Raw genomic sequence first — 907,655 nt, 5'->3', positions numbered from 1 at the left:
AATTGGTATTGGGTTTGCTCGGCAAAGGCCTGGATACGTGCGGATACGCTGGCGTAATCCAGCGCCAGGGTCAGGTCGTCACCGGCGGCAGCCGGGCGATTGTCCCAGGCGAAGCTCAGGTCCAGGCGCAGGCATTGACGGATCCCACGCTCCCAGTCGTAGGCCCCGATCACGGTGTCGACTTCCAGGCCTTCGATAAACACTCTGTCCACGCTCTTCTCCGCAGCACGACAAGGGCGCAATGCCCCGTTAGAATCAGGGCGTCCTCGCCCGGAATAGTTAGCATGTTTTGGTCACTGGCGATTCTCGCCTACCTGCTCGGCTCGCTGTCCTTCGCCATTGTGCTCAGCCGCTTGACGGGAAACCCCGACCCGCGAATGGGTGGCTCCGGCAATGCCGGCGCCACCAACATGTTGCGCCTGGCCGGCAAGAAACTCGCTGTGCTGACGCTGCTGGGCGACGTGTGCAAGGGCCTTTTGCCCGTGCTGATCGCAAGCCTCGCCGGCCTTACCCTGCAACAGCAGGCCTGGGTAGGCGTGTGCGCCGTCCTGGGCCATCTGTTTCCACTGTACTTCCGCTTTCGCGGTGGCAAAGGCGTCGCCACGGCAGCCGGCATGCTGCTGGGAATCTACCCACCGGCAGCGTTACTGGCCGTTGTCGCATGGCTGCTGACGTTCTACCTGACCCGCACCAGCTCGTTGGCGGCGCTGATCGCCACACCGCTCACCCTGCCATTGCTGGCCTGGCAAGAACCGGCGGCGCTGCTGCCGATGAGCGTGCTGACACTGCTGATCGTCTGGCGCCACCGCGGCAATCTACGCGACCTGTTTGCCGGGCGCGAACGGCATTTTTAAATACTCCTGATGAGCCCGGCTCAGGTTGAACCTATAACGGTGACAACTGCTCCATCGGCCAGCGTGCCTGCACGCTGATCGCCAGGCTTTCGTGCTGCCCGGCCTGCAGGCGCTGGCATCCGGCATAGGCGATCATCGCGCCATTGTCGGTGCAGAACTCCGGGCGCGCGTAAAACACATCGCCCTTCATATCACCGAGCATTTTTTCCAGCGAGGCACGCAAGGCCTTATTGGCGCTGACGCCGCCGGCGATCACCAGGCGCTTCATACCCGCTTGTTTCAGGGCACGCTTGCACTTGATGGTCAAAGTCTCCACCACGGCCTGCTGGAACGCCAGCGCGATGTCGCAACGGGCTTGCTCACTGTCGTCCCCGGCGCTGACGCTGTGCTGCCAGGTATTGAGTGCGGAGGTTTTCAGGCCGCTGAAGCTGAACATCAGGCCAGGGCGATCGCACATCGGGCGCGGGAAGGTGAAGCGGCCGGCAACGCCTTTTTCGGCGAGGCGCGCGATTTCCGGGCCACCGGGATAATTGAGGCCCATCATCTTCGCGGTTTTGTCGAAGGCTTCGCCGGCAGCGTCGTCCAGAGACTCGCCCAACAACGTGTATTGACCGATCCCGTCGACCTGAACCAACTGCGTATGGCCGCCCGAAACCAACAAAGCGACGAACGGGAACTGCGGCGGTGTTTTTTCCAGCATGGGCGCCAGTAAATGGCCCTCCATGTGGTGTACTCCCAAGGCTGGAATGCCCCAGGCAAACGCCAGCGCCTGGGCGCAAGAAGCCCCAACCAACAGGGCTCCGACCAATCCAGGGCCGGCGGTGTAGGCGATGGCATCGATCTCGGTCGGCACGCAACCGGCCTCGTCCAGCACCTGGCGGATCAACGGCAGCATGCGCTTGACGTGATCACGACTGGCCAGCTCCGGCACCACGCCACCATAGGCGCGATGCAAGTCGATCTGACTGAACAGTGCATCGGCCAAAAGCCCGCGTTCACTGTCGTAAAGTGCGACACCGGTTTCGTCGCAGGAGGTTTCAAGTCCCAGTACTAGCATGGGTTTGCGCCTTGTAGAGGCTAAATTCGAAGGCGCGCATAATAGTCGCCACTCCCCCTCCCGACTAGCGGTTTTCGATCAGAGGCTTTGCATTCCTGCCAATGAGGGGTTAACATCCGCAACCCTTAAAAACCGACGACCTCAGCCGCGAATTTTTTGCGACGAGAACGTTGATCCCGGTAATGAAAGAAGGTAGCTCTGGATGCCAGCCGTCAAAGTAAAAGAGAACGAACCCTTCGACGTAGCTCTGCGTCGTTTCAAGCGCTCCTGCGAAAAAGCCGGTGTTCTGGCTGAAGTTCGTAGCCGCGAATTTTATGAGAAGCCAACTTCTGAGCGTAAGCGTAAAGCAGCAGCCGCTGTTAAGCGTCACGCTAAGAAAGTTCAGCGCGAACAGCGCCGCGCCGTTCGTCTGTACTAATACACAGACGCTCGTAGCAAGCTTCTGCCAAGCCCGGCCCTCAGCCGGGCTGTTGGCATTTGCGGATATCGCTTGATGCTTCATCGTCGACGCCGCACACGCGACCGAGACAACTGCTTCACACGTCAGGACTGGCTTTCTGCCAGCGGTGCACGTCTCTTCTGACGAGCCTAACAAGGCTACTGACGAGCACACCTATTCTTCAAGCAGACGATCAACTGTGTCGGCTGTGCCCATTGATGAGCTTCCGAGGCCGCCCATAGGCCGAGACCGGACTCCAGGGCAACTTTTCTTCGCCGGACACTGATAGAAACTAACGTCAGCAAATGTTCGGCAGATACACTTCCAGACAGCCCAAGCAGATGATTGATGGTCGAGCCATTCGATAGGTGCGCTTGAGCTTTTTACGGGCCCTCATTTACACGCAGTGATGACGAGAACGCCATGGCCGGGCTAATTCCCCAGAGCTTTATTGACGACCTTCTGAACCGCACCGACATCGTCGATGTTGTCAGCTCGCGCCTGCAAATGAAAAAAGCCGGCAAGAACTACACCGCCTGCTGCCCGTTTCATAAAGAAAAAACCCCGTCATTCAGCGTAAGCCCCGACAAGCAGTTCTATTACTGCTTCGGCTGCGGAGCGGGCGGCAATGCCCTCGGCTTCATCATGGACCACGACAACCTGGACTTCCCCCAGGCCGTCGAGGAACTGGCAAAAGCCGCAGGCATGGAAATCCCCCGCGAAGAAAGTGGACGCCCGCACAAACCCCGGCAACCCACAGACTCGCCGTTGTACCCGCTGCTGACCGCCGCGGCCGATTTTTATCGCCAGGCACTCAAAAGCCATCCGCAGCGCAAGGCGGCCGTCGACTACCTCAAGGGCCGCGGCCTTACCGGTGAAATCGCCCGCGACTTCGGCCTCGGTTTCGCCCCGCCCGGCTGGGACAACCTGTACAAACACCTGAGCAGCGACACGCTTCAGCAAAAAGCCATGATCGACGCCGGTCTCCTGGTGGAGAACGCCGAGACCGGCAAGCGCTACGACCGCTTCCGCGACCGTGTGATGTTCCCGATCCGCGACAGCCGCGGCCGCATCATCGCGTTCGGTGGCCGAGTGCTGGGTGACGACAAGCCCAAGTACCTCAACTCTCCGGAAACCCCAGTGTTCCACAAGGGCCAGGAACTCTACGGCCTGTTCGAAGCGCGCAAGAACAACCGCAACCTCGATGAAATCATTGTGGTTGAGGGCTATATGGATGTGATCGCCCTCGCCCAACAGGGCTTGCGCAACGCGGTAGCCACCCTCGGCACCGCCACCAGCGAAGAACACATGAAGCGCCTGTTCCGCGTGGTGCCGAGCGTTTTGTTCTGTTTCGACGGCGACCAGGCCGGCCGCAACGCTGCCTGGCGCGCCCTCGAAGCTACGCTGACGAGCCTGCAGGATGGGCGCCGCGCACGCTTTCTGTTCCTGCCCGAAGGCGAAGACCCGGACACCCTGGTGCGCTCCGAAGGCACCGATGCATTCCGCGCGCGCATCAATCAACATGCACAGCCGCTGGCGGATTACTTCTTCCAGCAACTAACCGAAGAAGCCGACCCGCGCTCCCTCGAGGGCAAGGCACACATGGCCACCCTCGCCGCGCCGCTGATCGACAAGGTGCCCGGCGCGAACCTGCGCACCCTGATGCGCCAGCGCTTGCTGGAAATCACTGGCCTGAGTGGCGAAGCCGTCAGCCAGCTGGTGCACAGCGCGCCGCAGGATGCTCCACCGGCCTACGATCCAGGCATGGATTACGACGCCATGCCGGACTATTCCGATTTCCAGCCGCAGGATGCCTACGCCCCCCAGCAGGAATGGACGCCAAAAAAGCCAGGTGCCGGCGGCAAGAAATGGGACAAGAAACCCTGGAGCAAGAACGGCAAGCGCGGTGATCGCGACGAGGCCTACGCCCCGCGCACGCCGGTTGCCGTAGAGGCCCCCACGCTGATCGCCCTGCGCACACTCATTCACCACCCGCAATTGGCGGAAAGGGTCGAAAGTGCCGAGCATTTTGCCAACGAGAGCAATACCTACGCGCAGGTGCTGATCGCACTGATCGAAGCCGTGCAGAAAAATCCTAAGCTAAACTCTATTCAGCTGATGGCTCGCTGGCACGGCACGGAGCAAGGCCGCTTGTTGAAAGCGCTCGCGGAAAAGGAGTGGCTAATTGACGGCGACAACCTTGAACAACAGTTTTTAGACACCATTACTAGGTTATCCGCGGGTCAGCACACGCAGACCCTCGACGACCTCATCAAGAGAGCAAGGCAGCCGGGATTATCGGCTGAAGAGCAAATTCAGATAGCAAAACAGATGCGCGACCTCTTAAAACAGAATGTTTCCGCATCAAACCCGACCTCAGCTGGCGTGTGAGGTCATAGCTCGGGTATAATCCTCGGCTTGTTTTTTGCCCGCCAAGACCTTCAGTGGATAGGGTGTTATGTCCGGAAAAGCGCAACAGCAGTCTCGTATCAAAGAGTTGATCACCCTTGGTCGTGAGCAGAAGTATCTGACTTACGCAGAGGTCAACGATCACCTGCCTGAGGATATTTCAGATCCTGAGCAGGTGGAAGACATCATCCGCATGATTAATGACATGGGGATCCCCGTACACGAGAGTGCTCCGGATGCGGACGCCCTTATGTTGGCCGACGCCGATACCGACGAGGCAGCCGCTGAAGAAGCCGCTGCCGCGTTGGCCGCGGTGGAGACCGACATCGGTCGCACGACTGACCCTGTGCGCATGTATATGCGTGAAATGGGTACCGTCGAGTTGCTGACACGCGAAGGCGAGATCGAAATCGCCAAGCGTATCGAAGAGGGCATCCGTGAAGTGATGGGCGCAATCGCGCACTTCCCTGGCACGGTTGACCACATTCTCTCCGAGTACACTCGCGTCACCACCGAAGGTGGCCGCCTGTCCGACGTCCTGAGCGGTTATATCGACCCGGACGACGGCATTGCGCCACCGGCTGCCGAAGTGCCGCCGCCTGTCGATGCGAAAGCCGCGAAAGCCGACGACGATTCCGATGACGACGATGCTGAAGCCAGCAGCGACGACGAAGAAGAAGTCGAAAGCGGTCCAGACCCGATCGTCGCTGCCCAGCGTTTCGGTGCGGTTTCCGACCAAATGGAAATCACCCGCAAGGCGCTGAAAAAGCACGGCCGCTCCAACAAGCAGGCAATCGCCGAACTGTTGGCCCTGGCTGAGCTGTTCATGCCGATCAAGCTGGTACCGAAGCAATTCGAAGGCCTGGTTGAACGTGTTCGTAGCGCCCTTGAGCGTCTGCGTGCACAAGAGCGCGCGATCATGCAGCTCTGTGTTCGTGATGCGCGCATGCCGCGTACCGACTTCCTGCGCCAGTTCCCGGGCAACGAAGTTGACGAAAGCTGGAGCGACGCGCTGGCCAAAGGCAAGGCGAAGTACGCCGAAGCCATTGGTCGCCTGCAGCCGGACATCATCCGTTGCCAGCAGAAGCTGACTGCACTTGAGACCGAGACCGGTCTGACGATTGCCGAGATCAAGGACATCAACCGTCGCATGTCGATCGGTGAGGCCAAGGCCCGCCGCGCGAAGAAAGAGATGGTTGAAGCGAACTTGCGTCTGGTGATCTCCATTGCCAAGAAGTACACCAACCGTGGCCTGCAATTCCTCGATCTGATCCAGGAAGGCAATATCGGCTTGATGAAGGCTGTGGATAAATTCGAATACCGTCGCGGCTACAAGTTCTCGACTTATGCCACCTGGTGGATCCGTCAGGCGATCACTCGCTCGATCGCCGACCAGGCCCGCACCATCCGTATTCCGGTGCACATGATCGAGACCATCAACAAGCTCAACCGTATTTCCCGGCAGATGTTGCAGGAAATGGGTCGCGAACCGACCCCGGAAGAGTTGGGCGAACGCATGGAAATGCCTGAGGATAAAATCCGCAAGGTATTGAAGATCGCTAAAGAGCCGATCTCCATGGAAACCCCGATCGGTGATGACGAAGACTCCCATCTGGGTGACTTCATCGAAGACTCGACGATGCAGTCGCCAATCGATGTCGCCACTGTTGAGAGCCTTAAGGAAGCGACTCGCGACGTACTGTCCGGCCTCACTGCCCGTGAAGCCAAGGTACTGCGCATGCGTTTCGGCATCGACATGAATACCGACCACACCCTTGAGGAAGTCGGTAAGCAGTTTGACGTGACCCGTGAGCGGATCCGTCAGATCGAAGCCAAGGCGTTGCGCAAGTTGCGCCACCCGACGCGAAGCGAGCATCTGCGCTCCTTCCTCGACGAGTGACCCCAGACCCCCGGCCCAGGCCGGGGGTTTTGCTATGTATAAATTGCTTTCTATAGATTAACCGCCCTCGCAACACCCCTCCCCTGAAATGCCCGTCTACACTCGTGACATTCCCCCGTGCCATAACGAGACCGTTATGCCCAGATTGCCGACCGTGATACTGCTGTCGCTGCTGACCTGGACCGCAACGGCTGGCGCGTTGACGCTTACCGATGATGAGCGTAGCTGGCTGGCGGACCATCAGGAGTTGAGCCTTGGGGTAGACGCCTCATGGCCACCGTTCGAATACCGCGATGAAGATGGCCGCTACCACGGCTTATCGGCGGACTATGTACGCCTGATCCAGGACCGCCTGGGCGTGCGCATCAAGCTGGTCGAGCCGCCAAATTGGGGGGCGGTCCTGGAAATGGCTCGAAGCAATCGTCTCGACCTTATCCCCAGCATCATGTCGACGCCGGAACGCCAGAACTACCTGGCCTTCACTCGCCCTTATATCGACTTCCCGATGGTGATTCTTGCCCATGAAGGCGGCGCACGGCCGCGCAATCTCAAGGACCTGTATGGGCTGAAAATTGCCGTGGTGGAAAACTACGCCCCCCACGAGTTGCTGCGCACCCATCACCCCGACCTCAACCTGGTGGCGCTGCCGAATGTCAGCTCCACACTGCAGGCCCTGGCGACCGGCGAAGTGGACGCGGTGGTCAGCGACCTGGCGTCCAGTGTCTGGAGCCTGCGAGAACTCAAGCTTGACGGCTTGTACGTCAGTGGCGAAACGCCCTACCGCTACCAATTGGCGATGGGCGTGCCAAGGGACGACAAAATGCTGGTGGGCATTCTGGACAAAGTCCTGGCCGACCTCAGCCCGACCGAAACCGACGCTATCCAGCAACACTGGGTAGGCAGCGTCACCGATAACCGCACCTTCTGGAACGACTTGCTCATGTACGGCTTGCCCGCCGTGCTGCTGTTGAGCACCGTATTGGCCATCGTGATTCGGATCAATCGCCGGCTCAGCTCGGAAATTTCCCGGCGCGTCGCCCTCGAGCAGGAATTGCGCAGCAGCGAGTACCACTATCGCGGCCTGGTAGAGAGCTTGTCGGCCATTGCCTGGGAAGCCAGCATCACCGATTTCACCTACAGCTATGTGTCGCCCCATGCCGAGGACCTGCTCGGCTACCCACGCGCCCATTGGCTGATTCCAGGCTTCTGGCGCAACATCATTCACCCCGCCGACCTGACCCGCGCCGAAGCCTATTGCTACCGTGAAACCCGCGCCAACCGTGACCACAGCATCGATTACCGGGTAATCACCGCCGATGGCCGCTGCTTGTGGGTGCGCGACATCGTCAGCCTGATCGAACACGGCCATGAACCTGTACTGCGCGGTCTGATGATCGATATCAGCGAGGCCAAGCGCACCGAGGAAGCGCTGCGGCTTTCTGAACAGAAGTTCGCCTCAGTATTCCAGCAATGCCCGGATATCCTGGTCATTGCCCGGCTGTCCGATGGCTGCTTGCTGGAGGTCAATAAAGCCTTCGAAGACCAAATTGGCCTCAGCGCAGCGCAGGTAATCGGTCGCAACGGCACGGAACTGGAAATATGGGGCATTCCGGGCATCGGCCCTGAATTGCTGAAGCGGGTCCAGACCGTCAGTATTCGCAACCTGGAAATGCCTTTCCTGCGCAGCAACGGTCAGGCCTTTACCGGGCTGATCTCCGCAGAGCCGTTCCAACTCGATACGGTCGAAGCCATCGTGGTAGTGGTTCGCGATATCACCCAACTCAAGGAAACCCAGCAACAGTTGCAAACCTCCGAAGAGAAGTTTGCCAAAGCCTTCCACGCCTCGCCCGATGGCCTGCTGCTGAGCCGCCAGCACGACGGGCTGCTGATCGAGGTCAACGAGGGCTTCAGCCGCATTACCGGCTTCACCGCAGCCAACTCTCTGGACCAGTCCACTTTGGAACTGGGTATCTGGGTCGATCTCAACGAGCGCAAACACATGCTGGAGCTGATGCATCGCGACGGTTTTGTGCGCGACTTCATCTGTCATATCCGTCGCGCCGATGGGCAGATCCGCCTGTGTGAAGTGTCCAGCCGGCCGCTGCCCATCGGCGATGACGACTGCATGCTGACCATTGCCCGCGACATCACCGAACGCCAACTGATGCAGGAGAAACTGCAGCAGGCCGCCACCGTTTTCGAAAGCACCGCCGAGGGCGTGTTGATCACCGACACCGAGCAGAACATCAGCGCCGTCAACCGCGCCTTCAGCGAGATCACCGGTTACAGCGAAGCCGAAGCCCTCGGCCAAACGCCGCGGCTGCTTGCCTCGGGCCTGCATGACAGCGCGTTCTACGCGGCGATGTGGCACCAATTGACGGCCCAGGGCCATTGGCAGGGGGAAATTTCCAATCGTCGCAAGAACGGCGAGCTATACCCCAGTTGGCTGACCATCAGCGCCGTGCGCAATCACGATCAATCGACCGCCCACTTCGTTGCAGTGTTTGCCGATATCTCCAGCCTCAAGCTGGCTCAGGCACGCCTGGACTACCAGGCACATCACGATCCGCTGACCGGCCTGCCGAACCGCACGCTGTTTGAAAACCGCTTGCAGGCCGCCCTCAACGGCCATCAAGAAACCGGCAAACAGGGCGCGGTGCTGTTTCTCGACCTGGATCGCTTCAAACACATCAACGACAGCCTCGGCCATCCGATCGGCGACTTGCTGCTCAAAGACATCGCCGTACGCCTCAAGGAGCAACTGCGCGACATCGACACCGTCGCTCGCCTGGGCGGCGATGAATTCATCATTCTGCTGCCCGGCCTGCAACACCCCAGCGATGCCGAGCAATTGGCGAATAAACTGCTGGCCTGTTTTATCCCACCGTTCCAGGCCGGCGAGCACGAGTTCTTCATCAGTGCCAGCATCGGCACCAGCCTGTATCCACAGGACGGCACCGACGTCGCCACCCTGGTCAAAAACGCCGACGCCGCCATGTATCGCTCCAAGGCCAAGGGCCGTAACCGCGTTGAATGCTATACCCGCGACCTCACGGCCCAGGCAAAAGAGCGCGTGGCACTCGAGCACGAACTGCGTCGAGCCATAGAGCGCGAGGAACTGAGCCTCTACTACCAACCAAAACTGAGCCTGAAAACCCACGAACTGATCGGCGCCGAAGCCTTGATCCGCTGGCATCACCCGACCTTTGGCGAGGTTCCTCCCGAACACTTCATCGCCCTGGCCGAAGAGAACGGCATGATCCTGCAAATTGGCGATTGGGTACTCGAACATGCCTGCCGACAACTGCACGCCTGGCAGGGCCGCTTCGATGATTTCGGCCCGCTGTCGGTCAACCTCGCCGGCGCGCAACTGCGCCACCCCGGCCTGCTGGGCCGCATCGAACAGCTACTGCGCGACTACCACCTGGAACCCGGCTGCCTGCAACTGGAAATCACCGAAAACTTCATCATGAGCCAGGCCGAGGAGGCGCTGGAGGTCCTGCATCAACTCAAACACCTGGGCGTGCAACTGGCGATCGATGACTTCGGCACCGGCTACTCGTCCCTCAGCTACCTCAAGCGCCTGCCTCTGGACTTCCTGAAAATCGACCAGTCCTTCGTCCGCGGCCTGCCCGACGACCCCCACGACGCCGCCATCGTGCGCGCCATCATCGCCCTGGGCCACAGCATGCAATTCACCATCATCGCCGAAGGTGTGGAGAACTGCGCGCAACAAGCCTTCCTGGCCGCCGAAGGCTGTGAGCAGATGCAAGGCTACATCGTCAGCCTGCCCCTGCCACCGGAGCTTTTCGCCGCTTCCTTCCTTCGTATAAGCCTTGAGGATTTTTCGGATAGCACACTGGAGAAACCATCGTTATAATCCGCGACCTGTTAAGGGCCTATAGCTCAGTTGGTCAGAGCAGAGGACTCATAATCCTTTGGTCCACGGTTCAAGTCCGTGTGGGCCCACCAACTCCAAAGCCGCGCATTGCGCGGCTTTTGTGTGTCTGGGTGGCTGGCAACGACCTGGCGCTACTGGAGCGCCCTTGCACCACGCAATGCCGAAGACATCAGCGTAAAAGTGGCGCAATGGCCAGGTGCAAAGGTGCGAGGTCCATCAGGTCAAACCTCCATGCGCGTAGCTTTGCGGCGGGAACGCCCGCCTCAAGTCCGATGCAAGCCTGTAACATGCATGCCCATTGCCCCCCGTTACGGAGCCTCCCTTGCCTGTCTTGGATGAAATCGATCGCCAGTTGATCGCCGCCTTGCAGATCAACGCCCGCGAAAGCGTGGCCATGCTTGCCCGGCAGTTAGGCATCGCGCGCACTACGGTGACGTCGCGCTTGGCGCGGCTGGAGAAAACCCAGGTGATCACCGGTTACGGCGTCCGTCTTGGCCAACGTGTGGTGGACGGCGGTTTGCAGGCCTATGTGGGCATCACCGTGCAGCCGCGTTCGGGCAAGGAAGTGCTGCGCAGGCTGAGCGCCATGGCTCAGGTGCAGCAGTTATGCGCGGTGAGCGGCGAGTTTGATTACGTGGCCTGGCTGCGCACCGACTCGCCGGGCCAGCTGGACCAACTGCTCGACCAGATCGGCGGCGTCGATGGCGTGGAGAAAACCACTACCTCGATCATCCTCAGTAACAAATTGGATCGCGGCCAACCACTCTGACCAACTCATTCGTCACTACGACTGAAAACAATCCATTCCGACGACACTTTGCGTCTTATTAACGAGCGCTACGCTCCCTAAACTGGCTGCCATCTTTTCCTATACTCAACGGGCCAAATCCCGCCGAGTCGTCAGTAAGGTCAGCCATGAGCATTCCGTCCAGTACCCTCAGCAAGACCAATCGTCACCCAGCAGACGGTAAAAAACCCATCACCATCTTCGGCCCGGACTTCCCGTTTGCCTTCGATGACTGGATCGAGCACCCCGCCGGCCTGGGCAGCATTCCCACCGAACACCATGGTGCCGAGGTGGCGATTGTCGGCGCCGGTATTGCCGGGCTGGTGGCGGCCTATGAGCTGATGAAGCTGGGGCTCAAGCCCGTGGTATACGAAGCCTCGAAAATGGGCGGCCGCCTGCGCTCCCAGGCCTTCGAAGGCGCCGAAGGCATCATCGCAGAGCTCGGCGGCATGCGGTTCCCGGTGTCGTCCACAGCGTTTTATCACTATGTCGACAAGCTCGGCCTTCACACCAAACCGTTTCCCAACCCGTTGACCCCGGCCTCCGGCAGCACGGTGATCGACCTCGAAGGCCAGACCCACTACGCACAAAAACTGGCCGACTTGCCTACCTTATTCCAGGAAGTAGCCGACGCCTGGGCCGATGCCCTGGAAGCCGGCTCGCAGTTCGGCGATATCCAGCAAGCCATCCGCGACCGTGACGTACCGCGTCTCAAAGCACTGTGGAATAAACTGGTGCCGCTGTGGGACGACCGCACTTTCTATGATTTCGTCGCCACCTCCAAGGCCTTCGCCAAGCTGTCGTTCCATCACCGTGAAGTGTTCGGCCAGGTGGGTTTCGGCACCGGCGGCTGGGACTCGGACTTCCCCAACTCAATGCTGGAAATCTTTCGCGTGGTGATGACCAACTGCGACGACCACCAGCACCTGGTGGTCGGCGGCGTGGCGCAAGTGCCCATGGGCATCTGGCGTCATGTGCCGGAGCGCTGCGCCCACTGGCCGGCCGGCACCAGCCTCAGTTCGCTGCACAGCGGCGCGCCTCGCGCGGGGGTCAAGCGGATTGCCCACGCTGAGGGTGGCCGCTTCGCGGTGACCGATAACTATGGCGACACCCGCGAATACGCCGCCGTGCTCACCACCTGCCAGAGCTGGCTGCTGACCACCCAGATCGAGTGCGACGAAACCCTGTTTTCGCAAAAGATGTGGATGGCCCTGGACCGCACGCGCTACATGCAATCGTCGAAAACCTTCGTGATGGTCGATCGCCCGTTCTGGAAAGACAAAGACCCGCAAACCGGCCGCGACCTGATGAGCATGACCCTCACCGACCGCCTGACCCGCGGCACGTATTTGTTCGACAACGGGGACGACAAGCCGGGCGTGATCTGCCTGTCGTACTCGTGGATGAGTGACGCGCTGAAAATGCTGCCGCAACCTATCGATAAACGGGTGAAGCTGGCCCTCGATGCATTGAAGAAGATCTACCCGAAAGTCGATATCAAGGCGCGCATCATCGGCGACCCGATCACCGTATCCTGGGAGGCCGACCCCCATTTCCTCGGGGCCTTCAAGGGCGCGTTGCCCGGCCACTATCGCTACAACCAGCGGATGTACGCGCACTTTATGCAAAAAGACATGCCCGCCGAACAACGTGGGATTTTTATCGCCGGTGACGACGTCTCATGGACACCCGCCTGGGTCGAGGGCGCCGTACAAACCTCACTGAACGCCGTGTGGGGCATCATGACTCACTTCGGCGGCAGCACCCACGCCGAGAACCCAGGGCCTGGCGACGTGTTTGATGAGATCGGGCCGATCGCCCTGGCCGATTAAGGAGTTACGCCATGCGTGTCGCCCTGTACCAATGCCCGCCGCTACCGCTGGACGTGGCCGCTAACCTCGAGCGCCTGCACAAGGTGGCGCATGAGGCCACCGGCGCCGATGTGCTGGTGCTGCCGGAGATGTTTCTAACCGGTTACAACATCGGCGCTGAAGCAGTCGGCGCCTTGGCCGAGGCGCAGGATGGGAACGCTGCGCAAACCATTGCCGAGATCGCGCAAAGCGCCGGGCTGGCCATTCTGTACGGCTACCCGGAGCGGGCTGAGGATGGGCAGATCTACAACGCCGCGCAGTTGATCGACACCCACGGGCAGCGCCTGTGTAACTACCGCAAAACCCACCTGTTTGGCGACCTGGATCACTCGATGTTCAGCGCCGGCGACGGTGACTTCCCACTGGTTAACTTCAACGGATGGACCTTGGGATTGCTGATCTGCTATGACCTGGAGTTCCCGGAAAACACCCGGCGCCTGGCACTGGCCGGAGCCGAGCTGATCCTGGTGCCTACCGCCAACATGGTGCCGTTCGACTTTGTCGCTGACGTCACCGTGAGGGCGCGGGCCTTTGAAAACCAATGCTACGTGGCCTACGCCAATTATTGCGGGCACGAAGATGAGATTCACTACTGCGGGCAAAGCAGCATTGCCGCGCCGAATGGCCAGCAAATCGCCCTGGCCAGCCTGGATGAAGCCTTGATTGTCGGCACGCTGGAGCACCAAGCGATCCTCGACGCCCGCGCCGCCAACGACTACCTGCAAGACCGTCGCCCCGACCTGTACGGCGCGCTGACCAAGCCCTGAGCCTGCGGGTTTGCCGACGGTTTGTTAGCATAGCCACCTCCTACGTTTCGGAAGTGCCCATGTCTGCGCCGGCCCACCCTCACCCCCAGCACCTGACCCTGGCCAATGGCCTGCGGGTTTCCCTGCGACATGCGCCGCGCTTGAAGCGTTGCGCCGCAGCGTTAAAGGTCGCTGCCGGCAGCCATGACGTGCCGTTAGCCTGGCCGGGCCTGGCGCATTTTCTTGAGCACTTGTTGTTTCTCGGTACTCAGCGCTTTCCCACGGGCGAAGGGTTGATGGCCTTCGTGCAACGTCACGGTGGGCAAGTGAACGCCAGCACCCGCGAACGCACCACGGACTTTTTCTTCGAACTGCCTGTGCCGACCTTCGCCGATGGGCTGGATCGGTTGGCAGACATGCTGACTCATCCGCGCCTGGCGTTGGACGATCAACTGCGCGAGCGCGAAGTGCTGCACGCGGAATTCGTGGCCTGGTCCCAGGATGCCAAGGCTCAACAGCAGGTGGCGGTGTTTGAAGGTTTGGCGGCGGACCATCCGCTGCGTGGCTTTCACGCGGGCAACCGCGACACGCTACCGGTGGAGCGGGAGACCTTTCAGCAAGCGCTGCGCGAATTCCATGCACATTTCTATCAGAGCGGGCAGATGACCTTGAGCCTTGCCGGCCCGCAGTCACTGGTAGAGCTCGAAGCCTTGGCACAGCGGTTCAGCGAGCAACTGACGTCAGGGCCTTGGCATCCCCAAGCCGTTCCGCCTGCCTTGATGCAGGGCCAGGCATATAGCTGCCAACCTGGCGCCAGCCCGCATTGGCACCACGTCATCGCCTGCGAGGCATCGCGTGAAGCACTGGATTTTTTGTGTACCTGGCTCAATGCCCCGGCGCCCGGCGGCCTGCTCGCCGAGCTGAAAACACGCGGGCTGGCCACCGCAGTGCAGGCGTCGGCGCCGTACCACTTCGCCGGGCAAGCGCTGCTGGATATCGTTATCACGCGCAGCACTCAAGGCGAACCCGCGACACAGATTCAGGCGCTGCTACATGATTGGCTGAGCTTTTTCGCACACAGCGACTGGACGCCACTGCGCGAAGAGTTCGCCCTGCTGAATGCTCGCCAACAACAGGTCCAGGACGCCCTGGCATTGGCCCGAAACGACAGCGAAGAGCTTTCGGAGCAGGGCGCCGCAGCGCTCAAGGCCATGCTCGATTCGCTGCACCTGCCGCCCTCCAGGCACCCTTGGCAACTCCCCCCGAACAACCCGTTCCTACGGCCGCCGATCAAGGAAGAACGCGCGGGCCTGATTCGCGGCCAAACCAGCGCGCATCGAGGCTTACGTACTTTTGCCCAGGATCGTTCCCGAGGGCGTCGAGAGGTAGCGGCGCTGACGTTCAGCCAGGCCCTGGCGGATAGCAGCGGTGAAGGTGCGCTGTACCTGCGCTGGCAGTTCGAATGCGCGGCGCCCGCACTAGAAAGCACTATGCAAGCCGTGCGGGAGAGCGCTCACCAAGCAGGCGTCGAGCTGTCTTTCGAAACCGCCGGCAATGAATGGCTGCTGAAAATGATCGGGCTGCACGAGCCGATGCCGGCCATCCTCGAAGCCTTGGCCCAGCGCCTGAATCAGCCCCAGGAGGCGCCTCTCGTTCCGACGCCCATGATGGCCATTCGCGAACTGCTCAAGGCGTTACCGGCGTGCTGCGCCGCAAGCCATTTCGCCCCCCGCGAACAGCCCGCCGCATGGAGCACCGCCCGCTGGCATGGCCTCGGCCTGGGTTTTCCCGCCGCGTGCGAAGCGGCGCTCAAGTCCGCCGCCGCTCGCCTGCCGGGCCAACCCAGCAGCCTGGAGCACACACGCCAAGACCTCATCGGCCAACGCGTGTGGCATGAGGTAAAAACCGACTCCACCGAAGCCGCCTTACTGCTGTTTTGCCCAACACCCAGCCAAGCCCTGGCGGACGAAGCCGCGTGGCGCCTGCTCGGTCATATTCTCCAGGGGCCGTTCTACCAACGCCTGCGGGTCGAACTGCAAGTGGGCTACGCCGTATTCAGCGGTATCCGACAGATCAACGGGCAAACCGGCCTGCTGTTTGGCGTGCAATCCCCGAGCGTGCCCCTTGAGGGGATCGTTGCGCACCTTCAGACATTTCTGACGCAATTGCCGGCGCTGATCCGCAGCCGCGAAGACGCGGGCAACCTGGCACTGGCGCAGCAGTTCTCGCCTCAGGCGCTGTCGATGACCCAAGCCGCTGAATGGCTATGGCACACGCATCTGGCGGGCCACCCGTCGGATTATCTGGCGCGCCTTCAGGCGTTGATCCAAAGCTGCGGCGTTGATGAGCTTTTACTCGCCGCCCAGCAACTGAACGATGCCCAAGGCGGCTGGCGCTGTGTGGCCAACGGTTCGCACACCGGCGACGGGTGGAAACCAGCGGGCTGATCATTGCCTACGCTGCAATAGGCTTTTTCCACCAAGACAGCGCTAACTTGATTAGAATTGCGTAACATTCCCGGGCGAACATCTGAACATCTCCAGCTGGAGGTGGACTATATGTATTACTTGGTAGTAAACGTCCCATCCCTTCGTAGGAGTAAGAATATGACTTGGTCCAAACCTGCTTACACTGATCTGCGCATCGGCTTCGAAGTCACCATGTACTTCGCCAGCCGTTAATCCGCTGGGTAATACAACGCCTCGGTTCGCCCGGGGCGTTTTTGTTTTGAGCTTTGCGTGATGGAGCAATCATGTTTGTCCAGATTCTAGGTTCTGCCGCCGGCGGTGGTTTCCCACAGTGGAATTGCAACTGCGTGAACTGCGCAGGTTTTCGTGACGGCAGCCTGCGGGCGCAGGCGCGTACCCAGTCGTCCATCGCGATCTCCGACGACGGCGTGAATTGGGTGCTGTGCAACGCCTCCCCGGATATTCGCGCGCAACTGCAAGCGTTTGCGCCGATGCAACCCGGCCGTGCGCTGCGCGATACCGGCATCGGCGCGATCATCCTGATGGACAGCCAGATCGACCACACCACCGGCCTGTTGAGCCTGCGCGAAGGCTGCCCGCACCAGGTGTGGTGCACCGACATGGTCCATGAAGACCTGAGCACCGGTTTCCCGCTGTTCACCATGCTCACTCACTGGAACGGCGGCCTGGCCTGGAACCGCATCGAGCTGGACGCCAGCTTCAGCATCCCCGCCTGCCCGAACCTGCGTTTCACCCCGCTACCGCTGCGCAGCGCCGCACCGCCCTACTCGCCGCACCGCTTCGACCCGCACCCGGGCGACAATATCGGCCTGATCGTCGAAGACCTGCGCACCGGCGGCAAACTGTTCTATGCCCCGGGGCTGGGCAAGGTCGACGCGCCATTGCTGAAGATCATGGCCGGCAGCGACTGCCTGCTGGTGGACGGCACGATGTGGGACGACGATGAAATGCAGCGCCGGGGCGTCGGCACCCGCACCGGGCGCGAGATGGGCCACCTGGCGCAGAACGGCCCCGGCGGCATGCTCGAAGTGCTTGAGCAGCTACCGGCGCAACGCAAGGTGCTTATCCACATCAACAACACCAACCCGATCCTCGATGAAGACTCCCCCGAGCGGGCAGAGCTGGCGCGGCGCAATGTCGAAGTGGCTTACGACGGCATGAGCATTGAACTGTAGGAGCAACGCAAATGACTGACACACCGCTGACGCCCGCCGAGTTCGAAGCGGCCTTGCGGGCCAAGGGCGCCTTCTACCATATTCACCACCCGTACCACGTGGCGATGTATGAAGGCCGCGCCAGCCGCGAACAGATCCAGGGCTGGGTCGCCAACCGCTTCTACTATCAGGTAAACATTCCCCTGAAAGACGCCGCGATCCTGGCCAACTGCCCGGACCGCGAGATCCGTCGCGAATGGATCCAGCGCCTGCTCGACCATGACGGCGCGCCCGGAGAAGACGGCGGCATCGAAGCCTGGTTGCGCCTGGGCCAGGCCGTCGGCCTCGACCCGGACCAACTGCGCTCCCAGGAACTGGTGCTGCCCGGCGTGCGTTTTGCGGTGGATGCCTACGTCAACTTTGCCCGTCGCGCCAGTTGGCAGGAAGCTGCCAGCAGTTCGCTGACCGAGCTGTTCGCGCCGCAGATCCACCAATCGCGCCTCGACAGCTGGCCACAGCATTACCCGTGGATCGACCCGACCGGCTACGAGTACTTTCGCACCCGCCTGGGCCAGGCCCGTCGCGATGTTGAACACGGCTTGGCGATCACCCTGCAGCACTACACCACTCGTGAAGGTCAGGACCGCATGCTGGAAATCCTCCAGTTCAAACTGGACATCCTGTGGAGCATGCTCGACGCCATGAGCATGGCCTATGAACTCAAACGCCCGCCCTATCACAGCGTGACCGAGCAGCGGGTCTGGCATAAAGGGATCGCCCTATGAGCTTTGATCGCAGCAAAATACCGACCTGGCGCCAGGGCTATCGTTACCAGTACGAGCCGGCGCAAAAAGGCCATGTGTTGCTCTACCCCGAAGGCATGATCAAGCTCAACGACAGTGCCGCGTTGATCGGCGGCTTGATCGATGGCGAGCGCGACGTAGCGGCGATCATCGCCAAACTGGACCAACAATTTCCTGGTGTGCCTGAGCTCGGTGACGACATCGAGCAATTCATGGAGGTCGCCCGTGCTGAGCACTGGATTACCCTTGCCTGAAAAGCCAGCCATCGGCCTGCCCTTGTGGCTGTTGGCCGAGCTGACCTACCGCTGCCCGTTGCAGTGCCCTTACTGCTCCAACCCGCTGGATTTCGCCGAGCAGGGCAAAGAGCTGAGCACCGAGCAGTGGATCAAGGTGTTTCGTGAAGCCCGCGAAATGGGCGCCGCGCAGTTGGGTTTTTCCGGCGGTGAACCGCTGGTGCGCCAGGACCTCGCGGAGTTGATCGCCGAGGCGCGCAAGCTGGGCTTCTACACCAACCTGATCACCTCCGGCATCGGCCTGACCGAGCAGAAAATCAGCGACTTCAAGAAGGCCGGCCTGGACCATATCCAGATCAGCTTCCAGGCCAGCGACGAGCAGGTGAACAACCTGCTGGCCGGCTCGAAAAAAGCCTTCGCGCAAAAGCTGGAAATGGCCCGGGCGGTGAAAGCCCACGGCTACCCGATGGTGCTGAACTTCGTCACCCATCGGCACAATATCGACAAGATCGACCGCATCATCGAGCTGTGCATCGCGCTGGAAGCGGACTTCGTCGAGCTTGCCACCTGCCAGTTCTACGGCTGGGCGCAGCTCAATCGCGTGGGTTTATTGCCCACCAAAGAACAGTTGGTGCGTGCCGAACGCATCACCAACGAATACCGCGCAAAGCTCGAAGCGCAAGGCCACCCGTGCAAACTGATCTTTGTGACCCCGGATTACTACGAGGAGCGCCCCAAAGCCTGCATGAACGGCTGGGGCAGTATTTTTCTGACGGTCACACCGGACGGCACCGCCCTGCCCTGCCACGGAGCCCGACAAATGCCGGTGCAGTTTCCCAATGTGCGCGACCACAGCATGCAGCACATCTGGTACGACTCCTTTGGCTTCAATCGCTTTCGCGGCTACGACTGGATGCCCGAGCCATGCCGTTCATGCGACGAAAAGGAAAAGGACTTCGGCGGCTGCCGTTGCCAGGCCTTCATGCTCACGGGCGACGCCAGCAATGCCGACCCCGTGTGCAGCAAGTCCGAACACCACGGCATCATCCTGCAAGCGCGGGAAGACGCCGAGCACGCCAGCCTGAGCATCGAGCAACTGGCCTTTCGCAATGAGCGCAACTCACGGCTCATCGCAAAAGGCTAAGGGCCTCAGCGCTTGGCGATGATGTACACCGCATGGATGATGCCAGGGAAGTAACCGCACAAGGTCAGCAGAATATTCAGCCAGAACGCGCCGCCGAAGCCTACTTGCAGGAACACACCCAGTGGCGGCAGCAGAATAGCGATGATGATACGAATGAAATCCATGGGTCAGCTCCATAAAATCGGCTCGTGTGAGCCGTGTAGCTAATCGACCTTGGGGGCTCGTGAGGGTTCAGTGAGTTCTGGCATTGCGCCATCCCGCAATAAGCATAAAAAAACGCCCCCAGCCAAAAGAGTCAGGCTGGAGGCGCCGCGTATACCGCGAGACGGTTCAGGAATAACAGGTTAAACGGCGATGCCCTTGCGGCATTGCAGCTGCGCGGTGCGTACGCGGGAGAAGGCGCGGGCCAGGCGCAGGAGCATTTCGTCGATGTTGCTTTTGCTCACCGTCAGCGCGGGGGTCAAGCGCAGGCAGTCGGGTTGCGGCGCGGTGAGGATCAGGCCTTCGTGCAGCGCGGCTTTTACCACGGCATGTGCTGAATCCTCCGACAACGTCAAGCCCCATATCAGGCCTTGGCCGCGCAGTTGGCCGTGATCGTAGCGGTAAGCCAGGCGCGCCAGCCCTTCGCCCAGATAAACGCCGGACTCGCGCACATGCTCGAGAAAGCCGTGCTCCAGCACCGTGTCGAGCACCGCCGCGCCGGCCGATGCCATCAGCGCGTTGCCATGATGGGTGCCGTCCAACTCACCCACTTCAAAGCAGCACGCCTTGCCGCGTGCCAACAGTGCCGCCAAGGGCACGCCGCCGCCCAGGCCTTTACCGAGGGTGATGATGTCGGCGCGCACGCCGTACTGCTGCTCGGCAAGTAACGTCCCGCAACGGCCAAGGCCGGTTTGCACTTCGTCAAGAATCAGCAGGATCCCCAGTTCACGGCACAGCCGCTCGACGCCCTTCAAGTAATGCTCGGTGGCGGGAATGACGCCGACGCCCTGGAGCGGCTCAAGCATGATCGCCACGGTTTGCGCATCGACGGCGGCATGCAGCGCCGGCAGATCGTTGAATGGCACGTGGGTAAAGCCGGGTAATTGGGGTTCGAAGCGGTTTTCCAAGGCGCCCGCCGAGGCCGCCAGCGTCGCGAAGCTGCGGCCATGGCAACCGTTGCTGGCGCTGATAATGCGGTATGCGCCGCCGCGATGCAGTTGGCCCCATTTGCGCGCCAACTTGATCGCCGCTTCACAGGCTTCGGCGCCGCTGTTAAGCAGGTAGGCCTGGTCGCTGCCGGTGCGGTGGCACAAACGCTCGACGAGATTGAGCTGGGTGCGGTTATGCAGGCCCATGCCGGGGTTGATCAGTGCTTGGGTCTGTTCACCGAGGGCGCGGATCAATACCTGCGGGCTATGGCCGAGGCTGTTCGCGCCATTGCCCTGGCTGAAGTCCAGGTAAGCGCGGTCGTCGCTGTCCCACAACCAGGAACCCTGGCCACGCAAAAACACGTGTGGAGGCCGTGCCACGGTAGGCATCAAGGATTCACTGGTCACGTCACCCGCTGCGTCCATAACCAAGTCATCCAGGCTGGGCGTGGGGCGACGCCTAGTGAACAGATTCACAGATCCACCCCGATAGCAATCGAGCCTGGTACGAACACCCGCTGCGGGTTTTCTGTCTTGCCTATGTAAACGCTATCAACACAAACACTGTTCATTGCCCGATCCGGCCCTGTAAGCCCTGCGAATAGGCGCTAGACTAGCCATCTCGGGGGCCATCGGCCATTTCGATTTTCCTGCTTTTTCGATAAGAAAGACTTATGGATTTCAAGCAACTGCGTTATTTCGTCGCGGTGTACGAAGAAGGCCATGTGGGCCGTGCCGCGGAACGTCTGTCGATCTCCCAACCGGCCTTGTCGCAACAGATCCGCCAGTTGGAGCAGAACCTGGATGTGAGCCTGTTCGAACGCAGCAGCAAGCGGCTATTGCCGACACTTGCGGCCCACACCTTGTACAACCACGCGTTGCCGTTGATTGACGGCATGCAGCAGGCCGTCGAGGCGTTGCGCAACTTCAAGGGCCAGGCGTTGCGCACCTTGGCCATCGGCGTGCTGCAAACCGTGCACACCAGCCTGGTGCCGCAAATGCTTGAGCGTGTGCGCAAGGCCCAGCCGCACCTGGTGGTGCAGATCTACGAATTGACCGGTATTGAGATTGAGCGGCGGTTGCTCAACGGTTCACTGGACATCGGCATCAGCTATCTGCCGCCACGTCAACCGGGGTTACACGGCGTGCTGCTGTACGAAGACGAGCTGAAGGTGGTCATACCCGACGACCATCCCCTGCGCGAATTCAAGAAAGTCTCGCTGAAACAAGCCGCCGAGTTGCCGATGTTGCTGCTGGGGGAAGAGTTTCAGATCAGGCAGATCTGGCAGGGGCAGCTCGCCAACCTGGGGCGGCGGCCGCAGGTGCAGGCAGAGCTCAATACCATGGTGGGTATTCTCGACAGCCTGCCCAACACCCGATTGGCCACGGTGCTGCCGGGGCGCTCACAGGATGAGCACAACAGCCAGTCGCTGCTGTGGAAACCGTTGAGTGAGCCGAGGGTGCCGTTGAAAGTCGGCCTGGTATGCCGCGATGTGCAGCGTCAACAGGCGACGCTGGCGCTGCTGCGCACCTTGCTGGAAGACGTGATGAACGCGCCGCAGGCACCCGCCTGACTTTTTCGCGGGCAAAAGAAAACCCCGCCGAAGCGGGGCTTTGCAGACTGTTTCCCTGACATCCATTTCACTCCGCCTTCCTGGCAGAATCCTACGTGTCCGTGTTGTTGCTTTGCGCTTCCTGCGCGACGTCCATGTGAAGTAGATTATCCGTGGATCCAATGTGGCGATAGAGGACGATTAGCAGCACGTCATGTAAGAGAATGCTTACACGCCCTCCGAGCCCTTAAAACAGGGCTTCATCCAGCAAAAACAGCGATTCACTACCGGCTTTTACCGACGCGATCAGCGAGTGAATACGTGGCAACAGGCGGGCAAAGTAGAACCGTGCCGTGCCCAGCTTGCTGGCGTAGAAGTCATCTTCCTCTTCTTTCCCCACGGCGGCCTTGGCCATGCGCGCCCACATGTAGGCGTATGCCACGTAGCCAAACGCATGCAAATACTCCACCGAAGCCGCGCCGATTTCGTTCGGATTGGCCTTGGCGCGATCCAGCACCCAGGCCGTCAGTTCGTCCAGGTTGTCGACCGCCGCGCTCAGCGGCTGGGTGAACTCGGCCAATTCGGCGCCCGCGCCTGCGATGAACTGACGGATCTCATCGGCGAACACGCGGTAGAACGCGCCGCCGCTGCCGACGATCTTGCGCCCCATCAAGTCCAGGGCCTGGATGCCGTTGGTGCCTTCGTAGATTTGGGTGATGCGCACATCACGCACCAATTGCTCCTGGCCCCACTCACGGATGTAGCCGTGACCGCCGAACACTTGTTGGCCGAGCACAGTGGTTTCCAGGCCCAGGTCGGTCAGGAACGCCTTGGCCACCGGCGTCAGCAACGCCACCAGGTTATCCGCACGTTCGCGGGCAGCGGCGTCGTCGCTGAACTTGGCGATGTCCAACTGCGTCGCCACGTAGGTGGAGAACGCCCGGCCCCCTTCGTTCGAAGCTTTCATGGTCAGCAACATGCGCCGCACGTCGGGGTGCACGATGATCGGGTCGGCCGCTTTGTCTTTCGCCTGAGCCCCCAGCGGGGAGCGGCTCTGCAGACGGTCACGCGCATAGTCAATGGCGTTCTGGTAAGAGCGTTCGCCGGAAGCCAGGCCCTGGATACCCACACCCAGACGCTCGTAGTTCATCATGGTGAACATCGCCGCCAACCCACGGTTCGGCTCGCCCACCAGGTAACCCACGGCTGCGTCGAAGTTCATCACGCAGGTCGCAGAGGCCTGGATACCCATCTTGTGCTCGATGGAGCCACAGCTCACCGGGTTACGTGCGCCCAGGCTGCCGTCGGCATTGACCATGAACTTCGGTACCAGGAACAACGAGATACCCTTTGGACCTGCCGGCGCGTCCGGCAACTTGGCCAGCACCAGGTGGATGATGTTGTCGGTGAGATCGTGTTCGCCGCCGGTGATAAAAATCTTGGTCCCGCTGACGGTGTAGGAACCGTCCGCCTGAGGTTCGGCTTTTGTGCGGATCATCCCCAGGTCGGTACCGGCATGGGCCTCGGTCAGGCACATGGAGCCGGCCCACTCGCCGGAATACATCTTCGGCAGGTAGGCCGCCTTGAGTTCCTCGCTGGCGTGGGTAGCGATCGACACACAGGCGCCGGAGGTCAGCATCGGGTAAAGCCCGAACGCCAGGCTCGACGAGTTGATCATCTCTTCAACTTGCGCCGACACCGCCTTGGGCATGCCCATGCCGCCAAACGAAGGATCACCGCCTACGCCCACCCAGCCGCCTTCGGCGTAGGTTTTGTAGGCCTGTGGGAAACCGTCCGGGGTAAACACGGCGGTGTTGTCCCAACGGCAACCCTGCTCATCGCCACCGCGGCTGAGCGGCGCGATGGATTTGGCGGTCACTTTGCCGGCCTCTTCGAGAATCGCCTCGACAGTATCGGCGTCAACGGTGTCTGCCAACGCCGGCAATTGGGCCCAGGTAGCGGCAACCTCAAACACTTCGTTGAGGACGAAGCGCATATCACGCAGCGGCGCTTTGTAATCAGCCATGGCAAACCTCGTGAGAACGTGAAAAGTGATTCGATAGGATCTGTTTTACAGGCTCCGAGTGTACCCGAACAACTTTTCAGACACATAGGGTCCACTTGTGACTAGCTGGTATTTTTAAGTCACTCCAGCATAAACGCCGCCGCAGACAGACTCATCAGGCATTCACTGCCCGCTTCCACCGCGGCGCGATGGGTCGCGGTACGCGGCAACAGGCGCTTGAAGTAAAACTCACAGGTGGCCAGCTTGGCCTTGGCGAACTCGGCATCGCCGTGGCCCTGCGCCGCAATCGCCATGCGCAGCCACAGGTAGGCGAGGATGATGTAACCGCTGTACATCAAGTAATCCACCGCGGCGGCGCCTACTTCATCCGGATTCTTCATCGCGGCCATACCGACCTGGCTGGTCAACTCGCCCCATTGCTGGTTCAGTTGGTTAAGCTGCGCCACATAGGACTTGAGCTGCGCATGCTCGGCATTCGCGGCGCAAAACTTATGCACGATTTTGGTAAACCCGCGCAGCAACTTGCCCTGGCTGCCCAGCACCTTGCGCCCCAGCAGGTCGAGGGCCTGGATGCCATTGGTACCTTCATAAATCGGCGCGATACGCGCATCGCGCGCCAGTTGCTCCATGCCCCACTCGCGGATGTAGCCGTGGCCGCCGAATACCTGCATGCCATGGTTGGTCACTTCCAGCCCGGTGTCGGTCATAAAGGCTTTGCAGATCGGCGTGAGGAACGCCAACAGGTCTTCGGCTTCCTGGCGCTGGCCGGCGTCGCTGCTCAGGTGCGCGGTATCAAGCAGCTGCGCGGTGAAATAGGTGAGTGCGCGGTTGCCCTCGTTGAAGGCCTTCATGGTCAGCAGCATGCGTCGCACGTCGGGGTGCACGATGATCGGATCGGCAGCCTTGTCCGGGGCCTTGGCGCCGGTCAGCGAGCGCATTTGCAGGCGATCATTGGCGTATTTTATCGCGCCCTGGAAGCTCGCTTCGCCATTGCACAGGCCTTGCATGCCGGTGCCCAGGCGCGCGTGGTTCATCATGGTGAACATGCAGTTGAGGCCTTTGTTGGCCTCGCCAATCAAAAAGCCCTTGGCCCCGTCGAAGTTCAGCACGCAAGTGGCTGAGGCCTTGATGCCCATCTTGTGCTCGATGGCGCCACAGTTCACCGCGTTGCGCTCGCCGGAGTCGGCGTGGAACTTGGGCACGATAAACAGCGAAATGCCCTTGGTGCCGGCCGGCGCATCCGGCAGCTTGGCCAGCACCAAATGGATGATATTGGCGCTCATGTCGTGCTCGCCGGCCGAGATGAAGATTTTGCTGCCGGTAACGGCATAGCTGCCATCGGCCTGGGGCACGGCGCGGGTCTTGATCAGGCCCAGGTCGGTGCCGCAATGGGCTTCGGTCAGGCACATGGTGCCGGTCCATTCGCCGGCGGTGAGCTTGCCCAGGAAGATGTCTTTCTGCTCGGCAGTGCCGTGGGCATGGATCGCCGACATGGCGCCATGAGTCAGCCCCGGGTACATGCCCCAGGAGGTGTTGCTGGAGCCGATCATCTCACTGAGCACCAGGCCCAGCGACTGCGGCAAACCCTGGCCGCCGTAGGCCGGGTCTGCCGCTACGCCATGCCAGCCGCCCTCGACATACTGGGCGAAGGCTTCCTTGAAACCCCTGGGCGTAGTGACCACGCCATTGTCGAAATGGCAGCCTTCTTCATCGCCGCTGCGGTTGAGCGGCGAGAGCACGTTCTCGCAAAATTTGGCGCCTTCTTCGAGGATCGCGTTGACCATGTCCGGGCTGGCGTCGGTTGCGCCCAACGCGGCGTAGTGGCCGTGGAAATCAAACACGTTGTCGATCAAAAAGCGCATGTCGCGCAGGGGAGCTTTGTACTCAGGCATGGTCATGTCTCCGGCAGCAGATGCCATCAACCTACTGCCGGCCAGCGCCCCGAACAATCACTGTAGAACCGCTGAATACGTCGCCATCAGTCAACCGGCAGCGCTCTCCATGCGCACCGCGCCACGCCGTGTTTGCCCGGCGGCGATCACACAGTTGCGCCCCGCGCCTTTGGCGGCATACAGCGCCTGGTCGGCGGACTTGAGCACTTCTTCAGGGGTGCGCTGTTCGGCTTGGCGCTCGGCCACGCCGATGCTGACCGTCACCGACACGCTCGACGCGCCGCTGCCCGCGCGGCGTTGCCGGCCCTGGCTATCATCCTGAGGGCGATCCGAGTTGCGCAGCTTGATGTCGTAATTGGCGACGATCTCGCGAATTTCCTCCAAGTGCGGCATGCACTCATCCAGGCTCTTGCCGGCAAACACCACGGCAAACTCTTCACCGCCATAGCGGTACGCACGCCCGCCACCGCTGACCCGGGACAATTTGCTCGCCACCAGGCGCAGCACTTGGTCGCCGACATCGTGGCCATGGGTGTCGTTGAAGCGCTTGAAGTGGTCGACGTCGGTCATCGCCAGCACATAGTTACGCCCCAGCCGTTGCATGCGCTCGTTGAGCGCACGACGCCCCGGCAAACCGGTCAGCTCATCGCGAAACGCCATTTGATAGGCCTCATGGGCCACGCCGGCAGCGATCATCAACATCACCTGGCTGCACATGATATTGAGGGTAAACGGCAGGATGAACGTCTGGGGCAACATCCAGAACAGCCCCAGCACCCCCACCAATTGCGCCGCATGCAGCGGGCGCGGCTGGTACCAGTATTGCGCCGCGAGCGTCAGGAAGCCGATCAGGAACATGGGGTACGACAGCTGGATCAAGCTCATCCAGTTGCCATGCAACGCCGGCCAGCGGATCTGCGCCAACCAGTTCAACAGCGCCTGGGGATAACTTTGCTCAAGGGCCAACGCTACGCTGCCTATTGCCAGCAACACCGCGCCGCGCGCTACGAAGTCGCGGAACAGGTGGGTTTTTTCCTGCCACAACGCATAAATGCTGAACAGCAGTGGCAACAACAGGCAACACAGGTGAAACACCACCGCCGCATCTTCGCGCACGCGGCCGTTGTCACGGTAGAAATCGGTCTGGGTATCGAGCAGGAAGTAGGCCACGTACACGGTAATCATCAAGAACAGCTCACGCTGGCGCCGGTATACCGCGCAGTACGAACCGCCGAGCAGCAACACCAGGGTCGGCAACACGTTGAACAGCGAGGTGAAGAAGACGTTGAGATCCTTGACGTATGCAGCCGAAAGCCCCGCCAGCAAGAGCAGCAACGAGGGAAGAAAATGACTGAACCGCACAGCCGACACGCGTGACAAGGGTAAAACTCCGACCTACAAAATAGTGGCACTATGCCGTTACGCCGACAGTTAAGCACAAGCTGTCTGCCCTGTATCAAATTGCCACTACTTTAACGGCCGGTTTGCCCAATCCCTGAGCGCAACGCTATGGTTTTTTATCACGCGCCAAATAGGCAATAAGCGGACCATCCGCCCTGTTAGTTCTGACAGTATCCGCCGAGGGGTTTGCAGTGTTTACTGGCTACACCCACTAAGCGCCCATCGAGCAGTCGGGACAAGGGAGTGTCCTTCAAACATCAAGGGAGCGTTCCCATGGAAACCGCCATTGCCGATTTTGTGCGCACAAGCTCAGCGTTCTTGATTCGTCACGCCATTTCCAGGCTGCCACCGCTGATCGTGGTGGATGCAATTGCCAATGCCGACGGCCTGGTCCCCCTGTCGGTGGCCGCAAAAGACTTGCGAATTCGCATTCCGGCGCTGCCGCAACCCGGCCCTCCCGTGTCTCGTCCAATCAGCATCAGGGTGTACGCGCAGTTACCGCCACCGGGGGAATACCAGGTGTTCTCGTACACGGTATTGCCGGCCTATCCCGTCGGGGATATTGAGGTCGTCGTGCCACGTCGTTTTGTAGGCAACGAGGGCGAGTATTGGCTCACCTATACCGTGGACGACGGTGACAATGTGTTGCGTGCCACCACCAGCACGCTCTTGCGGGTCCATAAAACGCCACCTTTTGGTTATCTCTCCATCACACCACCGCGCCCACTGTTGCCGGCGAACCTGGCGACGCCACTGATTACCGATGAGTACCTGGCCAACAATGACCCGGTCTGGTTTCGGATTCCCGAGCATGAACAGATCAACGATAAGAAAAATGTGCGTGCAGTGTTCTACTACGGCAACACCAACATCCATCTGGCGGTGCCTTACACCCCACCCGTCACCCTGTCTGACGTGCCGGCTGAGCGGATGATCCCGGTGCCGGCGGCGATCATTCGTGCCCGAGGCAACGGCACACAACAACTGACCTACCGCCTCATTGACCAGGGCGGCAACCGCGCCCGGGACTCGCTGAGTCTCGAGGTAACAGTTGCCATACGCGTGACGCCTTCCAACATCGCCATGCCACGGATACCTCTGGCGATTGCGCCGGACAACACCGTGACCCAATGGGACATCAACCAAAGTGGCCAGCCAGGGGTGGACGTATGGCTGGACAACGCCAGCCTGCAAATCGGCGACACGGTGGCCGTGACCCTGGCGGGCACCGTCGTAACGGCGTCCTTGACTTACGCAGGGCAACCCTTGCCGCTACCGTTCACTGTCTCGACGGGGCAAATACTGGCCACGCTGCCGGGCGCCGCCAACACGGATACCTCGGCTCAGGTTGGGTTTCGAGTTACCAGCCGCGGGGTTGCCTTCAACGGCCCCGTCCGAACCCTGACCTTCAACCTGTCAGCCCTGATGACGTTGGCGCCGCCGGTGGTGCAAAACCTGAACGCTGACGGCAACCTCAACTGCAACTCAGCGCTGCCCTTGGGCGCAACCTATTCGAATCGTTTCATTCAGGTGTCTATCCCCGCTTCGACACTCTTGATTGCCGGCAGATCGTTGACCGTGACCTGCGCGCTGAGCCGGCAGGATGATGGTTCAAACGTCATCGTTCCAGCAGTCACAGTTTCTGTGGTGCTTTCCGCCGATGCGCCCACACGAGGCCTTATCGTCGACGTGCCCTACTCGACGACTATGGGGGTAATCGGCAGAGGTGTGATGTATGTCAGCTACTCAACGCTAAATAGCGCCAATCAACAGATTCGATCTACGCCGGTGCCCGTTCGAGTCAGGGGGGTTTTACCCGGAAACGTCTATTGCGACGGGACGCCTTTCATTCCGACGCCTTGAGGGTTGGGCGCACGCCCATAAAAAAGCCGCCGCTCCCGAAAGAGCGGCGGCTTTTACGCTGTGGAAGAAACCCTGCCGACGCTTAGTAAGCCAGGCCGAAGTCTTCTTCTTTCATGTCCATCAGGTTGTTGGCGCCCGACAACATGGTGGCCACGTGGGTACGGGTACGCGGCAGGATACGCTGGAAGTAGAACCGCGCGGTCTGCAGCTTGGCGGTGTAGAACGCCTCTTCGCTGGTACCGGCGGCCAGTTTTTCGGCCGCCAGGCGTGCCATGTCGGCCCAGAAGTACGCCAGGCAGGCATAACCGGAATACATCAGGTAATCCACCGAAGCGGCACCGACTTCTTCACGGTCCTTCATCGCGGCCATGCCGACCTTCATGGTCAACTCGCCCCACTCTTTGTTCAGTGCCGCCAGCGGTGCGACGAACTCTTTGACAGCCTCGTTGCCTTCGTTGGCCTGGCAGAACTTGTGCACGATTTTGGTGAAGCCCTTGAGCGCTTCGCCCTGGGTCATCAGCACTTTACGGCCGAGCAGGTCCAGCGCCTGGATACCGGTGGTGCCTTCGTACAGCATCGAGATGCGGCTGTCGCGAACGTTCTGCTCCATGCCCCACTCGGCGATAAAGCCGTGGCCGCCGTAGATCTGCACGCCGTGGTTGGCCGATTCAAAACCGACTTCGGTCATGAACGCCTTGGCGATCGGGGTCATGAATGCCAGCAAGCCATCGGCCTGTTTCTTGGCTTCGTCGTCGGTGCCGTACTTGACGATGTCCACTTGCTTGGCGGTGAAGTACACCATCGCACGGTTGCCTTCGGCGAAGGCTTTCATGGTCAGCAGCATGCGGCGCACGTCTGGGTGAACGATGATCGGGTCAGCGGCTTTTTCCGGCGCTTTCGGGCCGGTGAGGGAGCGCATTTGCAGGCGGTCGCGAGCGTACTTCAGGCCGCCCTGGAAGCCGATCTCGGCGTGAGCCAGGCCTTGCAAAGCAGTGCCCAGGCGCGCGGTGTTCATAAAGGTGAACATGCAGTTCAGGCCTTTGTTCGCCGGGCCGATCAGGTAACCGGTGGCCGCATCGAAGTTCATCACGCAGGTGGCGTTACCGTGGATCCCCATTTTGTGCTCCAGGGAACCGCAGCTCACCGCGTTACGCGCGCCGATCGAACCGTCTGCGTTAGGCAGGAACTTGGGCACGATAAACAGCGAGATGCCTTTGGTGCCGGCCGGTGCATCCGGCAGGCGGGCCAGTACGATGTGGACGATGTTGTCGGCCATGTCGTGTTCACCGGCCGAAATGAAGATTTTGGTACCGGAGACTTTGTAGGAACCATCGGCCTGAGGTTCGGCCTTGGTGCGCAACATGCCCAGGTCGGTGCCGCAGTGCGGCTCGGTCAGGCACATGGTGCCGGTCCATTCGCCCGACACCAGTTTGGTCAGGTAAGCCTCTTGCTGCTCGGGAGTGCCGTGCTCGGAGATGGTGTTCATCGCACCGTGGGACAGCCCTGGGTACATGCCCCACGACCAGTTGGCTTCGCCGACCATTTCGCTCACGGCCAGGCCCAGGGATTCCGGCAGGCCTTGGCCACCGTGCTCCACGTCGTGGGCCAGGCTCGGCCAGCCGCCTTCGACGAACTGTTTGTAGGCTTCTTTGAAGCCCGTAGGGGTCTTAACGCCTGATTCACTCCAGGTGCACCCTTCGATGTCACCCACGCGGTTCAACGGTGCCAGCACTTGCTCACAGAACTTGGCGCCTTCCTCAAGGATGGCATCGACCATGTCCGGGGTAGCGTCCTGGCAAGCCGGCAGGCTCTGATAGTGCGCTTCATAACCGAGCAGTTCGTCACGAACGAAGCGAATATCACGCAAGGGGGCCTTGTAGTCAGGCATAGCGATAAACCTCTGCTGATGTAGCTGGAATGAACAACCGCGTGGAATTTATTGTGGCGGTCAAACAGGTGTTTGAAACATACGTTTACGACCTGGGGATGTCAAGCGTCGCTCAGATGCCGTTTGTCATGACACACATCAACCCAGGCGCAACAAAGCCTGAGGCTGGATGCCACATCAGAGAGATGTATAGAAAGGGATCAGAATAAAACAGGGCAAATGTGGGAGGGGGCTTGCTCCCGATAGCGTCGTGTCAGTCGATATCTCTTTGACTGATGTACCGCTACCGGGAGCAAGCCCCCTCCCACAGGTTCAAACGCCGGCAGATCAGGCGTAAGTGTCGATCAATGTACCGAGCATTTCGTCCGAAGCCTTGGCCACCTTGACGCCCAGCTCGACCTGGAACTTGCCTTCGGCCAGTTCCACCATATTGCTGGCGGAGTTGGTCGGTTGGCCGCGATTGACCGCCTGCAGGCGATCATTCTGGGCATCCGAAGGCTGACTGGTGGCGGCACTGGCGATCTTGCCGGCGGCCTGGTCCACACGGTTCTGCCCGGACTGAATGGTATTCAGGCCCGAATAAAACGCGCTGCTTCCAGAGATTTCCATGGCTAAGCCTGCCTTTACAGAATCGTGAGCGGTGATTGAAGCAGAGATCGTGGCCAAATGCCCGTCAAAAACAATAATGGCACAGTGCCTTAGCGATAGCCAAAATCAGTCAAGCAGATCCAGGTGCAGGTGGTGCGCCACCGCTTCAGCCCCGGCGTGCTTGAGCTTGGGCACACGCCCCAGGCACGGCGCCGGCAACCGCTCAGCCAGGGTGGCGAGGTTTTCTTCCAGACGAGAGGTCTTGGGATCAATGATATTGGCCACCCACCCCGCCAACTGCAAACCATCCCGCGCGATGGCCTCGGCGGTGAGCAAGGCATGGCTGATACAACCCAGGCGCACGCCCACCACCAGGATCACCGGCAGTTTGAGCGCCATGGCCAGGTCTGACAGGTTGGCCTGATCAGCCAACGGCACGCGCCAGCCGCCGGCGCCTTCGATCAAGGTGAAATCGGCCTGGCGCGCCAGAATCTGCTGCATGGGTTTGAGCAACGACTGCACCGTCAGCGCAACCCCTGCCTCGCGCGCCGCCAAATGCGGTGCGATGGCAGGCTCGAACGCCACGGGGTTGACCTCGGCATAACTGAGCGGCAATGAACACTGCGCCAGCAGCGCCAGGGCATCGTCGTTGCGCAGGCCGTGGGGCGTCAGCGCGCAGCCGGACGCCACCGGTTTGCCCGCAGCCGTGCTTCTGCCGGCTTGGCGCGCCGCGTGCAACAGGCCGGCGGCGACGGTGGTCTTGCCCACATCGGTGTCGGTGCCGGTGATGAAATAAGCGGGGCTCATAGAGGTTTCTCCAGTACGGCATACACCACTTGATACGTTGCCGGCAGGCCCTGGGCCTGGCGGAACTGCTCATACGCTTGAACCAATGCGGCAATTCGCGCGCGGCCCGTCAACCCACCGGGGCGGCCTGGGTTCAGATTGTGTGCGCCCAGGGCCTTCAATTCGTGGGTCAGGCTGCGCACATCGGGGTAATGCAGCACATGGGGCTGGCGCTCCAGGCTGACCACGCGCAAACCGCTGGCCGCGCACAATTGCTGGTAAGCCTCGAAGGTACGGAAACGGTTGACGTGCACCAGGCCATCGGCGGCGCGCCAGCTTTCGCGCAGTTCATCCAGCGTGCCCACGCATAAACTGGCAAACGCCAATACGCCGCCCGGCTGCAGCACCCGATAGGCCTCGCTCAGCACTGCGTCGAAGTTCGCACACCATTGCACCGCCAGGCTGGAGAACAGCAGCCCGAAGCTGTCAGCTTTCAGCGGCAAGCGTTCCGCATCACCGGCAATGAAGTGCTGCGCGCCACCTGAAGGCCGCGCATGAGCAAGCATGCCCTCGGCAATATCCAGCGCCACGCCTTGGCTCGCGGGCATGCGTTCAGCTAACACACGGCTGAAGTAACCTGTGCCGCAGCCCATATCCAGCCAACGTTGTGGCGCCCCCGCCGACGGCAAACGCGACAGCAGGCCGTGCCCCACCGCTCGCTGCAATTGAGCGACGCTGTCGTAACTGGCTGCCGCACGGGAGAACGAGGCCGCCACCCGGAGCTTGTCCGGCAAGGCGCCCGGCAGTGAAGGTTGGGAGAGATCAGTCATCAACACACTCATGCAAAAAAGCCTGGATGGCCTCCGCCACACCGTGAGGGTCCTCCAGAAGAAAAGCGTGACCGGCTTGTTCAATCAGGCCGATTTCTACATCGGGCAACAATGCCAAGAGCGCACTGGCCGCCTGCGCGGGCACCAACGCGTCCATAGCGGCAAACAGGTGCAACTGCGGGCCGCGATAGGCGAGCAAGGCCTCACGCGTGTCCAATTGAGCGAGTAACTCTAAACCCGGCATCAATACATGGGGGGCCGTATGCGGGGCGCCGCTGACCAGCAAACGCGAGAGCCCGCGAGGGTCGGCGGCGCCTTTGGCACACAGCAGTCCAAAGCGTTTGAGAGTGACTTGCGAGTCAGCGTGGCAACCGCTGAGGAACGCATCGAACGTCTCGGCGGGCATCGCATCCGGCCAGCCCTCGTGGGCAACAAAACACGGGTTGCTCGCCAGGGTCAGCAGGCCACAGCAACGCTCGCCGCGCCGTGCCGCCAACTCGGCGGCCAGCATGCCGCCGAGGGACCAGCCGCCCAGCCAGGTGTTGTCCGGCAAGGTCGCGTCAAGTTCATCGAGCCATTCTTCCAGGTCGCAGGAGCCCAGCGCAGGCAACGGCTCGATCTGCACGTGCAGGTGTTCATCCAGGCCCTGCAAGGCGGCGGCCAATGGTTCCAGCGGCGATACGCCAAGGCCCCAGCCGGGCAGCAATACCAGTCGATTACGCATGGGCAGGCTCCAGGCGCAAACACGCTTGCAATGCACTCAACAATAGCTGCACCTGCGCTTCACTGTGGGCCGCCGTCAACGTCACGCGCAACCGCGCACCGCCGGCGGGCACGGTGGGTGGGCGGATCGCGGTGACCATCAGGCCGCGCTCGCGCAGCCTCTGCGATAAACGCACGGCTCTGGCGCTGTCGCCGACCAGGATCGGTTGGATCGGGGTGAAGCTGTCCATCAAGTTCAGGCCAAGCTGCTCGGCCCCTTGGCGGAACTGGCGAATCAGGCCGTTGAGGTGTTCACGCCGCCAATGCTCGGTGCGCAGCAGCTCCAGGCTTTTGAGTGTGGCGCAGGCCAGCGCCGGCGGTTGGCTGGTGGTGTAGATGTACGGCCGGGCGAACTGGATCAGGCTTTCGATCAGCTCTTCACTGCCCGCCACAAACGCACCGGCGGTGCCGAATGCCTTGCCAAGCGTGCCGACCAATACCGGTACATCGTCCTGGCTCAAGCCAAAGTGCTCGACGATCCCACCACCGTTGGCCCCCAGCGGGCCGAAGCCATGGGCGTCGTCCACCATCAACCAGGCGCCCTTGGCCTTGGTTTCGCGCGCCAGCGCGGGCAGGTCGGCCAGGTCGCCATCCATGCTGAACACACCGTCGGTGACCACCAGGGTATTGCCGGTGGCTTTTTCCAGGCGCTTGGCCAGGCTGGCCGCGTCGTTATGCAGGTAGCGATTGAACCGCGCGCCCGACAGCAAGCCGGCATCCAGCAGCGAGGCATGGTTAAGGCGGTCTTCGAGTACCGTATCGCCCTGCCCCACCAATGCGGTGACCGCGCCCAGGTTGGCCATGTAACCGGTGGTAAACAGCAAGGCACGCGGGCGACCGGTCAGGTCGGCCAGGGCTTCTTCGAGTTCGTGGTGCGGCATGGCGTGCCCGACCACCAGGTGCGAAGCGCCACCGCCCACGCCCCAACGAGATGCACCGGCGCGCCAGGCTTCGATCACTTGCGGGTGATTGGCCAGCCCCAGGTAGTCGTTGTTGCAGAACGCCAACAGCGGCTGCCCGTCTACCACCACTTGCGGGCCTTGGGGGCTCTGGAGCAGAGGACGTTGACGGTAAAGATGTTCGGCACGGCGGGCAGCGAGGCGCGCGGCGAGATCGAAAGACATGCAGGCCTCGATTCAGCAGGATGTTCGCGGTAGAACATGTGGGAGGGGGCTTGCTCCCTCCCACATTTGAATTGCATTTGGGTCAAACAGCGGCGTTGTAAAACTGCTCGCTGCTCTTGTGCTCCACCAACGCCTGTTCGATCGCCGCCTGGTGCACTTCGTCGGCATGCTCTTCACGGGCTTCCGGCAGGATGCCCAGGCGCGCGAACAGTTGCATGTCTTTGTCGGCTTGCGGGTTGGCGGTGGTCAGCAGTTTGTCGCCATAGAAGATCGAGTTCGCCCCGGCGAAAAACGCCAGCGCCTGCATCTGTTCATTCATCGCTTCACGGCCGGCCGACAGGCGCACATGGGATTGCGGCATCAGGATGCGCGCCACCGCCAGCATGCGGATAAAGTCGAACGGGTCGATGTCCTCGGCGTTTTCCAACGGCGTACCGGCCACCTTCACCAGCATGTTGATCGGCACCGACTCCGGATGCTCCGGCAGATTGGCCAACTGGATCAGCAGGTTGGCGCGGTCGTCGAGGGACTCGCCCATGCCGAGGATGCCGCCCGAGCAGATCTTCATCCCCGAATTACGCACATAGGCCAGGGTTTGCAGGCGCTCGCTGTAGGTACGGGTGGTGATGATGCTGCCGTAAAATTCCGGCGAGGTATCGAGGTTGTGGTTGTAGTAGTCGAGGCCGGCCTGGGCCAGGGCTTCGGTCTGGTCCTGGTCGAGACGGCCGAGGGTCATGCAGGTTTCCAGGCCCATGGCCTTCACGCCTTTGACCATCTGCAACACGTAGGGCATGTCTTTGGCCGACGGGTGCTTCCAGGCGGCGCCCATGCAGAAGCGCGTAGAACCGATGGCTTTGGCGCGGGCAGCCTCTTCGAGGACCTTCTGCACTTCCATCAGTTTTTCTTTTTCCAGGCCGGTGTTGTAGTGGCCCGACTGCGGACAATATTTGCAATCTTCCGGGCAGGCGCCGGTCTTGATCGACAGCAGCGTCGACACCTGCACCCGGTTGGCGTCGAAATGCGCGCGGTGCACGGTCTGCGCCTGGAACAACAGGTCATTGAACGGTTGCACAAACAGTGCTTTGACTTCGGCCAGGGACCAATCGTGACGCAGGGTGGCAGTGGTGCTGGCGCTCATGGGCGATTCCTTGATTATGCTTTGACAGGCGCTGCGGGAAGGGCAATACCCACAGGCGCGACACGGATGCTCGGCATATTTAAGGAAGATCCATGCACTGTCAACTGAAGCGCAAATACCAGGTTTACATCTGGTCAAAAAACAAACAGAACTGTTTGATCTGCGATGAGCCCACTGAAACCGCCGACTCGGTCTGCAACGCCTGCGAGACCGAACTGCCCTGGCTGATGGAACACTGCGAAGTCTGCGCCCTGCCCTTATCGATGGACGGCCTGGTCTGCGGCCAGTGCCAACAGCAACCGCCGGCGTTTAAACAGGTGATCGCCCCCTGGGCCTACAGCTTTCCCGTCGACCGTCTGATAAGCCGCTTCAAACACCAGGCGCGCTGGCCGCTCGGGCATATGCTCGGCCGTTTATTGGGGCAACACGTGCAACACCGCTTCGACAACACTGCCCTCACACGCCCGGACGCCCTGCTGCCGGTACCCATGGCGCGCAAACGCCTGCGCGAACGTGGCTATAACCAGGCGCTGATGTTGGCGCGCTGGCTCAGCGCCGACCTGAATATCCCCTGCGATGAACACCTGCTGCTGCGCCCCCATGAAACCCTCGCGCAACAAGCCCTCGACGCCAAGACCCGCAAACGCAACCTGCTCGGCGCCTTTGCCCTGGCCGCCGGCGCCCAGGTGCAAGGCCGCCATTTTGCCGTGGTGGACGACGTACTCACCACCGGCGCCACTGCCCACAGCCTGGCGCGGTTGTTGATCCATGCCGGCGCGCGACAGGTCGACGTGTACTGCCTGGCGCGCACGCCAAAGCCAGACACTTGACTCTGCCGCCCCGCGCCCGCAACGTCCGCTCATCCCCACACAGCGTATGCCCATGTCTCTACCCACCCTGCTCAGCCAACATATCGTCCGCCGCCCGCAGCGCATTGCCTTGCTTGCGCATATCGCCGAGCAGGGCTCCATTACCCGCGCCGCCAAAAGCGCTGGCTTGAGTTACAAGGCCGCCTGGGACGCCATCGACGAGTTGAACAACCTGGCGCAAAAACCGCTGGTCGAACGCAGCGTCGGCGGCAAGGGCGGCGGCGGCGCCAGGCTCACGGTCGAAGGTGAACGGGTACTGCGCCTCTATCAGCGCCTGCAAGCGGTGCAGGCCCAAGTGCTGGGTTCGGACGAAGCGGCCAGTGACTTCAACCTGCTCGGCCGCCTGATGCTGCGCACCAGCGCGCGTAACCAGCTGCATGGCCAGGTCGTTGCGATTCAACGCCAAGGCCGCAACGATTTGGTGCGCCTGCAACTGACGGGCGGGCTGACCCTCGAGGCGCAGATCACCCACGACAGCACGCAGCGGCTGGAGCTGGAGTTGGGCGTGGAAGTCGTCGCCTTGATCAAGGCCGGTTGGCTGGAACTGCTGGCACCGCAGGCAGCCGCAACACTTGGACACAATTGTATGAGCGGCATCGTCGCCGCCATTCTCACCGCCGAGGACGGCCCCAGCGAAGTGCGCATCACCCTGCCCAACGGCCTGGTTTTATGCGCCCTGGCGCCGCCGGACGCGCTGAACGCACTGGGCACCACCGAAGGTCAGACGGTCCAGGTGCAATTCGCCCCCAGCCAGGTCTTGCTCGGCACCCCCGTGTAAGTTGCACGCTGCCTTCAAATTGCAACAATTTCGTCACGACGGCTGCTTAAGGTGTTAGCAAAAAGCACTCAAGGAGCCCGTGATGAGCCTGTTAGAAGAGAACCAAGCCACCGACCTCGAACAGATGGTCGGCCTCACCCGCCGTCGTTTTATCGGCGCCGGCGCACTCTGCGGTGCCGCGATGTTCCTGGGCGGCAACCTGCTCAGCCGCAGCGCCCTGGCCGTAAACGCGGCCTCCGCCAGCCCGCTGCTGGGTTTCACCAGCATCGCCGCCGCCACCAGCGACACCATCACCCTGCCGCCGGGCTACAGCGCTTCGGTGCTGATCAGTTGGGGCCAGCCGCTGCACAAGAGCGCCCCGGCCTTTGACCCGTCCGGCAACGGCACGGCCAAGGCCCAGGAACAGCAGTTCGGCGACAACAACGACGGCATGAGCCTGTTCGCCTTCCCCGGTGACGACAACCGCGCGCTGATGGCGATCAACAACGAATACACCAACTATCGCTACCTCTATGCCCACGGTGGCGCGCCGCAGTCGGCCGAAGACGTGCGCAAGGCCCAGGCCAGCGAAGGCGTGTCGGTGATCGAAATACGGCGCAAGGGCGACACCTGGCAGTTCGTCCAGGACTCGCGCTACAACCGGCGCATCCACGGCAACTCGCCGATCCGCCTGAGCGGTCCCGCCGCCGGCCACGAATGGCTGAAAACCAGCGCCGACAAGTCCGGCAAAAAAGTCCTCGGCACCTTCCAGAATTGCGCCAACGGCAAAACGCCATGGGGCACGTACCTGACCTGTGAAGAGAACTTCACCGACTGCTTCGGCAGCAGCAACCCACAGCAAGCATTCGATGCCGGGCAGAAACGCTACGGCGTGGTCGCCGCCAGCAAAGAGATCAACTGGCACCTGCACGACCCGCGCTTCGACATGGCCAAGCACCCCAACGAACTCAACCGCCACGGCTGGGTGGTGGAAATCGACCCGTTCGACCCGCAATCCACCCCGACCAAACGCACCGCCCTGGGCCGCTTCAAACATGAGAACGCAGCGCTGGCCGAAACCCGCGACGGCCGTGCCGTGGTGTACATGGGCGACGATGAGCGCGGTGAGTTCATCTACAAATTCGTCAGCCGCGACAAGATCAACCACAAGAACCCCAAGGCCAACAAGGACCTGCTCGACCACGGCACCTTGTATGTGGCGATCTTCGACGCGGGCGACGGCGACGTCGACCACCCCAAGGGCAAGGGCCAATGGGTGGAACTCACCCACGGCAAAAACGGCATCGACGCCAGCAGCGGCTTTGCCAGCCAGGCCGAAGTGTTGATCCACGCGCGCCTGGCCGCCAGCGTGGTCAAAGCCACGCGCATGGACCGCCCGGAATGGATCGTGGTCAGCCCCACCGACGGCCAGGTCTATTGCACCCTGACCAATAACGCCAAGCGCGGCGAAGACGGCCAGCCGGTGGGCGGCCCCAACCCACGCGAAAAGAACGTCTACGGCCAGATCCTGCGCTGGAAGGCCAATGCCGATGACCACGGCGCGGCTGACTTCAGTTGGGACCTGTTCGTGGTGGCTGGCAACCCTGGGGTACATGCCGGCAAGCCCAAGGGCGGCTCGTCCAACATCAACCCACAAAACATGTTCAACAGCCCCGATGGCCTGGGCTTCGACAAGGCCGGGCGCTTGTGGATCCTCACCGATGGCGACTACAGCAACGCCGGCGACTTCGCGGGGATGGGCAATAACCAGATGCTCTGCGCCGACCCAGGCACTGGCGAAATCCGCCGCTTCATGGTGGGCCCGGTGGCATGTGAGGTCACGGGGATCAGCTTCTCGCCGGATCAGAAAACCCTGTTTGTGGGGATCCAGCATCCCGGTGAAACCGGCGGTTCGACCTGGCCGGAACATTTGCCGAACGGCAAGCCGCGCTCGTCGGTGATGGTGATTCGGCGGGATGACGGCGGGGTCGTCGGCGCCTGACACGGCCTCATCGGGGGCAAGCCCCCTCCCACATTTGAACTGTATTCACAAATCAAAGTGTGGGAGGGGGCTTGCTCCCGATGGCAATCGCACAGCCACCACCTATCTCTGGCCCGGTGCGTTACCATACCGGGCCGGACGCGGCGCCCTGCTGCGCGCAGGAGTTCGCATGGCCCACCCGTTTGAAACACTCACTCCCGACCTGGTCCTCGACGCTGTCGACAGCATCGGTTTCCTCAGCGATGCCCGCATCCTGGCGCTTAATAGCTACGAAAATCGCGTGTATCAGGTGGGCATCGAAGGCTCAGAACCGCTGATCGCCAAGTTCTATCGCCCCCAGCGCTGGACCAACGAGGCGATCCTCGAAGAACACCGCTTTACCTTTGAACTGGCCGAATGCGACGTGCCGGTGGTGGCGCCCCTTATCCACAACGGCGCAAGCCTGTTCGAACACGCGGGTTTCCGTTTTACCCTGTTCCCGCGCCGTGGCGGCCGCGCGCCGGAACCGGGCAACCTCGACCAGTTGTATCGCCTCGGGCAATTGCTCGGTCGCCTGCACGCCGTGGGCTCCACCCGCCCGTTCGAACACCGCGAAGCGCTGGGGGTGAAGAACTTCGGTCACGACTCCCTCACCACCCTGCTCGAAGGCAATTTCATTCCCAAAAGCCTGCTGCCAGCCTACGAGTCCGTGGCCCGTGACCTGCTCAAGCGCGTGGAAGAGGTGTACAAGGCCACGCCGCACAAGAACATCCGCATGCACGGCGATTGCCACCCCGGCAACATGATGTGCCGTGACGAGATGTTCCATATCGTCGACCTGGATGACTGCCGCATGGGCCCGGCGGTCCAGGACCTGTGGATGATGCTCGCCGGCGACCGTCAGGAATGCCTGGGGCAGTTGTCGGAATTGATGGACGGCTACCAGGAATTCCATGACTTCGACCCGCGTGAATTGGCGCTGATCGAACCCCTGCGCGCGTTGCGCCTGATGCACTACAGCGCCTGGCTGGCGCGGCGTTGGGACGACCCGGCGTTTCCGCACAGCTTTCCGTGGTTCGGCAGTGAGCGGTATTGGGGGGATCAGGTGCTGGCGTTGCGCGAACAGCTTTCGGCACTTAACGAAGAACCGCTGAAGCTCTTCTGACTGCTTTTTAAGGTGGAAGGGGGCTTGCTCCCTCCCACATAAAGCAAAGCAGATCCCACCAATAGACAAATATCCTTACAATCGCGCCTTGTTAGCTGCCTAAGCAAGGACTCTGCAATGCACGCCGCCAACCCCCGCAAGGGTTACATCCTGGGCCTTAGCGCCTACGTTATCTGGGGCTTGTTCCCGCTCTACTTCAAAGCCATCGCCAGCGTACCCGCCGCCGAGATCATCGTGCATCGCGTGCTGTGGTCGGCGTTGTTCGGCGGTTTGCTGCTGATGGTATGGAAACACCCCGGCTGGTTCCGCGAGCTGCGCGACAACCCCAGGCGCCTGGCAATCCTGGCCTTGAGCGGATCGCTGATTGCGGCCAACTGGCTGACCTATGTGTGGTCGGTCAATACCGGGCGCATGCTGGAGGCGAGCCTGGGTTACTACATCAACCCGCTGGTGAATGTGCTGCTCGGCATGTTGCTGCTCGGCGAACGCCTGCGCCGCCTGCAATGGGTAGCCGTCGGGCTGGCCGCGGTGGGCGTGGCGCAACAGGTGTGGCAGGTCGGCAGCCTGCCGTGGGTGTCGCTGGCATTGGCGCTGACCTTTGGTTTCTACGGTTTGATCCGCAAGCAGGCGCCGGTCAAGGCGCTGCCGGGGCTGGTCGTGGAAACCTGGATGCTGGTGCCGATTGCCGTTGCGTGGTTGCTGTTCAACCCAAGCGCCCACAGCGCACAGCTTGCATTTTGGAGCACCTCCGAAGCCTGGTGGCTGGTGGCCGCCGGCCCCGTGACGCTGATCCCGCTGGTGTGCTTCAACGCCGCCGCGCGGCATTTGCCCTACACGGCCCTGGGCTTTTTGCAGTACGTGGCGCCCACCCTGGTGTTGCTGGAAGCGGTGTTGCTGTTCGGCGAGCACCTGGCGCCAAGCACGCTGCTCGCCTTTGCCTTTATCTGGGCCGGCCTGGTGGTCTACAGCGTGGATGCCTGGCTGACGGTACGCAAGCGCTGATCAAATAATGCACAACCCTCTGCGAGCCACAGCCAACGTGGCTTGCAGGCATCCACCCCAAGGTTATCCACAGGCCCATGCAAGATTTCCATGCATAACCTTGCGGGCGGACTATTCCTCGTTGCGCAGCTCTACCATCAAGTCATCGGCCAAGGTTTCCAGGCAGTCCTGCAACTTATCCAGGGATAACGTCGACGGCACCTGCAGCAGCGCCTCGGCGTTGAACAGCGGGTCACCACTCATCGGCGCCGGCCGCACATCGGTGTTCAAGCGCTCCAGATTCACGCCCTGCTTGCTCAATAGCGCGGTGATCTCACGCACAATGCCCGCGCGGTCATTGCCCACCAGCGTCATCACAATCGGTTTGGACGCCAGGGCCTGCCCGGTGCTGCCCTCACCCACCAGCACACGGATGCCGTGTGTGGATAAGTCTTCCAACGCACCCACCAGTGCCTGACGGTTCTGCGCAGGCACGCTGACCCGCAGGATCCCGGCAAACTGCCCGGCCATATGGGCCATGCGGCTTTCCAGCCAATTGCCACCGTGGGCGGCGATGTTCTGCGCGATGCGTTCAACCAGGCCGGGTTTGTCGGCGGCGATAATTGTGAGTACAAGATGGTCCATGGCGAAGCCCTCTGGAATTCAATCTACAAGGTGGACCCGGCGGCCCTCGAAAACAAATCGTGTACCATTTTTATATTTATCTGGAACAATCCAATAGTTTTTTGAGAACATCCGGTTCTCCGCTGTGACCGTACGACCAAAGTGGGTCGCTAAACGACGTATTTAGTCTAATTTTCACAACCGCAAGTCATCATGTAGTATGCCCAACCGAGCACTACATAATGAAAATCTGAAACAGCGCATAAGCTCCGCAGAGTGAGGCAAGAGATGACTGAACACGTTCAAGTCGGTGGCCTGCAGGTCGCCAAAGTCCTGTTCGACTTCGTGAACAACGAAGCCATTCCCGGTACCGGCGTCACTGCCGAGCAGTTCTGGGCCGGTGCCGACAAGGTCATCCACGACCTGGCCCCGAAGAACAAAGCCCTACTCGCCAAACGCGACGATTTCCAGGCGCGGATCGATACCTGGCACCAGACCCATGCCGGCCAGGCTCATGACCCAGTGGCCTACAAAGCCTTCCTGCAAGACATTGGATACCTGCTGCCAGAAGCCGCGGATTTCCACGCCTCGACCCAAAACGTCGATGATGAAATCGCACGCATGGCCGGCCCCCAACTGGTGGTGCCGGTGATGAATGCCCGCTTCGCCCTCAACGCCTCCAACGCGCGTTGGGGCTCGCTGTATGACGCGCTGTATGGCACCGACGCCATCAGCGAAGCCGACGGCGCCGAGAAGGGCAAGGGCTATAACAAAGTGCGCGGCGACAAAGTCATCGCCTTCGCCCGCGCCTTCCTCGACGAAGCCGCCCCGCTCAGCGCCGGCAGCCACGTCGACTCCACCGGCTACAAGATCGTCGACGGCAAGTTGATCGTCAGCCTCAAGGGCGGCAGCAACAGCGGCCTGCGTGATGACGCCCAGTTGATCGGCTTCCAGGGCCCCGCGGCCGAGCCGATCGCGATCCTGTTCAAACACAATGGCCTGCACTTCGAACTGCAGATCGACGCCAGCACCCCGGTCGGCCAGACCGACGCCGCCGGCGTCAAAGACGTGCTGATGGAAGCCGCGCTGACCACCATCATGGACTGCGAAGATTCCGTGGCCGCCGTGGACGCCGACGACAAAGTGGTGATCTACCGCAACTGGCTCGGCCTGATGAAAGGCGACCTGGCTGAAGAGGTGGCCAAGGGCGGCAAGACGTTCACCCGTACCATGAACCCCGACCGCGTCTACACCGGCGTGGACGGCCAGGACGTGACCCTGCACGGCCGCTCGCTGTTGTTCGTGCGCAACGTGGGCCACCTGATGACCATCGACGCGATCCTCGACAAAGACGGCCACGAAGTGCCCGAAGGTATACTCGACGGCCTGCTCACCAGCCTGGCAGCGATCCACAGCCTCAACGGCAACAGCAGCCGCAAGAACAGCCGCACCGGGTCGGTGTACATCGTCAAGCCGAAGATGCACGGCCCCGAAGAAGCCGCGTTCACCAACGAGCTGTTCGGCCGCATCGAAGAGGTGCTGAACCTGCCGCGTAACACGCTCAAAGTCGGCATCATGGACGAGGAACGCCGCACCACGGTCAACCTCAAGGCCTGCATCAAGGCCGCCAGTGAGCGCGTGGTGTTTATCAACACCGGCTTCCTCGACCGCACCGGCGATGAAATCCACACCTCCATGGAAGCCGGCGCGATGGTGCGCAAGGCCGCGATGAAGGCGGAAAAATGGATCGGCGCCTACGAAAACTGGAACGTCGATATCGGCTTGAGCACCGGCCTGCAAGGTCGCGCACAGATCGGTAAAGGCATGTGGGCGATGCCCGACCTGATGGCGGCGATGCTCGAACAGAAAATCGCCCACCCATTGGCCGGCGCCAACACGGCGTGGGTACCGTCTCCGACGGCCGCCGCGCTGCATGCGTTGCACTATCACAAGGTCGACGTGTTCGCGCGCCAGGCCGAGCTGGCCAAACGCGAGCGCGCCTCGGTGGATGACATCCTGACCATCCCCCTGGCCAGCAACACCGATTGGTCCGAAGAAGAAATCCGCAACGAGCTGGACAACAACGCCCAGGGCATCCTCGGCTATGTGGTGCGCTGGATCGACCAGGGCGTCGGCTGCTCGAAAGTGCCGGACATCAACGACGTAGGGCTGATGGAAGACCGCGCCACCCTGCGAATTTCCAGCCAGCACATCGCCAACTGGCTGCGTCACGGCATCGTCACCGAGGCCCAGGTGATGGAAAGCCTCAAGCGCATGGCACCGGTGGTAGACCGTCAAAACGCCGGGGATGCGTTGTACCGCCCACTGGCGCCGGATTTCGACAGCAACATCGCGTTCCAGGCAGCGGTGGAGTTGGTGATTGAAGGGACCAAACAGCCCAATGGCTATACCGAGCCGGTATTGCACCGCCGGCGTCGGGAGTTCAAGGCTAAAAACGGCCTGTAAATGAAAAAGCCCTGATCGTGAGATCAGGGCTTTTTCTTTGGGGGCTGTGGTGGCTGGTCTGGCCCTATCGGGAGCAAGCCCCCGATGAGGCCCTTACAGTCACCACAGAATCAGGACACCATCCCCAACTCCCGCTTGACCAGCTTCGCCAACTTCACGCTATCAATCGGCTTGAGCAAAAAGTCCACCACACTCAAATGCATCGCATCAATCACGTCTGGCGCTTCCGCATCCCCCGATATGATGATGATCGGCAACGCCGCGCGGGTGGATTCGCGCACCTGGCGAATCAACTCCAGGCCATTGCTCGGCGCCATGCGCAGGTCGGTGATCAGCAAACCGATCGAGCTGCTGGACTTCAGCAAGTCCCACGCCCTCTCGCCACTGTCGGCGGTCATGCAGCGAATGCCATCGAGGCCCAGGATTTCAGCCAGCAGTTCGCGCGCGTCTTTATCGTCGTCAACGATCAGCACACGTTGTGGCGGCAAATCAGGCTCCAGCATCACGGCGCTCAGCGCCTCGCGCTCGGCATCACTCAAAATATCGTGGTCGGACATACGGTTCTCAGCAGCTCTCATCACTCTCACAGCACACTCGTCAGACATCTGCTGAAGGACGATCAATGTGCCTTTCGTCGGAAACTTTGCCTAGTAGGTGTTCCACGGGGTTTGGACGATATTCATGTAAGGTTTTTCCCTAGCTTCACGCCGTTTGCAGCGACCTAGACTTACGTCCAATGGGCACCCGCCGCGCAGGAGTCGACCATGCAGGACGATAACGACAAAAAAACTGCGGTCACTGTTATGAGTAAAGCTGATGCTTTCACGCAGGCGGGTAAAACCGCCGTGTTGCAGAACATCCACGGCACCCTGCAATTCCTGCAACGCTTCCCCCCGTTCAACCAGATGGAAAACGCGCACCTGGCGTTTCTGGTCGAGCAGTGCCAGTTACGCTTTTTCGGCCCCGGCGAGAGCATTCTCAAGCCGTCCGGGGGACCGGTGGAGCACTTTTATATCGTCAAGCAAGGTCGTGTGGTGGGCGAGCGACCGGACTCGGAGCACACCACCTTCGAAATCACCACCGGCGAATGTTTCCCCCTCGCCGCGCTCCTGGGTGAACGCGCCACGCGCACCGAGCACAAGGCCGCCGAAGACACCTTCTGCCTGCAACTGAACAAACCGGCCTTTATCAAGCTGTTTGCCCTCTCCAGCCCGTTTCGCGACTTTGCCCTGCGCGGCGTCAGCAGCCTGCTGGACCAGGTCAACCAGCAGGTGCAGCAAAAGGCCGTGGAAACCCTCGGCACGCAATACTCCTTGAACACCCGCCTGGGCGAATTGGCCATGCGCCACCCGGTCACGTGCAACCCGGACACACCGCTGCGCGAAGCGGTGACGCTGATGCACGAGCAGCAAGTGGGCAGCATCGTGATCGTCGACGAACACAAGGCGCCACTGGGCATTTTCACCTTGCGCGACCTTCGCCAGGTGGTGGCCGATGGCACCGGCGATTTCAGCCAGCCGATCGCCGCGCACATGACCCAGGCGCCGTTCTTCCTGACGCCGGATCACAGCGCGTTCGACGCCGCCATCGCCATGACCGAGCGGCATATCGCCCATGTGTGTCTGGTCAAGGACCAGCGCTTGTGTGGCGTGGTGTCCGAACGCGACCTGTTTTCCCTGCAGCGCGTCGACCTGGTGCACCTGGCCCGCACCATCCGCAATGCGCCACGGGTAGAGCACCTGGTGGCGCTGCGCGGCGAGATCGGCCAATTGGTGGAACGCATGCTGGCCCATGGCGCGTCGTCCACCCAGATCACCCACATCATTACGCTGCTCAACGATCACACCGTGTGCCGGGTGATCGAGCTGAGCCTTGCCGAAAAAGGCGACCCTGGCGTGCCGTTCAGTTGGTTGTGTTTCGGCAGCGAAGGCCGTCGTGAGCAGACGCTGTACACCGACCAGGACAACGGCATTCTGTTCGAAGCCAAGGATGCGGTGGAAGCCGCCGAGATCCGCGGGCGCCTGCTGCCCCTGGCGCAGCAGATCAACCAGAGCCTGGCACTGTGCGGGTTCAGCCTGTGCAAGGGCAATATCATGGCCGGCAACCCCGAGTTGTGCTTGTCGCGGGCCGAATGGGCGCGACGCTTTGCGGCGTTTATTCGCGAAGCGACGCCGGAGAACCTGCTGGGTTCAAGCATCTATTTCGACCTGCGCGTGGTGTGGGGCGACGAACACGGCTGCGAGCAGTTGCGCCAAGGCATCCTGGACCAGGTGGCGGACAACCGGCTGTTCCAGCGCATGCTCGCCGAGAACGCCTTGCGCCAGCGCCCGCCGGTGGGCCGCTTCCGTGAATTTGTGCTGACGCGCAAAGGCAGCGAAAAGGCCACGCTGGACCTCAAGGTGCAAGGCCTCACACCGTTTGTCGACGGCGCGCGCCTGCTGGCCCTGGCCAATGGCATCCGTGCCAACAACACCCTGGAGCGCCTGCGCCAGTTGGTGATCAAGGAAGTCATCGAACCGCTGGACGGCGCCGCCTATGAAGAGGCGTACCACTTTATCCAGCAAACCCGCATGCAACAGCACCAACTGCAAACCCGCGAGAACCAGCCGTATTCCAACCGCGTCGACCCCGACAGCCTTAACCATCTGGACCGGCGCATCCTGCGTGAATCCCTGCGCCAGGCCCAACGCCTGCAAAGCAGCCTGACCTTGCGGTACCAACTGTGAGCCTGTTCAGTTGGTTGCGCACAACCAAACCCAGGCTGGATGCGGCGCAACAGCGGCGCCTGGAGCAACTGCCCAAGCCCATCGCCTTGGGCGACAGTGCGTTGCGCACCCAACGCTGGGTGGTGGTGGACCTGGAAACCAGCGGCCTGAACCTCAACCGCGACCAGGTGCTGTCCATCGGCGCGGTGGTGATCGAAGACGGCGCGGTGGATTTTTCCCAGTTGTTCGAACGCACCTTGCAGCGCACCGACACCAAACTCAGCCCCAGTGTGCTGATCCACGGCCTGGGCCCCAGCGCCATCGCCGCCGGCAGCGATCCGGTCGAAGCCTTGCTGGACTTCATGGAGTTTGTCGGCGACAGCCCGCTGCTGGCGTTCCATGCGCCGTTCGATCAGCACATGCTCGGCCGCGCACTCAAGGACAGCCTGGGTTATCGCCTGGCTCATCCGTTCCTCGATGTGGCCGACATCGCCCCGCTGGTGTGCCCCGAGGCGCACATCCGCGAAGCCGGGTTGGACGACTGGATCAAGCATTTCAACCTGCAGGTGGGCGAACGCCATCACGCCAGCGCCGATGCCCTGGCCACAGCCGAGCTGATGCTCATCCTGTTCAGTCGCGCGCGCCGGCACCACATCGACACCCCCCACGCGCTGCACACGCGTTTGAGCCAATGGAAACGGCGTAAACAAGCGCCATCGTTTTAATCTCATCTCCCGACAGACGCCAATTGCGCCCTTCCCACGCCTCTGACACAATCGCGAATAATTCTCGTTAGTTTAAACCTCTTGTTTATTCGGTGATGCCTTGTCGTCGGTCCAGAACCCACACAGTGAGCTTGTTGGCGCGTTGTACCGCGACCATCGTGGCTGGCTGCTGGCCTGGCTGCGACGCAATGTGGCCTGCCCCAGCCGCGCCGAAGACCTGAGCCAGGACACGTTCATGCGCCTGCTCGGCCGTGACGAGTTGCGCGCCCCGCGCGAGCCCCGCGCATTTCTGGTGGCGATCGCCAAAGGCTTGTTGTTCGACTACTTCCGTCGCGCAGCCCTGGAGCAGGCCTACCTCAGCGAATTGATGTTGATCCCGCCCAGCGAACACCCCTCGCCCGAAGAACAACAACTGATCCTCGAAGACCTCAAGGCCATCGACCGCCTGCTCGGCAAACTGTCCAGCAAGGCCCGCGCCGCCTTCCTCTATAACCGCCTCGACGGCCTGGGCCACGCGCAAATCGCCCAGCGCCTGGGGGTATCGGTGCCGCGTGTGCGCCAGTACCTGGCCCAGGGCATTCGCCAGTGCTACATCGCGCTGTATGGCGAGCCGTCGTGAGCATCAGCGGTTCCAAGCCGGTCTCGGCCCGGGTGCTGGACGCGGCGATTGCCTGGCAGCTGTCTCTGGATTCAGGCGACGGCAGCGCCGTGGAGCGCGAAGAGTTCGGCAAATGGCTGGCCAGCAATGAAGAGCACGCCCGTGCCTGGCGCCAGTTGGGCATGCTCGACCAGCGCTTTCGCGTGGCCTCGGGCCCGGCGCGGGCGGCGTTGTTGCAGTCGCGTGAGGGCATCCGCCAGCGTGTGCGCAAGTTGGGCACCGGCCTTGCCAGTATCGCGCTGGTGTGCGGCTTGGCGTTGTTCGCCGGCGAACGCTACGTACCGATCCACTATTGGCTGGCCGACCAGCGCACCGCCACCGGCGAGCAGCGCACGCTGAAACTGGCCGATGGCACCCGGATCAACCTCAATACCCATAGCGCCATCGACGTGCGTTTTGATGAGCAACGCCGGCTGATTGTGTTGCAGGAAGGCGAAATCTTCGTCGAGACCGGCCACAACGATGCGCGCCCGTTCTACGTGCAGACCCGCGACGGTAGCCTGCGGGCGCTGGGCACACGGTTTATCGTCAAGCGCGAAGACGACGCCACGCGCTTGAGCGTCCTGCAATCGGCGGTGGCGGCGCAACCACAGGCCTTGCACCAGGAACAGGTGTTCAAGGGAGGCCAGCAAGTGCTGATGCGCAGCGATGGCCTTGGCCCTGCGCTTGCCGTCACCCCCGCCACAGACGCCTGGACCCGCGGCATGCTGGTGGTCGACAACGCCCGTCTGGAGGATGTGGTCGAGGAGCTCAGCCGCTACCGCAGCGGTTATTTGGCTGTGGATAAAAACGTGGCCGACCTGCGCATCACCGGCAGCTTCCCGCTGCACGACACCACCCTGGCGCTCAACGCCCTGCTGCCCACCCTGCCGGTGCGCATCGAGCAACACACACCGTGGTGGGTGGTGGTCAAAGGTAAGCCTTAGGTTTTCCGGCGCCTGGGCTATCGCTATCGGGGGCAAGCCCCCTCCCACATTTTGATGTGTGTGGGAGGGGCTTGCCCCCGATGAGCCCCTCAAACACACCACAAAAAAAATTTCACCCTGCCCTATCACTTTTCGCTTCTCGTTCGGCACCTAGGCAATTGAGAAATATTTTCACTCAGGAGCCGCCCATGTCCCGCACGCTAGACACCTTGTTGCGCCCCAGCCTGTTAGCCGTGGCCATTGCCCTCAGCGCCCCGCTGGCCAGCACCGTGCTGTTCGCCGCCGAACAAGCCTCAAGCGTGCGCGCCTACAACCTGCCGGCGGCGCCCCTGGCGACCACGCTGAACCAGATCGCCAGCCAGGCCGGCCTGGCACTGACCCTCAACCCGGCGCTGGCGTCGGGCAAGACCTCGGCACCGGTCCAGGGCCAGTTTGATGCACCGGGCGCGCTGCGTGAGGCCCTGCACGGCACAGGCTTGCAACTGGAGCAGAGCAGCGCCGGGACGTTCAGCCTGGTGGCGGTTCCGGAGGGTGCGCTGGCGCTACCCACCACCAGCATCACTGGCCAGGACAGCTATGAAAGCGCCTGGGGCCCGGTCGACGGTTACCTGGCCAAGCGCACCGCCGCCGGCACCAAGACCGACACCGCGCTGGTCGAAGCACCCCGCTCGATCTCCATCGCCACCCGCGAACAAATGCAGGACCGCAACGTGCAAAACCTGGATGACGCGGTGAAGTACATGCCCGGCATCGTCTCCGCCAGCTACGGCAGCGATACCCGTTATGACTGGATGCGCGTACGCGGCTTCGAACCCACCCAATTCCTCGACGGCCTGCCACTGCCTCGTGGCGTGTACGCCAACCCGAAAGCCGAAACCTGGAACCTCGACCGCCTCGCCCTGCTGCGTGGCCCGGCGTCATCGGTGTACGGCCAGACCCCGCCGGGAGGCCTGCTGGACATGGTCAGCCGCCGTCCCAGCGCCGAGCAGAGCAGTGCCATCCAGGTGCAATACGGCAGCGACAACTATCGCCAGATCAACTTTGCCAGCACCGGCAAGATCGATGACGAAGGCCAGTTTCTCTATGGCCTCAGCGGCGTGGTGCGTGATGCGGGCACCCAGGTCGATCACATCGACAACAAGCGCTACAACCTTGCACCGAGCCTGACCTGGAATATCGACCCGGATACCCAGCTGACTTTCCTGTCGCAGTTCACGCGCGACGATACCGGTACCACCAGCCAGTTCCTGCCGATCCAGGGCACCAAGATCAAGTCGCCGCTGGGCGAGGTGTCACACCACAAGAACCTGGGCGACCCGGACTACGAATACTACGACCGCACCTACTACGCGCTGGGCTATGCCTTTGAGCATCGCTTCAACGATACGTGGCAGTTCAAGCAGAACCTGCGCTACACCAAATCGGACCTGTCGTTCCAGCAGTTGACCGTGGGTTCCTACGCGTTCTCACCGGCGGACGCGGCGGGCAATATCACCCGCTCCACCACCAACGTTGACGAGGACATCAGCCAGTTCGCGGTGGACAACCATTTCCAGGCTGACTTCGCGACCGGTGACATCCTGCACACCCTGCTGCTGGGCCTGGATCACCAGCGCACCGACACGTCCTATCGGGCGATATTCGGCACTGCGTCAGGGACCAATATTTTCAACCCGATCAATACCCAGCCAACCCTGCGCCCCACCGATGTCCGGCCGTTTTACGACTACAACCAGACAACCGTGCAAACCGGCCTCTACGTTCAGGATCAGATGGCCCTGGACCAGTGGCGTCTGACGCTGGGCGGTCGTGAAGACTGGGTGCATCAGGGCACTACCTACTTCAATGACAGCGATGCGACCAACACTGACCGCATCAAACACTTCAGTGGCAACGCGGCACTTAGCTATGTGTTCGACTCGGGCTTCGTGCCTTACTTGTCCTACGCCGAGTCGTTCCAACCGGCGAGCAACGCCGATACCAATGCGCTCACCACGTTTAAACCGACCGAAGGCAAACAATGGGAACTGGGGGTCAAGTACCAGCCGCCCGGCAGCAATACGCTGTTGAGCGCGGCCGTCTATGACCTGACCCAGAAGAACGTGCAGGTGACCACCATCGGCCCAGGGGGCCAGCAAATCAACAGCCAGACCGGCGAAGTGAAAGTCAAAGGCCTGGAACTGGAAGCGGTCTCTGATGTGACCGAGAACCTCAAGGTCATCGCCGCGTACACCTTGGCCAAGTCCGAGGTGCAAAAAGGCATCAACCAAGGCAACCGTCTGCAATTGATGCCCAACCAGCAAGCCTCGCTGTGGACCGACTACACCTGGCACACCGGCATCCTCGACGGCTTTGGCATCGGCTTCGGCGCCCGCTATACCGGCAACACCTACGGCGACCAGGCCAATACCTGGCTGGGCAAGGCCAACGCCTACACCGTGTTCGACGGCGCGGTGCACTACGACCTCGGCCGCCTCGACAACAACCTGAAGGGCGCGTCGGTGAAGGTGAACGCCACCAACCTGTTCAACAAGGATTACCTGTCCACCTGTGATGGCAACTACTGCTACTTCGGCGACCAACGCAGCGTCGTCGCCAGCGCCACCTACCAGTGGTAAATGGCCAAGGCTAGAACATGAAAAGCAAAACCATCCGCCGCTGGTCCTTCATCCACACCTGGACCAGCCTGATCTGCACGCTGTTCCTGCTGCTGCTCGCCCTCACCGGCCTGCCGCTGGTGTTTCACCATGAGATCGATCACCTGCTGGGCAACGAGCCCGAACTGGCGCGGATGCCCGCCGATACGCCGCAGCTCAACCTTGAGCAACTGGTGGCCAAGGCCCAGGCCCAACGCCCCGGCGAGGCGCTGCAGTACTTGGCCTGGGACGAGGATGACAAGAACGGCGTGATCGCAATCATGGCCGCCACCGCCGGCACCGAGCCCAATGCGTCCCATACCTTCATGCTCGATGCGCGCACCGGCGAGTCGGTGCCAATGCCGGCGGCCAACGGCGGCTTCACGCTGTTCCTGCTGCGCTTGCATGTGGATATGTTTGCCGGGCTGCCGGGCAAGTTATGGCTGGCGTTCATGGGTGTTCTGTTTGTGCTCGCGATGATCTCCGGCACCGTGCTGTACCTGCCGTTCATGCGCCGCTTGAAGTTCGCCACCGTGCGCCGGGACAAGTCCACCCGCCTGCGCTGGCTCGACCTGCATAACCTGATCGGCGTGGTCACGCTGACCTGGGCGCTGGTGGTGGGCGTGACCGGCGTGATCAGCGCCTGCGCCGACCTGATCATCGCCGCCTGGCGCCAGGACAGCCTCAGCGCGATGATCGCGCCCTACACAAACGCCCCGCCACTGACCCAACGCGCACCCGCCAGCGACCTGCTGAGCATCGCCGCCAAGGCGGCGCCCGGCATGCAGCCGGACTTCATTGCCTTCCCCGGCACGCGCTTTTCCAGCGAGCATCACTACGCCGTATTCATGAAAGGCGGCACCCACCTGACGTCGCATTTGCTCACCCCGGTGCTGATCGATGCCCGCACCCTGGCTGTCACCGCCATCGCCGAACGGCCGTGGTACATGGACGCCATGGGCCTGTCCCAGCCGCTGCACTTTGGTGACTACGGCGGCATGCCGATGAAGATCCTGTGGGCGGTGCTGGACGTGCTGACCATCATCGTGCTCGGCAGTGGCGTTTACCTGTGGATCGCGCGGCGCAAGGCGGGCAAGGCATGAAGCCGCGCCAGTCGAACTTCTGGAAGGTGTTTGGCCTGCCGCTGGGGGTTGGCCTGCTCAGCGCCGCCGGGCTGTGCGCGGCGTTGCTGGGGGATGGGCTGTGGGATTCGTTCAGTTGGGTGGGGTTGGGCGTGCCTGCTGTGATAGGCGTTTGGGGGTTGTTCAAGCGGCGCGCAACCCTCTAGGCTAGCCACAGCCCATTGAGAGGAATGCCCATGTCCGCGCCCAGCATGACCTTGTTCCACAACCCCGCTTCACCGTTCGTGCGCAAAGTCCGCGTGTTGCTGCTCGAAACCGGCCAGCAGGACCGCGTGGGCCTGCACGCCTGCGTGCCGACCCCGGTAACCCCGGATGCCCAGGTGATACAAGGCAACCCCGTGGGCAAGATCCCCGCCCTGCGCCTGGCCGACGGCAGCGTGCTGCACGACAGCCGGGTGATCCTGGATTACTTCGACCACCAGCACGTCGGCAACCCGCTGATCCCCCGCGACGGCTCGGCGCGCTGGCGTCGCCTGACCCTGGCCTCCATGGCCGACGGCATCATGGACGCCGCCGTGCTGGTACGTTACGAAACCGCCCTGCGCCCGGTGGAAAAACACTGGGACCAGTGGCTCGACGAACAGCGCAACAAGATCAACCGCACCCTCGCCGAGCTGGAGCAGGACGCCATTGCCGAACTGGCCAGCCATTTCGACATCGCCGCCATCAGCGTGGCCTGCGCCTTGGGTTACCTGGATTTTCGCCATCCGGACATGCCCTGGCGGTCGGCCAACCCACAGCTTGCCGCCTGGTACGCCGAGGTCAGCCAGCGGCCTTCGATGCAGCAGACCCAGCCGCCGATCTGACATTCACGCCCAGCCAATGTGAGAGGGGGCTTGCCAGAGTGGGCGATGGTGGTCGTGAGGAAGGTGACGATCCTTGCGGCCAACTGCGCCCCCTCTTGCTGATCCTCGCGCAACCCGATCATTGCACTGCCTCCAGATCAAACGCCAACGGTTCAACCCCCTTGCGCTTGCCCACGCCATACCAATCGAGCTTACGTGTCAGCACCATCACCGTGCCCAGCAGGCCGAACAGCAACAGCGAGCCCATCAGCAACGCATAGTCCTCGGCGCTCAACAGCCCGTACAACAAGCCATACAACGCCGCCAACCCCGCCGAGAACCCCAGGCCACGGGTCACGCTGCGCAGCACATGGCACACGTAAAACCCGATCAGCAACACGCAGGCACTCGCCGAGATCAGGTACGCCAAGGCAAACCCCAGGTGCTCGGACAACGACAACAGCAACAGGTAGAAAAACGCCAGGGCCACCCCCACCAGTGCATATTGAATCGGGTGTACCGCCAGGCTCTTGAGCACTTCGAACAGGAAGAAGCCGGCAAAGGTCAGGGCGATAAACAGCAGCGCATATTTGATCGCGCGGTCGCTCTTGAGGTACTGGTCCACCGGGTCGATGAAGTTCACGCCGAAGCTGCGGCTGTTGAAGTCATCACAGCCTTGTGCGTCCAGGCAGGTTTGCAGGGCTTGTTCGAGGTTGGTTGAGAAGAACGAGGTCTGCCAGTTGGCCGTAAACCCCTTCTCGTCGATCGCCCGTTGTGTCGGCAGAAAGTTGCCGATAAAGCTGGGGTGCGGCCAGTTGGAGGCCAGTGACACCTGGCTGGTCTTGCCCACCGGCACCACTTGCAGTTGCTCGGTGCCTTGCAGGCGCAGGTCGAAGGCGAAGTCCACCACGGCCGGTTTTTTACTGTCCAGCTCGGGCAGCGCCACGTGCACGCCTTCGCCCAGCCAATCCACTTGAGAGCCCGGCGAGAACTCCAGGCGCTGGCTGCCAAGCTCAAGGTTGAGTGAGTTTTCAATGCCGCGAATGTCGCTGATGCCCACCGCCAGAAAGGCCGGTTCGAAGCGGTAGTCGGCAAAGTTTTCAGTGATCCCCAACTGTGCAGGCAGCTCGAAACGCCCCGCGATGCGGTTATCGGCATGAAACAACCGCGCCTGGTAAATGCCGCGTGCGCGCAGTTCAGTCTGCACCTTGCCGTCGAGTTCAAAACGGTCCGGCAGGAAGTACAGGCGGCCGCGCTCTTCACGGGTGACCTCGTAGCGCTTGTTGAGCTTTTCATTAAGCTTCCACTCACGCACGGTCTTGCGATACGGCACCACCATCACCGGCCCGGTAATACGTTGGGCGTAACTGGAGCTGCGCGCGATGTCCATCAATACGCCGTCGCGCAGTTGCTGGCGGTCGCTGATGATGCCGTTGATCATCAGCAACGGAATCAGCAACAGCAGGATCAGCAGCGCAATCGCGCCAAGTTTGAAAAGCAGGCTGCGGTTCATGGGTCTCTCCCTGTTTTGATGAGGGCAGAGTGAGCCGCGCATGTGGGTGTTTTATGTGGGCAATGTGGAGACTGTGTGGAGATGCAGCACCACCTGCACGCCGCCCGGCACATTGCCGATCTGCAACGCGCCGCCGTGCAGCTTCATCACCTCTTCGACAAAATTGAGGCCCAGGCCCGTGCTTTTGCGCCCGCTCGCGGGGCGTGGCAGCGAATAAAAACGTTCGCTCAGGCGCGGCAATGCATAGTCGGGAATCGGTGCGGCCTGGTTGAACAGGCTAACCTGCACATCGTTGTGCAGCGTCTGCGCACTGAACTTCAACAGACCGCCGGGCGGTGTGAAGTCCAGGGCGTTTTCCAGCAGGTTGCCCAGGGCCTGGCGCAGCAGGAAGGGTTCGCCGAACACCTTCACGTCAGCCGCAATCGCCTGCTCCACACGCAGCCCAGCCCCTTCGATTCGTGCGCATTGAGCCTTGAGCACCGCGTCGACCAAGGCACCCAGCGCGATGCTCGACTGCTCTTCCAACCCCTGGCGCTGCTCCACCTGCGCCAGGTTCAGCAGGCGCTCGATCAACTGTTGCAGGCGCGCACTCTCACTGTCGATATTGCCGACAAAGCGCTGCTGCTGCTCGCGGCTCATATCGCCCTGCAGCAGTTCCGCCGCGCCACGGATCGCGGCCAATGGGCTTTTCAGCTCGTGGGTCAGGGTGTGCACGTAATGTTCGACGTAGGCCTTGCCCTCCAGTTGCGTGCGCATGTGCTCCACCGCCGTGGATAACTGCTTCAACTCACCGCCGCGATAATGCGGCAACTCGGCCCGTCGCCCCTCGCTGACCGCTTCGGCGTAGGCGGTCAGGCGTCGCAAGGCCACGCTCAGCCACCACGACAACAACGCGCCCAACAGCAAACCCAGGATCACCAACCCGGCGCCGTACCACAGCAGGCGCCGCTCAGTGCGGTCGACATAGGGTTGCAACGAGCTGTTGGGCTTGGCCACGGTGACCACGCCGATGATATGGCCGTTGTCGCGGATCGGCGCGCCCACGTGCATCACCGACGACGTGGCGTCATCTGCGTTGCTGCGGGTGGAGCGCGCACCGTATTCGCCGCGCAGGGTCAGGTACACGTCGTTCCATTTGGAGTAGTCCTGGCCCACCGCGTCGCCGCTGGAGTCGAGCAACACCGTGCCCTTGGCGTCGGTCACGTAGATACGGTGATTGACCTGGTTTTTCGGCAGGCCCCAGATGGTCGCGCCCGGCTGACGATTGCCGTAGGCCTTGAGCACCTGCGGCCAGTGGCTTTGGCCAAGGGTGCGGTTCTTCACGTCTTCGCGCAGGATCTCGGCCAGCAGGTTGGCGGTGTCCACCAGGGTTTCTTCGGTGGACTGGCGCACGCCAGGGCGGATCTCCTGCATCACCGTGCTGAGCACGAAGTAACCGGTGAGGCCGATAAACAGCGCGTACACCAGGAAAATCCGCAGCCCCAGGCGCATTAGCTGTTGCTCGGGCTATAGCTGTAGCCGAGGCCGCGATGGGTCTGGATCGGCTCAGCCTGCGCCGCCACGGCCCGCAGTTTGCTGCGCAGGCTTTTGATATGGCTGTCGATATTGCGCTCGTAACCGGCATCGGCCGGCACGCCCACCGCGTCCAGCAATTGCTCGCGGCTGAAGACCCGCTCGGGTTGGTCCAGCAGGCTTTGCAGCAGGCGGAATTCGTGACGGGTCAGGTTCAGGGGCTGGCCGCGATAGTGGATCTGCATGCGTTCCAGGTCGACCTGGAACAGCGCCGGCGCGGCACCGGGGCCGACCCGCTTGAGGATCGCCCGCACCCGCGCCGCCACTTCCCGTGGGCTGAACGGCTTGACCACATAATCGTCGGCGCCGATCTCCAGCCCCACCACGCGGTCGATCTCGCCGTCCCGGGCGCTGAGGAACATCACCGGCACTTCACTGAAGCGGCGCAATTGCTTGCAGGTTTCAAAACCGCTGATGTCGGGCAGGCCGATGTCGAGGATGATCAGGTCGGCCGGGGCCTGGCGCTGATGCTCCAACGCCGCCTGGCCAAGGCTCAGCCAGGTGGTGGTGAAGCCCTCGCCTTGCAGGGCGAATATCAGCGTGTCGGCTATCGCCGCTTCGTCTTCGACAATCAGGATGTGGGGCATTTTGGTCCGTCAGCAGTCCGGTTTGTCGGCAGTGTACCGACGAGCCGGGTTTACCGCAGCGCCGAATTCACGCAGGGCCTTGGCGCCGATCAGCAGCGGGTAGTTGAAGCTGCTGCGGTCGGTGAGGTTGACCTCGACGGTGCGCTTGACGTTGCCCAGGCACATTTCCAGGTCGACCACCGGGCGCTTGGTCACACTGGCCTCGTCCTTGTCGTCGTCTTCGTCGGCGCGGCTCTTGATCTTGCTGATGCGCGACACCTTGTGTTCGTAGACCTTGTTGGACGCGTCCTTGCCACCGAGACGGAAGCGCACCCAGTCATCGCCATCACGGGTGAAGGTTTCGATGTCACGGGCCGACAGCGAGGCGGTCAGCGCGCCGGTGTCCATCTTGGCCTTGAAGGTTTCGCCGATCTCCGGCAACTGGATGTATTCGTAGCGACCGTAGAGGGTCGGCTCGGCGGCCATGACGGGCAGGGCAACCAGGACGAGCGAGGCAAATAGCAGTTTCACGAAGGGATGTCCTCGGAAAGAAGTAGACGGATTCTAGACCGCAAAGGCAGCACTTAGTTAGCTGGCCCGAGCATAACGGGCACCGGGTGAAATATTCGTCCGTCGGTTTGCAATTTGGCCTGCGGGCCCGGCTCTCTTATCATGGCCCGCCCACACCCTTCCAAGAGTTGCTTATGCGCCGCCTGCTCACCGGCTGTCTGGTCACACTGCTGCTGTTACTCAATACGCTGATCCTGATCGGCCCCTTGATGGTGTTCGCCCTGCTCAAGCTGGTGGCACCGGGTCGCTCTCGCGACTACATGTCATGGGCGGTGATGTGGATCGCCGAAACCTGGGCCGAGATCGACAAGGCGATCTTCGCGATGTGCATCCCGACCCAATGGGATATTCGCGGCGGCGAGAACCTGCGTGGCGACACCAGCTACCTGGTGATCAGCAACCACCAGTCCTGGGTGGATATCCCGGCACTGATCCAGGCGCTGAACCGACGCACGCCGTTCTTCAAATTCTTCCTGAAAAAAGAGCTGATCTGGGTACCCTTCCTGGGCCTGGCCTGGTGGGCGCTGGACTACCCCTTCATGAAGCGCTACACCAAGGCGTTCCTGGCCAAATACCCGGAGCTGGCCGGGCAGGACCTGAAGATCACCAAAGCGGCCTGCGAGCTGTTCAAGCGCCAACCGGTCACAGTGGTCAATTACCTGGAAGGCACACGGTTCAGCGAGGCCAAGCGCAAACAGCAGGGTTCGCCATTCACGCGGTTGCTCAAGCCCAAGGCGGGCGGCGTGGCGTTTGTGCTGGCGGCGATGGGTGAACAGCTGGATGCGATCCTCGACGTCACCGTGGTGTATCCGCAGCAGAAAATTCCGGGTTTCTGGGACTTGATCAGCGGCGCGGTGCCGAAGGTGATCATCGATATCCGCACCCGCGAGCTTGACCCGGCATTGTGGCAAGGGGACTACGAAAATGATCCGGCGTTTCGCCAGACCGTCCAGAACTGGGTCAACCAGCTCTGGCAGGAGAAGGATGCACGCATCCAAGCGTCGCGCGCGGAGTGTATTTAGCTGCCGGTGCCCCAGGCCTGGGCCAACTTGCCCAACACTGAGCTGCTGGTGCCCTGGCTGCCCAGGTAGCTCAGGATCACGGGTGCAAACTGGCTGATCATGCCGCCGTCCATACCCAGGGCGCTGAACGCGGTGTTCAGGTCGTTGGTGTCTTTCACGTTACCCAGCAGGCCATCCAGGCCGCTGGTCTTGCTGCCACCGGTCTGGCCGAGCAAGCCGCTCAAGGCGCCGAGGCTGCCCAGTGCATTGTCGCCGGACAGCTTGTCCAGCCCGGGCACGCTCTTGGCCAGTTGCGAGTAGTCATTACCGCCCAGTTGGTTCTTGGCCAACCCCAGCATCGCGCCCGTGCCGCCGATGGCTTGCTCGGGGGTGACATTCAATTGCGAGGTCAACGCGGTCAACAGGTCGGCCGTCTCGGACGACGGCGCAGCGGCAGCGGCTTTATTGTTCCCGCCCTGCATGCCGGCAATGGCGTTCGCCGCATCGCCAAGGCTGAAGCCTGCGGCGAACACCGGGCCGGCGGCCATGGCCAGCAGGCAGGAAAGGGCGAAACCGCGTGAAATCTTCATGGGGACAACCTCTGGATATAGGGCGAAAGCAGGCGTTGGACTGGGTATCCGACACATTGTTCCGGGCCTCTCCAGGCACCACAAAATCCATGTGGGAGGGGGCGTATAGCTCAGCGGTTGCAGGCTAAGCGGCAGACACAAAAAAGGGCGACCCGTAGGCCGCCCTTTTCATTTTTCCGCCGCGTTACGCCGCACTGAACAACCTATGCGGATCAATCACAAACTTCTTCGGCACGCCCGCATCGAACTCGCCATAGCCCCGTGGCGCGTCATCCAGGCTGATCACCTGCACGCCGACGATTTCGGCAATGTTGATGCGGTCCCACATGATCGCCTGCATCAGTTGGCGGTTGTACTTCATCACTGGCGTCTGCCCGGTGTGGAAGCTGTGGGATTTGGCCCAGCCCAGGCCGAAGCGGATGCTCAGGCTGCCCATTTTGGCGGCAGCGTCGACAGCGCCTGGGTCTTCGGTGACGTACAGGCCAGGGATACCGATCTTGCCGGCCACGCGTACCACGCCCATCAATGAGTTGAGCACGGTGGCCGGGGCTTCGGCCTTGACGCCATCGTGGCCGTGGCCGCGCGCTTCAAAACCTACGCAGTCGACGGCGCAGTCCACTTCCGGCTCGCCGAGCAGTGCGGCGATCTGTTCGTGCAGCGGGGTATCGGTGGACAGGTCGACCACTTCAAAGCCCTGGGCCTTGGCGTGGGCCAGGCGGATGGAGTTGACGTCACCCACGATCACCACCGCCGCGCCGAGCAGGCGGGCGGAAGCGGCAGCGGCCAGGCCGACCGGGCCGGCACCGGCGATGTACACGGTGCTGCCTGGGCCAACGCCGGCAGTGACGGCGCCGTGGTAGCCGGTGGGGAGAATGTCGGAGAGGCAGGTCAGGTCACGGATTTTCTCCATGGCCTTGTCGCGATCCGGCAGTTTCAGCAGGTTGAAGTCGGCGTACGGCACCAGCACGTATTCGGCCTGGCCGCCGGTCCAGTCACCCATGTCGACGTAGCCGTAGGCACCGCCGGCACGTGCCGGGTTAACGGTGAGGCACACGCCGGTGTGTTGCTCTTTGCACGAACGGCAGCGGCCGCACGCCACGTTGAAGGGTACCGAAACCAGGTCGCCGATTTTCAGGTTTTCGACGTCGCTGCCCTTCTCGATCACTTCACCGGTGATCTCGTGACCGAGCACCAGGCCGGTCTGGGCGGTGGTGCGGCCGCGCACCATGTGTTGGTCGGAGCCGCAGATGTTGGTGGAGACCACGCGCAGGATGACGCCGTGCTCAATCTTCCTGCCACGGGGGTCCTGCATTTTGGGATAGTCGATTTTCTGTACTTCGACCTTGCCGTTGCCGAGATACACGACACCACGATTACCAGACATGCTTTCACCTCGCTGTTGTTTTTATGGAACTGCGTTGCCCTTGGGGCAGCGCGTTAAGTGCTCGGGTACAGATGCTGTTGCTTGTGTTGTTTGTAAGGGCCTCATCGGGGGCTTGCTCCCGATGGCGTCAGTCAGAGCACCACCGTGCGATTGGCGTTCAGAAACACCCGCCGCTCAATGTGATACCCCACCGCCCGCGCCAATGTCAGCCCTTCGATGTCCCGCCCCTTGGCAATCAGATCCTCGGGATAGTGGCTGTGGTCCACCACCTCCACGCCCTGGGCGATGATCGGGCCTTCGTCCAGATCGTTGTTGATGTAATGCGCGGTGGCGCCCACCAGTTTCACGCCCTTGTTGTATGCCTGGTGGTACGGCTTGGCGCCCTTGAACCCCGGTAGCAACGAGTGGTGGATGTTGATGGCCTTGCCATCGAGCTTTCGGCATAGCTCTGGCGACAGCACTTGCATGTAACGCGCAAGGATCACCAGTTCCGCGCCGGTGTCTTCCACCACTTGCCACACTTGACGCTCCTGGGACGGTTTGTCGTTAGGGTCGAGGGGGAAATGGTAGTAGGGAATCTGGTGCCAGTCGGCCAAAGGTTTGAGATCGGGGTGGTTGGACACCACCGCGACCACGTCCATCGATAGCTGGCCGATGCGCTGACGGTACAGCAGGTCATTCAGGCAGTGATCGGCCTTGGAGACCATGATCACCACTTTTGGCCGGTAGTTCGGCGCCGTCAGCTCGAAGATCATGCCAAAGGCTTCGCCGCGCGTGGCCAGGCCATCGCGGAACGCCTGCTCGTCGAAGCCGTCGGGCTGACGGAATTCCACCCGAATAAAAAACCGGCCAGAGAGGCGGTCATCGAACGAGTGGTGTTCGGTCACATAGCAACCCTGCTCGAACAGGTAGCGGGTAACCGCGTCCACCGTACCGAGCACGCTGGGGCAGTCGGCGGTCAAAATCCATGTATCGGGTGCGCGGCTCATCGGCGATTCCTCAGGCTTGAACGCTCAGGCCAAATTCGGCCGAGGCGTCTTGCAGCCACAACCACCAGTAGTCCGAGAAGCTGCGACGAATCAGCAGTTCCCAGGTGTCTTCAGCGGTGTGACGGATCACCAGTTGCGACTTGGCGAACACCGTGCCCACCGCCTTGCCCACCGGGAAGTTGTTGGGGTGCACGTCGTAGCTGGTGGACTTCATCAGCACATCGCGCACGTTCGGGCCGATGAGTTCAAGGATCTGCTGGCCGCCACTGACGTTGACGATCTGGATATGCAAGTCACCCAGGGCGGCACGCAGGTTTTGCTCGGCGGCGAACTCTTCACCGCTCGGCACGATCAACAGCCACTCGTCAGGGCCAAGCCATTGCAGGCTGGTGTCGCCTTTGACGATGACGCTCAGTGCGCCGGGCAGTTCGATGCCCAGGGCCTTGTGTACGCCAGCGGCGAACGCGGCGTCATGGCCATCGCCACGAAGGGTCAGGTGACCCAGGAGTTTCTTTTCACGCACCGTTACGCCGGCGTTCTTGCGGCCCTTGCCGACCAGGCTGGCGAGGTCGGCATGGTGCAGCGACGACTCGGCCTTGGCGCCGGAGGTGGGGCGTTGTTGGTAAACATTGGCTGCTGTCATAAAGCACCTGTTTTGAATTCTGTTTTGAGGCTGATGGCCTCATCGGGGGCAAGCCCCCGATGCAGGCAACTCGGTCTATCAGATGTTCTGGCGATCGCCTTTCGGGTCAAAGAACACCGAAGACACAATCTCCGCCTCGATCACGCTGCCATCCGCCTGGGGCGAGAACACCCGCTCACCGATGCGCTTCAAGCCGCCCTTGACCACACCCATGGCAAACGAGTAGCCCAGGGAGTTATGCGCATAGCTTGAGGTAACGTGACCCACCATCTTCATCGGGATCGTCTGCTTCGGATCGAACACCAACTGCGCGCCTTCCGGCAGCCACACGTTCGGGTCGATCGGCTTGAGCCCCACCAACTGCTTACGCTCTTCGCGCACGCAGTCTTCACGGTTCATCCCGCGCCAGCCGATCCACGAGAACGGCTTGGTACGGCCTACGCACCAGCCCATGTTCAGGTCGTCCGGGGTCATCGAGCCGTCGGTGTCCTGGCCGACGATGATGAAGCCCTTCTCGGCCCGCAGCACGTGCATGGTTTCGGTGCCGTACGGGGTCAGGTTGTATTTCTTGCCGGCCTCGACGATTTTTTCCAGCACGCCCATGGCGTAGTCGGCCTGCACGTTCACTTCATACGACAGCTCACCGGTAAACGAGATACGGAACACCCGTGCCGGTACACCGCCCACCAGGCCTTCCTTCCAGGTCATGAACGGGAAGCCGTCCTTGTCCAGGTCGATATCAGTCACTTCACTGAGCAGCTTGCGGCTGTTGGGGCCGGACAACGTCATGGTGGCCCAGTGATCGGTGACCGAGGTGAAGTACACCTTCAGGTCCGGCCATTCGGTCTGTTGGTAGATTTCCAGCCACTGCAGAACGCGCGCCGCGCCGCCGGTGGTGGTGGTCATCAGGAAGTGGTTATCGGCCAGGCAGGCGGTCACACCGTCGTCGAAGACCATGCCGTCTTCCTTGCACATCAGGCCGTAGCGCGCCTTGCCCACATCGAGCTTGGTCCAGGCGTTGGTGTAGATGCGGTTGAGGAACTCGCGGGCATCCGGGCCTTGAATGTCGATCTTGCCGAGGGTGGACGCGTCCAGCAGGCCGACGCTGTCGCGCACCGCCAGGCATTCGCGTTTCACGGCGGCGTGCAGGTCTTCACCGTTACGTGGGAAGTACCACGGGCGTTTCCACTGGCCGACGTCTTCAAACTCGGCGCCGTTCTTCACGTGCCAGGCTTGCAGCGCGGTGTAGCGCACCGGTTCGAAGATGTGCCCACAGTGACGGCCCGCCACCGCGCCGAAGGTTACCGGCGTGTAGTTGGGACGGAACATGGTGGTGCCCATCTGCGGGATGGTCACGTTCAGCGAACGTGCAGCAATCGCCAGGCCGTTGACGTTACCCAACTTGCCCTGGTCGGTGCCGAAGCCCAACGCGGTGTAGCGTTTGACGTGCTCGACCGACTCGAAACCTTCGCGGGTCGCCAGTTCGATGGCGGCCGCGGTGACGTCGTTTTGCAGGTCGACGAATTGCTTGGGCGCACGTGCGGTCGGCTTGTCGTGCGGCACCTGGTAAATCGCCAGGGTCGGCTCTTCCAGCCGGCTCAGGGCCTTTGGCAGGGTCCCTTCGACCGGGGCAAAACCGGCTTCGCTGGCGGCGCGCACGCCGCCTTCAAAACCGTCGGCCAGGGAATCGCCGAGGCCGTAGACGCCATTGATGCCGCCCACGCACACGCGTTTTTGCGGGGCTTCACCGGGTACAAAGCCGAGGATGTCTTCACGCCAGGTCGGCTTGCCACCCAAGTGCGAAGCCAAGTGGACCACCGGGCTGTAGCCGCCGGAGCTGGCGACCAGGTCGCAGTCCAGCCACTCGCCGGGGCTGGTGACTTTGTGTGCCTTGACGTCAATCGCGGCGACACGCGCAGCGCTCACACGCTTGGTGCCACGAGCCTCGACCACAGCGCTGCCGGTGAGGATCCGAATGCCTTTGGCGCGGGCTTCTTCCACCAGCGCGCCGCGTGGGTTGTGGCGCACATCCGCCACCGCCACCACCTGCAGGCCGGCATCCAGCCAGTCCAGCGCAACGCGGTAGGCGTGGTCGTTGTTGGTCGACAGCACCAGTTTTTTACCCGGCGCCACGCCATAGCGACGCACGTAGGTGGAAACCGCGCCGGCCAGCATGTTGCCCGGCACGTCGTTGTTGCCGTACACCAGCGGACGCTCGCACGCACCGGTGGCCAGCACCACACGCTTGGCACGTACACGGTGGATACGCTGACGCACTACGCCGATCGGCGCGCGATCACCGAGGTGGTCGGTGAGGCGCTCGTGAATGGTCAGGAAGTTATGGTCGTGGTAGCCGTTGACGGTGGCGCGGGGCAACAGCACCACGTCCGGCAGGGCTTTGAGTTCAGCGATAACGCTGGCTACCCACTCGGTGGCCGGTTTGCCATCGAGGCTTTCGCGAGAATCGAGCAAGGAACCGCCGAACTCTTCCTGCTCATCGGCGATGATCACACGGGCACCGCTGCGTGCAGCCGCCAGTGCAGCCGCCAAACCCGCAGGGCCTGCGCCCACGACCAGCACGTCGCAGTGACGGTTGAAGTTATCGTAGGTGTCCGGGTCGTTCTCGGTGGGCGAACGGCCCAGGCCCGCCGCCTTGCGGATGTACTTCTCGTAAGTCATCCAGAACGATTGCGGGTACATAAAGGTTTTGTAGTAGAAACCCGGCGGCATCAGCTTGCCGCCGACCTTGCCGAGAATCCCCATCATGTCGTTGTTGACGCTCGGCCAGCCGTTGGTGCTGGTGGCGACGAGGCCCTGGTACAGCGCCTGTTGCGTGGCGCGCACGTTAGGGATTTGCGTGGCTTCGGTGGCGCCGATCTGCAGCACCGCGTTCGGCTCCTCGGCGCCGGCGGCGAAGATACCGCGTGGGCGCGAGTACTTGAAGCTGCGGCCGATGATGTCGACGCCGTTGGCCAGCAGGGCTGCGGCCAGGGTGTCGCCTTCAAAGCCTTTGTAGCTCTGGCCGTTGAAGCTGAAGGTCAGGACTTTATTACGGTCGATCCGGCCACCGTTGGACAGGCGATTGATCTGGCTCATACCTTCTCTCCAGAGGCCTTGGCGGTGAACTGAGGCTTCTCACCGATCTTGTAGGTTTCAAGAATTTCGTAGGTCAGGGTGTCGCGGGTGGCGTTGAAATACTGACGGCAGCCGGCGGCGTGAATCCACAGCTCGTGGTGCAGGCCACGCGGGTTATCGCGAAAGAACATGTAGTCGCCCCACTGCTCGTCGGTGCAGGCATTCGGGTCCAGCGGGCGCGGGATGTGCGCTTGGCCGGCGGCGTGGAATTCCTCTTCGGAGCGCAGTTCGCCACAGTGAGGACAGAAGATATGCAACATAGGGGATTTCTCCTGTTAGTGGGCGACGGCCGCAGCGCCGTGTTCGTCGATCAGCGCACCGTTGTGGAAACGGTCGATGGAAAAAGGTGCGGCCAATGGGTGCATTTCACCCTTGGCCAGGCTGGCGGCAAACACGTTGCCTGAGCCTGGGGTGGCCTTGAAGCCACCGGTGCCCCAACCGCAGTTGAAGAACATGTTCGGCACCGGGGTCTTGGAGATGATCGGGCAGGCGTCCGGCGTGGTGTCGACGATGCCGCCCCACTGGCGGTTCATGCGCACCCGCGACAGCACCGGGAACATCTCGACGATAGCCTGGATGGTGTGCTCGATCACCGGGTACGAACCACGCTGGCCGTAGCCGTTGTAGCCGTCGATACCGGCGCCGATCACCAGGTCGCCCTTGTCGGACTGGCTGATGTAACCGTGCACGGCGTTGGACATGATCACGCTGTCGATGATCGGCTTGATCGGCTCCGACACCAACGCTTGCAGCGGGTGGGATTCGATCGGCAGGCGAAAGCCCGCCAGCGAGGCCATGTGCCCGGAGTTACCGGCGGTGACCACGCCGACGCGCTTGGCGCCGATAAAACCCTTGTTGGTTTCCACACCGATGCACACGCCGTTTTCCTTACGGAACCCGATCACTTCGGTCTGCTGGATCAAGTCCACGCCGAGCGCGTCAGCGGCGCGGGCAAAGCCCCAGGCCACGGCATCGTGACGGGCCACGCCGCCGCGCCGTTGCACGGTGGCGCCGAGCACCGGGTAGCGGGTGTTCTTGGAGCAGTCCAGGTACGGGATCTCGTCGGCCACTTGCTTGGCGTTGAGCAGTTCGCCGTCCACGCCGTTGAGGCGGTTGGCGCTCACCCGGCGTTCGGAATCGCGGATGTCCTGCAAGGTGTGGCACAGGTTGTACACGCCACGCTGGGAGAACATCACGTTGTAGTTGAGGTCCTGGGACAGGCCTTCCCACAGTTTCATCGCGTGTTCGTACAGGTGCGCCGACTCATCCCACAGGTAGTTGGAGCGCACGATGGTGGTGTTGCGCGCGGTGTTGCCGCCGCCCAACCAGCCTTTTTCGACCACGGCCACGTTGGTGATGCCGTGCTCTTTGGCCAGGTAGTACGCGGTCGCCAGACCATGCCCGCCACCGCCGACGATGACCACGTCGTAGACCTTTTTCGGGGTCGGCGTGCGCCACATCTTCTGCCAGTTTTCGTGATGGCTGAGGGAGTGCTTGAAGAGGCCGAAGCCCGAGTAGCGTTGCATAGTCATTACTCCAAAACCGCGCTCAGCGATAAACCGGGAAATCAGCGCACAGGGCAGACACGTGCTTGGCCACGTTGGCCTCGACATCGGCGTCGCCGAGGTTGTCGAGGATGTCGCAGATCCAGCCGGCCAGTTCGATGCACTGCGGCACTTTGAAACCACGCGTGGTCACCGCCGGGGTACCGATACGCAGGCCCGAGGTCACGAACGGCGACTGCGGGTCATTCGGCACCGCGTTCTTGTTGACGGTGATGTGAGCGCGACCGAGGGCGGCGTCCGCCTCTTTGCCGGTCAAGCCCTGACGGATCAGGCTGACCAGGAACAGGTGGTTATCGGTGCCGCCGGACACTACATCGTAGCCGCGTTTGATAAACACGCTCGCCATGGCCTGGGCATTGTCGATCACTTGTTGCTGGTAGGCCTTGAAGCCTGGCTCCAGCGCTTCCTTGAAGCACACGGCCTTGCCGGCGATGACGTGCATCAGCGGGCCGCCCTGGGCGCCGGGGAATACGGCGGCGTTGAGTTTCTTTTCAATCGCTTCGTTGGCCTTGGCCAAAATCAGGCCGCCCCGTGGACCGCGCAGGGTCTTGTGGGTGGTGGTGGTGACCACGTCGGCGTACGGCAGCGGGTTCGGGTACAGGCCGGCGGCGACCAGGCCGGCGACGTGGGCCATGTCCACGAACAGCAACGCGCCTACTTTGTCGGCGATGGCGCGAAAGCGTGGGAAGTCCAGGGTCTTGGAGTAGGCGGAGAAACCGGCCACGATCATTTTCGGCTGGCACTCGACGGCCAGGCGCTCGACTTCGTCGTAGTCGATCAGGCCGGTATCGGTGTTGATGCCGTATTGCACCGCGTTGTACAGCTTGCCCGAGGACGACACTTTGGCGCCGTGGGTCAGGTGACCGCCGTGGGCCAGGCTCATGCCCAGGATGGTGTCGCCGGCATTGATCAGCGCCAGGTACACGGCGCTGTTGGCGGACGAACCGGAGTGCGGCTGCACGTTGGCGTAATCGGCGCCGAACAGCTGCTTGGCGCGTTCGATGGCCAGGGCCTCGACCTTGTCCACGTGCTCACAGCCGCCGTAGTAGCGCTTGCCCGGGTAGCCTTCGGCGTATTTGTTGGTGAGGCCGCTGCCTTGCGCTTCCATCACACGCTTGCTGGTGTAGTTCTCTGACGCGATCAGCTCGATATGATCTTCCTGACGCTGCTCCTCGGCGTTCATCGCCGCCAGCAGTGCATCGTCATAACCCTGGATCTGGTCTTTCTTGCTGAACATCGCGTCTCTCCCAGCCTTTCGTATTGTTGAGGCCCGTGCAGGGCCCTTTGATGCGATGGTAGGGCTGGCGCAGGCAGGTCAAATGCCTACGGACGCCACGCAAAGGTGCGTTTACGACATTCCCTCTGCGACGCAGAACAAATGTGGAACAGGCCGTGTGTGGGAGGGGGTCAGGCGATGATCTGGCGGGCGAGCAGCAGCAGGAGGAAATGCAGTGGATAAGCGGCATACGCCCAGCGGCGCATGGGCGGTGGCGCGACATGTTTGGCGTGTCGCAATAAGACCAAACCCACCCATGGCGCGATCAGACATGCGACCAACCCCAACAGCGCCACCGGCGTGCCGCTATTGAGCAGGGTTTGCCATTGGTTGGCGGCCACGCACACCAGGCCCGGTAGCAGGCAGAAATACCAAGGGCGGGTGAACACCAGCAGCATGGCCAACGGCAGCAATACACCAAATAAACCGAACATCAACTGCGCGCTGAACACACCCGCAAGCAACAGCGCAATCAGCGCCAACCCCCGACCAACAGGCGCCTTCTGCTGCCATCCTCTGGCAACCAGCAAACCCAGCGCCAGAGTCGGCAGCACATTCAACGTATCGGCATCCTCGATAAACAACCGGTATGGCACTTCGCTGAGCGCACTGAACAACAGCAACCAGCCCAGGTAGCGCCAGTGCCCGGCCAAGGGCGTATTTCGCACCCGCTGCACGTTAGCCGCAATCGCCAGGCAGAACCACGGGAACGCCAGGCGCCCCGGCACATACAAGCCATCGAGGCTCAAACCGACATAACGCAGGTGGTCCAGCACCATGCACACCAGCGCCAGCCACTTGAGCAGATCCAAAGCGCCGTCGCGGACACGTCCGACAGGCATCGTTGCAGTAGCGTGCATAATTCCCCACTGACTTTGCATTTACAGCGCGTGCGCACCCCAGCCAATGTTGGTTAAAGTGCGCACCAATATCGACCACAGGAATGGGCCATGACTGACAAGAGCCAACAATTCGCCAGCGACAACTATTCGGGCATCTGCCCGGAAGCCTGGGCCGCCATGGAACAAGCCAACCACGGCCATCAACGCGCCTATGGCGATGATGAGTGGACCCACCGCGCCGCCGACGGTTTCCGCAACCTGTTCGAAACCGACTGCGAAGTGTTCTTCGCCTTCAACGGCACCGCCGCCAACTCGCTGGCGCTGTCATCCTTGTGCCAGAGCTACCATAGCGTGATTTGCTCGGAAACCGCCCACGTCGAAACCGACGAATGCGGCGCGCCGGAGTTTTTCTCCAACGGCTCCAAGCTGCTCACCGCGCGCACCGAAAACGGCAAGCTGACCCCGGAGTCGATCCGCGAGATCGCCCTCAAGCGCCAGGACATCCACTACCCCAAGCCGCGCGTCGTCACGCTGACCCAGGCCACCGAAGTCGGCAGCGTCTACACCCCGGAAGAAATCCGCGCCATCAGCGCCACCTGCAAAGAACTGGGCCTGAACCTGCACATGGACGGCGCGCGTTTTTCCAACGCCTGCGCGTTCCTCGGCTGCTCACCGGCCGATCTGACCTGGAAAGCCGGGGTAGACGTGCTGTGTTTTGGCGGCACCAAGAACGGCATGGCCGTGGGCGAGGCGATTCTGTTCTTCAACCACACGCTGGCCGAAGACTTCGATTACCGCTGCAAACAAGCCGGCCAGCTCGCCTCGAAAATGCGCTTTTTGTCGGCCCCATGGGTGGGCCTGCTGGAAAACGACGCCTGGCTCAAACACGCCCGCCACGCCAACCACTGCGCCCAACTGCTGAGCAGCCTGGTGGCGGACATTCCCGGCGTGGAGCTGATGTTCCCGGTACAGGCCAACGGCGTGTTCCTGCAACTCTCGGAACCGGCTATTGCCGCGCTGACGGCCAAGGGCTGGCGCTTCTATACCTTCATCGGTAAAGGCGGCGCGCGGTTCATGTGTGCGTGGGACACCGAAGAAGAACGCGTGCGGGAACTGGCGGCGGACATTCGCGAAGTCATGGGCGCCTGACCCTCACGGATGAACGCAAATCAACCTGTGGGAAGGGCTTGCCCCCTCCCACATTGGGCGGTACCCGCTGTTAGAACTCGATACGCACGTCGCCCTTCGGCACGCTGCAGCACGACAGGATGTACCCCTCGGCCTCGTCTTCCTCGGTGATCCCGCCGTTGTGCTCCATCTCCACTTCCCCGCCCAGTTTCATCACCTTGCAGGTGCCGCAGATGCCCATGCCGCAGGCCTTGGGGATCATCAACCCGAGCTTGGCCGCCGCCGCATGCACGGTTTCGCCCGGTGCTACGCGGATGCTCTTGCCCGACGCAATGAACTCCACCTGATGCAGGTCCGCCAGGTCGACTTCCGGCGCATCCGCCGCTTGTTCGGCTTGCTCCACCGCATCGGCCCGCGCTTCCGGTGGCGTGGCGCCGAAGGATTCCTCGTGATAGCGCGCCATATCGAAACCGGCGGCTTCCAACAGGCGCTTGACTGCGCTCATGTAAGGCGTCGGACCGCAGCAGAACACTTCGCGCTCCAGGAAGTCCGGCACCATCAGTTCGAGCATCTTGTGGTTCAGGTAACCGCGATAACCGGCCCAGGGTTCACCCAGGCCGTGCTTTTCACAGATCAGGTGCAGGCTGAAGTTGTCGATCCGCGAGGCCATATGCTCCAGCTCGCGATGGTAGATGATGTCTTTGGGCGAGCGGGCGCTGTGCACAAACGTCATGTCGACGTTGGCGTTGGTGTCGTAGAACCAACGCGCCATGGACATCACCGGGGTGATACCCACGCCGCCGCTGAGGTACAACACTTTCGGACTTGGGAAGTCGATGGCGTTGAACAGCCCGACCGGGCCGTGTACCGCCAGCTCCTGGCCTTCGTGCAGCGTGTCGTGCAGCCAGTTGGAAACCCTGCCGCCGGGTACGCGCTTGATGGTCACCGAGAAGCTGTAAGGCACCGAAGGCGAGCTGGAAATGGTGTACGAGCGCATGATCGGCAGGCCTTCGATCTCAAGCTCCAGGGTGACGAATTGCCCCGGCTTGAAAAAGAACAGGATCGGCTGGTCGGCCATAAAGCAAAAGGTGCGCACGTCCCAGGTTTCCTGGATGACTTTGACGCAACGGACGATGTGCCGACCATTGGCCCAGGTCTGGGTGGTTACCGGATTCAGGAAGCTGTTGGACATGCTGATTCTCCACTGCCGATGTTCGGCTTTATGGTGGCGATTCTGCGTAACGCGAGAACCACCCATTTACCTATCTGCGACATTCACATACTTATCGCGACCAGCCCCCAACTACCGGGGCTTGCGCGTCGGGATCAGATTGGGCCATGTCGCCCATGGATAAGGTTCGAGGCAACCGCAGGCCCACACTCGCTGCCAACGACAACGCTTTCTTTACGCCTTGCATTGCAACAACCGTAGCCACTATTCGCCGGCCACACAGAATGGCCATGAGGACATACACGATGGACGTCACCGCAACCTTAAGCTTGGGCGATCCGCTGGAACCCGCACGCAAGGCCACCGCGCAGATGCTGCAAGAGCGCGAGCGCACCTTTTCGCTGCCGCAGCCGTTTTACTCTGATGAGCGGCTGTTTGATATCGACATGCAGGAGATCTTCCAGAAAGAGTGGCTGATCGCTGGCATGACCTGCGAGATCCCCACCAAGGGCAACTACCTGACCCTGCAAGTGGGCAAGAACCCGATCATCGTGATCCGTGGCGCCGACGGCGTGGTGCATGCGTTTCACAACGTGTGCCGCCACCGTGGCTCGCGCCTGTGCACCAGCGACAAGGGCAAGGTCGCCAAGCTCGTTTGCCACTACCACCAGTGGACCTACGAACTGGACGGCCGCCTGTTGTTCGCCGGCACCGAGATGGGCGCCGACTTCGACATGAAGCAATACGGCCTTAAACCGGTGAACGTGAAGACCGCCGGCGGCTACATCTTCATCAGCCTGGCCGAGAACCCGCCGGCCATCGATGACTTCCTGTCGACACTGAACCATTACATGGAACCGTACGACATGGAGAACACCAAGGTGGCCATTCAAACCACCTTGTTCGAGAAAGCCAACTGGAAACTGGTGCTGGAAAACAACCGCGAGTGCTACCACTGCAATGCCTCGCACCCGGAATTGCTGAAAACCCTGCTGGAATGGGATGACGTCACCGACCCACGCGCCGACCAGGCGTTCAAGGACCACGTCGCCGCCTCCGCCGCCGCCTGGGATGCCGAAAAAATCCCTTACGCCCACGCCAGCTTCGGCCTGCGTAACCGCATCGTGCGCATGCCGCTGCTCAAAGGCACCGTGTCGATGACCCTGGACGGCAAACAAGGCTGCGCCAAGCTCATGGGTCGCATCAAGAACCCGGACCTGGGCTCGATGCGCATCCTGCACCTGCCGCACTCGTGGAACCACTGCATGGGCGATCACATCATTGTGTTCACCGTGTGGCCGATCAGCGCCCAGGAAACCATGGTCACCACCAAGTGGATCGTCCACAAGGACGCCGTCGAAGGCGTGGACTATGACGTGGAGCGCATGCGCCAGGTGTGGGACGCCACCAACGACCAGGACCGTCGCCTGGCCGAAGAGAACCAGCGCGGCATCAACTCCACCGCCTACCAGCCTGGCCCGTACTCCAAGACCTATGAGTTCGGCGTGGTGAACTTTGTGGACTGGTACAGCGAACGCATGCTGAGCAACCTGGGTGCGGCGCCCGCGCCTTACCTCAAAGGCATAGCCGCCCACGAGTGAGGCCGCGACTGTCGGGGCTCTGGCTGTACAAAAAACAGCCAAAGCCCTCACAGCCCTGTTTAACCCTGGCCTGCAGCCGTTACCCAACAACTTATCCACAGAGCCACCCACAGCAATTGTGGGCAACTGCTTCCCTGCGCAAAAATTAACTGAAGAAAATCCGTGACTTATTCAAGTTTCAGGGTTTCCAGTGCGCCTGATCACTTATTGATCAATTGCTTGTAACCCACGAATAACGTGGGTCACAGCGGTGCGCGAACACCTTATCCACAGAAGCACCAACAGACTTTGGGGGCAACTTCGGCGGCATTGTGGAAAACCCGCTGGAAGCGTCATAAACCGAGGCTTTGCGGACCATCAAACGGTTAAAACTGCTTATTTGATCAAAATATGATCAAAGCTCTGCAAGCCTTTGTTTATAAGGGCTACACGCGACAGCAAACATCTTATCCACAGAAGCGCCAACAGACTTTGGGGGCAAGTCTGCGCCGTGCGCTGGGGAAAAACCCATGAAAAACCGTGAGTTAGCCTGGTTATTTTTTGTACGGGGGGCTGGAGCGCTTGATTCATATAGGCTGTGGGCAGCCGCGAACAGGTTATCCACAGGCGGATCAACAGGCATTGTGGGTAAACTCCACAACCCTGTGGGAGAGGGCTTGCCCCTCCCACGGTGGATCAGCGGACGACGCCCTCTTCTATGAGCAGCTTGAGAATGGCTTGCGCGCCCTCTTCGGGGCTCAGCCCCTTGAGCACCTGCCCACCGCCGCCGCTGGCCTTGGCCGTGGCGGCTTTCATACGGTCGGCACCGCTCTTGGCCTTGATCACCTTGAGGCGCTTGGGCCGAGGCTTGGCCGGTTGCAGCACCGCGCCTGTGAATAACTCGTCTTCTTCAACTTCAACTTCATGGGCCGCCAGCTCACCGCGTTGCGCCGGGCCGTACGCGCTTTGCCGGGGCTTGGGCGCCGCGTTATCCACCGTCGCCAAAAACGGCAAACGTACCTTCAAGCGCCGCCGCTGACCGCGCGGCAAGGCCTGCAGCACGTGGGCTACGCCACCTTCGATCGACTCGACCTGAGCCAGCCCCACAATCAACGGCCAGCCCAATTGCTCGGCCAGCAGGAACGGCAGCATGCCCGAGCCTTCGCCGGTTTCCGCCTGGCTGCCGGTGAGCACCACCTGCGCACCAGCCTCGCGTAAATAGTCGCTGAGCACCGGCAATGCGTCGGCACCGGCCGGTTGTTCGAGTACATGCAGGTGTGGCAGCCCCATGCCCAGGTAGCTGCGCAACGTGGGTTCGGCGATGTTGCCGGCGTGCAGCACCTGCAACTTATCCCCAGCCATCTGCAGGCCCAATTCCACGGCACGCGCATCTTGCTCCGCGCGCCGTGGGCGACCCGAGGTGGGGTGGGCACCGATGGACACCAGGCTGATTACATTGGTCGTCATGGCCATATCCTTTGCTTAAGCCGCATCGCGCTTGGCGCCGTTGCGGTAGGCCTCGACCGCATCGATCAAGGCTTGCAGTATCGCGGCGCTTTCGCCGATCACCGACAGGTCGGCACGCTTGATCATGTCGCAACCGGGGTCGAGGTTGATCGCCACCACCTTGTCGCAGGCACCAATGCCTTGCAGGTGCTGGATCGCCCCGGAAATCCCCACGGCCACATATACCCGCGCCGTCACCCAGGTGCCACTGGCGCCCACCTGCCGGTCACGCGCCATAAAGCCATCGTCCACCGCGACCCGCGAGGCGCCTTCGGTGGCGCCGAGCGCGGCGGCGGTCTGGTGGAACAGTGCCCAGTCCTTCACGCCATTGCCGCCGGAAAAAATGAATTCCGCCTCGGCCATTGGGATCGCCGCCGGGTCCACCGCCACCGCGCCGAGGTCTTCGATACGCGGCAGGCTGCGGGCCAGGGTTGTGGATAACTCCACGGGCAGTACTTCGTGGCGGGTTTCGCTGACCGGATCGGCGCATTCCACGGCAGCCAGGATCAAGCGCGGTAATGGCCGCGCCACGTCTTGCTGGCCCGCACCGGCGCGGCCGATGCACTCCTCGCCCTTGATCTGCCACACCCGTGTGGCTGGGCGTTCCTTGAGGCTGGCGGCAAAACGCCGACCCAACTCGCCCCCGCCGCTACGGCTGTCGGGCAACAGCCAGTGGCGCGGGTTGAACTGGTTATCCACAGCGCGCAGACCCTGCACGCGTTGCTCAGGTGAATAACCTTCGAATTCGTGACCTTCGAGGACCAGCAGGCGGTCGACGCCGGCGGTGGCGAACGCGCTCTCCTTGTGCTCACCAAACACCACCGCCAACACCGCGCCGTCGTCACCGGCCAGTTGCCGCGCCAGGCCCAGCAGGTCGCGGTCGTGACTGCTCAGGCGGCCGCCGACCATGTCCGGCACTACGTTGATGTAGAACGCAGGCGCCGGCACCTGATGCAGCGGCAATTGCACCTCTACCGCAGCGCTGCGTTTGGCCGCGCCGCCCTGCTGGGCGCCGCTGCGGTCGATACGCTTGATGCCGTTGGGGCCGATAAAACCCACGCCATGCACGTTTTTGCGGACAACGCCGTTAGGCCCCATCCAGCTGTGTTGCGCCGGCTGCATCGCCGCGTGCAGCGGGTGCAGACGGTTACGGGCGATCCATTCGGCACGGGGGTCGCGGCGGATAATGTCGCTCATCAGTGCACCTCCGCTGGTTCACGTTTAGGCGCTTTCGCCGGTGTGGGTTCTTCAAGCAAGGCGTCGGCCACCAGTTCGGCAATGTCTTTGATCAATGGGCGGGGTTCGACCACACCTTCAAGCATCGCGGTGCATTGCGGGCAACCCACGGCCACCAGTTCGGCGCCGGTTTCGCGGATGTCTTCCATGCGCATGTCCGGGATCCGTTGCTTGCCGGGAATGTCGGTGATCGGCGCGCCGCCGCCACCGCCGCAGCAACGCGAACGGAAGCCCGAGCGCTGCATTTCCTTGACCTCAATGCCCAACGCACGCAGCACTTGGCGCGGCGCCTCGTACTCACCGTTGTAACGGCCCAGGTAGCACGGGTCGTGGTAAGTCACGCTGTTGCCTTTGTGCTGGCCCAGGTTCAGCGCACCGTCGCCGATCAGCTCGGCCATGAAGGTGCTGTGATGCTGCACGAGGTAGTTGCCGTTGAAGGCGCCGTATTCGTTTTTCAGCACATGGAAACTGTGCGGGTCGCAGGTGACGATGCGTTTGAAGCTGTATTTGGCCAGGGTCTGGATATTGCGCGAAGCCAGCAATTGGAAGGTCGCTTCATCGCCCAGGCGTCGCGCCACGTCGCCGCTGTCGCGTTCTTCCAGGCCGAGTACGGCGAAGTCGACCTTGGCCGCCTTCAGTACCTTGACGAAAGCGCGCAGGGTGCGCTGGTTGCGCATGTCGAAGGCACCGTCACCGACCCAGAACAGCACGTCGCAACTGCCTTTGTCGCTGAGCAACGGCAGGTTCAAATCCGCCGCCCAGTTCAGGCGACCGCCCGGCGCGAAACCGCCGGGGTTGTCGGTGGCGATCAGGTTTTCGAGGACTTCGGCACCCTTGTTTGGCGTGGCGCCTTTTTCCAGGGTGAGATGGCGGCGCATGTCGACGATGGCGTCCACGTGCTCGATCATCATCGGGCACTCTTCCACGCAGGCGCGGCAGGTGGTGCACGACCACAGGGTCTCGGCGTCCACCAAACCATTGACGATCGGCTGGTGCGGGTTGCCGCCGTGCTCGCCGATCGGTTTGCCAGGGTACGGGCTGCCGGCGAACTTGGCATCGGTGCCACCGGCCAGGCCGACCACCATGTCCTGGATGAGTTTTTTCGGGTTCAGCGGCTGGCCGGCGGCAAACGCCGGGCACGCCGCTTCGCACTTGCCGCACTGCACGCAGGCATCAAAGCCGAGCAGTTGGTTCCAGGTGAAATCCTTGGGTTTTTCCACCCCCAGGGGCGCGGTTTTATCGCTCAGGTCCAGCGGCTTCAAACCGGTGGAACGGCCGCCGCCGAAGCGCTCGGCACGGCGGTGCCAGGCCAGGTGCAGGGCACCGGCGAAGGCGTGTTTCATCGGCCCGCCCCAGGTCATGCCGAAGAACATCTCGGACACGCCCCACAGCACGCCCACACCGAGCAGCGCCGCGAGCAACCAGCCGCCGAAGTCCGCCGGCAGAATCCCGGCCACCGGCAAGGTCACCAGGAAGAAGCTCACCGAGAACGCCAGCAGGCTTTTCGGCAGGCGCATCCAGGGGCCTTTGGACAGGCGCGCGGGTGGGTTGCGGCGGCGCAGGTACATGAAGATCGCGCCGACAAACATCAATGTCGACGCCAACAGCAGCGCGTAGCCAAGAATGCGACTTTGCAGGCCGAAACCGTGTACCAGGATCGCCAGCAGCGCCGACAGCACAAAACCCAACGCCGTGGCGACGTGGGTATTGGCGATGTATTTGTCGCGGGCGACCACGTGGTGCAGGTCGACCATATAGCGCTTGGGCATGGCCAGCAGGCCGCCCAGCAGGTCGACTTTGGAGGCGCGGCCACGGCGCCACATGTTCACGCGGCGCAGGGCGCCGAGGACGGCGAGGCCCAGGGCGGCAAACAGGAGAATAGGCAGCAAGGTGTTCAACATGGTGAAGCTCCCACAGACCACACAAAACTAATGTGGGAGGGGGCTTGCCCCCGATAGCGGTGGGTCAGCTACAGCTGTATCAACTGACACTCCGCCATCGGGGGCAAGCCCCCTCCCACATTTGAACCCAGTCGGGTCAGAAATCCTTGCACAAGCGCAGGGCGTCATAGATGGCGGCGTGGGTATTACGCTGCGCCACACAGTCACCGATGCGGAACAGCAAGTACCCCTCGCCCGCCTCGCTCAGGCACGGCTGCGGCTTGATCGCGAACAGCGCTTCGACGTCGATCTGGCCCTTGTTGCGCGAGCCTTCCTTGAGCCCGTAGTAAATGGCCTCGTCCGGACGCACGCCGTTCTCCACTACCACCTGGTCGACCACCCGTTCTTCCTTGGCGCCGGTGTATTCGTTCTCCAGCACCGCCACCAGCTTGTCACCCTCGCGATAGACCTTCTCCAGCATCATGTCGCCGGTCATGATCACTTCCTTGGGGTACATGCTGCGGTAGTAGGTGGGGAACGACGTACCGCCAATGGCAACGCCCGGCTTGATGTCGTCGGTGACGATCTCCACCTGGCAGCCTTTGTCGGCCAGGAAGTCGGCCACCGACATGCCGGTGAATTCGCAGATGGTGTCGTACACCAGCACGTTCTTGCCCGGCGCGACTTTGCCGTCGAGCACGTCCCAACTGCTCACCACTAAACCTTCGGCGGCGCCCCAGTGTTCGTTCTGCTCGATAAACGGGTGCCCGCCGACCGCCAGCACGACCACGTCCGGACGCAGGTCCAGGATGGTGTCTGCATCGGCCGCCACGCCCAGGCGCAGGTCGACTTTCAAGCGCGCCAGTTCCAGCTGGAACCAGCGCGTGATGCCGGCAATCTGGTCGCGCTGCGGCGCTTTGGAAGCCGTGGTGATTTGCCCGCCGATAAATTCTTTTTTCTCCAGCAAGGTCACGTCGTGGCCACGCTCGGCGGCGACGCGCGCCGCTTCCATCCCGGCTGGGCCGGCACCGACCACCACGACTTTGCGCTTGGGCCCGGTGGATTTTTCGATGATGTGCGGCACGCCCATGTATTCACGGGAGGTCGCGGCGTTCTGGATGCACAGCACGTCCAGGCCCTGATACTGGCGGTCAATGCAGTAGTTGGCGCCGACACACTGCTTGATCTGGTCGATCTGACCCATCTTGATCTTGGCGATCAGGTGCGGGTCGGCGATGTGCGCACGGGTCATGCCGACCATGTCCACATAGCCGCCTTCCAGAATCCGCGTGGCCTGGTTCGGGTCCTTGATGTTCTGCGCGTGCAGCACCGGGACCTTGACCACTTCCTTGATGCCGGCCGCCAGGTGCAGGAACGGCTCCGGCGGGTAACTCATGTTCGGGATCACGTTGGCCAGGGTGTTGTGGGTGTCGCAACCCGAGCCCACCACACCGATGAAGTCGAGCATGCCGGTGTCGTCGTAGTACTTGGCGATCTGCTTCATGTCCTCGTGGGACAGGCCGTCCGGATGGAACTCGTCGCCGCACAGGCGCATGCCCACGCAGAAGTCATCGCCCACTTCGGCACGCACGGCCTTGAGTACTTCCAGGCCGAACTTCATGCGGCCTTCAAAGCTGCCGCCCCATTCGTCGGTACGCTTGTTGACCCGCGGGCTCCAGAACTGGTCGATCATGTGCTGGTGCACCGCGGACAGTTCCACACCGTCCAGGCCGCCGGCCTTGGCCCGGCGCGCAGCCTGGGCGTAGTTGCCGATCACGCGCCAGATCTCTTCCGGCTCGATGGTCTTGCAGGTAGCGCGGTGCACCGGCTCGCGCACGCCGGACGGCGACATCAGGGTCGGCCAGTTGAAGCCGTCCCAACGCGAGCGACGGCCCATGTGGGTAATCTGGATCATGATCTTGGCGCCATGCTTGTGCATGGCGTCGGCCAGGTTCTGGAAGTGCGGGATGATGCGGTCGGTGGACAGGTTCACCGAGCTCCACCATTCCTGGGGGCTGTCGATGGCCACCACCGAGGAGCCGCCGCAGATCGCCAGGCCGATACCGCCCTTGGCTTTCTCTTCGTAGTACTTCACGTAGCGGTCAGTGGTCATGCCGCCGTCGGTGGCATACACCTCGGCATGGGCAGTACTGAGTACGCGGTTGCGGATAGTCAGTTTGCCGATCTGGATCGGCTGGAACATTGCTTCGAAAGCCATGGCACGGTCCTCGGCTTACAACGGCTTGACGGTGAACAGGCCGGAATCAAAGCCCTCTTCGGAGCCTCCGTAGACTTGTTCGGCGACGGTGCGGATCTTGCTGCCACGGGCTTCCAGGATCTGGTCCATGGCACCGGCAAACCAGCCGGTGAACATGTAGTCGACCTTGCGCCCGACCTTGCCGTACACATAGACGAATGCCGAGTGCTCAAGCGTGACGCTGGCGGTGCCTTTGTCGAGGTCGATGTCCTGGATCTTGAACAGGCCCCAGCCGCGTTGCGACAGGCGCTTCATGTAGTGCTCGAACACCGCGACGCCTTCCAGGCCGTGGCACTCGGCTTCTTTTTCACACCAGTGCCAGGCGGACTTGTAGCCGGCCTTGTAGAGAATCTCGGCGTAGGCGTCGGCGCCCAGTACTTCTTCGATGCCCATGTGGTTGTTGACGAAGAAATGGCGCGGCACGTACAGCATCGGCAGGGCGTCGGAGGTCCAGACACCGGTTTCGCTGTCGACTTCGATTGGCAATTGCGGGGCGATCTTGGCCATGGAAACTTAACTCCAGAAAATTCGTTTTGATGCCCGCCGCGCGAATGGCGACGGGTGAAGGATCAAGCGAGCGGTGGCTTATTCGCCCCAGACGTCCTTTAGGACGTTCACCCAGTTCTCGCCCATGATCTTGCGCACCACGCGCTCAGGATGGCCGCGCTTGAGCAGGGTCTCGGTGAGGTTGGGGAACTCGCCCACGGTGCGGATGCCCAGCGGGTTGATGATCTTGCCGAAGCTGGTCAGGCGGCGGGCGTAGCCCTTGTCATGGGTGAGCATTTCGAAGAAATCCTGGCCATGGCCCTGGGTGAAGTCGGTGCCGATGCCGATGGCGTCTTCGCCGACGATGTTCATGGTGTATTCAATGGCTTCGGCGTAGTCGTCGATGGTCGAATCGATGCCCTTGGCCAGGAACGGCGCGAACATGGTCACACCGACAAAACCGCCATGGTCGGCAATGAACTTGAGTTCTTCATCGGACTTGTTACGCGGGTGCTCTTTAAGGCCCGACGGCAGGCAGTGGGAGTAGCACACCGGTTTTTTCGATTCGAGGATGACTTCTTCGCTAGTCTTGGAACCCACGTGGGACAGGTCGCACATGATGCCGACGCGGTTCATCTCGCCAACGATCTCACGTCCGAAGCCCGACAGGCCGCCGTCACGCTCATAGCAGCCGGTGCCCACCAGGTTCTGGGTGTTGTAGCACATCTGCACCACACCGACGCCGAGCTGCTTGAAGATCTCGACGTAGCCGAGCTGGTCTTCAAACGCGTGGGCATTCTGGAAACCGAAAATAATGCCGGTCTTGCCCTGCTCTTTGGCGCGACGGATGTCGGCGGTGGTTTTCACCGGGATCACCAGGTCGCTGTTCTCGCGGATCAGGGTCTGGCTGGCGACGATGTTATTGATCGTGGCCTGGAAGCCTTCCCACACCGACACGGTGCAGTTGGCGGCGGTGAGGCCGCCTTTGCGCATGTCCTCGAACAGGTCGCGATTCCACTTGGCAATAATCAGCCCGTCGATAACGATGCTGTCGGCGTGCAACTCGGCTGGGCTCATCAGGCGTCCCCTTATTGGCGATTCATGCGCCGAATCGTCTGCCGGCGCTTTGGGGCCAGCATATGCCCAGGGGCCGACCGAGCCGGGTGCAAAAACGACAGGGGAATTGCCGAAAGCGTCAATCCGCGACAAAGGGTGTTAAGAGGTGTCTGACTAGCGGCTGTTATTTGTCTTACGCTTGAGCCAGAATTCGGCCATTACCTGATATGAGACGGCGCAATGAAATCGATTTTCCTGGCTTTGGCACTCATCGCAACCGGCGTCCACGCGGCCGAAGACACCGACAGCACGCCGTGCGATGGCATCGAAAACGACAAACAAACCCTGGAATGCGCCTCCTACAACAAAACCACCGCTGAACAGTTGTTAAAAGACAACTATCAGGGCCTGCTCGAACGCATGGCTTCGACCTACGGCAGCGACAAGACCAAGCTGGCGGACATTACCGCTCGTCTGAAGGACGCCCAGCAGAAGTGGGAAAAACTGCGTGACGCCGATTGCGCCGTGGACACCTTCCCGGCGGTGACCGGCACCAAGGCGTATGCGATTGCGCAAAATGATTGCCTGGCGCGCATGAGCGATGAGCGGTCGGAGTTTTTGGAGTCGATTGGGCAGGAATAAGCGACAATCCCTGCCACTTTTAATCTGAACCAAGGCCATTCATGAGCATCTGCGGTATCGAAATCAAAGGCAGCGAAGCCATCATCGCCGTCGCCTCGCTGGACAACCAGGCGCTGACCCATGTCGCCCTGGCCACCAAGAAAATCGCGCTGGAAGATGACGACGAAGCGGCCAACGTCAAAGCCTTTGCCGCCCAGGTGAAGGCCTTTGTGCAGGCCAACGCCATCACTCGCATCGCGATCAAGAAGCGCAGCAAGAAAGGCGAATTCGCCGGCGGGCCGACCACGTTCAAGATTGAAGGCGTGTTTCAGCTGCTGGAGGCGGTCGAGGTGACGCTGCTGTCGCCGCAGACGATCAATGCGCAGAACAAGAAGCACGGTTTTGAACTGCCGGCGACGCTGAACAAGTATCAGCATGAGGCTTATAAAGCAGCCTGTTCGGTACTGATGAAAAAGTAAGCCACACCACAGTCAGACCCGATTCACATTGGATTCAGGTTGTTTTCAGTTGGGGTGTAGGGCGCTTGTACAGCAGCCAATCCCCGAACGCTTTGTCTTCCAGCGCGTAGCCGCCCCGGCTCGACTTCCATACCAATTCCTTGTCACGCAAGGCATCGATACAGGCCTGAATAGTCTGGGTACCCGGCACCACATCGCTGCCCATATCCTCCAGTGCCTTGCTGACCGCCGTAATGGTGCTGTCGGTAAACGGCGCAAAGGGTTGATTGCCGTGCAAGCGCTCCACCATCACCTGCAGCACTGCACGCTGCGGGATGGTCAGCGCGTTCCAGGCGCTTTCGAATTCGGTCCATACACCGGCGCGCAGCAATTCGGCGCGGCTGTGCAGCAATTCGCCCAGATTGCTCGCCTCGCCCAACTCCAAGGCGACCTCGCCGATGATGGTGCGCAGCATCTCGGGGCGGCGGCCGACCAGCTCGAAGGCGTCGTCGATATCCGCCGCCTTGAACTGGTTGGTCGTGGCCAGGTGGGCATTAAGGTGCGCGGTGTAGGCTTGGGTGAACGCTTTGCCCAGCAGCGGAAACGGCGTGATGCTGGAGCCAAAGAACGGCTGGCTTTTGCCCAGGACCAGATGGGCCAGCTTGTCGCGGTTGGAGCCGGTGAACACCAGGTGCAAGCCACTGCCGTCCTCGTCACGGCCTTGGTTGAGCTGATCCCGGGCGGCCTTGAGCGCGAACATCGCGTTGATTCCCGAATCGCTGCTTAACGCGTGCTGCGCTTCGTCAATCACCAGCACCACGGGTTTTTCGGCAGCGCTGTGCAGCAACTCCAAGGCCTGGGTCAACGTCGCGCCGACGGGCAATTGGGGCTTGCTGAAGTCCCAGGACAAGGTACGCAGAAAGCTCAGTTTCTCGACGCCAATGTTCTTGGCCAGTTTGCGAATGCCTTTTTCATAGGGCACCAGGGCGGCGGCAATAGCACTGGCGATCAACTCCGCCGGGTCTTTGTCTTTGTCGGCCCACAGGTCGACGTACACGGCAAGCCAACCTCGCAGCTGACACTCAGGGATCAGATCCTCGCGCAAAAATGTACTTTTGCCGGTGCGACGCGGCGCCGCAAGGAACAGCCCGGAGGTGAAATCCTGAATACCGGCGCCCACCAGACCATCGGCAATGCTGCTTGCCAGGGCGGGACGGCGGAACACAAAACCGCTGTGCTTGGACATGGCTTTATACTCAATTATTCAAAACGCTATAAATTATAGCGCTGAGTATAATTGACTATAATCGCCCGTCAAACCACCTCCCGTCGCCGATCCTCCCGTGGGCATTTGGCAAACCGCGCTCGGTAACTGCGCGTGAAATACGACGGCGACTCAAACCCACAGGCAATACTCACTTCCAGCACACTCAGGTCACTTTGGCGCAGCAGTTGCCGGGCTTTTTCCAGGCGCAGGCCCAAGTAGAAGTTGCTCGGCGTATCGTTCAGATGCAGACGGAACAAGCGCTCCAACTGGCGCCGGGTAACCTTGATCGCTTCAGCCAGCGCCAGCGTGCTCAGCGGCGGTTCGGTGTGCTGTTCCATTTCGCCGATCACCTGCACCAGTTTTTTGTTGTTAATGCCGTAGCGCGTGGCGATCTGCATGCGCTGATGGTCTTTGCGCGGGCGGATACGGCCGAGCACGAATTGCTCGGACACTTGAATGGCCAACTCCGAACCGTGGGCCTGGGCGATCAGGTCGAGCATCAGGTCGATGGACGCCGTGCCGCCGGCGCAGGTGATGCGGCGACGGTCAATCTCGAACAGTTCCTGGGTCACCGTCAGCTGTGGATAAGATTCTTTGAACGCGTCGATGGCTTCCCAATGCAGGGTCACGCGATGGCCATCGAGCAAGCCCGCTTCGGCGAGCACGCAGGCGCCGGTGTCGATGGCCCCGAGGGTCACGCCGTCGTGATCGAGGCGCCGCAACCAGTGCTCCAGCGCGGGGGTGGCAAACTGCAACGGCTCGAAGCCGGCCACCACCAGCAAGGTCGCGCCTTTTTTCAGCGGTTCCAGCGCGGCATCGGCGTTGACCGACATGCCATTGCTCGCCAGCACCGCGCCGCCGTCGGCGCTCAACACATGCCAGCGGTACAGCTCGCCGCGAAAACGGTTGGCCACCCGCAGCGGTTCCAGCGCGGAAATAAACCCGATGGCCGAGAACCCCGGCATCAGCAGAAAGTAGAAATCCTGGGACATGGTGGCGCTCTCGTCATACGGGCAGCGTGGCACTGTGATACTCCCGTTCACCCGCGGATTCAAGGGGACAGGTCGCTCCAGTGCAAGAGCCGGTCGCCGCCGTGCGTTTTGTCGGCTGCGAAGGTACGTAACTTGGCCTCACGGCGCACAAAGACGCCGGACCCCACAATAACGACCTGCCGAGGGCCCCACCATGAACCGACTGATCCGCCGCTGCGTGCTCGCACTCAGCGCCAGCGCCATCTTGAGCACCAGCGTATTCGCCGCCGACGCGCAATCCTGCCGGAATGTGCGCATGGGCGTGGTGAACTGGACCGACGTCATCGCCACCAGCGCCATGACCCAAGTGTTGCTCGACGGCCTCGGCTACCAGACCAAACAGACCAGCGCCTCCCAGCAAATCATCTTCGCCGGCATCCGCGACCAGCGCCTGGACCTGTTCCTGGGCTACTGGAACCCGCTGATGACCCAGACCATCAGCCCCTTCGTCGATGCCAAGCAGGTCAAGGTTCTCGACAAACCCAGCCTGCAAGACGCCCGCGCCACCCTCGCCGTGCCCACGTACCTGGCCGACAAGGGCCTGAAGACCTTCGCCGACATCGCCAGCTTCGAGAAAGAACTGGGCGGCAAGATCTATGGTATCGAGCCAGGTTCGGGCGCCAATACGCAGATCAAGGCGATGATTGCCAAGAACCAGTTCGGCCTGGGCAAGTTCCAGCTGGTGGAGTCCAGCGAAGCCGGCATGCTCGCTGCCGTGGACCGCGCCGTGCGCCGCAAGGAAGCCGTGGTGTTCTTCGGCTGGGCGCCGCACCCGATGAACGTCAACGTCGCGATGACCTACCTCAGCGGCAGCGAAGACGCCCTGGGCCCGAACGAAGGCATGGCCACCGTCTGGACCGTAACATCGCCCACCTACGCCGAACAGTGCCCCAACGTACATAAACTGCTGACCAACCTGACCTTCACCGCCGCCGACGAGAGCCGGATGATGCAGCCGCTGCTGGATCACAAAGATGCCCTGGAATCCGCCAGGCAGTGGCTCAAGGAGCACCCGCAAGACCAGGCGCGCTGGCTGGAAGGCGTGACCACCTTCGATGGCAAACCGGCCGCGGCAAACCTGCAATTGACCCGCCAATAACCCTTTTGAATCACCGCTTCGCAGCCTAGTACGGCTGCGAACGGCACCACCACGCCTGTAAGGAACCGACTCATGAACCACGACGTCATCATCACCTGCGCACTCACCGGTGCTGGCGACACGACCAGCAGAAGCCCGCACGTGCCGGTCACCCCCAAACAGATCGCCGCAGCGGCGGTTGAAGCGGCCAAGGCCGGCGCCACCGTGGTCCATTGCCATGTGCGCGACCCCGCAACCGGCAGGTTCAGCCGCGATGTGGCGCTGTACCGCGAAGTGATGGAGCGCATCCGCGAGGCCGACATCGACATCATCGTCAACCTGACCGCCGGCATGGGTGGCGACCTGGAGATCGGTGGCGGCGAGAACCCGATGGAGTTCGGCCCCAACACCGATCTGGTCGGCCCGTTGACGCGCCTGGCGCATGTCGAAGAACTGCTGCCGGAAATCTGCACGCTGGACTGCGGCACCCTGAACTTCGGCGATGGCGACACCATTTACGTGTCCACCCCGGCGCAACTGCGTGCCGGGGCCAAACGCATCCAAGCACTGGGCGTAAAGGCCGAGCTGGAAATCTTCGACACCGGCCACCTGTGGTTCGCCAAGCAGATGATCAAGGAAGGCCTGCTGGACAACCCGCTGTTCCAACTGTGCCTGGGCATCCCATGGGGCGCGCCGGCCGATACCACCACCATGAAAGCCATGGTCGACAACCTGCCCGCCGACGCGGTGTGGGCCGGCTTCGGCATCGGCCGCATGCAAATGCCGATGGCGGCGCAGGCGGTGCTGCTGGGCGGCAACGTGCGGGTCGGCCTGGAAGACAACCTGTGGCTGGACAAGGGCGTGCTTGCCACCAATGGTCAACTGGTGGAACGCGCGGGGGAAATCCTCAGCCGGTTGGGCGCGCGGGTGCTGAGCCCGGCCGAAGGCCGAATCAGGATGGGCCTGACCAAACGCGGCTAAAAATGTGGGGGCTTGCCCCCTCCCACAGGGGATCACCGAACTCTTTAGGAATGTGCCATGCGCTTTATTACAGAAATCAAAACCTTCGCCGCCCTCGGCAGCGGTGTCATCGGCAGCGGCTGGGTAGCCCGCGCGTTGGCCCATGGCCTGGATGTAGTGGCCTGGGACCCGGCCCCAGGCGCCGAAGCGGCGCTGCGCAAACGCGTCGCCAATGCCTGGGGCGCCTTGGAGAAACAGGGCCTGGCGCCCGGCGCGTCCCAGGACCGCCTGCGCTTTGTGGCGACGGTTGAGGCGTGCGTAAAAGACGCCGACTTCATCCAGGAAAGCGCCCCCGAACGCCTGGAGCTGAAGCTGGAACTGCACGGCAAGATCAGCGCAGCGGCCAAACCGAATGCGTTGATCGGTTCGAGCACCTCGGGCCTGTTGCCGAGCGAGTTCTATGAGGGTTCGACCCACCCGGAACGCTGTGTGGTCGGGCACCCGTTCAACCCGGTTTACCTGCTGCCATTGGTGGAGGTGGTGGGCGGTAAAAATACCGCACCGGAGGCGATCCAGGCGGCGATCACGGTGTATGAATCCCTCGGCATGCGCCCGCTGCATGTGCGCAAGGAAGTCCCGGGGTTTATCGCCGACCGCCTGCTCGAAGCGCTATGGCGCGAGGCGCTGCACCTGGTCAATGACGGCGTGGCCACCACCGGCGAAATCGACGATGCCATTCGCTTTGGCGCCGGGTTGCGCTGGTCGTTCATGGGCACCTTCCTCACCTACACCCTGGCGGGCGGTGATGCGGGTATGCGCCACTTCATGGCGCAGTTCGGCCCGGCGTTGCAGTTGCCGTGGACCTATTTGCCGGCGCCGGAACTGACCGACAAATTGATCGACGAGGTGGTCGATGGCACCCGTGACCAGTTGGGCACGCACAGCATTTCGGCGCTGGAGCGCTATCGTGATGATTGCCTGCTGGCGGTACTGGAGGCGGTGAAAACCACCAAAGCCAAGCACGGCATGAGCTTCGCTGAATAACCCTGTGGGAGGGGGCTTGCTCCCTCCCACCTTCGACCGAGTACGGACTCATGCCTGCATTGACCACCTACACCACAAAAATCCAGCCCGCCTGGGTCGACTACAACGGCCATCTGCGCGACGCGTTCTATTTGCTGATTTTCAGCTACGCCACCGACGCGCTGATGGACACCCTGGGCCTGGACAGCGACAACCGCGAAGCCAGCGGCCACTCGCTGTTCACCCTGGAGCTGCACCTGAACTACCTGCACGAAGTGAAACTCGGCGCCGAGGTTGAGGTACATACCCAACTGATCGCCCACGACGCCAAGCGCCTGCACCTCTTTCACAGCCTGCACCTGGCGGGTGATGGGAAGTCCCTCGCGGGCAATGAGCAGATGCTGTTGCACGTCGACCTTGCCGGGCCGCATGCCACGCCGTTCAGTGAGGCTACGCTGGAAAGACTCAACGCCATCAGCGCTGAACAAGCCGACCTGCCAAGGCCTGCCCTGCTCGGCCGGGCCATCGGTTTACCGGCAAAAAAAGCCCCGATCCAGCCGTGACTGGATCGGGGCAGAGGTGCCTTGTGTGAGCTGTACATCCCGAGGGTGACCAAACCTTCAAGCTGTGGGCCTGGGTTCAGTGTGCCGGTAAGTGCGTTCGGCACATGGCCCGAAAACGACACGCTCATAGCCATCCGAGGCATTCGCGCATTCTGCCCTTGCCGCGTGCCTGGGCGGCTACCAGAATCCAGCTCAGACCCCGCTCCCCTCACAGGATAAACGTCATGATGCACGCGGATTTGATTGACCAGAATGACCTGCTGGACCAACTGCGCTCGTTGGGTTTCGAAGTGTCCAGCGGCGCCAGCGCCGAACAGGCCTGCGAGTGCGCCGTGCGCGGCTTGAGCGAAGCACGGGCCAAGGCGCTCAAGGGCATGGTTGAGCAGATGTACACCAGTAGCGCGACGATTTTGCCGGCGGTGCGTCAGGCGATTGATAAGCAGTTGTTGCCGGCGTTGATGCAGTTCAAGCAGAACTCTGGCGCCTGACAGATCGCTATCGGGGGCAAGCCCCCCTCCCACACTTGACCGCGTCCGTCCATGGTCCAGTGTGGGAGGAGGCTTGCCTGCGATGCGGTCAACTCGGTTTAAAGCCTTACGCTGGCAAACGTCGACTCATTGCGCGCCTGGCTCAACGCCGACATCGGCCCCGCCAACGGCGCCAGCACCAGCGCCTGCGGAATCGGCATCATCGCCACCTGCTGGGCAGTGTTGGAACCCACGCGCTCATCGCGTGGCGGAATGCCGAAGTATTCGCGGTAGCACTTGGAGAAGTGCGGCGTGGACACAAACCCGCACACCGACGCCACTTCGATGATCGACATCGGCGTTTGCTTGAGCAGCTGCCGTGCACGAATCAGGCGCAGCTTGAGGTAGTAGCGCGACGGTGAGCAGTGCAGGTATTTCTGGAACAGGCGCTCCAACTGGCGACGCGACACGGCGACGTACACCGCCAGTTCGTCCAGGTCGATCGGCTCTTCCAGGTTGGCTTCCATCAGCGCGACGATTTCCTGCAGCTTCGGCTGGTTGGTGCCGAGCATGTGCTTGAGCGGCACGCGCTGGTGATCCTGTTCGTTGCGGATGCGTTCGTACACGAACATCTCGGAGATGGCGGCCGACAGTTCACGACCGTGGTCGCGGCTGATCAGGTGCAGCATCATGTCCAGCGGCGCAGTGCCGCCGGAGCTGGTGAAGCGGTTGCGGTCGAGGGTGAACAGGCGGGTGCTCATCGATACACGGGGGAAGGCTTCCTGCATCGAGGCCAGGCATTCCCAATGCACACTGCAATCGAATCCGTCGAGCAGACCGGCGCAGGCCAGGGCCCAACTGCCGGTGCACACCGCGCCGAGGCGACGGGACTGGCGCGCCTGGCTTTGCAGCCACGACACGTGTTCACGGGTGACGGTGCGCTGGATCCCCACGCCGCCGCATACGATGACGGTGTCGAGCACCGGGGCTTTGTGCATGGAGGCATCGGGAGTGATTTGCAGACCGTCGCTGGCCCAGACCTGGTTGCCATCCACACTCAGCGTGGTCCAGCGATACAGCTCGCGACCGGACAACTGGTTGGCCATGCGCAGCGGTTCGACTGCCGACGCCAGGGAAATCAGCGTGAAATTGTCCAGCAGCAAAAAGCCGATGGATTGAGGCGCACGGTTCTGGGGTTGGGCCCCTGAGTTGAACGACGTCATCGCGGTATCTCCTCACACAAAGCGGGTGATGGCCTCAGGCGAGGCTCTTGTTATTGCGCTCTTCATCTGTAAAGAAGAGAGGCTTTGAATGGATAGAGCAAATGCCGTGCCTAAAATTGAATGCGTATTCAATAAATCCTGAAAACGACCTGTTGACGCGTCTATATAAGCCCGCGCGGGATGTGCGGGATATAGCCTGAAAACGACGTAGGAGCAGGCTCGCCACAGTGCGTGAGCAGATCGGTAGCACTTGTGGGAAAGCGCTTTGAGGGGGGTGGGACAAGTCTGTCACCCAAAGCACGGGCGACAGAGGGTCGAAGGGAAATCGTTTGGGAGCTACTTATCTGTTTGCGACGCGCTAAAAGGTGGCGCTTTTGGCTTGGGTGTTCACTTTATGAGCAGTGTCGCCTGAACCACCGCGATGCAGGCGACCCGGTCTCAGCACTCAACCGCGCTGACCGCCAAGCCACCCCGCGACGTCTCTTTGTACTTGTCATGCATGTCTGCGCCGGTATCGCGCATGGTGCGGATCACCCGGTCCAGGGAGATAAAGTGCTGGCCGTCGCCACGCAGGGCCATTTGCGCGGCGTTGATCGCCTTGACCGCCGCGATTGCGTTGCGCTCGATGCACGGCACTTGCACCAGCCCGCCCACCGGGTCGCAGGTCAGGCCGAGGTTATGTTCCAGGCCGATTTCGGCGGCGTTGCACAGTTGCTCCGGCGTGGCGCCCAGGATTTCCGCGAGCCCCGCCGCAGCCATCGCGCACGCCGAACCCACCTCACCCTGGCAGCCGACTTCGGCGCCGGAGATCGAAGCGTTCTTCTTGCACAGGATCCCTACCGCCGCCGCGCCGAGCAGGTAGTCGACCACGTTGGCCTCGGTGACTTCTTCACTGAACTTCATAAAGTAGTGCAGCACCGCCGGGATGATGCCCGCCGCGCCATTGGTGGGTGCGGTGACCATGCGCCCACCGGCGGCGTTTTCTTCGTTGACCGCCAGGGCGAACAGGTTGACCCACTCCATGGCGCTGAGGGTCGAGCCGATCACATTGGGTTTGCCCAGCTCTTGCAAACTGCGGTGCAACTTGGCCGCGCGACGGCGCACGTTCAGGCCACCAGGCAGGATGCCTTCGTGCTTGAGGCCCTGCTCCACGCAGTCCTGCATGGCACGCCAGAGTTTCATCAAGCCGCTGCGGATTTCTTCTTCGGAGCGCCAGACCTTTTCATTCGCCAGCATCAACTCGGCGACGCGCAGGTTGTGGGTCTTGCACAGGTGCAACAGCTCCACGGCGCTGGAAAAGTCATAGGGCAGTTCGGTGCGGTCCATGTCCGCCACGCCGCTTTGGGCCTGGGCTTCATCCACCACAAAACCGCCGCCCACCGAGTAGTAAGTGTCGCGGTGCAGCTCACCGTCATCGCCATACACCACCAGGGTCATGGCGTTGGGATGGAACGGCAGGTTTTCATCGAGCAGGCGCATGTCCCGGGCCCACACAAACGGCACCGGCAAACGCCCGTCCAGCAGCAGGGTGTCGGTTTCGCGCAGGGTATGGATGCGTGGGCCGATTTGCGAGGGGTCGATCGCGTCCGGCCATTCGCCCATCAGGCCCATGATGGTGGCGGTGTCGCTGCCATGGCCGATGCCGGTGGCCGACAATGAGCCGTACAGCTGAACTTCGACACGCCGAACCTGTTCCAACCATTCGCGCCCACGCAGTGCCTGGACGAACAACGCCGCGGCGCGCATGGGGCCGACGGTGTGAGAACTCGAAGGCCCGATGCCGATCTTGAACAGGTCGAAAACGCTGATAGCCATTAACGTGGAACTCCTCGATAAGCACGGGCCGGGCAACAGTGAGCTGCTACGCTCGTAGCTCGCGTGGCCCTTTATTGAGCCCAAGTTCGGATGCCGGCTGTTCATAGCCAAGGCGCTGCGACGAGTCATAGCTCCGCTATGGCGAGGAGCAGCAACGCAGGATATGGACAGCCGGCATCCGAAATTGGGATCAAGAAAGGGTTACGCGAGCTACAGGCCCAGATGGCAGCATCATCAAGGTTTTATCTGCCGTCACGGCGTCTCACACCGACGCATCCATGCTCACCAGCGTCGCTTGCGTGCGAACACTGTTTTTGGCCGTTTTTTGCGGTGCAGATGAGCAAATCCCGTGGTTTTACCTTGGGAAAAAGCTGTAAACGACGTCACCAACACTGGATACGACCCTCCCTGTACTGGATACGACGCACCCTGTAGGCGTCAGATTTTCACTGGTACATGATCAGTCTCGACTCGTTTGCAAGGCACCGTGGCAGAGCTGTTGTCGCACGCTCCAACCGCAACACTTATAAAGCGCGGCGAAGGCCGCCAGAAAAAACACAGGAGTCTACCCAGATGAAAGGTTCACCCTCGTTGTTGTTGGCCGCCATGCTGAGTCTGCCAGTCATGGCGCACGCTGCAGAACCGGAACAGTGCAAGACCGTCAACTTCTCCGATGTCGGCTGGACCGACATCACCGTCACCACCGCGACCACCAGCGAAATCCTCAAGGGCCTGGGCTACAAGCCGCGCACCACGATGATTTCGGTACCGGTGACCTACAAGTCACTGGCTGACGGCAAGAACATGGACATCTTCCTCGGCAACTGGATGCCGACCATGGAAAACGACATCAAGCAGTACCGTGATGCGGGCACCGTGGAAACCGTGCGCGCCAACCTGGAGAACGCCAAGTACACCCTGGCGGTCCCACAGGCGCTGTACGACAAAGGCCTGAAAGACTTCGCCGACATCGCCAAATTCAAGGATGAGCTGGGTGGCAAGATCTACGGCATCGAGCCAGGTAACGACGGCAACCGCACCATCCAGACGCTGATCGACAAAGACGCCTTCGGCCTCAAAACCGCCGGCTTCAAGGTGGTCGAGTCCAGCGAAGCCGGCATGCTCTCCCAGGTCGAACGCGCCTCCAAGCGCGACCAGGCCATCGTGTTCCTGGGCTGGGAACCGCATCCGATGAACACCCGCTTCAAGATGAAGTACCTGACCGGCGGTGACGACTCGTTCGGCCCCAACTACGGTCAGGCCACCATCTACACCAACGTCCGCAAGGGCTACACCCAGGAATGCAGCAACGTGGGTCAGTTGCTGAAAAACCTGGTGTTCACGCTGGACATGGAAAGCACGCTGATGGGTAACGTCCTGGACGACAAAATGAAGGCCGACGCCGCCGCCAAGGCCTGGCTGAAAAAGAACCCGCAAGTGCTCGACACCTGGCTCGCCGGTGTCACCACCGTTGATGGCAAACCAGGGCTCGATGCAGTCAAAGCTTACCTCGCCAAGTAATACCTGCTGACCCCGGGCCGGTGCGCTGGCCCGGGACGTTTCCCTCTTCGCATGTGGACATTCACTACCATGCTGACTGAACAGAAAATCCCACTAGGCCAGTACATCGCTGCCTTCGTCGAATGGTTGACCCAACACGGCGCCAACTACTTCGACGCAATCGCATCGACACTGGAAACGATGATCCACGGCGTGACGTTTGCGCTGACCTGGTTCAATCCGCTGGCATTGATCGGTCTGATTGCGCTGCTGGCTCACTTTATTCAACGTAAATGGGGACTGACTGTTTTTGTCATCGCCTCCTTCCTGCTGATCCTCAACCTGGGGTACTGGCAGGAAACCATGGAGACCCTCGCGCAGGTGCTGTTCGCCACGCTGGTCTGCGTGGTCATCGGCGTGCCGCTGGGCATTGTTGCCGCGCACAAACCGATGTTCTACACCATGATGCGGCCGGTGCTCGATCTGATGCAGACCGTACCGACCTTCGTCTACCTCATCCCTACCCTGACCCTCTTCGGGCTGGGTGTGGTGCCTGGTTTGATTTCCACGGTGGTGTTCGCGATTGCCGCGCCCATCCGCCTGACTTACCTGGGTATCCGCGATGTACCGCAAGAGTTGATGGACGCCGGCAAGGCCTTTGGCTGCTCGCGCCGTCAGTTGCTCTCGCGCATTGAACTGCCCCACGCCATGCCGAGCATTGCCGCCGGCATTACCCAATGCATCATGCTGTCGCTGTCGATGGTGGTGATCGCCGCCCTGGTAGGTGCCGATGGCCTCGGCAAGCCGGTGGTCAACGCACTGAACACCGCCGACATTGCCCTGGGCTTCGAAGCCGGCCTGGCGATTGTGTTGCTGGCCATCATGCTCGACCGCATCTGCAAACAACCCGACGCTAAAGTAGGGGGTGATGCATGAGCATTATCCGATTCGACAAAGTCGACGTGATCTTCTCCAAAGACCCACGCGAAGCGCTCAAGCTGCTGGACCAGGGCATGAGCCGTAACGAGATTCTGAAAAAGACCGGGCAGATCGTCGGCGTTGAAAAAGCCAGCCTGGACATCGAGAAAGGCGAGATCTGCGTGCTGATGGGCCTGTCGGGCTCCGGCAAGTCGAGCTTGCTGCGCTGCATCAACGGCCTCAACACCGTGAGCCGTGGCCAGCTGTTTGTGGAGCATGAAGGTCGCCAGATCGACATCGCCTCGTGCACCCCGGCCGAGCTGAAAATGATGCGCACCAAGCGCATCGCCATGGTGTTCCAGAAGTTCGCCCTGATGCCCTGGCTGACGGTGCGCGAAAACATCAGCTTCGGCCTGGAAATGCAGGGCCGCCCCGAGAAAGAACGGCGCAAGCTGGTGGACGAGAAACTGGAGCTGGTGGGCCTGACCCAATGGCGCAACAAGAAGCCCGATGAGCTGTCCGGCGGCATGCAGCAGCGCGTCGGCCTGGCGCGCGCGTTGGCGATGGACGCCGACATCCTGCTGATGGACGAACCCTTCTCCGCTCTCGACCCGCTGATCCGCCAAGGCTTGCAGGACGAACTGCTGGAGCTGCAACGCAAGCTGAGCAAAACCATCGTGTTCGTCAGTCACGACCTCGACGAGGCGCTCAAGCTGGGCAGCCGTATTGCGATCATGAAAGACGGCAAGATCATCCAGTACAGCGTGCCGGAAGAGATCGTGCTGAACCCGGCGGACGACTATGTACGCACCTTCGTCGCCCATACCAACCCGCTGAACGTACTGTGCGGCCGCAGCCTGATGCGCACGCTGGACAACTGCACGCGCGTCAACGGCTCGGTATGCCTGGACCCGGGCGGCGACTCATGGCTGGACCTGGCCGAAGGCAACACCATTCAGGGCGCGCGCCAGAATGGCGTGGTGATGAACCTGCAGAACTGGGCACCGGGGCAAGCCGTGGAAGGTTTGGGCCGCGTGCCGACGCTGGTGGACTCCAATATCGGCATGCGCGATGCGTTGCAGATTCGTTACCAGACGGGAAACAAGCTGGTGTTGCACGACAACAACAAGGTGGTGGGAATTCTGGGCGACAGTGAGCTCTACCATGCCCTGCTGGGCAAAAACCTGGGCTGACCCACACTGCAAAACCCACTGAAGAAACAGGGTCAATGTGGGAGGGGGCTTGCTCCCGATGGCAGTGTGTCAGTCAGTACCGCTGTTACTGATACACCGTCATCGGGAGCAAGCCCCCTCCCACATTTAAAGCACTGCCAAGCTCAACTGTCAGCTATAGACCCGGCCAAGGAGCTGCCGATGGCTTTCAAACTGATCGAGCACGTCCCGGGTAATCTGTTCCTGGGCGAAGCCCATCAGGTCGTACTCCTGAGGCCCGTTGTGCAGGTACACCTCGGCCCGGTAATAGCGGATGCGTTCTTCTTCCGGCACGTCGCTCGGCGCCGCCGAGTAAGCATCCAGGCTCACTTCGTAGACAAACGGGTTGCCCTCCTCCATCTCGATGCGCACGCCAATGCAACGCTTGGATTTACCCAGCAGCGTCTGCACATCCTGCCCTTGCTCACGCAACGCAGTCGCGGCCTCTTCCAGCGCCGGCGTCACGTGTTTGTCCATAAAGCGTTGCACGGTGGCCTGGCTCGGTTGCAGGTCCAGGGCGGTCAAGCGCTCGCTGAAACCACGGCGCCCACGTTCAGCCAATTGCGCCTGCTCCTGTTCGATGGCCACATCCTGGCGCATGGCCTTGTGCAAACCGAACATAAAGCAAATCAACACCACCGAGAACGGCAGCCCCGCCAGCACCACCATGGTCTGCATGGCTTCGAAGTTACCGGCAAACAACAGGCCGATGGTCACCAGGGTGATCACCGCCGACCAGAAGATCCGCAGCCAGTGCGGCGCATCTTCGTCTACGTTGCCGCCTTTGCAGGAAAGGTTGGCCATCATCACCGCGCCGGAATCCGCCGGGGTCAGGAACAGCACAAAGCCCACGAAGATCGACACACCGATAACAATGTTCGACGCCGGGTAATGTTCCAGCAGTTGGTAGATCGCCATGGAGGGTTGTTCCAGGGCGGTCTTGCCCAACGCCACCGCACCCTGGTTCAGCACCAGGTCCAGCGCCGAGTTACCGAAGATCGACAGCCACGCCAGGGTGAAGCCCAGCGGGATCAGCAGTACGCCGGCCACCAGTTCACGTACCGTGCGGCCACGGGAAATACGCGCGATGAACATGCCCACGAACGGTGCCCAGGAAATCCACCAGGCCCAGTAAAACAGGGTCCACAGGCCCATCCAGCGCTCGGTTTTGTCGCCATCGCCTGCGTACACATACAGGTCGAAGGTTTTCAGCACGATGCCGTTGAGGTAGTCACCGGTGTTCTGCACCAGGCCGTTGAGCAAGTGCAGGGTGGGGCCGAACAACAGCACAAAGATCAGCAAACCGCTGAACAGCAGGATGTTGAGGTTGGACAAGCGACGAATGCCGTTCTCCACCCCCGACACGGCGGCGATGGTCGCCACGGTGCTCATCACGATGATCACGATCAACAGGTTGGTGTTGTTGTGCTGCATGCCGAACAGGTTTTCCAGCCCGGACGACACCTGCATCGCGCCGATCCCCAGGTTGGTCACCAGGCCCAGCAGGGTTACGAACATGCCGAAACCGTCCACCGCGTGGCCGGCCGCGCCCTTCACCCACCGCTCGCCCACCAGCGGGTACAGCGCCGAACGCAAGGCCAGCGGCTGGTTGTGGCGGTACGCAAAGTACGCCACGGCCAGGCCGACCAGGGCGTAGATCGCCCAGCCATGCAGGCCCCAATGCAGGAAGGTCAGTTGCAATGCCTGGCGTGCCGCGCCATTGCTGGCCGCCGCGCCTTCGGGCGGGTTGAAGTAGTGGTCCAACGGTTCGGACGCACCGAAGTACAGCAGCGAAATGCCGATGCCCGACGAAAACAGCATCCCGGCCCAGGCGCCGTAGCTGAAGTCCGGGGTGTCGTCCTTGCTGCCCAATTTCAACTTGCCGTAGGACGAAAACGCCAGGCCGACCACGAACACCAGGTAAGCGGCGATCACCACCATGTAGTACCAGCCGAAGCTTTTGGAAAGCCAGGCCTGGGCGACGCCGAGCATGCGCCCGGCCTCCTGCGGGGCGATGATCAGGATGGCGGTCAACAACAGAATCAGCGCGGTGGAGGTGTAGAACACCCAACCGTTGACCCGCACCTTTTCCGGCGGGGTCTTTATTAGAGAGGCAGAACTCATGGCGCAGATGCTCCAGGCAGTGCGAGAGAGAAACACAAGGCAACGGTTATCCCGCGCCATCGATTTTTCGGCAGTCGACGGACGGGTGTTATAAAGACAGCCCGAAAATCCCTGCCCCCCGCCGAGGCGGTGCATAGGGCGTTTGCGGGGTTTTCCAGGTGTCAGATGTCGCTGTCTTTCAAGTAGGAAATACCTGCCAGCAGCGACGATTTGTCGCAGAGCTTATTCTTTGTTGATTGAACGTTCAATCAAAACAAAATAGACTGGCCTTCAAGCCGATGGACGTGATCGCCCGTCGGCAGGCCTAAGGAGAGGTGCTACATGCCCAAGGTCGGTATGCAACCCATACGCCGCCAGCAATTGATCGAAGCCACGATGACGGCCATCGATCAGGTCGGGATGGGCGATGCCAGCATTGCGTTGATCGCCCGTTTGGCCGGCGTTTCGAACGGCATCATCAGTCACTACTTTCGGGACAAGAACGGCCTGATCGCAGCGACGATGCAGTACTTGATGAGCGTGCTGATGGAAAACATCCACGCCCGTCGACAGGCGTTGAAAGACGACAGCCCACGCGCTCACCTCCAGGTGATCGTCGCCGGCAACTTCGACGCCAGCCAGGTCAACGGCCCGGCAATGAAAACCTGGCTGGCCTTCTGGGCCTCCAGCATGCATCACCCGTCTTTGCACAGGTTGCAGCGGATCAACGATCAGCGTCTGTATTCCAACCTGTGCTGCCAGTTCCGCCGCACGCTGCCGTTGCCCGAGGCACGCAGCGCAGCCCGAGGCCTGGCGGCCCTGATCGACGGTTTGTGGTTGCGCGGTGCCCTGTCGGGAGACGCTTTCGATACGGAGCAGGCGCAACGCATCGCTCACGAATACATGGATTTCCAATTGGCCAAGCAGGTGAGTTAGAGCACCTATAACCGCTCAACCCCTGAACGTCCGCCGCCCCTTGTGCGGCGGGTAACGCCAACCACTTATGCACTTGCGAGGACTTTATGGCCCGTTTCGACCTGCAAAAACTCTACATTGACGGCGGCTACAGCGACGCTGGCAGCGATGCCACCTTCGAAGCCATCAACCCGGCTAACGGTGAAGTTCTCGCCCAAGTGCAACGCGCCACCAAAGACGACGTTGAACGTGCCGTGGTCAGCGCCGAAAAAGGCCAGAAAATCTGGGCCGCCATGACCGCCATGGAGCGTTCGCGCATCCTGCGTCGTGCCGTCGACATCCTGCGCGAGCGCAACGATGAACTGGCCGCCCTGGAAACCCTGGACACCGGTAAAGCCTTCTCCGAAACCAAGTACGTCGACATCGTCACCGGCGCCGACGTGCTGGAATACTACGCAGGCCTGGTGCCGGCCATCGAAGGCGAGCAGATCCCGCTGCGCGACACCGCCTTCGTCTACACCCGCCGCGAGCCACTGGGCGTGGTCGCCGGTATCGGCGCGTGGAACTACCCGATCCAGATCGCCCTGTGGAAATCCGCACCGGCGCTGGCGGCCGGTAACGCGATGATCTTCAAGCCCAGCGAAGTCACCTCGCTGACAACCCTGAAACTGGCCGAGATTTACACCGAAGCCGGCGTACCGGCGGGCGTGTTCAACGTGCTGACCGGCAGCGGCCGTGAAGTCGGCACCTGGCTGACCGAGCATCCGCGCATCGAGAAAGTCTCGTTCACCGGCGGCACCGACACCGGCAAGAAAGTCATGGCCAGCGCGTCGAGTTCGTCGCTCAAGGACGTGACCATGGAGCTGGGCGGCAAGTCCCCGCTGATCATTTTCGACGATGCCGACCTCGACCGCGCCGCCGACACCGCGATGATGGCCAACTTCTACAGCTCCGGCCAGGTCTGCACCAACGGCACCCGCGTGTTCGTGCCCAAGCATTTGCAAGCGGCGTTCGAAGCCAAGATCGTCGAGCGCGTGGCGCGCATTCGCATCGGCAACCCGCAAGACGAAAACACCAACTTCGGCCCGCTGGTCAGCTTTGCCCATATGGAAAGCGTGCTGGGCTATATCGCCAAGGGCAAAGAGCAAGGCGCCCGCCTGCTGTGCGGCGGCGACCGCCTGACCGAGGGCGACCTGGCCAAAGGCGCATTCGTGGCACCGACCGTGTTCACCGACTGCACCGACGACATGGTGATCGTGCGCGAAGAAATCTTCGGCCCGGTGATGAGCATCCTCACCTACGAGACTGAAGAAGAAGTGATCCGCCGCGCCAACGACACCGACTTCGGCCTGGCCGCCGGCCTGGTCACCAAGGACCTGAACCGCGCCCACCGCGTGATTCATCAGTTGGAAGCGGGTATCTGCTGGATCAACGCCTGGGGCGAGTCCGACGCGAAGATGCCGGTGGGTGGCTACAAGCAGTCGGGCGTGGGCCGTGAGAACGGCATCAGCTCGCTGAACAACTTCACTCGCATCAAATCGGTACAGGTTGAGCTGGGCGACTACGCCTCGGTGTTCTAAGACCCGAGTCCTGATTGCCTTTGAGGCCGCCATCGGGGGCAAGCCCCCTCCCACAGGGAAACGCATTCCAAATGTGGGAGGGGGCTTGCCCTCGATGAGGCCCTTGCTGACCACACTCCAAAGAGGGCGCATTTATGTCCCAAGAATACGACTACATCATTGTGGGTGCCGGCTCCGCCGGTAACACCCTGGCGACCCGTCTGACCGAAGACGAAGGCGTCACCGTCCTGCTGCTGGAAGCCGGCGGCCCGGACTACCGTCTCGATTTCCGTACCCAAATGCCCGCCGCGCTGGCGTTCCCGCTGCAAGGCCGTCGCTACAACTGGGCCTACGAAACCGATCCGGAGCCGCACATGGACGGCCGCCGGATGGAATGCGGTCGCGGCAAGGGCCTGGGTGGCTCTTCGCTGATCAACGGCATGTGCTACATCCGTGGCAACGCCATGGACTACGACAACTGGTCGAAACTGCCGGGCCTGGAAGACTGGACCTACCTCGACTGCCTGCCGTATTTCCGCAAGGCCGAAACCCGCGACATCGGCCCCAACGATTGGCACGGCGGCGATGGCCCGGTCAGCGTGACCACGCCTAAAGCCGGCAATAACCCGCTGTTTCACGCCATGGTCGAAGCCGGCGTGCAGGCCGGTTACCCGCGTACCGAAGACTTGAACGGCTACCAGCAGGAAGGTTTCGGCCCGATGGACCGTACCGTCACGCCCAACGGCCGTCGCGCCAGCACCGCACGCGGGTACCTGGACACGGCTAAAAAGCGCTCGACCCTGACCATCGTCACCCACGCCCTCACCGATAAGGTGTTGTTCGAAGGCAAGCGCGCGGTGGGCGTGCGTTACCTGATCGGCGCCGCCGAAGAGCGCGTTGAAGCCCGTGCACGCAAGGAAGTACTGGTGTGCAGCGGCGCCATCGCTTCGCCGCAATTGCTGCAACGCTCCGGCGTGGGCCCGGCCAAATTGCTGGAAAGCCTCGACATCCCGGTGGTTCACGACCTGCCCGGCGTGGGCGAAAACCTGCAGGACCACCTTGAGCTGTACCTGCAATATGCGTGCACCCAGCCGGTGTCGCTGTACCCGTCGCTGCTCTGGTACAACCAGCCGGCCATCGGTGCCGAATGGCTGTTCAACGGTACCGGTATCGGCGCCAGCAACCAGTTCGAGGCGGGCGGTTTTATCCGTACCCGTGAAGAATTCGAATGGCCGAATATCCAGTACCACTTCCTGCCGGTAGCGATTAACTACAACGGCAGCAATGGTGTGAAAGAGCACGGGTTCCAGGCGCACATGGGCTCCATGCGTTCGCCGAGCCGTGGCCGTATCCAGCTGAAGTCGAAGAACCCACGGGACTACCCGAGCATCCTCTTCAACTACATGGCCACCGAACAGGACTGGCAGGAATTTCGCGATGGCATCCGCCTGACCCGTGAAATCATGCAGCAACCGGCACTGGACCCGTACCGTGGCCGCGAAATCAGCCCCGGTATCGAGGTGCAAACCGATGAGCAACTGGACAGGTTCATCCGCGAGCACGCCGAGACTGCGTTCCACCCTTCGTGCTCGTGCAAGATGGGCACCGACGAGATGGCCGTGGTGGATGGCGAAGGTCGCGTGCATGGCATGCAAGGCCTGCGTGTGGTCGATGCGTCGATCATGCCGATCATCACCACCGGCAACCTGAACGCGCCGACGATCATGATCGCCGAGAAAATCGCCGACAAGATTCGTGGGCGCAAGCCACTGCCGCGCAGCACCGCCGACTACTACGTGGCGGGCGATGCGCCGGTGCGTGGCAAGCCGTTGCGTGAGATTGCGCAGTAACTGATACACCGTGGCGCCGCTATCGGGAGCAAGCCCCCTCCCACACTGACTGTGTTCACCCATTCAGATGTGTAAACACAGTCAAATGTGGGAGGGGGCTTGCCCCCGATGAGGCCCGACCAGAAACCACACCCCTGCCTTTACACTTTCCTTGATCAGCCCCCAGCCCAGGCCTACTCTGTTTGCCTGCCCGCGCTGAGCCGCCCACAAGGAAGGCCCCATGTTCGACCACCACGCCACACTCAAAAAACACTTCAGTGCCCTGCGCACCGCCGCCGAATTTTTCTCCCTGCGCTACGTCCGCGAATCCGGCCACTACCTGTCGGTACGCAAGAACGTCGCCGAACCGCCGCACCTGAGCCACGACGAAGGCGCCATGCTCACCGTGCGCCTCAACGGGGTTGAAGCCTACGCCGCGACCAACGATATCTCGCTTGCCGGCCTGCAAGCCGCCCTCAAGCGCGCCGAGCAGCAGGCCCGGCGCATCAAACCCCACGCGTTGCTCGACCTGCGCGAGCAACAGGTGTCCAGCGACGTCGCCGATTACCTGTCGCCCGACCTCGGCCAGCCCTTCCCGTCCTTGAGCGATTGCTACCAGTTGCTGGGCGACGCGTCGGCCGCCGTGCCCAGGGACGAGCGCCTGGTGAGCTGGGACGTGAGCCTGGGCATGACCCACGTCGAGCAGATCTACCTGAACACCGCCGGCGCCGAACTGCGTCAGGCCCAGCGTTTTGTATTCCCAGGCGTCAACGTCACCGCCTTTGATGGCAGCGACAGCCAGACCCGCACCCTCGGCGGCACCAACTTCGGCCAGCAGGGCGGCTTTGATGTGATCAACCGCTTCGACCTGGTCGGTGCGGCGCCACGGGTGGCCGACGAAGCCCTGCAACTGCTGCTGGCGCCGAACACACCCCAGGGCCCGCGCGACCTGCTGCTGATGCCCGACCAGATGATCCTGCAGATCCACGAATCCATCGGCCACCCGCTGGAACTGGACCGCATTCTTGGTGACGAGCGCAACTACGCCGGCACCAGCTTTGTGAAGGCCAGCGACTTCGGCCATCTGCAATACGGCTCCAAGCTGCTCAACGTGACCTTCGACCCGGACATTCCCGAGCAGCTCGCCAGCTACAGCCACGACGACGACGGCACCCGCGCCAGCAAGCAATTCCTGATCCGCGAGGGGCTGCTGCTCAAGCCGCTGGGTGGGGCGTTGTCGCAATTTCGCGCCGGGCTGGGCGGCGTGGCCAACAGCCGTGCGAGCAGTTGGAACCGCCCGCCGATCGACCGTATGGCCAACCTGAATATCGAAGCGGGCGACAAGAGCCTGGCACAACTGGTGGGCGGCATCGAAAACGGCATCCTGATGTCGACCAACCGCTCATGGTCCATTGATGACGCACGCAACAAGTTCCAATTCGGCTGCGAATGGGGCCAGTTGATCGAAAACGGCGAGTTCAAGGGTGTGGTGAAGAACCCCAACTACCGCGCCATTTCCGCGCAGTTCTGGCGCAAGCTCAGCGCCGTGGGCGACGCCAGCACCTTCAAGGTGTTGGGCACGCCAAATTGCGGCAAGGGCGAGCCCAACCAGGTGATCCGCGTCGGCCATGCATCGCCGGCCTGTGTATTCAGCAATGTCGACGTATTTGGGGGAGATGCCTGATGAATGATTTCAAGGCGCTGGTGGAGTGGCTCAAACAGGCCGTCACCGACAAGGAACAATTTCACCTCGGCTACGCGGCGGAAGCCTCTGAGTTCGTGCGCTTCAACCATGCCAAGGTACGCCAGGCCGGCCAGGTGCAGCAGGCCAGCCTCAACCTGAAACTGATCAATAACGGCCGGCATGCCGACCTGGGCATTACCCTGGCCGGCGAGCCGCAACTGGACCGCCAACGCCTCGCCGAGGGCTTGCAGCAACTGCGCGAAACCTTGCCGTTGTTGCCGCCGGACCCGTACCTGTTGCTCAACCACAACGCCTGGCAAAGCAGCAATGAACAGGCGCGGCCACTGCCCCAACTGGCGCAGGTGTTGGAAGACATCAGCCAGGCCGCCGCCGGCGTAGACCTGGTCGGCATCTACGCCGCCGGCCCGATCAGCCGTGGCTTTGCCAGCTCCGACGGCGCGTTCGGCTGGCACCAGGCCAATAGCTTCAACTTCGATTTCAGCCTGTTCCATGCCAATGGCGAAGCGGTCAAAGCCAGCTACGCCGGGCACACCTGGGACAGCGCCGAGTTCACCGCGCGCTTGCAGCAGGCGCGCGAGCAATTGGTGTTCCTCGACCGCCCACTGCACCCATTGCCGCCCGGAGAGTACCGCGCCTATCTGGCGCCGGCCGCGCTGGAAGAAATCATCGGCATCATCACCTGGGGTGGGTTCTCCGCCCAAGCCATCGCCAGCAAGGGCAGCTCATTGCAACGACTGTATGCCGGTGAGCAGCACCTGAGCCCGCTGGTGACCGTGAATGAACAGATCAGCGGCTCCCTGAGCCAGGCGTTCTCCACGGAAGGCTACCCGCGCAGCGATGTGACCCTGATTAACGCCGGCAAGGCCGACGGCCGACTGGTCAATTCGCGCAGCGCCGCCGAGTATGGCCTGAGCGCCAACGGCGCCAGCAGCGACGAAGCCCCCAGCGCCTTGCAGATGGCGGCGGGCAGCCTGGCCCAGGCCGATATCCTCAAACAGTTGGGCACCGGGCTGTACATCAGCAACCTGTGGTACCTCAATTACTCCGACCTGCCGGCGGCGCGCCTGACCGGCATGACGCGCTTCGCCACATTCTGGGTAGAAGACGGCAAAATCAAGGCGCCGATCAGCACCATGCGCTTTGATGACAGCGTCTACAGCTTGCTGGGTTCGCAATTGGAAGCGCTGACGGCGGAACGCGAGCTGCTGCTGTCGGCCAGCACCTATGGGCAGCGCAATACTTCATCCAATCTGCTTCCCGGTGCCTTGATCAAGCGCCTGACCCTGACCCTTTAAACACCAAAAATCCCTGTGGGAGGGGGCTTGCTCTCCCTCCCACACCGTATTGCGTTAATTTCAGACAGCTCGGTTTCGGCCCTTCCTTCAGTCAATTCTCTTCCCCCCCCGCGTGCATGGGCGGCCTGTTGTCGCCTGCAAAAAACCTCGTTATAAGGGTTAATGGCATACCGCCACACCACAGGGAGTGCTGCGATGAACCATGGAAGTTTGGTCATACAAAAGTTGTTCAAACACTACAACGTCCACGTCGAACAACTCGGCAACGACCCGCACAAGAAGACCGTGCTGATGGTCAACGGCGCACTGTCGACCACGCGCTCCTTCGCCCGCACCAGCAAATGCCTGGCGGAGCATTTCAATGTGCTGCTGTTTGATCTGCCGTTCTCCGGCTATTCGCGTGAGTACAACACCGACCTGGACCTGGTAACCAAGGACGACGAAGTGCAGATGCTGCGCGCCCTGGTCGAGCGTTTTGAGGTCAACCACCTGGTGTCGGCCTCGTGGGGCGGCATCTCGACGCTGCTGACCCTGGCGCATAACCCGCCCTCCATCGAAAGCTCGGTGGTGATGGCCCTGGCGCCCAACCTCAACCCGGCGATGCTCGACTATGTGGAGCGCGTGCGCGTGCTGATCGAGGCCGATGACAAATCCGCCGTCGGCCACTTGCTCAACGAGACGGTGGGCCAATACCTGTCGCCGCGTCTCAAGCGCAACAACCATCGTCACCTGGCGAACATGGCCACCACCGAGTACCGCCAGGCGCGCTTTCATATCCATCAGGTGCTGGCGTTGGGGGATGGCAACTACTTGCCAGCACTCAGGCAGATTGAAACGCCGGTGCATTTCCTCAATGGCGCGCTGGATCAATACACGCCGGCCGCCGATGCCCGGTTGTTCAAGCAGTACGTGGGGCGCAGCAGCTTCGCCGTCGCCGAGCACACTGGCCACTTGCTTGATCTGGAGTCCCGCGAAGCCGCGTTGGCGGTGCATCGTGCGCTGTTGAATTTTTTGGTGGGCGAGCACGCGGCGTTGTCGGACTTAGACGAACCGCCAGTGGGAAAAGCAGAGGCGGATGGCGCATAATCGCCGACACATAGCCTGCTAACAAAAGGGATCCCATGCCGAATCGCGCCCCTCTCGATGCCAAGACCGCCCGCTGGCTCCCCTGGGTGGTAGCGATCGCCTTCTTCATGCAGTCGCTGGACGGGACGATTCTGAACACGGCGCTGCCGGCCATGGCCCGAGACCTGGCGGAAAACCCGCTGCGCATGCAAGGCGTGGTGATCGCCTACATGCTCACCGTCGCGTTGCTGATCCCGGCATCGGGCTGGATCGCCGACCGCTTCGGCACCAAGAAAATCTTCTTTGGCGCGATCATGCTGTTCAGCATCGGCTCCTTGCTGTGCGCCTTGTCCAGCAGCCTGACCATGTTGGTGGGTGCACGGGTGGTGCAGGGTCTGGGCGGTGCGTTGATGCTGCCGGTCGGGCGGCTGGTGGTGTTACGCGCCTACCCCCGCTCCGAACTGGTGCGAATCATGGGCTTCATTACCATCCCCGGCCTGCTCGGCCCCCTGCTCGGCCCGACCATGGGCGGCTGGATGGTGCAATACCTGACCTGGCACTGGATCTTCCTGATCAACCTGCCGGTGGGCATGATCGGCTGCTACGCCGTGTGGAAATTCATCCCCGACTTGCGCGGCAGCGAGCGCACACGCTTCGACGGCGCGGGCTTTTTGCTGTTTGGCGCGGCGATGGTGCTGATCACCATCGCCATGGAAGGCCTGGGCGAACTGCACCTGCCGCACCTGCGGGTGATGTTACTGCTGTTCGGCGGGCTGGCGTGCCTGGCGGCGTATTGGCTGCGCGCCGGGCATATCGACAATGCGCTGTTCTCGCCGGTGCTGTTCAAGACGCGCACTTTCGCGGTGGGCATCCTGGGCAACCTGTTCGCACGGTTGGGCAGTGGTGCGCTGCCGTTCCTGGTGCCGCTGCTGTTGCAAGTGGCGCTGGGTTATTCGCCGTCGCAGGCTGGCATGAGCATGTTGCCTCTGGCGGCGGCGGCGATGTTTGCCAAGTCCATCGCCCGCCCGCTGATCGAGCGCCTGGGTTACCGCGTGGTGCTCACCGGCAACACCCTGGCGTTGGGGATCATGTTGGCCAGCATGGGGCTGGTTACGGAGCACACGCCCTACCCGTTGCTGCTGGGCATGCTGGCGGTTTTGGGGGCCATCAACTCGCTGCAATTTACCGCGATGAATACCGTCACCCTGATCGACCTCGACGACGCCCAGGCCAGCAGCGGCAACAGTTTGCTGTCGGTCGTGGCGCAACTGTCCCTGAGCCTCGGCGTGGCATGCGCCGGCGCGTTGCTCGGCGGCTTTACCGCAGAAACCGGCAACGACGGCGTGAGCACGGTGCTCGGCGCGTTCCAGTTGACCTTCCTCACCGTGGGCATCATGGCGATGCTGGCCGCGGGGATCTTCCTGCAACTGTCGCCAACAGACGGCAAACGCGCGGCCAGCCCAGAGCAGCATATCGAGCATTGACCGGCGTCTCGTCTAGAACTTGCAGGGAAATTCCCACAGGGCTGGTACACTGCGCGACATTTTGTTTTGCAGAGCCAGCCCCGTGACTACCATCGCCACCGCTTTTAATACTTTGCCCTTGTCCGCCGCCATGCTGGCTAACCTCGACTCGCTGGGTTATGTCGAGATGACGCAGATCCAGGCGCAAAGCTTGCCGGTGATCCTCAAAGGGCTGGACCTGATTGCCCAGGCCAAGACCGGCAGCGGCAAGACCGCTGCATTTGGTATCGGCCTGTTGAACCCGATCAACCCGCGTTACTTCGGCTGCCAGGCGCTGGTGATGTGCCCGACGCGTGAGCTGGCCGACCAGGTTGCCAAGGAAATCCGCCGCCTGGCCCGCGCCGAAGACAACATCAAGGTGCTGACCCTGTGCGGGGGCGTGTCCCTCGGCCCGCAGATCGCGTCCCTGGAACACGGTGCCCACGTCATCGTCGGCACCCCGGGCCGCATCCAGCAACACCTGCGCAAGGGCTCGCTGGTACTCGACGGCTTGAACACCCTGATCCTCGACGAAGCCGACCGCATGCTCGACATGGGCTTCTACGACGCCATCGAAGACATCATCAGCAAGACCCCACCGCGCCGCCAGACCCTGCTGTTCTCGGCCACTTACCCGGTGAGCATCAAGCAACTGGCCTCCAAGTTCATGCGTGCGCCTCAGCAAGTGAAAGCCGAAGCGTTCCACTCCGACGACCAGATCGAGCAGCGTTTCTACGAGATCTCGCCGCAAGAGCGCATGGACGCGGTGACCAAGGTCCTCGCGCACTTCCGTCCGGCCTCCTGCGTGGCGTTCTGCTTTACCAAGCAGCAAGTGCAGGAAACCGTGGATCACCTGACGGCCAAGGGCATTTCCGCCGTCGGCCTGCATGGCGACCTGGAGCAGCGCGACCGTGACCAGGTGCTGGCGATGTTCGCAAACCGCAGCACCTCGGTACTGGTTGCCACCGACGTTGCCGCTCGCGGCCTGGACATTGATGCGCTGGACATGGTGATCAACGTCGAACTGGCCCGCGACTCGGAAATCCACATCCACCGCGTGGGCCGCACCGGCCGCGCCGGTGAGACCGGCATCGCCATCAGCCTGGTCGCGCCGTCCGAAGCCCACCGCGCCCAGGCCATCGAGCAGTTGCAGAAATCGCCGCTGAACTGGGACCAGTTGGACAACCTCAAGCCGCAAGGCGGTGGCCCGTTGCTGCCGCAGATGAGCACCTTGTGTATCGCCGCCGGGCGTAAAGACAAGGTTCGCCCAGGTGACATTCTTGGCGCGTTGACTGGCGAAGCCGGCATCCCGGGCGCCCAGGTGGGCAAGATCGCGATCTTTGATTTCCAGGCCTTCGTGGCTGTGGAGCGTGGCATCGCCAAACAGGCGTTGCAGCGGCTGAATGACGGCAAGATCAAGGGCCGTTCGTTGCGCGTTCGCATCCTGTAACACGGACCTCCAAATTTATCGGAGATCCAATGTGGGAGGGGGCTTGCCCCCGATAGCAGTGTGTCAGTCAGTACATCTGTTACTGATACATCGCAATCGGGAGCAAGCCCCCTCCCACATTTGACTGTATTTCACATCAGAATTTGTATGAGGACATTGCTGTGCGCTCGACCGAAGTTGTGATCATTGGCGCCGGCGCCGCAGGCTTGATGTGCGCGCTGACCGCCGCCGGGCGTGGACGCAAGGTGATGCTGATCGACCACGCCAACAAGGCCGGCAAAAAGATCCTGATGTCCGGCGGTGGCCGCTGCAATTTCACCAACCTGTACACCGAGCCGGCCAACTTTCTCTCGCACAACGCGCACTTCTGCAAATCCGCGCTGGCCCGCTACACCCAGTGGGACTTTATCGGGCTGGTGGCCAAGCACGGCGTGCCGTACCACGAGAAAAAGCTCGGCCAGCTGTTCTGCGATAACAAGTCCAGCGACATCCTCGGCATGTTGCTCGATGAGTGCATCCAGACCGGCGTCAGCCTGCACCTGGACACCTCCATCGAGGAAATTGCCAGGCTCGACAGCGGCTACCAATTGCAGACCACCTTGGGCGAGCTGCGGTGTGAATCCCTGGTGATCGCCACCGGTGGTTTGTCGATCCCAACCCTGGGCGCGACCGGTTTCGGTTACCAGGTGGCCAGGCAATTCGGCCATGAACTGCTGCCCACCCGCGCGGGGCTGGTGCCGTTCACCATCACCGATCAGCTCAAGGAGTTGTGCGCAGAGCTGTCGGGCACCTCCGTGGACTGCCTGGTCAGTTGCAACAACGAGAGCTTTCGCGAAAACATCCTGTTCACCCACCGTGGCCTGAGCGGGCCGGCGATCCTGCAGATTTCGTCCTACTGGGAACCCGGCGACACCGTAGAGATTAACCTGCTGCCCGACCACGACGCCCACACCTGGCTGCAACAGCAACAAGCCGAGCGCCCGGACAGCGAGCTGAAAACCTTGCTGGGTGAAATCTTCACCAAGAAGATGGCCAACCTGCTGGCGCAAACCTGGTTCGTGTCCAAGCCGATGAAGCAATACACCCACGCCGAAATTGCCGACATCGCGCAAAAACTGGGGAGCTGGCAGCTGGTGCCGGCGGGTACCGAAGGCTATCGCACCGCCGAGGTGACGCTGGGTGGGGTGGATACGCGGGAAGTGTCGTCCAAGACCATGGAGTCGCTGAAAAGCCCGGGGCTGTATTTTATCGGCGAGGTGCTGGACGTGACCGGTCACCTGGGCGGGTTCAATTTCCAGTGGGCGTGGGCTTCGGGCTACGCGGCCGCGCAATACGTCTGACACAGCACGGTAAAACATGTGGGAGGGGGCTTGCCCCCTCCCACATTTTGATTTGCGGCGTGCCTGGGAAATATTTGCGCGGGGATGTGATCGCCACCCTTGCCGTGGCGTCCTTGATAGCTCAATTTAGCGGCATCGCTCCGGAAGACTCCAGACTTCATGTCATCGACCTCGTTCAAGCAGTCCATGCGGCGCCTGTGGGCGCTGGATAAATTCAGTTACAGCATTCGGGTATTCATCGCCCTTACCGGCAGTATGGCGCTGTGCTGGTACCAGGATGAAATGACCCTGCTGATCCCACTGTTCCTGGGGATTATCGCCAGCGCCCTGGCCGAGACCGACGACAGCTGGCAAGGCCGCCTCAATGCCCTGGCGGTGACGCTGGTGTGTTTCAGCATCGCCGCGCTGTCGGTGGAGTTGCTGTTCCCCTACCCGTGGATGTTCGCCATTTCCCTGGCCCTGGCGACGTTCGGCCTGACCATGCTCGGCGCCTTGGGCGAACGTTATGGGGCGATTGCATCGGCCACGCTGATTCTGTCGGTGTACACCATGATCGGTGTGGACCAGCGCGGTGGTGCCGTGAATGATTTCTGGCACGAGCCACTGCTGTTGGTGGCGGGTGCCGCCTGGTACGGCGCGTTGTCGGTGCTGTGGCAGGCGCTGTTTTCCAACCAGCCGGTGCAGCAGAGCCTGGCGCGGTTGTTCCGCGAGTTGGGGCGTTACCTCAAGCTCAAATCGTCGTTGTTCGAACCGATCCGCCAACTGGATGTGGAAGCACGGCGCCTGGAATTGGCCCAGCAAAACGGCCGAGTCGTGGCTGCGCTGAATGCCGCGAAGGAAATCATCCTGCACCGCGTGGGCAATGGTCGACCGGGCTCGAAGGTCAGTCGCTACCTCAAACTGTACTTCCTGGCCCAGGACATCCACGAACGCGCCAGCTCATCCCATTACCCTTACAACGCCCTGGCCGAGGCGTTCTTCCACAGCGATGTGCTGTTCCGCTGCCAGCGCCTGTTGCGTCAGCAAGGCAAGGCCTGCCAGGCCCTGGCCGAGTCGATCCAGTTGCGCCAGCCGTTCATCTATGACGACAGCTTCGCCGAGGCCCTCAGTGACCTGAACGCCTCGCTGGAACACCTGCGCATCCAGAGCAACCCGGCCTGGCGCGGCCTGCTGCGCTCGCTGCGGGCGCTGGCGGCCAACCTGTCGACGCTCGACCGCCTGCTCGGCGACGCCAGCAACCCCGACGCCCTGGCCGACGCCACCGATAGCAACCTGCTGGACCGCGCCCCGCGCAACCTCAAGGAAATGTGGACGCGCCTGCGCACGCAGCTCACGCCGACGTCGCTGCTGTTTCGCCATGCCCTGCGCCTGTCCCTGGCGCTGAGCATCGGCTACGGCACCTTGCATGTCATTCACGCGTCCCAGGGTTACTGGATCATCCTGACCACCCTGTTTGTGTGCCAGCCGAACTACGGTGCGACCCGGCGCAAGCTTGGCCAGCGGATCATCGGTACCGCCATCGGCCTCACCGTGGCCTGGGCGCTGTTCGACCTGTTCCCCAGCCCGCTGGTGCAATCGATGTTCGCCATCGCCGCAGGCCTGGTGTTCTTTATCAACCGCACCACGCGCTACACCCTCGCGACCGCGGCCATTACCTTGATGGTGCTGTTCTGCTTCAATCAGGTGGGCGATGGCTACGGGCTGTTTTTGCCACGGTTGCTCGACACGTTGCTCGGCAGCCTGATCGCCGGCCTGGCGGTGTTCCTGTTCCTGCCGGACTGGCAGGGCCGCCGCCTGAACAAAGTGCTGGCCAACACCCTGACCTGCAACAGCATCTACCTGCGCCAGATCATGCAGCAATATGCCGCCGGCAAGAGCGACGACCTGGCTTATCGCCTGGCCCGGCGCAACGCGCACAACGCCGACGCGGCACTGTCGACCACCCTGGCCAATATGTTGATGGAGCCGGGGCATTTCCGTAAGGAAGCGGACGTGGGTTTCCGTTTCCTGGTGCTGTCCCATACCTTGCTCAGCTACTTGTCAGGGCTCGGCGCGCACCGCGACACGCAACTGCCGGCCGAGGTGCACGAACACCTGATCGACGGCGCGGGCAAGACCCTCGCGGCGAGCATCGATGAGATCGCCACGGGGCTGGCCAACAAGCAACCCATTGCGATCCAGAGCGATGCCGAGGAAGCCCTGGCCGCGGACCTGGAGCAGATGCCGGATGAGATCGATGAAGGGCAGCGACTGGTGCAGACGCAGTTGGCGTTGATCTGCCGGCAGTTGGGGCCGCTGCGTACGTTGGCGGCGCATTTGATCAAGGACACCAGCGCGGCTTAGGCCGCTACATCCCATGTGCACTCATCAACCGTGCATAGCTGCCATCGGCCTTCATCCTGGCAATCTCCCGATCAAACCCGGCCACGATCTGCGCGTGCTCGGGGTGCTTGAGGCTTACCAGGATATGCAGACTGTTTTCACTCAGCGGCTTGGGCAGGAACTCCACCGCATTGCGCACTTTGGGCGATTCGCGGGACAAGTAATAGCGCGCGACATATTCATCCTCCACCGTCAGCCGCACCCGCTGCGCCGCCAGCATGCGCACGGCCATGGCGAAGTTATGCACCGGGACTTTCTGCAACTGCGTATCCCCATCGAACGCTGCTGAATACGCATACCCCCGCACCACGGCGACGGGGTAGTCGTGCAATTGTTCAAGGTTCTGATACTCGATGGGGTCGTCGCGACGCTTGATAAACCGCACGCGGTTGACCAGGTACTCGCCGGAGAACTCTCCCAGGTGCGTGCGGGCATCGTCGTACCAGGCGTTGATCAGCACGTCATAGCGCCCGTCGCCCACGCCCATCAGCGCCCGAGCCCACGGCACCTGTTCAAACTCACTGGCATAACCCGCACGGGCCAGGGCGGTGCTGACGATATCGGTCGCCAGCCCGCCGTTGATCAACGTGGCATCGGTAAAGGGGGGCCAGGCATCTGCAACCAAACGCAGGCGCAGACGCTCTGCAAACGCAGGCGCCGCCAGCAACAACACTCCAATCAACGCAACGGCACGAGAGAGTCGCAGCATGCTCAAAGTCCTTGGCGGGCAGGCAATGGCCTTGGTTCAGGCAATGCCTGAGGCTCTAACATTAGCTCAGATTACACAAAGAAACGGCCGGTGAACGCACTCAATGATGGCAAATTGATTTCATTCACAAAAATAGTTGATTTAGACACCGCCGCCCACCGCGCTTACTATCCAGCACAGACATTTACGTGAGACCACACCATGACAGTCGATTGGGTTTGCAAACATCACAGCGACCTGGGCAAGGAGCAGCTGTATGCCATCCTGCGTTTGCGCAGCGAAGTCTTCGTTGTCGAGCAGAAGTGCGTTTATCAGGACATCGACGGGCAGGACCTGGCTGGCGATACCCACCACTTGATGGCCTGGAAAAATGATGAGTTGGTGGCCTACCTGCGCCTGCTGGACCCGGAATCCCAGGGCGGTGACGTAGTGGTCGGCCGGGTGATCGTTGCGCCAGCGGCACGCGGTACTGGTTTGGGGCACCAGATGATGGAAGAAACTCTGCGTCAGATCAAAGAGATCTGGCCCGAAACGCCGATTTTTCTGTCAGCCCAGGCGCATTTGCAGGGGTATTACGGGAAGTACGGGTTTGTGGTGGCGGGTGAGGAATACCTTGAGGATGACATCCCTCATATCGGTATGCGGCGCGCTTGAGGGGCCACATCTCCCCCCTCACATGTGGAAGGGGGCTTGCTCCCGATGGCGCCAGCCGGTTCAGCGCAAAACGTCAGGGATAACCCAAAACCTGTTTGATGGCCGCCAGATTACCCTCGATCCAACGCCGATCAATCGCCCCCCAATCACGAATCCGATACTGCCCGGCATGGTTGCGGGCACCTTCCTCCTGCTCGAATTCACACACGATATCCAGATCGGCCAACGCCGCAATCGTGTCCTGCGCCGTGCGTCGGGGCATGCCGGTGACGTCGGTCAACGCCGGGACGCTGCTGGCCAGCCCACTGTCGATCAGGTACGCCACGTACAGACGGCGATAGAAACTGCTTTTGGTCTTGCTCACTTCCATGGTGGGTCGCCTTGTGCGGTCAGGGTTTACCCTGCAGGTCGCGATACGTGAGGTACACGCGCAGGTCGAATTCCACCTGGTGGTAGCCTGGCATCATGTAGTCGCAGAGTTTGTAGAACGCCTTGTTGTGGTCCGATTCCTTGAAGTGCGCCAGCTCATGTACCACGATCATGCGCAGGAATTGCGGTGCCGCCTCTTTGAACAGCGCGGCAATGCGGATCTCTTTCTTGGCCTTCAGGTTGCCGCCCTGCACCCGCGAAATCGTGGTGTGCAGGCCGAGGGCGCGGTGGGTCAGGTCCAGGCGGTTATCGAACAGCACTTTGTCGATGGCGGGGGCGTTGCGCAGGTGCTCCTGCTTCAAGGCCAAGGCGTAGGCGTACAGGGCCTTATCGCTCTGTACGGCATGGCGTTCGGGGTAACGCTGGTCCAGATAGGCACCCAACTGGTCCTTGGCGATCAGTTGGCGCACTTGTTCCTGAAGAGCGGGCGGGTAGGCCTGGAGGTATTTCAGCGCGGTCATTGAGGTCTGCAACAAGGTTCGAATGGCCGTCAGTGTAGCGAATTCAACGCAGGCGGGCGCGCGCCCAGTCGGCTACTTCCGAGGCCATCAGCGGTGGCGCCGCCCATGCCCCCTGGACAAACGGGCAACCCTGGGCCTTGAGCCAGTTGGCTTGCTCCTGGGTTTCCACGCCCTCGGCCACCACCAGCACCTCAAAATGCGCGCACAGCTCGATAATGCTGCGCGCCATCGCCGCGTCGCGGGCCGAGCCGGGCAGGCGCGCGACCAATTGCGGGTCGAGCTTGAGGGTGTCGAACGCCAGGTCGCGCAGGTGGGCCAGGGAACAGCTGCCCGAACCGAAGTCATCCAGGGCGATGCGCACGCCGATTTGGCGCAGCAACTTGAGCTGCTTGGCAGATGCTTCCAGGTTGCTCATCAAGCTGTCTTCGCTGATTTGCACCTCCAACTGACGCCCCTGTAACCCATGTCGCTCCAGCACCTGCTGCAGTTGCGTCACCAGGTTGGGCATATTGAACTGGTTGCTGCTCAGGCTCACGCTCAACACCAGGTCATCGTCGAAGGTGGCTTGCCACGCCTGACGCTGGGCAGCGGCCTGTTGGTAGATCCATGCGCTTAATTGGCTGATCAGCCGCGCTTCTTCCAGCAACGGCAAGAACAACCCCGGCGGCACATCGCCGACACTGGGGTGCTGCCACCGCAACAGCGCCTCAACCCCGCGCAAACGCCCGTCCGCCAGGGAAACCTGGGGCTGGTAGACCAGGACGAAATCCTTGTTTTGAATGGCCGTGCGCACGCTGTCTTCAAGCATCAGGCGGGAGCGGGCGCGGCCGTTCATTTCCTGATCGTAATAGCGATATTGCTGACGCCCCGCACGCTTGGCTTCGTACATGGCGATGTCGGCGGCACGCAACAGGCCGTTCAAATCCGCGCCGCAATCGGGGTAGGTTGCGATGCCAATGCTCACGCCGAGCATCACATCCAAACCGTCGACCTGATGGCACACGGACACCCGTTCGATCAACTTTTCCGAAATTTTCGCGGCCTGCTCCGGGAACTCCAACTCCAGCAACGCGGTAAATTCATCCCCCCCCATGCGGCCAATAATGTCGTAGGAACGCAGACACCCCTGCAGTTGCTCGGAAACCCAACGCAGTACACGGTCGCCGGCATCATGGCCCAGGGAGTCGTTGACCCGCTTGAAGCCATCCAGGTCCAGGTACAACAACACCAGGGACTGCTCGGCCCGCTCGACGCGCAACAGGGTATTTTCTACCGCCTGGTAGAAACCACGCCGGTTCAGCAACCCGGTCAGCGGGTCGGTCACGGCCTGGAACTCCAACTGCTGGTGCAAATGGCGCACTTCAGACATGTCCAACACCGTCACCACCATGGCCTTCTGCTCCGCGGGTAACGGCGCGCAGGACAAGGCCACCGACACTTGCTGACCGCGCCCGGTACGCAGGATCGCATCATGCAGGCGCCAGGTTTCGCCCTTGCAGTAACCGGCGTGCATTTGCGAGTCCGACCAGACCGGCACGTGTGGCTTTTGCAGGAAGCTCAGGAACTCCTGGCCTTGCAACTCGTGGATCGTGGCATTGAGCAGGCGCGAAATCGCCGGGTTGGCGTACGCAATCACGCCCTCCTCACTGACGACCAGGATGCCTTCGGCGGCGTTGTCCAATACCGAGGCATTGAAGGCGCGGGCGGATTCCAGGTCATGGCTCAGGCGCTGCAACGCCCGGCGATTACGCTGATGCTCCAGCAAAGCCTGGACCTTGGGCTTGAGGATATGCGGGTCGAAGGGCTTGAACAGGTAATCAATGGCGCCGCTGGCATAGCCTTCCAGCACCGCCGCGGGTGACTGGGCGTTGGCACTCAAAAAGATGATCGGCGTCATGCGCGTTCGCTGGCTGCCGCGCATCAAGCGGGCGACTTCGAAGCCGTCCATGCCGGGCATCATCACATCCAGCAATACCAGGTCGACTTCGTGGGACAACAACAACTCTAGGGCTTCCACGCCGGACGCTGCGGTGACCACCTGCCAGTCATCACATTGCAAGAGTGCGCGCATGCTGATCAGGTTTTCCGGGTAGTCATCGACCACCAGAAGAACCGAACTGCCATCGCCGTGATGTGGAGCGCATTCCATGCTGGGACTCTTCCTTAGGTCTACTCCGGTCACTTCTGACAGAAAACCCGGACAAACATCAAGGCCTCACTCTAGCCCTGGATCCTGAAAATCAGAAGTGACGTGGATGCCATCATTGCGCCAAAGTTCAGTCAGCCGACTAACGGTCACCCTCTACAAGCCACGATTCATGGGAAACATGGCTTTTTGGCATTCCCTTGGCGCCAATAAATTGCCAGTAAATGTTTAACAACTGGTTGACCACCGCCTATAAAGAACCTGTAAGGCCCTCGGGCCAAAGCCTTCACCCCCTGTATAAGGCCAACACCATGATCGACCTCTCCACTTGGAACCTGAGCATTCCGGTCGGCTCGCCCCCCGCGACTATCGAAACACCGAAACTGCTCAGCGGCTTCAACGACCAGTACTTCCAGGCCGAAGGCAGCAACGTGCAATTCTGGACCCCCGTCACCGGCACCCGCACCGAAAACGCCATCTACCCGCGCAGCGAACTGCGCGAAACCTACGCTGACGGGCGTCTGCGCAACTGGACCTACCCCGAAGCCGACAACTTCCTGCGCGCCACCCTGGCGGTCAACCAAGTGCCCTCCAGCGGCAAGATCGTCATCGGGCAGATCCACGCCTACGACAGCCAAAGGCCACTGATCAAGCTCGAATACCAGTTCAAGGAAAAGACTCAGACCGGCAATATCGTCGCCAAAGTGCGCATGCGCCCGGATGAAGACACCAGTCGCGTGATCATCGTCGCCTCCAATGTGCCACTGGAGAAAAGCTTCACCTATGTAATCAACCTCAACAAAGCCGGGCTGCTCAGCGTGTACGCCGCCGACAGCGAATGGAACGAGCGCATCGGCGCGGCGTGGGGCGACAAACCGCTGTACTTCAAGGCGGGCGCGTATGTGCAGGACAACAGTGGGGACAGCAAGGAAGGCGCGAAGGTGGTATTTGAAAAGTTGGATATTGATCACGAATAAACGTCGTCCCCTGTAAACGGAACTCAATGCAACCAGAGAACCCAGCGCCTATCCCTTTGAGCGTGGCTTTGCAGGCGCGCGAGGAACCGGCGCTGAGGCTTTGGGCGTTATCGGCATTAGCTCGGGCTCGCGTGGCGGGGGAAACCGACCCGGTGGTGGCCACATTGGAGCGACCGGTTTGCGAGTGCTCATGCACTATCGCTCCCGTCAGTGATGCTTTACCGCCTTAGCATCGCGCGCCTATCGCCATAAACAACTGTGAGAACTAACAGTGGACTATAGTTTTTGGCGATTAAAACAGGTGACGTTTGTGCGGTTGGGTATTGATCTTGCGTGAATTGTCCCGGTAGTCCCAAGGACGATTCGCAAATAACGCCGACGTCTTAAACACACCATTCAACCCCTGTGGGAGCCATCGCGGACAAGCGCGGTTCCCACAGTTGATCTACTTTGCCTGAAGACGCTGCGCTCGTCCTACACGACCGTTGCGGCATGCCAAGTCGACGCTTATAGCTCGCCCCGTCGCTGGCATTGAATGGCGATAGGGTTTCGCAGCCCTAACGATACGTGTGTAACCAAGCATCATGAATACAATGACGAGTGCATCTGCGCCCGACGTCTGTTTTATGGTGGCTGTGTGTGGGAGACCTTCGGGTCTGCCGGGTTCCTCGTATCCTCGGTCTGCGAACCCGCACACAGCTACCACCCATTCGTTTCGCAGCGAACGGCGGTAGTCCTTTTAGATACGAGGAATATTTGCCATGGTTCAACAACTCCCACCCCGCCGCTTCACGCCCTGCACCGAAACCGCCACCGATTACCCAGTGCTCCTCATCGACAGCGACGCCCCATTGCTCGACCTCCACGCCTGCCTGCGCGAACGCCTCAACGCCGCCCTCGAACACCTCAACCTGATGGCCTGCTCCAGCCTGCCGGACTTTGCAGAGTGCGACTTGAATAACGTGGCCAATACCGCGCGCATTCTGGTGCAGGATGTGAGTGATGTGTTTCGGGTGGTTGAACAGCGAGGGTTCGATACTTCACCGCCAAGCTGATCAAAATCCGGCCACAAAAAGAAGCCCGCATCGCTGCGGGCTTCTTTTTAAACACCTGAGGCTCAGTTCACCTTAGCGTTCAACTCACCTTTCAAATAACGCTGGTACATCGCTTCCAGCGAGATCGGCTTGATCTTCGAGGCATTGCCGGCAGTACCAAACGCTTCATAGCGTGCGATACACACATCACGCATCGCGGTCACGGTAGCACCGAAGAATTTACGTGGGTCGAATTCGCTCGGGTTGGTGGCCATCAGGCGACGCATGGCACCGGTGGAGGCCAAACGCAGGTCGGTGTCGATGTTGACCTTACGCACGCCATGCTTGATGCCTTCGACGATTTCTTCAACCGGTACGCCGTAGGTTTCTTTGATGTCGCCGCCGTACTGGTTGATGATCGCCAGCCACTCTTGCGGTACCGATGAAGAGCCGTGCATCACCAGGTGGGTGTTGGGGATGCGTTTGTGGATTTCCTTGATGCGGTCGATGGCCAGTACGTCGCCGGTGGGCGGCTTGGTGAACTTGTAGGCGCCGTGGCTGGTGCCGATGGCGATGGCCAGGGCGTCGACCTGGGTTTTCTTGACGAAGTCCGCAGCTTCTTCCGGGTCGGTCAGCATTTGGCTGTGATCCAGCACACCTTCGGCGCCGATGCCGTCTTCTTCGCCGGCCATGCCGGTTTCCAGGGAGCCCAGGCAACCCAGCTCGCCTTCAACCGAAACGCCGCAGGCGTGAGCCATGGCTACGGTTTGTTGGGTCACGCGTACGTTGTATTCGTAGTCGGTGGGGGTCTTGCCGTCTTCGCCGAGGGAGCCGTCCATCATGACCGAGCTGAAGCCCAGTTGGATGGAGCGCTGGCACACGTCAGGGCTGGTGCCGTGGTCTTGGTGCATGCACACCGGGATGTGCGGGAATTCTTCAATCGCGGCGAGGATCAGGTGACGCAGGAACGGGGCACCGGCGTATTTGCGCGCACCGGCCGAAGCCTGGACGATCACTGGGGAGTCGGTCTTGTCAGCGGCTTCCATGATGGCGCGCATCTGCTCAAGGTTGTTGACGTTAAAGGCTGGGACGCCGTAGCCGAACTCGGCTGCGTGGTCCAGCATTTGACGCATGCTGATAAGTGCCATTGTGTTGTCTCTCCCGGTCGAGGGTCGTTAATCGTGCAAGCCTGCCGTAGCGGCGGCTGCTATTCAAGTTATTGCCGGTCAGGTTTTGCATGCCTGGCCCGCTGAATCGTTATTGCAGTGTCCGGCCCACCACCTATGCCACTTTGGAACCGGATTTAATGTAGGAAGGGGCAAGCCCCTCCCACATTTGGATTTCATCAAATTTGAAATCTTATTGGGCCTTGCAGCCACGCCCGATCAAATCGTCGGTGGCAACCCAGTAAACCAGGCCTTCCTCACCTTTTGTGTGAAACGCCAACTGGTCGTTGCTGTACAGCACGCCCGAGGCGGCAACGTCCTGTTTAAGACGGTAAACCTGGTCGGAACCGCCGAGGCGTACATCCACCTCGGAACGGGCCTGGTTAGCAAAACGCCAGTTGACCTCGGCCTTGCTGTCGCAGGTCCAGGTGGTCCACTTATCGGCAGGTTCTGCCTTATTGAACATGTTCATGCTGCTGCAACCAGCCAGTAGGGCCAGTGCCGCCAGGGCGAAAACGCCTTTCATTGCCAATCCTCGAACGACGGCCCAAAGGCCGCCACTGCTGTCGGTTAGTTGATCAGACCCGTCAAGGGCAACCCTGTTCCTGACCGTTGGGCGCAGAGTCGTATTTCTCCAGCCGTTCGTTGCCGATGCGCTTGTTGATCACCGGCATGGTCTCGGCTTGCCAGTCAGCCTGATAGCAGTTTTTATCCTGTGCGGGCGCAGGCTTGCTCGCCTCCTGCGCCGCGCTTGGCGTGCTGCCACAGCCGGCCAACAGGCCCGCTGCAATCACCAGTGCCAACGACTTGATCATGGGAATGCTCCTTTTCCTGATCACGTGCCTTAACCTTTGGCTCGGGTTTCCAGCATTTGCACCGCAGGCAGGACCTTGCCTTCGACGAATTCTAGAAACGCGCCGCCACCGGTAGAAATGTAGGAGATCTGGTCAGCCACGCCATATTTGTCGATGGCCGCCAGGGTGTCACCACCGCCGGCGATGGAGAAGGCCGAGCTTTCGGCAATCGCCTTGGCCAGCACTTTGGTGCCGTTGCCGAACTGGTCGAACTCGAATACGCCGACCGGGCCGTTCCACAGGATGGTCTGGGAGGCTTTCAGCAGTTCAGCGAAGTTGGCCGCGGTTTGCGGGCCGATGTCCAGGATCATGTCGTCGTCGGCTACGTCAGCGATCAGCTTGACGGTGGCGGCGGCGCTTTCAGCGAATTCCTTGGCAACAACCACATCGACCGGCAATGGCACGCTGACCTTGGCGGCGATGGCGCGGGCGGTGTCGAGCAGGTCCGGTTCGTACAGCGACTTGCCCACCGGGTGACCGGCTGCGGCCAGGAACGTATTGGCAATGCCGCCGCCGACGATCAGTTGGTTGCAGATCTGGCTCAGGCTGTTAAGCACGTCCAGCTTGGTCGACACCTTGGAGCCGGCCACGATGGCGGCCATCGGTTGCGCCGGTGCGCCCAGGGCTTTGCCCAGTGCGTCCAGTTCAGCGGCCAGCAGTGGGCCGGCTGCCGCAACCTTGGCGAACTTGGCCACGCCGTGGGTCGAGCCTTCGGCACGGTGAGCGGTACCGAAAGCGTCCATCACGAATACGTCGCACAGGGCCGCGTATTGCTGGGCCAGTTCGTCGCTGTTCTTTTTCTCGCCTTTGTTGAAGCGCACGTTTTCGAACAGCACGATATCGCCGGCCTTCACGTCCACGCCGCCCAGGTAATCAGCCACCAGCGGCACGTCGCGGCCCAGGGCACGGCTGAGGTAGTCGGCCACCGGCTTGAGGCTGTTTTCGGCGGAGAACTCACCTTCGGTCGGGCGACCCAGGTGGGAGCAGACCATCACGGCCGCGCCTTTTTCCAGGGCCAGCTTGATGGTCGGCAGCGAGGCCAGGATTCGCGCATCGCTGGTGACTACACCGTCCTTGACTGGGACGTTGAGGTCTTCGCGAATCAGTACGCGCTTACCTTGCAGATCGAGGTCGGTCATCTTCAACACGGTCATGGGTCGCAGTTCCTGAATTACTGTTGAGGTTGTTTAGAGGCGATATGCAGATAATGTTCCGCAACGTCGAGCATTCGGTTGGCAAAACCCCATTCGTTGTCGAACCAGGCCAGGATGTTCACCAGCCTCGGGCCGGAAACGCGGGTCTGGCTGGCATCGACGATCGCCGAATGCGGGTCATGGTTGAAATCACAACTGGCGTGGGGCAACTCGGTATAGGCCAGCAGGCCTTTGAGCGGGCCGCTGGTAGCGGCGTCGCGCAGGATCCGGTTGACCTCCACGGCATCGGTGTCGCTGACGGTTTGCAAGGTGATATCCAGGCAGGAGACGTTCACCGTCGGCACCCGTACGGCTTTGGCCTGGATTCGCCCGGCAAGTTCCGGCAGCAGGCGCTCGATGCCACGGGCCAGGCCGGTGGACACCGGGATCACCGACTGGAACGCCGAGCGTGTGCGGCGCAGGTCTTCATGGTGATAGGCGTCGATCACCGGCTGGTCGTTCATCGCCGAGTGAATTGTGGTGATCGACACGTAATCAATACCAATCGACTGATCCAGCAGGCGCAACAGCGGCACGCTGCAGTTGGTGGTGCAGGAAGCGTTGGACACCAGCAGCTCACTGCCGGTCAGGCAATCCTGGTTAATGCCATAGACGATGGTGGCGTCGACATCTGCCTCGCTGGCCATCGGCTGGGAAAACAACACACACGGTGCTCCGGCGTCGAGAAAACGCTGGCCATCGGCACGGGTGTTGTAGGCACCTGAGCATTCCAATACCAGGTCGACGCCTAGCGCCGCCCAGTCGATGCCCTCGGGGGTGGCACTGCGCAGTACTTTCACGCAGTTGCCGTTGATATGCAGACAATCGCCGTCAACCCGCACTTCGCCGGGAAAGCGGCCGTGGGTGGAGTCAAAGCGTGTCAGGTATTCGATGCTGGCCATGTCGGCCAAATCGTTGATCGCAACAATTTCAAACCCGGCGGCGCCCCCTCGCTCGAACAGAGCACGCAAGACGCAACGACCAATGCGGCCGTAGCCGTTGAGTGCAACTTTGTAGGGACGCGGTTGGGGCATGGGGTTCTCGATCAACTTGGGTGAAGGGGTGAATGTGCCACCACCTTCGCGAGCAAGCCCGCTCCCACACTTGAATGGGTTCACAATTGCAACTGTGTGAACCCGATCAAATGTGGGAGCGGGCTTGTTCGCGAAGAGGCCAGCACAGCCACCTCAATCTACAGCCTTAGTCTTCCAGCAGTTCTTCAGCCTGGCCCAGGATGTTTTCCAGGGTGAAACCGAACTCTTCGAACAACGCCGGCGCCGGCGCCGACTCACCGTAGGTGGTCATGCCGATGACGCGGCCTTCCAGGCCCACGTACTTGTACCAGTAGTCGGCATGTGCCGCTTCGATGGCGATACGCGCGCTGACCTGCAACGGCAGCACCGATTGCTTGTAGTCGGCGTCCTGGGCTTCGAACACGCTGGTGCACGGCATGGACACCACACGCACGTTGCGGCCCTGGGCGGTCAGCTTGTCGTAAGCCTGAACGGTCAGGCCCACTTCGGAACCGGTGGAGATCAGGATCAACTCCGGCTCGCCGATGCAATCCTTGAGCACGTAGCCACCGCGGCTGATGTCAGCGATCTGCGCGTCGGTGCGCACCTGATGTTGCAGGTTCTGACGCGAGAAGATCAGCGCCGACGGGCCGTCCTTGCGCTCGATGGCGTGCTTCCAGGCCACGGCGGATTCCACCGCGTCGGCTGGGCGCCAGCAGTCCAGGTTCGGCGTGGTGCGCAGGCTGGTCAGTTGCTCGACCGGCTGGTGCGTCGGGCCGTCTTCGCCCAGGCCGATGGAGTCGTGGGTGTACACATGGATCACACGCTTCTTCATCAGCGCGGCCATGCGTACGGCGTTACGTGCGTACTCCATGAACATCAGGAAGGTCGCGCCGTAAGGCACCAGGCCGCCGTGCAGGGACACGCCGTTCATGATGGCGCTCATGCCGAACTCGCGCACGCCGTAGTACATGTAATTGCCGCTGGCGTCTTCGGCCGAGACACCTTTGCAGCCCTTCCACAGGGTCAGGTTGGAACCGGCCAGGTCGGCCGAACCGCCGAGGAACTCAGGCAGCAGCGGGCCAAAAGCGTTCAGGGTGTTCTGGCTGGCTTTACGGCTGGCGATGGTTTCGCCCTTGGCCGCGACTTCGGCGATGTAGGCCGAGGCTTTTTCCGAGAAGTCGGCAGGCAGGTCGCCTGCCAGGCGGCGGACCAGTTCGTTGGCAAGCTCAGGGAATTCGGCGGAGTAGGCCGCGAAACGCTGGTCCCACTCGGCTTCGGTGGCCAGGCCTTTTTCTTTGGCGTCCCATTCGGCGTAGATGTCGGCCGGGATTTCGAACGGGCCGTGATTCCACTTCAGCGCTTCGCGGGTCAGGGCGATTTCCGCGTCACCCAGTGGAGCGCCGTGACAGTCTTCCTTGCCTTGCTTGTTCGGTGAACCGAAACCGATGGTGGTCTTGCAGCAGATCAGGGTCGGCTGCGCGCTCTTGCGGGCGGTGTCGATGGCAGTCTTGATCTCTTCCGGATCGTGGCCGTCGACATTGCGGATCACCTGCCAGTTGTAGGCTTCGAAACGCTTTGGCGTGTCGTCGGTGAACCAGCCTTCGACTTCGCCATCAATGGAGATGCCGTTGTCATCGTAGAAGGCGATCAGCTTGCCCAGGCCCAAGGTACCGGCCAGGGAGGCGACTTCGTGGGAGATGCCTTCCATCATGCAGCCATCACCCAGGAACACGTAGGTGTGGTGGTCGACGATATCGTGGCCAGGGCGGTTGAACTGCGCGCCCAGCACTTTTTCCGCCAGCGCGAAGCCAACCGCGTTGGCCAGGCCTTGGCCCAGGGGACCGGTGGTGGTCTCGACGCCTGGGGTGTAGCCGAACTCCGGGTGGCCCGGGGTGCGGCTGTGCAACTGGCGGAAGCTCTTGAGGTCGTCGATGGTGACGTCGTAGCCGGTCAGGTGCAGCAGCGAGTAGATCAGCATCGAACCGTGGCCGTTGGACAGCACGAAGCGGTCGCGGTCGGCGAACGACGGATTGCTCGGGTTGTGTTTCAGGTAATCACGCCAAAGTACCTCGGCGATATCCGCCATGCCCATCGGGGCACCGGGATGGCCGCTGTTGGCTTTTTGCACGGCATCCATGCTGAGGGCACGAATGGCGTTGGCACGCTCACGACGGCTGGGCATCGCTGATCTCCTGGGGGCTTGAATAAAGAAACGGAAAAAAGGACCGGCATTTTCCCTCAGCCACCGCCTGCGGGCAATGACAGATAGTCACTTGAGGGTGTTTTTCCTGCGGTTTACCCGGCATTCCCTTGCAGAAACCGGACACCCGTTCGTCTAGAGGGTATAGCGGCTGCTTATAACCGCCACTTATCGATCAATATCAAAACTTTTTGATATTGACCTTGCGGGTATGCCCGCCCGTCACTAGACTGCTGGCCTTATGAACCTACCCGTGCCCTCACTACGTCCAGACGACGGCGATGAACTGGCAGCCCTGTGCAAGGCCGCTGGAGACCCGCTGCGCTTGAACGTTTTACGCGCACTGGCCAATGACTCCTTCGGCGTATTGGAACTGGCGAAGATCTTCGCCATCGGCCAATCGGGCATGAGCCACCATTTGAAGGTGCTGTCCCAGGCCGACCTGGTGGCCACTCGCCGCGAGGGCAATGCAATTTTCTACCGCCGCGCCCTGCCCCATACCGACTTGCTCGGCGGCAAGCTGCATGCCGCGTTGCTTGAAGAAGTCGACAACCTGAGCCTGCCCGGCGACGTACAGTCGCGCATCAGCCAGGTCCATGGGCAGCGCGCAGCGGCGAGCCAAGACTTTTTCGCACGGGTGGCCGAGAAATTTCGCGCCCAGCAAGACCTGATTGCCGGTCTTGCCCAATACCGCGACAGCGTACTGGCACTGCTGGACAAGCTGAGCTTCAGTGAAGGGGCAACTGCCTTGGAAGTCGGCCCAGGGGATGGCGGTTTCCTGCCGGAACTGGCGCGCCGCTTCCAGCAGGTCACTGCGCTGGATAACAGCCCGGCCATGCTCGAACTGGCGCGCCAGCTGTGCGAACGCGAGGCACTGGGTAACGTCAGCCTGCAGTTGGCTGACGCGCTCAACAGCACGACGATCAAGGCCGACTGCGTGGTGCTGAACATGGTCTTGCACCATTTCGCCGCCCCTGCCGACGCGCTCAAGCAAATGGCCGGGTTGCTGCACCCCGGCGGTAGCCTGCTGGTTACGGATTTATGCAGCCACAACCAGAATTGGGCCAGGGAGGCCTGCGGTGATCTCTGGTTGGGATTTGAACAGGACGATCTGGCCCGTTGGGCCACCGCTGCGGGGCTCGTTCCCGGGGAAAGCCTCTATATAGGCTTACGTAATGGTTTCCAGATCCAGGTCCGCCACTTTCAGCGACCGGCTGGCGACACTCACCATCGGTAATATCAGGAAAACATCGAGATGAGCGAATACTCCCTTTTCACCTCCGAGTCCGTGTCTGAAGGGCATCCGGACAAAATCGCCGACCAGATTTCTGATGCGGTGCTGGACGCCATCATTGCGCAAGACAAGTTCGCCCGCGTGGCGTGCGAGACTCTGGTGAAAACCGGTGTAGCAATCATCGCGGGTGAAGTGACCACTACGGCCTGGGTTGATCTGGAGCAGATCGTCCGTGACGTGATCACCGACATCGGCTACAACAGCTCCGACGTCGGCTTCGACGGCGCGACCTGCGGCGTGATGAACATCATCGGCAAGCAGTCCCCGGACATCAACCAGGGTGTCGACCGCGCCAAGCCGGAAGACCAGGGTGCCGGCGACCAGGGCCTGATGTTCGGCTACGCCAGCAACGAAACCGAAGTGCTGATGCCGGCGCCGATCACCTTCTCGCACCAGCTTGTGCAGCGTCAGGCCGAAGCGCGTAAATCCGGCCTGCTGCCATGGCTGCGCCCGGACGCCAAGTCCCAGGTAACCTGCCGTTATGAAGGCGGAAAAGTCGTCGGTATCGACGCTGTGGTTCTTTCGACCCAACACAACCCGGACGTTTCCTACACCGACCTGCGTGAAGGCGTGATGGAGCTGATCGTCAAGCACGTGCTGCCTGCCGAACTGCTGAGCAAGGACACCCAGTTCCACATCAACCCGACCGGCCAGTTCATCATCGGTGGCCCAGTGGGTGACTGCGGCCTGACCGGTCGCAAAATCATCGTCGACAGCTACGGCGGCATGGCCCGTCACGGCGGTGGTGCGTTCTCGGGTAAAGACCCGTCCAAGGTTGACCGTTCCGCAGCGTATGCCGGTCGTTACGTGGCCAAGAACATTGTGGCGGCCGGCCTCGCCGAACGTTGCGAGATTCAGGTTTCCTACGCGATCGGCGTAGCGCAGCCTACATCGATCTCGCTGAATACCTTCGGCACCGGCAAGATCAGCGATGACAAGATCGTCAAACTGGTGCGCGAGGTTTTCGACCTGCGCCCTTATGCGATCACCACCATGCTCGACCTGCTGCACCCGATGTACCAGGAAACCGCAGCCTACGGCCACTTCGGCCGTACCCCTGCGCAGAAAACCGTCGGTGACGACACCTTCACCACCTTCACCTGGGAAAAAACCGACCGCGCCGACGACCTGCGCACGGCAGCCGGCCTGTAATCGCTCGCCGCACCCCAAAGCCCCGCCGGGTTCGCCCGGCGGGGCTTTTTATTGCCCGGTGTTTCGCGGTGATGTTCACATTTTTTGGATCCAAACCTTGCAGGCTAAATAATGGCCCACTAGAATCCGCGCCCTCTCGGGCCCCTTAACCTAATTTGGATATTGCGCTGCGCCCGCCCGGGACTCATCAGCGTGCAGGCAATCGAACATTGAGGTTTTTCATGCGCATCTCCACGCTCGCCCCCGCCGCCCTTTTGCTCAGCCTGTTCGCCCTGCCGGCCCACGCCGCTGACCTGAGCGCACTGAGCGGCGCCCTGACTTCCCAGTTGGGTGGCGGCAATTCCGGCGACTGCCAGAAACAATCCGCAGACCTGCAAACCAAGATCGATGCGGCCGAAGCCAGCAAAGACACCTTGAAAGTGAAGGCCTTCAAAGCAGCGCAAGACCAGATCAACAAAGGTTGTGACAAACTCGCCGAAGCCCAGGCCAAGGCCGACGCCAAGCAGCAAACCCAGGAAGCCAAGGCTGATAAGCCGGATGCCGTGAAAGCCCTGGGCGGTCTGTTCAAGTAAGCAGAAACACCTCGCAAAAAGCCCCGCACTGCCGGGGCTTTTTTATGCCTGAGGAGTTCATTTAGGCTGGGCGCCCCTTCCGAGCAAGGATGCTCACGATGCGCTTATTGATCGCCCTTTTACTCATCGCGTTACCCTACCGGGTCTGGGCCGAAGCCTGCCCGGACGAAGCCCGGACACAGGTCAGCACCCTGGCCGAACAGATCCGCCTGTGGGATGACAGTTATCACCGTCTCGGCCAATCGCCTGTCCATGATGAACTCTACGACCAGGCTCGCCAGCGCCTGGCCCATTGGCGCGAGTGCTTCGCCCCGACCAGCGCGGCACCGGGCAACCCGCTGGCCAGCTCACGGGGTACCGTGCCTCACCCGATTGCGCATACCGGCCTGGAAAAACTGCCAAATGAACAGGCGGCGGGCGCCTGGCTGGGCACCCGCCAGGACGTATGGATTCAACCCAAGGTCGACGGCGTAGCGGTGACGCTGGTGTATCGCCAGGGCCGCTTGAAGCAGGTGGTCAGTCGCGGCGATGGGGTGCTCGGCCAGGACTGGTCCGCCTCCGCGCGCAAGATCCCGGGCATTGTCCAGCAACTGCCGGAACCCATCGACCTGGTGCTGCAAGGCGAACTCTATTGGCGCCTCAACGACCATGTGCAATCGGCCCAGGGCGGGCGCAATGCTCGCAGCAAAGTATCCGGGCTGCTGAACCGTAAACATTTGAGCGATACCGACGCCGCCGGCATCGGCCTGTTTGTCTGGGCCTGGCCCGAAGGCCCTACGGCGTTCAGCGAGCGTCTGGCCACGCTGGCACGCTGGGGTTTCACCGACAGTCAGCGTTACAGCCACCCCGTGCAGAACATCACCGAAGCCGCGCACTGGCGTACTTATTGGTACAACCACCCACTGCCTTTCGCCAGCGACGGGGTTGTGTTGCACCAGGCATCGCGCGCGCCCGCCGAGCGCTGGCGGGCCAGTGCGCCTTACTGGGCTGTAGCCTGGAAGTACCCGGCCTCCAAAGCCTTGGCCCTGGTGCGCAAGGTGCGGTTCAAGATCGGTCGAACCGGGCGCATTACACCCATTCTGGAATTGGAGCCGGTACGGCTGGATGACCGGCAGATCAGCCGGGTCAGCGCCGGCTCTTTGAAACGCTGGCAGGCGCTGGATATACGCCCCGGCGACCAGGTGTCCATCAGCCTCGCGGGGCAGGTGATCCCTCGCCTGGACCAGGTAATTTTGCGCAATGCCACCCGGCTCGACCTTGCAGTACCCGACCCTCGCGACTTCCATGCCTTGAGTTGCTGGCAACTGGACCCCGGCTGCGAAGACCAGTTGCTGGCGCGCCTCACCTGGCTGAGTGGCAACCAGGGCCTGGCCTTGCCCTACTTGGGCCGCGAAACGTGGAACGCTTTGATCCAGGCGGGTCTAATCGCAGGCTTTCTCGATTGGTTGACCCTGGATGCGGCAGAGCTTGCTAACATTGACGGCTTCGGCGATCAAAGCCGCGCGCGGCTGCTCGACAGCCTCGCTAGCGCGCGACAACGGCCCTTTGCACAATGGCTCAAAGCTATGGGCGTACCGCCTGCGGCACGCAACAACCTCAAGGGCGACTGGCAGGCGCTGGCCGCCAGAGACACCCAGGCCTGGCTGGCTATCGATGGCATAGGCCCAGGTCGCGCAGCGCAACTGAGCGCTTTTTTTCGCGACCCGCAGGTACAGGCGCTGGCCGAAACATTACACGTGGCCGGAATAGACGGGTTTTGACCGCACCCAGCCACCTTCAAACCACGGCAGAATTCACCCTGCCATTTGCGACCCCGGAGCCCCACATGAAATGTCTAGCCCCTTTTGCCCTACTGACCGTCGCAAGCTTTATGGCCACCCCACTGCTGGCAGCCGAGGAAGCTTCCCCACTCACTGGCTGTGCCGCCAAGCGCCAAGCCATCACCACCCAGATCGAACAAGCCAAGGCTCACGGCAACAGCGAACAACAGGCAGGCCTGGAAACAGCCCTGAGCGAAGTCACCGCCCACTGCACCGACGCCTCCTTGAAAAAGGAGCGGGAAAACAAGGTGCTCGACGCCAAGCATGAAGTCAGCCGCCGCCAGGCCGACCTCGACAAGGCGATGAAAAAGGGCGATGCCGACAAGATCAACAAACGCAAAGACAAACTCGCCGAGTCCCGCAAAGCACTGCAGGACGCCGTGGAAGAACTCGACCAGTAAACCCGGTCAATGGTCTCGAAATTGTTTATGGCAAGCGCTGCACGCATCTTCGACTTTCTGTATGGCAGGCGAAAGGTTACTGGCCTTGTAGGGCTGAACTTGGCTGGCGATCACCAATTCACCGGTGGCCGCTTCCAGGTCGCGGGCCAGTTGCTGGAACTGCGCCTGTTTTTGCCACACGTCGTCCTTGGCGCTGGTGTGATCTTCTTCTCGTACGCTCGGGAAGTGCTGCCACGGTTCATGGGACAGCGCGTCAAGCTTGACCGCGCCTTCGGCGAATTTCGCGCCATCGAACGGGATGCGCCCGCGCAGCATGCCGCCCAGGTCTTCAGCGGTCTTGAGCATTTGCTTGAAGATCGCCTTGCGCTGGCCCAGCGGCGAATTCGGATCAACGCCGCCACAGGCAGACAATGCCAGGCAGGCCAGCAGTACAACCGTCATTTTTTTACAAGTCATGGTGGCTCAGGGTCACGGGAAACGGTGGCCAGTATCCCCGCCCCGTCCGTAAACACCAATAGCCCTATTAATAATAAGGGTTGCCCCTCGGCGCTACGGCGCGGGCAACCACTTCAGGAATCGCTTGCATGAACCTCTCGTTGAACCCCTGGAGCCGCCGCCTGGCGTGGGCTCTGCCGATGATCGCACTGCTGGCCGGCTGCGACGCGGGCAAGGATAGCGGTAAACAACCCCCCTCTGTTGAACCCGCCAAACCCCACGCCGTCGCCACCTATGTGAGCGCGGTATGGGAGGCCCTGCCGGCGGTGTCCGACAGCGACCTGCTAGCGGGTTTTGAATCCTGGCGCAGTGCCTGCCAGCGCCTCAAGGCCGACCCTGTATGGGGCGCGACCTGCGCGGCGGCGGCCACGGTGCCGGGCAATGCGCCAGCCGTGCGGGGTTTTCTCAAGGAGCGCCTGGATGTGTTCGGCCTGCGCTCGGCCGACGATACCCCGAACGGCTTGATCACCGGCTACTACGAACCGGTCTATCCCGGCAGCCTGACCAAGACCGCCACAGCAAATGTGCCGGTGTACGGCGTGCCGGACGACCTGATCATCGTCAACCTGGAAAGCATCTACCCCGAACTCAAGGGTAAACGCCTGCGTGGCCGCCTGGAGGGCCGTGTACTCAAACCTTATGACGACGCCGGCGCCATCAACGGCCAAGGCTCCACCGCCAAACCGATCGCCTGGCTGACCAACCCGATGGACCTGCAGTTCCTGCAGATCCAGGGTTCCGGCCGCATTCAGCTCAAGGGTGGGCGTCAACTGCGCGTCGGGTATGGCGACCAGAACGGCTACCCGTATCGTCCTATCGGCCGCTGGCTGGTGGAACAAGGCGAGCTGAAGAAAGAAGACGTGACCATGGGCGCGATCAGCGCCTGGGCCAAGGCGCATCCGGAGCGAATTACGCAGTTGCTGGCCAGCAACCCCAGCTACGTATTCTTCAGTGCTCGCCCTGACAGCAACGAAGGCCCGCGCGGTTCGCTGAACGTGCCACTCACCGCCGGCTACAGCGTGGCGGTGGACCGCAAGGTGATTCCGCTGGGCAGCCTGTTGTGGCTGTCGACTACCAAGCCCGACGGCACGCCACTGGCACGCCCTGTCGCCGCGCAAGATACCGGCGGTGCAATCACCGGCGAAGTACGCGCGGATTTGTTCTGGGGCACCGGCGAAGCCGCGGGTGAACTGGCGGGGAACATGAAGCAGCAGGGGCAAATCTGGATGTTGTGGCCTAAAGGCGCGGCGTTGCCGCAGGTGCCGGATGCACCCGCCGGGAGCTGACAGACACTGAAAGTCAAAATGTGAAGCAGGCCCAGTGTGGTGGGCGGGCTCCCACACTGGGCCTGCATCAGACCTTAGATCGAGACAAAGAAGAAACTCGCAATCAAGGCCATGCCCACCGTCCACACCAGCGAACGCAATATCGCCCAGTCGGCCAGGTAGCAAATGATGTACAGCAGGCGGCTGGTGATAAACAGCACGGCCAACACGTTGATGGTCACCAGTTCGGCGGTGCCGGCCAGGTGGGCGACAATCACCGCCGCCGCGAACGCCGGCGTCACTTCAAAGCTGTTGAGCTGTGCGCTGTGGGCACGTTTGGCAACCCCTTCGAGGTTGTCCAGAAAAGCCCGAGGGTCGTGGTTATCACGCGCGCCGAATTTGCCGTCACTGAACTTGGCCACACCTGTACACAGGTAAGGCAGAAAAATGGCGATTAACACACACCAGAAAGCAACCGTCATCACTCATTCCTTATGTAGTTTTATGCAGCAATTAGAGTTCTAGCACTAAACATCAGACATCGCACCTACCCGCTAGGAGCCGTGGCGCGCCGAAAGGTTCGATCGCGCGCATGAGGGTCAAGCGCACAACCGGACCGCCCCGGGCCACGCCTGACATTCACTGGTTCTTGTCAATCTGCTGCGGATGCCTCGGGTCTGCAGCCTTCTTGCCCGGCAGGCTGCCTTCGCTGCGGATCTGCGCGTGGCTGATCAGGGCAAAGATAAAGCTGCCGCCGATGATATTGCCCGCCAGTGTCGGGCCGGCAAACACCAGCCAGAAATCCTTCCACGGCAGTTCGCCGGCAAACACCAGGTAGGACACTTCCGCTGAACCCACCACGATATGGGTGAAGTCGCCCAAGGCCATCAGGTAAGTGATCAGAATGATGATCCACATCTTGGCGCTTTCCATCGACGGGATCATCCACACCATGGTCGCGATCATCCAACCGGAGACGATGCCTTTGGCGAACATCTGGCCAGGATGGTTTTCCATGACCTTGCGCCCGATCTCGAGGAAGGCCAGGTCGGTCTTGGTATCGAAGATCGGCAGGTGCAGCATCACGTAAGCGACCAACAGTGTGCCGCACAGGTTGCCCACCAAGACCACCGTCCATAGCCGCAACAGGCGCCCGAAGTTGGCCAGCGTGGGTTTGCTCATCACGGGCAGCACGGCGGTGAGGGTGTTTTCGGTAAACAGTTGCTGACGCGCCAGGATCACCGCCAAAAAGCCCGCGCAATAGCCAAAACTGGCGATGACCTTGAAGCCTTCAGCGTCCGGCAGGCGTGAGTTGAGCAGCCCCATGGCCATCAACGACAGGCCCATGGTAAGACCCGCCGCCAATGCCGACCACCATAGGGCGGCGACATTGCGCTCAAGCTCCTGGTCGCCCTGGGTACGGATGATTTCATGCAGCACCGCTGCCCGAGGCGGCTGGCTCTTGTCCACGTCCTGCTGCTCTTCCTGCGACAGGTTGGGGGTGTTGCCGTCTTCGTGTGTGGCCATGAGGTCCAGAATCCAAGGGGTGCCTGTAGCTACGACACGCCCCAGCGATGGCTGTTCAGTGGCCAGGTAATTTCCATGCGCAATGATTCGGCAAACAATCAACGCGCGATGGGGTTATTCCTGAAACTGGTCTTTGACGTACTTGATTTCGGTACGCCCATGAGGTGCCGGCAAACCGTCTTCGCCGAGGTTGACGAAGACCATTTTCTCAACCGTCAGGATGCTTTTGCGGGTGATCTTGTTGCGCACTTCACAGGTAAGCGTGATGGAGGTGCGACCAAATTCGGTGGCGGTGATGCCCAACTCGATGATGTCGCCCTGGCGCGAGGCGCTGACGAAGTTGATTTCGGAGATGTACTTGGTCACCACACGTTGGTTGCCCAACTGGACAATGGCGTAGATCGCCGCTTCTTCGTCGATCCAGCGCAGCAGGCTGCCACCGAACAGGGTGCCGTTGGGGTTGAGGTCTTCAGGTTTTACCCATTTGCGGGTGTGGAAGTTCATGGTCACTCCAAAGCGTCTTGCGAAATGATGGGCAACATCATGGCAGAGCCCAGGCCCAAGCTCTATGAGCCATTACCTATCAAGCCCATGAGCGATCTTCATGCCGCCGACAGAAAGGCTTGGGAAGTCCGGCGCACACAGCTATAATCGCCACCGCTTCAAAACGGTCATCTTCAATTGATACCGTTCTCCCGCCACCTGTCCGAGGGGCGCTGCAGCAGGCTTGGCCTGTCAGGCTCGGATGGGGCGTTGTCCGGCCTGGTCGTCCAGCTGGATACTAAACGCACAACGGCGCCCATTCGCACACTACGAATGGAGGCTCTCTATGAGCGCTGTAATCACGCCTGCAGATTTCACCGACTACAAAGTCGCCGACATGTCCCTCGCTGCCTGGGGCCGTCGCGAAACCTTTATCGCCGAATCCGAAATGCCTGCCCTGATGGGCCTGCGTCGCAAGTACGCCGCAGAGCAACCGCTCAAGGGCGCGAAGATTCTCGGCTGCATCCACATGACCATCCAGACTGCCGTGCTGATCGAAACCCTGGTTGCCCTGGGTGCCGAAGTGCGTTGGTCGTCGTGCAATATCTTCTCCACTCAAGACCAGGCCGCTGCCGCTATCGCTGCCGCCGGTATCCCGGTATTCGCCTGGAAAGGCGAGACCGAAGAAGAGTACGAGTGGTGCCTGGAGCAAACCATCCTCAAGGATGGCGCGCCTTGGGATGCCAACATGATCCTCGACGACGGCGGCGACCTGACCGAGCTGCTGCACAAGAAGTACCCAGCCATCCTCGACCGCGTCCACGGCGTGACCGAAGAAACCACCACCGGCGTGCACCGCCTGCTGGACATGCTGGCCAAGGGCGAGCTGAAAATCCCGGCCATCAACGTCAACGACTCGGTGACCAAGAGCAAGAACGACAACAAGTACGGCTGCCGTCACAGCCTGAACGACGCCATCAAGCGCGGCACCGACCACCTGCTGTCGGGCAAGCAAGCCCTGGTGATCGGCTACGGTGACGTGGGCAAGGGTTCGTCCCAGTCCCTGCGTCAGGAAGGCATGATCGTTAAAGTCTCCGAAGTCGACCCGATCTGCGCCATGCAGGCCTGCATGGACGGTTTCGAAGTGGTTTCGCCGTTCATCGACGGTATCAACGACGGCACCGAAGCGAGCATCGACAAGGCTCTGCTGGGCAAGATCGATCTGATCGTGACCACCACCGGCAACGTGAATGTTTGCGACGCGAACATGCTCAAGGCCCTGAAAAAGCGCGCCGTTGTCTGCAACATCGGTCACTTTGACAACGAAATCGACACCGCTTTCATGCGCAAGAACTGGGCATGGGAAGAAGTGAAGCCACAGGTACACAAGGTTCACCGTACCGGTGCCGGCGCTTTCGACCCACAGAACGACGACTACCTGATCCTGCTGGCTGAAGGCCGTCTGGTTAACCTGGGCAACGCCACCGGCCACCCAAGCCGCATCATGGATGGCTCGTTCGCCAACCAGGTACTGGCCCAGATCTTCCTGTTCGGCCAGAAATACGCCGACCTGTCGCCGGCCCAGAAAGCCGAGCGCCTGACCGTGGAAGTCCTGCCGAAGAAACTCGACGAAGAAGTGGCCCTGGAGATGGTCCGCGGCTTCGGCGGCGTGGTGACTCAACTGACCAAGACCCAGGCCGACTACATCGGCGTGACGGTTGAAGGCCCGTTCAAGCCGCATGCTTACCGTTACTAAGTAGCCCGCTCTCTCCCTGTCGGAGCGAGCTTGTGTGGGAGCGGGCTTGCTCGCGAAGGCGGAGTGTCAGTTGTTAATTTATGTCGACTGACACGACCCTTCGCGAGCAAGCCCGCTCCCACATTGACGGTGAACACTTTCCGGTTTTTTGAGTTTCCAAGGATACGACCATGTCCCAAGACCGTCGCTACAGCTTCGAGTTCTTCCCGACCAAGACCGATGCTGGGCATGAAAAACTGATGGCGACTGCCAAGCAGTTGGCCAGCTACCAACCCGACTTCTTTTCCTGCACCTACGGCGCCGGCGGTTCGACCCGTGACCGCACGATCAACACCGTGTTGCAGTTGGAAAGCGAAGTCAAAGTTCCCGCCGCTCCGCATTTATCCTGCGTGGGCGACAGCAAGGCCGACCTGCGCGGCCTGCTGACTCAATACAAGGCAGCCGGCATCAAGCGCATCGTCGCCCTGCGTGGCGACCTGCCGTCCGGCATGGGCATGGCCAGCGGCGAGTTGCGCTACGCCAATGACCTGGTGAGCTTCATCCGCGAAGAAAGCGGCGACCACTTTCATATCGAAGTAGCAGCCTATCCGGAGATGCATCCCCAGGCGCGTAACTTCGAAGAAGACCTGAAGAATTTCGTGCGCAAGGCCAACGCCGGCGCCGACAGTGCGATCACGCAGTACTTCTTCAACGCCGACAGTTACTTCTATTTCGTCGAGCGTGTGCGGGCACTGGGTGTGAATATCCCGATCGTGCCGGGCATCATGCCAATCACCAACTACAGCAAGCTGGCACGTTTTTCCGATGCCTGCGGCGCCGAAATCCCACGCTGGGTACGCAAGCAACTGGAAGCCTACGGCGACGACGTCAAGAGCATCCAGGCATTCGGCGAACAGGTCATCAGCGAAATGTGCGAGCGCCTGCTGCAAGGCGGCGCGCCAGGGTTGCACTTTTATACCCTGAACCAGGCTGAGCCGAGCCTTGCTATCTGGAACAACCTCAAGCTGCCCCGCTGAGGCTTGCCCTGCGGTACCCGGGCCCTCGTCAATACGAGGGCCTTTTTATTTGCGCGCCCTCGCCCGCACAGGCGTGCGCCAGAGCTTCTCTTTAGCGCAGCGGCGTCGTAACCTCAGGCATGCCCGTCATCCTGAAGTTATTGACCGCTGCCCTTTTCACTTGCCTGAGCCTGGCCGCTTATGGCGAGAAATTGCGCATTGTCACCGAGCCCTGGGCGCCGTATGTGTATGACGAGCAGGGCGTCATGCATGGGCTGGACTATGAAGCCACGGTGATCGTGTTCCAGCGCCTTGGCGTAGAGGTGCAATGGCAATTCCTTCCCTGGAAGCGTTGCCTGGCCATGCTTGAGCAAGGCCAGGCCGACGGCGCGCTGGATATTTTCCACAGCCACGACCGCGACGCTTTGTTGCTGTACCCCAGCGAACCGCTGTCAGAGGTCGAGTTTGTGCTGTTCTATGCCAACGCGCGCCCTCACCTGGCCCGCCGCCTCGACGACCTGCAAGGCCTGTCGGTGGGCACCTCGCCGGGCTACCTGTATGGCGCGCCTTTCAGCGATTCCACATTGTTCAAGCGTGAGCCGGCACCCAGTCACGAGGCGAACTTCGGCAAATTGCTGCTGGGGCGCATTGACCTGGTCATTACCGACCGGCGGGTCGGCCAGCATGTGATCAAGGCCATGGGCCTGGAGGGTATGGTCAGCCAGGCGCCGATCGTTATCAGCCGCCAGCAGCAATACCTCGCCGTGCGCCGTGGCGCGGGCATGGACCTGCTGGCGCAACGCTTCGCCGCCGAACTCAAACGCTTTAAACAGGAACCGGCCTACGCCATCTTGAGTGAAAAATATGGCGCAATCCCCGATATTACGGCCTCAGGACACACCGTTGAGCAGCAGGAAAGCAGCGCACAGTGATTGCTCTGTTATACTCCGGCCTTTCCGCCAGGCTCACGCCCGGCCGCTGAGGTCTTGAAAAAGGCACCCAACCCCGCTACAGCGCAGCTTTCAGCCCGCGCGAGCCGGTGGAGTGCCCGCCAGGCGCAGCAGGACCGGACGGGGTTGCGCTCCCCTAAGCGCCATTCACGCCCGGCAAGATTATCCCTTTGGGCCAAGCCCTAACTAAAACAGGATTACTCATGTCCTTTGCTTCCCTCGGTCTCTCCGAGGCTTTAGTCCGCGCCATCGAGGCAGCGGGCTATACCGAGCCTACTCCGGTGCAACAGCGGGCCATTCCCGCCGTGTTGCAAGGTCGCGACCTCATGGTTGCGGCTCAGACAGGTACTGGTAAAACCGGCGGTTTCGCCCTCCCGATCCTGGAGCGGTTGTTCCCCAACGGTCACCCGGACAAATCCCAGCGTCACGGCCCGCGCCAACCGCGCGTACTGGTCCTGACCCCAACCCGCGAACTGGCCGCCCAGGTGCATGACAGCTTCAAGCTGTACGCCCGCGACTTGAAGTTCGTCAGCGCCTGCATCTTCGGCGGCGTCGGCATGAACCCGCAGGTTCAGGCCATGTCCCGTGGTGTTGACGTGCTGGTAGCGTGCCCCGGTCGTTTGCTCGACCTGTGCGGCCAAGGCAGCGTCGATTTGTCCCACGTGGAAATCCTCGTGCTGGACGAAGCCGACCGCATGCTCGACATGGGCTTTGTCCATGACGTGAAAAAGGTCCTCGCCCGCCTGCCGGCCAAACGTCAGAACCTGCTGTTCTCGGCAACGTTCTCCCAGGACATCACCGCCCTGGCCGGCAAGCTGCTGCACAACCCGGAACGCATCGAAGTCACGCCGCCGAACACCACGGTCGAGCGTATCGAACAACGCGTCTTCCGCCTGGCCGCCAGCCACAAGCGCTCGTTGCTGGCCCACCTGATTACCCATGGCGCGTGGGAGCAGGTATTGGTGTTCACCCGCACCAAGCACGGCGCCAACCGCCTGGCCGAATACCTGGACAAACACGGCCTCACCGCCGTCGCCATCCACGGCAACAAGAGCCAGAACGCACGCACCAAAGCCCTGGCCGACTTCAAGGCCGGTTCCGTGCGTATCCTGGTGGCCACCGACATCGCCGCCCGCGGCCTGGATATCGACCAGCTGCCGCACGTGGTCAACTTCGAGCTGCCGAACGTCGATGAAGACTATGTGCACCGTATCGGCCGTACCGGCCGTGCCGGTCGTTCGGGTGAAGCCATCTCCCTGGTAGCCCCGGACGAAGAAAAACTGCTCAAAAGCATCGAGCGCATGACCAAGCAGAAAATCGCCGACGGCGACCTGATGGGCTTCGATGCCAGCGCGGTAGAGGCCGAGAAGCCTGAAGTACGCGAGCGTCCCGATGTGCGTAACCCACGCAACCCACGCGGTCCGAAGGGCGATGGCCCGAACGGCGGCGGTGGTGGCGGTGGTCGTCGCGACAAGGGCAAAGACAAGGGCGGCAAAGACAAAGCGCCAACCAACGGCCGTGGCGAACGCCCAGCCCGTGAGCAGAAACCACGCGAAGGCACCCCGGCACGCGAACAGCGCCAGCCGAGCCAGCCGCCACGCGCAGCCGCCGACCGCGCGCCGGACGAGTTCCTCGACGACGACGTGGATAACTTCGGTAACCGCGTTGACTACGTGCCCCAGGCCAAACCGGCACAGGGCCGTGGTCGTCGTCCAGGCGCACCGGCACAGGGCGCAGGCGCCGCGGCACCACGCAGCGGCCAGCCTCAGGGCGCTCGTCAGAACGGCCCACGCAACAGCAGCGGCGGCACCACCGGTACGCCACCTGCCAAACGCAGCGGCCCGCGTAACGGCGCACCGCGTGACGGCCAGGCTCGTCGCGAAGATTCGCGCAGCAACAACCGCCGTCCGGCCCGTGACGACCAGCCTCGTTCGTCCGAGCCAGCGGTGCAGAACCCGCGCGGCGGCCCAGCCCCCAAAATCATCCACAAGGAGTCGAAAGCCGACCGCTTCCCGACACCCGAGCAACTGGATCAGTTGCCAGGCCGTCCTCGTGGTGAAAAACCAGCGCTGCTGACCCGCAACCGCTGAGTTTTTCCATACAAAAAACGCCCCGACTGTTTGGGGCGTTTTTGTATGCGGCGCTTGGCTTATTAAGCCGTTACTTCACCGGCCTTGTGAAAGAGTTTGGCAAAGATCATCCAGCGCCCCTCCACTTTCATCAAGTTCAAGTAGTCCACCATCAGGTTATTGAACAAGCGCAAACGTACTTTGACCATGGCCATTTCCGGCGACATCACGTCAATCATCAACACTTCATCAAGTTGCGGAAAACCGCCGGCCCGCGGCGATTCACGCCCCTCAACCATGCTCCGGTATTCCTCGAACGGTCGAACCACTACCACTGAATTCTGCGCGCTGTATAACACGCAGCCACGATGGAATACGTGATCGAACTTTTTCAAGTCCTGGGTTTGTAAGACATTAAAGTAGTCTTTCAGAAACGCTTGAATTTCCTCAATCATGAGCACAACTCCGAGAACGGTGTTAGTTGAATAAATAACTTCGCGCCATTATCGGTAGCCCACTCGTTTCAGGTATAGCGGCTATTATTAGGCTTTTACGTGAAAGGAATTCACCTATTGAAACTCCTCTCCCCTCGCGGCGTTACGTGCCTTCGAGGCCTTGGCCAGGCTGGGCAAGGTGAACCTGGCCGCGCTCGAACTGCACGTCACCCACAGTGCCGTCAGCCATCAAATCCGCTCGCTTGAAGAGTATTTGGGCCTGGCGCTGGTCATTCGCAGCAAACGCTCGCTGACGTTGACTGATGAGGGCCGCGTGTATGCCTACCAGATCAGACAGGCACTGGGCGAGATCGCCGGGGTAACCGAAAAGTTATTGGCGAAAACCAAACACCCGCAGTTAACCGTTTCAGTATTGCCCTCCTATGCCATGCATTGGTTACTCCCGCGTTTACATGACTTCAGGGCCGCTCACCCCGAGTTGCACCTGAGACTGGATTCAAGCATGGAGTTCAGCCATTTCGGGCAAGGCCCACTCGATGGCGCGATCCGCTTCGGCCACGGCCAGTGGCCGGATGTGCATTGCGAGGCTTTGATGGGGGATTCGTTGCTGGTGGTCGCCGCGCGCGACTTCAACCACGGCGTCCTGCCGGACACGGCGCAAGCCGTCCTCGAGCTGCCGCTGTTGCACGCCAGTGAAAGCTGGCCCATCTGGCTTGGCGCCGCTGGCGTGGAAGGGGTACGCCCTCACGCTTCGCTGGAGTTCACCGACTCCACGTTAATGCTCGAAGCCGTCAGGCTTGGGCACGGCGTCGCACTGACCCGACGCTCGATTGCCCATGGGCTGCTTCAACGCGGGGAGTTGGTCAAGCTGACAGAGGTCGAGCCGGCGCACGCCTCACGCTACTACCTGGTGTGGCCTACCGGCCGCAAACCTTCGGCAGCGCTGAGCGATCTGCATCACTGGCTCAAGGACCAGATCGCCCTCTATCAAGACAGCCTGGCATCCTGCACACAGCAAAACGCCGACCCTGAGGTCGGCGCTTTGACAGTAACGCAGAGAAGCTGATTACTTCTGCTTCACGCCTTCCAGCGAGATGTCCAGGTCAACGGTCTGCGAAGACGGGCCTGGGCCTTTGATGCCGAAGTCGTTCAAGTTAACGGTCGCCTTGGCATTGAAGCCGGCACGTTCGCCGCCCCATGGATCCTTGCCTTCACCGTTGAAGGTGGCCTTGAAGACCACTGGCTTGGTGACGCCGTGGAAGGTCAGGTCGCCGGTCACGTCAGCAGTTTTCTCACCGGTGGATTTAACCGCGGTGGATACGAACTTGGCGTCAGCGAACTTGGCGACGTCCAGGAAATCCTTGCTGGCGATGTGCTTGTCACGTTCTGCGTGGTTGGACCACAGGCTGGCAGTCTTCACATCGACAGCGATTTTGCTGGCTTCAGGCTTGGCGGCATCCCAACTGAAGGTGCCATCCCAATCCTTGAAGGTACCGTGGATGTAGCTGTAGCCCAGGTGGCTGATTTTCCAGTCGATGAAGGCGTGCTGGCCTTCTTTGTCGATCTTGTAGTCAGCGGCCATTACCTGGCCTGCCGACAGCAGCGCGGTACCGATTGCCAGAGCAGCGAGGGTCTTTTTCAACATGCTTTCTATTCCTTGTGAGTCGAGGTTGAACATCAGGCTTTGCGCCCCAGCATTCGCGTAAGGGTCGCATCGCGATCGATAAAGTGGTGTTTCAACGCAGCCACGCCGTGCAAGCCGGCGAAGACCACCAACACCCAGGCGAGATACAAATGCACCACGCCGGCGGTGTCTGCCTGGTCCGGTAGACCGGAAACCACGGCGGGAATTTCAAACAAGCCAAACACCGGGATACCGACACCGTCTGCGGTGGAAATCAGGTAACCGGCAATCATCACTGCAAACAGCCCGAGGTACAGGAACCCATGGCCGAATGCCGCGCCGATCCGGGTCAAGCGACTGTAGCTGGCCAATGGCGGCGGCGGTGGGCTGACCAGCCGCCAGACAATGCGCACCAGCATGATCGCAAACAGCGTAATGCCGATGCTCTTGTGCAGGTCCGGCGCGTCTTTGCGCCAGGCGCTGTAGTAGTCCAGGCCAACCATCCACAGGCCCAGGGCAAACAGGCCAACCACCACCAGGGCCACGCCCCAGTGCAAAACCATACTGACCCAGCCATAGCGGGCCGGTGAATTGCGTAACTGCATGAACTTAATCCCGAAAGAGCTGCGCCAAGACTAGCGGTTTACCTATCGAATTAAAGCGGAAAATTTCGCTTTGAAATATCGAGAAATGTGATCTTGAGGGTATGAACAGTAAATTAACCAATGATTAAGGACTATCCAGAAGAAACGTGACAGTCCGTCCTGCGTTTACTGCCAATTCGCGCGTTATGGGTTGTGACACAGCCGCCCATTGCATAGGCTTGCGCGATTGTTTCACCTGCGCCGCCCGCAGGACCGCTTCGAGGAGATCACCGATGGGCTTGAACAACCAGTGGATGCAACGCGACCTCGCGGTGCTGTGGCATCCCTGCACCCAGATGAAAGACCACCAGCAACTGCCGCTGATCCCGATCAAGCGCGGCGAAGGCGTCTGGCTGGAAGACTTCGAAGGCAAGCGCTACCTCGATGCCGTCAGTTCCTGGTGGGTCAACGTCTTCGGGCATGCCAACCCGCGCATCAACCAGCGCATCAAGGACCAGGTCGACCAACTGGAACACGTGATCCTCGCCGGCTTCAGCCACCAACCGGTGATCGAGTTGTCCGAACGCCTGGTCGCGATGACCCCCGAGGGCCTGACCCGCTGCTTCTATGCCGATAACGGCTCGTCGTGCATCGAAGTCGCGCTGAAGATGAGCTTCCACTACTGGCTCAACCGCGGCCTGCCGAACAAAAAGCGCTTCGTCACGTTAACCAACAGCTACCACGGCGAAACCATCGCCGCGATGTCGGTGGGTGACGTGCCGCTGTTTACCGAGACCTACAAGGCGCTGCTGCTCGACACCATTAAAGTGCCGAGCCCCGATTGCTACCTGCGCCCCGAAGGCGTGAGCTGGGAAGAACATTCGCGCACCCTGTTCCAGGCCATGGAACAGACCCTGGCGGACAACCACGACAGCGTCGCCGCCGTGATCGTCGAACCGCTGATCCAGGGCGCCGGTGGCATGCGCATGTACCACCCGGTCTACCTAAAGCTGCTGCGCGAAGCCTGCGACCGCTACGGCGTGCACCTGATCCACGACGAAATCGCCGTGGGCTTCGGCCGCACCGGCAGCATGTTCGCCTGTGAACAGGCCGGTATTCGTCCGGACTTCCTGTGCCTGTCCAAGGCCCTGACGGGCGGCTACTTGCCACTGGCGGCGGTGGTTACCACCGATGATGTCTACGACGCGTTCTACGACGACTACCCGACCCTGCGCGCCTTCCTGCATTCCCACAGCTACACCGGCAACCCGCTGGCGTGCGCGGCGGCTTTGGCGACCCTGGATATTTTCGAAGAAGACAACGTCATCGAAAACAACAAGGCCCTGGCCCAGCGCATGGCCACGGCCACCGCGCATCTGGTCGATCATCCGCATGTGTCTGAAGTGCGCCAGACCGGCATGGTGCTGGCCATCGAGATGGTCCAGGACAAGGCCACCAAGGCCGCCTACCCATGGCAGGAACGCCGTGGCCTCAAGGTGTTCGAGCATGCCTTGGAGCGCGGCGCCCTGTTGCGCCCGTTGGGCAGCGTGGTGTATTTCCTGCCGCCGTATGTGATTACGCCGGAGCAGATCGACTTCTTGGCGCAAGTTGCCAGTGAAGGCATCGATATCGCGACCAACAGCAAGGTCAGCGTCGCCGTGCCAAAAGACTTCCACCCGGGCTATCGCGACCCAGGCTGATCGCTCCTACCTGAATTTTGCAGAGAACCGAAATGAGACTGTCCCGTTTTTTCACCGACACCCCACTGAGCCTCGGCGACGTTGAACTGCCCGAAGCCCAGGCGCATTACATCAGCCGCGTGCTGCGCATGGGCGAAGGTGACGCCGTGCAATTGTTTGACGGCTCCGGGCAAGAGTTTTGCGGCACGTTGCTGGAGGTCGGTAAAAAACGCGTCACCGTGCAACTGACGGAACACTTCGCAGGCCAGACCGAATCGCCGCTGCACATCCACCTCGGCCAGGGCCTGTCCAGGGGCGAGCGCATGGATTGGGCGATCCAGAAAGCCACGGAACTGGGCGTCAACGCGATCACGCCGATTTTCAGCGAGCGCTGCGAAGTGCGCCTCAAGGACGAACGCGCCGACAAACGCCTGCTGCACTGGCGCCAGGTGGCGATCAGCGCGTGCGAGCAATGCGGGCGTTCGACGGTGCCGGTGATTCACCCGCCGCTGTTGCTGGCGGACTGGCTGAAGCAGACCGAGGCCGACCTCAAGCTGGTGCTGCACCCGGTGGCCGAGCCGATGGTCAGCCATGCCAAGCCTTCGAGCCTGGCGTTCCTGATCGGTCCCGAGGGTGGGCTGACCGATAATGAAGTCCAAACCGCTCAAGACGCCGGCTACCATGCTGCTCGCCTCGGCCCGCGCGTGTTGCGCACCGAGACCGCGCCGGTAGTTGCGCTGGCAGTCGCGCAACAACTGTGGGGCGACTTCTAACCGCGCGCTGTAAACCCAATCCAAATGTGGGAGGGGGCCCCCTCCCACATTGATCGGGTTACCACTTCTTACTCCACCGGATCACTGACCGGCTTGGCAATAATTGCCTTCAACTCGCTGGTCATCGGGAATTCCAGGTTCAAGCCCTTGGGCGGAATCGGCTGTTCAAACCAGCGCTGGTAAATCCCGTTGATTTCACCGCTGCGGTACAGCTCACCGAGGGTCTCGTTGACCACCGCGAGAAACTGCGGGTCGTCCTTGCGCACCATGCAGCTGTAGATCTCGCGCGATTGCTCCTCGCCCACCACCACCCAGTGGTGCGGGTCCCTGGCCTTGGCGCGCTCGCCGTAGAGCAGTGCGTCGTCCATATAGAACGCCACCGCGCGGCCCGTCTCCAGCATCTTGAACGCCTCGCCATGGTCCTTGGCACTGATCACAAACATATTGGCCTTGTGCTCGGCGTTGTAGCTCTTGAGGAAACGTTCGTTGGTGGTCCCCGCCGTGGTCACCACGTTCTTGCCCACCAGGTCGGCAAAGCCCTTGATGCCGCTGTCCCTGGCCGTGAGCAATTGGCCCTTCACGTAAATAAAACCGTAGGAAAACGCCACCTGCTTCTGCCGCTCGGCGGTCACCCCGGTAGAGCCGCATTCCAGATCCACGGTGCCGTTCTGCACCAGCGGGATGCGGGTCTGGGAGGTCACCAGGGTGTAGTTCACCTTAAGGTTCGCGACCCCGGTTTTCTGCTGGATACGCTCGACAATCCTGCTCGCCAGGTCAACCGAATACCCCATGGGTTTGCCGCTGCTATCGCCCACATAGGAAAACGGCACCGACGCATCGCGATAACCCAGGGTGATGGACCGGGTGTTGGCTATCTTGCCCAACGTACCGTCCAGCGCCGGTTCATTCGCATGTGCCTGCGCGCCCAGCAAAAGCCCCAGGGTGCAGCCGGTCAACAGGATCTTTTTCATTGTTATTCTCCGTGGCTCTGTGAAGTTATTTACGTACGGCAATCACGCTGATTTCCACCAGCACGCTGGGTCGCGCCAGCTCGGCTTGCAGGGTGGTCCGTGTGGGCGCCATCCCCGGTGTCAGCCATGCGGACCACGCTTCGTTCATCGGCGCGAAACCGCTGCCGATGTCCTTCAGGTAAATGGTCGCATTGAGCAGGTGATCCTTGTCGCTGCCCGCCTCGGCCAGCAGTGCATCGATCTTGGCCAGCACTTCGCGGGTCTGGGTCGCCATGTCCTGGCCCTCGCCCGGCACTTGGCCCGACAGGAACACCAGGTCCTTGAAGGTGACGGCACCGCTGAGACGTTCATTGCTGCTGATTCGGGTAATGCTCATGGGGGCATCCTCAAGCGGCGCGGGGCGTCAGGCCCTGCATATCAATGGAAGGATTGCGCTGGCCAATCAGTTCGGCGAGCAACTGGCCGCTGCCGCAGGCCAGGGTAAAACCCAAGGCGCCGTGGCCGAGGTTCAGCCACAGGTTGCGATAGTGGCTGGCGCCGATCAGCGGCACACCGGTTGGCGTGGCCGGGCGCATACCGGCCCATTCCACTGCATGGTCATAGTCACCAGCCGTAGGAAAGGTCTCTAGAGCCTGACGTTTGATCAGCGCCAGGCGCTTGGGCTCAAGGCCGGCGTCGAAGCCGACGATATCCACCATGGCCGCGATCCGCAGTTGTTCACCGATGCGCGCGTAGACGACCTTGCGGTCGTAGTCGGTGATGCTCACGCTCGGCGCCTGGTGCCGCGCGCCGATCGGCACGCTCAGGCTGTAGCCCTTGAGCGGGTACAGCGGCAGCGCCAGGCCCGGCAGCCGCAGTTCGGCGCTGCGATGCCCCGCCGCCAATACCAGGTGCTCGACCGGCATCACCTCGTCGCCCAGCTCGATGGCCTGTACCAGCCCCCCTGCACGGCGAACGCCGGTGACCTTGCGCGCCAACACAAAGCGACAGCGCCCGGACGCCTCCAGCCGCGCCGCCAAACGCTGGCAGAAGGCATGGCAATCGGCGACTTCCTCGTTTGGCGTATAAATCCCGCCGACAAACCCACTGCCCGCCAACGCCGGCTCCAGGCGTGTGCAATCGGCGGCCGAGAGCACCTGCTGCTGCAGGATATCGGTGACTTTGCTGCGTGCATGTTTAAAGCTGCCGGCGTTGCGAAAGGTCACCAACTTGCCGTTGCGGCGCCAGTCGAAGCCGTCTAGGCAGTCGTCCTCGCGCCATTGCTGCAAAGTGCTTTGGCTCAGGGACGCCAGGCGCAGCAGGTGGCCCGCATTGCGTTGGTTCACCGAACTGCGGCAGGCACCCATGAAGGCCGCCATCCAACGCCATTGCTGCGGGTCGAGCCGTGGACGCAGCTTCAATGGCGAGTCACCGCGCAGCAGCCAGCCAAGCGCTTGCAGCGGCACGCCGGCATCCGCCAACGGCGCGACATAGCGGTAGGACAGTTGCCCGCCATTGGCGAAGCTGGTTTCGCTGCCCAGCGTGTCGCGTGCGTCGATCACCGTCACCTCATGGCCGGCCCGCACCAGCGCATACGCACTGGCCAAGCCGATAACCCCACCACCAATGATGCAAACCTGCCTGGCCATCCCAGCCCCCAGCCGTTGATTGAAGAGAAGCCAAGCGTAGGCCCAGGTGACAGGACCCCGACAATCAATAAAGATGGGCCACCTATAAACAAAGGTTATGGACTCGCCATGCGCTTGCGTCATATCGAAATCTTCCAGGCCATACGCCAGACCGGCTCCATCAGCGCCGCCGCGCAGTTGTTGCACGTGTCGCAACCGGCGGTGACCAAGGTGCTGCAACACGCCGAGCTGCAGCTGGGCTTCCCGTTGTTTTTGCGCGTGCGTGGCAAATTGCAGCCCACCCCGGAAGCCCTGGCGCTGGAAGGTGAAGTGGAGAAAGTCACCGCGAGCCTGCAAGGCGTGCGGCGCCTGGCCAAGAGCTTGCGCCGCGCACCGGGGCAAAGTGTGCGCATTGGGGCAACCCCGGCGTTGGCCCTGTCGCTGCTGCCGCCGGCGATACTGGAGTGGAAACGCGATTACCCGGACATGGCCTGCGAGTTGTCCAGCGACCATAGCCGCGAGTTGGTGCAAAAGTTGTTGATGCGCGAGATCGACCTGGCGTTGACCCTCAACTTTTCCGGTCATCCGGGGCTTACCACCCAAACACTGGCCAACGGCGTGCTCGTGGCGCTGGCCTCCAAAGGCTATTGGCCAGACGCCGAGCTGCATCAGCCGTTGCCATTGGCCGACCTGGCGGGGGCGCCGCTGATAGGCCTGTCCAGCGCCGACCCGCTGGCGGCGAAACTCGACAGCTACCTGGAAAGTGTTGAGCCGGCGCCGAGGGTGACGATCTCGGTACAAACCTATTCGTTGGCGCGGGCGATGGTGGAGTCCGGTGCCGGTTTAACGGTGATCGACCCATTCACCGCGTTGGGCGCCTCGACGGCCACCACCTGCATCCGCCCACTCACCCCGCCGCTGCCGATCACCTTGTATGCCCTGACCCGCGCCAACGAGCCGCCGCCGCATATGTTGGCCAAGTTGCTGGAAATCTTCGGTAAGCGGGCGTGTGAGTTATTGGAGCGCCTCTAAGGACACCGTAGATCGGTGGGAGGGGGTTTGCTCCCTCCCACACTTAAAGCACGTAATGCATGATCGCCACAAAATGCAGCAGGCTGCCGCCGATCACAAACAAATGCCAGATCCCATGGGAATGCCGCAGGCGATCCTCCAAGGCAAAAAAAATGATACCGACGGTGTACAGCACACCACCCGCCGCCAGCCATGTGAACCCTGCCATACCCAGCCCGGCGATCAGCGGCTTGACCGCCACCAGCACGATCCAGCCCATCACCGCGTAAATCACGATGGACAAGATGCGCGCCTCGGAGCGCGGCTTGATCTCCTGCAAAATCCCGATCACCGCCAGCCCCCACACAATGCCGAACAACGTCCAGCCCCACGGACCGCGCAACGTCACCAGGCAAAACGGTGTGTAACTGCCGGCGATCAACAGGTAGATCGAAAAGTGATCGACCTTTTGCATAATCTCTTTTCGCCGCCCGCGCACGCTGTGGTACACGGTCGACGCGCTGTACAGCACCATCAGCGTAAAGCCATAGATCGCCACGCTGACGATCTTCCAGGGGCTGCCATCCAGGCTCGCCACCACCAGCATCCACACAGCGCCAATGCACGCCGCGACTGCACCGAGCAAATGGCTCCAGGCGTTGAAGCGTTCCCCGTGATACATGTGTCACTGACCTCCTGTAACCGTTGACGGCTGGCGGCAAGCCTCCAGCCTTGCGCATCAGAGTGCAAGCGCCGTGTGACGTTCCGGCGACGCCGCACGGTTTTGCGGGCACAATCGACCGCATTCGAACAAGAGCCCACGGCCATGCTGATCGACGAAGAATTCACCCTCAAAAAGCTCGAGATCTTCCTGGCGTTCATGCGCACCGGCAACCTGGCCCGCGCCGCCGCCGAGCTGCAGACCAGCAATGTCAGCGTGCACCGCGCCATTCATTCGCTGGAAAACGCCCTGCGTTGCCCGCTGTTCAAACATGAAGGGCGTAACCTCACCCCGCTCGAAAGCGCCTACGTGCTCGAAGAGCGCGCGCAGAAACTGGTGGCCGATGTGGTCGACAGCGTGCGCCTCACTCGCGAAGCCGCTGGTTTCTCGGCTGAACGCTTCAAACTCGGCTCGCTGTATTCGCTGACGGTCAAGACCGTGCCGCAACTGATCATGGGCCTGAAGATTCGCCGCAGCGAGCTCAACATCGACCTGATCCTGGGCTCCAATTTCGACCTGCTCTACAAGCTCAAGAACATGGAAGTCGACGCGATCCTCATCTCCCTTGACGAACATGCCAACGACCCCGATTGCGAGCAGATCGCACTGTTTAGCGATGACATCTTCCTCGCCACGCCGGCCGACTCGCCCTTGGACCGCACCCAGGAAATCGATCTGGCCGAGGTGCGCGACGCCACCTTCATTACCCTCACCCAAGGCTTCGCCACCCACCAGGACGGCAACCGGGTGTTCAAGCAAGCGGGGTTCGAGCCGAAGGTGGCGATGCAGGTCAATGACATCTTCACGCTGTTGAGCATGGTCAGTTCGGGGGTGGGTTATGCACTGCTGCCGGGGCGGATTGCGGCGGTGTATGAGAACCGCGTAAAGCTGATACCGCTGCAAGCCAGGTATCGGTTGCAGCAGCATATTGGCGTGGTGTTCTTGAAGGCCAAGGAGCGTGACCCGAACTTGCTGGCGTTGTTGGCGGAGTGCCGGATGTATGCCAATCGGCAGGTGCCAGCCTGAGACTCCGCCATCGGGAGCAAGCCCCGAGGTCAGCCCACCAACCCCCGCATCAGCAGAAACAACAACGACGGCCCCAGCAGACAGCCCAGCGCCGTATAAAACGCCGCCGTCAAACAGCCATATGGCACCAGCTTCGGATCGGTCGCCGCCAGCCCGCCCGCCACACCGCTGGAGGTGCCCATCAACCCGCCGAAAATCACCGCGCTGCGCGGGTTGTTGAGCCCAATCAGCGGCGCCACGAACGGGGTCATCACCATCACCAGAATGGCCTTGATCAACCCCGCCGCAATCGACAACGCCATCACTTCGGAACTGGCGCCAATCGCCGCGCCCGTCACCGGGCCGACGATGTAGGTGACGGCGCCCGCACCAATGGTGGTGAGGCTCACGGCATCGGTGTAACCGAACGCCATGGCCACGCCGACACCCGCCACAAACGATGAGCCAACGCCGACGAACAGCGCCAGCACCCCCACGTAGCCCGCGCGCTTGAGCTCATCGACACTGACCCCAAACGCCGTGGCGACGATGGCGAAGTCCCGCAGCATCGCGCCGCCCAACAGGCCGATACCCGACAGCAACGGAATATCCACCACACCCTTGGAGCCACCGGTAAAGGCCCCGCCCACATACGACAGCACCAGGCCCAGCAGAATGGCGATGGCCGAACCGTGCAGGCGGCCTTTGGTGAAGGTGTCGGAGATCCAGTAGGACACCCACATGGTCAGGCCGATCACCGCAAAACCGCTGATCAGGCCGTAGCCGGTGATCACTTTCATCATGGATTCGTACATGGCGATCACCCGGCGTCTTTGGTGGGAACAGCTGCACTCGGCTCACGATTGCCGATGCGCGACAGCACCGGCACCAGGGCAAAGCCCAGCACTACCGCAAGCGTACCGGCCAGAATCGCCATGGGCCCGCCGCTGATGGCGCCATACACGTTCTGCTGGGCAGCCATGGCCACCACAATCGGGATATAAATCGCGGCCCAGAAGCTCACGCCTTGCTCCGACTTACCGGTAAACAGCCCCCGTTTGGCCAGATAACTGCCCAGCCCGATCAACAGCAACATGGCGATACCTACCCCGCCAACGTTGGCCGGAATGCCCATCCATTTACCCAGCAGCTCACCAATAAACAGGCCGAACAATGTGCAAAGCGCCAAAAATGCCACACCGTAAATAATCATTGTTGTTGTCCTCAAAGTGCTCGATCGAAATTGTTGTTTTTGTGCTTCGAAAGCCTCGGGTGATGCTTTATCGGTGGCGGCGCTCCTCCTCTTGCAGCAGGGCCTGCAAGGTGTCCAGGCGCGCGCCTTCGCAGGCGATCACCGTACCTTGTTCAAATACGCGCCGTGACAAACCAGTGAGCACGGCGCCCGGGGGCAGTTCGATTTGCAGGCGCACGCCGCGCTCGTAAGCGCTTTGCACGGTGCCGCGCCAGTCGACGATGCGGCACATGTTGAAGGCCAGGTCGTCGCGCAATTGCTCGGGGTTGTGGATCGGCCGCGCACGGGTACTGCTCAGGTAGGTGATGCGCGGCGTCTTGAGCGCGACGAACGCTCGGGCCAGTGCCTGGGCCGGTTGCTCCAACAGTGCGCAATGGGATGGCACGCTGACAGCCAGGCGCTTGGCGATGCCGTTACCCTTGATGCGCTGGGCGACACGTGCCATGGCGGCGTCGCTGCCGGCGATCACGGTCTGGTTATCGGCATTGATATTGGCCAGGTATACCGGCGTTTGCGCGCTGTGGACGTCGGCGAGCAGCTGTTCGACCGTGGATAGCTGCGGGCCGATAAGCGCGGTCATGCCGTAGCCCTGCGGATAAGCCTGTTGCATCAGTTCACCGCGCAGGCTGACCAGCTTGACCGCATCGACGAAGTCCAGCGCACCGGCGATCACCGCCGCCGGGTAGGCGCCGATGGACAGGCCCGCCACATAGTCCGGCGTGTGTTGCAGCAGGCGCGCATGGGCGACGCCGGCGATCAACAGGCACAGCTGAACCGCGCGGGTCGACGCCAGGGCCTGTGCGTCATCGAGCCGGCGAACGTCCTCGCCCAAGGCCTGGCTGGCTTCATCCAACACCTGGGCAGGCAATGACCGGAGCATGCCCGGCCGTTGCGCGCCCTGCCCTGGGAACACCAGCAGGCTGCTCATGCCACCGCCTGCCAGGGGTCGAGCACAAGGTGCGCGCCGCCGGCGGTCTTGAGCAGCACCCGCCGCGAGGGGCCAGCCCACTCACGCAAGGCCACCGCGCCAAACGGGGTTTGCAGTTGCAGGTCGACCGCGCATACCGCCTTGTCCAACCTCGCCAGCAGGTCTCGGGCGCTGTCGCGCGCCAGCGGCTCGGGGGCGCGCAGGATCAAATCCAGGTCGCTCAAGGCATGCAGCGCTTCAATGCCGGTGGCCAGCTCAAAACCGGCGCTGCCGCTGACACCCCAGTTGGCCTGCGCCAGAACCGGCCGCAGTTGCTCCAGCGCCTGCAATGCGGGCAAAACACGGGGCGAGATCACGCCGCGCAGCGCTTCGGGCACCACACGCCGACGCACGGCGGCAATCGGCATGTGGGCGGCAAACCGCTGCTCGCGCAAACGCCCGCGCACACCCACCGCCACCTGGCCCGGCTCGGCGAGGGCGCGACGCACCACCACCGGTTGCCCGGCGCTGATCGCGTCCACCGCCCAGGCCGGAGCATCGGCGGGCAGGTGCGCCGGGGTCATGCCCCAGAGCAGGTCATGGGCGTTCACCATTGCTCCCGCAACAGCTGGCGCACGTGGCTGGAGGCGGCGCGATGAGGTGCGCCAAGGCGCCCGCTCAAATCGGTAGCGGTAATATCCTTGATCGCCGCCGCCAGGCACTCGCGGACCCGCGCCACATCCTCCGGCGTCGGTTGTTCAATCCGGCTCACCGATAAGGTCTCCCACAACAAACCTAGGCTGGCATAGCTGTCGATGTCATAGGCCATCGGCGGCACGCTGGCGGCCAGGGTTTCCAACTCTTCGACACTGCGCAAAGTCACCCGCGCGGCCGAGGCCTTGCCCATGGCGTGTACCATCACGCCGGGGTCACGCAGGGCAATCAGGCGGTTGGCCTGGTAGCCGTGGGCGAGGAACGCACCGGACATAGCCTTGCCCACCAACAGCGCAATCACCGGGTGCCCGGCCAAGCGCGCGCGAGCGTAGGCATCGGCGGCGGCGGCCAGGGCTTGATGGATACCGAGGGCTTCTTCGCGACGGCCATAGGCTTGGCTCGGCACATCGACGATGGCGATGATCGGGCGCTTGTCGCCACGGGCAATGGCTTCATCCACCGCTTTGGCCAGGCCCCAGCCTTCCAGCAAGCCGACTTCGCCATTACGTGCGCGGGGGAACCGATTGTGCTCATCCGTGACCACCGCGATAAAACGTCCTGCCTGGCCATCGGCGACTCTCAGCGAAGCCGGCAACCCTTCGACAGGCGTCGCTCCAGCGCTCAATGCGTTGAACCACTGCAAACCTCTCATGAGCGTTCTCCCTGATACAGGTCGCGAACCGTCGCCGGATCGATTTGCGCCGTGGCGTCCAATTCGGCCAGGCGCGCGAGGTACAAGTCGGCCTGCCGGCTGCGCTGCTGGGCAGGCAAGCCTTCGTGCAGCAGCGCGGTGACGGTCTGTTGGATCTGTGCCACATCGTCGGCCACATAACGGTCGGCCAGGCCACTGTTGAAGCGCTGCTCGCCGCCGGTAAGGCTCCAGATAAACGGCCGGTCACGGGAGTCGTATTCTTGCAGCCCGGCTTCCTGCTCGATCACTTGCGGGCCGTTGAGGCCCAGGCGCGCTTCGCGGGTCACCACCAGATAGCTGCATAACCCGGCCGCGATGGACATGCCGCCAAAGCAGCCAACGCTGCCCGCCACCACGCCGATCACCGGCTGGTACTGGCGCAGGTCGACAATCGCCGCATGAATATCGGCAATCGCGGCCAGGCCCAGGTTGGCTTCCTGCAAGCGCACGCCGCCGGTTTCCAGCAGCAGCACGGCGCGGGTCGGGATACCGTTGCGGTTGTCTTCGGCCGCCAGTTCCAGTGCACCGGCGATTTTGGCGCCACCCACCTCACCCAGGCTGCCGCCCTGGAAGTTACCTTCGATGGCCGCCACCACCACCGGCAAGCCGTCGATGTTGCCTTTGGCGATGATCACCCCGTCGTCAGCCTGGGGCACCACGCCCTGGCGGCTGAGCCAGGGCGACATGACGCGTTGGAACGGGTCGAGCAGTTCACGGTAGGAACCGGCGTCCAGCAAGGCCTTGGCCCGCTGGCGCGCACCGAGTTCGACAAAGCTGTGTTTGGCGAGCAAGTCAGTCATGGCCGATCTCCTCGAAACCCTGCTCCAGGCGCAAGCGCACCACGCCGGGGGTGGCGCCGAAATCGTGGATATCAATGTTCAATGCCGGTGGCGTCTGCTCCTGGAAAATCCGTTCGAACAGGTGCTGCCAGCGTTGCTGCGCGCCGTTCACCGAGGTCTGTACCTGGATGGTCAGCGTGCCGGGCGTGCCCGGCTCCAGCAGCACTTCCAGGTCGCCCGAGCCGACGCAACCCACCAGCGCACGGCCTTTGGGCGGTTGCCCGGCGGGGAATTCAAAGGACAAGGTTTCCATCACAACGCTCCGTCGAGGCGGTCGATAAACAGGCAGGCGGCCAACAGGTCGGCGGCGCCACCGGGGGAGGCATTCAGGGCCAAGAGTTGGTTGTCGAGTTCGTGCAACTGGCGGCGACCGGCCAGGGTCGCGCTGCCGCCGGCGTCGAGCACCGCTTGAGCGCCGTGTTGCATCGCCCGCAGGCCGTCGGTGCCGGCGCGGTAAAGCACGCAGGTGTCGGCCAGCTCGGTCATGATCGCCAGCAAGGCGTCGAGGCGAGCGTTCTGTTCACCGACGTTTTGGCGGCGGCTTTTGTGCAGTTGCGGCAGGCCGCGTTGCGTCACGGCGGGGAAGCCCAATTGCGCTTCTTCACGGGCACCGCGTGCGCCGTAGCGTTGCGCGACCTGGGCGCCGTGGCTCATTGGTTGGGGCGCGTGCCGGTCGTTGAGCAGGGCTAATCTGGCGGCATTCAGCGTTATGGCGCGCGGTTGCAGGGCTGCCGCGGCGGTCAGCAGGCCAAGTGCCCAGATCGCGCCGCGATGGGTGTTCACGCCTTGGGTGGTGGTGAGCATCGCCTGCTCGCCTTCACGACCGATGCGGCCGAGGGCTTCGCGCAGCGGCAAACCGACCTCGCCGAATTCAATGGCCGCCTCGGCCATTTCCTTGAACATCGGCCATAGCGACAGCGCCGAGGCGTGCATCAGGCCCAAGTGCAAATCGCTGTGGGCGCCGTTGCCGCGACGGTCCACCAGGGCGGGTTTGGGCGACAGGTCGGCTTCGTCAATCAGTGCATCGACGGCCATATCCGCCAGGCGCTCGGCGAGGCTCAGTGAGTGCAGTTTGAGGGCGCGCATTTACCAGCTCCTGAATTTGGCGGGCGGGTTGTACAAGCCACCGGACCATTCCACCAGGTCGGCCACGCTCTTGGCGGCCAGCAACTCGCGGGTGGCGTCGGTGCGGCGGATGCCGAGGTCTTCGGGCAAGGCGATCAAGCCTTCGCGGCGCATGCGTGCGGTGTCCTTGGGGTTGTGGCGCAGGCCGATGGCGGTCACTCCGGCAACGGCGGCAATCATCGCCTGGCGCTCTTCCAGGGAGCGCGCCTTGTACAGGTAAGCGATGCCTTCTTCGGTCAGCAGGTGGGTCACGTCGTCGCCGTAGATCATGATCGGCGCCAGGGGCATGCCGCTTTTGCGCGCCACTTCGACCGCATCCAGAGTGTCGACGAAGGTGGGTTTGCCGCCTTCCTGGAAGGTTTCGACCATCTGCACCACGAGTTTTTTGCCGCGTTCGAGCAGGGCTTCGGGCGCATCGTCGTGGCGCATGTCCAGCCAGGCCGGGGTGCCGTGGCGACGGCCGCGCGGGTCGTGGCCCATGTTCGGCGCCCCCCCGAAACCGGCAAGACGGCCACGGGTCACGGTGCTGGAATGACCGTCGCCGTCGACTTGCAGGGTGGCGCCGATAAACAGGTCCACCGCGTACTGGCCGGCCAGTTGGCAAAACATGCGGTTGGAGCGCATCGAGCCGTCGCGACCGGTAAAGAACACATCCGGCCGGGCGGCGATGTAGTTTTCCATGCCCAGTTCAGTGCCGAAACAATGCACGCTTTGCACCCAACCGCTTTCAATCGCCGGGATCAGCGTGGGGTGCGGGTTGAGGGTCCAGTTGCGGCAGATCTTGCCCTTCAGGCCCAGGGACTCGCCGTAGGTGGGCAGGATCAACTCAATGGCGGCAGTGTTGAAGCCGATGCCATGGTTGAGCGATTGCACATTGTGTTTTTCGTAGATGCCACGGATCGCCATCATCGCCATCAACACGTGCACCGGTTTGATATGGCGTGGGTCACGGGTGAACAGCGGCTCGATGTAGAACGGCTTGTCGGCCACCACCACAAAATCCACCCAACTGGCGGGGATGTCGACGCGCGGCAAGTCGCTGACGTCGTCCACCAACTGGTTGACCTGCACGATGACGATGCCATCGCTGAAGGCCGCCGGCTCGATCAGCGCGGGCGAATCTTCCGTGCTGGCGCCGGTGTAGATATTGCCGGCGCGGTCGGCCATGAAACCGGCGGAAAGTACGACGTTGGGGATCAGGTCCACCACCAGGCGGGCATAGAGTTCGATGTAGGTATGGATCGCGCCGATTTCCAGCATGCCGTCTTCCAGCAACTGGCTGATGCGCAGGGATTGGGTGCCGGCGAAGGAAAAGTCCAGCTTGCGCGCGATGCCCTTTTCAAACAGGTCCAGATGCTCGGAACGCCCGACGCTGGGCATGATCATGTGCAAATCATGGAGCTTGGCGGGGTCGGCCTTGGCCAGGGAGCGAGAGAGGAAGTCGGCCTGCTTCTGGTTGTTGCCTTCCAGCACCACACGGTCGCCGGGCAGGATCAGCGCCTCAAGCGCTTCGACGATCCTGTCGCTGGGCAACACCGCGCCCTCTGCGTATTGTTTGACCAGCCCGAGCCGCCGCTGCTTCTCGTCGCGCCGCCGCGTCCAGCGCGAGTCGGGGTTTATTGTTGTTGTCATGGTCACTCCACGGGGTTTGCTGTCGTGGGGCTTACCTTAGGAGTGATTCAGGGGGCCATCAATCAAGCTCAGTAGCAGACCGTTACGCCTGGAGTAACGAAGATCGAATTGTGGGAGGGGGCTTGCTCCCGATGCCGGTGAGTCAGTCACTACATCTGGTGGCTGATCCACTGTTATCGGGAGCGAGCTCCCTCCCACATTTTGCTCAGTGGTGTTGGTGGGATAGCGGTCCCAAAGAGGGAATGATCAGCCCCTGTTCGGGACCTTTTGCGGCGAAGGGCTGACCTGCTCCAGAGCGCTATGCACCAACACTGTCCGCAACGTTCAACGCGCCATAACGTTGACCAACACATGCAAAATGAACGCAGGCCCATAGCAAGGTTTTCCCTGCGCATCCTCAATTCTCCAGATTGAAGCCAACGTGCAGGTTTCCCTGGGGGCCGCAAACTCCACACTGATATGCACGGGCTGCCCCGGCAGCGTATCGGCAATGGGGAGTTCGCTGTGCAAGCTACGCAGGTGAGTGTCCAGCACGACCTCCAACTGACCTTGTGCATCAGCCCGGCGAGCAATCACATATTCCCCGTCCACACGCACCAGTCGTCGCCCGCGCCATGGGCGTGTGCCCAGGTTCTGAATCTCCCAGGTTTTCTGAAACACCTCCCCTGGCATTACGACAGTTTGATCAGGCATCGTGACATCGGCATTGAACACTGCGACGTCCTGCGGATCATGAACACCAATGGCTCGATTGGTCATAGCCATCGAGCAAGCATTTGCGGGCGCACCTGTCAGGTCAGCAAAGTAGCGAAACAGCAACAGAGGAGAAACTTGCAATGCCTTGGCCAGCTTGATCAGCGTGCGTACCGACGGGTCTTTGGACGCCCCATTCGCCAGACCGTACAGGTAGGTCCTGGAGATCCCCGCCTCCTTGGCCAACCTCGTCAGGGGCTTGCCCAACTCTCGGCCGCGCCGCGCAATCAGTGACTTGAGGGTATCTCGCGTTTTTATGTTCATGCGCAGTTTTCAGTTCCCACTCTTTGGGTGAACGTGATGTCTTTGTCCGCCAAAAAAGACAACCTGTCCGCCGCCACGTGTTTTGAGTCATGCACAATCGCCATCTGCTGGCGATGTTGTGAAGGACATGGATGGGTCCCTTTTAATCGGTCATATCCAGTGTCGTAGTTTCTCGCATGCTTGCGAACCTAGTGTTTGTTGCATTCCTTTACATCTACCTTGGATATAGCCATGACCCACATCAAAGCGCGCTGTGAATCCATTGTTCGAACAGGCTTCGGCAGCCTGCAAATATCAGAAGCCATGCTGCAGAATTACAAAAAAATCGTTGATGAATACTCCGCAATATCGACAGCCACCAAGACCTCGTTTTCCTTCGCAAAAGACACCGACGGATTTTTCCCCTTTGGCGCCGAGTACTCGAGCATTGAGGATCAGCCAGATCTGTGTGAGCGATTTTGTTACTGGCCTGCGCATTCATCAAAACGAAAGGCTTTTGAGTTCATACGAAGTGAGTTTTTTGCTGCCGTTGATGCTTTTGAACGTCAGATCAGCGAGCTAGCACAGGAACTGATGGACGGAGTTTGCGCGGAGTTCGGGGCCACTCCGTTGTCTTCCTTGCGTGCAGCGTCCTACCTGCAACTGTGTGTCTATGGAGCCAACACCGGATCCGATGAGCGCCGGTTTGCTCAGGACCCTCACGAAGATGGACATTTGCTGTCGTTTATCAAGCCGACTCGTGACGGCCTCGTTCTGGTTCGAGGCAGCTCACTGGAGCCAGTACGCCTCCTAGAGAACGAGATTGCAATCCTGGCCGGATCGTTACTGACCGAGCTCTCAGACTACGCGATTCCCGCTGCATACCACGCGGTTCTGACGCCTCGAACATCAACGGCACGCAGCTCTCTTATTTACTTCGTCAACCCTGATGCGGAGCAGGAACTGACAGGTTTTTTCCGCCATCAGCCGATCGACTTGAAAGCCACCGTCAATGCACGCCATACCGGTTTCGGCAATCACCCCCTTCAATTGACCTGATACCCAGGCGACCGAGCACTTAATGATTCCTGACCTCAACGCCCTTTATCTCGAAGGTCTGCTATTGGGCATCGGACTGTTCGCCGCGCCTGGACCAAAGGACACGCTGGTCATTCGCCAGGGTGTCAGTCGCGGTCCTATCTGGGGGGTGGTAGCCGTATGCGTGTTCGCCGATATCATTCTTATCGGTCTCGGGGTATTGGGGTTGGGATCGTTGCTCGACAGTCAGCCCGGTCTGGTGGCGCTTCTGCTGTTATCGGGAGCGGCCTATCTGTTGTGGTTCGGCTGGCAGAGGTTTTTGGCGTGTGCTCGTAACCGGTCGACGCCAGAGAGTCAGGGCGCACTCAACTCACAACGGGGACTGCTACGCACGACCGTAATACTTGGGTTTGCCAATCCGTATGCCTGGCTCGATACCGTCGTGCTGATTGGCTCTATTGGTGCCGCAAAGCCCGTCAGCCAACAAGCGTCGTTTGCCAGCGGAGCGATGACCGCGTCTCTGGTGTGGTTTGTGGTTTTGGCGTTGGGATGTCAACGGTTGACGGGGCTGTTTCGTTCGGCAAAGGTCTGGCGTCTATTGGATGCGGGTGTGGCAATTTTGATGGTCTACCTGGCAGGAATGTTGATTGCCGATTTTCTGGCGCTGCATTGAGCGAGCGGTTTTCGCGGATTGATTGAGCTCAAAAAAAGAACACCATTTCATGTGGTACTGGCGGTGTCTGAACGAACCGCGCTATCTCCACTCATGGCCAGTCAACAGATTCTTCACGTTATTCAGCAGCACCGTCGCACTATCAATCAACTGGTCTAGCAGGGCCAGGTTTCGACGCTCATGACACAGGGCCAACAACCTTACCGCCACCTTACTTACTTCGGTGGTGTGAACCAGACATTGAAAGACCAGATAGCGTTTCGCAAGGCGGTGAGTGCAAGAGCATGGGTGGCGTTGTAAGCCAGGTCGAAACGGCTGGCGAACGACAACTGGGCATTACCGGCGTCCACGTTCACGCACAGCCCAAAATCTTGCAGGAAAAATCCGAAGCCAGCAGGCGCAGGCCTACAACCTCATGTCTATGCTCACAGCCCCCAAGCCTTCAAGCGGGTAGCTGCGGTACTCATAAACCTCCCCACGGACAATGAGGCGGATGGCTCCATCCGCCTGGGTCACTTGAACATCAGGCTCCTTGGTTTTTAGAAATGGATGTGCCGAGACCAGTGCCGTCAGTATCTCTTGATCACTGCCCAGGTCCTTATGAACGTAGTACCTGTAGGAAAACCCCACTGTCGCCCCGCCCTGCCCGTCACGCGCGCCATAAATTGAGCCGCCGTTGCCCAAGGAGCGTTTCAAAACCACTTCGTCCAGCTTCGGCGTACCGGAGGACATGATCCAATTGGCTCCGATGTATATCAGGCAGGCCACCAGAAGGCAGTTACGCAGGACAGGTAAGAGGCTCTTAGTAGCCCTGAGAAACTGCATATCCAACCCCCTCCCTATCCAATATTGATCGCGAGGATCATCGCCAAAAGGGTTATCGCCCCACCATGATCCAAACTCCGACTTGGTGGTTTTTGCGAATGTTTGAGCCACGCCTGCCGCCCACAACAGAACATGCTCGAGAATCCCCAGTACCGTACCTGTAGCACCGTAATTGAAGTTACCAAAAGCCTCGTATTGACGCCCTTGCTTCTTGTAGTTCCACGGCCCTGCAGCTCTGACCTGCGAATAAAACCAAGAATAGGCGAACGCCGAACCCGGCCTGAGATGGATGCGCTTGCACTTGGCAATCGCCATATTTCAAACATTGAAACACCGGGAGGCATTAACGGCACAGCCATTTGCGTGTCCTTACTGGCATAGGGAAGCGCCGAACCTAGCATCCCACTCAGGCCAGAAAACCGGCCCAATCCTGTTAAAGAAATTACTTACACAAATAACATTCAGTTCCGACATTTTTGGGCGGCAAGGGTCGCGACGGCCTGTCAAACACAGAGGATCAAATGTAAGACAGGGCTTGCCCCCGATTTCGGTGGTTCAGGTATAGAAGTATCAACTGACAGTCAGCCATCGGGGTAGCCCCCTCCCACATTTTGATATTCACTGGGATTGAGAATGAGGGGTCAGGCCAAGCCGGACTCGACCAATAGCGCTTCCAACCCCATAAGGTCCGGCACCTTCGCCACTTGTTCGCCCACCTGCACCGCCGCCAGTTCCAGTGGGCACAACGGCACGTCGACGTAGCTCAATTCGCTATCGAGCTTGTACGAGCGCGGAATCCCCTGGATCACCAGCGCAATGAACTTCAACGTCGGCCGCGCGCCCAAGGCGTTCAACACCACGATCCGCGAGCGTTCGCCGGTCACGCTGGCCTCACCGCATGCGGCTTCAAAGCTGATCAGCGGGATTTGTCGATCCCGCCAGGTGACTTGGCGCAGGTACCACGGCGGTGCGTCACTGGCCGGTTCGCCGCGTTGAAAGTCGATAAGCTCAGCCACGGCGACATTCGGCAGTATCAGGTGCCGGTCGGCCAGGGGCAGCAGCAGGCCGGTGAGTTGGCTGGTGCGGTGGTCAAGCATGTGACTTGCTCCAGTAGGCGATGCTTTCCAGCAGCACCGACTCTTGATACGGCTTGCCGAGGTAGTCGTTAACACCGATGGCCATGGCGCGGTCGCGGTGTTTCTGGCCGGTGCGCGAGGTGATCATGATGATCGGCAGGCGCATCAGGCGCGGGTCGTTGCGCACCTGGATCGCCACTTCGAAGCCGTCCATGCGCGGCATTTCGATGTCGAGCAGCATCAAGTCCGGGGTATGTTCTTCAAGCACGGCGAGGGCGTCGATGCCGTCCTTGGCGGTGAGCACGTTCATGCCGTTGCGCTCCAGCAGGCGGCTGGTGACTTTGCGCACGGTGACCGAGTCGTCCACCACCAGCACCAGCAGCGGGCGCTTTTTCAGCGGGTCGTTGAGGATCAGCGGCGCATCCACCGCCTGCGCCGGCAAGGCCGGTGGCCGCGCGCGAATATGCGCCAGCAAATCGATGATCAACACCACGCGGCCGTCGCCCAGGATGGTCGCCCCAGACAACCCCTGCACCCCGGAAAACTGCGGGCCCAGGCCCTTGACCACGATTTCGCGGGTACCGGCCATGGCATCCACATGCACCGCCACGTGCCGCTCATTGCACTGCACCAGCAACACCGGCACGGGCTGGTATTGTCCCAGCAATTTCGGGCGGCCGCCGGTGTGCAGCAGGTCGCCCAAGTAGAACAATTCGTAGCGCTGGCCGGCATATTCGTAGCACGGCGGGTCCTGCTGATAGTGCCCCGCCAATTCATGGGGCAGCACCCGCACCAGGCCTTCGATGGTGTTGAGCGGGATCGCGTATTGCTCGTCCGCGCATTGCACCATCAGCGCACGGTTGACCGACACGGTAAACGGCAGGCGAATGCGAAAGTGCACGCCGGCGCCCGGCGTCGAGTCGATCACCATCGAGCCACCGAGTTGGCGCACCTCTTCGTGCACTACGTCCATGCCCACGCCACGCCCGGAAATCTGGGTGATTTTTTCGGCGGTGGAAAACCCCGGCTGCAGGATGAACTGCAACACGTCGCGGTCGCTCATCTCTTGATGGGGCGCCAGCAGGCCGCGCTTGATCGCCTTGCGCCGCACCGCTTCCAGAGGCACGCCGGCACCGTCGTCGCGCATGTCGAACACGATATCGCCGCCTTCGTGGGTCAAGTCCAGGGTGATGCGACCCTTCTCTGGTTTACCCGCCGCCAACCGAACGTCGCGCGACTCCAGGCCATGGTCCACGGCATTGCGCAGCATGTGCTCCAGCGGCGCCGCCATGCGCTCCAGCACGTTACGGTCCATTTCGCCCTCGGCATTGCCGACGATGAACTCCACGTCTTTGCCCAACTCGCCCGCCACCTGGCGCACGATGCGCTTGAGGCGTGGCAGCATGCGTTCGAACGGCACCATGCGCGTGCGCATCAAGCCTTCTTGCAGCTCGGTGTTGATACGCGCCTGTTGCTGCAACAGGTCGTGCGCGTCCTCGTTACGCCGGTCGAGAGTGTCCTTGAGGTCGAGCAGGTCAGAGGCCGATTCGGACAGCGCGCGGGACAGTTGCTGCAACTGGGAATGACGGTCCATTTCCAGCGGGTCGAATTCTTCATACAGGCGCTCGGCCTCGGCCTGCTGACGGCTGAGGATACGGCCCTGGGTTTCGGTATCGAGGCGGCGCAATTGGTCGCGCATGCGCTCGATGGTGGTCTCGACCTCATGCAGGGCGATGCGCGCATCGTTCACTTGCTGCTCGATACGCCCCCGGAAAATCGAGGTTTCGCCGGCCAGGTTGACCAAGTCGTCCAGCAGCTCGGCGGAGATTTTCACCATATCGGCAGCCGGATCAACCACCGTTTCGGCCTTGCCTGCGGGCAACGCTACCGGCACGGGCGGCTCATCACTGGGGTGCACCAGGCTTTTGATGCGTTCGATCAGCTTGTCCACCGAGCCCACCGGCAAGCCATCCGTCACGGCGTCGACCATTTGCGCCAGGCGGTCATGGCAGCCCTGCAGCAACGCAAACAAATCCGGGGACAGCGCAAGCGAGCCGGCGGACAGCCCTTCGTAGAGAAATTCCAGCTCATGGGCCAAGTCGCCAATCGGCCCGATCTCGACCATGCGCGCGCCCCCCTTGAGGGTGTGCAGGTCGCGCAGCAGGGTTTCGACTTCCTGGCGGCTGGCAGGCTCGGCCTGCCAGCGCAGCAGTGCGCTGCCTGAGCTGTCGAGGATGTCGGCGGCTTCTTCGAGGAAGATCTCCAGCAATTCAGGGTCGGCGCCTGTTGCAGGCGGCGCCTCGGCCTGGGCCATGGGCGTGCTGCTCTGGCGTATCGCGCGCAGTTTGGCGACCAGTTCGGCGCTGTCGCTCAGGGGTTGCTGGCGGTGCAGTTCCTCCAATTGCAAGGCGAGGCGTTCATGGCTGGCCATCAGTACTTGCGACAGCTCGGTGGAGTAGCTGTAGCGACGGTCCACCAGGCCTTCGTAAAGGCATTCCAACTCATGGGCCAGATCGCCCACCGGGCCGATTTCAGCCATACGCGCACCGCCCTTGAGGGTGTGCAGGTCGCGCTGCAACGAGGACAACGGCGCAGCGTTTTCGGGTTCCAGCAACCAGCGTTTGAGGGCCTGCCCGGCGCTGTCGAGGATGTCCACCGCCTCTTCGAGGAAGATCTCGACGATCTCGTCGTCCAGCTTGGTTTGGTGATTCAACTGCGCGGTGGCGGCGCCCAGCTCGGCGATACTCAGCGCACGGCTGCCGTCGCTTTTTATCAACCCGGTGGCGGACGGGTCGAGGGCACCGTCCAGCAATTCGCGCAGGGCCTGCACACGAGCCGGCGCCGGGCTGATTTCCTGGCCGGCGGCCAGTTGGTCGAGCATGTTGATCAGCGCTTCATGGGCCTGTTCGGCCTCATGAAAAAACCGCTCGCCGACCGCCAGGCTGCTTTCTTCGACGGCGCCGTAGAGGTCGAGCAACGCTTCGCATAATTCATCGATAGGGTGCAGATCGGCGATGTGCGCGCCCTCCCCCAGCGTGGTCAATTCATCCAGCAGCGCGGTGAGTTCCTGGCGCTGGCCGGGGTGTTGTTGCCAGCGGCGCAGCAGGCTTTCGGCGTCGAGCAGAATGTCCATGCCCTGGGCCAGGAAGTTGGCGATCAGTTGTGGGTCGCGCTTGATACGCAGGCCGGTGTTGGGGGCGTCGAGCAGCGCTGCCAGTTGATGGTCGAGCAAGGCTTGCGTGCGGTTGATCAGGTCTTGCGCGCCCTTGATCGGCACCAACGGGTCGCGGTCCAGCTGGCGCAGGCTGCGTTGGAACAGGCCTTCGGCTTCAAGCAGCAATTCCACTTCGTCCAGGTCCAGCGGCAGGCGATGGGCTTTGTATTCACGGGTCAGGTGATCCAGCGGGCGGACCAGTTCGGCGATCGGCAACACGCCGGCCATGTAGGCGCTGCCCTTGAGGGTATGCAGGGCACGCTGCAACTCATCGCTGACTTGCAGCGGCACGTGTTCGGCAGCCTGTTGCAGGAAGTGGTTGAGGCTGTCCAGGTGGCTCTGCGCTTCGTTGCGGAAGATCTCCAACAGCATCGGGTCGTGGGGTTCGGCGGCACCGCTGGCCAAGGCGTGGGCGCGGGCGGCCAGGGCATCGACTTCGTTGCGCTGGTGTTGGTCGTCGCCGGCAAAGTCAGCGATCAGTTCCGGCAGCAGGGCCACCGCTTCGTCCAGTACCTGTTGTACCTGCGGGCCAAGGGCCACGCTGCGTTCCAGCACACGGTTGAGCAGGTTTTCGACGGCCCAGGCCAGCTCCGCCAGCACCAGGGCGCGCACCATGCGGCCGCTGCCTTTCAAGGTGTGGAAGGCACGGCGCATTTCGCCCTGGGCGGTTTTGTCGGCGCTGTTGGGCAGGTGGCGGTGCAGCACCTCAAGGACTTCGGCGGTTTCTTCGAGGAACACTTCACGCAGCTCATCGTCGACAGGCACTTCATCGGCCGGCGGCGGCAGCAGGCTACCGGGGCGCTGCAAGGCCGGCGGGTTGAGGCGCGACGTGGGGTTGGCCAGTGCATCGAACTGGGACTGGCTGGGCGTGATCTCGCTGGACAACGCGCCATCGGGCGCCACCAGTGCCTGGCGCCAGGGTTTCTCCGCCGGCAGGTAGCCCAGCGCCGCCAGGCTTTGGGTGGCCAGCTCCAGCACCCGCTCACCGGCGGCGTCGGGGTCTTGGAGCATACGTTCGAGGTAGTACTCCAGGCTGCTGATCACGTCAGCAAAATGCCCCAGTTGCGCCTCGGACGGCGGACGTTCGTTGATCATCAACTGTTCGCCGACGTAGTCGGTGCAGCCACGCATCAGGCTCGCCGCGCGCGGCAGCGGAATCATCGCCAGCGCACCGCGCACCTGGCTCAGCAGCTCCGGCAGGGACTCCAGGCGCTGGCGGTCCCAATCGGCCTCGATGCAGTCGATCACCAGTTCTTTGGCCTGCCTCAGGCATTGGCAGGACTCGCGGATCACCAACTGGTGAATCTGAGTCAGGTCGGTGGTGGGCAGGCGGCTTTCTTCGCGGCTTTCCGGCTCGACGGTGCCGGCCATTCCGGCCAGCGTGGCTTCCACGTAGAGCAGCGCGCCGGCCACGTCCATCAGTATCGCGTCGTTGGGCGCGCGCTGCCCCTGGGCCAGGCTCAGCACGACCGCCAACTGGTCGATAATCACTTTGCGTGGCTGGCCGAAGCCCAGCACGGCCAAGGTGTCGGCAATTTGCCGCAACGGCGCCAGCAGCGCATCGAGGTCGCCGGTGTGCTGGCGGTCACTGCGCACGAATAGGTCGAGGCGTTCCTTGACGCGCACCAGTTCCTCGCACAGCGCACCGAGCACCGAGCCCATGGCATTGCGGTCCGGCCCGGCCAGGCGGGCGCGCTCGGCGTCAACCACGGCACTGTCGGGTAATGCCTCATCGAGGCCGTAGCGTTCCTTGAGGCTTTGCATGCGCGGCGTCGGTCGGGTGACTTTGGCCACGTAGAACAACAGGCTTTTGAGCAGGTCATCCGGCGCTGGTTGGTTGATACCGCCAATGCCTTGAGCCAGCAAGCGCTTGAGTTGCTTGCCGCTGGCCTTGAGCAAACTGCGCAGCGCCGGGCTGTTGGCGACCACACCGGTGAGCATGCCCTCGACCAGCGCCGAGGTGACTTGCCACAAAGGCAACAACGGCGCGCCTTGGCACAGGGCTTCAAGACGCGCGAACACCCGCGCCATGTCTTCCAGGTTGCTTGGGCCGTGGTCTTCACGCAGCAACCCGGCGAGGGCTTGTTGCAACAACAGGTGCCATTGGCGCAGTTGTTCATGCAGGTTGGGCGCCGCGCGCTGGGCCAGGGTTTCGTCGGGCAATGGCGCAATCGACAGCAGTTGGGGGCTGAACAGGCTGGTTTCCGACAACAGGCTTTCACCGCGGGCGCTGCGCAGGTCGTTGAGCAGCGGCAGGACGACCAGCGGCAAGTCACGGCGGGCGCTGTGCACGCGGTCGAGGTACAGCGGCAGTTGACCCAGGGCCTGTTGCAGCAGGCGGATGCTCTCGTCGCGCTGGCCGACCTGCCCGGCTTTAAGCGCCAGGGCCAGCGCTTCGATTTCTTCGGCCAGCAGCGCCGCGCCATAGAACTCGACCATTTGCAGCGCGCCGTGCACTTGGTGGATACCGGCCAGGCACTGGCTGATCACGTCGTCGTCATGGGTTTCGACAAACGCGTCCAGCGCCGAACGGGCCTGTTTCAGGGTTTCGGCAATGTCGCCCTTGACCCATTCGAGGGCCACGTAGTCGTGCCGGTCAACCATAACTGCTCCGCTTGGAATTCGTGGGTTGCCTGGATCTCCAGGCTGGTGGAGAACCCGTGTGGGAGGGGGCTTGCTCCCGATGGCGGCGGGTCAGCTACAGAAATATCAACTGACAGTCAGCTATCGGGGGCAAGCCCCTCCCACATTGGGCTGTGGTGGTCTTTGGATCGCGTTTCAATCATCAGCCTGTTTGGGCGGTGGCAGGGTAAAACCCGACACCGACCGGCGCAACTGGCTGGCCATCTTCGCCAAATTGCCGATGCTTTCCGCCGTAGCGGTGGAACCGGACGACGTCTGGGTGGTGATCTGCTGGATCACGTTCATGGTCAGGGAGATCTGCCCCGCCGACGAGGTCTGTTGTTGCGCCGCGTTGGAAATACTCTGGATCAACGCCGCCAGGGTTTTCGACACGCCTTCGATCTCTTCCAGCGCCACGCCTGCGTCCTGGGCCAGCCGGGCGCCGCGTACCACTTCGGTGGTGGTCTGCTCCATGGAGATGACCGCTTCGTTGGTGTCGGCCTGGATCGCCCGCACCAGGGTCTCGATCTGCCGGGTGGCCGCCGACGAGCGTTCGGCCAGCCGTTGCACTTCATCGGCCACCACTGCGAAACCGCGCCCGGCATCGCCGGCCATGCTCGCCTGGATCGCCGCGTTGAGGGCGAGGATGTTGGTCTGTTCGGCAATGTCGTCGATCAGGCTGACGATGTCGCCGATCTCTTGGGACGATTCACCCAGGCGCTTGATGCGCTTGGCGGTGTCCTGGATCTGTTCGCGGATGTTGTCCATGCCGTGGATGGTGTTGTGCACCACCTCGTTGCCCTTGTTGGCGATTTCTACCGAGCGCTCCGCCACCGCCGACGACTCAGCGGCGTTGGCCGATACCTGGTCGATGGACTGGGCCATCTGGTTGATCGCCGTGGAGGCTTCGGCGATCTGCTGGGCTTGATGCTCCGAGGCCTGGGCCAGGTGCATGGCGGTGGCCTGGGTGTCCTGCACCGCGCCGGCCACCTGCCCGGCGGTGAGGTTGATCGTTGCGACCAGGTCACGCAGCTGGTCCACGGAGTAGTTGATCGAGTCGGCGATGGTGCCGGTGAAGTCTTCGGTCACCGAGGCGGTCACGGTGAGGTCGCCGTCGGCCAAGTCTTCGATTTCATCGAGCAGGCGCATGATCGCGTTCTGGTTGCGCTCGTTCTTCTCGGCGGTCTCGTGCAGTTGGCGGTTGGTCTCGCGCACCATCACCAGGCCGATCAGGATAATCGAGGTCAACGCCAGCAGGCCCAGCACATAGCCGCCGATGGTGTCGAAACTGCGCCCGCTGGCCAGGTTCTCGAAACCGGTGGCCAGGTGCGAGGCTTCATCGAGCAGGGTTTGCGACAGGTTGAAAATATTGCTCGCCGAGGCGCGCACCTGGAACAGCTGCGGCGAGGTTTCGAGGATTTCATCCACCGAGCCTGAGACGAACTCGAACAGCTCGGCGATTTCCGTCAGCCGCGCGCGGGCGTCGCGGTCTTCGACCTGGGTGATGCGCAGGCCCGGGTTACCGTTGAGCATGCCATTGAGCACCTGGCCGAAGCGCGCGGCATCACGGCCAAAGGCATCGGCGGCCTGCACGGCGGTTTCGTCACCGGCCAGCACCGTATTGACCGCGCCCAGAATACGCTCGGCCAACAGCGACTGGCGCTGGGCAACCGCCACCTGGCTGGCCGGTGCACCGCGTTGCAACAGGATGTCGACGACTTTTTCCGACTCCATCTGCAATTGCGGCACGGTTTCGGCCAGGGTCGCGGCCACTTGGTGCAGGGACAACACGGTCTGTTCGCTGGCGAGGATCGCGTCGGTGTTTTTCAGCAGTGCTTCCCAGTCGGTCTGCACCGCGCGCATTTCGGCGCGTACCGCACCGGGCGCGGCCGGCAGGCCGGTATCCGGGTCGCCTTTTTTCAGGTAGCCCCAACGCTGGGCGAAGTCGTTGCGCGCATCGCCCAGCAGTTTGAAGGCGGCAGCCTTGCCGGCGGCGGCCTCGGTGGCGTTTTTGGCAATACGTTGCGACAGCACACGCAGTTCACCGGCGTGGCCGATGTACTGTTTGTCGTAGGTGGACTGGGTGTTGAGGTACGCGAAGTTGGCGAACAACAGCATGATGAACACGATCAACGCGATAAACAGCACGATGATCTGTGAGCGGCTGCGCGAGCCGGCCTGGGGTTTGGGTGGGGTAACGGTGGTCATGCGGCGACATCCAAGAAACCCGGGGCCCGGGCCAGAGCGAAGGGGCTGAAGACCTGCCAGGACGGGTCGCCGTCAAACCGGCCCTGGATAAACGGCGCGCCGGGGCTGGCATTGGCCAGCAAGGCGTCTTGTGCGAAATGCTGCATCCCCACCACCTCGTCCACCAGCAGCCCGACAAACAGATCGTTGTATTCCACCACCAGCACCCGGCGTTGCTTGCGCACCTTGGACAGCGCAAGGCCAAGGAAACCGCCCAGGTCCATCACCGGCAGCAGGCGCCCGCGCAGGTTGGCCACCCCTTTGACCCAGGCCTTGACGCCCGGCATCAACGTGCAGCGCGGCTCGTGCAGCACCTCGGCGACTTCGCCCATCGGCGCCACATACCAATGCTCACCCAGGCGAAAGCCGATACCACTCCAGCGCTGCAGGCGGGCTTCCTGGGACGGCAGGTCGGCGGCCAACAGGCGGCAGCGGCGGTCGATGTCCAGCAACAGCTCGAAGGCGGTTTGCGACTCGGTCATGATGGCGTGCCGTCAGCCGGCCAGTACCTTGTTCAAGGTGGCGATCAGGGTTTCTTCGTCCACCGGCTTGGTCAGGTAGTCCTTGGCGCCCTGGCGCGCGCCCCAGATCTTGTCGGTTTCCTGGTCTTTGGTGGTGATGATGATGATGGGGATGCCGTTGGTTTCCGGCTCCTTGGACAATTGGCGGGTGGCCTGGAAGCCATTGAGGCCCGGCATCACGATGTCCATCAGGACCGCATCGGGTTTTTCCTGGCGGGCCAGGGCTACGCCATCGGCGCCGTTTTCGGCCTTGAGGACCTGGTGGCCGTGCTTTTCCAGCATGCCGGTCAGTTTGTACATTTCAGTCGGCGAATCGTCGACGATCAGAACACGTGCCATGGTTTTCCCCATTACATTGGTCGGCGCCGGCCCTTGTAAGGCGACGTCAGTGTGCTTGTTCAACTGCGGCGAACCCCGGCACGTAGGCCTTGATCGCGCTCAGCAGTTCTTCCTTGCTGAAAGGCTTGGTCAAAAACTGATCGACACCGACGATGCGCCCCTTGGCCTTGTCGAACAGGCCGTCCTTGGAGGACAGCATGATCACCGGGATCGACTTGAACGCCGGGTTGTTCTTCACCAAGGCGCAGGTCTGATAGCCATCCAGGCGCGGCATCATGATGTCGACAAAGATAATGTGCGGGTGATGATCAACAATCCGGGCCAGGGCATCGAAACCGTCGATGGCCGTGATGACATCGCAGCCCACGTTCTTCAACAGCGTCTCGGCGGTGCGGCGGATCGTTTTCGAATCGTCGATCACCATCACTCTCAAGGCGTTGGAATGCTGTTCCATATCTGCTCTACCATCGCCACAGCGAATCGGTTTTCGGTGCGTACTGCCTGATGTTGCACAGGATGAGCCCCGCAGGCCTTGGAATTCAAGGGCTGCTGCGCCGTGGCAGCCTTTTTAGCACAGTCTCGAAGAGCAATCTATCGAGGCACTCGCCCGGTGGTTTTTCCTTGACCCACAACAACTGCAGCGCCACTCTGACGCCACTTTTATGCGCCCTAATTTGCTAGAGGAAATCCCCCATGAGCGTTCGCGTCGGCATTGTCATGGACCCTATCGCCAGCATCTCCTATAAAAAGGACAGCTCGCTGGCCATGCTCCTGGCCGCCCAGGCCCGCGGCTGGACCCTGTTCTATATGGAACAGCGCGACTTGTACCAGGGCGACGGCGAGGCCCGCGCACGCATGCGCCCGTTGCAGGTGTTCGCCAACCCCGAGAAGTGGTTTGAGCTTTCAGACGAGATCGACAGCCCGTTGAGCGATCTGGATGTGATCCTGATGCGCAAGGACCCGCCGTTCGACATGGAATTTGTCTACTCCACCTACCTGCTGGAGCAGGCCGAGCGCGCCGGCGTGCTGATCGTCAACAAGCCGCAGAGCCTGCGCGACTGCAACGAAAAGCTGTTCGCCACGTTGTTCCCGCAGTGCACGCCGCCGACCGTGGTCAGCCGCCGCGCCGATGTGCTGCGTGAATTTGCCGCCAAGCATGGCGATGTGATCCTCAAGCCGCTGGACGGCATGGGCGGCACCTCGATTTTCCGTCATCGCGCCGGCGACCCGAACCTGTCGGTGATCCTCGAAACCCTGACCGCCCTGGGCACCCAGCAGATCATGGGCCAGGCCTACCTGCCGGCAATCAAGGATGGCGACAAGCGCATCCTGATGATCGACGGCGAGCCGGTGGATTACTGCCTGGCGCGCATCCCGGCAGCGGGCGAGACCCGTGGCAACCTGGCGGCAGGCGGTCGTGGCGAAGCGCGGCCGTTGTCGGACAAGGACCGCTGGATCGCCAGCCAGGTTGGCCCGACGCTGCGGGAAAAGGGCTTGCTGTTTGTAGGCCTTGACGTAATTGGTGAGAACCTCACCGAAATCAACGTCACCAGCCCCACCTGTATCCGTGAGATCGACAATGCATTTGGCACGAACATCGGCGAAATGCTGATGGCCGCCATTGAGCGCAAGCTACAAGCCAAGTGACATAGAACAGCCGGACACGCACCAACATTGCGTTATCATGCGCGACCTGTGAAACGCGCGATGTTGGTTTTTTTGTCATGACACTCCCGTCCAATCTGCCTCCCGAACTCTCCCACAGCGGCGTGCGCCCGGCTGATCGGCTCGGTTTTACCCTGTTTCTGGCCGCGCTGATTCACCTGGCCGTGCTCCTCGGCGTGGGGTTCACCATGGTCGAGCCCAAGCAGATCACCAAGACCCTGGAAATCACCCTCGCCACGTTCAAAAGCGAAAAAAAGCCTGAGAAGGCAGACTTTCTCGCCCAGGACAACCAGCAGGGCAGCGGCACCCTGGACAAGAAAGCCATCCCCAAGACCACTGAAGTGGCGCCGTTCCAGGACAACAAGGTCAACAAAGTCACGCCACCTCCGGCGCCCAAGCCCGAAATCAAGCAGGCCACGCCCAAGCCAGCGGTGGCCACCGTCGCGCCCAAACCGCAAAAAGCGCCGGTCCAGCGCGAAAAAACCAAGACCGAGCCGCAGCCGGAACCGGTGAAGCCAGCGCCGACGTTTGACAGCTCGCAGCTGTCCGACCAGATCTCCAGCCTGGAAGCCGAACTGGCCAATGAACAGCAGCTGTACGCCAAGCGCCCACGCATCTACCGCCTGAACGCCGCCTCCACCATGCGCGATAAAGGCGCCTGGTATAAGGACGAGTGGCGCAAGAAGGTCGAGCGTATCGGCAACCTCAATTACCCGGACGAGGCCCGTCGCCAACAGATTTACGGCAACTTGCGGCTATTGGTGTCGATCAACCGCGATGGCTCGCTCTATGAGGTACAGGTGCTGGAATCCTCCGGCCAGCCGCTGTTGGACCAGGCCGCCCAGCGCATCGTGCGCCTGGCCGCGCCGTTCGCCCCGTTTACCGGGGACTTGAACGACGTGGACCGTCTGGAAATCATCCGCACCTGGAAATTCGCCAAGGGCGATCGGCTCTCCAGCAACTGACCGCTGCCTGTGTAGTGAGCGCACAACACAAGAACTCCAGCTTGTCAGTTCGCCCCTCCAACGCCACACTAGCGGACATGAAAAATGTCAGCCCGACTTACCTCAAGCACCAATTCCTGATTGCCATGCCCCACATGGCCGACCCGAACTTTGCGCAGACCTTGACCTATATCGTCGAGCACACGGCCAATGGTGCCATGGGGTTGGTGGTAAACCGCCCGCAGGAGCTGAGCCTGGCCGATATCCTCGAGCAGTTGCGCCCCGAGATAGAGCCGCCGGCCCGTTGCCAGCATGTGCCGATCTACATCGGCGGGCCGGTGCAGACTGATCGAGGTTTTGTGCTGCACCCCACCGGGCCCAAGTTCCAGGCCACGGTGGACCTGGACGGTGTGTCGCTGTCCACCTCCCAGGACGTGTTGTTTGCGATTGCCGATGGCGTGGGCCCCGAGCAAAGCGTCATCACCCTGGGTTACGCCGGCTGGGAAGCCGGGCAGTTGGAAACCGAACTGGCCAGTAATGCCTGGCTGACCTGCCCGTTCGACGCCGACATCCTGTTCAACACCGCCAGCGAACTGCGCCTTGAAGCGGCCGCCGCCAAGCTGCGAGTCAACCTTAGTTTGTTGACCAGCCAGGCAGGGCACGCCTGATGGCCTTGCGTCTGATCCTGGGTTTTGACTACGGCACCAAACAGATCGGCGTTGCGGTCGGCCAGGTCATCACCGGCCAGGCCCGCGAACTGTGCACCCTCAAGGCCCAGAACGGCATACCGGACTGGAATCAGGTCGAAGCGTTGATCAACGAATGGAAACCCGATGCGGTGGTGGTCGGCCTGCCTCTGAACATGGACGGCACCCCCAGCGACATGTGCCTGCGCGCCGAAAAGTTCGCCCGCCGCCTCAACGGCCGCTACAACATTCCCTTCTATACCCACGACGAACGCCTGACCACCTTCGAAGCCAAGGGTGAGCGACGTGACCGTGGCGGGCAAAAGGGCAGCTACCGCGACAACCCCGTGGACGCTATCGCGGCCGCGCTGCTGTTGCAGGGTTGGCTGGATGAAAACACGGCGTTATTTGAATCCTGACTGACGCGGCTTGCCGCGTCTTTTTACGTTTGAGCCCGGACCTTGCAGGCCACCCGCCGCGCAAGGCGTTTGAAGGAGCCACCATGAGCCTGCCGAATCCCACCGAACTGATCGCCCAGATGGCGACACGCCTCAAGGCGCACCTGGAACACCGCAGCATCAGCGAGCCGCGCTTTATCGGCATTCGCACCGGCGGTGTGTGGGTGGCGCAGGCGCTGCTGGAGGCACTGGACAGCGATTCGCCCCTGGGCACCCTGGACGTATCCTTCTACCGCGACGACTTCAGCCAGAACGGCCTGCACCCGCAGGTGCGCCCGTCCGCCCTGCCGTTCGAGATCGAAGGCCAGCATCTGGTGTTGATCGACGACGTGCTGATGAGCGGCCGCACCATCCGCGCCGCCATGAACGAGCTGTTCGACTACGGCCGCCCGGCCAGCATCACGCTGGTCTGCCTGCTGGACCTGGACGCCGGCGAACTGCCGATCAGCCCGGATGTGGTCGGCGCCACGCTGTCGCTTGCCGCCCGGCAACGGGTAAAATTGTCCGGTCCCACGCCGCTCGAACTCGAACTGCAAGACCTTGCCCTTTAAACCGCCTTGTAAAGAGTCCCCGCGATGACGCCTCTAGATGCCAAGCGCCCGCTGCAGCTCAATGCTCAGGGCCAGTTGCAACACTTCTTGTCCCTCGACGGTTTGCCCCGCGAACTGCTCACCGAAATCCTCGACACGGCCGACTCGTTTCTCGAAGTCGGTGGCCGGGCGGTGAAGAAAGTCCCACTGCTGCGCGGCAAAACCATCTGCAACGTGTTCTTCGAGAACTCCACGCGCACCCGTACCACCTTTGAACTGGCGGCCCAGCGGCTGTCGGCCGACGTGATCACGCTGAACGTGTCCACCTCGTCGGCGAGCAAGGGCGAGACACTGCTCGACACCCTGCGCAACCTGGAAGCCATGGCCGCCGACATGTTCGTGGTACGCCATGGCGACTCCGGCGCCGCGCATTTCATCGCCGAGCACGTGTGCCCGCAAGTGGCGATCATCAACGGCGGCGACGGCCGCCACGCCCACCCGACCCAGGGCATGCTCGACATGCTCACCATTCGTCGGCACAAGGGCAGCTTTGAAAACCTCTCGGTGGCCATCGTCGGCGACATCCTGCATTCGCGTGTCGCGCGCTCGAACATGCTGGCCCTGAAAACCCTGGGTTGCCCCGACATCCGCGTCATCGCGCCAAAGACCCTGCTGCCGATCGGTATCGAGCAATACGGCGTGAAGGTCTACACCGACATGGCCGAAGGCCTCAAGGGCGTGGACGTGGTGATCATGCTGCGCCTGCAACGCGAGCGCATGGCCGGTGGCCTGCTGCCGAGCGAAGGTGAATTCTATCGCCTGTTCGGCCTGACCACCGCACGCCTGGCCGGGGCCAAGCCGGATGCCATCGTGATGCACCCGGGCCCGATCAACCGAGGGGTGGAGATTGAGTCGGCAGTGGCCGACGGCAACCAGTCGGTGATCCTCAACCAGGTCACCTACGGCATCGCCGTGCGCATGGCAGTGTTGTCCATGGCCATGAGCGGGCAAACCGCGCAACGTCAATTCGAGCAGGAGAACGCCCAGTGAAGCTCAGCATTATTGGCGCTCGCGTTATCGACCCGGCCAGTGGCCTGGATCAAGTGACCGATCTTCATCTGGAAGCCGGCAAGATCATTGCCCTCGGTGCCGCCCCCAGCGGCTTCAGTGCCAGCCAGACCATCGACGCCAAAGGCCTGGTCGCCGCGCCTGGCCTGGTGGACCTGAACGTCGCCCTGCGCGAGCCCGGTTACAGCCGCAAAGGCAGCATCGCCAGCGAAACCCGCGCCGCCGCGGCCGGTGGCGTGACCAGCCTGTGCTGCCCGCCGCATACCAAGCCAATCCTGGACACCTCGGCGGTGACCGAGCTGATCCTCGACCGTGCCCGTGAAGCTGGCAATTGCAAAGTGTTCCCCATCGGCGCCCTGAGCAAAGGCCTGGAAGGCGAACAGCTTGCAGAGCTCATTGCGCTGCGCGACGCCGGTTGCGTGGCCTTCGGCAACGGTTTGGAGAGCTTTCGCAGCACCCGCACCCTGTGCCGCGCCCTGGAATATGCGGCCACCTTCGATCTAACGGTGATCTTCCACTCCCAGGACCGCGACCTGGCCGAAGGCGGCCTGGCCCATGAAGGCGCCGTGGCCAGCTTCCTCGGCCTGCCGGGCATTCCGGAAACCGCCGAAACCGTGGCCCTGGCCCGCGACCTGCTGCTGGTGGAACAAAGCGGCGTGCGTGCGCACTTCAGCCAACTGACCAGCGCCCGAGGCGTGGCCCTGATTGCCCAGGCCCAGGCCCGTGGCCTGCCGGTGACGGCGGATGTGGCGTTGTATCAGTTGATCCTGACGGATGAGGCGCTGATCGACTTCTCCAGCCTGTACCACGTGCAGCCGCCGCTGCGCACCCTGGCCGACCGCGACGGTTTGCGCGCGGCCGTGAAGTCGGGTGTGGTCTCGGCGATCTCCAGCCACCACCAACCCCACGAGCGCGACGCCAAGCTGGCGCCGTTTGGCGCGACAGAACCGGGTATCAGCAGCGTCGAGCTGTTGCTGCCGTTGGCGATGACGCTGGTGGAAGATGGCTTGCTGGACTTGCCGACATTGCTGGCGCGCCTGAGCGCCGGCCCGGCCGAAGCCTTGCGCCTGCCGGCGGGTAAGCTGGCGGTGGGTGCGGCGGCGGACCTGGTGCTGTTTGATCCGGCAAGCTCCACGATTGCCGGCGAACACTGGTTGTCCAAGGGCGAGAACTGCCCGTTCATCGGCCATGCATTGCCGGCAACGGTGCGTTACACGCTGGTAGACGGCCGCATCAGCTACCAGGCCTAAAATCAGTCTAGAGCGAGCACAGTAACCATGTGGGAGGGGGCTTGCTCCCGATAGCGGTGTATCAGTCACTTAATTGTTTACTGATGCACCGCAATCGGGAGCAAGCCCCCTCCCACAGTTGGTTATGTGTAGGCTTCTGGAGTCAACGTCCGCCATTGCGCTCGGCATTGCGAATCGAGATCTGCGTATTCAGCGTCCAGAAGTCATACAGCACCCCCACCAGGAACAAGCCGCCGGTCAGCAGGTAGATCAGGCCGGAGATCCATTTGCCCTGGTACATGCGATGCACACCGAACACCCCAAGAAACGCCAACAGGATCCAGGCCACGTTGTATTCGATGGGCCCGGCGGTAAAACGCAGGTCGGCTTCACGGTCCATGGCCGGGATCAGGAACAGGTCGATCAACCAGCCAATACCCAACAAGCCAAGGGTGAAAAACCAGATCGTACCGGTAACGGGTTTACCGTAATAAAAGCGGTGCGCCCCGGTAAAACCGAAAATCCACAATAGGTAACCGATCACCTTACTGTGGGTGTCTTGCTGCGGACCAACCTGTTGATAGGTGTTCATGGCGTACCTCTTTTGCTTCGATAGATAAATTTTTTCACTTTCTTTGTGACTTTTTTACGCGCGCCCGACGTACGGCAAATGGTATCTTCACTGCCCTGAAAGCCTTATGCCACCTGACTTGTGTAGGACAATTGCGGCGAATCGTCGCGTTTTTCCGGGTTTTGACCCCAAGGTTCAGTCGACAAACGGCCTGAGAACGACACAAAAAGCTGTTATAAAGTTGCGCGCAAACCCATAAGAGCCACGCCTAATGCGACCATTTTTCAAGACATGGCTAACCATTTGCCTATTAATGCCACTGGCCGCCCACGCCACCAATCGTGAGCAACGACTTCCGAACGTTAACGGTTTTACCCCTAAAGTCCACAGCACCCCAAGCACTGCCAAATCGGTAAAGCCGACCGTCAGCCGCCCGACTCAACTGAGCAAGGCCCACGGTAAAACAGCCCCAGGCCTGATGGCAGTCAACACCAAGCAAAGCAGCAACGTCCTCAGCCGCGCTGTAAATGTGCTCGGTACGCCTTATCGTTGGGGCGGCAGCAGCCCAAGTAAAGGGTTCGACTGCAGCGGCCTGGTGAAATATGCGTTTAACGACGTCGCCGCCGTGGACTTGCCACGCACCTCCAATGCCATGGCCGCTGGCCACGGGCAGAAGGTTGACCGCAAGGATCTGAAACCCGGCGACCTATTGTTCTTCAAACTCAAGAGCCGCCAGGTGAACCACGTTGCCATCTACCTGGGCAACGACCGCTTCATTCACGCACCGCGTCGTGGCAAGTCGGTAAGCATCGACACCCTGAAAAAACCGTTCTGGGACAAGAACTACGTGATTGCCAAGCGGGTTCTGCCCAAAGAGCAGAACAGCTTGCGGGTAGTGCAGCGCTGATCCAAAGCTGAAACGCCGTAAATGTGGGGGGTTTGCTCCCGATGGCAGTGAGTCAGCTACAAATAAGCTGACTGATCCACCGCTATCGGGAGCAAGTCGAATCGTCGCACCGCCCCTCCCACATTTGATTTTTGTCGTTCACAAACCCTCAGATATCCCCAGGCACCCGCGCTTTCTCTCGCGCCTCTTCACGGCTGATCACTCCCTCCGTGACCAGCGCCTTCAAACTCATATCCAGCGTTTTCATCCCCAGCGCCCCGCCCGTCTGGATCGCCGAGACCATCTGCGCCACCTTGTCCTCGCGGATCAGGTTACGAATGGCTGGTGTGCCCAGCATGATTTCATGGGCCGCCACGCGCCCGCCGCCGAGCCTCTTCACCAGTACCTGGGACACCACGGCTTGCAGCGACTCCGACAGCATCGAACGCACCATGGCTTTTTCACCTGCAGGGAACACATCCACCAGGCGGTCTACGGTCTTTGCCGCCGAGGTGGTGTGCAAGGTGCCGAACACCAAGTGCCCGGTCTCTGCCGCCGTCAACGCCAGGCGAATGGTTTCCAGGTCGCGCAACTCGCCCACCAGGATCACATCCGGGTCTTCGCGCAGTGCCGAGCGCAGCGCTGCCGCAAAGCTGTGCGTATCACGGTGTACCTGGCGTTGATTGATCAGCGCGGTTTTCGGCCTGTGGATAAATTCGATGGGGTCTTCCAACGTGAGGATGTGCTGGCGACGGTGCTGGTTGAGATGATCGATCATCGCCGCCAGGGTGGTGGACTTGCCGGAGCCGGTAGGCCCGGTCACCAGTACCAGGCCGCGCGGCAACCGGGCGATACGCTGGAATACATCGCCCAAGCCCAGGTTCTCCAAACTCTGGACCTCGGCCGGGATGGCGCGAAACACTGCGCCCATGCCGCGATCCTGCTGGAACACGTTTGCCCGGAACCGCGCCACGCCGGGCAGCTCGAAGGAAAAATCCGTTTCAAGAGATGTTTCGAAATCGTTTTGTTGGTGCTCGTTGAGCAAAGGGCTTAACAAGTCCGCAACTTGCCGGGATGAAAGCACCGGCCAATCCAGGGGCCAAACCTCGCCATCGATTCTCAGCATGGGCACCAGGCCAGCCGACAGATGCAGGTCGGAGGCGCCCCGGCGCACCCCAACCGTAAGCAATTCAGTGATATCCATAGGGCTTTCCATTTCCAGTAGAATGCCGCGGACTCCATATCCACGGGCGCATCTTGAATGTCGACGATAGCAGACAATATCGGCCAGGTTAGCGGGCGCATCCGCGCCGCGGCCGAGGCCGTGCAACGTGACGCAAACAGCATCCACCTGCTGGCCGTGAGCAAGACCAAACCCGCGCCAGCTGTGCGCGAAGCCTATGCCGCCGGGCTGCGCGACTTCGGCGAGAACTATCTGCAGGAAGCCTTGGGTAAACAGGCCGAATTGACCGACCTGCCCTTGAGTTGGCACTTCATCGGCCCCATTCAATCGAATAAGACTCGCGCCATCGCCGAGAACTTCGACTGGGTGCATTCCGTGGACCGCCTCAAAATTGCCCAACGCCTGTCCGAACAACGCCCGGCCGAGCTGCCGCCGCTGAACATTTGCATTCAGGTCAACGTGAGTGGCGAAGCCAGCAAGTCCGGCTGCACGCCCGCCGACCTGCCGGCCCTGGCCAACGCGATCAGCGCCCTGCCGCACTTGAAGCTGCGCGGTTTGATGGCGATTCCCGAGCCGACAGAAGATCGGGCCGAGCAAGATGCGGCGTTCGCCACCGTGCGCGACCTGCAAGCCCGTTTGAACCTGCCGCTCGACACACTTTCCATGGGCATGAGCCACGACCTTGAGTCGGCTATCGCCCAGGGTGCCACCTGGGTGCGGATCGGTACCGCCCTGTTTGGTGCCCGCGACTACGGCCAGCCATGAAATGGCTGACTTCCCTCTGAGTAAGGACCTGTCATGAGCAACACGCGTATTGCCTTTATCGGCGCCGGAAACATGGCGGCCAGCCTGATCGGCGGCCTGCGGGCCAAGGGCCTGGACTCCACGCAGATCCGCGCCAGCGATCCGGGTGAAGAGACCCGCGCCCGCATCAGCACCGAACATGGCATCAACACCTTCGCCGACAATGCCGAGGCCATCCAGGGCGTCGACGTGATCGTGCTGGCGGTCAAGCCGCAGGCCATGAAGGCCGTGTGCGAGAGCCTGCGCCCGAGCCTGCAGCCGCACCAACTGGTGGTGTCCATTGCCGCCGGCATCACCTGCGCCAGCATGAACAATTGGCTCGGCGCCCAGCCGATCGTGCGCTGCATGCCCAATACCCCGGCGCTGCTGCGCCAGGGTGTAAGCGGCCTGTACGCCACCGCCCAAGTGAGCGCCGAACAGCGTGAGCAGGCCCAGGAGTTGCTGTCCGCCGTGGGCATTGCCCTGTGGCTGGAACAGGAGCAGCAACTGGACGCGGTCACCGCCGTGTCCGGCAGCGGCCCGGCCTATTTCTTCCTGCTGATCGAGGCCATGACCGCCGCCGGCGTGAAGCTGGGGCTCTCCAAGGAAGTTGCCGAGCAACTGGCCGAGCAAACCGCCCTGGGCGCGGCGAAGATGGCCGTCACAAGCGATGTGGACGCGGCCGAGTTGCGCCGTCGCGTAACGTCACCGGGCGGCACCACGCAAGCTGCGATCGAATCGTTCCAGGCCGGGGGCTTTGAAGCCCTGGTAGAAAAAGCACTGGGTGCCGCGGCGCATCGTTCGGCCGAAATGGCCGAGCAGCTGGGCAAATAGTCGTCTCCCTACGAAGGAATACATGATGCTTGGACTCAATGACGCCCTGATCTTCATCATCCAGACCTTGGGCAGCCTGTACCTGCTGATCGTGCTGATGCGTTTTATCCTGCAACTGGTGCGGGCGAACTTCTACAACCCGCTGTGCCAGTTCGTGGTGAAAGCCACCCAGCCGCTGCTCAAGCCACTGCGCCGCATAGTGCCGAGCATGTTCGGCCTGGACATGTCGTCGCTGGTGCTGGCACTGCTGCTGCAGATCCTGCTGTTTGTGGTGGTCTTGATGCTAAATGGCTACCAGGCCTTCACGGTGCTGCTGTTGCCGTGGGCGCTGATCGGTATCTTCTCGCTGTTTTTGAAGATCATCTTCTGGTCGATGATCATCAGCGTGATCCTCTCCTGGGTCGCACCCGGCAGCCGCAGCCCTGGGGCAGAACTGGTGTACCAGATCACCGAGCCGGTGCTGGCGCCGTTCCGTCGCCTGATCCCCAACCTGGGCGGCCTGGATATCTCGCCGATCTTCGCGTTTATCGCGATCCAACTGATCCAGAGCTGGGTGATTCCGCGCCTGGCATTCTATGCGTTCATGCCTAAAGAGCTGTTTGGCTTGATCTGACACGCGGAACAAATGTGGGAGCAAGTCGCGCACCGCGCTCCCACATTTTGCTCCGTGCGGGCCTTTGCTTGCCGCTGGGGTTCCCGCTCTTTAGACTTACGCCTCATTTAAACGAGAGCAGGGTCGATGCCAGCTGCCTTCCCCCCGATTCTGTTGGACTGGTCGTGCCGCAAGTGGCGCACTTCAGCGAACCCCTGGCCTTGGCCTGCGGTCGCTCGCTGCCAGCCTACGACCTGATCTATGAAACCTACGGCCAATTGAATGCCACGGCGAGCAACGCCGTGCTGATCTGCCACGCCCTGTCCGGCCATCACCACGCCGCCGGTTTCCACTCTGCCGACGAGCGCAAGCCCGGCTGGTGGGACAGCTGCATCGGCCCCGGCAAGCCCATCGATACCACCAAGTTCTTTGTGGTCAGCCTGAACAACCTCGGCGGTTGCAACGGTTCCACCGGCCCCAGCAGCCTCAACCCGGAAACCGGCAAGCCATTCGGCGCCGACTTCCCCGTGCTCACCGTGGAAGACTGGGTGCACAGCCAGGCGCGCCTGGCCGACCTGCTCGGCATCAACCAGTGGGCGGCGGTGATCGGCGGCAGCCTGGGCGGCATGCAGGCATTGCAATGGACCATCACTTACCCGGATCGAGTGCGCCACTGCCTGGCCATCGCCTCGGCCCCCAAGTTGTCGGCACAGAACATCGCCTTCAACGAAGTGGCGCGCCAGGCAATCCTTACCGACCCCGAGTTCCACGGCGGCTCGTTCCAGGAAGCGGGTGTGATCCCCAAGCGCGGCTTGATGCTGGCGCGGATGGTCGGGCATATCACTTACCTGTCCGACGATTCCATGGGCGAGAAATTCGGCCGTGGCCTCAAGAGCGAGAAGCTCAACTACGACTTCCACAGCGTCGAATTCCAGGTGGAAAGCTACCTGCGCTATCAGGGCGAGGAGTTTTCCGGGCGTTTCGATGCCAATACCTACCTGCTGATGACCAAGGCCCTGGACTATTTCGACCCGGCTGCCAATCACGACGATGACCTGGCGAAAACCTTCGAGCACGCCACAGCCAAGTTCTGCGTGATGTCATTCACCACCGACTGGCGCTTCTCACCGGCGCGCTCGCGTGAGCTGGTGGATGCCCTGATGGCCGCCAAGAAAGACGTCTGCTACCTGGAGATCGACGCACCGCAAGGCCACGACGCCTTCCTGATTCCGATCCCACGCTACCTGCAGGCGTTCAGTAACTACATGAACCGTATTTCGCTTGTGAGAACGCCATGAGAGCCGACCTGGACATCATCCAAGACTGGATCCCCGCCGGCAGCCGCGTGCTCGACCTGGGCTGCGGCGACGGCGAACTGCTGAGCTGGCTGCGCGACCACAAGCAAGTCACCGGCTACGGCCTGGAAAACGATCCGGACAACATCGCCCAGTGCGTGGCCAAGGGCATCAACGTCATTGAGCAGGACCTGGACAAGGGCCTCGGCAACTTTGCCAGCAACAGCTTCGACATCGTGGTGATGACCCAGGCCCTGCAAGCGGTGCATTACCCGGACCGGATCCTCGACGAAATGCTGCGCGTAGGCCGCCAGTGCATCATCACCTTCCCCAATTTCGGGCACTGGCGCTGCCGCTGGTACCTGGCCACCAAGGGCCGCATGCCGGTATCGGATTTCCTGCCCTACACCTGGTACAACACGCCGAACATCCACTTCTGCACCTTTGAAGACTTCGAAGCGCTATGTGGCGAGCGTGAAGCCAAGGTGATCAACCGCCTGGCCGTCGATCAACAGCATCGCCACGGCTGGGCGAGTAAGCTATGGCCCAACCTGTTGGGCGAAATCGGTATCTACCGGGTCAGCAGCCCTGGCCTGACCGACCACAAGATTGCCGTCTAATCATTTCAAGAGGGACGCTCATGAGTCGTCTGGCTATTTTTCTACTGACTGCGTGCCTGGGCGCCAACGCCATGGCTGCGGACACTATCGACGCGAATCGCAAGAAAGACTTCGGTGACATCACGGTTCACTACAACACCTTTACCTCAAGCTTCCTGCCGCCAGAGACTGCCCAGAAAATCGGCGTGGTGCGCAGCAAGGAAAAGGGCTTGATCAATGTGACCGTGATCAAGGGCGTGACCCCAGTCGCCGCGCAGGTGACCGGGACCATCAAGGACTTGGGTGGTAAAAGCGAGATCCTGACGTTCAAGCAAATCGAAGAGAAAGGCGGGATCAGCTACCTGGCGCCCTACTCCGTGACGCAGCGCGAATACAAGACGTTCACCATCAACGTCGAAACCGGTGGCAAAGCCCACGGTTTCCAATTCAACCAAGAACTGTTCCCGGCCAACTGATGACGCTCACACAACTCGTACTGGCCAGCCACAACGCCGGCAAACTCAAAGAACTGCAGGCCATGCTCGGCGAGTCCGTGCAACTGCGCTCAATTGGCGAGTTCAGCCAGGTGGAGCCCGAAGAGACCGGCCTGTCGTTTGTCGAGAACGCCATCCTCAAGGCCCGCAATGCCGCGCGCATTTCTGGCCTGCCGGCGTTGGCGGATGACTCTGGCCTGGCCGTGGACTTCCTCGGCGGCGCCCCTGGCATCTACTCGGCCCGTTACGCCGACGGCAAAGGCGATGCCGCCAACAACGCCAAGCTGCTCGACGCTCTCAAGGACGTGCCGGACGTGATGCGCGGCGCGCAGTTCGTCTGTGTGCTGGCCTTGGTGCGCCATGCGGACGACCCACTGCCGATCCTTTGCGAAGGTTTGTGGCACGGGCGCATCCTGCATGCGGCCAGTGGCGAGCATGGTTTTGGCTATGACCCGCTGTTCTGGGTGCCGGAGCGCAATGTCTCCAGCGCCGAACTGAGCCCGGCCGACAAGAACCAGATCAGCCACCGCGCCCGTGCAATGGATCTGCTGCGCCAACGCCTGGGCCTGAAATGACCCACGACACTCCGGCGCTGGCGCTGATCCATGGCGGCGCGCAACCACCTCGGGCGGCCTTGCCGGTACTGCCGCCCCTGGCGCTGTATATCCACATCCCGTGGTGCGTGCGCAAATGCCCCTATTGCGACTTCAACTCCCATACCGCAAGCGCAGTGCTTCCGGAAGAAGAGTACGTAGACGCCTTGCTGGCTGACCTGGACCAGGACCTGCACGCCGTTTACGGGCGGGAGCTGAGCTCGATCTTCTTTGGTGGCGGCACGCCCAGCCTGTTCAGCGCAGCGGCACTGGGCCGCCTGCTCGAGGGCGTGGAAGCGCGCATCCCGTTTGCCGGCGATATCGAAATTACCCTGGAAGCCAACCCCGGCACCTTCGAACAAGAAAAGTTCGTGGCGTATCGCAAACTGGGGATCAATCGCCTGTCCATCGGCATCCAGAGCTTCCAACAGGCAAAACTCGAGGCGCTGGGCCGCATCCACAACGGCGATGAGGCCGTTCGCGCCGCCGGCATGGCGCGCCAGGCCGGGTTCGATAACTTCAACCTGGACCTGATGCACGGCTTGCCCGACCAGTCCCTCGACGACGCCCTGAGCGACCTGCGCCAGGCCATCGCACTCAAGCCCACACATTTGTCGTGGTACCAGTTGACCCTGGAACCCAACACCGTGTTCTGGAACCAGCCGCCCGCGCTGCCGGAAGACGACACCCTGTGGGACATTCAGGAAGCTGGCCAGGCACTGCTGGCCGAGCACGGTTACGCCCAATACGAAGTGTCTGCCTACGCCCAACCGGGCCGCCCGGCACGGCACAACCTGAATTACTGGAGCTTCGGCGACTTTATCGGCATCGGCGCCGGCGCCCATGGCAAGCTCAGCCATCCGGACGGGCGTATCGTGCGCACCTGGAAAACCCGCGCACCAAAGGACTACCTCAACCCGGCCAAAAGCTTCCAGGCCGGTGCGAAGGAACTGACCAACGACGAGCTGCCCTTCGAGTTCCTGATGAACGCGCTGCGCCTCACCGACGGCGTCGACGCCAGGCTTTATGCCGAACGTACCGGCCTCGACCTGGCCAGCCTTGACGAGGCGCGTCGCGAGGCAGAACAAAGTGGCTTAATGCAGGTCGAACCGTCACGCCTGGCGGCCACCGACCGCGGGCAACTCTTTCTCAATGACCTGCTGCAGAAGTTTTTGAGCTGACGCTCTTAAGGAAATCGAATGGATTTGGTACTCGACCTGCTCGCCACCGTATCCCGCTGGAGCCGTAGCAACCTGTCGGAAATCTCCCTGGCCCTCGTCGGCTGCTTGCTGGTGCTGTTCGGCGCCGACATCAAGGGCTGGGTCGAAGCGCGCCTGGGCAGCATCGCCGGCGCCCTGCGCGTGCCGCTGATGGCCCTGCTATGCATGATCGGCAGCGGTGCCGCGCTGATCTACGCCACGCCGTGGATTGTGCGAGGGTTGAGCCAGTTCAACAACTACAGCCTGGCGCCGGTGCTGGTGGTGGTGCTGGTGTTGATTGGGGTAGTGGCTGACCGCCGCTGATCTCAAACCCAACACATAACAAATGTGGGAGGGGGCTTGCCCCCTCCCACATTTGATTGCATTACAAGTCAGTGGCGAGTTAAGCCAACTTCTCGAACTTCAAATCCCAAACCCCATGCCCCAATCGCTCACCGCGACGCTCGAACTTGGTGATTGGACGCTCAGCCGGGCGCGGCACGCATTTGCCGTCCTCTGCCAGGTTGCGGTAGCCAGGGGCGACGTTCATCACTTCCAGCATGTATTCGGCATACGGCTCCCAGTCGGTGGCCATGTGCAGAATGCCGCCCACTTTCAGCTTGCTGCGCACCAGTTCGGCGAAGGACGCCTGGACGATGCGGCGCTTGTGATGACGGGCTTTGTGCCAAGGGTCGGGGAAGAACAGCATCAGACGATCGAGGCTGTTGTCGGCGATGCAGCGGTTGAGCACTTCGATCGCGTCGCAGTCGTAAACCCGTAGGTTGGTCAGGCCCTGGGTCAGCACGCCGTTGAGCAAAGCACCGACACCCGGACGGTGTACTTCCACGCCGATGAAGTCCTGGTCCGGCGCGGCGGCGGCCATTTCCAGCAGGGAATGGCCCATGCCGAAGCCGATTTCCAGGGAACGCGGGGCCGAACGGCCGAACACCTGGTCGTAATCCACCGGCGCGTCGGCAAGCGGCAATACGAACAGCGGCGTGCCTTGCTCCAGGCCTTTTTGCTGGCCTTCGGTCATGCGACCGGCGCGCATCACAAAGCTCTTGATGCGACGGTGCTTGGACTCGTCGCCTGCTTCCAGGGTGTTCGGCGTTTCGTTTGATTCAGTCATCAATGGCTCTTACTTGATCAGACCATCCAGCGGCGAAGAGGCGCTGGCGTAGAGTTTTTTCGGCATGCGCCCGGCGAGGTAGGCCAGGCGGCCCGCGACGATGGCGTGGTTCATGGCTTGCGCCATCATGATCGGTTGCTGGGCATGAGCGATGGCCGAGTTCATCAGCACCGCGTCGCAGCCCAGTTCCATGGCGATGGTCGCGTCGGAGGCAGTGCCCACGCCCGCATCCACCAGCACCGGGATCTTGGCTTCTTCGAGGATGATTTGCAGGTTGTAAGGGTTGCAGATACCCAGGCCGGAGCCGATCAGACCGGCCAGCGGCATCACTGCGATGCAGCCGATTTCGGCCAGTTGACGTGCAATGATGGGGTCATCGCTGGTATAGACCATCACGTCAAAGCCTTCCTTGACCAGGGTCTCGGCGGCCTTGAGGGTTTCGATCACGTTGGGAAACAGGGTTTTCTGGTCGGCCAGCACTTCCAGCTTCACCAGGTTATGACCGTCGAGCAGCTCGCGGGCCAGGCGGCAGGTGCGCACGGCTTCGATGGCGTCGTAGCAACCGGCGGTGTTCGGCAAAAAGGTGTAGCGGTCCGGTGACAGCACTTCGAGCAGGTTCGGCTCGCCCTCGATCTGGCCGAGGTTGGTGCGACGCACGGCGAAGGTGACGATTTCGGCGCCCGAGGCTTCGATGGCCAGGCGGGTCTCTTCCATGTCGCGGTACTTGCCGGTGCCGACCAGCAAACGGGACTGGTAGGTACGACCGGCCAGGACGAAAGGCTTGTCGCTACGAACGATGCTCATGGGAAATCCTCGTAATGGGGTGAGGTTCTGCAGAATCCGGGGAGGCGACTAGCCGCCGCCAATGGCATGGACCACTTCGACCTGATCGTTTTCTTTCAGCGCGGTCTCGGCGTGCTGGCTACGCGGGACGATATCCAGGTTGAGCTCCACTGCGACGCGACGCCCGGTCAGGTCCAGGCGGGTCAGCAGGGCCGCAACGGTTTCACCGTCGGGCAGTTCAAAGGGTTCGCCGTTCAACTGAATGCGCATGCCACGGGCCGCCATCGTTTTTAGGGGCCAGCATTCTAGCCCGATTGGGGCATGAAGGTCAGCTCCAAGCGTCAAGCGGTCACAGCTGCAAGCGCCAAGCGGCCAGCCCCAACAGCAACCAGCCGAGCAGGAAGGCCAGACCGCCGAACGGCGTGATGATGCCGAGTTTGCTGATGCCGGTCAGGGTCAGCACGTACAGGCTGCCGGAGAACAGCAGGATGCCGACCACGAACGCGATGCCCGCCCAGGTCACCAGGCGGCCCGGCAGGTGCGCCGCCAGCAACGCAACGCCGAACAGGGCCAGGGTGTGCACCAGTTGGTACGTCACGCCGGTGTGGAAGATTGCCAGGTATTCGGCGCTCAGGCGGTTTTTCAGGCCGTGGGCGGCGAAGGCGCCGAGGGCCACACCGGTGAAGCCGAAAAAGGCAGCCAGCATCAGAAAGCTACGCAGCATGAGGAACTCCAGTCAGACTCATCGGGCAGGGTCTGTATAATGGCCCGCTCAACGGGTTCGGCCAAGCCATCTCTATGCTGCGTCTCCTCTTCAAACGCTGTCTCAACGTCATGAAATGGTTTGCCATTGGCAGTGTCTTGCTGGTGCTGCTGTTGCGTGTCGTCCCGCCACCGTTCACTGCGCTGATGGTGGAACGCAAGGTCGAATCCTGGTTCGACGGTGAGCCTATCGACCTGCAACGCACCTGGGTGCCGTGGGACGAGATTTCCGATGACCTCAAAGTCGCGGTGATGGCCGGTGAAGACCAGCGCTTCCCGCAGCACTGGGGCTTCGATTTCGGCGCGATCCAGGCGGCGATCCTGCACAACGAGCGTGGCGGATCGATTCGCGGCGCCAGTACGTTGAGCCAACAGGTGTCGAAAAACCTGTTCCTATGGGCCGGTCGCAGTTATTTGCGCAAAGGCCTGGAGGCGTGGTTCACCGGACTGATCGAGGTGTTGTGGCCCAAGCAGCGGATTCTTGAGGTGTACCTCAACAGCGTGGAATGGGATGAAGGGGTGTTTGGTGCCGAAGCGGCGGCGCGGCACCATTTTGGGGTGAGTGCCAAGGGGCTGTCGCGGCAGCAAGCCAGTTACCTGGCGGCGGTATTGCCTAATCCGCGGGTGTGGAGCGCCAGCCATCCAACGGCGTACGTGGCACGGCGCGCGGCGTGGATTCGCCAGCAGATGAGCCAGTTAGGTGGGGACGGCTATCTCGCGGAACTGAACAACGCTCGCAAAGCACCCTGGTCCGACTGACACGACACAAAACAAATGTGGGAGGGGGCTTGCTCCCGATTGCAGTAGGTCAGCCACGTGGATGTGGACTGACACTCTGCTATCGGGAGCAAGCTCCCTCCCACCGTTTGATCGTGTCGCCCGTTAAGCGGCGATCGACAGTTTCAACTTGTTCATCGCGCTTTTCTCAAGCTGACGAATCCGCTCGGCCGACACGTTGTACTTCTGGGCCAGGTCGTGCAGCGTGGCTTTTTCTTCCGCCAGCCAGCGCTGGTAGAGGATGTCACGGCTGCGATCGTCCAGCACTTCCAGGGCTTCGTGCAGGTTGTGGTTGGAGTTGTCGCTCCAGTCGGCGTCTTCCAGTTGACGCGCCGGGTCGTACCGGTGGTCTTCCAGGTAGTTGGCCGGCGATTGGAAGGCGCTGTCGTCGTCCGCTTCGGCAGCCGGGTCGAAGGCCATGTCATGGCCGGTCAGGCGGCTTTCCATCTCGCGCACTTCGCGAGGCTCCACACCGAGGCTTTCAGCCACGCGATGGACTTCCTCGTTGTTCAGCCACGCCAGGCGTTTCTTCTGGCTGCGCAGGTTGAAGAACAATTTGCGCTGGGCCTTGGTGGTCGCGACTTTCACAATGCGCCAGTTGCGCAGGATGAACTCGTGGATTTCCGCCTTGATCCAGTGCACGGCGAACGACACCAGGCGCACACCCATTTCAGGGTTGAAGCGCTTTACCGCCTTCATCAGGCCAACGTTGCCTTCCTGGATCAGGTCAGCCTGGGCCAGGCCGTAGCCGCTGTAGCTACGGGCGATATGTACGACAAAACGCAGGTGGGCGAGCACCATCTGCCGAGCCGCCCCCAAATCCTGCTCATAGTAGAGACTCTCGGCCAGTTCACGCTCCTGCTCGGGCGTCAGCAAGGGAATGCTGTTGACCGTGTGCACATAGGCCTCAAGGTTCGCACCCGGGACCAAGGCATAAGCAGGTTGCAAAGAAGTGGTCATACGAAAAAACCTCCGACTCACATAACTCGTGCAGTTCAGCACTGCGAAAATTGACCTGGGAACCGTAGGACAAGTTCCCTAAACCGCTGATACGGCCAATACAAACGAAACCACATTAATCTGACATTAACTACTTCGGCGCCAGCTCGCGTAAATGCCGCGCCACCGCGATCCACGCACCGATATACCCCAACAAGACCGCGCCAAGCAAGAGACTCAGACCATCGGCCACCGGCACGCCGGCCAGGGCAAAATCGCTGCCGTACAAGCCAGCAAGCCCGACAACCGCGTCATTCAGCCAGTTCAGGCCAAATGCCAGCACTCCCCAGGACAAAATCCCAGCACCGAAGCCATATAGCGCGCCCATGTACAGAAAAGGCCGACGCACATAGCTGTCCGTGCCGCCGACCAGTTTAATCACTTCTATCTCGGTGCGACGGTTTTCAATATGAAGACGAATGGTATTACCTATCACCAAAAGTAATGCAGACACCAACAACACCGTCAGGCCGAACACAAAACGGTCACCCAGCTTGAGGATCGCGGCCAGGCGCTCTACCCAGACTAGATCAAGTTGCGCCTGTTGCACCTTGGGCAGCTCTGCGAGTTTTTGTCGCAGGGCTTCCAGGGCCGGTTTGTCGACTTCATTCGGCGTCACCAGCACCACGCCCGGCAGCGGGTTCTGCGGCAGCTCCTTGAGCGCCTCGCCCAGGCCGGACTGTTGCTGGAACTCTTCAAGCGCCTGATCGCGGCTGACGTACTCGGCATCCGCCACGCCGGGCATGTTCTTGATGTCGTCGCGCAACGCTTCGCCCTGCTGCGTGCTGGCGTCCAGGTTCAGGTACAGCGAAATCTGCGCCGCACGCTGCCAGGAGCCGCCCAGGCGTTCCACATTATTGAGCAACAGCGACAAGCCCATCGGTAGGCTCAAGGCCACAGCCATCACCAGGCAGGTGAAAAAGCTACCGATTGGCTGTTTGCCCAGGCGGCGCAGGCTGTCGATCAGGCTGGCGCGATGGCTTTCGATCCAGGCGCGCAGCAGGGTGCTGAAGTCCGGGCCGTCATCGTCGTCGTGTTTTTTCTTTTTCGGTTGCGGGTCGGCCGGCTTGGGCGCCACGCGTTCGGATACTTTAGGGCTGCGTGTGGCACTCATACGCCGGCCTCCCCGTCACCGATCAGGCGACCGCGTTGCAGGGTCAGCATGCGGTGGCGCATACGTGCGATCAGCGCCAGGTCGTGACTGGCGATGAGTACGCTGGTGCCCAGGCGGTTGATGTCTTCGAACACCCCCATGATCTCGGCCGCCAGGCGCGGGTCGAGGTTACCGGTGGGCTCGTCGGCCAGCAGCAAGGCCGGGCGGTGGACAATGGCGCGGGCAATGCCGACGCGCTGTTGCTGGCCCGTGGACAGATCGCCAGGGTAGAGGTCGGTCTTGTCCGACAGCGCCACGCGCTCCAGGGCCGAATCCACGCGCTTGATGATTTCGGCCTTGGACAACCCCAGGATCTGCAACGGCAACGCAACGTTGTTGAAGACGGTGCGATCGAACAGCAACTGGTGGTTCTGGAACACCACGCCGATCTGACGGCGCAGGAACGGAATCTGCGCATTGCTGATGGTGGCCAGGTCTTGGCCTGCCAGCAGCAGTTTGCCAGTGGTGGGGCGTTCCATGGCCAGCAGCAGGCGCAACAGGGTACTTTTGCCGGCGCCGGAATGGCCGGTCACAAACAAGAACTCGCCGCGACGCACTCGAAAGCTCAGCTCATGCAAGCCCACATGCCCGTTGGCATAGCGTTTACCGACCTGTTCGAATCGAATCATGAACGCTCCCGCTCGGCAAACAGTGCCTGTACAAAGGGTTCGGCTTCAAAGGTGCGCAGGTCGTCGATGCCTTCACCGACGCCGATATAACGAATCGGCAACCCGAACTGTTTGGCCAGGGCAAAGATCACGCCGCCTTTGGCCGTGCCGTCGAGCTTGGTCAACGCCAGGCCGGTCAGTTGCACCGTCTGGTTGAATTGCTTGGCCTGGCTGATGGCGTTCTGGCCGGTGCCGGCGTCGAGCACCAGCAGCACTTCGTGGGGCGCGTCGGCGTCAAGCTTGCCGATCACGCGGCGCACTTTCTTCAGCTCTTCCATCAGGTTGTCTTTGGTGTGCAGGCGCCCGGCGGTGTCGGCGATCAGCACGTCGATGTTGCGCGCCTTGGCGGCTTGCACGGCATCGAAGATCACCGAAGCGGAGTCGGCACCGGTGTGCTGGGCGATCACCGGGATCTTGTTGCGCTCACCCCACACTTGCAACTGCTCGACGGCAGCGGCGCGGAAGGTGTCGCCGGCGGCCAGCATGACTTTCTTGCCTTCCAGTTGCAGCTTCTTGGCCAATTTGCCGATGGTGGTGGTCTTGCCGGCGCCGTTGACGCCCACCACCAGGATCACAAACGGTTTTTTCGGGGTGATCACCAGCGGTGCTTCAACAGGCTTGAGCATCGCAGCCAGCTCGGCCTGCAAGGATTTGTACAGTGCGTCGGCATCGGTCAACTGCTTGCGCGCAACCTTCTGCGTGAGGCTCTGGATGATCACGGCGGTGGCTTCTACACCCACGTCGGCGGTGAGCAGACGGGTTTCGATGTCTTCCAGCAGTTCGTCATCGATGGTCTTTTTGCCCAGGAACAGGCTGGCCATGCCTTCGCCAATGCTGGCGCTGGTTTTGCTCAGGCCTTGCTTGAGGCGGGCGAAGAAGCCGGTCTTGCCGGTTTCGGTTGATGTCGCGACGGGCGCAGGCTCGACGACAGCAGGTGCGGCAACCAGAGGCGCGGGGACTTCAACGACCGGCGGCGCTTGAACCACGACGTGTTCTACCGGCTCCGGTTCAATCACCGTTGGAATCGGCGGCACCACGTGCTCGGCCTGCACATCCTCAACCAGGGCGACCGGCTCTTCGGCCACCGGCAACTGCGGCCATGGCGTATGCTCGGGCTCCGGTGCGGCCTCGGCGACCGGCTGCAACACCGGCTCAGCCATCGGCAACACCACCGGCGCCGGCGCTTCGGCAACCGGTTCGGCATCGATTACGGGTTCAGGGGTCGGTTCAGCTTGAACCTGCGGCTGTTCGACGACGGTTTCCTGCGGCTTTTTGCGCAGCCATCCGAACAGGCCTTTCTTCTCGCCAGCCGCAGCTGGGGTCTTCTTGTCGTCGTTGGAACCAAACATGGAGACGGCTATCTCAAGGTAGCGACGCGCCAAGGGGCGCGTCGGTAAATAAAATACGATGCGTAACAGACTGTTTTTTAGCCAGCTCGTTCATGCGCAACATTTTGTAAGGCCTAAATAGAGCCTTAACAAGACAGCCGCAGTGGCCGTCCTTAAGTCGGACCAGTATCCTAGCACCTCCTCGCCCGCCGACGCTAAGACCAAGCGGGCAGCCCAACAGGTTTAAAAACGAATGAATGCTCTAGCCCGCCGCGCCGCAGGCCTGCTGCTCAGCACAGTTTGTCTGCCCCTTTCAGCTTTGGCCGCCGACCCACAACCCACCCATGAATTCACGCTGGACAACGGCCTCAAGGTCGTCGTCCGCGAAGATCATCGCGCCCCGGTGGTGGTTTCCCAGGTTTGGTACAAAGTCGGTTCGAGCTACGAAACCCCGGGCCAGACCGGCTTGTCCCACGCCCTGGAGCACATGATGTTCAAGGGCAGCGCCAAAGTCGGCCCCGGCGAAGCTTCGCTGATCCTGCGTGACCTGGGCGCTGAAGAAAACGCGTTCACCAGCGACGACTACACCGCCTACTACCAGGTATTGGCCCGTGATCGCCTGGGCGTGGCCTTTGAACTCGAAGCCGACCGCATGGCCAGCCTGCGCCTGCCGGCCGACGAGTTCAGCCGCGAAATCGAGGTTATTAAAGAAGAGCGCCGCCTGCGCACCGACGATAACCCGATGTCCAAGGCCTTTGAGCGCTTCAAGGCCATGGCTTTCCCGGCCAGCGGTTACCACACGCCGACCATCGGCTGGATGGCCGACCTGGACCGCATGAAAGTCGAAGAGCTGCGCCACTGGTATCAGTCCTGGTATGTGCCGAACAACGCCACCCTGGTGGTGGTCGGCGACGTGACCCCGGACGAAGTAAAAAGCCTGGCCCAGCGCTACTTCGGCCCGATCCCCAAGCGTGACGTTCCTCCGGCCAAGATCCCGATGGAGCTGGCCGAACCCGGCGAACGCCTGCTGACCCTGCATGTGCAGACCCAACTGCCCAGTGTGATCCTGGGTTTCAACGTGCCCGGCCTGGCCACTGCCGAAGACAAGCGCTCGGTGCAGGCCCTGCGCCTGATTTCAGCCCTGTTGGACGGCGGCTACAGCGCGCGCATTTCCGAACAGCTGGAACGCGGTGAAGAGTTGGTCTCCGCCGCTTCCACCAACTACGACGCCTACACCCGTGGCGACACGTTGTTCATGCTGACGGCCACCCCCAATCAACAAAAGAAAAAACCGTCGCCCAAGCCGAAGCCGGCCTGTGGCGCCTGCTGGAAGAGTTGAAGGCCAAGCCGCCGACCGCCGAAGAACTGGAGCGTATCCGCGCCCAGGTCATTGCCGGCCTGGTGTACCAGCGCGATTCGATCACCAGCCAGGCCACGGCCATCGGCTCCCTGGAAACCGTTGGCCTGTCCTGGAAGCTGATGGATTCTGAGTTGGCCGACCTGCAAAGCGTGACCCCGGAAGATATCCAGAAGGCCGCACGCACCTATTTCACCCGCGAACGTCTGAGCGTCGCCCATGTTCTGCCTGAGGAGACCGCTCATGAGTGATCGCAAAAGCAGCCGCCTGATCCTGCCCGGCCTGATCGCCGTTACATTGATCGCCGCCAGCGCCGTGTATCTCCTGCGCCCCAGCGAGTCGGTCGCCAGCCAGGCCCTGGACAAGGCGCAATCAGCCGAAAAACTGCAATCGCTGGCAGAGCTGGACGGCAAGGCGCCGACCAACCGCAAGCTCGACGTGCAAACCTGGACCACCGCCGAAGGCGCCAAGGTGCTGTTCGTCGAAGCCCATGAGCTGCCGATGTTCGACGTGCGCATCCTGTTCGCCGCTGGCAGCAGCCAGGACGGCGATGTGCCGGGCCTGGCATTGATGACCAACGCCATGCTCAACGAAGGCGTGCCGGGCAAGGATGTCAGCCAGATCGCCAGTGGCTTCGAGGGCCTGGGTGCCGACTTCGGCAATGGCGCTTACCGCGATATGGCGCTGGTGTCCCTGCGCAGCCTAAGCGCGAGCGACAAGCGCGAAGCCGCCCTGGCGCTGTTTGACCAGGTGCTCGGCCAGCCGACCTTCCCCGCCGACTCCCTGGCGCGCATCAAAAACCAGATCCTCGCCGGCTTCGAATACCAAAAGCAAAACCCCGGCAAACTGGCGAGCCTGGAGCTGTTCAAGCGCTTGTATGGCGACCATCCTTACGCGCACCCGAGCGAAGGCACGCCTGAAAGCGTGCCGAAGATTACCCAGGCGCAGCTGCACGCGTTCCATGCCAAGGCGTACGCCGCCGGCAATGCGGTGATTGCAGTGGTGGGCGACCTGACCCGCGCCGAAGCCGAGGCCATGACGGCCAAGGTCTCCGCGTCGCTGCCCAAAGGCCCGGCCCTGGCGAAAATCGCCCAGCCGACCGAACCCAAGGCAGGCCTGAGCCGTATCGAATTCCCGTCCAAGCAGACCCACCTACTGTTCGCCCAGTTGGGCATCGACCGCGCCGACCCGGACTACGCAGCCTTGTCCCTGGGCAACCAGATCCTTGGCGGCGGTGGCTTTGGCACCCGCTTGATGAGCGAGGTGCGCGAGAAGCGCGGCCTGACCTACGGCGTGTACTCAAGTTTCTCGCCGATGCAGGTGCGCGGCCCGTTCATGATCAACCTGCAAACCCGCGCCGAAATGAGTGGCGGCACCCTGCGCCTGGTCGAGGAGGTGCTGGCCGATTACCTCAAGACCGGCCCGACGCAGAAAGAACTGGATGACGCCAAGCGCGAGCTGGCCGGCAGTTTCCCGCTGTCGACCGCGAGCAACGCCGATATCGTCGGCCAGTTGGGCGTCATGGGTTTCTACAACCTGCCGCTGAGCTATCTGGAAGATTTCATGAAACAATCCCAGGCCCTGACCGTAGAGCAGGTCAAGGCTGCCTTGAACAAACACTTGAGCGCCGACAAGATGGTCATCGTGACCGCCGGCCCGACGATTGCGCAAAAGCCACTACCGCCCCCCACTGACAAACCCGCCGAGCAGCCGCTCGGGGTTCCGGAGCATTAATGGCCAGTTCATCTCGCCCGAAAAAACCTGTCCACAACGTACACAACGGTGTGGGCCAACTGCGCATCATTGGCGGTGAATGGGGCAGCCGCAAGCTGAGCTTCCCTGACGTCGTGGGCTTGCGCCCCACGCCGGATCGCGTGCGTGAAACCCTGTTCAACTGGCTCGCACCATATATCGCGGGCGCCAAGGTGCTGGACCCGTTTGCCGGCAGTGGCGCGCTGTTCCTGGAAGCGCTGTCCCGTGGTGCGGCGCAGGCCCAGGCGCTGGATGCGAGCAATGTGGCGGTGTCCAGCCTCAAGGAACACCTGGGCACCTTGCGTTGCACCAACGGCCAGGTGCAAACCGCCGACGCGCTGCGCTACCTGGAAACCCAGGCGGCCAGCGAATACGACGTGGTGTTCCTCGACCCACCGTTCAACCAGAACCTGTTGCCTACCGTGTGCACGCTGCTGGAAGAGCGCCAATGGCTGGCGCCGGATGCGTGGGTCTACACCGAAAGCGAGACCGCGCCGTCCAGCCTGGGCTTGCCGGGTGCGTGGCGCCTGCATCGGGAGCAGAAGTCCGGGCGGGTGTATTACGCGCTGTGGCATCGTTTGGTCGAGAGTGCCGAATAAGCCCAGCGAGCGGGCTGTCAGGCAAGCCGGCTGTCGTGGCGAGCTTGCTCGCCCGCCACAAAGAGATGTTCATGAACCCGTCTGACCACTTCAAACCCGCCTTCGGCCTCGGCAACCCCCACCTGCAAACCCTGTGGGGGCCGCTGTGGCGTCCCTCCACCCCTATCGAGCGTCAACGCGAACGCCTGTGGCTGGACGATGGCGACTTTCTCGACCTCGACTGGCATGGCCCCCATGACGTGCAAGCGCCGTTGGTGCTGGTGCTGCATGGGTTGACCGGTTCATCCAACTCGCCCTACGTGGCCGGCCTGCAAAAAGTCCTCGGTGCTCAAGGCTGGGCCAGCTTGGCGCTGAACTGGCGTGGCTGCTCCGGCGAGCCGAACCTATTGGCCCGCAGCTATCACTCGGGTGCCAGCGAAGACTTGGCGGCAACGATTGCCCATCTGCGCGCCAAGCGGCCGTTGGCACCGTTGTATGCCGTGGGTTATTCCCTGGGCGGTAATGTGCTGCTCAAGCATTTGGGCGAAACCGGCGAAACGTCCGGGCTGCAAGGCGCTGCGGCGGTGTCGGTACCGTTTCGCCTGGACCAGTGCGCAGACCGCATCGGGCTGGGCTTTTCGCGGGTGTATCAGAAGCACTTCATGCGCGAGATGCTGGCGTATATCCGCGTCAAGCAGCACCAGTTTCTACAGGATGGCCGGGAAGAAGGCCTGAAAACCCTGGGCGCCCTGGGCTCACTGGAGAAGATGCGCACGTTCTGGGATTTCGATGGCCGGGTGACCGCGCCGCTGCACGGCTTTTTGAGTGCCGAGGACTATTACCGCCAGGCGTCGAGCCGCTATTACCTGGGCGCCATCCGTACGCCGACGCTGATTATCCAGGCGGCGGATGATCCGTTCGTGTTTGCGCACAGCCTGCCGCAAGCCAGCGAACTGTCGGCGTGCACCGAGTTTGAACTGACGGCCAAAGGTGGGCACGTGGGCTTCGTCGATGGCTCACTGAAACGCCCCGGCTACTACCTTGAGCGGCGCATTCCCCAATGGCTTAGGGCACAACACGGTTAAACATGTGGAAGGGGCTTGCCCTCCCACATTTGGATTGGGTTTACACGGCTGAAAACTCAGTCGCCCGTAGCAATTGCCCGCGCCGGATCAGTAATCCACTCACTCCACGACCCCGCATATAACTTGCCCAACGGGTATCCCGCCAGGCTCAGGGCAAACAGGTTATGGCAGGCCGTCACCCCGGAACCGCAATACGCCACCAGGTCCTCTGGCGAGCGCCCCTGCAATTGCGCGGCAAAGCGCTGCTTGAGGTGCTCGGCCGGCAGAAAGCGGCCATCACTGCCGAGGTTTTCGTTGAACGCCGCGCATTGCGCACCGGGGATATGCCCGGCAATCGGATCGATGGGCTCCACTTCGCCGCGAAAACGCGCGGGTGCGCGCGCGTCGATCAAAGTCAGGCCCGGCTGGCCCAGGCGTTTTTGCAGGTGCTCGGCGTCCAGCAGCAGGTGATTGTCCGGCTTGCCGACAAAGCTTCCCGTCGCGATTACCGGCGCGTCCAGGCTCAATGGGAAACCAGCGCTGTGCCAGGCCTTGAGGCCACCGTCCAGAATAAACACGCCATCGCGCTTGCCCAGCCAGGCCAGCAGCCACCACGCGCGGGCGGCATAAGCGCCGGGGCCGTCGTCGTACAGCACCACATCGGTGTCGGCGCTGATACCCCAGGCCCGTAGTTGCTCGGCGAATGTGTTCGCGTCCGGCAGAGGGTGACGGCCGGTCACGCCCTTGGTCACCGGCCCGCTGAGATGGCGATCCAGGTCGGCATAGTGCGCGCCTTCGATATGCCCTTCGGCGTAGCTGCAACGACCGTAATCCGGATCTTCCAGGGCAAAGCGGCAATCAAGAATCACCAAGGCGCCGCACTCGCGGCGTTCGGCCAATTGCTGGGGGCTGATCAGTTGGGCAAGCGGCATGACGAACTCCTACGAATGCATGTGGGAAAGCGCTACTTCACTTCTTCCAGTGCCTGGTTCAACGGCACGTAAAACTCTTTGAACAGTGCATCCACCGCCTCTTTGGCCTGGGGCGTGACAAAACCCGCCTCCAACACCAACACCTGGTACACCCCGCGCTTGATGGCTTCGGCACTCAGGTGCGCGGAGTTTTCATTGGTAGTGCACAAAAACCGCACCCAGGAGGTGAGGATAATCCAGGCATTGAGGGTCAGGGCTTCGGTTTGCACGGGGTTCATATTGAGGATGCCGGCATCGACAAACCCTCGGTAAATGGCGCCCCCCTGGGTCAGGCAACGTTGGGAAAACCGCCTGTAGCCGGTGGCCAGTTCAGGGTCGCTTTCCAGCAAGTGTTCAAGATCGCGATGTAAAAAACGGTAGCGCCACATACCGGCCAGTACGGCCTGCAAGTAAAAGCGCTTGTCTTCCACGACCATACCGCGCCCCTGGGGCGGGCGTAGGAAACTGTCCACCAGCGCTTCGTATTCACGGAACAGCACGGCGATAATCGCCTGCTTGTTGGGGAAGTGGTAGTACAGGTTGCCCGGGGAAATTTCCATATGGGCGGCGATATGGTTGGTGCTGACACTGCGCTCGCCCTGCTGGTTAAAAAGCTCCAGGCTGGTTTGCACAATGCGTTCGCTGGTCTTTACTCGTGGTGCCATAGGGGAATCAGCTTCTATACACGGGATAGAGCATCTTACGGCCTATCCTTGCCAGGATAAATCTGCATGTTGCTGCAATGTTATTTGACAATTTAGAGCAATGACTCTAAAAATCCAGGCAGACCAATAACAATCGGTGCCGCGCCATGTCTGCCAACGTTGCCTACCTGCAAGATTCCCAGGCGCTGGATCAACTCCAGACCCTGTTCGACGCACAACGTCGCGCCTATGCGGCCAACCCGATGCCACCGGCCGGGCAGCGTCAGCGATGGCTCAAGGCCCTGCGTGACCTGCTCAGCAACGAGCGCCAGGCGCTGATCAACGCCATCAGCCAGGACTTCAGCCACCGCAGCGCGGATGAAACCCTGTTCGCCGAATTGATGCCCAGCCTGCACGGCATTCACTACGCCAGCAAACACCTCAAGGGCTGGATGAAACCGTCCCGCCGCTCTGTAGGCATTGCCTTCCAACCCGCGTCAGCCAAAGTCATTTATCAGCCGCTGGGCGTGGTTGGCGTGATTGTGCCGTGGAACTATCCGCTGTACCTGGCCATTGGGCCGCTGGTCGGCGCGTTGGCGGCAGGCAACCGGGTGATGCTCAAGCTCAGCGAATCCACCCCGGCCACCGGTGAGCTGCTCAAAACGCTGCTGGCGAAGATTTTCCCCGAAGACCTGGTGTGCGTGGTGCTGGGCGAGGCCGAAGTGGGCATGGCGTTTTCCAGGCTGCGCTTCGATCACCTGCTGTTCACCGGCGCCACCAGCATCGGCAAGCATGTGATGCGCGCGGCGGCCGAACATCTCACGCCGGTCACCCTGGAACTGGGCGGTAAGTCGCCCGCCATCGTCTCGGACGATGTGCCGCTCAAGGACGCCGCCGAGCGCATTGCCTTCGGCAAAGCCTTGAATGCCGGACAAACCTGCGTGGCGCCGGACTACGTGCTGGTGCCGGAAGACCGCGTCGATGGGTTTATCGAGGCCTACAGCAAAGCGGTTCGCGGGTTTTATCCGACACTGGCGGACAACCCGGACTACACCGCCATCATCAACGAGCGACAACTGGCGCGACTCAACAGTTACGTCAAGGACGCCACCGACAAAGGCGCCACCCTGATTGCGCTGTACGACCAAGGCCAGGCACGGCGCATGGCCCACAGCCTGTTGCTGAATGTCAGCGACGACATGACGGTGATGCAAGATGAAATCTTCGGCCCCGTGCTGCCGATCGTGCCCTATCGCGGTATCGACCAGGCGTTTGCCTACATCAACCAGCGCCCTCGCCCACTGGCGCTGTACTACTTCGGCTACAACAAGGGCGAGCAGAGCCGCGTCCTTCACGAAACCCATTCCGGCGGCGTCTGCCTGAACGACACGCTGCTGCACGTGGCCCAGGACGACATGCCATTCGGCGGCATCGGCCCTTCGGGCATGGGCCATTACCACGGCCACGAAGGTTTCCTGACCTTCAGCAAGGCCAAGGGTGTGCTGGTGAAACAGCGCCTGAACGCCGCCAAGTTGATCTACCCGCCCTACGGTAAATCCATCCAGAAGTTGATCCAGACGTTATTCGTTCGCTGATACCGCCACCCACGGGACAACAATAACAATGAACCCTAGCCTGACTGAAACACCCGTGCTGTCGCGGCGCGGCGTCTTGAAAATCGGCCTGTGCGCCAGCGCCTTCCTAGCCACCGCCGGGTTGGGCGCCAGCCTCAGCGGCTGCTCCAGCAGCACACCGGCCAGCGGCTTTGCCCTGCTGCGCAGTAGCGATCTGCCGTTTCTGCGCGCGGTGATCCCGGTGTTGCTGGAGGGCGTCGCCAGTGCCCAGCAAATCGCCAGCGGCGTCGAAGACACCCTGAAAAAACTCGATTTCAGCCTGCAGCACCTGTCGCCCGAGATGTTCAAGCTCACGCAGCAACTGTTCGACGTATTGAGCATGGGCATCACCCGCGGCCCTTTGACCGGCATCTGGGGCAGTTGGGAAAACGCCGACAGCGAACAGATCCGCAACTTCCTGCACCGCTGGGAGAACAGCTACCTGAACCTGCTGCGCATGGGCCAGGGCTCACTGCTCAAACTGGTGATCATGGCCTGGTACTTCCAACCGGCCGCGTGGGCCCATTGCGGCTATCCCGGCCCGCCGAAGATCTGATTCGCATCCCCCACAATAAAAACAAGAGACGACCCTGATGCCCGTACCCGATCTGTTCCGCGAAGGCCTTGCCCGTGGCTGGAAAACCCACAACGGCGCCGCCCTCGATAACGACCTGACCCTGGAAGCCGACGTGGCCATCATCGGCAGCGGCGCAGGTGGTGGCACCACCGCCGAGATCCTCAGCGCCGCCGGCTACAAGGTGCTGCTGATCGAAGAAGGCCCGCTCAAGACCAGCAGCGACTTCAAGTTGCTCGAGGACGAGGCCTACACCAGCCTGTACCAGGAGGGTATCGGCCGCATGAGCAAGGACGGCGCGATCACTATCCTGCAGGGCCGAGCCGTGGGCGGCACTACGTTGATCAACTGGACCTCCAGCTTCCGCACCCCGGACGCCACCCTCGCCCACTGGGCCAGCGAATATGCGGTCAAAGGCCACAGCAGTGCCGAGATGGCGCCGTGGTTCGAGAAGATGGAACAACGCCTGGGCATCGCGCCTTGGGCCGTGCCACCGAACGCTAACAACGACGTGATCCGCAAGGGCTGCGAGCAACTGGGCTACAGCTGGCATGTGATCCCGCGCAATGTGCGTGGCTGCTTCAACCTGGGCTATTGCGGCATGGGTTGCCCGGTCAACGCCAAGCAATCGATGCTGGTGACCACCATCCCATCCACCCTGGAAAAAGGCGGCGAGCTGCTGTACCTGGCTCGCGCCGAACGCTTGAACTACAGCGGCGACCGCATCAGCAGCCTGGAATGCCTGGCGATGGACGCGCGCTGCGTAGCCCCCACCGGGCGCAAGATTACCGTGAAGGCCAAGCACTACGTGCTGTCGGGCGGCGGCATCAACAGCCCGGCGCTGCTGATGCGCTCGGACGCACCCGACCCGCACTCGCGGCTGGGCAAGCGCACCTTTTTGCACTTGGTGAATTTTTCCGCCGCCTTGTTCGACGAGGTGATCAACCCGTTCTACGGCGCGCCACAGTCCATCTACTCCGACCATTTCCAGTGGCAGGATGGCACCACTGGCAAAATGTCCTACAAGCTTGAGGCGCCCCCCTTGCATCCGGCCTTGGCCAGCACCTTGCTGGGGGGCTACGGCACGCAAAACGCCCTGGACATGAGCCAACTGCCCAACACCCACGCCATGCTCGCGCTGCTGCGCGACGGCTTCCACCCCGACAGCCCCGGCGGCAACGTGGAACTGCGCGGCGACGGCACGCCGGTGCTCGACTATCAGGTGTCGCCCTATGCGTGGGACGGCCTGCGCCGGGCGTTTCACAGCATGGCCGAGATCCAGTTCGCGGCGGGCGCCAAGTCCGTCAAACCGCTGCACCACGATGCGCGCTACATAAAAACCTTGGCCGAAGCGCGTACCTTGATCGACGGCTTGAACCTGGAACTGCACCGCACCTGCCTGGGCAGCGCTCATGTGATGGGCGGTTGCGCCATGGGTGAAGACCCGACAAACGCGGTGGCCGACAGCCTCGGTCGTCATCACCAATTACGCAATCTATCGATCCACGATGGCTCGCTGTTCCCCACCAGTATTGGGGCCAACCCGCAATTATCGGTCTACGGATTGACCGCACAACTGGCCAGCGCATTGGCCGAACGTCTGAAAACAGCGTGAAAAAACGTTCGATTCGCGGCCTCTATCTACATAAGTCGACTTGGCCGACCGGGATGGCTGCGATACCATCCGGTTCCCCAACGGACTCCGCCAGGACGACGCGATGAACCGAGTGTTGTACCCAGGTACCTTCGACCCGATTACCAAAGGCCATGGCGATCTGGTCGAACGCGCCTCTCGCTTGTTCGACCATGTGATCATCGCGGTCGCGGCCAGCCCCAAGAAAAACCCGCTGTTTCCCCTGGAGCAGCGCGTGGAGCTGGCGCGAGAGGTCACCAAGCACCTGCCCAACGTAGAAGTGGTGGGCTTTTCGACACTGCTGGCACATTTCGCCAAGGAGCAGAACGCCAACGTGTTCCTGCGTGGCCTGCGCGCGGTGTCGGACTTCGAATATGAATTCCAGCTGGCCAACATGAACCGGCAACTGGCGCCGGAGGTTGAGAGCCTGTTTCTCACGCCGTCTGAGCGTTATTCGTTCATTTCTTCGACGTTGGTCCGTGAAATCGCCGCTTTGGGCGGAGATATCACCAAGTTCGTCCACCCGGCCGTGGCGGATGCGCTGACGCTGCGCTTCAAGAAGTAAGACCGCTTAATCGGCGCCTGCTCGCACTGCGCGCGCCAATGCGGCACAATTGCGCGCATTCGTTTTCAGATGCCTTGGCCGAGTGCCCTGGCAGGAGTTTCCATGTCCCTGATCATCACCGACGATTGCATCAATTGCGACGTCTGCGAACCCGAGTGCCCGAACGCTGCAATTTCCCAAGGTGAGGAGATCTACGTGATCGACCCCAACCTGTGTACCCAGTGTGTCGGCCACTATGACGAACCTCAGTGCCAGCAGGTGTGCCCGGTGGATTGCATTCCACTGGATGAAGCCCATCCGGAGACGCACGAGCAGTTGATGGAGAAGTATCGGAACATTACCGGTAAGGCTTGAGGTTCTTTGGTGCCTGTAAGGGCCTCATCGGGGGCAAGCCCCCTCCCACATTTGCAACGCATTCCAAGTGTGGGAGGGGGCTTGCCCCCAATGGCTATATCAGCCTTCACATAGCAATCAGCGCTGGCACTTAGGGCAAAACACACTCGCCCGCTGCCCCAGCACCACATTGCGCAACTCTGTCCCGCAGACCTTGCACGCCTCGCCTGCGCGGCCATAGACGAACAGCTCCTGCTGGAAATACCCCGGCTGCCCGTCGCCGCCGATAAAGTCGCGCAACGTGGTCCCGCCACGCTCGATAGCCGCCGCCAGGATGCGCTTGATCTCGACCGCCAGCTTCAAATAACGCCCGCGTGAAATACCGCCGGCGGCGCGACGCGGATCGATCCCCGCCGCAAACAGCGCTTCCGTCGCATAGATATTGCCCACGCCCACCACCACCGCGTTGTCCATGATGAACGGCTTCACCGCCATCGACCGCCCACGGGACAGCTGGAACAGGCGCTCGCCATCAAACAGCTCGGTCAACGGCTCCGGCCCCAGGCGGATCAGCAGCTCGTGGTTGTGTGGGTCCTGGCTCCAGAGCATCGCGCCGAAGCGCCGTGGGTCGGTGTAGCGCAGGGCCAGGCCCGATTCCAGCTCGATGTCCACATGCTCATGCTTGGCCGCCGGCATGCCGATTTCCACCAGGCGCAGGTTGCCCGACATCCCCAAGTGGCTGATCAAGGTGCCGACTTCGGCGTTGATCAGCAGGTACTTGGCGCGCCGCTCCACCAGCACGATGCGCTGCCCGGACAGGCGCACATCCAGGTCTTCCGGGATCGGCCAGCGCAGGCGGCGCTCACGCACCACCACACGGCTGACGCGCTGGCCTTCCAGGTGCGGCGCGATCCCGCGCCGGGTGGTTTCGACTTCGGGTAACTCGGGCATGTGTACCTCTTGAAGGAAGGGTCAGTGCGCGCCCAGCTCGCGGATCGACAACTTCATGCTCTCGAAGTCGTATTCCGACAGGCCCACGTAGTCCAGCACCAGAGGGCCGACGGCCGCCCACTCATGATCGACCGCCTGGTTGCCCAGCACCCGGTAGGACGAGCAAATGTGCTCGGCCATCTTCAGGATCGCCAGCAGATTCTTCAGCTGCGGATTGCGCGTCGACTCATCGCTGAAAATCGCCAGGGCGTTGTGGTGGTTGGCAATGGCGTCGGTCACATGCTCCGGCAGGCGCCAGGACTTGGCCGTGTAGTAGCCGACCACCGCATGGTTGGTGTTGAACGCCGTGTTTTCGGTATCGACTATGCGGCTCTCGGGCCCCGCGTTGGCATAAGCCTGTTCAAGCACGGTCATGTATTGGGGGAAACGCTTGAGCATCAGCGGCACGCCGCAATCGTGGAACAACCCCAGGGCGTAGGCCTCGTCGACTGCCTGGGCGCCGGTGCGCTTGGCCAGGGTCAGGCAGGTCATGGCCACATCCTGGGCGGTATCCCAGAAGCGGTTGAGGGTGACGATGGTGTCATCGCTCATCTCGCCCTTGATCGACAGGGCGTTGATCAGGTTGATGATCGAACGGCTGCCGAGCAGGTTCACCGCACGCTGGATCGAAGCAATCTTGTTGCTCAGCCCGTAATACGACGAGTTGACGATTTTCAGCAGCGCGCCGGAGAGGCCCGGGTCTTGGGAGATCAACCGCGCGATCACCTCCAGGTCCGGGTCGGGCATGTACTGCTCCATCTGCAAATCCACCATGATTTGCGGCTGAGGGGGCACGCTGATGCCCTGCAGGGCCTGCTGGATCTGTTCGGCGGAAAGCTCTTGGGACATAAGTACACACTCTGGGCTAGGCGAGGATTCTAACCCCTAAGCAAAGCTGACCGACACCTCAAATACCGGATTGGACGCAGACCCAGTGGGGGAGCCGGGCTTGCCCGCGATAGCATCGACACCGTACGTCAGATACACCGCAGCGCCCGCATCGCAGGCAAGCCAGCTCCCACATGAACCGTGCCGCAACAGGTATACTCCCGCTCTTTTTTCCGGAGCGACGTCATGTCCCTGCCAAGCCTGCGTCTCAAAGCCAACGCCGATCGTCGTTTGCGCAACGGCCACCTGTGGGTCTACAGCAACGAAATCGACGTGGCCGCCACCCCACTCCACGGCTTCCAGGCAGGCGACCAGGCCATCCTCGAAGCGGCCGGCGGCAAGACCCTGGGCATCGTGGCCATGAGCCCCAACAACCTGATCTGCGCGCGCCTGCTGTCGCGCGACATCAAGTTGCCGCTGGACAAGTCGCTGCTGGTGCACCGCCTGAACGTCGCGCTGTCCCTGCGTGACCGCCTGTTCGACAAGCCGTTCTACCGCCTGGTCTACGGTGATTCCGACCTGCTGCCGGGCCTGGTGGTCGACCGTTTCGGCGACATCCTGGTGGTGCAGATCGCCTCGGCGACCATGGAAGCGCATAAAGAAGACGTGATCGCCGCACTGACCCAAGTGCTCAAGCCAAGCGGCATCCTGTTCAAGAACGACTCCGCCGCGCGCGACGCCGAAGGCCTCAACCGCTACGTCGAAACCGTGTTCGGCCTGGTGCCGGAGTGGGTTGCGCTGGAAGAGAACGGCGTGAAATTCGAAGCCCCGGTAATCCAGGGCCAAAAGACCGGCTGGTTCTACGACCACCGCATGAACCGTGCCCGCCTGGCGCCGTATGCCAAAGGCAAACGCGTACTCGACCTGTACAGCTACATCGGCGGCTGGGGCGTGCAAGCCGCCGCCTTCGGCGCCAGTGAAGTGTTCTGCGTCGACGCCTCCGCCTTCGCCCTCGACGGCGTGGAGCGCAACGCCGCGCTGAACGGCGTCGCCGAGAAGATGACTTGCATTGAAGGTGACGTGTTTGAAGCGTTGAAAGAGCTCAAAGCCAGCGAAGAACGCTTCGACGTAATCGTCGCCGACCCACCGGCCTTCATCAAACGCAAAAAAGACATGAAAAACGGCGAAGGCGCCTACCGCCGCCTCAACGAGCAAGCCATGCGCCTGCTCAGCAAGGACGGCATCCTGGTCAGCGCTTCGTGCTCCATGCACCTGCCGGAAGACGACCTGCAAAACATCCTGCTGACCAGCGCCCGCCACCTGGACCGCAACATCCAGATGCTCGAACGCGGCGGCCAGGGCCCGGACCATCCGGTGCACCCGGCGATCGTGGAGACGCGGTACATCAAGAGCATTACGTGCCGGTTGTTGCCTAACAGCTGAGATCAAGCGCAGATGTAAATGTGGGAGGGGCAAGCCCTCCCACATTTAAAGTGCGTGATTTCCGGAAATTTCCCACATCACTTTTGATTGAATTCCACTTTTCGCGGACTAGTATCGGTTTCTGGTTTTACTCCGGAAAATAAAAACAATGTCTGGGTCCAACCTCTCCCGCTTCACCCTCATCACCTGCATTTCCCTGATCAGCTTCTTCCCGATCAATATCCTTCTACCCTCCTTCCCCGCCCTGGCAGCCAGGTTCGACACCCCCAGCGCAGACATCGCGCTGTCGATCAGCCTGTTCACGTTGGTGTTTTCGATCTCGCAACTGGTCGCCGGCCCACTCTCGGATAAATGGGGCCGTAAGGAAGTTTTGCTTGGCTGCATCACGCTATCGATCTTGGGCGCTATAGGCTGCGCAATGGCGCCTGACTACCTGAGTTTTCTGCTGTTTCGCTCAGTCCAGGCCATGGGTTGCGGTTTCTTCGTCTTGGGACACGCACTGGTGGAAGACCTGTTCGAAGAACAGGACCGGGCCCGAGTACGCCTTTATTACATGACCTTCAGCGGTTCCTTTGTCGCCCTGTCACCGCTGATCGGCTCCTGGCTGCAAACCACCTTCGATTGGCAAGGCAGCTTCTACGGCTTCGCCTTGATGGCGCTGGGCATGTTGATCCATGCGTTTTGCATCCTGCCGTCCAGATCCGCCAGTGCGAACCACCCGTCGGTATCGATCACCAGCACACTCAAGGCGGTGGCCGCCAATCGCGATTTCCTGCGCTATTGGTGGATCGCCGCGCTGGTGTTCGCCTGCTACTTCGCCCTGATCAGCGTGACGCCGCTGATCTTCATGGACACACTCAAGCTATCGGCATACCAATATGCGCTGGTGCTGATGGTGTACGGCGGGGCTTATCTGTTCGGCGGTGTGGCGGCGTCGTATTGGCAGAAGCGTATTTCGCTGTCCAGGCAAATCAATATCGGTCTCGGCTTACTCTGCATCGCCGGCGTACTGTTGACGCTGATCCTAAGCCTGGATGCCATCACCACCGTCACCCTGCTGATCCCGATGCTGATCAGCGCCCTCGCCGTCACGTTGGTTCGGCCCGCCGCCATTTCTGCCGCAATGCTGTTGTTTTCCAGCCGTGCGGGTACGGCGGCCTCGGCGGGAAACAGCATTATGTTCCTCACCGCCGCCGTCAGCAGCGCGGCACTGGCCCAGGCGGACAATCATCTGCTGCTGGCCATCGCCTTCAGTTTCATCGGGTTCAGCCTATGGGGGCTGGTAACCAATCGCCGAGCAGGCGCGACTATCGCTCCCGAATCACTGGGGTGAGCAACATGTCGCTGGACTCCAATTGCAGGTAACGCGGCTTGGCCAACGAGACCTTGCCCGCGCGGATGTCGTGGATCAGCGTTTCAGTGTCGACGGCTCCGTCCGGCAGTTGCGTCCACAGCAAGGGGCCGCGATCGTCCCATTCACCCTTACTGTCCTGCACAAAAATGCGCGGTGGCTTGAAGTCGTGGCGGTAGCTGGTGCGGGGTATTGCCAGCACTTCGGGCCGGCCATCTTCATCGAGGTCCACTGCCCACAGTACACAGCCGGGCTCGCAGGGTGAGTCGGTGTCCAGGCTGAGTTCGGCGAACTGTTCGCTGTCTTTGGGCTGCGGCCCGATCCATTCCAGTTTGGGCTTGGGCCGCTGGGCGCGTTCTTTTTCGTACTGTTCGCTGAAACTCAGCGAGGTGTCGTCCATGCGCTCGCGCAGGGCGCGGCGTGACTCCGGGTTCAGGATGCGCTCCTGGTCCAGGTCGACCTGCAACTTCGCATAGGCCTCCTGGCCCGCCTTCTCCAAGCCGAATCGCAGGTTATGCGCATCAAACGCTTCAGCCTTGATGCGTCCGTCGAGCAAACGCCGCACCTGATCGTCGACGCTCAGGCGCACCGGGTCCAGGAGCGGCGTGTTGATCAGCACCAGCAGCCCACAGAACAGCAACGCCAGGGCCGGGTTGGTCAGCCGCAAGTTGCCCAGCCAGACCGGCGAACGCAAGGCCACCGCCCACACCGCCGCCAGGCCATACAAGCCGCACAGCACGGCCAGTGCCAGCGCGATGAAGCGCAGTGGCGACAAGGCATATTGCTCGACCCGCAGCCAGCTTGAGTAAAACGCTAACCCTGCGAGTATCGGCAGGCACAGCAGGCTCAACTCGATAAAGTGCGTCAACCATTTGGGATACGGGCGGGGTTGCACGCCATCCTGGAAAACCCCATTGAGCAGGAACAACTGCGCCCCGGCCAGCACCAGCAGAATCGGGGTGGAGTAGCCCGTCGCCCAAATCCGCGACAGCCCGGTGAAGGGCAAGGTCAGGGTAAACAACACGCTGATCAGCGCGATCAACGGTAACAACAGACCACAAGCGCTCAACAACATGCCGCGCATCTGGCCGATAACCTTCTCGCTGCGCGCCGCCAGGTACATCCCCAGGGCGAACACCAGCGGCAGGCTGAAGCACAGGAATAGCTTGCTCCAGAAGTGATGCTCGAAAAACTCGATGCCCAGCATCAGGAACAGTTGGCCCCAGAGCTTGAGCAACAGCATGAACACCGCCACCAGAATCAGGGCATACAGCACAATAAACACACTGCTCCAGGCTTGCAGGAACAGGGCTTCATAACGCCAGCGCTCGCCTTTGGCCGCAGGCCAGGCGAACAGAAACGTGGCGCAGACATAACTCAACACCACCAGGCTGATGACCCACGAATTGATCGCCCAGCGAGGATTGCCCTCAGGGTCAAGGCCCTGGCAGACCCACAGCGTCATGCCACCCATCAGCAAGGTAAACGCCAGCGTAGGCAGCAATGAGCGCCAATGTCGGGCTTTTTCGCCCAGCAACTGCAAGGTCGTACCACCTACCAACACAACGGTGCCGGTGACAAAAAACAGCGTCTCGCTCAAGCGATGCAGTTGGCCGGCGTAATAGCAGACGATTCCCTGGATCAGGCCGATCAGCAGGTAGAACCCTAGAAAACGGTGAATAGCGGGCATTCCAATTCCTTTGGAGCGAGGTGAGGGCAAAGGGCCGCTAGTCTAAACAAAGCCGGCGGCGCTGAGTATTGCCCCATTCCCTCCAGCCGCCAGCGGTGTAGAATCGGCCCTATTCATCGCCAGTCATCCCCCGGCGGGTTTATGAGCTCAAGGCCACTGCGCACGGCGATCCCGTAACGTTTGCGGCAACTTCCGGACACCAGTGCCATTTTTCGGGTGTTCCAGACGTCAATAGAAGCTCACTCCCCTTTGATACCGATTAGCCGCCCGGAGTGCTCCATGCCAGATTACCGCTCGAAAACATCCACCCACGGCCGCAACATGGCCGGTGCGCGCGCGCTGTGGCGTGCCACGGGGATGAAAGATGACGACTTCAAAAAGCCGATCATCGCGATTGCCAACTCGTTTACCCAGTTCGTACCGGGCCACGTCCACCTCAAGGACCTGGGCCAACTGGTCGCCCGCGAAATCGAACGCGCCGGCGGCGTGGCCAAGGAATTCAACACCATCGCCGTGGACGACGGCATCGCCATGGGCCATGACGGCATGCTGTATTCCCTGCCGAGCCGCGAGATCATCGCCGACTCCGTGGAGTACATGGTCAACGCCCACTGCGCCGACGCCATCGTGTGCATCTCCAACTGCGACAAGATCACCCCCGGCATGCTGATGGCCGCCCTGCGCCTGAACATCCCGGTGATCTTCGTTTCCGGCGGCCCGATGGAAGCCGGCAAGACCAAATTGGCCAGCCACGGCCTCGATCTGGTCGACGCCATGGTCATCGCCGCCGATTCCAGCGCCTCTGACGAGAAGGTCGCGGAATACGAGCGCAGCGCCTGCCCGACCTGCGGTTCGTGCTCCGGCATGTTCACCGCCAACTCGATGAACTGCCTGGTGGAAGCCTTAGGGCTGGCCTTACCGGGCAACGGTTCCACGCTGGCCACCCACAGCGACCGCGAGCAGCTGTTCCTGCAGGCCGGCCGTACCATCGTCGAGCTGTGCAAGCGCTACTACGGCGAGAACGATGAGTCGGTGTTGCCGCGCAACATCGCCAACTTCAAGGCGTTCGAAAACGCCATGACCCTGGACATCGCCATGGGCGGTTCCACCAACACCATCCTGCACTTGCTGGCCGCGGCCCAGGAAGCCGAGATCGATTTCGACCTGCGCGACATCGACCGCCTGTCCCGTCACGTGCCGCAACTGTGCAAGGTCGCGCCGAATATCCAGAAGTACCACATGGAAGACGTGCATCGCGCCGGCGGGATCTTCTCGATCCTCGGCTCCCTGGCCCGTGGCGGCCTGCTGCACACCGACCTGCCGACCGTGCACAGCACGTCCCTGGCCGAAGGCATCGCCAAGTGGGACATCACCCAGACCGACGACGAAGCCGTGCACACCTTCTTCAAGGCAGGCCCGGCCGGCATTCCGACCCAGACCGCGTTCAGCCAGTCGACCCGTTGGGACACCCTGGACGCCGACCGTGAAAACGGCTGCATCCGCAGTGTCGAACACGCCTACTCCAAGGAAGGCGGTCTGGCCGTGCTGTACGGCAACATCGCCCTCGACGGCTGCGTGGTCAAAACCGCCGGTGTGGATGAGTCCATCCACGTCTTCGAAGGCCGCGCCAAGATCTACGAAAGCCAGGACAGCTCGGTCCGCGGCATCCTCGCTGACGAAGTGAAGGAAGGCGACATCGTGATCATCCGCTACGAAGGCCCGAAAGGCGGCCCGGGTATGCAGGAGATGCTGTACCCCACGTCGTACCTGAAGTCCAAGGGCCTGGGCAAAGCTTGCGCCCTGCTCACCGACGGCCGCTTCTCCGGCGGCACCTCGGGCCTGTCGATCGGCCATGCTTCGCCGGAAGCCGCTGCCGGCGGCGCGATTGGCCTGGTGCAGGATGGCGACAAGGTGCTGATCGACATTCCAAACCGCTCGATCAACCTGTTGATCAGCGACGAAGAACTGGCGGCACGCCGGGTTGAGCAGGACAAGAAAGGTTGGAAGCCGGTAGAGAAGCGTCCGCGCAAAGTGACTACCGCGCTGAAGGCGTACGCATTGTTGGCCACCAGCGCCGACAAGGGTGCGGTACGCAACAAAGCCATGCTCGACGGCCTGTAAGCTTCGCGCATAAAAAAGCCCCGCCAGGTGCGGGGCTTTTTTTGCCTGGAGAAAAACTCAGGACGCTGAAGATCAAAATGTGGGAGCGGGCTTGCTCGCGAAAGCGTTGGGTCAGTCATCTCATCTGTTACTGACCGGCCGCATTCGCGAGCAAGCCCGCTCCCACATTTACCGGCTTACATCCATGGTCACTGGATATCTTCCGGCTTCACGATCACCCAGTTTTTATCCGCCGTCACCGGCAGCCCTTCCTTGGCCTGCGCCGCCGCGTGCTTGGCGATCATGCCGTTGAGTTGGGTCATGTACTTGTCTTTGCGGTTGATCCACAGGTGGACGCCGCCCTTGGCCACGTCCACATCGTGGAACAGCATGTAGCCGTCGCTGGTCGGTGTGTCACCGCCGACAATCACTGGTTTTTTCCATTCGTCGATGTAGGTGAGGATCGCTGCGTGTTTGCCGGCCATCCAGGTTGCCGGGGTCCACAGGTAGGGGGTGAGTTCCAGGCCGAGGTTGGCCTTCTCGTCATACTTGCCGGCGCTGATCTGCTTGCGGGCGGTGGTCAGCTCGCCGGTCTTGCGGTCCTTGAGCAGGGTGGTCACGCCGATGACGTTTTCGGGTTTGACGTTGTAGCCGTACTTCGGATCGGCGGCGACCATGCGCACCAGCTCCTCGGAAGCGGCCGTCATCACATACACCTCGATGCCGTTTTCCATCAGCTTGTTGTACAGCTCGGCCTGGCCGGTGAAGACTTTGGGCGGCTGCACCTCGGATGTCTTCACCGCGTCGCCTTCAAAATAACTGACCGGCACCGGCTTGCCGGAGGCCATCAGCTCATCCACCTGAACCTTGAGTTCCTTGAGGGTGAAGCCAGAGAACACCTGGGCCACCCACGGGTAGCAGACCATGTCGTCCACTTCGCACAGGCGATAGTAGTAACTGAACAGGCTCTCTTTGTGGTCGGCGGTGTCTTTGAACGGCATCAGCTTGAGCGAAGGGTCAAGGCTCTCGCGGGTGATCAGGCCCTTGTTTTCCATGTAGGGCAGCAGGGACTCTTCGAGGTCGTAGCGATAGCTGGTGTTGTCCATGTCGAACACCGCGAAGTTACCCTTGTTGGCGTTGGCGGCGATCATTTCATTCAGTTGCTTGGCGGCGGGTGCCGGCCAGTGTTTCAACTCGGTGGCGGCAAACGCCTGGCCGGCGAGCCCCAGGCAAAGTGCGGCGGATACCAGTAGTTTCGGCGCGAGCTTCATAGGCGTTGTCTCCCTCAAGTGAAAGACATCGACGCTAACAAATCCCTGTGACAGTTCCCGTGTCGAGCACGACAGTACGCGTCCTGATCCCGCCAGCGGCATACGCCTGAGCGCCAACCACTTATTCCAAAAACGACAGTCGCCATTCCATATCGGTATTAAATCATTATATTTCAAGCTGTTAGGCTTCCCGGTTCGCAATCGCAGGCTCACGCGATTGGCTGCCTTCTCAACGGAGCTTCAATGAATCTGCCCCTGATTCTCAATTTATTGGTGTTCGTGGCCCTGTTGCTGGGCCTGGCACAAACCCGCCGTACTAACTGGAGCCTGGCCAAGAAGGTGCTGTTCGCCCTGGTGCTGGGCGTGCTGTTCGGCGCGGCGTTGCACACGATCTATGGCGACGGTAACCCGGTGCTCAAGGCCTCCATCGGCTGGTTCGATCTGGTCGGTAACGGCTACGTACAATTGCTGCAAATGATCGTGATCCCGCTGGTATTTGCCTCGATCCTCAGCGCGGTGGCACGCCTGCATAACGCGGCGTCCCTGGGCAAGATCAGCTTCCTGACCATCGGCACGCTGCTGTTCACCACCGCGATTGCGGCCTTGATCGGCATCGGCCTGACCAACCTGTTCGGCCTCACCGCCGACGGCCTGGTGGCCGGCACCCAGGAAATGGCGCGCCTGCAAGTAATCCAAAGTGATTACGCGGGCAAGGTCGCCGACCTGAATATCCCGCAGTTGCTGCTCTCGTTCGTGCCGGCCAACCCGTTCGCCGACCTGGCCCGGGCCAAGCCGACGTCGATCATCAGCGTGGTGATTTTCGCCGCGTTCCTGGGGGTTGCCGCGCTGCAACTGCTCAAGGACGACGTGGAAAAAGGCCAGAAGGTGCTCAATGCCATCGACACCCTGCAAGCCTGGGTGATGCGCCTGGTGCGCCTGGTGATGAAGCTGACCCCGTACGGCGTATTGGCGCTGATGACCAAAGTGGTCGCCGGCTCCAACCTGCAAGACATCATCAAGCTCGGCAGTTTTGTGCTGGTGTCGTACCTGGCTTTGGGCCTGATGTTCGTGGTGCATGGCCTGCTGCTGTCGCTGGCCGGGGTCAACCCGCTGCGGTTTTTCCGTAAGGTCTGGCCGGTGCTGACCTTTGCTTTCACCAGCCGCTCCAGTGCGGCGGCGATTCCGCTGAGCATCGAAGCGCAAACCCGTCGCCTGGGCATCCCGCAGTCCATCGCCGGCTTCGCCGCCTCGTTTGGCGCGACCATCGGCCAGAACGGTTGCGCCGGTCTTTATCCTGCGATGTTGGCGGTGATGGTGGCGCCCACCGTGGGCATCAACCCACTGGACCCGCTGTGGATCGCGACCCTGGTGGCCATTGTGACCCTGAGTTCGGCCGGTGTGGCGGGCGTGGGCGGCGGTGCGACGTTTGCCGCGCTGATCGTGCTGCCGGCGATGGGCTTGCCGGTGTCACTGGTGGCGCTGCTGATTTCCGTGGAGCCGCTGATCGACATGGGCCGCACGGCCTTGAACGTGAATGGTTCGATGACGGCCGGGGCGATCACCAGCCAGATCATGGGGCAGACGGATAAAGCGTTGCTGGAGGCCGATGAGCATGCGGAGTTAGCGCAGGCCTGATAGACCGCTATCGGGGGCAAGCCCCCTCCCACATTTGGAATGCATTTCAATGTGGGAGGGCTTGCCCCCGATGCTTTTAGGCCCTCTTCCAAACCTCAAAGTTGTAGGCCGGCTTATCACCTTCAGCTGGGTTCGGCAGGTTGGAAACCAGCGTCCACTGGTTCGCATCAAACGCCGGAAACCACGCATCGCCCTCAGGGCTCAGCGCCACCCGCGTCAGATACAGGCGATCCGCCTGTTCCAACCCCTGCGCATACAACTGCGCACCGCCGATCAGCATCAGTTCATCCACGCCCTGCTCCAGCGCCCAGGCTTGCGCCCGCTCGACCGCCGCGTCCAGTGACGGAAAAACTTCCGCACCTTCCAGCATCAGGTCGGTCTGACGGCTGACCACAAGGTTCAAGCGCCCCGGCAAGGGTCGGCCCAGGGAATCCCAGGTCTTGCGCCCCATGATGATCGGCTTACCCAGGGTGGTGGCCTTGAAATATTTGAAATCCCCCGGCAAATGCCAGGGCATGCGGTTATCGACGCCGATCACACGGTTTTCACCGAGGGCTGCGATCAGGCTTAAAGGGAGAGTTTTTTTCATGGCGACGAGAATACCAGAGCTGCAAGCCAGCGGTTATGCTCCAACCTCACTTGCTCAACAGGACGGCGCGTGACTGCACTGACTCCCCTGCACACACTCTGGCTGACAGAAACCGTGCGCCTGCGTGAAGAACACGCCGGCCCCCTGGAAGACCAGGAAGCCAACCGACTGGCCCGCACGGCCGGCGGCGACCTGCCGGCGCGCATCCAGCACCGCGCCCTGCACTTGGCCGAGCGCGATGGCCTCAGCGCCGCCCTCACCCGCTGGCTGCAAGGTGCGCGGCTGGCTCTGGTGTTGCTGGCGATCGTTGCCGTTGTCAGCGGCGCCGGCCTGGCCTTTGCCGCGCTGGGCAACGGCCAGGCCCCGGTGAACGTGTTCTGGGCCCTGGGCAGCCTGCTCGGCTTGAACCTGATCCTGCTGCTCAGTTGGGCCCTGGGCCTGCTGTTTGCCGGCGAGCACAGCGCCAGTCTCGGCCGCCTGTGGCTATGGCTCAGCGAAAAACTGGCGCGTGACGCCAAGGCCGCGCAACTGGCGCCGGCGTTAGTGCTGTTGTTGCAGCGCCAAAAGCTCAATCGCTGGGCCGTCGGCGCGCTGGTCAACGGCCTATGGCTGCTGGCGTTGCTCAGTGCGTTGGTGATCCTGCTGACGCTGCTTGCCACAAGGCGCTACGGCTTCGTGTGGGAAACCACCATCCTCGGCGCCGACACCTTTGTCGCCGTCACCCAAGCCCTCGGCACCCTGCCTGCCTGGCTCGGCTTCAACGTGCCGACCGTCGAGATGATCCGCGCCAGCGGCGACTCGGCACTGACTATCGAAAACGCCCGCCAAGCCTGGGCCGCCTGGCTGGTGGGCGTGTTGCTGGTCTATGGCCTGCTGCCAAGGTTGATCCTCGCCCTGCTGTGCCTATGGCGCTGGAAACGCGGGCGTGCCGCGTTGCGCCTGGACCTGAACCTGCCCGGCTACAGCCAATTGCGCGAACGCTTGATGCCGAGCAGCGAACGCCTCGGGGTCAACGACGCCGCCCCGGAACACCTGCACCCCGTCAGCGGCGGCGTGAGCGAACTGCAAAGCGACGGCGCGCTGGTGGTGGCGATCGAACTGGACGATCAACGCCCCTGGCCGCCCACATTGCCCGGCAACGTAAAAGACGCCGGCATTCTCGACAGCCGCGAATCGCGTCACAAACTGCTGGAGCAACTCACGCGCTTCCCGCCCGCGCGCCTGGCCATTGCCTGCGACCCTCGTCGCTCGCCGGATCGCGGCAGCCTGGCGCTGATCGGCGAACTGGCGCGCAGTGCCGGGGCCACCCGCGTGTGGTTGCTGCAAGCGCCACCGGGCCAGGCGCTGGACGCCGAGCGCCTGGGCGATTGGCACACCGCGCTGCAACAGTTGCAGCTGCCGTTTGCCGACTGCGCGCCGCTGAACTGGCTGGAGACCGGTCATGACTAAACCGCTGAAACTCGCCGTGGTCGGCCACACCAATGTGGGCAAGACCTCGCTGCTGCGCACGCTGACCCGCGATGTGGGCTTCGGCGAGGTCTCCCATCGCCCCAGCACCACGCGGCATGTGGAAGGCGCGCGCTTGTCGGTGGAGGGCCAAGCCCTGCTGGAGCTGTACGACACGCCCGGCCTGGAAGATGCCATCGCCCTGCTCGACTACCTGGAACGCCTCGACCGCCCCGGCGAACGCCTGGATGGCCCGGCGCGCCTCTCACGGTTCCTCGAAGGCAGCGAAGCCCGCCAGCGTTTCGAGCAAGAGGCCAAGGTATTGCGCCAACTGCTGGCCTCGGATGCCGGCCTGTATGTGATCGACGCCCGCGAGCCGGTGCTGGCCAAGTACCGTGATGAGCTGCAAGTACTGGCCAGTTGCGGCAAACCGCTGCTGCCGGTGCTCAATTTCGTCAGCAGCAGCGGGCACCGCGAACCGGAGTGGCGCGAAGCCCTGGCCCGCCTTGGCCTGCATGCACTGGTGCGGTTTGACAGCGTGGCGCCGCCGCAAGACGGCGAGCGGCGCCTGTATGAAAGCCTCGCCTTGTTGCTGGAAAACGCACGGCCGCAATTGGAACGCTTGATTCTGGATCAAGAAGCCCAACGCCAGGCCCGCCAGCAAAGCGCCGCGCAGTTGATTGCCGAGCTGTTGATCGATTGCGCCGCGTGCCGGCGCAGCGTGGTCACTGAAGATGAGCCGCAAGCCATCAGCGAGTTGCGTAAAGCCGTGCGCCAGCGCGAACAAAAATGCGTGGAGGCGTTGCTCAAGCTGTTCGGGTTCCGCCCGCAGGACGCTGCCGCCAGCGATCTACCGCTGCTCGACGGCCGCTGGGGCGATGACCTGTTCAACCCGGAAACCCTCAAGCAACTCGGCGTGCGCGTGGGCGGTGGGATCGCGGCCGGCGCGGCGGCCGGTGCCGGCGTAGACCTGCTGGTCGGTGGCCTGACGCTGGGCGCTGCCGCCTTAGCCGGTGCCATCGCCGGGGGCGCGCTGCAAACCGCGCGCGGTTATGGCAGCCGCCTGCTGGGCAAAATCAAAGGCCAGCGCGAGCTGACCGTCGACGACAGCGTGCTGCGCCTGCTCGCCCTGCGCCAACGCCAATTGCTCAAAGCCCTGAATCTGCGCGGCCACGCGGCGATGCACAGCATCAAGGTCGACACGCCCCAAGACAAAACCTGGCGTGAAGGCAAGTTGCCGGACGCGCTGCACAAGGCCCGCGCCCATCCGCAGTGGTCGTCCCTCAACCCTCACGCCAGACTGAGCCAGGCCGAGCGTCAGGAACAGATCGAAGCATTGGCTCAGCGCCTGGACGAATCCTGATCGGCTGCCATCACCTGTTCCCGATGCATCACGCCTCGCCCCATAACGCGCGGATATTGCGCTCGGCCATCGCCGGCCCCACGCTCATGCCCACCCCAGTGTGCATCAACGCCGCGCTCACGCCTGGCGCCACGCGCACGAACGAGAACGGCCCCGGCCCGCGCGCGCCATACACACCCTGCCAACGCTCCACCACTTGGATCGTGCAGCCCAAGGTCTGCTCGGCCAGTTCAATCATCCAGTCATCGACCTGCTCGGCATTGAACGGCGACGCATCGCTGCCGTAGTCGTGGGAGTCGCCGATGATCAGTTCGCCATGGGGCGTCGGGCTGATCAGCAGGTGAATCCCGTGCGCCTGCAGGTGCGGGGCTTCACGCAGGATCTGCGCCTGCACCGGCGCGGCTTCCGGCAGGTCGGCGAAGGCGCCGTAATGCACGCAACTGAGGCCCGTGAGCAACGCATGTTGCAGGTTCAGGTTAAGCGCCGGCCGGGCCCGCAGCATTTGCAGGCGGCAGACGTGCGGGTTGAGTTCGGCCAGCGCCTCGGCCAGCAGGGTTTGGTAATCGTGGCCGGAGCACACGATGATCTGCTTGCCGCGAAAACTCCCCGCCGTGCTGTGCAACTGGCCCGGCTCGACGTCGCGCACCAGGGTGGAAAAATGAAACTCCACGTCAAGCTGCTGGCTCAGGTAGTGGATCAGCGCCGGGATGGCTTCGCGCGAATACAGTTGCTGATCGTCCTTGCCATGCAGCGCCGCGCGGTGATGACGAAACTGGCCGCCATACAGATCCCTCAGCGCCGCGCCTTGCAACAGCTCGACGTTGTAGCCGTGCTGCCGTGCGCGCCCGGCGCAGAAAGCTTCGAGCAGGTGCTCTTCGGCTTCGGTGCGGGCAAACAGGTACGCGCCCTTGCGCTTGAGTTGCAGGCCTGCCACCTGCGCCCAATGGCCCCAGATTTCGCGGCTTTCCCGTGCCAGGTCGAGCATCGGCCCAGGCGGCTGGCCGGTGACCAATGCCTGGCCGAAGTTGCGCACTGACGCGCCCAACGGCGTGGCGCTGCGCTCGAACACCTTGACCTTTAGGCCGCGCTTGGCGGCGGCATAGGCGTGGGACAGGCCGAGGATGCCGGCGCCGACTATCAGCAGGTCGCTGTGGTGTGTCATGAAGTGATGTCCTGAATTCGAAGCCGTCATCGGGGGCAAGCCCCCGATGAGGCCATCAGCCCTAACGAAAACCTTACTGACCGGCCACCTTCTCCGACTTGCCGTCATAACGCTTGCGCCACTCAGCCAGGATGCTGTCGCGATGCTTCGAGGCCCAGGCAAAGTCGTTCTTGATCAACCGCTGCTCGTAATCGGCCGGCAATTCGGTTTGCGGCTTGGCGATACCCGGCTGCGCGAGGACGGCGAAGTTGTCCTTGTACAGCTCCATCGCTGCGGGGCTGGCGGAGAAGTCGGCGAGTTTTTTCGCGGCCTCGGCGTGGGCGGTGCCCTTGATCACCGCCGTGGCTTCGATCTCCCAACCCAGGCCTTCCTTCGGCAGGATGATGTCCAGCGGTGCGCCCTGGCGCTTGAGCTGTACGGCCGGGTATTCGAACGAAATACCAATCGGGAACTCGCCGGAAGCCGCCAGCTTGCACGGCTTGGAACCGGAGTGGACGTACTGGCCGATGTTCTGGTGCAAGTCGTCCATGTACTGCCAGCCCTGCTTCTCGCCGAAGGTCTGCAGCCAGGCACTCACGTCCAGAAAGCCGGTGCCCGAGGACGCCGGGTTAGGCATGACGATCTTGCCCTTGTACTCAGGCTTGGTCAGGTCTTGCCAGCTCACCGGTTTGGTGAGGCCCTGCTTCTCGGCTTCGACGGTATTGAAACAGAGGGTCGCGGCCCAAACGTCCATGCCGACCCACGCCGGTGGGTTGGCGGCGTCGCGGTAGTTTTTGCCGATCTTGTCCAGGTCCTTGGGTGCGTAGTTGTCGAGCATGCCCTGCTGGTCGAGGATCGCCAGGCTGGAGGCGGCCAGGCCCCACACCACGTCAGCCTGCGGGCGGTCTTTTTCGGCCAGCAGTTTGGCGGTGATGATGCCGGTGGAGTCGCGCACCCATTTGATCTCGACGTCGGGGTTGGCCTGTTCGAAGGCCTTTTTGTAGGTCTTCAATTGCTCGGCTTCGAGGGCCGTGTACACGGTGAGCTCGGTCTTGGCGAAGGCATTCAGGCTGAATGCGCTAAGCACGGCAACGACCAGGGCCAGGGGCTTGAACATGGAGCATCTCCTTTCAGGATGTTTATTGGCCCGGCGCGCTCTGGCGCCAGGCTTGGGAGCGGCGCAACGCGCCACGTGAGGCCCACGCCAGCAGCAGCGAGACACCGGCCGAAGTGAACAGGATCAGGCTCGACATGGCCGCCGCACCGCCCACATTGCCGGCGTCGTCCATGTTCAACACGGCGACGGCGGCGAGGATGGTGCTGGGGCTGTAGAGGAAGATCGCGGCAGACACGGTGGTCATCGCCGACACAAACAGGTAGCGCACGATATCCAGCAGCGCCGGTAGGCAGATCGGCACGGTGACGCGCAAAAAGTGGCGGTACAGCGGCGCCTTGAGCGACAGCGCGGCGGCTTCGAATTCGGCGTCCAGTTGGCGCAGCGCCGTGGTGGCGGTCATCTGCGCGGTGGTCAAATAATGAGCAATGGTGCACGCCACCAGCAGGGTCATGGTCCCGTAGAACACATGCAGCGGGTTGCCGTTGAGGTTGAAAAAAAACACGTAGCCTAGCCCCAACACCAACCCCGGCACGGCCATCGGCACAAAGCTGAGCAGGCGCAGCGCCAGGGTCAGGCCCTTCTGGCCCTGGGTCTTTTCCATCAGGTAGGCGCCGGTGAAAATCAGCACGCTGCCGGCCAATGCGGTACACAGCGCCAGGGTCAGGCTGTTGCGATAGGCCAGCCAACCGCCGCCCGCCGTGTCTTCAAACCGGTAGTGGTTGAGCGACAGCGACAGATTGTACGGCCAGAATTTCACCAGCGAGGAATACACCGCCATGCCGAACACCAGCAACAACACCGCGCAAATCAGCAGGACGATCGCCAGGTAGCAGCCATCCCTGAGGCGCGACGGCGCCGGCTGGAAGACCTGAGCACGGCCGCTCATGGCGTCGCCATGCCGCCGGCGTAACCACGCATCCACACCAAAGCTGAACAGCGCCGGCAGCAGCAACACCATGCCGATCAACGCGCCGCGTCCGAACTGCTGCTGGCCCACCACCGCCTTGTAGGCTTCCAGCGCCAGCACCTGGTAGTCGCCCCCCACCACCACGGGCACGCCGAAGTCGGTGATGGTCAGGGTGAACACCAGGCAAAACGCGGCAAACACCGCCTGGCGTGTGGCCGGCCAGGTGATGCTGCGAAACGCCCGCGCCGGGCTGGCGCCCATGCTGGAGGCCGCATCGAACAGCCGCGCATCCGCCAGCGACAGCGCCGACAGCAAGATCATCAGCGCATGTGGGAAGGTGTAGATCACCTCCCCCAAAACAATCCCCCAGAAGCCGTAGACATTCTCTGCAAGCAGCCCGCGCAGCAGGCCCTGGTTACCGAACAGGTACACCAGCGCAATGCCCGGCAGCATCGATGGCGCCATCAACGGCAGCAGGGACAGGCCGCGCCAGATGGCCTTGCCGGGAATCATCGTGCGTTGCAGGGCGTAGGCAAACAGGTAGGCCAACGGTACGACGATGGCCGCAACGCTGAGGGAAACTTTGAGGCTGTTGCCCAACAGCCAATGGAAATTCGCGCTGCTCAGCAGCTCCCGCGCCGCTATCAGGCCGCCGCCCTGCCCGGCCTCGCTGCTGAAACCACGCCAGAAAATCGCCAGCAATGGCATCAACACCGCGATGCCCAACAGGCACAGCCACAGCACCTTGCCGCCGACCACAAACAGGCGATCGCCCCTTTCAGCGCGCGACACCTCACGCGGTATCGGCAATGTCATATCAACGGCCATCTCAGGCAAACACCTGCAGGCTGCGTGGCGGCAGGGCCACCCAAATGTCCTGGGCGCCCAGGCGCGGCATGGCTTCGGGAGCCAGCTCGGCCAGCAGCGGGTGACCGGGCAATTGCTCCAGCTCAAAGCTCATGCGACAGCGATTGCCGAGGAAGGTGATCTCGCGCACCTTGGCCGGGAACAGGTTTTCTTCATGCACAGGGGGGTTCACGCTGATGGCTTCCGGGCGGCAGAACAGACGACCGGACCTGGCCCCGCCGGCATCATCGGCCAGGCGCATGTTCATCCCGCCGACTTGGGCATGGCTGGCGCTGCTGCGGCTGAATGGCAGCCAGTTGCCCTGGCCGACAAACTCCGCCACGAACGGCGTGGCCGGGCGGTCGTAAATCTCCTGGGGCGTGGCGTATTGCTCGACCTTGCCGTTGTTCATCACAGCGATGCGGTCGGCCATCAACATGGCCTCGTCCTGATTATGGGTGACCATCAAGGTGGTGATGCCCAGGCGCCGCTGCAGTTGGCGCAGCTCGGTGCACAGGTGCTCACGCACGCGGGCATCGAGGGCCGACATGGGCTCGTCGAGCAACAATAATGACGGCGCCGGGGCCAAGGCGCGGGCCAGAGCCACCCGCTGCTGCTGGCCGCCGGAGAGTTGGCCTGGGTATTTCTTTTCGCTGCCCAGCAAGCCGACCAGTTCGAGCATCTGCCCGACGCGCTTGCGCGCTTCATCGCGGCCGCTGCCGGTGAGGCCGTAGCCAATGTTCGCTTCGACGGTGAGGTTGGGAAACAGCGCGTAGGACTGGAACAAAATACCGTAGTCCCGGGCCTGCGGCGGCAGCAGGGAAACATCGCGGTGGCCCAGGTAAAGCTCGCCGCTGTCCTGGCGCTCCAGGCCGGCGATGCAGCGCAGCAACGTGGTCTTGCCGCAACCGGACGGCCCCAGCAGGCACACCAACTCGCCGGCGGCGACATCCAGAGACACGTTGTCCAGCGCGTTAAAGGCGCCGAAGCGTTTCTGGATACCGCGCACCTTCATCGGCGCGCCGGGTTGGCTCAGGGCTGTGTTCATGGTGGCACCTCATCAAACGGATGAAGGCCATGCTAGGCAGGCAATGCGTCGCTCGTGTGGCAGGAAGGCAAAAGGGAGCAATAGTGGTATTGGTGGATTTGTGTAGGACTTGTGGAAGGGCTTGCCTGGTGTGCCGCTATCGGGAGCAAGCCCCCTCCCACATTTTGATGTGTGAATACCTTCAAATGTGGGAGGGGGGCCTGCTCCCGATTGGCCCAAAGGCCACCACAACGCTTCAGAGCGGCGACATCTCCTGCGCCAACCCGAGGAACGCCGCCGGCAGCCGCGCGGCTTTGCGCTCTTTGAGGCAGTACAGATACTCCGCGATCTGCGGCGCATTCTCCAAGGTCAGCACCCGCAGTTGCGGGTCATGAGGCACTTCCTGGCGGGCAATGATGCTGATGCCGATATTGCGCAGCACGGCCTCGCGGATCGATTCGCGGCTGCCGATTTCCAGCAGCGGGCCGCAGCTGACGCCGGCCCCTTGCAACATCTCTTCGGTCAGGCGCCGTGTCGTGGAACCGGCTTCGCGCATCAACAACGTGTGCCCGGCCAGTGCGGTCAACGGCACATGCTCGTGCTGGGCCAGGGGATGAGTGCGGTGCACCGCCAGCACCAGGGGGTCGGTACCGAGCACACGGCGGATCAGGCGCGGGTCTTCGAGCAACTGCGACGAGGCGGCGACATCGACGCGGTATTCGTCCAACGCTTCGAGGACTTGTTGGGAGTTGCCGATTTCTACCGACACGTCCACTTGCGGCAGGCGCTCGCGAAAGGCTTTGACCAGATCAAGAATGTAATACGGCGCCGTTGCCGCAATGCGCAAGGCGCCCTGGACCTGGCCGTTGTTGCGCAGGAAAAATTCGATATCCGCTTCCTGCTGCAACAGCGCCTTGACCATCGGCAACAGCCGCGCGCCCTCGTCGCTGACGGTAAGGCGGCGGCCGCCACGGTAGAACAGCTCGACGCCGTAATGACTTTCCAGGTTGCGTATCTGGGTGGTAACCGTGGGCTGGCTGAGGCCGAGTTTTTTCGCCGCCTGGGTGATGCTGCCCAGGCGGGCGACCATGAAAAACGCCTTCAGCTCAGCACTCAGCACACCACCCTCTCATCCTCATTTGCGCAACAGGCGCAGGCCATTGAACACCACCAGCAGGCTCACGCCCATGTCGGCGAACACGGCCATCCACATGGTGGCCATGCCCAGGAACGTGACTGCCAGGAAGATGGCCTTGATCACCAACGCCAGGGCGATGTTCTGCTTGAGGATACTCGACGTTTGCCGCGACAACCGAATGAAAGCCGGGATCTTGCGCAAATCATCGTCCATCAGCGCCACGTCGGCGGTCTCGATGGCGGTGTCGGTGCCGGCGGCGGCCATGGCAAAGCCAATTTCGGCGCGGGCCAGCGCCGGGGCGTCGTTGATGCCGTCACCCACCATGCCCACGCGGCTGCCGTGGCTGTAGAGGGTTTCGATGGCGTGCAATTTGTCGGTGGGCAGCAGGTCGCCCTGGGCCTGGTCGATGCCGACCTGAGCCGCAATCGCCTGGGCGGTGTGGGTGTTGTCGCCCGTGAGCATCAGGGTCTTGATGCCCAGCTCGTGCAGTTGCTGGATGGCTTCGCGGCTACTGTCCTTGACCGTGTCGGCCACTGCGAACAGTGCCAGCGGGCCGGACGTATCGAGCAGTAGCACCACGGACTTGCCTTGTTTCTCCAGGGCGAAGAGTTTTTCTTCCAGCGCCGATGAACACAGGCCAAGGTCTTCCACCAGACGGTGATTGCCGAGGTGGTAGGTCTGGCCGTTGATATCACCGCGCACACCCCGACCGGCCAGGGCTTCGAAGTTATCCACCGTGTGGGTCGGCAGGTGTTTATCCACAGCCGCGTTGGCGATGGCCAGCGACACGGGGTGGTCCGACCGCCCGGCCAGGCTCGCGGCCAAGGCCTGCGCGCGGTCTTCAACGTTGGGGAACAGTGCCAGGTAATCGGTTTGCACCGGCTTGCCGTGGGTAATCGTGCCGGTCTTGTCCAGCGCCAGGTAGTCGAGCTTGTAACCGCCCTCCAGGTACACGCCGCCCTTGATCAGGATGCCTTTGCGCGCCGCCGCCGCCAGGCCGCTGACGATGGTCACCGGGGTGGAAATCACCAGCGCGCAGGGGCATGCGACCACCAGCAGCACCAGGGCGCGGTAGACCCAGTCGAACCACATACCGCCCATGAACAGCGGCGGGATAACCGCCACGCCCAGGGCAAACAGGAACACCGCCGGGGTGTAGACCCTGGAAAAACTGTCAACGAAGCGCTGAGTCGGTGCGCGGGCCCCTTGGGCCTGCTCAACGGCGTGGATGATCCGCGCCAGCGTCGAGTTGTTGGCCGCTGCCGTCACGGCGTATTCCAGGGAACCAGCCTGGTTGATGGTGCCGGCGAAGACTTTGTCGCCCACGGTCTTTTCAATCGGCAGGCTTTCGCCGGTAATCGGCGCTTGGTCAATGGTGGATTGACCCGCCGTGACCTCCCCGTCCAAGCCAATCCGCTCGCCTGGCTTTACCCGCACAATAGCCCCAATTTCGACGTTTTTGACCTCCTGTTCCGCCCAACTGCCGTCAGCCTGTCGCACCGTCGCCTGCTCCGGCGTCATCTGCATCAAGCCGCTGATGGCATTGCGCGCACGGTCCAGGGACTTGGCTTCGATCAGTTCGGCCACGGTGAACAGGAACATCACCATGGCGGCTTCCGGCCATTGGCCGATCAGCACCGCGCCGGTGACAGCGATGCTCATCAACGCGTTGATGTTCAGGTTGAGGTTTTTCAGGGCAATCCAGCCCTTTTTGTAGGTGGTGAGGCCGCCGCTGAGGATCGACACCAGCGCCACGATGGCAATCACCCACGTGGGCGCAGCGTTGGTGAAGTGCAGTACTTCGGCCGCCAACGCCCCTACGCCGGACAACGCCAGCGGCCACCAGTGTTTCTTGGCGGGCGGCTCGGCGGCCGGTGTGCCTTGTTCAATCGGGTCGGCCTGCATGCCGAGGGATTTGATCGCGTCGATGATCGGCGCCGTGCTCGGCAGGTCATGGGTGACGCCGAGGATGCGGTTGATCAGGTTGAATTCCAACTGCTGCACGCCGGCCAGCTTGCCCAGTTTGTTCTGGATCAGCGTTTGCTCGGTGGGGCAGTCCATGGCCTCGATACGGAATGTGCTCAGGCGTGAGCCGGCGGTAGGCGCTTCGCTCAGTTGCACCACCGCAGGGGCCGGCGTGCCGGAACAACAGGCGCCGCCGTGGCCGTGGTTATGCACGGGCGTCAGCTTCTTCTCGCCGTGGTCATGGTCGTGTTTGTGTGGGGTGTGCAGGGAATCGCTCATCAGGTCGCGTCCATAAAGGTGCCTGTTGCCAAGTAAAGACCCTGTAGCCACTATAGGGTCAAGCACCCATTTGGAGATTGCTGCGATGAAGATCGGCGAACTGGCCAAACTCACCGATTGCCCGGTGGAAACCATCCGCTATTACGAGAAAGAAAGCCTGCTGCCGCCCCCGGCACGCACTGACGCCAACTACCGCGTGTACACCCAGGCGCACACCGAACGGCTGGTCTTTATCCGTAACTGCCGCAGCCTCGACATGACCCTGGAAGAAATCCGCAGCCTGCTCAGCCTGCGCGACAGCCCTCAGGACCAGTGCGAAAGCGTGAATGCGTTGATCGACGAACACATCCATCACGTAAAAGCGCGGATCGATGGGCTGTTGGCGTTGCAGGAGCAACTGCTGGACCTGCGCCAGCGCTGTGGGGGTGGGGAGCAGTGCGGGATTTTGCAACGGCTGGAGGTCAGCGGAAGTGTGCAGGCCAGCGAGGCTGAGCCTTCGCATGTGGGCAGAAGCCATGGCCATTAATTCAAGCGAACGCAGTTCAAATGTGGGAGGGGGCTTGCTCCCACACTTGAGCCGTGACCGGCTTTAGATCGCGACGTCGGCCTTGATGCTTGGGTCGGCGTCGTAGCCCACGATCTCAAAATCTTCGAATTTGTAATCGTAGATAGACGCAGGCTTACGCTTGATCACCAGTTCCGGCAGCTTCTTCGGCGTGCGCGCCAGCTGGGTGCGGATCTGTTCCATATGGTTGCTGTAGGCGTGGGTGTCGCCGGTGGTGACGATGATCTCGTGGGGGATCAGGTCGCACTGTTGGGCCAGCATATGGGTGAGCAGGGCCAGGGCCGCCGTGTTGTACGGCAGGCCGAGGAACACATCGGAACTGCGAATGTACAACTGCATCGACAGATGCCCCTCATGCACGAATGCCTGGTACAGCAAATGGCACGGCGGCAGGGCTTGCTTGCCGTTTTGCGCGTTTTCCTGGGGGCTCTTGGTTTCGTCCGGCAGATATTCGACGTTCCAGCCGTGGAACAGGATGCGGCGGCTGTTAGGGTTGGTCTTGAGCGTATGAACCATATAGTCGATCTGATTGATCGTGCCGCCGTCCTTGGTCGGCCAGGCGGTCCACTGTTCGCCGTATACCGGGCCCAGGTCGCCGTCTTCGGTGGCCCATTCGTCCCAGATGCGCACGCCGTTTTCGTTTAGCCACTTGATATTGGTATTGCCGCTCAACATCCAGATCAGCTCGTTGGCGATGCTTTTGAAGTGAAGCTTCTTGGTGGTCAGCAGCGGGAAACCGTCGGCCAGGTTATGCCGATACTGACGGGCGAACACAGCCTTGGTGCCGGTGCCGGTGCGATCGCCCTTGGTCAGGCCATTGGTCACGACGTCGTTCAGCAGCTCGAGATATTGCTTCATATCATTACCTGTATCGTTGAAGCCGAGACCTCGCAGGCCCCGGCGTTCGAATTCAAAGCGCGGTGTTCTTCAACGGTTGCGGGCGATTGTACGCCCACCACAGCAGGCCCAGGCCCACGAGAATCATCGGCATGCTGAGCACCTGCCCCATGGTCAACCAGCCCCACGCCAGGTAGCCCAGCTGTGCGTCCGGCACACGCACGAACTCGACGATAAAGCGGAAGATCCCGTAGAACAACGCGAACATACCGGACACCGCCATGGTCGGGCGTGGCTTGCGCGAGAACAGATAAAGGATCAGGAACAGCGCCACACCTTCCAGGGCGAACTGGTACAACTGCGACGGATGGCGCGGCAGTTGCGCCGGGTCGCTGAACGGCGGGAAGACCATGGCCCACGGCACGTCGGTCGGCTTGCCCCACAGCTCGGCATTGATGAAGTTACCGATACGCCCGGCGCCCAGGCCGATCGGCACCAATGGCGCGACGAAATCCATCAGTTCGAAGAACGATTTGCCGTTGCGCCGGCCAAACCACCAGGCGGCGATCATCACACCGATGAAGCCACCGTGGAACGCCATGCCGCCCTTCCACACTTCGAAAATCAGCATCGGGTTGGCGATATACGCCGGAAGATCGTAGAACAACACATACCCCAGACGCCCGCCGACAATCACCCCCATCGACAGCCAGAACACCATGTCGGAGAGTTTCTCCTTGGTCCAGGTCGGGTCGAAACGGTTCAGGCGCCGAGACGCCAACAGCCAGGCACCGCCGATGCCGATCAGGTACATCAACCCGTACCAGTGGATTTTCAGCGGACCGATGGCCAGGGCCACCGGGTCGATCTGCGGGTAAGGCAGCATTGCGACTCCTCGTTAACTCATTCGTGATAGCGACCGGACCATGCCCGGGCGCGATTAAGCGTGCGTTACAGCTATTGCCGTTAAATCAGAAAGTTTATACCGACGCAGAACAGCAGGCCGGCGAACAGCCGCTTCAACAGGCGTGGCGACAACCGGTGCGCCAGGCGTGCGCCAAAGCGCGCAAACACCATGCTGGTCAAGGCAATGCCCAGCAGCGCCGGCAAATACACGAACCCCAGACTATGAGCGGGCAACAGCGGGTCGTGCCAGCCCAGAATCATGAAACTTAATGCACTCGCCAGGGCGATCGGCAGGCCGCAGGCCGACGAGGTGGCCACCGCCTGTTGCATGGGCACGCTGCGCCAGGTCAGGAACGGTACGGTCAGCGAGCCGCCACCGATGCCGAAAATCGCCGAGGCCCAGCCGATCACCGTACCGGCCAGGGTCAGCCCGACCTTGCCCGGCACCGTGCGGCTGGCCTTGGGTTTGAAATCCAGGCCCAATTGCAGGGCCACGATCAGCGCGAACACGCCAATGATCTTCTGCAAGTGCGGGCCGGAAATCGCCTCGGCCGTCAGCGCGCCGAAGCCTGCGCCGATCAAAATGCCTACCGTCATCCACAGGAAGATCGGCCAACGCACCGCGCCACGTCGGTGGTGCTCACGCACGGCATTGACCGAAGTAAAAATGATCGTCGCCAGGGACGTGCCCACGGCCAGATGGGTCAGCACCTGCGGGTCGAAGCCCTGCGCGGTGAAGCTGAACACCAGCACCGGCACAATGATAATCCCACCGCCCACGCCGAACAGCCCCGCGAGCACGCCCGCGCAGGCGCCCAGCAGCAAATACAGCAGAAATTCCATGGGAGCCCCCGAATCAAGTCCGGCATGTTAACGGATGGAAGGCGTGCTACCCAACTGGATACGATGGAACGCCTGCGGTTGAGTGGGTAGAGTGGCAAAAAAACACAAAGGGAAATCGCCTGATGTGCCTGATTGTTTTCGCCTGGCGACCGGGCCACGCCCAACCGCTGATCGTCGCGGCCAACCGTGATGAGTTTTATGCACGCCCCAGCCTGCCCTTGGCCCAGTGGGAGGACGCGCCCCATGTCTATGCCGGCCGCGATCTGGAAGCGGGCGGCACCTGGTTGGGGGTCAATGCCGAAGGGCGATTTGCGGCCCTGACCAATATCCGTGATCCGCATCAGCCGCCGGCACGCAAGTCTCGCGGGGAATTGGTGGCGCGGTTTCTCAGTGGTTCGCTGTCGATTGAGGATTATTTGGCCGAGGTTAACGGCCGTTCGATTGAATATGCCGGGTTCAACCTGCTGGTGGGGACGCGGGATGAGTTGTGGCACTACAACGCCAATCACACCGAGCCCACGCAGTTGAAACCGGGCGTGTATGGGTTATCCAACGCAGGGCTGGACACGCCTTGGCCAAAACTGCTTAAGGCCAAAGCCGCGCTGAGCGAATTGCTGACCGATCCGCAGCCCGAAGCGCTATTGGAGGTTCTGAGCGATCCGCAGACAGCGCCGTTTGCCGAGCTGCCGGATACCGGCGTGGGCCTGGCCACCGAGAGTCTGCTGTCGAGCGTGTTTATCGCCAGCCCCAGTTATGGAACACGGGCCAGTACGGCGTTGATTGTGAATGCCGATGGGACACGGCGGATGGTGGAGCGCAGTTTCGGGCCGCAGGGTGGGCGGTTGGGCGAGGTCGAACTCAATTTATAACCACACCCTGAAAAGAATGTGGGAGGGGGCAAGCCCCCCACATTTTGATCAGCGTCGGTTACAAGGTTTTCGCAGACGCCGGGTTGATCATCCGTGTCAGCCCCAAATTCTTCAGCGCCAACTGCAGCGAGCTGTGGATAACTTGCGGGTTGTCAATGGTCATCAGCTCGGCCAGCAGGTCCTTGGCCATGCTCAGTTCAACCTGGCGCAGCATCCACTTCACTTTCGGCAAGTTGGTGGCGTTCATCGACAGGCTGTCAAAACCCATCGCCATCAACAGCACCGCCGCCGCCGGGTCGCCGGCCATTTCGCCGCAGATACTCACCGGCTTGCCTTCGGCATGGGCGTCGCGCACCACATGTTGCAGGGCTTGCAGCACCGCCGGGTGCAGGTAGTCGTAAAGGTCGGCCACCCGTGGGTTGTTGCGATCCACGGCCAGCAGGTATTGGGTCAGGTCGTTGGAGCCCACCGACAGGAAGTCCACCTGCCGCGCCAATTCCTTGGCCTGGTACACCGCCGCCGGGATTTCGATCATCACGCCAATCGGCGGCATCGGTACGTCGGCGCCTTCGTCGCGCACTTCGCCCCAGGCGCGGTGGATCAGGTGCAGGGCTTCTTCCAGCTCATGGGTGCCGGAGATCATCGGCAGCAGAATGCGCAGGTTGTTCAGGCCTTCGCTGGCCTTGAGCATGGCGCGGGTCTGTACCAGGAAGATCTCGGGATGGTCGAGGGTCACGCGGATGCCGCGCCAGCCGAGGAAGGGGTTGTCTTCCTTGATGGGGAAATACGACAGTGACTTGTCGCCGCCGATGTCCAGGCTGCGCATGGTCACCGGCAGCGGGTGGAAGGCTTGCAGTTGCTCGCGATAGATCGCCAGCTGCTCCTTCTCGCTCGGGAAGCGCTGGTTGATCATGAACGGCACTTCGGTGCGGTACAACCCCACCCCTTCGGCGCCCCGTTGTTGCGCGCGGGCCACGTCAGCCAACAGGCCGGTATTGACCAGCAGCGGCACACGGTGGCCATCGGTGGTCACGCACGGCAGCTCGCGCAATGAATCGAGGCCCAGCGCCAGTTGTTTCTCTTCTTCAACCACCTCGGCGTATTGCTTGCGCAGTACTTCGCTGGGGTTGGTGAACACTTCGCCACGATGGCCATCGACGATCATGTCGATGCCGTCGACCTTGGAGTACGGCAGGTCAACCAGGCCCATCACCGTCGGAATACCCATGGCCCGGGCCAGGATCGCGACGTGAGAGTTACCCGAACCGAGTACCGAGACCAGGCCCACCAGCTTGCCCTCGGGCACTTCGCCGAGCATGGTGGCGGTCAGTTCTTCACTGATCAGGATGGTGTTGTCGGGGTAGACCAGGTTGGTGGAGCGATCTTCCTGCAGGTACGCCAGCAACCGGCGGCCAAGGTCGCGCACGTCCGAGGCGCGCTCGCGCAGGTAGGCGTCGTCCATCAATTCGAAACGGTTGACGTGATCGGTCACCACCTGGCGCAGTGCGCCCTGGGCCCACTGGCCGGTCTTGATCACGGTCTTGACTTCATTACCCAGCGACGCGTCGTCGAGCATCATCTGGTACACGTCGAACAGCGCACGCTCTTCGGGGCGCAGTTGTGTCGCCAGCTTGGTCGACAGGTTGCGCATGTCGGCGCGCACGCCTTCCAGGGCGGTCTTGAACAGTTTGATCTCGGCGTCGATGTCGTCGACGGACTTGTCCGGCACCACATCGAGGTCGGCCGGCGGCAACATGACCACGGCCGTACCGACGGCGGCGCCCGGTGAACCCGGCACACCGACGAACTTGGCTTCCTGGATGCCCTTGCCCTGGCGGCCCAGGCCACGGATCGACCCGGTGGCTTCGGCGTGGGCAATTACGCCGGCGAGCTGCGCGCTCATGGTCACGAGGAAGGCTTCTTCACCTTCGTCGAACTGGCGGCGTTCTTTCTGCTGGATAACCAACACGCCGACAACGCGGCGGTGGTGAATGATCGGTGCGCCGAGGAACGAGGCGTAACGCTCTTCGCCGGTTTCGGCAAAGTAGCGATAACGCGGGTGATCGGCCGCGTTTTCAAGGTTCAGGGGTTCTTCACGCGTCCCCACCAGGCCAACCAGACCTTCATTGGGCGCCATGCTGACCTTGCCGATGGAGCGCTTGTTCAAGCCCTCCGTGGCCATCAGCACAAAACGGTTGGTCTCTGGGTCCAGCAGGTAAACCGAGCAGACCTGGCTGCCCATGGCTTCCTTGACGCGCAACACAATAATCCCCAACGCCGCCTTGAGATCCTTGGCGGAGTTAACTTCCTGGACGATCTTGCGCAGCGTATTGAGCATGGCTCGGGGTCGAACTCCGTCGTCAGTCGCGCGCTAAAAGGCGCGGGGCAAGCTCTTTGAGAGCGCGACGATAAACCTCGCGCTTGAATGTCACCACCTGGCCCAGCGGGTACCAATAGCTGACCCAACGCCAGCCATCGAACTCCGGTTTACCGGTCAAATCCATCCGCACCCGCTGCTCGTTAGAGATCAGGCGCAGGAGAAACCATTTTTGCTTCTGGCCGATGCACAGCGGTTGGCTGTGGGTACGTACCAGGCGTTGCGGCAAACGATAGCGCAACCAACCGCGGGTACAGGCCAAAATTTGCACATCTTCACGCTCAAGGCCGACTTCTTCATTCAACTCACGGTACAAGGCGTCTTCAGGGGTTTCATCGGGGTTGATTCCACCTTGAGGAAACTGCCAGGCATCTTGGTTGATTCGGCGAGCCCATAGCACCTGTCCGGCGTCATTCGTAAGAATAATGCCGACATTAGGACGGAAACCATCGGGGTCGATCACGGCAACAACCTCGCAAACGCATGTCGCCGCATTGTTCCACAAAGGTTGTTCCAGCGGCAACGAGGCTTCTTAGCTTATGTGCACTCTTGTGAAAAGACCGTATTCTGGACGCCTTTTTACAGACTTTTCAGCGAGTAACTGCAATGCGCCTGGCTTTATTCGACTTGGACAACACCCTTCTCGGCGGTGACAGCGACCACGCGTGGGGCGATTACCTGTGCGAACGCGGGATTCTCGACGCGGTAGCCTACAAGGCTCGCAACGACGAGTTTTATCAGGACTATCTTGCCGGCCGCCTGGATAACGCCGCCTACCTGAACTTCTGCCTGGAAATCCTTGGCCGCACCGAGATGACCCAGTTGGATGAGTGGCACAACGACTATATGCGCGACTGCATCGAACCGATCATGTTGCCCAAGGCCGTGGAACTGCTGGCCAAACACCGCGCCGCCGGCGACAAGCTGGTGATCATCACCGCCACCAACCGTTTCGTCACCGCGCCAATTGCCGCACGCCTGGGTGTCGAAACCCTGATCGCCACCGAGTGCGAGATGCAAGATGGCCGTTATACCGGGCGCAGTACCGATGTGCCGTGCTTTCGCGAGGGCAAGGTGACGCGCTTGAATCGTTGGCTCGAAGAGACTGGGCATAGCTTGGAAGACAGCTATTTTTATAGCGATTCGATGAATGATCTGCCGCTGCTGGAGCAGGTGACCCACCCGGTGGCGGTGGATCCGGACCCGAATTTGCGCGCCGAGGCCGAGAAGCGGGGTTGGCCGGTGATTACGCTGCGTAGCTGATGGCCCTATCTGGGCAAGCCCCCTCCCACACTTTGAGGTGTGAATACATTCAAATGTGGGAGGGGGCTTGCTCCCGATGCAGGCAACTCTGTCTCAAGCCTTAAACCGGCTTAGCCCCCATCAACCCCGCAATCGCCACAAACCCCAGCAGGCTGACCACCGCCAGCACCAGGGTGAAATTCAAGCTGCCGCCCTCCCCCTTACGCAGGCGATTAAGCCGCGCCACCAGCCAGAACCAGGCCAACGCCGCGACGGTGTAGAGGATGCTGGAGCCCAGGATCCAGGTTTGCCCCAGCGGCCAGCCGGTCAGGTGCACCAGCCACCAGCCGGTGAACGGCATGCTCACCACGCATATGCCCATCAACAACCACACGAACGCCCACGGGCGTTGCACGGTCACCGCCGCGCCGGCGCTGCGTTTGCGCCAGGCCAGCAGCGCCAGGCCGAGGCCGCTGAGCAGCAACACCACGGTGGCCGCGATGTGGATAACTTTCAGGGTGATCAGGGTTTCCATGTGTCGTCTTCCTTAAAGGCCGCGCCCTAATCAGCGTAGTCGCTCAACCGAGGAACAGTTTATAGGCCGGGTTATCACTTTCATCCCAGTACGGGTAGCCAATCGCCTCCAGGGCCGCCGGCACCAGGTGACGCTCGCTCGCCGGCACTTGCAGGCCGGCCACCACACGGCCATCGGCTGCGCCGTGGTTGCGATAGTGGAACATCGAGATGTTCCAGCGCCCGCCCAACTTGTTAAGGAAGTTGAACAGCGCCCCCGGACGCTCCGGGAACTCGAAGCGAAACACCACTTCGTTGCTGACGTGCGCCGCATGCCCGCCAACCATATGGCGAATGTGCAGCTTGGCCAGCTCGTTCTCCGTGAGGTCCAGCACGGGGAAGCCTTGCTCTGTGAGGCTGGCGATCAGCGCGCTGCGCGGGTCGGTTTCCGGGTGGGTCTGCACGCCGACAAAAATGTGCGCCTCGCTGCCGGAGTGATAGCGGTAGTTGAATTCGGTGATCTGGCGTTTGCCCACGGCCTCGCAGAACGCCTTGAAGCTGCCCGGTTGTTCGGGAATGGTCACGGCGATGATGGCTTCGCGGCCTTCGCCCAACTCGGCGCGCTCAGCCACGTGGCGCAGGCGGTCGAAGTTGACGTTCGCCCCGGAATCAATGGCGACGAAGGTCTGGCCGCTGACACCACGGCTCTCCACGTACTTCTTGATGCCCGCCACACCCAACGCGCCCGCAGGCTCGGTGATGGAGCGGGTGTCGTCGTAGATGTCCTTGATGGCCGCACAGATTTCATCGGTGCTCACGGTAATCACTTCATCGACATAGTCTTTGCAGATATCGAAGGTGTGCTGGCCGATCTGCGCCACCGCCACGCCATCGGCAAAAATACCCACCGTCGGCAAGACCACGCGTTCGCCCGCCGCCATGGCCGCTTGCAGGCAGTTGGAGTCGTCCGGCTCTACGCCGATGATCTTGATCTCGGGGCGCAGGTACTTCACATATGCCGCGATGCCGGCGATCAGCCCGCCGCCGCCCACCGGAACAAAAATCGCATCCAGCGGCCCCGGGTGCTGGCGCAGGATCTCCATCGCCACGGTGCCCTGCCCGGCAATGGTGTGTGGATCATCGTAAGGGTGGATGTAGACGTAGCCTTTTTCGTCGACCAGTTTGAGCGAGTAGGCCAGGGCTTCCGGGAAGGAATCACCGTGCAACACCACTTTGCCGCCACGCGAGCGCACGCCTTCGACCTTGATTTCGGGCGTGGTCTTGGGCATCACGATCGTGGCCTTGACCCCCAGCACCTTGGCCGCCAGGGCCAGGCCCTGCGCATGGTTGCCCGCCGACGCCGTGACCACGCCACGCGCACGTTCTTCGGCGCTCAACTGGGTCAGCTTGTTGTAGGCACCGCGAATCTTGAACGAGAACACCGGCTGCAAGTCTTCGCGCTTGAGCCAGACCTTGTTGCCCAGCCGCTCCGAGAGCTGGCGGGCGGTCTGCAACGGTGTTTCCACGGCAACGTCGTAAACGCGCGAGGTGAGAATCTTTTTGACGTACTGTTCGAGCATCGGAAAGCATCACTGGGCGGGTTGGGCAGGGCCGAGGAGTCTAACCCGGCTTTTGGCCGCACGACCACACGAATCCCGAGGTTTTGTTGGGTTATACTCGCGCCCCTCGATAACTCCCCGCCCGTTCCGGAGCCCGCATGACCCAGGATCAACTCAAACAGGCAGTGGCCCAGGCCGCTGTCGATTTAATCCTTCCCAAACTCGACGACAAGAGCATCGTCGGTGTCGGCACCGGCTCCACCGCCAACTGCTTTATCGATGCGCTGGCCCGCCACAAGGGCGCGTTCGATGGCGCGGTAGCGAGCTCCGAAGCCACCGCGGCGCGCCTCAAAGGCCACGGCATTGCGGTATACGAACTCAACACCGTGAGTGATCTGGAGTTCTACGTCGACGGCGCCGATGAAAGCGACGAACACCTGAACCTGATCAAGGGCGGCGGCGCGGCCCTGACCCGCGAGAAGATCGTCGCGGCCGTGGCCAAGACCTTTATCTGCATCGCCGACGCCAGCAAGCTGGTGCCGGTACTCGGCGCCTTCCCGCTGCCGGTGGAAGTGATCCCCATGGCCCGCAGCCACGTGGCCCGCGAGCTGGTGAAACTGGGCGGTGACCCGGTATACCGCGAAGGCGTGTTGACCGACAACGGCAACATCATCCTCGACGTGTTCAACATGCAGATCACCGATCCGGTGAAGCTCGAGACGCAGATCAATGCGATTGTCGGCGTGGTCACCAATGGCCTGTTCGCCGCGCGCCCGGCGGATGTGCTGCTGCTGGGCACCGCTGAAGGCGTCAAAACCCTCAAGGCCTGATGCAAGCCCCCTCACACACTTTTGCTCGGCGGTGTGTCAGGGGTTGGGTTTCTTGAAGACGTAGAACAGGTTCGGCTCACTGACCAGGTACAACGTGCCTTCGTCGTCCATGGCGATCCCTTCGGCCTGCGGCACGCGCTTGCTCAGGCCATGACGCCCGTTGAGTAGAGAAAGACTGCTCAGCGGACGACCGTCGATATCCAGCTCCAACACCAGGAACGACTCATCCGACAGCGCCAGCAAATGGCCGCTGCGCTCGTCGTATTGCAGGCTCGACAGGTCGCGCACAAACAGCCCGGCGTCACGCTTGGGGTTGTTGATCACGTGCACCGAGTAGGTTTTTTCCGGTTTGAAATGGGGAAACCCGTGAACCTCGTAGATCAGCATCGGGTCGCGCTCCTTGGCCACGAACAGGCGCTTGCCCGCCGAGTCATAGGCCAACCCTTCAAATCCCTTGTTACCGCCGACGTGCACGCCCAAGGTCATTTGTTCGGCATCGGCGGCATCGAGGAAGCGGGTATCGTCGTCGACATGCACCTTGATCAGGCGTTGCTGACGCTCGTCGGTGATGACGTAGATGTTGTCGCTGATAAATTCCACCGCCTCGGCGTCGCCAAAGCCCACCAGGGGAATACGCCGCAGGATCTTGCCTTGCAGGGACAGCTCGATCAGTTCGGCGTTTTTATTGGTGACGGTAAACAGGCTTTTGCGCACCGGGTCATAGGTGAGGGCCGAGACATCATCGTCGAGCCCCTCGATCACCTGGGCTTGCAAGTCCACGCGGTAATCCGCCAGGCCAATGGAACGCGCATCCGTCGGCTGGCGCCAGGCCTGCCAGTTGAACCAGGCACGCTCGAACAGGCGAAAATGCTGCGCCACGGCCCCGGCGCCGATCAGGGCGATCAGCGCAAGCACAATGAGAATGGGTTTGGGGCGGGCTAGTCGACGCATTGGGCGGGCTCAAAATCAAAAGTGGCGAATGAATATCACGCCTGTCTGAATTTAAACTTAAACGCGCCCGTCTGTCTGGCGAATGCCGCAACTGGAGACGTATTCGACGTAATCGGTGTGCTACTTCTGCTTTTCGAAACGATAGAACAGGTTCGGCTCACTGACCACGTACAGGGTGCCGTTCTCGTCCATGGTCACACCTTCGGCGCGCGGGATGGTGTTCTTGAGGCCGTTGAAACCGCCGAGCAGGGTCATGAAGCTGACTTGTTCGCCCTTCTCGTTCAGCTCCAGCAGCAGGTGCGAGTCGGCCGACAGCACCAGCAGGTGGCCGGTGCGCGGGTCGATGGCCAGGGCCGAGAGGTTGCGCATGTCCAGTTCTTCACTGGCCAGTTTTTGCTTGGCGCCAACCAGGGTCTGGCTGCCGTCGCTTTTCCAGGTGAACAACGCCGGCGGGCGTTCTTCGCCCAATACAAACTGCTGGTTGCGCGGGTCCCATGTAACGCCTTCGAACGCTTTGTTCTGATCCTTGGACGGCCCCAGGTCGTAACTCGGGAAATCGGCCTTGTTCAAGTGCTGGGTGGTGGCGTCGACCTTAACAATGGTCAGGCTGTGATCACGCTCGTCGACCACCGCCAGCAGGCCATTTTCCATGACTGTCACCCCTTCCGGGTTGCTCCAGCCATTAAGTGGCATTTTGCGCAGCACATCGCCTTGCAGGGTCAACTCAACGAGGAAGGGGTTTTTGCCCATGACGGAAAACAGGGTTTTGGTCTGCGGGTTGTAAGAGACGTCCGAGGCCTCATCCTTCTCCATGCCCGGCAGCACCTTGGCATCGATGACGGCGTGATAGTCCGGCAGCCACACACTTTCGCTGCGTTCGGTGGAGGTTTCAAATCGCTCCAATACCCACAGCACACCGCGATCATCCCAATGCATGGCCCAGGAAACGCCATAGACGATCACGCCCGCCAGAAACAGCCAGGAATACCAGCGCAGGGCGAAACGAGAACGCAGCTTGGGTGTGGCGGAGGGCAGGGACACGGCCATTGGGCGCTTTTCCGGAAAGTCAGCGTAGGTGATAGCACAGGATCAACGGGCCCGCGCGGTCGAGGCTGGGGATTATCCGGATGGCGTGTGAAAAAAATGCAAAGGTGTACACCCAGCCAAGGTGAGAGGGGGCACGCCTCCTCCCACATGTTAATCAGCGAACGACGCTTTCGAAGCGATTCACGCCGGCCAGTTCCAGCACCAGCTCATCGCCCACATTCAGCGGGCCCACGCCAGCCGGGGTGCCGGTGAGGATCACGTCGCCGGCCTGCAGCGAGAAGCAGCCGGCCATGTGCTGAATCATCGGCACGATGGGGTTGAGCATCTGCGAACTGTTGCCGTCCTGGCGCACTTCACCATTGATGGTCAGCCGGATGCCGATGTCGGTCACGTCGGCAAAGGTACTGCTCACCACAAAAGGTGCGATCACCGCCGCGCCATCGAAGGACTTGGCGATTTCCCACGGCAGGCCCTTGGCCTTCAACTCGGCCTGCTTGTCGCGCAGGGTCAAATCCAACGCCGGGGCGAAACCGGAAATGGCGTCCAGCACTTCTTCACGGCTTGGCTTGTTCGACAGCGGCTTGCCGATCAATACCGCGATTTCCGCTTCGTAATGCACCGAACCGCGCTCGGTCGGAATGGCGAAACCACCTTCCAGCGGCACCACGCAACTGCCCGGCTTGATGAACAGCAACGGCTCGGTCGGTACCGGGTTGTCCAGTTCCTTGGCATGTTCGGCGTAGTTACGCCCAATGCACACCACTTTACCCACCGGGAAGTGGACGTTGGTGCCGTCGACGTATTTGTGCTGGTAGCTCATGGAACGACTCCTTAAATAGCGAAGATCTTGCCTGGGTTCATGATCCCGTTAGGGTCGAACACCGCTTTCACGGCCTTCATGTATTCGATTTCAACCGGTGAGCGACTGTAGGTGAGGTAATCGCGCTTGGTCATGCCCACGCCGTGCTCGGCGGAGATCGAGCCGTTGTACTTCTCGACGGTCTCGAACACCCACTTGTTGACGGTGGCGCATTTGGCGAAGAACTCGTCCTTGCTCAGGTTTTCCGGCTTGAGGATGTTCAGGTGCAGGTTGCCGTCGCCGATGTGGCCGAACCATACGATTTCGAAGTCCGGGTAGTGTTCGCCGACGATGGCGTCAATTTCCCGCAAAAACGCCGGCACTTTGGACACAGTAACCGAGATATCGTTTTTGTAGGGCGTCCAGTGGGAGATGGTCTCGGAGATGTACTCGCGCAGCTTCCACAGGTTATGCAGCTGGGTTTCGCTCTGGCTCATCACGCCATCCAGCACCCAGCCCTGCTCGACGCAATGTTCGAACGTTTCCAGGGCGTGGTTGGCGACTTCTTCGGTGGTGGCTTCGAATTCAAGCAACGCGTAGAACGGGCACTCGGTTTCGAACGGCGCAGGCACATCGCCACGACCGAGGACTTTGGCCAGGGCCTTATCCGAGAAGAACTCAAAGGCCGTCAGGTCCAGCTTGCTCTGGAAGGCGTGCAGCACCGGCATGATCGAGTCGAAATCGGTGGTGCCCAGCACCATGGCGGTGAGGTTTTTCGGCGCACGATCCAGGCGCATGGTGGCTTCGACCACAAACCCCAGGGTGCCTTCAGCGCCGATAAACAGCTGGCGCATGTCGTAGCCGGTGGCGTTTTTGATCAGATCGCGGTTCAGTTCCAGTACATCGCCCTTGCCGGTGACGACCTTCATGCCCGCCACCCAGTTACGGGTCATACCGTAGCGAATCACCTTGATCCCGCCGGCATTGGTGCCGATGTTGCCGCCGATCTGGCTGGAACCGGACGAGGCAAAATCCACCGGGTAGTACAGGCCGTTTTCTTCGGCGACGTTCTGCAATTGCTTGGTGACCACGCCCGGCTGGCACACGGCGGTGCGATCGGTGAGGTTCACGTCGAGGATCTGGTTCATATAGTCGAAGGACACCACCACTTCGCCATTGGCCGCCACAGCGGCTGCTGACAAGCCGGTGCGACCGCCCGATGGCACCAGCGCCACCTTACGTTCATTGGCCCAACGCACAATGGCCTGGACCTGCTCAACGGTCTTGGGGAAGACGATGGCGGTGGGCGCGGGTGCGAAGTGCTTGGTCCAATCCTTGCCGTAAGCCTCCAGGGAGTCTGCGTCGGTCAGCACTTTGCCGGGCTCAACCAGGGTCTTCAGCTCATCAATCAGGGCAGGATGGGTCATCGACAGAACTCTCGAACAATTCATGGTCATCCTGAGAACGCTTCACGTCGCAGGAATGAGTGTTAGCGGGGCGCGTATGCTAGCATACCGCCCCCGCAGGACAGAGCCCAAGGGCGTTTCTGCGGTGACGGCTTTCCTGCCGTCCGGGTCAGCTTAAGCGATCCGATTCCCTGCCAATTTTCTCCGGGATACAGGTTTACGCAGATGAGCAAGACTTCTCTCGATAAGAGCAAGATCAAGTTCCTTCTTCTGGAAGGCGTCCACCCATCGGCTGTCGACGTTCTGAAAGCCGCCGGGTACACCAGCATTGAGTACATCACCAGTTCTCTGCCGGAAGCCCAGCTCAAGGAAAAGATCGCCGACGCGCACTTCATCGGCATTCGCTCCCGCACTCAGCTGACCGAAGAGATCTTCGATCACGCCAAGAAACTCGTGGCAGTGGGCTGTTTCTGCATCGGCACCAACCAGGTCGACCTCAACGCAGCACGCGAGCGCGGCATCGCGGTGTTCAACGCACCGTATTCCAATACCCGTTCCGTTGCGGAGCTGGTGCTGGCCGAGGCCATCCTGTTGCTGCGCGGTATTCCCGAGAAGAACGCTTCCTGCCACCGTGGCGGCTGGATCAAAAGCGCGGCCAACTCCTTCGAAATCCGCGGCAAGAAGCTGGGTATCGTCGGTTACGGCTCGATCGGCACTCAGTTGTCGGTACTGGCTGAAGGCCTTGGCATGCAGGTGTTCTTCTACGACACCCTGACCAAGCTGCCATTGGGCAACGCCACGCAAGTGTCGAGCCTGACCGAGCTGCTGGGCATGTCCGACATCGTGACCCTGCACGTTCCGGAAACCGCTGAGACCCAGTGGATGATTGGTGAGAAGGAAATCCGCGCGATCAAGAAAGGCGGCATTCTGATCAACGCTGCACGCGGCACCGTGGTCGAGCTGGACGCCCTGGCCGATGCGATCAAGGACAAGCACCTGATCGGCGCCGCCATCGATGTGTTCCCGGTGGAGCCGCGCTCCAACGACGACATCTTCGAAAGCCCGCTGCGTGGCCTGGACAACGTGATCCTGACCCCGCACATCGGCGGCTCCACCGCTGAAGCCCAGGCCAACATTGGTCTGGAAGTCTCGGAAAAGCTGGTCAAGTACAGCGACAACGGTACCTCGGTATCGTCCGTGAATTTCCCGGAAGTGGCATTGCCGGCTCACCCTGGCAAGCACCGCCTGTTGCACATCCACCAGAACATTCCTGGCGTGATGATGGAGATCAACAAGGTCTTCGCGGAAAACGGCATCAACATCTCCGGTCAGTTCCTGCAGACCAACGAGAAGGTCGGCTACGTGGTAATCGACGTAGACGCCGAATACTCGGACCTGGCGCAAGAGAAGCTGCAGCACATCAACGGCACTATCCGTAGCCGCGTGTTGTTCTAACGCTTTAAAAGCGCGGCACAAAAAATGGGAGACCCGCAGGGGCCTCCCATTTTTTTGTCCGAATAACGCTTACTTGACGGTCACCGTGATGACTTTGGAGGCGACCGTGGGCTCGAATTGGCGATGCACGTTGTCCCCGGCCACCAATTGCAGCGTGTGCTTACCGGGGGTCAAGGTCAGTTCGGTTTCGGTTTGGGCCTTGCCGAAGTGAATGGAGGTCGCATCGGCTGGAATAGCCTCGTCCGCCTTGAGCGATTGCACGTCCCGGTCAACTAGCAGGTGATGGTGACCAGCCCCTGGCACTTGTTTGTCGATCGGCTCCAGGTCCAGGCCTTTTACCCCGAATTTGACGGTGAACGTCTTGTCGACAGTGGCACCGTCTTTGGGCGATACGATAAACACCTCAGCCCCCTTCGGCGCAGGGGTATGCGGAACATCGGCGGCGTTGGCCAACAGCGAGGCCCCCAGCAGCAGGCTGCCAACGGTTGCACGGGTCAAAAAGGCTTTCATTCGCTTCTCCAGTTTTTCTGTGAAATCTGTAGGGTTATGACAACTTCGCGACAAATTGCTGTCCAAGGCACTCACCACCATAGCAAAGCGATGCGGAACGGCGCCTCGCACATTCGAATTCTTTAGGAGTGACCATGCGCGTTTCGCCTGGCCTGTTACTGTTGCTTCCCCTGCTGAGCCCCCTGGCTCATGCCGAACTGATCGACGACGTCAATGATCGGGGTGAGCTGCGCATCGTCCTTGAAGCCAACACCCCGCCCTACAACTTCAAGGAAGGCGACAAGCTCACCGGCTTTGAAGTGGAGCTGGGTGAACAGTTGGCCAAGGAAATGGACGTACGCTCCTCGTTTATCACCACCGATGAGGCCGACCTGCTTGCCGGTGTAGAAAGCGGCAAATACGACGTGGCCATCAACCATATCGCTAAGACTGCCGAGCTAGAGAATCAGTTCGATTTCAGCGAGGCTTATCACGAGAAACCCGAGCTGGCGATCCCGTTCCAGAAGGGCAACCCGGCGTTCAAGAGCAGCTTGGACGGCGCGTTGAAGCGGGTAAAGGATGATGGCCGGCTGAAGGCGCTGGCGCAGAAGTGGCTTGAAGGAACAACACCGGTGGATAAGTCTGAGTAGATCCTAAAGTAGTGGGGGGCTTGCCCTCCCACTTACTCAAGACTTGAGAGATGCACCGCCGCCGCCGGCAACTCCAGCTCACTGAACACCTGTACACCGTGGCGCTTGAGCAGCGCCGCCGTGACGCCTTCGCCAGTGACCTTCACGCCGCTGAAGGTGCCGTCATAGGTCAGCAGGTTGCCGCAGGACGGGCTGTTGGCCTTGAGGATGGCGATACGGATGCCGTGCCGTTGCACCAATGCCAACGCCTGCCGGGCCCCGTCGAGGAAGGCGGCGCTGAAATCTTCGCCCTCGGCGGTCAGCACCTGGGCCCGACCGTCCCACACATCGATGCCCTGCCCACCGGGGATCTCGGCAGGAGGCCTGGGCGTCGGCAAACCGCCTGCCACTTCCGGGCAGATCGCAATCACGCGCCCTTCGGCTTGCCACACGGCCAGTTGATCGAACGGCCCACTGGCGCCGCCGTCGTAGCGCACTTTGTGTCCGAGCAAGCAGCGGCTGACCAGGATCTTTTGCATGTCAAAGGGCTCATTGCCGCGCCGGCGAAACCAGCCGGTGAGGGACAGGCGTTCGCGCGTGGCAGGCATGACTTCGTGGGGCACTTCGCCCGACAGGAACACCACCAGGCATCCGCCGCTGGGCACCACGTCGTATTCGACGCCGTCCTTGAGGTACATGCGCAACTGGCCGCCGTGTTCCGGCAACCAGGCATCGTTCAAGTAGATCACCGCCGAGACCATGCGCCGGTCATCGTCGCGAAAACGATCCAGGTGCTTGAGGTAAAACGCCCCCGGCGGGTACATCGCGAAATGGCTTTCGAAATCTTCCAGGCCGAGGAACAGACCCCGGTTCATCGCCAGGCGCAGGCTGTCCATCACCGCCATGTAGCGGTCGCAGACGGCGGCGTCGCCCGCCTCCAGCCACTGGATGTGGTCGCCGCGAATACCTTCGCGAATCTCCTGGGCCGGCCCACGCCCCACCGCTGCCGGCGCCAACTCACCTTCGACCGCACGTTTACGGCACTCAGCCGCCAGTTCCAGGGTCAGAGCCTGGGGCAGGAAGCCGTTCTGCTGCGACCAACCTTTTTCGGCCAGGTCGTCGACGATGCGTTGCAGCAGGGGATGATCAAGGGGCATTTGCATGGCGCGCATAGTATCCATACGTCTTCAAATCCGACAGCGCCGTCGAGCGTCTGAATACACTTTAGTCAGGTGACTGATAGGACTTCTCGACAAATCCTACGCCCGACACGGACAATAGTGGCCGACTGACAGGAGTCCATATGCGTCGTTTGTTTTTTTCCTTGCTGATGTTCTGCGTTTTGCCCGCCTGGGCAGACGGCCATGACCAGTTGTACAAGGTCGCCGGCTGGGCCGAACAACGTGCGCATTTCAATGACGCCCTCAGTGCGGCCCAGCAGCGCTACCGCAATAGCCTGCCGCCGGCGGTGTATCAGGCGTTGGTGGACAACAGCAACAAGCGCTTTGCCGCCCAGGCCATGGACCAACGCGCCGAGGCGCAGTTGCGCAAAAACCTGGCGGACCCAAAGCCTGCGCTGGCGTTCTTCCAATCGCCATTGGGCCGCAAGATTGTCGCCGCCGAGTTGCTCGCCACCCGCCGCGACCAACTGGCAAAAAACGCTCAGGGCCTGCCGAAGATCGAAGCCGACGCGACCCGCAGCCTGATCATCGGCCACCTGGCCCAGGCATTGCCTGCCCGTGAAGCCGGGGCCGAAGTGAGCCTGGCGATTGCCGGCGTGGCCGCAGACAGCTTGAGCCAGATGATCCCCGGCCTACTGGGCGGCGGCCAGGCACAAGGCATGTTGAATGGGCAGCGCGAACGCTTGATGCAGCAGATTGGCAACGACCTGAACAACACGTTGCTGTACGTCTATCGAGACTTGTCTGACCCCGAGCTGGAAGAATTCGCGACGTTTGCGGAGTCGCCGGAAGGCAAGGCGTATTACCAGGCGGCGTTGGCCGCCATTCGCGCAGGTCTTGCGGTTGGCCAAAGCACCTCAAGCCTGACGCAGTAATAAAAATGTGGGAGGGGGCTTGCTCCCGATAGCGGTGGATCAGCAAAAAATGTTTGCCTGACACACTGCTACCGGGAGCAAGCCCCCTCCCACATTTGGACTGTGTTACTTCAATTGATCCGTGAGAAAGCTGAAATATTCATCGCGAATCTCGGGAATCTCGTTCGCCAAATGGTGCCGACCGCGCTTGAGCATCAACACCTGCGGCTGATCAAACTTACCCCGCAGCACCTGCAAATTGTGCTGCCAGTCCACCGTCATATCTTCCTCGCCCTGCACGATTATCGGCCGCCGTGGGCTGCGCGGCGCGGCTTCGATGCGCTTGATCCAGCGCAACAGCGCACCCACCCAGGCGGTGGGCAGTTGGCGCGGTTGCAGCGGGTCGGCTTCCAAAAACGGCTTGAATTCAGGATCGTTGGTGTTCTCGCTGAATCGCCGGGCGATACCGTTGACGAACGGCCGCAGCAGGTAATAACTCAGCTGGGACCAGCCCCAGGCACGCGGACGCACCAGCGGCGACAGCAGGAAGGTCTTACCCTGCGCCGGGCTGTCGGCGCCGTGGTGGAGCAAATGATCCACCACCACCGCGCCGCCAGTACTCTGCCCGAACAGGTGCCAGGGCTGCGGCAGGTGCAGCGCCTCGGCCTGGGCGAACAGCGCCTGCACCACGTTCTGGTACACCGCGAAGTCATCGATGCTGGCCCGTGCGCCGCTGGACAAACCATGGCCCGGCAGGTCGCAGGCAATCACCACAAAGCCTTGGTCCAGCGCCCAGTCCACTACGTGGCGGTATAGGCCCATATGGTCGTAGAAGCCGTGGAACATGAACATCGTCGCCACCGGAGCGGGTGGCCACCACACCTGCGCCACCACCGCGAACCCGTCAACCTCCAAACGCCCCAGGCGGCTCACGGCCGGCACTTTGCGCGCGGCCAGGTCCAAGCCGTAGAAACGCTGATACACCCGCGCCTCGGCGCTGAGCGGTTGCGCATCCACCAGGGGTCGCAAGCTGTCGCGCAGATGATCGGGGTCAAAGGTGACGGGCATAAAGGCTTCCAGACTGACGGCGAAGATGAATATCGAGCTGCGATATTCATCTGTCAGGGCAAGCATGGCAAGCTACGCGACCTTCGAGGATAGATCTGAATGCGACCGCCCTACCGTAACGCCCTGTTCGCCAGCCTGGTCCTGATCCTCTGCGCCGGCGTGCTATGGGCGGCATATAACTGGTTCCAGGGCCGCTACCTGCGTGCGTTCAGCGAGCACACGGCGGTGTTTTCCGGTGACCCCTTGAAACTGCCCGCCGACCTCGCCGGGCCAGGCCCGATTCGCCTGGTGCACTTCTGGGACCCGGCCTGCCCATGCAATGTCGGCAACCAGCAGCACCTGGGCGAACTGATCGAGCAGTACGCGCCCCAGGGCGTTGAGTTCTATGCCCTGCAAAAGCCCGGCAGCCACGGCCAACTGCCCGATAACCTGCGCACCATGAAAACCCTCACAACCCTGCCCGGCGCCGATCAAGTGCCCGCCAGCCCCGCCGTGGGCATCTGGGATCGCAGCGGCAAGCTTGCGTATTTCGGGCCCTACAGCGAAGGGCTGACGTGCAATTCGAGCAACAGCTTCATCGAGCCGATCCTCAAAGCCCTTGGAACGGGGCGCGACGTGAATGCCACGCACACCCTGGCGGTGGGCTGCTATTGTTCGTGGCCTGAAGCTCGTTAGTCACTCCACTCTCTGTAAGGAAAGTCCATGAAGCGCGTCTTGCGGGTTCTCGCGGTGCTGCTGGTGCTGATCACCCTCGGTGCCGGCTGGTACGTGTACAGCAAGCAACCCACCCGCCAGGGCACGGTTTCGCTGGCCAACCTGCGAGGCTCGGTCACGGTGCGCTACGACGACCGTGGCGTGCCGCACATCCGCGCCGAGAACGAGGCCGACCTGTATCGCGCGCTGGGCTACGTGCACGCCCAGGACCGGTTGTTCCAGATGGAGATCATGCGGCGCCTGGCCCGTGGCGAACTGGCCGAGGTGCTGGGGCCCAAGCTGCTGGAAACCGACAAGCTGTTTCGCAGCCTGCGCATTCGTGAACGCGCCTTGAGCTACGTGGAACACATGGACCATGAGTCCCCCGCATGGGAAGCCCTGCAAGCCTACCTGGACGGCATAAACCAGTATCAGGACAGCCACGCCAGCCCCATGGAGTTCGACGTGCTGGGCATTCCCAAACGCCGGTTCACCGCCGAAGACACCATCAGCGTCGCCGGCTACCTGGCCTACAGTTTTGCCGCCGCGTTTCGTACCGAGCCATTGCTGACTTACGTCCGCGACCAGTTGGGCAGCGAGTACCTGAACGTCTTCGACCTGGGCTGGCAACCCAAGGGCGCGCTGAACCTGGCTGCCGGTGACTGGCAAACCCTGGGCGCGATAGCCGCCCTGAGCGACCAGGCCCTGGCCGACAATGGCTTGCCGCAGTTCGAAGGCAGCAATGCCTGGGCCATCAGCGGCAGCCGCACCAAAAGCGGCAAACCCTTGCTGGCGGGCGACCCGCATATTCGCTTTTCAGTGCCGTCGGTATGGTACGAAGCGCAGCTGTCGGCGCCGGGCTTCGAGCTGTATGGCTATCACAACGCGCTGGTGCCGGTGGCGTTCCTGGGGCACAACCTGGACTTCGGCTGGAGCCTGACCATGTTCCAGAACGACGACCTTGACCTGATCGCCGAAAAGGTCAACCCGGCCAACCCCAATCAGGTCTGGTACCACGACCAGTGGGTAGACATGACCAGCAGCGCGCAACAGATCGCGGTGAAGGGCCAGGCCCCGGTCACCCTCACGCTGCGTCAGTCGCCCCATGGGCCGATCATCAATGACGTACTCGGCGAGAACGCCGGCAACACGCCAATCGCGATGTGGTGGGCATTCCTCGACACCCAGAACCCGATCCTCGAAGGTTTCTACCAGCTCAACCGCGCCGATACCCTGGCCAAGGCCCGGGCCGCAGCGGCCAAGGTCTCTGCGCCGGGGCTGAATATTGTGTGGGCCAATGCCAAGGGCGATATCGGCTGGTGGGCCGCGGCGCAACTGCCGATCCGCCCGGCCGGTGCCAACCCTGGGTTTATCCTCGACGGCAGCACCGCCCAGGCCGACAAGCTGGGCTTTTACCCCTTCAGCGCCAACCCCCAGGAAGAAAACCCGGCGCGCGGCTATGTGGTTTCGGCCAATGCCCAACCGGTATCGCCCAGCGGCATGGAGATCCCCGGCTACTACAACCTGGCCGACCGGGGCCAGCAGTTGAACGCGCAGTTGAGCGATAAAAGCGTGAAGTGGGATGTAAACAACAGCCAAGCCTTGCAACTGGGCACCACGACCGCCTTCGGCCCGCGCTTGCTGGCGCCGCTGTTGCCGGTGTTGCGCGAGGTGGTCAAGGACCCGTCGCAACTCAAGCTGGTGGAACAACTGGCCGCCTGGAAAGGCGATTACCCGCTGGACTCCATCAGCGCCACGCTGTTCAACCAGTTCCTGTTCAACCTGGCGGATGCGGCCTTCCACCCAAAACTGGGCGATAACCTGTTCAAGACCTTGCTCGGCACCCGGGCAATCGACGCCGCCTTACCGCGCCTGGCCGCCGACCCGAGTTCGCCCTGGTGGGACGGCAAACGCGCCGACGCCGTCAAGCTCGCCTGGGACAACAGCCTCGCGCACCTCAAGGCCACCTTCGGCGACGACCCCGCCCAATGGCAATGGGGCAAGGCGCACACCCTTACCCATGGCCACCCACTGGGTTCACAAAAGCCCTTGGACCTGATCGTCAATGTCGGCCCCTTCCCGGCCCCCGGCAGCCACGAGGTGCCAAACAACCAATCGGCCGCGATCGGCCCCGCACCGTGGCCGGTGACCTACGGCCCCTCGACCCGCCGCCTGATCGACTTCGCCGACGCGGCCCATGCGCTGACCATCAACCCAGTGGGACAAAGCGGTGTACCGTTTGATCGCCACTACAGCGACCAGGCCGAAACCTACATCGAAGGCGGTTACGAACAGGCGCATTTCACCGAAGAGGAAATCACGGCGAATACTCGGGGCACGCTGAAACTGCTGCCAGTTCGATAACGGATCAACACTGTGGGAGAGGGCAAGCCTGCTCCCACAGTTTGCGCCTGCTCCGTCAGTTAGACCGGCGCTGGCGCCCGACGCTTGTCCGGCTGCTGCCAGCCATCGGCAGCGGCTTCTTCAATCGCCTGCTGGATCGCCTTCTTGCGGTGTTCCTCGGCACGACGGCTGAAGAACCACACCAGGAAGGTCACCAGCGACACCGCCAACAGAATCAGGCTGGCCACCGCGTTGATCTCGGGTTTAACCCCAAGCCGCACGGCCGAAAACACTTCCATCGGCAAGGTAGTGGAGCCCGGGCCGGACACGAAGCTGGCCAGTACCAGGTCATCCAGGGACAACGCAAACGACATCATGCCGCCGGCGGCCAGCGACGGCGCGATCATCGGGATAGTGATCAGGAAGAACACCTTCCACGGCCGCGCGCCCAGGTCCATCGCCGCTTCTTCGATCGACAGGTCCAGCTCACGCAAACGCGCCGACACCACCACCGCCACATACGCCGCACAGAACGTGGTGTGGGCGATCCAGATGGTGACGATGCCACGCTCCTGGGGCCAGCCGATCAGTTGCGCCATGGCCACGAACAGCAGCAACAGCGACAGACCGGTGATCACTTCGGGCATCACCAACGGCGCGGTCACCAGGCCGCCGAACAACGTGCGGCCCTTGAACTGGCTGATGCGCGTGAGCACGAACGCCGCCAATGTACCCAGTGCCACCGCGGCCACCGCCGTGTAGCAGGCGATTTCCAGGGAGCGCGCCACCGAGCCCATCAGTTGGGTGTTGTCCAGCAGGCCCACGTACCACTTGATCGACCAACCGCCCCACACCGTCACCAGTTTGGATTCGTTGAACGAGTAGATCACCAGGATCAGCATCGGCAGGTAGATAAACAACAACCCCGCCACCAGCATGAAGCTTGAGAAACTGACGCGCTTCATATCTTGCCCTCCATCTCTTTGGCTTGGCTGCGGTTAAACAGGATGATCGGCACGATCAGGATCGCCAGCATCACCACCGCCAGGGCAGACGCCACCGGCCAGTCACGGTTGTTGAAGAACTCTTGCCACAGCACTTTACCGATCATCAGGGTTTCCGGGCCGCCGAGCAGTTCAGGGATCACGAACTCGCCCACCACCGGGATAAACACCAGCATGCAACCGGCGATGATGCCGTTCTTGGACAGCGGCACGGTGATCTTCCAGAAGCTGTTGAACGTGCTCGAACCCAGGTCCGATGCAGCTTCAAGCAGGCTCTGGTCGTGCTTCACCAGGTTGGCGTACAGCGGCAGGATCATGAACGGCAGGTATGAATAAACCACGCCGATATACACCGCGATGTTGGTGTTGAGGATCTGCAGCGGCTCGTTGATCAGCCCCATGGACATCAGGAAACCATTGAGCAAACCGTTGTTGCTGAGGATGCCCATCCACGCATACACGCGGATCAAAATGGCGGTCCAGGTCGGCATCATGATCAGCAGCACCAGTACGGTCTGCATTTCTTTGCGCGCGGTAGCAATGGCGTAGGCCATCGGATAGCCGATCAGCAGGCACAGCAGCGTGCTGAAAAAGGCCATCTTCAGCGAGCCCAGGTAGGCGGAGATATACAGCTCATCCCCCGCCAGTAACTGGTAGTTGGCCAGGTTCAGCACCACCTGCAGTTTTTGCTCAACGTAGGTGTAGATCTCGGTATACGGCGGGATCGCCACGTCGGCTTCGGCAAAGCTGATTTTCAGGACAATGAAAAACGGCAAGGCGAAAAACAGGAACAGCCACAGGAACGGAATCCCGATGACCACCTGCTTGCCGCTGGGGACGATGCGGTGCAAGCGCCGCTTGAGCTTCTTCATGTTCATGAGCGCAGTACCACGCCGCTGTCGTCTTCCCACCACACGTAGACCTGGTCACCCCAGGTCGGCCGCTGACCACGGCGTTCGGCGTTAGCGACGAAGGACTGCACCAGCTTGCCGCTCGGCAGCTCTACGTAGAACACCGAGTGGCCGCCCAGGTAGGCGATGTCGTGCACCTTGCCGCTGGACCAGTTGTGTTCGCAGGTCGGCATTTCGGTGGTGACCAGCAGCTTTTCCGGGCGAATGGCGTAGGTCACCGACTTGTCTTCCACCGAGGTGGCGATGCCGTAGCCCACGTAGATGTCGCGGTCCAGGTCCGGGCACTTGAGCACCGCGTGGCCTTCGGCGTCGTCGACCACCTGGGTGTCGAAAATGTTGACGTTGCCGATGAACTCGCACACCAGGCGGCTGGTGGGGGTTTCGTAGATATCGATGGGGCTGCCGATCTGCGCGATCCAGCCCAGGTGCATGATCGCGATGCGTTCGGCCATGGTCATGGCCTCTTCCTGGTCGTGGGTCACCATCACGCAGGTCACGCCGACGCGCTCGATGATTTCGACAAGCTCAAGCTGCATCTGCGAACGCAGCTTCTTGTCCAGTGCGCCCATCGGCTCATCGAGCAGCAGCAGCTTCGGGCGTTTGGCCAGGGAGCGCGCCAGGGCAACCCGCTGGCGCTGGCCACCGGACAACTGGTGCGGCTTGCGCTTGGCGTACTGGCTCATCTGCACCAGCTTGAGCATCTCGGCCACGCGGGCGTCGACCTCGGCCTTGGGGATCTTGTCCTGTTGCAGGCCGAAGGCAATGTTCTGCGCCACGGTCATGTGCGGGAACAGGGCGTAGGACTGGAACATCATGTTGATCGGCCGCTCGTAGGGCGGCATGTCGGTGATGTCCACACCGTCGAGGTAGATGCGGCCTTCGGTCGGGCGCTCGAAGCCTGCGAGCATGCGCAGCAAGGTGGACTTGCCCGAACCCGAACCGCCGAGCAAGGCGAAGATCTCGCCTTTCTTGATTTCCAGGGACACATCGTCCACGGCAATCGTCTCGTCGAACTTCTTCGTGACCCGGTCGATTTTGACCAGCACCTTCTTCGGTGTCTGGTCGCCCTCGAGGGCTTTCTTATAGGCGCCGGAGGCAACTGCCATTTACGAAACTCCCAAAAAAACTGTGCAGCCGGCCCAATGCGGGCCAGCCTTGGATAGTTTGAGCCTTACTTGCCCGTCTTGACCTTGGTCCAGCTACGGGTCATTAAACGCTGCACGTTCGGGGGTAGCTCGAAGTTGACGAATGTCCGCTCGAGAACCGCCTGCGGTGGGTAAACCGCTTCGTCGGTGCGTATCGATTGCTCCATCAGCTTGTCCGCCCCAGGGTTAGGGTTGGCGTAACCGACGTAATCACTGACCTGGGCGATCACCTCAGGTTGCAGCAAATAGTTGATGAAGGCGTGGGCCTCTTTGACGTTGGCGGCATCCTTGGGGATCGCCAACACGTCAAACCACAGGTTGCCGCCTTCTTTGGGAATCGCGTAGGCGATGTTCACGCCTTTGCCCGCCTCGGCCGCACGGGCCTTGGCCTGGAACACATCGCCGGAGAACCCGGCGGCCACGCAGATGTTGCCGTTGGCCAGGTCCGAGATGTATTTGGATGAGTGGAAGTAGGTCACGTAGGGCCGCACTTTCAGCAGCTTTTCCTCGGCCTTTTTGTAGTCCGCCGGGTTGGTGCTGTTCGGGTCCAGGCCCATGTAGTTGAGTACAGCCGGCAGCATTTCATCCGCCGAGTCCATGAAGGACACGCCGCAGGTGGCCAGCTTCTTCATGTTTTCCGGTTCGAACAACACGGCCCAGGAATCGATCTTGTCGACACCCAGCACTTGCTTCACTTTGTCGACGTTGTAGCCGATGCCATTGGTGCCCCACAGGTACGGCACCGCGTACTGGTTGCCCGGGTCGTTCTTTTCCAGGCGCTTGAGCAGTGCCGGGTCGAGGTTGGCGTAGTTCGTGAGCAATGACTTGTCGAGTTTCTGGAACGCCCCGGCCTTGATCTGCTTGCCGAGGAAGTGGTTGGACGGCACCACCACGTCGTAGCCGGTACGCCCGGCCAGCAGTTTGCCTTCCAGGGTTTCGTTGGAATCAAACACGTCATACACGGGCTTGATACCGGTGGCCTTTTCGAAGTTGGCCAGGGTGTCGGTACCGATGTAGTCCGACCAGTTATAAATATGCACCGTCGGTGCGGCCTGCACGCTCAACGCCAGCGTGATACCCGCGCCCACCAGCATGGCTTGGCGAAATAAAGAAATTGGCACGTGGAGGTCCTCTTAAATAGTTGGGCCCAAAGTTGTTGCCCGGCAACAAAACCGGCGCGCAACTTACCCTCGATAAACCGATCCGGCAAAACTTTCTGTCATTTTATGTGTGGAAGGGAGCAAGCCCCCTTCCACAGGTAGCACGGCTTATTTACCGGATTTGATCTTGGTCCAGCTGCGTGTCATTTCACGCTGGGTCGCAGCCGGCAAGTCAGCAATCGCGTAGAGCTTGGCCTGGACATCGGCTGGTGGGTAGATGCCCGGGTCGCTGGTGATGTCTTTGTCGACCAGTGCGGTGGCCTTCTCGTTACCGTTCGGGAAACGCACGCTGTTGGTGATGGAGGCCATCACTTCAGGCTTGAGCAGGTAGTTGAGGAACGTGTAGGCGGCGTCGACGTTTTCGGCATCTTTAGGGATGGCGACCATGTCGAAGAAGCTACCGGCGCCTTCCTTCGGAATGTCATAGGCAACCTTGACCTTGCCACCGGCTTCAGCCGCGCGGGACTTGGCCTGCTGGATGTCGCCCGAGTAACCCACGGCCACGCAGATGTTGCCGTTGGCCAGGTCCGAGATGTACTTGGAGGAGTGGAAGTAGCCGATCGAAGGACGGATTTTCAGGAACAGGTCTTCAGCCTGCTTCAGATCGGCCTTCTTCTGAGTGTCGGTCGGCAGGCCCAGGTAGTGCAGCGCCACCGGCAGCATTTCGGTCGGCGAATCGAGGAAGCTCACGCCGCAGCTTTTCAGCTTGGCGATGTTTTCAGGCTTCATCAGCACATCCCAGGAGTCGATCTTGTCCACGCCCAGCGCGGCCTTGACCTTCTCCGGGTTGTAGCCGATGCCGATCGAACCCCACATGTACGGGAAGGCATGCTTGTTATCCGGGTCGCTGACCGACACGGCTTTAAGCAGGGATGTGTTCAGGTTGCTGTAGTTGGACAGCTTGGACTTGTCCAGCTCCTGGTAAACACCGGCCTTGATCTGCTTGGCGAGGAAGTTGTTCGACGGTACGACGATGTCGTAGCCGGACTTGCCTGCCAGCAACTTGGCTTCGAGGGTCTCGTTGCTGTCGAAGACGTCATACACCACTTTAATGCCCGACTCTTTTTCAAAGTTGGCGATGGTGTCCGGTGCGATGTAGTCGGACCAGTTGTAGACGTGCAGCACTTTATCGGCTGCCTGGGCGCCGCCCGCCATTGCGCCCATCAGGGACAAGGCGAGGAGGGTCTTGCCGGCGTTCTTCAAACCTAATGCCTTCATTTGGTGATGCTCCAATTTTTCTTTTTTGGGCCACGTTTTTTTATGTTCAGCGGCCCTTCCAGAGGGCAACAAAACAGGGCGACAGTCTGGCAAGTTCAGGGGCCGGCTTTCAACCAGAGCCCCCAACATTTGTAACTGCTCAATGCACCGCGCACTGAGCCTAGCACTTAGCCCTGCAACGCCGCCAAAGTCAGGTCCAGGCACGTACGCGCCTTGGTCACCAGCTCATCGATTTCGGCCTTGCTGATCACCAGCGGCGGCGAAATGATCATGGTGTCACCCACGGCGCGCATGATCAGGCCGTTGTTGAAGCAGAAAGTGCGGCAAATCATGCCCGCGCCCTTGCCTTCATAACGCTTGCGGGTGGCCTTGTCTTGAACCAGCTCGATTGCACCGAGCATGCCCACGCCGCGAACTTCGCCCACCAACGGGTGATCCGCCAATTCCCTCAAACGCTTTTGCAAATACGGTGCCGTTTCATCGTGAACGCGGCTGACGATTTTTTCATCGCGCATGATGCGGATGTTTTCCATGGCCACCGCCGCCGCCACCGGGTGGCCGGAGTAGGTGAAGCCGTGGTTGAAATCACCGCCTTCATTGAGCACGGCGACCACGTCGTCGCGCACGATCAGGCCGCCCATGGGGATGTAACCCGAGGTAAGGCCCTTGGCGATGGTCATCATGTGTGGCGTGAGGTCGTAGAAATCGCTCCCGAACCACTCACCGGTACGGCCGAACCCGCAGATCACTTCGTCGGCAATGAACAGGATGTCGTACTTGGCGAGGATTTCCTTGATGCGCGGCCAGTAAGTGGCGGGCGGCACGATGACGCCACCGGCGCCCTGGATCGGCTCGGCAATAAAGGCACCGACGTTGTCCACGCCCAACTCCAGGATTTTTTCTTCCAACTGGTTGGCGGCCCAGGTCCCGAACTCGTCGGGGCTCATGTCGCCGCCTTCGCCAAACCAGTACGGCTGGGCGATGTGGGTGATGCCCGGGATCGGCAAGTCGCCCTGTTCATGCATATACGTCATGCCGCCCAGGCTGGCGCCGGCCACGGTGGAGCCGTGGTAGCCATTCTTGCGGCTGATGATGGTTTTCTTGTTCGGTTGGCCTTTGATCGCCCAGTAATGGCGAACCATGCGCAACATGGTGTCGTTGCCTTCGGAGCCGGAACCGGTGAAGAACACGTGGTTCATGCCGGCGGGCGCGATATCGGAAATGGCTTTGGCCAGTTCCAGCACGGGCGGGTGAGCGGTCTGGAAGAACAGGTTGTAATACGGCAGTTCTTTCATTTGCTTGGCGGCGGCGTCGGCGAGTTCATCGCGACCGTAACCGATTGCCACGCACCACAGGCCGGCCATGCCGTCGAGGATCTTGTTGCCTTCGCTGTCCCACAAGTACACGCCGTGGGCTTTGGTGATGATCCGTGGGCCTTTCTCTTTCAATTGCTTGAAGTCGCTGAACGGCGCCAGATGGTGATCGTTGCTCAAGGCTTGCCATTCACGGGTTTGCGGGTTGTTGCTGGACATACCAATCTCCTCAAATTTCGGTGAGGGGCGCACGGCGCGAGCCGCACGCCCGGCGCATCAGACGGCGAAGAGCAGGAATTCCCGCTCCCACGAACTGATGACGCGCTTGAAGTTTTCGTGCTCGGCCCGCTTGACCGCGACGTAGCCTGTGATGAATTTCTGACCCAGGTATTTCTCGATGGTCTTGCTGTTTTCCATGCGTTCCAGGGCGTCTTCGATGGTCAACGGCAGGCGCAGGTTGCGCCGCTCGTAACCACGCCCAACCACCGGCGCGCTCGGGTTATGGCCTTCGACCATGCCGATGTAGCCGCACAGCAGGCTGGCGGCAATCGCCAGGTACGGGTTGGCGTCGGCGCCCGGCAGGCGGTTCTCGACACGGCGGTTCTGCGGGCCGGCATCCGGTACGCGCAGGCCGACAGTGCGGTTTTCTTCGCCCCATTCCACGTTCACCGGCGCCGAGGTGTCGGGCAGGAAGCGGCGGAACGAGTTCACATTAGGGGCAAACAGCGGCAGCAATTCAGGGATGAATTTCTGCAGGCCGCCAATGTGGTTGAGAAACAGCTGGCTCATGCTTCCGTCTTCATTGGAGAAGACGTTCTTGCCCGTGGCGATGTCGATGATGCTCTGGTGCAGGTGCATCGCGCTGCCGGGCTCGCCGGTCATCGGCTTGGCCATGAAGGTGGCGGCCACGTCGTGCTTGAGCGCGGCTTCACGCATGGTGCGCTTGAACACCAGGATCTGATCGGCCAGCGACAGCGCGTCGCCGTGACGGAAGTTGATTTCCATCTGCGCGGTGCCGTCTTCGTGGATCAGGGTGTCGAGGTCCAGCTCCTGCAGTTCGCACCAGTCGTAGACGTCTTCGAAGAGCGGGTCGAATTCGTTGGCGGCTTCAATAGAGAAGGACTGGCGACCCGTCTCCGGGCGCCCGGAACGGCCGATCGGCGGTTGCAGCGGGAAGTCCGGGTCTTCGCAGCGCTTGGTCAGGTAGAACTCCATCTCCGGCGCCACGATGGGCTGCCAACCTTTGTCGGCGTAGAGCTTGAGGACTTTCTTGAGCACGTTGCGCGGCGACAGCTCGATCGGGTTGCCTTGCTTGTCGTAGGTATCGTGGATCACCTGGGCGGTCGGCTCGATGGCCCAGGGCACCAGGAACACCGCGTTCTGGTCGGGGCGGCAGATCATGTCGATGTCGGCCGGGTCGAGCAGTTCGTAATAGATGTCGTCTTCGACATAGTCGCCGGTCACGGTCTGCAACAGCACGCTCTCGGGCAGGCGCATGCCCTTTTCGGCGATGAATTTGTTGGTCGGCGAGATCTTGCCCCGGGTGATGCCGGTGAGGTCGCCAATCATGCATTCGACTTCTGTGATCTTGTGGTCTTTCAACCAATCGGTGAGCTGGTCGAGGTTGTTACTCATAAATGCCTCTGGGCTGGGTTTCCTGGCATCCATTAAAGGCCAGGCGTTGGTTGACGCAGCATCCGCGTCGTTTTTTCGTTCAGGGTAGGAGCTTACCTGCCATTTGCTGCAGCGTTGCATTCCTCACGCCAAAGTTGTGCGCAATCTTGATCGGCGCAACGGATGAGGGCCGTTCATCGGCGGTGGCGAGGGCAAGGAAGAGGTCGGACAGGCCGTCAAGAATATTGGCCGGAGCGTGGGTATTCACACGGGATGAATGAACTGCGGACAAAGCCTGGCGCAAGCAGGCAGAGACGCCGAATGGCGGCAGGTGAAACATGAAGCACCCCGGTATTATTGCTGTTATGGGTTTGAATCGAGCTTAGCCTTGTTCATTTTTTTACACAACACCCCCGTAAAAAATACAACACGGCCCGCTCAAGCCCGCGAGTCCCAAGCCCATCAAACCCAAAAAACCGCCCTAAAAAGCCCCAAAAAAGCCTGCGGAGCGCTTTTTTAGGGCAAAAAAGGCCTCGCTTGACTTCGGCATGCCGTTCGGGTTGACTGAAACCAGAAAAGATCAATGATTGATATTTTTAACAACAAAGGTGTTGCATCATGTCGGTACCCCCGCGTGCCGTTCAGCTTAACGAAGCGAACGCGTTCCTTAAGGATCATCCTGAGGTTCTGTACGTAGACCTTCTAATTGCGGATATGAATGGTGTGGTGCGCGGCAAGCGCATCGAACGCACCAGCCTCCACAAGGTTTACGAGAAGGGCATTAACCTGCCTGCCTCTTTATTTGCCCTGGATATCAACGGCTCGACGGTGGAAAGCACCGGCCTGGGCCTGGACATCGGTGATGCTGACCGAATCTGTTATCCAATCCCCGACACCCTGTGCAATGAGCCCTGGCAAAAGCGCCCTACCGCGCAACTGCTGATGACCATGCACGAACTTGAAGGTGAACCTTTCTTCGCCGATCCGCGCGAAGTGCTCCGCCAAGTCGTCAGCAAGTTCGATGACATGGGCCTGACCATCTGCGCTGCCTTCGAGCTTGAGTTCTACCTGATCGACCAGGAGAACGTGAACGGCCGCCCACAACCGCCCCGCTCGCCGATCTCCGGCAAACGCCCGCATTCGACACAGGTTTACCTGATCGACGACCTCGACGAATACGTCGACTGCCTCCAGGACATCCTCGAAGGTGCCAAGGAGCAAGGCATCCCGGCCGACGCCATCGTCAAGGAAAGTGCCCCGGCGCAGTTCGAAGTGAACCTGCACCACGTGGCCGACCCGATCAAGGCCTGCGACTACGCGGTACTGCTCAAGCGCCTGATCAAGAACATCGCCTACGACCATGAGATGGACACCACCTTCATGGCCAAGCCTTACCCAGGCCAGGCAGGCAACGGGCTGCACGTGCATATTTCGATCCTGGACAAGGACGGCAAGAACATCTTCGCCAGCGAGGATCCCGAGCAGAACGCCGCATTGCGTCACGCGATCGGCGGTGTGCTGGAGACCCTACCCGCCCAGATGGCGTTCCTGTGCCCCAACGTCAACTCCTACCGTCGTTTCGGCGCACAGTTCTACGTGCCGAACTCGCCGTGCTGGGGCCTGGACAACCGCACCGTAGCGATTCGCGTACCGACCGGCTCGTCCGACGCGGTACGTATCGAACACCGCGTGGCCGGCGCCGACGCCAACCCTTACCTGCTGATGGCTTCGGTCCTGGCAGGCGTGCACCATGGTCTGACCAACAAGATCGAACCGGGCGCTCCAGTGGAAGGCAACAGCTACGAGCAGAACGAGCAAAGCCTGCCGAACAACCTGCGCGATGCCCTGCGTGAGTTGGACGACAGCGAGGTCATGGCCAAGTACATCGATCCTAAATACATCGATATCTTCGTCGCCTGTAAGGAAAGTGAGCTGGAAGAGTTCGAACACTCCATCTCCGACCTTGAGTACAACTGGTACCTGCATACCGTGTAAGCGGTTGAAGCAGTAAAAGGGAACGCCGCTGACTTTGGTCAGTGGCGTTTTTTTATGGGTTTCTTTTGGGATACCGAGGTGGCCTCATCGGCAGCAAGTCGAATCGTCGCACCGCCCCTCCCACACTTTGATTTGTGAATGCAGTTAAATCTCCCTGCTCATACAATGCCCGCTGCCTTGTAGGAGACTTCCATGACCACCCGCCCCGCCGCCACTCGCAAACCCCGCGCCCGCAGCCAGGCACGTATCGACGCAATCCTCGATGCCGCCCGCACCTTGCTGGCCGCCGAAGGCGTGGACAGTTTGTCGATCTACAGCGTGGCCGAACGGGCGCAGATTCCGCCGTCGTCGGTGTACCACTTTTTCGCCAACGTGCCGGCGTTACTGGAGGCGTTGACGGCCGATGTGCATGCGGCCTTCCGCGCGGCCATTGAGGCGCCCATCGAACATGACGCGCTCAACACTTGGCGAGACCTGTCCAGTATCGTCGAACAGCGCATGCTGACTATCTATGAACATGACGCCGCCGCCCGCCAGCTGATCCTGGCCCAGCATGGCCTCACCGAAGTCACCCAGGCCGACCGCCAGCACGATCTGGAATTGGGACATCTGATGCTGACCGTGTTCAACCGCCACTTTGAAGTGCCGAGGTTGCCAGCCGACGTGGATGTGTTCGCCCTGGCGCTGGAACTGAGCGACCGCGTGTATGCGCGCTCGGTGCATCAGCATGGGCAGATTACGCCGCGTATGGCGGAGGAAGGGATGCGGGTGTTTGATGCGTATGTGGGGCTCTACCTGCCAGCCTATTTGCCCAAGCGCTGAGCCTTGCGGTGACCGGTAGGCCTCATCGGGAGCAAGCCCCCTCCCACATTGACCGCGTTTCAACTCTGGAATGCACTCAAATGTGGGAGGGGGCTTGCTCCCGATGACGGCCTCAAGACCGACACCCCTCACAACTTGGCGATCGACACCTCAGTGGACTTCACAAAGGCAATCACCTCACTGCCGATCACCAGTTCCAGCTCTTTGACCGAGCGGGTGGTGATCACCGAAGTGACGATACCGGAGGCGGTCTGCACATCGATTTCCGACAGCACGTCGCCGACTACGATTTCCTTGATGGTGCCTTTGAACTGGTTACGCACGTTGATGGCTTTAATGGTCATGGTGTTCTTCCTTCGTGGGACAAGTGAGTTATTGAGCCCAACGCAATTGCGTAGGCAGCGGTGAAACAGGTTCGGGTTCCGGCGGAGCGCCGGGCAACGACAGCACACGGTTGAGCACTTCGGCCTCCAGCGCCGCCAGGCGATGAGAGCCACGGGCCCGTGGGCGTGGCAGGTCGACGATCAGGTCGAGGCCGATTTCGCCGTCTTCGATCAGGATCACCCGGTCGGCAATCGCCACGGCTTCGCTGACGTCATGGGTTACCAGCAACACGGTGAAGCCGTGCTGGCGCCACAGGTTTTCGATCAGTTGCTGCATCTCGATGCGGGTCAGGGCATCCAGCGCGCCCAGCGGCTCATCGAGCAACAGCAAGCGCGGTTGGTGGATCAGGGCGCGCGCGAGGGCCACGCGTTGCTTCTGGCCACCGGACAATGCCGCCGGCCATTCATTGGCGCGCTCCGCCAGGCCGACCGCGTCCAAGGCTTGCAGCGCTTTGGGACGCCAGTCGCCCTTGAGGCCCAGGCCCACGTTGTCGATGATTTTTTTCCACGGCAACAAACGCGCTTCCTGGAACATCAACCGCGTGTCTTCAATTGCTTCGCCGAGCGCTGCGGAACCGGCCAGCAGCTCGCCGCCACTGGCTTTGTCCAGGCCGGCCAGCAGGCGTAGCAAGGTACTTTTGCCGCAACCACTGCGGCCGACCACGGCCACGAACTGGCCGGCCGGAATGTGCAGGTCAATCTCTTTGAGCACGTGCCGTGCGCCAAATGATTTGCGCAATTTGCGCACTGCCAGGGGGATCCCTTTAAGCAGGCGCGGAGGTTGTTGAGCTGTCATGCCGCACCGCCTTTATTCACTTGATACGCCGGGTGCCAGCGCAGCCACACACGTTCCAGGCCACGTGCAGCCAGGTCGGCCAGCTTGCCGAGAATGGCGTACATCACGATGGCCAGCACCACCACGTCGGTTTGCAGGAACTCACGTGCGTTCATCGCCAGGTAGCCGATGCCGGAGCTGGCGGAGATGGTTTCCGCCACAATCAGCGTCAACCACATAAAGCCCAGGGCAAACCGCACGCCCACCAGGATCGACGGCAGGGCGCCCGGCAGGATGACTTGCCAGAACAGGCTGAACCCGGACAAGCCATAGCTGCGCGACATTTCCACCAACGCCGGGTCGACGTTGCGGATGCCGTGGTAGGTGTTGAGGTAAATCGGGAACAACGTACCGAGGGCCACCAGGAAAATCTTTGCGGTCTCGTCGATCCCGAACCACAGGATCACCAGCGGGATCAGCGCCAGGTGCGGCACGTTGCGGATCATCTGCACCGAGCTGTCCAGCAGGCGCTCGCCCCACGTCGACAAGCCAGTGATAAACCCCAGCGCCAGGCCGATGCCGCCACCGATCACAAAGCCCAGGCCCGCGCGCCAGCCGCTGATGGCCAGGTGGGTCCAGATTTCGCCGCTGGCCACAAGATGCACCCCGGCTTCAATCACGGCACTCGGGGCCGGCAGAATGCGCGTCGACAACCAGCCCGCCGACACGGACAACTGCCACACCGCCAGCAATAAAACCGGCAGCGCCCAAGGCGCCACGCGATGGCTCAATTTTTCATAATTCATAACGCCACCTCAGCTCTGTGACGCCGCTTTGGGAAGGATATCGTTGGCGACCATTTCGCCGAACGGGCTCACATAGCCGGCGCTTTTCGGCAGTTCCGGACGCTCGATGTCCAGGTGCGGGAACAGCAGCTCAGCGACCCGATACGACTCTTCCAGGTGTGGATAACCGGAGAAGATAAAGGTGTCGATGCCCAGCGCGGCGTATTCCTTGACCCGCGCCGCAACGGTCGGGCCATCACCCACCAGCGCCGTACCCGCACCGCCACGCACCAGGCCGACGCCGGCCCACAGGTTGGGGCTCACTTCCAGATGGTCGCGGTTGCCGCCGTGCAACGCGGCCATGCGTTGCTGGCCAACCGAATCGAAGCGCGCCAGGGAGGCCTGGGCGCGGGCGATGGTGTCGTCGTCCAGATGGGAGATCAGTTTGTCGGCGGCTTTCCAGGCTTCGTCGGTGGTCTCGCGCACGATCACATGCAGGCGAATGCCAAAGCGCACGGTACGCCCGAGCTTGGCCGCCTTGGCCCGCACTTGTTCGATCTTCTCGGCAACCGCGGCCGGTGGCTCGCCCCAGGTCAGCACCATTTCCACTTGCTCGGCGGCCAGGTCCTGGGCGGCTTCGGAAGAACCGCCAAAGTACAACGGCGGGCGCGGTTGCTGGATCGGTGGGTAAAGCAATTTGGCGCCTTTGACGCTGATGTGTTCGCCATCGTAATCCACGGTTTCGCCCTCCAGCACACGACGCCAGATGCGCGTGAACTCGACCGAAGCCTGGTAGCGCTCTTCGTGGCTGAGGAACAAGCCATCGCCGGCCAACTCGTCCGGATCACCACCGGTGACCAGGTTGAACAACGCGCGGCCACCGGACAAACGATCCAGGGTCGCGGCCTGACGCGCGGCCACCGTTGGGGAAATGATCCCGGGGCGCAGGGCGACCAGAAATTTCAAACGCTGGGTCACCGGGATCAGCGACGCGGCCACCAGCCACGAGTCTTCGCAGGAACGCCCGGTGGGGATCAGCACTCCACCGAAACCCAGGCGGTCAGCGGCCTGGGCCACTTGCTGCAAATAACCGTGGTCGACGGCGCGAGCGCCTTCGGCGGTGCCAAGGTAATGGCCGTCGCCGTGGGTAGGCAGGAACCAGAAAATAGTGAGGCTCATGGAGTTGTCTCCTGAAGAAGTCGGATTACGGCGCTTTGGCCACGGCAGCGGATGGCGTCCAGATCACGTCCTTGATGCTCAAGGGCTTGGGGATCAATTTGAGTTGGTAAAAGCTGTCGGCGATTTTCTGCTGGGCGGCAACCACTTCCGGGGTCAGGAACAGCGCGCCATAGCCCTGGCGCTTCACCGAGGTCAGGGTGATGTCAGCCGGCAGGCCAAGCAGCGGCGCGACTTGTTCGGTGACTTCCTGTGGGTTGGCCTTGGACCATTCGCCCACCGCGCGCACTTCTTCGATCAGCGCCTTGATCACCTGCGGGTGTTGCTCGGCATACGGCTTGGTCGCCAGGTAAAACTGGTGGTTATCGGCGATACCGGTGCCGTCGCGCAGCGTGCGCGCTTGCAGTTGTTTCTCGGCGGCGGCCTGGTACGGGTCCCAGATCACCCAGGCGTCCACGCTGCCACGCTCGAACGCGGCGCGGGCATCGGCGGGCGGCAGGAATACGGTGTGTACGTCGGTGTATTTCAGACCGGCGTCTTCCAGGGCACGCACCAGCAGGTAGTGCACGTTGGAGCCCTTATTGAGCACGATTTTCTTGCCCTTGAGCTCGGCCACCGATTTGATCGTCGAGTCTTTGGGCACCAGGATCGCTTCGCTGGTCGGTGCCGGTGGCTCGTAGGCCACGTAAAGCAGGTCGGCGCCGGCGGCCTGGGCGAACACCGGCGGGGTTTCGCCGGTAACACCAAAGTCGATGGAGCCGACGTTCAAGCCCTCGAGCAACTGCGGGCCGCCGGGAAACTCCGTCCATTGCACCTGTACGCCTTGGGCAGCCAGGCGTTTTTCCAGGGTGCCCTTGGCTTTGAGCAGCACCAACGTGCCGTATTTCTGATAACCGATCCGCAAGGTCTCGGCAGCTTGGGCTTGAACAATGGCGCCGAAGGACACAGCCGCAGCAAACAGTGCGACCAGACCACGACGCAAGATGACAGTGCGCATGGCGCTCTCTCCAATTATGCGATGAGGGTTTTGGCTGCACCTGCTTGGCCGTTGGCGGCTGAGTAAGGTGAGTGTTTCTTAAATCGGTAAGGCTCAGATGCTCCAGCGAGCAGTCAACAAACGCTCATTGAGCACATGTGGGTCCAGCGGTTTCGGGCGGCGGGCCATGGCGCTGTAGAGGGTTTCCAGCGCTTCGTGCAAACGCTGCTCCAGCACCGGCACCAATTGCGCCTGCACGCTGCCTTCGCCATAGGCGATCTGGCTGTCCTCGGCAAAAATACCGTGGAGCAACTCCTGGGCTTTGAGGGCCGACAACACCGGCTTCAAGGCGTAGTCCACCGCCAGCATGTGGGCGATGCTGCCGCCTGTAGCCATCGGCAACACGACCTTGTGGGCCAGGGCGCGTTCGGGCAGCAGGTCGAGCAGGGTTTTCAGCGCGCCGGAGAACGAGGCCTTGTACACCGGCGTGGCGATTACCAGGCCATCGGCGTTAGCCACCTGCTGCAACAGATCGATAACCCTGGGGCTGTCGAAGCGCGCATGCAGCAAGTCTTCGGCCGGGAAGTCCCGTACCTGGTAACTCACCACCTCAACGCCTTTGCCTTGCAACCATTGACGGGTTTTTTCCAGCAAGACCCCGGAGCGGGAACGCTGGCTGGGGCTGCCTCCGAGTGTGACGACCAACATGCGGGAATTCCTTGAGCAAGTGCCGGCGGTTCGCTGGGTGGGCGATGGCGCCAATATGTGACAGACCTTATCAGCAGATTTATATATCTATAAATCTTATTTTTTCATTTGTTTATTCTTAAAATGCATATGACACTCATCAATTGCCAGGCGAAAAAAAGGCCGTCGAAACGGCCTGAAAACCCCTGCAATGTGAGTGTTGAAATGCGGTCAACCTGTGGGAGGGGTCTTGCTCCCTCCCACAGAGGTCCCGCGTCAGCGGTTAGGTTGTGGGGTAAGCCGCAGATACGGCTTCACTGCCCTGTAACCCTTTGGAAAGCGCTTCTTGATCTCTTCCTCGTCCTTGAGCGACGGCACGATCACCACTTCATCGCCGTCCTGCCAGTTGGCCGGGGTGGCGACCTTGTGGTTGTCGGTCAGTTGCAGCGAGTCGATGACTCGCAGGATTTCGTGGAAGTTACGGCCGGTACTCGCCGGGTAGGTGATGGTCAGGCGAATCTTTTTGTTCGGGTCGATCACGAACAGGGAACGCACGGTGAGGGTGTCACTGGCGTTGGGATGGATCAGGTCGTAAAGGTCCGAGACCTTGCGGTCGGCGTCCGCCAGGATCGGGAAGTTGACGACGGTGTTCTGGGTCTCATTGATGTCTTCGATCCACTTGTGATGCGAGTCCACCGGGTCGACCGACAGGGCGATGGCCTTGACGCCACGCCTGGCGAATTCATCCTTGAGCTTGGCGGTAAAGCCCAGCTCGGTGGTGCACACCGGGGTGAAGTCCGCCGGATGGGAAAACAACACACCCCAGCTGTCGCCCAGCCATTCATGAAAACGAATCTTGCCGGCGCTGGAATCCTGTTCGAAGTCGGGGGCGATATCGCCCAGTCTTAGGCTCATGGTGTGGCTCCTGATGAGTGCTTATGGAGCCCACTGTGCATGGATTGACGCTGATTTAAAAAGAATAAATATCGATTTATCTAGACGATAAAAGAATATTAAAAATGTGTTCATTGGACGCGAGAAAGGGCGGGGTGCAATATCGCCTCCAAGGTTCGAGAAGGCCTTGAGACGCTGTACAAAGAGGGGTTTCAGGAAGGGCTTGCGGGGGTTGGCTCGACTTGATGCAACATTAAGAAAAACCTCGCGATAACGCGAGGTTTTCCTTAACCAGACTTACAGGAAGCTGTAGGTGTAGTTGAAGATCAGACGCGTCTGATCCTGGTCCTGGATACCGGTACCGCTGCCGCGGTAAGCACCATGACGCAGGGTGGTACCGAAACCTTTCAGCGCACCTTGCTGAATGGTGTAGTCGATACGCATATCGCGTTCCCACTCGGACTGATCACTGCCACCGTTGGCAGCTTTGATGTTATCGCCATGCAGGTAAGCGATCGAGGTTTTCAGGCCTGGAACACCCAGTGCGGCAAAGTCATAAGAGTACTGACCGAAGGTGGTATTTTCACCCGCGCGAACGAACGAGTTGATCATGCTGTCGGTGAACAGATAGAAGCTGGAGCCACCAGCACCTTCGTTACGACCTCGGCCGTCTACCACGCTGCCTTGGTTTACCCAGACAAAACCACCATCGTCGCTGACGCGCTGGTGACCAACCATGAATGCGCTGCCACCCAACGAGTAGGTGAACATGGCGCTCCAGGTTTTGTTATCAACCTCGCCGGTGTTCTTCGCATAGCCGCCGTTGTTGTTGAAGCGGTAGCCTGCATCACCGTTCTTGCCATCGGAGCTGCTGTCGAAATAGCGCAGGTCGGTCTTGAACGACTGGCCTTCGCTGATCGGGTACACATGCACGGCGCCCAGGAAGTGCTGCTTGTAGTAATCTTCCAGGTTCGCGTAGTAGTACTGCAGGGTCAGGTCTTTGGTGACCTTCCAGTCAGCGCCGCCAAAACGGAACTTGTTGCTTTCCTGAGTACCGCCGTTAACGGCCAGGCCTGTGCTGTTGCTGGAAGCACGACCAGTGGCGTGTTCGAGCTGACCGGCATTGAAGGTCACATTGTCGATTTCTTTGGAAGTGACGGTGCCGCCTTCAAAGGTTTGCGGCAACAGACGACCGTCGCTGGCGATCAGAATCGGCAGGTTCGGTGCAAGCGCGCCACCCAGGTGGGCTTCAGTCTTGGAGAAGCGGGCCTTGACGTTGGCACTGGCGCTGCTCCAGCTGCTGACGGCAGAGCCATCGGTATCACTTGGAACGAAGGAGTTGCTGTTTGGGTGATGACCACGGCCGCCGTCCAGGTGCAAACCCACCAATGCCTGGGCATCGATACCAAAACCAACCACGCCCTGAGTGAAGCCGGACAGGTAGTTGAATTTCAGGCCTGTCGCCGTCTCGCGCTGGTCAGCACCGCCATCACGCTGATCATTGTCGAAATACAAGGTGCGAGAGCTGACGCTGGCCTTGCTGTCTTCGATGAAACCGGCAGCGCCTGCTTGCTGGGCGATTGCGCCCAAAGCTACAGCCAAAGCCAAGGTGGACTTCTTCATGTACCGCTCCTCTCATTTCTAATTTTTGTATTTCTTCGGTCTCGGGTCTGACGCCCTCGATCCACAGATGCGCGATTAGCGCCGGATAGTGACTGGCAAGTCAATCGTAACCTTGTGTGTGTACTACCTTCGTCTAATCACAGTTGATTTGGTCCTTGCAGGGTAATGAGTTTTTCATACACCCAAAAAGAATTATTTCATTTTTTTTCATACGATTCGGGAATAAGCCTTTGCGTGACATGGAGCAGTCAGGGTAGACCAACCGTTCCATAAGCTCATTCCTAAAGGGTATTTGTCAGCACTTTTTTAGATCGATTAGTGTGGACGCTCCATTACATACGTCACCCATGATCAAAAAGGCGACGCCATCATGGCGAAACGCACATCCTCCAGTCAATTTGTTACAGTTTTTGTGTCACTAATAATTTCTTTGCCGACCGCAATCTACCCACAGTCGCCATCCCGTTATCGGCGTGAGATCAAGAATGCTTAAATTTCAGTTGTAACGTGAAAGACCGAGCCGCCGAGCAGGCCGGTGCTTACGCGAGCCTGCTCGGTGGTCGGAGGGGAGGGCTTTACAAGGCTTTCTCGAAGATCTTCGAATTACGCTGATAGTTGTACAGCGAAGCACGCGCCGACGGCAGGCGGTCCACACTGCTTGGCACAAACCCCCGTTCGCGGAACCAGTGGGCGGTGCGCGTGGTGAGTACGAACAAAGTTTTCAACCCCTGCGCCCGCGCACGGGCCTGGATGCGCTCCAGCAACACATCCCCCCGCGCGCCATGACGGTATTCCGGGTTCACCGCCAGGCATGCCAGCTCACCCGCGTCCGAATCGGCGATCTGGTACAGCGCCGCACAGGCGATGATCATGCCTTCGCGCTCGACCACGCTGAACTGTTCGATCTCGCGCTCCAGCACTTCCCGTGAACGCCGCACCAGGATGCCCTGCTCTTCCAGCGGGCTGATCAGGTCGAGCAGGCCGCCGACATCTTCAATCGCCGCCTCGCGCACCTGTTCGAATTGCTCCTGGGCGACCAGCGTACCGCCACCATCACGGGTGAACAGTTCGGTGAGCAGGGCGCCGTCCTCGGCGTAGCTGACGATATGGCTGCGCCCTACTCCACCCCGGCAAGCCTCGGCCGCCGCGTCGAGCAGTTCGGCCTGGTAGTTGCTGCTGCCCAGGCGTTGCAAGTGGGCCGGCACTTGTTGCGGGCGCAGTTCGCGCACCAGGCGGCCGTTTTCATCGATCAGGCCGAGGTCGGCGCCGAACAGCAACAGCTTGTCGGCCCCCAAGTCGATGGCCGCGCGGGTGGCGACGTCTTCGCAGGCCAGGTTGAAAATCTCACCGGTGGGCGAATAGCCCAGGGGCGACAACAACACGATGGAGCGCTCGTCCAGCAGGCGGTTGATGCCCTTGCGGTCGACGCGGCGTACTTCGCCGGTGTGGTGGTAGTCCACGCCTTCGAGTACGCCGATCGGGCGCGCGGTCACCAGGTTGCCGCTGGCCACCCGCAGGCGCGAGCCTTGCATCGGCGACGAGGCCATGTCCATCGACAAGCGCGCTTCGATAGCGATCCGCAGATGGCCGACCGCGTCGATCACACACTCCAGCGTCGCCGCATCGGTGATGCGCATGCCTTCGTGGTAGGTCGGGATCAGGCCGCGTGCTTCAAGACGCGCTTCGATCTGTGGGCGCGAACCATGGACCAGTACCAGGCGCACGCCCAGGCTGTGCAGCAGCACCAGGTCGTGGACGATATTGCCGAAGTTCGGATGGTCCACACCATCGCCGGGCAACATGACGACAAAGGTGCAGTCGCGGTGGGCATTGATATAGGGGGACGCGTGACGAAGCCAATTAACGTATTCGGGCATAACACCTGGGCCTGTAATAAAAAGCAGCCAAAAAAGGATGAACCGTGAAAGCGCACAGCGGGCTGATGGTTATCGTCGGAACAGGCTTGGCGACACGCTCACTCTCCTTTTATGTACGAACAGACCGGGGTTAATTTATGCGGGTTTCAAGCAGTAATGCTCGATCAGCTCCCGCAATAGACGCACTGTAGGCGTCAAGCGTGACATTTCGAGGTACTCGCCCGGCTGGTGAGCACAAGCGATATCGCCAGGGCCCAATACCAGGGTTTCACAACCAAGGCGCTGAAGATAAGGCGCTTCGGTCCCGAACGCTACTGCTTCGGCACGATGACCGGTCAAACGTTCCGCCACCCGTACCAGTTCGGCGTCTTCAGGTTGTTCGAACGGCGGCACTTCGGGGAACAGCGGCGCATAGTCGATCTTGACCTTATGGCGCTCGGCCAGGGGTTCGAGCTTCTGCCGGATGGCGGCGCGCAGCATCCGCGGGTCCATGCCCGGCAAGGGCCGCAGGTCGAATTCCAGGGAACACTGGCCGCAGATGCGATTGGGGTTATCGCCACCATGGATACAGCCGAAGTTCATGGTCGGCTGCGGCACGCTGAATTGCGGGTTGCGATATTCACGTTGCCAGGCCAGGCGCAGGCCGCGCAGTTCGCCGATGGCATCATGCATGGCCTCAAGGGCGCTATGGCCCAGGCTCGGGTCAGAGGAATGGCCGCTTTGGCCAAGGATGTCGATGCGCTCCATCATCACACCTTTGTGCAGCCGGATCGGCTTGAGCCCGGTCGGTTCGCCGATCACCGCCGCGCGGCCCAGCGGGCGTCCAGCGTCGGCCAAGGCCCGAGCACCGGACATGGAGCTTTCTTCATCGCAGGTGGCGAGAATCAGCAACGGCTGCTTGAACGGCTGGTCCAGCAACGGCAACACCGCTTCAATCGCCAGGGCGAAAAAGCCCTTCATGTCACAACTGCCCAATCCTACCCAGCGACCATCGACTTCCGTCAGCTTGAGCGGGTCGGTTTTCCACAGGGCTGCGTCATAGGGCACCGTATCGCTGTGGCCCGCCAGCACCAGGCCGCCAGGCCCACTGCCGAAACTTGCCAGCAGGTTGAATTTGCCGGGACTGACCTGCTGGATGTCGATGGCAAACCCCAGATCGCCCAGCCAACCGGCGAGCAAATCGATCACCGGGCGGTTGGTCTGGTCGAGAGACGCTTGGGTACAACTGACCGAAGGCGCGGCAATCAGCGCGGCGAATTGCTCTTTCATGGAGGGTAATGGCATGCGCGGTCTCCCAACTTCCCGGATGAGCCCCACTATAGAACCATCCGCTGGACACAATAAACCGTTGCGGCACGTTGCCGGGCTCAGTCCTGTACACTGCACGACCTTGGCAGCCACCTTTTTCCCCGGCTGCGCTCCCGATCCTGGATTTTCCGGCCATGCAGAAAGAAACCGAAATCAAACTCCGCGTCAGCCGCGAAACACTCGCCGCGCTGCGTGAGCACCCGTTACTGAAAAAACGCAACAAAAGTGGCTGGGAACGCCGTGAGTTGATGAACCAGTATTTCGACACCCCCGAGCGCGACCTGGCCCAGGCCAAAGTCGCCCTGCGTTTGCGCAAGGACGGTGACGAGATCATCCAGACCCTCAAGACCCGCGGCCAAAGTGTTGCCGGTTTGTCGGAACGCAACGAGTACAACTGGGACCTGCCCAAAGCCAAGCTCGACGTGAAGAAACTCGACGGCGAATGCTGGCCCGAGCAACTGGCCGAGCTGGATAAAAAGTCCCTCAAGCCGATCTTCACCACCGACTTCGTGCGCGAACGCGCCGAAATCGCCTGGGGCCGTGGCAAGACCAAAGTGGTCATCGAAGCCGCCCTGGACCTGGGCCACGTGGTGGTCGGCAAGCAGAAGGAAGAGATCTGCGAGTTGGAGCTGGAACTGCGTGAAGGCGAACCCGCCGCCCTGCTGGAACTGGCCGCCGAATTGGCCGCGACCCTGGCGTTGATGCCGTGCGATATCAGCAAGGCCGAGCGCGGCTACCGCCTGTACGACGCAGGCAGCTACTCCCTGAGCCTGCCGGCGCCGCAGATCCAGGCTGAAATGCCATTGGACGACGCCTTCGCCGCGATCATGTGGCACCTGTTGGGCAGCAGTCAGCGCCTGGCCGAGCAATACCGTTTCAATGGCCACTGGCGCCTGCTGCAAGACTGGGTCGACAACCTCGGTGAATTACGCGCCCTGATCGGCAGCCTCGGCCAGGCCGCCCCGCGCCAATCCACCAGCGAACTGCGCAGCGCACTGGATGCCTTGCTGGAAGACTGGCGCCCGCTGGTACAGGCCGGTGATGACGACGAAGACATCCGCAAAGCCGCGCCTGAGCAGTTCGCCGAAGAGCTGCAGGACGTGCGCTGGGGCCTGTTCTCACTGAACACCTCGCGCTGGCTGCTCGCCCGCAGTTGGACTGCCGAGCGCAACGTGCGCGGCAACCGCCAGGGCGCCGCGCAAATCACCAATTGGCTGCCGCGCCTGCTGGCCGACGACGCCGTCGCCCTGCAACTGCCGCGCTACCAGCAACAACCGGAAGACCTGGCTGAACAACTGCCGCGTATCGAGCGCATCCAGGCCTGGCTGCATCATGCGCGTCAGGTGGTAGACATCCCGGAACTGGACCGTTTGTATGGCGAGCTGAACAAGTTGGTGCAACTGGCCAACCAGCCGATCACCGATGAGTCGCTGGATGCGCGCATGCATCAGGCGATTGCGGTGTATCAGAACCGTGCCTGGAAGACCCTTCTGCGCCTGTGATATCCCATCGGGGCAAGCCCCTCCTACATAAATGTGGGGGCTTGCCCCGATGAGGCCCTGCCTGTCAGCGCAATATTGGCAGGCTGGTGGTGGATTTGATCTCGGACAACGCCACAATCGAGTTGACCTCTTGGATCCCCGGCACCATCGATAACTTATCGAAGAAAAACCGCTCGTACGCCTCGATGTCCGACGCCACGATGCGCAGCAGAAAATCCACCGCCCCCATCAGCACATAGCACTCCAACACTTCCGGAAAGCCGCGAATTGCCTCGGTGAACTCGGTGAAGTTGGATCGACCGTGGGCGTTGAGTTTGACCTCGGCGAAAATCTGCGTGTTGAGGCCAATTTTCTTGCGGTCCAGCAAGGTGACCTGGCCGCGAATCACGCCCTCCTCCTTGAGCCGCTGGATACGTCGCCAGCACGGTGACTGGGACAGGCCGACCTGTTCGGCGATCTGCGCACTGGAGAGCGAAGCGTCCTCTTGGAGCAAGGCCAGGATGCGACGGTCGTAGGCGTCCAACTCGCTGTGCATAAAAATACCTTTGATGGTGACTATCTTGAATTGATTAACTCAATTAAACCCAATTAAGGCTCACTTTAGATAAGAAATCTCCCGCAGCGAATGTAAAAATTTCTCCAGTCGAATCTGGAGAGCCCGCATGCACGCCGTCGAAACCACCCAGCCTGTCACCCGCGTTGATGCGTGGGCCACCCACACCGCCCACTGCCAGGCGCACTACCAGATCGTCGCCGAGGCCGAGCCTGACGTGCTGTGTCGGATACTCAACTTTTTTGCCTTGCAGTTTTTGACGCCCAGCCAGGTCACCGTGACCCGTGCAGACGGCCTGCTGAATGTCGATATCGTGATGGACGGCCTGAGCTGGCATAGGGCTCAGGTGATCGGTGAAAAGATTCGAAACCTGATCAGCGTGTGCACGCTACACCTGTGGCCGGCTGATGCCGTGGGGGCTCAAGCGCTGTTGGCGGCCGCGCAGTAAAAGTCTGTAATACATGGCCGGAGGAGGATTGTCGGGGGCTGGCTAGCCTGGGTTTACATCCGAGGCTACCCAGGAAGACCTTCATGGCTGTTGATCAGCGATTGGAACTGCATACGTTACTGCCGGCCCTGGTCGAGGCAGGGCTGATTACACCCGACATCGCTAGGCGCGTATCGGCGCTGCCGGCCGACAGCACCCTGCATCCGCTGGAGTGCATCGCCGCCCATGGCCCGTGCCTGGAAACCCTCACGCAGTGGCTGGCCCGGCATGCAGGGCAACCTTATCTGCGCATTGACCCGCTGAACATCGACGTGGCCGCGGTAGTCCCGCTGATGTCCCACGGGTTTGCCCAGCGTCACGGGATCCTTGCCATAGCGGTGGACACACACACCCTCACCGTGGCCAGCGCCCAGCCCCACGTGACCGGCTGGGAAGCCGGGCTGGCGCAGGTGCTCAAGCGCTCGATCAAACGCGTAGTGGCCAACCCCCAGGCGATCCAGCGCTGTATCGGCGAGTTTTATCGCTTGGCGAAGTCCGTCAGCGGCGCGGATCAAAAAGTGCCGGTGCCCGGCAACTTCGACCTGCTCAACCTCGGCGCCAGCGACCAGGAGCCGGACGCCAACGACGCGCATATCGTCAACATCGTCGACTGGCTGTTGCAGTACGCCTTCGCCCAGCGCGCCAGCGATATCCATATCGAACCGTGCCGCGAGCAGGGCCGGGTGCGCTTTCGCATTGACGGGTTGCTGCACGACGTCTATCAATTCCCGCCGCAGGTGACGATGGCGGTAGTCAGCCGCCTGAAAAGCCTGGGCCGCATGAACGTGGCGGAAAAACGCAAACCCCAGGATGGCCGGGTCAAGACCAAAAGCCCGGCGGGAGCGGAAGTGGAGTTGCGCCTGTCGACCCTGCCCACCGCCTTTGGCGAAAAACTGGTAATGCGGATCTTCGACCCGCAGGTACTGCTCAAAGACTTCGACCAGTTGGGCCTGTCCAGTGAAGACCAGCAGCGCTGGCACGCCATGACCCGCCAGGCCAACGGCATCATCCTGGTCACCGGCCCTACCGGCTCGGGCAAGACCAGCACCCTCTACACCACGCTCAAGCAACTGGCGACCCGCGAGATCAACCTGTGCACGGTGGAAGACCCCATCGAAATGGTCGAACCGGCGTTCAACCAAATGCAGGTGCAGCACAACATAGACCTGACCTTTGCCAGTGGCATCCGCGCCCTGCTGCGCCAGGATCCGGACATCATCATGATCGGCGAGATACGCGACCAGGAAACCGCGGAGATGGCGATCCAGGCCGCCCTGACCGGGCATCTGGTGCTGTCGACGCTGCACACCAACGATGCACCCAGCGCCATCAGCCGCTTGCAGGAACTGGGCATTGCTCATTATTTGATCAAGGCCACCTTGCTGGGGGTCATGGCGCAGCGACTGGTGCGTGTGTTGTGCCCTCACTGTAAACAGGCGGCGGGCGAGGTGTACGAGGCCGTGGGGTGCACCGAGTGCCGAAACAGCGGGTATCGGGGCCGAGCCGGGGTCTACGAAATCATGGTGCTGGACGACACACTCAAGCCGCTGATCACAGCGGGTACCGACGTGCAGGCCTTGCGTCAGGCTGCCATCGCCCACGGCATGTGTGACCTGCGCATGGCCGGCATGGGCAAAGTAAACGCGGGGCTGACCACCCTGGCGGAGGTCTTGCGGGTGACGCCGGGGGGGGTCGGTAACAAATCCTTTGATTGCAGCGCTTTGAAACCGTTCTTCTCAGTGACAACACCGTTACAATCGGCCGAACGTCGTTTCACTGACACCATCAGATAGGGAATCGCTATGCAGATCGGAACCGTACTGCTTCTTTTCGTGGGCTTGGCCATCGCCATCCTGTTCATGGGCTTCAAGGTAGTGCCCCAGGGCTATCAATGGACGGTCGAGCGTTTTGGCCGCTATACCAACACGCTGAAACCTGGCCTGAACATCATCATCCCGGTCATGGACCGTATCGGTCGCAAGATCAACGTGATGGAAAGCGTGCTGGACATCCCGCCCCAGGAAGTGATCACCGCCGACAACGCTACCGTGCAGATCGACGCCGTGTGCTTCTTTCAGGTGGTCAATACGGCCCAGGCCGCCTACGAGGTCAACAACCTCGAACACGCCATCCGCAACCTGTTGCAGACCAATATCCGCACGGTACTCGGCTCCATGGAGCTGGATGCCATGCTCAGCCAGCGTGACGGTATCAACGAAAAACTGCTGAGAACCGTGGATGAAGCCACCGCGCCGTGGGGTATCAAGATCACCCGTATCGAGATCAAGGACATCAGCCCGCCTGCCGACCTGATGGCTGCCATGTCCGGCCAGATGAAAGCGGAGCGCATCAAGCGGGCGCAAATCCTCGAGGCCGAGGGCCTGCGAGCATCTGCGATCCTTACCGCCGAAGGCAAGAAACAGGCGCAGATCCTTGAGGCTGAGGGTAGCCGCCAGGCGGCGTTTCTTGAATCCGAAGCCCGCGAGCGTCAGGCCGAGGCGGAAGCACGCGCAACCCAGGTGGTATCTGAAGCCATCGCATCGGGCAACGTGCAGGCGGTCAACTACTTCGTTGCGCAAAAATACATCGACGCCCTGGGCAAGCTGGCTTCGGCCAATAACAGCAAGGTCATCCTGATGCCGCTGGAAGCCAGCCAAGTGATCGGTGCGGTCGGCGGTATCGGCGAGATCGTCAAGGCAACGTTCGATAACAAGAAAGGCTGAGGCCAGCACCATGTGGGATTTCCTGCAGCACCTGTCATTTTGGGATTGGTTGGCACTGGGCACGGTGCTGTTGATTCTTGAGGTATTCGGCGCCGGTGGTTACCTGTTGTGGATGGGTATCGCGGCGGCGGCCGTGGGGGTGATCAAGTTCCTGGTGCCGCCCCTCGGCCTGGAATGGCAACTGCTGTTGTTCGCCGTATTGTCGATATTGACGGCCGTGTATTGGTGGAAACGCCAACGCAGCAGCGCCAAGGCCAGTGACCAGCCTGGGCTGAATGAACGCGGCTCGGAACTGGTGGGTCGCACCTTCATGGTGCACCAGGCAATTGTGGACGGGCGCGGCAAGGTGAAAGTCGGTGATGGCGTGTGGATGGTGACCGGCCCCGACACCCCGGTAGGTACTCAAGTGCGCGTAGTTGGCCAGGACGGAGTGATCTTAAAGGTTGAAACTGTTTAGTCAGTGATGGAACTCGACCGGGCTATCTACAATCAAAACCCACAGATAACCCCACCGGAGTCACCCATCATGCGTCTCAAATATGCTGTCGCAACCCTCGCTGTGCTTTCCCTTCCTGTCGGTTCAGCCATGGCCGACAGTTTCTGGCGGAATGTCATCTCGTCGGGCGCCACCACTGGCTCGACGTACTTGACCTTCAAGGACCACAAGCTGGTGGTTGCCGCACAAGACGACGCAGGCAGCTTTGTTGCCAGCGACGGCGGCATCCGCGGCCCGTACCTGGAAGCCGCCATGCAAAAAGTGCGCGCCGACAACCCTGGCCTGCAAGCCACGGATATGGAGTTGGCCAACGCCATCCTCGCGAAGAACGCTGTCACCGAGTGATAGCCATACGCTGAAAAAAATGCCGCTGTGAAGCGGCATTTTTTTGCCCGCGAAGTGACGATTCATTCACAGGCGACAGGCTATATTCAGTCATGCCGTGCAACCATGCCTGCACTGATAAGCCCCTCACTCATCGCCAATCTGAACGGACGCCTTCGTCGTTATGAGCCAACAGCCCTTTCTGCCATTCTCCAAACCTACCATCGATGAAGCCACCATCTCGGCGGTTGGCGATGTATTGCGCTCCGGCTGGATTACCAGCGGGCCAAAAGTGCAGGCGTTCGAGGCGCAGTTGTCGGAGTATTTTGGCGGTCGACCGGTGCGTACGTTCAACTCGGGCACCTGCACCATGGAGATTGCCCTGCGTATCGCCGGTATCGGGCCTGGGGATGAAGTCATTACCACGCCGATCTCTTGGGTGGCCACGGCCAATGTGATTCTGGAGGTGGGCGCCACACCGGTGTTTGCCGATATCGACCCGGTGACCCGCAATATTGACCTGGCCCAGGTGGAAGCCGCGATCACCCCGCGCACCAAGGCGATTATCCCGGTGTACCTGGCCGGCCTGCCCCTGGATATGCCGATGCTTTACGCACTGGCCAACAAGTACAACCTGCGTATCGTCGAAGACGCAGCCCAAGCCCTGGGCTCCAGCTGGGATGGCGAGCGCATCGGCGCCACCGGGGATTTCGTGTCATTCAGCTTCCAGGCCAACAAGAACATCACCTCCTCCGAGGGCGGGTGCCTGGTATTGAATAATGCCGAGGAGGCGCGCCTGGCAGAAAAGTACCGTCTGCAAGGCGTGACCCGCAGCGGCTTCGATGGCCTGGATGTGGATGTGCTGGGTGGCAAGTTCAATATGACCGATATCGCCGCCGCCATTGGGTTGGGGCAATTCGCGCATATCGAGAAGATCACCGCGCACCGACAGAACCTGGCGCGGCATTACTTCAAGTGTTTCGGCAGCGACTTTGAAGAGAAATACGGCGCGCAACTGCCGCCGGCGGATTTCGAAAACAGCAACTGGCATCTGTTCCAGCTGGTGCTGCCGGAGCGTCAGGATGGCCTGCCCGCTCGCGCTACGTTTATGGAGCAGATGCAGGCCCACGGCGTCGGCATTGGCTATCACTACCCGCCGATCCACCTGCTGAGCCTGTATCGGGCACAGGGGTTCAAGGAAGGGATGTTCCCGGCGGCGGAGAAAGTGGGGCGTTTGATTGTGTCGTTGCCGATGTTTACCGCAATGACGGAGGCAGATGTGGAACGGTCGGTGGCGGCGGTAAAAGCAGTCCTGAGAGCAAACTAAGCACTCACGGCTGACCTCGGCTGAATGTAGGAGGGGGCTTGCTCCCGATGGCGGTGGATCAGTTACTGATCAGTGAACTGACACTCCGTCATCGGGAGCAAGCCCCCTTCCACACGGGTCTTGCGTTTATTCGCCGATGGCCGCTTTGTAGCCGGCAGCATCCAGCAGTTTTTCCAGGTCAGCCGGGTTGCTTGGCTTGAGTTTGAAGATCCAGGTGCCGTAAGGGTCGGTGTTCAACAGTTCAGGCTCACCACTCAACGCGTCGTTAACCGCAATCACTTCGCCAGCAATTGGCGAGTAGATATCCGAAGCGGCCTTCACCGACTCAACCACGCCTGCCTGGCCTTGAGCCTCGAACGTGGCGCCGACTTCGGCCAGCTCAACAAACACCACATCCCCCAACGCTTCCTGGGCATGGTCGGAGATCCCGACGGTCACGGTGCCGTCAGCTTCCAGACGGGCCCATTCATGACTTTCGGCAAAACGCAGGTCCGCAGGGATATCGCTCATAGTCTGTGTCCTCAAGAAGTAATGTCAGCGGCCTTCGGCCTGCCGGAAATAGTTAGATCAAGGTTTTGCCATGGCGCACAAAGGTCGGTTTGACCACCCGAACCGGGTACCACTTGCCGCGGATTTCCACTTCGGCCCGATCGGCAGTCGCCGTCGGTACACGCGCCAGGGCAATGGATTTGCTCAGCGTAGGAGAGAAACTACCACTGGTGATCTCCCCTTCGCCAACATTGGCGATACGAACCACCTGGTGAGCGCGTAAAACCCCGCGTTCTTCCAGCACCAGCCCGACCAATTTGAACTGCACGCCCACCGCCAGCTCTGCTTCCAACGCAGCGCGGCCGATGAAATTACGCCCAGCAGGTTCCCAGGCGATGCTCCAGGCCATGTTGGCCGCCAGGGGCGAAACATCCTGGTGGATGTCCTGGCCGTACAGGTTCATGCCAGCCTCCAGGCGCAGCGTGTCCCGTGCGCCCAGGCCGATAGGTGAAATACCGGCGCCCACCAGATCGTTGAAAAAACCGGGGGCCTGATCGGCAGGCAGGACAATCTCCAAGCCGTCTTCGCCGGTATACCCCGTGCGAGCGATAAACCAATCGCCATCGGCCTGGCCTTCAAAGGGCTTGAGCTGGTGAATCAGGCTGCTGCGTGACTGGGTGACCAGCTCGGCAATCTTCTGCCGGGCATGGGGGCCTTGAATGGCCAGCATGGCCAGCTCGGGCCGCTCATGCATCTGCACGTTGTAGCTACCCAGTCGGGCCTGCATCCAGGCCATGTCCTGGTCGCGGGTGGCGGCGTTGACCACCAGTCGGTAAGCGGCCTCGGTGCGATACACGATCATGTCGTCCACCACGCCGCCCCTCTCGTTGAGCATGGCGCTGTATAACGCACGGCCGCAGCCATGCAAACGGTCAACGTCATTGGCCAGCAGGTGCTGGAGCCATTCCTTGGCCTGGGGGCCTGTGACATCGATCACGGTCATATGAGATACGTCGAACACCCCGCAGTCGCGTCGAACCTGGTGGTGTTCTTCAACTTGCGAGCCGTAGTGCAGAGGCATATCCCAACCGCCAAAATCGACCATTTTCGCGCCAAGGGCGAGATGCAGGTCATACAGAGGCGTACGCTGTCCCATGGGTTTCTCCTTCCGGGCGTGGCGAGGGTGCGCAGCGTCGCTGTACCGGCTGAACCCCTTGAATTACAGGGGCTGCAGCCACAAACAACAACGCGATCCGAAAGACGGAGCGCACCGAATGCCGCGCATTGTAGCCGCAAGCCGTAGGACTGACACCTAACTGATGGAGCGGGCGGAGCGTCGAATGAGCCCGATGACCGGTAACAGGCCGACCAACACCAATGTCAGCGCCGGCAAAGAAGCCCGCGCCCACTCGCCTTCGCTGGTCATTTCAAAGATGCGCACCGCCAGGGTGTCCCAGCCAAACGGGCGCATCAGCAGGGTGGCGGGCATTTCCTTGAGCACATCGACAAACACCAGCAGCGCGGCGCTCAAGGTGCCGGGGAGCAAGAGCGGCAGATACACTTTGCAAAACAGTCGCGGGCCACTCACGCCCAGACTGCGTGCCGCCTCGGGCAACGATGGACGGATACGTGCCAGGCTGTTTTCCAGCGGCCCGTAGGCCACCGCCAGGAAACGCACCAGATACGCCAGCACCAGCGCCGACAGGCTGCCCAGCAGCAACGGCTTGCCCGCGCCGCCCAGCCAACCCGACAGCGGCACCACCACTTCGCGGTCCAAATAGCTGAACGCCAGCATGATCGACACCGCCAGCACCGAGCCCGGCAAGGCGTAGCCGACGTTGGCCAGGCCGGTACCGGAACGGATCGCCCGGGTCGGCGCCAGTCGATTGGCAAACGCCAGCATCAGCGCCACGCTCACCGTGATCAGCGCCGCGATGCCGCCCAGGTAAAGGGTATGGATGATCAGGCCCGAATAACGCTCATCCAGATCGAAGCGGCCGCGCTGCCAGAACCAGGCGATCAGTTGCAGCACGGGAATCACAAAGGCACACGCGAACACCAGGCCACACCACATGCTGGCCGCTGCCGCCTTGAACCCCGTCAGGTGGTACAACGCCTTGCCCCGTGGCCGCTCATTGCCGGGCCGACTGGCCCCACGGGCACGGCGTTCGCCGTACAGCACCAGCATCACCACCAGTAGCAACAGGCTAGCCAGTTGCGCCGCGCTGGACAGGCTGAAAAAGCCGTACCAGGTCTTGTAGATGGCGGTGGTGAAGGTGTCGAAGTTGAACACCGAGACTGCGCCGAAATCTGCCAGGGTTTCCATCAACGCCAGGGCGACCCCGGCGCCAATCGCCGGCCGCGCCATGGGCAGGGCCACACGCCAGAACGCTTGCCACGGCGATTGCCCCAGCACGCGCGCGGCTTCCATCAAGCCTTTGCCCTGGGCCAGGAATGCACTACGCGCCAGCAGGTAAACGTAAGGGTAAAAAACCAACACCAGCACAATGATCACGCCACTGGTGGACCGCACGCGTGGCAGGCGCAAGCCCGTGCCGAACCACTCGCGTAGCAGGGTTTGCACCGGGCCGGAAAAGTCCAGCAGGCCTACGAATACGAAGGCCAGCACATACGCCGGGATGGCGAACGGCAGCATCAACGCCCAGTCAAGCCACCGCCGCCCGGGGAATTCGCAAAGGCTGGTCAGCCAGGCCAGGCTGACACCCAGCAGCGTTACGCCTATGCCGACGCCCACCACCAACGTCAGGGTATTGCCCAACAGGCGTGGCATCTGGGTTTCCCAGAGGTGGGACCAGATCTGTAGGTCGATGCTTTGCCAGGACAGCAACAGCACGCTCAGCGGCAGCAGCACCAGGGCGGCGACGGTGAACACCGGCAGGTACCAGCGGCGTTGGGCGGGGTGGGCCAAGGGTCAGCTCTCAGTAAATAAACTCGAAAAACACCACACTCCAATGTGGGAGGGGGCTTGCTCCCGATGGCGGAGTGTCAGTCTACTCATCAGTGACTGATCCACCACCATCGGGAGCAGGCCCCCTCCCACATTCAGAACTGCGGCGTCCTGCAGATTGTATTCAGTTCCAGCCCGCCCGATCCATCAACCGAATCGCCTCGGCCTGGCGCTTACCCGCCACTTCCACCGGCAAGGTGTCCGCGACGAACTTGCCCCACGTGGCCACTTCGGCCGAAGGCGGCACTGCCGGGTTGGCCGGGAACTCCTGGTTCACGTCGGCAAAAATCTGTTGTGCTTCAGGCGTGGTCATCCATTCCACCAGCGCCTTGGCCGCTTGCGGGTGTGGCGCGTGCTTGGTCAGGCCGATGCCCGACAGGTTCACATGCACGCCACGGTCGCCCTGGTTCGGCCAGAACAGCTTCACCGCCAGGTCCGGCTTCTGCTTGTGCAAACGACCGTAGTAGTAGGTATTGACGATGCCCACGTCGCATTGCCCGGCGTTGATGGCTTCCAGCACGGCGATGTCATCGGAGAACACGTCAGTGGACAGGTTATTCACCCAACCCTTGACGATTGCTTCGGTCTTGGCCGCGCCGTGGGTTTCGATCAGGGTGGCGGTCAGCGATTGGTTGTAGACCTTCTTGGCAGTGCGCAGGCACAGGCGACCTTCCCATTGCTTGTCGGCCAGGGCTTCGTAGGTCGTCAGGTCTCCCGGCTTTACCCGGGCGGTGGAATAGGCGATGGTCCGCGCGCGCAGGCTCAAACCCGTCCAGGCGTGAGCGGATGAGCGGTATTGCAAGGGGATGTTTTTGTCGATCACCGGGGAGGTGAACGGTTGCAGGATGCCCATCTGCTCGGCTTGCCAGAGGTTGCCGGCATCCACGGTCAGCAGCAGGTCGGCGGTAGCGTTTTCGCCCTCGGCCTTGATGCGTTGCATCAACGGGGCTTCCTTGTCGGTGATGAACTTCACCTGCACACCGGTCTTCTGGGTGTAGGCGTCGAACACCGGCTTGATCAACTCGTCGATGCGCGAGGAGTAGACCACCACCTCGTCGGCTGCCTGCACGGCGCTGGTGCTGCCGATGAGGGTGAGTGCCAGGACAGTCAGGAGGCGCTTGGGTGCCAACATGGGTGCGGTCTCTCATTTGCAAAAAGAGAGCAAATGATAAGGACTCACATTTGGTAACGCTCAACGGAGGCGTTACCAGATGTTGCACAAACCCCTCAGGGCTTGGCGAGTTCCGGCAGATCGCCGGTCAAGCCCAAGGCTTGGCGCACAAACACCGCCTTGGCTTCGGGCATCTGGTCGACCATCTTCAAGCCGGCATTGCGCAGCCAGCGCAACGGCAGCTGATCGGCCTGGAACAACCGCTCGAAACCTTCCATCGCCGCCATCAGCGCCAGGTTGTGGGGCATACGCCTGCGTTCGTAACGGCTCAGCACTTTCACATCCGCCAGACGCTCAGCGCGTTCGGTCGCCGACAACAACACTTCGGCCAGCACCGCCGCATCAAGGAAACCCAGGTTCACGCCCTGCCCAGCCAACGGGTGGATCACATGAGCCGCATCGCCGATCAATGCCAGCCCCTCGGCCACGTAGCGTTTGGCGTGACGTTGACGCAACGGCACGCAAACCCGTGGGTCGGCATTGACGACCGTACCCAGGCGCCCTTCAAATGCGCGCTCCAGTTCACGACAGAAGCTTGGGTCATCCAACGCCATCAGGCGTTCGGATTCAGCCGGCGTGGTCGACCAGACGATCGAACACCAATCCTCTTGCCCGTCCCGTTCCAGCGGCAAAAACGCCAGCGGGCCGGTATCGGTAAAGCGTTGCCAGGCGGTGCGCTGGTGCGGCTGGCTGCTGCGCACGCTGGTGACGATGGCGTTATGCAGGTAGTCCCATTCACGGGTCGCCGTACCGGTGAGGCGGCGCACAGCGGAGTTGGCGCCGTCGGCGGCGACCACCAGCGGCGCGCGCAAGGTACGGCCATCGGCCAGGGTCAGCAGCCAGTCATCGCCGGAGCGACGCATTTGCTCCAGCCGCGCATTGGCCAGCAAACCCAGGTCGCAGTCGTGCAGGCGGTCAAGCAAGGCGTCCTGTACCACGCGGTTTTCGACGATATGCCCGAGTACTTCGGCGTGTACGCTGGCCGCCGAGAAGTGGATCTGCCCGGTGCCGCTGCCGTCCCACACTTGCATCTCGCCATAAGGGCTGGCGCGACGCGAGACGATGCCTTCCCATACGCCAAGGCGTTCGAGGATGCGCTGGCTGGCCGCCGACAAGGCGCTCACACGGGGTTCGAAGGCCGCATCCCGGTCGAACGGTTTGACACTCAGCGGGCTGCCGTCGAGCAGCAGCACCTGCAGGCCGCTGCCCTGCAACGCCAGCGCCAGGGCGCTTCCGACCATTCCGGCCCCGACAATCAGCACATCTGCGCGCATGTCCATGCTTTAAGCCTGTCTCGCTGGCGGCTTGCGCCGCACGTAAAGGGTTTTGTCGACACGCGCCACCAGCGTGCCGGCGCCGTCATGAATCTGGACCTTGAGGTGCGGCAAATACCTCGCGCCGCCTTCGGTCTGCCGACGCACTTCATCCAACAACGCATCGTTGATAAAGAATTCGGCGTACACCGGGCCTTTGCCCGGCGAAATAAAGTCGATGCTCGCGGCCTTGTCCCACACGATGTAGTCGCGGCCCAGGTTCTCCATCAGCATCAGCATGTAGAACGGGTCGACCATCGAGTACAGGCTGCCGCCGAACTGCGTGCCGACGTAATTACGGTTGTACCAGCCCAGGCCCATGCGCACTTTGACGTGACGAAAATCAGCGCTCATGTGCTGCACGCTGACCCCGGCCCCCAGGTACGGCGGGTACAGGGTCATGACCCAGCGCAACAGCCGCGCCTTGCCCAGCCGTTCGATCAGCCACTTAAGCATCGGGACGCGTACCCAGGCCCATGGCCTGACGGGCGAACCAGCGCTTGGCCGGCGGCAACAGGTCCAGGCCCAGCAGGCCCATATTGCGACCCAATGCCACCAACGGTTGCGCGCTGCCGAACAGGCGCGTGACTTGGTCGGAGAAACCCACGGTCAACTTCTGGTCCAGGCGTTGGCGCTCGCGATAAGCCTGCAATGTGGCCAGGTCGCCCGGCACCGCCGGCCCGGCCAGCAGGGCTTCGGCCAAAGCGTTCGCATCGCGCAGGGACAGGTTGAACCCCTGCCCGGCAATCGGGTGCAGGCTGTGGGCGGCATTGCCGAGGATCGCCAGGTGCGAGCGTACTTGCTCTTCGGCTTCTACCAAGGTCAGCGGATACAGATGTCGCGCGCCGACTTGTTTCAACGTGCCCAGGCGGTAACCGAACACGCCCTGCAATTCATTCAGGAAACTGCGCTCGTCGAGGGCCGCCAGGCGCTGGGCGTCCATGCCGATGCGGGTCCAGACCAGCGCGCAGCGGTTGTCCGGCAGCGGCAGCAAGGCCATCGGGCCTTCATCGGTAAAGCGCTCGAAGGCTTCGCCGTTGTGGGACTCGCTTGGGGTGATGTTGGCGATCAGCGCGCTTTGGTTGTACGGCCGGGTTTTCACGCCGATGCCCAATTGCTCGCGCAAGCCGGAGCGGCCGCCATCGGCGAGTACCGCAAGGTCGCATTCGAGTACGGTTTCATCGTTGAGGGTCAGGCGATAGCCATCGGGCAGCGGCTCCATGCGCGCGACTTCCGCCGGGCAGCGCCAACTCACCACGTCTTTGTCCAGGCCTTGCCACAGGCACTGGCCGAGCCAGGCGTTTTCTACCACATAGCCCAGCGCCGGCACGCCCTCCTCCATGGCAGACAAGCGCGCGGTGGAGAAGCGGCCTTTGTCCGATACGTGAATTTGCTTGATCGGCTCGGCGCGCGGGGAGATAGCCTGCCACACACCCAGGCGCTGATAAATCTGGCGGGCGCCAAACGACAACGCCGACGAGCGTGCGTCGTAGCTGGGTTGGTAGCTGTCACCCGGTGCGAACGGTTCGATCAGCACAATCTTCCAACCCCGGGCCTTGGCCCCGGCCTGCAACGCCAGCGCCAGGCTGGCGCCCACCAGGCCGCCGCCGATGATCGCCAGGTTGACCCGGCTCATCGTGCAGCCGCCATCAGGGCTTCGATCTCGGCGACGGTCTTGGGCACGCCGCCGGTCAGGATTTCACAGCCTTGCTTGGTCACTACCACGTCATCCTCGATGCGCACGCCAATGCCCCGCCATTTCTTTGCCACGTTCTGGTTGTCCGCAGAAATATAGATGCCCGGCTCCACGGTGAGTGCCATACCGGCTTCCAACACGCGCCATTCGCCGCCCACTTTGTATTCGCCCACATCGTGTACATCCATGCCCAGCCAGTGGCCGGCGCGGTGCATGTAGAAGGGTTTGTAGGCTTCGTCGGCGATCAGTTGGTCGACGTCCCCCTGCAGCAACCCCAGCTTCACCAACCCGGCGGTGATGACCTGCACCGTCGCCTCATGGGCCTGGTTCCAGTGTTTGTTCGGTGCGATCTGCATGAAGGCGGCCTCTTGCGAGGCCAGCACAATCTCGTAGATCGCTTTCTGTTCAGGTGAAAACTTGCCATTGACCGGCCAGGTGCGGGTGATGTCGCTGGCGTAGCAGTCGATCTCGCAACCGGCGTCGATCAGCACCAGGTCGCCGTCCTTGAGCGGTGCGTCATTCTGTTGGTAGTGCAGGATGCAGCTGTTGCGCCCGGCGGCGACGATGGAGCCATAGGCGGGCATTTTCGCGCCGCCCTTGCGGAATTCGTAATCCAGCTCGGCTTCCAGGCTGAACTCATGCAAACCGGCGCGGCTGGCCTGCATCGCCTTGACGTGGGCCGCACAGGAAATCCGCGCGGCCTCGCGCATCACTTTCACTTCCGCCGCCGATTTATACAGGCGCATGTCGTGCAGCAGATGATCCAGGGCAACGAATTCGTTCGGCGGTTGCGCCCCCAGGTGGGCCTTGGAGCGGATCACGTTGATCCACTCCATGAGGTGGCGATCGAATTCGGCGTTGCTGCCCATGGCCGAGTACACCCGGTCGCGGCCTTCGATCAGGCCGGGCAGGATGTCGTCGATATCGGTGATGGGGAAGGCATCGTCAGCGCCAAAATCGCGGATAGCGCCTTCGGTACCGGCGCGCAGGCCATCCCACAGTTCGCGTTCGGCGTTGCGTTCACGGCAGAAAAGCACGTACTCGCCATGCTGGCGCCCGGGCATCAGCACGATCACCGCTTCCGGTTCGGGGAAGCCGCTCAGGTACTGGAAGTCGCTGTCCTGGCGGTACACATGCTCGACATCGCGGTTGCGGATCGCCACGGCGGCGGCCGGCAGGATCGCGATGCTGTTGGGTTCCATCTGCGCCATGAGCGCCTTGCGGCGCCGGGTGTATTCCGCTTTGGGGATATGGATCATGGGCAGATGGGCTTCCTTTCTCAGTGCAGCGAAGGCTTGGGTGCGGCAGGCTCAGCGGACTTCTTGGTCTCGGTGAACAGCAGCAAGGGTGCGACGCGCAGGTATTCCATGACTTCCATGTAGTCGCCTTCACCGTCTTCGGACTCTTCCAGGGCATCTTGCACTTGGGAGATAGCGGCCAGGTCCTGCAGCACTTCCTTGGCGTCGGTGCTCAGCTCCAGGCCGCCGGCGTTCACGCCGAAACCATGGAGGAAGCCCTGGCACCATTGGCCCAGTGCGGCGGCGCGTTCGGTGAGCGGCGCGTCGTCGGTCGGCAGCAGCAAGACCACGGTGACGTCATCACCGGTCAGCTCGCCCTTGACCATCTCTTGCAGGCCGATCAGCGCGTTACGCACGTTGTCGGTCGGTTCGGTTTCCAGCAGCTCGGCCACATCGGCCAGCCAGTTGTCGGCATCGAAGCCGACACCGGTGCAACTGCGGCCCAACAACACGCCGTGCAGTTCGGCAGGCGAGCATGGATGGCCGCTGGTGCTCAGCAGTTTGGAAAAAGCATCGTACGGGGAGTTCTGAATGGGCATGGTGAGCTAGGCGCCAGACGGCGCAATGTCTAGAATGGAGCGCTGTATCCTAGCACCGGCAGACGTACCAAGACTATCGAGGGCGTCAGATCGTTTATCCTGCAGTTGCCATTCATCAGACAAAATCCAGTGGAACCCAATGGAAGACACCGACCTGCAAGCGCTGATGGCCAGACTCGAATTGCTAATTACTCGGGTCGAGCAACTTAAGAGTCAAAACGGACTCCTATTAGCTCAGGAAAAGACCTGGCGCGAGGAACGCGCTCACCTCATTGAAAAAAACGAAATCGCTCGGCGTAAGGTCGAATCGATGATTTCGCGCCTGAAGGCCCTGGAGCAAGACTCATGAGTTCAAGCAATAGCGTCACCGTGCAGATTCTCGACAAAGAATATTCGATCATCTGCCCCCAGGAAGAGCGTAACAACCTGGTGAGCGCCGCCCGCTACCTGGATGGCAAGATGCGTGAGATCCGCAGCAGCGGCAAAGTGATCGGCGCCGACCGTATTGCCGTGATGGCCGCGCTGAACATTACCCACGACCTGCTGCATAAGCAGGAACGCCCGGATGTACAGGCCAACGGTTCGACCCGCGAGCAAGTGCGTGACCTGCTTGAACGCGTGGATCTGGTGCTGTCCAGCGATTCGGACGCACCCAAGGGCTGATTGCTGCCGGTGTTTAAGGTATACTCGCCCCACTCCCTGGCGTGTTTGCCAGTCGGCGATGTCCCTGAGCCGATTCGCACTACCCTGGAAGTTGCACGTTGGGCTGGTGTGCATGTCCGCTAGACGGAAAGCCTTAAAGCCTACTGCATCTTCCACCTTGAACTTTCGGGTTCAAGGGCTAAGTCGACAGCGGCTCTGTCGGGGAGCCTGAATTCCCAAACTCAATGCCAGTCTCCGGACTGGCATTGTTTTATGAGCCCAAACCCCATGACCGAACCTGCGCCGCTTTCACGTCCGCACCTTCGACGCATGTTGCGCAAGGCCCGCCGCGCCCTCACGCCGAGCGAGCAGCGCAAGGCCGCCCATGGCCTGTATCGGCAACTGGCACAGCACCCGCTGTTTCGCCGGGCCAAGCATATTTCCCTGTATCTGCCGACGGACGGTGAAATCGATCCGCGCCTGTTGCTGGGTGCCGCCCAGCGCCGAGGCAAGGCTACCTATCTGCCGGTACTGAGCGCCTGGCCGCGAACCAAGATGGTGTTCCAGCGCGTGCGGCCTGGGGAAAAGCTGCTGCCCAATCGCTTTCGCATTCTGGAACCACGGGGCAATGCCAAATGCCAACGCCAGGTATGGGCGCTCGACTTGGTATTGCTGCCATTGGTGGGGTTCGATGAAAGCGGTGGGCGCCTGGGCATGGGCGGCGGTTTCTATGACCGCAGCCTGGCCTACCTGGCGCGCCGTCAACGCTGGCGCAAGCCGACGCTATTGGGCCTGGCCCATGAATGTCAGAAGGTCAATCGATTGGCACAGGCCAGTTGGGATGTGCCGCTGGCGGGCACCGTCACCGATAAGCGGTGGTATGTGGCACAAACGCCGCTGGAAGCAGCGGCGTCTTGAGTAAGGGTTAACGCTTGAACGGTTGCGACTGCTGTTGAGTCAGCTCCACCGGTGCATCGGTCTTGTTCGACCACAAGCTTTGCGCATACCCGGTGGTCACGACGCCCAGACCAAACAAAATCACCAAAATCCATAGTAAATCCGGTTTACGTTGCATCGATTGCCCCCCTTCAGGCACCTCGTACACGATGACAACAACGTTCCAAAGTAGTCCGTTGCAGCTGCGTCAAGCTTAAAATCCCGGCATTCTGCGATAACGTGAACCAACACGCAAACCTTGACGCCAACCGACTGTCGGTTTGTCATCAAATTGCCAGACAACTTGCCCACTGCCTTTTTCAGGAGCCCAAAAATGGCCTACTGGCTGATGAAATCCGAGCCCGAGGAACTCTCTATCAACGGCTTGGAAACTCTCGGCGAAGCCCGCTGGGATGGGGTGCGCAATTACCAGGCGCGCAACTTTCTACGGGCCATGGCCGTGGGTGACGAGTTCTTCTTCTACCATTCCAGCTGCCCTGAGCCGGGTATTGCCGGCATCGGCAAAATCGTCAAGGCAGCCTACCCGGACCCAACCGCGCTGGAGCCGGACAGCCATTATTTCGACGCCAAGGCCACCGCGCAGAAAAACCCCTGGAGCGCGATCACCGTCGCGCATGTCCAGACGTTTCCCCGAGTGCTGGGCCTGGGTTACCTGAAACAGCAAACCGCCCTCGCCGAGTTGCCCCTGGTGCAAAAAGGCAGCCGGCTGTCGGTGATGGCCGTGACGCCCGAGCAATGGGCCGCCGTGATCAACCTGCTTTAGCTGACCGGCATCAAGCCCTGCTCGGGGCAAACCGCTCAAACTAGGACGCTAATGCCGCAGGAAGCCGCCATGTCGACGAACCATCACACCTCCCGCGTTTTCGCCATCGCCTTGATCGCCCTGTTGCTGGGCGCCGGCGGCTTTGGTTATTGGCGTTCCATCCAGGACCGCCTGCCCCCTGGCCTGAGCATGGGCAATGGCCGTCTGGAATCGACCGAAGTGCAGATCGCTGCCAAGATCCCCGGGCGTCTGGCCGACGTGCGGGTGGATGAAGGCGACAAGGTACTCAAGGGCCAACTGCTTGCGCGCATGGACACCCGCACCCTGGAGGCCCAACGCGCCCAGGCCGAAGCCGAAGTGCTGCGCGCCAAGGAAAACTTCTCCGCCGCCCAAGCCAATGTGCAACTGCGCCAAAGCGAACAACTGCTGGCCAGCCAGGAACTCAAGCGCACCCAAGAGCTGTACAAGCGCGGCTTCGCCAGCAGCCAATTGATCGACCAGCAGCAAGCGCGCCAAAACACCGGCAACGCCGCCGTGATTGCTGCCCAAGCCCAGGTCAATTCGGTCAAGGCCGCCATCGGTGCCGCCCAGGCCCAGGTCGCCCAGCTCACCAGTGAAATCGACGACAGCAGCCTGCGCGCGCCCATCGACGGCGTTATCCAGCTGCGCCTGGCCGAACCCGGCGAAGTGCTCGGCGCGGGTGGACGCGTGTTGCTGCTCATCGACCCAAATGATCAGTACATGAACCTTTACCTGCCCGCCTCCGTCACGGGCCGCCTGACCGTCGGCAGTGACGCGCGGATTCTGCTCGATGCCCTGCCCGACCAGCCGCTGCCGGCGAAAATCAGTTTTGTCGCCGCCAAATCGCAATTCACCCCCAAGGAAGTGGAAACCCGCGATGAACGCCAAAAACTGGTATTTCGCGTCAAACTGCGCCTGACCCAACCCAGCGCCGTACCCCAGGCCAAGCCCGGCATGCCGGGTGCCGGCTACGTGCGCACCGCCGACATCGATTGGCCGGCCAACCTGCAATGACCGGCCTGGCGCTGCACGCCACGGGCATCCAGCACCGTTACGGCCAACAACAGGCGCTGCTCGACATCGCGTTCAGCCTGCCCGCCGGCACACGCTGCGGGCTGATCGGCCCGGACGGGGCGGGCAAATCAACCCTGCTGGGGCTGATCGCCGGGGTCAAAAAGCTTCAGACAGGGCAACTGGAGGTGCTCGGCGGCGCCATTGACGACCGACGACACCGCAACAACCTTTACCCGCGCATTGCTTTTATGCCTCAGGGCCTGGGCGGCAATCTATATCCCGAATTGTCGATCAGCGAGAACATCCGCTTCTTCGCCACCCTGTTCGGCTTGTCTACAGCCGACTGCAACCAGCGCATGCACAACCTGCTGCTGGCCACCGACCTGGCGCGCTTTGCCGAGCGCCCGGCGGGCAAACTCTCGGGCGGCATGAAGCAAAAACTCGGCCTGTGCTGCGCGCTGATCCACGACCCGGACTTGCTGATCCTCGACGAACCCACCACCGGCGTCGACCCGCTGTCGCGTCGTCGCTTCTGGGAGTTGGTCGACACCGTACGCAGTGGGCGCCCGCAACTGACACTGCTGGTGGCCACGGCCTACATGGAGGAAGCCGAGCAGTTCGAACATTGCCTGATGCTCGACCGCGGCAAACTGATCGCCGACGGCCTCAGCCACGAACTGGCGGCAGTGACGCCCAGCGGCAAACTGGACGAAGCCTTCACCCACTTTCAGGGCGACAGCGCGCATGGCAACCAGCCATTGGTGATACCGCCGCGCGTAGGCGCCAGCAGCGATATCGCTATCCAAGCGCATGACTTGACGCTGCGTTTCGGTGATTTTACGGCGGTGAACAAGGTCAGCTTTGCCATCGGCCGGGGTGAGATTTTCGGTTTCCTCGGTTCCAACGGCTGCGGCAAGACCACCACCATGAAAGTCCTCACCGGGCTGATGCCCGCCACCGAAGGCCGTGCGACGCTGCTGGGCAACCCAGTGAACGCCAAGGACCTGGCCACCCGTAAACGCGTGGGCTTCATGTCACAGAGTTTCTCGCTGTATGGCGAACTCAGCGTGCGCCAGAACCTGATATTGCACGCGCAACTGTTCGACCTGCCCAAGGCCGACAGCGGCCCGCGCATTGATGAATTGATCCAGCGTTTTGACCTTGGCGCGGTGGCCGAGCAACCCTCCAGCGAATTGCCCCTGGGCTTGCGCCAACGCCTGTCCCTGGCGGTCGCCGTGCTGCATCGCCCGGAAGTGCTGATCCTTGATGAGCCCACATCGGGTGTCGACCCAGCGGCGCGGGATGATTTCTGGCGGCTGCTGGTCCAATTGTCGCGCGAGCAAGGGGTGACCATTTTCCTGTCCACCCATTTCATGAACGAAGCCCAGCGCTGCGACCGCATCTCGTTGATGCATGCGGGCAAGGTACTGGCCTGCGATACCCCTGATGCCTTGCAGCGGCAGTTCCATGGCGACACCTTGGAAGCCGCGTTCGTGACGTGCCTGGAACAGGCTCAAGGCGAACCCGGCCCCAAACCCACGGCGCCAGCCGACACCGTCAGCGAAACAGGCCCACCGCCCATCAGCAAACACGGCTTGCGCCTGTCTCGACTACTGGCTGTGGCCAGCCGCGAAGGCAAAGAGTTGCTGCGCGACAAAGTGCGCATGGCCTTCGCCCTGCTCGGGGCGATGTTCATGATGGTGATCTTCGGCTACGGCATTTCCCTGGACGTGGAAAACCTCGCCTTCGCCGTCTACGACCAAGACCAGACTCCGCAGAGCCGCGCCTACCTGGAGGCCTTTCGCAGCTCGCGCTACTTCGCCGAGCAAGCGCCGATCCAAGACGCCAAAGAATTACACCGGCGCCTGCAGCGCTCGGAAATCAAACTGGCCCTGGAGATCCCGCCGGGGTTTGGCCGCGACCTTTATGCCGGGCGCCAACCCACGGTCGCCGCCTGGCTCGACGGTGGCATGCCGTTTCGCGCAGAAACCAGCCGCAACTATGTAGAAGCCGTGCATCAGGGCAACCTGCAGCAACTGGCCGAACTGAGCAGCCTGCCGCGCAGCACCCAAACCGGCGCCAAGCTGCAGACCCGCTTTCGCTATAACCAGGACGTGGTCAGTGTGAACGCCATCGGCCCCGGCGTGATGGCGCTGATCCTGGCGTTTATCCCGGCGATGCTCACCGCCTTGGGCATCGTGCGCGAGAAAGAACTGGGCTCGATCACCAACTTTTACGCCACGCCGCTGACGCGCCTGGAATTCCTGCTGGGCAAACAAGCGCCGTACCTGGCCGTGAGCCTGGTCAACCTGGCGCTGCTGGTGGCGATGAACCGGTGGCTATTGGGTGTGCCATTCAAGGGCAGCGGCCTGACGCTTGCGTTTGGCGGCCTGCTCTATGTGTTGGCCACCACCAGCATGGGCCTGCTGATTTCCGCGTTCACCCGCACGCAGATCGCGGCCATCCTCGGCACCATGATCATCACCAGCCTGCCGACCATCCAGTTTTCCGGGCTGATCGTGCCGCGCTCCTCGCTGGAGGGCGCGGCCGCGCTGATGGGCACGCTGTTTCCGGCCGGGCACTTCCTGGATATCGCGGTGGGTACCTTTACCAAGGCCCTGGACCTGCGCCAACTGTGGCCGCAGTGCCTGGCGCTGTTCGGGTTTTTCGTCGGGTTCACCGGGCTGAGCCTGGTCATGCTCAAGAAGCAGGAGGTGTGATGCATAAGTTCACGCACATCCTGCGCCTGGGGATCAAGGAACTCACCAGCCTGCGCCACGACAGCGTGCTGCTGCTGTTTCTGTTCTACGCCTTCACCGTCGCCATCTACATGCCCGCCGCCGGCTCAGTGATTGGCGTGCACAACGCCAGCGTGGCGTTTGTCGATGAGGATCACAGCGCGCTCTCACGACAGATGGCCGAGGCCCTGCAACCGCCGGAATTCCACCCACCGGTGCCCCTGGCCTATGACCAATTGGACAAGGTGATGGACAGTGGCCAGTACACCTTTGTGGTCAATGTGCCGGCCAACTTCCAGGCCGACCTACTGGCAGGCCGCGAGCCGGGCGTGCAGGTGAACGTGGATGCCACGGCCATGAGCCAGGCCTTCATGGGCGCCGGCTACATCGGGCGCATCTTCCAGCGCGAGTGGCTTGACTACAGCGGCCAGGCCGACGCCGCCAGGCAGTCCCCGGCACGGCTGACCACCCGCGCGTTATTCAATACCAACCTGGAAGGCGGCTGGTTCCTGGCGGTGATCCAGATCGTCAACAACATCACCATCCTCGCCATCGTACTCACCGGCACCGCACTGTTGCGTGAGCGCGAACACGGCACTCTCGATCACCTGCTGGTGCTACCGCTGACCGCGCTGGAAATCATGCTGGCAAAAATCTGGAGCAACATGCTGGTGGTGGTGCTGTGCACCTGGGTGTCGCTGGAGGTGGTGGTCAAAGGTTTGCTTGGCGTGCCGCTGGCCGGGTCGCTGAGCCTGTTTTTGCTGGTGACCGCGCTGTATCTGTTTGCCAGCACCGCCTTGGGGATCTTCCTCGCCACCCTCGCCCGCTCGACGCCGCAATTCGGCTTGCTGGCGATCCCGGTGATCATCCCCATGCTGCTGCTCTCCGGCGGCAGTACGCCGCTGGACAGCATGCCCGAATGGTTGCAGTGGGTGATGCAGGGCTCGCCGTCGACGCATTTTGTGAGCCTGAGCGCGGCGATTCTGTTCCGGGATGCGGGCGTCAGCGTGGTGTGGCCGGATTTGCTGGCGCTGGCCGCGATTGGCTTGCTGTTTTTTGCCGTGGCACTGGCCAGGTTCCGCAAAAGCCTGGCGTCCTGATCGGGTAAACACCTGGTCGCATACCTGTCCGAACGGCTAGTCGTCACCCGGCGCAGGCTTTGGCAGAATCCGGGGCTCGCTCATGCCCAAGGACCTTCGCGTGTCCCAGTTCGCCAGCACCTACAAACCGGCCATCGATGGCCTGCGGGCCATTGCGGTTCTCAGCGTCATCGTCTTCCACTTGGACGTGTTCAGCCTGTTGCCCGGCGGTTTTACCGGCGTAGATATGTTCTTCGTGATTTCCGGGTATGTGATCAGCCAGTCGCTATGGGAGCGCCGCGACCTGAGCTTGGGCCGCTACCTGGCGGACTTCTACCGGCGCCGATTGCTACGCATCATGCCCGCATTGCTGACCGTGCTGTGTGTGAGTGTTGTGCTTAGCGCGATGTTCATGCCGCAATACTGGCTCAGCGAGCTGATCAATCGCACGGGCCTGGCGGCCTTTTTTGGCCTGAGCAATCTGGTGCTGGCCTGGAACACCGACACCTACTTCTCGCCCAGCGCCGAACTCAACCCCTACCTGCATACCTGGTCACTGGGGGTTGAGGAACAGTTCTATGTGATATTCCCCGCGCTGTTCTTTATATGGCTGCGTTATCGGCAACGGGTCGGGTTTGCCTGGGCAGTGCTGCCGCTGCTGGCGATTGCCTCGATGATCATCGGCGCGTATCAGGTAAAGGTCGCGCCGCTGTCGGCGTTTTACCTGTTGCCTGGGCGCTTCTGGGAGCTGGCCGCCGGCGCCATCCTGTTTCAAGCCATCGGCACCCGCGATGTCACGCCCCGCCTCAATCGGCTGGCCCCTGCCCTGTTGATCGGTGGCCTGGGCTTGGTGATGGTCGGTTTCCTGTTCGCCCAACCCCGGCAGTTTCCCTACCCCTGGGCCATGGTCACCGTGGCCGGCTCGCTGTTAATGATCGCGGGGATCGTATTGCGCGCCGACAGCTCGCCCGGTGCGTTGCAGCGCGTGCTGCAAACTCCATTGGCGACGTATATCGGCCGGCTGTCCTATTCGCTGTACCTGTGGCACTGGCCGGTCGCGGTGTTCCTGCGCTGGACCGTCGGGATGGAGCTGCTGATCGTGCAGTGGCTCTACCCGGTGCTGGTGGCGCTGCTTGCGGCAGCGTCCTATCACTGGATAGAAACACCGATCCGTAGCGGCCACTCGGCGGTGCAACGCAAGGCGGGGTTCACGTTTGCGGCCGGTTTGAGTGTCACCGGCCTGATGTGGCTGGGTGCGCTGTGGGTGTCGGTCAACCCATCGACGCTGTCACTCAGCCAGACCCGCGATACCTATACCTGGTACGCCTACAAACATTATCCCCAGGAAGATTTTGCCCGCCTCGACGACCCACGCCTGAAGGGACGGCAATTGTTCGTCATGGGGGATTCGCATACCGCGGCCTACCGCACCTTGCTCAAGCTCGTCTCGCTCAAACTGGGGGTAACCGTGACGGAGTACGAACAAGGCGGTTGCGGCGTCGTCAGCCTGATCGGCCCGGACCCTGCACATTGCGCGGCGTTGCGAGAAGCCCAACTCCAGGAGATCTTGGCCCGCGCCAAGCCGGGCGACGTGGTATTCCTCGCCTCGCTGCGCATGCCGGAGCTGGCCGGACGGGCGTGGCGCGAAGGTGAGGCCGCCATGGTCGATGACGCTTTGGGCGAACTGACGGCCGATAACATTGAAGCGGCGCGATTGGCCGCCGACGCGCTGTTAAGCCGTTTGCAGAACGCGCAGCTGACTGTGCTGATCGATGCGCCCAAGCCGCTGTTCAAGGCCGCGCCCAACCGCTGCTCGGATGCGTTCAACCGCATGAACCCCGTCTGCGCGCCTGGCCTGACGATGGCGCGGGACCAACTTGAACGGCTCCGCGCGCCGCAAATGGCGTTGTTGCAACAGCTGCAGGCAAGCTATCCGGCGTTGCACGCCTGGGATCCGCTACCGCTGCTGTGCCCCGGCCCGATCTGCTCGGCCTATGACGCAAACGCCAAGCCATTGTTTTTTGACTCAAACCACCTCAGCGGCCACGGCAACCGCGTACTCGAGCCATCCTTCAGCGCAGCGTTGCTGAAGATCTGGGGTGTGACGCCGCCGGCTACTGAATGATCAGGTTGTTGAACAACAGGTCTTCCACTACCGGCTTGCCGGTTTCGTCGTTCATTACTTGCTGGGTTTGCTTGAGGGCTTCCTGACGCAGTTTCTCTTTGCCTTCGACAGTGCTCATAGCGTCGTTGGTCTGCTGGGTGAACAGCGCCACCAATTGGTTACGAATCAACGCGTCGTTGGCTTTGACGGCGGCGGCGGCTTCGGTACCGGTCACGCGCAAGGCGATATCGGCCTTGAACACCTTGAGTTTCGCCGTGCCGTCCAGGCCGTAGTTACCCACGAAAGGCGGGCTCAGGCTGATATAGCTGACCTTCGGCGCCTCGCCTTCTTTGGCTTCTTCGGCCTGGGCTGCCATCGGCAGGGTCAGGGCCAGCATCAACAGGATCCACGCTTTCACAGTTCATTCCTCGAATTCGGTTGCCGGATAGCATAACGCTAGCAAGGCTGAGTACAAGCTTATGGCGACTTATCAGGCCGGGGCATGCTCGTTGACCCGGGGGCGCACCCTTCTACACTTATCGGCCACGACACCAAAAGGAATAGCCCGATGAAAGCTGTGCTGTGCAAAGCCTTCGGCCCCGCCGAAACCCTGGTGCTGGAAGAGACAGCCAGCCCGGCGATCAAGAAGAATGAAATTCTGCTGGATGTGCACGCAGCAGGGGTGAATTTCCCGGACACGCTGATCATCGAAGGCAAATACCAGTTCAAGCCACCCTTTCCGTTTTCACCGGGCGGCGAAGCATCGGGCGTGGTCAGCGAGGTGGGGGAAAAGGTCAGCCATCTGAAAGTGGGTGACCGGGTCATGGCGCTCACCGGCTGGGGCAGCTTTGCCGAACAGGTCGCGGTGCCGGGCTACAACGTGCTGCCGATCCCGCCGAGCATGGACTTCAATACCGCTGCCGCCTTCAGCATGACCTACGGCACCTCGATGCACGCGCTCAAGCAGCGGGCCAACCTGCAACCCGGCGAGACGCTGCTGGTACTCGGCGCCTCCGGCGGCGTGGGCCTGGCCGCCGTGGAAATCGGCAAAGCCATGGGCGCTCGCGTGATCGCCGCCGCCAGCAGCGCCGACAAACTCGCCGTGGCCAAGGCCGCCGGTGCCGATGAACTGATCAATTACAGCGAAACCAGCCTGAAGGACGAGATCAAGCGCCTCACCGACGGCAACGGTGCCGATGTGATCTACGACCCGGTCGGCGGCGACCTGTTCGACCAGGCCATCCGCGCCATTGCCTGGAATGGCCGTTTGCTGGTGGTGGGTTTTGCCAGCGGACGCATTCCCGAGCTGCCGGTGAACCTGGCGCTGCTCAAGGGTGCGGCGGTGGTGGGGGTGTTCTGGGGCTCGTTCGCCCAGCGCCAGCCGCAGGATAATGCGGCGAACTTCCAGCAACTGTTCACTTGGTATGGCGAGGGCAAGCTCAAGCCACTGGTGTCGCAGGTGTATCCGCTGGAACAGGCCGCGCAGGCTATCAATGATCTGGGGCAGCGTAAGGCGGTGGGCAAGGTGGTCGTCCAGACCCGCTGAGCGCCCCTCCCACATTTGGATCTCCAGGGCTCTGCAGAACTCGATACCGACCACGTCTTACCTATTCGCGACATGTTCGTAAGAGAACATGCAATTGCTCTCATTTCCTGTGTTTGCCGCCAAGAGGCGATGCTATTTTCGGTAACGAAACTGTAACATTCGCATCCGCAGTCAAAACAAGAAATTTGGAGCTCTTGAATGTTTGCTTTCTTTCGCCCTGCCGCACACCAGGCGCCCCTGCCTGAAGAAAAAATAGACAGCACCTACCGACGCCTGCGCTGGCAGATCTTCGCCGGTATTTTCTTCGGATATGCCGGCTACTACCTGCTGCGCAAGAACTTCTCCCTGGCCATGCCTTACCTGATCGACGAGGGTTACACCCGGGGTCAGTTGGGCCTGGCGATGTCGGCCATCGCGATTGCCTACGGCCTGTCCAAGTTCCTCATGGGCCTGGTGTCGGACCGTTCCAACCCGCGCTACTTCCTGCCCTTCGGCCTGCTGGTGTCGGCGGGTGTGATGTTCATTTTCGGTTTCGCGCCCTGGGCCACCTCCAGCGTGACCATGATGTTCATCTTGCTGTTCATCAACGGTTGGGCCCAGGGCATGGGCTGGCCGCCAAGCGGGCGGACCATGGTGCACTGGTGGTCGCAGAAAGAACGCGGCGGCGTGGTGTCGGTATGGAACGTGGCGCATAACGTCGGCGGCGGCTTGATCGGCCCACTGTTCCTGCTGGGCATGGCCTGGTTCAACGACTGGCATGCAGCATTCTATGTCCCGGCCACCGTGGCCCTGCTGGTGGCGGCGTTTGCCTTCATCACCATGCGCGACACCCCACAATCGGTGGGCCTGCCGCCTATCGAACAGTACAAGAACGATTACCCGGAAGGCTACGATGCCAGCCATGAAGAAGAATTCAGCGCCAAGGAAATCTTCGTCAAATACGTGCTGCGCAACAAAATGCTGTGGTACATCGCCTTCGCCAACGTCTTCGTCTACCTGCTGCGCTACGGCGTGCTGGACTGGGCCCCTACCTACCTCAAGGAAGCCAAGCATTTCACGGTCGACAAGTCGTCGTGGGCCTACTTTTTCTATGAGTGGGCGGGCATACCGGGCACGCTGCTATGCGGCTGGATGTCGGACAAAATCTTCCGTGGCAACCGCGGCCTGACCGGCATTGTGTTCATGGCGCTGGTGACCGTGGCGACCCTGGTGTACTGGCTCAACCCGCCGGGCAACCCAATGGTCGACATGATCGCATTGGTATCCATCGGTTTCCTGATCTACGGCCCGGTCATGCTGATCGGCCTGCAGGCGTTGGAGCTGGCACCGAAGAAGGCCGCCGGCACGGCTGCGGGCTTCACCGGGCTGTTCGGTTACCTGGGCGGCTCGGTGGCCGCGAGCGCGGCCATGGGCTACACCGTGGACCATTTCGGCTGGGACGGCGGTTTCGTCCTGTTGATCGGCGCGTGCCTGCTGGCGATCGCCTTCCTGGTCCCGACGCTGTGGCACACCAATAGCGTCAGCTCGGCGCGTTAATCGCCTGGGCAACCCTTGGCACAACGCTTGAGCCGCGCCTCCAGATTCTTATCTGGCATGGCGTGGCTGCGCAGGGCGTTCACGGTCTGCTCGACATAATCGCGAGTGGTGCCGTAACGCCCGCAAGCGCTTTGCAGCACATGGTTGAGCACGATATCCGGCAAGTTACCGGCGTAGCTGGGCAAGTGCCGCTCCAATACAAACCCTAAAGCCTGCACCTGGCTGCCATCTTCGAGGCGGCAGCTGAGCCAGTGCGGCCGGTAGGAAGGGTAAGGCATCTCGCGCTGCCATAAGGCGTAAAGCGAGGCCTCCAACTGGTCTTCCGGCAAGCGGTAGGCAAACCCGCTGCACGAGCCGCCGCGGTCCAGACCGAACACCAACCCCGGCAATTCCGGCGTCCCCCGATGCTCGTGAGACCACAGGTACAAGCCGCGATGATAGCCATGGACCCGCGCACGCACACGCTCGCTCGATGAACATTCAGGGCGCCAGATCAGCGAACCGTACGCAAATAGCCAGACCGGCCCACCTTTATGCCGGCCCATGGTGGCCTGCATCGAGCTCATCAACTGTTCGTGAGTGAGTTGCGGCCCCAGATCGAGCCGCGGAGGGTAAGCCAATTGCAGAAGATCGGTTTCTATGGCGGTCATGGCGAAAAGCGGTGCGCCTCCTGAGTGTTACCAGTTGTAAGCAACTTTACCGTAATCGAACCGAAGCGCTGTAACCGTATGGCGTAAAAAAACCGCCTTCCGTCTACTTATAGCCTAATGAGATTTTTCCTACAGAAGTAATACCTTAAATGCATAAGCATAGGCGGCAATATTTTCAGCGCAGGTTCAGGCCCCTCCGGCCATTACCCGCCAAACTGCACGGGTTTAGCGACCCACACTAGCCGCCCATTCAAACGACTACCGAGGTCGATGCATGAAACATCTTTTTTCCGGTTTGCTGCTATTGCTGCAGGCCACTGCCGCCCTGGCTACCGACGCGACCACTCAAGACGACAAAGGCTTCTGGTACGCACAAACCAGCCTTTACACCCGGCACTTTTCGCCGGATCCCAAGCACAACAATCATCAGGATTTGATCAACCTGGAGCGTAACGAAGCATCGGGGTTGGTGTATGGCGGGGCGACGTTTCGCAACTCGTTCAGCCAGCGCTCGTATTACGTCTACGCCGGCAAACGCTATGACATCGCCGATTCACCGCTCTACGTGAAGGTGACCGCAGGCGCACTGCAGGGCTATCGCGGCAAGTACCGCGACAAAATCCCGCTCAACCGTTTTGGCGTAGCGCCGGCGATCATCCCTGCCGTGGGGGTGAACTTCGGCCCCGTCTCCAGTGAGTTGGTGCTGCTGGGTTTGAATGCGGCGATGCTGACCGCCGGCGTGCGTTTCTAAGGGCGCGGCGCGTAGGCGAATACGTCGGCGCGCATCTGGTGCGCATCCATGCCGGCGTCGACCAGCGCATCCAGGGTGCCATAGATCATCGCCGGTGAACCGCTGGCATACACATGCACGCCCTTGAGGTCGGTAATGTCTTCACACACCGCTTCATGCAATAAGCCGCAGCGCCCTTCCCAGCCGCACAAGTCGCTGACTACTTTGTGCAGGAACAGGTTGGGCAGTTGCTGCCATTGTTCCCAATGTTCGATCCGATAGAAATCTTCCGGGCGACGCACGCCCCAGTACAGATGCACCGGGTGCTTGAAGCCCGAAGCCCGGCAATGTTCGATCAGGCTGTGCATCTGCGCCATGCCAGTGCCGGCGGCGATCAACACCAGCGGCCCGTCCGGCAGCTCGGCCAGGTGGGTATCGCCAAATGGCAGCTCGATGCGGGCCATCCGGTTACGTTGCAGTTGCTCCAGCAGGTTGCGGGCACTGTCTTCGCGGGCCAGTACATGCAGTTCCAGCTCGCGGCCTGCATGGGGCGCCGAGGCCAGGGAAAAGGCGGACTTCTCGCCGTTTTCCCGTTCGATCATCAGGTATTGCCCCGCGTGGTAACGCACGAGCTTGCCGGCAGGCGCAAGCAGGCGCACGCGCCATACATCGCCCCCTACCTCAACGCACTCACTCAACTGGCATGACAACTTGCGCAACGGCAATTCTCCCGGCGCCAACACGCCGTCCCACAACACAATGCAGTCTTCCAGCGGTTCGGCGATGCACGTGTAGAACTCGCCATGGTCACGCACTTCATCGGCTTGCCGCACCCTGCCCTCCACCAGCAACGCAGCGCACACATGGCATACGCCATTGCGACACGCCTGGGGGCATTCGTAGCCCAGGCGACGCGCGCCTTCGAGGATTCGCTCGCCTGGGATCAGCTCCAGCACAGCGCCGGAAGGTTGCAGGGTCACACGCATCAATCTATTCCCAATTCTTTCCAGATCGCATCGACGCGCGCGGTCACGGCTTCATCCTTGACGATCACCCGGCCCCACTCGCGAGTGGTTTCACCCGGCCATTTGTGGGTGGCGTCCAGGCCCATCTTCGAACCCAGGCCAGACACCGGCGACGCGAAGTCGAGGTAGTCGATCGGGGTGTTGTCGATCATCACCGTATCGCGCTTGGGGTCCATGCGCGTGGTGATGGCCCAGATCACATCATTCCAGTCGCGGGCATTGATGTCGTCGTCGGTGACAATAACGAACTTGGTGTACATGAACTGTCGCAAAAACGACCACACACCGAGCATTACCCGCTTCGCATGCCCTGGGTACGACTTCTTCATGGTCACGATGGCCATGCGGTAAGAGCAGCCTTCGGGCGGCAGGTAGAAGTCGGTGATTTCCGGGAATTGCTTTTGCAGGATCGGCACGAACACTTCATTGAGCGCCACGCCGAGAATGGCCGGTTCATCCGGCGGACGACCGGTGTAGGTGCTGTGGTAGATCGGTTTGATGCGGTGGGTGATGCGCTCCACGGTGAACACCGGGAAGCTGTCGACTTCGTTGTAATAGCCGGTGTGGTCGCCGTAAGGGCCTTCATCGGCCATCTCGCCCGGATGAATCACGCCTTCAAGGATGATTTCCGCAGTGGCCGGCACTTGCAGATCGTTGCCACGGCATTTCACCAACTCGGTACGGTTACCGCGCAACAGGCCCGCGAAGGCGTACTCGGACAGGCTGTCCGGCACCGGGGTCACGGCGCCGAGGATGGTGGCCGGGTCGGCGCCCAGGGCCACGGAGACCGGAAATGGCTTGCCCGGGTGCTTCTCGCACCATTCACGGTAATCCAGGGCACCGCCACGGTGGCTCAGCCAGCGCATGATCACCTTGTTACGGCCGATCACTTGCTGGCGATAGATACCGAGGTTCTGGCGATCTTTGTTCGGGCCTTTGGTGACAGTCAGGCCCCAGGTGATCAGTGGCCCGACATCGCCGGGCCAGCAGGTCTGCACCGGCAGCATGGCGAGGTCGACGTCATCGCCCTCGATGACCACTTCCTGGCACACCGCGTCCTTGACCACTTTGGGCGCCATGGCAATGATCTTGCGGAAGATCGGCAGCTTCGACCAAGCGTCCTTCAAGCCCTTGGGTGGCTCGGGCTCCTTGAGGAAGGCCAACAGCTTGCCGATCTCGCGCAGCTCGCTGACCGACTCGGCGCCCATGCCAAAAGCCACGCGATCGGGGGTGCCGAACAGGTTGCCGAGCACCGGAATGTCGTAGCCGGTCGGGTTCTCGAACAGCAGCGCCGGGCCCTTGTTACGCAGGGTGCGGTCGCAAATCTCAGTCATTTCCAGCACCGGGGAAATCGGCATCTGGATACGTTTCAACTCTCCGCGCTGCTCAAGTTGCTGCACGAAATCCCGAAGATCCTTGAATTTCATTAACCATGCCACCCGTAAAATAGGCGTACATCCTACCTGCTCTGAGGGCAGCTGGCAGCTTATCGACGTGCATTTGAGCGCGGAATGCGTTTAAAAAACGCGCAAAAAAAATGGCGCCCCCAGGGGGCGCCATTTTTTCGGACCAACAGCGGCGTATTACTTGCGCTTCATCGACAAGAAGAACTCGTCGTTGGTCTTGGTGGTTTTCAGCTTGTCGATCAGGAACTCGATGGCAGCTACTTCGTCCATCGGGTGCAGCAGCTTGCGCAGGATCCACATGCGCTGCAGTTCGTCGTCGGCGGTCAGCAACTCTTCGCGGCGGGTGCCGGAGCGGTTGATGTTGATCGCAGGGAACACGCGTTTTTCGGCGATGCGACGGTCCAGAGGCAATTCCATGTTGCCGGTGCCCTTGAACTCTTCGTAGATCACTTCGTCCATCTTCGAGCCGGTTTCAACCAGCGCGGTGGCGATAATGGTCAGCGAGCCGCCTTCTTCGATGTTCCGCGCGGCGCCGAAGAAACGTTTCGGTTTCTCCAGGGCGTGGGCATCGACACCACCGGTCAATACCTTGCCGGAGCTCGGGATCACGGTGTTGTAGGCACGGGCCAGACGGGTGATGGAGTCGAGCAGGATCACCACATCCTTCTTGTGTTCGACCAGGCGCTTGGCCTTCTCGATCACCATTTCGGCAACCTGCACGTGGCGGGTTGGCGGCTCATCGAACGTCGAGGCAACCACTTCGCCGCGCACGGTACGCTGCATTTCGGTCACTTCTTCCGGACGCTCATCGATCAGCAGCACGATCAGGTGAACTTCAGGGTTGTTACGCGCGATGTTCGCTGCAATGTTCTGCAGCATGATGGTCTTACCGGCTTTCGGCGGTGCGACGATCAAACCACGCTGGCCTTTACCGATGGGCGCACACAGGTCGATCACACGGCCGGTCAAGTCTTCGGTGGAACCGTTACCGGCTTCCATCTTCATGCGCACAGTCGGGAACAGCGGGGTCAGGTTCTCGAAGAGAATCTTGTTTTTCGCGTTCTCCGGACGATCAAAGTTGATCGTGTCGACTTTGAGCAGGGCGAAATAGCGCTCGCCTTCCTTCGGAGGTCGGATCTTGCCAACGATGGTGTCACCGGTGCGCAAGTTGAAACGACGGATCTGGCTCGGCGAGACGTAGATATCGTCTGGGCCGGCGAGATAGGAAGCGTCTGCGGAGCGGAGGAAGCCGAAGCCGTCCTGGAGAATCTCCAGCACGCCATCACCGGAGATTTCCTCGCCGCTTTTCGCGTGCTTCTTGAGCAGGGAGAAAATCACGTCCTGCTTGCGCGAACGGGCCATATTTTCTATGCCCATTTCTTCGGCCAGTTGGAGCAGGTCGGTAATCGGCTTTTGCTTGAGTTCAGTCAGATTCATATAGGAATGACGTAATCATTTATGGAGGGGGGAAATTAAGCTTTTGGCTTAATGAGGCCGCGCCGCGGAGAAGGCGACAGGATCGCGTACTAATCGAAAAGGAGTGCGTCGGCGACGGCTTGCAGGGGGCAGTGGAGAAACCAGTGCGGGGCCGAATGTACCACCTGAGTTTCGGAGCGTCTAGCCCTGTTTTACGAAAAAGCCCCGCGATTTGCGGGGCTTTTTTGACGACGCTTAGATGTTGGCGTCGAGGAAAGCTTGCAGCTGGGACTTCGACAGCGCGCCCACTTTAGTGGCTTCGACGTTGCCGTTCTTGAACAGCATCAGCGTAGGAATACCGCGCACGCCGTGCTTGGCCGGGGTTTCCTGGTTGTCGTCGATGTTCAGCTTGGCGATGGTCAGCTTGCCTTCGAAAGTGGTCGCAATGTCGTCCAGAACCGGAGCGATCATTTTGCAAGGGCCGCACCATTCAGCCCAGTAGTCAACCAGCACCGGGCCAGCAGCCTTGAGTACTTCGGCCTCAAAGGTCGCGTCGGTGACGTGCTTGATAAGATCGTTGCTCATGGATGTCTCCGGATTGTAAGCAAAAAAAACGTTGCCCATCATAGCCGCCCTTCCCCCGTTCAGGAAGCCGCCTCTGATGGAGTCTTGCTATAGAGGCGCATGAGTTTGGGTATGAGCCGATCAGGGCGTCACTGGCGTCACAAAGGCAATACCTGTACGCAATGCCGCATTACGTACATGTTCCTGCATGGTTTTCTGCGCCGCCGCGCTGGCGCGCCGGGCCAGGGCGCGCAGGATCTTGCGGTGTTCCTGCCAAGTCTCCATGGCCCGCTCCGGCCGGATGAACGGTAGTTTCTGGCTCTCCAAAAACACCTCCGCGCTGGCACTCAGAATGCTCACCATCGCCTGGTTGCCGCTGGCCATCAGGATGCGCTGGTGGAATTCGAAGTCCAGCCGCGCGGCCGCTTCGAAGTCACCGGCCTTGAGCACCTTGCGCATTGCCTCGACGTTATCCTCCAGGCTGTCGAGTTCATCAATCGTCAAGGTCACTGCCGCCAGCCCCGCCGCAAACCCTTCAAGGGCGTAGCGCAACTGGAAAATATCCAATGGCGTAGCCTGGGCCGCGAAAGGCCAGGCAAACCCCGGCGATTCGTCCGCCGCCTGCACGAACACGCCTTTGCCCGGCTGCACGCTCACCACGCCCAAGGCACTCAAGGATGACAACGCCTCACGCAACGACGCCCGGCTCACGCCCAACTGCAGTGCCAGTTCGCGCTGGGACGGCAGCGCATCGCCCGGCCCAAAGCCCTGCTCCTTGATCAGTTTGCGGATGGCCTGCAGGGCCGCCTCCGGTACGGCTTGGGCGATGGAATTCATAAAAAACTCAAGGTTCCAGACAACTGAGCGGCTAGTTGTAAAGCTATTCGCGGCCGGCGGCAAGCCACGCCCCAAAGGGGCTCGCAAGGTTTTGCCAACGCTCGAAAAGGGTGCGAAACGGCCAGGAACTGTTCAGACCAGTAAGACCACCCGACCTCAACAAATCCCGGCCTTGCAGACGATTGCGAGGGTGCTGGCATGGGCTGTGCACTGAGCATTTGTAGAAATCCCTTCGCCCTTCTCGGAGAGTTGTCATGACCAAGCGCTACAGCGCCCTGCTCACTGCCCTGTTTGCCAGCCTGATGCTCAGCCAGGCTCCCGCCCAGGCCAACGGTCTGGACGACATCGTCGCCCGTGGCACCCTCAAGGTTGCCGTGCCCCAGGACTTCCCGCCGTTCGGCTCGGTCGGCCCCGACATGAAACCCCGTGGCCTGGACATCGCCACCGCCAAGCTGCTGGCCGACCAGCTCAAGGTCAAGCTGGAGCTGACCCCGGTCAACAGCACCAACCGCATCCCGTTTCTCACCACCGGCAAGGTCGACCTGGTGATTTCCAGCCTGGGCAAGAACCCGGAGCGGGAAAAGGTCATTGATTTCTCCAAGGCCTACGCGCCGTTCTACCTGGCCGTGTTTGGCCCGCCTGACGCTGCCATCAGCAGCACTGACGACCTCAAGGGCAAGACCATCAGCGTGACCCGTGGCGCCATCGAAGACATCGAGCTGACCGCCGTGGCGCCCAAGGAAGCCACCATCAAGCGCTTCGAAGACAACAACTCAACCATCGCCGCCTACCTGGCCGGCCAGGTTGACCTGATCGCCAGCGGCAACGTGGTGATGGTCGCGATCAGCGAGCGCAACCCCAAACGCGTACCGGCGCTGAAGGTGAAGCTCAAGGATTCACCGGTATACGTGGGCGTGAACAAAAACGAGCCGGCGTTGCTGGAGAAGGTCAACCAGATCCTGGTCGCGGCCAAGGCCGATGGCAGCCTGGAAAAGAACGCGATGCAATGGCTGAAAGAGCCGCTGCCCGCCGACCTTTGATACGACGGAGCTGACCCATGGCGTATCAATTTGACTTTGTACCGGTGCTGGCCAACACCGACCTGCTGTTGCGCGGCGCGCTGTTCACCCTTGAGCTGACGGCTATCGGCGCGATCCTGGGGGTGGCGCTGGGCACCGTCGGCGCAGTGGTGCGAGCGTGGAAGATCCAGCCGTTCGCCTGGTGCTTCGGCGTGTATGTCGAATTGATCCGGAACACGCCGTTTCTGGTGCAGCTGTTTTTCATCTTCTTCGGCCTGCCGTCTTTGGGGCTGAAGATCACCGAGTGGCAAGCCGCCGTATTGGCGATGGTGATCAACCTGGGGGCCTACTCCACCGAAATCATCCGCGCCGGTATCCAGGCCATCCCGCGTGGCCAGTTGGAAGCCGCCGCAGCCCTGGCGATGACGCGCTTCGAAGCATTCCGCCACGTGGTGCTGCTGCCCGCGCTGGGCAAGGTGTGGCCGGCACTGAGCAGCCAGATCATCATCGTCATGCTCGGTTCGGCGGTGTGTTCACAGATCGCCACCGAGGAGCTGAGCTTTGCCGCCAACTTTATCCAATCGCGCAATTTTCGCGCGTTTGAAACCTATGCCCTGACTACCCTGGTGTACCTGTGCATGGCATTGATGATTCGCCAGTTGCTCAACTGGATCGGCCGTCGTTTTGTGATGAGGAACAGCCGATGAGTGATTTTTCGTTCTGGGACATCGTGCGCAACCTGCTCACCGGCCTGCAATGGACGCTGTTGCTGTCACTGGTGGCGTTTATCGGCGGCGGCGTGATCGGCCTGCTGGTGATGACCTTGCGCATCAGCCGCAAAGCCTTCGCGCGCAATGTTGCGCGCACCTATATCGAGCTGTTCCAGGGCACGCCGCTATTGATGCAACTGTTCCTGGTGTTCTTCGGCGTTGCCTTGCTGGGGGTGGATATCTCGCCCTGGTTGGCGGCGGCGATTGCCCTGACGCTGTTTACCAGCGCCTATCTCGCCGAAATCTGGCGCGGCTGCGTCGACTCCATCGCCCATGGGCAGTGGGAAGCCTCCGCCAGCCTGGCCCTGAACCCGCTTGAGCAATTGCGCTACGTGATCCTGCCGCAGGCGCTGCGCATCGCAGTCGCGCCGACGGTGGGGTTCTCGGTGCAGGTCGTCAAGGGCACCGCTGTGACCTCTATCATCGGTTTTACCGAGTTGACCAAGACCGGCGGCATGCTCGCCAACGCGACCTTCGAGCCCTTCATGGTCTATGGCCTGGTGGCCCTCGGTTACTTCCTGCTCTGCTACCCCTTGTCCCTCAGTGCGCGCTACCTGGAAAGGAGACTGCATGCCTCTGCTTAGAATTACCGCCCTGCATAAGTACTACGGCGACCATCACGTACTCAAAGGCATTGACCTGACCGTTGAAGAAGGCCAGGTGGTGGCGATCATCGGGCGCAGCGGATCGGGTAAGTCCACCCTGTTGCGTACCCTCAATGGCCTGGAATCGATCAACGATGGGGTTATCGAAGTCGACGGCGAATACCTCGACGCAGCGCGCGCCGACCTGCGCAGCCTGCGGCAAAAAGTCGGCATGGTATTTCAGCAGTTCAACTTGTTCCCGCACCTGACCGTGGGCGAAAACGTGATGCTCGCGCCGCAGGTGGTGCAGAAAATGCCCAAGGCCAAGGCCGCCCAGTTGGCCAAGCAGATGTTGGAACGCGTTGGGCTGGGCGAGAAATTCGACGCCTTCCCTGATCGTCTGTCCGGCGGCCAGCAGCAGCGCGTCGCTATCGCTCGCGCACTGGCGATGTCACCCAAGGTGCTGCTGTGCGATGAAATCACCTCGGCCCTCGACCCGGAGTTGGTCAATGAAGTGCTCAGCGTGGTGCGCCAATTGGCCAAGGACGGCATGACGCTGATCATGGTGACCCATGAAATGCGCTTCGCCCGGGAAGTGGGGGACAAGCTGGTGTTCATGCACCAGGGCAAGGTGCATGAAGTCGGCGATCCCAAGACCTTGTTCGCGAACCCGAGAACCGCCGAATTGGCCAATTTTATTGGCACCGGCGATCTGCTTGCCTGAACCCTCAGCCGCCTGGCAGTAACTCAAAGTGCCCCTGCCCCTCGAACTGGGTTTCCTGGCGCACGGAAAAGGCATCGGGCGGCAAATAGGTGTCGATGTGCACTTGAGCCGAAAAGCGTTTTCCGGCCAGTGGTGTTCCGCCCGCTTTGGCGATCACCACCTGGCCGGGCAACAGCAGCCCGCCGGCCGATACGTCTGTCGGTTGCGCCGCGCTCAACTCTACCGCGCGACCATCGACCTGGGCGTTCTTGAGCGCCAGGGTAAAGCTGCCGTGGCGGCCGAATCGAAAGCCCTGCGCACCCGCCGGGGCGCCGGTAAAACGCAAGGCAACCGTGCCCGGCTCGGCGCACAAGACGCTCAGTTGCAGGGTTCGCTTGCCCAGGACGATGTTGCGGCCGCTGGTTTGCTCATCCAGCAGCTCTGTGCGCCTGAGCACGCCGTAATCCACCTTCGGTTGACTGAGCGAAAGACGACACTCCTGCGCCACTCCCTCCCTGGCAGCCATCCCCAACAAAGCCAACAGCACGTAGCCAAGTGCCGCGCGCACCTTACGCGCAGGTCGTTCAACCGCGTTACTGCGCACGACAGACCGCCGAAGCCGTTTCATAAAGCGTGTCCTTTTGGGGTTGCGACGTTAGGTTCAGTTGCAGCACACAGGGGCGAGAGGCGTTCGGCAGCGAAACGCTGAGGGTTTGCCCGTCATCCATATCGTTCAGAAAAATCAGGCCATCCCCCACCACACTGGTCAGGAACCTGTTGTCCGGCCCCAACACCGAGGCGCCCTGAGGCAATGGCCGGCCGTGTTCATCCTGGACCTCAAGCAATACCCGGCGAACATTCACCACCGGGAAATCAACGGTATTGAATGAACCGCGCCCGACCGCGAGGATTTTGGTGCCGTTCTTGAGGTCGACCCGCTTGGGCAGGGATTGGGTCTGCACTTCCAGATGGCTGGTGGTGTAGGCCGGCAAGCCAGGAATCACCGCGTGCCCACGGTAGTCGGTCCACACCGGGCCTTGCGGCGTTGAGACCTTGGCCGCCGACACATCACCCACCGAAAGCACACCGAAGGTGTCCTGAACCGCGTAGGGAGAAAAGGTCAGGCCGCGCTCGTGAGCCACCACCGCGCCCTGCAGTTGCCCACTGTAGCTGGTGCTCGTGGGGGTGCGATTCATCCCCAGTCCCACCCGGGTGTAACGCGGCATTACGTCCAGGTTGGCGCGGACCGCTTGCTGACGATCCCGCACGTCTCGCTCCACGCCCACTTCATAGTTCACGTAGTCGTTGACCCGTTCGGACAACGCCGCCCCGCTATCAGCCCGCCCATTGCGGCGGCTGGCGTAGGTCGTGAGGCGGCGATCGTCGCCAAGGGGAATCGTGACTTGCAGGCGCAAGGACAGCCCCTGCGGTGACACCTCATCACTCGCGCTGCGTGCCCGGCCTGCGGGCTTGCGTCGACGCGAGGCGCCCACCTGAGAATCGGCGATCAGGGCCACATCGACCTGCCTGAAGCCCTTGGCCCATGAGGCGAAGACATGTTCGGCAACCTGGCCGTCAAACTGTGAACTGCGCGAATAACTGACCGAAAAGGCGCCCATGACCGGGTCAGCCCAGTTGAATCCCGCAGTGTATTGATGCTGGAAGCGCGTCTGCAGATCGTCTTTTTTCAGGGATCGGCCAGCCTCGATCACATCGCGATAACCCTGGGTCTGGGTCGTCGCGCTCAGGCTCATGTCAACCTTGGCCGCCAGCGGGCTGCTCAAGGACAGCGCACTACGACTGCCCTCAACACCGCCCTCGCGATCGCGCGACAAGGTATGCCGGGCGGCGACGGTAACCCGCTGGAAAAACACACTGCTCAAGGTGCCACCGGCCGACTGATATTCATCCGTGCTCAACAGGCCAAAACCCACGGATGACTGCCTGCCCAGGCCCCAGGTGCCGCTGCCCATGGCAACGACTGGCGGCTCCTTGCCACCGACCTGTTGTTCTCGCACCCGGCCAAGGGCGAAGTCAAAACCCGGGGTGATGGCGACAGCCGCGCCAAAAGACGCCGCCGGCACCACGAAACTGCGCGTGCCGCCGCTTGTACCGATCACACTGACTTCAAGGTCACTGGTGCCGTTGAGCAACGGCAGGCCTGTCAGACTAAACGGGCCTTCAGGTACCAGGGTGGTATGGATAAGCGCTCCGGACTGGCGCACCTCTACACGGGCCTGGCTGTGGGCCAAACCCTCCACTACAACCCCTTTATCGGCACCCATGCGAGAGATACCGTCGGGAAACAGCTGCAGGCCGGACAACTGAACCCCACCGAACACAGGGCTTCTGGTGGAAATCTGCCCCACCTGGAACGTCGACCGCAAGGCGGCCACATCACGCTGGGCGTAAGCCTGCACATGGTGGGTGCGGCTTTTACCGTTATCGGAGATAGAGAATTGCCGGCTGCGCACCACCCAGTTGCCCAGGTTGAACCCCGCCTCCGTGTAAGCCGAGACAAAACGGCTGTGGCCACTGTCTGAGCGCGCATCAAACCCCAGCACATCGTAGTTGAGCAAGGCCGCCCCACCGCCGTCGGCAAAGCTCCCCGCCTGCCATTCAGGCTCACGCAGGGAGTGCGTGGGCACGATCAAAGCCACCTCTTCACTGCTCGGCTGCAACCTGATGAGGGTGGTCGGGAACTCACCGACAAAATCGTGACACGCCTGCTCGGCCGAGATACCCGACTGCACGATGGCCGAGGGCACTTTCAAACCGGCTTTTTCCAATAGGCCCGGCGTGAAACACAGCTGCCCCTGATAGTCGAAACGCGCCTCGACCAACCCCAGAGGGTTACCGTTGACCCGCAGCCCCACCACCTGCGCACCCTCGCGAAAACGCGCCGCGCTGCGAAAGTAGTCCGAGACCTTCGGGTCGATGCCGTAGCTGGCCAAGGCCGCAAGATCAAACCCTTCTCCCAGCTCAACCGCCGAAGCGAAACCTGGGGCTGCCCACAGCGTCGCCAACCCCATGAACAACCCTGGGTGGCGCACCTTCACACCGGTCAGCGCCCCCTTAACCTTCATGGCCCAGCACATCCGCCTGGTAGTGATCGACCGCAAAGCCGAACAACGTGGCCGGCTGCAGTAGCACCGAGGAAACCTTGGACAGCGCGCCTTCGGTCTGGAGCACCAGCACTTCACCGGGCAGGATATAGCTGCGCGGCAGCAAACCCGTCTGGTTCAACGGGTTCAGTTGCACCTCCAACCCCAGCCGCACCACATAGGCACTGTCGTTATGCACGCTCAAGCGATCATCCTGGCGCTTCCACTTGAGCAGCTCCCACGGCGCCTGATGCCGAGGCAAGCCTGCGGGGTGCAAAATCAACGGCAGATTCTGGCGCAAGGTGATACCAATGGTCGCACCGCCAGCGGCACGCGCCTGGGGAATGCCCTCAAACGAAACACGTTTCAGACGCTGGGTCTTGAGCGGCGTCTTCAAGGTGCTGATAAACCGTACCAGTTGCGTGTCTCCAGCCTCTACGCGAGCGATGGGCGGGGTAACAATCAATAGGGGTTCAGGATCTTCGGGCACATTTTCAATAACGGAGTGCAACAACGCCGGCCCGGAGTCCGTGTTCTTGATATTGATAGTGGCCTCGCCATCGTCCTCATAAAGAATCACGACCGTTGTTTCAGGCAGCATGCCATCGGCACTTACTGAACCCTGCAACAGCAACATCACAGAAAACGACAGGCAAGAAACTACTCTTGAAAAACTGCTCACCGAGTTCTCCCTGGAACATTAATAAACAAACAATGAGGCACTCAGTTTTTGAACACATTAAAAACAGCCGACAGCACACCAGAAGTTCCTTGACTACCGAAGTTACTGTCGACTGTTATTCACGCGCTTAGATGTAATTCAATACCAGCGTGGCGTGACCATCCAGCGCCACATTGCCGGTAAGGTCCAAAGCGCTGGCGCGATTGATCACCGCCCGTACCGCAATAACACCGTTGAGTTGGGAGATCGCAGCAGGTGCGATAACGCTGCCGCTGCGCCAGGAATGCTGGCTCGGCGCCTGGGAGACCTTGCCGTCGCCGGCGAACCAGCCGGAGGCAGTGCTCGAGCGCACGATCGGGGCGAGCGCCACAGCGCCGGAGCTCAGGTTCCTGAGGGTCACCGAGTAACCGCCGGTACGCCTGCCGCCCGGTGCGCCCAGGCCATAGTTCTGGGCCTCGGTGTAACCGGCGCCCAATATACCCGCGACCTTGGTGCCGGCCCGCAGGTCAGTGACGGTCAGGCCAAACCTTGCAGGGGTATGGCCGCAATTGACCGACAGCGCAGTGGTGCGCTCTTCACGCGGGTTGAAGTTCGTCGAAGACAATTCCGCGGCCCGGATAGTGCCGTAGTCGATGATCCCGCCGGCGCCGATGCTGATATTGCAAGCAGCGGGCGAGATCGTACCTTTAACGATCAGATTACCGGTCGGGGTGGTCGTGGCATAAGCGCCCACACTGGCGACCAGACACGTAAGACCCATTGCCAAACCAAATACTTTTTTCATGCTTTACCCGTTATTAGAAAATTAACAGGCACTATTTATTAAGGGCCGGAAGCTCCGCTTCCCCAAGACACGATCCCTGACGTAAAAAGCCACAAACAAATAACACCACGGCATCATTGCCGTGGCGCAGTCTCACCTTTTAGTGATTCACAAAAAACAAGAAAGCCCCTTGATTATCGTCAGAACGGGGAAAAATCGTTGTACGCCTCAATGAGCGCTCACGTAGCCCAGAATGAAATATTTCAAATAAAAAATCGGCGCACGCGTAGGGAAAGTCGAACAGCGCATTATAAGCACTACACTTTCATTATCCCTTACTTACTCTGGAAACCATTCACTACTTCCAAAGTAACTCGCCCTACACCCCTGGCAAATCCTACGCACAGACACCGATAAGATGATTCACCCAGCACAACGCGTTGGCTCCAGCGGTCGATCGTGGCACGATGGTCAGGTTATCGACCGAGACCCCCAAACCATGCCGCAATCCCAAGCCAAGAATCTGTCCCTGATCGCCGCCATAGACCTGGGCTCCAACAGCTTTCACATGGTCGTGGCCAAGGCCCAGAACGGTGAGATCCGCATCCTTGAGCGGCTCGGCGAAAAAGTGCAGTTGGCCGCCGGGATCGACGACGCACGCCAGCTCAATGAAGAGTCGATGCAGCGCGGGCTCGATTGCCTCAAGCGGTTTGCCCAGTTGATCAACGGCATGCCCCTGGGCGCCGTGCGCATTGTCGGTACCAACGCCCTGCGTGAAGCGCGCAACCGTGGCGAATTCATCCGCCGCGCCGAAGAAATCCTCGGGCACCCGGTAGAAGTCATCTCCGGCCGCGAAGAAGCGCGCCTGATCTACCTCGGCGTATCCCACACCCTGGCCGATACCCCCGGCAAGCGCCTGGTGGCGGACATCGGCGGCGGCAGTACCGAGTTCATCATCGGCCAGCGCTTCGAACCGCTGCTGCGCGAAAGCCTGCAGATGGGTTGCGTCAGTTACACCCAACGCTATTTCAAGGACGGCAAGATCACCCCGGCGCGCTATGCCCAGGCCTACACGGCGGCACGGCTGGAGATCATGAGCATCGAGCACGCCCTGCACCGCCTGACCTGGGATGAAGCCATCGGCTCGTCCGGCACCATTCGCGCCATTGGCCTGGCACTCAAGGCCGGCGGCCACGGCACCGGCGAGGTCAACGCCGAAGGCTTGGCCTGGCTCAAACGCAAGCTATTCAAGCTGGGCGATGCCGAGAAAATCGACTTCGACGGTATAAAGCCCGACCGTCGTACCATTTTCCCGGCCGGCCTGGCGATTCTCGAGGCGATCTTCGACGCCCTCGAATTGCAACGCATGGACCACTGTGACGGCGCACTGCGTGAAGGGGTGCTTTACGACCTGCTCGGCCGCCATCACCACGAAGACGTGCGTGAGCGCACCCTCAGCTCGCTGATGGAGCGTTATCACGTCGACCTGGAGCAAGCGATGCGCGTGGAGCGCAAAGCCCTGCACGCCTTCGATCAGGTGGCCGCGGACTGGGACCTGGAAGACGGCGTATGGCGCGAACTGCTGGGCTGGGCCGCCAAGGTGCATGAAGTGGGCCTGGATATCGCCCACTACCATTACCACAAGCACGGCGCCTACCTGATCGAGCACTCCGACCTGGCCGGTTTCTCCCGGGAAGACCAACAGATGCTCGCGCTGCTGGTGCGCGGCCACCGTCGCAATATCCCCAAGGACAAATTCGCTGAGTTCGGTGATGAAGGCATCAAGCTGATTCGCCTGTGCGCGCTGCTGCGCTTTGCGATCCTGTTCCACCACATCCGTGGCACCCAGGAAATGCCCCAGGTCAAACTGCGCGCCGATGGCGACAGCCTGGATGTGATGTTCCCCAAAGGCTGGCTGGATGAAAACCAGCTGACCCAGGCGGACTTCGCCCAGGAAGCGGAATGGCTGACGCGGGTGGGGTTCACGCTGAACGTGCGCTGACTCGATCCAAACAACACCGTAAACCACATGTGAGAGGGGGGTTGCTCCCTCCCACATGTTCCAGACCGTGTCTGGGCTTAGTTCACCGCCAGAATCGGGCTACCCAGTTTCTCCAGCAACGTCGCCTGGGCGCTGCGGGGGTTCTGGTTGCCGGTCGGCGTGTTGCGCACGTAGCGGCCGTCCGACTGCAGGCTCCAGCTGTGGGTGTTATCGGTGAGGTAACTTTCCAGCTCCTTCTTGACCCGCATGATCAGCTTCTTGCCTTCTACCGGGAAACACGTCTCCACGCGCTTATCGAGGTTGCGTTCCATCCAGTCAGCACTGGAGAGGAACATCTGCTCTTCGCCGCCGTTGAGGAAGTAGAACACCCGGGTGTGCTCCAGGAAGCGGCCGATGATCGAACGCACGTGAATATTGTGCGACACGCCAACGATGCCTGGACGCAGGCAGCACATGCCGCGCACCACCAGGTCGATACGCACGCCGGATTGGCTGGCCTTGTACAGCGCGCGGATGATCTTCGGATCGGTCAGCGAGTTGAACTTGGCGATGATGTGCGCCGGCTTGCCCTCAAGGGCAAACTGGGTCTCGCGGGCAATCATGTCGAGCATGCCCTTCTTGAGGGTGAACGGCGCGTGCAGCAGTTTCTTCATGCGCAAGGTCTTGCCCATGCCGATCAACTGGCTGAACAGCTTGCCGACGTCTTCACACAAGGCGTCGTCGGAGGTCAGCAGGCTGTAGTCGGTGTAGAGCTTGGCGTTGCCGGCGTGATAGTTGCCGGTGCCCAAGTGCGCGTAACGCACGATCTCACCGGCTTCGCGGCGTAGGATCAGCATCATCTTGGCGTGGGTCTTGAAGCCGACCACGCCGTAGATCACCACCGCACCGGCCGCTTGCAGGCGGCTGGCCAGTTGCAGGTTGGACTCTTCGTCGAACCGCGCACGCAGCTCGATCACCGCAGTGACTTCCTTGCCGTTACGCGCGGCGTCCACCAGCGCATCGACGATTTCCGAGTTGGCGCCGGAGCGGTACAGGGTTTGGCGCACGGCCAGAACGTGCGGGTCCTTGGCGGCCTGGCGCAGCAGGTCGACCACTGGGGTGAAGGACTCGAACGGGTGCAGCAGCAGAATGTCCTGCTTGCTCACCACGCTGAAAATGTTCTCGCTGTTTTGCAGCAGTTTCGGGATCTGCGGGGTGAACGGCGTGTATTGCAGCTCCGGGTGGCTGTCCAGCCCGGTGATGCTGAACAGGCGCGTCAGGTTCACCGGGCCATTGACCTGGTACAGCTCGGTCTCGCCCAGGTTGAACTGCTTGAGCAGGTAGTCCGACAGGTGTTTAGGGCAGGTGTCAGCCACTTCCAGGCGCACCGCATCGCCGTAGCGCCGCGAGAACAGCTCGCCGCGCAGGGCGCGGGCCAAGTCTTCGACGTCTTCGGAGTCCAGCGCCAGGTCGGCGTTACGGGTCAGGCGGAACTGGTAGCAGCCCTTGACCTTCATGCCTTGGAACAGGTCATCGGCATGGGCGTGGATCATTGACGACAGGAATACATAGTTGTCGCCAGCCCCCCCTACCTCTTCCGGTACCTTGATGATCCGTGGCAACAAGCGCGGCGCCGGGATGATCGCCAGGCCGGAATCGCGACCGAAGGCGTCGATACCTTCCAATTCCACAATGAAGTTGAGGCTCTTGTTCACCAGCAACGGGAACGGGTGCGTTGGGTCGAGGCCGATGGGGGTGATGATCGGCGCGATCTCGTCGCGGAAATAACGGCGCACCCAGGTCTTGATCTTGGTGGTCCAGTGGCGGCGACGGATAAAACGAACCTGATGTTTTTCCAGTTCCGGCAGCAGGATGTCGTTAAGAATTGCGTATTGGCGGTCTACATGGCCGTGCACCAGCTCGCTGATGCGCGCCAGGGCCTGGTGCGGTTGCAAGCCATCGGCACCGGCCTGTTCACGGGCAAAGGTGATCTGCTTCTTGAGACCGGCCACGCGGATTTCGAAGAACTCATCCAGGTTGCTGGAGAAAATCAGCAGGAATTTCAGCCGTTCCAGCAGCGGATAGGACTCATCCAGCGCCTGCTCCAGCACGCGGATGTTGAATTGCAGTTGTGACAGCTCGCGATGGATGTACAGGCTGCTGTCATCCAGGTTGGTCACCGTGACCACCGGGGCCGGCACGGGCGGCTCGGCCACCGCGGCAGGCGGCGCAGGCTCCAGCTCCGGTGGGGTTTCGGCGACTTGTTCAATCACCGGGTGAGCGTCTTTTACTGCAACTTCGGAGAGTCCTTCGGTATTCATCGAGTGTTCCTGTGAGGGCTATTGTTGCTCTCTAAGCAATTGGGCGGCGCGGGCGGCAAAGTAAGTCAGAATGCCATCGGCCCCGGCACGTTTAAAGGCCGTCAGGGATTCAAGAATCACCCCTTCACTCAACCATCCATTTTGTATTGCAGCCATGTGCATGGCGTATTCGCCGCTGACCTGATAGACAAAGGTCGGCACCTTGAATTCGTCTTTGACCCGCCAAAGGATGTCCAGGTAGGGCATCCCCGGCTTGACCATTACCATGTCGGCGCCTTCGGCCAGATCGGCCGCGACTTCGTGCAAGGCTTCATGGCTGTTGGCCGGGTCCATCTGGTAGGAGGCTTTGTTGGCCTGGCCCAGGTTGAGGGCCGAGCCCACCGCGTCACGGAACGGGCCGTAATAGGCGCTGGCGTACTTGGCTGAATAGGCCATGATTCGCACATTGACGTGGCCGGCCAGTTCCAGCGCTTCGCGAATCGCCTGGACGCGGCCGTCCATCATGTCCGACGGTGCAACCACCTGGGCGCCCGCGGCAGCGTGGGACAGGGCCTGTTTGACCAGCGCATCGACGGTAATGTCGTTCTGCACATAACCGTCTTCGTCGAGAATGCCATCCTGGCCGTGGGTGGTGAACGGGTCCAACGCCACGTCGGTGATCACCCCCAGTTGCGGGAAACGCTCGCGCAAGGCACGGGTGGCGCGCTGCGCAATGCCCTGCGGGTTCCAGGCTTCGGCAGCGTCCAGGGACTTGAGTTCCGAAGGCGTGACCGGGAACAGCGCCAACGCCGGAATCCCCAGCTCGACCCAGTTCGCCGCTTCTTCAAGCAGCAAATCGATGGTCAAACGCTCCACCCCCGGCATCGACGCCACGGCTTCGCGCCGATTCTCACCATCGAGCACGAAAACCGGCAGGATCAGATCATTCGTCGTCAGTACGTTTTCACGTACCAGACGGCGCGAAAAATCATCACGACGATTGCGACGCAGCCGGGTAGCAGGGAACAGACGATTGGCAGGGGTAAAGCTCACGACAGACTCCTGAGCCCGGTTTTACGGGCGAGCGTTGCAGTTATAAGCGGCCATTATGACGAAGGTATTACAGTTGTGCTTAACGATGCGACCTGTAGTCGCATTCGTCGTTTATGTAGGAATTGTTCACTTCGTGACACATCTCGATACTTTCATGAATGTTCACGAAGGCGTAGGCTGCGCGTTCATTTCGCCAGCACCCAGACCATGCTTCAACAATTTCTGCATGACTTCGGCTACTTTGCCCTCTTCCTGGGCACCTTCTTTGAAGGCGAAACCATCTTGGTTCTCGCAGGCTTCCTGGCATTCCGTGGCTACATGGATATCAACCTGGTGGTGGTCGTTGCCTTCTTTGGCAGCTACGCCGGCGACCAGCTCTGGTACTACATGGGCCGCAAGCATGGCCGCAAGCTGTTGGCGCGCAAGCCGCGCTGGCAATTGATGGGCGACAAGGCCCTGGAACATATCCGCAAACATCCGGATATCTGGGTGCTGAGCTTCCGCTTTGTGTACGGGTTGCGCACCGTCATGCCGGTGGCGATTGGCCTTTCCGGCTACCCACCGCTGCGCTATCTAGTGCTCAACGGCATCGGCGCCGCGATCTGGGCCGCCGCGCTGGGCGCTGCGGCCTACCATTTTGGCGCGGTCCTTGAAGGCATGCTCGGCAGCGTCAAGAAATACGAGCTGTGGGTACTGGGAGCCTTGCTGTTACTGGGCTTCGGCCTGTGGCTGCGCCGCCGTTTCAAAAACGCGCGTATCGCCCGCCAGGCCTGTGCCGACGCCAAGGCCCAGCTCGCCGAACCGGCCCCGGTGCAAACGCCTAAGACGCCAGCCGAGTAACCCGGCCCCGGCAGCAGTAAAGACCGATCACGCTGAGCAGGCTGTAACTCGACAAACCCAGCCAGCCCAAGTGGCTGGCCGGCCACAGCCCTACCAGCGGTGCCAGCCATACCAGCGGTACATTCAGCGCCAGGCGTGCCCACTCGGCCTTCAACGCCCACGGCCGGTTCTCCAGGGCCACGCCCAGGGTAAAGAGCCCCAGTGCCATCACACTCCAGCCCAGGACCAGCGCTGAGCTGTGCAGCCCCTCGCCAAAATTCATCAAGTAGCTTCCAAACCCCACATACACCGCAAACTGCAGGGCGATATACACCTGTTGGCGCGCCTCCAGCGGCACGTCGAATTTGCGGAACTGGCTCAGGTCCGGCTTGGCCAACGGGTATTTGGCCTTTACATCGGCCGGGCGCCAGCCGGTGGGCATAAACCAGATGCGCAGCTTGTCCCGCCAGCGTTCGGTGCGCCGCGCATCACTCCACAGCTGCGCGTAAAACTGCAGGTTGGCCCACAGCGGGTTCCAACTGGCCAAGGGCGTGGTCACGCCGAAAATCACCGGTTCGTTGTCGTCTTCTTCCTGGAACGTACCGAACAGCCGGTCCCAAAGAATGAACACCCCGCCGTAGTTGCGATCCATGTAGAGAGCGTTCTGTGCATGGTGGGCCCGATGATTGGACGGTGTGACAAAGAACCACTCGAACCAGCCGAGCTTGGGCACGTGGCGGGTATGTACCCAGAATTGGTACAGCAGGTTGAGCGAAGCCACGCTGATAAATACCACCAACGGCACGCCCAATACGGCCAGGGGCAGGTAGAAAATCCAGCTCAGCAGGAAACCGGTACTGGTCTGGCGCAGGGCGGTGCTGAGGTTGTAGTCCTCGCTCTGGTGATGCACCGAATGCGCGGCCCACAAAATATTGCGCTCGTGGCCCATGCGGTGCAGCCAGTAGTAGCAGAAGTCATAGAACACAAAGGCAAACACCCAGGTCCATGCACGTTGGGCAGGCAGTTCAACCACAGCCAGGTATTTAAGGGCACATGCGTAAGTCAGCAGCCCTACCCCCTTGGTCAACAACCCGGTGGTGGTGGACAGCACGCCGGTACTGAGACTGTTGATGGCGTCCGCTACCCGGTAGTTGCGCTGGCCCCGCCAGCGGTCGAGGAGCAGCTCCACCACGATCAAGGCGATGAAAAACGGTACCGCGTAAGGCACGAAGTCCATGGTCTGGTCCGGTCTATTTTTGTTACATCAAGATTAGGTGCAGCCGCGCGAGATCCCATTGGCAACAGGTTACAAATTAGTAGACATTTAGCGCCAAGACCTCAGGAGAAATGCCCATGAGCAAAAAGATTGCAGTGATCCTTTCCGGCTGCGGCGTGTACGACGGTGCCGAGATCCATGAAAGCGTAATCACCCTGCTGCGCCTGGACCAGCGCGGCGCTCAGGTGGAATGTTTTGCGCCGGATATTGCGCAACTGCACGTCATCAACCACCTCACCGGCGAAGAAATGCCCGAGTCGCGCAATGTACTGGTGGAGTCGGCACGCATCGCCCGCGGCGCCGTGAAGAACATCGGCGAGGCCGACGTCACCCAGTTCGACGCACTGATCGTGCCCGGCGGGTTTGGCGCGGCGAAGAACCTGTCGAATTTCGCCGGGGAAGGCGCCGGTTGCAGCGTTAATCCGCAGGTATTGGCGCTGGCCGAAGCCTTTGCCGAAGCCGGCAAACCCGTGGGGCTGATCTGCATCGCGCCGGCCCTGGCCGCAAAAATCTACGGCCCGGGCGTGACCTGCACTATCGGCAACTGTCCCGACACCGCCGCCGCCTTGGACAAGATGGGCGCCACGCACCAGGAATGCACGGTTGAAGACATCGTCGAAGACACGGCGCGCAAGCTGGTGAGCACGCCGGCTTATATGCTCGGCAAGAACATCAGTGAGGTGGCGTCGGGCATCAACAAGCTGGTGGATCGGGTGCTGGAGCTGACCCACGAGAACGACTGATCAACTGACAGAGCACTAAATGGTAATGAGCGGGCTCAGGCCGGGCGCATCAATTGAGTGAGGATGCGGTCCAGCGAGTTGGCGAACGCCTGTTTGTCTTTCTCCCCATGGGGCGGTGGGCCACCGCCCATCCGGCCCTGCTCGCGCAGGTCGGTGAACAGGTTACGCACCGCCAGGCGCTCGCTCATGTTCGCGGGGCTGAACTCCTTGCCCCGAGGGTCCAGGGCCGTGACGCCCTTCTTCACCAGCCGGTCGGCCAACGGCACATCGCTGCAGATCACCAGCTCACCCGGCACGGCGTGTTCTACCAAGTAATCATCGGCTGCATCCGGGCCACTGGGCACCACGATCAGCTTCACGCAGGCAAAACTCGGCTTGATCTGGCTCTGCCCGGCCACCAGCACCACCTCGAACTGGCGCTTGAGGGCGAATTTCACCACCTGGTCCTTGGCTGCCCGAGGGCAGGCGTCAGCATCGATCCATACGCGCACCTACGCCACCACCCGGCGTTTCTCCGCCAGGCGGCTGCGGCCATACAACACCACAATCGCCAGGATCGCCACGGCCTGCGCACTCAGCGAATAGGCATCGGCGTGAATGCCCAGCCAATCGAAGTCAAAGAACGCCACCGGCCGTGTGCCGAAGATGCCGGCTTCTTGCAGCGCCTTGACGCCATGCCCGGCAAACACCACCGACAGCGCGCACAGCAGTGCAGCGTTGATACCGAAGAACAACGCCAGCGGCAGCTTCGCCGAACCACGCAGGATGATCCATGCCAGGCCCACCAACAGCACCAGCGCGGTGGCGCCACCCGCCAGCACCGCGTTGTGCCCGGCCGGGCCGGATTGCAGCCACAGGGTCTCGTAGAACAGGATCACCTCGAACAGCTCGCGATACACCGAGAAGAACGCCAGCAGCGCAAAGCCAAAACGCCCACCGCCGCCGACCAGGCTGCTTTTGATGTAGTCCTGCCACGCGGCGGCGTGACGCCGGTCGTGCATCCATACGCCGAGCCACAGCACCATGACGCTGGCGAACAGCGCGGTGCAGCCTTCGAGCAGTTCGCGCTGGGCGCCGCTCACGTCAATCACATAGGCCGCCAACGCCCAGGTGGCCAAACCGGCCAGCAGCGCCAACCCCCAACCCGCGTTGACGCTGCGCACCGCCGACTGCTGGCCGGTGTTACGCAGGAACGCCAGGATCGCCGCCAGCACCAGAATCGCTTCCAGACCTTCGCGCAGCAGGATCAGCAGGCCCGAGATATAACTCAACGACCAGCTCAGGCCATCGCTGCCCAGCAAACCGGCGGACTCGGTAAGTTTGCCCTTGGCCACGTCCAGGCGTTGCTGCACCTGCTCGATCGGCAAGCCGTCCTGCAACGACTGCCGGTAGGCCATCAGGGCCTTCTCGGTGTCCTTGCGCACGTTGGCGTCGACGTTGTCCAACGAGCTTTCCACCAGCTCGAAGCCTTCCAGGTAGGCCGCTACGGACAGGTCGTAGGCTTGCTCGTGATCGCCGTTACGGAACGCGGCGAGGCTCTTGTCCAACGTCGTCGCGGTGTAGTCGAGCAACTGCGCAGGGCCACGCTTGACCTGCGGCGGTTGCGCACGCTGGGCACGGAAGGTTGCAGCGGCATCGGGCCCCTGCGCGGCCAGCACTTCGTTGGGGGTTTGGCGCGCCAAGTCGGCGAGATTGAAGGGCTGCTCGCTTTTCGCCGCAGCGGGGTCGGCCGTGAAGCCGGCAATGTAGGTGGCCAGGTCCCAGCGCTGGCGGTCGTCCAACTGGTCGGCGAAGGACGGCATGTCGGTGCCTTCGACACCCAGGCCCAACGTGTTGTAGATCGCGTAGAGGCTCAGGCGGTCCAGGCGTGCGGCATCGTGCAGGTTCGCGGGAGGCGGCGTGAGGCCTACGCCCGCCGGGCCATCACCGGCACCGGTAGTGCCGTGGCATACCGAACACTGTTGGGCGTAGAGCGGCGCACCCCGCGTGGGGTCGGGCGTGATGGCCGGGGCCTGGCTGACCTCATACGCCACCGCCAGCTTGGCGCCCAACTGACGGGCCTGGCGGGCAACGGTCGCACCGTCCTGGTGGGCGGTGACCGCCGCCAGCAATTCATCAACGCCCTTTACCAACTCGGCACGCTCGGGTTTTTGCGGCAAGTCCGCCACCAGGCCCTGTAATACCCCGAGAAACTCCACCTGCTCGCGGTATTCCGAATCATCCACCACCTTGCCCGCCTCCACCGTTGGCGGGTAGTCAGCACCAATGTAGTCCAGCAAATGCAGTGCCTGGGGGGCGCCCTCGGCAGTTGCGGCCAACAGGTTGACGCTGCACGACATCAACGCCGGCAACAACAGCCAGACGAGAAAACGGAAGGGGGCAGTCATGAATGAATCTCAAAGGGAAACAAGAAGTAACATATTGTTCAGCTTTAAGGGCTTTGACTCAAGGCGTATGTGATTTGGCGCGTGCGCGCGCTGAGATTTTAGGCGCAGTAGTGGCATTTTTACCGCGAACAACACAGCAAAAAGCCATTGTTTTGCCAGTAATGGCGCTTATAATGCCGCGCCCTGTTAGTGCGAAAGGGAATTTTCGTTCCTCGTCTTTATGAGGAATCACCATATCGGTTGATCACTTTCAGGGAAGAAGCTGCATGGCATTTCGCGCCTTAACTCCGCTCGCGCTCGCGGCGGTGACGTTGCTCAGCGGCTGCTCGATGTTTCGCAGCTACGACACCGAGCTGCAAGCCACTAACCAGCAATTGGCCACCGGCAATGTCGACGGCGCCCTGACCCTGCTGGAAAAAAACAACACCAGCCAAGACAAGGACTTGCTCTATTTCTTCGAAAAGGGCGAGTTGTTGCGGGCCAAGGGCGACCTGACCGGCAGCCAGACCGCCTGGCGCAGCGCCGACCTGCAAGTCTATAAGTGGGAAGAGTCGGTCAAGTTCGACAGCGCAAAGTACCTGTCCCAGTTCGGCAGTTTCCTGGCCAACGACAAGGTGCGTCGCTACGAAGGCTATGACTACGAAAAAGTCATGCTGACCACGCAGATGGCACTCAACCTGCTGGCCGTGAATGACTTCGACGGCGCGCGTACCGAGATCAAGAAGACCCACGAACGCGAAGCCGTGATCGCCGACCTGCGCGACAAGGAATACCTCAAGCGCGAGGACGAAGCCCAGCGTGAAGGCGTGACCACCCAGATGAAAGACCTGAGCGGTTACCCGGTGCAAGCCCTGAACGCGCCGGAAGTGGTCGGCCTCAAAAACAGCTACCAGAGTGCGTTCAGCCATTACCTGGCAGGTTTCATCTATGAGGCCCTCGGCGAAAAAGACTTGGCCGCCCCCGGCTACCGCAAGGCCGCCGAGCTGCGCCCGAATACGCCGTTGCTGGAAAAGGCCTTGCTGGATCTGGACAAATCCAAGGTCGGCGCCAATGAAACCGAGGTGCTGATTGTGGTGCAGAGCGGCCTGGCCCCGGCCCGCGACTCGATCCGCCTGCCGCTGCCGATCCCGATCAATGGCAACCTGGTGATTACCCCGCTGTCGTTCCCGGTGATCAAGGCCGATACATCCACCGCCACCTTTGCCCAGATCGGCGTCGATGGACAGCAACAGAACCTCACTGCGCTCAACAGCACCACCGCCATGTCGCGTCGCGCACTGCGTGATGACATGCCGGGGATCATCCTGCGGACCACCGTGCGCGCGGTGACCCGCGGCGTGGCACAAAACAACTTGAACAAGACCAACCCCATGGCCGGCCTGGTATTGGGCATCGCCTCGGCCGTGACCGAAGGCGCCGACACCCGCACCTGGCGCACCCTGCCGGACATGACCCAAGTGACTCGCCTGCGCCTCAAGCACGGCGAGCATCAAGTCAGCCTGCCCAATGCCTTGGGTGGCACGCTGGTGACGGTCAAGGCCGACCAGCGCTACCAAGTGATCACCCTGCGCGTGGTCGGCAATCAAGTATTCGCCGGCGGCCTCGCGGCCCATGTCATACCGAGCACACCGCCCCAGGCCATTGCCACCCTCAAACAACCGTAAGGAGCACGCTATGCGTCACTTCATCCTCGGCGCCCTGGCGCTGGTCCTGCTCGCCGGCTGCGCCACCCCGCCGCCGCCGGAGCCCGGCAGCGCCGCGAGCAAAATCGTGGTGATGGGCAAGTTCAAGGGCATCGCGGTCGGCGCCATTCGCGTTGCGCGCGAAAACGGCTTCCTCACCGCCAAGGTGCAATTGAGCAACATCACCAGCAGCAACCAGACGATGTATTACCGCTTCGCCTGGCTGGGCGCCGACGGTTTCCCGGTGGGCGACGAAGACACCTGGAAAGTGCTGAACCTGTACGCCAACCAGGCGACGTTCCTGCCGGCCATCGCCAACTTGCCCCAGGCGGCGGATTTCCGTCTTGAAGTCAAAACCCCTTGAGCCGTCCCCTTCTTAAGCGCCAGAGAGATTTCCCCATGTTTGCACGCTTTTCGATTCTCGCCGTGGTTGCCGTACTGGTCAGCGGCTGCGCCAATACTTCGCCGGTACTGGGCAGTAAGAACATTAACTACGGCGACACCAAGGCCGTGGAAACGGTGACCAACGAGTTCGGTTCCACCGATCTGCAGATGATCGCCGAAAGCATGACCCGCTCCCTGGCCCAATCCGGCATCCTGCACGGCCGCCCGGTAGTCCAGGTGTACGACGTGAAGAACAAGACCAGCGAGTACATCGACACCCGTGAGATCACCACGTCGATCAAAACCCAGCTGATGAAGACCGGCACCGCACGCTTTGCCAGTGACAACACCGACATGCAGAGCCAGGTTGACCAGCTCAAGCTGCAGAACCAGAGCGGCCTGTACAAGAAGACCACTGTGAGCAAGACCGGCAACATGGTCGCGGCCAAGTACCGCCTGGAAGGCTCCATCAGCTCCATCGTCAAGCGCAGCTCGGACTACAAGGACGTCTTTTACAAATTCAGCCTGCAGTTGATCGACGTCGAGAGCGGCCTGGCCGAGTGGATGGACGAAAAAGAAATCCGCAAGACTACGGAGCGCTAAGCAATGCGTGCATGGATCGGCATGATCGGCCTGTTGTGCGCCTTTGGCGCCTCGGCCGCGCCGAAGATCGCGGTGACCGACCTGGCCTACGAGGCGCGGGTCGAGGAATACATCCACCAGGTCTCGGCCAGCAACAACTTCCAGGCAAGCAGCTACCACGCCAGCGGCGCCTCGAACTACAGCGAGTATGAAAGCCGTACCAGCTACATCGAACAGACCGAGCTGCGTAAGTTCAGCGGTGACATCAAGGGCGAGATCCTCAAGTCCCGCCAGTTCCAACTGGTGCAAGGCACGCCCTACACCGCCGATGCCAAGGGTGACGTCTATGACGTGATCAAGCGCATCAAGGCCGGTCACTTCAAAGGCGCGGATTACGTGCTGTTCGGCACGCTGTCGGACATCGACTTCACCCAGGACATCAACGCCCTGGACCACACCAACAGCTACTCGGCGGTGCTGGGCCTGACCCTGGTGGCGGACTTCAGTTTGATCAACACACGCACCTTCGAAATCACCTCGGCGTTTACCGCCATGGGTGAAGGCCAGGACACCAAGCTGGTGAACAGCCGCGACGTGCGCGTGAGCCTCAACCGGCCGCGGGTGGTCAAAGAAGTGTCGAAAGCGTTGGGTGAGGATGTGGCGCGCCAATTGGCGGAACAACTGGGCGGCGGCTACCAAGACCCCGGCCAGCCAGTGCTGCGCAACAACCTGCCACGGGATGAAGCGCCGAAGATATTGCGCTGAGCGGTAGTCCTCCAGGCAACACAAAACCAATATGGGAGGGCGCTTGCCCCCTCCCACATTTTGATTCGGTTTCGTCAGTCAGGCCGTTGCGCGATGCAAGCTGGCAAGGAAGCCCGCAGCCCCCACGAACAACCCGGCAAACGTACGGTTCATGCGTTTTTGCTGTTTGGGCGTGCGCAACAGGCGCAACACCTTCGATGCCAGCCCGGTGTACCCGGCCATCACGATCATATCGACGCTAATCATGGTCGCGCCCAACATCAGGTACTGGATCAGCAACGGCGCCTGCGGGTTCACGAACTGCGGCAGTACCGCGAGCATGAACACCAGGGCCTTGGGGTTACTGGCGTTGACCAGAAAGCCGCGGAACATCATCGCCATCGGCTTGCCCACGGCGCGCGGGGTCGCGTCATCGCTCATGTCCATGGGCAGCGCACGCCATTGCTTGACGGCCAGGTACACCAGATAGGCCACGCCAAACCATTTGATCGCATAGAACGCCGTGGACGACGTCGCCAAAATGGCTCCCAACCCACAGGCCACCACGGCAATCTGCATCGCCAGGCCCAGTTGCAGGCCGATGGCGTTCCAGTAGCCGCGCACGAAACCGTATTGCAGGCCGCTGGACATCGAAGCGATGGCACCGGCACCAGGGGACAGAGAGATGATCCAACTGGCCAGGAAGAAGGCCAGCCACGTATCGAGCGCCATTGCACACCTCGGAGGGGAGTTTGCTGTTGTGGCCTTAAGCTAACTCCGCCGACCGAGGGCTGGCTATAGATTTTTTATAAGATGTGAATACTAGCGATCGCCCGGAAACACGTGGGTGCCAGGCCAACGCCGCACGGAGCGCTGGAAAAACAGGCTGTTAGGCACCTGCACAATGGCGCTGTCGGTGCCCGCCGCTTCCACCTCGATCAGCGTGGTGTAGAGCAGATTGATCGCCACGACCCGGCCTTTTACGCCGGGTTTGTCGACGGTATCCACCAGCTCGACGATGTCACCGAGGCGAAACGGCCCCACGGTAAAGATCAGGATGGCGCACAACAGGTTGGACAGCACCGACCACATGGCAAAGAACGCCACGGCGGCGACCGCTACAAACCCCGACAGCGCCGTCCACAGCACCGTGGCAGACACGCCCAGGCGGCCCAGCACGAAGATCAGCGCACTGCCCATGATCAACCAGCGCAAGCCACCCCGCAGCGGCATCAGCAATTGCGGCGGGAACGGGTAACGCTCGCCCAGGCGCGTCAGGCCTTTGGCAACGAAGCGCTGCGCGAGGTAACCGGCCAACAGGATCAGCAGGATTTGCACGCCGATCCATACCGGTTCTATCCATTGCGCCGGTAGCGGCAGCTGTAACGCTTCCATCAGGACAGCGCCTCCAGCTCCGCTTGCAGGGTTTCGAGCAGTTCGAGGGCTTCCATCCAGGTTTCCTCCAATTGGCCTTCGCGCACCTTGAGCCTGGCCTGTTCGGCCAGCAGGTCACGCAACTCGTCCTTGCGTGCCGCCTCGTATACGGCGCTGTCGCCCAGGCTGGCTTCGATCTTGGCCAGGCGCTCATGCACCTTGCCCAACTCGGCTTCCAGCTTGTCGGCTTCGCGCTTGTGCGGCGCCAGTTGCTGACGCAACGCGGCGGCGGCCTGACGCTGGGCTTTCTTGTCGGTCTTGTCCGGGTTGACCGGGGTGTTGCTCGCCGGCGCATTGCGCAGACGGTAATCCGTCAGCCAGCGTGCATAGTCGTCCAGGTCGCCATCGAATTCCTCGACTTTGCCGTCGGCCACCAACAGGAAGTTATCGGTGGTGCTCTTGAGCAAGTGGCGATCGTGAGACACCACCAGTACCGCACCGCTGAACTCCTGCAAGGCCATGGTCAGCGCCAGGCGCATTTCCAGGTCCAGGTGGTTGGTCGGTTCGTCGAGCAACAGCAGGTTCGGCCGATCCCAGGCGATGAGAGCCAGGGCCAGGCGCGCTTTTTCGCCGCCGGAGAAGTTCAGCACCGGCTCATCGATACGCGCGCCACGGAAATCGAAACCACCGAGGAAGTCCCGCAGGGTTTGCTCGCGCTCGGTCGGCGCCAGGCGTTGCAGGTGCAGCAATGGGCTGGCCTTGGAGTCCAGGGAGTCCAACTGGTGCTGGGCAAAGTAGCCCACCACCGTGTTCTCGCCACGGGTCAAGCGGCCGGCCAACGGTTCGAGTTCGCCCGACAGGTTCTTGATCAACGTCGACTTGCCTGCGCCGTTCGGGCCCAGCAGGCCGATACGCGCACCTGGCGTGAGCTGTAGTTTGACCTTCTCCAGGATGGTCTTGTCGCCGTAGCCCAGGCGAGCATCGGACAGGTCCAACAGCGGGCTGGAGATTTTCACCGACTCGCGGAACACAAAATCGAACGGCGAATCGACGTGGGCCGCCGACAGCTCCTCCATGCGTTCCAACGCTTTGATCCGGCTCTGGGCCTGGCGGGCCTTGGTGGCCTGGGCCTTGAACCGGGCAATGTAGCTTTCCATGTGCGCGCGCTGCGCCTGCTGTTTCTCGTAGGCTTGTTGCTGCTGGGCCAGGCGCTCGGCACGCGCGCGTTCGAACGCGGAGTAGCCGCCACGGTAGAGCGTGATTTTCTTCTGTTCGACGTGGGCGATGTTGTCGACCACGGCGTCGAGGAAATCCCGGTCGTGGGAAATCAGCAACAAAGTGCCCTGGTAGTTCTTGAGGAAATCTTCCAGCCACAGGATCGCATCGAGGTCCAAGTGGTTGGTCGGTTCATCGAGCAGCAACAGGTCCGAAGGGCACATCAGTGCCTGCGCCAGGTTCAGGCGCATGCGCCAGCCACCGGAGAAGTCCGCGACCGGGCGATCCATTTGTTCGTTGGTAAAGCCAAGGCCGGCGAGCATCTTGCGGGCGCGAGCATCGGCGGTATAGCCGTCGGCGCTGTCCAGCTCCGAGTGCAACCGGGCCTGGGCGGCGCCGTCCTGGGCTTTCTCGGCCTCGGCGAGGTCGTGTTGCACCTGGCGCAGACGCAGGTCGCCATCGAGCACGTAGTCGATCGCGATGCGGTCCAGGGTGTCGATCTCCTGGCGCATATGGGCGATGCGCCAGTCGGCCGGCAGCAGGCAGTCGCCGGAGTCCGGGGTCAGTTCACCCAGCAACAGGGCAAACAACGTGGATTTACCGGCGCCATTGGCACCGATCAGGCCGGCTTTGTGACCGGCGTGCAGGGTCAGCTCGGCGTCTTCGAGAAGACGTTGCGGGCCACGCTGTAATGTTAGGCTTTGAAGTCGGATCATAATGGCGGCGGAGTCTACCAGCTTCGTTGGCCGCTGGCTTGGGTGTGAATATGTGCGCTGACCTGTGGAGCTTTGCCCTCTCGACCTATGCCCGCCCGGGCGTCGAAGCCGCCTGCCTGAGCCTGCAGGAACAAGGGGCGGATGTGTGCCTGCTGCTTTGTGGGGCCTGGCTGGAACAACGCGGGGTGGCGCTGACGGCCGAGCGTATAGAGGCGCTCCAGCAGATCGCCAGGCCCTGGCAGGCGCAGGTGATCGAACCGTTGCGACAGGTGCGTGTGCAATGGCGAGCCATGGCGGGGAAGGATGAACGACTGGCCGCGTTACGTGAAAGGGTCAAAGCCCTGGAACTGGATGCGGAACGGCAATTGTTGATGCGCCTCGATGTTCTGGCACAGCAATGGCCATCAAACGAGGGTGCCGATCAACAGAGATGGCTGGAAGGACTGGCGGCTGAGGATGCCGCCAACCTTGACCACGACGCGCTGCAGCAGCTGCGCGTCATGGCCACCGGCACTTAGGAAGCGCTGGTTGGGGTGGTGCTTGGCGCTACCGGTGCAGGCGTGCTGCTGGCCGATGCGGTTGGAGCGGTGGTGGCTGCCGGGGTCGCTGGAGCTGCTGGCTTGGCCGGTGCTGGTTTGACGGCAGCAGGTTTAGCGGCTGGCTTGGCGGCTGGTTTCGCAGCGGGCTTTGCGGCCGGTTTGGCGGCGGCGGTTTTAGCAGCTGGCTTCGCGGCGGGTTTGGCGGCAGCGGTTTTAGCAGCTGGCTTTGCGGCCGGTTTGGCAGCGGCGGTTTTGGCAGCTGGCTTCGCGGCTGGTTTGGCAGCGGCGGTTTTGGCAGCCGGCTTCGCGGCGGGTTTGGCGGCAGCGGTTTTAGCAGCTGGCTTCGCGACTGGTTTGGCAGCGGCGGGTTTGGCAGCTGGCTTCGCAGCCGGTTTGGTGGCAGCGGTTTTAGCAACTGGCTTCGCAGCCGGTTTGGCGGCAGCGGTTTTAGCAACTGGCTTCGCGGCGGGTTTGGCGGCAGCGGTTTTAGCAACTGGCTTCGCGGCTGGTTTGGCGGCAGCGGTTTTAGCAACTGGCTTCGCGGCTGGCTTCGCGGCTGGTTTGGCGGCTGGTTTGGCGGCAGCAGTTTTAGCAGCTGGCTTTTTTGCCGTGCTCACCGCGGCAGCTTTTGCCGGTGTACGCGCGCCCAGCACTTTCGCTACAGCTTCTTTCACACGGCCAACGCCCTGGGCCAGTTTCAGACTTTCCTGGGCATCTTTCTTGAGTTGGGAAATATAGGCGCGGGTTTCGGCTTGGCGATCCTTGAGGGCGTCGAGCAGGTCCTCAAGTTCTTTGACAGCATCTTTGGCTTTGGCTTGTGCCTTGGCCTTGCCGGCAGTGGCGGCGTCTTGCAGTTTGGTACGGGATTTGTGCAGCTTTTCTTGCGCTTTACCGCGTTGTTTTTCCAGCTTGGCGAGCAGTTTTTCTGCATCGGCCAAGGCTTGGGAACAAGCGCTTTCCAGATGTTCGAGCAGGCTGCCCGACAGTTGTTGGAGTAAGTGCAACGGGGTATTAACAGGCTTCTGTTTGGCCGACATGGTTTACCTCCTGGCTGACGTGGGTGCGGCTCATACTAGCCCTCTGCTCTTACCGCCGCTAGCGCATGTTGACAGTATCGTTTGCCTTGCGTTGCACCGTACGAAAATTCTTATTTATATAACGAAAATACGCGGCACTTTTTATCCCTTCACACTGGCATAATCCGTCGCACTTTCGGCGGGAGAATGCCCATGTCGCGTTACCTTTTTCTTATGCTTGGCTTGGCGATTTCTGTCGCCAATGCGAACGAGCAAGCGCCCGCAAAAAACCCTGAACAGAATCAGCACGACCTCGCCTACAGCCTGGGTGCCAGCCTCGGTGAACGCCTGCGCCAGGAAGTCCCGGACCTACAGATTCAAGCTCTGATCGACGGCCTCAAGCAAGCCTATCAAGGCAAGCCGCTGGCACTGGATAACGCACGCATCGAACAGATTCTTGCCCAGCACGAAGCGCAAAATGAAGCCGACGCGCCGGCGCCTGAAAGTGAAAAAGCGTTGGCCGCCGAACAGCAGTTTTTGACCAGGGAAAAGTCATCAAAAGGGGTGCGCGAATTGGCGGATGGCATCCTGCTCACCGAGCTATCCCCTGGCTCCGGCAGTAAGCCGTCCGCCAGCGACCAGGTCCAGGTGAAATACGTAGGTCGGTTGCCCGATGGCACGGTATTCGATCAGAGCACCCAGCCCCAATGGTTTCGCCTGGACAGTGTGATCAGCGGCTGGAGCAGCGCCTTGCAGCAGATGCCGGTGGGCGCGAAATGGCGCCTGGTGATTCCTTCGGCACAGGCATATGGCGCCGACGGTGCCGGCGAGTTGATCCCGCCCTATACGCCATTGGTATTCGAGATCGAATTGCTCGGTACTCGCCATTGACCCAATAAAAAACGGTGCGCCATGCGCACCGTTTTTTACTTCGCCCTCAAGGTTCAAGCCTGAGTGGCGGGTTCTTCTTTGTGGGCGTTGTGCAGCACTTCGATCAGACAGTCTTCCAGCTCGAAACGCTCGTGGAGCAGCGCACCCAATTCTTTGAATTTTTCGGCGACACACTCACCGGCATCACACAGGTCGGTGAACGCCAACAGCTTCTCGGTGATGACATCGATACGCGGGTAGATAGTTTCGGCCAGCTTCAGGCCACGCTGATCATCGAAGGCTTGCGCCTCCTTGGTCAGTTGTTCATAGACGCCGAAATGCCCTGCCGACACATAGTCCACCAACACGCCACAGAAATCTTGTAGCGGTTCGCGATTCTCAGCCAATGCCTCGGGCTTTGCGCCGAGAGTATCAAAGGCCCGAATCAGTTCGTGACGTGCCTTCAACCATGTGTCGATCAGCTTATGCACCCCACCCCAGCGTTCCTGAGCATTCTGACAACTTTCCAACATGATGATCTCTCTTCCCTAATAGGGGCGCTGCCGCCTGATGCCCCCCTAATGCTTAAAGATAAAACAGCTGCGGGGCATAGCCGACTCGGACAAACGGTTTCGATAATGCGTGCGGGCCAGATTATGCCCGCATGACCATGGCTTCAAGGTACGCAGGAGAGAAAGTTCATACAAGTGTTTAATCCCGCCCTACAATCTGCGCGCGGCATTCAGTACCCGACCTGGCGTACATGCCGGCTGAAAAACAAGTGTGAAAAGTGCATGACGCCCAGAGCGAACATCCCGAGGAAGAACAGCAAACTCCATTCGGGGAGGCTCAAGTCAAACAGGGTCCAGTTGATTTCAACACAATCCACCGTGCCTTTGACCGTTGATTGCAACGCCTGCCACAGCGACAGGTTTTCGATCATGTGGCTCAGGCTGGGCCAGCAATCGGCGGCCTGGCCCGGTGCGGCATTTTGCAACAGCATCTGCCGCACTGCGGTGACAGCGCCCAGTAACGCACAGGTCATGCCCGCCAGCCCGTACAGGTAGATGGCCACGCGCCGGGGGTTGTGGAGGGCCGCGACCAGATTGATCAGCGTGAAGACGGCCAGAAACCCGCGCTGCATCTGGCATAGGAAGCAGGGGCGCAACGATGCACCGAACTCTAGATAAAAGGACGCGCCCAATGTCAGCGCACCCGCCATGAACGCGAGGAAAAACAAGGAGCGTGAAGGGGCCAAAGACATGCTTTATCCGCACCGCAAAAGATAGGTCGTTACGGTAGAGGAAAGGCCTGACCGCTTTCAATACGTGCCAGAGGAGACTATTCCGTTAAAGCGTTAGGACATCCCACCAGAAGGAGGAGGACTTCTAGCAACAGAACGTAGGAGTTTGCTGCAAAGCCCTTAAAATCGCGTTTTCACGATTTATCAGGGCTGGTTCGCAGATGAATCTGAGTTCAACTCGGCTCCTTTCCTACATCAAGCCCGGGAAGGGACTGGCAGCGCAGATGCAAGCAAGCGGTTATCCAACAGCCCCAGGCCTTCCTGGAACAGCTGGTTGCTACGTTCGGTGTCGCCCAACTGGGCCAACAAGCGCGCCAGCTCGGCACACGCCTCCGGATTGCGCTGCACGTGCAGGCTGTTTTCCAGATAGTCCCGCGCCTTGCCCCACAAGCTGTTTTGTAGGCACAAGCGGCCCAACGTCAGCAGCAGGCTGGCGTCGGCTGGGTGATCCTTGAGCCAACTTTCGGCGAACTTCAATTGGCGGGCCGGATCGCTGCCACGCAAAAGCCCATAGAGCCGGATCAGGTGGCTGTCATAACCGCGCTTGATCGCACCGCGCAACACCTCCTCCGCCGTGGCGTCGGCGCCCAATTGGCGCAGCTGTTCGGCATAGGCCAGGATCAATTGCGGCTCCTGGCGCTGGGCGGCGGTGAGTTGCTGCCAGGCTCGCTCAAGAGATTGCAAACCCGCTTCGCCTTGCTCTTCGCGTTGGGCCGCCAGGGTCAGGTTTTCACCCCAGGCGCGACGCTCCAGCTCAGCCAGTTCAGTGGCAGGCAACACCTTGTCCTTGCGCAACTGGGGCAGCAGGCGGATTACCGATGACCAGTCGCCCCGCTGTTGGTGCAGACGCTGCAATTGACGCAACACTTGAGCGTTATGGGGATGCCGCTCGTGCATCGCCTGCAAGGTGGTGAGTGCGCCGTCCGTATCGCCACGGTCCAATTGCAGCTGCGCATGGCTCAACGCAACCGCCAATTCAGCCTGGGGCTGGCGCTCCAGGGCACGCTCAAGCAAACCGTCCGACTCCTCATAACGACCCTGCTCATTCGCCGCCCGTGCCGCACCGAGGTAGTACAGCAATGGCTGGCGCTCGGCCTCGGCGGCCCGGTGCAGGTGCCGTTCGGCGGCGGCCCAGCGGCCTTCGGCGAGGTCCATCTGACCTTGTTCGATGGCGATCTGTACGCGGCGGCTGCGGTTACGCCGCGACCACGGGTTGACCACGCCACCCGAGGTGCCCAGCAGGCTCAGCAATACGCGAATGAGGTAGATCGCCAGGCCGATGACAAACACCGCCACCAAGGTCGCCCACAGGCTCGACTCGTAATGCAGCACATGCGGATAAGTAATCAGCACGTAGCCGGTGTGTTTTGAAACGCCCACCGCCAGGGCCAGGGCGATCACAATCGCCAGCACCAGGATCACATAGAAACGCTTCATCGGCTCTACTCCTGCTTCGCCGACGTGGCCGCCGGCTTGCCGGCCGCCGCCTTGGCTTCGTCCGCAGACAAATGACGACGTTCAAGATAGGCCTGCACCGCGGCCAGGCTGGCGGCCAGGTCCGGCGTCACTACCGAGACAGCCTTGGGCTCAAGCTCGGCAATACGCGCCAGCATCGCCTTGCTCTGCGGGTTGTCCTGGTTGAAGTTGTCCTGCAACACGCTGCGTGCCTCGCCCAGCGAGCGGCTATACACCGCCGCCTCACCATTGAGCGCTGCCCACTGCGCCTGCTCCAAGGCCAGGCTCAAGGCCAGGCGCACCTGGTTCAAGCCTTGACCGGCCAGCAGCGGACGGATGTTGTCGTCAGGGTTGAAGTCGATGCGGAAGTAGCGCGAAATCTGCTCCCACCACCGGCCCCACCGGTTATCTGTGTCGGTGCTCGGGCGTCCCTCGGAGGCAGGCTCGGTGAGTTGGTATTCAGGCGCGATGGCCGCCAGCTGCACCACTTGGTCACGCAGGGCGGCCAATTGCAGATAAAGCCCGGTGCGGTCAGGCTGCTCGGTGCTGCGCAGCGCGGCCAGGCTCTTGGCCAATTGTTCGCGCGCCGCATAGGCGCCAGGATCGCTCTGCTCCCGCAAAATTTCATCGGCGCCCTGAACCAGTGCCTGGGCGCTGTTGATATCTTGCAGGGCGGACAAGCGCAAACTCGCCAGGCGGATCAGATGCTCGGCTTCGGCCAGGCGCCAATCCTTGCGGCTGGCACCCAGCACGGTTTCCAGTCGCTGGCTGAGGCGCTGCTGGTCACCCTGCAGTTGGGCCACCAGGCGGCGACGTTCTTCCAGCTCATCGGCGGGCGGCAATTGAGCCAGGCGCGCGGCCAGTTGCTGCTGGCCCTGCTTGAGGGATTGGGACTGGTCATCCAGGGTCTGCACCTGGCCCAGCTGTTGCTGGCTGCTGGCTTGCAGGGCACGGACCTGCCAGATCCCCCAACCGCCGGCGGCAACGCCGGCGACACCCAGCAACAGGGCAACCATTGCCAGGCCATTGCCACGGCGCGGCGCGGGGACCGGTGACTCAACCGGCGCATCAAGTGCGGGTTGGGCTTCATCTTTAGGCAAGGCTGTTTCGCTCACGTATCCGTCCTTTGCGTATCAGAGAGTGGGAGCGGCCGGCCTCAGGGGGCAGTGCTGCGCAACGCCACTAACAAAGCCGCGGCACTCGCACCGCGACAATCCACAACTTTTTCTGCGCCAGCAGCCCGTGCCATCTCGGCGACCCGCGGGCTGGGCACGAACAACGGCAACTGCGCCACCGCTGGCCAATCGGCGCCTGCCAGGGCGTGCAGGTGCGAAAAACCCTGCCCACTGCTGACCACCAGGCCGTTCAAGCGTTCCAACTGGATGCGTCGCATCAATACACCGTCGTCATAGGCCGGAAGGAAACGGCGGTACAACTCCAGATAGTCGACACTAGCACCTCTCTCGCCCAAACGCTGCGCCAGCAGCTCTCGACCGCCCTCGCCACGCAGGATCAACACCCGCGCACCAGGCCGTGCAATAGCCTCGCGCAACGCAGGCAATTGAAGCAAGGCCTCGCTGTCGTCGCCAGTAGGGGGATACTTAACATCCAGGCCTTTGTCGGCCAGTACTTGCGCGGTGGCAGCGCCGACGCTGAACCATTGCAGTGACGGCCATGCTTGATCCAACCGTTGCACGGCCAGGCGCGCGGCGGGCTTGCTGACAACAATCACCGCGCAGTAGCGACCCAGGTCATGGAAGACTGCCTGCTGTTGAGCGGTAACGGGTAACGGCTCGATCTCCAACAAGGGCAAGCTGCTGCTGAAGATTCCAGCTTCGGACAACGACGACGCCAGGGCCTTCGACTCCTCGGCCGGGCGCGTCAGCAGCACTCGCCAACCGCTCACTGTGGACCGGCCTCACCGTAGACTTTTTGCAGAATGGTGCCGGCGCCTTTTTCCAGCAGCGCTTCGGCCACCTGAATACCCAAGGCCGTCGCATCGCACTGTGGCCCACGTACCTCGGCGGTCAACAGCGTGCCGCCGTCCGGATCACCCACCAGGCCACGCAACCACAGGTTTTCACCTTCGAGCACGGCGTAGCAGGCGATCGGCACCTGGCAGCCACCGTTCAGGTGTTTGTTCAGGGCGCGCTCGGCCGTGACGCGCACGTCGGTGTCGGGGTGATCAAGCGGTTTGAGCAGCGCATGTATTTGAGTATCGGCGGTGCGGCATTCAATGCCCACGGCACCCTGCCCACCCGCCGGCAAACTGTCTTCAACGCTGATGGCCGAGGTGATGCGGTCTTCGAAGCCCAGACGGATCAAGCCGGCGGCGGCGAGGATGATCGCGTCGTACTCGCCGGCATCCAGCTTGGCCAGACGGGTGTTGACGTTGCCGCGCAGAAAGCGAATCTGCAGGTCCGGGCGACGGGTCAGCAACTGAGCCTGGCGACGCAGGCTGGAGGTGCCGACGATACTGCCCAAAGGCAATTCATCCAGGGATTGGTAAGTGTTGGAAACAAAGGCATCACGCGGGTCTTCGCGCTCGCAGATGCAAAACAAGCCCAGGCCTTGCGGGAAGTCCATGGGCACGTCTTTCATCGAGTGCACGGCGATATCGGCTTCGTTTTCCAGCAGCGCGGTTTCCAGTTCCTTGACGAACAGGCCCTTACCGCCGATTTTCGAGAGCGGCGAGTCGAGCAGCTTGTCGCCGCGACTGACCATGGGCACCAGAGACACTTTGAGGCCCGGGTGAGCCTGCTCGAGGCGTGCTTTGACGTATTCGGCCTGCCATAAGGCCAGCGCACTTTTACGGGTGGCGATGCGGATTTCGCGAGAGGACATGGATCAATCCGTACTGAATAGATACGGCAGATAATAACAGTTCAGGCAAATACGCCTTGATTTGAATCAGCAAGTGCGGGGCCTCCCTGGCCACGTCGCACCGGGATAAGGAATGCACCCATCGCCACAGCCCTCAGGCTAAAGCTGCTGCATCATTTTGCGCACGCCGGCGACATGCCGTCGGCTGACGATCAAGGCGTCACCATTCAAGCCTTTGAGAAACAGCTGAAAGTGCCCAAGCGGGGTGCGTTGCAGGCGTTCGATGCGCTCGCGAGCCACCAGCGCGTTGCGGTGGATACGTACGAAGCGATCGCCGAACTCATCCTCAAGCGCCTTGAGTGGCTCATCGAGCAGCACTTCGCCAGCCTCATGGCGCAGGGTCACGTATTTGTGATCGGCAATGAAGTAGACCACCTGGTTAAGGGGGATCAGTTCGATACCTTTGCGTGTACGTGCGCTGATATGGCTGCGCGGCCCGTTCCCGCTTTGGGCGGCGGGCTGCGTCAGGGCAGCGAGTTGGGCGCGATTGGGACGCTCGGCTCTTTTCAACGCCTTGAGCAAGGCCTCGGTTGTCACTGGCTTGCTCACAAAACTCACGCCGCTGGCTTCAAGCGACTGTTCGGCAAACTCTTCGTGAGCGGCGCACAGCACCAGCGCCGGGGACGATTCGCGCTCACTCAGGCGAGCAGCGACTTGCAGGCCATCGAGGCCAGGCATGCGGATATCGAGTAACACCACATCCGGCTTCAGGCTGTCGATCAACGTCAACGCCTCCTCACCGGTGGTGGCGCTCGGTTCAAGGACTGTATAACCCTCGAGTTCACTGACCAAACGGCTCAGTCGCTCGCGGGCTTGGGGTTCGTCATCAACGATCAGGACATTCATATTGCGCTGGATTCCTGCGTGAGTCTCGCACAAGGATAGCGTAGACAGGTGCGGTGACTTGCGTCACAGCGATCCACGCTAAGACTAGCGCGAGCGGCAAAAAGTGCCCCGACAGCGGCACCCAAATTTACCCGGACCGGTTCAAGGGCGCCCATGGCCTGCCGCCGTCGGGCATCGTCGTAGGGTTTGCTGATACACAATCCGAATACCCCCCTGTTAAATGGATAGTCAGGTTCTGACCGCATTACCCGACTTTGGTGCATTCACACACTATCAGTCCACTGTAGACGCTCACTGCGACGACATTGCTCAATCGTCAAATATCGTTTCAATTCGTCCCTGTCTCCAGTCTCGTCCTGGACGCGTTCGACGGCAAGGCACTTAGCCATCCTTTGCACAAATAAAAATGCCGACCACCCGCAGCACCGCCTCCACGGGCAACCCTGTTATTATCGCCGGCACACTTCCATGCCTCTCTATTAAGCAGACCACGAGCGAACCCATGAGCACCGACAAGACCAACCAGTCCTGGGGCGGCCGCTTCAGTGAACCCGTCGACGCCTTCGTCGCCCGTTTCACCGCCTCCGTCACCTTCGACCAGCGCCTGTACCGCCACGACATCATGGGCTCCATCGCCCACGCCACGATGCTGGCCAAGGTCGGCGTACTGACCGATGCCGAGCGCGACAGCATCATCGACGGCCTGACCACCATCCGCGGTGAGATCGAAGCCGGTACGTTCGACTGGCGCGTCGACCTGGAAGACGTGCACATGAACATCGAGGCCCGCCTCACCGATCGCATCGGTGTGACCGGCAAGAAACTGCACACCGGTCGTAGCCGTAACGACCAGGTGGCCACCGATATCCGCCTGTGGCTGCGCGATGAAATCGACCTGATCCTGGCTGAAATCACCCGCCTGCAACAAGGCCTGCTGGCGCAGGCCGAACGTGAGTCCGGCACTATCATGCCCGGCTTCACCCACCTGCAGACCGCGCAACCGGTAACCTTTGGCCACCACCTGCTGGCCTGGTTCGAAATGCTCAGCCGCGACTACGAGCGCCTGGTGGACTGCCGCAAGCGCGCCAACCGCATGCCCCTCGGCAGTGCCGCGCTGGCCGGCACCACCTACCCGATCGACCGCGAATACACCGCGCAATTGCTGGGCTTCGACGCCGTCGGCGGCAACTCCCTGGATGGCGTGTCGGACCGTGACTTCGCCATCGAATTCTGCGCCGCCGCCAGCATCGCGATGATGCACCTGTCGCGCTTCTCCGAAGAGCTGGTGTTGTGGACCAGCGCGCAATTCCAGTTCATCGACCTGCCGGACCGCTTCTGCACCGGCAGCTCGATCATGCCGCAAAAGAAAAACCCCGACGTGCCGGAACTGGTGCGTGGCAAGAGCGGCCGTGTCTTCGGCGCACTGATGGGCCTGCTGACCCTGATGAAAGGCCAGCCCCTGGCCTACAACAAGGACAACCAGGAAGACAAGGAGCCGCTGTTCGACGCCGCCGATACCCTGCGCGACTCACTGCGTGCCTTTGCCGATATGATCCCGGCGATCAAGCCCAAGCACGCCATCATGCGTGAAGCGGCATTGCGCGGTTTCTCCACCGCAACTGACCTGGCGGACTATCTGGTGCGTCGCGGCCTGCCGTTCCGTGACTGCCATGAAATCGTCGGTCATGCCGTGAAATACGGCGTGGACACCGGCAAGGACCTGGCGGAAATGAGCCTGGAAGAACTGCGCCAGTTCAGTGACCAGATCGAGCAGGATGTGTTTGCCGTACTGACCCTTGAAGGCTCGGTGAATGCCCGTAACCATGTGGGCGGCACGGCGCCGGCTCAGGTGAAGGCAGCGGTGGTGCGCGGCCAGGCGTTGCTCGCCAGCCGCTAAACCAAACAATGTGGGAGGGGGCTTGCTCCCTCCCACATTTAGTTCGTCTTACGACGCTCCTCATTTACTTTTTGGCCGCAATCATCGCCATGAACGCCGGCATCGCCGCCTGCCTGCCCGCCTCCACCTTCTGCGCGTTGGGCATTTCATTCAGGCGCGCAAGCAACCCCTTCGCCTTCGGCAACTCAGCCAGCAAATCCATCCCGAACAGCTTCTCGCCCACGCCTAAGGCGAGGTTCATGCTGTACATGAAATACAGGTCCGCAATCGTAAAGCTCTCCCCGGCCACAAAAGGCCCGAACTTGCCGTGCCGACCTAAAGCACCGACGCCCAGCAGCAATTCAGCCTTGGACTTCTCCTTGATCGCCTCTGGCACCTGCATGCCGAAAAACGCTTCGGCAAAACACGCCCGTGCAGGCAACTCAATGTACAGCTCGATTTCCCGGCACAACGCCAGCACCTGGGCTCGCTGGAACGGGTCAGCCGGCAGCAGCGCGGGCCCTTGCTGGGTCTGCTCGATGTACTCGAGGATCACGCTGGTTTCGTTGATAAACCCTTGCTCCACACCCAGCACCGGCACCTTGCCGCGCGGGCTGATTGCCAGGGCTTCGGGGGTTTGCCCGGCATAAAAAGGCACTTCTTCGAAGGGCAGCCCTTTTTCCAACAGCGCCAGTTTCACCATGTTGTAGTAGTTGCTGACCGAAAATCCGTAAAGCTTGAGCATCGCAAAGCCTCCAGGCCGTGTGCGGGGTTGGCTGCAAGAGTTATAGATCCAAGCCGCCGACCTGACCAGCAGCATCACCTGGCTGAATGGGGGTAGACTGGCGCCCTTTCCTTGAGGAGCCTGCCATGAGCGAGCCGACCGATATCGACAACGACGAAGAAGAATTCACCGAAACCACGCTGATCGAAGCGATCGAAAACCAGATCGAAAGCGACAACCCGCCGGCGGCCAAGGCCACTTTCAACAAATTGACCCTGGTGGGTTATGACCGTGAAGAAATCCTGAATCTCATGGCTCACGTGCTGGCGTTCGAAATCGACGCCATGCTGGACGACGACCGCGCCTTCAATACCGAATGGTATGAAACAGCGCTGCGGGCACTGCCTGAGCTGCCGCCTGAAAAGGAATAATCCCGGCACGCAGCAACACGCTGGACAGTTCGGCAAAGTGCGTTCACCTTATGGCCTGCTAGCCTCTAATAAATTTTAGAAAGTCTGGAGTCCTTATGTCGTATACCCCTGAGTTGGTTGCCGAACTGGAAATCCTTGTACTCTTTCCCTTGGACAGCACCAAGGAAGGTCTGAAAGTCCACCAGACCGCTGCTCCCACTGCCATCGCCGCTGCCAAGCGCCTCCATGCCAAAGGACTGATCGATCAACCGGACGGAGGCTACCTGACCAGCCTTGGCCGGGACGCCGCCGAGCAGGCCCAAACTCTGCTGACGATTCTGACCACTGCCAGCACCAAAGAAGCCGCCTGATACTCATCCCGCCCATGGAGTCCGCCTCCTGCGGATTCCGAGGGCTTTGCCGGGATGAAAATTGACGCCAAAAACCATTTCCCTCTAAACCTCCTACGCTACTGTCTGTAAACTCCTACACGGCCGCCCACGTCGGGCCTGCGAGCCACCGAGTTCGACATGACCCGCACCCATGAAATCCGCCCCGACCTGGACGAAGGCATCGACCGCAAGGTGCTGGGCCAATTGCGTGCGCGCTTCATGGCCCTCAATGAAGGCCGCATGGCGAGGGCCGTCGAGGGGCTGACGCCGCGTCAGCAAAGCGTGTTGACCCTGCTGCCGCTGTTTTTCCACGTCAATCACCCGCTGCTGCCCGGTTATGTGTCAGGCAGCACGCCAGCCGGCCTGTCCAATTTCGAACCCGACGCCCAGGCCCTTACCGAAGCTCAGCGCCTGACCCGTTCGTTCTCTTACAAGCCGCGCCCGGTCAATCAGCCCAGGCCGATCCATGGCCTGTTCCTGATGGGCAGCCTTGGTACGTTGGCGCAGGCGGACCAGAGCGATATGGACGTGTGGGTGTGCCATGCCCCCGGTCTGGGTGAGAGCGAACTGGCCGAACTGCGCAAGAAATGCCAACTGCTCGAAACCTGGGCCCTGGGCATGGGCGCCGAGGCGCACTTCTTCCTGATCGAGCCGACGCGCTTTGTGCTGGGCGAGCGCGATACCCAACTGAGCTCCGATGACTGTGGCACCACCCAGCATTACCTGTTGCTGGATGAGTTCTACCGCACCGCCATCTGGCTGGCCGGGCGCACGCCGATCTGGTGGTTGGTGCCTGTGTACGAAGAACGCCGGTACTCCGAATTTACCCACACGCTGATCTCCAAGCGGTTTATCCGCGCTGATGAAACCCTCGACCTCGGCCACCTGGCGCGCATCCCTCCGGGCGAATTCATCGGCGCTGGGCTGTGGCAACTGTTCAAGGGCATCGAGTCGCCCTACAAGTCGGTGCTCAAGCTGCTGTTGACCGAGGTCTACGCCAGCGAACACCCGAACGTGCAGTGCCTGAGCCTGCGTTTCAAGCGGGCGGTATTTGCCAATCAGGTGGATCTGGATGAGCTGGACCCGTACATCGTGGTGTACCGCCGCATTGAGGAATACCTCAAGGCGCGCAACGAGCCCGAGCGCCTGGAGCTGGTGCGGCGCGCGCTGTATCTGAAGGTCAACCGCAAACTCAGCGCCGGTCAGCGCACCCCCAGTTGGCAGCGTTTGCTGCTGGAGCGACTGGCCCACGAATGGGGCTGGGACCAGCGCCAACTGGCCCTGCTGGACAGCCGCAGCCAGTGGAAAGTACGCCAGGTCGCCTCTGAACGCCGCGCCCTGGTCGCTGAACTGAACTACAGCTACCGCTTCCTGACCCAGTTCGCTCGCACCGAGCAAACCGTCAGCCTGATCAACAAGCGCGACCTCAATGTACTTGGGCGACGCCTGTATGCGGCCTTCGAGCGCAAGGCGGGCAAAGTCGAATTCATCAACCCCGGTATAGCCCCGGATTTGGCCGAAGACACCCTGACCCTGGTGCATTCACCCAATCGCAAGGAGCCCGGCCAACACCACTGGGGCCTCTACAACGGCAACCTCACCGCGTTGGAATGGGAGCACTTTGCACCGATCAAGCGCAGCCGCGACCTGCTGGAGATGCTCACTTGGTGCCATCGTAATGGCGTGATCGACAGCAGCACGCGCCTGGCGCTGCATCCCGGCACCAGCGACATGACCGAGTTCGAGCTGTTCAACCTGCTGGGCAGCCTGCAACAGACTGTCGCCCTGCCCCTGAGCAGCGTCGATGAAGTCCGCCTGCTGCGCTCGGCGGTGCCCGAGGAAGTGTTGTTGCTGATCAACGTCGGCGTCGACCCGCTCAAGCATCACCGTGACCTGAACATTCTGATGACCACCGAGCGCACCGACTCCCTCAGTTACGCCGGAGTGCGCGACAACCTGGTGCTGACCCTGGACCAGGTCACGCTCAACAGCTGGAACGAGGTCATGGTCAGCCGCTACGACGGCCCGCACGCCTTGCTAGACTGCCTGCGTGATTACCTCAACCAATTGCCGCCGGACCACCTGCCACGGTTGCGGGTGCGCTGCTTCTGTCACAACCGCGCGCAGTTCATTGCCCAACGCGTGGAAGAAATCTTCGAGACCGCGCAGCACCTGCTGCTGGGCCAGTCCAACCACCGCTATTTGCTGCAGGTGCAGCAGCATTATCACGTGATGGAATTGATACCGGGCCAAGCCACCCACGTGTCACTGGCGACCCGGGACGCATTGATCGCCTACCTCAGCGAAGAGCTGGCCAGCTACAGCCCGCTGCACTTGGACGCCATGGCCCTGGAAGACCATGACCTGGCACTCTTGCTGCCCATGGGCATGCCCGACTGCGTGCAAGTGTTTTACCGGGTCAATGAAGGTTTTGCCGAGCTGTATGTACTGGATGAATTCAACGCGCTCTGGCAGCAGCGCCTGCCGTTTCATGATGAGCAGAGCCTGTTGGCACCGCTGCAGCGCTTCCTTCAGTCGATCATTTACCGTCGCGACGCGCTTTCCACGCTGGACCCGCAACAGCCGACGGGTGCGGTGCAAACCCTGTATTACCAACTGTTGCCGTCTGGCGGCAATCGCGCACGCAGCATCGAACCTCGGCCGGCGCCGCAAAACCCGGCGAATAAACCGTTTTACGACGTGCAGGCGATTATCGGCAAGGCCTCGCCTGGTCAGGTAGGCATTACCTTGTACTGTAATCAGCGGGAGTTTTGTGAGTTGGAATTCGGCGACCAGCTATTTGCCGTGGTCGCCCAAGAGATCATCGGGCAGCGCCGGGAGACCGAGCGCTACCGCTGCTATATCACCGACCTCGACCTGTCGGGCCTGCTCGGTGACGTGCAAAGCCCGAGCAACCTGTACCTGCGCTATAAAGCCGAGTTGGAACTGTCGCTCAACGAGGCGTTAAGCCAGATCTAGCGCGACGCCTTCACAGAGGAAACGCGCCGCCGTCTTTGGGCTGGCCTTCGACGCTGAGCAATTCAAGCTTGAGGGTCTTGCCGCCGGGTGCCGGCCAATCGATGTGCTGCCCCACTTGCAGGCCGAGCAAGGCGCTGCCGACTGGCGCCATGATCGAAATCTTGCCTTCGTCGGCATTCGCGTGCTTGGGGTAGACCAAGGTCAGGTGGTAATCCTTGCCGCTGCCTTGTTCCCGGCAATGCACACTGGAGTTCATGGTCACGACACCCGCAGGCACTTCATCGTGACCCACCACCTCTTCGGCGCGGTCGAGTTCGGCTTGCAACGCTTCGACGCCGGGGAATTCGTCGCCCAAGCGGTCGATCAATTGCTCCAGACGCTGCACGTCAAGGCGGGTGAGGATGATGGACGGTGCGGTGGTCATGATTCAGGCAGACTCCTTTTTTCTGCACAAAAAAGCAAAACCCCGCCAGGAAAAGGCGGGGTTCTCACGGGCCTCGATGAGTTGAGGCGTACCCGGACACTACCACAGCGTCACAAATAAACAAGACAGCCTCAGGCGTTTGCCTTGCGCTGCGCGGCCTGCGCGCAGATCACTCGGCGCCGGGCATCGTCGGCGGAGCGCCATTCGCGGATGTCTTCCACATGCCGGAAGCAGCCGAGGCAGACTTTTTGCTCATCCAGCCGACACAAACTGATACAAGGTGAGGGCACCGCCGGGCTGACATTGCTGAACAGCGGCTTGGGCGGGCGTACGGTTGCAGGCTCACTCACCATCAGATCTCGTCGAAATCCAGCTCGACGCCGGTGTATTCCTGCACCAGTCGCGTGAGCATCTCACCCAGCAACTCTTCACTCTTGTCGCACTGCCATTTGCCGCTTTCTTCGTCGTAGTCGAAGTGAACGCCGCCTGAGCGCGCCGCCAGCCATAGCTGACGCAGAGGCTCCTGGCGACTGAAGATCAATTGCTGGCCGCTTTCGAATTTGACGGTCAGCACGCCCGCCGAGTTTTCCAGGTCCACATCCAGGTCGCTGTCGTCGAAAATATCTTCCAGCTTCTCCTGGGTGGCATCCACCAGGTCGTGAAAACGGGCTTCGGTCAAACTCATTGTGGCAACCTCAAAAGTGTCTGGTTTTGCTCAAGCGCCGCACGATACGGGCGAGCTTCGCCGATTGCAAAGGATACCGATTTCAACGCGATTGACGGCGTGAAATATCCCCAACCAGCGTAGTCCGCTTCTCAGTCGTGTCGGCAAACCCCCGCCGGACGGGTATTCCAGCGCATAGGCAAGCTGGCGGGTGGTCGGTATACTCGGGCGCAATTAATGCATATTCAAGGATTTCGCCATGAAGCGCCTGATCTCTTCCCTTGCTGCGCTCGTCGCGGTCGCTTGCCTCGTTAGTGCTTGTGGTCAAAAAGGCCCGCTGTACCTGCCCGATGACAGCAAAGACCCGAATGAACAGGCGCAATCGTCGCAAAAGCCATCCAAAGCGCATAAGCACGACACCTTCGAATAAGGGAACTCCATGGACGCTTTTAACTACCGGGACGGCGAGCTGTTCGCGGAAGGCGTGGCGTTGTCCGCGATTGCCGAACGTTTTGGCACGCCGACCTATGTGTACTCCCGTGCGCATATCGAAGCGCAATATCGCTCGTTCTCCGACGCGCTGAACGGCGTACCTCACCTGGTGTGCTACGCGGTCAAGGCCAACTCCAACCTCGGCATACTCAATGTCCTGGCGCGCCTGGGCGCCGGTTTCGACATCGTGTCCCGTGGCGAGCTGGAACGTGTACTGGCCGCCGGCGGCCAGGCTGACAAAATCGTATTTTCCGGCGTCGGCAAAAGCCGCGAAGACATGCGCCGCGCCCTGGAAGTCGGCGTGCATTGCTTCAACGTGGAGTCCACCGACGAGCTGGAGCGCCTGCAAGTCGTGGCCGCCGAGATGGGCGTCCGCGCACCGATCTCCCTGCGCGTCAACCCGGATGTCGATGCCGGCACCCACCCGTACATCTCCACCGGTCTTAAAGAGAACAAATTCGGCATCGCCATTGCCGACGCGGAGGACGTGTACATCCGCGCCGCGCAGTTGCCGAACCTGGAAGTGCTGGGCGTCGACTGCCATATCGGCTCGCAACTGACCACCCTGCCGCCGTTCATCGATGCCCTCGACCGCCTGCTGGCGCTGATCGAACGCCTCGGCGAATGTGGCATCTATCTGCACCACATCGATCTCGGTGGCGGTGTGGGCGTACGTTATCGCGACGAACAGCCGCCGCTGATTGCCGACTACATCGCTGCCGTACGCGAGCGCATCGAAGGCCGCGACCTCACGCTGATGTTCGAGCCGGGCCGCTATATCGTCGCCAACGCCGGTGTATTGCTGACTCAGGTCGAGTATCTCAAGCACACCGAACACAAGGATTTCGCCATCGTCGATGCGGCGATGAACGACCTGATCCGTCCGGCGCTGTACCAGGCCTGGATGAACGTCACGGCCGTTGCGCCTCGCAACAGCGAAGCGCGCGCGTATGACATTGTCGGCCCGATCTGCGAAACCGGCGACTTCCTGGCCAAGGATCGTCAGTTGGCCCTCGAAGAAGGCGACCTGCTGGCCGTGCATTCGGCCGGTGCCTATGGGTTTGTCATGAGCTCCAACTACAACACTCGCGGGCGTGCCGCCGAGGTGCTGGTGGACGGTGATCAAGCGTTTGAAGTGCGTCGCCGCGAGACGGTAGCCGAGTTGTATGCTGGCGAAAGCCTGCTGCCGGAGTAAGCCATGCTGCTGCGTTTTACCAAGATGCACGGGCTGGGTAATGATTTCATGGTTCTCGACCTGGTCAGCCAGCACGCGCACATCCTGCCCAAACACGCCAAACAGTGGGGCGACCGGCATACCGGGATTGGTTTTGACCAGTTGCTGATCGTCGAGGCACCGAGCAACCCGGAGGTGGATTTCCGTTACCGGATCTTCAACTCCGACGGCTCCGAAGTGGAACAGTGCGGCAACGGTGCCCGCTGCTTCGCGCGCTTTGTGCTGGACAAGCGCCTGACCGCCAAGCGCCAGATCCGCGTCGAGACCAAGAGCGGCGTGATCGAACTGGACATCCGCAACGACGGCCAGATCAGCGTCAACATGGGCGAGCCGCGCCTGGTGCCGGCGGATATTCCGTTCCAGGCCAGTGAGCAGGCCGTCAGTTATGCACTGGACGTGGATGGCCAATCGCTGGACATCGCCGCCGTGTCCATGGGCAACCCCCACGCCGTGCTGCGGGTCCACGACATCAACAATGCTCCCGTGCATGAACTGGGCCCGAAGATCGAACACCACCCGCGCTTTCCGGCACGGGTCAATGTGGGCTTCCTGCAGGTGATCGACCGTTCCCGCGCGCAATTGCGCGTATGGGAACGCGGTGCCGGCGAAACCCAGGCCTGCGGCACCGGTGCTTGCGCCGCTGCCGTGGCCGCGATCAGCCAGGGATGGATGGATTCGCCGCTGCTGATCGACCTGCCCGGTGGACGCTTGTCCATCGAATGGGCAGGCCCTGGCCACCCGGTGCTGATGACCGGGCCGGCCTCGCGTGTATACGAAGGACAGGTCCGTTTATGAGTGAGCCAAGCTAATGACCGATAAGCCTCAAGTACCCGCCCAAGCTACCCCAAGCGAAAGTCTGGAGGCCGCTGCTGTCGCGGCGTACCTTGAGGCTAACCCGGACTTCTTCGTCGAACACGAAGAACTGCTGCCGGCGCTGCGCATACCCCACCAGCGCGGCGATACCGTGTCGCTGGTGGAGCGGCAGATGAAAATCCTGCGCGAGCGCAACATTGAAATGCGCCACAAGCTCTCGCACCTGATGGAAGTAGCCCGCGACAACGACCGCCTGTTCGAAAAGACCCGTCGACTGATTCTTGGCCTGATGGATGCCACCAGCCTGGAAGAAACCGTGATTGCCGTGGAAGACAGCCTGCGCCAGGACTTCCAGGTGCCGTTTGTCAGCCTGATCCTGTTCAGCGACAACCCGATGCCGGTGGGTCGCTGGGTCAGCGGCAGCGAAGCGCAAACCGCGATTGGCGGGCTGTTGTCCGAGGGCAAGACTATCAGCGGCACCCTGCGCGAGCATGAGCTGGACTTCCTGTTTGGCGCCGAACAGCGCAAGCAGATCGGCTCCACCGCCGTGGTCGCCCTCAGCCATCAAGGCTTGCATGGCGTACTGGCCATCGCCAGCCGCGATCCTGCGCACTACAAAAGCTCGGTGGGCACACTGTTTCTGACTTACATAGCCGAAGTGCTGGGCCGCGTCCTGCCACGCTTCACCACCGCCCTGCGCGCGGTGCGCTAACCATGGAACGACAACTGGACGCTTACTGCGCGCATCTGCGCAATGAGCGCCAAGTGTCGCCCCATACGCTGGAAGCTTACCGCCGGGACTTGAACAAGGTTCTGGCGTACTGCGAAAAACAACAGGTCACCAGTTGGAAAGCCCTGGATATCCAAAGCCTGCGCAGCCTGATCGCGCGCCTGCATCAGCAAGGTCAGTCTTCCCGTAGTCTGTCGCGCCTGCTGTCGGCAGTACGTGGGCTTTATCACTACCTCAACCGCGAAGGCCTGTGCGACCACGACCCGGCCAACGGCCTGTCTCCGCCCAAGGGCGAGCGACGCCTGCCCAAGACCCTGGACACCGACCGCACCCTGCAATTGCTCGATGGCGCCGTGGAGGATGACTTCCTCGCCCACCGCGACCAGGCGATCCTTGAGCTGTTCTATTCCTCGGGCCTGCGCCTGTCGGAGCTTACCGGCCTGAACATCGACCAACTGGACCTGGCGGACGGCCTGGTGCAAGTGCTGGGCAAGGGCAGCAAAACCCGCGTGCTGCCGGTGGGCAGGAAGGCCCGCGAAGCGTTGCAACTGTGGTTGCCGCTGCGAGCGCTGGCCAACCCCAAGGACGATGCGGTGTTTATCAGCCAGCAAGGCCGGCGCCTGGGGCCTCGTGCGATCCAGGTGCGGGTCAAGGCCGCCGGCGAACGCGAACTGGGCCAGAACCTGCACCCGCATATGCTGCGGCATTCTTTTGCCAGCCACATGCTGGAGTCGTCCCAGGACCTGCGCGCCGTGCAGGAACTGCTCGGCCACTCCGATATCAAGACCACCCAGATCTACACCCATCTGGACTTCCAACACCTGGCAACGGTGTATGACAGCGCCCATCCACGGGCCAAACGCATCAAGGGCGGCGACTCATGAGTATCAAGCTGATCACCTTCGACCTGGACGACACGCTCTGGGACAACGTACCGGTCATCATCAGCGCCGAAGCGTCGATGCGCGAATGGCTGGCGATTAACGCCACCAAGGTGGGCGACCTGCCGCTGGAACATTTCGCCAGCCTGCGCCAGCAGGTGCTGCAGCGTCACCCCGAGCTGAAACACCGCATCAGCCTCCTGCGCCACCGCGTACTGATCCACGCGTTTGAAGAGGCGGGTTATCCACAGCCTGAGGCCAGGGAAATGGCGGATGTGTGCTTTGAGGCGTTCATTCATGCGCGCCATCAACTCACCGTATTCCCTGAAGCCGAGCCCATGTTGAAAGCCCTGCGCCAGCACTTTTTGCTGGGGGTGATCACCAACGGCAATGCGGATGTGCAGCGCGTGGGCCTGGCGGACTATTTTCACTTCGCGCTACGTGCCGAAGATATCGGCATCGCCAAGCCGGATGCGCGCTTGTTTGAAGAGGCGTTGCAGCGCGGTGGCGTGGACGCCGGTGCGGCAGTGCATGTAGGCGATCACCCTGGGGATGACATCGCCGGGGCACAGCTGGCCGGGTTGCGGGCGGTGTGGTTTAACCCGACGGGCAAAGTGTGGGAAGCATCAAAGCGCCCGGATGCAGAAATTCGTAGCCTGACGGAGTTGCCTGCGTTGCTGCAGAGCTGGCAGTAACACTGTCGATCAAAATGTGGGAGGGGGCTTGCTCCCGATAGGAGAGTGACAGTCGATGGAGGAGTCGACTGACCTGCCGCTATCGGGAGCAAGCCCCCTCCCACAGTTAGAACACCACAAGGCCCGGATAAATCATCAGCCATGAAAAAGCCCGCAGCGACGGCGGGCGTTTTCTGACAAGCAGGTGGCAGAGCTTAGATAGGTCGGCTGCCGTACTTGTTATCCGGCTTCTTGGGCGGGTCGGCAACCACATTGGGCTCGACTTCGACCACTTTGCCGCCTTTGGCAAGAAACTCTTCCATCGCGCGGGCCAGGGCATCGCGCTCTTTGTTCTTGGCCTCAACGCTCGGCAGTTCATCTACCGAAACAGCAGCCTTGGCTTTGCCTTTGGCCTTGGGCGCGGCGTCGTCGCCACCACTTTCATCGGCGTCCTCAGCAACGTCGTCAACTGCTGCCGCATCAAGACCGTCTTCAGCCTCGTCGTCCTCACCTACTTCAAGGTCGTCGTTTTCCAGATCATCGTCGCTCATGTTCTACCTCATGACTTGCGAAAAGCAGATTAGTTATAGCCCAGCTTCATCCTCTGTCGAGGCTGCCGGAAAAAAATCAACGTCCACCGGATAACCAGTGGCCTATGCCTCATCACCGTGCAAGGTGGCGAGGACTTTACGAGCACCGCCATGATCACGGTGCTCGCCCAGATAAACACCTTGCCAGGTCCCCATCGCCAAGCGGCCGGCCTTCACCGGCAAACTCAGCTGGCAGCCCAGGAGACTGGCCTTGAAATGCGCCGGCAGATCATCCGGACCTTCGTCGTTGTGCTCGAAACCTGCCCGGCCTTGCGGCACCAGCGAGTTGAAAAAACGCTCAAAGTCACGGCGAACCGCCGGGTCGGCATTCTCGTTGACACTCAACGAGGCCGAAGTGTGCTGCAACCACAGGTGCAACAGGCCCACACGACACGCCTTCAACTCAGGCAGGCCGGCAAGCAACTCATCGGTTACCAGGTGAAAGCCCCGAGGCTTGGCCCGCAGGGTTATCAGGGTCTGTTGCCACATACAGTTCTCCGCCCATCGGCGCGCATTCTAGCGCGCTCTGGGAAAAAACAAAGTGCCGAATACGCCTACATGCCTGTAAGACATTCGCACGCTAAAAAGTGCCGTGTGCGTCCTATCACAAACTCGACGCGAAACCGGCACAGCTTGTTATGACTGACAAACGCCAGACAAAAAAATGCCCGGCAAGCCGGGCATCTTTTTTTCGCGTACTTACAAGTTGTAGCCGCGTTCGTTGTGTTGCGCCAGGTCGAGGCCAACAGCCTCCTCCTCTTCGCTGACACGCAGGCCCATGACCATGTCCAGCACCTTCAGGATGATGTAGGTGACGATGGCCGTGTAGATCACGGTGAAACCGACGCCTTTGCACTGGATCCAGACTTGAGCCGCGATATCAGTCACGGTGCCGAAACCGCCCAGAGAAGGGGCTGCGAATACACCGGTAAGGATCGCGCCGAGAATACCGCCAATGCCGTGTACGCCGAAGGCATCCAGGGAATCGTCGTAGCCCAGCTTGCGCTTGAGAGTAGTGGCACAGAAGAAGCACACCACACCCGCCGCCAGGCCGATGATCAGTGCGCCCATCGGGCCCACGGTGCCGGCGGCCGGCGTGATCGCGACCAGGCCAGCCACCACACCCGAGGCGATGCCCAGTGCGCTTGGCTTACCGTGAGTGATCCACTCGGCGAACATCCAGCCCAGCGCCGCAGCGGCAGTTGCAATCTGAGTCACCAGCATCGCCATGCCCGCAGTGCCGTTGGCCGCCACAGCCGAGCCGGCGTTGAAGCCGAACCAGCCGATCCACAGCATGGCCGCACCGATCAGGGTGTAACCGAGGTTGTGCGGGGCCATCGGTGTGGTCGGGAAGCCCTTGCGCTTGCCGAGTACCAGGCAAGCTACCAGGCCGGCCACACCGGCGTTGATGTGCACCACGGTGCCGCCGGCGAAGTCCAGCACGCCCCAGTCCCACATCAGGCCACCGTTGCCGCTCCAGACCATGTGCGCGATCGGCGCATAGACCAGCGTGAACCAGATGCCCATGAAAATCAGCATTGCGGAAAACTTCATACGCTCAGCGAACGCACCGACGATCAGCGCCGGGGTGATGATGGCGAAGGTCATCTGGAAAGTGATGAACACCGCTTCCGGGAACAGCGCCGCAGGCCCGGTGATGCTGGCCGGAGTGACACCCGCCAGGAACGCCTTGCCCATGCCGCCGAAGAAGGAATTGAAGTTGACTACGCCCTGCTCCATACCGGTGGTATCGAACGCGATGCTGTAACCGTAGATGACCCACAGGATGCTGATCAGGCCAGTGATGGCGAAGCACTGCATCATCACCGACAGAATATTCTTGGAGCGGACCATGCCGCCGTAAAACAGCGCCAGGCCCGGGATGGTCATGAACAGCACCAGTGCGGTGGCGGTCAGCATCCAGGCGGTGTCGCCGGAGTTGAGGACTGGAGCAGCCACTTCGTCTGCCGCCATGGCCAGGCTTGGCATTACGATGGACAACAGGGCTCCGAGCCCTGCGAATTTACGCAGAGTCATATTGTTTTCTCCTGGGGCGTTGGGGTTTGGCGGCTTAGATTGCGTCGGTATCGGTTTCGCCGGTACGGATGCGAATCGCCTGTTCCAGATTGACCACGAAGATCTTGCCGTCACCGATCTTGCCGGTGTTGGCCGCCTTGGTTATCGCCTCGATAACCCGGTCAAGATCCTTGTCGTCAATGGCGACATCGATCTTCACCTTCGGCAGGAAATCGACTACGTATTCCGCGCCGCGATACAGCTCGGTATGACCCTTCTGCCGACCGAAGCCCTTGACCTCAGTAACGGTAATGCCCTGCACGCCGATCTCGGACAGTGACTCGCGTACATCGTCCAACTTGAACGGCTTGATGATGGCAGTGACTAGCTTCATGAAAACTCTCTCCCGAATTGGTGGACTTGCCCCAGGAAAACAAACCCGTCTCAAGTCTAAGCGCAGTGCCTGGCTTTGTAACGCATCGTCGCAAGGGCAGTTGCCATTGCGACGCCAGCTAACCACTGGTGACGAAACCTGTACCCCTGATCCGTCGGCGCACTGCATTCGTCACAGCGACTGCATCAGTGCATGGGTCATGATCGTCTAAGCAGAAACCTTGCCAGCTCCGTAAAAACCACTGAAATCAGTCCATTGCCCACTTAAGCCCACCCGCAGGGCTGTCTGGCGGCCGCAATGCGCACGAAAACAGTGCGCCGCCGTCCGGCGCGATGCGCGAAAAGCGTGCGCCGCAGGCCGTGAAAAAGACTATAGACGCTGCGTGATACACTGCCCGCCAACAGTTTTCCGGAATATTTCCCATGCTCGCGCCCAAAGACCTCCTCGACGCCCTGAGCGGCCATGCCTCTCGCCTGTTCAGCGGCGAAACCCCGCTGCCCCGCAATGAAATCGAAAGCCAGTTCAAGGCCTTGCTGCAAAGTGGCTTCAGCAAGCTCGACCTGGTAAGCCGAGAAGAGTTTGATAGCCAAATGGTGGTGCTGGCCCGCACGCGTGCGCGGCTGGAGAGCCTGGAAGCGAAAGTCGCGGAGTTGGAAGCGCGGTTAACACCACCCGCTGAATAAACGCAGCCCGTGTGGAAGGGGGCTGGCTCCCTCCACACGCGCGTCACCTTTTTCTCTGGATACGTTCTGTAAAACCTCCGCGCTTCGCTCTTCCCCACCTCGTCTACCCTTGAAAAACCGCAGGAAGCGGCCCCCCATTTCAAGGAACGAGCATGTCCCTCGCCATTGTCCACAGCCGCGCCCAGGTCGGCGTCGAAGCCCCCGCCGTCACCGTAGAAGTGCACATGGCCAATGGCTTGCCTTCCCTGACCCTGGTGGGCCTGCCCGAAACCGCCGTCAAGGAAAGCAAGGACCGCGTGCGCAGCGCCATCCTCAACAGTGCCCTGCAATATCCCTCGCGCCGCATCACCCTCAACCTCGCGCCCGCCGACCTGCCCAAGGACGGCGGGCGCTTTGATTTGGCCATCGCCTTGGGGATTCTGGCGGCCAGCGTGCAGGTACCGGCGTTGATGCTCGATGAGGTCGAATGCCTGGGCGAATTGGCGCTGTCCGGTGAAGTGCGCGCGGTCAAAGGTGTGTTGCCAGCCGCATTGGCGGCGCGCAAGGCCGGGCGCACCGTGATAGTGCCGCGGGCGAATGCCGAGGAGGCCTGCCTGGCTTGCGGGTTGAAGGTGATAGCGGTGGATCACCTCCTGCAGGTGGTAGCGCACTTGAATGGGCAGGTGCCGATTGAGCCCTACAAATCCGATGGCTTGCTGTACCTGAACAAGCCCTACCCAGACTTGAGCGAAGTGCAGGGCCAGCTCGCCGCCAAGCGTGCATTGCTGATCGCAGCGGCGGGTGCGCATAACCTGCTGTTCAGCGGGCCACCGGGCACCGGCAAGACCTTGCTCGCCAGCCGCCTGCCCGGTTTGCTACCGCCACTGAGCGAACAGGAGGCTCTGGAAGTGGCGGCGATCCAATCGGTGGTCAGCCTCGCGCCGCTGAGCCACTGGCCACACCGGCCGTTTCGCCAGCCGCACCATTCCGCTTCAGGCCCGGCGCTGGTGGGTGGCGGCTGTCGGCTTTCAAAATAAATGCGACTTTTTCGAAATTAATGCGACTGAAATGAGAAATGAAAGAAAATTTTGACGTGAGATCGGTGCTAAGCAATTAGCCTCGATTGGGCGTGCCCGCATGCGGCAGGAGTAGCTACCTTGTTATGAGAGCACCTTGAAAAAAGACATACGCCTAAAATTACTCATGCTATGGCATGCATTTCGTGGCCCACGGTCGGAAGGACAATTTTAGTTTAGGATTCGAGGCGATTGATTTTGGTCATCGACTGGTGACTGCACCATGAGTGCGTATCTAAAAGAAACCCGGCGACAGGGGGCTCACTCTAGCCTTCAGGTTGATCAACAAAAAGTATGTATCAGGGTAAGAATTTCCCGTCTAGTGGTCATGCTCTTCATTCCGTTTGGCATGACTCTAAAAAATGGATCCATGTGTCTTATCTGTGATGTCGATATGCTATCTTTAGCTAAAATGCGCTCACGAGATTTTTTGTATCGCTTAGCGCTTTCCAGCCCATCTTGAGCAAGAATAAAAATGGATAGAGAAAACCTTCCAGAAGTCACAGTTTTGGAGCTCGCACAATCAGTGCGAACAGACCCTCAGAGACTATTAGAAGAGCTTAAAAACGCTGGAATTTTAAAAGAGTCTATATCCGAAACCGTAACCGAAGATGAAAAGAAAATACTGTTAGCCTCCCTTAAGGATTCCTTCAAACCTTCAGAACCAAGAAAGATTCAATTACAGAGGAAAACCACTTCAACATTGAGCATTGCCGGTAGCAAATCCATAACAGTGGAAATCCGAAAAAAAAATCCATATCGGCGTGACATAACGCCCAACCCAGAGCCCGCTGTATTTGACGAAGCATCCGAGCTGATTGCGTTTAGTAGCGATAGAGGCGAAGGCAGCTCAAAAGCTGACCGGTGGTCTAAACTAACATCCGTACAGATAGAAAACTTTAAGGCTATTGATAGTTTGACCTTAGCACTTGCGGATGTAACGATTTTAGTAGGACCGAACGGATCAGGTAAATCCTCTGTTCTTCAAGCCATTCACTGGGCAGCTCGCGCAGCCAGCTATATAGAGCCAAAAAAGCAAACGGAAGTAATTTCTTTTGACAGACTTGACTACTCACCCTCAAGCGAACCCCTAAAAACCGCCCACAAAACTGAACTTTTATCCGGTCGTGACACTCCTCCTACGACAGTAGTTTTTATCAGTTCAAAAGAAGAGGATGAGCTCTCTGCTGCAACTGTTAAAATATGGGCAGCAAGAAATAGAAGCGGTATATCTGTGAGTATAGATGGCGGGGCTGCGGTTACTCCTTTCAAGCAACGAACAGAGTTAATAACTGCCTACATCCCTGGTTTAGCAGGGCTTTCAGAAAAAGAAACAATTCTAGTTCAACCCCTTCTTCGCAGACAAGCCGCAAGTGGCGATGCAGGCGGTGTATTACGCAATATCCTGTTTAACCTAGCAAACAGGCAACCCGGTGAAGTGGACTACAGCGCAGCGGAAGCTAGAATAGCTAACCTCACCAGATTGGTACAAATGGTACACCCTGGCGTGGTGATAGAGGTCTCATTTGACGAGCGCGAAGACTTCCATATAAACGCTACTTTCCTTGATGAACGACTTGAGGGCGAGAAGCGTCCTTTGGAAAGTGCAGCAACGGGGGTTTTGCAAGTAGTTCAGATTTTTGCATATTTGGTATTGTTCCGCCCAAAATTACTTTTGATTGATGAGCCTGATGCGCATCTGCACCCCGATAAACAAGAGAGGCTTATCGAAGCTTTGGAAATTGCGGCAAATGAATTCCAAGTGCAGGCTATCCTAACTACACACAGCCCTCACATCGCACGTGGTGCGTCTCATAGTTCAAAACTTGTTTGGATCAGAAACGGACAGGTAGTCAATGAAGATGATGAAACAATTATGGCCTTGCTTGGGTGGGGCGGACTGGATAAAAAAATCCTATTTTTTGTAGAGGATGAGAACACACAGCCCATTAGAGCCATACTAAAACAATGGCCACATCTCTATAAACAAATAGCCATCTGCCGTTGTTTTGGGGTAGACAACCTACCTAGAAATTATATGCTGAAAGGTCTCATTGAAGACAATAATTTTGGTATAAAAGCTCTAGTCCATAGGGATCGCGATTTCATGACTGAGCCAGACACTAAGCTATGGTGTGCGCGTTACAGCGCTGAACATGTACATACATGGGTTACTGACTACGTGGATGCCGAAGCATATTTTTGCCAGCCCGATTACTTGAGTGTCTTATTTGGAGTTAGTATTGAGAAGGCTGAATCGTGGATTAAGCTTGCTGTCGACGATTGTAACGGCATAAGAAAAACATTCTTCGATAAGCGTCGCGTTATAAACAGAGTGCTTTATGAGGATGGCGGATCAGAAAACTCAGAGGTACTCTGGGATTTTCTAGGAAAAGAGTCCCTCCGCACGACCGTAGGGAAAAACCTGCACAAAAAGTTGAAACAGGTTGTTAAAAATGATGATTGCAATGACAAGCTGCTCGATAGGTTTACAGTGCCCTCAGGGTACGAAATCGCTCCGGCACTGAGAGCTATCATTGAAGATATGCTGAAATGATATTTCCATAAATTTCCAACCAACCGACTGACATGGATAAGCAGTAATGATAGTGGATATAATTATCAGACTTGGACTAGCAAAAGCATACTCCGAACAGTCGAATATTCACTTTCTAGCGGATTTGCAGTCTCAACGACAGATAGGCTTTATGCGGAAGGGTATTGCTGTAACCTAGCGTTGCCCTTTGGCAACGCCCCGCTCTAACGAAAATCTCCAAAACAAGCAGGTAGCAAATTTCACACATCCCACAGAACCGTCGCGCTTCTGAAACCGTTGCTATACTTAGACCTCCTCAAACGGAGTAATAATCGATGCTTGGTGAGTATTCTCTCTCGGATGTCTTGGAAAGGATGTACCAAAATCAACTTGCGCTAGAGGCCGCACTAATGGAACTGACACTCCATGCCGAAAAAAAAGGGTTGGCCGACGTAGGTGATAATGTGCGTGGTGCGTTGTATACGATTGGTGAAAATGCCGGACACATCAAGCAGGGCTTGGCAAAGCTTAAAGGGAATCGCTCCAGCTAAATGGCTTACTAAACATGATTTTAGACGCTTACCATGCTTTCCTTTGACAAAACGTCACTGACGCCCTAGGCAAAAAAAGATTGTTTCTACTGCGAAGCCAGCGCTACCGCAACACTAGATCAACGGACCGCTACCCCCAACAAAGTCATGGTAGCATCAAGGATATAGAAAGGCCGGAGGCAGACCAATGAGCTCACACATCCAACCGGAAAATAGTCTTGCCGAGATAATGGCCGGCAAACAGAAAAGGCGTGATGCGCTGCTTCATGCTCTCAGCCTGGCTAAGCCTGCCGACATTGAAGCAGCAGCTCAACGCATCAAAGAGGTGATGCGCGCTTCGAAAGGAAATCAACACCGTCAGCGCATAAAACCGCCTGAATTCTCGGATTGAAAGTAGCTTCGGAGCTTAGTTTTATCGGCGTTATATATTTTTCGAAGGGTGAATGGCCATACCCTCATTGCCAACGCTCCCATGACAAAGATTTTATCGTTAGCCCCTGTTAACGGTGGATTTACTGCCTATCGCAAAGGCTATAATAGCAAGAAGAAGCCCAACTACAAACGGTACAAAAACAGTGGACATTTCCTTTTTTGGAATAAAGCTTAATCTCTCAATCACTCTGAATAAGCCAGAGAAAATACCGCCAGACAAGCTTCTTTTTGATCGCACCCACCTAGATGGGTTATTAAGACCTGACTATGACAATAAAGCATCACTTATCGGCATTCTTCTCTCGCAGCTTAGCGTACTCGTAACAATTATATTAACCCTTTTGGCGTCCGATATAAAATCCAGATGGGGAGTTCAAGAAGATGCATGGACCACTCTAATTATTGTGATATTTTCAATTCTAGGCCTTTGGTCGCTTATAATATTCATAAAAATACTAAAACAACCGTCCTTTGAAAGTTTTTTAGAACGCATCATGAAAAACTCACTTACAACACAGGACAGGCGATTTGTTTTTCTTATTACGGCCCGAGACAATAAAAAAAGTAAAAGAGTTTTAGTACAATATTCAGACAACTGGCAATGCTGGCTACTACCTAATTTCGGCAGACAGCAATCTGGAAAAGTCAGCAGCAATGAGGAATTAAATAAAACCCTTTCAGAAAAACTTTGCGCCGACTTCATGGAACTGTCGTTGAGCCCGGTAAACGAAGACCTTATAACTTCAAAAATATCATACAAAAATGGCAAATTCACGAATTATTATTTTGATTTCTATCAAGCAAAAATCAAATCGGACGAACTAAAAGACAAACTCCGCCCACTCGAATTCAATATTGGCGGCGTAAAGTACAAGTGGATGACCACGGCAGAAATGAAGAATGACTCGATTACAAAAGAGCGTAACTCTGACGTTATAGATCACCTTGAGGATCGCATCTTCTCAAACAATTCTACCGGCCTATCGATCGATAGCGAACTGTACTAGAATGCAAGAATTAATCTCTGAACTAGCAAGATCTTCAAACAAGCCCTTAAGCCCAGTACAACTGCTTAAGTTGGCGTCCAATGAATATTTTTGCCCCCAAGAACTCCTATCCACGATTAACAAACAATGGCGTGATAAAAAATCATCTGGCCATACTCATCAACTTGGCTTTTTCAAATTCCAAATTGCTGTAATCAACGGAAATTTCCCTCGAACAGTTCGCTTGCATTATTGGAATCGTACGAAAATCAAAGATGATATACATGACCATATCTCATCCTTTGCATCAAAAGTAATTTATGGATCTCTGAAAAACGAATTTTATGAGCCTAATGACGAAAGCAAAAATTACATTTTAAAAAAATTTAAATCTGTTGGAAGCTGCTGCACGCCGTCACGTCATGAACTTGAAAAAATGCAATCACTGGAATTCCTCCGCGAGGAAACCCTTGAGGCTGGGCAATCATACTTCTTAAAATATGATCAACTTCATAGGCTTGTTCCAAAATCCGACGAACTGGTAACATTGATCATCCAAGACATTCCGATCGATAGGGAAATCAATGTGTATCGACATGCGAACGATGTAACTTATCGCTCCGAGTCAGCAATTCCAATCTCTGATTTTAATTTCCATGATATTTTCAGCAGGCTAGAAAACCTAATAGGTTAAAAACATGAAAATGAGCGAAATAGGAGAAAAAACCTTTCTTCTAAATCTACTACCGAACTTGGAAACTGCCGAAGACTTTATTAATGGATTTGGTAATGACGCCAGCGTCCTAGATATTGGCCTGACCGATATCGCTATAGCGTTCAAGATCGATCGCGCTGCAAGACCTATTGCGGCATACAACGGTTGGGCAGGTTTCGAATCGTGGGGGCGCCTCGCTGTAACAGCTAATATAAGTGACCTACTAGCTGTCGGCGCTGTTCCGAAAGGTTTTATGCTTTCGATTTCAATTCCAAAAAACTGGGAGATAGAACGTGCGGAAGCGATAATTCGAGGGGCAGAAGAGGAATGTAAAGCAAATGGTGTCGTCTTCTTGGGTGGTGATACAAAAGAAACCCAGGAGCCGCATATTGTAGGAGCTGCTATCGGCGTAGTTAACAAGAGCAAAATTTCAAGTAGGAGATCTGCTAGTCCTGGAGACGCAATACTTCTCGCAGGCGAACTAGGCGGGTTCGCAGGAGCGTACACTCAACTGAAAAATGGAAAAAGCGAAAACCTTTTCCATAACGAGTATCTAGCCCATCCTCGCTGCGCGCTCAAAGAATCCATGTATCTTTTTGAAAACTATTCAATTAGTTCAGCTGTAGATCTAAGTGATGGTTTGTGGGAGGGTTTAAACCTGTTACCGAATCGAGGATATGGCATCGAACTTGAACTCGACAAGCTCCCTTTCCATCAATTTGCAAAAGAGGCAGCAGAAGAGTTCAACTCAAATGTTACAAACTTTGCTTTCACTGTAGGTGACTGGGGTATTCTATACACTTTACCTATGCACGAGGCCCAAGAAGCTATTCGATTAGCCCCAGCAGACACCAAACTCTCAATGATCGGCAGGATCACTTCAAATGAGGGCGTTTCCATTTATTCAGAAAAATCAAATAAGAATTTTAATCTCGAGCACGAGCTTCGAAATGAACATTTCGTACAAAGAATGGAACATGAGAGAGGCTACTTTGACCAACTACTATCCATTGACTTCCTACGCCCCACATCATGAAGCTCAAGACGATAATACAAGCTTACTCGTAAATTAAATCAGTTATTTTTCGAAAGTGATACAACGTTTATATTTTTGACAGACCGATAAATAGATTTATAAAAAACTTAGTAGCGTCCTCACCACCATTGTTACAAGAGAGTTGCCCTTAGCCGGTGAGGCGCTCCCTTGAAGTAATGCTCACCTATCAAACCCTAAGCCGGCTTACTCGCTTACGTGCCAAAGCCATTTCAAGTGCATCCATTAGGGTATTTAACACTTCCTCACCTTCCGGCCACTCTCGGAGTAGCGCTTCGGCCCTTGCGGTGAAGGTGTCTGCAGGCTCGACAGTGGTCTCCCCCATAGGTTCGAGCCCTAAAAATGTGCAAATTTTTTGCATATTCTTTCCAACCAATCGCACCTGCCCGCGTTCGATTCGGGAAATCTGCGAATGATGAACGCCCACGGCGATGCCTAGACTTTTTAGGGTCATTCCGCTTTTTTTACGGGCCAGCGCTATCCGACACCCTATCTGCTTTGCGTCCATTGAACAGTTGAAATCAGTGACTATAAAGTGCAAAATATTTGCACATTATTATCAGATTAGCGAGCCCCCCTATGGCGGTCTATGTGGATGCGGAAGGGATATCTTGGAGAGGCCGATCGTGGTCTCATCTAGTAGCAGACTCCCTGGATGAGCTGCATGCATTTGCCGCTCGACTAGGCTTGCAACGCAGCTGGTTCCAGTCCAAGACTCGCTATCCTCACTATGACGTGACAGAGTCGGTTCGAACACGCGCACTCGCGATGGGCGCTCGAGGAGCGGACCGGGAAAGAATCGTTAATTGTGCAAAAAAAATGCGGTTAGAGATGATCGCGGCTTACGGAGCAGCGCCCGACAATCTTACGACTTCAACGAAAGGGATTTTTCATGGTCAGTCCACAACCTCAGCAGGTGTCGCTGTCAGTACCTGAGTATTACCTGAAAGCCACGGAAACAAACCGATTTGACGGAAGCTCAGATGGCTTTCAAAGCCTGAGGTTTGGCTATTTTGGTGAAATCGGGGGACTGCTCTCCGCTGTGAAAAAAGCAGGTCGCGATCAGTTGGTCATGTCGATTAGCGAGTCCGCTGCTGAGGAGCTCGGGGACGCCCTTTGGTACCTCATCAACGTAGCCGCCGCGGTGGATGTCAGTCACAACGACATAGGAGAACGATGCATAGCTATTCTCCGGACCAGCTTGGGCGAGAGTGAGCAACCCCCACTGATCCCCGTGACGTTCCGACATATTGATAGCCTTATCGAGATTAGAAGAGAGCCCGGATCAATCGACCGTTCTGCGCAGCTCAGCGAGCTGGCAAACGCCGCGGGGTTTATGACAAAAGTCAGCCATGTCCAGTATATGGCGATGCCACCACCCACTCGCGCAGCCCATTTTGGAAAGCACTTGATGGAGCTGGCAATGGCATGCGCAAGCTTCAATTTGAAGATTGAAGATGTCGCGCGCTCCAACCTAGAAAAAATCTCCAGCAGATGGCCGAAAGGTGACATTACCTATCCTGAGCTTTTTGATGAGACATACCTAGAGCACGAACGCTTTCCGCGTAATTTCTCGATCGACTTCATCGAACGTGGGACTCCAGAAAATGGCCATGTAGTACAGAGCCTAAATGGTGTGTTCATCGGCGACCGCCTGACAGACAATAGTAACGAACCTGACGACTACCGCTTTCACGACGTGTTCCATTTGGCGTATGTTGCGTTCCTTGGCTGGTCCCCAGTTCTTCGATCACTACTCAAACGCAAACGAAAGTCAGTTCCCCAAACGGATGAGAACGAGGATGGCGCGCGTGCGATGATCATCGAGGAAGGCATCGCGACCTGGATTTTTAATCACGCAAAGGGCCAGAATTTCTACACAGATGCAAGAGCGGGCAGCCTTGATTATGGCTTGCTCAAACAGATTCAGAGCATGGTCGACGGCTATGAAGTCGCTGCGTGCAAGCTGTGGCAATGGGAAAAAGCCATTCTTACCGGATTCCAAGTCTTTCGGGCACTACGAGACCACCGGGGCGGTACCGTCGTCATTGACATGCTTTCGCACACCATGAGTTTTGAACCTCTTAAGCAGACCGAACAGCAATGAATCCAACAGCCTTTGTAAATGCTCTTTCAGCCCTCAAGCTGGAGAACGTATTCAATCCCTATGCAGATCGGTGCCCGGTTCATGACCGGGCGGACGCGGTTGCATCACGTCGTCGGAACCTGCGCGGGTATTTGAAAGCTGCGGCTGAGATTGGCGTCGACACTATCTGGATGGGCCGCGATCTCGGTTACCGTGGTGGGCGGCGTACGGGCCTGGCATTGACGGACGAGTATCATCTTCCGGAGATGACCCAGAGATATCCAGGGGCCAGCTTTAAGCAGGCAACGATGGGACCTGCACTCGCAGAGAGAACCGCGACAGAAATATGGTCGGTGCTGCGAGCAATTGAGCTTCCGCCACTGCTGTGGAACGTGTTCCCGTTTCACCCGCATGAACCGGGTAATCCATTTACTAATCGCAAATTCACCAGTCGCGAACTCCAACAAGTAGATGAGCTCAACGATACCTTAATCACATGGCTGAAGGTGCGACGGGTAGTAGCGATCGGGCAGGACGCTTTTACCTATGCGAGCAGATTTGACGTCGACGTGGTCGCTATACGTCATCCGAGCTATGGTGGCGTCAGGGATTTTCGCGGGGGAATGAGCGCTTTGTATAACATCCCTGTTGAAGCGCTCGATTCCAAAAAACAGGCATCACTGTTCTGATGCTAGGCAGGAAAACCTTTAAGCATCGCTCTCGTTTCTTTAGCACCACCTAAGGTCGACATGTCCAAATAGGCATGCGTGGCGATGCACGTCAAAACCCCGCAATCAAATTCAGACTCGGTCGCTACGAATTTTTGCAGGTTGCTCAGCCCAATCAGGTTTCCTAGTGCCCTCTGTCCGTACCATTGCGAACGATAAATAGCCGTCAGATCTAGCTTGCCATCAGTAATCTTGAAGCTCAGGTGACTGAGACATGGCATGTTGAGCGCTTTGTTTCGATCAGTAGCCGGATCGTAGAGGGGAAGCTCACACCCAAACTCGTCGGTGTTATCAGCAATATCAAGCTGAGCGTCTATAACGCCAAGCTCATAGGCTGCTTGATAGCTACGTCCTTCTTTCGACGCCTTTAACTTGCGCACAATGGTCTCAAGAGGGTTAAACGTCGAAGCCCCATCCCTCCCTACCCTACGCATCATTCTCAGGGCGTAGGTGCCCCATGTGTGAGGCTTCTTCGCACGAGTCATCACGTCAAGGTACTTCTGATAGAAGTCAGGGCGCTGGTCTCGTTTATACAATCCCATGGGGAAAATTGTTCCTGCGACGGTGTCGATACTGAGACCCGGCGTGCTTTTACGCAAAGCCTCATCGACCGTGCTGAGGACCTTGCGATCTTCAGCCGTTAAAGCTGCAGGGGATTCAATCTCAAGAATGAGATTACGCTCGATTTGGTCTCGGCAACCTTCCAAGTGTCGAGCGGCCGCAATCCATGCCGGCACAGCTCGTTTAGCTTCAAACAGAACTGCCATGTTCTACTCCAAAAGCGCACGCTGCATGCGCGGTAATATAGGTTGATGACAGCCAAGCATATCCATTGACACCCCAACCAGCCCCCCAACTGTTTCGGATCAAAAACCAAGGTTCTCCATGCTCGTCGTACCCCAGCCCAACAACAACGACTGCATGAATCATCGTTCCTGGAAGAACAGCATCACTGAATGCGATGACATCGCCATTGGGTCGATAGAATGTGAGAGTAAGTCTGAGGGCCAGGCCGATCGCTATTCGGCCCTGCAACTTCGATATCAACCAGTTGATATCTGCCTTACAAAACTCAACAGCACGACCATATAGCGTCAGCCCCGTCGGTAGTGAACCGAGCGGAATTGTTGGCTCGGTTGCCTGGTAGGGGAAATCGAGTTCGATGGGATGCCCCAAAGACGACGCGGCCTTAGCAGCAGGAAACTGCAAGCCGTGCCCAGGTTTCCAGCCAGGGATCAGCGCTATTGCCGATCGGTAAAAGAATTCTGGACCTAGGTCTTCTGGCGCGAATTGTCGATTAAGGACAGCGATAGCGAAAGCCAAGCAGGTTGGCCGGTCCCCCTGATCATTTGCGTTACCCTTCGACTCGTCGAGCAAAAATTCAACCGTGATCACGATCCCGACACCTCTTTCAGATGTGCCAGTTTGGCCTCACGTGACAAGCCATCAATGATGGGCTCAAAGTGAGCCTGAGAGCTGAAGGTAGGATCACTCGGAAGCTTTCCAAGCCATGGCCTAGATTCCGAGAGATGAATTGGAATCGGTGCGTCGACCGGCTCCCTTCCGCCATTTACCAGGTAATCCATCGTGTTATCGGCGCCAAACGAAAGCTTGTCTTCATCAATCTCGGAGGCCGGCAACGGAGCCAAGACAAATCCTTCTGATGTTAACTCACCCATCGATTCAGGTTGCCAGAGATAGCCTGCCGAGGCATGACTCTTAAGTCTGACCACCATTAGGTCGTCGGGGCGCGGCTCCAACACAGAGGTACGATCGTTCTCATCAAGGAGCCAAACCTCTCGGGTTGCATCCTCCATAGGGACTGATTGAAGCAAAGTCCTTTTAATGAACGCCGGTGACGTTTTCAACAGGTTCTCGACCAAGTCGTAGGCAAGAATCTTGTGCCGATATAAGGACCACGCTGCGGCCCTATAGCTGATGCCAAGTCTCAGCGAGAGCTGGTAGAGGATATGAGGATTCTGCAGTGACGTTTTATCCCAGCCTTTACGCTTGCAGATAATCGTCAGGAGACGGCGCGGGACGAGCAAATGGTAAGCAAACCAATCTGCTTCCTGCTCCAGGATTTCGGCACCGACGCCATAATCGATCGTTTCATCGAACGCCGTATTATGCCCCATGAAGAAATGGCCTAGCTCATGCGCACAGGTCATATGGATCATGCCGGCTGACCGCAAGGTATTGATGAGAATACCAGGAGTATCCTCGCGCATGAATGCGCCGAGCAATCGGTCCAGAGGCCTTAGGATAACGGGAATATCGGCCGAGGCTGCCACCTTGAAGGGGTCAATGCGTGTATAGCCATCGTGCTCTACACGCTCCATCGCCTGAGCAGATTCTAATACCGCAGCCGCCTCTGACGCGGTAATTAACGCTATATCACGGTGCCCCATTCCTTACTCCCTATCCCGGCGCGCAGACTGCTTTAAGAACTCAGCGAATCGCGCCACCTCTTCCATGTCCTTATCTGACAACCCTTTGAGCGCCCTTGCCAGAAATACCAGCTGCTCGGGCCCCACAGGTGGAGGCTCTGAACCAGTCATAAGATATTCCAGAGGACGTCGATAAAGCTTTGCAAGCTTATTCAACTCTAGAGCCTCGACCTTGCGCGCCCCAAGCTCGATATTGGTTACCGACGGTCGAGATAACCCGAGAACAGACGCAACGTCATCCTGAGATAGCCCCATGTACTCGCGTGCGTGGCGCAGCCGATCCCCCATCCTGGTTCGTTCGTCATCGCGGTCGTCATTCATTTGGGTGTGCCTTTCAGATGCTTCAGGACCCCTTTAGTGATTTCCGTCACGAACTGCTCCTTGGAATTGTATCCCCCATTCCGGATTATTAGGTCTACAGGCATCTTGCGGCCCACCAACTTGTCGATACCGACAAATGCTTCGCATGCAGCGATAGACTCCAGTGGTGCACCGAGCTCATCAGTGGACAGTGGGTCATCAATGATTTCCAGCGCACGCTTGTCCCAGAATGCATTCAGCAAGCCCTCAATTTGAGCTTTGAGTTCCATAACGCTTCCCTCGTATGAAAATAGAACGGTCTATGTAAGAAAAAGCTACACCCTTGTTTTAGAAATCACAAGGACCGCCTATGGCAAAACACTATAAATACGGGCATCGAATTAGGGGGACATCCAGATGGACCTTGTTGAGAGGCGACGTCAACTCCATACATGCCAAATAGCCATTAGCAGTATGATCACGTTTAAGTGTTATCCGCAACGCTCCGAAAGAGGGGAAGTGGGCAAAACCTTACCCGCCAAAATAGCGTGTGAGGCTGCTTGCGCGACCTCTACCGCTCGTCGCAACATAGGTGGTAATAAGCCTCTGATTCAGGGGATTTCGCCGTATCTCACGTAGAGCACGTAGGTCGGATCAGTTGCGGCAAAATGGAGATAAGAGGTTGTTAGGTCCTATCAAACGGGTTGAGTTTTCCTACCCTCGCGCCGACTTTCAGGAGAATGCAGCCGTCAAAGAGCTTACCGGTGATGTCATCGTATGGTGGTATGGACCCGTCCAACAAAACCCGAGAGCGAGAACGGTTCCACACGTGATCGTCGTGTTCCGACTACTTGATGCGTACGACCAACCAGGTGCATTCATACCCATAAAAATAGCCCTGAGCCACCTGTCCTACTATCGGATCGGAACCATATGGCAGAAGGGGAAATGCGTTTCTGATATCGCGCTTTCGAGCATTGCCCCCCAAAGAGTGGATTTCACCGAACATACGGGCTGGGTGCATACTTCGCGATACGAAGCGCGGAAACTGGATCTACCCCAAAGTTTTCTGAATACCGATTACCCGCTTCTCTATAAAGATAACGACAAGTGCTGGCTGCTGGATTTTAAACTCGCCGATAACAAGAACATGTTGGTCCCTTGCGTGGAGTTTCTCGTGAGAGCTTACGCACGCAACAGCGACGTCTGCCGGGCGCTGACGGCACTGGAATGGGACGAGGTTTTCTCGGTGTTCTATGAAAATACGAGCCCCTCTGAAACGGAATGGCTTGTCAGACCGTCGAGACACATGCGCGATGGCGATGCGGTTTACTTAGCGCACCTAATGTACGACCCCTACACATCTCATCAATCACGTTTGATCAATTCACAAGTGCTCTCCGCAGATCCTAAGAAACCGGTGCTCTTGAAGGTTGCGCCCTGGTTCAAGGGGCCGGCTGAAATTGAGGGTCGAGGTCTTTGGATCAACGGCGGCGAGACCTTTTTGTGTCTAGACATTACCGGGTGCAGCCTACCCCCTGGGCGAGAAATTGTTTGGGAGCGCCTTCAATTTGACACCGATCAAGGTGTTGACGGAACGGGTCGAAGTGTAATGCCGAGGCCAGTTAAAACCGCGAAAGCAGATGAATTTATTGCTGCTGTAGACGACCGGGAACCCGATAATCACTCGGAAACTACGATAGTTAAATCGGCTCCATTCAAACAGCTAGGAGCACCGCGAAAGGTCACAAAAAGCAAGCATACTGTCAGCGCTAACACAGGACGCCGTGGCCCCAAACCACCTGAAGCAACGTCTCACTCTACAGGCTGCGGCGCTGGCTCTGGCAAGCAGACCGGCAAGCTACAGCTTGTAGCAGACGCGCCGCTGGAATCACACGGCGTTCTTCGCGATATTTGGAGAGCGCTACATGACATTGCGGCTAGCAACGCGCAGATCAGCGACCTGCACTGGTACACGCCATCAGAAGGCTTCAATGCCAAAGACGAGCCGATGCTGATCACTTTATCGCCACATATGGATGACCAGCTACCCGGAAAAACACTGAACTGGGTGTATATCGATAGCAAAACAAAGCAGCTTCGCGGTGTGCTGATGATCAGGATCAAAATAGCCGGCACCAACTATTTTTTGATCGAGCTGCAGCGCAAGAAAACGGGTGTCGAAGAAAAAGAAGAGTCCTTCGCCGGAGTTTTGTTCTTGTCGCACCTACTGAACCGCGATGAGCTGAATGACTTTATCGAAGCCTTTTGTTCGCGCATCCGCTTCAGACACGGCGTAGTAAGGGACCTGAAAAGCTTGTTCCCAAATGACACGAAATTTTTTAATCACCGCCTCCATGAGGAGACAGTTCTATACCGTCGTGTCTTGATCAACGCCTTCCGCGACGTAGGGGTTAGCCTAACTTAAACGGTCCTTGCCCAGCCCAAACTGGTCTACCCATTGCCGGCGACAGCAAATCCATCGCATGACGGTACCCAAAGCTGATTTTCACCGAGGGTTACGTTGAACCCTGGCACCGTTTTGTACGGCGCAACGGTGTAAACCAGCTGCTTTGAGGACACCCGTGATACACCGTGAAAGTAAGTCAGCGCGACGGCAATCCACTTCCGGTCGAAGTCGTCGTCATCCCTCCGATCCCGAATCAGTTGGAGCAGTTCCTTTTCTTTTTTCTCTCGACGAGCCTTCTCCATCAAGCGCTTTTCAGGACGAGACTCAAGTTTTAAATCAAATGTCCGATTGAGGAAGTTGACGAAGCCGGTGACAGCCGCCAGCTGGCCTGGAGAAACGCGCCAAAAGCGCTCCAAGTTATTCTGACTCGGCATCGCGTTGGCGTTCATTTCCGCAAGGTGAAGCAAATCCACTGCCGGCCTTAGGGAAAGCCTTACTGAGCGCAAACTGATCGCCCCCTGTTCCATCTTGACAAGGAGGCTTGCGTGATACCGTTTAAGAATCTCGTTGGACTTGGGGTCAATGACACTATTGAGCAGTTCTGCCACACGGCGCGTCTCAGAGTGGTGCTCACGCACAGCCTCATCTACAACGGTATCGCAAGCAAACTGTAGCCAGCGCATCGGCACCTCTGCCTTACGAAGGCCGCCAGCACCAAAGCGATCCAGCAACTGTTCGTATGTGGGTACCTGTCCCCACGTTTTTTCAATCAACCTGAAAAATAAGAAATACTGGTTAATTTTCAGGGCTGCCGGCTTGGATCCGATCTCCGTGAGTAACCATGCGCCAAAATCGCCAAACAGCTTGCTCATTTCTCCCGTTCTAAATCCGGCCAGGTTGATGACCAAACGGCTGTTAAAACTTTTACCCCAGTAGCAATCCTCGCACTCACGGCCTTGTCCCGCTGGCATGGGTTGCCCACAGCCACCGCAGGCAATCCTGCCTTGCTCATGGCAGACTCCACAAAGCTTATTGCCCGAAGTATCTTGAACCAAGACCCGATAGCGACGACAGGCAGGACAGGTTGCAGCAGCAGGTCCACTGCATTTTGGGCAGGCACGCAGCCCTGATTGGCCGTTCCTGGCCAGACGCCTGGAGAGCTTGCCGCATACCTCGCAGGGTTCGGGCTCACGAAAATACGGAACGCATGGTTTGCAGACAGGACCGTAAAGCGTCATCCGTCCGATGCTGAAGACCTCTTTGCCGCAACGCACGCAAGGCTTGTCTCGTGCACAGTCATTACACCGTGCACCCAGATCGAAAGTCGGAAGCCGTGCAAAATTTCCGCACCCCTCGCACATCCTGCGTTTGAATAACCGTGGGTAGCAGGTGGCGCAATAACGCTTTCCTTGATGAGTCTTCTTCGCCTTCGGCATAGGCCGACTGCACTCATCGCAAGGTGCGGAATTGGTCAGGTTTTCAGAGACCATCTCTTTTAATCTTTCTGATCAAGCGCAGCCAATTTCTGAGCACTGCTTGAGGCTTTTGAGGTCCGACCATCGACACCGTTCGGTCGTAGGCGGAATGGCGGTAAGTGGCTCTGGGCGTGATGAGCTCCAGCAACTGAGGAGCGTCCTTAGAAAACTGCCGTAATACCGACGGTGGAAGCACTCCACTGGCAGCATCCGAAAAACGCCCCGGACCGGCTAGCATTATCGACCAAACCATATCAAGAAGTCTTTCCCGCTCACAAACCGGCAAATACTCGAGTGGCAACCCCAAGGGGCTTGGCTCAAGTGACGAACTATTGACTCCCATTTCCGCACAGAACGAAGTTAATACGTGAGAGTTCAGTCGAGAGGCGGTTCTCACCAAGCTGAGCATGGCCCTAGCGATTCCCAGCCATTCGCGACAGGTGAGCCGCAACGGCCCATACCAGGCGCCCGACCACACCATTTCATCGACGCACCCTTGAAATGCTGCAGCGCCTGCGCTGACATCCATTTGCCCGTTGAAAGCCAATTTTGACTTACAGGCGTGACACTGAGCAATCGAGTCCCCAGGCCGTAAAAGACTTGGCTGCAGTGGCACTGAACAGGTCGGACAGCAATCGATCAGCCTAGCTCGATGCAGTGGGCATCGCGTATGCCAAGCCAATCTCCACTGGATTTGATAGAACGGCTCCTTTTGCTCCATACAAACTGGACAGCACTGCAGGCCTCCAGCGTGAAATCGGTTCCGACACCCCAGCACCAATACCCAGGGCCAGATGCCTATACGCCCAGCTGAATTGCGCATGATGCAATCCGCAACCGCTTTTAACGTGCTCGCCCCCAAAGCAGCGACCGATAGACCTGCTAATCGCGAAAGTATTGCCAAACTGTCTTGATCTAACCCCCGGTCAAGATCCCGAGTCCAAACGCGTTGCATCGGCCAAACAGCCGAGGCCAGTGCAAAAGGTGAGCATCCATGTGTCAAGGCGCTCCTCACCAGAAATGAGGAGAACAGTTCATCTGCCATCAATGGTTGGGGAATAGGCCACCTGGGGTCTACCCAATCAATTCGCGGATGCCACGTGTAGGACGTAACCACGACTTGGTCTCGATCAGCTCTCGGTCGATACACTCCTTACCCGTAGCGATTGCATCCTTCGCGCACTCAATCAGCAGACGGTGAACATTGCCGGTGTTGCCTCCAGATATCGAATGGATAAGTTGAGCACTCTGGGCCTTGTACAACTCTGAAGGCCGCTTGAGTGGGATTACCGCCTCAAATGCCTTCAGCAATCGCTGAAAGTCGGCATTCAGCTTCCATAAATCCAACTTAAGCACGTCAAAGCGGCTGCTGTGCTGGGGGTCGTGGTGCAGCACTCGCACCGCATCCTCGGTACCTACGCCGACCACCGGTATAACTAGCTCATTGCATAACAACTTGATGGCATTCATTACCTCGCGCTGCTTGATTGCCGAGCCTGCCAGCAAGGAGTGGATCTCATCAATGATCAGCATCTTCACATGAAGTTTACGAAACATGTGCACGACCTGATATCGCAGAGTCAATACAGAATCCGTGGTTCGATAAGGTGTCCACAGACGATCGAGAAGCGAGATATACAGGCCTTTCTCATCTGCGGAAGGAGGAGCTTCCGCAAGGATAATTGGACGTACCGGCTCGGCGTATTCATTCACATATCCTTCACCATGCTTATCTACAAAATGCCGAATGATCGTCGTTTTGCCATTGTTCGAATCGCCGGTGATGAGTAAGCATCTCATGCGCGGACGCTTGGGCATGTCAAGCAGTTGGCCAAGCGTGTCTAGCACGTTGTGCGCCGCGGGATAACCGATCCACCGCGGCTGTTCCATAAAGAGCACTCGCTCTCGGTCGGATAACTGAAGAACAGGTAAAAAATCGGGCAGCAGGTGCTTGAAATCACTCATGAGATATCCCCGAGCAAGTCGACGTCATCAAGGAGCAAATCAACAGGCCCCGAAGCGATGGAAAATGAGGATTTATGCATGGCAACAACTGTCGCCGGTGTAACCCGCTTCTCGTGAACGCGAGCTTTTTGAGCCTCCTTGCGTGCCTTCTTAGTTTTCTCTGAAGCCTGCTGGACCAGCTCTCGATTCTCCATGATCAGCCGAGCGATGAGCGCCTCATCAATGTGCTCGCGCCCCTCGCTAACAGCCTTTTTCTTGGCCGCTCTGAACTCCCAAACTGTCGAAGCAGGGAAAGCCTGATTGGCGACGGGAATCTTAAAGTACTGCTTAATTGAAGGATCGAAAAACCATATGGTACTTATGTCGCGCGGGTCGCGCCGAAAGACAAATTTTCGAGCCTGCCCTGTCTGTGGGTCCGTTGCATTTATCCAATGACGTAACGCTTCAGAGTAATAAAACACATCAATCTGGACACCGTAGTGCTGCACCGTGCGCTGGTAAGACGGTAGGAAGTCGAGTTGGACGGTCAGAGGGTCAACCGGTCTTGGCGGAACGCCAACCAATGCCTCCGTCTCACGGTTGCCGAAGAAGCCGATCTGCCACATACGCGCAGGGCTCATGTAAATCGCAGAATGGTTGTCCTGGTGATATTTGAGGATCGACCTGACAAGCCACTTCTCGAATTCGGCCATCGTCAGGACAGCATTTTTATCAGAGTCATAGCCTTCACGTGCAGCAATGCCACTGAACGTGGTACCAGGCAATTCATGTAGCGTGCGCATGAAAGTGCCCAGCAGACGCTCAATGTGACCACCAAAGTTCGGGCGTGCAACGGGACGAAAGACGTTCTCGATGTTGTAGTTAGAGCAGGAGCGGTTGAGATTGGCAGTCCGGAAATCTGCGCCGTTGTCCGAATGAATCACGCGCGGGAATCCCCAGACAGGCCACTGCCCCTTGACCCCATGAACATCCAGCCACTCCTCCTTGGGAAGCACTGAATGGGCAATGCACATTGCCACGGAAATCTCTGACGGCTCCTCCAACGCAAGGTAGTAGCCGGTGATCATCCGAGAAAAAACGTCAATTGCCACGGTGAGCCACAAGCGCCCAATTGGACGCCGATGAACATCGTCCACCACAATCAAATCAATCGGCGTGTGATCAATTTGTACGACAGCAAGCGGATAGTCTGCACCAGGAAACTTGCCAACGGCCGGAGTGAACCTGTTCCTGGCCTTGTCCGCAAACCCACGGCGTCGCAGGAACTGCTTTTCTGAAATGCGATCAATACGAGCTCGGATCGCAGATGCACCTGGCGGATTAATTCCAAGCGCCTTTGCACGCAGGGCGACTTCCGCAATGGCGGACTGAATGGAAGGGCGCTGTTTGCTTAGGTAGTGCTCCTCAATGACTTGTTCAATTAGGCTTTCAGCTTCTTGCGTCAACCGGGTATTACCTGGCTTCCAACCGCGCTTTCGTGGAACTAGCGCAAGCACCTCGCCCCAGTTCTGGTAACGATCAAGCCAACGGTAGATAGTTGCTGTATCCACCCCCGCAAGCTTTGCTTGCGCCTCTACCGCACCTCGGGGCGTTACCGATTGGTTCAGTAATGGGCTGATGGCAGAAAACCGTTGCTGTGCGATGGCCCACTCATCACTACCGATGGTGGCGATGTCGTAGTTCACGTACAAACCGTCAACCTTTTCTTGATCAACACTGTGAAGTTCGGAAATTCGCAGCGAAGCACTCTGGCCCGACTCAACCTCTACGCCAATGACGATCTCAAAATTGAGGATCTGCAAAATGCGAAAAATTTGGTTCTCTCGACGAACCATCGCACCGACTTGAATATCAACCCGCGCACGCGATGGCTCGAAAGGGACCGGGTGCTCCTCAGTATCAATGTCATAAATGTTCACGGCACCGCCACCCACAGCTCTAGATTTTCATTCAGCGGTTCACGTATATCGCAGTCAAGCCTATGGGTTGCAACGAGATGCCATAGCAACGAAATCCCTATCGAGCGATAGATGCCATTGAAATGGCGAGCAAGCAGGTAGTGCACCGGGGCGATCCCCATCTCTCGCAAAGTATTGATGACAAGTTCGACGTCCTCGGAATCAAAAGCCATGCGTTCATACCGTTCAAGATGAACGATGTTTTGAAGCGCCTGGCCACGGATACGCGACTCGTCGTAGATGCAGAATTGCCAACCGCGCTCAGCCGCATAGCGACGTGCTGTCTTCCATTTGATTGACCAATCTCGCCATTTCTCGCGCCAAAGATACGCAGGCTTAACTTCTACGAGCATTGGCTTGATGTGGTCTGAGTAGTGACGGTCACCGAGGCGATAGTAGACGAGATAGTCCGGAGTATAGGTATGAACGCGACCGTTAGCGCCTATGAACTCAATCTCCACCGGCTGAGGGATGACGGTAGAAACGCCGGAGGAAAACCGCATCCGCTTCAAAAAGTCCCTCTCGAGGAGGGATTCGTAGGGGATTCCCCCCGCATCGCGAAAAGGGATGATCCCTGAAACGCTACGACGGGTTGGTTTGATTTTCCGGACCTGAAGAGGCTGGTCGCAGCTATTTGCATTCATATTCGATCCTGTCGCATTTATTTTCGAATACCATCGCAGCTAATTCAGAATGGGATCCCCGAACCTTATAGGCTCTAGCCTAGCTCTTTCGCATTAATTTCGGAAGCCTACAGCGGCTCGAAACCGCAGCCAGGGGAAATTACCCTGGCGCATCACGGGGTGTTGTTCCTGGATGAATTGCCAGAGTTCGATCGCAAAGTACTGGAGGTGCTGCGCGAGCCACTGGAGTCGGGACATATCGTGATTTCCCGCGCTCGCGACCGAGTGAGTTTCCCGGCGCGCTTCCAACTGGTGGCGGCCATGAACCCCTGCCCTTGCGGCTATATGGGCGAACCCAGTGGGCGCTGTCGCTGCACGCCGGAGCAAATCCAGCGGTATCGAAACAAGCTCTCCGGGCCGCTGTTGGATCGAATCGACCTGCACCTTACCGTGGCACGTGAAACAACCGCGTTGAATCCAACCCGGCAGGCCGGTGACACGACGGCTACAGCCTCGGCCCACGTGGCCGAAGCCAGGGACCGTCAGCAACGGCGCCAGGGCTGCGCCAATGCCTTCCTTGATCTACCGAGCCTGCGCGAGCACTGCCAATTGCTGAAAGCCGATGAAACCTGGCTGGAGGGTGCCTGCGAGCGGCTGACGTTGTCGCTGCGCGCAGCACATCGGCTACTCAAGGTGGCACGCACTCTGGCGGACTTGGATCAGGTGCAGGCGATCACCCGCGATCATCTCAAGGAGGCCTTGCAATACCGGCCCCCAGCAATCACTTGAGTCTGGCGTAGGCCCCCTCGCACATTTTGCACAGCGTAATCTCAGCGGAACCGATCCACTTCATGGCGCAGGCCCGCCGCCAACGTTTCCAACTCCTTAGCGGTAATCGCCAAATTCGACACCACTTCACGCTGCTCGCTATTGGCCAGCGCGATGCTCTGCAAGTTGCTGCTGAGCAAGGTCGCGGTGCTGCTTTGCTCCTGGGTCGCGGTGGTAATCGCTGCGAACTGCTGACCGGCCGAGCGGCTTTGCTCGTCGATACGTGCCAGGGCCGAGGCCACGTCGGCGTTGCGCGACAGGCCTTCCTGCATCAGCGCATTGCCGTGCTCCATGGTGCTGATGGCATTGCCGGTTTCCTTCTGGATGCTCTGGATCATCCCGGAAATCTCATCCGTGGCTTCGCGGGTACGCGACGCCAGGTTGCGCACCTCGTCGGCTACCACGGCAAAACCGCGACCCTGTTCACCGGCCCGTGCGGCTTCGATGGCGGCGTTGAGCGCCAGCAGGTTGGTCTGCTCGGCGATGGAGGTGATCACGCCGACGATTCCGCCGATCTCCTGGGAGCGTTGGCCCAAGGTGTTGATCACGGACGCGGTGCTGTTCAGGGCGGTGGCGATGTGTTCCAGGGACGACGACGCCTCTTGCATCGAGTTGCGACCGATACGGGTTTGTTGCGCGTTTTCCTGGGCCAGGCGCTCGGTGGCGCCCATATTGTCGGCGATATTCAGCGACGTGGCGCTGAACTCCTCAACCGCGCCGGCCATGCTGGTGATCTCGCCGGACTGCTGTTCCATGCCGTCATAAGCACCGCCAGACAAACCGGACAGCGCCTGGGCACGGCTATTGACCTCTTCGGCTGCCTTGCGGATATGGGAAACCATGGTCGACAGCGCTTCACCCATTTGGTTGAAACTGCGCGCCAGTTGGCCAATTTCGTCATGGCTGGACACGTTCAGGCGTGCACTCAAATCACCCGCGCCCAAGGCTTCGGCCTGGCGCACCAGGTCGCTCAGCGGCTGCAGCTTGCTGCGCAGCAGCCACACCGTGGCACCCACCGCCAGCAGCATCGCCAGCACGCTGCCGATCACCAGGCGAATCCCGACCGCCCAGGTAACCGCGCGGATTTCAGCTTTCGGCATGCTCGCAACCACGGCCCAAGGGCCACCGTCGAAGGGTACCGAAACGCTGTAGAAATCTTCGTTCTTGTCGCTCCAGAAGCGGCCTTTGCCAGGGGTCTTGGCCAGATCCAACATCACCGGCACCGCCTGATCCAACGCCTGTACACCCGCCGGCGGTACCAGCCAGCGCTTCTGCTCGTCGAGCAACGCCAGGGAGCCGGTCTGGCCGATGCGGAAGCGCTTGAGGTTTTCGAACTGCGCGGCCTGGGCGTCGGTGTAGTCAAACCCGATGAACAGCACGGCAATCACTTTGCCGCCGGCGTCGCGTACAGGGCTGTACTGGGTCATATAGGACCGATCGAACAACACTGCGCGCCCGATATAGGCCTGGCCACCGAGAACACGTTGGTAAGCCGGGCCTTGGCGATCAAGCACGGTACCGATCGCGCGGCTGCCGTCCTGCTTGGTCAGGGACGTGCTGACGCGGATAAAGTCGTCGCCGCTGCGCACGAACACCGTGGCCACGCCGCCGGACATTTGCTTGAACTCGTCTACTTCGGTGAAGTTGTTGTTGAGCACTTCGCTGCCCAGCAACAGGCTCGGCGTCTGCACCCCGGCCACGGTGACCGGGTGATCGGCCTGCACCGACAGCCCGGCGCTGAAGCGCTTCTCAAACAACCCCGTCAGGCGCTGGGTGCTTTCGCGCAACGTACTGTGGAAGGTATTGAGCTGGTCGGCGAGCAAACGCGCTTCGCTGGCCAGGTGCTCCTCGCGGGTATCGAGGTTGGCGGCATCGAGGGACCGCAGGGCGAAAACGGTACTGCCGCTGATGACGACAGCCAGAATCAAGGCTAATGCGAGGCCTAACTGGGAGGCGATCCGGGCGCGAGGTTGAGACATGACTGCTCCTGGCCGAGGCCAGGATCATCCTGATCTCATAGCGCTGCTCGGCAAATTATCTGGTGGGAAACGTTGGAGGACGATGGTGCCAACACACCTACTTCGGCGGCGCTCGGCAATACTTGAGCGAGTCGCAGGGGTATCACGCAAACGGTTGCGCGCCAGGCCTGCAACCCCCTCAATCGAGGCGCTCGACCGCCGGCAGGACCATGGCTTGCACTTCGCCCTGAAGGAAATCCGCCAGGCGCCGCAAGCGTTCACCACCGGGACGGGTTCTCGGCCACACCAGGTAGTAATTTTCCCCACTGGCCACCGCGGTCGGCCACGGCAGGCTCAAACGCCCCTGGGCCACGTCTTCGGCCACCATCAGCAGGTCGCCCATGGACACGCCGTAACCACGGGCGGCGGCGATCATGCCCAGCTCAAGCGTATCGAACACCTGCCCGCCCTTGAGCGAAACCTGGGACGACAACCCCATGCGCTCCAGCCAACTGCGCCAGTCGCGACGGTCTGGCGTGGGGTGCAGCAACTCGGCGCCGGCCAGGCGGTTTATATCCCAAGGCCCGTCGCTCAACAAGTTCGGCGCGCCAACCGGAATCAACAGCTCGGGGAACAGATAGCAGGCCTCCCAATCCGCTGGAAAATGCCCGTTGCTCAAGAGCACCGCGCAATCGAAAGGCTCCTGGTTGAAATCCACCTCATCCACGCTCATCCAGGCGCTGGTCAGTTGCACCTCATTGCCCGGCTGCAACGCCCGGAAGCGACTGAGCCGCGCCAACAACCAACGCATGGTCAGGGTCGACGGCGCCTTCATGCGCAAAATGTCGTCTTCGGCGTTCAGGGTGTGGCAGGCCCGTTCCAGTGCGGCAAACCCTTCGCGCACGCCGGGCAACAGCAGGCGCGCGGCTTCGGTGAGCTGCAAATTGCGGCCGCTGCGCTGAAACAGGCGGCAGGCGAAATGTTCTTCCAGGGTGCGGATATGCCGGCTCACCGCACTCTGGGTGATCGACAGCTCTTCAGCGGCGCGAGTAAAGGAATGGTGCCGGGAGGCCGCTTCAAATGCGCGCAAGGCATACAGAGGAGGAAGACGACGAGACATGTTGAAAGCTCCGACAGCGCAATGCCCGAACCCTACCAGAATCAATCAGGCATGAGTTTTAATCATGCGAACGATCGCTTTTATCCCTTTGTGCATTGGGCGCAGAGCGCCGAAAATCAACCCTCTCCCAACCCTCTGATTTGTTGAGCGTGATGATCATGCAGCATCCGGCACGTACCGAACTCTGGGCCATTCTGCGGCTGTCAGGGCCGCTGATTGCCTCGCAGTTGGCGCACATGTTGATGGTGCTGACAGACACCTTGATGATGGCGCGCCTGAGCCCGGAAGCCCTGGCTGGCGGCGGCCTGGGCGCGGCGAGTTATTCGTTCGTGTCGATCTTCTGCATCGGCGTGATTGCTGCCGTGGGGACGCTGGTCGCTATCCGTCACGGCGCCGGCGATATCGAAGGCGCCACCCGCCTGACCCAGGCCGGGCTCTGGCTTGCCTGGCTGATGGCCCTGGCGGCGGCCTTGCTGCTATGGAACCTCAAACCGGTGCTGCTGATGTTCGGCCAGACCGAAACCAACGTGCAGTCGGCGGGACAGTTCCTCACGGTGCTGCCGTTCGCCTTGCCCGGCTACCTGAGCTTCATGGCTTTGCGCGGCTTCACCAGTGCCATCGGCAAGGCCACCCCGGTGATGGTGATCAGCCTCGGCGGCACGGTGCTCAACTACCTGCTCAATCACGCGCTGATCGAAGGCATGTTCGGCCTGCCGAAACTCGGCTTGATGGGCATCGGCCTGGTCACCGCCATCGTCGCCAATGGCATGGCGCTGGCGCTGATGTGGTACATCCGCAGCAACCGCGCCTACGCTGCCTACCCGCTGAGCAACGGCCTGCTGCGCCTCAACACCCACTATCTGCGCGAATTGTGGCGCCTGGGCCTGCCGATTGGCGGCACCTACGCGGTGGAGGTCGGGTTGTTCGCCTTTGCCGCGCTGTGCATGGGTACCATGGGCAGTACGCAGTTGGCGGCGCATCAGATCGCCCTGCAAATTGTCTCGGTGGCGTTCATGGTTCCGGCCGGCATGTCCTACGCGGTGACCATGCGCATCGGCCAGCACTATGGGGCCGGGCAATTGCTGCAAGCGCGCATGGCGGGGCGAGTGGGGATCAGTTTTGGCGCGGCGGTGATGTTGGGATTTGCCGCCGTGCTGTGGCTGTTTTCCGACCCTTTGATCGGGCTCTTCCTCGACCATGACGACCCGGCGTTCCACGACGTGATCGTGCTGGCAGTCAGCCTGTTGGCCGTCGCGGCCTGGTTCGAGCTGTTCGATGGCGTGCAGACCATCGCCATGGGCTGCATCCGAGGGCTCAAGGATGCCAAGACCACCTTTCTGGTGGGCTTGGGATGCTACTGGCTGATCGGCGCGCCTTCGGCCTGGCTGATGGCCTTCACCCTGGGCTGGGGGCCGACCGGTGTGTGGTGGGGTTTGGCGTTGGGCCTGGCGTGTGCAGCGGTCAGCCTGACTTGGGCGTTTGAAGCGAAGATGAAGCGAATGATTCGCCAGGAACCGCAAGTACACGCGAAATTCCCAGCCATGCAACCTGACTAGCTCGGTCACTTGGGTTGGGTTTACAGCTCAACCCAGTAACGCCTGCTGGCCCTTGTCGAACTTCAAGTACTCCACCAACTCCGGCAGCGGCAACGGTTTGCTGATCAGGTAACCCTGGGCCTGGTCGCAGCCAAACAGCCTCAGCAACGCGAGTTGCTCCGGGGTTTCCACGCCTTCGGCCACCACTTCCAGGTTGAGATTGTGTGCCAGGTTGATCATCGCGTGTACCAGCTTGCGGTTCTCTTCGCGCTCTTCCATGCCGCCGACAAAGCTCTTGTCGATCTTCAACAAGGCGATCGGCAAGCTATTGAGGTGCACGAACGATGAGAAACCGGTGCCGAAGTCATCCAGGGAAAACCGCACACCCAGGCGACCGAGGGCATCCATGGTCTGCTTGACCAGGTCACTGCGGCGCATCACGGCGGTTTCGGTCAGCTCGAACTCCAACCACTGCGCCTCCACGCCGCGCTCGCTGATCAGCCGGCTGAGCGTGGAGAGCAACTGGCTGTCCTGGAACTGGCGGAACGACAGGTTGACCGCCATGTGCAGCGGCGGCAGGCCGCGTTCGCGCAGGTCTTGCATGTCGCGCAGGGCCCGGGAGATCACCCAGTAGCCCAGCGGTACGATCAGGCCGCTCTGTTCGGCCAGGGGCACGAATTCGCTGGGGGGCAACAGGCCGCGTTCGCCGTGGCGCCAGCGCACCAGGGCCTCAAGGCCGACGATATGCCCATCGTCCAGATCCAGGCGTGGCTGGTAATGCAACTCCAACTCATCGCGACGCAGGGCACGGCGCAGTTCACTTTCCAGGTCGGCCAGGCTGCGCGCATTGCGGTTGATGCGTTCGTTGAAGATATGAAAGGTGCAGCCCTGAGTGCTTTTGGCTTGCTGCATGGCGATATGGGCGTGCCACATCAGCGGGTCGGCGCCGGCGCGCGCACGGGCATGCGCCACGCCCAGGCTGCAACCGATCAGCAGGCTTTCGCCATCTACCCAGTAAGGTTCGGCCATCGCTTCGGTAATGCGCTCGGCCATCCATTCGGCGCGCTGGGGCGCACGGCGGGTGTCGATCAACAGCGCAAATTCATCGCTGCCCAGGCGGGCCAGTTGGTCGCCGACCTCAAGCTGGTTCTTGAGCCGCGAGACCACCTGCAGGATCAACCGGTCGCCGGCCTGGTGGCCGAGGGCGTCGTTGGCGTGACGGAAATTGTCGAGGTCCAGGTGACCGAGGGCCAGGCCGCGACCTTCGTTCTCGGCCAGCCGCGCGGCCAGTAGGGTCTGGAAACCCTGGCGGTTGGCGATACCGGTGAGCGGGTCTTGCTCGGCCAGGCGCTGCAGGGTGTTTTCCAGCACACCACGCTCGCGCACATGGCGCAGGCAACGGCGCACAGTGTCGGCGTCCAATCCATCATGGATCAGCCAATCACTGACGCCCAACGGCGCTACCAACGGCTCCTCTTCCAGCAGCAACACGCACGGCAGGCTGCAACGGCCAGGCCCGGGCTGCAGGCTGGGCGTGGTCAATAGCACGGCGCTTTGGTCGTCATCGAACAGACGACTCACCGAGTCCCAGTTGGGTGCGCTGATCAGCACAGCCCCTTCGCCCATCGGCGCCAGGCACTCGCGCAACAAAGCTGCCCACTCAGGCGCATCGGCCAATAGCAGCAAACGCAAGGGTTCGACAGGCGTAGACAAGCTAGCTCCCTAGACTCTGCAAAAATTCGTTGGCGGCGGGCATTATGACGTGCGACCTGACAATCACCAATGACAGGGGCTATCAAATACGCAGGCTGTAAGCAATTGTCTTAAAAACTAATACATCCTGCGGCAAAGTAGCAAAAGCGGCAAATTTAGATCGAGTGGTACGTCACACCGTCGATCCAGAGCAGCAGAATCTCGCCAGCCTGTTAAAATGCCCGCCCTTTTGAACAACGACTCCCTGAACTCTGTATGTCCCGACTCAATCCCCGGCAGCAAGAAGCCGTGAACTATGTCGGCGGCCCTCTATTGGTGCTCGCCGGCGCAGGCTCCGGCAAGACCAGCGTGATCACCCGCAAGATCGCGCACCTGATCCAGAACTGCGGCATCCGCGCGCAGTACATCGTCGCCATGACCTTTACCAACAAGGCCGCGCGCGAGATGAAAGAGCGTGTCGGCACCCTGCTCAAGGGTGGCGAGGGTCGGGGCCTGACCGTGTGTACGTTCCACAACCTGGGCCTGAACATCATCCGCAAGGAGCATGCGCGGCTGGGCTACAAGCCGGGTTTCTCGATTTTTGACGAGACCGACGTCAAAGCCCTGATGACCGACATCATGCAGAAGGAATACGCGGGCGACGACGGCGTTGACGAGATCAAGAACATGATCGGCGCCTGGAAGAACGACCTGATCCTGCCCGCCCAAGCCCTGGAAAACGCACGCAACCCCAAGGAACAGACCGCCGCCATCGTCTACACCCACTATCAACGCACGCTGAAGGCGTTCAACGCGGTGGACTTCGATGACCTGATCCTGCAACCGGTCAAGCTGTTCCAGGAACACGCCGACATCCTTGAAAAGTGGCAGAACAAGGTGCGCTACCTGCTGGTGGACGAATACCAGGACACCAACGCCAGCCAGTATTTGCTGGTGAAGCTACTGATCGGCACGCGCAACCAGTTCACCGTGGTGGGCGACGATGACCAATCGATCTACGCCTGGCGCGGCGCCCGCCCGGAAAACCTGATGCTGCTCAAGGTCGACTACCCGTCCCTGAAAGTGGTGATGCTGGAGCAGAACTACCGCTCTACCAGCCGCATCCTGCGTTGCGCCAACGTGTTGATCTCCAACAACCCCCACGAGTTTGAAAAACAGCTGTGGAGCGAGATGGGCCATGGCGATGAGATCCGCGTGATCCGTTGCCGCAACGAAGACGCCGAAGCCGAGCGCGTGGCCGTGGAAATCCTCAGCCTGCACTTGCGTACCGACCGGCCCTACAGCGACTTTGCGATCCTGTATCGCGGCAACTACCAGGCCAAGCTGATCGAGCTGAAATTGCAGCACCACCAGGTGCCGTATCGCCTGTCGGGCGGCAACAGTTTTTTCGGACGCCAGGAAGTAAAAGACCTGATGGCCTACTTCCGGTTGATCGTGAACCCGGACGACGACAACGCCTTCCTGCGGGTGATCAACGTCCCACGTCGGGAGATCGGTTCGACGACGCTGGAAAAACTCGGCAACTACGCCACCGAGCGCAAGATCTCGATGTACGCCGCAACCGATGAAATCGGCCTGGGCGAACACCTGGACACACGCTTCACCGATCGTCTGTCGCGCTTCAAGCGTTTTATGGACAAGGTGCGCGAGCAATGCGCCGGGGAAGACCCGATCAGCGCCCTGCGCAGCATGGTCATGGACATTGACTATGAGAACTGGCTGCGCACCAACAGCTCCAGCGACAAGGCCGCGGATTACCGCATGGGCAACGTCTGGTTCCTGATCGAAGCGCTGAAGAACACCCTGGAAAAAGACGAAGACGGCGAAATGACCGTCGAGGACGCCATCGGCAAGCTGGTGCTGCGCGACATGCTTGAGCGCCAGCAAGAAGAGGAAGACGGCGCCGAAGGTGTGCAGATGATGACCTTGCATGCCTCCAAGGGTCTGGAATTTCCCTACGTGTTCATCATGGGCATGGAAGAAGAAATCCTCCCGCACCGCTCCAGTATTGAAGCCGACACCATCGAAGAGGAACGGCGCCTGGCCTACGTGGGCATTACCCGCGCACGTCAGACCCTGGCCTTCACCTTTGCCGCCAAGCGCAAGCAATACGGCGAAATCATCGATTGTGCCCCCAGCCGGTTCCTCGACGAACTACCGCCGGATGACTTGGCCTGGGAAGGCAATGACGACACCCCGACCGAGGTGAAGGCCGTTCGCGGCAATACCGCCCTGGCGGATATACGCGCAATGCTAAAGCGCTAGAATCGACTACTTTTTAATCTACTTTCGGCGCGCACCGCGCCATTAGAGGAAGCTTTCCGTGGAAGCACTGCACAAGAAAATTCGCGAAGAAGGCATCGTGCTTTCCGATCAGGTACTCAAGGTCGACGCCTTTTTGAACCACCAGATCGACCCGGCGCTGATGAAACTAATCGGCGACGAATTCGCCGCGCTGTTCAAGGATTCGGGCATCACCAAGATCGTCACCATCGAAGCCTCGGGTATCGCCCCGGCGATCATGACCGGCCTGAACCTGGGCGTACCGGTGATTTTTGCGCGCAAGCAGCAGTCGCTGACCCTGACCGAAAACCTGCTGTCGGCGACGGTGTATTCCTTCACCAAGAAAACCGAGAGCACCGTGGCGATCTCGCCGCGTCATCTGACCAGCAGCGACCGCGTGTTGGTGATCGATGACTTTTTGGCCAACGGCAAGGCGTCCCAGGCGCTGATTTCGATCATCAAGCAGGCCGGCGCGACCGTTGCGGGCCTGGGGATCGTGATCGAGAAGTCGTTCCAGGGTGGCCGTGCGGAGCTGGATGCGCAGGGCTATCGGGTTGAGTCGCTGGCGCGGGTGAAGTCGCTGGCAGGTGGGGTTGTCACCTTTATCTGAGGCAACACCGCTTGAAATGTAGGAGGGGGCTTGCTCCCGATAGCGGTGTATCAGTCACCAAATGTATTGGCTGACCCACTGCTATCGGGGCAAGCCCCCTTCCACATTTGGTTTTATATTGGTTTTCAGTGCGCGGTTGCTTGTAAGCCCGCCAGCAACAAGCGCTGATAGAGATCCTCTTTCAGCCCCTCCGGCCTATCCAGCCGCATCCGCTCCAGATGCCTGGGAAACGCCTCCGGCTCCGGAGCATCCAGCGCGGCCTTGCCCAGCTCAAGCACCTCCGTCAGCTTGAACTTACTCTTGAGCCAGTTCAGCGCCCGTAACAAGTCCCGCTCTTCATTGGTGAAATCACTGCCCAACGGGTACTCCGGGAACAAGCGTTTATGCCGCGCCTGAATGCCTTTGAGGCGCTCCGGCGTGTTGTCGGCAAAACGTGGATCCAACTGAAAGCCCCTGGGTAACTTGCCGGCCTTTTGCGCCTGCTCGATCAAGTCGGCCTGGAAGCGTGAGTCGCTGATAGTAAGCAGTGCTTCGATCACCTTGGCGTCCGTCTGCCCCCGCAAGTCGGCAATTCCGTACTCGGTGATCACGATATCCCGCAGGTGCCGGGGGATGGTGCAGTGGCCGTAGTCCCAGACGATATTGGAACTGACCTCCCCCGCCGACTCGCGCCAGCTGCGCAAGATCAGGATCGAGCGCGCACCGTCCAATGCATGGCCCTGGGCAACAAAATTGTATTGCCCGCCCACGCCGCTGAGTACGCGACCGTCTTCCAACTGGTCCGCGACGCCCGCGCCGAGCAAGGTCACCATGATTGCGCTGTTGATAAACCGCGCATCCTGGCGCTGCAAACGCTTGAGTTCTTCCTGACCGTACAGCTCGTTGATGTAGCTGATGCGGGTCATGTTGAATTGCAGGCGCTTGGCGTGGGTCATTTCCTGCAAGCGCTGGTAAAAACTGCGGGGGCCCAGGAAGAAACCACCGTGTATCGACACCCCATCGGGCTGCGCCGCATCGTCCAGCAAGCCGGCGTTGGCCTGCTCCTGAGTCGCCACATCCGGATAAACCTTGCGTCGCACAATCCCCGCATCCGCCAGCACCAGCAGGCCGTTGACGAACATCTCGCTGCAGCCGTAGAGGCCACGGGCGAAGGGATCGACACCTCCTTCACGGCTGATCAGCGGCGCCCACTGGTACACATCAAGGTCCGTCAGCAGCAGGCGGTAGGCTTCGTTGTCAGCCTGGCGCGCGAGCAAGGCGGCGGTCAGCGCATCCCCCATGGAACCGATGCCTATCTGCAAGGTGCCGCCATCACGCACCAGGGTGCTGGCGTGCAGGCCGATGAAATGATCCTGGAACCCCACCGGCATATTCGGCGTGGAAAACAGCGTGGTGCTGTCCTTGGCATCGATCAGGTAGTCGAACGCATCCATGCCCAATTCGGAATCGCCAGGCATGTAGGGCAAGTCGGTGTGGACCTGGCCGACGATCAAAATGGTTTCGCCCGCGTCGCGGCGCTTTTCGATCATCGGCAGCAGGTCAAGGCTGATATCGGGGTTGCAGCTCAGGCTCAGGCGGTCCGGATGCTCGGCGCTGCTGGCCACCAATTGTGCAACCAGATTCAAGCCAGCGGCATTGATATCGCGGGCGGCGTGGCTGTAGTTACTGCTGACGTAATCCTGCTGGGCCGACGTGCTGTGCAGCAAACTGCCGGGCTGCATGAAGAACTGCCGTACGTGGATGTTGTTTGGAAGGCTGTCTTTATGCAGGTCGGCGAGGAAATCCAGCTCGGGATAGTCACCGAACACCCGCTCGATGAAGGGTTCGAGAAAGCGCTTCTGCAACCCGTCACCCAGGGTTGGCCGGCCAAGGCTCAGGGCGGTGTAAATCGTAAGCGCGCGCTCCGGCAGTTGGGCGATTCGCCGGTACAGCGCGTTGACGAACAGGTTGGGCTTACCCAGGCCCAGCGGCATGCCCATGTGGATATGCGCCGGCAAGCGCGCCAGTACGTCGTCAACTGCTTGCTCGATTGAACACAACTGCACCATCCGACTGCTCCCGAACATTCCATGAATAGGGGTTCGACCGAGCTTGCCGGGTCTTTGCTGCAATGAACAGCGCAAAACCTGAATGACAGGTACAAAAAAGCCGCTCGTAAGCGGCATTTTTGGCGAAGATTGACTGATTACAACCCAGACATCTGCTTGATAGCGCCTTTGAGGTCGTCATCCGAGCAATCCGCGCAGGTGCCTTTGGGCGGCATGGCGTTGATCCCGGTGATCGCCTTGGCCAGGATGCCGTCGAGACCGCCCTGGTGGTCGGCGCGCTCTTTCCAGGCGGCTTTGTCGCCGATTTTCGGCGCGCCCAGCAGGCCAGTGCCGTGGCAAGCATTGCAGTGTTTGGCGATGATCTCGTCCGGCGTTTTCGCGCCGCCACCGCCCGCTGCAACGGCGACTTCCATGCCCTTGCACTCCTGGCCCTGGACGCAAACCTGGCCGACAGGCTCCAGGCGTTTGGCAATTTCATCATTGGTCGCAGCTTGAGCGCTGACAGCCCATAGGGCCAGTACGGTTGCTGGTGCAGCCAGCATTTTCATAATTAGGTTCACGCGTTCACCCTCAATGGTGGCTATTCACGCCTGCGGCCACGGTTTCGCAGGCGGCGAAAGTATAACGGTTAGCCCGCCTGGCCGAAACAACCCTATTAAATAAAGGGAGATTCAGTCTCGCGGAATACTGCTGCGGGAGCCTCTGCAACGCTGGCAGGACGCCTCTATTCTTAAAAGTTCGCGGGTGTGGCTGCGCTGATTAGCCGCGCCGGTACGTCGAACGGATTGCGAAAACGATGGGGCTTGGTACTTTCAAAGTAGTAGCTATCGCCGGCTTCGAGCACAAAAGTTTCAAGACCGACCACCAACTCCAAACGGCCCTCCACCAGAATCCCGGTTTCCTCGCCTTCGTGGGTGAGCATTTCTTCGCCGGTATCAGCGCCCGGCGGGTAGATTTCGTTGAGAAACGCGATGGCCCGGCTAGGGTGCGCCCGACCTACCAATTTCATGGTCACCGCGCCGTCGGAGATGTCGATCAGCTCATTGGCTTTATAGACGATCTGCGTCGGAATTTCCTGGAGGATCTCCTCGGAAAAGAACTCGACCATCGACATGGGGATGCCGCCCAGCACCTTGCGCAAGGAGCTGATCGAGGGGCTGACACTGTTTTTTTCGATCATCGAAATGGTGCTGTTGGTGACACCCGCACGCTTGGCGAGTTCACGCTGGGAAAGACCCTTCAGCTTACGGATGGATTGCAGTCGTTCGCCGACGTCCAATGCGGGAGCCTCCTAGGATTCAGGCGTTGTTGTAATTGGCCGTTATCATGGCGACAGCGTTCAGTATTTACAACACTTGGGCCTAAATCCCAGGCAGCTGTGTTCGTGCGCGGCGGTCAAGCGCCGGAATAGAGCCTTGGCACCCGGCGCAGGTTGCAGAAGATCTGGTAGGGGATGGTGTCAGCGGCCACCGCGACGTCGCTGGCGAGGATATTTTTGCCCCACAGCTCTACCGTGGAGCCAAGGCCAGCCTGAGGCACATCCGTCAGGTCGATACACAGCATGTCCATGGACACACGCCCCAGCAACTGGCTGCGCTGCCCGGCCACCAGCACCGGCGTACCCGTGGGCGCGTGACGCGGATAGCCGTCTGCGTAGCCCAAGGCAACCACGCCGATACGCATCGGCTTGGGCGTAACGAACCGGGCGCCGTAGCCCACCGGCTCGCCAGCCGGCAGTTCGCGCACACAGATCACTTTCGATTCCAGGGTCATCACCGGTTGCAAGCGCGCGGCCAGAGCCTGGTTTTCACCAAATGGGGTGGCGCCGTACAGCATGATGCCCGGGCGTACCCAGTCGCTGAGCACATTTGGCCAGCCCAATACCGCGGGTGAATTGCGCAGGCTGACTTCGGCCGCCAGGCCCTGGCGCGCCGCTTCAAACACCGCCACTTGTTCGGTGCTGCTGGCGCAATCAAGCTCATCGGCGCGGGCAAAGTGACTCATCAGCACAATCTTCGCGACTTTACCGCTGGCCAGCAGGCGCTGATAAGCCGCGTGGTAATCCTTGGGATGCAGGCCCACGCGATGCATGCCCGAGTCCAGCTTGAGCCAAATAGTCAAGGGCTTGCTCAGCGTGGCCTGTTCGATCGCATCCAGTTGCCACAGCGAATGCACCACGCACCAAAAATCATGCTCGACGATCAGCCCCAGCTCATCCGCTTCAAAAAAACCTTCCAGCAGCAACACTGGCGCGCGAATGCCAGCGGCGCGCAGCTCCAACGCCTCTTCGATGCATGCCACGGCGAACCCATCGGCCTCGGCTTCCAGCGCCTGGGCCACGCGCACGGCGCCATGGCCGTAGGCATCGGCCTTGATCACGGCAAGGGCCTTGGCCCCGGTGACTTCACGGGCCAATTGGTAGTTGTGGCGCAGGGCTTGGAGGTCGATCAGGGCACGGGCTGGACGCATGGCGGCAGGCTTCTAGGCAGCGGAGTGAAAAAAAACGGTACCGACAGACAGCATCGGCACCGTAAGAGGGATCGTGTTTAAGGCAGCGCGGCCACGACGGACAGCTCTACGAGGATTTGCGGCTCGCACAATTTGGCTTCAACCGTGGCACGGGCCGGGGCGACGCCTTTAGGCAACCACGTGTCCCACACCGCGTTCATGCCGGCGAAATCGGCGTCAATGTCTTTCAGGTAGATCGTCACCGACAGCAACCGGCTCTTGTCGGTCCCGGCCAAGCCCAGCAAACGCTCGATATTGGCCAGGGTCTCACGGGTTTGCTGTTCAATCCCGGCGCTCATGTCGTCGCCGACCTGCCCTGCCAGATACACGGTACCGCTGTGGACAACGATCTGGCTCATGCGCTCATTGGTGAGCTGGCGCTGGATTGACATGTTTTGCGGACTCCTGGTGGTTGCCGTAACGGGAAATATCGAGGCCTGCGGCGCTGATCTGCGGGGTTTTCCTGGCCATCAGGTCGGCCAGCAAGCGACCGGAACCGCACGCCATGGTCCAACCGAGGGTGCCATGGCCGGTATTGAGGAACAGGTTCCTGAACGGTGTGGCACCGACAATGGGTGTGCCGTCGGGTGTGGTCGGACGCAGGCCGGTCCAGAAACTGGCCTCGGCCAAATCGCCGCCCTGAGGATAAAGGTCGTTGACGATCATCTCCAGGGTTTCACGTCGACGAGGGTTAAGCGACAGGTCAAAACCGGCTATTTCAGCCATGCCACCCACGCGAATGCGGTTATCGAAACGGGTAATCGCGACCTTGTAGGTTTCATCGAGGATGGTCGACGTCGGCGCCATCGCCGGGTTGGTGATCGGCACGGTCAGCGAGTAGCCCTTGAGCGGGTACACCGGTGCCTTGATCCCCAGCGGCTTGAGCAGTTTTGGCGAGTAGCTACCCAGGGCCAGCACGTAGCGGTCGGCAGTTTGCAGCTTGCCGTCGATCCACACGCCGTTGATGCGATCACCGGCCTGGTCAAGGCGTTGGATGTCCTGTTCGAAGCGGAACTCCACACCCAGCTGTTTGCACATCTCGGCCAGGCGTGTGGTGAACATCTGGCAGTCGCCGGTCTGGTCGTTAGGCAGGCGCAGGGCACCGGCGAGGATATCGGTGACGCTGGCCAGGGCCGGCTCAACGCGGGCAATGCCGGCGCGGTCGAGCAGTTCGAACGGCACACCGGACTCTTTCAACACCGCGATATCCTTGGCGGCGCCATCCAATTGGGCTTGGGTGCGGAACAACTGGGTAGTCCCGAGGCTACGGCCTTCGTAGGCAATGCCGGTCTCGGCGCGCAATTCATCGAGGCAGTCGCGGCTGTACTCGGACAAGCGCACCATGCGCTCCTTGTTCACGGCATAGCGACTGGCCGTGCAGTTGCGCAACATCTGCGCCATCCACAGGTATTGATCGATATCGGCGGTGGCCTTGATCGCCAGCGGCGCGTGGCGTTGCAGCAACCACTTGATGGCCTTGAGCGGCACACCCGGCGCGGCCCAGGGCGAGGCATAGCCGGGAGACACTTGGCCGGCATTGGCGAAACTGGTTTCCATGGCGGCGGCGGGCTGGCGGTCGACTACCACGACCTCAAAACCGGCCCGAGCCAAATAGTAGGCACTGGTCACACCAATGACGCCGCTACCCAAGACCAGAACGCGCATTTTTATATCCTCATCGCGGCCTGGCCGCTGACGTGTGTTGTTTCGAGCAATGATGAGCGCAGTATAAAAAGCAATCGCCAGTGCATTTCACTATATAAATGCCTATATTTGGCGACAATTCTCGGCAAAAACCCTTTTTACAGAGGCGTATCCCCTATGCGTACCAACACCCAGACCAAGCGGGAGCTGGACAAGATCGACCGCAACATCCTGCGTATCCTGCAGACCGACGGGCGAATTTCGTTCACGGAACTGGGGGAAAAGGTCGGGCTGTCGACCACGCCTTGCACTGAGCGGGTGCGTCGGTTGGAGCGCGAAGGGATCATCATGGGCTACAACGCGCGGCTCAATCCGCAGCATTTAAAAGGCAGTTTGCTGGTATTTGTCGAGATCAGCCTGGATTACAAGTCCGGCGATACCTTTGAGGAGTTTCGCCGCGCCGTGCTGAAACTGCCCCATGTGCTGGAGTGCCACCTGGTCTCCGGCGACTTCGACTATCTGGTGAAAGCGCGGATTTCCGAGATGGCCTCATACCGCAAGTTGCTGGGCGATATCCTGCTCAAGCTGCCCCACGTGCGCGAATCCAAGAGTTATATCGTGATGGAAGAAGTCAAAGAGAGCCTGAACCTGCCAATTCCGGACTGACTGGACCGCTACACCAGCACTTGCCGGGTACTGGCCATGTACTCATGAATCTGCTTTTCGACCCGTGGATGGATCAACTCCACCGGTCGCCGCCCATTAGGGCACGGCAAGGTCTTGGTGGTGCCGAACAACCGACAGATCAACGGCCGCTCGTCATACACGGTGCAGCCGGCGGGCCCCAGGTGCACGCAGTTCAGCTCATCCATCGCCGCGTCCTGCTCGGCGGCGGTCTTACGCGGCAGGCGTGACATTTCCTCGGGCGACGTCGTTACCGGCCCACAGCAGTCGTGGCAACCGGGTACGCATTCGAACGAAGGAATCTGACGGCGCAGCGCGCTGATTTTCTGACTGTTGCAACTCATCGAAACAGGTACCGGAGGGCGAATAGACCTGGATTCTGACGCAAAACGCCGCGCGCAGACAGCGTCGTCCGACCGCTGTATCCTGCGTCAAATTTTCCAAACAGGGAGCGTCCCCATGACCGCCAGCGCCCGGCACACCGCGTCCTACTATGCCGCCAGCAGCGTGCCGCAACCGGATTACCCGGCGTTGACCGGTGAAGTGACTGCCGATGTATGCGTGGTCGGCGGTGGTTTCTCCGGGCTCAACACCGCCCTGGAGCTGGCCGAGCGCGGTTTCAGCGTGGTGTTGCTGGAGGCGCGCAAGATCGCCTGGGGCGCCAGCGGGCGTAACGGTGGCCAACTGATTCGCGGCGTCGGCCACGGCCTGGACCAGTTCGCCAACGTGATCGGCACCGACGGCGTACGCCAGATGAAGCTGATGGGGCTGGAAGCCGTGGAGATCGTGCGCGAGCGCGTCGAGCGCTTTCAGATTCCCTGCGACCTGACCTGGGGCTACTGCGACCTCGCCAACAAGCCCCGCGACCTGCAAGGCCTGGCCGAAGACGCCGAAGAACTGCGCAGCCTGGGCTATCGCCATGCGGTGCGCCTGTTGCAAGCCAGCGAGATGAGCAGCGTGGTCGGCTCCGAGCGTTACGTGGGCGGCATGATTGATATGGGATCGGGCCATCTGCACCCGCTGAACCTGGCGCTCGGCGAAGCGGCTGCCGCCGGGCAATTGGGCGTGCGGCTGTTTGAGCAATCAGAAGTCACCCGTATCGACTATGGCCCTGAGGTCAGGGTGCACACCGCGCACGGCCATGTGCGCGCCAAGACCCTGGTGCTGGCCTGCAACGCCTACCTCAATCGCCTCAACCCGCACTTGAGCGGCAAAGTACTGCCCGCCGGCAGTTACATCATCGCGACCGAGCCGTTGAGCCAAGCGCAGGCCGCCAACCTGTTGCCGCAGAACATGGCCGTGTGTGACCAGCGCGTGACGGTGGATTATTTCCGCCTGTCCGCCGACCGCCGCCTGTTATTTGGCGGCGCCTGCCACTACTCCGGCCGCGACCCGCAGGACATCGGCGCCTATATGCGACCGAAAATGCTGCGCGTTTTCCCACAACTGGCCGACGCGAAGATCGACTATCAATGGGGCGGCATGATCGGCATCGGCGCCAACCGCCTGCCGCAGATCGGCCGCCTGGCCGACCAGCCCAACGTGTATTACGCCCAGGCCTACGCAGGCCATGGTCTCAACGCCACGCACCTGGCGGGCAAGTTGTTGGCCGAAGCCATCAGCGGCCAGCAGCAGGGGCGTTTCGATCTGTTTGCCCAAGTGCCGCACATTACCTTCCCCGGCGGCAAGCACCTGCGCTCGCCGCTGCTGGCCCTGGGGATGCTCTGGCACCGCCTCAAAGAGCTGGTCTGATCAACTGCGCCAGAAAGGCTTAACCCCTTCCTGGCGTGCCTGCTCAGCGGTCAAGCCGATGTCACGCAGTTGCTCACGGGTCAGGGTCAGCAGAGCCTTGCGCGTGTGCCGACGGTGCCAGAACAGGTTCCAACGGCTATTCGCCGGCGCGGCCATCGCGCGCTCCTGTCCCGCCTCCAGCTCCTGACTGTGTAACGCCAGCCGCACATCGCTCATACCGTTCATTTTGCTGCCCCTCAGTGGTGTGTTGCCTTGAGTGACGAGCATGGGCGAACGGGCCAGAGCATTACAGATTCAACCTATTTTTATTAAATCCATACAGATACTGCCTGACGGCGGCTGAATCCTGTATTTTCCCTGCATCTGTATTGGTCTCTTGGGAGCGACCGCCATGACGCTTTACGTCAACCTCGCCGAATTGCTGGGCACGCGCATCGAACAGGGCTTCTACCGCCCCGGTGACCGGCTTCCGTCCGTACGGGCGTTGAGTGTGGAACATGGGGTCAGCTTGAGCACCGTTCAGCAGGCCTATCGGTTGCTGGAAGATAACGGCCTGGCCATGCCCAAGCCGAAATCCGGCTACTTCGTGCCCGTTGGCCGTGAGCTGCCCGCCCTGCCTGAGGTCGGCCGCCCGGCACAACGCCCGGTGGAAATATCCCAGTGGGACCAGGTGCTGGAACTGATTCGCGCCGTGCCGCGCAAAGACGTCATACAGATGGGCCGCGGCATGCCGGATGTACTGTCGCCCACCCTCAAACCGCTGCTGCGCAGCCTGGCGCGCGTCAGCCGTCGCCAGGACCTGCCGGGGCTGTATTACGACAATATTCTTGGCTGTATGGAACTGCGCGAGCAAATCGCCCGACTGTCATTGGATTCCGGTTGCCAGCTGACCGCCGAAGACATCGTCATCACCACCGGCTGCCATGAGGCGCTGTCCGCCAGCATCCATGCCATCTGTGAGCCCGGCGATATCGTCGCCGTGGATTCGCCCAGCTTTCACGGTGCCATGCAGACCCTCAAGGGCCTGGGTATGAAAGCTCTGGAAATCCCCACCGACCCGATTACCGGCATCAGCCTGGAAGCTCTGGAGCTGGCCCTGGAACAATGGCCGATCAAGGTCATCCAGCTGACCCCCAACTGCAACAACCCCTTGGGCTACATCATGCCGGAGGCGCGCAAACGCGCGCTGCTGACCTTGGCCCAGCGCTTTGACGTAGCGATCATAGAGGACGATGTATACGGCGAATTGGCCTACAGCTACCCACGCCCGCGCACCATCAAATCTTTCGATGAAGATGGCCGCGTGCTGCTGTGCAGCTCATTTTCGAAAACGCTGGCGCCGGGCCTGCGCATTGGCTGGGTTGCCCCCGGGCGCTACCTCGAACGGGTGCTGCACATGAAATACATCAGCACCGGCTCGACGGCCACACAGCCGCAGATCGCGATTGCCGAATTTCTCAAGGGTGGCCATTTCGAACCGCATTTGCGGCGAATGCGCACCCAATACCAGCGTAATCGCGACCTGATGCTCGATTGGGTCAGCCGCTACTTCCCCGCCGGCACGCGCGCCAGTCGGCCGCAAGGCAGCTTTATGCTGTGGGTAGAGCTGCCGGACGGCTTCGACACCCTCAAGCTCAACCGCATACTCATAGAACAAGGCGTACAGGTGGCGGTGGGCAGTATCTTTTCGGCGTCCGGCAAGTACCGCAACTGCCTGCGCATGAACTACAGCGCCAAGCCTACCCCGCAGATTGAAGAAGCCGTGCGCAAGGTAGGCGCCGCCGCGAGCAAAATGCTGGCGCAATCGTCGGACTGACCTTTCGCGAGAAATAGCCGTCCTATATCGACAACCGCCCTGACCTGGAAGCGACTCCCTTGATGATTCGACGGCTATTACCGTTTTGCCTGTTGGGAGCCCTGGTGCTGGGTGGCTGTGCCGGCGTGAGTACCCCGCGCATCCCCAGCGATGCGCTGCCGGCCGCTCAGTCCTCGTTCGGGCGCTCGATCCTGGCCCAGGCCGCGCCTTATCAGGGCCGCTCGGGCTTTCGTCTGTTGCCCAACAGCAGCGAAGCCTTCATGGCCCGCGCCGAACTGATCCGCAACGCCCAGACCAGCCTTGACCTGCAGTACTACATCGTTCACGACGGCATCAGCACGCGCATGCTCGTGGATGAACTGCTCAAGGCCGCCGATCGTGGCGTGCGCGTGCGCATTCTGCTGGATGACACCACCAGCGACGGGCTCGACCAGATCATCGCCACCCTCGCCGCCCACCCCAAGATCGAGATCCGCCTGTTCAACCCGTTGCACCTGGGGCGCAGCACCGGTGTTACGCGGGCGATGGGCCGCCTGTTCAACCTGTCGCTGCAACACCGGCGCATGCACAACAAACTGTGGCTGGCGGACAACAGCGTGGCCATCGTCGGCGGGCGCAACCTGGGAGATGAGTATTTCGACGCAGAGCCCAACCTGAACTTCACCGATATCGACATGCTCAGCGTCGGGCCGGTGGCCGAGCAACTCGGGAACAGTTTCGATCAGTACTGGAACAGCGCGCTGAGCAAACCCATCGATGACTTTGTCTCAAGCCGCCCTTCAAAAGGCGACCTGGCCGCTGTACGCGTGCGCCTGCAAGCGTCGCTGGCCGACTCGCGCCAGCAGAATCACGCGCTGTACAACCGCTTGCGCACCTACCAGACCCAGCCGCGCATGGACATCTGGCGCCGTGAGCTGATCTGGGCCTGGAACCAGGCGCTGTGGGATGCGCCGAGCAAGGTGCTGGCCAAGGCCGACCCGGACCCGCAGCTTTTGCTGACCACCCAACTGGGGCCGGAGCTTGAGGGCGTCCACCACGAGTTGATGATGATCTCGGCGTATTTCGTACCGGGGCAGCCGGGGCTGGTGTATCTGACGGGACGCGCCGACGCCGGCGTGTCGGTGAGCCTGCTGACCAATTCCCTGGAGGCCACCGATGTGCCGGCCGTGCACGGCGGTTATGCGCCGTATCGCAAGGCACTGCTGGAGCACGGGGTAAAACTCTACGAACTGCGCCGCCAGCCGGGCGACCCCAGCGCCGGCAGTGGGCCGCACCTGTTTCGTCGCGGTTCGTTCCGGGGCTCGGATTCAAGCCTGCACAGCAAGGCAATGATCTTTGATCGCACCAAGTCGTTTATCGGCTCCTTCAACTTCGACCCACGCTCGGTGCTGTGGAACACCGAAGTCGGCGTGCTGGTCGACAGCCCCGAGCTGGCGGAGCATGTACGCAACCTGGCGCTGCAAGGCATGGCGCCAGCCCTGAGCTATGAGGCGAAATTGCAGGATGGCCAGGTGGTGTGGGTGACCGAGGATAACGGCCAGTTGCATACCCTCACGCGCGAACCGGGCAGTTGGTGGCGCAGGTTCAATGCCTGGTTCGCTACTTCCGTCGGCCTGGAGCGCATGCTTTAGAAACACAATGAATCAACTGTGGGAGGGGGTTTGCCCCCTCCCACAGTTGATTGCATTTCAAGGCGTGGCTGGCTGGGCGGTGCCGAATGCCCCTTGGCGCAGCAACAGCAGCACTAGGCCCAGCGCCCCAGCCGCCATGAAAAACGGCAATGCATGCCCGCTGATCCATTGGCTGCCGGCGCCCGCCACCAGCGGGCCGATCAGGCAACCGATGCCCCACAGCTGTGCAATGTGGGCATTGGCGCGCACCAGCGCATCGTCACGGTAGCGCTCGCCGATCAGGATCAACGACAAGGTAAATAACCCGCCTGCGCTGGCGCCGAACAGCACCCATATCGGCCAGATCAGCAGCGTGTGCATCAACAGCGGAACCGCCAGGCTCGACGCCAGCAACAGCACCGCACAGCTCAGGAACAACGTGCGGCGCGGCAGGTAGTCCGCCAGCGCACCGATGGGCAATTGCAGCAGCGCATCGCCGACCACCACCGTGCTGACCATCGCCAAGGCGATCTCGGCGGTGAAGCCCTGTTGCAGGCAATACACCGGCAACAGCGTCAGGATCATCGCCTCGAACGCAGCGAACAGCGCCACCGCCCAGGCAATCGCCGGCAAACTCAGGCAAAAGCGCCAGAGGTCGGCGAACGTCACGCTTAACGACTCCGCACTGGGCGCGCCGGTGCGACCCAGCAAGGCCAGCGGGGCCAACAGCAACAGGCCCACACCGACCCAGAACCCGTAGTCATGATCGGTGCCGATCACACCCAGCAGCAGGGGGCCCGAGAGCTGGCTCAAGGCATAACTGCAGCCATACAGCGCCACCAGTCGGCCACGCCACTGCTCCACCACCAACTGGTTGATCCAGCTTTCGCCAAGGATAAACACGAGGGTGAGGATCACCCCGATCATCAACCGCAGCACCAGCCATACCGGGTAGCTGGGCAGAATCGCCAACAACCCGATGGACACCGCACCGCCCCACAGGCACAGACGCATGAGGTTGGCGGTGCCGAGCCAGGAGGCCAGGCGACTGGAAACCTTGGCACCCAACAGCACACCAAAGGCCGGCATCGCCGCCATCACACCGATAGCGAAACTGCCGTAACCCCAGCTTTCGAGGCGCAGGGACACCAGCGGCATGCTCACACCCAACGCCAGGCCGACGCTGAGTACCGAGGTCAACACGGCGAAATAAGTCGCCCAACGCATTGCCACGCTCCTGTGGATAATTCTTGAGTACACACAAAACAGTGTGGGAGGGGGCTTGCCCCGATAGCGGTGGATCAGCCAGCACTTGTGGTGCCTGACACACTGCTATCGGGGCAAGCCCCCTCCCACATTTGAGCGGCGGTGTTGCTTAGAGTTTGATCCAGGTCGACTTCAGCTCGGTGTACTTGTCGAATGCATGCAGTGACTTGTCGCGACCATTACCCGACTGCTTGAAACCACCAAACGGTGCGGTCATGTCACCGCCGTCGTATTGGTTGACCCACACGCTGCCGGCACGCAGGGCCTTGGCGGTCAGGTGCGCCTTGGAGATATCAGCGGTCCACACGGCGGCGGCCAGGCCATACACGGTGTCGTTGGCGATTTTCACCGCTTCTTCGGCGCTGTCGAAGGTGATCACTGACAGGACCGGACCGAAGATTTCTTCCTGGGCGATCTTCATGGCGTTGGTCACGCCGTCGAAAATTGTGGGTTCGACGTAAGTGCCGCCGGTTTCTTCCAGCGTACGCTTGCCGCCGGCCACCAGCTTGGCGCCATCGGCATGCCCGGCTTCGATGTACGACAGCACGGTGTTCATCTGCTGGGTGTCCACCAGCGCGCCGACGTTGGTCGCAGGATCCAGTGGGTTACCGGGTTTCCAGCCTTTGAGGGCCTCGATCACCAGCGGCAGGAATGTATCCTTGATGGAGCGCTCCACCAGCAGGCGCGAACCGGCGGTGCAGACTTCGCCCTGGTTGAAAGCGATGGCACCGGCGGCGGACTCGGCGGCGGCCTGCAGGTCCGGGGCATCGGCGAACACGATGTTTGGGCTCTTGCCACCGGCTTCCAGCCACACACGCTTCATGTTCGACTCGCCGGAGCGGATCAACAGTTGCTTGGCGATCTTGGTAGAGCCGGTGAACACCAGCGTATCGACGTCCATGTGCAGCGCCAGGGCGTTGCCAACGGTGTGGCCGTAGCCCGGCAGCACGTTGAACACACCTTTTGGAATACCTGCTTCAACCGCAAGGGCCGCGATACGGATGGCGGTCAGCGGGGATTTTTCGGACGGCTTGAGAATCACCGAGTTACCGGTGGACAGTGCCGGGCCGAGCTTCCAGCAAGCCATCATCAAGGGGAAGTTCCACGGCACGATGGCGCCGACAACCCCCACCGGCTCACGGGTCACCAGGCCCAGTTGATCGTGTGGGGTGGCCGCCACTTCATCGTAAATCTTGTCGATCGCCTCGCCACTCCAGCTCAGCGCATTCGCCGCGCCGGGCACATCAATGTTGAGGGAGTCGCTGATCGGTTTGCCCATGTCCAGGGTTTCAAGCAGCGCCAGCTCTTCGGCATTGGCCTTGAGCAGCGCGGCGAAACGGATCATGGTGGCCTTGCGCTTGGCCGGCGCCAGGCGCGACCAGACACCGGAGTTGAAGGTGGCGCGGGCGTTTTCCACGGCGCGCTGGGCGTCGTCGGCGTCACAACTGGCCACGGTGGCCAGCAGGCGGCCATCGACTGGGCTGATGCATTCGAAGGTGTCACCGGAAACAGCGGCGGTGTATTCGCCATTGATGTAGGCGCGGCCTTCGATTTTCAGATCCTTGGCGCGTTGTTCCCAGTCGGCACGGGTCAGGGTGGTCATGCGAGTGTCCTCCTCTTATTGAATATAAGGGCCAGGCGATGTGCCCCGGCAGCCTCAAAGCATTCTTGCCCGCCAGCCATCTGTTCGGCGCAAGGCAGCTGCCACCCTAAACCAGCGGCTGGGGATGTTTCAATATATTTGACATAACGGCGGTAAACGCCCTTGCGATGTTCATTTTAATAAACATAGACTTTGGACTCTCCAACCGCAGGCCAGACGGGACACGCACATGAGCATCCAGGACATCGTCGACTTCAGCCAAGCCAACACCGCGCCCGAACGCTATCGCCCTGCCGCCGAAAAAATCCTCAAGGGTGACCCCGAGCAAACGGTCTACAACCACTACAACAGCCCGTGCGGCCAGATGAACGCCGGTGTCTGGGAGGGTGAAGTCGGGCAGTGGACGGTCAACTACACCGAGCATGAATACTGCGAAATTGTGCAAGGCGTGTCGGTGCTGCGTGACGCCGAGGGTAACGCCAAGACCCTGCGTGCCGGTGACCGTTTCGTGATTCCGGCCGGTTTCAGCGGCACCTGGGAAGTACTGGAAGCATGCCGCAAGATCTATGTGGTATTCGAACAGAAAGCCTGATCAGTAAACACACAGGCAAAAAAAAGCCCGCATCGTGAGATACGGGCTTTTTTTCACAAGGAAGAAAATCAATTACTTGATTTTGCCTTCTTTGTAGATCACGTGCTTGCGAACGCGCGGGTCGAACATTTTCTTTTCGAGCTTGTCCGGGGTAGTACGCTTGTTCTTGTCGGTAGTGTAGAAGTGACCAGTACCGGCGCTAGAGATCATTCGAATCAATTCACGCATGATAGAGCTCCTTAGATCTTGCCGGCGGCGCGGATTTCGGCCAGCACGACAGTGATGCCACGCTTGTCGATGATACGCATGCCTTTGGCAGATACACGCAGGCGAACAAAACGTTTCTCTTCTTCAACCCAGAAGCGGTGATGCTGCAGGTTCGGCAGGAAACGACGACGGGTTTTGTTATTTGCGTGGGAAATGTTATTCCCAGTCACCGGACCCTTACCGGTAACTTGACAGACTCTCGACATGCCTCAGCCCTCTAAAACCACATGCCCAACCCGGCATGGGTTGGCCGCTTAATCTCTCAGTCATTTGGCGCCAGGCGCCGCGTTTCTTTAGGGTCTTACCGGCTACACCTACAAGCGAAGGAACCGGGCCCCTAGAAAAGAGCGCTGCTTTATACCAGAAAGACCTTGGTGCAACAACAGCGAGTATGTTTTTACCGCAGTAAATCTCGCCCGTTGATGCCTGAACCGTTGCCAGGAGGGGCCGCTGCCATAGCCGACCGCTCGTCGCACAGAATGATTTTCAGCGCCCGCGCGCGCCGCAAAGCGCACAGCGAAACTCTCTGAGGCGCCATCAAAACAGCATTTGAGCCAAAAGCACAGGCAAAAATGGGCTAGTCATTTGCCAATCAGACCACTACGGTAGGGCTTTTCCAGACTGCACTCGCAGATGGGCCTTCGATCTGCAAAGGAAACCGACCATGCGCCTCGCTGCCCTGCCACTGTTGCTTGCCCCTCTTTTAATCGCGCCGCTGGCCTCTGCCGCCAGCAACCTGAGCGTTTGCACCGAGGCCAGCCCCGAAGGGTTTGATGTGGTGCAGTACAACTCGCTGACCACCACCAACGCCTCGGCAGATGTGCTGATGAACCGCCTGGTGGACTTCGACGCCGCCAGCGGCAAACTGGTGCCCAGCCTGGCAGACAGCTGGGACGTGTCGCCGGACGGCCTGACGTACACCTTCAAACTGCACCCGGACGTGAAATTCCATCGCACCGAGTATTTCACCCCGAGTCGCAGCCTGACCGCCGAAGACGTGCGCTTCAGCTTCGAACGCATGCTGGACCCGGCCAACCCCTGGCACAAAATTGCCCAGAGTGGCTTCCCTCACGCCCAATCCCTGCAATTGCCTGCGCTGGTCAAGAAGATCGACGCCCTCGACCCGCTGACCGTGCGCTTCACCCTGGATCACGCCGATTCCACCTTCCTCGCAGCCCTGAGCATGGGCTTTGCCTCGATCTACCCGGCCGAATACGCCGACAAACTGCTCAAGGCCGGCACGCCCGAAAAGCTCAATAGCCAGCCCATCGGCACCGGGCCATTCATCTTCAGCCGCTTCCAGAAAGATGCGGTGGTTCGCTACAAGGCCAACCCGGACTACTTCGCCGGCAAACCGGCTGTGGATAACTTGATCTTCGCCATTACACCGGACGCCAATGTGCGCTTGCAGAAATTGCACCGCGACGAGTGCCAGATCGCCTTGTCGCCCAAGCCGCTGGATGTAGGCGAGGCAGAGAAAGATCCTGCGCTCAAGGTGGAAAAAACCGCAGCCTTCATGACCGCATTCGTGGCCATCAACAGCCAGCACCCTCCTCTGGACAAGCCCGAAGTGCGCCAGGCGATCAACCTGGCGTTCGACAAGGCCAGCTACCTCAAGGCTGTGTTTGAAGGCACCGCCGAAGCCGCCAACGGCCCGTACCCGCCCAATACCTGGAGCTACGCCAAGGACTTGCCGGGTTATCCCCAGGACCTTGCCAGGGCCAAGGTGTTGCTGGACCGCGCCGGGCTCAAGGATGGCTTCAAGACTACTATCTGGACTCGCCCCACCGGCAGCCTGCTGAACCCCAACCCGAACCTGGGCGCGCAATTATTGCAGGCGGACCTGGCCAAGGTCGGCATCCAGGCCGAAATCCGCGTGATCGAATGGGGCGAGCTGATTCGCCGTGCCAAGGCCGGCGAGCACGACTTGCTGTTCATGGGCTGGGCCGGCGACAACGGTGACCCGGATAACTTCCTGACCCCGCAATTCTCCTGCGCGGCGGTCAAATCAGGCACCAACTTCGCCCGTTATTGCGACCCGGCCCTGGACAAGCTGATCAGCGCCGGCAAGACCACCAGCGAGCAAGGCGTGCGCAGCAAGCTGTATCAACAGGCTCAGGCGCAGATCCAGCAGCAGGCGTTGTGGTTACCGTTGGCGCATCCGACCGCGTTTGCCCTGGCCCGCAAGAACGTCCAGGGGTACCAGGTAAGCCCGTTCGGGCGCCAGGATTTCTCCAAGGCCAGCGTCAAGCCCTGATAGCAGGCCCCGCCCACTGGGCGGGGTCATATCCACCCATATTCAGCCATCGACAACGGATCACCATCCCCCACGATGATGTGATCCAGCAGCCGCACATCCACCACCTCCAGGGCGCCTTGCAGGGTTTTGGTCAGTTTTCGATCAGCCACGCTCGGCTCCGCACTTCCCGAAGGATGGTTGTGACACAGGATCAATGCCGCTGCGTTGTAAGCCAGGGCGCGCTTGACCACTTGCCGCGGGTAAACCACGGCGGCATCGATAGTGCCCTGGAACAAAGCCTCGAAGCCCAAGACGCGGTGCTTTGAATCGAGAAACAGGCAGCCGAAGATCTCGTGTGGCTCATGACGCAACAGCGCCTTGAGGTAATTGCGCACGGCTATCGGGCTTTCGAGTACCGATTCACTGCGCAGTTGTTCGGCCATGTGCCGCCGGGACATTTCCAGCACCGCCTGCAACTGGGCAAACTTGGCGGGCCCCAAGCCCAATTGCTGGCTGAACAACGCCTGGCTGGCCTCCAACAAGGGGCGCAAGCCACCAAATTGCGCCAACAGGTGACGCGCAAGGTCCACCGCGCTTTTACCGCAAACCCCGGTACGCAAGAAAATCGCCAACAACTCGGCATCCGACAAACTTGCCGCGCCCCACTCCAATAGCTTCTCCCGCGGCCGCTCCGCCGCCGGCCAATCGCGAATACTCATCCCGCCTCCCTCTCCCTATGTGCGCCATATACGCCACGTCCGCCGCTGTTGCTGGGCGGGCGCTGTGTTATCGTAGGCCCTCTTTTTTGCATGCGATTTCACCTGGGGAGGGGAGATCGCAGGCGTCACTGAACTGGCTTCACTGAACTGGAAAGGCAAACCAATGCAGCGTCTGTATCGGAAACGCATCGTTCTCGGCGTCGGCGGCGGCATTGCCGCCTACAAGAGCGCAGAGTTGGTTCGCAGGCTCCTGGACCACGGTGCCGAAGTGCGCGTGGTCATGACCCGCGGCGGCAGCGAGTTCATCACCCCGCTGACCATGCAGGCCTTGTCCGGCCACCCGGTTCACTTGGACCTGCTGGACCCGGCGGCCGAAGCCGCCATGGGCCATATCGAACTGGCCAAATGGGCCGACCTGGTGCTGATCGCCCCGGCCACCGCCGACCTGATCGCCCGCCTGGCCCAAGGCATCGCCGATGATCTGCTGACCACTTTGGTACTGGCCACCGACGCCACTGTCGCCATCGCCCCGGCCATGAACCAGGCCATGTGGCGCGACCCGGCCACCCAGGCCAACACGCAACTCCTGCAAAACCGTGGCCTGAAGGTGTTCGGCCCAGCCTCCGGAAGCCAGGCCTGCGGTGACGTCGGCATGGGCCGCATGCTCGAAGCCACCGACCTGGCGCTGTGTGCCGCCGAGTGCTTCCAACACCTGGCCCTGACCGGCAAGCACGTGCTGATTACCGCCGGGCCGACCCAGGAAAACATCGACCCGGTGCGCTACATCACCAACCATAGTTCAGGAAAAATGGGGTTCGCGCTTGCCGAAGCCGCGGTCGAGGCAGGCGCACGCGTCACCTTGATCACTGGCCCGGTGCATTTGCCAACACCCGATCGGGTCACGCGAATCGACGTAGTCAGCGCCCGGGACATGCTGGCGGCCTGCGAAGCGGCCATTCCCTGCGACCTGTTCATCGCCTCGGCAGCGGTCGCGGACTACCGCCCGGAAGTGGTTGCCCCGCAAAAGCTCAAGAAAGACCCTACAAGCGGCGACGGCCTGCTCCTGCAAATGGTGCGCAACCCGGACATCCTGGCAACCATCGCCACGCGCCCGGACCGCCCGTTCAGTGTCGGCTTCGCCGCCGAGACCGAGCACCTGCTGGACTACGCCGCGCGCAAATTGAAAGACAAAAACCTCGACCTGATCGTTGCCAATGATGTCGCCAACCCGAGCATCGGCTTCAACAGCGAGGAAAACGCCTGCAGCGTGATTGACCGCGAACTGCACGCCACCCTTTTCGCCCAGACCAGCAAGGGCAAGATTGCCCGACAGCTGATCTCATTTATCGCCCAACGGCTGAACCAGGTTTAATTTCCATGCACGCTTTGCAAGCCAAGATCCTCGACCCCCGCATCGGCAGCGAATTCCCACTGCCGGCCTACGCTACCCCGGGCTCCGCCGGCCTGGACCTGCGCGCCATGCTCAAGGAAGACACCCTCCTTGAGCCGGGCCAGACCCTGCTGATCCCCACCGGCCTGTCGATCTATGTCGGCGACCCTGGCCTGGCGGCGCTGATCCTGCCGCGCTCCGGCCTGGGCCACAAACACGGCATCGTCCTTGGCAACCTCGTGGGGCTGATCGACTCGGACTACCAGGGCGAGTTGATGGTGTCGTGCTGGAACCGTGGCCAGACCGCGTTCAACATCGCAGTCGGCGAGCGCATCGCCCAACTGGTATTGGTACCGGTAGTGCAGGCGCACTTCGAATTGGTGCAGGAATTCGACGAGACCCAACGCGGCGCTGGCGGCTTTGGGCATTCCGGCAGCCACTGACCACGCCGCCCCTGGCCGGCACCTTTGGTCCGGCCAGACGCTACCGCATGGCTTTCAGGAAGAAGAATGCGCGGAATTTACCAGCGTTATTTCCCATTGAAAATCAACGGGTTACGCAAACAAAAATACGAAGCCCAAGCTCCGATGGCACTTTTGCACCACGAACTCTCTGCCGAAAACACCGTCATACCCTTCAGTTTGAGCCTGCCGGCCAGCCCCATTCAGGCCAGCCTTGCCCCCTTTCAGATGGAGTTCCCCCCGCGATGACTACCGCAGCCCGAGTAGCCCCGACGTTCCCCGACAGCATCTTTCGCGCCTATGACATTCGTGGCGTGGTGCCCAAGACCCTGACTGCCGAAACCGCCTACTGGATTGGCCGCGCCATCGGCGCCCAGAGCCTTGCCCAGGACGAGCCCAACGTCTCGGTCGGCCGTGATGGTCGCCTGTCCGGCCCCGAGTTGGTGGAGCAGCTGATCCAGGGCCTGGCCGACAGCGGTTGCCACGTCAGCGACGTGGGCCTGGTGCCAACGCCGGCGCTGTACTATGCCGCCAACGTCCTGGCCGGCAAATCCGGCGTCATGCTCACCGGCAGTCATAACCCGTCGGACTACAACGGCTTCAAGATCGTCATCGCCGGCGACACCCTGGCCAACGAACAGATCCAGGCCCTGCATGACCGCCTGAAGAACAATGACCTGACCAGCGGCACGGGCAGCGTCACGAAAGTCGACATTCTTCAGCGCTACTCTGATGAAATCACTGGCGACGTGAAGCTCGCGCGCCGCCTCAAAGTGGTGGTGGACTGCGGCAACGGCGCGGCCGGCGTGATCGCCCCGCAGTTGCTCGAAGCCCTCAATTGCGAAGTGGTCCCGCTGTTCTGCGACGTCGACGGCAACTTCCCCAACCACCACCCGGACCCGGGCAAGCCTGAGAACCTGGTGGACCTGATCGCCAAGGTCAAGGAAACCGGCGCCGATGTGGGCCTGGCCTTCGACGGTGACGGCGACCGCGTGGGCGTAGTGACAAACACTGGCGAGAACGTATTCGCCGACCGCTTGCTGATGCTGTTTGCCCGTGACGTGGTGGCGCGCAATGCCAACGCCGAGATCATTTTCGACGTGAAGTGCACGCGCCGCCTCACCCCGCTGATCAAGGAATATGGCGGCCGCCCACTAATGTGGAAGACCGGTCACTCGTTGATCAAAAAGAAAATGAAGGAAACCGGCGCGCTGTTGGCTGGCGAAATGAGCGGCCACGTGTTCTTCAAGGAGCGCTGGTTCGGGTTTGACGACGGCATCTACAGCGCCGCTCGCTTGTTGGAGATCCTCAGCAAGGAAGAATCCACGGCGCAGGAGCTGTTTCAGACCTTCCCGAACGATATTTCTACGCCAGAGATCAATATCCATGTGACCGAGGAGAGCAAATTCAGCATCATTGACGCACTGCACGATGCGCAATGGGGTGAAGGCGCCAACCTGACCTCCATTGATGGTGTGCGAGTCGATTACGCCAAAGGCTGGGGCCTGGTTCGCGCGTCCAACACCACACCGGTGCTGGTGCTGCGTTTCGAGGCGGATACCGAGGCCGAGTTGCAGCGCATCAAGGACGTGTTCCACGCCCAGTTGAAACGTGTTGCCCCTGATCTCCAATTACCGTTCTGATTTTTGCACCGGAGCCCTGAATGACCCTCGAACGCGAAGCCGCTGCCAACACCGCCAAGGTCCTGTCCGAAGCGCTGCCTTATATTCGACGCTACGTCGGCAAGACGCTGGTGATCAAATACGGCGGCAATGCCATGGAAAGCGACGAGCTGAAAACCGGCTTTGCCCGTGACATCGTGTTGATGAAAGCCGTGGGGATCAACCCGGTGGTGGTCCACGGTGGCGGCCCACAAATCGGCGACCTGCTCAAGCGCTTGTCGATCGAGAGTCACTTCATCGATGGCATGCGCGTTACTGATGCGCAGACCATGGATGTGGTGGAGATGGTCCTCGGCGGCCAGGTGAACAAGGACATCGTCAACCTGATCAACCGCCATGGCGGCAGCGCCATCGGCCTGACCGGCAAGGATGCGGAGCTGATCCGCGCGAAAAAACTGACCGTAACCCGTCAGACGCCGGAAATGACCCAGCCGGAAATCATCGACATCGGCCAGGTAGGCGAAGTGATCGGCATCAACACCGACCTGCTCAACCTGCTGGTCAAAGGCGACTTCATCCCGGTGATCGCGCCGATCGGCGTGGGCGCCAATGGCGAGTCCTACAACATCAACGCCGACCTGGTGGCGGGCAAGGTTGCCGAGGCACTGAAGGCTGAAAAGCTGATGCTGCTGACCAACATTGCCGGGCTGATGGACAAGCAAGGCAAGGTGCTGACCGGCTTGACGACCCAGCAAGTAGACGACCTGATCGCCGACGGCACCATTTACGGCGGCATGCTGCCAAAGATCCGCTGCGCACTGGAAGCCGTGCAAGGCGGCGTTGGCAGCTCACTGATCCTGGATGGCCGCGTTCCCAATGCGATCCTGCTGGAAATCTTCACCGATACCGGCGTGGGCACGCTGATCAGTAACCGCAAGCGTCCTTAAGCGTCAAACACAAAAAGGCCCCGCTCAATCGAATTGAGCGGGGCCTTTTCTATGGGCGCTGACTCTACAAATAAGTGGAGATCGCCTGTGGAAGGGAGCAAGCCCCCACACAAGCGCTCTTACACCATTGGGTCTGTGTCAGACGCCAAACTGCTCGCGGTACGCGCGCACTGCCGGCAAGTGCTGCTTGAGCTGCGGGTCATCTTCCAGGAACTGCAATACCTGGTTCAACGAAACGATGCTCACCACTGGAATGCCGAAATCGCGCTCCACTTCCTGGATCGCCGACAACTCACCGTTGCCACGCTCCTGGCGATTCAGCGCGATCAACACGCCGGCCGCCTTGGCACCCTCCTGGGAAGCGATGATCTGCATCACTTCACGGATCGCGGTACCGGCGGTGATGACATCGTCGATGATCAACACATCGCCAGTCAGCGGTGCGCCGACCAGGCTACCGCCTTCGCCGTGAGCCTTGGCTTCCTTGCGGTTGAAGCACCATGGCAGATCGCGCCCATGATGTTCCGCCAGGGCCACGGCCGTTGCGGCGGCCAGGGGAATACCCTTGTAGGCCGGGCCGAACAGCACGTCGAAGGAAATACCGCTTTCAACGATGGCCGCCGCGTAGAAACGGCCCAACTGAGCCAGGGCCGAACCCGAGTTGAACAAGCCGGCGTTGAAGAAGTACGGGCTGGTGCGCCCGGACTTGAGAGTGAACTCACCGAAGCGCAAAACACCGCGATCGATGGCAAAACGAATGAAATCGCGTTGATACGCCTGCATGAAAAAAGCCTCAGATACCACGGATTTAGCTAATTAGGTAGACGGCGTGTATCATACACGCACGCGATTTTTGGGGCCATTTATGCGGATCATCAGTGTGAACGTTAATGGTATTCAGGCTGCAGTCGAGCGTGGTTTGCTCAGTTGGCTGCAAGCCCAGAATGCCGACGTCATCTGCCTGCAGGATACCCGCGCCTCCGCCTTTGAACTGGACGACCCAGCCTTCCAACTGGATGGCTACTTCCTTTATGCCTGCGATGCCGAAGTCCCTGCCCAAGGTGGCGTGGCTTTGTATTCGCGGTTGCAACCCAAGGCGGTCATCAGCGGCCTCGGCTTCGAGACAGCCGACCGCTACGGGCGCTACCTGCAAGCCGATTTCGATAAGGTCAGCATCGCGACCTTGCTGCTCCCTTCGGGGCAGAACGGCGATGAAGACTTGAACCAGAAGTTTAAGCTAATGGACGATTTCGCCCGTTACCTGGACAAACAGCGGCGCAAACGTCGCGAGTACATTTATTGTGGCTCGCTGTACGTGGCGCAACAGAAGCTGGATATCAAGAACTGGCGCGACAGCCAGCAATCCCCGGGCTTCCTGGCGCCGGAACGGGCCTGGATGGACGAGATTGTCGGCAACATGGGCTATGTGGATGCCCTGCGCGAAGTCAGCCGCGAAGGCGACCAGTACAGCTGGTGGCCGGACAACGAACAGGCTGAGATGCTCAACCTGGGTTGGCGTTTCGACTACCAGTTGCTGACCCCAGGTCTACGCCGGTTTGTTCGCAGTGCACGCTTGCCGCGCCAGCCGCGCTTCTCGCAGCATGCGCCGCTGATCGTGGACTACGACTGGACGCTGACCATCTGAGGTGCTTTTCCAGGCACAAAAAAACCGACATCACTGTCGGTTTTTTTGTGGGTGCTCGCTATTTGACCAAGCGCCAGGTAAAGGGATAACGATAGGCAATGCCCTTGTTGGCCTTGATACCGCCAATGATCGTCATCACCACCGTCGCAATCGCGAGGGCGATCATCAGGAAAAACCCGATGACTGCGAACGCCAGCACCATGCAGACCAGCCAGGCAATGGCCACGGTGATCTGGAAGTTCAAGGCCTCCTTGCCCTGATCATCAATGAACGCATCCTTTTCCTTCCTGATTTGCCACAGGATCAGTGGCCCCACGACGCTGCCGAAGGGGAACACAAAGCCCAGGAACGCCGCAAAATGACACAGCATCGCCCCTTGGCGCGCCTCGTAGGACGGCGTGGGTACCAATGGCTGAGTGTCATTCATGGCGTTTCTCCTTGAGGCCGATTCAGTCAGCCAGTGCGGCGTTTTGCAGTTCGAAGATTTCGTTCATGCCTTTCTGGGCCAGGGCCAGCATGGCGTTCAGCTCGGCCGGCTGGAATGGCGCGCCTTCGGCGGTGCCCTGCACTTCGATGAAACCACCGGTGCTGGTCATTACCACGTTCAGGTCGGTCTCGGCAGCCGAGTCTTCCAGGTAATCCAGATCCAGCACCGGCTCACCCTGATACATGCCCACCGAGACGGCGGCAATCATCTGCTTGAGCGGGTCGCCGCCCTTCAGGCCGCCACGCTTCTTGATCACCTTGAGTGCGTCGACCAGGGCCACCATGGCCCCGGTGATGGATGCAGTGCGGGTGCCGCCGTCAGCCTGGATCACATCGCAGTCGACGTACAGGGTCACATCGCCCAGCTTGGACATATCCAGGGCGGCGCGCAGGGAACGGCCGATCAGACGCTGGATTTCCAGGGTACGCCCGCCTTGCTTGCCACGGCTGGCTTCACGCTGGTTACGCTCGCCGGTGGCACGCGGCAGCATGCCGTATTCGGCGGTCAACCAGCCCTGGCCCTGGCCCTTGAGGAAACGCGGCACGCCGTTTTCGACGCTGACGGTGCAGATCACCTTGGTATCACCAAACTCGACCAATACGGATCCCTCGGCGTGTTTGGTGTAGTTGCGGGTGATGCGGATCGAGCGGAGCTGATCGGCAGCGCGACCACTTGGACGTTTCATAGGGGATACCTGTACGGGGGACGAAAAACTGCCGAGCATTATAGAGCCGCGAGCCGATTCGGGGCACTGCTAAAAAATTCGGTTACGAATGGTCAACTATTGCCCATTGTTTGGGCGCGCTCGGCCCACTGCGCTACAATCCTGCGCCTTCTTAACCATCAGCCCGTGTTTGCGGGACTGCAACGCGAGGTACCTCCATGGTGCACAGCATGACCGCCTTTGCCCGCGTCGAAAAAGCCGGCGCCCAAGGCACCCTGAGCTGGGAACTGCGCTCGGTCAACAGCCGCTACCTGGAGCCGCACCTGCGCCTGCCGGAATCGTTCCGCGACCTTGAAGGCGCCGTGCGTGAAGCCCTGCGCCAGGGCATATCCCGCGGCAAGCTGGAATGCACCCTGCGCTTTACCGAAGAGACCACCGGCAAACCGTTGCAGGTCGACCGCGACCGCGCCGCGCAACTGGTCGCCGCCGCCGAAACCATCGCCAGCCTGATCCAGCAGCCCGCCGCGCTCAACCCCCTGGAAGTGCTGGCCTGGCCCGGCGTGCTGGTGGCCGACGCCACCGACCCGCAAACCCTCAACGCCGAAGCCCTGACCCTGTTCAACCAGGGCTTGAAGGAACTCAAGGCCGGCCGCGAACGCGAAGGCGCCGAGCTGGCACGCCTGATCAACGAGCGCCTGACTTCGATCGAAGCCGATGTCGTCACCCTGCGCGAGCTGGTCCCGCAAATGCTTGCCACCCAACGCCAGAAGGTGCTCGACCGCTTCACCGACATGAAGGCCGACCTGGACCCCGTGCGCCTGGAGCAGGAAATGGTCCTGCTGGCACAAAAGAGCGACGTCGCCGAAGAACTCGACCGTTTGAGTACCCATATTCTTGAAGTGCGGCGCGTGCTCAAGTCCGGCGGCGCCGCCGGTCGGCGCCTGGACTTCCTGATGCAGGAGCTCAACCGCGAAGCCAATACACTGGGCTCCAAGGCATTCGACCCGCGCAGCACCACCGCTGCGGTCAACCTCAAAGTGTTGATCGAGCAGATGCGCGAACAAGTACAGAATATTGAGTAAGGCGACCTCCATGACCCATAGCACCGGCACCCTTTACATCATTTCCGCCCCTTCGGGCGCGGGCAAAAGCAGCCTGGTCAAGGCGCTGACCGACACCAACGATCAGATCCGCATTTCGATCTCCCACACCACCCGCGCCATGCGCCCAGGCGAGGTGAACGGCGTGCATTATCACTTCGTCGAGCGCACCGAGTTCGTGAAGATGATCGAACACGGTGACTTCCTGGAGCGCGCCGAAGTGTTCGGCAACCTCTATGGCACCTCGCAAAGCCACTTGCAGCAGACCCTGGACGAAGGCCACGACCTGATTCTGGAGATCGATTGGCAGGGCGCCGAGCAAGTCCGCAAGCTGATGCCCCAGGCGCGCTCGATCTTCATCCTGCCGCCGTCGCTTGAAGCCTTGCACCAGCGCCTGACCAACCGCGGCCAGGACAGCGACGAGATCATCGAAGGCCGCATGCGTGAAGCCGTCAGCGAAATGAGCCACTACGTCGACTACGACTACCTGATCATCAATGACGATTTTTCCCACGCACTGGATGATCTAAAGGCGATTTTCCGCGCCAATCAGCTCCAGCAAAAGCGCCAACAGCAGCGTTTCGGCAAATTACTCGCCGAACTGCTGGGTTGAATGGCCCTTCCCAAAACCGCTGCAAGGCCTTTACATTGGCACTCGTAGCGGTTTTGCGAGGGCCTGAGAAAAATCAGCGCTTCCCTAAACGCTGGTGATTTTTTAAACTGCTCAGTCCGCTCGCCCAACCGGGCAGCGCGCATCTTGCATTCGCTCCGAGGAATACCATGGCCCGCGTAACCGTTGAAGACTGCCTAGAACACGTGGATAACCGCTTTGAGCTGGTCATGCTCTCTACCAAGCGTGCCCGTCAACTGGCCACTGGCGGCAAAGAGCCCCTGGTCCAGTGGGAAAACGACAAGCCTACCGTTGTGGCCCTGCGCGAAATCGCTGAAGGCCTGATGAGCTACGAGTTCATTGCCAACGCTGAAATCGTTGAAGACGAACCGCTGTTTGCAGCGTTCGAGGACGAGTCCAACGAGGCCGTCTAAGCCTATGCCTGGTCGACGTAGCACGGCGCGGGGTCACAGCCTTCGGCAGGAGTTCACACTTTGCCGAGCATAGACGCCCTCGCCGATCGCTTATCGACCTACCTCGGCCCCGACCAGGTCAACCTGGTCCGCCGAGCGTATTTCTACGCCGAACAAGCCCACGACGGCCAACGCCGCCGTAGCGGCGAGGCGTATGTCACGCATCCTCTTGCGGTGGCAAATATTCTTGCCGACATGCACATGGACCATCAGAGCCTGATGGCCGCGATGCTGCATGACGTGATCGAAGACACCGGCATCGCCAAGGAAGCGCTCAGTTCGCAATTTGGCGAGACCGTGGCCGAACTGGTCGACGGGGTCAGCAAACTGACCCAGATGAATTTCGAGACCAAGGCCGAAGCCCAGGCCGAAAACTTCCAGAAGATGGCCATGGCCATGGCCCGGGATATCCGGGTGATTCTGGTCAAGCTGGCCGACCGGCTGCACAACATGCGCACGCTGGAAGTGCTGTCCGGCGAAAAGCGCCGACGCATCGCCAAGGAAACCCTGGAAATCTACGCGCCCATCGCCAACCGGCTGGGCATGCACGCCATTCGAATCGAGTTCGAAGACCTCGGTTTCAAGGCCATGCACCCGATGCGTTCGGCGCGCATCTACCAGGCGGTCAAACGCGCCAGGGGCAATCGCAAGGAAATCGTCAACAAGATCGAAGAGTCGCTGAGCCATTGCCTGGCGATCGACGAGATTGAGGGCGAGGTCAGCGGACGGCAGAAGCACATCTACGGCATCTATAAGAAGATGCGCGGCAAGCGCCGGGCCTTCAACGAGATCATGGACGTATACGCGTTCAGGATCATCGTCGACAAGGTCGACACCTGCTACCGCGTGCTGGGCGCTGTACATAATTTGTACAAACCTCTGCCGGGCCGCTTCAAGGACTACATCGCGATTCCCAAGGCCAACGGCTACCAGTCGCTGCATACCACGCTGTTCGGTATGCACGGCGTACCGATCGAGATCCAGATCCGCACCCGCGAGATGGAAGAGATGGCCAACAATGGCATCGCCGCCCACTGGCTGTACAAATCCAGTGGCGACGAGCAGCCAAAAGGCACCCACGCCCGCGCCCGCCAATGGGTCAAAGGCGTGCTGGAAATGCAGCAACGCGCGGGCAACTCCCTCGAATTTATCGAAAGCGTGAAGATCGACCTGTTCCCGGACGAGGTCTACGTGTTCACGCCCAAAGGCCGGATCATGGAGCTGCCCAAAGGCTCCACGGCGGTCGACTTTGCCTACGCCGTGCATACCGATGTCGGCAACAGTTGCATTGCGTGCCGCATCAACCGGCGCCTGGCCCCGCTGTCCGAGCCGCTGCAAAGCGGCTCCACGGTGGAGATCGTCAGCGCACCGGGCGCACGGCCGAACCCAGCGTGGCTCAACTTCGTGGTCACCGGCAAGGCGCGCACGCACATCCGCCACGCGCTGAAACTGCAGCGCCGCTCCGAATCCATCAGCCTCGGCGAACGCCTGCTGAACAAGGTGCTCAACGGTTTCGACAGCGCCCTGGACAAGATCCCGCAAGAGCGCGTGCAAGCAATGCTCCACGAGTATCGCCAGGAGACCATCGAAGACCTGCTGGAAGATATTGGCCTGGGCAACCGCATGGCCTACGTGGTCGCCCGCCGCCTGCTCGGCGAAGGCGAACAGCTGCCAAGCCCGGAAGGCCCGCTGGCGATTCGCGGCACCGAGGGCCTGGTGCTCAGCTACGCCAAGTGCTGCACGCCGATCCCGGGCGACCCGATTGTCGGCCACTTGTCCGCGGGCAAAGGCATGGTGGTGCACCTGGACAACTGCCGCAACATCACCGAAATCCGCCACAACCCGGAAAAATGCATCCAGCTCTCCTGGGCCAAGGATGTCACCGGCGAGTTCAACGTCGAGCTGCGAGTAGAGCTGGAGCACCAGCGCGGCCTGATCGCCCTGCTGGCCAGCAGCGTCAACGCCGCTGACGGCAATATCGAGAAAATCAGCATGGACGAGCGCGATGGCCGCATCAGCGTGGTCCAGCTGGTGGTCAGCGTGCACGACCGCGTGCACCTGGCCCGCGTGATCAAGAAACTGCGCGCCTTGACCGGTGTGATCCGCATTACCCGCATGCGGGCATAGCCTTTCAGATAAGTCATCTCTTACAAGGAGTCATAAATGACCAAGACCGTTATCACCAGCGACAAAGCCCCGGCCGCCATCGGCACCTACTCCCAGGCGATCAAGGCGGGCAACACCGTCTATATGTCCGGCCAGATCCCGCTGGACCCGAAAACCATGGAGCTGGTGGAAGGCTTCGAAGCTCAGACCGTGCAGGTCTTCGAGAACCTCAAGTCCGTGGCCGAAGCCGCCGGCGGTTCGTTCAAGGACATCGTCAAGCTGAACATTTTCCTCACCGACCTGAGCCACTTCGCCAAGGTCAACGAGATCATGGGCAAGTACTTCGAACAGCCTTACCCAGCCCGCGCCGCCATCGGCGTTGCTGCCCTGCCAAAGGGCGCGCAGGTTGAGATGGACGCGATTCTGGTCATCGAGTAAAAACCCGGCGCAGCCTCTAACAGGCTGCGCCGACTTCGTTTTAAAAGGATTTCATGATGCGCAAAGCGCTTGTAGCCACTTCGTTGCTCGCCCTGATGCTCGGCGGCTGCGCCAGCAACCCTGCCGACCTGGATGTGAGCGGCACCTGGATCAATCAGGTCGCCATCGATGCGGCAGCCAAGGGCGGCCCTTTGCGTGAAGCGTTGCAGAGCTTTGGCCCGAACCTCGAATGGGAGGTGAATACCAAGGCCTCCCAGGCACGCTACTACAACGGTTTCGAGGTTGCGGAAGGCAAGTTGCTCGGTGAGAAATCCGGCGCCTGGAGCGTGGACTTCTACGGCAGCTCCGCCACCGAACTCAAGCGTAAAGGCAAACAACTGCTGCAGGTGGCCAACGATAACGAGCCCGAACAGCTGTTTGCCCGCGCCAAAGAGCCCGCACCGGAAGGTGCACCGCTGGGTGCCAACTTCGAACGTGCGCTGTACGCAGCCTATATGGGCGGCGACTGGAAGATCAGCGACGGCTTCGGTAGCGGCGCTATCGTACAGTTCCAGGCGGACGGCAAAGTCGCCGGCCTGCCGGGGGTCGATCGCTATTCGCTGTGCCTGGCCGGAGACTGCGCCTCCATGAGCGGCGGTTATGACAGCATCTGGCTGCAGCTCAACGGCGTCGGCAACCCTTGGATCTTTGTGCGTAAAGGCAAGCAACTGGAGATATTCCAGGCGATCAATACCGCGCGGACGGACGAAGTGCCCCAGTTCACTCCCGGCCCCCGCCAGTGGCTGCTTGAAAAGCAATAAGCAACCCTACACAGATCCAAATGTGGGGGGGTTGCTCCGATAGCGGTGCATCAGTCGACATCTCTTTGACTGATCTATCGCTATCGGGAGCAAGCCCCCTCCCACATTTTTGATCGCGTTTCAGCCTTTCAGAATCGCCGCGTAGCCTTCACGGTAAGTCGGATACCTCGGCTTCCAGCCCAGCGCCTTGGCGCGCGCATTGCTGCATTGCTTGCTGCCGGCACGGCGCACACTGGCGTCCTCGGACCACTCGGCAACCCCAAGATAGTCACGCAGCCAGGCCACCACCTCAGCCAACGGTGCTGGCGCGTCGTCGACGCCAATGTAGACCTTGTCCAACGAACCGCCCTGTTCCACATGACGCAACAAAAACGCCAGCAACCCCGCAGCGTCATCGGCGTGTATGCGGTTGCCATACAAAGGTGGGTCCACCGCCACACGGTAACCCTGGCGCACCTGGGTCAGCAGCCATTCGCGACCCGGGCCGTAAATACCGGTCAAGCGCACAATGCTCGCGGGTATGCCGCTGCTCAGTGCAACCTGCTCGGCTTCGAGCATGACTTGTCCGGAATACCCCTTAGCCTGAGTGTCCGAGGCTTCATCTACCCACTCACCGTTCTGCTGCCCGTAGACGCTGCTGCTGGACACAAACAGCAAGTGTTTGGGCGCCTGGCCGTAGTCTTCCAGCCACTCCAGCACGTGCTTCAAACCCTGAACGTAAGCAGCGCGATAGCCGGCTTCGTCGTGATCCGTCGCAGCGGCGCAATACACCAGATAATCCACGCCGCCGATGGGCCAAGTGTCGGGGCAGTCCTTTTTGAACAGGTCCCCGGCAATGCCGATGACGCCCTCAGGCAACCGCGAAATATCGCGGCGCAGGCCATGAACCTCCCATTCCGAGGCCAGCAATTGGCTAGCCAGCCGACTACCCACATCGCCGCATCCGGCAATCACAACAGAAGGTGCAGACATCACAAAACTCCGTATTCAAAGGTCTAGGTTAGCCCTCACAGCGGACCGGCGGCCAGAAAAAGCACAAATAAAGTTACTGTATTACTTCTGTTAACAAGAATTACTTGCAATAATGACCGCCCATTTGTCCTCGACCGTCCTAGGTCTGGTAGGGCGCTCACTCATTTTTTCTTCTCAGGTCCGGCCAGCATGACACGTAATACAACCCCCGCTTCGCCAACCAAGCCTCACAGCCCGTCCCGCGCCTGGCGCGCGATTGCTGCGATGCTGTTCAGCGTACTGCTGGCGCCGACCGCCGCATTCGCTGATGCCACCGCTCCAGCCACCCCGGTTGCCGCCGAGCAAAATGCCGCTGCCCCGGCCGCACCTGTCGCAGCGCCAGATGCCGCCAACCCGGCCGCGCCCGCCGACGCGCAAGACACCGGCGTCGTGCTGGAAGAAGACAACACCCTGGGCATGGCCCACGACCTGTCGCCATGGGGCATGTACCAGAACGCTGACGTCGTGGTGAAAGCCGTGATGATCGGCCTCGCCATCGCTTCGATCATCACGTGGACCATCTGGATCGCCAAGGGCTTCGAACTGCTGGGCGCCAAACGTCGTCTGCGCACTGAAATCGTCCACCTGAAGAAGGCGGCCACCCTCAAGGAAGCGAGTGAAAGCGCAACCAAAAAAGGCACACTGGCCAACCTGTTGGTGCACGACGCCCTGGAAGAAATGCGCCTGTCGGCCAATACCCGCGAAAAAGAAGGCATCAAGGAGCGTGTCAGCTTCCGCCTCGAGCGCCTGGTAGCGGCTTGCGGCCGTAACATGAGCAGCGGCACCGGCGTACTCGCCACTATCGGTTCCACCGCCCCCTTCGTCGGCCTGTTCGGCACCGTGTGGGGCATCATGAACAGCTTTATCGGCATCGCCAAAACCCAGACCACCAACCTCGCCGTCGTTGCCCCCGGCATCGCCGAAGCCCTGCTGGCCACGGCCCTGGGCCTGGTTGCCGCGATCCCTGCGGTGGTGATCTACAACGTCTTCGCCCGTTCGATTGCCGGCTACAAGGCCCAGGTATCCGACGCGTCGGCAGAAGTGTTGCTGCTGGTCAGCCGCGACCTCGATCACCTGCCTACCGAGCGCAGCTTGCAACCGCACATGGTGAAAGTGGGGTAATCGGCCATGGGCCTGCATTTGAATCAAGGCGACGACGAACTCGTCGAGAACCACGAAATCAACGTCACGCCGTTCATCGACGTGATGCTGGTATTGCTCATCATCTTCATGGTGGCCGCACCGCTGGCCACCGTGGATATCAAGGTCGACCTCCCTGCGTCCAGCGCCAAGCCCGCGCCGCGGCCGGAGAAGCCGATCTTCCTCAGCGTCAAGGCGGACCAACGCCTGTTCCTGGGTGAAGAAGAAGTGAAAACCGAAACCCTGGGCCCGGTGCTCGACGCCAAGACCCAAGGCAAGAAGGACACGACGATCTTCTTCCAGGCCGACAAAGGCGTGGATTACGGCGACCTGATGAGCGTGATGGATGCCTTGCGGGCAGCCGGCTACCTCAAGGTGGGCCTGGTCGGACTTGAGACGGCAGCCAAGAAATGATCACGACGCGCCACAAACTGACGCGTTATGGCACCAGCCTCGCCGTCGTGCTGGGCGTGCATGCCGTCGCGATTGCCATCGCGCTCCACTGGTCGGCGCCGCGCACGGTGCAACTGCCACCGGCCGCCATGGTCATCGACCTGGCACCGATGCCCGCGCCACCGCCGCCGGCCCCGCCGAAAGTGGTCACGCCGCCGCAGCCGCCCGCTCCGGTAGAAGAGTTGCCTTTGCCGAAACTGGCCGAGGCGCCCAAGCCGACGATCCAGGTGCCTAAGCCGGTCAAGCCCAAGCCCAAACCTCAGCCGCCCAAGCCGGTAGAGAAAAAGATCGAACCGCCCAAGGAAAAACCTTCCGAGGACCCACCGAGCGACGCGCCGCCAACCCAGGCGCCCGCTGAAAAATCGGCCCAGCCGGTGCCTGGCCCATCGCCGCAGCAGATCGCAGCCAAGGCATCCTGGGAAGGCACCCTGTTGGCGCACTTGCAGAAGTACAAGAAGTACCCGCCAGGCGCTCAGGCCCGTGGCAAGGAAGGCCTGAACCGCCTGAAATTCGTCGTCGATGCCGATGGCAACGTACTGTCCTACGAGTTGGTGGGCCGTTCCGGCAACGCCGACCTGGACCGTGCAACCCTGGACATGATCCGTCGTGCCCAACCGCTGCCCAAGCCACCGGCTGACATGTTGAAAGGTGGCAGTATCGAGATCGTTGCACCGTTCGTGTACAACATCGAAAAACGTCGACGCTAAGCCTCTGCGTGGGCACTCTCGGGTGCCCACGGTTGCCGCTCCCTCCCCTCGCACAGCCTTCAACCTGAACCGGGATTGAACAGGTTGTGTGCACACCCAATCTTCACTTGTAACACTTCATTGCAACGCCAATCATCCGCGAACAGTTCTCATTAGTGGATAGCCGGTGTGCGCAACCTCGCCCGATTGACCCTCGCCCTGCTTGCGTTTCCGGTCGCCGCCCAGGCCGATCGACTGGTCACGCTGGACATTCAAAACCACACCTTCACCCCTTCAAGCTTCGAAGTGCCTGCGGGCGAACGCTTTCGGATCCAGCTCACCAGCCATGACGAGAGCGTCGATGAGTTCGAAAGCTATGACATGAAGTTCGAAAAAATCATTGTTCCCGGCAACACCGTCACGGTGTTCGCCGGCCCGCTGCACCCAGGCACCTACACCTTCTTCGATGACTACCACCCAGACCAGGCCAAAGGCACGGTCACCGCCATCGCGGCGAAGGAGTAGGCCATGCTCGCGTGTCTATTGATTGTGTTTCGCGAAGTGCTGGAAGCCGGGATCGTGGTCGGGATCGTCATGGCCGCCACCCAGGGGCTGGCGCGACGCGGCCTGTTTATCGGCGGCGGGATCGCCGCAGGCGTATTGGGTGCGGGCCTTCTGGCGCTGTTTACCGGGGCAATCACCCAGGCGCTGCAAGGGTTCGGTCAAGAAATTTTCAACGCGGCGATTCTGATCGTGGCGGTCTTCATGCTCGGCTGGCACAACCTGTGGATGGCCACCCATGGACGTGAGCTGGCGGCACAACTGCGCAGCGCCGGCAATGCGGTGCTGCGTGGGGAAAAATCACTCTGGGCGCTCGCTGTGGTGATCACCGTGGCGGTGTTGCGCGAAGGCTCCGAGATCGTCCTGTTCCTGTATGGCATTGCCGCCTCGACCCACACCGACCCACTGACGATGCTGGCCGGCGGCGTGCTTGGCATCTTCGCCGGCGCAGCGCTGTCGTGGCTGCTGTATCGCGGCCTGATCGCCGTCAGCCTCAAGCGCCTGTTCTCGATCACCGCCTGGATGATCGCGCTGCTCGCCGCCGGTATGGCCGGACGCGCCGCCGCGATCCTCGCCGGTATCGACCTGATTCCTGCCTGGGGCTATCAGCTCTGGGACACTTCCTGGCTGGTGTCCGACGCCAGCCTCACCGGCAGGGCGCTGCAAGCGCTGGTGGGCTACACCGATCGACCGCTGGGTGTTCAGCTGGTTGCCTGGGTGGTCACGTTGCTGCTTCTGGTGACGGGCAGTCGATTGCTTCACTCACGTTCCACCTCCCACGGAGCTACCCCATGAAACCTTTGAGCAAACCCTTGGCCGCCGCGTTGATACTCGTCGGCGGCGCGGCCATGTCCACCCTCGCCCAAGCCCGCGAATACCCGATTGGCGGCCCGGTGCAGGCCAATGACATGGAAATCGCATCGTCCTACCTGGTGGGCATCGAAATGGCGCCCATGCCGCCAGGCATGGTCATGAGCAAGGACTCGGTACACCTGGAAACCGACGTCCACGCCACCGCCGATAACAAGTACGGCCTGGCCAACGGTGAATGGGTACCGTACCTGACCATCACCTACTCGCTGATCAAGCAAGGCGCGCCGGACTACAAGGAGATCGGCACGCTGCTGCCGATGGTCGCCAAAGACGGTGCCCATTATGCCAACAACGTGAAGATGGACGGCCCCGGCACCTACACCGTGGTACTGCGCTACGAAAGCCCGCAGATCAAGGGGTTTTTCCATCACGTCGACAAAGAAACCGGTGTGCCTGAATGGTGGTCTCCCTTCACCAAAACCTTCACATTCAAGTACCCACAGAGTTGAGTCCCTGCTTACGACAGCCGATTAGCGGGTGTCGTAAGCACCACTGTGTCTGATAACGTGCGTCTATCGATTGCAGCCGGTATGCTTGGCCCGCAACCTCATGGACGCCCGCTATGACTCTTACAGAATTACGCTACATCGTGACCCTCGCCCAAGAACAACACTTCGGCCACGCGGCTGAGCGTTGCCACGTCAGCCAGCCGACGCTGTCGGTGGGCGTGAAAAAGCTTGAAGACGAACTCGGTGTGCTGATTTTCGAGCGCAGCAAAAGCGCCGTGCGCCTCACTCCCGTGGGCGAAGGTATCGTGGCCCAGGCTCAAAAAGTACTGGAGCAAGCGCAGAGCATTCGCGAGCTGGCCCAGGCCGGCAAGAACCAGCTGACTGCCCCGCTCAAGGTCGGCGCGATCTACACCGTCGGCCCGTATCTGTTCCCGCACCTGATCCCGCAACTGCACCGCGTTGCCCCGCAGATGCCGCTGTATATCGAAGAAAACTTCACCCACGTATTGCGCGACAAACTGCGCAACGGCGAGCTGGACGCGATCATCATCGCCCTGCCGTTCAACGAGGCGGACGTACTCACCCTGCAGCTCTACGACGAGCCCTTCCAGGTGCTGATGCCCGCCTCACACCCGTGGACCCAGAAAACCACCATCGACGCCGGGCTGCTCAACGACAAGAGCCTGCTGCTGCTGGGCGAAGGCCACTGCTTCCGCGACCAGGTGCTGGAAGCCTGCCCAACCCTCACCAAGGGCAACGACGGCGCCAAGCACACCACCGTGGAATCCAGCTCCCTGGAAACCATCCGTCACATGGTCGCCTCCGGCCTGGGCATCTCGATCCTGCCGTTGTCGGCGGTGGACAGCCATCACTACGCGCCCGGCGTGATCGAAGTTCGCCCACTCACGCCGCCGGTGCCGTTCCGCACCGTGGCGATCGCCTGGCGTGCCAGCTTCCCACGGCCAAAGGCGATTGAGATCCTCGCCGACTCGATCCGCCTGTGCTCGGTGGCCAAGCCGCCCGCCGCCGCGAGCTGATCCGCCGTATGACTGAGCTGTCGCAGGTGCCGGTGACGGCACTCAAGGGTGTCGGTGAAGCCATGGCCGAGAAGTTGGCCAAGGTCGGCCTGGAAAACCTCCAGGACGTGCTGTTCCACCTGCCCCTGCGTTATCAGGACCGCACCCGCGTGGTGCCTATCGGCCAGTTGCGCCCTGGGCAGGATGCGGTGGTCGAAGGCACCGTCAGCGGCGCCGATGTGGTAATGGGCAGGCGCCGCAGCCTGGTGGTGCGCCTGCAGGACGGCACCGGCGGCCTGAGCCTGCGCTTCTACCATTTCAGCAACGCACAAAAGGAAAGCCTCAAGCGCGGCACCCGCGTGCGTTGTTACGGCGAAGCGCGGCCCGGCGCGTCCGGCCTGGAAATCTACCACCCCGAATACCGCGCGATCACCGGCGACGAACCACCGCCGGTAGACACCACCCTCACGCCGATTTACCCGCTCACCGAAGGCCTGACTCAGCAACGCCTGCGCCAGTTGTGCCTGCAGACCCTGACGATGCTCGGCCCGCAAAGCCTGCCCGACTGGCTGCCGCTGGAACTGGCCCGCGACTACCAACTGGCGCCGCTGGACGATGCGATTCGCTACCTGCATAACCCACCGGCCGACGCCGATGTCGACGAACTGGCCCTGGGTCATCACTGGGCCCAGCACCGCCTGGCCTTCGAAGAACTGCTGACCCACCAACTGTCGCAACAACGCCTGCGTGAAAGCATGCGTTCCCTGCGCGCCCCAGCGATGCCCAAGGCCACGCGCCTGCCCGCGCAGTACCTGGCCAACCTCGGCTTTGCGCCCACCGGTGCCCAACAGCGTGTGGGCAACGAAATCGCCTATGACCTCAGCCAGCGAGAGCCCATGCTGCGCCTGATCCAGGGCGACGTGGGCGCGGGCAAGACCGTGGTCGCCGCGCTTGCCGCCTTGCAGGCATTGGAAGCCGGTTACCAGGTGGCGTTGATGGCACCTACCGAAATCCTCGCCGAACAGCACTTCATCACCTTCAAGCGCTGGCTCGAGCCATTGGGCCTGGAAGTGGCGTGGCTGGCCGGCAAGCTCAAGGGCAAGACCCGCGCAGCCGCACTGGAGCAGATCGCCGGCGGCGCGCCCATGGTGGTGGGCACTCACGCATTGTTCCAGGACGAAGTGCAGTTCAAGAACCTGGCCCTGGTGATCATCGACGAGCAACACCGCTTCGGCGTGCAACAACGCCTGGCCCTGCGCCAAAAAGGCGTGGGCGGGCGCATGAACCCGCACCAGTTGATCATGACCGCCACACCCATCCCCCGCACCCTGGCCATGAGCGCCTACGCCGACCTCGACACCTCGATCCTCGACGAACTGCCGCCAGGGCGTACCCCGGTCAACACCGTGCTGGTCACCGACACCCGGCGGGTGGAAGTGATTGAACGCGTACGCGGCGCGTGCGCAGAAGGGCGCCAGGCGTATTGGGTGTGCACGCTGATCGAAGAGTCCGAAGAGCTGACCTGCCAGGCCGCCGAAACCACCTTCGAGGACCTCACCAGCGCCCTCGGCGAACTCAAGGTCGGGCTGATTCACGGGCGTATGAAACCAGTGGAAAAAGCGGCGGTGATGGCCGAATTCAAGGCCGGCAATCTGCAATTGCTGGTGGCCACCACGGTGATTGAAGTCGGCGTGGACGTGCCCAACGCCAGCTTGATGATCATCGAAAACCCAGAGCGCCTGGGCCTGGCGCAACTGCACCAGCTGCGCGGCCGCGTGGGCCGGGGCAGTGCGGCCAGCCACTGCGTATTGTTGTATCACCCTCCGCTGTCGCAGATCGGCCGTCAGCGCCTGGGCATCATGCGCGAGACCAACGACGGTTTTGTCATTGCCGAAAAAGACCTGGAACTGCGCGGCCCCGGCGAAATGCTCGGTACTCGCCAGACCGGCCTGTTGCAATTCAAGGTCGCCGACCTGATGCGTGACGCCGATTTGTTGCCTGCCGTACGCGATGCGGCGCAAGCCCTGCTGGAACGCTGGCCGGATCACGTCAGCCCGCTGCTGGATCGCTGGCTGCGCCACGGGCAGCAATACGGCCAAGTGTGACGCCTGACTCACTTAAGCGACCTACAGATGTATCAAGCTGGTTATACTTCGGTGACTGTACGAATTTGGATCAGGCCATGTCAGAAGTTGCTCTCGCCACAGCCCCACTGACCGCCCCGCCGGTCATTCGGGCTCTGCTCGCAAAACTCGCCATCCCCTACGCGGAAGTCATCGAACATCCGGGCCTGAATCCAGCACGAAAGGTCCAGGCGGTGCTGCTGGAAGATGCGGTGGGCGCACTGATGGTGCTGTTTCCGCAAAACCAGTTGCTCGACCTCAACCGCCTCACCGAACTCACCGGCCGCCGCCTCACGGCGGTGCCGCCGGAACGCGTCAGGCGCATGCTGGACAAGCATGAGCTGAGCCTGCTGCCCGGGTTGCCGGCACTTACCAGTTCGCCATGTCTGTACGAAGGCAGCCTGCTCAACGAGCCGAGTCTGCTGGTGCACTCTGGCGAAGCCGGGTTACTGCTGGAAATCGCCAGTGACGCCTTCAAAACCATGCTCACCAAGGCCAGCGCCGCGCAGTTCGGCGAGCCGCTGAGCAATATCCGCCCCAACCTCGACCGCCCCAACGATGACCGCGAGGAAATCACTCAGGCCATGCAGGCGTTCACCGCGCGCCGCATTCAGCAGCGCCTGGAAGCGACTATCGAGATTCCGCCGCTGGCCGACACCGCGCAAAAGATCATCAAGCTGCGCGTGGACCCCAATGCGACCATCGACGACATCACCGGCGTGGTCGAAACCGACCCGGCGCTGGCGGCTCAAGTGGTGAGCTGGGCAGCGTCCCCGTACTACGCATCACCGGGCAAGATCCGCTCGGTGGAAGACGCCATCGTCCGCGTGCTGGGCTTTGACCTGGTCATCAACCTGGCGCTGGGCCTGGCCCTGGGCAAAACCCTGAGCCTGCCCAAAGATCACCCCCACCAGGCCACGCCGTACTGGCACCAGTCGATCTACACCGCCGCCGTGATCGAAGGCCTGACCCGTGCCATGCCCCGCGCCCAGCGCCCGGAAGCCGGCCTGACTTACCTCGCCGGCCTGCTGCACAACTTCGGTTACCTGCTGCTGGCCCACGTGTTTCCGCCGCACTTCTCACTGATCTGCCGCCATCTGGAGGTCAACCCGCACCTGTGCCACAGCTACGTGGAACAGCACCTGCTGGGCATCAGCCGCGAACAGATCGGTGCCTGGCTGATGCGCTATTGGGACATGCCGGATGAACTGTCCACCGCCCTGCGCTTCCAGCACGACCCGACCTACGACGGCCAATACGCCGAATACCCGAACCTGGTGTGCCTGGCCGTGCGCCTGTTGCGCAGCCGCGGGATTGGATCCGGGCCGGATGAAACCATCCCGGATGCGTTGCTGGAGCGTCTGGGCTTGAGCCGCGAAAAGGCTGAGGAAGTGGTCGCCAAGGTGCTGGACGCCGAAGTGCTGTTGCGAGAGCTGGCCTCTCAGTTCAGCCAAGGCTGAATGTATAACCTGTCAGGCCGCTATCGGGAGCAACTCGGTTTTATTGAAAAACCTCAGTTCTTCTTTTTCTTCGGCCGCAAATACTTGGTCAACCCCTGGAACCAGATCACCAGCGCCGGGTTGCCCTTGATCTGGATCGACTTGTCCTGAATCCCCGTCATGAACGCCAATTGCTTATTCTTCGCCTGCATCGTGGCGAAGCCGTAGGCCGCATCCTTGAACGCAATCGCGAACGCCGGCGCCGGGTGAACCCCTGAGCGGCTGGTAATACGCTGGTCTTTGACGATGAAGTGACGGGCAACCTTGCCGTCGAGGGTCTGCAACTGGAACGCCAGGTCTTTGTCACCCAACTGTTGCTGGAAGGCAGGATTGGTGCGGCTGGCTTTGCCCATCATCAGGCCCAGCACCCACAAGAGAAGACGAAATTTCATGCACGCGGCCTCGGTGTCATTATTAAGTGGCCGCAGCAGTGTAACCAATTGCAAGCAGAACGCCACCGATCTAGCGCTTTAGGCGCAGATCGGCTGGCGTTTAACGCTTATAGCAACATCTTACTCAAACGTTAGGGCAAGGCACCGGCGCCCAGTCGGCCAGGTTTGGATCGCGGCAGGTGCCTTCGATCTGTGCCTTACCGGCGCTGGCGACTTTCTTGCTTTCATCCTGCTTGTTCTGGGCGGTCTGGAAGGTTTTCTCGGTGGAGACCGCTTCGGTAGGGACGGTTGGAAGCGGCGGCTTCTTCGGCGGCTTGGTACCGGTGCCTTTCTTCTTGTTGGCCGGCGGCACGACAGGCGTTACATCGGCCTTGGCCACGGTGACCACGTCGGCACGCTGCACGCCGACCTGTTGCAGGTCTTTCTCGTAGGCCTGGGTGTAGTTGTTCAGGTCTTCGGCAGCCTTGCCATTGACCGCAACGATCAGGTCATTGGATTCCTTCAGGCCCGCGACGATTTCCGCCAGGCGCTTGCGGCCTTCGGTGTCGTTGACCGTCTTGGCCTTGCGGTCCGAGACCAGCTTGGTGAACGCGCTCTGGTAGCACTGCTGGGACGCCTTGGCATACGCCGTGCTGCGATCGATATCGGAAGCGCTTTTGTTCACGTCAGCGGCATAGGAGGCGATGCGCTGGTTGTCATCGGCGATCTGCTTCTGACGCTCGGTGTAGTAACCCGCCGCGCCGCCGGCCAGGGCACCACCGGCTGCGCCGATCGCGGCGTTACGACCGCGCTTTTCCTTGTCGCCGGTCAGGGCGCCCAGCAAGGCACCGCCGGCAGCGCCGATGGCCGCGCCAGTGACAACCGACTTGGTCATGTTCGAATCGGTGGCACGCAGGTGCTGTACCGGCTCGTAGCAGTTGGGGTAGTACTCGACTTTTGTGCTGGACGCGACCTTGGAGGCCGGCGATGTCGCACAACCGGTCAGCACCGTGCTGAAGCCGGCCGCGATCAGCAGCAAATGACGCTTGGAAACCGCCTTACGGGAAAAAAGCATAAGTTGTGTTCTCTTCTAAGTTTGACTTGCCCAGCACGGCAACCGCCGCCTGAGTCCCTTCCAAGCTCGCTGCAACCAACGGTCAAGACCGCTGACCGCTCGCTGCGAGCAATTCCTTCAAGATCGTCGCCGGGTCGGCCCGCTGTTGTTTGCGGTAATTGCCGACATGGCTGACGAATAGTGTCGCGCGCGTGACCAGGCTCTTACCGAGCACGGGCTTGCGATCCAACTCTTCCTTGATCCGTTGAAACTGTGCCTGGATCACCGCATCGGTGTAGCGCGTGCCGGTGGCCAGGTTGTCGATGTAAATCGCGACCGCGCCGTCGAGGGCGCTGCGCCCGTTGGCAATGGCCATATCAAACAACTGCGCGCTGGCCTGGTCCTTGTTGTCCACGGCCTGCTGGCGGCTCTTCTGCAGGTTGGCCAGGCGAATGTTGTAGTTGCTGATGGTCTCGGCCACCAGCGCGGAAGACTGAATCAGGTTGCCGGCCGCCTCTTCGCGTTGCTGGGCGATCAGCGAAACGTTGCGCTTGAGCTCTTCGTTGACCAGGCCCAGTTCGGCTTGCAGCTTGGGGTCGGCGCTGGCGGCGATGATGCTGTCCAGGCGCTTGGTGGGGTCCTGGGCGTCGTCGATGGCGTCGGTCAGCGACGCCAGGCGCCCTTCCTTTTGCCACTGCGCGAACAGCTCCTTGTAGCGCGAGCGCGGCGCGGACAGCGCGCCAATCGCCACGCGAAAACCGGTGGTTTCGTTGCTTTGTTCGGTGCCGTCGGCGGCGAACAATGGGTATTCGCGGCGCATGCCGGTAAACAGCGTGCCCTCGCCCTCCAGGTAATTGCCGCCCTTGACCACGAAGCCGCCATAGGTGCCCTGGCGGCGCCCGGCGTGTACCAGTTGGAAAGATTCCTGGACCATTTCCGCCGCGTTGCCGATCACATCGAACATGCCGATCGGGTTGGGCAGTTTGGTGCCGATGGGCATCAAGCGCGCGGCCTGACCTGTGCCGCCGGCGACCTGGTTGAACACCGCGTAATCGCCCAGCGGGCCGTCGCTGTCACTGCCTTCGGCGCGGCGCGGGAACAACCGCCCTTCCAGGTCCTGACGGCTCACCGCCTGGCCACCGCGTGCCGCGAACTCCCATTCCACCTCGGTAGGCAGGCGCACAAACCCCAGGCCGCCGTCTTCGGCCGACGTCCCGCGCCCGCTCACCGGCAGCAACTCACGGTGGTATTTCATCAGCCAGGCGCTGTACACCGCCGAGAAGCGCTCGGCCTCAAAGCGCGACAGCTTCACCTTGGGCAAACGCCCGGCCATGCCGGTGGGCGCCTCGCAGGCCGGGGCCGGCTCGCCACTGGCCAGGGACTGCGCCTGGGCCATCACCTGGGCGTACTGGCGCGCGGTAACTTCGTACTTGCCGATGAAATACAGCATGGGCTTGAGCGGGGTCTTGGCGTCGGTCTTCGGCATCAGCGGCGCGATGACTTTGTTCCAGTCCCTGGGCAAGTCCTTGAGGGTGAACTGGCCGTTGATGAAATCGCGGCGATAGCCGGAAATAAACGACTGCTGATACCCCGCCTCGCCTTCGGCAAAGGGGTAACCGAGGCTGATCTCACGGTCATCCAGGGTGCCCTGGGCCAGCACGTAGGCGTAGCGGAACACCATATTGCCGTCGCACGGCAGCGGCAGGCTGACGTCGTCCGGCAACGGTTTGGGGTTGTCCAGTTTATCGCTTGCTTCATCCGCCCAGGCCAGCGAGGCCAGGCTCAGCGCCACGGCGGCGCCCAGTAACTTATACATCTCTGATTCCTTCGCAAGCCTGGATACGCGCCACTCGCCAACCGCCGCAAGCTGCCGCCACGGCACTGACGCCGAGGACTGCAATCAGGGCCAGGCCGTAGTGGCGCGCCAGCAGGTGACTGGCGTGTTCGCCCGGCACCTGCACGAATAATGTATTCAACCCCGCCTCGGCCAGGCCATAGAGCCCGGCGCTGAACACGGCGGCAAAGCCTGCGCTATAGAGCGCCTGCAGCACCACGAACAACAGTAGCCCACCGGTGGGAAATCCCAACAGGCGCAACACCGACAATTCCCGACGCTTGCGCGCCACAGCGGCCAGGGCCCCGGCGAAGATCGCCGCAAAAGCGCCCGCCAACGCCAACCCGGCGATGATCCAGAATACGACCGACAGGTTGCGGCTCAACGACTGCACCTGGGCAATGGTGTTCGCCTGGGTCGACACCAACAGGTTCTGCCCGGCGAAAAACACGCGCAGCGTCTCCACATCAGTGAGGCTGCGCGCATACAGGCGAAACGCCGGATACACGCGCTGCTCGCCCACGGCCACCTCTTCCCCCGCCCATCCCAACGCCGCTACGGCGCGCCCATCGCGATAATCTTCCGCCGCTTCCAGCAAGCCCAGGTCAGCGAACAAAGCGTCTCGGGCAAAGGCTTCCAACGGCAACACCGCCACCACCCGCACCCGCGTGCGCTGTTCCTCGACACGCCCAGCCACCTGACGCGCGAAGCGGGTTTCCAACATGTCGCCAGGCCGTGCCGCCAGCTTTTCGGCGGCGGTGTGGCTCAGCACGATCTGGTCCAGGCCCTTGGGCATCGCCAGATCGCCCAGCAAGGGATCACCCGGCGCCGTCGGCAGCATCTCCAGGGTCAGCGTTCCCACCTGCGCCGTCGCCGCGATCTGCCGCGTGCGCGGCAGCGCAAACGCCACATCAGGGCGTTGGCCCAGCTGCGCGATAAATGTGCTGCTGAATCGACCACCGCCCAGCGGAATAATTTCACGGGTAGCCGGATCGGTCTGCAATCGTTCGGTCAAACTGCTAACCAGTCCAAATTTCAAGCCGAATAACACCAACAATGGCGCGATCACCGCCACCAGCGCCAGCACCGAACAGGCCGACAGCCAGGCATCGTTGCGGTAATCCTGCCAGGCCAGCGACGCCACCAAAGGGATACGCATCAGCACGCCTCCCCAAGGGTGGCGGTGACGCCGCCGTCGGCGTCGCGACGGCAACTGATGCGCCGCACCTGCAAGCCACTGGCGCGGGCCAGGGGTTCGTCATGGGTGGCGATCACACAGGCGGCGCGGTGTTCGCGGGCCTGGGCCAACAGTGCATGCATCACACGTTCGGCATTCAGCGGGTCGAGGGACGCGGTGGGCTCATCCGCCAGCACCAGTTGCGGTGCGTGGGCCAGGGCACGCGCGCAGCTCACGCGCTGGCGTTGCCCCACCGACAGTGCCGAGGGTTTCTTGGCCAACTGGTCGCTGATTTCCAGCTGTTCGGCCAGACGCGTCACGCTGCCATCGTCCTTCAAGCCCAGCAGTTGGCGGGACAAAGCGATATTGCCGCGCACATCGAGAAACCCCAGCAGCCCGCCGGTTTGCAGGACATAGCCCAGGTGTTGGCGGCGCAATGCGGCGAGTACGGACTGCTGATCGGCGCGCCACAAGCCAGCGATGTCCTGCCGATTGAATTCGAAGCCGCCCACCTGATCCGGCGCCAGCACCAGCGCGAGCAAATCCAGCAAGGTGCTTTTGCCGCAACCGCTGGGCCCGACAATCGCTACTTGCTCGCCCGCACGCAGCGTCAGCGCCGGGATCACCAGGCTATAACGCTGGCTACCGACGCCCCGGCTCTTGTGCACCGCGCTCAGGTTCAGCATTACGGCAGCGTCGACAACGGCACGCGGTACAACGCATCGCCCGGCTCGGCATCGCCAAAACGGACCCAGTTGGCCACGTCATTGTGGAAGGTTTCGTAGAGGCGGATCTTCGAATCCAACTCGTCGATAAAGTCTTCCTGCTCGGCCACGCTCAACGACAACCACAAATCCTGGGTCATGTTCAGCGACTTGCTGCGGTACGGCAGGCCTTCCAGGTATTCACCAAGGATGCCGCCGTCGGCCAGGTTGCCGCCCTTGCGCAAGGCTTGCGGGTCGCGGCTCATGTAGGCCGAGGCGCTGGCGATTTCCTGGAAGAAATCCTTGGGCGAGGTCTGGGTCTTGCGCGCCGCGTCGACGATCAGCTTCAGCGACTGCTGCAAGTCGTTGAGCTGCAATTTGGTCAGCATCACACACACCTGGAACGCCGGCAGCGCCGGGTTGGTCAGGTCGCGATCGGCGGTCCAGGCGCTGACCAGTTGCGGCGCCTGGCTCGCGGTCTTGCGGCCAAGGAAGTCCATGTGCATGGCATACCCGACCGCCGCGGTTTTGTCCGCCAGGCTTGGCGCGGCACTCAGCAACGGCACCGGCTGCGGCGTATCGCTGCGCACCTGATGCACCAAGTTGGCGAAGACGGTGCCGATCTCGTCGACACGCTCGCCCAACTTGCGCACATCGCCACCCGGTACCGGCGTGTACAGGTCGCCGATCCGCGGGTTGGCGTCGGCGGTGAGCACGCGGTACTGGCTCTCGGCGCCGGCGTGGGTTTTCTTGCCGGCATCGGTGCGCAGGTGCAGGGCGTAGATCTTGATCTGCTTGCCCAACGCGGCCTGACGCACTTCGGCCTCGTTCATCTGGGTGGCGGCAAACGGGTCGTTCTTGCGCAGCGCACCGGCATCGGTGACCAGCAGGATGATGCGCCCGCCATAGCCGGACCAGTCCATGCCATCCACCGCCTGCATCACCCCGGCAAACGCGTCTTCGTTGAACGAATGGCTGGACACGCTGGAGGCTTTGACCTGGCGCGCCATGTCGAGGAAACGCTGCGGGTCGCGGCCCTGATCCAAAGTGATCAGGGTCTTGGCCACGTATTCCAGGCCGGGGGTTTTCTGGGTGCTGTTGCGAAAGCCGACCATGCCGAAGCTGACGCTATCGAGTTCGCCGCGCTCGGCGATACGGGTTTGCAGTTCGTGTACCACATCGCGGATCTGGTCGATGTAGGGCTGCATCGACACGGTGGTATCCACCACCAGCACCACGGCGGTGCGGAAGGCGTCGGCATTGGCATTGATGACCGGCGTGGCCGGCTTGGCCACCGCGCTGCTGCCGGGGTCGATGGAGGCGATATTGAGCAACTGCACCGGCTGGCCGTTTTCGTCGAAGCTCTCTTTGGAGTCGAAGATCGGCAACAGGTAAAACTGGTTCTGCGGCACCGCGCTGGCAGCCGGTTCCAGGGCCAGGACCTGGCCGTTGTCGTCGCTGTGCTTCTGCGCTTTGGCCAGCACACCTTTGGCGGCGGCGGGGTCGGCGAGCAGTTTTTCCACTTCCCCCGGTTGGCGCAGGAACATCACCGGCGCACGCCCCGAGCGCTCGGTGAACTTGAGCACCAGGCTCTGCTTCCAGTCGCTGACCTGGGCGGCCGGCAACCAACCGTCGCTGCGCCCATCGGTGGCGGCGCCGACGCGCACCCACGGCTGGCCGTCGAGGTCTTTGCGTTGGTACACGTAGAGCACGGAGAACGCCGGCAGCGCTTTGCCGGGCGCACTGCCGGCCTCGCTGGAAAGCTTGGCGCCGGGCTTGCTCAGCACACGTTGGAACAGGGTCTTTTTACCGGCCATCAACAGCGGGCGCTGGCCGCCATCCACCTCGGCCACCGCTGCGGGGGGCATGGCCGGCGGCGTGGCTGCCGGTACAACGGCTGCAGGCGGTTTTGCCGGTTCGTCACTACCGCTCAACCACCAGTAACTCGCGCCGCCAATCGCCAGCGCCACCGCCACGGCTACCGCCGCCAGTGCCAACACCGGCCCACGGCGCTGTTCGGACACAGCCTTGTGCTGCGTCGGCGTCACCACCGGTTGGCGCTCCGGCTGCGGCTGGGGTTTGGCGGTGGGGATCTCGATGGACTGCGGCGTGATCCCCGCCAAATCAAAATTCATCGGAATAGGCAGCGGCCGCACCAGCGTGGCTTCCGGCGAATCCGCCGGCAGTTGCTCCAGCGCCAGCAGCAATGCCGCCGCATCCGGGAACCGTTCGGCCGGGTCCTTGGCCAGCAGCTTGCGCAGCACGCCCTGATACCGGCCGTGGTGCACCGGCAATTCCGGCAATGGCTCGGTCAGGTGCGCCAGCGCGGTAGACAGCGCATCGGTGCCGCTGTACGGCAGCTTGCCGACGAGGATTTCGTACAACACCACGCCCAGCGCATACAGGTCGGCGCGGCCATCGATCTCCTGGCCCCGCGCCTGTTCCGGGCTCATGTAGCTCGGCGTGCCCACGGCAAAACCGGCCTGGGTGAACTGGGTGCGGTCATCCAGGGACTTGGCAATGCCAAAGTCCGACAACACCGCCGTGCCGTCGGCGCGAAACAGAATGTTCGCCGGCTTGACGTCGCGGTGCACCAAGCCCTGGGCATGCGCATAACCCAGCGCCGAGGCAATCTGGCGAATCAAGGTCACGCCCTGCTCCGGCGTCATGCCGGCGGCGATGCGTTCCTTGAGCGTGCCGTTGGGCAGGTATTCCATGGCCATGTAATACAGCTCACCGACATTGCCGATGTCATGGATGGTCACCGTGTGCGGGTGCGACAGGCGCGCCAGGGTTTTGCCTTCGCGCAGGAAGCGCTCGCAGAACGTCGGGTCGGCCGCCAGCGCCGCCGCCATCACCTTCAACGCCACCTTGCGCTCCAGCGAGCGCTGGGTTGCCAGGTATACGCTGGCCATCGCGCCTTCGCCGATCTCGCCTTCGATGTCGTAGCCCGGAATCACGATATTCATACCGATACCTTCACGACGATGGCGGTGATGTTGTCCGGTGCGCCGCGATTAAGCCCCAGGTGTACCAGGCTGCGCACGATTTCATCCGGGGCGTCGTGGCTGAGCACGTCGCGGATTTCATGATCTTCGACGGTCTTGTTCAGGCCATCGCTGCACAGCAGGTAACTGTCACCGGGGGCGATCAGCAGATCGAGCACCGCCACCTCAAGCTGGGCTTCCACGCCCACGGCGCGGGTGACGATATTGGCGCGCGGGTGTGTGCGGGCATCGGCTTCGCTGAGCAGGCCGCTGTCCTGCAAGTCCTGCACATAACTGTGGTCGCGGGAAATGCCCTCCAGCACGCCGTCGCGCAGGCGATACAAGCGACTGTCACCGGCCCACAAACACACGCCGCGCAAGCCACGGGCGGCCAGCGCCACCACGGTGCTGCCCATCATGGTCACGCCACGGTTGGCGGTTTCTTCGCGCACGGCAGCGTTGATGCGGATCAGGTCATTGCGCAAGGCCGCCGAGTATTCGTCGAGGGAGCGACCCATCGGCACGCTGCGCAGGCTGTCGACGATCAGGCTGCTGACGTAGTCCCCCGCCGCATGCCCGCCCATGCCGTCGGCCACCACCCACAGGCGGTTTTCCGGCAGGTCCAGGCACGCGTCTTCGTTGACTTGGCGCACCATGCCTACATGGCTTTTGCTTGCGGATTTGTACGTCGCCCCCATCTACACCACACCTTCTTGTCCGAGCAAAAACTGCGCAAAATCGCTGGCGGCGGGCAAGCCCTGACACCGCAATAAACCAGGGGAAATACGTTGCGAGCCACGGCCCCACCAGAGGCTTGCGCCTTCGCAGGCCTGCTCGGCGAGCGCGGCCATGCGCCCATGGGGCTCGGTGGCGGCCATGCGTTGCAGGCTGGCGAAACGGCTGTCGACCGCACGCGGCTCAGCCGTCGGCGCGCCGAGGCGGTCGAGGCCGTCGTTGAAACCTTCAAATGTCGCGCCGGCGTCCAGGGTGCTGAGCAGCAACTCTTCAGCCCGCTCGAACCACGCGTCCGACCCGCCCACCAGGGAGGCGGGGTTGTTGTTGTGATCGAGCAAAGCCACCACCGCCAGCGGGAAATAGCGCCCCACCCGGTCGATGCTCGGCATCACCACGCCGGTCGCCGCGTCCGGCCCGCATACGCCCGGCGCCAGTACAAAGCGCCACAACGGGCTGACCAGGTACACATTGAGCCAATCACCGCCCAGGCTGTTCTGGCTGGCGAGCAAGCCCGCCGCGAGCCAGCTGTCCCACGGGCCGATAAAACTCTGGGGCAAGGCGCGGCTGACAAAGTCCCCGCGACTGGCCAGCTTGCCGTAGAAACCCAGGCTCGTCATAGCCGCTCCGGCAGGCTGAAGCCACTGATCACGCGACTCTTGAACGGGTTGAAGGCGCTGTTGGCGCGCAACTCGTAGGCGATGCTCGCGCCATCGACCCGCAAACGCAGGTTGAAGCGGTCCGGCGAGTTGCCAGCGGTGAGGTCCGATTGCTCCAGCAGGCGGAACCACGCCCACGGGCCATCCAGGGTCACGCCGGAACGGCCACTGGCCGACGGCGGCATGATGGAAATACGCACCACGCCAATGCTGCCGGGGTTCGGCCATTGCATCGCTACCGGGCGGCTCGGGCCGTGGTCGTAGCTCAGTTGCTGGCCGTCGAGGTCAAGCAGGAACTGGGTAATGGTCGGGTCCATCGACACCGGCTTGAGCTCGAAACGCACGATAGGCTGAGTGCCCCCCGACCTGAAGAACGCATCGCGAATAGTCGCGGCACGCTGGAAGGTTTGCAGCACACCCGGCGCAATCCCCAGCTTCTGCGCGGCGCCCGGCTGCCAGCGCCAGGTCGGCGCGGAGGTGTCCACGTAAGGTTGCAGGTATTTGCGGAAGTAGTTGTCCATCACCCCGCCCACGCCGAAGAACTGGCCGAAGTCATCCAGGGTGGCGTCGCGGGTGCTGCCCGGCGACATCGGGTAACGCCCCGCCAACGACTGGCGGTACACGTTGACCACTTCGCTGACCCAGGCCGCGTTCAGTTGGTTACGCACGCCGCCCATCATGCTGTTGGTGGTGGAATTGACCACCGACTTGACCATACCCTGTACCAATGGCGGCTGGCGCTCGGCATTCAGGCTGACCCGCGTGGCGGCGGCCGACGCCTGGTTCTTGGCCTCGCCGAGCAAGGCGTCGCCGCTGGCGCCGACCATGGCGCTGACCTGTACATACAGCGCATTCATGTCCGACAGCAGGCCATCGATGGCCGCCGGTTCGCCTTCGTTCTTGCTGACGATGCTGTTGAGCTCGGCAAAGTGCGCAGTCACCGGATCATCCGCCGCCTGCGGGGCATTGGCGGTGGGTTGTTCCTGGCCGAGCAGGCTGCCAAGGCGCTCCTTGAGCTTGTCCACACCGCCTTCCACCGGCACACCTTTGGCCGCCAGTTGGCGCTCTTCGGCTTGCAGGTCGGTTTCCTTGGCCACCGCCACCAGCAGTTTTTTCAGCGGTGAGCTCGGCCCGGAAATCACCCGCAGCACGTCAGCCGCCTGAGCCACGCTGGTGATGGGCACAAAGTCGATGTCGGCGAGCAGCGCGTCCCACTGACGCTGGTAATCCTGGAAGTACAGGCGCCGCACATCGGCGGCCAGGCTCACCACGTTCTGTTGATCGGCCTGCTCACGGCCGAGCACCCATTGCTCTTCAGCGAGGGTGCCGGTCTGGTTCAGGCTGCTGAGCAGGAACGCCTGGCGATAGCCCTTGGCGGTGAAAAACCCGCTCAACGGCTCGCCCAACGGCTTGCCGCTCTTGCGGCTGAACACCAGCGCGGCGTCGCGACCGGCGGCTTCGTTGATGCGAAAGTCCGGGATACCCTCGAGCAGCTTCTGGCGCTTGACCCGGTCGTAGACACGCTGGGCCACCGGCAATTGTTGCAGTTGGCGGCGCAGATCGTCGATCAAACGTGGGTCGAGGCGCGCATTCGGTGGGTGGCGCTCGAACAACGCCTGCAAGTGCCCGGTCAACGCCTGGCGCTGATCGGCCGGCAAGTCGCGCGGCAAGTTGCGGTCCCAGTCGAGCGCGATCCAGGCTTTGATGAAGTCCGGGTCGTAATGCTCGCTGTCGGCCAGCATCAGGTAGGCCTTGAGGCCTTCGTAAAGAAAGTCCGAGTTGCCGCCGCCGTGCAGTTGTTCTTCGATGCGCGTCACCAGGCGTGGCGCAAACACCGCGATCAGCAGCTTGCGGTAGACGCTGGCGGACTCGGCTTCGAGCATGTCGCCCTGATACAAGCCCAGGCCCTCTGACCAGTTGGGCGAGTCACCCGCAAGGTTTTTCACCGCGTTGAGCAACGGCAGCACGGCCAGCACTTCGCGCTGTGCCGGGCTCAGGTTCTGTACGGTCTGGCCCAGCGGCGCGACCTTCTGGTCGACCTGGGTGATATAGGCCTGGTTGGCGCGATAACTCACCCACCACAAGCCACTGACCACCACCACGGTCGCCACCGTCGCCGCGAGTACGCCGCGGGCGATCCACTTGCGCCGCCGTTCGACCTTCGGGTTCACCCCCACTAGCCCACGCTCGGCAAATGCCACGGCGGTAAACAGTTTTTCGATGAAGTAACTGCGCCCGGTGCCGCTCTGGCGCGCCAGGTGCTGGCGGTCCAGGTTCATGCTCTGGGCCATGGCGCCGATCAGGCGGTCAATCGGGCTGCCTTCCTGGGTGCCGCTGGTGAAATACACACCGCGCAGCAACGCACGCTCTTCGAAGGCGTTGGGTTTGAACACGCCTTCGAGGAAGCTTTGCAGGCAATCCTTCAACGCGCCGAACTGCTGTGGGAAGCCGTAGATCAGGTCGCGCCGCGCCGGGTCGCGTTCCTGTTGCAGGCGCTCCACCAAGCGTTCGTTGAGGCGCTGTTCGAGGCCGGCGAACTCACTTTGCAAATGGGCCAGCGGGCTGTCGCTGTTCTTGCCGTCGTCCAGGGCAAACGTCATGCCCCACACCTGGGCGCGGTCTTCCTTGCTCAGGTTGTCGAAGAACTCCATGAAGCCCGGCACCAGGTCGAGCTTGGTCAGCATCAGGTAGATGGGGAAGCGCACGCCCAGTTGGGTGTACAGCTCCTGGATACGCAGGCGAATCGCAGCGGCGTGGGCGGCGCGCTCGGCGTCGGTACCGAGCAGCAAATCCGACAGGCTGATCGCAATGAATGCGCCGTCGATGGGGCGACGCGAGCGCTGCTTTTTCAGCAGGTCGAGAAAGCCCAGCCACGCGGCTTTATCCACCTTGGAGTTGCTGTCCTGGGTGGTGTAGCGGCCAGCGGTGTCGAGCAGGACGGCCTGGTCGGTAAACCACCAATCGCAGTTGCGCGTACCACCGACGCCGCGCACCGCACCGGCGCCCAACTGCGCGGCCAACGGAAAATGCAGGCCGGAATTGACCAGCGCGGTGGTCTTGCCCGAGCCCGGCGGCCCGATGATCACGTACCACGGCAGTTCATAGAGGTTGCGCCGCTCATCACCGCCGAGCTTGGCTTTTTTCAACAGCGCGAGGGCTTCGTCCATGCGCTCGCGCAGGGTCGACAGCTCTTCGGCGGTGGCCACACTGTTGGGGTCGACCGGTGTTTGCGCCGCGAGGCTGCGCATGACTTCGGCAGCCTGGCGACGGGCCTGGACGATGCGGAACACGCGATAGGCGATCCACACCCCGAACACCAGGATGATCAGCGCCCAACGGCGCCCTTCTGGCACCAGCACGTCGAGCAACGGCCCGACAAACCAGATGATCAGGCTCAGGGCGATCAGGCCCAGCACCGGGATCACCCAGCGAATCATGAAACTGAAAAACGCCTTCACTCGACGCCCTCCGCCAATACGGTGATTTCAACCCGACGATTGCGGGCACGGCCTTCGGCTGTGCTGTTGGTGGCCAGCGGCTCGGTGTCGCTTCTGCCCTCGGCACTGAAGCGATCCGCCTGGCCGGTCTTGGCCGCCAGGATTTCCAGCACCGACTTGGCCCGCGCTTCGGACAACGCCCAGTTGGACGGGAAGCGCAGCGTGGCAATCGGGCGGTTGTCGCTGTGGCCGGTGACGCGCACCTGGCCCTTGACCTTGCGCACGGCGTCGGCGATGCGCAGCATCAGCGGCTGGTAGTCATCGACGATGCTGGAGCTGGCGGACGCGAACAGCTCATCGCCACGAATGGTCACCACGGAGCGGTCGACCTTGTCTTCCACCGCCACGCGCCCGGCCTTGATGTCTTCCGCCAGGAAGCCCGCCAGACGCGGCCGCTCGATGACTTTGGGCTGCGCCACCGGACGGTCGATGGCCTGCACCGGGATCTCGCCCAGGGCATGGATATTCTTGAACACCGGTTCCGCCTGCGCCGCCAGCAACATGCGCAGCACGAACAGCAACGCCAGCAGCAGCGCCAGGCCGATGGCCACGGCGATCCACGGCGGCATGAATTGCGCCAGGCGGTCCCGCGCCACGGTCACGCCGCGCCAGTGCGGCGACAGCTCGCGCTCGTGCTCGCCACGGGCGCTGCGAATCGCCGCCGCCGTGCGCTCGCGCAGGGCTTCCAACTGGCTGCGTCCGTCGTTCATCACGCGGTAGCGGCCTTCGAAACCCAGGCACATGCACAGGTACAACAGCTCCAGCAAATACAGGCGTTCCCGTGGGCTTTGCAGGCAGTGGTCGAGCAGTTGGAAGACTTTTTCGCCGCCCCAGGCTTCGTTGTGCACGGTGATCAAAAGGCTTTGCTTGCCCCACTCGCTGGTGCTGCCCCAGGGCGTGCTCAACACCGCCTCATCCAGGGCGGTGCACAGCGCGTAACGCGCCAACAGCACTTCGTTACGCGCCACGCCGGCGGCTTCGGCGCGCTCTTCGAACTGGCGCAGGTACGCCAGCAACTGCGCGCGCAGGCTGGCCGGCGCCGGGTGGGCGATGGTGTTGCGCAAGCGCGTCAGCAAGGCCAACAGCGGCCCCGCGGCGCTTTCCAGCGGGTTGAGGCCTTGGCTTTTGCCGGTGAGCATCGGCGCGGCCGGCATCGACAAAGGCGCGGGTTCAGCACGCGCAGGTTCCGGCGCGCGGCCACCCGGACGCGGCATGAACTGGGTGCGGTCGTCATCATTGGGATGCATCGCGGATTATCCTCGGATCGCCCAGAAGGCCAGGTTCAAGCCCGGGAACTGCCCGGCGATATGGAAGGCAAAACCACCGGAGTTGCTCAACTGTTGCCAGTGCTCGCTGCCCCGGTCCAGTTCGTAGTAGGTGCTGCCCGCGTGGTACGGCAATTGGCGCGGCGCCACCGGCAACGGCACCAGGCCGATGCCCGGCAGCTGCAGGTTGACCATGTCGCGGATGTGCTCCACCGCGCCGACCTTGCTCTGCTGGCCGAAGCGCCCGCGCAGGGTTTCGCCGGGCACATCGGCACGCACCACCAGGATGAAACTGGCGTTGTCGAGCAGGGTCTTGTCCGCCAGCATCGCCACGTGGATGCCATAGGCTTTTTCCACGATGGGAATAGGCGTGGCCTTGCTGTCGATCAACATCGACAGCGCCTCGCGCAACGCCGCCATCACCGGGGCGAAACTCAACGCCAGGTCGTCATGCTGGTACTGCGGGTATTCCTGGGGCCGACGGCCCGAGGTGGAAAACGTCGAGAACTCCCCCGCCAGGCTCACCAGTTCACTGAAGAAGCGCTCTGGGTGCAGCGGGCTCAACTGGCTGAAATGCCGGATCAACGGCTGGGCGCGGTTGACCAGTTGCAGCAGCATGAAGTCAGCGATCTCCGAAGCGCCGCCGGCACCCGAGGCGACTACACGGCCAGCCAGGGCTTCGCCGCGCTGATGCAACAGGCCCAGCAGCTCGCTGCGAAACGCGCTCAGCGGTTTGCTCGCGGCCACGTCCAATACGGGTGGAATGTAGGTGTCGTCGAGCACCAGGGCGCGGTCGGCGCGTTTTTCCTTGATGCGTACCAGGCCGACGGCGGCGTAGTCGCTGATGCCATCCTGGGCAGTCAGCAGGCGCAACGCCCGCGAGCCTACGGCCACCGGCGCGCGGTTTTCGAACGGTGCGTTGTCGTCGCGCACTTCACGCACCTGGCTCACGTAACGTGCGGCTTCCAGGGCTTCGCCTTCGTCCACCGTGTCGCGCGCGCCGGCGCGCTTGAGCGGCAGGGCCAGGTACACCAGGCCGTCGCGCAGGTTGTCGTCGACGTTCAACGGGCTCGGCGCCAGGTCGTCCTGGGGAATATTGAACGGCGTGCCGTCGGGCAACAGGCCACGGGCCGAGACGATCGCCAGCTTGCCCTGGGCCAGCAGGCCCTGGTCGATCAGCAATTCGGAAAAGCCCCAGCTGCCTGCGGACAACGGGCGGCTGCGGGCGTCGATCAGGTTTTCCAGGTAACGGTCATGCTGCTGGAAGTGCTGCGTTCCGATGAACATGCCTTCCGACCAGACCACGCGATTGTTCCAAGACATGGGGGCTCCGATTGCTTCTTATTGGGCAGGGCTGGATGGGGTAACCACGACGTCGGCGCGCACGGCACGCACATCAAGGCTGATCTGGTATTCGGTGTATTGACGCGGCGGCACGTTGATCACGGTGCGCCATTGCGCGCGGTCCAACTCGCGGTACCCCACCAGCAAGCCGATCTGGCGCGTGGACGGGTCAAGGTCGCGCTGAATGCTCAATTGTTGGCCGGGTTGCACCATCACTTCATCCTGGTCGAGCAGGTCCAGGCCGAGGGTCGATTGCGCACGGTCGGCCAGGGCGAAGTAGTCGGAGCGGCCAAAGGTGGCGGCGTTTTTCAGTTCGAAAATGCGCACGCGCACCGGGGCGGCCTGGCCATTGGCGCCGGGGTTAAGCCCGGAAATGGCGTGGAAATGCAGCTCGACGGCGGCGGTGTCCACTTCTGCCTCGACGGCGGCGTCGGGCTTGGCGGCCTCCTTGGCGCACGCCGTCAGCAGCAGCGCGGTGGCGACTGCGAGTAAAAACCTGGGAATCATCCTGCGTCCTCAATGACGTACTTAGCTATCCGTTGAAACCGTTGCCGCGCCGCGTTCAGCGACGCTGTCGTGCGCTGTGTTCTTCGTAGGCCCGACTGAATTCGCGGCCGAACAGGTCCTGGAAATCTTCCTGGGCCTCGCGGGAAATATTGCTATAGAGCTCGGTGAACTGCTGCCAGTACTGGGCCTGGCGCGAACCGTTGAAGAGACTCGACAGCCCGGCCGGCTTGCCCATGCGTTCTTCCAACTGCGCCGGTTCGAAGCGCGCCAGCAGGTGCTTGATCGCGGCCTCCACCCCGGCCATCACCGCCAGTTGATGGGCACGCAGGTCATCGAAACTGTCGCGCACGGCGATATCCGGTGCCATAAACGCTTGGTTGCCGTGGCGCAGGAGCAGCAGTAACGCTTCGTCGGCATTCGGTGCGAATTTCAACGGATTGTTTTCCGCCGGCTGGATCATCGTCTGCTGCATACGGAACTCGCCCTTGAGACTGGCGCGGGCACGCAATACATCGATCAGGCCTTCGACCATCAGCCGATAGCTGCGACCGATGTTTTCCATCTGCGCTTGCGCCTGGGCAGTGTCCAGACGTAATTGGTCCAGGCCGGCGCCGCGCAGGAAGGCTTGCAACAGATCGGGTTGTTGGCTGTCGGCCACCGGGCGCACAGGCTCGACCACGGGCGACGGCGGGATCACCGCTGCAGGTGGCGGCGGCGGTGGTGAGGGCAGCGGCGGCGTGGGTAGCGGCGCAGCGCTCACCACCGGCGCGGGCGCGGGCGCGTCGCCGAACAGGTCCCAGTCTTCAGGGATCACTGAACCGGAGGCCACCGGCGCTTCAACCACAGGCTCGGCCACCGGTACAACCACCGGGGTCGGCGCACGGAAGTCGTGTTGCTGGGACGGCACATGATCCGGCACGGTCGGCGGCGGCACGGCGGTGGGGCTGAGGAAGTCGAACAGGTCCGGCAGGGTGTCCATGGAGGAGGCGCCCTGAAACTGCGGCGCGATCACCGGGGTGGGCATTGGCGCGGGCGTCGGCGGGCTGGCCACGGCGCCCATCAGCGCTTCAAAGCTGTTCGGCGAATCACCGGCAAACGGTTGGCTATCAACGGCTTGCACGTTGAAGTCGATACGCGCCTGGATCTCGTAGTCGCCGATGCGGATCAGCTCACCGTCTTGCAGCGGCTCGCTGTTACCCCGGCGCATGCGAATACCGGCGCTGACCAACTCCACACCGTTTGTACTGTTATCGGTTAAGTAATAACGGCCATCTTTGTATTGAATAACGCAATGTTGGGAAGACACCAGGCGCTCTGGGTCAGGCAATACCCAGTCATTATCCGAGCTGCGGCCGATCGCCATCGAGCCCTGGTTCATGGACTTTTCGGCGCACTGCCCTGGGGTAATCTTGTGATAACTAGTAATAGTCAAACACAGCGACATCTTGCCTCCTTGCTGATTACTTCGCGCGCGGTCGATTCCCGGGACGGCGCTCCCCGAGAAATCCCCATCAGGACGTGCAATCGGCCGTCCCCAACCTGCTGATGCCAGCATGATCGCTGATCTTAACTGGGCTCTATGACAAAAATCCTGTCCCGGTACGCCGTTCGACCCGTTGGTCGTGCAGGTTGTTAAGCACCGCACATCTGTCACAGAGGGCGAATAGCTTACCTTGACAAGGCATAAGTACTACACCAAAAATGCACAACTTCTTGAATACCAATGATGGCACATTAATAGCACTGTGCTTATATGACCAAGAAAACATGCAAAGTTCACCGCGCAACTAATGCATGCATTGCCCGTCATCTAACGGGCTGATAGGGAGATCGATTTCAGTGGATGTGCCGTTGCTGCTCACCGCCGTTTCCGCGACTTCGCCTTGTGGCGAAGACATGGAGTATGACGCGCAATTTCTCCAGCTTGAGCGTGATGCCAAGGGCCAACCCGAGCGCAGCATGGGCGACGCCGTTCTGCCCGCTGAACCGCCTGAATGGCGCAGCATCCAGCAGCAAAGCCTCGACTTGTTGCAGCGCAGCAAAGACCTGCGCATCACTCATTTCCTGCTGCAAAGCTCCCTCGCCCTCCAGGGTGTGGCCGGGCTGGCTGAAGTCCTGACGTTGATCGATGCGCTCCTGCGTGAATACTGGGCCGAGTTGCACCCGCGCCTGGATGCGGACGACGACAACGACCCTACCGTGCGTATCAACGCCCTGGCCGGCTTGACCAGCGACGCGACCATTCGCCTGTTGCGCGAAAGTATCCTCACGCGCTCGCGCACCTTCGGCCCGGTAAGCCTGCGCGCAGCCCTGAATGCCAGCGGCCTGATGAGTTTCCCGGACGAACAACTGGGTGCGCAGCAGTTGAATGCCGCGTTCCTCGACAGCGATCCCGAACTCCTGCAGGCCACCCGCGACGCCTTGAGCGCCGCGCGTTCGGCCTGTGAAGCCATCGAACAACAGGTCAACGACCAGGTCGGTTCGGCCCAGGGCGTGGACCTGAGCCTGTTGAAGCAACCGCTCAAGCAGGCCCTGCAAATTCTCAATCAAGCGGTGCCAGGCACCGACAGCAGCAGCGAGCCCGAGGCCGTCAGTGACGACAATGCCCCCTCGGTCGACTTCGCCGCCCCTGCCGCACCACGCCCGGTCGGCGACATCGCCAGCCGCGATGACGTGTTGCGCAGCCTCGACAAGATCCTTGCGTATTACACCCGGCACGAGCCTTCGAGCCCGCTGCCGGTGTTGTTGAACCGCGCGAAAAATCTGGTGCACGCCGATTTTGCGGCGATCGTGCGCAATCTGATTCCCGATGGCATGTCCCAATTTGAAAACCTGCGTGGCCCGGACGACGAGTAAGTCGCCAGGCTTTGCAGTAACAACACCGTCGCTCAAGCGACCAGGAGCAGCAACGTGGCGAAGCAAAGTTCTCAGAAATTCATCGCGCGCAACCGCGCGCCTCGAGTGCAGATCGAGTACGACGTCGAGCTTTACGGCGCCGAGAAAAAGGTCCAGCTGCCCTTCGTGATGGGTGTGATGGCCGACCTCGCCGGCAAGCCTGCCGAGCCGCTGGCCCCAGTGGCCGACCGCAAGTTCCTTGAAGTGGACGTCGACAACTTCGACTCGCGCCTCAAGGCCATGCAGCCGCGCGTGGCGTTCCACGTACCCAACGAGCTGACCGGCGAAGGCAACCTGAGCCTGGACATGACCTTCGAGAGCATGGACGACTTCAGCCCGGCCGCCGTGGCCCGCAAGGTCGACTCGCTGAACCAGTTGCTCGAAGCCCGCACCCAGCTGGCCAACCTGCTGACCTACATGGACGGCAAGACCGGCGCTGAAGAAATCATCATGAAGGCGATCAAGGACCCGGCACTGCTTCAGGCACTTGCCAGCGCGCCGAAGCCTGCAGGGGATCAGTAATCATGACCGACAATACCGTTCGCGAAGGCGCGCTCAACCTGGGCGCCACCGAAGAAACCAGCGAGTTCGCCTCGCTGTTGATGCAAGAGTTCAAGCCCAAGACCGAGCGTGCCCGCGAAGCCGTGGAAACCGCCGTGCGCACCTTGGCTGAACAGGCGCTGGCCCAGACCGACCTGGTGTCCAATGACGCGATCAAGTCGATCGAATCGATCATCGCCGCCATCGACGCCAAGCTCACCGCCCAGGTCAACCAGATCATCCACCACCAGGATTTCCAGCAGTTGGAAAGCGCTTGGCGTGGCCTGCACTACCTGGTCAACAACACCGAGAGCGATGAGCAACTCAAGATCCGCGTGCTCAACATCTCCAAGCCGGACCTGCACAAGACCCTGAAGAAATTCAAAGGCACCGCGTGGGACCAGAGCCCGATCTTCAAGAAGATGTACGAAGAAGAATACGGCCAGTTCGGCGGCGAACCTTATGGTTGCCTGGTGGGCGACTACTACTTCGACCAGTCCCCGCCGGATGTCGAGCTGCTGGGCGAGCTGTCCAAAGTCTGCGCGGCCATGCACTCCCCGTTCATCGCTGCGGCATCGCCGACCGTGATGGGCATGGGCTCCTGGCAGGAACTGTCGAACCCGCGCGACCTGACCAAGATCTTCACCACCCCGGAATACGCCGGCTGGCGCTCGCTGCGTGAATCGGAAGATTCGCGCTACATCGGCCTGACCATGCCGCGTTTCCTGGCGCGCCTGCCGTACGGCGCCAAGACCGACCCGGTGGAAGCCTTCGCCTTCGAAGAAGACACCGACGGCGCCGACAGCGCCAAGTACACCTGGGCCAACGCCGCCTACGCGATGGCGGTGAACATCAACCGTTCGTTCAAGCACTACGGCTGGTGCTCGCGCATCCGTGGCATTGAGTCCGGCGGCGAAGTGGAAAACCTGCCGGCGCACACGTTCCCTACCGATGACGGTGGCGTGGACATGAAGTGCCCGACCGAAATCGCCATCAGTGACCGCCGTGAAGCGGAACTGGCGAAGAACGGTTTCATGCCGCTGCTGCACAAGAAAAACACCGACTTCGCCGCGTTCATTGGCGCGCAGTCGTTGCAGAAACCGGCCGAATACGACGACCCGGACGCCACCGCCAACGCCAACCTGGCGGCGCGCCTGCCGTACCTGTTCGCCACCTGCCGTTTCGCTCACTACTTGAAGTGCATCGTGCGCGACAAGATCGGTTCCTTCAAAGAGAAGGACGAGATGCAACGCTGGTTGCAGGACTGGATCCTGAACTACGTCGACGGTGACCCGGCTCACTCCACCGAAACCACCAAGGCCCAGCACCCGTTGGCCGCCGCCGAGGTGATCGTGGAAGAAGTCGAAGGCAACCCGGGTTACTACAACTCCAAGTTCTACCTGCGTCCGCACTACCAGCTCGAAGGGCTGACCGTGTCGTTGCGCCTGGTGTCCAAGCTGCCTTCAGCTAAAGGCGCGTAAGTAACTTGCTCTTCTGTGGGAGGGGGCCTGCTCCCGATAGCATCATCTCGGTTTGACTGACAGACCGAGTTGCCTGCATCGGGGGCAAGCCCCCTCCCACACAAACCAAATCAAGTGGCCGGTGCCACACAGGGAGAAAACATGGCTGTTGATATTTTCATCAAGATCGGCGACATCAAGGGCGAGTCCATGGACAAGGCCCACAAGGACGAAATCGACGTGCTGAACTGGAGCTGGGGCATGTCCCAGTCCGGCAACATGCATGTAGGCGGTGGCGGCGGCGCGGGCAAGGTGAACATCCAGGACCTGTCGCTGACCAAGTACGTCGACAAGGCTTCGCCCAACCTGATGATGCTGTGCGCCAGCGGCAAACACATCGACAAGGTCAAGCTGACCGTGCGCAAGGCCGGTGGTGAAAGCCAGGTCGAGTACATGGTGATCAACCTGGAAGAAGTGCTGGTGACTTCGCTGAGCACCGGCGGTTCGGGCACCGATGACCGCCTGACCGAAAACGTCACCCTGAACTTCGCCCAAGTGATGGTCGACTACCAGCCGCAGAAAGCCGACGGCACCAAAGACGGCGGCGCGGTCAAGTTTGGCTGGAACATCCGTTCCAACACCAAGCGCTGATAGCCCTTGTGGCCGTGGCCCGGTGCCACGGCCATTGTGTCCCTCTCGCAACCCGTCCGTGGAGCTGCTTTGGTGGTAACTGAAATCGCTTCCCGCGACCGTCTGCAACCGTCCCTGCTGGACCGGCTGACCGACGACGACCCGACCAACCCGAAGGAAAGCGCCGACAAACGCGTGCTGTCCCTGACCCAATTGAAAGCCTCGGTACTGCGCGACCTGGCGTGGCTGCTCAACACCACGTCGTTGCTCGATGCCGATGCCACGCTGCACACCCCGGCCGGCACCTCGGTGGTCAATTATGGCCTGCCGGCATTGGCGGGCAGCAGCGTCTCCAGCGTCGACATCAAGTCCCTGGAAGCCCTGATCTACCAGGCCATTGCGACGTTCGAGCCGCGCATCCTGCGCCACACGCTGCGCGTCAAAGCCCGCGTCGGCCAGGGCGAGATGAACCACAACGCCCTGAGTTTCGAGATCGAGGGCGACCTGTGGGCACAGCCGGTGCCGCTGCGCCTGCTGCTGCAAACCGACCTGGACCTGGAGTCCGGTCATGTGCGCGTGGTGAACGCCGATCAGCGGAGACGCCCATGAACCCGCGCCTGCTGGAGCTGTACAACCAGGAACTGCACCACGTGCGCGAAAGCGCCGCCGAGTTCGCCAAGGAATACCCGAAGATCGCCAGTCGGCTGACCCTGTCCGGTATGGACTGCGCCGACCCGTACGTCGAACGCTTGCTCGAAGGTTTCGCCTACCTCACCGCGCGCGTGCAACTCAAGCTCGACGCCGAATACCCGACCTTCACCCACAACCTGCTGGAAATCGCCTACCCGCACTACCTGGCGCCGACCCCGTCGATGACCGTGGTGCAACTGCAGACCGACCCCGATGAAGGCTCCCTGGCCAGCGGTTTCCCGCTGCCGCGCGACAGCGTATTGCGGGCCGCCCTGGGCCGCGAAACCCAGACCTGTTGCGAGTACCGCACCGCCCATCCGGTGACATTGTGGCCGTTGCAGGTCAGCAGCGCCGAATACTTCGGCAACCCCGCCACCGTACTCGGGCGCCTGGCCGCCAGCGAACCGAAAGCCAAGGCCGGCTTGCGCCTGACCCTGCGCACCGGCGCAGAATTACCGTTCAACAGCCTTGATCTGGACAACCTGCCGCTGTACCTCAGCGGTGCCGACGAGCAGCCGTTCCGCCTCTACGAACAATTGCTGGGCAATGCCTGCGCGGTGTTCGCGCGCAAGCCCGGTGGCGATTGGGTCGAGCGCTTGGGGCAAGACGCGTTGCGCTCCCGGGGCTTTGATGATGCCGACGCGGCCATGCCGGTGGTGGCGCGGGCGTTCCAGGGCTATCGGCTGTTGCAGGAATACTTCGCCCTGCCCCACCGCTACCTGTTCGTCGAATTCGCCGAACTGAGCCGTGCGGTCAAACGCTGCGACGGCCAGGAGCTGGAGCTGATCGTGCTGTTCGACCGCCACGAACCGAGCCTGGAAGGCAGCGTCGGCGCGGCGCAGTTCCTGCCGTTCTGCACGCCGGCGATCAACCTGTTCCCCAAGCGCGTGGACCGTATCCACTTGTCCGACCGGGTCAACGAACACCACGTCATCGCCGACCGCACGCGGCCAATGGATTTCGAGATCCACTCGTTGACCGGCCTTACCGGCCATGGCACCGGGCCGGAGCAACCGTTCTTGCCGTTCTACGCGGTACGCGACCCTTCGCGTTATGGCCGCGACCAGGCGTATTACACGGTGCGCCGCGAGCCGCGCGTGCTGTCCAGCGAGCAGCGTCGCAATGGCCCGCGCTCGACCTATGTGGGCAGCGAAACTTTTGTCAGCCTGGTGGACAGCCGCCAGGCGCCGTATGGCCATGACCTGCGCCAACTCGGTGTGACCGCGCTGTGTACCAATCGCGACCTGCCGCTGTTCATGAGCGTGGGCAACAGCAAGACCGACTTCACCCTGGCCGACAGCGCGCCGGTACTGGCCGTGCGTTGCGTCGCAGGCCCCAGCCGTCCGCGTGCCAGCCACGCCCATGACGCCAAGGCCTGGCGCCTGATCAGCCAGTTGTCGCTCAACTACCTGTCGTTGAGCGAGCAGGGCCAGGGCGCGGGCGCCTTGCGTGAATTGTTGCGCCTGTATGGCGACAGCAACGACGCGGCGCTGCAATTGCAGATCGAAGGCCTGCGCGAAGTCAGCAGCAAAGCGGTGACGCGACGCCTGCCGATGCCCGGCCCGATTGTGTTTGGGCGCGGCCTGGAAATTACCCTGGAATTCGATGAAAACGCGTTTCGCGGCACCGGCGTGTTCCTGCTCGGTGCGGTGCTGGAACGTTTCCTGGCACGCTACGTGTCGATCAACAGTTTTACCGAGACGGTGATCCGTACCACCGAACGCGGCGAGATCATGCGATGGAAAGCCAAGCCCGGACGTCGTCCGACCCTGTGAGTACCTTGGATGCAATGCATCAGGCGCCCTGGGAATACGATTTCTTCCAGGCGCTGCGGCGTATCGAGTGCGAATCGCCACACCTGCCGCGCCTGGGCCATTCCCTGCGCCTGGCCGATGATCCGCTGCGCCTGGGGCAACAGGCCGATTGCACCTTCGCCCCGGCGACCCTGGCCGCCGTCGACCCCGCTGGCGATGGCAAGCCGGCGCGGCTGGAGCAGTTCTTCTTCGGCCTTGGCGGCCCCAACGGCCCGCTTCCGCTGCACATCACCGAATACGTGCGCGAGCGCCAGCGCAACAACGCCGACAGCACCAGCAAGCAGTTCCTGGACGTGTTCCACCATCGCCTGCTCAGCCTGTTTTACCGGGCCTGGGCCGAGGCGCGGCCGACGGTCAGCCACGACCGCCCGGACGATGACTATTGGTCCGCGCGCCTCGCCGCCTTGAGTGGCCGGGGCATGCCGAGCCTGCTCAACCAAGGGCTGATTCCCGACACCGCGAAGCTGCATTACAGCGGCCACCTGTCGGCGCAGACCCGCTACCCGGACGGCCTCAAGGCGATTCTCAGCGAGTATTTCGGCCTGCCGGTGGAGATCGAAGAATACGTCGGCCAATGGCTGGAGCTGCCCGAGCGCAGCCGCGTGGGCGTAAGCGCCAACCGCCTGGGCGTGGACTTTTGCCTGGGTAGCCATGTGTGGGACCGCCAGCATAAATTCCGCATCCGCCTGGGCCCGCTCACGCTGGAAGACTACATGGGCATGCTGCCCGGCCATCAGCCATTCAACGAGCTGGTGGCGTGGGTGGCCGAGTACCTGGGCCATGAATTGGACTGGGACTTGAACCTGGTTTTGCAACAACCTGAAGTCCCGGCACTGCAACTCAACGGCCAGTTTCGCCTGGGCTTCAATACCTGGCTCGGTAAACCTGAGCATGACGCCAACGACCTAATCCTGGCCCGGCACTACGCCGATCAAGCCACCACCTCAAGGAATCCAGAGCATGGGTGAAATCAGTCGCGCCGCACTGTTCGGCAAACTCAACAGCGTGGCCTACAAGGCCATCGAAGCCGCCACCGTGTTCTGCAAACTGCGGGGCAACCCGTATGTGGAACTGGCGCATTGGTTCCACCAGTTGCTGCAACTGCAAGACTCGGACCTGCACCGCATCATTCGCCAGTTCAACCTGGAACCGGCACGCCTGGCCCGCGACCTCACTGAAGCGCTGGACCGCCTGCCGCGCGGCTCGACGTCGATCACCGACCTGTCGTCCCACGTGGAAGAAGCGGTTGAACGCGGCTGGGTGTACGGCAGCCTGATGTTCGGCGAAAGCCAGGTACGCACCGGTTATCTGGTGCTGGGCATTCTCAAGACGCCGAGCCTGCGCCATGCGCTGCTGGGCTTGTCGTCGGAGTTCGACAAGATCAAGGCCGAGGCCCTGAGCGAACGTTTTGACGAATACGTCGGCGACTCGCCGGAAAATGCCCTGAGCGCCAGCGACGGCTTCAATGCCGGAGTTCCAGGCGAAGCCAGCGGCGCCATGGCGCCGAGCGCGATGGGCAAGCAGGAAGCGCTCAAGCGCTTTACCGTGGACCTGACCGAACAGGCCCGCACAGGCAAGCTCGACCCGATCGTGGGCCGCGACGAAGAGATCCGCCAACTGGTGGACATTCTCATGCGTCGGCGCCAGAACAACCCGATCCTCACCGGTGAAGCCGGTGTGGGCAAGACCGCCGTGGTTGAAGGCTTCGCCCTGCGCATCGTCGCCGGCGACGTACCGCCTGCGCTCAAAGACGTAGAGCTGCGCAGCCTGGATGTGGGCCTGCTGCAAGCCGGCGCCAGCATGAAAGGCGAGTTCGAACAGCGCCTGCGCCAGGTCATCGAAGACGTGCAGGCTTCGCCCAAGCCGATCATTCTGTTTATCGACGAAGCCCACACCCTGGTGGGTGCCGGTGGCGCCGCCGGTACCGGTGACGCTGCCAACCTGCTCAAACCCGCTCTCGCCCGTGGCACCTTGCGCACCGTGGCCGCCACCACCTGGGCCGAGTACAAAAAACACATCGAAAAAGACCCGGCGCTGACCCGTCGTTTCCAGGTGGTACAGGTCGCCGAGCCGTCGGAAGACAAAGCCCTGCTGATGATGCGCGGCGTGGCCTCGACCATGGAAAAACACCACCAGGTGCAGATTCTCGATGAAGCCCTGGAAGCCTCGGTGAAGCTGTCGCACCGCTATATTCCGGCGCGTCAGTTGCCGGACAAATCCGTGAGCCTGCTGGACACCGCTTGCGCCCGCGTCGCCATCAGCCTGCACGCAGTGCCGGCGGAGGTGGACGACAGCCGCCGCCGCATCGAAGCGCTGGAAACCGAGCTGCAAATCATCGCCCGCGAGCATGCGATCGGCATCGCCATTGGTGCGCGCCAGAGCAACAGCGAAGCGTTGCTGAGCGCCGAGCGCGAGCGCCTGGCCACGCTGGAAAGCCGCTGGGCCGAAGAGAAAACCCTGGTTGACGAGCTGCTCGCCACCCGCGCGACCCTGCGTGAAAAAGCCGGCGTGGTGGACAGCGGCAGCGACCAATTGCGTACGCAATTGGTCGACCTGCAACAGCGCCTCACCGCGCTGCAAGGCGAAACCCCGTTGATCCTGCCGACCGTGGATTACCAGGCCGTGGCCTCGGTGGTCGCCGACTGGACCGGCATTCCGGTGGGCCGCATGGCGCGCAACGAGCTGGAAACCGTGCTCAACCTCGACCAGCACCTGAAAAAACGCATCATCGGCCAGGACCACGCCTTGCAGATGATCGCCAAGCGCATCCAGACCTCGCGCGCCGGCCTCGACAACCCGAGCAAGCCGATTGGCGTGTTCATGCTGGCCGGCACCTCCGGCGTGGGCAAGACCGAAACCGCCCTGGCCCTGGCCGAAGCCATGTACGGCGGCGAGCAGAACGTGATCACCATCAACATGAGCGAGTTCCAGGAAGCCCACACGGTGTCGACCCTCAAGGGCGCGCCACCGGGCTATATCGGCTACGGCGAAGGCGGCGTGCTGACCGAAGCGGTGCGGCGCAAGCCCTACAGCGTGGTGCTGCTGGACGAAGTGGAAAAAGCCCACCCGGACGTGCATGAGATTTTCTTCCAGGTGTTCGACAAGGGCGTGATGGAAGACGGCGAAGGCCGGGTGATCGACTTCAAGAACACCCTGATCCTGCTGACCACCAACGCCGGTACCGAGCTGATCTCGCACGTGTGCAAGGACCCGGCGAACATCCCCGAGCCGGAAGAAATCGCCAAGGCACTACGCCAGCCGCTGCTGGAAATCTTCCCGCCGGCCCTGCTCGGGCGTCTGGTGACCATCCCGTACTACCCGCTGAGCGACGAGATGCTCAAGGCGATTACCCGCCTGCAGCTCAACCGCATCAAAAAGCGCGTGGAGAACACCCACAAGGTGGCCTTCGACTACGACGACGCGGTGGTCGACCTGATCGTCTCGCGCTGCACCGAAACCGAAAGCGGCGGGCGCATGATCGACACCATCCTCACCAACAGCCTGCTGCCGGACATGAGCCGCGAGTTCCTCACGCGCATGCTCGAAGGCAAGGCGTTGGCGGGGGTGCGCATCGGCAGCCGGGATAACGAATTGCACTACCAGTTCAACGATTGACCTGACAGAACACGGCTCAAATGTGGGAGGGGGCTTGCTCCCGATTGCGGTGTCTCAGTGGATAGAGCAGGTAACTGATTCACCGCCATCGGGGGCAAGCCCCCTCCCACACTTGAATTCGGTTTCGTCAGTTATTCAGCAATTTACGGGTTAACCGATGCTATTCAACCAAGCCTCACGCCTGGCCAAGATCAACAGCCCCCTCGGGCCGGATGTGCTGCTGCTCAATGAAATGGGCGGCGGCGAAGAGCTGGGGCGGCTGTTCAACTATGAGCTGCAGCTGACGTCCCTGAACGCCAACATCGACCTCAACCAGTTGCTGGGCAAGCCGATGAGCGTCGGCCTGCAACTGGCGGACGGCGGCGAACGGCACTTCCACGGTATCGTCGCGCGTTGCAGCCAGAACATCGACCAGGGCCAATTCGCCAGTTACCAGGTGACGCTGCGCCCGTGGTTCTGGCTGCTGAGCCGCACCTCGGACTGCCGGATTTTCCAGAACCTGAGCATCCCGCAGATCATCAAGCAGGTGTTCCGCGACCTGGGGTTTTCCGACTTCGAAGACGCCCTGAGCCGGCCTTACCGCGAGTGGGAATACTGCGTGCAGTACCGCGAGACCAGCTTCGATTTCGTCAGCCGGTTGATGGAACAGGAAGGCATCTACTACTACTTCCGCCATGAACAGGACCGTCACGTGCTGGTACTGGCCGACGCCTATGGCGCCCACACCACGGTGCCGGGCTATGCGTCGATCCCGTATTACCCCAAGGACGAGCAACAGCGCGAACGCGACCATATGCACAACTGGCACCTGGCGCAGGAGGTGCAGCCGGGTTCGCTGGAGCTTAACGACTACGACTTCCAGCGCCCCAGCGCGAGCATCGACGTGCGCTCGGCCATGCCGCGCCCGCACACCGCCGGCGACTACCCGCTGTACGACTACCCCGGCACCTACGTGCAAAGCGCCGACGGCGAACACTACGCACGCACCCGTATCGAAGCCCTGCAAACCTTGCATGAGCAGATTGAGTTCGCCGGCAATGCCCGCGGCCTCGGCTCCGGTCATCTGTTCAGCCTCACCGGCTTCAGCCGCCAGGACCAGAACCGCGAATACCTGATCGTCGGCTGCCGCTACTACATCGTCCAGGAAAGCCTGGAAAGCGGCGGCGGTTCAGGCTCGGCGCAGTTTGAAAGCAGCCTGACCTGCATCCCCGCGCAACAAAGCTACCGCACCCTGCCCACCACCCATCGGCCGGTGGTCAAAGGCCCGCAGACCGCCCTGGTCGTTGGCCCCAAAGGCGAAGAAATCTGGACCGACCAGTACGGTCGCGTGAAGGTGCATTTTTACTGGGACCGTCACGACCAATCCAACGAAAACAGCTCGTGCTGGATTCGCGTGTCACAATCCTGGGCCGGCAAGAACTGGGGCTCCATGCAGATCCCACGGATCGGCCAGGAAGTGATTGTCAGCTTCCTCGAAGGCGACCCCGACCGGCCGATCATCACAGGGCGGGTGTACAACGCCGAGCAGACGGTGCCTTACGATTTGCCCGAGAACGCGACCCAGAGCGGCATGAAAAGCCGTTCGAGCAAAGGCGGCACGCCGGCCAACTTCAATGAAATCCGCATGGAGGACAAGAAGGGCCTGGAGCAGTTGTACATCCATGCCGAGCGTAATCAGGACATTGTGGTGGAGGTGGATGAGAGCCATTCGGTGGGGCATGACCGCAATAAGAGCATTGGGCATAACGAGACGGTGACCATCGGCAACAACCGCCTGCGCATCGTCAAGCAGGAAGACATCCTCTCGGTGGGCCAGCGCAAGACCGACAGCATCAGCCAGAGCTATGTAATCGAGGTGGGCGAAAACCTGCGCCTGGTCTGCGGCGAAAGCATCCTGGAGTTGAATGCCAGCGGGCAGATCAACCTCACCGGCGTGAACATCAGCTTCTATGCCAGCGGCGACGCCGAGTTCAATACCAAGGGCGTGCTGCACCTTAATAACGGCGGCGGCCCTGGCGCCACGCCCGATGGACAGGGCCAGAAAGCCAGCATCGACGCCAATATCAAAGCCGCGTTCCCCGCGCCGAAAAGCTCCTGACGAGACCCGTTTGCCATGACGTACCGAATCAACGAATTCCAGTTCCAACTGCCGGCGAGCGAGCTGCAGGACGCGACGATCAATATCCTCAAATTCCCTGAGCTGGGCACATCCCTGATCGTCAGCCGCAGCCTGCTGGCCGACGGCGAAACCCTGCACAGCAACTTCAACGACCAACTCCAGCGCCTGGAAAAACAAGTGCAGGAGCTGCGCTATCAACCGGGCGTGGACGTGCGCTTGGGCGCCGCGCAGGAAGTGGAAGGCATCGAGCTGCGCAGCCAGTTCAACAAGGGCAACGACAAGGTGTTCCAGTATCAGCTGGCGCTGGTGATACCGGGCACGCGCAAGATGCTCGCCTTGAGTTATGTGAAGGCGGACAAGCTTGGGGATGCCGAGGCGGCGCATTGGGCGTTGATTAAAAATTCGCTGTCGTTCGACGCTATTTCCTGATGAGTTGCCCGCATGTCTGACGCACTCTGGGCCGCCCGCATGGGCGATGCGCTCTCCCATACTTCGATGATGGCCGACATCCTCGGCGGTGTGCTGGAAGTGGCGGCTAACATCGCGATAACGGCAGTGGCGACTGCGGCGGTGGTTGCCGCCACCGGGATTACCGTGGCCACTGGCGGGCTCGGTTGTTTCCTGCTGGGCGCCGTGGTGGGCACGGTTGTCGGCCTGGCCATGAGCAAGACCGGCGCGGACAAAGGCTTATCGAATTTATGCGAGAGCTTCAGCAACGCCCTGTTTCCGCCCACGGTACAGGCGAACATCCTCACCGGTTCAACCAACACCCTGACCAATAACATTCCGGCCGCGCGCGCCGCCGGGGCGATCACCTCTCACGTCGCACCCGCCGGCACTGAGCTGGAAGAGCCCGCGCCCGAGCCGGAAGCCAGCTTCCTGGACATGGCCGAGAGTTTCTTCTCGCAGATGTGGCGCCCCACGGTGGCCACGCCCGCCCCCGGCGCCGAACCCAAGCCGCTGGATCAGGTGACGTGCACAAAGCATCCGCCGATGCCGCCGCAGTTTCTGGCCGAGGGTTCGGAAAAAGTCACCATCAATGGCCAACCGGCGGTGCGCAGCGGTGACCGCAGCACCTGCGATGCAACGGTGGTCTCGTCGGGGCTGGTCTCCTCCAACGTGACCATTGGCGGCGGCTCGGTGGTGGTGCGTGAGATTCGCAGCGGCAAGACACCGGGCGTCGGGCTGGCGGTGACGGCTTTGTTGATGCTCAAGGGCGGCAAGGGCAAGTTCTTCAGCAAGTTGCCCTGCATGTTGATCGGCGGCGCGGCTTCGATGGCCGTCAGCAGTGCGATGGGGGCGATGGCCAACGCGGCGATGGGCTCGTCGAACCCGGTGCATGCGGCCACCGGCGCCAAGGTGTTGGGCGGCGATGATGAGTTGGACTTCGTGTTGCCTGGCATCCTGCCGATTGATTGGCAGCGTTTCTACAACAGCCGTGACGAACGCACAGGCAGTTTGTTCGGCGCGGGTTGGAGCGTGCCGTATGAGGTGTGCGTCGAAGTTCGTCCACATCCCGAGGGCGGCGAAACGCTGGTGTACACCGATGAGCAGGGGCGCCCTATCGACATGGGCTACATCCCTTTGGGTGGCGCGGTGTTCAGTGCCGGTGAAGGGCTGGCCGTGCGGCGACACCTCAATGGGCAGTTACTGATCGAAAGCGATGACGGGCTGTATCGCTTGTTTGAACCCTCTGCCAGCCCGGCGTTGCTGCGCCTCAGCCAGCTCGGCGACCGTAACGACAACCGCATTCACGTCGATTATGACGACGCCGGGCGGCTGATCCGGCTGCGCGATACGTTCGATCTGGTGCAAGTGGAGTTGATCCGCGATCAAGGCCACGTGGTGCGGCTCGAACGGCTGTACCCCGACCAGCGCCGCGAAGTGCTGGTCAGCTACGGCTACGACGCTATCGGCAACCTGGCTGAGGTCCGCGATGCCACCGGCCAGGTGCAGCGGCGCTTCAGCTACGATGCCGGCGGGCGCATGGTGGAGCACCAGTTGCCCGCTGGATTGCGCTGTTTTTACGAATGGGCCTTGGTTGAAGACGTGGAATGGCGCGTGGTCCGGCACTGGACCGACGAAGGTGACGCCTACCAGTTCGACTACGACTTGCAGGCCGGTATCACGCGAATTACCGACGGCTTGCAACGCGTCAGTACCCGCCACTGGAACACCCGGCACCAGATCGTTCGGTACAGCGATAACCTCGGGCAAACCTGGCTGTTCGAGTGGAACGACGAGCGCCAATTGCTCAGTGCCACCGATCCGCAGGGTGGTCGCTTTGAATACAGCTACGATGAAGCCGGCAACCTGATCGGCGAGACTGACCCGCTTGGCCGCAGCGAATCCACTACGTGGCTTGAGCATTGGGCTTTACCAGTATCTGGCACGGACAGCGAAGGCAACACCTGGCACTTACGTTATGACCAGCGAGGTAACTGCATTGCTGAAACGGACCCGCAGGGTCGTGTTTCGCAGTATCGCTATGACGATCACGGGCAGTTGGTGGAGGTCATCGACGCAGCGGGAAAAAGCAAAAGGATGCGCTGGAACCCATTCGGTCAACTTATTGAACATATTGACTGTTCAGGTTACCCGACACGTTTCAAGTATGACGAAAGAGGCTATTTGCAGGCTGTCACCGATGCATTGGGTGAGCGCACAACCTTTGTTTACGATCCAAGGGGCCTATTGCTGAGTACTCAGCTACCTGACGGGCGCATTGAACACTTTCAACGCGATACTAGCGGTCAATTGATCGCGCATACCGACTTCTCCGGACACTCTACGTACTATCAACGCAATCGCCAGGGACAGGTCAGCCAGCGGCTTGATGCGCATGGCCGCCAAGTCAACTTTGAATACGACAGCTATGGCCGCCTTAGAGCTCTGCGCAACGAAAACGGTGAACGGTACCGTTTCGCCTGGGATGCCAACGACCGCGTGGCCGAACAACAGGACCTGGACGGTAGCGTGCGCCGTTATCATTACGACGCACTGAACAACATCAAACGGATGGAAACTATTCCTGCCCCTCTGGGCAGCGGAATGGCATCAGTCGCTGTAACTCCCGAAGCACCCATAGTGCATTGCTTTGAGCGCGACGCCGTCGGCCGTCTGCGGGTCAAGATCACTGATGATGGACGAACGGAATACACCTACGACTCGCTGGATCGACTCAAGGCCGTCACATTTACCGACCATGCCGGCAGGCAACAAGCGATCAACTTTGACTACGACAGCGTTGGTCAACTGATCGAAGAGAAAAGCGCGACTGGCGCCCTGAAACATAATTACGACGAGCTCGGCAACCTGAGCCAGACTCTTCTGCCCGACGGACGTTGGCTCAATCGCTTGCATTACGGCAGTGGGCACCTCCATCAAATAAATCTCGACGGCCAGGTGATCAGTGACTTCGAGCGCGACCGCTTGCACCGCGAAGTACTGCGTACCCAAGGACATCTCAGCACGCGTCATCACTATGACCGTTGTGGGCGGTTGCGCTCCCGCGAACGAGGCCAGATCGCTCGGGCATCGGTACTTCCTGCTGCGGTACAAAAGCAATTCGAGTATGACCCCAGCGACAATCTGATTGGCAAGCTCGAACAGACGCCGAGCGGCCAACGCAGGCACCTGCTGCATTACGATGCAACCGACCGGGTGGTCGCCAGCCAAGACAATCTCGTGGGCCAACGCGAAACCTATACCTATGATGCGGCTGCGAACCTTCTCGATGCCGCGCAACCGGGTGCAGGACTGATACAACACAACAAGGTCCTGACGTATCAGGACAAACGCTATCGTTATGATGGTTTTGGTCGAATGATCGAAAAACGTAGCGCAAATCGCGGCATCCAACGCTTTGTCTATGACGCCGAACATCGCTTGACTGAGGTCCACAATGAGCACGGCGGGCAGCGGTCTGTCGTAAAAATGACCTACGACCCTATAGGACGAAGAACTGCCAAGGCGACCTACGACGGGAATGGCTATTTGTTGAGCGAAACCCGCTTTACCTGGGATGGACTGCGCCTGCTTCAAGAACACAAGCACGCCCAGACCAGCCTCTACATATACGGGGACGACAGCCACGAGCCTCTCGCTCGCGTTGATGGCAGTGGTACCCAGCAGAAAGTTCGCTATTACCACAATGATCTCAACGGCCTGCCCGAACTGCTCTCTGAAGCTGAAGGCCAGACCGTCTGGCAAGCCAGCTATCAAATTTGGGGAAATACGGTTCAAGAAATCCGTGAACCCTACTACATCGAAGAACAAAACCTGAGGTTTCAGGGCCAGTATCTGGATCGTGAAACCGGCTTGCATCACAACATATTCCGTTTCTACGATCCGGATATCGGCCGTTTCACTACCCCCGATCCTATCGGCCTCGCAGGGGGCCTGAACCTTTACCTGTACTCAACAAATCCGCTGACCTGGATCGACCCCTACGGCTTGAATCCTGAGGATTTGATACGTTACAAACCCAAGGCTTCCGTTACCCCGAAAGCAGGTGGCCGCGGTACGGCAATCAATAGAGCATGGGGCGAAGAACGGGATCTGGTTCTACGTGGTGGGGGCTCACGAAACTGGACAGATGAAGAACGCGAGCTGATCAAAAATACAAAGAGTAACGCCCGCCTGAACTCAAAGATGTCCAAAGCAGGTTACACCGGTCACCATATCAACAGCGTCGAAGGTAATGGCGCCTTAGGCAAGGCCTGGAAAGGTGACCCGAGGAACATTGTTTTCTTGCAAAACTCGAGACACCCAAGTGGTGTGGATGAACATTTGAACAGCCCTCAAGGGCACCGAAAAAATTATGCCAACTCAGGCAAAGGCCGATTGATCGACCGTCTTAGAACACCCGGCAGAAAAGCCGGCTGCGGTAAATAATTTCCATTGGAGAAGAACATGAGCGCCCTTGACAACGCATTTAAAGAGTTGCGCCGCGTCCACAAAAAATTCGATATCGAAGGTAGCTTCGAAAAAAGCAGCCATGCCAACGCAAAATGGCCGCAGACGTTACCGCGCTCGGCAGAAACCGACTATTTCTACGATAACTGTGAGCCAGTTGATGTTGAAGTTGAAACCGGTTTGACGCCGATCTGCTTCTTCAACTTGAGCACTTTGGAAGACGGCCAAGTTGGCTATAAATGGGACGGCGATTCGAACAAGACCCAGGTAAATGGGAATTGGCCTGCTCAGTATCTGGTTTTCATGGATGACATTGGCGGCGGAAAACCGGTTATCGCCGTCACGGATACTGCCGGGACTCCAGTGTGGGCGAGCTACGATGTCGTCAAGCCGTTCAAGATTGCCGATTCCCTCGCTGATTTCCTCCTGGCATTCGCCAAAACTATCGAAATTGTTCATGGAAAATTCGACATTTTTGACATTTACAACGATGACGACGAGCTTTCCCCCAAGTTTGTAAAATTGCTGACCAAGGAAGTGAGCCCGTTGCTAGGTGAGGAAAACTTCGAACGCTTCTTCGATTACTTCTACGGCTAAGAAAGGTTGTGCCAAAGACAATGTACGGCCTGTCGATTGCCTTGAAGATTCGCGCATGAAAACAACGTTGATGAGCATGCCTTAACCACACGATGGCAGCTGATTGACTATGGAAAGTCTCAATAGAATCGGCACATCCCTGAGCACCACGCATGTCTGACGCACTCTGGGCCGCCCGCATGGGCGATGCGCTCTCCCATACTTCGATGATGGCCGACATCCTCGGCGGTGTGCTGGAAGTGGCGACTAACATCGCGATAACGGCAGTGGCGACTGCGGCGGTGGTTGCCGCCACCGGGATTACCGTGGCCACTGGCGGGCTCGGTTGTTTCCTGCTGGGCGCCGTGGTGGGCACGGTTGTCGGCCTGGCCATGAGTTTGCGTGGGATGCAGGGGATCGGCTGACCGAGCAGCAAGACCTGGATGGCAGCGCCAAGCGCTACCGCTACGATCCGCTGGACAATGTGATTGCGGTGACCGCTGTTCCGGCCCCGTATGGCAGTGGTTTGGCCGTCGTTCCCGAGATACCGCCCGCGCCCATCGTCCATCGGCTGGAGCGCGACGCCCTTGGCCAGTTGCTCACCGAACAGAGCTCGGCGGGCGGCCTGCACCACCACTACGACGTGGTCGGCGCATCGCTAAAACCGAACATGACAGCAACGGTTATCCGTTGGGTGAAACCCGCTTTGATTGGCAGGGCTTGCGCCTGCGGCAAGAGCATCGGCATAGCCAGACCAGCCATGGTGCATGCCGAGGAGAATCGTTTGCGGCGCGCTCGTGGGATGGGACCCAATCAAATGCTTAAGCGCGGGAAGCTGGAGATTCGCCTCATGTCCCAAGCCATACACAACTCACTGGTCAAAACCGGCATCATCACGCAACAACAAGTGAGGACGGCGAGGCGCTCTGCCACGTCATTCGCCAAACGAAAAGGTTGTTTCTAAAGGATCACCGGCTATGGGTATCAATCAAATTATCCTCTCAGGGCAAGACCATAACCTTGGACAAATAGGCGGAGGTGCGTGGCTTACAGACCTTGAGTTGTGGCCTAAAGACCCGCAGACCGGTCAGCTTATGCTGCCGGTGATTACGATGACCTCAACGTTCTTGGACGTCCCATTCATACCCTCCGGGATGGCGCTTACTGCGTTCGTCTCCGTTGAGCGAACTGACGAAACGTACACACGATCGTCTGTACGAAAGTTGACTGTTCATCAACAAAGCGAGATGGAAAAGCTCCAACTTGGCCATAGTCAAGTTCTGCTTCACGCACTGGCGACTTCCGAACTCACACCCGCTGCGTTGGTTGATCCAATCCCGCGAACGTATATTGCCCAGCAACCGTTCACTCCCGAACAAATGGAGGAAGAATTGGAAGACCTGGACAGTGGCGCGAGTATCAGCAAGGCCCTTGGGCGCCCCGCATGGTTGCAAGACCCTTTGTATGAAAGCCCTCGCTACTATTTCTTGGCTCAACTCACCGACGCCGACATTGCAAAAATCAGCCCTAGTCACGAAGGAATATTCGGTGGAGGTATCGGCTATGTGTTCGCCGATAATCGAGCGAAAAAGCTGAAGGAAGGGGATGTGGGCGGCTATTTCCTAGTTCAATTCACCTGAGAATGCGATTAGGCGGGCTGGCTTAATCCGGCATACGCATCAGTACCCAACAAAAAAGGGCACCCGACCCAATCGGCGTGCCCATCTTCTTTACCGCCCCGCCTCCCTTCGAGACGGTACTGCGCGTTACGCGTTAACGGTATCTTTCAGCGATTTACCCGGCTTGAACGCAACCGTATTGCTCGCCTTGATTTTCACTGGCTCACCGGTTTGCGGGTTTTTGCCAGTGCGGGCGCCGCGGTGGCGTTGCAGGAAGGTGCCGAAACCTACCAGGGTGACGCTGTCCTTGCGGTGCAGGGCGCCGGTGATTTCTTCAAGAACGGCGTTGAGGACGCGGTTGGCCTGCTCTTTGGTGAGATCCGCTTTTTCAGCGATGGCGGCTGCGAGTTCTGGTTTACGCATATGTGAAGCCTCTTTGACGGTTTTTTGTTGTTATGTCCGTGCCACTCTCTGACGGAGCGGCGCCCAAAGCGCCGCAGGCTCTACTCTGCGGCAGACGGGAATGAGGATGGCATGCCGCCGGACGCCGCGCCAGTCTCGCGGCGACCTTTCTGAGGTGAAAAACATGCTTATTCCGACAGAACGACCGGTATTTACGCCAACAACGGCGGAAGTTCTTTATTGAGTGCCAGTTTTTCCATCACGGCCGCGCCGGTCAGCGCATAACCCAGCAAGCGGCCACTGGCGTCGCGGCACAGGGCCTTGATGTCGGCGCCTTGGCCTTCGACGCTCCATACACCCTCGGTGCCGCGTGGCGGGGGCGAGACCACCAGCGGGCAGGCCGGGGTTTTCACGGTGACGGGCATGGGGCCGTAGCTGACGGCGGTGGCGTTGCCGGCCAGGGTCTGGGCCAGGGCACGGGCGCAGGTCATCAGGGGCATGACATACAGCAGGTTCAAGCCGTCGACCTCGGCGCAGTCGCCCAGGGCGTAGATATTGGCGTGGGAGGTCTTGAGGTGGCGGTCCACCATGATGCCGCGGTTGGTTTGCAGGCCGGCGGCGGCGGCCAGGTCGGTGCGCGGACGCAGGCCGATGGCCGAGACCACCAGGTCGCAGGGGATCACTTTACCGTCCGAAAGATGGGCTTCAAGCCCGTTTGCCGTGCGTTGCAGACGGTTGAGCACCGGCCCCAGGTGGAAACGCGCGCCCAGGCTTTCCAGCCCGGCCTGCACGGCCGCGGCCGCCGCCGGGTGCAGCAGGGTCGGCATGACTTGCTCGCAGGGTGCAACCAGGTCGACTTCATAGCCGCCAAGCATCAGGTCGTTGGCGAATTCACAGCCGATCAGGCCGGCGCCGAGCAGCAGCACCCGGCGCTTGCCGGCTGCGGCGGTGCGAAAGCGCGCGTAGTCTTCGAGGTCGTTGATCGGGAAAATCAGTTCAGCCGCATCGCCCTCGACGGGCACCTGTACGGTCTGGGCGCCCCAGGCCAGGACCAAGTCGCGGTAAACCACCGCTTCCTCGCCGATCCACAGGCGCTTGTGGCCCGGGTCAATGCCGCTGACACGCGTGTGGGTGCGCACTTCGGCCTTGAGTTGCTCGGCCATGGCGCCCGGTTCAGCCATGCTCAGGCCGTCAGCTTCCTTGTTTTTGCCAAAGCCGGTGGAGAGCATGGGCTTGGAGTAGGAACGCCCGTCATCCGCGGTGATCAGCAGCAAGGGGGTTTCGCTGTCGAGCTTGCGAAACTCCCGGGCCACGTTGTAACCGGCCAGTCCTGTGCCGATGATCACGACAGGTGCGTTCATTCCATTCTCCTTGTAGTACGTTTCTCAAATGTTCAGATCAGCCGATTTCGATCATTTCGAAATCCATCTTGCCCACGCCGCAGTCTGGGCACAGCCAGTCGGCCGGCACATCTTCCCAGCGCGTGCCTGGCGCAATTCCGTCATCCGGCCAGCCGTCTGCTTCGTTGTAAATAAGGCCACAGACGATACATTGCCACTTCTTCATTACTTGCTTCCTCAGGGTCCAGGCAGATTGGCCGGCGGTCGATGGATCCAGCGTTGCCGCACGGCTCAGGGCGTTTTGTACTGATCGGGGGCGCCAGATGCAAGCCTGATCGACGCAAGGCGCCGGTTCTGCCCGGCAAAAGTCCAAGGTGCCATGGTAAGCTCGCCGCCTCTTTTGCCGCCCATACTGACTCACCGTGCCGCATTCAATCGCCCTTCCCGATGCTTGCCGATGGCTGACCCAGAGCCGTCTGAGCCCTCTTCCCGCGCCTTTGGCCCTTGCCTGGCTGTTCGATGAAGGCTCGCTGACGCGACGGCTGACGCGGCTGTCAAACGATGGCTTCAGCGTGACGCCACTGTTCGAAGGCTGGCAGCCGCTGCGGGACGATGAGTGTGCCGCCCTTGAGCTCGCCCCGGCCACGGTAGGCTGGGTACGCGAAGTGTATTTGCGCGGGCATGGCCAGCCGTGGGTATTTGCCCGAAGCGTCGCATCACGCAGTGCCTTGCAGGGCGACGGCTTGCATATGGACGAACTGGGCAGCCGTTCGCTGGGGGAGTTGCTGTTCTGCGACCGCGCATTCACCCGGCGGGCGATCGAAGTGTGCCGTTATCCCCGGCATTGGCTGCCGACCGCCGACCAGGCCGACGAACTATGGGCCCGCCGCTCGCGCTTCGACCGTGGGGGGCTGAGCGTGCTGGTGGCGGAGATCTTCCTGCCGGGCTTCTGGCAGGCGCTGCATGACCATCCGGAGAACTGCTGATGTATCAACGCTTGCTCAAGTCCTTGAACCGCTTGAACCCCAGGGCCTGGGACTTTATTCAGTTGACACGCATGGACAAGCCCATCGGCATTTACCTGTTGCTGTGGCCTACGCTGTGGGCGCTGTGGATTGCCGGCAAGGGCTCGCCGTCGCTGGCTAATATCGTGATTTTCGTGCTGGGCGTGATACTCACCCGGGCCGGCGGCTGCGTGATCAACGACTGGGCCGATCGCAAGGTCGACGGCCATGTAAAGCGCACGGCACAACGCCCGTTGGCCAGCGGCAAGATCAGTTCAAAAGAGGCGCTGGTGTTCTTTGCGCTGCTGATGGGCATCAGTTTCCTGCTGGTATTGCTCACCAACGCCACCACCATCCTGCTGTCCCTTGGCGGCCTGGCGCTAGCGGCAAGCTACCCGTTCATGAAGCGCTACACCTATTACCCGCAGGTGGTGCTGGGCGCAGCGTTTTCCTGGGGCATGCCGATGGCGTTTACCGCCCAAACCGGTGATCTGCCGGCCACCGCATGGCTGTTGTACATCGCCAACCTGTTGTGGACGGTGGGTTATGACACTTATTACGCCATGACCGACCGCGACGACGACTTGAAGATCGGCGTGAAATCCACCGCAATTCTGTTCGGCGATGCCGACCGGGTGATCATCCTCACGTTGCAGGGCCTGGCGCTGGTGTGCCTGTTGCTGGCGGGCGTGCGGTTTGAGCTGGGCGGCTGGTTCCACCTGGGGCTGCTGGCGGCGGCGGGCTGTTTTGCGTGGGAGTTCTGGTATACCCGCGACAGGGACCGCATGAAGTGCTTCAAGGCGTTTTTACACAACCACTGGGCGGGGTTGGCGATTTTTGTCGGGATTGTGGTGGATTACGCGGTTCGCTGAGGTTTTGCAGTGCCTGGTCGGACCTCATCGGGGGCAAGCCCCCTCCCACAGAGGAACGCATTTCAAATGTGGGAGGGGGCTTGCCCCCCGATGCTTTCAGCGGCGCCGCAGGCTTATGGCTTGATGATGTGCCAAACCCCACCCTTGCCGTCACCGGTCTTGTCACCGGCCTTCTTGTCGTCCTTGTAGGTGTACACCGGCTTGCCTTTGTAAGCCCACTGGCTGGTCTGGTCATCACGTGTAATAACCGTCCAATCGCCCGTCTTTGTATCTGTGGATTCAGCCTTCAGCGGTGGCCAGTTGGTCGCGCATTGGTCCTTGCACGCCGACTTGCCGTCGGCATCTTTGTCGAAGGTATAGAGCGTCATGCCCTTGTGATCCACCAACATCCCCTCTTTAGTCATCGCCGGCTCTGCAGCAAACGCCAGGCCTGGCAGTGTCATCACCGCCGATAGCAGCAGGGCTTTCCAGGAAACAGTGCTGTAAGTCATCGGAACCTTCCTTTTGTGGTTGTCAGGATTCGGACCCAAAGGGTAGTCCAGAGTGCCGTGAATTGCCCGAGCGACTAAATTACTGTCACACGACTGCAATAATTCCGTTATCTAATGCGGCGCAAGACAGTTAAATGACAAGAGGATTTTTGAGCATGGTTGGCAGGAGCATTCTGATTGTTGACGACGAAGCGCCCATTCGCGAGATGATCGCCGTTGCGTTGGAAATGGCCGGCTACGACTGCCTGGAGGCGGAGAACTCCCAGCAGGCCCATGCCATTATCGTCGACCGCAAGCCGGACCTGATCCTGCTCGACTGGATGCTGCCCGGCACCTCCGGCATCGAACTGGCCCGCCGCCTCAAGCGCGACGAGCTGACCGGGGACATTCCGATCATCATGCTCACCGCCAAGGGCGAAGAGGACAACAAGATCCAGGGCCTGGAAGTGGGCGCCGATGACTACATCACCAAGCCCTTTTCCCCACGCGAGCTGGTCGCGCGCCTCAAAGCCGTACTGCGCCGTGCCGGCCCGACGGATGGCGAAGCGCCGATCGAAGTCGGCGGCCTGTTGCTGGACCCGATCAGCCACCGCGTGACCATCGACGGCAAACCTGCCGAGATGGGCCCTACCGAATACCGCCTGCTGCAGTTCTTCATGACCCACCAGGAGCGCGCCTACACCCGTGGCCAGTTGCTGGACCAGGTGTGGGGCGGCAACGTGTACGTGGAAGAGCGCACCGTGGACGTGCATATCCGCCGCCTGCGCAAAGCCTTGGGCGATGCCTATGAGAATCTGGTACAAACCGTGCGCGGCACCGGCTATCGCTTTTCCACCAAGGGCTGAGCCCGTCGCTTCGTGACTCAAGAGCCTGACTTAACAGCTGACAAGGACGCATGTTCAAGTGAACCAGAACTGGCATGGCACCCTGATCCGTCACATGCTTTTGTTGATTACTGGCTGCCTGTTGGTGGGGTTGATCAGTGGCTACTACGGGTGGAGCCTGGCTATCGGCATCGGCCTGTACCTGGGCTGGACCCTCAAGCAACTGTTGCGCCTGCATGAATGGCTGCGCCAGCACAAACCCGACGAAGCGCCACCCGACGGCTACGGCCTGTGGGGCGAGGTGTTCGACAGCATCTACCATCTGCAACGCCGCGACCAACGTGTGCGCGGGCGCCTGCAAGCGGTGATCGATCGGGTGCAGGAGTCGACCGCTGCGCTCAAGGACGCAGTGATCATGCTCGACAGCGACGGCAACCTGGAATGGTGGAACCGCGCGGCCGAAACCCTGCTGGGCCTCAAGACGCCCCAGGACAGCGGCCAACCCGTGACCAACCTGGTACGCCACCCGCGCTTCAAGGAGTACTTCGAGCAAGACAACTACGAAGAAGCCCTGGAGATCCCCTCGCCGACCAATGACCGCGTGCGCATCCAGCTCTACCTGACGCGCTACGGCAACAACGAGCACCTGATGCTGGTGCGCGACGTGACCCGCATCCACCAGTTGGAACAGATGCGCAAAGACTTCGTCGCCAACGTTTCCCACGAGCTGCGCACGCCATTGACGGTGATCTGCGGTTACCTGGAGACCCTGTTGGATAACGTTGACGAGATCAACCCGCGCTGGAGCCGTGCCCTGCAACAGATGCAGCAACAAGGTTCGCGCATGCAGACCCTGCTCAACGACCTGCTGTTGCTGGCCAAGCTGGAAGCCACGGATTACCCGTCGGACAACCAACCGGTGGCCGTGCAAAGCCTGTTGCAGACCATCAAGAATGACGCCAAGGCCCTGTCCGGCGAGCGCGGGCAACAGATCAGCCTGGAGGCCGACCCGGCAGTGATGCTCAAGGGCAGTGAGGGTGAATTGCGCAGTGCGTTCTCCAACCTGGTGTTCAATGCCGTGAAATACACCCAGGACAAGGGCACTATCCGCATCCGCTGGTGGGCCGACGCTCAAGGCGCGCACCTGAGCGTGCAGGACTCCGGCATCGGTATCGACGCCAAGCATTTGCCGCGCCTGACCGAACGCTTCTACCGCGTCGATTCCAGCCGCAACTCCAACACCGGCGGCACCGGGCTGGGGCTGGCGATCGTCAAGCATGTGTTGCTGCGCCACCGCGCGCGCCTGGAAATCAGCAGCGTGCTGGGGCATGGCAGTACGTTTACCTGCCATTTCCCGGCGACGCAGGTGACCCGTGCGCGCCTCGTCGGGAATGACGAATAACTCGAAACAACGCAAGACCCAATGTGGGAGGGGGCCCCTCCCACAGTGGATTTGTGTCGTTTTGGAGGGTGTATTCCACACCCCACCCGGCAGCAACCACTAGGCAAGCGCCCCATCAGCGGCTACATTGGCCGACTTGCGCCTGCCTTTCAGGCCCACCCGCCATCCCTTATTGACACACGGAACCTGCAAAACCCCATCATGGACCCTTCCCCTGGTATCACCTTCGCCACACTCTTCGCCGACTTCGGCATGATCCTTTTTGCTCTGATCCTGGTACTGCTCAACGGCTTTTTCGTTGCGGCGGAATTTGCCATGGTCAAACTGCGTTCGACCAGGGTCGAAGCCATCGCCCACACCAACGGCTGGCGCGGGCAGATCCTGCGCACCGTCCACAGCCAGCTCGACGCCTACCTGTCGGCCTGCCAGCTGGGTATCACCCTCGCCTCCCTGGGCCTGGGCTGGGTCGGCGAGCCGGCCTTCGCGCACATCCTCGAACCGCTGTTGGGCGCCGTGGGCGTCGAATCGCCGGAAGTGATCAAGGGCGTGTCGTTCTTTGCGGCGTTCTTCGTGATTTCCTACCTGCACATCGTGGTCGGCGAACTGGCGCCCAAGTCCTGGGCCATTCGCAAGCCTGAGCTGTTGTCGCTGTGGACGGCGGTGCCGCTGTACCTGTTCTACTGGGCCATGTACCCGGCGATCTATCTGCTCAACGCCAGTGCCAACGCTATCTTGCGTATCGCCGGCCAAGGCGAGCCCGGCCCGCACCATGAACACCATTACAGCCGTGAAGAACTCAAGCTGATCCTGCACTCCAGCCGTGGCCAGGACCCGAGCGACCAAGGCATGCGCGTACTGGCTTCGGCGGTGGAAATGGGCGAGCTGGAAGTGGTGGATTGGGCCAACTCCCGGGAAGACCTGGTGACCCTGGACTTCAACGCCCCGCTCAAAGAGATCCTGGCGCTGTTCCGCCGCCACAAATTCAGCCGCTACCCGGTGTATGACGCGGTGCGCAACGAGTTCGTGGGGCTGCTGCACATCAAGGACCTGCTGTTGGAACTGGCAGCCCTGGACCACCTCCCCGAGTCGTTCAACCTGGCCGAACTGACCCGCCCACTGGAGCGTGTGTCGCGCCATATGCCGTTGTCGCAGTTGCTGGAGCAGTTCCGTAAGGGCGGCGCGCACTTCGCCCTGGTGGAAGAAGCCGACGGCAAGATCATCGGCTACCTGACCATGGAAGACGTGCTGGAAGTGTTGGTGGGCGATATCCAGGACGAACACCGCAAGGCCGAGCGCGGCGTCCTGGCCTACCAGCCGGGCAAGCTGCTGGTACGCGGCGATACGCCGTTGTTCAAGGTGGAGCGCCTGTTGGGTGTGGACCTGGACCACATCGAAGCGGAAACCCTGGCCGGGCTGATCTACGACACGCTCAAGCGCGTGCCAGAAGAAGAAGAAGTGCTGGAAGTCGAAGGCCTGCGCATCATCATCAAAAAGATGAAAGGGCCAAAAATCGTGCTGGCCAAGGTGCTGCTGCTGGACTGACCCTCAATTGCCCAACGCAAAGTTGGGCAATGCGCCGACGGGTTGGTTGAACTCATACGGGATCGACACCAACCCCGCCTCGGTGGCCCGCTGCACCACAAAGTGCAGGTGCGGCCCGCTGCTGTTGCCGGTATTGCCCGATAATGCCAGCGGGCTCCCCACCGCCACGCGCTGCCCCGCCCTCACACTGACCGACCCTTGCTTGAGATGCAGGTACACGCCTTGGGTGCCATCATCGTGCTGCACCCGCACAAAATTGCCCGAGGCATCATTGCCGCGCCCGGCCTGCTCGTTCTCGACCTTCACCACCACCCCGCTGCGCGCCGCAATGATCGGCGTGCCTTCGGGCATGGCAATGTCCATGGCGTAGCGGCTCTTGGCGTCGGTGTGGCTGAAGCTGCCGTTGGGGCCTTGGGTCAGGCGGAACGGGCCGCCGCGCCAGGGTAAGGGGTAACGGTAGGCTTGCGGTCGGTAGAGGGGTTTTGGCATGTCGAGCACCGGTCGTCTTACACGCTCGACTCGGCGCTCATGCAGCTCAAACGCTTGAGCGCCCGGGGTGTGCCGGTCGCTGAAAAACACCACGCCATTGGCGTCGGTGGATTTGTAGAGGGTCATGGCCAAGGTCGAGGTAGTGACCGAGGCCAGCCCGCAGCACAGTAAAAGGCGAAGGAGCATGGTGTGAACCTTCCGAAATGACTGAGCGGCAGGTTAGCAAGTGTGGATGACAGCTCTATGCTGGCAGCCCCTTAAAACAAATATCCACGTTCATCTGCGCGGCTGCCGACAAATTGACCAAAGCATCCAGCGAAAGTTTGTCGATCTTGCCGGTGAGTACGTCGTTGAGGCGGGGCTGACTGATACCCAGTCTGTGGGCGGCTTCTTTTTGAGAAAGCCCCCAGCCGCGGATGGTTTTGCACAGTTCCAACAACAGTTTTGAACGCAGCCGCATATTGGCGGCTTGCTGAGGGGTATCTTCCAACGCGTCCCAGACGGAGCTGAAACGTTCACCGTGAATGTTTTGATTTGTCATGGCTTAACCTATCTCCTGCAACCTGGCGCGAGCCAGTTCGATATCCCGCCCTTCGGTTTTCTGTGTGGTCTTGCGCAGTGCATGCAGCACATAAACAGCCTCAGGCCGGTTGACCACATAGAACACCCGAAACGCTCCCGACTCCTGAGTAACTCTAATCTCACTGACGCCCCGCCCCATGGTTCTCATCGGCTTGCAATCACAAGGCTGTTCGCCCTGCTGCAAGAGGTCCAACTGAAAACCCACGGCCCTACGGGCATCGAGCGGGAACGCTTTGAGATCCTTGAGCGAGCTTCCTAAAAACACTACGTCCTTGTGCCTTGGCATTGGCCTCTCCTTTCCTGGAAAGAAAAAGCCTAATCGACGATTCGGGCATAAGCGGTGGACGTTTGTTTCAAGGCATAGCAAAGGCTCGATAACGCTGAAGCGTTATCGAGAGACTATATCGAAACAGATATAAATCAAACCAGAAATGGGGAATCAGACAGCCGGTCGATTTCCGATATTCAGGCGCTTACGCACCCGGCACAAAATGCTTCTGCGCGGTGCCCCGTGCGATCAGGCGGGAGATGTAGTCGAGTTTCTGCGCGTCCTGGTCGATAAACCGGAAGGTCAGTTGCAGCCAATCGCTGTCGGGTTTGGGTTCGAAGGCGACGATTGCGTGCAGGTAGCCGTTGAGGCGCGCCACTTCGGCGTTGTCGCCTTGTTCCAGATCGAGCACGGCGCTTTCCAGTACCTGGGGCAACACGTCGCCGCGACGCACCACCAGCAGCGCTTCCTTGATACTCAATGCCTTGATCACGCATTGCTGGGTGCCGCTGGACAGGCGCAACTGGCCCTGGCCACGGCCGGCAGCCGGCGCGGCAGCTGGCGCTTGAACCGGTGGGCTGTTGAGCAGGCCTTTGCTCGGGGCCGAAGCCACCGCCGCAACCGGGGCCGAACGCACGGCCTCAGGCTTGCCGCCGGTCAGGGCGCTCAGGGAATCGTTGCCGAACGCCGAGTTCATCTTGGTCGGTGCGCTGGCGACCAGCGCGTCGAGACGGCCAACCTTGTGCAGGGCCTGCTTGACCTTGTTCAGCAGTTGCTCGTTGGTGAACGGCTTGCTGACGTAACCGGAAACCCCGGCCTGGATGGCCTGGACCACGTTCTCTTTGTCGCCACGGCTGGTCACCATCACGAACGGCATGGCCTTGAGGTGCGGCTGCTCGCGGCACCAGGTCAACAGCTCCAGGCCGGACATCTCCGGCATTTCCCAGTCGCACAGCACCAGGTCGAAAGACTCGCGCATCAGGATGGTCTGGGCCTTCTTGCCATTCACCGCATCTTCAAGCTTGATCCCGGGGAAGTAGTTGCGCAGGCACTTCTTCACCAGGTCGCGGATAAACGAGGCGTCATCCACCACCAATACACTGACTTTACTCATCGACCCTTCATCCTATAAATACTTCGGCACGCAAAACGCCTGACTGATGGCATTTTGCCAAAACTCTGCAGTCACGTTCGGAATTTCTTTTACCCGATTCGCAAAAATTAAGGTGCCACAAACGAAAACGCCCGACCAAAGGCCGGGCGTTAATTTCTCGGGCAACTTACTTATCGTCAGGTTCGCCCGGAACATTAGGGGTTTGATCGGCCGAACCTTCAACTTCAGCCTTCATGCGCTTGAGGCCCATGTGCCGTACGTCGGTGCCGCGCACCAGGTAGATCACCAGTTCCGAGATATTGCGCGCGTGGTCGCCGATCCGCTCCAGCGAGCGCAGCACCCAGATAATGCTCAAGACCCTTGAGATAGAGCGCGGGTCTTCCATCATGTAGGTGGCCAGCTCACGCAGGGCGGTCTTGTACTCGCGGTCGATGACCTTGTCGTACTGCGCCACCGACAGCGCCAAATCGGCGTCGAAGCGCGCAAACGCGTCGAGGGCATCGCGCACCATGTTGCGCACCTGGTCGCCGATGTGACGCACCTCTACGTAGCCGCGCGGCGCCTCGCCCTCTTCGCACAGCTGGATGGCGCGGCGGGCGATCTTGGTGGCTTCGTCGCCGATGCGCTCCAGGTCGATCACCGACTTGGAGATGCTGATGATCAAACGCAAATCCGAGGCCGCCGGCTGGCGACGGGCGAGAATGCGCAGGCATTCTTCGTCGATGTTGCGTTCCATCTGATTGATCTGGTCATCGATCTCACGCACTTGCTGGGCCAGGCCCGAATCGGCCTCGATCAGCGCGGTGACCGCATCGTTGACTTGCTTCTCCACCAGCCCGCCCATCGCCAGGAGGTGGCTGCGCACTTCCTCAAGCTCGGCGTTGAACTGCGCGGAGATGTGATGGGTAAGGCCTTCTTTGCTAATCATGTTGGCGTCCTTGGAGCGTCCGGTAAGGTGCGGAGAACCGCAGCGTCAGTGCAATCAGAACCACAGCTTCCTAGCCGTAGCGACCGGTGATGTAGTCTTCGGTCTGCTTCTTCGCCGGATTGGTGAACAGGGTATCGGTATCGCCGAATTCCACCAGTTTGCCCATGTACATGAACGCGGTGTAGTCGGAAACCCGCGCTGCTTGTTGCATGTTGTGGGTCACGATGACGATGGTGAACTTGGACTTGAGCTCGTAGATCAGCTCTTCGACTTTCAGGGTTGAGATCGGGTCCAGCGCCGAGCAGGGTTCGTCGAGCAGCAATACTTCCGGCTCTACCGCGATGGTACGGGCGATGACCAGACGCTGCTGCTGGCCGCCGGACAGGCCAAGGGCCGATTCGTGCAGGCGGTCCTTGACCTCATCCCACAGCGCCGCGCCTTTAAGGGCCCACTCGACGGCTTCATCGAGAATGCGCTTCTTGTTGATGCCCTGGATGCGCAGGCCATAGACCACGTTTTCGTAGATGGTCTTGGGGAACGGGTTCGGCTTCTGGAACACCATGCCCACCCGGCGACGCAGCTCGGCCACGTCTTCGCCCTTGCGGTAGATGTTAGTGCCGTAGAGGTTGATGGCGCCGTCCACGCGGCAACCGTCCACCAGGTCGTTCATGCGGTTGAAGGTGCGCAGCAGCGTGGATTTACCGCAGCCCGACGGGCCGATAAACGCGGTCACGCGCTGCTTGGGGATATTCATGCTGACGTCGAACAGCGCCTGTTTTTCACCGTAGTACAGGCTCAGGCCCGGTACTTCGATGGCCACGGTTTCTTCGGCCAGGCTCAGGCTCTGCTTGTCGCGACCCAGGGCAGACATGTTGATGCCGTGGGAATGGGTTTCGTGTTGCATGGGATGCTCCCTGTGCTACCAATTCATTGTGTGAAACCGCCGCAGCGGTTGACTCAAATTCTGCGTATTACGCGGCCCCGTGCGGGAGGGGGCTTGCTCCCTCCCACATGGGGTCCAATTAACTGTCCAGCGCTTTGTATTTTTCGCGCAGGTGGTTACGAATCCACACCGCCGACAGGTTGAGCGTGGCGATCACCAGTACCAGCAACAACGCGGTGGCATAGACCAGCGGTCGTGCGGCTTCGACGTTGGGGCTCTGGAAGCCGACGTCATAGATATGGAAGCCCAGGTGCATGATCTTCTGGTCCAGGTGCAGGTACGGGTAGTTGCCGTCCAGCGGCAGCGACGGGGCCAGTTTCACCACGCCTACCAGCATCAGCGGCGCCACTTCACCGGCGGCACGGGCCACGGCGAGGATCATGCCGGTCATCATGGCCGGGCTGGCCATCGGCAGCACGATCTTCCACAGCGTTTCCGCCTTGGTCGCGCCCAGCGCCAGCGAACCTTCACGTACGGTGCGAGGAATCCGCGCCAGGCCTTCTTCGGTGGCCACGATCACCACCGGCACCGCCAGCAGCGCCAGGGTCAGCGACGCCCAGAGCAGGCCCGGGGTACCGAAAGTCGGCGCTGGCAGGGCTTCGGCGAAGAACAGGCGGTCAACCGAGCCACCCAATACATACACGAAGAAGCCCAGGCCGAACACGCCGTAGACGATGGCCGGTACGCCGGCCAGGTTGTTCACGGCAATACGGATGATGCGGGTCAGGGTGTTCTGCTTGGCGTATTCACGCAGATACACCGCAGCCAGTACACCAAACGGTGTCACGATCATCGCCATGATCAGGGTCATCATCACGGTGCCGAAGATGGCCGGGAAAATCCCGCCTTCAGTGTTGGCTTCCCGTGGGTCATCGCTCAAAAATTCCCAGACCTTGCTGAAGTAGAAGCCGATCTTAGTCATCGTGCCCATGGCGTTCGGCTGGTAAGCGTGCACCACTTTGCCGATGCCGATTTCCACTTCCTTGCCGTTGCCGTCACGGGCGGTCAGCGCGTCGCGGTTGAACTGGGCGTGCAGGTCGGCCAGGCGTGCTTCGATGTCCTGGTAGCGCGCGTTCAGCTCAGCACGGTCGGCATCCATATCGGCCTGGGCAGCGGCGTCGAGCTTGCCTTCCAGTTCCAGTTTGCGACCGTGCAGGCGGATGCGTTCCAGGCCGGCGTTGATCGCGCCGATATCGGTTTTTTCCAGGCTCTTGAGCTGCGCGGCCAGCTTGTTGACGCGCTCGACCCGGGCTTGCAGCTCCGGCCACGCGGCCTCGCCTTCAGCAATGACCTTGCCATCCTGCTTGACGTTGACCAGGGTGCCGTAGAAGTTGCCCCACTCACGACGCTCGATGGCCATCAACTGCACAGGCTTGGTCTGGTCCTTCAACCATTCGCCGACAATCCATGTGAAGTCGTTGCCGTTCAGGTCGCGGTTGCCGACCTTGATCAGCTCACGCGTCATGAATTCCGGACCTTGGTCCGGCACGGGCAGGCCCGCGCTTTTGAGGCGCTCGCGCGGCACTTCTTCCTTCTGCACCACTTCGCCGATGACGATATGGTTTTCCTGGCCCGGTACGTTGTAGTTGGCCTGGATCAGGTCAGCCGGCCAGAAGTGACCCAAACCACGCACCGCAATCACAGCCAGCAAACCAATAGTCATGATGACCGCGATGGCCACCGCGCCACCGCTGATCCAGACGCCTGGGGCGCCGCTCTTGAACCATCCATTCAGGGAGTTCTGTTTCACAGACTTCTACCTTTCTTAAAGCGACGAGTATTTCTTGCGCAGACGCTGACGAATCAGCTCGGCGAGGGTGTTCATGATGAAGGTGAACAGCAGCAGCACCAGCGCCGAGAGGAACAGCACGCGGTAATGACTGCCGCCCACTTCCGACTCGGGCATTTCCACCGCGACGTTGGCCGCCAGAGTGCGCAGGCCTTCGAACAGGTTCATCTCCATCACCGGTGTGTTACCGGTGGCCATCAGCACGATCATGGTCTCGCCCACGGCGCGGCCCATGCCGATCATCAGCGCGGAGAAGATGCCCGGGCTGGCGGTCAGGATCACCACGCGAGTCATGGTCTGCCACGGCGTGGCGCCCAGGGCCAGGGAGCCCAGGGTCAGGCCGCGCGGCACGCTGAACACGGCGTCTTCGGCGATGGAGTAGATGTTCGGGATCACCGCAAAGCCCATGGCCAGGCCCACGACCAGGGCGTTGCGCTGGTCGTAGGTGATGCCCAGGTCGTGGGAGATCCACATGCGCATGTCACCGCCGAAGAACCAGGTTTCCAGGTACGGGCTCATGTACAGCGAAAGCCAGCCCACAAACAGGATCACCGGGATCAGGATCGCACTTTCCCAGCCATCGGGAACGCGCAGGCGCAGGGATTCAGGCAGGCGGCTGAACGCGAAACCGGCGACCAGGATGCCAATCGGCAACAGCATCAGCAGGCTGAATATCCCGGGTAAATGCCCTTCCACATACGGCGCCAGGAACAGGCCGGCGAAGAAGCCCAGGATCACGGTCGGCATGGCTTCCATCAGCTCGATCACCGGCTTGACCTTGCGGCGCAGGCTCGGAGCCATGAAGTAAGCGGTGTAGATCGCGGCGGCAACCGCCAGCGGCGCAGCCAGCAGCATGGCGTAGAACGCGGCCTTCAAGGTACCGAAGGTCAGCGGGGCCAGGCTCATTTTGGGTTCGAAGTCGGTGTTGGCGGCGGTCGACTGCCAGACGTACTTAGGCTCGTCGTAGTTTTCGTACCAGACCTTGCTCCACAGCGCGCTCCACGACACTTCCGGGTGCGGGTTGTCGAGCAGCAGCGGTTGCAGCTTGCCACCGGCTTCCACGATCACACGGTTGGCCCGTGGCGACAGGCCGAACACGCCCTGGCCATCGACCACCGGGTCTACCAGCAAGGTGCGGTGGGCGGTGCTGTGAAACACGCCGAATTTGCCGGAGGCATCGAGGGCGGTGAAGCCTTTGCGGCGCTCTTCAGCGGTGATTTCGACGATTGGCGCAGTGCCCATCTGGAACGTGCGAATCTGCTTCAGGCGCTGTTCGCCATCCGGGTCACGGGCCATGAACCATTGGGCCAGGCCACCTTTGGAGTTACCGACGATCAGCGAGATACCGCCCACCAGCTGGGTGCTGGCGGTGATTTCAGCGCTGCCGTCTTCCAACAGTTTGTAGCGACCGTTGAGGCTCTTGTCGCGCAGGCTGAATACGTCGGCCAGGGCTCGGCCGTTGACCACATACAACCACTGCTGGCGCGGGTCGATGAAGATCGCCTTTACCGGCTCGGTCATTTGCGGCAGCTCGACACGCTTCTGCTCGCTGGTGACTTCACCAGTCATCATGTTTTCTTCGCGGCTCAGGGTCAGCACGTTCAGGTACGAACCCGCCGAACCGGCCACCACCAGGGAGGTGTCGGTGGCATTGAGCGCTACGTGCTCCAACGGACGACCGGCCTCATCCAGCACAATCGGCGTTTCACCGTAGGGGTATTCAATCGCCGGGGTGATGGTCTTCTTGCCGTCCGGGTAGGACACCTTGTAGGTGTGGCGGAACACCAGCGACTGGCCATTGGACAAACCGAGGATGACCAGCGGGCTGCCCGGCTGGTCTTCCCCGATGGACGCCACGCGGCTACCGGCCGGCAGCGGCAGGTCGACGCGCTTGAGTTCGGCGCCGGTGTCGATGTCAAAGAACAGCGCCTGGCCCTTGTCGGAAACCCGCATGGCGACCTGGTTCTGTTCTTCGAGGGAGATCATCAACGGCTTGCCGGCATCCTGGATCCAGGCCGGGGTGAGCGCGTCTTCCTTGGTCAACGAGGCCCCTTGGAACAGCGGCGCGACCACGTAGGCGAGGAAGAAGAAGATCAGGGTGATAGCGCCGAGGACGGCAAGGCCGCCCACCAGCACGTACCAACGGGTCAGGCGGTCCTTGAGCGCGCGAATGCGGCGCTTGCGTTGCAGCTCAGGCGTATTGAAATCAATGCGCTTGGGAGGAGAAGTCGTCGTCATGGTGGAATTGGCCAGATCATTCATGCGCACACCCTAGCGATCCTGTATGACAGAAAGATGACAATGCAGTGACGCAAGAAATCCGCCGCGTAGCAGGGCTGGCAGCGGACTGAAAAATTAGGAGGCGAGGTCCAGGTCCTGCAGACCCGCCTTGACCTTGAGCCCGCGCAGATAGCCGGCTCAAGGCGGTTCTACCGGTGGCTTACTTGCCGCCTTCTTTCAAACCCAGGTCAGCCAGGGCCTTGGCGGCCACTTTGGCTGGCAGCGGGATGTAGCCGTCTTTCACGACAACTTCCTGGCCCTGTTTGGACAGCACCAGTTTCACGAACTCAGCTTCCAGCGGGGCCAGAGGCTTGTTCGGGGCTTTGTTGACGTAAACGTAGAGGAAGCGCGACAGCGGGTACTTGCCGTTCAGGGCGTTCTCTTCGGTATCTTCGATGAAGTCGGTGCTGCCTTTCTTGGCCAGGGCCACGGTCTTCACGCTTGCAGTCTTGTAGCCGATGCCCGAGTAACCGACGCCGTTCAGCGAAGAGCTGATCGACTGCACGACCGAAGCCGAGCCAGGTTGTTCGTTCACGTTAGGCTTGTAGTCGCCTTTGCACAGGGCTTCTTCTTTGAAGTAACCGTAGGTGCCGGATACCGAGTTACGACCGAACAATTGCACAGGCTTGTTGGCCAGGTCACCGGTCACACCCAGGTCGCCCCAGGTTTTTACGTCAGCTTTGCCACCGCACAGGCGAGTCGAGGAGAAGATCGCGTCGACTTGTTCCATGGTCAGGTGCTGGATCGGGTTGTCCTTGTGCACGAACACGGCCAGGGCATCCACGGCAACCGGGATAGCGGTTGGCTTGTAGCCGTACTTCTGCTCGAAGGCAGCCAGTTCGGTGTCCTTCATCTTGCGGCTCATCGGGCCCAGGTTAGAGGTGCCTTCCGTCAGCGCAGGTGGCGCGGTCGCCGAGCCGGCAGCCTGGATCTGGATGTTGACGTTCGGGTATTCCTTTTTGTAACCCTCAGCCCACAGGGTCATCAGGTTAGCCAGGGTATCGGAACCGACGCTGGACAAGTTGCCGGACACACCGGTGGTCTTAACGTAAGCCGGGATTGCCGGGTCAACACCAGCGGCCACCGCGTTGGCAGTCGCAACGCCAGCAGCGACAAAAGTCATTGCCGCCATCAAACGCTTCAGTTTCATGCCTTACTCCTAGCAGATAGGGATAGTTGGATCGGGGCCAAGTATCGGTAGGCCGTGTGAACACTCTATGTCCGGAATATGACAATTAGATGAAAGGCCAGCATTGGAAGAAAGGACAGGCGCGCGCGCAAAGGCGAGGAAACACGGGTTGATGCGCAGGTAACGCGATAATTTAGAAATACGCTGCAATCATTGAAGGAACATCTTGATTGCGGAGAGGGACTTGCTCCCTCTCCACAGGGGCATCGGGCCAGTGTTAACGCCCGCGCTTCCACAGGTACCCACCCACCACGATCCCCATCACACATAGGGCCGCCACGTAGTAGGACGGGCCCATGGCGCTTTCCTTCATCAGCAGCGACACCGCGAGCGGCGTCAGCCCGCCGAACACGGCGTAGGCCACGTTGTAGGAAAACGACAGACCACTGAAACGCACCACCGGCGGGAAGGCCTTGACCATGACATACGGCACTACGCCGATGGTGCCGACAAACAGGCCGGTCAACGCGTACAGCGGAAAGAGCCAATCGGGGTGGCTCAGAAGGCTGTGATAGAGCGTCCAGGACGTCGCCAGCAACAGCGCGCAACCGGCCGTGAGTACGCGGCCGGCCCCAAAACGGTCGGCCAACGCGCCGGAGGCGATGCAACCCAGGCTCAGGGTGACGATGGCCAGGCTGTTGGCTTGCAGCGCAACAGTCGGGCTGAAGTGGTAGACGGTTTGCAACACGGTAGGAGTCATCAAGATAACCACCACCACACCGGCCGACAGCAACCAGGTCAGTAGCATCGACAGCACGATGGCGCCCCGGTGGTCACGCAGCACCGCGCGTAACGGCAACTCGGCGGCCAGGGTCTTGCGCTGCTGCATTTCGGCGAAGATCGGCGTTTCATGCAGCCAGCGGCGCAGGTACACCGACAGCAGGCCAAACACACCGCCGAGCAGGAACGGAATGCGCCAGGCGTAATCCGAGACCTGCTGCGGGCTATAAATAGTGTTGATGGCCGTGGCCACCAGCGAGCCCAGCAGGATCCCGGCGGTCAGGCCACTGGTCAGGGTGCCGCAGGCGTAGCCGATGTGGCGCGGCGGTACGTGCTCAGAGACGAACACCCAGGCGCCAGGTACTTCGCCGCCAATCGCCGCGCCTTGGATGACGCGCATCAGCAGCAGCAGGATCGGCGCCCACAGGCCGATCTGAGCGTAGGTCGGCAGCAGGCCCATGATCAGGGTCGGCACGGCCATCATGAAGATGCTCAGGGTGAACATCTTCTTGCGGCCCAGAAGGTCGCCGAAGTGCGCCATGATGATGCCGCCCAGCGGGCGCGCCAGGTAACCGGCGGCGAAGATACCGAAGGTCTGCATCATGCGCAGCCATTCGGGCATGTCGGCCGGGAAAAACAGTTTTCCGACCACGGTGGCGAAAAACACGAAAATGATGAAATCATAAAACTCCAACGCCCCGCCCAAGGCAGACAGCGACAGGGTTTTATAGTCGTTGCGGGTCAGCGGGCGCGACGATTGCGCACTGCTTGCGGGCACGGAGGACATGGCAAGGCTTCTCTTATAGTAATCAGCGTAATAAAGACGGCACGCCCGTGATTGGCGGCGGGCTTGGCAAGATAGCAAATCGCTTGTAAAAGCACAGCGCCAGGAGAACAGTTGCTTGCAAAAGCCCCGATACAGCGTCTATTTACCGACCAAATGAGCCTCGGAAGGTCGTCGTGGCGCCAGGGTCCCGATATACTCGGCCCTTGCAAGCGCAGAACCCGCAGTCTTGAGGGGCTGCTGTGCCAAAACGTCGTTGGGTGCCATCCAGCCGATTTGGCAGAGCTTCCCTTTTTAGTACGCCTTACGAGAAACGCATCGAGCGGTGTAGGTTGGTGCTGAAACGTTTTTCTACAAGACGGCTATCCACTTGAAATACCCATGAAGCGTCACGGGTCAGAGGCCCCCCGGCATGATCGAACTCGAACAAGAAGACCCTATCCCGCAAGGCGATCTCGCCCTGCAAATCACCGCGCTCCCGCGTGAAACCAACGGCTTTGGCGATATCTTCGGCGGCTGGCTGGTGGCGCAGATGGACTTGGCCGGTACAGCCATGGCCAGCAAAGTCGCGGGTGGCCGCGTGGCGACCGTGGCCATTGATCGCATGGCGTTCCTGGTACCGGTAGCGGTGGGCGCGCAGCTGTCCTTTTATACCCAGGCCCTGGAAATCGGCCGCAGCTCGATCCAGATGATGGTCGAAGTGTGGAGCGACGACCCGTTGTCCAGCGAATGGCGCAAGGTGACCGAGGCGGTGTTTGTCTTCGTCGCCATCGACGGCAGCGGCCGTACACGTTCGGTACCGTCGCGCGCGCGTTAAACCTCGCCGGGTTTTGACGGTCCATTGCCCCATTGCCTGTCATTGAGAGTGCTGTGTATGCCTATGCCTCACGTTGAAACCGTGAAAATCGACGAGTTGGACTGCTGGCTCATCCACCACAACGGTGCCGAACTGAAGGTAGCCCAACAGGGCGCGCATATCTTCAGTTACCAGCGCGAGGGCGAGCAGCCGCTGATCTGGCCGAACCCTAAAGCGGTGTTCAAGAAAGGCAAAGGCATCCGCACCGGCGTACCGGTGTGCTGGCCGTGGTTTGGTGTGTTCGACCGCAACCCGCAAAGCGTGAAGGCAATGCGCCAAAGTGATCAGCCTGCGGGCGCGCACGGTTTCGTGCGTACCGCGATGTGGAGGCTGGTGGAGACCAAGATTGAAGGTCAAGCGCTGCGGGTGGAGCTGGAACTACCGGTCCCGGCCGGCGGCTTCCCCGGATGGCCTCATCAGGTCGACCTGAAGTTGAGCCTGTTACTGGACAGCCACCTGCATATCCGCCTGACCAGCCATAACCGTGGTGCCGACACCGTCACGCTCAGCCAGGCACTGCACACCTACTTCGCCGTGAGCGACGTACGCAACGTGCAGGTCGAGGGGCTGGACGGCACGACGTATATCGATACCGCAGATGGCTGGAGCGAGAAAATGCAATCGGGCCTGCTGCACTTCAGCGCCGAAACCGACCGCATCTACCTCAATACGCCCTCTGCTTTGCACATCGTCGATAAGGAGTGGCAGCGCCGCATTCAGCTCACCAGCCAAGGCTCGAAATCGACCGTGATCTGGAACCCCTGGACTGAACGCGCCAAGGCGTTTGACGACATGGCCGACGATGGCTGGCAGGGCATGCTGTGCATCGAGACCGCAAATGTGCTGGATGACGTGGTGGCCTTGGCTCCCGGCGAAAGCCACACCCTGGGCGTGAGCATCACCGCGATCGCCCTGTAGATAACGTTCTAACTGTGGGAGGGCAAGCCCCCTCCCACATTTGTTTTGCGCAAGAGCTTAGAGATCGGACTCCTTCACCACCCGCACTTTCCCCGCATCCAGCGCATACGCCGCGTCCGCCAGGTCGTTATTCACCTTCTCCACCTTCAACGTTCCCGTCACCCACAGCGGCGTGTAGATATCATCGAGCTTCAACCCCTTGGGATAACGCACCAGTACCAGTTGGTTAGGCGGCGGCGGCGGCACGTGGATGCATGCGCCGGGGTACGGCACCAGGAAGAACAACGTGCTGCGACCCTTCGCATCGGTCTCCAGCGGCACCGGGTAGCCGCCGATGCGGATGTTCTTACCGTTCATGGCCGCCACGGTCTTGGTCGAATACATCACCGCCGGCAAGCCTTTGCTCTGCTTCAGGCCGCCCTTATCGGTAAAGGTGCCTTGGGCTTCGGGGGAGTTGTGGTCGATTTCGGGCATGGCCTCGAGGGCTTTTTGGTCCGACAGCGGCATCAGGTCGAGCCAGTCGGTTTCCGGCAGTTCACCGGCGTGTGCCAGGCCACAGCCCAGCAGGAGAAGAGTTAACAGAAGACGGCGCATGGAGAGGCTCGGCAAGTACAAGTGCCGAGCATTCTAGCCCTCTGCGCCTGCGCAGCGCAGAGGACTTTGTCGGCTGATTACTTCTTTTTGATCAGACCGTAGATCACCAGCAACACAATGGCGCCTACCAGTGCACCGATGAAGCCTGCGCCTTGGCCGGCCTGGTAGATGCCCAGTGCCTGACCACCGTAGGTCGCCGCCAGGGAGCCGGCGATACCCAGCAGGATGGTCATGATCCAACCCATGCTGTCGTCGCCAGGCTTGAGGAAACGCGCGAGCAGACCGACGATCAAGCCGATAAAGATGGTTCCGATGATACCCATGGCATTTCCCTCTGATTAGTGTGAGCTATGCCAAAGCCTAGTCAGGCTTTGGCATCCTGCAATCAGAGGATGGCGGCGACCGAATGGTTCCCGCCATTGCCAGGCATATTATTGCTCGGCGATCAGCGCTTCGACCTTGAGGATCTGCGCCTGCAGCGTCGCGCGGTCCTTGCAACGCAGGTTGGCGTGGCCGACCTTGCGCCCGGCCTTGAAGGCCTTGCCGTAGTGGTGCACATGGCAATCGTCGATTGCCATCACCCGCTCAACCGGCGGCACCGAGCCGATGAAGTTGAGCATGGCGCTCTCGCCGACCTTGGCCGTGGAGCCCAGCGGCAAGCCCGCCACCGCCCGCAGGTGGTTTTCGAACTGGCTGCACTCGGCGCCTTCGGTGGTCCAGTGCCCGGAGTTGTGCACGCGCGGGGCGATTTCGTTGGCCTTGAGGCCACCGTCGACTTCAAAGAACTCGAACGCCATCACGCCGACGTAATCCAGTTGCTTGAGCACGCGGCTGGAATAGTCTTCGGCCAGGGCCTGCAACGGGTGATCGGTGCTGGCCACGGACAGCTTGAGGATGCCGTTGACATGCGTGTTGTGCACCAACGGGTAGAAGCGGATCTCACCATCACGGGCACGCACGGCGATCAGCGAGACTTCACCGGTGAACGGCACGAAGCCTTCCAGCAGACAGGCGACGCTGCCCAGCTCGGCGAAGGTGCCGGCCACATCAGCGGCGGTGCGCAGGACTTTCTGACCCTTGCCGTCGTAACCCAGGGTGCGGGTTTTCAGCACGGCCGGCAGGCCAATGCTGACGACGGCCGCGTCTAGGTCTGCCTGGGACTGGATGTCGGCGAAGGCCGGGGTCGGAATGCCCAGGTCCTTGAACATGCTCTTCTCGAACCAACGATCACGCGCGATGCGCAGGGCTTCGGCGCTCGGGTACACCGGCACGAACTGGGAGAGGAATGCGACGGTTTCGGCAGGGACACTTTCGAATTCGAAGGTCACCAGGTCGACTTCGTCGGCCAGTTGGCGCAAGTGGTCCGGGTCGCTGTAGTCAGCGCGCAGGTGTTCACCCAGGGCGGCCGCACAGGCGTCCGGCGCCGGGTCCAGGAAAGCGAAGTTCATCCCCAGCGGGGTTCCCGCCAGCGCCAGCATGCGGCCCAGTTGGCCGCCACCGATTACACCGATTTTCATCGTCAACAACCTCAGGCGATACGTGGGTCTGGATTGTCCAGCACGCTGTCTGTTTGCTCAGCACGGAATTTTTTCAGCACCGCATGAAACTGCGGGTGCTTGGCGCCCAGGATACTGGCGGACAACAACGCGGCGTTGATCGCGCCGGCCTTGCCGATCGCCAGGGTCGCAACCGGAATGCCAGCCGGCATCTGCACGATGGACAACAGCGAGTCCACGCCCGAGAGCATCGCCGACTGCACCGGTACGCCCAACACGGGCAGGTGAGTCTTGGCCGCGCACATGCCTGGCAAATGTGCTGCACCCCCGGCACCGGCGATGATCACCTCGATGCCGCGGGATTCTGCTTCATCGGCATACTGGAACAGCAAATCCGGGGTGCGGTGGGCAGAGACCACTTTCACTTCATACGGAATGCCGAGTTTTTCCAGCATATCGGCGGTGTGGCTAAGGGTGGACCAATCGGACTTGGAGCCCATGATCACGCCAACCAATGCACTCATCGTCGTGCCTCTTCTCTCTGGGCGCCCGCAGGCGCGTCAAAAAACAACAAGCCACGCGGGAAATCCGGCGTGGCTTGGTGTACGAATTAAGGCCGGTTGGACCGGCCGAAGGCCGCGCAGTATACCGTAATAACGCAGATAAACAGCCCCTGGGATGACCATCTGTCTTACCGCGCAAACCGGCAGTTTTATTGACTTAAGAGTCAGCGAAACAGCGCAATAACCTGTGGCAGGGGGCTGGCTCCCGATAGCGCTGGTTCAGTGTCCTAATCATCGCCTGACACACCGCTATCGGGATGCAAGCCTCTCCCGCATTTGCCCTGCATTCGGCCCAAGATTGGGCTCAGGTACTGTGCGCCGCGCCACCTTCCAGCTTTCGCCACAACAACCGCACATTCGCCTTGCGCACCAACGCACAGCGATACAGGCGAATCTCCAGCGGCACATGCCATTGCGGGCCGCCGCACACCACCAGCTCACCGCGCGCCAGTTCGGCGCGCACGCTCAGTTGCGGCACCCAGGCAATGCCCAGGCCTTCGAGGGCCATGCTTTTGAGGCTGTCGGCCATCGCGGTTTCGTACACGGTGGTAAAGCGCAACGCGCGCTGGCGCAGCAACAGGTGTACCGAACGGCCAAGAAACGCACCGGCGCTGTAGGCCAGCAGCGGCACACTGCCCTCGCCTTCCAGGTCGAACAGCGGCTTGCCGGCGGCGTCGGCGGCGCACACCGGGAGCATCTCAGTGTTGCCCAAGTGCAGCGAAGGGAAGATTTCGGCGTCCATCTGCATCGCCGCATCCGGGTCGTAGAAGGCCAGCATCAAGTCGCAGCCGCCTTCGCGCAGGGCGTGCACGGCGTCGCCGACGTTGGTGGCGACCAGCCGCGTGGCGATGTTCAGGCCTTCGTTGCGCAATTGCGCGATCCAGCGTGGGAAGAAACCCAGCGCCAGGGAGTGGGCGGCGGCCACTTGCATGACTTCGCCCTGCCCGCCTTCCAAATGATGCAAATGGCGCAGCACTTCACCCAGTTGCTCGACCACCGTGCGTGCGGTGACCAAAAACAGCTGCCCCGCCGCCGTCAACTCCACTGGCGTGCGCGAGCGGTTGACCAGGGTCAGGCCCAACGCGGCTTCCAGGCTGCGGATACGCCTGCTGAACGCCGGCTGGGTGACAAAGCGCCGCTCGGCCGCCTGGGAAAAACTTCGGGTCGCGGCCAAGGCACTGAAGTCTTCCAGCCATTTGCTCTCAAGGTTCATCACTGCCTCCCACGGGTACGCACCATTTTGGCACACACGCCCGCCATGATAGCCGGGTCACACTTGCATTATGCCGTTTATGCATAGGCCAGTGTTTAACAGCATTGGCCCAAAAATTCGTACAAGCCTAGCATTCGCAGCGTTCCGGCCAGTTCCGGGTCCTTATCGAGATGATTTCCGTCATGTCCTCTGCTGCATCTTTCCGTACAGAAAAAGACCTGCTTGGCGTACTCGAAGTACCGGCTCAAGCGTATTACGGCATCCAGACCCTGCGAGCGGTGAACAACTTCCGCCTCTCGGGCGTTCCGATTTCGCATTACCCGAAATTGGTGGTCGGCCTGGCAATGGTCAAGCAAGCAGCGGCTGACGCCAACCGCGAGTTGGGCCAGCTCAGCGAAGCCAAGCACGCGGCCATCAGCGAAGCCTGCGCTCGCCTGATCCGCGGCGACTTCCACGAAGAGTTCGTGGTGGACATGATTCAAGGCGGCGCCGGCACTTCAACCAACATGAATGCCAACGAAGTCATCGCCAACATCGCGCTGGAGGCCATGGGCCACCAGAAGGGCGAATACCAATACCTGCACCCCAACAACGACGTGAACATGGCGCAGTCGACCAACGACGCCTACCCGACCGCGATCCGCCTGGGTCTGCTGCTGGGCCATGACGCGCTGCTGGCCAGCCTCGACAGCCTGATCCAAGCCTTCGCCGCCAAGGGCGTCGAGTTCGGCCACGTGCTGAAAATGGGCCGCACCCAATTGCAAGACGCCGTGCCGATGACCCTCGGCCAGGAATTCCGCGCCTTCGCCACCACCCTGGGTGAAGACCTGGCGCGCCTGAAAACCCTGGCGCCGGAGCTGCTCACCGAAGTGAACCTGGGCGGCACCGCCATCGGTACCGGCATCAACGCCGACCCACGCTACCAGGCCCTGGCCGTACAGCGCCTGGCGGTCATCAGCGGCCAGCCGGTGGTTCCGGCAGCCGACCTGATCGAAGCCACCTCCGACATGGGCGCCTTCGTGCTGTTCTCCGGCATGCTCAAGCGTACCGCCGTGAAGCTGTCGAAGATCTGCAACGACCTGCGCCTGCTATCCAGCGGCCCACGCACCGGCATCAACGAGATCAACCTGCCGGCACGCCAGCCAGGCAGTTCGATCATGCCCGGCAAGGTCAACCCGGTGATCCCGGAAGCCGTGAACCAGGTAGCGTTCCAGGTCATCGGTAACGACCTGGCCCTGACCATGGCCGCCGAAGGTGGCCAACTGCAACTGAACGTGATGGAGCCGCTGATTGCCTTCAAGATCTTCGACTCGATCCGCCTGCTGCAACGCGCCATGGACATGCTGCGCGAACACTGCATCGTCGGCATCACCGCCAACGAAGCGCGCTGCCGCGAACTGGTGGAGCATTCCATCGGCCTGGTCACTGCGCTGAACCCGTACATCGGCTATGAAAACGCCACCCGTATCGCACGTATCGCTCTCGAAAGCGGCCGTGGGGTACTGGAACTGGTGCGCGAAGAAGGCTTGCTCGACGACGCCATGCTCGACGACATCCTGCGCCCCGAAAACATGATTGCTCCACGTTTGGTCCCGCTGAAGGCCTAAGCGTTTGTTGCACCGCTCACCAGGTTGAGGGACTAGACACCTCTCACCTTTTGAGGGCCTGAAGGCTCGTTCTTCAGGCCCTTTTTTTTGCTTCGAGGTTGTGAAATGACGCCCATAAAAAATCCAATATCGCCCTGCAAACCCACCTCCCCTGTAACAGCTTGGCTGAAACCTTTAATCGGCACGGGCAGACGGATCACGTTCGCCTAGGTATAGTGCCGCCCCTCTTCGCGTCTGCGGCCGTCGACCAAGCGGCCAGCACGCAGCGAAAGCGCATGAATAACAACACCCGCAAAAGGATTGGCATCGAAACGTCGTGCACTGCCTGGTGCTGAGCGATGCGTCGACCCGTCCTGCGTTTGCCATTAAAAAATCAGCGAGGAACACTCCATGCTCGAAGTCATCAACGACTTCCTCTCAGGGAAAGTACTGATCGCGCTCATTGTCGGGCTCGGCGGTTATTTCACGATCCGCTCGCGTTTCGTTCAACTGCGTCACTTTTTTCACATGTTCTCGGTGTTTCGCGACAGCCTCAAGAACAGCTCCGATCAGCTCAGTTCGTTCCAGGCGCTGATGCTCAGCCTGGCCGGCCGCGTCGGTGCCGGTAACATCGCCGGTGTCGGCATTGCCGTGACCCTGGGTGGCCCTGGTGCCGTGTTCTGGATGTGGGTCACCGCGTTGGTGGGCATGTCTTCGAGCTTTATCGAGTGCTCCCTGGGCCAGTTGTACAAGCGCACCGACGCGGAAGGCACTTACCGTGGCGGCCCGGCCTATTACATCCAGCACGGTTTGCACAAACGCTGGCTGGGCATGGTCATGGCGTTCCTGCTGCTGGTGACCTTCGGCTTCGCCTTCAACGGCCTGCAGGCCCACGCCGTGACCCACTCGCTGAACAACGCCTTCGGCCTGGACACCACCTACACCGGCCTGGCCCTGGCGGTATTGCTGGGTCTGGTGTTCATCGGCGGGATCAAGCGCATCGCCTCGATCGCCGACCTGCTGGTGCCGGTCAAGACCCTGGTGTACATCGCCGTGACCCTCTACGTGATCGTGCTGCAATTCGACCACGTACCGGCCATGCTCGCGACCATCGTCAAAAGCGCCTTCGGCCTCGACCAAGCCTTCGGTGGCCTGGTGGGCAGCGCGATCATCATGGGTGTCAAGCGCGGCGTGTTCGCCAACGAAGCCGGTTTGGGCAGTGCGCCTAACGTGGCAGCGGTGGCCTCGGTAGAACACCCGGTCGCCCAAGGCGTGGTGCAGGCGTTCAGCGTGTTCCTCGATACCTTCGTGATCTGCACCTGTACCGCGTTGCTGATCCTGCTTTCGGGTTTCTACACCCCGGGTTTTGAAGGCGACGGCATTGCCCTGACCCAGAACTCCCTGGCGGCGGTAGTCGGTGACTGGGGCCGCATGTTTATCTCGGTGGCCCTGGCGTTATTCGTGTTCACCTCGATCATGTACAACTACTACCTGGGCGAGAGCAACCTGCGCTTCCTGGTGGGCAACAACCGCAAGGTGCTGATCGGCTACCGCACGCTGGTGCTGGTGCTGATCTTCTGGGGCTCCATCGAGAACCTGAGCACCGTGTTCGCCTTTGCCGACATCACCATGACCCTGCTGGCCTTCGTCAACCTGTTCGCCCTGGCGTTCCTGTTCAAGATTGCCATGCGCATCCTGAACGACTACGACAACCAGCGCGCAGCGGGCATCAAGACACCGGTATTCGATTCCAGCCAGTTCCCTGACCTGGACCTGGATCGCAAGGCCTGGCCTGCCAACCCAGTGAAGCCGGATACCGTTGCAACCGCTGAACTGAACGCTCAAGTACAACGCTGAGTGTAGATAGATGACACGCCGCCCGGCCTTGGGCATGCTCTGGGCCCGGCGGCGTTTTTCGTTCAGGAGATTCTTTGATGCAATCAGCCAACAACGTGATGGTGCTCTACACCGGCGGCACTATAGGCATGCAGGCCAGCGCCAACGGCCTGGCCCCCGCATCCGGTTTTGAAGCGCGCATGCGCGAACAGCTTGCCGATGTGACCGTGCCGACCTGGCGCTTTCGGGAAATGTCGCCACTGATCGACAGCGCCAACATGAACCCAGCCTATTGGCAGCAACTGCGCACCGCCGTGGTTGAAGCCGTGGACGACGGCTGCGACGCCGTGCTGATCCTGCACGGCACCGACACCCTGGCCTACAGCGCGGCGGCCTTGGCTTTCCAACTGCTGGGCCTGCCGGCGCCGGTGGTGTTCACAGGTTCGATGCTACCGGCCGGCGTGCCCGACAGCGATGCCTGGGAAAACGTCACCGGCGCGCTGCAAGCACTGGGTGAAGGCCTCGCGGCCGGCGTACATCTGTACTTCCACGGCGCGCTGATGGCGCCGACCCGTTGCGCAAAAATCCGTAGTTTCGGGCGCAACCCGTTCGCAGCGCTGCAACGCAGCAGCCGCGCGGCCAAGGCCGATCAAATCCCCGAGGCCCTGAATTACCGCCAGCCCAAAGCCCTGGCCAACATCGGTGTGCTGCCGCTGGTGCCGGGCATCGCCGCCGCGCAACTGGATGCGCTGATCGCCAGCGGCATCCAGGCGCTGATCCTGGAATGCTATGGCAGCGGTACCGGCCCCAGCGATAACCCCGCGTTCCTCGCCAGCCTCAAGCATGCGCAGGACAAGGGCGTGGTGGTCGTGGCGATTACCCAATGCCATGAAGGTGGTGTGGAGCTGGATGTGTATGAGGCGGGTAGTCGCCTGCGGGACGTGGGCGTGTTGTCCGGTGGCGGCATGACCCGCGAAGCGGCGTTCGGCAAGCTCAACGCCTTGCTCGGCGCGGGCCTTGCCAGCACGCAAGTGCGCCGCCTGGTGGAACTGGACCTGGGCACCGAACAGCCCGCTACATAAGCACCGCCTGCCCTGTCTTGCTCTTTCCTAGCATCGAGCCCCCCCGAGCGTATGCCTCGGGGCGTTTCCATCAACTGGCAAGACAGGCCTGCACCATGACCGATCTACGCGCTACCCCACCGAACGCACAAGAAAACGAATTGACTCTGGAACTGGTGACCCAGTTATGCGTCGGCCCCTCCCTCAGCGAAGTCGCCGCCGACCTGCTGCGCCAGTCACTGGACGAAAAATACCCTGACCTGAACATCAACCCGGACACGGCGCTGATGGGCACTGCGACGTGGAAGCTCGTCGACAACCGGATCGTTGCCGGCGCACCGCAGTATCAAACCCTCAGCAACATACTGGCCCGGCAAGCCATCACTCAGTTGCCGACCCTATGCATCGAAGGCGAGCACTTTCTCACGCAGCAACCGCTCACCGACCCGGCCACTCACCCGCCCCCGCGAACCGGCGCAATAACCGCTTCGAGAGCCGCGCCTGCCTGATCGATGTCGACATGGTGAACGGCGATACAATCACCCATACCCACCAAGTGTTCATTGCCGTACTGGTAGGAAAATCCGCCGGGAAAACCGTCATCCTCTGCCACTCGTTGCTCAACGGTTACCAGAAGTTCGACACCATGGCGCAACTGGGCGCGTCACTGCCGACGCTGATGTACCGCCTCGATCCGTATGATCGCCTGCTGTGGCGCTTGTACGAACCAACCGACGACTTCTTCGCGCACCAGGCCTGCGCCATGATCACGTTGCCAATCGAGGCCCATACGCGCTTCGACGTCTCCGCCAGCACGCCCATCGTGAAGCCGGTACCAGGAGGCTCTGCCGGATTGGCTGACCCAGGAGGCCTCTACCTCGGACCTGGAGTTTTATGCACGCCATCTCAAAGACCTGGCCTCACTCAACAACCTGAACGTCGGCAAAACCTATCAGGACGATATCCCTGACATCCGCCAGGACGCCCTGAACCAGCTCAAGACCGAGCTGATAAAAGACCACCCCGAGGCGAAGTACCTGGACCTCGCCAGCCTGCGCATTCAAGTCAGAAGCCAGGTGTTCTGGGGCACCTTCAGCGTGCCCGGCCAAGTCGAAACCACCACGTTCACCCTCGCCGACCTGGCCCTGCAAAGTGCCTTTTGTATCGCCCGCTGTTCGACCCGGCACTGGTTCAATACCCGTCACCGGCAAACCTGCTGTATGCAATCAGGCAAACGCCCGAGCTGCGTGAATCGGTGGTCGCCTGGCTGCCGGACGCAGTGCGCGCGGACTACACCAATTATGTATTCCCCGGTGAACTGCCGTCGCCATGGGCCGTCGCCGACTTTCTGGTGGAGCCGGCCAAACTGCGCGAGTTCAGCGGCCCGGTGCTACAGGCGGAATTTCTCAAGCTTGAGCCTTCACGGCGTTAGGCTTCTCATCACGCCTTGGTTCGTGGCGCGTGTGATTATTCAACCTGCCACGCCGTGCGCAGCCGGGCCAATGCCTCAGCGGCCGCCGCCTCGGGTACGGCGGCGAAGCCCAGCACCAGCCCCGCACGCTGGTCGGCCGGGGTGAGCGAGCCCGGTAGCCAATAGCTGCTCAACCCGGTGATCTCGACCTGCGCTTCACGCGCTTGCGCCAGCAACCATTGCTCACGCGCCAGGCTGTCGACGCGTACGGTCAGGTGCAACCCCGCCGTAACACCGGGCAGGCTGCCCATGCCCGGCACGTCGGCGGGCCAGCCGGCCAGCAACGCGTTACGCCGACTCAACGCCGCCCGGCGCATACGGCGGATGTGACGCTGGAAATGCCCCGCAGCCATAAACTCGGCCATCACCGCCTGGGTGCTGACTTCCGAATGCCGCACATCCACCGCCCGGCGCCGCGTGAACGCCTGGACACAGCCCTGCGGCAGCACCAGATAACCCAGGCGCAACGCGGGAAAGGCGACCTTGCCGAAGGTGCCGACGTACAGCACGCGCCCGCTGCGGTCGAGCGCCGCCAAGGGGGCCAACGGCGCACCGCTGTAGCGGTACTCACCGTCGTAGTCGTCTTCAATGATCCAGCCGCCACTGCGCTCGGCCCAGGCCAGCAACTCCAGGCGCCGGGCCAGGCTCATGACCACGCCCGTCGGGTACTGATGCGAGGGAGTGACGTAGGCCAGGCGGCAATCGGTGAGCGCGTTGAGCGCAGTGCAGTCGATGCCTTCACTGTCCAGCGCCACACCCTGGAGTTTCGCGCCGGCAATCGCGAACGCGTGCCCGGCCGCACGATAGCCTGGGTTTTCGATCGCCACCGTGTCGCCCGGCGCGACCAGCAGCTGTGCACAAAGGCTGATTGCCTGCTGTGCGCCGCTGGTGATCACTATTTGCTCAGCCGTGCATTGCATCCCTCGCGAGCTGCGCAAGTAAGCCGCGATCAAACCACGCAGCCGCTCATCCCCCGCCGGGTTGCCGTAGCACAGCTGCTGCAGGTTCGGTTTACGCCAAAAAGCCGCATTCAGCTTGGCCCACACCTCAAAGGGGAACAGGTCGAAGGCCGGTACGCCCACCCTGAAAGCCCGTGGCGGACCGGTGGGAGGCAGCGGCAAATGATGGCTTTCCAAGCGCTCCAGCGCCGCGCTGTGGATAACTTTTTCTGCGTCGGATGGCGAAGAACCTCTGCAAATTGTGGATAAGGCTGGGGATAAGCCTGTTGAAAACCCTGTGGACAATTTTGTGGATAATTTTTTTGGCGCATCACGGCTTGTCGGTAGCTGCGCCACATAGGTGCCATCGCCCACCCGCCCTTCGATAAAGCCTTCGGCATAGAGCTGGTCATAGGCCCGCACTACGCTGTTGCGCGAGATCGACAACGCGGTTGCCAGGTCGCGGGTTGCCGGTAAACGGGTGCCACTGGCGAGCCGCCCGTCCAGCACACGCTGGCGCAGGGCCTGGTATAGCTGACGCGTCAGGCCCTGGCTGCGGTCCAGCTCGATGCCGGCGGGGTTGAACGACAAAGGTGCGTGTAAAGAGGGCATGAAATTGGACCTATGAAATGAGCCACAGATGGCTCTTACAACGAACCAATAGCCTGCCTAGGATGCTGGCATTCGCCAAGGAAAATATTTATGTACACACCACGCGCCTTCGCCCTCGACGACTTGCCTGAAATTCAGCAACTGATCCAGCACACGCGCCTGGCGCAGGTGGTGACCTTTGGCGAACAAGGCCTGCAGGCCAGCCACTTGCCGTTGCTACTGAACCCGGATGAAGGCCCCAATGGCACGCTCTACGGGCACCTGGCCAAGGCCAACCCGCAGTGGCGCGATTTACACAACGGCAGTGATGCCCTGGTGATCTTCGCCGGTGCCGATGCCTATATCAGCCCGGCGTTTTACCCGGCCAAGGCCGAGCACGGCAAAGTGGTGCCAACCTGGAACTACATCGCCGTGCATGCCTACGGCAAAGCCGAGGTGTTCACCGACGCCGAACGCCTGCTCAAGCTGGTCAGCGCCCTGACCGAGCGCCACGAAAGCGGCCGCGCCCAACCCTGGGCCGTGAGCGACGCACCGGCCGACTACATCGACGGCATGCTCAAGGCCATCGTCGGCTTCGCCCTGCCGATCGACCGCTTGATCGGCAAACGCAAACTCAGCCAGAACCGCAGCGCGGCGGATATGGCCGGCGTGCGCGAAGGCCTGACCGCCAGCCAAGACGTGCGTGACCAGACGCTCGCGCGTTTCATTCCCAAGGAGCCCGTATGAACCCGATTGAAATTCGCCAGGTCAGCGCCGCTGATTACGCCGCCTGGCTGCCGCTGTGGCAGGCCTACTTGGCCTTCTACAACACCGAACTGCCGGACGCCGTGACCCAGAGCACCTGGCAACGCCTGGTCGAGGCCAACGAACCGACCCATTCGGCGCTGGCCTGGCAAGCCGGCAAGGCGGTGGGCATGGTCAACTTCATCTACCACCGCTCCAATTGGAGCATCGAGAATTCCTGTTACCTGCAAGACCTGTTCGTGGGCCCGACGCAACGCGGCACCGGCGTGGGCCGCAAACTGATCGAGTTCGTCTACGCCACCGCCAAGGCCGACGGCTGCTGTAAGGTGCATTGGCTGACCCACGAGACCAACGCCACCGCGATCCAACTGTATGAGCGCATCGCCGAACGCCCGGGTTTCATCCAATTTCGCAAAGGTCTTTAAGGAGCGCAGCATGTCCACTTCCCTCGCCCACTGGAAAGGTGCCCCGGCGCCTTCGGCCCTTCTGCTCGAAGGGCGCTTTATCCGCCTGGAAAAACTCGACCCCGCGCGCCACGCAGATCAACTGTGGCAAGCCCTCGAAGGCCCCGGCGCCGACCCTAAATTGTGGGACTACTTGCCTTACGGGCCGTTTGCCGAGCGTGCCGCGTTCGATGCGTGGCTCAATAACCATGCCGCCAACAGCGATCCGTATTTCTTCAGCGTGGTCGACCGCGCCAGCGGCGAGGTGCAGGGCATCCTCAGCCTGATGTCCATTGTTGCGGCCCAGGGTCGGATCGAAATCGGCCACGTCACCTTCGGCGCGCCGATGCAGCGCTCGCCCAAAAGCACCGAAGCGGTGTACCTGCTGGCCAAGTACGCATTCGATCAGGGCTACCGCCGCCTGGAATGGAAATGCAACAACGGCAACGCCCGCTCCAAATATGCGGCCGAGCGCTTGGGGTTCAGTTTTGAGGGGGTGTTCCGCCAGCACATGGTGGTCAAGGGGCAGAACCGCGACACCGCTTGGTATTCGATTCTGGATTCGGAATGGCCAGCGGTGGGGGCGGGGTTTGAGAAGTGGCTGTCGGAGGCGAACCAGGCAGGCTCAGGGCAGCTGAAAACGCTGGCCGAGTGCCGTACCCCGATTTAACACCCCACCAAACCATTGTGGGAGGGAGCAAGCCCTCTCCCATATGATCGGCGGTGAATCATTGGCTCAGATGCTGGGCCAGCACCGCAATGTGCTCTGGCCCGATGCCGCAGCAGCCGCCCAAATGACTGGCGCCGCGGGCTTTCCAGTCGGCGGCCCAGTGCAGGTAGCCGGGCGGGTCGAGGTCGTCGCGCAGCGGGTCCAGACCATCGTTGGCCGTGGCTTCCTTGGGTTGCGGCGGGAAAGCATTGGCGTAGGCGCCGATCTGGATCGCCACGCCCAGGCGTTCGAAGGTTTCGCGCGCGGCATCGATGGCAGCGCCGATCACTTCCGGCTGGCTGCAGTTGAACAGCAGCACGTGCACGCCCAACTGCGCTGCCGCCTCGGCCGCGTCCGCCACCGGCTCGCCGGAGCGCAGGCGCGGGACCTCGTCGGTGTCTTCGTCTTTCAAGGTAAACGACAGCCAGAACGGCTTGCCATCCTCTGGTAAACCGGCCTTGATCGCTCGCGCCTCGACGATTGAACTCTGGGTTTCGGCCAGCCACAGGTCGACATGCGGCGCCAGGCCCCGCACCAGGGGCGTGAGCAACTCAGACACACGCTGCGCTTCAAACAAATCCGGACGATAAGAGCCAAACAACGGCGGTAATGAGCCGGCCACCCGCACGCTTTTGCCTGAGGCAGTCACCGCACGACGCGCCAACTCACCCGCCAACGCAGCCAGCGCTTGGCCTTCGGCGGCAAACCGCGCCTCACCGATATGAAACGGCACCACCGCGTAACTGTTGCTGGTGATCACATCGGCACCGCTGTCGATATAGGCCGCGTGCACCGCCCCCACCGCCTGCGGCGCCTCGCTCAAGGCCAACGCCGACCATTCCGGCTGACGGAACGGCGCGCCCCGGCGTTGCAGTTCACGGCCCATGCCGCCATCGAGAATTACGGTTTTTTCGTCCATATGCCTTTTACTCATAAGCTTATGAAAATAACTCACTATGAGAGTCGTTCTTATAACTATTTAATACGTTCGATCCGCTTCATACCAACTCTTTTTTCTAAAGGTGTCACCGTGAAACTTAAATCCCTGTTGGCCCTGGGCCTGATGACACTGGCGGCCTCTACCCAGGCCTTCGCCGGCGCGACCCTGGACCGCATCGAACAGAAAAAAGAGCTGGTGGGCGTGCTGATGGAAAGCTACCCACCGTTCTCGTTTCTCAATGAGCAGAACCAACTCGACGGCTTCGACGTTGATGTGGCCAAGGCCGTTGCGCAGAAGCTGGGCGTTAAGCTGCGCCTGGAAACACCCTCGTGGGACGTGATCGCCGCTGGCCGCTGGAGCGGGCGCTACGATATTTGTATCTGCTCGATGACCCCAAGCAAGGCACGCGCCGAGGTGTTTGATTTCCCGGTGGAGTATTACGCTTCCCCGGCGGTGATCGTGGTCAATGCCAAGGACGATCGCATCCACAGCGCCAAGGACCTGAGCGGCAAGAAAGTCGGCCTTACCAGCGCCTCCAGCTATGAAAGCTACCTGAACAAGAACCTGGTGATCGAGGGCGCCGAAGACACGCAGTTGCAGTACCCGTTCGAGGACGTGCAAATCGCCCCGTACGATACCGACAACGTAGCGTTCCAGGACTTGGGCCTGGGCGCCGGCGTGCGCCTGGATGCAATCCTCACCAACCTGGTCACCGCCCAACCGCGCCTGAACCAGGACAAACGCTTCAAGCTGGCCGGCGAACCGCTGTACTCCGAGCCCAACTCGGTGGCCATCGAAAAAGGCGACCCGCAGTGGGACAGCAAGGTGCGTGAAGTCTTCGCCCAGCTGAAACAGGACGGCACGTTGAGCAAGCTGTCGCAAAAATGGATCGGCGCCGATATCAGCCGATGAGCTTTCGCATACGGCTGTACCTGACCTGGGCGACGCTGTTCGCCCTGTTTGCCGGTTTCTTCCTGAGCTTTGACCTGAAGTTCTCGATCATCCTCGACAAGCTGCCCAACCTGGTCGGCCTGCACTTGGCGCCCAACGGTTTTCTGCAAGGCGCGGCACTGACGGTGTTTTTGTGCCTGTGCTCGATTGCCGCGTCGTCGGTGCTGGGCTTTATCACCGCCCTGGGGCGCCTGTCGAAAAGTGCCGTGGCGTTCGGTATCGCCAGTTTCTACGCCTCGTTCTTTCGCGGCACGCCGCTGCTGATCCAGATCCTGTTGATCTACCTGGGCCTGCCGCAACTGGGCCTGGTGCCGGGCGCCATCGTCGCGGGGATCATCGCGCTGTCGCTGAACTATGGCGCTTACCTGAGCGAAATTTTCCGCGCCGGTATCCTGGGCGTTCCCCACGGCCAACGCGAAGCCGCCCTGGCCCTGGGCATGCGCGACAGTGCGATCTTCTGGCACGTCACCCTGCCCCAGGCCATGCGCACCATCATTCCGCCCGCGACCAACCAGTTCATCTCCATGCTCAAGGACTCGTCCCTGATCTCGGTGATGGGCGTGTGGGAAGTGATGTTCCTGGCGCAGTCCTATGGCCGCTCCAGCTACCGCTACATTGAAATGCTCACCACGGCCGCGATCATCTACTGGGTGATGTCGCTCGGGTTGGAACTGATCCAGGCGCGCATGGAGCGTCATTATGGCAAGGGCTATGTAAAGCGCGGGTGACCCGGCCGCCAAACAACGAGCGTGACCCGCCCTATCGCTGATTGTTTTTAATCGCGCCAGACCAGAGACATCTCCCGCAAACGAGCGGCTCGCAGGCTGACATTTATCCCCCCGGTACGCCGCTAAATTCCCCGCCTCATATATCAAGAGGTGGGTTTACATGCCGCTCATAAAGAAACAACTCGCAATGGCCATCACCCTGACGCTCGGCGCGCTCAGCGCTCAACACGCGCAGGCACGAGGCGACATCGAGCCAGACAGCGAATGGCTTGAGCCGGCTGCGGTGAGCAGTGGAAGGCACCATTTCGAACCGGCTTTGCCGACACCCGAAGACTTCTACTTCGCCAACACCGCCACCAGCCGGAACGGTTTGAGCGTCGCCAAAGTGGTGGACTCCGCGGTGCAAACCCTGCTGGCCTCGGACGAACTGCATGAATGGGAAAAAAACCGCCTTGAGAATTACGGCCTGTACCTGGGCACCTTGGAGCCAGGTCGGATAGGTGCCGTGCTTGAGCAACTGGCAGGCACCCAGAACGCCAACCTGGGCACCGCCACTCAAAACAGCATGAATCAATTGAACGCCAGCCTGTTGTCGGCCCTGCGCCTGCTGGACAACCACGCCAGCGAGACAGGACGCGTATGGGTCCAAGGCCTGGGCCATAGCGGCAAGCTCGATGCCCAGCACGGCAGTGCCGGCTTGAAACAACGCAGCCAGGGCCTGCTGCTGGGTGCCGACTGGTCAATCGACCCTGCATGGCGACTCGGCGTGGTGGCCGGCAAGTCCGGCAGCGAACTGAACGCCACGCGTTTCAAAGGTGATCTGGACAGTTGGCACCTGGGGGCTTACGCCGTGCGCCAGGACGGACCACTGGCCTTGCGCCTGGGGGCGCTTTACAGCGCCCATACCGGGAAAAACAAGCGTACGGTCGATTTCGATTTTATTAACCGCCGCGAAAATCTCACGGGCCAGTACAACGCCCAGAGCCAAAACGTATTCGCAGAGTTGGGCTATCAATTGGACCTGGGCGGTTTGCACGCCGAGCCCTTTGCCGGCGCTGGTTTTCAGCGCTATCAGCGTGACCGTTTTCGGGAAAAAGGCGGCTACAGCGCACTGGACGTGGGTGCACAAACCCAGCAAAACCTCAGCACTACCTTGGGCCTTCGCTTGAGCCACGGTTTTGCACTGGGCAACCAAATGACCCTCAAACCGCACCTGAGCACCCAATGGAAACACCTGTATGGCGACGTCAACAGTCGCGTTCGCCAGTCATTTGCCGGGAACAAACGTCAGGACTTCAACAGTGAGTTCACCATCGACGGCACCGCTCTGGACCGCGACAGTCTGGCGCTGCGTACCGGCCTGGACATGGCGCTGTCGGCTGAACACCGTGTGGGCCTGGCCTACACCGCCGAGTTCGGCAGCCATAGTCGTAACCAGGGGTTGATGGGGCAATGGGCGATGGCGTTCTAAGGCGGCATTGCCTGAACAACAGACAAAAAAAGGGGGCACATGCCCCCCGAGGTTTAAACGGTAGTGTCGAAGGCTGGGTAATCAGCCTTCGATTTCGATCAGGATTTCGCCAGGGTTGACCCGGTCGCCCTTGGCCACGTGCACAGCGACCACCTTGCCGGCAATCGAGGCCTGGACTTCGGTTTCCATCTTCATGGCTTCGGTAATCAGCACAGCCTGGCCGGCCTTGACCACGTCGCCTTCCTTGACCAGCACGTCGACGATATTGCCCGGCATCGCGGTGCTCACATGGCCCGGCTCGGTGGCCTGCTTGCGCTTGCTACCGCCGCCGCCGACAAACTCGTTGAGTGGCTCGAACACCACTTCTTCCGGCATGCCGTCGATGGACAGATAGAAGTGACGCTTGCCTTCGGCTTTCACGCCGACACCGGTGATATCCACGCGGTAGCTTTCGCCGTGCACGTCGATCACGAACTCGGTCGGCACACCCTCGCCGCCGGCGCGCGCCACACCGCCCGCTTCCGGGATAGGCAGCAGCACTTCCGGCGCCAGGGTGCCGGCGTCACGCTCTTCGAGGAATTTGCGCCCGATGTCCGGGAACATGGCGTAGGTCAGCACGTCTTCTTCAGACTTGGCCAACGCGCCGATTTCGCCGCGCAGCTTGGTCATTTCCGGCTTGAGCAGGTCAGCAGGGCGTACATCGATCACGTCTTCGCTGCCGATGGCCTGGCGACGCAGTTTTTCGTTCACAGTGCCCGGCGCCTTGCCGTAGCCGCCTTGCAAGTAGAGCTTCACTTCGTTGGTGATGGTCTTGTAGCGCTCGCCGGCCAGCACGTTGAAAAACGCCTGGGTGCCGACGATCTGCGAGGTTGGGGTGACCAGCGGCGGGAAGCCGAGGTCTTCACGCACGCGCGGAATTTCAGCCAGCACTTCGCTCATGCGGTTGAGCGCGCCCTGCTCCTTGAGCTGGTTGGCCAGGTTGGAAATCATCCCGCCCGGTACCTGGTTGACTTGCACGCGGGTGTCGACCGCGGTGAATTCGCTTTCGAACTGGTGGTACTTCTTGCGCACGGCGTAGAAGTACAGGCCGATCTCTTGCAGCAGTTCCAGGTCCAGGCCAGTGTCGAACTCGCTGCCTTTGAGGGCGGCGACCATCGACTCGGTACCGGGGTGGCTGGTGCCCCAGGCGAAGCTGGAGATAGCGGTGTCGATATGGTCGGCACCGTTTTCGATGGCCTTGAGTTGGCACATCGCGGCCAGGCCGGCGGTGTCGTGGGAGTGAATAAAGATCGGCAGGTTCTGCTCGGCTTTCAGCGCCTTGACCAGCTCACCGGTGGCGTACGGGGTCAGCAGGCCGGCCATGTCCTTGATCGCGATCGAGTCGCAACCCATGGATTCCAGTTGCTTGGCCTGGGCCACGAAGGCCTCGACGGTGTGCACCGGGCTGGTGGTGTAGGCGATGGTGCCCTGGGCATGTTTGCCCGCTGCCTTCACCGCTTCGATAGCCACGCGCAGGTTACGCACATCGTTCATGGCGTCGAAGATGCGGAACACATCGATGCCGTTCACGGCGGCCTTGGCGACGAAGGCTTTGACCACGTCGTCGCTGTAATGGCGGTAGCCCAACAGGTTCTGGCCGCGCAGCAGCATTTGCAGGCGAGTATTGGGCAACGCGGCGCGCAATTGGCGCAGGCGCTCCCATGGGTCTTCTTTCAAAAAGCGCACGCAGGCGTCGAAGGTCGCGCCACCCCAGACTTCCAGGGACCAGTAGCCGACTTTGTCGAGCTTGTCGCAGATCGGCAGCATGTCATCGGTGCGCATGCGGGTGGCCAGCAACGATTGGTGAGCGTCGCGCAGGATGGTGTCGGTGACAAAAATCTTCTTGCTCATTCTTATAGTCCTCACAGGCCTGCGTGGGCGGCGATGGCGGCGGCGATGGCCAGGGCCAGCTCTTCGGGTTTGCGCTTGATCGAGTAGTTGGTCAGCTCAGGGTGGCTTTCCACAAAGCTTGTATTGAACTGGCCGCTACGGAATTCCGGGTTGCGCAGGATTTCCTGGTAGTAGGCGGCGGTGGTCTTCACGCCTTGCAGGCGCATGTCGTCCAGGGCACGTAGGCCACGGTCCATGGCCTCTTCCCAGGTCAACGCCCACACCACCAGTTTCAGGCACATGGAGTCATAGAACGGTGGGATGGTGTAGCCGGTGTAGATCGCCGTGTCGGTACGCACGCCGGGGCCGCCGGGCGCGTAATAACGGGTAATTTTGCCGAAGCTGGGCAGGAAGTTGTTCTTCGGGTCTTCGGCGTTGATACGGAACTGCAACGCAAAACCACGGTGCTGGATGTCTTCCTGTTTCACCGACAGCGGCAGGCCGGAAGCGATGCGGATCTGCTCGCGGACGATGTCGATCCCGGTGATTTCTTCGGTGATGGTGTGTTCCACCTGCACCCGGGTGTTCATCTCCATGAAGTACACCTCGCCCTCGGCGAGCAGGAACTCCACGGTGCCGGCGTTCTCGTAGCCCACGGCCTTGGCGGCGCGCACCGACAGGTCGCCGATGTAGGCGCGCTGTTCCGGGGTCAGCTGCGGGCTGGGGGCGATTTCGATGAGCTTCTGGTTGCGGCGCTGAATCGAACAATCGCGTTCGAACAGGTGCACCACGTTGCCAAAGCTGTCACCGAGAATCTGCGCCTCGATGTGCTTGGGATTGACGATGCATTTTTCCAGGAACACTTCCGCCGAACCGAAGGCCTTGGTGGCTTCGGAAATCACGCGAGGGAAGGCTTGCTCGAGTTCTTCGCGGCTGTTGCACCGGCGAATACCGCGACCGCCGCCACCGGAGGTCGCCTTGAGCATCACCGGGTAACCGATACGGTCGCCCTCGGTGAGAGCCTCGGCGATGTCGGCGACGTTGCCTTCGGTGCCTGGGGTCACCGGTACACCGGCCTTGATCATGCTGCGACGGGCTTCGGTCTTGTCGCCCATGCGGCGGATCACTTCAGCGGCCGGGCCGATGAATTTGATCCCGCGTTCGGCGCAGATGTCCGCCAGCTCGGCGTTTTCCGACAGGAAACCGTAGCCGGGGTGCAACGCATCACAACCGGTTTCCACGGCCAGGTTCACCAGCTTGCGCGGGTTCAGGTAGCCGGCCAACGGCTCGGCACCAATGCTGTGGGCTTCGTCGGCACGTTTGACGTGCAACGCGTGGCGGTCGGCATCGGAATACACCGCGACCGAGCGAATGCCCATCTCGGCGCAAGCACGCACGATTCGTACGGCAATCTCACCACGGTTGGCGATCAGGATCTTTTTTATCACTTGGAAATTCCCTTGAGCCAATTGCTGCGTTCTTCGACCCGCTGAAGCCGGGTCGGCGCGTGACCAAATGTTTCATGACAGTCGCGAGACACACACTAAGCCCCAGCAGGGATTAACAAAAATCAATAATTATTGGGCTGTGTATAAGTAAAGACTTATAGTTGGCCGAATGGGCCGGGAGAGAGGATTCAAATAATGCGTAAGTCATTGATGCGCATGACATTGCGTCAATTGCAGATCTTCAATGAAGTGTGCGATTTGCGCTCCTACAGCCGGGCGGCCGAGGAAATGTCCCTGACACAACCCGCCGTGAGCCTGCAGATTCGCCAGCTGGAAGAGCTGATCGGCCAGCCGCTGTTCGATTACGTCGGCAAAAAACTCTACATGACTGAGGCCGCCGAAGCCTTGCAGCGAGCCAGCCGCGATATTTTCGGGCGCCTGGAAAACCTCGATATGCAGCTCTCGGACATGCAGGGCTCGCTGCAAGGCCAGTTGAAACTGGCCATTGAATCCAGCGCCAAGTACTTCGTGCCGCACCTATTTGCCGCCTTCAAGCGCCAACATCCGGAGGTGCAGTTGCAACTGACGGTGGTGAACCGCGCCCAGGTGATTCGCAGGCTTTCCGACAACCGAGATGATCTGGTGATTATGTCCATGGTGCCCCAGGACATGGGCCTGGAGTTCCTGCCATTTCTCAACAACCCCATCGTCGCCGTGGCGCCACTCGATCATCCCTTGAGCCTGCAAGGCCCGCTGCGCCTGCAGGACCTGGAGCCCTACACCCTGCTCATCCGCGAACCGGGCTCCGGCACGCGGCTGGCGTGCGAGGAGTATTTCAAGGAAAAACGTGTGCACTTCACCCAGACGGTGGAAGTGGCCTCGGCCGAGGCGCAGCGCGAATGCGTATGCGCCGGCCTGGGCGTGGCGTTGTTGACACGCCACGCGGTCAACATGGAATTGGCCACCGGCGGGCTCAAGGAGCTGCCGGTGGAAGAGCTGCCGCTGTACCGCAGTTGGTGCCTGGTGCAGGCCAAGGCCAAGCGTCTGTCACCGGTGGCCCATGCGTTCCTGGGCTTTATCCGCAGCGAACGCGTGCAGATCAGCGCGTTGGCTGAGCGCTTCGCTGGGCAGCCGCGGGTGCCTGCCAGTGCAGTTCCGGATAGTCACTGATGCTTTGGAGCAATTGGCGCTGATCGCAGCGGTCTTCGATTGCGCGACGGAACGCCATGCGGCGCTGGTCTTCCTGCTGACGACGGGTTTTGACGCAGCTGTTGCTGTCTTCGTAGGGCCGGGCCATTTGGAGTCTCCCAATGCGATTACGGGAGTTCAGGATGGCCTGGGGGGGATGACGCGGCGATGACAGCCTGATGAAGATTCTGGGCACGCTGGAGAACCCAGTGTGGGAGGGGGCTTGCTCCCGATTACGGTGTGCCAGTATCGGGTAGTCGACTGATCCACCGCTATCGGGAGCAAGCCCCCACATTTTGACCGTATCAGTCGTCCAGGGCTTTGACCGATTTTGGCGACAACCGCAGGCTGCGCAAACTGCGCTTCACGCTCTTGAGGTGGTTGACCAGGCTCGGCCCGCGCGCCATGGCCACGCCCATCGCCAGCACGTCGATCACCACCAGATGGGCGATTCGCGAGGTCAACGGCGTGTAGATCTCAGTGTCTTCGTGCACATCGATCGCCAGGTTGACCGTGGACAGTTCCGCCAGCGGCGTCTGGCTCGGGCACAAGGTGATCAGCGACGCGCCGCTTTCGCGCACCAGGTTGGCGGTGATCAGCAGGTCTTTGGAGCGGCCCGACTGGGAAATGCAGATGGCCACGTCGGTGGGCTTGAGCGTCACCGCCGACATGGCCTGCATATGTGGGTCGCTGTAAGCCGCCGCCGTGAGCAGCAGGCGGAAGAATTTGTGCTGCGCATCCGCCGCCACCGCGCCGGAGGCACCAAACCCATAGAACTCGACGCGCTGGGCCTGGGACATGGCCGTCACAGCCTTTTGCAACTCCACCGGATCGAGCTTCTCGCGCACTTCCATCAGGGTGTGCAAGGTGGTGTCGAAAATTTTCAGGCTGTAATCGGCGACGGAATCATCTTCGTGAATCGCAAACTGGCCGAAGCTGGCGCCGGCGGCCAGGCTCTGGGCCAGTTTGAGTTTGAGGTCCTGGAAACCGGAGCAGCCGATGGCGCGACAAAAGCGCACGATGGTCGGCTCGCTGATGCCCACGCTGTGAGCCAGGTCGGCCATGGAACTGTGCATCACAGCCGCGGGGTCAAGCAGCACGTGATCGGCAACCTTGAGCTCCGATTTGCGTAACAGGTGGCGCGACTGGGCGATATGTTGCAACAGGTTCAAAGGGCAGGACTCTTGTTATTGGCAGGGCCAGGGGATGTAGCAAGCTTGTAGTTATACTACAAGAATTGCCGTTTTGCCCGTGCGACGCATCACTAAATCGCCCTGCTGCCCTCTGATTCAAAGGGCAGGCGCTTTGTAGCCACAAAGGCGGCCGTGGCACCACTAGGGAAAATCTGCATTTTTACGTAACAAATCCGCCAACCCATCCGCCTGCATCGGCCGGCTGATCAGGTAGCCCTGCACTTCGTCACAGCGCTCCACCCGCAGGAAATCCAACTGCTGCAGATCCTCCACACCTTCAGCCACGACCTTGAGCGCCAAACCGTGGGCCATGGCAATAATCGCCCGGGTGATGGCCGCGTCTTCGCGCCCCTGCCCCAACCCACGAATAAAGGTCTGGTCGATCTTCACGTAGTCCACGGGAATGCGCTTGAGGTAGCTGAGGGACGAATAGCCGGTGCCGAAATCATCGATGGCCAGCTTTACCCCCAGGTCGCGCAATTGCTGGAAGGTCGCGATGATATGTTCGACGCTGTCGAGCAATTGGCTTTCGGTCAGTTCAAGTTCGAGGTACTGCGGGTCCAGGCCGGTTTCTTCCAGCACTTGGCGCACCAGGCTGACCAGCTTGCCCTGGCGCAATTGATGCACCGACAGGTTCACCGACACCCGAATGGGCGCCAAGCCCTGGCGCTGCCATTCACAGGCCTGCCAGCAGGCCTCCCGCAGCACGAATTCGCCCAGCGGTACGATCAGGCCGGTTTCTTCGGCCAGGCCGATAAAGTCTGCCGGCGGCACCATGCCCCACTGCGGATGCTCCCACCGGATCAGCGCTTCGGCCGCATTGAGTTTGCCGGTGGCCAGGCACAGTTTCGGCTGGTAGAACACCGCCAACTGACGCTCGTCGATAGCCTTGCGCAGGTGGTTTTCCAGCTGCAGTCGCTCCAGGGTGCTGGCTTGCAAACTGTCGGTGTAGAACTGGAAATTATTGCCGCCAAGGTGCTTGGCGTGTTGCATGGCCATGTTCGATTGGCTGACCAGCGCGGAAATTTCCCGTGCGTTATCCGGCAACAGACTTACGCCCATTGAAGCGCTGACCACCAATTCATGCCCCTCCACGGTGACCGGCACCCGCAGCTTGGCCAGCAGGCGCGTGGCCACCCGCGCCAGACTCGACAGGTTGCCATAGGCGTCGAACAGTACGGCGAATTCATCAGCGGACAAGCGCGCAATGGTGTCCGCCTCCGGCAAGGCATTGATCAAGCGGCGGGCCATTTTTTGCAGCAATTGGTCGGCCACTTCATGGCCCAGGCTGTCGTTGAGCAATTTGAAACGATCGAGGTTGATATGCAGCAGCGCCAGGCTGCGCCCGCCCAGCCGGACGCGCTGGTGAGCCTCGCGCAGCCGTTCGCGGAACAGCGAGCGGTTGGCCAGGCCGGTCAATTCGTCGTAGTGGGTGAGGTAGCGCATGCGCTCCTCGGATTCGCGCCGCGCCGACAGATCAGCGAAAAAGCCCACTATATGGCTGACGTTTCCGCGAAAATCGCGCACCACATTCAACTGAAGCCACTGTGGGTACAGCTCGCCGTTCTTGCGTGTTTCCACCAACTCGCCCTGCCACGTGCCATGGCTGAGCAACGCTTGGCGGATCACCGGAAAATGGCGCCGGGCGTCGCGACTGCTGGGCAGTTCCACCACGTTGCGTCCCAGCATGTCGTCGATTTCAAAGCCGGTGACGCGACTGAAGGCCTGGTTGACCGCGATCAGCGCGTAATCCGGGTCAAGTATTACGATGCCTTCACTGGCGGCCTCGAATACCGTCGACGCCAACCGCTGCTGTTCTTCCAGCGCTTTACCCGCGCTGATGTCACGGCGGGTGCCAAGCATGCGGATCACACGCCCGCTCGGCGCGCGCTCCACGGCGCGCCCGCGATCTTCGATCCATACCCAGTGCCCGTCGCCATGGCGCACGCGGTATTCCACCAGGTAATCCTCGGTACGCCCCTTGAGGTGCTCCACCAACGCGCGCTTGAGCAGCGGCAAGTCGTCGGGGTGCAGGCGCGGCTTGAGGTGGCCGAGCATGGCGGTGACGTATTCCGGCTCCAGGCCGAACAGCTCTTTGAGTTGAGTGTGGTGGACTTCGTCGGTTTGCAGGTTCCAGTCCCACAGCCCGAGTTCGCTGGCTTGCAGGGCCATGGCCAGGCGCGCTTCGCTTTTATTCAGGGCCAGGCTGGCGGCGTCCAGCTCTTGGCTGCGTTGCGCAACACGGTCCTGCAAGCCGATTTGTGCATTGCGCAGCTCTTGCTCGACCTGACGGCGCTGCTCGACCTCACGCACCAGGTCCTGATTCAACTGCTCGCTACGCTGTTGCGCCTGTTGCAGGTTTTCAATCAGCGCCTGGTTCTGGAAACGCCGTAACAGTTCACGCTGGATCAGGCGGTTGACCTGCCAGGCCACCAGGTTCAGCGACACCAACAGGATCAGGCCAAGCACGCCCCAGCCTTGTTGCTGCGGGTCGCCATTCCATAACAGGTAGACAATGGACGGCACCAGGCACGGCACGGCAAAGGACAGAAAGGCCGGCAGGCTCACCGCGTAGGCCACACTGGCCGACAACGTCGCCGCGCCGATCAGGCCGAACACCCAGGCTTGCTGCATGAAGCTGTTCACCGGGGCCAGGGCTATCGCGGCGGTGGCCAGGGTCAGCCCGCTGACCGCCGAGCCGAGCATGAACATACGCCGCCAGACCGGCTGGGCCTGGCGGCTGGGCATGGCTGAATCGAAGGCCGCCACCTGAATGACGCGCATCGCCACCAAGGCCAGCAGCCACACCAGCCAGATGCTGTCCAACACGTATTGCTGGGGGGTCCAGAGCAGCCAGGCGCAGACCAGGCCGTTTACCAGCATTAATAAGGTGGGCAGCAGCGAGCCTTGATACAGCAGGCGTGTACGCTCGACCGCCATCTCAGTGGCGTAGTGTTTACGAATAACCTGCGCGGGCGCCATGGAGGGGCCGTGCAGGTCGGTGTTAAGGGTCATAGGCAGTGTTCTTATAATGGTGAGCCCGAACGTCGACGGAGCATACACAAGCAAGTGCCCGGGCCAAACTGCTCCACATCATAAAAACTACCCGGTCACACCGCGCAAAGCTTGGGGCCAGACCGCTTGAGCGAGACCCGGCGCGGGCTGCGTCCCTTGACCGACCGGTCATCACCCGAAGCAGAATGTCGACCGGCACAGAGCGCGCCGGATATTTTGCGCCTACCACCCGGCATTGGGATTTGCCCGACACCCCCCGGCACCCTAGAATGCGCCGATGCGCGATGATCTCTCTCTTTTGCTGAACTCCCTCAACGATGCCCAACGCCAGGCCGTAGCGGCCCCCGTTGGCCGTCAGTTGGTCCTGGCCGGTGCTGGCTCCGGTAAAACCCGAGTGCTGGTGCACCGTATCGCCTGGTTGATCCAGGTCGAGAACGCGTCCCCGCATTCCATCCTGTCGGTAACCTTCACCAACAAGGCCGCCGCCGAGATGCGCCACCGCATCGAGCAGTTGATGGGCATCAGCCCGGCCGGCATGTGGGTGGGCACCTTCCACGGCCTGGCGCACCGCCTGTTGCGGGCGCATTGGCAGGAAGCAGGCCTGGCCCAGACGTTCCAGATCCTTGACAGCGATGACCAGCAACGCCTGGTCAAGCGGGTGATCCGTGAGCTGGGGCTGGATGAACAGCGCTGGCCGGCGCGCCAGGCGCAGTGGTTTATCAACGGCCAGAAGGACGAGGGCCTGCGCCCGCAACATATCCAGGCCAGCGGCGACCTGTTCCTGGCCACCATGCGCAGCATTTATGAAGCCTACGAGGCTGCCTGCGTACGCGCCGGTGTGATCGACTTCTCCGAACTGCTGTTGCGCGCCCTCGACCTGTGGCGCGACAACCCCGGTTTGCTGGCCCATTACCAGAAGCGCTTCCGCCACATTCTGGTGGACGAATTCCAGGACACCAACGCCGTGCAGTACGCCTGGTTGCGCCTGCTGGCCAAGGGCGGCGACAGCCTGATGGTGGTGGGTGACGACGACCAGTCGATTTACGGCTGGCGTGGCGCGAAAATCGAGAACATCTACCAGTACTCCGAAGACTTCCCGGACGCGGTGACCATCCGCCTGGAGCAGAACTACCGTTCAACCGCCGGTATCCTCAAGGCCGCCAACGCCTTGATCGCCAACAACACCGGGCGCCTGGGCAAAGAGCTGTGGACCGACGGCGGCGAAGGCGAAGCGATCAACCTCTACGCCGCGTTCAACGAGCACGACGAGGCGCGCTATGTGGTGGAAACCATTGAAAGCGCGCTGAAGACCGGCCTCGCGCGCAGCGATATCGCCATTTTGTACCGTTCCAACGCCCAATCGCGGGTGTTGGAAGAAGCCTTGCTGCGCGAGCGCATCCCCTACCGCATCTATGGCGGTCAGCGCTTCTTCGAGCGTGCCGAAATCAAGAACGCCATGGCCTACCTGCGCTTGCTGGAAGGCCGCGGCAACGATGCGGCACTGGAGCGGGTCATCAACATCCCCGCGCGCGGCATCGGTGAGAAAACCGTTGAAGCGATCCGCGACCACGCGCGCCATGCCGATGTGTCGATGTGGGAAGCGATGCGCCTGCTGATCGCCAACAAAGGCCTGACCGGCCGTGCCGCCGGGGCGCTGGGTGTGTTTGTCGAGTTGATCGAGAACCTCGCCGCCAAATGTGCGGACATGCCGCTGCACTTGATGACCCAGACGGTGATTGAGCAATCCGGGCTGATTGCCTACCACGAAGCGGAAAAAGGCGAAAAAGGCCAGGCCCGGGTAGAAAACCTTGAGGAACTGGTCAGCGCCGCGCGCGCGTTCGAAAACACCGAGGAAGACGAAGAGCTGACCCCGCTTGCGGCGTTCCTGGGCCACGCGTCGCTGGAAGCCGGTGATACCCAGGCCGATGAGCATGAAGACAGCATCCAGCTGATGACCTTGCACAGCGCCAAGGGCCTGGAGTTTCCGTATGTGTTCCTGGTGGGCATGGAAGAAGGCCTGTTCCCGCACAAGATGAGCCTGGAAGAGCCCGGCCGCCTTGAGGAGGAACGTCGCCTTGCCTACGTTGGCATCACCCGCGCAATGCAGAACCTGGTGATGACCTACGCCGAAACCCGACGCCTTTACGGCAGCGAGACCTACAACAAGGTTTCGCGTTTCGTACGTGAAGTGCCTAAAGGCCTGATCCAGGAAGTGCGCCTCTCCAACAGCGTCAGCCGCCCGTTCGGCGGGGGCCAGCAGCAGCACTCCAGCCACCTGTTCGCCGGTTCCGAGATTCCGCAAACCCCGTTCAGCCTCGGCCAGCAGGTCAAGCATTCGGTGTTTGGCGAGGGCGTGATCCTTAACTTCGAAGGTGCCGGCGCCCAGGCTCGCGTGCAGGTGAACTTCGCCGAAGGCAGCAAGTGGCTGATGATGGGTTACGCCAAACTTGAGGCTGTCTGACCTGTGGTGAGGGTGCACGCTCGCTCGCCATCATGAAACACTGCGTAACATGAAGATTATCGGCCCACCCTTGTTTTAGAGCAGCGTGGGCCTATATCTGTAATTAGTCCTACAGACCCTTCGGATTTGGTCTTACGCAAAAGCCCGAAACATTATGTCGCTAGCCACTGTCATTACACCTGTGCAACATGGCGCGCGTGCAATCCACAAATGGGAATTCCCTTTATGAAACGTTTTCTTAGCATCGCCATGGCGTTGTGCATCGGCCTGACGATGAGCCTTGACGCCAACGCCAAACGCTTCGGTGGCGGCAAAAGCTCGGGCGCGGCACCGACTCACCAGACCAGCCAAATGGCTCCATCCACCGCTGCCGGCGGTGCTGCCGCTACCGCAGGCGCAGCCGGTGCTGCTGGCGCCGCGGCCAAGGCCGGCGGGGCTTCGCGCTGGTTGGGCCCTCTGGCCGGTATCGCAGCCGGTGGCCTGCTCGCGTCCATGTTCATGGGCGGCGGCTTCCAGGGTATGCAAATCTTCGACATCCTGATCATGGCCGTCATTGCCTTCCTGGTCTTCCGCTTTATCGCCGCCCGTCGTCGCAAGCAGCAGGAGCACATGGCTCCAGCCGGCGCGCCGATGCAGCGTGAAGTGTTCGAGCAAAAACCGGCCATGGGTTCGATCTTCGGTGGTTCGTCAGCGCCTGCCGCAGCCCGCCCGGTGATCAACGCACCGGCCTGGTTCAACGAAGAGCGTTTCGTCGAAGCGGCCCGCAGCCACTTCCAGTCCCTGCAGCAGCACTGGGACGCCAACGAAATGGACAAGATCTCCGAGTTCGTGACTCCACAACTGCTGGAGTTCCTCAAGCGCGAACGCGCCGACCTGGGCGACGGCTTCCAGTCGACCTACATCGACGACCTGCGCGTACAGCTGGAAGGCGTGGATGATCGCGCCGACAAGACTATCGCCACCCTGACCTTCAGCGGCGTGTCGAAGACTTCGCGCTTCGACCAGGGCGAAGTGTTCAGCGAGAGCTGGAATATGGAACGCGCCCAAGGCGACAACCAGCCATGGCTGGTCGCAGGTATCCGCCAGAACGGCTGATGCGTCGCTTGAGCAAGTGCTGACAAAACCCCGGACCTGTTCCGGGGTTTTCTATTTCACGGTTGCACTTATAGCGAGCTACTGTATAAAACGCCCCTATTAACCGCGCCATCTAGCAAGAGGATCCCGGCCGTGGAAGAAATCATCGAACAACTGCGTGAAGCCAACGAACCGGTCCCGGTTCCCCTGGAGCTACCTGACGAAGATCAACTGGTAGAAATCGAAGAACAGCTGTTCATCGATATCCCGTTTGTCTTCCGCGAATTCCTGCTGACCGTCAGTGACGTGGTCTACGGCAGCCTGGAGCCGGTGACCATCACCGACCCGCAATCCCACACCTACCTGCCGGATGTGGCCGCCAATGCCTGGGATGCCGGCGTTGATCGCAGCATGATCCCGATCTGCCAGGACGGCGACGACTACTACTGCGTAGAAGAAGACGGCACCGTGGTGTTGTGGTCCGGCGAGGAAGAACTCGTTACCGAAGAAACCTGGGAATCGGTGTGGCACTGGGCGCGGGACGTCTGGCTGGAAAGCTGATAACGGCCCCCATCCGCTCCCATTAGTGCTCCGGCGTGTCCTTGTGGTTATCCAATGTTTCCAACAAGGCGACCTGCATCCGCGTATGCACGCGGATGAACCAGCGCCAGAGCACGGCCGCTACTGCTGCCGCGACCACCGTAATCAGCATCAGTAACTTGTTGGTCGGCAGAATACTGGCCGACAAGGCCGCCAATAGCAGGAAGATCACCAGCAACGACAAAATGGGGATCAGCTCCGCGATCACTCGGCGCACACGCTGGGTATGCCGCCCGGCCATTTCCGGCTTCACGCTCAACTCCGCCAGTAACATCGACAGAGCCTTGAGCTTGCGGTACGCGGCGATCAAAAACGGCAGCGACAACAGCAATGCCCCACCCCAGATCAATGCCTTCTGCCAGCTTGGATCGCTGATCCAGCCCTGCAGATAGCCGCCGATACGCGCCGCGAAAAAGCTGCCGGTGAAGAAGATCGCAATCACCAGCGCCAAGTTGACCCCCACCTGCAGGATGATCTTGCGGATCATCGACGCCAGCATTGCGCCCTCGCCTTGCGGCTGAATACTGCGCAGCCATTCGCCATACAGGCCGAACACCCGGCTCATTCGCTGGGGCATCACGGCGGCAATCTTCAATGACAACGGGTCGGCACCGCGAATCAGGTACGGTGTGAGCAGCGTCGTAATCGCCGAAACCGCGACCGCCACCGGATATAGAAAATCGCTGGTGACCTGCAAGGTCATCCCCAGCGCGGCGATGATGAAAGAAAATTCGCCAATCTGCGACAGCCCCATGCCTACGCGCAGTGAGGTGCGCCCGTCATTGCCGGCGATAAACGCCCCCAGGCCGCAGGACAGCATCTTGCCCAACACCACGGCCACGGTGATGACCGCGATTGGCCAGGCGTATTGCAGCAGGATCTGCGGGTCGATCATCAAGCCGATCGCCACAAAAAAGATGGCACTGAACATGTCGCGAACCGGCTCGATCAGGCGCTCGATCTTAATCAACTGACGGGACTCGGCCATGATCGCGCCGATCAGGAACGCCCCCAGCACCATGCTGTATTCCAGCTTGACCACCAGCAGGCAAAAACCGAAGCACAGGCCCAGTACAGTGATCAGCAGCATCTCGTTGCTGTCGAACTTGGCCACATAGGCCAGCAAACGTGGCACCAGCAAAATACCGATGACCAGGGCAACGATCATGAACAGCGACAGCTTGCCGACGGTGGAGAACACCTCGCCGGAACTCACCGTACCGCTGACGGCGATGCTCGACAGCAAGGCGATGATGCCGATGCCCAGGATGTCCTCGACGATCAGCACGCCGAAAATCAGTTGGGCGAAGCGCTGGTTTTTCATCTTCAGGTCATTGAGTGCCTTGACGATGATGGTGGTCGAAGAGATTGCCAGGATGGCGCCCAGGAACAGCGAGTCCATGGTGTTCCAGTCGAACCACTGGCCGATCTCGTAACCGATCCAGATCATCAGAATGATTTCCAGGAAGGCTGCGATAAATGCCGTGGCACCCACCTTGAACAACTTGCGCAGGCTGAACTCCAGGCCCAGGCAGAACATCAGGAAGATCACCCCCAACTCGGCCAGGGTCTTGATGGTGTCTTCGTCGTGGATCAGGCCGAACGGCGGGGTATGGGGGCCAATGATGAAGCCCGCGACGATGTAACCCAGCACCACCGGCTGCTTGAGACGGTGAAACAGGACGGTGACCACCCCTGCCACCAGCATGATCACGGCCAAGTCCTGGATAAAGCTGATGGCGTGCATGGCGAGGGCTCCTTGCTGGTACTGGCGCTTTTGCCAAGTCCACCCGCGCATGAACAGTCGCAAAGAGCGGAAGGAAAAGTCTGCCTTGATCGTAAGAAATACCCTGCGATGGGCTTTTGAAGGTTAACACCGCGACTTCTACCGAAAAGCCGGTGCAATATATGGAAACAGATCGGCCCAGGCGTGACGGCAAGCCGCCCACTGGCGTCCCGTAAGGGATGGCGCCGCAAAGATTCCAGCATCCGCAGAGGTGCGCCCCCAACCAATGCCTACAACCCGTGAGTGTGCTATGGAACCCGGAAACGCCCAGCTGTCGATGACGGTATTGATGACCCCTGATATGGCCAACTTCTCAGGCAATGTCCACGGCGGCACCTTGCTCAAGTACCTCGACGAAGTGGCCTACGCCTGCGCGAGCCGTTATGCCGGTCGTTATGTAGTGACGTTGTCGGTGGACCAGGTGATTTTTCGCGAGCCTATCCACGTCGGCGAGCTGGTGACGTTCCTGGCATCGGTCAACTACACCGGCAATACCTCGATGGAAGTGGGTATCAAGGTGGTGACCGAGAACATCCGCGAGCGCTCGGTACGCCATACCAACAGCTGTTTTTTCACCATGGTCGCCGTGGACGACCAGCGCAAACCGGCCGCCGTGCCGCCGCTGCAACCCCAGCACAGCGAAGACAAGCGCCGGTTCGTACAGGCCCAACAGCGTCGGCAGATCCGCCAGGAGCTGGAAAAGCGCTACCAGGAAATCAAGGCAGACGCGCTGTAAGGCTCAATCTGTAAACCGCATCAAAATGTGGGAGGGGGCTTGCTCCCGATTGCTGAGTGTCAGTCACTGCATCTGGTGTCTGACCCATCGCTATCGGGAGCAAGCCGCCTCCCACATTGGTTTCTGTGTACTTACAGGCCGATCGGCGTGGCTTCAAAACGAACGCGCGGATGGGCGATGCGATCCTGGGCCCGCACCAGTTCCAGCTCGTAACTGGCGCAGGCCTGGGTTTCCAGCAGCACTTCGTGCACGGCCGCGGCGGTGAACTCAAAAGCGGCCAGCAGGCTGTCGCCCAGTAACACCCGCGCCAGGAACAGCCCCGAGGTCAGGTCGCCCACCCCCACCGGCTGGCGCGCAAATGCCAGCAGCGGCCGACGCAGGTGCCAACTGCCATCGGCGGTCACCAGCAGCATCTCAAAGCCATCCGGCAGCTTGCCGGGGTAATCCAAGTGCTTGACCAGTACCGCCTTGGGCCCGCGCGCCAGCAGCGCCTTGGCCATGGCCAGGCAATCGAACAGCGACTGCGGCTTGCGCCCGGCAAAGCTGTCCAGTTCCAGCTGGTTGGGGCATAGGAAGTCGGCCATGGCAGCCGCTTCGTCGAGTAGGAAGTCACTGACTTCCTGGGGCACGATGCAGCCTTTTTCCGGATGGCCCATCACCGGGTCACACAGGTACAGGGCCCTGGGGTTGATGGCTTTGATCCGTGCCACACCCGTGAGAATCGCCCGCCCCTGGTCTGCGCTGCCCAGGTAGCCCGATAGCACCGCATCACAGTTACCCAGTTCACCAATGGCGGCAATGCCTTCCACCAGCGCGGGAATTTGCTGCGGTGCCAGCACTTCGCCCGCCCACTGGCCATACTGGGTGTGGTTGGAGAACTGCACCGTGTTCAGCGGCCAGACGTTCACCCCGATCCGCTGCATGGGGAACACGGCGGCGCTGTTTCCGGCATGGCCAAAAACCACATGAGACTGGATCGCAAGCAGATGAGGTGTGCGTTTCATGCAGGATATTCCGTAAAACCATTGAAATTCTGGCCGCGCAGTATGCGACTAAACGCAGCCTGTACGACAGACCGACGACACAGTTAAGCTGCGCTCACTTTGTTGGAGTTTTTCACATGCTGACCCTGGGAAACATCTTCGTGTTGATGCTGCTGGCAACCGGCGCCGCCTGGGTGTGGCATAACCACGGTTTGCGCGAGCGAGCGCTGGCGCGGGTCAAGCAACATTGCAGCAAGCTCGATATCGAGTTGCTCGACGGCGCGGTGGCGCTCAAGCGCATTGGCTTTGTGAAGGACGCCAACGGTCGGCGGCGCCTGGCGCGCGTCTATAACTTTGAGTTCACCGTCACGGGCGAGTCCCGTCACAGTGGCACTATCACTCAATTCGGCGCCCACAGCGCGCAGATCGAGCTGGCGCCCTACCCGTTCGAAGCCAAGGAAGCGCTGCCCAGCGCCGAAGTGATCGAGCTGAGCCAGTGGCGTCAGGATCACGCCACCAAGAACCGTCAGTAACGGCAGGCGACCAGCGCGGCCTGCAACGCCACCACATCCTGTGGCGCATTGAAGATCAGTTCGATACGTGAATCGCGACGCCACTCGCTGGGCTGCCAGGCGAGCGAGCGGTTATCCACAGCGTTGGCGCAGAGCCACACGCCACGGCTGTGGATAACCAGCTTGGCGCGGCACCACGCAAGGGTCTTGAGCCACGACGTTATACGCTGCGGATCGAATGACTGGCTTGGGTGCCAGCGCCAGCCAATACTCCAGCCTCCTTCCTGAGCCTGGCTCAAACAAATCGGCAACGCGGGATCGCTCCACACGGCCGGCATCTGCGCCAGACCGATGGGCACGTCAAGGTTATCCACAGCGGCGCCCGCTTTCACATCCAGGCCTGGGAGCCGGGCCAACGGCAGCTGCGCCTGGCGGGTCCAGTAATGTGGGCGATCGGGTAACTGCCGTTCGATCGCCTGGCGCTGCGCGGCATCCAGCGCTTCATCCTTGTTCAATACCAGCAACCCGGCGCTTTCCAGCGCCTGCTGCTGTGCCGGCGGCAAGGGTTTGCCCGCCGCCAGCGCTTGGGCATCCAACACCAGCACACACGGCTGAATCGCTAGCACTTTCTGCCAAGGCGCTTGGCGTAATTGCTTGAGCAATTGCGCGGGATGGCCCAGGCCCGACGGTTCGATAAACAGCCGATCCGGCTTGGCCTTACGCAACAGGCGGCCCAGACCTACCTGGAACGGTGCACCATTCACACAGCACAGGCAGCCACCCGCGACTTCACCCATGGCGATGCCGTCGTCGTCCTGCGTCAGCAGTGCGGCGTCCAGGCCAATTTGGCCGAACTCGTTGATCAGCACCGCCCAGCGCTCGTTGGCCGGGCGCTGGGCCAGCAAGTGCTTGATCAGGCTGGTCTTGCCGGCGCCCAAGGGCCCGGCAATCACATGGGTGGGAATATTCTGCAGCATCAGGGACATCATTCAGATCGTGTAGAGCGTTTGATCCTACGCGGTTACGCCAACCAATCCAGCGTCAGAATCAATCGGCGCTCATCGGCTTTCAAGGCGGGCGAGCGGTGGATCAGGCCGTGGTTTTCGTTGCCGTGCCATTTGGTGCCCTTGAGCAGGGCCACTTCACCACACTGGATCTGCTCGATGCGCTCACTGGGTTCGGCGTCCGGTTGGCTGAGCGTGCGGCGGTCCATGACGCCTTCACGCAACCATTGGCTGCCGATGCCGGCATAGGTGGTGATCAGCCGCACCGGCACATGGTCGACATGAAAGCGCGGGCACATGGCTTTATCCAGCAAGCGCAGGCGCACGCCGATACGTTTGGCACCGAGCAGACAGGCAAAGGCACTGACCAGCCAGGCAACATCGGCGATGAACCCTTCGTAACCTTCAAGATCGCGGCAGCTGGACGCTAAACCCTGCAAGTTCGGCGCGGCGTCCTCGCTAATGAGTTCGATAACCATCGAATCGGCCAACGGCTCGTTAAGTGCCACCAGCAAGGCGCCGAATTCGGCGATATGCAGCGGCAACTGGCGCTGCCACAACGCCAGGTTTACGCCGTCTTCGAGGATGTCTGACAGCGCCAGTGGGCTGTCACCGCGGGTCTGTCGCACCACCGGGCGCAAGGGGAAAACGGGCGCAAGCATCAGGCTGCCTCTTCATACCAGGGGCCAAATGGGTCAGCCAACAGGCGCCAACCTTCAACACCCTGGGCCATTTCTTCATCGGTGAGCAAGCAGGCGTCCAACTCCTCGCGCATGTGGGCAAAATCAATGTTCTGTCCGATAAACACCAGTTCCTGGCGGCAGTCGCCAGTGCTCAGTTGCCAATTGCCCATGATCGCCGCGACGCTTTCTTCATCCTGCGGCCATTGGCTTTTCGGCACGAAACGCCACCAACGTCCCGCAAACCCATGACGCATCAGGCCACCGGCCTGGGACCAACTGCCAGCATCCTGATGCTTGCTGGCCAACCAGAAAAAACCCTTGGAGCGCAACAACTTACCGTTGACCCAGGGGCGGTCGATAAAGTCGAAGAAGCGTTGCGGGTGGAAGGGTCGACGGGCGCGATAGGCGGTGGAGGCAATACCGTATTCCTCGGTTTCCGGCACATGTTCACCGCGCAATTGCTGCAACCAACCCGGCGCTTGCGCGGCGCGCTCGAAGTCGAAGCGGCCGGTGTTGAGGATCTTGTTCAGTGGCACTTCGCCCATGACCATCGGGATGATTTCCGCCTGGGCATTGAGGCGTTCGAGAATCGCCATCAACTCTTCGCGCTCGTGGCTGCTGATCAAGTCGATCTTGCTGATCAGGATGACGTCGGCGAATTCGATCTGCTCGATCAACAGATCAGTGATGGAGCGCTCATCCTCTTCGCCCAGGGTTTCGCCCCGTGACGCCAGGCTTTCGGCGGCCTGGTAGTCGAGCAGGAAATGCAGGCCGTCGACCACGGTGACCATGGTGTCCAGGCGGGCGATATCGGCCAGGCTTTGCTCGTTTTCATCGCGAAAGGTGAAGGTTTCGGCCACCGGCAAGGGTTCGGAAATGCCGGTGGATTCGATCAATAAGTAATCGAATCGACCTTCCTTGGCGAGTTTTCCGACCTCTTCGAGTAAGTCTTCGCGCAAGGTGCAGCAGATGCAGCCGTTGCTCATTTCCACCAGTTTTTCTTCCGAACGATTGAGCGTGACGTCGCGCTGCACCTCGCTGCCGTCGATGTTGATTTCGCTCATGTCGTTGACGATCACCGCCACGCGCAGGTTTTCGCGGTTGCGCAAAATATAGTTGAGCAGCGTGCTTTTACCGGCGCCGAGAAAGCCGGACAACACGGTAACGGGGAGACGATTGGGCATCAGGTGGTCCTCATCAGGGTTGGCCGGTCAAACCGCCCGTTTATGGCGTTCGCGCAGCTCTTCACGTTCTTTGGCTTTGATAAACGGTTCACGGGTCAGGCTGGCCTTTAATGTTATAGTATAACAACACAAATAAGCCAATCCGCTTGCTCCTTACGACGAAGGGCGCAATGCTTGAACGCTTCCCTACCCCGAGAAACACTATGAAACGCCTGTTGTGCGTCGTATTACTGACAGCAGCCTGGCCTGTCTGCGCTCAAGTGCCGAGCCCGCTGGCCAACTGCACGCGCAGCGCCAACCTGCTCGCCTGTGTAGACCCGCAAGGCAATGCCTACAGCGTGGCGACGGTGGGTACCACCACGTATTTGCGCGGTGTTGAGGTGATCGGCAAACGCTACTGGGCCCAGACCAACAGCCGCTATGGCCAGCTGACGTTCTTTACCGGGTTGGCATCGGATGGCGAGGCGTGGGTGGGTTATACCCGGCGTGTGGGCTGGACCACGATCAACCGGTTTTCCAGCTCGGGCGGGGCCAGCGCCAAATTCACCTGCAGCCGCATCACCGGCTGTTAGACCTGACTGTTCTTCTGCTCCTGAACCCAGGCCATATAGCTGTTCATCGGCGGATTCTTCTGGAAGTAGTTTTTCAGGCCGTCGAACAAGCCATCCGCCACCGCCTGTTGGTGACGTGCGGTAACCAGTCGCTGGGCGTCCTGGGCATTGGAAATAAAACCGGTCTCCACCAGGATCGACGGCACATCCGGCGACTTGAGCACCGCAAACCCGGCCTGCTCCACGCGTTTCTGGTGCAGGCTGGTGATGTTTTGCAGGCTACCCAACACTGAACTGCCCAATTGCAGGCTGGAGGCAATGGTGGCGTTCATCGACATGTCGAGAATCACCCCGGCCAACATCGGGTCCTTGTCTTTGAGATTGAGCAACGTGGTAGCCCCCAGCAAATCCGCGCCGTTTTCACGTTGTGCCATGAAGCGTGCGGTGGCCGACGTTGCGCCGCCTTCGGACAATGCATACACCGACGCCCCCGAGGCCGTAAGCCGTGGCGCCGCATCGGCGTGCACCGAGATGAACATGTCGGCCTTGTGCTGGCGCGCAATGTCCACGCGTTTGCGCAGCGGCACGAAGAAATCATCGTTGCGCACCAGTTTCACGTCAAAACCCTTCTCGCGTTTCAAGCGTTTGGCCAGCAATTGGGCGATGGACAGCACCACGTCTTTTTCACGCTGGCCCTTGGAGCCGACGGCGCCCGGGTCTTTACCGCCGTGCCCGGGGTCGACCACCACAATGATGTCGCGCTTGGGGTGGGCTTTCTCCACCAATGGGCTGGGTGCAGACGCAATCTGACGCGGCGCCTGGGTGGCGCTGGTGAGGTCGAGCACCAGGCGGTGCCCCTGCCCGTCCTGAGGTGGCAATACAAAGCTGTTGAGCTGCATCGGCGCGGCCAGGTCGAGCACGATGCGCGTGTCCGCCGTGCCGAAATGCCCCGATCGGATCGAAGTGATGCCGCTGTTTTTCAGTTCCAGTTGAGAAAAATCGCCACTGAGGCCTGCACCGCTCAGATCGATGATCAGTCGTTCCGGTGCGGTCAAGGAGAAGGTCTTGTAGTGCACCGGGCCACTGAGGTCGAACACCAACCGCAGCCTGTCGTCCGAGCGCCACAAACGAGCGTTGCGAATCTGCGTGGCGTGGGCTGCGAACGGCAAAGCAAACAAAGGGCTGACCAGGAGCAGATTAAGAAGCTGACGTCTGTGCATGACAAATACCGCAAATATAAGGAGCGTCCGTACTCGACATGACCGAAAAAGAGCCGGGGCAGAAAATTCATCGTCGACTCTATTGTTATACTATAACATGTCGAATTATTTCCAACGATGGACCTGCTTATGAATGCGCTGACTCTGCCGGATATCGCCGGGCAGGCTTTACGCCAAGCCTTGCCACTCGACTGGGTGGGCATGTGCGGCGTTGCCCTGCCAATCCTGATCGACGGTCAGCGCCTGACCGCCACCGCCGACGCGGGCGTCAGCCTGGACGATGGCAGCGCCCGTGGCATTCATATGTCACGCCTGTACCTGGCGCTGGAGATGCTCGACGAGCAACCCCTCACACCGGCACTTCTGCGCAATGTACTGCAGCGCTTTCTCGACAGTCATGAAGATTTATCTAAGAACGCCTACCTGCGTCTCCATACCCATTTGCTATTGAAGCGGCCTGCGCTGGTGAGCCCTTTGGCAGGCTGGAAGCGCTACCCGGTGAGCATCGAAGCGCGCCTGGAAAACCAGATGTTCCACGTGGAACAAAAAATTGACGTGACGTATTCCTCGACGTGCCCCTGCTCCGCTGCGCTTGCCAGGCAACTGATTCAACAACAATTTCTCGACGACTTCGCCAACACGCCGTTGCAGCATGAAGACGTCCTCACGTGGCTTGGCAGCGCCAACGGTATCGTCGCCACACCCCACAGCCAGCGCAGCAGCGCGCAATTGCATGTGTACCTGCAAGGCGAGCACCTGGCCCTGACCGACCTGATCAACGACGCCGAAGCCGCCCTCGGCACTGCCGTACAAACCGCAGTGAAACGTGCGGACGAACAAGCCTTCGCCCTGACCAACGGGCAGAACCTGATGTTCTGCGAAGACGCCGCCCGCCGTCTGAACCTCGCCTTGAAGCGCTCGGATGCGGTCAAAGCCTTCCACCTCAAAGTGGTCCACGCCGAAAGCCTGCACGCGCACGATGCCGTGGCTGAAAGCCGCTGGACGAGAGACCCTGCATGATCACCTGCACCGCTTTACGCTGGGGCGCCCCCGGCCAACCGCTTACACCCGCTGTGGATTTCACCCTGCAACAAGGCAGCCTCACCGGCGTGATCGGCCCCAATGGCTGTGGCAAAAGCAGCCTGCTCAAAGTCATCGCCGGCCTGCAAAAGCCATTGGCGGGTAAAGTCGCCGTGAATGTTCCACGCCGTGGTGGCTTGGCGTTCCTGCCCCAGCAACAACACCTCGACCGTCAGTTTCCGATCAGCCTGCAAGAGTTGGTTGCCGCAGGCTTCTGGGGCACCCAACTCGCCCCGCCGCAACGCCGCGAACGCCTGGAGGCGGTGCTGGAAGACTGGTGCCTCGGCGGCCTGGAACAGCGCCCGTTGATGGCCTTGTCCGGCGGGCAGTTGCAACGCGCCCTGCTCGCCCGCATGAGCCTGGCAGATTCGCCGGTGTTGCTGCTGGATGAGCCCCATGCCGCCCTCGACGAGGACGGCCAGGCGCTGTGCTGGAAACACATTCACGCCTGGCATGACCAAGGCCGCACGCTGGTCATCGTCTGCCACGACCTGGCATCCGTGCGCCAACACACCCACCAAGTGCTGCAAATCAAAAACACGGGCTGCATATTCGGCGCCAGTAAAGAACTGATCCGCCCACAGCCCCAGATGCAGGTGGCCTGATGCACTTCGCCGCCCACCTGTGGATGCCCTTCGCCGACTTCGTCTTTATGCGCCGCGCCCTGATCGGCGGGCTGGTGCTGGCATGCAGCACCGCGCCGCTGGGCGTATTCCTCATCCTGCGGCGCATGAGCCTGATCGGTGACGCTGTGGCCCACGGCATCCTGCCCGGCGCCGCCCTGGGCTTCTGGTTCGCCGGGCTCAGCCTGCCCGCGCTGACCATCGGCGGCCTCGGCGCCGGCCTGAGCATGGCTGGGCTGTCGGCGTGGATCACCCGTCGCACCGGCCTGCGCGAGGACGCCAGCCTCGCCGCCATCTATCCCATCTCCCTCGCCGCCGGCGTGCTCATCCTTGGCATCGCCGGCAAACGCCTGGACCTTCTGCACCTGCTGTTCGGCTCGGCCCTGGCGGTGGATGAAACCACCCTCACCGGCATGCTCTGGGTCTCGGGGTTCAGCCTGATCGCCATGGGGCTGATCTACAAACCGCTGTTGCTGGACACCCTCGACCCGCTGTTCCTGCAAACCGTCAGCCGCCTGGGCCCGCTGGCCCACGGGCTGTTTCTGACGCTGGTGGTGCTGAACCTGGTGATCGGCTTCCAGGCCATCGGCGCATTGATGGTGGTGGGTTTGATGATGTTGCCGGCCATCGCTTCACGTTTCTGGAGCCGGCGCCTGCCGGTGTTGATCGCCGTATCGGCGGTGCTGGGATGCCTGTCGGTGTGGCTTGGCTTGTTGCTCTCGTTTTACTACTCACTGCCCAGCGGCCCGGCGATTGTGCTGGTGGCCGGCGGTGGGTACCTGCTGTCCGTGGTCTTCGGGCCGGTGCACGGTTTGCTGCGCCGCCCGCCCTTGCTGTCATCCCAATGAGGTGTTTCCCGATGCGCGCTCTACTTGTGCTGTTCAGTCTGCTGCTGCCGCTGTCGATGGCCCAGGCCGCCGACAAACTCCAGGTGGTTACCAGCTTCAGTATTCTCGATGACATGACCCACCAGATTGGTGGCGATCACATCCAGATCAGCAACATGGTCGGCCCCGACGCCGATGCCCACACCTACGAACCTTCACCGGACGACGCCAAGGCGCTGCTCAAGGCAAACGTCATCATCAAAAACGGCCTGGGCTTCGAGCCCTGGCTGGACCGCCTGGTGACCAGCACCGAAACCAAGGCCACGGTCGTCACCGCCAGCAAGGGCGTGATCTCGCACACCATGGACGAAGACGGCGAAACCATCCCAGACCCACACGCCTGGCATAACCTGGCCAATGCCGAAATCTATGTGAACAACATCACCAAAGCGCTGATCGCCGCCGACCCGTCCAACACCGCCGACTACCAGCGCAACAGCCAGGCCTACCTCAAAGAAATCTACCGCCTGCTGGCTGAAGCCAAGGCCAAGTTCGGCGCCCTGCCGGCGGGCAACCGTCGCATCGTCACTTCCCATGATGCCTTCGGCTACCTCGGCCAGGCCTATGGCATTCAGTTCCTGGCGCCCCAGGGCCTGTCCACCGAACGCGAGCCTTCGGCTGCCGAAGTCGCCGCGCTGATCACCCAGATCCGCAAAGACAAGGTCAAGGCCGTGTTCATGGAAAACATCAAAGACTCGCGCCTGCTCAAGCAGATCGCTGATGAAAGCGGCGCGCAGATCGGCGGCACGCTGTACTCCGATGCCCTCGCCGCCGAAGGCCCGGCCAGCACCTTTACCGGCCTGTTCGAATACAACCTCAACACCCTGTGCGCCGCGCTGAGCAAGCCATGAACCTGAGCATGCTCGACCTGGAAAGCGCTGCCCTCGGCAGCCGCTTTCCACTCGACGCAGTGCTCGACGCCCTGCCGTGGAACAGCGATGGCCTGATCGCCGCCATCGCCCAGCAACATGGCAACGGCCAGGTGTTGATGCTGGCCTGGATGAACCGCCAGGCCCTCAACGAGACCCTGGCCACCGGGCACGTCTGCTATTGGTCACGCTCGCGCCGGCAGCTGTGGCGCAAAGGCGAGACTTCCGGCCACTGGCAACAATTGGTCGAAGCACGCCTGGATTGCGACGGCGATGCGGTGCTGCTGATCGTCAACCAATTGGGCCCTGCCTGTCATACCGGCCGCCCGACCTGTTTCTACAACGCCATCGACGGCGACCACGTACACATCATTACGGAGCCTGCTGAATGATCCGCAAGAACCCTTCCGGCGATCTGCCGGTGATTGCCGAATCGGCCTATGTCGACAAGACCGCCATCATCTGCGGCAAAGTCATCATCGGCGAGAACGTTTTCGTCGGGCCCTACGCCGTGATCCGTGCCGACGAAGTCGACGCCAGCGGCGCCATGGACCCCATCACCATCGGCGCCAACTCCAATATCCAGGACGGCGTGGTCATCCACTCCAAATCCGGCGCGGCGGTGACGATCGGCGAATTCACCTCCATCGCCCACCGTTCCATCGTCCACGGCCCCTGCACCGTGGGTGACCGTGTGTTCATCGGGTTCAACAGCGTGCTGTTCAACTGCGTGGTGGGCGACGGCTGCGTGGTGCGCCACAACTCAGTGGTCGACGGCCGCGACTTGCCGGATGCGTTCTACGTGCCCTCCACCACCCGCATCGGCCCCAACACCGACCTGTCGCAATTCCCGCCAGTGAGCGTCAGCGCTTCGGAGTTTTCCGAAGACGTAGCGCGCACCAATGTCGACCTGGTGCGCGGTTACAAAGCCCTGCAAAACGAGTTCTGAGCCATGAGTCGCCTGCTGATCCGCAATGCCCGCCTGGTCAACGAAGGCCGGATGTTTGACGCCGACGTCCTGATCGCCAATGGCCGTATCGAGAAGATCGCGAGCAGCATCCAGGGCTGTAACGCCCCGCTGTCCATCGATGCCAAAGGCCAGTGGCTGTTACCGGGCATGATCGATGACCAAGTGCACTTTCGCGAGCCCGGCGCACCGGAAAAAGGCAGCTTCTACAGTGAGTCCCGGGCGGCGGTGGCGGGCGGGATCACCAGTTTCATGGACATGCCCAACACCCACCCGGCCACGCTGAACCTGCAAGAGCTGGCCGACAAAAAGCGCCGCGCGGCCCTGCATTCGGTGGCCAATTATGGTTTTCACTTCGGGGTGAGCAACGACAACCTCGACACCGTCGCCGCGCTCGACCCTCGGGAGGTGGCCGGAGTCAAAGTGTTCATGGGCGCCTCCACCGGCAACATGCTGGTGGACGACCCACGCATCCTGGAGCGCCTGTTCGCGCAAGTGCCGACCATCCTGCTGGCCCACTGCGAGCACACGCCAAGCATCCAGGCCAACGAAGCGCGTCTGCGCGAGCGCTTTGGCGACCAGATCCCCGCCGTCGCCCACCCGCTGATCCGTGACGCCGAAGCGTGCTATCGCTCATCGTCTTTCGCGGTGGAATTGGCCAAGCGTCACGGCACGCGCCTGCATGTGCTGCACCTCACCAGCGCCCGCGAGCTGGCGCTGTTCGACGACAAACCCCTGGCCGAAAAACGCATCACCGCCGAGGTCTGCGTGCACCACCTGCTGTTCGATGACCGCGACTATCACCGCCTGGGCCACCAGATCAAATGCAACCCGGCGATCAAGACACGCGCCGACCGCGACGCGCTGCGCCTGGCGTTATTGAGTGATCGTCTGGACGTGATCGGCACTGACCATGCGCCGCATACCTGGGCGCAAAAACAGCTGGCCTATCGCGAAGCACCGTCCGGTTTACCGCTGGTGCAACACGCGCTGCCGGCACTGTTGGAACTGGTGGCGGACGGGCATTTACCGCTGACCACGCTGGCGGCCAAAACCAGCCACCGTGTCGCCGACCTGTTTGCGATCGCGGACCGCGGTTACCTGCGCGAAGGCTATTGGGCCGATCTTGTGCTGATCAACCCCGAGCCTGAAGGCAAGCCGGTGTGCGATGAACCGGTCCTGGCCCGCTGCGGTTGGACGCCGTTCGCCGAACGCCGCTTTCGCCACAGCGTCAGCACCACCCTGGTGTCGGGCCACCTGGCGTGGCACAACGGCCAGGTGGTCGAAAGCTGCCAGGGCCTGCCGCTGCAGTTTGCGCGTTAAGCGCGCGGTTTGACTGTACCGCAGTCGTTGCCCAGCCACTGGGCATGGGTGTCCAGGCTGCCTTTCTGCTGAATGCCGGTCGCATTGAACGTGCCGTTGACGGTGGTGGTGAACTCTTTCTGGCTCTGGAAGGTGGCGACGCCGGTTCCCTGGGCTTTCGGGCAACTGAAGCGGAATTTCCACTGGTTGCCGGTCTTGTCGATCACTTGCTGTTTGCAACCCGATTGCGGGTCGGTCAGGGGGATCGAGTCCGAAGCCACCTGCGCCGGCGTGAGGCACACCTGCACGCCTTTGCCGGCCATGGTGATGCCTTGTTTTTCCAGCATGGCGCGCTGTTCGGGGGTCATCTGTTGCTTGAGCTGACCGAGGATCAGGGACAAGTCCGGCAGGTCCTGGTTATCGACCTTCATATTGCTGGTGGTCAATTCCCACAAGCCCGGCGCCAACATCTGCGCCTGTGCTGCCACCGGCAGCGACAAACCAACAACCATGGCTAAACCAAGCAGACGAGCATTCATCGGGTAACTCCTGGGTAATTGTGGGCGTTAGACGCTGCAAACGGGCCAGCGTTGCATGGCAAATAAAATAGCGACATTCAAGGCCGAACATGGTCTGTTAGGCAATGGACTGCCTGGAGTGATGTTGTTCATGGATTTCTTCGGCCCGCACCTGCTCGCCTACTTCATCGCCACGCTGCACTTTTTCGGGACCCTTGCCGCGATCCATGCGGTGCTGACCGTCAGGACCGCTCAAGGCTCGATCGCCTGGGCCTTGTCACTGATGTTCATGCCCTATCTCACGCTGATCCCCTATCTGATTTTCGGCCGCAGCACGTTCGACGCGTATATCCAGGCCCGCCGTCAGGCCAACCAGGAAATGCACACCGCTATCACCGAGCTGAACTGGCGCCCCTGGGTCGAAGAAGCCCTGGCCGCACGCAACTCCAGCGCCTACGCCTCGCTGCGCGCCATGCCCAAATTGGGGCGCATGCCGTGCCTGGCAAACAATCAAGTACGCCTGCTGGTGAATGGCGATGCCACCTTCAGCGCGATTTTCGAAGCCATCCGCACTGCCAAAACGGCAGTGCTGTTTCAGTTTTTCATCATTCATGACGATGACCTCGGCCGCCGTTTGCATGCCCTGCTCAAGGAAAAAGCCGAGCAAGGCGTCAGCATCTACGTGCTGTATGACCGTATCGGCAGCCACGCCCTGCCCCATCGCTATGTGCAGTCGCTGCGCGACGCCGGGGTCCGCGTCAAGGCATTCGCCACCCGCAGCGGCTGGCTGAACCGCTTCCAGGTCAACTTCCGCAACCACCGAAAAATCGTGGTAGTGGATGGCATCACCGGTTTTGTCGGCGGGCATAACGTGGGCGATGAATACCTGGGCAAAAAACCGCCGCTGGCGCCCTGGCGCGATACGCATGCGCAAGTCACCGGCCCGGTGGTGGCGTGCCTGCAGGAGTCATTTGCCGAAGACTGGTTCTGGGCGGCCCGGGAACTGCCGCCGCTGATCCTGCCCGACGCCTACCCCGAAGACGGCGTGCTCTGCCAATTGCTCGCCAGCGGCCCGGCGGACTCCTATGAAACCTGCTCGCTGTTTTTTGTCGAGGCCATCCACGCGGCGACCGAGCGCGTGTGGATCACCAGCCCGTATTTCGTCCCCGATGAGGCGGTGTTTGCCGCCCTGCGCCTGGCGGTGCTGCGCGGTGTCGATGTGCGCCTGCTACTGCCGTCGCGGCCCGACCACCGCATCGTGTATGCCGCCTCCAGTCTGTATGCGATCGAAGCCGTGCGCGCCGGGGTGCGGGTGTTCCGCTACATGCCAGGGTTCCTGCATCAGAAGGTGGTGCTGGTGGACAGCGAAATCAGCGCCATCGGCAGTGCGAACATGGACAACCGTTCGTTCCGATTGAATTTCGAAGTGATGCTGCTGACCGTCGATGAAGCCTTCGCCAAAGAGGTCGAGCACATGCTGCTGGATGACTTCGCCCACGCCCATGAAGTCAGCCAGGAAGAAAGCCGTGAGACGCGGCGTTTGCAACAACTGGGCATGCGCGTGGCGCGCTTGATCTCACCGATTCTCTAACAAACAACACGGGACAACATGTGGAAGGGGGCTTGCTCCCGATAGCAGTGGCTCAGTCACAGATGCAGTGCCTGACACCCTGCTATCGGGAGCAAGCCCCCTCCCACATTTGAAACACCACCGTTCTTCGGTTATCGGTAGATGTCTTCCCGTGTCCACGGCAGTTCATGGCTGCCATCGGCATGCGGCTTCACCGCCAGGATCTGGTGCAGGTTGATCCAACCCCGCGCAAACGCGTAAGCGCAGCCGGCCAGGTACAGCCGCCAGATACGCAGCGCCTGCTCCGGCACCATGTTCGCCGCCGCTTCCAGGTTGTCTTCCAGGCGCTCGCTCCAGTGGTCCAGTGTGCGCGCGTAATGCAGGCGCAGGCTTTCGACATCGACCACTTCAAGCCCTACTTCGCTGATTTCGGCGGTCATCATTGCCAGGTGCGGCAACTCGCCGTTGGGAAAGACATAACGTTCGATAAACTCGCCGGCGCCACGGCCCACCGGGCGGCCGTCGGTATGCTTGGCGGTAATGCCATGGTTCATCACCAGGCCGCCCTCGCGCACCGCGCCGAATAACGTCTGGCAGTACTGCGCCAGGTTGGCGTGGCCGACGTGTTCGAACATGCCCACGCTCACCACTTTGTCGAAGCGGCCGTCCTGGGGCAGGTCGCGGTAGTCGAGCAATTGCAGGTCGACCTGGCCGTCCAGGCCCTCGGCTTTCACCCGCTCCCGAGCCAGTGCCAGCTGTTCTTTACTTAGGGTGATGCCAAATACTTTCACCCCAAACTCCCGCGCCGCGTAACGCGCCAGCCCGCCCCAGCCGCAGCCCACATCAAGCAAATACTCCCCCGGCTGCAAGCGCAGCTTGCGGCACAGGTGGCGAAATTTGTCTTGTTGGGCTTGGTCGATGGACTCGCTGCCGGTTTCGAAATAACCGCAGGAGTACGCCATGTCCTGGTCCAGCCACAGCTGGTAGAACTCGTTGGACAGGTCGTAATGGTAGGAAATCGCCGCTGCGTCAGTTGCCTTGTCGTGGATCGAGCGCACCGGTCGACTGCCCTCGTCGTCCTCGACCAGGGCGTGACTCAGCTCGTCACACACCCGGATCACTTCGCTGATGGAGCCTTCCAGCTCCAGTTTGCCCTCGACGAAAGCCTCGCCCAATGTATCGAGCGTCGGATGGGTCAGTTGCGTCACAACCGTGGGGTCCTTCACCACGATGGTCACACTGGGCTCGGGGCCCAAGTTGAATTCATGGCCATCCCAGAGTCGAAGACGCAGCGGTAGCTGTAGATTCTGTAAGGCCGGTGGAAGTTGCGCGAGCATGAGTAGTCCCCCCTTGTTTCAGACGTCTGCTGAGAGGGTAGACCATCCCCAGAAAAAGTAGGAGGCTATCGATTTGATAGCGCTCTTCTATAAGACTCGCCGCTGCAGCAAGCCCTCCTGGATCCATTGCTTGAGCCACGTAACCGCCTGCAATGGCGCACCCTCTGAATAAGTGACTGCCAGTTGCTCGCACAGTTCTGCGAAGGTCCAACCAGTCGTCACCATGCCCGCGATGGCGCATGCCTCGGCGGGCTCAAGGCTGCGGTAGTTGCACACATGCTGATGGCGCCACACCAGGCAGATCTGCGCGGGGTCCAGGGCGTGGCTGCCAGGGAAATCCGCTTGATCTTTACTCGCGCGCCAGATCGCCAGCGAGTTGAAACGGCACAGCAGCGTCTGCACCGACGGCGTCAGCTCAACCTGCAAACCCGGCCAATCCTCAGGTGGCAGCAGCGCCATATCGTCCAGGGCCAGTGGCAAGCCCTGCGGCGCATCGAATGCCAGGGTAAAGGCCCATTCCAACCGCGCCAGCTCCGCCAGCGGCGCGCTGTGCTCGGCCACAAAATGCTCGAGGATAAACGCCGGCAACCGCTCACCCAGCCAGCGCAGGCTGTAATGGGCCGACGGGTAGCGACGCACATAGGCTTCGGCCAGCGCGGCAAATTCCTCATCACCCAGCCAATACAGCACGGCGCCGAAGTCATGGCGCAACACTTCCTGCAACCGCGCCATGTAAGCGTTGTGGTAGATCGCCAGGCCCGTGTCCACATCCAGCGTCGGCCCACCGAGCAAGGTGGCGGCAAAGCCACTGTTGGCCTCAGGCGCTTGCGTTAATAGATGCTGTTCGAAAGCCAACTGCCAATCGATCAGGCGCATAAAGCCCTCCTGGCCAGGGCGCCGGCGCCCAATTCGCGGGCCTTGCTCAGTTCACCGAGCAACTCCTGGAACGGCGGAAAATGGTCATCGCGCTCCAGCAGCGTCGAGACCGGCCCCACATACTCCAGGGTCTGTTGATACAGAGCCCACACCGGATCGCACACCGGATGGTCATGGGTATCGACCACGTAGTCGCCGTAGTCCATATGCCCTGCCAGGTGCAATTGACGAATGCTCTGGGGCGGCACATTGCGAATGAAGGTCCAGGCGTCGAACCCGTGGTTGCGCGAGCTGACATATACGTTGTTCACGTCCAGCAACAACTGGCACCCCGTGAGGTGGGTCAGGGCGTTGAGGAACTCCCACTCGGTGAACTCATCCGCCCTGGCGCGCACATAACTGGAGACGTTTTCCAGCACCAGCGGGCGCTGCAACACATCCTGCACTTGGCGAACGCGGCCGGCCACGTGATACAGGCTTTCTTCGGTGTACGGCAGCGGCAGCAGGTCATGCAACTGGTGCGCGCTGCCACGGCTCCAGCACAGGTGATCGGAAACCCACGCCGGCTGGATACGCTCGGCGAGCTGTTTGATCTGTTTCAGGTAGTCGGTATCGAGGGCATGGGGCCCGCCGATGGACAAGGACACCCCGTGCATCACCAGCGGGTAGCGCTCGGCGATGGCATCCAGGAAGTACAAGGCCTTACCGCCCTGCACCAGGTAATTCTCGGAGATCACTTCGAACCAATCCACGGCCGGCGACTGTTCAAGGATCTGCTGGTAATACTCACTGCGTAAGCCCAGGCCGTAACCCAGGCTTGGAAGGCAAGCGGACATGACTCGCTCCTTTGAAACGTGCCCGCAGCGCTGGGGCTGCGCTGCGGTTACACGCGTTGGCCGATTACTCGCCGACTTTGCCGCCCGCCTTGGCGCACTCAGCCTTGGTCATGGCCTTGAAGCCGTGGCCTTTGCAGACTGCCTGGCCTTTGCAGGCGTTTTCAGCGGTCTTGCAATCGTTCATGCCTTTGCACGAAGTCACGCCGTAGCAATGCACTGGCGCATCTGCCGCTTGTACCTGAGTGGCAACACCGGCAAACAGGGTAGCGGCGGCCATCGCGAGCGCGGCACCAGCAGCAGCGGATTTAATCTTCATGGTTGTCTTCCTCATGATCGGTAGGGGTGTCGGACTGAACGGATTGTTCAGTCTCGACACACCCCTAGAGTGAGGCGCCTCACCGGCGTTACAGCCCTGGGCAAAAATTTCTGGAATTTATTCGTCGAGCTTCAACAGCGGCTCTTGAAACCGCAGCAAACGCCCGGCGTTGCCCAGTACCAGCAACGTACTGAGGTTGTGCAACACCGCCGCGATCATCGCCCCCGCCGCCCCCAACCACCCGAATGCGGCAAACACCACGATCGCCAACGTCCAACCCAGGCCAATGATCACATTGACCTGCAAGGTATGCCGACACTGACGACTCAAGCGCACACACGTGCCCAATCGGCGCAGGTCGCTGCCGATCAACACCACATCCGCCGATGCCAGCGCGATATCCGCACCGCCCGCGCCCATGGCGATGCCGACCACACCGGCCTTGAGCGCCAGGGAATCGTTGATCCCATCCCCCACCACCATCGGCCGGAAACCGCTGCCGATTTCCCCCAGCACACGATTGAGTTTGTCCTCGGGCAACGCCTGGGCTTCGACATCGCTGATGCCCACGTCCAGCGCCAGGCTGTCGGCCACGCTTTGACGGTCGCCGGTCAGCAACAGTTGGCGGCCCAGGCCCAGGTCGCGCAGTTCCTGCAAGGCCTGACGCGCTTCCGGCTTGACGCTGTCGGCCAGCAGCAGCCAGGCAAGGAATTGCCCGTCGAGCGCCAGCCCGGCAATCGGGCCGTCATGGGTGGGGACCGTGGTGGTGACAATGCCCAACTGGTCGAACAATTCCGGCCGTCCGAGCGCCGCTTCGCCCTGCCCGGTCTGCGCCACCACGCCCAGACCCTGGCGTTCGCGAATGTCGGTCAACGCCAGCAGGTGTTCCTGAACCGCCAACCCGGCCAACGCGCGGCTGACGGGGTGGCTGCTGGCCGAACCCAGGCTGGCCGCCAGGTTGAGCAGCGCCTGGCGATCCGGAAACGAGGTTTGAATGGACTGTAAACGCAGGGTGCCGAAGGTGAGGGTGCCGGTCTTGTCGACCACCAACGAGGTCAAGTCCGCCAGCTCTTCAAGGAACGCCGAGCTGCGGATCAGGATCCCGTGGCGCGCCGCTACGGCGATCCCGGCAATTGCCGTGGCCGGCGCCGACAACACCAACGCACAGGGGCACGCCGCTACCAGCACGGCGAGCATTGCCTGGGCATCGTTAGTCACAAACCAGGTCACCGCCGCCAGCAACAACACCAACACCATGTAACTGCCCGCATAGCGCTCCAACAGCCGCGTGATCGGCGGCTTGGAACGTTCAGCGTTCTGCATCAATGCGATGACTTTGCCCAGGGTCGACTCATCGCCGGTGCGCGTCACTTGCAGGCGCAACAGCCCGTCGAGGTTGATCGCCCCGCCAAATACCTGCATACCGGCGCTGGCTTCCAACGGTACCGATTCCCCGGTGATCGGCGCCGTGTCCAGGCTCGCCTGGCCGGACAGCACCACGCCATCGGCCGGCACGCGGTCACCGGCGCGCACTTCGACGATATCGCCGGTGTTCAACGTGCCGTTGTCCACTTCGACAATGCTGCCGTCGGCCTGCACCAAGCGTGCGTGGCTGCGGGTCAGCTTGCCCAGGGCATGGATCGCCTCCTGGGAGCCGATCACGCTGCGCTCCTCCAGCACATGGCCGAAGATCATGATGATCGGCAACAACGCAGCGGTCAGCAGATCGCCCGTGGCCCAGGCACCGAGCATGGCCAGGGCGATCAGTTGGTCGGTAATGCCATGCAGGCTGGGGAAGCGCAGGCTGAACCAGGCCGAGCGCATCACCGGCACGGCCACCAGCAACGAGGCGACGCCCAGCAGCAATTGGCTCACACCGCTCTGATCCGGCGCCAGCCAGCGCCACACCAGGCCCAGCATCAGCAAGCCCAGCGCCAACATCGCCAGGGTCAATTGCCGGGCGGCGCTGCGCTGCTCGACGGAGGTCAGCATGGGTGCGCTCATTGCTCGGCTCCCTGGATGATCAAGCGGGAGTCGTCTTTAGGGTCGACCGTGGTCACAGAGCCGGCCTGGCCGAGAATCTTCGGCAGGCGCTCGCGGTACAACCGCAACAGCAGGCCTGGGTCTTTGACCTGGGCGAGGCTGGTGACGGTGGCGGTTTGCGCCTGAGCATTGGCCAGACGCTCGCTGGCCTGGGCGTGGGCCACCTGCACCAGGCGGTCGGCCGCCTGGGTCGCGGTCTGGGTGAGTTTTTCTGCGTCGGTGCGGGCGTTGGCCACCGCTTTGTCAGCCTGCTGGCTGGCAGTGAGCACCGCGTTGAACGCATTCACCGCCGGGCTTGGCAAGCTCGACTGCACGTCCACACGCGTCACTTCGATGCCCAGGCCCAGGCCGCTGGAGGTCAGCTCCCCCAAGCGTTTGTTGATGCCTTGTACCAAGTCACCGCGCAAGCGCTCGCGACGTTCGGCGGCGCCGTTGTCGCTGCCGATCAGTTCGGGTCGCGCCACCAGGATGGTGTCCAGGTCCCGCGCCGCCGTGAGGGCCACGGCACTGCGCGTCACCAAGCGGTCCAGGGCCGGCAAAACGTGGTCGCCCTGCAATACAAAGAAATACGGCTCGGTGACCTTGTAGAACACCCGCACATCCAGTTGCACCACCCCGGCATCGCCGGTCAGCAGGTAACCGGAACCGGCCAGGGCATCGCTCAGGGGTGTGGCGAAACTGGCCACGCGGTCGGCCTGGATCGCGGCATCGGAACGCAGCAGGTTCTCCACTCGCCGCTCGATCACACGGTCGGCCGCCGGCAACAGCACCACCTGCTCGAACGGTTGCGGCCAAGCCAATAAAAGCCCGGCGTTCTGGATGCGGTCCAAGGCGCCGAAGTGCAACACCACCGCACGGTTTTGCGGGTCGATCTGGCGCACATTGGAAAACGCCCAGGCCAACGCCGCCAACACCGTCACCGCGTAGAGCGCCATGAACGTCAGGCGTCCGGCCTGGATCCAGGGGCTGTCCGGGCTGTCACGCTCGGTCATGGCTGAATGTCCTTGGGCCCATCCACCAGCGCACGGAACGGCGCGGCATCGGTGCGCAGGATTATTTTGGTACCCGGCGTGACCACCGTGCCCAGGGTATCCAGCGAACGCAGCAGGTTATACAACTGCGGGTTGCCGGCGTAGGCGCGCCCATAGATCTGCGCCGCCTCGACCCGCGATTGCGCTTCGATATCGGCGGCTTTCACCGTGGCGTCGGCCTGCACGATGCGCGCATCGCGCTCGGCGGCGGAACGGATCTGCGCCGCTTCACGCTTGCCTACGGCGGTGCGCTCGGTGGCGATGGTTTCGCGCTCGGCACGCATGCGATCCACGGTGGCGGTGAGAGTCACCGAGGGCAGCGTCAGACGCTCGACGCCCACTTGGGCCACGCGCACGCCGTAGGTGGTGAGCAATTGTTGGTCGATCTGCTGGCGCAACTGCGCTTCAAAATCAGCAATGCGTACTTGGCTGGCGTCGGTATTGATCAGGCTGGACAGGTCGAAGCTGGCCGCCGTGGTTTCCAGCGCCGAACCGACAAACGTGCGAATCTGCCGCGCCGCTTCATCCGGCTGGTTCTGCACGGCGCGCATAAAGCGCTGCACGTTGTCGGCGTCGCCCTGCACCTGCCACGCCACATAGGCCTGCACGATGATACGCAGGCCATCGCGGGTGCCCACGTCCTGCAAGCCGCTGGAGGTGGTGCGCAGGCGCAGGTCCACCGGGATCGCCGCTTCGAACGGAGCCGGCCAACGCCAGCCCAGGCCCGGCTCAAGCAGTACTCGCGAGGGGTTGCCGAAGCGCGTGATGACCGTGGCTTCGCCGGAGCGCACCTGCACCAGGCTGGCCGCCGCGACCGCAAACAGCACCAGCAACACGGCCCAGGCCATGCGCCGCCAAGGAAAGGGGCCGGCCGCGTGTTCATCGCCGTGGTGGTGATGGTGGTGGCCGTGATGATGGTGATGACCGTGATCGTGAGAATGAGCGCTCAACAGACAGACTCCTTATTGAACGGCTTTACGCGGCACCGAAGGGTCGGCCGGCAAGGTAAAAGAACGCAGATCGATCGTCGGTGCGCCGTCGGCGCCCAGGCGGTGATCCAGAATCAGCAGCTTGGCATTGGCCAGGCCTTGGCTCAGTTGGCCAAGGTATTGCTCCAGCACGAAGGCTTGGCCCGCGCTGGCGTAGGCTTTTTGTTCGGCGGCAAAGCGCAGATTCGCCGCCTGGGCGCCGGCATTCACTTCACGCGCGGTGGCCAGGGCCCGGTCGCGGGCGGTACTGGCTTGCAGCAGCGCCTGGTTGGTGTGCTCACTGGCGGCGCCGCGCTCGCGGGCGATCAGCGCCTGGGCGCCGATCTGCGCGGCTTGCACGCCGTGGTAGGCATTCGCGGCACCGGCCGGAGGGTGGATGGCCTCCACCACGGTGGCGAGAATTTCCACGCCGCTGTCGAGCTTTTGCAGGTCGGCCTGCACGGCGCGGCCGATTTCGTCAGCCAAGAGGGTGCGCTGCTCACCGAGCAATTCGTCGAGGGTGCGCGAGGCGAAGTCATGCACCAGGATGCGGCTGGCGGTGCTGCGAATCAGGCTCGGCACATTCGCGCTGTGATAGGTCGCGGCCAGCGCGGCCTGGTCGGTCAGGCCGATGCGGTAGACGAAACGCACGTCCATATTGACGATCTGGAAGCCCTGCTTGTCGCCACGGCTGCTGGCGATCACCTGGGACTTGTCATTCACATGGCTGGCGTCCCACAAGCGGTTGGCGATGGCGGGCGGCGGGCCTTCGGCCGGGGCCAGCTCAGGCGCGGCGGCTTCGCTGGCGCTGGTAGCCAGTTCATGCACCACGCCGTTTTCCACGCTGATCACGCGGCCCAGCGGCCACGGCAAACCGGCATGCAAGCCCGGGCCGAACACCTGCACGGGTTTGCCAAAGCGCTCATAGATCCCACGGCCTTGCAGCGGCACTTCATGCACGCCGGTCAGCGCCCATCCCACCGTGAGCACTACCAGCAGCACCGGCAAAAATGCGCGGCGCATGTAGGTAAAGGCCCAGATCTGACGCAGGTCGATGCCGAAGCGATTGTGCAATTCATGCTGCAACGCCAGCAGCGGCTGTGGCGGCCAGCGCAGCAGCCCGGCGATAAAACTCTGCGCCATCAGACGCGGTTCGAGGCGCGGTTGGCGCGGGCTGAACAGCGACAACGCGCCCCTCAGCAGAAACTCCACCGCCACCAGCGCCGGCAGCAGGCCGATCAGCACCACCAGGCGCAACGGCCACACCGATTCGGCACCGGCAAACAGCAGGCAAACCGCGCTGACCAGCAGACAGGTAATCGCCACGCGGCTCAACTGGGCCAGTTGCGAAGCTTCCGGCCATTGCGCGGCGGTTTCCTGGGCCAGGCGCCGCTCAAATACCAGCAAGCCAAACGCCAATGCCAACGCCAGCGCAGCGCCAACGCTGGCGGACTGGCCGACCACCGCGGCCGGCAGCGCCAGGTTCCAGAATTCGATAATGCTGATCAGCGCCAGCAGCGACCAACCCGCGAGCCACAACACCGGCGTGCCGATCTGCGCCAGCAAGCCACTGCCCAGACGACCGACCAGGCGTGCATAGACGCCAGGGTCTTCAGCCGGCGCAGGGATCAGCTCAACCGTCGGTTCTTCCAACGCCTGGGCGCGCCAGTCCGCCACCCACCAGGCCGACTGCAACCCCGCCACCAGCACCAGCAATGCCGACGCACAGTTGATCAACACCACCGGCCAGATCGACAACGGGGCAAACAACGCGACAAACAACGCCAACACCCAACCGCCGACGGCCAGCACCGTCAGGCTGGCACCGGCCTGGCGCAATCGACGGGCATGGAACAACCCCTGCTGAAAACGCGGAAGGCCTTCCACCGAAGCGCCGTCAGCTTCTAAATCCACTTGCATCGACTTAACGCCCGCTCACACACAGTTCGTTACGATATAACACGGGGCGTGAAATTTTTGTTCGTTGAATACACCACAGACCCCCTGTGGGAGGGGGCTTGCTCCCGATGGCGGTATGTCGGCCAGGCCTGTAGTGACTGACCCACCGCGAGCGGGAGCAAGCCCCCTCCCACATTTGCTCCCGTGCGCGTTCGAAATCGTGATTAACCCCCCATAAACACGAGCCATCACTGGTGCATGCTGCGTTTAATCGGCACACTCCCAACCAGTTTTTCGCGGGCCCACGGACAAGGAAGCGTCACCTCCCCATGATTTCGATCTATCAGCTCAAACCGCGTTTTCAAAACCTGCTGCGGCCCCTCGTGCAGCGTCTGTATGACAACGGCACCACCGCCAACCAGATCACGGTGCTGGCCGGCGTGGTTTCGCTGCTGGTGGGCCTGCTGATCGCCAGCTTCGCCCAGCATGTGTGGCTGTTTGCGCTGATCCCGCTGTGGATGATCCTGCGCATGGCCCTCAACGCCATCGACGGTATGCTCGCCCGGGAGTTCGGCCAGCAGTCACGCCTGGGCGCCTACCTCAATGAACTGTGTGACGTGATCGCCGACAGCGCGCTGATCCTGCCGTTTGCGCTGATCCCCGGGGTAAGCCTGGCGCCGGTGCTGCTGGTGGCGCTGCTCGCGGTATTCAGCGAATACGCCGGCGTGCTCGGGCCCATGGTCGGCGCTTCGCGACGCTACGACGGGCCGATGGGCAAGAGTGATCGGGCCTTTGTACTCGGCGTGCTGGCCACCGGCGTCGCGCTGGGCTGGCTCGGCGCCGGCTGGGTCGACACGGTGATGTGGCTGGTCGCGGCCCTGCTCGCCTACACCCTGGTCAACCGGGTGCGTCAGGGTCTCAAAGAAGAACACTCCATTTCCCCTTCTGCATAAGGATTTTGCGATGCGCGAACAGCAGCAGCACACCTTCAGTACCCATGATGGCGTCGAGCTTTTCTATCGGCACTGGCCAGCCACCGCCTCAGCGGACGGCGCGCCACGCCAAGCCATTGTGCTGTTCCATCGCGGCCATGAGCACTCGGGGCGTATCGCCCACCTGGTCGATGAACTGAACCTGCCGCAATTCGACTTCTTCGCCTGGGACGCGCGCGGCCATGGCCAGTCCCCCGGCGAGCGCGGTGACAGCCCCAGCTTCGCCACCAGCGCCCGCGACGTGCAGACCTTCTGCGACCATATCGGCGCCACGTATGGCATCGAGGAAGAAAACTTCGCAGTGATCGCGCAAAGCGTGGGCGCGGTCATCGCGGCCACCTGGGTGCACGATTATGCCCCCAGGATCCGCGCGCTGGTGCTTGCCTCCCCGGCGTTCAAGGTCAAGCTGTACGTGCCCTTCGCTCGCCCGGGCCTGGCGCTGATGCGCAAGTTTCGCGGCAGTTTTTTCGTCAACAGCTACGTCAAGGCCAAGTTCCTCAGCCATGACCCCGAGCGCGTGGCGTCCTACGACAGCGACCCGCTGATCACCAAGGCGATTTCGGTAAATGTGCTGCTGGGCCTGTACGAAGCCGCCGACCGAGTGGTGGCCGATGCCCAGGCGATCCAGGTGCCGACCCAATTGCTCGTCTCCGGTTCGGATTTTGTGGTGCACCGCAAACCCCAGCAGCAATTTTTCGATCGCCTCGGCAGCCTGAAAAAAGAACTGCACGTCCTCCCCGGCTTCTTCCACGACACCCTCGGCGAACGCGACCGTGCGGTGGCCGTGAGCAGCGCCCGACGCTTTATCCTGCAGAATTTCGAGCACCCGCTGGACCGCGCCTCGCTGCTGGACGCCGACAAACTCGGCGCCACCTGCGCCGAATCCGAATCCCTCGCCGCGCCGCTGCCGCGCAATTCCCTGCGCGACCTGTACTGGCGCATGACCCGCGCCAGCATGGGCCTGGGCAAGAACCTGTCGGACGGCGTGAAACTGGGCTTCGACACCGGCTTCGACTCCGGCAGTACCCTGGACTACGTCTACCGCAACACGCCCACCGGCAAGGGCAGGCTGGGGCGGATGATCGACACCAACTACCTCAACTCCATCGGCTGGCGCGGCATTCGCCAGCGCAAGCTGAACGTCGAAGAACTGCTGCGCCTGGCCATGGCCAAGCTGCGCGCGGATGAGCGTGAGGTGCGTATCGTCGACATCGCCGCCGGCCACGGGCGTTACATCCTGGAAGCCTTGCAGGGCGTGTCGCCGCTGCCGGAGTCGATTCTGTTGCGTGACTACAGCGACATCAACGTGCGCGACGGTGGCGCGTTGATTCGTGAGAAGGGCCTGGGGGACATCGCGCAGTTCGTCAAAGGCGATGCGTTCGACCGCCTGGACTTGGCCGCCCTGGACCCCAAGCCGACGCTGGCCGTGGTGTCCGGGCTGTATGAACTGTTTGCCGACAACGGCATGGTTGGCGGTTCGCTGGCCGGCCTGGCCGAAGCCGTCGAACCGGGTGGCTATCTGGTGTACACCGGCCAACCGTGGCATCCGCAACTGGAGCTGATCGCGCGCGCCCTTACCAGCCATCGCCAGGGCCAGGCCTGGGTAATGCGCCGACGCAGCCAGGCGGAAATGGATCAACTGGTAGAAGCCGCCGGTTTCCGCAAAATCACCCAGCGCGTGGATGAGTGGGGCATCTTTACCGTGTCCCTGGCACAGAAGATCTGAGCATGCGCGAAGCCGGTCTATTAAAACCAGCAGTCTTGTGGCTGCTGCTGTTGGCGCCGCTGTTCTTCAGCACCTACGGCTTCGCCACCTGGGTTACCAGCCAGCGCAGCGACGTGGGCACGCTGGTGTTCGGCTGGGAAACCTATATGCCATTCTGGGCGTGGACCATCGTGCCCTATTGGTCCATTGACCTGCTTTACGGTTTCTCCCTGCTGCTGCCCAACACTCGCCACGAACTCAAGCAACATGCATTGCGCCTGCTCAGCGCGCAGGTGATTGCGGTGAGCTGCTTCCTGATCTGGCCGCTGCGTTTCACGTTCGAACGGCCGGAGCTCGATGGCGTGTTTGGCTGGCTGTTTGCGGTGCTGGCGGGCTTCGATAAGCCGTTCAACCAGGCGCCGTCGCTGCATATCGCGTTGCTGGTGATTCTATGGGTCATGTTCCAACGCCACAGCCAAGGGGTCTGGCGTTGGCTGGTGCACGGCTGGTTCGCGCTGATCGGTATTTCGGTACTGACCACTTATCAACACCACTTTATCGACTTACCCACAGGTGCCCTCGCCGGTTGGCTGTGCGTGTGGTTGTGGCCGGTGGAACACCCGAGCCCGCTGCTGAATGCGCGACTCAGCCGCGACCCGAAGCGCTGGCGGCTGGGTATGCGCTACGGGATAGGCGCGCTGGCGTTGGCCCTTCTGGCGCTCAGCCTGCGTGGGGGGTGGTTGTGGTTACTGTGGCCGGCGACGTCACTCGGCCTGGTCATGGCCAATTACTGTGTGCTCGGCGCGGCAGGCTTCCAAAAGCGTGCCGATGGCCGGCTCACGCCCGCCGCGCGCTGGCTATATGCACCTTACCTGGCGGCCGCGTGGATCAATTCACGGCTGTGGACGCACAGGCATCCACAGCCCGATCTGATTGTGGATAACGTTTGGCTTGGGCGAATTCCTACCTCTAAAGAGCAGGGTTCATTCAGCGCTATCGTCGACCTCTGCGCCGAACTGCCGATTAATCCACAGGCCCGAGCGTATCAATGTATTCCCGTGCTGGACTTGATCGCACCGACTTCAGCCGAATGCCGGCACGCGGCCGAGGCCATCGAACGCTTGCGCGCAAGCGGCCCGTTGCTGGTGTGCTGCGCCCTCGGCTACTCGCGCAGCGCCACCGCCGTCGCCGCCTGGCTGCTACACAGCGGGCGTGCCCCGACGGTGGAACAGGCGCTGGCTATCATTCGTACAGCGCGGGCCAACGTGGTCTTGCATCCCGCTCACCGTGAAGCACTGGAGGGTTTGCCCCATGCCCGCTGATATGGAACTGCAAGTGGTTGCCAGCCTGCTGCGCCGTGGTCGCGCGCTGGATCAGTTATCCACAGGCCTCACCGTCGCCGGCGTGTTATTCGGCCTGGCGCAATTGCTGATGCCGAGTATTACGCCTATTTGCCTGCTGCTCAGCCTGTGGATGATCATCCTCGGGCTGCTGCAAAAATACTGGGCGCTGCGGGTGGCTTTCGATGCCGACCTGTTCGCCCTGCTGGCGCGTGACACCGGGCGTACCGCCGACCTCGACCAAGCCCTGCAGACCCTCGGCCTGCAATCGCCCAAACGTGCCGGCCGGCCTTGGGCCGAGCGTCGTCGCGGCGCCCTCAAACTGCTGCGCAAACAAGCCTGGCTGCTCGGTGCACAAGCGCTGCTGACCCTGGGCATGATCCTCGCCAGCCCTTGGCTGCCTTTCGCCGGATAAGGAACCCCCCATGTTCGAACCTGTGGTTGCCACGCTCATTACCTCCATGGCCCGCACTGTCACGGGTGCTCGCAGCCTGTGGCTGGGTTGCGCGCCAGTGCCGGTGCAACGCATCTACTTCGCCAACCACAGTAGCCACGGCGACTTCGTACTGCTGTGGGCCTCGCTGCCGCAAAACCTGCGCAAATTCACACGCCCGGTGGCCGGCAGCGATTACTGGAACAAAAGCGCGCTGCGCCGCTACATCATCAACCGCGTGTTCAATGGCGTGCTGATCGATCGCGAGCGCAAAGAGCCTGTGGATAACCCACTGCAACCGATGCTCGCCGCGTTGGAAGGGGGCGATTCGCTGATCATCTTTCCCGAAGGCACGCGCAATCTGGAAGACGGCTTGCTGCCGTTCAAAAGCGGTTTGTATCACTTGGCCAAAAGTTACCCACAGGCGGAGCTGATCCCGGTGTGGATCGCCAACCTCAACCGCGTCATGCCCAAGGGCCGCGTACTGCCGCTGCCGTTGTTATGCACCACCAGCTTCGGCGCGCCGCTGCAACTGACAGACGGTGAAGACAAGGCGCTGTTTCTCGCCCGCACCCGCGACGCCCTGCTCGCCCTTGCCCCGGAGCATTCCTGACATGGATAGCCAAACCCTGATGTTGTTCGGCGGGATCGGCGCGATCCTGGTGCTGGCCTCGCTGATCGGCCTGATCCTCAAACTGCGCACCCGTGGCACGCCGAACGCGGTGATCGACAACCTCAACGCGCGCATCAACGCCTGGTGGGTCATGGTGGTGGTGATCGGCATCGCCTTCTGGCTCGGCACCGGCGCGGTGATCCTGTTGTTCTACGCGGTGTCGTTCTACGCCCTGCGCGAATTTCTCACCCTCACCCCCACGCGCCGCAGCGACTACCCGGCACTGGTGGCCGCGTTCTATCTGGCCCTGCCGCTGCAATACTTGCTGATCTATTCCGATTGGTACGGGCTGTTCTCGATCTTCATCCCGGTGTACGTGTTTTTGCTGCTGCCCATCCTCGCCTCGCTGGGCGGCGACAGCACGCACTTCCTGGAGCGCGCCTCCAAGGTGCAATGGGGCCTGATGATCGCGGTGTTCTGCGTGTCGTTCGTGCCGGCGCTGCTGACACTGGACATTCCCGGCTACGAAGGGCGCAACCTGCTGCTGATCGCCTATCTGGTGATCGTGGTGCAGCTGTCGGACGTGCTGCAATACGTGTGCGGCAAGCTGTTCGGCAAACACAAGATCGCGCCCAACCTGTCGCCCTCTAAAACCGTGGAAGGCTTTGTCGGCGGGATTTTGCTGTCATCCCTCATCGGCGCCGCGCTGTGGTGGACCACGCCGTTCAACCCATGGCAGTCGTTTTTGATTGCGCTGTTGATCAACCTGCTGGGGTTTGCCGGTGGCATTGTGATGTCGGCGATCAAGCGCGACCGGGGCGTGAAGGACTGGGGCCATATGATCGAAGGGCACGGCGGCATGCTGGATCGCCTGGATTCGGTGTGTTTTGCGGCGCCGATTTTCTTTCATCTGGTGCGGTACTGGTGGACCTGACCCACACCGCCCCAAAACCCAATGAAGATCAAAATGTGGGAGGGGCTTGCCCTGGGCAAGCCCGCTCACTACAAGAGCATTTGTCCCGGTAGATGCCCCAGCGGCATCGGACCTGGGGTTTTCACCGTCTGAATCGCAAAATTGCTGCGAATGTCGCGCCCCCCGGCAGCTTCAACAAACTGCCGGTCACAAACCGCTCATACCCGCGCAGATCCGGCACCACCACCTGCAACAGAAAATCCGACTCCCCCGACACCAGGAAGTATCGGCGACATCTTTTGTAGCAAAGACGCGTGTAAGATACGCCGCACTTAGCCAGGGATGCTCGCCATGTTCGATTCGCTCAAAGCCATCAGCCGTCGTGTTGTCGGTGTGTTTTTGACCGTGGGGAGGGCCGTTTTCGGACAGTGGCAGCCGCCAAAGTGGCTGCGCGCCGTCGGCCGTGGCATGGCGACCCTGGGGGGCAAAGCCCGCGCTTATCCGCGCCAGACCGGTGCCGGAGTGCTCGGCCTGGTGCTGCTCGCCGCTGCGGGTTTCTACGGCTGGCACTGGTATTCCAACCTGCCGCAACCGCACACCGCGAGTTATTCGCTGCACAAACCGAACCTGACCGACTACACCCAGCCAACGCCGGTTGTGGATAACTTGCAGGTGCGTTTCGGCGAGTCCGTGGCGCCACTGGCGGCCATCGGCAAACCGGTGACCGAGGGCATTACCCTCAAACCCGAGGTTGCCGGCACCTGGCGCTGGGCGGATGACCGCAGCCTGTTGTTCGTGCCGGACAAAGACTGGCCTGTCGACGCGCATTACACCCTGGACCTGGCAAAGAAAAACCTGCTCGCCGACGGCGTCTTGCTCGACCAATACAGTGCGCAATTTTCCACCCAGCCGTTCCGCGCCACCCTGGCGCAAAACGAGCTGTACCAGGACCCGTCCAATCCAACGCTGAAACAGCTGGTGGCGACCTTCCATTTTTCCCACCCGGTAGATGAAGACAACCTACGCAAACGCGTAACGGTCAGCCTCGGCAAAGGCTTGGCCTACCGCGACGCCCAGTTGCCCAACCGTGCGGAAATCACCTTCGACGAGAAAAAACTCAACGCCTACGTACGCTCCGCCGCCCTGGCCACGCCGCTGGAAAGCACCCCGGTCAGCGCCAGGCTCGATGAGGGCATCAAGGCGCGTGACGGTGGCAATGCCAGCACCGCACCGTTGGTAGCGGAAGTTACCGTGCCCGGCCGCTATCGCCTGACCTTTACTGGCGCCGAAGTCAGCTTCGTGGACAACGAGCGCGGCGAGCCCGAGCCGGTGCTGATGTTCAGCAGCTCCAGCGCCGTGGCCGATGAGACCATCGCCGGTAAGGTGCAAGCCTGGCTGTTGCCGGAAAAAGCCCAGGACGACACCCGCCCCTATAACACCAACGAGATCGACGACGCGCTGCTGGCCCGCAGCACCAAGGTCACGCTGACCCACGTGCCCAGCGTCGAACCGCTGAACACCCTGCACGCCTTCAAGTTCAAGGCTCCGGCCGGTCGTGCGCTGTATGTACGTGTGCCCGCCAACCTGGAAGCTATCGGTGGCTATCTGGCGAAGAATCCTACGGCGTCGCTGGTGAGCATGCCGGCGTATCCGCGCACATTGCAGTTCTTGTCTGACGGCGCGTTGCTCAGCCTCAATGGCGAAAAACGCCTGGGTTTCATGGCCCGTGGCGTACCGGGTGCCCATGTGGAAATCGCCCGCCTGTTGCCCAACCAGTTACAACACCTGGTGGACCAGAGCAGCGGCAGCTTTGCCCGGCCCAACTTCGGTAACGAATACTTCGATCGCATGGTCGAGCGTCAGACGTTGGACATCCCGCTGTCGTCCAACGACCCAGCCAAAACCGTCTACGACAACGTGGACCTGAGCCACTACCTCACCGCCAACGGCGGCCGGCGCGGTATTTTCGTGCTTAAGCTCAGCCCCCAGGATGAACCGGCCGAACGCACATTCGACTACAACCGCAGCAGCACCAGCGACCTGCGGTTTATCGTGGTGACTGACCTGGGCATCATCGCCAAACGCTCCAGTGACGGCAGCCACGACGTGTATGTGCAGTCCATCGGCAACGGTTCGCCGGTGGCCGACGCACAGGTCGACATCATTGGTCGTAACGGTTTGCCGGTGAGCAGTGGGCACACTGACGGCGAAGGCCATGTGCATTTCGCCAAACTGGATGAACTGCGCCGTGAGAAAACGCCGCTGATGTATGTGGTCAGTCGCGGTAATGACCAGTCGTTCCTGCCGATTGCCCGTCAGTCCCAACAGCTGGATTTGTCGCGCTTCGATGTAGGCGGTTTGGAAGAAGACGGCGCGATTGATCGTCTCAGTGCCTACCTGTTCAGCGACCGTGGCCTGTACCGGCCCGGCGAAACCGCGCATTTGGGCATGATCGTGCGCAGCGGCAACTGGAAAGGCGCCTTGCAAGGCCTGCCGGTGGAGCTGCAAATCACTGATCCGCGCGGCCTGGAGGTCATTCGCCAACCGCTGAAATTGTCGGCCAGCGGTTTTGAGACCTTTGATTTCCCGAGCAGCGAAGTCAGCCCCGCCGGGGAATACACCGCGACCTTGCAGTTGATTGGCCAGAAGCAGACCCGTACCGACCTGGGCAGTGTCAGCTTCAAGGTCCGCGATTTCGAGCCGGACCGCATGAAGGTCAGCCTGAGCCTGCACGACACACCGGTGCAAGGCTGGATCCCGCCGGACCAGGTGGTGGCCAAAGTCACTGCGATGCACCTGTTCGGCGCCCCGGCGACAGGCCGCCGCGTCACAGCGAAGATGGCCCTGAGCCCGACCCTCGCGGCCTTCGAACGCTACCCCGATTACCGCTTCCGCCTCAACGACTCCCTGGAAGACGCCAGCACTGAAGACTTGGCTGAAACCACTGTCGACGATAACGGCCAGGCCGTGCTCGACCTCAACCTGCAACGCTTCGCCAACAGCACTTATCGCCTGCAAGTGATGACTCAGGTGTTCGAGGCCGAAGGTGGGCGTAACGTGGCGGCGCAAAGTGCGTTACTGGTGTCGTCCGCGCCCTACCTGGTGGGTGTGAAAAGTCAGGATTCACTGTCGTACGTCGCCAAGGACGCCCCGCGCCAAGTGCACTGGCTGGCTGTAGCGCCGGACCTGACACCGCTGGCGGTGGAAGGCCTGACCAGCGAAGTGGTCGAGCACCGTTATGTGTCGGTACTGGTGAAACAGTCCAATGGCACCTACAAGTACGAGTCGCGCATCAAGAACATCAGCCAACCGGCTACGCCGCTGGTGATGACCAAAGACGGCGCCAGGCAGAGCCTGAACACCGGCACGCCGGGGGATTTCACCCTGCAACTGAAGGATGCCAACGGCAACCTGCTCAACCAGATCGATTACAGCGTGGCCGGGCGCGGCAACACCTCGCGTTCGCTGGAGCGCAACGCCGAGCTGCAATTGCGCCTGGATAAACGCAGCTACGCCAGCGGTGACGAGATCGCCATCAGCATTCGCGCGCCGTACACCGGCGCGGGCTTGATCACCATCGAGCGGGACAAGGTCTACACCCAGCAGTGGTTCAAGGCCGACAGCACCAACAGCGTGCAGCATATCCGCGTGCCGGCAGGGCTTGAGGGCAATGCCTACGTCAACGTGCAATTCGTGCGCGACATCGGCTCGTCCGAGGTTTACATGAGCCCGCTGTCCTACGGCGTGGTGCCCTTCAGCATCAACCTGGATGCGCGGCGCATGGCGCTGAAGGTCGAAGGCCCGGCGAAGGTCGAGCCGGGGCAGACCCTGGATATCAAGGTCAATGCCGACCGTCCGGGCCGTGCGGTGGTGTATGCCGTGGACGAGGGCATTTTGCAGGTGGCGCGCTACCAGACGCCGGACCCGTTGGGCTTCTTCTTCCAGAAACGTGCGCTGGAAGTAGGCACCAGCCAGATTCTTGACCTGATCCTGCCGGAATTTTCCCGCCTGCTCAGTGGGGCGGCGCCCGGCGGTGATACCGACGGCGCACTGGCCAATCATCTCAACCCGTTCAAACGCAAACATAAGCCGCCAGTGGCGTGGTGGTCCGGGCTGGTGGACTTACCGGCCGGCGAAACCACTCTGCATTACGAGGTGCCGGACAGCTTCAACGGCAAGTTGCGCCTGTTTGCGGTGGCGGTGGATACCGACAGCGTGGGCGTCAGCGAGGCCACGACCGACGTGCGCGGGCCCATCGTGATCACGCCAAACGTACCGGCCTTCGTCGCGCCGGGGGACGTGTTCAACGTCAGCGCCGGGGTGTTCAGTAACCTCGACGCGGCGGCGGATGTGAAGTTCGAAGTGCAGACCAGCGCCGGCCTGGTGGTGCAGGGCGACAAGGGCAGCACCCTGTCGCTGCAACCGCGCAAGGAAGGCACTGCCGAGTTCAAGATCAAGGTCGGCGACACCCTCGGCTCGGCAGACCTGCGATTTATCGCGGTATTGCCGGGCGGCAAGCGCATCCAGGTGGCGGAAACCACCTCGATCCGCCCCTTGAGCGAACACCGCGTGGCCCTGAGCCTGGGCCGTTTCGATAGCGCCAGCAAAGAGCTTAAACCGACGCGTGAGCTGTTCAGCCAACTGCGCGACGTGCAGTTGGGCGTGGCCGCTTCGCCGCTGGTATGGGCCAACGGCCTCAAGCATTACCTGGATGACTATGGCTACGCGTGCACCGAACAATTGGTGTCCAAGGCCATGCCGGCGTTGATCTGGGGCGGCACCGCACCCGAGGCCGAACAGGCCTTCGCCGGCGCGGTGCGCATGCTGCGCCAACGCCAGAACCAGGCCGGCGGTTTCGGTTTGTGGGCCGCCAACCCGGACGTGGCGCCCTACGCCAGCCTGTACGCCACCGACTTCCTGATCGAAGCCAGGGAACGCGGGCTGCCGGTACCGGAAGATGTGTTGGTACGCGCCAATACCTATCTGACGGACCTGGCCAATGGCCCCAGCGAAGGCCTGTCGGAATTGCGTAACCGTGCCTACGCCAGTTACCTGCTGAGCCGTCAGGGGATTCTGGTAAGCGGCGCCTTGAGCGATATCCGCGAACGCTACGAAAGCTACTTCAAAGACAGCTGGCAGAACGACCTGGGCGCCGCTTACCTGGCCGCCAGCTACAAGCTGCTCAAGCAGGATCGCCAGGCCGACTCCTTGTTCCGCAAAATCCCGTGGCGTTCGCTTGTGGATAAGTGGGACAGCGACGGCCTGTACTACGACCCGCTGGTGCACGATGCCGAACACTTGCACCTGTTGGCGCGCCACTTCCCCGAGTTGATGGATGATGTGCCCACGGCGCTGCTGGACAAGCTTGGCAAACGTCTCAACGAGCAACGCTACAACTCGCTGTCGGCGGCCCTGTTGCTGCGTGCCCTGGACAACTATGGTCAGCGCGCGCAAAGCGACATGACCCTCAAGGCCACCGCCTGGTTGGGCGACAAGCAGCAACAACTGCTGGAAATGGCCGGCCAGCCGCCGCGAGCCGCCGTACCGGGCACCACGCAAAAGCTGGTGATGGAAAAATCCGACGGCCCGGCGGCGTTCTACATGCTCAGCGAAGCCGGTTTTGATAAAGGCGCCAAGCTCAAGGCCATCAACAACGGCCTGGAAATCATCCACGAATACCTCGACCTCAAAGGCGAGCCGGTAAGCAAAGTCGCGGTGGGCGATGAGTTCCTGGTACGTCTGCGCCTGCGCGCTACCGACCGTGACCAGGTGCAGCAAGTGGCGGTCGTCGACCTGCTGCCCGGTGGCGTCGAGCCTGTGTATAACTTGCCGCCGGAGCCGGACCCGCAAGCCGACAGCAGCGAGGAAAGCGAAGGCGAGGAATCCGAGTACGTGCAAGCCAGCGAAGAAGAAGCCGACACCTGGCAAGCGCCAATCGGTGAAACCGAGCTGAGCAACTGGCAGCCGGACTACGTGGATGTACGTGATGATCGGGTGGTGCTGTACGGCACCGCGCTGCGCGATGTAGGTACTTTCGTTTACCGCGTACGTGCTACCAACGCCGGCACGTTCAATACGCCACCGGCCTACGCCGAAGGCATGTACGAAACCACCCTGCAAGGGCGCGGCAAAGTAGGCCAGCTTGAAATTACCAAGCCTTAAACGTCTGACACCGCTGCTGGCAGCAGCGGCGGTGCTGGCGGGGTTGCGGTGGTGGCCCCATGCGCCGCTGGAACAAGCCGTCACCTCCTCCAGGGTGGTGCTGGCTGACGATGGCTCGCTGTTGCGCATGACCCTCGCGGATGACGGCCAATACCGCCTGTGGCTACCGCTGGAGCGGATTTCGCCGACATTGGTCGAGGCGTTGCTCCTCAAGGAAGACCGCAATTTCTACTGGCACCCAGGGGTCAATCCTGCGGCGTTGCTGCGTGCGGCCACGGCCACTTACAGCGGCGGCCAACGCCAGGGCGGCTCGACCTTGAGCATGCAACTGGCACGACGCCTGTGGGACCTGAACACCCGCCAGATCCCCGGCAAAGTGCAGCAGATGGCGTTGGCGCTGTGGCTGGAGGCGCGCTACAGCAAGCACGACATTCTTGAGGCCTACCTGAACCTGGCCCCCATGGGCGGCAATATCGAAGGCGCCGAGGCGGCGAGCCGCATCTACTTTGGCAAATCGTCGGCGCAGTTGTCGTTGTCCGAAGCCTTGGCATTGGCGGTTATCCCACAACAGCCGGGGCGGCGCGCGCGCTTCGGCCCCTCGCTGCAAACCGCGCGGCTGCGCCTGATGAATGACTGGCGCGAAACTTATCCACACGACCCGCGCAATGACAGTTTGCTGGACTTGCCGCTGGAGGCGCGCAACCGCCAGCAGATCCCGTTTCTGGCGCCGCACCTGAGCGAACAACTGTTGGCGTCCCAGGCCGGCAATGAATTGAATAGCACCCTTAACCTGCCCTTGCAGCAGTTGCTCGAACGCCTGATCACCGGCTTTATTGCCGAGCGGCGCAGCACCGGCGTGGAAAACGCCACGGCGATCCTGATCGACAGCCGCGACCAGAGCGTCAAGGCCCTGGTGGGTTCGGCGGATTACTTATCCACAGGCATCCACGGGCAAGTGAATGGCGTGCTGTCGCGCCGCTCGCCAGGGTCGACGCTCAAGCCGTTTCTCTATGGGCTGGCGCTGGACCAGGGGGTGATTCACCCCATGAGTATCCTTAAGGACTTGCCGAGTAACTTCGGCTACTTCCAACCGGAAAACTTCGACGGCAGTTTTGTCGGGCCGCTGACCGCGCGAGATGCCTTGATCCGTAGTCGCAATATCCCGGCGGTGTGGCTGGCCAGCCAGGTTAAATCGCCTTCGCTGTATGGGTTGCTGCAACGCGCCGGTATCAAGGGCCTGCGCGACGAAAGCCATTACGGCCTGGCCTTGGCGCTTGGCGGCGGCGAGATGACCCCCGAGGAGCTGGCGCGGCTGTATGTGATGCTGGCTGGCGACGGGCACCTGCGGCCGTTGCGCTACTTGCAGGAGCAACCGCAGGCCACTGGTGCGCAACTGCTCACGCCCCAGGCAGCCTTTATGGTGCGCGACATGCTGCGCCGCAACCCGCGCCCGGATGGCCTGCCCGCCCGACAGTGGCGCACCGCATGGAAAACCGGCACCTCGTGGGGCTTTCACGATGCGTGGAGCGCCGGCCTGGTCGGCCCCTACGTGCTGGTGGTGTGGGTGGGCAACTTCGATGGCCGGCCGAACCCGGCGTTTATCGGCGCCAAGACCGCCGCGCCGCTGTTCTTTCGCATCGCTGACGCCCTGCCGCTGGCCTTGCCGACGGTGGCGATCAAAGCCGATAAACCACCCGCCGGTCTGGTGCGCATCGACGTCTGCGCGGCGTCGGGCGAGCTGCCCAATCGCTGGTGCCCGCAAACCCGCAAGACCTGGTATATCCCTGGCGTCTCACCGATTCGCGTGTCCAACCTGCATCGCCCGGTGCTAATCGACACCCGCACCGGCAAGGCCGCCTGCCCGCCGTTCGACCCGCAGTACACCCGCGAAGAAATCTTCGAATTCTGGCCCAGCGACGTGCAACGCCTGTACCGCGCCGCAGGCCTGCCTCGCCGCACGCCGCCGAACGTGATGAAAAATTGCCGGCCCAACCGCATCAGCGACCAGAGCGAGGCGCCGCAGATCCGCTCACCGCTGACTCAAGTAAGTTATCAGTTGCGCCTGTCCCAGCCCCAGGAAAGCATCCCGTTGAACGCGAATGCGGCCAGCGATGCGGCGACGCTGTATTGGTTTGCTGATCAAACCTTGATCGGCCAGGGCCCGCCGCAAACCACACTGAACTGGCGGCCGGGCAAGTCCGGGGAGTATCGGTTGCGGGTGAGCGATGATCAGGGGCGCACTGCGAGTCGCGGGTTGAGGGTGGAGTTTGTGCCTTGAGTGCCTCAATACCTTTGGAAGGCTGGTGAGCCGAGGAGGCTACTCAACCAGTTCACGATAATCGGACTCCCCTCCCCCCACCGCACCCGACAACCACCCCCAAACAAAACTCAGGGTAGTGCGCCCAGACTTATCCACAGCCACTGTGCCGCGCGACCAACCGGACAGCAGTTCACCGTCCAGCGTCAGGCACTGGAAAAGCAGCTCGATGGTATCGGCGCCAGTTACGCGTCCGACTTGCGTGCCCAAGCGAATTCGACCGCCCTGGTAGGTACTGGAAATAGCGTCACCCTCGACCCGGTAGTGAAACACCGTGCCGGCGCCGGATAGCCCGTGGGTATTGTGGCTGACCGCAAATCGGCGATTGTGCAAACGCTCGCCGAGTTGGGAAAAGACAGGTGTCATCACTGTCGCATCCTTGCGTGGGCGCCTGGAGATCCAACGGGGCCTCCAGGCGCAGGGCGGGTTATTCCACGGTCACCGACTTGGCCAGGTTGCGCGGCTGGTCGACGTCGGTGCCCTTCAACACCGCCACGTAGTACGACAACAACTGCAGCGGGATGGTGTAGAGGATCGGCGACAGGGTGTCGTTGATATGCGGCATGTTGATGACGTGGGTACCTTCGCCATTAGTCATGCCGGCCTTCTCGTCAGCGAAGACCACCAGTTGGCCGCCACGTGCGCGCACTTCCTGCAGGTTGGATTTGAGCTTTTCCAGCAGTTCGTTGTTCGGCGCGACGGTGACCACCGGCATGTCGTCATCCACCAGGGCCAATGGGCCGTGTTTGAGCTCACCGGCCGGGTAGGCTTCGGCGTGAATGTAAGAGATTTCCTTGAGCTTGAGGGAACCTTCCATCGCCACCGGGTATTGCGCGCCACGGCCGAGGAACAGGGTGTGGTTTTTGTCGGCGAACAACTCGGCGACTTTTTCCACAACGCTGTCCATGGCCAGGGCTTCGCCCAGGCGGGTCGGCAGGCGGCGCAGTTCTTCCACCAGGGTGGCTTCGACGCCGTCGGCCAGGGTACCGCGCACTTGGCCCAGGGACAGGGTCAACAGCAGCAGGCCCACCAGTTGGGTAGTGAAGGCTTTGGTAGAGGCCACGCCGATTTCGCGACCGGCCTGGGTCAGCAGGGTCAGGTCTGACTCACGCACCAATGAGCTGATGCTGACGTTGCAGATCGCCAGGCTGGCGAGGAAGCCCAGCTCTTTGGCATTACGCAGGGCGGCCAGGGTGTCGGCGGTTTCGCCGGACTGGGAGATGGTCACGAACAGGGTATCGGGCTGCACCACCACTTTGCGGTAGCGGAACTCGCTGGCCACTTCGACCTGGCACGGGATGCCGGCCAGTTCTTCCAGCCAGTAACGGGCAACCATGCCGGCGTGGTAGCTGGTGCCACAAGCGACGATCTGCACATTGCGCACTTTGGCGAACAACTCGGCGGCTTGTGGGCCGAACGCGTTGACCAGCACTTGCTTGTCACCCAGACGACCTTCCAGGGTGCGTTGCACCACGGCCGGTTGCTCGTGGATTTCCTTGAGCATGAAGTGGCGGTATTCGCCTTTGTCGGCCGCTTCGGCGCCGTCGCGGTATTGCACGGCTTCGCGCTCGACGGAGTTGCCGTTCACGTCCCAGATCTGCACGCTTTCGCGGCGAATGTCGGCGATATCGCCTTCTTCCAGGTACATGAAGCGGTCAGTAACCTGGCGCAGGGCCAGTTGGTCGGAGGCAAGGAAGTTTTCCCCCAGGCCCAGGCCGATCACCAGCGGGCTGCCACTGCGGGCGGCAACCACACGGTCAGGTTGGCTGGCGCTGATTACGGCCAGGCCGTAGGCGCCATGCAGTTCCTTGACTGTAGCCTTGAGCGCGGTGGTCAGGTCGCTGTGGTCCTTGAGCTTGTGGTTGAGCAGGTGGGCGATGACTTCGGTGTCGGTGTCGGAGGTGAACACATAGCCCAGGCCCTTGAGCTGTTCGCGCAGCACTTCGTGGTTTTCGATGATGCCGTTGTGCACCACCGCCAGGTCGCCGGAGAAGTGCGGGTGGGCGTTACGTTCACACGGGGCGCCGTGGGTTGCCCAGCGGGTGTGGGCAATGCCCAGGCGGCCAACCAGCGGCTCGCCGGCCAGGGCCTGGTCCAACTCACTGACCTTGCCTGGGCGACGCACACGCTCAAGCTTGCCGGCGTTGGTGAAAACCGCCACGCCCGCGCTGTCGTAGCCGCGGTATTCCAGGCGCTTGAGGCCTTCGATCAGGATGGCGGTAACGTTACGTTCGGCAACTGCGCCAACAATTCCACACATGGTGCTTCTCCTAGATGATTGCCGCGCATATCAGCGTAATGCCGCGGGCTTGGATCTGGTCGCGGGCCTCAAGCGGCAGGCGATCATCGGTAATGAGGGTATGGACGCTGCTCCAGGGCAGCTCCAGGTTGGGAATCTTGCGGCCGATCTTGTCGGACTCGACCATCACCACCACTTCACGGGCGACCTCGGCCATCACACGGCTCAGGCCCAGCAGTTCGTTGAAGGTGGTAGTACCGCGCTCCAGATCGATGCCATCGGCGCCAATGAACAGTTGATCAAAGTCGTAGGAGCGCAGTACCTGCTCGGCGACCTGACCCTGGAATGAATCCGAATGCGGGTCCCAGGTGCCGCCGGTCATCAGCAATACCGGCTCGTGTTCCAGTTCGCTCAACGCGCTGGCCACGTGCAAGGAATTGGTCATCACCACCAGGCCGGGTTGGTGCCCGAGTTCGGGGATCATGGCGGCGGTGGTGCTGCCGCTGTCGATGATGATGCGGGCGTGTTCGCGCAAGCGCTTCACGGCAGCACGGGCGATGGCACGTTTGTAGGTTGAGATGGGTTGGGCAGGGTCGCCGACCAGTTCCTGGGGCATGGTGATCGCGCCACCGTAGCGGCGCAACAGCAAGCCATTGCTTTCCAGCGCGGCTAAATCCTTGCGGATGGTGACTTCTGACGTTTCGAAACGCTTGGCCAATTCGTCCACGCTGACTTCGCCTTGTTCGTTGAGCAAGGTCAGGATGTTGTGGCGTCGTTGGGGTGTATTTCGTTTCGACATGGCAGTGATAAGTTTCGTTTCGAAAGATAACGAAGGCAATCAAAACCTATTAGCGAAAGATCGTCAAGCGGTGGGCTTGATTTTTTATACGTCATATAACAAGTGTGGGAGGGGGCTTCCCCCTCCCACATTGGAGATTTGCTGGCCTTTAGGCTGTGGATAACTCAGGTCTTTTTGATTTTAACCGGGCGTTTCCAGCCGTCGATGTTGCGTTGGCGGGCGCGGGCGACACCCAACTGCAAGTTATCCACATCCTGGTTGATGGTGGAGCCGGCCGCCGTTGTGGCACCGTCGCCTACGCTCACCGGCGCCACCAGCGAATTGTTGGAGCCGATAAACACGTCTTCACCCAAGACAGTCTGGTGCTTGTTGGCGCCATCGTAGTTGCAGGTGATGGTGCCGGCGCCGATGTTGGTACGTGCACCGACAGTGGCATCGCCCAAATAGGTAAGGTGACCCGCCTTGGCGCCCTCGCCCAAGTGGGCGTTTTTCAGTTCGACGAAGTTACCCACATGGGCCTTGGCTTCTAGCACGCTGCCAGGACGCAACCGCGCAAACGGCCCGGCATCGCTGCCCTCGCCCATCACCGCACCGTCAATGTGACTGTTGGCCTTGATCACCACGCCCTTGCGCAGGGTGCTGTCCTTGATCACGCAGTTCGGGCCAATCACCACGTCGTCTTCGATGATCACGCGGCCTTCGAGGACCACGTTGATATCGATCAATACGTCGCGGCCTACCGTGACCTCACCGCGTACATCGAAGCGAGCCGGGTCGCGCAGGGTGACGCCCTGGGCCATCAGGCGGCGGCCTTCGCGCAGTTGGTAGTGGCGCTCCAGCTCTGCAAGCTGCTTGCGGTCGTTGGCGCCCTGCACTTCCATCGGGTCGTGGGGCTGCTCGGTGGCGACCACCAGGCCGTCACTCACCGCCATCTCGATGACGTCGGTGAGGTAGTACTCGCCTTGGGCGTTGTTGTTCGACAGGCGGCTCATCCAGTCGGCGAGCTTGTTGGCCGGGACGGCGAGGATGCCGGTATTGCCTTCGGTGATGGCGCGTTGGGCTTCGCTGGCGTCCTTGTGTTCCACGATGGCGGCGACCTTGCCGTCGGCATTACGCACGATGCGTCCGTAACCGGTGGGGTCTTCCAGTTCGACGGTGAGCAGGCCCATCTGACCAGGCACTACGTGCTTGAGCAGACGTTGCAAGGTTTCCACTTCAATCAGCGGCACGTCGCCATAGAGGATCAGCACCGTGTCGGCGCTGATGAACGGCACGGCTTGCGCGGTGGCGTGGCCGGTGCCCAGTTGCTTGTCTTGCAGTACGAAATTCAGGTCATCGGCGGCCAGACGTTCACGTACCACATCGGCACCGTGGCCGATGACCACGTGGATACGTTGCGGACTCAGCTGCCGGGCGCTGTGGATAACATGGCCAAGCATGGAATTACCGGCCACCGGGTGCAGCACCTTGGGCAGGGCCGAACGCATACGGGTGCCCTGGCCTGCGGCGAGAATGACGATTTCAAGAGACATGAATGGCTACCAATCCTGGGCGGTCCGGCTTCAGACCAGAGAAGTGTTTTGCAAAAAAAGAAAAAGGGTAGCCGAGGCTACCCTTTTTAATCAATCGCGCATGAAGCATGACGGCGTGGCCGCTTACTTCTTGCGGATCTGCTGGAGAGTACGCAGCTGGGCTGCGGCCTCGGCCAGACGGACTGCAGCAGCGCTGTAGTCGAAGTCTGCGCCTTTTTCGTTCAGCGCCTTCTCGGCAGCCTTGACGGCTTCCTGAGCGGAGGCTTCATCCAGGTCGCCAGCACGTTGCACGGTGTCGGCAAGTACCTTGACCATGTTCGGCTGAACTTCGAGGAAACCACCGGAGATGTAAAACACCTCCTTTTCCCCGCCTTGCTTGGTCAACGTGATCGGACCTGGCTTCAAGCTGGTAATCAACGGGGCGTGACCCATGGCGATACCAAGATCACCCAGGTCGCCGTGCGCTGTTACAAACTCGACCAGACCGGAGAAAATTTCTCCTTCCGCGCTGACGATATCGCAATGGACTGTCATAGCCATCTGATTGCCTCAACCTGATGAGCGCCCGTTTCCGGGCGCTTGGATTACAGTTTCTTGGCTTTCTCGATCGCTTCTTCGATGCCGCCGACCATGTAGAACGCTTGTTCTGGCAGGTGGTCGTAGTCACCGTTGAGGATGCCTTTGAAGCCAGCAATGGTGTCTTTCAGGGAAACGTATTTACCCGAAGCACCGGTGAAGACTTCAGCCACGAAGAACGGCTGCGACAAGAAGCGCTGGATCTTACGAGCACGGTTTACCAACTGCTTGTCGGCTTCCGACAGCTCGTCCATACCCAGGATCGCAATGATGTCCTTCAGTTCTTTGTAACGCTGCAGCACGTACTGAACGCCGCGAGCGGTGTCGTAGTGCTCCTGGCCGATCACGTTCGGGTCCAGCTGGCGCGAAGTCGAGTCGAGTGGATCGACCGCTGGGTAGATACCCAGGGAAGCGATGTCACGGGACAGAACGACAGTGGCGTCCAAGTGGGCGAAGGTGGTGGCTGGCGATGGGTCGGTCAAGTCATCCGCAGGTACGTATACCGCTTGGATCGACGTGATCGAACCTTCCTTGGTCGAAGTGATACGTTCTTGCAGAACGCCCATCTCTTCAGCCAGGGTCGGCTGGTAACCTACTGCAGAAGGCATACGGCCCAGCAGTGCGGATACTTCAGTACCGGCCAGGGTGTAACGGTAGATGTTGTCGACGAACAGCAGAACGTCGTTACCTTCGTCACGGAACTTCTCGGCCATGGTCAGGCCGGTCAGTGCTACGCGCAGACGGTTTCCCGGCGGCTCGTTCATCTGACCGTAAACCAGTGCCACTTTGTCCAGAACGTTGGAGTCCTTCATCTCGTGGTAGAAGTCGTTACCCTCACGAGTACGCTCACCCACACCGGCGAACACGGAATAACCGCTGTGCTCGATGGCGATGTTACGGATCAGTTCCATCATGTTTACGGTTTTGCCTACACCGGCACCACCGAACAGACCGACTTTACCGCCCTTGGCGAACGGGCAAACCAGGTCGATAACCTTGATGCCGGTTTCCAGCAGGTCGTTGCCGCCCGCTTGCTCGGCGAACGAAGGTGCTGGACGGTGAATGCCCCAGCGCTCTTCGGTGTCGATCGGACCAGCTTCGTCAATCGGGTTGCCCAGTACGTCCATGATCCGGCCCAGGGTCGCTTTACCGACCGGTACGGAGATGGCTGCGCCAGAGTCGATAACGTCCAGACCGCGCTTCAAGCCTTCGGTGGAACCCATCGCAATGGTACGAACTACGCCGTCGCCCAGCTGCTGCTGAACTTCCAGAGTAGTTTCCGCGCCTTGTACTTTCAGCGCGTTGTAGATGCTCGGTACGCTGTCGCGTGGGAATTCCACGTCGATAACGGCGCCGATGATTTGAACGATACGTCCGCTACTCATAGCTGGATCCTCTGAATATTTGAACCGTTAAACCGCGGCAGCGCCGCCGACGATTTCCGAGATCTCTTGGGTGATCGCAGCCTGACGCGCCTTGTTGTAGATCAGCTGCAAATCGCTGATCAGATCACCGGCGTTATCGGTAGCGTTTTTCATCGCGATCATCCGCGCCGCTTGTTCAGCTGCGTTGTTCTCGACCACCGCCTGGTACACCTGCGACTCCACGTAGCGCACCATCAAGCCGTCAAGCAGCTCTTTGGCGTCTGGTTCGTAGAGGTAGTCCCAGTGGTGCTTGAGTTCCTGATCCGGGGTCGCCACCAGTGGAATCAACTGCTCCACGGTTGGCTGCTGGGTCATGGTGTTGATGAACTTGTTGGATACCACGGACAGGCGGTCAATCCGGCCTTCCAGGTACGCATCCAGCATCACCTTCACACTGCCGATCAAATCATTGATCGACGGCTCTTCACCCAGGTGGCTGATAGCTGCAACGACGTTACCGCCGAAGTTGCGGAAAAAGGCCGCACCCTTGCTACCAACAACACACAGATCGATCTCGACGCCGTTTTCGCGGTTTACCGCCATGTCCTTGACCAGGGCCTTGAACAGGTTGGTATTCAAACCACCGCACAAACCACGGTCACTGCTCACTACCACATAACCCGCACGCTTAACTTCGCGGCCGATCATGAACGGGTGGCGGTATTCCGGGTTGGCGTTGGCCAGATGCCCAATTACCTGGCGGATACGCTCCGCATAAGGACGGCTAGCAGCCATGCGCATTTGTGCCTTGCGCATTTTGCTGACCGCCACTTTTTCCATGGCGCTGGTAATTTTTTGCGTGCTTTTGATGCTCGCAATCTTACTGCGAATCTCTTTTGCGCCTGCCATGTAACACCTATCAGGTTAGCAAGCGGGAGCCTTGCGGCTCCCGCTGCGGCTTACCAGGTTTGGGTGGCCTTGAACTTCTCGATACCGGCTTTCATGCCAGCGTCGATATCGTCATTGAAGTCACCCTTCACGTTGATCTTCGCCATCAATTCGGCGTGATCGCGGTTGAAGTAAGCAATCAGCGCTTGTTCAAAGCTGCCGACCTTGGCGATTTCAACGTCGGTCAGGAACCCACGCTCAGCGGCATACAGCGACAACGCCATGTCAGCGATCGACATTGGGGCGTATTGCTTCTGCTTCATCAGCTCGGTAACGCGCTGACCATGCTCAAGTTGCTTACGGGTCGCTTCGTCCAGGTCAGATGCAAACTGGGCGAATGCCGCCAGTTCACGGTACTGAGCCAGAGCGGTACGGATACCACCGGAGAGCTTCTTGATGATCTTGGTCTGAGCGGCACCACCCACACGGGATACCGAAACACCGGCGTTCACTGCAGGACGGATGCCTGAGTTGAACATGGCCGATTCCAGGAAGATCTGACCGTCGGTGATGGAAATCACGTTGGTCGGAACGAACGCGGAAACGTCGCCAGCCTGGGTTTCGATGATCGGCAGTGCGGTCAGGGAACCGGTTTTTCCGGTCACTGCGCCGTTGGTGAACTTCTCTACATACTCTTCCGAAACGCGGGATGCGCGCTCCAGCAGACGGGAGTGGAGATAGAACACGTCGCCTGGGTAAGCTTCACGGCCTGGTGGACGGCGCAACAGCAGGGAGATCTGGCGATAAGCCACTGCCTGCTTGGACAGATCGTCATAAACGATCAGCGCGTCTTCACCGCGGTCGCGGAAGAATTCACCCATGGTGCAACCGGAGTACGGTGCCAGGAATTGCAGCGCAGGAGATTCCGAAGCACTGGCAGCCACGATGATCGTGTTGGCCAGGGCGCCGTTTTCTTCCAGCTTGCGAACCACGTTGGCGATGGTCGATTGCTTCTGACCAATAGCGACGTAGACGCAGAAAATGCCGCTGTTCTTCTGGTTGATGATCGCGTCGATGGCCAGAGCGGTTTTACCGATCTGACGGTCACCGATGATCAGCTCACGCTGGCCACGGCCGACAGGAATCATGGCATCGACAGCCTTGTAGCCAGTCTGTACAGGCTGGTCTACCGACTTACGCCAGATCACGCCTGGAGCAACTTTCTCGACCGCGTCGGTCTCGGTGTTGCCCAGTGGACCTTTACCGTCAACAGGGTTACCCAGTGCGTCGACTACGCGACCCAGCAGTTCCTTACCAACCGGAACTTCGAGGATGCGGCCTGTGCACTTGGCGCTCATGCCTTCAGCCAGACTGGTGTATGCGCCCAATACAACGGCACCTACGGAGTCTTGCTCCAGGTTGAGGGCCATACCGTAGACGCCGCCCGGAAACTCGATCATCTCGCCGTACATAACGTCGGCCAGACCGTGAATCCGCACGATGCCGTCAGATACGCTGACGACAGTGCCTTCGTTACGGGCTTGGGAGGTCACATCGAGCTTGTCGATGCGGCCCTTGATAATTTCACTTATTTCGGAAGGATTGAGTTGCTGCATTGCTCTGCTGCCCCTTCAAACTCAAGATTTCAATGCTTCGGCAAGATTCGCGAGTTTGCCGCGAATCGAGCCATCGATAACCAGGTCGCCGGCGCGAATGACAACACCCCCAATTAGGGATGGGTCTTCCGCAACTTGCAGGCGCACTTCCCGGTCGAGTCGTGCACTGAGAACCTTGGCGAGTTTGTCTTGCTGTTCTTGGTTCAATGCAAAAGCACTGGTGACTTCAACGTCTACCGACTTCTCTTGCTCAGCCTTGTACAGGTCGAACAGAGCGGCAATCTCCGGCAGAAGCAGGAGACGGTCGTTTTCGGCAATGACGTTGATGAAGTTCTGTGCCTTCACATCAAACTTGTCGCCGCACACTTCAATAAAAGTGGCGGCCTTGTCTGCGCTCGTCAGTCGCGGGGCCTTGAGCACGCGCTGCATGGTGTCGTCTTGCGACACTGCTGCAGCCAGGCCGAGCATGGCTGACCAAGAGGCCAGCTGCTGGTGGGCCTGGGCGTGCTCGAAGGCTGCCTTAGCGTAAGGTCGGGCCAACGTGGTCAATTCTGCCATGATCGCCCTCGCTTAAATTTCAGCAGCCAGTTTGTTAACCAGCTCCGCGTGCGCGTTTTGATCGATTGTGGCACCCAGGATCTTCTCAGCACCGCCGACGGCCAGAGCACCCAGTTGGGCACGCAGCGCATCTTTGACACCATTGAGTTCCTGCTCGATCTCGGCCTGAGCCTGAACCTTCACACGGTCAGCGTCGATACGGGCTTTTTCAACAGCCTCTTCAACAATCTGGTTACCGCGTTTCTTGGCTTGCTCAATGATTTCGGCTGCCTGGGCTTTCGCTTCGCGCAGTTGCTGACCCGCTTTATCTTGGGCCAACTCCAGGTCGCGAGCTGCTCGGGCGGCAGCGTCCAGTCCATCCGCGATCTTCTTCTGACGTTCGTGCAAAGCCGCGATGACCGGAGGCCATACGAACTTCATGCAGAAAACTACAAAAATCAAGAACGCTAAGGACTGACCAATAATGGTTGCATTAATGTTCACGCCAATACCTCGCTCGTTCGTTGCACAACACACCAATCACTCAAAAAAATGAGTGATTAACCGGCGAGTTGACCAACGAAGGGGTTCGCGAAGGTGAAGAACAGAGCGATACCAACACCGATCATGGTCACGGCGTCGAGCAGGCCGGCGACGATGAACATTTTAACTTGCAGCATTGGAACCATTTCTGGCTGACGCGCTGCGCCTTCCAGGAATTTTCCGCCCAGCAGGCCGAAACCAATGGCAGTACCCAGAGCGCCCAGGCCGATCAACAGTGCAACAGCGATAGCGGTTAGACCAACTACAGTTTCCATCTTTCCTCCCGACTTTTACGTCGTATGGTTTAGGTTTTTTAGATTTTAAAGCGGTAAAACAAATCGTTTCATAGCCCTGGTGGGCCACCTTCCCGTTTCACCGGGAAGGACATCAGACTAGTCGAGACTGGCCTTAATGGTTCTCTTCGTGCGCCATCGACAGGTAGACGATGGTCAGCATCATGAAGATGAAGGCCTGCAGGGTGATGATCAGGATGTGGAACACGGCCCACGCCCACTGCAGAACAATGCCCAGGCCGCTAAGCCAGAGCAGACCGCTACCGAACATCACAGCGATCAGAATGAACACCAGCTCGCCGGCATACATGTTGCCGAACAGTCGCAGCGCCAGGGAAATCGGCTTGGCGACCAGGGTGACGAATTCCAGCAGGAAGTTCACCGGGATCAGCAGGGCTTGAACGAAAACGTTCTTGCTGCCGAACGGGTGCAGGGTCAGTTCGCCGATGAAGCCGCCGATGCCCTTGATCTTGATGCTGTAGAAAATGATCAACGCGAACACCGACAGGGCCATGCCCAGGGTAGCGTTCGGGTCAGTGGTCGATACCGCGCGGAATGGAATGTGCGGGTCGCCGGAGATGAGGATGGCCAGTTGAGGAATCCAGTCAACCGGAATCAGGTCGACGGCGTTCATCAGGAACACCCAGACGAAGATGGTCAGTGCCAGCGGTGCAATCACGGCGCTGCGGCCATGGAAGCTGTCTCTCACGCTGCCATCGACGAATTCGACCAGTACTTCGACGAAGTTCTGCAGGGCACCCGGTTGACCGGAAGTCGCCTTTTTTGCCGCCATGCGGAAAATCAGGACGAAGATCAGACCCAGTGCGACCGACCAACCCAGAGTGTCCAGGTGGAAAGCCCAGAAGCCCATTTCTTTGGCTTCTGCTGCGGAGTGGGCAAAGCCCCAGCCGCCGTTGGGAAGCTGACCGAAGGTCAGGTTCTGCAAGTGGTGCTGGATATAGCCCGAAGCGGTTGTTTCTGCCATGGTTGCCTCAAACGCCCTAAGGTTTCGAAAGTCTTGTTTTCATTAGCAGGGGAGCGAACCAGCTGACCAGTTGGGTCAACACGAAGACGCCGAATACAGCCAGCGGCGCCAATGGCTTCACACCTGCAAAGGTCAGTGCAAACAGCACTGCCGTCAAAATCAGTTTCCCTGCCTCGCCGGCATAAAAAGACCGGACGATAGCCTGGGCTGCTCGGGCGCCGGAAAACCGAAAGGCCCTATGAGCAAAATACATATTGGGCAGCAAGGCTATCAGGCCTCCGCAGAGTCCTGAATATCCGGCTACGACTCCGTGCCAGTACCAAAGCGCCAATGCGGCGATCAGCAAAATGACAAATTGAGCCAATAGGACCGGGAAAACGGCCAAGCGATGGAACGGCAACGTGTTTGGCGTGCGGGTTTCCATCACTCTTGCTCCTCAATGGTCGGCTGCCGGAAATCAATAACTTGGCATAATTTGTGCCGACAAAATGCGCGCAGAGTATAGGGGCGGTTCTGCCCCTATTCAACTGCCGGGTAGTGATTTCCGATCACGCGCTACATAAGCAAATGTTTCAGCGGATGTGGGCAAGGACGCCCTGCAGCTCATCAAGGGAGTTATATCCGATGACCAATTGGCCTTTGCCTTTCTTGCCATGGCGAATTTGCACCGCAGAGCCCAGGCGCTCGGCCAGGCGCTGCTCAAGACGCGCGATATCCGGATCAGGTTTGGCGGTTTCGACCGGTGCAGGTTTGCCGCTGAGCCACTGGCGAACCAGGGCTTCGGTCTGACGAACGGTGAGCCCCCGTGCGACAACGTGTCGCGCCCCCTCAACCTGTTGATTTTCAGGCAATCCGAGCAATGCACGGGCGTGGCCCATTTCCAGGTCACCATGGGACAACATGGTCTTGATGACTTCCGGCAACGCGATCAGGCGCAGCAGGTTGGACACGGTTACGCGGGATTTACCCACCGCCTCGGCCACTTGTTGCTGGGTCAGCTGGAATTCCTGTTGCAAACGCTGCAAGGCGATCGCTTCTTCGATCGGGTTGAGGTCTTCACGCTGAATGTTCTCGATCAACGCCATGGCAATGGCCGTTTCATCCGGCACATCGCGCACCATCGCCGGAATGGTCTCTTTGCCGGCCTGCTGACTGGCGCGCCAGCGGCGTTCGCCCGCAATGATTTCAAAGCGCCCGGCGCCGATCGGGCGAACCACGATCGGCTGCATCACGCCCTGGGCCTTGATCGAGTTGGCCAGTTCTTCCAGCGCCTGCGGGTCCATGTCCCGGCGTGGCTGGTACTTGCCGCGCTGGATAAGGTCCAGAGGCAGGTGCTGCAGCTCACGTTCGTCAGCCTGCACCGCTTGTTCTTCAAGCGATGTGACGGTCGGACCACTCAACAGTGCATCCAGTCCACGTCCGAGACCTCGTTTCTTGACGGCCATGGGGATTCCTTAAGTTGGCTGGGCTGCAGCGGTGCGGGAGTTGCGGCGTTGACGGCGAACCATCTCGCCAGCCAAAGCCAGGTAGGCAATGGCGCCACGCGAAGTCTTGTCATACGCCAACGCCGGCATGCCATAGCTCGGCGCTTCGGCCAAGCGGATGTTACGTGGGATTACGGTGTCGTATAGCTGCTCGCCAAAGTGTTCCTTGAGCTGGGCCGACACATCGTTCATCAGGCTCAGGCGCGGGTCGAACATGGTGCGCAACAGGCCTTCGATCTGCAGGTTCGGGTTGAGCAACTCGGCGATGCGCTTGATGTTATCCACAAGGTCACTGAGCCCTTCCAGCGCGTAGTACTCGCACTGCATGGGGATAATCACCCCATCGGCGGCGACCAACGCGTTGAGCGTGAGCATCGACAGCGAGGGTGGACAGTCGATCAGAATGTAGTCGTAGTTATCACGGATCGGCGCCAGGGCGCTGCGCAGACGGCTTTCTTTCATCTGCATTTCCAGCAGCACCACTTCCGCCGCGGTCAAATCGCGGTTGGCCGGCAGCAGTTGATAACCACCGTGCTCGGAATAGTGCATGGCCTGTGCGAGGTCGCACTCGCCGATCAGCAAATCGTAGACCGAGTTTTCCAGGCCGTGTTTATCCACACCGCTACCCATGGTGGCGTTGCCCTGTGGATCGAGATCGATCAACAGCACCCGGCGCTTGGTCGCGACCAGGGATGCTGCGAGGTTGATGCAGGTGGTGGTTTTACCCACGCCACCTTTTTGGTTCGCTATCGCGAATACCTTAGCCATTCTTGCTTGTGTTCCCAATCATGCCGTGCGGCGCAGTATCAGCAGATGGCGTTGGCCTTGGCAACCGGGTACGGCCAGGGCGTGTTCGCTATCGAGGTGGAAGTCTGCCGGCAATGCTAACAGCTCATCGCTTGGATGGACGCCCTTCATTGCCAGCCAGCGAGTATCGCGGTCGCCCAAGTGACGGGTCCAGTTGCTGAAGTTCTCCATGCTGCTGAACGCTCGGGACACAATCCCGTTGAAAGGCTGTTCAGGGATGAGCTCTTCGACGCGACTGTGGATAACTTGCAGGTTATCCAGCTTGAGTTCGAGTTTGACCTGGGTCAGGAAGCGGGTTTTCTTGCCGTTGCTGTCCAGGCAGGTCACTTGCGACTCGGGAAACAGGATGGCCAAGGGAATGCCCGGCATGCCGCCGCCACTGCCCACATCCAGCCAGCGACCGTTTTCGATGAACGGCATAACGCTCAGACTGTCGAGCAAATGCCGGGACACCATCTCGTCGGGATTACGCACCGCCGTGAGGTTGTAAGCCTTGTTCCATTTGATCAACAGGGCCAGGTAGCCGAGCAGCAATTGCTGCTGGACGGGGCTCAGGTCAACGCCCAACTGGCGGGCACCTGTGGATAACTCTTCGGCGTGTTGCGAGGTAACCAACGAACTCAAGCGCTTTGCTCCAACTGACGGCCCGCGCCGCGTTTTTTCAAATGAATCATCAACAGCGAAATGGCTGCCGGGGTGACGCCGGGGATGCGTGACGCCTGGCCCAGGGTTTCCGGCCGAGTTATCCCCAGCTTGCTTTGAATCTCTTTCGACAGCCCGGAGATACCGGTGTAATCGATATCCACAGGCAGCTTGGTGTTTTCACTGGCACGCAGACGGGCGATTTCGTCCTGCTGGCGGTCAATGTAACCGGCGTATTTGGTTTTGATTTCAACCTGTTCGGCGACCTGTGGATCTTCTGCGCCACCGCCCGTTACTTCGACGAGGCCCGCGTAGTCGATTTCAGGACGGGACAGCAAGTTCAGCAGGTTGTATTCGTGGGTCAGCGGCGTCCCGAATTTTTCGGCGAGCGCGTCGCCCTGTTCGGTACCCGGACGAACCCACGTGCTTTTCAGGCGCTGTTCTTCGAGTGCAATGCTCTCGCGTTTTTTGCAGAACGCGGCCCAACGCGCGTCATCGACCAGGCCCAGTTCGCGACCTTTTTCGGTCAGGCGCAAGTCGGCGTTGTCTTCGCGCAGGATCAGGCGATATTCGGCCCGGGATGTAAACATCCGGTACGGTTCCTGGGTACCCAGGGTAATCAGGTCGTCAACCAACACGCCGATGTACGCTTCATCACGACGCGGGCACCAACTGTCTTTGCCCTGTGCACGCAGCGCCGCGTTGGTCCCGGCCAACAAACCTTGGGCTCCGGCTTCTTCGTAACCGGTGGTGCCGTTGATTTGCCCGGCAAAGAACAGGCCGCCGATCACTTTGGTTTCGAGGCTGTACTTCAGGTCGCGCGGGTCGAAGTAGTCGTACTCGATGGCATAGCCTGGACGCACGATGTGTGCGTTTTCCATGCCGCGAATCGACTGCACGATCTGGATTTGCACATCGAACGGCAGCGAAGTGGAAATCCCGTTCGGGTACAACTCGTGCGTCGTCAGGCCTTCGGGCTCGATGAAGACCTGGTGGCTTTCCTTGTCGGCAAAGCGGTGGATCTTGTCTTCGATCGAGGGGCAATAACGCGGGCCAATGCCTTCGATAACCCCGGAATACATCGGCGAACGGTCGAGGTTCGCGGCAATGATCTCGTGGGTACGCGCATTGGTGTGGGTAATCCAGCAGCTCACCTGTGTTGGGTGCTGTTCTTTGGAACCCATGAACGACATGACCGGAATCGGGGTATCACCGGCTTGTTCGGTCATCACCGAAAAATCCACCGAACGCCCGTCGATACGTGGTGGGGTACCGGTTTTCAGACGGCCGACACGCAGGGGCAACTCACGCAGGCGCTTTGCCAGGGCAATCGACGGCGGATCACCAGCACGGCCACCGGAATAGTTCTGCATGCCAATGTGGATAAGTCCGCCGAGGAAGGTACCGGTGGTCAACACCACGGATTGCGCGAAGAAACGCAGACCCATTTGGGTGACAACGCCCTTCACCACGTCCTGTTCGACGATCAAGTCATCCGCCGCCTGTTGAAATATCCACAGGTTCGGCTGGTTTTCCAGGGTTTCGCGTACTGCCGCCTTGTACAGAATACGGTCAGCTTGTGCCCGAGTAGCACGCACGGCCGGGCCTTTGCGGCTGTTGAGCACGCGAAATTGAATGCCACCCTTATCGGTAGCCATGGCCATGACGCCGCCAAGGGCGTCGATTTCCTTGACCAGATGGCTTTTGCCAATTCCGCCAATGGCAGGGTTGCAACTCATTGCACCGAGGGTCTCCACGTTATGCGTGAGCAGCAGGGTTTTTACGCCCATGCGTGCTGACGCCAGTGCTGCCTCGGTACCGGCATGACCGCCGCCGATGACGATCACTTCAAAACGGGAAGGGAAATCCACCACGCACCTCGTGCCTGCTTATGTAGGTAATCAGGAATTGTTTGTTGAAAGGGTTTTAGAGCTTTGGCGGCAAGTATAGGGACTTAGCCCTTCCTAAAGAACCCTTTGCACAAAATTTAACCAGCTGTGGATGAATCACAGACAATAGAAATTAAAAAGAAAGAAATTTATAAGATCTTTGTTTTTATGTTTATTTCTACTGAGCACCTTTTCTGTGGATAGATCTCTACAAGCCTTTATTTACGGTGTGTACAGAGATTCAAAAGTCTGTGGTCATGTGCCAATGAGGCCCTTGGATAAGTGCTTTAAGCCTGTGGATTAAAGTATTGGTTATCCACAGAGGGGTTTTTACTCAGGTTTTACGCCCTGTTATCAACTGGGCACAGGCGCGGTTATTCACAGGGCTTAATCCACACAAAAGCGTAGTTGGCGGCACATTTCGCCCACGGCAAGGCCGCCTCGATGCGAGGGATTAATCAGAAAATCAAAAGAGCTGCCCTGAAACGGGCAAAACAGGCACGCACGAATGGCCTGCCTGTGAACAACGAAGGGTTATTTACCGATGCAGAAGCTGGAAAAAATCCGACCCAGCAAATCATCCGAGCTGAATGCGCCAGTGATCTCGCCCAGGAGTTGCTGTGCCTGACGCAAGTCCTCAGCCAACAGCTCCCCAGCACCCGCCAGGGTCAGCTGAGCCCGTCCATGCTCGAGGGCCGCGCTGGCATGACGCAGCGCCTCCAGGTGCCTGCGACGCGCACTGAAACTGCTTTCGGACGTCTGCTTATAGCCCATGCAGGCTTTGAGATGGTCTCGCAGCAATTCAAGCCCATCACCCGCCGACTTGGCGCTCAAGCTGATAGTGACATGGCCATCCTCGCTGGTTTCCAGAACGATGGCTTCGCCTGTCAGGTCGGCCTTGTTGCGGATCAGGGTAACGTTGGCCGGGTCAGGTCGCTGCTCTAGAAATTCCGGCCACAAGGCAAAGGGATCCGCAGCCTCCGGCGCAGTGGCATCGACCACCAGCAACACGCGATCCGCTTCGCTGATGGCCTTGAGGGCGCGCTCCACGCCGATCTTTTCCACTTGGTCGTCGGTATCGCGCAAGCCTGCGGTGTCGACCACGTGCAGTGGCATGCCGTCGATGTGGATATGTTCGCGCAGGATGTCCCGGGTGGTGCCGGCAATTTCGGTGACGATAGCCGCTTCACGGCCGGCTAATGCGTTGAGGAGGCTGGATTTACCGGCATTGGGTCGACCCGCAATCACCACGGTCATCCCATCGCGCAGTAAAGCGCCCTGCCCGGCTTCGTGCAGAACGGTGGATAACTCCTCACGGACTTTATCCAGCATCGCCAAGACGTGGCCATCGGCGAGGAAGTCGATTTCTTCCTCAGGAAAATCAATCGCCGCCTCAACGTAGATACGCAGGCTAATCAATTGCTCGGTCAAGTTATGCACACGCACCGAAAATGCCCCCTGCAAAGAACGCAACGCGTTGCGCGCCGCCTGTGCAGAACTGGCCTCAATCAAGTCGGCGATGGCTTCGGCCTGTGCCAGGTCGAGCTTATCGTTAAGGAATGCCCGCTCACTGAACTCACCTGGACGGGCCAGACGGCAACCCAATTGCAGACAGCGTTGCAACAGCATATCCAGGACCACGGGGCCGCCGTGGCCCTGTAGCTCCAGGACATCTTCACCGGTGAAGGAGTTGGGGCCTGGGAAATAGAGCGCCAGGCCTTCGTCCAACACGCTTTCGTCGGCGGCCAGAAATTGGCCGTAATGGGCGTAACGCGGCTTCAACTCCCGACCGCTGATCGCCTTGGCGGCAGGACCTGCGAGCGGTCCGGAAATACGCACAATACCGACACCGCCGCGACCTTGAGCGGTTGCAACAGCAGCGATGGTTTCACGAGGAGCGCTCATCGGCAGGTTCCAGGACAAAAGTGACGGAAAGCAAAACGCCCCACTAGGGGGCGTCTTGAGTGGTTATCCACAGAGTAAATTACGCCTCGGCTTTTTTGGTAGCCGCTTCGATTTTACGTGTGATGTACCACTGTTGAGAGATCGACAATACGTTGTTGACCACCCAGTACAGCACCAGACCAGCTGGGAACCACAAGAAGAAGAAGGTGAAGATGATCGGCATCATTTTCATCACTTTGGCCTGCATCGGGTCCGGCGGAGTCGGGTTCAAGCGTTGCTGGATAAACATGGTCGCGCCCATGATGATCGGCAGGATAAAGAACGGGTCTTTGATCGACAGGTCGGTTATCCACAGCATGAACGGAGCCTGACGCATTTCTACGCTTTCCAGGAGTACCCAGTACAGCGACAGGAACACCGGCATCTGCACCAGAATCGGCAAGCATCCACCCAGCGGGTTGATCTTCTCTTTCTTGTACAGCTCCATCATGGCTTGCGACATTTTCTGCCGATCATCGCCATGCTGTTCTTTCAGTGCAGCCAACTTTGGCGCCACTGCACGCATACGCGCCATCGACTTGTAGCTGGCTGCCGACAGAGGGAAGAAAAGCCCTTTGATCAGCATGGTCAGGAAGATGATCGACCAGCCCCAGTTACCGACGATGCTGTGGATATGTTGCAACAGCCAGAAGATCGGCTGGGCAATGAACCACAGGAAGCCATAATCCACAGTCAGTTCCAGACCTGGGGACAACTCTTTCAATACGGCCTGGCTTTTAGGGCCGGCGTACAGGGTAGCGCTGGTTTCAGCCTTGGCGCCTGGAGCGACGGTCAACGCCGGGCCAGTGAAGCCAATGATGTAGTTGCCCTGGCTGTCCTTGCGGGTTTGAACCAGGTTCGCGTCACCCTTGTTCGGGATCCAGGCGGTCACGAAATAGTGCTGCAGCCACGCTACCCAGCCACCTTGGACGGTTTCTTTCAGCGTGCCCTTGTCGATATCTTTCATCGACACTTTTTTGTACGGCTCGTTACTTGTCCACAGGGCGGCGCCCAGGTAAGTCGCGGTGCCGGTGGCGGTGCTGGAAGACGGATCGGAGCTGGCGTCACGCTTGAGCTGGGCAAACAGGTTGCCGCTCCAGGCTTTGTCGCTGGTGTTGTCGATCAGGTAAGTGACCTTCAAATCGTACAAACCGCGGGTAAAGCTGAAACGCTTGATGTAGTTGACGCCGTCGAGGCTGAATTTCAGGTCGACGTTCAACTGGTTCTGGCCGTCTGCCAGTTGATAAGTCTTCTGTTCGGTCGAATAAACCGGACGACCGGTAGCACGTGCATCCGGACCATTGGTGCCGGTCAGGCCGCTTTGCGCCAGATAAGTACGTTCACCGCCGTTATCGAACAGTTGGAACGGCACATCCGGATGGTCTTGGCGACGTGGATAAAGCGGCAGCTTCAGCTGTGCGATATCACCACCCTGTGGGTCGATAGCCAGGTCGAGCACATCCGTTTTCACGTGGATGAGGTCTTTGTTGGTGACCACTGGCGTTTCTAACGGGGCACTTGTCTCGCCATTCGCGCTGGGAACATCGGCACTCGCGGACGCATTGTTACCCAGCGGGGTGTCCGCAATTGCCGGCGCAGCCTGATTGGTAGCAACATTCTGAGTCGGCAGGGCAGCCTGACCGTAGTCCTGGTTCCATTTAAGGACCATGACATAGGACACGATTGCCAGGGCGACGATCAGGATTGTGCGTTTAATATCCATGATTACTCGGCCATCGAAGAAGAACGGGAGGTAGGGATAGGTGGAACCGGGTCATAACCACCGGGATTCCACGGATGACAGCGACCTAAACGACGAAAGGTCAGCCAGCCACCGCGCAGAAGACCATGATTTTCTATGGCCTCTAACGCGTAGCAGGAACAACTGGGGTAGAAACGACAGTGGCTGGCCATCAGGGGACTAATGGCATAGCGATAAAACTGGATCGGAACGATTGCCAGTTTACGCATCAAGGCTGTCTACCCCTACAGTTTCGGTGCTGACTGCTGGTGCTGGCTTGTGGGTACGCGCCAAACGTTTCCAGAGCTTGCCGAAATGCTGAATCAATTCGGGGTTTTCTACATCACCCAAGCCTTTGCGCGCGACGATAACAATATCCCAACCAACCAGAGTGTCCTGGTGGAGGCGAAACGATTCGCGCATCAGACGCTTGAGGCGATTGCGCTCAACGGAGAGCTTTACGCTCTTCTTGCCGATCACTAACCCGAGACGGGGGTGATCAAGATCGTTGTTACGCGCAAGGAGCAGGAGATTTTTCCCCGGAACCTTGCCGGTGGGGGAGTCAAAGACTGCCTTGAAATGCCGGGGGGTTAGCAGACGCTTTTCCCGACTGAAGTCCTGACTCACCACCAGTACCGGATTATCAAACTGCCAGACGCGCACGACCTTTGGCGCGGCGACGCGACAGGACAGCACGGCCGTTCTTGGTAGCCATGCGAGCACGGAAGCCGTGAGTACGGGCGCGTTTGATGGTGCTTGGTTGGAAAGTACGTTTCATGGCGTTGTTACCTGGTTCGTCCACAACGGGCCGGAATGGCCCCCGTTTTAAGAGACCGGCGATTCTAGAGAAAGCAAGCCTCTAGGTCAATTTCCAACCAGCTTTTCCTTCAATTAGATCGCTAAGGGCCAAAGCGGCCTTTTCCATGCGCTCGCCTTTGGAGTGCAGAGCCATAGATATAAAAATAAAGAAGGAAGGTATTTAAAGCTTTTTTGTAAAGCTTATAAAAGCTAGAGAGGCCATCGCCTGTGGATAACTGCCTTTAGGCCTTATTCCACCTGCTGTACAGAGAATGACAACACGGGGGAGAAACGGTGCTCTGCCTGTGCTGCGCTGTCGGATAAGCTGTGTGTGGAATAGGGTTTTATCCACAGGCCAGTTACCCACAGACTTTCGACCCCACTTGTACAACGAGCTCAGGGGCGCTTATCCACAGAGCTTATGCACAGACCATTGGTCGCCTTTTTTAGGCATAAGGCGTTGATTTTGGCCGGTCTGTGAGCAACCTACATGTGGATAAGTGGACGGCTGGCCGCTACAATGGCGGCTGTTTTTGCCTCACCGGCTTTCAACTTAGGGGATATCCGTGTCAGTGGAACTTTGGCAGCAGTGCGTGGAGCTTTTGCGCGATGAACTGCCTGCCCAGCAATTCAACACCTGGATCCGTCCGCTACAGGTCGAAGCCGAAGGCGACGAGTTGCGTGTCTACGCACCCAATCGTTTTGTTCTCGACTGGGTCAACGAGAAGTACCTGAGCCGCGTTCTCGAATTGCTCGATGAACACGGCAACGGCCTCGCGCCCGTGCTCTCCTTATTAATAGGCAGCAAACGTAGCTCGGCACCGCGTGCTGCGCCGAATGCTCCGTTGGCTGCCGCCGCGTCTCAGGCCCAGGCGGTTTCGGCACCGGTCAGCAACACGCCGGTTACCGCGCCCACAGCTGCTACATCGTCGACACAAAAGAGCGCGCCTGAGCACGAAGAGCCGTCCCGCGACAGCTTTGATCCGATGGCCGGTGCCAGCTCTCAGCAAGCCCCGGTACGCGCCGAACAGCGCACCGTGCAGGTAGAAGGCGCGCTTAAGCACACCAGCTACCTGAACCGCACCTTTACCTTCGAGAACTTTGTCGAAGGTAAGTCCAACCAGTTGGCTCGCGCCGCTGCCTGGCAAGTCGCGGATAACCCCAAACATGGTTACAACCCGCTCTTCCTTTACGGGGGGGTCGGTTTGGGTAAGACCCACTTGATGCACGCTGTGGGTAACCATCTGTTAAAGAAGAACCCGAATGCCAAGGTCGTGTACCTGCACTCGGAGCGCTTCGTGGCTGACATGGTCAAAGCCTTGCAGCTCAATGCAATCAACGAGTTCAAGCGGTTCTACCGCTCCGTGGATGCCTTGCTCATCGATGACATTCAATTCTTCGCCCGTAAGGAACGTTCCCAGGAAGAGTTTTTCCACACCTTCAACGCCCTGCTCGAAGGTGGCCAGCAGGTCATCTTGACGAGCGACCGTTATCCGAAGGAAATCGAAGGCCTGGAAGAACGCTTGAAATCTCGTTTCGGCTGGGGACTCACCGTTGCCGTAGAGCCGCCGGAGTTGGAAACCCGAGTTGCGATCCTGATGAAAAAGGCCGACCAGGCCAAGGTCGATCTGCCGCACGACGCCGCCTTCTTCATCGCCCAACGCATTCGTTCCAACGTGCGTGAGCTGGAGGGCGCGCTCAAGCGGGTCATCGCACACTCGCACTTCATGGGCCGCGACATCACCATCGAGTTGATTCGTGAGTCCCTCAAGGACCTGCTGGCACTGCAAGACAAGCTGGTGAGTGTGGATAACATCCAGCGCACCGTGGCCGAGTACTACAAGATCAAGATTTCCGACCTGTTGTCCAAGCGCCGTTCGCGCTCGGTAGCACGTCCACGGCAGGTGGCCATGGCCCTTTCCAAGGAGCTGACCAACCACAGCCTGCCGGAAATCGGTGATGTGTTTGGCGGTCGCGACCACACCACGGTCTTGCACGCCTGCCGCAAGATCAACGAACTTAAGGAATCCGACGCGGATATTCGCGAGGACTACAAGAACCTGCTGCGTACACTGACTACGTGATGACACCAGCGCAGCTTATTAAGGCAAGGGACTAGACCATGCATTTCACCATTCAACGCGAAGCCCTGTTGAAACCCCTGCAACTGGTCGCAGGCGTCGTCGAGCGCCGACAGACCTTGCCGGTGCTTTCCAACGTATTGCTGGTTGTAGAAGGCCAGCAATTGTCCTTGACCGGTACCGACCTTGAAGTCGAGCTGGTTGGCCGTGTGCAACTGGAAGAGCCCGCCGAACCTGGCGAGATCACCGTGCCGGCGCGCAAGCTGATGGATATCTGCAAAAGCCTGCCGAACGATGCGCTGATCGACATCAAGGTTGATGAGCAGAAGTTGGTGGTCAAGGCCGGGCGCAGTCGGTTCACCCTGTCGACTTTGCCGGCCAATGATTTCCCAACCGTCGAAGAAGGCCCGGGATCGCTGACCTGCAGCCTGGAGCAAAGCAAGCTGCGCCGTTTGATCGAGCGCACCAGTTTCGCCATGGCTCAACAGGACGTACGTTACTACCTCAACGGTATGCTGCTGGAAGTCTCCGAAGGCGTTATCCGCGCCGTTGCAACCGACGGTCACCGTCTGGCGATGTGCTCGATGCGTGCCGATATTGGCCAGCCGGATCGCCACCAGGTGATCGTGCCGCGCAAGGGTATCCTCGAATTGGCGCGCCTGCTGACCGAGCCCGACGGCAACGTCAGCATCGTGCTGGGTCAGCATCACATTCGCGCCACCACTGGCGAGTTCACCTTTACGTCCAAGCTGGTTGACGGCAAGTTCCCGGATTACGAACGCGTGTTGCCTAAAGGCGGTGACAAACTGGTGATCGGTGATCGTCAAGCCTTGCGCGAAGCGTTCAGCCGTACGGCGATCCTTTCCAACGAAAAGTACCGTGGCATTCGTCTGCAACTGGCCAACGGTCAGCTTAAAATCCAGGCCAATAACCCGGAGCAGGAAGAGGCGGAAGAAGAAGTGGGCGTCGACTACAACGGCGGCTCGCTGGAAATCGGCTTCAATGTGAGCTACTTGCTGGACGTACTGGGAGTCATGACCACCGAGCAGGTTCGCCTGATTCTGTCGGACTCCAACAGCAGTGCCTTGGTACAGGAATCCGATAACGACGACTCGGCTTACGTTGTTATGCCGATGCGCCTGTAATCATGCTCAGCAGAAGCTAGATGTCCCTCAGTCGCGTCTCGGTCACCGCGGTGCGCAATCTGCACCCGGTGACCTTCTCCCCCTCCCCCCGCATCAATATCCTCCACGGCGCCAATGGCAGTGGCAAAACCAGCGTGCTGGAAGCCATCCATTTGCTGGGGCTCGCTCGTTCCTTTCGCAGTGCACGGCTGTTACCGGTTATCCAGTACGAGCAATTGGCGTGCACGGTATTTGGTCAAGTTGAGCTGGCTGAGGGTGGGCACAGCAGCTTGGGGATATCCCGTGACCGTGGCGGAGAGTTCAAAATTCGCATCGATGGGCAAAATGCTCGTAGTGCTGCGCAACTGGCAGAAATCCTGCCGCTGCAACTGATCAACCCTGACAGCTTTCGTCTGTTGGAAGGTGCGCCGAAAATCCGCAGGCAATTCCTCGATTGGGGTGTGTTCCACGTGGAACCACGTTTCATGGCTACCTGGCAGCGCCTGCAGAAGGCCCTTCGGCAGCGGAACTCGTGGCTGCGGCATGGTACACTTGACGCCGCTTCGCAGGCGGCCTGGGACCGAGAGCTGTGCCTGGCCAGCGACGAAATAGATGAATACCGCCGCGCCTACATCAAAGCCTTGAAACCAGTCTTTGAACAGACCTTGAGTGAGTTGCTGGATCTCGAGGGCCTTACGCTGAGCTACTACCGTGGTTGGGACAAAGAGCGTGAACTGAGTGCAGTGCTCGCCACTTCCTTGCAACGGGATCAGCAAATTGGGCATACCCAGGCCGGCCCCCAACGTGCCGATTTGCGTCTTAGGTTAGGCGCTCATAACGCCGCGGATATCTTGTCCCGTGGCCAGCAAAAGTTGGTGGTGTGCGCATTGCGTATTGCCCAGGGCCACTTGGTGAGTCTGTCCCGACGCGGTCAGTGTATTTATCTGGTGGATGACTTGCCGTCCGAACTCGACGAGCAACACCGCCGCGCGTTATGCCGCTTGTTGGAAGACTTACGCTGCCAGGTGTTTATCACCTGTGTAGACCACGAATTATTGAGGGAAGGCTGGCAGACGGAAACGCCAGTCGCTTTGTTCCACGTGGAACAAGGCCGTATCACCCAGACCCACGACCATCGGGAGTGAAGGCATGAGCGAAGAAAACACGTACGACTCGACCAGCATTAAAGTGCTGAAAGGTTTGGATGCCGTACGCAAACGTCCCGGTATGTACATTGGCGACACTGATGACGGTAGCGGTCTGCACCACATGGTGTTCGAGGTGGTCGACAACTCCATCGACGAAGCTCTGGCCGGTCACTGCGACGACATCAGCATCATCATCCACCCGGACGAATCCATTACTGTTCGTGACAACGGTCGCGGCATCCCGGTAGATGTGCATAAAGAGGAAGGCGTTTCGGCGGCAGAGGTCATCATGACCGTGCTCCACGCCGGCGGTAAGTTCGACGACAACTCCTATAAAGTCTCCGGCGGTTTGCACGGCGTGGGTGTGTCGGTGGTGAACGCACTGTCGGAAGAGCTGATCCTGACCGTGCGCCGTAGCGGCAAAATCTGGGAACAGACCTATGTTCACGGTGTTCCACAAGAACCGATGAAGATCGTCGGTGACAGTGAAACCACCGGTACCCAGATCCACTTCAAGCCCTCGGCTGAAACCTTCAAGAATATTCACTTCAGCTGGGACATCCTGGCCAAGCGCATTCGTGAACTGTCGTTCCTCAACTCCGGTGTGGGTATCGTCCTCAAGGACGAGCGCAGCGGCAAGGAGGAACTGTTCAAGTACGAAGGTGGCCTGCGTGCGTTCGTTGAATACCTGAACACCAACAAGACAGCGGTCAACCAGGTGTTCCACTTCAACATCCAGCGTGAAGACGGCATCGGCGTCGAAATCGCCCTGCAGTGGAACGACAGCTTCAACGAGAACCTGTTGTGCTTCACCAACAACATTCCTCAGCGTGACGGCGGTACTCACCTGGTGGGTTTCCGTTCCGCACTGACGCGTAACCTGAACACCTATATCGAAGCTGAAGGCTTGGCCAAGAAGCACAAAGTCGCGACCACCGGTGACGATGCACGCGAAGGCCTCACCGCGATTATCTCGGTGAAAGTGCCGGATCCTAAGTTCAGTTCCCAGACCAAAGACAAGCTGGTGTCCTCCGAAGTGAAGACCGCAGTGGAACAGGAGATGGGCAAGTACTTCTCCGACTTCCTGCTGGAGAACCCGAACGAAGCCAAGCTGGTTGTCGGCAAGATGATCGACGCGGCGCGCGCCCGTGAAGCAGCGCGTAAAGCCCGTGAAATGACCCGACGTAAAGGCGCTTTGGATATCGCTGGCCTGCCGGGCAAACTGGCCGACTGCCAGGAGAAGGACCCTGCCCTCTCCGAACTGTACCTGGTGGAAGGTGACTCTGCAGGCGGTTCCGCCAAGCAAGGTCGTAACCGTCGCACCCAGGCTATCCTGCCGTTGAAGGGTAAGATTCTCAACGTCGAGAAGGCACGCTTCGACAAGATGATTTCGTCCCAGGAAGTCGGCACCTTGATCACGGCGTTGGGCTGCGGTATCGGCCGTGATGAGTACAACATCGATAAGCTGCGCTATCACAACATCATCATCATGACCGATGCTGACGTCGACGGTTCGCACATCCGTACCCTGCTGCTGACCTTTTTCTTCCGTCAGTTGCCGGAGCTGATCGAGCGTGGCTACATCTACATCGCTCAGCCGCCGTTGTACAAAGTGAAAAAGGGCAAGCAAGAGCAATACATCAAAGACGACGACGCCATGGAAGAGTACATGACGCAGTCGGCCCTGGAAGATGCCAGCCTGCACTTGAACGATGAAGCCCCCGGCATTTCCGGTGAGTCGCTGGAGCGTCTGGTCAACGATTTCCGCATGGTGATGAAGACCCTCAAGCGTCTGTCGCGTCTATACCCTCAGGAGCTGACCGAGCACTTCATCTACCTGCCGGCCGTAAGCCTGGAGCAACTGGGCGATCACGCTGCGATGCAGGATTGGCTGGCCCAGTACGAAGTACGCCTGCGCACCGTCGAAAAATCCGGCCTGGTTTACAAAGCCAGCTTGCGTGAAGACCGTGAACGTAACGTGTGGCTGCCAGAGGTCGAACTGATCTCCCACGGCCTGTCGAACTACGTCACCTTCAACCGCGACTTCTTCGGCAGTAATGACTACAAGACCGTCGTAACCCTGGGCGCCCAACTGAGCACCTTGCTGGACGACGGCGCTTATATTCAACGGGGCGAGCGCAAGAAGCAGGTCAAGGAATTCAAGGAAGCCCTCGACTGGCTGATGGCTGAAAGCACCAAGCGCCATACCATTCAACGATACAAAGGGCTGGGTGAAATGAACCCGGATCAATTGTGGGAAACCACCATGGATCCCGCGCAGCGTCGCATGCTTCGCGTGACTATCGAGGATGCCATTGGCGCAGACCAGATCTTCAACACCCTGATGGGTGATGCGGTCGAGCCTCGCCGTGACTTCATTGAAAGCAATGCCCTGGCGGTTTCTAACCTGGACTTCTGATCAGTCGCAACCTGCCACAACAAAAAGGCCAACGCTTAGCGTTGGCCTTTTTTATTACATAAAAAACGCGGGTTATTAGAATGCTCCACGTGGAACATCTGCCCGTTTTTAGCCATTGGTTCCCGTCGCGACGCTCTCCAATCGGTACCCGTACCCATAGATCGTCAACAACTGCCAACCTCTATCTGCGGTGAGGCCAAGCTTGTTGCGCAAGCGATAGATGTGGGTGTCCAACGGCCTGGACGACACCATTTCTTCGTGCGTCCAGAACCGCTCGTACAGATATTCGCGGGACAGCGGCCGAGCCAGGTTGGCAAACAGGCAGCTGGCAAGGCGGTACTCGCGCTCAGTAAGGTTGATGGGTTTACCAGCACGTGTGACGGTCAATTCCGCGTCGTCGAAGGTCAAGTCGTTGAAGCTCTGCACCTCATGGGTTGCTGATTTCTGCAGGCCGTGCCGACGCAGAACAGCGGTGACCCGGGCCTTCAGTTCATTCGGGCGAAAAGGCTTGCTGACGTAATCGTCGGCGCCGCTGTTCAGTGCGGTGACGATATCGCTCTCGGCATCGCGGCTGGTCAGCATGATCACCGCCGGTGGCGATTCCATGTGTTCACGGGTCCAGCGCAGCAGTGCAATGCCGGTGATATCAGGTAGTTGCCAATCGAGTATCAGCAGGTCGAAGGTTTCACGACGTAATTGGCGCAACAGGTCTTCACCGCGTTCGAAGCAATGCAGGGACCAAGGCTGTTCGGCGGTGCTGGGGATTTGTCGCAGTGTCTGTTCCACCCGGCGCAATTCCGCGGGTTCGTCATCCAGTATTGCGACACGCATGGGAGGGTCCTTTCTTTTTGAAGAGTCGGCAGTCATTGGCCTATTTCGATTGAAGGCGCTTACTGCATAGATGCCGGTCGGTGAATCTGAAGAATTGTGTTCGGATTCGTCGACCCCTCGGATCTCTCGGTACGCTGGATCAATACGCGATTAACCCATTAAAAGTCCTTGATACCTCGCAAGGAAAGATACCGGCTCCGGACCGTAAGGAAAAGGATCAGCCGACGCGTGCGCTGTCGTAAACTCCTGTGCCCTGTGAGTGGATGTCTATCGGAATTCCCGCTGTTCTGAACATCGAGCCGGATAGTTTTCCATCGTTTGAAAAATGAGCTTCACTTGGGCACAAAGCGTCGTTCTATGACATGGGGTGTCGGCTGACGGCGGTCACCGCCTTGAGGGGGAAACGGGTCTATGCCATTTACTACCATTCGCCAACAGCACAGGCGCACTGACCGATGATGCTTTGGGGCAAAGCCGAAAAACGTCAACCTACCCACGCCCAGCGTTTGTTCCGGGGCCTGGTACGTGAGTGGTTGTGGATAGGTTTGCTGCTGCTGCCGATCACTGCCTATCTCTCGATGAGCCCCGGCCTTGCCCTGAACAACCCGCTATACAACAGTCTTCGCCGTGTGGCCCCACTGCCGATGGACCCGCGCATCTTGCTGGTGACCATCGACGACTCCAGCTTGAAAAAGCTCGGCCAATGGCCCTGGCCCCGTAGCCTGCATGCCGACCTGATTGACCGCCTGAGCGCCGCGCAGCCAGCTGCAATTTTGTTCGATGTGATTTTCAGCGAACCCGGCGACCCTACTCGTGACAAACGCCTGGCCGACGCGGTATGCAACGCAGGTAATGTGCTGTTGCCTCTGGCCCGTGATGATTCCATCAGCTACGGCCAATCCGACGCACAGATGCTGCCGCTGCTCAAATGTGCCAAAGGGGTCGGGCATATCAATGTGGAGGCGGACAGCGATGGAGTGGTGCGCAGCCTGTACCTGCGCGAAGGTCCACCGGACGCCATGGCCCCTCAATTGGCGTGGCTGGCCTTTGCCATGAGCGGCCAACCGTCGCAGATGCCGGGGCAGTCCGAGCAGCCGAACGGCCAGGACTGGCACCGCGATCATGCCGTTCGAATCCCGTTTATCGACCCTGACACTCATTTTTCGAGTGTGTCGTATGTCAGCGTATTAAGCGGGGAGATCCCTCCAGAACAACTGCGCAACCGCCTGATTCTGGTGGGTGCAACAGCGTCGGGGATGGGCGAGCGCTTTGTCACACCGCTTTCGCCTTTGGCGGGTACTACGGCGGGGGTGGAAATCCAGGCCAACGTACTCAATGGTTTGCTGCAGGGGCGCAGCATCGTGGATCTGCCTAGGTGGCTCTCGGCCGTGATGGCAACGTCATGGGTGGCGTTGTTGCTGGGTCTGCTGCTGTACCGTGCACGCTATGCGCTGTGGATGACCATGGGATGCATGATTGCGGCGTTGGTCGTGTCCGCCCTGCTGTTGCGGTTGGGCCACTGGTGGCCGCCCGCGGCCTGCTTGATCGGCTTGCTGCTCAGCTACTTGATCTGGAATTGGCGCCGTCTCAGCGTAATCCTCGCCTACTTCGGCTGGGAATTGGCGCGTCTGGATGACGAGCCCAAGGTCTTGCCTGAACGCCGCCGCGCACCTGCGAGCAACGGGGATGTATTGCAGGACCGTATCTTTGCCCTTGAGCAAGCGGTCAGTCGTACGCGAGACACCCGACGCTTTATGGCCGATGGGCTGGAATGCCTGCCTGTCGCGACGCTGATCGCGGACACCCAAGGCAATATCCTGCTGGCTAACCGTATTGCGCGCGACGTGTTCGGCAATGAGCTGGTCAGTCAAAACCTCCTGGAGCAGTTGGTTGACCTCGGTTATCCACCCTTGCACAACGGCGTGCGCCCTGCCCTGTCGGCGTTGGCGCTCGTCGAGTTTCGCGATATCCACCAGCGCAGCCTGCGCATGGAGCTGGCTCCGTTATTGCCTGCCGAAGGTGATGTAGCGCTGGGATGGCTGTTGAGCCTCACTGACTTGAGTAAGGAACGCGAGGCGCAGCAACACCGCGAAACCATGTTGCGCTTTCTTTCCCACGACCTGCGTGCGCCGCATTCGGCGATCCTTGCGCTGCTGGATGTGCACAACGCTGAGTCGCCGGTATTTGCCCTGATCGAGCAGCAGGTACGTCGTGCCTTGAGCCTGACTGAGTCGTTCGTCCAACTGGCTAAAGCCGAAGCCGATGGCTACCAGTTTCAACCGACGCTGTTCGCCATGCTGGTGATGGATGCCTTTGACCAAGTGGCGCTGATCGCCCAGCTCAAGGGCATTCATCTGGTTCATGATCTGGATGAGGCTGATGAAGGGATGGTCTGTGCTGACCAATCGCTACTCACGCGCGCGTTGTTCAACGTGCTGGAAAATGCCATCAAATATTCCCCATCAGGTACTACCGTGAGGTTGCGGCACGGCAGCGCGCAAGGCTGGTTGGAATGTCGCATCAGCGATCAGGGGCCAGGGATAGCAGCCAAGGATTTACCGGAGTTGTTCAGCCAGTACAAGCGCTTCGATTCGGCCCAGGGCAGTGAAGGGCTGGGGTTGGGGCTGACCATGGTCAAGGCGGTCGTGGAACGTCACGGAGGGCGTGTGGAGTGTGAAAGCGCAGTGGGCAAAGGCACCACGTTCAGTCTGCAGTTGCCGTTGCTGGATGACTGCTGAAACGTGCTGTTCGGCTGTGTATAAAAAACCGGTCACAAGGACCGGTTTTTTTATGAGGAAAAACTTATGCACGTTTTCCGGAATTTTATGACCTTGAGAAATATGTATGTAAATCAGCGCGTTATGAACAAAAAAAGCCAATTTGCCAACAAAGCGTACACAGGTTATCCACAGTTGCTCATACCACCGGTGTATCCACCACCACCGGTTCCGGCGGGAGGGAACCCATGGCCCGTTGCTGCGCTTCATTCCAGGCCTGGGCACGCTCATTCAGCGTGGCAATGGCGCGTGGGCCCTCGCCTTCTGCGTACATGGGTTCGCCAATCACCACGGTGATGGTGCCTTCGCGTTTTGCCCAGCCGGTTTTCGGCCAGAATTTACCGGCGTTATGCGCAATCGGTAACACCGGCAGGTGAGCGTTAACCGCCAACGCCGTACCGCCGCGGGAGAATTTGCCCACGGTACCAAAGGGCACCCGTGTACCTTCCGGGAAGATCAGTACCCACACGCCATCCTTGAGCAGCTCGTCACCCTTCTTGGCCACATGCTTGAGCGCCGCCTTGGGGTTGTCCCGGTCGATGGCGATAGGACGCAACATGGCCATGGCCCAGCCGAAGAACGGCACATACAGCAGCTCGCGCTTGAGCACCTGGCTCAGGGGCGAGAAGTACGCCGAGAGAAAGAATGTTTCCCAGGTGCTCTGGTGGTTCGACAGAATCACGCAGGGCTGGTCCGGGACGTTTTCAGCGCCCTTGATCTCGAAACGAATGTTCAGGAACACCTTGGTCAGCCACAACGCGCAGCGGCACCAATAAACGTTGATAAAGCGATAGCGCGCCTTGAACGGCAAAAACGGCGCAATAAAAAAGCTCAGGGTGCACCAGAGAAGCGAACTGGTGCCCAGCAGCAGGTAAAAGAAAAAGGTTCTGATGGCCTGCAAGATCGACATGGCGGCATTTACCGTTGCGGGACACGGCCCGCCTGTTGAAAAGCGCACTCCCGAACAATCCTTGATCAGGAAGTCGAGGGCAGCTAGTTGTTGATAAGTTCTGCGGCAACTGCCGCAAGATCGTCAAAAATCAATGTGCCTACCGGCAGGTTTTTCGCCTGGGTCTTCTCGCCTTTTCCGGTTTTTACCAAAACGGGTTGAGAGTCGACGGCGTTGGCCGCCTCCAGGTCACCGAGGCTGTCCCCGACGAACCATATCCCAGCTAGCGGCACGTTGTAATGTTCTGCAATGGTTTTCAACATGCCCGGTTTGGGCTTGCGGCAATCGCAGCCCTCATCCGGCCCGTGGGGGCAGTAAACCACCAGCCCCACCTCACCGCCCTGCTCCGCCACTAACGTGCGCAAGCGCGCGTGCATGGCGTCCAGGGTGGCAATGTCGTAGTAGCCACGGGCAATGCCGGACTGGTTGGTGGCGATGGCCACGGTCCAGCCGGCCTTGCTCAACTGCGCGATGGCCTCGATCGAGCCGGGCAGTGGAATCCACTCCGCCACCGACTTGATGTAAGCGTCGGAGTCGTAATTGATCACCCCGTCCCGATCGAGAATCAGCAGTTTCAACATGGGTCAGCTCAGCGTCGAGATGTCAGCGATGTTGACGAACAAGCCACGCAGACGCGCCAGCATGGCGTAGCGGTTTTTCCGCACGCCGGCATCTTCGGCATTGATCATCACCGCTTCAAAGAACGCATCCACCGGCTCACGCAAGGTGGCCAGGCGCGCCAGGGCTTCGGCGTAGTTGCGTTCGGCAATCAGCGGCTTCACTGCGTTTTCTGCCTTGGCGATGGCCGAGTTCAGCGAGAACTCCTTGGCATCGGCAAACAGGCCTGGGTCTACGTCGGCATTGCCCAGGCCTTCGGCCTTGCTCAGCAGGTTCGACACACGTTTGTTCACGGCGGCCAGCGCATCGGCTTCCGGCAGTTTGCGGAACGCTTGCACGGCTTGCACACGCTGATCGAAATCCAGCGCCGAAGCCGGTTGCAGGGCACGTACCGACAGGTAGACGGAAACGTCCACGCCTTCGTCTTCATAACGCGCACGCAGGCGGTCGAACACAAACTCCAGCACTTGCTCAGCCAGGCCGGCTTGCTTGACCTTGGCGCCGAACTGGCCGACGGCGAACACCACGGCCTGGGTCAGGTCGAGGTCGAGTTTTTTGTCGATCAGGATACGCAGCACGCCCAAGGCCGCGCGACGCAGGGCATAGGGGTCTTTGCTGCCGGTAGGCAGCATGCCGATACCGAAGATGCCGACCAGGGTGTCCAGTTTGTCGGCGATGGCCACGGCCGCACCGGTGAGGGTGGTCGGCAGTTCGGCGCCGGCACCGCGCGGCATGTACTGCTCGTTAAGCGCCAGGGCGACATCATCCGCCTCGCCGTCGTTGAGGGCGTAGTAGTAGCCGGCAACGCCTTGCATCTCAGGGAATTCGCCAACCATCTCGGTGGCCAGGTCGCACTTGGACAGCAAGCCCGCACGCGCGGCCCAGGCTGCGTCACCACCAATGCGCGGGGCAATGTAGGCCGCCAGCTTGGAAACACGTACGGCCTTGTCGTAGACGCTGCCGAGTTTTTCCTGGAACACCACGTTTTGCAGGCGCAGGTTGAAGTCTTCGAGCTTCTGCTTCTTGTCTTGCTTGAAGAAAAACTCGGCGTCGGTCAGGCGCGGGCGAACGACTTTCTCGTTACCGGCGATGATCTGCTGCGGGTCCTTGCTCTCGATGTTGGCCACGGTGATAAAGCGCGGCAGCAACTTGCCGTCCACGTCCAACAGGCAGAAGTACTTCTGGTTGTCCTGCATGGTGGTGATCAGGGCTTCCTGCGGCACGTCGAGGAAACGCTCTTCGAACGAGCACACCAGTGGCACCGGCCACTCGACCAGCGCGGTCACTTCGTCAAGCAGGCTTGGCGGCACGATGGCGGTGCCTTCCTGCAGACGGGCCAGCTCTTCGGTGCGCTTGCTGATCAGCTCGCGACGCTCGTTGGCATCCGCCAGCACATAGGCTGCACGCAAATCGCTGAGGTAGTTGGCCGGCGAGGTAATACGCACGCTTTGCGGATGATGGAAGCGGTGACCACGGGAGTCACGGCCAGCCTTCTGGGCGAGGATGGTGCAATCGATGACCTGGTCACCGAGCAGCATCACCAGCCACTGGGTTGGGCGTACAAACTCTTCCTTGCGGGCACCCCAGCGCATGCGCTTGGGGATAGGCAGGTCATTCAGGGAATCTTCGACGATAGTCGGCAACAGGCTGGCGGTGGGCTTGCCGGTGATGACCTGGCTGAAGCGCAGTTTCGGACCGCTTTGGTCGATCTCGCTCAGCTCCACGCCACACTTCTTGGCAAAACCAAGGGCGGCCTGGGTTGGGTTGCCATCGGCGTCGAACGCGGCCTGGCGCGGTGGGCCGTCGAGGTTGATGCTGCGGTCCGGCTGCTGGGTTTCCAGCGCGGTCAGCAATACCGCCAGGCGGCGCGGCGCGGCGTAGACCTTCTTGGCTTCAAATTTCAGGCCGGCGGTGTGCAGGCCTTTTTCGATACCGGCCAGGAATGCCTCGGCCAAGGTATTGAGCGCCTTGGGTGGCAGCTCTTCAGTGCCCAGTTCAACCAGGAAATCTTGAGCACTCATTGTGCAGCCTCCAGCTTAGCCAACACTTCATCACGCAGGTCCGGGGTGGCCATCGGGAAGCCCAGCTTGGCGCGAGCCAGCAGGTAGGCTTGGGCGACGGAACGTGCCAGGGTGCGTACACGCAGGATGTATTGCTGGCGCGCGGTCACCGAGATGGCACGGCGAGCATCCAGCAGGTTGAAGGTATGGGACGCCTTCAACACCATTTCATAGCTCGGCAACGGCAGCGGCTGGTCGAGTTCGATCAGGCGCTTGGCTTCGCTTTCATAGAAATCGAACAGTTCGAACAGCTTGTCGACGTTGGCGTGTTCGAAGTTATAGGTCGATTGCTCCACTTCGTTCTGGTGGAACACGTCGCCGTAGGTCACTTTGCCGAACGGGCCGTCAGCCCACACCAGGTCGTAGACCGAGTCCACGCCTTGCAGGTACATGGCCAGGCGCTCCAGGCCGTAGGTGATTTCGCCGGTCACCGGGTAGCACTCGATGCCGCCCGCTTGCTGGAAGTAAGTGAATTGCGTCACTTCCATGCCATTGAGCCAGACCTCCCAGCCCAGGCCCCAGGCGCCCAGGGTTGGCGATTCCCAGTTGTCTTCGACGAAACGGATGTCGTGGACCAGTGGGTCCAGGCCGACATGTTTCAACGAGCCCAGGTACAGTTCCTGGAAGTTGTCCGGGTTCGGCTTCAGTACTACCTGGAACTGGTAGTAGTGCTGCAGACGGTTCGGGTTTTCGCCGTAGCGGCCGTCAGTCGGGCGGCGACTGGGTTGCACATAAGCGGCGTTCCAGGTTTCCGGGCCGATGGCCCGCAGGAAGGTAGCGGTGTGGAAAGTGCCGGCGCCTACTTCCATATCGTAGGGCTGAAGTACCACACAACCTTGCTCGGCCCAGTATTGCTGGAGGGCGAGGATCAAGTCTTGGAAGGTACGCACGGCTGGCGTAGGCTGGCTCACGAAATTCACCTGTTACTTGGGCTGCGATTTAAAGAGCGGGAGTATACCCGATTCGGCCCCGCCACCACTCCCTGGAGCCTTATGCCACGCTGCTTTTGGTGTTCTGAAGATCCGCTGTACATGGCTTATCACGATCAAGAGTGGGGAACGCCGCTGCGCGATGCGCAGGGTTTGTTCGAGTTGCTTTTACTCGAAGGGTTCCAGGCGGGCCTGTCCTGGATCACCGTTTTACGCAAACGCGAGCATTATCGAAAGGTCTTGTTCGGGTTCGATGCGCACCGCCTGGCGCGCTTGAGCGATGCCGAGATCGAAGCTCTGATGCTCGATCCGGGCATCGTGCGTAACCGTCTCAAGCTCAACGCCACCCGGCGCAACGCCGCCGCCTGGCTGGCGTTGGAAGATCCGGTGGGCTTGCTCTGGTCGTTCGTCGGCGGGGTGCCCAAGGTCAACCACTTCAAGGACCGCAGCGAAGTCCCGGCGATTACGCCAGAGGCTGAAGCGATGAGCAAAGCGCTGAAAAAAGCCGGCTTCACCTTCGTTGGGCCCACCATCTGCTACGCGTTCATGCAGGCTTCGGGCATGGTCATGGACCACACTCAGGACTGCGACCGTTACGCGGACTTGGCCAACGCCGGTTAGAATGCGCGTTTTGCGCACCACACACGATCAGGAGTGACCTGTGGAAAAGTTAAAAGGCGCCTTGCTGGTAGGCGCTCTGCGGTTGTTTGCGCTGCTGCCCTGGCGGGCCGTCCAAGCCGTCGGCACGGCCATCGGCTGGGTCATGTGGAAAACCCCCAACCGCTCCCGCGACACCGTGCGGATCAACCTTTCCAAATGCTTCCCGAACATGGACTCGGCCGAGCGCGAACGTCTGGTGGGCCGCAGCCTGATGGACATCGGCAAGTCCCTGACCGAAAGCGCCTGCGCCTGGATCTGGCCGGCCCAGCGTTCCATCGACCTGGTGCGCGAAGTTGAAGGCCTGGAGGTGCTGCACGAAGCCCTGGCCTCGGGCAAGGGCGTGGTCGGCATCACCAGCCACCTGGGCAACTGGGAGGTGTTGAACCACTTCTATTGCAGCCAGTGCAAACCGATCATTTTCTACCGCCCGCCCAAGCTCAAGGCGGTGGATGAATTGCTGCGCAAGCAACGCGTGCAACTGGGTAACCGCGTGGCCGCGTCGACCAAGGAAGGCATCCTCAGTGTCATCAAGGAAGTGCGCAAAGGCGGCCAGGTGGGCATTCCAGCGGATCCTGAACCGGCCGAATCCGCCGGGATCTTCGTGCCGTTCTTTGCCACCCAGGCGCTCACCAGCAAGTTCGTGCCGAACATGCTCGCTGGCCACAAGGCCGTAGGCGTATTCCTGCACGCGCTGCGCCTGCCCGACGGTTCCGGCTACAAAGTGATCCTGGAGGCGGCACCGCAAGACATGTACAGCACCGACACCGCCACGTCCTGCGCGGCGATGAGCAAGGTGGTGGAGCGTTATGTCGGCGCCTACCCGAGCCAGTACATGTGGAGCATGAAACGCTTCAAGAAACGCCCGCCGGGTGAAGCGCGGTGGTACTGACCCACTGCTGACCCAAAGCCAATACAAAACCAAATGTGGGAGGGGGCAAGCCCCCTCCCACATTTTTCGATCTGCTTAGGCCTGGCGGTCGAGTTTCTTCAGGAACACCGTCATTTCTTTTTCGGCTTGTTTGTCGCCATGGGCCTGGGCCGCTTCGATACCCTTCTCCCACGCCTGTCGCGCTGCGGCGTTATCACCCTGCCCCAACTGCGCCTTGCCCAACAACTTCCACGCCGCCGAATACTTCGGATCAAACTCGACGCATTTGCTTAGATGCGCCGCCGCCTTGGCGTTGTCCTTCAGGTCCAGATAACCCTTGCCCAGCCCAAAGCGCAGCAGCGAGTTATCCACACCCTTGGCGAGCATTTTTTCCAGGGATTCGAGCATGTCGGTCACTCCGTTTGATCAGAAAAAGCTCAACCCCACGTGGAACAGTTTCTCCACATCGCGGATATGTTTCTTATCCACAAGGAAAAGGATCACGTGGTCACCGGTAGCGATCACGGTATCGTCGTGGGCAATGATCACTTCTTCATCACGAATGATCGCGCCGATGGTCGTGCCCGGTGGCAGGCCAATGTCACGGATGGCCTTGCCGATCACCTTGCTCGACTTTGAATCACCATGGGCGATCGCCTCGATGGCTTCCGCCGCGCCCCGGCGCAGGGAGTGCACGCTGACGATATCGCCACGGCGTACGTGGGCGAGCAAGGTGCCGATAGTCGCCAGTTGGGGGCTGATGGCGATGTCGATGTCGCCACCCTGGATCAAGTCGACGTACGCCGGGTTGTTGATGATGGTCATCACCTTCTTCGCCCCCATCCGCTTGGCCAGCAATGACGACATGATGTTGGCTTCGTCATCGTTGGTCAGGGCCAGGAAGATATCGGCGTCGGCGATGTTTTCTTCCATCAGCAGGTCGCGGTCCGAGGCACTGCCCTGCAATACGACGGTGCTGTCGAGGGTGTCGGACAAATGCCGGCAGCGCGCAGGGCTCATCTCGATGATCTTCACCTGGTAGCGGCTTTCGATCGCCTCGGCCAGGCGCTCGCCGATCTGCCCGCCACCGGCGATAACGATGCGTTTGTAGTTCTCGTCGAGGCGGCGCATTTCGCTCATCACCGCACGAATATTCGCCTTGGCGGCGATGAAAAATACTTCGTCGTCAGCCTCGATCACGGTATCGCCCTGGGGCAGGATCGGCCGGTCACGTCGGAAAATTGCCGCGACGCGGGTTTCCACATTTGGCATGTGTTCGCGCAGCTGGCGCAGTTGCTGGCCCACCAATGGGCCGCCGTAATAGGCCTTCACCGCCACCAGTTGCGCCTTGCCGCCGGCGAAGTCGATCACCTGCAAGGCGCCGGGGATTTCGATCAGGCGCTTGATGTAGTGAGTCACCACTTGTTCCGGGCTGATCAGCACGTCCACCGGAATCGCGTCGTTGTCGAACAGGCCGGCGCGGGTCAGGTAGGCCGCTTCGCGTACCCGGGCAATCTTGGTGGGGGTGTGGAACAGGGTGTGGGCGACCTGGCAGGCGACCATATTGGTTTCGTCGCTGTTGGTCACGGCGACCAGCATGTCGGCGTCGTCGGCACCAGCCTGGCGCAGCACCGTCGGGAACGATGCGCGGCCCTGCACGGTGCGGATATCCAGGCGGTCACCGAGGTCTCGCAGGCGCTCGCTGTCGGTGTCGACCACGGTAATGTCATTGGCCTCGCTGGCCAAATGTTCAGCCAGTGTGCCGCCAACCTGCCCTGCTCCAAGGATGATGATTTTCATCCGGTCACTCCCTTAAAACCATTCAGCCGCGCGCGGCGGCGATCTTGATCAGTTTGGCGTAGTAGAAGCCATCATGCCCGCCTTCCTGCGCCAGCAACTGGCGGCCGTGGGGCTGCTTGATGCCGGCGGCCGTGGCGAGGTCCAGTTCCCGCGCGCCGCTGGTGCGGGCGAGGAAGGCTTCGATCACCTCGGTGTTTTCGGTGGGCAAGGTCGAGCAGGTGGCGTAAAGCAGAATGCCGCCGACTTCCAGGGTCGGCCACAGCGCGTCGAGCAGTTCACCTTGCAGCACGGCCAGGGCGGCGATGTCGTCGGGCTGGCGCGTGAGTTTGATGTCCGGGTGGCGGCGGATCACACCGGTGGCGGAGCACGGTGCGTCGAGCAGGATGCGCTGGAAGGGTTTGCCGTCCCACCAGGTGGCCGTGTCGCGGCCATCGGCGGCAATTAGTTCGGCATCCAGGCCCAGGCGTGCGAGGTTTTCTCGCACACGCACCAGGCGTTTGGCTTCCAGATCGACGGCGACTACGCCGGCCAGGCCTTTTTCGACCTCCAGGATGTGACACGTCTTACCGCCCGGGGCGCAGCAGGCATCGAGTACCCGCTGACCTGGGGCGAGATCGAGCAGGTCGGCGGCGAGCTGCGCGGCTTCGTCCTGCACACTGATCCAGCCTTCGGCAAAGCCCGGCAGGCTGCGTACATCAGCGGCGGCTTCGAGCACGATGCCGTCGGTGCTGAACACGCAAGGCGTGGCGTTGATACCGGCCGCGGTCAGCAATTGCAGGTACGCATCGCGGCTGTGATGGCGACGGTTGACCCGCAGAATCATTGGCGGGTGCGCATTGTTGGCCGCACAAATCGCTTCCCACTGCTCAGGCCAGAATGCCTTGAGAGATTTTTGCAGCCAGCGCGGGTGGGCGGTGCGCACCACCGGGTCATGCTCCAGCTCGGCCAGCAGTGCTTCGCTTTCGCGCTGGGCGCGGCGCAGCACGGCGTTGAGCAGGGCCTTGGCCCAGGGCTTTTTCAGCTTGTCGGCGCAACCGACGGTTTCGCCGATGGCGGCGTGAGCCGGCACGCGGGTGTAGAGCAACTGATACAGACCCACCAGCAGCAACGCTTCCACATCGGCGTCCGCCGCCTTGAACGGCTTTTGCAGCAGCTTGGCCGCCAGCGCCGACAAGCGCGGCTGCCAACGGGCGGTACCAAAGGCCAGGTCCTGGGTGAAGCCGCGATCACGGTCTTCAACCTTGTCCAACTGCGTGGGCAGCGAACTGTTCAGCGAAGCTTTGCCATTGAGTACAGCGGCGAGAGCCTTGGCGGCAGCCAGACGTGGGTTCATTGCGCAGCCACCCCGAGTACGGTGCCAAGGGCAAATTTCTCACGACGGCTGTTGAACAAATCGCTGAAATTCAGCGCCTTGCCACCGGGCAATTGCAGGCGCGTCAGGCACAGTGCCTGTTCACCGCAGGCGACCAACAGGCCGTCCTTGCTGGCGCCAATGATCTCGCCGGGGGCGCCTTTGCCGTCGGCCAGGGTCGCGGTCAGTACTTTCAGGGCTTCGCCGTTCAGGGTGCTATGGCAGATCGGCCACGGGTTGAACGCGCGCACCAAACGCTCCAGCTCCACCGCCGGGCGGCTCCAGTCGAGGCGTGCTTCGTCTTTGTTCAATTTGTGGGCGTAGGTGGCCAGGCTGTCATCCTGCACTTCGCCTTCCAGGGTGCCGGCAGCGAGACCGGCGATGGCCTGGATCACGGCAGGTGGGCCCATTTCAGCCAGGCGGTCATGCAGGCTGCCGCCGGTGTCTTCGGCGGTGATCGCCGTGGCGACTTTGAGTAGCATCGGGCCAGTGTCCAAGCCCGCCTCCATGCGCATCACGGTCACACCGCTTTCGCTGTCACCCGCCTCCACCGCGCGCTGGATCGGCGCCGCACCGCGCCAGCGTGGCAGCAGCGAGGCATGGCTGTTGATGCAACCCAGGCGCGGGATGTCCAGCACCACCTGCGGCAGGATCAAACCGTAGGCCACCACCACCAGCAGGTCGGGCTTGAGCGCGGCCAGCTCGGCCTGGGCCTCGGCGTTGCGTAAGGTCGGTGGCTGCAGCACAGCAATGTTGTGTTCAAGCGCCAGTTGCTTGACCGGGCTCGGCATCAGTTTTTGCCCGCGACCGGCCGGGCGATCCGGCTGGGTGTACACCGCGACGATGTCATAAGGGCTGGCAAGCAGCGCCTTGAGGTGTTCGGCGGCAAATTCGGGTGTACCGGCAAAAACAATGCGCAGTGGCTCGGTCATGGGAGGTCTCGGTTAAAAGCAGTCACAAAAGAAAAAGGCTTGCCGCAGCAAGCCTTTGGAAGGAGGGCATCAAGCTTGCTGGCGATGCTTTTTTTCCAGCTTCTTCTTGATCCGGTCGCGCTTGAGTGTGGACAGGTAATCCACAAACAGCTTGCCGTTGAGGTGGTCGCATTCGTGCTGGATGCACACCGCCAGCAGGCCTTCGGCAATCAGCTCGAACGGCTTGCCGTCGCGGTCCAGCGCCTTGATCTTCACGCGCAACGGGCGCTCCACATTCTCGTAGAACTCCGGCACCGAAAGGCAACCTTCCTGGTACTCGCCCATCTCTTCGGTCAGTGGTTCGAACTCGGGGTTGATGTATACCCTCGGTTCGCTGCGATCCTCGGACAGGTCCATGACCACGACGCGCAAATGCACGTTGACCTGGGTGGCGGCGAGGCCGATGCCCGGCGCTTCATACATTGTTTCAAACATGTCATCGACCAACTGACGAACCTTGTCGTCCACTACGGCCACCGGTTTGGCGATCGTGCGCAGGCGCGAGTCGGGGAATTCGAGGATGTTCAAAATAGCCATAAGCGTAATTGCTGCACATGTGAGGTAGAGGCAAATCGGCGGTGGGATGGACCCACATGGCCGGTGTGAAACGCCCCAAAGCCGCGAAGGCTCTGGCATTTCACGCGAACGCACATAATAAAGGAGATTCACCCCATGAGGAAATCGCTACTCGTCTTGCTGCTGTGGGCGCCGTTCGCAATGGCCCTGCTGCCGCCGCCCGGCCAGCGTCTGGATCAACCGACGCAACAGGCCATCCAGCGCTTTTTACTGCATAACCGCATTCTCGATACACCGCAGGACCTGGACCGCGCGCCCTACATCGTCGCGGCGGGCGCCGGTCATGTGTTGGGCGCCAATGATGAGCGTGTGTACGCCAGGGGCAACCTGGACCCGACTCAGCCCAGCTATGGGATCTTTCGCCGAGGCAGGGTTTATACCGACCCGGAGACCCAGGAGCTGCTGGGCCTCAACGTCGACGATATCGGCAGCGCACGCTTTGTGAATGCCGGCGATCTGAGCACCCTGGCCGTGCAGCGGGCCACCCGGGAGATACGCCCCGGCGACCGTCTGCTCCATGCCCTGGCGCCCATTGAGTTGGCACATGTGCAAGCGCTCAAGCCTGCGCCCTTCGTCCAGGGGCAGATTATCGACATTCCCAAAGGCGTTACCCAAATCGGCGTGCTCGACGCCATCACCCTGAACAAAGGCCGGCGCGACGGTCTGGTCGAAGGCCAGCTGCTGACCGTGATCAAGACCGGCGCCACCGTGCGCGACACGCTCACGAATGCGCCCGTAACACTGCCCGACGAGCGCGCCGGCACTCTGCTGGTGTTCCGCACGTTTGAAAAGCTCAGCTACGGCCTGGTGCTCAGCGCATCGCATCCGCTGGCGGTGTTGGACCGTTTCGAGACGGTTCGTCAATCGCAATAAATAGCCTGCTAAATAAGTTACCAACAGAGTTATCCACAGCTTGTTCCGGTCAAGGATGATCCGATGTATCCGACAAACAGCCACCCAATTTCCCCGTCAGAACTGGAAGCACGGCTACGCCTGCACAGGCTCCCGGAACTGGGGCCCAAGCGTTTTCGCTTATTGATCGAAGCGTTCGGCAGCGCTTCAAAAGCCATCAGTGCCCCCGCCAGTGCCTGGCGTGCGCTGGGCTTGCCAACCCTCAGCGCCGAAGCTCGGCGCAGCCCTGAAATACGCGACGGTGCCAGCGAGGCATTGGCTTGGCTGGCGCGCCCGGCCCAGCATTTGTTGATGTGGGACCAACCTGAGTACCCCGCGCTGCTGGCGCAGATCGACGATGCACCGCCGCTGTTGTTCGTCGCCGGCGACCCCGCAATCCTGGAAAAACCGCAACTGGCGATGGTCGGCAGTCGCCGTGCCTCGCGCCCCGGCATGGACACCGCCGCGGCGTTTTCCCGCAGCCTGGCGAGTGCCGGTTTTGTCATCACCAGCGGCTTGGCCCTGGGCATTGATGGCGCGGCGCATCAAGCGGCGTTGGATGTGGGAGGCCACACAATCGGCGTACTGGGCACGGGGCTGGAAAATTTTTATCCACAGCGCCACCGACGGCTTGCTGCCGCGATGATTGCCCAAGGCAGCGCGGTGGTTTCCGAGTTCCCGTTGGACGCCCCGCCCCAGGCCAGTAACTTTCCCCGGCGTAATCGGATCATCAGTGGCCTGTCCCTGGGCGTATTGGTGGTGGAAGCCAGCATGGCCAGCGGCTCGTTGATCACCGCAAAACTGGCCGCCGAGCAGGGGCGTGAGGTGTATGCGATCCCAGGTTCGATTCATCATCCCGGTGCCAAGGGCTGTCACCAGTTGATCCGCGAGGGCGCGACGCTGGTGGAGACCATCGAGCACATTCTCGAAGGTTTACGCGGCTGGCAGGCCTTGTCGCGTCCGGCCCCGTTGCCGGTGACGCACCCACTGGTGGCGCTGCTGCACGCCGCCCCCCACACCAGTGAAGCCTTGGCGATTGCCAGCGGGCGGCCGTTGTCTCAGGTGTTGGCGAACCTCACGGAGTTGGAGCTGGAAGGCCAGGTGATCTGCGAAAGCGGGCGCTGGGTTGCGCGCTGTCAGCTTTTGTAGCGACTCGTTTTATTGGAACTGGGTTTTGTAATGAAGATCGGTAAACTGCCCAGAGCTTAGTCTGGAGAGTTAAACCATGGTCAACAGGTGGCGTGTGCAAGAAGCCGCACGAGAAATTCGCGCAGGCGCGGTGATTGCCTATCCAACCGAGGCGGTCTGGGGCCTGGGCTGCGACCCTTGGAACGAAGAAGCGGTGGACCGGCTGCTGGCGATCAAAAATCGCTCGGTGGACAAGGGCCTGATCCTGGTTGCCGACAATATTCGCCAGTTCGATTTTCTGTTTGAAGACTTCCCCGATGCGTGGATCGAACGCATGGCGAGCACCTGGCCGGGGCCGAATACCTGGCTGGTGCCTCATCAGGATTTGTTGCCGGAATGGGTGACCGGCGTGCATGACACGGTGGCGCTGCGGGTCAGCGATCACCCATTGGTGCGGGATTTGTGTTCACTGGTGGGGCCGTTGATTTCCACCTCGGCCAACCCTCAGGGCCGCCCGGCTGCCCGCACGCGGATTCGCGTGGAGCAGTATTTCCGCGGCCAGGTGGACGTGGTCTTGGGTGGCGCCTTGGGCGGGCGCAAGAACCCCAGCCTGATCCGTGACCTGGTGACGGGCGATGTGGTGCGTCCGTCGTAGTGCTTTTGTGGCGAGGGCGCTTGCCCCCTCGCCACAACGGGCAGTCAAGGCAGCAAAATCGTCGAGCCCGTGGTACGCCGCGCCGACAACTCCGTCTGCGCCTTCGCCGCGTCTGCCAGCGGATACCGCTGGTTGATATCAATGCGCACCTTGCCGCTTTTGATCATCGAAAACAGATCGTCCGCCATCATCTGCAGGTTTTCCGCATTGTTGGAGTACGTCGCCAGCGTGGGCCGGGTGACGTACAGCGAGCCTTTTGCCGACAGAATTCCCAGGTTCACCCCATCTACGGCGCCTGACGCATTGCCGAAGCTCACTACCAGCCCACGTGGCGCGACGCTGTCGAGGGAGGTCAGCCAGGTGTCCTTGCCGACGCCGTCGTACACCACCGGTACCTTTTTGCCGTCAGTCAATTCCAGCACGCGCTGTGCGACGTTTTCCTTGCTGTAGTCGATGGTTTCCCATGCGCCGAGGGATTTGGCCACGGCGGCTTTTTCCGCCGAGCTGACGGTGCCGATCAACTTCACGCCCAGGGCCTTGGCCCATTGGCAGGCCAGGGAACCCACGCCACCCGCTGCGGCATGGAACAGGATGGTTTCGCCACCCTTCAGTTCATACGTCTGGCGCAGCAGGTATTGCACGGTGAGGCCCTTGAGCATGGCACCGGCGGCTTGTTCGAAGCTGATGTCGTCCGGCAGGTGCACCAGGTTGGCGGCGGGCAGCACGTGGAATTGGCTGTAGGCACCCAGTGGGCCGCTGCCGTAGGCCACGCGGTCGCCGACCTTGAATTGGCTGACTTCGCTGCCGATGGCATCCACCACGCCGGCGCCTTCCGCCCCCAGGCCCGATGGCAAGGCCGGCGGTGCGTACAGCCCACTGCGAAAATAGGTGTCGATGAAGTTCAGGCCAATCGCCTCGTTACGCACTCGAACCTGTTGCGGGCCAGGCTCTGCCGGCGTGTAGTCCACATATTCAAGTACGTCGGGGCCACCATGGGCACTGAACTGGATACGTTTGGCCATCTTCCTTCTCCTTGGGTCGAATTCGCGTAGCCCCCTATCGGACTCCTAAGCTTGATCCTCGTCAACTGCGGTGAACCTGGGTGCAGTGCTATCCTGTGCGCCCATTTGCCGCCGAGGCCCCTGGCCTCGCGTAGCGCTGCCCGATTCAAGGTGATGTCATGACTACTCGCACCGAGGCTGTCAAAGCCTACCTGCTCGACCTGCAAGACCGCATTTGCAGCGCCCTGGAAACCTTCGAGACGGATACTCGCTTTATCGAAGACGCCTGGACCCGGCCTGCCGGCGGCGGCGGTCGCACCCGTGTGATCGCAGACGGCACGGTGATCGAAAAAGGCGGCGTTAACTTTTCCCACGTCTTTGGTAGCGGCCTCCCACCCTCCGCCAGCGCGCATCGTCCTGAACTGGCGGGTCGCGGCTTTGAAGCCCTTGGCGTGTCCCTGGTGATCCACCCGCACAACCCCCATGTACCGACTTCCCACGCCAACGTACGCTTTTTCATCGCCGAAAAAGAAGGCGAAGAGCCGGTATGGTGGTTCGGTGGCGGCTTCGACCTCACGCCCTACTACGGCAACGAAGAAGATTGCATCCACTGGCACCGCGTAGCCGAGCAGGCCTGTGCGCCGTTCGGCCCGGACGTGTACGCGCGCTACAAGGCGTGGTGCGACACGTATTTCCATATCAAGCACCGCAACGAGCCACGTGGCATCGGCGGCCTGTTCTTCGATGATTTGAACGAGTGGGGGTTCGACACCTGCTTCGCCTTCATCCGCGCCATCGGCGACGCTTACATCGACGCTTACCTGCCGATCGTGCAGCGCCGCAAAGCCATGGCCTATACCGCGCAGCAACGCGAATTCCAGGAATTTCGCCGTGGCCGCTATGTTGAATTCAACCTGGTCTACGACCGGGGCACCCTGTTCGGCCTGCAATCGGGCGGGCGTACCGAGTCGATCCTTATGTCGCTGCCGCCGCAAGTGCGCTGGAGCTACGACTGGAAGGCCGAAGCCGGCAGCGAAGAAGCACGCCTCACCGATTACTTCCTGCAAGACCGCGACTGGCTCGGCCTTGCCGCGCCCAAGGCGGCCGTCTGATGGATAAATATGTCGTCTTCGGCAACCCCATCGGTCACAGCAAGTCGCCGCTGATACACCGCCTGTTCGCCGAGCAGACCGGCGAACAACTGGACTACAGCACCTTGCTCGCGCCGCTGGAGGATTTCACCGGCTGCGCTCGTGAGTTCTTTGTGCAAGGCCGTGGCGCCAACGTCACCGTACCGTTCAAGGAAGACGCCTACCGGCTGGCCGACAGCCTCACCGAACGCGCTCAACGCGCTGGCGCGGTAAATACCTTGAGCAAGTTGGCCGACGGCACCTTGTTGGGCGATAACACCGACGGCGCGGGCCTGGTGCGTGACCTGACGGTAAACGCCGGGTTGAGTCTGCAAGGCAAACGCATCCTGTTGCTGGGCGCCGGTGGCGCGGTACGCGGGGCGCTGGAGCCGTTGCTGGCCGAGCGGCCTTCTTCGTTGATCATCGCCAACCGCACCGTGGAAAAGGCCGAGAGACTCGCCGAATTGTTCGATGACCTTGGCCCTGTGTCCGCCAGCGGTTTCGACTGGCTGCGTGAGCCGGTGGACGTGATCATCAACGCCACGTCCGCCAGCCTGTCAGGCGATGTACCGCCGATTGCCGGCAGCCTGATCGAACCGGGCAAGACGTTCTGCTACGACATGATGTACGCCAAGGAGCCGACTGCGTTTTGCCGCTGGGCCAGCAAGCAGGGGGCAGCGGTGGCGATGGACGGCCTGGGCATGCTGGTGGAACAGGCGGCTGAAGCTTTCTTCCTGTGGCGCGGTGTGCGCCCGGATTCGGCGCCTGTATTGGCGCAGATGCGCCGCCAGTTGGCCTAACGCCTATCCAGAGTGGGCACAGTCATCATGTGGGAGCGGTGTGTCAGTCAAAGAGATTTAGACTGGTCCACCTATATCGGGAGCAAGCCCCACATTTTTTAACCGCGTTCAGTCTTCAAAATGGATGGGGCACTTATCGGCCCCCTCCAGCTTCTTCAACTCATCCACCACCTGCGGCCTGGCTCGGCGCAATGTCAAACTGCGTCCAAGACCGCGCAACCGCCGTGCCTCCTGGTGCAGCATTTCCACCCCGGAATAGTCGATAAAGTTGATCTGCTGCGCCTCGATCACCACCCTTTCGCCCTGCAGGCTTTGCAGGCGCACCTGCAGATAGTGGCTGGCACCAAAAAAGATCGAACCGCCGACCCGCAGCACGTCTTCGTCTCCATCTCGCCATTGTTGAACCCGCGGCTGCGAGGTGCGCTTGAGGTAAAAAAACAGCGAGGCCAACACGCCGGCATAGATCGCTGTTTGCAGTTCCAGCAGCAAGGTGGCGACACAGGTGAGGCTCATCACCACAAACTCGGCGCGGCTGACCCGGAACAGCGCGCGGATGCCGCGATGGTCCACCAGGCCCCAGCAAATCAACAGGATGCTCGCCGCCATGCTCGGAATCGGGATATGCGCGATCAACGCCGCGCCAAACACTGCAAACAGCGCCACCCACAACGCCGAAAACACCCCGGCCAACGGCGAACAGGCCCCGGCTTCATAGCTCAGGCCTGAGCGGGTAAAGGAACCAGCCGACACGTAACCGGAGAAAAATCCGCCGACGATGTTGGATAAACCCTGCGCACGTACTTCTTGATTGGCGTCGAGCAATTGCTGTGAACGGGCCGACAGCGAGCGCGCAATCGACAGGCTGGTCACCAGCCCCAGCATGCCCACCGCCACGGCACTGGGTAGAAGGCGCAGGATCATGTCCAGGTCCATTGGCAACGGGCTGAACGGCGGCAGTTTGCCGATAAACGAACTGACCCGCGCCACGTGCCCGAATACCGCCGGCCACAGCCATGCGGCCAGGCTGCTCAATGCCAGGGCAATCAATAACGTCGGCCAGCGTGGCACCAGAGACTTAAGCAATGCACCCACCAGCAACGTGCCCAGGCCCAGGGCCAGTGAGGCGTGGTCCCACTCGCCGCTATGGTCGATCAGCGCCAGCAGGCTGTTGATCGCCGTGGCCTGGCTCGGCAAAACCAGGCCCAGCAGGTTGGGCAACTGCCCAAGGGCGATCACCACGGCGGCGCCGAGGGTGAACCCCAACACCACCGAATGGGAGACGAAGTTCACCAGCGCACCGAAGCGCAGCATGCCCAGCAACCACTGGAAAACGCCTGCGAGGAAGGTAAGCAACAGGATGAGCGTGATGTAGTCCTGTGACCCAGGGACGGCCAGCGGGCTGACGCTGGCGTAGAGCACGATGGAAATCGCCGCCGTGGGGCCGCAGATCAGGTGCCAGGACGAACCCCACAGACACGCGATCAGCACCGGGATGATGGCGGCGTACAGGCCATATTCCGGTGGGAGGCCGGCGATCAATGCGTAGGCAATCGACTGCGGCAACGCGAGCACGGCGCCGCTGAGGCCGACCATCGCGTCCCGGCCGACGCTGGCGCGGGTTTGGCGCGGCAGCCAACTCAGGAAAGGAAAGAGTGTGTGGCGGTAGGGCCGGGGCATTTATAACTCGGCTGAAAAGGTTTGACTCAAGGGTATCAGTACACGCCAATCCCTGTGGGAGGGGGCTTGCTCCCTCCCACATTGGGACAGTGTCAGGCCTTAGAGCTTGGCTTTGACCGCCGCCAGCGCATCCTGGCCATCCACGGTTTTTACGCCCTCCAGCCATTTGTCCAGCACCGCCGGGTTGGCCTTGATCCACGCCTTCGCCGCCTCGGCATTGCTGAGCTTATTGTTGGCCACCTGCGCCATGATGCTGTTCTCCATCTCCTGGGTGAAACTCAGGTTGGTCAGCAGTTTTCCTACGTTCGGGCAGGCCTGGGCGTACCCTTTGCGGGTCAGGGTGTACACGCTACCGGTAGCGCCAAAATATTTCTCGCCGCCCTTGAGGTAGTGCATTTTCAACTGCACGTTCATCGGGTGCGGCGTCCAGCCGAGGAAGGTGACAAAGCGCTGTTTCTTCACTGCCCGGGACACTTCGGCGAGCATCGCCTGTTCGCTGGACTCGATCAGCTTCCACTGGCCCAGGTCAAAGTCGTTCTTCTTGATGATCTCCTGCAACGAGATGTTCGCCGGCGCGCCGGAGCCAATGCCGTAGATCCTCTTGTCGAACTTGTCGGCGAATTTGTTCAGGTCGGCAAACTCATGCACACCGGCGTCCCACACGTAGTCCGGCACGGCGAGGGTGAACTCGGTGCCGTCGAGGTTCTTGGCCAATTGCACGACATCGCCATTGGCCACGAACTTGTCGTAGAACCCCTGCTGCGCCGGCATCCAATTGCCGAGGAACACATCCACCTGGCCGTCCTTGAGCCCGCCGAAGGTAATCGGCACCGCCAGGGTGTCGACCTTGGCCTTGTAGCCCATGCCCGTCAGCAGAAAACCGGTGATGGCGTTGGTCGCGGCGATGTCGCTCCAGCCGGGATCGGCCATTTTCACTGTTTCGCAGCTGGCGTCCGCGTACACGTTGGCGCTGCTTAACGCCAGAATGCCCAGCACTACCGTTAACTTTTGCATGGCCTTCCCTCTGTATTTATTGGTTTTGGCAGGGTTGTGGATAACGTGCCTTGCGCTCCAGGTCGTCGAGGTCGATATGGTTGCGCATGTATTGCTGACTGGCGTCCACCAGCGGCTGGTGGTCCCAGCTCTTCAGCTTGCCCAGGGTCAGCGCCTCGAATACCAGGCGACGGCGGCGTTGGCTGGCGAGTACCTGCTGATGGATCGCCGGGATGTCCCATTTGGCCCGCGCCTCGTTCAGGAAGGCTGCAAACAGCGCCCGATGCTGTGGCGACTGGCTGAGCTCTTCCTGCTCCCCTGGGTCGTTGTGTACGTCGAACAGTAGACACGGGTCGTCTTCGCTGTAGATGAATTTGTAGGCGCCCCGGCGAATCATCATCAGCGGGCTGATAGTGCCTTCGGCCATGTATTCGCCGAACACTTCGTCGTGCCCGCCCTGCCCTTGCAAATGCGCCACCAGCGAGCGCCCGTCCAGCGGCAGGCGTGGGTCCAACTCGCCGCCGGCCAGCTCCACCAGCGTGGGCAACAGGTCGGCGGTGGACACGGCTTTTGATACGCGCCCCGCCGCAAACTGCCCCGGCGCACTGACCAGCAGCGGCACGCGGGCGGCCATTTCAAACCAGTGCATTTTGTACCAGAGGCCACGCTCGCCGAGCATGTCGCCATGGTCGCCGGAGAACACAATGATGGTGTCGTCGGCAAGGCCGGTGTCTTCCAGGGTCTGCAACAGCCTGCCGACGTTGCTGTCGATGTAGCTGCAGGCACCGAAGTAGGCGCGGCGTGCATCGCGGATCTTATCCACAGGCAGCGGCTTGTCCCACAGGTCGTAGACCTTGAGCAGGCGCTGGGAATGGGGGTCGAGATCACACTGTGCCGGGGTTGCGGGCAAAGGGATGTCGCTCTCGTCGTACAGGTCCCAGAACGGCTTGGGAATGGTGTACGGGTCGTGGGGATGGGTCATCGACACGGTCAGGCAGAACGGTTGGTCGCCGTCCTCGCGAATATGGTCGAACAGATACTGCTGCGCCTTGAACACCACCTCTTCGTCGAAGTCCAGCTGGTTGGTGCGCAGGCATGGCCCGGCTTGCAGCACCGAGGACATGTTGTGGTACCAACTGGGGCGTACGTGCGGCTCATCCCAATTCACCGCCCAACCATAGTCGGCGGGGTAGATGTCACTGGTCAGGCGCTCCTCATAACCGTGCAACTGGTCGGGGCCGCAAAAATGCATCTTGCCCGACAGCGCGGTGCGGTAGCCGAGGCGTCGCAGGTAGTGCGCATAGGTGGGCACATCGGCGGGAAAATCCGCCGCGTTGTCATAGGCGCCGATCTTGCTCGGTAATTGCCCGCTGACCAGCGTGAAGCGCGACGGCGCGCACAACGGGCTGTTGCAATAGGCGGCGTCGAACACAACGCCCTGCTCGGCGAGGCGGCTCAGATTCGGCAGCTTGATGGGCGAAGAACCGTAGAACGGAAGCAGCGGCGCGGCCATTTGATCGGCCATGATGAAAAGAATGTTCTTGCGCTTCATGGGGGCTTGGCATTCCATAGGCGGTGTTTATGCCAGTGAGCATGCAGCCCATGGAAAATGGGGTAAAGCCCATGAAAAGCAATGTCTAGGATAAGCACAGCTTATGTATGAAGCCCTTGGCGATGTGTCCCTCGACCTGCTGCGCGCGTTTGAAGCCGCAGCCCGTCATCGCAGCTTTACAGCGGCGGCCATGGAGCTGGGCACCACCCAGCCGGCGATCAGCCAACAGATCAAGTGCCTCGAGGAACAACTGGCGATTCGCCTGTTTGATCGCATCTACCGCGGCATTGAGCTGACCGACGCCGGCGCCTTGCTGTTCGAGCATGTGCAAGGCGGTTTGCAAACCATCAACCAAGGTCTCAGCGCGATCACTCAGCAGGACCAGCACGAAGTGCTGCAAGTGGCCACCGACTTTGCCTTCGCCGCCTATTGGCTGATGCCGCGCCTGCATCGCTTCCACCAGGCCAACCCGCACGTGGATGTGAGCCTGGTCACCAGCGAGCGCAACCATGCCACCTTGCGCAGCGATATCGACGTAGCGGTGCTGTTTGGCGATGGCCGTTTCAAACAGGGCGACAGCCTGTGGCTGTTCAACGAAGAAGTATTCCCGGTGTGCAGCCCGCAGTGGCTCAAGGACCAGGCCACACCGCTGACCTTGCACAATTTGCACGATGTTCCTTTGCTGCACCTGCGCCAGGAAAACAACAGCCAATGGTTCGATTGGAGCGGTGTATTCCGCGAACTGGGTATCACCGCCGCCCCCACGCCTGGCCAACTGCGCTTCGATAACTACACCTTGCTGATCCAGGCGGCGATTGCCGGCCAGGGCGTGGCCATCGGCTGGCGGCATTTGGTGGATAACCTGCTGGAGCAGAACTGGCTCTGCCGACCGATCAGCAACACGGTCATCTCGCGTTTCGGCTATTACGTGGTGCAGCCCCAGCGCAAACGTCGCGGGCAGTTGGTTGAGCGTTTTGTCGATTGGCTGGTGGCGGAGCAGGCCAGCAGCGCGCAGTCATTGACCGGGCTGGCCCTGCCGTCGATTGCGGTCTAGCATCTGGCGCACAGTGGATCCGGAGTTCCTCATGCAACGTATCAAGGGCTATCACGCCCACATCTACTTCGATGCCAATACGATCGATCAGGCGCGCAGCCTGTGTGAAGACGCCGCAACACTGTTCCCGTTGCGCATGGGGCGCGTGCATGAGCGCCCCGTCGGCCCGCACCCGGACTGGAGCTGCCAGCTGGCGTTCGACGCCGAATACATCGGCGTGGTGCTGCCGTGGCTGGCGCTGCATCGCGATGGGCTGGTGGTGTTCCTGCACCCTGAAACCGGCGATGAGCTCAAGGACCACACCGATCACGCCATCTGGCTGGGCGCGATGCGTACGCTGGATCTGTCTGTTTTTTAACCCTCTTCTCGATGTGCAACCCCCTCAATTTCTGTGAAGGAGAGCGGGATTTCTGCGGTCGCATCCCAATATATGGGATTGATATTTATATATTGAGATGTCGCCAGGCTTAGGTTTATATTCGCCCATCTGCTTTTTTCAGCACCCACTCATTTCAGGTGAAGCGATGCAGGCGCAATTGATCGCGCTCGATTGGGGAACCAGCTCCCTTCGTGCTTACAAACTCGGCCCCGCAGGCGTGGTGCTGGAACAACGCTCACTGGCGTCAGGCATCATGCATCTGCCCACAGAAGCCCGGAAGATCGCCGGCGTGCTGTGCAGCGATGGCTTCGAATTGGCCTTTGATGCGGCCTGCGGGGATTGGCTCGACGCTGAACCTGGCTTGCCGGTGATCGCCTGCGGCATGGTTGGCAGTGCCCAGGGCTGGAGCGAGGCGGCGTATCGCACTACCCCAGTCGATGTCGCAAGCCTGGGCCAGGCACTGCACAACGTGCGCAGCCTGCGCGGTGTCGAGGTGCATATTGTGCCCGGTGTGATCGAGCAGGTCGGCTTGCCCAATGTGATGCGCGGCGAAGAAACCCAGGTGTTGGGTGTGTTGCAGGGGCTGGGGGCCGAAGTGTTGATTGGCCTGCCGGGCAGCCATTCCAAGTGGGTCGAGGTGGTGGGCGGCCGCATCACCCACTTCGACACCTTTATGACCGGCGAAGTGTTCGCGGTGTTGAGCAAGCACAGCCTGCTGGGCCGTACCCAAAAGCCTTCCGAGACATTCCAGGCCGCGGCCTTTGACCGGGGCGTGCAGGTGGCGCTGTCCGACGAGGGCGCGCGGGGTGTGCTGTCGACGCTGTTCAGTGCGCGCACCCTCGGCCTGACCGCCGCCCTCTCGCCGGAACAGCAGCCCGATTACCTGTCCGGCCTGTTGATCGGCCACGAACTCGCGGGCCTGCCGGGCCGCGCAAAACACATGCCGATCATCCTGGTCGGCGCCGCCCCCCTCTGCGCCCGCTATCAACGCGCCCTCGCCCTGTGCGGCTTCGCCCCTGTCAGCCTGGCGCAGGAAGCCACCGAGCGCGGCCTGTGGCAACTGGCCGTGGCGGCCGGGCTCATTCAACCTGTATCGGAGGCCTGACATGCTCAAGCAAGCACTCGCACAAAACGGTTTGATCGCGATCCTGCGCGGTGTACGCCCGGACGAAGCCAAGGCTGTCGGCCAGGTGCTGTACGACGCCGGTTTTCGCGTGATCGAAGTCCCGCTCAATTCGCCGGACCCTTACACCAGCATCCGCACCCTGCGTGACAGCCTGCCCGCCGATTGCCTGATCGGGGCCGGTACGGTGTTGACGCCTGAACAGGTTGAGCAGGTGAAAGCCGCTGGCGGCCAGGTGATCGTCATGCCCCACAGCGATGCCAAGGTACTGCGCGCGGCCAAGGCGGCGGGCCTGTACCTGTCGCCGGGTGTGGCCACGCCCACCGAAGCCTTCGCCGCATTGGCCGAAGGGGCCGATGTGTTGAAGCTGTTCCCGGCCGAGCAAATGGGCCCGGCGGTGATCAAGGCGTGGCTGGCGGTACTGCCGCAGGGCACGTTGCTGCTCCCGGTGGGCGGCATTAACCCGGACAACATGCAGGTGTTCACCGACGCTGGCGCCAAAGGGTTCGGGCTGGGGTCCGGGTTGTTCAAGCCGGGCATGACCGTGGATCAGGTCGCGAGCCGCGCCCAGGCGTACGTCGCCGCCTGGAAAGCCCTGAGCCGAGATTAAATTCCGCGCCCACAGGCGCCGCATCGATAAGAGAGATAACAGATGAAAATCACCAAACTGACGACCTTTATCGTCCCGCCGCGCTGGTGCTTCCTCAAGGTCGAAACCGACCAGGGCGTGACCGGTTGGGGTGAGCCCGTGGTCGAAGGCCGCGCTCACACCGTGGCCGCTGCCGTTGAGGAACTGTCCGACTACCTGATCGGCAAAGACCCACGCAATATCGAAGACATCTGGACCGTGCTCTACCGGGGCGGTTTCTACCGCGGCGGCGCCGTGCACATGAGCGCGCTGGCCGGTATCGACCAGGCGCTGTGGGACATCAAGGGCAAGGCCCTCGGCGTTTCCGTCAGCGACCTGCTCGGTGGCCAGGTACGCGACAAGATCCGCGTGTATTCGTGGATCGGTGGCGACCGCCCGGCCGACACCGCCCGCGCGGCCAAAGAGGCGGTGGCCCGTGGCTTTACCGCCGTGAAAATGAACGGCACCGAAGAATTGCAGTTCGTCGACAGCTTCGAAAAAGTCGACCTGGCCCTGGCCAACGTGGCGGCCGTGCGTGATGCGGTCGGCCCTAACGTCGGCATCGGCGTCGACTTCCATGGCCGCGTGCACAAGCCCATGGCCAAGGTGCTGATGAAGGAGCTGGACCCGTACAAGCTGATGTTTATCGAAGAGCCCGTGCTCAGCGAAAACTACGAAGCCCTCAAGGAACTGGCGCCGCTGACCAGTACTCCGATCGCCCTGGGCGAGCGCCTGTTCTCGCGTTGGGACTTCAAGCGTGTGCTCAGCGAAGGCTATGTTGACATCATCCAGCCGGATGCTTCCCACGCCGGCGGCATCACCGAAACCCGCAAGATCGCCAACATGGCCGAAGCCTACGATGTGGCCCTGGCCCTGCACTGCCCACTGGGCCCGATTGCCTTGGCCGCTTGCCTGCAACTGGATGCGGTTTGCTACAACGCGTTTATCCAGGAGCAAAGCCTGGGCATTCACTACAACGAGAGCAACGACCTGCTCGACTACGTACGTGACCCCGGTGTGTTCGACTACGACCAGGGCTTTGTGAAGATCCCCAACGGGCCGGGCCTGGGCATCGAGATCAACGAGGAATACGTGATCGAGCGCGCCGCTATCGGCCACCGCTGGCGCAACCCGATCTGGCGCCATGCCGACGGCAGCTTTGCCGAGTGGTGATTCCCTCCTGAAGGAACACGGTTAAACATGTGGCAGGGGGCTTGCTCTCTTCCACATTTTGATTCGGTTTCATCAGTAAGTCCGTCCTCAATAAACATAAAAAGAGGCACTTCCCATGCACCCTGAATCCCTCACCGGTCAGGCTTCTTTAGTCACGCCTAGCCGAAAGCGCTTTTTCATCATGGTGCTGCTGTTCATCACCGTGGTCATCAACTACCTCGACCGCAGCAACCTGTCGATTGCCGCCCCGGCGCTCACCAGCGAGTTGGGCATCGACCCGGTACACGTCGGCCTGATTTTCTCCGCGTTCGGCTGGACCTACGCGGCCATGCAGATCCCGGGTGGCTGGCTGGTCGACCGCGTGCCGCCGCGTATCCTCTACACCGCCGCGCTGCTGTTGTGGTCCATCGCCACGGTAATGCTCGGCTTTGCCGCCAGCTTCATCGCGCTGTTTGTGCTGCGCATGGCCGTCGGTGCGTTGGAAGCGCCGGCTTACCCGATCAACAGCCGTGTGGTCACCACCTGGTTTCCCGAGCGCGAGCGCGCAACGGCGATTGGCTTTTATACCTCCGGGCAATTCGTCGGGCTGGCGTTTCTCACGCCGGTGCTGGCGTGGCTGCAACATGAGTTCGGTTGGCACATGGTGTTTGTCACCACCGGCGGCGTCGGCATCCTGTGGGCAGTGATCTGGTACGCGGTGTACCGCGAGCCGAAGGACTTTAAAGGCGCCAACCAGGCTGAAATCCAGTTGATCCGCGACGGCGGCGGCCTGGTGGACATGCAGGCGCAAACCGCCAAGGCGCCGTTCAGTTGGGTGGACCTGGGTATCGTGCTGAGCAAGCGCAAACTCTGGGGTATCTACCTTGGGCAGTTCTGCCTGAACTCCACGCTGTGGTTTTTCCTGACGTGGTTTCCGACCTACCTGGTGAAGTATCGCGGCATGGACTTCATCAAGTCCGGCCTGCTGGCGTCGTTGCCGTTCCTGGCGGCGTTTGTCGGTGTGCTGTGTTCCGGGGTTTTTTCCGACTGGCTGATTCGCCGGGGCGCCTCGGTGGGCTTTGCGCGCAAGTTGCCGATCATTGGCGGGCTGTTGATTTCCACGGCGATCATCGGCGCCAACTACGTGGACTCGACGGCGTGGGTGATTGCGTTCCTGGCGGTGGCGTTCTTCGGGAACGGGCTGGCGTCGATTACCTGGTCGCTGGTATCGACCCTGGCACCGGCACGGTTGCTGGGCCTGACCGGCGGCGTGTTCAACTTCATCGGTAACCTGTCGGCGATTGCCACGCCGATCGTGATCGGCTTTCTGGCCAGCGGCGATTCGTTTGCGCCGGCGATCACCTACATCGCCGTGCTGGCGTTGTTGGGGGCGCTGTCCTACATATTGCTGGTGGGCAAGGTCGAGCGGATCAAGCTGGACGAATAAACGGCGGCGAGGGAGCAGGCTCCCTCGCCACGGCAAGCCTTACTTGCGTGCGTTGCGCACGCCTTCGGCCAGCGCCGCGCAATGGCTCAACACGCCATCAATCGCCTGCTGTTCGTTGCCGGCGTTGGCGATGTGATCGATCAGCGCCGAGCCCACCACCACGCCGTCGGCCAGGCGCGCGATGGCCGCCGCTTGTTCCGGCGTGCGGATACCAAAGCCGATGCTGATCGGCAGGTCGGTATGGCGGCGCAGGCGGGTCACGGCTTCTTCGACATGTTCCAGCGTGGCGGCGCCGGCACCGGTCACACCGGCGACCGACACGTAGTACACAAAACCGGAGCTGCCGTTGAGGACGGTCGGCAGACGCACGTCGTCGGTGGTCGGGGTGGTCAGGCGGATAAAGTCGATGCCGGCGGCCTGGGCCGGGTCGCACAGCTCGCCGTTGTGCTCGGGCGGCATGTCGACCACGATCAGGCCGTCGACGCCGGCCGCTTTGGCGTCAGCGATAAACGCCGGTACGCCGTATTTGTGGATCGGGTTGAAGTAGCCCATCAACACCAGCGGGGTGTCGTTGTTGTCTTTGCGGAACTCGCGGACCATCTGCAGGGTTTTCGCCAGGTTTTGCTTGGCTTCCAGCGCGCGGATGTTGGCGAGCTGGATGGCTGGGCCGTCGGCCATCGGGTCGGTGAAGGGCATGCCCAACTCGATCACGTCGGCGCCGGCGGCCGGCAAACCCTTGAGGATCGCCAGGGAGGCGTCGTACCCCGGGTCGCCGGCGGTAACGAAGGTCACCAGGGCGGCGCGGTTTTGTTCTTTAAGCTGGGCAAAGCGCGTTTGCAGGCGGCTCATCAGTGTTTCTCCTGCTTGGACTGTTCCATGTGGTGCATCACGGTCTGCATATCTTTGTCGCCACGGCCGGACAGGTTGACCACCATCAGGTGATCCTTGGGCAGGTTGGGTGCGCGTTTGAACACTTCGGCCAGGGCATGGGCGCTTTCCAGTGCAGGAATAATCCCTTCCAGGCGGCAGCATTTATGGAAGGCTTCCAGGGCTTCGTCATCGGTCACCGAGGTGTATTGGACGCGGCCGATATCATGCAACCAGGCGTGTTCCGGGCCGATACCTGGGTAATCGAGGCCGGCGGAAATCGAGTGGGCGTCGATGATCTGGCCATCGTCGTCTTGCAGCAGGAAGGTGCGGTTGCCGTGCAGCACGCCCGGTACGCCGCCGTTGAGGCTGGCGGCGTGCTTGCCGGTTTCGATGCCGTGGCCGGCGGCTTCAACGCCGATGATCTCTACGCTGGTGTCGTCCAGGAACGGGTGGAACAGGCCCATGGCGTTGGAACCGCCACCGATGCACGCCACCAGGCTGTCCGGCAGGCGGCCTTCCTGGGCTTGCAACTGAGTACGGGTTTCTTTGCCGATCACCGCCTGGAAGTCGCGCACCATCGCCGGGTACGGGTGCGGGCCGGCCACGGTGCCGATCAGGTAGAACGTGCTGTCGACGTTGGTCACCCAGTCACGCAGGGCTTCGTTCATTGCGTCCTTGAGGGTGCCGGTGCCGGCGACCACGGGGATCACTTCGGCGCCCAGCAGCTTCATGCGGAATACGTTGGCCTGTTGGCGCTCAATGTCGGTGGTGCCCATGTAGATCACGCATTGCAGGCCAAAGCGCGCCGCCACGGTGGCGGTGGCTACGCCGTGCATGCCGGCGCCGGTCTCGGCGATGATGCGTTTTTTGCCCATGCGCCGCGCCAGCAGGATCTGGCCGATGCAGTTGTTGATCTTGTGCGCGCCGGTGTGGTTGAGCTCTTCGCGCTTGAGGTAGATTTTGGCGCCACCACAGAACTCGGTCAGGCGCTCGGCGAAGTACAGCGGGCTCGGGCGACCTACGTAGTCGCGCTGGAAGTAGGCCAGCTCCTCGTTGAACGCCGGATCGATCTTGGCCGCTTCGTATTCGCGGGCCAGGTCGAGGATCAACGGCATCAGGGTTTCAGCGACATAACGGCCGCCAAACGCGCCAAACAGGCCGTTGGCGTCGGGGCCGTTGCGTAGATCGGTCTGGGACTGATTCATGGGACGCTCCAGGGAAGAAGGGGTGTAGGAAACAATGAGGGCCACTCTACCCCTGACGCGCAAGGGTGAAAACCGATAAGATCGCCGCAACCCGTCAGGAAAACTCACAGATGAGCCGCGACCTTCCCCCCTTAATGCCCTGCGTGCGTTTGAAGCCACCGCGCGGCTCAACAGCGTCAGCCAGGCTGCCGAGCAACTGCACGTGACCCACGGGGCAGTGAGCCGCCAGCTTAAAGTGCTGGAAGAACACCTGGGTGTCAGTCTGTTCAGCAAGGATGGGCGAGGCATTAAACTCACAGATGCCGGCGCTCGGCTGCGTGATGCCAGCTTCGAAGCGTTTGAGCGTTTAAGGGACGTGTGCGCTGAGCTCACCCAACGCAGCGCGGATGCGCCGTTTGTGCTGGGTTGCTCGGGCAGTTTGCTGGCGCGCTGGCTGATCCCGCGCTTGGGCCGCTTGAACGCCGACCTGCCTGACTTGCGCCTGCACCTGTCGGCGGGCGATGGCGACCTGGACCCGCGCCGCCCTGGGCTGGACGCTTTGCTGGTCTTCGCCGAGCCGCCCTGGCCGACGGATATGCACGTGTATGAACTGGCCAGCGAGCGTATCGGCCCGGTGATGAGCCCGCGTTTTGCCGGTTATGAGCGCCTGCGCCGGGCGCCGGCATCAGCCTTGTGCGGCGAAGCGTTGTTGCACACCACCTCGCGCCCGCAGGCCTGGCCTATTTGGGCGCGGCAACACGATATGGCGCCCGATGCGTTGAAACACGGCCAGGGTTTTGAGCATTTGTATTATTTGCTGGAGGCAGCCGTCGCGGGCTTGGGCGTAGCAATTGCACCGCAGCCGCTGGTGGCAGAGGACCTGCGTGCGGGTCGCCTGGTGGCGCCGTGGGGTTTCAGTGAAACCCCGGCGCACCTGGCGCTGTGGCTGCCCAAGCGCGCCGCGGACGGGCGCGCTCGGCAGTTGGCGCAGTGGCTCAAGGCTGAGTTGATGCGCCAACCGACTTAGTCACCGCGTTTGCACAGCAGGTAAGCCGCCAGCAGGCCCAGCGCGCCAACAGCGACACCGGCTGTAGTCCATGGGTGCTCCTGGGCGTAGTCGCGAGTGGCAACGCCGGTTTCGCGGATTTTGACTTTGCTTTCTTCGTAGGCGTCGCTGATCAGGTGGCGCGAGTGCTTGAGGGCATTCTCGGCGTTGCTTTTCAAGGCCTTCAGGGTCTTGCGCGACTCATCGGACGCATCGTCCTTGAGGCTCTCAAGGGACTTGAGCAGGCTCGAAATCTCGGCTTCCATGCTTTCCAGCGATGCTTTGCGTAAAGAAGTATTGGCCATGTGGATCTCCTGAAGTGATTGAGTGGCGTGTGTAGATACCGACTCCAGCGGTCTCAGAAAGTGCAGTAAATCTGAACTTTCACGTAGGAACGGTCGCCAGAGGCAGTATGAGCTTTGACTGCTAGGCTTTATTGACGACCCTCAGGAGAAACGCTATGTCTGATCATCACACCTACAAGAAAGTCGAATTGGTCGGTTCCTCGACCACCAGCATCGAAGATGCGATCAACAATGCGATTGCCGAGGCCAACAAGAGCCTCAAGCATCTGGAATGGTTCGAAGTGACCGAAACCCGTGGCCATATCGAAAACGGTAAGGTCGCCCACTACCAAGTCACGCTCAAGGTGGGATTCCGAATTGCCAGCAGTTGATCCGCTGAGTTGAACTTGCTGGCTGGCCGATTGCCATAACCTGCGCTACAACGATGGGGCGCCGACACTCAGTGTGTCGGCATGTTGTTTTCTATCAGCGCAAGGAAAGTAACGGATGAAAAAGTTTCTGCTAGCGGTAGGTTTGTTGAGCGTTGCGGGCACGGCCCTGGCGGCGGGCAAGCCTTGTGAAGAGCTGAAAAGCGAGATTGCAGCGAAACTCGACGCCAAGGGCGTTTCGGGGTATTCGCTGGAAGCCGTGGACAAAGGCGCTGCTGCCGACGCAAAAGTGGTCGGTACCTGCGAAGGCGGCACCAAGGAAATCGTCTACAAGCGCGGTTGATCCGTGATGCAGACATAAAATCGACGCACTTGCCCACAGGTGCGTCGATTTTTTTCGCCTGGGGTTCAGCCCTTCATCAACTGCGCCAGCAGTTCGTAGGAATGAATCCGGTCGGCGTGTTCATACAGGTCGCAGGTAAAAATCAGCTCATCGGCGCCGGTTTGTTCGATCAGCACCTCCAGTTTGGCGCGGATCTTTGCCGGGCTGCCGACCATCGCCAGGCCGAGGAAGCTACCGACCGCGTCCTTTTCATGAGGCAACCATAAGCCGTCCATGGTGTTGACCGGCGGGCGCTGCACCAGGCTTTGGCCGCGCATCAGCGCGAGGATGCGCTGGTACACCGATGTAGCCAGGTAGTCGGCCTGCTCGTCGGTGTCGGCGGCCACCAGCGGAATACCGAGCATCACGTAGGGTTTATCCAACACAGCCGAAGGCTTGAAGTGGTTGCGATACACGCGAATCGCCTCGTGCATCAAGCGCGGTGCGAAATGCGAGGCAAAGGCGTAGGGCAAACCGCGCTCGCCGGCCAGTTGCGCACTGAACAGGCTGGAGCCCAGCAGCCACACCGGCACATTGGTGCCGGTGCCGGGCACGGCGATCACGCGTTGGTCCGGTGTGCGCGGGCCCAGGTAAGCCATTAGCTCGGCGACATCTTCGGGGAAATCATCGGCGCTGCCGGAGCGCTCGCGGCGCAGCGCGCGCGCGGTCATCTGGTCGGAACCGGGGGCGCGGCCCAGGCCCAGGTCGATGCGTCCGGGGTACAGGCTTTCCAGGGTGCCAAACTGCTCGGCGATGACCAACGGCGCATGGTTGGGCAACATCACACCGCCCGAGCCGACGCGAATCGTGGATGTGCCGCCGGCCAGATAGCCCAGCAACACCGAGGTGGCCGAGCTGGCGATGCCATCCATGTTGTGGTGCTCGGCTACCCAGAAACGGTTGTAGCCGAACTTTTCCACATGCTGGGCCAGGTCCAGAGAATTGCGCAACGATTGCGCCGGACTGCCGTTGGCCCGCACGGGCACCAGGTCGAGGGTCGAGAACTTCACGTCGGACAGCGATTTCATAAGCCTGCTTCTCCAAGGGGGCGCGCAGGCTTTTAAGACGAACCAAGACCTGCCGCTGCATGTGCATGTTCTATGCAATGAGGGCATATACCCGAGATTCAATAGCCGGCAGGAAAATTTCCTACTGAATTGCTAGGTCTCTCCTACAGGGTGAACTTTGCCAGCGCTTCTATCCTCAGAACTCTACTGACGCAAAACCACCGTTCGAGGAGACCGCTATGAGCATCGTTAAAAAAGCATCTGCGCACTGGGAAGGCGACCTGAAGACTGGCCTGGGTTCCATCTCCACCGAAACCGGCGTACTGCGCGAAGCGCCTTACGGGTTCAAGGCGCGTTTTGAAGGTGGCAAGGGCACCAACCCTGAAGAATTGATCGGTGCGGCCCACGCGGGCTGCTTCTCCATGGCTTTTTCCATGATTCTGGGTGATGCAGGGCTTAAAGCTGACAGCATCGACACCCAGGCTGAAGTAACGCTGGACCAAGTGGATGGCGGCTTCGCGATTACCGCCGTGCATTTGATTCTCAAGGCCAAGATCCCCGGCGCCAGCCAGGCGCAGTTCGATGAACTGAGCAAAAAGGCCAAGGAAGGGTGCCCGGTATCCAAGGTGCTGAATGCGACCATCACCCTGGATGGCAGGCTGGTTAACTGACACGCTTTAATGTGGGAGGGAGCAAGCCCCCTCCCACATTTTAATGCTGCGTTAAATCAGAACTCGCGTTTCCAAACTGTGGTCGAATAGCCATATGCAGCCTAGGCGCACACCCGTGCGCAGTGCATTCAGGGAGCTTCACACATGAAACGTTTTACCTTGGCTATCATCTGCGCTGTGTTGGCCACTTCGGCCGTGGCCGCTCCAAAAGACTGTGAAGAACTCAGGAAAGAGATTGAAGTGAAGATCCAGGCCAAGGCGATTCCGTCCTACACCCTGGAAATCATCACCGCCGAAGAAGCCAAGAACCACGACAGCGCCATGATCGTCGGCTCGTGTGAAAACGGCACCAAGCGCATCATCTACCAAAAAAACAACGACTGATCAGAGGCAGTTCACGCTGCGTTCTTCGGCCAACAACTGACGGGCTGAGTCATACAGCCGGATATTGGGCGTGAACGCCAGCGAGCGGCCCTCCAGTACATAGCGCCGGCCGGCCTGGAAGTGGTCGTATTGCAAGGTCATGAAGCAGGTACGGTATTGGAGCGAGCTAAGACCGCCAAGGCCTCCGCCAGTGGGCACCTCAAAGTCAAAGCGCACCATCAGTTCGTGGGCCCCGGGCGGCATTTGGAAATAACGCCCATCATCGAGATTTTTGCCATCCAGACGCTGCGCCATCACCATCTTGGCGCCCGGTGTCGGCGTGATGAAATCGACCCAGGCCTGTTGCGGGTCAGCGGGCGGCACAGAGGTGGACGTACAGGCGCTGATGAGCAGGGCGGCGAGGCAAAGCAAGAGCTGGCGCATGACAGGCACTCGGCGATAGGAAGAGTATTTTTGTGAGTATAACCACGAACCTATTACCTAGGAGCCGTCAGGGCATGGTCAGGCGTTTTCTTGCAGGGTCGATGGTTGTGCTGCTCAGCGGTTGCTCCAGCGTCAGTTACTACGGCCAACTGGCGGGCGGCCAATGGCAGCTTTTGCGGGCGCGGGAGCCGGTTACGAAGGTGATCGCCGACCCCTCGCGCGCGCAGCCGTTGCGTGATCATCTCGCTCAATCCCAGAAAGCACGTACCTTCGCCAGCGAACATCTGCACCTGCCCGACAACCAGAGTTACCGGCTGTATGCCGATATTGGTCGGCCCTACGTGGTGTGGAATGTCTTCGCCACGCAGGAATTTTCCCTGTCTGCCGAGAACCATTGCTTCCCCATCGCCGGATGCGTGGCCTATCGCGGCTACTACAACCAGGGCGCGGCACGGGGCGAGGCGGCGTTATTGCGCCAGCAGGGCATGGATGTATCAATGGGCGGTGTCGAGGCCTATTCCACGTTAGGTTGGTTCAACGACCCGATCATGAGCTCGATGATGAATTGGGGCGATGAACGCCTGGCCACACTGATCTTTCATGAGTTGGCCCACCAGCGCTTCTACGTGAAGGACGACACGGAGTTCAACGAGTCATTCGCCACTTTCGTCGAGCAGGAAGGCACTCGCCAATGGCGCGCCGCCCGTGGTTTGGCGCCTCAAAGCGACACGATGTTGAAACAGCGCGACCAGTTTATCCAGCTGATCCTCGACACTCGCAAACGCCTGGAAAAACTCTACGCTCAGCCCTTGGCAGCGGGTGTGATGCGCCAGGCCAAGGCCGCCGAATTTGAGCGGTTGCGCAGTGACTATCGCCAAGTGCGCGATAGCCAATGGGGTGGCGATAAACGTTATGACGCCTGGATCAACCAGCCGATGAACAACGCGCGGTTGTTGCCGTTCGGGCTCTATGACCAGTGGGTGCTGGCGTTTGCGGCGTTGTTCAGGCGCGAAGGAGGGGATTGGGTGAAGTTCTATGCCGCGGTTGAGAAGCTGGGCGGATTGCCGATCGCGCAGCGCAAAGCGGCGTTGAAACAGTTGGAAGGTATTGATTTATAGGGCCTCATCGGGGGCAAGCCCCCTCCCACAGTGGGAGGGGGCTTGCCCCCGATGACGACCTCAAGGCCGCCGCAAAAAAGCCTGATGCATCTCAGCCAACGTCTCAAAATGCCACGTCGGCGCCTCAGCATTCAATTCCTCATAGCTGCCAAACCCATACCCCACCGCCGCGCAATCGAGCCCATTGCTGCGCGCACCGATCAGGTCATGCTTGCGATCACCGATCATCAAGGTGGTGGTGGGGTCCAGGCCTTCTTCGCTGATCAAATGCGCAATCAGCTCGACCTTGTTGGTGCGCGTGCCATCCAACTCGCTGCCGTAAATCAGCTTGAAGTGCCTGGCAAAGTCGAAATGCCTGGCGATCTCGCGGGCAAACTCCCACGGCTTGGAGGTCGCCACGTACAAGTGGCGGCCCTGGCCGTTGAGTTCTTCCAGCAGCGGCAGCACGCCATCGAACACGCGGTTTTCATACAGCCCGGTGACCTTGAAGCGCTCGCGGTAGAAATTCACCGCTTCCCAGGCCTTGGTTTCATCGAAGCCGTAGAACTGCATGAAGGCCTGCAGCAACGGCGGGCCGATGAAGTGTTCGAGCTTGCCCAGGTCCGGTTCATCGATGCCCAGTTTGCCGAGGGCGTACTGGATCGAGCGGGTGATGCCCTCGCGAGGATCGGTGAGGGTGCCGTCCAGGTCGAACAGGACGGTTTGGTAAGGCAGGCTCATTGGTCGAACCCCTGGGCCAGGTGCAGGTCTTTGAGCTTCACGTAGTTCGCGGCGCTGTAGGTGAAAAAGGCGCGCTCTTTGTCAGTCAGCGCGCGGACTTGTTTAACCGGGCTGCCCACATACAAAAAGCCGCTGTCGAGTTTCTTGCCCGGTGGCACCAGGCTGCCGGCGCCAATGATCACGTCGTCTTGCACCACCGCGCCGTCCATCACGATGCTGCCCATGCCGATCAGGATGCGGTTGCCCACGGTGCAGCCATGCAGCATGACCTTGTGGGCGATGGTCACGTCGTCGCCGATCAGCAGGGGGAAGCCATCAGGATTGAACGGCCCGGCGTGAGTAATGTGCAGCACGCAGCCGTCCTGGACGCTGGTGCGCTCACCGATGCGGATGCGGTGCATGTCGCCGCGAATCACGGTCAATGGCCAAACGGAGCTGTCGGTGCCGATTTCGACATCGCCGATCACCACCGCCGAAGCATCGACAAACGCCCCGGCGCCCAGGGTTGGCGTGTGGTTCTGATAGGTGCGAAGGGTCACGATAGGCTCTCTCTCTTCTGCTGATAGCTGCGGTGGGCGTTGATTGTAATTAAGATGGCCCCATCTTTGTCTTACCTGTTTCTTCAGCCAAGGTGCCAACCGTGAGCGCGAACAACCCTCTTCTGCAGTCCTACGACCTGCCGCCGTTCTCGGCGATCCGTGCCGAGCACGTCCAACCGGCCATCGAACAGATCCTCGCCGAAAACCGCGTGGCCATCGAAGGCATCCTGCAACGCCAGGGTAAAAATCCTACCTGGGCCGGCCTGGTGCTGGCCATGGACGAACTCAATGACCGCCTGGGCGCCGCCTGGAGCCCGGTCAGCCACCTCAACGCCGTGTGCAACAGTGCCGAACTGCGTGAAGCCTACGAGGCGTGTCTGCCTGCATTGAGCGCCTACTCCACCGAGATGGGCCAGAACCGCCAGTTGTTCCAGGCCTTCGAAGCCCTGGCCAACAGCCCTGAAGCCGCCGGTTTCGATGTGGCGCAAAAAACCATCCTTGAGCACTCCCTGCGTGATTTCCGCTTGTCGGGTATCGACCTGCCGCCGGAGCAGCAAAAGCGCTACGCCGAAGTGCAGAGCAAACTCTCCGAGCTGGGCAGCAAGTTTTCCAACCAACTGTTGGACGCCACCCAAGCCTGGACCAAGCACGTCACCGATGAAGCCACCCTCGCCGGCCTGACCGACTCGGCCAAGGCGCAAATGGCCGCCGCTGCACAGGCCAAGGGCCTCGATGGCTGGCTGATCACCCTGGAATTCCCCAGCTACTACGCGGTGATGACCTACGCCCAGGACCGCGCCCTGCGTGAAGAAATCTACGCCGCCTACTGCACTCGTGCGTCGGACCAAGGCCCGAATGCCGGTCAGAACGATAACGGCCCTGTGATGGAGCAGATCCTCGACCTGCGTCAGGAGTTGGCCCAACTGCTCGGTTTCGCTTCCTTCGCCGAGCTGAGCCTGGCCACCAAGATGGCCGAATCCAGCGATCAGGTGCTGAGTTTCCTACGTGACCTGGCCAAGCGCAGCAAGCCGTTTGCCGCTCAGGATCTGCAACAGCTCAAGGCTTACGCCGCTGAACAAGGCTGTGCCGACCTGCAAAGCTGGGACAGCGGTTTTTACGGTGAAAAACTGCGTGAGCAGCGCTACAGCGTGTCCCAGGAAGCGTTGCGCGCCTACTTCCCGATCGACAAGGTGCTGGGCGGCCTGTTTGCCATTGTGCAGCGCCTGTACGGCATCGAGATCGCCGAGCAAAAAGGCTTCGACACCTGGCACCCGGATGTTCGTCTGTTTGAAATCAAGGAAAATGGCGAGCACGTCGGGCGCTTCTTCTTCGATCTGTACGCCCGCGCCAACAAGCGCGGTGGCGCCTGGATGGACGGCGCCCGTGACCGTCGCCGCACCGTCGACGGCGTGCTGCAAAGCCCGGTGGCCAACCTGGTGTGCAACTTCACGCCGGCCGACAGCGGCAAACCTGCCCTGCTGACCCACGACGAAGTCACCACCCTGTTCCACGAATTCGGCCACGGCCTGCATCACCTGCTGACCCGCGTCGAACACGCCGGCGTGTCCGGCATCAACGGCGTGGCGTGGGATGCGGTGGAGTTGCCGAGCCAGTTCATGGAGAACTGGTGCTGGGAGCCGGAAGGTCTGGCGTTGATCTCCGGCCACTATGAAACCGGTGAGCCTCTGCCTCAGGACCTGCTGCAAAAAATGCTCGCGGCGAAGAATTTCCAGTCCGGCCTGATGATGGTGCGCCAGCTGGAGTTTTCGCTGTTCGACTTTGAAATGCACGCCACCCATGGCGATGGCCGCAGTGTGGCGCAGGTGCTCGAAGGCGTGCGTGACGAGGTGTCGGTGATGCGTCCGCCGGCCTACAACCGTTTCCCCAACAGCTTTGCGCACATCTTTGCCGGTGGTTACGCGGCGGGGTACTACAGCTACAAGTGGGCCGAAGTACTCTCGGCGGATGCCTTTTCCAAATTCGAGGAAGACGGCGTGCTCAATGCAGACACCGGTCGCGCCTTTCGCGAAGCGATCCTGGCGCGCGGCGGTTCCCAGGCGCCGATGGTGCTGTTCGTCGACTTCCGCGGACGCGAGCCGTCGATTGACGCACTCTTGCGCCATAGCGGCCTGAGTGAGGACGCGGCAGCATGAGCGAAGGGCCTGTGATCACCAAGAAGCAATTTATCGCCGGGGCGGTATGCCCGGCGTGCAGCGAACCGGACAAGCTGAAGATGTGGACCGAAGACAGCGTGCCGCACCGCGAGTGTGTGGCCTGCGGGTATACCGATACCTTGAATGACCAAGGGTTGTCGGTGCCCAAGGAGCTGGGTACGCGGGTCAATACCTCGGCACTGAAAGCGCCGGCCGACCCTAAGGTTCAGGCGGTGCAATTCTTCCCGAACCCGAAGCTTAAAAAAGACTAAAGGCCTTACGCAGGCCAATGTGGGAGGGGGCTTGCCCCCGATGGCGCAAGGTCAGCCAGCCTCGGTATAGGCTGACCCACCGCCATCGGGAGCAAGCCCCCTCCCACTTTTTTGCGCGTTGAAACCATTTCCCAATGCTTAGCCTGCTATCCTTTGTAACCATTGATTGCCAAAAATAGACGAGCCGTTCTCCAGAAACGGCCGAATAAACCCGTGACCCCATGATGAGGTGCCCCCATGTCTGATCAAGATCAAGACAACCCCCGGCGTGACTTTTTGCGCAAATCCTTGACCTTGATCCCGGTGGTCACGGTTGCCAGCACTGGCCTTGGCGGCTCCATGCTGATGGCGGCACCTGAACCTGCGCAGGCCGCGCCAGCCCAGCCTGCTGCGAGTGACAAGGCCTACGAACCGACCTATTTCACGGCCGAGGAATGGGCGTTTATCAACGCCGCCGTCGAGCGCCTGATCCCGGCCGATGCCCAAGGCCCTGGTGCGCTGGAAGCGGGCGCGCCGGAGTACATCGACCGCCAGATGAACACGCCGTATGCCAGTGGTGCGTTGTGGTTCATGCAAGGCCCGTTCAACGCCGACGCGGCGCCGGAGATGGGCTGGCAGAGCAAATTGGTACCCAAAGAGATCTACCGCCTGGGCATTGCCGCTACGGATGCTTGGTCCAAAGCGTTCAACGGTAAAGCTTTCGCTGAGCAAGACAGCGCTACCCGAGACGATATGTTGCGTCGCCTGGAGGCGGGCGGCAACGAACTGACCGCGCATTTTGACGCGGTGCCGCCGAAAATGTTCTTCAACCTGTTGCTGCAAAACACCAAGGAAGGGTTCTTTTGCGACCCGATCCACGGTGGCAACAAGGGCATGGTCGGCTGGACCATGATCGGCTTCCCCGGCGCCCGCGCCGACTTTATGGATTGGGTAGAGCGCAACGAGCAATACCCTTTCCCGGCCGTTTCCATGCGCGGCGAGAGGGCATAAACGTGGCGACCATCATGAAAAAAGTAGACGCGGTGATCGTCGGTTTTGGCTGGACCGGCGCGATCATGGCCAAGGAACTGACAGAAGCAGGCCTCAACGTGCTGGCGCTGGAGCGCGGGCCGATGCAGGACACCTACCCTGACGGCAACTACCCGCAGGTCATCGACGAATTGACCTACAGCGTGCGCAAGAAACTCTTCCAGGACATTTCCAAAGAGACCGTGACTATTCGCCATAGCGTGAATGACGTTGCCCTGCCCAATCGTCAGCTTGGCGCGTTTTTACCGGGCAATGGCGTCGGTGGCGCGGGCCTGCATTGGTCCGGGGTGCATTTTCGTGTCGATCCGATGGAGCTGCGCATGCGCAGCCATTACGAAGAGCGCTACGGGAAAAATTTTATTCCCAAGGACATGACCATCCAGGATTTCGGTGTCAGTTATGAGGAGCTGGAGCCGTTCTTCGACTATGCAGAAAAGGTCTTCGGCACCTCCGGCCAGGCCTGGACGGTGAAAGGGCAACTGGTGGGTGAAGGCCGTGGCGGCAACCCCTACGCGCCGGACCGTTCCAACCCGTTTCCACTGGCATCGCAGAAAAACACCGTCTCCGCGCAGCTGTTTCAGAAAGCGGCGGCCGAGGTTGGCTACAAACCCTACAACCTGCCGTCCGCCAATACTTCAGGGCCGTACACCAACCCCTACGGCGCGCAGATGGGGCCGTGCAACTTCTGCGGTTTTTGCAGTGGCTACGTGTGCTACATGTATTCCAAGGCGTCGCCGAACGTGAACATTTTGCCGGCGTTGCGCCAGGTGCCCAATTTTGAACTGCGGCCCAATAGCCACGTGCTCAAGGTCAACCTCGACAGCACCGGCAAAAAAGCCACCGGCGTGACCTATGTAGACGCCCAGGGCCGTGAAGTCGAGCAACCGGCTGACTTGGTGATCCTCGGCGCGTTCCAGTTCCACAATGTGCGCCTCATGCTGCTGTCGGGCATCGGCAAGCCGTACGACCCGATCACCAATGAGGGCGTGGTGGGTAGGAACTTCGCTTACCAGAATATGGCGACCATCAAGGCGTTCTTCGACAAGGACACCCACACCAACAATTTCATCGGTGCCGGCGGCAATGGCGTGGCCATCGATGACTTCAACGCGGATAACTTCGACCACGGGCCCCATGGCTTCGTGGGCGGCTCGCCGATGTGGGTCAACCAGGCCGGCAGCCGACCGATCGCCGGTACGTCAAACCCGCCGGGCACCCCAGCCTGGGGCAGTGCGTGGAAGCGCGCCACCGCCGATTACTACACCCATCAGGTGTCGATGGATGCCCACGGTGCCCATCAATCCTACCGGGGTAATTACCTGGATCTGGACCCGGTCTACCGCGATGCCTACGGCCTGCCGTTGTTGCGGATGACGTTCGACTGGCAAGAAAACGACATCAAGATGAACCGCTTCATGGTCGAGAAGATGGGCAAGGTTGCGCAAGCGATGAACCCCAAGGCCATCGCCGTGATCGGCAAAAAGGTCGGTGAGCACTTCAACACCGCGTCGTACCAGACCACCCACCTCAACGGCGGAGCGATCATGGGCACCGACCCGAAGACCAGCGCGTTGAACCGCTACCTGCAGAGCTGGGATGTACACAACGTGTTTGTCCCAGGTGCGTCCGCTTTCCCACAGGGCCTTGGCTATAACCCTACTGGCCTGGTGGCGGCGCTGACCTACTGGTCGGCGCGGGCGATTCGCGAGCAGTACCTGAAGAACCCCGGCCCACTGGTTCAGGCATAAGGAGCGATGACCATGAAAGCATTCGTTAGCGCCTCTTTGGCACTGTTCAGCAGCTGTTCGGTAAGCGCGGCCGAGGCCGACCTGATCAAGCAGGGCGAATACCTGGCCCGCGCGGGTGACTGCGTGGCTTGCCACACCGCCAAGGGCGGCAAGCCCTTTGCCGGTGGCCTGCCGATGGAAACCCCGATCGGCGTGATCTATTCCACCAACATCACCCCGGACAAGAGCGGCCTGGGCGACTACAGCTTCGAAGACTTCGATAAGGCCGTGCGCCATGGCGTCGCCAAGAGCGGTAGTACGCTTTACCCGGCGATGCCCTACCCGTCTTACGCGCGTGTCAGCGACAGCGATATGCAGGCGTTGTATGCGTACTTCATGAAGGGCGTGGAACCGGTTGCGCAGGAGAACAAGAGCAGTGACATCCCTTGGCCCCTGAGCATGCGTTGGCCATTGGCGGCGTGGCGCTGGATGTTTGCGCCTGAGGTAGCGGAAAAACCGGCGGCGGCGGACGTCGACCCGGTGATCAGTCGTGGCGCTTACCTCGTGGAAGGCCTGGGCCATTGCGGCGCGTGCCACACACCGCGCGCCCTGACCATGCAGGAAAAAGCTCTGAGCGCCACGGACGGCAGTGCATTCTTGTCCGGCAGCGCGCCGCTGGAAGGCTGGATCGCCAAAAACCTGCGTGGCGACCATAAGGACGGCCTCGGCAGCTGGAATGAAGACCAGTTGGTGCAATTTCTCAAGACCGGTCGCAGTGATCGCAGCGCGGTGTTTGGCGGCATGAGTGACGTGGTTGTCCACAGCTTGCAATACATGTCGGAAGAAGACCTGACCGCTGTCGCCCGTTACCTCAAGAGCCTGCCGGCAGTGGATCCCGACGATCAACCGCATCAGTACGACAAACAGGTGGCCGAGGCCCTGTGGAAGGGCGACGACAGCAAGCCGGGCGCGTCGGTGTATATCGACAACTGCGCGGCTTGCCATCGCACCGATGGCCATGGCTACACCCGCGTATTCCCGGCGCTGGCGGGCAACCCGGTGTTGCAGACGGCGGATGCGACCTCGTTGATCAACATCGTGTTGAACGGCGGCACCTTGCCTGCCACCCACACGGCGCCGTCCACGTTCACCATGCCGGCGTTCGCCTGGCGTCTGTCGGACCAGGAAGTAGCGGATGTAGTCAGTTTTATCCGTGGCAGTTGGGGCAATAAAGGCGCGCCGGTCAGCGCAAGCGAGGTGGCCGACCTGCGCAAGCACGACATGCAGACTACCTCGGGCGATGACCTGGGCCAGGTCACACAAAAGCACTGACCGCCAAACGGCACTGGTCAGAAATCGTGCGCCTCGATACTGTATATAAAAACAGTATCGAGGCGCTTTATGTCTACTCCGCTGCCGCCCCGTGGCCGGGGCACCGCCACTAACCTGCACAATCGCTTTGCGCCCACGGTCAGCGTGGCCGAGGACGACGGCTGGTACCAGGAAGTGCCACCCACCCAGGGCACCGAAGTGCGCATCGAAACGGCCAAGACCATCATCACCCGCAACAACTCGCCGGATTTGCCGTTCGACCGTTCGATCAACCCTTATCGCGGTTGCGAGCATGGCTGTATCTACTGTTATGCACGGCCCAGCCATGCCTATTGGGACATGTCGCCAGGGCTGGATTTCGAAACCAAACTGATCGCCAAGAGCAACGCCGCCGATGTGCTGGAACAGCAGCTGTCCAAGCCGGGCTACGTATGCGCGCCGATCAACCTGGGTTCCAACACCGATCCGTACCAGCCTATCGAGCGTGAATACAGGATCACCCGGCAAACCCTCGAAGTGCTGCTGCGTTACCGGCACCCGGTGACCATCATCACCAAGGGCTCGCTGATCCTGCGCGACCTCGACCTGCTCACTGAGCTGGCGCGGCAACGGCTGGTGGCGGTGATGATCAGCCTTACCAGCCTGGATGATGAGCTCAAGCGCATCCTGGAGCCGCGTACGGCGGCGCCAAAGGCAAGGTTGCGCGCGATCCGGGTAATGCGCGAGGCGGGTATCCCGGTGGGTGTGCTGTGCTCTCCGATGATTCCGATGATCAACGACAGCGAGCTGGAAAGCCTGCTGACTGAAGCCCATGCCGCCGGTGCGCAAAGCGCGGCCTACATGATGCTGCGCCTGCCGCTGGAGGTGGCGCCGCTGTTCGAGGAGTGGCTGGCGGCGCATTATCCGCAGCGTGCGGCCCATGTGATGAGCCTGGTGCGGCAGGTACGCGGTGGCGAGGTATACGACAGCCGCTTCGGCGTGCGCATGCGTGGCGAAGGGCCCTTTGCCGATCTGTTGGCGCAGCGCTTCAGCAAGGCGATCAAGCGCCTGGGGCTCAATCGTCGGGAGGGTTTCAACCTGGACTGTACGGCGTTCTGCCCGCCGGGCAGGCAGATGGCATTGTTGTAGACTGCTGCGCGGGAACGCACCGTTCCTGTCGCGATGGTCGCGTTTTGATATCACTGAAACCCTCGATCTAGAGCGGTTCATTCAGTTTGAGTTAAGTTTCGACGGTTACCTTGTTCCGCGAGTGACTGATGAGTCGGCATTCGGGTCTTTGGAGTTTTACAACTATTCCACTGGCTGAGCGTCGAACTGTCCTGAACACTCCCCCTGCATTAATCAAGAGGATGAATCATGAGTGACCAGGATAAACAGCCGTTGGCTGCGTCGGCTTCAGCCCCTCAGGTGGCGGAAACTGCCGATGCAGCGCTGCAACACATTGTTGACGGCTTTTTGCATTTCCATCACGACGTCTTCCCTCAGCAGGAAGAACTCTTCAAGAAACTCGCCACGGCGCAGAGCCCGCGGGCGATGTTCATCACCTGCGCCGACTCGCGCATCGTGCCCGAGCTGATCACCCAAAGCTCCCCTGGCGACCTGTTCGTGACCCGTAACGTCGGCAATGTGGTGCCGCCCTACGGCCAGATGAACGGGGGTGTTTCCACCGCCATCGAGTACGCGGTACTCGCCCTGGGTGTGCAGCACATCATCGTCTGCGGGCACTCCGATTGCGGCGCCATGCGCGCGGTACTCAACCCCGACAGCCTGGAAAAGATGCCGACGGTCAAAGCCTGGTTGCGTCATGCCGAGGTCGCCAAGGCCATGGTTCATGACAACTGTGACTGCGCCAACGAAGGCGAGAGCATGAAGGTGCTGACCGAAGAAAACGTCATCGCCCAGCTGCAACACTTGCGCACCCACCCTTCCGTGGCGTCACGCATGGCCAATGGTCATTTGTTTATCCATGGCTGGATCTACAACATCGAGACCAGTGAAATCCGGGCCTACGATGCTGACAAGGCGGCGTTCCGACCGCTGAACGGCACCGAGCCGATTCCTTCAGCGACGCCTAAAGCGCGCTTCTAAAACACTTCCCTGCCGGGTAATGCGGTGGCTGCCATGGATGCAGCCAGGCTTTACCGCGCCCGGCGAATGCCTCGGGAGAGTCATCATGCGTGCTGCTCAATTGAAAGCTGTACTGCCACGGGAGCTGCTCGCCTCGGTGGTTGTGTTTCTGGTCGCCCTGCCGCTGTGCATGGGAATCGCCATCGCATCCGGCATGCCGCCTGCCAAAGGCTTGATAACCGGGATTATCGGTGGCCTGGTGGTGGGCTGGCTGGCGGGTTCGCCTTTGCAGGTCAGTGGGCCGGCGGCTGGCCTTGCGGTGTTGGTGTTCGAGTTGGTGCGCCAGCACGGCATGTCGATGCTCGGGCCGATCCTGCTGCTGGCGGGTTTCCTGCAATTGGTGGCAGGGCGTCTGCGCCTGGGTTGCTGGTTCCGCGTAACGGCGCCGGCGGTGGTGTACGGCATGCTGGCGGGGATCGGCGTACTGATTGTGCTCTCGCAGGTGCATGTGATGCTCGACGGCGCGCCCAAGCCGTCCGGGCTGGATAACCTGACGGGCTTCCCGGCGGCATTGGCCGAGGCCGTTCCCACCCTTGGCGGCGGGCTCGGCTGGCAGGCGGGCTTGTTGGGTTTGTCGACGATGCTGGTGATGTACCTGTGGGATAAATTGCGCCCACCGCGGTTGCGCTTCGTACCGGGTGCCCTGCTGGGCGTTGGCCTTGCAACCGTCACCAGCCTGGTGCTGGCGTTGCAGGTCAAGCGTGTGGACGTGCCGGAAAACCTCGCGGATGCCATCGACTGGCTACGTCCCAGCGACTTGTTGAACCTGGCCGACCCGCAGCTGTTGATCGCCGCGTTCGCCGTGGCGTTTATCGCCAGCGCCGAAACCCTGCTCTCCGCCGCCGCTGTTGACCGCATGCACAGCGGCCAGCGTTCCGATTTCGATAAGGAATTGTCCGCGCAAGGTGTCGGCAATATGCTCTGTGGCCTGGTCGGCGCCCTGCCGATGACCGGCGTGATCGTGCGCAGCTCGGCCAACGTCCAGGCGGGCGCCACGACGCGTTTGTCGGCGATGTTCCACGGCGTGTGGTTGTTGGGCTTTGTGTTGTTGCTGTCCAGCGTGCTGCAAAGCATTCCGGTGGCGAGCCTGGCCGGCGTGCTGGTGTACACCGGGATCAAGCTGGTCGATATCAAGGCGTTCAAAGCCTTGGGACGCTACGGGCGGATGCCGATGTTCACCTATGCGGCCACGGCGCTGGCAATCATCTTTACCGACCTGCTGACGGGCGTGCTGGTGGGCTTTGGTCTTACGTTGGTCAAGTTGGCGTTCAAGGCTTCACGCCTGAAAATCAGCCTCATCGACTTGCCCCAGGGCGGTGAGATGGAGCTGCGCCTGACCGGTGCCGCGACCTTCCTCAAAGTGCCGGCGTTGACCCAGGTGCTGTCGACAGTGCCTGCGGGTGCCACCGTGCATGTACCACTCAACAACCTGAGCTACATCGACCATTCCTGCCTGGAATTGCTGGAGGAATGGGGGCGGGCCAATGCGGCGAAAGGCTCGAAGTTGGTGATTGAGGCGCGGGGGTTGAAGCGCAGGCTCGAAGGGCGGATTCGCACGACGACGGGGATCGGCTCGGCACCGTCCGTCACCTGACAAAACCGGCACAAAAAAATGTGGGAGGGGGCTACACCCCTCCCACATTTGACCTGTGTACGGCGGAAGATTTAAGCCGGTTGATCCAGCGTCAACTCAACCCCCAACTGCCGCGACAGGCACGGCCAGCGCTTCCAGGCGGCCTCGGTGTTCGGGCTTTTCAATTGCTCGCGATACGCTTCCACCGACTCCAGCGCAAAACTCTCGTCGTTAAGCATCTCATCCACCGCCAGATGCACAGCTTCGTCCAATTGGTTGGCGAAGGCTTCACCGATCAACTGATGGGCTATCACGTTGGCCACGGTGGTATCCGCCGGAATCAGCGGCTGGCCGAAATGCTTGATATACACATCGTTGACTTCCTCCACCAGGCGATGGGCCAGGTAGGCCTCGTCCAGCAGGCCGTCCAACCCTTCATGACCTGCCAGAATCGCTGGTGGCTGCAGGAAGAAATGCTCGGCAATTTTCAGCACCGGCTTGATCTGGCTTTCGATCCCGGCCTCGCGAGCCACGTCATTGGCGGCATCGAGCAACTCGGGGACGAGGTCGATGTAGGCAGTGACAAAGCGAGTCATGACCACGTTGCGATCACCCTCAGCCAGGGAAATGGCTGCATGCAGGTGCGGCAATTGTTCTTTCAGTTGCAGGGCAAGCTGGCCCGTTGTGGCTTCGTGTTGATGGGCACGGGAAATCTGCTCGCGCAATGCGGCGGTGTTCATGGAGGCTCCAGTGTTGCAGCTGTAGGAATAGGGAGAAGACAAGGTAGCTCGTTTATACGAGCGCCTAAGACGCATTTGTCATAATTATTTCATGGTTATGCGCAGCCGTTATATCGAATTGCCATCGTTCGTCGGAAAATCGATTCCGCACCCGGTTTTATTGAGTTTTACCGATCATTTTCGCTCATTTGCCCCTACACATTGCGGGGTTGCAGAGCGTGTCTATACTCGGGTTTGTACGCGATTCGCTGATGACGCCAGACTGCATAAGCAGGTGAGGCTAAGCGGTTGTAAGCAGTATGGAAGCCGCTCCCTTCGACGCAGGTGCAAACCGGCGGGATAACAAGAACGATAAGGGGAACCCGCAATGATGCGACATCCACACGTTTGGATGGGCCTCCTGTTGTGGTCAGTATTCGGCCAGGCACATGCCGCCTGGACAACGAATATGGCGCCAGGGGCGACAGAAGTCAGTCACGCTGTGTTCGACCTGCACATGACCATTTTCTGGATCTGTGTGGTGATCGGCATCATCGTGTTTGGCGCTATGTTCTGGTCGATGATGGTGCACCGGCGCTCCACGGGCCAGGTGGCCGCCAAGTTCCACGAGAGCACTACCGTGGAAATTCTTTGGACCGTCGTGCCCTTGCTGATCCTGATCGCGATGGCTATTCCGGCGACCAGGACCCTGATCAACATCTACGACAGCAGTGAGTCGGATATCGATATCCAGGTCACCGGCTACCAGTGGAAGTGGCATTACAAATACCTGGGCCAGGACGTTGAGTTCTTCAGCAACCTGGCCACGCCCGCCGAGCAGATCCATAACCAGGCCACCAAAGGTGAGCACTACCTGCTGGAAGTCGACCAGCCGCTGGTGCTGCCGGTGGGTGCCAAGGTGCGGTTCCTGGTCACCGCCGCCGACGTGATCCACTCCTGGTGGGTGCCGGCGTTTGCGGTCAAGCGCGACGCTATCCCTGGGTTCGTCAACGAAGCCTGGACCCGTGTCGAAAAGCCCGGCATTTACCGTGGCCAGTGTGCGGAGCTGTGCGGCAAAGACCACGGCTTCATGCCGATCGTGGTCGAGGTCAAGTCCAAGGCCGACTACGAAACCTGGCTTGGCCAGCGCAAGGAAGAAGCGGCCAAGCTCAAGGAGCTGACCTCCAAAGAGTGGACGCTCCAAGAGTTGGTGGCGCGTGGTGACAAGGTCTATCACACCACTTGCGTGGCCTGTCACCAGGCCGAGGGCCAGGGCTTGCCGCCGATGTTCCCGGCGCTCAAGGGGTCGAAAATCGCCACCGGGCCCGCCGCCGACCACCTGAGCATTGTCTATCACGGCAAGCCTGGCACCGCGATGGCGGCATTCGGCAAGCAGCTCTCGGAAGTGGATATCGCCGCCGTGGTGACCTACGAGCGCAACGCCTGGGGCAACAACAAAGGCGACATGGTCACGCCTAAAGACGTGTTGGCCATCAAGCAGGCGGAAAGCAAATGACGTACTTCATTGCGATTGCGCTGACCCGCCCCGCCCATTTGTTTGCAGGAGAACGGCCATGAGCGCTGTGATCGATGACCATGGCCACGCCAGTGACCATGCCCACGGCCCCGCCAAGGGTTTGATGCGCTGGGTGCTGACCACCAACCATAAAGACATCGGCACGATGTACCTGTGGTTCGCCTTCGCCATGTTCCTGCTCGGCGGCTCGTTTGCGATGGTGATCCGCGCCGAGCTGTTCCAGCCCGGCCTGCAGATCGTCGAGCCGGCGTTCTTCAACCAGATGACCACCATGCATGGCCTGATCATGGTGTTCGGCGCGGTGATGCCGGCATTCGTCGGCCTGGCCAACTGGATGATCCCGTTGATGATCGGCGCGCCCGACATGGCCCTGCCGCGCATGAACAACTTCAGCTTCTGGCTGCTGCCGGCGGCATTCCTGTTATTGGTTTCAACGCTGTTCACCCCCGGCGGCGGGCCGAACTTCGGCTGGACCTTCTACGCCCCGCTTTCCACCACCTATGCGCCGGAAAGCGTGACGTTCTTCATCTTCGCCATTCACTTGATGGGCATCAGTTCGATCATGGGGGCGATCAATGTGGTCGCCACCATCCTCAACCTGCGTGCCCCCGGCATGACCTTGATGAAGATGCCGCTGTTTGTGTGGACGTGGCTGATCACCGCCTTCCTGCTGATCGCGGTGATGCCGGTGCTGGCCGGTTGCGTGACCATGATGCTGATGGACATCCACTTCGGCACCAGCTTCTTCAGTGCGGCCGGCGGCGGTGACCCGGTACTGTTCCAGCACGTGTTCTGGTTCTTCGGCCACCCCGAGGTGTACATCATGATCCTGCCGGCCTTCGGTGCCGTCAGCTCGATCATTCCGACCTTCTCGCGCAAGCCGCTGTTTGGCTACACGTCGATGGTATACGCCACGGCGAGCATCGCGTTCCTGTCGTTTATCGTGTGGGCGCACCACATGTTCGTGGTCGGCATCCCGCTGGTGGGCGAGTTGTTCTTCATGTACGCCACGCTGCTGATCGCCGTGCCCACCGGGGTGAAGGTATTCAATTGGGTCAGCACCATGTGGCAAGGCTCGCTGACGTTCGAGACGCCGATGCTGTTCGCGGTGGCGTTCGTGATCCTGTTCACCATCGGCGGGTTCTCCGGGCTGATGCTGGCGATCGCGCCGGCGGACTTCCAGTACCACGACACCTACTTCGTGGTGGCGCACTTCCATTACGTACTGGTGCCCGGCGCGATTTTCGGGATCTTCGCCTCGGCCTACTACTGGCTGCCGAAATGGACCGGCCACATGTACGACGAAACCCTGGGCAAGCTGCACTTCTGGCTGTCTTTCGTGGGCATGAACATGGCGTTTTTCCCCATGCACTTCGTTGGGTTGGCCGGTATGCCGCGGCGGGTGCCGGACTACAACCTGCAGTTCGCCGATTTCAACATGGTGTCGTCGATTGGCGCATTCATGTTTGGCGCCACGCAGATCTTCTTCCTGTTCATCGTGATCAAGTGCATCCGGGGCGGCACGCCGGCGCCGGCCAAACCGTGGGACGGCGCCGAAGGGTTGGAGTGGAGCATCCCGTCGCCAGCGCCGTACCACACGTTCACTACGCCGCCGGAGGTCAAATGAACAGGCCTGCGCTGACCTCCCGTGGGAGGGGGCTTGCTCCCGATAGCTATCTCACAGGCAATGATGATGCGGACTGGCACACCGCAATCGGGAGCAAGTCGAATCGTCGCACCACCCCTCCCACGCTGATTGTGCTCGTCTTGGGTGATCGCCATGGCTGAATCCGTGCCCCTCAAGCGCCTGGTCACCCGGCTGTTGATTCTGGTGCTGGCGATGTTCGCCTTTGGCTTTGCCCTGGTGCCGATCTACGACGTGATGTGCAAGGCGTTCGGCATCAACGGCAAGACCGCCGGGCAGTACGAAGGCTCGCAAGTGGTCGACCCGTCGCGTCAGGTGCGGGTGCAGTTCCTGTCTACCAATGCCATCGACATGGTCTGGGACTTTTACGCCAAGGCTGACGAGGTGGTGGTCAACCCCGGCGCGGTGACCGAGATGCTGTTTGTGGCGCACAACCCTACCGACAAGCCGATGACTGCCCAGGCAGTGCCCAGCATCTCCCCGGCGGAAGCGGCCATGTACTTCCACAAAACCGAGTGCTTCTGCTTCACCCAGCAAGTACTGCAGCCAGGCGAGCGTATCGAGATGCCGGTGCGCTTTATCGTCGACCGCGACATGCCCAGGGATGTGAAGCATTTGACCCTGACGTACACGCTGTTTGACATCACTGCGCGCCAACCGCCCGTGGCTGCCCATACCGGCGGCTAGCTACTGTTTGCCCGCTCAATCAGGAGAGCGAATACATGTCGACTCATGATACGTACTACGTACCAGCGCAAAGCAAATGGCCAATAATTGCCACGTTTGGCCTGCTGATCACTGTGTATGGCCTGGGTGTGTGGTTCAACGATCTCAAGGCCGCACGCCCGGAATCCCACGGCCCGTGGATCTTTTTCGTCGGCGGGCTGTTGCTGGCCTACATGATGTTTGGCTGGTTCGGTGCCGTGATCAAAGAAAGCCGTGCCGGTTTGTACAGCTCGCAGATGGACCGCTCGTTTCGTTGGGGCATGACGTGGTTCATTTTTTCCGAAGTGATGTTCTTTATCGCGTTCTTCGGTGCGCTGTTTTATGTGCGGACGTGGTCTGGCCCCTGGTTGGCGGGCGAAGGGCCCAAGGGCATCGCACATATGCTGTGGCCCAATTTCGAGTTTGCCTGGCCCTTGCTCAACAACCCGGACCCCAAGCTCTACCCCGCACCCAAGGGCACCATCAGCCCGTGGGGCTTGCCGTTGGTCAACACCATCCTGCTGGTGAGTTCCAGCGTGACCATCACCATTGCCCACCATGCCTTGCGCAAAGGCCATCGCGGCGCGCTGAAAATCTGGCTGGCGATCACCGTGTTGCTGGGCCTGGCGTTCCTCGGCTTCCAGGCCGAGGAATACATCCACGCCTATAAAGAGCTGGGCCTGACCTTGGGCTCGGGCGTGTACGGTGCGACGTTCTTTATGCTCACGGGTTTCCACGGCGCCCACGTGACCATCGGCACGATCATCTTGTTTGTGATGTTGATGCGCATCCTGCGTGGGCATTTCAATGCCGAGCACCAATTCGGCTTCGAGGCGGCCAGTTGGTATTGGCACTTTGTGGATGTGGTGTGGATCGGCTTGTTTTTCTTCGTCTACGTACTGTGATGCGCCTCACCAAGGTGCATGCGATACCAGCTGGCCGCTGAAGAACCCCCAGGTGATCAACGCCAGGGTGATCACGGCCAGCACGACACGCACGGTCAAGGCTGTGACGAGGCGATTGGAGTGGCCTTCGTCCTTGACCAGAAAGAACAGGCCACTGAACAGGCTCACGACAGTCGCGATCAGCATCAGGGCAATGGCTGCTTTGAGCATGGTCTGGCTCCTGGGCTTTTACGGAGGGGGCGGGCAATGAAAACAAGTATAGCCAGCGCCATGAAACAGTTTCGTCCCGGCATCGCGCCGACCCTGGTGGTGTTGATACTGCTGCCGTTGATGGTGGGGTTGGGGTTCTGGCAGTTGTCGCGGGGGCATGAAAAACAGGTATTGCTCGACACCTATGCCGAGCGCCGTGCGTCGGCGCCAATGAGCAGCGAGCAACTCAATGGTTCCATGGCCCCGGCCTTTCGCCGTGTACGCCTGCGTGGTCAATTCGATGCCGAGCACAGTGTATTGCTCGACAACCGCATGCGCGACGGCAAGGCCGGCGTCGAGTTGCTACAGCCCTTTCATGACCAGGCCAGCGGCCTGTGGCTGTGGCTCAATCGCGGCTGGTTGCCGTGGCCGGACCGCCGCGCCGCGCCCGCCTTCACCACCCCTGAACAACCGGTGAACCTCGATGCCTGGGTGTACGTCGCCCCCGGCGAAACCTTCCAACTGCATGCCGACCCCGCCGGTGCGCCATGGCCGCGCCTGCTGACCGCGCTGCACCCCGCCGCGTTATGGGCCGAGCTGGGCCGCAGCGGCTTCGCTTACGAGCTGCGCGCCGAAGCTGGGCCTGGTACGTACGAAACCACCTGGCCGGTGGTCGCCATGGGCCCGGAAAAACACCAGGCCTATGCCGTGCAATGGTTTGCCATGGCGCTGGCGTTGCTGGCGCTTTATGTCTATCTCGGACGGCACAACACAAAGGAGAAGCCCCATGAGAGCGGCCACGAATCGACTCAACATGTCTGAGCTGCCTGATCGACGCAAAGGCCGCTGGCAACTGTTGCTGATCCTGCTGATGGTGATCGGCCCGATGGTGCTCGCCACCTTTATGTACAAGCTGCAGTTTTGGGTGCCGGACAGCCGCAGCTATCACGGCGAAATGATCGGCAACGGCCAGACCCGCGCCGACATCGGCGTGCAGGCCGAGGAAACGCGCTGGCAAATGTTGGTCACCGCGCCCGCGGCCTGCGCCGCGGACTGCCAGCAACTGGTGTACCTCGCACGGCAGTTGCAGATCGGCCTGGGCCGCGATGCCTCTCGCGCCAGCCATGCCCTGGCCAGTGCGCAACCGGTGGGCGCCGACTACGACGCCAAGCTCAAGGCCGAGTACCCGCAATTGCAGCGTTACGCGCTGGACCTCTCGACCTTCACCAAGAACGCCGCCGCGCCGGGTGAGGCGCAGCTGTGGATTGTCGACCCTCACGGCAACCTGGTGCTGCGCTACGACGCCAAGGTCAAGGGCAAGGACTTGCTTAACGACCTGCGCCACCTGCTGAAACTATCGAACATCGGATAAGGGCATCGTCATGGCCAAACCTGGATTTCGCCTCGCGTTGTTTGCCACTTTGCTCGCATTGATCGTCGTGCTGCTGGGCGCCTATACCCGCCTGAGTCACGCAGGCCTTGGCTGCCCGGACTGGCCCGGCTGCTATGGTTTTATCGGCGTGCCGCAAAGCGAAGCCCAATTGGCCCATGCCCAATTGCATTTTCCCGACACGCCGGTGGAGGCCGACAAGGGCTGGGCCGAGATGACCCATCGCTACTTCGCCGGCAGCCTGGGTTTGCTGATTGCGCTGTTGGCGGCGCGTTCGTGGAGTCACCGGCGTGACCCTGGCCAGCCGGTGAAGTTGCCGCTGTTTGTGTTGGCGGTGGTGTTCGCCCAAGCGGCGTTCGGCATGTGGACGGTGACCTTGAAACTCTGGCCACAGGTGGTGACCGGCCATCTGTTGGGCGGCTTTGCGACCTTGAGCCTGTTGTTTTTGCTGACGTTGCGATTGTCCGGCGTACTGCCCGCACTGATCGTGCCCAAGCGCCTGCAGTATTGGGCCACCGCCGGGCTGGCGCTGGTGATCGGTCAGATCGCGCTTGGCGGTTGGGTCAGCTCCAATTACGCGGCCGTGGCGTGTGTGGACTTGCCCACCTGCCATGGTCAATGGTGGCCTACGGCGGACTTTGCCAATGGCTTTCACCTGACCCAACACATTGGCCCCAACTACCTGGGCGGCCAACTCGACAGCGAGGCGCGCACGGCCATCCATCTGACCCATCGCATCGGCGCGGTGCTGGTCACCCTGGTGCTGCTGGGCCTGGCCTGGCAATTGCGCGCGGTGGGCATGACCCGGCTCGCGGGGCTGCTGCTGATCGCCCTGGCCGCGCAAATCGGCCTGGGCCTGAGCAATGTGGCGTTCGGTCTGCCGTTGCCGGTGGCGGTCGGGCATAACGCTGGCGGTGCAGCCTTATTGCTGACGCTGGTGCTGGTCAATTACCACGCCCGCACCAGCCTGGTTCGGGTGCGTCATCAGTTGCCGTTCGGCTGGCGTTTCAGCCCGCGCAAACACGTAGCGGGCCTTGTCACCCTTAAAGGAGAGATGCCATGGCGACCTTGATCGGCACGCGTCACGGCCAGGCAATCTGGCGCGACTATTTGGAGCTGACCAAGCCAAAAGTGGTAGTGCTGATGCTCATCACCTCGCTGGTGGGCATGTTCCTCGCCACCCGTGCCGGGGTGCCGTGGACGGTGCTGGTGTTCGGCAACATGGGGATCGCCCTGTGCGCGGGCGGCGCGGCGGCGGTCAACCACGTGGTGGACCGCCGGATCGATGCCGTGATGGCGCGCACCCACAAGCGGCCGCTGGCGGAAGGCCGCGTATCGCCGGTCGCGGCGCTGGCATTTGCGTTGTTTCTGGCTATTGCGGGGCTGGCGTTGCTGCTGGCATTCACCAACCCGCTGGCGGCCTGGCTGACGCTGGCTTCGCTGCTCGGCTATGCAGTGATCTACACCGGTTTTCTCAAGCGCGCGACGCCGCAGAATATCGTCATCGGCGGGTTGGCCGGCGCTGCGCCACCGCTGCTGGGCTGGGTCGCGGTCACCGGACACATCAGCGCCGAACCGCTGTTGCTGGTGCTGATCATCTTTGCCTGGACCCCGCCGCACTTCTGGGCCCTGGCCATCCACCGCAAGGAGGAATACGCCAAGGCCGATATCCCGATGCTGCCGGTCACCCATGGCGAGCACTACACCAAGGTGCATATCCTGCTGTACACCTTTGCCCTGCTGGCGGTGAGCCTGATGCCCTATGTCATCCACATGAGCGGCGCGCTGTATCTGGTGTGCGCATTGGTATTGGGCGGGCGCTTTCTGCAATGGGCCTGGGTGTTGTACCGTGGCGGTCGGCCGCACGCGGCGATCAACACGTTCAAGTACTCTATCTGGTACCTGTTCTTACTGTTTATCGCCCTGCTCGTAGACCACTACCTATTGTTGAACCTATGACTCGAACTCAAAAAACTGTCTTCATCCTGGTGGCCCTGGTGGCCTTGATCATGGGCCTGACCGTTAACAAAGTGCTGTCGGGCAAAGGCCAGGGCGACCCCACTGCGCTAATCGACGCCGGCATTATCCTGCTGCCGCAAAGCCGTCAGTTGCCGCCGGTGACCATGGCCAACCAGGACGGCCAGCCGGTGGTGGTCAACGAATTGAAAGGCAAGTGGAGCCTGCTGTTCTTCGGCTACACCTTCTGCCCGGACATCTGCCCCACCACCCTTGCGCAACTGCGCCAGATCAAGAGCGAACTGCCCAAAGAGGCGGTGGATAACTTGCAAGTGATCCTGGTCAGCGTCGACCCGAACCGCGACACCCCTGCCCAGCTCAAGCAGTACCTGGGCTACTTCGACCCGCAATTTGCAGGCCTCACCGGCGCGAATGTAGGCGACGTACAGAAGGTCTCGAATGCGGTGAGTATCCCGTTCATCCCGGCCGATACCAGCAAGCCGAACTACACCGTCGACCACAGCGGCAACCTCGCGCTGATCGGGCCGGATGGGACGCAGCGTGGGTTTATTCGGGCGCCGTTGAACAACCAGAAGCTGGTGGCGCAGTTGCCAGGGTTGCTACAGCGCAAGTAAAGACAACACAAAGCAAATGTGGGAGGGAGCAAGCCCCCTCCCACATTTTTTGATCTTCGGTGTGTTTGGGATCAGAACGCCGGCTTGATCGCGCCTTTGTACTTCTCTTCGATAAATGCCTTCACTTCTGGTGTGTGCAGCGCTGCAACCAGCTTCTTCACCGCGTCCGAATCCTTGTTGTCTTCGCGGGTGACCAGGATATTCACGTAAGGCGAGTCGCTGCCTTCGATCACCAGGGCGTCCTTGGATGGGTCCAGCTTGGCTTCCAGGGCGTAGTTGGTGTTGATCAGTGCCAGGTCGACCTGTGTGAGCACGCGCGGCAGGGTGGCGGCTTCCAGTTCACGGAACTTCAGGTTTTTGCTGTTACCGGTGATGTCCTTGATGGTCGACAGGATGTTGGTCGGGTCCTTCAGGGTGATCAGACCGTTGTTGGCCAGAAGCAGCAGGGCACGGCCGCCGTTGGTGGCGTCGTTCGGGATCACCACGTTGGCGCCGCTTGGCAGCTCGTCCAGTTTTTTGTACTTGCTGGAGTAGGCGCCCAGGGGTTCCAGATGCACAGCGCCGACGCTCACCAGGTGAGTGCCCTTCGCTTTGTTGAATTCATCCAGGTACGGCTGGTGCTGGAAGAAGTTGGCGTCCAGGCGTTTTTCGGCCACTTGGACGTTGGGCTGTACGTAATCGGTGAAGACTTTGATCTGCAGGTCCACGCCTTCTTTGGCCAGCGCAGGCTTCACGAATTCCAGGATTTGCGCATGCGGTACTGGCGAAGCAGCGACCTTGAGGGTCTCGGCGTGGGCGGAAAACGCGGCAACGGCGGCGAAAGCAACCAGTAGTTTTTTCATCCAACAAGCTCCTTGTTCGGGCATGTGCCGGCGTTGGGCCGGCAATGGCCGTTATTTTCGAGAAAAGTGCACCACCAGCTTGTCGCCGACGGTTTGCAGAATTTGTACCAGGATCATCAGCATCACCACGGTAACCACCATTACATTGTCCTGGAAACGCTGGTAACCGAAACGGATCGCCAAGTCGCCCAGCCCACCGGCACCGACCACGCCGGCCATCGCCGTGTAGGAAACCAGTGTAATCGCGGTCACGGTAATTGCCGCGAAAATGCCGGGGCGTGCTTCGGGCAGCAAGGCGCTGGTGATGATCTGGCGCGTGCTGGCACCCATCGACTGGGTGGCCTCGATGATGCCGCGGTCCACTTCACGCAGGGCGGTTTCCACCAGGCGCGCAAAGAATGGTGTGGCGCCGATAACGAGCGGCGGAATCGCGCCCGCAACGCCCAGCGTGGTGGCCTCGTCCATGTATATGCCAGTGATCAGTTTGGTTAATGGGAGCATCACGATCAGCAGGATGATGAACGGCAGCGAACGCAGCATGTTCACGACCAGCGACAGAAAGGCGTACAAGCCTTTCTGCTCGAACAGCTGACGAGGGCTGGTCAAGAACAGCAGCACGCCCAGGGGCAGGCCCAGCACGACCGTGAAGAACAGCGAGCCGAACAGCATGGTCATGGTATCGCCGGTGGCGAGCCAGATTTCGGACCAGTCGATATCGGCGAAAAAATTCAGGAACAGGTCCATTAGCGCAGCACCTCCATGTGAACGTCTGCGGCGGTGAAGCGGGCAAACGCCGCTTCCATGTCACCGCCGGTGACGGCCAGGGTCAGTTGCCCGTAGGGGATGTCTTTGATGCGGTCGATGCGACCGGCGAGGATGCTGTAGTCCACCCCCGTTTCGCGGGCGACGGTACCCAGCAATGGCGCGTAGGTTGCGTCGCCTTGGAACGTCAGGCGCACGATACGGCCGGGTACGTGGGCGAAGTCATCGCGCTGTTCGCCTTCGTCGACCTGCTCGGCTTCTTGTACGAAACGTTTGGTGGTCGGGTGCTGCGGGTGCAGGAACACGTCGGCCACCGAGCCTTGCTCGACGATCACGCCGGCGTCCATCACGGCCACCTGGTCGCATACGCGGCGGATCACGTCCATTTCATGGGTGATCAGCACGATGGTCAGTTTCAGCTCACGGTTGATCTCGGCCAGCAGTTGCAGCACCGAGGCGGTGGTCTGCGGGTCGAGGGCGCTGGTGGCTTCGTCGCACAGCAAAATCTTCGGCTTGGTCGCCAGGGCGCGGGCGATGCCGACGCGCTGCTTCTGGCCGCCGGATAATTGCGCCGGGTACTTTTTGGCGTGGTCCGACAGGCCGACGCGGGCCAGCAGTTCAGCCACGCGCAGGTTGATGTCCTTGCGCGACAATTCGCCGGCCAGGGTCAGCGGCAACGCCACATTGTCGGCGACGGTCTTGGATGCCAACAGGTTGAAGTGCTGGAAGATCATGCCGACCTGTTGGCGGAAACGGCGCAGGCCGTTGGCGTCCAGGGCGGTGACTTCTTCGCCGTCGACCGTGATCTGGCCGCCGCTCGGTTCTTCGAGGCGGTTGATCAGGCGCAGCAGGGTACTTTTACCCGCGCCCGAATGGCCAATCAGGCCAAACACCTGGCCGTTCTCGACGCGCAGGCTGGTGGGGTGCAGGGCGGGAATATCCTTACCGGCGACGCGGTAGGTTTTATGGACGTTTTGAAACTCGATCACGTAGCGAACCTTGTGGGGCGCATGGAAAAGGGATCAGCGGTTAGCCGGGCGCGCATTTTAGCCTGTCCGTATAGCGTTTCTTAGCATTTATTTCGCATTCATCCAGCGATTTGGCGATAACGCGATCAAAGGTCATAAAAAAGGAACGGCCAAAAACCTCATCAGTCACTACATAGGCAATGCGATTCCCCGGGTGCCGTGCCTGGGGTTTTGCTCAAACGAGCCGGGGACCGCTCTGGCCACTTGATTAAGGAGTTTTGTCTGATGAGTACCAAGAAGCCAGTCGCCCCGCCGAAGAGTGAACTCGCCGGTACCGACACCCTGGACCGTGGCAACACCAACGCCAAGCTGCAGGCCCTGGATGAGTTCCGTTCCGATGCGACCGGCCAAGCCCTGCGCACTAACCAAGGCGTGAAAATCTCCGATAACCAGAACAGCTTGAAGGTGGGCGCCCGCGGCCCGTCGCTGCTCGAAGATTTCATCATGCGTGAAAAGATCACGCACTTTGACCATGAGCGTATCCCGGAGCGCATCGTGCATGCCCGCGGCACCGGCGCCCACGGCTATTTCCAGAGCTATGAGGACCATTCGGCACTGACCAAGGCCGGGTTCCTGCGCACGCCTGAACATAAGACGCCCGTATTCGTGCGCTTCTCTACCGTGCAGGGGCCGCGCGGCTCCGGTGACACGGTGCGTGACGTGCGCGGTTTTGCGGTGAAGTTCTTCACTGACGAAGGCAACTTCGACTTGGTGGGCAACAATATGCCGGTGTTTTTCATACAGGACGCGATCAAGTTTCCTGACTTTGTGCACGCGGTAAAACCTGAACCACACAACGAGATTCCTACCGGCGGCTCGGCCCATGACACGTTCTGGGATTTCGTCTCGCTGCAGCCGGAATCGGCGCACATGGTGATCTGGGCGATGTCTGACCGGGCGATTCCAAAAAGCCTGCGCGCCATGCAGGGTTTTGGCGTGCATACCTTTCGCCTGATCAACACCGAAGGCAAATCCAGCTTCGTGAAATTTCACTGGCGACCCAAGGTAGGCACCTGCTCTCTAGTGTGGGACGAAGCGCAAAAGCTCGCGGGTAAAGACACCGACTACCATCGCCGGGATCTGTGGGAATCGATTGAAATGGGCGATTACCCCGAGTGGGAATTGGGTGTTCAGGTCGTTGCAGAAGAAGATGAGCATAAGTTCGACTTCGACTTGCTGGACCCCACCAAGATCATTCCTGAAGAACTGGTGCCCATTACCCCGCTGGGCAAGATGGTGCTCAACCGCAACCCGGACAACTTTTTCGCCGAAGTCGAGCAGGTTGCGTTCTGCCCCGGGCATATCGTGCCCGGTATCGACTTCACCAATGACCCTTTGCTGCAGGGCCGTCTGTTTTCCTACACCGATACGCAGATCAGCCGACTCGGTGGGCCGAACTTCCATGAGATCCCGATCAACCGCCCGGTCGCGCCGTTCCATAATGGCCAGCGTGATGCGCAGCACCGTACGGTGATCGACAAGGGCCGTGCGGCTTACGAGCCCAACTCCATCGACGGCGGCTGGCCCAAGGAAACGCCGGCAGGGCCGACGGATGGCGGCTTCGAAAGCTATTACGAGCGCGTCGACGCCAACAAGGTGCGTGAGCGCAGTGAGTCGTTCGGTGATCACTTCTCTCAGGCCACCTTGTTTTTCAACAGCATGAGCCAGCATGAGAAAGAGCACATCATTGCCGCCTACAGCTTCGAGCTTGGCAAGGTGGAGCGCGAGCATATCCGTGCCCGTCAGGTGAATGAGATCCTGGCCAATATTGACTTGGAGCTGGCCAAGCGCGTGGCGCAGAACCTGGGCCTGCCGACACCGACCAAGGGCACGGTGCCAGCGCGTGAGTCATCGGTGAAAAAATCACCAGCCTTGAGCCAGGTCAACCTGCTGTCGGGCGATATCAAGACACGCAAAGTGGCGATTCTGGCTGCCAATGGCGTGGACGGCGTGGCGATTGATGCGCTGAAAAAGGCGCTGGAGGTCGAGGGGGCGCATGCCAAGTTGCTGGGGCCGACCTCGGCACCCTTGACCACGGCGCAAGGCAAGACGCTGCCGGTGGATGCGTCGATGGAAGGCATGCCGTCCATTGCGTTTGACGCGGTGTTTATCCCGGGCGGTAAGGCGTCGGTGCAAGCGTTGAGCGGTGATGGTGTGGCGCTGCACTATGTGCTGGAAGCGTACAAGCACCTGAAGGCGATTGCCGTGGCCAGTGACGTGAAGCCATTGCTGGATCTGCTGAAACTGGAGGCGGATGCGGGGCTGATCGTTGGCTCGGATGCGAAAGCAATCAAGGAATTTTTTGCCGCGATTGCACAGCATCGGGTTTGGGATCGTGAGCCGAAGGCTAAAGCGATTCCGGCGTAAGCTATTGGTTGTTTGTTAGATCGCCATCGGGAGCAAGCCCCCTCCCACATTTGAATATGTTCACCGTTCAAAATGTGAGAGGGGGCTTGCTCCCGATGCTTTTAGTCCGCCTTGCGCGGGATCAGCACGATCTGCGCCGGGATCTTCTTGAGGATCTGCCGGTGAATCTTCAGGTCGTACCCTGAATCAATTTTCTTCACCCGCTTGGTCAGCAGCGTGGCCAGCCAGGGGTAATCCTCGGTGCGTGGCGCCTGGATGCTCACGTCGCACTGGTAATTCACCACATCGGTGGCGATTGCATCCAGTTGATGGCGAAGTTCTTCAATATCGGTGAGGTTCAACGCCACAGTGGTGCTGGGCGCCGCCGGGTCGATGACTTTGGCGGCCGGCTTGGCTTCGGCGGCTTTGAGGGCCTCCTCGGCTTTGTCCAGCTCGACCTTGCGGGCGTGCGTGATGGCGCTGTTGACGCCGCCGGTCAGCGCCGGAGCCTTGGGCATCAGCGCGCGGGCGCGGCTCAGGGCGGTGGCGGCGGCGTTGACGTCGCCCTTTTGCAGCACGATCTGACTGCGCTGTAGGTAGGCTTCGGCCAATTGACGTTGGTAAGGCTCCAGCGTGGGGTCGTTAGGCGACTGGGCCTGCAGTGCCGCAAGCTGGTCTTCGGCGGTGGCCAGCTCGCTGCTGGCCAGGTTTTGCTCCAGCTGTGCGATGGCCGCAGCACGCGGGTCCGTGGCCTCGGGGGCGACGGGCGGTGTGCTTTGACAGGCGCCCAGCAGCAGGGAAAATGCGGCAAGGAGCAGATAACGGGAGGTGAACAGCTTCATTCCTGCGACTCTCTATTTGCGCAAAAAGCGAGCAAGTCTACACCCCTCGACGGGGCAGGACAAAACTCAGCAGAAACAGGGCGGCGGCCGTGACCACAATCGATGGCCCGGCCGGCGTGTCCTTGAACCACGACAACGCCAGGCCCCCACATACCGCCAGCATTCCCAGCAGGCTGGCGCCGATTGCCATCTGCTCCGGTGAGCGGGCGTGACGCTGGGCGGCGGCGGCGGGAATGATCAACAGCGATGTGATCAACAATACGCCGACAATCTTCATCGCGACAGCGATCACCACGGCGATCAACAACATCAGGGCCATGCGCAGGGCCGATACCGGCAAACCTTCCACCTTGGCCAGCTCTTCATGCACGGTGATCGCCAGCAGTGGCCGCCACAAGGCGACCAGCAGCACCAGTACAGCGGCGCTGCCGCCGAGGATCCATGCAAGGTCGGTGGGGCTGATCGCCAGCAGGTCGCCGAACAGGTAGGCCATCAGGTCGATGCGCACTTCATGCATAAAGCTCAGCACCACCAGGCCCAGGGACAAGGTGCTCGGCGCCAGAATGCCCAGCAGTGTGTCCGAGGCCAGCGGCTGGCGTTGTTGCAGGGTCACCAGCAGCACCGCCAGCAGCAGGCAGCCCACGGTCACGGCGATGGTTGGGCTCACGTCCAGCAAAAAGCCCATGGCCACGCCGAGCAGCGCCGCATGGGATAACGTATCGCCAAAGTACGCCATGCGCCGCCAGACCACGAACGAGCCCAGCGGGCCCGCGACCAGTGCCAAAGCCAAGCCTGCCAGCAGGGCGTAGAGCAGAAAATCAGCCATGCTTGCAGCCATCTCCATGAACGTGGGTGTGAGGTGCGGTCGGATCGTCAACCACGGCGCCATGCAGGTCGTGAGCGTGGTCGTGATGGTGGTGATAAATCGCCAGGCTCTGGGCGTTCTTGCCGAACAGCTCGACGAATGCCGGGTCGCCGCTGACCTGTTCCGGGTGACCGGAACAGCACACATGGCGATTAAGGCACACCACCTGATCGGTGGTGCTCATGACCAGGTGCAAATCGTGGGAGACCATCAGCACGCCGCAGCCATGACGGTCGCGCAGGCGGGTGATCAGGCTGTACAGCTCGGCCTGGCCGGCGACATCGACGCCTTGCACGGGCTCATCGAGCACCAGCAGTTGCGGCTCGCGCAACAAGGCGCGGGCCAGCAGCACGCGCTGCATTTCACCGCCGGAGATGCTTTGCACCGGGCTGTCGATCACCTGCTCGGCGCCGACTTCCTTGAGCGCCGCCTGCGCACGGGCGCGGTCCACGCGCGGCACCAGCCGCAGGAAGCGCAGCACGGACAGCGGCAGGGTCGGGTCGACGTGCAGCTTTTGCGGCATATAACCGACGCGCAGCCTGGGCTTGCGCCACACGCTGCCGGTGTCGGGCTTGAGCAGGCCGAGCACGGCACGCACCAGGGTGGTCTTGCCGGCGCCATTGGGGCCGATCAAGGTCACGATCTGCCCCGGCTCGACGCTGAGCGCGATGTTATCCAGCACGTTTTGCCCGGCGAACGTGACGCCAACCTGCTCCAGGCGGATTAACGCATTGCTCATCAAGCCCCCTGGCAACCCGAGCACAGGCCGACCACCTCGACGGTCTGCCCTTCGACCTTGAAGCCCACGTCGGCAGAGCTCTTGATAATGGCGTCGCTGATGCTTTTTTGTTCAAGTTCGATGGCCGCATGGCACTCGCGGCAGATCAGGAACTGGCCCTGGTGCGCATGTTCCGGGTGGTTGCAGCCAACAAAGGCGTTGAGCGAGGCGATGCGGTGCACCAGGCCGTTTTCGAGCAGGAAATCCAGCGCTCGGTACACGGTGGGTGGCGCGGCGCGGCGACCGTCCTGCTCGCTGAGGACACCTAGAATGTCGTAGGCGCCCAGCGGCTTGTGGCTCTGCCACACCAGTTCCAGCACGCGGCGACGCAAAGCGGTCAGGCGCAGACCTTTCTGTGCGCACAGGGTGTCGGCTTCCGACAGCGCGGTATGCACGCAGTGAGAGTGGTCATGGGGACGGCTGGCAAGCGGTGTTTTAGGCATGAGCGGCGACAGATATTTGATAGAGACGTTATTATGTTACCCGTTCCTACGCCATTGAGTGGTCATCGTGTCCCGACTTTTTCCCGTTTTTGTCGTTTTTGTCACCAGTTTGTTCTTCGCAGGCCTGGCGCAGGCCGAGGTCAAGGTGCTCACCAGCATCAAGCCACTGCAACTGATTGCCGCCGCGGTGCAGGACGGTGTGTCGGTGCCGGAGGTGTTGTTGCCACCGGGTGCGTCGCCGCATAACTTCGCCTTGCGCCCATCCGACGTACGGCGCGTGCAGTCGGTGGAGCTGTTGTACTGGATCGGGCCGGACATGGAGACTTTCCTGCCTCGCGTACTGAAAGGTCGTACAGCACCGACGGTTGCGGTGCAGGACCTGCCGGGTATGAAACTGCGCCGTTTCGGCGAAGATAGCCATTCTCACGCTGACGAAGCCGACGAACATGACCATGATCACCGTCCAGGCAGCGTCGATGCTCATTTGTGGTTGTCCACGGTGAATGCACGGGTGATCGCGGCGCGCATGGCGGCGGACCTCAGCGCGGCTGACCCGGCGAATGCCGAGCGCTATCAGAGCAATGCGAAGGCCTTTGCCGAGCGCCTGGATGCGTTGGATGCGCGGCTGAAGAAGCGTCTGGCTAGCGTCGATGGCAAACCCTACTTTGTATTCCACGAAGCCTTTGACTATTTTGAAGACGCTTACGGCTTGAAGCACGCCGGTGTCTTCAGTGTCGCCGCCGAAGTACAGCCGGGCGCCCAGCATGTGGCGGCGATGCGTACGCGGTTGCAGGAAGTGGGCAAGACTTGTGTGTTCAGTGAGCCGCCGCTGCGCCCGCGTCTGGCCGAGACGCTGGTGGCGGGGTTGCCGGTGAAATTGGCGGAGCTGGATGCGCTGGGCGGTTATACGCCGGCCACTGCTCAGGGCTATGAGCAGGTTCTGGATAAGTTGGGGAGCGACCTGGCTGGGTGCCTGGAGGCGTTGTAAGACTCAGCGAAAATCAAAACTGTGGGAGGGGGCTTGCTCCCGATAACGGTGTGTCAGCCAGTGAATAAGTAGCTGCACCACCGCTATCGGGAGCAAGCCCCCTCCCACAGTTTTTGCTCTGGTGAGGCAGTTAGAGCGCGAACGGCAGCTGGAGCGTGACCTGCTGGCGTTGCGCCAAGCGGTGTTCGAACTCCGCCGGGTCGTGAATCAACACATCCTGCCCGGCAAACGCTTGGGCTGCGATCAGGCGGGACAGCCAGAAGCGCACGCACGCAACGCGCAGCATAGTCGGCCACAACTGCGCTTCTTTCGCCGTAAACGGCCGCAGCCCGGCATAAGCCCCCAGCAAGGCACGGGCGCGCTGACTGTCGATCAAGCCTTCGGCGTCCGAACACCAGTCATTCAAGGCGATGGCCACGTCGTACAGCATCGGGCCCGAGCAGGCGTTGTAGAAATCGATCAAGCCCGTCAGGTGCGTGCCTTCGAACATCGCGTTGTCACGGAACAGGTCGGCATGCACGTTGGCGCGGGGCAGGGCGAGGATCTGCATTTTGTGCGCCTCGATCTCTTCCAGTGCGGCTCGCAACAGGCGCTGCTGTGAATCGCTCAGGTGCGAAATAAGCTGCGCACCTTCGCTGAGCATCCAGTCCAGCCCGCGGTCGGTCTTGCGTTCCAGTACCTTCTCGCCTTGAGTCGCCAGGTGCAGGTGGCCGAGCAGGTCGCCGACCTGGGCGCAATGTTGGGCGTTGGCGTCCTTGATGTGCTTGCCGGCCAGGCGCGGTTGCAGCAAGGCGGGTTTGCCCTTGAGTTCGCGCAAAGCGATGCCGTCGGTGGTACGAAGCGCGTAAGGCACTGGCAGGTCGGCGTCGTGAAGCACGTCAAGCAGTTCGATGAAGAACGGCATTTCTGCCACGGGGCCGCGCTCAACCAGGGTCAGGACGAATTCGCCCTGTTCCAGGCTGATAAAGAAATTGGTGTTTTCACTACCGGCGGCAATCCCCTGGAAGTCGAGCAGACGGCCGAGCCCGTAAGGGGCGAGAAAGGTTTCCAGCTCGGGCCGAGCCAGGGGGGTGAACACAGACATGGTTAAAACTGCCAGTACGGGCGCCGCACTGCACGGCGCCAATTGAAGTTAAGAAATCATTTCCATTCGAAAATCTTCCATGACGGGATCAGCATATCCGGCTGGTCAGAGCGGATGAAGTTTGCATCGGTGCCGTCCGCGCGTACCAGAAAGTACGGTGGAGCCCCCTTCGGAGTGACCTTGATGGCATACAAGAAGCCGTTTTGGCGGTATTCCTGGATGGTCTTGTCGCCTTCCGTGCGAATGGTAACTTCCGGATCGCCCGAAGGGGCATCATCTGCCGCCATGGCAGCCATCGGAGCGAGTGCAATCAAGCCAGTCAACAGCAGGCGATTGAATGTACGCATGATAACCTTGTCCCTTTGTTTTCATTGGTCCGGCTATTCTAGCGCCTGACCCGCCGAAAAGGTTGATCCTGCTCATGAGCCAAGCGCCCCTCGTCCTGGTGGACGGTTCTTCTTACCTGTACCGCGCCTTCCACGCGCTGCCACCGTTGACCACCTCCAAAGGCCTGCCGACCGGTGCGGTCAAGGGCGTGTTGAACATGCTCAAGAGCCTGCGCAAGCAGTACCCGGACAGCCCCTTCGCGGTGGTGTTCGACGCAAAGGGTGGGACTTTTCGCGACGATATGTACGCCGAGTACAAAGCCAATCGCCCAAGCATGCCCGATGACATGCGCCTGCAGATCGAGCCGCTGCACCAGAGCGTGATCGCGCTGGGCTTCCCACTGCTGTGCGTCGAAGGCGTCGAGGCCGATGACGTGATCGGCACCCTGGCCCGCAGCAGCGCGGCCGCCGACCGTCCGGTGGTGATTTCCACCGGTGACAAGGACATGGCGCAACTGGTCGATGGGCACATTACCTTGGTCAACACCATGACCGGTAGCGCCATGGACGTGGACGGCGTAAAGGAGAAATTTGGCGTCGCTCCGGAGCAGATCATCGACTATCTGGCGTTGATGGGCGATTCGTCCGACAACATTCCAGGCGTTCCGGGTATTGGGCCGAAGACGGCATCCGGCTTGCTGGTGGGGGTGAATGGCGGGCTCAAAGAGCTTTATGAGCAGCTCGACATCGTGCCGACCCTGCCGATTCGCGGCGCCAAGACGCTGCCTGCCAAGCTGGAGGAACACAGGGAGATGGCCTTCCTGTCGTACCAGTTGGCGACGATCAAGATCGACGTGCCGCTGGACGTGGGCCTGGATGATTTGCACCTGATCGAGCCTGATCGTGAAAAGCTGCTTGAGTTGTACACCCTGCTTGAGTTCAAGAGCTGGTACGACGAGATCCAGCGCGATACCAAGCGGGTTGAGCTCAAGACGGCAAACGAGGTCGCGCCTGTCGCCGACGTGTCGGTTGAGGCGGTGATATCCGTGCCGGTGGAGGCGATCTATACGACCATCCTCGATCAGGCCACCTTCGACCTTTGGCTGAAGAAACTCAACGACGCGAAGCTGTTCGCCTTCGACACCGAAACCACCGGAATCGATGCCCATCAGGCGCAATTGGTCGGGGTTTCCTTTGCCGTCCAGCCCCATGAAGCGGCCTACATTCCGCTGACCCATGCCTACGTCGGCGTGCCGGACCAGTTGGATCGCGACACGGTGCTGCGGGCGTTGAAGCCATTGCTTGAAGACCCGACCAAACTCAAGATCGGCCAGCACGCCAAGTTCGACATGAACATCCTGGCCAACTGCGCCATCGATGGCGACCCCACCCAGGGCATCAATGTGCAAGGCATCGCGTTCGATACCATGCTCGAATCCTATGTGCTCAATGCCACCGCGACCCGTCACGACATGGACAGCCTGGCCAAGAAGTACCTGGACTACGACACGGTGAGTTTCCAGGACATCGCCGGCAAAGGCGCCAAGCAACTGACATTCGACCAGATTGCGCTTGAACAAGCGGGCCCGTATGCCGCCGAAGACGCCGATGTGACCTTGCGTTTGCATCAGGCACTGCATGCGCAACTGGCCGCTATCCCGAGCCTGGCCAGCGTGCTCACCGACATCGAGATGCCGTTGGTGCCCGTGCTGGCGCGCATCGAGCGTCAAGGCGCGCTGGTGGACGCGCAATTGTTGGGCATCCAAAGCATCGAGCTGGGGAACAAGATGGCCGAGTTGGAACGTCAGGCGTTCGAAATCGCCGGTGAAGCGTTCAACCTGGGTTCACCCAAGCAATTGGGGGCAATTCTCTACGAAAAGCTGGGGATGCCAGTGCTCAAGAAGACTGGCAAGGGGCAGGCTTCTACCGCGGAAGAAGTGTTGGCCAAGCTCGCTGAAGACGACTACCCGTTGCCCAAGGTGTTGATGCAGTACCGCAGCATGAGCAAGCTGAAGAGCACCTACACCGACCGTCTGCCTGAGCAGATCAACCCGCGTACCGGGCGTATCCATACGTCTTATCATCAAGCCGTGGCGGCGACCGGACGCCTGTCCTCCAGCGACCCGAACCTGCAGAACATCCCGGTGCGCACAGCAGAAGGGCGGCGCATACGCCAGGCGTTTGTCGCGCCCAAAGGCTACAAGCTGCTGGCGGCGGACTATTCGCAGATCGAGTTGCGCATCATGGCGCACCTGTCCAGGGACGAAGGCTTGATGAACGCCTTCCGCCACAACCTGGATGTGCACACAGCCACAGCTGCCGAGGTGTTCAAGGTTGAGTTGAACGAGGTCACGTCCGATCAGCGGCGCAGCGCCAAGGCGATCAACTTCGGCCTGATCTACGGCATGGGCGCGCAAAAGCTGGGCAAGGACATTGGTGTCGATACCAAGACCGCCAAGGCGTATATCGATGTCTACTTCGCTCGCTACCCCGGGGTTCGCGAGTACATGGAGCGTACCCGTGCCCAGGCGTCCGACCAGGGTTATGTGGAGACGTTCTTCGGTCGTCGGTTGTACCTGCCGGACATCCACTCCAACAAGCCTCAAGAGCGCGCGGCAGCGGAACGTACCGCGATCAACGCGCCCATGCAGGGCACAGCGGCCGACATCATCAAGAAAGCCATGGTGCTGGTGGACAACTGGCTGACCGATTCGGGCCTGGATGCCAAGGTAATCCTGCAGGTGCACGATGAACTGGTGCTTGAGGTGCGTGAGGATCTGGTTGTAGAGGTCAGTGAGAAGATTCGCGAGCACATGAGCGCTGCGGCGCAGTTGGACGTGCCGCTGCTGGTGGAAGTGGGCGTGGGTGATAACTGGGACGAAGCGCACTGATTCCGGTGGTTTGCCACCACCTGGCGTGGTGGCAAAGCGCTTTATGTCGGAAAGCGCCGACAGTTATTACCAATAGTTTTTCCAGTTCGCCGGAACTTAACCTGTGAACTGCCACTCAGAGTTACTGAATGGGTGGTGAAGCCCTTCAATGCTCCTATGTTGTGTTAAGTGTTGGCAGATATCTGGACCCCGCCCTAGCGGTCCGGAACTTGAACCCCGAACTTCCCCTCCCCATACGAAGTCCGGGGTTTTTTTTGCCTGTAGAAAAGTTATTGCGCGATTTCCGCGCCCTTGTCCGCCAATTCCATCCAGCCGGCCAGCACGGTGTAAGCGTCTTCCAGGCCCATGCGCTTGGGGGCCGAGAACAACTGGATGGTAATCGCGTCACCCCAACCTTTACGGATGTCGGACTGCACCTTGAGCAAGGTGTTCTTGGCCGCGCCGTAGGTCAGTTTGTCGGCCTTGGTCAGCAGGATATGCATCGGCATGCCGCTGGCGACCGCCCAATCGAGCATCAGCAGGTCGAAGTCGGTCATTGGATGACGGATGTCCATCATCAGAATCAAACCCTTCAAACTCTCCCGGCCGCCCAGATAAGCCTCGAGGTGACGCTGCCAGTGCAGCTTCAGCGGGATAGGGACTTTTGCATATCCATAGCCCGGCAGGTCGACCAGACGCCGATCATCGTCTAGCTTGAAGAAATTGAGCAGTTGCGTGCGGCCCGGAGTTTTCGAGGTGCGCGCCAGGCTGGCGTGGGTCAACGTGTTCAGCGCGCTGGACTTGCCGGCGTTGGAACGACCGGCAAAGGCGACTTCAAAGCCTTCGTCGTCGGGGCATTGGTCAACTTTGGCGGCGCTGAGCATGAAGGTGGACTGTTGGCACAGGCCGAGAATGGGATTCTTGAGTTGCATGAGATTTCCGATGTGGGCGGTGCCGAGAAAGGGTGCGGCAAGCGGTGTCGTTTCCGTTTCAGTAGCGCCAGTATATAATGCCGCAGATTTTGTGTGTGCTTTGTCCCAGCGAAGGATGAGGTTCACGGGAGCGATAGACCTTTATTGCGCATTAGAACGCAAAACGCTCTCAAACCCTGCAAAGGTCGATGTATGACCTGATGGTTGCTCGCTTTTGGTCTCCTGAACCCATTTTTGGCGCTCAGGCTACACAGGAACCGGAAGCTGTGTACAACCGAGTTTGCTTAGGTCGCGCTGCTACTGCGCGTGACCCGGGGTTTCAAGGCAATGCCGCCGCGTGGTTTGTGCATGGACTGCAGTACTGAGGATTACCAGGCCATCATTGAGTTGATGGTGAGTAAACCCGGTAGATAACTCTTAAACCCTTAGCCGTAGTTGGATTAGCTGATGAACAAACTGATCGTGAGTCTGCTGTTGACCTTGGGCATCACCGGTGTTGCCCATGCTGCAGGCGACGCTACAGCGGGCCAGGCGAAAGCCGCCGTGTGTGGTGCTTGCCACGGACCGGATGGCAACAGCCCGGCGCCGAACTTTCCCAAACTGGCCGGCCAGGGCGAGCGTTACCTGACCAAGCAGATGCAGGATATCAAGAGCGGCAAGCGCACGGTGCTGGAAATGACCGGCCTGCTGACCAACCTCAACGATCAGGACCTGGCGGATATCGCGGCGTATTTTGCCAGCCAGAAGGGCAGCGTGGGCGCAGCTGATCCTAAAGTTGTTGCCCGTGGAGAGAAGCTGTTTCGTGGCGGTGATCTGGAAAAAGGTCTGCCTGCCTGCACCGGCTGCCACTCGCCCAATGGCACAGGCAATGCGGCCGCAGGCTTCCCTCACCTGGGTGGTCAGCACGCTCAGTACATCGCCAAGCAATTGACCGACTTCCGCAAGGAAGAGGCCGGCCGCGCTAACGATGGGGATGCGATGACCATGCGCACCATCGCCCGCAAGCTAAGCGACGAGGACATCGCAGCCGTCTCCAGTTACATTCAGGGCCTGCACTGAGGGCTCGCTACGTTAACGCTCGATTAATCCCGCGATGCAAGCATAAAAAGGGTGGCTAAGGCCGCCCTTTTTTGTGGCCGCTGCCGTTACACTAACGAACTCATGTCCGCGTAGACCTGTCACAACTAAAGGTCGCGTGAGGCGACTTTATTTGTCCAGGAGTAAAGCATGCGTAATCTGATCCTCAGCGCCGCTCTCGTCACTGCCAGCCTCTTCGGCATGACCGCGCAAGCTGCCGATGTGCCGCTTGAAGCCGGTAAAACCTACGTTGAATTGGCTAACCCAGTGCCTGTGTCGGTGCCGGGCAAGATCGAAGTGGTGGAGCTGTTCTGGTACGGCTGCCCGCATTGCTACGCGTTTGAGCCAACCATCAACCCATGGGTCGAGAAGCTGCCCAAGGACGTGAACTTCAAGCGCATCCCCGCCATGTTCGGCGGCCCATGGGATGCCCACGGCCAGTTGTTCCTGACCCTGGAAGCCATGGGTGTGGAACACAAGGTTCACAACGCGGTATTCGAAGCCATCCAGAAACAGGGCAAGCGCCTGACCAAGCCTGACGACATGGCGGACTTTGTTGCCACCCAAGGCGTCGACAAAGACAAGTTCCTGGCCACCTTCAACTCCTTCGCCATCCAGGGTCAGATCAAGCAGGCCAAGGAACTGGCGCAGAAATACGGCGTGCAAGGCGTACCCACCCTGATCGTCAACGGCAAATACCGTTTTGACCTGGGCAGCACCGGTGGTCCTGAAGCGACCCTCAACGTTGCCGACCAGTTGATTGCCAAAGAGCGCAAAGCCAAGTAAGGGGCCCGTCATGCGCCGCTGGGGTACCGAACGTGTCGTAGGCCTGCACGACCCGCAGGTTAATGAGCATCACCTGGAGTCCACAGGCTTGGCGGCAGACAGTCGCCTGCGCCTGCTCAGCTTCAATATCCAGGTAGGCAACAGTACCGAGAAGTACCGACACTACCTCACCCGTGGCTGGCAGCATTTGCTGCCCCATAACGGGCGGGCCGGCAACCTGCAGAAAATCGGCGACCTGTTGAGTGATTTCGACCTGGTCGCCCTGCAGGAAGCCGACGGCGGCAGCATACGGTCCGGTTATATCAATCAAGTGGAGCACCTGGCTCACCTCGGCGCCTTCCCTTATTGGTATCAGCAACTCAATCGCAACCTGGGACGCTTGGCGCAGCACAGTAATGGGGTGCTCAGTCGCTTGAAGCCAACGGTCATCGAAGATCACCCACTGCCGGGCCCCAAGGGTCGCGGGGCGATCCTCGTACGTTTTGGCGAAGGGCCTGAAGCGTTGGTGGTGGTGATGATGCATCTGGCGCTTGGTGGGCGTACTCGCAACCTGCAATTGGCCTATGTGCGTGATCTGATCGGCAACTACAAGCATCAGGTGTTGATGGGCGACATGAACACCCACGCCACCGATCTGCTACAGAACTCCCCATTGCGTGACCTCGGGCTACTGGCCCCGCAGGTTGAAGCCACGTTTCCCAGCTGGCGCCCGCAACGTTGTCTTGACCATATCCTGCTCAGTCCCACCCTCACCCTCGAAAGTGTGCAGGTGCTTGCGCAGCCCATCTCCGATCACCTGCCGGTCGCGGTAGAGATTCGTCTGCCGGGTTCGCTCACGGCCGACGCATTGCCCGCGTTGAGCCCAGGCACCAGCGGACCCTTTGCATGAGCGATGACGCCCAGCGCTGGAAAGAAAAATACCTGTTAAGTATCGAGCAACAAGAAAAGCTCGAGCGCCGCTGGGCCGCCCGCCTCGACCTGCTGCGCCGGGGGCTGGTGCGCAGTACTCTGGCGGCGGAAGGCACCGACCGGGCGGTGGACCAATGCATGAAGGAAATGCGCGACGTCGTGCGCACCGACGACATGGACGCCGCCCTCGCCGCCTTGCTGCCGCGCTTGGAAAAGGCCGTGTTGGACTCTGAACAGCGTCGCGAAACCCGGGTTGACCAGATCAGCACCGCGCTGACCTCTCTGGTCACGCAGCTGCAAAAGCTGCCGCTGCCCCGCGAGGTAGCGCGCCCGCTGAAAACCTTCGCCAAGCAACTGGATGGCCGCGTCGGCCAGGCCCGCGAAATTCCCCTGTTGCTCAGCGAGTTGAGCGGCTTGCAAGGGCAAGCATTGAATAACCTGGAGCCGGACGGCGAAACCACGCGCCCTGGGCCGCGGTTGTTGCAGCGTCTGTTTGGGGCCAAGGAGGTCGTCAACGAGGCGGCGGCCAGTGAGCCGGTGCCCGGCCCGACGCCGCAACCCGTAGCGGCCAAGCCCGCCGCTGAGCCGGAGCAGCCTCAGCAGCCTGAGCAGTCCGAGGAACTCACACAAGCCCTGCGGGCCTTTGCGCCACAGGCCGAGAAGCCGGCGGCTCCCCAGCCTGAACCCATAGCATCCGGCAAGATCGACGAGGTTATTGGCGAAACCTTTGTGTACGAAGCGCCAGCTCAAGAAGACGCAGTCGTGGCCTCGGTGAAAAAAGCCGCAGAGCCTGTTGAACCCAAGGTGCCTGCGCCGAAAGCTGAAGAACCTGCTCCCGAAAGCGCCCTTGCCGCCTTCGTCGAAGCGCCCGTGGTTGAGACCGAGGCGCCGGACGAGACGCTCATCGGCAGTCTTTCTCTCCCGCCTGTGCTGGAGACCGAAGAGCCCGACCCCGACGAATTGCAATCGGACGGTTTCTATTCCCTGCCGGACTCACCCGAGCCTTCCTACAGCTCGGTGGCAAAACATATCGAAGACACCCTGCTGGGGCTGCTGGAAGAAATGGCCTTGCCCGAGCGTCATCGCCCCCAGGCCGAAGCCATGCGCGAGCGCCTGGCCCACGGTTTGAACTGGTACGAGCTGCTGCCGATCCTTGATGATCTGAAGGTGCTGATGCTGGCGATCACTGACAGCGGCCAGCACGAATTCGAGGCTTACCTCAAGCAGCTCAACGAACGTCTCGAAGCCTTCCAGGGTCACCTGCAGGTGGCCAGTGATGGCCATGCCGACAGCCGCACCGCTGCGCAGGCGTTGGACTCGCAGATCCGCGAACAGGTCGACGGTCTGCAAAGCAGCGTGCAGGACGCAGCGGACCTGGATAGCCTCAAGCATGTCCTGGAAAGCCATCTTGAGGGTTTGCTGGGCACCATGGATGAACACCAGCAACAGCGTGACCAGCGTGAACAGGAAGTGGCGGCACGCCTGAAAGGGCTGGCAGAACGGGTCGCCAGCATGGAACAGGAAGCCCAGGGCTATCGTGAGCACCTGGAAGTGCAACGCCAGAAGGCCCTGATCGATCCGCTCACTGGGCTGCCCAATCGCGCAGCCTGGAGCGAGCGCCTGGATTATGAGGTCAACGCCTGGCACCAGCGCGGCAACAGTCTGTCGCTGGCGATGCTCGACCTGGACCACTTCAAGCGCATCAACGATGGCTACGGCCACCTGGCCGGTGACAAGGTACTGAAGATCATCGCTAACGTGCTGCGCAAGCGTCTGCGCCCAGGCGACTTTATCGCGCGTTTTGGCGGCGAAGAGTTTGTGCTGCTGATGCCCGACTCACCTCTGACGGATGCTCTGACGGTCGGCGAGGTGCTGCGCAATGCGATTGAGGCCTGCCCGTTCCACTTCAAAGGTGAGCCGGTGACGATCACAGTCTCCATGGGTGTGGCCCAGTTCCAGCCGGGTGAGCGCAGTGAGCTGGCGCTCAAGCGGGCCGACGAGGCGTTGTATCGGGCCAAGGCCGCGGGGCGTAACCAGGTGCAGGCGGCGTAAAAGATGTTCCATTTTGTAATTTGACCGTCTGGCCGCAAACCGTACGTTACACTGTTGCATTATCGTCTTCAGCGTACCGTCCTCCGCCATGAAATCCTTTTATTTCGCTTGTGTGTTTCTCTTACTATCCGGCTGCGCCAGTGGTCCGCGCCTGGACACCAGCCACCCTTCGGCGAACCACGACAACCGCGTGCAGTTCGTGGTTGTCCACTACACCTCGACCGACCTTGAGCGTTCACTGGCGCTGCTGACCCACGGCCAGGTCAGCGCGCATTACCTGATCGGCGACGACGCCTCTGCCACCATCTACAAGCTGGTGGATGAAAGCCAGCGCGCCTGGCATGCCGGGGAAAGCGAGTGGATGGGACGCACCTGGCTCAATTCCAGCTCAATCGGCATCGAGATCGTAAACCCTGGCTACCGCGATACGCCGACCGGGCGGCTCTGGTACCCCTACTCCGAGGCGCAGGTGAAGTCGCTGGTGGTCTTGCTCAAGGACATCAGCAAGCGCAACGGTATCGACCCCAAGAACATCATTGGTCACAGCGATATCGCCCCGCTGCGCAAGCTGGACCCGGGGCCGCTGTTTCCCTGGAAGCGTCTGGCTGATGAAGGGTTGGGGGTGTGGCCGGATGCACAGGCTGTGGCGCGGTTCCAGGTGCAGTACACCACCGAGCTGCCGAGCATCAGCTGGTTTCAGGAAGAGTTGGCTCTTCTGGGTTACTCGACGCCCCAGACCGGCGAGTTGGATGTCGCCACGCGCCACGTGATCGCGGCGTTCCAGATGCGTTTCCGGCCGTCGCTGTTTGATGGCACACCGGATGCCGAAAGTGCGGCCATCCTGCGCGCGCTAAACCGGCGTTAAAGCGGTAGCGCCATATAGAACTGAGTGCCCTGCCCTGGCCGCGAATATACCCCCATGCGGCCACCGTGCAGTTGCACGATCTCCTTGCACAGCGCCAAGCCCAGGCCGGCGCCGCCTTTCTTGCGACCCACCTGCACGAAAGGTTCGAAGATACGCCCTTGCTGCCCGTAGGCGATGCCTTCGCCGTTGTCCTCGACACTGATAATCACCCGCTCGCCGTGGCGTCGCGCCTGCAGGCGAATCTGCCCGCCGTCTGCGGTATGGCGCAGGGCATTACCCAACAGGTTGTCGAGGACCCGCTCCAACTGTGCCTGGTCGGCATACAGCCTGGGCAGGTCGGATTGAGCTTCCACCAACAGTTCTATGTGCTGTGCATTCGACGTTTCCACGAACCGCGCGCGGGCGTGTTCCAGTAGATCAATGACGTCGCAGGGCCCGAGGGTGAGTTTCTGCAGGCCGTTCTGGTAGCGCGAGAAGTTGAGCAGGTCATTGATCAACTGCATCAGGCGCTGCATCTCTTCGTTGACCGTATCCAGCAGGTCCGCTTCACGTGATTCGGCCGGGAACTTCGCACGCTCGCGAAACAGCCCGAACGCCATATGCATGCCGGTCACGGGGGTGCGCAACTCATGGGACGCGCGCAATACAAACTCACTGCGTACCCGTTCGAAAGCCCGTTGTTCGGTCACGTCGTGCAGCACCATCACGGCGCCGAGAATGTGCCCTTGGGTATGGCTGACGGGCGTGAGGCTGTAGGTCAGCAGGCGCAGTTCGCCTTCGACTTCTACTTCCAGATCCTCCGGTGCCCGCTCCAGGTTGCCGCCGCGCAGCACCAGTTGCAGTTGTTCATCCAGCTCCGGACGCACCAGCGCCTCGCCCAGGCCCTGGCCGAGGCGTTCTTCGTCCCAGCCCAACTGGCGCTGCGCGACGGGGTTGAGATGCTCCAGGCGGCCTTGGCGGTCAATCATCAGCAGACCATCGTCGATGCTGTCGAGTACCGCTTGCAGGCGTTGCTGGCCGGCCAGAAGCTCGTCGATATTGGTCGCCTGATGCTGACGCAGCGCTTCGGCCATGATGCCGAAGCGGCGGGTCAGCTGGTTCATCTCCGCCGCCGCGGAGATCGGCAGCGTCACTTCAAAGTCGCCTTGGCCGATCTTGTCGGCCGCCTTGGCCAAGGCTTCGATCGGGCCGCCAAACCGCCTGGCAATACCATGGGCCGTGACGAACCCGATGATCAGCACCGCAAGCCCCACCAACCCCAGCAGGCCGGCGATCAGCAACGCGCGCGCGCGGGACTTATGTTCGCTGGCGCTGATGTTTTCCAAGGCTTGCTTGTGTTCGGCAATCAGCCCATTGCGCAACACGTTGAAGGTTTCGGTGAGGTTTTCCTTGCTGCCCGGTGGTGGCGACGCTTGCTGGGATTGGTCGAACGCCTCGAGCAGGTTCTGGTATTGGCTGCGTGCCTGGGCGAAGCCGGTGCCACTGCCATCGCGTTGTTCATGGGCGACGCCTTGGTCGAGCAAGTCCAGGTAATGCAGCTTGGAGGTTTGCAGCGCCTTGGCGTCAGGGCGTCGCTGCAACATCATGATCCACTGGTCGCCCAGGCTCTGACGCAGTTTGAGCCCCAGGTCCAAGGTGACAAAGTTGCTGCGGATCAGCGATTCCTGGGTCTTGGCCATTTGCATGACACTGACCAGGCCCAGGATCAACCCCAGCAGGGCGACGGTAATCAGCGCTGAGATACTCAGGAACAACCGAGTGCGCAGTTTCATCGCTAACTTCATAGGGTACAGCTCATAAGTTGTACTGCTTGCGTTTGCGGTACAGGGTCGACGCGTCAATGCCGAGCGTGCGTGCAGCCTGGTCGAGGGTGTCGCTGGTGGCCAGTACGGCGCCGATGTGGGCTTTTTCCAACTCGTCCAGGCTGAGCGCGGCGCCGATACGCGGAGCGTTGTTGGTCGGTTGCTCGGCCATGCCCAGGTGGCTGATTTCGACCTTTTCCTGCGGGCAGATAATGCTCGCGCGCTCAACCACGTTGCGCAGCTCACGGATATTGCCCGGCCAGCGATAGTTGAGCAGTGCCTCGCGCGCCTGGTCGCTGAAGCCCCGTGCCGGGCGCGCGTATTCCTTGACGAAGCGCGCCAGGAAGCGATCGGCCAGTGTCAGGATGTCTTCACTGCGCTCGCGCAGTGGCGGCAGGTGCAAGGTGATGACGTTGAGGCGGTACAGCAAGTCTTCGCGGAAGCGGCCGTCGCGCACCATGTCTTCCAGGTTGAGGTTGGTGGCGGCGAGGATGCGCACATCGGCGCGACGGGTGACCGGGTCGCCGACACGCTCGTATTCCTTGTCCTGGATAAACCGTAGCAACTTAGGCTGCAACGTGAGCGGAAAATCGCCAATTTCATCGAGAAACAGCGTGCCGCCGTCGGCCTGGTTCACCCGGCCCAAGGTGCTCTCGCTGGCACCGGTAAAGGCGCCACGGCTATGACCGAACAGCTCGCTTTCCATCAGTTCGGCCGTTAACGAAGGGCAGTTGATCGTCACGCAGGACTTCTTGGCGCGCTTGCTCCAACCGTGAATCGCCCGCGCCAGTTCGCCTTTACCCGTGCCGGACTCGCCAAGGATCAGGATGTTAGCGTCGGTCCCGGCCACCTGGCGCGCGGTTTCCAGCACCACCATCATCGATGGGCTGTGGGAGTCCAGACCGTCCTTGGGTTGGCGCACTGCACCTTCCAATGCCTCCAGGCGAGCCGAGAGTTGGCGCACTTCCAGTTGCTTGGCGGTGGCCAGGCGCAGTTGATCAGGGCTGCACGGTTTGACCAGGTAGTCGGCGGCGCCAGCCTGGATCGCGTCCACCGCCGTATCGACGGCGGAGTGAGCAGTCACGATCACCACACGCATCCACGGCGCCTGAATGCGCATCTGGGCCAGCACGTCCAGGCCGTTGTCTTCGCCCAGGCGCAGGTCCAAAAAGCACAGGTCGAACACCTGGCGTTGCATCAAGGCATCCGCCTGGGCCGCGCTGTTGGCGGTGGCGACGGTGTAGCCCTCATCTTCCAGGCAATAACGGAAGGTGCGGAGGATCGCGGATTCGTCATCCACTAAAAGAATGCGGCCTTGAAGTTCCTTGGCTGATTCCATCTGTCCCGCGCTCCTTTAACTATGAATGATGGTGTTTAGTCCCGGAATAATCGGGCAAGTTGCATGGTTTATTCTGATTGATTAAAGGCAACCTCGTGCAGCTATCTGCACGCCTTCCTACAAAGTCATGCCTGATGGCCTTTTCACGCCGTCTTGCCACTTCCGCGACGCTATTAACGTTTTCATGACCCCGATCCGATTGCCAGCCATCGTGCATTTCGCACGGCCGCCTGGGAGGGATCGTGCAGGATGCTGCCCGAGTGTTGAATAACGAATATGTAACTCATTGATTTTGTAGGTTTTTATTTTATAAAAAAGCTGGCATGCGCTCTGCAATATCTCTCCCAACGAATAGCCAGAATGCGGGAGAACAGCAGCATGACTCGCCAAAGCCTCAGCCCATTGCGTGTATCGCCACTGCGCTTGCAACAAGGTCTGTTTGCGAGCTTGGCGGTGATGGTCACGCTGATTGCAGGCCAGCAGTTCCAGCACTGGCAGCAGAGCCAGCAGCAAGCCTCCTCATTTGAACGTCCGGCGATAACCCAGACCCATTTCAGTTCCATTGGCAGCCGCTCCGTCGGTAGCGCGTCTGCTGATGTAACCGCCCCGCAATTGCGAGTGGCCGACCAGGATTCCACCCTGGGCCAGTTACCTACCCAAGAGCGTTGGGTGTTCTAGGCAAAAAACGCGGACGCTGATTCAGCGGCCGCAGGCATTACCGCTGTTACCTCTATAGAAGAAGCGTAAGGAGAATCACCATGTTGAGTTGGGCAATCACATTTCTGATCATCGCCATTGTGGCTGCAGTCCTGGGCTTCGGTGGTATCGCGGGCACCGCCACGGGTATCGCCAAGATCCTGTTTGTGGTCTTCCTGGTGATGTTCATCGCATCGTTCTTCTTTGGTCGTCGCGGCCGAGGCTGAATATGACCCCTTTGTCTTTTAAAACCATGGCTGCCGCCCTGCTCTTGGGCGGCAGCGGGCTGGTGATGGCTGCCAACGACGGCCAATCCCGAGCCAATGAATTGCTCAGCGCGGACCCTCAGTACCGCGAGACATGGCAAGGCGTGGTGAAGAAAGAAGAGCGGCTGCCGGAATGGGTGATGAACCTGTCGGGCACGGCCGAGCAAATGAATGCCGTGGAAGAGGATGGCGACAAGTACTTGGTCGGGCCGCTCTGCGAAACCGCAGACACCTGCCTGAACAAGCGCCTGATCGTCGCCTTCAGCCTCGACAAGGAAGACGCCTACGCCATGTTGGTGGAAGTCCCGGCCGGCCTTCCGGCGGACAAATCCCCAACGCGGCACGCCGATTACCGCTTTATCGGTAAGCCGGACGAGGGCATGCGGAAGCTGCTGATGGAGCAGTTGAAGAAAGATCCGAATTGGTACTGAGTTCCGTCTGTGGTTTACGGGGCTCGCATCCATAGAAAGAAGCACCTTTGCTTCCTTCTATTTGCACCGCGCGACAGGTGCGGTGCATGACCAAGGGGCTGGGTTGCTCTGATCAAACGGGATCGGCGTGACCTACGGGTACAGGGAGTGCCTGCGCAAGGGCCGGGTCAGGCGAAAGCTGCGACGCAGGTTCACAAGCCGATGGCTTGCTGAACTTGCGGCGGGCTTGTGATTCTCCTCTGCCGTTTGTGTCGTTCTCCGCTTATGCCGCCTTTAGCCGCAAAATTCCTTTTTGCTCAATCCCAACCATTACTTGGTATGTCGGGATGACCATCTATCGAGAAAGTTTTGTGCAAGGCGCAAGGCATTCTTGACGTGAGCCCGCCGAATTCACTGGCGTCTCAGCCAGTGCCCCAAAGCTGTGCAGAAACTCTGAGCGAGCCAGTATTGGCCGGTTCACGGCATATTCAGCGGACAAAATGTCGCATTTGAACTGACCGATCAGACAGCTATTATCGAAAAAAGTCATGCCGATTCGGCATAGGGTAGGCGTTTACGGCATTAGACGGCGCTCCCTTGCATGGGAATAGTTGCGCCTTTTTTCGCCTGCCAGTAAGCCATTTCGGCCACGCTGCGGTGACCTTCCAGGGAGGCAGATGCACACACTTTTTCGCTTTCGAGCGTTGCAGCTGGCGCATTTGCCTTAAGTTCACTTGAAGTAAGGGTAATGACATGAAGAAGGCAAAGCTAAGCCTCGCCTGGCAGATCCTCATCGGTTTGGTGCTGGGGATTGCAATCGGTGCAGTGCTCAACCATTTCAGTGCTGAAAAGGCCTGGTGGATCAGCAACGTGCTGCAGCCGGCGGGCGATATCTTTATCCGCCTGATCAAGATGATCGTGATCCCGATTGTGATTTCCTCGCTGATCGTCGGCATTGCCGGTGTGGGTGATGCGAAAAAACTGGGTCGCATCGGCGTCAAAACCATCCTTTACTTCGAAATCGTCACCACTATCGCCATCGTGGTCGGCCTGTTGCTGGCCAACCTGTTCCACCCTGGCGCGGGCATCGACATGAGTACCCTGGGGACGGTGGATATCTCCAAGTACCAGGCGACCGCCGCCGAGGTGCAGCATGAGCATGCGTTCATCCAGACCATCCTCAACCTGATCCCATCGAACATTTTTGCCGCTGTTGCCCGTGGCGAAATGTTGCCGATCATCTTCTTCTCCGTACTGTTCGGCCTGGGCCTGTCGAGCCTCAAGCCTGAACTGCGCGAGCCGCTGGTCACCCTGTTCCAGGGCGTGTCCGAGAGCATGTTCAAAGTCACCCACATGATCATGAAGTACGCCCCGATCGGCGTCTTCGCACTGATCGCGGTGACCGTGGCCAACTTCGGCTTCGCCTCGCTGCTGCCGTTGGCCAAGCTGGTGATTCTGGTTTACGTCGCCATCCTGTTCTTCGCCTTTGCCGTACTGGGCCTGATCGCACGCCTGTTTGGCTTCTCGATCCTCAAGCTGATGCGCATCTTCAAGGATGAGTTGGTACTGGCCTACTCCACCGCCAGTTCTGAAACCGTGCTGCCGCGAGTGATCGAGAAGATGGAAAGCTACGGCGCGCCGAAGGCGATCTGCAGCTTTGTGGTACCGACCGGTTACTCGTTCAACCTCGATGGTTCGACCCTGTACCAGAGCATCGCGGCGATCTTTATCGCCCAGCTTTACGGCATCGACCTGTCGATCGGCCAGCAATTGATGCTGGTGCTGACGCTGATGGTCACCTCCAAAGGTATCGCCGGCGTGCCGGGCGTGTCCTTCGTGGTGCTGCTGGCCACCCTGGGCAGCGTGGGCATCCCGCTGGAAGGCCTGGCGTTCATCGCCGGTGTCGATCGCATCATGGACATGGCGCGTACCGCCCTCAACGTGATCGGCAACGCGTTGGCGGTGCTGGTGATCTCCCGTTGGGAAGGCATGTACGACGACGCCAAGGGCGAGCGCTACTGGAATTCACTGCCGCACTGGCGCAGCAAGCAAGCCTTGCCAACGGCCCAAGCCACCCGCAGCTGACAGCACGCTGGCGCTGACACAAACCCCGGAGCATTCCGGGGTTTGTCGTTTCTGCCAGCCCCGCTATCATTCGCCCCATCTTTCGGGGGATTTAACTGATGCTCAATGGCCTATGGCTTGGCTTCTTCGTCGTGGCAATGGTGTCAGCGCTGGCGCAATGGCTGGTAGGCGGTAACGCCGGAATTTTTGCCGCGATGGTGGAAAGCATTTTCGCCATGGCCAAATTGTCGGTGGAAGTGATGGTGCTGCTGTTTGGCACGCTGACGTTGTGGCTGGGCTTTTTGCGCATCGCCGAAAAAGCCGGCATCGTCGATTGGCTGGCCAAGGCCCTCGGCCCGCTGTTCCGCCGCTTGATGCCGGAAGTGCCCGCCGGCCACCCTGCCATCGGCTTGATCACCCTCAACTTCGCCGCCAACGGCCTGGGCCTGGACAACGCCGCCACGCCCATCGGCCTCAAGGCCATGAAGGCGTTGCAGGAACTCAACCCCATTCCCAACACCGCCAGTAACGCGCAAATCCTGTTCCTGGTGCTTAACGCGTCCTCATTGACGCTGCTGCCGGTGACCATCTTCATGTACCGCGCCCAGCAAGGCGCCGCCGACCCCACGCTGGTATTCCTGCCGATCCTGCTGGCCACCAGCGCCTCGACCCTGGTGGGCCTGCTCTCGGTGGCGGTGATGCAGCGCCTGCGACTGTGGGACCCGGTCGTGCTGGCCTACCTGATTCCCGGCGCGTTGATGTTGGGTGGCTTCATGGCACTGCTGGCAACCTTGTCCGCCACGGCGCTGGCCGGTTTGTCGTCGATCCTCGGCAACTTGACGCTGTTTGGCTTGATCATGCTGTTCCTGCTGATCGGTGCCTTGCGCAAGGTGAAGGTCTACGAGGCGTTTGTCGAAGGGGCCAAGGAGGGCTTTGACGTCGCCAGGAATCTGCTGCCGTACTTGGTGGCGATGCTGTGCGCGGTGGGCGTGCTGCGCGCATCCGGCGCGCTGGATTTCGGCCTGGAAGGCATTCGCCATGTGGTGGCCTGGACAGGGATGGACACGCGTTTCGTCGATGCGTTGCCGACCGCCATGGTCAAGCCGTTCTCTGGCAGTGCGGCGCGGGCGATGTTGATCGAAACCATGCAGACCCAAGGCGTTGACAGCTTCCCGGCGCTGGTGGCGGCGACGATCCAAGGCAGTACCGAGACCACTTTTTATGTGTTGGCGGTGTACTTCGGTTCGGTGGGGATCCAGCGGGCGCGGCACGCGGTAGGGTGTGCGTTGCTGGCGGAGTTTGCCGGCGTCGTGGCAGCGATTGCGGTGTGCTATTGGTTTTTTGCTTAAGGCTGGAGATTGCTATCGGGAGCAAGCCCCCTCCCACAGGTTGAATGTGTTCATAGATCAACCCGTGGGAGGGGGCTTGCTCCCGATGAGGCCCTCAGCGTTTCACCGCACCGTTGCCCTGCCCCACGACCCACTCCACTACCTGCTTATTCAGTTGATCCCCCGCTTGCCCAAAAGCCGCCACCACCGCCGGCACCTTGGTATCTCCCACCGGCTGTCGCACTTCAAACCGCCGACTGGCAATAATCCGTTGGTCACTTCCACGCACCAAGCGTGCGTCGAGTCGAATCACCACCTCTACCCTGCTGCGGTATTCACTTTGGAAAGCCTGCAATTGCCCGCCCAGCTCGTAATCGGCTTGCAGATTGGTGTCATCCGTACTCAGCAGCGTCACCCGCCCATCACGCTGGAACCCATCCAGCAAGCGGTTACGTAACAGCACCGGCGCTGGATCGCTCCAGCGTGAGTTCGCATAACTGCTGATCAAATCGCCATTGGGCACCACGGCAATGCGCGGGCTGTCGAGAAACTCGCTGGTCTGCGGCTTGGTCACGCGCAGCGACCAGCTTACCGGCGCGCCTTGTGTGGCGCTTTGTGCGGCGGCCAGGCGGTACACGTCCGAAGGGTCGGCCTTGGGCAGGATCGAGCATGCGCCGATCAGCACCAGGGCCACGGGGGCGATCAGTTGGTAAGCACGCTTCATGGCGTGAACTCCTTGTTCTTGTCGCTGCCCAGCAGGTACCCGCTGGGGTTGGCTTCCAGGCGGCGGGAGATGGCCCGCAACGACCCGAGGGTTTCGCGCAGTTCGCGCACGGCCGGCGCCAGTTCGTTGAGGCCCTGCATGCCACTGTTCACCGAGCTTTTGTTGTCGCTGAGCAGGGTATTGATGGTCGCGGTGCTTTGCTCAAGGGATTTCATTGCCTGTTCGGCGCTGCTGAAGGCTTGCTTGCCCTGATCGTTGAGCAAGCCGTTGGCGTTACGCATCAGCACCGTGGTCTGCTCCAGGGTAGCGCTGGCCTGCTTGCTCACTTGCATCAGTTGCTGCATCACCACCTTGATATCACCGCGCTGCTCGGCAATGGCGCCGGTGGTTTGTTGCAAGTTGTCCAGCGTTCTACTGATGCGGTCGACGTTCTCCGACGACAGCATACGGTTGGCGTTGTGCAGCAGCAGGTTGATGCTGGTCATCAGGTCGTTGCTGTTGTTCAGCAGCCGCGCGATAGGCGACGGCGAAGCGATGATCTGCGGCAGGTTGCCGTCCTTGCCCTTGAGTTCCGGGCTTTGCGGGGTGCCGCCGCTGAGCTGGATAATCGAAGTGCCGGTAATGCCGGTCAGCGCGAGCTTAGCCTGGGTGTCTTCCTTGACCGGCGTCTGCCCGGCCAGGCGAATACGCGCCAGTACGCGGCGTGGGTCCTTGGGGTCCAGGCTCAGGCTGATCACGTCGCCCACCTTGATCCCGCTGTATTGCACCGAACTGCCCTGGGACAGGCCGCTGACCGCCTCGTTGAAAATCACTTCGTAATCCTGAAAGGCGCTGTCGACGCTGGACTTGGCCAGCCACAGGCCAAACAGCATCGCGCCGACGACCACGATCACGCTGAACAGACCGATCATCACATGATGGGCTCGGGTTTCCATGTCATACCTCGTTGAGCGGTTGAGCGGCATCCAATGCCGCGCGGCCCCGGGGGCCGTGGAAATATTCGTGAATCCAGGCGTCGTCGGTTTCCGAGACGACATCGATGGCGTCGGCCACCAGCACTTTTTTCTGTGCCAGCACGGCAACGCGGTCGGTGATGGTGTACAGCGTGTCGAGGTCATGGGTGACCAGAAACACGCTCAGGCCCAGCGCATCACGCAAGGTCAGGATCAGTTGGTCGAATTGCGCCGCGCCAATCGGGTCGAGGCCGGCGGTGGGTTCGTCAAGGAACAGGATGTCCGGGTCCAGCGCCAGCGCCCGGGCCAGTGCCGCGCGCTTGATCATGCCGCCGGACAACGACGCCGGGTACTTGTCGGCGGCCGACAGCGGCAACCCGGCCAGCGCCAGTTTGACCGCGGCCAAGTGCTCCGCGTCGGCACGGCTGAGGCCGGCATGTTCGATCAGCGGCAGCGCGACGTTTTCAGTCACGGTCAGCGAGGAAAACAGCGCGCCCTTCTGGAACAACACGCCAAAGCGCCGTTCCACCAGGGAGCGCTCATGTTCCGGCAGGCTTGGCAGGTTCTTGCCGAACACTCGCACTTCGCCTTCACTGGGCCGGCGCAGGCCGACGATGCTGCGCAGTAACACCGATTTACCGCTGCCGGAACCGCCGACTACCGCGAGGATCTCGCCCTTATACAAATCCAGATCGAGGTTTTCGTGCACGCTCTGGCTGCCAAAGCGATTGCACAGGCCGCGTACCTGGATCACCGCCTCGGTCGGCGCCCGGTGTAAACGACTCACCAACTCATCTCCATGAAAAACAGCGCCGCGACGGCATCCAGCACGATCACCACAAAGATCGACTGCACCACGCTGGAGGTGGTGTGGGCACCGACCGATTCGGCGCTGCCGCTGACCTTGAAGCCTTCCAGGCAACCGATGGCGGCGATCAGGAAAGCAAAGATCGGCGCTTTCACCATGCCCACCAGGAAATGCTGCACGCCAATGTCCGATTGCAACAGCGAGAGGAACATCGCCGGGGAAATATCCAAGGCCACCGCACACACCACGCCACCGCCGATAATCCCCGAGAGCATCGCCAGGAACGTCAACATCGGCAGCGCCACCAACAGCGCCAGCACGCGCGGCAGCACCAGTAACTCCATCGGGTCCAGGCCCAGGGTGCGGATGGCGTCGATTTCTTCGTTGGCCTTCATCGAGCCGATTTGTGCGGTAAACGCACTGGCTGTGCGACCGGCAATCAGGATGGCTGTAAGCAGCACGCCGAATTCGCGCAGGAAGGAGAAGGCCACCAAGTCCACGGTAAAAATCGTCGCGCCGAAGCTCTTGAGCACTGTCGCACCGAGAAATGCCACTACGGCGCCTACCAGAAAGGTCAGCAAGGCCACGATGGGCGCGGCGTCGAGGCCGACTTGTTCCAAGTGCGCAACCATCGGCGTGATACGCCAGCGCTTGGGCCGGAAAATGCCACGCGCGAAAGTCTCGAGGATCAGGCCGATGAAGCCCAGCAACTGCTTGCTGTCCTGCCACACCGTGTCCACCGCCCGGCCGATACGCGCCAGCAGCTGGATGCCGGTGGCTTCTTCGGGGGCTTTTTCGGGAACGCAGAAGTCGTTCAGGGAGCGGTAGACGGTCTTGAGCAGTGCGCGGTCGGCGGCAGACAGGCTGCAATCGGTCTGCTCGGCCGATTGTTCGATGCGGGTTGGCCCCAGCAGCTCCACCAGCAGCGAGGCGCCGGCGGTGTCCAGCGCGCCGAGGCCATTGAGGTCGATGCGCGCGCCGGCGTCGTATTGGCCGTCGAGTTTGTCCGACAGCTTCTTCAGGTTTGCGTAGTGGGCAAGCGTCCAGTCTCCGGTAATCCGCAGTAAAGGAGGAACGGAGGACGTATCGAGTTGGGCTGCGCCGGCCGTGGTGCTACTGGTCATAAGCTCCGAGCTTGTATTGGCTATCCACAATTGCTACGTAATAGCACGATACAGCCTATTTTGGGTTGTCCGTTTGTGCTGCGTCGGTGACTTTAAAACGCAGTACGCCGATCACTTGCCCGTCTTCGGTCAGCACCTGAACCTGCCAGCGGCCCGCTGCGTCGCCCGGGAAATTCTGCTTGTGGGTCCAGGCGCGGTAGCCCTCTTTGCGCCCACCGTGAATATCCAGGGCAATGCGGTCGACTTCTTTGCCGTTGAATTTCCACACGTGGTAGATCCGCTCATCCAGCCCGCGCGGTGCGTTGATCGCGGTATAGGCGTACAGCCCGGCGCTGCGCAATTGTGCGGCGCTGACTTCCTTGAGGTCATCGCCCGGCGTGCGGTCTTGCAGTTGGGTGCTGATGGCCACTTCGGTCAACCACAGCGTGGCCGGGGGAACCCAGCTGCGCAGGAACCAACCCGCGCAACCGATGACGGCCGTCACCCCCAGCAACATCGCCCAGCCTTTGAAGCTGCGCAGTGGCAGGCTCACCGCCAGGCTTGGGATCGACAAGGCCATGGCCACCCCGAGGGCGAGTTTGTAACTCTCGGCGGTGGTCAGGTGCAGGATAATCGGCAGCGCCGTGAGCAACGCGGCGAACAGGGTCAGGGTGTGCAGCGCCAGGAACAGAGAGCGTTTGGGGGCCAGCCACTTGTAGTACAGCGGGTCGATGATTGATACCAGCGCCGCCGCGCCGAGCAGGCCGGTGAAAATCGATTGGCCGCTGTTCCAGGCGGTGGTGATGAAAAAGAACGGCAGCACAAAAAACAGACTTTCCTGGTGGATCATCTGGGTGGCGTAGCGCAGCAGGGGCTCGGGGATTTCCCGCTTGAAGACTTTGGTAAACAGTTGGGTAAAGCTGTTCTCCAGCATCAGCCACAGCCAGCTCACCAGCATGATCACCGCGATCCAGCTGGCCATGCCCTGCTGGCGGTCTACCAGGATGAAGCTGCTCACACCCGAAATGAAACCGCCCAGGGCAATCACCCCTGGGTAGCGCTTCATCAGTTCGAGGATGCGCTGGATGTAGTGGGTCAGGTTCGGCATTCGGCGGTTCGCAGTCTTTTGTAGGAGAAAAACCCAAACAGAATAACGTCTTAACCTGGTGTTCGGTGCCTCATTACGCGATCCGTTTGCGATAAACCCGTATGCCGATCAACACAATGGCGATCAGGCCGAGTGCACCGGCGCCGATCCAACTCAGCATGTCGTAACTGAGCAGGGGTTTTTCCACACGCCAGTAACCTGGCTGCTTGAGCAATTGGCGCATGGCCTGGTTGGCCTGGTCCAGATGGACGGCCTTGATGCGTTTGGCCGGGTCGCTGAAGCGGCCGTTGTCGTAGTCGGCTGCCGCAGCCCAGTAGTAGTCCGCCAATGCGCTGTTGCCCTGCACGGCCCAGGCTTGCCGCGCGATGGCGGCCTGCTGCAGGCGCGCGAAGACGGCCGGATCAAGGCCGTCCTTGAGCAGTTGGGCGGTGAGGTCCTGCATGACATGTTCGGCTGCGGGGAGCTTGTCCCGTTCAAGGTCGGCATTCAGGCTTAGGAAACCGACGTCGCCGAGCACTTCGCGTTCGCTTCGGGGGCCGTAGGACAAACCGTGCTGGAGGCGCAGTTGGCGGTACAGCGCCCAGTCGAGGTAGTCCTTGAGCAGGTCGTAGGTCTCATCATGCTGGTCGTCCAGCACGGGTTCGGGGAACAGCCAGTGCAGTTTTGCGCTGTCGCCGACCCAACCGTGGATTAGCTCGCGGTGGCCGAGCGCGGTGTGCCGGATCTCGGGCAAGGGCCGGTGTTCGGTGGGGTCGACCGGGTCAAGTTCGCCGTAGGTGCGCTCCAGATAGGCCGGCAGCACTTTGTCGAGATCGCCGACGACGATCAGCGTCATGTTATTGGGGGCGTACCAATGCGTGCGCAGCGCCTGCAACTGCTCGCGGGTCAGGTGACCGACTTCGGCGCGCTCGGCGCATTTGAGGCCCAACTCGACCGCCAGCTGATTGCTGGCGGTGTGGCCGAGGTCTTGACGGTCCAGGAGGCGTTGCAGGTGCGAGTAATGGCCGCCGTCTTCGCGCTCAACCACTTTTTTGGCGGCGTCAATGTTGGCGTCGGTCAGTTCGGTGCGGGTGATGATCGCCAGCAATAAGTCGAGCACTTTGCGTTGGTTGTGCGCGGGGGCTTCGATCACGAAGGTGGTGTCGGCATTGCTGGTGTAGGCGTTCCACTCGCCGCCCAGGGCTTGCATGCGCTCTTCGAGGTCGCCTTCGTCCGCGCCGTCAATGCCGCTGAACAACACATGTTCGAGCAGGTGCGGCAGTTCCTTTTCCTCGCAACTGAAGTCATCCAGGCCGACGCCCACCACCAGGCGGATGGCGACATGCCCGCGTTCGGTGCCCGGTTTGAGCAGCAGTTGCAAGCCGTTGGGCAGGGTGTAGCCCTCGACTTGCAAGCGATCAAAGGCAAAGGCGTGGGCAGAACCCATGAGCAGGCAGGCGAATAACAGGCGACGCATAACTGGCTTCCTGGCGAGTGAGGTCAGCTCTAACTGACTTCACGGGCCATCGTACGTTCAGGGCGAATGCGTGATGTCGGCAATATCTTCAGCCGAGAGCGCGCCGGTGTCGGAGGTTTCCAACACTACATACGCACTGCTGCAAAACAACGAGTTCAGGCGTTTCATGTCGGCAATCAGTTCAAGATGCAGGGAACTGGTTTCCAGGCTTTGCACGATCTTGCGTTGCAGGCGGCTGACGTGGGCATGGGCCAGGCGGCGTTCCTGGGCGCGGAAGCGGCGTTTCTCCCGCAGCAACTGACGTGCGCTTTCCGGATCGGCGCTGAGGAACACCGACAGGCCCAGGCGCAGGTTGGCGATCAACTGGCTGTGCAGGTCGGTGAGTTCTTCCAGCCCCACTTCGGAGAACTGGCGGCGCTGTGAGGTCTTTTGCTGCTGGACTTTACGCAGCATGCGTTCGATCAGGTCACCGGCCAGCTTTAGGTTGATCGACAGTTCGATGATCTCGGCCCAGCGCCGACTGTCGTGTTCGCTGAGGTCTTCGCGGGGCATTTGCGCCAGGTAGAGTTTGATTGCGCTGTAGAGCGCTTCGACGTCATCACTGAGGCTGCGCATTTCCTGAGTGATGGCGGTTTGCTTGCCGAGCAGCACTTCCTGCATCGCGCTGAGCATGTTGTCGATCAGATCGCCCAGGCGCAGGGTCTCGCGGGCGGCGTTGGCCAGCGCCAGGCTGGGCGTGGTGAGGGCAGTGGGGTCAAGATGCCGGGGCTTGGCCTTGCCGTTGACCTCTTCACGCTCGGGCAGCAACCACGCGCACAGGCGGGCCATCGGGCCAATTGTCGGCAACAGGATCAGGCAGCGGCTGACGTTGTAGAGCAGATGGAAGGTGATGACCATGCCTTGGGCGCTGTAGTCCAAATCATCCATCCAGCGTACGAGGGGGTCGAGTACCGGGATGATCAAGAGCAAGCCGATCAGTTTGTATAACAGGCTGCCCAAGGCCACTTGGCGACCGGCGGAGTTCTGCATGCTGGTGCTGAGAAATGCCAGTACGCCGCTGCCGATGTTGGCGCCGATCACCAGGCCGATGGCTACGTGCAAACCGATCACACCGGCGCCGGCCAGGGTAGCGGTCAGCAGCACGGCGGCCAGGCTGGAGTAGGAAATCATCGCGAACAAGGCGCCGACCAGGGCGTCGAGCAGGATGTCGCCGGTCAGCGAGGCGAAAATCACCTTGACCCCCTGGGCATGGGTAATCGGCCCGGCGGCTTCAACGATCAATTGCAACGCGAGGATGATCAACCCGAGGCCGATGCCCACCCGCCCGAGCTGCCCGGCCCGCGTCTGTTTGCGCGACAGGAAGAAAATCACCCCGAGAAAAATCAGCAGTGGTGACAACCACGACAAGTCAAAGGTCAACACTCGCGCCATCAACGCGGTACCGACGTCGGCGCCAAGCATGGTCGCCAGGGCAGGCATCAGGCCCATGAGGCCCTGGCCGACAAAAGACGTCACCAGCATTGCCGTGGCGTTGCTGCTCTGCACCATGGCCGTGACGAGGATGCCGGCGATAAACGCCAGCCAGCGCTTGGACATGTTCTGCCCGATGACTTGGCGCAAGTTGGAGCCGTAGACCCGCAGGATGCCGGTACGGACGATATGCGTGCCCCAGATCAGCAGGGTCACGGCGGAAAGCAGATTGAGCAAGGTCAGCATGCTCGGCCCCCCGTGTGGGTGTGCTCCAAAGGAGCAAATGAGAATTGCCGCGTGCCGCTCTACGTCTTGTACTTAAGCTGTAGTTGGCGAATGGGCGCTGCGCCAGCATCGCATAGCTAAAGTGGGGATTGAAACAAAACTGTCATGAAGGCCGATGCCTCACGCTCTGCCTGGGGATGCCGCCAGGGATGCTTCGTGTCCCGAATGCGCAGAAAAAAAGGGGCTTTTAAGCCCCTTTTTCAACAGCGGGTCAAATTTATTGACCCGGAATGTCCTTGCGCAGTTTCACTGGATCCTGCTGCTTCTTCTTTTTCGCGATGGCGGTACGCATTTTGATGTTCACCGCTTCGACCGCCAGCGAGAACGCCATGGCGAAGTAGACGTAGCCTTTTGGCACGTGCACATCGAACGATTCAGCGATCAGCACGGTACCCACCACCAGCAGGAACGACAGCGCCAGCATCTTCAACGACGGGTGTTTATCGATGAATTCGCTGATGGTGCCGGCGGCCAGCATCATCACCAGTACGGCGACGACGATCGCGGCAACCATGACCGGTACGTGGGAAACCATACCCACGGCAGTAATCACCGAGTCCAGGGAGAACACGATGTCGATGATCGCGATCTGGATGATGGTGTAGATGAACTTGCCACCGGCGCCTTTAGGCTCGTCGTGGGTTTCGTCTTCACCTTCCAGCGCGTGGTACATCTCTTGTGAGCTCTTCCACAGCAGGAACAGACCACCGAAGAACAGGATCAGGTCGCGCCCGGAAATGCCTTGGCCAAACACCACAAACAGGTCGGCGGTCAGTCCCATGACCCAGGTGATCGACAGCAGCAACAGAATGCGCGTGACCATGGCCAGTGCCAGGCCGAAGATCCGGGTGCGCGCCTGCATATGCTTGGGCATGCGGCTGACCAGGATCGAAATCATGATGATGTTATCGATGCCCAGGACGATCTCGAGAGCCGTCAGGGTGAAGAAGGCAATCCAGATTTCCGGATTGGTCAGCCATTCCATGTGTATTCCTTTGAGCGTGTGTTAGACCGCACCGGCGTAGGGCCGGCGCAGTTGGGTTGTACGATTATAGAGTGCTGAACAGCGGAAAAATCCCCATCAGCAATGCGGCGAACATTATGCACAGGCATACCAGTACTGCCCACTTCAAGGTGAAGCGCTGGTGATCGCCAAATTCGATACCGGCCAGGGCCACCAGCAGATAGGTCGACGGTACCAGCGGGCTGAGCAAGTGCACAGGCTGGCCAACGATGGAGGCGCGGGCCATTTCTACAGCGGTGATACCGTAGTGGCTGGCGGCCTCGGCGAGCACCGGCAACACACCGTAGTAGAACGCGTCGTTGGACATGAAGAAGGTGAACGGCATGCTCACCAGCGCTGTGATCACCGCGAGGTACGGGCCCAGGGCTTCAGGGATGACCGCCAGCAGGCTCTTGGACATGGCATCGACCATGCCGGTGCCCGACAAAATGCCGGTGAAGATACCGGCGGCGAAGATCAGCCCCACCACCGCCAAAACGCTGCCGGCATGGGCGGCGACGCGGTCTTTCTGCTGTTGCAGGCATGGGTAGTTGACGATCATCGCGATACTGAACGCCACCATGAACAGCACCGGCAGCGGCAACAGGCCGGCGATCAGGGTGCACATCAGGGCGAGGGTCAGGGCGCCGTTGAACCAGATCAGCTTCGGACGGCGCGCGTCAGGGAATTGCGACACGCTGATTTCGCTGTGATCGATCTCGTCGCCCTGCAGGTGCAACTCACCCAGACGCGCCCGTTCACGTTTGCCGTACATATAGGCGATCACCAGGATTGCCACGACGCCCGCGGCCATGGCCGGGATCATCGGTACGAAAATATCCGAAGGGTCCACATGCAGCGCACTGGCGGCACGGGCGGTCGGGCCGCCCCAGGGGGTCATGTTCATCACGCCACCGGCGAGAATGATCAGGCCGGCCATGATTCGCGTGCTCATGCCGATGCGCTGATACAGCGGCAACATGGCGGCTACGCAGATCATGTAGGTGGTGGCGCCGTCACCGTCGAGGGACACCACCAGGGCCAGTACGGCGGTACCGACCGATACCTTCAGCGGGTCGCCCTTGACCATCTTGAGGATCTTGCGCACGGCCGGGTCGAACAGGCCGGAGTCGATCATCAGGGCAAAGTAGAGGATGGCGAACATCAGCATCACGCCGGTTGGCGCGAGCTTGGTGATGCCTTCGAGCATCATCGGGCCGATCTTCGGCGCGAAACCACCGAACAGCGCGAACAGGATCGGCACGATGATCAGGGCGATCAGCGCGGACAGGCGCTTGGTCATGATCAGGAACATGAACGTGATGACCATGGCGAAGCCAAGGAAAGTCAGCATAGGAGTACTCCAGGCGTAGTGCGGCTAGGGAATGGCGAACCGGTTCAGGTTCAGCGCAGAACGAAAGGCTCTAGACGTACGGGTGGAGTCGGGGCGAGCAGGCGGTTACGGGCGGACATCGGGAATCACCATTGTTGTTGTTAACAGCCGGTCTTGTTGCCGACAGTGGGGGTGATCCTAGACGCGAAAGCTTTCAGCCAGCTTTCGCTGGCCAAACAGGTGAGGGGAGGCGGATGCACGGTCTACAGGAATACATCGGTCAAATGTGGGGGCAAGCACCCTCCCACATTTGGAGTGTATCTATCTCGGGTATTTCAGGGCAGTTCGAGGCCGCCGGCCGCTTTGTGCAGCGACCGCAGGTGTTCACCGAGCTGCCTGAGGTTGGCCTCGCACGCGGCAATCTCGGCGGCGCGGGAAGGGTCCAGCAGCGCCCTCACCTCTTTATCCAGCTCGCCGGTCAGCGATTGCAGCTGCTTCTGGCGTTCGGCGCTTTCCGATTCCAGGCGCTTGGCTTCCGATGGCTGCGGCAGGCCATAGCCGCCGCTGCCCAGCAATTCCGCTGGGCGGCTGAGAAAGCCGCTGTTGGCGAGGATCTGTTGCAGGGTGGCATTGGCCTTCTCCATGCCGCCGTTTTTCAGCTCGCGGGCGCCGAGGTAGCGTTGTTTGACTTCGTCCTGGGCCAGCATCAACTGTTTACGAAAGCTGGCTTGTTCCAGCAGCAGCAACGCGGCGCTGGTGCGCAGGTCTGCCTGGTCGAACCATTGGCGGCGTTGCGCCGCGCTCAAGGCTAACCAGTCTTCAACCTGGGCCTGTTCGATCGGCAAATGCTTGCGCAGTACTTCGAACATCGCCTGGTAGCGCTCGCGGAAGGAGTCGAAGTGATAACCCAGGCGCAGCGCTTCACGTTTGTCATTCAGCACGCTGGTATCGGCCAGGCCACGGGCTTGCAGGACTTCGAGCAGGCCGTTGGGGGTGATGTTGTCCAAGCCGGTCAGTTGCGGATTGGCGCTGCCGCTGCGTAACAGTTTCAGGCTTTCGACCGCGCAGTTGTTGGACAGGAAGTAGTAATTACCGTCGTAGCTCCAGTGCATTTCGGCGGCGTGCTCGACGGTGTCGGTGATTTCCTGGCGCGACAGTTTCAGCGGTACGGAGGCCAGGCCGCGCAGTTCAGTCTTGGTGTATTCGTCGATCACCTGGGCCAACGGCAACACGAACAGGCGTGACGGGTACTTGCCCACCAGGCCGTCCCAACTCGACAGTTGTACGTCACCGACAAATGCGCGGTAGGACAATACCAAATGCTGGTCCAGGTCGAGCCGGCAATCCGGCCCGCGCGGGCGGCCTGGGGCGCAGATCACCAGGCGCAACATGCTGTGGCCCCAGCGGCTGACCAGATTCTGGTTGGCTTCGGCCAGCAGGTAGTCGATCTCGTAGACCCGCTCCGGGTCCACGTGGCCCAGCGGTGTCTTGGCGAAATCGTTGCCGGCATTGAGGAATGGGTAGGCCTTGGCGCAGGCGTCCTGCGTCGGCGGGGCCCAGCCGAAGTGCTGCTGGTAATAGCGGAACAGCGCCGGACGCCGACAGGCGTAGCTCGCGTCGAGGAGGAAGTACTCCATGTTGACCGCGACGAACTCCAGCGGGCTGGTGGTTTCGTAGATATCCGGGCTGCGCACGACCTGGCGGTTGTGCTGCTCGCGCTCGCCGCGACGGCCGACATATTGTGGCCAGCCCGCGAGGTCCAGCAGGCGCGGGTCATCGCTGAGGGTAAAGCGGCGGTCGTTCTGGCCACGGCATTGATCGGGCAGGCCAATCAGGCCGGTGATGTTGTTTTGTCGAGCGCAACGCTGGATCAGTCTGCGTTCGTCGGGAGACCACAGGCGCGCACGGTCATAGATGTGGGTCAGTTCATGCAGCACGGTGGCGAGCATTTCCCGGCGCACGGTGCCGTGGGGGCGATTGGTCTTCTGGGTGGCGGCGCTGCCATCGGTCAAGCTGTCGAGCAGGTTGCGGTTCAGGTCCAGTTCGGACACCAGCGAAGCCTGGCCGTAGGCGTTTTCGGGCATTTTGTCGGTCCAGCCGACATCGATACGGCGGTCCAACTGCTCGACAAAGCGCGGCGGCAATGAGCGCATCGCTTCATCGAGCAATGCCTGGCTGGCCTGTTGTTGGGCCGGGCTCAAGCCTTCTGTCTTGAGCCGCAGTTGCAGGCTGGCCTGGGCTGCGCCGGCACACAGCAGCACAATCCCGGCCAGGAGCCAGGCGACAAGGCGCCTCACAGAGCGAGAATAGCTTCGGCGAGGGTCTGGTCACTGGCGTCACGGGCTTCCGGCAGGCGGGTGCGCAAGGTGTCAAAGGCGGCTTCCAACTGAGCGCCACGGATTTCACCATTGCTGGCGACGAAGCTGGCCGCATCATCGTGAGCTTCACGCACGACTTTGGAATCGCGGATGGACGTGGTGGTGTCCGAGGTGAAATCAATGGTGCGGCCAGACGCGCGAACAATGATGTTACTGGTGGCCACCAGGGTCTGCGCCTGGGCAACGTCGGCCAACAACAGCAGGCCGAGGGCGGCGGCGATCAGCGGGCTACGCATGGAATTACTCCAGTTACAAAGAGGGAAATACAGAGATGGTTATTGGACGAGAATTGCCTGCGCCAGTTCAAGGTCGCTGACATGAAGTTTTGGTTGGGTTCGGCGCAGGTAATCCAGCGCCGACTCCAGCCGTGCTCCTCGCCATTGGCCGTCGGTAGCAATGAATGCGGCAGCGTCATCCCTTGCGGCAACGATTACTTTTTTGTCGAAGGGCGCGGAGGTCACCTTGCTGGTGGCATACGCGCTCGCGACGGTGCTCTGGAGGGTCACGTCAAAGGCCGAAACCCAAGGTGACCAGCAGGCAGAAAACAACACAGGGACAATGAACAGTCGGTATGAAAAAGCCATGGGACTCGACAACTGAAAACGAGCGCCAAGGCTAGCGCAATGCCCGGGCGAGAGCCAGCGCCAAGGCATTCGGGAGCCGTTGGCGCTCCCTTTTACGCGCTGGGGCTCAGATGGCCAGAATGGCCTGGGCCAATTGTGCGTCGGTCGCGGTGTTCAGTTGTGGCGCTTGTTGACGGATTTGCGCAAGGGCGCTTTCCAGCTTCACGCCACGAATGGCGCCTTCACTGGCGACAAAGCTGGCCGCGTCGTCACGCGCGGCGCGCACGACTTTGTTGTCACGCAGGGAGGAAGTCGCATCGGAAGTGGCGTCGGACGTAGCCTTCAGTGCGCCGACGATGGAATCGGTGGTCACGATGAAGCTGGTCGCGTTGGCATTGAAAGCCAGGGCCAACAAGGCAGCAGCGCTGAGCAGGCGAAGAACGGGCATGGGGTGACTCCTATAGATGAGCAGTGAAGGTGGCGCAAAGGCTCGCCACGTGCTGGTTGGATATTAGGCTGTGGTTTATCGGTTCGGATAGGTTGTTATGCAGCCTTAATAACTGTACCTATGGTATTTAATAGGCATATAACTGTACCTGTTGCGCTGATTTATTGGCTCGAAATTGCACGCGCCGAGAACAACAAAGCCCGCCTCCGGTTACCCGGGGCGGGCTTTGTTTTGACAAATCAGTGCTGGCAGTGGACCCGGTGGGTCAGGGCCAGCGGGCGCCAATTAGCGCCAGAACGGCTTGCTCAGCTCTTCGTAGCGTTGAGCTTCGCTGATACCGGCGTCAGCCAGCAGACGCGAATCCAGGCGAGCCAACTGATGGCGGCTGGAGATGCGGCGCTGCCACAGCATCAGGTTGGCAAGAACGCGCAGAGGCAGGGAAGCCTGGGTGTTTACAGCTTTATCTTCGAAGAACAGTTCGGAACTGAGTGTACGTTCCATGATGACATCCTTCCGCTTGTGGCGGGATTAGGTAGTGGTTTAACTGATGCCAATGATCCTCTTCCGGCGCAAGACTCTCTAGATACAGTTCACCTGTATTGTGAGGGGCCAGTTAACTGTTTATAGGGGCTGTACTGTACGGAAATGGGGCAACTGTACCTGTCCGCACTGAAATAGTGCGAAATAGGCATTTTTAACGAGGCGAGTAGGATAATTCGGTAGGAAATGACCGGTACAGCAGTACAGTTTTTTCAGGAGTTGGGGCTGTTGCAGCCGAGCTGATGAAAATGTATTTGCATCAGCTCGGCTCTGTATCAATCAAGCCTTGAGCATATGCCCGGTTTCTTCCAGGTTAATGTGCCAACTCAGCGCTTCGCGCAGGATGTGCGGCGTATGCCCGCCTAATGCGCAGGCGCCCTCGAAGTAATTGTTCAGCGCATCGCGGTATGCGGGATGCACGCAGTTGTCGATGATTACCCGAGCCCTTTCCCTTGGCGCCAGGCCGCGCAAGTCTGCCAGGCCTACTTCGGTGACGAGGATGTCTACATCGTGTTCGGTGTGGTCCACATGACTGACCATCGGCACCACGCTGGAAATCGCGCCGCTCTTGGCAATCGACTTGGTGACGAAAATCGCCAAGTGCGCGTTACGCGCGAAGTCACCGGAGCCGCCAATGCCGTTCATCATCCGCGTGCCGCAGACATGGGTGGAATTGACGTTGCCGTAGATGTCGAACTCCAACGCGGTATTGATGCCGATAATGCCCAAGCGACGCACCACTTCAGGGTGGTTGGAGATCTCCTGCGGGCGCAGTACCAGTTTGTCCTTGTAATGCTCCAGGTTGCCGAACACGTCGGCATTGCGCCGCTCCGACAGTGTGATCGAACTGCCCGAGGCGAAGCTCAGCTTGCCGGCGTCGATCAGGTCGAACGTGGAGTCCTGCAGTACTTCCGAGTACATGGTCAGGTCTTGGAAGGGGGAGTCGATCAAGCCGCACATCACCGCGTTGGCAATGTTGCCGATACCGGCCTGCAGCGGCCCGAGCTTGTTGGTCATGCGCCCGGCGTCGACTTCCTGCTTGAGGAAGTTGATCAGGTGATTGGCGATTCCTTGGGTGTCACTGTCGGGGGGCGTCACGGTCGAGGCGGAGTCCGCCTGGTTGGTGATGACGATGGCGACGATCTTTTCCGGCGGGATTGGGATTGCGGTGCTGCCGATGCGGTCGTCGACCTTTACCAGCGGGATCGGCGTACGGGTTGGGCGATAGGTCGGGATATAAATGTCGTGCAGCCCTTCCAGGTTCGGGTTGTGCGCCAGGTTGATCTCGACGATCACCTGTTTGGCAAAGATCGCGAAGCTGGCCGAGTTACCGACGGAGGTGGTTGGCACGATATGCCCTTGCTCGGTGATCGCCACGGCTTCGATCACGGCAATATCCGGTAGCTTGAGCTGGTTGTTGCGCAGTTGTTCGACGGTTTCCGACAAATGCTGGTCGATAAACATCACCTCGCCGGCGTTGATAGCCTTGCGCAATGTGCTGTCGACCTGGAACGGCATGCGTCGGGACAGCACGCCGGCTTCGGTCAGTTGCTTATCCAGGTCATTGCCCAGGCTGGCGCCGGTCATCAAGGTGATTTTCAGTGGCGAGGTCTTGGCGCGCTCGGCGAGGGCATGGGGAACGGCCTTGGCTTCACCGGCACGGGTGAAGCCGCTCATGCCGACGGTCATGCCGTCCTCGATCAGTGCGGCGGCGTCTGCCGCGCTCATGACCTTGTTCAACAGCGAAGGCAAGCGGATACGATCACGGTACATGAATGGTTATCTCAGGCTACGGAAGCAAGGTGGGCAGTGTAGTGATTTCAAAAAAATTCGGCCCGCTACCATGGTCGAATGCAAGGCAGCGATTTAGAGCCTTTGGTCGGGTTTCATGCAGCAATAAAAAACCCCAGCCTACGTGAGGCCGGGGTTTGGAGTATTGCGCTGAAGCAGTGTTAGTCGACGGCTTTAACCATGTCTTCAATGACCTTCTTGGCGTCGCCGAAAACCATCATGGTCTTGTCCAGGTAGAACAACTCGTTATCCAAGCCGGCGTAACCACTGGCCATTGAGCGCTTGTTGACGATGATGGTCTTGGCTTTGAACGCTTCCAGGATCGGCATACCGGCGATCGGTGAGTTCGGATCGTTCTTCGCGGCCGGGTTGACCACGTCGTTCGCGCCCAGCACCAGCACCACGTCGGCCTGGCCGAATTCAGAGTTGATGTCTTCCATCTCGAACACTTGGTCGTAAGGCACTTCAGCCTCGGCGAGCAGCACGTTCATATGCCCAGGCATACGGCCCGCCACCGGGTGGATCGCATATTTCACGGTGACGCCGTGGTGGGTCAGTTTCTCGGTCAATTCCTTCAGCGCGTGTTGCGCCCGCGCCACCGCCAAGCCGTAGCCTGGCACGATGATCACGGTGTCGGCGTTGGTCAGCAGAAAGGTCGCATCGTCGGCCGAGCCGGACTTCACCGGGCGCGCTTCTTTAGAACCCGCAGCGGCACTGGTATCCGGCGCGTTGCCGAAGCCGCCGAGCAGTACATTAAAGAAGGAACGATTCATCGCCTTGCACATGATGTACGACAGGATCGCGCCGCTTGAGCCGACGAGCGAACCGGCGATGATTAGCATCGAGTTGTTCAGCGAGAAGCCGATACCCGCCGCCGCCCAGCCGGAGTAGCTGTTAAGCATCGACACCACCACGGGCATATCGGCGCCGCCAATGGGGATGATGATGAGTACGCCCAGCACGAAGGCCAGGGCCAGCATCAGCGCGAAGGCGGTGAGGTTGCCGGTGAACATGAACGCCAAACCCAGGCCCAGCGTAGCGAGGCCCAATACCAGGTTCAGCTTGTGCTGGCCGCCGAACTGTACCGGTGCGCCCTGGAACAGGCGGAATTTGTACTTGCCCGACAGCTTGCCGAAGGCGATCACCGAGCCGGAGAAGGTTATGGCGCCGATGGCGGCACCGAGGAACAGCTCCAGACGGTTGCCCGCCGGAATCGCATCGCCCAGGTGCTTGACGATGCCCAGCGATTGCGGCTCAACCACGGCGGCAATTGCAATGAACACCGCGGCCAAGCCGATCATGCTGTGCATGAACGCCACCAGCTCCGGCATCTTGGTCATCTCAACGCGCTTGGCCATGATCGAACCAGCGGTGCCGCCGACCAGCAGGCCGACGATCACATAGCCGATGCCGGCCGTCGCAAGCTCGGCGCCCAGCTTATAGATGAGGCCCACGGTGGTGAGCACTGCCAGCGCCATGCCGAGCATGCCGAACAGGTTGCCGCGTCGCGAGGTGGTCGGGTGCGACAGGCCTTTAAGGGCCTGAATGAAACAGATCGACGCGATCAGGTAGAGCGTCGTTACCAGATTCATGCTCATGCCGATGGCGCCTCTTCTTTTACTTTCGGGGCTTTCTTCTTGAACATCTCAAGCATGCGGCGCGTGACCAAGAAGCCGCCGAACACGTTGACCGCCGCCAGCGCCACGGCGAGGGTGCCCATGGTCTTGCCCAGTGGTGTGACTGTAAGCGCGGCCGCGAGCATGGCGCCGACGATTACGATCGCCGAAATGGCGTTGGTTACCGCCATCAGCGGCGTGTGCAGCGCGGGGGTAACGTTCCAGACCACGTGGTAACCGACATAGATCGCCAGCACAAAGATGATCAGGTTGTAGATACCGGGGGAGATAAGCTCTTCCATCGTCTGAATCCTTGCTTAGGCGTTTTTGCGGATGACTTGGCCGTCGCGGCACATCAGGCACGCAGCGACGATGTCGTCTTCGAGGTTGATTTCAAACTGCCCTTCCTTGGTGAAGACCAGCTTCAGGAAGTCCAGCAGGTTGCGCGCATACAAGGCCGACGCATCGGCGGCAACAGCGCCGGCGAGGTTGGTCGGGCCACAAATGATCACACCGTTTTCCACCACCACCTGGTCGGCAACGGTCAGCGGGCAGTTGCCGCCCTGGGCTGCCGCGAGGTCAATGACCACCGAGCCGGGTTTCATCTGCGCAACTGTCTCGGCGCTGAGCAAGGTGGGTGCCTTGCGGCCTGGGATCAGGGCGGTGGTAATGACGATATCGGCTTGCTTGGCGCGCTCGTGCACGGCAAGGGCCTGGCGTTGCATCCAGCTTGTGGGCATCGGGCGTGCATAACCGCCGACGCCGACGGCGCATTCGCGCTCTTCGTCGGTTTCGTAAGGTACGTCGACAAACTTGGCGCCGAGGGATTCGATCTGCTCTTTTACCGCCGGGCGTACGTCAGATGCTTCGATCACTGCACCGAGGCGTTTGGCCGTGGCAATGGCCTGCAAGCCTGCGACGCCCGCACCTAGAATCAGCACCCGAGCGGCTTTGACGGTACCTGCGGCGGTCATCAGCATCGGCATGAAGCGCGGATAGTGATGAGCGGCGAGCAACACGGCTTTATAGCCGGCGATGTTGGCTTGCGAGGACAGCACGTCGAGGCTCTGGGCACGCGAGGTGCGTGGGGCTGCTTCAAGAGCGAAGGCGGTAATGCCGCGCTCGGCCAGCTTGGCAATGGTTTCGTTGCTGAACGGATTGAGCATGCCCACCAACACGGTGCCGCTTTTGATCAGCGCCAATTCGCTGTCGCTGGGAGCAACCACTTTGAGAATCAGCTCGGCGCCAAATGCATCGTTGGCGCTGCCAATGGTTGCGCCTGCTGTTTCATAGGCACTGTCGACGACGCTGGCCTTAATGCCTGCTCCGCTTTGTACAGTGACCTTATGGCCCTGGCCGATCAGCTTCTTGATGGTTTCCGGGGTGGCAGCCACCCGCGTTTCACCGGTCTGGGTTTCGAGAGGAACACCAATGTGCACGTCAAATCTCCTGCATGATCTTTTTGCTTTTGATCTTTTTGTAAAAAGGCCAGTGCGCCGCGAGTGGCACAACTGGGGCGGCCGATCAGCACGATCCCGCTGAAATGACAGCGGGGCGCGGCATTTTGCAGGCGAACTTTACGGCCTTCAAGGGATTATGACGGGTGACGAAAAATTAACTACAAGTCACCCTGTGACCGATTGTCGCAACGCCTTGGAATAATCTCTTCAAATACAGGCCTTTAAAGACGCGCAAAGGTTTAGAGCGACTTTTTACATTGTTGATGTGAATGGTCGCGCATTGGCCATTGAGCGTCGCTACAAGCCACGCGATTCATGGCTTTAAGCCGTATTTTAGATAGACAAGTACAGTCTGCTTAAATGCGACATATACGTATATCTGTAGCGCCAAGATTTTATTGACTACAAGGTCAGCATTAAGGCTTTGCCCTTTAATTGCAGGGGCTGTACCGCTTCGATTGATCGATAAGCCAGTCCCTGAACGCATGCAGCGAAGCTGATTCCACTTTTTTGTCAGGAATCATCAGGTAATAAGCTTTCGAACTGGTCAGTGCCTCGGGGCTTGCGATTACCAGTCGATGCTCGTCCAGTTCTCGCTGAATGAGGAAGGGCGGGATCAGCGCAATGCCCATGTCATGCATGGCGGCCTGGGACAGCATCGAGAATAGCTCGTAACGTGGGCCTGTCATGTCGCGTGGGATATTCAGCTGTTGGGCGTTGAACCATTGGCGCCAGGCATAAGGGCGGGTGGTCTGTTGCAGCAGCGGCAGTTGCGCGATCTCTGAGGAGGTGAAGCGCTTGCGCTTGCCCAGCAACCGGGGGCTGCAAACGGGAACAGGATTTTCTCCCATCAGTCGGTGGGACTCGGTGCCGGGCCAGTCGGCATCACCGAAGTAAATCGCGGCATCGAACTCGGTATCTGCAAACAGGAAGGGGCGGGTGCGGTTGGTGAGGTTCACCGTTACCTCTGGGTGCTGGCGTTGAAAATCCTTGAGACGAGGAATTAACCATTGCGTACCAAACGTGGGTACCACCGCTAGCTCAATCGTATTTGCGCCCTGCTGACCCATCACTGACAGGGTGTCGCGCTCCACGGCATCCAGTTGCGTTGCGACTCTGCGGCTGTAGGACAGCCCCGCCTCCGTCAGCTTTACCCCGCGCCGCGAACGCCGAAACAGCTCGACACTTAAAAATTCCTCCAGGCTGGCGATCTGTCGGCAGATCGCGCCTTGTGTGATGGAGAGCTCGTGCGCCGCCTTGGTAAAGCTCTCGTGGCGGGCCGCCGCCTCAAAGCTGACAAGGGCGGTAGTGCTGGGAATTTTCCTACGCATGTACCTTGTTCTCACTTGATAAGGCGCCAATACGCCATTTTTAGTGTTTCGAAGTGAGAAATTAGCACAAGCCTATGCAGAAACCTCGTTTGCTCTCTTTGCTTGCCCGGCCTAGGCTCCTTCCACGACTTCTGATTTTCTTTGCGAGGACTTATTCATGGCTGGCAAGGCAAGCTTCAACTGGATCGATCCACTGCTGCTGGATCAACAGCTCACCGAAGAAGAGCGCATGGTGCGCGACAGTGCTGAGCAATTCGCCCAGGACAAACTAGCGCCGCGTGTGCTCGAAGCTTTCCGTCATGAAAAGACCGACCCTGCAATCTTTCGAGAAATGGGTGAAACCGGGTTGTTGGGCGCGATGATTCCCGAACAGTACGGTGGCAGTGGCTTGAACTACGTCAGCTACGGGCTGATTGCGCGTGAGGTTGAGCGTGTCGACTCTGGTTACCGTTCGATGATGAGCGTGCAGTCGTCATTGGTCATGGTGCCTATCAATGAATTTGGCACCGAGGCGCAAAAACAGAAGTACTTGCCGAAATTGGCCTCTGGAGAGTGGATTGGCTGTTTCGGCCTGACCGAGCCAAACCATGGCTCTGATCCGGGCGCGATGATCACGCGTGCGCGCAAAGTGGAGGGCGGATACAGCCTGACAGGCGCGAAGATGTGGATCACCAACAGTCCGATCGCGGATGTGTTCGTGGTGTGGGGCAAGGACGACGCGGGTGATATCCGCGGGTTTGTTCTGGAAAAAGGCTGGAAGGGGCTGAGTGCGCCGGCGATTCACGGCAAGGTCGGGCTGCGGGCCTCCATCACCGGTGAGATCGTGATGGATAACGTATTCGTCCCGGAAGAGAACATCTTCCCTGATGTGCGAGGCTTGAAGGGGCCTTTCACCTGTCTGAACTCGGCGCGCTATGGCATTTCCTGGGGGGCGTTGGGCGCCGCCGAGTTCTGCTGGCACACCGCTCGCCAATACACCTTGGACCGTCACCAGTTCGGTCGGCCTTTGGCGGCGACTCAGTTGATCCAGAAGAAGCTGGCCGATATGCAGACTGAGATCACTCTGGCCCTGCAAGGCTGCCTGCGCCTGGGGCGCATGAAGGATGAAGGCACGGCTGCGGTAGAGATTACTTCGATCATGAAGCGCAACTCGTGCGGCAAGTCTCTGGATATCGCGCGTATGGCACGGGACATGTTGGGCGGCAACGGCATTTCCGACGAATTCGGGGTGGCGCGTCATCTGGTGAATCTGGAGGTGGTTAACACCTATGAAGGTACCCACGACGTGCACGCCTTGATTCTGGGGCGTGCGCAAACCGGTCTTCAGGCGTTCTATTAATAGGAGAACGGTATGGGCGCGCTATCGCATCTGCGGGTATTGGACTTATCGCGAGTGTTGGCGGGCCCTTGGGCCGGGCAGATTCTTGCGGACCTCGGGGCAGAGGTAATAAAGGTTGAACGCCCCGGTAGTGGTGACGACACGCGGGCCTGGGGGCCCCCCTTCCTTAAAGATGCTTATGGCGAGAACACCAGTGAGGCGGCGTATTACTTGTCTGCCAATCGTAATAAAGAATCGGTGACTATCGACTTCACCCGGCCTGAGGGGCAGAAGCTGGTACGGGATCTGGCGGCTAAGTCCGACATCCTCATCGAGAATTTTAAGGTGGATGGTTTAGCGGCCTATGGGCTGGATTATGAGTCGCTCAAGGAGATTAATCCTGAGTTGATCTATTGCTCTATCACGGGCTTCGGCCAAACCGGACCTTATGCCGCGCGTGCGGGTTATGACTTCATGATCCAGGGGCTGGGCGGGCTGATGAGTCTGACTGGTCGGCCGGAAGGTGATGAGGGGGCGGGGCCGGTAAAGGTGGGAGTGGCGTTGACTGACATTCTCACGGGCCTCTATTCGACGGTGGCCATTCTTGCTGCGCTGGCGCATCGAGATCATGACGGTGGCGGGCAACACGTCGATATGGCGTTGCTCGATGTTCAGGTGGCCTGCTTGGCTAATCAGGCGATGAATTATCTGACGACGGGGGTGCCTCCGAAGCGCCTGGGTAACGCTCATCCGAATATTGTCCCTTATCAGGATTTCCCCACGGCCGATGGTGATTTCATCCTGACTGTGGGTAATGACGGGCAGTTTCGCAAGTTTGCGCAAGTGGCGGGTCAGCCGCAGTGGGCGGATGACCCACGTTTCTCCACTAATAAAGTGCGGGTGGTTAACCGTGCGGTGCTGATTCCGTTGATTCGCCAGGCGACGGTCTTCAAGACGACGGCGGAGTGGGTGGCCCAGCTTGAGCAAGTTGGGGTGCCTTGTGGTCCGATCAATGACCTTTCGCAGGTGTTTGCCGATCCTCAGGTGAAGGCGCGTGGGCTGGCGATGCAGTTGCCTCATGCGTTGGCGGGGTTGGTGCCGCAAGTTGCCAGTCCGATTCGGTTATCCAAGACACCTGTGGAGTATCGCAGCGCACCTCCTCTATTGGGTGAGCATACGGAGCTGGTGTTGAAGAGAGTGTTGGGGCTGGCGCCGTTGAATATTGCGGCGTTAAAAGAGGCGGGAGTCATCTAGCGGTTTCTTCGGGCGCATTTGGGTGGTTTTTAATCAATCTCTCTTGATTGATAGGAAAAGCAAAATTAATTGTTGACGCCAGATTCTGGAAGCCTATAATTCGCCCCACTTCCGGCGCAGTCGAAACGGAAAACTCCTTGGTAAACAATGAGTTACGCAGTTTTCGGCAGCAAGTTGCTTCAGTTCATCGAAGCCAAAAGGAAGTTGAAAAAGAGGTGTTGACAGCAGCGTGTAACGCTGTAGAATTCGCCTCCCGCTGACGAGAGATCGGAAGCGCAAGTGGTTGAAGTTGTTGAGGAAATCTTCGAAAGCTTCTGAAAATAACCGCTTGACAGCAAATGAGGCTGCTGTAGAATGCGCGCCTCGGTTGAGACGAAAGCTCTTAACCAACCGCTCTTTAACAACTGAATCAAGCAATTCGTGTGGGTGCTTGTGGAGTCAGACTGATAGTCAACAAGATTATCAGCATCACAAGTTACTCCGCGAGAAATCAAAGATGTAACCAACGATTGCTGAGCCAAGTTTAGGGTTTCTTAAAAACCCAAAGATGTTTGAACTGAAGAGTTTGATCATGGCTCAGATTGAACGCTGGCGGCAGGCCTAACACATGCAAGTCGAGCGGTAGAGAGAAGCTTGCTTCTCTTGAGAGCGGCGGACGGGTGAGTAATGCCTAGGAATCTGCCTGGTAGTGGGGGATAACGTTCGGAAACGGACGCTAATACCGCATACGTCCTACGGGAGAAAGCAGGGGACCTTCGGGCCTTGCGCTATCAGATGAGCCTAGGTCGGATTAGCTAGTTGGTGAGGTAATGGCTCACCAAGGCGACGATCCGTAACTGGTCTGAGAGGATGATCAGTCACACTGGAACTGAGACACGGTCCAGACTCCTACGGGAGGCAGCAGTGGGGAATATTGGACAATGGGCGAAAGCCTGATCCAGCCATGCCGCGTGTGTGAAGAAGGTCTTCGGATTGTAAAGCACTTTAAGTTGGGAGGAAGGGCAGTTACCTAATACGTGATTGTTTTGACGTTACCGACAGAATAAGCACCGGCTAACTCTGTGCCAGCAGCCGCGGTAATACAGAGGGTGCAAGCGTTAATCGGAATTACTGGGCGTAAAGCGCGCGTAGGTGGTTTGTTAAGTTGGATGTGAAATCCCCGGGCTCAACCTGGGAACTGCATTCAAAACTGACTGACTAGAGTATGGTAGAGGGTGGTGGAATTTCCTGTGTAGCGGTGAAATGCGTAGATATAGGAAGGAACACCAGTGGCGAAGGCGACCACCTGGACTGATACTGACACTGAGGTGCGAAAGCGTGGGGAGCAAACAGGATTAGATACCCTGGTAGTCCACGCCGTAAACGATGTCAACTAGCCGTTGGGAGCCTTGAGCTCTTAGTGGCGCAGCTAACGCATTAAGTTGACCGCCTGGGGAGTACGGCCGCAAGGTTAAAACTCAAATGAATTGACGGGGGCCCGCACAAGCGGTGGAGCATGTGGTTTAATTCGAAGCAACGCGAAGAACCTTACCAGGCCTTGACATCCAATGAACTTTCTAGAGATAGATTGGTGCCTTCGGGAACATTGAGACAGGTGCTGCATGGCTGTCGTCAGCTCGTGTCGTGAGATGTTGGGTTAAGTCCCGTAACGAGCGCAACCCTTGTCCTTAGTTACCAGCACGTCATGGTGGGCACTCTAAGGAGACTGCCGGTGACAAACCGGAGGAAGGTGGGGATGACGTCAAGTCATCATGGCCCTTACGGCCTGGGCTACACACGTGCTACAATGGTCGGTACAGAGGGTTGCCAAGCCGCGAGGTGGAGCTAATCCCATAAAACCGATCGTAGTCCGGATCGCAGTCTGCAACTCGACTGCGTGAAGTCGGAATCGCTAGTAATCGCGAATCAGAATGTCGCGGTGAATACGTTCCCGGGCCTTGTACACACCGCCCGTCACACCATGGGAGTGGGTTGCACCAGAAGTAGCTAGTCTAACCTTCGGGAGGACGGTTACCACGGTGTGATTCATGACTGGGGTGAAGTCGTAACAAGGTAGCCGTAGGGGAACCTGCGGCTGGATCACCTCCTTAATCGACGACATCAGCTGCTCCATAAGTTCCCACACGAATTGCTTGATTCATTGAAGAAGACGGTAATGCGAGATGAATGCATTATTCTATATAGAGCTTAGAAATGAGCATTCCATCCTAGCGATGGTGAATGTTGATTTCTAGTCTTTGATTAGATCGTTCTTTAAAAATTTGGGTATGTGATAGAAAGATAGACTGAACGTTACTTTCACTGGTAACGGATCAGGCTAAGGTAAAATTTGTGAGTGATTACAGATTTTCGGCGAATGTCGTCTTCACAGTATAACCAGATTGCTTGGGGTTATATGGTCAAGTGAAGAAGCGCATACGGTGGATGCCTTGGCAGTCAGAGGCGATGAAAGACGTGGTAGCCTGCGAAAAGCTTCGGGGAGTCGGCAAACAGACTTTGATCCGGAGATGTCTGAATGGGGGAACCCAGCCATCATAAGATGGTTATCTTGTACTGAATACATAGGTGCAAGAGGCGAACCAGGGGAACTGAAACATCTAAGTACCCTGAGGAAAAGAAATCAACCGAGATTCCCTTAGTAGTGGCGAGCGAACGGGGACTAGCCCTTAAGTGGCTTTGAGATTAGCGGAACGCTCTGGAAAGTGCGGCCATAGTGGGTGATAGCCCTGTACGCGAAAATCTCTTAGTCATGAAATCGAGTAGGACGGAGCACGAGAAACTTTGTCTGAATATGGGGGGACCATCCTCCAAGGCTAAATACTACTGACTGACCGATAGTGAACTAGTACCGTGAGGGAAAGGCGAAAAGAACCCCGGAGAGGGGAGTGAAATAGATCCTGAAACCGTATGCGTACAAGCAGTGGGAGCCCACTTTGTTGGGTGACTGCGTACCTTTTGTATAATGGGTCAGCGACTTATTTTCAGTGGCGAGCTTAACCGAATAGGGGAGGCGTAGCGAAAGCGAGTCTTAATAGGGCGTCTAGTCGCTGGGAATAGACCCGAAACCGGGCGATCTATCCATGGGCAGGTTGAAGGTTGGGTAACACTAACTGGAGGACCGAACCGACTACCGTTGAAAAGTTAGCGGATGACCTGTGGATCGGAGTGAAAGGCTAATCAAGCTCGGAGATAGCTGGTTCTCCTCGAAAGCTATTTAGGTAGCGCCTCATGTATCACTGTAGGGGGTAGAGCACTGTTTCGGCTAGGGGGTCATCCCGACTTACCAAACCGATGCAAACTCCGAATACCTACAAGTGCCGAGCATGGGAGACACACGGCGGGTGCTAACGTCCGTCGTGAAAAGGGAAACAACCCAGACCGTCAGCTAAGGTCCCAAAGTTATGGTTAAGTGGGAAACGATGTGGGAAGGCTTAGACAGCTAGGAGGTTGGCTTAGAAGCAGCCACCCTTTAAAGAAAGCGTAATAGCTCACTAGTCGAGTCGGCCTGCGCGGAAGATGTAACGGGGCTCAAACCATACACCGAAGCTACGGGTATCACGTAAGTGATGCGGTAGAGGAGCGTTCTGTAAGCCTGTGAAGGTGAGTTGAGAAGCTTGCTGGAGGTATCAGAAGTGCGAATGCTGACATGAGTAACGACAATGGGTGTGAAAAACACCCACGCCGAAAGACCAAGGTTTCCTGCGCAACGTTAATCGACGCAGGGTTAGTCGGTCCCTAAGGCGAGGCTGAAAAGCGTAGTCGATGGAAAACAGGTTAATATTCCTGTACTTCTGGTTATTGCGATGGAGGGACGGAGAAGGCTAGGCCAGCTTGGCGTTGGTTGTCCAAGTTTAAGGTGGTAGGCTGGAATCTTAGGTAAATCCGGGATTCTAAGGCCGAGAGCTGATGACGAGCTAACTTTTAGTTAGCGAAGTGGTTGATGCCATGCTTCCAAGAAAAGCTTCTAAGCTTCAGGTAACCAGGAACCGTACCCCAAACCGACACAGGTGGTTGGGTAGAGAATACCAAGGCGCTTGAGAGAACTCGGGTGAAGGAACTAGGCAAAATGGCACCGTAACTTCGGGAGAAGGTGCGCCGGTGAGGGTGAAGGACTTGCTCCGTAAGCTCATGCCGGTCGAAGATACCAGGCCGCTGCGACTGTTTATTAAAAACACAGCACTCTGCAAACACGAAAGTGGACGTATAGGGTGTGACGCCTGCCCGGTGCCGGAAGGTTAATTGATGGGGTTAGCTAACGCGAAGCTCTTGATCGAAGCCCCGGTAAACGGCGGCCGTAACTATAACGGTCCTAAGGTAGCGAAATTCCTTGTCGGGTAAGTTCCGACCTGCACGAATGGCGTAACGATGGCGGCGCTGTCTCCACCCGAGACTCAGTGAAATTGAAATCGCTGTGAAGATGCAGTGTATCCGCGGCTAGACGGAAAGACCCCGTGAACCTTTACTATAGCTTTGCACTGGACTTTGAATTTGCTTGTGTAGGATAGGTGGGAGGCTTTGAAGCGTGGACGCCAGTCTGCGTGGAGCCAACCTTGAAATACCACCCTGGCAACTTTGAGGTTCTAACTCAGGTCCGTTATCCGGATCGAGGACAGTGTATGGTGGGTAGTTTGACTGGGGCGGTCTCCTCCTAAAGAGTAACGGAGGAGTACGAAGGTGCGCTCAGACCGGTCGGAAATCGGTCGTAGAGTATAAAGGCAAAAGCGCGCTTGACTGCGAGACAGACACGTCGAGCAGGTACGAAAGTAGGTCTTAGTGATCCGGTGGTTCTGTATGGAAGGGCCATCGCTCAACGGATAAAAGGTACTCCGGGGATAACAGGCTGATACCGCCCAAGAGTTCATATCGACGGCGGTGTTTGGCACCTCGATGTCGGCTCATCACATCCTGGGGCTGAAGCCGGTCCCAAGGGTATGGCTGTTCGCCATTTAAAGTGGTACGCGAGCTGGGTTTAGAACGTCGTGAGACAGTTCGGTCCCTATCTGCCGTGGACGTTTGAGATTTGAGAGGGGCTGCTCCTAGTACGAGAGGACCGGAGTGGACGAACCTCTGGTGTTCCGGTTGTCACGCCAGTGGCATTGCCGGGTAGCTATGTTCGGAATAGATAACCGCTGAAAGCATCTAAGCGGGAAACTAGCCTCAAGATGAGATCTCACTGGAACCTTGAGTTCCCTGAAGGGCCGTCGAAGACTACGACGTTGATAGGTTGGGTGTGTAAGCGCTGTGAGGCGTTGAGCTAACCAATACTAATTGCCCGTGAGGCTTGACCATATAACACCCAAGCAATTTGACTACTCGAAAGAGCATCAGATTGCGGTGTGTGAAGACGAAACGAACCGAAAGTTTGTAACTCACAAAACACCGACTGCTGTCACATACCCGATTTGCTGAAGCGAGGCCATCTGGTCACGAGTCAGTACCCGAATTTCTTGACGACCATAGAGCATTGGAACCACCTGATCCCATCCCGAACTCAGCAGTGAAACGATGCATCGCCGATGGTAGTGTGGGGTTTCCCCATGTGAGAGTAGGTCATCGTCAAGATTAAATTCCAAAACCCCTGTTTGCTAACGCAGACAGGGGTTTTGTTTATGTAGAAGTCCATGAATTTCATCGGCACGTTGATACTGCGACGGGCCGGTACACAGAATTTCTTGACGACCATAGAGCATTGGAACCACCTGATCCCATCCCGAACTCAGTAGTGAAACGATGCATCGCCGATGGTAGTGTGGGGTTTCCCCATGTGAGAGTAGGTCATCGTCAAGATTAAATTCCGAAACCCCTGTCTGCTAACGCAGACAGGGGTTTTGTCGTTTAGAGGGATGCAATCCCGCCACGTTGTCCTCAAGTGAAAAACACACAACAGCGCTAACGCCTACCGCCTATCTCTTTCCTGGGTTAAAAATCAGATTTCTCCCATAAGTCCCTAAGTTTTGCTCCGACTTGGCCGAAAGCTTGATGAGCCATGCGTGCACCGAAATGGAGCGGGTGAACACTCCGCTTACCGTTTTATGGAATTTCCACTCGGCACGCTTATCCCCCTTTGGCAAAAGAAGTCGATGAAATGAATCTTAAGTTCAGTCATAAAATCTTGTTGGCCGCGTCAGGCGTAGTGGTTTTAGCCTTCGCGTTGTTCACCCTTTACAACGACTACCTGCAGCGCAGCACCATCAAGCAGAACCTGGAATCGTCCATCGAACAATCCGGGGAGCTCACCGCCAGCAGTGTGCAGAACTGGCTCAGTGGTCGAATACTGGTACTCGAAAGCCTGACGCAAAACGTAGCTCACCAAGGCAGTGCAGCGGACTTGCCTGGGCTAGTCGACCAACCAGCGTTCACCTCGAACTTCCAGTTCACCTATGTGGGTCAAACCAATGGTGTGTTTACCCAGCGCCCGGATGCAAAAATGCCCGACGGCTACGACCCCCGTCAGCGCCCCTGGTACAAACAAGCCGTGGCGGCTGATAAACCTATGCTCACGCCGCCTTATATGGCTGCAGTAGGCGGGCAGATCGTCACCATCGCCATGCCGGTGAAAAAGAACGGCGAGCTGCTGGGTGTAGTGGGCGGAGACCTCAGCTTGCAAACCCTGGTGAAAATCATCAACTCGGTGGATTTCGGCGGCATCGGGCATGCGTTCCTGGTCAGCGGCGACGGCCAAGTCATCGTCAGCCCGGACGAGGACCAAGTGATGAAAAACCTCAAGGACATCTATCCCGGCACCCGCTTACGCATCGAGAAGGTCAATCAGGAGGTTGTGCTCAAGGGCCAGGATCGTATTTTGTCCTTCACTCCGATCAGCGGCTTGCCAGGGGCAGATTGGTATATCGGTCTGTCGATCGATAAAGACAAAGCCTACGCACCGTTGGGTAAATTCCGCACGTCGGCATTGATCGCTATGCTCATCGCCGTGGTCGCGATTGCTGTGCTCTTGAGCCTGCTGATTCAGGTCTTGTTGCGGCCCTTGACCACTATGGGGGTTGCGATGCAAGACATCGCTCAAGGTGAAGGTGATCTGACCCGCCGCCTCGCTGTTACCAGCAAAGATGAGTTTGGCGAAGTCGGCAGTGCGTTTAACCGGTTTGTGGAACGTATCCACGCTTCGATTTCCGAAGTGTCTTCCGCAACACGCCAGGTGCACGACCTGTCCCAGCGAGTGATGGCATCCTCCAACGCGTCAATCATCGGTTCCGATGAGCAAAGTGCGCGTACCAACAGTGTGGCCGCAGCAATCAACGAACTGGGTGCCGCCACTCAGGAAATCGCGCGCAACGCGGCTGATGCGTCACAGCACGCCAGCGGTGCCAGCGAGCAAGCCGACGACGGTCGCAAAGTGGTGGAGCAAACCATCCTGGCGATGTCTGAACTGTCGCAAAAAATCAGTTTGTCCTGCACTCAGATCGAAACACTGAACGCCAGCACCGATAATATCGGCCACATCCTTGATGTGATCAAAGGCATCTCCCAGCAAACCAACTTGTTGGCACTGAATGCCGCGATTGAAGCTGCGCGTGCCGGCGAGGCGGGACGTGGGTTTGCGGTGGTGGCCGATGAAGTGCGCAACTTGGCTCACCGTACTCAGGAATCGGCTGAAGAGATTCATAAAATGATCACTTCGCTGCAAGTGGGTTCGCGCGAGGCGGTGACCACCATGAACGCCAGCCAAACGTCCAGTGAGCAAAGCGTCGGGGTGGCCAACCAGGCCGGCGAACGCCTGGTCAGCGTCACGCAGCGGATCGTTGAGATCGACGGTATGAACCAATCCGTCGCAGCGGCCACCGAGGAGCAGACGGCCGTGGTGGAAACCCTCAATGTGGATATCAACCAGATCAACCTGCTTAACCAGCAGGGCGTGGCCAACCTCAACGAAACCTTGAAGGATTGCGATGCGCTGTCGCAACAGGCTAATCGGCTGAAGCAACTGGTCGACAGCTTCAAAATCTGAGCCGTTGAGCGTGTGAGTAGGAGCGTGCAGTGTTCGCTCCTACTGCGGGCCCAACAAGCGGCTGACGTTGTCCAGTGCGCTTTCAGCGAAAGCCTGTACAAATTGTTCAAATCCCACCTGTGCAGCGTCCTCCGGTTCGGCAATGAGGGTCCACGTTACCCTGGAGCACTGTGTCTCCAGTGCGTCCACGTTGATTGCTGCCCACAATCTAGCCACGCCCAGAGTGTTGTAGAGGGTGGTCCAAGTCATATACATGGCGTGCTCATCCCGGCTATTGAGCTGTTCCACCACCTGGTTGCCATCTCGGAAAAACTTCGTGCGTAAAGCACCCACACCGGTACCGGTCATTTCGATGTGTGACAGAGCGGGGATGAATACATCAAAACCTGAAAACGTCCCCACCATGTTCCACACACGCCTGGCCTGGCAGTCGATCACCCGCGAGGCCACTATCGGCCGTCCCGTTGGATTGCGGATTAACGTATCCGGTTGCAGCCGTTTCATAATGTTGTCCTGACGCAATTCATAGAAAACCGATGGCCTTGAGGTAATTGCAACCTCTGCTCAATAGCGCGGGGGTTTTATCGGGATACTGCTCACCCATTTGCTCAACGCCACGCTGTGCGTTCTCGTGAAGGATCATCCCGGTATCGCCGATGTCTTCATCCAAGCGATCAAGATAAAAACCGAGTACGCCAAACAGCGCGTTGTCCTGGTCCACCGTCTGTAGCGCCTTCTGCCATTGCGTGATGCTTACCCGCTCAAACATATGACCGGCTCGGCTGAACGCATCCAGATAATTCTCCCAGCTCAACGGCTGCGGGTTATGCAGGTTGAACACGCTTCTATCGGCTTGAAAACGACTGCCGTGGAACGCAATGAAGCGCGCCAGAAAGTCCACTGGCATCAGGTCGAAATTCAAATCCAGCCGCGGAAGCAGGCCTAGTTGCAGCGAGCCCTTGAGCATCAGCATCAGGCGATTTTTTTGCGGCCGGCAAACCCCATTGCGGCTGTTGAAGCTGATGTTTCCGAGGCGATGGATATTGACCCAGGCCCCGTTTTCAACCGCGCGCCCCAGCAGTCGCTCCGCCACCCATTTGGAGAGGTTGTAGCCATTCTTGATATACAGCGGCAATGTGGCCGCCGCAGGGGCTTCAAGGATACGTCCCACCGTGTCGATACTGCTGGAGGCGGACAGCGTCGAGACAAAATTGAATACTTTCTTGCAGCGCGTCTCGCATAGACGCAAGCATTCGAATACGGGCTCGACGTTGTTCCTGGCTAGCGAGGCGTAGTCCATGACGTGGTTGACCTGCGCCGCGTTATGCACCAGCACACCGAAGCCTTCGACGAGAGAGTCATAGACGTCGCGGGCCAAACCCAGTCGAGGCTGGCTGATGTCGGCGGCGAATACCTGTACTCGGCTCAGGTCCATATGGTCCAAGCGGTAATCGCGCAGCGCCTGGGTAAACCTCATCATCGCGCACTGCCCCGGTCGTTCACGCACCAAGCACGCCACCTCAATGGCGCCACCGGCCAACAGGGCTTCGACGATGTGTATACCGACGAAACTGTTGGCGCCTGTGACTATAACTTTGCGCGGATCGCCCCAGGCACCCTCGGGCAACGAGTTGATCATCCACGGCCGTTGGGCATCCCGGATCGCCTGGCCGGAAGAGGCGTCGGGGCGCTCCCCGTCTTGCATCAGCGCTGCCAGCGTACGAACCGTCGGGACTTCAATGAACTGGCTCAGCGCAAAACCACGGCCAAATTGCTCGCGAACACGCAACAACAACATCGACAGCAAAATCGAATGGCCGCCGAGGTCGAAGAAGCTGTCATCAATACCCACGTTTTCGGCGGGCAACCCCAACAGCTCGCCCCACAGGCCGCTCAGCTGTGCTTGCAGCGCGGTGCGCGCAAGGCAGGGGGTCGCCTGCAAAATGGGCTGTGGTGGTAGCGTCAACAGCGCCCTGCGATCAACCTTGCCGTGGTGAGTGTGCGGTATGTCTGGCAGTTCAACCCAGAAGCCAGGTTGCATGTAGTCCGGTAGCCACTGCTGTGCATGCGTGCGCAACGCGGCGACCGTAGCACCTGGTTCGGGCTGGGCGAAAAAGGCGTGGATCCTGCGGTCAGGGTCGATCACCACCGCCAGCCCGCGATACAACCGGCTGTTGCGCAGGCATTGTTCAATTTCCTGGGGTTCGACCCGAAACCCACGGATTTTTACCTGATCATCGCGCCGCCCGCCCAACACGATACCCTCGGCGGTCCACTGCGCAAGGTCGCCACTGCGAAAGGCCTGCACGGCCTGGCCCCCCGGCAGCAGCAGCTCGACAAACCGGCTGGCGGTCTCCTGCGGCGCATTCACATACCCCAGGCTTACCCCAGGCCCAACGATATAAAGCTCGCCGGTTACCGCTTCATCTACGGGTTGCAACTGGTCATCCAGAATCAGCACCCGGCTGTTGGCGATGGGGGTGCCGATGTTGCGATTGTCGTCGTTGGCGACCAATGTCCGGTGCGTGATCAGCACCGTGGTTTCGGTGGGGCCATAGAGGTTGTGGAGCTGACACTGCCCCGCCAGGCGCTCGATCACATGGGGTTCGCAGGCATCGCCGCCAGTGAGCAGATGCGTCACACCCAGAGGACGGTCCAGCGGTAGGAGGTTGAGCAGCGCGGGCGGCAGAAACGCATGGCTGACGCGCTGCCGGCGAAGCAATTCCACCAGTAACCGGGGGTCGTGCCGTTGCTGTTCGCTGGGGATGATCAACGCGGCGCCGGCGATTAAGGTGGGAAAGATATCGATGAGCGATGAGTCGAAACTCAAGGGCGAAAACTGCAACACCCGACTGCGTTCATCCAGTGCCATACAGGTCCTGAACCAGGCCGTGAAATGCGCCAGGTTGCCTTGGCTCAGTTGCACACCCTTGGGCTGGCCCGTGGTTCCCGATGTGTAGAGCAGCATGCACGGCGCGTCCGGGCAGGCGTGATTGGATGTCGGCGCACAGAGGGTTTCGGTGGTGTCGCCAGGGTCGACGGCACTGACATCCAACGCCAGGAAACGTCCCCGCAACGGATGCTTGCCGGTGTCCAGCAGCACCTGAGCCCCGGCGAGCATCGTCTGATGACGTTGAGGAGGCTGGTCAGGGGCGAGCGGCAAGTACACCGCGCCACAGCCAAGTACCGCGAGAATGCTGGCGTACAGCTCGACGGATTTTGCCAGGCATACACCGATCACTGGCGGCGCCTCGAGCGCCTCCAGTAACGGGCGCAAGCGTTGCTGGATTGCCATGGCCTGCACGTGCAGCTGGCGATAGGTCACCTCACTCCCGGCGATGCACAGTGCCGGCCGATTGGCGAAAGCGAAAAGGCTGGCCTGTATTCGTTCGAACACCGGCACCTGGGCTTCCTGCCTCAATGCGCGGTCGTGTGTACGATTGAACCGATGCATAAAGGCCAACGCTTCAAGTCCTTGCAAACCCTGCTCGGGCCAGTCCGTGGCGACCGTACTCAGAGGCCGATATCCAGGGTCCCGTGAAAAGCCACTGACGTGCAGCGCAACCCAGTCCACCAGTGCGCCTGTCACCTGCTGGCGCAGTCGCTGGCCATTGCCACTGGGCTCTTCGGCGATGTTCAGCACGGCACACAGTCGTTGGCCACGGTCATAGGCGCGTAATTGTAGCGCGGGCAACCCACAGCCACTTTCCGGGCCAACCCCCAGGCGCAGCCTTATACAGGCCGCTTCGCCCACCTCGTCCGGCAACGGCAGGCTACCGTCTTCAAGCCACAGGTCGATGGCCTCGTCAGCAGACACATGCCCGTACTGCTCCAGTACCGGCCTGATGGCACCCAGTGCCTTGCTGGTGCCGCGCCATCCGATGGTCAGGCGCCTCATGCGGGCACCGGCAGATAGTCGTTCAGCGCCTGCGTCACACTGGGTGTGTGCAGTAAGCCGCTGTGTTGCAGGAAGCTGATGATATTGCCCATCAAGGGGTGCTGGCCGGTGATGGGAAACGCCAGCGTGATCACTTCATCACGCAGCGCACCGCGCACACTGCTGCTTATATCCAGGTGCTCGATCAACTGCAGGTCGAAGTTCTTCTGCAGGTCATTGGTCAGGTAATGGCTCAGGAATATCGGCAACACGTGCGCGATGCTGTCACGGTCAGCCGGGCTCGCGGTTTGCCAATAGTGTTGCACCAGGCGAGTCCAGAATTGCGCGTGGCGACCTTCGTCAAACAGGTGGTCGGCCATCAAGCCACGAATGGACGCTTTGACACTGTTGTCCTTGGAAAACGCCGCCACATCGTGGGTGACGCTATTTTCGGCGATGGCCACGCCAATCAGCTCCACAGCGTCGCGCAGGTGGGCCGGCGCCTGAGCCTGTGCCGCCGGCAGAGCGCGGCTCAGTTCGATGTGTGCGGGTAGATCCAGCGGTTGTACGCCTGTCATGTCCAGGGTTTGTTGCAAGAAGTCCAACGCGACGAGGGCGTGGTAATCCTCATCCACCACTACCGTCATGGCATCCACGCGGCAGGCGAATGGGAAGGGCACCGAGAAGCGGTTCTTGGCGATGTTACGCGCGGTCTTGTCGACGATCTCAGTCTCGAAGATCACCACATCGTTGATAAATTTGTAGAAGCTCTGCACCAGCACGAAGTCGCGCCATTGGGGGCACTGCTCCACAAAAGTGGCAGTGAGTACCAAGGGTTGGCGGCATAGCGGATAGATCAACTTGTCATCGTTTTCCAGCAGGCGGCGGGGGCGTGTGCGGATGGTCGCGCGGCGCTCCCAGTCGTCGACAGTCGAGGTGTAGTTGGCGATGTTCATGGCTGCACTTCTTGCAGCGCCGCCCGCATCTCGTCCCAGAGCGCGATACGGCTTTGCACCGCGGCAAGGGCTGCGTCGTTGGCTTGTTGGCGGTACGCCGGGGCTACGCGCACCAGACGTTCGAGCAACTGCTCAGCCGCCGGCCCGTGATGGCCGGCATCCAGTTCGATGTGGCGTTCAAGGTAGCCCCGCAAGGTAGGCGCCTGGCAACGCAGGAGCGTATCAGACCGCAGGAAACGCTCGAACATGTTCGGAATAACCTGCTCGCGAGCGTGAAAAAAAGCGGCTGCCACACAGTGGATGGGAGCTTGCAGCGCAATGTGCAATGTGTCGCTGACAAACCGGCGTACGCCGGCGGGTGCATCGATCATATGCAAGGCGCTGCCCGCTTCGACGCCTTCGCGTTGCAGTGCGACGAAGCGGTCGATCGCGCAAGGGCTGGCGCCGACTTCGAGCATGGCCTCCCGGTACCACTCGAAGTGACTGCAATAGCCTTGCCGGGGGTGTTCGTCTGATTCTTCGCCCAGCACAATCTCATTGATCAGGCGCGCGGCGAGTGGGTCGGCCGGTGGCAGCCAGGGCAAGCGAGTGCAGCTCAGGTCCTGTTGCAGGCGTTTGGTAAGTGTCATGAAATCCCAAACGGCGAATACATGGCTCTCCATGAAAAGTTGTAACTTTTTTTGCGAGGTTATTTCCGTTAATAGCGGGTGGCTACATAACTGTAGTTTTCTTTTTTCAAGTAATGATTGATACATGGTGTAGGCCTATAAGTTGTTGCTTTTGCCGTGAAACAGCAGCGGGCTTTTATACGCGGCAAAGAGATAAACAGGTCTAAACCAAGCGCGACGCGCACGCTGTTCATGCGGATGGGCTGCGCCGTCGACGCAAGTGTCTGGTTTAGTGATAAGCGATAATAGGCGGGCTGAAAAACGTAACGAGTATAGGAATGTAGTGGATGTTTTTCTAAATGATATTGGCCGTGGGCAGCGGCTTTATTAAATAAGAAGCTTCTTTGGCGCAGGGGCACTACCCGGCAGACACAGTACCCCAACGTTAAGCGTAAAGAAGGGCGGGCGAAAACCCGATTACGGGGTTTTCTTGCCGGTGGTGTCCACGCCATTGAGATAGGTGGTAATAACTTCCATCCCACGCATCAGGTGATTGCGCAGGGTCAGGACGCTTTCCTCGACTTTCTTCTGCGCCACCAGGTTCAACAGTTCACGGTGGTCGTCCTGGGTTATCTGGCCCAGCCCCATGGCCTGAAGGTTGAAGCGCAGGAAGCGTTCTTCCTCATTCAGCCCGTGTTCCACCAATTTGAGCAGTCGCTGGTTAGGCGCCTTGCCGTAGAGCGCCATGTGAAACAGGCGATTGAGACGACCCATCTCGGCGTAATTTTCTTCCTGCTCCAGAGCGCGGATAAACGCGTCCGCTTCGGCGATATCGGCGTCGGTCAGCAACGGAATCGACAAGCGCAAGGCTTCAGACTCCAGCAACATCCGCAATTGATAGGTCTCCGCCGAATTGTCTTCAATCACGGGGGCCACCACGGCGCCTTTGTGGGTCACCACATGCAGCAGCGACTGGGCCTCCAGCTGGCGCAAGGCTTCACGCACCGGCATGCGGCTGACCCCGAACAGGCTGGCCAACTCCTGCTGACGCATGGCGGTACCACAGGGCAACCGGCCGTCGAGGATGGCATTGCGCAAGGTTTCTTCAATCACGGAGCGAGCAAGGTGGGCGGGAATAGGACCGCTGATCTTGATGCTGTTCAAAGGGGTCGGCTTCTGCGTCACGGCTACGTTGTGCTCTTTTTCTAAAAGTGATGGCTAATTGGATCCAATGCACACTAGAGAGTGCCCTTAAGCTTGTCAAACAGGCACGGTTTCGGCTTGTAAGCGTTTCAACACGCGATTCCGACGGCCCACGCCAGGCTTTTCGCAGATCTTACACGGCCCGATCACCTTGCTCCCTTCCCGCATATCGTTATTCATTATCGGTATTTAAAATCAAGTTCTTATGCCTATAAAGTCAATCTCCTGACCCACCGGGAGTGAACTCATGTCCGCCGCCTCTACTGTTCCAACAGCGATCCCTGCCGCCCAAGCCTTCGAGGTGCGCCCACTGCCCGGCAGCGTGGGGGCCGAGATCATTGGCCTGGACCTGTCCCGGCCAGTCAATCAGCAGGATTTTGCGCGCATCCACCGCGCGCACCTGGACCATCACGTGGTGGTGTTTCGCGACCAGCGCATCACCCCCGAACAGCACATCGCCTTCAGCCGCCGTTTTGGCGTGCTGCAGATTCATGTGCTCAAACAGTTCCTGCTGGCCAACCATCCCGAAATCCTGATCGTCTCCAACATTATTGAAAACGGCCAATCCATCGGCCTGGGCGATGCCGGCAAGTTCTGGCATTCAGACCTGTCCTATAAAGAACTGCCCAGCCTTGGTTCGATGCTGCACGCACAAGAGCTGCCTAGCGAAGGCGGCGACACCTTGTTCGCCGACATGCACAAGGCCTGGGATCAGTTGCCCGAGCACTTGCGCAAAGCCGTCGAGGGCCGCAGCGCCGCGCATTCCTACACGGCGCGTTACAGCGAAACCAAATTCGAAGGCAACTGGCGCCCAACGCTCACCCCGGAACAGTTGGCGCAAGTGGCCGAAGTGGTGCACCCCATCGTGCGCACGCATCCGGAAAACGGCCGCAAGGCGCTGTTCGTCAGTGAAGGCTTCACCACCCGCATCGTCGGCCTGCCCGAGGATGAGAGCCGTGACCTGCTGGCCCAGCTTTATGCCCACAGCGTGCTGGCGCACAACATCTATCGCCATCAATGGCAGCCTCACGACCTGGTGTTCTGGGATAACCGCTCGCTGATCCACCTGGCCGCCGGTTGCCCGAGCCACCTGCGCCGCAAGCTGTTTCGCACCACCATCCAGGGCGACGCGCCTTTCTGATTCGGAGCATGACCATGTCCAGGAACATTCCATTTGCGCGCTTGGCCGCCACCCTCGGGCTGGGCGTGAGCCTGCTGGCCGGTAGCCTGGTGGCGCCTGCGGCGGCCCAGGCCGAAGGTGAGATCCGCATCGCCGAACAATTCGGCATCGTTTACCTGTTGCTCAACGTGGTGCGCGATCAGCACTTGATCGAGAAGTACGGCAAGCAGGAAGGCATCGACATCAAGGTCGATTGGACCCAGCTCTCCGGTGGCGCGGCGGTCAATGATGCGCTGCTCTCCGGCTCCATCGATATAGCCGGGGCCGGCGTCGGCCCGCTGCTGACCATCTGGGACCGCACCCACGGCAAACAGAACGTCAAGGCCGTGGCGTCCCTGGGCAATTTCCCGTACTACCTGGTCAGCAACAACCCCAAGGTCAAGACCATCGCCGACTTCACCGACAAGGACCGCATCGCCGTCCCCGCAGTGGGCGTGTCCGTGCAGTCGCGCTTCCTGCAATACGCCGCCGCCAAGCAGTGGGGCGACCAGGAATTCAATCGCCTCGACAAATACACCGTCGCCGTTCCGCACCCCGACGCCACCGCCGCACTGATCGCCGGCGGTACCGAGTTGACCGGGCATTTTTCCAACCCGCCGTTCCAGGACCAGGCCCTGGCCAACCCTAACGTGCACGTAGTGTTGAACACCTACGACCTGCTCGGCCCCAACTCGCCAACCGTGCTGTTTGCCACTGAAAAATTCCGCAACGACAACCCCAAGACCTATAAAGCGTTCGTCGAGGCACTGACCGAAGCCGCGCAGTTCGCCCAGAACGACAAAGGCGCCGCCGCCGATACTTATATCCGTGTGACCAACGCCAAGATCGACCGCGCCGAGTTGCTCAAAATCATCGACAACCCGCAGTTCGAATTCAGCGTCACCCCAAAAAATACCTACCCGCTGGCGGAGTTCCTCTACCGTGTCGGCGCCATCAAAAACAAGCCTGAATCGTGGAAGGACTACTTCTTCCAGGACGACAAGCCCCTGCAAGGAAGTTGAAATGAACGCGCCCTTGCAAGGCCACGCGGCCAGCAACCTGCACACCGCCGAGCCGCTGCTGGCGGTGGATAACGTCAGCCTTGAATACCGCACCCCCGAGCGCGTGGTGCGGGCCACCCACCAGGTCAGTTTCGAAATCGACCCGGCCGACCGCTACGTGTTGCTTGGCCCTTCGGGCTGCGGCAAGTCCACCTTGCTCAAATCCATCGCCGGGTTTATCAAGCCCTGCGAAGGCCAGATTCGCCTGTTGGGCCAAAAGGTCGAGCAACCGGGCCCGGACCGCATCGTGGTGTTCCAGGAATTCGACCAGTTGCCACCGTGGAAAACCGTCAAGCAGAACGTGATGTTTCCACTGCTGGCATCCAACACCCTCAAGCGTCGCGAAGCCGAAGAGCGCGCGCTGCACTACCTCGATAAAGTGGGCCTCAGTGCCTTTGCCGAGGCGTACCCGCATACGCTCTCCGGCGGCATGAAAGCCCGCGTAGCCATCGCCCGTGCCTTGGCCATGCAGCCGAAAATCCTGCTGATGGACGAACCCTTCGCCGCCCTCGACGCCCTGACCCGGCGCAAGATGCAAGAGGAGTTGCTGCTGCTCTGGGAAGAGGTGCGCTTCACCCTGTTGTTTGTCACGCACTCCATCGAAGAAGCGCTGGTGGTGGGCAATCGCATCCTGCTGCTGTCGCCGCACCCTGGGCGCGTGCGCGCGGAAATCCACAGCCATCAATACAACCTGCACAGCCTTGGCGGTGTGGACTTCCAGGCGTCGGCGCGGCGCATTCATCGCTTGTTGTTCGATGAAACCACGGCTGCCGAACCCGAGTTGGGTTTTGCCGATATCCGCATCGCTTACTAAGGAGGGCGACCCATGCGCCAGGAATACGAAATCACCCTCGAACCCTTGCTCAGCGTCCCGGTGGAACGCGAACTGCCACTGCGCCAGCGCTTGTGGCAACAAGGCTGGCTGCGCAAGGGCCTGATCCTGATCGTGCTGGCGATCCTCTGGGAAGCCGTCGCGCGCTACCAGAACAACGACCTGCTGCTGCCGAGCTTTCTGCAAACCTTCAACGCGCTATACGACGGGCTGCTCAGCGGCGAACTGCTGAGCAAGGTGAGCATCTCGCTGGTGGTATTGCTCAAGGGTTACCTGATCGGCATTGTGCTGGCGTTCGCCCTCACCACCTTGGCCGTGTCGACCCAATTGGGCCGCGACCTGCTCAGTACCCTGACCTCGATGTTCAACCCGCTGCCGGCCATCGCATTGCTGCCGCTGGCGCTGCTGTGGTTCGGCCTGGGCCAGAACAGCCTGATTTTCGTGCTGGTGCATTCGGTGCTGTGGGCGCTGGCGCTCAATACTTACTCGGGGTTTTTAGGCGTGTCCGAAACCCTGCGCATGGCGGGCCGCAACTATGGTCTCAAGGGGATGCGCTTTGTGCTGTTCATCCTGATCCCGGCGGCGCTGCCGTCGATTCTTGCCGGCCTCAAGATCGGCTGGGCGTTTGCCTGGCGCACGCTGATCGCCGCCGAACTGGTGTTCGGCGCCACCAGTGGCAAGGGCGGTTTGGGCTGGTACATCTTCCAGAACCGCAACGAGCTGTACACCGACAAGGTATTTGCCGGGCTGGCGGTGGTGATCCTGATCGGCCTGTTGGTGGAAAACCTGGTGTTTGACACCTTCGAGCGGCTCACCGTAAAGCGTTGGGGCATGCAGCGCTGATACACCTGCTACGATTGCATCCCGTTCACTCCCTTACGCTCACGAGTGCTTGGCATGCAACTACCGGACATGAACCTGCTGGTCGCCCTCGACGCCTTGCTCGACGAGGGCAGTGTGGTCGGCGCCGCGCGGCGGATGAACCTCAGCCCGGCGGCCATGAGCCGCACGCTCACGCGTATTCGCGAAGCGGTGGGCGACCCGATCCTGGTGCGTGCCGGTCGAGGGCTGGTGCCCACGCCCAAGGCCCTGGAGTTGCAAGGCCAGGTACGCACCGTGGTGGAACAGGCGGCGTTACTGTTTCGCTCGTCCGAGCAAGTGGACCTGAGCACCCTGCGCCGCCGCTTCAGCGTGCGCGCCAATGACTTTTTTATCGGCGTGTATGGTGGCCGACTGTTCGACACCATGGAGCGCATGGCCCCCCTGTGCGAGCTGTGTTTCGTGCCCGAAGGCGATACCGATGACGAAGCCCTGCGCGAAGGTCGGCTGGATCTACGCGTGAGCAACACCCTGCCGGCGAGCCCCGAGGTCAAGGTGCAGAACCTGTTCTCCACCACCTTTGTTGGCCTGGCGCGGCAGGATCACCCCTTATTCGACGAAGAAATCACCGCCGCACGTTTCGCCAGCTATTCCCATATCAGCATCTCGCGGCGCGGCCTCGCCCGCGGGCCGATCGACACCGCGCTGAACGCCCAGGGCCTGGAGCGGCGCGTGGCGATGATCGCTCCGGGTTTTCATGGCGCGATGTTCATGCTGCCCGACTCCGACCTGATCCTGCCGGTGCCCAAGGAAGCGCTCTACAGCGCCAATCGCCTGAAGCTGCCGCTGCGTGCCTTCTCGCTGCCGATCTCCTTGCCGACCCTGGTACTCGCCCAGTCCTGGCACCCGCGCTTCGACAAAGACCCGGCTCACAAATGGCTGCGCGAGACGATGCGCGAAAGTTGCCACGCCACCTGGCTGGAAGCCCAACCGACCTGAATTTCAAGCGTACACAGGGCAAATGTAGGAGGGGGCTTGCCCCCGATGGCGGTGTATCAGGCAACCCAGGATTGCGTCTGGCGCACTTATAAGCTGTCGATAAGTAACTTTTTGTCATGCGTATGCCTGAATAAACTGCTCGGGTATTTCCCATTCCGAGTTACCTGTTCATGACGTCCCTCGCTGCCCCCACCCTTGCGGCCGCAGCCAAGCCCGCCACCCTGGCCCCGCCCGTGTTCGGCCCGCGCATCATCATCGGCCTGGTCGGTGTGTTGCTGGCGGTGCTGGTATCGGGCCTCAACGAGATGGTCACCAAGGTGGCCCTCGCCGACATTCGTGGTGCGCTGTACATCGGCTTTGACGAAGGCACCTGGCTGGTCGCGGCCTATACCGCCACGTCGGTCGCGGCCATGGCGTTTGCGCCCTGGTGTTCGGTGACGTTTTCCCTGCGCCGCTTCACCCTGTACGCCATTGGCCTGTTCACCGTGCTGGGCATCCTGTGCCCGTTCGCGCCGAACTACGAAAGCCTGTTGCTGCTGCGCACCGTGCAAGGCTTGGCCGGTGGTGCGTTGCCGCCGATGTTGATGACCGTAGCCCTGCGTTTCCTGCCGGCCAACGTCAAGCTGTACGGCCTGGCCGGCTACGCACTTACCGCCACCTTCGGCCCGAGCCTCGGCACCCCGTTGGCGGCGCTGTGGACCGAATACGTCGGCTGGCAATGGGCGTTCTGGCAGATCGTCGCGCCGTGTCTGCTAGCGATGGCCGCCGTGGCCTACGGCTTGCCGCAAGACCCGCTGCGCCTGGAGCGCTTCAAGCAGTTCAACTGGCGCGGCCTGCTGCTGGGTTTCCCGGCGATCTGCATGCTGGTGATCGGCCTGCTGCAAGGCAATCGGCTGGACTGGTTCGAATCCGGCCTGATCACCTTTTTGCTCACTGGCGGCAGCGTGCTGCTGGTGTTGTTCATGCTCAATGAGTGGTCGCACCCGATACCGTTCTTCAAGTTGCAGATGCTCGGCCTGCGCAACCTGTCGTTTGCGTTGATCGTGCTGGCGGGCGTGCTGATGGTGCTGACCTCGGTGATCATCATCCCGTCGAGTTTCCTTGCGCAGGTCCAGGGCTACCGGCCGCTGCAGACCGCACCGGTGATGCTGCTGATGGCGCTGCCGCAGTTGATCGCGCTGCCGCTGGTGGCGGCGCTGTGCAACCTGCGCTGGGTCGATTGCCGCTGGGTGCTGGGCATCGGCCTGGGCATGCTGGTGCTGTGCTGCGTCGGCAGTGCGCACCTGACCTCGGCGTGGGTTCGCAACGACTTTTACGGCCTGTACCTGCTGCAAATCTTCGGGCAACCCATGGCCGTGCTGCCGCTGTTGATGCTCTCCACCGGCAGCATCCAACCCTCCGATGGGCCATTCGCCTCGGCCTGGTTCAATACCGTCAAAGGCCTGGCTGCCGTGATCGCCACCGGCGTGCTGGATACGCTGACCACCCAGCGCCTGCACTTCCATTCGACCCTGCTGGTGGACCGCCTGGGCAATTCGCCTCTGGCCGACGGCGACGCGGTGGGCCTGGCCCATCGGCTGCACGAACAGGCCGTGGTGCTCACCTCTTCCGATCTCTATTACGTCATGGGCGGTGTCGCCGTGGTGCTGATCCTGCTGATTTTCTGGATGCCCACGCGGATCTTTCCGCCTCGCGCACCGACCTAGCCCCAAGGACCTCTCATGAAACGCAAAGATAAAATTGCCGTCTGCGTCATCGCAGTATTTACCGTCGGTGTGCTGGTTTACCTGGCTGCGCCGGGCTTGCTGGGCAACCCGCGCCAGAGCACCAACGATGCCTTCGTCGCCGCCGACTTCACCCTGGTCGCCCCGCGCGTGGCCGGGTTTATCAAGCAAGTGCTGGTAGAAGACAACCAGCAGGTCAAGGCCGGGCAACTGCTGGCGCTGATCGACGACCGTGATTTTCGCGCCGCAGCCCAGGCCGCCGATGCCGACACGCTGGTCGCCCACGCCCAACTGAAAAATGCCACCGCCACCCTGGAGCGCCAAAGCTCGGTCATCGCCCAGGCGCAAGCCACCGTCGCCGCCGACCGCGCCGAAGTGGCCTTCGCCGAACATGAACTGAACCGCTACAACCACCTCGCCGGGGTGGGCGCGGGCACGGTGCAGAATGCGCAGCAAGCCAAGACCCGTATCGACCAGGCCACCGCACGCCTGGCCAAGTCCACGGCGGTGCTGGCGGCCGAGCGCAAACAGGTAGAAATCCTCACCGCCCAGCGCGACGCGGCCGACGGTGGGCTCAAGCGTGCCCAGGCCGCACTGGAAATGGCCAGCTATCAGCTGTCCTACACGCGCATTGTCGCGCCGGTGGACGGCATGGTTGGCGAACGTGCGGTGCGCGTGGGCGCCTACGTCACGCCCGGCAGCAAGCTCCTTGCCGTGGTGCCGTTGGCCGAGGCCTACGTGGTGGCCAACTTCCAGGAAACCCAGCTTTCCCATATGCACGCCGGGCAAGCCGTGCAGGTGCGTGTCGACAGCCTTGACGGCGAGTTGCTCAACGGTCACCTGGAAAGTCTGGCCCCCGCGACCGGCGTAACGTTCGCCGCCGTCAAGCCCGACAACGCCACGGGTAATTTCACCAAGGTGGTGCAGCGTATTCCGGTGAAAATCGTGCTGGAGCCCAACCAACCGCTGACCGAGCGCCTGCGCGTGGGCATGTCGGTGGAGGCCAGCGTCGATACCCAACCGGTTGCACGTCAGCGTGAGGTGGCCCAGCAATGAAACGAGTTGCCTGGCTCACCTTAAGCCTGATCAGCCTGAACGCCTGCACCGTCGGGCCGGACTTTCAACGCCCGCAAACCCCACAGGTCACGCAATGGAGCGAGCCCCAGGGTCGCCGGGCCGACAGCCGCGCCGTCAGCGACCCGTTGCAGGAGCGCTGGTGGGATGTGTTCCACGATGAACAACTCTCGGCCCTCACACGCCGTGCCCTTACCGACAACCTCGACCTGAAACTGGCCGGCAGTCGCCTGGCGCAAAGCCGTGCCGTGCGCCAGGTGACCACCGCCGAGCGTTACCCCAACGTCGATGCCACAGGCGCTTACCAGCGCAAACGCAACAGCGGCAAAGGCTTGAGCGACCCCTCCGGTGAAAACGGCCACGCCGCCTTCAACCAATGGGACATGGGCTTCTCGGCCGCCTGGGAGCTGGACTTCTGGGGCCGTGTAAAACGCGAAACCGAAGCCGCCAACGCCACCCTGCAAGTCGCCGAAAATGACCGCCGCGCCGTGCTGTTATCGGTGCTGGCCGAAACCGCCCAGGACTACATCCAACTGCGCGGCGTGCAGAACACCCGCGCCGTTACCGAGCAAAACCTTGACGTCGCGCGCCACAGCCTCAAGCTCTCGCAACTGCGCCTGGCCGACGGCGTGGCAACGGATCTGGACGTGGCCGAAGCCGCCGCCCAAGTCGCAGCCATTGAAGCGCGCCTGCCGGACCTGCAGCAGCGCCAGGATCAATTGATCAACGCCCTGAGCCTGCTGATGGGCGAGCCGCCACAAGCGCTGCACGCGCAACTGTCCAAAGACGCCGCCGTGCCGCAAGCCCAGCGCCAGGTCGCCATCGGCCTGCCGTCGCAGCTTGCCGAACGCCGCCCGGATATCCGCCAGGCCGAAGCCCGCCTGCACGCGGCGACCGCCAGCATCGGCGTGGCCAAGGGCGATTTCTACCCGCGCATCACCCTGTCCGGCAACCTGGGTTCGCAGGCGATGCAATTGTCCGATTTCGGCTCGTGGGGCTCGCGCGCGTTCGCCATCGGCCCGCAAGTGAGCCTGCCGCTGTTCAACGGCGGGCGCCTGCAAGGCATGGTGCATCTGCGCCAAGCCCAGCAACAGGAAGCGGCCCTGGCCTACCAACACACGGTGCTGCGCGCCTGGCATGAGATCGACGACCAACTGACCCGCTACAACGCCAGCCAACTGCGCCGCGACAGCCTGGCCGAAGCCGTGCGCCAGAACCAGATCGCCCTGACCACCGCACAACACCAGTACGTCGAAGGCGTGGCGGATTTCGTCAATGTGCTCACCGTGCAAAGCGCGTTGCTGGCGACGCAGGAACAGTGGGTGGAGAGTTCTACCGGCGTGTCGTTGGCGATGGTGGGGTTGTATAAAGCACTGGGAGGCGGCTGGGAGTCGGTGTATCCGCTGGCGGTTGCTCAACGCTGAAATTGGATTGGCTGATGTAGGACCGTTCTTGATTCTTGCTGCTATAAGCTTTGATGAGCCGTGATCGTTAAGCTTTCAGGCCAACTTATTACCTGTGAGCTTTGCCGAATGTCGGTCATCGAAAATCCCTACGCGCCCCCGCAAGCTGATCTAGGCACCCCATCCTCTGCCTGCCAAACCACATTCTTCGTGGTTGCGCCGCGCAAACTGGTGCTGATGGTGTTGTTGTCTCAGGGTATGTATTCGTTCTATTGGCTCTACAAGCACTGGGCCTGTTATCGGCAGGCAACCGGCGCGAAGGTGTTGCCGCTTGTGCGAGCGCTCTTCTCGGTTTTTTTCTTCTATTCGTTGGTGATGAAAATCAGCCAGAAGCTGGCGCTCGACGGCGTGTCCTATCGATGGTGGCCGAGGAGCCTGGCTCTGGGGCTGATCATCTGTGCGTTCCTGCCTTATACCTATATCTGGTTCGTCACCTCCTTGACGACATTGAAGTTGAGCATTTGCCTTATGATTCTGCAGGTCTCCCTGGCCGCTCAGGTGCAGGGTGCGGTGAACCAGGTCGAGGGCGACCCCAACGGCAAGGCCAACATACGACTGACCTGGGCGAACGGTATCTGGATCATGATCGGACTAGGCCTCTGGAGTCTGGGCTTTATGTCTGCGTTTCTAGAACAAGGGCTGTCCTGATTGAGCCGGGGCGCAGCGTTGCTTCTACGACCGCAATAGCATGAAGGTGACGTCGTCTTCGGTTGAGCAACCTGCAAGGGTTTGCTCCGTGATGGCCTTGAGCTGGTCTGTAGCTGAAAGTTCTGCCCAAAATCCATCCGTTGCCAAAACCCATGTCGTATTCGCAACTGTTTGTATTGATCTGACGACTGGCTCATGAGGCCTGCGGTAACTCATGCAATTGAGGAGCGTCTTGCGGGCAGGGCTGTCCGCGATGACTGCGTGGCTCAGGTCTCCTTTCCAGTTGGGGCCGCAGTGCGGTGAACTTAGCCAGTACAAGCGCTGATCTTTGCCCAGATATCCAAAGCAACAGTCACCTGCATGAATGGATACGGTCGTTTGATCAATCACCAGCAGCGCAAGGTAGCTGGCGGAGGCGCGTGGAAAGTCTGGGCAAAAGTTCGAGTGCACTTCGCCAAGTGAGCTGAGGACGAGTTCCAGTGCCTTATCAGAGCATGACGTAACTGATGGCTCTGCGCGGGAAAAAGACTTAAGCAGATGGTGAGTCAAGGCCCGCGCCAAGTCGCCGCTACCCGGTCTGGAGGTTCCATCGGCGATTACATGCAGGTACGCCTCCCTGCTTTGAATCGAACCGATGACATCGCGGTTTTCTGTTCTATCAGTTCCTTGCTGACTTAGGCTCAAATGGAGGATCAATCAGACACTCCCCATTCAATTAGTGTCTTCAGGCGCTCGTGTATCAGTATCTCCCGATCAGCGTCTTGAGCGGTGCTTTGGATGACGTCCTGAAACGCGGACTGTCTCAGCAATGCGGTGAATTGATCGCTCACGAAGCGTCGCAGCTCAAAAGGTGCTTGCTTTACTTCGTCGATAAGCTCTTCCCTCCCGTCCAGCAAGGCGATGATGTCTTCGATGTCATTGGACATCAGTACGTCGCCATGACCTCGACCTTGATAAGCCTGAAGTTTTGCAGCGAGGAACCACGGCGCTGCAAAGACTTTGATAGATGTTCCGTTGGGGAGTGTGTAGTCGACGGCGTTTTCCAGTCCGCCGACAAACCAGGTATTGGAAAAGCCCAAGACCTTTTCATCGGTCGGCATGAAATCGACTTTCAAGGCGCCGAGCCGTAAACGACAGGTGACGGAGTCCTGGCCAGTATTTTTGAAGCCTCGGGGCTTCAGGTTTTCTTCCAGCCGATACCAGTCAGGGGTGCCGGTCAGGTGAATGACCAAGTCCACATCATCCGTGCCGCGAATTGATTCAAGTGTGTATTCGTCGGTGATGAGCAAAACAGTCGTGCATCCGCCGACAAAGGCCACTTGCTCCCGCAACTCTTCGCCAAGCGCCTGGGCGACCTCTTCGAGCATTTGCAGCATCATTGTTCGGTTGGATGTCACAGGATCCACTCCCTAAGCATGGCGTCGGCCACCTTGGTTTCGCGTGGCCCGCCAATGCGAATGGCGTCCACAAGGGCTAGGAAGTGATAGAGCAGCTCGTCTTTCTTGACCGCTCCAGGTACGGTTTTAAATAAGGGCAGAACCTCCTGTCCTTTGCTCTTCCCGTAAGCGTCAGGCCAGACTGGCATGAGATCGCCACCGCTCATGATCTTTCCGGCCATTATCGGTGCCGCAAAAGCTGTAGGGATGCCTCGGACAATAGGGCCAGGTTTGGCTGGAAACACGTAACGGATCGCATATTTTACGAAATCCAAGAGGGCCCCGTTTCTGACCATTGGCTTTCCACTCGGTAAATCGGTGTAAACGAGCCCGATTTCCCGACAGCGATTCATCGAGTTGGACACTTCGCTTTTGCTCAATGCGAGAGAAGCCGAAAGTGCCCTGACGGAGTAGCTTTCGATGTTGGGCGCACTGTCTGAGTCCTCAATATCCTCCCACCCCTCCCACCCTTCGGCAGCGGAAAGTTTTATTTTCTCGACATTTCCTGTAAGGCGAAGATCAAGAAAGTGGTCAAGGTAAGCTTTTGGCTCCGTTGGCGCGAGAAGCATGGCTTCGTCATGGTCGCGTATTACCGTGAATTCGCGTTTTTTGAGACGCTCGCCCTTGGCCTGAAGGTCCAAGCTGATTAGTTTGAAGAGAAGTACGATGTCTTGACTTTTCATCTGCAACTGGATCCTGGTGTCCACTGTCCATGGACCGTGGACGATTTCTTGCATATTTTAATGAAGATGTCAAGAACCTCAAGGATTCTGCAAAAACACCACATACCCCCTAAACCACTCACTCCCCTTCAAATACCCCGGCTCCTGCCATTCCCCGCCCTGAATCAAACCGATCTTGAACGGCAGCCCCAGCCGGTTCACCCGCGGCAGATACGCTGCGTAGTCCGGGATGCTGTGGCGCCCTTGATACGTCTGCACCACCACTTCATCCACCACACCCTTGAGCTGGGCAATGGCGGCGGGGTCGGCGTTGCTGCTCCAGTCCATCAGGCCGGTGATGCTCAGGCGCAGCTCAAAGGGCAGGCGTTGGCGCAGGTCGCGCAGGAAGTCGGCGTAGTCGTGCAGGTATTGGGTGCGGGCGTCGAAGTCGATCTGGATGCCGACCACCGGGTTGCCCGCGTCGCGCCAGCGTTGTACCTGGCCGAGCAGTTGGGTGTAGACCGCTTCCGGCCAGTGCAGGGTATGGGCGCGGTACACCACCCAGACTTCGCCTTCGGTGAGGCGCGGCACGCTGATGCCCTGGGCGATCATCCGCACGCCACGTTGCGGTGCGCGGCGGGTGGAGTTGATCTGGCCCTGGAGGATGTACAGGGTCTTGGCCTGTTTGAGTACCGGCTGGGGCGTGACGCCGCTCCACAACCAGAAAGCGTCGTAGTCACGGGCATCGACGGCGGCGAAGGCCGGGCTTGCCAGCAACAGCAAGCCTAGCCACAGGTGTTTCACCAGTAGTACTGCAGCGACTTGCCCCACTCGGTGTCGGCGAAGCCGGTCTTGAGCTGGCGGAACCAGGCCTTGCGCACGGCGGGCTCGACGTCCTTGCCACCGCAGCTGTTGTAGCCTGCCGGTGCGTAGCAGTTGATGGCGCGGAACAGTGCATAGGCCTTGTCGTTCTTCGGCGCCTTGGCGTCGCCGATCACCTGTTTGTAACCGTCGAGGCGCGAGAAGGTTTCGCCCTGGAACTGTGACGCGGTGCTGCCCAGGCTGCCGGCGGCGCGAGCCTGTTCCAACGGCATGCCGTCCAGGCTGTTGCGCAGGATGAATTCGCCCAGGCAGTTAAGGCCCTGAGGGTTCTTCGCATCGTTTTGCAACGTGGCGGCGGTTTGCGCGATGGTGGGGCAGGCATAGCCGGATTCGGCTTTGTCGCCGTTCCACTGGAACAACGTCAAGGCCTGGCCGCTGCTGTAGACGTAGCCCAGGCTGGTGCCCAGTTTGTCTTCAGAGACCTGGGCCGGCAGGTGTTTGAAATCGTCGGCGAAGGTGGCGAACTGGCTGTGCAGCAGGTCTTTGTAGAGCAGCACGAACTGCGCGGTCTGGCGCTCCAGCGGGTCGCCGGCCTGGGCGATCTGCTGGCGCAGCAGTTCAGGCCCGGCGATGTTGCGCAGCAGGATGTAACGCACTTGCTTGGCGCTGATCGGCGAGTCGCTGGCGAAGACCTTGGCCACCTGGCCGCTGCGCTCGTAGTTCATGGCCAGGGCCAGTTCCAGCTGATCGCGTTGCAGGGGCAGCTTGGCCAGGGGCAACAGCTGCAGCCACAGAGCTTCGGCGTTTTTCCAGTCGTTTTTGGCCTCCATCGCCAAGGCGCGCAGGGTTTGTTGGCTGAAGGCGAAATAGTCCAGGCTCGACGGCACCTCCTGGGGCAGGTGTTTCAAGGCGTTGTCCGGTTGATGCTCGACGTACAGGGCGAAGGCGGCCTGCAGGTACTCGAACACCTCGGGCCTGTCGGCAAACGTGGCTTTTTGCGCGTCGAGGTCTTCGCGGGTCAGGCGCGGTGGGGTGCTGGCGCGCATCGAGCGCAGGTCGGTCACCACTTGCATCATCGGGTCCTTGATGCTGCCGCCCCAGACCATCAGCAACTTGAGGTCGGCTTCTTCCACCAGTGCGTCCAGCGACACGTTGCGCTGGGCGTCGGTGGCTTCGGTCATTTGCCAGGCGAAGTCTTCGGAGAGCTTGTCGAAATCGTCCGCCAGCCAATGCACGCGGCGCAGCAGGCCACGGGCAGACATTGCATAGTCGCCCTGTGGATAAGTTTCCAGGTAGCCCATGAAGCCTTTTTCGGCAGCGCTCAGGGCGGGCTTATCCACATGCTCGAGTTGCGGCATGTCGTATTGGTCGAACGCTTCGGCCTGCGCCTGGTTCAGCAAGGTACGCGCGCTCATGTACTGCGCGGTTTCCTTCAACCAGGACAACTCGCTGCCGCTGGCGGCGGCAAAACCGCGCTCGGCCTCGCTGAAACGTCCGCTGTAAAAGTCGGCCGCGGCTTGCAGGTAGGTCCGCAGCATGCGGCCATTGGACGACTCGATAGGCTCGGCGACCACTGGGCCGTCCCAGGTGCAGGTGACCAGCAGTTGCAGGCGCGCCTTTGCCAGCAACTGGCGCTCTGCGGTGGGCATGTCTGCCTTCACCACCTGGCGGATGAAGGCGGTGGCGCTGTCATCGTCGTTACTGCGGCAGCGGCTGCCTTCGCCATCAAGGTAGGCCTGACCAGCGGTTGTGTACTCCGTGCGCTTGATGCCCAGGGGGGTCAGCAGGGTATCGAGTTCTGCGGTTGAGGAGTCGTCGGCGCCGTCCGAGTCGGGTTCGGTCTCTCCGTTGGCGGCGCGGTTGAGGCGATACACCGGAAACGGCACCGGGCCAAAACCCTGGGACAGGTCATCGTCGTTCAAAGCGTCGGGGGCCAGTGGCGCGACTTGTTTGTCGGCCAGCAACAGGCGCAGGTTCACCCGGCTGTCGTTGCCTGGACTGAGGAACGGCTGGTTGCTGCAGGTATCGAGGCGGTCGCGCGAAACCCGCCAGTCGGGGTAGCAGGTATCGTCGGAACTGGCCTGGGCCGGTAATGAGATAGCGGCCAGCAATGCCAGTGCCAGGGGTGACAGAAAACCGATGCGCATGACGTGTCCTTGATCCTGAGTCCATGGAGGGCGGCAATCATAGCCTGAACTGATGAGTGCTTCGGTGAAGGCCTACACAAATTGGCGATTTGTCTGATTAGTGAGGCGATACAGACGCGTTTGTCCTAGAGTGGCGGTTGGTTGTGCATGCGCAGTGTTTGCCAACACAGGGGCGGTAATAGCGGAGTTGGTATGCGTCGGTCGGTGTTACGGCAACACGAAAAAACAAGCGCATTGGCCTCGTTCGCTCAGCAAATGTGCAGCTGGCAGGGCGTAGCCGTGCTCGGTCGTTTGTGGTGGGTGCCCATCCTGGCGCTGGCCATGGCCCTGCGTCTTTACCACCTCACGTCAGCGGCGATCTGGGGCGACGAAGGTTCAAGCCTGCTGCTTAGCGAGTACGCGTTGGACGACCTGTGGTTTCACGCGGCCCATGACGTGCATCCGCCGCTGTACTTCTTCATGTTGCGCAGTTGGATCGAATGCTTTGGTGACAGCATCTGGTCGATACGCAGCATGAGTGCGCTCCCTGGTGTGGTGGTGGTGGGCTTGGGCGCCTGGCTCGCGCGGCAGCTGTCCACCCGACGCGCCGCCGTGTTGGCGGGTGTCATGCTGGCGCTGTTGCCGACGGCGGTGCGCTACAGCCAGGAAGTGCGCATGTATTCGCTGCTCGGCGTCTGGTTGCTGGGCGCCACGCTGGCGCTGGTGTACTGGGCGCGCCAGCCCGAGCGCACACGGTATCTGGCGGCGTATGTACTGCTGATGAGCGCCGGGTTTTATACCCACTACTTCACGGCGTTGTGTGTGCTGGTGCATTGGGCGTACATAGGGCTGTTGAGTACGTCGCGCGCGCCTGGCCTGCGTTTGATCGCGCGCCCGGCGTGGTGGGTGGCCAACGGGGTGATTGTGTTGCTGTACCTGCCATGGTTGCCGAACCTGCTGGACCTGGTGCAACACGTCGAACAGCTCAAAGTGGGCGGGGATATTGGCTGGGAAGAACCGGTCAACCTGTTGTCCCTGCCATCGATGATCTGGCAGTTCGTCTTACAGGACGAAGGGGTGGGCTTCTGGCCGCCGCTGTTCTGGGGTTTTGCGCTGTTGCTGGTCGCTGTAGTCTTTTTTGCTGGCTGGCGTGACCGCGAGCGTTTGCGCCCTGCCAGCCTGCTGGCGCTGTTTTTCCTGCTGCCGTTGTTGCTGGTGTACGCGGTATCGTTTATTTCGCCGGTGTTTATCGAACGCTATCTCACGGTGTACGCCTTGGCGCTGCCGATCCTCCTGGCGCTGGTCATCGACCGTGCTTCATGGCTGGGGGCGGCTTTGTTTGTGTTGTTTGTCGGCGTTGAACTGGTGGGGTTGAAGAACAACTTCGCGGTGGACGAACACGATCAATTCAACGTGCCGGTGGAGTTCGTCAATCGCAACTACCAAGAAGATGACCGCATCGTGCTCAGCGACATGATGTGGTACCTCAGCTACGTGTATTACGACCAGACCGATGCGCAACTGCAGCTCTACACCCCACCCAAACCTGACGGCACGCCCACCCGGCCGAACGCTTACGGCTTCGGCACCCTGGTCGACCAGGATGGTGGGCGCATCTACCTCGACCGCCTTTCTGCATTGCCCGTCGACACCCGCCGCGTATGGTTGATCAGCAGCAACGAAGCGCCTGACGATTTCGCGCCCTTGCCCCAGGGCTGGCGCGAACTCAGCCGCCAGGACGGCGGCGGTGCCAGGGCGCGGTTGTTTGTGTTGTGCAACGCACCGGCGCCGCAGCCCGAAGGCTGCCGCTAGACTCTCTTGAACGTCCTCACGAGGAACCCGCTATGGAATCGCCACTGCACAGCTTGCCGGCGTTGTTCAAACAGCTTGGCTTGCCGGATGATCCGGTCAGTATCGAGCAATTTGTCGCTTCTCATTCGCCGCTCAAGCCGGAATTGAAACTGGCGGATGCGTTTTTTTGGACCCAGGCCCAGCAGGCGTTTTTGCGTGATGAGATCTTGGAGGATGCGGATTGGGCGGTGGTGGTGGATGAGTTGAATTTGATGTTGCGCGGTGGGCGGGGGGCCCAATAAGGTCACCGCCGTGTCAGGGGAGCACCGAAGTGCAGATTTTAGGGCTGCTTCGCAGCCCAGCGCTGTTGCCACCGAACTGCTCCACCCATCGCTAAATTGTTTCAAAACTTGACGTATTTGGATCCCTTCGCCATATTGATAGTTAGCAAACTAACTGTATGCAAGCTATCCAATGCCTCAATCCCTCGAACAACTTCAGATGCACCTCAGCAGCAGCATGGTGGTGGGCGCCCGTCACTGGCGCAAAATCTGCCAGACCACGCTGGTCAGCTATGGCATCTCCGAAGCCTGCGCCGTGCCCCTGTTGATGATCGGCCGTTTGGGCGACGGTGTGCACCAGGTGAAAGTGGCCCAGGCCTCCGGCCTGGAAAGCCCGTCGCTGGTGCGCCTGCTCGACCAGTTGTGCAGTGGCGGTTACGTGTGCCGCACCGAAGACATCCACGACCGTCGCGCCAAGGCCTTGAGCCTCACCGAGCGCGGCCGTGAGCTGGTGCAAGCGGTGGAAGCGCAATTGGTGCGCCTGCGCCGTGAAGTGCTGGCGGACATTGCGCTCGCCGATATGGAAGCCGCGCTGCGTGTGCTGCGTGCTTTTGAGGCGGCGACGCTGTGAGCGGATTCTTCAGTGGTTTTCCGCCGGCCCGCGACTGGTTCTATGGGGTGCGGACCTTCGCCGCGTCGATGATTGCGTTGTACATCGCCATGCTCATGCAAATGCCGCGTCCGTATTGGGCGATGGCCACCGTGTATATCGTCTCCAGCCCGTTTGTGGGGCCGACCAGTTCCAAGGCGTTGTACCGCGCCATCGGCACCTTGATGGGCGCGGCGGCGGCGGTATTTTTTGTGCCGATGTTCGTGCAATCGCCATACATTCTGGTGGTGGTGATTGCGTTGTGGACGGGCACGTTGCTGTTTCTGTCCATGCACCTGCGCACTGCGAATAACTACGCGTTGATGCTGGCCGGCTACACCTTGCCGCTGATCGCCCTGCCGGTGGTGGATAACCCCCTGGCGGTGTGGGACGTGGCCGAAGCGCGCACCGAAGAAATCTTCCTCGGCATCGCCGTCGCCGCCGTGGTGGGCGCGATGTTCTGGCCACGGCGCCTGATGCCGGTGTTCGATGGCTCGGTGGCCAAGTGGTTCGCCGATGCGCAGGTCTACAGCCAGCGCTTTCTGACGCGCAACGTGGAGCCTGAAGAAGTCAGCGCTTTACGCAGCGGCATGGTCGCCACCTTCAACACCCTCGAATTGATGATCGGCCAGTTGCCGCACGAAGGCGCGCGGCCGCAGACGGTGCGTAACACCAAGGAACTGCGCGGGCGCATGATCCATCTGCTGCCGGTGGTGGATGCCCTCGACGATGCGCTGTACGCCATCGAACACCGCGCGCCGCAGTTTCTCGAGCGCCTCACGCCACTGTTGGAAGCCACCCGCCAATGGTTGGACGACACCCAGCAAAGCGCGCCCCTGGACAGTTGGCGCGCCCTGCGTGACCAGGTCGACGCCCTGCAACCCCAAGGCGAAGCGCTGGACGACCGCCATACCTTGCTTTTCTCCAATGCGCTGTACCGCCTGGGCGAGTGGATCGACCTGTGGCAAGACTGCCGCAGCCTGCAAGCCGCCATCCGATGCGAGAGCCAGGACACCTGGCGCGCCGTTTACCGTCACTGGCGGCTGGGCCGGCTCACGCCGTTCCTCGACCGTGGCCTGATGTTCTATTCGGCATTTTCCACCGTCAGCGCGATCATCGTCGCCTCGGTACTGTGGATTTTGTTGGGCTGGACCGACGGCGGCAGCGCCGTGATCCTGGCGGCGGTGGCGTGCAGCTTCTTCGCCTCGATGGACGACCCGGCGCCGCAGATCTATCGGTTCTTTTTCTGGACCGCGATGTCGGTGTTGTTCGCCAGCCTCTACCTGTTTCTGGTACTGCCCAATCTGCATGACTTCCCGATGCTGGTGCTGGCGTTCGCGGTGCCGTTCATTTGCATCGGCACACTGACCGTGCAGCCGCGCTTTTACCTGGGCATGTTGTTGACGCTGGTGAACACCTCCTCATTTATCAGCATCCAGGGCGCCTATGACGCCGACTTCCTCAACTTTGCCAACGTCAACCTGGCTGGCCCGGTAGGCCTGCTGTTTGCGTTTGTGTGGACCCTGGTCGCGCGGCCCTTCGGCGCCGAACTGGCGGCCAAGCGCCTGACCCGTTTCAGCTGGCGCGACATCGTTGGCCTCACCGAACCCGCGACCCTGGCCGAACACCGGCACATGGCCGTGCAAATGCTCGACCGTTTGATGCAGCACCTGCCGCGCCTGGCCCTTACCGGCCAGGACACCGGCATTGCCCTGCGCGATTTGCGGGTGGCGCTGAACCTGCTCGACCTGCTGGCGTACTCGCCGCGCATCCTCGGCGTGCCACGGGTGCTGCTCAATCAAGTGGTCGAGGGGGTTGGCGCTTACTTCAAGGCGTGCCTCAAGGCGGGTGAACGCCTGCCCGCGCCCAGCGGTCTGCTGATGACACTCGACCGCACGCGCCGCGCGCTCAACGGCCAGGGCCTGCAAGACGAGGACGACACCCGCCTGCACCTACTGCACGCGTTGGCCGGCCTGCGCCTGGCGCTGTTGCCTGGCGTCGAATTCATTGATGGCACACAGATGCAAGCGCCGCTGCCCGATGGAGCGCCTTTATGATCGGTGATCTGGATATAAGCGGGGTGTTCCTGCCCACGTTGCTGGTGCTCATGGGCATTACGTATCTGTTGTTTCTGGTGGTGCACGGGTTGTTGACGCGCATGCACTTCTATCGCCTGGTCTGGCACCGGGCATTGTTCAATGTGGGGCTCTACGCGCTGTTGCTGGGCGCGGTGGACTCACTCAGTCGATACCTGATGACATGAAAAAACCTTTTTTGACCATCGGCCGTGTAGTCCTGACGCTGTTGATCGTGAGCTTCGCGGTCGTCGTGGTGTGGCGCATGGTCATGTACTACATGTTTGCGCCCTGGACCCGCGACGGGCACATCCGTGCCGACATCGTGCAGATCGCCCCCGACGTGTCCGGGTTGATCCAGCGCGTGGACGTGCATGACAACCAATTGGTGAGCAAGGGCCAGGTGCTGTTTGCCGTCGACCAGGACCGCTTCAAGCTGGCCCTGCGCCAGGCCCAGGCCGCCGTGGCCGACCGCCAGGAAACCCTGGCCCAGGCCCAGCGCGAGTACAAGCGTAACCGTGGCCTGGGCAACCTGGTGCCCAGCGAGCAACTGGAAGAAAGCCAGTCCCGCGTGGCCCGTGCCCAATCGGCCCTGGCCGAAGCGCAGGTGACGGTGGACTCCGCCCAACTGAACCTCGACCGCTCGGTGATCCGCAGCCCGGTGGACGGCTACGTCAACGACCGCGCGCCGCGCACCCAGGAGTTCGTCACCGCCGGGCGCCCGGTGCTGTCGGTGGTGGACAGCAACTCGTTCCACATTGACGGCTATTTCGAAGAGACCAAGCTCGACGGCATCCAGGTCGGCATGGGCGTGGATATCCGCGTGATCGGCGATAACGCGCGCCTGCGCGGCCACGTGCAGAGCATCGTCGCCGGTATCGAAGACCGCGACCGCAGCAGTGGCTCCAACCTGCTGCCCAACGTCAACCCGGCGTTCAGTTGGGTGCGCCTGGCCCAGCGGATTCCGGTGCGCATCGCCTTTGACGAAGTGCCGGCGGACTTTCGCATGATCGCCGGGCGTACAGCCACCGTATCGATCATCGGCGACAAACCCCCTGCCGGAGCCCAGCCATGAAGCAGCTGTTGGCCGCCGCCGCGCTGGGTTTGCTGTTGTCGGCCTGCCAGGTGGTAGGGCCGGATTACCAGCTACCGGACAAGGCCGCCGTCAACCGTGCCGACCTGCAAGGGCAACTGCCATTGGACGGTAAACACGTGGTGTCGGCGCCGGTCCCCGACGACTGGTGGAAACTGTACAAAGACCCGCGCCTGGATGAGCTGGTGCGCCAGGCCATGGCCTCCAACACCGACCTGCGTGTGGCCGCCGCCAACTTGCAGCGCGCGCGTTTTCAGACGCAACAGGCGCAATCCGCCGGTGGCTGGAGCGCCGGGGCCAAGGCTGAAGCGCAGCGCCTGCAGGAATCCGGCGAGGCGTTTTTGCTGGCGGACAAGGTCCCGGTGGACAACATCGGCAGCGTGGGCATCACCACCTCTTATCAATTTGACCTGTTCGGCACCTTGCAGCGCGGCATCGAAAGCGCCCAGGCCAGTGCCGACGCGGCCCAGGCCGCCGCCGATATTGCGCGCATCACGCTGGTCGCCGATGTGGTGCGCTCCTACACCCAGGTCTGCGCGGCCAACGAAGAGTTGGCGATTGCCAACCAATCCCTGGCCCTGCAAGCCCAGAGCACCCGCCTGACCCAACGGCTGCGCGACGCCGGCCGGGGCGACGAGACCCAAGTCACGCGCTCGCAAACCCAGTACAAATCGCTGCGCGCCGACATGCCGCGCTACGAAGCGGCGCGCCAGGCCGGGCTGTTCCGCCTGTCGATGCTGCTGGCCAAGCCGGTCGACCAGTTGCCGGCGGGCACCGGCGGTTGCGCCGAGCTGCCGCACATCGCCCAGCTGTTGCCGGTGGGCGACGGTGCCGCGCTGCTCAAGCGTCGCCCCGACGTGCGCCAGGCCGAACGCCAATTGGCGGCTGCCACGGCGCGTATCGGCGTAGCCACCGGCGCGCTGTACCCGGACATCGCCATTGGTGCCACCGTCGGTACCGTTGGCCTGCTCGACAACCTCGGCCAGCCGGCCACCAACCGCTGGGGCTTCGGCCCGATGATCAGTTGGACCGTGCCGACCAACGGCGCGCGCGCGCGCATCCATGAAGCCGAAGCCGCCACCCAGGGCGCCCTGGCGCATTTCGATGGGGTGGTGCTCAACGCCATCCGCGAAACCCAGACCGGCCTTGCGCAATACACCGCCGTGTTGCAGCGCCGCGACGCGCTCGCCGATGCCGAGCAATCAGCCCGCCAAGCCGCGGACCAGACCCACCGGTTCTTCCAGGCCGGGCGCGAGTCGTTCCTCGCCGACCTGCAAGCCACCCGCACCTACACCGCGATGCGCGCGCAATTGGCGGCGGCCAATACTCAGGTCGCCATGAGCCAGATCGATCTGTTCCTGGCCCTGGGCGGCGGTTGGGAAAGCGGACGAACGCACGCTTCGCCAGCCAGCAAACCCTGAGCCAATAGCTATGCTTTGACAGGCAGGCCCCGTGACGGCCTGCCTGACACTGCTCGCGTTTGCTCATGGGGATTCCAATAATGAAAAACCCTTATGCTCCCGCTTTCTGGTGCGTGCTCTTCGCACTGGTGCTGTTATCGGCCGCGTATTTCTATGGCGTCATGCTCGCCCATCAGCTCGACAAGGCCATGGTCTTTCTCGACAGCGCCTGCCTGGTGATCGGCACCTTGTCCATCGGCGTTGTCGCCTGGGCGTCCTACCAGAATCAACGGGTCAAGAAAAAACTCCTGGAACAAGGCAAGACCCGCGTGGCGATCTGGGATACCAAGGTTGCGCTGCGCCGAGTCGAAACCGTGTTCGACCGCTATTTCTGGGGCAGCTACTGGCAGCCGGGGCGCACCTTCCAGGAAGTGATGGGCGACCTGACCGGCACACCGCTGGAAAAAAGCCTCGAAGTCCTGAAAAAACAGTGTGTCGTGCTCGACAAGCAAGTCGCTGACGGCCGGCACTGGCTCAATAACGCTCGGGAGTTATCCGACGTCGCCACGCAGATGGCCCGCGAGCGCTACCAACTGGACTTCTGCGACCCCAAGGCCGACACGCCCGGCAATGCGGTGATACACCGCGAGTTTGAAGTGCTGGTGTACACATGGACGGCGCGGCTCAAGAGTTTTGATCACCAGTTGGATGAAATCGAATTGGAGTATTCGTGAACTAGTCGTGAACTGATCCCTCTGAAAGGCTGGGCCGTTTGTGGCCGCCAGTGCTAATCTTCCCCCGCTTTCGGCGGGCTTGAGCCAACCCCTACAGGGTTCAAGGAAGACAGCCCACTCCTCACAGGATTTGATCAGGTCACTTCATGAATAAGCCAGCAGTCGTACTTTTGGGTTTTGTGGTCGCCGTTGGCGTCGTCAGTGCAGGCGGCGCCTGGTACACCGGTAAGCAACTGGAACCGGTGCTGCAAACCGCGATCCAGAACGCCAACAAGGAACTGCAGACCTCAATGGCCGGCGTCGACGGCACCGTGGCCCTGGAACTAGTCTCCCTCGACCGTGGCGTGTTCAGCAGCACCGCGCACTATCGCCTGAAGGGCCAGGGCTCGGTGTTCGGCGCAGACAACCCCAACCCTGAATTGCTTTTTGTCGACCATATCGAACACGGCCCGCTGCCGGTCTCGCGCCTGGTGACGCTCAAATGGCTGCCGGTCATGGCCACCAGTCACTATGAGCTGGAAAAGAGCCCAACCACCGAGAAGTGGTTCGCTGCGGCCAAAGACGTGTCGCCGCTCAAAGGCGTGGCCAATATCGGCTACACCCGTTCGGTCAACGGCAACATCGAGTTGCTGCCGCTAGAGTTCAAGGACGACAAATCGTCGGTGAGCTTCTCCGGCGCCAACCTGAACTTCGACGGCACCGCTGAAGGCCAGAAGGTCAAGGCCGATGGTTTTATGAACAGCCTCAAGGTCGCCGCCGTGGATGCCAATGGCGAAGCCTTCGAAGCCGACCTGTCGGGCCTGACCATCGCCAGCAACCTGGAAAAATCCACCTTCGGGTTTTACACCGGGCAAAACACCATCGAGCTGAGCGACAGCAAGTTCACCTTCGGCCCACAGAAATCCGTGCTGAGCTTCAAAGGCTTCGAGCAAAAAGACTCCAGCGAAACCAAGGACAACAACCTGGCCGGCCGCGTCGACTACAAGATCGACGAGATTGGCTACCAGGGCAAACCCGTGGGCTCGGCGGCCATGGCCGTGAGCATGAAGAACATCGACATTCCGGCCATGCTGGTGCTGACCAAGCTGTACCAGGACAAAATGCAGCCGGTGCAAGCCGCCGCGGCCGCTGGCGAACCGGCTCCGGAGCTGCAACTGACCGACGCCGAACAGGCCTTGGCCGAAGCCAACGTCAACCAGGTACTGGCCGCCAAACCGCACCTGGCCCTGGAAAACCTGTCGCTGAAAACCACCCACGGCGAAAGCAAGTTCAACCTGCTCGTGGACCTGGCCAAACCGGCCTCCATGGAGCTGCCGCCGGTTGAGCTGGGCAAGCAGATGATCACGCTGCTGGATGCCAACCTCACGCTGTCCAAGCCGATGATTGGCGATGTGTCCGCATTGCAGGCGCAGCTGGGCGGTGTGACCGACCCTAAAGCCATCGAGCAGCAATCCCAGATGGCCGCCGAGATGGTCAGCGGCATGGCGGTAGGTACGCAGTTGGCGACCCTGGTGGGCAGCGAGGTAGTGTCCAAGTTGCACTACGCCAACAATGAAGTGACCTTCAACGGCCAGAAGATGACGGTTGAGCAGTTCATTGGCTTTGTCATGGGCAAAGTCGGTGGGATGAGCGGCGGGCAGTAACCGCTCAACATCCGGCCTCCTAGTAAGGTCGCTTGAAATGCAGTCAAAATGTGGGAGGGGGCTTGCCCCCTCCCACATTTGTTTTTGCGTAGCGCAAAAAAGCGATCAGCCAATTCTGAACAATTGTTCTGATTTGAATTTCTTCTTACTTTCCTGAGAGATAGTTCGCACAGGAAAGCTAGGCCGGGTCATTAGACGCCGGCACCCTGAGCGCTTCGCTCAGGATCACCTATCGTTACAGCTTTCCGTGTGTAAGGAAGCTCACGATATGTTGCGAAACCTACCACTCAGTGCATCAGGCCGGTTGCGACTGTTCGTCGGGGCCGCTTTATGCAGCCAACTGCTGATACCCACCTTCGCCATGGCCGACCCGGCCTATGACGCGCTGATCATTCAGGCGCGCAACGGCAACTTCACGCCCGCGCTCACCCAATTGCGCCAGCTGTCGGCCGAACGCCAGACGCCTGGCCAGGTCAGCGATCACCTGGTGATCGCCGGTTGGGCCGGCCAGGACGCCGAAGTGCTGAAGGTGTACGAGGCCCAGGGCAAAAATCGCAACCTCAGCACCCAGGCGCTCGCCACGGTGGCGCGTACCTATCGCAATCAAAAGCAGTGGGCCCAGGCTGAAGCTGTTTATCGCCAGGCGCTGCTGCGTGAACCGAATAACATCGACCTGCAACTGGGCCTGGCGCTGACCCAGGCCGACGGCGGCAAGGCCAACGAAGCCGTGCAACGCACCCGCGCCTTGGTGGTCGCCAAACCGGATGACCCTAACCGGCGCATGGCCCTGGGCTACGCGCTGACCCGCGCCGGCCTGAACTACGACGCGCTGTTTGAATTCGACCAGGCGTTTACCCGTGCCGGCGACAAACCTGAAGTCGCCCGCGAATACATCGTCGCCCTGCAAAAGGCCCGCCTGCCGCAAGCGGCGTTGCGCCTGTCGGCCCAGCGCCCTGGCCTGCTTGACGCGGTCACCCAGCGCCGCCTCGAAGGCGACCTCGCCGCCGAGCGCGTGCGCATGGCCGAGTTCGCCACGCGCAGCGAAAAAGACCGCTATGTGGTGGCCGACCGTGCCTTGGCCGACTACGACACACTCATCGCCCGCTGGACCCCGGACGCCACCGCCCATGACGATGTGGTGCGCTGGCGCATCGACCGCCTGGGCGCGCTCAAGGCCAGGGCGCGCACCGCCGAGGTCATCCGCGAGTACGAAACCCTTAAAGGCGAAGGCGTGCAACTGCCGACCTATGCCGTGCGCTGGGTGGCGGCGTCATACCTCGACCAACGCCTGCCGGAAAAAGCCGAGCCGTTGTATCGCCAGGCACTGAGTGCTTCGGACGCTGAGCCGGACGACCGGGTCGAAGACACCACGGCGTTGTTTTACGCCTTGCAGGAAAGCAACAAAGGCGAGGATGCCAACGAGGTTGCCAAAGCGCTCGCCAACAGCCAGAAACCTCGGGTCGAACTCAAGGGCCTGCCCATCGGCAACCCCAACGACGCCTGGATGGACGCGCAACAACTGTCGGCCCAGGCCGGCGTGTATGGCGGTGACCTGCCGGGCAGCGAAGCCGGCCTGGAAGCATTGGTGGCCAAAGCCCCCGGCAACGTCGGCCTGCGCCTCGCCCAGGCCGATATGTACCGCGCCCGTGACCTGCCGCGCCGTGCCGAAGGCGTGCTCAAGGAAACCGAAGCCCAGGCGCCGCGTGACATTGGCCTGGAAATCAGCCAGGCCTACACCGCCATGGACCTGCAAGAGTGGCGGCAACTGGATGTGCTGACCGATGACGTGGTGGCCCGCAACCCAGACAGCCGGCAGGTGCAACGCCTCAAACGCCTGCGCGATGTACACGACATGGCCGAACTGCGCGTCGAAGCCTACACCGGTAAAAGCTTCGGCGGCGGCGGTGACAACGAAGCCGGTGCGGTGGCCGGTAACCGCGACTGGGGCATCGAAAGCGTGATCTACACGCCGCCCATCGACGAAGACTGGCGCCTGTTCGCTGGCGCCGGTTATGCCACCGCCGACTTTGAAGAAGGCACCGGTCACCACCGTTGGCAGCGTGTCGGCGTGGAGCGGCGCACCCGTGACCTGACCCTGGAAGCCGAGGTGTCCAACCACTCCTATGGCTTTGGTTCCAAGCAGGGCGCCCGCGTAGCGTTCGCCCACGACATCAACGACAACTGGCAATACGGCGCCAGTCTCGATTACCTCTCGGCCACCACGCCATTGCGTGCGCTGAATGCCGACATCACCGCCAACGGCGGCAGCGGTTTTATCCGCTGGCGCGCCAACGAAAGCCGTGAGTGGAAACTGTCCCTCAGCCCGTCCCACTTCAGCGACGGCAACGACCGCTTGGAAGCCTTGCTCACCGGCCGCGAAGGCATCTACAGCTCACCGAAAGTGCAGGTAGACCTGGGCCTGGAAGTCGGTGCCAGCCGCAACAGCAAGGAAGACACGGTGTACTTCAATCCCAAGTCGGATTTCACCGTATTGCCCGTCGTCACCATCAATCACGTGCTCTATCACCGCTACGAGACCCAGTGGAGTCAGCAGTTCCAGGTCGGTGCGGGCACCTATAGCCAGCGCGATTACTCCACCGGCGGCATGGCCCTGATCGGCTACGGCCAACGCTTTCGCTGGAACGATGTACTGGACGTCGGTGCCAACCTGAGCCTGATCAGCCGACCTTATGACGGTGATCGCGAACGCGATCTGCGCCTGCTCGTCGACCTCACTTACCGTTTCTAAAAGAGCCTGACCATGACCCTCCTCAGCCGTTGCTTGTTGGTTCTGGGTGTATTGCTGGCCAGTGCCTGCGCCCAGCAACCCGCCCCTTTCACTCCACCCGCCGAGCGGCCGACACCGGCCAACGAACAGGCGTGGCCGAAAAACCATTTTCTGGGCATTGCCTACCATGACGTCTCGGACCGCGACCCCGACCAGGCTGTGGTGGCGGTGCGCACCGAACGTTTGATCGAACAGCTGGCCTGGCTGCGCGAGAACGGCTACCAGGCGGTCAGCGTTGACCAAGTGCTGGCCGCGCGCAATGGCGGCCCCGCGCTGCCGCCCAAGGCCGTCATGCTCAGCTTCGACGACGGCTATTCAAGCTTCTACACCCGCGTGATGCCGATTCTGCGCGCCTACCGCTGGCCGGCCCTGCTGGCGCCGGTGGGCAGTTGGATCGATACGCCGCTCAACCAACCGGTGGACTTCGCCGGCTCGCCCCGGCCACGTGGCGAGTTCCTGACCTGGCAGCAGATCCGTGAAGTGTCGCAGTCGGGCCTGGTGGAAATCGCCGCGCACACCGATGCCAATCACAAAGGCATCCTGGCCAACCCCCAGGGCAACCTGGAGCCGGCCGCCACGTCTCTGCGCTTTGACCCGGCCACCGGGCGCTACGAAAGCCAGGCGCAGTTCGATGCACGGCTGCGTGCCGATGTCGTGGCGATCTCCAACAAGATCCAAACCGTGACCGGCAAAAAACCACGGGTGTGGGTATGGCCCTACGGCGCCGCCAAAGGCACCTCGCTGGCGATCGTCGGCGAGCAGGGCTACCAAATGGCCCTGACCCTGGAAGACGGCCTCGACAGCTCCAGTGACTTGATGAACAGCCCGCGCTTCCTGGTGGCTTCCGACCCGGACGGCGAGCATTTCGCCAACAGCATTGTCGCCGTGCAAACCCCGGCGCCGCTGCGCGTGCTGCATGTGGACCTGGACAACGTCTACGACCCTGACCCGGCCCAACAAGCGCGCAACCTCGACCAGTTGGTACAGCGCGTGGTGGACATGGGCGCCGGTACCGTGTTCCTGCAAGCCTTCGCCGACCCCAAGGGTGACGGCCTGGTGCACTCGCTGTATTTCCCCAATCGCCATTTGCCGGTGCGCGCGGACCTGTTCAACCGTGTCGCCTGGCAATTGCACACCCGTGCCCATGCGGCGGTATATGCGTGGATGCCGGTGCTGAGCTTCGCCCTTGACCCCAAACTGCCCCGCGTCACGCGCTGGGACCCGGAAACCGGCAAGGTGGGCATCGACCCGGACCAATACAAACGCCTGTCGCCGTTCGACCCGCAGGTGCGCAAAATCATTGGTGAACTCTATGAGGACCTGGCGCGCAACAGTGCGATCGACGGTGTGCTGTACCACGATGACGCCGTATTCTCCGACTTCGAAGACGCCAGCCCCGCAGCGCTCAAGGCCTACGCGGCCAACGGCCTGCCAGACAGCATCGACGCCCTGCGCGCCGACCCTGCGGTAATGCAGCGTTGGACGCGCTTCAAGAGCCGCTACCTGATCGACTTCACCAATGAGCTGACCGCCAAGGTCCGCGCCATTGCCGGGCCGCAGGTGCTGACCGCGCGCAATATCTTCGCCCAGCCGATGCTCAACCCGCAGAGCGAAGCCTGGTTCGCGCAGAACCTCGACGATTTCCTCCAGACCTATGACTGGACCGCGCCCATGGCCATGCCGCTGATGGAAGGCGAGACACTCAAGAACTCCAATGCCTGGCTGGAAAAACTGGTGGCCACGGTCAAGGCCCGCCCCGGTGCGATGCAGCGAACGGTGTTCGAGCTGCAAGCCAAGGACTGGCGTACCCCGGCAGCCCCCGACCTGTCCGCCGAGCAAATGGCCGAATGGATGGGCGTACTCAAACGCCAGGGTGTCACGAGTTTTGGCTACTACCCGGACAACTTCCTGGAAAACTCCCCGGACCTGAAGACTGTGCGTCCGGCCCTTTCCAACCAATGGAACCCTTGACCATGTTCGACAGAATCCTGGCTTTATTCGTGCTGGCATTGGTATTGGGCGTGCCCCTGGGCCTGATCTTCCTGGTTACCGGGCAGTTCCTGATGGACTTCGTGTTTTTCTACCCGCTGTTCATGTCGGCGCTGTGGATCGCCGGCGGTTTGTACTTCTGGTTGCACTGGGAGCGCCACTGGCCCTGGGAAGAAGACACCCCGGCGCCGACCCTGGCCGGCAACCCGCTGATCTCGATCATCATCCCTTGCTACAACGAGGGTGATAACGCCGCCGACACCATCCATGCGGCGCTCGGCCAGTTGTACCCCAACATCGAAGTGATCGCGGTCAACGACGGCTCCAAGGACAACACCGCTGCGGTACTCGACGCCCTGGCGCTGGAGCACCCGCGGCTGCGCGTGTTGCACCTGGCGCAGAACCAGGGCAAGGCCGTGGCCCTGCGCATGGGCGCCGTGGCCTCGCGCAGCGAATATCTGGTGTGCATCGACGGCGATGCGCTGCTCGACAAAAACGCGGCGGCTTATATGGTCGCGCCGATGCTGGATAACCCACGCCTGGGCGCCGTGACCGGCAACCCACGTATCCGTACGCGCTCGACCTTGATCGGCCGCGTGCAGGTGGGCGAGTTCTCCTCGATCATCGGCTTGATCAAGCGTACCCAGCGCGTGTTCGGGCGGATCTTCACGGTGTCGGGTGTGGTGGTGGCGTTCCGTAAAAAGGCGCTGGACCGCATCGACTACTGGAGCACCGACATGATCACCGAGGACATCGATGTCAGTTGGAAACTCCAGCTCGATCACTGGAGCATCTTCTACGAGCCCCGCGCGCTGTGCTGGATCCTGATGCCCGAAACCGTCGGCGGCTTGTGGAAACAGCGTCTGCGCTGGGCCCAGGGCGGTGCCGAAGTGCTGTTCAAGAACATCCGTGGCATCTGGCAATGGCGCCATCGCTATCTGTGGCCGCTGTTGTTCGAATATTGCTTGTCCACCGGTTGGGCCTTCACTTTCCTGTTGTCGGTGATCTTCTGGGGCCTGGGTAAATTCATCGTGCTGCCCCAGGCGATTGCCGTGGACTCCCTGGTGCCGCCGGCGTTTACCGGCCTGGTCCTGGCGATGGTGTGCCTGGTGCAGTTTGCGGTGAGCATCCTGATCGACCGGCGCTACGAGAAAGACCTGTGGAAAACCCTGTTCTGGACCGTGTGGTACCCGATGGTGTTCTGGTTGGTCAGCTTGTTCACCACGCTGGTGAGTTTCCCCAAAGTGCTGTTCAACCAGCACCAGAAGCGTGCGCGCTGGGTCAGCCCGGACCGCGGTATCAAACCTGTCGAAGAGGAGGCGTGAGCATGAAACTGGTCAGAACTCGCCAAAGTACCGTGATGTGGATCATCGACGTAATCCTGACCCTGATGGCCTGGGGCGGGCTGGTCTGGTTGCTGGCGCGCGGGATCACCTCGATGCTGGACACCCACGGTGGCCCGCGCATTGAAGCGCCGATCTTCGCGGCGCTGAACACTTTGCAGATCTACTTGTGGATTGCGCTGTTCAACGCGGTGATCCTGGTGACCTGGGCGCGCTACCAGCAACGCAAGGGGCGCAAGTTCGCCCAGCGTCGCGCCGAGGCCAAGGCCCTCAGCGACCAGCGCCTGAGCGAGAGTTTCAGCCTGGCTGACGGTGATCTGGAGCAATTGCGCCGGCCGGGGGTTTTGGTGATCCACAACGACGAAGACGGCGGCGTGTCGGAAGTCAAAGCCCATGTCTCGCGTGACGTGGAAAAGCCCGGCTTGACCCTGGTGCCCGGCAAGGATCAGAACAAAGACGCCAGCTAAAAATCGTAAATCCAACCCAATGTGGAAGGGGGCTTGCTCCGATTGCGATGGTTCAGTCAACGATGCATCGACTGACACGCCGCTGTCGGGAGCAAGCCCCTTCCACATTGTGGATAGCCATTGGACCTTGAAGATGAATGTCGACAAGTGCGATCCAATTCACAAAACCCCCGCGAACTTATCTGGGTTTTTCGGTACTAACCTATCTCGGAAAGAACTTGCTGGCTAAATAATGGCAGCTTCTAAGTTATCCGACGAATCGCTATCGAAACAGTTGCCGCCTGTCGGAAGAATACTTCCAGTTTGAGGCTGTCTAACTTTTTGATATTTATTTGTTGTTATTAATCAATGCGTTGCGTGGATAACTGGTACGGATGTGCAACTCGCTCAGTTTCTTGGGTTGGCGCAAGTTCGATGTTAGTTTCCCGGCCCTTGATTTTCGACGGACCGAATATGTCTTTTTTATTGCCACGGACTCGGTATTTCCTCTGCACTTTGCTGCTCACTTATGTGAGCTTGAACAGTGCCATGGCCGCCCCCACGCCCGGGGATCAGGACCTGATCCGCGACCGCCAGAACCGTCTGCTCGAAGAGCAGCGTCGGCGCCTCGAAGAACTCCAGGACCTGCCCGGCAAAGGCAGCACGCCCGAGGCCCCGGCACTGCCGGCGGACACCCGCTGCTTCCCCATCCAGGACATTGAACTCAAGGGCGCCGACAGCCTGTCCGCCGCCGATCGCGCGCGCCTGCTCAAACCATATCTGGGCCAATGCCTGGGCGTGGCGCAGCTTAACCAATTGCTCAAGGTCATCACCGATTACTACATCGCCAAGGGCCGCGTCACCAGCCGTGCCTACTTGCCGCAACAGGACCTGTCCAGCGGCCATCTGCAAGTGCTGGTGGTCGAAGGCAAACTCGAAGGCATAAAGGGCGCCCAAGGCAGCACGGTCACCGATCGCGAGCTGGCGATGGCGTTTCCCGGCAAGGTGGGTGAGGCGCTCAACCTGCGTGAAGTCGAGCAACTGGTGGATCAACTGAGCCGTTTGCCGTCCAAACAGGCGCAAATGGAACTGAGCCCCGGCGCGCAGATCGGCGGCAGTGAAGTGCTGGTCAGGAACCAGCCGCAAAAACCCTGGCGCGCCAGCCTGTCGCGCAACAACGACGGCCAGAAAAGCACCGGCGAACAGCAATGGGGCGCGGGCCTTGAGTGGGACAGCCCGCTGGGCCTGGCTGACCAACTGATATTGCGCGGCGGCCACGACGCCATCAGCGACCACCAGAAAACCTCGAAAAACAGCATGCTCTACTACAACGTGCCGTGGGGCTGGTGGAACTTCAGCTACACCTACAGCGAGAGCGATTACCGCACGCCGGGCAGCGTCGACGACTTCAAATACAAGCAATGGGGCGACAGCCAGAACCACCAACTGCGCGCCGAACGCGTGGTGCATCGCGACGACGTGAGCAAAACGTCGGTCAATGTGGGCCTCACCCATTTGCGCACCAACAACTACATCAACGACACACGCTTGGACGTCAGCAGCAACCGCCTCAGCGAATTTCAGGTGGGTGTCAGCCACGGGCGCCGTATCGGCAGCGCGTTCGTCAACCTTGATGTGGGCATGCAAAACGGCATCGGTGCCTTTGATGCGCAAAAGGATGAGCAGACCCGTATTCGCGGCAACCTCACGCCCACCCCGCGCTATCGCAAATACACCGCCACCTTGAGTTACCTGCAGCCGTTCACGCTGTGGGGCGAGTCGTTGAGCTTCTCCAGCCTGGCCACCGGGCAGCGCAGTGAAGACGTGCTGTACGCACCACAACGCATGAGCCTTGGCGGCTCGTACTCGGTGCGTGGCTTCAAGGACCAGCAACTGAACGGCGACAGTGGCGGTTACTGGCGCAACGAAGTGCGCTGGGCCCGCCCGGTGACCCTCGACTGGATGCGCCCGGCCTTCGCCGAGTACGGCGCCAGTGTCGGCTACGACCAGGGCGTGATTCGCAACGATCGCTACAACGAAGACCAGCATGGCCGTGTGTCGAGTAACTCCCTGGAGCTGTTCGCCCGTGGCAAGCACGTCAGCACCAGCGTGACGTTTGCCCATTCGTTGGAAAGGCCTGGCGTGGTAACCGAGCGCGAAGCGCCGATCTATTTCCGCCTGGATTTCTACCTGTAATTCAACGCCCGCAGCCTTTGAGATTTTGAATATGGACGTTCGCCCTTCTACCGCCCTGAAAACCCTGACACAACGCGGCCTGGCACTGGTCCTGGCCAACGCGCTGTTCTGGCAGCCGCTGCTGGCCCAGGCCGAAGGCATTGTGGTCAGCGGGCCCGGCACTACCGTCGGGCAGGCGGGCAATGGCGTGCCGGTGGTCAACATCGCCACGCCCAACGGCAGCGGGCTGTCCCATAACCAGTTCAAGGACTACAACGTCGGCCCCAACGGCGTGATCCTCAATAACGCCACAGGCATGGTGCAAAGCACGCAACTGGGCGGGATCATCGTCGGCAACCCGAACCTCAAGGGCGGCGCCGCGAATGTCATCCTCAACGAAGTCAACGGCGGCAGCCCCAGCCAGTTGCGCGGCTACACCGAAGTGGCGGGCCAGTCGGCCAAGGTCATCGTGGCCAACCCTTATGGCGTGAGCTGCAACGGCTGCGGCTTTATCAACACTCCCAACGTCACCCTGACCACCGGCAAGCCGATCATCGACCAGGCCGGGCGCCTCGACCGCTACCAGGTGGACGGCGGTGCGGTGACCATCGACGGCCAGGGCTTGAACGCCAGCAACGTCGACCGTTTCGAAATCATCACCCGTTCGGCCAAGATCAACGCCCAGATCAACGCGCGCCAGCTCACCGTGATTGCCGGGCGCAACGACGTCGACGCACAAAGCCTTAAAACCACCGCGCGCGCCGACGACGGCAGCGCCAAGCCGGAGTTGGCCATCGACTCATCGGCCCTGGGCGGCATGTACGCCGGGGCGATCAAACTGGTGGGCACCGAAGCCGGCGTGGGCGTGAAACTCGACGGCACGCTGGCCGCCAGCGGCGGCGATATTCAACTGGATGCCAACGGCCACCTGAGCATGGCCCAGGCCGCGGCCAGCGGCGCGGTGGATATCAAGGCGGCCAGCCTGGAAACCAACGGCGCCGTCTACGCGGGCACCACGCTCACGGCGCAAACCAAAGGCGAACTGAAAAACCGCAAGACGCTCGCCGCGCGCGACAACATCACCCTGACCAGCAAAGGCCAGTTGATCAACAACGGCATCGTCGAGGCCGGGGTCAACGCCGACAACACCCGCAACCCCCTCGGCAACGTCAAGCTTGATGGCCAGCACATCAGTAACACCGGCACGGTGATCGCCAATCGCGAGCTCAACGTCACCGCCACGACCCTGAACAACCAGGGCGGCACCTTGAACGCCAAACAGGTGCTGAACGTTACTGCCGACAGCGTCGATAACCGCAACAAAGGTCGACTGCTCAGCGACGGCGTGCAAACCCTCACCGTCAGCGGCCTGCTGGACAACAGCCAGGGCGGCATCATCGACAGCACCGGTGCCTTCACCCTCCACGGCAACTCCCTGGACAACCGCGCCGGCAGCCTCACCGGTGGCGGTGCAATCACCCTGGACCTGATCGGCGACCTGATCAATCGCAACGGCAAGCTGGCCAGCGCCGGGCCGCTGTTGATCCAACGCGCGGCCCACGTTGACAACCAAGGCGGCAAGCTCGCCAGCCAGGGTCTGCTGACGTTGTTCGCCAACAGCATCGACAACCGGAACGAAGGCACCCTGGCCGCCAGCGGTGGCCTGGCACTCACCGCCACCGGCCTGCTGCAAAACGGCGCCAACGGTCTGATCCACAGCGAAAAGGCCGGCGTAACCATCACGGCCGGTACCCTCGACAACGACGGCGGGCGCATCGCCGCCAAAGCCGGTGATGCGAAGGTTCACGCCACTGATTTCAACAACGGCGACGGCGCGCTGTTTGCCCGTGATCGCGTACGGCTCACCGGCCTGAATGTGGATAACGGTGGCGAGATCGCCGGCAACCAGATCGAGGTCAAACTCGATGGCGCGCTGACCAACCGTGGCTTGATCGAAAGCGCCACGACGCTCGATGTTGCCACCGCCAGCCTCAACAACAGCGGGCAAATGCGCGCCCTGGGCAGCGGCGGCAAAACCCGTTACGCCATCGGGGGCATGCTCACAAACAGCGGCCGTCTGGAGACGGCCAACGACCAACTGAGCCTCGCCGCTACTTCCTTCCAGAACACCGGTGGCACGGTGTTGCACGCCGGCACCGGCGCGCTCGACCTCAGCGGCATCAGCCTGGACGACGTCGGCGGCAGCCTGGTGACCTACGGCGACCTGACCCTTGAACAATCCAACTGGACCAACAGCACCGCGATCCAGGCCGGGCGCCTGACGGTCAATGTCGACACCCTCAACCAGACCGCCACCGGCAAACTGCTCGGCACTCGCAGCCTGGTCGGCATCGGCCGGGACTGGACCGTGGGCGGCGCCGTCGCCAGCCAAGGCAGCCTCGACCTGGCGGTGGGCAACCTGCTCAATAACCACGGGTTGATCTTCAGCGGCGGCGACATGAACCTGAAGGTCGACCGCCTGAAAAACCTCGGCGCCGCGATCTACGCCATGGGCAACCTGCGTGTCGACCGCGACGGCCAGGGCGGCCTGGCCAGCAGCATCATCAACAGCTCGGGAACGATCGAGAGCGAGCGCAACCTGATCCTGGCGGCCAGCACGCTCGAAAACATCCGCACCGTGCTCACCACCGCGTCCGGCATCTACAGCGCGTCCATTACGCCCACCGCGTGTATCGACGGCGTGACGGGCGGCGACTGTGAAGGCGGCAAGCAGAACCGCCCGTTCCAGATCACCCAACGCGATCGTTTTGTCGTCACCGACGCCACGGCCGGCTCCGGTATTACCTCGGGCGCCGATATGCTGCTCACCGGCGGCACGTTGCTCAACAGCAGCAGTAGCATCGCTGCCGGCGGCGCCATGACCGTGCGCGTCGACCAACTGAGCAACGTCGGCCTGGTGACCCACGACACCCAATACGACCGCATCTTTACCTCCGAGCGCGAGCGCAGGCCGGGAGGCTGGTACCGCGAGGCGGCCGCCTTTACCCAGCGTTATTCGGCGGGTAACAACATGGACGGCGTTGAAGCCGCCATGGCCTCGTTCATCGGCAAAATGGAGAGCGAAAAAACCGCTCTGCGCAAAACCACCCAGCTGATGGCGCCGGACCAGAGCTACGCCGCCGTGATCCAGGCGGGCGGCTCCGTTGACGTGAAGGCTCAGGCCGGCATCGACAACAACGTCGTGCAAAGTGGCTACACCTACGTCGGCAGCGGCGCCAACACCAAGGCGCCGGGCTACTCGACCCAGGTCAAGCTCAACCCACAATTGCCGCCGGACGTTGCCCAGCAACAGGTCAACCCACTGAGCCTGCCCGGCTTCGACCTGCCCACCGGCGAGAACGGCCTGTTCCACCTCAACGATAAAGACGGTGCGACCGGGCTGCCCACCAGCCAGTTTGCGGCCAACCCGCACAAATACCTGATTGAAACCAACCCGCTGCTCACTGATATGCGTCAGTTCATGAGCTCGGACTACATGCTCACCAAGCTCGGCTACGACCCCGACACCGCGCAACGTCGCTTGGGTGACGGCTTCTACGAACAACGCCTGATCCAGCAAGCCGTACTCGCGCGCACCGGCCAGCGGTTTATCGATGGCCAGACCAGCGACGCCGACCTGTTCAAGCACCTGATGGACAACGCCATCGGCAGCAAAAGCGCCCTGAATTTGTCCGTGGGCGTGAGCCTCACCGCCGAACAAGTCGCCGCCCTGACCCACGACATCGTGTGGCTGGAAAACGCCACCGTCGCCGGGCAACAAGTGCTGGTGCCGGTGCTGTACCTGGCCCAGGCGAACAACCGCCTGGCGCCCAACGGTGCGTTGATTTCCGGCACGGACGTCAACCTGATCACCGGCAGCAACCTCAACAACGCCGGCACCTTGCGCGCTACCGGCAGCCTGCTGGCGAACGTCGGCGGCAACCTCACCAACAGCGGCTTGATGCAAGCCGGTGGTCGCCTCGACCTGCTCAGCGGTGGCAACCTGAGCAACCGCGCAGGCGGCGTGATCAGCGCGGGCAACGTCAACCTCGCCGCCGGCACCGACCTGCTCAACGAACGCAGCGTCACCACCCACGAAAGCGCCAGCAGCTACCGCACCGAACGCAGCGACTTCGTCGACAGCGCCGCGCGCATTGAATCGGCCGGCGATTTGGCCGTGCGAGCCGGTGGCAACGTCAACAACATCGGTGGCGTGCTCAAGAGTGGCGCCGACACCACGGTCAGGGCCGTGGGCGACGTCAACATCACCGCTTCAAAAAGCCTCGACAGCGGCGCCATCGGCAACCGCTCCAGCTTCACCACCATCGCCCAGCAGGGCTCCGTGGTCGAGGCCGGCCGCGACTTGCACGTAATTGCCGGGCGCGATATCAGCGCCGTGGCCAGTCAGGTCGAAGCCAAACGCGACGTCAACCTGATTGCCACCCGCCACCTCAACGCCATCGCGGCAGCCAACGAGCAACACTCCACGGGCAACACGAAAAAGGTCAAGAGCATCGAAGACCACGTGCAGCAAGTGTCCAGCGTGATCAAGGCCGGCGGCGACGCCACCCTGAGCGCCGGGCAGAACCTGCAACTGGTCGCCAGCCAGGTCAATGCCGGCAACGAGGCCTACCTGGTATCCGGCAAAAACCTCGAGCTCAAAGCCGCCGAAAATCAGGACTACAGCTTCTACAGCAAGACCAAGAAAACCTCCCAGGGCAAAAAATTCCGCCTGGATGAAACTGACGTCGTGAACAACGTTGGCAGCCTGGTCAGTGCGGGGACGAACAGCACCGTCGTCGCCGGTGCAGACCTGCTGCTGGCTGGCAGTGCCGTCACTGCTGAAAAAGGCGCCACGCAACTGGTGGCCGGCCAAGACGTGAACATCCTCGCCGTCAGCAACGCCGACAGCGCTCGCCACGAACGCAAGGAAAGCAAAAGCAGCTGGGGCGGCCTCAAGTCGAGCAAGGTCCAGGACAAAGTCGACGAAAAACGCACCACCGCCCTGGGCAGCATGGTCTCCGGCGAAACGGTCACCGTCGCCGCCAAACGCGACGCCACGGTCACCGGTTCCAACCTGGTCAGCACCGGCGACCTCGCCGTACAGGCCGGCCGCGACCTGACCATCGACGCGGCGCAAAACACCTTCGCCCGCACCGACATGCACAAGGAAAAAAATCGCGACCTCACCGGCGTGCTGACCGGCAACAAGCTCGGTCTGGACGACATGACCGGCAACCAGAAGCTGTACATCAACAGCTCGAAACACAACGGCACCGCCAATGAAATGACCTTGACCGGCAGCACCATTGGATCGAGTGCGGGCAATGTGTCGTTGACGGCAGGGCGTGAGTTGAAGGTGGTGGCCAGTGATCTGGTGAGCACCAAGAACATGGAGTTGAGTGGGGCCAATGTCACCGTCACCTCGGGGATGGAGACGGCCAGTCAGACCAGTAAGGACAGTTCCAAGAGCTTGGCGGTTGGGCGGGTGATCGCGGGCTCGGTAGTGGACACCGCCACCAGCATGCGCGACGCCGTCAAAGCGGCCCGTAGCGCTGATGACCCACGACTCAAGGCAGTCAAAATCGCCCAGGCAGCCCTCGCCGCCTACAACCTGAATGGCCAGGCTTCGGACGCCAATGCGCAAAGCTCCGGCTTCAAAAACAAAACCGGCGGCACGCCCGGCAACGGTTCGCTGATCAAGATCGGTACTGAACTGGCCAATAACCGCAGCAAGAACAGCAGCGAATTCAACAGTGTCACCGCCAAGCAGAGCACGCTCAACGCAGGGCAAGACTTGTCGATCGTTGCCACGGGCGCAGCGGCGGGTACTCAGGGTGATATCCAGATCACCGGCAGCAGCTTGAAAGCCGCCAACACGTTGTTGTTAGCCAAAAACGATGTGTTGATGCAAAGCGCACAGAACACCACCGACCGCAAAAACGAAGGGTCGAAAAATAAAACCGCCATTGGCGCCAGCTTCAATATTGGCGAGCAAAACGGCTTCACCCTCGACCTCGGAGCGCAGGGTGCCAAGAACAATGGCAACGGTAACTCCGTCACTCAGGTCAATAGCACCCTCGATACAGGCAGCCTGTTGTTACAAAGCGGTGGCGATACCACCCTCAAAGGCGCCCAGGTTCGTGCGGACCGTATCAAGGCAGATATTGGCGGAAACCTCAATATCATCTCCCTCCAGGACACCGAGTCGTCGCGCAGCAAACAGAGCAGCGCAGGCTTCGGCGCGAGTATCTGCGTCCCGCCGTTCTGCTACGGCTCTACCGTAGCGGGCTCGGCGAACCTTGCCGCCGCCAATATGAACAGCGACTACAAGGGCGTGACCGACCAGAGTGGTTTGTATGCGGGCACGGGCGGCTACGACATCAATGTCGGCAAGAACACCACCCTGCAAGGCGCGGTGATTGCCAGTGAGGCGTCAGCTGATAAGAACCGGCTCAGCACGGATCGGCTGATCGTCAGCGATATCAAGAATGTCAGCGAGATCAAAAGTCAGTCTGCTGGTATTTCGGTGTCTTCCAGCAGTACCAGCGGTGCGTCGATGGGCGGCAGCATCCCGATAGCGCTCAAGGAGAAAGACCATAGCTACACCCGTAGCGCGGTCAGCGAAGGCACGATTGTGGTTCGCAATGCCGAAGGTGCCAATGACCTGGTGGGGCTAAATCGCGATACCGCCAATGCCAATCAGAAACTCGACCGACCTGATGAAAAGGCCATGCAAGAGCGTATTGACCTGATCCAAAGCTCGGCGCAGTTGGCCAGTGGGGTGATCAGTGCGGTAGGCAAGGCGAAGGCCGATGAGGCGAAAGCACTGGCCGATAAAGCCAAAACCCAAACCGAGACCGGTTCGCCGGACGCCGCTGAAACGGTGCTCGCAGCGAATGCCGCTTACATGGAAGCCCAGCGCTGGCAGGTCGGTGGCGACAAACGGTTAATGGCCGATATCGCGTCCGGGCTGATCGCCGCAGGGCTGGGTGGTGCGCCTGTTGGAACGACGGTTGGCATTGTCGCTAACACGGCCTCCAGCGATATCTTCAACAAAATTGGCGATTATGCCCAATCACGTGCGACTGATCCGAAGTCGGATGCGGCCACTCGGGCGGCTTGGGCTGAAGGCGGTGCGGCGCGTGTGATGTTGCACGCGTTGGCGGGGGCGGCTATTGGGGTGTCCAGCGGCAATGTGCAGAGCGGCGCGTTGGGGGCGGGAACGTCTGCTGCTCTGATGCCGATCATTGCTGATGCGTTGGGTAAAAATGACATCAAGGGAGTGGACCAAGATACGATGGCCGCATTGATCGCTGTAGGTGTCGGCGCTGCGGTTGGCTCCGGAAATGGCACCGCCAGCGCAGTCGTTGCGGGTGGTAATGCGATGTCGGTGGACGTCTATAATCGAGCGGCTCATGAGGCAGAGGTGGCGGCGATCAAGGCTGAGGCGCAGAAAGGCGACTTTACCGAGGCTAATCTGCGAAAAGCGTTGTGCTACGTTATTCAGTGCTGGGCTCAGTTGGATCGAGGTACCCAGGAGTATCACGATGCGGTTCTGACTGAAGCTGATATGGTCGGTTTGAGCAATGAACTTGCGTGGGCGGATGCTCAGAAAGACAAGGGCTTATTCAATTATTCGTTTACTGACAGCGTGAAGGACTGGGGCACGCGCGATGTTATTCCTCTGGCTGGTAGCGCAACCTCCTTGGTAAGCGGGGGCATTAGTGTAGGTTCTGGCGGGGTATTGTGTGCCACGGCCGCAGGCTGTGTATTTGGGGCGCCTATGATGACGTTTGGCGCGGGGAACATGTGGGAAGGCGGATCTGGCGTGTGGAACCATTACACCGGCTTGAATGACAACAGCAACCCCGTGAGAGCCGCCTTTGATCTTATCCCTGGTGGTTACGGACCTACGGTCTATAGCGGTGCCGATCTTGCTTTCTCAGTGGGCGCCGGTTTTGTGAAGGTACCTTTGAAATTAGGTCTTGCAGACGGCTTGAATAGGTCAAAATCAATGTTCGGTGTAACGGTGCGAAAATTTGATAACAACCAGTTCTACTTCTGGACTGGGAAGCCTATTCGCTATGGGAGCGCTGCAGCGGTGTACCTAAAATCTGTGGGTGAGAAGGGCTACACTTTCTATGAGGAGGCCTCTCGTGATAAGAATTAACCCTATTCGAATGTTCATTTTAGCGGTGGGCTTATTGGGCGTTGTTTATGGCATTAGTTTTTTTATAGCTGTTCTGGTTTCCGGTTTCATCGGCGTCCTTCTAAAAACAACCGATGATTGGGTTTATCTCTGGATCGGCGCGCCACTTTCAATTGTCTTGGCTGTTTACTGGACAGTCAGCCGATGGACGTATGTAAAGGAGTTCGTAACGGGCCGCAGAGGTTGGTAGATGTTTTATGCTAGGTTAGGCTAACCCTGACATGCCATCGAGCGAGTGAAACAGTACTCAGGTAATACCAAGTGCAAGAGAAAGAGTAGAAAATAAAGGGAAACAGATTTGATGGCACTTACTTAACCTTCTTCGGATGCCCATTCTTGCGTACCTCAGCTCTTGCCGCCCCTCGTGCTTTCGCGTTGTCAATTGGTTCGGGGTTTGTAAAAGTACCTCTGGAGATGGGGTTGGCTGATGGTTTAAATAAGAAAAAATCAATATTTGATGTGACGGTCAGAAAGTTTTTTAATAACCAATTTATTCTTGGTAAAAAGGCGCCGTATGGTGGTGCAATGTTGCTATATTTTCTGTCCGTGGGCGCAAAAGGCAATAGCCTTAACAATGAGGCGGTCGATGCGAGTAAGTAAACTTATAAATACCCTGCTGCTGATAGTTTCATTGTCGGCGGTGGTGTGTGGGGTGAGTACGTTTTTCGGCATGATGGTCGCCATAGTGGTTGGTATACTGCTTCGCACAGATTCGAACTGGGTGTTCATCTGGATTGGATTTCCCTTGTCAGCATTATTTGCTGTGTGCTGGATAGTTGCACGGTGGGATTATGTGAAATCTTTTATATCCGGGCGTGGTGGGTGGTAGAGCGGGTAATCGAGGTCAGATAACGTTTGTTTGAGTGTCTATGGAATTGAGCTTGCAATATTACGATCTTTAAAAATTAGTTTTATTTTTATCTATTTGAAATTTTTTAAATAAGGCGGTTATGAAAATAACCGCCCATTTTTATTTATGAAATTTGTGAATTCAACTTCCGCCCAATTACATCCAACAAATCACACCCATCCCGCAGCGGAATAGCCAGCAACAGCGCAAAGTCGTGAAGCACAATCGCATCACTGCTGATCTCTTCCCGAAATGCGAGGTTCTCCAAAAATTGAGTTACCGCACGAATGCGATACGCGGCGGCATCATAGAGAACATCTAGGGGCGCTTGTGTATCGATCACCAGCGCGGGGATGGTTGAGTCATGGCCCGTAAGCGGCATGTATCTATTCATAGGTAAAACCTCGGTCGATGTAATGAAAGCTGTCACCTATCGTCGCCAAACGAATGGGTGACAGCTGTACGCAGGTTGGCGAACCGGGACCGAGTTCCGGCAGACCCGAAGGTCTCCCGCGCACAGCTGCCATAAAGCAGCGATGCGGGTACGGAAACCCCTGCAAGCAAGCAGAAAGCTTTCGCATACGGTCAACGGATCGCCAAATCCGATCGCCCTTTTGGACGACCGGCGGACTATAAGTCCTCAGCGTAAAAACACGCAAGGCATCAAAAGGCCAACGTCGCCCTTCGAGCCGGCGCCAACCTCAACGCCATCGCGGCAGCCAACGAGCAACACTCCACGGGCAACACGAAAAAGGTCAAGAGCATCGAAGACCACGTGCAGCAAGTGTCCAGCGTGATCAAGGCCGGCGGCGACGCCACCCTGAGCGCCGGGCAGAACCTGCAACTGGTCGCCAGCCAGGTCAACGCCGGCAACGAGGCGTACCTGGTCTCCGGCAAAAACCTCGAGCTCAAAGCCGCGCAAGACCAGGACTACAGCTTCTACAGCAAGACCAAGAAAACCTCCCAGGGCAAAAAATTCCGCCTGGATGAAACCGACGTTGTGAACAACGTCGGCAGCCTGGTCAGCGCGGGGACGAACAGCACCGTCGTCGCCGGTGCAGACCTGCTGCTGGCTGGCAGTGCCGTCACTGCTGAAAAAGGCGCCACGCAACTGGTGGCCGGCCAAGACGTGAACATCCTCGCCGTCAGCAACGCCGACAGCGCTCGCCACGAACGCAAGGAAAGCAAAAGCAGCTGGGGCGGCCTGAAGTCGAGCAAAGTCCAGGACAAAGTCGACGAAAAACGCACCACCGCCCTGGGCAGCAATGACCTTGACCGGCAGCACCATTGGATCGAGTGCGGGCAATGTGACGTTGACGGCAGGGCGTGAGTTGAAGGTGGTGGCCAGTGATCTGGTGAGCACCAAGAACATGGAGTTGAGTGGGGCCAATGTCACCGTCACCTCGGGGATGGAGACGGCCAGTCAGACCAGTAAGGACAGCTCAAAAAGCTTGGCGGTTGGGCGGGTGATTGCGGGCACCGTGGTCGACACCGCCAACAGCATCCGCGACGCAGCCGAGGCGGCACGCAGCTCCGACGACCCGCGCCTCAAGGCCGTGAAGATCGCCCAGGCGGCGCTGTCGATGTACAACTTGAATAACCAGGCGGGCGACCTCGCCAAGCAAAGCACCGGCTTCAAAGACAAGACCGGTGGCTCTGCCGGCAACGGCTCACTGATCAAGATCGGTACCGAGCTGGCCAACACCCGCACCAAAAGCAGCAGCGAATACACGGCGCAGACCGCTCACCAGAGCAACCTCAACGCCGGGGGCAAACTGTCGATTATTGCTACAGGCGATGCGCCGGGCACTGTGGGTGACTTGACGATTACCGGCAGTACGTTGAAAGCCGACAGTACGTTGTTGTCCGCGAAAAACAACATCCTGATGCAAAGCGCACAGAACACCACTGACCGCAAAAACGACGGCTCGCGCAACAGAACCGCCATCGGCGCCAGCTTCAACATCGGCGAGCAAAACGGTTTCACCATCGACCTGGGCGCGCAAACCGCCAAGAACTTAGGGTCGGGCGGCTCCGTCACCCAGGTCAACACCACGCTGGACACCGGCTCGCTGGTGCTGCGCAGCGGCCAGGACACCAGCCTGATCGGCGCGCAGGTACGCGCTGACCGTATCGATGCCGACATCGGCGGCAACCTCAACATTCTGTCGCGCCAGGACACCGAAACGTCCAAGAGCAAGCAGAACAGCGCAGGCTTCGGTGCGAGCATCTGTATTCCGCCGATCTGTTATGGCTCCCCAGTCACCGCGTCGGCGAACCTGGCGGCGTCGAAGATGAACAGCGACTACCAGGCCGTCACCGACCAGAGCGGCTTCTTTGCCGGCAAGGGTGGCTACACCATCGATGTGGCCAAAAACACCACCCTGCAAGGTGCGGTGATTGCCAGTGAAGCCACGGCCGACAAAAACCTGCTGCTCACCGATCGGCTGCTGGTCAGTGACATCAAGAACAAGAGCGAGATCGAGAGCAAGTCGGCGGGCATGAGCGTCTCTGGTTCCTACAGCAGCGGCGCGAGCACCCTCACGCCGGGTGCCTTGTATGGAATGTCGCTGAACGATTCGGACCACAGTTATACGCGTAGCGCGGTGAGTGAAGGCACGATCGTAGTGCGCAACCCCGAAGGCGCCAACGACCTCGTCGGCTTGAACCGCGACACGGCCAACGCCAACCAGCGCCTCGACAAGCCTGACGAAAAGGCCATGCAAGAGCGCATGGACCTGATCAAAAGCTCGATGGAGCTGACCAAGGGCATTGGTGATGCGATTGCTGCGGCCAGGATCAGAGCCGCCGACAACTCCGACAGTGATGTAAGCAAAGCCACGCGCCAGAAGTTGATCGATGAGGGTAACGCCAACCCGACACAGGCCCAGATCAGCCAGCGTGCCCAACAGGATTACGGCGTCGGCAGCAGCTTCCAAAAAGCCAGCCAGGCGGTGACAGCCGTGGTGCAAGCGGCGATGGGTGGCAGCGTTGGTGGTGCGTTGGCGGGGGCGGCGGCGCCGTATCTGGCGCAGACGGTCAAGAAGATGACTGCCGGTGACCCGAACGCGAATCTGATGGCCCATGCGGTATTGGGTGCGGTGTTGGCGCGGGCGGGTGGTAACTCGGCATTGGCAGGGGCCGCCGGGGCCGTGGCGGCGGAGAAAACCGCACAGCTGATCAAAGAAAGTCTGTATGGCGGAGTCAGTAACGAAAACCTGTCCGAAGCGCAAAAGCAGACAATTTCCAGTCTCTCGACCCTGGCGGCTGGGCTGTCCGGATCGTTGGTTGGCAAGGACGCGCTGAATGCGGTGGCAGCCGCGCAGGTTGGGAAGAATGCGGTTGAAAATAACCAACTGAGCGCGAAAGATGTCGTTGATTTACAGAAGGAGCTCATAAACGCCAATAAGAAAGGCGAGCCAACAGAGGCCATTTGGGAGAAATACAAAAAACTGAGCGCTGAGAAGCGGGCAGAGATGTTGGCAGGCTGTGCGGGTAAGGTAGGGCTTTGCAGCGTTGGTTATCAGTCTGAATATGAGGGGGGGATACAGACGGCAGATAGTGTCAGTAGCTTGCGCTGGTACTTCGGCCTTTCTGAGGCAGACGCATCACGGTTGAAGGAGTTTGTCACCGAAGAAAACCAGAACGATATGGGGTTGTTGTACAACTCGCTGCCGGCCTGGGAGAAAGCGGCTTTAATTGGGAAGGAGGTGCTGACAGCTTCTGGCGCTTCGATAGGGCGTGATAAAACGTCTATTGCTTCGATTGTTGGGAAGGGTAAGGGAGGAGCGGGAACTCAGGGGGGCGGTCCAAAAGCAACTACTAACGCTCCAAATACACCCAGGTTCATTACGGACTCTGCCGGTAGTACTATTGATTTAGATTATACCAAGGGACTCAGGGAAACGAATGTGACGGTCACGGAAACGCGTGGTGGTGTTCAGTATCCGTTGCAAGGGCAAACTCCCGATTCTTATGCGAATCTTGGAAATGGGCATGTTGTTGTCTACGGTCCTGAGGGGCGTGCGCTATATGATGTGTCTAGCTCTCGGATTAAGGTGGTCGAATGGAACCAAGCTCCGAATGGAACATATTTCCCCAAGAAGGGAAGTGATACAAAAGCTTTTGAGGGAAATGTTCCTCAGTCGGTTCTTGATAGCTTAGGGTTAAAATGATGAAAGTTTATCAGGGTAGTATTTCTAAAGAGTCGTTGAATCTGTTTGTTTCAGATATTGGCTCCGGGGAGTTTTTTTCATATGTAGGGCACTTGGTTTCATTAGAACAGGCAATTTCTGTTCTAGGTTTGCTCTCTCCTGATTTTATTGAGGTCAGTGGTCACATTTTCTGGCTGCCTAACGCTCAGCAATACGATCCGCAAAAATTTCATTTGAACGGGCTGGTTGAGACCGAATCTAGTATGTTGGAACAAAGTACATCGTGTAGAGACGTTGAACGATACAGAAATATTTTTTCAATAAATCAGTTCTTTTCAAAGTGGGAGGATGCACCGGGACGACCCGTATTTAAAGTGGGCCTGTCGGAAGAAGACTATCGTCTTTGTCATTTATTTGCTGAACAGATCACTAGATATTGGAAGCGCGCGTTATCCGATGCCTTTCCAGAAAAGGTATTTCAGTTTGAAATTGCTGACGATCTTCTCGATGAATATGGCGTCTGTCTGACATTCTGGCAGTCGTAGTTTAAAGAGCGCACAGGATGTGTCCGCGCCATTAAAACCACTGCCAGAGACTAAAAAATAATTATGCGTTTAGAAATGGTGCAAAAGGGACGGGCACAGGAAAGGCGCCATATACCTCGACTGTCTCGCCGGATGCCCACCCGGTAAAGGAGGCTGGGCCAAAAGCGACTGATGGTCCAAACGAGGTAGCAGATACAGCTACAACTGAGGGGACGAAAGTTGGCTTAGAGACCAATCTAACTCCCGAAATAAAACAGCATCCAGATGGAAGCTATCGAACCCCTGATGGAAAACTTGCAAGCCCGACTGGTGTATCTCCTCCGGGAACAGCCAAGGCAGATGAGTTTGCTAAAAATTTGGAATCAAATGGAATGGAAGTTGTGGGGACTGAGATGGTTGTTAAAGGTCCTCTCGGTGATCGTAGGTATGACATTGTAGTACGTGACGCAAATGGTAAATTGCACGGTCTTGAGGTAAAAAGCGGGTCGGCTAGTAAGACCAGCTATCAAGAATTTACCGATTACTTTGTTAATGAGTTTGGGGCGCAAGGGAAAGGACGGCTAAATGGACAAGTCATCGAAAGCGCTACAACAGTCTATGTGCCATAAAGGTGGGAAATATGAAGCTCGAAGCCGAAAATAGTCCTGTAGTAGTAGGTGTAAATCAAGCGCAGATTATAAAGACGCTAAAAAAATTAAAAAGCTACGGCCCTAGCTCATTCGCATGTATAACTGATGATGAGGGTAACTATGTGCAAGTGGCTGGAGGCAGATTCACTTGTTTTATTGAAAGATATGACGCTAAAAGTAAAAAACTGTTTAGAGGTTATCATTCAAATTCTAGTACAAACTTTGAAGATGGAAGCTTGCTGTCGTTTGGTGCGGGCCGTGTACCATTAAAAAAGGATGAGTGGTTTAATATTGATGATGTAATCGAGGTTTTTTCCTTGTTTAATCAGAATCAGTCTCTACCAGCGACTGTCTACTGGCGTGAGATAAATATTTTGAGTCAAAGCGACGGCTGAATAAGTGAAAAAAAAGGGGGCAGACCCTGAGGAGTCCCCACAAATCTACTCTAGCTTCTGAGCTTGCCGGTGTACTTCATCGCGCACCAATAGCTCCATATCCGCCAATCTCGAACGGGACAATACGGTGGGGATTCCTCAGGGTCAGGCCCCTCTTTCCTCTGAGTGTCGGAGGATACTAAGCGGTATGACAAATCGTCGCAGGGAAATAGGGGGCAGACCACGATTAGTGCACCAATGTATATTGGTGGTCTGACCCCTATTTCTCTACTAGTTAGGAGTGGTTATGAGCAATGGCGGCTCACTAATAAAACGATTTGTCGCCCAAGAGTTGGACGACGGCGTTCGCTCTGTTTTGAAAGATGCCTTTGATGAGCGGATGTGCTCAAAGAACGTTCTGCTCAGGGAGTTCGAGTTTAATTGCTTTTACGTTTCTTTGGACTTTGAAAAAGGCATCGTCACTTTGGAAGATGTTCTTTCCGCTGGAGAGAGTAGCTTTCTTGATATGCCGATAAGTGATTTTATCTCTGCTTGCGGTTTGAATGTCTCTTGTTAGTTGTAGAAGCCTAGATGTGATCTGGCACCATCCTAGCGCCGGTGTTTTTGCACCTGATCTGGAAGAAAATAGGGGGCAGACTACGGTTACATTAATTGTGGTCTGACCCCTATTTTCCCATGTTTCAGTTCCTACGGATTTGAATGCAAAAACATTGACAAAGCAGGCTAAAGAGTTTGGCTCTTATCAGTCGGATTATTGGAAGTTGCGGGCTCGGAGCGGGGAGTAATTAGACGTGGATTATTCAAGAGTCGGATTTCGTTGAATTTGCTGATTATGGTGATGGCATTGCTGATGAGTGGATTTATAAAGCTGAAACTCGTCTTGCGTTGAAATTGCCTGATAGCTATAAATGGTGGCTGAAGTATTATTCTGGCGGGGAAATATCTGGGGAGGAGATTTATAGTGTCTACGAAATGGATTTTGATAGTGTAAGGGGTGGTGATATCGTTTATATGTCAATCGTTAACGGACGAAATGGGTTGTGTGGGATGGAGAGGCTATTTATCTGTGACCCGCCGGGTGCAGGGGAATCATTTTATTTTGCCACGGACGATGGTCTTAATGATGGGGAGATCCTGTTTATAGGCTTGATCTTTCTAATCAAACTTCTAGTTTGTATGCGAAAAATTTTATCGATTTCTTAGAGAAAAGAATAATTTCTTTAGTTGAATAATGATTGTACGTTTAAAAAGGTCGGAGGGGCTCGGGGCAAAAGCGACTAGTGCAGCTGAGAGTGCCGGCTACTTCTGCAGCTGCGCGTGTTAGTTGGTATAAAGAAAAAGGGGGCGGATCTGAATGGCACTTACTTAGCAGCTAATCAGCTGGAAGATAAAGGTGACGGATTTAATTAATGTGATGCTGGCTGGTAGCAATTAAATAAATCTGTCCCCTTTGATTGTTCGTGTATGGTGCCAAAAAAGTAGGGTTATAATATGAGCGACTCGGCTTCAATCATATCGGATGTGGCTATTGATGAAGACGCGTTTGCTGATTTTATCCACTCTATAGGCGGAGTCGTTAGTATCGGAAAACGTAATCGTGGAGTATTGAATTGGGATGAGGCCACTTTATATTTTTCATTACTAAATTCCGAAAAATTCATGAGTTTTTATGATTCAAAAGATATTCTCGATTGGGAAAATTTTTTGGGTGCCCCTCCTAAGACAATGATCGAAATGCAGTTGGGTCATTCGAAAGGCTCGATGGAGATGTATTTATGGTTGGCGTACGAATTTGGCAGGAAATGGAATTGTGTCGTAGATGATGTTAATGCGGTGACGCTTAACTACTCCGAAGTCTGTGACAGGTACACAAGGTTGAGTATGAAACAGGGTGACGTGAGTGGGATGCGACAGCAGTGGCCAGCGGCTCCCGATGAATACTTTGCTTTTATGCAGGAGCGGGGGCATGGTGAGATAAAGGAGGACGACTGCGCGCTGTCGCTTTTGACGATTCAACCCACATTATGTCCCGCGGTAGACTACTTTGGTGATGATGGGTTTTATAAAGACGGACCCTATGAATCGGGTGCTAAGGGGCGGACGAACCTGCCGGTTCAATAAGGAACGTCAATCCCGATTATCCAGACGCTGGGCGAACTCATAATTGCGTTAATTGTTCAATTGCTACTGATGCAACACTGGCAGGTAATCCAGCATCTGCATTGAGAGTGTCCAATGCACTGGGTATTGCTAAGGTCTGGGACGAATTGGCGGAAAGAGCTATTGAAGTTTTCAAGGGGAATTAGCATGAAGTCGACTTTCTACAAATACAGGTATTTATTGGGGGTATTGCTGCTGATTGCCGCATTACTCAATTGCTTTTTTCGATTTTGGGGCGATGCAAGGCTATTTTTTAGCGCGCTGATGCTTCAGTTATGGTTTGGGCAAGCTGTATTTGCCTACCTGAGAGGTGGCTGGGTCTCTATTGGTCCAGGTGGTTTAGGTAAAGACGCAAATCCAGTAGGGAGGGCTGCACTGGCGTTCGTGTGTTTTGTTATTTATTTATTAGGGTTTGTATTGGGCTTTGGTAAGGAAGTTTAAGTAACGTACATACACTGAAAAGGCGACTTTGCCGAGGCTAATCTGCGAAAGTCTATCGCTGTGCCGATCTTGCTTTCTCAGTGGGCGCCGGTTTTGTGAAGGCCCAAGGTCCTGCAAATAAAATATTCGGAAAATGATAATGGAAAACGCACTTAAAATTCGCGAGCTTATTAACCATATCACCTCCGCTGAACTTTATGAGGGTGATTACGGGAGTTGCTTGACTGATCGTGAAGCCGTATTGAGTGGGGTCGACGCAGCGGACCGCGACAGCGCCCCTGCTGACTATCTGGCGTTTCTAGGAACCTTTGGGTTTGGCGATTTAGACAGCGCACTTTATATAGAAGATGGTCCAGATAAATACGCGGCCATCGCCGGATGTGAGGTGGATGCATATAGCCGGATGTATGTTTTTGCAGGTACTTCCGATGGTGTACTTTATGCTTTTGATGCAGGCAATAACTGGTCGATAGTAGCGATTGATTCGGAGATCGATGGGGTCAGGGTGCTGGCCGATAACTTCTCAAGCTTCATCCTCAAACAATTAATTGAGGTAAAAGGTTATGTCGATTGGCGAGCGGAGCAATAATTAGCAGTCAAGCGGGTAGCTGAAAGGTTAAGTGAGGTGATCCGCAACGGTGAGAACCTAGGGTTGTTTCACGCACCGGCTGAGCGTGGCAAAAAGGACTACTCCCTTGAGTTGGCGCCGCTCCATGTCGCGCCGGGGCATGTGTACCGGTTGGGCGATAACCGTGATGTCAGCCACGACAGCCGCTTGATGGGCCAAGTCCCGCTTGAGGATGTGGTGGGCAAGGTCACCGGTTAGAAATGTAAACGATGTCCCCGGTTTGTAACCCACCAAACCCCACCCCTCGCACGCCCCACGCTGTGATCGACTGCACAAAATTCCGACACAATCCTGAACCTTTTCGTACGTTTGAAGGTCTTTACCGCGCCCACCCGCACGCGGTCGGGCTGCATGGATTGCAGCGTTTTCAAAAACATTAAGGATTGATGTGAGCGTTTATTCCCTATTCCCCGTTGTTTTGCCACTGCCCCCCGCGGTGCGAATCGTCGTGCCTGGGTGTTGCGCAAACGCATCGAGGATAGGTATTCGGATCGATGGGTCCCTGCGCTCAATTCACCTACTGCCGCCGGGCCTGTTGGCGGCTTTGACCTGTAGTTCATGGAGTTAGAAATGAAGCACAAGCAGTTCCAGAAAAGCCTGTTGGCAATCGTGGTCGGCGCAATCAGCACGCAAGTGCTGGCGGTAGAAGTTGACCTCGGGGCAGGCAAAACCCAGTTTGTCAGCGAGACCTACAACGAGTCGCTGATCCTGACCGGGCAGACCACCCAGGTGATCAACTCGACCAACATGCCTCCCGCCGGGCTGGGGGTCGCGGGTACCCATATCCAGGGGTCATTGATCAATCGCGCCGATATTACGCTCAATGCCGACGGCAATACCGTGCGCGGCTTTGCGCTGGACCCGATGTTCTGGACCGGTCCGCTCAACCTCAGCCCGGGCTCTGTGACCGGTGATGTGGTGCAGGCCGGCAACATCCGGATGAACAACGGTGGCGACGAAGGCCTCGAGATCGGCGCGACCACCATTGGCGGCAGCGTGATCAACTCCGGCACGATCAGTTCTACGCCACCTTCGGCGCCTGCACCGTCGCCTGGCTTTATCGGCGGAGGCGAGGGCATCTACCTGCACGGCACCACCATTGGCGGCGATGTGTCCAACACCGGCCTGATCGACATGGCGGGCGAAGGCGCGATCGGTATCGTGCTGGACCGTAACAACGCCGACCCGGTGACCATCGGCGGCAAGCTCCTCAACTCCGGCACCATCAGGGCCACCGGCGAGGGCGCTTGGGGGATCGAGGTGGAAACTCCCACCGCCCCACTGCGTATCGAAAACAGCGGCCTGCTGTCGGCCAATGGCGATGGCGCCCGTGGCGTGCTGGTGCTTGAAGGTACCCTGGATTACATCCTCAACACCGGCACCATCGAAGGCATGGGCACCAACGCCGGCGCCTTTGAATTCTCCGGTGCCACGTTCGCCCAGAACAGCGCGACGGGCGCGCGCGGTATCGTCAACCGCGGCATTATCCGCGCCGATGGCACCGCCATCAGCGTTGACACGGCCGACCAGGTCTCGACGTTTGAGATCAACCAGCAAGCCGGTGAGATTCGCAGCAATTCCGGTATCGCCATCGACGCCGGCAACCTGGCCACGTTGAACTGGACCGGCGGCACGATCATCGGTGATGTGCTGAACCTGAACGCGGTGAATATTGACGGCCAGGCCGCTTTCAGCGGCAGCCGCATCATTGCGCCGGTGTCGGTCAATTCGGGCTCGCTGAACCTGTCGGCCCCCGGCACCGCCATCACCGGCAACCTCAACGTTGCCAGTGGTGCCGGTATCGATATGCACCTGGCCGACAGTGTTGTGCCCACCACGCCGTACCTGACCGTCAACGGCACCGCCAACTTTGCCCAGGCGTCGAAGCTGACCGTAAGCGCCAACCCTGGCGATTTCGCCAGCACCCACGACGGCACCCAATACACCCTGCTGCAAGCCACCAGCGTGCAAGACAACGGCCTGTCCGTGGCCAGTGCTTCATCGTTGCTGGACGTGCTCAGCTATTCGTCCGACGCGCAAACGGTCAAGGCCGTGGTGGCGGTCAAAAGCAACCAGCAAGTTCAGCAAGACCTGGCGGCTGTGGGCGCCAGCGCGGCGTCGGTCACGGCGGTCAATACCTTCAAGAACGGTGTACTCAGCAAGCTCAGCGCAGACGACCAAGTCTTCCAGGCGCTGGCCAACGCCGGCACCGCGCAGCAACTGGCGAAAATCGGTGACCAGCTCAAGCCGGACGTCAACCGTGGTGCTCTCGACGTGGCGTTGTCGGGGCAAACCGTGGTCAACGGCGCGATCTTCAATCGCCTCACCGACCAACGCGAAAGCCACCAGGTCGGCGGTGTGTGGGTGCAGGGCCTGAGCAGCAACATGGACCAGGACGGTCGCGGCGGTGATAACGGTTATTCGGCCAACAGCAGCGGCATGGCGGTAGGTGTGGATGGGCGTCTGAACGACACCACGATTTTGGGCGTGGCCTACAGCTACCTCAATTCCAATATCCACTCCGACTTGGGCAACAAAACCGACGTCGAAGGGCACGCGCTGTCGTTGTACGGCAACTGGGCCCTGCAAAACTGGTTCGCCGACGGCAGCCTCAGCTATGGCCACAACGAAAACGACAGCAAGCGCCACATCGCCGGCACCACGGCCAAGGGCAGTTATGACAGCAATGTGCTGTCGGCCAGCGTGATCGGTGGTTACAGCTTCAAGCCGTCGCAAGCGGTGGTGATCGAGCCGCGTGTGGCGGCGCGTTATTCCAACGTGCGCATGGATGGCTACGACGAGAAAGGTTCGTCAGCGGCGCTGAGTACGCGTTCGCAACGTTATGAAGTGGGCGAAGTGGGTGCGGGCGTACGCCTGGCCGGCCACCTGCCGATGGGCGCCGGCAGCTTGCAGCCGGAAGCGACCTTGATGGCCTATCACGACCTGATGGGTGACCGCGTGGCGCAAACCTCCAGCTTCGTGGCCGGTGGTTCGGCGTTTACCGTGACCGGTGCATCGGTGGCGCGTGACAGCTACGAGGCCAGCGTGGGCGTGAACTACAACGTGTCGGACTTCAGTGTGGGCGCCAGCTACACGCGCCAGGCGCGCAGTGGTTTTGATGCCGATGGCGTGATGCTCAAAGCGCGCTACGCCTTCTAAACGCAGCACTTCTGTAGTGAGCGGGGCAAGCCCGCTCACTACAGGAAGACCTGTTGGCTGGTTACCTTGGGTGGTTCAGAGCAACTTGCGCTGCACCGCCTCATCCAGCGTACTGCGCGTCAGCGCCTCCACCACTTCCCGCGTATCGGCCTGGAACGGGATGCCCACAATCAGCACCAGGTGCATCCAGGTGCGCACCGATTCGCTCTTCTTGACGCGGCCCAGTTCCTTGCCGTCCTTGTCCTTGAACACCGTCTCCAGGGTGAAGATGTTCTTCGCCGTGCTCGGAATGATGAAAAATGTGAAGCCGGTGATAAACGCCGATACCGGGCTGTACTCTTCGTTGTTATGCAACGTGGCATCCACGTAGATATCCGAGTCGACCTTATCGGTGCTCACCCGCGAAAAACGGTTGGAGGCGCGATAGGAATCGGCCACGGCCTTTTCCCACAGCACTACCGGCGCGCCGACCGCCGCGTTGCCCGGGCCACCGTTGACGTGGTTCTGCGCCGTGGTGTGCACGTACGCGGTGGGCTTTTGCGCGGGCGCATTGGCGGTCGGCGGCCAGGGCTGAACGGCAGGCAGTTCGTGCTGCGAGTAAGACACGCAACCGGTCAGCAAGACCGCTGTCAGTACCAGGCTGTGTTTGATCAATCCTTTCACGCGTTGCTCCTTGAGATTACGGTTTGGCCAGGTTGGCGGTAGCGGTGTCGAGCAGTTGCCCGACCAGTTTGGTCAGTTGTTGGCCGCCCATCGAAGGCGCCCAATATTGGCCGCTGTACAGGCCAACGTTGTGTTCGAAGGTGATCGAGTCTTTGGCCTTGGCCAGTTCCTTGCCGTTGCGGTCGACGATCACCAGGTCGCCGGCCACGTCGAAGCTGTCCACATAGATCGGGCCGTTGACCCAGATCCAAATGGTCAGCGTCAGCAGCGCGCCGGGCACGTACGCCGGGTGCGGCGCGCGATGGCCCTTGAGGGAGGTCATGTTGAATTTAAGCGTGACGTCCTGCTCGCCCAGGCGCACCGGGTACTCGGTGACTTGCTTGAAGTAACCGGCGCTGCGCACGTACTGGCTGATCTGCGCCGTCAGGGAACTGCTGATGGCCGCCTTGTTAGCCTCGTTGACGTCGGCGGCGCTCACCGTCACGTCGGCGACTTGCGCACTGCGCGGGCTGCTGGCAGATACCGGGTGGAGCGGGGTGGCGATAGGGCCGGTGACGGTGTAGGACACGCAGCCGGTCATCGACAGCGCGGCAAGCAGGGCCGTAGCCCGTAGAAGAGTGTTAAGCACGCAATATCCCTATAAGTGAGCAAGCCGAGTCAGTGTCTCGACCTATTTACGCATAACTTGAGGAGTGTGCGTTACCGCACGCTGGCCGACGAAACACCTTGAGAACCGCTCTCAACCCCGTAAAATGCCGCGACTGTTTAAAGCACGATACTTTTCAGGGACGAATTCAGACATGCGCGCCTTTGCCGTATTCCTTGCCGTCTGCCTATTGGCGGGCTGCGCCTCCAAGCCGGCGTACTACATTTCGCCGACACCGGTCACGATTCCTAAAACAGCCACTTACTGGCTCGACACCTTTGACGTTGAAGTAGTGGGCAAAAATGAGCGTTTTTTGCCGGATGACAAGGTGCGCCAGCAACTGGGCGTCGATCTGGTGAACCGCCTGCTCAACGCCAAGCGTTATGCCTCGAGCAAGGAAAAAGCCGATTACCTGCTGGACATCAGCATCGTCTACACGCGCCATATCCCGGATTCCAAGGGCGGCCTCTCGACGTTGATCGTTGATGACAACACCATTTTGGCCAGTGTCGATTTCAGCTATCAGGTCAAGGTCAAGAAGGGGGGCAGCGAGGTGCTGCACTTTGCCAAGACGCGCGAGAACCTCGTACCCGCCGGTGTGATGGGTGAGGCGCAACAGTGGCGGACCATGGGCGGCATTATCACCAACACCGGTAACTCCAGCGTCGAGCGTTTTTACACCGGCGTGTTGAGTCGCGACATCGTCGATGACCTGCGCGACATCCCGTCTCGCTAACGTTGCCCACTACCGATTTATCTCTCCAGGAGCACCCTGTGAACATACTTTCCAAAACCCTGCTGTCCGGTCTCACCGCCGCAGCCCTGCTGACCGTGGCCGGTTGCGCCACCGAAAGCAATCGCGCGATGCCGGTGGAGCAAGTGGCCAGCGCCCACATCGCCTATTCCGGCGTGCGTGTGCCGATCGCCGTGGGCAAGTTCGATAACCGCTCCAGCTACATGCGCGGCATCTTCTCCGACGGCGTCGACCGCCTCGGTGGCCAGGCCAAGACCATCCTGATTACCCACCTGCAGCAGACCAACCGCTTCAGCGTGCTGGACCGCGACAACATGGGCGAAATCTCCCAGGAAGCCGCGATCAAAGGCACCGTGCAGAAGCTCAAGGGCGCGGACTACGTGGTCACCGGCGACGTGACCGAATTCGGTCGCAAGGAAACCGGCGACCGCCAGTTGTTCGGCATCCTCGGCCGTGGCAAGACCCAGGTGGCCTACGCCAAGGTCGCGTTGAACATCGTCAACATCAGTACGTCGGAAGTGGTGTATTCCACCCAGGGCGCCGGTGAATACGCGCTGTCCAACCGTGAAGTGGTCGGCTTCGGCGGCACCGCCAGCTACGACTCCACCCTCAATGGCAAGGTGCTGGACCTGGCCATGCGCGAAGCGATCAACCGCCTCGTCGACGGCATCAACGCAGGCGCCTGGAACCCGCGCAACTGATTAACAGCATCTCAAGGAGCAGTACACGGATGAGCAAGGCAGTGAAATTAGCGCTGACGCTGACAGCAATCGCGCTGGTGACCGGGTGCCAGTCGGCGCCCCCACCGCTGTACCAATGGGAAAGCTACCAGCCGCAGGTTTACGAGTACTTCAAGGGCGAGCCCAAGGAAGCGCAGGTCGAGGCGCTGGAGCGTGACCTGCAAAAGATCAACGCCAGTGGCCGCAAGGCGCCGCCGGGCTACCACGCCCACTTGGGCATGCTGTACCTGAGCATGGGCAAGGACGACCAGATGGTGCAGGAGTTTCGCACCGAGAAGGCACTGTTCCCTGAGTCCGCCGCGTACATGGACTTTCTGTTGAAAAACGCCAAAGCCGGAGTCGCCACCAAATGAGCCTGTTAAAACTCACCGGCGCCTTGCTGGCCCTGGCTCTGCTCGGCGGTTGCGCAGCGCCCAAGACCATTGATTACACGGCCTACAAACAGGCGCGGCCCAAGTCGATCCTGGTGTTGCCACCGATCAACGAATCGCCGGAAGTGCAGGCGTCCTATAGCCTGGTTTCGCAAGTGACCTATCCGTTGGCCGAAGCCGGCTACTACGTGTTGCCGATTGCGCTGGTGGACGAAACCTTCCGCCAGAATGGTTTGACCACGGCCAACGATATCCAGGGCGTACCGCCGACCAAGCTGCATGACATCTTCGGCGCGGACGCGGCGTTGTACATCACCGTCAGCGAATACGGCACCAAGTACATGCTGATCTCCAGCGACACCGCCGTGACCGCTTCGGCCAAACTGGTCGACCTGCGCACCGGCACCACGCTGTGGACCGGCTCGGCACGGGCCTCCAGCGAAGAGGGCAACAATAACAGCGGCGGTCTGGTGGGCATGCTGATCACCGCAGCGGTCAAGCAGGTGATCAACAGTTCCACCGATGCGGCGCACCCGATTGCCGGTATCACCAGTGCTCGGCTGCTGTCGCCGGGGCAACGCGCCGGGATTCTGTACGGGCCGCGTAACCCCAAGTACGGCACCGACTGAGTTGCCGAACATGCGTTTGCCGGCCGCTGCCGGTCAGCAAACGCTGGCGCCCCGTCAGTTCACCAGAATGTCCTTCGGCCTGATCACTTGCGAGCTCTTGACCAGGAAGTCCGCAGATCGTTTGCCGGCAAGGTCTATGGCGACGAAGTAGCGATGGGTGCTGGGGTTGTAGCTCACGATTGTCTCGCCGGCACGCCCGGTGAATGCCGTCACGAGGGTAAGGCGCGCATTCGCCTTTTGCTCCAGGCCGCGCAGGTCCAGTTTGTCGATGCCGCTGGTGAAGTCCATGATTTCATCCGCGGCTTCAGGCGTGGAGTCGCTGGCGTGGTTATAGACGAATATGTCGGCGCCCCTGCCGCCGCGTAATTGGTCTGCGCCGAACCCACCCGTGAGCCGGTTATTGGCGTCGTTACCGATCATGACGTCATGACCGGAACCGCCGACGGCGTTTTCGATGGTGCAATCACGGGCGATAGAGACATTGCCCTGTAAGCCACCCACATCGGAGAACGAGCCGGCCCTGAGGTTGATGACCTGATTGTTGCCGTAACCCGAAACGTCCAGCGTGTCGTTGCCGGCGCCGTCCCAGATGCAAAAGGCCGCGCTATCCCGGTAGCTTGCGAGGGAGTAGTAATCTCGTCCGCTGTTGGAGTTGAAGCCGTAGGTGTTGTCTTCCCGCCGGGTTTGACGATTGGCGCCGTACAAGGTTTGAGCGGCGCTGATGTCGTCCATCATCGGGGCTTTTGGCTCACCCTCAAGCTGTTTGCCGCTGCCCCGCGCCTCGAAGTAACTCATGACGGTATGGGCTTTTGAGTCTTGTGCGTAGACGCGCTGATCCTCGGACGCGGTGAGGTTGTAGTGACCTGGATGCGTCAGGCCGAGGGTGTGGCCGATTTCATGGGTGAGAGTCGGGCGTTTCACGAAATGCGGGTTGAAAACCGTATCGCCGCTTTTGGAATGGCGCCCGGGAAAAAAGCCTTGGGCGGTCTTTTCGGTGTCTGAGATTTGAAACGACAACCGCCCCTCTGTCTGTCTGCCGTTTTCAGTGAACGCCAAGTTGGCGACATCCCCCCAGGACTGGATGGCGCGCCGGGCCTCTTGTTTTTGAGCCTCGTTGAAGCCGCCGGCGCCCTGCACAAAGCTGTAGGCGATTTCGGTCTGGCCGTTTCGGTTCCAGTCCTGCCACTTACCGGTTCCCTGGGTGAGCTGCTCAATGGCGCGCTGTTTGTAAAAGGACTGCTTGTTGATCCGGGCCACGTGCGGGTCGTCCAAGCGCTGGGTAGCGTCATAGTGGGCGGTTTGAGTGGCAGTGGTGGGCAGGTGGGTGCGGCGGTTTTGTGGGGCCGAGTGCTGCTGGGCCGAGCGCACATAGCGGTGCGGGGTCGAGGGCGCATGGAATGGCCGCAGGGTTGTCCGCGAGGCGGTCTGCCCGGAGGGCCGCTGAGCCGGCTGAGGGGTGGGGGTGTAGGGGTTAAAAGACGGTGTGGAATCTATTCTCAAGGTCGTGGTTCCGCTGGGTTATTTGCACCTGTCCATACGTGATAAAGCCCGCAAGCTTCCTTCTTGCAAGGGCAAAACTGCCAGTGCCAGCGAGAATTTCCAAAGGTGGATGTATGTCCGCATAAAACCTTTTTTGCGGCGTTCATGAGCGGTTGAACAGGGTGTTTGCGGGTGGGCGGCCCCGCCATTTCAGCGCTGACCCCCGTCACTGCCGGGCCGGCGACCATGGTTGGATGTGCTCGGTGCGACCCGCTCGGATTTTTCCAGATTCACCGTTGATTAACCCGAACACCTGACGCTTTGCGTCTGACCTTGTGAGCGAATCATTCACACATGAGGTTAAGCCAATGTCCCGTCCTCTTTCCCACCTGCGTCCTGCTGCCCAAGGCTTTGCCGTGACCCTACTGGTCGCTCTGGCCGGGTGTGGGCTGTCTTCATCGCCTGGCTTGGTCAAACCGGCCGAACCCACCCCAGTCGCCGAGCCGCAGCGCGCGCATGTCGAGGGCGCCTTGGTCAAGCGCATGGCCATGCCCGCACCGATGCAGTTGCAGGAGTCAGCCGCGATGGACTATCGCAGCGAGCCCCGTGAGCAATATGCCAACCTGCCGGACAACCCGGTGCATCGCGTTGCCGAAACGCCGGTCTCCACCTTCAGCGTCGATGTCGACACCGGCAGCTACGCCAACGTACGACGTTTCCTCAACGCAGGCCGCCTGCCGCCCGAAGGCGCTGTGCGATTGGAAGAAATGGTCAATTACTTCCCCTACCACTACGCATTGCCCACCGACGGTTCGCCGTTCGGCGTGACCACCGAAGTCGCGGCCACGCCGTGGAACCCGCGCACGCAACTGCTGCGCATCGGCATCAAGGCGTCCGAGCATGCCGTGGCCGAACTGGCGCCGGCCAACCTGGTGTTTCTGGTGGACGTGTCCGGCTCCATGGACCGGCGTGAAGGCTTGCCGCTGGTGCAAAGCACGCTGAAATTGCTGGTCGATCAACTGCGCGAGCAGGACCGCGTTTCTTTGGTGGTGTACGCCGGCGAATCCCGCGTGGTGCTGCCGCCCACCTCGGGCCGCGACAAGGCCAGGATCCGCAACGCCATTGATCAACTCACCGCCGGCGGCTCCACCGCAGGCGCATCCGGTATTCAACTGGCCTACCAGATGGCCCGCGAAGGTTTTATCGACAAGGGCATCAACCGCATCCTGCTGGCCACCGACGGCGACTTCAACGTGGGCGTCAGCGACTTCGACAGCCTCAAACAAATGGCCGTCGATCAGCGTAAAAGCGGTGTGTCGCTGACCACCCTCGGGTTCGGTGTGGATAACTACAACGAACACCTGATGGAGCAACTGGCCGATGCCGGCGACGGCAACTATGCCTACATCGACAATCTGCGCGAAGCGCGCAAGGTGCTGGTAGACCAGCTCAGCTCGACCCTCGCCGTGGTGGCGCGGGATGTGAAGTTGCAGGTGGAATTCAACCCGGCCCAGGTCAGCGAATACCGCTTGCTGGGTTATGAAAACCGCGCCTTGAAGCGTGAGGATTTCAACAACGACAAAGTGGATGCCGGCGAAATCGGCGCGGGGCATACGGTGACTGCGCTGTACGAAATTGTGCCGAAAGGAGAGAAGGGCTGGCTGGAGCCGCTGCGCTATGCCACCGCGCCGGCCGCTGAAGGTAAAACCGATGAGCTGGCGATGGTACGCGTGCGCTACAAGCCTGCCGCGGGTGGTGACAGCCGCTTGATCGAGCGGCCCGTGAGCGCCAAAAGCACCAAGGCCAGCGATGACCTGCGCTTCGCGGCTGCCGTGGCTGCTTTCGCGCAACAGCTCAAGGGTGACGGCCGCTACACTGGCGGCATGCGTTTGAACGACACCGCCGCGCTGGCCCGCTCGGCACGGGGCGACGACCCCTTTGGCCTGCGCAATGAATTCGTGCAACTGGTGGAATTGGCCCAAAGCCTGAAACACTGATCTGGACTATGACAATGATCCACTGTGGCTGACAGAAAGGAGTTCACCCATTAGATGGCCGTACCCGACGACCCACCCAGCGACGAATCCCTGCTGGCCCGCTACCGCACTGGCGACGCCGCTGCGTTCGAAGCCTTGTATGCGCGCCATCGCCAGGGCCTGTACCGTTTTCTCGTGTCTCTGTGCAACAAGGCCGAACTGGCCGAGGAAATCTATCAGGAAACCTGGCTCAGCCTGATCCGCAGCAGCACCCAGCCACAAGGCCGGGCGAGCTTTCGCACCTGGTTGTTCCAGATTGCCCGCAACCGCCTGATCGATCATTGGCGCAAGCACGGCGTCCACAACCCGTTGCACGACAGTTACGATGAACAACTGCACGCCCAGGCCGACGACAGCGCCGGCCCCGAACAACAGTTGAGCCTGAGCCGCGACCAGGCGCGCCTCGACGCGGCCTTGCAAGACTTGCCCGAAGACCAGCGCGAAGTGTTCCTGCTGCGTCTGCATGCTGATCTTGAAGTGCCGCAAATCGCCGCGCTCACCCACACGCCGCTGGAAACCGTAAAAAGCCGCTTGCGCTACGCCCAGCAGAAATTGCGTCGCCTGCTGGCCGAGGAGGTACCTGTATGACTGAGCCCCGACACACTCCCGACGACGAGCTGATCCAGCATTTTCGCCAGCACAGCACCGGCGAGCCGCCTGCGTCTCTCGACGCTTTCATTCTTAATGCCGCCCGCCGCGAAGCGCCTGCGCCGCAACCGAGCCTATGGCAACGCTGGCTGCACGCCTGCCAACGCCCGCGCTGGCAAATGGCGTTCGCCACCGTGGCCGGTTTGGCGCTGATGATCGGTGTGGTCATGCGTTCGCCAGTGCCACAGCCCAACATCCCCACCGCGACGTTCTCCGCTTTGCACGAAGACGCCGCACAGCCCGCACCACAAGCGTTTTCCGCACCGGCGCCGGCGCCCATGGCACGGATCGCCGCTGCGCCCAAGGCCGAAAGTGCGCCGGTACAGGCTGAAATTGCCGGCGCGCTGGCGGATCAGTCCGTGGCAAAAATGCGCAAGCGCGCGCCCGTTGCGCGGCCTTCGCTGGAGCAAGGGCTGCGGGAAATTATCCGATTGCGTGAGGCGGGCGACAGCAAAGCCGCGGATGAACAGTTACTGGCGTTGCACGCGCGCTTTCCCAACGAAGATCTGCCGGCACGCCTGGAGGCGTTGCAAAAGCGTTGAACCGGCGCCCACAGCAAAGCCCCAGGCCTGCCGACCTGGGGTTTTTTTATACTCCGCCGTGCTGCTGGTACCACGCCACCGTGTCAGTGACTGTTTGCTCCAGCGCGCGAAAACTCAGGCCAAGCTCCTCTTCGCTCTTGCGGTGGTTGAACGAAGTGCGGTGCTCCTCGCGTACCAACAACCGCAGGGTTGCCATGCTCAGCAAGATGGGTTTGCCGGTCAGGTAGGCATAGGTCTCTTGCACGGCGGCCAGCACGTACAGCGCGGGCAATGGCAGTTGCCGGGACGGTGTCTTGACGCCGGCGATGCGCCCCAGCAGCGGGATCAGTTGGCGCATGGTCAAGTTGCGGCCGGCGGCGAGATACCGTTCGCCGCGTCGTCCGTTCTGGGCGGCGGCAATGAGTGCCCAGGCCACATCGCGGGCGTCGACCAGCGAAAAGGTGCCGGGGATCAACCCCGGCAGTTTGCCGTTGATCACATCCTTGACCAACTGCCCCGAAGACGTCGGCCCACGGTCGCCAGGCCCCCACATCCAGCCGGGCAGTACCATGCATGCGTGCATCTGGGGATGGGTTTGCACAAACCTCAGCACCTCTCGCTCCGCGAGGATCTTGCTGCGGTAGTAGTCGTCCGCATCGGCTTCGGCGCGCAGGCATGTCTCGTCGATAGGTGTACCGGGCGCGCCATCGAGCACGGCAATCGAGGAGGTGTGGACAAAGCGTCTTACCCCCGCGTCATAGGCCTGCTGGAGCAGCGCTTGCGTGCCGGCGACGTTGATTCTTTCGAGCTCCTCCCAATGGCTGCCGCCCTTGTAGTTATCGCGAAAGAACGCCGCACAGTGAAACACCGTGTCGCAGCCCCGCATGGCCGCTGCGAAGGCGCCGACATCGGCCATGTCACCCACCACCCGTTCCACTTGCGGCAGGTCGCTGAACTGCTGCTCACCCTTGGACTGCGAGCGCACCAGCGCCTTGACCGCGTAGCCGCGCGCGACCAGCTCGCGTACCAGGTTGTTGCCCAGCAAGCCGGTGGCGCCGGTCACAAAGGTGCTGCGCAAGCGATGGGGGTTCGTGTTCATACAGGCCATACCCAGTGTTTAGAAGGCCGCTAGATATACCGCTGAGACCGCATGTGAAAAACGGCGACTGCTGCATAATGGCTTTGCATATTTGCAGACCAGGGATAAACACAGGTATGGCGTTGCAAGCAAATTGGGATGATCTTCGTCTGCTGTTGGCCGTGTCGCGACGGGGCAGCTTCCTGCAGGCCGGTCAGTTGCTGGGGGTGGCGGCGTCCACTGTGGCTCGGCGCTTGACCCAATTGGAAGCCGCCCTGGGTGAGCCTCTGGTTGAGCGCGGGGTCGAGGGCTGCCGGCTGACGTCGCGGGGGCAGTCTTTGGTGGACGTGGCGCTGGCGGCCGAAGCCGGCCTGCGCCGCCAGAGCCTGATTGAGAAGGACGGCGCGCAGGCGGCGCTGAGTGGCACGGTACTGATCAGTGCCGGCGAAGGTTTTTCGGCCTCGATACTGCAAGCGGCAGAGCGTTTTACCCGCTTGCATCCTGGCTGCACCGTGGAACTGCAGGTCACCACGGACTTCCACAAAATCGTGCGCGGCGTGGCCGACATCGCCGTGCGCACCGCGCATCTGGGCGAGCCGTCGTTGATCTATCGAGCGCTGGGCACGCTCGACTACGGCGTGTTCGCGGATGCCGCTTATCTACAGCGGTGCCCGGCACTCACCCCGGCCACGGCGGCCAGCATCGCCTTGCTGCCGCCGCTGGACCTATTGCCGCACATGCGCGCGGCGAAGGCGGCGGGGCTTGACCATGCCTTGATCCGCGTGAGTTCGTTCAACGTGCAGCTTGAATCGGTAAGGCGCGGCATGGGCGTGGCGGTGCTGCCGCGTATCCTGGCTGAGGGCCTGAGCGAGATTTTCGCGGAGATTGAATTGCCGCCCATGGACGTCTACCTGGTCACCCGGCCCCAGGCGTTGAAACAGGCGCATATCCACGCGTTCTTCACCCTGCTCGAGCAGGTGCTGCGCGAGGCTCTGGTAGCGTAGATAGACCTTTCTAAAGGCTCAAACGCCTCACTACAACAGCCTCTCTCAGCGCCTTGCGTCAATGATCATGCGCACGGCCAGGCCGGCCAGCACCGTGCCCATCAGCCAGCGCTGCACCCACTGCCATACCGGCCTACCCGCCAGGAACGCCGCGATGGAACCCGCCATGATCGCGATCACGGCATTGACGCTCACGCTGATCATGATCTGGGTAAAACCCAGCACGATGGATTGCGTCAGCACACTGCCGGGGCCGGTGGGGCTGATGAATTGGGGCAGCAACGACAGGTACATCACCGCGACTTTCGGGTTCAGCAGGTTGGTCACGAAGCCCATCATGAACAACTTGCGTGGCCCGTCGCGCGGCAGGTCCCGCACATGGAACGCCGAGCGCCCGCCCGGCCTCACCGCTTGCCAGGCCAGGTACAACAGGTAGAGCGCACCGCCGAGCCTGAGCGCGTCATACGCATAGGGCACCGCCATTAGCAGCGCGGTAATACCCAGCGCCGCGCAGAACATGTAAACGACAAACCCCAGCGCCACGCCGCCCAGCGAAATCAACCCGGCCAGCGGCCCTTGGCAGATCGACCGCGAAATCAGGTAGATCATGTTCGGGCCGGGCGTGAGCACCATCGCGAGGGAAATCAGACCATACGCCAGCAAGTTGGACAGTTCGGGCATAGGTTGACTCCTGGTGGGTACGCCGTTGCGCGGGTTGGATGCGCCTGATGGTAGGGCGGTCCAAGGGCAGGCGTTAGATACAGATGAGCGGACAAAACGTCATACAGGCGCGGTGGGCAGATTCAAACGTGAGACGCAACGTCTCAGCGTCTCGTGGCGGCCTCGCGTGGCCTGACATGGCGCGTCTCATTGGGCCGCGCCACCCGCCACCTTCGGCGGCCTATTCAAGCGCTCTAGGAAACGGCTGTTCAGGCACTCCAGCGGACCTGGCACCGGCCTTGCTCTGGCTCTGGCAACCTGCCCGATGCGCCGGTACCCACCGTTTCAAGGAGACTTCGCGATGAGCCTTTCGAACACCCCGCAACGCAACATGCGTGCCGCCGTCTGGCACGGCCGCCACGATATTCGCGTCGAAGACGTTCCGCTGCCCGATTCGCCTCCTGCCGGTTGGGTGCAGATCCGCGTGCAATGGTGCGGCATCTGCGGCTCCGATTTGCATGAATACGTGGCCGGCCCGGTGTTCATCCCGGTCGACGCCCCTCACCCGCTGACCGGTATCAAGGGCCAGTGCATTCTCGGCCATGAGTTCTGTGGCGAGATCGTCGAACTCGGCGCCGGTGTGCAAGGTTTCAGCGTCGGCGAACCGGTGGCGGCCGACGCCTGTCAGCATTGCGGCACCTGCTACTACTGCACCCACGGGCTGTACAACATCTGCGAGAACCTGGCCTTCACCGGCCTGATGAACAATGGCGCCTTCGCCGAACTGGTCAACGTGCCGGCCAACCTGCTGTACAAACTGCCGGCGAACTTCCCGGCCGAAGCCGGGGCACTCATCGAGCCACTGGCGGTGGGCATGCACGCCGTGAAAAAAGCCGGCAGCCTGCTCGGGCAAAACGTCGTGGTGGTAGGCGCCGGCACCATCGGCCTGTGCACCATCATGTGCGCCAAAGCGGCCGGGGCGGCGCAAGTGATTGCCCTGGAAATGTCCAGCGCCCGCAAGGCCAAGGCCAAGGAAGTGGGCGCGACCCACGTGCTCGACCCCAACCAGTGCGACGCCCTGGCCGAAGTCCGCCGACTCACCGGCGGGCTCGGCGCCGACGTCAGCTTCGAATGCATCGGCAATAAGCACACAGCCAAACTCGCCATCGACCTGATCCGCAAAGCCGGCAAATGCGTACTGGTGGGCATCTTCGAAGAACCCAGCGAATTCAACTTTTTCGAACTGGTAGCGACAGAAAAACAAGTGCTGGGCGCACTGGCCTACAACGGCGAATTCGCGGATGTGATCGCATTTATCGCCGATGGCCGGCTGGATATCACGCCGCTGGTGACCGGGCGTATCCAGTTGGAGCAGATCGTGGGGCAGGGCTTCGAGGAACTGGTTAAAAACAAGGAACACAACGTGAAAATCATTGTGTCGCCGGCTCGGGTCTGAGGGGCGCAAGTGAGGCAGGATTCATTGTCTGCCTCCTTTGCCCGTCGAAATCACCCTGAGGTCGCGCGTGAGCGTGAAGTGGCGATGACCGCACCGCTGATGATCAACACCGCGGGAATCATCAGGATCGGCCTGGCATCGCTTTGCCCCATGGCAATCAGCAGCAGCGTGGAGAACAGCGGCGCCAGGTAAGACAGCGCGCCAAGCATCGACAGGTTGCCGTGCTTGGTCGCGTGGTCCCAGGCGAAAAAAGCCAGGCCGACCGGGCCCAGCCCCAGGCCGATGATTGCTCCCCACTGGCCTGGGTCCGGCCGCACCGTGGTTTCGAAAGCCAGATGGCAGAGCCCTCCGGCTACCGCCACCAGCCCGCAAATCCCCCCGATGATGCTGCTCGGAACATGGCTGAAGCGCCGATTGAACACCGAATAGATCGCCCAGACCCAGGCGCAGGCAAAGGCAGCGGCGTAACCCATCACCGGCATCGACGCACTGTCATTCCGCGCCCGCAACTGCATGATGAAGGCCGTCCCCGCTAAGCCGAGCAAAGCGCCGAGCAACTGGCGCTTGCGCAACGATTCGCCGGTGGCAAAGCTCGACAACAGCACGATCAACAGCGGCCACAAAAAAGCAATCAGACTGGCTTCAGCCGCAGGTGCGGCTTTCAGGGCAAAGAAATACAACGCGTGATAAACGAAGATACCCGCAAACCCAGTTGCCCACACCGGCCAGGGCTGGCGCCAACTGCTGAACCCGGCAGCGCCACGCAGCCCCAGCATGCACAGGCTGGTCACGAACGCGACCGCGAAGCTCGACGCCAACAACTGAAAGGCCGGGATCCCGGCGGTCAAGGTGGTCAGGAGCGCCAAAGACGCCCACAAAAACACGGCAATCACCCCAATCAGCGTCGCACCGACGGCGCCCTTGGCAAGAGTGATGGATGGGTTGGAAGTGCTCATGCAAACCCCTCTGCGGATAAACCTCAAGCGGGAACAATAGAAAGCTCAGGCGAGCGAGTATTGATCAGACCCGCCAAAAAATTGTTCAGGGCTGCTATTTTTTTTCAGTGGTGTCGCGCTTGTTTACGCACAGCGGCCGGCGTCATGCCGCGCGCTTTCTTCAGCGCATGGGTTAACGCACTCTGGTCGGCGTATCCGGCGCGATGCGCAATATCAATGATCGACAAAGACGTCTGGCGCAGCAGGTCAACGGCCAGATTCAAGCGCAAATTCGCGATATGCGCGAACGGGGTTGTATGCAGATGCTGCCCAAACAACACATATAATCGCCGTTCGCTGGTGCCCGCATAGCGCGCAATATCACGCACTGTCAGAGCGTTGCCCAGGTGCTGCTCACTATAGGCCAACGCCTTCGCGAGAATAAGCTGCCCAAGGTCATTCGGCGCCACGTCGGGCTGTAGCAAAGAGTCCAACAGCAACCGACTCCATGACTCGGCCATCGCTAGTGAACCGATCAACCGTGCCCCGTTGCTGCTGGCGTAATCGAGCAAATGCCGTATATCCGGCCTGACCGCAAAAAAGCGCTTGTCATTGAGCAGGTCAAATTCCGCGGCAGCGCTTTTATGCGCTTCGCCACGGTCAGTGGGCACATCCACCACCAGGAAACTGTTATGGGTGTCGGCCAGAAAGGTATGCCGGGAGCCCGCAGAAATCACCACGCCCTGGCTGGCATCGACCTTGCCACCTCGCCCGTCGACTTCAATCTCCATCGACCCGGATTGGGAGAGCACTATTTGATGGAAGTCATGCTGGTGAAGCTCGACCTGACCGGAGTAGGAGCGTAGCCAGAGAGCGAAGGGTTGGGGGTTGGGGGTGCTCATCCGTGGGGGCTCCGGAGGGTGAGGGGGTATCGTACGTTAGTGGTTTGTTTGGATGCCAGGCTATCGTTGGGTGGGATTTGTGGAGGGGAGGTAATGGGGAGCTGCAGAAACAAGAAAGCCCGCACGGGGCGGGCTTCTTGAGGGGTTTCGTAGACTGTCTGAGACAGCCCGAGACTGCTATATGGTGCACCCGGCGGGATTCGAACCCACGACCCCTGCCTTCGGAGGGCAGTACTCTATCCAGCTGAGCTACGGATGCTTGTGCGGGCGACATCATACCCATGTCGACCTTGGGCGTCCATGCCGGTCTTTGGGGGCCTGCCGGTAGGATTTTCCGGAACAAAGGCCCTGCGCCGAGCCTTGCGAACGTTGCGCGTAAACCCGGCCCCGCTACGCTGATCAGATAAACCCCGCAAATGCGCCGTTTTCGTTCTTTTTTTCGAACAGACTATTGCCCTGTACCCCCATTGATCCTAGGATTCGTTTGAGATTTCAAACGCTCTGTCTCCCGTGCGCAATTCATTCGATCTTGCGCACTGGGGCTGATTTCCCTGACGGCAGCCCACAAGGCGCCTTTCAACAACTCTAATTCGCTCCGCGTGCGCGCGGTGCTGTTAAGGAAAGCCGACATGCAGCTCAAAGATACCCAGTTGTTCCGCCAGCAAGCCTTTATCGATGGCGCTTGGGTCGATGCGGACAATGGTCAAACCATCAAGGTCAATAACCCGGCCACGGGCGAGATTCTCGGCACCGTGCCGAAGATGGGCGCCGCGGAAACCCGCCGTGCCATCGAAGCCGCCGACAAGGCGCTGCCGGCCTGGCGCGCACTCACCGCCAAGGAACGCGCCAACAAGCTGCGTCGTTGGTTTGAACTGCTGATCGAAAACCAGGACGACCTTGGCCGCCTGATGACCCTCGAACAAGGCAAGCCGCTGGCCGAGGCCAAGGGCGAAATCGTTTACGCCGCTTCCTTTATCGAGTGGTTCGCCGAAGAAGCCAAGCGCATCTACGGTGACGTGATTCCCGGCCACCAGCCCGACAAGCGCCTGATCGTGATCAAGCAGCCGATCGGCGTGACTGCTGCGATCACCCCGTGGAACTTCCCCGCTGCGATGATCACCCGTAAAGCCGGCCCGGCCCTGGCCGCCGGTTGCACCATGGTGATCAAGCCTGCTTCGCAAACCCCGTTCTCGGCCCTGGCCCTGGTTGAGCTGGCGCACCGTGCCGGTATCCCTAAAGGCGTGCTGAGCGTGGTCACCGGCAGTGCCGGCGACATCGGCGGCGAGCTGACCAGCAACCCTATCGTGCGTAAATTGTCCTTCACCGGCTCGACCGAAATCGGTCGCCAGTTGATGGCCGAATGCGCCAAGGACATCAAGAAAGTCTCCCTGGAACTGGGCGGTAACGCGCCGTTCATCGTGTTCGACGACGCCGACCTGGATAAGGCCGTCGAAGGCGCGATCATTTCCAAGTACCGCAACAACGGCCAGACCTGCGTCTGCGCCAACCGCCTGTACATCCAGGATTCGGTGTACGACGCGTTCGCCGAGAAGTTGAAAGTGGCGGTGGCCAAACTCAAGATCGGCAACGGTCTGGAAGACGGCACCACCACTGGCCCGCTGATCGACGAGAAAGCCGTGGCCAAGGTTCAGGAGCACATTGCCGATGCGCTGAGCAAAGGCGCGACGCTGCTGGCCGGTGGCAAGGTGATGGAAGGGAATTTCTTCGAACCGACTATCCTCACCAACGTGCCGAAAAACGCCGCAGTCGCCAAGGAAGAAACCTTCGGCCCACTGGCGCCGCTGTTCCGTTTCAAAGACGAAGCCGAAGTGATCGCGATGTCCAACGACACCGAGTTCGGCCTGGCGTCGTACTTCTATGCCCGCGACCTGGGCCGTGTGTTTCGTGTGGCGGAAGCCCTGGAATACGGCATGGTCGGCGTCAACACCGGGTTGATCTCCAACGAAGTGGCGCCGTTCGGCGGTATCAAGGCCTCGGGCCTGGGCCGCGAAGGCTCCAAGTACGGGATCGAGGATTACCTGGAAATCAAATACCTCTGCCTGGGCATCTAAGCCCCGGTTTGGCATGGCTGTAAACGCAAAGGGCACGAGAGCGCTGACCCTTTGCGTGTTTCAACCCGTTATTCGTAGTGGCCGGGAACGCTGTGGCAGTCGATCATCGCATGCTGTCGCAGTTGCCTCCCCGCCACGTATTCCTTGAACCGCGCCACCCGATGAGTGGCGAATGAGGACTTTATGAGCAAGACCAACGCATCCCTGATGAAACGCCGCGAAGCCGCTGTACCGCGCGGTGTTGGCCAGATTCACCCGATCTTCGCCGAATCGGCGAAGAATGCCACCGTGACCGACGTTGAAGGTCGCGAGTTCATCGATTTCGCCGGCGGTATCGCCGTGCTGAACACCGGCCACGTGCACCCCAAAATCATTGCGGCCGTGACCGAGCAACTGAACAAGCTGACTCACACTTGCTTCCAGGTGCTGGCCTACGAGCCGTACGTTGAGGTTTGCGAAAAAGTCGCCGCCAAGGTCCCGGGTGATTTCGCCAAGAAAACCCTGCTGGTCACCACCGGTTCCGAAGCCGTGGAAAACGCCGTGAAAATCGCCCGTGCCGCGACCGGCCGTGCGGGTGTGATTGCGTTCACCGGCGCTTACCACGGTCGCACCATGATGACCCTGGGCCTGACCGGCAAAGTCGTGCCTTACTCGGCCGGCATGGGCCTGATGCCGGGCGGAGTGTTCCGCGCGCTGTACCCCAACGAACTGCACGGTGTGAGCGACGACGATTCCATCGCCAGCATCGAACGCATCTTCAAAAACGATGCCGAGCCGCGTGATATCGCTGCCATCATCATCGAGCCGGTGCAAGGTGAAGGCGGTTTCTACGTCGCGCCTAAAGCCTTCATGAAGCGCCTGCGCGAACTGTGCGACAAGCACGGCATCCTGCTGATCGCCGACGAAGTGCAAACTGGCGCCGGTCGTACCGGAACCTTCTTTGCCATGGAACAGATGGGCGTTGCCGCCGACCTGACCACCTTCGCCAAATCCATCGCCGGCGGCTTCCCCCTGGCCGGTGTGTGCGGCAAGGCCGAATACATGGACGCCATTGCTCCCGGCGGCCTGGGTGGCACTTACGCCGGTAGCCCGATCGCCTGTGCTGCTGCGCTGGCGGTGATGGAGGTATTCGAAGAAGAACACCTGCTGGACCGCTGCAAGGCTGTGGGTGAGCGCCTGGTGACGGGCCTCAAGGCCATCCAGGCCAAGTACCCGGTGATCGGTGAAGTGCGTGCCTTGGGCGCGATGATTGCGGTCGAGTTGTTCGAAGATGGCGACAGCCACAAGCCGAACGCCGCTGCCGTGGCTGCCGTGGTGGCCAAGGCGCGTGACAAGGGCCTGATCCTGCTGTCATGTGGTACTTACGGCAACGTGTTGCGCGTACTGGTACCGCTGACCTCGCCGGACGAGCAGTTGGACAAAGGCCTGGCGATCATCGAAGAGTGCTTCTCCGAGCTGTAAGCGCACGCTGTACAGATGACACAAAAAACCCGCTTCGGCGGGTTTTTTGTGCGCCGGCCAGTACGCAAAAAAACGGTGGGAGGGGGGCTTGCTCCCGATAGCAGTCGCTCAGTCAGCACATCTGATACTGACCCACCGCTATCGGGAGCAAGCCCCCTCCCACCGTTTATGATCGGCGTCAGCCGGCAACGACGCGGTTTTTGCCCAGGCGCTTGGCCTCGTACATGGCGGCATCGGCGCGGGCGAACAGCCTGTCCAGGCTCGGGTCCGCGTCGGTGAGGCTGGCCAGGCCCTGGCTGATGGTCACGCTGAACGCCTGGCCTTCATAGCTGAAACTCAGTGCCTGGATCTCCTTGCCCAGGCGCTCGGCCACTTGCAGCGCCATGTCTGGCGCACAACCTGGCAGGACGGCGGCGAACTCTTCGCCACCAATGCGCCCGAACAGGTCGCCCCGGCGCAACACGCCTCGACCGCTCTCAGCGATACGCCGCAGTACCTGGTCGCCTTCCAGGTGGCCGTAGGTGTCATTCACGTCCTTGAAGTCATCGATATCCAACAGCAGGAAGGCCAGCGGCGCGCCTTGGGCGCGGGCGTTGTCGAAGGCATGGTTAGCGCATTCGAAGAAGTGCCGGCGGTTGCTGCTCTGGGTGAGCACGTCAGTGGTGGCGAGGCGGTGCAACTCAAGCTCAAGCTGCTTCTTGTCGGTGATGTCTTCGGCCATGCCGACCACGACCAACGGTTCGCCGGGCACCACTTGCTGGTTGATGTAGCACTTGTCGCTCAGCCAGCGGATCTGCCCGTCGGCAGTGATGATGCGGTACTCGCGGTCCTCCACGGCACCGCGTTCCAGCACGCGGGCCAGGCTTTGTTCCGCGCGGTCGAGGTCTTCGGGGTGAATGCTGTTGCGCCATTCCCGGTGGTCGGCCAGCAGCAGGCCGGCGGAACGTCCAAAGATGCGCTCATAGGCCGGGCTCACATACAGCACGCGGCGGGTTTCCCAATCGATGGCCCAAAGCACCGCATTCACGCTCACCAGCAACGAACTCAGGAGCTGTTCGCGTTCACTCAAACGCTCGACTTCGCCCTGGGCATGCACCAGCGCCAGCAGGGTCGCAGCCGCGGCCGGACGCGGATGTTCAGCGACGGGAGGATCAGATACGTGAGGTTTTTCGTGAACCATCGGCACAACTCTCTCTGGGCGCGCCGCAAGATGGAGCAGCGGTCACAACAAGGGGCCACCATGATGGCGAAGTGTTCATTGAGAGAGGCGATTTGCAGTGAAGTTCCGTCAACGGTACCGATTGGCGGTGCCCGGTAAATGACGTCAAAAAGCTGGTGGGTGGGAGGGCGGGCCCTCCCACGGCACGGTCAGACCGCCGCAGGACGCAGCGAGTAGGTCTTCAATTGGTGAGCGAAATCCCGCAGGGACTGGATGCCGCTGGCCTCGGCTTCGTGCACCCATTCCTTGATGGCGGCGAGCATATCGTGGCCATTGGTGCTGGTCTTGAGCCAGATCTGTTGCAGGGCCAGGCGCTTTTCATAGATCACTTTCAGGGCCTGGCTGTGCTCCAGCATGCCTTGGATACGCAGGTGATGGCGGTCATCCAGCAGGCTGGTTTCACGCGACAGCAGGCGCTTGGCGCGGTGGAACTGGTGGCGCACCGAGTGATCGACTTTTTCCAGCTCTTGCTTGACCAGCGGGCCGATCACCAACTTGCGGTACTGGGCCATGATCTGGAAACGGTTGTTGAGGATCGCCATGGCGGTGTCCATGTCCAGATGGCCCTTGCCCTCCACGCGGTGGGCAATCGGCGCCACGCGCTGCACCTTGGCCAGGCGCAGGAAGCTGAACAGTTTGATCCACGCCCAGCCCAGGTCGAATTCCCACTTCTTCACCGACAATTTCGCGGAATTGGGGTAGGTGTGGTGGTTGTTGTGCAGCTCTTCACCGCCGACGATGATGCCCCACGGCACCAGGTTGGTCGCCGCGTCACGGCATTCGAAGTTGCGGTAGCCCACGGCATGGCCCAGGCCGTTGATCACGCCGGCGGCCCAGAACGGGATCCACATCATCTGGATGGCCCAGATGGTGATGCCGATGGTGCCAAACAGCAGCAGGTCGATCACGCCCATGATGGCAACGCCCAGCAAGGGGTAAGGCGTGTAGATTTTTCGTTCGATCCAGTCGTCCGGGCAGTTCTTGCCGTAGATACGCAGGGTTTCGGGGTTTTCCGCCTCGGCGCGGTACAGTTCGGCACCTTTGCGCAGCACGGTGGACAGGCCCTTGATCACCGGGCTGTGGGGATCATCGACGGTTTCGCATTTGGCGTGGTGCTTGCGGTGGATGGCGGTCCACTCGCGGGTGTTCTGTGCCGTGGTCAGCCACAGCCAGAAGCGGAAGAAGTGTTTCAGGCCGGCATTGAGCTCCAGGGAGCGATGGGCTGAATAGCGATGCAGATAAACCGTGACCCCGACAATGGTCACGTGGGTCATCAACAGAGTGACTGCCACCAGTTGCCAGGCTGACAGGTCAAGAAAACCGTTGTACCACATAGGCTGTATGGCCCTCAGATAAAGAAAAAACCAGCTCACGCATTATCACTAAGCCCACAAAGAAAACCAGCCGCCCTTTCAGATAGAAGTGACTGGATGTTTCTTATTCTATAATCCGCAACCTTTGTAGGGCGATGCTGTTTTTTAGTAAGGATTACTGACCATATGCTGTTTTCATACCGAGGTGCCGCGCGTGCCGGGCTGGTATACCTGCTGGTTTCGATCGCCTGGATTGGCATCTCGGGCCACCTATTGATCGAATTTGTCGATAACCGGAGTGACCTGAACCTGTGGTTGCAGGTGCGCGGCTATCTATGGGTGGCCTGCAGCGCTTTGGTGATTTACCTGATGAGCGCCCGGGTTGCCCACGCCCACCAGCAACAACAGCCCCTGCAGGAGAACCGTGAGCGCCTGCGCCAGGCCGCTGCCGTGTTCGATTGCACCCGCGAAGGGGTACTGGTTACCGACGCCCGGGGCCTGATTGTGCATGTGAATCGGGCGTTTATGGAGATCACCGGCTACCGGTGCGAAGACGTCATGGGCCAGCAGCCCAGCCTGTTCAAATCCGGGCGCCATTCGTCGAGTTTCTACCAGCACATGTTCCAGGCCCTGGAGCACTGCGGTGAATGGAGCGGTGAAATCTGGAACCGGCGTAAAAGCGGTGAGATTTATCCACAGTGGCAGACCATCCGGGTGATTCATGACGATCACGGCCAGGTCAGCCAGTATGTCGCGGTGTTTTCCGACATCAGCGCCATCAAGGACTCTGAACATGAACTGGCCCACCTGGCCCATCATGACCCCCTGACCGACCTGCCCAACCGCCTGCTGTTCACCGACCGCGCCGAGCAGGCCCTGGCCTCGGCGCAACTGCATAAACGCGGCTGCGCCCTGCTGTTGCTGGATTTGGACCACTTCAAGATCATCAACGACAGCCTCGGCCACAACGTCGGTGACCAGTTGCTCAAGCTGGTGGGCGAGCGGCTCAAAGGGCTGCTCGGCCCTGGCGTAACCCTGGCGCGCCTGGGGGGCGATGAGTTCGCAGTGCTCGCCGAAAGTTGCTCACAGGTGGTGCAGGCCGCCGCATTGGCCCAACGCATGCTGGATGTGATGAAGCAACCGTTCATCTTCGACGGCCACCAACTGTTTATAAGCGCCAGCATCGGCATCAGCCTGTTCCCCAGCGATGCGCTGAGCGCCGAACAACTGCTGCGCAACGCCGATTCTGCGTTGTTCAAGGCTAAAAGTGTGGGCCGCGAAGGCTACGCCTTGTACACCGAAGAACTCACGGCGCACGCACAAAACCGTGTCGAGATCGCCAGCGAACTGCGCCGCGCCCTCGACCAGCACGAGCTGCGCGTTTACTACCAGCCGGTGCATGAACTGCACGGCAGCCGCCTGATCGGCGTCGAAGCCCTGGTGCGCTGGCAGCACCCGGAACGCGGCCTGGTGCCTCCGGTCGAGTTCATCCCCATCGCCGAGCGCACCGGCTTGATCGCGGATATTGATGCCTGGGTGATGGACCAGGCGTGCCGTCAGATGTGCCAATGGCTGGCCGACGGCGCACCGCTGACATTTATTGCAATCAATGTGTCCAGCCGCCTGTTTGCCCGGCGTGAACTCTACGAGCAAGTGGCCCAGGTGCTGCACGACACGGGCCTGGACCCGGCGTTCCTTGAGCTGGAAGTCACCGAAAGCGCGGTGATGGATGACCCCGAAGTGGCCCTGGAACAGCTGCATCGTCTGCGCGAACTGGGCCTGCGCCTGGCCATCGATGATTTTGGTACCGGTTATTCCTCGCTGCTGCGCCTCAAGCGCCTGCCGGTGCAGAAGCTCAAGATCGACCAGGGCTTTGTTGCCGGCCTGCCGTGGGACGAAGACGACGCCGCGATTGTGCGCGTGGTAATCGCCTTGGCGAAAAGCATGGGCATGCAGGTACATGCCGAGGGCATTGAGCAGGTCGAGCAGGCGCGGTTCTTGTTGCAGCAGGATTGCGACATGGGGCAGGGGTACTGGTTTGGGCGGCCGATGCCGGCGAATGAAATCGACTGGTCACGAGCCCCCGCGATCCAGCCTTGAAATGCATCAACCTGTGGGAGGGGGCTTGAACCCGATAGCGGTCTGTCAGGTGCCTCAGTTCTGCCTGATACACCGCTATCGGGAGCAAGCCCCTCCCACTTGATGCCTAGATCGGCACGCAACCCCACGTCCCGCCAGAAAATTCTTTCTGGTTATATAAACATTCTTAAATAGTATTTTTAAGAATATCCGCGCTTAACTACTATCGCTCTCACGCCGCAAGCAGTGCCGCCACTGCCAGGCACTATTCATTTCAGGAGCGAGACCATGAGCGCATCTCTACGTAGCGTCGACGGCCAGGACGAAGCAGCCATTTTGCGTGAGATCCAGAGCGCCCTGCGCGATCTGCGGTTTGGCGCGGTGGAAATAACTGTGCACAACGCTCAAGTGGTACAGATCGAACGCAAGGAAAAATTCCGTTTGCAGAACCCGGGTAACAAACCGAGCTGAGCAAGAACGGCGATAGACCCGCAACTATAAGAAAAGCCAACACTCAAGAATTTTCAGGAGCTTCTATGTCGTCGATTCGCCGTTACGCCCTGGCCGCATTGGCCAGTGCCGTGTTTGCCGGTTCCGCCGTTGCCAAGGACTACGAACTGCTCAACGTCTCGTACGACCCTACCCGTGAGCTGTACCAGGACTACAACGCTGAATTCACCAGCTACTGGAAACAGTCCCACCCGGGCGACAACGTCAAGATCCAGCAATCCCATGGTGGCTCGGGCAAGCAAGGCCGAGCCGTGATCGACGGCCTGCGCGCCGACGTCGTGACCCTGGCCCTGGCCGGCGACATCGACGAAATCGCCAAACTCGGCAAGACCCTTCCGGAAAACTGGCAAACCCGCCTGCCGGATGCGAGCACTCCCTACACCTCGACCATCGTGTTCCTGGTGCGTAAGGGCAACCCCAAAGGCATCAAGGACTGGGGCGACCTGATCAAGAAAGACGTGTCGGTGATCACGCCCAACCCTAAAACCTCCGGCGGTGCGCGCTGGAACTTCCTGGCCGCCTGGGCCTATGGCCTCAAGGCTGGTGGCAGCGAGGCCAAGGCCCAGGAATACGTCAAAGAGTTGTTCAAGCACGTGCCGATCCTCGACACCGGCGCGCGTGGTTCGACCATCACCTTCGTCAACAATGGCCAGGGTGACGTGTTGCTGGCCTGGGAAAACGAAGCCTTCCTGGCGCTCAAGGAAGACGGCGGCGCCGACAAGTTCGACATCGTCGTGCCGTCCCTGTCGATTCTCGCGGAGCCGCCGGTGGCCGTGGTCGACAAGAACGCCGAGAAAAAGGGCAACACCGAGATCGCCACCGAATACCTCAAGCACCTGTACAGCCCGGCTGGCCAGGAGATTGCGGCGAAGAACTTCTACCGCCCACGCGATGAGAAAGTCGCCGCCAAATACGCCCAACAGTTCCCCAAACTGGACCTGGTGACTATCGACAAAGACTTCGGTGGCTGGAAAACTGCCCAACCGAAATTCTTTAACGACGGTGGCGTGTTCGACCAGATCTACACGGCGCAGTAAGCCGAGAAACACATCCTCATGGAGCCCGCATTCACCTGCGGGTTTTGTGTGTCAGTTCCGCTAACCAAGGACTCTTATGTCGCGTCGTATTTCCCCCGTCATACCCGGCTTCGGGCTGACGCTGGGCTACACCGTGGTGTACCTCAGCCTGATTGTGCTCATCCCGCTGGCGGCGATGTTCGTACACGCCGCTCAACTCACCTGGGATCAGTTCTGGGCCATCATCTCGGCACCACGCGTGGTGGCGGCATTGAAACTGAGCTTCAGCACCGCGTTGTACGCGGCGCTGATCAACGGCGTGATCGGTACGCTGCTGGCCTGGGTGCTGGTGCGCTACACCTTCCCCGGCCGCCGCATCATCGATGCGATGATCGACCTGCCGTTCGCCTTGCCCACCGCCGTGGCCGGTATTGCGCTGACCGCGCTGTACACGCCGACGGGCCTGGTGGGGCAGTTCGCCGCCGACCTGGGCTTCAAGATCGCCTACTCGCCGCTGGGCATCACCCTGGCGCTCACCTTCGTGACCCTGCCATTCGTGGTGCGCACGGTGCAGCCGGTACTCGCCGATATCCCCCGCGAAGTCGAAGAAGCCGCCGCCTGCCTGGGTGCCAAGCCGTTGCAGGTGTTTCGCTACATCCTCGTGCCTGCGCTGCTGCCCGCCTGGCTCACCGGCTTCGCCCTGGCGTTTGCCCGAGGCGTGGGTGAGTACGGTTCGGTGATTTTCATCGCCGGCAACATGCCGATGAAAACCGAGATCCTGCCGTTGCTGATCATGGTCAAGCTCGACCAGTACGACTACCGCGGCGCCACCTCCATCGGTGTGCTGATGCTGGTGGTTTCCTTTGTCTTGCTGCTGCTGATCAACTTGTTGCAGCGGCGCATCGAACGTCCATAAGGAGGCGCGGAACATGTCCCAATCGTCTATTTCCGCGGCGTCCTCGGCCAACGCCGCCCGGCGTGGCAGTGCCACGTCGCGACGCATCCTGATCGGCCTTGGCTGGCTGGTATTCGCGCTGTTTTTGCTGCTGCCGCTGTTTATCGTGGTGTCCCAGGGTTTGAAGAACGGCCTCGGCGCGTTCTTTACCGCCATCCTGGAACCCGACGCGCTGTCGGCGCTGAAACTCACGGTGATCGCCGTGCTGATTTCGGTACCGCTCAATCTGGTGTTCGGCGTCAGCGCCGCGTGGTGCGTGAGCAAGTACTCGTTCCGTGGCAAAAGCATCCTGGTCACGCTGATCGACCTGCCGTTCTCGGTGTCCCCGGTGATCGCGGGCCTGGTCTACGTGCTGATGTTCGGCGCCCAGGGCTTGTTCGGCCCTTGGCTGCAGGAGCACGACATCCAGATCGTATTCGCCCTGCCGGGCATCGTCCTGGCGACCATCTTCGTCACCGTGCCGTTCGTTGCGCGTGAATTGATCCCGCTGATGCAGGAGCAGGGCACTCAGGAAGAAGAGGCGGCGCGCCTGCTCGGCGCCAATGGCTGGCAGATGTTCTGGCATGTGACCGTGCCGAACATCAAGTGGGGCCTGATCTACGGCGTGGTGCTCTGTACCGCGCGGGCCATGGGTGAGTTCGGCGCGGTGTCGGTGGTGTCCGGCCACATTCGCGGCGTGACCAATACCTTGCCGCTGCATGTCGAGATTCTCTACAACGAATACAACCACGTTGCCGCCTTTGCGGTGGCCAGCCTGTTGCTGATCCTGGCGCTCTTCATCCTGCTGCTCAAGCAGTGGAGCGAGAACCGTATCAACCGCCTGCGCAACAGCGCCGGTGAGGAATAAGTCATGTCGATCGAAGTCCGTAATGTCAGCAAGAACTTCAACGCCTTCAAGGCCCTGAACAGCATCAATCTGGACATCCAGAGTGGCGAGCTGGTGGCGTTGCTGGGCCCCTCCGGCTGCGGCAAGACCACTTTGCTGCGCATCATCGCCGGGCTCGAAACCCCGGATGACGGCAGCATCGTGTTTCACGGTGAAGACGTCTCCGGCCACGACGTGCGTGACCGCAACGTCGGGTTCGTGTTCCAGCACTACGCGCTGTTCCGCCACATGAGCGTGTTCGACAACGTCGCCTTCGGCCTGCGCATGAAGCCGAAAAACCAGCGCCCGACGGAAAGCCAGATCGCAGGCAAGGTTCACGAACTGCTCAACATGGTGCAGCTCGATTGGCTGTCCGACCGCTACCCGGAACAACTCTCCGGCGGCCAGCGCCAACGTATCGCCCTGGCCCGCGCCCTGGCGGTAGAGCCGAAAGTGCTGCTGCTGGACGAACCGTTCGGCGCCCTTGACGCCAAGGTGCGTAAAGAACTGCGCCGCTGGCTGGCGCGCCTGCACGAAGACATCAACCTGACGTCGGTGTTCGTGACCCACGACCAGGAAGAGGCCATGGAAGTCGCCGACCGTATCGTGGTGATGAACAAAGGCGTGATCGAACAGATCGGCTCACCGGGCGACGTGTATGAAAACCCGGCCAGCGATTTTGTCTACCACTTCCTCGGCGACTCCAACCGCCTGCACCTGGGCGAGGACAAGCATGTGTTGTTCCGTCCGCATGAAGTGTCGCTGTCGCGGCATGAGCTGGAGGATCACCATGCGGCGCAAGTGCGCGATATTCGCCCGCTGGGCGCGACCACGCGGGTGACGCTCAAGGTAGAAGGCCAGCCCGAGCTGATCGAAGCCGAAGTGGTGAAGGACCATGACAGCCTGATCGGTCTGGCGCGTGGCGAGACCCTGTTCTTCAAACCCAAGGTCTGGCAAAAAGCCTGAGCACATCGCAAACCCAAGGTGCCTGAGGGGCAATGAGGGCTCAGGTGCCAATGAGGGCCAATGTGGGAGGGGGCTTGCTCCCGATAGCAGTGGGTCAGTTGATGAACATGTCACTGACACACCGCCCCACATTTAGACCCCGCTTGGCTTTAGATCACGGCGCACCACCGGCCCCGAGCGCTTTTCGATCTGCACTTTCAGGTCCTGCCGCAACCCCAGCAAAAAACCCACCTCCGCCACCACAAACAACGGCCCCACAACCAGCCCCGACACATCATCCACAAACGCGGGTTTCTTGCCTTCGTAGTAATGCCCGACAAACTGGATCACCCAGCCCACCACGAACATCCCCACGCCACTGCTCAGCCACACCATCGTGCTCTGCGCCGCCAACACATGCCCGGCCCATACTGACGCGCCCATCAGCACCGTCATCAGCACGCCCAAGGCCAGTTCCAGGCGCAGGTAAAACCACGCCGACAACAGCGCCACGATCACCGCCGGCGAGATCCACAAGCTTCCCACCGCCCATTCCGGGCGTGACAGCAGCACCGCCACGGCGACCACAATCAACGGGATGCCAACAAAGTGGCTGGCTATATTGCGCGGGTCGCGGTGGTAGGCGGCGTATTGACTGAGATGGTCGACGAGGCTTTTCATTGTTGTTCCTCCTGTAGGATGTTTGATCATGCCCTGTCAGCCAGCGCCTGACTGTCAGTTGGGCGACAATCTTCGGAGTCCTCATGGATGCAGCGAAATGGCACGCCCGGTTGGCCAGCGGCCATTGGTTCAGCCACTTGCCGGAAGCTCTACAGCAGAGTCTGCTGGCGGCGTCGCGGCTGCGCTCACTGGCGGCGGGCCAGTTTCTGTTCAAGCGTGGCGATCCGCCGTGTGGGTTGTATGCGGTGCTGGACGGCGCGGTGCGCATCAGCGCGGTGAACGCCCAGGGCAAGGAAGCCGTGTTGAGCCTGGTGGAGACACCCTACTGGTTCGGTGAAATCTGCCTGTTCGACAACCTGCCGCGCACCCACGATGCACAGGCCTCGGGGCCGTGTACGCTGTTGCAGGTACCGCAGGCAGGCATGCTCGACCTGCTCGAAAAGCATCCGGCTTATTGGCGCGATGTGGCCCTGTTGATGAGCCACAAACTGCGCCTGTCGTTGATCAATATCGAGCAGATGAGCCTGATGCCCGCGTCGGCGCGCCTGGCCCATCGGCTGCTGATGATCGCCCAGGGCTACGGCGAAATAGACCAGGCGCGTCGCACGTTGCAACTGCCCCAGGAAGACGTGGCGGCCATGCTGGGCCTGTCGCGCCAGACCACCAACAGCCTGCTCAAGGCGCTGGAGCAACAGGGCATCATCGGGCTGAGTTACGGTGCGATTGAGCTACTGGACCTCAAACGCCTGCAACACGCTGCGGGCCTATGAGCCGCGATACGTAGAGAACCCGTAAGGGCTGAGCAGCAGCGGAATGTGGTAATGCTGGTCGGCCTGTTTCACCTGGAAAATCACCGGCACCTGCGGGAAGAACGTCTCGCGGTTGGCCTTTTTGTAGTAATCGCCAGTCTTGAACACCACGCGATACTCGCCCGGCGTCATGCTGCGGTCGGCGGGGAACAGCTCGGCGATGCGCCCCTGCTGGTTGGTGACGCCTTCGGACAATGGCTGCCATGTGTCACCCACGTGCTGTTCCAGGGTGACGCCCACCCCGGCACTCGGCAGGCCATTTTCCAGGTTGAGCACGTGTACGCTCAGTGGGTTGCCGGCGGCCAGGGCCAGGTTGCACAGGCCGCCGAGGCTGAGGGCGGCGAGGGTCATGCTGAGGGTTTTCATCAAGAGGTCCTATGGAGGGGGAATCAGAGAGAGGTTTTCAGGCCCAACTGCTCGGCGGCCTGTGTGGCGCAGGCTTCGTCCTGCGCGGCGCCGCCTGCGCCGGCGATACCCAGCGCACCCACCAACTCGGCATCGGCAAACAGCGGCACGCCGCCACCGAGCAACAGCAACTCGGGCAAGCTGTTAAGGTTGGCGGCCTCGGGGTTGTTGCGCGCCCGTTCGGCAAACAACCGCGTTGCGGTTTTGGTCGATAGCGCCGTGTACGCTTTGCGTTGGCTGGCAAGGCTGTTATGCGGGCCGACACCGTCGGCACGCAGGCTCAGCAACAGGTTGGCGCCGCGATCCAGGACGGTCAGCGCGGCGTTGCAGTGGCTGAGGCCGGCATCGGCCAGTTGGCGAGCGGTATTCAGATCGAGGTCGGCATGGCGCGGCAGTGGCGGCGCCGCCAGCGCGCCCGTGCAAACGGCGAGGCTCAAGAACAAGGCAGTGCGAGACATGGTGAAGGCTCCAGAAGGCAGGCCGTCACGGTAGTCAGTGGACGTGGTCAGAAACCGCACAATTTGATGACAGGTTTGTAATCAAACCCAGAGGTAAGGCATGCACGTGTTGTTAGTGGAAGACCAGCCGCAACTGGCGCAGCTCATGGCCCAGGGCTTGAGCGAAGCAGGCTTCGCCGTGGAAGTCGCGGCCAATGGCATGGCGGCGCAGCGCTTCGTGGAAAGTACCGCGTACGACCTGGTGATCCTGGACGTGATGCTGCCGGGCCTGAACGCCTGGAAGCTGCAGCAGGCGATCCGGCACCAGGGCGACACGCCAGTGCTGTTCTTGACCACCCCGGGCGGTATTGAAGATCGCCTGCGCGGGTTGGAGTTGCATGAGGATGATTACCTGCTCAAGCCCTTCGATGCCAAGGCGTTGGTGGCGCGGGTGAGGAAGTTGTTGCGGCGCGATCGCGGGCGCTGACGGATTCGGAATTTGCAGTGCCTGTAGCTTCGCTATCGGGAGCAAGCCCCCTCCCACACTTGATTGCATTCCAATGTGGGACGGGCTTGGCCCCGATCAGGCCTGCACAAATCCCCCACATCCGCCTACTGCAACCCATCCCGAAACTGCCCCGGTGTCACTCCGGTCCACCGCTTGAAGGCCCGGTTAAAACTGCTGGTGTCGGCAAACCCCAGCAAATGGCTGATCTCGGCCAATGAGCACTGCGGGTCGCGCAAGTGCAGCAATGCCAGGTTCTGCCGGCACTCATTGAGCAACGCGTCAAAGCGACACCCCTCATCCGCCAGGTGCCGCTGCAAGCTGCGCAGGCTCAAGTGCAGCGCCTGGGCAACCCGTTCGGCGCTCGGCTCGCCTTCCGGCAATTGCGCCTCGATCGCGGCGCGTACCTTGCGTTCCCAGGTCAGCGGTTGCAGTTGGGCAAGGGTGCGTTTGAGCACGGTTTCGTTGTGTTCGGCCAGTTCGGGGTTGGCGTCGTCCAGGTGGCTGTCGAAGTCCTGCGGCGCAAACTCCAGGCAGTCCTCATCGGCGCCAAAAAATACCGGCGCCCGGAACACCGTGTGCCAGGGGGTGGGATCGGCCGGTTCCGGGCGCCGCAAGTACACGGCCAGGGGCGCGTAATCCCGGCCCAGGCGGTTGCGACAGGTGCGCACATAAATCGCCGCAAACGCATCGATGGCTTCCAGCGCCGGTGCCGGGCTGCCTTCGGGTTGCAGCAGGCGAAAACGATAGCGGTCACCGTCCCGAATCAGCGCCAGCGTCAGGGCATCACTGACTACCTGGTGATAACGCACGATGCGCTCGAACACTTCCCGCAGGCTGCCGCTGGCCACCAGCGCGTAGCCCAACGCATGGAACGTCGTGGGGCTGACAAAGCGCGACACGCGCAACCCAATCGCCGGATCGCCGCTGGCCTGCACCGCCAAGGCCCACAAGCGCGTGGTCGCCGACAGGGGATAGCGTGCGTTGGGGTCGTCCATCTGCTGCGGGTCGAGCCCGGCCTGGGCGCAGAGTGCGGCGCTGTCCAGGCCCAGGGCGTCGAGCTGCTTGCGCAGGGCTCGGGTCCAGCTGGCGAGGGAAGTGGGTTCGGTCATGGCGATTGGCGCTTGCGGTCAACAGGTTGGCGTGTGCGGCTAGCGTCCTGCCAGACGGCCTGAGGCAGGATGTAACCCTTCATTGCATAAGAGGATGGGAGCATGGACGGTACTTCTGCAAGTCCCCAGCAGATGAACGCACAACAGCGTTCAGCGCATATCCGCGACGTCGTGCTGGCCGAAGGCGTGCGCTTGCGTCGCCAGCACCCATGGCTGCTGCATCAGGACGCCCTGGGCGCGGGCATCCTGGCCTTCGCATTGATCGGCATGTTTGGCTCGGCGTTGCTGTACATCACCGGCCACATGGCCTGGTGGGCCTGCCTGCTGCTCAATGGGTTTTTCGCGTCGCTGACCCATGAGCTGGAACACGACCTGATCCACAGCATGTACTTTCGCAAGCAGCGCGTGCCGCACAACCTGATGATGGGCCTGGTGTGGCTGGCGCGGCCGAGCACCATCAACCCGTGGATACGCCGCCACCTGCACCTTAACCATCACAAGGTATCGGGCACCGAAACCGATATGGAAGAACGTGCGATCACCAACGGCGAGCCCTGGGGTTTTGCGCGATTGCTGATGGTGGGCGATAACGTGATGTCGGCGTTTATCCGCATGCTGCGCGCCAGGACCTGGGGCCACAAACTCAAGATCCTCAAGCGCTCGCTGTTGGTCTACGCCCCGCTGGCGCTGCTGCATTGGGGCGCGTGGTACGTGTTTCTCGGCTTTCACGCCGCCAATGGCATCGCCAGCCTGCTGGGGGCGCCGATCGAGTGGTCAGCCGGTACGTTACAGGTGATGCAGGTGATCGACATCGCCGCCGTGGTGATCATCGGCCCCAACGTGCTGCGCACTTTCTGCCTGCACTTTGTCAGCTCCAACATGCATTACTACGGCGATGTGGAACTGGGCAATGTGATCCAGCAAACCCAAGTGCTCAACCCCTGGTGGCTGTGGCCGCTGCAGGCGTTCTGCTTCAATTTCGGCAGCACCCACGGGATTCACCATTTTGTGGTGAAAGAGCCGTTTTACATCCGCCAGATGACCGCCAAGGTGGCACATAAGGTCATGGCCGAGATGGGGGTGCGCTTCAATGATTTGGGCACGTTTGCGCGGGCCAATCGGCTTGGTTTTCCACCGCCCGCAGGCTCTCTATCAACGCCTTCGCCGCTGGCGACAAGCGAACCCCAGCGCGGCTGATCACGCCGCAGTGGTTGTTCAAGCGGTCGAGGCTGTGCGGCAGGTTGCGCCAGTGCAGCACCTTCAAGTCGCCGCTGGCCACGGCCTCGACGAAGGCTTCTTCGGCCCCCAGGCCAATGGCGTTGGACTGGCGCACGATGCTCGCCAGCGCGGTGAACTGTTCCAGCTCGATAGCGGGCGCAAAGTCGATGCGCCCGCTGAGGTTGGCGAGCAACTTGCGAATGCCCGGCGCGATCAAGGGGGTGGCCAGCGGGTAGTTGAACAGGTCATTGGTGGACAGGCTGTCCTTGGCCAGCAACGGGTGGCCCGCGCGACAGAAAAATACGCTGCGCCGGGGTGCGAGGGCCTCGGTCTGGAAGTTCGGGTCAGCTTCGAAGTGGCGTACGTCGGCGATAAAGAATTCGATCTCCTCGCGGCTCAGGCTGCGCCCGAGTCTTTGCCAGTTGTCCACCTGCAACGTACTGCGCACCTTGGGGTAGGCGGTGACAAACCGCGCCATCGCCTGGGGCACCAAGTTGACTGCCGCCACCGCATCGCTGCCCAAGCGCACTTCACCGGCGTCCAGCTTGGTCATGCGCGTGACCTCATGGCTGAGCAACGCAGCGCCTTGCACCAGGCTCAAGGCATGTTGCAACACCACCTGGCCTTCGGGAGTGGGGTGCAGGTGTTTATGGCCACGGTCCACCAGCACGCAGCCGAACTCTTGCTCCAGGCCCTGGATACTGCGACTGAACGCCGGTTGGGTAATGCCCATGGCGTCGGCGGCGCGCACAAAACTGCGGTGTTCGTTGAGCGCGATGAAGTAGCGCAATTGACGAAGGTCCATGGCATGCCGGCGTCCTTGAGGAGAACCGGAATTTTAAGAGGCCGGGTTATTCCGTCAACGAAGCTTTGTTGTTGCAGCTAGATCTTAAATGCATATCTATAGCGCCAGTGCGGTAGGTCGCCGGGCTGAATACCCGCGTCACCACCAGCATCGCCAGCGCAGTCACCGTCAGCACCACCCAGGCACTGGCGAAGTGGCCGGTGAGTTCGCGCAGCCAGCCGGTCATCCACGGCGAAACCGCGTTGATCAAAAAGCCCACGCCCTGCACGAAGGCCGCCAGTTGCCCGGCTTGCCGAGGGTCGCGGTGATGGTCGAGGGTCAGCAACAGGCTCAGGGCAAAACAGGCGCCCAGGCCGAAGCCGCACAACGCCACCCACAGGTGTGGAAATTGCAGCGGCGCCAGCAACAGGCCAAGGTAGCCGACGGTCTGGGCGAGCAGGCTGATGCCGAGCAGCGGTCGACGGTCGATACCGCGTTGCGCCAGCACCGGCATCAGCAGCGCCGCGATGACCTGGAAGATCGTCATGAACGCCAGCAGCGAGCCGCTGGGCAGCACGCCCCAGCCCAATTGCTGATAGTAGGCCGGCAACCACGCCACCAGGCTCATATAGCCGCAGTTCACCAGCCCGAAATACAGCGCCAACAGCCATGCGCGTCGATTGCGCAGCCCCTGGAACGCAGGTGCCACCTGATGAGGGTTCTTCGCCGCACCCAATGGCAGCCAGGCCCACAACAACAAAGCGCCCAGCGCCGGTAGCAGCCACACGCCCAACCCTGCCTGCCAATGCTCGAAATGCGTGGCGACCAACGGGCTGAGCAGCGCCGCCAACCCGCCCCCGGCCATCAGCGAGGCCGAATACACACCCATCGCCACCGGCACGCGATGCTGAAATTCGCGCTTGATCATCGCCGGCACCAACGCCTGGATCAGCGCCACGCCGGCACCGCCGAGCAATGCCGTGACCAGCAGCGCAGAGCCCTGGCCCATCAACCAGCGCGCCAGACATGCCAGCACAATCAGGCTCAAGCCCAGGGCGATACCCTGTCGCTCACCCAGCCGCGCTTCCACGCGCACACCCACCAGCGCCACCAACCCCATGCACACCACCGGCAGGCTGGTGAGCAGGGCGCTGCTCTGGAAGCTCAAGCCGGTGGCCTGGCGAATCTCGCCGAGCAACGGGCTGATGGAGCTGAGGATCGGCCGCAGATTCAGGCCCAGTACCACCAGCAGGCCCCAGCCGGCGAGGGATTTATTGAGGGTCATGCAGCGCCTTTGCAGTGGGTAAATGAGGCGTGAGTATGGCCAGCGCCCCAGGTATTCTGAAATTAAATATAACCATGCCAACCAGTGGCAAAGAGAATGACCATGTTCGATCCCGTATTGCTGCGCAGCTTCGTCGCCGTGGTGGATTGCGGCAACTTCACCCGTGCCGCCGAGCGCCTGCATGTGACCCAGTCCACCGTCAGCCAGCAGATCCGCCGCCTGGAGGATGCGGTGGGGTGCCTGTTGCTGGACCGCGATCAACGGCGTGTCGTCGCCACCGCCGAGGGTGAGCGCTTGTTGGCGTATGCGCGGCGCATCCTGGCGCTGCATGAAGAGGCCGCCGATGTGTTGATCAACCAGCAAAGCGATGGCGTGCTGCGCCTGGGCGTGCCGGAAGACTTTGCGGCGCAGCGGCTGATGCCGTTGCTGTCGGCGTTTGTGCTGGCCTATCCAAAGGTGCGCCTGGAGGTCACCAGCGGTCTCGGCCCAGAGTTGCAGCGCCAGTACCGCAGTGGTGAATTCGATGTATTGCTGGTCAAGCAGATGGGCAGCAGTGATGACTGCCTGGCCTCGTGGCCCGAGCCGCTGTGTTGGGTAGACAGCCGCAGCACGCCGTGCCTGGGGCGCGACCCTTTGCCCTTGGTGGCATTCCCGGTGGGCGGCCTGTACCGCAATGAAATGCTGCACCACCTGGAAGTGGGAGACTGGCGCTGGCGTATCGGCTATTCCAGCGCGAGCCTGGCCAGTGTGTGTTCGGCGGTAGCGGCGGGGTTGGGTGTGAGTCTGTTGCCGCGCCGGGTCGTACAACCCGGGCATGTGGAACTGGGGCCGGACAGCGGTTTGCCCGTGGTACAAGGCGTGCGCCTGGCGTTGTATGCCCGCCATGGCTTGAGTGAGGCGGGGCAGTGTTTGCAGGCTGAACTGTTTGATTTGTGCGCAAACAGCCCCGGTTGAGCCATGCCTATAGTGAATATTTTGCATGCCGGCCAAGCATGGGCAAAACACACCAGCGCCCCAGGCCCCGCGGGCCGTGGGTTTGCCGTGCGCATGGGTTTCGTTTATTCAATTTTGGTCTAGGTATAACTTTAAAGGTTACTTTAAGAAATAAGCGGGTGGCCCCAATGATTCAACCCTCGACGGCCTTCTACCCAGGCCTGTCGGTTTTTGTTTTAAAAACCGTAGGGAGTCAATCATGGGCAATGTCCAGACCGCCGCCAGTGCACATGAGGCGCCATGGCGCCAGGCACCGGGTGGTGAGTTGGTCGACCTTGGCCGACCACACCGCGCGCCGTTGGGGCAACTGCGTTTGCAGCGAACCCCCAAGCGCTTTTCGAGCCGGCGCGAAGGGGTTTTGCTGGCGGTGCTGGTGTTGGCCCTGCACGGCGCGGTGATTTATTGGGTGAGCCAGAAGCCCACGCCGGTGCTGCCGATTGTGCCGCCGGAAATCCCGCCGATGACGCTCGAACTTTCCCGGCCAGCGCCGGCGCTGGTAGAACCGCCGACGGCTGTGCCACCGCCGCCACCACCGGTGGTCGAGCCACCGCCACCGGCCGTGGACGAGCTGGCAGCTGCGCCCGCGCCGAAAAAAATCCCCAAAGCCAAGCCCGTGCCCAAGCCGGTCGCCAAACCAGTGACACCGCCGCCAACGCCTGCGCCACAGGCGGTGGCCCCTGTCGCGCCGCCTGCCCCAACGCCAGCGCCAGCCCCGGTCACGCCGGCTTCGGCCAATGCCGCCTACTTGAAGAACCCGGCGCCCGAATACCCCTCGCTGGCCCAGCGTCGGGGTTGGGAAGGCACGGTGGTGTTGCGGGTTCAGGTACTGGCCAGCGGCAAGCCGGGTGAAATCCAGATCCAGAAAAGCAGCGGCCGCCAGCAACTCGATGATGCCGCCCTGGCTGCCGTGAAGCGTTGGAGTTTCGTGCCGGCCAAGCAGGGCGACGTGGCCCAGAACGGATGGGTCAGCGTACCGATCGATTTCAAGATCCACTAACGAGGGCTGCGCGGTGCTGTACCTGCCGCGACCTGCACAGAGGGAAACAACATGGCATTAGCATCTCCACTTGAATCCATCGAAAGCGCGGTGATCTGGCTGCTGGTGGTTTTTTCGGTCGCCACCTGGGGCCTGGCCCTGCTCAAGGGCGTGCAGTTCGGTCGTCTCAAGGCCCAGGATCGCAAGTTCCACACACGGTTCTGGGCGGCGTCGAGCCTTGACTCCGCCGCCGAGTTGGCCGAAACCCAGCCCGGTGCCGCGGCCCGCGTGGCCCAGGCCGGTTATGCCGCCATCCAGGTGGGCGATGCGCCGCACGCGGCGGACTTGAGCCAGGCGATCAACCATCAAGACCGCCTCGAGCGCGCCCTGCGCCAACAGATCGTACGGGAGCGTCGCTCCCTGGAAACCGGCCTGGCCGTGGTCGCCAGTATCGGCAGCACGTCGCCGTTTATCGGGCTGTTCGGCACCGTGTGGGGCATCATGGAAGCGCTCAAGGGCATTAGCGCCGCCGGTTCCGCCAGCCTGGAAACCGTGGCCGGGCCGATCGGCGCGGCGCTGGTCGCCACCGGTGTCGGGATCGCCGTCGCGGTACCGGCGGTGCTGGTTTACAACTACTTCCTGCGCCGCTTGAAGCTCACGGCTGCGGACCTCGATGACTTTGCCCACGACTTCTACAGCCTCGCGCAAAAAAATTCGTTCCGCGTGCTGCTGCACCCCACGCTCAACAAAGCCGGCGCCGGCAACCCGCAAAAAGTGAAGGAGGCGTCCTGAGATGGCTTTTTCCACGCAAGACAGTGACGAGGTGCTGAGCGAAATCAACGTCACGCCGCTGGTGGACGTGATGCTGGTGCTACTGGTGGTGTTTATCGTCACCGCGCCGCTGCTGACCAACGCGATCCCGATCAACCTGCCCAAGACCGAGGCGGTAGCCCCGGTAGAGCAGAAGGACCCGCTGGTGGTGAGCATCGATGGGGCCGGCAAGCTGTTTATCAACAAGGATGAAATCCAGCCGGACCTGCTGCAATTCAACCTGCAGGCGGCCAAGGCCAAGGACCCCGATGTGCGGGTGCAACTGCAGGCCGACGAGGGTGTGAATTACGGCGAAGTGGCGCGAGCCATGGCGTCTATCGAACGCGCGGGGATTACCAAGCTGTCGGTAATCACCGCACGGTAGTGGTAAAAGCCTCGACAGTTTTTGGGCCGTTTCCTTGGCAGGGTGCGGCCTTTTTTTTTGACTGAAATTCAAACCAAATCTCCAGGTGGAATGAGGCCAATGTGGGAGGGGGCTTGCTCCCACATTTCGATTGTGGTTTTGAGTTTTTAGTTATTAATAAATAGCTTCTTATTCCTTAACTAACATAATCCGCGTCCCTATACTGATCAGCAACGTTAAACGCTGCAGGAGGGCACACCCATGCACAGCGAGTCGATTCGTTACCTGATCGTGCCGGGCTGGCAAGGATCGCCAGAAGATCATTGGCAAACCCATTGGCAAAACAGCCTGCCCAACAGCGCGCGCGTGGAGCAGGCCGATTGGCTGACGCCGCGCCGCGAGGATTGGGTGGCCGCGCTGGCCGAGGCCATCGCCGCCGATAGCACGCCGGTGATCCTGATCGCTCACAGCCTGGGTTGCATCACCGTGGCGCATTGGGCGGCGACCGCGCCGCTGCACTTCCTGCGCCAGGTGCGCGGCGCTTTGCTGGTAGCCCCGGCCGACGTCGAACGCCCGGCCTGCTCGCCGGCGTTGCGCAACTTTGCACCGGTTCCCACCGACTTGCTGCCGTTCCCCAGCCAGGTGGTCAGCTCCGACAATGACAGTGCCGTCAGCACCCCGCGCGCGCTGGAAATGGCGCGCAACTGGGGCGCCGAGGCCGGCATCCTCTCCGGCGCCGGGCATATCAACGTGAAGTCCGGCCATCAGCGCTGGGAGCAGGGGTTCGCCTACCTCTATCGCCTGCAAAACCGTCTTGAGCATCACGCCCGGCGTCGTGCGTAACCTTCTTTCAACGCCTCGTCCCCGAGTGGGTTGGGGCGGGAGCCTGCCATGAGTCTGAATGAAACCTTCGGCCAGCCGCTGCTGACCTTCCCCGATGCCGAAAAAAGCCCGCTGAGCATTCGCGCCAAGGCGTTGGTGTTCGTCGACCCTCGCTCCCGCCAGTTGCGCGAAGACCTGGAAAGCCTGGCGCCCCGCGCCTTGCCCGTGTTGATTCGCGGCGAGACCGGTAGCGGTAAAGAGCTGCTGGCGCGGCATATCCACCGTGGCAGTGACCGCGCCGGGCTGTTTGTTTCCGTCAATTGCGGCGCGATCAGCCCCACTTACGCCGATGCCGAATTGTTCGGCTATGCCGCCGGTAGCCACAGTGGCGCGGCCAGCAGCCGCGCCGGGTGGTTTGGCTCGGCCAATGGCGGCACCTTGTACCTGGACGAGATCGGCGACTTGCCGCTGCCTATCCAGGTGAAATTGCTGGCCGCCCTGGAAAACCATGAAGTCACCCGCGTCGGTGCCCATCAGCCGAGCCCGGTGGATGTGCGTCTGGTGGCAGCCACCAGCATCGACCTGGCCCAGGCGGTGGCGGCGGGCAAGTTTCATGAGCGGCTGTTCCATTACCTGAGCGAAGGGCAACTGGACCTGCCGGCGCTACGCGAACGGGTCGGCGATATTCTGTCGCTGGCCGAGTACTTCCTCGGCATCTACAGCCAGCGCTTGGACCTGCCGGTGCCGCTGATCAGCGACGAGGCCCAGCGTGTACTGGAGCGGCATAGTTGGCCAGGCAATACCCGCGAACTGGAAAACGTCATTCACTTCGCCTTGCTGGTGAGCAGCGGCGACGAGATTTTGCCCGAACATTTGAACCTGCCCGTGGCCGGTTCGCCGCTGGAGCAGGTGCAACGTATCTTCAACACGGCCAGCCCTGCGGAGCAGAAAACCCTGCGCACTTTTCTGCATGAACAAAATGGAATATCAACGTGAATAAAAGATATTGTCCGGGAATAAAAAATCTAGGTATTGTCCGCTCCACGCCGCGATAGCACTTCGCTGGCACTTCACAGAATGCGCGGTCGTCATAGACCACTCGGAATTTCGATAAGGACACTGCATGAAAAAGGTTCTGTTGTTTACCGCACTGGCGGCTGCCCTGACTGCCGGCTTCGCCCAAGCCAACGAAAAACTGGTGGTGGCTGCCACTCCGATCCCGCACGCCGAGATCCTCGAGCTGATCAAGCCGACCCTGGCCAAAGAAGGCGTGGACCTGCAGATCAAAGTCTTCACCGACTACGTACAGCCCAATGTGCAGGTTGCTGAAAAACGCCTGGACGCCAACTACTTCCAGACCCTGCCGTACCTGCAAAACTTCAACAAGGGCAAGGGCACCAATCTGGTGACCGTGGTCGGCGTGCATGTTGAACCCTTCGGTGGTTACTCGAAAAAGATCAAGAAAATCGAAGATCTGAAAGACGGCGCCACCGTGGCGATCCCGAACGAAGGCTCCAACAGCGGTCGTGCCCTGTTGCTGCTGCAAAAGGCCGGTGTCATCACCCTGAAAGATCCGACCAACGCCCTGGCTACGCCAAAAGACATCGCCAGCAACCCCAAGCACCTGAAATTCAAAGAGCTGGAATCGGCCCTGTTGCCACGCGTGCTGGACCAGGTTGACCTCGACCTGATCAACACCAACTACGCGCTGGAAGCCGGCCTGAACCCGGCCAAAGACGCGCTGATCATCGAAGACGCCAAGTCGCCGTACGTGAACTTCCTGGTGGCACGCCCGGACAACAAGGACAGCGACGCTATCCAGAAACTGTCCAAGGCGCTGACCAGCCCCGAAGTCAAAGCGTTCATCGAGAAGAAGTACAACGGCGCGGTCGTGCCGGCGTTCTGATCGAGGTGTAAAACCCCTTCAAGGTTTCAACGCCGATGGCTGGTTTAGCGTCGGCGTTTTTTTATGCCTGGGATTTGGAATGTACTCAAACATGTGGGAGGGGGCTTGCTCCCACAGTTGATCTTCATCTCATATCCGATTTTCAGTGGGTTACAGAGCGCGGCGGTTGATCGCCCGACGCAACGCCACCAACCACTTCACCAGCTCCTGCGGATCAATCGGTTTCGCTTTGTTCATTGTTTAATCCTTCGAAAAACAGACCCCCCAACCATAGCCGTCGCCCGGCAATCCCGCGAATCCCGAGGTTATCTTTTTGGGTGATATCAATATGCTATTTCGGTATTTAAATTTTAGTTTTTATACCTTTAAAGTTCGTGCTACCCGACGTTATCCACTTCGCAGCGGACTGCGCTCGCGGCATTACCCATGCGGCGATATGGACTACCCATGACCTTCGATTTTGCTTTTATCCTCAGTACCTTACCGGCGTTTTTGAACGCCGTGGGGGTGACGCTGCAAGTGGGCCTGATCGCCATTGCCACCTCGCTGCTGGTGGCGCTGATCAACGCCGCGCTGCTGGTGTTTCGCACGCCCTACGTGTCGCGCCTGGTGGCCCTGTACGTGGAGCTGGCGCGTAACACACCGCTGCTGATCCAACTGTTTTTCGTGTACTTCGCGCTGCCGGCCCTGGGTTTGAATATCTCCGGGTTCTGGGCGGCGATCATCACCATGACCTTCCTGGGCGGCGCCTACCTCACCGAAGTGCTGCGCGCCGGAGTGGAAGCGGTGCCGCTGGCGCAGGTCGAATCGGGCAAGTCCATCGGCCTGTCCGACTGGCAATTGCTGCGCCATGTGATCCTGCCCCAGGCCGGCATCCTCAGCCTGCCGGCGCTGTTCGCCAACTTCATTTTCCTGCTCAAGGAGACTACCGTGGTGTCCGCCGTGGCGGTGCCGGAGATTCTCTACACCACCAAGAGCTACATCGCGCTTTACTACAAAACCTACGAAATGCTCGCCGTGCTCACGCTGATTTGCGTGCTGTTGTTTTTGCCGCTGTCGTTGCTGCTCAGCCGCCTGGAAAGGAGGCTCCAGCATGGCCAGTTCGGGTCTTGAGTTGTTGTGGGTGTCGTTGCCGCAACTGGGCAAGGGCGCTGCGCAAACCCTGTCGATTTCTTTCCTGAGCATCGCCTTCAGTACCGTCGGCGGCGTGGTGTATGGCGTGCTGCGAACCCTGGGCAACACGATGATCAACGCCGTGCTGCGGGTGTACCTGGAGCTGTTCCGGGCAATCCCGGTGCTGGTGTGGTTGTACCTGCTGTTTTTTGGCCTGCCGATTTTCTTCGGCCTGAGCATCCCCAGTTTCTGGTGCGCGGTGCTGGTGCTGTCGTTGTGGGGCGCCAGCGAGGTTGGCGAGGTCGTACGCGGCGCCTTGCACTCGCTGCCCCGTGGCCAGCGAGAAGCCGGCTTGTCGATTGGCTTGTCGGGCCCGCAACTGTTCGGCTACGTGCTGTTGCCCCAGGCCCTCAAACGCATGACCCCGCCAACCATCAACGTCTACACGCGCCTCATCAAGACCAGTTCGCTGGCGGTGCTCATCGGCGTGGTGGATGTGATCAAGGTCGGCCAGCAAATCATCGAGCGCACCTATGAGTCGGTGTTGATCTACGGCGCGCTGTTCCTGTTTTTCTTCCTTATCTGCTACCCGTTGTCGGCTGCCTCCAAGGTGCTGGAACGGCGCTGGGCCCAAGCATGAGCGCATTGATCGAGTTCCAGGGTTTCAACAAGTTTTTCGGCGAGCAGCAGGTGCTCAAGAGCATCGACCTGAGTGTGCACAGTGGCGAAGTGGTGGTGATCCTCGGCCCCAGCGGCTGCGGCAAAAGCACCTTGCTGCGTTGCCTCAACGGGCTGGAAGTGGCGCACAGCGGCAGCCTGCGCTTGGCGGGTAAAGAGCTGCTGGATAAAACCACGGACTGGCGCCAGGTGCGCCAGGACATCGGCATGGTGTTTCAGAGCTACCACCTGTTCCCGCACATGAGCGTGCTCGACAACATCCTGCTTGGCCCGCTCAAGGTGCAAAAACGCAACCCGCGTGAAGCGCGCGAGCAGGCCGAACAACTGCTCGCGCGCGTCGGCCTGGCCGACAAGCGCGACGCGTTCCCGCGCCAGCTCTCCGGCGGCCAGCAGCAACGTATCGCCATCGTGCGTTCGTTGTGCATGAACCCTCAGGTCATGCTGTTTGACGAAGTCACCGCCGCCCTCGACCCGGAGATGGTCAAGGAAGTGCTGGAAGTGATCCAGGGCCTGGCCCGCGAGGGCATGACCCTGCTGATCGTCACCCATGAAATGGCCTTTGCCCGCGCGGTTGCCGACCGCGTGGTGTTCATGGAGGCCGGTCGCATCCTCGAACACAACACCCCCGAGGCATTCTTTACGAACCCGCAAACCGCACGCGCGCAGCAGTTCCTGGAGAAGTTCTCCTTCGTTTCAACACTGCCCAAAAAGATCAAGGAACTGGAACTGATATGAAAAAGTTACTGCTGCCACTGTTTGCCGTCGCCTTGCTGGCCGGCTGCGATAAAAAGGTCGAAGAACCGGTAAAACCTGCGGCCGTCAGCTACATCGACAAGATCAAGGCGCGCGACAAGCTGATCGTCGGCGTCTTTACCGACAAACCGCCGTTCGGCTTCGTCAACGAGGCTGGGCGCTATGTGGGTTTTGATACCGACATCGGCCGCCGATTCGCCAAGGACCTGCTGGGCGACGAGAACAAAGTCGAATTCGTCGCGGTGGAACCGGCCAGCCGTATTCCGTTCCTGCAAAGCGACAAAGTCGACCTGATCCTCGCCAACATGACCGTCACACCGGAGCGCAAGGAGGCGGTGGACTTCACCAACCCCAACCTGAAAGTCGCGGTACAGGCCTTGGTGCCCAATAACAGCGCGGTCAAAAGCCTGAATGACCTGGCCACCCGCACCACCATCGTCACCACCGGTACTACGGCTGATACCTGGCTGACCAAGAACCACCCGGACTGGAAACTGCTCAAGTTCGAGAAAAACTCCGAGTCGCTGCAAGCACTGTCGGCCGGGCGTGGCGATGCTTACGCGCAGGACAACCTGGTGCTGTTCAGTTGGGCCAAGCAGAACCCCGGCTACCGCGTGCTGGAAGACAAACTCGGCGACGAAGCACCCATCGCCCCGGCGGTGAAAAAGGGCAACGTCGAACTGCGCGACTGGGTGAATGCCGAGTTGGCGAAGTTGGGTGAAGAGAAGTTCTTGCTCAAGCTGTACGACCAATATGTGCGTAAAGAGCTGAGCGACGAGACCAAGCCTGAAAGCGTGATTGTCGAAGGCGGCAAGTGGCAGGGCTGATTTTTCGATGATTGTTCTGGCCCCATGCAGATAAGGAACCCTGAACTAAGCTCACAGTCGCATACACACTGGCACATCGCATCGCGCACAAGGAGTCTGCATGGGCGGTCGTATCTCCATCTGTATTGTCGGCCTGGGCTTAGTGGTGTTGCTGAGTGCTTGTGGCCAGGAAAAAGCCGAGCCCAAGGCCCATTCACGGGTATTTGTGCAAACCGTGCAGCCGGCGGATTTTGCCGCGGCGGTCACGCTGACCGGGGATATCCAGGCCCGCGTGCAAACCGACCTGTCGTTTCGCGTGGGTGGCAAGATCATCCAGCGCATGGTCGATGTGGGCGACCGTGTCAGCGCCAAACAAGTGCTGGCCAAGCTCGATCCCAAGGATTTGCAGACCAACGTCGATTCCGCCCAGGCCCAGGTCGTGGCCGAGCAGGCGCGGGTCAAACAGACGGCTGCCGCCTTTGTGCGCCAGGAAAAACTCCTGCCCAAGGGCTACACCAGCCGCAGTGAATACGATGCCGCCCAGGCCGCGCTGCGCAGCAGCCAAAGCGCGCTGGCGGCGGCCCAGGCTCAATTGGCCAATGCCCGCGAGCAACTGAGCTACACCGCGTTGATCGCCGATGCACCGGGCGTGATCACTGCGCGCCAGGCGGAGGTGGGCCAGGTAGTACAGGCCACGGTGCCGATTTTCAGCCTGGCCCGCGATGGCGAACGCGATGCGGTGTTCAACGTCTACGAGTCGCTGCTGGTGGAGCCGCCGACCGACGCGCCGATCACTGTCAGCCTGCTGGATAACCCCGCGATCCAGGCCCGGGGCAAAGTCCGTGAAGTCACGCCCGCCGTGGCCGCCAATACCGGCACCGTGCAAGTGAAAATCGCCCTGCAAGCGCTGCCCAAAGGCATGGAGTTGGGTTCGGTGGTGAGCGCCACCGCCAATGGCCCGGCCAAGGCCAGTATCGAGTTGCCGTGGTCGGCCTTGACCAAGGACCTCAGCGAACCGGCCGTGTGGCTGGTGGATGGCGACGGCAAGGCGCACCTGCATCACGTCACGGTGGCGCGTTACCTCACCGGCAAGGTGATCATCAGCGACGGCCTCAAGGGCGGCGAAAACGTCGTGGTAGCCGGTGGGCAATTGCTGCATCCCGGCATGATCGTCGAGATCGCCCAGCCAGGAGCGCAGCCATGAAGCGCCTCACGGTTGTACTCGCCGCCAGCCTGTTGCTGATGGCCTGCTCCAAGCCAGAAGCACCGCCCGAACCGCTGCGCCCCGTGCTGTCCATGGAAGTGAAAGCCGAAGACCAGGAAACCCTCGGCCGTTTTGCCGGCACTATCCAGGCGCGCTACGAAAGCAACCTGGGTTTTCGCGTGCCGGGGCGTATCGCCCGTCGCGCCGTGGACGTGGGCGCCGAAGTGGAGAAGGGCGCCTTGCTTGCGGTGCTCGACCCCACTGACCAACAGAACCAGTTGCGCGCCGCCCAGGGCGACCTCGCCCGCGTTCAGGCGCAGTACATCAATGCCCAGGCCAACGCGCGGCGCCAGCAGGAATTGTTTAACCGTGGTGTCGGTGCCCAGGCCCAGTTGGATGTGGCCCAGACCGACCTGAAAACCACCCGCGCTACCCTCGACCAGGCCCAAGCTTCGGTCAACCAGGCCAAGGACCAGCTCAACTACGCCGAACTGCGCACCGATCACGCCGGCATCGTCACCGCCTGGAATGCCGAGGCCGGCCAAGTGGTCAGCGCCGGCCAGCAAGTGGTGACTCTGGCCCGCCCGGACATCAAGGAAGCGGTGATCGACCTGCCCGCCGGCCTCGCCGAACGCTTGCCGCCGGACGTGGTGTTCCTGGTCGCCGGGCAACTGGACCCCAGCGTCAACACCACCGCCGTCGTGCGCGAGATCGAACCCCAGGCCCAGAGCGCCACGCGTACCCGTCGCGCGCGCTTGAGCCTGAGCGAGACGCCCGCCGCGTTTCGCCTGGGCACGGCGATCAGCGTGACCTTGAGCAGTGCGATCGCGCCGCGCCTTGAGGTGCCCCGGAGTGCCTTGCAGGAAATCGACGGCAAGACCCGCATCTGGATTCTCGATACGCAGAGCCAGACCGTGCAACCGCGTGATGTCAGCGTGGTCAGCCGTGACGCCGGCAATGCCTTGCTCAACGCCGGCGTCAAACCCGGCGAGCGGGTGGTCACCGCCGGCGTGAACAGCCTGAAACCCGGGCAGAAAGTCAAAATCGACGAGGACAGCCCGCGATGAAAGGGAGCTTCAACTTATCCGACTGGGCCCTCAAGCATCAGTCCTTCGTGTGGTACCTGATGTTCGTCGCGCTGCTGATGGGCGTGTTCTCCTACATGAACCTGGGGCGTGAAGAAGACCCGTCGTTCACCATCAAGACCATGGTGATCCAGACCCGCTGGCCGGGCGCGACCCAGGAAGAAACCCTCAAGCAGGTCACCGACCGCATCGAGAAAAAACTCGAAGAGCTGGACGCCCTCGACTATGTGAAAAGCTACACCCGGCCGGGCGAGTCCACCGTATTCGTGTTCCTCAAGGACACCACCAGCGCCAAGGCCATTCCGGAGACCTGGTACCAGGTGCGCAAAAAGATCGACGACATTCGTGGCAGCTTCCCCCAAGGGCTGCAGGGGCCGTCGTTCAACGATGAGTTCGGTGACGTATTCGGCTCGGTCTACGCGTTTACCGGTGATGGCCTGTCGATGCGCCAACTGCGCGACTACGTGGAGCAGGTGCGCGCCGAGATCCGTTCGGTGCCGGGGCTGGGCAAGGTCGAGATGATCGGCCAGCAGGACGAAGTGATTTACCTGAACTTCTCCACGCGCAAACTCGCGGCGCTGGGTGTGGACCAGCGCCAGGTGGTGCAGAGCCTGCAATCGCAGAACGCGGTGACGCCCGCCGGGGTGATCGAGGCCGGGCCGGAGCGGATTTCCGTGCGCACGTCGGGGCAATTCGCCTCGGAGAAGGACCTGGCCAACGTCAATCTGCGCCTCAACGACCGCTTCTATCGCTTGGCGGACATCGCCGAGATCAGCCGTGGCTACGTCGACCCGGCGCGGCCGATGTTCCGTTTCAATGGCAAACCGGCGATCGGCCTGGCGATTGCGATGCAGAAGGGCGGCAACATCCAGTCGTTCGGCAAGGCCCTGCATACGCGCATGGATGAGTTGACCGCCGACCTGCCGGTGGGCGTCGGTGTGCATAAGGTGTCCGACCAGGCCGAAGTGGTGGAAGAGGCCGTCGGCGGCTTTACCAGCGCCTTGTTCGAAGCGGTGATCATCGTGCTGGTGGTGAGTTTTATCAGCCTGGGCATGCGTGCCGGGCTGGTGGTGGCCTGCTCGATTCCGCTGGTGCTGGCGCTGGTGTTCGTGTTCATGGAGTACAGCGGCATCACCATGCAGCGGGTGTCGCTGGGCGCGTTGATCATCGCCCTCGGCCTGTTGGTGGACGACGCGATGATCACCGTGGAGATGATGATCACACGCCTGGAAAAAGGCGAAACCAAGGAGCAGGCGGCCACTTACGCCTACACCTCGACGGCGTTCCCGATGCTCACCGGCACCCTGGTGACCGTCGCCGGGTTTGTGCCGATTGGCCTCAATGCGAGTTCGGCGGGCGAGTACACCTTTACCCTGTTCGCGGTGATTGCCGTGGCGATGCTGGTGTCGTGGGTGGTGGCCGTGCTGTTTGCGCCGGTGATCGGCGTGCATATCCTCAGCGCCAACGTGAAGCCGCACAACGCCGAGCCGGGGCGCATTGGCCGGGCCTTCAATGGCGGCATGCTGTGGGCCATGCGCAACCGCTGGTGGGCGATCGGCATCACCGTGGGGCTGTTTGCGGCGTCGGTGTTATCGATGCAATTTGTGCAGAACCAATTCTTCCCGTCGTCGGACCGCCCGGAAATCCTCGTCGACCTGAACCTGCCGCAAAACGCCTCGATCAACGAGACGCGCAAGGCCGTCGACCGTCTGGAAGCGATCATCAAGGACGACCCGGATATCTCCCGTTGGAGCACTTACATCGGCCAGGGCGCGATCCGTTTCTACCTGCCCCTCGACCAGCAACTGGAAAACCCCTACTACGCGCAGTTGGTGATCGTCAGCAAGGGCCTGGAAGAACGCGGCGCGTTGATTGCGCGCCTGCAAAAGCGCCTGCGCGATGACTTCGTGGGCATCGGCAGCTTTGTGCAGCCATTGGAAATGGGCCCGCCGGTGGGGCGGCCGATCCAGTACCGCGTGTCCGGCAAAGACACCGACCAGGTGCGCAAGCACGCCATCGAACTGGCGACCATGCTGGATAAAAACACCCACCTGGGCGAGATCATCTACGACTGGAACGAGCCGGGCAAAGTGCTGCGCATCGACATCGCCCAGGACAAGGCGCGGCAACTGGGGCTGTCGTCGGAAGATGTGGCGCAGTTGATGAACAGCGTGGTCAGCGGCGCCTCGGTGACCCAGGTACACGACGATATCTACCTGATCAACGTGGTTGGCCGCGCCGAAGACGCCGAGCGTGGCACCCCGGAAACCTTGCAGAACCTGCAGATCGTCACGCCCAACGGCGCCTCGATCCCGCTGCTGGCCTTCGCCACCGTGCGTTACGAATTGGAGCAGCCGCTGGTGTGGCGTCGCGACCGCAAGCCGACCATCACCATCAAGGCGTCGGTGCGCGATGACATGCAGCCGACGGACTTGGTGAAGCAACTCCAGCCGGATATCGACACGTTCAGCGCGGGCTTGCCGGTGGGCTACAAAGTCGCTACCGGCGGCACCGTGGAAGAAAGCGGCAAGGCCCAGGGCCCGATTGCCAGCGTGGTGCCGTTGATGCTGTTCCTGATGGCGACCTTCCTGATGATCCAACTGCACAGTGTGCAGAAGATGTTCCTGGTGGCGAGTGTTGCGCCGCTGGGGCTGATTGGCGTGGTGCTGGCGCTGATCCCCACGGGCACGCCCATGGGTTTCGTGGCGATCCTGGGCATTCTCGCGCTGATCGGCATCATCATCCGCAACTCGGTGATTCTGGTGACGCAGATCCATGAGTATGAGGTGGCGGGCTATACGCCGTGGGATGCGGTGGTGGAGGCGACCGAGCACCGGCGCCGGCCGATCCTGCTCACCGCCGCTGCGGCGAGCCTGGGCATGATCCCCATCGCGCGTGAAGTGTTCTGGGGGCCGATGGCCTACGCGATGATCGGCGGGATTATCATCGCCACCTTGCTGACGCTGCTGTTTTTGCCGGCGCTGTATGTGGCCTGGTACAAGATCCGTGAGCCCAAGCAGGAATCACAGGCCAAGTGAGATCAACGGGTGAGGGGGGCAAGCCCCCTCCCACATTTGGAATGCATTGTCTCTAGGGTTTGCGCCACACGCTGGCCAACCACGGCTGCTGCTCGCGCGGTAACCCGGCGGGCCGATAGTAGTGCTCCAGCTCCACAAACCCGGCCGTTGTCAGCAGCGCCTGCCACGCCGCAAGATCGTGGTAAGAGCCATACCGCGGCCCATTCCAGCCTTCGCTGTTATCACCCCGTGGGTTGGAGCTGAACAGCACGCCGCCAGGCTTCAACGCGCCATGCAGTTGCTGGAGCACACGCGGCAGTTCCTGCTTGGGAATATGGAACAGCACCGCGTTGGCGAAGATCCCGTCGAAGCGTTCGGCCGGCAACTCCAGCTTCAGGAAATCTTGCTGGTAAACCTCGCAACCGCTGTCTTCGCGCGCCATCTGCGCAAAGCGCTCGGAGCCGTCCAGGCCCACGGCGATGTGGCCCATGCGCGTGAAGGTCTGCAGGTCCCGCCCCGGCCCGCAGCCGAAATCCAGCACGGTAAACGGCGGCGTGCCCTGGAGATGCCGCAGCAGCGCATCGATGTTCTGGCTCACATCGTGATCGCGTGTGCCTTCGCGAAAGTCCTCGGCCACTTTGTTGTAGTGGCCAAGGGTGGTGGAGGTGATCTGGTGGAGGTCATCGGGCTTGAGGGTCATGACGGGCAATACCGAATACGGAGATGGCCCGACTATACCTTGAGCAGGCTTGCCCCGCGCCGGTTGCGTGGCAACCCTCGGGGCTCAGCGCTTGTTCAGCACCCGCGCCAGGCGATCACCGCCCAGTTGAATCACCGCCACCAGCGCCACCAGCAGCACGATCACCGTGAGCATGATCTGCGTATCAAAGCGCTGATAGCCATAGCGATAGGCAATGTCGCCCAAGCCACCGGCGCCAATTGCCCCGGCCATGGCCGAGGAGTTGATCATGGTCACCAACGTGATGGTGAACCCGCCGACAATCCCCGGCAGCGCTTCAGGCAGCAACACATGCCAGATGATGTGCCAGCGCCGGCAACCCATGGCCTGCGCGGCTTCGATCAGGCCGTGGTCGACCTCGCGCAGGCTCACCTCGGCAATGCGCGCGAAAAACGGCGTAGCGGCGATGGTCAGCGGTACAACCGCCGCCCACACGCCATAGGTGGTGCCGACGATCAGGCGGGTGAACGGGATCAGCGCCACCATCAGGATCAAGAACGGGATGGAGCGGAACAGATTGACGAACGCGCCCAGCGCGCGGTTCAACGCCGGTGCCTGGTAGATGCCGCCCTTGTCGCTGGTGACCAGGAACACCGCCAGTGGAATCCCCACCAGCAACGCGATCAACGACGACACACCGACCATCAACAAGGTGTCGATGGCGCCCTGTACCAAACGATCAAACCACATAGCCCAGCACCTCCACCTGTTGTGCCCAGTTCGCGGCGCGTGTGCGCAGCTCGCCGGCGGTGTGACTCGAGCCACTCACCGCCAGCAGCAACTGCCCCAGTGCATGCCCCTGGATACGTTCCACGCCGCCTTGCAGTAAACGCACGCGCCCGCCGAGGGCGCTGAACAGCGCGGCCAGGTCCGGCTCATCGCGGCTGCTGCCGGTGAGCTGCAAGCGCAACACCACGGCCGCGTCAGGCGACGGCGCAGCGGCGTGCAACCGGCTTTGCAGCTCTTGCGGCAGCCCGTGTTGCAGTGGTGCCAGCAGGGTTTTACTGACTTCATGTCGGGGGTTGCCGAACACTTCCCACACCGGGCCTTGCTCGACGATGCGCCCGTGCTCCAGCACCACCACGCGGTCGCAGATGTCGCGGATCACCGCCATCTCATGGGTGATCAGCACGATGGTCAGGCCCAGGCGCCGGTTGATCTCGCGCAGCAGGCCGAGAATCGACTGGGTGGTTTCCGGGTCCAGCGCCGAGGTGGCTTCGTCGCACAGCAGAATCTCAGGGTCGTGCACCAGCGCGCGGGCGATGCCCACCCGCTGTTTTTGCCCGCCGGACAGCTGCGCCGGGTAAGCCGTGTGTTTGTCCTGCAAGCCCACCAGCTCCAACAGCTCGCGCACTTTTTGCTCGCGCTGGGGCTTGGGTACGCCGGCGACCTTGAGCGGCAGTTCGACGTTCTGCCATACCGTCTTGGCCGACATCAGGTTGAAGTGCTGGAAGATCATGCCGATACGCCGACGCAGCGCCACCAGGTGGTCTTCGTCGAAGTCGCCGATGTCCACCTGATCGATCAGCACCCGCCCGCTGCTGGGTTGCTCCAGGCGGTTGATGGTGCGGATCAGCGAGGACTTGCCGGCGCCGCTGCGGCCGATGATGCCGAACACCTCGCCGCGCTGGATCGCCAGGTCGATGCCTTGCAGGGCATGCACCTGGCCGTCATAGGTCTTGCCCAGGTTGATAAAGCGCACATGGGCGCGGTTCAGGTCCGGGTGCAGTTCAGTCTGTTCGGCGTCCCTGGGCGCTGTGCCCAGGTCGCGCAGTTGGGCGTTGGCGGCGCTCATTTTTTAGCTTCCCAACCGACCTGGTAGAGCTTGCCCAGGGATTTATCCAGCGCTGCGCGTACCACCGGCGAATGCTGGTAGATGTCGACGAACTTGATCACGCGCGGGTCGGTTTTGCTCTTGGGCTGAATCACGAACTGAATCACGTACTCCGGGTGGTCGAGGCCGTCGAACAGCAGCGCCGATTCCGCGTCGAAGGTCTTGGACAGGCGGATATACGCTGGGTAGCCCTGCACCAGGTCGGCGTCGTCATAGGCGCGCACCAGTTGCACGGCTTCCACTTGCAGGATCTTGATCTTTTTCGGGTTGGCCACGATGTCTTCTTCGGTGGCTTTGTAGCCCACGCCCGGCTTGAGCGTGATCAGCCCCGCCTTGGCCAGCAGTTGCAGGCCGCGACCGCTGTTGATCGGGTCGTTGGCGATGGCCACGCTGGCGCCTTCGGGCAGGTCGTTGAAGCTTTTGTACTGCTTGGAATACAGCCCGACGTTGTTGATGATGCCCGGCGCGTACGGCACCAGATCAAACCCGGCGGCGGCCTTGGCGTTTTCCAGGAAGGGTATGTGCTGGAAATAGTTCACGTCGATATCGCCGGCCGCGAGGCTGACGTTGGGTGCGATCCAGTCGGTGAATTCCACCAACTCGACCTTGAGGCCTTGCTTGCCGGCTTCTTCTACGGCGGCCTCCAGCGGAATCGCGAAGGCGGCGGTGGTACCGACCTTGAGCGGCGCGTCGGCGGCGAACACGGCCGAGCTGAGCAGGCCGAAGGCCAGGGCCAGTGCTTTGACTGGGTTATTGAGGTATGTCTTTTTCATAGTGGGTTTCCAGTCATGAGGTATTAGGACAAACAATGCAGTTCCAGTGTGGGAGGGGGCTTGCTCCCACATTTTTTGATCAGTGTCGGTAGGTGGAGCCGGTGTGTTGTTCGGGTAGTCGCGCCGTGCCGTGGAAGACTTTTTCGCGCAGCGTTCCCTGCGCATATTCGGTCTTGTACGACCCTCGCCGCTGCAACTCCGGCACCACCAGGTCGATAAAGTCCACGTAGCTTTCCGGCGTGACGATGCGCGTCAGGTTGAAGCCATCCAGGCCGGTTTCGCTGATCCAGGACTCCAACTCATCCGCCACCTGTTCGGGCGAGCCCACCAGGGTGATATAGCGTCCGCCCAGGGCGTGCTGTTCGAGCAATTTGCGCCGGGTCCAGTCGTTGTTCTGCAGGTTCTTGGTGGCCGACTGGATGGCATTGCTCTTGACGTACTGGATCGGTTCGTCCAGCGCGTATTGGGCAAAATCAATCGCGGTGGACGCGGAAAAATGCGCCACCCCGGCTTCGGCACTGGCGTAGCTCAGGTACTCGGCGTGCTTGGCCCAGGCCAGTGCCTCGGTGGCGGCGACGATGACGTTAAGGCCCATGAACACCTTGATGTCGTCCGGGTTGCGCCCGGCCTCGACCGCGCTGGCGCGCACCTTGTCCACCTGCACTTTGGTCGCGGCCTTGTTCTGCCCGCTGATGAACACGCACTCGGCATGCCGCCCGGCGAACAGCAAACCGCGCTCCGAACTGCCGGCCTGAAACAGCACCGGCGTACGCTGCGGCGACGGCTCGCACAGGTGATAACCCTGCACCTGATAGAACTCGCCGTGATGCTGCACCTTGTGCACCTTGCCCGGCTGCGCGTAGACCCGTTGCGCCGGGTCGTTGATGACGGCGTCGTCTTCCCAGCTGCCTTCCCAGAGTTTGTACAACACCTGCAGGTACTCATCGGCCTGATCGTAGCGCCGGTCATGCTCGACCTGCTCGGTAAGGCCCATGGCCTTGGCCGCGCTGTCGAGGTAGCCGGTGACGATGTTCCAGCCCACCCGGCCACGGCTCAGATGATCCAGCGTGGACATGCGCCGGGCGAACAGGTACGGCGGCTCGTAGGTGAGGTTGGCGGTGAGGCCGAAACCGAGGTTTCGGGTGACGGCGGCCATGGCCGAAACCAGCAGCAACGGGTCGTTGACCGGCAGTTGGATCGACTCCTTGAGCGGCACGTCGATGGCGTTCTGATAGACGTCGTACACGCCGACGATATCGGCGATGAACAAGCCATCGAACAACCCGCGCTCAAGGATTTGCGCCAGTTCGGTCCAGTACTCGATGGTTTTGTACTGGGTGGAGGTGTCCCGTGGGTGGGTCCACATACCGTGGTTGATGTGCCCGATGCAGTTCATGTTGAAGGCATTGAGCAGGATCTTTTTCTTTGCCATCAGATCGTCCCCCGCAGCGGCGGGTTTTCATCGTTGAGGTAGTAATTGCCCACCGCGTGGTATTTCCAGCGCACCGGGTCGTGCAGGGTGTGTACGCGGGCGTTGCGCCAGTGGCGGTCCAGGCCGTGCTCGGCCAGGGTCGCCTGGCTGCCGGCGGGTTCGAACAGAGTGCTGCCGGCGGCCAGGGAAATCTCGGTGCTCAAGGCGCGGGCTTCGGCCACGGCAACCGAGGCGGCGGCGACGGTGTGGGCGTTGCTGTCGGCTTGGGCCTGGTCAACAAACTCACCGGCGCGCTCCAGCAAGGCTTCGGCGGCGTGCAGGCGAATGCTCAGGTGGCCGAAGCTCTTGAGCGTCAGCGGATCTTCGGTGGCCTTGTCGCTGCCGGCATCGATCCACGGGCGGGTTTTGGTGCGCACAAAGTGCAGCGCATCTTCAAACGCGGCGCGGGCGATACCGGTGTCGATGGCGGCATGGAGGATCTGCGCCAGCGGCCCGACGGTGGTCGGGCGTTCAAAGGCGCTCTGGAAGGGGATCACGTCGTGGGCGGCGACCCACACGTTGTCGAACACCACCGAGCCGCTGCCGGTGGTGCGCTGGCCGAAGCCGCTCCAGTCGTCGATCACTTCCAGGCCGGTACTGTCGCGGGGCACAAAGGCCAGTTGCTGCACGCCGTGTTCATCCACCACCGAGGTCGGAATGCGTTGCGCGTAGATCGCCCCGGTTGAATAGAACTTGCGACCGGTGATGCGAAAGCCGTCGCCGTCGCGGGTGATGCGCGTGACGCGGTCGTGAGCGGTCTTGGTGCCCAGTTCCGCAAGGGCATTGCCAAAGCGCCGGCCGGCGAGTACCTCGGCGTACAGGCGCTGTTGCTGCGCCGGGCTGCCGTTCACGCGCAGCACTTCTAGGGCATAGAAATGGTTTTGCGGGATCTGCCCCAACGAGGCGTCGGCCTGGGCGATCAGCGCGATGACCTTGGCCAGCGTGACGTTGGACACGCCGGCGCCGCCGTGTTGTTTTGGCACGCTGATGCCCCACAGGCCGGAGCGGGAAAACGCATCTAGCTCCGGCCAGGGCAGGCGGCGTTCGCGGTCGCGCTGGGCGCTGTCGCGGCGCAGGTCTTCGGCGAGATCGCTGGCGACAATAAGGGCTTGTTCGTCGCTGGTGATAACCGCGACGTTTGCAGAGAAAGTCATAGGTGTTCTCCAGAATCTCGTGGAAAAGTGTTCTGGTCGGTCAGATCCAGGAGTGGCGAGCCGGCAACGTGCCGTTCAACCGATAGGCGCCGATCGCGTGATACTTCCAGCGCACCGGGTCGTGCAGCGTGTGTACCCGCGCATTGCGCCAGTGACGGTCGAGGTTGAATTCGGCGAGGGTGGCGCGGCTGCCGGCCAGTTCGAAGAGCTTTTCGCTGACCAGCAACGAGACCTCGGTGGTGAGCACCTTGGCCTCGGCCACGGCGATGGACGCGCGGGCGGCCGACTGCGCGGTGATCGGCGCGGCGCTGACCTGGTCCAGTACCTGACCGGCCTTGCGCAGCAGCGCTTGGGCGGCGTGCAGTTCGATGGTCAGCTTGCCGATGTCGGCGATCACATACAGGTCATCGCTGGCGCGTTCGACCTTGGCGTCGACCCATGGGCGCGAGCGTTCACGCACGAAGGCGAGGGTGTCGTCGAGGGCGCCACGGGCGATACCTGCGTCGATGGCGGCCTGGATCAATTGGGACACCGCGCCCTGGATGTTCGGGCTTTGGCCGATGCGCCAGTTGTCGACCACCAGTTCGGCGCTCACCGGCACCTGGTCCAACATTACGGTGCCGCTGGCGGTGGTGCGTTGGCCGAAGCCGGACCAGTCATCCACGATGCGCAGCCCTGGGGTGCCACGGCGTACAAAGGCCATGACCTGCCGGCCGTCATCGTTCAGCGCCTTGATCGCCACCCAATGGGCAAACAGTGCGCCGGTGGAGTAGAACTTCTGGCCGCTGACCACATGACCGTCGCCCTTGGCGGTGATGCGCGCCTTGAGTTCCAGGGTGTTTTTGGTGCCGCGCTCGGGGCCGCCGTTGCCGATGCGCCAGCCGTCGAGCACGCTCTGAAACAGCTGCTTTTTCTGGCGCTCGGTGGCTGCGCCCTGCAACAGGTGCAGGATGCCGAAATGGTTCTGCGGGATCTGCCCGAGGGCCGGGTCTGCCGCGCTGATGATCGCGAACACCTCGGCCAGGGTCACGAAAGACACCTGCGGGCCGCCGTACTCGCGGGGAATGGAAATACTGCCCAGCCCGCTGCGGGTGAACTGTTCGACCTGCGCCCACGGCAATTGGCGTTGCTGGTCGCGCTGGGCGGCCTGCACACGTGCAGCCTGGGCCAGCGCATGGGCTGCGTCGAGCGCCTCTGCATCGTTGCGCAGCACGGCGGCCGGCAACAGCAGGGGCGCGATATCCAGATCATTCCGGGGGGGTGTTAGAGCCAAGTTAGACATCAGCGCCGCTCCTTGGCTGCACGTAATGCCCTGGCGTTATGCACCGGGGTAATCCTGACCATACCGACCTCGCATTCAATGAAATAAAAACAGAAAAATCAGAGATGTCCGGTGGTCCGGTGCATATACCCTAAGCTTGTTAAATATTTAAATAAACTAACTTTTGGGAATATGCATAGAAGAGCCGTTACCCTGGTTCGCACGGCGAGCCGAGGGGCCGTGGTTGATAGGTCAATGCCGTCTTGGCGGTGGGGGGGGTGGTGCAGGCGGCGATACGTAACGTGCGTGCCGGCGCCCAGCGTGAATTATTGCCGACGCGATCCAGAATGCAGTACGTGACCTCGACGCGGCTGTCGTCCCCGCCTTCGACAATCACCGCCGACGGCACCCAGACCTGCACCGGCAGGCCCACCGTCTTCGCCTGGATCCGCGGCAGGTCCAGGCGCACATCGCCCCAGCGCAGGGTGATGGCATCGCCGCTGCTCATGTTCAGGTAGGGCTCGATGGTCAGTGGGATTCCACGCCGCGCCTGGCGCTCGTTGACGCCGTAACGGCGGATGGTCTCGGGCAGGCCGACCGGTGCAAGGTTCTGGTTTTCATCGCTGTACAGCGCCATCGGCTGGCCGCCTGGGAAGTTGGTCTTGACCCGTACCGTGGTCACTGCCGAACGCGACGGGCCGTGACCGATCCGCATGACCTGGTAGCGAACCTGTGCCAGGCCGTCCAGCACAAAGCTTTGCGGAACCCGCAGGTGGGTGGGTGCGCCGACCTTGCCCGCGCTCACCCGTCGTGAGGCGGCGAAGCAGTTGTTCCAGAACAGCTCGATCAGGTCGCCTTCGTCCATGCCGGGGTAAGGGGCGATGTCCACCAGCAGCTGTGCGGCCGCCAGTGCGTTGATGCCTTGTCGACTAGCTTGGGGCAGGATTGGGGCGGTGAGTATTGCCTCGGTTGCAGTGCGCGTCATAAGTCATCTCCTTGATGCAGCCAGCAGCAATCGTTCCGGCCCGTGGGCGCGGGTGCGCCGGGAGCTGGAAGGAACGATTTCAGTGAGTAGCCGGGATAGGATCCAATCCTCTGGGCGCTAGATAAGAGGGTTTGCCGCAAGGCGTCAATGGCGGCAAAGGGCTAAACGGCGGGTCGGAGAAGATTCAGAAGGGTCTGACTGGGAGGGGGATTTTAAGACGGTGCTGGCGGTGTGTTTTACCTGAGGGTTCGCCGCATGCCTGTAGGCCCTGTGACAAGGGAGCAAGCTCCCTTGTCACAGGCCGGTGTGCTGCCTGGTTGCAACGGTATCAGTGAGCCAGGAATTTGCTCAGGAACTGTCGGGTGCGTTCTTCCCTGGGGTTGGCGAACAACGCCTTGGCATCGCCCTGTTCGACGATCACGCCCTTATCGAAAAAGATCACCCGGTTGGCCACGTCGCGGGCAAAGCTCATTTCGTGGGTGACGATGACCATGGTGCGATTCTCTTCGGCCAGGCTGCGGATGGTCGCCAGCACTTCGCCGACGAGCTCCGGGTCCAGCGCCGAGGTGGGCTCATCGAACAGAATCACCTCAGGCTCCATGGCCAGCGCCCGGGCAATCGCCACACGCTGTTGCTGGCCGCCGGACAGGCGCCGTGGGTAGGCGTCTTCCTTGCCTGCCAGGCCGACCCTGGCCAGCAGCTTGCGTCCCAGGGCGATAGCGTCTTGGCGTGGCATCTTCTTGACCACGGTGGGCCCTTCGATGACGTTTTCCAGCGCGGTGCGGTGCGGGAACAGGTTGAAGTTCTGGAACACAAAACCCACGTGCTGGCGCAAGCGCCGCACCAGGCTTTGTTGTTGGTTGAGCGGTTTGCTGCCGTCGATCTGGATGTCGCCCACCTTGATGCGACCGCTGGTGGGTTCTTCGAGGAAGTTCAGGCAGCGCAGGAAGGTGGTCTTGCCGGAACCGCTGGGGCCGATGATGGCGACGACTTCGCCTGCCTTGACCTCAAGATCGATACCGTTGAGCACCACCTGACCGCTGAATTGTTTGGTCAGCTTTTCCACCACGATCATGCTTCAGGACTCCAGGTCATGCCGGTTGACCCGGTCTTCCAGACGATTTTGAAAATGCGCCAGGATGCTCGCCAGCACCCAGTAGATCAGGGCTGCGGACAGATACATGGTGAAAATTTCGAAGGTGCGCGCCGACACCAGTTGCGCCTGGCGAAACAGCTCGGGCACCTGGATGGTCGCGGCCAGCGCCGTGTCCTTGACCAGCGAAATAAAGCTGTTGCCCAACGGTGGTAGGGCGGTGCGCATGGCCTGCGGCAGGATGGCCCGGCGCAGGGTCTGCGCGCGGGTCATGCCGATACTGGCCGCGGCTTCCCACTGGCCACGCTCGATGGAGGCGATGGCGGCCCGCAGGATTTCACAGGCGTAAGCGGCCATGTTCAGCGAAAAACCGATCATGGCAGCCGGAATCGGATCCAGCTCGATGCCCACTTGCGGCAAGCCGTAGTAGATCAAAAACAGCTGTACCAGCAAGGGCGTGCCGCGAAAGAACGACACGTAGACCCGGGCGGGCAAGCGCAGCAGCTTGAAGCGCGACAGACGCATCAAGGCCAGGCCGAAGCCCAGCAGCAAGCCGAAAAACATCCCGCCAAGGCTAAGAATCACCGTGTAATACGCGCCCTTGAGCAAAAAGGGCGCGGAGTCCAGCGCGAGTTGGAAACCTGCTTCCATTATTGAGTGACGTCAGCGTTGAAGTACTTCTCGGAGAGCTTCTTCAAGGTGCCATCGGCGCGCAGCTTGTCGAGGGCCTTGTTCACCGCGTCCAGCAGTTCAGGCTCGCCTTTGCGCAGGGCGATACCGGATTCCTGACGCGAGAAGGCGTCGCCGGCGGCGGCCGTGTCTGGGGCTTTCTTGGCGTATTCCAGGGCGGCCAGGCGGTCGATCAGGATGGCGTCAATGCGGCCGATGCGCAGGTCCTGAAATTTGGTCGGGTCGTCGTTGTAGGTCTTGATGATGGCTTTGGGTTGGTTGTCCTTGAGCCATTGTTCATAGTTGGTGCCCAGGCCTACGCCGACTTTCTTGCCGGCCAGATCGTTGGCAGTCTTGATCGTGTCGACGTTTTTCTTCAGCACCAGCGCCTGGATGCCGGAAACGGTATAGGGCTTGGAGAAGTCGTACTTCTTCTTACGCTCTTCAGAGATGGTGACTTGGTTGACCACCGCGTCCAGGCGCTTGGACTCCAGGGCAGCGAGGATGCCGTCCCATGGCGTGGCCTGCAGCTTGACCTTCACACCCAGCTCTTTGGCCAGGGCTTCGGACAGCTCCACTTCGAAACCGCTGAGCTTGCCGCTTTCATCGACGAAGCTGAACGGTGGGTAGGTGCCTTCCAGGCCAATCTTGATCTCGCCGGCCTTTTTGATAGTGGCCAGTTGTTCGCCGGCAACCGCTTGGCCCAGCCAACCGGCGCCCAGCGCCAGACCCAAAGTGCCAACCAGCAACGTGCGACGGAATACAGAAATAGTCATGAGAGCCCCTGTGTTTTTTATGTTGAGCGAAGCAGGTGACGCAGTAGGTCGTATCCTGCCTTAAAGCGCGAAGCGCGTCTTGGCCTTCGGCGCGATGATAAAGGCGGTTTTTAAGACTTGAAAATAATATAAATCTTAATTCATATTCCATTTCTGAATATGTGTTGGGTCTAATGTGGGAGGGGGCTTGCCCCCTCCCACATTCAGCCCGCGTTTATTCAGTTGAAAACTGAGTTGTACGCAAACAACGCCGGCGCCCCGCCGGTGTGCAGGAAAATGATCGGCCCGTCTTCAAACCGCTGACGCCCGATGCCATCGAGCAGACCGGCCATGGCCTTGCCCGTATAGACCGGGTCCAACAGCAGACCTTCCTGGCTGGCCAAAAGTTTGATCGCGGCCAGGGTGCCGGCATTCGGCTCGCCGTAGCGGGGCCCGAAGTATTCGTCCCACAGAATCACCTTGAACGCGTCGGGGATGCCCACGCCGAGCAACTCGGCCGTGCGCTCGGCCAGGCCCTGCACTTTCGGGCGCTGGGCTTCGTCGGTGCGCGACACGGTGATGCCCACCACCGGCAGGTTCGGCAGCGCTTCGCTCAACGCCAATGCCAGGCCGCTGTGGGTGCCGGCGCTGCCGGAGGCCAACACCACGGCAGCGAATTCCAGGCCGCTGTCTTCGATCTGTGCGGCCAGTTCCAGGCCCGCGCGCACGTAACCCAGGGCGCCGAGCGCATTGGAGCCGCCGATGGGCACCAGGTACGGCTTCTTGCCGTTGCTGCGCAGGCGGTCGGCGAGGGCATTGAGCTGGTCGTCGACGTTGTCGAGGTTCTCTACCAGTTCGACCTTGGCGTCGAACAGTTCCAGCAGCAGGCGGTTGCCATTGCCGAGGTAGTTGGGGTCTTCGGTAGCGGTAGGGTTTTCCAGCAGGGCGGCGCAGCCCAGGCCGAGCCTGGCGGCCAGCGCGGCGGTTTGGCGTACGTGGTTGGACTGGATGGCGCCGGCGGTCACCAAGGTATCGGCGCCCTGGGCGATGGCGTCGGCCGCCAGGTATTCGAGTTTGCGCAGTTTGTTGCCGCCCATGGCCAGTGGCGTGGTGTCATCGCGCTTGACGTAGATGTCCCGGCCCAGCCAGGTCGACAGCCGTTCGAGTTTTTCCAGGGCAGTGACGCCGCCCAGCAGGTCCAGACGGTTAAAGCGGTCGAGCTGTTGCTTGATCATGGCTACGCACGGTTGCTGAAGGGATGAAGCGACTATAGGCAGGCACTTTTCATCGGGCAACCGTCAATCGCTTATGTCCAATAGTTCTTAGCATCGCACCATTGGTTCTTAAGGGCGGCCCGGTTGGATACCGTAAAGTGACGGCCATTACGTCAGGAGTGAATACCGTGAGTGAGCGTTCCAGCCATTGGCAATTACAGACCATCGTCAGCCAACTGCGCGGCGCCCGCGACCAATGGCGAACGCGCAACGGCCGGTTGAGCGGCGAGCATGGTGGCCGCGAATTGCCTTCGCGCGAGGCGGTGGCGCAGATCCTTGAAGCGCTGTGCGGGGCGCTGTTCCCGATGCGCCTGGGGCCGGCGGATTTACGCGAAGAGAGCGAAGACTTTTACGTCGGTCACACCCTCGACGTGGCACTCAACGCCTTGCTCGCCCAGGCGCGCCTGGAGCTGCGTTATGCCGCGCGCCAGGGTGGCCAGGATGACAGCCGGCTCGATGCCCATGCCATTCGCCTGATCCAGGATTTCGCGCTGGCCTTGCCTTCGTTGCGCAGCCTGCTGGACACCGATGTGCTGGCCGCGTACCACGGCGACCCCGCTGCGCGTAGCGTGGATGAAGTGCTGCTGTGCTACCCGGGGATCCTGGCGGTGATTCACCATCGCCTGGCCCACCACCTGTACCGCGCCGGCTTGCCGCTGCTGGCGCGGATCATCGCGGAAATCGCCCACTCGGCCACCGGCATCGATATCCACCCCGGCGCGCAGATCGGCCCGAGCTTCTTCATCGACCACGGCACGGGCGTGGTGATCGGCGAGACCGCGATCATCGGCGAGCGGGTGCGTATCTACCAGGCCGTGACATTGGGCGCCAAACGCTTCCCGGCGGACGAGGATGGGCAATTGCAGAAAGGTCATCCGCGCCACCCTATCGTCGAGGATGACGTGGTGATCTATGCCGGGGCGACGATCCTGGGGCGCATCACCATCGGCAAGGGCTCGACCATTGGCGGCAATGTGTGGCTGACCCGCAGCGTACCGGCCGAGGCGAACATCACGCAGGCGAACTTGCAGCATGACGATGGCGCGCAGAAGTAAAGAACCGGCATGAATCCCCTGTGGGAGGGGCAAGCCCCCTACCACTTTTGATTGCATTCCAGATTTTTACCGGATTTCTCCCTGCAATCGCTGAACGATTGGCTCCCGCCACCCGTCATACCAAACCTTGAGCTGGTGTAGGAAGTATCTGCCGCTCAGCCCTGCGATTAGTCCCAGACCGCCTTTTCATGTTTAACTTGAACGCTTGTTCAAGTTAAACCCGGTGGTTCGCTGCCCGCTCACAACAGGAGGCTTACCTTTGCTGAGTCCGTTTTTTACAGCCACATTCCCAACCCTCGGGGTGCATCGTTCATGAGTGCATCGTCCACCCCAGCCAGCGGCATGGTGCGCATGAATGCGCCGGTTTTCTACTTTGCCGCTACCTTCATTTTGCTGTTCGGCATCACGGTCATCGCTATCCCGCAACAGGCCGGTGCCTGGTTGCTGGCGGCGCAAAACTGGGCGGCCAATACGGTCGGCTGGTACTACATGCTGGCGATGACCCTGTATCTGGTCTTCGTGGTGGTCACCGCGTTATCGGGCTACGGCAAGATAAAACTCGGTGCCGACCACGACGAGCCCGAATTCAGTTACTTGTCCTGGGCCGGCATGCTGTTCGCCGCCGGCATCAGCATCACGCTGTTTTTCTTCTGCGTGTCCGAGCCGCTGACGCACCTGGTGCAACCGCCCCAGGGCGCGCCAATGAACGCTGACGCCGCGCGCCAGGCCATGCAGGTGCTGTTTCTGCACTGGGGCCTGCACGGCTGGGGCGTGTTTGCGTTCGTCGGCATGGCCCTGGCGTATTTCGCCTACCGGCATAACCTGCCGCTGGCGTTGCGCTCGGCGCTGTACCCGCTGATCGGCAAGCGCATCAACGGCCCCATTGGTTATGCGGTGGATGGCTTCGGCATCATTGCCACGGTATTCGGCCTGGGCGCCGACATGGGCTTTGGTGTGTTGCACCTCAACTCGGGTCTGGACTACCTCTTCGGCATCGCCCACACCCAATGGATCCAGGTCGGCCTGATCACCCTGATGATGGGCGCGGCGATCCTGGTCGCGGTGGCCGGCGTCGACAAGGGCGTGCGGGTGATGTCCGATATCAACATGCTGCTGGCCTGCGCGCTGCTGCTGTTCGTGTTGTTCGCCGGGCCTACCCAGCACTTGCTCAATACCCTGATCCAGAACATCGGCGACTACCTTGGCGCCTTGCCGACCAAGAGCTTCGACGTGTACGCCTACGACAAACCCAGCGACTGGCTGGGCGGTTGGACGGTGTTCTATTGGGCCTGGTGGATCGCATGGTCGCCGTTCGTGGGCCTGTTTATCGCACGCATTTCCCGTGGCCGTACCATCCGTGAATTCGTGTTCGGCGTACTCCTGATCCCGCTGGGTTTCACCCTGGCGTGGATGTCGATCTTCGGCAACAGCGCCATCGACCAGGTACTCAACCACGGCATGGCGGCGCTCGGTCAGTCGGCCATCGATGATCCGTCGATGAGCCTCTACCTGCTGCTGGAAACCTACCCGTGGAGCAAAACCGTCATTGCGGTGACGGTGTTTATCAGCTTCGTATTCTTCGTCACCTCGGCGGACTCGGGCACCGTTGTGCTGTCGACCTTGTCGTCCAAGGGCGGCAACGCCGATGAAGACGGGCCGAAATGGCTGCGCGTGTTCTGGGGCGCAATGACCGCGCTGGTCACCAGTGCCTTGCTGTTTGCCGGCAGTATCGACTCGTTGAAATCGGCGGTGGTGCTGACTTCGTTGCCGTTCTCGCTGATCCTGCTGTTGATGATGTGGGGCCTGCACAAAGCCTTCTATCTCGAGTCGCAAAAGCAGATTGCACAATTGCATTCGCTGGCGCCGATCTCGGCCTCGCGTAAAGGCAGGGGCGGCTGGCGCCAGCGCTTGAGCCAGGCAGTGCACTTCCCGTCGCGCGACGAGGTGTATCGCTTCCTTGACTCGACGGTACGCCCGGCAATTGAAGAAGTGACCGCTGTGTTCGTCGAAAAGGGCCTGAGCGTGGTCGCTCAGCCGGACCCGGCCAACGACAGCGTCAGCCTGGAAATCGGCCATGGCGAGGAGCACCCGTTCATCTACCAGGTGCAGATGCGCGGCTATTTCACACCGTCGTTCGCCCGTGGCGGCATGGGTTCCAAAGAGATCAACAACCGCCGCTATTACCGCGCGGAAGTGCACCTGAGCGAGGGCAGCCAGGACTACGACCTGGTCGGCTATACCAAGGAACAGATCATTAACGACATCCTCGATCAGTACGAGCGGCACCTGCAGTTCCTGCACTTGGTGCGCTGAAAACGGCCTGTGGATGTGCGTCAAACCGTTCCTCTCTTGTAGCGCTTTGCTGTAAAAGGATGAGGCAGACTTAAGCGATTCAGCGGCTTAAAAGGCTCGGGAATAACGTTATTCCCGGGCCTTGTTTGCCCCAAGCCCAGAGAGGATTCGATGACGTACATTGCAGCCGAAAACCGCTATGAATCTATCCCGTATCGCCGCGTAGGCCGCAGTGGACTGGTGCTACCCGCACTGTCCCTGGGGCTGTGGCACAACTTTGGCGACAGCACCCCGATCGACACCCAGCGCGCCCTGCTGCGCACCGCCTTCGACCTGGGGATCAACCACTTCGACCTGGCCAACAACTATGGCCCGCCCTATGGCAGCGCCGAGATCAATTTCGGCCGGCTGCTGCGCGAAGACTTCAAGCACTACCGCGATGAATTGATCATCTCCAGCAAAGCCGGTTGGGACATGTGGCCAGGCCCTTATGGCCAGGGCGGTGGCTCGCGCAAATACGTATTGGCCAGCCTCGACCAGAGCCTGCAGCGAATGGGCGTCGACTATGTGGATATTTTCTACTCCCACCGTTTTGACGCCGACACGCCCCTGGAAGAAACCGCCAGCGCCCTTGCCATTGCCGTACAACAGGGCAAGGCGTTGTACATCGGTATCTCTTCGTATTCCGGTGTAAAAACCCGTGAAATGGCGGCGCTGCTCAAAGAGTGGAAAGTGCCGTTGCTGATCCACCAACCGGCCTACAACCTGCTCAACCGCTGGGTGGAAAAAGACCTGCTGGACACCACCGAAGAACTCGGTGCCGGGGTGATCGCTTTCACGCCGCTGGCCCAGGGGTTGTTGACCGACAAATACCTCAACGGCGTGCCCGCTGACGCGCGGGTCAATCGCCCGGGTGGCGGTTCTTTGCAGGCCGGGCATCTGTCCGAAGCCAACATCGCCCATGTGCGTGCGCTGAATGAAATTGCCCAGCGCCGTGGCCAGAGCCTGGCGCAACTGGCGTTGGCCTGGACCCTGCGCGACCCACGGGTAACCAGTGCGCTGATCGGCGCGAGCCGGCCGGAGCAGATTATCGAGAACGTCGGTGCGTTGAAGAACTTGAGCTTCACTGCCGAGGAGTTGGCAGAGATCGACCGGTTTGCGCAGGAAGGCGGGATTAACCTTTGGGAAAAACCATCCACGGCTGAATAGCCTGATACCACTGGGTCAAAAGTGCGGGAGGGGCTTGCCCCTCCCACCGTTGATTTTCGGTGTGACGACTAGAACGGTGCGTCGCCCAATATCGTCGCCCGATGCATCACCCGCCGCTGCGGCCGGTAGTCATCCACCGCGTAATGCTGGGTCGCGCGGTTATCCCAGAACGCCACGTCATTCTCCTGCCAGCGCCAACGGATGGTGAACTCCGGCCGCGTCGCGTGGGCGAACAGCAGCTTGAGAATCGCCTCGCTCTCGGCCGGTTCCAGTTCGTTGATCCTGGTGGTGAAGCCCTCGTTGATAAACAGCGACTTGCGCCCGCTGACCGGATGCGTGCGCACTACTGGGTGCGACAACGGTGGGTTTTTGCGGCGGGTTTCTTCCCAGCGCACCACGTCTTCGGCCGTGTTGCCGAAGCGCTCCAGAGGAAAGGACTTGGTGAAGTCGTGGGTAGCGGTGAGGCCGTTGAGCAGCGCCTTGAGCGGCTCGGACAACGCCGCATAGGCCGCAAACCCACTGGCCCACAAGGTGTCGCCGCCAAACGCTGGCAGCAGCTTGGCACTGAGCACCGCGCCGAGCGCCGGGGTCGGCAGGAAGGTCACATCGGTATGCCACACGGCATTGTCGCGCACGTCAGTGACGGCCGTGTCGAGGACCAGCACTTCGGGCTGTTCCGCCACGTTGGGGTAGATCGGGTGAATGTGCAGGTCGCCGAAATGCGCGGCGAATCGCGCCTGTTGCTGCGGCGTGATGGCTTGGTCGCGAAAGAACAGCACCGAGTGGCTGAGCAACGCGTGTTCGATGGCGTCGCGATGTTCGGCACTCAGCGGCTGGGTGATATTGACGCCGCTGATCTGGGCGCCCAGGGCGATGCTCAATGGGGTAACGGTCAGGCCGGTCATAGGTTCACCACTCAATGTGCCTGGCCATGCCAGGGCACCAGTTTGCGCTGCAGGGCGCGCAGGCTCATTTCCATCGCGAAGGCAATCAGGGCGATGACCAGGATCCCCAGCACCACCACGTCGGTGACCAGGAACTGCGCCGCCGACTGCACCATGAAACCCAGGCCGCTGGTGGCGGCGATCAGCTCGGCAGCCACCAAGGTCGACCAGCCCACGCCCAGGCCGATGCGCACACCGGTGAGGATGTCGGGCAGGGCGCTGGGCAGGATCACGTGGCGAATCAACTGGGCACGGCTCGCGCCCAGCGATTGCGCCGCGCGCAGTTTGGCCGGGTCGACAGTGCGCACGCCCGTCGCGGTCGCGATGGCGATTGGTGCAAAGATCGCCAGGTAAATCAGCAGCACCTTGGACAGCTCGCCGATGCCGCACCAGATCACGATCAACGGCAAGTAAGCCAGGGGCGGTATCGGCCGGTAGAACTCGATCAACGGATCAAGAATGCCGCGCGCAATGCGATTGGAACCGATGGCGATCCCCACCGGAACGGCGGTGAGCACTGCAAAGCCCAAACCCAGGCCGATACGGTTGAGGCTTGCGCCCAGGTGCTGCCACAAGGTGGCGTCCATATAACCGGTGGTCGCCAGCAGCCAGCCTTTTTGCAGCACCGCAGACGGTGGTGGCAGGAACAGCGGTTCGATCAAACCAGTGGCGGTGACGGCCCACCAAAGCGTCAGCAATGCCGCCAGGGTCAGCACGCTGACCCAGCGGGTACTCAGGTTGCGACGCACCGCGATCGCCATGTGCGCCGGCGGCTTGGCGACAGTGGCGGGGAGTTCATAGCTGCTCATGCGGATACCTGCCGTTGCGAAAATACTCTGCCCAGCACGTGCTCGCGGGTTTCGATAAAACGCGGGTCGGACTTGATCGCCCGTGCCGATTCGCCGGCCGCGTAGCGTTGGCCGAAGTCCAGTTGCAGGCGCTCGACGACCTGACCGGGGTTGGGCGCCAGCAGGATCAGATCGGTGGCCAGAAACACCGCCTCTTCGATGTCATGGGTAATCAGGAACACCGGCTTGGCCGTGCGCCGCCAGACTTGCAGCAGCAGCTCCTGCATCTGTTCGCGGGTGAACGCATCGAGGGCGCCGAAGGGTTCGTCCATCAGCAGCACGCGCGGGTCGGCCGCCAAGGCGCGGGCCAGGCCGACACGTTGTTTCTGGCCACCGGAAAGCTGCCAGATACGGCGGTTGTCGAAGCCGGCCAGGTCCACCAGGGCGAGCATTTCTCGCGCACGCGCTTCACGCTGCGCCTTGGCTACACCGGCCAACTCCAGGCCGAAACCGACGTTGGCCAGCACGTCCTGCCAGGGCAGCAACGCGTCGTCCTGGAACACCACGCCACGTTCGGCGCTCGGGCCTTTGACCGGTACGCCATCAAGGGTGATGCGCCCGGCGCAGGGTTCGACAAAACCGGCAATCAGGTTCAACAGCGAGGTCTTGCCACTGCCGGAAGGGCCCAGGGCGACCAGCAATTGCTGGGGCCCAAGCTCAAGTGAAATATCTGCCAGTACCGGTTCCGGGGCGCCTGGGTACTGTGCGCTGATGCGCTCCAGTTGTAGCAAGGCCATCGCGACGAACTCCTTGAATCAGTTGGTGATGAACTTGGCGTTGATGTAAGGGGCGTAGTCCGGCAGCACGGCGTCGACTTTGCCTAGTTCCTTGAGGAATGCGGCGGTATCGGTCACGGCCTTGGTGGTCGGTGCGCCGAGCAAGGTCACTTGGTCCGCGGCCAGCGGGTAGACGTTGCCTTGCAGCAGCAACGGAATGTCGCTGGCCTTGGCACCGGAGAGCTTTACCAGTTTGTCGACGTTGCTTTTGTCGGCGAGCCAGGCTTGTGGGTCTTTGCGGTATTGGGCGTAGGCGTCCAGCGTGACTTTGGCGAAGGCAGTGACGATTTCCGGGTGCTTCTCGGCGAAATCCTTGCGCACGATCCACGCGTCGAACGTCGGTGCGCCGAACTTGGCCAGTTCGCCGGAGGTGATCAACACTTTGCCGTTTTCCTTGGCCACGCCCAGGGCTGGGTCCCACACATAGGTGGCGTCGATATCACCGCGCTTCCAGGCGGCGATGATCGCCGGAGGCGCGAGGTTGAGAATCGTGACTTTCGACGGGTCGATGTTCCAGTGCTTCAACGCGGCCAGCAGGCTGTAGTGGCCGGTGGATACGAACGGCACGGCGACCTTTTTGCCGATCAGGTCCTGTGGGCTGTTGATGCCGGAACCGTCGCGCGCTACCAAGGCCTCGGCACCGCCGATCTGGGTGGCGACCAGAAAGGTCTGCACCGGCACTTTGCGGGTGATCGCGGCGGTCAGCGGGCTGGAGCCGAGATAGCCGATCTGTACGTCGCCCGAGGCGATGGCGGCAATGATGTCGGCACCGTTGTCGAATTTGCGCCAGTCTATTTTGGCGTGGGTGGCTTTTTCATAGGCGCCATCGGCCTGGGCGACCTTGGCGGGGTCTACGGTGGTCTGGTAGGCGATGGTCACATCCGCCGCCTGGGCAAACAGGCTGGCACCGGCCAGGGACAATGCGGCCAGAAGGCGCAGAGGGGTCAGCAGTTTCAAGGGTAAGCTCCTCAATCAGGCGGCCGAGGGTCGGCATGTGAGGAGACTAAATGATCTAAGAATCCGAAAATAAATAACTTTTTCGAATTAGCTTATGGGCGAAAGGTTGAAGCAATCTTCCTGCAAGTGAAGGGCAACTGTGGGAGGGGGCTTGCTCCCGATAGCAGGGTGTCAGTCGGTATAGGCATCAACTGACCCGCCGCCATCGGGAGCAAGCCCCCTCCCACCGGGAACCGCGTAGGTCCTTAGTTGCTGATGGCGAGGATGCTTGCCTGGTACGAACCGACGAACACATCGAAATCGCCCACTTCGTTTTGCTCCAGCTCTGCCTGCTGCGCCAGCGACGTGCGGGCCAGCTCTTCAAAACGTGCCTGCTCTTCGGGCGCGAGCGGTTCCTTGCGGAAATACTCGGCGTGCAGCTGGCTCTGATGCAGCGAGAACTGCGCGAAACTTTCTTTGCGTTCGGCCATCGCCGCCAGCACCTTGGCCGACGGCGTCAGGGACGGGTCCTGAACCTTCGCCAGTTGAGCGTCCAGCGCCTCGCTGTGTTCAGTGATGCCATGGCTCTGATCGAGCAGAGCGGCCAGCGGGGCGATCTTCTCCAACAGCTCGGCCGCCCACTCTTTCATGTCCACTGGCTGGCCGTCACGCTGCAATTGCAGGCCCGGACGCCGACCTTCCTTGACCACGCTGAGGAAGTTGGAGGTGGCGTTGCCGCACTCGTTGTTGGCGAACAGTGGGCTGTCGTTCAGCGCGCAATACAGCAGGAACGCATCGAGGAAGCGCGACTCCGGCAGGTCGATGCCCATCGGCAGGAACGGGTTGATGTCCAGGCAGCGTACTTCGATGTACTGGATGCCACGGGCCATCAGCGCCTGGATCGGGCGCTCGCCGGTGTAGGTCACGCGCTTGGGGCGGATGTTGGAGTAGTACTCGTTTTCGATCTGCAGGATGTTGGTGTTGAGCTGCACCCACTCACCGTCCTTGTGCGTGCCGACTTCAACGTACGGCGCGTACGGTGTTGCTACCGCTTCGCGCAGGCTATCGGTGTAGCTCGCCAAGTCGTTGTAGCACGGCGTCAGGCCGGCTTGGGCGTTGCTCTGGTAACCCAGGTCGCTCATGCGCAGGCTCGTGGCATACGGCAGGTACAGGGTGTCGGCGTCGAGCACTTCCAACTGGTGCGAGCGACCGCGCAGGAAGCCCGCGTCCAAGGCCGGCGAGGCACCGAACAGGTACATCAGCAGCCAGCTGTAGCGGCGGAAGTTGCGGATCAGCGCGATGTAGGCCGTGGACTGGTAATCGCGGTCGGTGCCGACAAAACCTTCAGTCTCCTTGAGCAACGGCCACAGCTGTTCCGGCAGGGAAAAGTTGTAGTGGATGCCGGCGATGCACTGCATGGTCTTGCCGTAACGCAGGGCCAGGCCCTTGCGATACACGTACTTGAGCTGGCCGATATTGGAGGTGCCGTAGTAGGCAATCGGAATATCTTCCTCGGCCGGCAACGGGCACGGCATCGAGGGGCTCCACAGGTATTCGCTGCCGAGCTTGGTGTAGGCGAAGCGGTGGATCTTGTCCAGGCTGCTCAGGGTATCGGCCGGGTTGGGCAGGGCCGGGGTGATGAACTCCAGCAGCGATTCCGAGTAGTCGGTGGTGATCAATTCGTTGGTCAACGCGGCGCCCAGGGCTTCGGGGTGCGGCGTTTGTGCCAGGCGACCCTCACCGGTAACGCGCAGGCATTCACGCTCGATGCCGTGCAGGCATTGCTCTAGCAGGGAGAGGTGTTCGCGCTTGCCGAGCAGGGCCAGGCGGCGGTTGAGAAGTTCGCTCAAGTTGGATTCCTTCACGCGTCAGTCGCCCCAATATGGGGGTGGGCAGGACGGTCTACAAGGGTGAAGTTAAAACTGGCGTGATCGCCTGGTTTTGAGTCGATTTGACCCGCTATAAATAAAGCCTACTTCATTCTACGAATTGGGCTACAGCGCAGCGGGAAAATTCCGGCGCTGTTATCGCAGCGCCGAAATTAACTCAAATCAAGGGTGAGGAGCTATAGGACAGCGAACGTGCCCTGCGCTTTTGCGACAAGTCTTTCGTCCTGATACACGTCCGCTTCGACCACCAGGGTGCGTCTACCGGCGTGAATCACCCGGCTGGTGCACAGCACGTCACCGTCTTCCACGGCGCGAATGTAGTTGATCTTGCATTCGATGGTCGCGCTCTGCTGGTCGAAGCCATGGGAACTGGAACATGCCAGGCCCATGGTGATGTCCACCAGGCTGAAAATCGCCCCGCCATGCAGCTTGCCCGCGCGGTTACGCAGGTGCGGCTGCAGGGTCAGGGCCACCTCGGCAACGCCTTCTTCCAGGCGTTGCAGGCGGCAGCCGATCAGTTCGCTGAAGGCGCTCTGGGTCAAACCGGCGGGGATTTGCATCAGCGCTTCTTCAACTGCTTGGCGTTGGCGAACAGCGAGGCCATGGCGTTGTTGCTCGGCGCCGCAGTCGCGGTTTCCTTGCGGGGGGCGTTGTTCTGCGATGGGCGTGGCGCGGAGCCAGGGCGCGCACCACGGGCACCGTCGATTTTTTCGCCGGGCGTGTCGCTCATGCGCATCGACAGGCCGACGCGTTTGCGCGGGATATCAACTTCCATGACCTTGACCTTGACCACGTCGCCGGCCTTTACCGCCTCACGCGGGTCTTTGATGAACTTCTCCGAAAGCGCGGAGATGTGCACCAAACCGTCCTGATGCACGCCGATATCCACGAAGGCACCGAAGTTGGTCACGTTGGTCACCACGCCTTCAAGGATCATGCCCGGTTGCAGGTCCTTGAGGTCTTCGACGCCGTCCTGGAACTCTGCGGTCTTGAACTCTGGGCGCGGGTCGCGGCCAGGCTTTTCCAGCTCTTGCAGAATGTCGGTGATGGTCGGTACGCCGAAGGTTTCGTCGGTGTACTTTTTCGGGTCCAGGCGCTTGAGGAACGCAGCGTCGCCGATCAGCGAGCGGATGTCTCGGTCGGTTTCGGCGGCGATGCGTTGCACCAGCGGGTAGGCTTCCGGGTGAACGGCCGACGAATCCAACGGGTTGTCGCCGTTCATCACACGTAGGAAACCGGCGGCTTGTTCGAAGGTTTTTTCACCCAGGCGTGCAACTTTTTTCAGCGCGGCGCGGGTTTTGAAGGCGCCGTTTTCGTCACGGTGGGTGACGATATTCTGCGCCAGCGTGGCGTTGAGGCCGGAGATGCGCGCCAGCAGTGCCACGGAAGCGGTGTTTACGTCCACGCCCACGGCGTTTACGCAGTCTTCCACTACGGCATCCAGGCCTCGCGCCAGTTTCAATTGCGAGACGTCATGCTGGTACTGGCCGACACCGATGGATTTAGGGTCGATCTTCACCAGTTCGGCCAGCGGGTCCTGCAGGCGACGGGCGATGGACACCGCGCCACGGATCGACACGTCGAGGTCCGGGAATTCCCTGGACGCCAGTTCCGACGCCGAGTACACCGAAGCGCCCGCCTCGGAGACCATGACTTTGGTCATCTTCATGGCTGGGTATTTTTTGATCAGCTCGGCGGCCAGCTTGTCGGTTTCGCGGCTGGCGGTGCCGTTGCCGATAGCGATCAGGTCTACCGAATGCTTGGCGCACAGGGCGGCCAGGATGGCGAGTGTCTGGTCCCACTTGTTGTGTGGCACGTGCGGGTACACGGTGGCGTGGTCCAGCAGCTTGCCGGTGGCATCGACCACCGCGACCTTGCAGCCGGTGCGCAGGCCTGGATCGAGGCCCAGGGTGGCGCGCGGGCCGGCCGGTGCGGCCAGCAGCAGGTCGTGAAGATTGTGGGCGAACACGTTGATCGCCTCGGTTTCGGCGCCGTCGCGCAGCTCGCCGAGCAGGTCGGTTTCCAGGTGGGTGTAGAGCTTGACTTTCCAGGTCCAGCGCACGACTTCACCGAGCCACTTATCCGCAGGACGGTTCTGATTCTGGATGCCGAATTGTTGACCGATCATGCCTTCGCACGGGTGCATGGTGCCCGGCAACTCGTCGCCGACTTTCAGCGCGCAGCTGAGAATGCCTTCGTTGCGGCCGCGGAAAATTGCCAGTGCACGGTGAGACGGCATGCTTTTGAGCGGTTCGTCATGCTCGAAATAATCGCGGAACTTGGCGCCTTCTTCCTCTTTGCCGGCGATGACGCGAGCGCTGAGGATGGCTTCCTGCTTGAGGTAAGTGCGCAGTTTTTCCAGGAGGTTGGCGTCTTCGGCGAAGCGCTCCATGAGGATGTACTTGGCGCCTTCGAGGGCGGCCTTGACGTCGGCGACGCCTTTTTCGGCATCGATAAAGCGCGCGGCTTCGGCTTCCGGGGCCAGCGACGGATCGTTGAACAGCCCGTCGGCCAGCTCGCCCAGGCCGGCTTCGAGGGCGATCTGGCCCTTGGTGCGGCGCTTTTGTTTGTACGGCAGGTAGAGGTCTTCGAGACGGGTCTTGGTGTCGGCAAGCTTGATGTCACGCTCGAGTTGCGGGGTCAGCTTGCCTTGTTCCTCGATGCTGGCGAGGATGCTGATGCGCCGTTCGTCGAGTTCTCGCAGGTAGCGCAGGCGCTCTTCCAGGTGACGCAGTTGGATGTCGTCGAGGCTGCCGGTCACTTCTTTTCGGTAACGGGCGATAAAGGGCACCGTGGAGCCCTCATCCAGTAGAGCGACGGCCGCTTCGACCTGTTGTGGGCGTACACCGAGTTCCTCGGCGATGCGGCTGTTGATGCTGTCCATAAAACCACCTGAAATTCTGAAAAGCAGCTCGCAGGCCCGGGAAACAAGGCCTTGCGCAGCTGGTTGAGCGGCCCGACTGGCGCCGCTACCTGGGTCAAGAGGCAGCCTATTGACCCTCGAAATCGGGAAATTGCTGCCCTGCGCTGAAAAAACGGATGAAGCCGTAAACAGTAAAGTCTGACAGTGCCCCTGCACGAAGGCGCCGCATTATAACCAGCGTTCTGCCCTTGGGGGGTACCGCGCCGGCGGTTGTAGGGCGCGGGTTCACTGGCAGTGGAGGAAAAATCTGCTAACAATGCACACGGTGCGTATAACGGCAGCTAGGCCATAATGCGCGCCGAGATAAGAGGAGCATCCAATGAGCAGCACTGCACAAACTGCTGAAGGCGAAAAAATTCTCATCGTTGATGACGATCCGGGGCTGAGCAGCCTGCTGGAGCGTTTTTTCAACTCCAAGGGCTACCGTGCCCGCGCGGTGCCGAACACCGAGCAGATGGACCGCCTACTGGGGCGCGAAGTGTTCAACCTGGTCGTACTCGACCTGATGCTGCCCGGCGAAGACGGCCTGACTGCCTGCAAGCGCCTGCGCGGCGCGAACAATCAGATTCCAATCATCATGCTCACCGCCAAGGGCGATGAGCTGAGCCGCATCAAGGGCCTTGAACTGGGCGCTGATGACTACCTGGCCAAGCCATTCAACCCGGATGAACTGATGGCCCGGGTCAAAGCCGTACTGCGTCGTCAGGCCCCGCCGGTTCCTGGCGCGCCCGGCAGCGAAGACGAAAGCGTTACCTTTGGCGATTACGAGTTGTCGCTGGCAACGCGCGAACTCAAGCGTGGCGACGAAGTGCACATGCTCACCACCGGCGAATTCGCAGTGCTCAAGGCCTTGGTGATGAACGCACGCCAGCCGCTGACTCGCGACAAGCTGATGAACCTTGCCCGTGGCCGGGAATGGGACGCTCTGGAACGCTCCATCGACGTGCAGATCTCCCGTCTGCGCCGGATGATCGAGCCAGACCCGTCCAAGCCACGTTATATCCAGACGGTATGGGGCGTGGGTTATGTGTTTGTGCCGGATGGCACCGCAACCAAGTGATCGATGATTTGCAGCGGCGAGCATCCTGGCGTTTGATCCCATGAAGGTCAACGGCGTGCTCGGCGTCTGCAATTCTGCGAGCGCCGCTCGTTCCTGCAAGGTGTCCAGCTGTCATCTATGAAAACCCCGCTGTGGTTCCCACAAAGTTTCTTCTCGCGCACCCTTTGGCTGGTGCTTATTGTCGTTCTGTTTTCCAAGGCACTTACGCTGGTTTATCTGTTGATGAACGAGGACGTGCTGGTGGATCGGCAGTACAGCCATGGTGTCGCCTTGACGCTGCGTGCCTACTGGGCCGCCGACCCCGAGAACCGCGAGAAGATCGCCAAGGCCGCCACCCTGGTGCGCGTGGCCGGCGCGGGCGTGCCGGAGGGTGAGCAGCACTGGCCCTACAGCGAGATCTACCAACGCCAGATGCAGGCCGAACTGGGTGAAGACACCGAGGTGCGGCTACGCATGCATGTGTCTCCCGCCTTATGGGTGCGCGCGCCGAGCCTGGGGGAAGACTGGCTGAAAGTGCCGCTGTACCCGCACCCGCTGCGGGGGCAGAAGATCTGGAATGTGCTGGGCTGGTTCCTGGCTATTGGATTGCTTTCAACCGCATCCGCGTGGATTTTCGTGCGGCAGCTCAACCAGCCGCTCAAGCGCCTGGTATTTGCCGCCCGCCAACTGGGTCAAGGGCGCAGCGTGCGTTTGCCGGTCAGCGATACGCCCAGCGAGATGACCGAGGTGTACGGGGCGTTCAACCAGATGGCCGAAGACGTCGAACAGGCCGGACGCGAACGTGAACTGATGTTGGCGGGAGTATCCCACGACCTGCGCACGCCGCTGACGCGCCTGCGGTTGTCCCTGGAGTTGATGGGTAACCACACCGACCTTACCGATGACATGGTCCGCGACATCGAAGACATGGACGCGATCCTCGACCAGTTCCTGGCGTTTATCCGTGATGGCCGTGATGAGGTGGTGGAGGAGGTCGACCTGACGGATCTGGTGCGTGAGGTCGTTGCGCCCTACAACCAGAACGGCGAACAGGTGAGCATGCGTCTGGAACCTATCCAGCCGTTTGCATTGCGGCGTGTGTCGATGAAACGTCTGCTGAACAACCTGATCGGCAATGCTCTGCACCATGCCGGTTCCGACGTGGAAGTGGCTGCGTACGTGTCGGGTGACAGCGCTGCGCCCTATGTGGTGTTGAGTGTGATGGACCGTGGCACGGGGATCGACCCGGCGGAGCTGGAAGGCATCTTCAACCCCTTCACCCGTGGCGACCGTGCCCGGGGTGGCAAGGGCACGGGGTTGGGGCTGGCGATTGTGCGGCGGATTGCTTCGATGCATGGCGGCAACGTGGAATTGCGTAATCGCGAAGGTGGCGGCCTTGAAGCACGGGTGCGTTTGCCGCTTGGGCTGATGCTGCCAAGAGACGCGGTCTAGCCAAAATATGGGAGGGGGCTTGCCCCCGATAGCGGTGGATCAGCCAGCTTATTTGTAGCTGACCCACTGCAATCGGGGGCAAGCCCCTTATCACGCGTGGTGCTCTGTTGTGTCAGCGGGCGGGGGGTTAACCCTTGCCCTTGGTCCGGGTCATATTCGGGCCACCGTTTTTCTCCAGGTGCTGAATGATGATTCCCGCCACATCCTTGCCGGTGGTGGTCTCGATCCCTTCCAGGCCCGGCGACGAGTTGACCTCCATCACCAATGGCCCATGGTTGGAGCGCAAGATATCCACACCCGCTACCGCCAACCCCATTACCTTGGCTGCCCGCAGTGCGGTCATGCGTTCTTCCGGGGTGATCTTGATCAGGCTGGCACTGCCGCCACGGTGAAGGTTGGAGCGGAACTCGCCCGGCTTGGCCTGGCGCTTCATCGCCGCAATTACCTTGTCGCCTACCACAAAGCAGCGGATATCCGCCCCACCGGCTTCCTTGATGTATTCCTGCACCATGATGTTCTGCTTGAGGCCCATGAACGCCTCGATCACCGACTCGGCCGCTGTCGCGGTTTCACACAGCACGACGCCGATGCCCTGAGTGCCTTCCAGCACCTTTATCACCAGCGGTGCGCCGTTGACCATTTCGATCAAGTCCGGGATGTCGTCGGGGGAGTGGGCGAAGCCGGTGACCGGCAGGCCAATGCCACGGCGCGACAACAGTTGCAGCGAGCGCAACTTGTCTCGCGAGCGCGCAATAGCCACCGATTCGTTCAGGGGATACACCCCCATCATTTCAAACTGGCGCAACACGGCGCAGCCATAGAACGTCACCGACGCGCCGATGCGCGGGATCACTGCATCGAAGCCTTCCAGCGGCTTGCCCCGGTAGTGGATCTGCGGCTTGTGGCTGGCAATGTTCATATAGGCACGCAACGTGTCGATCACCACCATTTCGTGGCCACGTTCGGTGCCGGCCTCGACCAGGCGGCGGGTGGAATACAGACGCGGGTTTCGCGACAGCACAGCAATCTTCATGCAGCACCTGGGGCAGAAATAGTAGAGACCGGGAACACCGGCTTGTCTTGAACGTACTTGACGCCGGGATTGACCACCAAGTGGCCGTCAATCAGCGCCTTGGAACCCAGCAACAGGCGGTAACGCATAGCCTTGCGGCAGGCCAGGGTGAATTCCACCCGCCATACCCGATCGCCCAGCGCCAGGGTGGTGCTGATCACATAGCGCACCTGCGCATGACCGTTGGAGCTCTTGATGGTTTTCATCGTCACCAGCGGCGCTTCACAGCGACGGTGACGCAGTTGCACCACACTGCCCAGGTGCGCCGTAAAGCGTACCCATTTTTCTCCGTCGCGCTCGAAGGGCTCGATATCGGTGGCGTGCAGGCTCGAGGTGCTGGCACCGGTGTCGATCTTCGCGCGCAGGCCAGCCACTCCCAAATCGGGAAGTGCCACCCATTCACGCAGACCTACAACGGTCAAATGGTCAAATGTCTTCAATATGGATAACCGATCAGTTCGCCCAGGCCTGAGGTGAGACCTCGGCCAGTGCATTGAATGCAGGCTTGGCGAACCAGTAACCCTGCATCAGAAATATTCCACAGTCGGACAGAAAGTCTCGCTCGCCAGCACTTTCAATGCCTTCGGCGATGACAGTAACCCCCAACTGCTCACAGATTGTGACAATCCCCCGGACGATCACCTGACGGACACGGTCCTTGTCGACATCGCGGATCAGCGCCATATCGAGTTTGATCAAGTCAGGTTGGAAATCGGCCAGCAGATTCAGCCCCGAATAGCCCGCGCCGAAATCGTCGATGGCGGTCTTGAAACCGAATTCGCGGTATTCACGCAGAATATTCGTCAAATGGCGATAGTTATCTACGTGCTCGCTTTCCAGTGTTTCGAAAATCAGCCGGTCCACTGGAAAGTTGTGCGCACGTGCCGCCTCCAGCGTGCTACGGATACACAGCTCCGGGCGATATACGGCATTGGGCATGAAATTGATGGACAGGTGGGTCTGCATCCCCAAGGCGGCCGCACCAGCAATGGCTTGCGTGCGACAGCGTTGGTCGAAGCGGTAGCGATTGCTCTGATTGACGCGCGCCAGCACCGTCAAGGCGCCTTCACCCTGAATGCCGCGCACCAAGGCCTCATTGGCAAAGATCGACTGGTCGCGAAGGTCTACGATGGGTTGGTAGGCGAAAGCAAAGTCGAACCCCAGGGGCTCGCTTTGCCGGCAACCCACGCACGGCTGGTTTGGCGAGGTGAGTGAAAGCGGAAAGTCGGTCACGGCGTATCCTCGCGAAAACAGAATGCTATCTGGCGTATCTTAGGTGAGCCTTGGGGTTTATGCGTCGAAGGGTTTCAACGGTAAAGTTGCGACATTTTTCAGAGCGAGGAATTCAAGTGGCTCAGAAGCAGGAAGAGGAAGAAAAGGTTCGGCTGGATAAGTGGCTGTGGGCGGCGCGCTTCTATAAGACCCGTGCCCTGGCAAAAGCCGCCATCGAGAGCGGCAAAGTGCATCACCGTGGCGAGCGCTGCAAGCCGGGCAAGGAGCCGCGCATTGGCGATGAGTTCCAGATTCGCACCGGTTTTGATGAAAAAACGATCGTCGTGCAGGCGCTTTCCATTGTGCGCCGTGGCGCCCCTGAAGCGCAGGCGTTGTACGCCGAGACCGAAGCCAGCATCGCCAAGCGCGAAAATGCGGCGGCGATGCGCAAGGCGGGAGCTTCAGGCCTGACCACCGATGGCAAGCCGAGCAAGAAGCAACGCCGCGATCTGTTCAAGTTTCGCGGCAGCGGCAATGAAGATTGATTGTGCCTGTCCCAGTCAAATGTGGGAGAGAGCAAGCCCCTTCCCACATTTAGCCTGCAGTATTAAGCACCGGGGCGTATGACGCTTAATTGCCCGATCACCGGCAACTTGCCGAGTGACTCAAAAATCGGCGTCGTCACCTTTAGCAACCCCTCCGACACCTTCGCTGCAAACGGTGTGTAATAACCCCAACCCAGCGCCAACAGGGCCAGCAACACGCCGCCGATGTAATCGTCCTGGCCCCAATGCGCGCCTGCCACCAGGCGCGGCATCATGAACAACACCGCCAACCCCCAAATCACCAGTAACTGCCCGATACGCTGGGCAAACACGGTCATGAACATCCCCCAGATCAACAGCACCGACGCATGATCCCCCGGAAAGCTCTGGCTCGAACGGTCCTTCAGCTCCCAGGTCTTCTCCAGGCCGGGGAAAAAGTCGCTCATCTGAATGGCCCCGCCGACCACCATCGAAGGGCTGCTGTGTTGCCAGCCCATTTGCGCCGCCAGCTTGGAAAACAGCATGCGGATAAACAGCAACAGCAACAAAATGCCGACAAAACCTAACAGCGCCTGGCGCACCTGCGCGGCCTTGAATACCCAGTCGCCGCGAATCAGCAGGGTCAGCAGAATCACCCCGACCACCGCATCAAACGGTCTCAAACTGGCTACAGCCCACACATGCAGCCATGTTGTATGGGTCGCCAGCGGGTCGTTGAGCAGATGAAACAGCCACTCGTCGAAAATCAAACACAGCATTTGCCCCGTGGGCCACAGCCAAAAACACAGCAGCCCGATAGCGAGTAGATTGCAAAGAGCCCATCGCCGGAGGTTCCACTTGGCTTGGAACAAACCCGGATTGTTCATAAACTGTCCCTCTTCGCTCTATTAAGTTCTCTGTTTCCAGGAGAAAACCGCACCAAAACGGTGCTAAAGCGTTTAATTTTATAAACGTTGTAATCAATTTGTCATCAATTCAGATACCCAGACCTATGACTGATCTACCGGATACCGACTTCACTCAACGCTTCATTTTCGACGAGAACGACGCCCGCGGCGAACTGGTCTCCCTGGAGCGCAGCTACGCAGAAGTCCTTGCCAAGCACCCCTATCCGGAGCCGGTCGCGCAACTGCTCGGTGAGTTGATGGCGGCCGCTGCGCTGCTGGTTGGCACCATGAAATTCGACGGTCTGCTGATCCTGCAGGCGCGGTCTGAAGGGCCGGTGCCCATGCTGATGATCGAGTGCTCCAGCGAGCGTGAAATCCGTGGCCTGGCCCGTTACCACGCCGACCAGATCGCGCCTGACGCTACCCTGTCCGATCTGATGGCCAATGGCGTATTGGCCATTACGGTCGACCCTACGGAAGGCCAGCGTTACCAGGGCATCGTCGACCTCGACGGCGAGACCCTGTCGGACTGCTTCACCAATTATTTCGTCATGTCCCAGCAAGTCGGCACCAAGTTCTGGCTCAATGCCGACGGCAAGCGCGCCCGCGGCCTGCTGTTGCAGCAATTACCGGCTGACCGCATCAAGGACGACGATGACCGTGCTGAAAGCTGGCGGCATATCATTGCCCTGGCCGACACCCTGAAGGCCGAAGAACTGCTGGGCCTGGACAACGAAACCATCCTGCATCGCCTGTACCACGAAGAGGCCGTACGCCTGTTCGACGCACAGGGCCTGCGCTTCAATTGCAGCTGTTCGCGCGAGCGTTCGGCCAATGCCTTGGTCAGCCTGGGCCTGGAAGATGCGCAGCAATTGGTTGTGGAACACGGTGGCCATATCGAGATCGACTGCCAGTTCTGCAACGAGCGCTACCTGTTCGATGCGGCGGATGTCGCTCAATTGTTCGCTGGCGCGGGCATCGACACGCCTTCCGACACCCGCCACTAAAACGTTTAAGCACAGGTAAATCACCTGACAAATGCCGGATTAGAGGTGTTCTGACGGGAGGGCCCTACTCTTTTTGGGCTTTTCTGGCATAATCCGGCCCACTTTTTTCGCGGTAGTAGTGCGCAACTTTCTACTACAAAACGTTTGGAGCACTCGGCCATAGGCCGACGGGGAACCTCATGACGCAAGCCAATAACGCCGTATACACCGATCTGAGTGTTGACGATCTGGTCAAAGAAGCCCTGCAGCGCGGTGAAGGCGTGCTTGCCGATACTGGTGCGCTGGTAGTGGAAACCGGTCACCGCACCGGTCGTTCACCGGTTGACCGTTTCATCGTTGAAGAGCCTTCCACCCAGGACGCCATCGCCTGGGGCCCGATCAACCGCAAGTTCCCAGCCGACAAGTTCGATGCCCTGTGGAACCGCGTAGAAGCCTTCAACAACGCGCAAGAGCACTTCGTTTCCCACGTTCACGTAGGGGCTGCCGAAGACCACTACCTGGCCGTTAAAATGACCACCCAGACGGCCTGGCAGAACCTGTTCGGTCGTTGCCTGTTCATCAACCCGGCCCAATACAACCCGGCCGGTCGCGACGAATGGCAAGTGCTCAACGTGGCCAATTTCGAGTGCGTGCCTGAGCGTGACGGCACCAACTCCGACGGTTGCGTGATCCTCAATTTCGCCCAGAAAAAAGTGCTGATCGCCGGCATGCGTTACGCCGGTGAAATGAAAAAAGCCATGTTCTCGGTGCAGAACTTCCTGCTGCCGGCCGCCGACGTGCTGCCGATGCACTGCGCCGCCAACATTGGCGAAGCGGGCGACGTGACCCTGTTCTTCGGTCTGTCGGGTACCGGCAAGACCACTCTGTCGGCCGACGAAAGCCGTTACCTGATCGGTGACGACGAACACGGTTGGGGCGAGGGCGTGGTGTTCAACATCGAAGGCGGTTGCTATGCCAAGTGCATCGACCTGTCCGAGAAGAACGAGCCGGTCATCTGGAAAGCCATCAAGCACGGCGCAGTCTTGGAAAACGTCGTGATCGACGACGCCAAGCACGCCGACTATGCCGACGTGAGCCTGACCCAGAACAGCCGTGCCGCCTACCCGCTGGAGCACGTTGCCAAGCGTTCCGAGAAGAACCTGGGCGGCGAGCCAAACGCAGTGATCTTCCTGACCTGCGACCTGACCGGCGTACTGCCGCCCGTGTCGATCCTCAGCGAAGAACAAGCGGCCTACCACTTCCTGTCCGGCTACACCGCATTGGTGGGCTCGACCGAAATGGGCTCGGGCAGCGGCATCAAGTCGACCTTCTCCACCTGCTTCGGCGCGCCATTCTTCCCACGCCCGGCCGGCGAATACGCTGAGCTGTTGATCAAGCGCATCCGCGGCTTCGGCTCCAAGGTGTACCTGGTCAACACCGGCTGGACCGGCGGCGGCTACGGTGTCGGCAAACGCTTCAACATCCCGACCACGCGCGGCGTGATCGCAGCGATCCAGAGCGGCGCGTTGATCGGTGCCGAGACCGAACACCTCGACACCATCAACCTCGACGTGCCTTTGGCCGTACCGGGCGTTGAAACCGGCCTGTTGAACCCACGTAACACCTGGGCTGACAAGGCGGCTTACGATGAAGCGGCGAAGGCGTTGGCCGGTCTGTTCATCGAGAACTTCAAGAAGTTTGAAGTGAGCGACGCGATCAAGGCTGCGGGTCCTAAGTTGTAAGACTGCGCCGTTGTGAAATAGCCGCCTCTTGTGGGCGGCTTTTTTATGCGTGAGGGGTTGATAAGCGATGCGCAGAACGATCGCCCCAACCAGCATCCACACGCCCCCCAGCACGTGTACGGCCGACAATCGCTCGTTGAAAAACACGAATCGAATTTTGAGTGGCGGTGTGCCTGGACCCGGTGTTCGCTCAACTCAGGTTTTCCAGCGTCTGTGTGTCCCAGCTATGGGTCTTGATCGCCAGGTACAGCATGCCGATGGTCAGCGGCACTTTTTCGCCACGGCCCTTGGCGCGGCGCTTCATGAACACGTCGAACATCGGTGGGTTGAAGTAACGATAGGCGTCGTAGTCGCCTAGGTCGACGCCAAAATCCTGTTCCAGTGCTTCCATGAGTTGTTTGGCCTCACTGCCGTCGCAACCCAGGTCGAAGTTGATCGCGGTTTGCAGGCGGAGGGTCTTGTGTTTCGGCAGGCCGATTTCTTCGTGCAGCAGTTGCAGCAACTGTTGAATCGCCGGGTCTTCGGGGAAGTTGGGGGCCAGGTTCATGGTTGGGGCACGCAGGAGTGGGTGAAGGGGATGGTTGTGTGATCTTTTGTGTTTGTTTTGGGTGAACAAGAGATCGACACCTGTGATGAAGGCAATGATCGGGAAACTGAAGAATGGTAACTGTGTTATCCAGGACGTGGCGCTGAATAAAAGTGTGGGTCCTGTAAGCATAAGGGCTAACCCAGTCCATTTTCTGATTACGGGGTGCTTCAGTTTCCTATCCAATACAGTGGCAAGTACTACAACGATGATAAGAGTTATCCAGGGAGAGTATTCGGTCACCGTATTATCCTCCCTGGAACTTTCGGACCATGGCTGACAACGATCGTTGAGGACCGATGCCGCCGTTTACTTGTGCGTCTATGCCGATGATGACGTCTGCGACGTGATAGCTGCGAATGACATCTTTCACTTTCAGGCCAACTGCTCCACCTGCGGCGGCTCCCAAAAAGGGTGATGCCAGGCTGATGGGCGCTGAAACAGCACTGGCGATCAACCCTGCCACGATGGTTCCACGTTCATTAAGCAAATCGGCCTGGCGCCGGGTCAGCGGCTTGGAGATTGCGACGGTCATCTTGCAAGGCAAATCACGGGCAAGCCTCTTTTCGTAGAGGCACATTAGGCCGTAGCGAACCTCGTTTGCTGAAGGACCGGCCTCCAATAAACAAAGGTTTGCCAGTGCCTGTCGGTTGGCAGGTAAAACGGTAAGGCGAATCACAGTGAACGTGACGCCGTAATGGCCGATGTGCTGAGTCCTTTCGATGTTCACTTTTTTTGCCGAAAAAATTGAGAGAGCGCTAGTTTCGGTCAGAAGGCGGGGCGTTCTGTAGGGGGGCAAGCAGGTGTTTTTTGCAGTTTAGGAATGGGATTGCACGGTGTTTGGCTGTTTCCTACAGTGGTTTCTGGCATTTTCGGCTTGGCAGCGATTTGACAGCTGAAACGGCTCAAACGATGGGCGTCCGGCTTGCCCGCTCACTACAGGGAGGATTTTCCAACGTTTAAAAATTGTGTAGATACCTATGCCGCGATGGTGGTGTAGCGCCCCGAAAATCCAACTTTTTTCTTAGTTGGCCGGCCTGCTGATACACCGCTCGAAAATGGCCTCCAGCCCGCGATAGTCGCAGGCAACCGCATCAATGTTCGCGGGGATCCACGCTGCATGTTTGACCAGCCACCAGTTCACTGAAAACCCCGCGTTCACGATGATCTGTTCGAACAGGATCCGCTGCGCCCGGCCGTTGCCTTCGCGAAAGGGGTGGATAACATTAAGGTCGCCGTACGCCTCGGCAATTTTCCTCACCAGTTCAGCCTGGTTTGCGCCGACAAACCAGTTCGCTTCTTCCATATGACGAATGATCTTCGCCGCTTCCGGTGGGATGCGTTCCGGGGTGCAGAACAGTGTGTCGCCTTTCTGGATGTTGACGCTGCGCAGTTCACCGGCCCAGTCATAGATGTCGCTGAACAGCGTGCGGTGGATGTTTTGCAGGCGGGCGAGGTCGTAGGGCGGCGGGAAGAGCGGGAGGCTGCCCACGGCGATTTCGGATAATTCCCGCTCGGCCTGGTGCAGGCGGTGTTCGTCGAGCAAATCCAGGCGGTTACGCAGGACGCTGCTCCCGGGGTAGCAGTACGGGTCCTGGCCCACCCCGTATTTGTCGAGCATCAGCGTGGAGTGTTGCGGTACTTGGCAAGCACGGCTTCGCGGGTCGGCAGCGGTTTGTCGACGTCCGTCGGTTGGGTCTCGAACCCTTCCAGGCGCAGGCTGGCCAGATAATTGGAGCGGCGGATCTTATGGTAGTGATCCTGTTTTTGCTCAAACGTCAGTTCGCTCATTGCAGCGTCCTCCTGGTTAGCAAGGCCTGATTGTAGCGCAATGCGTCAGCGGGCAGGCGGGATAAAAACCGCGTCACATTTTGTATAAAAACTCCGCCAGCAGGCTGAATTCAGCGTATGTTTCACCGCAAAATCTTGTAGGGCGATTCCGCCCGTTATTAAAGGGAGTTAAGCATGAGTTTGCTTCGTGTCGCTTCGGCGATGTCATTGTGCGCGGTAGCTTTTTCCGTTCAGGCCGAGCAGTTGCCGATTGAAGTGCTCAGCGCGGTGGTCAAGGATCAGAAAATCGCCGATGCCGAAGTGTTGCTGCAACGCAACGGCGCGCAGAACGTGGTGGGCCGCACCAACGCTCAGGGCCAAGTGACCTTGACCAGCGAAGCCGCCGACGATGCCAGCAACCTGCTGATCATCAAGAAGCCCGGCTATTCCAACCTGGTGGTGAAGTGCCCGTGCAAAGGCATGACTTACGCCATCAGCCCGGTGATGGAAAACCTCGACGGCCTGCGCGTGGTGCTGACTTGGGGCCAGACCCCGGACGATCTCGACTCCCATATGATCTTCCCCGGCAACAACATTTACTTCGAGAACAAGACCGGCACCGACGCTGAGCTGGACGTAGATGACACCGACAGCTACGGCCCGGAAACCATCACCCTGCAGAAAAAACACTACGGCGAAAGCTACGTTTACGCCGTGCATGACTACAGCAACGGCGGCAATCCAGGCTCGCGCCAGTTGTCCAACAGCGAAGCCAAGGTGTTCGTGTACATGGGCCAATCGCTGGTGCGCACCTACTACGTACCGAAAAACCGCAGCGGTAACCTGTGGACAGTGTTTCGCATGACCGGCAGCGGCGACTTCCAGGACATCAACACGTTCAGCGGTGTGAAGGTCGATGCCAAGGACGTACTGAACGAAGTAAAACCATTGCTGGATGACAGCGTTGCGGTCACCGCAGTAGCTGTCAGCTCGTCCGCACAAGCTGATGCGAAGCGTCTGAATGTGCAGGGTGAAGCGGCCTACCAAGCGGGTAACCTGGACCAGGCGATTGACCTGTTCCGTCAGGCTATCGATCTGGACAATGGTTTTGGCAAGGCCTACGGCAACCTCGGCCTGGCCTATCAGAAGGCCGGTAACACCGCTGAGTCGATCTGGGCCAACCGCAAGGCCATCGCCCTGGCGACGGGTGCCAATGCGACCACCGTACGTGCCGGCGCTTACTACAACATCGCGCGCATCTACGAAGCGGCGGGGCAGTTTGCGGATGCGTTGCGTCATTACCAATTGGCCAAAGAGCAGAAGGCCAATCCGGTGTATGACACGGCGATTGAGCGGGTGCGGAACCGCTGATTCAGCCATGGCGCAGTTCTGAAAGTGTGGGAGGGGGTAAGCCCCCTCCCACATTTGGTTTGCGGTGTTCCTAGCTACATCCTGTGTATCATCCTGTCTCTTTTTTCCATGCGACCTTTCTCGATCCGCTGAGCTGACTGGGCTACGTTTTCAAGCCACGTTCACCGGTCAATGGAGTGACAGCCTATGCACGACACCCTCCAGCAGGTCTTTGGTTATCCACAGTTTCGTTTGGGCCAGCAAGAAACGGTCAGCGCCGTGCTGGCCGGTCGTTCGGCGGCCGCGATATTTCCTACCGGCTCAGGCAAGTCCCTTTGTTACCAGCTATCGGCGGTCCTGCTGCCGCACCTGACGTTGGTGGTGTCGCCGCTGTTGGCACTGATGCAGGACCAGTTGGGTTTTTTGCAGCGCCACGGTATCTCGGCGGGCAGTATCGATTCGGCCCAGAGCCGCGGGCAGGCCAACGACGTCATGGCGCGTGCACGTTCGGGCGAGTTGAAAATCCTGATGATTTCAGTGGAGCGCCTGAAAAACGAGCGCTTTCGTAACTTCCTGCAAAGCGTGCGGATTTCATTGTTGGTGGTGGATGAGGCGCACTGTATTTCCGAATGGGGCCACAACTTCCGTCCGGACTACCTGAAACTGCCGGACTACCAACGTCAGTTCAAGATCCCACAAGCGCTGCTGCTGACGGCTACAGCCACGCCCAAGGTGATCGCCGATATGCAGGCCAAGTTCGCCATCGCGCCGCACGATGTGGTAACCACAGGGTTCTATCGGCCGAACCTGAACCTGTTGGTCGAGCCGGTCAGCGGTGCGGACAAACGCCGACGCTTGGTGCAATGGATGAGTGAGCGGGCCAACCAGCCGAGCATTGTCTACGTCACCCTGCAAAAAACCGCCGAGCAGATCGCCGAGCACCTGAACCGCAACGGTATCCAGGCCGAGGCCTATCACGCAGGTTTGCTCCACGACAAACGAGAGAGTATCCAGCAGCGCTTCATGGGCGGGCGCTGCAATTGCATCGTTGCCACCATCGCGTTTGGCATGGGCATCGACAAGAGTGAAATCCGCAATGTGGTGCACTTCGACCTGCCCAAATCCATTGAGAACTACAGCCAGGAAATCGGCCGCGCCGGGCGCGATGGGCAGCCTTCGGACTGCCTGGTGCTGGCCAACCGCGACAGCCTCAATGTGCTGGAGAACTTCGTCTATGGCGATACGCCAGAGCAGGAGGGCATCCGGCGCGTGCTCGAAGACTTGCAGGCGGCGCGCGGCGAGGGGCAGTGGGAGTTCCTGCTGCGCTCGCTGTCGGATCACAGCAATATCCGCGAGCTGCCGCTCAAGACGCTGCTGGTGCAACTGGAGCTCAAGGGCGTGATCGCGCCGCGCTATGCGTTTTATGCTGAATATCGCTTCAAGTACCTGATCGAACCCGAGGCGTTGCTGGCACGATTTTCCGGTGAGCGGCAGCAGTTTGTCGCAGCGATTATCCAAGTGTGCAAGCGTGCGAAAACCTGGGCGACGGTGGATTTCGATGCGCTGTACCAGCAACACAACGCCGAGCGCAGCCGCGTGGTGAAGGCGCTGGATTACTTCCAGGAGCAGGGCCTGATCGAGCTGGAAAGCAAGCAGATGACCGAGGTCTACAGCCTGCTGAATACCGACTTTGACCCCCAGTTATTGAGCGCCGAGTTATACACAGGCTTCAAGCAGCACGAGGTGACGGAGGTGGCGCGAATTCACGCCATGCTCGAGCTGTTTGCCACTCAACACTGCCTGGGGCAGCGACTGGCGCGGTATTTCGGTGATGAAAACGCACCGCAGCGCTGCGGGCATTGCTCGGTATGCCGGGGGCACGTCGCGCATCTACCGGCGCCGCCGCGCCTGCCGCCGCTTGTGGATAAAAATTTCATGGGGCTGTGCGGTGATTTTATCCACAGGCATCATGAACACACCGGCCAACTGCCTGGAGCTGAACGGTTGACGCGTTTTCTGAGTGGTATCAGTGTGCCGCTGTTCACCCGGTTAAAGGCGCGAGGCATTTCGGGTTTTGCTGCGCTGGAGGACTACCCCTACGCCGAGGTGCGCGAGTGGGCCGAGGCCCATTTGAATGACCTGTAACTTCCCTTTGACCAGAGGTGCCCATGCCTGACTCCGTGCCGCAACGTGCCGATTACCCTCACTTCCAGCCGGTCATTACGCGTTGGCACGACAACGACGTGTACGGCCATGTAAACAACGTCACCTATTACAGTTTTTTTGACACGGCGGTGAATACCTACCTGATCGAGCAGGGCGGGCTGGATATTCATGACGGTGAGGTGGTGGGGTTTGTGGTGAGTTCGGCGTGCGATTACTTTGCGTCAATCGCCTTTCCCGAGCGCATTGAAATCGGCCTGCGGGTGGGCAAGTTGGGCAACAGCTCAGTGCAGTATGAATTGGCGGTGTTCAAGGCAGGCGAAGAGCAAGCCAGTGCGGCGGGGCGTTTTGTGCACGTGTTTGTGGAGCGCCAGACTAACCAGCCAGTGACGATAGCGGGGATGTTGCGCGAGGCGTTGCAGCGGTTGGTGGTGTAGCCGATCCCCCAAACGCGGCAAGCACAATGTGGAAGGGGGCTTGCTCCCGATATAGGTCGGTCAGTCAAGGATGCTATGACTGATCCGCCCCTATCGGGAGCAAGCCCCACATTTAGTTCTTCAGTGATTCGTCAGGCCGCATGTTTATCAGTCGCGATAACGATGCTTGTTCTTGCGATGCCCATAGGCATGGCCACGGCCTGGGTGGCCATCTCGGTAGTAGCGACGGTCGTCGCGCCCACGATAACCGCGGTCGTCGTCATCGCTCTTGTTACCCATATAGTTGCCCAGTGCACCACCCGCGCCACCACCGGCTGCGGAGCCGATCAGTGCACCGGTGCTGCCGCCGACACTGCGGCCCACGACGTTGCCGCCGGCTGCGCCCAGTGCGCCGCCAATGGCTGCTTCGCCACGGCTGCGTTTGTCGGCGCCGACCGCGCTACCGCCCGCGCCGCCGATGGCTGCGCCGATTGTCGAACCGGTGTTGCCGCCCAGCTGCTGGCCGACCACAGAACCTAGAACCCCGCCCAATGCGCCGCCTACACCGGCTTCGGTGGTGCCACCGGCCATGGCTGCGCCACTGACCAGGCCAAGGGACAACAAGAGAATCGAGGAGAACTTCATTCAGGGAAACCTCAAGAGGATGACGGCGCGATCCTGAGGCTGTATTGACATTGTGACAATAGAAATCCGACCAGTAGCACGAGTTGTACACAATTCTCTAAGTTACTGTTTTAACTACGGAACTTAAGTGATTTTTGCGAGTCATTAGCTACTTCGGAACGGCCGCTTTTTTACAAAAGCGGCCTTTTTTTGTGTCCGAATTGATCGGTCAGGCCGAACGCGACAGGATCAAACCGCTCTCGCTCGCCGCTTCCAGGCGTATCGCCACAAATTTTGAGGTTGGCGTATGGCTGCCATCGCCTGTGCTTTCGAGCGGCACCAGTGGGTTCACTTCCGGGTAATACGCCGCTGCCTGCCCCGCCGGAATATCAAATGCCAGCAAGGTAAAGCCCTTGACGCGGCGCTCGCGGCCATCCTCCCACAGCGACACGATGTCGGCCTTCTGCCCAGGCTTGAAGCCCAGGCGGATAATGTCGGCTTCGTTGACGAACAACACATCGCGCTGGCCTTTGACCCCACGGTAACGGTCGTCCAGGCCATAAATGGTGGTGTTGTACTGATCGTGGGAGCGCATCGACTGCATGATCAGGTCCGGCACGCGCCCTGTGGCGTGGGTGCGCTCGTGGATCAGGTCCTTGGGCAGGATGTTCGGGCGGAAGTTGGCGCGGCCCGAGGGCGTGTTCCAACGGCGTGCGCCGGCGGAGTTGCCCAGATAGAACCCGCCCGGATGTTTGATTTTTTCGTTGAAGTCCTTGAAGCCTGGGATGGTATCGGCGATCAGATCGCGGATGCGCCCGTAGTCGGCCACCAGCCAGTTCCAGTCCACCGGTTTGCTGCCCAGGGTGGCGGCGGCGATGCCGGCGAGGATGGCGGGCTCGGACTTCATCAGCTTGGACAGCGGTTGCAGTTGGCCATTGGAGCCGTGAACCATGCTGAACGAGTCCTCCACTGTGACCGCTTGCGCGCCGTCGGCCTGGATGTCGATATCGGTGCGGCCCAGGCACGGCAGAATCAGTGCGTCTTTACCGTGGGTCAGGTGGCTGCGGTTGAGCTTGGTGCTTATTTGCACGGTCAGGTCGCAATTGCGCAGTGCTTCGAAGGTGCGGGTGCTGTCCGGCGTGGCTTGGGCAAAGTTGCCGCCCAGGCCGATAAACACTTTGGAACGCCCTTCCAGCATGGCGTGGATGGCTTCCACCACGTTGTGCCCGTTGCTGCGCGGTACCTGGAACTGGAAACGACGCTCCAGAGCGTCGAGGAACGCCACCGGCGGACGTTCGTTGATGCCCATCGTGCGGTCGCCCTGCACGTTACTGTGGCCGCGCACCGGGCACAGGCCGGCGCCTGGGCGGCCGATGTTGCCGCGCAACAGCATCAGGTTGGCGATTTCCTGGATGGTCGGTACCGAGTGGCGATGCTGGGTGATACCCATCGCCCAGCACATGATCACGTTCTTGCCCTTGGCGTACATGCGCGCCGCCTGCTCGATCTCCACCAGCGGCAGGCCGGATTGCTCAACGATTTCATCCCACGAGGTGTCGTCGATCTTGGCCAGGTAATCCAGCACGTTGGCGGTGTGTTCGTTGAGGAAGTTGTGGTCGAACACGGCTTCCTTGCCTTCGGCCTGGGCCTGGCGTTCCCACAGCAGCAGGAACTTGGCCATGCCGCGCAGGATCGCCATATCGCCGCCCAACGCCGGACGGAAATAGGCGGTGTTGGTCGGCCTGTCGCCATTGGTGAGCATTTCCAGCGGGTGTTGCGGGTGCTGGAAGCGTTCCAGGCCACGCTCTTTGAGTGGGTTGATGCACACCACCTGGGCGCCGCGCTTGACCGCTTCGCGCAGCGGTTCGAGCATGCGCGGGTGGTTGGTGCCGGGGTTCTGGCCCCAGACGAAGATCGCGTCGGCATGTTCGAAGTCATCAAAGGTCACGGTGCCTTTGCCCACCCCCACGCTCTGGGCCAGGGCCACGCCGCTGGCTTCGTGGCACATATTCGAGCAATCCGGGAAGTTGTTGGTGCCATAGGCGCGCACGAACAACTGATACAAGTAGGCCGCCTCGTTGCTGGCGCGGCCCGAGGTATAGAACTCGGCCATGTCCGGGCTTGGCAACGCATTGAGGTGTTGACCGATCAGGGCGAACGCCGCTTCCCAGCTGATGGGCGTGTAGTGATCGGTTTGGGCGTCGTAGCGCATCGGCTCGGTCAGGCGGCCCTGGTATTCGAGCCAGTAATCGCTCTGCTCCAGCAGCGCGGTCACGCTGTGCTTGGCGAAAAACGCGGCGTCCACACGGCGCTTGGTGGCTTCCCAGTTGACCGCCTTGGCGCCGTTTTCGCAGAACTTGACCATGCCGCTTTCCGGCGAATCGCCCCAGGCACAACCGGGGCAGTCAAAGCCGCCGTTCTGGTTGGTCTTGAGCATCATGCGCAGGTTTTTCAGTGCGTTGTCGCTGGTCAGCCAGGCCTGTGCCACGCTGATCAGGGCACCCCAGCCGCCGGCCGGGCCTTTGTAAGGCTTGTAGCGCGGGGTCGGGGTTTGGTCGGCTTGATGATGATTGCTCACGGCTGGTTCTCCATCGCAGGGCTGTAGACCCGCGGCGCACTTTTTTGCGGCAGGTGGATGAGATTGAGGTTGTGTCGGCGAGCCCATTGCAGGGCCAGGCCGGTGGGCGACGACAGGCTGACCAGGGTCTGGATGCCCGCGCGCAGGACTTTCTGGATCAACTCGAGGCTGCAACGGCTGGTGACGATCGCCAGGCCGCCTTCGGTCGGGATCTGTTGGCGGATCAGCGCGCCGATCAACTTATCCAGCGCGTTATGCCGACCGATGTCTTCGCGGCCCAGCAGCAACTGGCCCTGGCTGTCCATAAACACCGCCGCATGTACCGCGCCGCTGTACTGGCCCAAGGGCTGGAAGGCGCTGATGCGCTGGCGCAGGCCATCAAGCCATGCCGCAGGCGGTAACGGTGCACCGGGCAAGACCTTCAAATCCGGCAGAGCCTGCTCTACGGCTTCGACGCCGCACAGGCCGCAGCCGCTGGTGCCGGCCAACTGGCGACGTTGCTGTTTGAGGTTCCAGAATGCGCGGCTGGAAATCTGTACATGGGCGTACTGGGCAGAGCCCGAACCGCTGAGTTTCAGGTCATAAATCTCGCTAACGTCGGCGATAATGCCGCTGCCGATACTGAAACCAACGATAAAGTCTTCCAGATCGGTCGGTGTTACCAACATGACCGCCTGGCTGATGTCGTTGTAGGCAATCGCCAACGCCACTTCTTCCGCCAACGCAGTGCTGGCGACGTCTGTGTGTTCGAGTGTGCAGTACTGGTAGCTCTGGCTGGCGGCGGGCGCGGGCGTTTCGAGAGCGGGCGCCGCGCAGACTGGGCGCTTGGCGTTCATGAGGCAATACCACCGGCGGATTGATCAGTGTTTAGACTAGGCGCGACAAAGCGTCGCGTCTAATTGCCAGTACTGATCTACCGATAGATGACGTCGATCAAGGCTCGATCTACGATTTCTGATACAGCGCGAAACAGGCCTCGGCCAACGCCGAACGTGGCGCGCCGCGCCGCATGATCAGCCCCAGCCGGGCGAGGGTGTGGGCGTCTTCGATGGGTTGCAGGCGCAGGTGCTCGGTGAGCGCTTCCAGGCCTCCGTCCAGCGGCATCACGGCGCAGCACAGTCCACCGTGTACGGCTTGTAACAACTGATGGACGGCATCGGTTTGCAGCAGCGGTTGGGGGTTGAGCCCTCGGCTGTGGAAGTTGTGGTCGATGGACTGGCGAAAATGCATGCCGCTGGTGAGCATGCCCAGGGGCAGTTCGATCAGTGCTTCCCAGCTCAACGGCTTGTCGCCGAAGCTGAAAAAACGTTGATCGTAGAGCAGGCCCATGCGCGTTTCGCCCAGGGCCAGCGAGTCGAAGCGCTCGTTATCCAGGCGCTCCAGGTAAGACACGCCCAGGTCCAGGCGATTGCTCGCCAATTGCTCAAGGATCTGTTCCGAGCTTAAGGCCGACAGCTCGAAGCGCAGGCTCGGGTGCTCTTTATGCAACTGTTGCATCAACGCCAACGGATCAAAGCTCGACAGCGGCACCACGCCCAGGCGCAACGTACCCACCAGATTGCCCCGGCAGGCCGCCGCTTCGGCTTGCAAACCGTCATACGCCGCCAGCACGGTGCGTGCCCAGGCCAGCACGCGTTCGCCGGGGGCGGTAAAGCCTTCAAAACGCTGGCCGCGATTGACCAACGGCAAGTCCAGCTCTTCTTCAAGGCTGCGCAGGCGCATCGACAGGGTCGGCTGAGTGATATGGCAACGCGCCGCCGCCTGGCCAAAGTGACGGGTTTCGTCGAGGGCGATGAGGAATTTCAGCTGTTTGATGTCCATCTTCGCTCCAGGGCTTATTCCAATGGCGGGGGGATTCTAGCGCGTTTGGGTCTTTGGTCGGTCTGGAACCCAATTGTGTAAGGCTGGTCTAGTCTTGGGCATCTGGAACTTAAATACCAAGGAGAGTGCACCATGAGTCTTTTTAGTTTTGTTAAGGAAGCCGGCGAGAAGTTGATCGACCTGTTGACGCCGGGCAATGCGAATGCCAGTGAGCAGTTGAAGGAGCACGTAGCCAAAGTGGGTCTGGGTAATCCGGATGTACAGACCACGGTGGAGGGCGACAAGGTGACCGTGACCGGTAAAGTCGCCAGCCAGGAAGAGAAAGAGAAGATTCTGCTGGCGCTGGGCAATATTGCCGGTGTGGCCAGTGTGGATGACCAGATCACCGTAACCGGCCCGGCCGTTGCCGCTGCCCGTTTCGTCGTGGTGAAAAAGGGCGACACCCTGAGCGCGATTTCCCTGACGGTGTATGGCAACGCCAACCAGTACAACAAAATCTTCGAGGCCAACAAGCCGCTGTTGTCGCATCCGGACAAAATCTACCCAGGGCAGACGCTGCGCATTCCTGAGTAACAACGCAGGGCAAAATGTGGGAGGGAGCAAGCTCCCTTCCACATAGGTTCAGAGCCCGGCAATCAGGTCCCGGTAATCATCGACCGCCGCAAACTCCGCCGTGTCCTTCGGCCCCTTTTTGCTGTCCGGCTCTTTCACCGCCAGCAAATGCCCCACGCCAAAATCCCGCGCACTGCGCAAAATCGGCAACGTGTCGTCGATAAACAGACTGCGCGAGGGGTTGAAGCCGGTGTCGGCTTGCAGCGCATCCCAGAATTGCGGGTTTTCCTTGGCAAAACCGTAGTCGTGGGAGCTGATCAGCCGCTCGAAATACGGCGCCAGTTCAATGCGCTCCATCTTCAACGACAGCGAGTCACGATGGGCGTTGGTGATCATGATCACGCGCTTGCCGGCCTGTTTGATCGCCGCCAGAAAGGTATCGGCATCCGGGCGCAGGGCGATCAAGTGAGCGGTTTCCAGCTTGAGCTCGCGCACCGGGATCTTTAGTTCGGCACTCCAGAAATCCAGGCAATACCATTGCAACTGTCCGGCGTTACGCTCGAACAGTGGCAGCAGCTCCATCTCGGCCATGGCCCGGCTCACACCGTGCAGCTCGGCGTAGCGCTGGGGCAGGTGTTCCATCCAGAAGTGGTTGTCGTAGTGCAGGTCGAGCAAGGTGCCGTCCATGTCCAGCAGGACGGTGTCGATGGTTTGCCAGGGCAAAGAGGGCATGGGGCGTTCTCATATAAGTAAAGATATCCGACACAGACAATCGGAAAAGCCACGGTATAGTACCCCGATCACGCCAAGGAGCCGCTTATGCGCCAGAAACCCACCGTCCTCGCCCGCGAAATAGTCGCCAGTAGCCGTTTGTTCCGCGTTGAGGAAGTGCAATTGCGCTTTTCCAACGGCGTTGAACGCACCTACGAGCGCCTGGTGGGTCGCGGTGCCGGTTACGGCGCGGTGATGATCGTGGCGATGATTGACGCAGACCATGCGTTGCTGGTGGAAGAATACTGCGGCGGTACCGACGAATATGAGTTGTCGTTGCCCAAGGGGTTGATCGAACCCGGCGAGGATGTGCTGGCGGCGGCAGACCGCGAACTCAAGGAAGAGGCCGGCTATGGCGCGCGGCAGTTGGAGCACATTACCGAACTGTCGCTGTCGCCCGGTTACATGAGCCAGAAAATCCAGGTGGTATTGGCCACCGATCTCTATGAGGAGCGCTTGGAGGGCGATGAGCCTGAGCCGATGCGCGTGGACAAGGTCAACCTGCGCGAGCTGTCGCAGTTGGCGCAAAACGAGCAATTCAGTGAAGGCCGCGCCCTGGCGGCGCTGTATCTGGTACGAGACCTGTTGACCCAGCGTGGAGTGTTTGGCGCATGAGCGAACTGTTTTTAGGCCACCCGTTTATCGCCCCCGTGATCGAGTTGGCGCGCCAGGCCGGTGAAGCCATCCTGCCGTACTGGCGCGCTGATGTGGCCGTGACCTCCAAGGCTGACGATTCGCCGGTGACGGCCGCGGACCTGGCGGCTCACCACCTGATTCTCGCGGGCCTGACTGCGCTGGACCCGAGCATCCCGGTACTGTCTGAAGAAGACGCCAATATCGACCAGAGCGTGCGCGCCGGTTGGACGCGCTGGTGGCTGGTGGACCCTTTGGACGGTACCAAGGAGTTCATCAGCGGCAGTGAAGAGTTCACCGTCAATATCGCCCTGATCGAAAACGGGCGTGTGGTGTTCGGTGTGGTGTCGATGCCTACCAATGGCCGTTGCTATTTCGGTGGCGCGGGGTTGGGCGCATGGCGCTCCGATGTGAACGAAGCACCTCGGCAGATCCAGGTGCGCGAGGCACCGGCGGTCGGTGAGGCGTTTACCGTGGTTGCCAGCCGCCGACACACCAGCCCTGAGCAAGAAAACCTGTTGAATGGGTTGAGTGCGGGGTTGGGTGAGTTGAAGTTGACGAATATCGGCAGTTCGTTGAAGTTCTGCCTGCTGGCCGAGGGCAGCGCCGATTGCTACCCACGGCTGGCGCCGACGTCGCAGTGGGACACCGCCGCGGCCCAGGGTGTGCTGGAAGGTGCTGGCGGCGAGGTGCTGGAGCTGAGCGGCGAGCCGTTCAGCTACCCGGCGCGGGCGTCGCTGTTGAACCCGTTCTTTCTGGCGTTGCCGGCCAAGGCGGCATGGCGTGAGCGGTTGTTGACCCTGGCCCGTTCTTAAGACCTGCGCAGATCAAAATGTGGGAGGGGGCTTGCTCCCTCCCACATTTGTTTTGTGTTTGGCTGCTAGCGGTGCAGGACGTATTGGCCCGTGAAGGCTACCGCTCTTTGGTCACTGCCCTCATTCACGATCCACGTGTCCAACGTCAACCGCGCCCGGCCATAGCGCTTGTAGGTCGCCAAGAAACGCTTCCACACCTTCTCTTCCGGCGCGGCGCAAATAGCCGTAGCGTCCTGCGTCACCGGCAGCGGGTAACTGATCTGCCCCTCTTGAATCACGATATGCCCGTCTTCAATCCCTTCCTCGCGCAGTTGCAGGTGCAGCCAGCCCCAGCCCGCCAGCACGGCGCCGCAGTACAGGCTGCCGCCGAACATGGTGCTCTTGTGGTTGATATTGGCCTCAAGGGGCAAGTGCAGTTGCAGTTGCCCGTGTTGCCAGTCGAGCACCTTCAAGCCCATTTCCCGGGTGAGGGGGATGTCGTGGTGGAGGATGGATTCCAGGTAACGGCTGTCGCGGCTCATGGCGGCCTCGTGGTGGGTGGGCGGGGTCATTCGTCGTCAGCGCTTTGGTTGGCGAAGTTGAGGCCGTGCTTGCGCAGTTTGTCGTGCAAGGTTTTACGCGGCACGCCGAGGGCTTCGGCGAGGCTGCGCATGGAGCTGTGGGGGCGGGTCAGCTCGGCGGCGATCAGGCTTTTTTCGAACTGCTCGACCTGTTCGCTCAAGCCGCCCGGGGTGGACGTGAGCGCGCCGCTGGCGGGGTTGTCCGGCGTGCTGTCCAATGCCAGTTCCAGGCCCAGGGCGAAGCGCTCGGCGGCGTTTTGCAGTTCGCGCACGTTGCCCGGCCAGCTATGGCGCAACAACAAGGCGCGCTGGCCTGGCTGCAACTCGTGCGGCGGCAGGCCGTGACGGCTGCTGGCTTCGTCGGCGAAGTGCTGGAATAGCATCAACGCGTCTTCGCCACGCTCGCGCAGGGGAGGGATGCGCAGCGGGGCGACGTTGAGGCGGTAATACAGGTCGGCACGGAAACGGCCCTGGTCCGCCGCCTGGCGCAGGTCTTCCTTGGTGGCGGCGATGATGCGGATATCCAGCGCAATCAGCTGATTGCCGCCCAATCGCTCCACCACGCGCTCCTGCAACAGGCGTAGCAGCTTGACCTGCACGTCCAGGCTCATGCTTTCGATTTCATCCAGGAACAGCGTGCCGCCGTTGGCGAATTCGAATTTGCCGATGCGGCGTTTCTGCGCACCGGTAAACGCGCCGGGCTCATGACCGAACAGTTCGCTTTCCACCACCGACTCGGCCAAGGCCCCAGCGTTGATCGCCACAAACGGCCCGCTGCGGCGGCTCGACAGGTCATGCAGCGCACGGGCCACCACTTCTTTGCCGGCGCCGGTCTCACCCAGGATCAACACATCGGCCTTGGTCGCCGCCAACGCACCGATCTGTTCGCGCAGGCGCAGCATTTGCGGCGAGTGCCCCACCAGGCGCGTGCTCAGTTGCTGACGGTCGCTCAAGGCCAGGCGCAGACTGCGGTTGTCCAGCACCAGGCGGCGCAGGGCCAGTGCGCGGCGCACGCTGTCGAGCAGCGCGTCGCTGGCAAAGGGTTTTTCGAGAAAGTCATAAGCGCCCGCGCGCATGGCCTGCACCGCCAGCGGCACGTCGCCGTGGCCGGTGATCAGCAGCACCGGCAGGTCCGGGTCCTGGCCGTGCAGTTCGGCGAGCAACTCCAGGCCGTCCATGCCGGGCATGCGGATATCGCTGACCACGACGCCCGGCCAATCCCGCGTCAGGCGTGCGGTAAGGCCGCTGGCTTCACCCAGAGGCAGGACTTTCAGCCCGGCCAGGTCCAGGGTTTGGCACAACGCCTGACGCAGGTGCGGATCGTCGTCGATCAATACCACCTGAATCTGGTTATCGATACTCATACACTGCGGTCCTCGGACGGTTGCAGACTCACGCCCGGCGAGCCGGCACGCAATTTCAACGTTAATAGCGCACCGCCTTCCTTGTGGTTGGCGAACAGCAATTCACCGCCAAACGCACGCATCAGCGTTTCACAGATCGCCAGGCCCAGCCCCAGGCCCTGGGTGCGCGTCTTGGTGGTGTAGAACGGCTCGCTGGCGCGGCCCAGCGCTTCCATGCAAAAGCCTGGGCCGTTGTCGCGAATGTACAGGTTGACGCCCTGTGCGGTGGTTTCGGCACTCAGCCACAGTTTGCGTGGCGGGCCTTTTTCGGTGAGCGCATCGAGGGCGTTGGCCAGCAGGTTGCCCAGCACCTGGCGCAAGCGGGTTTCGCCGGCTTGCACCCATAAGGTCGCCTCCGGCAGATCGCGGATCAGTTCCACTTCCATCGACCGCCGGCGCTTGGCCAGCAACGCCAGCGCATCGTCCAGCGCTGGTTGCAGCGCCACACTCTCCGGTGCGTGCCGGTCGCGACGGGCAAAGGCACGCAGGTGAGCGATGATCGAGGCCATGCGCCCGGTCAATTCGCTGATCAGCTTGAGATTGCCCCGCGCATCGGCGGTGCGTTCATGGTCGAGCAGGATCTCGGCGTTTTCCGCATAACTGCGAATCGCCGCCAGGGGCTGGTTGAGTTCGTGGCTGATGCTCGCCGACATGGTGCCCAGCGCCGACAGTTTGCCGGCCTGTACCAGGTCATCCTGGGCGCGCACCAATTCTTGCTGGGCGTGTTCGCGCTCCAGCACTTCCTGTTTGAGCCGCCGGTTCAGGCCTTCGAGGTCGCTGGTTCGCTCGGCCACGCGCATTTCCAACTCGCGCCGGGCCTTGGCTTCGAAGGCGATGCGTTCCAGGTAGTGGCGACGGCGCTGCATCAGCAGGCCCAGCAGCAACATCAACACCAACAGTGTCGCGCCGCCCACGGCAACCACGGTGCGCACGGGGCGGCTGATCAAGGATTGCGGCGCCAGGATCTCCACGTTCCAGCCGGTCTCGGCGATGGCGGTGGATTGGCGCAGCCAGGCGGTGCCGCTCAGGTTCAGCGGCTGCGGGTCGCGGGTTGGGTAGGGCTGGATCGCAATGATGGCCTGGCGCTCTTCGGCGGTCAGCGGCCGGGTGGCGCGAAAGCGCCATTGTGGGCGCGAGGTGAGGATCACTACGCCGTTGTGGTCGGTGACCAGCAGTTGTTCCGGGGTATTGCCCCACAGGCTTTCGGTGTGGTCCAGGTCGACCTTGACCACCAGCACGCCGATGATCGTGTCACCCTCGCGCACGGCGGCGGCGAAGAAGTAGCCGCGTTTGGCCGACGTGGTGCCCAGGCCGAAAAACCGCCCCAGGCGCCCGGCCATGGCTTCGCTGAAGTACGGGCGGAACGAGAAGTTGCGCCCGACGAAGCTGTCCTGTTTATCCCAGTTGGAGGCGGCGAGGGTCTTGCCGGTGGTGTCCATCAGGTACATCACTTCTACCCCGGCCTGGGCGGCAACGTCCTTGAGCAACTGGTTGGCGTTGGCCAGGTGGGTGCTGACGTGCGGCGCATCCAGGGCGGTGCGCAGGGCGGGCAAGTCACCGAGGATCTGCGGCAGCACTTCATAGCGATGCAGTGTGCCCAGCAGGTTGGCCACGTACAGGTCGAGAGTCTGGCGGTTTTGCCCGGCCAGTTCGCTGCGGTAGTAGCGCTCGGCCAAATGCTCCAGCGGCCACAACAGCGGTGCCAGGCACAGCGCCAACAGAGCAAGGCTGCGCCAGCGGGGTCTTCGCGCAAGGGATGGAGTCATGGGAGTCGTGCGCCTGGGGGTACAGGCGCATTATGCCTAGTGCTGTTGTGTAAGACACTCGCGCAATGCGTCTTGCCACTGCGGCTGGCTGACGTGCCATTGCTGTTGCAGGCGGCTGCAATCGAGGCGTGAGTTCAGTGGGCGCCGGGCCGGCGTTGGGTAAGCGCTGGAGGGGATCGCTTGCAGTTCGGCGCAGGCCTTGCCCTCGGTGCGTAAATGCTCGCCAATCGCCTGGGCGAAACCGAACCATGAGGTTTCACCCTGGGCGCTCAGGTGATAAACGCCCCATTCGCCGGCCTCGCCGGCCCGCCAACGTTCGATCAACGCACGGGTGCTGGCGGCAATGGTCCCGGCCCAGGTCGGCGCGCCGATCTGGTCGGCGACGATGCGCATTTGCGGTTTTTCCTGCAGCAGGCGCTGCATGGTCAGCAGGAAGTTTTTACCGTGGTTGGAATAGACCCAACTGGTGCGCAGAATCAGATATTCGCCCCCCACCGCCGCAATCGCCTGCTCACCCGCCAGTTTGCTTTGCCCATAGACCCCCAAGGGGTTGGGTGTGTCGGCTTCGGTGTAGGGCGCGGGTTTGCTGCCGTCGAACACGTAGTCGGTGGAGTAATGGATCAGCGGGATGCCCAGGGCCTTGGCCTCTTCAGCCAATACACCAGGGGCGATGGCGTTGATGGCGAAGGCGGCGTCTGGTTCGCTTTCGGCTTGGTCGACCGCCGTGTGCGCGGCAGCGTTGATGATCAGGTCGGGGCGGTGGGTGCGTATCTGCCGGCGGATCTGGTCGGCGTCGGCCAGGTCGAGTTGGTCGCTACCCAGCACGATCAACTCGCCCACGCCTTGGAGCTGCTGTTGCAGCGCCCGGGAGACTTGGCCGTGCCGGCCGGTGATGAGGATCTTCAAAGGGGGCGTCATGGGAAAAGGTCGGCTTCCTTCAGCAATTTGCCGGCTTGGTCTTTCGCCGACAGTTGCGGTGTCTCGGTGAGCTGCCAGTCGATGGCCAGCGCCGGGTCATTCCAAAGGATGCAGCGCTCGGCGCTCGGCTGATAGTAGTCGGTGGTTTTGTACAGGAACTCGGCGGCGTCGCTCAGCACCACAAACCCATGCGCGAAGCCTTCCGGCACCCAGAGCTGGCGGTTGTTCTGCGCCGACAGGCGCACGCCTACCCACTGGCCGAAGTGAGGTGAACGGCGGCGTATGTCCACAGCCACGTCCAGCACTTCCCCGGCGATGACCCGCACCAATTTGCCCTGGGTGTGTTCCAGTTGGTAATGCAGCCCGCGCAGTACGCCTTTTTGCGAGCGCGAATGGTTGTCCTGCACGAAGTCGCGTTTGAGCCCGGTCGCGGCTTCAAATGCACGGGCGTTGAAGCTCTCGTAGAAAAACCCACGCTCATCCCCGAACACTTTGGGTTCCAGGATCAGCACGCCGGGCAGTGAGGTTTCAACGACGTTCACTGTTTGTCTCCAGCCAGCGCGTACAGGTATTGGCCATAACCGGTTTTGCCGAAGTATTTGGCACGTTCCAGCAGGTGGTCGCGGTCGATCCAGCTATTTTCATAGGCGATTTCTTCGAGGCAGGCGACTTTCAGGCCCTGGCGATGCTCGATGGTCTGCACGTACTGCGAAGCTTCCAGCAGGCTGTCGTGGGTGCCAGTATCGAGCCAAGCAAAGCCACGGCCGAAGCGTTCTACATGCAGGTCGCCGCGCTTGAGATAAGCATTGTTGATATCGGTGATTTCCAGCTCGCCACGAGGTGAGGGCTTGACCGCCTTGGCGATCTGGATCACGTCGTTGTCGTAGAAATACAGGCCGGTCACGGCATAGCTGGACTTGGGCTGGGCCGGTTTTTCTTCAATCGACAGGGCGCGGCCTTCGCTGTCGAAGTCGATCACACCGAAGCGCTCCGGGTCCTTGACCCAATAGCCGAAAACCGTAGCCCCCGAAGGCCGCTTGGCCGCGCCCAACAACTGCTCGCCAAAATGCTGACCGTGGAAGATGTTATCGCCCAGGATCAGGCACACCGGATCATCACCGATAAATTCTTCGCCAATGATAAACGCCTGCGCCAGACCATCCGGCGTCGGCTGTTCGGCATAGCTGAAACGCACGCCAAACTGGCTGCCATCACCCAGCAGGTTGCGATATTGCGGCAGGTCCAGCGGCGTGGAGATCACCAGGATGTCCTTGATTCCGGCGAGCATCAGCACCGAAATCGGGTAATAGATCATCGGCTTGTCATACACCGGCAGCAGTTGCTTGGACACACCCAGGGTAATGGGGTGCAAACGGGTGCCGGAGCCGCCCGCCAATACGATTCCCTTCATCATGCAATCAAATCCTTCATATCGGTGTTGCCCAAACGTTCGCCCTGATAACTGCCGTCCTGGACCCTGCGGCACCATTCCAGGTTATCCAGATACCACTGCACGGTCTTGCGCAGGCCGGTTTCGAAGGTCTCTTGCGGGACCCAGCCCAATTCACGTTCGATCTTGCTGGCATCGATCGCATAACGCTGATCGTGGCCGGGACGATCCTTGACGAAGGTGATCAGGTCGCTGAATTTTTCGACACCGGCCGGCCGCTGCGGCGCCAGCTCTTCCAGCAGGCCGCAGATGCTACGTACCACGTCGATGTTCTTTTGCTCGTTGTGGCCGCCGATGTTGTAGGTTTCGCCGACGACACCTTCGGTGACCACTTTAAGCAGCGCGCGGGCGTGGTCCTCGACGAACAGCCAGTCACGTACCTGCAAACCATCACCGTAGACCGGCAATGGCTTGCCCGCGAGGGCGTTGAGGATCACCAGCGGGATCAGTTTTTCGGGGAAGTGGAACGGCCCGTAGTTGTTCGAGCAGTTGGTCAGCAGCACCGGCAGGCCATAGGTGCGTTGCCAGGCACGCACCAGGTGGTCGGACGCGGCCTTGCTCGCCGAATAGGGTGAGCTGGGGGCGTAGGGCGTGGTTTCGGTGAACAGATCATCCACGCCGTGCAGGTCGCCATACACCTCGTCGGTGGAGATGTGATGGAAGCGGAAGGCGCTCTTGGCCGGCTCTGCCAACGTAAGCCAATAAGCGCGCGTGGCCTCAAGCAGGCTGTAGGTGCCGACAATATTGGTCTGGATAAAGTCCGACGGGCCGTCAATCGAACGGTCGACGTGGGACTCGGCGGCCAAGTGCATGATGGCCTGTGGCTCAAAGCGCGCAAGCACCGCGCTGACGGCCGCCTGATCGATGATATCGGCCTTGACGAACTCATAACGGCTATCGGCGGCGACGCTGACCAGCGACTCCAGGTTGCCGGCGTAGGTGAGTTTGTCCAGGTTAAGCACTTCGTGCTCGGTATGTTGGATCAGGTGGCGGATTAGGGCAGAGCCAATAAAACCGGCGCCACCGGTGATGAGAATGCGCATGTCGGAGGGCCTTTTCCTTAGACGTACTTGAAGCGAATGGGGCATAGCTTGAGTCGTGGAGCCCAGCTCTGCAAGAACCATGTAAGTGGGGGTTGCCTAACGCCCCTGAACAATGGCGATATAGACGTCTAAAAAAACCGAGGTCGTCACAATGCTGCTCGCCACGCTGATCCACCGTGCAAGCCTACCCAGCCCTCAGCTAGGCCCCGATCAGGCCGCTCAACTGCTTGCGCGGCACTACGGCCTTAGTGGCACTTTGCAGTCATTGGGCAGCCAGCAAGATCTCAATTACAAACTTGACAGCATTCAAGGCCGCTTTGTTCTGAAAATCTGCCGTGGCGATTATGCCGCTGCAGAGTTGCAGGCCCAGCACGCGGCGCTCAATGCGGTGCACGGCGTGCGCGTGCCCAAGGTCATCAAGGCCCTGAGCGGTGAGGAGCTACTGACACTGAGCGTCGGCGGCCAAACCCTGCACCTGCGGTTGTTGGACTATATCGACGGTCAGCCACTGACTCATTTGCCGCATCTGGGGCGTGATGTGATCGCTGCGTTCGGCGACCTCTGCGGCCGTATGAGCCAGGCATTGGCCGATTTTGAACACCCTGGCCTGGACCGCACCCTGCAATGGGACCCGCGCCACGCCCCGGAACTGATCACCCACTTATTGGCCACCCTGCAAAACCTGCCCCACCGCGCTGCTCTGGAGCAGGTGGCCGAGCAGGTCGAGGCGCGCGTAGGCCCTTTGGCGGATCGCCTGCCGTGGCAAGCGGTGCACATGGACATCACCGACGACAACGTGGTGTGGCAGCGCGATGCTCAGCGGCGGTGGCAGTGGCAGGGCGTTATCGATTTTGGCGACCTGGTGCGCACGTGGCGCATTGCTGACCTGTCGGTGACCTGTGCGGCCCTGCTGCACCATGCCGAAGGTGACCCCTTTGCCATCTTGCCGGCGATTCAGGCGTGCCACGCCATTACCCCCTTGCAACGCGAAGAGTTGCAGGTGCTGTGGCCGCTGATTGTCGCGCGCGCAGCGGTGCTGGTGCTGAGCAGCGAACAACAGCAACGTCTGGACCCGGACAATGCCTATCTGTTGAAAAACGCCGACCATGAGTGGGAAATTTTCCATGTGGCGACATCGGTGCCGTTCGAGCTGATGGAGGCGGCGATTTTGCGCTGCGTGGGCGAGGCACTCGCGCCGATTGCCGATGAAGGCTTCGTGCCCTTGTTGCCGGGGCTGGTGGGGCGAGAATTCGCGCTGATCGACCTGGGGGTGCTCAGCCCGCATTTCGAAGCGGGCAATTGGGAGACGCCCGGTATCGACCATCGGTTATTGGACGAGGCGGCGGCAGTGCATGGGCTGGCGGCCAGTCGTTATGGCCAATACCGGCTGTCGCGCACCTGCCCGGACAGCGCCGCCGAGCCGGAAAGTTTCCCTCTTCACGTCGAGTTGCATGTGCCCCATGGGACGACCTTGGAAGCGCCCTTCGCCGGCACGTTGCGCCAGGACGCCGATGGCCTTGTGTGCGTGCAAGGCGTTGAGTTGAGCGTGCGTTTGCGCGGCGTGAAGACGGTATTGAAGCCCGGTTCGCTGCTGGTAAAAGGGCAAGCCCTGGGTGAGGTCCAGGCACCGCTGACCGTGCAACTGTGCCGTGCAGACCTGGAACCGCCGCTGTTTTGCACGCCTTCCCGGGCGCAGGCCTGGCAGGCACTGTGCCCATCACCTTCGGCATTGCTCGGCCTGGCCTGTGACGCAGAGCCGGAGCTGGACGCCGACGTCCTGCTCGCGCGCCGCGACGCCAGCTTCGCCCGGTCACAGAAGCACTATTACGTCGACCCACCGCGCATCGAGCGCGGCTGGCGCAACCACCTGATCGACATGCAGGGCCGTTCCTACCTGGACATGCTCAACAACGTGGCGGTGCTGGGCCATGGCCACCCGCGCATGGCCGCGGTGGCGGCGCGGCAGTGGTCGCTGCTGAACACTAACTCGCGGTTTCACTATGCCGCGATTGCCGAGTTCTCCGAGCGCTTGCTGGCGCTGGCACCCAAGGGCATGGACCGCGTGTTTCTGGTCAACAGCGGCACCGAGGCCAATGACCTGGCCATCCGCCTGGCCTGGGCCTACAGCGGCGGGCGCGACATGCTCAGCGTGCTGGAGGCATACCACGGTTGGTCGGTGGCGGCGGATGCGGTGTCCACCTCGATCGCCGACAACCCCCAGGCGCTGAGCAGTCGCCCGGACTGGGTGCATCCGGTGACCGCGCCGAATACCTATCGCGGCGAGTTTCGGGGGCCGGACAGTGCACCGGACTACGTACGAAGCGTGGAACACAACCTGGCGAAAGTGGCTGCGAGCAAGCGCCAATTGGCGGGGTTCATCTGTGAGCCGGTGTATGGCAACGCGGGGGGGATCTCCCTGCCGCCAGGCTATTTGCAGCAGGTGTATGAACGGGTCCGCGCCCAGGGCGGTGTGTGTATCGCCGATGAAGTGCAGGTGGGGTATGGCCGCATGGGGCACTTCTTCTGGGGTTTTGAAGAACAAGGCGTGGTGCCCGACATCATTACCATGGCCAAGGGCATGGGCAACGGCCAGCCGTTGGGTGCGGTGATTACCCGGCGTGAAATCGCCGAAGCCTTGGAGGCCGAGGGGTATTTCTTCTCGTCATCGGGGGGCAGCCCGGTCAGTTGCCGGATCGGCATGGCGGTGCTGGATGTCATGGAAGAAGAAAAGCTGTGGGAAAACGCCCAAGTGGTTGGCGGGCATTTCAAGGCTCGGTTGCAAGCACTGATCGAGCGTCACCCGCTGGTGGGCGCGGTGCACGGGTCCGGCTTTTATCTGGGCCTGGAGCTGGTACGCGACCGGCAAACCCTGGAACCGGCCACCGAAGAGACCACGCTGCTGTGCGAGCGCCTGCGTGAGTTGGGAATCTTCATGCAGCCCACCGGCGATTATCTGAACATCCTCAAGATCAAGCCGCCGATGGTTACCTCTAAACGCAGCGTGGATTTCTTTGTCGACATGCTGTCGAAGGTGCTGGATGAACAACTGTAATTAATCGATTGTTATCGGTTATTGCTTGTCATATTTATCGATCATGCTCGTTGATCGCTTTTAAAGCCGATTTTTATCCGTTATAAAGTCGGCCTTTACCCCATTCGGAGTCTTGATCGCCATGACCACCCTGCACAGCACCCCCCGCGCCGATGGCTTTTATATGCCTGCCGAATGGGCGCCACAAACGCAAACCTGGATGATCTGGCCCGAGCGCCCGGACAACTGGCGCCTGGGCGGCAAGCCGGCGCAGGCGGCCCATGTGGCCGTGGCCAAGGCCATTGCGCGCTTCGAGCCGGTGACCGTGGCGGTTTCCGCCGGCCAATACGAGAACGCCCGTGCGCGCTTGGACGTGCCGAATATCCGGGTGGTGGAAATGTCCAGCGATGACGCCTGGGTGCGTGACACCGGCCCGACGTTCGTGATCAACAACAGCGGCGAAGTGCGCGGCGTGAACTGGGATTTCAATGCCTGGGGCGGGTTTGATGGCGGCCTGTACGCGCCGTGGAACCGTGACTCGCAGGTGGGCGGCAAGATCCTCGAAATCGAACGCGCGCCGCGCTACCGCACCGAAGGCTTTGTGCTGGAGGGCGGCTCGATTCACGTCGACGGCGAAGGCACCCTGATCACCACCGAAGAATGCCTGCTAAACCGCAATCGCAACCCGCATCTGGATCGTGCCAGCATCGAAGCGGTGTTGAGCGACAACCTGGCGGTGGACAAGATCATCTGGCTGCCCGATGGCCTGTTCAATGACGAAACCGACGGTCATGTGGATAACTTCTGCTGCTACGTGCGTCCCGGCGAAGTGCTGCTGGCCTGGACTGACGACCCGCAGGACCCGAACTACGCACGTTGCCATGCGGCCATGGATGTCCTGCAAAGCAGCACCGATGCACAGGGCCGCCCATTCACTGTGCATAAAATGCCGATCCCTGGGCCGCTGTATGCCACTGAGCAAGAGTGTGCCGGCGTCGACCCGGTGGACGGCTCCCAAGAGCGCAACCCGAGCGTGCGCCTGGCGGGTTCCTATGTGAACTTCCTGATCGTCAATGGCGGCATCATCGCGCCAAGTTTCGACGACCCGTTGGACAGCGAGGCCAAGGCCATCCTGCAGAAGCTGTTCCCACAGCATGAAGTGGTGATGGTGCCGGGGCGTGAATTGTTACTGGGTGGTGGCAATATCCACTGCCTGACCCAACAACAGCCGGCCCCGCACAGAAACTGAGTGCAGTTGTAACAGCGCCTTTCGTGTAACCGGGCGCTACTCGGTTTCAGCGCCCAAAGCAAGCCCGCGGCCCAGCACGGTCGTGGGCTTTTTTGCGGCTGTATACCTGCAAATACTGGACATTGGCATAGCTCTTGTATCGGTGATGCTCACAGTGGTTCAGGGGCATGACTGCGCGGTTCTGTCATAAACCTTGAGTAAGTTAGCCGCTCAAGCAGTAGGAGAGAGCGCTGAAATGAACGCCGATATCAACCTGATGAATACCCGTACGTTCCACCCTTTGCGGGTCGACGGCGACGCGATCCAGGCGCTGGGGCTCTGGTTGAAGGAACACGGCTCGCGGCAGATCAGGCAGCAGCCTGATTTACGCAGCGTGATGAGTGAACGCTACCCGGTGGGGTTGTTCAGCGAGGATGAACTGCATGCGTTGTGTGACGTGCTGAAAAACTAGGCAACGCAGCTAACACCTGTGGGAGGGGGCTTGCTCCCGATTGCGGTGGATCAGCTACTGAAAATTGGCTGACAGACCGCAATCGGGAGCAAGCCCCCTCCCACATTTTTGACGGGTGTGTCGCTTTTTAGAAACTGTAAGTACCTCAGCGCCGCCCGCACATCCCAGCCCTTCTGACGGAACCCGAGCAATCCTTTTCGACCTTGGCATCCTGTAGGCCAATGTCGCTCAAGGCCAGAAAGGCTCTCAGCCATTGCTTAGAATTAAATCGCCTAAATACAGACGATTCACGAAATTGACACATAGTTCAACGCGCGACTAGGATTGCGCCCAACGCCTGTGGCTAACAGCCATGACTCATCCAATAAGAAAAGGCCCGCGGCATGTTCAGTCGTCCGCGGGCCTTCTTTTTTCCGGATAAAGTCGACACCAGAAAAGCGACACGGAGCCCTGGTGTCACAGCGCGTACTCAACCAGAAATAAGGAATACAAAAAAATGTTGAAGCAACGGATGAGTCTGATCGCTCTGGGGATTTTGAGCGCATCGGCAGCCATGGCAAACGACCAGGAGCAATCCAAGGGTTTCGTTGAAGACAGCCACCTGAACATCGCCGCACGTAACGCCTATATCAGCCGCGACTATAAAAACGGCAAGCAAGACAAAGCCGAATGGGGCCAGGGCTTCATCGGCAAATTCGAGTCCGGCTTCACCCAAGGCACCGTCGGTGTGGGTGTGGACGTGATCGGCCAATACGCTATCCGCCTGGATGGTGGTAAAGGTCGCAGCGGTGCGGGCGGTATCAACTTCTTCAAGCAAGGTGACAGCGGCGCGGCAGCCGACGACCTGGCCAAGGGCGGCGCGGCAGTGAAGTTCCGTGTCTCCAACACCGTGCTCAAGTACGGCGATCAAATGCCGGCCGTCCCTGTGCTGCAGTACGACAACTCGCGCCTGTTGTCGGAAACCTACACCGGTACCTCGATCGTTTCCAAAGAGATCGAAGGCCTGCAACTGGACGCTGGTCGCTTCACCAAGGAAGCCCAAAAAGCCGCCGAAGGCACCGACAGCGGCAACCTGAAAAACATCAGCTACCTGGGCGGCAGCTACAAGTTCACCGAAAGCCTGTCTGCTGCGCTGTACGCTTCCGACATGGAAGACGTGCTGAAGAAGCAATACGTCAACGTCAACTACGTACTGGCCCTGCCGGAAAAACAGTCGCTGACCTTTGACTTCAACGGCTACAAAACCAAGCTAGACAAGAGCTTCGCCGAGCAACGCGGCGATGCCGACGCGCGCGACAACAAGATTTGGAGCCTGGGTGCCACCTGGGCAGTGGGCGCACACAGCTTCACTCTGGCCCACCAGCGCAGCACCGGCGACACCGGCTACCTGTATGGCGGCTACCGCGACAATACCCGCGACACCGGCATCGGCGATGGCGGCAACACCATCCTGCTGGCCAACTCGTACTGGTCCGACTTCAACGGCAAGGACGAGCGTTCGTGGCAAGCGGGCTACGGCATCGACTTCACCACCTTCGGCGTGCCGGGCCTGACCTACAACGTCGCTTACGTGCGCGGTACCAACATCGACGATGGCTCTGGCCGTGGCGATGGCACCGAGCGTGAAATCTGGAACCAGTTCAAATACGTGGTCCAGAGCGGCCCGGCCAAAGACCTGAGCCTGCGCGCCCGTGCCTCGTGGTTGCGCGTGTCCAACAACGCCAGCAACTACAACGTTGGCGGTAATGAACTGCGTCTGTTCGCCGACTACCCGATCAACGTTTTCTAAGTGATCGCACGTCGTGCCTGATGCCAGGCGATAAAAAACCCCGACTGGTTCGGGGTTTTTTTATGGGCGCCGATCAGTCCTCGCGGTGCTGCAAAATCTTGCGCGCCAGCGACGCGTTGACGTAGTCAGTCATCAGCACCAGGCCGTCGTATGGCTCGATCTTTTTGTTGTCGATGCACAGCTGTGCCATCTGCAAAAGCACCTGGCGCTTCTTCTTGTTGACCCGTGCACCAGGCACGCCGAACGCGGTTTTGCGCAACTCGGGCAATGGCGCTTCCGGCGTCAGATCCACCGTCACCCAGATGCCTTGCATAAATTGCAACGTGACGCTGTCGATGTGCTCGATGGGCAACGGCTGCGCCAGGTTGGCAAACACAAAATGTTCCGGCGTCAGGCGCAACGCAATTTGTGGGGCGCGTTTGAACCGACGCACGCCCAGCCATAGAAAGATCAGCGCGATGCTACCGATGGCCGCACCGGCGCCGAGGGCGGACAACGGCGTGCCCTTCATGCGCTCCGGCGCAAGCCAAGGCTGGGCCATGACCCACAGCCCGAGCAGCACGAACGGGATCGACAGCACCGCCATCAGCACAGCGCCTCGGCGCCCGCCCTCGTGCAACGCATGCTCGCCCTGGGCCGATGCGACCATGGTTTCCAGCAGATGGGTGTGCTCGGCGTTCTCCACCACCGCCACCTCAATCAAGTCGCCGGACAGTTGTTCGCGTAATGCCCTTGGTGCGCTGAAACAGGCGTCGATTTGCGCATTCGCCGCGTCACGGTCCACCTCGCGCGTGGCGCTGCGCACTGCATCGTCCAATGACACACCCAATGCCTGTAGGCGTTCGCCATTGGACGGGTGGGAATCGGTCGGGTGCGCTTGCTGAATCTCCAGGGTTTCGGGCGGCAGTTGCAGCTCACACCCGCGCAAGGCGCCGAAAACCGCATCGGGCAGGTCCGTCGCTGACGCCGCGTCGCACAACGCCAGCAGTGAGTCCTCAATGTGCGGCTGCAACACCGCCACCCGCAACAACGCCGAGGCGGCCGCGGCATTGCCCACCAACCGCGCGCCGGCGGCATCCGCGAGTAATTCGCGCTCACGGCTCCAGTGGTTCACCGCCTGGTCAAAGCGCTGCATGAAAAACACGCCGAACATGAACGACGGCCGCATCAACCGTCCCTGGATAAAGTCGCTGGCCAGCAACGCGTTCCACAGCGCTTCGAGGCTGCGATTGACCCCATCGTAGATCGGCAAAAAGCGCAGGCTGTACGCCGTGTCTTGCCCCGCAAAGTGCGCCAGCTCGTGGCCGATCACCGCGCCGATTTCCTCACGGCTCAACAGGCCCAGGTACAGCAGCGGCACATGCAAGGTGCGCCCCTGCAGCGCAATGTCCGCCGGTTGCACAACGGCGTCGCTGGAGGTCACGTAAAAACCCTGGGCCAGGCTCACCACAATATGGTCCGGCGGCAGCGCGCCCAGTGAACCTGCCAACTCGTTTACATACCGCCACAACCCCGGCGCCTGCTCGGGGCTGACCACCTGGCCGTACATCTCCAGCGGCTCGGGCGTGAACATCCCCAGCATGTGGCGCAGCTGTTTAAGCAACTGCCAGATCGAATACAGACAGAACGCCGCGACCACCCCCAGCACCGCCATCAGCTTGACTTCGCCGCTGCCCAGCCGACCGATATGCCACATCGCCAAGCCTTCAAAACTCAGCACCAACGCGACCGCCGCCGCCATCGCCACCCCATGGCTCACCAGCACATAGGGCAACAAGCGGCTGCCCAGAGAAAACACCTGCAACAACCTCTGCCGCGACCGCCGTGCCCGCCGCCCCGCCCAATACGTACCCGCCAAAGCGGCCACGCCAACCCCTGCCGCCAACAGCCCCAGGCCCATCACCCACGGCGCCAGCCCACGCATCACACGGTTCACGCGATGAGCAATGGGCAGTTCGGTTTCGATTTTTGCCAGGCGGGAGAGTGCCAGTTGCACACCGATTGTTTCGTCTACCAGCTTGACCTTGGCCGCCGGGTCCTTTGCCGCCAGGGCTTGAAGTTGCTGCTTAGCGATATCCACATTGATGTGGTAATCGATCATCGCGGTGGTGGTTTCGTCAGCCCGCTGACGCTCCCAACCACCCAGGGCAGCGAGCACCAGCGGGAAAATCACCAGCAGAGCAACTAATTTCAGGGCGTTCATGGGGGGCCGTTCACCACGCAGAGATGAACAGGGTTATACCGAAAAAAGCGCGCCAGGCCGAGGTGATCGTCCGTGGGAGCTGGGCAGCGCGCACAAAAAAGGCCCACCTTTCGGTGAGCCTTTTTTGATGTTGCGTATGGTGCGGCACCAGGAGTCGAATATATCTTATATACATATGATTTATATGAATTTTATTTAGCTATTCAAATCGGATTACCCCTTTGAATACCCTTGATCCCGGCAGTGGTCGAATATATTTTGTGCACCTGTTTTTCAGCTATGCCTAACCGTATTCGGATTACTCCCCAAGTATGAAATTTGAGCTGTATTTCAACGGACAAAAGACAGGAAACGGCCAAAATTAGCCAGTGGAGCGGCTGAGCTGCGCTACTGCAGGTGTCTGTCAGATGGCGAAATGCCCTGCACTCCGGTTAGGATGAAAAAAAACTTCAGGGAGGGAAGGCGCATGAGTCAGTATCTATTGAGCTTTGCCAAAAGCCACTTGGATGGCAAATCGGATGGCTATCTGGCCCTTCTCTGGTGCATGGCCAAGGCGAGCCAGGATCGCGGACGCTATTCTGATCACATCAAGTCCTATCTCGCGTCGAACGCTGACCAACTGCTGAACACTAATTTTCAGCGTATCGGTGCATTGTTCAAAAGGGGGCTGGAGTCTAGGCCAGAACTGGACTGGGTGGCACCCTCAGGCCTCAGTCCTTTACTGGATTTGCAGGTCAAAAATTTCAGAGGCTTTGGCGAGTTGTCTGCGGATGACAGGGGAAGCTTTCTGCGTTTTAGCAAAATGAAGAACATCTTCTACGCACCTAATGGAGGGGGGAAGTCTTCGCTTTGTGAGGCGATTGAGTATGGCACGACCGGGCATATCAAAGAGGCAGATCGCCGGAAAACGAAGGTAAAGGCCTATATTGCTAGGGATAGTGCAAAACCGACGCTGTCGTTGGTGGGCCGGGACAGAAAAGCCGTGACTAAGAGCCTAGCTTGGTCAGCTTGCTTCATTGATCGCAACCGTCTGCAAGAGTTCTCGTTGCTTGGCTCTAAGGATACGGGGAGCGCTGAAAGCGACGTAGTGGCCAGCCTCTTCGGCCTCGAAGAGTTCCAAGAGATCATTGGACGGTTCGTGAAACCGGAGAGCTTCAATCTCACCCTGTACTTGAAGCCAGACCAGGCCGAAGCGTTGACCGAAGTTGAATTAGACCGGAAAGGCCTCCTTGCCGAGCGCCAGGATCATTTCAACCGCATAACTGAGATCAATGACCAAGTATGCGAGACGCTCGGTTTGCAGTCGGATCAGCAATCTGCTGTTCGGATTAGATTTTTGCGGCTGAAGAGCGAGATCGAGCACAAGATCCGTAAGTCAGAGCAACTCAAGCTTGCAGAAGCTCCGGTCGTTGATTCTTTCGAACGAATTAAGCGTGCGGCGCGTGCCGCCCGCTACCTCCTTGCCCGAAAGTCGATGATCGAAGCCTTGTTTTTAAAAAGTGCCAAGGACGTGAACTACGAAGCCATTTACTTGGCCATCCAAGACCTGGGTCAAGTGGAAGGCAGTGACACCTGTCCAGCATGTTCTACTCCGTTGCAACGCGTTGTGGAGAACCCCTTTGAAAAGGCAAAGCGAGAGCTTCATACCTTAGGCCGACTGGAGCGTTTAAGGGCCGCTAACCAGCGTAATGACGAGAGGATTCTTCAAATCGTCAGAGAAATTGCCAACGGGCTTGCGGGAATCGAAAAGAACACCCGGTTGGATGTCCCTTGCCGTCTTCACCTAAACGACCTCAAAAGCGAACTGGCCAACTTCCAGGCGTCCACCGACCGAGGAGCGCGTGCGGTGTCCGTGCTAAGTCACTTCGTCTCGCTTGTTAGAGAAGAGACCGCCGAAATCGAGACCTACCTGCAGGCTTGTACACTGAAGAGCGAAGTGTTCGCGCAAACTTCGGAGGCTGTCTCCCGTCTGGGCAGAGCGGTCGAGGTACTACAACAGACGCAAGATGCAATCAAAGATCTATTTGGTGCCAAAAAAACCTGCAAAAAACTGATTGAGACTGCAGGCGAAAAGATCGCGCGACTCATTGATCGAGGAAATATTTTAAAACGTGATGACGCCGATACGGCTCGATTCAATACCCTCATTCGTCAATTGCAGGATGAGTACGGCAACCTCTATCAAGATCTGCTGGAGTACAAACTTCACCTTGAGAAGACACGTATCACCGGGATCGAGACGAAGGCGGCTGAGTACTACAAAGCCATCAACGATCATGACGATGAGCATGAGCGTATTGATGCTATCCGCTTCGAGAAGATCAACGACAGCTATCGAATCAAGATCAACGCTGCGAACGGCACAGTGCAGGACGCTTTCTCGGTATTGAGCGAAGGGCACCTTCGCGTGCTCGGCCTTTCGCTTCTGCTGGCAATGGCAGAGAAAAATATGCTCCCGCTGATTGTGTTCGACGACGTCGTGAACGCGATCGACAGCGACCATCGCTCGAACATCATCGACCTGTTTTTCTCTGACCCTTACCTTCGGCGTACTCAGATGGTCGTGACAACACATGACCGTCTGTTCTGGGAGCGCTTCTGCATCATCGCTGATCGGCACCCTCAGGCTGATCAGCACACAAGTTGCGTCTTGAGCTACACGAACAGAGGCATCGTGGCGGTCGATCACTCAGGTGGATTTCAAGGCAAGGTGCATGAGGCGTTGCGCGTCTATGACGTGAGGCAGGCATTGATTTATTGCCGGATCTGGTTCGAGTCGATCGTGATCGAGTACTGTCTGGATAATGCCGTGGCGATCACAGCTCAGTTCGGCAAGTCTCAGTTAAAAAAGAACGTATATCTGCAGGTCAGTCTGGAGAGAACTTTCTCACTTATCGAGCCGCTGCTCGCTTACGATCCTGTCCACTTCAACCTGATCAAAAATGATCTGGTGAACTGGGCGGGTCAGAACCAGGAACACCACGCATTTGATGAGGGGAGCCTGAATTTCGTTCATTCAAAAACCAGTAAGGAAGTGGTCAGAGTCTACGATGCGATTCGCTTACTTGAATGCCAGCTTTTCCCTCTCAAGAAGAACATTGCTTGTAAGGTGTTTCTGGTTGAAGTGAACAATAAGATCGATCAGTGGGTGGCGAAGCTTGCCAAGCTCGCTCAGGCTCCAGAGGACGTGAAAAAGGACGCTGAGGCGCGCCTGAGACTCCTGCGCAGGCGGGCAGATGAGCTGACTCAGGAGCTAGCCTACATCGCCGTCTGCCTAGCCGAGATGGCTAAACTAAATCTTCTGCCAAGCGGCCAGATGCATCCGGACGACGAGCTTCTGGAAGAGGGGGGCTAGGATGCAGATGTTCGCCTCCCCAAAGATTAGCGGCTACCAGAGGCCAGTGCCCAGCTAGAGTTGCGGAAAGAGCCATTCGAAGGAAACTCACGCCCCCCGATCACGGACATATACCAGCGCCTGCGCACACCCAGCGTATCGGCGGTTTTTACGTGCTACGAATGACGCGCACCAACGTGTTCTTCCATGATGCATCATGGCTTGAGTACGTCGTGCGCCCCCGAAGATCCTCGACAGGAAAATACATGGCGACCAAGCCAAAGAAAAAAAACTCCAAGAATCGGACACGTCGCAATGCCGGCGGCGCTGCGACGGCGTCCGGGATGAACTTTCAGGCTGCTGTCACGGCGATCGCTGGGAGTCACTTGTTGCTTGGCGCATCGCTCGGGTGGCTTGACGGCTTGATTGAGGATATCCCAACCGCGATCTGGGCCGAGACTGGCGGTCCGGGTGACGATATCCGGATTGAGTTGAGAAACGGCGAAGTTCTCGAAGCGCAGGTCAAGCGCGGTTTGAGTCGTGGCGAGAATTTGTGGGAGGCCATGCGAGCACTGGCGGTTGGTCTTGACGCAGGCACGATCCAGTACGGCGTCCTCATCGTTTCGCCCGACACGAGTAAGACCATCTGGACGGACTTGGCCAGAGATAACCGACGTCTTGGTGAAGGGCGCACCGACAACCTAAGCGATATCGGTCTGGAATGGCTCAGACGACTAACCGATGCCGCGCTGCCTGTGAACGAGGTGTGTGCCTGCCTCCGTATTCACGTTGTGCATGCATCGGATGCAGATCATGTCTCGGTGATGATGGCTCGGGCCCGCCTGGCAAGCAGCTTCGCCAGCGCCTCCGATGCAGATAGCATTTGGTTCCGACTGTTACAAGACGCGCATGTAATCACAGAACGACGCGGCCGCTGGGAACAAGCTGGCTTGGCTCAAATGCTGATGGGGATGGGGGTGCAAGCGAGTGCAGCCGCAACACCGGCAAGTGTCGCCCCCCGGGTCAGTTGCTGGGTCGCTGATTCTAACCAGCACTTTTCTTTGCTCGGTGTTAAAAACTCGCTTTCGATGGACAAGGCTTGGTTGCCTCTCAAAGCCGGTGTGGCGGATCCGGGCGAGCCAGAGCCCACTGATCCAGTCGCGGCCTTGGCACACTATCATGCTGCTTCCGGCGCCTCGCGTTCGAGGTGGAACAAACAAAAGACTCTAGAAGCCGAATGGGTCGGTCGGTTCTACACACGCGCCGTCGTGATCGGAGGACCGGGCATGGGCAAGAGCACGCTCATGACTCGGCTCGCTTGTCTATATGCGCGCGATGGACTACCGGTCCTCAAGGTTCGCTTGCGGGATATTGCTGCTCGACTCGCCGCGGGCAACAGCTTCGATGAAAGCGTTTTGCAGTTGGGCTTGGATGGATCAGGAGTCCCGTTCCAACAGGTTCGCGACAGTTCGCTTGCCGACTGGGTTTTGCTATGCGATGGGCTAGACGAATGCGATGCACACCAAGAGCTGGTGGCAACACGCATCCGACAGTTTAGCGCAGGTAATCCGCGCGTCCGAATTATCGTAACGACTCGCCCAATTGGGTACCAGACTGGGGAACTATCGGAGTGGAGACACTACGAACTGATCGCTCCAGATGCCGAGCGAGGAGCGGAGAACTTAGCCAAGTTGTTACAGGCCGCCTCCCCCAAGCGCGCGGCGGAGGATTCTGACTGGGCCTTTGCTTTGGCGACCGAGCAATTGGAAGGTAACGCGGCGAAGGCCGTGATTTCGCAAAGTCCACAACTGTTAGGCATGGCCGCGTCCTTGCTAGCACGCGGTGGCACCTTGGGCACGTCCAAGACTGAGCTATATCAAAACCTCTTCGAGGTCATCGATGCTGAGCCAAACACCCGCAAAGCGCTGGATGATCAACCTGATTCAGCCGTGTTGGCCCGGGTCTTTGACATCGTTGGCTGGGAACTGATTGCTGACCCACTCGCCAAGACTTCTGATCTACTGACTCGAACTGCCATTCATCTTCGCGCGGATCTGGGCGTGATGCCGCTCAAGGCCAAGTCCATCGTCAACGCCGCTTTGAAGTACTGGCAGCAGGTAGGCCTGATAGAGCAAGTGCGCCACGGAGCGACGACCTTGATCACGTTCGTTCACAAAACTTTTGCTGAGTTCGCTGCAGCAAGGTTCGTATGGACAAACCACGAGGCGACCGAACGTGCGCGCTGGTTATCTTCGTGCCTGGATGACTACGAACGTTGGAGCGAGGTGGTGGTCTTTGCCAGCGCCAAGATGTGCGAGGAAGTCCTGCAGGCTTTGCTGGTGCGGGTGGCGCAGGGGGATCGCCATGCACTCGAGCGGGCCTTGGGATTGTTGGTAGCAACCCCTGCCGGCGTGTTGGACGATACCGTCCAGCGTCTTGTGCAGTTGTCATTTGCGCAAGTTGACGCCGATAACACGGTGGTGGCTTACCGTTTCGGATTGCTTTTGGCACGACTTGTCACGCGATTTGAGCCAGTGATTGGCGCACTATCTAGGGCACGGTTGCATTCAACCCAACCCTGGACACAAAGGGTGGCGTGGGCATGTGAAGTCGAGATGGCCGAGTTCGATATCGATACAGCCCAAAACAAGCTGCACGAGTTTTTGGCAAGCAGCTCTCCATCGACGTCGATAAATTCAATGATGTCAATCAGTAGCTTGTCGCTCAGGCGGAACCCGGAAAACGAGCTCCACGAGAGCATGGCGCTAGCCTTAGTGCGACGCAGGTTAGCAGACCGTTCGGTCGATCAGCTTACTGCCTTGCTTAAGCTGTTTACTGACCAAGCCTTCGATACCGTCGGCTTCAGCATTAAGCTGAGTAAGCTTGCAAATCAGGCGGGTATGGAGCTGCCACATGTCCGGCATAACCTGAGCGGTGACGCTCTCGCAGCGATGTTCCCCGCCGTCGAATACAGGCAAGCGCATACCACAGCCATGGATGCATTTCTCAGCACCCTGGCCACTCAGAATGAATCCATTGGCAATGGGACAGCACTAGACCCAACGCTGCAACTGAGCGCGCTGTTCGAGATCACTGGATGGAACGAATCGCCCGCGTCGGATATCTGGTGGGCGATGAAGCCCGTCGACCGTGAGCCGATGCGTGAGGTCCTGCGTGGGATAATCGCACTTTCGGTAATTCACCCTGGACAGCTCCAGCTCGAGGCAGCGGCTGTGCGTGCACAAATTAAAGACGAACACGCAGATCCAGAAGCTTGGTTTATTCCCCACACCGTCGAAGTCGATGTCCCGGAACTGGACTGGAGTCGGGCAGGTTCCTTGGGGCTCGACCGCGCCAAGCTTGAGCATGCCGCCCTGCAACGGCCTCAATGGTTAGCGATATCGGCGACCAGACTACTTGAAAGTCTCGAGCCTCCGGACCCGGATCGGCTCGCCGATCTGCTCGCCAAGGCAACTGGCCTGGGAGTATTTACTGCCTGCCACCTCGCACGCCAGCAAGGCGAGATCGGCTTAAAGCTCCTGCTTGATCGTCTGGATGGTCCGATCACCTCCGGATTCGAACATCTTATAGGAGCACTCGCAAAAACCAGCACGACCTGGCCGCAGGTGGCTGACGGTGTGGGTAAGGCGATGCATGCGTCCAATGCACGCGTCGCGGTGGCGGCGGCGAGTTTGACGCTCAAGCACGTCAAAGGTGGGGGCGCGGTGCCTGAATCGATGTTGGAAGCGGCGTACCAGTATTGGTTGGCCCATGAAGAGCCCTATCCCGTGTCCTCGGGCACCGTTCCAGACAGTCCGAGGGAGACGCTTTTGGAGGCGATGAACTACCTTCGGCCGGTTTCAGATGAGCGGGCGGTCGAGCTACTCAATGATATGCGTCGCGATATGAAGGATTTAGCTCTGTCCTGGCTGATCCAGCGTGCCACTCGGTCTCCAATATCACGATCGAAGCTGGTCACATCCATGAGGGGAAAACTCCCCAATGCAGAGTCGGTTGCAAGATTGCTTGATTCGGAGATTGCCTTCGACGAGGCAGAGATATCGCAACTGTGCGATCTGTTTTCCGATGCCGATCCTGACTATCGGCTGGCTGCGTTGCGACTGATTAAGCCTCATCGAATGCCCAACGACCTGCTGACGGCGAAGCTCAAAGCACTAATGACCGACACATATTCCGATGTCGGCCGCACTGCGCGAACGCTGTGGGATACCTTGGAAACCGATGGCGGCGTCGATTGAGGGCATCCGGACAGCTTGGAGTTGGCGATGCTAGCCGTTGGCTAGCCATTTGCCCAAGGCAGACCGTTTTTCTCGAATGAAACACTGGGCGCGACAGCCCAGTGCTTCTGACGATGGCCATGAGATTACCAGCTGCGCTCAGACTTGCTGCCGCCTGATACATCAGCATAGTAGCGATCCTTGCCTTTTGCCTTTTAAACCTCTGAGATAGCCTCATGGCAGCTAGAAGTGGTCCACGACCGCCTTAGCATTGCTGACCAATGTCCGTTTCTGGCTGGTTTCCGCCTATTACCAAACGGCTGAAGTTGGCGGCGGATTCAATTGGTCAACGGCAACATCGTAATTCCTGTATAGGCAGGAGGAGTGTGCAGATGAAGCAAAGACCGCCGCGTATAGTTATCGGTCGTGACCATTTGGATCAGGCTCCACTCAGAGATTGAAAACCCATGACGTTTTTAGACGTCGAGCGAGCAGTCGAATCGTCAGCATGTAGTAATACCGCGTTGCCTCACTCCGTTGGCTCAGTCGGTGTTCTAGAAACCAAGCCACATGCTTTCTCTGCCAACCCCAAGGTGTTTCTCGCTGCCAGCGTGCTGCGATTTCAGCCTGAATGATTTTCGCCTGGTGCAAATGGCGTTGCCAGGTCGCGTGCGAGCCGGTCAGCACGCCAGCCAGGAACAGCTCCATATCGAATGGCTTACTCATGCTACCCACCGATATAGGCAGCGACCACATCGATCCGACCGTGCCCCAGCTCATAGCTGATTTTCTTTCGGGCATTACGATCAAGGTACCTATCTATCTCGCAGCATCGACCGCCATTGATAGGCGCTCGGTGCTGGGTAATCCGCTCATAGCGCTCACATGCGTAAGCAGCTCGCAGTTCATGAAAACCTTTGAGGTTGTGTGCATGGAGAATGTCCCTCGAGGGGCGGACGATGTCCTGCAGAACGTTCAGAAAGCGTTCATTTGGTGCAATCAGGTTTCGGCTACCCACTGGCGAAACCTGCGCCGCAAATCCAAGCGCATCGCGAACATGCTGATCTACCGCAATCCAGCGAGACGCTGAAATACCGGCACGGCCGCCTTTGGTACCGTCCTGAATGCTGATCTTGCCGAGGTCTTTAGCCTCCCGGCATAGCCGTGGAAGGTCAGCCAAGATGGCCTCATGCAAGCGTATGCCAATGGCGCGAGCCAATTGAGCGATGGCAGCAGCACGTGGCATCTGGTGCTCGCAGAGAGCGTCGACTAACCGCTTCACAAGTTCGCGGTCTTGGCCTTGAGGTGCCGAGCGGCGAATACCGGTTCGTTGCATCCTCAATGCCTTGCTCGGGCTCGTCACTTTCACATATTGATCACCTCGAAGGGCCGCCATGGTTCGGTTCACGCTGGACAATCGGTTTTGCGCGGTGGCGATGGCGAGCTCACCTTGTTCAACTTGCCGCAGATGTCTGGCGTAATCCAGCAAAGTCTGCCGAACAATCTGACGAGCATCGTTAAACCTGGATCCATCTTCCGACCGACACCAGCGCACAAACGCCTGCCAGCGATCCCTGTGTGCTTTGACCGTGCCGTAATGCCCGCCGCCAAACAGATCTTTCAAGGCCTTTGGCCCGGCATAGCTCAACTGCCGACCGTAGCCAAAATTGCGTCCGTCTCGCCTGCCCACCAGTGCCATGATCGAACTCCTCTCGAAGCCAAAACTTTTAAAACTTTCCCCACGTCATCCCGCCAAGAATGTTGAGTGTTATCAGGGATTAAGGTCCCTGCGACCAGTGAGGGTTGTCCACTAACGCGGGACTGACGGCTCTTTACAACCGGGAGCTTGGGTATCTCATGATCTGGCCTCCTGAACACCGATTCCGGTGGGCGGGTGGAGACTGCATTGGCTGACGAGGCCAATGCCGCGAGATCCTGAATCAGGTGAAGGCAGTGATGCGATGACCGGGGCATGCCTGACTGTCAGTCAGGTGCAGTCCATTCCGTGGACTGCGGCACCATCATCTGCATCGCTGTTGCCGGTGACTTCGGTGTTTGTCACGCCGATTGTCACGAGGGGGAATGCCGCAAAGCCTTGTACGAGTTGGGCTGCAGCAGCGGTTGGAGCGCCCGTCTCTTTCCGGGAGAAAGAGACGGGCGCAGGTTGGCGCACGGGAGTGGCCAAGCGGATAGGTTGCTGCAGGGCAGCTATGAAAGGGGATGAGTTGCCGCAGTGGGCACACTGGTAAAAGTAGGCATCCATCACTCGGCGAGTGACCGTGCGAGCCACCGGACGCTAATCGCACTTTGGGAGAACCACCACGGTGTGGCGTAGCCTTAAAGGTTCTGGCTACCTGGGTTGCTGTCAACGACAGCGCTTTGCCCGATCTTTTCTACGCCTGTGGATAATTCGGGTCAAGGCTCGAATTTTCGGGAGTTCTGCGGCTGTGGATGAAATTATCCACCGGTGGAAATCATTGGTTTTCCACAGACAGTTGCGTGGGCTTTAGATTTTTTAAATGAGGTCCATCCAAGCAGGGCGGCTTTGCAGCCCCGCTTGGATGGACCCGCGTGGAAGGGCGGACAACGGTGATCTCACAGGCTTACCCACGTTTGGATGCGCCACGGCTATTTTGTAGGGCTGTGATGTTGTCGCCGACTGGGTGAGCGAATTCGTGGGGTGTCACATGCCCATGGCGGTTGGCGTCGATGTAGTTGCTCCACCACGCCATGATCAGCCTGCGCTGTTCGAGGAATTCGGCCTTGTGGATATACGCGGCACGCACACGGTTGCGTTCCTTGTGGCTCATTTGTCTTTCGATGGCTGCGTCGGTCCATAACCCGGACTCCAGCAGAGCGCTACAGGCCATGGTCCTGAAGCCGTGGCCGCACACGTCCTTGCTGGTGTCATAGCCGACGTTGCGGAGCATGGTGTTCACCGTGTTCTCGGACATGGGCTTCCAGTACTTGTGGTCGCCCGGTAGCACTAACTCTGAAAAGCGACTGAGGCTGCGCAGGCGCTCCAGTATTTCGATGACCTGCGGCGAGAGCGGGACCATTTGAATGTCGCCGTTCATCTTGGTCCCGCGCGTGGAGTTGTGTACCCCTTCAATCGGTGCGCGCGTATCGGGGATTTCCCACATTGCGCGTTGAAGGTCGAACTCACTCCATCGAGCGAAGCGCAGTTCGCTGGAGCGGACGAATACATGCAGAGTCAGCAGTACGGCAAGGCGCGTCAGCTCGCGACCGTTGTAGTTGTCGATGCGTTGTAGCAGTTCGGGTAGGCGGTTGAGGGATAGGGCGGGGCGATGGACTGTGCGCGGCGCGTGAATCGAGCCTGCCAGATCCAGTGCAGGATTCATGGTGATCTGCCGAGCCCTTTTGGCCCCGCGCATGATGGTGGATAAGTAGTTCTGTACCCGTAACGCCACATCCATGGTGCCGCGTTCCTTGATGCGCTGGGTGATCTCTAGCAGGTCATGGGTATCGAGTTCAGCGATGGGTCGTTGGCCGATCAGCGGGAAGACGTGGGTACGCAGTCGGCTCATCACGGTTTTTGCGTGTCCTTCGGTCCAGCGACGGGACATGTCGGCGTGCCACTCCAGGGCAACGGTTTCGAAAAGCAGTGCCGCACGCTGGGCCACGATCTTGGCCTTCTTCTTTTCTTCCATTGGGTCGAGGTTGTCGAGCAGCAACGCCTTGGCTTCGTCTCGCTTACGTCGTGCGACGGAAAGGGTAACGATGGGGTAATTGCCGATGATGAGCGTACCTTCCTTGCCGCTGGGCTTGGTGTACTTCAAGCGCCAGGTCTTCACGCCATTGGGTTTGACGAAAAGGTACATGCCGCCGCCGTCGAACAGTTTGTAGGCGCGTTCGCGGGTTTTGGCCGTGCGGCATTGCAGGTCGCTGAGGGGGATCGCTAGACGTGGCATAGGGGTACGCGCTCCTGACCGGGAAATCGCAGTACCCCTAACATACCCTCGGGGAAGGGGGATTTTGTTGGATCCCGACAGAGGGTCCTGGAACGAAAAAACCCGCCAAAGGGCGGTTTTTCGGGGCTTCCAGAGCATTCGGTGGAATGCAATGGAGCCTAATGTGGTGCCGGCACCAGGAGTCGAACCCGGGACCTACTGATTACAAGCTAGGTGCCCAGAACATATAAATCAACGGCTTACGAGATTCCTTGTTACGTGCGGACACTCCAAAGCCCGCATAGATAGCGGGCTCTGGTTCGCTTGTTACGTGGGGTTTTCTCAGTCTGCAGACGGGGAAACGGTGGGGATGCTCAGGTCGTATACGTCCATCATCTTGGGATCACGGTGGCCGCTGGCCTCCTGCTTGTCAGCCCGATTGCCCACCGTGTCGGTGATGCCGCGCCGTTTCAGGTCGTGAAGGGCAAACCGCTGTTCTGGCGTGATGAACTCGTCCGCCAGTGCCAGGGTGATGAAGCGTTGCCAGGCCGTGTCCAAGCTGGTTTTGCGAAGTGGTCCACCGTGGCTGGCCACAATGATAGTTCTACGTGACGGCAGGATCGGAATCGCGGTTTTGCGCTTGGCCCATACCTTTGCTCGATAGGCTTTAGCGTTGTCCCAAGCTTTGAGCAGACGTGGCGTCCAACGCACGATGTTGTCCCGACTGCCTTTGCGGCGGTTGGTCAGTATTCCGCTTTCCAGCTCGTTTTCGTCAGTGAGCGTCACAACCTCAATGCCGCGCAACCTGCAGAGGTAGGCCAGCTCCATGACGTAGCCAAGGTATTCGGGACAGCCGCCTTTCTCGTTACGCTGCAGCAAACCTCTGGCAATTGCCCGGTCGATGAGAGCGTCCATAACCAGGTGATTCGGCAGGCGGCGCTGTTTGCGCTCCACGGGCGCTTCAATGCCAAGAGCTGGGTTTACTTCCAGGAAGCCGCGATTGCGGCCCCACTGCAGTACACGGCGCAGGTAGCGCAACGCATGAGCTGCTTTCGATGGCGTGCCTTCGTCCGCCAGTCGATCAACGATTCGTTGCACCAGGGCAGAAGTGAATTTTCGAACAGACAGATCTCCCAGCGGTTTTCCCAGTTTGGTGGGAATGCTCAGAAGAACATCGCGGGAATAGCAGTAGTCGTCGTGGGTTTTTGAGCTGAGCTTCTTGTACCTATCGCTGTCGTGGAACTGTGCGCAAACGTAGCGGAGCGTTCCCCGGTCAACGTTGGAAGCCTCGTCCATGATCTGGTGCAGCTCTGCGAGCGAAACGCTCGCCGGGGCAATGTTGCGCCGGCGCTGTGTACCCGTCTCGTCACGATGAAGGGTGTACCAGACTCCTTCGTTTCGCTGGTCAAAGTAAACGGCCGCTGGGAGAGCGGCCTGATCAATGTGAGCGGGGATGTGCGGATTATGCTTCCGCTTCCTTGCTTTCCTCATAGGATGTCGGCGTCGTATCGCTCTGCAGCGGCGGGCTTCATGCCTGCGGCTTGGTTGATAAGGTCTAGCGTTGTCCATGGTCCAGTGCGGCCACGAAACAGGCGAATGCCCTGGTCAACCAGCGACCGTTCAACATCAGACCGGCGTTGGTAGCCAGTGATGCGCTGCAGGTCGGTGAATACCAGGACATTGTCCGATCGGGAGTTCATTGCTAACCCTCTATGAGCTGGAACACCCCGGACAGTCTAGCGCTGCAGCCGGGGTCTGGTTATTAGAAGTTGGGGTGGAAACTACTAAGGATCTATCGAATCGGCTTAGCCAGAAGTTTGGAAACCAGCGCCGCTTCATGTGCGGTTAGGTCGCCGAGCAGTTGAGCCGTAGAGGTGACAGATTCAAGACGGATACGAGCATCGGTCGTTTTCTGTACCTGGTAATCAAAAAGCGCGGTTCCGACGATTCGGATGGCCATCAGGTGCCGCGCCGCTTGCGTGCCCTCGGCCAGTGATGTGGTAGCCTTCGATTTGCTGCTGCTTTGGTGCTGTGCTTGCATGGTGTTGCCCTCAGTGGTGGTTGGTGCCGGGGAGCTGTAACTCCTCGGTACCGCTCTAATTACCGGCCTTCGCCGGCAGTGGTTGGTTGCACTTGCCTAACCAGGTGGATCACCAGGTTCTCGAGTTCGATCACGTCGTCCATTGCCGACTGCCATTCCAATACCGCCTGGATCTGCTGCCTTGTGCACTGCAGAACCAGAAGTTCGTTCTCCGTGGCACCACGAACTTCCAAAATCTCGACCAGGCCAGCAGCGCTATATGCCTCGGCGTGTACCAGCTGGCTGGCCTCGCCAATCCACTGCTGCAGCTCCATCATGTGTTTGAGCTGTTTCGTAGCGCCGTCCCGACCTTTGCCGGTGATAATTTGTATATGCATTGGTGCTGCTCCTGGTGGTGGTCAGTCGCTTCGGAACATCCAGCAGCGAACGGTTTTTGCTTTGTCGAACGCGTCCTTCGCCCGTGCCGAGCAAACGCTGCGATTGGTCTCAATGAACTTGGGGCACTTACTGGTCTTGAGGTGGCGCTTGAGTTCGGTCAAATCCGGGACTTTCTGCCGTTTGTTCGCCGCCATTTCCGCGAATTCGTTCAGGTTGACGGCGATCAGACCGTCAGTTCGGGAGTGGTTGAGGTCCCCATCAGGCCCGTTGAGGTAGTCGAACAGTTCCCAAAACTCCACAACGACGGGGTGGTCAGCGTTTATGGCTAGCTGGCGATCCTTTGCCATGCTTTGAATCTCGGCGTGGGCCGCATCCACCTGGTGTTTTTTCAACGGGACGACGTGCACCAGGGCGTCGACCAGGGCGTGCAGTTGGGCATGATTCTTTGCGATCCGCACCGTGCGTATTTCGGGCAGGGCGAGCAATTGCTGTTCGTACTTGGGACCCTTTTCGCGGACAGTTTCCATCACTGCGCTTTCCATCATGGTGGACTTCACCAGGAAGCCGCTGACGCGATCCACCGGCATGCGCTCCAGCTTTTCCACCAACAGTTTGGTCTGGGGTGTCTGGCCTTCTTTCGTCATTGCGATGTGCACAAGCCGCTGCAGGATGGGTTCTGACGCATTGACAGCGTGGTTTTGGCCAATGACCACGGCCGCACGGAAAGGCGGTTCGCGGGTGTCATTGCCGTTGTTCTTCACACCGGTGGAGCGGACGCTACGCCCGTTATAAGCGGTTTTCAGTTCGTCCCAGTCGTACTGTCTGGTTTGACTGCCGTCGGTCTTTTCCCGCTCGGATTCAATCAGTACCACCGGCAGATTGGCGACCTGGGCGAAATTACGAGCCCGTGCTACCGGTGTGCCCTTGGTTGGATCGAAGCCCTCGTAATCGCTCCGGCCGCACAGCTTCCACAGGAACTCAATCAAGGTGGATTTGCCGGCACCTGGTTCGCCGATGATCTCCATGAACGGGTAGCTTTTCTGGTGCTGCCGGATTTGCTCGGCAAACAGGGAGCCAAACCAGAAAGCGAGCGCTACCAGGCCCTTGGCGCCGAAGCACTCCCATATGATTTCAAGCCATTCAGTCTCAAATTTCTGCAGGTCGGTGTTTAGGTTGAGGATCACGGACTGGCTCAAGGTCTTGATGCTGAGCCGGTCCATATCGAAAAAGTCTTCCTCGTTGAGCTTGAACACCTTCCCGTCGCGCACCGCCACGTCGCCATAGACGTACGCACCGTGTTCACGGGTATATCCCGTGAAATCAATGGTCTGCACAGTTTTCAGAGCGTCGGTTTGTTCCTCAATGAACGCATCCAGTTGTTGCGTGGTGCCGGTGAACATCCCGCCTGGGGCAATGCCGAGTAAGCGCTTCTTGAACTCTGCAGACGATGCGATCTGAGAGCTGGTGAAGGTGTTCTTAATAGGCGGGGCGTCATGTGCGAAGGTGATGCGGAAGTAGTACCAGGACTCATCGGTGAGCTTGTTTTCCTGGTAGTACAGCGCTTTGGGATTGCACGTAGCGATACGCTGCAGGGCGCCGCACTGCTGCATAGCCTTGGCACGCATCTGCTTATTATTTAACTGCTGGTCGTCGTGGTGTTCGCTGTCCTCAAGTTCCTGAATCGCCTTGTTGTACTTCTCCAGGTCGAGCTTGAACCAGTAGAGGCGGTTGCCGAACTCCAAGTGAAATTCGCTACGGCGCTTCCAATCGAACATCACCAGGGCCTTCTCCGTGGCGTTGTCGGCAATCAGCAGCGCGCCGTGGTGGCGGGCTGTGGTGATGTCCTTGTCAAACTGGGCGTCGCGCTTAGCGCCCTCGTCCAGGAACTGCCAGCGCTGGTGCAGATCGTTCCAGTCGACCTTCCGGTTGTCCCGCTGCGGGATTTGTGCAGCTTCGCAAGTGAAGCCCAGTTCACGCGCCATACGCACCCACCGCTTTGTATAGGCGTGTGCACCTGGCTCGTTGTCCAAGGCCCACACCAGCTTCGGCAAGTTGCCTGGACGCGCTGCCACGATCGCCTGCAGCGAGTCGGCCGGGAAGGCGTTCGAAGACATAGCCGATACGGCAGCAATATTGTGATGGACCAGGGCGATGGCATCGAATATGCCTTCAACGATCCAGATTTCTTTCGCTTCCAGGACGTCGACACACGGCGGGCACCACCACGTGCCCCGGTAGCTTTCACCTGGTGCGAACCGGGCTTTCATCTTTCCGAAGCGGGCCGGTTTGTCGATCAGGCGTTCCCAGTAGCCGCCTTTCTCCAGAGCGAAACGAACCGTGGCGCTGCCGGCGTTGTGCTGCCCTGAATAGTGGGAGTCCTGGGTGAACCAGCCGGCGATCAACTCGATGTTGAATCCGCGCCCAAACTCCAGATAGGCGCGGGCTGTGGCCGTGGGTGCGTTGTCCGTCGCCGGCGCACGCTTGCTCCAGTCTTCAAACAGATCGTTGTAGATTTCTTTGACGTGCAGGGTGTGGCCGCACTTCTCAGACCGGCCGCAGATCACCAGCCAGGGTTTGTCATGACGCGAATACAGCTCACGCTTGTGGCACTTAGGGCACTCACCACCGCGCATGTAATCGGTATCTTTGCGATGTTTCAGGCCGTAGTCGGATTCCAGGCGCTGCAGCACGTCGTGACGAAGATCTTCTTTCATGGGGTTACTTCACTGCTTTGAGGCTGTGGGACAGGGCTGCCATCAGGCGTTTTTGCGCTGCCATTACCGGGATGTGGGCGAGGATTGCGCCGTGGCGAAGACCGTCCGCTACAAAACGGAATTGGTCGTCGTACCAATGTTCATTGAGGCTCAAGCGATACTGTTCACGCAGCGCGGCCAGCAACGCTTCGGCCTCGGCCGGGGGCAGTTGAGTGGTGACAATTACGGCGTTTACCATCGTTAAACCTCGATTTCGGGCGCAGCTCACCCAAACCCACGAGACGTGGGGCCGGCGTTTGGTTGGGTTTGTGTTACGAGTTCGCGGAGCGCAGGCGCACGTTGTCAGGAGCGGTCAAGATGCGTTCGTAGATAAGGCTGACGGGGACGGACCAGCAAACCCCTTTGATGGGATCCTTGATCACCACAACGGTGGTGTTGCTGTAGTCCAGATCGAGGCGTTGACGGTAAGCGACTCCCTGCAGCTCTAAATGGGCAAGGGACGTCAGCTTGATTGCAACTGATTCGGATACGTCGAAGGTGGCGACCAGGTGGTTGATGGCGCGATTAAGAAAGGCCGAAAGATCGCCCAGGTGTTCAGCTTGATGGCGCTCGAGGAAAGCCAGCGCGGCGTTCTGTATGCATTCCTGGTAGTCCAGGGCATTAGTTTGGGTGGTCATTTGGCTTTCCCCGATTTGGCGCGGTAGAGATCGATCGCGGCATACACTTCGGCGGTGCGTGCGGCCATGTGCAAGGTATGGGCGTTCTGGATCAACTCGGCTTCAACGTCGGTGATCACCCCGTCATCAAGTGCCTGGGCAATGATCTGGTCGACCGTCCCTTGTTTGGCTGAACTCTGCATGGCCCGCGCGTACATCTCCACGTTATCCAGTCTGTCTGGATGAACTACTGGAACGAACATGCCGCCGTACATTACTGCGACATAATTGGGCAAGTGGTGAGTGCCCGTGACCTGCTCCAGTTGGAAGATCTGCGCATCGGTCAACGGGCGGCAGTTGTTGTTCTCATAAGCGTGGTTATCAAACTTTTTCAGCGGCAGGCCGATCCGGGCGGCGGCACATTCGCGGCCACCTGAATAGCTGCAAATGATTGCGCTGACCACTTCCCGGCGCGTTTTTAGAACTCGACTTTTCATCTTCTGCTGTTCCCTCAGTACCGTGGCCATTACTGTGCAATCACGCCGTCTTTAATACCGAGCAATACGGCGGCGCGATGTGCCTCCCCCCGGCGACCTTTTTTACGACCGTTCAAAAGGTCGCTGACCAAATTCTTATTCAGTGAATGAGTGCGGCAGAACTCCGCAATGCTCATCCCTTTGCGATCCAGAGCCTCCCGGGCTTGCTCGGGTGTAAGGGTGGCGGGCATAGTGTTCGCTCGTGTGCGTTCGTGTGGATTCGTGTTTGTACGGCGCCGATTATGACCAGTTTATTTGTCCTGTAAAGGGGCTAAAGCTTGAAAAATTTGTCATTGGGAGAATTCCCAGATGTGAGTGCGGGCGAATGCTTGCGCGAAGAAAGAGGCCGATTGGGCCTCAAACAAGAAGAAATGGCGCAGATTGGCGGTGTAACCCGCAATACCCAAGGCAGCTATGAGCGTGACGAGCGGCGGCCTGATACGGGCTATCTGAAAGCCTTGCATGCTGTGGGTCTGGACGTTCTGTACGTCGTGACGGGGGTGCGAACCCCTGTCCCCGTGGGCGATCTGTCCGAGGATGAAGAGGTACTGGTTAGACGTTACCGGACCATGCCGCCAGATGACCAAAAATCTGTGCGTCGATTCATTCAGGCGATCGCAGACGACGTTGCTAAAAGTTCGAATTAACTTGTAACAAAACTTGTATCTCATTCAGGTCTCCTCAGTTTTAAAGCGAATCCCTGCTCCGATAACGTCGATTCAGCAATGCATTTCATGGAGTAATAAGCATGTTGGATCGCACGAACAATGAACGCGCCTGCGCCGAAGTCCACGAGTTTGAATGGCTCGCCCTTTCCAAAATTGAACATAATTTCATCGGCTTATATCGGCAGTTGAATGAAGACGATCGAAAGCAACTCAGACGTCTTACCGAGGCATTGGCTACCGTTCCAAAGGAATCAGTAGCGAGTTGATTCATCACTGCTGGCCCATCAGCTGTACTCAAACGTAGTCTCGTCGCCGACTTGTATAGGTCGGCGTCACGCGGCGCCCAGTTGGTCAAATAGCTCCCGCTGCTTGGCCCTAGGCATATCCCTTAACCGATCAAAGAGCATTTTTTCGTAGGATTGAGCGGAAGGGCTGAGCGTGTGGGAAAACGTCAAATTCGCTACCCATGTGTGCCCGCACGTTGCGTCGAGGCACTGGCAATAAAGCTTGGCAAAATCCCGCGATAGTTCTTCCCGTGAAGCAATCCGGCCCTTGTTCCCGCATTTGCATACAACTCTCATCGTGTCCCTCCCCAGGGCAGCCAATAGCCACTATTTTGCCACATTTTGTAGTGGCAATAGCTGCTTTAGGATGTTTGCCCAGTGTTATCGACTGGTGTTTTGGTTTCTTGCCAGGATATTTTCCTGTCATGTCGAAGCGTGTCGTTCAGTTGGCTGAACAGCTGGCAAATCGGCCTAATCTCATTGCTGGTGTACACACGATCGATCTTCTCGATGTCGCCAAACCCCCCGCTGTTTTCGGGGATGATCCCGGCCAGGGCAGGATTCATTCGCCAGGCGGCGATCACGTCGTTGCGCGTAATGTTTTTCACCTTCTCCAGTTCGTCCTTGGCCTGGAAGTCCCCCACGGGGATGATCTGGATTGCGTTTTCCTTGCCGTTGGGGATGTTGACGAACATCGAGCGGAAGTTGCCCACGCCCTTGCTCGCACTGATCTGCGCGCGCAGGTTGTCTTCGTCTTCCTCGGTCAAGTCCGGGTCGTTGGTGTAGAAGATGTAACCCGCGTGCGCGCCGTTGCTGTAGTAGCGCCGGCGGAACAGCGTTGCGGCTTCGTTGAGCAACAGCGCCTGCAGGCCGCCCAAGTAATCAGGCACGCCATAGATGTTCTGTTCCACGTCATAGTCCAGGACGTGTTCGATTTCGTCCTGGTCAAAGTCCATGAACTTGCTGTCGGGCAGCAGCATCCTGAACCCGCCGTCGACCTTCACCCGCATGTTGATGGCTGGCAGGTGCTGCATCTCCAGCACTTCACCGAAGGCGTTGGTATCGCGATAGAAATACGCCTCGCCGAAGACCATGTAGTCCAGGCTCGCCCGGCCCATCGTCTGCGTGCTGCAGCCCTCGGACGGGATGAATTCACGCAGCAGCAGGTTGCGTTTGAACTTGGGAATGGCGCCGTGGTGCGCGTTGGCACGCAGCAGCTTGGCCAGGCCCGCCCGCGACACGGGCGGCTTGTAGATATCGCCGTCGTCGCTGAGGAACACCCCCAGGTACTCGCCGATGTTGCCGGACAGCACCTGTTCGGGTTCCCCGAAGGTGAACGCTCGCATGGGCTGCGGCTGTCGCGCTTGTTGGCTGATTTGGGGCTTTTTGTGTCGTGGCTTGGGCATTGGTTCCGCTCGTGACGTAGCGGCTACGGCGCCGCTTGTTGGTGTTGAGGGGTTCATTGAACAGGGCGTGCATAATCGACCAGGCGATATCGGCGTGGCCGGTGGCGTCGGTGCGCGAAGCGCTGTAGGTCACTTGGCCGCTGGTGGTGGTGCCGCGCTTGATGGTCAGGAACGCCTGGGCGATGTCGGTCCAGCCGGCGTCCCACTCGATGCGGCTGCCCTGGATCGTGTCCTGGGCCTTGAGGACCAGTAGGTTCTTGGTCTCCAGGCTGTAGTGGATCGGCGTGGCTTTGGGGTAGAAGTCGCGCACCAGGTCGAACACGCCATAGCCCACACCGGTGATGTCGATGCCGATGTGTTGCACGTTGAAGCGTTCGGTAAGCTTTTTGACCTGGGCGGCCTGGTAGTTGAACGAATGCCCGCGCCAGCTGTGCTTTTCCAGGATGCGGAATTTCGCCCCGGGTTCCAGCGGTGGGGCGACCACCACGCAGGTGGCGTCGTCGCGGGTGCGGCTTGGGTCGTAGCCCAGCCAGACAGGACTGTTGCCGAACGGCCGATCCAGTTCCGGGTTGTAGTCCTCCCACAACGACAGGTCGGAATAGCAACGCTCCAGATCCTTGAGACCGAACGCGCTCTGGCTGCTATCGATGAACTTGCAGTAGAACAGCTGCTGGAATTTGTCTTCGTCGTACTCCAGCTGCAGCTGCTCGAGGTCGAACAGATCGCACCCGCCATCGATCGCATCCTGGATGGTGATGGTCTTGCGCCATTGGCCATCGGGGCACAGCGCGCCCTGGGTGTAGGACGCCTCGGTGGGCCAGGTGCCGCCGGCTTTCTTGCCGCGTTTGCTGTTGCGGAACTCCTTTCCCGACCAGAACGGGTATGCCTGGTGCGACACCGCACTGGGCGTCGAGAAGTAGGTTTTGCGCCACTTCTTGTGGGTACCCATGGCGCTGGCCACGGTGCTGAGCTTTTCGAAGTCGCGGATCCAGAAGTACTCATCCACGTACACATGGCCATGGTAGCCCTGGGCGGTGCTGCTGTTGGTCGACAGAAAGCGCAGTTCGGCGCCGTTGCTGAGCGTGATCGGGTTGCCTGTCAGCTCGATGTCGAACCACTGCTTGGCGAACTGGATGATGTAGCTGCGGAAAATCTCCGACTGCGAGCGGCTGGCCGACAGGAACACCTGGTTGTCGCCAGTCAGCACCGCATCCATGAACGCTTCGCCGGCGAAGTAGTAGGTCAGGCCCACCTGGCGGCTTTTGAGAATGTTGCGGATCCGGCTTGTCAGCGGGTTTTGCTTGGCTGCAAACAACTCCTGCTGATAGCGGTACATCTTGCTGATGAACTTATCCAGGAAGTCGACTTCGGTCAGGCCGCTGATATCGTTCTTGGCCTTCTTTTCCTTTTTCCTATCGCCTCCCTCGCCACGGCTGGAGCGTTCGCCACGCGAGCGCTTGCGCGGTTCCTGGGGCTCGCCCAGGTCGTCGCCGTTCGATGCCGCCACCGGTGCGGGCTTGGCCGATTGTTTCAGCAGGCGTTCGCGAACGACGGTCAGGCGGTCCAGTTCATTGAGATCGTCTTTGGACAGGCTGCCAACTTTGTCCAGGAGCAGGGTGATTCGCCGGCCGACGGCAGTCAGCGGTTCTTCGTCCGACAGCATGTCTTCCCACCCGCCCTGGCGGATCCAGTAGTAGACGATCCGGATGTTGGGCAGGTTGAGCTGCGCCTGAATTTCCTTGGCCTTACAGCGGCGCAGAAACAGGCGTTTGGCGGCTTCTTTAACTTCGGTCGAGTAGTACATGGGCCGCAGTCTATGCGGCGAAAACGCTGGAAACGCGGGGTTAAATTCCGTGATCCGCCTATATCTCAAATATAGGAGAAACGCGCATTTGAACCGTTTGTTTGAGGGCTGACGGCTCCCTATCTTGGCGGCTCATTCAGTGATTGAGCGCAGTCAAATCCATGCCCCGTTCCCTTGTATCGTTCTGGAAACGTGTCGCCACCAGCGGAGCCACCGTTGATGGGCGCGTGATCCTTCCCCAGGAACTGCGCGATATCGCTGAAACCTACAAGCCGTCGTTCTACACGGCGGTGATCTGGTGCGACCACGAACGCTGGCCAGGCTCCCACGGCACCGTTTACGCGGTGCGTCTGGTGGAAGAAGCCGAAGACCTGGAGCCCGGCGAAGTGGCGTTGGAAGCGCAATTGAAGCCCAACGACCGCCTGCTGTATCTGAATGACCAGGGCCAGAAGCTGTTCAGCAGCATCGAAATTACCCCGGACTTCCGTGGCAAGGGCAAAGCCTACCTGACTGGTTTGGGCGTTACCGACCAGCCTGCCAGCGTGGGCACTCAGGAACTCTACTTCTCACACAAGAACAACCGCGCCTCCTACTACGCCGCGTCGGTCGAACTCGGCCGCCTGCAGGACGACAGCCAACCCACCGCCGAAACCGGATTGATCAATGCCCTGACTGGCTTTTTCAAGCGTTTCGCCACGGAAGTGCTGCCCACCGAAACCACTCCACCCAAAACAGAGAGCAAACCCCCAATGGATGAAGCTACAGCAACGGCTTTGACGGCCCTGGTGGCGCAGCTGCTGGTTGTCGCTGCCGGCCTTCAAGCCGTCATTGAGCCCGCCGCCGCAGATGCACCTGAGCCTGATCAGGACCTGGTCGATGACGTCAGCACGGCCGTGGACGACATCGTGGCCACCGCCGAGCAAGAGCGAGAGTTTCGCCGCCAGAGCAAAGGCAACCAGTCCGTACTTGCCAAGCTGGATGCGCTGCAGAAGCAGTTCAGCGCCCTGCAGAACAACTCCACCGGTCGCCAGTTGCCGCGCAATCCCGGCCCGGTAACCACCGTCAAAAAGCGGGTGCTCTAACATGGCCTATTCACTGAGCGCCTTCGGCGCCCAAATGTTCGCGGAGCTACAACTCGCCATCGCGGAAAGCTATGGCGTCGACCTGGCTACCAAGATGTTCAGCGTCGACCCGACCATTGCCCAGGAGCTGAACGACGCCATCACGGCTAAGTCGGACTTCCTGGAGCGGATCAACGTCATTCCGGTGACCGAGATCAAAGGCCAGAAGGTCTTCATTGGCGTGTCGGGTCCGGTCACAGGCCGCACCAACACCAAGACCACCGATCGCGAAGCCAAAGATGCGTCGTCGCTGGATCAGGACACCTATGAGCTGTCGTCGACCGAGTCTGATGTTGGCCTGCCTTACGCCAAGATCGATGCCTGGGCCAAGTTCCCGGACTTCCATCAGCGTTACTCCGCAGCGGTGCAGAAACAGATCGCGCTGGACCGCATCATGGTCGGTTTCCATGGCACCCATGCTGCCGTGCAGACCGACATCGAAAAATACCCGATGCTGCAGGACGTCAACAAAGGCTGGCTGCAACAGGCACGTGAACAGATCCCGGCCCAGGTACTCAAGGAAGGCAAGGTCGCCGGCAAAGTCACCCTCGGCGCCGGTGGCGACTATGCCAACCTCGATGCCCTGGTGCACGACACCAAGCAACTGGTGGACGAACGTCTGCGCGATGCCGGCGACCTGATCGCGATCATCGGCACCGACCTGCTGGCCGCCGACAAGGCCAAGCTGTATTCGAAGCAGGGCGACACCCCGACCGAAAAAGAGCGCATCGAAGAAGCCCAGGTGATCGCTACCTATGGCGGCTTGCCGAGCTTTAGCGTGCCGTTCTTCCCGGTCAATGGCGTGGTCGTCACCAGCTGGGACAACCTGTCGATCTACTTCCAGGACTCCAGCTGGCGCAAGCAGACCGTCGACAATCCAAAGCGCTCCCGCGTTGAGGACTACAACAGCCGCAATGAAGGTTATGTGATCGAGCAGCTGGAAAAGTTCGCCATGACCGAAAACGTGGAGCTTGTGGCGTGAGTCTGGCCCTTGCGCACAAGCGCCGCACTATCGCGCTGGGAGGCGCCGCCATTACGGCGGCTGCCGTCTCCGCAGCGCTTCCTTACTCGCCGGCGGAAGCCCTGAGCAGCCCCGCCAATGCACGCAAGCACCTGCTCCTGCAGGAAGCGGCATTGGACCAGGACCTAGCGCGAATCAGTGCCATCAACGGTCTGGCAGGACGCCAGGCACTCAAGCGCGACGAGCTGCTGCCCAAGTACCAGGAATACGTGCAGCGCTATTGCGAGTCGGGGTTGGTCTTTCCCAATCGTGTCGCGGTGCAGGTGTTGGTCTGGCTGTTCGACACCTCCCAGTTCGAAGACGCCCTGGAGCTGGCCGACGTCCTGATCGAGCAGGGCCAGCAGATGCCGGAGCGCTTCAAGCGCCGCGACATCCAGACCTTTGTCGCTGACGCCGTGTGCGAGTGGGCCTACGCCGAATACAAAGCCAATCGCAGCCCGGAGCCTTACCTCTCTGACCTGCTGCCGCTGGTTGACGGTGAGTGGCAACTGACGGAGCAGATCCCGAGCAAGTACCACAAGTTGATCGGCATACGCGCCATGGAGGCCGAGCAGTGGGAAACCGCGCTCAAGCACCTGGAGCGCTCGACGGAGCTGTACGCCCAAGCCGGCAACGACACCCGTATCAAAAGGGTCCGCAGGGCCCTGGAAAAACAAGCGGCTGATACCCCGGCCACCGAATAACCGACTACCCCCCCCCAGCGGGGACCTGTGGAAGTGAGCCGCCCATTTATGGACCGTCCCACTGAAAACAGGCTCCCCGCCCTATTTGAGCGGTCAGCATGAGCTTTTCAGGTAAACCCAACACGCTGGTGGAATTGACGATCGAGAACGACGGCTTTTGGCCTGACGTCTCCGTGTCCGAGTTCCAGCGGGGCTATCGCCTGCCGGCGGAATACCTGGTGGAACTGCTGACGGCTGAGTTGACCACGGCAATGACCGAGGTCAACAACGACCTGGCCAAGTTAAAAGCGCGATGGCAGGGGCTTGGCGTGTCAAACGTTGAGTCTGCAGACACCAGGATTCTGCCGGAGCGCACCTTTCAAGCGGCGACGTACAAGCGCGCCGTGTATTGCCGCGCCAAGGCCAGTTTGCTGACCCAGTTCGTGACGATCATTCGCCGCGAAAGCGCCGAAAACCTGGGCAAGGAACTGCCCGATCGCCCTGAAACCTTCCTGGCATTCAGCCAACAGGCCGTGCGCTCGCTGCAGGGCCGTGGCCGCATCACGGCGGCGCTGCTATGAACAAGCTGCGTGCCCTTACCACCTACCTGATCGGCCTCGACCTGGTGCTGCCCGAGCAGATCGACAGCTGGGCCGAGCAGGTCAACCTGGACCTGATCTGGAAAGACACCACCCAGGGTCTGCACATGGGCGATATGCGTTATCGCGCCGTAGTCGTGATCGAGCGATTCGCCGGTAACCCGGCGTTATTGATGGCGCTTCTCGGCGGCTGGCTGGAATCCAACGATCCCGACCGGGACGACGATCTGCCGGCGCCGACGTTCGCCGTCGACCAGATCACCTCGGACGAAGCGGATCTGGAACTGACCCTGGAATTCGTCGAGGCGCAGCACCTGGCCGAAGACCCCAACGGCAAGGTCGAGGCCTTCGGCAAAACGTGGGGCCTGGTCGAGTTCGACCTATGGACCGCTGAGCATGGCGAGGTCCGCGGCGGTGGCGCGTAGCACTTTCGAGCTGGACGTACGGGGCCACCTGGGCGTTCGCGAGCAACTGGCCCTGTTGAGCCTGCCCCCGCAGCTGCGCCGGCGGTTGCTCAACAACGTGACCAAGCGCGTGCGCACCATGAGCCGCAAGCGGATCCGAGAGCAGCGGAACCTGGACGGTTCAGCCTTTGAGGCCCGCAAGGGCGACGGCAAGGGCAAAAAGAAGATGGAAGCCGGCTTGGGCAAGTTGCTCCAGGTCACCAGCGTGAGCGCGGATTCCGCAACGCTGGGATGGCGTAACGGCCTGACCGGCTGGGTCGCCGCGCAGCAACACCATGGCGCGAGCGAGCGCCGTACAGCTGCGCAGATGCGCCGGTGGAACAAGGTGCCTGAAGGCCTGGCCGCGACGGATAAGCAGGCCAAGCGCTTGCGCCGCCTCGGTTTCAAGGTGCGCCAGAAGGGCAAGAAGAGCCTAACCCGGCCGTCCGTGGCCTGGATCCAGGAACACGTGAACTACGCCAAGGCGGGCCTGCTGATACGCATCCTGTCCGACGAAAAAGCCGAAGGCACCGGTGCGCAAAGTTGGGAAATAACCCTGCCAAAGCGCCAGTTCCTCGGCGTCAGTACCGATCGGGACACCAGCCTGCTGGTTAACCAGGTGCTGGCACAAATCCTCAACTCCCCCAAATAACGAGGCACTGCATGGCACTTGGCAAAGTCAGCGTTAACAATCTCAACCTCGGCCAGGGTGCCGTGACCGAGATCGAGCGCTATTTCCTGTTCATCGGCGCCGGCGCGAAGAGCGTCGGCAGCCTGATCGCCCTCAACACCGACAGCGACCTGGATGCGCTGCTGGGCCTTCCTGTCAGCGATCTGAAAACCCAGATCGCGGCGGCCAAGGCCAATGGCGGCGACCGCTGGGCGTGCCTGGCGGCTCCGATCGCTGCAGATGGCAACTGGACTATCGCCCTGGAAGCGGCGCAGCAACAGGGCTTTTCCGTCGAGGCGGTGGTGATCACCAAACCGGTGGAGGCTTCAGCTGAATTATCTGCCATGCATGACGCCGCGATCGCCATCAGCAACACCTACGGCCGTCGTGTGTTCGTGATGGCC

General features: G+C 60.7%; 830 protein-coding genes, 2 tRNA genes, 4 rRNA genes, 1 other RNA gene, 12 pseudogenes and 1 riboswitch (2 of these 850 cut by a window edge). Of the genes and pseudogenes, 422 read left to right on the top strand and 427 right to left on the bottom strand.

All coding sequences use genetic code 11. From position 1 onward, the window contains the following. Window positions 1–212 carry the 5' portion of a dihydroneopterin aldolase gene (gene folB / locus AB4N98_RS15275; RefSeq protein ID WP_017530800.1) on the bottom strand. The gene continues 142 nt to the left of window position 1, outside the view, so only the first 212 of its 354 coding nucleotides appear in the window; it begins with the start codon at window positions 210–212; its stop codon lies off the left edge, out of view. 72 nt (window positions 213–284) lie between these two features. Between folB and plsY the strand changes: the two genes are divergently transcribed. Continuing rightward, window positions 285–854 carry a glycerol-3-phosphate 1-O-acyltransferase PlsY gene (gene plsY / locus AB4N98_RS15270; protein ID WP_017530799.1) on the top strand — a complete coding sequence of 190 codons (570 nt, stop codon included), beginning with the start codon at window positions 285–287 and terminating at the stop codon, window positions 852–854. A 31-nt stretch (window positions 855–885) separates the two neighbouring features. Here the strand turns inward: plsY and tsaD are convergent, their stop codons facing one another. Next, on the bottom strand, window positions 886–1,911 hold the full coding sequence (gene tsaD / locus AB4N98_RS15265) for a tRNA (adenosine(37)-N6)-threonylcarbamoyltransferase complex transferase subunit TsaD (protein ID WP_017530798.1): 1,026 nt from the start codon (window positions 1,909–1,911) through the stop codon (window positions 886–888). 202 nt (window positions 1,912–2,113) lie between these two features. Between tsaD and rpsU the strand changes: the two genes are divergently transcribed. The 14 genes from rpsU (at window position 2,114) to pqqE (ending at window position 19,787) form a co-directional block, all read left to right on the top strand. Continuing rightward, window positions 2,114–2,329: a 30S ribosomal protein S21 gene (gene rpsU, locus AB4N98_RS15260; protein WP_002551877.1), complete on the top strand. Its 216-nt coding sequence runs from the start codon at window positions 2,114–2,116 to the stop codon at window positions 2,327–2,329. Between the two features lie 444 nt (window positions 2,330–2,773). Then, window positions 2,774–4,741 (top strand): DNA primase, encoded by a 1,968-nt coding sequence (gene dnaG / locus AB4N98_RS15255; protein ID WP_065879380.1) that lies wholly within the window; start codon window positions 2,774–2,776, stop codon window positions 4,739–4,741. A gap of 67 nt (window positions 4,742–4,808) precedes the next feature. Then, on the top strand, window positions 4,809–6,659 hold the full coding sequence (gene rpoD, locus AB4N98_RS15250) for an RNA polymerase sigma factor RpoD (protein WP_017530796.1): 1,851 nt from the start codon (window positions 4,809–4,811) through the stop codon (window positions 6,657–6,659). A gap of 136 nt (window positions 6,660–6,795) precedes the next feature. Next, window positions 6,796–10,539: an EAL domain-containing protein gene (locus tag AB4N98_RS15245; RefSeq protein WP_460148748.1), complete on the top strand. Its 3,744-nt coding sequence runs from the start codon at window positions 6,796–6,798 to the stop codon at window positions 10,537–10,539. Between the two features lie 15 nt (window positions 10,540–10,554). Further along, window positions 10,555–10,631 (top strand) — tRNA-Ile (locus AB4N98_RS15240). A gap of 251 nt (window positions 10,632–10,882) precedes the next feature. Beyond that, complete coding sequence (locus AB4N98_RS15235) at window positions 10,883–11,329, top strand: Lrp/AsnC family transcriptional regulator (protein WP_017530794.1); 447 nt, start codon at window positions 10,883–10,885, stop codon at window positions 11,327–11,329. Window positions 11,330–11,475: 146 nt separating this feature from the next. Then, a complete protein-coding gene (locus AB4N98_RS15230; protein WP_017530793.1) occupies window positions 11,476–13,179 on the top strand; it encodes a flavin monoamine oxidase family protein in 1,704 nt (567 codons plus the stop codon). 11 nt (window positions 13,180–13,190) lie between these two features. Continuing rightward, the gene (locus tag AB4N98_RS15225; RefSeq protein ID WP_017530792.1) at window positions 13,191–13,985 is read left to right on the top strand and encodes a carbon-nitrogen hydrolase family protein; all 795 of its coding nucleotides are present in this window, start codon (window positions 13,191–13,193) and stop codon (window positions 13,983–13,985) included. 59 nt (window positions 13,986–14,044) lie between these two features. Continuing rightward, window positions 14,045–16,411: a pyrroloquinoline quinone biosynthesis protein PqqF gene (gene pqqF, locus AB4N98_RS15220; protein WP_460148745.1), complete on the top strand. Its 2,367-nt coding sequence runs from the start codon at window positions 14,045–14,047 to the stop codon at window positions 16,409–16,411. Between the two features lie 159 nt (window positions 16,412–16,570). Next, window positions 16,571–16,645: a pyrroloquinoline quinone precursor peptide PqqA gene (gene pqqA, locus AB4N98_RS15215; RefSeq protein WP_003194766.1), complete on the top strand. Its 75-nt coding sequence runs from the start codon at window positions 16,571–16,573 to the stop codon at window positions 16,643–16,645. A 71-nt stretch (window positions 16,646–16,716) separates the two neighbouring features. Then, the gene (gene pqqB / locus AB4N98_RS15210) at window positions 16,717–17,628 is read left to right on the top strand and encodes a pyrroloquinoline quinone biosynthesis protein PqqB (RefSeq protein ID WP_068935645.1); all 912 of its coding nucleotides are present in this window, start codon (window positions 16,717–16,719) and stop codon (window positions 17,626–17,628) included. Window positions 17,629–17,639: 11 nt separating this feature from the next. Beyond that, the gene (pqqC, locus tag AB4N98_RS15205; RefSeq protein ID WP_017530789.1) at window positions 17,640–18,392 is read left to right on the top strand and encodes a pyrroloquinoline-quinone synthase PqqC; all 753 of its coding nucleotides are present in this window, start codon (window positions 17,640–17,642) and stop codon (window positions 18,390–18,392) included. Further along, window positions 18,389–18,664 (top strand): pyrroloquinoline quinone biosynthesis peptide chaperone PqqD, encoded by a 276-nt coding sequence (pqqD, locus tag AB4N98_RS15200; protein WP_017530788.1) that lies wholly within the window; start codon window positions 18,389–18,391, stop codon window positions 18,662–18,664. Before pqqC ends, pqqD begins: the two co-directional genes overlap by 4 nt. Next, entirely contained in the window at window positions 18,657–19,787 is a 1,131-nt protein-coding gene (gene pqqE / locus AB4N98_RS15195) for a pyrroloquinoline quinone biosynthesis protein PqqE (RefSeq protein ID WP_065879375.1), read from the top strand. The genes pqqD and pqqE overlap by 8 nt, the downstream gene beginning before the upstream one ends. A 5-nt stretch (window positions 19,788–19,792) precedes the next feature. On the opposite strand, the gene AB4N98_RS15190 is transcribed toward pqqE, so the two are convergent. Continuing rightward, complete coding sequence (locus AB4N98_RS15190) at window positions 19,793–19,951, bottom strand: YqaE/Pmp3 family membrane protein (protein WP_003176503.1); 159 nt, start codon at window positions 19,949–19,951, stop codon at window positions 19,793–19,795. Between the two features lie 180 nt (window positions 19,952–20,131). After that, window positions 20,132–21,394 (bottom strand): aspartate aminotransferase family protein, encoded by a 1,263-nt coding sequence (locus AB4N98_RS15185; protein ID WP_065879374.1) that lies wholly within the window; start codon window positions 21,392–21,394, stop codon window positions 20,132–20,134. 197 nt (window positions 21,395–21,591) lie between these two features. Here AB4N98_RS15185 and AB4N98_RS15180 point away from each other — a divergent pair, with 197 nt between their 5' ends. After that, window positions 21,592–22,491 (top strand): LysR family transcriptional regulator, encoded by a 900-nt coding sequence (locus tag AB4N98_RS15180; protein WP_017530785.1) that lies wholly within the window; start codon window positions 21,592–21,594, stop codon window positions 22,489–22,491. A gap of 226 nt (window positions 22,492–22,717) precedes the next feature. On the opposite strand, the gene AB4N98_RS15175 is transcribed toward AB4N98_RS15180, so the two are convergent. From AB4N98_RS15175 to AB4N98_RS15165, 3 genes are all read right to left on the bottom strand, one after another. Next, complete coding sequence (locus tag AB4N98_RS15175) at window positions 22,718–24,496, bottom strand: acyl-CoA dehydrogenase C-terminal domain-containing protein (protein ID WP_068935649.1); 1,779 nt, start codon at window positions 24,494–24,496, stop codon at window positions 22,718–22,720. Between the two features lie 119 nt (window positions 24,497–24,615). After that, window positions 24,616–26,388: an acyl-CoA dehydrogenase C-terminal domain-containing protein gene (locus AB4N98_RS15170; protein WP_065879372.1), complete on the bottom strand. Its 1,773-nt coding sequence runs from the start codon at window positions 26,386–26,388 to the stop codon at window positions 24,616–24,618. 90 nt (window positions 26,389–26,478) lie between these two features. After that, window positions 26,479–27,768: a GGDEF domain-containing protein gene (locus AB4N98_RS15165; RefSeq protein WP_017530782.1), complete on the bottom strand. Its 1,290-nt coding sequence runs from the start codon at window positions 27,766–27,768 to the stop codon at window positions 26,479–26,481. A 294-nt stretch (window positions 27,769–28,062) separates the two neighbouring features. On the opposite strand from AB4N98_RS15165, the gene AB4N98_RS15160 reads away from it, so the two are divergent. Beyond that, a complete protein-coding gene (locus AB4N98_RS15160) occupies window positions 28,063–29,652 on the top strand; it encodes a hypothetical protein (protein WP_065879371.1) in 1,590 nt (529 codons plus the stop codon). An 82-nt stretch (window positions 29,653–29,734) separates the two neighbouring features. On the opposite strand, the gene AB4N98_RS15155 is transcribed toward AB4N98_RS15160, so the two are convergent. The 7 genes from AB4N98_RS15155 to bioB all read right to left on the bottom strand — a co-directional run bounded on the left by AB4N98_RS15155 (window position 29,735) and on the right by bioB (window position 36,768). Continuing rightward, entirely contained in the window at window positions 29,735–31,540 is a 1,806-nt protein-coding gene (locus tag AB4N98_RS15155) for a phenylacyl-CoA dehydrogenase (protein ID WP_017530780.1), read from the bottom strand. Between the two features lie 327 nt (window positions 31,541–31,867). Further along, entirely contained in the window at window positions 31,868–32,149 is a 282-nt protein-coding gene (locus AB4N98_RS15150) for a hypothetical protein (RefSeq protein ID WP_017530778.1), read from the bottom strand. A 105-nt stretch (window positions 32,150–32,254) separates the two neighbouring features. Then, window positions 32,255–32,935, bottom strand: coding sequence for a dethiobiotin synthase (gene bioD, locus AB4N98_RS15145; protein WP_017530777.1), 681 nt, complete (start codon window positions 32,933–32,935; stop codon window positions 32,255–32,257). Then, the gene (gene bioC / locus AB4N98_RS15140; protein ID WP_017530776.1) at window positions 32,932–33,744 is read right to left on the bottom strand and encodes a malonyl-ACP O-methyltransferase BioC; all 813 of its coding nucleotides are present in this window, start codon (window positions 33,742–33,744) and stop codon (window positions 32,932–32,934) included. The genes bioD and bioC overlap by 4 nt, the downstream gene beginning before the upstream one ends. After that, complete coding sequence (locus AB4N98_RS15135) at window positions 33,737–34,468, bottom strand: alpha/beta fold hydrolase (RefSeq protein ID WP_068935651.1); 732 nt, start codon at window positions 34,466–34,468, stop codon at window positions 33,737–33,739. Before AB4N98_RS15135 ends, bioC begins: the two co-directional genes overlap by 8 nt. Further along, the gene (bioF, locus tag AB4N98_RS15130) at window positions 34,461–35,630 is read right to left on the bottom strand and encodes an 8-amino-7-oxononanoate synthase (protein ID WP_017530774.1); all 1,170 of its coding nucleotides are present in this window, start codon (window positions 35,628–35,630) and stop codon (window positions 34,461–34,463) included. The genes AB4N98_RS15135 and bioF overlap by 8 nt, the downstream gene beginning before the upstream one ends. Window positions 35,631–35,712: 82 nt before the next feature. Continuing rightward, window positions 35,713–36,768, bottom strand: a complete 1,056-nt coding sequence (gene bioB, locus AB4N98_RS15125) for a biotin synthase BioB (RefSeq protein WP_065879369.1) — start codon at window positions 36,766–36,768, stop codon at window positions 35,713–35,715. A 92-nt stretch (window positions 36,769–36,860) separates the two neighbouring features. On the opposite strand from bioB, the gene AB4N98_RS15120 reads away from it, so the two are divergent. From AB4N98_RS15120 to rarD, 5 genes are all read left to right on the top strand, one after another. Further along, a complete protein-coding gene (locus tag AB4N98_RS15120; protein ID WP_065879368.1) occupies window positions 36,861–37,598 on the top strand; it encodes a ComF family protein in 738 nt (245 codons plus the stop codon). A gap of 52 nt (window positions 37,599–37,650) precedes the next feature. Continuing rightward, window positions 37,651–38,415: a TOBE domain-containing protein gene (locus AB4N98_RS15115; protein ID WP_065879367.1), complete on the top strand. Its 765-nt coding sequence runs from the start codon at window positions 37,651–37,653 to the stop codon at window positions 38,413–38,415. Between the two features lie 82 nt (window positions 38,416–38,497). Continuing rightward, window positions 38,498–40,396, top strand: a complete 1,899-nt coding sequence (locus AB4N98_RS15110; protein ID WP_065879366.1) for a PhoX family protein — start codon at window positions 38,498–38,500, stop codon at window positions 40,394–40,396. Window positions 40,397–40,565: 169 nt separating this feature from the next. Then, window positions 40,566–41,540 (top strand): serine/threonine protein kinase, encoded by a 975-nt coding sequence (locus AB4N98_RS15105; RefSeq protein WP_017530769.1) that lies wholly within the window; start codon window positions 40,566–40,568, stop codon window positions 41,538–41,540. Between the two features lie 117 nt (window positions 41,541–41,657). Further along, a complete protein-coding gene (gene rarD / locus AB4N98_RS15100; RefSeq protein ID WP_017530768.1) occupies window positions 41,658–42,542 on the top strand; it encodes an EamA family transporter RarD in 885 nt (294 codons plus the stop codon). 111 nt (window positions 42,543–42,653) lie between these two features. On the opposite strand, the gene AB4N98_RS15095 is transcribed toward rarD, so the two are convergent. Further along, window positions 42,654–43,166, bottom strand: coding sequence for a glycine cleavage system transcriptional repressor (locus AB4N98_RS15095; protein WP_068935657.1), 513 nt, complete (start codon window positions 43,164–43,166; stop codon window positions 42,654–42,656). A gap of 267 nt (window positions 43,167–43,433) precedes the next feature. Here AB4N98_RS15095 and AB4N98_RS15090 point away from each other — a divergent pair, with 267 nt between their 5' ends. After that, window positions 43,434–45,611, top strand: a complete 2,178-nt coding sequence (locus tag AB4N98_RS15090; RefSeq protein WP_017530766.1) for a malate synthase G — start codon at window positions 43,434–43,436, stop codon at window positions 45,609–45,611. Between the two features lie 110 nt (window positions 45,612–45,721). Here AB4N98_RS15090 and AB4N98_RS15085 read toward each other — a convergent pair whose 3' ends face one another. After that, on the bottom strand, window positions 45,722–46,168 hold the full coding sequence (locus tag AB4N98_RS15085; RefSeq protein ID WP_017530765.1) for a response regulator: 447 nt from the start codon (window positions 46,166–46,168) through the stop codon (window positions 45,722–45,724). Between the two features lie 246 nt (window positions 46,169–46,414). On the opposite strand from AB4N98_RS15085, the gene AB4N98_RS15080 reads away from it, so the two are divergent. The 8 genes from AB4N98_RS15080 (at window position 46,415) to AB4N98_RS15045 (ending at window position 55,209) form a co-directional block, all read left to right on the top strand. Beyond that, window positions 46,415–48,337 (top strand): putative nucleotidyltransferase substrate binding domain-containing protein, encoded by a 1,923-nt coding sequence (locus AB4N98_RS15080; protein ID WP_026067493.1) that lies wholly within the window; start codon window positions 46,415–46,417, stop codon window positions 48,335–48,337. Next, window positions 48,334–49,041, top strand: coding sequence for a 3'-5' exonuclease (locus AB4N98_RS15075; protein WP_017530763.1), 708 nt, complete (start codon window positions 48,334–48,336; stop codon window positions 49,039–49,041). Before AB4N98_RS15080 ends, AB4N98_RS15075 begins: the two co-directional genes overlap by 4 nt. A 100-nt stretch (window positions 49,042–49,141) precedes the next feature. Then, window positions 49,142–49,660 carry an RNA polymerase sigma factor gene (locus AB4N98_RS15070; RefSeq protein ID WP_017530762.1) on the top strand — a complete coding sequence of 173 codons (519 nt, stop codon included), beginning with the start codon at window positions 49,142–49,144 and terminating at the stop codon, window positions 49,658–49,660. Continuing rightward, window positions 49,657–50,625, top strand: coding sequence for a FecR family protein (locus AB4N98_RS15065; RefSeq protein ID WP_460148735.1), 969 nt, complete (start codon window positions 49,657–49,659; stop codon window positions 50,623–50,625). The genes AB4N98_RS15070 and AB4N98_RS15065 overlap by 4 nt, the downstream gene beginning before the upstream one ends. Before the next feature lie 188 nt (window positions 50,626–50,813). Beyond that, a complete protein-coding gene (locus AB4N98_RS15060) occupies window positions 50,814–53,243 on the top strand; it encodes a TonB-dependent siderophore receptor (RefSeq protein WP_065879363.1) in 2,430 nt (809 codons plus the stop codon). Window positions 53,244–53,260: 17 nt separating this feature from the next. Beyond that, entirely contained in the window at window positions 53,261–54,364 is a 1,104-nt protein-coding gene (locus AB4N98_RS15055) for a PepSY-associated TM helix domain-containing protein (RefSeq protein WP_068935664.1), read from the top strand. Next, complete coding sequence (locus AB4N98_RS15050; RefSeq protein WP_065879361.1) at window positions 54,361–54,549, top strand: hypothetical protein; 189 nt, start codon at window positions 54,361–54,363, stop codon at window positions 54,547–54,549. The genes AB4N98_RS15055 and AB4N98_RS15050 overlap by 4 nt, the downstream gene beginning before the upstream one ends. Window positions 54,550–54,579: 30 nt before the next feature. Beyond that, window positions 54,580–55,209 (top strand): glutathione S-transferase family protein, encoded by a 630-nt coding sequence (locus AB4N98_RS15045; RefSeq protein ID WP_017530757.1) that lies wholly within the window; start codon window positions 54,580–54,582, stop codon window positions 55,207–55,209. Window positions 55,210–55,327: 118 nt separating this feature from the next. Here AB4N98_RS15045 and creD read toward each other — a convergent pair whose 3' ends face one another. From creD to rloA2, 4 genes are read right to left on the bottom strand one after another with little or no spacing between them, the layout of a single operon-like run. Further along, window positions 55,328–56,701 carry a cell envelope integrity protein CreD gene (creD, locus tag AB4N98_RS15040; protein ID WP_017530756.1) on the bottom strand — a complete coding sequence of 458 codons (1,374 nt, stop codon included), beginning with the start codon at window positions 56,699–56,701 and terminating at the stop codon, window positions 55,328–55,330. 51 nt (window positions 56,702–56,752) lie between these two features. Further along, window positions 56,753–58,192, bottom strand: coding sequence for a two-component system sensor histidine kinase CreC (gene creC / locus AB4N98_RS15035; protein ID WP_017530755.1), 1,440 nt, complete (start codon window positions 58,190–58,192; stop codon window positions 56,753–56,755). Next, window positions 58,192–58,860, bottom strand: a complete 669-nt coding sequence (gene creB, locus AB4N98_RS15030) for a two-component system response regulator CreB (protein WP_017530754.1) — start codon at window positions 58,858–58,860, stop codon at window positions 58,192–58,194. The genes creC and creB overlap by 1 nt, the downstream gene beginning before the upstream one ends. A 9-nt stretch (window positions 58,861–58,869) precedes the next feature. Then, window positions 58,870–59,370, bottom strand: a complete 501-nt coding sequence (gene rloA2 / locus AB4N98_RS15025; RefSeq protein ID WP_017530753.1) for a retropepsin-like aspartic peptidase RloA2 — start codon at window positions 59,368–59,370, stop codon at window positions 58,870–58,872. A gap of 173 nt (window positions 59,371–59,543) precedes the next feature. Here rloA2 and AB4N98_RS15020 point away from each other — a divergent pair, with 173 nt between their 5' ends. After that, on the top strand, window positions 59,544–60,431 hold the full coding sequence (locus AB4N98_RS15020; protein ID WP_065879360.1) for an acyltransferase: 888 nt from the start codon (window positions 59,544–59,546) through the stop codon (window positions 60,429–60,431). On the opposite strand, the gene AB4N98_RS15015 is transcribed toward AB4N98_RS15020, so the two are convergent. The 9 genes from AB4N98_RS15015 to AB4N98_RS14975 all read right to left on the bottom strand — a co-directional run bounded on the left by AB4N98_RS15015 (window position 60,428) and on the right by AB4N98_RS14975 (window position 70,852). Beyond that, complete coding sequence (locus AB4N98_RS15015; protein WP_065879359.1) at window positions 60,428–61,000, bottom strand: DUF2780 domain-containing protein; 573 nt, start codon at window positions 60,998–61,000, stop codon at window positions 60,428–60,430. The two genes, AB4N98_RS15020 and AB4N98_RS15015, sit on opposite strands and share 4 nt — an antisense overlap. A gap of 184 nt (window positions 61,001–61,184) precedes the next feature. Further along, window positions 61,185–62,384, bottom strand: a complete 1,200-nt coding sequence (gene fdhA, locus AB4N98_RS15010; protein ID WP_068935670.1) for a formaldehyde dehydrogenase, glutathione-independent — start codon at window positions 62,382–62,384, stop codon at window positions 61,185–61,187. Between the two features lie 131 nt (window positions 62,385–62,515). Next, the gene (purU, locus tag AB4N98_RS15005; RefSeq protein ID WP_005792124.1) at window positions 62,516–63,373 is read right to left on the bottom strand and encodes a formyltetrahydrofolate deformylase; all 858 of its coding nucleotides are present in this window, start codon (window positions 63,371–63,373) and stop codon (window positions 62,516–62,518) included. Between the two features lie 10 nt (window positions 63,374–63,383). Continuing rightward, on the bottom strand, window positions 63,384–64,016 hold the full coding sequence (locus AB4N98_RS15000) for a sarcosine oxidase subunit gamma (protein WP_065879358.1): 633 nt from the start codon (window positions 64,014–64,016) through the stop codon (window positions 63,384–63,386). Window positions 64,017–64,094: 78 nt separating this feature from the next. Beyond that, a complete protein-coding gene (locus AB4N98_RS14995; RefSeq protein ID WP_017530748.1) occupies window positions 64,095–67,112 on the bottom strand; it encodes a sarcosine oxidase subunit alpha in 3,018 nt (1,005 codons plus the stop codon). Then, window positions 67,109–67,411 (bottom strand): sarcosine oxidase subunit delta, encoded by a 303-nt coding sequence (locus AB4N98_RS14990; protein ID WP_017530747.1) that lies wholly within the window; start codon window positions 67,409–67,411, stop codon window positions 67,109–67,111. Before AB4N98_RS14990 ends, AB4N98_RS14995 begins: the two co-directional genes overlap by 4 nt. A 15-nt stretch (window positions 67,412–67,426) precedes the next feature. After that, entirely contained in the window at window positions 67,427–68,677 is a 1,251-nt protein-coding gene (locus tag AB4N98_RS14985) for a sarcosine oxidase subunit beta (protein WP_010207084.1), read from the bottom strand. 22 nt (window positions 68,678–68,699) lie between these two features. Further along, entirely contained in the window at window positions 68,700–69,953 is a 1,254-nt protein-coding gene (gene glyA / locus AB4N98_RS14980) for a serine hydroxymethyltransferase (protein ID WP_065879357.1), read from the bottom strand. Between the two features lie 170 nt (window positions 69,954–70,123). Beyond that, window positions 70,124–70,852 (bottom strand): TraX family protein, encoded by a 729-nt coding sequence (locus tag AB4N98_RS14975; protein WP_065879356.1) that lies wholly within the window; start codon window positions 70,850–70,852, stop codon window positions 70,124–70,126. A gap of 90 nt (window positions 70,853–70,942) precedes the next feature. Between AB4N98_RS14975 and AB4N98_RS14970 the strand changes: the two genes are divergently transcribed. Then, entirely contained in the window at window positions 70,943–71,983 is a 1,041-nt protein-coding gene (locus AB4N98_RS14970; RefSeq protein WP_017530744.1) for a threonine aldolase family protein, read from the top strand. Window positions 71,984–72,053: 70 nt separating this feature from the next. Here AB4N98_RS14970 and gbcB read toward each other — a convergent pair whose 3' ends face one another. Beyond that, window positions 72,054–73,154, bottom strand: a complete 1,101-nt coding sequence (gene gbcB / locus AB4N98_RS14965) for a glycine-betaine demethylase subunit GbcB (protein ID WP_135196582.1) — start codon at window positions 73,152–73,154, stop codon at window positions 72,054–72,056. Window positions 73,155–73,438: 284 nt separating this feature from the next. Between gbcB and gbcA the strand changes: the two genes are divergently transcribed. After that, entirely contained in the window at window positions 73,439–74,734 is a 1,296-nt protein-coding gene (gbcA, locus tag AB4N98_RS14960) for a glycine-betaine demethylase subunit GbcA (RefSeq protein ID WP_017530742.1), read from the top strand. Between the two features lie 675 nt (window positions 74,735–75,409). On the opposite strand, the gene etfB is transcribed toward gbcA, so the two are convergent. The 6 genes from etfB to AB4N98_RS14930 all read right to left on the bottom strand — a co-directional run bounded on the left by etfB (window position 75,410) and on the right by AB4N98_RS14930 (window position 83,155). After that, window positions 75,410–76,180, bottom strand: coding sequence for an electron transfer flavoprotein subunit beta (gene etfB / locus AB4N98_RS14955; RefSeq protein WP_017530741.1), 771 nt, complete (start codon window positions 76,178–76,180; stop codon window positions 75,410–75,412). Between the two features lie 15 nt (window positions 76,181–76,195). Then, window positions 76,196–77,416 carry an electron transfer flavoprotein subunit alpha gene (gene etfA / locus AB4N98_RS14950; protein WP_017530740.1) on the bottom strand — a complete coding sequence of 407 codons (1,221 nt, stop codon included), beginning with the start codon at window positions 77,414–77,416 and terminating at the stop codon, window positions 76,196–76,198. Further along, a complete protein-coding gene (dgcB, locus tag AB4N98_RS14945; protein ID WP_017530739.1) occupies window positions 77,416–79,356 on the bottom strand; it encodes a dimethylglycine demethylation protein DgcB in 1,941 nt (646 codons plus the stop codon). Before dgcB ends, etfA begins: the two co-directional genes overlap by 1 nt. Window positions 79,357–79,492: 136 nt before the next feature. Beyond that, a complete protein-coding gene (gene dgcA / locus AB4N98_RS14940; RefSeq protein ID WP_017531061.1) occupies window positions 79,493–81,553 on the bottom strand; it encodes a dimethylglycine demethylation protein DgcA in 2,061 nt (686 codons plus the stop codon). A 15-nt stretch (window positions 81,554–81,568) separates the two neighbouring features. After that, window positions 81,569–82,099, bottom strand: coding sequence for a DUF5943 domain-containing protein (locus tag AB4N98_RS14935; protein ID WP_017531060.1), 531 nt, complete (start codon window positions 82,097–82,099; stop codon window positions 81,569–81,571). A 78-nt stretch (window positions 82,100–82,177) separates the two neighbouring features. Next, complete coding sequence (locus AB4N98_RS14930; protein WP_017531059.1) at window positions 82,178–83,155, bottom strand: dipeptidase; 978 nt, start codon at window positions 83,153–83,155, stop codon at window positions 82,178–82,180. A gap of 219 nt (window positions 83,156–83,374) precedes the next feature. On the opposite strand from AB4N98_RS14930, the gene AB4N98_RS14925 reads away from it, so the two are divergent. Further along, window positions 83,375–83,776: a lysozyme inhibitor LprI family protein gene (locus AB4N98_RS14925; protein WP_017531058.1), complete on the top strand. Its 402-nt coding sequence runs from the start codon at window positions 83,375–83,377 to the stop codon at window positions 83,774–83,776. A gap of 41 nt (window positions 83,777–83,817) precedes the next feature. Next, window positions 83,818–84,234, top strand: coding sequence for a DUF3010 family protein (locus tag AB4N98_RS14920; protein WP_017531057.1), 417 nt, complete (start codon window positions 83,818–83,820; stop codon window positions 84,232–84,234). A gap of 34 nt (window positions 84,235–84,268) precedes the next feature. Here AB4N98_RS14920 and AB4N98_RS14915 read toward each other — a convergent pair whose 3' ends face one another. Together AB4N98_RS14915 and AB4N98_RS14910 are read right to left on the bottom strand one after the other, a co-directional pair. Beyond that, entirely contained in the window at window positions 84,269–85,459 is a 1,191-nt protein-coding gene (locus tag AB4N98_RS14915; RefSeq protein ID WP_460148726.1) for an AAA family ATPase, read from the bottom strand. A 68-nt stretch (window positions 85,460–85,527) separates the two neighbouring features. After that, entirely contained in the window at window positions 85,528–86,472 is a 945-nt protein-coding gene (locus tag AB4N98_RS14910) for a GlxA family transcriptional regulator (RefSeq protein ID WP_460148725.1), read from the bottom strand. A gap of 193 nt (window positions 86,473–86,665) precedes the next feature. Here AB4N98_RS14910 and AB4N98_RS14905 point away from each other — a divergent pair, with 193 nt between their 5' ends. From AB4N98_RS14905 to AB4N98_RS14885, 5 genes are all read left to right on the top strand, one after another. Next, on the top strand, window positions 86,666–87,610 hold the full coding sequence (locus AB4N98_RS14905; RefSeq protein WP_065879351.1) for a choline ABC transporter substrate-binding protein: 945 nt from the start codon (window positions 86,666–86,668) through the stop codon (window positions 87,608–87,610). 72 nt (window positions 87,611–87,682) lie between these two features. Continuing rightward, window positions 87,683–88,570 (top strand): beta-keto acid cleavage family enzyme, encoded by an 888-nt coding sequence (locus AB4N98_RS14900; RefSeq protein WP_017531053.1) that lies wholly within the window; start codon window positions 87,683–87,685, stop codon window positions 88,568–88,570. A gap of 57 nt (window positions 88,571–88,627) precedes the next feature. Continuing rightward, window positions 88,628–89,593 carry an L-carnitine dehydrogenase gene (locus AB4N98_RS14895; RefSeq protein ID WP_065879350.1) on the top strand — a complete coding sequence of 322 codons (966 nt, stop codon included), beginning with the start codon at window positions 88,628–88,630 and terminating at the stop codon, window positions 89,591–89,593. 50 nt (window positions 89,594–89,643) lie between these two features. Beyond that, entirely contained in the window at window positions 89,644–90,135 is a 492-nt protein-coding gene (locus tag AB4N98_RS14890) for a thioesterase family protein (RefSeq protein WP_368949103.1), read from the top strand. Between the two features lie 224 nt (window positions 90,136–90,359). Beyond that, complete coding sequence (locus AB4N98_RS14885; protein WP_017531050.1) at window positions 90,360–90,623, top strand: hypothetical protein; 264 nt, start codon at window positions 90,360–90,362, stop codon at window positions 90,621–90,623. A 98-nt stretch (window positions 90,624–90,721) separates the two neighbouring features. Here the strand turns inward: AB4N98_RS14885 and gbdR are convergent, their stop codons facing one another. Both gbdR and AB4N98_RS14875 read right to left on the bottom strand, forming a co-directional pair. After that, window positions 90,722–91,825 carry a choline metabolism transcriptional regulator GbdR gene (gene gbdR, locus AB4N98_RS14880; protein ID WP_065879349.1) on the bottom strand — a complete coding sequence of 368 codons (1,104 nt, stop codon included), beginning with the start codon at window positions 91,823–91,825 and terminating at the stop codon, window positions 90,722–90,724. A gap of 438 nt (window positions 91,826–92,263) precedes the next feature. After that, on the bottom strand, window positions 92,264–93,640 hold the full coding sequence (locus AB4N98_RS14875; protein WP_065879348.1) for an L-serine ammonia-lyase: 1,377 nt from the start codon (window positions 93,638–93,640) through the stop codon (window positions 92,264–92,266). Window positions 93,641–94,213: 573 nt separating this feature from the next. Here AB4N98_RS14875 and AB4N98_RS14870 point away from each other — a divergent pair. The 3 genes from AB4N98_RS14870 (at window position 94,214) to choV (ending at window position 97,251) form a co-directional block, all read left to right on the top strand. Continuing rightward, window positions 94,214–95,161: a choline ABC transporter substrate-binding protein gene (locus AB4N98_RS14870; RefSeq protein WP_017531047.1), complete on the top strand. Its 948-nt coding sequence runs from the start codon at window positions 94,214–94,216 to the stop codon at window positions 95,159–95,161. Between the two features lie 69 nt (window positions 95,162–95,230). Next, complete coding sequence (gene choW / locus AB4N98_RS14865; protein ID WP_010207125.1) at window positions 95,231–96,076, top strand: choline ABC transporter permease subunit; 846 nt, start codon at window positions 95,231–95,233, stop codon at window positions 96,074–96,076. After that, a complete protein-coding gene (choV, locus tag AB4N98_RS14860) occupies window positions 96,073–97,251 on the top strand; it encodes a choline ABC transporter ATP-binding protein (RefSeq protein ID WP_017531046.1) in 1,179 nt (392 codons plus the stop codon). The genes choW and choV overlap by 4 nt, the downstream gene beginning before the upstream one ends. 150 nt (window positions 97,252–97,401) lie before the next feature. Here the strand turns inward: choV and AB4N98_RS14855 are convergent, their stop codons facing one another. Continuing rightward, window positions 97,402–99,336 carry a BCCT family transporter gene (locus AB4N98_RS14855; RefSeq protein WP_460149547.1) on the bottom strand — a complete coding sequence of 645 codons (1,935 nt, stop codon included), beginning with the start codon at window positions 99,334–99,336 and terminating at the stop codon, window positions 97,402–97,404. A gap of 378 nt (window positions 99,337–99,714) precedes the next feature. On the opposite strand from AB4N98_RS14855, the gene betI reads away from it, so the two are divergent. The 10 genes from betI to yccS all read left to right on the top strand — a co-directional run bounded on the left by betI (window position 99,715) and on the right by yccS (window position 114,375). Further along, on the top strand, window positions 99,715–100,308 hold the full coding sequence (betI, locus tag AB4N98_RS14850) for a transcriptional regulator BetI (RefSeq protein WP_003176593.1): 594 nt from the start codon (window positions 99,715–99,717) through the stop codon (window positions 100,306–100,308). 86 nt (window positions 100,309–100,394) lie between these two features. After that, complete coding sequence (gene betB / locus AB4N98_RS14845; RefSeq protein WP_065879347.1) at window positions 100,395–101,867, top strand: betaine-aldehyde dehydrogenase; 1,473 nt, start codon at window positions 100,395–100,397, stop codon at window positions 101,865–101,867. A 134-nt stretch (window positions 101,868–102,001) separates the two neighbouring features. Beyond that, complete coding sequence (betA, locus tag AB4N98_RS14840) at window positions 102,002–103,696, top strand: choline dehydrogenase (RefSeq protein WP_068938114.1); 1,695 nt, start codon at window positions 102,002–102,004, stop codon at window positions 103,694–103,696. A gap of 220 nt (window positions 103,697–103,916) precedes the next feature. Next, window positions 103,917–105,359, top strand: a complete 1,443-nt coding sequence (locus tag AB4N98_RS14835; protein WP_116078203.1) for a TldD/PmbA family protein — start codon at window positions 103,917–103,919, stop codon at window positions 105,357–105,359. Beyond that, a complete protein-coding gene (locus AB4N98_RS14830) occupies window positions 105,359–106,675 on the top strand; it encodes a TldD/PmbA family protein (protein WP_217855499.1) in 1,317 nt (438 codons plus the stop codon). Before AB4N98_RS14835 ends, AB4N98_RS14830 begins: the two co-directional genes overlap by 1 nt. Window positions 106,676–106,870: 195 nt before the next feature. Next, a complete protein-coding gene (locus AB4N98_RS14825) occupies window positions 106,871–107,761 on the top strand; it encodes an alpha/beta fold hydrolase (RefSeq protein ID WP_017531040.1) in 891 nt (296 codons plus the stop codon). A gap of 35 nt (window positions 107,762–107,796) precedes the next feature. Further along, window positions 107,797–109,224 (top strand): multidrug transporter subunit MdtD, encoded by a 1,428-nt coding sequence (mdtD, locus tag AB4N98_RS14820; protein ID WP_017531039.1) that lies wholly within the window; start codon window positions 107,797–107,799, stop codon window positions 109,222–109,224. Between the two features lie 130 nt (window positions 109,225–109,354). After that, on the top strand, window positions 109,355–110,692 hold the full coding sequence (dbpA, locus tag AB4N98_RS14815) for an ATP-dependent RNA helicase DbpA (RefSeq protein ID WP_241665007.1): 1,338 nt from the start codon (window positions 109,355–109,357) through the stop codon (window positions 110,690–110,692). 161 nt (window positions 110,693–110,853) lie between these two features. Continuing rightward, window positions 110,854–112,032, top strand: a complete 1,179-nt coding sequence (locus AB4N98_RS14810) for a BaiN/RdsA family NAD(P)/FAD-dependent oxidoreductase (protein ID WP_017531037.1) — start codon at window positions 110,854–110,856, stop codon at window positions 112,030–112,032. 159 nt (window positions 112,033–112,191) lie between these two features. Then, complete coding sequence (yccS, locus tag AB4N98_RS14805) at window positions 112,192–114,375, top strand: YccS family putative transporter (RefSeq protein ID WP_116078198.1); 2,184 nt, start codon at window positions 112,192–112,194, stop codon at window positions 114,373–114,375. 4 nt (window positions 114,376–114,379) lie between these two features. Here the strand turns inward: yccS and AB4N98_RS14800 are convergent, their stop codons facing one another. Continuing rightward, on the bottom strand, window positions 114,380–115,123 hold the full coding sequence (locus AB4N98_RS14800; RefSeq protein WP_017531035.1) for a substrate-binding periplasmic protein: 744 nt from the start codon (window positions 115,121–115,123) through the stop codon (window positions 114,380–114,382). A gap of 201 nt (window positions 115,124–115,324) precedes the next feature. On the opposite strand from AB4N98_RS14800, the gene AB4N98_RS14795 reads away from it, so the two are divergent. Continuing rightward, entirely contained in the window at window positions 115,325–115,777 is a 453-nt protein-coding gene (locus AB4N98_RS14795; protein ID WP_017531034.1) for a GNAT family N-acetyltransferase, read from the top strand. A gap of 73 nt (window positions 115,778–115,850) precedes the next feature. Here the strand turns inward: AB4N98_RS14795 and AB4N98_RS14790 are convergent, their stop codons facing one another. Genes AB4N98_RS14790 through AB4N98_RS14780 form a run of 3 tightly spaced genes read right to left on the bottom strand, consistent with a single transcriptional unit; the run spans window position 115,851 to window position 118,816 of the window. Then, on the bottom strand, window positions 115,851–116,147 hold the full coding sequence (locus AB4N98_RS14790; RefSeq protein ID WP_065879342.1) for a winged helix-turn-helix domain-containing protein: 297 nt from the start codon (window positions 116,145–116,147) through the stop codon (window positions 115,851–115,853). A 19-nt stretch (window positions 116,148–116,166) separates the two neighbouring features. Further along, window positions 116,167–116,667 (bottom strand): M48 metallopeptidase family protein, encoded by a 501-nt coding sequence (locus AB4N98_RS14785; RefSeq protein ID WP_017531032.1) that lies wholly within the window; start codon window positions 116,665–116,667, stop codon window positions 116,167–116,169. A 43-nt stretch (window positions 116,668–116,710) separates the two neighbouring features. Then, window positions 116,711–118,816: a putative bifunctional diguanylate cyclase/phosphodiesterase gene (locus tag AB4N98_RS14780; protein WP_116078195.1), complete on the bottom strand. Its 2,106-nt coding sequence runs from the start codon at window positions 118,814–118,816 to the stop codon at window positions 116,711–116,713. A 308-nt stretch (window positions 118,817–119,124) separates the two neighbouring features. Between AB4N98_RS14780 and AB4N98_RS14775 the strand changes: the two genes are divergently transcribed. Together AB4N98_RS14775 and AB4N98_RS14770 are read left to right on the top strand one after the other, a co-directional pair. Further along, the gene (locus tag AB4N98_RS14775) at window positions 119,125–119,790 is read left to right on the top strand and encodes a polysaccharide lyase family 7 protein (RefSeq protein ID WP_065879395.1); all 666 of its coding nucleotides are present in this window, start codon (window positions 119,125–119,127) and stop codon (window positions 119,788–119,790) included. A gap of 761 nt (window positions 119,791–120,551) precedes the next feature. Continuing rightward, entirely contained in the window at window positions 120,552–120,845 is a 294-nt protein-coding gene (locus AB4N98_RS14770) for a fructose-bisphosphate aldolase (protein ID WP_065879340.1), read from the top strand. Between the two features lie 62 nt (window positions 120,846–120,907). Here AB4N98_RS14770 and fba read toward each other — a convergent pair whose 3' ends face one another. The 6 genes from fba to tkt form a co-directional block, all read right to left on the bottom strand. After that, window positions 120,908–121,972, bottom strand: coding sequence for a class II fructose-bisphosphate aldolase (gene fba / locus AB4N98_RS14765; protein WP_003234513.1), 1,065 nt, complete (start codon window positions 121,970–121,972; stop codon window positions 120,908–120,910). Window positions 121,973–122,183: 211 nt separating this feature from the next. Continuing rightward, a complete protein-coding gene (locus AB4N98_RS14760; protein WP_017531025.1) occupies window positions 122,184–122,516 on the bottom strand; it encodes an MliC family protein in 333 nt (110 codons plus the stop codon). A 61-nt stretch (window positions 122,517–122,577) separates the two neighbouring features. Then, window positions 122,578–122,805 carry a hypothetical protein gene (locus tag AB4N98_RS14755; protein WP_017531024.1) on the bottom strand — a complete coding sequence of 76 codons (228 nt, stop codon included), beginning with the start codon at window positions 122,803–122,805 and terminating at the stop codon, window positions 122,578–122,580. A gap of 29 nt (window positions 122,806–122,834) precedes the next feature. Beyond that, a complete protein-coding gene (locus AB4N98_RS14750) occupies window positions 122,835–123,998 on the bottom strand; it encodes a phosphoglycerate kinase (protein ID WP_017531023.1) in 1,164 nt (387 codons plus the stop codon). Between the two features lie 17 nt (window positions 123,999–124,015). Continuing rightward, window positions 124,016–125,071 carry an erythrose-4-phosphate dehydrogenase gene (epd, locus tag AB4N98_RS14745; RefSeq protein WP_460148719.1) on the bottom strand — a complete coding sequence of 352 codons (1,056 nt, stop codon included), beginning with the start codon at window positions 125,069–125,071 and terminating at the stop codon, window positions 124,016–124,018. A gap of 166 nt (window positions 125,072–125,237) precedes the next feature. Beyond that, entirely contained in the window at window positions 125,238–127,235 is a 1,998-nt protein-coding gene (gene tkt / locus AB4N98_RS14740; RefSeq protein WP_017531021.1) for a transketolase, read from the bottom strand. 259 nt (window positions 127,236–127,494) lie between these two features. Between tkt and AB4N98_RS14735 the strand changes: the two genes are divergently transcribed. The 5 genes from AB4N98_RS14735 to AB4N98_RS14715 all read left to right on the top strand — a co-directional run bounded on the left by AB4N98_RS14735 (window position 127,495) and on the right by AB4N98_RS14715 (window position 132,492). Then, complete coding sequence (locus AB4N98_RS14735; RefSeq protein ID WP_017531020.1) at window positions 127,495–128,490, top strand: ArsR/SmtB family transcription factor; 996 nt, start codon at window positions 127,495–127,497, stop codon at window positions 128,488–128,490. An 18-nt stretch (window positions 128,491–128,508) separates the two neighbouring features. After that, window positions 128,509–129,699, top strand: a complete 1,191-nt coding sequence (gene metK / locus AB4N98_RS14730; RefSeq protein ID WP_017531019.1) for a methionine adenosyltransferase — start codon at window positions 128,509–128,511, stop codon at window positions 129,697–129,699. 221 nt (window positions 129,700–129,920) lie between these two features. Next, entirely contained in the window at window positions 129,921–130,271 is a 351-nt protein-coding gene (locus AB4N98_RS14725) for a hypothetical protein (RefSeq protein WP_017531018.1), read from the top strand. Window positions 130,272–130,369: 98 nt separating this feature from the next. Beyond that, the gene (ligB, locus tag AB4N98_RS14720; protein ID WP_068938109.1) at window positions 130,370–132,031 is read left to right on the top strand and encodes an NAD-dependent DNA ligase LigB; all 1,662 of its coding nucleotides are present in this window, start codon (window positions 130,370–130,372) and stop codon (window positions 132,029–132,031) included. 65 nt (window positions 132,032–132,096) lie between these two features. Continuing rightward, entirely contained in the window at window positions 132,097–132,492 is a 396-nt protein-coding gene (locus AB4N98_RS14715; RefSeq protein ID WP_017531016.1) for a DUF1090 domain-containing protein, read from the top strand. Window positions 132,493–132,498: 6 nt separating this feature from the next. Here AB4N98_RS14715 and AB4N98_RS14710 read toward each other — a convergent pair whose 3' ends face one another. Next, window positions 132,499–132,948, bottom strand: a complete 450-nt coding sequence (locus AB4N98_RS14710; protein WP_017531015.1) for a c-type cytochrome — start codon at window positions 132,946–132,948, stop codon at window positions 132,499–132,501. A 128-nt stretch (window positions 132,949–133,076) separates the two neighbouring features. Here AB4N98_RS14710 and mltA point away from each other — a divergent pair, with 128 nt between their 5' ends. After that, window positions 133,077–134,273: a murein transglycosylase A gene (gene mltA / locus AB4N98_RS14705; protein ID WP_065879336.1), complete on the top strand. Its 1,197-nt coding sequence runs from the start codon at window positions 133,077–133,079 to the stop codon at window positions 134,271–134,273. A 74-nt stretch (window positions 134,274–134,347) separates the two neighbouring features. Here the strand turns inward: mltA and AB4N98_RS14700 are convergent, their stop codons facing one another. The 3 genes from AB4N98_RS14700 to AB4N98_RS14690 all read right to left on the bottom strand — a co-directional run bounded on the left by AB4N98_RS14700 (window position 134,348) and on the right by AB4N98_RS14690 (window position 136,283). Further along, window positions 134,348–134,734, bottom strand: coding sequence for an MAPEG family protein (locus AB4N98_RS14700; protein ID WP_065879335.1), 387 nt, complete (start codon window positions 134,732–134,734; stop codon window positions 134,348–134,350). A 157-nt stretch (window positions 134,735–134,891) separates the two neighbouring features. Further along, on the bottom strand, window positions 134,892–135,779 hold the full coding sequence (locus AB4N98_RS14695) for a formate/nitrite transporter family protein (RefSeq protein WP_065879334.1): 888 nt from the start codon (window positions 135,777–135,779) through the stop codon (window positions 134,892–134,894). Between the two features lie 114 nt (window positions 135,780–135,893). Continuing rightward, window positions 135,894–136,283: an acyl-CoA thioesterase gene (locus AB4N98_RS14690; protein ID WP_017531011.1), complete on the bottom strand. Its 390-nt coding sequence runs from the start codon at window positions 136,281–136,283 to the stop codon at window positions 135,894–135,896. Between the two features lie 198 nt (window positions 136,284–136,481). Continuing rightward, a riboswitch (S-adenosyl-L-homocysteine riboswitch) is annotated at window positions 136,482–136,587 on the top strand. A gap of 21 nt (window positions 136,588–136,608) precedes the next feature. Here AB4N98_RS14690 and ahcY point away from each other — a divergent pair. The 4 genes from ahcY (at window position 136,609) to AB4N98_RS14670 (ending at window position 142,053) form a co-directional block, all read left to right on the top strand. Next, window positions 136,609–138,018, top strand: a complete 1,410-nt coding sequence (gene ahcY, locus AB4N98_RS14685; RefSeq protein ID WP_017531009.1) for an adenosylhomocysteinase — start codon at window positions 136,609–136,611, stop codon at window positions 138,016–138,018. A gap of 170 nt (window positions 138,019–138,188) precedes the next feature. Continuing rightward, the gene (metF, locus tag AB4N98_RS14680) at window positions 138,189–139,034 is read left to right on the top strand and encodes a methylenetetrahydrofolate reductase [NAD(P)H] (RefSeq protein WP_017531008.1); all 846 of its coding nucleotides are present in this window, start codon (window positions 138,189–138,191) and stop codon (window positions 139,032–139,034) included. Between the two features lie 119 nt (window positions 139,035–139,153). Beyond that, window positions 139,154–139,945 carry a substrate-binding periplasmic protein gene (locus AB4N98_RS14675; RefSeq protein ID WP_017531007.1) on the top strand — a complete coding sequence of 264 codons (792 nt, stop codon included), beginning with the start codon at window positions 139,154–139,156 and terminating at the stop codon, window positions 139,943–139,945. 221 nt (window positions 139,946–140,166) lie between these two features. Further along, complete coding sequence (locus AB4N98_RS14670) at window positions 140,167–142,053, top strand: DEAD/DEAH box helicase (protein ID WP_017531006.1); 1,887 nt, start codon at window positions 140,167–140,169, stop codon at window positions 142,051–142,053. A gap of 62 nt (window positions 142,054–142,115) precedes the next feature. Here AB4N98_RS14670 and AB4N98_RS14665 read toward each other — a convergent pair whose 3' ends face one another. After that, window positions 142,116–142,487, bottom strand: coding sequence for a nuclear transport factor 2 family protein (locus tag AB4N98_RS14665; RefSeq protein ID WP_017531005.1), 372 nt, complete (start codon window positions 142,485–142,487; stop codon window positions 142,116–142,118). A gap of 178 nt (window positions 142,488–142,665) precedes the next feature. Here AB4N98_RS14665 and AB4N98_RS14660 point away from each other — a divergent pair, with 178 nt between their 5' ends. Next, the gene (locus AB4N98_RS14660; RefSeq protein ID WP_460148712.1) at window positions 142,666–143,553 is read left to right on the top strand and encodes a LysR substrate-binding domain-containing protein; all 888 of its coding nucleotides are present in this window, start codon (window positions 142,666–142,668) and stop codon (window positions 143,551–143,553) included. Here AB4N98_RS14660 and AB4N98_RS14655 read toward each other — a convergent pair whose 3' ends face one another. After that, window positions 143,554–144,132, bottom strand: coding sequence for a YceI family protein (locus tag AB4N98_RS14655; RefSeq protein ID WP_017531003.1), 579 nt, complete (start codon window positions 144,130–144,132; stop codon window positions 143,554–143,556). It abuts the gene before it with no gap. 32 nt (window positions 144,133–144,164) lie between these two features. After that, window positions 144,165–144,716 (bottom strand): cytochrome b, encoded by a 552-nt coding sequence (locus AB4N98_RS14650; protein ID WP_017531002.1) that lies wholly within the window; start codon window positions 144,714–144,716, stop codon window positions 144,165–144,167. Window positions 144,717–144,988: 272 nt separating this feature from the next. Here AB4N98_RS14650 and AB4N98_RS14645 point away from each other — a divergent pair, with 272 nt between their 5' ends. Together AB4N98_RS14645 and AB4N98_RS14640 are read left to right on the top strand one after the other, a co-directional pair. Then, window positions 144,989–146,395: an adenosylmethionine--8-amino-7-oxononanoate transaminase gene (locus tag AB4N98_RS14645; protein WP_065879332.1), complete on the top strand. Its 1,407-nt coding sequence runs from the start codon at window positions 144,989–144,991 to the stop codon at window positions 146,393–146,395. 32 nt (window positions 146,396–146,427) lie between these two features. Then, complete coding sequence (locus tag AB4N98_RS14640) at window positions 146,428–147,147, top strand: 16S rRNA (uracil(1498)-N(3))-methyltransferase (RefSeq protein WP_065879331.1); 720 nt, start codon at window positions 146,428–146,430, stop codon at window positions 147,145–147,147. Between the two features lie 68 nt (window positions 147,148–147,215). On the opposite strand, the gene AB4N98_RS14635 is transcribed toward AB4N98_RS14640, so the two are convergent. From AB4N98_RS14635 to AB4N98_RS14625, 3 genes are read right to left on the bottom strand one after another with little or no spacing between them, the layout of a single operon-like run. Further along, window positions 147,216–148,118 (bottom strand): transporter substrate-binding domain-containing protein, encoded by a 903-nt coding sequence (locus AB4N98_RS14635; protein ID WP_460148709.1) that lies wholly within the window; start codon window positions 148,116–148,118, stop codon window positions 147,216–147,218. A 25-nt stretch (window positions 148,119–148,143) separates the two neighbouring features. Beyond that, window positions 148,144–148,494, bottom strand: coding sequence for a RidA family protein (locus tag AB4N98_RS14630; protein ID WP_017530998.1), 351 nt, complete (start codon window positions 148,492–148,494; stop codon window positions 148,144–148,146). Between the two features lie 10 nt (window positions 148,495–148,504). Next, window positions 148,505–149,746, bottom strand: a complete 1,242-nt coding sequence (locus tag AB4N98_RS14625) for a D-amino acid dehydrogenase (RefSeq protein ID WP_068938103.1) — start codon at window positions 149,744–149,746, stop codon at window positions 148,505–148,507. Between the two features lie 108 nt (window positions 149,747–149,854). On the opposite strand from AB4N98_RS14625, the gene AB4N98_RS14620 reads away from it, so the two are divergent. Further along, on the top strand, window positions 149,855–150,757 hold the full coding sequence (locus AB4N98_RS14620; protein ID WP_017530996.1) for a LysR family transcriptional regulator: 903 nt from the start codon (window positions 149,855–149,857) through the stop codon (window positions 150,755–150,757). Between the two features lie 43 nt (window positions 150,758–150,800). Here AB4N98_RS14620 and trhA read toward each other — a convergent pair whose 3' ends face one another. Next, entirely contained in the window at window positions 150,801–151,418 is a 618-nt protein-coding gene (gene trhA, locus AB4N98_RS14615; RefSeq protein WP_017530995.1) for a PAQR family membrane homeostasis protein TrhA, read from the bottom strand. A gap of 144 nt (window positions 151,419–151,562) precedes the next feature. On the opposite strand from trhA, the gene AB4N98_RS14610 reads away from it, so the two are divergent. Next, window positions 151,563–152,483, top strand: coding sequence for a LysR family transcriptional regulator (locus AB4N98_RS14610; protein ID WP_017530994.1), 921 nt, complete (start codon window positions 151,563–151,565; stop codon window positions 152,481–152,483). A gap of 29 nt (window positions 152,484–152,512) precedes the next feature. On the opposite strand, the gene madM is transcribed toward AB4N98_RS14610, so the two are convergent. From madM to AB4N98_RS14560, 10 genes are all read right to left on the bottom strand, one after another. Further along, window positions 152,513–153,277 carry a malonate transporter subunit MadM gene (gene madM / locus AB4N98_RS14605; protein WP_026067508.1) on the bottom strand — a complete coding sequence of 255 codons (765 nt, stop codon included), beginning with the start codon at window positions 153,275–153,277 and terminating at the stop codon, window positions 152,513–152,515. A gap of 5 nt (window positions 153,278–153,282) precedes the next feature. Beyond that, window positions 153,283–153,675 (bottom strand): malonate transporter subunit MadL, encoded by a 393-nt coding sequence (gene madL / locus AB4N98_RS14600; protein ID WP_065879327.1) that lies wholly within the window; start codon window positions 153,673–153,675, stop codon window positions 153,283–153,285. A gap of 67 nt (window positions 153,676–153,742) precedes the next feature. Then, window positions 153,743–154,642, bottom strand: a complete 900-nt coding sequence (gene mdcH / locus AB4N98_RS14595) for a malonate decarboxylase subunit epsilon (RefSeq protein ID WP_017530991.1) — start codon at window positions 154,640–154,642, stop codon at window positions 153,743–153,745. Then, window positions 154,639–155,235: a malonate decarboxylase holo-ACP synthase gene (locus AB4N98_RS14590; protein ID WP_017530990.1), complete on the bottom strand. Its 597-nt coding sequence runs from the start codon at window positions 155,233–155,235 to the stop codon at window positions 154,639–154,641. Before AB4N98_RS14590 ends, mdcH begins: the two co-directional genes overlap by 4 nt. Continuing rightward, window positions 155,229–155,987, bottom strand: coding sequence for a biotin-independent malonate decarboxylase subunit gamma (gene mdcE, locus AB4N98_RS14585; RefSeq protein WP_068938101.1), 759 nt, complete (start codon window positions 155,985–155,987; stop codon window positions 155,229–155,231). Before mdcE ends, AB4N98_RS14590 begins: the two co-directional genes overlap by 7 nt. Beyond that, entirely contained in the window at window positions 155,984–156,826 is an 843-nt protein-coding gene (locus AB4N98_RS14580) for a biotin-independent malonate decarboxylase subunit beta (protein WP_065879324.1), read from the bottom strand. The genes mdcE and AB4N98_RS14580 overlap by 4 nt, the downstream gene beginning before the upstream one ends. After that, a complete protein-coding gene (locus AB4N98_RS14575) occupies window positions 156,819–157,118 on the bottom strand; it encodes a malonate decarboxylase subunit delta (RefSeq protein WP_014720312.1) in 300 nt (99 codons plus the stop codon). Before AB4N98_RS14575 ends, AB4N98_RS14580 begins: the two co-directional genes overlap by 8 nt. Beyond that, window positions 157,118–157,951, bottom strand: a complete 834-nt coding sequence (locus tag AB4N98_RS14570) for a triphosphoribosyl-dephospho-CoA synthase (protein WP_017530987.1) — start codon at window positions 157,949–157,951, stop codon at window positions 157,118–157,120. The genes AB4N98_RS14575 and AB4N98_RS14570 overlap by 1 nt, the downstream gene beginning before the upstream one ends. Beyond that, on the bottom strand, window positions 157,952–159,622 hold the full coding sequence (gene mdcA, locus AB4N98_RS14565; protein ID WP_135196570.1) for a malonate decarboxylase subunit alpha: 1,671 nt from the start codon (window positions 159,620–159,622) through the stop codon (window positions 157,952–157,954). 324 nt (window positions 159,623–159,946) lie between these two features. Then, window positions 159,947–160,639: an NBR1-Ig-like domain-containing protein gene (locus AB4N98_RS14560; protein WP_017530985.1), complete on the bottom strand. Its 693-nt coding sequence runs from the start codon at window positions 160,637–160,639 to the stop codon at window positions 159,947–159,949. Window positions 160,640–160,870: 231 nt separating this feature from the next. On the opposite strand from AB4N98_RS14560, the gene AB4N98_RS14555 reads away from it, so the two are divergent. After that, on the top strand, window positions 160,871–161,677 hold the full coding sequence (locus AB4N98_RS14555) for an isopenicillin N synthase family oxygenase (protein ID WP_460148703.1): 807 nt from the start codon (window positions 160,871–160,873) through the stop codon (window positions 161,675–161,677). A 22-nt stretch (window positions 161,678–161,699) separates the two neighbouring features. Beyond that, the gene (locus AB4N98_RS14550; protein WP_065879321.1) at window positions 161,700–162,329 is read left to right on the top strand and encodes a LysE/ArgO family amino acid transporter; all 630 of its coding nucleotides are present in this window, start codon (window positions 161,700–161,702) and stop codon (window positions 162,327–162,329) included. An 81-nt stretch (window positions 162,330–162,410) separates the two neighbouring features. Here AB4N98_RS14550 and AB4N98_RS14545 read toward each other — a convergent pair. The 9 genes and pseudogenes from AB4N98_RS14545 to pilG all read right to left on the bottom strand — a co-directional run. After that, a pseudogene (locus AB4N98_RS14545) lies at window positions 162,411–162,676 on the bottom strand (hypothetical protein); the annotation flags it as partial. 58 nt (window positions 162,677–162,734) lie between these two features. Then, a complete protein-coding gene (locus tag AB4N98_RS14540) occupies window positions 162,735–163,154 on the bottom strand; it encodes a hypothetical protein (protein WP_065879320.1) in 420 nt (139 codons plus the stop codon). 60 nt (window positions 163,155–163,214) lie between these two features. Further along, window positions 163,215–163,469, bottom strand: a pseudogene (locus AB4N98_RS14535) (polymorphic toxin type 44 domain-containing protein); the annotation flags it as partial. Window positions 163,470–163,795: 326 nt separating this feature from the next. After that, the gene (locus tag AB4N98_RS14530; protein WP_068938098.1) at window positions 163,796–164,251 is read right to left on the bottom strand and encodes a chemotaxis protein CheW; all 456 of its coding nucleotides are present in this window, start codon (window positions 164,249–164,251) and stop codon (window positions 163,796–163,798) included. Further along, window positions 164,244–170,048: an Hpt domain-containing protein gene (locus AB4N98_RS14525; protein WP_460148701.1), complete on the bottom strand. Its 5,805-nt coding sequence runs from the start codon at window positions 170,046–170,048 to the stop codon at window positions 164,244–164,246. The genes AB4N98_RS14530 and AB4N98_RS14525 overlap by 8 nt, the downstream gene beginning before the upstream one ends. Window positions 170,049–170,222: 174 nt before the next feature. After that, the gene (locus AB4N98_RS14520; protein WP_017530979.1) at window positions 170,223–172,274 is read right to left on the bottom strand and encodes a methyl-accepting chemotaxis protein; all 2,052 of its coding nucleotides are present in this window, start codon (window positions 172,272–172,274) and stop codon (window positions 170,223–170,225) included. After that, on the bottom strand, window positions 172,271–172,795 hold the full coding sequence (locus AB4N98_RS14515; protein WP_116078164.1) for a chemotaxis protein CheW: 525 nt from the start codon (window positions 172,793–172,795) through the stop codon (window positions 172,271–172,273). The genes AB4N98_RS14520 and AB4N98_RS14515 overlap by 4 nt, the downstream gene beginning before the upstream one ends. Before the next feature lie 12 nt (window positions 172,796–172,807). After that, window positions 172,808–173,173 carry a twitching motility response regulator PilH gene (gene pilH / locus AB4N98_RS14510; RefSeq protein WP_014720320.1) on the bottom strand — a complete coding sequence of 122 codons (366 nt, stop codon included), beginning with the start codon at window positions 173,171–173,173 and terminating at the stop codon, window positions 172,808–172,810. A 46-nt stretch (window positions 173,174–173,219) separates the two neighbouring features. Next, window positions 173,220–173,627: a twitching motility response regulator PilG gene (gene pilG, locus AB4N98_RS14505; protein WP_003176671.1), complete on the bottom strand. Its 408-nt coding sequence runs from the start codon at window positions 173,625–173,627 to the stop codon at window positions 173,220–173,222. Between the two features lie 239 nt (window positions 173,628–173,866). On the opposite strand from pilG, the gene gshB reads away from it, so the two are divergent. The 7 genes from gshB to AB4N98_RS14470 all read left to right on the top strand — a co-directional run bounded on the left by gshB (window position 173,867) and on the right by AB4N98_RS14470 (window position 179,774). Next, the gene (gene gshB / locus AB4N98_RS14500) at window positions 173,867–174,820 is read left to right on the top strand and encodes a glutathione synthase (protein WP_065879318.1); all 954 of its coding nucleotides are present in this window, start codon (window positions 173,867–173,869) and stop codon (window positions 174,818–174,820) included. A 77-nt stretch (window positions 174,821–174,897) separates the two neighbouring features. Further along, window positions 174,898–175,803: an energy transducer TonB gene (locus AB4N98_RS14495; RefSeq protein ID WP_017530976.1), complete on the top strand. Its 906-nt coding sequence runs from the start codon at window positions 174,898–174,900 to the stop codon at window positions 175,801–175,803. Between the two features lie 77 nt (window positions 175,804–175,880). Beyond that, window positions 175,881–176,450, top strand: coding sequence for a YqgE/AlgH family protein (locus AB4N98_RS14490; RefSeq protein WP_017530975.1), 570 nt, complete (start codon window positions 175,881–175,883; stop codon window positions 176,448–176,450). After that, the gene (ruvX, locus tag AB4N98_RS14485; protein ID WP_017530974.1) at window positions 176,450–176,887 is read left to right on the top strand and encodes a Holliday junction resolvase RuvX; all 438 of its coding nucleotides are present in this window, start codon (window positions 176,450–176,452) and stop codon (window positions 176,885–176,887) included. Before AB4N98_RS14490 ends, ruvX begins: the two co-directional genes overlap by 1 nt. A gap of 83 nt (window positions 176,888–176,970) precedes the next feature. Then, window positions 176,971–177,477, top strand: a complete 507-nt coding sequence (gene pyrR / locus AB4N98_RS14480) for a bifunctional pyr operon transcriptional regulator/uracil phosphoribosyltransferase PyrR (protein ID WP_065879317.1) — start codon at window positions 176,971–176,973, stop codon at window positions 177,475–177,477. A gap of 24 nt (window positions 177,478–177,501) precedes the next feature. Then, window positions 177,502–178,506, top strand: coding sequence for an aspartate carbamoyltransferase catalytic subunit (locus AB4N98_RS14475; protein WP_017530972.1), 1,005 nt, complete (start codon window positions 177,502–177,504; stop codon window positions 178,504–178,506). Then, window positions 178,503–179,774: a dihydroorotase gene (locus AB4N98_RS14470; protein ID WP_065879316.1), complete on the top strand. Its 1,272-nt coding sequence runs from the start codon at window positions 178,503–178,505 to the stop codon at window positions 179,772–179,774. Before AB4N98_RS14475 ends, AB4N98_RS14470 begins: the two co-directional genes overlap by 4 nt. Before the next feature lie 142 nt (window positions 179,775–179,916). Here the strand turns inward: AB4N98_RS14470 and AB4N98_RS14465 are convergent, their stop codons facing one another. Beyond that, entirely contained in the window at window positions 179,917–180,345 is a 429-nt protein-coding gene (locus AB4N98_RS14465) for an NINE protein (RefSeq protein ID WP_017530970.1), read from the bottom strand. 250 nt (window positions 180,346–180,595) lie between these two features. Here AB4N98_RS14465 and AB4N98_RS14460 point away from each other — a divergent pair, with 250 nt between their 5' ends. Further along, a complete protein-coding gene (locus AB4N98_RS14460; RefSeq protein WP_017530969.1) occupies window positions 180,596–181,231 on the top strand; it encodes a C40 family peptidase in 636 nt (211 codons plus the stop codon). Between the two features lie 148 nt (window positions 181,232–181,379). Here AB4N98_RS14460 and AB4N98_RS14455 read toward each other — a convergent pair whose 3' ends face one another. Next, a complete protein-coding gene (locus AB4N98_RS14455) occupies window positions 181,380–182,414 on the bottom strand; it encodes a type IV pilus twitching motility protein PilT (RefSeq protein WP_017530968.1) in 1,035 nt (344 codons plus the stop codon). 57 nt (window positions 182,415–182,471) lie between these two features. On the opposite strand from AB4N98_RS14455, the gene AB4N98_RS14450 reads away from it, so the two are divergent. The 9 genes and pseudogenes from AB4N98_RS14450 (at window position 182,472) to AB4N98_RS14410 (ending at window position 189,106) form a co-directional block, all read left to right on the top strand. Continuing rightward, on the top strand, window positions 182,472–183,158 hold the full coding sequence (locus tag AB4N98_RS14450) for a YggS family pyridoxal phosphate-dependent enzyme (RefSeq protein ID WP_017530967.1): 687 nt from the start codon (window positions 182,472–182,474) through the stop codon (window positions 183,156–183,158). Between the two features lie 33 nt (window positions 183,159–183,191). Beyond that, complete coding sequence (gene proC / locus AB4N98_RS14445; protein WP_065879315.1) at window positions 183,192–184,010, top strand: pyrroline-5-carboxylate reductase; 819 nt, start codon at window positions 183,192–183,194, stop codon at window positions 184,008–184,010. A 25-nt stretch (window positions 184,011–184,035) separates the two neighbouring features. Next, window positions 184,036–184,623 carry a YggT family protein gene (locus tag AB4N98_RS14440; protein ID WP_065879314.1) on the top strand — a complete coding sequence of 196 codons (588 nt, stop codon included), beginning with the start codon at window positions 184,036–184,038 and terminating at the stop codon, window positions 184,621–184,623. 126 nt (window positions 184,624–184,749) lie between these two features. Then, window positions 184,750–185,900, top strand: a pseudogene (gene metX / locus AB4N98_RS14435) (homoserine O-succinyltransferase MetX). Beyond that, window positions 185,897–186,517 (top strand): methionine biosynthesis protein MetW, encoded by a 621-nt coding sequence (gene metW / locus AB4N98_RS14430; RefSeq protein WP_003234603.1) that lies wholly within the window; start codon window positions 185,897–185,899, stop codon window positions 186,515–186,517. The pseudogene metX and the gene metW overlap by 4 nt, the downstream one beginning before the upstream one ends. Window positions 186,518–186,537: 20 nt before the next feature. Then, window positions 186,538–186,972, top strand: coding sequence for a DUF4426 domain-containing protein (locus AB4N98_RS14425; RefSeq protein ID WP_017530963.1), 435 nt, complete (start codon window positions 186,538–186,540; stop codon window positions 186,970–186,972). Beyond that, window positions 186,969–187,565: an RdgB/HAM1 family non-canonical purine NTP pyrophosphatase gene (gene rdgB / locus AB4N98_RS14420; protein WP_026067507.1), complete on the top strand. Its 597-nt coding sequence runs from the start codon at window positions 186,969–186,971 to the stop codon at window positions 187,563–187,565. Before AB4N98_RS14425 ends, rdgB begins: the two co-directional genes overlap by 4 nt. Further along, the gene (gene hemW / locus AB4N98_RS14415; RefSeq protein WP_017530961.1) at window positions 187,562–188,764 is read left to right on the top strand and encodes a radical SAM family heme chaperone HemW; all 1,203 of its coding nucleotides are present in this window, start codon (window positions 187,562–187,564) and stop codon (window positions 188,762–188,764) included. The genes rdgB and hemW overlap by 4 nt, the downstream gene beginning before the upstream one ends. Window positions 188,765–188,782: 18 nt before the next feature. Then, window positions 188,783–189,106 (top strand): DUF3392 domain-containing protein, encoded by a 324-nt coding sequence (locus tag AB4N98_RS14410; protein ID WP_003176691.1) that lies wholly within the window; start codon window positions 188,783–188,785, stop codon window positions 189,104–189,106. Window positions 189,107–189,185: 79 nt separating this feature from the next. On the opposite strand, the gene trmB is transcribed toward AB4N98_RS14410, so the two are convergent. The 4 genes from trmB to AB4N98_RS14390 form a co-directional block, all read right to left on the bottom strand. Then, window positions 189,186–189,911, bottom strand: a complete 726-nt coding sequence (trmB, locus tag AB4N98_RS14405; RefSeq protein ID WP_058426548.1) for a tRNA (guanosine(46)-N7)-methyltransferase TrmB — start codon at window positions 189,909–189,911, stop codon at window positions 189,186–189,188. A gap of 9 nt (window positions 189,912–189,920) precedes the next feature. Continuing rightward, window positions 189,921–190,715 carry a thiazole synthase gene (locus AB4N98_RS14400; RefSeq protein WP_017530960.1) on the bottom strand — a complete coding sequence of 265 codons (795 nt, stop codon included), beginning with the start codon at window positions 190,713–190,715 and terminating at the stop codon, window positions 189,921–189,923. Window positions 190,716–190,763: 48 nt separating this feature from the next. Then, entirely contained in the window at window positions 190,764–190,964 is a 201-nt protein-coding gene (gene thiS / locus AB4N98_RS14395; protein WP_017530959.1) for a sulfur carrier protein ThiS, read from the bottom strand. A 79-nt stretch (window positions 190,965–191,043) separates the two neighbouring features. Continuing rightward, window positions 191,044–191,418, bottom strand: coding sequence for a DUF423 domain-containing protein (locus AB4N98_RS14390; RefSeq protein ID WP_017530958.1), 375 nt, complete (start codon window positions 191,416–191,418; stop codon window positions 191,044–191,046). A gap of 74 nt (window positions 191,419–191,492) precedes the next feature. Here AB4N98_RS14390 and mtgA point away from each other — a divergent pair, with 74 nt between their 5' ends. Further along, entirely contained in the window at window positions 191,493–192,215 is a 723-nt protein-coding gene (gene mtgA, locus AB4N98_RS14385; protein ID WP_017530957.1) for a monofunctional biosynthetic peptidoglycan transglycosylase, read from the top strand. A gap of 123 nt (window positions 192,216–192,338) precedes the next feature. Here the strand turns inward: mtgA and rpoH are convergent, their stop codons facing one another. The 4 genes from rpoH to ftsY all read right to left on the bottom strand — a co-directional run bounded on the left by rpoH (window position 192,339) and on the right by ftsY (window position 196,402). After that, complete coding sequence (gene rpoH, locus AB4N98_RS14380) at window positions 192,339–193,193, bottom strand: RNA polymerase sigma factor RpoH (RefSeq protein WP_003176698.1); 855 nt, start codon at window positions 193,191–193,193, stop codon at window positions 192,339–192,341. A gap of 130 nt (window positions 193,194–193,323) precedes the next feature. Continuing rightward, window positions 193,324–194,346 (bottom strand): permease-like cell division protein FtsX, encoded by a 1,023-nt coding sequence (gene ftsX, locus AB4N98_RS14375; RefSeq protein WP_017530956.1) that lies wholly within the window; start codon window positions 194,344–194,346, stop codon window positions 193,324–193,326. Beyond that, window positions 194,343–195,014 carry a cell division ATP-binding protein FtsE gene (gene ftsE / locus AB4N98_RS14370; RefSeq protein ID WP_003176700.1) on the bottom strand — a complete coding sequence of 224 codons (672 nt, stop codon included), beginning with the start codon at window positions 195,012–195,014 and terminating at the stop codon, window positions 194,343–194,345. Before ftsE ends, ftsX begins: the two co-directional genes overlap by 4 nt. Next, on the bottom strand, window positions 195,011–196,402 hold the full coding sequence (ftsY, locus tag AB4N98_RS14365; RefSeq protein WP_068938096.1) for a signal recognition particle-docking protein FtsY: 1,392 nt from the start codon (window positions 196,400–196,402) through the stop codon (window positions 195,011–195,013). Before ftsY ends, ftsE begins: the two co-directional genes overlap by 4 nt. Before the next feature lie 232 nt (window positions 196,403–196,634). On the opposite strand from ftsY, the pseudogene AB4N98_RS14360 reads away from it, so the two are divergent. The 4 genes and pseudogenes from AB4N98_RS14360 to AB4N98_RS14345 all read left to right on the top strand — a co-directional run bounded on the left by AB4N98_RS14360 (window position 196,635) and on the right by AB4N98_RS14345 (window position 201,153). Continuing rightward, window positions 196,635–197,989, top strand: a pseudogene (locus AB4N98_RS14360) (M16 family metallopeptidase). Next, on the top strand, window positions 197,982–199,472 hold the full coding sequence (locus AB4N98_RS14355; RefSeq protein ID WP_017530953.1) for a M16 family metallopeptidase: 1,491 nt from the start codon (window positions 197,982–197,984) through the stop codon (window positions 199,470–199,472). The pseudogene AB4N98_RS14360 and the gene AB4N98_RS14355 overlap by 8 nt, the downstream one beginning before the upstream one ends. Then, a complete protein-coding gene (gene rsmD, locus AB4N98_RS14350; protein ID WP_017530952.1) occupies window positions 199,472–200,089 on the top strand; it encodes a 16S rRNA (guanine(966)-N(2))-methyltransferase RsmD in 618 nt (205 codons plus the stop codon). Before AB4N98_RS14355 ends, rsmD begins: the two co-directional genes overlap by 1 nt. 71 nt (window positions 200,090–200,160) lie before the next feature. Next, window positions 200,161–201,153: a hydrolase gene (locus AB4N98_RS14345; protein WP_460148698.1), complete on the top strand. Its 993-nt coding sequence runs from the start codon at window positions 200,161–200,163 to the stop codon at window positions 201,151–201,153. A 56-nt stretch (window positions 201,154–201,209) separates the two neighbouring features. Here AB4N98_RS14345 and AB4N98_RS14340 read toward each other — a convergent pair whose 3' ends face one another. Both AB4N98_RS14340 and AB4N98_RS14335 read right to left on the bottom strand, forming a co-directional pair. Further along, window positions 201,210–202,064, bottom strand: a complete 855-nt coding sequence (locus tag AB4N98_RS14340) for a sulfurtransferase (protein WP_017530950.1) — start codon at window positions 202,062–202,064, stop codon at window positions 201,210–201,212. A gap of 32 nt (window positions 202,065–202,096) precedes the next feature. Further along, complete coding sequence (locus tag AB4N98_RS14335; protein ID WP_017530949.1) at window positions 202,097–202,768, bottom strand: TetR/AcrR family transcriptional regulator; 672 nt, start codon at window positions 202,766–202,768, stop codon at window positions 202,097–202,099. A 146-nt stretch (window positions 202,769–202,914) separates the two neighbouring features. Here AB4N98_RS14335 and AB4N98_RS14330 point away from each other — a divergent pair, with 146 nt between their 5' ends. From AB4N98_RS14330 to AB4N98_RS14310, 5 genes are all read left to right on the top strand, one after another. Further along, on the top strand, window positions 202,915–204,342 hold the full coding sequence (locus tag AB4N98_RS14330; protein ID WP_460148696.1) for a coniferyl aldehyde dehydrogenase: 1,428 nt from the start codon (window positions 202,915–202,917) through the stop codon (window positions 204,340–204,342). Window positions 204,343–204,370: 28 nt separating this feature from the next. Further along, window positions 204,371–204,916, top strand: coding sequence for a hypothetical protein (locus AB4N98_RS14325; RefSeq protein WP_017530947.1), 546 nt, complete (start codon window positions 204,371–204,373; stop codon window positions 204,914–204,916). A gap of 37 nt (window positions 204,917–204,953) precedes the next feature. Then, on the top strand, window positions 204,954–206,549 hold the full coding sequence (locus AB4N98_RS14320) for a GMC family oxidoreductase (RefSeq protein WP_065879310.1): 1,596 nt from the start codon (window positions 204,954–204,956) through the stop codon (window positions 206,547–206,549). Between the two features lie 103 nt (window positions 206,550–206,652). Next, window positions 206,653–207,132, top strand: a complete 480-nt coding sequence (gene coaD, locus AB4N98_RS14315; protein WP_065879309.1) for a pantetheine-phosphate adenylyltransferase — start codon at window positions 206,653–206,655, stop codon at window positions 207,130–207,132. Between the two features lie 102 nt (window positions 207,133–207,234). After that, window positions 207,235–207,486 (top strand): YfhL family 4Fe-4S dicluster ferredoxin, encoded by a 252-nt coding sequence (locus tag AB4N98_RS14310; RefSeq protein WP_065879308.1) that lies wholly within the window; start codon window positions 207,235–207,237, stop codon window positions 207,484–207,486. Window positions 207,487–207,603: 117 nt separating this feature from the next. Here the strand turns inward: AB4N98_RS14310 and mutM are convergent, their stop codons facing one another. Both mutM and AB4N98_RS14300 read right to left on the bottom strand, forming a co-directional pair. Continuing rightward, complete coding sequence (mutM, locus tag AB4N98_RS14305; RefSeq protein WP_223494982.1) at window positions 207,604–208,416, bottom strand: bifunctional DNA-formamidopyrimidine glycosylase/DNA-(apurinic or apyrimidinic site) lyase; 813 nt, start codon at window positions 208,414–208,416, stop codon at window positions 207,604–207,606. Between the two features lie 21 nt (window positions 208,417–208,437). Then, entirely contained in the window at window positions 208,438–209,250 is an 813-nt protein-coding gene (locus AB4N98_RS14300; RefSeq protein ID WP_175404224.1) for an HDOD domain-containing protein, read from the bottom strand. Window positions 209,251–209,529: 279 nt separating this feature from the next. Between AB4N98_RS14300 and AB4N98_RS14295 the strand changes: the two genes are divergently transcribed. Both AB4N98_RS14295 and AB4N98_RS14290 read left to right on the top strand, forming a co-directional pair. Beyond that, complete coding sequence (locus AB4N98_RS14295; protein WP_015886370.1) at window positions 209,530–210,726, top strand: class I SAM-dependent rRNA methyltransferase; 1,197 nt, start codon at window positions 209,530–209,532, stop codon at window positions 210,724–210,726. Between the two features lie 148 nt (window positions 210,727–210,874). Then, window positions 210,875–212,059 (top strand): MFS transporter, encoded by a 1,185-nt coding sequence (locus AB4N98_RS14290; protein WP_460148693.1) that lies wholly within the window; start codon window positions 210,875–210,877, stop codon window positions 212,057–212,059. Here AB4N98_RS14290 and AB4N98_RS14285 read toward each other — a convergent pair. Next, window positions 212,034–213,767 carry a DUF4153 domain-containing protein gene (locus tag AB4N98_RS14285; RefSeq protein WP_460148691.1) on the bottom strand — a complete coding sequence of 578 codons (1,734 nt, stop codon included), beginning with the start codon at window positions 213,765–213,767 and terminating at the stop codon, window positions 212,034–212,036. The genes AB4N98_RS14290 and AB4N98_RS14285 overlap by 26 nt on opposite strands. A 279-nt stretch (window positions 213,768–214,046) precedes the next feature. On the opposite strand from AB4N98_RS14285, the gene ilvD reads away from it, so the two are divergent. Beyond that, window positions 214,047–215,888: a dihydroxy-acid dehydratase gene (gene ilvD / locus AB4N98_RS14280; protein WP_003176721.1), complete on the top strand. Its 1,842-nt coding sequence runs from the start codon at window positions 214,047–214,049 to the stop codon at window positions 215,886–215,888. Between the two features lie 188 nt (window positions 215,889–216,076). Here ilvD and AB4N98_RS14275 read toward each other — a convergent pair whose 3' ends face one another. After that, the gene (locus AB4N98_RS14275; RefSeq protein WP_068938094.1) at window positions 216,077–217,138 is read right to left on the bottom strand and encodes a phosphorylcholine phosphatase; all 1,062 of its coding nucleotides are present in this window, start codon (window positions 217,136–217,138) and stop codon (window positions 216,077–216,079) included. A gap of 243 nt (window positions 217,139–217,381) precedes the next feature. On the opposite strand from AB4N98_RS14275, the gene AB4N98_RS14270 reads away from it, so the two are divergent. Then, entirely contained in the window at window positions 217,382–218,773 is a 1,392-nt protein-coding gene (locus tag AB4N98_RS14270; RefSeq protein WP_017530937.1) for an L-cystine transporter, read from the top strand. A 76-nt stretch (window positions 218,774–218,849) separates the two neighbouring features. Here the strand turns inward: AB4N98_RS14270 and AB4N98_RS14265 are convergent, their stop codons facing one another. Next, window positions 218,850–219,362: a dihydrofolate reductase gene (locus AB4N98_RS14265; protein WP_065879301.1), complete on the bottom strand. Its 513-nt coding sequence runs from the start codon at window positions 219,360–219,362 to the stop codon at window positions 218,850–218,852. A 69-nt stretch (window positions 219,363–219,431) separates the two neighbouring features. On the opposite strand from AB4N98_RS14265, the gene AB4N98_RS14260 reads away from it, so the two are divergent. Further along, the gene (locus AB4N98_RS14260; RefSeq protein WP_017530935.1) at window positions 219,432–220,811 is read left to right on the top strand and encodes a DUF2868 domain-containing protein; all 1,380 of its coding nucleotides are present in this window, start codon (window positions 219,432–219,434) and stop codon (window positions 220,809–220,811) included. Then, on the top strand, window positions 220,804–222,171 hold the full coding sequence (locus tag AB4N98_RS14255) for a GTPase/DUF3482 domain-containing protein (protein WP_017530934.1): 1,368 nt from the start codon (window positions 220,804–220,806) through the stop codon (window positions 222,169–222,171). Before AB4N98_RS14260 ends, AB4N98_RS14255 begins: the two co-directional genes overlap by 8 nt. A 28-nt stretch (window positions 222,172–222,199) precedes the next feature. Here the strand turns inward: AB4N98_RS14255 and AB4N98_RS14250 are convergent, their stop codons facing one another. The 6 genes from AB4N98_RS14250 to AB4N98_RS14225 form a co-directional block, all read right to left on the bottom strand. After that, complete coding sequence (locus tag AB4N98_RS14250) at window positions 222,200–223,333, bottom strand: TIGR03364 family FAD-dependent oxidoreductase (RefSeq protein ID WP_017530933.1); 1,134 nt, start codon at window positions 223,331–223,333, stop codon at window positions 222,200–222,202. Window positions 223,334–223,406: 73 nt separating this feature from the next. Then, window positions 223,407–224,429, bottom strand: coding sequence for a putative 2-aminoethylphosphonate ABC transporter substrate-binding protein (locus tag AB4N98_RS14245; RefSeq protein WP_017530932.1), 1,023 nt, complete (start codon window positions 224,427–224,429; stop codon window positions 223,407–223,409). Window positions 224,430–224,451: 22 nt separating this feature from the next. Beyond that, complete coding sequence (locus tag AB4N98_RS14240; RefSeq protein ID WP_065879300.1) at window positions 224,452–226,164, bottom strand: putative 2-aminoethylphosphonate ABC transporter permease subunit; 1,713 nt, start codon at window positions 226,162–226,164, stop codon at window positions 224,452–224,454. Window position 226,165: 1 nt separating this feature from the next. Further along, window positions 226,166–227,230 (bottom strand): putative 2-aminoethylphosphonate ABC transporter ATP-binding protein, encoded by a 1,065-nt coding sequence (locus AB4N98_RS14235; RefSeq protein WP_017530930.1) that lies wholly within the window; start codon window positions 227,228–227,230, stop codon window positions 226,166–226,168. Between the two features lie 235 nt (window positions 227,231–227,465). Beyond that, complete coding sequence (locus tag AB4N98_RS14230; protein ID WP_017530929.1) at window positions 227,466–228,329, bottom strand: LysR family transcriptional regulator; 864 nt, start codon at window positions 228,327–228,329, stop codon at window positions 227,466–227,468. A 15-nt stretch (window positions 228,330–228,344) separates the two neighbouring features. Next, complete coding sequence (locus AB4N98_RS14225; RefSeq protein WP_068938092.1) at window positions 228,345–230,591, bottom strand: heavy metal translocating P-type ATPase; 2,247 nt, start codon at window positions 230,589–230,591, stop codon at window positions 228,345–228,347. An 85-nt stretch (window positions 230,592–230,676) separates the two neighbouring features. On the opposite strand from AB4N98_RS14225, the gene cadR reads away from it, so the two are divergent. Beyond that, window positions 230,677–231,117 (top strand): Cd(II)/Pb(II)-responsive transcriptional regulator, encoded by a 441-nt coding sequence (gene cadR, locus AB4N98_RS14220; protein WP_017530927.1) that lies wholly within the window; start codon window positions 230,677–230,679, stop codon window positions 231,115–231,117. 63 nt (window positions 231,118–231,180) lie between these two features. Here the strand turns inward: cadR and AB4N98_RS14215 are convergent, their stop codons facing one another. From AB4N98_RS14215 to AB4N98_RS14205, 3 genes are all read right to left on the bottom strand, one after another. Then, entirely contained in the window at window positions 231,181–232,014 is an 834-nt protein-coding gene (locus AB4N98_RS14215; protein WP_017530926.1) for a thymidylate synthase, read from the bottom strand. 52 nt (window positions 232,015–232,066) lie between these two features. Next, window positions 232,067–232,879 (bottom strand): prolipoprotein diacylglyceryl transferase, encoded by an 813-nt coding sequence (lgt, locus tag AB4N98_RS14210; RefSeq protein WP_017530925.1) that lies wholly within the window; start codon window positions 232,877–232,879, stop codon window positions 232,067–232,069. Window positions 232,880–232,959: 80 nt separating this feature from the next. Next, a complete protein-coding gene (locus AB4N98_RS14205) occupies window positions 232,960–233,742 on the bottom strand; it encodes a sulfite exporter TauE/SafE family protein (protein ID WP_017530924.1) in 783 nt (260 codons plus the stop codon). A 122-nt stretch (window positions 233,743–233,864) separates the two neighbouring features. Between AB4N98_RS14205 and AB4N98_RS14200 the strand changes: the two genes are divergently transcribed. Then, on the top strand, window positions 233,865–234,611 hold the full coding sequence (locus tag AB4N98_RS14200; RefSeq protein ID WP_017530923.1) for an NRDE family protein: 747 nt from the start codon (window positions 233,865–233,867) through the stop codon (window positions 234,609–234,611). Between the two features lie 58 nt (window positions 234,612–234,669). Here AB4N98_RS14200 and ptsP read toward each other — a convergent pair whose 3' ends face one another. Together ptsP and AB4N98_RS14190 are read right to left on the bottom strand one after the other, a co-directional pair. Continuing rightward, window positions 234,670–236,949, bottom strand: coding sequence for a phosphoenolpyruvate--protein phosphotransferase (gene ptsP, locus AB4N98_RS14195; protein WP_017530922.1), 2,280 nt, complete (start codon window positions 236,947–236,949; stop codon window positions 234,670–234,672). A gap of 22 nt (window positions 236,950–236,971) precedes the next feature. After that, a complete protein-coding gene (locus tag AB4N98_RS14190) occupies window positions 236,972–237,451 on the bottom strand; it encodes an RNA pyrophosphohydrolase (RefSeq protein WP_003176750.1) in 480 nt (159 codons plus the stop codon). Window positions 237,452–237,594: 143 nt separating this feature from the next. Between AB4N98_RS14190 and AB4N98_RS14185 the strand changes: the two genes are divergently transcribed. Beyond that, the gene (locus AB4N98_RS14185; protein WP_068938091.1) at window positions 237,595–238,251 is read left to right on the top strand and encodes a histidinol-phosphatase; all 657 of its coding nucleotides are present in this window, start codon (window positions 237,595–237,597) and stop codon (window positions 238,249–238,251) included. A 100-nt stretch (window positions 238,252–238,351) separates the two neighbouring features. Here AB4N98_RS14185 and AB4N98_RS14180 read toward each other — a convergent pair whose 3' ends face one another. Both AB4N98_RS14180 and ilvA read right to left on the bottom strand, forming a co-directional pair. Beyond that, on the bottom strand, window positions 238,352–238,765 hold the full coding sequence (locus tag AB4N98_RS14180; protein WP_017530920.1) for a DUF2269 family protein: 414 nt from the start codon (window positions 238,763–238,765) through the stop codon (window positions 238,352–238,354). Window positions 238,766–238,808: 43 nt separating this feature from the next. Further along, a complete protein-coding gene (gene ilvA, locus AB4N98_RS14175; protein ID WP_017530919.1) occupies window positions 238,809–240,323 on the bottom strand; it encodes a threonine ammonia-lyase, biosynthetic in 1,515 nt (504 codons plus the stop codon). A gap of 137 nt (window positions 240,324–240,460) precedes the next feature. Here ilvA and rpiA point away from each other — a divergent pair, with 137 nt between their 5' ends. Beyond that, window positions 240,461–241,132, top strand: a complete 672-nt coding sequence (gene rpiA / locus AB4N98_RS14170; protein ID WP_017530918.1) for a ribose-5-phosphate isomerase RpiA — start codon at window positions 240,461–240,463, stop codon at window positions 241,130–241,132. 36 nt (window positions 241,133–241,168) lie between these two features. On the opposite strand, the gene AB4N98_RS14165 is transcribed toward rpiA, so the two are convergent. The 4 genes from AB4N98_RS14165 to AB4N98_RS14150 form a co-directional block, all read right to left on the bottom strand. Further along, window positions 241,169–242,083: an SdiA-regulated domain-containing protein gene (locus tag AB4N98_RS14165; protein WP_017530917.1), complete on the bottom strand. Its 915-nt coding sequence runs from the start codon at window positions 242,081–242,083 to the stop codon at window positions 241,169–241,171. 120 nt (window positions 242,084–242,203) lie between these two features. Next, window positions 242,204–243,130: an SdiA-regulated domain-containing protein gene (locus AB4N98_RS14160; protein ID WP_017530916.1), complete on the bottom strand. Its 927-nt coding sequence runs from the start codon at window positions 243,128–243,130 to the stop codon at window positions 242,204–242,206. A 154-nt stretch (window positions 243,131–243,284) separates the two neighbouring features. Continuing rightward, window positions 243,285–243,950: a fumarylacetoacetate hydrolase family protein gene (locus AB4N98_RS14155; protein ID WP_017530915.1), complete on the bottom strand. Its 666-nt coding sequence runs from the start codon at window positions 243,948–243,950 to the stop codon at window positions 243,285–243,287. 11 nt (window positions 243,951–243,961) lie between these two features. Next, a complete protein-coding gene (locus AB4N98_RS14150) occupies window positions 243,962–245,356 on the bottom strand; it encodes an FAD-binding oxidoreductase (RefSeq protein WP_116078138.1) in 1,395 nt (464 codons plus the stop codon). A gap of 204 nt (window positions 245,357–245,560) precedes the next feature. Between AB4N98_RS14150 and serA the strand changes: the two genes are divergently transcribed. Beyond that, window positions 245,561–246,790, top strand: coding sequence for a phosphoglycerate dehydrogenase (gene serA / locus AB4N98_RS14145; protein ID WP_003176761.1), 1,230 nt, complete (start codon window positions 245,561–245,563; stop codon window positions 246,788–246,790). 69 nt (window positions 246,791–246,859) lie between these two features. On the opposite strand, the gene AB4N98_RS14140 is transcribed toward serA, so the two are convergent. Further along, entirely contained in the window at window positions 246,860–247,300 is a 441-nt protein-coding gene (locus AB4N98_RS14140; protein ID WP_017530913.1) for a DUF4399 domain-containing protein, read from the bottom strand. Window positions 247,301–247,434: 134 nt separating this feature from the next. Here AB4N98_RS14140 and AB4N98_RS14135 point away from each other — a divergent pair, with 134 nt between their 5' ends. Then, window positions 247,435–247,929 carry a transporter substrate-binding domain-containing protein gene (locus AB4N98_RS14135; RefSeq protein ID WP_017530912.1) on the top strand — a complete coding sequence of 165 codons (495 nt, stop codon included), beginning with the start codon at window positions 247,435–247,437 and terminating at the stop codon, window positions 247,927–247,929. Between the two features lie 32 nt (window positions 247,930–247,961). On the opposite strand, the gene AB4N98_RS14130 is transcribed toward AB4N98_RS14135, so the two are convergent. Both AB4N98_RS14130 and AB4N98_RS14125 read right to left on the bottom strand, forming a co-directional pair. After that, a complete protein-coding gene (locus tag AB4N98_RS14130) occupies window positions 247,962–248,447 on the bottom strand; it encodes a 2-thiouracil desulfurase family protein (protein ID WP_017530911.1) in 486 nt (161 codons plus the stop codon). Window positions 248,448–248,450: 3 nt separating this feature from the next. Then, window positions 248,451–249,080: pseudogene (locus tag AB4N98_RS14125) on the bottom strand (2OG-Fe(II) oxygenase); the annotation flags it as partial. A gap of 131 nt (window positions 249,081–249,211) precedes the next feature. On the opposite strand from AB4N98_RS14125, the gene AB4N98_RS14120 reads away from it, so the two are divergent. Then, complete coding sequence (locus AB4N98_RS14120; RefSeq protein WP_017530909.1) at window positions 249,212–249,964, top strand: DUF2059 domain-containing protein; 753 nt, start codon at window positions 249,212–249,214, stop codon at window positions 249,962–249,964. 105 nt (window positions 249,965–250,069) lie between these two features. Here AB4N98_RS14120 and bipL read toward each other — a convergent pair whose 3' ends face one another. After that, window positions 250,070–251,011, bottom strand: coding sequence for a phospholipase BipL (gene bipL, locus AB4N98_RS14115; protein WP_026067503.1), 942 nt, complete (start codon window positions 251,009–251,011; stop codon window positions 250,070–250,072). A 99-nt stretch (window positions 251,012–251,110) separates the two neighbouring features. Here bipL and AB4N98_RS14110 point away from each other — a divergent pair, with 99 nt between their 5' ends. Continuing rightward, window positions 251,111–251,686 (top strand): DUF6436 domain-containing protein, encoded by a 576-nt coding sequence (locus AB4N98_RS14110; RefSeq protein ID WP_017530907.1) that lies wholly within the window; start codon window positions 251,111–251,113, stop codon window positions 251,684–251,686. A gap of 27 nt (window positions 251,687–251,713) precedes the next feature. After that, window positions 251,714–254,068, top strand: a complete 2,355-nt coding sequence (locus AB4N98_RS14105) for a penicillin acylase family protein (RefSeq protein ID WP_217855538.1) — start codon at window positions 251,714–251,716, stop codon at window positions 254,066–254,068. Window positions 254,069–254,127: 59 nt separating this feature from the next. Here AB4N98_RS14105 and AB4N98_RS14100 read toward each other — a convergent pair whose 3' ends face one another. The 8 genes from AB4N98_RS14100 to AB4N98_RS14065 form a co-directional block, all read right to left on the bottom strand. Then, on the bottom strand, window positions 254,128–255,012 hold the full coding sequence (locus AB4N98_RS14100) for an ABC transporter permease subunit (RefSeq protein WP_017530905.1): 885 nt from the start codon (window positions 255,010–255,012) through the stop codon (window positions 254,128–254,130). Next, on the bottom strand, window positions 255,009–255,929 hold the full coding sequence (locus tag AB4N98_RS14095; RefSeq protein ID WP_017530904.1) for an ABC transporter permease subunit: 921 nt from the start codon (window positions 255,927–255,929) through the stop codon (window positions 255,009–255,011). Before AB4N98_RS14095 ends, AB4N98_RS14100 begins: the two co-directional genes overlap by 4 nt. After that, window positions 255,926–257,068, bottom strand: coding sequence for an ABC transporter ATP-binding protein (locus tag AB4N98_RS14090; RefSeq protein WP_003195240.1), 1,143 nt, complete (start codon window positions 257,066–257,068; stop codon window positions 255,926–255,928). The genes AB4N98_RS14095 and AB4N98_RS14090 overlap by 4 nt, the downstream gene beginning before the upstream one ends. A 65-nt stretch (window positions 257,069–257,133) precedes the next feature. Beyond that, window positions 257,134–258,228: a polyamine ABC transporter substrate-binding protein gene (locus AB4N98_RS14085; protein ID WP_017530903.1), complete on the bottom strand. Its 1,095-nt coding sequence runs from the start codon at window positions 258,226–258,228 to the stop codon at window positions 257,134–257,136. 147 nt (window positions 258,229–258,375) lie between these two features. Next, window positions 258,376–259,470, bottom strand: a complete 1,095-nt coding sequence (locus tag AB4N98_RS14080) for a polyamine ABC transporter substrate-binding protein (protein WP_026067502.1) — start codon at window positions 259,468–259,470, stop codon at window positions 258,376–258,378. A gap of 182 nt (window positions 259,471–259,652) precedes the next feature. Next, a complete protein-coding gene (locus AB4N98_RS14075; RefSeq protein ID WP_017530901.1) occupies window positions 259,653–261,017 on the bottom strand; it encodes an aspartate aminotransferase family protein in 1,365 nt (454 codons plus the stop codon). Window positions 261,018–261,074: 57 nt separating this feature from the next. After that, complete coding sequence (locus AB4N98_RS14070) at window positions 261,075–262,433, bottom strand: glutamine synthetase family protein (RefSeq protein ID WP_017530900.1); 1,359 nt, start codon at window positions 262,431–262,433, stop codon at window positions 261,075–261,077. A 79-nt stretch (window positions 262,434–262,512) separates the two neighbouring features. Beyond that, a complete protein-coding gene (locus AB4N98_RS14065) occupies window positions 262,513–262,752 on the bottom strand; it encodes a hypothetical protein (RefSeq protein ID WP_080598201.1) in 240 nt (79 codons plus the stop codon). A gap of 278 nt (window positions 262,753–263,030) precedes the next feature. Here AB4N98_RS14065 and AB4N98_RS14060 point away from each other — a divergent pair, with 278 nt between their 5' ends. Beyond that, window positions 263,031–264,407 (top strand): glutamine synthetase family protein, encoded by a 1,377-nt coding sequence (locus AB4N98_RS14060; protein ID WP_003176781.1) that lies wholly within the window; start codon window positions 263,031–263,033, stop codon window positions 264,405–264,407. Between the two features lie 192 nt (window positions 264,408–264,599). Then, window positions 264,600–265,229 (top strand): TetR/AcrR family transcriptional regulator, encoded by a 630-nt coding sequence (locus AB4N98_RS14055; RefSeq protein WP_065879294.1) that lies wholly within the window; start codon window positions 264,600–264,602, stop codon window positions 265,227–265,229. A gap of 128 nt (window positions 265,230–265,357) precedes the next feature. On the opposite strand, the gene AB4N98_RS14050 is transcribed toward AB4N98_RS14055, so the two are convergent. From AB4N98_RS14050 to argE, 10 genes are all read right to left on the bottom strand, one after another. Then, on the bottom strand, window positions 265,358–265,573 hold the full coding sequence (locus tag AB4N98_RS14050; RefSeq protein WP_003176783.1) for a TOBE domain-containing protein: 216 nt from the start codon (window positions 265,571–265,573) through the stop codon (window positions 265,358–265,360). 28 nt (window positions 265,574–265,601) lie between these two features. Beyond that, complete coding sequence (ssuB, locus tag AB4N98_RS14045; protein WP_017530898.1) at window positions 265,602–266,408, bottom strand: aliphatic sulfonates ABC transporter ATP-binding protein; 807 nt, start codon at window positions 266,406–266,408, stop codon at window positions 265,602–265,604. Beyond that, window positions 266,405–267,193 carry an aliphatic sulfonate ABC transporter permease SsuC gene (ssuC, locus tag AB4N98_RS14040; protein ID WP_017530897.1) on the bottom strand — a complete coding sequence of 263 codons (789 nt, stop codon included), beginning with the start codon at window positions 267,191–267,193 and terminating at the stop codon, window positions 266,405–266,407. The genes ssuB and ssuC overlap by 4 nt, the downstream gene beginning before the upstream one ends. Window positions 267,194–267,202: 9 nt before the next feature. After that, complete coding sequence (ssuD, locus tag AB4N98_RS14035) at window positions 267,203–268,351, bottom strand: FMNH2-dependent alkanesulfonate monooxygenase (RefSeq protein ID WP_017530896.1); 1,149 nt, start codon at window positions 268,349–268,351, stop codon at window positions 267,203–267,205. Between the two features lie 25 nt (window positions 268,352–268,376). Beyond that, the gene (locus tag AB4N98_RS14030) at window positions 268,377–269,345 is read right to left on the bottom strand and encodes a sulfonate ABC transporter substrate-binding protein (RefSeq protein ID WP_068933698.1); all 969 of its coding nucleotides are present in this window, start codon (window positions 269,343–269,345) and stop codon (window positions 268,377–268,379) included. A 93-nt stretch (window positions 269,346–269,438) separates the two neighbouring features. Further along, window positions 269,439–270,032: an NADPH-dependent FMN reductase gene (ssuE, locus tag AB4N98_RS14025; RefSeq protein WP_065879293.1), complete on the bottom strand. Its 594-nt coding sequence runs from the start codon at window positions 270,030–270,032 to the stop codon at window positions 269,439–269,441. Window positions 270,033–270,287: 255 nt separating this feature from the next. Continuing rightward, the gene (locus AB4N98_RS14020; RefSeq protein WP_003176789.1) at window positions 270,288–270,926 is read right to left on the bottom strand and encodes a peroxiredoxin; all 639 of its coding nucleotides are present in this window, start codon (window positions 270,924–270,926) and stop codon (window positions 270,288–270,290) included. A gap of 276 nt (window positions 270,927–271,202) precedes the next feature. Then, window positions 271,203–272,528, bottom strand: a complete 1,326-nt coding sequence (locus AB4N98_RS14015; protein WP_017530893.1) for an OprD family outer membrane porin — start codon at window positions 272,526–272,528, stop codon at window positions 271,203–271,205. 575 nt (window positions 272,529–273,103) lie between these two features. Then, complete coding sequence (gene argA / locus AB4N98_RS14010; RefSeq protein WP_065879292.1) at window positions 273,104–274,405, bottom strand: amino-acid N-acetyltransferase; 1,302 nt, start codon at window positions 274,403–274,405, stop codon at window positions 273,104–273,106. A gap of 135 nt (window positions 274,406–274,540) precedes the next feature. Then, window positions 274,541–275,689, bottom strand: a complete 1,149-nt coding sequence (argE, locus tag AB4N98_RS14005) for an acetylornithine deacetylase (protein ID WP_065879291.1) — start codon at window positions 275,687–275,689, stop codon at window positions 274,541–274,543. 158 nt (window positions 275,690–275,847) lie between these two features. Here argE and AB4N98_RS14000 point away from each other — a divergent pair, with 158 nt between their 5' ends. Further along, window positions 275,848–277,215 (top strand): CYTH domain-containing protein, encoded by a 1,368-nt coding sequence (locus tag AB4N98_RS14000; protein WP_017530890.1) that lies wholly within the window; start codon window positions 275,848–275,850, stop codon window positions 277,213–277,215. Between the two features lie 64 nt (window positions 277,216–277,279). Here AB4N98_RS14000 and AB4N98_RS13995 read toward each other — a convergent pair whose 3' ends face one another. After that, window positions 277,280–277,750: an Lrp/AsnC family transcriptional regulator gene (locus AB4N98_RS13995; RefSeq protein WP_017530889.1), complete on the bottom strand. Its 471-nt coding sequence runs from the start codon at window positions 277,748–277,750 to the stop codon at window positions 277,280–277,282. Window positions 277,751–277,877: 127 nt separating this feature from the next. On the opposite strand from AB4N98_RS13995, the gene AB4N98_RS13990 reads away from it, so the two are divergent. The 6 genes from AB4N98_RS13990 to AB4N98_RS13965 all read left to right on the top strand — a co-directional run bounded on the left by AB4N98_RS13990 (window position 277,878) and on the right by AB4N98_RS13965 (window position 283,125). Next, entirely contained in the window at window positions 277,878–278,216 is a 339-nt protein-coding gene (locus tag AB4N98_RS13990) for a hypothetical protein (protein ID WP_065879290.1), read from the top strand. A gap of 83 nt (window positions 278,217–278,299) precedes the next feature. Next, window positions 278,300–280,048: a GspE/PulE family protein gene (locus tag AB4N98_RS13985; RefSeq protein WP_460148685.1), complete on the top strand. Its 1,749-nt coding sequence runs from the start codon at window positions 278,300–278,302 to the stop codon at window positions 280,046–280,048. Window positions 280,049–280,057: 9 nt separating this feature from the next. Beyond that, window positions 280,058–280,978 (top strand): SPFH domain-containing protein, encoded by a 921-nt coding sequence (locus AB4N98_RS13980; RefSeq protein ID WP_003176797.1) that lies wholly within the window; start codon window positions 280,058–280,060, stop codon window positions 280,976–280,978. Window positions 280,979–280,988: 10 nt separating this feature from the next. Continuing rightward, the gene (locus AB4N98_RS13975; protein ID WP_017530886.1) at window positions 280,989–281,435 is read left to right on the top strand and encodes an NfeD family protein; all 447 of its coding nucleotides are present in this window, start codon (window positions 280,989–280,991) and stop codon (window positions 281,433–281,435) included. A gap of 69 nt (window positions 281,436–281,504) precedes the next feature. After that, on the top strand, window positions 281,505–281,819 hold the full coding sequence (locus tag AB4N98_RS13970) for a DUF2388 domain-containing protein (RefSeq protein ID WP_003176799.1): 315 nt from the start codon (window positions 281,505–281,507) through the stop codon (window positions 281,817–281,819). A 163-nt stretch (window positions 281,820–281,982) separates the two neighbouring features. Then, a complete protein-coding gene (locus AB4N98_RS13965; RefSeq protein WP_065879288.1) occupies window positions 281,983–283,125 on the top strand; it encodes a DegT/DnrJ/EryC1/StrS family aminotransferase in 1,143 nt (380 codons plus the stop codon). Window positions 283,126–283,251: 126 nt separating this feature from the next. On the opposite strand, the gene gcvH is transcribed toward AB4N98_RS13965, so the two are convergent. The 9 genes from gcvH to AB4N98_RS13920 form a co-directional block, all read right to left on the bottom strand. Beyond that, the gene (gene gcvH / locus AB4N98_RS13960; protein ID WP_065879287.1) at window positions 283,252–283,635 is read right to left on the bottom strand and encodes a glycine cleavage system protein GcvH; all 384 of its coding nucleotides are present in this window, start codon (window positions 283,633–283,635) and stop codon (window positions 283,252–283,254) included. Between the two features lie 52 nt (window positions 283,636–283,687). Continuing rightward, window positions 283,688–284,770: a glycine cleavage system aminomethyltransferase GcvT gene (gcvT, locus tag AB4N98_RS13955; protein WP_217855540.1), complete on the bottom strand. Its 1,083-nt coding sequence runs from the start codon at window positions 284,768–284,770 to the stop codon at window positions 283,688–283,690. A gap of 156 nt (window positions 284,771–284,926) precedes the next feature. Continuing rightward, entirely contained in the window at window positions 284,927–286,543 is a 1,617-nt protein-coding gene (locus AB4N98_RS13950) for an ABC transporter permease (protein WP_017530882.1), read from the bottom strand. A gap of 163 nt (window positions 286,544–286,706) precedes the next feature. Then, window positions 286,707–287,714 (bottom strand): extracellular solute-binding protein, encoded by a 1,008-nt coding sequence (locus tag AB4N98_RS13945; protein WP_017530881.1) that lies wholly within the window; start codon window positions 287,712–287,714, stop codon window positions 286,707–286,709. Window positions 287,715–287,809: 95 nt separating this feature from the next. Then, window positions 287,810–289,027, bottom strand: a complete 1,218-nt coding sequence (locus AB4N98_RS13940) for a 2-octaprenyl-3-methyl-6-methoxy-1,4-benzoquinol hydroxylase (protein ID WP_175404223.1) — start codon at window positions 289,025–289,027, stop codon at window positions 287,810–287,812. Between the two features lie 9 nt (window positions 289,028–289,036). After that, complete coding sequence (locus tag AB4N98_RS13935) at window positions 289,037–289,522, bottom strand: DUF4442 domain-containing protein (RefSeq protein ID WP_065879284.1); 486 nt, start codon at window positions 289,520–289,522, stop codon at window positions 289,037–289,039. After that, window positions 289,515–290,702, bottom strand: coding sequence for a 2-octaprenyl-6-methoxyphenyl hydroxylase (gene ubiH / locus AB4N98_RS13930; protein WP_017530878.1), 1,188 nt, complete (start codon window positions 290,700–290,702; stop codon window positions 289,515–289,517). Before ubiH ends, AB4N98_RS13935 begins: the two co-directional genes overlap by 8 nt. After that, window positions 290,699–292,021: a Xaa-Pro aminopeptidase gene (pepP, locus tag AB4N98_RS13925; protein ID WP_017530877.1), complete on the bottom strand. Its 1,323-nt coding sequence runs from the start codon at window positions 292,019–292,021 to the stop codon at window positions 290,699–290,701. Before pepP ends, ubiH begins: the two co-directional genes overlap by 4 nt. 20 nt (window positions 292,022–292,041) lie before the next feature. Continuing rightward, the gene (locus tag AB4N98_RS13920; RefSeq protein ID WP_015886444.1) at window positions 292,042–292,599 is read right to left on the bottom strand and encodes a YecA/YgfB family protein; all 558 of its coding nucleotides are present in this window, start codon (window positions 292,597–292,599) and stop codon (window positions 292,042–292,044) included. Window positions 292,600–292,738: 139 nt separating this feature from the next. On the opposite strand from AB4N98_RS13920, the gene AB4N98_RS13915 reads away from it, so the two are divergent. The 4 genes from AB4N98_RS13915 (at window position 292,739) to AB4N98_RS13900 (ending at window position 294,159) form a co-directional block, all read left to right on the top strand. Continuing rightward, window positions 292,739–292,948, top strand: a complete 210-nt coding sequence (locus tag AB4N98_RS13915) for a TIGR02449 family protein (RefSeq protein ID WP_007982902.1) — start codon at window positions 292,739–292,741, stop codon at window positions 292,946–292,948. Next, complete coding sequence (locus AB4N98_RS13910; RefSeq protein WP_017530875.1) at window positions 292,945–293,262, top strand: cell division protein ZapA; 318 nt, start codon at window positions 292,945–292,947, stop codon at window positions 293,260–293,262. The genes AB4N98_RS13915 and AB4N98_RS13910 overlap by 4 nt, the downstream gene beginning before the upstream one ends. 30 nt (window positions 293,263–293,292) lie before the next feature. Next, a non-coding RNA gene (gene ssrS / locus AB4N98_RS13905) (6S RNA) lies at window positions 293,293–293,471 on the top strand. 58 nt (window positions 293,472–293,529) lie between these two features. Continuing rightward, window positions 293,530–294,159 (top strand): 5-formyltetrahydrofolate cyclo-ligase, encoded by a 630-nt coding sequence (locus tag AB4N98_RS13900; protein ID WP_068935511.1) that lies wholly within the window; start codon window positions 293,530–293,532, stop codon window positions 294,157–294,159. 7 nt (window positions 294,160–294,166) lie between these two features. On the opposite strand, the gene AB4N98_RS13895 is transcribed toward AB4N98_RS13900, so the two are convergent. Then, window positions 294,167–294,316 (bottom strand): hypothetical protein, encoded by a 150-nt coding sequence (locus AB4N98_RS13895; protein ID WP_017253679.1) that lies wholly within the window; start codon window positions 294,314–294,316, stop codon window positions 294,167–294,169. 195 nt (window positions 294,317–294,511) lie between these two features. Here AB4N98_RS13895 and AB4N98_RS13890 point away from each other — a divergent pair, with 195 nt between their 5' ends. The 5 genes from AB4N98_RS13890 to AB4N98_RS13870 all read left to right on the top strand — a co-directional run bounded on the left by AB4N98_RS13890 (window position 294,512) and on the right by AB4N98_RS13870 (window position 301,938). After that, complete coding sequence (locus tag AB4N98_RS13890; RefSeq protein ID WP_017530873.1) at window positions 294,512–294,961, top strand: EVE domain-containing protein; 450 nt, start codon at window positions 294,512–294,514, stop codon at window positions 294,959–294,961. A 69-nt stretch (window positions 294,962–295,030) separates the two neighbouring features. Continuing rightward, on the top strand, window positions 295,031–295,996 hold the full coding sequence (locus tag AB4N98_RS13885) for an HlyD family secretion protein (RefSeq protein ID WP_026067501.1): 966 nt from the start codon (window positions 295,031–295,033) through the stop codon (window positions 295,994–295,996). Continuing rightward, window positions 295,993–298,716, top strand: a complete 2,724-nt coding sequence (gene rbbA, locus AB4N98_RS13880) for a ribosome-associated ATPase/putative transporter RbbA (protein WP_017530871.1) — start codon at window positions 295,993–295,995, stop codon at window positions 298,714–298,716. The genes AB4N98_RS13885 and rbbA overlap by 4 nt, the downstream gene beginning before the upstream one ends. Continuing rightward, window positions 298,716–299,834, top strand: a complete 1,119-nt coding sequence (locus AB4N98_RS13875) for an ABC transporter permease (RefSeq protein WP_017530870.1) — start codon at window positions 298,716–298,718, stop codon at window positions 299,832–299,834. Before rbbA ends, AB4N98_RS13875 begins: the two co-directional genes overlap by 1 nt. 82 nt (window positions 299,835–299,916) lie before the next feature. After that, window positions 299,917–301,938 (top strand): acyltransferase family protein, encoded by a 2,022-nt coding sequence (locus AB4N98_RS13870; protein ID WP_217855541.1) that lies wholly within the window; start codon window positions 299,917–299,919, stop codon window positions 301,936–301,938. On the opposite strand, the gene AB4N98_RS13865 is transcribed toward AB4N98_RS13870, so the two are convergent. Beyond that, on the bottom strand, window positions 301,928–302,335 hold the full coding sequence (locus AB4N98_RS13865; protein WP_017530868.1) for a flagellar basal body-associated protein FliL: 408 nt from the start codon (window positions 302,333–302,335) through the stop codon (window positions 301,928–301,930). The genes AB4N98_RS13870 and AB4N98_RS13865 overlap by 11 nt on opposite strands. 150 nt (window positions 302,336–302,485) lie before the next feature. On the opposite strand from AB4N98_RS13865, the gene AB4N98_RS13860 reads away from it, so the two are divergent. Continuing rightward, window positions 302,486–303,463 carry an NADPH:quinone oxidoreductase family protein gene (locus AB4N98_RS13860; RefSeq protein ID WP_017530867.1) on the top strand — a complete coding sequence of 326 codons (978 nt, stop codon included), beginning with the start codon at window positions 302,486–302,488 and terminating at the stop codon, window positions 303,461–303,463. 198 nt (window positions 303,464–303,661) lie between these two features. Continuing rightward, the gene (gene glpT, locus AB4N98_RS13855) at window positions 303,662–304,999 is read left to right on the top strand and encodes a glycerol-3-phosphate transporter (RefSeq protein WP_017530866.1); all 1,338 of its coding nucleotides are present in this window, start codon (window positions 303,662–303,664) and stop codon (window positions 304,997–304,999) included. Here the strand turns inward: glpT and AB4N98_RS13850 are convergent. Continuing rightward, complete coding sequence (locus AB4N98_RS13850; protein ID WP_017530865.1) at window positions 304,996–305,649, bottom strand: gamma-glutamylcyclotransferase; 654 nt, start codon at window positions 305,647–305,649, stop codon at window positions 304,996–304,998. The two genes, glpT and AB4N98_RS13850, sit on opposite strands and share 4 nt — an antisense overlap. 274 nt (window positions 305,650–305,923) lie before the next feature. On the opposite strand from AB4N98_RS13850, the gene AB4N98_RS13845 reads away from it, so the two are divergent. Continuing rightward, a complete protein-coding gene (locus AB4N98_RS13845; protein WP_017530864.1) occupies window positions 305,924–306,400 on the top strand; it encodes a hypothetical protein in 477 nt (158 codons plus the stop codon). Here the strand turns inward: AB4N98_RS13845 and AB4N98_RS13840 are convergent. The 5 genes from AB4N98_RS13840 to AB4N98_RS13820 form a co-directional block, all read right to left on the bottom strand. Further along, a complete protein-coding gene (locus AB4N98_RS13840; RefSeq protein WP_116078119.1) occupies window positions 306,397–307,365 on the bottom strand; it encodes a CDP-6-deoxy-delta-3,4-glucoseen reductase in 969 nt (322 codons plus the stop codon). The genes AB4N98_RS13845 and AB4N98_RS13840 overlap by 4 nt on opposite strands. After that, on the bottom strand, window positions 307,365–308,831 hold the full coding sequence (gene ubiD / locus AB4N98_RS13835; RefSeq protein WP_017530862.1) for a 4-hydroxy-3-polyprenylbenzoate decarboxylase: 1,467 nt from the start codon (window positions 308,829–308,831) through the stop codon (window positions 307,365–307,367). The genes AB4N98_RS13840 and ubiD overlap by 1 nt, the downstream gene beginning before the upstream one ends. A gap of 156 nt (window positions 308,832–308,987) precedes the next feature. Further along, entirely contained in the window at window positions 308,988–310,247 is a 1,260-nt protein-coding gene (gene rho / locus AB4N98_RS13830; protein ID WP_003176825.1) for a transcription termination factor Rho, read from the bottom strand. A 234-nt stretch (window positions 310,248–310,481) separates the two neighbouring features. Further along, window positions 310,482–310,811 (bottom strand): thioredoxin TrxA, encoded by a 330-nt coding sequence (gene trxA, locus AB4N98_RS13825; protein WP_017530861.1) that lies wholly within the window; start codon window positions 310,809–310,811, stop codon window positions 310,482–310,484. A 120-nt stretch (window positions 310,812–310,931) separates the two neighbouring features. Further along, window positions 310,932–311,627 carry a FadR/GntR family transcriptional regulator gene (locus AB4N98_RS13820; RefSeq protein ID WP_017530860.1) on the bottom strand — a complete coding sequence of 232 codons (696 nt, stop codon included), beginning with the start codon at window positions 311,625–311,627 and terminating at the stop codon, window positions 310,932–310,934. A gap of 254 nt (window positions 311,628–311,881) precedes the next feature. Between AB4N98_RS13820 and AB4N98_RS13815 the strand changes: the two genes are divergently transcribed. The 4 genes from AB4N98_RS13815 to AB4N98_RS13800 are packed head-to-tail and all read left to right on the top strand — an operon-like array spanning window position 311,882 to window position 314,724. Then, window positions 311,882–312,667: a transporter substrate-binding domain-containing protein gene (locus AB4N98_RS13815; RefSeq protein WP_135196214.1), complete on the top strand. Its 786-nt coding sequence runs from the start codon at window positions 311,882–311,884 to the stop codon at window positions 312,665–312,667. A gap of 17 nt (window positions 312,668–312,684) precedes the next feature. Further along, complete coding sequence (locus tag AB4N98_RS13810; RefSeq protein ID WP_010207407.1) at window positions 312,685–313,353, top strand: amino acid ABC transporter permease; 669 nt, start codon at window positions 312,685–312,687, stop codon at window positions 313,351–313,353. Further along, window positions 313,350–314,000 carry an amino acid ABC transporter permease gene (locus AB4N98_RS13805; RefSeq protein WP_017530858.1) on the top strand — a complete coding sequence of 217 codons (651 nt, stop codon included), beginning with the start codon at window positions 313,350–313,352 and terminating at the stop codon, window positions 313,998–314,000. Before AB4N98_RS13810 ends, AB4N98_RS13805 begins: the two co-directional genes overlap by 4 nt. Continuing rightward, window positions 313,987–314,724: an amino acid ABC transporter ATP-binding protein gene (locus tag AB4N98_RS13800; protein ID WP_017530857.1), complete on the top strand. Its 738-nt coding sequence runs from the start codon at window positions 313,987–313,989 to the stop codon at window positions 314,722–314,724. Before AB4N98_RS13805 ends, AB4N98_RS13800 begins: the two co-directional genes overlap by 14 nt. Window positions 314,725–314,728: 4 nt before the next feature. On the opposite strand, the gene AB4N98_RS13795 is transcribed toward AB4N98_RS13800, so the two are convergent. From AB4N98_RS13795 to AB4N98_RS13780, 4 genes are all read right to left on the bottom strand, one after another. Then, window positions 314,729–315,160 (bottom strand): DUF1120 domain-containing protein, encoded by a 432-nt coding sequence (locus AB4N98_RS13795; RefSeq protein WP_317617120.1) that lies wholly within the window; start codon window positions 315,158–315,160, stop codon window positions 314,729–314,731. Window positions 315,161–315,296: 136 nt separating this feature from the next. Further along, window positions 315,297–317,789: a fimbria/pilus outer membrane usher protein gene (locus AB4N98_RS13790; RefSeq protein ID WP_460148681.1), complete on the bottom strand. Its 2,493-nt coding sequence runs from the start codon at window positions 317,787–317,789 to the stop codon at window positions 315,297–315,299. Continuing rightward, entirely contained in the window at window positions 317,779–318,444 is a 666-nt protein-coding gene (locus AB4N98_RS13785) for a fimbria/pilus chaperone family protein (RefSeq protein ID WP_241665003.1), read from the bottom strand. Before AB4N98_RS13785 ends, AB4N98_RS13790 begins: the two co-directional genes overlap by 11 nt. Window positions 318,445–318,616: 172 nt before the next feature. Next, window positions 318,617–319,273: a DUF1120 domain-containing protein gene (locus tag AB4N98_RS13780; RefSeq protein WP_026067497.1), complete on the bottom strand. Its 657-nt coding sequence runs from the start codon at window positions 319,271–319,273 to the stop codon at window positions 318,617–318,619. A 478-nt stretch (window positions 319,274–319,751) separates the two neighbouring features. Here AB4N98_RS13780 and ppx point away from each other — a divergent pair, with 478 nt between their 5' ends. After that, window positions 319,752–321,254 carry an exopolyphosphatase gene (ppx, locus tag AB4N98_RS13775; RefSeq protein ID WP_017530852.1) on the top strand — a complete coding sequence of 501 codons (1,503 nt, stop codon included), beginning with the start codon at window positions 319,752–319,754 and terminating at the stop codon, window positions 321,252–321,254. Between the two features lie 77 nt (window positions 321,255–321,331). On the opposite strand, the gene ppk1 is transcribed toward ppx, so the two are convergent. Next, complete coding sequence (ppk1, locus tag AB4N98_RS13770) at window positions 321,332–323,554, bottom strand: polyphosphate kinase 1 (RefSeq protein ID WP_017530851.1); 2,223 nt, start codon at window positions 323,552–323,554, stop codon at window positions 321,332–321,334. 18 nt (window positions 323,555–323,572) lie between these two features. Further along, a complete protein-coding gene (hemB, locus tag AB4N98_RS13765) occupies window positions 323,573–324,586 on the bottom strand; it encodes a porphobilinogen synthase (RefSeq protein ID WP_068935507.1) in 1,014 nt (337 codons plus the stop codon). A gap of 207 nt (window positions 324,587–324,793) precedes the next feature. On the opposite strand from hemB, the gene AB4N98_RS13760 reads away from it, so the two are divergent. Next, on the top strand, window positions 324,794–325,426 hold the full coding sequence (locus tag AB4N98_RS13760; protein WP_017530849.1) for a DedA family protein: 633 nt from the start codon (window positions 324,794–324,796) through the stop codon (window positions 325,424–325,426). Here the strand turns inward: AB4N98_RS13760 and AB4N98_RS13755 are convergent. Continuing rightward, a complete protein-coding gene (locus AB4N98_RS13755; RefSeq protein ID WP_017530848.1) occupies window positions 325,407–326,642 on the bottom strand; it encodes a sterol desaturase family protein in 1,236 nt (411 codons plus the stop codon). The two genes, AB4N98_RS13760 and AB4N98_RS13755, sit on opposite strands and share 20 nt — an antisense overlap. 116 nt (window positions 326,643–326,758) lie before the next feature. Between AB4N98_RS13755 and elbB the strand changes: the two genes are divergently transcribed. Then, window positions 326,759–327,424 (top strand): isoprenoid biosynthesis glyoxalase ElbB, encoded by a 666-nt coding sequence (gene elbB / locus AB4N98_RS13750; RefSeq protein ID WP_017530847.1) that lies wholly within the window; start codon window positions 326,759–326,761, stop codon window positions 327,422–327,424. Window positions 327,425–327,459: 35 nt separating this feature from the next. On the opposite strand, the gene AB4N98_RS13745 is transcribed toward elbB, so the two are convergent. Together AB4N98_RS13745 and AB4N98_RS13740 are read right to left on the bottom strand one after the other, a co-directional pair. Continuing rightward, window positions 327,460–327,915 (bottom strand): YaiI/YqxD family protein, encoded by a 456-nt coding sequence (locus AB4N98_RS13745; RefSeq protein WP_017530846.1) that lies wholly within the window; start codon window positions 327,913–327,915, stop codon window positions 327,460–327,462. Beyond that, a complete protein-coding gene (locus AB4N98_RS13740) occupies window positions 327,916–329,811 on the bottom strand; it encodes an FTR1 family protein (RefSeq protein ID WP_017530845.1) in 1,896 nt (631 codons plus the stop codon). 2 nt (window positions 329,812–329,813) lie between these two features. Here AB4N98_RS13740 and AB4N98_RS13735 point away from each other — a divergent pair, with 2 nt between their 5' ends. From AB4N98_RS13735 to AB4N98_RS13715, 5 genes are read left to right on the top strand one after another with little or no spacing between them, the layout of a single operon-like run. Then, the gene (locus AB4N98_RS13735) at window positions 329,814–330,035 is read left to right on the top strand and encodes a hypothetical protein (protein ID WP_137220028.1); all 222 of its coding nucleotides are present in this window, start codon (window positions 329,814–329,816) and stop codon (window positions 330,033–330,035) included. A gap of 42 nt (window positions 330,036–330,077) precedes the next feature. Beyond that, the gene (locus tag AB4N98_RS13730) at window positions 330,078–331,475 is read left to right on the top strand and encodes a COG3014 family protein (RefSeq protein ID WP_017530844.1); all 1,398 of its coding nucleotides are present in this window, start codon (window positions 330,078–330,080) and stop codon (window positions 331,473–331,475) included. 10 nt (window positions 331,476–331,485) lie between these two features. Beyond that, on the top strand, window positions 331,486–331,857 hold the full coding sequence (locus tag AB4N98_RS13725) for a YcfL family protein (protein WP_017530843.1): 372 nt from the start codon (window positions 331,486–331,488) through the stop codon (window positions 331,855–331,857). A gap of 35 nt (window positions 331,858–331,892) precedes the next feature. Further along, window positions 331,893–332,480: a penicillin-binding protein activator LpoB gene (gene lpoB, locus AB4N98_RS13720; protein WP_017530842.1), complete on the top strand. Its 588-nt coding sequence runs from the start codon at window positions 331,893–331,895 to the stop codon at window positions 332,478–332,480. A gap of 3 nt (window positions 332,481–332,483) precedes the next feature. Further along, window positions 332,484–333,224, top strand: coding sequence for a hypothetical protein (locus AB4N98_RS13715; protein WP_017530841.1), 741 nt, complete (start codon window positions 332,484–332,486; stop codon window positions 333,222–333,224). Between the two features lie 78 nt (window positions 333,225–333,302). On the opposite strand, the gene AB4N98_RS13710 is transcribed toward AB4N98_RS13715, so the two are convergent. The 3 genes from AB4N98_RS13710 to AB4N98_RS13700 form a co-directional block, all read right to left on the bottom strand. Further along, complete coding sequence (locus AB4N98_RS13710; protein WP_460148677.1) at window positions 333,303–333,935, bottom strand: LysE family transporter; 633 nt, start codon at window positions 333,933–333,935, stop codon at window positions 333,303–333,305. Window positions 333,936–334,025: 90 nt separating this feature from the next. Next, window positions 334,026–334,598 carry a mechanosensitive ion channel family protein gene (locus AB4N98_RS13705; RefSeq protein WP_003176850.1) on the bottom strand — a complete coding sequence of 191 codons (573 nt, stop codon included), beginning with the start codon at window positions 334,596–334,598 and terminating at the stop codon, window positions 334,026–334,028. Continuing rightward, window positions 334,598–336,508: an ATP-binding cassette domain-containing protein gene (locus tag AB4N98_RS13700; RefSeq protein WP_017530839.1), complete on the bottom strand. Its 1,911-nt coding sequence runs from the start codon at window positions 336,506–336,508 to the stop codon at window positions 334,598–334,600. The genes AB4N98_RS13705 and AB4N98_RS13700 overlap by 1 nt, the downstream gene beginning before the upstream one ends. Window positions 336,509–336,558: 50 nt before the next feature. Between AB4N98_RS13700 and AB4N98_RS13695 the strand changes: the two genes are divergently transcribed. Then, the gene (locus tag AB4N98_RS13695; RefSeq protein ID WP_068935502.1) at window positions 336,559–337,026 is read left to right on the top strand and encodes a TIGR02444 family protein; all 468 of its coding nucleotides are present in this window, start codon (window positions 336,559–336,561) and stop codon (window positions 337,024–337,026) included. Here the strand turns inward: AB4N98_RS13695 and AB4N98_RS13690 are convergent. Continuing rightward, entirely contained in the window at window positions 337,023–338,084 is a 1,062-nt protein-coding gene (locus AB4N98_RS13690; protein ID WP_460148674.1) for an AlgP family protein, read from the bottom strand. The genes AB4N98_RS13695 and AB4N98_RS13690 overlap by 4 nt on opposite strands. 192 nt (window positions 338,085–338,276) lie before the next feature. Here AB4N98_RS13690 and AB4N98_RS13685 point away from each other — a divergent pair, with 192 nt between their 5' ends. Continuing rightward, window positions 338,277–338,954 carry an FKBP-type peptidyl-prolyl cis-trans isomerase gene (locus AB4N98_RS13685; protein WP_065879272.1) on the top strand — a complete coding sequence of 226 codons (678 nt, stop codon included), beginning with the start codon at window positions 338,277–338,279 and terminating at the stop codon, window positions 338,952–338,954. Between the two features lie 53 nt (window positions 338,955–339,007). Here the strand turns inward: AB4N98_RS13685 and AB4N98_RS13680 are convergent, their stop codons facing one another. The 7 genes from AB4N98_RS13680 to AB4N98_RS13650 form a co-directional block, all read right to left on the bottom strand. Beyond that, window positions 339,008–339,466, bottom strand: coding sequence for an Rsd/AlgQ family anti-sigma factor (locus AB4N98_RS13680; RefSeq protein ID WP_017526863.1), 459 nt, complete (start codon window positions 339,464–339,466; stop codon window positions 339,008–339,010). 209 nt (window positions 339,467–339,675) lie between these two features. Further along, complete coding sequence (locus AB4N98_RS13675) at window positions 339,676–340,197, bottom strand: disulfide bond formation protein B (RefSeq protein WP_017526862.1); 522 nt, start codon at window positions 340,195–340,197, stop codon at window positions 339,676–339,678. Between the two features lie 234 nt (window positions 340,198–340,431). Next, window positions 340,432–341,673: a heme biosynthesis protein HemY gene (locus AB4N98_RS13670; protein ID WP_017526861.1), complete on the bottom strand. Its 1,242-nt coding sequence runs from the start codon at window positions 341,671–341,673 to the stop codon at window positions 340,432–340,434. A 5-nt stretch (window positions 341,674–341,678) separates the two neighbouring features. Next, window positions 341,679–342,806 (bottom strand): uroporphyrinogen-III C-methyltransferase, encoded by a 1,128-nt coding sequence (locus tag AB4N98_RS13665; RefSeq protein WP_065879271.1) that lies wholly within the window; start codon window positions 342,804–342,806, stop codon window positions 341,679–341,681. 41 nt (window positions 342,807–342,847) lie between these two features. Further along, window positions 342,848–343,597 carry a uroporphyrinogen-III synthase gene (locus tag AB4N98_RS13660; RefSeq protein ID WP_116078106.1) on the bottom strand — a complete coding sequence of 250 codons (750 nt, stop codon included), beginning with the start codon at window positions 343,595–343,597 and terminating at the stop codon, window positions 342,848–342,850. Next, a complete protein-coding gene (hemC, locus tag AB4N98_RS13655; RefSeq protein ID WP_017526858.1) occupies window positions 343,594–344,535 on the bottom strand; it encodes a hydroxymethylbilane synthase in 942 nt (313 codons plus the stop codon). Before hemC ends, AB4N98_RS13660 begins: the two co-directional genes overlap by 4 nt. Window positions 344,536–344,673: 138 nt before the next feature. Beyond that, a complete protein-coding gene (locus tag AB4N98_RS13650; RefSeq protein WP_017526857.1) occupies window positions 344,674–345,420 on the bottom strand; it encodes a LytR/AlgR family response regulator transcription factor in 747 nt (248 codons plus the stop codon). A 502-nt stretch (window positions 345,421–345,922) separates the two neighbouring features. On the opposite strand from AB4N98_RS13650, the gene argH reads away from it, so the two are divergent. Continuing rightward, the gene (gene argH, locus AB4N98_RS13645; RefSeq protein WP_017526856.1) at window positions 345,923–347,317 is read left to right on the top strand and encodes an argininosuccinate lyase; all 1,395 of its coding nucleotides are present in this window, start codon (window positions 345,923–345,925) and stop codon (window positions 347,315–347,317) included. Window positions 347,318–347,381: 64 nt separating this feature from the next. Here argH and AB4N98_RS13640 read toward each other — a convergent pair whose 3' ends face one another. Beyond that, window positions 347,382–348,041, bottom strand: a complete 660-nt coding sequence (locus tag AB4N98_RS13640; protein ID WP_017526855.1) for a glutathione S-transferase family protein — start codon at window positions 348,039–348,041, stop codon at window positions 347,382–347,384. A gap of 125 nt (window positions 348,042–348,166) precedes the next feature. Here AB4N98_RS13640 and AB4N98_RS13635 point away from each other — a divergent pair, with 125 nt between their 5' ends. The 3 genes from AB4N98_RS13635 (at window position 348,167) to AB4N98_RS13625 (ending at window position 351,801) form a co-directional block, all read left to right on the top strand. Further along, complete coding sequence (locus tag AB4N98_RS13635) at window positions 348,167–348,451, top strand: hypothetical protein (RefSeq protein ID WP_017526854.1); 285 nt, start codon at window positions 348,167–348,169, stop codon at window positions 348,449–348,451. Window positions 348,452–348,546: 95 nt separating this feature from the next. After that, window positions 348,547–348,801, top strand: coding sequence for a TIGR02647 family protein (locus AB4N98_RS13630; protein WP_003195403.1), 255 nt, complete (start codon window positions 348,547–348,549; stop codon window positions 348,799–348,801). Between the two features lie 159 nt (window positions 348,802–348,960). Beyond that, window positions 348,961–351,801, top strand: coding sequence for a class I adenylate cyclase (locus AB4N98_RS13625; RefSeq protein ID WP_065879269.1), 2,841 nt, complete (start codon window positions 348,961–348,963; stop codon window positions 351,799–351,801). Between the two features lie 10 nt (window positions 351,802–351,811). Here the strand turns inward: AB4N98_RS13625 and rnk are convergent, their stop codons facing one another. The 3 genes from rnk to cyaY form a co-directional block, all read right to left on the bottom strand. Continuing rightward, window positions 351,812–352,225 carry a nucleoside diphosphate kinase regulator gene (gene rnk, locus AB4N98_RS13620; RefSeq protein WP_017526852.1) on the bottom strand — a complete coding sequence of 138 codons (414 nt, stop codon included), beginning with the start codon at window positions 352,223–352,225 and terminating at the stop codon, window positions 351,812–351,814. A 131-nt stretch (window positions 352,226–352,356) separates the two neighbouring features. Further along, complete coding sequence (locus AB4N98_RS13615; protein WP_026067180.1) at window positions 352,357–352,575, bottom strand: DUF1289 domain-containing protein; 219 nt, start codon at window positions 352,573–352,575, stop codon at window positions 352,357–352,359. Window positions 352,576–352,577: 2 nt separating this feature from the next. Continuing rightward, entirely contained in the window at window positions 352,578–352,910 is a 333-nt protein-coding gene (gene cyaY, locus AB4N98_RS13610) for an iron donor protein CyaY (RefSeq protein WP_017526850.1), read from the bottom strand. A gap of 238 nt (window positions 352,911–353,148) precedes the next feature. Between cyaY and lptM the strand changes: the two genes are divergently transcribed. Genes lptM through AB4N98_RS13580 form a run of 6 tightly spaced genes read left to right on the top strand, consistent with a single transcriptional unit; the run spans window position 353,149 to window position 357,734 of the window. Then, window positions 353,149–353,319 (top strand): LPS translocon maturation chaperone LptM, encoded by a 171-nt coding sequence (lptM, locus tag AB4N98_RS13605; protein WP_017526849.1) that lies wholly within the window; start codon window positions 353,149–353,151, stop codon window positions 353,317–353,319. A gap of 9 nt (window positions 353,320–353,328) precedes the next feature. Further along, window positions 353,329–354,576 carry a diaminopimelate decarboxylase gene (gene lysA, locus AB4N98_RS13600; RefSeq protein WP_068935965.1) on the top strand — a complete coding sequence of 416 codons (1,248 nt, stop codon included), beginning with the start codon at window positions 353,329–353,331 and terminating at the stop codon, window positions 354,574–354,576. 3 nt (window positions 354,577–354,579) lie between these two features. Continuing rightward, window positions 354,580–355,410 carry a diaminopimelate epimerase gene (gene dapF / locus AB4N98_RS13595; protein ID WP_065879267.1) on the top strand — a complete coding sequence of 277 codons (831 nt, stop codon included), beginning with the start codon at window positions 354,580–354,582 and terminating at the stop codon, window positions 355,408–355,410. 13 nt (window positions 355,411–355,423) lie between these two features. After that, window positions 355,424–356,140 (top strand): DUF484 family protein, encoded by a 717-nt coding sequence (locus AB4N98_RS13590; RefSeq protein WP_065879266.1) that lies wholly within the window; start codon window positions 355,424–355,426, stop codon window positions 356,138–356,140. A gap of 2 nt (window positions 356,141–356,142) precedes the next feature. Further along, window positions 356,143–357,042, top strand: coding sequence for a tyrosine recombinase XerC (gene xerC, locus AB4N98_RS13585; protein ID WP_065879265.1), 900 nt, complete (start codon window positions 356,143–356,145; stop codon window positions 357,040–357,042). Further along, a complete protein-coding gene (locus AB4N98_RS13580; protein WP_116078100.1) occupies window positions 357,039–357,734 on the top strand; it encodes an HAD-IA family hydrolase in 696 nt (231 codons plus the stop codon). Before xerC ends, AB4N98_RS13580 begins: the two co-directional genes overlap by 4 nt. A 194-nt stretch (window positions 357,735–357,928) precedes the next feature. Here the strand turns inward: AB4N98_RS13580 and sutA are convergent, their stop codons facing one another. From sutA to glnK, 4 genes are all read right to left on the bottom strand, one after another. Then, window positions 357,929–358,264 (bottom strand): transcriptional regulator SutA, encoded by a 336-nt coding sequence (gene sutA / locus AB4N98_RS13575; RefSeq protein ID WP_017526843.1) that lies wholly within the window; start codon window positions 358,262–358,264, stop codon window positions 357,929–357,931. Between the two features lie 102 nt (window positions 358,265–358,366). Further along, a complete protein-coding gene (locus tag AB4N98_RS13570) occupies window positions 358,367–358,792 on the bottom strand; it encodes a secondary thiamine-phosphate synthase enzyme YjbQ (protein WP_017526842.1) in 426 nt (141 codons plus the stop codon). A gap of 210 nt (window positions 358,793–359,002) precedes the next feature. After that, window positions 359,003–360,340 carry an ammonium transporter gene (locus AB4N98_RS13565; RefSeq protein ID WP_017526841.1) on the bottom strand — a complete coding sequence of 446 codons (1,338 nt, stop codon included), beginning with the start codon at window positions 360,338–360,340 and terminating at the stop codon, window positions 359,003–359,005. Window positions 360,341–360,374: 34 nt separating this feature from the next. Next, the gene (gene glnK, locus AB4N98_RS13560) at window positions 360,375–360,713 is read right to left on the bottom strand and encodes a P-II family nitrogen regulator (protein ID WP_002555808.1); all 339 of its coding nucleotides are present in this window, start codon (window positions 360,711–360,713) and stop codon (window positions 360,375–360,377) included. Window positions 360,714–361,135: 422 nt separating this feature from the next. Here glnK and AB4N98_RS13555 point away from each other — a divergent pair, with 422 nt between their 5' ends. The 8 genes and pseudogenes from AB4N98_RS13555 (at window position 361,136) to AB4N98_RS13520 (ending at window position 368,707) form a co-directional block, all read left to right on the top strand. Then, entirely contained in the window at window positions 361,136–361,396 is a 261-nt protein-coding gene (locus AB4N98_RS13555; RefSeq protein WP_017526840.1) for an accessory factor UbiK family protein, read from the top strand. A gap of 152 nt (window positions 361,397–361,548) precedes the next feature. After that, window positions 361,549–362,400: pseudogene (locus AB4N98_RS13550) on the top strand (YifB family Mg chelatase-like AAA ATPase); the annotation flags it as partial. 526 nt (window positions 362,401–362,926) lie between these two features. Continuing rightward, entirely contained in the window at window positions 362,927–365,008 is a 2,082-nt protein-coding gene (locus AB4N98_RS13545) for a translation initiation factor IF-2 N-terminal domain-containing protein (protein WP_460149533.1), read from the top strand. A gap of 314 nt (window positions 365,009–365,322) precedes the next feature. After that, window positions 365,323–365,538 (top strand): hypothetical protein, encoded by a 216-nt coding sequence (locus AB4N98_RS13540; protein ID WP_460149532.1) that lies wholly within the window; start codon window positions 365,323–365,325, stop codon window positions 365,536–365,538. A gap of 187 nt (window positions 365,539–365,725) precedes the next feature. After that, the gene (locus AB4N98_RS13535; protein ID WP_460149531.1) at window positions 365,726–365,929 is read left to right on the top strand and encodes a hypothetical protein; all 204 of its coding nucleotides are present in this window, start codon (window positions 365,726–365,728) and stop codon (window positions 365,927–365,929) included. A gap of 115 nt (window positions 365,930–366,044) precedes the next feature. After that, window positions 366,045–366,977, top strand: coding sequence for a hypothetical protein (locus AB4N98_RS13530; protein ID WP_460149530.1), 933 nt, complete (start codon window positions 366,045–366,047; stop codon window positions 366,975–366,977). 1 nt (window position 366,978) lies between these two features. Beyond that, window positions 366,979–367,650 (top strand): cupin domain-containing protein, encoded by a 672-nt coding sequence (locus AB4N98_RS13525; protein WP_460149529.1) that lies wholly within the window; start codon window positions 366,979–366,981, stop codon window positions 367,648–367,650. A gap of 4 nt (window positions 367,651–367,654) precedes the next feature. Then, the gene (locus tag AB4N98_RS13520; protein ID WP_460149528.1) at window positions 367,655–368,707 is read left to right on the top strand and encodes a thiamine-phosphate kinase; all 1,053 of its coding nucleotides are present in this window, start codon (window positions 367,655–367,657) and stop codon (window positions 368,705–368,707) included. A 187-nt stretch (window positions 368,708–368,894) separates the two neighbouring features. Here the strand turns inward: AB4N98_RS13520 and AB4N98_RS13515 are convergent, their stop codons facing one another. After that, a complete protein-coding gene (locus AB4N98_RS13515; protein WP_460149527.1) occupies window positions 368,895–369,179 on the bottom strand; it encodes a helix-turn-helix domain-containing protein in 285 nt (94 codons plus the stop codon). A 125-nt stretch (window positions 369,180–369,304) separates the two neighbouring features. Between AB4N98_RS13515 and AB4N98_RS13510 the strand changes: the two genes are divergently transcribed. From AB4N98_RS13510 to AB4N98_RS13500, 3 genes are read left to right on the top strand one after another with little or no spacing between them, the layout of a single operon-like run. After that, window positions 369,305–369,661: a DUF4031 domain-containing protein gene (locus tag AB4N98_RS13510; protein WP_460149526.1), complete on the top strand. Its 357-nt coding sequence runs from the start codon at window positions 369,305–369,307 to the stop codon at window positions 369,659–369,661. After that, window positions 369,618–370,832, top strand: a complete 1,215-nt coding sequence (locus AB4N98_RS13505) for a nucleoside triphosphate pyrophosphohydrolase family protein (protein WP_460149525.1) — start codon at window positions 369,618–369,620, stop codon at window positions 370,830–370,832. The genes AB4N98_RS13510 and AB4N98_RS13505 overlap by 44 nt, the downstream gene beginning before the upstream one ends. Then, entirely contained in the window at window positions 370,829–371,500 is a 672-nt protein-coding gene (locus AB4N98_RS13500; protein WP_460149524.1) for a uracil-DNA glycosylase, read from the top strand. The genes AB4N98_RS13505 and AB4N98_RS13500 overlap by 4 nt, the downstream gene beginning before the upstream one ends. Window positions 371,501–371,502: 2 nt before the next feature. On the opposite strand, the gene AB4N98_RS13495 is transcribed toward AB4N98_RS13500, so the two are convergent. The 5 genes from AB4N98_RS13495 to AB4N98_RS13475 are packed head-to-tail and all read right to left on the bottom strand — an operon-like array spanning window position 371,503 to window position 374,579. Next, entirely contained in the window at window positions 371,503–372,306 is an 804-nt protein-coding gene (locus tag AB4N98_RS13495; RefSeq protein ID WP_460149523.1) for a thymidylate synthase family protein, read from the bottom strand. Next, window positions 372,290–372,934, bottom strand: a complete 645-nt coding sequence (locus AB4N98_RS13490) for a C1 family peptidase (RefSeq protein WP_460149522.1) — start codon at window positions 372,932–372,934, stop codon at window positions 372,290–372,292. Before AB4N98_RS13490 ends, AB4N98_RS13495 begins: the two co-directional genes overlap by 17 nt. After that, entirely contained in the window at window positions 372,931–373,950 is a 1,020-nt protein-coding gene (locus tag AB4N98_RS13485) for an ImmA/IrrE family metallo-endopeptidase (RefSeq protein WP_460149521.1), read from the bottom strand. Before AB4N98_RS13485 ends, AB4N98_RS13490 begins: the two co-directional genes overlap by 4 nt. A gap of 3 nt (window positions 373,951–373,953) precedes the next feature. Further along, window positions 373,954–374,310: a helix-turn-helix domain-containing protein gene (locus AB4N98_RS13480; protein WP_460149520.1), complete on the bottom strand. Its 357-nt coding sequence runs from the start codon at window positions 374,308–374,310 to the stop codon at window positions 373,954–373,956. After that, window positions 374,307–374,579 carry a hypothetical protein gene (locus AB4N98_RS13475; RefSeq protein ID WP_460149519.1) on the bottom strand — a complete coding sequence of 91 codons (273 nt, stop codon included), beginning with the start codon at window positions 374,577–374,579 and terminating at the stop codon, window positions 374,307–374,309. The genes AB4N98_RS13480 and AB4N98_RS13475 overlap by 4 nt, the downstream gene beginning before the upstream one ends. 539 nt (window positions 374,580–375,118) lie before the next feature. Between AB4N98_RS13475 and AB4N98_RS13470 the strand changes: the two genes are divergently transcribed. After that, window positions 375,119–376,717, top strand: a complete 1,599-nt coding sequence (locus AB4N98_RS13470; RefSeq protein WP_460149518.1) for a hypothetical protein — start codon at window positions 375,119–375,121, stop codon at window positions 376,715–376,717. Window positions 376,718–376,743: 26 nt separating this feature from the next. Here AB4N98_RS13470 and AB4N98_RS13465 read toward each other — a convergent pair whose 3' ends face one another. From AB4N98_RS13465 to AB4N98_RS13445, 5 genes are all read right to left on the bottom strand, one after another. Next, entirely contained in the window at window positions 376,744–377,571 is an 828-nt protein-coding gene (locus tag AB4N98_RS13465) for a hypothetical protein (protein WP_460149517.1), read from the bottom strand. Between the two features lie 607 nt (window positions 377,572–378,178). Further along, window positions 378,179–379,219 carry a TniQ family protein gene (locus AB4N98_RS13460; RefSeq protein ID WP_460149516.1) on the bottom strand — a complete coding sequence of 347 codons (1,041 nt, stop codon included), beginning with the start codon at window positions 379,217–379,219 and terminating at the stop codon, window positions 378,179–378,181. A gap of 29 nt (window positions 379,220–379,248) precedes the next feature. After that, window positions 379,249–380,139, bottom strand: coding sequence for a TniB family NTP-binding protein (locus AB4N98_RS13455; protein ID WP_460149514.1), 891 nt, complete (start codon window positions 380,137–380,139; stop codon window positions 379,249–379,251). Continuing rightward, complete coding sequence (locus AB4N98_RS13450) at window positions 380,136–382,058, bottom strand: transposase (protein WP_460149512.1); 1,923 nt, start codon at window positions 382,056–382,058, stop codon at window positions 380,136–380,138. The genes AB4N98_RS13455 and AB4N98_RS13450 overlap by 4 nt, the downstream gene beginning before the upstream one ends. Then, the gene (locus AB4N98_RS13445; protein ID WP_460149546.1) at window positions 382,055–382,600 is read right to left on the bottom strand and encodes a TnsA endonuclease N-terminal domain-containing protein; all 546 of its coding nucleotides are present in this window, start codon (window positions 382,598–382,600) and stop codon (window positions 382,055–382,057) included. Before AB4N98_RS13445 ends, AB4N98_RS13450 begins: the two co-directional genes overlap by 4 nt. A 255-nt stretch (window positions 382,601–382,855) precedes the next feature. Between AB4N98_RS13445 and AB4N98_RS13440 the strand changes: the two are divergent. Continuing rightward, a pseudogene (locus AB4N98_RS13440) lies at window positions 382,856–383,509 on the top strand (ATP-binding protein); the annotation flags it as partial. Window positions 383,510–383,550: 41 nt separating this feature from the next. On the opposite strand, the gene AB4N98_RS13435 reads toward AB4N98_RS13440, so the two are convergent. Both AB4N98_RS13435 and AB4N98_RS13430 read right to left on the bottom strand, forming a co-directional pair. Further along, complete coding sequence (locus AB4N98_RS13435; protein ID WP_017526838.1) at window positions 383,551–385,527, bottom strand: methyl-accepting chemotaxis protein; 1,977 nt, start codon at window positions 385,525–385,527, stop codon at window positions 383,551–383,553. Between the two features lie 178 nt (window positions 385,528–385,705). After that, entirely contained in the window at window positions 385,706–386,626 is a 921-nt protein-coding gene (locus AB4N98_RS13430; RefSeq protein WP_065879262.1) for a LysR substrate-binding domain-containing protein, read from the bottom strand. 152 nt (window positions 386,627–386,778) lie between these two features. Here AB4N98_RS13430 and AB4N98_RS13425 point away from each other — a divergent pair, with 152 nt between their 5' ends. After that, window positions 386,779–388,182 carry a NorM family multidrug efflux MATE transporter gene (locus AB4N98_RS13425; protein WP_065879261.1) on the top strand — a complete coding sequence of 468 codons (1,404 nt, stop codon included), beginning with the start codon at window positions 386,779–386,781 and terminating at the stop codon, window positions 388,180–388,182. A 27-nt stretch (window positions 388,183–388,209) separates the two neighbouring features. Here the strand turns inward: AB4N98_RS13425 and AB4N98_RS13420 are convergent, their stop codons facing one another. Continuing rightward, a complete protein-coding gene (locus tag AB4N98_RS13420; protein ID WP_017526835.1) occupies window positions 388,210–389,874 on the bottom strand; it encodes a putative bifunctional diguanylate cyclase/phosphodiesterase in 1,665 nt (554 codons plus the stop codon). Between the two features lie 255 nt (window positions 389,875–390,129). Between AB4N98_RS13420 and rep the strand changes: the two genes are divergently transcribed. Both rep and AB4N98_RS13410 read left to right on the top strand, forming a co-directional pair. Next, window positions 390,130–392,139, top strand: a complete 2,010-nt coding sequence (gene rep / locus AB4N98_RS13415; protein ID WP_017526834.1) for a DNA helicase Rep — start codon at window positions 390,130–390,132, stop codon at window positions 392,137–392,139. A 58-nt stretch (window positions 392,140–392,197) separates the two neighbouring features. Then, a complete protein-coding gene (locus tag AB4N98_RS13410) occupies window positions 392,198–392,767 on the top strand; it encodes a xanthine phosphoribosyltransferase (RefSeq protein ID WP_003176890.1) in 570 nt (189 codons plus the stop codon). Between the two features lie 125 nt (window positions 392,768–392,892). Here AB4N98_RS13410 and AB4N98_RS13405 read toward each other — a convergent pair whose 3' ends face one another. The 6 genes from AB4N98_RS13405 to dadA form a co-directional block, all read right to left on the bottom strand. Next, a complete protein-coding gene (locus AB4N98_RS13405; RefSeq protein ID WP_017526833.1) occupies window positions 392,893–394,815 on the bottom strand; it encodes an acetyl-CoA hydrolase/transferase C-terminal domain-containing protein in 1,923 nt (640 codons plus the stop codon). A gap of 137 nt (window positions 394,816–394,952) precedes the next feature. Beyond that, entirely contained in the window at window positions 394,953–395,363 is a 411-nt protein-coding gene (locus AB4N98_RS13400; protein WP_017526832.1) for a c-type cytochrome, read from the bottom strand. A gap of 182 nt (window positions 395,364–395,545) precedes the next feature. Then, window positions 395,546–396,094 carry a cupin domain-containing protein gene (locus AB4N98_RS13395; protein ID WP_003176893.1) on the bottom strand — a complete coding sequence of 183 codons (549 nt, stop codon included), beginning with the start codon at window positions 396,092–396,094 and terminating at the stop codon, window positions 395,546–395,548. A 116-nt stretch (window positions 396,095–396,210) separates the two neighbouring features. After that, window positions 396,211–397,284, bottom strand: a complete 1,074-nt coding sequence (gene alr, locus AB4N98_RS13390; protein ID WP_065879258.1) for an alanine racemase — start codon at window positions 397,282–397,284, stop codon at window positions 396,211–396,213. Between the two features lie 77 nt (window positions 397,285–397,361). Then, complete coding sequence (locus AB4N98_RS13385; RefSeq protein ID WP_460149510.1) at window positions 397,362–397,715, bottom strand: RidA family protein; 354 nt, start codon at window positions 397,713–397,715, stop codon at window positions 397,362–397,364. Then, entirely contained in the window at window positions 397,687–398,988 is a 1,302-nt protein-coding gene (gene dadA / locus AB4N98_RS13380; RefSeq protein ID WP_460149509.1) for a D-amino acid dehydrogenase, read from the bottom strand. Before dadA ends, AB4N98_RS13385 begins: the two co-directional genes overlap by 29 nt. A gap of 156 nt (window positions 398,989–399,144) precedes the next feature. Here dadA and AB4N98_RS13375 point away from each other — a divergent pair, with 156 nt between their 5' ends. Continuing rightward, window positions 399,145–399,633, top strand: a complete 489-nt coding sequence (locus AB4N98_RS13375; protein ID WP_003176896.1) for an Lrp/AsnC ligand binding domain-containing protein — start codon at window positions 399,145–399,147, stop codon at window positions 399,631–399,633. An 8-nt stretch (window positions 399,634–399,641) separates the two neighbouring features. On the opposite strand, the gene AB4N98_RS13370 is transcribed toward AB4N98_RS13375, so the two are convergent. Then, a complete protein-coding gene (locus tag AB4N98_RS13370; protein ID WP_017526828.1) occupies window positions 399,642–399,995 on the bottom strand; it encodes a YkgJ family cysteine cluster protein in 354 nt (117 codons plus the stop codon). 115 nt (window positions 399,996–400,110) lie between these two features. Between AB4N98_RS13370 and AB4N98_RS13365 the strand changes: the two genes are divergently transcribed. Beyond that, a complete protein-coding gene (locus AB4N98_RS13365; RefSeq protein WP_017526827.1) occupies window positions 400,111–401,403 on the top strand; it encodes an NAD(P)/FAD-dependent oxidoreductase in 1,293 nt (430 codons plus the stop codon). Here AB4N98_RS13365 and AB4N98_RS13360 read toward each other — a convergent pair whose 3' ends face one another. Further along, window positions 401,404–401,628, bottom strand: coding sequence for a DUF1127 domain-containing protein (locus AB4N98_RS13360; protein WP_026067179.1), 225 nt, complete (start codon window positions 401,626–401,628; stop codon window positions 401,404–401,406). It lies immediately after the preceding gene. A 166-nt stretch (window positions 401,629–401,794) separates the two neighbouring features. Here AB4N98_RS13360 and AB4N98_RS13355 point away from each other — a divergent pair, with 166 nt between their 5' ends. Both AB4N98_RS13355 and AB4N98_RS13350 read left to right on the top strand, forming a co-directional pair. Further along, window positions 401,795–403,219, top strand: a complete 1,425-nt coding sequence (locus tag AB4N98_RS13355) for an aminotransferase-like domain-containing protein (protein ID WP_017526825.1) — start codon at window positions 401,795–401,797, stop codon at window positions 403,217–403,219. Between the two features lie 62 nt (window positions 403,220–403,281). Beyond that, a complete protein-coding gene (locus tag AB4N98_RS13350) occupies window positions 403,282–404,850 on the top strand; it encodes a phospholipase D family protein (protein WP_460149545.1) in 1,569 nt (522 codons plus the stop codon). A 57-nt stretch (window positions 404,851–404,907) separates the two neighbouring features. Here the strand turns inward: AB4N98_RS13350 and AB4N98_RS13345 are convergent, their stop codons facing one another. Both AB4N98_RS13345 and AB4N98_RS13340 read right to left on the bottom strand, forming a co-directional pair. Next, the gene (locus AB4N98_RS13345; RefSeq protein WP_460149508.1) at window positions 404,908–406,056 is read right to left on the bottom strand and encodes an MFS transporter; all 1,149 of its coding nucleotides are present in this window, start codon (window positions 406,054–406,056) and stop codon (window positions 404,908–404,910) included. Between the two features lie 148 nt (window positions 406,057–406,204). Further along, entirely contained in the window at window positions 406,205–407,698 is a 1,494-nt protein-coding gene (locus tag AB4N98_RS13340) for an aldehyde dehydrogenase (protein ID WP_017526822.1), read from the bottom strand. Window positions 407,699–407,927: 229 nt separating this feature from the next. Here AB4N98_RS13340 and AB4N98_RS13335 point away from each other — a divergent pair, with 229 nt between their 5' ends. Beyond that, window positions 407,928–408,290 carry a cupin domain-containing protein gene (locus AB4N98_RS13335; RefSeq protein WP_017526821.1) on the top strand — a complete coding sequence of 121 codons (363 nt, stop codon included), beginning with the start codon at window positions 407,928–407,930 and terminating at the stop codon, window positions 408,288–408,290. Between the two features lie 72 nt (window positions 408,291–408,362). Here the strand turns inward: AB4N98_RS13335 and rpmG are convergent, their stop codons facing one another. Then, complete coding sequence (rpmG, locus tag AB4N98_RS13330) at window positions 408,363–408,518, bottom strand: 50S ribosomal protein L33 (protein ID WP_003176906.1); 156 nt, start codon at window positions 408,516–408,518, stop codon at window positions 408,363–408,365. A gap of 11 nt (window positions 408,519–408,529) precedes the next feature. Next, a complete protein-coding gene (rpmB, locus tag AB4N98_RS13325) occupies window positions 408,530–408,763 on the bottom strand; it encodes a 50S ribosomal protein L28 (RefSeq protein ID WP_003176907.1) in 234 nt (77 codons plus the stop codon). Window positions 408,764–409,221: 458 nt separating this feature from the next. Between rpmB and AB4N98_RS13320 the strand changes: the two genes are divergently transcribed. Then, window positions 409,222–410,814 carry an ABC transporter substrate-binding protein gene (locus AB4N98_RS13320; protein WP_017526820.1) on the top strand — a complete coding sequence of 531 codons (1,593 nt, stop codon included), beginning with the start codon at window positions 409,222–409,224 and terminating at the stop codon, window positions 410,812–410,814. Between the two features lie 26 nt (window positions 410,815–410,840). Here the strand turns inward: AB4N98_RS13320 and radC are convergent, their stop codons facing one another. Next, window positions 410,841–411,515, bottom strand: coding sequence for a RadC family protein (gene radC / locus AB4N98_RS13315; RefSeq protein WP_017526819.1), 675 nt, complete (start codon window positions 411,513–411,515; stop codon window positions 410,841–410,843). Window positions 411,516–411,678: 163 nt separating this feature from the next. Between radC and coaBC the strand changes: the two genes are divergently transcribed. The 5 genes and pseudogenes from coaBC (at window position 411,679) to argB (ending at window position 415,935) form a co-directional block, all read left to right on the top strand. Then, entirely contained in the window at window positions 411,679–412,887 is a 1,209-nt protein-coding gene (coaBC, locus tag AB4N98_RS13310) for a bifunctional phosphopantothenoylcysteine decarboxylase/phosphopantothenate--cysteine ligase CoaBC (RefSeq protein WP_017526818.1), read from the top strand. Between the two features lie 5 nt (window positions 412,888–412,892). Then, window positions 412,893–413,348: a dUTP diphosphatase gene (dut, locus tag AB4N98_RS13305; protein ID WP_017526817.1), complete on the top strand. Its 456-nt coding sequence runs from the start codon at window positions 412,893–412,895 to the stop codon at window positions 413,346–413,348. A 66-nt stretch (window positions 413,349–413,414) separates the two neighbouring features. Beyond that, window positions 413,415–413,615, top strand: coding sequence for a hypothetical protein (locus tag AB4N98_RS13300; protein WP_065879255.1), 201 nt, complete (start codon window positions 413,415–413,417; stop codon window positions 413,613–413,615). Beyond that, a pseudogene (locus AB4N98_RS13295) lies at window positions 413,606–415,009 on the top strand (phosphomannomutase/phosphoglucomutase); the annotation flags it as partial. The gene AB4N98_RS13300 and the pseudogene AB4N98_RS13295, both read left to right, overlap by 10 nt. 20 nt (window positions 415,010–415,029) lie before the next feature. Next, window positions 415,030–415,935, top strand: coding sequence for an acetylglutamate kinase (gene argB / locus AB4N98_RS13290; RefSeq protein WP_003176913.1), 906 nt, complete (start codon window positions 415,030–415,032; stop codon window positions 415,933–415,935). A 138-nt stretch (window positions 415,936–416,073) separates the two neighbouring features. Here argB and pyrE read toward each other — a convergent pair whose 3' ends face one another. Next, the gene (gene pyrE / locus AB4N98_RS13285; protein WP_017526814.1) at window positions 416,074–416,718 is read right to left on the bottom strand and encodes an orotate phosphoribosyltransferase; all 645 of its coding nucleotides are present in this window, start codon (window positions 416,716–416,718) and stop codon (window positions 416,074–416,076) included. An 82-nt stretch (window positions 416,719–416,800) separates the two neighbouring features. Between pyrE and AB4N98_RS13280 the strand changes: the two genes are divergently transcribed. Beyond that, complete coding sequence (locus tag AB4N98_RS13280; RefSeq protein WP_003176915.1) at window positions 416,801–417,580, top strand: exodeoxyribonuclease III; 780 nt, start codon at window positions 416,801–416,803, stop codon at window positions 417,578–417,580. A gap of 58 nt (window positions 417,581–417,638) precedes the next feature. On the opposite strand, the gene AB4N98_RS13275 is transcribed toward AB4N98_RS13280, so the two are convergent. Then, a complete protein-coding gene (locus AB4N98_RS13275; RefSeq protein WP_017526813.1) occupies window positions 417,639–418,007 on the bottom strand; it encodes a DUF4870 domain-containing protein in 369 nt (122 codons plus the stop codon). A 22-nt stretch (window positions 418,008–418,029) separates the two neighbouring features. Further along, window positions 418,030–418,752, bottom strand: coding sequence for a ribonuclease PH (rph, locus tag AB4N98_RS13270; protein WP_017526812.1), 723 nt, complete (start codon window positions 418,750–418,752; stop codon window positions 418,030–418,032). Window positions 418,753–418,949: 197 nt separating this feature from the next. Here rph and AB4N98_RS13265 point away from each other — a divergent pair, with 197 nt between their 5' ends. From AB4N98_RS13265 to AB4N98_RS13240, 6 genes are all read left to right on the top strand, one after another. Next, the gene (locus AB4N98_RS13265; RefSeq protein WP_017526811.1) at window positions 418,950–419,813 is read left to right on the top strand and encodes a YicC/YloC family endoribonuclease; all 864 of its coding nucleotides are present in this window, start codon (window positions 418,950–418,952) and stop codon (window positions 419,811–419,813) included. A 10-nt stretch (window positions 419,814–419,823) separates the two neighbouring features. Then, complete coding sequence (gene gmk / locus AB4N98_RS13260; RefSeq protein WP_017526810.1) at window positions 419,824–420,444, top strand: guanylate kinase; 621 nt, start codon at window positions 419,824–419,826, stop codon at window positions 420,442–420,444. A 167-nt stretch (window positions 420,445–420,611) separates the two neighbouring features. After that, window positions 420,612–420,875, top strand: a complete 264-nt coding sequence (gene rpoZ, locus AB4N98_RS13255) for a DNA-directed RNA polymerase subunit omega (RefSeq protein WP_003176920.1) — start codon at window positions 420,612–420,614, stop codon at window positions 420,873–420,875. Window positions 420,876–420,935: 60 nt separating this feature from the next. Next, window positions 420,936–423,041, top strand: coding sequence for a bifunctional GTP diphosphokinase/guanosine-3',5'-bis pyrophosphate 3'-pyrophosphohydrolase (gene spoT, locus AB4N98_RS13250; RefSeq protein ID WP_003176921.1), 2,106 nt, complete (start codon window positions 420,936–420,938; stop codon window positions 423,039–423,041). Window positions 423,042–423,077: 36 nt separating this feature from the next. Next, window positions 423,078–423,458 carry a RidA family protein gene (locus AB4N98_RS13245; protein ID WP_003176922.1) on the top strand — a complete coding sequence of 127 codons (381 nt, stop codon included), beginning with the start codon at window positions 423,078–423,080 and terminating at the stop codon, window positions 423,456–423,458. 56 nt (window positions 423,459–423,514) lie between these two features. Beyond that, entirely contained in the window at window positions 423,515–424,258 is a 744-nt protein-coding gene (locus AB4N98_RS13240) for a hypothetical protein (RefSeq protein WP_017526809.1), read from the top strand. Window positions 424,259–424,378: 120 nt separating this feature from the next. On the opposite strand, the gene AB4N98_RS13235 is transcribed toward AB4N98_RS13240, so the two are convergent. Then, on the bottom strand, window positions 424,379–425,230 hold the full coding sequence (locus AB4N98_RS13235) for an SDR family oxidoreductase (RefSeq protein ID WP_065879253.1): 852 nt from the start codon (window positions 425,228–425,230) through the stop codon (window positions 424,379–424,381). Window positions 425,231–425,419: 189 nt separating this feature from the next. Here AB4N98_RS13235 and exbB point away from each other — a divergent pair, with 189 nt between their 5' ends. The 9 genes from exbB (at window position 425,420) to AB4N98_RS13190 (ending at window position 434,030) form a co-directional block, all read left to right on the top strand. Further along, a complete protein-coding gene (exbB, locus tag AB4N98_RS13230) occupies window positions 425,420–426,391 on the top strand; it encodes a tonB-system energizer ExbB (protein ID WP_460149507.1) in 972 nt (323 codons plus the stop codon). A 6-nt stretch (window positions 426,392–426,397) separates the two neighbouring features. Next, window positions 426,398–426,823, top strand: a complete 426-nt coding sequence (gene exbD / locus AB4N98_RS13225) for a TonB system transport protein ExbD (protein WP_017526806.1) — start codon at window positions 426,398–426,400, stop codon at window positions 426,821–426,823. Continuing rightward, window positions 426,820–427,569, top strand: coding sequence for a TonB family protein (locus AB4N98_RS13220; RefSeq protein ID WP_017526805.1), 750 nt, complete (start codon window positions 426,820–426,822; stop codon window positions 427,567–427,569). The genes exbD and AB4N98_RS13220 overlap by 4 nt, the downstream gene beginning before the upstream one ends. A gap of 168 nt (window positions 427,570–427,737) precedes the next feature. After that, entirely contained in the window at window positions 427,738–428,073 is a 336-nt protein-coding gene (locus AB4N98_RS13215; protein WP_017526804.1) for a cupredoxin domain-containing protein, read from the top strand. Window positions 428,074–428,076: 3 nt separating this feature from the next. Then, window positions 428,077–428,904: an FTR1 family iron permease gene (locus AB4N98_RS13210; RefSeq protein WP_017526803.1), complete on the top strand. Its 828-nt coding sequence runs from the start codon at window positions 428,077–428,079 to the stop codon at window positions 428,902–428,904. After that, window positions 428,901–429,431: an iron transporter gene (locus AB4N98_RS13205; protein ID WP_017526802.1), complete on the top strand. Its 531-nt coding sequence runs from the start codon at window positions 428,901–428,903 to the stop codon at window positions 429,429–429,431. The genes AB4N98_RS13210 and AB4N98_RS13205 overlap by 4 nt, the downstream gene beginning before the upstream one ends. A 113-nt stretch (window positions 429,432–429,544) precedes the next feature. Beyond that, a complete protein-coding gene (locus tag AB4N98_RS13200; RefSeq protein WP_003176928.1) occupies window positions 429,545–430,468 on the top strand; it encodes a hydrogen peroxide-inducible genes activator in 924 nt (307 codons plus the stop codon). A gap of 8 nt (window positions 430,469–430,476) precedes the next feature. Then, window positions 430,477–432,552, top strand: coding sequence for an ATP-dependent DNA helicase RecG (recG, locus tag AB4N98_RS13195; protein ID WP_460149506.1), 2,076 nt, complete (start codon window positions 430,477–430,479; stop codon window positions 432,550–432,552). A gap of 77 nt (window positions 432,553–432,629) precedes the next feature. Next, on the top strand, window positions 432,630–434,030 hold the full coding sequence (locus tag AB4N98_RS13190; protein ID WP_017526800.1) for an aminoacyl-tRNA deacylase and HDOD domain-containing protein: 1,401 nt from the start codon (window positions 432,630–432,632) through the stop codon (window positions 434,028–434,030). Between the two features lie 53 nt (window positions 434,031–434,083). Here the strand turns inward: AB4N98_RS13190 and AB4N98_RS13185 are convergent, their stop codons facing one another. From AB4N98_RS13185 to tagH, 13 genes are all read right to left on the bottom strand, one after another. Continuing rightward, window positions 434,084–434,461, bottom strand: a complete 378-nt coding sequence (locus AB4N98_RS13185) for a hypothetical protein (protein WP_017526799.1) — start codon at window positions 434,459–434,461, stop codon at window positions 434,084–434,086. Between the two features lie 124 nt (window positions 434,462–434,585). Beyond that, window positions 434,586–435,515: a type VI secretion system-associated lipoprotein TagQ gene (gene tagQ / locus AB4N98_RS13180; RefSeq protein ID WP_017526798.1), complete on the bottom strand. Its 930-nt coding sequence runs from the start codon at window positions 435,513–435,515 to the stop codon at window positions 434,586–434,588. 82 nt (window positions 435,516–435,597) lie between these two features. Continuing rightward, entirely contained in the window at window positions 435,598–437,310 is a 1,713-nt protein-coding gene (locus AB4N98_RS13175; RefSeq protein WP_017526797.1) for a formylglycine-generating enzyme family protein, read from the bottom strand. Next, window positions 437,303–438,487 carry an ABC transporter permease family protein gene (locus AB4N98_RS13170; RefSeq protein WP_017526796.1) on the bottom strand — a complete coding sequence of 395 codons (1,185 nt, stop codon included), beginning with the start codon at window positions 438,485–438,487 and terminating at the stop codon, window positions 437,303–437,305. Before AB4N98_RS13170 ends, AB4N98_RS13175 begins: the two co-directional genes overlap by 8 nt. After that, entirely contained in the window at window positions 438,487–439,191 is a 705-nt protein-coding gene (locus tag AB4N98_RS13165; RefSeq protein ID WP_223494897.1) for an ABC transporter ATP-binding protein, read from the bottom strand. The genes AB4N98_RS13170 and AB4N98_RS13165 overlap by 1 nt, the downstream gene beginning before the upstream one ends. Further along, on the bottom strand, window positions 439,191–442,178 hold the full coding sequence (locus AB4N98_RS13160) for a serine/threonine-protein kinase (protein ID WP_460149505.1): 2,988 nt from the start codon (window positions 442,176–442,178) through the stop codon (window positions 439,191–439,193). Before AB4N98_RS13160 ends, AB4N98_RS13165 begins: the two co-directional genes overlap by 1 nt. Next, window positions 442,175–442,894: a PP2C family protein-serine/threonine phosphatase gene (locus AB4N98_RS13155; RefSeq protein ID WP_065879249.1), complete on the bottom strand. Its 720-nt coding sequence runs from the start codon at window positions 442,892–442,894 to the stop codon at window positions 442,175–442,177. The genes AB4N98_RS13160 and AB4N98_RS13155 overlap by 4 nt, the downstream gene beginning before the upstream one ends. After that, a complete protein-coding gene (tagF, locus tag AB4N98_RS13150) occupies window positions 442,895–443,548 on the bottom strand; it encodes a type VI secretion system-associated protein TagF (RefSeq protein ID WP_017526792.1) in 654 nt (217 codons plus the stop codon). After that, complete coding sequence (tssM, locus tag AB4N98_RS13145) at window positions 443,545–447,045, bottom strand: type VI secretion system membrane subunit TssM (RefSeq protein WP_460149504.1); 3,501 nt, start codon at window positions 447,043–447,045, stop codon at window positions 443,545–443,547. The genes tagF and tssM overlap by 4 nt, the downstream gene beginning before the upstream one ends. Further along, window positions 447,042–448,331: a DotU family type VI secretion system protein gene (locus tag AB4N98_RS13140; protein ID WP_017526790.1), complete on the bottom strand. Its 1,290-nt coding sequence runs from the start codon at window positions 448,329–448,331 to the stop codon at window positions 447,042–447,044. The genes tssM and AB4N98_RS13140 overlap by 4 nt, the downstream gene beginning before the upstream one ends. A gap of 6 nt (window positions 448,332–448,337) precedes the next feature. Beyond that, the gene (gene tssK, locus AB4N98_RS13135; protein WP_017526789.1) at window positions 448,338–449,672 is read right to left on the bottom strand and encodes a type VI secretion system baseplate subunit TssK; all 1,335 of its coding nucleotides are present in this window, start codon (window positions 449,670–449,672) and stop codon (window positions 448,338–448,340) included. Window positions 449,673–449,690: 18 nt separating this feature from the next. After that, entirely contained in the window at window positions 449,691–450,200 is a 510-nt protein-coding gene (gene tssJ / locus AB4N98_RS13130; RefSeq protein WP_017526788.1) for a type VI secretion system lipoprotein TssJ, read from the bottom strand. Between the two features lie 55 nt (window positions 450,201–450,255). Then, window positions 450,256–451,644: a type VI secretion system-associated FHA domain protein TagH gene (gene tagH, locus AB4N98_RS13125; protein ID WP_460149502.1), complete on the bottom strand. Its 1,389-nt coding sequence runs from the start codon at window positions 451,642–451,644 to the stop codon at window positions 450,256–450,258. A 395-nt stretch (window positions 451,645–452,039) separates the two neighbouring features. Between tagH and tssA the strand changes: the two genes are divergently transcribed. From tssA to AB4N98_RS13050, 15 genes and pseudogenes are all read left to right on the top strand, one after another. Beyond that, window positions 452,040–453,056, top strand: coding sequence for a type VI secretion system protein TssA (gene tssA / locus AB4N98_RS13120; protein WP_017526786.1), 1,017 nt, complete (start codon window positions 452,040–452,042; stop codon window positions 453,054–453,056). A 54-nt stretch (window positions 453,057–453,110) separates the two neighbouring features. Further along, window positions 453,111–453,617 (top strand): type VI secretion system contractile sheath small subunit, encoded by a 507-nt coding sequence (gene tssB, locus AB4N98_RS13115; RefSeq protein ID WP_017526785.1) that lies wholly within the window; start codon window positions 453,111–453,113, stop codon window positions 453,615–453,617. A gap of 2 nt (window positions 453,618–453,619) precedes the next feature. Then, the gene (tssC, locus tag AB4N98_RS13110) at window positions 453,620–455,116 is read left to right on the top strand and encodes a type VI secretion system contractile sheath large subunit (protein ID WP_017526784.1); all 1,497 of its coding nucleotides are present in this window, start codon (window positions 453,620–453,622) and stop codon (window positions 455,114–455,116) included. A gap of 141 nt (window positions 455,117–455,257) precedes the next feature. Next, window positions 455,258–455,746, top strand: coding sequence for an Hcp family type VI secretion system effector (locus AB4N98_RS13105; RefSeq protein WP_017526783.1), 489 nt, complete (start codon window positions 455,258–455,260; stop codon window positions 455,744–455,746). 72 nt (window positions 455,747–455,818) lie between these two features. Continuing rightward, complete coding sequence (gene tssE, locus AB4N98_RS13100; protein WP_026067178.1) at window positions 455,819–456,334, top strand: type VI secretion system baseplate subunit TssE; 516 nt, start codon at window positions 455,819–455,821, stop codon at window positions 456,332–456,334. Beyond that, on the top strand, window positions 456,331–458,190 hold the full coding sequence (gene tssF, locus AB4N98_RS13095) for a type VI secretion system baseplate subunit TssF (protein WP_017526781.1): 1,860 nt from the start codon (window positions 456,331–456,333) through the stop codon (window positions 458,188–458,190). The genes tssE and tssF overlap by 4 nt, the downstream gene beginning before the upstream one ends. After that, window positions 458,154–459,197, top strand: a complete 1,044-nt coding sequence (gene tssG / locus AB4N98_RS13090) for a type VI secretion system baseplate subunit TssG (protein ID WP_065879246.1) — start codon at window positions 458,154–458,156, stop codon at window positions 459,195–459,197. The genes tssF and tssG overlap by 37 nt, the downstream gene beginning before the upstream one ends. Next, entirely contained in the window at window positions 459,190–461,844 is a 2,655-nt protein-coding gene (gene tssH, locus AB4N98_RS13085) for a type VI secretion system ATPase TssH (RefSeq protein ID WP_017526779.1), read from the top strand. The genes tssG and tssH overlap by 8 nt, the downstream gene beginning before the upstream one ends. A gap of 157 nt (window positions 461,845–462,001) precedes the next feature. Beyond that, window positions 462,002–463,942, top strand: coding sequence for a type VI secretion system Vgr family protein (locus AB4N98_RS13080; RefSeq protein WP_065879245.1), 1,941 nt, complete (start codon window positions 462,002–462,004; stop codon window positions 463,940–463,942). A gap of 15 nt (window positions 463,943–463,957) precedes the next feature. Continuing rightward, window positions 463,958–464,392, top strand: a complete 435-nt coding sequence (locus AB4N98_RS13075) for a DcrB-related protein (RefSeq protein ID WP_065879244.1) — start codon at window positions 463,958–463,960, stop codon at window positions 464,390–464,392. A gap of 12 nt (window positions 464,393–464,404) precedes the next feature. Further along, window positions 464,405–468,859: an RHS repeat-associated core domain-containing protein gene (locus AB4N98_RS13070; protein ID WP_460062424.1), complete on the top strand. Its 4,455-nt coding sequence runs from the start codon at window positions 464,405–464,407 to the stop codon at window positions 468,857–468,859. An 18-nt stretch (window positions 468,860–468,877) separates the two neighbouring features. Continuing rightward, a complete protein-coding gene (locus tag AB4N98_RS13065) occupies window positions 468,878–469,477 on the top strand; it encodes a hypothetical protein (protein WP_017530588.1) in 600 nt (199 codons plus the stop codon). A 152-nt stretch (window positions 469,478–469,629) separates the two neighbouring features. Next, window positions 469,630–469,863 (top strand): annotated as a pseudogene (locus AB4N98_RS13060) (hypothetical protein); the annotation flags it as partial. Between the two features lie 86 nt (window positions 469,864–469,949). Continuing rightward, a complete protein-coding gene (locus AB4N98_RS13055; RefSeq protein ID WP_175404220.1) occupies window positions 469,950–470,420 on the top strand; it encodes a hypothetical protein in 471 nt (156 codons plus the stop codon). A 13-nt stretch (window positions 470,421–470,433) separates the two neighbouring features. Beyond that, window positions 470,434–471,096, top strand: a complete 663-nt coding sequence (locus AB4N98_RS13050; RefSeq protein ID WP_065879241.1) for a hypothetical protein — start codon at window positions 470,434–470,436, stop codon at window positions 471,094–471,096. Between the two features lie 126 nt (window positions 471,097–471,222). Here the strand turns inward: AB4N98_RS13050 and AB4N98_RS13045 are convergent, their stop codons facing one another. The 3 genes from AB4N98_RS13045 to AB4N98_RS13035 all read right to left on the bottom strand — a co-directional run bounded on the left by AB4N98_RS13045 (window position 471,223) and on the right by AB4N98_RS13035 (window position 473,043). Continuing rightward, complete coding sequence (locus tag AB4N98_RS13045) at window positions 471,223–471,498, bottom strand: HU family DNA-binding protein (RefSeq protein WP_003176958.1); 276 nt, start codon at window positions 471,496–471,498, stop codon at window positions 471,223–471,225. A gap of 191 nt (window positions 471,499–471,689) precedes the next feature. Continuing rightward, on the bottom strand, window positions 471,690–472,838 hold the full coding sequence (locus tag AB4N98_RS13040; RefSeq protein WP_460149501.1) for an NAD(P)/FAD-dependent oxidoreductase: 1,149 nt from the start codon (window positions 472,836–472,838) through the stop codon (window positions 471,690–471,692). A gap of 37 nt (window positions 472,839–472,875) precedes the next feature. Then, window positions 472,876–473,043, bottom strand: coding sequence for a rubredoxin (locus tag AB4N98_RS13035; RefSeq protein ID WP_017528588.1), 168 nt, complete (start codon window positions 473,041–473,043; stop codon window positions 472,876–472,878). Between the two features lie 196 nt (window positions 473,044–473,239). Between AB4N98_RS13035 and AB4N98_RS13030 the strand changes: the two genes are divergently transcribed. Both AB4N98_RS13030 and ubiA read left to right on the top strand, forming a co-directional pair. Then, window positions 473,240–473,803: a chorismate--pyruvate lyase family protein gene (locus tag AB4N98_RS13030; RefSeq protein ID WP_065879239.1), complete on the top strand. Its 564-nt coding sequence runs from the start codon at window positions 473,240–473,242 to the stop codon at window positions 473,801–473,803. Next, window positions 473,803–474,693 carry a 4-hydroxybenzoate octaprenyltransferase gene (gene ubiA, locus AB4N98_RS13025; RefSeq protein WP_017528590.1) on the top strand — a complete coding sequence of 297 codons (891 nt, stop codon included), beginning with the start codon at window positions 473,803–473,805 and terminating at the stop codon, window positions 474,691–474,693. Before AB4N98_RS13030 ends, ubiA begins: the two co-directional genes overlap by 1 nt. Window positions 474,694–474,806: 113 nt before the next feature. On the opposite strand, the gene AB4N98_RS13020 is transcribed toward ubiA, so the two are convergent. Next, window positions 474,807–475,184, bottom strand: a complete 378-nt coding sequence (locus AB4N98_RS13020) for a COG4315 family predicted lipoprotein (protein WP_017528591.1) — start codon at window positions 475,182–475,184, stop codon at window positions 474,807–474,809. Window positions 475,185–475,339: 155 nt separating this feature from the next. Here AB4N98_RS13020 and phoB point away from each other — a divergent pair, with 155 nt between their 5' ends. The 3 genes from phoB to AB4N98_RS13005 all read left to right on the top strand — a co-directional run bounded on the left by phoB (window position 475,340) and on the right by AB4N98_RS13005 (window position 478,952). Beyond that, window positions 475,340–476,029, top strand: a complete 690-nt coding sequence (gene phoB, locus AB4N98_RS13015) for a phosphate regulon transcriptional regulator PhoB (RefSeq protein ID WP_003176964.1) — start codon at window positions 475,340–475,342, stop codon at window positions 476,027–476,029. Between the two features lie 94 nt (window positions 476,030–476,123). Continuing rightward, entirely contained in the window at window positions 476,124–477,410 is a 1,287-nt protein-coding gene (gene phoR, locus AB4N98_RS13010; protein WP_241665008.1) for a phosphate regulon sensor histidine kinase PhoR, read from the top strand. Between the two features lie 201 nt (window positions 477,411–477,611). After that, window positions 477,612–478,952 (top strand): hemolysin family protein, encoded by a 1,341-nt coding sequence (locus tag AB4N98_RS13005; RefSeq protein ID WP_017528593.1) that lies wholly within the window; start codon window positions 477,612–477,614, stop codon window positions 478,950–478,952. Window positions 478,953–478,955: 3 nt separating this feature from the next. Here AB4N98_RS13005 and AB4N98_RS13000 read toward each other — a convergent pair whose 3' ends face one another. The 10 genes from AB4N98_RS13000 to AB4N98_RS12955 form a co-directional block, all read right to left on the bottom strand. After that, window positions 478,956–479,627, bottom strand: coding sequence for a M23 family metallopeptidase (locus AB4N98_RS13000; protein ID WP_068936561.1), 672 nt, complete (start codon window positions 479,625–479,627; stop codon window positions 478,956–478,958). Between the two features lie 55 nt (window positions 479,628–479,682). Further along, window positions 479,683–479,982 (bottom strand): helix-turn-helix domain-containing protein, encoded by a 300-nt coding sequence (locus tag AB4N98_RS12995; protein WP_135196223.1) that lies wholly within the window; start codon window positions 479,980–479,982, stop codon window positions 479,683–479,685. A 3-nt stretch (window positions 479,983–479,985) separates the two neighbouring features. Then, window positions 479,986–480,309 (bottom strand): type II toxin-antitoxin system RelE/ParE family toxin, encoded by a 324-nt coding sequence (locus AB4N98_RS12990; protein WP_065879236.1) that lies wholly within the window; start codon window positions 480,307–480,309, stop codon window positions 479,986–479,988. A gap of 187 nt (window positions 480,310–480,496) precedes the next feature. Beyond that, window positions 480,497–481,405, bottom strand: a complete 909-nt coding sequence (locus AB4N98_RS12985; RefSeq protein WP_017528597.1) for a response regulator — start codon at window positions 481,403–481,405, stop codon at window positions 480,497–480,499. 166 nt (window positions 481,406–481,571) lie between these two features. Next, window positions 481,572–482,333: a phosphate signaling complex protein PhoU gene (gene phoU, locus AB4N98_RS12980; RefSeq protein ID WP_017528598.1), complete on the bottom strand. Its 762-nt coding sequence runs from the start codon at window positions 482,331–482,333 to the stop codon at window positions 481,572–481,574. Window positions 482,334–482,403: 70 nt separating this feature from the next. Beyond that, complete coding sequence (gene pstB, locus AB4N98_RS12975; RefSeq protein WP_017528599.1) at window positions 482,404–483,237, bottom strand: phosphate ABC transporter ATP-binding protein PstB; 834 nt, start codon at window positions 483,235–483,237, stop codon at window positions 482,404–482,406. 118 nt (window positions 483,238–483,355) lie between these two features. Beyond that, complete coding sequence (gene pstA, locus AB4N98_RS12970; protein ID WP_017528600.1) at window positions 483,356–485,026, bottom strand: phosphate ABC transporter permease PstA; 1,671 nt, start codon at window positions 485,024–485,026, stop codon at window positions 483,356–483,358. Between the two features lie 15 nt (window positions 485,027–485,041). Next, the gene (locus AB4N98_RS12965) at window positions 485,042–487,075 is read right to left on the bottom strand and encodes an ABC transporter permease subunit (protein ID WP_175404221.1); all 2,034 of its coding nucleotides are present in this window, start codon (window positions 487,073–487,075) and stop codon (window positions 485,042–485,044) included. Window positions 487,076–487,505: 430 nt separating this feature from the next. After that, entirely contained in the window at window positions 487,506–488,495 is a 990-nt protein-coding gene (locus tag AB4N98_RS12960; protein WP_017528602.1) for a phosphate ABC transporter substrate-binding protein PstS, read from the bottom strand. 256 nt (window positions 488,496–488,751) lie between these two features. Then, window positions 488,752–490,041 (bottom strand): MFS transporter, encoded by a 1,290-nt coding sequence (locus AB4N98_RS12955; protein ID WP_017528603.1) that lies wholly within the window; start codon window positions 490,039–490,041, stop codon window positions 488,752–488,754. A gap of 409 nt (window positions 490,042–490,450) precedes the next feature. Here AB4N98_RS12955 and AB4N98_RS12950 point away from each other — a divergent pair, with 409 nt between their 5' ends. Beyond that, on the top strand, window positions 490,451–490,855 hold the full coding sequence (locus AB4N98_RS12950; RefSeq protein WP_003176975.1) for an acyl-CoA thioesterase: 405 nt from the start codon (window positions 490,451–490,453) through the stop codon (window positions 490,853–490,855). A 57-nt stretch (window positions 490,856–490,912) separates the two neighbouring features. Further along, window positions 490,913–491,812: a D-hexose-6-phosphate mutarotase gene (locus AB4N98_RS12945; RefSeq protein ID WP_068936557.1), complete on the top strand. Its 900-nt coding sequence runs from the start codon at window positions 490,913–490,915 to the stop codon at window positions 491,810–491,812. A 57-nt stretch (window positions 491,813–491,869) separates the two neighbouring features. On the opposite strand, the gene AB4N98_RS12940 is transcribed toward AB4N98_RS12945, so the two are convergent. The 5 genes from AB4N98_RS12940 to AB4N98_RS12920 all read right to left on the bottom strand — a co-directional run bounded on the left by AB4N98_RS12940 (window position 491,870) and on the right by AB4N98_RS12920 (window position 495,678). Then, window positions 491,870–492,406, bottom strand: a complete 537-nt coding sequence (locus tag AB4N98_RS12940; RefSeq protein ID WP_017528605.1) for a DUF3299 domain-containing protein — start codon at window positions 492,404–492,406, stop codon at window positions 491,870–491,872. Between the two features lie 77 nt (window positions 492,407–492,483). Then, window positions 492,484–492,729 (bottom strand): GlsB/YeaQ/YmgE family stress response membrane protein, encoded by a 246-nt coding sequence (locus tag AB4N98_RS12935; protein WP_005792540.1) that lies wholly within the window; start codon window positions 492,727–492,729, stop codon window positions 492,484–492,486. A gap of 108 nt (window positions 492,730–492,837) precedes the next feature. Continuing rightward, a complete protein-coding gene (locus AB4N98_RS12930) occupies window positions 492,838–493,923 on the bottom strand; it encodes a 5-(carboxyamino)imidazole ribonucleotide synthase (RefSeq protein ID WP_017528606.1) in 1,086 nt (361 codons plus the stop codon). Window positions 493,924–493,934: 11 nt separating this feature from the next. After that, a complete protein-coding gene (gene purE / locus AB4N98_RS12925; RefSeq protein WP_003176980.1) occupies window positions 493,935–494,426 on the bottom strand; it encodes a 5-(carboxyamino)imidazole ribonucleotide mutase in 492 nt (163 codons plus the stop codon). A gap of 343 nt (window positions 494,427–494,769) precedes the next feature. After that, window positions 494,770–495,678, bottom strand: coding sequence for a LysR substrate-binding domain-containing protein (locus tag AB4N98_RS12920; protein WP_017528607.1), 909 nt, complete (start codon window positions 495,676–495,678; stop codon window positions 494,770–494,772). 182 nt (window positions 495,679–495,860) lie between these two features. On the opposite strand from AB4N98_RS12920, the gene aspA reads away from it, so the two are divergent. From aspA to AB4N98_RS12890, 6 genes are all read left to right on the top strand, one after another. Then, window positions 495,861–497,285, top strand: a complete 1,425-nt coding sequence (gene aspA, locus AB4N98_RS12915) for an aspartate ammonia-lyase (RefSeq protein ID WP_017528608.1) — start codon at window positions 495,861–495,863, stop codon at window positions 497,283–497,285. A gap of 390 nt (window positions 497,286–497,675) precedes the next feature. Continuing rightward, window positions 497,676–499,121 carry an alanine/glycine:cation symporter family protein gene (locus tag AB4N98_RS12910; protein ID WP_017528609.1) on the top strand — a complete coding sequence of 482 codons (1,446 nt, stop codon included), beginning with the start codon at window positions 497,676–497,678 and terminating at the stop codon, window positions 499,119–499,121. 77 nt (window positions 499,122–499,198) lie between these two features. Further along, window positions 499,199–500,182, top strand: coding sequence for an asparaginase (locus AB4N98_RS12905; protein WP_065879235.1), 984 nt, complete (start codon window positions 499,199–499,201; stop codon window positions 500,180–500,182). Between the two features lie 95 nt (window positions 500,183–500,277). After that, a complete protein-coding gene (locus tag AB4N98_RS12900) occupies window positions 500,278–500,670 on the top strand; it encodes a hypothetical protein (RefSeq protein ID WP_026067316.1) in 393 nt (130 codons plus the stop codon). 11 nt (window positions 500,671–500,681) lie between these two features. Further along, a complete protein-coding gene (locus AB4N98_RS12895; RefSeq protein WP_460149499.1) occupies window positions 500,682–501,131 on the top strand; it encodes a hypothetical protein in 450 nt (149 codons plus the stop codon). A 189-nt stretch (window positions 501,132–501,320) separates the two neighbouring features. Continuing rightward, the gene (locus AB4N98_RS12890) at window positions 501,321–501,593 is read left to right on the top strand and encodes a hypothetical protein (protein ID WP_026067317.1); all 273 of its coding nucleotides are present in this window, start codon (window positions 501,321–501,323) and stop codon (window positions 501,591–501,593) included. 35 nt (window positions 501,594–501,628) lie between these two features. Here AB4N98_RS12890 and pdxR read toward each other — a convergent pair whose 3' ends face one another. Next, window positions 501,629–503,182, bottom strand: coding sequence for a MocR-like pyridoxine biosynthesis transcription factor PdxR (gene pdxR / locus AB4N98_RS12885; protein WP_065879232.1), 1,554 nt, complete (start codon window positions 503,180–503,182; stop codon window positions 501,629–501,631). Between the two features lie 90 nt (window positions 503,183–503,272). Between pdxR and AB4N98_RS12880 the strand changes: the two genes are divergently transcribed. The 3 genes from AB4N98_RS12880 to AB4N98_RS12870 are packed head-to-tail and all read left to right on the top strand — an operon-like array spanning window position 503,273 to window position 505,039. Next, window positions 503,273–503,908, top strand: coding sequence for an FMN-binding negative transcriptional regulator (locus AB4N98_RS12880; RefSeq protein WP_017528614.1), 636 nt, complete (start codon window positions 503,273–503,275; stop codon window positions 503,906–503,908). Beyond that, a complete protein-coding gene (locus tag AB4N98_RS12875; RefSeq protein ID WP_017528615.1) occupies window positions 503,905–504,351 on the top strand; it encodes a GNAT family N-acetyltransferase in 447 nt (148 codons plus the stop codon). The genes AB4N98_RS12880 and AB4N98_RS12875 overlap by 4 nt, the downstream gene beginning before the upstream one ends. A 10-nt stretch (window positions 504,352–504,361) precedes the next feature. Then, window positions 504,362–505,039 carry a GNAT family N-acetyltransferase gene (locus AB4N98_RS12870; protein ID WP_017528616.1) on the top strand — a complete coding sequence of 226 codons (678 nt, stop codon included), beginning with the start codon at window positions 504,362–504,364 and terminating at the stop codon, window positions 505,037–505,039. A 58-nt stretch (window positions 505,040–505,097) separates the two neighbouring features. Here the strand turns inward: AB4N98_RS12870 and AB4N98_RS12865 are convergent, their stop codons facing one another. Further along, window positions 505,098–505,997: a homocysteine S-methyltransferase family protein gene (locus AB4N98_RS12865; protein WP_460149498.1), complete on the bottom strand. Its 900-nt coding sequence runs from the start codon at window positions 505,995–505,997 to the stop codon at window positions 505,098–505,100. A gap of 111 nt (window positions 505,998–506,108) precedes the next feature. Here AB4N98_RS12865 and AB4N98_RS12860 point away from each other — a divergent pair, with 111 nt between their 5' ends. The 3 genes from AB4N98_RS12860 (at window position 506,109) to AB4N98_RS12850 (ending at window position 509,168) form a co-directional block, all read left to right on the top strand. After that, a complete protein-coding gene (locus tag AB4N98_RS12860) occupies window positions 506,109–506,930 on the top strand; it encodes an ABC transporter substrate-binding protein (protein WP_017528618.1) in 822 nt (273 codons plus the stop codon). Beyond that, on the top strand, window positions 506,927–507,697 hold the full coding sequence (locus AB4N98_RS12855; protein ID WP_017528619.1) for an amino acid ABC transporter permease: 771 nt from the start codon (window positions 506,927–506,929) through the stop codon (window positions 507,695–507,697). Before AB4N98_RS12860 ends, AB4N98_RS12855 begins: the two co-directional genes overlap by 4 nt. Window positions 507,698–507,857: 160 nt before the next feature. Next, complete coding sequence (locus AB4N98_RS12850) at window positions 507,858–509,168, top strand: autotransporter outer membrane beta-barrel domain-containing protein (RefSeq protein ID WP_460149497.1); 1,311 nt, start codon at window positions 507,858–507,860, stop codon at window positions 509,166–509,168. 81 nt (window positions 509,169–509,249) lie between these two features. On the opposite strand, the gene oadA is transcribed toward AB4N98_RS12850, so the two are convergent. Together oadA and AB4N98_RS12840 are read right to left on the bottom strand one after the other, a co-directional pair. Continuing rightward, window positions 509,250–511,058 (bottom strand): sodium-extruding oxaloacetate decarboxylase subunit alpha, encoded by a 1,809-nt coding sequence (gene oadA / locus AB4N98_RS12845; protein WP_017528621.1) that lies wholly within the window; start codon window positions 511,056–511,058, stop codon window positions 509,250–509,252. Window positions 511,059–511,069: 11 nt separating this feature from the next. Then, window positions 511,070–512,485, bottom strand: coding sequence for an acetyl-CoA carboxylase biotin carboxylase subunit (locus AB4N98_RS12840; protein WP_010565910.1), 1,416 nt, complete (start codon window positions 512,483–512,485; stop codon window positions 511,070–511,072). A gap of 195 nt (window positions 512,486–512,680) precedes the next feature. Between AB4N98_RS12840 and AB4N98_RS12835 the strand changes: the two genes are divergently transcribed. Then, a complete protein-coding gene (locus AB4N98_RS12835) occupies window positions 512,681–513,655 on the top strand; it encodes a LysR family transcriptional regulator (RefSeq protein ID WP_017528623.1) in 975 nt (324 codons plus the stop codon). Here the strand turns inward: AB4N98_RS12835 and AB4N98_RS12830 are convergent. The 3 genes from AB4N98_RS12830 to AB4N98_RS12820 all read right to left on the bottom strand — a co-directional run bounded on the left by AB4N98_RS12830 (window position 513,585) and on the right by AB4N98_RS12820 (window position 517,881). Continuing rightward, window positions 513,585–513,782: a PA3496 family putative envelope integrity protein gene (locus AB4N98_RS12830; protein ID WP_080598153.1), complete on the bottom strand. Its 198-nt coding sequence runs from the start codon at window positions 513,780–513,782 to the stop codon at window positions 513,585–513,587. The two genes, AB4N98_RS12835 and AB4N98_RS12830, sit on opposite strands and share 71 nt — an antisense overlap. A gap of 196 nt (window positions 513,783–513,978) precedes the next feature. After that, window positions 513,979–514,845: a transcriptional regulator HexR gene (gene hexR / locus AB4N98_RS12825; RefSeq protein WP_003177007.1), complete on the bottom strand. Its 867-nt coding sequence runs from the start codon at window positions 514,843–514,845 to the stop codon at window positions 513,979–513,981. Between the two features lie 162 nt (window positions 514,846–515,007). Beyond that, entirely contained in the window at window positions 515,008–517,881 is a 2,874-nt protein-coding gene (locus AB4N98_RS12820; RefSeq protein ID WP_017528625.1) for an EAL domain-containing protein, read from the bottom strand. Between the two features lie 277 nt (window positions 517,882–518,158). On the opposite strand from AB4N98_RS12820, the gene uvrD reads away from it, so the two are divergent. The 3 genes from uvrD to AB4N98_RS12805 all read left to right on the top strand — a co-directional run bounded on the left by uvrD (window position 518,159) and on the right by AB4N98_RS12805 (window position 521,977). After that, on the top strand, window positions 518,159–520,342 hold the full coding sequence (gene uvrD / locus AB4N98_RS12815; protein WP_017528626.1) for a DNA helicase II: 2,184 nt from the start codon (window positions 518,159–518,161) through the stop codon (window positions 520,340–520,342). Between the two features lie 225 nt (window positions 520,343–520,567). Then, the gene (locus AB4N98_RS12810) at window positions 520,568–521,437 is read left to right on the top strand and encodes a Tim44 domain-containing protein (RefSeq protein WP_017528627.1); all 870 of its coding nucleotides are present in this window, start codon (window positions 520,568–520,570) and stop codon (window positions 521,435–521,437) included. Window positions 521,438–521,569: 132 nt separating this feature from the next. Then, the gene (locus AB4N98_RS12805; protein WP_017528628.1) at window positions 521,570–521,977 is read left to right on the top strand and encodes an SMI1/KNR4 family protein; all 408 of its coding nucleotides are present in this window, start codon (window positions 521,570–521,572) and stop codon (window positions 521,975–521,977) included. A 22-nt stretch (window positions 521,978–521,999) separates the two neighbouring features. Here AB4N98_RS12805 and AB4N98_RS12800 read toward each other — a convergent pair whose 3' ends face one another. Beyond that, window positions 522,000–523,763 carry a cation:proton antiporter gene (locus AB4N98_RS12800; protein ID WP_017528629.1) on the bottom strand — a complete coding sequence of 588 codons (1,764 nt, stop codon included), beginning with the start codon at window positions 523,761–523,763 and terminating at the stop codon, window positions 522,000–522,002. Between the two features lie 289 nt (window positions 523,764–524,052). On the opposite strand from AB4N98_RS12800, the gene AB4N98_RS12795 reads away from it, so the two are divergent. Next, window positions 524,053–524,538, top strand: coding sequence for an acyl-CoA thioesterase (locus AB4N98_RS12795; RefSeq protein WP_017528630.1), 486 nt, complete (start codon window positions 524,053–524,055; stop codon window positions 524,536–524,538). A gap of 131 nt (window positions 524,539–524,669) precedes the next feature. Here AB4N98_RS12795 and pdxY read toward each other — a convergent pair whose 3' ends face one another. Beyond that, on the bottom strand, window positions 524,670–525,542 hold the full coding sequence (gene pdxY, locus AB4N98_RS12790) for a pyridoxal kinase PdxY (protein WP_065879229.1): 873 nt from the start codon (window positions 525,540–525,542) through the stop codon (window positions 524,670–524,672). Window positions 525,543–525,658: 116 nt separating this feature from the next. On the opposite strand from pdxY, the gene AB4N98_RS12785 reads away from it, so the two are divergent. Next, window positions 525,659–526,054, top strand: coding sequence for a DUF3301 domain-containing protein (locus AB4N98_RS12785; protein ID WP_017528632.1), 396 nt, complete (start codon window positions 525,659–525,661; stop codon window positions 526,052–526,054). Here the strand turns inward: AB4N98_RS12785 and AB4N98_RS12780 are convergent. The 3 genes from AB4N98_RS12780 to zigA are packed head-to-tail and all read right to left on the bottom strand — an operon-like array spanning window position 526,048 to window position 528,904. After that, window positions 526,048–527,010 carry a CobW family GTP-binding protein gene (locus tag AB4N98_RS12780; RefSeq protein WP_017528633.1) on the bottom strand — a complete coding sequence of 321 codons (963 nt, stop codon included), beginning with the start codon at window positions 527,008–527,010 and terminating at the stop codon, window positions 526,048–526,050. The two genes, AB4N98_RS12785 and AB4N98_RS12780, sit on opposite strands and share 7 nt — an antisense overlap. A 44-nt stretch (window positions 527,011–527,054) precedes the next feature. Next, on the bottom strand, window positions 527,055–527,699 hold the full coding sequence (locus AB4N98_RS12775) for a DUF1826 domain-containing protein (protein ID WP_065879228.1): 645 nt from the start codon (window positions 527,697–527,699) through the stop codon (window positions 527,055–527,057). After that, a complete protein-coding gene (gene zigA, locus AB4N98_RS12770; RefSeq protein ID WP_017528635.1) occupies window positions 527,699–528,904 on the bottom strand; it encodes a zinc metallochaperone GTPase ZigA in 1,206 nt (401 codons plus the stop codon). The genes AB4N98_RS12775 and zigA overlap by 1 nt, the downstream gene beginning before the upstream one ends. Window positions 528,905–529,107: 203 nt before the next feature. Here zigA and AB4N98_RS12765 point away from each other — a divergent pair, with 203 nt between their 5' ends. Next, window positions 529,108–529,476 carry a hypothetical protein gene (locus AB4N98_RS12765; RefSeq protein ID WP_017528636.1) on the top strand — a complete coding sequence of 123 codons (369 nt, stop codon included), beginning with the start codon at window positions 529,108–529,110 and terminating at the stop codon, window positions 529,474–529,476. On the opposite strand, the gene AB4N98_RS12760 is transcribed toward AB4N98_RS12765, so the two are convergent. Continuing rightward, window positions 529,473–530,675, bottom strand: a complete 1,203-nt coding sequence (locus AB4N98_RS12760) for an N-acetylmuramoyl-L-alanine amidase (protein ID WP_017528637.1) — start codon at window positions 530,673–530,675, stop codon at window positions 529,473–529,475. The genes AB4N98_RS12765 and AB4N98_RS12760 overlap by 4 nt on opposite strands. A gap of 129 nt (window positions 530,676–530,804) precedes the next feature. Here AB4N98_RS12760 and folE2 point away from each other — a divergent pair, with 129 nt between their 5' ends. Genes folE2 through AB4N98_RS12725 form a run of 7 tightly spaced genes read left to right on the top strand, consistent with a single transcriptional unit; the run spans window position 530,805 to window position 536,424 of the window. Then, window positions 530,805–531,695, top strand: a complete 891-nt coding sequence (gene folE2, locus AB4N98_RS12755; protein ID WP_460149493.1) for a GTP cyclohydrolase FolE2 — start codon at window positions 530,805–530,807, stop codon at window positions 531,693–531,695. After that, the gene (locus AB4N98_RS12750; protein WP_065879227.1) at window positions 531,692–532,360 is read left to right on the top strand and encodes a metal ABC transporter ATP-binding protein; all 669 of its coding nucleotides are present in this window, start codon (window positions 531,692–531,694) and stop codon (window positions 532,358–532,360) included. The genes folE2 and AB4N98_RS12750 overlap by 4 nt, the downstream gene beginning before the upstream one ends. After that, window positions 532,360–533,226, top strand: a complete 867-nt coding sequence (locus AB4N98_RS12745; protein WP_017528640.1) for a metal ABC transporter permease — start codon at window positions 532,360–532,362, stop codon at window positions 533,224–533,226. The genes AB4N98_RS12750 and AB4N98_RS12745 overlap by 1 nt, the downstream gene beginning before the upstream one ends. 11 nt (window positions 533,227–533,237) lie before the next feature. Further along, on the top strand, window positions 533,238–534,116 hold the full coding sequence (locus tag AB4N98_RS12740; protein WP_116078059.1) for a metal ABC transporter substrate-binding protein: 879 nt from the start codon (window positions 533,238–533,240) through the stop codon (window positions 534,114–534,116). Beyond that, window positions 534,113–534,526, top strand: coding sequence for a phosphoribosyl-AMP cyclohydrolase (hisI, locus tag AB4N98_RS12735; RefSeq protein WP_017528642.1), 414 nt, complete (start codon window positions 534,113–534,115; stop codon window positions 534,524–534,526). The genes AB4N98_RS12740 and hisI overlap by 4 nt, the downstream gene beginning before the upstream one ends. Next, window positions 534,523–535,083 (top strand): gamma carbonic anhydrase family protein, encoded by a 561-nt coding sequence (locus AB4N98_RS12730; RefSeq protein WP_003231797.1) that lies wholly within the window; start codon window positions 534,523–534,525, stop codon window positions 535,081–535,083. Before hisI ends, AB4N98_RS12730 begins: the two co-directional genes overlap by 4 nt. 3 nt (window positions 535,084–535,086) lie before the next feature. Continuing rightward, the gene (locus AB4N98_RS12725) at window positions 535,087–536,424 is read left to right on the top strand and encodes a dihydroorotase (protein ID WP_217855568.1); all 1,338 of its coding nucleotides are present in this window, start codon (window positions 535,087–535,089) and stop codon (window positions 536,422–536,424) included. Here AB4N98_RS12725 and AB4N98_RS12720 read toward each other — a convergent pair. Beyond that, window positions 536,421–536,942, bottom strand: a complete 522-nt coding sequence (locus tag AB4N98_RS12720) for a DUF3617 domain-containing protein (protein ID WP_460149490.1) — start codon at window positions 536,940–536,942, stop codon at window positions 536,421–536,423. The two genes, AB4N98_RS12725 and AB4N98_RS12720, sit on opposite strands and share 4 nt — an antisense overlap. 130 nt (window positions 536,943–537,072) lie before the next feature. Between AB4N98_RS12720 and cls the strand changes: the two genes are divergently transcribed. Beyond that, window positions 537,073–538,512, top strand: coding sequence for a cardiolipin synthase (gene cls, locus AB4N98_RS12715; RefSeq protein WP_460149544.1), 1,440 nt, complete (start codon window positions 537,073–537,075; stop codon window positions 538,510–538,512). Between the two features lie 131 nt (window positions 538,513–538,643). On the opposite strand, the gene cfaB is transcribed toward cls, so the two are convergent. From cfaB to hflK (AB4N98_RS12675), 8 genes are all read right to left on the bottom strand, one after another. After that, entirely contained in the window at window positions 538,644–539,828 is a 1,185-nt protein-coding gene (gene cfaB, locus AB4N98_RS12710) for a C17 cyclopropane fatty acid synthase CfaB (RefSeq protein WP_017528646.1), read from the bottom strand. A gap of 87 nt (window positions 539,829–539,915) precedes the next feature. Beyond that, window positions 539,916–540,704 (bottom strand): HvfC/BufC N-terminal domain-containing protein, encoded by a 789-nt coding sequence (locus tag AB4N98_RS12705; protein ID WP_017528647.1) that lies wholly within the window; start codon window positions 540,702–540,704, stop codon window positions 539,916–539,918. After that, window positions 540,695–541,540, bottom strand: a complete 846-nt coding sequence (bufB, locus tag AB4N98_RS12700; protein WP_017528648.1) for an MNIO family bufferin maturase — start codon at window positions 541,538–541,540, stop codon at window positions 540,695–540,697. The genes AB4N98_RS12705 and bufB overlap by 10 nt, the downstream gene beginning before the upstream one ends. A 64-nt stretch (window positions 541,541–541,604) precedes the next feature. Continuing rightward, the gene (gene bufA2, locus AB4N98_RS12695) at window positions 541,605–541,856 is read right to left on the bottom strand and encodes a BufA2 family periplasmic bufferin-type metallophore (protein WP_017528649.1); all 252 of its coding nucleotides are present in this window, start codon (window positions 541,854–541,856) and stop codon (window positions 541,605–541,607) included. Window positions 541,857–541,973: 117 nt separating this feature from the next. After that, window positions 541,974–543,860 carry a cation-translocating P-type ATPase gene (locus AB4N98_RS12690; protein ID WP_065879224.1) on the bottom strand — a complete coding sequence of 629 codons (1,887 nt, stop codon included), beginning with the start codon at window positions 543,858–543,860 and terminating at the stop codon, window positions 541,974–541,976. Further along, a complete protein-coding gene (gene hflK / locus AB4N98_RS12685; RefSeq protein WP_017528651.1) occupies window positions 543,857–544,891 on the bottom strand; it encodes a protease modulator HflK in 1,035 nt (344 codons plus the stop codon). The genes AB4N98_RS12690 and hflK (AB4N98_RS12685) overlap by 4 nt, the downstream gene beginning before the upstream one ends. Beyond that, on the bottom strand, window positions 544,888–545,883 hold the full coding sequence (gene hflC, locus AB4N98_RS12680; RefSeq protein ID WP_370737716.1) for a protease modulator HflC: 996 nt from the start codon (window positions 545,881–545,883) through the stop codon (window positions 544,888–544,890). The genes hflK (AB4N98_RS12685) and hflC overlap by 4 nt, the downstream gene beginning before the upstream one ends. A gap of 9 nt (window positions 545,884–545,892) precedes the next feature. Beyond that, window positions 545,893–547,818 carry a protease modulator HflK gene (gene hflK, locus AB4N98_RS12675; RefSeq protein WP_065879223.1) on the bottom strand — a complete coding sequence of 642 codons (1,926 nt, stop codon included), beginning with the start codon at window positions 547,816–547,818 and terminating at the stop codon, window positions 545,893–545,895. Between the two features lie 308 nt (window positions 547,819–548,126). Here hflK (AB4N98_RS12675) and AB4N98_RS12670 point away from each other — a divergent pair, with 308 nt between their 5' ends. From AB4N98_RS12670 to AB4N98_RS12645, 6 genes are read left to right on the top strand one after another with little or no spacing between them, the layout of a single operon-like run. Further along, window positions 548,127–548,750: a CDP-alcohol phosphatidyltransferase family protein gene (locus AB4N98_RS12670; RefSeq protein ID WP_017528654.1), complete on the top strand. Its 624-nt coding sequence runs from the start codon at window positions 548,127–548,129 to the stop codon at window positions 548,748–548,750. Window positions 548,751–548,760: 10 nt separating this feature from the next. After that, the gene (locus AB4N98_RS12665; protein ID WP_460149489.1) at window positions 548,761–550,515 is read left to right on the top strand and encodes a bifunctional alpha/beta hydrolase/class I SAM-dependent methyltransferase; all 1,755 of its coding nucleotides are present in this window, start codon (window positions 548,761–548,763) and stop codon (window positions 550,513–550,515) included. A 2-nt stretch (window positions 550,516–550,517) separates the two neighbouring features. Then, window positions 550,518–551,816, top strand: a complete 1,299-nt coding sequence (locus AB4N98_RS12660; RefSeq protein ID WP_068936552.1) for a phosphatase PAP2/dual specificity phosphatase family protein — start codon at window positions 550,518–550,520, stop codon at window positions 551,814–551,816. Continuing rightward, window positions 551,806–552,249, top strand: a complete 444-nt coding sequence (locus AB4N98_RS12655) for a hypothetical protein (RefSeq protein ID WP_065879221.1) — start codon at window positions 551,806–551,808, stop codon at window positions 552,247–552,249. Before AB4N98_RS12660 ends, AB4N98_RS12655 begins: the two co-directional genes overlap by 11 nt. Before the next feature lie 10 nt (window positions 552,250–552,259). Next, complete coding sequence (locus AB4N98_RS12650) at window positions 552,260–552,880, top strand: lysophospholipid acyltransferase family protein (RefSeq protein WP_017528658.1); 621 nt, start codon at window positions 552,260–552,262, stop codon at window positions 552,878–552,880. 1 nt (window position 552,881) lies between these two features. Further along, window positions 552,882–553,814: a phosphatidate cytidylyltransferase gene (locus AB4N98_RS12645; RefSeq protein ID WP_017528659.1), complete on the top strand. Its 933-nt coding sequence runs from the start codon at window positions 552,882–552,884 to the stop codon at window positions 553,812–553,814. Window positions 553,815–553,882: 68 nt separating this feature from the next. Here AB4N98_RS12645 and AB4N98_RS12640 read toward each other — a convergent pair. Continuing rightward, a pseudogene (locus AB4N98_RS12640) lies at window positions 553,883–554,073 on the bottom strand (Lrp/AsnC ligand binding domain-containing protein); the annotation flags it as partial. 71 nt (window positions 554,074–554,144) lie between these two features. Here AB4N98_RS12640 and AB4N98_RS12635 point away from each other — a divergent pair. Together AB4N98_RS12635 and pbpC are read left to right on the top strand one after the other, a co-directional pair. After that, window positions 554,145–559,955 (top strand): alpha-2-macroglobulin, encoded by a 5,811-nt coding sequence (locus AB4N98_RS12635; protein WP_065879220.1) that lies wholly within the window; start codon window positions 554,145–554,147, stop codon window positions 559,953–559,955. Continuing rightward, the gene (pbpC, locus tag AB4N98_RS12630) at window positions 559,936–562,233 is read left to right on the top strand and encodes a penicillin-binding protein 1C (RefSeq protein WP_065879219.1); all 2,298 of its coding nucleotides are present in this window, start codon (window positions 559,936–559,938) and stop codon (window positions 562,231–562,233) included. Before AB4N98_RS12635 ends, pbpC begins: the two co-directional genes overlap by 20 nt. 39 nt (window positions 562,234–562,272) lie before the next feature. On the opposite strand, the gene AB4N98_RS12625 is transcribed toward pbpC, so the two are convergent. From AB4N98_RS12625 to rpmH, 22 genes are all read right to left on the bottom strand, one after another. Then, window positions 562,273–562,638: a hypothetical protein gene (locus AB4N98_RS12625; protein ID WP_017528664.1), complete on the bottom strand. Its 366-nt coding sequence runs from the start codon at window positions 562,636–562,638 to the stop codon at window positions 562,273–562,275. A 61-nt stretch (window positions 562,639–562,699) separates the two neighbouring features. Further along, window positions 562,700–564,532 (bottom strand): glutamine--fructose-6-phosphate transaminase (isomerizing), encoded by a 1,833-nt coding sequence (gene glmS / locus AB4N98_RS12620; protein WP_017528665.1) that lies wholly within the window; start codon window positions 564,530–564,532, stop codon window positions 562,700–562,702. A 10-nt stretch (window positions 564,533–564,542) separates the two neighbouring features. Beyond that, the gene (locus AB4N98_RS12615; protein ID WP_017528666.1) at window positions 564,543–565,310 is read right to left on the bottom strand and encodes a DeoR/GlpR family DNA-binding transcription regulator; all 768 of its coding nucleotides are present in this window, start codon (window positions 565,308–565,310) and stop codon (window positions 564,543–564,545) included. A gap of 164 nt (window positions 565,311–565,474) precedes the next feature. Then, window positions 565,475–566,842, bottom strand: coding sequence for a bifunctional UDP-N-acetylglucosamine diphosphorylase/glucosamine-1-phosphate N-acetyltransferase GlmU (glmU, locus tag AB4N98_RS12610; protein WP_460149488.1), 1,368 nt, complete (start codon window positions 566,840–566,842; stop codon window positions 565,475–565,477). A 123-nt stretch (window positions 566,843–566,965) separates the two neighbouring features. Continuing rightward, window positions 566,966–567,382 (bottom strand): F0F1 ATP synthase subunit epsilon, encoded by a 417-nt coding sequence (locus tag AB4N98_RS12605; RefSeq protein WP_005792601.1) that lies wholly within the window; start codon window positions 567,380–567,382, stop codon window positions 566,966–566,968. 44 nt (window positions 567,383–567,426) lie between these two features. Beyond that, window positions 567,427–568,803: a F0F1 ATP synthase subunit beta gene (gene atpD, locus AB4N98_RS12600; RefSeq protein ID WP_003177062.1), complete on the bottom strand. Its 1,377-nt coding sequence runs from the start codon at window positions 568,801–568,803 to the stop codon at window positions 567,427–567,429. Window positions 568,804–568,830: 27 nt separating this feature from the next. After that, entirely contained in the window at window positions 568,831–569,691 is an 861-nt protein-coding gene (gene atpG / locus AB4N98_RS12595) for a F0F1 ATP synthase subunit gamma (protein ID WP_017528668.1), read from the bottom strand. Between the two features lie 50 nt (window positions 569,692–569,741). Next, a complete protein-coding gene (atpA, locus tag AB4N98_RS12590; RefSeq protein WP_003177064.1) occupies window positions 569,742–571,286 on the bottom strand; it encodes a F0F1 ATP synthase subunit alpha in 1,545 nt (514 codons plus the stop codon). Window positions 571,287–571,307: 21 nt separating this feature from the next. Further along, on the bottom strand, window positions 571,308–571,844 hold the full coding sequence (locus tag AB4N98_RS12585) for a F0F1 ATP synthase subunit delta (protein ID WP_017528669.1): 537 nt from the start codon (window positions 571,842–571,844) through the stop codon (window positions 571,308–571,310). Window positions 571,845–571,856: 12 nt separating this feature from the next. Continuing rightward, window positions 571,857–572,327, bottom strand: coding sequence for a F0F1 ATP synthase subunit B (locus AB4N98_RS12580; RefSeq protein WP_008439543.1), 471 nt, complete (start codon window positions 572,325–572,327; stop codon window positions 571,857–571,859). A gap of 56 nt (window positions 572,328–572,383) precedes the next feature. Further along, entirely contained in the window at window positions 572,384–572,641 is a 258-nt protein-coding gene (gene atpE, locus AB4N98_RS12575) for a F0F1 ATP synthase subunit C (protein ID WP_002555987.1), read from the bottom strand. 133 nt (window positions 572,642–572,774) lie between these two features. Beyond that, window positions 572,775–573,644: a F0F1 ATP synthase subunit A gene (gene atpB / locus AB4N98_RS12570; RefSeq protein WP_065879216.1), complete on the bottom strand. Its 870-nt coding sequence runs from the start codon at window positions 573,642–573,644 to the stop codon at window positions 572,775–572,777. 16 nt (window positions 573,645–573,660) lie between these two features. Then, entirely contained in the window at window positions 573,661–574,068 is a 408-nt protein-coding gene (locus AB4N98_RS12565; protein WP_010565865.1) for a F0F1 ATP synthase subunit I, read from the bottom strand. Window positions 574,069–574,216: 148 nt separating this feature from the next. After that, a complete protein-coding gene (locus AB4N98_RS12560; RefSeq protein WP_017528672.1) occupies window positions 574,217–575,089 on the bottom strand; it encodes a ParB/RepB/Spo0J family partition protein in 873 nt (290 codons plus the stop codon). Between the two features lie 9 nt (window positions 575,090–575,098). After that, on the bottom strand, window positions 575,099–575,896 hold the full coding sequence (locus AB4N98_RS12555) for a ParA family protein (RefSeq protein WP_017528673.1): 798 nt from the start codon (window positions 575,894–575,896) through the stop codon (window positions 575,099–575,101). Between the two features lie 18 nt (window positions 575,897–575,914). Beyond that, window positions 575,915–576,559, bottom strand: coding sequence for a 16S rRNA (guanine(527)-N(7))-methyltransferase RsmG (gene rsmG, locus AB4N98_RS12550; RefSeq protein ID WP_017528674.1), 645 nt, complete (start codon window positions 576,557–576,559; stop codon window positions 575,915–575,917). Next, window positions 576,556–578,448: a tRNA uridine-5-carboxymethylaminomethyl(34) synthesis enzyme MnmG gene (gene mnmG / locus AB4N98_RS12545; protein WP_026067322.1), complete on the bottom strand. Its 1,893-nt coding sequence runs from the start codon at window positions 578,446–578,448 to the stop codon at window positions 576,556–576,558. The genes rsmG and mnmG overlap by 4 nt, the downstream gene beginning before the upstream one ends. A 552-nt stretch (window positions 578,449–579,000) precedes the next feature. Continuing rightward, window positions 579,001–580,371, bottom strand: a complete 1,371-nt coding sequence (gene mnmE, locus AB4N98_RS12540; RefSeq protein WP_017528676.1) for a tRNA uridine-5-carboxymethylaminomethyl(34) synthesis GTPase MnmE — start codon at window positions 580,369–580,371, stop codon at window positions 579,001–579,003. 79 nt (window positions 580,372–580,450) lie between these two features. After that, window positions 580,451–582,133, bottom strand: coding sequence for a membrane protein insertase YidC (gene yidC, locus AB4N98_RS12535; protein ID WP_017528677.1), 1,683 nt, complete (start codon window positions 582,131–582,133; stop codon window positions 580,451–580,453). 2 nt (window positions 582,134–582,135) lie between these two features. Then, window positions 582,136–582,381 (bottom strand): membrane protein insertion efficiency factor YidD, encoded by a 246-nt coding sequence (yidD, locus tag AB4N98_RS12530; RefSeq protein WP_019816912.1) that lies wholly within the window; start codon window positions 582,379–582,381, stop codon window positions 582,136–582,138. Then, window positions 582,374–582,781 (bottom strand): ribonuclease P protein component, encoded by a 408-nt coding sequence (gene rnpA, locus AB4N98_RS12525; RefSeq protein WP_020302575.1) that lies wholly within the window; start codon window positions 582,779–582,781, stop codon window positions 582,374–582,376. The genes yidD and rnpA overlap by 8 nt, the downstream gene beginning before the upstream one ends. Window positions 582,782–582,794: 13 nt before the next feature. Continuing rightward, window positions 582,795–582,929, bottom strand: a complete 135-nt coding sequence (gene rpmH, locus AB4N98_RS12520; RefSeq protein WP_003213577.1) for a 50S ribosomal protein L34 — start codon at window positions 582,927–582,929, stop codon at window positions 582,795–582,797. A 586-nt stretch (window positions 582,930–583,515) separates the two neighbouring features. On the opposite strand from rpmH, the gene dnaA reads away from it, so the two are divergent. The 4 genes from dnaA to gyrB are packed head-to-tail and all read left to right on the top strand — an operon-like array spanning window position 583,516 to window position 589,721. Continuing rightward, the gene (gene dnaA, locus AB4N98_RS12515; RefSeq protein ID WP_068936353.1) at window positions 583,516–585,033 is read left to right on the top strand and encodes a chromosomal replication initiator protein DnaA; all 1,518 of its coding nucleotides are present in this window, start codon (window positions 583,516–583,518) and stop codon (window positions 585,031–585,033) included. Between the two features lie 38 nt (window positions 585,034–585,071). Continuing rightward, the gene (gene dnaN / locus AB4N98_RS12510) at window positions 585,072–586,175 is read left to right on the top strand and encodes a DNA polymerase III subunit beta (protein ID WP_034139939.1); all 1,104 of its coding nucleotides are present in this window, start codon (window positions 585,072–585,074) and stop codon (window positions 586,173–586,175) included. Window positions 586,176–586,195: 20 nt separating this feature from the next. Continuing rightward, a complete protein-coding gene (recF, locus tag AB4N98_RS12505; protein WP_460149486.1) occupies window positions 586,196–587,299 on the top strand; it encodes a DNA replication/repair protein RecF in 1,104 nt (367 codons plus the stop codon). A gap of 4 nt (window positions 587,300–587,303) precedes the next feature. After that, window positions 587,304–589,721, top strand: a complete 2,418-nt coding sequence (gene gyrB / locus AB4N98_RS12500) for a DNA topoisomerase (ATP-hydrolyzing) subunit B (protein WP_017528682.1) — start codon at window positions 587,304–587,306, stop codon at window positions 589,719–589,721. 108 nt (window positions 589,722–589,829) lie between these two features. Here gyrB and AB4N98_RS12495 read toward each other — a convergent pair whose 3' ends face one another. After that, entirely contained in the window at window positions 589,830–590,552 is a 723-nt protein-coding gene (locus tag AB4N98_RS12495; RefSeq protein WP_017528683.1) for a response regulator transcription factor, read from the bottom strand. Window positions 590,553–591,007: 455 nt separating this feature from the next. On the opposite strand from AB4N98_RS12495, the gene AB4N98_RS12490 reads away from it, so the two are divergent. Further along, entirely contained in the window at window positions 591,008–593,290 is a 2,283-nt protein-coding gene (locus AB4N98_RS12490) for a CHASE2 domain-containing protein (RefSeq protein WP_017528684.1), read from the top strand. A 178-nt stretch (window positions 593,291–593,468) separates the two neighbouring features. Here the strand turns inward: AB4N98_RS12490 and AB4N98_RS12485 are convergent, their stop codons facing one another. From AB4N98_RS12485 to glyQ, 4 genes are all read right to left on the bottom strand, one after another. Next, on the bottom strand, window positions 593,469–594,239 hold the full coding sequence (locus tag AB4N98_RS12485; protein WP_065879214.1) for a lysophospholipid acyltransferase family protein: 771 nt from the start codon (window positions 594,237–594,239) through the stop codon (window positions 593,469–593,471). A gap of 83 nt (window positions 594,240–594,322) precedes the next feature. Next, window positions 594,323–594,859, bottom strand: a complete 537-nt coding sequence (gene gmhB, locus AB4N98_RS12480) for a D-glycero-beta-D-manno-heptose 1,7-bisphosphate 7-phosphatase (RefSeq protein ID WP_017528686.1) — start codon at window positions 594,857–594,859, stop codon at window positions 594,323–594,325. A 3-nt stretch (window positions 594,860–594,862) separates the two neighbouring features. Then, window positions 594,863–596,917 carry a glycine--tRNA ligase subunit beta gene (gene glyS, locus AB4N98_RS12475; protein ID WP_017528687.1) on the bottom strand — a complete coding sequence of 685 codons (2,055 nt, stop codon included), beginning with the start codon at window positions 596,915–596,917 and terminating at the stop codon, window positions 594,863–594,865. Next, the gene (gene glyQ, locus AB4N98_RS12470) at window positions 596,914–597,867 is read right to left on the bottom strand and encodes a glycine--tRNA ligase subunit alpha (RefSeq protein ID WP_003187265.1); all 954 of its coding nucleotides are present in this window, start codon (window positions 597,865–597,867) and stop codon (window positions 596,914–596,916) included. The genes glyS and glyQ overlap by 4 nt, the downstream gene beginning before the upstream one ends. A gap of 81 nt (window positions 597,868–597,948) precedes the next feature. On the opposite strand from glyQ, the gene AB4N98_RS12465 reads away from it, so the two are divergent. Then, entirely contained in the window at window positions 597,949–598,506 is a 558-nt protein-coding gene (locus AB4N98_RS12465) for a DNA-3-methyladenine glycosylase I (RefSeq protein ID WP_017528688.1), read from the top strand. 40 nt (window positions 598,507–598,546) lie between these two features. Further along, a complete protein-coding gene (locus tag AB4N98_RS12460; RefSeq protein ID WP_017528689.1) occupies window positions 598,547–599,434 on the top strand; it encodes a lysophospholipid acyltransferase in 888 nt (295 codons plus the stop codon). A gap of 75 nt (window positions 599,435–599,509) precedes the next feature. On the opposite strand, the gene AB4N98_RS12455 is transcribed toward AB4N98_RS12460, so the two are convergent. From AB4N98_RS12455 to def, 5 genes are all read right to left on the bottom strand, one after another. Beyond that, window positions 599,510–599,821: a tetratricopeptide repeat protein gene (locus tag AB4N98_RS12455; RefSeq protein ID WP_017528690.1), complete on the bottom strand. Its 312-nt coding sequence runs from the start codon at window positions 599,819–599,821 to the stop codon at window positions 599,510–599,512. An 18-nt stretch (window positions 599,822–599,839) separates the two neighbouring features. Next, window positions 599,840–601,213 (bottom strand): Trk system potassium transporter TrkA, encoded by a 1,374-nt coding sequence (trkA, locus tag AB4N98_RS12450; protein WP_017528691.1) that lies wholly within the window; start codon window positions 601,211–601,213, stop codon window positions 599,840–599,842. Between the two features lie 22 nt (window positions 601,214–601,235). After that, window positions 601,236–602,546 (bottom strand): 16S rRNA (cytosine(967)-C(5))-methyltransferase RsmB, encoded by a 1,311-nt coding sequence (gene rsmB, locus AB4N98_RS12445; RefSeq protein ID WP_116078035.1) that lies wholly within the window; start codon window positions 602,544–602,546, stop codon window positions 601,236–601,238. Beyond that, complete coding sequence (fmt, locus tag AB4N98_RS12440; protein WP_065879212.1) at window positions 602,543–603,496, bottom strand: methionyl-tRNA formyltransferase; 954 nt, start codon at window positions 603,494–603,496, stop codon at window positions 602,543–602,545. The genes rsmB and fmt overlap by 4 nt, the downstream gene beginning before the upstream one ends. A gap of 69 nt (window positions 603,497–603,565) precedes the next feature. Further along, window positions 603,566–604,072 carry a peptide deformylase gene (gene def, locus AB4N98_RS12435; protein WP_003187273.1) on the bottom strand — a complete coding sequence of 169 codons (507 nt, stop codon included), beginning with the start codon at window positions 604,070–604,072 and terminating at the stop codon, window positions 603,566–603,568. Window positions 604,073–604,207: 135 nt separating this feature from the next. On the opposite strand from def, the gene AB4N98_RS12430 reads away from it, so the two are divergent. From AB4N98_RS12430 to AB4N98_RS12420, 3 genes are all read left to right on the top strand, one after another. Then, window positions 604,208–604,984: a hypothetical protein gene (locus AB4N98_RS12430; RefSeq protein WP_017528694.1), complete on the top strand. Its 777-nt coding sequence runs from the start codon at window positions 604,208–604,210 to the stop codon at window positions 604,982–604,984. A gap of 63 nt (window positions 604,985–605,047) precedes the next feature. Beyond that, window positions 605,048–606,151: a DNA-processing protein DprA gene (dprA, locus tag AB4N98_RS12425; protein ID WP_017528695.1), complete on the top strand. Its 1,104-nt coding sequence runs from the start codon at window positions 605,048–605,050 to the stop codon at window positions 606,149–606,151. Between the two features lie 76 nt (window positions 606,152–606,227). Next, a complete protein-coding gene (locus AB4N98_RS12420) occupies window positions 606,228–606,785 on the top strand; it encodes an L-threonylcarbamoyladenylate synthase type 1 TsaC (RefSeq protein WP_017528696.1) in 558 nt (185 codons plus the stop codon). 44 nt (window positions 606,786–606,829) lie between these two features. Here AB4N98_RS12420 and AB4N98_RS12415 read toward each other — a convergent pair whose 3' ends face one another. Further along, window positions 606,830–607,807: a quinone oxidoreductase family protein gene (locus tag AB4N98_RS12415; protein ID WP_460149484.1), complete on the bottom strand. Its 978-nt coding sequence runs from the start codon at window positions 607,805–607,807 to the stop codon at window positions 606,830–606,832. Window positions 607,808–607,965: 158 nt separating this feature from the next. Between AB4N98_RS12415 and hemF the strand changes: the two genes are divergently transcribed. After that, window positions 607,966–608,898, top strand: coding sequence for an oxygen-dependent coproporphyrinogen oxidase (hemF, locus tag AB4N98_RS12410; RefSeq protein WP_017528698.1), 933 nt, complete (start codon window positions 607,966–607,968; stop codon window positions 608,896–608,898). Beyond that, entirely contained in the window at window positions 608,898–609,716 is an 819-nt protein-coding gene (gene aroE, locus AB4N98_RS12405; protein WP_065879209.1) for a shikimate dehydrogenase, read from the top strand. The genes hemF and aroE overlap by 1 nt, the downstream gene beginning before the upstream one ends. Before the next feature lie 108 nt (window positions 609,717–609,824). Here the strand turns inward: aroE and AB4N98_RS12400 are convergent, their stop codons facing one another. The 3 genes from AB4N98_RS12400 to betC all read right to left on the bottom strand — a co-directional run bounded on the left by AB4N98_RS12400 (window position 609,825) and on the right by betC (window position 613,938). Next, window positions 609,825–611,393: a SulP family inorganic anion transporter gene (locus AB4N98_RS12400; RefSeq protein ID WP_065879208.1), complete on the bottom strand. Its 1,569-nt coding sequence runs from the start codon at window positions 611,391–611,393 to the stop codon at window positions 609,825–609,827. A 99-nt stretch (window positions 611,394–611,492) separates the two neighbouring features. Beyond that, complete coding sequence (gene choX / locus AB4N98_RS12395; RefSeq protein ID WP_065879207.1) at window positions 611,493–612,407, bottom strand: choline ABC transporter substrate-binding protein; 915 nt, start codon at window positions 612,405–612,407, stop codon at window positions 611,493–611,495. A 16-nt stretch (window positions 612,408–612,423) separates the two neighbouring features. Further along, a complete protein-coding gene (gene betC, locus AB4N98_RS12390) occupies window positions 612,424–613,938 on the bottom strand; it encodes a choline-sulfatase (protein WP_068937958.1) in 1,515 nt (504 codons plus the stop codon). Between the two features lie 103 nt (window positions 613,939–614,041). Here betC and AB4N98_RS12385 point away from each other — a divergent pair, with 103 nt between their 5' ends. The 6 genes from AB4N98_RS12385 to AB4N98_RS12360 all read left to right on the top strand — a co-directional run bounded on the left by AB4N98_RS12385 (window position 614,042) and on the right by AB4N98_RS12360 (window position 619,721). Beyond that, entirely contained in the window at window positions 614,042–614,992 is a 951-nt protein-coding gene (locus AB4N98_RS12385) for a choline sulfate utilization transcriptional regulator (RefSeq protein WP_460149481.1), read from the top strand. A gap of 31 nt (window positions 614,993–615,023) precedes the next feature. Further along, window positions 615,024–615,350, top strand: a complete 327-nt coding sequence (locus AB4N98_RS12380) for a DOPA 4,5-dioxygenase family protein (protein ID WP_017528704.1) — start codon at window positions 615,024–615,026, stop codon at window positions 615,348–615,350. A gap of 166 nt (window positions 615,351–615,516) precedes the next feature. Then, window positions 615,517–616,476, top strand: a complete 960-nt coding sequence (locus AB4N98_RS12375) for a 2-dehydro-3-deoxygalactonokinase (protein WP_065879204.1) — start codon at window positions 615,517–615,519, stop codon at window positions 616,474–616,476. Window position 616,477: 1 nt separating this feature from the next. Further along, a complete protein-coding gene (locus AB4N98_RS12370; RefSeq protein ID WP_017528706.1) occupies window positions 616,478–617,104 on the top strand; it encodes a 2-dehydro-3-deoxy-6-phosphogalactonate aldolase in 627 nt (208 codons plus the stop codon). A gap of 42 nt (window positions 617,105–617,146) precedes the next feature. Further along, entirely contained in the window at window positions 617,147–618,295 is a 1,149-nt protein-coding gene (gene dgoD, locus AB4N98_RS12365; protein WP_003170741.1) for a galactonate dehydratase, read from the top strand. Window positions 618,296–618,410: 115 nt separating this feature from the next. Then, the gene (locus AB4N98_RS12360; protein ID WP_065879203.1) at window positions 618,411–619,721 is read left to right on the top strand and encodes an MFS transporter; all 1,311 of its coding nucleotides are present in this window, start codon (window positions 618,411–618,413) and stop codon (window positions 619,719–619,721) included. A gap of 39 nt (window positions 619,722–619,760) precedes the next feature. Here the strand turns inward: AB4N98_RS12360 and trpA are convergent, their stop codons facing one another. Both trpA and trpB read right to left on the bottom strand, forming a co-directional pair. Continuing rightward, window positions 619,761–620,570 carry a tryptophan synthase subunit alpha gene (trpA, locus tag AB4N98_RS12355; RefSeq protein ID WP_065879202.1) on the bottom strand — a complete coding sequence of 270 codons (810 nt, stop codon included), beginning with the start codon at window positions 620,568–620,570 and terminating at the stop codon, window positions 619,761–619,763. Then, on the bottom strand, window positions 620,570–621,796 hold the full coding sequence (gene trpB, locus AB4N98_RS12350; RefSeq protein WP_068937957.1) for a tryptophan synthase subunit beta: 1,227 nt from the start codon (window positions 621,794–621,796) through the stop codon (window positions 620,570–620,572). Before trpB ends, trpA begins: the two co-directional genes overlap by 1 nt. A 110-nt stretch (window positions 621,797–621,906) precedes the next feature. Here trpB and AB4N98_RS12345 point away from each other — a divergent pair. Next, window positions 621,907–622,802, top strand: a pseudogene (locus AB4N98_RS12345) (LysR family transcriptional regulator). Here AB4N98_RS12345 and AB4N98_RS12340 read toward each other — a convergent pair. Continuing rightward, complete coding sequence (locus AB4N98_RS12340; RefSeq protein WP_003170746.1) at window positions 622,799–623,125, bottom strand: ElaB/YgaM/YqjD family protein; 327 nt, start codon at window positions 623,123–623,125, stop codon at window positions 622,799–622,801. The pseudogene AB4N98_RS12345 and the gene AB4N98_RS12340 overlap by 4 nt on opposite strands. 155 nt (window positions 623,126–623,280) lie before the next feature. Between AB4N98_RS12340 and AB4N98_RS12335 the strand changes: the two genes are divergently transcribed. Both AB4N98_RS12335 and AB4N98_RS12330 read left to right on the top strand, forming a co-directional pair. After that, a complete protein-coding gene (locus tag AB4N98_RS12335; RefSeq protein ID WP_003170747.1) occupies window positions 623,281–623,496 on the top strand; it encodes a dodecin in 216 nt (71 codons plus the stop codon). 115 nt (window positions 623,497–623,611) lie between these two features. Then, entirely contained in the window at window positions 623,612–623,836 is a 225-nt protein-coding gene (locus AB4N98_RS12330; protein WP_017528711.1) for a DUF1161 domain-containing protein, read from the top strand. A 65-nt stretch (window positions 623,837–623,901) separates the two neighbouring features. Here the strand turns inward: AB4N98_RS12330 and AB4N98_RS12325 are convergent, their stop codons facing one another. Continuing rightward, window positions 623,902–624,903, bottom strand: coding sequence for an LLM class flavin-dependent oxidoreductase (locus tag AB4N98_RS12325; protein ID WP_017528712.1), 1,002 nt, complete (start codon window positions 624,901–624,903; stop codon window positions 623,902–623,904). Window positions 624,904–625,121: 218 nt separating this feature from the next. On the opposite strand from AB4N98_RS12325, the gene AB4N98_RS12320 reads away from it, so the two are divergent. Beyond that, complete coding sequence (locus AB4N98_RS12320) at window positions 625,122–625,553, top strand: OsmC family protein (RefSeq protein ID WP_065879200.1); 432 nt, start codon at window positions 625,122–625,124, stop codon at window positions 625,551–625,553. Window positions 625,554–625,697: 144 nt separating this feature from the next. Beyond that, window positions 625,698–625,937 carry a DUF1161 domain-containing protein gene (locus tag AB4N98_RS12315; RefSeq protein ID WP_017528713.1) on the top strand — a complete coding sequence of 80 codons (240 nt, stop codon included), beginning with the start codon at window positions 625,698–625,700 and terminating at the stop codon, window positions 625,935–625,937. Here AB4N98_RS12315 and AB4N98_RS12310 read toward each other — a convergent pair whose 3' ends face one another. Beyond that, window positions 625,938–626,360, bottom strand: a complete 423-nt coding sequence (locus AB4N98_RS12310; protein WP_065879199.1) for a PA0061/PA0062 family lipoprotein — start codon at window positions 626,358–626,360, stop codon at window positions 625,938–625,940. It abuts the gene before it with no gap. A gap of 74 nt (window positions 626,361–626,434) precedes the next feature. Here AB4N98_RS12310 and AB4N98_RS12305 point away from each other — a divergent pair, with 74 nt between their 5' ends. Next, on the top strand, window positions 626,435–627,478 hold the full coding sequence (locus AB4N98_RS12305) for an aminopeptidase (RefSeq protein WP_065879198.1): 1,044 nt from the start codon (window positions 626,435–626,437) through the stop codon (window positions 627,476–627,478). Between the two features lie 60 nt (window positions 627,479–627,538). Here the strand turns inward: AB4N98_RS12305 and AB4N98_RS12300 are convergent, their stop codons facing one another. After that, complete coding sequence (locus tag AB4N98_RS12300) at window positions 627,539–628,198, bottom strand: HAD family hydrolase (protein WP_068937956.1); 660 nt, start codon at window positions 628,196–628,198, stop codon at window positions 627,539–627,541. Then, window positions 628,195–628,737 (bottom strand): gamma carbonic anhydrase family protein, encoded by a 543-nt coding sequence (locus AB4N98_RS12295; protein ID WP_017528717.1) that lies wholly within the window; start codon window positions 628,735–628,737, stop codon window positions 628,195–628,197. The genes AB4N98_RS12300 and AB4N98_RS12295 overlap by 4 nt, the downstream gene beginning before the upstream one ends. A 101-nt stretch (window positions 628,738–628,838) precedes the next feature. Here AB4N98_RS12295 and prlC point away from each other — a divergent pair, with 101 nt between their 5' ends. The 8 genes from prlC to AB4N98_RS12255 all read left to right on the top strand — a co-directional run bounded on the left by prlC (window position 628,839) and on the right by AB4N98_RS12255 (window position 638,971). Continuing rightward, the gene (prlC, locus tag AB4N98_RS12290) at window positions 628,839–630,890 is read left to right on the top strand and encodes an oligopeptidase A (RefSeq protein WP_017528718.1); all 2,052 of its coding nucleotides are present in this window, start codon (window positions 628,839–628,841) and stop codon (window positions 630,888–630,890) included. Beyond that, on the top strand, window positions 630,887–631,162 hold the full coding sequence (locus AB4N98_RS12285) for a YheV family putative zinc ribbon protein (protein ID WP_017528719.1): 276 nt from the start codon (window positions 630,887–630,889) through the stop codon (window positions 631,160–631,162). The genes prlC and AB4N98_RS12285 overlap by 4 nt, the downstream gene beginning before the upstream one ends. Window positions 631,163–631,399: 237 nt before the next feature. Next, window positions 631,400–632,152, top strand: coding sequence for a gluconate 2-dehydrogenase subunit 3 family protein (locus AB4N98_RS12280; protein WP_017528720.1), 753 nt, complete (start codon window positions 631,400–631,402; stop codon window positions 632,150–632,152). A 2-nt stretch (window positions 632,153–632,154) separates the two neighbouring features. Beyond that, window positions 632,155–633,939, top strand: a complete 1,785-nt coding sequence (locus tag AB4N98_RS12275; RefSeq protein ID WP_017528721.1) for a GMC family oxidoreductase — start codon at window positions 632,155–632,157, stop codon at window positions 633,937–633,939. A gap of 12 nt (window positions 633,940–633,951) precedes the next feature. Then, entirely contained in the window at window positions 633,952–635,250 is a 1,299-nt protein-coding gene (locus tag AB4N98_RS12270; RefSeq protein ID WP_460149474.1) for a c-type cytochrome, read from the top strand. A 69-nt stretch (window positions 635,251–635,319) separates the two neighbouring features. Then, complete coding sequence (locus tag AB4N98_RS12265) at window positions 635,320–636,378, top strand: PA0069 family radical SAM protein (RefSeq protein WP_017528723.1); 1,059 nt, start codon at window positions 635,320–635,322, stop codon at window positions 636,376–636,378. Window positions 636,379–636,606: 228 nt separating this feature from the next. Then, on the top strand, window positions 636,607–637,338 hold the full coding sequence (locus AB4N98_RS12260) for a carbonic anhydrase (RefSeq protein ID WP_017528724.1): 732 nt from the start codon (window positions 636,607–636,609) through the stop codon (window positions 637,336–637,338). An 85-nt stretch (window positions 637,339–637,423) separates the two neighbouring features. After that, the gene (locus AB4N98_RS12255; RefSeq protein ID WP_217855583.1) at window positions 637,424–638,971 is read left to right on the top strand and encodes a SulP family inorganic anion transporter; all 1,548 of its coding nucleotides are present in this window, start codon (window positions 637,424–637,426) and stop codon (window positions 638,969–638,971) included. Window positions 638,972–639,042: 71 nt separating this feature from the next. Here the strand turns inward: AB4N98_RS12255 and AB4N98_RS12250 are convergent, their stop codons facing one another. Then, window positions 639,043–639,690 carry a hypothetical protein gene (locus AB4N98_RS12250; RefSeq protein WP_017528726.1) on the bottom strand — a complete coding sequence of 216 codons (648 nt, stop codon included), beginning with the start codon at window positions 639,688–639,690 and terminating at the stop codon, window positions 639,043–639,045. 367 nt (window positions 639,691–640,057) lie between these two features. On the opposite strand from AB4N98_RS12250, the gene coxB reads away from it, so the two are divergent. The 4 genes from coxB (at window position 640,058) to AB4N98_RS12230 (ending at window position 644,461) form a co-directional block, all read left to right on the top strand. Beyond that, entirely contained in the window at window positions 640,058–641,185 is a 1,128-nt protein-coding gene (gene coxB / locus AB4N98_RS12245) for a cytochrome c oxidase subunit II (RefSeq protein WP_065879194.1), read from the top strand. 58 nt (window positions 641,186–641,243) lie between these two features. After that, entirely contained in the window at window positions 641,244–642,833 is a 1,590-nt protein-coding gene (gene ctaD, locus AB4N98_RS12240; RefSeq protein ID WP_017528728.1) for a cytochrome c oxidase subunit I, read from the top strand. 153 nt (window positions 642,834–642,986) lie between these two features. Then, complete coding sequence (locus AB4N98_RS12235) at window positions 642,987–643,538, top strand: cytochrome c oxidase assembly protein (protein ID WP_460149472.1); 552 nt, start codon at window positions 642,987–642,989, stop codon at window positions 643,536–643,538. 35 nt (window positions 643,539–643,573) lie between these two features. Continuing rightward, window positions 643,574–644,461 (top strand): cytochrome c oxidase subunit 3, encoded by an 888-nt coding sequence (locus AB4N98_RS12230; RefSeq protein WP_017528730.1) that lies wholly within the window; start codon window positions 643,574–643,576, stop codon window positions 644,459–644,461. 6 nt (window positions 644,462–644,467) lie between these two features. Here AB4N98_RS12230 and AB4N98_RS12225 read toward each other — a convergent pair whose 3' ends face one another. Beyond that, window positions 644,468–644,671, bottom strand: coding sequence for a twin transmembrane helix small protein (locus AB4N98_RS12225; protein ID WP_017528731.1), 204 nt, complete (start codon window positions 644,669–644,671; stop codon window positions 644,468–644,470). Between the two features lie 36 nt (window positions 644,672–644,707). On the opposite strand from AB4N98_RS12225, the gene AB4N98_RS12220 reads away from it, so the two are divergent. From AB4N98_RS12220 to AB4N98_RS12200, 5 genes are read left to right on the top strand one after another with little or no spacing between them, the layout of a single operon-like run. Next, window positions 644,708–645,472 carry an SURF1 family protein gene (locus AB4N98_RS12220; protein ID WP_460149471.1) on the top strand — a complete coding sequence of 255 codons (765 nt, stop codon included), beginning with the start codon at window positions 644,708–644,710 and terminating at the stop codon, window positions 645,470–645,472. Then, entirely contained in the window at window positions 645,438–646,022 is a 585-nt protein-coding gene (locus AB4N98_RS12215; RefSeq protein WP_460149470.1) for a hypothetical protein, read from the top strand. The genes AB4N98_RS12220 and AB4N98_RS12215 overlap by 35 nt, the downstream gene beginning before the upstream one ends. Window positions 646,023–646,032: 10 nt before the next feature. After that, complete coding sequence (locus tag AB4N98_RS12210; RefSeq protein WP_068937955.1) at window positions 646,033–647,112, top strand: COX15/CtaA family protein; 1,080 nt, start codon at window positions 646,033–646,035, stop codon at window positions 647,110–647,112. Further along, the gene (gene cyoE, locus AB4N98_RS12205) at window positions 647,100–647,999 is read left to right on the top strand and encodes a heme o synthase (protein WP_017528735.1); all 900 of its coding nucleotides are present in this window, start codon (window positions 647,100–647,102) and stop codon (window positions 647,997–647,999) included. The genes AB4N98_RS12210 and cyoE overlap by 13 nt, the downstream gene beginning before the upstream one ends. Beyond that, window positions 647,996–648,631 carry an SCO family protein gene (locus AB4N98_RS12200; protein WP_017528736.1) on the top strand — a complete coding sequence of 212 codons (636 nt, stop codon included), beginning with the start codon at window positions 647,996–647,998 and terminating at the stop codon, window positions 648,629–648,631. The genes cyoE and AB4N98_RS12200 overlap by 4 nt, the downstream gene beginning before the upstream one ends. 71 nt (window positions 648,632–648,702) lie before the next feature. Here AB4N98_RS12200 and AB4N98_RS12195 read toward each other — a convergent pair whose 3' ends face one another. Genes AB4N98_RS12195 through AB4N98_RS12185 form a run of 3 tightly spaced genes read right to left on the bottom strand, consistent with a single transcriptional unit; the run spans window position 648,703 to window position 651,224 of the window. Then, window positions 648,703–649,473, bottom strand: a complete 771-nt coding sequence (locus AB4N98_RS12195) for a MetQ/NlpA family ABC transporter substrate-binding protein (protein WP_068937954.1) — start codon at window positions 649,471–649,473, stop codon at window positions 648,703–648,705. Between the two features lie 51 nt (window positions 649,474–649,524). Then, window positions 649,525–650,217: a methionine ABC transporter permease gene (locus AB4N98_RS12190; protein WP_065879190.1), complete on the bottom strand. Its 693-nt coding sequence runs from the start codon at window positions 650,215–650,217 to the stop codon at window positions 649,525–649,527. Further along, window positions 650,217–651,224 carry a methionine ABC transporter ATP-binding protein gene (locus AB4N98_RS12185; protein ID WP_065879189.1) on the bottom strand — a complete coding sequence of 336 codons (1,008 nt, stop codon included), beginning with the start codon at window positions 651,222–651,224 and terminating at the stop codon, window positions 650,217–650,219. The genes AB4N98_RS12190 and AB4N98_RS12185 overlap by 1 nt, the downstream gene beginning before the upstream one ends. Window positions 651,225–651,488: 264 nt before the next feature. On the opposite strand from AB4N98_RS12185, the gene katE reads away from it, so the two are divergent. Beyond that, complete coding sequence (gene katE / locus AB4N98_RS12180; RefSeq protein ID WP_460149469.1) at window positions 651,489–653,630, top strand: catalase HPII; 2,142 nt, start codon at window positions 651,489–651,491, stop codon at window positions 653,628–653,630. Between the two features lie 101 nt (window positions 653,631–653,731). On the opposite strand, the gene AB4N98_RS12175 is transcribed toward katE, so the two are convergent. From AB4N98_RS12175 to zur, 4 genes are read right to left on the bottom strand one after another with little or no spacing between them, the layout of a single operon-like run. After that, window positions 653,732–654,451: a PA5502 family lipoprotein gene (locus AB4N98_RS12175; protein ID WP_017528741.1), complete on the bottom strand. Its 720-nt coding sequence runs from the start codon at window positions 654,449–654,451 to the stop codon at window positions 653,732–653,734. Window positions 654,452–654,488: 37 nt separating this feature from the next. Then, on the bottom strand, window positions 654,489–655,277 hold the full coding sequence (znuB, locus tag AB4N98_RS12170) for a zinc ABC transporter permease subunit ZnuB (protein ID WP_017528742.1): 789 nt from the start codon (window positions 655,275–655,277) through the stop codon (window positions 654,489–654,491). Further along, window positions 655,270–656,055 (bottom strand): zinc ABC transporter ATP-binding protein ZnuC, encoded by a 786-nt coding sequence (gene znuC / locus AB4N98_RS12165; RefSeq protein ID WP_065879187.1) that lies wholly within the window; start codon window positions 656,053–656,055, stop codon window positions 655,270–655,272. Before znuC ends, znuB begins: the two co-directional genes overlap by 8 nt. Then, entirely contained in the window at window positions 656,055–656,537 is a 483-nt protein-coding gene (gene zur, locus AB4N98_RS12160) for a zinc uptake transcriptional repressor Zur (RefSeq protein ID WP_017528744.1), read from the bottom strand. The genes znuC and zur overlap by 1 nt, the downstream gene beginning before the upstream one ends. 58 nt (window positions 656,538–656,595) lie before the next feature. Between zur and AB4N98_RS12155 the strand changes: the two genes are divergently transcribed. Beyond that, window positions 656,596–657,525, top strand: coding sequence for a zinc ABC transporter substrate-binding protein (locus AB4N98_RS12155; protein ID WP_460149468.1), 930 nt, complete (start codon window positions 656,596–656,598; stop codon window positions 657,523–657,525). Between the two features lie 130 nt (window positions 657,526–657,655). Here AB4N98_RS12155 and AB4N98_RS12150 read toward each other — a convergent pair whose 3' ends face one another. Continuing rightward, window positions 657,656–658,609 (bottom strand): homoserine kinase, encoded by a 954-nt coding sequence (locus tag AB4N98_RS12150; RefSeq protein ID WP_065879185.1) that lies wholly within the window; start codon window positions 658,607–658,609, stop codon window positions 657,656–657,658. A gap of 56 nt (window positions 658,610–658,665) precedes the next feature. After that, a complete protein-coding gene (locus AB4N98_RS12145; protein WP_017528747.1) occupies window positions 658,666–658,956 on the bottom strand; it encodes a DUF2782 domain-containing protein in 291 nt (96 codons plus the stop codon). Between the two features lie 74 nt (window positions 658,957–659,030). Here AB4N98_RS12145 and polA point away from each other — a divergent pair, with 74 nt between their 5' ends. After that, a complete protein-coding gene (polA, locus tag AB4N98_RS12140; RefSeq protein ID WP_017528748.1) occupies window positions 659,031–661,826 on the top strand; it encodes a DNA polymerase I in 2,796 nt (931 codons plus the stop codon). A 269-nt stretch (window positions 661,827–662,095) separates the two neighbouring features. Here polA and yihA read toward each other — a convergent pair whose 3' ends face one another. Beyond that, a complete protein-coding gene (yihA, locus tag AB4N98_RS12135; RefSeq protein ID WP_017528749.1) occupies window positions 662,096–662,737 on the bottom strand; it encodes a ribosome biogenesis GTP-binding protein YihA/YsxC in 642 nt (213 codons plus the stop codon). 204 nt (window positions 662,738–662,941) lie between these two features. On the opposite strand from yihA, the pseudogene AB4N98_RS12130 reads away from it, so the two are divergent. The 6 genes and pseudogenes from AB4N98_RS12130 to AB4N98_RS12105 all read left to right on the top strand — a co-directional run bounded on the left by AB4N98_RS12130 (window position 662,942) and on the right by AB4N98_RS12105 (window position 668,426). After that, a pseudogene (locus tag AB4N98_RS12130) lies at window positions 662,942–663,151 on the top strand (cytochrome). A 33-nt stretch (window positions 663,152–663,184) separates the two neighbouring features. Further along, window positions 663,185–663,796 (top strand): c-type cytochrome, encoded by a 612-nt coding sequence (locus AB4N98_RS12125; RefSeq protein ID WP_017528750.1) that lies wholly within the window; start codon window positions 663,185–663,187, stop codon window positions 663,794–663,796. Between the two features lie 168 nt (window positions 663,797–663,964). After that, window positions 663,965–664,600, top strand: a complete 636-nt coding sequence (dsbA, locus tag AB4N98_RS12120; protein WP_065879183.1) for a thiol:disulfide interchange protein DsbA — start codon at window positions 663,965–663,967, stop codon at window positions 664,598–664,600. Between the two features lie 10 nt (window positions 664,601–664,610). Next, window positions 664,611–665,489, top strand: coding sequence for an endonuclease/exonuclease/phosphatase family protein (locus AB4N98_RS12115; RefSeq protein WP_017528752.1), 879 nt, complete (start codon window positions 664,611–664,613; stop codon window positions 665,487–665,489). Beyond that, the gene (locus tag AB4N98_RS12110; RefSeq protein ID WP_460149467.1) at window positions 665,486–667,561 is read left to right on the top strand and encodes a GGDEF domain-containing protein; all 2,076 of its coding nucleotides are present in this window, start codon (window positions 665,486–665,488) and stop codon (window positions 667,559–667,561) included. Before AB4N98_RS12115 ends, AB4N98_RS12110 begins: the two co-directional genes overlap by 4 nt. Before the next feature lie 88 nt (window positions 667,562–667,649). Then, window positions 667,650–668,426 carry an N-acetylmuramoyl-L-alanine amidase gene (locus AB4N98_RS12105; protein WP_217855586.1) on the top strand — a complete coding sequence of 259 codons (777 nt, stop codon included), beginning with the start codon at window positions 667,650–667,652 and terminating at the stop codon, window positions 668,424–668,426. Here AB4N98_RS12105 and AB4N98_RS12100 read toward each other — a convergent pair. Further along, complete coding sequence (locus AB4N98_RS12100; protein ID WP_017528755.1) at window positions 668,423–670,210, bottom strand: ATP-binding protein; 1,788 nt, start codon at window positions 670,208–670,210, stop codon at window positions 668,423–668,425. The genes AB4N98_RS12105 and AB4N98_RS12100 overlap by 4 nt on opposite strands. Before the next feature lie 10 nt (window positions 670,211–670,220). After that, window positions 670,221–671,567 (bottom strand): sigma-54-dependent response regulator transcription factor AlgB, encoded by a 1,347-nt coding sequence (algB, locus tag AB4N98_RS12095; protein WP_017528756.1) that lies wholly within the window; start codon window positions 671,565–671,567, stop codon window positions 670,221–670,223. 378 nt (window positions 671,568–671,945) lie between these two features. Between algB and AB4N98_RS12090 the strand changes: the two genes are divergently transcribed. From AB4N98_RS12090 to AB4N98_RS12070, 5 genes are all read left to right on the top strand, one after another. Next, on the top strand, window positions 671,946–672,245 hold the full coding sequence (locus tag AB4N98_RS12090) for a hypothetical protein (RefSeq protein WP_026067330.1): 300 nt from the start codon (window positions 671,946–671,948) through the stop codon (window positions 672,243–672,245). An 80-nt stretch (window positions 672,246–672,325) separates the two neighbouring features. Next, window positions 672,326–672,490, top strand: a complete 165-nt coding sequence (locus AB4N98_RS12085) for a DUF1328 domain-containing protein (protein WP_003170804.1) — start codon at window positions 672,326–672,328, stop codon at window positions 672,488–672,490. A gap of 2 nt (window positions 672,491–672,492) precedes the next feature. Further along, window positions 672,493–672,960, top strand: a complete 468-nt coding sequence (locus tag AB4N98_RS12080; RefSeq protein ID WP_017528758.1) for an inhibitor of vertebrate lysozyme family protein — start codon at window positions 672,493–672,495, stop codon at window positions 672,958–672,960. Between the two features lie 732 nt (window positions 672,961–673,692). Continuing rightward, window positions 673,693–675,024, top strand: coding sequence for a glutamate/aspartate:proton symporter GltP (gltP, locus tag AB4N98_RS12075; RefSeq protein ID WP_017530591.1), 1,332 nt, complete (start codon window positions 673,693–673,695; stop codon window positions 675,022–675,024). Window positions 675,025–675,122: 98 nt separating this feature from the next. Continuing rightward, entirely contained in the window at window positions 675,123–676,352 is a 1,230-nt protein-coding gene (locus tag AB4N98_RS12070; protein WP_017530592.1) for a nucleoside recognition domain-containing protein, read from the top strand. Between the two features lie 94 nt (window positions 676,353–676,446). On the opposite strand, the gene AB4N98_RS12065 is transcribed toward AB4N98_RS12070, so the two are convergent. The 19 genes from AB4N98_RS12065 to AB4N98_RS11975 all read right to left on the bottom strand — a co-directional run bounded on the left by AB4N98_RS12065 (window position 676,447) and on the right by AB4N98_RS11975 (window position 696,701). After that, on the bottom strand, window positions 676,447–677,055 hold the full coding sequence (locus tag AB4N98_RS12065; protein WP_065879178.1) for an ABC-type transport auxiliary lipoprotein family protein: 609 nt from the start codon (window positions 677,053–677,055) through the stop codon (window positions 676,447–676,449). Beyond that, the gene (locus AB4N98_RS12060; protein ID WP_017530594.1) at window positions 677,052–677,990 is read right to left on the bottom strand and encodes an MlaD family protein; all 939 of its coding nucleotides are present in this window, start codon (window positions 677,988–677,990) and stop codon (window positions 677,052–677,054) included. The genes AB4N98_RS12065 and AB4N98_RS12060 overlap by 4 nt, the downstream gene beginning before the upstream one ends. Window position 677,991: 1 nt before the next feature. Further along, entirely contained in the window at window positions 677,992–678,795 is an 804-nt protein-coding gene (locus tag AB4N98_RS12055) for an ABC transporter ATP-binding protein (protein WP_017530595.1), read from the bottom strand. Beyond that, on the bottom strand, window positions 678,792–679,940 hold the full coding sequence (locus AB4N98_RS12050; protein WP_065879177.1) for an ABC transporter permease: 1,149 nt from the start codon (window positions 679,938–679,940) through the stop codon (window positions 678,792–678,794). Before AB4N98_RS12050 ends, AB4N98_RS12055 begins: the two co-directional genes overlap by 4 nt. A gap of 55 nt (window positions 679,941–679,995) precedes the next feature. Next, the gene (locus tag AB4N98_RS12045; RefSeq protein ID WP_017530597.1) at window positions 679,996–681,027 is read right to left on the bottom strand and encodes a DUF5924 family protein; all 1,032 of its coding nucleotides are present in this window, start codon (window positions 681,025–681,027) and stop codon (window positions 679,996–679,998) included. Between the two features lie 73 nt (window positions 681,028–681,100). After that, window positions 681,101–682,483, bottom strand: a complete 1,383-nt coding sequence (locus tag AB4N98_RS12040; RefSeq protein WP_460149466.1) for a M16 family metallopeptidase — start codon at window positions 682,481–682,483, stop codon at window positions 681,101–681,103. A gap of 57 nt (window positions 682,484–682,540) precedes the next feature. Then, on the bottom strand, window positions 682,541–684,199 hold the full coding sequence (locus tag AB4N98_RS12035) for a Na/Pi cotransporter family protein (RefSeq protein WP_017530599.1): 1,659 nt from the start codon (window positions 684,197–684,199) through the stop codon (window positions 682,541–682,543). A 256-nt stretch (window positions 684,200–684,455) separates the two neighbouring features. Further along, a complete protein-coding gene (locus tag AB4N98_RS12030) occupies window positions 684,456–685,223 on the bottom strand; it encodes a TerC family protein (RefSeq protein ID WP_460149465.1) in 768 nt (255 codons plus the stop codon). Between the two features lie 64 nt (window positions 685,224–685,287). Further along, the gene (locus tag AB4N98_RS12025) at window positions 685,288–686,595 is read right to left on the bottom strand and encodes a CitMHS family transporter (RefSeq protein ID WP_460149464.1); all 1,308 of its coding nucleotides are present in this window, start codon (window positions 686,593–686,595) and stop codon (window positions 685,288–685,290) included. Window positions 686,596–686,909: 314 nt separating this feature from the next. Beyond that, on the bottom strand, window positions 686,910–688,871 hold the full coding sequence (locus AB4N98_RS12020) for a DUF7844 domain-containing protein (protein WP_017530602.1): 1,962 nt from the start codon (window positions 688,869–688,871) through the stop codon (window positions 686,910–686,912). After that, window positions 688,868–689,188, bottom strand: coding sequence for a DUF2388 domain-containing protein (locus AB4N98_RS12015; protein ID WP_065879175.1), 321 nt, complete (start codon window positions 689,186–689,188; stop codon window positions 688,868–688,870). The genes AB4N98_RS12020 and AB4N98_RS12015 overlap by 4 nt, the downstream gene beginning before the upstream one ends. A 39-nt stretch (window positions 689,189–689,227) precedes the next feature. After that, complete coding sequence (locus AB4N98_RS12010) at window positions 689,228–689,536, bottom strand: DUF2388 domain-containing protein (protein WP_065879174.1); 309 nt, start codon at window positions 689,534–689,536, stop codon at window positions 689,228–689,230. Window positions 689,537–689,642: 106 nt separating this feature from the next. Beyond that, a complete protein-coding gene (locus AB4N98_RS12005) occupies window positions 689,643–689,963 on the bottom strand; it encodes a DUF2388 domain-containing protein (protein WP_017530605.1) in 321 nt (106 codons plus the stop codon). A gap of 285 nt (window positions 689,964–690,248) precedes the next feature. Next, the gene (locus tag AB4N98_RS12000) at window positions 690,249–690,464 is read right to left on the bottom strand and encodes a DUF1127 domain-containing protein (protein ID WP_008081135.1); all 216 of its coding nucleotides are present in this window, start codon (window positions 690,462–690,464) and stop codon (window positions 690,249–690,251) included. 318 nt (window positions 690,465–690,782) lie between these two features. Next, the gene (locus tag AB4N98_RS11995; RefSeq protein ID WP_017530606.1) at window positions 690,783–692,276 is read right to left on the bottom strand and encodes an acetyl-CoA hydrolase/transferase family protein; all 1,494 of its coding nucleotides are present in this window, start codon (window positions 692,274–692,276) and stop codon (window positions 690,783–690,785) included. 179 nt (window positions 692,277–692,455) lie between these two features. Continuing rightward, the gene (locus tag AB4N98_RS11990) at window positions 692,456–693,892 is read right to left on the bottom strand and encodes an NAD(P)(+) transhydrogenase (Re/Si-specific) subunit beta (protein ID WP_017530607.1); all 1,437 of its coding nucleotides are present in this window, start codon (window positions 693,890–693,892) and stop codon (window positions 692,456–692,458) included. Further along, entirely contained in the window at window positions 693,889–694,212 is a 324-nt protein-coding gene (locus AB4N98_RS11985) for an NAD(P) transhydrogenase subunit alpha part 2 (protein ID WP_017530608.1), read from the bottom strand. The genes AB4N98_RS11990 and AB4N98_RS11985 overlap by 4 nt, the downstream gene beginning before the upstream one ends. Window positions 694,213–694,227: 15 nt before the next feature. Next, the gene (locus AB4N98_RS11980) at window positions 694,228–695,349 is read right to left on the bottom strand and encodes a Re/Si-specific NAD(P)(+) transhydrogenase subunit alpha (protein WP_010207879.1); all 1,122 of its coding nucleotides are present in this window, start codon (window positions 695,347–695,349) and stop codon (window positions 694,228–694,230) included. 452 nt (window positions 695,350–695,801) lie between these two features. Then, a complete protein-coding gene (locus AB4N98_RS11975) occupies window positions 695,802–696,701 on the bottom strand; it encodes a LysR family transcriptional regulator (protein WP_161979894.1) in 900 nt (299 codons plus the stop codon). 157 nt (window positions 696,702–696,858) lie between these two features. Here AB4N98_RS11975 and AB4N98_RS11970 point away from each other — a divergent pair, with 157 nt between their 5' ends. The 7 genes from AB4N98_RS11970 (at window position 696,859) to AB4N98_RS11940 (ending at window position 707,239) form a co-directional block, all read left to right on the top strand. Continuing rightward, the gene (locus tag AB4N98_RS11970; protein WP_003170842.1) at window positions 696,859–698,040 is read left to right on the top strand and encodes an acyl-CoA dehydrogenase; all 1,182 of its coding nucleotides are present in this window, start codon (window positions 696,859–696,861) and stop codon (window positions 698,038–698,040) included. A 12-nt stretch (window positions 698,041–698,052) separates the two neighbouring features. Then, window positions 698,053–699,273, top strand: a complete 1,221-nt coding sequence (locus AB4N98_RS11965) for a CaiB/BaiF CoA transferase family protein (RefSeq protein WP_017530610.1) — start codon at window positions 698,053–698,055, stop codon at window positions 699,271–699,273. Between the two features lie 553 nt (window positions 699,274–699,826). Continuing rightward, window positions 699,827–701,363, top strand: a 16S ribosomal RNA gene (locus tag AB4N98_RS11960). A 307-nt stretch (window positions 701,364–701,670) separates the two neighbouring features. Beyond that, window positions 701,671–704,562 (top strand): 23S ribosomal RNA (locus AB4N98_RS11955). A 157-nt stretch (window positions 704,563–704,719) separates the two neighbouring features. Continuing rightward, window positions 704,720–704,835 (top strand): 5S ribosomal RNA (gene rrf, locus AB4N98_RS11950). A 109-nt stretch (window positions 704,836–704,944) separates the two neighbouring features. Further along, a 5S ribosomal RNA gene (gene rrf / locus AB4N98_RS11945) occupies window positions 704,945–705,060 on the top strand. Together the 16S, 23S and 5S rRNA genes form the textbook arrangement of a ribosomal RNA operon. A gap of 298 nt (window positions 705,061–705,358) precedes the next feature. Continuing rightward, complete coding sequence (locus tag AB4N98_RS11940; RefSeq protein WP_017528425.1) at window positions 705,359–707,239, top strand: methyl-accepting chemotaxis protein; 1,881 nt, start codon at window positions 705,359–705,361, stop codon at window positions 707,237–707,239. A gap of 39 nt (window positions 707,240–707,278) precedes the next feature. On the opposite strand, the gene AB4N98_RS11935 is transcribed toward AB4N98_RS11940, so the two are convergent. From AB4N98_RS11935 to AB4N98_RS11915, 5 genes are all read right to left on the bottom strand, one after another. Then, window positions 707,279–707,743, bottom strand: a complete 465-nt coding sequence (locus tag AB4N98_RS11935; RefSeq protein WP_017528424.1) for an SRPBCC family protein — start codon at window positions 707,741–707,743, stop codon at window positions 707,279–707,281. A gap of 19 nt (window positions 707,744–707,762) precedes the next feature. Continuing rightward, a complete protein-coding gene (locus tag AB4N98_RS11930; protein WP_460149462.1) occupies window positions 707,763–711,137 on the bottom strand; it encodes an amino acid adenylation domain-containing protein in 3,375 nt (1,124 codons plus the stop codon). Continuing rightward, on the bottom strand, window positions 711,134–712,072 hold the full coding sequence (locus AB4N98_RS11925) for a diiron oxygenase (RefSeq protein WP_017528422.1): 939 nt from the start codon (window positions 712,070–712,072) through the stop codon (window positions 711,134–711,136). The genes AB4N98_RS11930 and AB4N98_RS11925 overlap by 4 nt, the downstream gene beginning before the upstream one ends. Further along, window positions 712,069–712,827: a DUF3050 domain-containing protein gene (locus AB4N98_RS11920; RefSeq protein ID WP_065876867.1), complete on the bottom strand. Its 759-nt coding sequence runs from the start codon at window positions 712,825–712,827 to the stop codon at window positions 712,069–712,071. Before AB4N98_RS11920 ends, AB4N98_RS11925 begins: the two co-directional genes overlap by 4 nt. 330 nt (window positions 712,828–713,157) lie before the next feature. After that, window positions 713,158–713,865, bottom strand: a complete 708-nt coding sequence (locus tag AB4N98_RS11915; RefSeq protein ID WP_017528420.1) for a GntR family transcriptional regulator — start codon at window positions 713,863–713,865, stop codon at window positions 713,158–713,160. A 265-nt stretch (window positions 713,866–714,130) separates the two neighbouring features. Here AB4N98_RS11915 and AB4N98_RS11910 point away from each other — a divergent pair, with 265 nt between their 5' ends. The 9 genes from AB4N98_RS11910 to AB4N98_RS11870 all read left to right on the top strand — a co-directional run bounded on the left by AB4N98_RS11910 (window position 714,131) and on the right by AB4N98_RS11870 (window position 723,662). After that, on the top strand, window positions 714,131–715,024 hold the full coding sequence (locus AB4N98_RS11910; protein ID WP_017528419.1) for a TauD/TfdA dioxygenase family protein: 894 nt from the start codon (window positions 714,131–714,133) through the stop codon (window positions 715,022–715,024). A gap of 14 nt (window positions 715,025–715,038) precedes the next feature. Continuing rightward, on the top strand, window positions 715,039–716,064 hold the full coding sequence (locus AB4N98_RS11905; RefSeq protein WP_065876866.1) for an ABC transporter substrate-binding protein: 1,026 nt from the start codon (window positions 715,039–715,041) through the stop codon (window positions 716,062–716,064). Window position 716,065: 1 nt separating this feature from the next. After that, window positions 716,066–716,917 (top strand): ABC transporter ATP-binding protein, encoded by an 852-nt coding sequence (locus AB4N98_RS11900; protein WP_017528417.1) that lies wholly within the window; start codon window positions 716,066–716,068, stop codon window positions 716,915–716,917. Window positions 716,918–716,929: 12 nt separating this feature from the next. Beyond that, window positions 716,930–717,778, top strand: a complete 849-nt coding sequence (locus AB4N98_RS11895; RefSeq protein ID WP_017528416.1) for an ABC transporter permease — start codon at window positions 716,930–716,932, stop codon at window positions 717,776–717,778. Between the two features lie 54 nt (window positions 717,779–717,832). Beyond that, the gene (locus AB4N98_RS11890) at window positions 717,833–718,753 is read left to right on the top strand and encodes a LysR family transcriptional regulator (RefSeq protein ID WP_017528415.1); all 921 of its coding nucleotides are present in this window, start codon (window positions 717,833–717,835) and stop codon (window positions 718,751–718,753) included. Between the two features lie 170 nt (window positions 718,754–718,923). Further along, the gene (locus AB4N98_RS11885) at window positions 718,924–720,459 is read left to right on the top strand and encodes an MFS transporter (RefSeq protein ID WP_017528414.1); all 1,536 of its coding nucleotides are present in this window, start codon (window positions 718,924–718,926) and stop codon (window positions 720,457–720,459) included. 15 nt (window positions 720,460–720,474) lie between these two features. Continuing rightward, complete coding sequence (locus AB4N98_RS11880) at window positions 720,475–721,533, top strand: HlyD family secretion protein (protein ID WP_017528413.1); 1,059 nt, start codon at window positions 720,475–720,477, stop codon at window positions 721,531–721,533. Further along, the gene (locus AB4N98_RS11875; RefSeq protein WP_065876864.1) at window positions 721,530–722,975 is read left to right on the top strand and encodes an efflux transporter outer membrane subunit; all 1,446 of its coding nucleotides are present in this window, start codon (window positions 721,530–721,532) and stop codon (window positions 722,973–722,975) included. Before AB4N98_RS11880 ends, AB4N98_RS11875 begins: the two co-directional genes overlap by 4 nt. Before the next feature lie 108 nt (window positions 722,976–723,083). After that, window positions 723,084–723,662: a hypothetical protein gene (locus tag AB4N98_RS11870; RefSeq protein ID WP_460149461.1), complete on the top strand. Its 579-nt coding sequence runs from the start codon at window positions 723,084–723,086 to the stop codon at window positions 723,660–723,662. 24 nt (window positions 723,663–723,686) lie between these two features. Here AB4N98_RS11870 and AB4N98_RS11865 read toward each other — a convergent pair whose 3' ends face one another. The 5 genes from AB4N98_RS11865 to AB4N98_RS11845 form a co-directional block, all read right to left on the bottom strand. Then, window positions 723,687–724,358: a protein phosphatase 2C domain-containing protein gene (locus AB4N98_RS11865; protein ID WP_083221585.1), complete on the bottom strand. Its 672-nt coding sequence runs from the start codon at window positions 724,356–724,358 to the stop codon at window positions 723,687–723,689. Next, entirely contained in the window at window positions 724,355–725,038 is a 684-nt protein-coding gene (locus tag AB4N98_RS11860) for a hypothetical protein (RefSeq protein WP_083221586.1), read from the bottom strand. The genes AB4N98_RS11865 and AB4N98_RS11860 overlap by 4 nt, the downstream gene beginning before the upstream one ends. Before the next feature lie 17 nt (window positions 725,039–725,055). After that, window positions 725,056–725,781, bottom strand: a complete 726-nt coding sequence (locus AB4N98_RS11855; protein ID WP_068936943.1) for a hypothetical protein — start codon at window positions 725,779–725,781, stop codon at window positions 725,056–725,058. Window positions 725,782–725,859: 78 nt separating this feature from the next. Continuing rightward, the gene (locus AB4N98_RS11850) at window positions 725,860–726,564 is read right to left on the bottom strand and encodes a DUF3142 domain-containing protein (RefSeq protein WP_068936862.1); all 705 of its coding nucleotides are present in this window, start codon (window positions 726,562–726,564) and stop codon (window positions 725,860–725,862) included. After that, entirely contained in the window at window positions 726,561–728,729 is a 2,169-nt protein-coding gene (locus AB4N98_RS11845) for a hypothetical protein (protein ID WP_017528406.1), read from the bottom strand. The genes AB4N98_RS11850 and AB4N98_RS11845 overlap by 4 nt, the downstream gene beginning before the upstream one ends. Before the next feature lie 192 nt (window positions 728,730–728,921). Between AB4N98_RS11845 and AB4N98_RS11840 the strand changes: the two genes are divergently transcribed. From AB4N98_RS11840 to AB4N98_RS11765, 16 genes are all read left to right on the top strand, one after another. After that, on the top strand, window positions 728,922–730,520 hold the full coding sequence (locus AB4N98_RS11840) for a glycosyltransferase family 39 protein (RefSeq protein ID WP_068936864.1): 1,599 nt from the start codon (window positions 728,922–728,924) through the stop codon (window positions 730,518–730,520). A gap of 32 nt (window positions 730,521–730,552) precedes the next feature. Continuing rightward, window positions 730,553–730,801: a DUF2789 domain-containing protein gene (locus AB4N98_RS11835; protein WP_017528404.1), complete on the top strand. Its 249-nt coding sequence runs from the start codon at window positions 730,553–730,555 to the stop codon at window positions 730,799–730,801. Window positions 730,802–731,000: 199 nt separating this feature from the next. Beyond that, complete coding sequence (locus AB4N98_RS11830; RefSeq protein ID WP_065876859.1) at window positions 731,001–731,411, top strand: MarR family winged helix-turn-helix transcriptional regulator; 411 nt, start codon at window positions 731,001–731,003, stop codon at window positions 731,409–731,411. Next, the gene (locus AB4N98_RS11825; protein ID WP_065876858.1) at window positions 731,408–733,486 is read left to right on the top strand and encodes an FUSC family protein; all 2,079 of its coding nucleotides are present in this window, start codon (window positions 731,408–731,410) and stop codon (window positions 733,484–733,486) included. The genes AB4N98_RS11830 and AB4N98_RS11825 overlap by 4 nt, the downstream gene beginning before the upstream one ends. Further along, a complete protein-coding gene (locus tag AB4N98_RS11820) occupies window positions 733,483–733,692 on the top strand; it encodes a DUF1656 domain-containing protein (protein ID WP_065876857.1) in 210 nt (69 codons plus the stop codon). The genes AB4N98_RS11825 and AB4N98_RS11820 overlap by 4 nt, the downstream gene beginning before the upstream one ends. Then, complete coding sequence (locus AB4N98_RS11815) at window positions 733,689–734,579, top strand: efflux RND transporter periplasmic adaptor subunit (RefSeq protein WP_065876856.1); 891 nt, start codon at window positions 733,689–733,691, stop codon at window positions 734,577–734,579. Before AB4N98_RS11820 ends, AB4N98_RS11815 begins: the two co-directional genes overlap by 4 nt. Further along, a complete protein-coding gene (locus tag AB4N98_RS11810) occupies window positions 734,576–736,018 on the top strand; it encodes an efflux transporter outer membrane subunit (RefSeq protein WP_065876855.1) in 1,443 nt (480 codons plus the stop codon). Before AB4N98_RS11815 ends, AB4N98_RS11810 begins: the two co-directional genes overlap by 4 nt. Before the next feature lie 80 nt (window positions 736,019–736,098). Then, window positions 736,099–736,731, top strand: a complete 633-nt coding sequence (locus AB4N98_RS11805) for a hypothetical protein (RefSeq protein WP_026067299.1) — start codon at window positions 736,099–736,101, stop codon at window positions 736,729–736,731. A gap of 146 nt (window positions 736,732–736,877) precedes the next feature. Beyond that, on the top strand, window positions 736,878–738,374 hold the full coding sequence (locus AB4N98_RS11800; protein ID WP_017528397.1) for a YdgA family protein: 1,497 nt from the start codon (window positions 736,878–736,880) through the stop codon (window positions 738,372–738,374). 268 nt (window positions 738,375–738,642) lie between these two features. Continuing rightward, window positions 738,643–741,123 (top strand): poly-beta-1,6 N-acetyl-D-glucosamine export porin PgaA, encoded by a 2,481-nt coding sequence (gene pgaA, locus AB4N98_RS11795; RefSeq protein WP_065876854.1) that lies wholly within the window; start codon window positions 738,643–738,645, stop codon window positions 741,121–741,123. A gap of 12 nt (window positions 741,124–741,135) precedes the next feature. Further along, on the top strand, window positions 741,136–743,133 hold the full coding sequence (pgaB, locus tag AB4N98_RS11790; protein ID WP_116079826.1) for a poly-beta-1,6-N-acetyl-D-glucosamine N-deacetylase PgaB: 1,998 nt from the start codon (window positions 741,136–741,138) through the stop codon (window positions 743,131–743,133). A 2-nt stretch (window positions 743,134–743,135) separates the two neighbouring features. Then, window positions 743,136–744,476, top strand: coding sequence for a poly-beta-1,6-N-acetyl-D-glucosamine synthase (gene pgaC, locus AB4N98_RS11785; RefSeq protein WP_017528394.1), 1,341 nt, complete (start codon window positions 743,136–743,138; stop codon window positions 744,474–744,476). 2 nt (window positions 744,477–744,478) lie between these two features. Beyond that, entirely contained in the window at window positions 744,479–744,961 is a 483-nt protein-coding gene (gene pgaD / locus AB4N98_RS11780; protein WP_065876852.1) for a poly-beta-1,6-N-acetyl-D-glucosamine biosynthesis protein PgaD, read from the top strand. Window positions 744,962–745,414: 453 nt separating this feature from the next. Continuing rightward, window positions 745,415–747,136, top strand: coding sequence for a ShlB/FhaC/HecB family hemolysin secretion/activation protein (locus AB4N98_RS11775; protein ID WP_065876851.1), 1,722 nt, complete (start codon window positions 745,415–745,417; stop codon window positions 747,134–747,136). Between the two features lie 31 nt (window positions 747,137–747,167). Continuing rightward, the gene (locus tag AB4N98_RS11770) at window positions 747,168–755,288 is read left to right on the top strand and encodes a two-partner secretion domain-containing protein (RefSeq protein WP_223271484.1); all 8,121 of its coding nucleotides are present in this window, start codon (window positions 747,168–747,170) and stop codon (window positions 755,286–755,288) included. Window positions 755,289–755,663: 375 nt separating this feature from the next. Further along, complete coding sequence (locus AB4N98_RS11765; RefSeq protein WP_135196969.1) at window positions 755,664–755,927, top strand: hypothetical protein; 264 nt, start codon at window positions 755,664–755,666, stop codon at window positions 755,925–755,927. Window positions 755,928–756,301: 374 nt separating this feature from the next. Here the strand turns inward: AB4N98_RS11765 and AB4N98_RS11760 are convergent, their stop codons facing one another. After that, window positions 756,302–756,559, bottom strand: coding sequence for a hypothetical protein (locus AB4N98_RS11760; protein ID WP_032883635.1), 258 nt, complete (start codon window positions 756,557–756,559; stop codon window positions 756,302–756,304). Between the two features lie 393 nt (window positions 756,560–756,952). Here AB4N98_RS11760 and AB4N98_RS11755 point away from each other — a divergent pair, with 393 nt between their 5' ends. The 11 genes from AB4N98_RS11755 to AB4N98_RS11705 all read left to right on the top strand — a co-directional run bounded on the left by AB4N98_RS11755 (window position 756,953) and on the right by AB4N98_RS11705 (window position 768,288). Beyond that, the gene (locus AB4N98_RS11755; RefSeq protein ID WP_460149460.1) at window positions 756,953–757,507 is read left to right on the top strand and encodes a hemagglutinin repeat-containing protein; all 555 of its coding nucleotides are present in this window, start codon (window positions 756,953–756,955) and stop codon (window positions 757,505–757,507) included. Beyond that, on the top strand, window positions 757,443–760,352 hold the full coding sequence (locus AB4N98_RS11750) for a hemagglutinin repeat-containing protein (protein ID WP_460149459.1): 2,910 nt from the start codon (window positions 757,443–757,445) through the stop codon (window positions 760,350–760,352). The genes AB4N98_RS11755 and AB4N98_RS11750 overlap by 65 nt, the downstream gene beginning before the upstream one ends. Continuing rightward, on the top strand, window positions 760,352–760,876 hold the full coding sequence (locus tag AB4N98_RS11745; RefSeq protein ID WP_080598196.1) for a hypothetical protein: 525 nt from the start codon (window positions 760,352–760,354) through the stop codon (window positions 760,874–760,876). The genes AB4N98_RS11750 and AB4N98_RS11745 overlap by 1 nt, the downstream gene beginning before the upstream one ends. Before the next feature lie 619 nt (window positions 760,877–761,495). After that, window positions 761,496–761,900 carry a hypothetical protein gene (locus tag AB4N98_RS11740; protein ID WP_074848310.1) on the top strand — a complete coding sequence of 135 codons (405 nt, stop codon included), beginning with the start codon at window positions 761,496–761,498 and terminating at the stop codon, window positions 761,898–761,900. A 286-nt stretch (window positions 761,901–762,186) separates the two neighbouring features. Next, window positions 762,187–762,456, top strand: a complete 270-nt coding sequence (locus tag AB4N98_RS11735; protein ID WP_460062188.1) for a hypothetical protein — start codon at window positions 762,187–762,189, stop codon at window positions 762,454–762,456. A gap of 329 nt (window positions 762,457–762,785) precedes the next feature. After that, window positions 762,786–763,103: an SMI1/KNR4 family protein gene (locus tag AB4N98_RS11730; protein ID WP_440447078.1), complete on the top strand. Its 318-nt coding sequence runs from the start codon at window positions 762,786–762,788 to the stop codon at window positions 763,101–763,103. A gap of 288 nt (window positions 763,104–763,391) precedes the next feature. After that, window positions 763,392–764,021: a hypothetical protein gene (locus AB4N98_RS11725; RefSeq protein WP_460062186.1), complete on the top strand. Its 630-nt coding sequence runs from the start codon at window positions 763,392–763,394 to the stop codon at window positions 764,019–764,021. 186 nt (window positions 764,022–764,207) lie between these two features. Next, the gene (locus AB4N98_RS11720) at window positions 764,208–764,501 is read left to right on the top strand and encodes a hypothetical protein (RefSeq protein ID WP_223497090.1); all 294 of its coding nucleotides are present in this window, start codon (window positions 764,208–764,210) and stop codon (window positions 764,499–764,501) included. A 139-nt stretch (window positions 764,502–764,640) separates the two neighbouring features. Beyond that, window positions 764,641–765,090, top strand: a complete 450-nt coding sequence (locus tag AB4N98_RS11715) for an SMI1/KNR4 family protein (protein ID WP_017526122.1) — start codon at window positions 764,641–764,643, stop codon at window positions 765,088–765,090. A 36-nt stretch (window positions 765,091–765,126) separates the two neighbouring features. After that, window positions 765,127–765,327 (top strand): S26 family signal peptidase, encoded by a 201-nt coding sequence (locus AB4N98_RS11710; protein WP_223497092.1) that lies wholly within the window; start codon window positions 765,127–765,129, stop codon window positions 765,325–765,327. 372 nt (window positions 765,328–765,699) lie between these two features. Continuing rightward, the gene (locus AB4N98_RS11705; protein ID WP_116079821.1) at window positions 765,700–768,288 is read left to right on the top strand and encodes an autotransporter family protein; all 2,589 of its coding nucleotides are present in this window, start codon (window positions 765,700–765,702) and stop codon (window positions 768,286–768,288) included. A 75-nt stretch (window positions 768,289–768,363) separates the two neighbouring features. On the opposite strand, the gene AB4N98_RS11700 is transcribed toward AB4N98_RS11705, so the two are convergent. Next, on the bottom strand, window positions 768,364–768,951 hold the full coding sequence (locus AB4N98_RS11700) for a hypothetical protein (protein ID WP_017526119.1): 588 nt from the start codon (window positions 768,949–768,951) through the stop codon (window positions 768,364–768,366). A gap of 16 nt (window positions 768,952–768,967) precedes the next feature. After that, window positions 768,968–769,579: a hypothetical protein gene (locus AB4N98_RS11695; RefSeq protein WP_135196966.1), complete on the bottom strand. Its 612-nt coding sequence runs from the start codon at window positions 769,577–769,579 to the stop codon at window positions 768,968–768,970. Window positions 769,580–769,751: 172 nt separating this feature from the next. Here AB4N98_RS11695 and AB4N98_RS11690 point away from each other — a divergent pair, with 172 nt between their 5' ends. From AB4N98_RS11690 to AB4N98_RS11675, 4 genes are read left to right on the top strand one after another with little or no spacing between them, the layout of a single operon-like run. Continuing rightward, window positions 769,752–770,333, top strand: a complete 582-nt coding sequence (locus AB4N98_RS11690; RefSeq protein WP_017526117.1) for a hypothetical protein — start codon at window positions 769,752–769,754, stop codon at window positions 770,331–770,333. 38 nt (window positions 770,334–770,371) lie between these two features. Beyond that, a complete protein-coding gene (locus AB4N98_RS11685) occupies window positions 770,372–771,052 on the top strand; it encodes a CsgG/HfaB family protein (protein WP_017526116.1) in 681 nt (226 codons plus the stop codon). Window positions 771,053–771,081: 29 nt separating this feature from the next. Then, window positions 771,082–771,444 (top strand): DUF4810 domain-containing protein, encoded by a 363-nt coding sequence (locus AB4N98_RS11680; protein WP_017526115.1) that lies wholly within the window; start codon window positions 771,082–771,084, stop codon window positions 771,442–771,444. Beyond that, entirely contained in the window at window positions 771,441–772,091 is a 651-nt protein-coding gene (locus AB4N98_RS11675; RefSeq protein WP_017526114.1) for a DUF799 domain-containing protein, read from the top strand. Before AB4N98_RS11680 ends, AB4N98_RS11675 begins: the two co-directional genes overlap by 4 nt. Window positions 772,092–772,145: 54 nt before the next feature. On the opposite strand, the gene AB4N98_RS11670 is transcribed toward AB4N98_RS11675, so the two are convergent. Next, window positions 772,146–773,348, bottom strand: coding sequence for a M10 family metallopeptidase C-terminal domain-containing protein (locus AB4N98_RS11670; RefSeq protein ID WP_267864489.1), 1,203 nt, complete (start codon window positions 773,346–773,348; stop codon window positions 772,146–772,148). Window positions 773,349–773,938: 590 nt separating this feature from the next. Between AB4N98_RS11670 and AB4N98_RS11665 the strand changes: the two genes are divergently transcribed. Genes AB4N98_RS11665 through AB4N98_RS11655 form a run of 3 tightly spaced genes read left to right on the top strand, consistent with a single transcriptional unit; the run spans window position 773,939 to window position 776,796 of the window. Continuing rightward, a complete protein-coding gene (locus AB4N98_RS11665; RefSeq protein WP_135196965.1) occupies window positions 773,939–775,567 on the top strand; it encodes a vWA domain-containing protein in 1,629 nt (542 codons plus the stop codon). 54 nt (window positions 775,568–775,621) lie between these two features. Beyond that, on the top strand, window positions 775,622–776,194 hold the full coding sequence (locus AB4N98_RS11660) for an RNA polymerase sigma factor (RefSeq protein ID WP_065876845.1): 573 nt from the start codon (window positions 775,622–775,624) through the stop codon (window positions 776,192–776,194). Continuing rightward, window positions 776,191–776,796: a hypothetical protein gene (locus AB4N98_RS11655; RefSeq protein WP_065876844.1), complete on the top strand. Its 606-nt coding sequence runs from the start codon at window positions 776,191–776,193 to the stop codon at window positions 776,794–776,796. The genes AB4N98_RS11660 and AB4N98_RS11655 overlap by 4 nt, the downstream gene beginning before the upstream one ends. A gap of 46 nt (window positions 776,797–776,842) precedes the next feature. Here AB4N98_RS11655 and AB4N98_RS11650 read toward each other — a convergent pair whose 3' ends face one another. Beyond that, window positions 776,843–777,874 (bottom strand): SDR family oxidoreductase, encoded by a 1,032-nt coding sequence (locus tag AB4N98_RS11650; RefSeq protein ID WP_065876843.1) that lies wholly within the window; start codon window positions 777,872–777,874, stop codon window positions 776,843–776,845. Window positions 777,875–777,990: 116 nt separating this feature from the next. Between AB4N98_RS11650 and AB4N98_RS11645 the strand changes: the two genes are divergently transcribed. Continuing rightward, on the top strand, window positions 777,991–778,857 hold the full coding sequence (locus tag AB4N98_RS11645; RefSeq protein ID WP_068936868.1) for a LysR family transcriptional regulator: 867 nt from the start codon (window positions 777,991–777,993) through the stop codon (window positions 778,855–778,857). Window positions 778,858–778,902: 45 nt separating this feature from the next. On the opposite strand, the gene AB4N98_RS11640 is transcribed toward AB4N98_RS11645, so the two are convergent. Further along, a complete protein-coding gene (locus tag AB4N98_RS11640; protein WP_017526107.1) occupies window positions 778,903–779,538 on the bottom strand; it encodes a LysE family translocator in 636 nt (211 codons plus the stop codon). Between the two features lie 370 nt (window positions 779,539–779,908). Between AB4N98_RS11640 and AB4N98_RS11635 the strand changes: the two genes are divergently transcribed. Then, window positions 779,909–780,973 carry a 2,3-butanediol dehydrogenase gene (locus AB4N98_RS11635; RefSeq protein WP_223271488.1) on the top strand — a complete coding sequence of 355 codons (1,065 nt, stop codon included), beginning with the start codon at window positions 779,909–779,911 and terminating at the stop codon, window positions 780,971–780,973. Window positions 780,974–781,023: 50 nt separating this feature from the next. Here the strand turns inward: AB4N98_RS11635 and yddG are convergent, their stop codons facing one another. The 3 genes from yddG to AB4N98_RS11620 form a co-directional block, all read right to left on the bottom strand. Next, window positions 781,024–781,929 carry an aromatic amino acid exporter YddG gene (yddG, locus tag AB4N98_RS11630; protein ID WP_065876840.1) on the bottom strand — a complete coding sequence of 302 codons (906 nt, stop codon included), beginning with the start codon at window positions 781,927–781,929 and terminating at the stop codon, window positions 781,024–781,026. Between the two features lie 104 nt (window positions 781,930–782,033). Then, the gene (locus tag AB4N98_RS11625) at window positions 782,034–782,810 is read right to left on the bottom strand and encodes an AraC family transcriptional regulator (protein WP_065876839.1); all 777 of its coding nucleotides are present in this window, start codon (window positions 782,808–782,810) and stop codon (window positions 782,034–782,036) included. Window positions 782,811–782,992: 182 nt separating this feature from the next. Continuing rightward, window positions 782,993–783,069 (bottom strand) — tRNA-Arg (locus AB4N98_RS11620). Window positions 783,070–783,439: 370 nt separating this feature from the next. Here AB4N98_RS11620 and gabD point away from each other — a divergent pair. Beyond that, a complete protein-coding gene (gene gabD, locus AB4N98_RS11615; RefSeq protein WP_017526105.1) occupies window positions 783,440–784,882 on the top strand; it encodes an NADP-dependent succinate-semialdehyde dehydrogenase in 1,443 nt (480 codons plus the stop codon). 183 nt (window positions 784,883–785,065) lie between these two features. Continuing rightward, complete coding sequence (gene gabT / locus AB4N98_RS11610) at window positions 785,066–786,343, top strand: 4-aminobutyrate--2-oxoglutarate transaminase (RefSeq protein WP_017526104.1); 1,278 nt, start codon at window positions 785,066–785,068, stop codon at window positions 786,341–786,343. A gap of 178 nt (window positions 786,344–786,521) precedes the next feature. On the opposite strand, the gene AB4N98_RS11605 is transcribed toward gabT, so the two are convergent. Continuing rightward, window positions 786,522–787,523: a GGDEF domain-containing protein gene (locus tag AB4N98_RS11605; protein WP_026067125.1), complete on the bottom strand. Its 1,002-nt coding sequence runs from the start codon at window positions 787,521–787,523 to the stop codon at window positions 786,522–786,524. Between the two features lie 188 nt (window positions 787,524–787,711). Beyond that, window positions 787,712–788,896 carry a delta-9 fatty acid desaturase DesA gene (gene desA / locus AB4N98_RS11600; protein ID WP_017526102.1) on the bottom strand — a complete coding sequence of 395 codons (1,185 nt, stop codon included), beginning with the start codon at window positions 788,894–788,896 and terminating at the stop codon, window positions 787,712–787,714. Between the two features lie 165 nt (window positions 788,897–789,061). Between desA and dibA the strand changes: the two genes are divergently transcribed. From dibA to AB4N98_RS11570, 6 genes are all read left to right on the top strand, one after another. After that, window positions 789,062–790,975 (top strand): phosphodiesterase DibA, encoded by a 1,914-nt coding sequence (dibA, locus tag AB4N98_RS11595; RefSeq protein WP_135196890.1) that lies wholly within the window; start codon window positions 789,062–789,064, stop codon window positions 790,973–790,975. Window positions 790,976–791,242: 267 nt separating this feature from the next. Further along, the gene (gene oscA, locus AB4N98_RS11590; RefSeq protein WP_003170956.1) at window positions 791,243–791,425 is read left to right on the top strand and encodes a sulfur starvation response protein OscA; all 183 of its coding nucleotides are present in this window, start codon (window positions 791,243–791,245) and stop codon (window positions 791,423–791,425) included. A 65-nt stretch (window positions 791,426–791,490) separates the two neighbouring features. Then, on the top strand, window positions 791,491–792,501 hold the full coding sequence (locus AB4N98_RS11585; protein ID WP_017526100.1) for a sulfate ABC transporter substrate-binding protein: 1,011 nt from the start codon (window positions 791,491–791,493) through the stop codon (window positions 792,499–792,501). A 76-nt stretch (window positions 792,502–792,577) separates the two neighbouring features. Continuing rightward, complete coding sequence (gene cysT, locus AB4N98_RS11580) at window positions 792,578–793,396, top strand: sulfate ABC transporter permease subunit CysT (protein WP_017526099.1); 819 nt, start codon at window positions 792,578–792,580, stop codon at window positions 793,394–793,396. 13 nt (window positions 793,397–793,409) lie between these two features. Then, window positions 793,410–794,282, top strand: coding sequence for a sulfate ABC transporter permease subunit CysW (gene cysW, locus AB4N98_RS11575; protein WP_017526098.1), 873 nt, complete (start codon window positions 793,410–793,412; stop codon window positions 794,280–794,282). A gap of 3 nt (window positions 794,283–794,285) precedes the next feature. Continuing rightward, complete coding sequence (locus AB4N98_RS11570; RefSeq protein ID WP_017526097.1) at window positions 794,286–795,266, top strand: sulfate/molybdate ABC transporter ATP-binding protein; 981 nt, start codon at window positions 794,286–794,288, stop codon at window positions 795,264–795,266. A 132-nt stretch (window positions 795,267–795,398) separates the two neighbouring features. Here AB4N98_RS11570 and AB4N98_RS11565 read toward each other — a convergent pair whose 3' ends face one another. Further along, window positions 795,399–795,926 (bottom strand): Mpo1 family 2-hydroxy fatty acid dioxygenase, encoded by a 528-nt coding sequence (locus tag AB4N98_RS11565; RefSeq protein ID WP_065876615.1) that lies wholly within the window; start codon window positions 795,924–795,926, stop codon window positions 795,399–795,401. 83 nt (window positions 795,927–796,009) lie between these two features. Between AB4N98_RS11565 and AB4N98_RS11560 the strand changes: the two genes are divergently transcribed. Continuing rightward, window positions 796,010–796,696 (top strand): Crp/Fnr family transcriptional regulator, encoded by a 687-nt coding sequence (locus AB4N98_RS11560; RefSeq protein ID WP_017526095.1) that lies wholly within the window; start codon window positions 796,010–796,012, stop codon window positions 796,694–796,696. On the opposite strand, the gene uraH is transcribed toward AB4N98_RS11560, so the two are convergent. Both uraH and AB4N98_RS11550 read right to left on the bottom strand, forming a co-directional pair. Beyond that, window positions 796,691–797,101, bottom strand: coding sequence for a hydroxyisourate hydrolase (uraH, locus tag AB4N98_RS11555; protein WP_065876616.1), 411 nt, complete (start codon window positions 797,099–797,101; stop codon window positions 796,691–796,693). The two genes, AB4N98_RS11560 and uraH, sit on opposite strands and share 6 nt — an antisense overlap. 23 nt (window positions 797,102–797,124) lie before the next feature. Then, window positions 797,125–797,598, bottom strand: a complete 474-nt coding sequence (locus AB4N98_RS11550) for a GlcG/HbpS family heme-binding protein (RefSeq protein ID WP_017526093.1) — start codon at window positions 797,596–797,598, stop codon at window positions 797,125–797,127. Between the two features lie 100 nt (window positions 797,599–797,698). On the opposite strand from AB4N98_RS11550, the gene AB4N98_RS11545 reads away from it, so the two are divergent. Next, window positions 797,699–798,064 (top strand): response regulator transcription factor, encoded by a 366-nt coding sequence (locus AB4N98_RS11545; RefSeq protein WP_017526092.1) that lies wholly within the window; start codon window positions 797,699–797,701, stop codon window positions 798,062–798,064. A gap of 125 nt (window positions 798,065–798,189) precedes the next feature. Here the strand turns inward: AB4N98_RS11545 and AB4N98_RS11540 are convergent, their stop codons facing one another. Further along, window positions 798,190–799,194: an AraC family transcriptional regulator gene (locus AB4N98_RS11540; RefSeq protein WP_065876617.1), complete on the bottom strand. Its 1,005-nt coding sequence runs from the start codon at window positions 799,192–799,194 to the stop codon at window positions 798,190–798,192. A 102-nt stretch (window positions 799,195–799,296) separates the two neighbouring features. Here AB4N98_RS11540 and AB4N98_RS11535 point away from each other — a divergent pair, with 102 nt between their 5' ends. Next, window positions 799,297–800,391 (top strand): fatty acid desaturase, encoded by a 1,095-nt coding sequence (locus AB4N98_RS11535; RefSeq protein WP_217855608.1) that lies wholly within the window; start codon window positions 799,297–799,299, stop codon window positions 800,389–800,391. On the opposite strand, the gene AB4N98_RS11530 is transcribed toward AB4N98_RS11535, so the two are convergent. Then, window positions 800,282–801,217 (bottom strand): LysR family transcriptional regulator, encoded by a 936-nt coding sequence (locus AB4N98_RS11530; protein WP_267864485.1) that lies wholly within the window; start codon window positions 801,215–801,217, stop codon window positions 800,282–800,284. The two genes, AB4N98_RS11535 and AB4N98_RS11530, sit on opposite strands and share 110 nt — an antisense overlap. A gap of 46 nt (window positions 801,218–801,263) precedes the next feature. Further along, a complete protein-coding gene (locus AB4N98_RS11525) occupies window positions 801,264–802,481 on the bottom strand; it encodes a CynX/NimT family MFS transporter (protein ID WP_017526088.1) in 1,218 nt (405 codons plus the stop codon). A 102-nt stretch (window positions 802,482–802,583) separates the two neighbouring features. Between AB4N98_RS11525 and AB4N98_RS11520 the strand changes: the two genes are divergently transcribed. The 14 genes from AB4N98_RS11520 (at window position 802,584) to AB4N98_RS11455 (ending at window position 817,029) form a co-directional block, all read left to right on the top strand. Then, on the top strand, window positions 802,584–803,435 hold the full coding sequence (locus AB4N98_RS11520) for a LysR family transcriptional regulator (protein ID WP_223496883.1): 852 nt from the start codon (window positions 802,584–802,586) through the stop codon (window positions 803,433–803,435). 238 nt (window positions 803,436–803,673) lie between these two features. Then, entirely contained in the window at window positions 803,674–804,471 is a 798-nt protein-coding gene (locus AB4N98_RS11515) for an energy transducer TonB (RefSeq protein WP_065876619.1), read from the top strand. Window positions 804,472–804,522: 51 nt separating this feature from the next. After that, window positions 804,523–805,242 carry a MotA/TolQ/ExbB proton channel family protein gene (locus AB4N98_RS11510; RefSeq protein WP_017526085.1) on the top strand — a complete coding sequence of 240 codons (720 nt, stop codon included), beginning with the start codon at window positions 804,523–804,525 and terminating at the stop codon, window positions 805,240–805,242. Between the two features lies 1 nt (window position 805,243). Next, on the top strand, window positions 805,244–805,645 hold the full coding sequence (locus tag AB4N98_RS11505) for an ExbD/TolR family protein (RefSeq protein WP_017526084.1): 402 nt from the start codon (window positions 805,244–805,246) through the stop codon (window positions 805,643–805,645). 240 nt (window positions 805,646–805,885) lie between these two features. Then, window positions 805,886–806,467: an alpha/beta hydrolase gene (locus tag AB4N98_RS11500; RefSeq protein WP_017526083.1), complete on the top strand. Its 582-nt coding sequence runs from the start codon at window positions 805,886–805,888 to the stop codon at window positions 806,465–806,467. A 48-nt stretch (window positions 806,468–806,515) separates the two neighbouring features. After that, on the top strand, window positions 806,516–807,442 hold the full coding sequence (locus AB4N98_RS11495) for a sigma 54-interacting transcriptional regulator (protein WP_017526082.1): 927 nt from the start codon (window positions 806,516–806,518) through the stop codon (window positions 807,440–807,442). Window positions 807,443–807,569: 127 nt separating this feature from the next. Continuing rightward, a complete protein-coding gene (locus AB4N98_RS11490; protein WP_017526081.1) occupies window positions 807,570–808,352 on the top strand; it encodes a MetQ/NlpA family ABC transporter substrate-binding protein in 783 nt (260 codons plus the stop codon). Between the two features lie 447 nt (window positions 808,353–808,799). Beyond that, window positions 808,800–809,465 (top strand): amino acid ABC transporter permease, encoded by a 666-nt coding sequence (locus tag AB4N98_RS11485; protein WP_065876620.1) that lies wholly within the window; start codon window positions 808,800–808,802, stop codon window positions 809,463–809,465. Continuing rightward, entirely contained in the window at window positions 809,446–810,105 is a 660-nt protein-coding gene (locus AB4N98_RS11480; protein ID WP_017526079.1) for an amino acid ABC transporter permease, read from the top strand. Before AB4N98_RS11485 ends, AB4N98_RS11480 begins: the two co-directional genes overlap by 20 nt. Continuing rightward, on the top strand, window positions 810,102–810,878 hold the full coding sequence (locus AB4N98_RS11475; RefSeq protein WP_068936885.1) for an amino acid ABC transporter ATP-binding protein: 777 nt from the start codon (window positions 810,102–810,104) through the stop codon (window positions 810,876–810,878). Before AB4N98_RS11480 ends, AB4N98_RS11475 begins: the two co-directional genes overlap by 4 nt. Then, window positions 810,875–811,723: a transporter substrate-binding domain-containing protein gene (locus AB4N98_RS11470; protein WP_460149458.1), complete on the top strand. Its 849-nt coding sequence runs from the start codon at window positions 810,875–810,877 to the stop codon at window positions 811,721–811,723. Before AB4N98_RS11475 ends, AB4N98_RS11470 begins: the two co-directional genes overlap by 4 nt. 100 nt (window positions 811,724–811,823) lie before the next feature. Beyond that, on the top strand, window positions 811,824–812,906 hold the full coding sequence (locus AB4N98_RS11465; protein ID WP_065876622.1) for an efflux RND transporter periplasmic adaptor subunit: 1,083 nt from the start codon (window positions 811,824–811,826) through the stop codon (window positions 812,904–812,906). After that, the gene (locus AB4N98_RS11460) at window positions 812,903–813,973 is read left to right on the top strand and encodes an efflux RND transporter periplasmic adaptor subunit (protein ID WP_017526075.1); all 1,071 of its coding nucleotides are present in this window, start codon (window positions 812,903–812,905) and stop codon (window positions 813,971–813,973) included. Before AB4N98_RS11465 ends, AB4N98_RS11460 begins: the two co-directional genes overlap by 4 nt. Next, window positions 813,970–817,029: an efflux RND transporter permease subunit gene (locus AB4N98_RS11455; protein WP_137220369.1), complete on the top strand. Its 3,060-nt coding sequence runs from the start codon at window positions 813,970–813,972 to the stop codon at window positions 817,027–817,029. The genes AB4N98_RS11460 and AB4N98_RS11455 overlap by 4 nt, the downstream gene beginning before the upstream one ends. A 52-nt stretch (window positions 817,030–817,081) precedes the next feature. Here AB4N98_RS11455 and AB4N98_RS11450 read toward each other — a convergent pair whose 3' ends face one another. The 12 genes from AB4N98_RS11450 to AB4N98_RS11395 all read right to left on the bottom strand — a co-directional run bounded on the left by AB4N98_RS11450 (window position 817,082) and on the right by AB4N98_RS11395 (window position 828,977). Then, on the bottom strand, window positions 817,082–817,708 hold the full coding sequence (locus tag AB4N98_RS11450) for a class I SAM-dependent methyltransferase (RefSeq protein WP_017526073.1): 627 nt from the start codon (window positions 817,706–817,708) through the stop codon (window positions 817,082–817,084). 84 nt (window positions 817,709–817,792) lie between these two features. Continuing rightward, window positions 817,793–818,437 carry a methionine ABC transporter permease gene (locus AB4N98_RS11445; protein ID WP_017526072.1) on the bottom strand — a complete coding sequence of 215 codons (645 nt, stop codon included), beginning with the start codon at window positions 818,435–818,437 and terminating at the stop codon, window positions 817,793–817,795. Beyond that, the gene (locus AB4N98_RS11440) at window positions 818,427–819,542 is read right to left on the bottom strand and encodes a methionine ABC transporter ATP-binding protein (RefSeq protein WP_017526071.1); all 1,116 of its coding nucleotides are present in this window, start codon (window positions 819,540–819,542) and stop codon (window positions 818,427–818,429) included. The genes AB4N98_RS11445 and AB4N98_RS11440 overlap by 11 nt, the downstream gene beginning before the upstream one ends. After that, on the bottom strand, window positions 819,539–820,354 hold the full coding sequence (locus tag AB4N98_RS11435) for a MetQ/NlpA family ABC transporter substrate-binding protein (RefSeq protein WP_017526070.1): 816 nt from the start codon (window positions 820,352–820,354) through the stop codon (window positions 819,539–819,541). Before AB4N98_RS11435 ends, AB4N98_RS11440 begins: the two co-directional genes overlap by 4 nt. Window positions 820,355–820,433: 79 nt before the next feature. Further along, window positions 820,434–821,786 carry an LLM class flavin-dependent oxidoreductase gene (locus AB4N98_RS11430; protein WP_065876625.1) on the bottom strand — a complete coding sequence of 451 codons (1,353 nt, stop codon included), beginning with the start codon at window positions 821,784–821,786 and terminating at the stop codon, window positions 820,434–820,436. Beyond that, on the bottom strand, window positions 821,786–822,979 hold the full coding sequence (locus AB4N98_RS11425; RefSeq protein ID WP_460149457.1) for an SfnB family sulfur acquisition oxidoreductase: 1,194 nt from the start codon (window positions 822,977–822,979) through the stop codon (window positions 821,786–821,788). Before AB4N98_RS11425 ends, AB4N98_RS11430 begins: the two co-directional genes overlap by 1 nt. A 40-nt stretch (window positions 822,980–823,019) precedes the next feature. Beyond that, the gene (locus tag AB4N98_RS11420) at window positions 823,020–824,261 is read right to left on the bottom strand and encodes an SfnB family sulfur acquisition oxidoreductase (protein WP_217855615.1); all 1,242 of its coding nucleotides are present in this window, start codon (window positions 824,259–824,261) and stop codon (window positions 823,020–823,022) included. 187 nt (window positions 824,262–824,448) lie between these two features. Next, window positions 824,449–825,225 carry a hypothetical protein gene (locus AB4N98_RS11415; protein ID WP_026067123.1) on the bottom strand — a complete coding sequence of 259 codons (777 nt, stop codon included), beginning with the start codon at window positions 825,223–825,225 and terminating at the stop codon, window positions 824,449–824,451. A gap of 328 nt (window positions 825,226–825,553) precedes the next feature. Next, entirely contained in the window at window positions 825,554–826,300 is a 747-nt protein-coding gene (tcyN, locus tag AB4N98_RS11410) for an L-cystine ABC transporter ATP-binding protein TcyN (protein WP_460149456.1), read from the bottom strand. Between the two features lie 3 nt (window positions 826,301–826,303). Further along, window positions 826,304–826,969 carry a cystine ABC transporter permease gene (gene tcyL, locus AB4N98_RS11405; RefSeq protein WP_017526065.1) on the bottom strand — a complete coding sequence of 222 codons (666 nt, stop codon included), beginning with the start codon at window positions 826,967–826,969 and terminating at the stop codon, window positions 826,304–826,306. After that, complete coding sequence (gene tcyJ / locus AB4N98_RS11400; RefSeq protein WP_017526064.1) at window positions 826,969–827,763, bottom strand: cystine ABC transporter substrate-binding protein; 795 nt, start codon at window positions 827,761–827,763, stop codon at window positions 826,969–826,971. The genes tcyL and tcyJ overlap by 1 nt, the downstream gene beginning before the upstream one ends. Before the next feature lie 218 nt (window positions 827,764–827,981). Beyond that, complete coding sequence (locus AB4N98_RS11395) at window positions 827,982–828,977, bottom strand: D-cysteine desulfhydrase (RefSeq protein WP_065876628.1); 996 nt, start codon at window positions 828,975–828,977, stop codon at window positions 827,982–827,984. Window positions 828,978–829,144: 167 nt separating this feature from the next. Between AB4N98_RS11395 and epsC the strand changes: the two genes are divergently transcribed. From epsC to mgrA, 3 genes are all read left to right on the top strand, one after another. Beyond that, window positions 829,145–830,071 carry a serine O-acetyltransferase EpsC gene (gene epsC / locus AB4N98_RS11390; protein WP_017526062.1) on the top strand — a complete coding sequence of 309 codons (927 nt, stop codon included), beginning with the start codon at window positions 829,145–829,147 and terminating at the stop codon, window positions 830,069–830,071. Between the two features lie 351 nt (window positions 830,072–830,422). Continuing rightward, on the top strand, window positions 830,423–832,384 hold the full coding sequence (gene betT, locus AB4N98_RS11385; RefSeq protein ID WP_175404166.1) for a choline transporter BetT: 1,962 nt from the start codon (window positions 830,423–830,425) through the stop codon (window positions 832,382–832,384). 150 nt (window positions 832,385–832,534) lie between these two features. Next, the gene (gene mgrA / locus AB4N98_RS11380) at window positions 832,535–833,572 is read left to right on the top strand and encodes an L-glyceraldehyde 3-phosphate reductase (RefSeq protein ID WP_068936904.1); all 1,038 of its coding nucleotides are present in this window, start codon (window positions 832,535–832,537) and stop codon (window positions 833,570–833,572) included. 68 nt (window positions 833,573–833,640) lie between these two features. On the opposite strand, the gene tauD is transcribed toward mgrA, so the two are convergent. The 7 genes from tauD to AB4N98_RS11345 all read right to left on the bottom strand — a co-directional run bounded on the left by tauD (window position 833,641) and on the right by AB4N98_RS11345 (window position 841,849). Further along, the gene (gene tauD / locus AB4N98_RS11375; protein WP_065876630.1) at window positions 833,641–834,477 is read right to left on the bottom strand and encodes a taurine dioxygenase; all 837 of its coding nucleotides are present in this window, start codon (window positions 834,475–834,477) and stop codon (window positions 833,641–833,643) included. Window positions 834,478–834,488: 11 nt separating this feature from the next. Next, on the bottom strand, window positions 834,489–835,325 hold the full coding sequence (gene tauC, locus AB4N98_RS11370; RefSeq protein ID WP_017526058.1) for a taurine ABC transporter permease TauC: 837 nt from the start codon (window positions 835,323–835,325) through the stop codon (window positions 834,489–834,491). Further along, complete coding sequence (gene tauB, locus AB4N98_RS11365) at window positions 835,322–836,101, bottom strand: taurine ABC transporter ATP-binding subunit (protein ID WP_017526057.1); 780 nt, start codon at window positions 836,099–836,101, stop codon at window positions 835,322–835,324. The genes tauC and tauB overlap by 4 nt, the downstream gene beginning before the upstream one ends. An 18-nt stretch (window positions 836,102–836,119) precedes the next feature. Next, entirely contained in the window at window positions 836,120–837,097 is a 978-nt protein-coding gene (gene tauA, locus AB4N98_RS11360; RefSeq protein ID WP_460149455.1) for a taurine ABC transporter substrate-binding protein, read from the bottom strand. Between the two features lie 245 nt (window positions 837,098–837,342). Next, on the bottom strand, window positions 837,343–838,926 hold the full coding sequence (gene gshA / locus AB4N98_RS11355; RefSeq protein WP_017526055.1) for a glutamate--cysteine ligase: 1,584 nt from the start codon (window positions 838,924–838,926) through the stop codon (window positions 837,343–837,345). 215 nt (window positions 838,927–839,141) lie between these two features. After that, the gene (locus AB4N98_RS11350) at window positions 839,142–839,525 is read right to left on the bottom strand and encodes a PaaI family thioesterase (RefSeq protein ID WP_017526054.1); all 384 of its coding nucleotides are present in this window, start codon (window positions 839,523–839,525) and stop codon (window positions 839,142–839,144) included. Further along, on the bottom strand, window positions 839,525–841,849 hold the full coding sequence (locus AB4N98_RS11345; RefSeq protein WP_017526053.1) for a Tex family protein: 2,325 nt from the start codon (window positions 841,847–841,849) through the stop codon (window positions 839,525–839,527). The genes AB4N98_RS11350 and AB4N98_RS11345 overlap by 1 nt, the downstream gene beginning before the upstream one ends. 358 nt (window positions 841,850–842,207) lie before the next feature. Here AB4N98_RS11345 and ompR point away from each other — a divergent pair, with 358 nt between their 5' ends. After that, complete coding sequence (ompR, locus tag AB4N98_RS11340) at window positions 842,208–842,948, top strand: osmolarity response regulator transcription factor OmpR (RefSeq protein WP_015373500.1); 741 nt, start codon at window positions 842,208–842,210, stop codon at window positions 842,946–842,948. A 117-nt stretch (window positions 842,949–843,065) separates the two neighbouring features. Then, complete coding sequence (locus tag AB4N98_RS11335) at window positions 843,066–844,379, top strand: ATP-binding protein (protein ID WP_017526052.1); 1,314 nt, start codon at window positions 843,066–843,068, stop codon at window positions 844,377–844,379. A 127-nt stretch (window positions 844,380–844,506) separates the two neighbouring features. On the opposite strand, the gene rimK is transcribed toward AB4N98_RS11335, so the two are convergent. The 3 genes from rimK to rimA are packed head-to-tail and all read right to left on the bottom strand — an operon-like array spanning window position 844,507 to window position 846,684. Continuing rightward, window positions 844,507–845,412 (bottom strand): 30S ribosomal protein S6--L-glutamate ligase, encoded by a 906-nt coding sequence (gene rimK / locus AB4N98_RS11330; RefSeq protein ID WP_017526051.1) that lies wholly within the window; start codon window positions 845,410–845,412, stop codon window positions 844,507–844,509. After that, window positions 845,409–845,891 (bottom strand): retropepsin-like aspartic endopeptidase RimB, encoded by a 483-nt coding sequence (rimB, locus tag AB4N98_RS11325; RefSeq protein ID WP_017526050.1) that lies wholly within the window; start codon window positions 845,889–845,891, stop codon window positions 845,409–845,411. The genes rimK and rimB overlap by 4 nt, the downstream gene beginning before the upstream one ends. A gap of 13 nt (window positions 845,892–845,904) precedes the next feature. After that, window positions 845,905–846,684: a S6 modification regulatory phosphodiesterase RimA gene (gene rimA / locus AB4N98_RS11320; RefSeq protein WP_223496873.1), complete on the bottom strand. Its 780-nt coding sequence runs from the start codon at window positions 846,682–846,684 to the stop codon at window positions 845,905–845,907. A gap of 116 nt (window positions 846,685–846,800) precedes the next feature. Here rimA and AB4N98_RS11315 point away from each other — a divergent pair, with 116 nt between their 5' ends. Next, window positions 846,801–847,208: an RNA-binding S4 domain-containing protein gene (locus tag AB4N98_RS11315; protein WP_017526048.1), complete on the top strand. Its 408-nt coding sequence runs from the start codon at window positions 846,801–846,803 to the stop codon at window positions 847,206–847,208. Between the two features lie 62 nt (window positions 847,209–847,270). Here the strand turns inward: AB4N98_RS11315 and AB4N98_RS11310 are convergent, their stop codons facing one another. Then, window positions 847,271–848,074 (bottom strand): phosphatase PAP2 family protein, encoded by an 804-nt coding sequence (locus tag AB4N98_RS11310; protein WP_065876631.1) that lies wholly within the window; start codon window positions 848,072–848,074, stop codon window positions 847,271–847,273. A gap of 125 nt (window positions 848,075–848,199) precedes the next feature. Between AB4N98_RS11310 and hslO the strand changes: the two genes are divergently transcribed. Both hslO and AB4N98_RS11300 read left to right on the top strand, forming a co-directional pair. Then, window positions 848,200–849,102 carry an Hsp33 family molecular chaperone HslO gene (gene hslO / locus AB4N98_RS11305; RefSeq protein WP_017526046.1) on the top strand — a complete coding sequence of 301 codons (903 nt, stop codon included), beginning with the start codon at window positions 848,200–848,202 and terminating at the stop codon, window positions 849,100–849,102. Window positions 849,103–849,281: 179 nt separating this feature from the next. Next, window positions 849,282–850,823 (top strand): phosphoenolpyruvate carboxykinase, encoded by a 1,542-nt coding sequence (locus tag AB4N98_RS11300; RefSeq protein ID WP_017526045.1) that lies wholly within the window; start codon window positions 849,282–849,284, stop codon window positions 850,821–850,823. A 190-nt stretch (window positions 850,824–851,013) separates the two neighbouring features. On the opposite strand, the gene AB4N98_RS11295 is transcribed toward AB4N98_RS11300, so the two are convergent. From AB4N98_RS11295 to AB4N98_RS11280, 4 genes are all read right to left on the bottom strand, one after another. Continuing rightward, entirely contained in the window at window positions 851,014–851,370 is a 357-nt protein-coding gene (locus AB4N98_RS11295) for a DUF1493 family protein (protein ID WP_065876632.1), read from the bottom strand. A gap of 286 nt (window positions 851,371–851,656) precedes the next feature. Then, window positions 851,657–852,139 (bottom strand): hypothetical protein, encoded by a 483-nt coding sequence (locus tag AB4N98_RS11290; RefSeq protein WP_065876633.1) that lies wholly within the window; start codon window positions 852,137–852,139, stop codon window positions 851,657–851,659. 294 nt (window positions 852,140–852,433) lie between these two features. Then, on the bottom strand, window positions 852,434–853,030 hold the full coding sequence (locus AB4N98_RS11285) for a putative adenosine monophosphate-protein transferase Fic (RefSeq protein WP_017526041.1): 597 nt from the start codon (window positions 853,028–853,030) through the stop codon (window positions 852,434–852,436). Continuing rightward, on the bottom strand, window positions 853,030–853,200 hold the full coding sequence (locus AB4N98_RS11280; RefSeq protein ID WP_017526040.1) for a YhfG family protein: 171 nt from the start codon (window positions 853,198–853,200) through the stop codon (window positions 853,030–853,032). The genes AB4N98_RS11285 and AB4N98_RS11280 overlap by 1 nt, the downstream gene beginning before the upstream one ends. A gap of 174 nt (window positions 853,201–853,374) precedes the next feature. Between AB4N98_RS11280 and AB4N98_RS11275 the strand changes: the two genes are divergently transcribed. From AB4N98_RS11275 to AB4N98_RS11265, 3 genes are all read left to right on the top strand, one after another. Next, entirely contained in the window at window positions 853,375–854,550 is a 1,176-nt protein-coding gene (locus AB4N98_RS11275; protein WP_017526039.1) for a tetratricopeptide repeat protein, read from the top strand. Between the two features lie 186 nt (window positions 854,551–854,736). Next, window positions 854,737–856,674, top strand: coding sequence for a RecQ family ATP-dependent DNA helicase (locus AB4N98_RS11270; RefSeq protein WP_460149453.1), 1,938 nt, complete (start codon window positions 854,737–854,739; stop codon window positions 856,672–856,674). Window positions 856,675–856,697: 23 nt separating this feature from the next. Then, window positions 856,698–857,129, top strand: a complete 432-nt coding sequence (locus AB4N98_RS11265) for an acyl-CoA thioesterase (protein WP_065876637.1) — start codon at window positions 856,698–856,700, stop codon at window positions 857,127–857,129. Between the two features lie 147 nt (window positions 857,130–857,276). Here the strand turns inward: AB4N98_RS11265 and AB4N98_RS11260 are convergent, their stop codons facing one another. The 4 genes from AB4N98_RS11260 to AB4N98_RS11245 form a co-directional block, all read right to left on the bottom strand. Next, window positions 857,277–857,753, bottom strand: coding sequence for a glycine zipper domain-containing protein (locus tag AB4N98_RS11260; protein ID WP_065876638.1), 477 nt, complete (start codon window positions 857,751–857,753; stop codon window positions 857,277–857,279). 208 nt (window positions 857,754–857,961) lie between these two features. Continuing rightward, window positions 857,962–860,310, bottom strand: coding sequence for an FdhF/YdeP family oxidoreductase (locus tag AB4N98_RS11255; RefSeq protein ID WP_065876639.1), 2,349 nt, complete (start codon window positions 860,308–860,310; stop codon window positions 857,962–857,964). Beyond that, on the bottom strand, window positions 860,307–861,146 hold the full coding sequence (gene fdhD, locus AB4N98_RS11250; protein WP_065876640.1) for a formate dehydrogenase accessory sulfurtransferase FdhD: 840 nt from the start codon (window positions 861,144–861,146) through the stop codon (window positions 860,307–860,309). Before fdhD ends, AB4N98_RS11255 begins: the two co-directional genes overlap by 4 nt. A 109-nt stretch (window positions 861,147–861,255) precedes the next feature. Continuing rightward, window positions 861,256–862,131 (bottom strand): LysR family transcriptional regulator, encoded by an 876-nt coding sequence (locus tag AB4N98_RS11245; RefSeq protein WP_460149452.1) that lies wholly within the window; start codon window positions 862,129–862,131, stop codon window positions 861,256–861,258. A 132-nt stretch (window positions 862,132–862,263) separates the two neighbouring features. Between AB4N98_RS11245 and lysM the strand changes: the two genes are divergently transcribed. Beyond that, a complete protein-coding gene (gene lysM, locus AB4N98_RS11240; RefSeq protein ID WP_065876641.1) occupies window positions 862,264–862,704 on the top strand; it encodes a peptidoglycan-binding protein LysM in 441 nt (146 codons plus the stop codon). 48 nt (window positions 862,705–862,752) lie between these two features. On the opposite strand, the gene yrfG is transcribed toward lysM, so the two are convergent. Next, on the bottom strand, window positions 862,753–863,415 hold the full coding sequence (yrfG, locus tag AB4N98_RS11235) for a GMP/IMP nucleotidase (RefSeq protein WP_223496864.1): 663 nt from the start codon (window positions 863,413–863,415) through the stop codon (window positions 862,753–862,755). An 87-nt stretch (window positions 863,416–863,502) separates the two neighbouring features. Between yrfG and nudE the strand changes: the two genes are divergently transcribed. Both nudE and cysQ read left to right on the top strand, forming a co-directional pair. Next, complete coding sequence (gene nudE, locus AB4N98_RS11230; protein ID WP_017526030.1) at window positions 863,503–864,069, top strand: ADP compounds hydrolase NudE; 567 nt, start codon at window positions 863,503–863,505, stop codon at window positions 864,067–864,069. Then, a complete protein-coding gene (gene cysQ, locus AB4N98_RS11225; RefSeq protein WP_460149451.1) occupies window positions 864,066–864,902 on the top strand; it encodes a 3'(2'),5'-bisphosphate nucleotidase CysQ in 837 nt (278 codons plus the stop codon). The genes nudE and cysQ overlap by 4 nt, the downstream gene beginning before the upstream one ends. A 65-nt stretch (window positions 864,903–864,967) precedes the next feature. Here the strand turns inward: cysQ and AB4N98_RS11220 are convergent, their stop codons facing one another. Genes AB4N98_RS11220 through rfbB form a run of 7 tightly spaced genes read right to left on the bottom strand, consistent with a single transcriptional unit; the run spans window position 864,968 to window position 872,042 of the window. Beyond that, a complete protein-coding gene (locus tag AB4N98_RS11220; protein ID WP_065876659.1) occupies window positions 864,968–865,423 on the bottom strand; it encodes a thioesterase domain-containing protein in 456 nt (151 codons plus the stop codon). A 26-nt stretch (window positions 865,424–865,449) separates the two neighbouring features. Next, window positions 865,450–866,826 carry a sigma-54-dependent transcriptional regulator gene (locus AB4N98_RS11215; protein ID WP_460149450.1) on the bottom strand — a complete coding sequence of 459 codons (1,377 nt, stop codon included), beginning with the start codon at window positions 866,824–866,826 and terminating at the stop codon, window positions 865,450–865,452. Next, window positions 866,823–868,631, bottom strand: coding sequence for a sensor histidine kinase (locus AB4N98_RS11210; protein WP_017526026.1), 1,809 nt, complete (start codon window positions 868,629–868,631; stop codon window positions 866,823–866,825). The genes AB4N98_RS11215 and AB4N98_RS11210 overlap by 4 nt, the downstream gene beginning before the upstream one ends. Window positions 868,632–868,667: 36 nt before the next feature. Then, a complete protein-coding gene (gene rfbD, locus AB4N98_RS11205) occupies window positions 868,668–869,549 on the bottom strand; it encodes a dTDP-4-dehydrorhamnose reductase (protein WP_065876645.1) in 882 nt (293 codons plus the stop codon). Beyond that, window positions 869,546–870,091: a dTDP-4-dehydrorhamnose 3,5-epimerase gene (gene rfbC / locus AB4N98_RS11200; RefSeq protein WP_017526024.1), complete on the bottom strand. Its 546-nt coding sequence runs from the start codon at window positions 870,089–870,091 to the stop codon at window positions 869,546–869,548. The genes rfbD and rfbC overlap by 4 nt, the downstream gene beginning before the upstream one ends. Further along, window positions 870,088–870,963 carry a glucose-1-phosphate thymidylyltransferase RfbA gene (rfbA, locus tag AB4N98_RS11195; protein ID WP_017526023.1) on the bottom strand — a complete coding sequence of 292 codons (876 nt, stop codon included), beginning with the start codon at window positions 870,961–870,963 and terminating at the stop codon, window positions 870,088–870,090. Before rfbA ends, rfbC begins: the two co-directional genes overlap by 4 nt. Further along, window positions 870,960–872,042: a dTDP-glucose 4,6-dehydratase gene (gene rfbB, locus AB4N98_RS11190; protein WP_017526022.1), complete on the bottom strand. Its 1,083-nt coding sequence runs from the start codon at window positions 872,040–872,042 to the stop codon at window positions 870,960–870,962. The genes rfbA and rfbB overlap by 4 nt, the downstream gene beginning before the upstream one ends. Window positions 872,043–872,193: 151 nt before the next feature. On the opposite strand from rfbB, the gene AB4N98_RS11185 reads away from it, so the two are divergent. From AB4N98_RS11185 to AB4N98_RS11170, 4 genes are all read left to right on the top strand, one after another. After that, the gene (locus AB4N98_RS11185) at window positions 872,194–875,094 is read left to right on the top strand and encodes an aminotransferase (RefSeq protein WP_017526021.1); all 2,901 of its coding nucleotides are present in this window, start codon (window positions 872,194–872,196) and stop codon (window positions 875,092–875,094) included. A gap of 121 nt (window positions 875,095–875,215) precedes the next feature. Beyond that, the gene (gene aguA, locus AB4N98_RS11180; protein WP_017526020.1) at window positions 875,216–876,322 is read left to right on the top strand and encodes an agmatine deiminase; all 1,107 of its coding nucleotides are present in this window, start codon (window positions 875,216–875,218) and stop codon (window positions 876,320–876,322) included. A gap of 235 nt (window positions 876,323–876,557) precedes the next feature. After that, window positions 876,558–876,773 (top strand): hypothetical protein, encoded by a 216-nt coding sequence (locus tag AB4N98_RS11175; protein ID WP_017526019.1) that lies wholly within the window; start codon window positions 876,558–876,560, stop codon window positions 876,771–876,773. Window positions 876,774–877,269: 496 nt separating this feature from the next. After that, window positions 877,270–878,562, top strand: a complete 1,293-nt coding sequence (locus AB4N98_RS11170) for an OprD family porin (protein WP_017526018.1) — start codon at window positions 877,270–877,272, stop codon at window positions 878,560–878,562. A 73-nt stretch (window positions 878,563–878,635) separates the two neighbouring features. On the opposite strand, the gene AB4N98_RS11165 is transcribed toward AB4N98_RS11170, so the two are convergent. Then, complete coding sequence (locus AB4N98_RS11165; RefSeq protein WP_460149449.1) at window positions 878,636–880,765, bottom strand: M48 family metallopeptidase; 2,130 nt, start codon at window positions 880,763–880,765, stop codon at window positions 878,636–878,638. A 466-nt stretch (window positions 880,766–881,231) separates the two neighbouring features. Between AB4N98_RS11165 and AB4N98_RS11160 the strand changes: the two genes are divergently transcribed. Together AB4N98_RS11160 and AB4N98_RS11155 are read left to right on the top strand one after the other, a co-directional pair. Then, window positions 881,232–884,120 carry an AAA family ATPase gene (locus AB4N98_RS11160; protein WP_460149448.1) on the top strand — a complete coding sequence of 963 codons (2,889 nt, stop codon included), beginning with the start codon at window positions 881,232–881,234 and terminating at the stop codon, window positions 884,118–884,120. Between the two features lie 161 nt (window positions 884,121–884,281). Next, window positions 884,282–888,358: an NACHT domain-containing protein gene (locus AB4N98_RS11155; RefSeq protein WP_217855624.1), complete on the top strand. Its 4,077-nt coding sequence runs from the start codon at window positions 884,282–884,284 to the stop codon at window positions 888,356–888,358. Window positions 888,359–888,787: 429 nt separating this feature from the next. On the opposite strand, the gene AB4N98_RS11150 is transcribed toward AB4N98_RS11155, so the two are convergent. The 12 genes from AB4N98_RS11150 to AB4N98_RS11095 form a co-directional block, all read right to left on the bottom strand. Then, the gene (locus AB4N98_RS11150; RefSeq protein WP_217855626.1) at window positions 888,788–889,063 is read right to left on the bottom strand and encodes a hypothetical protein; all 276 of its coding nucleotides are present in this window, start codon (window positions 889,061–889,063) and stop codon (window positions 888,788–888,790) included. 1 nt (window position 889,064) lies between these two features. Next, complete coding sequence (locus tag AB4N98_RS11145) at window positions 889,065–890,036, bottom strand: integrase domain-containing protein (RefSeq protein WP_217855628.1); 972 nt, start codon at window positions 890,034–890,036, stop codon at window positions 889,065–889,067. 904 nt (window positions 890,037–890,940) lie between these two features. Then, window positions 890,941–892,269 (bottom strand): tyrosine-type recombinase/integrase, encoded by a 1,329-nt coding sequence (locus AB4N98_RS11140; RefSeq protein WP_460149447.1) that lies wholly within the window; start codon window positions 892,267–892,269, stop codon window positions 890,941–890,943. Between the two features lie 321 nt (window positions 892,270–892,590). After that, window positions 892,591–893,739 carry a site-specific integrase gene (locus AB4N98_RS11135; RefSeq protein WP_460149446.1) on the bottom strand — a complete coding sequence of 383 codons (1,149 nt, stop codon included), beginning with the start codon at window positions 893,737–893,739 and terminating at the stop codon, window positions 892,591–892,593. Further along, the gene (locus tag AB4N98_RS11130) at window positions 893,736–893,948 is read right to left on the bottom strand and encodes a DUF4224 domain-containing protein (RefSeq protein WP_122561392.1); all 213 of its coding nucleotides are present in this window, start codon (window positions 893,946–893,948) and stop codon (window positions 893,736–893,738) included. Before AB4N98_RS11130 ends, AB4N98_RS11135 begins: the two co-directional genes overlap by 4 nt. Window positions 893,949–894,040: 92 nt before the next feature. Beyond that, complete coding sequence (locus AB4N98_RS11125) at window positions 894,041–894,289, bottom strand: hypothetical protein (protein ID WP_460149445.1); 249 nt, start codon at window positions 894,287–894,289, stop codon at window positions 894,041–894,043. A gap of 59 nt (window positions 894,290–894,348) precedes the next feature. Then, a complete protein-coding gene (locus AB4N98_RS11120) occupies window positions 894,349–894,666 on the bottom strand; it encodes a hypothetical protein (protein WP_460149444.1) in 318 nt (105 codons plus the stop codon). A gap of 21 nt (window positions 894,667–894,687) precedes the next feature. Then, complete coding sequence (locus tag AB4N98_RS11115) at window positions 894,688–897,381, bottom strand: toprim domain-containing protein (RefSeq protein ID WP_460149443.1); 2,694 nt, start codon at window positions 897,379–897,381, stop codon at window positions 894,688–894,690. 4 nt (window positions 897,382–897,385) lie between these two features. Continuing rightward, window positions 897,386–897,619: a hypothetical protein gene (locus AB4N98_RS11110; protein WP_071483127.1), complete on the bottom strand. Its 234-nt coding sequence runs from the start codon at window positions 897,617–897,619 to the stop codon at window positions 897,386–897,388. A 73-nt stretch (window positions 897,620–897,692) separates the two neighbouring features. Beyond that, on the bottom strand, window positions 897,693–898,058 hold the full coding sequence (locus tag AB4N98_RS11105) for a hypothetical protein (RefSeq protein ID WP_122561397.1): 366 nt from the start codon (window positions 898,056–898,058) through the stop codon (window positions 897,693–897,695). After that, window positions 898,055–898,534 carry a YmfL family putative regulatory protein gene (locus AB4N98_RS11100; RefSeq protein ID WP_460149543.1) on the bottom strand — a complete coding sequence of 160 codons (480 nt, stop codon included), beginning with the start codon at window positions 898,532–898,534 and terminating at the stop codon, window positions 898,055–898,057. The genes AB4N98_RS11105 and AB4N98_RS11100 overlap by 4 nt, the downstream gene beginning before the upstream one ends. Before the next feature lie 29 nt (window positions 898,535–898,563). Further along, window positions 898,564–898,764, bottom strand: a complete 201-nt coding sequence (locus tag AB4N98_RS11095; protein WP_112192977.1) for a DNA-binding protein — start codon at window positions 898,762–898,764, stop codon at window positions 898,564–898,566. A gap of 87 nt (window positions 898,765–898,851) precedes the next feature. Here AB4N98_RS11095 and AB4N98_RS11090 point away from each other — a divergent pair, with 87 nt between their 5' ends. Together AB4N98_RS11090 and AB4N98_RS11085 are read left to right on the top strand one after the other, a co-directional pair. Next, entirely contained in the window at window positions 898,852–899,220 is a 369-nt protein-coding gene (locus AB4N98_RS11090) for a helix-turn-helix domain-containing protein (protein WP_460149442.1), read from the top strand. A 101-nt stretch (window positions 899,221–899,321) separates the two neighbouring features. Continuing rightward, the gene (locus tag AB4N98_RS11085) at window positions 899,322–899,507 is read left to right on the top strand and encodes a hypothetical protein (RefSeq protein WP_460149441.1); all 186 of its coding nucleotides are present in this window, start codon (window positions 899,322–899,324) and stop codon (window positions 899,505–899,507) included. A 66-nt stretch (window positions 899,508–899,573) separates the two neighbouring features. On the opposite strand, the gene AB4N98_RS11080 is transcribed toward AB4N98_RS11085, so the two are convergent. The 3 genes from AB4N98_RS11080 to AB4N98_RS11070 all read right to left on the bottom strand — a co-directional run bounded on the left by AB4N98_RS11080 (window position 899,574) and on the right by AB4N98_RS11070 (window position 902,735). After that, on the bottom strand, window positions 899,574–899,822 hold the full coding sequence (locus AB4N98_RS11080) for an ogr/Delta-like zinc finger family protein (protein WP_090369185.1): 249 nt from the start codon (window positions 899,820–899,822) through the stop codon (window positions 899,574–899,576). A 65-nt stretch (window positions 899,823–899,887) separates the two neighbouring features. Then, window positions 899,888–900,766 (bottom strand): phage portal protein, encoded by an 879-nt coding sequence (locus AB4N98_RS11075; protein WP_460149542.1) that lies wholly within the window; start codon window positions 900,764–900,766, stop codon window positions 899,888–899,890. Next, complete coding sequence (locus AB4N98_RS11070; RefSeq protein WP_460149440.1) at window positions 900,678–902,735, bottom strand: terminase large subunit domain-containing protein; 2,058 nt, start codon at window positions 902,733–902,735, stop codon at window positions 900,678–900,680. Before AB4N98_RS11070 ends, AB4N98_RS11075 begins: the two co-directional genes overlap by 89 nt. Window positions 902,736–902,896: 161 nt before the next feature. Here AB4N98_RS11070 and AB4N98_RS11065 point away from each other — a divergent pair, with 161 nt between their 5' ends. The 7 genes from AB4N98_RS11065 to AB4N98_RS11035 form a co-directional block, all read left to right on the top strand. Then, window positions 902,897–903,817: a GPO family capsid scaffolding protein gene (locus AB4N98_RS11065; RefSeq protein WP_460149439.1), complete on the top strand. Its 921-nt coding sequence runs from the start codon at window positions 902,897–902,899 to the stop codon at window positions 903,815–903,817. Window position 903,818: 1 nt separating this feature from the next. Then, a complete protein-coding gene (locus AB4N98_RS11060) occupies window positions 903,819–904,838 on the top strand; it encodes a phage major capsid protein, P2 family (protein ID WP_065909410.1) in 1,020 nt (339 codons plus the stop codon). After that, entirely contained in the window at window positions 904,835–905,560 is a 726-nt protein-coding gene (gene gpM / locus AB4N98_RS11055; RefSeq protein ID WP_460149438.1) for a phage terminase small subunit, read from the top strand. Before AB4N98_RS11060 ends, gpM begins: the two co-directional genes overlap by 4 nt. Before the next feature lie 98 nt (window positions 905,561–905,658). After that, window positions 905,659–906,120 (top strand): head completion/stabilization protein, encoded by a 462-nt coding sequence (locus tag AB4N98_RS11050; RefSeq protein ID WP_460149437.1) that lies wholly within the window; start codon window positions 905,659–905,661, stop codon window positions 906,118–906,120. After that, window positions 906,117–906,563, top strand: coding sequence for a phage tail protein (locus AB4N98_RS11045; protein WP_217855657.1), 447 nt, complete (start codon window positions 906,117–906,119; stop codon window positions 906,561–906,563). The genes AB4N98_RS11050 and AB4N98_RS11045 overlap by 4 nt, the downstream gene beginning before the upstream one ends. After that, on the top strand, window positions 906,535–907,233 hold the full coding sequence (locus tag AB4N98_RS11040) for a phage virion morphogenesis protein (RefSeq protein ID WP_439653344.1): 699 nt from the start codon (window positions 906,535–906,537) through the stop codon (window positions 907,231–907,233). The genes AB4N98_RS11045 and AB4N98_RS11040 overlap by 29 nt, the downstream gene beginning before the upstream one ends. A gap of 11 nt (window positions 907,234–907,244) precedes the next feature. Further along, window positions 907,245–907,655: the start of a DUF2586 domain-containing protein gene (locus AB4N98_RS11035; protein WP_460149436.1), read on the top strand. 705 nt of this gene lie beyond the right edge of the window; 411 of the gene's 1,116 nt are visible here — the first part of the coding sequence; its start codon is at window positions 907,245–907,247; its stop codon lies beyond the right edge, outside the window.

The organism is Pseudomonas sp. S3_E10 (genome assembly GCF_054667615.1).
Note: the sequence above shows the minus strand (reverse complement) of the source record. Positions and strands in the feature narration are given on the sequence as shown.

Excerpts from the sequence above, each read along its gene's own strand:
- AB4N98_RS11070 (WP_460149440.1), bottom strand. The coding sequence starts at position 902,735 with ATGTACTACTCGACCGAAGTTAAAGAAGCCGCCAAACGCCTGTTTCTG.
- AB4N98_RS14135 (WP_017530912.1), top strand. The coding sequence starts at position 247,435 with ATGCGCGTTTCGCCTGGCCTGTTACTGTTGCTTCCCCTGCTGAGCCCC.
- AB4N98_RS14770 (WP_065879340.1), top strand. The coding sequence starts at position 120,552 with ATGGTTCAACAACTCCCACCCCGCCGCTTCACGCCCTGCACCGAAACC.
- AB4N98_RS11525 (WP_017526088.1), bottom strand. The coding sequence starts at position 802,481 with ATGACCCTCAATAAATCCCTCGCCGGCTGGGGCCTGCTGGTGGTACTG.
- AB4N98_RS11800 (WP_017528397.1), top strand. The coding sequence starts at position 736,878 with ATGAATAAGCCAGCAGTCGTACTTTTGGGTTTTGTGGTCGCCGTTGGC.
- AB4N98_RS14895 (WP_065879350.1), top strand. The coding sequence starts at position 88,628 with ATGCGCTTTATTACAGAAATCAAAACCTTCGCCGCCCTCGGCAGCGGT.
- AB4N98_RS12800 (WP_017528629.1), bottom strand. The coding sequence starts at position 523,763 with ATGCACGCCATCAGCTTTATCCAGGACTTGGCCGTGATCATGCTGGTG.
- ppk1 (WP_017530851.1), bottom strand. The coding sequence starts at position 323,554 with ATGAATACCGAAGGACTCTCCGAAGTTGCAGTAAAAGACGCTCACCCG.
- gbcA (WP_017530742.1), top strand. The coding sequence starts at position 73,439 with ATGGACGTCACCGCAACCTTAAGCTTGGGCGATCCGCTGGAACCCGCA.
- AB4N98_RS12085 (WP_003170804.1), top strand. The coding sequence starts at position 672,326 with ATGTTGAGTTGGGCAATCACATTTCTGATCATCGCCATTGTGGCTGCA.
- AB4N98_RS14440 (WP_065879314.1), top strand. The coding sequence starts at position 184,036 with ATGCTTGGACTCAATGACGCCCTGATCTTCATCATCCAGACCTTGGGC.
- AB4N98_RS13635 (WP_017526854.1), top strand. The coding sequence starts at position 348,167 with ATGAGCGAGCCGACCGATATCGACAACGACGAAGAAGAATTCACCGAA.
- AB4N98_RS12340 (WP_003170746.1), bottom strand. The coding sequence starts at position 623,125 with ATGGCCAATACTTCTTTACGCAAAGCATCGCTGGAAAGCATGGAAGCC.
- AB4N98_RS11910 (WP_017528419.1), top strand. The coding sequence starts at position 714,131 with ATGTCCGCCGCCTCTACTGTTCCAACAGCGATCCCTGCCGCCCAAGCC.
- AB4N98_RS13465 (WP_460149517.1), bottom strand. The coding sequence starts at position 377,571 with ATGAGCAAGCTGTTTGGCGATTTTGGCGCATGGTTACTCACGGAGATC.
- mdcH (WP_017530991.1), bottom strand. The coding sequence starts at position 154,642 with ATGAGCAGCCTGCTGGTGTTCCCAGGGCAGGGCGCGCAACGGCCGGGC.
- AB4N98_RS15045 (WP_017530757.1), top strand. The coding sequence starts at position 54,580 with ATGTCCGCGCCCAGCATGACCTTGTTCCACAACCCCGCTTCACCGTTC.
- AB4N98_RS13820 (WP_017530860.1), bottom strand. The coding sequence starts at position 311,627 with ATGAATTCCATCGCCCAAGCCGTACCGGAGGCGGCCCTGCAGGCCATC.
- AB4N98_RS11490 (WP_017526081.1), top strand. The coding sequence starts at position 807,570 with ATGAAAAAGGTTCTGTTGTTTACCGCACTGGCGGCTGCCCTGACTGCC.
- AB4N98_RS14655 (WP_017531003.1), bottom strand. The coding sequence starts at position 144,132 with ATGTTGAAAAAGACCCTCGCTGCTCTGGCAATCGGTACCGCGCTGCTG.
- tauB (WP_017526057.1), bottom strand. The coding sequence starts at position 836,101 with ATGGCCTTGCTACAACTGGAGCGCATCAGCGCACAGTACCCAGGCGCC.
- AB4N98_RS13385 (WP_460149510.1), bottom strand. The coding sequence starts at position 397,715 with ATGTCAATCCAGCGCCAGCTCACCAATGAGCGCATGAGCCAGATCGTT.
- AB4N98_RS12635 (WP_065879220.1), top strand. The coding sequence starts at position 554,145 with ATGTTCGATTCGCTCAAAGCCATCAGCCGTCGTGTTGTCGGTGTGTTT.
- AB4N98_RS13185 (WP_017526799.1), bottom strand. The coding sequence starts at position 434,461 with ATGAAATTTCGTCTTCTCTTGTGGGTGCTGGGCCTGATGATGGGCAAA.
- tssG (WP_065879246.1), top strand. The coding sequence starts at position 458,154 with ATGGAAAGCCAAGCCCGGACGTCGTCCGACCCTGTGAGTACCTTGGAT.
- AB4N98_RS11975 (WP_161979894.1), bottom strand. The coding sequence starts at position 696,701 with ATGCGTAGGAAAATTCCCAGCACTACCGCCCTTGTCAGCTTTGAGGCG.
- AB4N98_RS11095 (WP_112192977.1), bottom strand. The coding sequence starts at position 898,764 with ATGCCCGCCACCCTTACACCCGAGCAAGCCCGGGAGGCTCTGGATCGC.
- AB4N98_RS11715 (WP_017526122.1), top strand. The coding sequence starts at position 764,641 with ATGGAAAACGCACTTAAAATTCGCGAGCTTATTAACCATATCACCTCC.
- AB4N98_RS12750 (WP_065879227.1), top strand. The coding sequence starts at position 531,692 with ATGATCACCTGCACCGCTTTACGCTGGGGCGCCCCCGGCCAACCGCTT.
- AB4N98_RS13965 (WP_065879288.1), top strand. The coding sequence starts at position 281,983 with ATGAGCCAACAGCCCTTTCTGCCATTCTCCAAACCTACCATCGATGAA.
- AB4N98_RS12950 (WP_003176975.1), top strand. The coding sequence starts at position 490,451 with ATGATCGAACTCGAACAAGAAGACCCTATCCCGCAAGGCGATCTCGCC.
- dgcB (WP_017530739.1), bottom strand. The coding sequence starts at position 79,356 with ATGTTGAACACCTTGCTGCCTATTCTCCTGTTTGCCGCCCTGGGCCTC.
- AB4N98_RS12250 (WP_017528726.1), bottom strand. The coding sequence starts at position 639,690 with ATGAACACCGCCGCATTGCGCGAGCAGATTTCCCGTGCCCATCAACAC.
- AB4N98_RS11675 (WP_017526114.1), top strand. The coding sequence starts at position 771,441 with ATGAGCCTGTTAAAACTCACCGGCGCCTTGCTGGCCCTGGCTCTGCTC.
- AB4N98_RS11485 (WP_065876620.1), top strand. The coding sequence starts at position 808,800 with ATGACCTTCGATTTTGCTTTTATCCTCAGTACCTTACCGGCGTTTTTG.
- AB4N98_RS11665 (WP_135196965.1), top strand. The coding sequence starts at position 773,939 with ATGTCCCGTCCTCTTTCCCACCTGCGTCCTGCTGCCCAAGGCTTTGCC.
- mltA (WP_065879336.1), top strand. The coding sequence starts at position 133,077 with ATGAACCTCTCGTTGAACCCCTGGAGCCGCCGCCTGGCGTGGGCTCTG.
- rpiA (WP_017530918.1), top strand. The coding sequence starts at position 240,461 with ATGACCCAGGATCAACTCAAACAGGCAGTGGCCCAGGCCGCTGTCGAT.
- choV (WP_017531046.1), top strand. The coding sequence starts at position 96,073 with ATGAGCATTATCCGATTCGACAAAGTCGACGTGATCTTCTCCAAAGAC.
- AB4N98_RS14885 (WP_017531050.1), top strand. The coding sequence starts at position 90,360 with ATGATGCACGCGGATTTGATTGACCAGAATGACCTGCTGGACCAACTG.
- AB4N98_RS13505 (WP_460149525.1), top strand. The coding sequence starts at position 369,618 with ATGGTCAGTCCACAACCTCAGCAGGTGTCGCTGTCAGTACCTGAGTAT.
- AB4N98_RS12810 (WP_017528627.1), top strand. The coding sequence starts at position 520,568 with ATGAAACGTTTTCTTAGCATCGCCATGGCGTTGTGCATCGGCCTGACG.
- AB4N98_RS14715 (WP_017531016.1), top strand. The coding sequence starts at position 132,097 with ATGAAATGTCTAGCCCCTTTTGCCCTACTGACCGTCGCAAGCTTTATG.
- AB4N98_RS13175 (WP_017526797.1), bottom strand. The coding sequence starts at position 437,310 with ATGTATAAGTTACTGGGCGCCGCCGTGGCGCTGAGCCTGGCCTCGCTG.
- AB4N98_RS11165 (WP_460149449.1), bottom strand. The coding sequence starts at position 880,765 with ATGAACGCCCTGAAATTAGTTGCTCTGCTGGTGATTTTCCCGCTGGTG.
- dsbA (WP_065879183.1), top strand. The coding sequence starts at position 663,965 with ATGCGTAATCTGATCCTCAGCGCCGCTCTCGTCACTGCCAGCCTCTTC.
- AB4N98_RS13280 (WP_003176915.1), top strand. The coding sequence starts at position 416,801 with ATGCGGATCATCAGTGTGAACGTTAATGGTATTCAGGCTGCAGTCGAG.
- AB4N98_RS12190 (WP_065879190.1), bottom strand. The coding sequence starts at position 650,217 with ATGGACCTGTTCCTGAATTTTTTCGCCGATATCGACTGGTCCGAAATC.
- betB (WP_065879347.1), top strand. The coding sequence starts at position 100,395 with ATGGCCCGTTTCGACCTGCAAAAACTCTACATTGACGGCGGCTACAGC.
- coaBC (WP_017526818.1), top strand. The coding sequence starts at position 411,679 with ATGCAGCGTCTGTATCGGAAACGCATCGTTCTCGGCGTCGGCGGCGGC.
- dibA (WP_135196890.1), top strand. The coding sequence starts at position 789,062 with ATGCTGTTTTCATACCGAGGTGCCGCGCGTGCCGGGCTGGTATACCTG.
- pgaB (WP_116079826.1), top strand. The coding sequence starts at position 741,136 with ATGACCCTCCTCAGCCGTTGCTTGTTGGTTCTGGGTGTATTGCTGGCC.
- AB4N98_RS11125 (WP_460149445.1), bottom strand. The coding sequence starts at position 894,289 with ATGCAAGCACAGCACCAAAGCAGCAGCAAATCGAAGGCTACCACATCA.
- AB4N98_RS11655 (WP_065876844.1), top strand. The coding sequence starts at position 776,191 with ATGACTGAGCCCCGACACACTCCCGACGACGAGCTGATCCAGCATTTT.
- AB4N98_RS14690 (WP_017531011.1), bottom strand. The coding sequence starts at position 136,283 with ATGAACTTCCACACCCGCAAATGGGTAAAACCTGAAGACCTCAACCCC.
- bufB (WP_017528648.1), bottom strand. The coding sequence starts at position 541,540 with ATGTCCGCTTGCCTTCCAAGCCTGGGTTACGGCCTGGGCTTACGCAGT.
- AB4N98_RS11970 (WP_003170842.1), top strand. The coding sequence starts at position 696,859 with ATGGCTGGCAAGGCAAGCTTCAACTGGATCGATCCACTGCTGCTGGAT.
- rph (WP_017526812.1), bottom strand. The coding sequence starts at position 418,752 with ATGAAACGTCCAAGTGGTCGCGCTGCCGATCAGCTCCGCTCGATCCGC.
- AB4N98_RS11270 (WP_460149453.1), top strand. The coding sequence starts at position 854,737 with ATGCACGACACCCTCCAGCAGGTCTTTGGTTATCCACAGTTTCGTTTG.
- rpmB (WP_003176907.1), bottom strand. The coding sequence starts at position 408,763 with ATGTCGAGAGTCTGTCAAGTTACCGGTAAGGGTCCGGTGACTGGGAAT.
- ubiA (WP_017528590.1), top strand. The coding sequence starts at position 473,803 with ATGTATCAACGCTTGCTCAAGTCCTTGAACCGCTTGAACCCCAGGGCC.
- AB4N98_RS14710 (WP_017531015.1), bottom strand. The coding sequence starts at position 132,948 with ATGACTTGTAAAAAAATGACGGTTGTACTGCTGGCCTGCCTGGCATTG.
- AB4N98_RS15095 (WP_068935657.1), bottom strand. The coding sequence starts at position 43,166 with ATGGACCATCTTGTACTCACAATTATCGCCGCCGACAAACCCGGCCTG.
- AB4N98_RS14825 (WP_017531040.1), top strand. The coding sequence starts at position 106,871 with ATGAACCATGGAAGTTTGGTCATACAAAAGTTGTTCAAACACTACAAC.
- uraH (WP_065876616.1), bottom strand. The coding sequence starts at position 797,101 with ATGAAAACCCTCAGCATGACCCTCGCCGCCCTCAGCCTCGGCGGCCTG.
- algB (WP_017528756.1), bottom strand. The coding sequence starts at position 671,567 with ATGGAATCAGCCAAGGAACTTCAAGGCCGCATTCTTTTAGTGGATGAC.
- AB4N98_RS14700 (WP_065879335.1), bottom strand. The coding sequence starts at position 134,734 with ATGACGGTTGCTTTCTGGTGTGTGTTAATCGCCATTTTTCTGCCTTAC.
- AB4N98_RS13910 (WP_017530875.1), top strand. The coding sequence starts at position 292,945 with ATGAGTTCAAGCAATAGCGTCACCGTGCAGATTCTCGACAAAGAATAT.
- hemC (WP_017526858.1), bottom strand. The coding sequence starts at position 344,535 with ATGTCCTCTCGCGAAATCCGCATCGCCACCCGTAAAAGTGCGCTGGCC.
- AB4N98_RS14650 (WP_017531002.1), bottom strand. The coding sequence starts at position 144,716 with ATGCAGTTACGCAATTCACCGGCCCGCTATGGCTGGGTCAGTATGGTT.
- ssuB (WP_017530898.1), bottom strand. The coding sequence starts at position 266,408 with ATGACAGCTCAACAACCTCCGCGCCTGCTTAAAGGGATCCCCCTGGCA.
- AB4N98_RS11300 (WP_017526045.1), top strand. The coding sequence starts at position 849,282 with ATGACGCAAGCCAATAACGCCGTATACACCGATCTGAGTGTTGACGAT.
- madM (WP_026067508.1), bottom strand. The coding sequence starts at position 153,277 with ATGTACGAATCCATGATGAAAGTGATCACCGGCTACGGCCTGATCAGC.
- gcvH (WP_065879287.1), bottom strand. The coding sequence starts at position 283,635 with ATGAGCGATATCCCTGCGGACCTGCGTTTTGCCGAAAGTCATGAATGG.
- dnaN (WP_034139939.1), top strand. The coding sequence starts at position 585,072 with ATGCATTTCACCATTCAACGCGAAGCCCTGTTGAAACCCCTGCAACTG.
- AB4N98_RS13790 (WP_460148681.1), bottom strand. The coding sequence starts at position 317,789 with ATGAAGGTTAAGGGGGCGCTGACCGGTGTGAAGGTGCGCCACCCAGGG.
- fmt (WP_065879212.1), bottom strand. The coding sequence starts at position 603,496 with ATGACCGAGCCACTGCGCATTGTTTTTGCCGGTACACCCGAATTTGCC.
- AB4N98_RS14095 (WP_017530904.1), bottom strand. The coding sequence starts at position 255,929 with ATGAACATGAAGAAGCTCAAGCGGCGCTTGCACCGCATCGTCCCCAGC.
- AB4N98_RS12645 (WP_017528659.1), top strand. The coding sequence starts at position 552,882 with ATGGATAGCCAAACCCTGATGTTGTTCGGCGGGATCGGCGCGATCCTG.
- AB4N98_RS12230 (WP_017528730.1), top strand. The coding sequence starts at position 643,574 with ATGTCGACTCATGATACGTACTACGTACCAGCGCAAAGCAAATGGCCA.
- AB4N98_RS14970 (WP_017530744.1), top strand. The coding sequence starts at position 70,943 with ATGACTGACAAGAGCCAACAATTCGCCAGCGACAACTATTCGGGCATC.
- AB4N98_RS13355 (WP_017526825.1), top strand. The coding sequence starts at position 401,795 with ATGACGCTTTACGTCAACCTCGCCGAATTGCTGGGCACGCGCATCGAA.
- cysT (WP_017526099.1), top strand. The coding sequence starts at position 792,578 with ATGTCGCGTCGTATTTCCCCCGTCATACCCGGCTTCGGGCTGACGCTG.
- AB4N98_RS12380 (WP_017528704.1), top strand. The coding sequence starts at position 615,024 with ATGCAACGTATCAAGGGCTATCACGCCCACATCTACTTCGATGCCAAT.
- AB4N98_RS12940 (WP_017528605.1), bottom strand. The coding sequence starts at position 492,406 with ATGCGCCGTCTTCTGTTAACTCTTCTCCTGCTGGGCTGTGGCCTGGCA.
- AB4N98_RS11085 (WP_460149441.1), top strand. The coding sequence starts at position 899,322 with ATGTTGGATCGCACGAACAATGAACGCGCCTGCGCCGAAGTCCACGAG.
- AB4N98_RS15230 (WP_017530793.1), top strand. The coding sequence starts at position 11,476 with ATGAGCATTCCGTCCAGTACCCTCAGCAAGACCAATCGTCACCCAGCA.
- AB4N98_RS12775 (WP_065879228.1), bottom strand. The coding sequence starts at position 527,699 with ATGCTTGCGCCCGTTTTCCCCTTGCGCCCGGTGGTGCGACAGACCCGC.
- AB4N98_RS14455 (WP_017530968.1), bottom strand. The coding sequence starts at position 182,414 with ATGGATATCACTGAATTGCTTACGGTTGGGGTGCGCCGGGGCGCCTCC.
- rnk (WP_017526852.1), bottom strand. The coding sequence starts at position 352,225 with ATGACCACCGCACCGTCCATCATCCTCACCCGCCTTGACGTGCAGCGT.
- atpA (WP_003177064.1), bottom strand. The coding sequence starts at position 571,286 with ATGCAGCAACTCAATCCTTCCGAAATAAGTGAAATTATCAAGGGCCGC.
- pdxY (WP_065879229.1), bottom strand. The coding sequence starts at position 525,542 with ATGAAACGCACACCTCATCTGCTTGCGATCCAGTCTCATGTGGTTTTT.
- AB4N98_RS14790 (WP_065879342.1), bottom strand. The coding sequence starts at position 116,147 with ATGGAAGTGAGCAAGACCAAAAGCAGTTTCTATCGCCGTCTGTACGTG.
- ssuD (WP_017530896.1), bottom strand. The coding sequence starts at position 268,351 with ATGAGCCTCACTATTTTCTGGTTCCTGCCTACCCACGGCGACGGCCAT.
- AB4N98_RS11705 (WP_116079821.1), top strand. The coding sequence starts at position 765,700 with ATGAAGCACAAGCAGTTCCAGAAAAGCCTGTTGGCAATCGTGGTCGGC.
- AB4N98_RS11140 (WP_460149447.1), bottom strand. The coding sequence starts at position 892,269 with ATGCCACGTCTAGCGATCCCCCTCAGCGACCTGCAATGCCGCACGGCC.
- mtgA (WP_017530957.1), top strand. The coding sequence starts at position 191,493 with ATGCTGCGTCTCCTCTTCAAACGCTGTCTCAACGTCATGAAATGGTTT.
- AB4N98_RS11280 (WP_017526040.1), bottom strand. The coding sequence starts at position 853,200 with ATGAGCGAACTGACGTTTGAGCAAAAACAGGATCACTACCATAAGATC.
- AB4N98_RS12850 (WP_460149497.1), top strand. The coding sequence starts at position 507,858 with ATGCCGCTCATAAAGAAACAACTCGCAATGGCCATCACCCTGACGCTC.
- AB4N98_RS15060 (WP_065879363.1), top strand. The coding sequence starts at position 50,814 with ATGTCCCGCACGCTAGACACCTTGTTGCGCCCCAGCCTGTTAGCCGTG.
- AB4N98_RS13160 (WP_460149505.1), bottom strand. The coding sequence starts at position 442,178 with ATGAATATCGTGATTCCGGGCTACGACATCGAAGGCGAGATCGGCGAA.
- AB4N98_RS12740 (WP_116078059.1), top strand. The coding sequence starts at position 533,238 with ATGCGCGCTCTACTTGTGCTGTTCAGTCTGCTGCTGCCGCTGTCGATG.
- AB4N98_RS13810 (WP_010207407.1), top strand. The coding sequence starts at position 312,685 with ATGGCGTATCAATTTGACTTTGTACCGGTGCTGGCCAACACCGACCTG.
- AB4N98_RS12040 (WP_460149466.1), bottom strand. The coding sequence starts at position 682,483 with ATGCGTCGCCTGTTATTCGCCTGCCTGCTCATGGGTTCTGCCCACGCC.
- AB4N98_RS12760 (WP_017528637.1), bottom strand. The coding sequence starts at position 530,675 with ATGCACAGACGTCAGCTTCTTAATCTGCTCCTGGTCAGCCCTTTGTTT.
- AB4N98_RS12995 (WP_135196223.1), bottom strand. The coding sequence starts at position 479,982 with ATGACAAATCAAAACATTCACGGTGAACGTTTCAGCTCCGTCTGGGAC.
- AB4N98_RS12720 (WP_460149490.1), bottom strand. The coding sequence starts at position 536,942 with ATGAATGCTCGTCTGCTTGGTTTAGCCATGGTTGTTGGTTTGTCGCTG.
- AB4N98_RS11995 (WP_017530606.1), bottom strand. The coding sequence starts at position 692,276 with ATGTACCGTGATCGTATCCGCTTGCCTTCGCTGTTGAACAAGGTCATG.
- AB4N98_RS12945 (WP_068936557.1), top strand. The coding sequence starts at position 490,913 with ATGCCTATGCCTCACGTTGAAACCGTGAAAATCGACGAGTTGGACTGC.
- AB4N98_RS13875 (WP_017530870.1), top strand. The coding sequence starts at position 298,716 with ATGCATAAGTTCACGCACATCCTGCGCCTGGGGATCAAGGAACTCACC.
- AB4N98_RS15190 (WP_003176503.1), bottom strand. The coding sequence starts at position 19,951 with ATGGATTTCATTCGTATCATCATCGCTATTCTGCTGCCGCCACTGGGT.
- AB4N98_RS13050 (WP_065879241.1), top strand. The coding sequence starts at position 470,434 with ATGGGTATCAATCAAATTATCCTCTCAGGGCAAGACCATAACCTTGGA.
- etfA (WP_017530740.1), bottom strand. The coding sequence starts at position 77,416 with ATGAGCGACATTATCCGCCGCGACCCCCGTGCCGAATGGATCGCCCGT.
- AB4N98_RS12175 (WP_017528741.1), bottom strand. The coding sequence starts at position 654,451 with ATGAAGCTGTTCACCTCCCGTTATCTGCTCCTTGCCGCATTTTCCCTG.
- dut (WP_017526817.1), top strand. The coding sequence starts at position 412,893 with ATGCACGCTTTGCAAGCCAAGATCCTCGACCCCCGCATCGGCAGCGAA.
- AB4N98_RS13510 (WP_460149526.1), top strand. The coding sequence starts at position 369,305 with ATGGCGGTCTATGTGGATGCGGAAGGGATATCTTGGAGAGGCCGATCG.
- AB4N98_RS12665 (WP_460149489.1), top strand. The coding sequence starts at position 548,761 with ATGCGCGAACAGCAGCAGCACACCTTCAGTACCCATGATGGCGTCGAG.
- atpD (WP_003177062.1), bottom strand. The coding sequence starts at position 568,803 with ATGAGTAGCGGACGTATCGTTCAAATCATCGGCGCCGTTATCGACGTG.
- elbB (WP_017530847.1), top strand. The coding sequence starts at position 326,759 with ATGAGCAAAAAGATTGCAGTGATCCTTTCCGGCTGCGGCGTGTACGAC.
- pdxR (WP_065879232.1), bottom strand. The coding sequence starts at position 503,182 with ATGCCCTCTTTACACGCACCTTTGTCGTTCAACCCCGCCGGCATCGAG.
- AB4N98_RS13815 (WP_135196214.1), top strand. The coding sequence starts at position 311,882 with ATGACCAAGCGCTACAGCGCCCTGCTCACTGCCCTGTTTGCCAGCCTG.
- AB4N98_RS12320 (WP_065879200.1), top strand. The coding sequence starts at position 625,122 with ATGAGCATCGTTAAAAAAGCATCTGCGCACTGGGAAGGCGACCTGAAG.
- bufA2 (WP_017528649.1), bottom strand. The coding sequence starts at position 541,856 with ATGAAGATTAAATCCGCTGCTGCTGGTGCCGCGCTCGCGATGGCCGCC.
- lysA (WP_068935965.1), top strand. The coding sequence starts at position 353,329 with ATGGACGCTTTTAACTACCGGGACGGCGAGCTGTTCGCGGAAGGCGTG.
- AB4N98_RS15115 (WP_065879367.1), top strand. The coding sequence starts at position 37,651 with ATGTCTCTACCCACCCTGCTCAGCCAACATATCGTCCGCCGCCCGCAG.
- AB4N98_RS11080 (WP_090369185.1), bottom strand. The coding sequence starts at position 899,822 with ATGAGAGTTGTATGCAAATGCGGGAACAAGGGCCGGATTGCTTCACGG.
- AB4N98_RS13345 (WP_460149508.1), bottom strand. The coding sequence starts at position 406,056 with ATGCGTTGGGCGACTTATTTCGCCGTGTTGACCTCGGTACTCAGCGTC.
- AB4N98_RS12650 (WP_017528658.1), top strand. The coding sequence starts at position 552,260 with ATGTTCGAACCTGTGGTTGCCACGCTCATTACCTCCATGGCCCGCACT.
- AB4N98_RS11625 (WP_065876839.1), bottom strand. The coding sequence starts at position 782,810 with ATGAGCACCCCCAACCCCCAACCCTTCGCTCTCTGGCTACGCTCCTAC.
- AB4N98_RS14800 (WP_017531035.1), bottom strand. The coding sequence starts at position 115,123 with ATGCTGCGACTCTCTCGTGCCGTTGCGTTGATTGGAGTGTTGTTGCTG.
- AB4N98_RS11265 (WP_065876637.1), top strand. The coding sequence starts at position 856,698 with ATGCCTGACTCCGTGCCGCAACGTGCCGATTACCCTCACTTCCAGCCG.
- AB4N98_RS14120 (WP_017530909.1), top strand. The coding sequence starts at position 249,212 with ATGCGTCGTTTGTTTTTTTCCTTGCTGATGTTCTGCGTTTTGCCCGCC.
- AB4N98_RS15160 (WP_065879371.1), top strand. The coding sequence starts at position 28,063 with ATGGAAACCGCCATTGCCGATTTTGTGCGCACAAGCTCAGCGTTCTTG.
- AB4N98_RS12000 (WP_008081135.1), bottom strand. The coding sequence starts at position 690,464 with ATGGAACGTACACTCAGTTCCGAACTGTTCTTCGAAGATAAAGCTGTA.
- AB4N98_RS13200 (WP_003176928.1), top strand. The coding sequence starts at position 429,545 with ATGACTCTTACAGAATTACGCTACATCGTGACCCTCGCCCAAGAACAA.
- rfbD (WP_065876645.1), bottom strand. The coding sequence starts at position 869,549 with ATGACGCCCCCTTTGAAGATCCTCATCACCGGCCGGCACGGCCAAGTC.
- AB4N98_RS13500 (WP_460149524.1), top strand. The coding sequence starts at position 370,829 with ATGAATCCAACAGCCTTTGTAAATGCTCTTTCAGCCCTCAAGCTGGAG.
- AB4N98_RS14490 (WP_017530975.1), top strand. The coding sequence starts at position 175,881 with ATGAAAAATGTCAGCCCGACTTACCTCAAGCACCAATTCCTGATTGCC.
- AB4N98_RS11690 (WP_017526117.1), top strand. The coding sequence starts at position 769,752 with ATGCGCGCCTTTGCCGTATTCCTTGCCGTCTGCCTATTGGCGGGCTGC.
- AB4N98_RS11045 (WP_217855657.1), top strand. The coding sequence starts at position 906,117 with ATGAACAAGCTGCGTGCCCTTACCACCTACCTGATCGGCCTCGACCTG.
- lpoB (WP_017530842.1), top strand. The coding sequence starts at position 331,893 with ATGTTTGCACGCTTTTCGATTCTCGCCGTGGTTGCCGTACTGGTCAGC.
- AB4N98_RS12670 (WP_017528654.1), top strand. The coding sequence starts at position 548,127 with ATGATTTCGATCTATCAGCTCAAACCGCGTTTTCAAAACCTGCTGCGG.
- rimK (WP_017526051.1), bottom strand. The coding sequence starts at position 845,412 with ATGAAGATTGCTGTGCTGTCGCGAAACCCGCGTCTGTATTCCACCCGC.
- AB4N98_RS14400 (WP_017530960.1), bottom strand. The coding sequence starts at position 190,715 with ATGAGCATCGTTCGTAGCGACAAGCCTTTCGTCCTGGCCGGTCGTACC.
- AB4N98_RS13730 (WP_017530844.1), top strand. The coding sequence starts at position 330,078 with ATGGCATTTCGCGCCTTAACTCCGCTCGCGCTCGCGGCGGTGACGTTG.
- AB4N98_RS11420 (WP_217855615.1), bottom strand. The coding sequence starts at position 824,261 with ATGTCTAACTTGGCTCTAACACCCCCCCGGAATGATCTGGATATCGCG.
- AB4N98_RS11310 (WP_065876631.1), bottom strand. The coding sequence starts at position 848,074 with ATGAACAATCCGGGTTTGTTCCAAGCCAAGTGGAACCTCCGGCGATGG.
- tssK (WP_017526789.1), bottom strand. The coding sequence starts at position 449,672 with ATGTCTTGGAACAATCGCGTGGTCTGGTCGGAAGGCATGTTCATCGGA.
- AB4N98_RS11840 (WP_068936864.1), top strand. The coding sequence starts at position 728,922 with ATGCGTCGGTCGGTGTTACGGCAACACGAAAAAACAAGCGCATTGGCC.
- rep (WP_017526834.1), top strand. The coding sequence starts at position 390,130 with ATGTCCCGACTCAATCCCCGGCAGCAAGAAGCCGTGAACTATGTCGGC.
- AB4N98_RS11760 (WP_032883635.1), bottom strand. The coding sequence starts at position 756,559 with ATGCCGCTTACGGGCCATGACTCAACCATCCCCGCGCTGGTGATCGAT.
- AB4N98_RS13155 (WP_065879249.1), bottom strand. The coding sequence starts at position 442,894 with ATGGGGGCGACGTACAAATCCGCAAGCAAAAGCCATGTAGGCATGGTG.
- rpoZ (WP_003176920.1), top strand. The coding sequence starts at position 420,612 with ATGGCCCGCGTAACCGTTGAAGACTGCCTAGAACACGTGGATAACCGC.
- oadA (WP_017528621.1), bottom strand. The coding sequence starts at position 511,058 with ATGAGCAAGAAGATTTTTGTCACCGACACCATCCTGCGCGACGCTCAC.
- AB4N98_RS11440 (WP_017526071.1), bottom strand. The coding sequence starts at position 819,542 with ATGAGCGCCGCCAACGCCCAACTGCGCGACCTGGGCACAGCGCCCAGG.
- mdcA (WP_135196570.1), bottom strand. The coding sequence starts at position 159,622 with ATGACAACAACAATAAACCCCGACTCGCGCTGGACGCGGCGGCGCGAC.
- AB4N98_RS12260 (WP_017528724.1), top strand. The coding sequence starts at position 636,607 with ATGAGTGACCAGGATAAACAGCCGTTGGCTGCGTCGGCTTCAGCCCCT.
- gltP (WP_017530591.1), top strand. The coding sequence starts at position 673,693 with ATGAAGAAGGCAAAGCTAAGCCTCGCCTGGCAGATCCTCATCGGTTTG.
- AB4N98_RS14100 (WP_017530905.1), bottom strand. The coding sequence starts at position 255,012 with ATGAAGCGCGTCAGTTTCTCAAGCTTCATGCTGGTGGCGGGGTTGTTG.
- AB4N98_RS11515 (WP_065876619.1), top strand. The coding sequence starts at position 803,674 with ATGGGCAATGTCCAGACCGCCGCCAGTGCACATGAGGCGCCATGGCGC.
- aguA (WP_017526020.1), top strand. The coding sequence starts at position 875,216 with ATGACCACCCTGCACAGCACCCCCCGCGCCGATGGCTTTTATATGCCT.
- AB4N98_RS11430 (WP_065876625.1), bottom strand. The coding sequence starts at position 821,786 with ATGGCAAAGAAAAAGATCCTGCTCAATGCCTTCAACATGAACTGCATC.
- AB4N98_RS12865 (WP_460149498.1), bottom strand. The coding sequence starts at position 505,997 with ATGGACGAAAAAACCGTAATTCTCGATGGCGGCATGGGCCGTGAACTG.
- AB4N98_RS11445 (WP_017526072.1), bottom strand. The coding sequence starts at position 818,437 with ATGTGGTTTGATCGTTTGGTACAGGGCGCCATCGACACCTTGTTGATG.
- AB4N98_RS11725 (WP_460062186.1), top strand. The coding sequence starts at position 763,392 with ATGAGCGACTCGGCTTCAATCATATCGGATGTGGCTATTGATGAAGAC.
- AB4N98_RS13445 (WP_460149546.1), bottom strand. The coding sequence starts at position 382,600 with ATGCGGTTTTCCTCCGGCGTTTCTACCGTCATCCCTCAGCCGGTGGAG.
- yccS (WP_116078198.1), top strand. The coding sequence starts at position 112,192 with ATGTCATCGACCTCGTTCAAGCAGTCCATGCGGCGCCTGTGGGCGCTG.
- tagH (WP_460149502.1), bottom strand. The coding sequence starts at position 451,644 with ATGTCGCTGTGTTTGACTATTACTAGTTATCACAAGATTACCCCAGGG.
- AB4N98_RS13070 (WP_460062424.1), top strand. The coding sequence starts at position 464,405 with ATGTCTGACGCACTCTGGGCCGCCCGCATGGGCGATGCGCTCTCCCAT.
- mgrA (WP_068936904.1), top strand. The coding sequence starts at position 832,535 with ATGACGTACATTGCAGCCGAAAACCGCTATGAATCTATCCCGTATCGC.
- AB4N98_RS11745 (WP_080598196.1), top strand. The coding sequence starts at position 760,352 with ATGAAAGTTTATCAGGGTAGTATTTCTAAAGAGTCGTTGAATCTGTTT.
- AB4N98_RS12795 (WP_017528630.1), top strand. The coding sequence starts at position 524,053 with ATGGAACCCGGAAACGCCCAGCTGTCGATGACGGTATTGATGACCCCT.
- AB4N98_RS13970 (WP_003176799.1), top strand. The coding sequence starts at position 281,505 with ATGCGTCTCAAATATGCTGTCGCAACCCTCGCTGTGCTTTCCCTTCCT.
- AB4N98_RS11215 (WP_460149450.1), bottom strand. The coding sequence starts at position 866,826 with ATGAGTATCGATAACCAGATTCAGGTGGTATTGATCGACGACGATCCG.
- AB4N98_RS12555 (WP_017528673.1), bottom strand. The coding sequence starts at position 575,896 with ATGGCTAAGGTATTCGCGATAGCGAACCAAAAAGGTGGCGTGGGTAAA.
- tcyL (WP_017526065.1), bottom strand. The coding sequence starts at position 826,969 with ATGGAAGCAGGTTTCCAACTCGCGCTGGACTCCGCGCCCTTTTTGCTC.
- AB4N98_RS12265 (WP_017528723.1), top strand. The coding sequence starts at position 635,320 with ATGTCTACTCCGCTGCCGCCCCGTGGCCGGGGCACCGCCACTAACCTG.
- AB4N98_RS12050 (WP_065879177.1), bottom strand. The coding sequence starts at position 679,940 with ATGACCAGTAGCACCACGGCCGGCGCAGCCCAACTCGATACGTCCTCC.
- AB4N98_RS14240 (WP_065879300.1), bottom strand. The coding sequence starts at position 226,164 with ATGGCCGTTGATATGACATTGCCGATACCGCGTGAGGTGTCGCGCGCT.
- AB4N98_RS14575 (WP_014720312.1), bottom strand. The coding sequence starts at position 157,118 with ATGGAAACCTTGTCCTTTGAATTCCCCGCCGGGCAACCGCCCAAAGGC.
- AB4N98_RS13300 (WP_065879255.1), top strand. The coding sequence starts at position 413,415 with ATGCGCGGAATTTACCAGCGTTATTTCCCATTGAAAATCAACGGGTTA.
- trxA (WP_017530861.1), bottom strand. The coding sequence starts at position 310,811 with ATGAGCAACGATCTTATCAAGCACGTCACCGACGCGACCTTTGAGGCC.
- AB4N98_RS12725 (WP_217855568.1), top strand. The coding sequence starts at position 535,087 with ATGAGTCGCCTGCTGATCCGCAATGCCCGCCTGGTCAACGAAGGCCGG.
- AB4N98_RS13525 (WP_460149529.1), top strand. The coding sequence starts at position 366,979 with ATGCAAGAATTAATCTCTGAACTAGCAAGATCTTCAAACAAGCCCTTA.
- rpoH (WP_003176698.1), bottom strand. The coding sequence starts at position 193,193 with ATGACCACTTCTTTGCAACCTGCTTATGCCTTGGTCCCGGGTGCGAAC.
- glmU (WP_460149488.1), bottom strand. The coding sequence starts at position 566,842 with ATGTCTCTTGAAATCGTCATTCTCGCCGCAGGCCAGGGCACCCGTATG.
- tcyJ (WP_017526064.1), bottom strand. The coding sequence starts at position 827,763 with ATGACTATTTCTGTATTCCGTCGCACGTTGCTGGTTGGCACTTTGGGT.
- AB4N98_RS14540 (WP_065879320.1), bottom strand. The coding sequence starts at position 163,154 with ATGCAGTTTCTCAGGGCTACTAAGAGCCTCTTACCTGTCCTGCGTAAC.
- mdtD (WP_017531039.1), top strand. The coding sequence starts at position 107,797 with ATGCCGAATCGCGCCCCTCTCGATGCCAAGACCGCCCGCTGGCTCCCC.
- betC (WP_068937958.1), bottom strand. The coding sequence starts at position 613,938 with ATGAAGCGCAAGAACATTCTTTTCATCATGGCCGATCAAATGGCCGCG.
- AB4N98_RS12300 (WP_068937956.1), bottom strand. The coding sequence starts at position 628,198 with ATGAGCCTGCCTTACCAAACCGTCCTGTTCGACCTGGACGGCACCCTC.
- dadA (WP_460149509.1), bottom strand. The coding sequence starts at position 398,988 with ATGCGCGTTCTGGTCTTGGGTAGCGGCGTCATTGGTGTGACCAGTGCC.
- AB4N98_RS11905 (WP_065876866.1), top strand. The coding sequence starts at position 715,039 with ATGTCCAGGAACATTCCATTTGCGCGCTTGGCCGCCACCCTCGGGCTG.
- AB4N98_RS11275 (WP_017526039.1), top strand. The coding sequence starts at position 853,375 with ATGAGTTTGCTTCGTGTCGCTTCGGCGATGTCATTGTGCGCGGTAGCT.
- AB4N98_RS12585 (WP_017528669.1), bottom strand. The coding sequence starts at position 571,844 with ATGGCAGAATTGACCACGTTGGCCCGACCTTACGCTAAGGCAGCCTTC.
- AB4N98_RS11585 (WP_017526100.1), top strand. The coding sequence starts at position 791,491 with ATGTCGTCGATTCGCCGTTACGCCCTGGCCGCATTGGCCAGTGCCGTG.
- AB4N98_RS11475 (WP_068936885.1), top strand. The coding sequence starts at position 810,102 with ATGAGCGCATTGATCGAGTTCCAGGGTTTCAACAAGTTTTTCGGCGAG.
- plsY (WP_017530799.1), top strand. The coding sequence starts at position 285 with ATGTTTTGGTCACTGGCGATTCTCGCCTACCTGCTCGGCTCGCTGTCC.
- AB4N98_RS11925 (WP_017528422.1), bottom strand. The coding sequence starts at position 712,072 with ATGAACATCGCCAACTACACCTCGACTGTCGACGACTGGGAGCGCCGC.
- AB4N98_RS11150 (WP_217855626.1), bottom strand. The coding sequence starts at position 889,063 with ATGAGTAAGCCATTCGATATGGAGCTGTTCCTGGCTGGCGTGCTGACC.
- AB4N98_RS13320 (WP_017526820.1), top strand. The coding sequence starts at position 409,222 with ATGCGCCTCGCTGCCCTGCCACTGTTGCTTGCCCCTCTTTTAATCGCG.
- AB4N98_RS14225 (WP_068938092.1), bottom strand. The coding sequence starts at position 230,591 with ATGAGCGATTCCCTGCACACCCCACACAAACACGACCATGACCACGGC.
- AB4N98_RS14155 (WP_017530915.1), bottom strand. The coding sequence starts at position 243,950 with ATGAGCTACCAGCACAAATACGTCGACGGCACCAACGTCCACTTCCCG.
- AB4N98_RS11875 (WP_065876864.1), top strand. The coding sequence starts at position 721,530 with ATGAAACGAGTTGCCTGGCTCACCTTAAGCCTGATCAGCCTGAACGCC.
- cysW (WP_017526098.1), top strand. The coding sequence starts at position 793,410 with ATGTCCCAATCGTCTATTTCCGCGGCGTCCTCGGCCAACGCCGCCCGG.
- AB4N98_RS13080 (WP_065879245.1), top strand. The coding sequence starts at position 462,002 with ATGCTATTCAACCAAGCCTCACGCCTGGCCAAGATCAACAGCCCCCTC.
- AB4N98_RS13860 (WP_017530867.1), top strand. The coding sequence starts at position 302,486 with ATGAAAGCTGTGCTGTGCAAAGCCTTCGGCCCCGCCGAAACCCTGGTG.
- AB4N98_RS11935 (WP_017528424.1), bottom strand. The coding sequence starts at position 707,743 with ATGAAACGGCTGCAACCGGATACGTTAATCCGCAATCCAACGGGACGG.
- AB4N98_RS13535 (WP_460149531.1), top strand. The coding sequence starts at position 365,726 with ATGAGCTCACACATCCAACCGGAAAATAGTCTTGCCGAGATAATGGCC.
- AB4N98_RS14335 (WP_017530949.1), bottom strand. The coding sequence starts at position 202,768 with ATGGCACCACGAGTAAAGACCAGCGAACGCATTGTGCAAACCAGCCTG.
- AB4N98_RS13945 (WP_017530881.1), bottom strand. The coding sequence starts at position 287,714 with ATGTTGGCACCCAAGCGCCTCCTGACTGTCCTGGCACTCACCCTCATC.
- pyrE (WP_017526814.1), bottom strand. The coding sequence starts at position 416,718 with ATGCAGGCGTATCAACGCGATTTCATTCGTTTTGCCATCGATCGCGGT.
- AB4N98_RS12560 (WP_017528672.1), bottom strand. The coding sequence starts at position 575,089 with ATGGCCGTCAAGAAACGAGGTCTCGGACGTGGACTGGATGCACTGTTG.
- glpT (WP_017530866.1), top strand. The coding sequence starts at position 303,662 with ATGTTTGCTTTCTTTCGCCCTGCCGCACACCAGGCGCCCCTGCCTGAA.
- AB4N98_RS11450 (WP_017526073.1), bottom strand. The coding sequence starts at position 817,708 with ATGACCCTCAAGCCCGATGACCTCCACCAGATCACCTCCACCACCCTT.
- ftsY (WP_068938096.1), bottom strand. The coding sequence starts at position 196,402 with ATGTTTGGTTCCAACGACGACAAGAAGACCCCAGCTGCGGCTGGCGAG.
- AB4N98_RS12255 (WP_217855583.1), top strand. The coding sequence starts at position 637,424 with ATGCGTGCTGCTCAATTGAAAGCTGTACTGCCACGGGAGCTGCTCGCC.
- AB4N98_RS12930 (WP_017528606.1), bottom strand. The coding sequence starts at position 493,923 with ATGAAAATCGGTGTAATCGGTGGCGGCCAACTGGGCCGCATGCTGGCG.
- nudE (WP_017526030.1), top strand. The coding sequence starts at position 863,503 with ATGCGCCAGAAACCCACCGTCCTCGCCCGCGAAATAGTCGCCAGTAGC.
- ompR (WP_015373500.1), top strand. The coding sequence starts at position 842,208 with ATGAGCAGCACTGCACAAACTGCTGAAGGCGAAAAAATTCTCATCGTT.
- AB4N98_RS14075 (WP_017530901.1), bottom strand. The coding sequence starts at position 261,017 with ATGTCCAGCAACAACCCGCAAACCCGTGAATGGCAAGCCTTGAGCAAC.
- AB4N98_RS11985 (WP_017530608.1), bottom strand. The coding sequence starts at position 694,212 with ATGGAAGAGCTTATCTCCCCCGGTATCTACAACCTGATCATCTTTGTG.
- AB4N98_RS11465 (WP_065876622.1), top strand. The coding sequence starts at position 811,824 with ATGGGCGGTCGTATCTCCATCTGTATTGTCGGCCTGGGCTTAGTGGTG.
- AB4N98_RS12125 (WP_017528750.1), top strand. The coding sequence starts at position 663,185 with ATGAACAAACTGATCGTGAGTCTGCTGTTGACCTTGGGCATCACCGGT.
- AB4N98_RS13340 (WP_017526822.1), bottom strand. The coding sequence starts at position 407,698 with ATGACCACCCTGACCCGTGCCGACTGGGAACAACGCGCCAAGGATCTG.
- tagF (WP_017526792.1), bottom strand. The coding sequence starts at position 443,548 with ATGACGAGCCTGGGTTTCTACGGCAAGCTGGCCAGTCGCGGGGACTTT.
- AB4N98_RS11720 (WP_223497090.1), top strand. The coding sequence starts at position 764,208 with ATGAAGTCGACTTTCTACAAATACAGGTATTTATTGGGGGTATTGCTG.
- AB4N98_RS12045 (WP_017530597.1), bottom strand. The coding sequence starts at position 681,027 with ATGCCGAACCTGACCCACTACATCCAGCGCATCCTCGAACTGATGAAG.
- glnK (WP_002555808.1), bottom strand. The coding sequence starts at position 360,713 with ATGAAGCTAGTCACTGCCATCATCAAGCCGTTCAAGTTGGACGATGTA.
- AB4N98_RS14130 (WP_017530911.1), bottom strand. The coding sequence starts at position 248,447 with ATGCAAAAGATCCTGGTCAGCCGCTGCTTGCTCGGACACAAAGTGCGC.
- rpsU (WP_002551877.1), top strand. The coding sequence starts at position 2,114 with ATGCCAGCCGTCAAAGTAAAAGAGAACGAACCCTTCGACGTAGCTCTG.
- yddG (WP_065876840.1), bottom strand. The coding sequence starts at position 781,929 with ATGAGCACTTCCAACCCATCCATCACTCTTGCCAAGGGCGCCGTCGGT.
- AB4N98_RS11940 (WP_017528425.1), top strand. The coding sequence starts at position 705,359 with ATGAATCTTAAGTTCAGTCATAAAATCTTGTTGGCCGCGTCAGGCGTA.
- AB4N98_RS12010 (WP_065879174.1), bottom strand. The coding sequence starts at position 689,536 with ATGGCTTTTTCATACCGACTGTTCATTGTCCCTGTGTTGTTTTCTGCC.
- AB4N98_RS13800 (WP_017530857.1), top strand. The coding sequence starts at position 313,987 with ATGCCTCTGCTTAGAATTACCGCCCTGCATAAGTACTACGGCGACCAT.
- AB4N98_RS11105 (WP_122561397.1), bottom strand. The coding sequence starts at position 898,058 with ATGACCACCCAAACTAATGCCCTGGACTACCAGGAATGCATACAGAAC.
- AB4N98_RS12870 (WP_017528616.1), top strand. The coding sequence starts at position 504,362 with ATGTCCACTTCCCTCGCCCACTGGAAAGGTGCCCCGGCGCCTTCGGCC.
- AB4N98_RS13915 (WP_007982902.1), top strand. The coding sequence starts at position 292,739 with ATGGAAGACACCGACCTGCAAGCGCTGATGGCCAGACTCGAATTGCTA.
- ctaD (WP_017528728.1), top strand. The coding sequence starts at position 641,244 with ATGAGCGCTGTGATCGATGACCATGGCCACGCCAGTGACCATGCCCAC.
- AB4N98_RS14925 (WP_017531058.1), top strand. The coding sequence starts at position 83,375 with ATGAAATCGATTTTCCTGGCTTTGGCACTCATCGCAACCGGCGTCCAC.
- bioC (WP_017530776.1), bottom strand. The coding sequence starts at position 33,744 with ATGACTGATCTCTCCCAACCTTCACTGCCGGGCGCCTTGCCGGACAAG.
- mnmE (WP_017528676.1), bottom strand. The coding sequence starts at position 580,371 with ATGAGCGCTCCTCGTGAAACCATCGCTGCTGTTGCAACCGCTCAAGGT.
- AB4N98_RS11505 (WP_017526084.1), top strand. The coding sequence starts at position 805,244 with ATGGCTTTTTCCACGCAAGACAGTGACGAGGTGCTGAGCGAAATCAAC.
- AB4N98_RS13400 (WP_017526832.1), bottom strand. The coding sequence starts at position 395,363 with ATGAAAATGCTGGCTGCACCAGCAACCGTACTGGCCCTATGGGCTGTC.
- pstB (WP_017528599.1), bottom strand. The coding sequence starts at position 483,237 with ATGCAACACGAAACCCATTCCCACGGCATCAACATGTCTGCCCTGGGT.
- aspA (WP_017528608.1), top strand. The coding sequence starts at position 495,861 with ATGTCCTCTGCTGCATCTTTCCGTACAGAAAAAGACCTGCTTGGCGTA.
- AB4N98_RS11735 (WP_460062188.1), top strand. The coding sequence starts at position 762,187 with ATGAGCAATGGCGGCTCACTAATAAAACGATTTGTCGCCCAAGAGTTG.
- yrfG (WP_223496864.1), bottom strand. The coding sequence starts at position 863,415 with ATGCCCTCTTTGCCCTGGCAAACCATCGACACCGTCCTGCTGGACATG.
- glyS (WP_017528687.1), bottom strand. The coding sequence starts at position 596,917 with ATGAGTGCTCAAGATTTCCTGGTTGAACTGGGCACTGAAGAGCTGCCA.
- AB4N98_RS12210 (WP_068937955.1), top strand. The coding sequence starts at position 646,033 with ATGGCCAAACCTGGATTTCGCCTCGCGTTGTTTGCCACTTTGCTCGCA.
- ilvA (WP_017530919.1), bottom strand. The coding sequence starts at position 240,323 with ATGCTCGAACAGTACGTCAAAAAGATTCTCACCTCGCGCGTTTACGAC.
- aroE (WP_065879209.1), top strand. The coding sequence starts at position 608,898 with ATGGATAAATATGTCGTCTTCGGCAACCCCATCGGTCACAGCAAGTCG.
- AB4N98_RS11565 (WP_065876615.1), bottom strand. The coding sequence starts at position 795,926 with ATGAAAAGCCTCGTCGACCATCTCAGTCAATACGCCGCCTACCACCGC.
- AB4N98_RS13570 (WP_017526842.1), bottom strand. The coding sequence starts at position 358,792 with ATGTGGCAACAGACCCTGATAACCCTGCGGGCCAAGCCTCGGGGCTTT.
- AB4N98_RS11680 (WP_017526115.1), top strand. The coding sequence starts at position 771,082 with ATGAGCAAGGCAGTGAAATTAGCGCTGACGCTGACAGCAATCGCGCTG.
- tssC (WP_017526784.1), top strand. The coding sequence starts at position 453,620 with ATGACCGACAATACCGTTCGCGAAGGCGCGCTCAACCTGGGCGCCACC.
- AB4N98_RS14055 (WP_065879294.1), top strand. The coding sequence starts at position 264,600 with ATGACCACCCGCCCCGCCGCCACTCGCAAACCCCGCGCCCGCAGCCAG.
- AB4N98_RS13405 (WP_017526833.1), bottom strand. The coding sequence starts at position 394,815 with ATGGTGCAGTTGTGTTCAATCGAGCAAGCAGTTGACGACGTACTGGCG.
- ubiH (WP_017530878.1), bottom strand. The coding sequence starts at position 290,702 with ATGAGCCGGGTCAACCTGGCGATCATCGGCGGCGGCCTGGTGGGCGCC.
- rfbA (WP_017526023.1), bottom strand. The coding sequence starts at position 870,963 with ATGATGAAGGGAATCGTATTGGCGGGCGGCTCCGGCACCCGTTTGCAC.
- AB4N98_RS11220 (WP_065876659.1), bottom strand. The coding sequence starts at position 865,423 with ATGAGCCGCGACAGCCGTTACCTGGAATCCATCCTCCACCACGACATC.
- AB4N98_RS14050 (WP_003176783.1), bottom strand. The coding sequence starts at position 265,573 with ATGACCATTAAAGCCATCAACGTGCGTAACCAGTTCAAAGGCACCATC.
- AB4N98_RS11050 (WP_460149437.1), top strand. The coding sequence starts at position 905,659 with ATGAGCTTTTCAGGTAAACCCAACACGCTGGTGGAATTGACGATCGAG.
- tagQ (WP_017526798.1), bottom strand. The coding sequence starts at position 435,515 with ATGCTTTTTTCCCGTAAGGCGGTTTCCAAGCGTCATTTGCTGCTGATC.
- dgcA (WP_017531061.1), bottom strand. The coding sequence starts at position 81,553 with ATGGCTTTCGAAGCAATGTTCCAGCCGATCCAGATCGGCAAACTGACT.
- AB4N98_RS11545 (WP_017526092.1), top strand. The coding sequence starts at position 797,699 with ATGCACGTGTTGTTAGTGGAAGACCAGCCGCAACTGGCGCAGCTCATG.
- AB4N98_RS12785 (WP_017528632.1), top strand. The coding sequence starts at position 525,659 with ATGCTGACCCTGGGAAACATCTTCGTGTTGATGCTGCTGGCAACCGGC.
- AB4N98_RS13485 (WP_460149521.1), bottom strand. The coding sequence starts at position 373,950 with ATGGGGCACCGTGATATAGCGTTAATTACCGCGTCAGAGGCGGCTGCG.
- AB4N98_RS11535 (WP_217855608.1), top strand. The coding sequence starts at position 799,297 with ATGGACGGTACTTCTGCAAGTCCCCAGCAGATGAACGCACAACAGCGT.
- trmB (WP_058426548.1), bottom strand. The coding sequence starts at position 189,911 with ATGACTGAATCAAACGAAACGCCGAACACCCTGGAAGCAGGCGACGAG.
- AB4N98_RS11885 (WP_017528414.1), top strand. The coding sequence starts at position 718,924 with ATGACGTCCCTCGCTGCCCCCACCCTTGCGGCCGCAGCCAAGCCCGCC.
- AB4N98_RS14995 (WP_017530748.1), bottom strand. The coding sequence starts at position 67,112 with ATGAGCCAGATCAATCGCCTGTCCAACGGTGGCCGGATCGACCGTAAT.
- AB4N98_RS11650 (WP_065876843.1), bottom strand. The coding sequence starts at position 777,874 with ATGAACACGAACCCCCATCGCTTGCGCAGCACCTTTGTGACCGGCGCC.
- AB4N98_RS11830 (WP_065876859.1), top strand. The coding sequence starts at position 731,001 with ATGCACCTCAGCAGCAGCATGGTGGTGGGCGCCCGTCACTGGCGCAAA.
- AB4N98_RS12195 (WP_068937954.1), bottom strand. The coding sequence starts at position 649,473 with ATGAAAAAACTACTGGTTGCTTTCGCCGCCGTTGCCGCGTTTTCCGCC.
- AB4N98_RS11835 (WP_017528404.1), top strand. The coding sequence starts at position 730,553 with ATGGAATCGCCACTGCACAGCTTGCCGGCGTTGTTCAAACAGCTTGGC.
- AB4N98_RS11495 (WP_017526082.1), top strand. The coding sequence starts at position 806,516 with ATGAGTCTGAATGAAACCTTCGGCCAGCCGCTGCTGACCTTCCCCGAT.
- znuB (WP_017528742.1), bottom strand. The coding sequence starts at position 655,277 with ATGGCTGATTTTCTGCTCTACGCCCTGCTGGCAGGCTTGGCTTTGGCA.
- AB4N98_RS12065 (WP_065879178.1), bottom strand. The coding sequence starts at position 677,055 with ATGAAGCGTGCTTACCAACTGATCGCCCCCGTGGCCCTGGTGCTGATC.
- AB4N98_RS13900 (WP_068935511.1), top strand. The coding sequence starts at position 293,530 with ATGACCGAACCTGCGCCGCTTTCACGTCCGCACCTTCGACGCATGTTG.
- rbbA (WP_017530871.1), top strand. The coding sequence starts at position 295,993 with ATGACCGGCCTGGCGCTGCACGCCACGGGCATCCAGCACCGTTACGGC.
- proC (WP_065879315.1), top strand. The coding sequence starts at position 183,192 with ATGAGCAACACGCGTATTGCCTTTATCGGCGCCGGAAACATGGCGGCC.
- AB4N98_RS14890 (WP_368949103.1), top strand. The coding sequence starts at position 89,644 with ATGCCTGCATTGACCACCTACACCACAAAAATCCAGCCCGCCTGGGTC.
- AB4N98_RS15180 (WP_017530785.1), top strand. The coding sequence starts at position 21,592 with ATGGATTTCAAGCAACTGCGTTATTTCGTCGCGGTGTACGAAGAAGGC.
- AB4N98_RS14735 (WP_017531020.1), top strand. The coding sequence starts at position 127,495 with ATGAACCTACCCGTGCCCTCACTACGTCCAGACGACGGCGATGAACTG.
- AB4N98_RS13265 (WP_017526811.1), top strand. The coding sequence starts at position 418,950 with ATGGTGCACAGCATGACCGCCTTTGCCCGCGTCGAAAAAGCCGGCGCC.
- pgaC (WP_017528394.1), top strand. The coding sequence starts at position 743,136 with ATGTTCGACAGAATCCTGGCTTTATTCGTGCTGGCATTGGTATTGGGC.
- AB4N98_RS12430 (WP_017528694.1), top strand. The coding sequence starts at position 604,208 with ATGAGGAAATCGCTACTCGTCTTGCTGCTGTGGGCGCCGTTCGCAATG.
- glyA (WP_065879357.1), bottom strand. The coding sequence starts at position 69,953 with ATGTTCAGCAAGAAAGACCAGATCCAGGGTTATGACGATGCACTGCTG.
- ruvX (WP_017530974.1), top strand. The coding sequence starts at position 176,450 with ATGGCCTTGCGTCTGATCCTGGGTTTTGACTACGGCACCAAACAGATC.
- AB4N98_RS13980 (WP_003176797.1), top strand. The coding sequence starts at position 280,058 with ATGCAGATCGGAACCGTACTGCTTCTTTTCGTGGGCTTGGCCATCGCC.
- AB4N98_RS12780 (WP_017528633.1), bottom strand. The coding sequence starts at position 527,010 with ATGCTGCAGAATATTCCCACCCATGTGATTGCCGGGCCCTTGGGCGCC.
- AB4N98_RS14495 (WP_017530976.1), top strand. The coding sequence starts at position 174,898 with ATGACACTCCCGTCCAATCTGCCTCCCGAACTCTCCCACAGCGGCGTG.
- AB4N98_RS14675 (WP_017531007.1), top strand. The coding sequence starts at position 139,154 with ATGCCCGTCATCCTGAAGTTATTGACCGCTGCCCTTTTCACTTGCCTG.
- tssF (WP_017526781.1), top strand. The coding sequence starts at position 456,331 with ATGAACCCGCGCCTGCTGGAGCTGTACAACCAGGAACTGCACCACGTG.
- AB4N98_RS12110 (WP_460149467.1), top strand. The coding sequence starts at position 665,486 with ATGAGCGATGACGCCCAGCGCTGGAAAGAAAAATACCTGTTAAGTATC.
- AB4N98_RS14465 (WP_017530970.1), bottom strand. The coding sequence starts at position 180,345 with ATGAACACCTATCAACAGGTTGGTCCGCAGCAAGACACCCACAGTAAG.
- AB4N98_RS13275 (WP_017526813.1), bottom strand. The coding sequence starts at position 418,007 with ATGAATGACACTCAGCCATTGGTACCCACGCCGTCCTACGAGGCGCGC.
- xerC (WP_065879265.1), top strand. The coding sequence starts at position 356,143 with ATGGAACGACAACTGGACGCTTACTGCGCGCATCTGCGCAATGAGCGC.
- AB4N98_RS12705 (WP_017528647.1), bottom strand. The coding sequence starts at position 540,704 with ATGCGCCTGATCGATTGGCAGTTGGCTTTCGAACAGCATCTATTAACG.
- AB4N98_RS14835 (WP_116078203.1), top strand. The coding sequence starts at position 103,917 with ATGTTCGACCACCACGCCACACTCAAAAAACACTTCAGTGCCCTGCGC.
- betA (WP_068938114.1), top strand. The coding sequence starts at position 102,002 with ATGTCCCAAGAATACGACTACATCATTGTGGGTGCCGGCTCCGCCGGT.
- AB4N98_RS12910 (WP_017528609.1), top strand. The coding sequence starts at position 497,676 with ATGCTCGAAGTCATCAACGACTTCCTCTCAGGGAAAGTACTGATCGCG.
- AB4N98_RS14340 (WP_017530950.1), bottom strand. The coding sequence starts at position 202,064 with ATGCCGCTTGCCCAACTGATCAGCCCCCAGCAATTGGCCGAACGCCGC.
- AB4N98_RS14295 (WP_015886370.1), top strand. The coding sequence starts at position 209,530 with ATGTCCCTGCCAAGCCTGCGTCTCAAAGCCAACGCCGATCGTCGTTTG.
- AB4N98_RS13725 (WP_017530843.1), top strand. The coding sequence starts at position 331,486 with ATGCGTCACTTCATCCTCGGCGCCCTGGCGCTGGTCCTGCTCGCCGGC.
- AB4N98_RS12465 (WP_017528688.1), top strand. The coding sequence starts at position 597,949 with ATGCCACGCTGCTTTTGGTGTTCTGAAGATCCGCTGTACATGGCTTAT.
- AB4N98_RS11350 (WP_017526054.1), bottom strand. The coding sequence starts at position 839,525 with ATGCAAATCCCCGCCGGTTTGACCCAGAGCGCCTTCAGCGAACTGATC.
- pqqF (WP_460148745.1), top strand. The coding sequence starts at position 14,045 with ATGTCTGCGCCGGCCCACCCTCACCCCCAGCACCTGACCCTGGCCAAT.
- AB4N98_RS12855 (WP_017528619.1), top strand. The coding sequence starts at position 506,927 with ATGAGCTTTCGCATACGGCTGTACCTGACCTGGGCGACGCTGTTCGCC.
- AB4N98_RS13565 (WP_017526841.1), bottom strand. The coding sequence starts at position 360,340 with ATGACTCTGCGTAAATTCGCAGGGCTCGGAGCCCTGTTGTCCATCGTA.
- AB4N98_RS15170 (WP_065879372.1), bottom strand. The coding sequence starts at position 26,388 with ATGCCTGAGTACAAAGCTCCCCTGCGCGACATGCGCTTTTTGATCGAC.
- AB4N98_RS15155 (WP_017530780.1), bottom strand. The coding sequence starts at position 31,540 with ATGCCTGACTACAAGGCCCCCTTGCGTGATATTCGCTTCGTTCGTGAC.
- AB4N98_RS14875 (WP_065879348.1), bottom strand. The coding sequence starts at position 93,640 with ATGGCTATCAGCGTTTTCGACCTGTTCAAGATCGGCATCGGGCCTTCG.
- AB4N98_RS12145 (WP_017528747.1), bottom strand. The coding sequence starts at position 658,956 with ATGCGTACATTCAATCGCCTGCTGTTGACTGGCTTGATTGCACTCGCT.
- AB4N98_RS11210 (WP_017526026.1), bottom strand. The coding sequence starts at position 868,631 with ATGACTCCATCCCTTGCGCGAAGACCCCGCTGGCGCAGCCTTGCTCTG.
- AB4N98_RS12370 (WP_017528706.1), top strand. The coding sequence starts at position 616,478 with ATGCTCAAGCAAGCACTCGCACAAAACGGTTTGATCGCGATCCTGCGC.
- AB4N98_RS13935 (WP_065879284.1), bottom strand. The coding sequence starts at position 289,522 with ATGCTTAAGTGGCTGATCGAACGGCTGGGCAAGGCGCGGCTGTTGCGC.
- AB4N98_RS14460 (WP_017530969.1), top strand. The coding sequence starts at position 180,596 with ATGCGACCATTTTTCAAGACATGGCTAACCATTTGCCTATTAATGCCA.
- pepP (WP_017530877.1), bottom strand. The coding sequence starts at position 292,021 with ATGATCCATATCCCCAAAGCGGAATACACCCGGCGCCGCAAGGCGCTC.
- sutA (WP_017526843.1), bottom strand. The coding sequence starts at position 358,264 with ATGAGCGACGATGATCTGGAAAACGACGACCTTGAAGTAGGTGAGGAC.
- argE (WP_065879291.1), bottom strand. The coding sequence starts at position 275,689 with ATGCCATTACCCTCCATGAAAGAGCAATTCGCCGCGCTGATTGCCGCG.
- AB4N98_RS14250 (WP_017530933.1), bottom strand. The coding sequence starts at position 223,333 with ATGACACACCACAGCGACCTGCTGATAGTCGGCGCCGGCATCCTCGGC.
- AB4N98_RS12310 (WP_065879199.1), bottom strand. The coding sequence starts at position 626,360 with ATGCGCCAGCTCTTGCTTTGCCTCGCCGCCCTGCTCATCAGCGCCTGT.
- AB4N98_RS14450 (WP_017530967.1), top strand. The coding sequence starts at position 182,472 with ATGTCGACGATAGCAGACAATATCGGCCAGGTTAGCGGGCGCATCCGC.
- AB4N98_RS14755 (WP_017531024.1), bottom strand. The coding sequence starts at position 122,805 with ATGATCAAGTCGTTGGCACTGGTGATTGCAGCGGGCCTGTTGGCCGGC.
- AB4N98_RS12655 (WP_065879221.1), top strand. The coding sequence starts at position 551,806 with ATGCCCGCTGATATGGAACTGCAAGTGGTTGCCAGCCTGCTGCGCCGT.
- ppx (WP_017530852.1), top strand. The coding sequence starts at position 319,752 with ATGCCGCAATCCCAAGCCAAGAATCTGTCCCTGATCGCCGCCATAGAC.
- AB4N98_RS13705 (WP_003176850.1), bottom strand. The coding sequence starts at position 334,598 with ATGGAAGCGTTACAGCTGCCGCTACCGGCGCAATGGATAGAACCGGTA.
- AB4N98_RS14625 (WP_068938103.1), bottom strand. The coding sequence starts at position 149,746 with ATGGCCAGGCAGGTTTGCATCATTGGTGGTGGGGTTATCGGCTTGGCC.
- AB4N98_RS11115 (WP_460149443.1), bottom strand. The coding sequence starts at position 897,381 with ATGAAAGAAGATCTTCGTCACGACGTGCTGCAGCGCCTGGAATCCGAC.
- AB4N98_RS13700 (WP_017530839.1), bottom strand. The coding sequence starts at position 336,508 with ATGATCCGACTTCAAAGCCTAACATTACAGCGTGGCCCGCAACGTCTT.
- AB4N98_RS15050 (WP_065879361.1), top strand. The coding sequence starts at position 54,361 with ATGAAGCCGCGCCAGTCGAACTTCTGGAAGGTGTTTGGCCTGCCGCTG.
- hemW (WP_017530961.1), top strand. The coding sequence starts at position 187,562 with ATGACCCACGACACTCCGGCGCTGGCGCTGATCCATGGCGGCGCGCAA.
- pilH (WP_014720320.1), bottom strand. The coding sequence starts at position 173,173 with ATGGCACGTGTTCTGATCGTCGACGATTCGCCGACTGAAATGTACAAA.
- AB4N98_RS13190 (WP_017526800.1), top strand. The coding sequence starts at position 432,630 with ATGTCAGAAGTTGCTCTCGCCACAGCCCCACTGACCGCCCCGCCGGTC.
- oscA (WP_003170956.1), top strand. The coding sequence starts at position 791,243 with ATGAGCGCATCTCTACGTAGCGTCGACGGCCAGGACGAAGCAGCCATT.
- AB4N98_RS11740 (WP_074848310.1), top strand. The coding sequence starts at position 761,496 with ATGAAGCTCGAAGCCGAAAATAGTCCTGTAGTAGTAGGTGTAAATCAA.
- AB4N98_RS13890 (WP_017530873.1), top strand. The coding sequence starts at position 294,512 with ATGGCCTACTGGCTGATGAAATCCGAGCCCGAGGAACTCTCTATCAAC.
- AB4N98_RS15090 (WP_017530766.1), top strand. The coding sequence starts at position 43,434 with ATGACTGAACACGTTCAAGTCGGTGGCCTGCAGGTCGCCAAAGTCCTG.
- AB4N98_RS14570 (WP_017530987.1), bottom strand. The coding sequence starts at position 157,951 with ATGCGCGCCCTCAAACTGCACTCACTGAGCCTCGCCGAGCGCCTGGCG.
- AB4N98_RS13005 (WP_017528593.1), top strand. The coding sequence starts at position 477,612 with ATGGACCCTTCCCCTGGTATCACCTTCGCCACACTCTTCGCCGACTTC.
- AB4N98_RS12495 (WP_017528683.1), bottom strand. The coding sequence starts at position 590,552 with ATGCGTGTCGCAATACTGGATGACGAACCCGCGGAATTGCGCCGGGTG.
- coxB (WP_065879194.1), top strand. The coding sequence starts at position 640,058 with ATGATGCGACATCCACACGTTTGGATGGGCCTCCTGTTGTGGTCAGTA.
- AB4N98_RS13205 (WP_017526802.1), top strand. The coding sequence starts at position 428,901 with ATGAAACCTTTGAGCAAACCCTTGGCCGCCGCGTTGATACTCGTCGGC.
- AB4N98_RS14550 (WP_065879321.1), top strand. The coding sequence starts at position 161,700 with ATGATTCCTGACCTCAACGCCCTTTATCTCGAAGGTCTGCTATTGGGC.
- uvrD (WP_017528626.1), top strand. The coding sequence starts at position 518,159 with ATGCGCGATGATCTCTCTCTTTTGCTGAACTCCCTCAACGATGCCCAA.
- tssH (WP_017526779.1), top strand. The coding sequence starts at position 459,190 with ATGGGTGAAATCAGTCGCGCCGCACTGTTCGGCAAACTCAACAGCGTG.
- trkA (WP_017528691.1), bottom strand. The coding sequence starts at position 601,213 with ATGAAAATCATCATCCTTGGAGCAGGGCAGGTTGGCGGCACACTGGCT.
- exbB (WP_460149507.1), top strand. The coding sequence starts at position 425,420 with ATGACACGTAATACAACCCCCGCTTCGCCAACCAAGCCTCACAGCCCG.
- AB4N98_RS13870 (WP_217855541.1), top strand. The coding sequence starts at position 299,917 with ATGCCCAAGGACCTTCGCGTGTCCCAGTTCGCCAGCACCTACAAACCG.
- AB4N98_RS14270 (WP_017530937.1), top strand. The coding sequence starts at position 217,382 with ATGAATCTGCCCCTGATTCTCAATTTATTGGTGTTCGTGGCCCTGTTG.
- rpmH (WP_003213577.1), bottom strand. The coding sequence starts at position 582,929 with ATGAAACGTACTTTCCAACCAAGCACCATCAAACGCGCCCGTACTCAC.
- phoR (WP_241665008.1), top strand. The coding sequence starts at position 476,124 with ATGCTTTTGTTGATTACTGGCTGCCTGTTGGTGGGGTTGATCAGTGGC.
- AB4N98_RS13455 (WP_460149514.1), bottom strand. The coding sequence starts at position 380,139 with ATGAGTGATTTCAAGCACCTGCTGCCCGATTTTTTACCTGTTCTTCAG.
- dprA (WP_017528695.1), top strand. The coding sequence starts at position 605,048 with ATGTATCCGACAAACAGCCACCCAATTTCCCCGTCAGAACTGGAAGCA.
- katE (WP_460149469.1), top strand. The coding sequence starts at position 651,489 with ATGAGTACCAAGAAGCCAGTCGCCCCGCCGAAGAGTGAACTCGCCGGT.
- AB4N98_RS12990 (WP_065879236.1), bottom strand. The coding sequence starts at position 480,309 with ATGCCAAGGCACAAGGACGTAGTGTTTTTAGGAAGCTCGCTCAAGGAT.
- AB4N98_RS11645 (WP_068936868.1), top strand. The coding sequence starts at position 777,991 with ATGGCGTTGCAAGCAAATTGGGATGATCTTCGTCTGCTGTTGGCCGTG.
- creB (WP_017530754.1), bottom strand. The coding sequence starts at position 58,860 with ATGCCCCACATCCTGATTGTCGAAGACGAAGCGGCGATAGCCGACACG.
- AB4N98_RS15150 (WP_017530778.1), bottom strand. The coding sequence starts at position 32,149 with ATGGAAATCTCTGGAAGCAGCGCGTTTTATTCGGGCCTGAATACCATT.
- fba (WP_003234513.1), bottom strand. The coding sequence starts at position 121,972 with ATGGCACTTATCAGCATGCGTCAAATGCTGGACCACGCAGCCGAGTTC.
- AB4N98_RS12030 (WP_460149465.1), bottom strand. The coding sequence starts at position 685,223 with ATGGAATGGCTGACCAATCCGGAAATCTGGATTGCCTTCTTCACCCTG.
- AB4N98_RS12565 (WP_010565865.1), bottom strand. The coding sequence starts at position 574,068 with ATGGAAACCCGCACGCCAAACACGTTGCCGTTCCATCGCTTGGCCGTT.
- AB4N98_RS13165 (WP_223494897.1), bottom strand. The coding sequence starts at position 439,191 with ATGCTGAACCTGAGCGCGGTGCACAAGAGCCGGGGCGTCGGTAGCCAG.
- AB4N98_RS14185 (WP_068938091.1), top strand. The coding sequence starts at position 237,595 with ATGCGCCTGGCTTTATTCGACTTGGACAACACCCTTCTCGGCGGTGAC.
- AB4N98_RS11635 (WP_223271488.1), top strand. The coding sequence starts at position 779,909 with ATGCGTGCCGCCGTCTGGCACGGCCGCCACGATATTCGCGTCGAAGAC.
- AB4N98_RS12820 (WP_017528625.1), bottom strand. The coding sequence starts at position 517,881 with ATGACCCTTAACACCGACCTGCACGGCCCCTCCATGGCGCCCGCGCAG.
- AB4N98_RS13885 (WP_026067501.1), top strand. The coding sequence starts at position 295,031 with ATGTCGACGAACCATCACACCTCCCGCGTTTTCGCCATCGCCTTGATC.
- AB4N98_RS12900 (WP_026067316.1), top strand. The coding sequence starts at position 500,278 with ATGACCGATCTACGCGCTACCCCACCGAACGCACAAGAAAACGAATTG.
- ilvD (WP_003176721.1), top strand. The coding sequence starts at position 214,047 with ATGCCAGATTACCGCTCGAAAACATCCACCCACGGCCGCAACATGGCC.
- AB4N98_RS11820 (WP_065876857.1), top strand. The coding sequence starts at position 733,483 with ATGATCGGTGATCTGGATATAAGCGGGGTGTTCCTGCCCACGTTGCTG.
- AB4N98_RS11965 (WP_017530610.1), top strand. The coding sequence starts at position 698,053 with ATGGGCGCGCTATCGCATCTGCGGGTATTGGACTTATCGCGAGTGTTG.
- rpoD (WP_017530796.1), top strand. The coding sequence starts at position 4,809 with ATGTCCGGAAAAGCGCAACAGCAGTCTCGTATCAAAGAGTTGATCACC.
- AB4N98_RS11435 (WP_017526070.1), bottom strand. The coding sequence starts at position 820,354 with ATGAAAAAGACATACCTCAATAACCCAGTCAAAGCACTGGCCCTGGCC.
- AB4N98_RS14750 (WP_017531023.1), bottom strand. The coding sequence starts at position 123,998 with ATGACCGTGTTGAAGATGACCGACCTCGATCTGCAAGGTAAGCGCGTA.
- mdcE (WP_068938101.1), bottom strand. The coding sequence starts at position 155,987 with ATGAGAGGTTTGCAGTGGTTCAACGCATTGAGCGCTGGAGCGACGCCT.
- AB4N98_RS13350 (WP_460149545.1), top strand. The coding sequence starts at position 403,282 with ATGATTCGACGGCTATTACCGTTTTGCCTGTTGGGAGCCCTGGTGCTG.
- AB4N98_RS12360 (WP_065879203.1), top strand. The coding sequence starts at position 618,411 with ATGCACCCTGAATCCCTCACCGGTCAGGCTTCTTTAGTCACGCCTAGC.
- AB4N98_RS12285 (WP_017528719.1), top strand. The coding sequence starts at position 630,887 with ATGAGCGAAGGGCCTGTGATCACCAAGAAGCAATTTATCGCCGGGGCG.
- AB4N98_RS14310 (WP_065879308.1), top strand. The coding sequence starts at position 207,235 with ATGTCCCTGATCATCACCGACGATTGCATCAATTGCGACGTCTGCGAA.
- AB4N98_RS12060 (WP_017530594.1), bottom strand. The coding sequence starts at position 677,990 with ATGGAAACCCGAGCCCATCATGTGATGATCGGTCTGTTCAGCGTGATC.
- ligB (WP_068938109.1), top strand. The coding sequence starts at position 130,370 with ATGCGCTTATTGATCGCCCTTTTACTCATCGCGTTACCCTACCGGGTC.
- tsaD (WP_017530798.1), bottom strand. The coding sequence starts at position 1,911 with ATGCTAGTACTGGGACTTGAAACCTCCTGCGACGAAACCGGTGTCGCA.
- tssJ (WP_017526788.1), bottom strand. The coding sequence starts at position 450,200 with ATGATTCCCAGGTTTTTACTCGCAGTCGCCACCGCGCTGCTGCTGACG.
- rfbB (WP_017526022.1), bottom strand. The coding sequence starts at position 872,042 with ATGCGCATTCTCATCACCGGTGGCGCCGGTTTTATTGGCTCTGCCCTA.
- choW (WP_010207125.1), top strand. The coding sequence starts at position 95,231 with ATGCTGACTGAACAGAAAATCCCACTAGGCCAGTACATCGCTGCCTTC.
- folE2 (WP_460149493.1), top strand. The coding sequence starts at position 530,805 with ATGAATGCGCTGACTCTGCCGGATATCGCCGGGCAGGCTTTACGCCAA.
- AB4N98_RS11395 (WP_065876628.1), bottom strand. The coding sequence starts at position 828,977 with ATGATCAAGCAACAGCTCGACCGCTTTAACCGTCTGGACCTGCTGGGC.
- trhA (WP_017530995.1), bottom strand. The coding sequence starts at position 151,418 with ATGTATCACGGGGAACGCTTCAACGCCTGGAGCCATTTGCTCGGTGCA.
- AB4N98_RS12955 (WP_017528603.1), bottom strand. The coding sequence starts at position 490,041 with ATGTCCTCCGTGCCCGCAAGCAGTGCGCAATCGTCGCGCCCGCTGACC.
- AB4N98_RS11170 (WP_017526018.1), top strand. The coding sequence starts at position 877,270 with ATGTTGAAGCAACGGATGAGTCTGATCGCTCTGGGGATTTTGAGCGCA.
- AB4N98_RS13140 (WP_017526790.1), bottom strand. The coding sequence starts at position 448,331 with ATGCATCCCAATGATGACGACCGCACCCAGTTCATGCCGCGTCCGGGT.
- AB4N98_RS13625 (WP_065879269.1), top strand. The coding sequence starts at position 348,961 with ATGACCCGCACCCATGAAATCCGCCCCGACCTGGACGAAGGCATCGAC.
- AB4N98_RS14645 (WP_065879332.1), top strand. The coding sequence starts at position 144,989 with ATGGGCTTGAACAACCAGTGGATGCAACGCGACCTCGCGGTGCTGTGG.
- AB4N98_RS11860 (WP_083221586.1), bottom strand. The coding sequence starts at position 725,038 with ATGCTGCAAATGCTCGAAGAGGTCGCCCAGGCGCTTGGCGAAGAGTTG.
- AB4N98_RS11135 (WP_460149446.1), bottom strand. The coding sequence starts at position 893,739 with ATGAGGAAAGCAAGGAAGCGGAAGCATAATCCGCACATCCCCGCTCAC.
- AB4N98_RS14530 (WP_068938098.1), bottom strand. The coding sequence starts at position 164,251 with ATGCTTGACCACCGCACCAGCCAACTCACCGGCCTGCTGCTGCCCCTG.
- ubiD (WP_017530862.1), bottom strand. The coding sequence starts at position 308,831 with ATGAAATTCAAGGATCTTCGGGATTTCGTGCAGCAACTTGAGCAGCGC.
- AB4N98_RS12400 (WP_065879208.1), bottom strand. The coding sequence starts at position 611,393 with ATGCCCCGGCCCTACCGCCACACACTCTTTCCTTTCCTGAGTTGGCTG.
- AB4N98_RS14285 (WP_460148691.1), bottom strand. The coding sequence starts at position 213,767 with ATGCCCGCTATTCACCGTTTTCTAGGGTTCTACCTGCTGATCGGCCTG.
- AB4N98_RS14330 (WP_460148696.1), top strand. The coding sequence starts at position 202,915 with ATGTCTGCCAACGTTGCCTACCTGCAAGATTCCCAGGCGCTGGATCAA.
- AB4N98_RS11155 (WP_217855624.1), top strand. The coding sequence starts at position 884,282 with ATGACGCGCACCAACGTGTTCTTCCATGATGCATCATGGCTTGAGTAC.
- ftsX (WP_017530956.1), bottom strand. The coding sequence starts at position 194,346 with ATGAGTGCCACACGCAGCCCTAAAGTATCCGAACGCGTGGCGCCCAAG.
- AB4N98_RS14320 (WP_065879310.1), top strand. The coding sequence starts at position 204,954 with ATGCCCGTACCCGATCTGTTCCGCGAAGGCCTTGCCCGTGGCTGGAAA.
- AB4N98_RS12335 (WP_003170747.1), top strand. The coding sequence starts at position 623,281 with ATGTCTGATCATCACACCTACAAGAAAGTCGAATTGGTCGGTTCCTCG.
- AB4N98_RS15000 (WP_065879358.1), bottom strand. The coding sequence starts at position 64,016 with ATGACAGCAGCCAATGTTTACCAACAACGCCCCACCTCCGGCGCCAAG.
- AB4N98_RS14775 (WP_065879395.1), top strand. The coding sequence starts at position 119,125 with ATGATCGACCTCTCCACTTGGAACCTGAGCATTCCGGTCGGCTCGCCC.
- AB4N98_RS12280 (WP_017528720.1), top strand. The coding sequence starts at position 631,400 with ATGTCTGATCAAGATCAAGACAACCCCCGGCGTGACTTTTTGCGCAAA.
- AB4N98_RS14910 (WP_460148725.1), bottom strand. The coding sequence starts at position 86,472 with ATGTCCCAGGATTTCTACTTTCTGCTGATGCCGGGGTTCTCGGCCATC.
- AB4N98_RS11260 (WP_065876638.1), bottom strand. The coding sequence starts at position 857,753 with ATGAAGTTCTCCTCGATTCTCTTGTTGTCCCTTGGCCTGGTCAGTGGC.
- rho (WP_003176825.1), bottom strand. The coding sequence starts at position 310,247 with ATGAATCTGACTGAACTCAAGCAAAAGCCGATTACCGACCTGCTCCAA.
- argH (WP_017526856.1), top strand. The coding sequence starts at position 345,923 with ATGAGCACCGACAAGACCAACCAGTCCTGGGGCGGCCGCTTCAGTGAA.
- atpE (WP_002555987.1), bottom strand. The coding sequence starts at position 572,641 with ATGGAAACTGTAGTTGGTCTAACCGCTATCGCTGTTGCACTGTTGATC.
- AB4N98_RS13335 (WP_017526821.1), top strand. The coding sequence starts at position 407,928 with ATGAGCATCCAGGACATCGTCGACTTCAGCCAAGCCAACACCGCGCCC.
- AB4N98_RS11810 (WP_065876855.1), top strand. The coding sequence starts at position 734,576 with ATGAAGCAGCTGTTGGCCGCCGCCGCGCTGGGTTTGCTGTTGTCGGCC.
- AB4N98_RS13360 (WP_026067179.1), bottom strand. The coding sequence starts at position 401,628 with ATGAACGGTATGAGCGATGTGCGGCTGGCGTTACACAGTCAGGAGCTG.
- AB4N98_RS13975 (WP_017530886.1), top strand. The coding sequence starts at position 280,989 with ATGTGGGATTTCCTGCAGCACCTGTCATTTTGGGATTGGTTGGCACTG.
- AB4N98_RS13210 (WP_017526803.1), top strand. The coding sequence starts at position 428,077 with ATGCTCGCGTGTCTATTGATTGTGTTTCGCGAAGTGCTGGAAGCCGGG.
- AB4N98_RS12615 (WP_017528666.1), bottom strand. The coding sequence starts at position 565,310 with ATGTCGAAACGAAATACACCCCAACGACGCCACAACATCCTGACCTTG.
- cls (WP_460149544.1), top strand. The coding sequence starts at position 537,073 with ATGGATTTCTTCGGCCCGCACCTGCTCGCCTACTTCATCGCCACGCTG.
- yidD (WP_019816912.1), bottom strand. The coding sequence starts at position 582,381 with ATGCGTAAACTGGCAATCGTTCCGATCCAGTTTTATCGCTATGCCATT.
- AB4N98_RS14555 (WP_460148703.1), top strand. The coding sequence starts at position 160,871 with ATGACCCACATCAAAGCGCGCTGTGAATCCATTGTTCGAACAGGCTTC.
- AB4N98_RS12895 (WP_460149499.1), top strand. The coding sequence starts at position 500,682 with ATGGTGAACGGCGATACAATCACCCATACCCACCAAGTGTTCATTGCC.
- AB4N98_RS11660 (WP_065876845.1), top strand. The coding sequence starts at position 775,622 with ATGGCCGTACCCGACGACCCACCCAGCGACGAATCCCTGCTGGCCCGC.
- AB4N98_RS12455 (WP_017528690.1), bottom strand. The coding sequence starts at position 599,821 with ATGCTCGAATCCCTGGAAAAAATGCTCGCCAAGGGTGTGGATAACTCG.
- AB4N98_RS13715 (WP_017530841.1), top strand. The coding sequence starts at position 332,484 with ATGCGTGCATGGATCGGCATGATCGGCCTGTTGTGCGCCTTTGGCGCC.
- fdhD (WP_065876640.1), bottom strand. The coding sequence starts at position 861,146 with ATGAACGCCAAGCGCCCAGTCTGCGCGGCGCCCGCTCTCGAAACGCCC.
- AB4N98_RS11890 (WP_017528415.1), top strand. The coding sequence starts at position 717,833 with ATGCAACTACCGGACATGAACCTGCTGGTCGCCCTCGACGCCTTGCTC.
- AB4N98_RS14580 (WP_065879324.1), bottom strand. The coding sequence starts at position 156,826 with ATGACTGACTTGCTCGCCAAACACAGCTTTGTCGAACTCGGTGCGCGC.
- AB4N98_RS13780 (WP_026067497.1), bottom strand. The coding sequence starts at position 319,273 with ATGAAAAAAGTATTTGGTTTGGCAATGGGTCTTACGTGTCTGGTCGCC.
- AB4N98_RS12090 (WP_026067330.1), top strand. The coding sequence starts at position 671,946 with ATGACTCGCCAAAGCCTCAGCCCATTGCGTGTATCGCCACTGCGCTTG.
- hflK (WP_017528651.1), bottom strand. The coding sequence starts at position 544,891 with ATGACCGAGCGTGACAGCCCGGACAGCCCCTGGATCCAGGCCGGACGC.
- AB4N98_RS14425 (WP_017530963.1), top strand. The coding sequence starts at position 186,538 with ATGAGTCGTCTGGCTATTTTTCTACTGACTGCGTGCCTGGGCGCCAAC.
- ssuE (WP_065879293.1), bottom strand. The coding sequence starts at position 270,032 with ATGTTGGTCGTCACACTCGGAGGCAGCCCCAGCCAGCGTTCCCGCTCC.
- pgaD (WP_065876852.1), top strand. The coding sequence starts at position 744,479 with ATGAAACTGGTCAGAACTCGCCAAAGTACCGTGATGTGGATCATCGAC.
- AB4N98_RS12070 (WP_017530592.1), top strand. The coding sequence starts at position 675,123 with ATGCTCAATGGCCTATGGCTTGGCTTCTTCGTCGTGGCAATGGTGTCA.
- rsmB (WP_116078035.1), bottom strand. The coding sequence starts at position 602,546 with ATGAACCCACGTCTGGCTGCCGCCAAGGCTCTCGCCGCTGTACTCAAT.
- cfaB (WP_017528646.1), bottom strand. The coding sequence starts at position 539,828 with ATGCTCGCGCAACTTCCACCGGCCTTACAGAATCTACAGCTACCGCTG.
- metK (WP_017531019.1), top strand. The coding sequence starts at position 128,509 with ATGAGCGAATACTCCCTTTTCACCTCCGAGTCCGTGTCTGAAGGGCAT.
- AB4N98_RS14070 (WP_017530900.1), bottom strand. The coding sequence starts at position 262,433 with ATGAGTAACAACCTCGACCAGCTCACCGATTGGTTGAAAGACCACAAG.
- AB4N98_RS13065 (WP_017530588.1), top strand. The coding sequence starts at position 468,878 with ATGAGCGCCCTTGACAACGCATTTAAAGAGTTGCGCCGCGTCCACAAA.
- AB4N98_RS14160 (WP_017530916.1), bottom strand. The coding sequence starts at position 243,130 with ATGGCCGTGTCCCTGCCCTCCGCCACACCCAAGCTGCGTTCTCGTTTC.
- AB4N98_RS12025 (WP_460149464.1), bottom strand. The coding sequence starts at position 686,595 with ATGCTGACTTTCCTTGGCTTCGCCATGGTCATCACGTTCATGTTCCTG.
- AB4N98_RS12905 (WP_065879235.1), top strand. The coding sequence starts at position 499,199 with ATGCAATCAGCCAACAACGTGATGGTGCTCTACACCGGCGGCACTATA.
- AB4N98_RS14105 (WP_217855538.1), top strand. The coding sequence starts at position 251,714 with ATGAAGCGCGTCTTGCGGGTTCTCGCGGTGCTGCTGGTGCTGATCACC.
- AB4N98_RS11770 (WP_223271484.1), top strand. The coding sequence starts at position 747,168 with ATGGACGTTCGCCCTTCTACCGCCCTGAAAACCCTGACACAACGCGGC.
- AB4N98_RS14235 (WP_017530930.1), bottom strand. The coding sequence starts at position 227,230 with ATGAACACAGCCCTGAGCCAACCCGGCGCGCCGATGAAGGTGCGCGGT.
- AB4N98_RS14290 (WP_460148693.1), top strand. The coding sequence starts at position 210,875 with ATGTCTGGGTCCAACCTCTCCCGCTTCACCCTCATCACCTGCATTTCC.
- AB4N98_RS12960 (WP_017528602.1), bottom strand. The coding sequence starts at position 488,495 with ATGAAACTGAAGCGTTTGATGGCGGCAATGACTTTTGTCGCTGCTGGC.
- AB4N98_RS13040 (WP_460149501.1), bottom strand. The coding sequence starts at position 472,838 with ATGAACGCACCTGTCGTGATCATCGGCACAGGACTGGCCGGTTACAAC.
- phoB (WP_003176964.1), top strand. The coding sequence starts at position 475,340 with ATGGTTGGCAGGAGCATTCTGATTGTTGACGACGAAGCGCCCATTCGC.
- AB4N98_RS14520 (WP_017530979.1), bottom strand. The coding sequence starts at position 172,274 with ATGACCACCGTTACCCCACCCAAACCCCAGGCCGGCTCGCGCAGCCGC.
- AB4N98_RS13940 (WP_175404223.1), bottom strand. The coding sequence starts at position 289,027 with ATGCGCGCAGATGTGCTGATTGTCGGGGCCGGAATGGTCGGAAGCGCC.
- AB4N98_RS14830 (WP_217855499.1), top strand. The coding sequence starts at position 105,359 with ATGAATGATTTCAAGGCGCTGGTGGAGTGGCTCAAACAGGCCGTCACC.
- AB4N98_RS12305 (WP_065879198.1), top strand. The coding sequence starts at position 626,435 with ATGGTCAGGCGTTTTCTTGCAGGGTCGATGGTTGTGCTGCTCAGCGGT.
- AB4N98_RS14390 (WP_017530958.1), bottom strand. The coding sequence starts at position 191,418 with ATGCTGCGTAGCTTTCTGATGCTGGCTGCCTTTTTCGGCTTCACCGGT.
- AB4N98_RS11900 (WP_017528417.1), top strand. The coding sequence starts at position 716,066 with ATGAACGCGCCCTTGCAAGGCCACGCGGCCAGCAACCTGCACACCGCC.
- tkt (WP_017531021.1), bottom strand. The coding sequence starts at position 127,235 with ATGCCCAGCCGTCGTGAGCGTGCCAACGCCATTCGTGCCCTCAGCATG.
- AB4N98_RS13990 (WP_065879290.1), top strand. The coding sequence starts at position 277,878 with ATGCACGCCGTCGAAACCACCCAGCCTGTCACCCGCGTTGATGCGTGG.
- AB4N98_RS11750 (WP_460149459.1), top strand. The coding sequence starts at position 757,443 with ATGACCTTGACCGGCAGCACCATTGGATCGAGTGCGGGCAATGTGACG.
- yihA (WP_017528749.1), bottom strand. The coding sequence starts at position 662,737 with ATGCAACTCAAGAATCCCATTCTCGGCCTGTGCCAACAGTCCACCTTC.
- AB4N98_RS13650 (WP_017526857.1), bottom strand. The coding sequence starts at position 345,420 with ATGAATGTCCTGATCGTTGATGACGAACCCCAAGCCCGCGAGCGACTG.
- zigA (WP_017528635.1), bottom strand. The coding sequence starts at position 528,904 with ATGCCCAATCGTCTCCCCGTTACCGTGTTGTCCGGCTTTCTCGGCGCC.
- AB4N98_RS12325 (WP_017528712.1), bottom strand. The coding sequence starts at position 624,903 with ATGAAATCGCTGTCCGACGTGAAGTTCTCGACCCTCGACCTGGTGCCC.
- AB4N98_RS15120 (WP_065879368.1), top strand. The coding sequence starts at position 36,861 with ATGCACTGTCAACTGAAGCGCAAATACCAGGTTTACATCTGGTCAAAA.
- AB4N98_RS13475 (WP_460149519.1), bottom strand. The coding sequence starts at position 374,579 with ATGGAACTCAAAGCTCAAATTGAGGGCTTGCTGAATGCATTCTGGGAC.
- AB4N98_RS12605 (WP_005792601.1), bottom strand. The coding sequence starts at position 567,382 with ATGGCTATGACAGTCCATTGCGATATCGTCAGCGCGGAAGGAGAAATT.
- AB4N98_RS14245 (WP_017530932.1), bottom strand. The coding sequence starts at position 224,429 with ATGTTCAAGCCCCTGGCCCTGGTCGTTGCCGTGCTTAGCGCATTCAGC.
- betT (WP_175404166.1), top strand. The coding sequence starts at position 830,423 with ATGAATGCGCCGGTTTTCTACTTTGCCGCTACCTTCATTTTGCTGTTC.
- AB4N98_RS15225 (WP_017530792.1), top strand. The coding sequence starts at position 13,191 with ATGCGTGTCGCCCTGTACCAATGCCCGCCGCTACCGCTGGACGTGGCC.
- AB4N98_RS11060 (WP_065909410.1), top strand. The coding sequence starts at position 903,819 with ATGGCCTATTCACTGAGCGCCTTCGGCGCCCAAATGTTCGCGGAGCTA.
- glmS (WP_017528665.1), bottom strand. The coding sequence starts at position 564,532 with ATGTGTGGAATTGTTGGCGCAGTTGCCGAACGTAACGTTACCGCCATC.
- gyrB (WP_017528682.1), top strand. The coding sequence starts at position 587,304 with ATGAGCGAAGAAAACACGTACGACTCGACCAGCATTAAAGTGCTGAAA.
- AB4N98_RS13545 (WP_460149533.1), top strand. The coding sequence starts at position 362,927 with ATGGATAGAGAAAACCTTCCAGAAGTCACAGTTTTGGAGCTCGCACAA.
- AB4N98_RS13020 (WP_017528591.1), bottom strand. The coding sequence starts at position 475,184 with ATGACTTACAGCACTGTTTCCTGGAAAGCCCTGCTGCTATCGGCGGTG.
- AB4N98_RS13045 (WP_003176958.1), bottom strand. The coding sequence starts at position 471,498 with ATGCGTAAACCAGAACTCGCAGCCGCCATCGCTGAAAAAGCGGATCTC.
- AB4N98_RS13920 (WP_015886444.1), bottom strand. The coding sequence starts at position 292,599 with ATGCCCATTCAGAACTCCCCGTACGATGCTTTTTCCAAACTGCTGAGC.
- AB4N98_RS14560 (WP_017530985.1), bottom strand. The coding sequence starts at position 160,639 with ATGAACATAAAAACGCGAGATACCCTCAAGTCACTGATTGCGCGGCGC.
- coaD (WP_065879309.1), top strand. The coding sequence starts at position 206,653 with ATGAACCGAGTGTTGTACCCAGGTACCTTCGACCCGATTACCAAAGGC.
- AB4N98_RS13245 (WP_003176922.1), top strand. The coding sequence starts at position 423,078 with ATGACCAAGACCGTTATCACCAGCGACAAAGCCCCGGCCGCCATCGGC.
- AB4N98_RS14345 (WP_460148698.1), top strand. The coding sequence starts at position 200,161 with ATGAACCCGTCTGACCACTTCAAACCCGCCTTCGGCCTCGGCAACCCC.
- AB4N98_RS14110 (WP_017530907.1), top strand. The coding sequence starts at position 251,111 with ATGCGACCGCCCTACCGTAACGCCCTGTTCGCCAGCCTGGTCCTGATC.
- AB4N98_RS14920 (WP_017531057.1), top strand. The coding sequence starts at position 83,818 with ATGAGCATCTGCGGTATCGAAATCAAAGGCAGCGAAGCCATCATCGCC.
- trpB (WP_068937957.1), bottom strand. The coding sequence starts at position 621,796 with ATGAATCAGTCCCAGACCGATCTACGCAACGGCCCCGACGCCAACGGC.
- AB4N98_RS12235 (WP_460149472.1), top strand. The coding sequence starts at position 642,987 with ATGGCTGAATCCGTGCCCCTCAAGCGCCTGGTCACCCGGCTGTTGATT.
- AB4N98_RS15105 (WP_017530769.1), top strand. The coding sequence starts at position 40,566 with ATGGCCCACCCGTTTGAAACACTCACTCCCGACCTGGTCCTCGACGCT.
- cadR (WP_017530927.1), top strand. The coding sequence starts at position 230,677 with ATGAAGATCGGCGAACTGGCCAAACTCACCGATTGCCCGGTGGAAACC.
- AB4N98_RS14150 (WP_116078138.1), bottom strand. The coding sequence starts at position 245,356 with ATGACCCATCCTGCCCTGATTGATGAGCTGAAGACCCTGGTTGAGCCC.
- fdhA (WP_068935670.1), bottom strand. The coding sequence starts at position 62,384 with ATGTCTGGTAATCGTGGTGTCGTGTATCTCGGCAACGGCAAGGTCGAA.
- AB4N98_RS11175 (WP_017526019.1), top strand. The coding sequence starts at position 876,558 with ATGAACGCCGATATCAACCTGATGAATACCCGTACGTTCCACCCTTTG.
- AB4N98_RS14900 (WP_017531053.1), top strand. The coding sequence starts at position 87,683 with ATGAACCACGACGTCATCATCACCTGCGCACTCACCGGTGCTGGCGAC.
- AB4N98_RS14905 (WP_065879351.1), top strand. The coding sequence starts at position 86,666 with ATGAACCGACTGATCCGCCGCTGCGTGCTCGCACTCAGCGCCAGCGCC.
- AB4N98_RS11295 (WP_065876632.1), bottom strand. The coding sequence starts at position 851,370 with ATGAACCTGGCCCCCAACTTCCCCGAAGACCCGGCGATTCAACAGTTG.
- rarD (WP_017530768.1), top strand. The coding sequence starts at position 41,658 with ATGCACGCCGCCAACCCCCGCAAGGGTTACATCCTGGGCCTTAGCGCC.
- AB4N98_RS12745 (WP_017528640.1), top strand. The coding sequence starts at position 532,360 with ATGCACTTCGCCGCCCACCTGTGGATGCCCTTCGCCGACTTCGTCTTT.
- AB4N98_RS14630 (WP_017530998.1), bottom strand. The coding sequence starts at position 148,494 with ATGAGCATTACCCGAATCAGCAGCAATGAACGTCTCAGCGGTGCCGTC.
- AB4N98_RS12115 (WP_017528752.1), top strand. The coding sequence starts at position 664,611 with ATGCGCCGCTGGGGTACCGAACGTGTCGTAGGCCTGCACGACCCGCAG.
- AB4N98_RS12080 (WP_017528758.1), top strand. The coding sequence starts at position 672,493 with ATGACCCCTTTGTCTTTTAAAACCATGGCTGCCGCCCTGCTCTTGGGC.
- phoU (WP_017528598.1), bottom strand. The coding sequence starts at position 482,333 with ATGATTAGCAAAGAAGGCCTTACCCATCACATCTCCGCGCAGTTCAAC.
- AB4N98_RS11520 (WP_223496883.1), top strand. The coding sequence starts at position 802,584 with ATGTTCGATCCCGTATTGCTGCGCAGCTTCGTCGCCGTGGTGGATTGC.
- AB4N98_RS11990 (WP_017530607.1), bottom strand. The coding sequence starts at position 693,892 with ATGAGCATGAATCTGGTAACGACGCTCTACCTGATCGCGTCGATCTGT.
- AB4N98_RS11110 (WP_071483127.1), bottom strand. The coding sequence starts at position 897,619 with ATGGTAAACGCCGTAATTGTCACCACTCAACTGCCCCCGGCCGAGGCC.
- AB4N98_RS11930 (WP_460149462.1), bottom strand. The coding sequence starts at position 711,137 with ATGAGGCGCCTGACCATCGGATGGCGCGGCACCAGCAAGGCACTGGGT.
- AB4N98_RS14275 (WP_068938094.1), bottom strand. The coding sequence starts at position 217,138 with ATGAAGCTCGCGCCGAAACTACTGGTATCCGCCGCACTTTGCCTGGGG.
- AB4N98_RS11880 (WP_017528413.1), top strand. The coding sequence starts at position 720,475 with ATGAAACGCAAAGATAAAATTGCCGTCTGCGTCATCGCAGTATTTACC.
- AB4N98_RS11845 (WP_017528406.1), bottom strand. The coding sequence starts at position 728,729 with ATGCGCATCGGTTTTCTGTCACCCCTGGCACTGGCATTGCTGGCCGCT.
- AB4N98_RS14015 (WP_017530893.1), bottom strand. The coding sequence starts at position 272,528 with ATGAAGAAGTCCACCTTGGCTTTGGCTGTAGCTTTGGGCGCAATCGCC.
- AB4N98_RS11040 (WP_439653344.1), top strand. The coding sequence starts at position 906,535 with ATGGCGAGGTCCGCGGCGGTGGCGCGTAGCACTTTCGAGCTGGACGTA.
- AB4N98_RS11145 (WP_217855628.1), bottom strand. The coding sequence starts at position 890,036 with ATGGCACTGGTGGGCAGGCGAGACGGACGCAATTTTGGCTACGGTCGG.
- AB4N98_RS13515 (WP_460149527.1), bottom strand. The coding sequence starts at position 369,179 with ATGACCCTAAAAAGTCTAGGCATCGCCGTGGGCGTTCATCATTCGCAG.
- AB4N98_RS14265 (WP_065879301.1), bottom strand. The coding sequence starts at position 219,362 with ATGAAAAAAACTCTCCCTTTAAGCCTGATCGCAGCCCTCGGTGAAAAC.
- tauC (WP_017526058.1), bottom strand. The coding sequence starts at position 835,325 with ATGAGCAGCTATGAACTCCCCGCCACTGTCGCCAAGCCGCCGGCGCAC.
- tcyN (WP_460149456.1), bottom strand. The coding sequence starts at position 826,300 with ATGATCGTGGTGGAAAAGCTGACCAAACAATTCAGCGGTCAGGTGGTG.
- AB4N98_RS13220 (WP_017526805.1), top strand. The coding sequence starts at position 426,820 with ATGATCACGACGCGCCACAAACTGACGCGTTATGGCACCAGCCTCGCC.
- AB4N98_RS13785 (WP_241665003.1), bottom strand. The coding sequence starts at position 318,444 with ATGTTGCTGTTGCAGGGTTCAGTAAGTGCCGATGGCATGCTGCCTGAA.
- AB4N98_RS13995 (WP_017530889.1), bottom strand. The coding sequence starts at position 277,750 with ATGCACAGCGAGTTGGACGCCTACGACCGTCGCATCCTGGCCTTGCTC.
- AB4N98_RS14635 (WP_460148709.1), bottom strand. The coding sequence starts at position 148,118 with ATGAAAAAGATCCTGTTGACCGGCTGCACCCTGGGGCTTTTGCTGGGC.
- AB4N98_RS14930 (WP_017531059.1), bottom strand. The coding sequence starts at position 83,155 with ATGAGCCCAGCCGAGTTGCACGCCGACAGCATCGTTATCGACGGGCTG.
- AB4N98_RS14695 (WP_065879334.1), bottom strand. The coding sequence starts at position 135,779 with ATGGCCACACACGAAGACGGCAACACCCCCAACCTGTCGCAGGAAGAG.
- AB4N98_RS11550 (WP_017526093.1), bottom strand. The coding sequence starts at position 797,598 with ATGTCTCGCACTGCCTTGTTCTTGAGCCTCGCCGTTTGCACGGGCGCG.
- AB4N98_RS12690 (WP_065879224.1), bottom strand. The coding sequence starts at position 543,860 with ATGAGCGCACCCATGCTGACCTCCGTCGAGCAGCGCAGCGCCGCCCGG.
- gabT (WP_017526104.1), top strand. The coding sequence starts at position 785,066 with ATGAGCAAGACCAACGCATCCCTGATGAAACGCCGCGAAGCCGCTGTA.
- AB4N98_RS12875 (WP_017528615.1), top strand. The coding sequence starts at position 503,905 with ATGAACCCGATTGAAATTCGCCAGGTCAGCGCCGCTGATTACGCCGCC.
- AB4N98_RS12920 (WP_017528607.1), bottom strand. The coding sequence starts at position 495,678 with ATGAACCTTGAGAGCAAATGGCTGGAAGACTTCAGTGCCTTGGCCGCG.
- polA (WP_017528748.1), top strand. The coding sequence starts at position 659,031 with ATGAGCCAAGCGCCCCTCGTCCTGGTGGACGGTTCTTCTTACCTGTAC.
- AB4N98_RS11870 (WP_460149461.1), top strand. The coding sequence starts at position 723,084 with ATGTCGGTCATCGAAAATCCCTACGCGCCCCCGCAAGCTGATCTAGGC.
- AB4N98_RS14000 (WP_017530890.1), top strand. The coding sequence starts at position 275,848 with ATGCAGAAAGAAACCGAAATCAAACTCCGCGTCAGCCGCGAAACACTC.
- AB4N98_RS13520 (WP_460149528.1), top strand. The coding sequence starts at position 367,655 with ATGAAAATGAGCGAAATAGGAGAAAAAACCTTTCTTCTAAATCTACTA.
- AB4N98_RS11570 (WP_017526097.1), top strand. The coding sequence starts at position 794,286 with ATGTCGATCGAAGTCCGTAATGTCAGCAAGAACTTCAACGCCTTCAAG.
- AB4N98_RS14215 (WP_017530926.1), bottom strand. The coding sequence starts at position 232,014 with ATGAAGCAATATCTCGAGCTGCTGAACGACGTCGTGACCAATGGCCTG.
- madL (WP_065879327.1), bottom strand. The coding sequence starts at position 153,675 with ATGATTATTTACGGTGTGGCATTTTTGGCGCTTTGCACATTGTTCGGC.
- tauD (WP_065876630.1), bottom strand. The coding sequence starts at position 834,477 with ATGACCGGCCTGACCGTTACCCCATTGAGCATCGCCCTGGGCGCCCAG.
- AB4N98_RS14205 (WP_017530924.1), bottom strand. The coding sequence starts at position 233,742 with ATGGAATTTCTGCTGTATTTGCTGCTGGGCGCCTGCGCGGGCGTGCTC.
- AB4N98_RS12105 (WP_217855586.1), top strand. The coding sequence starts at position 667,650 with ATGAAATCCTTTTATTTCGCTTGTGTGTTTCTCTTACTATCCGGCTGC.
- AB4N98_RS11855 (WP_068936943.1), bottom strand. The coding sequence starts at position 725,781 with ATGAAAAGTCAAGACATCGTACTTCTCTTCAAACTAATCAGCTTGGAC.
- AB4N98_RS14515 (WP_116078164.1), bottom strand. The coding sequence starts at position 172,795 with ATGACCGAGTCGCAAACCGCCTTCGAGCTGTTGCTGGACATCGACCGC.
- creC (WP_017530755.1), bottom strand. The coding sequence starts at position 58,192 with ATGCGCCTGGGGCTGCGGATTTTCCTGGTGTACGCGCTGTTTATCGGC.
- ssuC (WP_017530897.1), bottom strand. The coding sequence starts at position 267,193 with ATGAATTATGAAAAATTGAGCCATCGCGTGGCGCCTTGGGCGCTGCCG.
- alr (WP_065879258.1), bottom strand. The coding sequence starts at position 397,284 with ATGCGTCCAGCCCGTGCCCTGATCGACCTCCAAGCCCTGCGCCACAAC.
- AB4N98_RS13370 (WP_017526828.1), bottom strand. The coding sequence starts at position 399,995 with ATGAGTTGCAACAGTCAGAAAATCAGCGCGCTGCGCCGTCAGATTCCT.
- epd (WP_460148719.1), bottom strand. The coding sequence starts at position 125,071 with ATGCCCCAACCGCGTCCCTACAAAGTTGCACTCAACGGCTACGGCCGC.
- ftsE (WP_003176700.1), bottom strand. The coding sequence starts at position 195,014 with ATGATTCGATTCGAACAGGTCGGTAAACGCTATGCCAACGGGCATGTG.
- AB4N98_RS14065 (WP_080598201.1), bottom strand. The coding sequence starts at position 262,752 with ATGTTTCACCTGCCGCCATTCGGCGTCTCTGCCTGCTTGCGCCAGGCT.
- AB4N98_RS13710 (WP_460148677.1), bottom strand. The coding sequence starts at position 333,935 with ATGGCGCTCGATACGTGGCTGGCCTTCTTCCTGGCCAGTTGGATCATC.
- gbcB (WP_135196582.1), bottom strand. The coding sequence starts at position 73,154 with ATGTCCAACAGCTTCCTGAATCCGGTAACCACCCAGACCTGGGCCAAT.
- AB4N98_RS13105 (WP_017526783.1), top strand. The coding sequence starts at position 455,258 with ATGGCTGTTGATATTTTCATCAAGATCGGCGACATCAAGGGCGAGTCC.
- AB4N98_RS14795 (WP_017531034.1), top strand. The coding sequence starts at position 115,325 with ATGACAGTCGATTGGGTTTGCAAACATCACAGCGACCTGGGCAAGGAG.
- AB4N98_RS13850 (WP_017530865.1), bottom strand. The coding sequence starts at position 305,649 with ATGACCGCCATAGAAACCGATCTTCTGCAATTGGCTTACCCTCCGCGG.
- AB4N98_RS13590 (WP_065879266.1), top strand. The coding sequence starts at position 355,424 with ATGACCGATAAGCCTCAAGTACCCGCCCAAGCTACCCCAAGCGAAAGT.
- AB4N98_RS11560 (WP_017526095.1), top strand. The coding sequence starts at position 796,010 with ATGGATGCAGCGAAATGGCACGCCCGGTTGGCCAGCGGCCATTGGTTC.
- ahcY (WP_017531009.1), top strand. The coding sequence starts at position 136,609 with ATGAGCGCTGTAATCACGCCTGCAGATTTCACCGACTACAAAGTCGCC.
- AB4N98_RS11065 (WP_460149439.1), top strand. The coding sequence starts at position 902,897 with ATGCCCCGTTCCCTTGTATCGTTCTGGAAACGTGTCGCCACCAGCGGA.
- AB4N98_RS11480 (WP_017526079.1), top strand. The coding sequence starts at position 809,446 with ATGGCCAGTTCGGGTCTTGAGTTGTTGTGGGTGTCGTTGCCGCAACTG.
- AB4N98_RS14060 (WP_003176781.1), top strand. The coding sequence starts at position 263,031 with ATGTCGGTACCCCCGCGTGCCGTTCAGCTTAACGAAGCGAACGCGTTC.
- AB4N98_RS11285 (WP_017526041.1), bottom strand. The coding sequence starts at position 853,030 with ATGCTCGACAAATACGGGGTGGGCCAGGACCCGTACTGCTACCCCGGG.
- AB4N98_RS12935 (WP_005792540.1), bottom strand. The coding sequence starts at position 492,729 with ATGGGTATCATCGGAACCATCTTTATCGGCTTGATCGTCGGTCTGCTC.
- AB4N98_RS13680 (WP_017526863.1), bottom strand. The coding sequence starts at position 339,466 with ATGTTGGAAAGTTGTCAGAATGCTCAGGAACGCTGGGGTGGGGTGCAT.
- pqqD (WP_017530788.1), top strand. The coding sequence starts at position 18,389 with ATGAGCTTTGATCGCAGCAAAATACCGACCTGGCGCCAGGGCTATCGT.
- AB4N98_RS12315 (WP_017528713.1), top strand. The coding sequence starts at position 625,698 with ATGAAACGTTTTACCTTGGCTATCATCTGCGCTGTGTTGGCCACTTCG.
- bioF (WP_017530774.1), bottom strand. The coding sequence starts at position 35,630 with ATGTCTTTCGATCTCGCCGCGCGCCTCGCTGCCCGCCGTGCCGAACAT.
- AB4N98_RS12880 (WP_017528614.1), top strand. The coding sequence starts at position 503,273 with ATGTACACACCACGCGCCTTCGCCCTCGACGACTTGCCTGAAATTCAG.
- AB4N98_RS14985 (WP_010207084.1), bottom strand. The coding sequence starts at position 68,677 with ATGCAACGCTACTCGGGCTTCGGCCTCTTCAAGCACTCCCTCAGCCAT.
- AB4N98_RS12415 (WP_460149484.1), bottom strand. The coding sequence starts at position 607,807 with ATGGCCAAACGTATCCAGTTCAGTGCCCATGGTGGCCCCGACGTACTT.
- atpG (WP_017528668.1), bottom strand. The coding sequence starts at position 569,691 with ATGGCAGGCGCAAAAGAGATTCGCAGTAAGATTGCGAGCATCAAAAGC.
- AB4N98_RS13735 (WP_137220028.1), top strand. The coding sequence starts at position 329,814 with ATGAATCTCAAAGGGAAACAAGAAGTAACATATTGTTCAGCTTTAAGG.
- AB4N98_RS14935 (WP_017531060.1), bottom strand. The coding sequence starts at position 82,099 with ATGGCCAAGATCGCCCCGCAATTGCCAATCGAAGTCGACAGCGAAACC.
- purE (WP_003176980.1), bottom strand. The coding sequence starts at position 494,426 with ATGAGTGCATTGGTTGGCGTGATCATGGGCTCCAAGTCCGATTGGTCC.
- hslO (WP_017526046.1), top strand. The coding sequence starts at position 848,200 with ATGACTGATCTACCGGATACCGACTTCACTCAACGCTTCATTTTCGAC.
- desA (WP_017526102.1), bottom strand. The coding sequence starts at position 788,896 with ATGTGGTACAACGGTTTTCTTGACCTGTCAGCCTGGCAACTGGTGGCA.
- AB4N98_RS14640 (WP_065879331.1), top strand. The coding sequence starts at position 146,428 with ATGAGACTGTCCCGTTTTTTCACCGACACCCCACTGAGCCTCGGCGAC.
- AB4N98_RS11160 (WP_460149448.1), top strand. The coding sequence starts at position 881,232 with ATGAGTCAGTATCTATTGAGCTTTGCCAAAAGCCACTTGGATGGCAAA.
- gcvT (WP_217855540.1), bottom strand. The coding sequence starts at position 284,770 with ATGGGACAGCGTACGCCTCTGTATGACCTGCATCTCGCCCTTGGCGCG.
- AB4N98_RS14030 (WP_068933698.1), bottom strand. The coding sequence starts at position 269,345 with ATGCGCACTGTCATCTTGCGTCGTGGTCTGGTCGCACTGTTTGCTGCG.
- purU (WP_005792124.1), bottom strand. The coding sequence starts at position 63,373 with ATGAGCCGCGCACCCGATACATGGATTTTGACCGCCGACTGCCCCAGC.
- radC (WP_017526819.1), bottom strand. The coding sequence starts at position 411,515 with ATGAGTATTCGCGATTGGCCGGCGGCGGAGCGGCCGCGGGAGAAGCTA.
- AB4N98_RS12215 (WP_460149470.1), top strand. The coding sequence starts at position 645,438 with ATGAGAGCGGCCACGAATCGACTCAACATGTCTGAGCTGCCTGATCGA.
- AB4N98_RS14200 (WP_017530923.1), top strand. The coding sequence starts at position 233,865 with ATGTGCCTGATTGTTTTCGCCTGGCGACCGGGCCACGCCCAACCGCTG.
- AB4N98_RS13685 (WP_065879272.1), top strand. The coding sequence starts at position 338,277 with ATGTCGCGTTACCTTTTTCTTATGCTTGGCTTGGCGATTTCTGTCGCC.
- lptM (WP_017526849.1), top strand. The coding sequence starts at position 353,149 with ATGAAGCGCCTGATCTCTTCCCTTGCTGCGCTCGTCGCGGTCGCTTGC.
- AB4N98_RS13235 (WP_065879253.1), bottom strand. The coding sequence starts at position 425,230 with ATGTCTGCACCTTCTGTTGTGATTGCCGGATGCGGCGATGTGGGTAGT.
- AB4N98_RS11640 (WP_017526107.1), bottom strand. The coding sequence starts at position 779,538 with ATGCCCGAACTGTCCAACTTGCTGGCGTATGGTCTGATTTCCCTCGCG.
- AB4N98_RS14020 (WP_003176789.1), bottom strand. The coding sequence starts at position 270,926 with ATGAGCCTAAGACTGGGCGATATCGCCCCCGACTTCGAACAGGATTCC.
- AB4N98_RS12270 (WP_460149474.1), top strand. The coding sequence starts at position 633,952 with ATGAAAGCATTCGTTAGCGCCTCTTTGGCACTGTTCAGCAGCTGTTCG.
- AB4N98_RS13375 (WP_003176896.1), top strand. The coding sequence starts at position 399,145 with ATGCGTACCAACACCCAGACCAAGCGGGAGCTGGACAAGATCGACCGC.
- AB4N98_RS15245 (WP_460148748.1), top strand. The coding sequence starts at position 6,796 with ATGCCCAGATTGCCGACCGTGATACTGCTGTCGCTGCTGACCTGGACC.
- serA (WP_003176761.1), top strand. The coding sequence starts at position 245,561 with ATGAGCAAGACTTCTCTCGATAAGAGCAAGATCAAGTTCCTTCTTCTG.
- mutM (WP_223494982.1), bottom strand. The coding sequence starts at position 208,416 with ATGCCCGAGTTACCCGAAGTCGAAACCACCCGGCGCGGGATCGCGCCG.
- AB4N98_RS12420 (WP_017528696.1), top strand. The coding sequence starts at position 606,228 with ATGGTCAACAGGTGGCGTGTGCAAGAAGCCGCACGAGAAATTCGCGCA.
- choX (WP_065879207.1), bottom strand. The coding sequence starts at position 612,407 with ATGCAAAAGTTAACGGTAGTGCTGGGCATTCTGGCGTTAAGCAGCGCC.
- AB4N98_RS15020 (WP_065879360.1), top strand. The coding sequence starts at position 59,544 with ATGCGCCGCCTGCTCACCGGCTGTCTGGTCACACTGCTGCTGTTACTC.
- AB4N98_RS13670 (WP_017526861.1), bottom strand. The coding sequence starts at position 341,673 with ATGAAGCGTTTCTATGTGATCCTGGTGCTGGCGATTGTGATCGCCCTG.
- AB4N98_RS15110 (WP_065879366.1), top strand. The coding sequence starts at position 38,498 with ATGAGCCTGTTAGAAGAGAACCAAGCCACCGACCTCGAACAGATGGTC.
- metW (WP_003234603.1), top strand. The coding sequence starts at position 185,897 with ATGAGAGCCGACCTGGACATCATCCAAGACTGGATCCCCGCCGGCAGC.
- rpmG (WP_003176906.1), bottom strand. The coding sequence starts at position 408,518 with ATGCGTGAATTGATTCGAATGATCTCTAGCGCCGGTACTGGTCACTTC.
- AB4N98_RS13675 (WP_017526862.1), bottom strand. The coding sequence starts at position 340,197 with ATGTCTTTGGCCCCTTCACGCTCCTTGTTTTTCCTCGCGTTCATGGCG.
- AB4N98_RS13495 (WP_460149523.1), bottom strand. The coding sequence starts at position 372,306 with ATGGCAGTTCTGTTTGAAGCTAAACGAGCTGTGCCGGCATGGATTGCG.
- bioD (WP_017530777.1), bottom strand. The coding sequence starts at position 32,935 with ATGAGCCCCGCTTATTTCATCACCGGCACCGACACCGATGTGGGCAAG.
- AB4N98_RS13805 (WP_017530858.1), top strand. The coding sequence starts at position 313,350 with ATGAGTGATTTTTCGTTCTGGGACATCGTGCGCAACCTGCTCACCGGC.
- AB4N98_RS12200 (WP_017528736.1), top strand. The coding sequence starts at position 647,996 with ATGACTCGAACTCAAAAAACTGTCTTCATCCTGGTGGCCCTGGTGGCC.
- AB4N98_RS12985 (WP_017528597.1), bottom strand. The coding sequence starts at position 481,405 with ATGAGTAAAGTCAGTGTATTGGTGGTGGATGACGCCTCGTTTATCCGC.
- AB4N98_RS14665 (WP_017531005.1), bottom strand. The coding sequence starts at position 142,487 with ATGATTGAGGAAATTCAAGCGTTTCTGAAAGACTACTTTAATGTCTTA.
- AB4N98_RS14780 (WP_116078195.1), bottom strand. The coding sequence starts at position 118,816 with ATGGAATGCGCTCCACATCACGGCGATGGCAGTTCGGTTCTTCTGGTG.
- AB4N98_RS14140 (WP_017530913.1), bottom strand. The coding sequence starts at position 247,300 with ATGAAAGCCTTTTTGACCCGTGCAACCGTTGGCAGCCTGCTGCTGGGG.
- AB4N98_RS14915 (WP_460148726.1), bottom strand. The coding sequence starts at position 85,459 with ATGTCCAAGCACAGCGGTTTTGTGTTCCGCCGTCCCGCCCTGGCAAGC.
- AB4N98_RS14410 (WP_003176691.1), top strand. The coding sequence starts at position 188,783 with ATGGATTTGGTACTCGACCTGCTCGCCACCGTATCCCGCTGGAGCCGT.
- recG (WP_460149506.1), top strand. The coding sequence starts at position 430,477 with ATGACTGAGCTGTCGCAGGTGCCGGTGACGGCACTCAAGGGTGTCGGT.
- AB4N98_RS13555 (WP_017526840.1), top strand. The coding sequence starts at position 361,136 with ATGCTCGCGCCCAAAGACCTCCTCGACGCCCTGAGCGGCCATGCCTCT.
- AB4N98_RS14475 (WP_017530972.1), top strand. The coding sequence starts at position 177,502 with ATGACGCCTCTAGATGCCAAGCGCCCGCTGCAGCTCAATGCTCAGGGC.
- dbpA (WP_241665007.1), top strand. The coding sequence starts at position 109,355 with ATGCTGGCTAACCTCGACTCGCTGGGTTATGTCGAGATGACGCAGATC.
- znuC (WP_065879187.1), bottom strand. The coding sequence starts at position 656,055 with ATGAGCAATGCGTTAATCCGCCTGGAGCAGGTTGGCGTCACGTTCGCC.
- AB4N98_RS12005 (WP_017530605.1), bottom strand. The coding sequence starts at position 689,963 with ATGCCCGTTCTTCGCCTGCTCAGCGCTGCTGCCTTGTTGGCCCTGGCT.
- AB4N98_RS13740 (WP_017530845.1), bottom strand. The coding sequence starts at position 329,811 with ATGACTGCCCCCTTCCGTTTTCTCGTCTGGCTGTTGTTGCCGGCGTTG.
- AB4N98_RS13460 (WP_460149516.1), bottom strand. The coding sequence starts at position 379,219 with ATGGCAGATGAACTGTTCTCCTCATTTCTGGTGAGGAGCGCCTTGACA.
- AB4N98_RS11100 (WP_460149543.1), bottom strand. The coding sequence starts at position 898,534 with ATGAAAAGTCGAGTTCTAAAAACGCGCCGGGAAGTGGTCAGCGCAATC.
- AB4N98_RS13985 (WP_460148685.1), top strand. The coding sequence starts at position 278,300 with ATGGCTGTTGATCAGCGATTGGAACTGCATACGTTACTGCCGGCCCTG.
- AB4N98_RS13430 (WP_065879262.1), bottom strand. The coding sequence starts at position 386,626 with ATGTCTCGTCGTCTTCCTCCTCTGTATGCCTTGCGCGCATTTGAAGCG.
- AB4N98_RS14165 (WP_017530917.1), bottom strand. The coding sequence starts at position 242,083 with ATGCGTCGACTAGCCCGCCCCAAACCCATTCTCATTGTGCTTGCGCTG.
- AB4N98_RS11130 (WP_122561392.1), bottom strand. The coding sequence starts at position 893,948 with ATGAACTCCCGATCGGACAATGTCCTGGTATTCACCGACCTGCAGCGC.
- AB4N98_RS15055 (WP_068935664.1), top strand. The coding sequence starts at position 53,261 with ATGAAAAGCAAAACCATCCGCCGCTGGTCCTTCATCCACACCTGGACC.
- AB4N98_RS12015 (WP_065879175.1), bottom strand. The coding sequence starts at position 689,188 with ATGCGTAGCCCGCTGATCGCCGCCGCCCTCGGCCTGCTGTTGTTGGCC.
- AB4N98_RS14525 (WP_460148701.1), bottom strand. The coding sequence starts at position 170,048 with ATGGTTGACCGGCACGACTACGTGGCCCTCGAATGGGTCAAGGGCGAC.
- AB4N98_RS13435 (WP_017526838.1), bottom strand. The coding sequence starts at position 385,527 with ATGTCTCAACCTCGCGCCCGGATCGCCTCCCAGTTAGGCCTCGCATTA.
- AB4N98_RS15085 (WP_017530765.1), bottom strand. The coding sequence starts at position 46,168 with ATGTCCGACCACGATATTTTGAGTGATGCCGAGCGCGAGGCGCTGAGC.
- AB4N98_RS13075 (WP_065879244.1), top strand. The coding sequence starts at position 463,958 with ATGACGTACCGAATCAACGAATTCCAGTTCCAACTGCCGGCGAGCGAG.
- AB4N98_RS13425 (WP_065879261.1), top strand. The coding sequence starts at position 386,779 with ATGATCATGCAGCATCCGGCACGTACCGAACTCTGGGCCATTCTGCGG.
- AB4N98_RS14325 (WP_017530947.1), top strand. The coding sequence starts at position 204,371 with ATGAACCCTAGCCTGACTGAAACACCCGTGCTGTCGCGGCGCGGCGTC.
- dnaG (WP_065879380.1), top strand. The coding sequence starts at position 2,774 with ATGGCCGGGCTAATTCCCCAGAGCTTTATTGACGACCTTCTGAACCGC.
- AB4N98_RS14355 (WP_017530953.1), top strand. The coding sequence starts at position 197,982 with ATGAGTGATCGCAAAAGCAGCCGCCTGATCCTGCCCGGCCTGATCGCC.
- AB4N98_RS14090 (WP_003195240.1), bottom strand. The coding sequence starts at position 257,068 with ATGGCAGTTGCCTCCGGCGCCTATAAGAAAGCCCTCGAGGGCGACCAG.
- pqqC (WP_017530789.1), top strand. The coding sequence starts at position 17,640 with ATGACTGACACACCGCTGACGCCCGCCGAGTTCGAAGCGGCCTTGCGG.
- pilG (WP_003176671.1), bottom strand. The coding sequence starts at position 173,627 with ATGGAACAGCATTCCAACGCCTTGAGAGTGATGGTGATCGACGATTCG.
- AB4N98_RS12375 (WP_065879204.1), top strand. The coding sequence starts at position 615,517 with ATGCAGGCGCAATTGATCGCGCTCGATTGGGGAACCAGCTCCCTTCGT.
- AB4N98_RS12225 (WP_017528731.1), bottom strand. The coding sequence starts at position 644,671 with ATGCTCAAAGCAGCCATTGCCCTGATGCTGATCGCGACTGTCGTGAGC.
- AB4N98_RS15135 (WP_068935651.1), bottom strand. The coding sequence starts at position 34,468 with ATGCGTAATCGACTGGTATTGCTGCCCGGCTGGGGCCTTGGCGTATCG.
- AB4N98_RS11415 (WP_026067123.1), bottom strand. The coding sequence starts at position 825,225 with ATGACGCGCACTGCAACCGAGGCAATACTCACCGCCCCAATCCTGCCC.
- AB4N98_RS14725 (WP_017531018.1), top strand. The coding sequence starts at position 129,921 with ATGCGCATCTCCACGCTCGCCCCCGCCGCCCTTTTGCTCAGCCTGTTC.
- AB4N98_RS11605 (WP_026067125.1), bottom strand. The coding sequence starts at position 787,523 with ATGGTTCACGAAAAACCTCACGTATCTGATCCTCCCGTCGCTGAACAT.
- AB4N98_RS14670 (WP_017531006.1), top strand. The coding sequence starts at position 140,167 with ATGTCCTTTGCTTCCCTCGGTCTCTCCGAGGCTTTAGTCCGCGCCATC.
- lgt (WP_017530925.1), bottom strand. The coding sequence starts at position 232,879 with ATGCTGCCTTACCCGCAGATCGACCCGGTGGCCCTGGCCATCGGTCCG.
- AB4N98_RS12485 (WP_065879214.1), bottom strand. The coding sequence starts at position 594,239 with ATGTCGATCTTGCAGGCCATCAGAACCTTTTTCTTTTACCTGCTGCTG.
- AB4N98_RS13000 (WP_068936561.1), bottom strand. The coding sequence starts at position 479,627 with ATGCTCCTTCGCCTTTTACTGTGCTGCGGGCTGGCCTCGGTCACTACC.
- pyrR (WP_065879317.1), top strand. The coding sequence starts at position 176,971 with ATGAGCCTGCCGAATCCCACCGAACTGATCGCCCAGATGGCGACACGC.
- gabD (WP_017526105.1), top strand. The coding sequence starts at position 783,440 with ATGCAGCTCAAAGATACCCAGTTGTTCCGCCAGCAAGCCTTTATCGAT.
- betI (WP_003176593.1), top strand. The coding sequence starts at position 99,715 with ATGCCCAAGGTCGGTATGCAACCCATACGCCGCCAGCAATTGATCGAA.
- AB4N98_RS13845 (WP_017530864.1), top strand. The coding sequence starts at position 305,924 with ATGAAACATCTTTTTTCCGGTTTGCTGCTATTGCTGCAGGCCACTGCC.
- AB4N98_RS13035 (WP_017528588.1), bottom strand. The coding sequence starts at position 473,043 with ATGAAGAAGTGGCAATGTATCGTCTGTGGCCTTATTTACAACGAAGCA.
- AB4N98_RS11335 (WP_017526052.1), top strand. The coding sequence starts at position 843,066 with ATGAAAACCCCGCTGTGGTTCCCACAAAGTTTCTTCTCGCGCACCCTT.
- zur (WP_017528744.1), bottom strand. The coding sequence starts at position 656,537 with ATGCCTAAAACACCGCTTGCCAGCCGTCCCCATGACCACTCTCACTGC.
- rsmD (WP_017530952.1), top strand. The coding sequence starts at position 199,472 with ATGGCCAGTTCATCTCGCCCGAAAAAACCTGTCCACAACGTACACAAC.
- AB4N98_RS14760 (WP_017531025.1), bottom strand. The coding sequence starts at position 122,516 with ATGAAAGGCGTTTTCGCCCTGGCGGCACTGGCCCTACTGGCTGGTTGC.
- AB4N98_RS14620 (WP_017530996.1), top strand. The coding sequence starts at position 149,855 with ATGCGCTTGCGTCATATCGAAATCTTCCAGGCCATACGCCAGACCGGC.
- AB4N98_RS13365 (WP_017526827.1), top strand. The coding sequence starts at position 400,111 with ATGACCGCCAGCGCCCGGCACACCGCGTCCTACTATGCCGCCAGCAGC.
- creD (WP_017530756.1), bottom strand. The coding sequence starts at position 56,701 with ATGAACCGCAGCCTGCTTTTCAAACTTGGCGCGATTGCGCTGCTGATC.
- bipL (WP_026067503.1), bottom strand. The coding sequence starts at position 251,011 with ATGCCCGTCACCTTTGACCCCGATCATCTGCGCGACAGCTTGCGACCC.
- recF (WP_460149486.1), top strand. The coding sequence starts at position 586,196 with ATGTCCCTCAGTCGCGTCTCGGTCACCGCGGTGCGCAATCTGCACCCG.
- AB4N98_RS14255 (WP_017530934.1), top strand. The coding sequence starts at position 220,804 with ATGACTAAACCGCTGAAACTCGCCGTGGTCGGCCACACCAATGTGGGC.
- AB4N98_RS11510 (WP_017526085.1), top strand. The coding sequence starts at position 804,523 with ATGGCATTAGCATCTCCACTTGAATCCATCGAAAGCGCGGTGATCTGG.
- AB4N98_RS11185 (WP_017526021.1), top strand. The coding sequence starts at position 872,194 with ATGCTGCTCGCCACGCTGATCCACCGTGCAAGCCTACCCAGCCCTCAG.
- AB4N98_RS12765 (WP_017528636.1), top strand. The coding sequence starts at position 529,108 with ATGAAACGCCTGTTGTGCGTCGTATTACTGACAGCAGCCTGGCCTGTC.
- AB4N98_RS11470 (WP_460149458.1), top strand. The coding sequence starts at position 810,875 with ATGAAAAAGTTACTGCTGCCACTGTTTGCCGTCGCCTTGCTGGCCGGC.
- cyaY (WP_017526850.1), bottom strand. The coding sequence starts at position 352,910 with ATGAGTTTGACCGAAGCCCGTTTTCACGACCTGGTGGATGCCACCCAG.
- hemF (WP_017528698.1), top strand. The coding sequence starts at position 607,966 with ATGACTACTCGCACCGAGGCTGTCAAAGCCTACCTGCTCGACCTGCAA.
- pqqB (WP_068935645.1), top strand. The coding sequence starts at position 16,717 with ATGTTTGTCCAGATTCTAGGTTCTGCCGCCGGCGGTGGTTTCCCACAG.
- ptsP (WP_017530922.1), bottom strand. The coding sequence starts at position 236,949 with ATGCTCAATACGCTGCGCAAGATCGTCCAGGAAGTTAACTCCGCCAAG.
- yidC (WP_017528677.1), bottom strand. The coding sequence starts at position 582,133 with ATGGATATTAAACGCACAATCCTGATCGTCGCCCTGGCAATCGTGTCC.
- AB4N98_RS11805 (WP_026067299.1), top strand. The coding sequence starts at position 736,099 with ATGAAAAACCCTTATGCTCCCGCTTTCTGGTGCGTGCTCTTCGCACTG.
- AB4N98_RS11120 (WP_460149444.1), bottom strand. The coding sequence starts at position 894,666 with ATGCATATACAAATTATCACCGGCAAAGGTCGGGACGGCGCTACGAAA.
- AB4N98_RS13240 (WP_017526809.1), top strand. The coding sequence starts at position 423,515 with ATGCGCAAAGCGCTTGTAGCCACTTCGTTGCTCGCCCTGATGCTCGGC.
- thiS (WP_017530959.1), bottom strand. The coding sequence starts at position 190,964 with ATGCGCATTCAGTTGAACGGCGAACCCTTTGAACTGCCCGACGGTGAA.
- gmhB (WP_017528686.1), bottom strand. The coding sequence starts at position 594,859 with ATGTTGAAACTGCTGATTCTCGATCGGGACGGGGTGATCAATTACGAC.
- AB4N98_RS12150 (WP_065879185.1), bottom strand. The coding sequence starts at position 658,609 with ATGTCTGTGTTCACCCCCCTGGCTCGGCCCGAGCTGGAAACCTTTCTC.
- atpB (WP_065879216.1), bottom strand. The coding sequence starts at position 573,644 with ATGGCAGAAACAACCGCTTCGGGCTATATCCAGCACCACTTGCAGAAC.
- trpA (WP_065879202.1), bottom strand. The coding sequence starts at position 620,570 with ATGAGCCGCCTGCAAACGCGCTTTGCCCAGCTTAAAGAACAAAACCGC.
- etfB (WP_017530741.1), bottom strand. The coding sequence starts at position 76,180 with ATGACGACCAATGTAATCAGCCTGGTGTCCATCGGTGCCCACCCCACC.
- AB4N98_RS12330 (WP_017528711.1), top strand. The coding sequence starts at position 623,612 with ATGAAAAAGTTTCTGCTAGCGGTAGGTTTGTTGAGCGTTGCGGGCACG.
- AB4N98_RS13895 (WP_017253679.1), bottom strand. The coding sequence starts at position 294,316 with ATGCAACGTAAACCGGATTTACTATGGATTTTGGTGATTTTGTTTGGT.
- AB4N98_RS12625 (WP_017528664.1), bottom strand. The coding sequence starts at position 562,638 with ATGACACCTGTCTTTTCCCAACTCGGCGAGCGTTTGCACAATCGCCGA.
- AB4N98_RS11455 (WP_137220369.1), top strand. The coding sequence starts at position 813,970 with ATGAAAGGGAGCTTCAACTTATCCGACTGGGCCCTCAAGCATCAGTCC.
- AB4N98_RS11460 (WP_017526075.1), top strand. The coding sequence starts at position 812,903 with ATGAAGCGCCTCACGGTTGTACTCGCCGCCAGCCTGTTGCTGATGGCC.
- pgaA (WP_065876854.1), top strand. The coding sequence starts at position 738,643 with ATGTTGCGAAACCTACCACTCAGTGCATCAGGCCGGTTGCGACTGTTC.
- AB4N98_RS14590 (WP_017530990.1), bottom strand. The coding sequence starts at position 155,235 with ATGGTGAACGCCCATGACCTGCTCTGGGGCATGACCCCGGCGCACCTG.
- AB4N98_RS13755 (WP_017530848.1), bottom strand. The coding sequence starts at position 326,642 with ATGGACTTCGTGCCTTACGCGGTACCGTTTTTCATCGCCTTGATCGTG.
- AB4N98_RS13760 (WP_017530849.1), top strand. The coding sequence starts at position 324,794 with ATGCTTCAACAATTTCTGCATGACTTCGGCTACTTTGCCCTCTTCCTG.
- gshB (WP_065879318.1), top strand. The coding sequence starts at position 173,867 with ATGAGCGTTCGCGTCGGCATTGTCATGGACCCTATCGCCAGCATCTCC.
- AB4N98_RS12100 (WP_017528755.1), bottom strand. The coding sequence starts at position 670,210 with ATGAAGTTAGCGATGAAACTGCGCACTCGGTTGTTCCTGAGTATCTCA.
- AB4N98_RS12035 (WP_017530599.1), bottom strand. The coding sequence starts at position 684,199 with ATGCTGACCTTGCTCAATCTGCTTTCCGCCGTGACCCTGCTGATCTGG.
- def (WP_003187273.1), bottom strand. The coding sequence starts at position 604,072 with ATGGCTATTTTGAACATCCTCGAATTCCCCGACTCGCGCCTGCGCACG.
- AB4N98_RS14975 (WP_065879356.1), bottom strand. The coding sequence starts at position 70,852 with ATGCACGCTACTGCAACGATGCCTGTCGGACGTGTCCGCGACGGCGCT.
- metF (WP_017531008.1), top strand. The coding sequence starts at position 138,189 with ATGTCCCAAGACCGTCGCTACAGCTTCGAGTTCTTCCCGACCAAGACC.
- AB4N98_RS13840 (WP_116078119.1), bottom strand. The coding sequence starts at position 307,365 with ATGCGTGTGACCCTGCAACCTTCCGGCGCTGTGCTGGAGCTGATCCCA.
- AB4N98_RS14990 (WP_017530747.1), bottom strand. The coding sequence starts at position 67,411 with ATGTTGCATATCTTCTGTCCTCACTGTGGCGAACTGCGCTCCGAAGAG.
- AB4N98_RS12660 (WP_068936552.1), top strand. The coding sequence starts at position 550,518 with ATGCGCGAAGCCGGTCTATTAAAACCAGCAGTCTTGTGGCTGCTGCTG.
- hflK (WP_065879223.1), bottom strand. The coding sequence starts at position 547,818 with ATGCAAGTGGATTTAGAAGCTGACGGCGCTTCGGTGGAAGGCCTTCCG.
- AB4N98_RS12490 (WP_017528684.1), top strand. The coding sequence starts at position 591,008 with ATGATGCTTTGGGGCAAAGCCGAAAAACGTCAACCTACCCACGCCCAG.
- cyoE (WP_017528735.1), top strand. The coding sequence starts at position 647,100 with ATGGCGACCTTGATCGGCACGCGTCACGGCCAGGCAATCTGGCGCGAC.
- AB4N98_RS13480 (WP_460149520.1), bottom strand. The coding sequence starts at position 374,310 with ATGAATGACGACCGCGATGACGAACGAACCAGGATGGGGGATCGGCTG.
- AB4N98_RS15015 (WP_065879359.1), bottom strand. The coding sequence starts at position 61,000 with ATGAAGATTTCACGCGGTTTCGCCCTTTCCTGCCTGCTGGCCATGGCC.
- cysQ (WP_460149451.1), top strand. The coding sequence starts at position 864,066 with ATGAGCGAACTGTTTTTAGGCCACCCGTTTATCGCCCCCGTGATCGAG.
- AB4N98_RS12385 (WP_460149481.1), top strand. The coding sequence starts at position 614,042 with ATGTATGAAGCCCTTGGCGATGTGTCCCTCGACCTGCTGCGCGCGTTT.
- AB4N98_RS12830 (WP_080598153.1), bottom strand. The coding sequence starts at position 513,782 with ATGGCCCGGCCCTACGAAGACAGCAACAGCTGCGTCAAAACCCGTCGT.
- AB4N98_RS12835 (WP_017528623.1), top strand. The coding sequence starts at position 512,681 with ATGCGTAAGTCATTGATGCGCATGACATTGCGTCAATTGCAGATCTTC.
- argB (WP_003176913.1), top strand. The coding sequence starts at position 415,030 with ATGACCCTCGAACGCGAAGCCGCTGCCAACACCGCCAAGGTCCTGTCC.
- AB4N98_RS11540 (WP_065876617.1), bottom strand. The coding sequence starts at position 799,194 with ATGACCGAACCCACTTCCCTCGCCAGCTGGACCCGAGCCCTGCGCAAG.
- lysM (WP_065876641.1), top strand. The coding sequence starts at position 862,264 with ATGAGTCTTTTTAGTTTTGTTAAGGAAGCCGGCGAGAAGTTGATCGAC.
- AB4N98_RS14870 (WP_017531047.1), top strand. The coding sequence starts at position 94,214 with ATGAAAGGTTCACCCTCGTTGTTGTTGGCCGCCATGCTGAGTCTGCCA.
- AB4N98_RS11345 (WP_017526053.1), bottom strand. The coding sequence starts at position 841,849 with ATGGACAGCATCAACAGCCGCATCGCCGAGGAACTCGGTGTACGCCCA.
- AB4N98_RS13690 (WP_460148674.1), bottom strand. The coding sequence starts at position 338,084 with ATGTCGGCCAAACAGAAGCCTGTTAATACCCCGTTGCACTTACTCCAA.
- dapF (WP_065879267.1), top strand. The coding sequence starts at position 354,580 with ATGCTGCTGCGTTTTACCAAGATGCACGGGCTGGGTAATGATTTCATG.
- AB4N98_RS14785 (WP_017531032.1), bottom strand. The coding sequence starts at position 116,667 with ATGACCGCGCTGAAATACCTCCAGGCCTACCCGCCCGCTCTTCAGGAA.
- AB4N98_RS15080 (WP_026067493.1), top strand. The coding sequence starts at position 46,415 with ATGAGTAAAGCTGATGCTTTCACGCAGGCGGGTAAAACCGCCGTGTTG.
- AB4N98_RS12220 (WP_460149471.1), top strand. The coding sequence starts at position 644,708 with ATGAAAACAAGTATAGCCAGCGCCATGAAACAGTTTCGTCCCGGCATC.
- AB4N98_RS14180 (WP_017530920.1), bottom strand. The coding sequence starts at position 238,765 with ATGGAAACCCTGATCACCCTGAAAGTTATCCACATCGCGGCCACCGTG.
- AB4N98_RS11895 (WP_017528416.1), top strand. The coding sequence starts at position 716,930 with ATGCGCCAGGAATACGAAATCACCCTCGAACCCTTGCTCAGCGTCCCG.
- AB4N98_RS13580 (WP_116078100.1), top strand. The coding sequence starts at position 357,039 with ATGAGTATCAAGCTGATCACCTTCGACCTGGACGACACGCTCTGGGAC.
- dgoD (WP_003170741.1), top strand. The coding sequence starts at position 617,147 with ATGAAAATCACCAAACTGACGACCTTTATCGTCCCGCCGCGCTGGTGC.
- argA (WP_065879292.1), bottom strand. The coding sequence starts at position 274,405 with ATGCCCGAATACGTTAATTGGCTTCGTCACGCGTCCCCCTATATCAAT.
- bioB (WP_065879369.1), bottom strand. The coding sequence starts at position 36,768 with ATGAGCGCCAGCACCACTGCCACCCTGCGTCACGATTGGTCCCTGGCC.
- AB4N98_RS14610 (WP_017530994.1), top strand. The coding sequence starts at position 151,563 with ATGCTGATCGACGAAGAATTCACCCTCAAAAAGCTCGAGATCTTCCTG.
- AB4N98_RS11815 (WP_065876856.1), top strand. The coding sequence starts at position 733,689 with ATGAAAAAACCTTTTTTGACCATCGGCCGTGTAGTCCTGACGCTGTTG.
- AB4N98_RS11245 (WP_460149452.1), bottom strand. The coding sequence starts at position 862,131 with ATGGACATCAAACAGCTGAAATTCCTCATCGCCCTCGACGAAACCCGT.
- AB4N98_RS12730 (WP_003231797.1), top strand. The coding sequence starts at position 534,523 with ATGATCCGCAAGAACCCTTCCGGCGATCTGCCGGTGATTGCCGAATCG.
- exbD (WP_017526806.1), top strand. The coding sequence starts at position 426,398 with ATGGGCCTGCATTTGAATCAAGGCGACGACGAACTCGTCGAGAACCAC.
- AB4N98_RS11775 (WP_065876851.1), top strand. The coding sequence starts at position 745,415 with ATGTCTTTTTTATTGCCACGGACTCGGTATTTCCTCTGCACTTTGCTG.
- AB4N98_RS13695 (WP_068935502.1), top strand. The coding sequence starts at position 336,559 with ATGTGCGCTGACCTGTGGAGCTTTGCCCTCTCGACCTATGCCCGCCCG.
- AB4N98_RS11530 (WP_267864485.1), bottom strand. The coding sequence starts at position 801,217 with ATGGACCTTCGTCAATTGCGCTACTTCATCGCGCTCAACGAACACCGC.
- AB4N98_RS13170 (WP_017526796.1), bottom strand. The coding sequence starts at position 438,487 with ATGCGTATCCCTTTGGTGGCGTCGCTGGCCTGGCAGGATTACCGCAAC.
- AB4N98_RS11500 (WP_017526083.1), top strand. The coding sequence starts at position 805,886 with ATGCACAGCGAGTCGATTCGTTACCTGATCGTGCCGGGCTGGCAAGGA.
- AB4N98_RS15175 (WP_068935649.1), bottom strand. The coding sequence starts at position 24,496 with ATGGCTGATTACAAAGCGCCGCTGCGTGATATGCGCTTCGTCCTCAAC.
- gmk (WP_017526810.1), top strand. The coding sequence starts at position 419,824 with ATGACCCATAGCACCGGCACCCTTTACATCATTTCCGCCCCTTCGGGC.
- AB4N98_RS11920 (WP_065876867.1), bottom strand. The coding sequence starts at position 712,827 with ATGTATCAATCATTACTTGAAAAAAGAAAACTACAGTTATGTAGCCAC.
- gbdR (WP_065879349.1), bottom strand. The coding sequence starts at position 91,825 with ATGACGTCGTTCAACTCAGGGGCCCAACCCCAGAACCGTGCGCCTCAA.
- AB4N98_RS11425 (WP_460149457.1), bottom strand. The coding sequence starts at position 822,979 with ATGACTTTCTCTGCAAACGTCGCGGTTATCACCAGCGACGAACAAGCC.
- AB4N98_RS13630 (WP_003195403.1), top strand. The coding sequence starts at position 348,547 with ATGTCGTATACCCCTGAGTTGGTTGCCGAACTGGAAATCCTTGTACTC.
- AB4N98_RS13540 (WP_460149532.1), top strand. The coding sequence starts at position 365,323 with ATGCTTGGTGAGTATTCTCTCTCGGATGTCTTGGAAAGGATGTACCAA.
- AB4N98_RS13640 (WP_017526855.1), bottom strand. The coding sequence starts at position 348,041 with ATGCTCAAGCTTTACGGATTTTCGGTCAGCAACTACTACAACATGGTG.
- hisI (WP_017528642.1), top strand. The coding sequence starts at position 534,113 with ATGAACCTGAGCATGCTCGACCTGGAAAGCGCTGCCCTCGGCAGCCGC.